Annotated in this window: 874 protein-coding genes, 3 tRNA genes and 8 pseudogenes (2 of these 885 only partly in view); 449 read left to right on the top strand and 436 right to left on the bottom strand. The window is 68.4% G+C overall.

What is annotated here, in order from left to right; genetic code table 11:
- The 3 genes in view from G6N61_RS21530 to G6N61_RS21520 are tightly spaced (each overlapping or abutting the next) and all read right to left on the bottom strand, a layout consistent with a single transcriptional unit that may run on beyond the window.
- Window positions 1–15 carry the start of an HAD family hydrolase gene (locus tag G6N61_RS21530; RefSeq protein WP_163920797.1) on the bottom strand. It extends 798 nt beyond the left edge of the window, so only the first 15 of its 813 coding nucleotides appear in the window; its start codon is at window positions 13–15; the stop codon falls past the left edge of the window.
- Entirely contained in the window at window positions 16–762 is a 747-nt protein-coding gene (locus tag G6N61_RS21525; RefSeq protein ID WP_163920794.1) for a lysophospholipid acyltransferase family protein, read from the bottom strand.
- Window positions 762–1535 carry a lysophospholipid acyltransferase family protein gene (locus G6N61_RS21520; protein ID WP_163920791.1) on the bottom strand — a complete coding sequence of 258 codons (774 nt, stop codon included), beginning with the start codon at window positions 1533–1535 and terminating at the stop codon, window positions 762–764. The genes G6N61_RS21525 and G6N61_RS21520 overlap by 1 nt, the downstream gene beginning before the upstream one ends.
- A 45-nt stretch (window positions 1536–1580) precedes the next feature.
- Here G6N61_RS21520 and G6N61_RS21515 point away from each other — a divergent pair, with 45 nt between their 5' ends.
- From G6N61_RS21515 to G6N61_RS21505, 3 genes are read left to right on the top strand one after another with little or no spacing between them, the layout of a single operon-like run.
- On the top strand, window positions 1581–2282 hold the full coding sequence (locus tag G6N61_RS21515) for an aminoglycoside 3'-phosphotransferase (RefSeq protein ID WP_163920788.1): 702 nt from the start codon (window positions 1581–1583) through the stop codon (window positions 2280–2282).
- Between the two features lie 37 nt (window positions 2283–2319).
- Window positions 2320–3882, top strand: a complete 1563-nt coding sequence (locus G6N61_RS21510; protein ID WP_163920785.1) for a Rieske 2Fe-2S domain-containing protein — start codon at window positions 2320–2322, stop codon at window positions 3880–3882.
- On the top strand, window positions 3879–4205 hold the full coding sequence (locus tag G6N61_RS21505) for a hypothetical protein (RefSeq protein ID WP_163920781.1): 327 nt from the start codon (window positions 3879–3881) through the stop codon (window positions 4203–4205). The genes G6N61_RS21510 and G6N61_RS21505 overlap by 4 nt, the downstream gene beginning before the upstream one ends.
- Here the strand turns inward: G6N61_RS21505 and G6N61_RS21500 are convergent.
- Genes G6N61_RS21500 through serS form a run of 4 tightly spaced genes read right to left on the bottom strand, consistent with a single transcriptional unit; the run spans window position 4202 to window position 7957 of the window.
- A complete protein-coding gene (locus G6N61_RS21500) occupies window positions 4202–5194 on the bottom strand; it encodes an MOSC domain-containing protein (RefSeq protein WP_163920778.1) in 993 nt (330 codons plus the stop codon). The two genes, G6N61_RS21505 and G6N61_RS21500, sit on opposite strands and share 4 nt — an antisense overlap.
- The gene (locus tag G6N61_RS21495) at window positions 5191–5841 is read right to left on the bottom strand and encodes an LpqN/LpqT family lipoprotein (protein ID WP_163920775.1); all 651 of its coding nucleotides are present in this window, start codon (window positions 5839–5841) and stop codon (window positions 5191–5193) included. The genes G6N61_RS21500 and G6N61_RS21495 overlap by 4 nt, the downstream gene beginning before the upstream one ends.
- Window positions 5842–5850: 9 nt before the next feature.
- Complete coding sequence (locus G6N61_RS21490; RefSeq protein WP_163920772.1) at window positions 5851–6678, bottom strand: DUF5718 family protein; 828 nt, start codon at window positions 6676–6678, stop codon at window positions 5851–5853.
- 25 nt (window positions 6679–6703) lie between these two features.
- The gene (serS, locus tag G6N61_RS21485) at window positions 6704–7957 is read right to left on the bottom strand and encodes a serine--tRNA ligase (protein WP_163920769.1); all 1254 of its coding nucleotides are present in this window, start codon (window positions 7955–7957) and stop codon (window positions 6704–6706) included.
- Between the two features lie 123 nt (window positions 7958–8080).
- Between serS and G6N61_RS21480 the strand changes: the two genes are divergently transcribed.
- The 3 genes from G6N61_RS21480 to G6N61_RS21470 are packed head-to-tail and all read left to right on the top strand — an operon-like array spanning window position 8081 to window position 10143.
- Window positions 8081–9508: a septum formation family protein gene (locus G6N61_RS21480; RefSeq protein WP_163920766.1), complete on the top strand. Its 1428-nt coding sequence runs from the start codon at window positions 8081–8083 to the stop codon at window positions 9506–9508.
- A gap of 16 nt (window positions 9509–9524) precedes the next feature.
- On the top strand, window positions 9525–9875 hold the full coding sequence (locus G6N61_RS21475) for a metallopeptidase family protein (RefSeq protein WP_163920763.1): 351 nt from the start codon (window positions 9525–9527) through the stop codon (window positions 9873–9875).
- Window positions 9876–9933: 58 nt separating this feature from the next.
- Window positions 9934–10143, top strand: a complete 210-nt coding sequence (locus G6N61_RS21470; RefSeq protein ID WP_163920760.1) for a hypothetical protein — start codon at window positions 9934–9936, stop codon at window positions 10141–10143.
- Here G6N61_RS21470 and G6N61_RS21465 read toward each other — a convergent pair.
- Window positions 10115–10801, bottom strand: a complete 687-nt coding sequence (locus G6N61_RS21465) for a histidine phosphatase family protein (protein WP_163920757.1) — start codon at window positions 10799–10801, stop codon at window positions 10115–10117. The genes G6N61_RS21470 and G6N61_RS21465 overlap by 29 nt on opposite strands.
- Entirely contained in the window at window positions 10798–11727 is a 930-nt protein-coding gene (gene pheA, locus G6N61_RS21460; protein WP_163920755.1) for a prephenate dehydratase, read from the bottom strand. Before pheA ends, G6N61_RS21465 begins: the two co-directional genes overlap by 4 nt.
- A gap of 117 nt (window positions 11728–11844) precedes the next feature.
- Between pheA and G6N61_RS21455 the strand changes: the two genes are divergently transcribed.
- From G6N61_RS21455 to G6N61_RS21440, 4 genes are all read left to right on the top strand, one after another.
- On the top strand, window positions 11845–12648 hold the full coding sequence (locus G6N61_RS21455) for a DUF2470 domain-containing protein (RefSeq protein ID WP_163920752.1): 804 nt from the start codon (window positions 11845–11847) through the stop codon (window positions 12646–12648).
- A gap of 96 nt (window positions 12649–12744) precedes the next feature.
- Complete coding sequence (locus G6N61_RS21450; RefSeq protein ID WP_163920749.1) at window positions 12745–13521, top strand: CPBP family intramembrane glutamic endopeptidase; 777 nt, start codon at window positions 12745–12747, stop codon at window positions 13519–13521.
- 140 nt (window positions 13522–13661) lie between these two features.
- Window positions 13662–14810, top strand: a complete 1149-nt coding sequence (locus G6N61_RS21445; protein ID WP_276078664.1) for an LCP family protein — start codon at window positions 13662–13664, stop codon at window positions 14808–14810.
- A 127-nt stretch (window positions 14811–14937) separates the two neighbouring features.
- The gene (locus tag G6N61_RS21440) at window positions 14938–15483 is read left to right on the top strand and encodes a ferritin (RefSeq protein ID WP_163920746.1); all 546 of its coding nucleotides are present in this window, start codon (window positions 14938–14940) and stop codon (window positions 15481–15483) included.
- Here G6N61_RS21440 and G6N61_RS21435 read toward each other — a convergent pair.
- From G6N61_RS21435 to G6N61_RS21425, 3 genes are read right to left on the bottom strand one after another with little or no spacing between them, the layout of a single operon-like run.
- A complete protein-coding gene (locus G6N61_RS21435; protein ID WP_163920744.1) occupies window positions 15480–16304 on the bottom strand; it encodes a glycerophosphodiester phosphodiesterase in 825 nt (274 codons plus the stop codon). The two genes, G6N61_RS21440 and G6N61_RS21435, sit on opposite strands and share 4 nt — an antisense overlap.
- A gap of 4 nt (window positions 16305–16308) precedes the next feature.
- A complete protein-coding gene (locus G6N61_RS21430) occupies window positions 16309–17370 on the bottom strand; it encodes a DUF4328 domain-containing protein (protein ID WP_163920740.1) in 1062 nt (353 codons plus the stop codon).
- Between the two features lie 18 nt (window positions 17371–17388).
- A complete protein-coding gene (locus G6N61_RS21425; protein ID WP_163920737.1) occupies window positions 17389–17727 on the bottom strand; it encodes a rhodanese-like domain-containing protein in 339 nt (112 codons plus the stop codon).
- Window positions 17728–18226: 499 nt separating this feature from the next.
- Here G6N61_RS21425 and G6N61_RS21420 point away from each other — a divergent pair, with 499 nt between their 5' ends.
- From G6N61_RS21420 to G6N61_RS21400, 5 genes are all read left to right on the top strand, one after another.
- The gene (locus G6N61_RS21420; protein WP_170314485.1) at window positions 18227–18385 is read left to right on the top strand and encodes a hypothetical protein; all 159 of its coding nucleotides are present in this window, start codon (window positions 18227–18229) and stop codon (window positions 18383–18385) included.
- 146 nt (window positions 18386–18531) lie between these two features.
- A complete protein-coding gene (locus tag G6N61_RS21415; protein WP_163920735.1) occupies window positions 18532–19155 on the top strand; it encodes a superoxide dismutase in 624 nt (207 codons plus the stop codon).
- A 163-nt stretch (window positions 19156–19318) separates the two neighbouring features.
- Complete coding sequence (locus G6N61_RS21410) at window positions 19319–19852, top strand: peptidase (protein WP_163920732.1); 534 nt, start codon at window positions 19319–19321, stop codon at window positions 19850–19852.
- Between the two features lie 256 nt (window positions 19853–20108).
- A complete protein-coding gene (locus G6N61_RS21405; RefSeq protein ID WP_163920729.1) occupies window positions 20109–20849 on the top strand; it encodes a TMEM165/GDT1 family protein in 741 nt (246 codons plus the stop codon).
- A 404-nt stretch (window positions 20850–21253) separates the two neighbouring features.
- Window positions 21254–21652, top strand: a complete 399-nt coding sequence (locus G6N61_RS21400) for a zinc-binding metallopeptidase family protein (protein WP_163920726.1) — start codon at window positions 21254–21256, stop codon at window positions 21650–21652.
- Between the two features lie 62 nt (window positions 21653–21714).
- Here the strand turns inward: G6N61_RS21400 and G6N61_RS21395 are convergent, their stop codons facing one another.
- The 3 genes from G6N61_RS21395 to G6N61_RS30940 all read right to left on the bottom strand — a co-directional run bounded on the left by G6N61_RS21395 (window position 21715) and on the right by G6N61_RS30940 (window position 24671).
- Entirely contained in the window at window positions 21715–22827 is a 1113-nt protein-coding gene (locus G6N61_RS21395) for a hypothetical protein (protein ID WP_163920723.1), read from the bottom strand.
- Window positions 22824–23315, bottom strand: coding sequence for an ImmA/IrrE family metallo-endopeptidase (locus G6N61_RS21390; RefSeq protein ID WP_163920720.1), 492 nt, complete (start codon window positions 23313–23315; stop codon window positions 22824–22826). The genes G6N61_RS21395 and G6N61_RS21390 overlap by 4 nt, the downstream gene beginning before the upstream one ends.
- Window positions 23316–23378: 63 nt before the next feature.
- Window positions 23379–24671 carry a hypothetical protein gene (locus G6N61_RS30940; RefSeq protein WP_235887238.1) on the bottom strand — a complete coding sequence of 431 codons (1293 nt, stop codon included), beginning with the start codon at window positions 24669–24671 and terminating at the stop codon, window positions 23379–23381.
- Window positions 24672–24878: 207 nt separating this feature from the next.
- Between G6N61_RS30940 and G6N61_RS21380 the strand changes: the two genes are divergently transcribed.
- The 7 genes from G6N61_RS21380 (at window position 24879) to rraA (ending at window position 29411) form a co-directional block, all read left to right on the top strand.
- On the top strand, window positions 24879–25535 hold the full coding sequence (locus G6N61_RS21380; protein ID WP_163925000.1) for a DUF6474 family protein: 657 nt from the start codon (window positions 24879–24881) through the stop codon (window positions 25533–25535).
- A 7-nt stretch (window positions 25536–25542) separates the two neighbouring features.
- Window positions 25543–26073 (top strand): hypothetical protein, encoded by a 531-nt coding sequence (locus G6N61_RS21375; RefSeq protein ID WP_163920719.1) that lies wholly within the window; start codon window positions 25543–25545, stop codon window positions 26071–26073.
- Between the two features lie 38 nt (window positions 26074–26111).
- Window positions 26112–26822, top strand: a complete 711-nt coding sequence (locus tag G6N61_RS21370) for a YcnI family protein (protein WP_163920716.1) — start codon at window positions 26112–26114, stop codon at window positions 26820–26822.
- Window positions 26822–27346 (top strand): copper resistance CopC family protein, encoded by a 525-nt coding sequence (locus G6N61_RS21365; protein ID WP_179973703.1) that lies wholly within the window; start codon window positions 26822–26824, stop codon window positions 27344–27346. The genes G6N61_RS21370 and G6N61_RS21365 overlap by 1 nt, the downstream gene beginning before the upstream one ends.
- On the top strand, window positions 27343–28266 hold the full coding sequence (locus tag G6N61_RS21360) for a CopD family protein (protein WP_235887237.1): 924 nt from the start codon (window positions 27343–27345) through the stop codon (window positions 28264–28266). The genes G6N61_RS21365 and G6N61_RS21360 overlap by 4 nt, the downstream gene beginning before the upstream one ends.
- A gap of 91 nt (window positions 28267–28357) precedes the next feature.
- Window positions 28358–28891: a hypothetical protein gene (locus G6N61_RS21355; RefSeq protein ID WP_163920714.1), complete on the top strand. Its 534-nt coding sequence runs from the start codon at window positions 28358–28360 to the stop codon at window positions 28889–28891.
- Between the two features lie 40 nt (window positions 28892–28931).
- Entirely contained in the window at window positions 28932–29411 is a 480-nt protein-coding gene (rraA, locus tag G6N61_RS21350; RefSeq protein ID WP_163920711.1) for a ribonuclease E activity regulator RraA, read from the top strand.
- Between the two features lie 6 nt (window positions 29412–29417).
- Here rraA and G6N61_RS21345 read toward each other — a convergent pair whose 3' ends face one another.
- A complete protein-coding gene (locus G6N61_RS21345; RefSeq protein ID WP_163920709.1) occupies window positions 29418–30887 on the bottom strand; it encodes a flavin-containing monooxygenase in 1470 nt (489 codons plus the stop codon).
- Window positions 30888–30963: 76 nt separating this feature from the next.
- Here G6N61_RS21345 and G6N61_RS21340 point away from each other — a divergent pair, with 76 nt between their 5' ends.
- Window positions 30964–31605: a TetR/AcrR family transcriptional regulator gene (locus tag G6N61_RS21340; protein ID WP_163920707.1), complete on the top strand. Its 642-nt coding sequence runs from the start codon at window positions 30964–30966 to the stop codon at window positions 31603–31605.
- A 25-nt stretch (window positions 31606–31630) separates the two neighbouring features.
- Window positions 31631–32887, top strand: a complete 1257-nt coding sequence (gene dinB, locus G6N61_RS21335) for a DNA polymerase IV (protein ID WP_179973501.1) — start codon at window positions 31631–31633, stop codon at window positions 32885–32887.
- A gap of 10 nt (window positions 32888–32897) precedes the next feature.
- Here dinB and G6N61_RS21330 read toward each other — a convergent pair whose 3' ends face one another.
- Window positions 32898–33917, bottom strand: coding sequence for a PHP domain-containing protein (locus G6N61_RS21330; RefSeq protein WP_163920703.1), 1020 nt, complete (start codon window positions 33915–33917; stop codon window positions 32898–32900).
- Window positions 33918–33922: 5 nt separating this feature from the next.
- Complete coding sequence (locus tag G6N61_RS21325; protein WP_308215019.1) at window positions 33923–34486, bottom strand: TIGR03086 family metal-binding protein; 564 nt, start codon at window positions 34484–34486, stop codon at window positions 33923–33925.
- Between the two features lie 80 nt (window positions 34487–34566).
- Between G6N61_RS21325 and G6N61_RS21320 the strand changes: the two genes are divergently transcribed.
- A complete protein-coding gene (locus tag G6N61_RS21320) occupies window positions 34567–35421 on the top strand; it encodes an LLM class F420-dependent oxidoreductase (protein WP_163920701.1) in 855 nt (284 codons plus the stop codon).
- A gap of 26 nt (window positions 35422–35447) precedes the next feature.
- On the opposite strand, the gene G6N61_RS21315 is transcribed toward G6N61_RS21320, so the two are convergent.
- Window positions 35448–36233: a DeoR/GlpR family DNA-binding transcription regulator gene (locus tag G6N61_RS21315; protein WP_163920698.1), complete on the bottom strand. Its 786-nt coding sequence runs from the start codon at window positions 36231–36233 to the stop codon at window positions 35448–35450.
- 141 nt (window positions 36234–36374) lie between these two features.
- Between G6N61_RS21315 and melA the strand changes: the two genes are divergently transcribed.
- Genes melA through G6N61_RS21290 form a run of 5 tightly spaced genes read left to right on the top strand, consistent with a single transcriptional unit; the run spans window position 36375 to window position 41912 of the window.
- On the top strand, window positions 36375–37685 hold the full coding sequence (melA, locus tag G6N61_RS21310) for an alpha-glucosidase/alpha-galactosidase (RefSeq protein ID WP_163920695.1): 1311 nt from the start codon (window positions 36375–36377) through the stop codon (window positions 37683–37685).
- Window positions 37686–37714: 29 nt separating this feature from the next.
- Window positions 37715–39004, top strand: a complete 1290-nt coding sequence (locus G6N61_RS21305) for an ABC transporter substrate-binding protein (RefSeq protein ID WP_235887236.1) — start codon at window positions 37715–37717, stop codon at window positions 39002–39004.
- Between the two features lie 4 nt (window positions 39005–39008).
- On the top strand, window positions 39009–39929 hold the full coding sequence (locus tag G6N61_RS21300; protein WP_163920692.1) for a carbohydrate ABC transporter permease: 921 nt from the start codon (window positions 39009–39011) through the stop codon (window positions 39927–39929).
- Window positions 39926–40771, top strand: coding sequence for a carbohydrate ABC transporter permease (locus G6N61_RS21295; protein ID WP_163920689.1), 846 nt, complete (start codon window positions 39926–39928; stop codon window positions 40769–40771). The genes G6N61_RS21300 and G6N61_RS21295 overlap by 4 nt, the downstream gene beginning before the upstream one ends.
- A 10-nt stretch (window positions 40772–40781) precedes the next feature.
- Window positions 40782–41912 carry an ABC transporter ATP-binding protein gene (locus G6N61_RS21290; RefSeq protein ID WP_163920687.1) on the top strand — a complete coding sequence of 377 codons (1131 nt, stop codon included), beginning with the start codon at window positions 40782–40784 and terminating at the stop codon, window positions 41910–41912.
- 503 nt (window positions 41913–42415) lie between these two features.
- Here the strand turns inward: G6N61_RS21290 and G6N61_RS21285 are convergent.
- Window positions 42416–43882, bottom strand: coding sequence for a glutamate synthase subunit beta (locus tag G6N61_RS21285; RefSeq protein ID WP_163920684.1), 1467 nt, complete (start codon window positions 43880–43882; stop codon window positions 42416–42418).
- Window positions 43875–48458 carry a glutamate synthase large subunit gene (gene gltB / locus G6N61_RS21280; protein WP_163920681.1) on the bottom strand — a complete coding sequence of 1528 codons (4584 nt, stop codon included), beginning with the start codon at window positions 48456–48458 and terminating at the stop codon, window positions 43875–43877. The genes G6N61_RS21285 and gltB overlap by 8 nt, the downstream gene beginning before the upstream one ends.
- Window positions 48459–48951: 493 nt before the next feature.
- Between gltB and G6N61_RS21275 the strand changes: the two genes are divergently transcribed.
- Both G6N61_RS21275 and G6N61_RS21270 read left to right on the top strand, forming a co-directional pair.
- Complete coding sequence (locus tag G6N61_RS21275) at window positions 48952–49761, top strand: PaaI family thioesterase (RefSeq protein WP_163920678.1); 810 nt, start codon at window positions 48952–48954, stop codon at window positions 49759–49761.
- A gap of 9 nt (window positions 49762–49770) precedes the next feature.
- Window positions 49771–51156: a chloride channel protein gene (locus tag G6N61_RS21270; RefSeq protein WP_163920675.1), complete on the top strand. Its 1386-nt coding sequence runs from the start codon at window positions 49771–49773 to the stop codon at window positions 51154–51156.
- A 54-nt stretch (window positions 51157–51210) separates the two neighbouring features.
- Here the strand turns inward: G6N61_RS21270 and G6N61_RS21265 are convergent, their stop codons facing one another.
- The 3 genes from G6N61_RS21265 to G6N61_RS21255 form a co-directional block, all read right to left on the bottom strand.
- Window positions 51211–51762 carry a Dps family protein gene (locus tag G6N61_RS21265; protein WP_163920672.1) on the bottom strand — a complete coding sequence of 184 codons (552 nt, stop codon included), beginning with the start codon at window positions 51760–51762 and terminating at the stop codon, window positions 51211–51213.
- Between the two features lie 70 nt (window positions 51763–51832).
- A complete protein-coding gene (locus G6N61_RS21260; RefSeq protein ID WP_407666498.1) occupies window positions 51833–52693 on the bottom strand; it encodes a DNA-3-methyladenine glycosylase family protein in 861 nt (286 codons plus the stop codon).
- 91 nt (window positions 52694–52784) lie between these two features.
- Window positions 52785–53156: a DUF427 domain-containing protein gene (locus G6N61_RS21255; RefSeq protein WP_163920666.1), complete on the bottom strand. Its 372-nt coding sequence runs from the start codon at window positions 53154–53156 to the stop codon at window positions 52785–52787.
- A gap of 60 nt (window positions 53157–53216) precedes the next feature.
- Here G6N61_RS21255 and G6N61_RS21250 point away from each other — a divergent pair, with 60 nt between their 5' ends.
- Window positions 53217–53690, top strand: a complete 474-nt coding sequence (locus G6N61_RS21250) for an SRPBCC family protein (protein WP_163920663.1) — start codon at window positions 53217–53219, stop codon at window positions 53688–53690.
- Window position 53691: 1 nt separating this feature from the next.
- On the opposite strand, the gene G6N61_RS21245 is transcribed toward G6N61_RS21250, so the two are convergent.
- From G6N61_RS21245 to G6N61_RS21230, 4 genes are all read right to left on the bottom strand, one after another.
- Window positions 53692–54336, bottom strand: coding sequence for a DUF222 domain-containing protein (locus tag G6N61_RS21245; RefSeq protein ID WP_163920660.1), 645 nt, complete (start codon window positions 54334–54336; stop codon window positions 53692–53694).
- 98 nt (window positions 54337–54434) lie between these two features.
- Window positions 54435–55265 carry a class I SAM-dependent methyltransferase gene (locus G6N61_RS21240; protein WP_235887235.1) on the bottom strand — a complete coding sequence of 277 codons (831 nt, stop codon included), beginning with the start codon at window positions 55263–55265 and terminating at the stop codon, window positions 54435–54437.
- A gap of 22 nt (window positions 55266–55287) precedes the next feature.
- Entirely contained in the window at window positions 55288–56304 is a 1017-nt protein-coding gene (locus tag G6N61_RS21235) for an NAD-dependent epimerase/dehydratase family protein (RefSeq protein ID WP_163924994.1), read from the bottom strand.
- On the bottom strand, window positions 56301–56807 hold the full coding sequence (locus G6N61_RS21230; RefSeq protein ID WP_163920658.1) for a nuclear transport factor 2 family protein: 507 nt from the start codon (window positions 56805–56807) through the stop codon (window positions 56301–56303). Before G6N61_RS21230 ends, G6N61_RS21235 begins: the two co-directional genes overlap by 4 nt.
- 124 nt (window positions 56808–56931) lie before the next feature.
- Between G6N61_RS21230 and msrB the strand changes: the two genes are divergently transcribed.
- Complete coding sequence (gene msrB, locus G6N61_RS21225) at window positions 56932–57405, top strand: peptide-methionine (R)-S-oxide reductase MsrB (protein WP_163920655.1); 474 nt, start codon at window positions 56932–56934, stop codon at window positions 57403–57405.
- A gap of 41 nt (window positions 57406–57446) precedes the next feature.
- Window positions 57447–57908: a peptide-methionine (S)-S-oxide reductase MsrA gene (gene msrA, locus G6N61_RS21220; protein ID WP_235887660.1), complete on the top strand. Its 462-nt coding sequence runs from the start codon at window positions 57447–57449 to the stop codon at window positions 57906–57908.
- Here msrA and G6N61_RS21215 read toward each other — a convergent pair.
- A complete protein-coding gene (locus G6N61_RS21215; protein ID WP_407666497.1) occupies window positions 57905–59260 on the bottom strand; it encodes a cytochrome P450 in 1356 nt (451 codons plus the stop codon). The genes msrA and G6N61_RS21215 overlap by 4 nt on opposite strands.
- A 93-nt stretch (window positions 59261–59353) precedes the next feature.
- On the opposite strand from G6N61_RS21215, the gene G6N61_RS21210 reads away from it, so the two are divergent.
- Window positions 59354–59968: a TetR/AcrR family transcriptional regulator gene (locus tag G6N61_RS21210; protein WP_235887233.1), complete on the top strand. Its 615-nt coding sequence runs from the start codon at window positions 59354–59356 to the stop codon at window positions 59966–59968.
- Here the strand turns inward: G6N61_RS21210 and G6N61_RS21205 are convergent.
- On the bottom strand, window positions 59955–60524 hold the full coding sequence (locus tag G6N61_RS21205) for a TetR/AcrR family transcriptional regulator (RefSeq protein WP_163920645.1): 570 nt from the start codon (window positions 60522–60524) through the stop codon (window positions 59955–59957). The genes G6N61_RS21210 and G6N61_RS21205 overlap by 14 nt on opposite strands.
- Window positions 60525–60577: 53 nt before the next feature.
- Here G6N61_RS21205 and G6N61_RS21200 point away from each other — a divergent pair, with 53 nt between their 5' ends.
- Window positions 60578–61237, top strand: coding sequence for a class I SAM-dependent methyltransferase (locus G6N61_RS21200; RefSeq protein ID WP_163920642.1), 660 nt, complete (start codon window positions 60578–60580; stop codon window positions 61235–61237).
- 187 nt (window positions 61238–61424) lie between these two features.
- The gene (locus G6N61_RS21195; RefSeq protein ID WP_163920637.1) at window positions 61425–62336 is read left to right on the top strand and encodes a type IV toxin-antitoxin system AbiEi family antitoxin; all 912 of its coding nucleotides are present in this window, start codon (window positions 61425–61427) and stop codon (window positions 62334–62336) included.
- A 29-nt stretch (window positions 62337–62365) separates the two neighbouring features.
- Here G6N61_RS21195 and G6N61_RS21190 read toward each other — a convergent pair whose 3' ends face one another.
- From G6N61_RS21190 to G6N61_RS21165, 6 genes are all read right to left on the bottom strand, one after another.
- Window positions 62366–63412: an MMP endo-(1,4)-3-O-methyl-alpha-D-mannosidase gene (locus G6N61_RS21190; RefSeq protein ID WP_163920634.1), complete on the bottom strand. Its 1047-nt coding sequence runs from the start codon at window positions 63410–63412 to the stop codon at window positions 62366–62368.
- 23 nt (window positions 63413–63435) lie between these two features.
- The gene (locus G6N61_RS21185) at window positions 63436–64155 is read right to left on the bottom strand and encodes a class I SAM-dependent methyltransferase (protein WP_163920631.1); all 720 of its coding nucleotides are present in this window, start codon (window positions 64153–64155) and stop codon (window positions 63436–63438) included.
- Window positions 64149–65399: an MMP alpha-(1->4)-mannosyltransferase gene (locus G6N61_RS21180; protein ID WP_163920628.1), complete on the bottom strand. Its 1251-nt coding sequence runs from the start codon at window positions 65397–65399 to the stop codon at window positions 64149–64151. Before G6N61_RS21180 ends, G6N61_RS21185 begins: the two co-directional genes overlap by 7 nt.
- 101 nt (window positions 65400–65500) lie before the next feature.
- Window positions 65501–65956, bottom strand: coding sequence for a PPOX class F420-dependent oxidoreductase (locus G6N61_RS21175; protein ID WP_163920625.1), 456 nt, complete (start codon window positions 65954–65956; stop codon window positions 65501–65503).
- Between the two features lie 22 nt (window positions 65957–65978).
- Window positions 65979–66281, bottom strand: coding sequence for a hypothetical protein (locus tag G6N61_RS21170; protein ID WP_163920621.1), 303 nt, complete (start codon window positions 66279–66281; stop codon window positions 65979–65981).
- Between the two features lie 33 nt (window positions 66282–66314).
- The gene (locus tag G6N61_RS21165; protein ID WP_163920618.1) at window positions 66315–66839 is read right to left on the bottom strand and encodes a hypothetical protein; all 525 of its coding nucleotides are present in this window, start codon (window positions 66837–66839) and stop codon (window positions 66315–66317) included.
- Window positions 66840–66944: 105 nt separating this feature from the next.
- Here G6N61_RS21165 and G6N61_RS21160 point away from each other — a divergent pair, with 105 nt between their 5' ends.
- The 6 genes from G6N61_RS21160 to G6N61_RS21135 all read left to right on the top strand — a co-directional run bounded on the left by G6N61_RS21160 (window position 66945) and on the right by G6N61_RS21135 (window position 72825).
- A complete protein-coding gene (locus tag G6N61_RS21160) occupies window positions 66945–68342 on the top strand; it encodes an acyl-CoA dehydrogenase family protein (RefSeq protein WP_163920615.1) in 1398 nt (465 codons plus the stop codon).
- Window positions 68343–68436: 94 nt separating this feature from the next.
- On the top strand, window positions 68437–70290 hold the full coding sequence (locus G6N61_RS21155; protein ID WP_163924992.1) for a hypothetical protein: 1854 nt from the start codon (window positions 68437–68439) through the stop codon (window positions 70288–70290).
- Window positions 70287–70472 (top strand): hypothetical protein, encoded by a 186-nt coding sequence (locus G6N61_RS21150; protein ID WP_163920612.1) that lies wholly within the window; start codon window positions 70287–70289, stop codon window positions 70470–70472. Before G6N61_RS21155 ends, G6N61_RS21150 begins: the two co-directional genes overlap by 4 nt.
- Window positions 70472–70909: a hypothetical protein gene (locus G6N61_RS21145; protein WP_407666496.1), complete on the top strand. Its 438-nt coding sequence runs from the start codon at window positions 70472–70474 to the stop codon at window positions 70907–70909. Before G6N61_RS21150 ends, G6N61_RS21145 begins: the two co-directional genes overlap by 1 nt.
- Window positions 70906–72240, top strand: coding sequence for a hypothetical protein (locus G6N61_RS21140; protein ID WP_163920610.1), 1335 nt, complete (start codon window positions 70906–70908; stop codon window positions 72238–72240). Before G6N61_RS21145 ends, G6N61_RS21140 begins: the two co-directional genes overlap by 4 nt.
- Window positions 72241–72270: 30 nt before the next feature.
- The gene (locus G6N61_RS21135; RefSeq protein WP_163920609.1) at window positions 72271–72825 is read left to right on the top strand and encodes an isochorismatase family protein; all 555 of its coding nucleotides are present in this window, start codon (window positions 72271–72273) and stop codon (window positions 72823–72825) included.
- Here the strand turns inward: G6N61_RS21135 and G6N61_RS21130 are convergent.
- A complete protein-coding gene (locus tag G6N61_RS21130; RefSeq protein WP_163920606.1) occupies window positions 72822–73637 on the bottom strand; it encodes an enoyl-CoA hydratase/isomerase family protein in 816 nt (271 codons plus the stop codon). The two genes, G6N61_RS21135 and G6N61_RS21130, sit on opposite strands and share 4 nt — an antisense overlap.
- Before the next feature lie 124 nt (window positions 73638–73761).
- Here G6N61_RS21130 and glgX point away from each other — a divergent pair, with 124 nt between their 5' ends.
- Together glgX and G6N61_RS21120 are read left to right on the top strand one after the other, a co-directional pair.
- Window positions 73762–75921 (top strand): glycogen debranching protein GlgX, encoded by a 2160-nt coding sequence (glgX, locus tag G6N61_RS21125; RefSeq protein ID WP_163920605.1) that lies wholly within the window; start codon window positions 73762–73764, stop codon window positions 75919–75921.
- Window positions 75911–76483: a hypothetical protein gene (locus G6N61_RS21120; RefSeq protein WP_163920603.1), complete on the top strand. Its 573-nt coding sequence runs from the start codon at window positions 75911–75913 to the stop codon at window positions 76481–76483. The genes glgX and G6N61_RS21120 overlap by 11 nt, the downstream gene beginning before the upstream one ends.
- A 7-nt stretch (window positions 76484–76490) precedes the next feature.
- Here G6N61_RS21120 and G6N61_RS21115 read toward each other — a convergent pair whose 3' ends face one another.
- The 3 genes from G6N61_RS21115 to G6N61_RS21105 form a co-directional block, all read right to left on the bottom strand.
- Window positions 76491–76838, bottom strand: coding sequence for a hypothetical protein (locus G6N61_RS21115; protein WP_163920601.1), 348 nt, complete (start codon window positions 76836–76838; stop codon window positions 76491–76493).
- A gap of 37 nt (window positions 76839–76875) precedes the next feature.
- Entirely contained in the window at window positions 76876–78684 is a 1809-nt protein-coding gene (locus G6N61_RS21110; protein ID WP_235887232.1) for an ArnT family glycosyltransferase, read from the bottom strand.
- Window positions 78685–78757: 73 nt separating this feature from the next.
- A complete protein-coding gene (locus tag G6N61_RS21105) occupies window positions 78758–80065 on the bottom strand; it encodes a maltokinase N-terminal cap-like domain-containing protein (protein WP_235887231.1) in 1308 nt (435 codons plus the stop codon).
- Between the two features lie 216 nt (window positions 80066–80281).
- Here G6N61_RS21105 and G6N61_RS21100 point away from each other — a divergent pair, with 216 nt between their 5' ends.
- Window positions 80282–81097 carry a HugZ family pyridoxamine 5'-phosphate oxidase gene (locus tag G6N61_RS21100; RefSeq protein ID WP_163920593.1) on the top strand — a complete coding sequence of 272 codons (816 nt, stop codon included), beginning with the start codon at window positions 80282–80284 and terminating at the stop codon, window positions 81095–81097.
- 24 nt (window positions 81098–81121) lie between these two features.
- Window positions 81122–81694 carry an orotate phosphoribosyltransferase gene (gene pyrE / locus G6N61_RS21095; RefSeq protein WP_163920590.1) on the top strand — a complete coding sequence of 191 codons (573 nt, stop codon included), beginning with the start codon at window positions 81122–81124 and terminating at the stop codon, window positions 81692–81694.
- Window positions 81695–81789: 95 nt separating this feature from the next.
- Here the strand turns inward: pyrE and G6N61_RS21090 are convergent, their stop codons facing one another.
- From G6N61_RS21090 to G6N61_RS21075, 4 genes are read right to left on the bottom strand one after another with little or no spacing between them, the layout of a single operon-like run.
- Window positions 81790–82824 carry an ABC transporter ATP-binding protein gene (locus tag G6N61_RS21090; protein WP_163924989.1) on the bottom strand — a complete coding sequence of 345 codons (1035 nt, stop codon included), beginning with the start codon at window positions 82822–82824 and terminating at the stop codon, window positions 81790–81792.
- A 35-nt stretch (window positions 82825–82859) separates the two neighbouring features.
- Entirely contained in the window at window positions 82860–83624 is a 765-nt protein-coding gene (locus G6N61_RS21085) for an ABC transporter permease (protein WP_163920587.1), read from the bottom strand.
- Entirely contained in the window at window positions 83621–84472 is an 852-nt protein-coding gene (locus G6N61_RS21080; protein ID WP_163924988.1) for an ABC transporter permease, read from the bottom strand. Before G6N61_RS21080 ends, G6N61_RS21085 begins: the two co-directional genes overlap by 4 nt.
- A complete protein-coding gene (locus G6N61_RS21075; protein WP_163920585.1) occupies window positions 84469–85602 on the bottom strand; it encodes an ABC transporter substrate-binding protein in 1134 nt (377 codons plus the stop codon). The genes G6N61_RS21080 and G6N61_RS21075 overlap by 4 nt, the downstream gene beginning before the upstream one ends.
- 235 nt (window positions 85603–85837) lie before the next feature.
- On the opposite strand from G6N61_RS21075, the gene G6N61_RS21070 reads away from it, so the two are divergent.
- From G6N61_RS21070 to G6N61_RS21060, 3 genes are read left to right on the top strand one after another with little or no spacing between them, the layout of a single operon-like run.
- Entirely contained in the window at window positions 85838–86485 is a 648-nt protein-coding gene (locus G6N61_RS21070; RefSeq protein ID WP_163920582.1) for a hypothetical protein, read from the top strand.
- A 2-nt stretch (window positions 86486–86487) separates the two neighbouring features.
- Window positions 86488–86904 (top strand): TIGR03668 family PPOX class F420-dependent oxidoreductase, encoded by a 417-nt coding sequence (locus tag G6N61_RS21065; protein ID WP_163920578.1) that lies wholly within the window; start codon window positions 86488–86490, stop codon window positions 86902–86904.
- Between the two features lie 47 nt (window positions 86905–86951).
- Window positions 86952–88025 (top strand): NAD(P)H-dependent amine dehydrogenase family protein, encoded by a 1074-nt coding sequence (locus G6N61_RS21060; protein WP_163920575.1) that lies wholly within the window; start codon window positions 86952–86954, stop codon window positions 88023–88025.
- 57 nt (window positions 88026–88082) lie between these two features.
- On the opposite strand, the gene car is transcribed toward G6N61_RS21060, so the two are convergent.
- The gene (gene car / locus G6N61_RS21055; protein ID WP_163920572.1) at window positions 88083–91625 is read right to left on the bottom strand and encodes a carboxylic acid reductase; all 3543 of its coding nucleotides are present in this window, start codon (window positions 91623–91625) and stop codon (window positions 88083–88085) included.
- Between the two features lie 187 nt (window positions 91626–91812).
- Between car and G6N61_RS21050 the strand changes: the two genes are divergently transcribed.
- Window positions 91813–92745 carry an SAM-dependent methyltransferase gene (locus G6N61_RS21050; protein ID WP_163920569.1) on the top strand — a complete coding sequence of 311 codons (933 nt, stop codon included), beginning with the start codon at window positions 91813–91815 and terminating at the stop codon, window positions 92743–92745.
- Between the two features lies 1 nt (window position 92746).
- Here G6N61_RS21050 and G6N61_RS21045 read toward each other — a convergent pair whose 3' ends face one another.
- From G6N61_RS21045 to G6N61_RS21010, 8 genes are all read right to left on the bottom strand, one after another.
- Window positions 92747–93652 (bottom strand): DMT family transporter, encoded by a 906-nt coding sequence (locus tag G6N61_RS21045; RefSeq protein WP_163920566.1) that lies wholly within the window; start codon window positions 93650–93652, stop codon window positions 92747–92749.
- Window positions 93653–93705: 53 nt separating this feature from the next.
- The gene (locus tag G6N61_RS21040) at window positions 93706–93993 is read right to left on the bottom strand and encodes a hypothetical protein (protein WP_163920563.1); all 288 of its coding nucleotides are present in this window, start codon (window positions 93991–93993) and stop codon (window positions 93706–93708) included.
- A 104-nt stretch (window positions 93994–94097) separates the two neighbouring features.
- Window positions 94098–95171, bottom strand: coding sequence for a phosphotransferase (locus G6N61_RS21035; protein WP_163920561.1), 1074 nt, complete (start codon window positions 95169–95171; stop codon window positions 94098–94100).
- A complete protein-coding gene (locus G6N61_RS21030; RefSeq protein ID WP_163920559.1) occupies window positions 95168–96382 on the bottom strand; it encodes a cytochrome P450 in 1215 nt (404 codons plus the stop codon). The genes G6N61_RS21035 and G6N61_RS21030 overlap by 4 nt, the downstream gene beginning before the upstream one ends.
- 115 nt (window positions 96383–96497) lie before the next feature.
- Complete coding sequence (locus G6N61_RS21025) at window positions 96498–97487, bottom strand: LacI family DNA-binding transcriptional regulator (protein WP_163920557.1); 990 nt, start codon at window positions 97485–97487, stop codon at window positions 96498–96500.
- Window positions 97488–97504: 17 nt separating this feature from the next.
- The gene (locus G6N61_RS21020; RefSeq protein WP_163920555.1) at window positions 97505–98788 is read right to left on the bottom strand and encodes an MFS transporter; all 1284 of its coding nucleotides are present in this window, start codon (window positions 98786–98788) and stop codon (window positions 97505–97507) included.
- Window positions 98789–98859: 71 nt separating this feature from the next.
- The gene (locus G6N61_RS21015) at window positions 98860–99297 is read right to left on the bottom strand and encodes a type II toxin-antitoxin system Rv0910 family toxin (protein WP_163920553.1); all 438 of its coding nucleotides are present in this window, start codon (window positions 99295–99297) and stop codon (window positions 98860–98862) included.
- Window positions 99298–99343: 46 nt separating this feature from the next.
- On the bottom strand, window positions 99344–100318 hold the full coding sequence (locus G6N61_RS21010; protein ID WP_163924987.1) for an esterase family protein: 975 nt from the start codon (window positions 100316–100318) through the stop codon (window positions 99344–99346).
- Between the two features lie 295 nt (window positions 100319–100613).
- Here G6N61_RS21010 and G6N61_RS21005 point away from each other — a divergent pair, with 295 nt between their 5' ends.
- Window positions 100614–100991, top strand: coding sequence for a heme-binding protein (locus G6N61_RS21005; RefSeq protein ID WP_163920551.1), 378 nt, complete (start codon window positions 100614–100616; stop codon window positions 100989–100991).
- An 8-nt stretch (window positions 100992–100999) separates the two neighbouring features.
- On the opposite strand, the gene G6N61_RS21000 is transcribed toward G6N61_RS21005, so the two are convergent.
- Genes G6N61_RS21000 through G6N61_RS20990 form a run of 3 tightly spaced genes read right to left on the bottom strand, consistent with a single transcriptional unit; the run spans window position 101000 to window position 103157 of the window.
- Window positions 101000–101851: a rhomboid family intramembrane serine protease gene (locus tag G6N61_RS21000; RefSeq protein WP_235887230.1), complete on the bottom strand. Its 852-nt coding sequence runs from the start codon at window positions 101849–101851 to the stop codon at window positions 101000–101002.
- Window positions 101852–101878: 27 nt separating this feature from the next.
- Window positions 101879–102685, bottom strand: a complete 807-nt coding sequence (locus G6N61_RS20995) for an acyl-CoA thioesterase (protein WP_163920549.1) — start codon at window positions 102683–102685, stop codon at window positions 101879–101881.
- A gap of 40 nt (window positions 102686–102725) precedes the next feature.
- Window positions 102726–103157 (bottom strand): Rid family hydrolase, encoded by a 432-nt coding sequence (locus tag G6N61_RS20990; RefSeq protein WP_163920547.1) that lies wholly within the window; start codon window positions 103155–103157, stop codon window positions 102726–102728.
- Window positions 103158–103243: 86 nt separating this feature from the next.
- Between G6N61_RS20990 and G6N61_RS20985 the strand changes: the two genes are divergently transcribed.
- Entirely contained in the window at window positions 103244–103705 is a 462-nt protein-coding gene (locus tag G6N61_RS20985; protein WP_163920545.1) for a MarR family winged helix-turn-helix transcriptional regulator, read from the top strand.
- Between the two features lie 19 nt (window positions 103706–103724).
- Here the strand turns inward: G6N61_RS20985 and G6N61_RS20980 are convergent, their stop codons facing one another.
- Genes G6N61_RS20980 through G6N61_RS20950 form a run of 7 tightly spaced genes read right to left on the bottom strand, consistent with a single transcriptional unit; the run spans window position 103725 to window position 109511 of the window.
- Window positions 103725–104144: a hypothetical protein gene (locus G6N61_RS20980; RefSeq protein ID WP_163920544.1), complete on the bottom strand. Its 420-nt coding sequence runs from the start codon at window positions 104142–104144 to the stop codon at window positions 103725–103727.
- 1 nt (window position 104145) lies between these two features.
- Entirely contained in the window at window positions 104146–105396 is a 1251-nt protein-coding gene (locus G6N61_RS20975) for a DUF58 domain-containing protein (protein WP_163924985.1), read from the bottom strand.
- Between the two features lie 11 nt (window positions 105397–105407).
- Complete coding sequence (locus G6N61_RS20970; protein ID WP_163920543.1) at window positions 105408–106382, bottom strand: AAA family ATPase; 975 nt, start codon at window positions 106380–106382, stop codon at window positions 105408–105410.
- Window positions 106379–106864 carry a hypothetical protein gene (locus G6N61_RS20965; RefSeq protein WP_163920542.1) on the bottom strand — a complete coding sequence of 162 codons (486 nt, stop codon included), beginning with the start codon at window positions 106862–106864 and terminating at the stop codon, window positions 106379–106381. Before G6N61_RS20965 ends, G6N61_RS20970 begins: the two co-directional genes overlap by 4 nt.
- Window positions 106861–107823, bottom strand: a complete 963-nt coding sequence (locus tag G6N61_RS20960; protein WP_163920541.1) for a DUF4129 domain-containing protein — start codon at window positions 107821–107823, stop codon at window positions 106861–106863. Before G6N61_RS20960 ends, G6N61_RS20965 begins: the two co-directional genes overlap by 4 nt.
- 60 nt (window positions 107824–107883) lie before the next feature.
- Entirely contained in the window at window positions 107884–109008 is a 1125-nt protein-coding gene (locus G6N61_RS20955) for an alpha/beta hydrolase (RefSeq protein ID WP_163920540.1), read from the bottom strand.
- A 29-nt stretch (window positions 109009–109037) separates the two neighbouring features.
- Window positions 109038–109511: an SRPBCC family protein gene (locus G6N61_RS20950; RefSeq protein WP_163920539.1), complete on the bottom strand. Its 474-nt coding sequence runs from the start codon at window positions 109509–109511 to the stop codon at window positions 109038–109040.
- Between the two features lie 102 nt (window positions 109512–109613).
- On the opposite strand from G6N61_RS20950, the gene G6N61_RS20945 reads away from it, so the two are divergent.
- Window positions 109614–109991, top strand: coding sequence for a hypothetical protein (locus G6N61_RS20945; protein WP_163920538.1), 378 nt, complete (start codon window positions 109614–109616; stop codon window positions 109989–109991).
- On the opposite strand, the gene G6N61_RS20940 is transcribed toward G6N61_RS20945, so the two are convergent.
- The 4 genes from G6N61_RS20940 to rpmB are packed head-to-tail and all read right to left on the bottom strand — an operon-like array spanning window position 109978 to window position 110958.
- On the bottom strand, window positions 109978–110295 hold the full coding sequence (locus G6N61_RS20940; RefSeq protein WP_163920536.1) for a hypothetical protein: 318 nt from the start codon (window positions 110293–110295) through the stop codon (window positions 109978–109980). The genes G6N61_RS20945 and G6N61_RS20940 overlap by 14 nt on opposite strands.
- On the bottom strand, window positions 110292–110555 hold the full coding sequence (gene rpsR, locus G6N61_RS20935; protein ID WP_163920534.1) for a 30S ribosomal protein S18: 264 nt from the start codon (window positions 110553–110555) through the stop codon (window positions 110292–110294). The genes G6N61_RS20940 and rpsR (G6N61_RS20935) overlap by 4 nt, the downstream gene beginning before the upstream one ends.
- Window positions 110555–110722 carry a 50S ribosomal protein L33 gene (gene rpmG / locus G6N61_RS20930; RefSeq protein ID WP_163920532.1) on the bottom strand — a complete coding sequence of 56 codons (168 nt, stop codon included), beginning with the start codon at window positions 110720–110722 and terminating at the stop codon, window positions 110555–110557. The genes rpsR (G6N61_RS20935) and rpmG overlap by 1 nt, the downstream gene beginning before the upstream one ends.
- Window positions 110722–110958 carry a 50S ribosomal protein L28 gene (rpmB, locus tag G6N61_RS20925; protein ID WP_163920530.1) on the bottom strand — a complete coding sequence of 79 codons (237 nt, stop codon included), beginning with the start codon at window positions 110956–110958 and terminating at the stop codon, window positions 110722–110724. Before rpmB ends, rpmG begins: the two co-directional genes overlap by 1 nt.
- Before the next feature lie 100 nt (window positions 110959–111058).
- Between rpmB and mrf the strand changes: the two genes are divergently transcribed.
- Both mrf and G6N61_RS20915 read left to right on the top strand, forming a co-directional pair.
- Window positions 111059–112270, top strand: a complete 1212-nt coding sequence (gene mrf, locus G6N61_RS20920; protein ID WP_163920528.1) for a ribosome hibernation factor-recruiting GTPase MRF — start codon at window positions 111059–111061, stop codon at window positions 112268–112270.
- Window positions 112267–112524, top strand: coding sequence for a type B 50S ribosomal protein L31 (locus G6N61_RS20915; protein WP_163920526.1), 258 nt, complete (start codon window positions 112267–112269; stop codon window positions 112522–112524). The genes mrf and G6N61_RS20915 overlap by 4 nt, the downstream gene beginning before the upstream one ends.
- Window positions 112525–112527: 3 nt before the next feature.
- Here G6N61_RS20915 and G6N61_RS20910 read toward each other — a convergent pair whose 3' ends face one another.
- The 6 genes from G6N61_RS20910 to G6N61_RS20885 all read right to left on the bottom strand — a co-directional run bounded on the left by G6N61_RS20910 (window position 112528) and on the right by G6N61_RS20885 (window position 118214).
- Window positions 112528–112782: a metallothionein gene (locus tag G6N61_RS20910; protein WP_163920523.1), complete on the bottom strand. Its 255-nt coding sequence runs from the start codon at window positions 112780–112782 to the stop codon at window positions 112528–112530.
- 68 nt (window positions 112783–112850) lie between these two features.
- A complete protein-coding gene (locus G6N61_RS20905; protein ID WP_163920521.1) occupies window positions 112851–113291 on the bottom strand; it encodes a response regulator in 441 nt (146 codons plus the stop codon).
- Window positions 113288–114919: a sensor histidine kinase gene (locus G6N61_RS20900; RefSeq protein WP_235887228.1), complete on the bottom strand. Its 1632-nt coding sequence runs from the start codon at window positions 114917–114919 to the stop codon at window positions 113288–113290. The genes G6N61_RS20905 and G6N61_RS20900 overlap by 4 nt, the downstream gene beginning before the upstream one ends.
- Entirely contained in the window at window positions 114916–116118 is a 1203-nt protein-coding gene (locus G6N61_RS20895; RefSeq protein WP_163920519.1) for a PP2C family protein-serine/threonine phosphatase, read from the bottom strand. The genes G6N61_RS20900 and G6N61_RS20895 overlap by 4 nt, the downstream gene beginning before the upstream one ends.
- 72 nt (window positions 116119–116190) lie before the next feature.
- Complete coding sequence (locus tag G6N61_RS20890; RefSeq protein ID WP_163920517.1) at window positions 116191–117312, bottom strand: FAD-dependent oxidoreductase; 1122 nt, start codon at window positions 117310–117312, stop codon at window positions 116191–116193.
- Window positions 117309–118214, bottom strand: a complete 906-nt coding sequence (locus tag G6N61_RS20885) for a DUF1295 domain-containing protein (protein WP_163920515.1) — start codon at window positions 118212–118214, stop codon at window positions 117309–117311. Before G6N61_RS20885 ends, G6N61_RS20890 begins: the two co-directional genes overlap by 4 nt.
- Before the next feature lie 88 nt (window positions 118215–118302).
- Between G6N61_RS20885 and lipE the strand changes: the two genes are divergently transcribed.
- Entirely contained in the window at window positions 118303–119550 is a 1248-nt protein-coding gene (lipE, locus tag G6N61_RS20880) for a lipase LipE (protein ID WP_163920513.1), read from the top strand.
- On the opposite strand, the gene G6N61_RS20875 is transcribed toward lipE, so the two are convergent.
- Window positions 119547–120353 (bottom strand): SDR family NAD(P)-dependent oxidoreductase, encoded by an 807-nt coding sequence (locus G6N61_RS20875; protein ID WP_163920511.1) that lies wholly within the window; start codon window positions 120351–120353, stop codon window positions 119547–119549. The two genes, lipE and G6N61_RS20875, sit on opposite strands and share 4 nt — an antisense overlap.
- A 166-nt stretch (window positions 120354–120519) precedes the next feature.
- Between G6N61_RS20875 and G6N61_RS20870 the strand changes: the two genes are divergently transcribed.
- Window positions 120520–121716, top strand: a complete 1197-nt coding sequence (locus G6N61_RS20870; protein WP_163920509.1) for an acyl-CoA dehydrogenase family protein — start codon at window positions 120520–120522, stop codon at window positions 121714–121716.
- Window positions 121709–122920, top strand: coding sequence for an acyl-CoA dehydrogenase family protein (locus G6N61_RS20865; protein ID WP_235887226.1), 1212 nt, complete (start codon window positions 121709–121711; stop codon window positions 122918–122920). The genes G6N61_RS20870 and G6N61_RS20865 overlap by 8 nt, the downstream gene beginning before the upstream one ends.
- A gap of 6 nt (window positions 122921–122926) precedes the next feature.
- Here G6N61_RS20865 and G6N61_RS20860 read toward each other — a convergent pair whose 3' ends face one another.
- Window positions 122927–124009, bottom strand: a complete 1083-nt coding sequence (locus tag G6N61_RS20860) for an aldo/keto reductase (RefSeq protein WP_163920507.1) — start codon at window positions 124007–124009, stop codon at window positions 122927–122929.
- A 119-nt stretch (window positions 124010–124128) separates the two neighbouring features.
- Here G6N61_RS20860 and G6N61_RS20855 point away from each other — a divergent pair, with 119 nt between their 5' ends.
- Window positions 124129–125046, top strand: a complete 918-nt coding sequence (locus G6N61_RS20855; protein ID WP_235887225.1) for an AraC family transcriptional regulator — start codon at window positions 124129–124131, stop codon at window positions 125044–125046.
- An 8-nt stretch (window positions 125047–125054) separates the two neighbouring features.
- On the opposite strand, the gene G6N61_RS20850 is transcribed toward G6N61_RS20855, so the two are convergent.
- Window positions 125055–125741 carry a GAP family protein gene (locus G6N61_RS20850; protein WP_163920503.1) on the bottom strand — a complete coding sequence of 229 codons (687 nt, stop codon included), beginning with the start codon at window positions 125739–125741 and terminating at the stop codon, window positions 125055–125057.
- A gap of 40 nt (window positions 125742–125781) precedes the next feature.
- Between G6N61_RS20850 and G6N61_RS20845 the strand changes: the two genes are divergently transcribed.
- The 10 genes from G6N61_RS20845 to G6N61_RS20800 all read left to right on the top strand — a co-directional run bounded on the left by G6N61_RS20845 (window position 125782) and on the right by G6N61_RS20800 (window position 134394).
- Window positions 125782–126273: an MSMEG_6728 family protein gene (locus G6N61_RS20845; RefSeq protein ID WP_163924982.1), complete on the top strand. Its 492-nt coding sequence runs from the start codon at window positions 125782–125784 to the stop codon at window positions 126271–126273.
- A 55-nt stretch (window positions 126274–126328) separates the two neighbouring features.
- Window positions 126329–127330 (top strand): AAA family ATPase, encoded by a 1002-nt coding sequence (locus G6N61_RS20840; RefSeq protein WP_163920500.1) that lies wholly within the window; start codon window positions 126329–126331, stop codon window positions 127328–127330.
- A gap of 10 nt (window positions 127331–127340) precedes the next feature.
- The gene (locus G6N61_RS20835) at window positions 127341–128213 is read left to right on the top strand and encodes a DUF58 domain-containing protein (RefSeq protein ID WP_163920498.1); all 873 of its coding nucleotides are present in this window, start codon (window positions 127341–127343) and stop codon (window positions 128211–128213) included.
- Window positions 128203–128676, top strand: coding sequence for a hypothetical protein (locus G6N61_RS20830; RefSeq protein ID WP_163920497.1), 474 nt, complete (start codon window positions 128203–128205; stop codon window positions 128674–128676). Before G6N61_RS20835 ends, G6N61_RS20830 begins: the two co-directional genes overlap by 11 nt.
- Window positions 128667–129635 carry a hypothetical protein gene (locus G6N61_RS20825; RefSeq protein ID WP_163920496.1) on the top strand — a complete coding sequence of 323 codons (969 nt, stop codon included), beginning with the start codon at window positions 128667–128669 and terminating at the stop codon, window positions 129633–129635. The genes G6N61_RS20830 and G6N61_RS20825 overlap by 10 nt, the downstream gene beginning before the upstream one ends.
- Window positions 129632–130600: a vWA domain-containing protein gene (locus tag G6N61_RS20820; protein ID WP_163920495.1), complete on the top strand. Its 969-nt coding sequence runs from the start codon at window positions 129632–129634 to the stop codon at window positions 130598–130600. The genes G6N61_RS20825 and G6N61_RS20820 overlap by 4 nt, the downstream gene beginning before the upstream one ends.
- Complete coding sequence (locus tag G6N61_RS20815; protein ID WP_163920494.1) at window positions 130597–131304, top strand: hypothetical protein; 708 nt, start codon at window positions 130597–130599, stop codon at window positions 131302–131304. The genes G6N61_RS20820 and G6N61_RS20815 overlap by 4 nt, the downstream gene beginning before the upstream one ends.
- Window positions 131305–131320: 16 nt before the next feature.
- Window positions 131321–131974, top strand: a complete 654-nt coding sequence (locus G6N61_RS20810; protein WP_407666276.1) for an MOSC domain-containing protein — start codon at window positions 131321–131323, stop codon at window positions 131972–131974.
- A 232-nt stretch (window positions 131975–132206) separates the two neighbouring features.
- Window positions 132207–132374, top strand: a complete 168-nt coding sequence (locus G6N61_RS20805) for a hypothetical protein (protein ID WP_170314484.1) — start codon at window positions 132207–132209, stop codon at window positions 132372–132374.
- A gap of 97 nt (window positions 132375–132471) precedes the next feature.
- A complete protein-coding gene (locus tag G6N61_RS20800) occupies window positions 132472–134394 on the top strand; it encodes a potassium transporter Kup (protein ID WP_235887224.1) in 1923 nt (640 codons plus the stop codon).
- Between the two features lie 2 nt (window positions 134395–134396).
- Here G6N61_RS20800 and hrpA read toward each other — a convergent pair whose 3' ends face one another.
- Window positions 134397–138326: an ATP-dependent RNA helicase HrpA gene (gene hrpA / locus G6N61_RS20795; RefSeq protein WP_163920493.1), complete on the bottom strand. Its 3930-nt coding sequence runs from the start codon at window positions 138324–138326 to the stop codon at window positions 134397–134399.
- Between the two features lie 29 nt (window positions 138327–138355).
- Window positions 138356–138772, bottom strand: coding sequence for a VOC family protein (locus G6N61_RS20790; RefSeq protein WP_163920492.1), 417 nt, complete (start codon window positions 138770–138772; stop codon window positions 138356–138358).
- Between the two features lie 80 nt (window positions 138773–138852).
- On the opposite strand from G6N61_RS20790, the gene G6N61_RS20785 reads away from it, so the two are divergent.
- Window positions 138853–139896 (top strand): hypothetical protein, encoded by a 1044-nt coding sequence (locus G6N61_RS20785; RefSeq protein ID WP_235887223.1) that lies wholly within the window; start codon window positions 138853–138855, stop codon window positions 139894–139896.
- Window positions 139897–139900: 4 nt separating this feature from the next.
- On the opposite strand, the gene G6N61_RS20780 is transcribed toward G6N61_RS20785, so the two are convergent.
- Both G6N61_RS20780 and G6N61_RS20775 read right to left on the bottom strand, forming a co-directional pair.
- Window positions 139901–140305, bottom strand: a complete 405-nt coding sequence (locus G6N61_RS20780) for a hypothetical protein (protein WP_163920489.1) — start codon at window positions 140303–140305, stop codon at window positions 139901–139903.
- Window positions 140306–140562: 257 nt separating this feature from the next.
- The gene (locus G6N61_RS20775; RefSeq protein ID WP_170314483.1) at window positions 140563–140739 is read right to left on the bottom strand and encodes a hypothetical protein; all 177 of its coding nucleotides are present in this window, start codon (window positions 140737–140739) and stop codon (window positions 140563–140565) included.
- A gap of 216 nt (window positions 140740–140955) precedes the next feature.
- Between G6N61_RS20775 and G6N61_RS20770 the strand changes: the two genes are divergently transcribed.
- Complete coding sequence (locus G6N61_RS20770; RefSeq protein WP_163920487.1) at window positions 140956–141387, top strand: Fur family transcriptional regulator; 432 nt, start codon at window positions 140956–140958, stop codon at window positions 141385–141387.
- 50 nt (window positions 141388–141437) lie between these two features.
- On the top strand, window positions 141438–143693 hold the full coding sequence (gene katG / locus G6N61_RS20765; RefSeq protein WP_163920485.1) for a catalase/peroxidase HPI: 2256 nt from the start codon (window positions 141438–141440) through the stop codon (window positions 143691–143693).
- A gap of 62 nt (window positions 143694–143755) precedes the next feature.
- On the opposite strand, the gene G6N61_RS20760 is transcribed toward katG, so the two are convergent.
- Both G6N61_RS20760 and G6N61_RS20755 read right to left on the bottom strand, forming a co-directional pair.
- Window positions 143756–145348, bottom strand: a complete 1593-nt coding sequence (locus tag G6N61_RS20760) for a phytoene desaturase family protein (RefSeq protein ID WP_163920483.1) — start codon at window positions 145346–145348, stop codon at window positions 143756–143758.
- A 6-nt stretch (window positions 145349–145354) separates the two neighbouring features.
- The gene (locus G6N61_RS20755) at window positions 145355–145843 is read right to left on the bottom strand and encodes an SRPBCC family protein (RefSeq protein ID WP_163920481.1); all 489 of its coding nucleotides are present in this window, start codon (window positions 145841–145843) and stop codon (window positions 145355–145357) included.
- Between the two features lie 183 nt (window positions 145844–146026).
- Between G6N61_RS20755 and G6N61_RS20750 the strand changes: the two genes are divergently transcribed.
- Entirely contained in the window at window positions 146027–147487 is a 1461-nt protein-coding gene (locus tag G6N61_RS20750) for a protein adenylyltransferase SelO (RefSeq protein ID WP_163920479.1), read from the top strand.
- Window positions 147488–147492: 5 nt separating this feature from the next.
- On the opposite strand, the gene G6N61_RS20745 is transcribed toward G6N61_RS20750, so the two are convergent.
- The 8 genes from G6N61_RS20745 to G6N61_RS20710 all read right to left on the bottom strand — a co-directional run bounded on the left by G6N61_RS20745 (window position 147493) and on the right by G6N61_RS20710 (window position 154412).
- Window positions 147493–148707, bottom strand: a complete 1215-nt coding sequence (locus G6N61_RS20745) for a DUF7373 family lipoprotein (RefSeq protein ID WP_163920477.1) — start codon at window positions 148705–148707, stop codon at window positions 147493–147495.
- A gap of 45 nt (window positions 148708–148752) precedes the next feature.
- A complete protein-coding gene (locus G6N61_RS20740) occupies window positions 148753–149988 on the bottom strand; it encodes a L,D-transpeptidase (protein ID WP_163924979.1) in 1236 nt (411 codons plus the stop codon).
- Window positions 149989–150139: 151 nt separating this feature from the next.
- Window positions 150140–150772: a DUF305 domain-containing protein gene (locus G6N61_RS20735; RefSeq protein WP_235887221.1), complete on the bottom strand. Its 633-nt coding sequence runs from the start codon at window positions 150770–150772 to the stop codon at window positions 150140–150142.
- A gap of 3 nt (window positions 150773–150775) precedes the next feature.
- On the bottom strand, window positions 150776–151447 hold the full coding sequence (locus G6N61_RS20730; RefSeq protein WP_235887220.1) for a thioredoxin-like domain-containing protein: 672 nt from the start codon (window positions 151445–151447) through the stop codon (window positions 150776–150778).
- A gap of 22 nt (window positions 151448–151469) precedes the next feature.
- Window positions 151470–151985: a hypothetical protein gene (locus G6N61_RS20725; RefSeq protein ID WP_163920475.1), complete on the bottom strand. Its 516-nt coding sequence runs from the start codon at window positions 151983–151985 to the stop codon at window positions 151470–151472.
- Window positions 151986–153164 (bottom strand): zinc-binding dehydrogenase, encoded by a 1179-nt coding sequence (locus G6N61_RS20720; protein WP_163924976.1) that lies wholly within the window; start codon window positions 153162–153164, stop codon window positions 151986–151988. It lies immediately after the preceding gene.
- A gap of 34 nt (window positions 153165–153198) precedes the next feature.
- Complete coding sequence (locus G6N61_RS20715; protein WP_163920473.1) at window positions 153199–153834, bottom strand: DUF3159 domain-containing protein; 636 nt, start codon at window positions 153832–153834, stop codon at window positions 153199–153201.
- On the bottom strand, window positions 153831–154412 hold the full coding sequence (locus tag G6N61_RS20710; protein WP_163920471.1) for a DUF1697 domain-containing protein: 582 nt from the start codon (window positions 154410–154412) through the stop codon (window positions 153831–153833). Before G6N61_RS20710 ends, G6N61_RS20715 begins: the two co-directional genes overlap by 4 nt.
- 56 nt (window positions 154413–154468) lie before the next feature.
- Here G6N61_RS20710 and G6N61_RS20705 point away from each other — a divergent pair, with 56 nt between their 5' ends.
- Entirely contained in the window at window positions 154469–154858 is a 390-nt protein-coding gene (locus G6N61_RS20705; RefSeq protein WP_163920469.1) for a DUF2237 family protein, read from the top strand.
- Window positions 154859–154871: 13 nt separating this feature from the next.
- Window positions 154872–155900: a CobW family GTP-binding protein gene (locus G6N61_RS20700; protein ID WP_163920467.1), complete on the top strand. Its 1029-nt coding sequence runs from the start codon at window positions 154872–154874 to the stop codon at window positions 155898–155900.
- Between the two features lie 4 nt (window positions 155901–155904).
- Here G6N61_RS20700 and G6N61_RS20695 read toward each other — a convergent pair whose 3' ends face one another.
- The 3 genes from G6N61_RS20695 to G6N61_RS20685 are packed head-to-tail and all read right to left on the bottom strand — an operon-like array spanning window position 155905 to window position 159249.
- Window positions 155905–158250 (bottom strand): glycoside hydrolase family 65 protein, encoded by a 2346-nt coding sequence (locus G6N61_RS20695; RefSeq protein ID WP_163920465.1) that lies wholly within the window; start codon window positions 158248–158250, stop codon window positions 155905–155907.
- The gene (locus G6N61_RS20690; protein ID WP_163920462.1) at window positions 158247–158993 is read right to left on the bottom strand and encodes a beta-phosphoglucomutase family hydrolase; all 747 of its coding nucleotides are present in this window, start codon (window positions 158991–158993) and stop codon (window positions 158247–158249) included. Before G6N61_RS20690 ends, G6N61_RS20695 begins: the two co-directional genes overlap by 4 nt.
- Window positions 158994–159030: 37 nt before the next feature.
- Entirely contained in the window at window positions 159031–159249 is a 219-nt protein-coding gene (locus G6N61_RS20685; RefSeq protein ID WP_163920460.1) for a hypothetical protein, read from the bottom strand.
- A gap of 114 nt (window positions 159250–159363) precedes the next feature.
- On the opposite strand from G6N61_RS20685, the gene G6N61_RS20680 reads away from it, so the two are divergent.
- Window positions 159364–161022 (top strand): glycoside hydrolase 5 family protein, encoded by a 1659-nt coding sequence (locus G6N61_RS20680; RefSeq protein WP_163920458.1) that lies wholly within the window; start codon window positions 159364–159366, stop codon window positions 161020–161022.
- 4 nt (window positions 161023–161026) lie between these two features.
- On the opposite strand, the gene G6N61_RS20675 is transcribed toward G6N61_RS20680, so the two are convergent.
- Window positions 161027–162523, bottom strand: coding sequence for a potassium/proton antiporter (locus G6N61_RS20675; protein WP_163920456.1), 1497 nt, complete (start codon window positions 162521–162523; stop codon window positions 161027–161029).
- Window positions 162524–162664: 141 nt separating this feature from the next.
- Between G6N61_RS20675 and G6N61_RS20670 the strand changes: the two genes are divergently transcribed.
- Window positions 162665–163333 (top strand): potassium channel family protein, encoded by a 669-nt coding sequence (locus G6N61_RS20670; protein WP_163924975.1) that lies wholly within the window; start codon window positions 162665–162667, stop codon window positions 163331–163333.
- Between the two features lie 9 nt (window positions 163334–163342).
- Here G6N61_RS20670 and G6N61_RS20665 read toward each other — a convergent pair whose 3' ends face one another.
- The gene (locus G6N61_RS20665; RefSeq protein ID WP_163920454.1) at window positions 163343–163603 is read right to left on the bottom strand and encodes a DUF6480 family protein; all 261 of its coding nucleotides are present in this window, start codon (window positions 163601–163603) and stop codon (window positions 163343–163345) included.
- 46 nt (window positions 163604–163649) lie between these two features.
- The gene (locus G6N61_RS20660) at window positions 163650–164837 is read right to left on the bottom strand and encodes a metallophosphoesterase (RefSeq protein ID WP_163920452.1); all 1188 of its coding nucleotides are present in this window, start codon (window positions 164835–164837) and stop codon (window positions 163650–163652) included.
- Window positions 164838–164893: 56 nt separating this feature from the next.
- Here G6N61_RS20660 and G6N61_RS20655 point away from each other — a divergent pair, with 56 nt between their 5' ends.
- From G6N61_RS20655 to G6N61_RS20645, 3 genes are all read left to right on the top strand, one after another.
- Window positions 164894–166756 carry an HNH endonuclease signature motif containing protein gene (locus G6N61_RS20655; protein ID WP_163920450.1) on the top strand — a complete coding sequence of 621 codons (1863 nt, stop codon included), beginning with the start codon at window positions 164894–164896 and terminating at the stop codon, window positions 166754–166756.
- Window positions 166749–168338 (top strand): acyl-CoA carboxylase subunit beta, encoded by a 1590-nt coding sequence (locus tag G6N61_RS20650; RefSeq protein WP_163920448.1) that lies wholly within the window; start codon window positions 166749–166751, stop codon window positions 168336–168338. Before G6N61_RS20655 ends, G6N61_RS20650 begins: the two co-directional genes overlap by 8 nt.
- 102 nt (window positions 168339–168440) lie before the next feature.
- Window positions 168441–170633 (top strand): MMPL family transporter, encoded by a 2193-nt coding sequence (locus tag G6N61_RS20645; protein WP_163920446.1) that lies wholly within the window; start codon window positions 168441–168443, stop codon window positions 170631–170633.
- Window positions 170634–170640: 7 nt separating this feature from the next.
- On the opposite strand, the gene G6N61_RS20640 is transcribed toward G6N61_RS20645, so the two are convergent.
- The 4 genes from G6N61_RS20640 to G6N61_RS20625 are packed head-to-tail and all read right to left on the bottom strand — an operon-like array spanning window position 170641 to window position 173863.
- Complete coding sequence (locus tag G6N61_RS20640) at window positions 170641–171072, bottom strand: DUF5313 domain-containing protein (RefSeq protein ID WP_163920444.1); 432 nt, start codon at window positions 171070–171072, stop codon at window positions 170641–170643.
- 26 nt (window positions 171073–171098) lie between these two features.
- Window positions 171099–171590 (bottom strand): MarR family winged helix-turn-helix transcriptional regulator, encoded by a 492-nt coding sequence (locus tag G6N61_RS20635; RefSeq protein WP_163920442.1) that lies wholly within the window; start codon window positions 171588–171590, stop codon window positions 171099–171101.
- Between the two features lie 48 nt (window positions 171591–171638).
- Complete coding sequence (locus G6N61_RS20630) at window positions 171639–172781, bottom strand: flavin-containing monooxygenase (RefSeq protein WP_163920439.1); 1143 nt, start codon at window positions 172779–172781, stop codon at window positions 171639–171641.
- Window positions 172781–173863: an NAD-dependent epimerase/dehydratase family protein gene (locus tag G6N61_RS20625; protein WP_179973701.1), complete on the bottom strand. Its 1083-nt coding sequence runs from the start codon at window positions 173861–173863 to the stop codon at window positions 172781–172783. The genes G6N61_RS20630 and G6N61_RS20625 overlap by 1 nt, the downstream gene beginning before the upstream one ends.
- Before the next feature lie 98 nt (window positions 173864–173961).
- On the opposite strand from G6N61_RS20625, the gene G6N61_RS20620 reads away from it, so the two are divergent.
- Together G6N61_RS20620 and G6N61_RS20615 are read left to right on the top strand one after the other, a co-directional pair.
- Complete coding sequence (locus tag G6N61_RS20620; protein WP_163920437.1) at window positions 173962–174414, top strand: Rieske (2Fe-2S) protein; 453 nt, start codon at window positions 173962–173964, stop codon at window positions 174412–174414.
- A 106-nt stretch (window positions 174415–174520) separates the two neighbouring features.
- Window positions 174521–175508: pseudogene (locus G6N61_RS20615) on the top strand (IS481 family transposase).
- A 12-nt stretch (window positions 175509–175520) separates the two neighbouring features.
- Here G6N61_RS20615 and G6N61_RS20610 read toward each other — a convergent pair.
- From G6N61_RS20610 to G6N61_RS20600, 3 genes are all read right to left on the bottom strand, one after another.
- A complete protein-coding gene (locus G6N61_RS20610; RefSeq protein WP_163920435.1) occupies window positions 175521–176672 on the bottom strand; it encodes an alpha/beta hydrolase in 1152 nt (383 codons plus the stop codon).
- A 203-nt stretch (window positions 176673–176875) separates the two neighbouring features.
- Window positions 176876–177436 carry a hypothetical protein gene (locus G6N61_RS20605; RefSeq protein ID WP_163920433.1) on the bottom strand — a complete coding sequence of 187 codons (561 nt, stop codon included), beginning with the start codon at window positions 177434–177436 and terminating at the stop codon, window positions 176876–176878.
- Window positions 177437–177448: 12 nt separating this feature from the next.
- On the bottom strand, window positions 177449–178597 hold the full coding sequence (locus G6N61_RS20600) for a zinc-dependent alcohol dehydrogenase (RefSeq protein WP_163920430.1): 1149 nt from the start codon (window positions 178595–178597) through the stop codon (window positions 177449–177451).
- A gap of 138 nt (window positions 178598–178735) precedes the next feature.
- On the opposite strand from G6N61_RS20600, the gene G6N61_RS20595 reads away from it, so the two are divergent.
- The 5 genes from G6N61_RS20595 to G6N61_RS20575 all read left to right on the top strand — a co-directional run bounded on the left by G6N61_RS20595 (window position 178736) and on the right by G6N61_RS20575 (window position 183107).
- On the top strand, window positions 178736–179290 hold the full coding sequence (locus tag G6N61_RS20595) for a hypothetical protein (protein ID WP_163920428.1): 555 nt from the start codon (window positions 178736–178738) through the stop codon (window positions 179288–179290).
- A complete protein-coding gene (locus G6N61_RS20590) occupies window positions 179287–180156 on the top strand; it encodes an SDR family NAD(P)-dependent oxidoreductase (protein WP_163920426.1) in 870 nt (289 codons plus the stop codon). Before G6N61_RS20595 ends, G6N61_RS20590 begins: the two co-directional genes overlap by 4 nt.
- A gap of 20 nt (window positions 180157–180176) precedes the next feature.
- Complete coding sequence (locus G6N61_RS20585) at window positions 180177–181130, top strand: methylenetetrahydrofolate reductase (protein ID WP_163920424.1); 954 nt, start codon at window positions 180177–180179, stop codon at window positions 181128–181130.
- Complete coding sequence (locus tag G6N61_RS20580) at window positions 181123–181881, top strand: class I SAM-dependent methyltransferase (protein ID WP_235887219.1); 759 nt, start codon at window positions 181123–181125, stop codon at window positions 181879–181881. The genes G6N61_RS20585 and G6N61_RS20580 overlap by 8 nt, the downstream gene beginning before the upstream one ends.
- 113 nt (window positions 181882–181994) lie before the next feature.
- The gene (locus G6N61_RS20575) at window positions 181995–183107 is read left to right on the top strand and encodes a GGDEF domain-containing protein (RefSeq protein WP_163920422.1); all 1113 of its coding nucleotides are present in this window, start codon (window positions 181995–181997) and stop codon (window positions 183105–183107) included.
- Here the strand turns inward: G6N61_RS20575 and G6N61_RS20570 are convergent.
- A complete protein-coding gene (locus G6N61_RS20570; RefSeq protein WP_163924972.1) occupies window positions 183104–184000 on the bottom strand; it encodes a LysR family transcriptional regulator in 897 nt (298 codons plus the stop codon). The genes G6N61_RS20575 and G6N61_RS20570 overlap by 4 nt on opposite strands.
- A 184-nt stretch (window positions 184001–184184) precedes the next feature.
- On the opposite strand from G6N61_RS20570, the gene G6N61_RS20565 reads away from it, so the two are divergent.
- Window positions 184185–184763 (top strand): sigma-70 family RNA polymerase sigma factor, encoded by a 579-nt coding sequence (locus G6N61_RS20565; RefSeq protein WP_163920420.1) that lies wholly within the window; start codon window positions 184185–184187, stop codon window positions 184761–184763.
- 13 nt (window positions 184764–184776) lie between these two features.
- Here the strand turns inward: G6N61_RS20565 and G6N61_RS20560 are convergent, their stop codons facing one another.
- Window positions 184777–185655, bottom strand: coding sequence for an alpha/beta fold hydrolase (locus tag G6N61_RS20560; RefSeq protein ID WP_407666275.1), 879 nt, complete (start codon window positions 185653–185655; stop codon window positions 184777–184779).
- A gap of 116 nt (window positions 185656–185771) precedes the next feature.
- Complete coding sequence (locus G6N61_RS20555) at window positions 185772–186869, bottom strand: aldo/keto reductase (RefSeq protein WP_163920416.1); 1098 nt, start codon at window positions 186867–186869, stop codon at window positions 185772–185774.
- A gap of 314 nt (window positions 186870–187183) precedes the next feature.
- Between G6N61_RS20555 and G6N61_RS20545 the strand changes: the two genes are divergently transcribed.
- The 5 genes from G6N61_RS20545 to G6N61_RS20525 all read left to right on the top strand — a co-directional run bounded on the left by G6N61_RS20545 (window position 187184) and on the right by G6N61_RS20525 (window position 194864).
- Window positions 187184–189646, top strand: a complete 2463-nt coding sequence (locus tag G6N61_RS20545) for a GcvT family protein (RefSeq protein ID WP_163920414.1) — start codon at window positions 187184–187186, stop codon at window positions 189644–189646.
- Window positions 189647–189706: 60 nt separating this feature from the next.
- Window positions 189707–190849: an N-methyl-L-tryptophan oxidase gene (gene solA, locus G6N61_RS20540; protein ID WP_163920411.1), complete on the top strand. Its 1143-nt coding sequence runs from the start codon at window positions 189707–189709 to the stop codon at window positions 190847–190849.
- 5 nt (window positions 190850–190854) lie between these two features.
- Window positions 190855–192018, top strand: coding sequence for an aromatic ring-hydroxylating oxygenase subunit alpha (locus tag G6N61_RS20535; RefSeq protein WP_407666495.1), 1164 nt, complete (start codon window positions 190855–190857; stop codon window positions 192016–192018).
- An 84-nt stretch (window positions 192019–192102) separates the two neighbouring features.
- Window positions 192103–192897 (top strand): IclR family transcriptional regulator, encoded by a 795-nt coding sequence (locus tag G6N61_RS20530; protein WP_163920409.1) that lies wholly within the window; start codon window positions 192103–192105, stop codon window positions 192895–192897.
- A gap of 176 nt (window positions 192898–193073) precedes the next feature.
- Entirely contained in the window at window positions 193074–194864 is a 1791-nt protein-coding gene (locus G6N61_RS20525; RefSeq protein WP_163920407.1) for a BCCT family transporter, read from the top strand.
- Here G6N61_RS20525 and G6N61_RS20520 read toward each other — a convergent pair.
- The 3 genes from G6N61_RS20520 to G6N61_RS20510 all read right to left on the bottom strand — a co-directional run bounded on the left by G6N61_RS20520 (window position 194836) and on the right by G6N61_RS20510 (window position 198781).
- On the bottom strand, window positions 194836–195600 hold the full coding sequence (locus G6N61_RS20520) for an alpha/beta hydrolase family protein (protein WP_163920405.1): 765 nt from the start codon (window positions 195598–195600) through the stop codon (window positions 194836–194838). The genes G6N61_RS20525 and G6N61_RS20520 overlap by 29 nt on opposite strands.
- A 475-nt stretch (window positions 195601–196075) precedes the next feature.
- Entirely contained in the window at window positions 196076–196495 is a 420-nt protein-coding gene (locus G6N61_RS20515; protein WP_179973498.1) for a pyridoxamine 5'-phosphate oxidase family protein, read from the bottom strand.
- Window positions 196496–196567: 72 nt separating this feature from the next.
- Window positions 196568–198781 (bottom strand): molybdopterin-containing oxidoreductase family protein, encoded by a 2214-nt coding sequence (locus G6N61_RS20510; RefSeq protein WP_235887216.1) that lies wholly within the window; start codon window positions 198779–198781, stop codon window positions 196568–196570.
- A gap of 92 nt (window positions 198782–198873) precedes the next feature.
- Between G6N61_RS20510 and G6N61_RS20505 the strand changes: the two genes are divergently transcribed.
- Window positions 198874–199848, top strand: coding sequence for a DNA polymerase domain-containing protein (locus tag G6N61_RS20505; protein ID WP_163920403.1), 975 nt, complete (start codon window positions 198874–198876; stop codon window positions 199846–199848).
- A gap of 1 nt (window position 199849) precedes the next feature.
- Here the strand turns inward: G6N61_RS20505 and G6N61_RS20500 are convergent, their stop codons facing one another.
- Window positions 199850–200557 carry a cutinase family protein gene (locus G6N61_RS20500; RefSeq protein WP_163920401.1) on the bottom strand — a complete coding sequence of 236 codons (708 nt, stop codon included), beginning with the start codon at window positions 200555–200557 and terminating at the stop codon, window positions 199850–199852.
- Window positions 200558–200700: 143 nt separating this feature from the next.
- Window positions 200701–200964: a hypothetical protein gene (locus G6N61_RS20495; protein ID WP_163920399.1), complete on the bottom strand. Its 264-nt coding sequence runs from the start codon at window positions 200962–200964 to the stop codon at window positions 200701–200703.
- Between the two features lie 81 nt (window positions 200965–201045).
- On the opposite strand from G6N61_RS20495, the gene G6N61_RS20490 reads away from it, so the two are divergent.
- The 3 genes from G6N61_RS20490 to G6N61_RS20480 all read left to right on the top strand — a co-directional run bounded on the left by G6N61_RS20490 (window position 201046) and on the right by G6N61_RS20480 (window position 203371).
- Entirely contained in the window at window positions 201046–201774 is a 729-nt protein-coding gene (locus G6N61_RS20490; RefSeq protein WP_163920397.1) for a TetR/AcrR family transcriptional regulator, read from the top strand.
- A gap of 98 nt (window positions 201775–201872) precedes the next feature.
- Window positions 201873–202154 (top strand): GlsB/YeaQ/YmgE family stress response membrane protein, encoded by a 282-nt coding sequence (locus G6N61_RS20485; protein ID WP_163920395.1) that lies wholly within the window; start codon window positions 201873–201875, stop codon window positions 202152–202154.
- Between the two features lie 56 nt (window positions 202155–202210).
- Window positions 202211–203371, top strand: a complete 1161-nt coding sequence (locus G6N61_RS20480; RefSeq protein WP_235887215.1) for an NAD(P)/FAD-dependent oxidoreductase — start codon at window positions 202211–202213, stop codon at window positions 203369–203371.
- A gap of 6 nt (window positions 203372–203377) precedes the next feature.
- Here G6N61_RS20480 and G6N61_RS20475 read toward each other — a convergent pair whose 3' ends face one another.
- On the bottom strand, window positions 203378–203515 hold the full coding sequence (locus tag G6N61_RS20475) for a hypothetical protein (protein ID WP_170314482.1): 138 nt from the start codon (window positions 203513–203515) through the stop codon (window positions 203378–203380).
- A 151-nt stretch (window positions 203516–203666) separates the two neighbouring features.
- Between G6N61_RS20475 and G6N61_RS20470 the strand changes: the two genes are divergently transcribed.
- Window positions 203667–204383, top strand: a complete 717-nt coding sequence (locus G6N61_RS20470) for a GAF and ANTAR domain-containing protein (protein WP_163920393.1) — start codon at window positions 203667–203669, stop codon at window positions 204381–204383.
- A 4-nt stretch (window positions 204384–204387) separates the two neighbouring features.
- On the top strand, window positions 204388–204681 hold the full coding sequence (locus G6N61_RS20465) for a hypothetical protein (RefSeq protein WP_179973497.1): 294 nt from the start codon (window positions 204388–204390) through the stop codon (window positions 204679–204681).
- Window positions 204682–204687: 6 nt separating this feature from the next.
- On the opposite strand, the gene G6N61_RS20460 is transcribed toward G6N61_RS20465, so the two are convergent.
- Complete coding sequence (locus tag G6N61_RS20460) at window positions 204688–205374, bottom strand: GAF and ANTAR domain-containing protein (protein ID WP_163920391.1); 687 nt, start codon at window positions 205372–205374, stop codon at window positions 204688–204690.
- A 118-nt stretch (window positions 205375–205492) separates the two neighbouring features.
- Between G6N61_RS20460 and G6N61_RS20455 the strand changes: the two genes are divergently transcribed.
- Entirely contained in the window at window positions 205493–206587 is a 1095-nt protein-coding gene (locus G6N61_RS20455) for a spore photoproduct lyase family protein (RefSeq protein ID WP_163920389.1), read from the top strand.
- A 4-nt stretch (window positions 206588–206591) separates the two neighbouring features.
- On the opposite strand, the gene G6N61_RS20450 is transcribed toward G6N61_RS20455, so the two are convergent.
- Window positions 206592–207434 carry a cutinase family protein gene (locus G6N61_RS20450; RefSeq protein ID WP_235887214.1) on the bottom strand — a complete coding sequence of 281 codons (843 nt, stop codon included), beginning with the start codon at window positions 207432–207434 and terminating at the stop codon, window positions 206592–206594.
- Window positions 207435–207547: 113 nt separating this feature from the next.
- Between G6N61_RS20450 and G6N61_RS20445 the strand changes: the two genes are divergently transcribed.
- A complete protein-coding gene (locus G6N61_RS20445; RefSeq protein WP_179973496.1) occupies window positions 207548–208474 on the top strand; it encodes an NAD(P)/FAD-dependent oxidoreductase in 927 nt (308 codons plus the stop codon).
- Between the two features lie 7 nt (window positions 208475–208481).
- Here the strand turns inward: G6N61_RS20445 and G6N61_RS20440 are convergent, their stop codons facing one another.
- Complete coding sequence (locus tag G6N61_RS20440; RefSeq protein WP_163916659.1) at window positions 208482–209030, bottom strand: hypothetical protein; 549 nt, start codon at window positions 209028–209030, stop codon at window positions 208482–208484.
- A 129-nt stretch (window positions 209031–209159) separates the two neighbouring features.
- Between G6N61_RS20440 and G6N61_RS20435 the strand changes: the two genes are divergently transcribed.
- A complete protein-coding gene (locus G6N61_RS20435; RefSeq protein WP_163920385.1) occupies window positions 209160–209852 on the top strand; it encodes a response regulator transcription factor in 693 nt (230 codons plus the stop codon).
- Window positions 209849–211288 carry a HAMP domain-containing sensor histidine kinase gene (locus G6N61_RS20430; protein ID WP_163920383.1) on the top strand — a complete coding sequence of 480 codons (1440 nt, stop codon included), beginning with the start codon at window positions 209849–209851 and terminating at the stop codon, window positions 211286–211288. The genes G6N61_RS20435 and G6N61_RS20430 overlap by 4 nt, the downstream gene beginning before the upstream one ends.
- Here G6N61_RS20430 and G6N61_RS20425 read toward each other — a convergent pair.
- Complete coding sequence (locus G6N61_RS20425; RefSeq protein WP_163920381.1) at window positions 211285–211764, bottom strand: DUF4383 domain-containing protein; 480 nt, start codon at window positions 211762–211764, stop codon at window positions 211285–211287. The genes G6N61_RS20430 and G6N61_RS20425 overlap by 4 nt on opposite strands.
- 33 nt (window positions 211765–211797) lie before the next feature.
- Window positions 211798–212514, bottom strand: a complete 717-nt coding sequence (locus G6N61_RS20420) for an NUDIX hydrolase (RefSeq protein WP_163920379.1) — start codon at window positions 212512–212514, stop codon at window positions 211798–211800.
- A gap of 168 nt (window positions 212515–212682) precedes the next feature.
- Between G6N61_RS20420 and G6N61_RS20415 the strand changes: the two genes are divergently transcribed.
- A complete protein-coding gene (locus tag G6N61_RS20415; protein WP_235887213.1) occupies window positions 212683–213264 on the top strand; it encodes a TetR/AcrR family transcriptional regulator in 582 nt (193 codons plus the stop codon).
- Window positions 213265–213357: 93 nt separating this feature from the next.
- Window positions 213358–215250, top strand: a complete 1893-nt coding sequence (locus G6N61_RS20410) for a S9 family peptidase (protein ID WP_163920375.1) — start codon at window positions 213358–213360, stop codon at window positions 215248–215250.
- Window positions 215251–215316: 66 nt separating this feature from the next.
- On the opposite strand, the gene G6N61_RS20405 is transcribed toward G6N61_RS20410, so the two are convergent.
- Entirely contained in the window at window positions 215317–216129 is an 813-nt protein-coding gene (locus tag G6N61_RS20405; RefSeq protein ID WP_163920373.1) for a YhjD/YihY/BrkB family envelope integrity protein, read from the bottom strand.
- A 45-nt stretch (window positions 216130–216174) separates the two neighbouring features.
- On the opposite strand from G6N61_RS20405, the gene G6N61_RS20400 reads away from it, so the two are divergent.
- A complete protein-coding gene (locus tag G6N61_RS20400; protein WP_163920371.1) occupies window positions 216175–216837 on the top strand; it encodes a CDP-alcohol phosphatidyltransferase family protein in 663 nt (220 codons plus the stop codon).
- On the opposite strand, the gene G6N61_RS20395 is transcribed toward G6N61_RS20400, so the two are convergent.
- The gene (locus tag G6N61_RS20395) at window positions 216746–218278 is read right to left on the bottom strand and encodes a phytoene desaturase family protein (protein ID WP_163920368.1); all 1533 of its coding nucleotides are present in this window, start codon (window positions 218276–218278) and stop codon (window positions 216746–216748) included. The two genes, G6N61_RS20400 and G6N61_RS20395, sit on opposite strands and share 92 nt — an antisense overlap.
- Window positions 218275–219408: a glycosyltransferase family 2 protein gene (locus G6N61_RS20390; protein ID WP_235887212.1), complete on the bottom strand. Its 1134-nt coding sequence runs from the start codon at window positions 219406–219408 to the stop codon at window positions 218275–218277. Before G6N61_RS20390 ends, G6N61_RS20395 begins: the two co-directional genes overlap by 4 nt.
- An 88-nt stretch (window positions 219409–219496) precedes the next feature.
- Between G6N61_RS20390 and G6N61_RS20385 the strand changes: the two genes are divergently transcribed.
- The 3 genes from G6N61_RS20385 (at window position 219497) to G6N61_RS20375 (ending at window position 223575) form a co-directional block, all read left to right on the top strand.
- Entirely contained in the window at window positions 219497–220297 is an 801-nt protein-coding gene (locus G6N61_RS20385; RefSeq protein WP_235887211.1) for a carotenoid biosynthesis protein, read from the top strand.
- Entirely contained in the window at window positions 220294–221856 is a 1563-nt protein-coding gene (locus tag G6N61_RS20380) for an FAD-dependent oxidoreductase (protein ID WP_198339310.1), read from the top strand. The genes G6N61_RS20385 and G6N61_RS20380 overlap by 4 nt, the downstream gene beginning before the upstream one ends.
- 129 nt (window positions 221857–221985) lie before the next feature.
- Window positions 221986–223575 (top strand): GGDEF domain-containing protein, encoded by a 1590-nt coding sequence (locus G6N61_RS20375; protein ID WP_163920364.1) that lies wholly within the window; start codon window positions 221986–221988, stop codon window positions 223573–223575.
- An 11-nt stretch (window positions 223576–223586) separates the two neighbouring features.
- Here the strand turns inward: G6N61_RS20375 and G6N61_RS20370 are convergent, their stop codons facing one another.
- A complete protein-coding gene (locus tag G6N61_RS20370) occupies window positions 223587–224246 on the bottom strand; it encodes a DUF4396 domain-containing protein (protein ID WP_235887210.1) in 660 nt (219 codons plus the stop codon).
- Window positions 224247–224451: 205 nt separating this feature from the next.
- Here G6N61_RS20370 and G6N61_RS20365 point away from each other — a divergent pair, with 205 nt between their 5' ends.
- A complete protein-coding gene (locus G6N61_RS20365; RefSeq protein WP_163920362.1) occupies window positions 224452–225471 on the top strand; it encodes a mechanosensitive ion channel family protein in 1020 nt (339 codons plus the stop codon).
- A gap of 63 nt (window positions 225472–225534) precedes the next feature.
- On the opposite strand, the gene G6N61_RS20360 is transcribed toward G6N61_RS20365, so the two are convergent.
- The gene (locus tag G6N61_RS20360) at window positions 225535–226065 is read right to left on the bottom strand and encodes a hypothetical protein (RefSeq protein ID WP_163920360.1); all 531 of its coding nucleotides are present in this window, start codon (window positions 226063–226065) and stop codon (window positions 225535–225537) included.
- 166 nt (window positions 226066–226231) lie between these two features.
- On the opposite strand from G6N61_RS20360, the gene G6N61_RS20355 reads away from it, so the two are divergent.
- Both G6N61_RS20355 and G6N61_RS20350 read left to right on the top strand, forming a co-directional pair.
- A complete protein-coding gene (locus G6N61_RS20355) occupies window positions 226232–228460 on the top strand; it encodes an MDR family MFS transporter (protein ID WP_163920358.1) in 2229 nt (742 codons plus the stop codon).
- A gap of 52 nt (window positions 228461–228512) precedes the next feature.
- Window positions 228513–231056 carry a DEAD/DEAH box helicase gene (locus G6N61_RS20350; protein WP_163920356.1) on the top strand — a complete coding sequence of 848 codons (2544 nt, stop codon included), beginning with the start codon at window positions 228513–228515 and terminating at the stop codon, window positions 231054–231056.
- Window position 231057: 1 nt separating this feature from the next.
- Here the strand turns inward: G6N61_RS20350 and G6N61_RS20345 are convergent, their stop codons facing one another.
- Window positions 231058–232629: an alanine/glycine:cation symporter family protein gene (locus tag G6N61_RS20345; RefSeq protein ID WP_163920353.1), complete on the bottom strand. Its 1572-nt coding sequence runs from the start codon at window positions 232627–232629 to the stop codon at window positions 231058–231060.
- A 109-nt stretch (window positions 232630–232738) separates the two neighbouring features.
- Between G6N61_RS20345 and G6N61_RS20340 the strand changes: the two genes are divergently transcribed.
- From G6N61_RS20340 to cynS, 3 genes and pseudogenes are all read left to right on the top strand, one after another.
- Window positions 232739–233512, top strand: a complete 774-nt coding sequence (locus G6N61_RS20340; protein WP_163920351.1) for an enoyl-CoA hydratase/isomerase family protein — start codon at window positions 232739–232741, stop codon at window positions 233510–233512.
- Between the two features lie 133 nt (window positions 233513–233645).
- Window positions 233646–234502 (top strand): annotated as a pseudogene (locus tag G6N61_RS20335) (formate/nitrite transporter family protein).
- Window positions 234499–234954: a cyanase gene (gene cynS / locus G6N61_RS20330; protein ID WP_163920350.1), complete on the top strand. Its 456-nt coding sequence runs from the start codon at window positions 234499–234501 to the stop codon at window positions 234952–234954. Before G6N61_RS20335 ends, cynS begins: the two are co-directional and overlap by 4 nt.
- Before the next feature lie 4 nt (window positions 234955–234958).
- Here the strand turns inward: cynS and G6N61_RS20325 are convergent, their stop codons facing one another.
- Complete coding sequence (locus G6N61_RS20325; protein WP_163920349.1) at window positions 234959–236062, bottom strand: acyl-CoA dehydrogenase family protein; 1104 nt, start codon at window positions 236060–236062, stop codon at window positions 234959–234961.
- Between the two features lie 7 nt (window positions 236063–236069).
- Window positions 236070–237239, bottom strand: coding sequence for an acyl-CoA dehydrogenase family protein (locus G6N61_RS20320; protein WP_163920348.1), 1170 nt, complete (start codon window positions 237237–237239; stop codon window positions 236070–236072).
- 193 nt (window positions 237240–237432) lie between these two features.
- On the opposite strand from G6N61_RS20320, the gene G6N61_RS20315 reads away from it, so the two are divergent.
- The 3 genes from G6N61_RS20315 (at window position 237433) to G6N61_RS20305 (ending at window position 240632) form a co-directional block, all read left to right on the top strand.
- Window positions 237433–238452: a nitronate monooxygenase gene (locus G6N61_RS20315; RefSeq protein WP_163920347.1), complete on the top strand. Its 1020-nt coding sequence runs from the start codon at window positions 237433–237435 to the stop codon at window positions 238450–238452.
- Window positions 238453–238585: 133 nt separating this feature from the next.
- The gene (locus G6N61_RS20310) at window positions 238586–239269 is read left to right on the top strand and encodes a PAS and ANTAR domain-containing protein (RefSeq protein WP_163920346.1); all 684 of its coding nucleotides are present in this window, start codon (window positions 238586–238588) and stop codon (window positions 239267–239269) included.
- 115 nt (window positions 239270–239384) lie between these two features.
- Window positions 239385–240632 carry a DUF2252 domain-containing protein gene (locus tag G6N61_RS20305; RefSeq protein ID WP_163924964.1) on the top strand — a complete coding sequence of 416 codons (1248 nt, stop codon included), beginning with the start codon at window positions 239385–239387 and terminating at the stop codon, window positions 240630–240632.
- A 5-nt stretch (window positions 240633–240637) separates the two neighbouring features.
- On the opposite strand, the gene G6N61_RS20300 is transcribed toward G6N61_RS20305, so the two are convergent.
- Complete coding sequence (locus tag G6N61_RS20300) at window positions 240638–241207, bottom strand: TetR/AcrR family transcriptional regulator (protein WP_163920345.1); 570 nt, start codon at window positions 241205–241207, stop codon at window positions 240638–240640.
- Between the two features lie 69 nt (window positions 241208–241276).
- Between G6N61_RS20300 and G6N61_RS20295 the strand changes: the two genes are divergently transcribed.
- Both G6N61_RS20295 and G6N61_RS20290 read left to right on the top strand, forming a co-directional pair.
- Entirely contained in the window at window positions 241277–242494 is a 1218-nt protein-coding gene (locus G6N61_RS20295; protein ID WP_163920344.1) for an NADH:flavin oxidoreductase, read from the top strand.
- A gap of 4 nt (window positions 242495–242498) precedes the next feature.
- Window positions 242499–243239 (top strand): glucose 1-dehydrogenase, encoded by a 741-nt coding sequence (locus G6N61_RS20290; RefSeq protein WP_163920343.1) that lies wholly within the window; start codon window positions 242499–242501, stop codon window positions 243237–243239.
- A 23-nt stretch (window positions 243240–243262) separates the two neighbouring features.
- Here the strand turns inward: G6N61_RS20290 and G6N61_RS20285 are convergent, their stop codons facing one another.
- The 5 genes from G6N61_RS20285 to G6N61_RS20265 form a co-directional block, all read right to left on the bottom strand.
- Window positions 243263–243910: a trimeric intracellular cation channel family protein gene (locus G6N61_RS20285; RefSeq protein WP_163920341.1), complete on the bottom strand. Its 648-nt coding sequence runs from the start codon at window positions 243908–243910 to the stop codon at window positions 243263–243265.
- A 22-nt stretch (window positions 243911–243932) separates the two neighbouring features.
- Entirely contained in the window at window positions 243933–246107 is a 2175-nt protein-coding gene (locus tag G6N61_RS20280) for a xanthine dehydrogenase family protein molybdopterin-binding subunit (RefSeq protein WP_163920339.1), read from the bottom strand.
- On the bottom strand, window positions 246104–247081 hold the full coding sequence (locus G6N61_RS20275; protein ID WP_163920337.1) for an FAD binding domain-containing protein: 978 nt from the start codon (window positions 247079–247081) through the stop codon (window positions 246104–246106). Before G6N61_RS20275 ends, G6N61_RS20280 begins: the two co-directional genes overlap by 4 nt.
- A 4-nt stretch (window positions 247082–247085) precedes the next feature.
- Window positions 247086–247688 (bottom strand): (2Fe-2S)-binding protein, encoded by a 603-nt coding sequence (locus G6N61_RS20270; RefSeq protein WP_235887209.1) that lies wholly within the window; start codon window positions 247686–247688, stop codon window positions 247086–247088.
- 158 nt (window positions 247689–247846) lie between these two features.
- On the bottom strand, window positions 247847–248731 hold the full coding sequence (locus tag G6N61_RS20265; RefSeq protein WP_163920335.1) for an aldo/keto reductase: 885 nt from the start codon (window positions 248729–248731) through the stop codon (window positions 247847–247849).
- 101 nt (window positions 248732–248832) lie between these two features.
- Between G6N61_RS20265 and G6N61_RS20260 the strand changes: the two genes are divergently transcribed.
- The 5 genes from G6N61_RS20260 to G6N61_RS20240 all read left to right on the top strand — a co-directional run bounded on the left by G6N61_RS20260 (window position 248833) and on the right by G6N61_RS20240 (window position 253760).
- On the top strand, window positions 248833–249726 hold the full coding sequence (locus tag G6N61_RS20260; protein ID WP_163920333.1) for a helix-turn-helix transcriptional regulator: 894 nt from the start codon (window positions 248833–248835) through the stop codon (window positions 249724–249726).
- Between the two features lie 102 nt (window positions 249727–249828).
- Entirely contained in the window at window positions 249829–250911 is a 1083-nt protein-coding gene (locus G6N61_RS20255) for a catalase family peroxidase (RefSeq protein WP_163920331.1), read from the top strand.
- On the top strand, window positions 250908–251459 hold the full coding sequence (locus G6N61_RS20250; RefSeq protein WP_235887208.1) for a cytochrome b: 552 nt from the start codon (window positions 250908–250910) through the stop codon (window positions 251457–251459). The genes G6N61_RS20255 and G6N61_RS20250 overlap by 4 nt, the downstream gene beginning before the upstream one ends.
- A 140-nt stretch (window positions 251460–251599) precedes the next feature.
- A complete protein-coding gene (locus G6N61_RS20245) occupies window positions 251600–252325 on the top strand; it encodes a cutinase family protein (protein ID WP_163920328.1) in 726 nt (241 codons plus the stop codon).
- Between the two features lie 109 nt (window positions 252326–252434).
- Window positions 252435–253760, top strand: a complete 1326-nt coding sequence (locus G6N61_RS20240) for a DoxX family protein (protein WP_163920326.1) — start codon at window positions 252435–252437, stop codon at window positions 253758–253760.
- Here G6N61_RS20240 and G6N61_RS20235 read toward each other — a convergent pair.
- A complete protein-coding gene (locus G6N61_RS20235) occupies window positions 253757–254713 on the bottom strand; it encodes a pyridoxal-phosphate dependent enzyme (protein WP_163920324.1) in 957 nt (318 codons plus the stop codon). The genes G6N61_RS20240 and G6N61_RS20235 overlap by 4 nt on opposite strands.
- 164 nt (window positions 254714–254877) lie before the next feature.
- Here G6N61_RS20235 and G6N61_RS20230 point away from each other — a divergent pair, with 164 nt between their 5' ends.
- The 3 genes from G6N61_RS20230 to G6N61_RS20220 all read left to right on the top strand — a co-directional run bounded on the left by G6N61_RS20230 (window position 254878) and on the right by G6N61_RS20220 (window position 256866).
- A complete protein-coding gene (locus G6N61_RS20230) occupies window positions 254878–255636 on the top strand; it encodes a cutinase family protein (RefSeq protein WP_163920322.1) in 759 nt (252 codons plus the stop codon).
- 2 nt (window positions 255637–255638) lie between these two features.
- The gene (locus tag G6N61_RS20225; RefSeq protein ID WP_163920320.1) at window positions 255639–256073 is read left to right on the top strand and encodes a hypothetical protein; all 435 of its coding nucleotides are present in this window, start codon (window positions 255639–255641) and stop codon (window positions 256071–256073) included.
- Between the two features lie 103 nt (window positions 256074–256176).
- Complete coding sequence (locus G6N61_RS20220; RefSeq protein ID WP_163920318.1) at window positions 256177–256866, top strand: SDR family oxidoreductase; 690 nt, start codon at window positions 256177–256179, stop codon at window positions 256864–256866.
- Between the two features lie 18 nt (window positions 256867–256884).
- Here G6N61_RS20220 and G6N61_RS20215 read toward each other — a convergent pair whose 3' ends face one another.
- Window positions 256885–258009, bottom strand: a complete 1125-nt coding sequence (locus tag G6N61_RS20215) for a cellulase family glycosylhydrolase (RefSeq protein WP_163920315.1) — start codon at window positions 258007–258009, stop codon at window positions 256885–256887.
- Window positions 258010–258167: 158 nt separating this feature from the next.
- Window positions 258168–259127 (bottom strand): GlxA family transcriptional regulator, encoded by a 960-nt coding sequence (locus G6N61_RS20210; protein WP_163920313.1) that lies wholly within the window; start codon window positions 259125–259127, stop codon window positions 258168–258170.
- A gap of 81 nt (window positions 259128–259208) precedes the next feature.
- Here G6N61_RS20210 and G6N61_RS20205 point away from each other — a divergent pair, with 81 nt between their 5' ends.
- From G6N61_RS20205 to G6N61_RS20190, 4 genes are all read left to right on the top strand, one after another.
- Window positions 259209–259862, top strand: coding sequence for an HD domain-containing protein (locus tag G6N61_RS20205; RefSeq protein WP_163920311.1), 654 nt, complete (start codon window positions 259209–259211; stop codon window positions 259860–259862).
- Between the two features lie 41 nt (window positions 259863–259903).
- Window positions 259904–260824: a class I SAM-dependent methyltransferase gene (locus G6N61_RS20200; RefSeq protein ID WP_163920309.1), complete on the top strand. Its 921-nt coding sequence runs from the start codon at window positions 259904–259906 to the stop codon at window positions 260822–260824.
- A gap of 45 nt (window positions 260825–260869) precedes the next feature.
- Window positions 260870–261856 (top strand): NAD-dependent epimerase/dehydratase family protein, encoded by a 987-nt coding sequence (locus G6N61_RS20195; RefSeq protein ID WP_163920307.1) that lies wholly within the window; start codon window positions 260870–260872, stop codon window positions 261854–261856.
- A gap of 115 nt (window positions 261857–261971) precedes the next feature.
- Window positions 261972–262979, top strand: a complete 1008-nt coding sequence (locus G6N61_RS20190; RefSeq protein ID WP_163916602.1) for an IS481 family transposase — start codon at window positions 261972–261974, stop codon at window positions 262977–262979.
- A gap of 43 nt (window positions 262980–263022) precedes the next feature.
- Here G6N61_RS20190 and G6N61_RS20185 read toward each other — a convergent pair whose 3' ends face one another.
- Complete coding sequence (locus G6N61_RS20185) at window positions 263023–263853, bottom strand: DUF1206 domain-containing protein (protein ID WP_163920305.1); 831 nt, start codon at window positions 263851–263853, stop codon at window positions 263023–263025.
- A gap of 1 nt (window position 263854) precedes the next feature.
- The gene (locus G6N61_RS20180) at window positions 263855–265318 is read right to left on the bottom strand and encodes a phospholipase D-like domain-containing protein (RefSeq protein ID WP_163920303.1); all 1464 of its coding nucleotides are present in this window, start codon (window positions 265316–265318) and stop codon (window positions 263855–263857) included.
- A 129-nt stretch (window positions 265319–265447) separates the two neighbouring features.
- Here G6N61_RS20180 and G6N61_RS20175 point away from each other — a divergent pair, with 129 nt between their 5' ends.
- The gene (locus G6N61_RS20175) at window positions 265448–266230 is read left to right on the top strand and encodes a DUF6498-containing protein (protein ID WP_163920300.1); all 783 of its coding nucleotides are present in this window, start codon (window positions 265448–265450) and stop codon (window positions 266228–266230) included.
- On the opposite strand, the gene G6N61_RS20170 is transcribed toward G6N61_RS20175, so the two are convergent.
- Complete coding sequence (locus G6N61_RS20170; protein ID WP_163920298.1) at window positions 266220–267203, bottom strand: SDR family NAD(P)-dependent oxidoreductase; 984 nt, start codon at window positions 267201–267203, stop codon at window positions 266220–266222. The two genes, G6N61_RS20175 and G6N61_RS20170, sit on opposite strands and share 11 nt — an antisense overlap.
- Window positions 267204–267276: 73 nt before the next feature.
- Here G6N61_RS20170 and G6N61_RS20165 point away from each other — a divergent pair, with 73 nt between their 5' ends.
- Window positions 267277–268218 (top strand): AraC family transcriptional regulator, encoded by a 942-nt coding sequence (locus tag G6N61_RS20165; RefSeq protein WP_163920296.1) that lies wholly within the window; start codon window positions 267277–267279, stop codon window positions 268216–268218.
- Here the strand turns inward: G6N61_RS20165 and G6N61_RS20160 are convergent.
- The 5 genes from G6N61_RS20160 to G6N61_RS20140 all read right to left on the bottom strand — a co-directional run bounded on the left by G6N61_RS20160 (window position 268181) and on the right by G6N61_RS20140 (window position 272566).
- Entirely contained in the window at window positions 268181–268738 is a 558-nt protein-coding gene (locus G6N61_RS20160) for a type 1 glutamine amidotransferase domain-containing protein (RefSeq protein ID WP_163920294.1), read from the bottom strand. The genes G6N61_RS20165 and G6N61_RS20160 overlap by 38 nt on opposite strands.
- Before the next feature lie 77 nt (window positions 268739–268815).
- A complete protein-coding gene (locus tag G6N61_RS20155) occupies window positions 268816–269604 on the bottom strand; it encodes an SDR family NAD(P)-dependent oxidoreductase (RefSeq protein WP_163920292.1) in 789 nt (262 codons plus the stop codon).
- 52 nt (window positions 269605–269656) lie between these two features.
- Window positions 269657–271186: a protein kinase family protein gene (locus G6N61_RS20150; RefSeq protein WP_163920290.1), complete on the bottom strand. Its 1530-nt coding sequence runs from the start codon at window positions 271184–271186 to the stop codon at window positions 269657–269659.
- A 103-nt stretch (window positions 271187–271289) separates the two neighbouring features.
- Entirely contained in the window at window positions 271290–271724 is a 435-nt protein-coding gene (locus G6N61_RS20145; protein WP_163920288.1) for an SRPBCC family protein, read from the bottom strand.
- Window positions 271721–272566 (bottom strand): lysophospholipid acyltransferase family protein, encoded by an 846-nt coding sequence (locus tag G6N61_RS20140; protein WP_163920285.1) that lies wholly within the window; start codon window positions 272564–272566, stop codon window positions 271721–271723. Before G6N61_RS20140 ends, G6N61_RS20145 begins: the two co-directional genes overlap by 4 nt.
- Before the next feature lie 183 nt (window positions 272567–272749).
- Between G6N61_RS20140 and G6N61_RS30935 the strand changes: the two genes are divergently transcribed.
- Together G6N61_RS30935 and G6N61_RS20130 are read left to right on the top strand one after the other, a co-directional pair.
- On the top strand, window positions 272750–274477 hold the full coding sequence (locus G6N61_RS30935; RefSeq protein ID WP_163920283.1) for an HNH endonuclease signature motif containing protein: 1728 nt from the start codon (window positions 272750–272752) through the stop codon (window positions 274475–274477).
- 43 nt (window positions 274478–274520) lie between these two features.
- Entirely contained in the window at window positions 274521–274997 is a 477-nt protein-coding gene (locus G6N61_RS20130) for a hypothetical protein (protein WP_179973493.1), read from the top strand.
- A 72-nt stretch (window positions 274998–275069) separates the two neighbouring features.
- Here G6N61_RS20130 and G6N61_RS20125 read toward each other — a convergent pair whose 3' ends face one another.
- Window positions 275070–275621, bottom strand: a complete 552-nt coding sequence (locus tag G6N61_RS20125; protein WP_163920281.1) for a TetR/AcrR family transcriptional regulator — start codon at window positions 275619–275621, stop codon at window positions 275070–275072.
- A gap of 59 nt (window positions 275622–275680) precedes the next feature.
- Between G6N61_RS20125 and G6N61_RS20120 the strand changes: the two genes are divergently transcribed.
- Entirely contained in the window at window positions 275681–277006 is a 1326-nt protein-coding gene (locus G6N61_RS20120; protein WP_163920279.1) for an alpha-hydroxy-acid oxidizing protein, read from the top strand.
- Here G6N61_RS20120 and G6N61_RS20115 read toward each other — a convergent pair.
- From G6N61_RS20115 to G6N61_RS20090, 6 genes are read right to left on the bottom strand one after another with little or no spacing between them, the layout of a single operon-like run.
- Window positions 277003–277953: a DMT family transporter gene (locus tag G6N61_RS20115; protein WP_163920277.1), complete on the bottom strand. Its 951-nt coding sequence runs from the start codon at window positions 277951–277953 to the stop codon at window positions 277003–277005. The genes G6N61_RS20120 and G6N61_RS20115 overlap by 4 nt on opposite strands.
- Before the next feature lie 17 nt (window positions 277954–277970).
- Window positions 277971–278933, bottom strand: a complete 963-nt coding sequence (locus tag G6N61_RS20110) for an N-acetylglucosamine kinase (protein WP_163920275.1) — start codon at window positions 278931–278933, stop codon at window positions 277971–277973.
- Between the two features lie 3 nt (window positions 278934–278936).
- Window positions 278937–280058: an SIS domain-containing protein gene (locus tag G6N61_RS20105; protein WP_235887205.1), complete on the bottom strand. Its 1122-nt coding sequence runs from the start codon at window positions 280056–280058 to the stop codon at window positions 278937–278939.
- Entirely contained in the window at window positions 280051–281370 is a 1320-nt protein-coding gene (locus G6N61_RS20100) for a D-tagatose-bisphosphate aldolase, class II, non-catalytic subunit (RefSeq protein WP_163920273.1), read from the bottom strand. Before G6N61_RS20100 ends, G6N61_RS20105 begins: the two co-directional genes overlap by 8 nt.
- On the bottom strand, window positions 281367–282227 hold the full coding sequence (locus G6N61_RS20095) for a class II fructose-bisphosphate aldolase (RefSeq protein WP_163920272.1): 861 nt from the start codon (window positions 282225–282227) through the stop codon (window positions 281367–281369). Before G6N61_RS20095 ends, G6N61_RS20100 begins: the two co-directional genes overlap by 4 nt.
- A 56-nt stretch (window positions 282228–282283) precedes the next feature.
- Window positions 282284–283129 (bottom strand): SDR family oxidoreductase, encoded by an 846-nt coding sequence (locus tag G6N61_RS20090; RefSeq protein WP_163920271.1) that lies wholly within the window; start codon window positions 283127–283129, stop codon window positions 282284–282286.
- A gap of 132 nt (window positions 283130–283261) precedes the next feature.
- On the opposite strand from G6N61_RS20090, the gene malQ reads away from it, so the two are divergent.
- Window positions 283262–285241, top strand: a complete 1980-nt coding sequence (gene malQ / locus G6N61_RS20085) for a 4-alpha-glucanotransferase (protein ID WP_163920270.1) — start codon at window positions 283262–283264, stop codon at window positions 285239–285241.
- Here malQ and G6N61_RS20080 read toward each other — a convergent pair.
- Window positions 285238–286647 carry a DHA2 family efflux MFS transporter permease subunit gene (locus G6N61_RS20080; RefSeq protein WP_163920269.1) on the bottom strand — a complete coding sequence of 470 codons (1410 nt, stop codon included), beginning with the start codon at window positions 286645–286647 and terminating at the stop codon, window positions 285238–285240. The two genes, malQ and G6N61_RS20080, sit on opposite strands and share 4 nt — an antisense overlap.
- 256 nt (window positions 286648–286903) lie before the next feature.
- Complete coding sequence (locus G6N61_RS20075; RefSeq protein WP_163920268.1) at window positions 286904–287764, bottom strand: SDR family NAD(P)-dependent oxidoreductase; 861 nt, start codon at window positions 287762–287764, stop codon at window positions 286904–286906.
- A 106-nt stretch (window positions 287765–287870) separates the two neighbouring features.
- On the opposite strand from G6N61_RS20075, the gene G6N61_RS20070 reads away from it, so the two are divergent.
- Window positions 287871–288401, top strand: a complete 531-nt coding sequence (locus G6N61_RS20070; RefSeq protein WP_163920267.1) for a TetR/AcrR family transcriptional regulator — start codon at window positions 287871–287873, stop codon at window positions 288399–288401.
- Between the two features lie 19 nt (window positions 288402–288420).
- A complete protein-coding gene (locus tag G6N61_RS20065) occupies window positions 288421–290166 on the top strand; it encodes an MOSC and FAD-binding oxidoreductase domain-containing protein (RefSeq protein WP_163920266.1) in 1746 nt (581 codons plus the stop codon).
- Here G6N61_RS20065 and G6N61_RS20060 read toward each other — a convergent pair.
- The 3 genes from G6N61_RS20060 to G6N61_RS20050 form a co-directional block, all read right to left on the bottom strand.
- On the bottom strand, window positions 290163–291329 hold the full coding sequence (locus G6N61_RS20060; RefSeq protein WP_163920265.1) for an RNA polymerase sigma factor: 1167 nt from the start codon (window positions 291327–291329) through the stop codon (window positions 290163–290165). The genes G6N61_RS20065 and G6N61_RS20060 overlap by 4 nt on opposite strands.
- On the bottom strand, window positions 291329–291736 hold the full coding sequence (locus G6N61_RS20055) for a YciI family protein (RefSeq protein WP_163920262.1): 408 nt from the start codon (window positions 291734–291736) through the stop codon (window positions 291329–291331). Before G6N61_RS20055 ends, G6N61_RS20060 begins: the two co-directional genes overlap by 1 nt.
- Before the next feature lie 92 nt (window positions 291737–291828).
- Window positions 291829–293175 (bottom strand): lipase family protein, encoded by a 1347-nt coding sequence (locus G6N61_RS20050; protein WP_163920260.1) that lies wholly within the window; start codon window positions 293173–293175, stop codon window positions 291829–291831.
- Window positions 293176–293347: 172 nt separating this feature from the next.
- Here G6N61_RS20050 and G6N61_RS20045 point away from each other — a divergent pair, with 172 nt between their 5' ends.
- The 3 genes from G6N61_RS20045 to G6N61_RS20035 are packed head-to-tail and all read left to right on the top strand — an operon-like array spanning window position 293348 to window position 296149.
- Window positions 293348–293824 carry a hypothetical protein gene (locus G6N61_RS20045; RefSeq protein ID WP_235887204.1) on the top strand — a complete coding sequence of 159 codons (477 nt, stop codon included), beginning with the start codon at window positions 293348–293350 and terminating at the stop codon, window positions 293822–293824.
- Window positions 293825–293863: 39 nt separating this feature from the next.
- The gene (locus tag G6N61_RS20040; RefSeq protein ID WP_163920258.1) at window positions 293864–295258 is read left to right on the top strand and encodes an NAD-dependent epimerase/dehydratase family protein; all 1395 of its coding nucleotides are present in this window, start codon (window positions 293864–293866) and stop codon (window positions 295256–295258) included.
- Window positions 295259–295264: 6 nt separating this feature from the next.
- Window positions 295265–296149 (top strand): SDR family NAD(P)-dependent oxidoreductase, encoded by an 885-nt coding sequence (locus G6N61_RS20035; protein ID WP_163920256.1) that lies wholly within the window; start codon window positions 295265–295267, stop codon window positions 296147–296149.
- A gap of 10 nt (window positions 296150–296159) precedes the next feature.
- On the opposite strand, the gene G6N61_RS20030 is transcribed toward G6N61_RS20035, so the two are convergent.
- A complete protein-coding gene (locus tag G6N61_RS20030; RefSeq protein ID WP_163920254.1) occupies window positions 296160–296639 on the bottom strand; it encodes a lipoprotein LpqH in 480 nt (159 codons plus the stop codon).
- A gap of 68 nt (window positions 296640–296707) precedes the next feature.
- Here G6N61_RS20030 and G6N61_RS20025 point away from each other — a divergent pair, with 68 nt between their 5' ends.
- A complete protein-coding gene (locus G6N61_RS20025) occupies window positions 296708–297583 on the top strand; it encodes a potassium channel family protein (protein WP_235887203.1) in 876 nt (291 codons plus the stop codon).
- A gap of 5 nt (window positions 297584–297588) precedes the next feature.
- Here the strand turns inward: G6N61_RS20025 and G6N61_RS20020 are convergent, their stop codons facing one another.
- The 3 genes from G6N61_RS20020 to G6N61_RS20010 all read right to left on the bottom strand — a co-directional run bounded on the left by G6N61_RS20020 (window position 297589) and on the right by G6N61_RS20010 (window position 300312).
- Window positions 297589–299058 (bottom strand): amidase, encoded by a 1470-nt coding sequence (locus G6N61_RS20020; protein WP_163920252.1) that lies wholly within the window; start codon window positions 299056–299058, stop codon window positions 297589–297591.
- A 46-nt stretch (window positions 299059–299104) separates the two neighbouring features.
- A complete protein-coding gene (locus G6N61_RS20015; RefSeq protein ID WP_163920250.1) occupies window positions 299105–299947 on the bottom strand; it encodes an alpha/beta hydrolase in 843 nt (280 codons plus the stop codon).
- A 98-nt stretch (window positions 299948–300045) separates the two neighbouring features.
- On the bottom strand, window positions 300046–300312 hold the full coding sequence (locus tag G6N61_RS20010) for a helix-turn-helix domain-containing protein (protein WP_163920248.1): 267 nt from the start codon (window positions 300310–300312) through the stop codon (window positions 300046–300048).
- 81 nt (window positions 300313–300393) lie between these two features.
- Between G6N61_RS20010 and map the strand changes: the two genes are divergently transcribed.
- The gene (map, locus tag G6N61_RS20005) at window positions 300394–301188 is read left to right on the top strand and encodes a type I methionyl aminopeptidase (RefSeq protein WP_163924958.1); all 795 of its coding nucleotides are present in this window, start codon (window positions 300394–300396) and stop codon (window positions 301186–301188) included.
- On the opposite strand, the gene G6N61_RS20000 is transcribed toward map, so the two are convergent.
- Window positions 301157–301393 (bottom strand): hypothetical protein, encoded by a 237-nt coding sequence (locus G6N61_RS20000; protein WP_163920246.1) that lies wholly within the window; start codon window positions 301391–301393, stop codon window positions 301157–301159. The two genes, map and G6N61_RS20000, sit on opposite strands and share 32 nt — an antisense overlap.
- Window positions 301394–301551: 158 nt before the next feature.
- Here G6N61_RS20000 and G6N61_RS19995 point away from each other — a divergent pair, with 158 nt between their 5' ends.
- On the top strand, window positions 301552–302442 hold the full coding sequence (locus tag G6N61_RS19995) for an ATP-grasp fold amidoligase family protein (protein WP_235887202.1): 891 nt from the start codon (window positions 301552–301554) through the stop codon (window positions 302440–302442).
- Window positions 302443–302447: 5 nt separating this feature from the next.
- Here the strand turns inward: G6N61_RS19995 and G6N61_RS31160 are convergent, their stop codons facing one another.
- From G6N61_RS31160 to G6N61_RS19985, 3 genes are all read right to left on the bottom strand, one after another.
- Complete coding sequence (locus G6N61_RS31160) at window positions 302448–302573, bottom strand: hypothetical protein (protein WP_264076719.1); 126 nt, start codon at window positions 302571–302573, stop codon at window positions 302448–302450.
- Window positions 302574–302690: 117 nt separating this feature from the next.
- Complete coding sequence (gene eat / locus G6N61_RS19990; RefSeq protein WP_163920242.1) at window positions 302691–304094, bottom strand: ethanolamine permease; 1404 nt, start codon at window positions 304092–304094, stop codon at window positions 302691–302693.
- A gap of 62 nt (window positions 304095–304156) precedes the next feature.
- The gene (locus G6N61_RS19985; protein ID WP_163920240.1) at window positions 304157–305095 is read right to left on the bottom strand and encodes a LysR family transcriptional regulator; all 939 of its coding nucleotides are present in this window, start codon (window positions 305093–305095) and stop codon (window positions 304157–304159) included.
- A gap of 142 nt (window positions 305096–305237) precedes the next feature.
- On the opposite strand from G6N61_RS19985, the gene G6N61_RS19980 reads away from it, so the two are divergent.
- Together G6N61_RS19980 and G6N61_RS19975 are read left to right on the top strand one after the other, a co-directional pair.
- The gene (locus G6N61_RS19980; protein WP_163920238.1) at window positions 305238–306104 is read left to right on the top strand and encodes an alpha/beta fold hydrolase; all 867 of its coding nucleotides are present in this window, start codon (window positions 305238–305240) and stop codon (window positions 306102–306104) included.
- 5 nt (window positions 306105–306109) lie between these two features.
- Window positions 306110–306745 (top strand): pyridoxamine 5'-phosphate oxidase family protein, encoded by a 636-nt coding sequence (locus G6N61_RS19975; protein ID WP_163920236.1) that lies wholly within the window; start codon window positions 306110–306112, stop codon window positions 306743–306745.
- 4 nt (window positions 306746–306749) lie between these two features.
- Here G6N61_RS19975 and G6N61_RS19970 read toward each other — a convergent pair whose 3' ends face one another.
- Genes G6N61_RS19970 through G6N61_RS31255 form a run of 3 tightly spaced genes read right to left on the bottom strand, consistent with a single transcriptional unit; the run spans window position 306750 to window position 310367 of the window.
- Window positions 306750–307823, bottom strand: a complete 1074-nt coding sequence (locus tag G6N61_RS19970; RefSeq protein WP_163920234.1) for a hypothetical protein — start codon at window positions 307821–307823, stop codon at window positions 306750–306752.
- A gap of 38 nt (window positions 307824–307861) precedes the next feature.
- Window positions 307862–309310 carry an amino acid permease gene (locus G6N61_RS19965; RefSeq protein WP_163920232.1) on the bottom strand — a complete coding sequence of 483 codons (1449 nt, stop codon included), beginning with the start codon at window positions 309308–309310 and terminating at the stop codon, window positions 307862–307864.
- Window positions 309311–309368: 58 nt separating this feature from the next.
- On the bottom strand, window positions 309369–310367 hold the full coding sequence (locus tag G6N61_RS31255; RefSeq protein ID WP_163920229.1) for an AraC family transcriptional regulator: 999 nt from the start codon (window positions 310365–310367) through the stop codon (window positions 309369–309371).
- An 82-nt stretch (window positions 310368–310449) separates the two neighbouring features.
- On the opposite strand from G6N61_RS31255, the gene G6N61_RS19955 reads away from it, so the two are divergent.
- Both G6N61_RS19955 and G6N61_RS19950 read left to right on the top strand, forming a co-directional pair.
- Window positions 310450–311298, top strand: coding sequence for an NmrA family NAD(P)-binding protein (locus tag G6N61_RS19955; RefSeq protein WP_163920227.1), 849 nt, complete (start codon window positions 310450–310452; stop codon window positions 311296–311298).
- Entirely contained in the window at window positions 311295–311744 is a 450-nt protein-coding gene (locus G6N61_RS19950; protein ID WP_163920225.1) for a pyridoxamine 5'-phosphate oxidase family protein, read from the top strand. The genes G6N61_RS19955 and G6N61_RS19950 overlap by 4 nt, the downstream gene beginning before the upstream one ends.
- Here G6N61_RS19950 and G6N61_RS19945 read toward each other — a convergent pair.
- The gene (locus tag G6N61_RS19945) at window positions 311738–312637 is read right to left on the bottom strand and encodes an SDR family oxidoreductase (protein ID WP_163920223.1); all 900 of its coding nucleotides are present in this window, start codon (window positions 312635–312637) and stop codon (window positions 311738–311740) included. The two genes, G6N61_RS19950 and G6N61_RS19945, sit on opposite strands and share 7 nt — an antisense overlap.
- An 84-nt stretch (window positions 312638–312721) precedes the next feature.
- Here G6N61_RS19945 and G6N61_RS19940 point away from each other — a divergent pair, with 84 nt between their 5' ends.
- From G6N61_RS19940 to G6N61_RS19925, 4 genes are all read left to right on the top strand, one after another.
- Entirely contained in the window at window positions 312722–313297 is a 576-nt protein-coding gene (locus tag G6N61_RS19940) for a TetR/AcrR family transcriptional regulator (protein WP_163920221.1), read from the top strand.
- A 32-nt stretch (window positions 313298–313329) separates the two neighbouring features.
- Complete coding sequence (locus G6N61_RS19935; RefSeq protein WP_235887201.1) at window positions 313330–313839, top strand: hypothetical protein; 510 nt, start codon at window positions 313330–313332, stop codon at window positions 313837–313839.
- Window positions 313836–314447 carry a LysE family translocator gene (locus G6N61_RS19930; RefSeq protein ID WP_163920219.1) on the top strand — a complete coding sequence of 204 codons (612 nt, stop codon included), beginning with the start codon at window positions 313836–313838 and terminating at the stop codon, window positions 314445–314447. The genes G6N61_RS19935 and G6N61_RS19930 overlap by 4 nt, the downstream gene beginning before the upstream one ends.
- Before the next feature lie 292 nt (window positions 314448–314739).
- The gene (locus G6N61_RS19925) at window positions 314740–316053 is read left to right on the top strand and encodes an NAD(P)/FAD-dependent oxidoreductase (protein ID WP_163920217.1); all 1314 of its coding nucleotides are present in this window, start codon (window positions 314740–314742) and stop codon (window positions 316051–316053) included.
- Window positions 316054–316062: 9 nt separating this feature from the next.
- Here G6N61_RS19925 and G6N61_RS19920 read toward each other — a convergent pair whose 3' ends face one another.
- Window positions 316063–316410 (bottom strand): DUF732 domain-containing protein, encoded by a 348-nt coding sequence (locus tag G6N61_RS19920; RefSeq protein ID WP_163920214.1) that lies wholly within the window; start codon window positions 316408–316410, stop codon window positions 316063–316065.
- Window positions 316411–316628: 218 nt separating this feature from the next.
- On the opposite strand from G6N61_RS19920, the gene G6N61_RS19915 reads away from it, so the two are divergent.
- Window positions 316629–317474 carry a glycoside hydrolase family 16 protein gene (locus G6N61_RS19915; protein ID WP_163924956.1) on the top strand — a complete coding sequence of 282 codons (846 nt, stop codon included), beginning with the start codon at window positions 316629–316631 and terminating at the stop codon, window positions 317472–317474.
- Window positions 317475–317638: 164 nt separating this feature from the next.
- Window positions 317639–318991, top strand: a complete 1353-nt coding sequence (locus G6N61_RS19910; RefSeq protein ID WP_407666265.1) for a glycosyltransferase family 39 protein — start codon at window positions 317639–317641, stop codon at window positions 318989–318991.
- Here G6N61_RS19910 and G6N61_RS19905 read toward each other — a convergent pair.
- The 4 genes from G6N61_RS19905 to G6N61_RS19890 are packed head-to-tail and all read right to left on the bottom strand — an operon-like array spanning window position 318988 to window position 323306.
- Window positions 318988–320652, bottom strand: a complete 1665-nt coding sequence (locus tag G6N61_RS19905; RefSeq protein WP_163920212.1) for an ABC-F family ATP-binding cassette domain-containing protein — start codon at window positions 320650–320652, stop codon at window positions 318988–318990. The two genes, G6N61_RS19910 and G6N61_RS19905, sit on opposite strands and share 4 nt — an antisense overlap.
- Window positions 320653–320654: 2 nt before the next feature.
- The gene (locus tag G6N61_RS19900) at window positions 320655–320858 is read right to left on the bottom strand and encodes a zinc-ribbon domain-containing protein (protein WP_163920210.1); all 204 of its coding nucleotides are present in this window, start codon (window positions 320856–320858) and stop codon (window positions 320655–320657) included.
- A 23-nt stretch (window positions 320859–320881) separates the two neighbouring features.
- Entirely contained in the window at window positions 320882–322420 is a 1539-nt protein-coding gene (locus tag G6N61_RS19895) for a GMC family oxidoreductase (RefSeq protein ID WP_163920208.1), read from the bottom strand.
- Window positions 322421–322478: 58 nt separating this feature from the next.
- Complete coding sequence (locus G6N61_RS19890; RefSeq protein WP_163920206.1) at window positions 322479–323306, bottom strand: alpha/beta fold hydrolase; 828 nt, start codon at window positions 323304–323306, stop codon at window positions 322479–322481.
- 134 nt (window positions 323307–323440) lie between these two features.
- Here G6N61_RS19890 and G6N61_RS19885 point away from each other — a divergent pair, with 134 nt between their 5' ends.
- Entirely contained in the window at window positions 323441–324445 is a 1005-nt protein-coding gene (locus G6N61_RS19885; protein ID WP_163924954.1) for a 1-aminocyclopropane-1-carboxylate deaminase, read from the top strand.
- 5 nt (window positions 324446–324450) lie between these two features.
- Here G6N61_RS19885 and G6N61_RS19880 read toward each other — a convergent pair whose 3' ends face one another.
- Window positions 324451–325113 (bottom strand): GntR family transcriptional regulator, encoded by a 663-nt coding sequence (locus G6N61_RS19880; protein ID WP_163920204.1) that lies wholly within the window; start codon window positions 325111–325113, stop codon window positions 324451–324453.
- Between the two features lie 161 nt (window positions 325114–325274).
- Here G6N61_RS19880 and G6N61_RS19875 point away from each other — a divergent pair, with 161 nt between their 5' ends.
- Together G6N61_RS19875 and G6N61_RS19870 are read left to right on the top strand one after the other, a co-directional pair.
- Window positions 325275–325694, top strand: coding sequence for a hypothetical protein (locus tag G6N61_RS19875; RefSeq protein ID WP_163920202.1), 420 nt, complete (start codon window positions 325275–325277; stop codon window positions 325692–325694).
- Between the two features lie 98 nt (window positions 325695–325792).
- Entirely contained in the window at window positions 325793–326218 is a 426-nt protein-coding gene (locus G6N61_RS19870) for a hypothetical protein (RefSeq protein ID WP_163920200.1), read from the top strand.
- 14 nt (window positions 326219–326232) lie between these two features.
- Here the strand turns inward: G6N61_RS19870 and G6N61_RS19865 are convergent, their stop codons facing one another.
- Window positions 326233–326934: a dienelactone hydrolase family protein gene (locus G6N61_RS19865; RefSeq protein WP_163920198.1), complete on the bottom strand. Its 702-nt coding sequence runs from the start codon at window positions 326932–326934 to the stop codon at window positions 326233–326235.
- A 49-nt stretch (window positions 326935–326983) separates the two neighbouring features.
- On the opposite strand from G6N61_RS19865, the gene G6N61_RS19860 reads away from it, so the two are divergent.
- A complete protein-coding gene (locus tag G6N61_RS19860; protein WP_163924953.1) occupies window positions 326984–327847 on the top strand; it encodes a lysophospholipid acyltransferase family protein in 864 nt (287 codons plus the stop codon).
- 10 nt (window positions 327848–327857) lie between these two features.
- On the opposite strand, the gene G6N61_RS19855 is transcribed toward G6N61_RS19860, so the two are convergent.
- Window positions 327858–328859: a glycoside hydrolase family 6 protein gene (locus G6N61_RS19855; protein ID WP_163920196.1), complete on the bottom strand. Its 1002-nt coding sequence runs from the start codon at window positions 328857–328859 to the stop codon at window positions 327858–327860.
- A gap of 51 nt (window positions 328860–328910) precedes the next feature.
- The gene (locus G6N61_RS19850; protein WP_163920193.1) at window positions 328911–330146 is read right to left on the bottom strand and encodes a S1C family serine protease; all 1236 of its coding nucleotides are present in this window, start codon (window positions 330144–330146) and stop codon (window positions 328911–328913) included.
- A gap of 158 nt (window positions 330147–330304) precedes the next feature.
- On the opposite strand from G6N61_RS19850, the gene G6N61_RS19845 reads away from it, so the two are divergent.
- Together G6N61_RS19845 and G6N61_RS19840 are read left to right on the top strand one after the other, a co-directional pair.
- On the top strand, window positions 330305–330478 hold the full coding sequence (locus G6N61_RS19845) for a hypothetical protein (protein ID WP_163920191.1): 174 nt from the start codon (window positions 330305–330307) through the stop codon (window positions 330476–330478).
- 266 nt (window positions 330479–330744) lie between these two features.
- Window positions 330745–332205 (top strand): sugar transferase, encoded by a 1461-nt coding sequence (locus G6N61_RS19840; RefSeq protein ID WP_407666264.1) that lies wholly within the window; start codon window positions 330745–330747, stop codon window positions 332203–332205.
- Here the strand turns inward: G6N61_RS19840 and G6N61_RS19835 are convergent.
- The 3 genes from G6N61_RS19835 to G6N61_RS19825 all read right to left on the bottom strand — a co-directional run bounded on the left by G6N61_RS19835 (window position 332202) and on the right by G6N61_RS19825 (window position 333283).
- The gene (locus G6N61_RS19835; RefSeq protein ID WP_163920189.1) at window positions 332202–332339 is read right to left on the bottom strand and encodes a hypothetical protein; all 138 of its coding nucleotides are present in this window, start codon (window positions 332337–332339) and stop codon (window positions 332202–332204) included. The genes G6N61_RS19840 and G6N61_RS19835 overlap by 4 nt on opposite strands.
- Before the next feature lie 144 nt (window positions 332340–332483).
- Window positions 332484–332873, bottom strand: coding sequence for a histone-like nucleoid-structuring protein Lsr2 (locus G6N61_RS19830; protein ID WP_235887198.1), 390 nt, complete (start codon window positions 332871–332873; stop codon window positions 332484–332486).
- Window positions 332874–333064: 191 nt separating this feature from the next.
- A complete protein-coding gene (locus G6N61_RS19825; protein WP_163920187.1) occupies window positions 333065–333283 on the bottom strand; it encodes an SMI1/KNR4 family protein in 219 nt (72 codons plus the stop codon).
- A 152-nt stretch (window positions 333284–333435) separates the two neighbouring features.
- Between G6N61_RS19825 and G6N61_RS19820 the strand changes: the two genes are divergently transcribed.
- Entirely contained in the window at window positions 333436–333771 is a 336-nt protein-coding gene (locus G6N61_RS19820; RefSeq protein WP_163920185.1) for an ArsR/SmtB family transcription factor, read from the top strand.
- On the top strand, window positions 333768–334259 hold the full coding sequence (locus G6N61_RS19815; protein ID WP_163920183.1) for an SRPBCC domain-containing protein: 492 nt from the start codon (window positions 333768–333770) through the stop codon (window positions 334257–334259). The genes G6N61_RS19820 and G6N61_RS19815 overlap by 4 nt, the downstream gene beginning before the upstream one ends.
- Window positions 334260–334268: 9 nt before the next feature.
- Here the strand turns inward: G6N61_RS19815 and G6N61_RS19810 are convergent, their stop codons facing one another.
- Genes G6N61_RS19810 through G6N61_RS19800 form a run of 3 tightly spaced genes read right to left on the bottom strand, consistent with a single transcriptional unit; the run spans window position 334269 to window position 336142 of the window.
- Window positions 334269–334577 carry a hypothetical protein gene (locus G6N61_RS19810; RefSeq protein ID WP_163920181.1) on the bottom strand — a complete coding sequence of 103 codons (309 nt, stop codon included), beginning with the start codon at window positions 334575–334577 and terminating at the stop codon, window positions 334269–334271.
- A 15-nt stretch (window positions 334578–334592) separates the two neighbouring features.
- Entirely contained in the window at window positions 334593–335762 is a 1170-nt protein-coding gene (locus G6N61_RS19805; protein WP_235887197.1) for an FAD-dependent oxidoreductase, read from the bottom strand.
- 32 nt (window positions 335763–335794) lie between these two features.
- Window positions 335795–336142, bottom strand: a complete 348-nt coding sequence (locus tag G6N61_RS19800; RefSeq protein ID WP_163920176.1) for a cupin domain-containing protein — start codon at window positions 336140–336142, stop codon at window positions 335795–335797.
- Between the two features lie 189 nt (window positions 336143–336331).
- On the opposite strand from G6N61_RS19800, the gene G6N61_RS19795 reads away from it, so the two are divergent.
- The 6 genes from G6N61_RS19795 (at window position 336332) to G6N61_RS19770 (ending at window position 342340) form a co-directional block, all read left to right on the top strand.
- The gene (locus G6N61_RS19795) at window positions 336332–336919 is read left to right on the top strand and encodes a type II toxin-antitoxin system RelB family anti-toxin (protein ID WP_163920174.1); all 588 of its coding nucleotides are present in this window, start codon (window positions 336332–336334) and stop codon (window positions 336917–336919) included.
- A gap of 67 nt (window positions 336920–336986) precedes the next feature.
- Window positions 336987–338099: an ABC transporter substrate-binding protein gene (locus G6N61_RS19790; RefSeq protein ID WP_163920172.1), complete on the top strand. Its 1113-nt coding sequence runs from the start codon at window positions 336987–336989 to the stop codon at window positions 338097–338099.
- 14 nt (window positions 338100–338113) lie between these two features.
- The gene (locus G6N61_RS19785; protein ID WP_163920170.1) at window positions 338114–339010 is read left to right on the top strand and encodes an ABC transporter permease; all 897 of its coding nucleotides are present in this window, start codon (window positions 338114–338116) and stop codon (window positions 339008–339010) included.
- On the top strand, window positions 339010–339804 hold the full coding sequence (locus tag G6N61_RS19780; RefSeq protein WP_163920168.1) for an ABC transporter permease: 795 nt from the start codon (window positions 339010–339012) through the stop codon (window positions 339802–339804). Before G6N61_RS19785 ends, G6N61_RS19780 begins: the two co-directional genes overlap by 1 nt.
- Window positions 339794–340921, top strand: a complete 1128-nt coding sequence (locus tag G6N61_RS19775) for an ABC transporter ATP-binding protein (RefSeq protein WP_163920165.1) — start codon at window positions 339794–339796, stop codon at window positions 340919–340921. Before G6N61_RS19780 ends, G6N61_RS19775 begins: the two co-directional genes overlap by 11 nt.
- Window positions 340922–340933: 12 nt before the next feature.
- Window positions 340934–342340, top strand: a complete 1407-nt coding sequence (locus G6N61_RS19770) for an NAD(P)/FAD-dependent oxidoreductase (RefSeq protein WP_163920163.1) — start codon at window positions 340934–340936, stop codon at window positions 342338–342340.
- Between the two features lie 30 nt (window positions 342341–342370).
- Here the strand turns inward: G6N61_RS19770 and G6N61_RS19765 are convergent, their stop codons facing one another.
- From G6N61_RS19765 to G6N61_RS19750, 4 genes are read right to left on the bottom strand one after another with little or no spacing between them, the layout of a single operon-like run.
- On the bottom strand, window positions 342371–343762 hold the full coding sequence (locus G6N61_RS19765; protein WP_163920161.1) for a GntP family permease: 1392 nt from the start codon (window positions 343760–343762) through the stop codon (window positions 342371–342373).
- A gap of 22 nt (window positions 343763–343784) precedes the next feature.
- Window positions 343785–344414: a bifunctional 4-hydroxy-2-oxoglutarate aldolase/2-dehydro-3-deoxy-phosphogluconate aldolase gene (locus G6N61_RS19760; RefSeq protein WP_163920159.1), complete on the bottom strand. Its 630-nt coding sequence runs from the start codon at window positions 344412–344414 to the stop codon at window positions 343785–343787.
- Window positions 344411–346018, bottom strand: a complete 1608-nt coding sequence (locus tag G6N61_RS19755) for an N-acyl-D-amino-acid deacylase family protein (RefSeq protein ID WP_163920157.1) — start codon at window positions 346016–346018, stop codon at window positions 344411–344413. The genes G6N61_RS19760 and G6N61_RS19755 overlap by 4 nt, the downstream gene beginning before the upstream one ends.
- A 10-nt stretch (window positions 346019–346028) precedes the next feature.
- Complete coding sequence (locus G6N61_RS19750; protein WP_163920155.1) at window positions 346029–347312, bottom strand: amino acid deaminase; 1284 nt, start codon at window positions 347310–347312, stop codon at window positions 346029–346031.
- 126 nt (window positions 347313–347438) lie between these two features.
- Here G6N61_RS19750 and G6N61_RS19745 point away from each other — a divergent pair, with 126 nt between their 5' ends.
- The 3 genes from G6N61_RS19745 to G6N61_RS19735 are packed head-to-tail and all read left to right on the top strand — an operon-like array spanning window position 347439 to window position 349656.
- Window positions 347439–348458 carry a sugar kinase gene (locus G6N61_RS19745; protein ID WP_163920153.1) on the top strand — a complete coding sequence of 340 codons (1020 nt, stop codon included), beginning with the start codon at window positions 347439–347441 and terminating at the stop codon, window positions 348456–348458.
- Window positions 348459–348462: 4 nt separating this feature from the next.
- The gene (locus G6N61_RS19740) at window positions 348463–349212 is read left to right on the top strand and encodes an IclR family transcriptional regulator (RefSeq protein WP_163920151.1); all 750 of its coding nucleotides are present in this window, start codon (window positions 348463–348465) and stop codon (window positions 349210–349212) included.
- Window positions 349213–349248: 36 nt separating this feature from the next.
- Window positions 349249–349656, top strand: coding sequence for a RidA family protein (locus tag G6N61_RS19735; RefSeq protein WP_163920150.1), 408 nt, complete (start codon window positions 349249–349251; stop codon window positions 349654–349656).
- Here the strand turns inward: G6N61_RS19735 and G6N61_RS19730 are convergent.
- The 5 genes from G6N61_RS19730 to G6N61_RS19710 form a co-directional block, all read right to left on the bottom strand.
- A complete protein-coding gene (locus G6N61_RS19730) occupies window positions 349643–350602 on the bottom strand; it encodes an SDR family oxidoreductase (RefSeq protein ID WP_163920148.1) in 960 nt (319 codons plus the stop codon). The two genes, G6N61_RS19735 and G6N61_RS19730, sit on opposite strands and share 14 nt — an antisense overlap.
- A 90-nt stretch (window positions 350603–350692) precedes the next feature.
- The gene (locus G6N61_RS19725) at window positions 350693–350881 is read right to left on the bottom strand and encodes a hypothetical protein (protein ID WP_163920146.1); all 189 of its coding nucleotides are present in this window, start codon (window positions 350879–350881) and stop codon (window positions 350693–350695) included.
- A 190-nt stretch (window positions 350882–351071) separates the two neighbouring features.
- Window positions 351072–351686 (bottom strand): TetR/AcrR family transcriptional regulator, encoded by a 615-nt coding sequence (locus G6N61_RS19720; RefSeq protein ID WP_163920143.1) that lies wholly within the window; start codon window positions 351684–351686, stop codon window positions 351072–351074.
- A gap of 24 nt (window positions 351687–351710) precedes the next feature.
- Window positions 351711–352562, bottom strand: coding sequence for an oxidoreductase (locus tag G6N61_RS19715; protein ID WP_163920141.1), 852 nt, complete (start codon window positions 352560–352562; stop codon window positions 351711–351713).
- A 54-nt stretch (window positions 352563–352616) separates the two neighbouring features.
- Window positions 352617–353492, bottom strand: coding sequence for an SDR family NAD(P)-dependent oxidoreductase (locus G6N61_RS19710; protein WP_235887196.1), 876 nt, complete (start codon window positions 353490–353492; stop codon window positions 352617–352619).
- Window positions 353493–353572: 80 nt separating this feature from the next.
- Between G6N61_RS19710 and G6N61_RS19705 the strand changes: the two genes are divergently transcribed.
- Entirely contained in the window at window positions 353573–354154 is a 582-nt protein-coding gene (locus G6N61_RS19705) for a TetR/AcrR family transcriptional regulator (protein WP_163920138.1), read from the top strand.
- 38 nt (window positions 354155–354192) lie between these two features.
- Here the strand turns inward: G6N61_RS19705 and G6N61_RS19700 are convergent, their stop codons facing one another.
- The 5 genes from G6N61_RS19700 to G6N61_RS19680 all read right to left on the bottom strand — a co-directional run bounded on the left by G6N61_RS19700 (window position 354193) and on the right by G6N61_RS19680 (window position 357743).
- Complete coding sequence (locus tag G6N61_RS19700; RefSeq protein ID WP_163920137.1) at window positions 354193–354804, bottom strand: hypothetical protein; 612 nt, start codon at window positions 354802–354804, stop codon at window positions 354193–354195.
- Between the two features lie 101 nt (window positions 354805–354905).
- Window positions 354906–355406 (bottom strand): MarR family winged helix-turn-helix transcriptional regulator, encoded by a 501-nt coding sequence (locus G6N61_RS19695; RefSeq protein WP_163920136.1) that lies wholly within the window; start codon window positions 355404–355406, stop codon window positions 354906–354908.
- Between the two features lie 78 nt (window positions 355407–355484).
- Entirely contained in the window at window positions 355485–356423 is a 939-nt protein-coding gene (locus G6N61_RS19690) for an NADP-dependent oxidoreductase (RefSeq protein WP_163920135.1), read from the bottom strand.
- A gap of 120 nt (window positions 356424–356543) precedes the next feature.
- On the bottom strand, window positions 356544–357065 hold the full coding sequence (locus G6N61_RS19685; protein ID WP_235887195.1) for a nuclear transport factor 2 family protein: 522 nt from the start codon (window positions 357063–357065) through the stop codon (window positions 356544–356546).
- Between the two features lie 39 nt (window positions 357066–357104).
- Window positions 357105–357743, bottom strand: a complete 639-nt coding sequence (locus G6N61_RS19680; RefSeq protein WP_163920134.1) for a TetR/AcrR family transcriptional regulator — start codon at window positions 357741–357743, stop codon at window positions 357105–357107.
- A gap of 87 nt (window positions 357744–357830) precedes the next feature.
- On the opposite strand from G6N61_RS19680, the gene G6N61_RS19675 reads away from it, so the two are divergent.
- From G6N61_RS19675 to G6N61_RS19665, 3 genes are all read left to right on the top strand, one after another.
- Window positions 357831–358196, top strand: coding sequence for a DUF1330 domain-containing protein (locus tag G6N61_RS19675; protein WP_163920133.1), 366 nt, complete (start codon window positions 357831–357833; stop codon window positions 358194–358196).
- A gap of 23 nt (window positions 358197–358219) precedes the next feature.
- A complete protein-coding gene (locus G6N61_RS19670; RefSeq protein ID WP_163920132.1) occupies window positions 358220–359287 on the top strand; it encodes a DUF2855 family protein in 1068 nt (355 codons plus the stop codon).
- Between the two features lie 117 nt (window positions 359288–359404).
- A complete protein-coding gene (locus tag G6N61_RS19665; protein WP_308214999.1) occupies window positions 359405–361711 on the top strand; it encodes a S15 peptidase family protein in 2307 nt (768 codons plus the stop codon).
- A 5-nt stretch (window positions 361712–361716) separates the two neighbouring features.
- Here the strand turns inward: G6N61_RS19665 and G6N61_RS19660 are convergent, their stop codons facing one another.
- The 3 genes from G6N61_RS19660 to G6N61_RS19650 are packed head-to-tail and all read right to left on the bottom strand — an operon-like array spanning window position 361717 to window position 366206.
- Complete coding sequence (locus G6N61_RS19660) at window positions 361717–364101, bottom strand: PEP/pyruvate-binding domain-containing protein (protein ID WP_163920130.1); 2385 nt, start codon at window positions 364099–364101, stop codon at window positions 361717–361719.
- Window positions 364102–364104: 3 nt separating this feature from the next.
- Window positions 364105–365082, bottom strand: coding sequence for a TIGR03617 family F420-dependent LLM class oxidoreductase (locus tag G6N61_RS19655; RefSeq protein WP_163920128.1), 978 nt, complete (start codon window positions 365080–365082; stop codon window positions 364105–364107).
- A complete protein-coding gene (locus G6N61_RS19650; protein WP_163920125.1) occupies window positions 365079–366206 on the bottom strand; it encodes an Rv3169 family protein in 1128 nt (375 codons plus the stop codon). The genes G6N61_RS19655 and G6N61_RS19650 overlap by 4 nt, the downstream gene beginning before the upstream one ends.
- Before the next feature lie 40 nt (window positions 366207–366246).
- On the opposite strand from G6N61_RS19650, the gene G6N61_RS19645 reads away from it, so the two are divergent.
- Window positions 366247–366876, top strand: a complete 630-nt coding sequence (locus G6N61_RS19645; RefSeq protein WP_163920123.1) for a TetR/AcrR family transcriptional regulator — start codon at window positions 366247–366249, stop codon at window positions 366874–366876.
- Here G6N61_RS19645 and G6N61_RS19640 read toward each other — a convergent pair.
- From G6N61_RS19640 to G6N61_RS19630, 3 genes are all read right to left on the bottom strand, one after another.
- Window positions 366873–368873 carry an OPT family oligopeptide transporter gene (locus G6N61_RS19640; protein ID WP_163920121.1) on the bottom strand — a complete coding sequence of 667 codons (2001 nt, stop codon included), beginning with the start codon at window positions 368871–368873 and terminating at the stop codon, window positions 366873–366875. The genes G6N61_RS19645 and G6N61_RS19640 overlap by 4 nt on opposite strands.
- A gap of 98 nt (window positions 368874–368971) precedes the next feature.
- Window positions 368972–369823 carry an HpcH/HpaI aldolase/citrate lyase family protein gene (locus G6N61_RS19635; protein WP_163920119.1) on the bottom strand — a complete coding sequence of 284 codons (852 nt, stop codon included), beginning with the start codon at window positions 369821–369823 and terminating at the stop codon, window positions 368972–368974.
- Window positions 369824–369916: 93 nt separating this feature from the next.
- Window positions 369917–370300 carry a DoxX family protein gene (locus tag G6N61_RS19630; RefSeq protein WP_163920117.1) on the bottom strand — a complete coding sequence of 128 codons (384 nt, stop codon included), beginning with the start codon at window positions 370298–370300 and terminating at the stop codon, window positions 369917–369919.
- Window positions 370301–370380: 80 nt separating this feature from the next.
- Between G6N61_RS19630 and G6N61_RS19625 the strand changes: the two genes are divergently transcribed.
- Window positions 370381–371253 (top strand): sigma-70 family RNA polymerase sigma factor, encoded by an 873-nt coding sequence (locus G6N61_RS19625; protein ID WP_163920115.1) that lies wholly within the window; start codon window positions 370381–370383, stop codon window positions 371251–371253.
- Window positions 371254–371265: 12 nt separating this feature from the next.
- Here the strand turns inward: G6N61_RS19625 and G6N61_RS19620 are convergent, their stop codons facing one another.
- Complete coding sequence (locus G6N61_RS19620; RefSeq protein WP_264076737.1) at window positions 371266–372039, bottom strand: GntR family transcriptional regulator; 774 nt, start codon at window positions 372037–372039, stop codon at window positions 371266–371268.
- Between the two features lie 112 nt (window positions 372040–372151).
- On the opposite strand from G6N61_RS19620, the gene G6N61_RS19615 reads away from it, so the two are divergent.
- Genes G6N61_RS19615 through G6N61_RS19585 form a run of 7 tightly spaced genes read left to right on the top strand, consistent with a single transcriptional unit; the run spans window position 372152 to window position 379355 of the window.
- The gene (locus G6N61_RS19615; protein WP_163920111.1) at window positions 372152–372940 is read left to right on the top strand and encodes an inositol monophosphatase family protein; all 789 of its coding nucleotides are present in this window, start codon (window positions 372152–372154) and stop codon (window positions 372938–372940) included.
- The gene (locus G6N61_RS19610; protein WP_163920109.1) at window positions 372937–373215 is read left to right on the top strand and encodes a hypothetical protein; all 279 of its coding nucleotides are present in this window, start codon (window positions 372937–372939) and stop codon (window positions 373213–373215) included. Before G6N61_RS19615 ends, G6N61_RS19610 begins: the two co-directional genes overlap by 4 nt.
- Before the next feature lies 1 nt (window position 373216).
- On the top strand, window positions 373217–374773 hold the full coding sequence (locus tag G6N61_RS19605; protein WP_163920107.1) for a sodium:solute symporter family protein: 1557 nt from the start codon (window positions 373217–373219) through the stop codon (window positions 374771–374773).
- Entirely contained in the window at window positions 374770–376017 is a 1248-nt protein-coding gene (locus G6N61_RS19600; RefSeq protein WP_163920105.1) for a M20 family metallo-hydrolase, read from the top strand. The genes G6N61_RS19605 and G6N61_RS19600 overlap by 4 nt, the downstream gene beginning before the upstream one ends.
- Entirely contained in the window at window positions 376014–377423 is a 1410-nt protein-coding gene (locus tag G6N61_RS19595) for an amidase (RefSeq protein ID WP_163920103.1), read from the top strand. The genes G6N61_RS19600 and G6N61_RS19595 overlap by 4 nt, the downstream gene beginning before the upstream one ends.
- Before the next feature lies 1 nt (window position 377424).
- On the top strand, window positions 377425–378384 hold the full coding sequence (locus tag G6N61_RS19590; RefSeq protein ID WP_163920101.1) for an aminoglycoside phosphotransferase family protein: 960 nt from the start codon (window positions 377425–377427) through the stop codon (window positions 378382–378384).
- Complete coding sequence (locus G6N61_RS19585; protein ID WP_163920099.1) at window positions 378381–379355, top strand: choline/ethanolamine kinase family protein; 975 nt, start codon at window positions 378381–378383, stop codon at window positions 379353–379355. The genes G6N61_RS19590 and G6N61_RS19585 overlap by 4 nt, the downstream gene beginning before the upstream one ends.
- Here the strand turns inward: G6N61_RS19585 and G6N61_RS19580 are convergent.
- The gene (locus G6N61_RS19580; RefSeq protein ID WP_163920097.1) at window positions 379342–380772 is read right to left on the bottom strand and encodes an amidase; all 1431 of its coding nucleotides are present in this window, start codon (window positions 380770–380772) and stop codon (window positions 379342–379344) included. The two genes, G6N61_RS19585 and G6N61_RS19580, sit on opposite strands and share 14 nt — an antisense overlap.
- Before the next feature lie 95 nt (window positions 380773–380867).
- Window positions 380868–381887: an aldo/keto reductase gene (locus G6N61_RS19575; protein ID WP_163920095.1), complete on the bottom strand. Its 1020-nt coding sequence runs from the start codon at window positions 381885–381887 to the stop codon at window positions 380868–380870.
- A gap of 112 nt (window positions 381888–381999) precedes the next feature.
- Between G6N61_RS19575 and G6N61_RS19570 the strand changes: the two genes are divergently transcribed.
- Window positions 382000–382581 carry a TetR/AcrR family transcriptional regulator gene (locus G6N61_RS19570; RefSeq protein WP_235887193.1) on the top strand — a complete coding sequence of 194 codons (582 nt, stop codon included), beginning with the start codon at window positions 382000–382002 and terminating at the stop codon, window positions 382579–382581.
- A gap of 14 nt (window positions 382582–382595) precedes the next feature.
- On the opposite strand, the gene G6N61_RS19565 is transcribed toward G6N61_RS19570, so the two are convergent.
- Window positions 382596–383444 carry a class I SAM-dependent methyltransferase gene (locus tag G6N61_RS19565; protein WP_235887656.1) on the bottom strand — a complete coding sequence of 283 codons (849 nt, stop codon included), beginning with the start codon at window positions 383442–383444 and terminating at the stop codon, window positions 382596–382598.
- 110 nt (window positions 383445–383554) lie between these two features.
- Between G6N61_RS19565 and G6N61_RS19560 the strand changes: the two genes are divergently transcribed.
- The 3 genes from G6N61_RS19560 (at window position 383555) to G6N61_RS19550 (ending at window position 386581) form a co-directional block, all read left to right on the top strand.
- Window positions 383555–384373: a class I SAM-dependent methyltransferase gene (locus tag G6N61_RS19560; protein WP_163920091.1), complete on the top strand. Its 819-nt coding sequence runs from the start codon at window positions 383555–383557 to the stop codon at window positions 384371–384373.
- Window positions 384370–385347, top strand: coding sequence for a phytanoyl-CoA dioxygenase family protein (locus G6N61_RS19555; protein ID WP_198339308.1), 978 nt, complete (start codon window positions 384370–384372; stop codon window positions 385345–385347). Before G6N61_RS19560 ends, G6N61_RS19555 begins: the two co-directional genes overlap by 4 nt.
- A gap of 64 nt (window positions 385348–385411) precedes the next feature.
- A complete protein-coding gene (locus G6N61_RS19550) occupies window positions 385412–386581 on the top strand; it encodes a lycopene cyclase family protein (RefSeq protein WP_235887192.1) in 1170 nt (389 codons plus the stop codon).
- A gap of 36 nt (window positions 386582–386617) precedes the next feature.
- On the opposite strand, the gene G6N61_RS19545 is transcribed toward G6N61_RS19550, so the two are convergent.
- Window positions 386618–390085 (bottom strand): indolepyruvate ferredoxin oxidoreductase family protein, encoded by a 3468-nt coding sequence (locus G6N61_RS19545; protein ID WP_163920087.1) that lies wholly within the window; start codon window positions 390083–390085, stop codon window positions 386618–386620.
- 130 nt (window positions 390086–390215) lie between these two features.
- On the opposite strand from G6N61_RS19545, the gene G6N61_RS19540 reads away from it, so the two are divergent.
- On the top strand, window positions 390216–390716 hold the full coding sequence (locus G6N61_RS19540) for an Lrp/AsnC family transcriptional regulator (protein WP_163920085.1): 501 nt from the start codon (window positions 390216–390218) through the stop codon (window positions 390714–390716).
- A gap of 8 nt (window positions 390717–390724) precedes the next feature.
- Here G6N61_RS19540 and G6N61_RS19535 read toward each other — a convergent pair whose 3' ends face one another.
- Window positions 390725–391195, bottom strand: a complete 471-nt coding sequence (locus tag G6N61_RS19535; RefSeq protein ID WP_163920082.1) for a hypothetical protein — start codon at window positions 391193–391195, stop codon at window positions 390725–390727.
- 76 nt (window positions 391196–391271) lie between these two features.
- A complete protein-coding gene (locus G6N61_RS19530; protein WP_163920080.1) occupies window positions 391272–392171 on the bottom strand; it encodes an LLM class flavin-dependent oxidoreductase in 900 nt (299 codons plus the stop codon).
- A gap of 294 nt (window positions 392172–392465) precedes the next feature.
- Between G6N61_RS19530 and G6N61_RS19525 the strand changes: the two genes are divergently transcribed.
- Window positions 392466–393299 (top strand): mycofactocin-coupled SDR family oxidoreductase, encoded by an 834-nt coding sequence (locus G6N61_RS19525; protein ID WP_163924946.1) that lies wholly within the window; start codon window positions 392466–392468, stop codon window positions 393297–393299.
- Window positions 393300–393479: 180 nt separating this feature from the next.
- Here the strand turns inward: G6N61_RS19525 and G6N61_RS19520 are convergent, their stop codons facing one another.
- From G6N61_RS19520 to G6N61_RS19475, 10 genes are all read right to left on the bottom strand, one after another.
- Window positions 393480–395108: an APC family permease gene (locus G6N61_RS19520; protein ID WP_163920078.1), complete on the bottom strand. Its 1629-nt coding sequence runs from the start codon at window positions 395106–395108 to the stop codon at window positions 393480–393482.
- A 391-nt stretch (window positions 395109–395499) separates the two neighbouring features.
- Window positions 395500–396159, bottom strand: coding sequence for a ThuA domain-containing protein (locus tag G6N61_RS19515; RefSeq protein ID WP_163920076.1), 660 nt, complete (start codon window positions 396157–396159; stop codon window positions 395500–395502).
- The gene (locus tag G6N61_RS19510) at window positions 396159–397646 is read right to left on the bottom strand and encodes an aspartate ammonia-lyase (RefSeq protein WP_235887191.1); all 1488 of its coding nucleotides are present in this window, start codon (window positions 397644–397646) and stop codon (window positions 396159–396161) included. The genes G6N61_RS19515 and G6N61_RS19510 overlap by 1 nt, the downstream gene beginning before the upstream one ends.
- On the bottom strand, window positions 397643–398194 hold the full coding sequence (locus G6N61_RS19505; protein WP_163920074.1) for a VOC family protein: 552 nt from the start codon (window positions 398192–398194) through the stop codon (window positions 397643–397645). Before G6N61_RS19505 ends, G6N61_RS19510 begins: the two co-directional genes overlap by 4 nt.
- A 31-nt stretch (window positions 398195–398225) precedes the next feature.
- Window positions 398226–399563: a histidinol dehydrogenase gene (gene hisD / locus G6N61_RS19500; RefSeq protein WP_235887190.1), complete on the bottom strand. Its 1338-nt coding sequence runs from the start codon at window positions 399561–399563 to the stop codon at window positions 398226–398228.
- 131 nt (window positions 399564–399694) lie between these two features.
- A complete protein-coding gene (locus G6N61_RS19495) occupies window positions 399695–400909 on the bottom strand; it encodes an MFS transporter (protein ID WP_163920072.1) in 1215 nt (404 codons plus the stop codon).
- Window positions 400902–401786, bottom strand: a complete 885-nt coding sequence (locus G6N61_RS19490; protein ID WP_235887189.1) for an EamA family transporter — start codon at window positions 401784–401786, stop codon at window positions 400902–400904. The genes G6N61_RS19495 and G6N61_RS19490 overlap by 8 nt, the downstream gene beginning before the upstream one ends.
- 22 nt (window positions 401787–401808) lie before the next feature.
- Window positions 401809–403839, bottom strand: coding sequence for an oxidoreductase (locus G6N61_RS19485; RefSeq protein WP_163920070.1), 2031 nt, complete (start codon window positions 403837–403839; stop codon window positions 401809–401811).
- A complete protein-coding gene (locus tag G6N61_RS19480; RefSeq protein WP_163920068.1) occupies window positions 403836–405401 on the bottom strand; it encodes an FAD-dependent oxidoreductase in 1566 nt (521 codons plus the stop codon). Before G6N61_RS19480 ends, G6N61_RS19485 begins: the two co-directional genes overlap by 4 nt.
- A gap of 127 nt (window positions 405402–405528) precedes the next feature.
- The gene (locus G6N61_RS19475; RefSeq protein WP_163924942.1) at window positions 405529–407085 is read right to left on the bottom strand and encodes a PucR family transcriptional regulator; all 1557 of its coding nucleotides are present in this window, start codon (window positions 407083–407085) and stop codon (window positions 405529–405531) included.
- Between the two features lie 183 nt (window positions 407086–407268).
- On the opposite strand from G6N61_RS19475, the gene G6N61_RS19470 reads away from it, so the two are divergent.
- Together G6N61_RS19470 and G6N61_RS19465 are read left to right on the top strand one after the other, a co-directional pair.
- A complete protein-coding gene (locus G6N61_RS19470) occupies window positions 407269–409053 on the top strand; it encodes a thiamine pyrophosphate-binding protein (RefSeq protein ID WP_163920066.1) in 1785 nt (594 codons plus the stop codon).
- Between the two features lie 2 nt (window positions 409054–409055).
- The gene (locus G6N61_RS19465) at window positions 409056–409928 is read left to right on the top strand and encodes a mycofactocin-coupled SDR family oxidoreductase (RefSeq protein WP_163920064.1); all 873 of its coding nucleotides are present in this window, start codon (window positions 409056–409058) and stop codon (window positions 409926–409928) included.
- Between the two features lie 16 nt (window positions 409929–409944).
- On the opposite strand, the gene G6N61_RS19460 is transcribed toward G6N61_RS19465, so the two are convergent.
- Window positions 409945–410961, bottom strand: coding sequence for an aldo/keto reductase (locus G6N61_RS19460; RefSeq protein ID WP_163920062.1), 1017 nt, complete (start codon window positions 410959–410961; stop codon window positions 409945–409947).
- 179 nt (window positions 410962–411140) lie between these two features.
- Here G6N61_RS19460 and G6N61_RS19455 point away from each other — a divergent pair, with 179 nt between their 5' ends.
- The 3 genes from G6N61_RS19455 (at window position 411141) to G6N61_RS19445 (ending at window position 414417) form a co-directional block, all read left to right on the top strand.
- The gene (locus G6N61_RS19455) at window positions 411141–411674 is read left to right on the top strand and encodes a DoxX family protein (RefSeq protein WP_163920060.1); all 534 of its coding nucleotides are present in this window, start codon (window positions 411141–411143) and stop codon (window positions 411672–411674) included.
- A gap of 109 nt (window positions 411675–411783) precedes the next feature.
- Window positions 411784–413388 carry an alkaline phosphatase D family protein gene (locus G6N61_RS19450; RefSeq protein WP_163920058.1) on the top strand — a complete coding sequence of 535 codons (1605 nt, stop codon included), beginning with the start codon at window positions 411784–411786 and terminating at the stop codon, window positions 413386–413388.
- A 114-nt stretch (window positions 413389–413502) separates the two neighbouring features.
- Complete coding sequence (locus G6N61_RS19445; protein ID WP_163920056.1) at window positions 413503–414417, top strand: CPBP family intramembrane glutamic endopeptidase; 915 nt, start codon at window positions 413503–413505, stop codon at window positions 414415–414417.
- Here G6N61_RS19445 and G6N61_RS19440 read toward each other — a convergent pair.
- On the bottom strand, window positions 414383–415120 hold the full coding sequence (locus G6N61_RS19440; protein ID WP_163920053.1) for an SDR family NAD(P)-dependent oxidoreductase: 738 nt from the start codon (window positions 415118–415120) through the stop codon (window positions 414383–414385). The two genes, G6N61_RS19445 and G6N61_RS19440, sit on opposite strands and share 35 nt — an antisense overlap.
- A gap of 107 nt (window positions 415121–415227) precedes the next feature.
- Here G6N61_RS19440 and G6N61_RS19435 point away from each other — a divergent pair, with 107 nt between their 5' ends.
- The 3 genes from G6N61_RS19435 to G6N61_RS19425 all read left to right on the top strand — a co-directional run bounded on the left by G6N61_RS19435 (window position 415228) and on the right by G6N61_RS19425 (window position 417662).
- A complete protein-coding gene (locus tag G6N61_RS19435; protein ID WP_163920051.1) occupies window positions 415228–415764 on the top strand; it encodes a hypothetical protein in 537 nt (178 codons plus the stop codon).
- 154 nt (window positions 415765–415918) lie between these two features.
- Complete coding sequence (locus tag G6N61_RS19430; protein ID WP_163920049.1) at window positions 415919–416458, top strand: copper chaperone PCu(A)C; 540 nt, start codon at window positions 415919–415921, stop codon at window positions 416456–416458.
- Window positions 416451–417662, top strand: coding sequence for a Dyp-type peroxidase (locus G6N61_RS19425; protein WP_163920047.1), 1212 nt, complete (start codon window positions 416451–416453; stop codon window positions 417660–417662). Before G6N61_RS19430 ends, G6N61_RS19425 begins: the two co-directional genes overlap by 8 nt.
- Window positions 417663–417695: 33 nt before the next feature.
- On the opposite strand, the gene G6N61_RS19420 is transcribed toward G6N61_RS19425, so the two are convergent.
- The gene (locus G6N61_RS19420) at window positions 417696–418268 is read right to left on the bottom strand and encodes a helix-turn-helix domain-containing protein (RefSeq protein WP_163920045.1); all 573 of its coding nucleotides are present in this window, start codon (window positions 418266–418268) and stop codon (window positions 417696–417698) included.
- A 102-nt stretch (window positions 418269–418370) separates the two neighbouring features.
- Between G6N61_RS19420 and G6N61_RS19415 the strand changes: the two genes are divergently transcribed.
- The 5 genes from G6N61_RS19415 to G6N61_RS19395 all read left to right on the top strand — a co-directional run bounded on the left by G6N61_RS19415 (window position 418371) and on the right by G6N61_RS19395 (window position 422697).
- Entirely contained in the window at window positions 418371–419156 is a 786-nt protein-coding gene (locus G6N61_RS19415) for an aldolase (protein ID WP_163920043.1), read from the top strand.
- 34 nt (window positions 419157–419190) lie between these two features.
- Window positions 419191–420069, top strand: coding sequence for a dihydrodipicolinate synthase family protein (locus G6N61_RS19410; RefSeq protein ID WP_163920041.1), 879 nt, complete (start codon window positions 419191–419193; stop codon window positions 420067–420069).
- Between the two features lie 51 nt (window positions 420070–420120).
- Window positions 420121–421575 carry a catalase gene (locus tag G6N61_RS19405; RefSeq protein ID WP_163920039.1) on the top strand — a complete coding sequence of 485 codons (1455 nt, stop codon included), beginning with the start codon at window positions 420121–420123 and terminating at the stop codon, window positions 421573–421575.
- Window positions 421576–421630: 55 nt separating this feature from the next.
- Window positions 421631–422176, top strand: a complete 546-nt coding sequence (locus G6N61_RS19400; protein ID WP_163920037.1) for a carboxymuconolactone decarboxylase family protein — start codon at window positions 421631–421633, stop codon at window positions 422174–422176.
- A 92-nt stretch (window positions 422177–422268) separates the two neighbouring features.
- Window positions 422269–422697, top strand: a complete 429-nt coding sequence (locus tag G6N61_RS19395) for a pyridoxamine 5'-phosphate oxidase family protein (RefSeq protein ID WP_163920035.1) — start codon at window positions 422269–422271, stop codon at window positions 422695–422697.
- Window positions 422698–422788: 91 nt separating this feature from the next.
- Here G6N61_RS19395 and G6N61_RS19390 read toward each other — a convergent pair whose 3' ends face one another.
- The gene (locus G6N61_RS19390; protein WP_163920033.1) at window positions 422789–423190 is read right to left on the bottom strand and encodes a type II toxin-antitoxin system VapC family toxin; all 402 of its coding nucleotides are present in this window, start codon (window positions 423188–423190) and stop codon (window positions 422789–422791) included.
- A gap of 66 nt (window positions 423191–423256) precedes the next feature.
- On the opposite strand from G6N61_RS19390, the gene G6N61_RS19385 reads away from it, so the two are divergent.
- Together G6N61_RS19385 and G6N61_RS19380 are read left to right on the top strand one after the other, a co-directional pair.
- Window positions 423257–423562 (top strand): PASTA domain-containing protein, encoded by a 306-nt coding sequence (locus G6N61_RS19385; protein ID WP_235887655.1) that lies wholly within the window; start codon window positions 423257–423259, stop codon window positions 423560–423562.
- A 207-nt stretch (window positions 423563–423769) separates the two neighbouring features.
- Entirely contained in the window at window positions 423770–424087 is a 318-nt protein-coding gene (locus G6N61_RS19380) for a hypothetical protein (RefSeq protein ID WP_163920029.1), read from the top strand.
- Here G6N61_RS19380 and G6N61_RS19375 read toward each other — a convergent pair.
- The 3 genes from G6N61_RS19375 to G6N61_RS19365 are packed head-to-tail and all read right to left on the bottom strand — an operon-like array spanning window position 424080 to window position 427153.
- A complete protein-coding gene (locus G6N61_RS19375; protein ID WP_235887187.1) occupies window positions 424080–425189 on the bottom strand; it encodes an epoxide hydrolase family protein in 1110 nt (369 codons plus the stop codon). The genes G6N61_RS19380 and G6N61_RS19375 overlap by 8 nt on opposite strands.
- 39 nt (window positions 425190–425228) lie before the next feature.
- On the bottom strand, window positions 425229–425897 hold the full coding sequence (locus G6N61_RS19370) for an NADPH-dependent F420 reductase (RefSeq protein ID WP_163920025.1): 669 nt from the start codon (window positions 425895–425897) through the stop codon (window positions 425229–425231).
- Window positions 425894–427153, bottom strand: coding sequence for a PucR-like N-terminal domain-containing protein (locus G6N61_RS19365; protein ID WP_163920023.1), 1260 nt, complete (start codon window positions 427151–427153; stop codon window positions 425894–425896). The genes G6N61_RS19370 and G6N61_RS19365 overlap by 4 nt, the downstream gene beginning before the upstream one ends.
- A 116-nt stretch (window positions 427154–427269) precedes the next feature.
- Here G6N61_RS19365 and G6N61_RS19360 point away from each other — a divergent pair, with 116 nt between their 5' ends.
- Both G6N61_RS19360 and G6N61_RS19355 read left to right on the top strand, forming a co-directional pair.
- Window positions 427270–428172, top strand: coding sequence for an AurF N-oxygenase family protein (locus tag G6N61_RS19360; RefSeq protein WP_163920021.1), 903 nt, complete (start codon window positions 427270–427272; stop codon window positions 428170–428172).
- Window positions 428169–428450: a DUF4873 domain-containing protein gene (locus tag G6N61_RS19355; protein WP_163920019.1), complete on the top strand. Its 282-nt coding sequence runs from the start codon at window positions 428169–428171 to the stop codon at window positions 428448–428450. Before G6N61_RS19360 ends, G6N61_RS19355 begins: the two co-directional genes overlap by 4 nt.
- 25 nt (window positions 428451–428475) lie before the next feature.
- Here G6N61_RS19355 and fbaA read toward each other — a convergent pair whose 3' ends face one another.
- From fbaA to G6N61_RS19320, 7 genes are read right to left on the bottom strand one after another with little or no spacing between them, the layout of a single operon-like run.
- On the bottom strand, window positions 428476–429498 hold the full coding sequence (gene fbaA / locus G6N61_RS19350; protein WP_163920016.1) for a class II fructose-bisphosphate aldolase: 1023 nt from the start codon (window positions 429496–429498) through the stop codon (window positions 428476–428478).
- Window positions 429499–429534: 36 nt separating this feature from the next.
- Window positions 429535–430524: a LacI family DNA-binding transcriptional regulator gene (locus tag G6N61_RS19345; RefSeq protein WP_235887654.1), complete on the bottom strand. Its 990-nt coding sequence runs from the start codon at window positions 430522–430524 to the stop codon at window positions 429535–429537.
- A gap of 5 nt (window positions 430525–430529) precedes the next feature.
- A complete protein-coding gene (locus G6N61_RS19340; protein ID WP_163920012.1) occupies window positions 430530–431180 on the bottom strand; it encodes a nucleoside/nucleotide kinase family protein in 651 nt (216 codons plus the stop codon).
- Entirely contained in the window at window positions 431177–432109 is a 933-nt protein-coding gene (locus G6N61_RS19335) for a PfkB family carbohydrate kinase (RefSeq protein ID WP_163920010.1), read from the bottom strand. Before G6N61_RS19335 ends, G6N61_RS19340 begins: the two co-directional genes overlap by 4 nt.
- Window positions 432087–432869 (bottom strand): ATP-binding cassette domain-containing protein, encoded by a 783-nt coding sequence (locus G6N61_RS19330; protein WP_179973492.1) that lies wholly within the window; start codon window positions 432867–432869, stop codon window positions 432087–432089. Before G6N61_RS19330 ends, G6N61_RS19335 begins: the two co-directional genes overlap by 23 nt.
- Window positions 432866–433873 carry an ABC transporter permease gene (locus tag G6N61_RS19325; RefSeq protein ID WP_163920008.1) on the bottom strand — a complete coding sequence of 336 codons (1008 nt, stop codon included), beginning with the start codon at window positions 433871–433873 and terminating at the stop codon, window positions 432866–432868. Before G6N61_RS19325 ends, G6N61_RS19330 begins: the two co-directional genes overlap by 4 nt.
- Before the next feature lie 8 nt (window positions 433874–433881).
- A complete protein-coding gene (locus G6N61_RS19320) occupies window positions 433882–434880 on the bottom strand; it encodes a substrate-binding domain-containing protein (RefSeq protein WP_163920006.1) in 999 nt (332 codons plus the stop codon).
- Between the two features lie 181 nt (window positions 434881–435061).
- On the opposite strand from G6N61_RS19320, the gene G6N61_RS19315 reads away from it, so the two are divergent.
- Both G6N61_RS19315 and G6N61_RS19310 read left to right on the top strand, forming a co-directional pair.
- Window positions 435062–436132, top strand: coding sequence for a sodium:calcium antiporter (locus G6N61_RS19315; RefSeq protein ID WP_163920004.1), 1071 nt, complete (start codon window positions 435062–435064; stop codon window positions 436130–436132).
- 10 nt (window positions 436133–436142) lie between these two features.
- Window positions 436143–436733, top strand: a complete 591-nt coding sequence (locus tag G6N61_RS19310; RefSeq protein ID WP_198339306.1) for a hypothetical protein — start codon at window positions 436143–436145, stop codon at window positions 436731–436733.
- A gap of 157 nt (window positions 436734–436890) precedes the next feature.
- Here G6N61_RS19310 and G6N61_RS19305 read toward each other — a convergent pair whose 3' ends face one another.
- The 4 genes from G6N61_RS19305 to G6N61_RS19290 all read right to left on the bottom strand — a co-directional run bounded on the left by G6N61_RS19305 (window position 436891) and on the right by G6N61_RS19290 (window position 440710).
- The gene (locus tag G6N61_RS19305) at window positions 436891–437688 is read right to left on the bottom strand and encodes a triose-phosphate isomerase (RefSeq protein WP_308214998.1); all 798 of its coding nucleotides are present in this window, start codon (window positions 437686–437688) and stop codon (window positions 436891–436893) included.
- The gene (locus G6N61_RS19300; RefSeq protein WP_163919999.1) at window positions 437681–438139 is read right to left on the bottom strand and encodes a ribose-5-phosphate isomerase; all 459 of its coding nucleotides are present in this window, start codon (window positions 438137–438139) and stop codon (window positions 437681–437683) included. Before G6N61_RS19300 ends, G6N61_RS19305 begins: the two co-directional genes overlap by 8 nt.
- A gap of 27 nt (window positions 438140–438166) precedes the next feature.
- Complete coding sequence (gene lerK, locus G6N61_RS19295; RefSeq protein WP_163919997.1) at window positions 438167–439882, bottom strand: L-erythrulose 1-kinase; 1716 nt, start codon at window positions 439880–439882, stop codon at window positions 438167–438169.
- 84 nt (window positions 439883–439966) lie between these two features.
- Window positions 439967–440710 (bottom strand): GntR family transcriptional regulator, encoded by a 744-nt coding sequence (locus G6N61_RS19290; RefSeq protein ID WP_264076716.1) that lies wholly within the window; start codon window positions 440708–440710, stop codon window positions 439967–439969.
- A gap of 171 nt (window positions 440711–440881) precedes the next feature.
- Between G6N61_RS19290 and G6N61_RS19285 the strand changes: the two genes are divergently transcribed.
- From G6N61_RS19285 to G6N61_RS19275, 3 genes are all read left to right on the top strand, one after another.
- Window positions 440882–441802, top strand: a complete 921-nt coding sequence (locus G6N61_RS19285; RefSeq protein WP_163919993.1) for a sugar phosphate isomerase/epimerase family protein — start codon at window positions 440882–440884, stop codon at window positions 441800–441802.
- A gap of 23 nt (window positions 441803–441825) precedes the next feature.
- Window positions 441826–442788, top strand: coding sequence for a 3-hydroxyacyl-CoA dehydrogenase family protein (locus G6N61_RS19280; RefSeq protein ID WP_163919992.1), 963 nt, complete (start codon window positions 441826–441828; stop codon window positions 442786–442788).
- A 68-nt stretch (window positions 442789–442856) separates the two neighbouring features.
- On the top strand, window positions 442857–444257 hold the full coding sequence (locus tag G6N61_RS19275) for a GntP family permease (RefSeq protein ID WP_163919991.1): 1401 nt from the start codon (window positions 442857–442859) through the stop codon (window positions 444255–444257).
- 11 nt (window positions 444258–444268) lie between these two features.
- On the opposite strand, the gene G6N61_RS19270 is transcribed toward G6N61_RS19275, so the two are convergent.
- From G6N61_RS19270 to G6N61_RS19250, 5 genes are read right to left on the bottom strand one after another with little or no spacing between them, the layout of a single operon-like run.
- Window positions 444269–445036 carry an SDR family NAD(P)-dependent oxidoreductase gene (locus tag G6N61_RS19270; RefSeq protein WP_163919990.1) on the bottom strand — a complete coding sequence of 256 codons (768 nt, stop codon included), beginning with the start codon at window positions 445034–445036 and terminating at the stop codon, window positions 444269–444271.
- Window positions 445037–445070: 34 nt separating this feature from the next.
- Window positions 445071–446153 (bottom strand): ABC transporter permease, encoded by a 1083-nt coding sequence (locus tag G6N61_RS19265; protein ID WP_198339305.1) that lies wholly within the window; start codon window positions 446151–446153, stop codon window positions 445071–445073.
- Entirely contained in the window at window positions 446150–447160 is a 1011-nt protein-coding gene (locus tag G6N61_RS19260) for an ABC transporter permease (protein WP_163919988.1), read from the bottom strand. The genes G6N61_RS19265 and G6N61_RS19260 overlap by 4 nt, the downstream gene beginning before the upstream one ends.
- The gene (locus tag G6N61_RS19255; RefSeq protein ID WP_163919986.1) at window positions 447157–448665 is read right to left on the bottom strand and encodes a sugar ABC transporter ATP-binding protein; all 1509 of its coding nucleotides are present in this window, start codon (window positions 448663–448665) and stop codon (window positions 447157–447159) included. Before G6N61_RS19255 ends, G6N61_RS19260 begins: the two co-directional genes overlap by 4 nt.
- Window positions 448666–448697: 32 nt before the next feature.
- Window positions 448698–449744 carry an autoinducer 2 ABC transporter substrate-binding protein gene (locus G6N61_RS19250; RefSeq protein WP_198339304.1) on the bottom strand — a complete coding sequence of 349 codons (1047 nt, stop codon included), beginning with the start codon at window positions 449742–449744 and terminating at the stop codon, window positions 448698–448700.
- A gap of 242 nt (window positions 449745–449986) precedes the next feature.
- Between G6N61_RS19250 and G6N61_RS19245 the strand changes: the two genes are divergently transcribed.
- A complete protein-coding gene (locus tag G6N61_RS19245) occupies window positions 449987–451186 on the top strand; it encodes a substrate-binding domain-containing protein (protein ID WP_308214997.1) in 1200 nt (399 codons plus the stop codon).
- Window positions 451177–451872 (top strand): helix-turn-helix domain-containing protein, encoded by a 696-nt coding sequence (locus G6N61_RS19240; RefSeq protein ID WP_163919982.1) that lies wholly within the window; start codon window positions 451177–451179, stop codon window positions 451870–451872. The genes G6N61_RS19245 and G6N61_RS19240 overlap by 10 nt, the downstream gene beginning before the upstream one ends.
- Window positions 451873–451896: 24 nt before the next feature.
- Here G6N61_RS19240 and G6N61_RS19235 read toward each other — a convergent pair whose 3' ends face one another.
- From G6N61_RS19235 to G6N61_RS19225, 3 genes are read right to left on the bottom strand one after another with little or no spacing between them, the layout of a single operon-like run.
- Entirely contained in the window at window positions 451897–453168 is a 1272-nt protein-coding gene (locus G6N61_RS19235; protein WP_235887185.1) for a threonine/serine exporter family protein, read from the bottom strand.
- Window positions 453169–453204: 36 nt separating this feature from the next.
- A complete protein-coding gene (locus G6N61_RS19230) occupies window positions 453205–454656 on the bottom strand; it encodes an MFS transporter (protein WP_163919980.1) in 1452 nt (483 codons plus the stop codon).
- Window positions 454653–455897, bottom strand: a complete 1245-nt coding sequence (locus G6N61_RS19225; RefSeq protein WP_163919978.1) for an FAD-dependent monooxygenase — start codon at window positions 455895–455897, stop codon at window positions 454653–454655. Before G6N61_RS19225 ends, G6N61_RS19230 begins: the two co-directional genes overlap by 4 nt.
- A 145-nt stretch (window positions 455898–456042) precedes the next feature.
- On the opposite strand from G6N61_RS19225, the gene G6N61_RS19220 reads away from it, so the two are divergent.
- Window positions 456043–456663 (top strand): TetR/AcrR family transcriptional regulator, encoded by a 621-nt coding sequence (locus G6N61_RS19220; protein WP_163919976.1) that lies wholly within the window; start codon window positions 456043–456045, stop codon window positions 456661–456663.
- A 10-nt stretch (window positions 456664–456673) separates the two neighbouring features.
- Here G6N61_RS19220 and G6N61_RS19215 read toward each other — a convergent pair whose 3' ends face one another.
- The gene (locus G6N61_RS19215; protein ID WP_163919974.1) at window positions 456674–457468 is read right to left on the bottom strand and encodes an SDR family oxidoreductase; all 795 of its coding nucleotides are present in this window, start codon (window positions 457466–457468) and stop codon (window positions 456674–456676) included.
- A gap of 190 nt (window positions 457469–457658) precedes the next feature.
- On the opposite strand from G6N61_RS19215, the gene G6N61_RS19210 reads away from it, so the two are divergent.
- Both G6N61_RS19210 and G6N61_RS19205 read left to right on the top strand, forming a co-directional pair.
- Window positions 457659–458261 (top strand): TetR/AcrR family transcriptional regulator, encoded by a 603-nt coding sequence (locus G6N61_RS19210; protein ID WP_235887184.1) that lies wholly within the window; start codon window positions 457659–457661, stop codon window positions 458259–458261.
- A 143-nt stretch (window positions 458262–458404) separates the two neighbouring features.
- Window positions 458405–459121: a DUF1906 domain-containing protein gene (locus G6N61_RS19205; protein ID WP_179973698.1), complete on the top strand. Its 717-nt coding sequence runs from the start codon at window positions 458405–458407 to the stop codon at window positions 459119–459121.
- Between the two features lie 11 nt (window positions 459122–459132).
- Here G6N61_RS19205 and G6N61_RS19200 read toward each other — a convergent pair whose 3' ends face one another.
- From G6N61_RS19200 to G6N61_RS19185, 4 genes are all read right to left on the bottom strand, one after another.
- Window positions 459133–460203: a coiled-coil domain-containing protein gene (locus G6N61_RS19200; protein ID WP_163919968.1), complete on the bottom strand. Its 1071-nt coding sequence runs from the start codon at window positions 460201–460203 to the stop codon at window positions 459133–459135.
- A 231-nt stretch (window positions 460204–460434) separates the two neighbouring features.
- On the bottom strand, window positions 460435–461259 hold the full coding sequence (locus G6N61_RS19195; RefSeq protein ID WP_163919965.1) for an alpha/beta fold hydrolase: 825 nt from the start codon (window positions 461257–461259) through the stop codon (window positions 460435–460437).
- Between the two features lie 37 nt (window positions 461260–461296).
- A complete protein-coding gene (locus tag G6N61_RS19190) occupies window positions 461297–462151 on the bottom strand; it encodes a sulfite exporter TauE/SafE family protein (protein WP_163919963.1) in 855 nt (284 codons plus the stop codon).
- A gap of 154 nt (window positions 462152–462305) precedes the next feature.
- The gene (locus G6N61_RS19185) at window positions 462306–463232 is read right to left on the bottom strand and encodes a LysR family transcriptional regulator (protein WP_163919960.1); all 927 of its coding nucleotides are present in this window, start codon (window positions 463230–463232) and stop codon (window positions 462306–462308) included.
- Window positions 463233–463395: 163 nt separating this feature from the next.
- Here G6N61_RS19185 and G6N61_RS19180 point away from each other — a divergent pair, with 163 nt between their 5' ends.
- Entirely contained in the window at window positions 463396–464217 is an 822-nt protein-coding gene (locus G6N61_RS19180; protein ID WP_163919958.1) for an SDR family oxidoreductase, read from the top strand.
- Between the two features lie 31 nt (window positions 464218–464248).
- Here G6N61_RS19180 and G6N61_RS19175 read toward each other — a convergent pair whose 3' ends face one another.
- On the bottom strand, window positions 464249–464851 hold the full coding sequence (locus G6N61_RS19175; protein ID WP_198339303.1) for a TetR/AcrR family transcriptional regulator: 603 nt from the start codon (window positions 464849–464851) through the stop codon (window positions 464249–464251).
- 108 nt (window positions 464852–464959) lie between these two features.
- Here G6N61_RS19175 and G6N61_RS19170 point away from each other — a divergent pair, with 108 nt between their 5' ends.
- From G6N61_RS19170 to G6N61_RS19160, 3 genes are all read left to right on the top strand, one after another.
- Window positions 464960–465673, top strand: a complete 714-nt coding sequence (locus tag G6N61_RS19170; protein ID WP_163919954.1) for an SDR family NAD(P)-dependent oxidoreductase — start codon at window positions 464960–464962, stop codon at window positions 465671–465673.
- A 126-nt stretch (window positions 465674–465799) separates the two neighbouring features.
- Window positions 465800–466222, top strand: a complete 423-nt coding sequence (gene arr, locus G6N61_RS19165) for an NAD(+)--rifampin ADP-ribosyltransferase (protein WP_163919952.1) — start codon at window positions 465800–465802, stop codon at window positions 466220–466222.
- 121 nt (window positions 466223–466343) lie between these two features.
- Complete coding sequence (locus G6N61_RS19160; RefSeq protein ID WP_163919950.1) at window positions 466344–466538, top strand: hypothetical protein; 195 nt, start codon at window positions 466344–466346, stop codon at window positions 466536–466538.
- 12 nt (window positions 466539–466550) lie between these two features.
- On the opposite strand, the gene G6N61_RS19155 is transcribed toward G6N61_RS19160, so the two are convergent.
- The 3 genes from G6N61_RS19155 to G6N61_RS19145 all read right to left on the bottom strand — a co-directional run bounded on the left by G6N61_RS19155 (window position 466551) and on the right by G6N61_RS19145 (window position 468920).
- Window positions 466551–467312, bottom strand: a complete 762-nt coding sequence (locus G6N61_RS19155) for a MerR family transcriptional regulator (protein WP_163924937.1) — start codon at window positions 467310–467312, stop codon at window positions 466551–466553.
- 94 nt (window positions 467313–467406) lie between these two features.
- Window positions 467407–468174: a siderophore-interacting protein gene (locus G6N61_RS19150; protein ID WP_163919948.1), complete on the bottom strand. Its 768-nt coding sequence runs from the start codon at window positions 468172–468174 to the stop codon at window positions 467407–467409.
- 53 nt (window positions 468175–468227) lie between these two features.
- Window positions 468228–468920, bottom strand: coding sequence for an O-methyltransferase (locus G6N61_RS19145; RefSeq protein WP_163919946.1), 693 nt, complete (start codon window positions 468918–468920; stop codon window positions 468228–468230).
- 209 nt (window positions 468921–469129) lie between these two features.
- Between G6N61_RS19145 and G6N61_RS19140 the strand changes: the two genes are divergently transcribed.
- The 3 genes and pseudogenes from G6N61_RS19140 to arsB all read left to right on the top strand — a co-directional run bounded on the left by G6N61_RS19140 (window position 469130) and on the right by arsB (window position 471728).
- Window positions 469130–469786, top strand: coding sequence for an AraC family transcriptional regulator (locus G6N61_RS19140; protein WP_235887183.1), 657 nt, complete (start codon window positions 469130–469132; stop codon window positions 469784–469786).
- A gap of 51 nt (window positions 469787–469837) precedes the next feature.
- Window positions 469838–470212: an ArsR/SmtB family transcription factor gene (locus tag G6N61_RS19135; RefSeq protein WP_163919942.1), complete on the top strand. Its 375-nt coding sequence runs from the start codon at window positions 469838–469840 to the stop codon at window positions 470210–470212.
- Window positions 470209–471728, top strand: a pseudogene (gene arsB / locus G6N61_RS19130) (ACR3 family arsenite efflux transporter). The gene G6N61_RS19135 and the pseudogene arsB overlap by 4 nt, the downstream one beginning before the upstream one ends.
- Here the strand turns inward: arsB and G6N61_RS19120 are convergent.
- Together G6N61_RS19120 and G6N61_RS19115 are read right to left on the bottom strand one after the other, a co-directional pair.
- The gene (locus tag G6N61_RS19120; RefSeq protein WP_163919936.1) at window positions 471689–472924 is read right to left on the bottom strand and encodes an MFS transporter; all 1236 of its coding nucleotides are present in this window, start codon (window positions 472922–472924) and stop codon (window positions 471689–471691) included. The pseudogene arsB and the gene G6N61_RS19120 overlap by 40 nt on opposite strands.
- Window positions 472921–474258: an NAD(P)-binding domain-containing protein gene (locus tag G6N61_RS19115; protein WP_163919934.1), complete on the bottom strand. Its 1338-nt coding sequence runs from the start codon at window positions 474256–474258 to the stop codon at window positions 472921–472923. The genes G6N61_RS19120 and G6N61_RS19115 overlap by 4 nt, the downstream gene beginning before the upstream one ends.
- Window positions 474259–474344: 86 nt before the next feature.
- Between G6N61_RS19115 and G6N61_RS19110 the strand changes: the two genes are divergently transcribed.
- The 4 genes from G6N61_RS19110 to G6N61_RS19095 all read left to right on the top strand — a co-directional run bounded on the left by G6N61_RS19110 (window position 474345) and on the right by G6N61_RS19095 (window position 476528).
- Window positions 474345–474704, top strand: coding sequence for an ArsR/SmtB family transcription factor (locus tag G6N61_RS19110; protein WP_163919932.1), 360 nt, complete (start codon window positions 474345–474347; stop codon window positions 474702–474704).
- A 77-nt stretch (window positions 474705–474781) separates the two neighbouring features.
- On the top strand, window positions 474782–475372 hold the full coding sequence (locus G6N61_RS19105; RefSeq protein WP_163919931.1) for a DUF4232 domain-containing protein: 591 nt from the start codon (window positions 474782–474784) through the stop codon (window positions 475370–475372).
- Window positions 475373–475420: 48 nt separating this feature from the next.
- A complete protein-coding gene (locus G6N61_RS19100; protein ID WP_308214996.1) occupies window positions 475421–475900 on the top strand; it encodes a DUF4174 domain-containing protein in 480 nt (159 codons plus the stop codon).
- Window positions 475878–476528: a CIA30 family protein gene (locus G6N61_RS19095; protein WP_235887181.1), complete on the top strand. Its 651-nt coding sequence runs from the start codon at window positions 475878–475880 to the stop codon at window positions 476526–476528. The genes G6N61_RS19100 and G6N61_RS19095 overlap by 23 nt, the downstream gene beginning before the upstream one ends.
- Window positions 476529–476599: 71 nt before the next feature.
- Here G6N61_RS19095 and G6N61_RS19090 read toward each other — a convergent pair whose 3' ends face one another.
- The 8 genes from G6N61_RS19090 to xylA form a co-directional block, all read right to left on the bottom strand.
- The gene (locus G6N61_RS19090) at window positions 476600–477541 is read right to left on the bottom strand and encodes an MBL fold metallo-hydrolase (protein WP_163919928.1); all 942 of its coding nucleotides are present in this window, start codon (window positions 477539–477541) and stop codon (window positions 476600–476602) included.
- Window positions 477542–477694: 153 nt separating this feature from the next.
- Entirely contained in the window at window positions 477695–478453 is a 759-nt protein-coding gene (locus G6N61_RS19085; RefSeq protein WP_163919927.1) for a dienelactone hydrolase family protein, read from the bottom strand.
- A gap of 74 nt (window positions 478454–478527) precedes the next feature.
- Window positions 478528–480216: an SMI1/KNR4 family protein gene (locus G6N61_RS19080; RefSeq protein ID WP_163919926.1), complete on the bottom strand. Its 1689-nt coding sequence runs from the start codon at window positions 480214–480216 to the stop codon at window positions 478528–478530.
- Between the two features lie 121 nt (window positions 480217–480337).
- Entirely contained in the window at window positions 480338–480766 is a 429-nt protein-coding gene (locus G6N61_RS19075) for a pyridoxamine 5'-phosphate oxidase family protein (RefSeq protein ID WP_163919925.1), read from the bottom strand.
- Window positions 480767–480841: 75 nt separating this feature from the next.
- Window positions 480842–482131: a sugar ABC transporter permease gene (locus G6N61_RS19070; protein WP_179973491.1), complete on the bottom strand. Its 1290-nt coding sequence runs from the start codon at window positions 482129–482131 to the stop codon at window positions 480842–480844.
- 43 nt (window positions 482132–482174) lie between these two features.
- Entirely contained in the window at window positions 482175–482978 is an 804-nt protein-coding gene (locus G6N61_RS19065; protein WP_163919923.1) for an ATP-binding cassette domain-containing protein, read from the bottom strand.
- A 5-nt stretch (window positions 482979–482983) separates the two neighbouring features.
- Window positions 482984–484063, bottom strand: coding sequence for a sugar ABC transporter substrate-binding protein (locus tag G6N61_RS19060; protein WP_163919922.1), 1080 nt, complete (start codon window positions 484061–484063; stop codon window positions 482984–482986).
- An 88-nt stretch (window positions 484064–484151) separates the two neighbouring features.
- Window positions 484152–485375, bottom strand: coding sequence for a xylose isomerase (gene xylA / locus G6N61_RS19055; protein ID WP_163919921.1), 1224 nt, complete (start codon window positions 485373–485375; stop codon window positions 484152–484154).
- A 127-nt stretch (window positions 485376–485502) separates the two neighbouring features.
- Here xylA and G6N61_RS19050 point away from each other — a divergent pair, with 127 nt between their 5' ends.
- The 5 genes and pseudogenes from G6N61_RS19050 to G6N61_RS19030 all read left to right on the top strand — a co-directional run bounded on the left by G6N61_RS19050 (window position 485503) and on the right by G6N61_RS19030 (window position 490976).
- Window positions 485503–486675 (top strand): ROK family transcriptional regulator, encoded by a 1173-nt coding sequence (locus G6N61_RS19050; RefSeq protein ID WP_163924936.1) that lies wholly within the window; start codon window positions 485503–485505, stop codon window positions 486673–486675.
- Between the two features lie 750 nt (window positions 486676–487425).
- A complete protein-coding gene (locus G6N61_RS19045) occupies window positions 487426–488835 on the top strand; it encodes an amidohydrolase family protein (RefSeq protein WP_163919920.1) in 1410 nt (469 codons plus the stop codon).
- A 51-nt stretch (window positions 488836–488886) separates the two neighbouring features.
- On the top strand, window positions 488887–489336 hold the full coding sequence (locus tag G6N61_RS19040; RefSeq protein WP_163919919.1) for a CDGP domain-containing protein: 450 nt from the start codon (window positions 488887–488889) through the stop codon (window positions 489334–489336).
- A 365-nt stretch (window positions 489337–489701) separates the two neighbouring features.
- Entirely contained in the window at window positions 489702–490343 is a 642-nt protein-coding gene (locus G6N61_RS19035) for a hypothetical protein (RefSeq protein ID WP_163919918.1), read from the top strand.
- 82 nt (window positions 490344–490425) lie between these two features.
- Window positions 490426–490976: pseudogene (locus G6N61_RS19030) on the top strand (YaeQ family protein).
- A gap of 25 nt (window positions 490977–491001) precedes the next feature.
- Here the strand turns inward: G6N61_RS19030 and G6N61_RS19025 are convergent.
- Window positions 491002–492045, bottom strand: coding sequence for an LLM class flavin-dependent oxidoreductase (locus G6N61_RS19025; RefSeq protein ID WP_163919917.1), 1044 nt, complete (start codon window positions 492043–492045; stop codon window positions 491002–491004).
- 240 nt (window positions 492046–492285) lie between these two features.
- Between G6N61_RS19025 and G6N61_RS19020 the strand changes: the two genes are divergently transcribed.
- Both G6N61_RS19020 and thiD read left to right on the top strand, forming a co-directional pair.
- Window positions 492286–493875: a UDP-N-acetylmuramoyl-L-alanyl-D-glutamate--2,6-diaminopimelate ligase gene (locus tag G6N61_RS19020; protein WP_163919916.1), complete on the top strand. Its 1590-nt coding sequence runs from the start codon at window positions 492286–492288 to the stop codon at window positions 493873–493875.
- 127 nt (window positions 493876–494002) lie between these two features.
- Entirely contained in the window at window positions 494003–494848 is an 846-nt protein-coding gene (thiD, locus tag G6N61_RS19015; protein WP_163919915.1) for a bifunctional hydroxymethylpyrimidine kinase/phosphomethylpyrimidine kinase, read from the top strand.
- A 54-nt stretch (window positions 494849–494902) separates the two neighbouring features.
- Here the strand turns inward: thiD and G6N61_RS19010 are convergent, their stop codons facing one another.
- Both G6N61_RS19010 and G6N61_RS19005 read right to left on the bottom strand, forming a co-directional pair.
- Window positions 494903–495760, bottom strand: coding sequence for a TIGR03620 family F420-dependent LLM class oxidoreductase (locus G6N61_RS19010; protein WP_163919914.1), 858 nt, complete (start codon window positions 495758–495760; stop codon window positions 494903–494905).
- 140 nt (window positions 495761–495900) lie between these two features.
- Window positions 495901–496728: a MerR family transcriptional regulator gene (locus tag G6N61_RS19005; RefSeq protein ID WP_163919913.1), complete on the bottom strand. Its 828-nt coding sequence runs from the start codon at window positions 496726–496728 to the stop codon at window positions 495901–495903.
- 160 nt (window positions 496729–496888) lie between these two features.
- On the opposite strand from G6N61_RS19005, the gene G6N61_RS19000 reads away from it, so the two are divergent.
- Entirely contained in the window at window positions 496889–497227 is a 339-nt protein-coding gene (locus G6N61_RS19000; RefSeq protein ID WP_179973490.1) for a nuclear transport factor 2 family protein, read from the top strand.
- Complete coding sequence (locus tag G6N61_RS18995; RefSeq protein WP_163919912.1) at window positions 497224–498063, top strand: SDR family NAD(P)-dependent oxidoreductase; 840 nt, start codon at window positions 497224–497226, stop codon at window positions 498061–498063. Before G6N61_RS19000 ends, G6N61_RS18995 begins: the two co-directional genes overlap by 4 nt.
- 32 nt (window positions 498064–498095) lie before the next feature.
- Here G6N61_RS18995 and G6N61_RS18990 read toward each other — a convergent pair whose 3' ends face one another.
- The 4 genes from G6N61_RS18990 to G6N61_RS18975 form a co-directional block, all read right to left on the bottom strand.
- Window positions 498096–498362 (bottom strand): hypothetical protein, encoded by a 267-nt coding sequence (locus G6N61_RS18990; protein WP_163919911.1) that lies wholly within the window; start codon window positions 498360–498362, stop codon window positions 498096–498098.
- Between the two features lie 122 nt (window positions 498363–498484).
- A complete protein-coding gene (locus G6N61_RS18985; protein ID WP_163919910.1) occupies window positions 498485–500002 on the bottom strand; it encodes a carboxyl transferase domain-containing protein in 1518 nt (505 codons plus the stop codon).
- Complete coding sequence (locus tag G6N61_RS18980) at window positions 500002–501195, bottom strand: CaiB/BaiF CoA transferase family protein (RefSeq protein WP_163919909.1); 1194 nt, start codon at window positions 501193–501195, stop codon at window positions 500002–500004. The genes G6N61_RS18985 and G6N61_RS18980 overlap by 1 nt, the downstream gene beginning before the upstream one ends.
- A 165-nt stretch (window positions 501196–501360) precedes the next feature.
- Entirely contained in the window at window positions 501361–502734 is a 1374-nt protein-coding gene (locus tag G6N61_RS18975) for an SLC13 family permease (RefSeq protein ID WP_163919908.1), read from the bottom strand.
- Window positions 502735–502892: 158 nt separating this feature from the next.
- Here G6N61_RS18975 and G6N61_RS18970 point away from each other — a divergent pair, with 158 nt between their 5' ends.
- The gene (locus tag G6N61_RS18970) at window positions 502893–503597 is read left to right on the top strand and encodes a FadR/GntR family transcriptional regulator (RefSeq protein ID WP_163924934.1); all 705 of its coding nucleotides are present in this window, start codon (window positions 502893–502895) and stop codon (window positions 503595–503597) included.
- Between the two features lie 56 nt (window positions 503598–503653).
- Here G6N61_RS18970 and G6N61_RS18965 read toward each other — a convergent pair whose 3' ends face one another.
- Window positions 503654–504313 carry a TetR/AcrR family transcriptional regulator gene (locus tag G6N61_RS18965; protein WP_163919907.1) on the bottom strand — a complete coding sequence of 220 codons (660 nt, stop codon included), beginning with the start codon at window positions 504311–504313 and terminating at the stop codon, window positions 503654–503656.
- Between the two features lie 98 nt (window positions 504314–504411).
- On the opposite strand from G6N61_RS18965, the gene G6N61_RS18960 reads away from it, so the two are divergent.
- From G6N61_RS18960 to G6N61_RS18950, 3 genes are read left to right on the top strand one after another with little or no spacing between them, the layout of a single operon-like run.
- Window positions 504412–505155 (top strand): SDR family NAD(P)-dependent oxidoreductase, encoded by a 744-nt coding sequence (locus tag G6N61_RS18960; protein ID WP_163919906.1) that lies wholly within the window; start codon window positions 504412–504414, stop codon window positions 505153–505155.
- A gap of 23 nt (window positions 505156–505178) precedes the next feature.
- Window positions 505179–505883, top strand: a complete 705-nt coding sequence (locus G6N61_RS18955; RefSeq protein WP_198339302.1) for a GOLPH3/VPS74 family protein — start codon at window positions 505179–505181, stop codon at window positions 505881–505883.
- 12 nt (window positions 505884–505895) lie between these two features.
- Entirely contained in the window at window positions 505896–506849 is a 954-nt protein-coding gene (locus tag G6N61_RS18950) for an SDR family oxidoreductase (RefSeq protein ID WP_235887180.1), read from the top strand.
- Window positions 506850–506922: 73 nt separating this feature from the next.
- Here the strand turns inward: G6N61_RS18950 and G6N61_RS18945 are convergent, their stop codons facing one another.
- Complete coding sequence (locus G6N61_RS18945; RefSeq protein WP_163919905.1) at window positions 506923–507888, bottom strand: NAD(P)/FAD-dependent oxidoreductase; 966 nt, start codon at window positions 507886–507888, stop codon at window positions 506923–506925.
- A gap of 180 nt (window positions 507889–508068) precedes the next feature.
- On the opposite strand from G6N61_RS18945, the gene G6N61_RS18940 reads away from it, so the two are divergent.
- The gene (locus G6N61_RS18940) at window positions 508069–508641 is read left to right on the top strand and encodes a TetR/AcrR family transcriptional regulator (RefSeq protein WP_179973489.1); all 573 of its coding nucleotides are present in this window, start codon (window positions 508069–508071) and stop codon (window positions 508639–508641) included.
- Window positions 508642–508792: 151 nt separating this feature from the next.
- Here the strand turns inward: G6N61_RS18940 and G6N61_RS18935 are convergent, their stop codons facing one another.
- On the bottom strand, window positions 508793–509458 hold the full coding sequence (locus G6N61_RS18935; RefSeq protein ID WP_163919904.1) for a TetR/AcrR family transcriptional regulator: 666 nt from the start codon (window positions 509456–509458) through the stop codon (window positions 508793–508795).
- A gap of 106 nt (window positions 509459–509564) precedes the next feature.
- Between G6N61_RS18935 and G6N61_RS18930 the strand changes: the two genes are divergently transcribed.
- The gene (locus G6N61_RS18930) at window positions 509565–510482 is read left to right on the top strand and encodes an SDR family NAD(P)-dependent oxidoreductase (RefSeq protein ID WP_163919903.1); all 918 of its coding nucleotides are present in this window, start codon (window positions 509565–509567) and stop codon (window positions 510480–510482) included.
- A 156-nt stretch (window positions 510483–510638) separates the two neighbouring features.
- Here G6N61_RS18930 and G6N61_RS18925 read toward each other — a convergent pair whose 3' ends face one another.
- Window positions 510639–511544: an arginase family protein gene (locus G6N61_RS18925; RefSeq protein ID WP_163919902.1), complete on the bottom strand. Its 906-nt coding sequence runs from the start codon at window positions 511542–511544 to the stop codon at window positions 510639–510641.
- Window positions 511545–511960: 416 nt separating this feature from the next.
- Here G6N61_RS18925 and G6N61_RS18920 point away from each other — a divergent pair, with 416 nt between their 5' ends.
- Window positions 511961–512329 (top strand): hypothetical protein, encoded by a 369-nt coding sequence (locus G6N61_RS18920; RefSeq protein WP_235887179.1) that lies wholly within the window; start codon window positions 511961–511963, stop codon window positions 512327–512329.
- 436 nt (window positions 512330–512765) lie between these two features.
- Window positions 512766–513158 carry a nuclear transport factor 2 family protein gene (locus tag G6N61_RS18915; RefSeq protein WP_163919900.1) on the top strand — a complete coding sequence of 131 codons (393 nt, stop codon included), beginning with the start codon at window positions 512766–512768 and terminating at the stop codon, window positions 513156–513158.
- Between the two features lie 619 nt (window positions 513159–513777).
- On the opposite strand, the gene G6N61_RS18910 is transcribed toward G6N61_RS18915, so the two are convergent.
- From G6N61_RS18910 to G6N61_RS18870, 9 genes are all read right to left on the bottom strand, one after another.
- A complete protein-coding gene (locus G6N61_RS18910; RefSeq protein WP_163919899.1) occupies window positions 513778–514680 on the bottom strand; it encodes a hypothetical protein in 903 nt (300 codons plus the stop codon).
- Window positions 514681–514837: 157 nt separating this feature from the next.
- Window positions 514838–516658, bottom strand: coding sequence for a replicative DNA helicase (dnaB, locus tag G6N61_RS18905; protein ID WP_407666254.1), 1821 nt, complete (start codon window positions 516656–516658; stop codon window positions 514838–514840).
- Between the two features lie 482 nt (window positions 516659–517140).
- Window positions 517141–517596 (bottom strand): 50S ribosomal protein L9, encoded by a 456-nt coding sequence (gene rplI, locus G6N61_RS18900; RefSeq protein ID WP_163919898.1) that lies wholly within the window; start codon window positions 517594–517596, stop codon window positions 517141–517143.
- 14 nt (window positions 517597–517610) lie between these two features.
- Window positions 517611–517874, bottom strand: coding sequence for a 30S ribosomal protein S18 (gene rpsR / locus G6N61_RS18895; RefSeq protein WP_163919897.1), 264 nt, complete (start codon window positions 517872–517874; stop codon window positions 517611–517613).
- Between the two features lie 62 nt (window positions 517875–517936).
- On the bottom strand, window positions 517937–518446 hold the full coding sequence (locus G6N61_RS18890) for a single-stranded DNA-binding protein (protein ID WP_163919896.1): 510 nt from the start codon (window positions 518444–518446) through the stop codon (window positions 517937–517939).
- 123 nt (window positions 518447–518569) lie between these two features.
- A complete protein-coding gene (gene rpsF, locus G6N61_RS18885; RefSeq protein WP_003931678.1) occupies window positions 518570–518860 on the bottom strand; it encodes a 30S ribosomal protein S6 in 291 nt (96 codons plus the stop codon).
- Between the two features lie 130 nt (window positions 518861–518990).
- Entirely contained in the window at window positions 518991–520637 is a 1647-nt protein-coding gene (locus tag G6N61_RS18880; protein WP_163924929.1) for a glycosyltransferase family 87 protein, read from the bottom strand.
- A 47-nt stretch (window positions 520638–520684) separates the two neighbouring features.
- Window positions 520685–523228, bottom strand: coding sequence for a transglycosylase domain-containing protein (locus G6N61_RS18875; protein ID WP_163919895.1), 2544 nt, complete (start codon window positions 523226–523228; stop codon window positions 520685–520687).
- Window positions 523221–523652, bottom strand: a complete 432-nt coding sequence (locus G6N61_RS18870; RefSeq protein ID WP_163919894.1) for a DUF5318 domain-containing protein — start codon at window positions 523650–523652, stop codon at window positions 523221–523223. Before G6N61_RS18870 ends, G6N61_RS18875 begins: the two co-directional genes overlap by 8 nt.
- Window positions 523653–523763: 111 nt before the next feature.
- Between G6N61_RS18870 and G6N61_RS18865 the strand changes: the two genes are divergently transcribed.
- From G6N61_RS18865 to G6N61_RS18855, 3 genes are all read left to right on the top strand, one after another.
- The gene (locus G6N61_RS18865; RefSeq protein WP_163919893.1) at window positions 523764–524639 is read left to right on the top strand and encodes a DUF1707 SHOCT-like domain-containing protein; all 876 of its coding nucleotides are present in this window, start codon (window positions 523764–523766) and stop codon (window positions 524637–524639) included.
- A 233-nt stretch (window positions 524640–524872) separates the two neighbouring features.
- Window positions 524873–525421 (top strand): PadR family transcriptional regulator, encoded by a 549-nt coding sequence (locus tag G6N61_RS18860; protein WP_163919892.1) that lies wholly within the window; start codon window positions 524873–524875, stop codon window positions 525419–525421.
- Between the two features lie 45 nt (window positions 525422–525466).
- Window positions 525467–526552: an inositol-3-phosphate synthase gene (locus G6N61_RS18855; RefSeq protein ID WP_163919891.1), complete on the top strand. Its 1086-nt coding sequence runs from the start codon at window positions 525467–525469 to the stop codon at window positions 526550–526552.
- Window positions 526553–526600: 48 nt separating this feature from the next.
- Here G6N61_RS18855 and G6N61_RS18850 read toward each other — a convergent pair whose 3' ends face one another.
- The gene (locus tag G6N61_RS18850) at window positions 526601–527806 is read right to left on the bottom strand and encodes an enhanced intracellular survival protein Eis (RefSeq protein WP_163919890.1); all 1206 of its coding nucleotides are present in this window, start codon (window positions 527804–527806) and stop codon (window positions 526601–526603) included.
- 66 nt (window positions 527807–527872) lie between these two features.
- Between G6N61_RS18850 and G6N61_RS18845 the strand changes: the two genes are divergently transcribed.
- From G6N61_RS18845 to G6N61_RS18810, 8 genes are all read left to right on the top strand, one after another.
- Window positions 527873–528769, top strand: a complete 897-nt coding sequence (locus G6N61_RS18845; RefSeq protein WP_163919889.1) for an Rv0045c family esterase — start codon at window positions 527873–527875, stop codon at window positions 528767–528769.
- Between the two features lie 40 nt (window positions 528770–528809).
- Complete coding sequence (locus tag G6N61_RS18840; RefSeq protein WP_170314478.1) at window positions 528810–528950, top strand: hypothetical protein; 141 nt, start codon at window positions 528810–528812, stop codon at window positions 528948–528950.
- Between the two features lie 146 nt (window positions 528951–529096).
- Window positions 529097–531172, top strand: coding sequence for a PhoX family protein (locus G6N61_RS18835; protein ID WP_163919888.1), 2076 nt, complete (start codon window positions 529097–529099; stop codon window positions 531170–531172).
- Between the two features lie 36 nt (window positions 531173–531208).
- On the top strand, window positions 531209–532012 hold the full coding sequence (locus tag G6N61_RS18830; RefSeq protein WP_163919887.1) for an LLM class F420-dependent oxidoreductase: 804 nt from the start codon (window positions 531209–531211) through the stop codon (window positions 532010–532012).
- 74 nt (window positions 532013–532086) lie between these two features.
- Entirely contained in the window at window positions 532087–532764 is a 678-nt protein-coding gene (locus tag G6N61_RS18825) for a GntR family transcriptional regulator (RefSeq protein WP_163919886.1), read from the top strand.
- A 124-nt stretch (window positions 532765–532888) separates the two neighbouring features.
- A complete protein-coding gene (locus G6N61_RS18820) occupies window positions 532889–534613 on the top strand; it encodes an ABC transporter substrate-binding protein/permease (protein ID WP_235887653.1) in 1725 nt (574 codons plus the stop codon).
- Window positions 534610–535368 (top strand): amino acid ABC transporter ATP-binding protein, encoded by a 759-nt coding sequence (locus tag G6N61_RS18815; RefSeq protein ID WP_163919884.1) that lies wholly within the window; start codon window positions 534610–534612, stop codon window positions 535366–535368. The genes G6N61_RS18820 and G6N61_RS18815 overlap by 4 nt, the downstream gene beginning before the upstream one ends.
- 50 nt (window positions 535369–535418) lie before the next feature.
- Window positions 535419–535883 (top strand): MarR family winged helix-turn-helix transcriptional regulator, encoded by a 465-nt coding sequence (locus tag G6N61_RS18810; RefSeq protein WP_163919883.1) that lies wholly within the window; start codon window positions 535419–535421, stop codon window positions 535881–535883.
- A 15-nt stretch (window positions 535884–535898) separates the two neighbouring features.
- Here G6N61_RS18810 and ggh read toward each other — a convergent pair whose 3' ends face one another.
- Entirely contained in the window at window positions 535899–537239 is a 1341-nt protein-coding gene (gene ggh, locus G6N61_RS18805; protein ID WP_163919882.1) for a glucosylglycerate hydrolase, read from the bottom strand.
- A gap of 57 nt (window positions 537240–537296) precedes the next feature.
- Between ggh and G6N61_RS18800 the strand changes: the two genes are divergently transcribed.
- Both G6N61_RS18800 and G6N61_RS18795 read left to right on the top strand, forming a co-directional pair.
- A complete protein-coding gene (locus G6N61_RS18800; protein WP_163919881.1) occupies window positions 537297–537962 on the top strand; it encodes an SDR family oxidoreductase in 666 nt (221 codons plus the stop codon).
- A gap of 8 nt (window positions 537963–537970) precedes the next feature.
- Complete coding sequence (locus G6N61_RS18795; protein WP_198339358.1) at window positions 537971–539641, top strand: amidase; 1671 nt, start codon at window positions 537971–537973, stop codon at window positions 539639–539641.
- A gap of 52 nt (window positions 539642–539693) precedes the next feature.
- On the opposite strand, the gene leuS is transcribed toward G6N61_RS18795, so the two are convergent.
- The gene (gene leuS / locus G6N61_RS18790; protein ID WP_163919879.1) at window positions 539694–542558 is read right to left on the bottom strand and encodes a leucine--tRNA ligase; all 2865 of its coding nucleotides are present in this window, start codon (window positions 542556–542558) and stop codon (window positions 539694–539696) included.
- 229 nt (window positions 542559–542787) lie between these two features.
- On the opposite strand from leuS, the gene G6N61_RS18785 reads away from it, so the two are divergent.
- Together G6N61_RS18785 and G6N61_RS18780 are read left to right on the top strand one after the other, a co-directional pair.
- Window positions 542788–543693 (top strand): LpqN/LpqT family lipoprotein, encoded by a 906-nt coding sequence (locus G6N61_RS18785; RefSeq protein WP_163919878.1) that lies wholly within the window; start codon window positions 542788–542790, stop codon window positions 543691–543693.
- Window positions 543694–543757: 64 nt separating this feature from the next.
- Window positions 543758–544108, top strand: coding sequence for a hypothetical protein (locus G6N61_RS18780; RefSeq protein WP_163919877.1), 351 nt, complete (start codon window positions 543758–543760; stop codon window positions 544106–544108).
- Between the two features lie 6 nt (window positions 544109–544114).
- On the opposite strand, the gene G6N61_RS18775 is transcribed toward G6N61_RS18780, so the two are convergent.
- Window positions 544115–544720 carry a YqgE/AlgH family protein gene (locus tag G6N61_RS18775; protein WP_163919876.1) on the bottom strand — a complete coding sequence of 202 codons (606 nt, stop codon included), beginning with the start codon at window positions 544718–544720 and terminating at the stop codon, window positions 544115–544117.
- A gap of 152 nt (window positions 544721–544872) precedes the next feature.
- Here G6N61_RS18775 and G6N61_RS18770 point away from each other — a divergent pair, with 152 nt between their 5' ends.
- Window positions 544873–546162: an MFS transporter gene (locus G6N61_RS18770; RefSeq protein WP_179973488.1), complete on the top strand. Its 1290-nt coding sequence runs from the start codon at window positions 544873–544875 to the stop codon at window positions 546160–546162.
- A 4-nt stretch (window positions 546163–546166) separates the two neighbouring features.
- Window positions 546167–546946, top strand: a complete 780-nt coding sequence (locus G6N61_RS18765) for a TIGR03084 family metal-binding protein (RefSeq protein ID WP_163919875.1) — start codon at window positions 546167–546169, stop codon at window positions 546944–546946.
- On the opposite strand, the gene G6N61_RS18760 is transcribed toward G6N61_RS18765, so the two are convergent.
- Window positions 546943–547440 carry a pullulanase gene (locus G6N61_RS18760; RefSeq protein WP_163924927.1) on the bottom strand — a complete coding sequence of 166 codons (498 nt, stop codon included), beginning with the start codon at window positions 547438–547440 and terminating at the stop codon, window positions 546943–546945. The genes G6N61_RS18765 and G6N61_RS18760 overlap by 4 nt on opposite strands.
- Before the next feature lie 79 nt (window positions 547441–547519).
- Window positions 547520–548920, bottom strand: a complete 1401-nt coding sequence (locus tag G6N61_RS18755; protein WP_276077956.1) for a CCA tRNA nucleotidyltransferase — start codon at window positions 548918–548920, stop codon at window positions 547520–547522.
- A gap of 157 nt (window positions 548921–549077) precedes the next feature.
- On the opposite strand from G6N61_RS18755, the gene G6N61_RS18750 reads away from it, so the two are divergent.
- The 4 genes from G6N61_RS18750 to sigM all read left to right on the top strand — a co-directional run bounded on the left by G6N61_RS18750 (window position 549078) and on the right by sigM (window position 556599).
- Window positions 549078–549914 carry an NUDIX hydrolase gene (locus G6N61_RS18750; protein ID WP_179973486.1) on the top strand — a complete coding sequence of 279 codons (837 nt, stop codon included), beginning with the start codon at window positions 549078–549080 and terminating at the stop codon, window positions 549912–549914.
- Entirely contained in the window at window positions 549911–552325 is a 2415-nt protein-coding gene (locus G6N61_RS18745) for a hypothetical protein (RefSeq protein WP_179973485.1), read from the top strand. The genes G6N61_RS18750 and G6N61_RS18745 overlap by 4 nt, the downstream gene beginning before the upstream one ends.
- Window positions 552322–555912, top strand: coding sequence for a murein biosynthesis integral membrane protein MurJ (gene murJ / locus G6N61_RS18740; protein WP_163919871.1), 3591 nt, complete (start codon window positions 552322–552324; stop codon window positions 555910–555912). Before G6N61_RS18745 ends, murJ begins: the two co-directional genes overlap by 4 nt.
- A 99-nt stretch (window positions 555913–556011) precedes the next feature.
- A complete protein-coding gene (gene sigM / locus G6N61_RS18735; RefSeq protein WP_163919870.1) occupies window positions 556012–556599 on the top strand; it encodes an RNA polymerase sigma factor SigM in 588 nt (195 codons plus the stop codon).
- Between the two features lie 4 nt (window positions 556600–556603).
- Here sigM and G6N61_RS18730 read toward each other — a convergent pair whose 3' ends face one another.
- The gene (locus G6N61_RS18730; protein WP_163916656.1) at window positions 556604–556891 is read right to left on the bottom strand and encodes a hypothetical protein; all 288 of its coding nucleotides are present in this window, start codon (window positions 556889–556891) and stop codon (window positions 556604–556606) included.
- A 125-nt stretch (window positions 556892–557016) separates the two neighbouring features.
- Here G6N61_RS18730 and G6N61_RS18725 point away from each other — a divergent pair, with 125 nt between their 5' ends.
- The 4 genes from G6N61_RS18725 (at window position 557017) to G6N61_RS18710 (ending at window position 560542) form a co-directional block, all read left to right on the top strand.
- On the top strand, window positions 557017–557766 hold the full coding sequence (locus tag G6N61_RS18725) for an RsmA family anti-sigma factor (protein ID WP_163919869.1): 750 nt from the start codon (window positions 557017–557019) through the stop codon (window positions 557764–557766).
- Between the two features lie 136 nt (window positions 557767–557902).
- The gene (gene trxB / locus G6N61_RS18720; RefSeq protein WP_163919868.1) at window positions 557903–558874 is read left to right on the top strand and encodes a thioredoxin-disulfide reductase; all 972 of its coding nucleotides are present in this window, start codon (window positions 557903–557905) and stop codon (window positions 558872–558874) included.
- 12 nt (window positions 558875–558886) lie between these two features.
- On the top strand, window positions 558887–559219 hold the full coding sequence (gene trxA / locus G6N61_RS18715) for a thioredoxin (RefSeq protein WP_163919867.1): 333 nt from the start codon (window positions 558887–558889) through the stop codon (window positions 559217–559219).
- Window positions 559220–559351: 132 nt separating this feature from the next.
- Window positions 559352–560542 (top strand): N-acetylmuramoyl-L-alanine amidase, encoded by a 1191-nt coding sequence (locus G6N61_RS18710; protein ID WP_163919866.1) that lies wholly within the window; start codon window positions 559352–559354, stop codon window positions 560540–560542.
- A 7-nt stretch (window positions 560543–560549) separates the two neighbouring features.
- Here the strand turns inward: G6N61_RS18710 and G6N61_RS18705 are convergent, their stop codons facing one another.
- From G6N61_RS18705 to rpmH, 9 genes are all read right to left on the bottom strand, one after another.
- A complete protein-coding gene (locus G6N61_RS18705) occupies window positions 560550–561293 on the bottom strand; it encodes an acetyltransferase (protein WP_163919865.1) in 744 nt (247 codons plus the stop codon).
- 215 nt (window positions 561294–561508) lie between these two features.
- Entirely contained in the window at window positions 561509–562498 is a 990-nt protein-coding gene (locus G6N61_RS18700) for a ParB/RepB/Spo0J family partition protein (protein WP_163919864.1), read from the bottom strand.
- Between the two features lie 19 nt (window positions 562499–562517).
- A complete protein-coding gene (locus G6N61_RS18695) occupies window positions 562518–563498 on the bottom strand; it encodes a ParA family protein (protein ID WP_235887177.1) in 981 nt (326 codons plus the stop codon).
- Window positions 563495–564187 carry a 16S rRNA (guanine(527)-N(7))-methyltransferase RsmG gene (rsmG, locus tag G6N61_RS18690; protein ID WP_163919863.1) on the bottom strand — a complete coding sequence of 231 codons (693 nt, stop codon included), beginning with the start codon at window positions 564185–564187 and terminating at the stop codon, window positions 563495–563497. The genes G6N61_RS18695 and rsmG overlap by 4 nt, the downstream gene beginning before the upstream one ends.
- Window positions 564188–564265: 78 nt before the next feature.
- Window positions 564266–564790: a Jag family protein gene (locus tag G6N61_RS18685; RefSeq protein ID WP_163919862.1), complete on the bottom strand. Its 525-nt coding sequence runs from the start codon at window positions 564788–564790 to the stop codon at window positions 564266–564268.
- A gap of 59 nt (window positions 564791–564849) precedes the next feature.
- Window positions 564850–566025 carry a membrane protein insertase YidC gene (yidC, locus tag G6N61_RS18680; protein WP_163919861.1) on the bottom strand — a complete coding sequence of 392 codons (1176 nt, stop codon included), beginning with the start codon at window positions 566023–566025 and terminating at the stop codon, window positions 564850–564852.
- Window positions 566018–566323 carry a membrane protein insertion efficiency factor YidD gene (gene yidD, locus G6N61_RS18675; protein ID WP_308214995.1) on the bottom strand — a complete coding sequence of 102 codons (306 nt, stop codon included), beginning with the start codon at window positions 566321–566323 and terminating at the stop codon, window positions 566018–566020. The genes yidC and yidD overlap by 8 nt, the downstream gene beginning before the upstream one ends.
- Window positions 566320–566661, bottom strand: a complete 342-nt coding sequence (gene rnpA, locus G6N61_RS18670) for a ribonuclease P protein component (protein WP_163919860.1) — start codon at window positions 566659–566661, stop codon at window positions 566320–566322. The genes yidD and rnpA overlap by 4 nt, the downstream gene beginning before the upstream one ends.
- A gap of 21 nt (window positions 566662–566682) precedes the next feature.
- Window positions 566683–566826, bottom strand: a complete 144-nt coding sequence (gene rpmH, locus G6N61_RS18665; RefSeq protein WP_073695092.1) for a 50S ribosomal protein L34 — start codon at window positions 566824–566826, stop codon at window positions 566683–566685.
- 544 nt (window positions 566827–567370) lie between these two features.
- Between rpmH and dnaA the strand changes: the two genes are divergently transcribed.
- The 10 genes and pseudogenes from dnaA to G6N61_RS18615 all read left to right on the top strand — a co-directional run bounded on the left by dnaA (window position 567371) and on the right by G6N61_RS18615 (window position 579566).
- Window positions 567371–568861: a chromosomal replication initiator protein DnaA gene (dnaA, locus tag G6N61_RS18660; protein ID WP_163919859.1), complete on the top strand. Its 1491-nt coding sequence runs from the start codon at window positions 567371–567373 to the stop codon at window positions 568859–568861.
- Between the two features lie 584 nt (window positions 568862–569445).
- Entirely contained in the window at window positions 569446–570639 is a 1194-nt protein-coding gene (gene dnaN / locus G6N61_RS18655) for a DNA polymerase III subunit beta (protein WP_179973484.1), read from the top strand.
- A 13-nt stretch (window positions 570640–570652) separates the two neighbouring features.
- Window positions 570653–571558: pseudogene (gene gnd / locus G6N61_RS18650) on the top strand (phosphogluconate dehydrogenase (NAD(+)-dependent, decarboxylating)); the annotation flags it as partial.
- 37 nt (window positions 571559–571595) lie between these two features.
- Complete coding sequence (gene recF / locus G6N61_RS18645) at window positions 571596–572765, top strand: DNA replication/repair protein RecF (protein WP_163919856.1); 1170 nt, start codon at window positions 571596–571598, stop codon at window positions 572763–572765.
- On the top strand, window positions 572762–573340 hold the full coding sequence (locus G6N61_RS18640; protein WP_163919855.1) for a DUF721 family protein: 579 nt from the start codon (window positions 572762–572764) through the stop codon (window positions 573338–573340). Before recF ends, G6N61_RS18640 begins: the two co-directional genes overlap by 4 nt.
- 234 nt (window positions 573341–573574) lie before the next feature.
- Window positions 573575–575620 carry a DNA topoisomerase (ATP-hydrolyzing) subunit B gene (gene gyrB / locus G6N61_RS18635; protein WP_163919854.1) on the top strand — a complete coding sequence of 682 codons (2046 nt, stop codon included), beginning with the start codon at window positions 573575–573577 and terminating at the stop codon, window positions 575618–575620.
- A 60-nt stretch (window positions 575621–575680) separates the two neighbouring features.
- Window positions 575681–578209 (top strand): DNA gyrase subunit A, encoded by a 2529-nt coding sequence (gene gyrA, locus G6N61_RS18630; protein ID WP_163919853.1) that lies wholly within the window; start codon window positions 575681–575683, stop codon window positions 578207–578209.
- Between the two features lie 34 nt (window positions 578210–578243).
- Window positions 578244–579206, top strand: a complete 963-nt coding sequence (locus G6N61_RS18625; protein WP_163919852.1) for a DUF3566 domain-containing protein — start codon at window positions 578244–578246, stop codon at window positions 579204–579206.
- A gap of 70 nt (window positions 579207–579276) precedes the next feature.
- Window positions 579277–579350: transfer RNA gene (locus G6N61_RS18620), tRNA-Ile, on the top strand.
- A 143-nt stretch (window positions 579351–579493) separates the two neighbouring features.
- Window positions 579494–579566: transfer RNA gene (locus G6N61_RS18615), tRNA-Ala, on the top strand.
- Window positions 579567–579599: 33 nt separating this feature from the next.
- Here the strand turns inward: G6N61_RS18615 and cwsA are convergent.
- A complete protein-coding gene (cwsA, locus tag G6N61_RS18610; protein ID WP_163919851.1) occupies window positions 579600–580022 on the bottom strand; it encodes a cell wall synthesis protein CwsA in 423 nt (140 codons plus the stop codon).
- Window positions 580023–580119: 97 nt separating this feature from the next.
- Here cwsA and G6N61_RS18605 point away from each other — a divergent pair, with 97 nt between their 5' ends.
- Window positions 580120–580650, top strand: a complete 531-nt coding sequence (locus tag G6N61_RS18605; protein ID WP_179973695.1) for a peptidylprolyl isomerase — start codon at window positions 580120–580122, stop codon at window positions 580648–580650.
- Window positions 580651–580796: 146 nt separating this feature from the next.
- Here the strand turns inward: G6N61_RS18605 and G6N61_RS18600 are convergent, their stop codons facing one another.
- The gene (locus tag G6N61_RS18600) at window positions 580797–581216 is read right to left on the bottom strand and encodes a PH domain-containing protein (RefSeq protein WP_163919849.1); all 420 of its coding nucleotides are present in this window, start codon (window positions 581214–581216) and stop codon (window positions 580797–580799) included.
- Between the two features lie 152 nt (window positions 581217–581368).
- On the bottom strand, window positions 581369–581653 hold the full coding sequence (gene crgA, locus G6N61_RS18595) for a cell division protein CrgA (protein WP_163919848.1): 285 nt from the start codon (window positions 581651–581653) through the stop codon (window positions 581369–581371).
- Window positions 581654–581783: 130 nt separating this feature from the next.
- Here crgA and G6N61_RS18590 point away from each other — a divergent pair, with 130 nt between their 5' ends.
- Together G6N61_RS18590 and G6N61_RS18585 are read left to right on the top strand one after the other, a co-directional pair.
- A complete protein-coding gene (locus G6N61_RS18590) occupies window positions 581784–582554 on the top strand; it encodes a DUF881 domain-containing protein (RefSeq protein ID WP_163919847.1) in 771 nt (256 codons plus the stop codon).
- Window positions 582555–582575: 21 nt separating this feature from the next.
- Window positions 582576–583241: an aminodeoxychorismate/anthranilate synthase component II gene (locus G6N61_RS18585; protein ID WP_163919846.1), complete on the top strand. Its 666-nt coding sequence runs from the start codon at window positions 582576–582578 to the stop codon at window positions 583239–583241.
- On the opposite strand, the gene pknB is transcribed toward G6N61_RS18585, so the two are convergent.
- The 7 genes from pknB to G6N61_RS18550 form a co-directional block, all read right to left on the bottom strand.
- Window positions 583219–585096 (bottom strand): Stk1 family PASTA domain-containing Ser/Thr kinase, encoded by a 1878-nt coding sequence (gene pknB, locus G6N61_RS18580; protein ID WP_163919845.1) that lies wholly within the window; start codon window positions 585094–585096, stop codon window positions 583219–583221. The genes G6N61_RS18585 and pknB overlap by 23 nt on opposite strands.
- Window positions 585093–586400 carry a protein kinase domain-containing protein gene (locus G6N61_RS18575; protein WP_163919844.1) on the bottom strand — a complete coding sequence of 436 codons (1308 nt, stop codon included), beginning with the start codon at window positions 586398–586400 and terminating at the stop codon, window positions 585093–585095. Before G6N61_RS18575 ends, pknB begins: the two co-directional genes overlap by 4 nt.
- 31 nt (window positions 586401–586431) lie before the next feature.
- Window positions 586432–587907 carry a D,D-transpeptidase PbpA gene (gene pbpA / locus G6N61_RS18570; protein WP_163919843.1) on the bottom strand — a complete coding sequence of 492 codons (1476 nt, stop codon included), beginning with the start codon at window positions 587905–587907 and terminating at the stop codon, window positions 586432–586434.
- Window positions 587904–589319: a peptidoglycan glycosyltransferase RodA gene (locus tag G6N61_RS18565; RefSeq protein ID WP_163919842.1), complete on the bottom strand. Its 1416-nt coding sequence runs from the start codon at window positions 589317–589319 to the stop codon at window positions 587904–587906. The genes pbpA and G6N61_RS18565 overlap by 4 nt, the downstream gene beginning before the upstream one ends.
- The gene (locus G6N61_RS18560) at window positions 589316–590791 is read right to left on the bottom strand and encodes a PP2C family protein-serine/threonine phosphatase (protein ID WP_163919841.1); all 1476 of its coding nucleotides are present in this window, start codon (window positions 590789–590791) and stop codon (window positions 589316–589318) included. Before G6N61_RS18560 ends, G6N61_RS18565 begins: the two co-directional genes overlap by 4 nt.
- A complete protein-coding gene (locus tag G6N61_RS18555) occupies window positions 590788–591255 on the bottom strand; it encodes an FHA domain-containing protein FhaB/FipA (RefSeq protein ID WP_163919840.1) in 468 nt (155 codons plus the stop codon). The genes G6N61_RS18560 and G6N61_RS18555 overlap by 4 nt, the downstream gene beginning before the upstream one ends.
- Before the next feature lie 180 nt (window positions 591256–591435).
- Window positions 591436–592905 carry an FhaA domain-containing protein gene (locus G6N61_RS18550; protein WP_163919839.1) on the bottom strand — a complete coding sequence of 490 codons (1470 nt, stop codon included), beginning with the start codon at window positions 592903–592905 and terminating at the stop codon, window positions 591436–591438.
- A 214-nt stretch (window positions 592906–593119) separates the two neighbouring features.
- Here G6N61_RS18550 and G6N61_RS18545 point away from each other — a divergent pair.
- Window positions 593120–593202: transfer RNA gene (locus tag G6N61_RS18545), tRNA-Leu, on the top strand.
- Between the two features lie 112 nt (window positions 593203–593314).
- Here G6N61_RS18545 and G6N61_RS18540 read toward each other — a convergent pair.
- The 8 genes from G6N61_RS18540 to G6N61_RS18505 all read right to left on the bottom strand — a co-directional run bounded on the left by G6N61_RS18540 (window position 593315) and on the right by G6N61_RS18505 (window position 598059).
- Window positions 593315–593887: a hypothetical protein gene (locus G6N61_RS18540; protein ID WP_163919838.1), complete on the bottom strand. Its 573-nt coding sequence runs from the start codon at window positions 593885–593887 to the stop codon at window positions 593315–593317.
- A 24-nt stretch (window positions 593888–593911) separates the two neighbouring features.
- Complete coding sequence (gene arr, locus G6N61_RS18535; RefSeq protein WP_163919837.1) at window positions 593912–594343, bottom strand: NAD(+)--rifampin ADP-ribosyltransferase; 432 nt, start codon at window positions 594341–594343, stop codon at window positions 593912–593914.
- Between the two features lie 161 nt (window positions 594344–594504).
- The gene (locus tag G6N61_RS18530; protein ID WP_163919836.1) at window positions 594505–594990 is read right to left on the bottom strand and encodes a DinB family protein; all 486 of its coding nucleotides are present in this window, start codon (window positions 594988–594990) and stop codon (window positions 594505–594507) included.
- 83 nt (window positions 594991–595073) lie between these two features.
- Window positions 595074–595241, bottom strand: a complete 168-nt coding sequence (locus tag G6N61_RS18525; protein ID WP_170314476.1) for a hypothetical protein — start codon at window positions 595239–595241, stop codon at window positions 595074–595076.
- Window positions 595242–595508: 267 nt separating this feature from the next.
- Window positions 595509–595682, bottom strand: a complete 174-nt coding sequence (locus G6N61_RS18520) for a hypothetical protein (RefSeq protein WP_170314477.1) — start codon at window positions 595680–595682, stop codon at window positions 595509–595511.
- Between the two features lie 299 nt (window positions 595683–595981).
- Window positions 595982–596149, bottom strand: coding sequence for a hypothetical protein (locus G6N61_RS18515; protein WP_170314476.1), 168 nt, complete (start codon window positions 596147–596149; stop codon window positions 595982–595984).
- A 243-nt stretch (window positions 596150–596392) separates the two neighbouring features.
- Entirely contained in the window at window positions 596393–596554 is a 162-nt protein-coding gene (locus tag G6N61_RS18510; RefSeq protein ID WP_163919835.1) for a hypothetical protein, read from the bottom strand.
- A 53-nt stretch (window positions 596555–596607) separates the two neighbouring features.
- The gene (locus tag G6N61_RS18505) at window positions 596608–598059 is read right to left on the bottom strand and encodes a neutral zinc metallopeptidase (RefSeq protein ID WP_163919834.1); all 1452 of its coding nucleotides are present in this window, start codon (window positions 598057–598059) and stop codon (window positions 596608–596610) included.
- Window positions 598060–598317: 258 nt separating this feature from the next.
- Between G6N61_RS18505 and G6N61_RS18500 the strand changes: the two genes are divergently transcribed.
- Window positions 598318–598755 carry an anti-anti-sigma factor gene (locus G6N61_RS18500; protein ID WP_163919833.1) on the top strand — a complete coding sequence of 146 codons (438 nt, stop codon included), beginning with the start codon at window positions 598318–598320 and terminating at the stop codon, window positions 598753–598755.
- Window positions 598756–598758: 3 nt separating this feature from the next.
- Here the strand turns inward: G6N61_RS18500 and G6N61_RS18495 are convergent, their stop codons facing one another.
- Entirely contained in the window at window positions 598759–599349 is a 591-nt protein-coding gene (locus G6N61_RS18495) for a TetR/AcrR family transcriptional regulator (protein ID WP_163919832.1), read from the bottom strand.
- An 81-nt stretch (window positions 599350–599430) separates the two neighbouring features.
- Between G6N61_RS18495 and G6N61_RS18490 the strand changes: the two genes are divergently transcribed.
- Complete coding sequence (locus tag G6N61_RS18490; protein WP_163919831.1) at window positions 599431–601719, top strand: molybdopterin-dependent oxidoreductase; 2289 nt, start codon at window positions 599431–599433, stop codon at window positions 601717–601719.
- A gap of 2 nt (window positions 601720–601721) precedes the next feature.
- Window positions 601722–602225: a pyridoxamine 5'-phosphate oxidase family protein gene (locus tag G6N61_RS18485; protein ID WP_163919830.1), complete on the top strand. Its 504-nt coding sequence runs from the start codon at window positions 601722–601724 to the stop codon at window positions 602223–602225.
- A 2-nt stretch (window positions 602226–602227) separates the two neighbouring features.
- Here the strand turns inward: G6N61_RS18485 and G6N61_RS18480 are convergent, their stop codons facing one another.
- From G6N61_RS18480 to G6N61_RS18460, 5 genes are all read right to left on the bottom strand, one after another.
- Window positions 602228–603085: an ABC transporter permease gene (locus G6N61_RS18480; protein ID WP_163919829.1), complete on the bottom strand. Its 858-nt coding sequence runs from the start codon at window positions 603083–603085 to the stop codon at window positions 602228–602230.
- Window positions 603085–603894, bottom strand: a complete 810-nt coding sequence (locus tag G6N61_RS18475) for an ABC transporter ATP-binding protein (protein WP_163924924.1) — start codon at window positions 603892–603894, stop codon at window positions 603085–603087. The genes G6N61_RS18480 and G6N61_RS18475 overlap by 1 nt, the downstream gene beginning before the upstream one ends.
- A gap of 38 nt (window positions 603895–603932) precedes the next feature.
- Window positions 603933–609470 carry a type I polyketide synthase gene (locus G6N61_RS18470; protein WP_163919828.1) on the bottom strand — a complete coding sequence of 1846 codons (5538 nt, stop codon included), beginning with the start codon at window positions 609468–609470 and terminating at the stop codon, window positions 603933–603935.
- 100 nt (window positions 609471–609570) lie between these two features.
- Window positions 609571–611325 (bottom strand): NAD(P)/FAD-dependent oxidoreductase, encoded by a 1755-nt coding sequence (locus G6N61_RS18465; RefSeq protein WP_163924923.1) that lies wholly within the window; start codon window positions 611323–611325, stop codon window positions 609571–609573.
- 185 nt (window positions 611326–611510) lie between these two features.
- The gene (locus G6N61_RS18460) at window positions 611511–612806 is read right to left on the bottom strand and encodes a cation:proton antiporter (protein WP_163919827.1); all 1296 of its coding nucleotides are present in this window, start codon (window positions 612804–612806) and stop codon (window positions 611511–611513) included.
- 159 nt (window positions 612807–612965) lie between these two features.
- On the opposite strand from G6N61_RS18460, the gene G6N61_RS18455 reads away from it, so the two are divergent.
- On the top strand, window positions 612966–613403 hold the full coding sequence (locus G6N61_RS18455; protein WP_163919826.1) for a hypothetical protein: 438 nt from the start codon (window positions 612966–612968) through the stop codon (window positions 613401–613403).
- 27 nt (window positions 613404–613430) lie between these two features.
- On the opposite strand, the gene G6N61_RS18450 is transcribed toward G6N61_RS18455, so the two are convergent.
- The 4 genes from G6N61_RS18450 to G6N61_RS18435 form a co-directional block, all read right to left on the bottom strand.
- A complete protein-coding gene (locus G6N61_RS18450; protein ID WP_163919825.1) occupies window positions 613431–614363 on the bottom strand; it encodes a dihydrodipicolinate synthase family protein in 933 nt (310 codons plus the stop codon).
- Window positions 614360–615784, bottom strand: a complete 1425-nt coding sequence (locus tag G6N61_RS18445; protein ID WP_163919824.1) for a sialate:H+ symport family MFS transporter — start codon at window positions 615782–615784, stop codon at window positions 614360–614362. The genes G6N61_RS18450 and G6N61_RS18445 overlap by 4 nt, the downstream gene beginning before the upstream one ends.
- A gap of 97 nt (window positions 615785–615881) precedes the next feature.
- Window positions 615882–616553, bottom strand: coding sequence for a FadR/GntR family transcriptional regulator (locus G6N61_RS18440; protein WP_163919823.1), 672 nt, complete (start codon window positions 616551–616553; stop codon window positions 615882–615884).
- A gap of 142 nt (window positions 616554–616695) precedes the next feature.
- Window positions 616696–617349 carry a TetR/AcrR family transcriptional regulator gene (locus tag G6N61_RS18435; RefSeq protein ID WP_163919822.1) on the bottom strand — a complete coding sequence of 218 codons (654 nt, stop codon included), beginning with the start codon at window positions 617347–617349 and terminating at the stop codon, window positions 616696–616698.
- A gap of 66 nt (window positions 617350–617415) precedes the next feature.
- Between G6N61_RS18435 and G6N61_RS18430 the strand changes: the two genes are divergently transcribed.
- A complete protein-coding gene (locus G6N61_RS18430) occupies window positions 617416–618861 on the top strand; it encodes a carotenoid oxygenase family protein (protein ID WP_163919821.1) in 1446 nt (481 codons plus the stop codon).
- Between the two features lie 69 nt (window positions 618862–618930).
- Window positions 618931–619086 carry a hypothetical protein gene (locus G6N61_RS18425; protein WP_163919820.1) on the top strand — a complete coding sequence of 52 codons (156 nt, stop codon included), beginning with the start codon at window positions 618931–618933 and terminating at the stop codon, window positions 619084–619086.
- Window positions 619087–619105: 19 nt separating this feature from the next.
- On the opposite strand, the gene G6N61_RS31155 is transcribed toward G6N61_RS18425, so the two are convergent.
- The gene (locus G6N61_RS31155; RefSeq protein WP_163919819.1) at window positions 619106–619777 is read right to left on the bottom strand and encodes a DUF1942 domain-containing protein; all 672 of its coding nucleotides are present in this window, start codon (window positions 619775–619777) and stop codon (window positions 619106–619108) included.
- A gap of 103 nt (window positions 619778–619880) precedes the next feature.
- Window positions 619881–621194, bottom strand: a complete 1314-nt coding sequence (locus G6N61_RS18415; RefSeq protein ID WP_163919818.1) for a sensor domain-containing phosphodiesterase — start codon at window positions 621192–621194, stop codon at window positions 619881–619883.
- Window positions 621195–621481: 287 nt separating this feature from the next.
- Here G6N61_RS18415 and G6N61_RS18410 point away from each other — a divergent pair, with 287 nt between their 5' ends.
- From G6N61_RS18410 to G6N61_RS18400, 3 genes are read left to right on the top strand one after another with little or no spacing between them, the layout of a single operon-like run.
- A complete protein-coding gene (locus G6N61_RS18410) occupies window positions 621482–623053 on the top strand; it encodes a BCCT family transporter (RefSeq protein WP_163919817.1) in 1572 nt (523 codons plus the stop codon).
- A complete protein-coding gene (locus G6N61_RS18405; RefSeq protein WP_163919816.1) occupies window positions 623050–623979 on the top strand; it encodes an ABC transporter substrate-binding protein in 930 nt (309 codons plus the stop codon). Before G6N61_RS18410 ends, G6N61_RS18405 begins: the two co-directional genes overlap by 4 nt.
- Window positions 623980–623995: 16 nt before the next feature.
- The gene (locus G6N61_RS18400; protein WP_163919815.1) at window positions 623996–624487 is read left to right on the top strand and encodes an Hsp20/alpha crystallin family protein; all 492 of its coding nucleotides are present in this window, start codon (window positions 623996–623998) and stop codon (window positions 624485–624487) included.
- A gap of 16 nt (window positions 624488–624503) precedes the next feature.
- Here G6N61_RS18400 and G6N61_RS18395 read toward each other — a convergent pair whose 3' ends face one another.
- Together G6N61_RS18395 and G6N61_RS18390 are read right to left on the bottom strand one after the other, a co-directional pair.
- Window positions 624504–625973 carry a GntP family permease gene (locus G6N61_RS18395; RefSeq protein ID WP_163919814.1) on the bottom strand — a complete coding sequence of 490 codons (1470 nt, stop codon included), beginning with the start codon at window positions 625971–625973 and terminating at the stop codon, window positions 624504–624506.
- Window positions 625974–626009: 36 nt separating this feature from the next.
- Entirely contained in the window at window positions 626010–626522 is a 513-nt protein-coding gene (locus G6N61_RS18390; protein WP_163919813.1) for a gluconokinase, read from the bottom strand.
- A gap of 120 nt (window positions 626523–626642) precedes the next feature.
- On the opposite strand from G6N61_RS18390, the gene G6N61_RS18385 reads away from it, so the two are divergent.
- Window positions 626643–627359, top strand: coding sequence for a FadR/GntR family transcriptional regulator (locus tag G6N61_RS18385; RefSeq protein WP_163919812.1), 717 nt, complete (start codon window positions 626643–626645; stop codon window positions 627357–627359).
- A gap of 10 nt (window positions 627360–627369) precedes the next feature.
- Here the strand turns inward: G6N61_RS18385 and G6N61_RS18380 are convergent, their stop codons facing one another.
- Both G6N61_RS18380 and G6N61_RS18375 read right to left on the bottom strand, forming a co-directional pair.
- The gene (locus tag G6N61_RS18380; protein WP_163919811.1) at window positions 627370–628395 is read right to left on the bottom strand and encodes a fused (3R)-hydroxyacyl-ACP dehydratase subunits HadA/HadB; all 1026 of its coding nucleotides are present in this window, start codon (window positions 628393–628395) and stop codon (window positions 627370–627372) included.
- A gap of 205 nt (window positions 628396–628600) precedes the next feature.
- Window positions 628601–629776 (bottom strand): beta-ketoacyl synthase N-terminal-like domain-containing protein, encoded by a 1176-nt coding sequence (locus G6N61_RS18375; RefSeq protein ID WP_163919810.1) that lies wholly within the window; start codon window positions 629774–629776, stop codon window positions 628601–628603.
- 88 nt (window positions 629777–629864) lie between these two features.
- Between G6N61_RS18375 and G6N61_RS18370 the strand changes: the two genes are divergently transcribed.
- Window positions 629865–631664, top strand: a complete 1800-nt coding sequence (locus G6N61_RS18370) for a sensor domain-containing protein (protein ID WP_235887175.1) — start codon at window positions 629865–629867, stop codon at window positions 631662–631664.
- On the opposite strand, the gene G6N61_RS18365 is transcribed toward G6N61_RS18370, so the two are convergent.
- The 4 genes and pseudogenes from G6N61_RS18365 to G6N61_RS18350 form a co-directional block, all read right to left on the bottom strand.
- Entirely contained in the window at window positions 631654–631944 is a 291-nt protein-coding gene (locus G6N61_RS18365) for a GNAT family N-acetyltransferase (RefSeq protein WP_163924921.1), read from the bottom strand. The genes G6N61_RS18370 and G6N61_RS18365 overlap by 11 nt on opposite strands.
- Before the next feature lie 11 nt (window positions 631945–631955).
- A pseudogene (locus G6N61_RS18360) lies at window positions 631956–632939 on the bottom strand (pirin family protein).
- A gap of 29 nt (window positions 632940–632968) precedes the next feature.
- Entirely contained in the window at window positions 632969–633382 is a 414-nt protein-coding gene (locus G6N61_RS18355; protein ID WP_163919809.1) for an EVE domain-containing protein, read from the bottom strand.
- A gap of 344 nt (window positions 633383–633726) precedes the next feature.
- Window positions 633727–634017, bottom strand: a complete 291-nt coding sequence (locus G6N61_RS18350) for a WhiB family transcriptional regulator (protein WP_170314475.1) — start codon at window positions 634015–634017, stop codon at window positions 633727–633729.
- 302 nt (window positions 634018–634319) lie between these two features.
- Here G6N61_RS18350 and G6N61_RS18345 point away from each other — a divergent pair, with 302 nt between their 5' ends.
- Complete coding sequence (locus G6N61_RS18345; protein ID WP_407666252.1) at window positions 634320–635066, top strand: helix-turn-helix domain-containing protein; 747 nt, start codon at window positions 634320–634322, stop codon at window positions 635064–635066.
- 3 nt (window positions 635067–635069) lie between these two features.
- Here the strand turns inward: G6N61_RS18345 and G6N61_RS18340 are convergent, their stop codons facing one another.
- On the bottom strand, window positions 635070–636398 hold the full coding sequence (locus tag G6N61_RS18340; protein ID WP_163919808.1) for a MinD/ParA family ATP-binding protein: 1329 nt from the start codon (window positions 636396–636398) through the stop codon (window positions 635070–635072).
- A gap of 313 nt (window positions 636399–636711) precedes the next feature.
- Between G6N61_RS18340 and G6N61_RS18335 the strand changes: the two genes are divergently transcribed.
- The 15 genes from G6N61_RS18335 to G6N61_RS18265 all read left to right on the top strand — a co-directional run bounded on the left by G6N61_RS18335 (window position 636712) and on the right by G6N61_RS18265 (window position 653608).
- Entirely contained in the window at window positions 636712–638298 is a 1587-nt protein-coding gene (locus G6N61_RS18335) for an EspA/EspE family type VII secretion system effector (RefSeq protein ID WP_163919807.1), read from the top strand.
- A 25-nt stretch (window positions 638299–638323) separates the two neighbouring features.
- Window positions 638324–638641, top strand: a complete 318-nt coding sequence (locus tag G6N61_RS18330; RefSeq protein ID WP_163919806.1) for an ESX-1 secretion-associated protein — start codon at window positions 638324–638326, stop codon at window positions 638639–638641.
- Window positions 638642–638643: 2 nt separating this feature from the next.
- Window positions 638644–639507: an ESX secretion-associated protein EspG gene (locus G6N61_RS18325; protein WP_163919805.1), complete on the top strand. Its 864-nt coding sequence runs from the start codon at window positions 638644–638646 to the stop codon at window positions 639505–639507.
- A gap of 27 nt (window positions 639508–639534) precedes the next feature.
- Entirely contained in the window at window positions 639535–640077 is a 543-nt protein-coding gene (locus tag G6N61_RS18320; protein WP_163919804.1) for a YbaB/EbfC family DNA-binding protein, read from the top strand.
- On the top strand, window positions 640070–641791 hold the full coding sequence (gene eccA / locus G6N61_RS18315) for a type VII secretion AAA-ATPase EccA (protein ID WP_163919803.1): 1722 nt from the start codon (window positions 640070–640072) through the stop codon (window positions 641789–641791). The genes G6N61_RS18320 and eccA overlap by 8 nt, the downstream gene beginning before the upstream one ends.
- 12 nt (window positions 641792–641803) lie before the next feature.
- Window positions 641804–643282: a type VII secretion protein EccB gene (gene eccB / locus G6N61_RS18310; RefSeq protein WP_163919802.1), complete on the top strand. Its 1479-nt coding sequence runs from the start codon at window positions 641804–641806 to the stop codon at window positions 643280–643282.
- Entirely contained in the window at window positions 643282–645507 is a 2226-nt protein-coding gene (gene eccCa / locus G6N61_RS18305; RefSeq protein WP_163919801.1) for a type VII secretion protein EccCa, read from the top strand. Before eccB ends, eccCa begins: the two co-directional genes overlap by 1 nt.
- Window positions 645504–647321: a type VII secretion protein EccCb gene (eccCb, locus tag G6N61_RS18300; protein ID WP_163919800.1), complete on the top strand. Its 1818-nt coding sequence runs from the start codon at window positions 645504–645506 to the stop codon at window positions 647319–647321. Before eccCa ends, eccCb begins: the two co-directional genes overlap by 4 nt.
- A 144-nt stretch (window positions 647322–647465) precedes the next feature.
- Complete coding sequence (locus G6N61_RS18295; RefSeq protein WP_163919799.1) at window positions 647466–647762, top strand: PE family protein; 297 nt, start codon at window positions 647466–647468, stop codon at window positions 647760–647762.
- Between the two features lie 69 nt (window positions 647763–647831).
- Window positions 647832–649112 carry a PPE family protein gene (locus G6N61_RS18290; protein WP_163919798.1) on the top strand — a complete coding sequence of 427 codons (1281 nt, stop codon included), beginning with the start codon at window positions 647832–647834 and terminating at the stop codon, window positions 649110–649112.
- A gap of 95 nt (window positions 649113–649207) precedes the next feature.
- Window positions 649208–649510 (top strand): WXG100 family type VII secretion target, encoded by a 303-nt coding sequence (locus tag G6N61_RS18285; RefSeq protein ID WP_163919797.1) that lies wholly within the window; start codon window positions 649208–649210, stop codon window positions 649508–649510.
- A 36-nt stretch (window positions 649511–649546) separates the two neighbouring features.
- Window positions 649547–649834, top strand: a complete 288-nt coding sequence (locus G6N61_RS18280) for a WXG100 family type VII secretion target (RefSeq protein WP_163919796.1) — start codon at window positions 649547–649549, stop codon at window positions 649832–649834.
- Window positions 649835–649939: 105 nt separating this feature from the next.
- Window positions 649940–651322, top strand: coding sequence for a MinD/ParA family ATP-binding protein (locus G6N61_RS18275; protein ID WP_163919795.1), 1383 nt, complete (start codon window positions 649940–649942; stop codon window positions 651320–651322).
- Window positions 651319–652848: a type VII secretion integral membrane protein EccD gene (gene eccD / locus G6N61_RS18270; protein WP_163919794.1), complete on the top strand. Its 1530-nt coding sequence runs from the start codon at window positions 651319–651321 to the stop codon at window positions 652846–652848. Before G6N61_RS18275 ends, eccD begins: the two co-directional genes overlap by 4 nt.
- A gap of 1 nt (window position 652849) precedes the next feature.
- The gene (locus tag G6N61_RS18265) at window positions 652850–653608 is read left to right on the top strand and encodes a hypothetical protein (protein ID WP_163919793.1); all 759 of its coding nucleotides are present in this window, start codon (window positions 652850–652852) and stop codon (window positions 653606–653608) included.
- A 170-nt stretch (window positions 653609–653778) separates the two neighbouring features.
- On the opposite strand, the gene G6N61_RS18260 is transcribed toward G6N61_RS18265, so the two are convergent.
- A complete protein-coding gene (locus tag G6N61_RS18260) occupies window positions 653779–655080 on the bottom strand; it encodes a spinster family MFS transporter (RefSeq protein ID WP_163919792.1) in 1302 nt (433 codons plus the stop codon).
- 114 nt (window positions 655081–655194) lie between these two features.
- On the opposite strand from G6N61_RS18260, the gene G6N61_RS30915 reads away from it, so the two are divergent.
- From G6N61_RS30915 to G6N61_RS31150, 9 genes are all read left to right on the top strand, one after another.
- Window positions 655195–656139: a DUF1214 domain-containing protein gene (locus G6N61_RS30915; RefSeq protein ID WP_163919791.1), complete on the top strand. Its 945-nt coding sequence runs from the start codon at window positions 655195–655197 to the stop codon at window positions 656137–656139.
- Window positions 656136–657482, top strand: coding sequence for a DUF1254 domain-containing protein (locus G6N61_RS18255; RefSeq protein ID WP_235887174.1), 1347 nt, complete (start codon window positions 656136–656138; stop codon window positions 657480–657482). Before G6N61_RS30915 ends, G6N61_RS18255 begins: the two co-directional genes overlap by 4 nt.
- A 122-nt stretch (window positions 657483–657604) precedes the next feature.
- A complete protein-coding gene (locus G6N61_RS18250) occupies window positions 657605–659146 on the top strand; it encodes an arylsulfatase (protein WP_163919789.1) in 1542 nt (513 codons plus the stop codon).
- Window positions 659147–660031 carry an HAD family hydrolase gene (locus tag G6N61_RS18245; RefSeq protein WP_163919788.1) on the top strand — a complete coding sequence of 295 codons (885 nt, stop codon included), beginning with the start codon at window positions 659147–659149 and terminating at the stop codon, window positions 660029–660031. It begins immediately after the preceding gene.
- Complete coding sequence (locus G6N61_RS18240) at window positions 660024–660896, top strand: formylglycine-generating enzyme family protein (RefSeq protein WP_163919787.1); 873 nt, start codon at window positions 660024–660026, stop codon at window positions 660894–660896. Before G6N61_RS18245 ends, G6N61_RS18240 begins: the two co-directional genes overlap by 8 nt.
- A 98-nt stretch (window positions 660897–660994) precedes the next feature.
- A complete protein-coding gene (locus tag G6N61_RS18235) occupies window positions 660995–661837 on the top strand; it encodes a DUF4436 family protein (RefSeq protein ID WP_163919786.1) in 843 nt (280 codons plus the stop codon).
- Between the two features lie 72 nt (window positions 661838–661909).
- A complete protein-coding gene (locus tag G6N61_RS18230) occupies window positions 661910–662314 on the top strand; it encodes a nuclear transport factor 2 family protein (protein ID WP_163919785.1) in 405 nt (134 codons plus the stop codon).
- Between the two features lie 20 nt (window positions 662315–662334).
- A complete protein-coding gene (locus G6N61_RS18225) occupies window positions 662335–663027 on the top strand; it encodes a helix-turn-helix transcriptional regulator (RefSeq protein ID WP_163919784.1) in 693 nt (230 codons plus the stop codon).
- 367 nt (window positions 663028–663394) lie between these two features.
- Window positions 663395–666199, top strand: a complete 2805-nt coding sequence (locus tag G6N61_RS31150; RefSeq protein ID WP_163919783.1) for a PGRS repeat-containing protein — start codon at window positions 663395–663397, stop codon at window positions 666197–666199.
- 198 nt (window positions 666200–666397) lie between these two features.
- On the opposite strand, the gene G6N61_RS18215 is transcribed toward G6N61_RS31150, so the two are convergent.
- Entirely contained in the window at window positions 666398–666850 is a 453-nt protein-coding gene (locus G6N61_RS18215; protein WP_235887173.1) for a PTH2-like family protein, read from the bottom strand.
- Between the two features lie 79 nt (window positions 666851–666929).
- Between G6N61_RS18215 and G6N61_RS18210 the strand changes: the two genes are divergently transcribed.
- The 4 genes from G6N61_RS18210 to G6N61_RS18195 all read left to right on the top strand — a co-directional run bounded on the left by G6N61_RS18210 (window position 666930) and on the right by G6N61_RS18195 (window position 671383).
- Window positions 666930–667388 carry an Lrp/AsnC family transcriptional regulator gene (locus tag G6N61_RS18210; protein WP_163919782.1) on the top strand — a complete coding sequence of 153 codons (459 nt, stop codon included), beginning with the start codon at window positions 666930–666932 and terminating at the stop codon, window positions 667386–667388.
- Window positions 667389–667724: 336 nt separating this feature from the next.
- Window positions 667725–668168: a hypothetical protein gene (locus G6N61_RS18205; RefSeq protein WP_163919781.1), complete on the top strand. Its 444-nt coding sequence runs from the start codon at window positions 667725–667727 to the stop codon at window positions 668166–668168.
- 4 nt (window positions 668169–668172) lie between these two features.
- Window positions 668173–669135, top strand: a complete 963-nt coding sequence (locus G6N61_RS18200; RefSeq protein WP_163919780.1) for an exonuclease domain-containing protein — start codon at window positions 668173–668175, stop codon at window positions 669133–669135.
- Between the two features lie 1087 nt (window positions 669136–670222).
- Window positions 670223–671383 (top strand): BamB-related PQQ repeat family beta-propellar protein, encoded by a 1161-nt coding sequence (locus G6N61_RS18195; protein WP_163919779.1) that lies wholly within the window; start codon window positions 670223–670225, stop codon window positions 671381–671383.
- A gap of 116 nt (window positions 671384–671499) precedes the next feature.
- Here G6N61_RS18195 and G6N61_RS18190 read toward each other — a convergent pair whose 3' ends face one another.
- The 11 genes from G6N61_RS18190 to G6N61_RS18140 form a co-directional block, all read right to left on the bottom strand.
- Complete coding sequence (locus G6N61_RS18190) at window positions 671500–672645, bottom strand: EspK C-terminal domain-containing protein (RefSeq protein ID WP_163919778.1); 1146 nt, start codon at window positions 672643–672645, stop codon at window positions 671500–671502.
- Window positions 672646–673966: 1321 nt separating this feature from the next.
- Complete coding sequence (locus G6N61_RS18185; RefSeq protein ID WP_163919777.1) at window positions 673967–674929, bottom strand: ESX-1 system-associated protein; 963 nt, start codon at window positions 674927–674929, stop codon at window positions 673967–673969.
- 1133 nt (window positions 674930–676062) lie between these two features.
- Window positions 676063–677022 (bottom strand): ESX-1 system-associated protein, encoded by a 960-nt coding sequence (locus G6N61_RS18180; protein ID WP_163919776.1) that lies wholly within the window; start codon window positions 677020–677022, stop codon window positions 676063–676065.
- A gap of 241 nt (window positions 677023–677263) precedes the next feature.
- Window positions 677264–677608: a YbaB/EbfC family nucleoid-associated protein gene (locus G6N61_RS18175; RefSeq protein WP_308214994.1), complete on the bottom strand. Its 345-nt coding sequence runs from the start codon at window positions 677606–677608 to the stop codon at window positions 677264–677266.
- Window positions 677605–679239 carry a PPE domain-containing protein gene (locus G6N61_RS18170; RefSeq protein ID WP_179973482.1) on the bottom strand — a complete coding sequence of 545 codons (1635 nt, stop codon included), beginning with the start codon at window positions 679237–679239 and terminating at the stop codon, window positions 677605–677607. Before G6N61_RS18170 ends, G6N61_RS18175 begins: the two co-directional genes overlap by 4 nt.
- Window positions 679240–679270: 31 nt before the next feature.
- Window positions 679271–680668 (bottom strand): type VII secretion protein EccE, encoded by a 1398-nt coding sequence (gene eccE, locus G6N61_RS18165; RefSeq protein ID WP_163919775.1) that lies wholly within the window; start codon window positions 680666–680668, stop codon window positions 679271–679273.
- A complete protein-coding gene (gene mycP, locus G6N61_RS18160; protein WP_163919774.1) occupies window positions 680665–682014 on the bottom strand; it encodes a type VII secretion-associated serine protease mycosin in 1350 nt (449 codons plus the stop codon). The genes eccE and mycP overlap by 4 nt, the downstream gene beginning before the upstream one ends.
- A 229-nt stretch (window positions 682015–682243) precedes the next feature.
- Window positions 682244–682501: an HPr family phosphocarrier protein gene (locus G6N61_RS18155; protein WP_163919773.1), complete on the bottom strand. Its 258-nt coding sequence runs from the start codon at window positions 682499–682501 to the stop codon at window positions 682244–682246.
- A gap of 44 nt (window positions 682502–682545) precedes the next feature.
- Complete coding sequence (locus tag G6N61_RS18150; protein ID WP_163919772.1) at window positions 682546–684582, bottom strand: PTS fructose transporter subunit IIABC; 2037 nt, start codon at window positions 684580–684582, stop codon at window positions 682546–682548.
- 70 nt (window positions 684583–684652) lie between these two features.
- Window positions 684653–685630: a 1-phosphofructokinase gene (gene pfkB / locus G6N61_RS18145; RefSeq protein ID WP_163919771.1), complete on the bottom strand. Its 978-nt coding sequence runs from the start codon at window positions 685628–685630 to the stop codon at window positions 684653–684655.
- Window positions 685627–686406 (bottom strand): DeoR/GlpR family DNA-binding transcription regulator, encoded by a 780-nt coding sequence (locus G6N61_RS18140; protein WP_163919770.1) that lies wholly within the window; start codon window positions 686404–686406, stop codon window positions 685627–685629. Before G6N61_RS18140 ends, pfkB begins: the two co-directional genes overlap by 4 nt.
- A gap of 102 nt (window positions 686407–686508) precedes the next feature.
- Here G6N61_RS18140 and G6N61_RS18135 point away from each other — a divergent pair, with 102 nt between their 5' ends.
- Both G6N61_RS18135 and G6N61_RS18130 read left to right on the top strand, forming a co-directional pair.
- A complete protein-coding gene (locus G6N61_RS18135) occupies window positions 686509–688209 on the top strand; it encodes a phosphoenolpyruvate--protein phosphotransferase (protein ID WP_163919769.1) in 1701 nt (566 codons plus the stop codon).
- Between the two features lie 63 nt (window positions 688210–688272).
- Complete coding sequence (locus tag G6N61_RS18130; protein ID WP_163919768.1) at window positions 688273–689244, top strand: pirin family protein; 972 nt, start codon at window positions 688273–688275, stop codon at window positions 689242–689244.
- A gap of 24 nt (window positions 689245–689268) precedes the next feature.
- On the opposite strand, the gene G6N61_RS18125 is transcribed toward G6N61_RS18130, so the two are convergent.
- Window positions 689269–691425 carry an FUSC family protein gene (locus G6N61_RS18125; protein WP_163919767.1) on the bottom strand — a complete coding sequence of 719 codons (2157 nt, stop codon included), beginning with the start codon at window positions 691423–691425 and terminating at the stop codon, window positions 689269–689271.
- 49 nt (window positions 691426–691474) lie between these two features.
- On the bottom strand, window positions 691475–692041 hold the full coding sequence (locus G6N61_RS18120) for a TetR/AcrR family transcriptional regulator (protein ID WP_163919766.1): 567 nt from the start codon (window positions 692039–692041) through the stop codon (window positions 691475–691477).
- A 197-nt stretch (window positions 692042–692238) separates the two neighbouring features.
- Between G6N61_RS18120 and G6N61_RS18115 the strand changes: the two genes are divergently transcribed.
- The 7 genes and pseudogenes from G6N61_RS18115 to G6N61_RS18085 all read left to right on the top strand — a co-directional run bounded on the left by G6N61_RS18115 (window position 692239) and on the right by G6N61_RS18085 (window position 698595).
- Window positions 692239–692874: a TetR/AcrR family transcriptional regulator gene (locus G6N61_RS18115; protein ID WP_163919765.1), complete on the top strand. Its 636-nt coding sequence runs from the start codon at window positions 692239–692241 to the stop codon at window positions 692872–692874.
- Between the two features lie 152 nt (window positions 692875–693026).
- A complete protein-coding gene (locus tag G6N61_RS18110; RefSeq protein ID WP_163919764.1) occupies window positions 693027–693968 on the top strand; it encodes a class I SAM-dependent methyltransferase in 942 nt (313 codons plus the stop codon).
- A gap of 76 nt (window positions 693969–694044) precedes the next feature.
- Window positions 694045–695475 (top strand): annotated as a pseudogene (locus G6N61_RS18105) (aldehyde dehydrogenase family protein); the annotation flags it as partial.
- Between the two features lie 54 nt (window positions 695476–695529).
- The gene (locus tag G6N61_RS18100; RefSeq protein ID WP_163919762.1) at window positions 695530–696396 is read left to right on the top strand and encodes an SDR family NAD(P)-dependent oxidoreductase; all 867 of its coding nucleotides are present in this window, start codon (window positions 695530–695532) and stop codon (window positions 696394–696396) included.
- A 34-nt stretch (window positions 696397–696430) separates the two neighbouring features.
- Window positions 696431–697393: an NADPH:quinone oxidoreductase family protein gene (locus G6N61_RS18095; RefSeq protein WP_163919761.1), complete on the top strand. Its 963-nt coding sequence runs from the start codon at window positions 696431–696433 to the stop codon at window positions 697391–697393.
- Window positions 697390–698103: a haloacid dehalogenase type II gene (locus tag G6N61_RS18090; protein ID WP_163919760.1), complete on the top strand. Its 714-nt coding sequence runs from the start codon at window positions 697390–697392 to the stop codon at window positions 698101–698103. Before G6N61_RS18095 ends, G6N61_RS18090 begins: the two co-directional genes overlap by 4 nt.
- Window positions 698104–698112: 9 nt before the next feature.
- Entirely contained in the window at window positions 698113–698595 is a 483-nt protein-coding gene (locus G6N61_RS18085) for a DUF456 domain-containing protein (protein ID WP_163919759.1), read from the top strand.
- A gap of 80 nt (window positions 698596–698675) precedes the next feature.
- On the opposite strand, the gene G6N61_RS18080 is transcribed toward G6N61_RS18085, so the two are convergent.
- Entirely contained in the window at window positions 698676–699023 is a 348-nt protein-coding gene (locus tag G6N61_RS18080; RefSeq protein ID WP_163919758.1) for a hypothetical protein, read from the bottom strand.
- A gap of 209 nt (window positions 699024–699232) precedes the next feature.
- On the opposite strand from G6N61_RS18080, the gene G6N61_RS18075 reads away from it, so the two are divergent.
- Entirely contained in the window at window positions 699233–699553 is a 321-nt protein-coding gene (locus tag G6N61_RS18075) for an EthD family reductase (protein WP_163919757.1), read from the top strand.
- 2 nt (window positions 699554–699555) lie between these two features.
- Here the strand turns inward: G6N61_RS18075 and G6N61_RS18070 are convergent, their stop codons facing one another.
- The 4 genes from G6N61_RS18070 to G6N61_RS18055 are packed head-to-tail and all read right to left on the bottom strand — an operon-like array spanning window position 699556 to window position 716435.
- Entirely contained in the window at window positions 699556–700377 is an 822-nt protein-coding gene (locus tag G6N61_RS18070) for a tyrosine-protein phosphatase (protein ID WP_163919756.1), read from the bottom strand.
- Window positions 700377–701609 (bottom strand): acyl-CoA dehydrogenase family protein, encoded by a 1233-nt coding sequence (locus G6N61_RS18065; protein ID WP_179973481.1) that lies wholly within the window; start codon window positions 701607–701609, stop codon window positions 700377–700379. The genes G6N61_RS18070 and G6N61_RS18065 overlap by 1 nt, the downstream gene beginning before the upstream one ends.
- A gap of 57 nt (window positions 701610–701666) precedes the next feature.
- Window positions 701667–703976, bottom strand: a complete 2310-nt coding sequence (locus tag G6N61_RS18060; RefSeq protein WP_163919755.1) for a PEP-utilizing enzyme — start codon at window positions 703974–703976, stop codon at window positions 701667–701669.
- A gap of 6 nt (window positions 703977–703982) precedes the next feature.
- Window positions 703983–716435: a type I polyketide synthase gene (locus G6N61_RS18055; RefSeq protein WP_163919754.1), complete on the bottom strand. Its 12453-nt coding sequence runs from the start codon at window positions 716433–716435 to the stop codon at window positions 703983–703985.
- Between the two features lie 374 nt (window positions 716436–716809).
- Between G6N61_RS18055 and G6N61_RS18050 the strand changes: the two genes are divergently transcribed.
- The 4 genes from G6N61_RS18050 to G6N61_RS18035 all read left to right on the top strand — a co-directional run bounded on the left by G6N61_RS18050 (window position 716810) and on the right by G6N61_RS18035 (window position 722970).
- Window positions 716810–718420, top strand: a complete 1611-nt coding sequence (locus G6N61_RS18050) for a pyruvate, phosphate dikinase (protein WP_163919753.1) — start codon at window positions 716810–716812, stop codon at window positions 718418–718420.
- Window positions 718417–718983, top strand: a complete 567-nt coding sequence (locus tag G6N61_RS18045) for a MarR family transcriptional regulator (protein WP_163919752.1) — start codon at window positions 718417–718419, stop codon at window positions 718981–718983. Before G6N61_RS18050 ends, G6N61_RS18045 begins: the two co-directional genes overlap by 4 nt.
- A 106-nt stretch (window positions 718984–719089) precedes the next feature.
- Entirely contained in the window at window positions 719090–721390 is a 2301-nt protein-coding gene (locus G6N61_RS18040) for an MMPL family transporter (protein WP_407666493.1), read from the top strand.
- A gap of 137 nt (window positions 721391–721527) precedes the next feature.
- A complete protein-coding gene (locus tag G6N61_RS18035) occupies window positions 721528–722970 on the top strand; it encodes an HNH endonuclease signature motif containing protein (RefSeq protein WP_163919751.1) in 1443 nt (480 codons plus the stop codon).
- Between the two features lie 44 nt (window positions 722971–723014).
- Here the strand turns inward: G6N61_RS18035 and G6N61_RS18030 are convergent, their stop codons facing one another.
- From G6N61_RS18030 to G6N61_RS18000, 7 genes are all read right to left on the bottom strand, one after another.
- Window positions 723015–724154, bottom strand: coding sequence for an acyl-CoA dehydrogenase family protein (locus G6N61_RS18030; RefSeq protein ID WP_163919750.1), 1140 nt, complete (start codon window positions 724152–724154; stop codon window positions 723015–723017).
- Between the two features lie 110 nt (window positions 724155–724264).
- Window positions 724265–725014, bottom strand: coding sequence for an SDR family NAD(P)-dependent oxidoreductase (locus tag G6N61_RS18025; RefSeq protein WP_163919749.1), 750 nt, complete (start codon window positions 725012–725014; stop codon window positions 724265–724267).
- Between the two features lie 138 nt (window positions 725015–725152).
- A complete protein-coding gene (locus G6N61_RS18020; RefSeq protein ID WP_163919748.1) occupies window positions 725153–725722 on the bottom strand; it encodes a TetR/AcrR family transcriptional regulator in 570 nt (189 codons plus the stop codon).
- Window positions 725723–725731: 9 nt separating this feature from the next.
- Window positions 725732–726571 carry an EamA family transporter gene (locus G6N61_RS18015; protein WP_163919747.1) on the bottom strand — a complete coding sequence of 280 codons (840 nt, stop codon included), beginning with the start codon at window positions 726569–726571 and terminating at the stop codon, window positions 725732–725734.
- 4 nt (window positions 726572–726575) lie between these two features.
- A complete protein-coding gene (gene pntB, locus G6N61_RS18010) occupies window positions 726576–727997 on the bottom strand; it encodes a Re/Si-specific NAD(P)(+) transhydrogenase subunit beta (RefSeq protein WP_163919746.1) in 1422 nt (473 codons plus the stop codon).
- Window positions 727998–728044: 47 nt separating this feature from the next.
- On the bottom strand, window positions 728045–729580 hold the full coding sequence (locus tag G6N61_RS18005; RefSeq protein ID WP_163919745.1) for a Re/Si-specific NAD(P)(+) transhydrogenase subunit alpha: 1536 nt from the start codon (window positions 729578–729580) through the stop codon (window positions 728045–728047).
- 103 nt (window positions 729581–729683) lie between these two features.
- Complete coding sequence (locus tag G6N61_RS18000; RefSeq protein WP_163924914.1) at window positions 729684–730685, bottom strand: magnesium transporter CorA family protein; 1002 nt, start codon at window positions 730683–730685, stop codon at window positions 729684–729686.
- A gap of 103 nt (window positions 730686–730788) precedes the next feature.
- Between G6N61_RS18000 and G6N61_RS17995 the strand changes: the two genes are divergently transcribed.
- The gene (locus tag G6N61_RS17995) at window positions 730789–731229 is read left to right on the top strand and encodes a hypothetical protein (RefSeq protein ID WP_163919744.1); all 441 of its coding nucleotides are present in this window, start codon (window positions 730789–730791) and stop codon (window positions 731227–731229) included.
- On the opposite strand, the gene G6N61_RS17990 is transcribed toward G6N61_RS17995, so the two are convergent.
- Window positions 731226–732020 carry a SigB/SigF/SigG family RNA polymerase sigma factor gene (locus tag G6N61_RS17990; RefSeq protein ID WP_407666492.1) on the bottom strand — a complete coding sequence of 265 codons (795 nt, stop codon included), beginning with the start codon at window positions 732018–732020 and terminating at the stop codon, window positions 731226–731228. The genes G6N61_RS17995 and G6N61_RS17990 overlap by 4 nt on opposite strands.
- A 531-nt stretch (window positions 732021–732551) precedes the next feature.
- Between G6N61_RS17990 and G6N61_RS17985 the strand changes: the two genes are divergently transcribed.
- Window positions 732552–733238, top strand: a complete 687-nt coding sequence (locus G6N61_RS17985) for a HemK2/MTQ2 family protein methyltransferase (RefSeq protein WP_235887171.1) — start codon at window positions 732552–732554, stop codon at window positions 733236–733238.
- Window positions 733235–733477 (top strand): CDGSH iron-sulfur domain-containing protein, encoded by a 243-nt coding sequence (locus G6N61_RS17980; RefSeq protein ID WP_235887170.1) that lies wholly within the window; start codon window positions 733235–733237, stop codon window positions 733475–733477. The genes G6N61_RS17985 and G6N61_RS17980 overlap by 4 nt, the downstream gene beginning before the upstream one ends.
- 25 nt (window positions 733478–733502) lie before the next feature.
- Here G6N61_RS17980 and G6N61_RS17975 read toward each other — a convergent pair whose 3' ends face one another.
- On the bottom strand, window positions 733503–734528 hold the full coding sequence (locus tag G6N61_RS17975) for an iron-containing redox enzyme family protein (protein WP_163919741.1): 1026 nt from the start codon (window positions 734526–734528) through the stop codon (window positions 733503–733505).
- Between the two features lie 184 nt (window positions 734529–734712).
- On the opposite strand from G6N61_RS17975, the gene G6N61_RS17970 reads away from it, so the two are divergent.
- Genes G6N61_RS17970 through G6N61_RS17950 form a run of 5 tightly spaced genes read left to right on the top strand, consistent with a single transcriptional unit; the run spans window position 734713 to window position 738620 of the window.
- On the top strand, window positions 734713–735576 hold the full coding sequence (locus G6N61_RS17970) for an ABC transporter permease (protein WP_163919740.1): 864 nt from the start codon (window positions 734713–734715) through the stop codon (window positions 735574–735576).
- A complete protein-coding gene (locus G6N61_RS17965) occupies window positions 735573–736640 on the top strand; it encodes a taurine ABC transporter substrate-binding protein (RefSeq protein ID WP_163919739.1) in 1068 nt (355 codons plus the stop codon). Before G6N61_RS17970 ends, G6N61_RS17965 begins: the two co-directional genes overlap by 4 nt.
- Window positions 736624–737403 (top strand): ABC transporter ATP-binding protein, encoded by a 780-nt coding sequence (locus tag G6N61_RS17960; RefSeq protein WP_163919738.1) that lies wholly within the window; start codon window positions 736624–736626, stop codon window positions 737401–737403. The genes G6N61_RS17965 and G6N61_RS17960 overlap by 17 nt, the downstream gene beginning before the upstream one ends.
- Window positions 737404–737460: 57 nt before the next feature.
- Entirely contained in the window at window positions 737461–738174 is a 714-nt protein-coding gene (locus tag G6N61_RS17955; RefSeq protein ID WP_163919737.1) for a dienelactone hydrolase family protein, read from the top strand.
- Window positions 738171–738620 carry an MOSC domain-containing protein gene (locus G6N61_RS17950; protein WP_163919736.1) on the top strand — a complete coding sequence of 150 codons (450 nt, stop codon included), beginning with the start codon at window positions 738171–738173 and terminating at the stop codon, window positions 738618–738620. Before G6N61_RS17955 ends, G6N61_RS17950 begins: the two co-directional genes overlap by 4 nt.
- On the opposite strand, the gene G6N61_RS17945 is transcribed toward G6N61_RS17950, so the two are convergent.
- A complete protein-coding gene (locus tag G6N61_RS17945; RefSeq protein ID WP_099045876.1) occupies window positions 738605–738715 on the bottom strand; it encodes a hypothetical protein in 111 nt (36 codons plus the stop codon). The two genes, G6N61_RS17950 and G6N61_RS17945, sit on opposite strands and share 16 nt — an antisense overlap.
- Before the next feature lie 144 nt (window positions 738716–738859).
- Between G6N61_RS17945 and G6N61_RS17940 the strand changes: the two genes are divergently transcribed.
- Window positions 738860–739585: a TetR/AcrR family transcriptional regulator gene (locus G6N61_RS17940; protein WP_235887169.1), complete on the top strand. Its 726-nt coding sequence runs from the start codon at window positions 738860–738862 to the stop codon at window positions 739583–739585.
- Window positions 739578–740351, top strand: a complete 774-nt coding sequence (locus G6N61_RS17935; protein WP_163919735.1) for an SDR family oxidoreductase — start codon at window positions 739578–739580, stop codon at window positions 740349–740351. The genes G6N61_RS17940 and G6N61_RS17935 overlap by 8 nt, the downstream gene beginning before the upstream one ends.
- On the opposite strand, the gene G6N61_RS17930 is transcribed toward G6N61_RS17935, so the two are convergent.
- Window positions 740352–741449 carry an alcohol dehydrogenase catalytic domain-containing protein gene (locus tag G6N61_RS17930; protein WP_163919734.1) on the bottom strand — a complete coding sequence of 366 codons (1098 nt, stop codon included), beginning with the start codon at window positions 741447–741449 and terminating at the stop codon, window positions 740352–740354. It abuts the gene before it with no gap.
- 29 nt (window positions 741450–741478) lie between these two features.
- On the opposite strand from G6N61_RS17930, the gene G6N61_RS17925 reads away from it, so the two are divergent.
- Window positions 741479–741925, top strand: a complete 447-nt coding sequence (locus G6N61_RS17925) for an acyl-CoA thioesterase (RefSeq protein WP_163919733.1) — start codon at window positions 741479–741481, stop codon at window positions 741923–741925.
- Window positions 741926–742106: 181 nt separating this feature from the next.
- Here the strand turns inward: G6N61_RS17925 and G6N61_RS17920 are convergent, their stop codons facing one another.
- A complete protein-coding gene (locus tag G6N61_RS17920) occupies window positions 742107–743075 on the bottom strand; it encodes a D-2-hydroxyacid dehydrogenase family protein (protein WP_163919732.1) in 969 nt (322 codons plus the stop codon).
- A gap of 27 nt (window positions 743076–743102) precedes the next feature.
- Here G6N61_RS17920 and G6N61_RS17915 point away from each other — a divergent pair, with 27 nt between their 5' ends.
- The gene (locus G6N61_RS17915) at window positions 743103–743543 is read left to right on the top strand and encodes an SRPBCC family protein (protein WP_163919731.1); all 441 of its coding nucleotides are present in this window, start codon (window positions 743103–743105) and stop codon (window positions 743541–743543) included.
- A 3-nt stretch (window positions 743544–743546) separates the two neighbouring features.
- Here the strand turns inward: G6N61_RS17915 and G6N61_RS17910 are convergent, their stop codons facing one another.
- Window positions 743547–744239, bottom strand: coding sequence for a GntR family transcriptional regulator (locus G6N61_RS17910; RefSeq protein WP_235887168.1), 693 nt, complete (start codon window positions 744237–744239; stop codon window positions 743547–743549).
- 117 nt (window positions 744240–744356) lie between these two features.
- Between G6N61_RS17910 and fadD5 the strand changes: the two genes are divergently transcribed.
- The 17 genes from fadD5 to G6N61_RS17825 all read left to right on the top strand — a co-directional run bounded on the left by fadD5 (window position 744357) and on the right by G6N61_RS17825 (window position 764638).
- Window positions 744357–746063 carry a fatty-acid--CoA ligase FadD5 gene (gene fadD5, locus G6N61_RS17905; RefSeq protein WP_163919730.1) on the top strand — a complete coding sequence of 569 codons (1707 nt, stop codon included), beginning with the start codon at window positions 744357–744359 and terminating at the stop codon, window positions 746061–746063.
- A gap of 221 nt (window positions 746064–746284) precedes the next feature.
- On the top strand, window positions 746285–747085 hold the full coding sequence (locus tag G6N61_RS17900; RefSeq protein ID WP_163919729.1) for an MlaE family ABC transporter permease: 801 nt from the start codon (window positions 746285–746287) through the stop codon (window positions 747083–747085).
- A gap of 1 nt (window position 747086) precedes the next feature.
- Complete coding sequence (locus tag G6N61_RS17895; RefSeq protein WP_163919728.1) at window positions 747087–747956, top strand: MlaE family ABC transporter permease; 870 nt, start codon at window positions 747087–747089, stop codon at window positions 747954–747956.
- Window positions 747957–747960: 4 nt separating this feature from the next.
- Window positions 747961–749193 carry an MCE family protein gene (locus tag G6N61_RS17890; protein ID WP_163919727.1) on the top strand — a complete coding sequence of 411 codons (1233 nt, stop codon included), beginning with the start codon at window positions 747961–747963 and terminating at the stop codon, window positions 749191–749193.
- Entirely contained in the window at window positions 749190–750221 is a 1032-nt protein-coding gene (locus G6N61_RS17885; RefSeq protein WP_163919726.1) for a virulence factor Mce family protein, read from the top strand. Before G6N61_RS17890 ends, G6N61_RS17885 begins: the two co-directional genes overlap by 4 nt.
- On the top strand, window positions 750218–751822 hold the full coding sequence (locus G6N61_RS17880) for a virulence factor Mce family protein (RefSeq protein ID WP_163919725.1): 1605 nt from the start codon (window positions 750218–750220) through the stop codon (window positions 751820–751822). The genes G6N61_RS17885 and G6N61_RS17880 overlap by 4 nt, the downstream gene beginning before the upstream one ends.
- 12 nt (window positions 751823–751834) lie before the next feature.
- On the top strand, window positions 751835–753499 hold the full coding sequence (locus tag G6N61_RS17875) for a virulence factor Mce family protein (RefSeq protein ID WP_163919724.1): 1665 nt from the start codon (window positions 751835–751837) through the stop codon (window positions 753497–753499).
- Window positions 753496–754674, top strand: coding sequence for a virulence factor Mce family protein (locus tag G6N61_RS17870; protein WP_235887166.1), 1179 nt, complete (start codon window positions 753496–753498; stop codon window positions 754672–754674). The genes G6N61_RS17875 and G6N61_RS17870 overlap by 4 nt, the downstream gene beginning before the upstream one ends.
- Window positions 754675–754677: 3 nt before the next feature.
- The gene (locus G6N61_RS17865) at window positions 754678–756231 is read left to right on the top strand and encodes an MCE family protein (protein WP_163919723.1); all 1554 of its coding nucleotides are present in this window, start codon (window positions 754678–754680) and stop codon (window positions 756229–756231) included.
- Entirely contained in the window at window positions 756201–756851 is a 651-nt protein-coding gene (locus G6N61_RS17860) for an Rv1363c family protein (RefSeq protein WP_163919722.1), read from the top strand. Before G6N61_RS17865 ends, G6N61_RS17860 begins: the two co-directional genes overlap by 31 nt.
- Window positions 756848–757810, top strand: coding sequence for an RDD family protein (locus tag G6N61_RS17855; protein ID WP_163919721.1), 963 nt, complete (start codon window positions 756848–756850; stop codon window positions 757808–757810). The genes G6N61_RS17860 and G6N61_RS17855 overlap by 4 nt, the downstream gene beginning before the upstream one ends.
- The gene (locus tag G6N61_RS17850) at window positions 757807–758367 is read left to right on the top strand and encodes an Rv1363c family protein (protein ID WP_163919720.1); all 561 of its coding nucleotides are present in this window, start codon (window positions 757807–757809) and stop codon (window positions 758365–758367) included. Before G6N61_RS17855 ends, G6N61_RS17850 begins: the two co-directional genes overlap by 4 nt.
- Window positions 758334–759470 carry a mammalian cell entry protein gene (locus tag G6N61_RS31250; RefSeq protein ID WP_179973480.1) on the top strand — a complete coding sequence of 379 codons (1137 nt, stop codon included), beginning with the start codon at window positions 758334–758336 and terminating at the stop codon, window positions 759468–759470. Before G6N61_RS17850 ends, G6N61_RS31250 begins: the two co-directional genes overlap by 34 nt.
- 7 nt (window positions 759471–759477) lie before the next feature.
- Window positions 759478–760158 carry a YoaK family protein gene (locus G6N61_RS17840; RefSeq protein ID WP_163919719.1) on the top strand — a complete coding sequence of 227 codons (681 nt, stop codon included), beginning with the start codon at window positions 759478–759480 and terminating at the stop codon, window positions 760156–760158.
- A gap of 10 nt (window positions 760159–760168) precedes the next feature.
- Entirely contained in the window at window positions 760169–760999 is an 831-nt protein-coding gene (locus G6N61_RS17835) for an SDR family NAD(P)-dependent oxidoreductase (RefSeq protein WP_163919718.1), read from the top strand.
- A gap of 12 nt (window positions 761000–761011) precedes the next feature.
- A complete protein-coding gene (locus tag G6N61_RS17830; protein ID WP_163919717.1) occupies window positions 761012–761779 on the top strand; it encodes a fructosamine kinase family protein in 768 nt (255 codons plus the stop codon).
- A 297-nt stretch (window positions 761780–762076) separates the two neighbouring features.
- The gene (locus G6N61_RS17825) at window positions 762077–764638 is read left to right on the top strand and encodes a hypothetical protein (RefSeq protein WP_163919716.1); all 2562 of its coding nucleotides are present in this window, start codon (window positions 762077–762079) and stop codon (window positions 764636–764638) included.
- A 2-nt stretch (window positions 764639–764640) separates the two neighbouring features.
- Here G6N61_RS17825 and G6N61_RS17820 read toward each other — a convergent pair whose 3' ends face one another.
- The 3 genes from G6N61_RS17820 to G6N61_RS17810 all read right to left on the bottom strand — a co-directional run bounded on the left by G6N61_RS17820 (window position 764641) and on the right by G6N61_RS17810 (window position 768000).
- Window positions 764641–765723, bottom strand: coding sequence for a phosphodiester glycosidase family protein (locus tag G6N61_RS17820; RefSeq protein ID WP_163919715.1), 1083 nt, complete (start codon window positions 765721–765723; stop codon window positions 764641–764643).
- A 200-nt stretch (window positions 765724–765923) separates the two neighbouring features.
- A complete protein-coding gene (locus tag G6N61_RS17815) occupies window positions 765924–767258 on the bottom strand; it encodes a PQQ-dependent sugar dehydrogenase (RefSeq protein ID WP_179973479.1) in 1335 nt (444 codons plus the stop codon).
- Entirely contained in the window at window positions 767236–768000 is a 765-nt protein-coding gene (locus G6N61_RS17810; RefSeq protein WP_163919714.1) for a pirin family protein, read from the bottom strand. Before G6N61_RS17810 ends, G6N61_RS17815 begins: the two co-directional genes overlap by 23 nt.
- 71 nt (window positions 768001–768071) lie before the next feature.
- On the opposite strand from G6N61_RS17810, the gene G6N61_RS17805 reads away from it, so the two are divergent.
- Window positions 768072–768530 (top strand): MarR family winged helix-turn-helix transcriptional regulator, encoded by a 459-nt coding sequence (locus G6N61_RS17805; RefSeq protein WP_163919713.1) that lies wholly within the window; start codon window positions 768072–768074, stop codon window positions 768528–768530.
- Window positions 768531–768537: 7 nt separating this feature from the next.
- On the opposite strand, the gene G6N61_RS17800 is transcribed toward G6N61_RS17805, so the two are convergent.
- Both G6N61_RS17800 and G6N61_RS17795 read right to left on the bottom strand, forming a co-directional pair.
- Entirely contained in the window at window positions 768538–769662 is a 1125-nt protein-coding gene (locus G6N61_RS17800) for an NDMA-dependent alcohol dehydrogenase (protein WP_163919712.1), read from the bottom strand.
- Between the two features lie 201 nt (window positions 769663–769863).
- On the bottom strand, window positions 769864–770871 hold the full coding sequence (locus G6N61_RS17795) for a sigma-70 family RNA polymerase sigma factor (protein WP_235887165.1): 1008 nt from the start codon (window positions 770869–770871) through the stop codon (window positions 769864–769866).
- Window positions 770872–770953: 82 nt separating this feature from the next.
- Between G6N61_RS17795 and G6N61_RS17790 the strand changes: the two genes are divergently transcribed.
- Genes G6N61_RS17790 through G6N61_RS17765 form a run of 6 tightly spaced genes read left to right on the top strand, consistent with a single transcriptional unit; the run spans window position 770954 to window position 775796 of the window.
- Window positions 770954–771805, top strand: coding sequence for an alpha/beta hydrolase (locus G6N61_RS17790; RefSeq protein WP_163919711.1), 852 nt, complete (start codon window positions 770954–770956; stop codon window positions 771803–771805).
- A 5-nt stretch (window positions 771806–771810) separates the two neighbouring features.
- Window positions 771811–772869: an alpha/beta hydrolase family protein gene (locus tag G6N61_RS17785; RefSeq protein WP_170314511.1), complete on the top strand. Its 1059-nt coding sequence runs from the start codon at window positions 771811–771813 to the stop codon at window positions 772867–772869.
- Window positions 772870–772886: 17 nt separating this feature from the next.
- Complete coding sequence (locus G6N61_RS17780) at window positions 772887–773819, top strand: NADP-dependent oxidoreductase (RefSeq protein WP_163919710.1); 933 nt, start codon at window positions 772887–772889, stop codon at window positions 773817–773819.
- Window positions 773820–773852: 33 nt separating this feature from the next.
- Window positions 773853–774602 carry a DUF2786 domain-containing protein gene (locus G6N61_RS17775; RefSeq protein ID WP_163919709.1) on the top strand — a complete coding sequence of 250 codons (750 nt, stop codon included), beginning with the start codon at window positions 773853–773855 and terminating at the stop codon, window positions 774600–774602.
- Between the two features lie 6 nt (window positions 774603–774608).
- Complete coding sequence (locus G6N61_RS17770) at window positions 774609–775097, top strand: TIGR04338 family metallohydrolase (protein WP_163919708.1); 489 nt, start codon at window positions 774609–774611, stop codon at window positions 775095–775097.
- 15 nt (window positions 775098–775112) lie between these two features.
- Window positions 775113–775796: an O-methyltransferase gene (locus tag G6N61_RS17765; protein WP_163919707.1), complete on the top strand. Its 684-nt coding sequence runs from the start codon at window positions 775113–775115 to the stop codon at window positions 775794–775796.
- 15 nt (window positions 775797–775811) lie between these two features.
- Here the strand turns inward: G6N61_RS17765 and G6N61_RS17760 are convergent, their stop codons facing one another.
- Window positions 775812–776327, bottom strand: coding sequence for a sigma-70 family RNA polymerase sigma factor (locus G6N61_RS17760; protein WP_163919706.1), 516 nt, complete (start codon window positions 776325–776327; stop codon window positions 775812–775814).
- 137 nt (window positions 776328–776464) lie between these two features.
- On the opposite strand from G6N61_RS17760, the gene G6N61_RS17755 reads away from it, so the two are divergent.
- On the top strand, window positions 776465–776863 hold the full coding sequence (locus G6N61_RS17755; protein WP_407666247.1) for an SRPBCC family protein: 399 nt from the start codon (window positions 776465–776467) through the stop codon (window positions 776861–776863).
- Between the two features lie 76 nt (window positions 776864–776939).
- Here G6N61_RS17755 and ilvD read toward each other — a convergent pair whose 3' ends face one another.
- Window positions 776940–778643, bottom strand: a complete 1704-nt coding sequence (gene ilvD / locus G6N61_RS17750; protein ID WP_163919705.1) for a dihydroxy-acid dehydratase — start codon at window positions 778641–778643, stop codon at window positions 776940–776942.
- Window positions 778644–778721: 78 nt separating this feature from the next.
- Between ilvD and G6N61_RS17745 the strand changes: the two genes are divergently transcribed.
- From G6N61_RS17745 to G6N61_RS30890, 4 genes are all read left to right on the top strand, one after another.
- Window positions 778722–779366, top strand: a complete 645-nt coding sequence (locus G6N61_RS17745) for a DUF305 domain-containing protein (RefSeq protein WP_163919704.1) — start codon at window positions 778722–778724, stop codon at window positions 779364–779366.
- A 1-nt stretch (window position 779367) separates the two neighbouring features.
- On the top strand, window positions 779368–779685 hold the full coding sequence (gene ricR / locus G6N61_RS17740; RefSeq protein ID WP_407666246.1) for a copper-sensing transcriptional repressor RicR: 318 nt from the start codon (window positions 779368–779370) through the stop codon (window positions 779683–779685).
- A 234-nt stretch (window positions 779686–779919) separates the two neighbouring features.
- On the top strand, window positions 779920–780924 hold the full coding sequence (locus G6N61_RS17735) for a L,D-transpeptidase (protein ID WP_163924904.1): 1005 nt from the start codon (window positions 779920–779922) through the stop codon (window positions 780922–780924).
- 118 nt (window positions 780925–781042) lie between these two features.
- Window positions 781043–781711 (top strand): TetR/AcrR family transcriptional regulator, encoded by a 669-nt coding sequence (locus tag G6N61_RS30890; protein WP_163919703.1) that lies wholly within the window; start codon window positions 781043–781045, stop codon window positions 781709–781711.
- A 52-nt stretch (window positions 781712–781763) separates the two neighbouring features.
- Here G6N61_RS30890 and G6N61_RS31340 read toward each other — a convergent pair.
- Together G6N61_RS31340 and G6N61_RS17725 are read right to left on the bottom strand one after the other, a co-directional pair.
- Window positions 781764–782231: pseudogene (locus tag G6N61_RS31340) on the bottom strand (N-acetyltransferase family protein); the annotation flags it as partial.
- Between the two features lie 69 nt (window positions 782232–782300).
- Complete coding sequence (locus G6N61_RS17725; protein ID WP_163919701.1) at window positions 782301–784292, bottom strand: M13 family metallopeptidase; 1992 nt, start codon at window positions 784290–784292, stop codon at window positions 782301–782303.
- Window positions 784293–784402: 110 nt separating this feature from the next.
- Here G6N61_RS17725 and G6N61_RS17720 point away from each other — a divergent pair, with 110 nt between their 5' ends.
- Together G6N61_RS17720 and G6N61_RS17715 are read left to right on the top strand one after the other, a co-directional pair.
- Complete coding sequence (locus G6N61_RS17720; protein WP_163919700.1) at window positions 784403–784990, top strand: hypothetical protein; 588 nt, start codon at window positions 784403–784405, stop codon at window positions 784988–784990.
- A gap of 8 nt (window positions 784991–784998) precedes the next feature.
- Entirely contained in the window at window positions 784999–785688 is a 690-nt protein-coding gene (locus tag G6N61_RS17715) for a hypothetical protein (protein ID WP_163919699.1), read from the top strand.
- On the opposite strand, the gene G6N61_RS17710 is transcribed toward G6N61_RS17715, so the two are convergent.
- Both G6N61_RS17710 and G6N61_RS17705 read right to left on the bottom strand, forming a co-directional pair.
- On the bottom strand, window positions 785689–786213 hold the full coding sequence (locus G6N61_RS17710) for an XRE family transcriptional regulator (RefSeq protein WP_179973477.1): 525 nt from the start codon (window positions 786211–786213) through the stop codon (window positions 785689–785691).
- Entirely contained in the window at window positions 786210–789203 is a 2994-nt protein-coding gene (locus tag G6N61_RS17705; protein ID WP_163919697.1) for an MMPL family transporter, read from the bottom strand. Before G6N61_RS17705 ends, G6N61_RS17710 begins: the two co-directional genes overlap by 4 nt.
- 305 nt (window positions 789204–789508) lie before the next feature.
- On the opposite strand from G6N61_RS17705, the gene G6N61_RS17700 reads away from it, so the two are divergent.
- The 4 genes from G6N61_RS17700 to G6N61_RS17685 all read left to right on the top strand — a co-directional run bounded on the left by G6N61_RS17700 (window position 789509) and on the right by G6N61_RS17685 (window position 792872).
- Window positions 789509–790090, top strand: a complete 582-nt coding sequence (locus tag G6N61_RS17700) for a hemophore (RefSeq protein ID WP_163919696.1) — start codon at window positions 789509–789511, stop codon at window positions 790088–790090.
- 171 nt (window positions 790091–790261) lie between these two features.
- Window positions 790262–790645 (top strand): heme-binding protein, encoded by a 384-nt coding sequence (locus G6N61_RS17695; RefSeq protein ID WP_163919695.1) that lies wholly within the window; start codon window positions 790262–790264, stop codon window positions 790643–790645.
- Between the two features lie 122 nt (window positions 790646–790767).
- A complete protein-coding gene (locus G6N61_RS17690; protein WP_163924903.1) occupies window positions 790768–791445 on the top strand; it encodes a response regulator transcription factor in 678 nt (225 codons plus the stop codon).
- Window positions 791446–791447: 2 nt separating this feature from the next.
- Entirely contained in the window at window positions 791448–792872 is a 1425-nt protein-coding gene (locus tag G6N61_RS17685) for a HAMP domain-containing sensor histidine kinase (RefSeq protein WP_163919694.1), read from the top strand.
- Here the strand turns inward: G6N61_RS17685 and G6N61_RS17680 are convergent.
- Genes G6N61_RS17680 through G6N61_RS17670 form a run of 3 tightly spaced genes read right to left on the bottom strand, consistent with a single transcriptional unit; the run spans window position 792766 to window position 795553 of the window.
- Window positions 792766–793152 (bottom strand): DUF3054 domain-containing protein, encoded by a 387-nt coding sequence (locus G6N61_RS17680; RefSeq protein ID WP_163919693.1) that lies wholly within the window; start codon window positions 793150–793152, stop codon window positions 792766–792768. The genes G6N61_RS17685 and G6N61_RS17680 overlap by 107 nt on opposite strands.
- Window positions 793139–794410 carry a M23 family metallopeptidase gene (locus G6N61_RS17675; protein WP_163919692.1) on the bottom strand — a complete coding sequence of 424 codons (1272 nt, stop codon included), beginning with the start codon at window positions 794408–794410 and terminating at the stop codon, window positions 793139–793141. The genes G6N61_RS17680 and G6N61_RS17675 overlap by 14 nt, the downstream gene beginning before the upstream one ends.
- Before the next feature lie 9 nt (window positions 794411–794419).
- Entirely contained in the window at window positions 794420–795553 is a 1134-nt protein-coding gene (locus tag G6N61_RS17670) for a lysylphosphatidylglycerol synthase transmembrane domain-containing protein (protein ID WP_163919691.1), read from the bottom strand.
- Window positions 795554–795629: 76 nt separating this feature from the next.
- On the opposite strand from G6N61_RS17670, the gene G6N61_RS17665 reads away from it, so the two are divergent.
- Window positions 795630–796805 carry an AI-2E family transporter gene (locus tag G6N61_RS17665; RefSeq protein WP_163919690.1) on the top strand — a complete coding sequence of 392 codons (1176 nt, stop codon included), beginning with the start codon at window positions 795630–795632 and terminating at the stop codon, window positions 796803–796805.
- On the opposite strand, the gene G6N61_RS17660 is transcribed toward G6N61_RS17665, so the two are convergent.
- From G6N61_RS17660 to trmB, 3 genes are read right to left on the bottom strand one after another with little or no spacing between them, the layout of a single operon-like run.
- Window positions 796802–800104, bottom strand: coding sequence for an MMPL family transporter (locus G6N61_RS17660; RefSeq protein WP_163919689.1), 3303 nt, complete (start codon window positions 800102–800104; stop codon window positions 796802–796804). The two genes, G6N61_RS17665 and G6N61_RS17660, sit on opposite strands and share 4 nt — an antisense overlap.
- A 53-nt stretch (window positions 800105–800157) precedes the next feature.
- Window positions 800158–800841, bottom strand: a complete 684-nt coding sequence (locus tag G6N61_RS17655; protein WP_163919688.1) for an NYN domain-containing protein — start codon at window positions 800839–800841, stop codon at window positions 800158–800160.
- The gene (gene trmB, locus G6N61_RS17650) at window positions 800838–801602 is read right to left on the bottom strand and encodes a tRNA (guanosine(46)-N7)-methyltransferase TrmB (protein WP_235887164.1); all 765 of its coding nucleotides are present in this window, start codon (window positions 801600–801602) and stop codon (window positions 800838–800840) included. Before trmB ends, G6N61_RS17655 begins: the two co-directional genes overlap by 4 nt.
- Window positions 801603–801739: 137 nt before the next feature.
- Between trmB and G6N61_RS17645 the strand changes: the two genes are divergently transcribed.
- The gene (locus G6N61_RS17645) at window positions 801740–802903 is read left to right on the top strand and encodes a hypothetical protein (protein ID WP_179973476.1); all 1164 of its coding nucleotides are present in this window, start codon (window positions 801740–801742) and stop codon (window positions 802901–802903) included.
- Between the two features lie 81 nt (window positions 802904–802984).
- The gene (locus G6N61_RS17640) at window positions 802985–804814 is read left to right on the top strand and encodes a phosphoenolpyruvate carboxykinase (GTP) (RefSeq protein WP_163919686.1); all 1830 of its coding nucleotides are present in this window, start codon (window positions 802985–802987) and stop codon (window positions 804812–804814) included.
- Window positions 804815–804832: 18 nt separating this feature from the next.
- On the opposite strand, the gene G6N61_RS17635 is transcribed toward G6N61_RS17640, so the two are convergent.
- The gene (locus G6N61_RS17635) at window positions 804833–805570 is read right to left on the bottom strand and encodes a hypothetical protein (protein WP_163919685.1); all 738 of its coding nucleotides are present in this window, start codon (window positions 805568–805570) and stop codon (window positions 804833–804835) included.
- A gap of 255 nt (window positions 805571–805825) precedes the next feature.
- On the opposite strand from G6N61_RS17635, the gene fadD4 reads away from it, so the two are divergent.
- The 5 genes from fadD4 to G6N61_RS17610 all read left to right on the top strand — a co-directional run bounded on the left by fadD4 (window position 805826) and on the right by G6N61_RS17610 (window position 809697).
- Complete coding sequence (fadD4, locus tag G6N61_RS17630; RefSeq protein ID WP_163919684.1) at window positions 805826–807346, top strand: fatty-acid--CoA ligase FadD4; 1521 nt, start codon at window positions 805826–805828, stop codon at window positions 807344–807346.
- Window positions 807343–808227 (top strand): enoyl-CoA hydratase/isomerase family protein, encoded by an 885-nt coding sequence (locus tag G6N61_RS17625; protein ID WP_163919683.1) that lies wholly within the window; start codon window positions 807343–807345, stop codon window positions 808225–808227. The genes fadD4 and G6N61_RS17625 overlap by 4 nt, the downstream gene beginning before the upstream one ends.
- A gap of 76 nt (window positions 808228–808303) precedes the next feature.
- The gene (locus tag G6N61_RS17620; protein ID WP_163919682.1) at window positions 808304–808876 is read left to right on the top strand and encodes a TetR/AcrR family transcriptional regulator; all 573 of its coding nucleotides are present in this window, start codon (window positions 808304–808306) and stop codon (window positions 808874–808876) included.
- A gap of 84 nt (window positions 808877–808960) precedes the next feature.
- Window positions 808961–809320 carry a DoxX family protein gene (locus G6N61_RS17615; RefSeq protein WP_163919681.1) on the top strand — a complete coding sequence of 120 codons (360 nt, stop codon included), beginning with the start codon at window positions 808961–808963 and terminating at the stop codon, window positions 809318–809320.
- A 32-nt stretch (window positions 809321–809352) separates the two neighbouring features.
- A complete protein-coding gene (locus G6N61_RS17610; protein WP_163919680.1) occupies window positions 809353–809697 on the top strand; it encodes an ester cyclase in 345 nt (114 codons plus the stop codon).
- Between the two features lie 52 nt (window positions 809698–809749).
- Here the strand turns inward: G6N61_RS17610 and G6N61_RS17605 are convergent, their stop codons facing one another.
- Together G6N61_RS17605 and G6N61_RS17600 are read right to left on the bottom strand one after the other, a co-directional pair.
- Window positions 809750–810469, bottom strand: coding sequence for a GntR family transcriptional regulator (locus tag G6N61_RS17605; RefSeq protein WP_163919679.1), 720 nt, complete (start codon window positions 810467–810469; stop codon window positions 809750–809752).
- A 2-nt stretch (window positions 810470–810471) separates the two neighbouring features.
- Window positions 810472–811641 carry an acyl-CoA dehydrogenase family protein gene (locus G6N61_RS17600; RefSeq protein WP_163919678.1) on the bottom strand — a complete coding sequence of 390 codons (1170 nt, stop codon included), beginning with the start codon at window positions 811639–811641 and terminating at the stop codon, window positions 810472–810474.
- Window positions 811642–811692: 51 nt separating this feature from the next.
- On the opposite strand from G6N61_RS17600, the gene G6N61_RS17595 reads away from it, so the two are divergent.
- Genes G6N61_RS17595 through G6N61_RS17580 form a run of 4 tightly spaced genes read left to right on the top strand, consistent with a single transcriptional unit; the run spans window position 811693 to window position 816322 of the window.
- Window positions 811693–812700, top strand: a complete 1008-nt coding sequence (locus tag G6N61_RS17595; protein ID WP_163919677.1) for a MaoC family dehydratase — start codon at window positions 811693–811695, stop codon at window positions 812698–812700.
- Window positions 812701–812719: 19 nt separating this feature from the next.
- The gene (locus tag G6N61_RS17590) at window positions 812720–813898 is read left to right on the top strand and encodes a CoA transferase (protein WP_163919676.1); all 1179 of its coding nucleotides are present in this window, start codon (window positions 812720–812722) and stop codon (window positions 813896–813898) included.
- Window positions 813892–815241, top strand: a complete 1350-nt coding sequence (locus tag G6N61_RS17585; protein WP_163919675.1) for an amidohydrolase family protein — start codon at window positions 813892–813894, stop codon at window positions 815239–815241. Before G6N61_RS17590 ends, G6N61_RS17585 begins: the two co-directional genes overlap by 7 nt.
- A gap of 28 nt (window positions 815242–815269) precedes the next feature.
- Entirely contained in the window at window positions 815270–816322 is a 1053-nt protein-coding gene (locus G6N61_RS17580; protein ID WP_163919674.1) for an aldo/keto reductase, read from the top strand.
- Here the strand turns inward: G6N61_RS17580 and G6N61_RS17575 are convergent.
- From G6N61_RS17575 to G6N61_RS17565, 3 genes are all read right to left on the bottom strand, one after another.
- The gene (locus G6N61_RS17575) at window positions 816294–817157 is read right to left on the bottom strand and encodes an alpha/beta hydrolase (RefSeq protein WP_163924902.1); all 864 of its coding nucleotides are present in this window, start codon (window positions 817155–817157) and stop codon (window positions 816294–816296) included. The genes G6N61_RS17580 and G6N61_RS17575 overlap by 29 nt on opposite strands.
- Window positions 817158–817228: 71 nt before the next feature.
- A complete protein-coding gene (locus G6N61_RS17570; RefSeq protein ID WP_163919673.1) occupies window positions 817229–817924 on the bottom strand; it encodes a GntR family transcriptional regulator in 696 nt (231 codons plus the stop codon).
- Between the two features lie 8 nt (window positions 817925–817932).
- Window positions 817933–818448 (bottom strand): HD family phosphohydrolase, encoded by a 516-nt coding sequence (locus tag G6N61_RS17565; RefSeq protein ID WP_163919672.1) that lies wholly within the window; start codon window positions 818446–818448, stop codon window positions 817933–817935.
- Window positions 818449–818557: 109 nt separating this feature from the next.
- Between G6N61_RS17565 and G6N61_RS17560 the strand changes: the two genes are divergently transcribed.
- From G6N61_RS17560 to G6N61_RS17535, 6 genes are read left to right on the top strand one after another with little or no spacing between them, the layout of a single operon-like run.
- Window positions 818558–819673: a TIGR03364 family FAD-dependent oxidoreductase gene (locus G6N61_RS17560; RefSeq protein ID WP_163919671.1), complete on the top strand. Its 1116-nt coding sequence runs from the start codon at window positions 818558–818560 to the stop codon at window positions 819671–819673.
- A gap of 10 nt (window positions 819674–819683) precedes the next feature.
- Window positions 819684–820385, top strand: coding sequence for a phosphonatase-like hydrolase (locus G6N61_RS17555; protein ID WP_163919670.1), 702 nt, complete (start codon window positions 819684–819686; stop codon window positions 820383–820385).
- A 2-nt stretch (window positions 820386–820387) separates the two neighbouring features.
- Complete coding sequence (locus tag G6N61_RS17550; protein ID WP_163919669.1) at window positions 820388–821443, top strand: 2-aminoethylphosphonate ABC transporter substrate-binding protein; 1056 nt, start codon at window positions 820388–820390, stop codon at window positions 821441–821443.
- Between the two features lies 1 nt (window position 821444).
- Window positions 821445–822617, top strand: coding sequence for an ABC transporter ATP-binding protein (locus G6N61_RS17545; protein ID WP_170314474.1), 1173 nt, complete (start codon window positions 821445–821447; stop codon window positions 822615–822617).
- Window positions 822614–823528 (top strand): 2-aminoethylphosphonate ABC transporter permease subunit, encoded by a 915-nt coding sequence (locus tag G6N61_RS17540; protein ID WP_163919667.1) that lies wholly within the window; start codon window positions 822614–822616, stop codon window positions 823526–823528. Before G6N61_RS17545 ends, G6N61_RS17540 begins: the two co-directional genes overlap by 4 nt.
- Window positions 823503–824300: an ABC transporter permease gene (locus tag G6N61_RS17535; protein ID WP_163919666.1), complete on the top strand. Its 798-nt coding sequence runs from the start codon at window positions 823503–823505 to the stop codon at window positions 824298–824300. The genes G6N61_RS17540 and G6N61_RS17535 overlap by 26 nt, the downstream gene beginning before the upstream one ends.
- An 85-nt stretch (window positions 824301–824385) precedes the next feature.
- Here G6N61_RS17535 and G6N61_RS17530 read toward each other — a convergent pair whose 3' ends face one another.
- Window positions 824386–825696, bottom strand: a complete 1311-nt coding sequence (locus tag G6N61_RS17530) for a septum formation family protein (protein WP_163919665.1) — start codon at window positions 825694–825696, stop codon at window positions 824386–824388.
- Between the two features lie 148 nt (window positions 825697–825844).
- Window positions 825845–828028 (bottom strand): acyl-CoA dehydrogenase family protein, encoded by a 2184-nt coding sequence (locus G6N61_RS17525; RefSeq protein WP_163919664.1) that lies wholly within the window; start codon window positions 828026–828028, stop codon window positions 825845–825847.
- Between the two features lie 134 nt (window positions 828029–828162).
- Between G6N61_RS17525 and G6N61_RS17520 the strand changes: the two genes are divergently transcribed.
- Both G6N61_RS17520 and G6N61_RS17515 read left to right on the top strand, forming a co-directional pair.
- Window positions 828163–829386 (top strand): alpha/beta hydrolase, encoded by a 1224-nt coding sequence (locus tag G6N61_RS17520; protein ID WP_163919663.1) that lies wholly within the window; start codon window positions 828163–828165, stop codon window positions 829384–829386.
- Between the two features lie 53 nt (window positions 829387–829439).
- A complete protein-coding gene (locus tag G6N61_RS17515; RefSeq protein WP_163919662.1) occupies window positions 829440–830858 on the top strand; it encodes a WS/DGAT/MGAT family O-acyltransferase in 1419 nt (472 codons plus the stop codon).
- A 9-nt stretch (window positions 830859–830867) separates the two neighbouring features.
- Here G6N61_RS17515 and G6N61_RS17510 read toward each other — a convergent pair whose 3' ends face one another.
- From G6N61_RS17510 to G6N61_RS17495, 4 genes are all read right to left on the bottom strand, one after another.
- Entirely contained in the window at window positions 830868–832127 is a 1260-nt protein-coding gene (locus G6N61_RS17510) for an alpha/beta hydrolase (RefSeq protein ID WP_163924901.1), read from the bottom strand.
- Complete coding sequence (gene fadD12, locus G6N61_RS17505) at window positions 832111–833706, bottom strand: acyl-CoA ligase FadD12 (RefSeq protein WP_276077916.1); 1596 nt, start codon at window positions 833704–833706, stop codon at window positions 832111–832113. Before fadD12 ends, G6N61_RS17510 begins: the two co-directional genes overlap by 17 nt.
- A 69-nt stretch (window positions 833707–833775) precedes the next feature.
- Window positions 833776–834516 carry a lysophospholipid acyltransferase family protein gene (locus G6N61_RS17500; protein ID WP_163924900.1) on the bottom strand — a complete coding sequence of 247 codons (741 nt, stop codon included), beginning with the start codon at window positions 834514–834516 and terminating at the stop codon, window positions 833776–833778.
- Window positions 834517–834692: 176 nt separating this feature from the next.
- On the bottom strand, window positions 834693–835181 hold the full coding sequence (locus tag G6N61_RS17495) for a hypothetical protein (protein WP_235887163.1): 489 nt from the start codon (window positions 835179–835181) through the stop codon (window positions 834693–834695).
- A gap of 114 nt (window positions 835182–835295) precedes the next feature.
- Between G6N61_RS17495 and G6N61_RS17490 the strand changes: the two genes are divergently transcribed.
- Window positions 835296–836129, top strand: coding sequence for an arylamine N-acetyltransferase family protein (locus G6N61_RS17490; RefSeq protein WP_163919660.1), 834 nt, complete (start codon window positions 835296–835298; stop codon window positions 836127–836129).
- A gap of 1 nt (window position 836130) precedes the next feature.
- Here G6N61_RS17490 and G6N61_RS17485 read toward each other — a convergent pair whose 3' ends face one another.
- Both G6N61_RS17485 and G6N61_RS17480 read right to left on the bottom strand, forming a co-directional pair.
- Window positions 836131–837165 carry an acyl-CoA dehydrogenase family protein gene (locus tag G6N61_RS17485; protein WP_163919659.1) on the bottom strand — a complete coding sequence of 345 codons (1035 nt, stop codon included), beginning with the start codon at window positions 837163–837165 and terminating at the stop codon, window positions 836131–836133.
- Window positions 837162–838328 carry an acyl-CoA dehydrogenase family protein gene (locus tag G6N61_RS17480; RefSeq protein WP_163919658.1) on the bottom strand — a complete coding sequence of 389 codons (1167 nt, stop codon included), beginning with the start codon at window positions 838326–838328 and terminating at the stop codon, window positions 837162–837164. The genes G6N61_RS17485 and G6N61_RS17480 overlap by 4 nt, the downstream gene beginning before the upstream one ends.
- 85 nt (window positions 838329–838413) lie before the next feature.
- On the opposite strand from G6N61_RS17480, the gene G6N61_RS17475 reads away from it, so the two are divergent.
- Together G6N61_RS17475 and G6N61_RS17470 are read left to right on the top strand one after the other, a co-directional pair.
- Complete coding sequence (locus tag G6N61_RS17475; protein WP_407666491.1) at window positions 838414–839337, top strand: helix-turn-helix domain-containing protein; 924 nt, start codon at window positions 838414–838416, stop codon at window positions 839335–839337.
- Between the two features lies 1 nt (window position 839338).
- Window positions 839339–839860 (top strand): dihydrofolate reductase family protein, encoded by a 522-nt coding sequence (locus G6N61_RS17470; RefSeq protein ID WP_163919656.1) that lies wholly within the window; start codon window positions 839339–839341, stop codon window positions 839858–839860.
- A 3-nt stretch (window positions 839861–839863) separates the two neighbouring features.
- Here G6N61_RS17470 and G6N61_RS17465 read toward each other — a convergent pair whose 3' ends face one another.
- Entirely contained in the window at window positions 839864–840484 is a 621-nt protein-coding gene (locus tag G6N61_RS17465) for a TetR/AcrR family transcriptional regulator (protein ID WP_235887162.1), read from the bottom strand.
- 296 nt (window positions 840485–840780) lie between these two features.
- Complete coding sequence (locus tag G6N61_RS17460) at window positions 840781–842025, bottom strand: MFS transporter (protein ID WP_163919655.1); 1245 nt, start codon at window positions 842023–842025, stop codon at window positions 840781–840783.
- A gap of 131 nt (window positions 842026–842156) precedes the next feature.
- Here G6N61_RS17460 and G6N61_RS17455 point away from each other — a divergent pair, with 131 nt between their 5' ends.
- On the top strand, window positions 842157–844418 hold the full coding sequence (locus tag G6N61_RS17455; RefSeq protein WP_163919654.1) for a S9 family peptidase: 2262 nt from the start codon (window positions 842157–842159) through the stop codon (window positions 844416–844418).
- On the opposite strand, the gene G6N61_RS17450 is transcribed toward G6N61_RS17455, so the two are convergent.
- The gene (locus G6N61_RS17450) at window positions 844407–845156 is read right to left on the bottom strand and encodes a MerR family transcriptional regulator (RefSeq protein ID WP_163919653.1); all 750 of its coding nucleotides are present in this window, start codon (window positions 845154–845156) and stop codon (window positions 844407–844409) included. The two genes, G6N61_RS17455 and G6N61_RS17450, sit on opposite strands and share 12 nt — an antisense overlap.
- Before the next feature lie 267 nt (window positions 845157–845423).
- Window positions 845424–846011 (bottom strand): TetR/AcrR family transcriptional regulator, encoded by a 588-nt coding sequence (locus tag G6N61_RS17445; RefSeq protein ID WP_163919652.1) that lies wholly within the window; start codon window positions 846009–846011, stop codon window positions 845424–845426.
- Between the two features lie 88 nt (window positions 846012–846099).
- Here G6N61_RS17445 and G6N61_RS17440 point away from each other — a divergent pair, with 88 nt between their 5' ends.
- The gene (locus tag G6N61_RS17440) at window positions 846100–846534 is read left to right on the top strand and encodes a nuclear transport factor 2 family protein (RefSeq protein WP_163919651.1); all 435 of its coding nucleotides are present in this window, start codon (window positions 846100–846102) and stop codon (window positions 846532–846534) included.
- Complete coding sequence (locus G6N61_RS17435; protein ID WP_163919650.1) at window positions 846531–847367, top strand: NAD(P)H-binding protein; 837 nt, start codon at window positions 846531–846533, stop codon at window positions 847365–847367. The genes G6N61_RS17440 and G6N61_RS17435 overlap by 4 nt, the downstream gene beginning before the upstream one ends.
- Before the next feature lie 18 nt (window positions 847368–847385).
- Here the strand turns inward: G6N61_RS17435 and G6N61_RS17430 are convergent, their stop codons facing one another.
- Window positions 847386–848627 carry an RsbRD N-terminal domain-containing protein gene (locus tag G6N61_RS17430; RefSeq protein WP_163919649.1) on the bottom strand — a complete coding sequence of 414 codons (1242 nt, stop codon included), beginning with the start codon at window positions 848625–848627 and terminating at the stop codon, window positions 847386–847388.
- A 167-nt stretch (window positions 848628–848794) separates the two neighbouring features.
- Here G6N61_RS17430 and G6N61_RS17425 point away from each other — a divergent pair, with 167 nt between their 5' ends.
- From G6N61_RS17425 to G6N61_RS17385, 9 genes are read left to right on the top strand one after another with little or no spacing between them, the layout of a single operon-like run.
- On the top strand, window positions 848795–849862 hold the full coding sequence (locus tag G6N61_RS17425; RefSeq protein ID WP_163919648.1) for a phosphotransferase: 1068 nt from the start codon (window positions 848795–848797) through the stop codon (window positions 849860–849862).
- Window position 849863: 1 nt separating this feature from the next.
- On the top strand, window positions 849864–851336 hold the full coding sequence (locus G6N61_RS17420) for a sugar ABC transporter ATP-binding protein (RefSeq protein ID WP_163919647.1): 1473 nt from the start codon (window positions 849864–849866) through the stop codon (window positions 851334–851336).
- Window positions 851333–852349, top strand: coding sequence for an ABC transporter permease (locus G6N61_RS17415; RefSeq protein WP_163919646.1), 1017 nt, complete (start codon window positions 851333–851335; stop codon window positions 852347–852349). The genes G6N61_RS17420 and G6N61_RS17415 overlap by 4 nt, the downstream gene beginning before the upstream one ends.
- Window positions 852346–853362 (top strand): ABC transporter permease, encoded by a 1017-nt coding sequence (locus G6N61_RS17410; RefSeq protein ID WP_163919645.1) that lies wholly within the window; start codon window positions 852346–852348, stop codon window positions 853360–853362. The genes G6N61_RS17415 and G6N61_RS17410 overlap by 4 nt, the downstream gene beginning before the upstream one ends.
- Before the next feature lie 29 nt (window positions 853363–853391).
- On the top strand, window positions 853392–854639 hold the full coding sequence (locus G6N61_RS17405; protein ID WP_235887161.1) for a sugar ABC transporter substrate-binding protein: 1248 nt from the start codon (window positions 853392–853394) through the stop codon (window positions 854637–854639).
- Entirely contained in the window at window positions 854636–855397 is a 762-nt protein-coding gene (locus tag G6N61_RS17400) for a LamB/YcsF family protein (protein ID WP_163919644.1), read from the top strand. The genes G6N61_RS17405 and G6N61_RS17400 overlap by 4 nt, the downstream gene beginning before the upstream one ends.
- Window positions 855394–856287, top strand: a complete 894-nt coding sequence (locus tag G6N61_RS17395; protein WP_163919643.1) for a 5-oxoprolinase subunit B family protein — start codon at window positions 855394–855396, stop codon at window positions 856285–856287. The genes G6N61_RS17400 and G6N61_RS17395 overlap by 4 nt, the downstream gene beginning before the upstream one ends.
- Complete coding sequence (locus G6N61_RS17390; protein ID WP_163919642.1) at window positions 856280–857257, top strand: 5-oxoprolinase subunit C family protein; 978 nt, start codon at window positions 856280–856282, stop codon at window positions 857255–857257. Before G6N61_RS17395 ends, G6N61_RS17390 begins: the two co-directional genes overlap by 8 nt.
- A gap of 48 nt (window positions 857258–857305) precedes the next feature.
- Complete coding sequence (locus tag G6N61_RS17385) at window positions 857306–858619, top strand: aspartate aminotransferase family protein (protein WP_163924896.1); 1314 nt, start codon at window positions 857306–857308, stop codon at window positions 858617–858619.
- Between the two features lie 9 nt (window positions 858620–858628).
- Here the strand turns inward: G6N61_RS17385 and G6N61_RS17380 are convergent, their stop codons facing one another.
- Window positions 858629–859660 (bottom strand): LacI family DNA-binding transcriptional regulator, encoded by a 1032-nt coding sequence (locus tag G6N61_RS17380; protein ID WP_163919641.1) that lies wholly within the window; start codon window positions 859658–859660, stop codon window positions 858629–858631.
- Between the two features lie 197 nt (window positions 859661–859857).
- Between G6N61_RS17380 and G6N61_RS17375 the strand changes: the two genes are divergently transcribed.
- The 6 genes from G6N61_RS17375 to G6N61_RS17350 all read left to right on the top strand — a co-directional run bounded on the left by G6N61_RS17375 (window position 859858) and on the right by G6N61_RS17350 (window position 865050).
- A complete protein-coding gene (locus G6N61_RS17375; RefSeq protein WP_163919640.1) occupies window positions 859858–860832 on the top strand; it encodes an asparaginase in 975 nt (324 codons plus the stop codon).
- A gap of 37 nt (window positions 860833–860869) precedes the next feature.
- The gene (locus G6N61_RS17370) at window positions 860870–861757 is read left to right on the top strand and encodes a polysaccharide deacetylase family protein (protein ID WP_163919639.1); all 888 of its coding nucleotides are present in this window, start codon (window positions 860870–860872) and stop codon (window positions 861755–861757) included.
- Window positions 861758–861861: 104 nt separating this feature from the next.
- Complete coding sequence (locus G6N61_RS17365) at window positions 861862–863229, top strand: MFS transporter (RefSeq protein WP_163919638.1); 1368 nt, start codon at window positions 861862–861864, stop codon at window positions 863227–863229.
- On the top strand, window positions 863226–864005 hold the full coding sequence (locus tag G6N61_RS17360) for an SDR family NAD(P)-dependent oxidoreductase (protein WP_163919637.1): 780 nt from the start codon (window positions 863226–863228) through the stop codon (window positions 864003–864005). The genes G6N61_RS17365 and G6N61_RS17360 overlap by 4 nt, the downstream gene beginning before the upstream one ends.
- Before the next feature lie 14 nt (window positions 864006–864019).
- Window positions 864020–864769, top strand: coding sequence for an SDR family NAD(P)-dependent oxidoreductase (locus G6N61_RS17355; protein ID WP_163919636.1), 750 nt, complete (start codon window positions 864020–864022; stop codon window positions 864767–864769).
- Window positions 864770–864804: 35 nt separating this feature from the next.
- Window positions 864805–865050: a hypothetical protein gene (locus G6N61_RS17350; RefSeq protein WP_163919635.1), complete on the top strand. Its 246-nt coding sequence runs from the start codon at window positions 864805–864807 to the stop codon at window positions 865048–865050.
- A gap of 7 nt (window positions 865051–865057) precedes the next feature.
- On the opposite strand, the gene G6N61_RS17345 is transcribed toward G6N61_RS17350, so the two are convergent.
- Window positions 865058–865951: a LysR family transcriptional regulator gene (locus G6N61_RS17345; protein WP_163919634.1), complete on the bottom strand. Its 894-nt coding sequence runs from the start codon at window positions 865949–865951 to the stop codon at window positions 865058–865060.
- A 140-nt stretch (window positions 865952–866091) separates the two neighbouring features.
- Here G6N61_RS17345 and G6N61_RS17340 point away from each other — a divergent pair, with 140 nt between their 5' ends.
- From G6N61_RS17340 to G6N61_RS17325, 4 genes are all read left to right on the top strand, one after another.
- Complete coding sequence (locus G6N61_RS17340) at window positions 866092–867186, top strand: tartrate dehydrogenase (RefSeq protein ID WP_163919633.1); 1095 nt, start codon at window positions 866092–866094, stop codon at window positions 867184–867186.
- Between the two features lie 89 nt (window positions 867187–867275).
- Window positions 867276–868880 carry an SLC13 family permease gene (locus G6N61_RS17335; RefSeq protein WP_163919632.1) on the top strand — a complete coding sequence of 535 codons (1605 nt, stop codon included), beginning with the start codon at window positions 867276–867278 and terminating at the stop codon, window positions 868878–868880.
- 191 nt (window positions 868881–869071) lie between these two features.
- Window positions 869072–870049, top strand: coding sequence for an NAD(P)H-binding protein (locus tag G6N61_RS17330; protein ID WP_163919631.1), 978 nt, complete (start codon window positions 869072–869074; stop codon window positions 870047–870049).
- 161 nt (window positions 870050–870210) lie between these two features.
- A complete protein-coding gene (locus G6N61_RS17325) occupies window positions 870211–871401 on the top strand; it encodes a cytochrome P450 (protein WP_163919630.1) in 1191 nt (396 codons plus the stop codon).
- Window positions 871402–871413: 12 nt separating this feature from the next.
- On the opposite strand, the gene G6N61_RS17320 is transcribed toward G6N61_RS17325, so the two are convergent.
- Complete coding sequence (locus G6N61_RS17320) at window positions 871414–872076, bottom strand: TetR/AcrR family transcriptional regulator (protein WP_163919629.1); 663 nt, start codon at window positions 872074–872076, stop codon at window positions 871414–871416.
- A 107-nt stretch (window positions 872077–872183) separates the two neighbouring features.
- Between G6N61_RS17320 and G6N61_RS17315 the strand changes: the two genes are divergently transcribed.
- The 4 genes from G6N61_RS17315 to G6N61_RS17300 are packed head-to-tail and all read left to right on the top strand — an operon-like array spanning window position 872184 to window position 877714.
- Window positions 872184–873329: a VOC family protein gene (locus G6N61_RS17315; RefSeq protein WP_163919628.1), complete on the top strand. Its 1146-nt coding sequence runs from the start codon at window positions 872184–872186 to the stop codon at window positions 873327–873329.
- On the top strand, window positions 873326–874264 hold the full coding sequence (locus G6N61_RS17310) for a fumarylacetoacetate hydrolase family protein (protein WP_163919627.1): 939 nt from the start codon (window positions 873326–873328) through the stop codon (window positions 874262–874264). The genes G6N61_RS17315 and G6N61_RS17310 overlap by 4 nt, the downstream gene beginning before the upstream one ends.
- A complete protein-coding gene (gene mhpA / locus G6N61_RS17305; protein ID WP_163919626.1) occupies window positions 874261–875832 on the top strand; it encodes a bifunctional 3-(3-hydroxy-phenyl)propionate/3-hydroxycinnamic acid hydroxylase MhpA in 1572 nt (523 codons plus the stop codon). The genes G6N61_RS17310 and mhpA overlap by 4 nt, the downstream gene beginning before the upstream one ends.
- Window positions 875833–875878: 46 nt before the next feature.
- Complete coding sequence (locus G6N61_RS17300) at window positions 875879–877714, top strand: acyl-CoA dehydrogenase (RefSeq protein ID WP_163919625.1); 1836 nt, start codon at window positions 875879–875881, stop codon at window positions 877712–877714.
- An 89-nt stretch (window positions 877715–877803) separates the two neighbouring features.
- Here the strand turns inward: G6N61_RS17300 and G6N61_RS17295 are convergent, their stop codons facing one another.
- Together G6N61_RS17295 and G6N61_RS17290 are read right to left on the bottom strand one after the other, a co-directional pair.
- On the bottom strand, window positions 877804–879276 hold the full coding sequence (locus tag G6N61_RS17295; protein WP_163919624.1) for an aldehyde dehydrogenase: 1473 nt from the start codon (window positions 879274–879276) through the stop codon (window positions 877804–877806).
- Between the two features lie 55 nt (window positions 879277–879331).
- Window positions 879332–880096, bottom strand: coding sequence for a class I SAM-dependent methyltransferase (locus tag G6N61_RS17290; protein ID WP_163919623.1), 765 nt, complete (start codon window positions 880094–880096; stop codon window positions 879332–879334).
- 37 nt (window positions 880097–880133) lie between these two features.
- Here G6N61_RS17290 and G6N61_RS17285 point away from each other — a divergent pair, with 37 nt between their 5' ends.
- Complete coding sequence (locus G6N61_RS17285; RefSeq protein WP_163919622.1) at window positions 880134–881333, top strand: glycosyltransferase family 4 protein; 1200 nt, start codon at window positions 880134–880136, stop codon at window positions 881331–881333.
- Between the two features lie 22 nt (window positions 881334–881355).
- On the opposite strand, the gene G6N61_RS17280 is transcribed toward G6N61_RS17285, so the two are convergent.
- The 10 genes from G6N61_RS17280 to G6N61_RS17235 form a co-directional block, all read right to left on the bottom strand.
- Window positions 881356–882030, bottom strand: coding sequence for a GntR family transcriptional regulator (locus G6N61_RS17280; protein ID WP_163919621.1), 675 nt, complete (start codon window positions 882028–882030; stop codon window positions 881356–881358).
- Window positions 882031–882060: 30 nt separating this feature from the next.
- The gene (locus tag G6N61_RS17275) at window positions 882061–883014 is read right to left on the bottom strand and encodes a 2-hydroxyacid dehydrogenase (RefSeq protein ID WP_163919620.1); all 954 of its coding nucleotides are present in this window, start codon (window positions 883012–883014) and stop codon (window positions 882061–882063) included.
- A complete protein-coding gene (locus G6N61_RS17270; protein WP_163919619.1) occupies window positions 883011–883895 on the bottom strand; it encodes an HpcH/HpaI aldolase/citrate lyase family protein in 885 nt (294 codons plus the stop codon). Before G6N61_RS17270 ends, G6N61_RS17275 begins: the two co-directional genes overlap by 4 nt.
- Complete coding sequence (locus G6N61_RS17265) at window positions 883892–884911, bottom strand: glycerate kinase family protein (RefSeq protein WP_163919618.1); 1020 nt, start codon at window positions 884909–884911, stop codon at window positions 883892–883894. The genes G6N61_RS17270 and G6N61_RS17265 overlap by 4 nt, the downstream gene beginning before the upstream one ends.
- Window positions 884911–886446, bottom strand: a complete 1536-nt coding sequence (locus tag G6N61_RS17260; RefSeq protein ID WP_163919617.1) for an aldehyde dehydrogenase — start codon at window positions 886444–886446, stop codon at window positions 884911–884913. Before G6N61_RS17260 ends, G6N61_RS17265 begins: the two co-directional genes overlap by 1 nt.
- Entirely contained in the window at window positions 886443–887573 is a 1131-nt protein-coding gene (locus G6N61_RS17255; RefSeq protein ID WP_163919616.1) for a zinc-binding dehydrogenase, read from the bottom strand. The genes G6N61_RS17260 and G6N61_RS17255 overlap by 4 nt, the downstream gene beginning before the upstream one ends.
- Entirely contained in the window at window positions 887570–888916 is a 1347-nt protein-coding gene (locus G6N61_RS17250; protein WP_163919615.1) for an MFS transporter, read from the bottom strand. The genes G6N61_RS17255 and G6N61_RS17250 overlap by 4 nt, the downstream gene beginning before the upstream one ends.
- Window positions 888913–890166 (bottom strand): CaiB/BaiF CoA transferase family protein, encoded by a 1254-nt coding sequence (locus G6N61_RS17245; RefSeq protein WP_163919614.1) that lies wholly within the window; start codon window positions 890164–890166, stop codon window positions 888913–888915. The genes G6N61_RS17250 and G6N61_RS17245 overlap by 4 nt, the downstream gene beginning before the upstream one ends.
- A 142-nt stretch (window positions 890167–890308) precedes the next feature.
- Window positions 890309–891916 carry an MmpA family trehalose lipid delivery protein gene (locus tag G6N61_RS17240; RefSeq protein ID WP_235887647.1) on the bottom strand — a complete coding sequence of 536 codons (1608 nt, stop codon included), beginning with the start codon at window positions 891914–891916 and terminating at the stop codon, window positions 890309–890311.
- 53 nt (window positions 891917–891969) lie between these two features.
- Complete coding sequence (locus G6N61_RS17235) at window positions 891970–893181, bottom strand: cell envelope lipid trafficking protein PgfA (RefSeq protein ID WP_163919612.1); 1212 nt, start codon at window positions 893179–893181, stop codon at window positions 891970–891972.
- A 179-nt stretch (window positions 893182–893360) separates the two neighbouring features.
- Between G6N61_RS17235 and G6N61_RS17230 the strand changes: the two genes are divergently transcribed.
- Complete coding sequence (locus tag G6N61_RS17230; RefSeq protein ID WP_163924895.1) at window positions 893361–894470, top strand: acyltransferase family protein; 1110 nt, start codon at window positions 893361–893363, stop codon at window positions 894468–894470.
- Between the two features lie 21 nt (window positions 894471–894491).
- The gene (locus tag G6N61_RS17225; RefSeq protein WP_163919611.1) at window positions 894492–894920 is read left to right on the top strand and encodes a PPOX class F420-dependent oxidoreductase; all 429 of its coding nucleotides are present in this window, start codon (window positions 894492–894494) and stop codon (window positions 894918–894920) included.
- Here G6N61_RS17225 and G6N61_RS17220 read toward each other — a convergent pair.
- Both G6N61_RS17220 and G6N61_RS17215 read right to left on the bottom strand, forming a co-directional pair.
- On the bottom strand, window positions 894892–899085 hold the full coding sequence (locus tag G6N61_RS17220) for an alpha-(1->3)-arabinofuranosyltransferase (protein WP_179973690.1): 4194 nt from the start codon (window positions 899083–899085) through the stop codon (window positions 894892–894894). The genes G6N61_RS17225 and G6N61_RS17220 overlap by 29 nt on opposite strands.
- A 22-nt stretch (window positions 899086–899107) precedes the next feature.
- Window positions 899108–899281: a DUF2613 domain-containing protein gene (locus G6N61_RS17215; protein WP_070353730.1), complete on the bottom strand. Its 174-nt coding sequence runs from the start codon at window positions 899279–899281 to the stop codon at window positions 899108–899110.
- A 39-nt stretch (window positions 899282–899320) separates the two neighbouring features.
- Here G6N61_RS17215 and G6N61_RS17210 point away from each other — a divergent pair, with 39 nt between their 5' ends.
- Window positions 899321–900532, top strand: a complete 1212-nt coding sequence (locus G6N61_RS17210; RefSeq protein ID WP_163919610.1) for a glycoside hydrolase family 3 N-terminal domain-containing protein — start codon at window positions 899321–899323, stop codon at window positions 900530–900532.
- On the opposite strand, the gene G6N61_RS17205 is transcribed toward G6N61_RS17210, so the two are convergent.
- Genes G6N61_RS17205 through G6N61_RS17185 form a run of 5 tightly spaced genes read right to left on the bottom strand, consistent with a single transcriptional unit; the run spans window position 900533 to window position 907377 of the window.
- On the bottom strand, window positions 900533–901990 hold the full coding sequence (locus G6N61_RS17205) for an aminotransferase class I/II-fold pyridoxal phosphate-dependent enzyme (RefSeq protein WP_163919609.1): 1458 nt from the start codon (window positions 901988–901990) through the stop codon (window positions 900533–900535).
- 4 nt (window positions 901991–901994) lie between these two features.
- Window positions 901995–903164, bottom strand: coding sequence for an amidohydrolase family protein (locus G6N61_RS17200; RefSeq protein ID WP_163919608.1), 1170 nt, complete (start codon window positions 903162–903164; stop codon window positions 901995–901997).
- A complete protein-coding gene (locus G6N61_RS17195) occupies window positions 903151–904488 on the bottom strand; it encodes an aspartate aminotransferase family protein (RefSeq protein ID WP_163919607.1) in 1338 nt (445 codons plus the stop codon). Before G6N61_RS17195 ends, G6N61_RS17200 begins: the two co-directional genes overlap by 14 nt.
- Window positions 904485–906005 carry an APC family permease gene (locus G6N61_RS17190; protein WP_235887158.1) on the bottom strand — a complete coding sequence of 507 codons (1521 nt, stop codon included), beginning with the start codon at window positions 906003–906005 and terminating at the stop codon, window positions 904485–904487. Before G6N61_RS17190 ends, G6N61_RS17195 begins: the two co-directional genes overlap by 4 nt.
- A gap of 22 nt (window positions 906006–906027) precedes the next feature.
- Window positions 906028–907377, bottom strand: coding sequence for a type I glutamate--ammonia ligase (locus G6N61_RS17185; RefSeq protein ID WP_179973474.1), 1350 nt, complete (start codon window positions 907375–907377; stop codon window positions 906028–906030).
- Window positions 907378–907504: 127 nt separating this feature from the next.
- On the opposite strand from G6N61_RS17185, the gene G6N61_RS17180 reads away from it, so the two are divergent.
- The 3 genes from G6N61_RS17180 to G6N61_RS17170 are packed head-to-tail and all read left to right on the top strand — an operon-like array spanning window position 907505 to window position 909827.
- Window positions 907505–908305, top strand: a complete 801-nt coding sequence (locus G6N61_RS17180; protein ID WP_163919606.1) for a class II glutamine amidotransferase — start codon at window positions 907505–907507, stop codon at window positions 908303–908305.
- Between the two features lie 5 nt (window positions 908306–908310).
- Window positions 908311–909165: a MurR/RpiR family transcriptional regulator gene (locus G6N61_RS17175; protein ID WP_235887156.1), complete on the top strand. Its 855-nt coding sequence runs from the start codon at window positions 908311–908313 to the stop codon at window positions 909163–909165.
- Between the two features lie 56 nt (window positions 909166–909221).
- Entirely contained in the window at window positions 909222–909827 is a 606-nt protein-coding gene (locus tag G6N61_RS17170; protein WP_163919604.1) for a TetR/AcrR family transcriptional regulator, read from the top strand.
- Here G6N61_RS17170 and G6N61_RS17165 read toward each other — a convergent pair.
- Together G6N61_RS17165 and G6N61_RS17160 are read right to left on the bottom strand one after the other, a co-directional pair.
- Complete coding sequence (locus tag G6N61_RS17165; RefSeq protein ID WP_163919603.1) at window positions 909824–910675, bottom strand: MaoC/PaaZ C-terminal domain-containing protein; 852 nt, start codon at window positions 910673–910675, stop codon at window positions 909824–909826. The two genes, G6N61_RS17170 and G6N61_RS17165, sit on opposite strands and share 4 nt — an antisense overlap.
- Window positions 910672–912024 (bottom strand): 3-oxoacyl-ACP reductase, encoded by a 1353-nt coding sequence (locus G6N61_RS17160; RefSeq protein WP_179973473.1) that lies wholly within the window; start codon window positions 912022–912024, stop codon window positions 910672–910674. Before G6N61_RS17160 ends, G6N61_RS17165 begins: the two co-directional genes overlap by 4 nt.
- A 157-nt stretch (window positions 912025–912181) precedes the next feature.
- Between G6N61_RS17160 and G6N61_RS17155 the strand changes: the two genes are divergently transcribed.
- Entirely contained in the window at window positions 912182–913483 is a 1302-nt protein-coding gene (locus tag G6N61_RS17155; protein ID WP_163919602.1) for an acetyl-CoA C-acetyltransferase, read from the top strand.
- Between the two features lie 147 nt (window positions 913484–913630).
- Here the strand turns inward: G6N61_RS17155 and G6N61_RS17150 are convergent, their stop codons facing one another.
- Complete coding sequence (locus G6N61_RS17150; RefSeq protein WP_163919601.1) at window positions 913631–914449, bottom strand: MOSC domain-containing protein; 819 nt, start codon at window positions 914447–914449, stop codon at window positions 913631–913633.
- 9 nt (window positions 914450–914458) lie between these two features.
- On the bottom strand, window positions 914459–915580 hold the full coding sequence (locus tag G6N61_RS17145; protein WP_163919600.1) for a TDT family transporter: 1122 nt from the start codon (window positions 915578–915580) through the stop codon (window positions 914459–914461).
- Between the two features lie 42 nt (window positions 915581–915622).
- Between G6N61_RS17145 and G6N61_RS17140 the strand changes: the two genes are divergently transcribed.
- Window positions 915623–916549, top strand: a complete 927-nt coding sequence (locus G6N61_RS17140; RefSeq protein WP_163919599.1) for a TIGR03564 family F420-dependent LLM class oxidoreductase — start codon at window positions 915623–915625, stop codon at window positions 916547–916549.
- Between the two features lie 42 nt (window positions 916550–916591).
- Window positions 916592–917425 carry a GNAT family N-acetyltransferase gene (locus tag G6N61_RS17135; RefSeq protein ID WP_163919598.1) on the top strand — a complete coding sequence of 278 codons (834 nt, stop codon included), beginning with the start codon at window positions 916592–916594 and terminating at the stop codon, window positions 917423–917425.
- A gap of 358 nt (window positions 917426–917783) precedes the next feature.
- Here the strand turns inward: G6N61_RS17135 and G6N61_RS17130 are convergent, their stop codons facing one another.
- Window positions 917784–919619 carry an acyl-CoA dehydrogenase gene (locus G6N61_RS17130; protein ID WP_163919597.1) on the bottom strand — a complete coding sequence of 612 codons (1836 nt, stop codon included), beginning with the start codon at window positions 919617–919619 and terminating at the stop codon, window positions 917784–917786.
- Window positions 919620–919864: 245 nt separating this feature from the next.
- Here G6N61_RS17130 and G6N61_RS17125 point away from each other — a divergent pair, with 245 nt between their 5' ends.
- The gene (locus G6N61_RS17125) at window positions 919865–920947 is read left to right on the top strand and encodes an NAD(P)H-dependent amine dehydrogenase family protein (RefSeq protein WP_163919596.1); all 1083 of its coding nucleotides are present in this window, start codon (window positions 919865–919867) and stop codon (window positions 920945–920947) included.
- Here the strand turns inward: G6N61_RS17125 and G6N61_RS17120 are convergent.
- Window positions 920944–921735 (bottom strand): SDR family oxidoreductase, encoded by a 792-nt coding sequence (locus G6N61_RS17120; RefSeq protein ID WP_163919595.1) that lies wholly within the window; start codon window positions 921733–921735, stop codon window positions 920944–920946. The genes G6N61_RS17125 and G6N61_RS17120 overlap by 4 nt on opposite strands.
- Window positions 921736–921783: 48 nt before the next feature.
- Window positions 921784–922746 carry the 3' portion of a type I polyketide synthase gene (locus G6N61_RS17115; protein WP_163919594.1) on the bottom strand. Its footprint extends 9930 nt past the window's final position, so only the last 963 of its 10893 coding nucleotides appear in the window; its start codon lies beyond the right edge, outside the window — the gene reads right to left on this strand; it ends in the stop codon at window positions 921784–921786.

Here is a 922746-nt window from a genome sequence, read left to right as displayed (position 1 = left end):
CATGGCGGGCAGCATTCAGCCGTTCTCCGTCTGCCTGCGTGCGCGTTCGGCCCGTTCGGCCTCCTCGCGCACTCTGGCCTCGTGGGGCGTGGGTGCGGTGCCGCCGAGCCTGTGCGGCACCCAGTAAGCGCCCGCGGGATGCGGGTACTCCTCCTGCACGCGGTGCAGGATCTCTGTCATCTCGGCGCGTAGATCGGCCATCACCCGATCGACGGGCTCGGCCACGTCCATCGGACTCCCCACCGCGACCGTGATGGGAATCTCGTTGCGGCCCAGCCGCTTCGGATGGTCCTTGGTCCAGATCCGTTGTGCGCCCCACACGATGAGCGGGACGATCGGAACCCGAGCATCGATGGCCATCCGCGCGGCGCCGGTCTTGAACTCCTTCAGTTCGAAGCTCCGGCTGATCGTGGCCTCGGGGTACATGCCGATGACCTCACCGGCACGGAGTTGGTCGACGGCCGCGGAGTAGGCGCTGCCGCCCGCGGCGCGGTCGACCGGAATCGCACCTGAGTGCCTGATCAGGTAGTTGACCGGTTTGATCTTCTGCATCTCGGACTTGATCATGAACCGCATGCGTCGACCGCGATGCATCGCCGCGAGCGCCGCGGGAAGGAAGTCGACATAGCTGGTGTGGTTGATCGCGATCACGGCGCCACCGGTGGCGGGGATGTTCTCCAGCCCCTGATAGTCGATCCGAGTGCCGGTGGCCCGCACGACGGTACGGCCCGCGATCTCCAGACTGCGGAAGACCGGCTCCATCAGACCTGTCCCGGCTCCTCCGGCCGCTGCGCCCGGCGGGCCGCCTTCTCTGCGGCCTCGTCGGCGTCGAGCTGGTTCGCCTCGGCGAGCGTCGGCGCTGCACCACCCAGCCGGTGCGGCACCCAGAACTCGTTGGCCGGATGCGGCCCGTAGGCGTCCTGCGTGCGCTCGAGCAGATGCTGCATGCGGGAATGCAGCAGCGCCGTCAGCTCCGCTGCGGGAAGCGTCGGCTGAATCGGTTCGCCGACGGTCACGAAGATGGGCACCTTCGGTCGCCACATCTTGCGCGGGTGGCCCTTGGTCCAGATGCGCTGTGCGCCCCACACGATGTGCGGGACGATCGGCACGTCGGCGGCGATCGCCATCCGCGCAGCGCCGGACTTGAACTCCTTGATCTCGAAACTGCGACTGATCGTGGCCTCGGGGTAGACGCCGACGTAGTCGCCTGCCTTGAGTCGCTGGCACGCCTCCGCGAACGACTCGGCTCCGCTGTCGCGATCCACCGGAATGTGTCGCAGGCTCCGCATGATCGGGCCGGACACCTTGCTGTCGAACACCTCGCGCTTGGCCATGAAGCGCACCTTGCGGCCGTGGCCCTGCAGGTAGGCGGGCAATCCGGCGAAGGTGAAGTCGAAGTAGCTGGTGTGATTGATCGCGATCACCGCACCACCGGTGGGTGGCAGGTTCTCCACTCCGGTGACCGTGAACTTCAGCCCCTGCACCTTCCACACCAGGCGAGCGGCCTGGATGACGGTGCCGTATACGGGTTCCACGTCAGTCAGCCTAGTGCGTGGCCCCGATCTGGAATCCTGCGGAGCGTGACCTTTCCCACCGGCCCCGTGACCGTGCCCGACGTCGTCGACCACATCGCCGACGGCCGCGACGTCACCGCCGTGTGGGTCAACGAACTCGGCGGCACCACCTTCTCGGTCGGCGCAGGTGCCGAGTTCGTCAAGGTCTACCCCGACGAGCACGCCCACCTGCTCGCCGCCGAGGCACCCCGTCTGCGCTGGGCCAGGCGGTTCACGACGGTGCCCGAGGTGATCGACTCCGGTCCGGGGTGGTTGCACACCAGGGGCCTGCCAGGGCGCTCGGCGGTGGATCCACGCTGGGCCGACGAGCCCCGCACCGCCGCGCGGGCCATCGGGGCGGGGCTGCGGTGGCTGCACGACGCGCTCCCGGTCGACGACTGCCCGTTCGGCCGCCCGTCCTGGGTTCCTCGCGACGCCCCGGCTGCCGATCGCCTGGTGGTCTGCCACGGCGACGCGTGCTCGCCGAACACGCTGATGGCCGATGACGGCACCTTCGCCGGGCACGTCGACCTCGGCGACCTGGGCGTCGCCGACCGGTGGGCGGACCTGGCGGTCGCGACGCTGTCGCTGGACTGGAACTTCGGGGCGGGGGACTTCCAGGCCGTTCTCCTCGACGCCTATGGAGTCGCGGCCGATGCCGAACGCGTCGCCTACTACCGCCGCGCGTGGGATTCCGCCGATGACGGCGCACCCGCGTCGGCGGGCTAGACTCGACCCGAGCGCAACACCTTGGGGAAGGCGATAAGTGCAGGTCACGAGTGTCGGACACGCCGGCTTCCGAATCGACACCCAGGCTGGGAGCATCCTGTGCGACCCGTGGGTGAATCCGGCGTACTTCGCGTCGTGGTTCCCGTTCCCGGACAACAGCGAGCTGGACTGGGACCGTCTGGGCGACGTCGACTACCTCTATGTCAGCCACCTGCACAAGGACCACTTCGATCCGGCGAACCTGGCGGCGCACGTCGACAAGGACGCCGTGGTGCTGCTGCCCGACTACCCGGTGCCGGACCTGCGCCGCGAACTCGAGAAGCTCGGGTTCCACCGGTTCTTCGAGACCACCGACTCCGTGAAGCACCGCGTGTCAGGGCCCAAGGGCGACCTCGACCTGATGATCATCGCGCTGCGGGCGCCCGCCGACGGACCGATCGGCGACTCGGGCCTCGTGGTGTCCGACGGCGAGACCGTCGCGTTCAACATGAACGACGCGCGTCCGGTCGATCTGGACATGGTGGCCGAGGAGTTCGGCCACGTCGACGTCCACATGCTGCAGTACTCGGGCGCCATCTGGTACCCGATGGTCTACGACATGCCGGCCCGTGCCAAGGAGGCGTTCGGCACGCAGAAGCGGCAACGCCAGATGGACCGTAGCCGCCAGTACATCGCGCAGGTGGGTGCGACGTGGGTGGTGCCGTCCGCGGGCCCACCATGCTTCCTGGATGCGGCCCTGCGCGACCTGAACGACGATCACGGTGATCCGGCGAACATCTTCCCGGACCAGGTCGTGTTCCTCGAGCAGCTGCGGAACAACGGTCACGACGGCGGGCTGCTCATGATCCCGGGCACCACCGCGACCTTCACCGGCAGCCGCCTCGACTCGCTGGTGCATCCGGTGCCCGACGACGAGGCCGAAGCCATCTTCACCACCGGCAAGGCCGACTACATCGAGGCGTACGCGCAACGGATGGCGCCGGTGCTCGCCGCGGAGAAGGCGGCCTGGGCGCCCGCCGAAGGCGACTCGATGCTGGAGCCGCTACGGGCCAAGTTCGAACCGATCATGCTGCAGACCGACCAGATCTGCGACGGGATCGGATATCCGGTGGAGTTGCGGTTGCGTTCTGGAGACCGTGAAGAGATCGTAGTGCTCGACTTTCCGAAGAGAGCCGTGCGCGAGCCCATTCCGGATGAGAAGTTCCGCTACGGCTTCGAGATTGCGCCGGAGCTGGTCCGCACGGTGCTCCGCGACGACGAACCGGACTGGGTCAACACGATCTTCTTGTCCACGCGGTTCAAGGCGTGGCGGGTCGGCGGCTACAACGAGTACCTGTACACGTTCTTCAAGTGCCTGACCGACGAGCGCATCGCCTACGCCGACGGCTGGTTCGCCGAAGCACACGACGATACGGCCTCGATCACGATGGACGGGTGGGAGATGCAGCGGCGCTGCCCGCACCTGAAGGCGGACCTGTCGAAGTTCGGCGTGGTGGAGGGCAATACGTTGACGTGCAATCTGCACGGGTGGCAGTGGAACCTCACCAACGGCCGGTGCCTCACGTCGAAGGGCCACGAGTTGCGGAGCCGGCGGGCATGACCGCCCAGCAGTACGACGACGGGCTGATCCAACTCGACCGGCACGCGATCACGTTGCGGCGCTACCACTTTCCATCCGGGACGTCGAAGGTCATCCCGTTGTCGTCGGTGCGCGGATACCGCTCCGAGTCGCTGGGGCTGTTGAACCGCTTCCGACTGTGGGGCAGTTCGGACCTGAAGCGCTGGCTGCCGTTGGACGTCGGACGTCCGTTGAAGCCGACGCTGGTCACGCTGGACGTGCCGGGCACCAAGCTGGCACCCGCGTTCACGCCCGAGCGGGCCGAGGAATTCCTCGCCGTGCTCGGCGAGCTGCTGCCCGACTAGTCCCGGCCCCGCAGAACCGTCGCCTCGAGCAGGCGCTGCACCCCTCGCGTCGCGACCTCCTGCGCCGCGGTGGCGGCACGTTTGACCGCACCGGGCGGGGACGCGAGACGCACGGATACGGTGTCGCCGACTGTCACCATCCCCGGCGTCGCCACGTCGGCGTAGATGCCGAGGAATCGGTTGGTGCGCTCGGCCAACTGGCGGGTGAGCTTGCGGTCCAGTTCGAGGTCCGGCTGCGGACGCGTCGGCACGACGCAGCGGATCGTCGGATTCGTCACGCGCAGAACCATTTTGCCGACCGTCACGTCGCCGCCAACCCACGCGGATTCGGGGAACTCGCGATCGGGTGCCTCCACGTCGACGAGGACGTTGGGCCGGAACCGGCGTACGTCGTACGGCGCGCCACCGGAGGCCAGGTCGCGCAGGCTGGCAGTACTCAACAGGTGCACGGGGCTGAGATCGACGAAGGTGCCCGGCGGCGTCGAATACCTTGCCAGCGTGACGATCTGGCGCGTCGAGAAGACCGACGTGTCGGGCAGCGGCTCGGCCTCGTCGAGCCCGAAGTCGCTGCGCACCTGGGCGGGTGAGAAGTTGTTCAACGAATTCGCGACGGTCATCCGGTGCTCGCTGCGATCGTCGTGCGGCGGCAATGCGACCAAGCGCATCTCGCGGCCGACCAGCTCCGACAGGGCATCGTGCACTGCCGGGTCGTCACCGGCGAACTCGCGGCCATCGGGCAGCGAGATCACCACGGCGGGAGCGTTGCCCGGTCCGGCGTCGGCACCCGGTTCGGCGGCGTAGCGGGCCGAGCACCCCAGCAGCACGGGAACCCGGCGCGCGGACGCCGTCACCCCGTTGGGGACGTCGCGCACGGCCCAAAGCCGGTCGGCGTGCACGCCGCGGCGGTCGATGCGCACCCGGTCGACCTGGCTGCCGCCCATCGACTTGACCGGGAAGCGCCACAACTGCGTGACCGTCGCGTCGGTCATGGCTGCCAGGAGAACCCGGAGAGGATGGTCTCGCGATCGCGCACGTAGGTGGGATCGTCCGGCTTGAGCGTCTGCACGGTCACCGCCACCGAGTACGTGCGCCCGCCCGACTGCAGCGTCGACAACAGGACGGTGATCGGCCGTGCAGGCGTCGCAGCCACCGGCGCCCCCATGTAGTCGGTCGTCTCGGCCGGCTGACCGCACAGCGTGCCCGTCGTCGTCTTCAGATCGGTGGCACCACCCTGGCTCGTCAGCGCCGAGCGCTGCTGCTCGAACACGTCCTGCGCGGAGACGTCGCCGTCGATCGACTCGAGCGTGACGACGACGTTGGGCGCGAAGCCATCCGCGGTGAGGGACTGGTTGACCAGCGCGGCGCGGACGAGGTCGCTGTCGAGTTCGGTGGTGCGCTCCCACCCGGGCGGAGCGGGGATCGCCATCGCCGGTTCACCGTCGGCACGGGCCGGGATGTCGATCAACGGAGCGTCGACGGTCTCGCACGCCGCCGCGTCGGCTTCGTCGACCTGCGACGTGGCTTCCGCCGACTGCGACGAGGCGTCGGACGACGGCTCGGAGTCACCCGACGATCCGCAGCCCGCCAGGAGTAGGAGCACGGCCAGCGCGGCTACGCCGCGCGACATCGACGTCATCGCAGGAGCTTAGCCCGCCGACACCGTCTGACGGAGTTCGGAGTACGCGTCACTGGCGGTGTCGTAGACGCGCACGATGGCCTCGTCGCCCGGCTGCAGATAGGTCGACTCGCCGAGTTCGGTGTATCGCGTTGCGCCGATCCCGATGAGGACCTTCGACGGCCTACCGCTGGCGACCATCAACGCACCGACGTCCTCGAGCGGGGTGTCCGCCGAACCCTTCTGATTGGCCAGCCGCTCGGTGATCCAGTCGAGCAGTACCTCGCCGTAGTACGAGTAGCCGAGCAGCGGGCTGTCCACCCCGTACTCGTGCTCCTGACCGTCGGCAGTGCGCAGGTGGCACAGCAGCCGCAGGGTCGACGTAGGACCGTCCGGGGTCAGGTCGCCGACGTCGAAGAACTGGCGTGCCACGCCCTTGGATGCGGGACCCCAGTTCTTCTTGTGGCTGATCTTCAGCGCATTCGGCCGCCGGATCGAGCAGTCGTTGAACGCGCCGAGCGCGAACGGCTGCAACGTGACCACGGTGTCGCCGTCCCACACCACGTGGCACGCCAAGCCGACCTCGGGTTCGATCTGCAGGTTCAGCGGGGTGTCGCTCTTGGGCAGCGCCACGGTGTCGTGCGACAGCGGGAACTCGCCGAGGAAACCGTCGACTCCCGGTGCGTACCACGGGAATATGCCCTTAGGCGCCGCACCTTCACTCGTGACGTTGACGAAGTCCGCGGCCTCGCCCGCCTGCTCCAGGTGTCCGGCGAAGTTGCCTGCGACGCCGAAGCCGAACCACGTGCGCAGTTCGGCTTCGTCGAGTTCGAACGTCCTCAGTTCCGTCTTACTCATGATTCGCTCGCACGCTCGCTCATACTCATCGGGACAACACCGACCTTCCGACGTAGGGCACCAGGGCCTCGGGTACCCGAACGCTGCCGTCGGGCTGCTGGTGGTTCTCGAGGATGGCCACCAGCCAGCGGGTGGTGGCCAGCGTCCCGTTCAGCGTCGCGGCGATCTGCGGCTTGCCGTTCTCGTCGCGGTATCGGGTCGACAGCCGGCGGGCCTGGAACGTCGTGCAGTTCGACGTCGACGTGAGTTCGCGATAGGTGCCCTGGGTCGGCACCCACGCCTCGCAGTCGAACTTGCGGGCCGCCGACGATCCGAGATCCCCTGCGGCGATGTCGATCACGCGGTAGGGCACCTCGATCGCCGCGAGCATCTCGCGCTGCCAGCCCAGCAACCGCTGGTGTTCGGCCTCGGCGTCCTCGGGCTTGCAGTAGACGAAGCCCTCCACCTTGTCGAACTGATGGACGCGGATGATGCCGCGGGTGTCCTTGCCGTAGCTGCCCGCTTCGCGCCGGAAGCAGGTCGACCACCCGGCGTAGCGCAGGGGACCGTCGGACAGGTCCACTATCTCGTCGGAGTGGTAGCCGGCGAGCGGCACCTCCGAGGTGCCGACGAGATACATGTCGTCGGCCTCGAGCCGGTAGATCTCGTCGGCGTGGGCGCCGAGGAACCCGGTGCCCGCCATCACCTCGGGTCGCACCAGCACCGGCGGGATCATCAGCGTGAAGCCGGCATCGGTCGCGAGCCGCACCGCGAGCTGCATGATGCCCAGCTGCAGCAGCGCCCCGAATCCGGTCAGGAAGTAGAACCGCGACCCGGAGACCTTCGCGCCGCGCTCCATGTCGATGAGGCCGAGCGCCTCGCCGAGCTCGAGGTGGTCCTTCGGGTCGTCCAACGTCGGCGGGTCGCCGACGGTCTCGAGCACCACGAAGTCGTCCTCGCCGCCGGCGGGCACGCCGTCGACGATCACGTTGCCGATGGCCATGTGCGCTGCCGTCATCGCCTGCTCGGCGGCCGCCTGGTCGGCTTCGGCTGCCTTGACCCGTTCGGCGAGTTCCTTGGCCGTGGCCAGCAGCGCGGGCCGGTCCTCGGGCGACGCCGAACCCACCCGCTTGCTGGCTGCCTTCTGTTCGGCGCGCAGGTTGTCGGCGGCGGAGATGGCGGCCCGCCGTGCGGTGTCGGCGGCCAGCAGCGCGTCGACGAGTCCGGGATCCTCGCCGCGGGCCCGCTGCGAGGCGCGCACCCGGTCGGGATCCTCGCGCAGGAGCTTGAGGTCGATCACGCGCTTGACCCTACTTTCGCCGCGTCGGCGACGACATCCGGCATGCCTTCGCCGGACCGCGTGGCACAACCACATAACTTTACAAGCGCAACTCTTGTCACAGGACTCGACGCGCCTGTCACAATGGACTCGATGTTGGATGCACAGGACGGCCAAGACCAGCAACCCGAGGACGGCGCGCAGGCGTCGCGTCGGCGCGCGTGGTGGCTCAGTCTGCAGTCCAACGGCACCCGGCGTGGCCTGCTGCTCACCGCCCTCGGCGGCCTCCTCATCGCAGGTCTGCTCACCGCGCTGCCCGCTCCCCCCGGCAAGAACGGGCCGATCGGCCTCACCACCGGCACGGCGCTGGGCGCGCGGACCAACGACACGTTCGACAACGCCAAGAGCGGCGACTGCCTGAACTGGCCGGAGCGCACGCCGGACTCCGCCGAGGTGGTCGACTGCGCCGCCGATCACCGCTTCGAGGTCGCCGAGGCGATCGACATGAGCACGTTCCCGGGCAGCGAGTACGGCCCGGACGCGGCGCCGCCGTCGCCCGCCCGCATCCAGCAGATCAGCCAGGAGCAGTGCAGCGCGGCCGCCCGGACCTACCTGGGCCCGAAGTTCGACCCCAATGGCAAGTTCACCGTCAGCCTGCTGTGGTCCGGTGACCGCGCGTGGCGCCAGCTCGGTGAGCGCCGGATGCTGTGCGGGCTGCAGCTGCCCGGACCGAACAACCAGCAACTGTCGTACAAGGGCAAGGTCGCGAACCTCGACCAATCACAGGTCTGGACGGCGGGCACCTGCCTGGGCATCGACCCCACGACCAACCAGCCCACCGACATCCCCGTCGACTGTGCGGCGCCGCACGCCATGGAGGTCACCGGGTCGGTGAACCTCGCCGAGAAGTTCCCCGGGCAGCTGCCCGCCGAGGCCGACCAGGACGCGTTCATCAAGGACGAGTGCACGCGGATGACCGACGCCTACCTGGCTCCGATACAGCTGCGCAGCACCACGCTGACGTTGATCTACGGCACCATCTCGCTGCCGAGCTGGAACGCAGGCAGCCACCAGGTGTCCTGCAGCATCGGCGCCACCCTGGGCAACGGCGGCTGGTCGACGCTGCTGAACAGCGCCAAGGGCCCGTTGATGATCAATGGCCGCCCGCCCGTCCCGCCGCCGGACATCCCCGAGGAGCGGCTCAACCTGCCGCCGATCCCGATGCCGGATTCGACGCAGATGACCTCGGAGATCGACCTCAGCGATCAGAGTTCGTCGTCGCAGAGCACGCAGGACGACTCCCAGCACCTGCCGAACCAGCAGCCGCAGCAGACGTCGACCTCGAGCACCCCGGAGACGGAGACCTCCGCTCCGCCGCCACCGCAGGGCAACACGTTCCTCAACGGCCCGCCGCCACCCCCGGGCCCACCGCCCGGCGAAGCCCCGCCGCAAGACGGCGCCGTACCGCCGCCGCCTCCGGGTGCCGCTCCCCCGCCACCGGCGGACGTGCCGCCTCCGCCTCCTGGGGCGCCGCCGCCCGGACCGCTGCTGCCTCCGCCTCCCCCGGCCTGACCGACGGCGTGATCTGATGCCCGTGCGGATGACCCCGCAACGGTTCGACGAGCTGGTGTCCGACGCACTGGACCTGATCCCGCCCAAGCTCGCCAAGGCCATCGACAACGTCGTGGTGCTCGTCGAACCGCGGCACGCCACCGAACCGGACATCCTCGGGCTGTACGAGGGCGTCGCGCTCACCGAACGCGACTCGTCGTACTCGGGCTCGCTACCCGACGCGATCACGATCTACCGGGACGCACTGCTGGACGTCTGCGACACCGAGGCGGACGTCGTCGACGAGGTCGCCATCACCGTGATCCACGAGATCGCCCACCACTTCGGCATCGACGACGAGCGGCTGCACCAACTCGGGTGGGGCTGACCCGCAGGTCCATGCGCGGCGACCTTGATTCGTCGGCGCATGGTGCTACAAACGACTCATGACCGGTGAATGCGCACACTGCACGAGCGGGCTGTGGCACTGCCACGGCACCGTCATCGAGCACGTGACGTCGCGGCCGGAGTGCACGGAGCCCGACTGCGAAGCACCCCACCTCGAACACGTCTACGTGATCGACTGCGTCGCCATCGGCTGCGAATGCTCGGCCGAGGACGCGGACGTCAACCCATCGGGTCGGCGGTTTGCGTGACCTCCTGGCCGGGCTGAGGGTCGGGTTCGGGTTGGAACGGCGGTAGCAGCTCGCCCCACTGCAGGCAGCTCCACCGCCCGTCGGTGATCGGGGTCAGCACCACGCACTGGGCGTTGGCGAGGTGGTGTTCGAGGGCGAAGCCGCCGTCGACCCCGCCGAGCACCGCGCCCACCAACCGGATTGCCGCGCCGTGGCTGACCACGACGACGTCGTCGCGCCATGCCGCGTCGTCGAGGTAGCGGACCCGCAGCTCCTTGATCACCGGCAGGTACCGCTCCAGCACCTCGGTGCCGGTCTCCCCGCCGGGGACGCGTTCGCCGAGTTCGCCCTGGTGCCACCGCCCGTAGACGTCGTGGAACAGGTCGATCGACGGGTCGTCGTTGCGGTCTTCGAGGTCTCCCGCCTGGACTTCGTGAATGCCGTCGAGCGCGACCGTCGGCAGGCCTAGGTGCTGACCGATCCGTTCGGCGGTCTGCACTGCGCGCACCGCCACCGAGTGGGCGACCAGCCCGACCGGATGCGCCCACCCCGCGGCGAACTCGTGCGCCTGTTGGAGACCGAGATCGGTCAGCGCGGCGCCGGGCGGCCGGGTGTCGAGCCGTCGTTCGACGTTGGCGTGCGACTGACCGTGCCTGACCAGGACGAGACGGCCGCTCACGCGCCGCTTCCCCCGGTCGGGCTGCCCTCGCGCAGTCCGATGAGCCAGCGTGACGCGTCGTCGTCCGAGGGCGGCACTGCGCCTGCCGCGGTGCCCGTGGGCCATGATCCGAGATATCGCACATCCCTACAACGACGGTGCAGCGCCTTGAGTGCCTGCGCCACCGAATCGTCATCGATGTGTCCCACGCAGTCCAGGAAGAACACGTAGGTGCCCAGTTCGGTTCTGGTCGGGCGGGATTCGATGCGGGTCAGGTCGATGTCCCTGACGGCGAACTCGGTCATCGCCGCGACCAGCGCGCCGGGGGTGTTGTCCAGGCGCAGGATCACCGACGTGCGGTCGGCGCCGGTGCGTCGCGGCGGCGGCCCCGGCGGGGCGGCGAGGACGAACCGGGTGCGGGCGTTCGGCTCGTCGACGACGTCGGCGGCCAGGACGTCGAGCCCCCAGCGCTGCGCGGCCAGCGCCGTGGAGACCCCGGCGTCGGCGCGACCGCCTGCCACGTCCTGGGCCGCGCCGGCGTTGGAGCTGGCGGGCACGAGGGTCGCCGACGGCAGGTGTTCGGCGAGCCAATGCCGAACCTGGGCGGCTGCGACCGGAAACGCGGCGACGGTCGACACCCGGTCGATGCCCACGCCGGGCCGGACCACGATGCTGAAGGCGACGTCGAGCGTGTGCTCGGCGTAGATCTGCAGTGGCGTCCCCGTCGAGAGGCTGTCCAGGGTCGGGATCACCGATCCCTCGATGGAGTTCTCGAAGGGCACGCACGCGTAGTCGGCGTCGCCCGCGCGCACCATCGCCAATGCCGCTCCGGGTGATTCCGCAGACCGGGGTTCGACCTCCCCGGCGAGCGCGCCCGAGCCCGCGATCTGCCACAACGCCGCTTCGGTGAACGTTCCCTCGGGCCCGAGGTAGGCGACGCGCGGCACCGCCCAACCCTATCGGCTGCCAACGGAGCGTCGGTGTCGAAATCGGCGGGTACGCCTTGCGCGGGTCGAGAGCCGTAGTTAAGTTAGGCTTACCTCAGTAACTGGAAGGCACTCGCGATGACCACCTCGAAGACACTCGTGGCCCCTACGACCGCCGAGCGCATCCGCAGCGCCTGCGCCAGGGCCGGCGGTGCCATGGTGGCCGTCGAGGGCGTCGAGCCCACGCCGACTCCGGTGCACCACCTGCTCGACGACGGATCGTTCGCGATCACCGTGCCCGCGAACGGCCGACTGGCCGCGATGGTCGTCGCATCCGGATCCGCGGGCATGCAGGCCGTGCTGGAGATGACCGACTACGCCCCGCTCCCACTGCGCGAACCCGTGCGGTCACTGGTGTGGTTGAGCGGCCGCCTGCACCACGTCCCCACCCGCGACGTCTCCGGCCTGCTCGACCTCATCGCGACCGCCAACCCGAATCCTGCTCTGCTGCAAGTGAATACCGGCACCGACGACGCCTCGAACGGCGACACCCCCTACGCGCTGGTCCGGCTGGAGATCGAGTCCGTCGTGGTCGCCGACTCCACCGGCGCCGAGTCGGTGGGTCTCAGCACGCTGCTCGAGGCGGAGCCGGACCCGTTCTGCACGCTGGAATCCTGCTGGCTGCAGCACCTCGAGTCAGCACATCGCGAGGTCGTCGACCGACTGGCCGAGCGCCTTCCTACCCCCCTTCGCGGCGGCCGCGTCCGCCCGCTCGGCCTGGACCGCTACGGCGTGCAGTTGCGCGTCGAGGACGTCGACGGCGATCACGACGTGCGGCTGCCGTTCGCCAAGCCCGTCGACGACGTGACCGGGCTGAGCCAGGCGATCCGCGTCCTGATGGGCTGCCCCTTCCTCAACGGGCTGCGCGCGCGCCGCATCTAGGCGCCGCTTCTCGCCGAACTGGAGAGTCACGTCGTCGCGGCGGCGCTCCAGCGACGTGACGCTCCAGTTGGGCGGGGCGGCACTACCGTGGCTGCGGTGACCGAGCCGTCCGACGACTTCATCGCCCCGCCGCGACGCGCGATCCGCATCGAGATCGCCGTGGTCCTCGCGGTGACGTTCGGCCTGTCGGCCTACACCGCGCTGCTGCGCCTCACCGAGGCCGTGATCCTGGGTCTGTCTGGCCAGACCGTCGCACTGAACCCGCGCCGGTCGCCGATCGACCTGATCGACCTCGGCCTGAACCTGGCATCGGTCTTCCAGCTGCTGGCGTGGGGTTGCCTGGGGCTGTTCCTGTTGTGGCGCAGTGGGATTGGACCCGCCACGATCGGGCTAGGGCGGTTCCGCCTGAAACCCGACCTGCTCGGCGGCCTCGGTCTCGCCGCGCTGATCGGCGTGCCCGGGCTCGGCCTCTACGTCGTGGGACGCATGCTCGGCATCGGCGTGGAGGTCGAACCCGCCGAACTCAACGACACGTGGTGGCGGATTCCGGTGCTGCTCGCCGTGGCGTTCGCGAACGGCTGGGCCGAGGAGATCATCGTCGTCGGCTTCCTCATGACGCGACTGCGCCAGCTCGGCATGACACCCGTCGTCGTCCTGGTCGCATCGAGCGTGCTGCGCGGCCTCTACCACCTCTACCAGGGGTTCGGCGCAGGCGTCGGCAACATCGTGATGGGCCTGGTGTTCGGCTTCGTCTGGCAGCGCACCGGACGGCTGTGGCCGTTGGTGGTCGCCCACGGGGTGATCGACGCCGTGGCGTTCGTCGGCTACGCGCTGGCCGCGGGTCATCTCGGCTGGCTAGGTTCATCCGTGTGACCCGTCCTCCCGACCCACGCCGGCCGCGGCCGCCGCGGGAGGAGCCGCAGGTGATCCGCCGCGACCCCCGGTTTCCCGCGCGGCCCGACGCCACGCAGCCGATCGCTCCGCCTCCGCCTCGTCGGCCAGCCCCGCGGCCCATGCCCGGGCAGCCGCCTCCACCACCTCCGCCCAGACAGCCTCCGCCGAGGCAACAGCCGCCCCGCCACCTTCCCCCGCCTGCGCAGGCGCCGCGTCGCCCACCGCCACCTCAGCCACCGCGCGCGGCAGCGCGTCCGCCCGCACGACCCGTCCCGCCGCCGCCCGCGCCACCGAAGTCCAAGCCGAAGCGCAAGCGGCACTGGGGCCGGATCGTGCTGACGCTGCTGCTGGTCTTCGTCGCCGCCTTCGTGGGCACCGGCTTCTGGATCGACACCCATCTGCGCCGCATCCCGGCGCTCGCGAACTACGCGGAGCGCCCCGCCGCGGGCAGCGGCACGACGTGGCTACTCGTCGGGTCCGACAGCCGGCAGGACCTCAGTCCCGAGCAACAGGCGGAACTGGCCACCGGCGGCGACGTCGGCAACGGGCGCACGGACACGATCCTGCTCGTGCACGTGCCCGGGCTGCTGTCCAGCGCGCCCACGACCATGGTGTCGATCCCACGCGACTCGTACGTGTCGATTCCCGGCTACGGCGAGGACAAGATCAACGCCGCGTTCTCCGTCGGTGGCGCTCCCCTGCTGGCGCAGACGGTCGAACAGGCCACCAGGATGCGTCTGGACCACTACGCGGAGATCGGGTTCGACGGATTCGCCGACATGGTCGACGCGGTCGGTGGCGTCACCATGTGTCCGCCCGAGCCCATCAACGACCCCCTGGCCGGGATCGACCTGCCTGCCGGCTGCCAGGAACTCGACGGGCGTAACGCGCTCGGCTACGTCCGGACGCGCGCGACCCCGCGTGCCGACCTCGACCGCATGGTCAACCAGCGCCAGTTCATGTCGACGCTGATGCAGCGCGCCGCCAGCCCGGGCGTGTTGGCGAACCCCCTGCGCTGGTATCCGATGGCGACCGCCGCGTCCGGTGCGGTGACGGTTGACGAGGGCGCGCACGTGTGGGACCTCGCGCGACTGGCCTGGGCCCTGCACGGTTCGGTCACCACCACCACCGTTCCGATCAGCGACTTCACCGACGGCGGCGCCGGGTCGGTCGTGGTGTGGGACGACGAGGCGGCAGGCAGGTTGTTCGCTGCCCTGGCCGCCGACGACGCGGTGCCGCAGGACGTCCTCGATGCCGGTCAACCATGACGCTCGCGGCCAGTGAGCAAACTCACGCGCCGAGGTCAACTTACCCTCACCTGAGTTAGGCAAAGCTCGCCTGAATTAGGCATACCTTTGATGACAATGCACTCTGACCTGCAGTATCTTGGTCCTCATGGCTGACTCGACCGCACTCGACACCAAGTTCCACCACCTGCTGCAGGAGCAGATCCGGAACGAGTTCACCGCGTCACAGCAATACATCGCGATTGCCGTGCACTTCGATGGTGACGACCTGCCCCAGCTGGCCAAGCACTTCTACGCCCAGGCGCTCGACGAGCGCAACCACGCGATGATGCTCGTGCAGTACCTGATCGACCGCGACGTCGCCGTGGAGATCCCCGGTACCGAGCCGGTCCGCAACACGTTCGGCTCGCCCACCGAGGCGCTGCGATTGGCACTCGAGCAGGAGCGCACGGTCACCGAGCAGATCAGCCGGCTCGCGGCCGTCGCACGCGACGAGGGCGACTACCTCGGCGAGCAGTTCATGCAGTGGTTCCTCAAGGAGCAGGTCGAGGAAGTCGCGCTGATGACGACGCTGGTGCGGGTCAGCGAGCGTGCCGGCGCCGACCTCTTCCACCTCGAGGACTTCATCGCCCGCGAGATCCCCTCGGGTGCGAGCGATCCGACTGCGCCAAAGGCAGCAGGCGGCAACCTCTAGCCGTCCGGCTGGTCGACGCCCGCTCCGGTCAGGCCCGACTTCAGCCAGCCCTTGGTGCGCCCCGGATGGTTGGTGGCCACCCAGGCAACGCCGACGTCGCGGCAGTAGCGCACGTCCTCGAAGTGGTCGACGGTCCAGCAGTACATCGCGCGCCCGTTGGCAGCGGCGCGGTCGACGAGTTCGGGGTGTTCGCGCAGGGTGGCGATCGACGGGCCCACCGCCGTGGCGCCCACCGTGGTGGCGGCGCTACCGCCGAGGTACCTCGACGTCTCGCCGAGTAGGACCGTGGGCAGCATCGGAGCCGCGCGCCGCACCCGCCACACCGCCGCGGCGGAGAACGACATGACCACGGCGCGGGACAGATCGGCCGACGCCGGCGACGCGATGCCGTAGCGATGTAGCAGTGCCAGCACCTTGCTCTCGACGAGCGCGCCGTAGCGCACCGGGTGCTTGGTCTCGATGAACATCTTCACCGGGCGGTTCCAGTCCAGGACCATCGACACCAGGCCATCGAGCGTCAGCAACCCCGTCTCGCCGGCCCCGCCGCCCGGGTGCCAGCCGCCGTAGTCCAGTTCGCGCAGTTCGGCCAGCGTCATGTCGCTGACCAGGCCGGTGCCGTTCGACGTGCGATCCACCTTGCGGTCGTGCACGCACACCAGGTGACCGTCGCGGGTGAGCCTGACGTCGCATTCCACGCCGTCCGCGCCTTCGCGCAGCGCGAGGTCGTATGCGGCCACGGTGTGCTCGGGGCGGTCGGCGGACGCGCCTCGATGAGCGACCACGAAGGGGTGGCCACCGAGCGTGCCGTCGCCCGAGTTCATGAGGCTATGCTGCCGGTTCCCGCTGCTCTTGCTCAACTGGAACCGCCGCGTCCCGCTCGACTGGCCCGTCGTCGGGCACCATGATCCAGCGCCGGGACGGCCGGTCCACGGGGTTGCGTTCGAAGCCCTGGAACACCCGATACGCCAACACCAGAGCAGCCAGCCCGGCCAGGTAGGCGATGATCGTGGTGACCGTGTTGTCGGCGATGCCCTGCGGGTCACGGGTGAAGCTGGTGGCGAACGCCCAGATCACCAGGGCATAGCTGAGCACCCAGGTGCACCACCACGCCACGATGTCGGTGCGCAGCCGGCTCAGCCTGCCCTCGGTGCGGGCCAGCTCGAAGACGAAGACCGGCGCCCACACCAGGTTCGCGATCGGCACCAGGCAGCCGCCGCGCAATTCCCACACCGAGCGCGGATCGGTCGCGCCACCGACGGCGTAGGCCGAGGCCCGCCTGGCGATGAGCCAGTTGGTGAGGACCACCGCGCTGCCGACGACGGCGAACGCAGCGAGCACGCTGAGCGCGACTCCGAACCAGGTGGCCGCGCCTGCCACCAGGGGATGCAACAGCACCGAGCGGTTGACGAGCAGCAGCACGTACCGGATCAGGTGGATCAACACTGCGGCGCCGACGACGATCGCGGTGCCGATCAGCGCCTTGCGGACCGTCGCGGCCGACGGCCCGTCGCGATCCTCGGGTGCGTCGGCGGCGTCCTGCGGGCCGTCGAAGTGGTCGGTCAGGCCCCAGCGCGGGATGACCGAGTAGCGCGGCGTCGGGCCCAGTGGGCGGGGACCGTGGCGTGGCGGTGGGGCGGCTCCGGGGCGAACCGCGATCCAGCGGTAGCCGGGTGGCAGCCTGGGCGGCTGGCCGCCCGCGGTGCCCGTGGTCGGACGTTGCCCCCAGCCCTGATCAGCCGGCTTGGCTGCGACGGGCGACGAAACCGGAGCGACGGCGGACGGTTCGGCGCTCGGTGCGAGCAGCGCGCCCTGACACCGCGGACACCAGCTTCGCTGACGGTCGCGGACGTTCCACCGCGTCCCGCACCGCGAACAAACCTGGATCACGCGACCAGCCTACGGCTCTCAGACCGTGCCCACGCGGCCGTCGTCGGTGACGACGGGACGACCGGCAGCAGCCCAGGCGGCGATGCCTCCGGTGACGTTGATCGGCTCGAAACCGTTGCGGGCGAGGTACTGGGCGACGCGCTGCGAGCGGCCGCCGAGGTGGCACATCACGTAGAGCTTGGCGTCGCCGTCGATCTCGGCGATGCGGGCGGGCACGTCGCCCATCGGAATGTGCTGAGCGCCCTCGACGTGGCCCTGCTGCCACTCGTCGTCCTCGCGAACGTCGAGCAGCACCACCGAGTCTCCGAACGTCAGCGGAACGTCCGCGATGTCCGCCTGTGCGACCCCGTCACTCATCACGCGTGTCCAATCTCAGTCGTCGGCACCCAGTGTCCGGCCGATGCCAATGCTGGCATGAACAACATCCGCACGAGTCTGCGGATGCCAGCAATGTCGAGGCTATCCACAGTTTCCACAGGTTCATCCACAGGCCTTGATCGGTGTGGACACCTCCTGAACCGCGCAATCCGTGACTTCGGCGTGACCAACTGGGGATAAACCACGCCATCTACCCACATGCGAACCATCTCAAACGCACCAGCCGAGCGAATCATTCCCGTCCATCTCGAGCCCACTCTGCGCGGCGGGGGTTCCGCGCAACGTGATTCGATCGTGCCGCGCCGCGCTCCCGCTACCGACGGTCGGACGCTCTACGTGCGCGAACCGCGCCTCCGCGGTGGGCCCGCGACGGCGATTTCGCGACGCGCCGGCAACCCGCTATGATCGTCGTCACTGAGTCGCGTTGTGACAGATCTCACTGGGGGACGACATTGCTCGTGCAGGTCAGGAGTTCGTGATGGCATCACATCCCATGGGTCCCAACCCCGCCATGCCGCCGTCGGAGTGGAACTCCGCAGCACACGTCTACACCCGCAGCCAACTGATGGCGTGTTTACGCGCCGGCATCATCGCGCTCGCTCTGCTGGCCGTCCTGGCTCTGATCATTCTGTTCTGACCCCGCTCCGCCCGATAGGACTTCGCCTCGACCGGGTATGACTTGGGGTATGCGCACGCGTCCTTGCGGTGTGCGCACCCATGGAGCAATGTGGACGATGATCTTGAGATCCACGCGCTCCACCGATCACCTAGGGAAGGAAACCCGTGGCTGAATACACGCTGCCTGATTTGGACTACGACTACGGTGCGCTCGAACCGCACATCTCCGGTCAGATCAACGAGATCCACCACAGCAAGCATCACGCGACGTACGTCAAGGGCGTCAACGACGCGATCGCCAAGCTCGACGAGGCGCGCAGCGCCGGCGATCACGCGGCGATCTTCCTCAACGAGAAGAACCTCGCGTTCCACCTCGGTGGCCACGTCAACCACTCGATCTGGTGGAAGAACCTGTCCCCCAACGGTGGTGACAAGCCGACCGGCGACCTGGCCGCTGCCATCGACGACCAGTTCGGGTCGTTCGACAAGTTCCAGGCGCAGTTCACCGCCGCCGCGAACGGGCTGCAGGGTTCCGGCTGGGCCGTGCTCGGCTACGACACGCTCGGCGGCCGGCTGCTGACCTTCCAGCTATACGACCAGCAGGCCAACGTCCCGCTGGGCATCATCCCGCTGCTGCAGGTCGACATGTGGGAGCACGCCTTCTACCTGCAGTACAAGAACGTCAAGGCCGACTACGTGAAGGCCTTCTGGAACGTGGTCAACTGGGCCGACGTCCAGGACCGCTTCACCAAGGCGACCTCGTCGGCCAACGGCCTCATCTTCGGCTAGCCGCCATCGTCGGAAGGAAGGCCCCGCGCATCGCGCGGGGCCTTTCTCTTGCGTTCTGGCAGTCGTGTCCTCTTGCGTGCCAGTGCCTGGCTACCGCATCCTGACGTGATCGACCCACAGTCGTGTCGGGGCAACCAGCTGGCTGTCGGCGAACGGAGGCGACATGGACACGGGTTCGAGCAAAGCCGTCGAGATCTCCCCCTTCCACGCGGGAGGATCACTCAAGGGATTCGTGGTGTCCGGTCGATGGCCGGATTCGACCAAGGAGTGGGCGCAGCTGCTGCGGGTCGCGGTCCGCGTCGCGTCGCTGCCGGGCCTGCTGGCCACCACCACGATCTTCGGGGTGCGGGAGGAACTGCCCGACGCCCCGGCGCCCGGGACGATCGGATTGGTCATGGCCGAGGGCACGGTGGTCGGCGAGTCCGCGATCGCCCCCGGCCACTTCGCCGATCGGCAGCCGCCCGCGCTGCTCATGCTGCACCCGCCGTCGGAGACGACGCCGTCGCTGCCCGAGTGCATGGGTGCGGCGTCGGGATGCGTCCTGCTGCCGGGCATTCCACACCTCGGTCTCGAGCACCGCGCGGCGTGGGTGGAGGCCGAGTCCGACGGAACCGTCACGTCGATGGTGAGCCGCGTCGGCGTCGACCCCATCAGCCATCCCGACACCGCAATCCTGGCCATGCTGCTTGCCGCATAAGGGTTTTCGCAACGTCTGACGCCGGTCTACGAAACCCGGAATACGGGTTCCCGAAATCGGCCGCAGGACTGGCGCCTGAGCGGAAACGCCATTACCGTCGTGGTATCAGCGAAGGGGAGTAGCCCCCAATCGTCGTGTCGACATACTGGCGCCAAGCCCGGCAGACGAACCGCATCCGACGCGGTGGGCGAGACCTTCGACCGAATACCCGAGAGCGGAGAGCCGCTGCCCGGGTGACGTGTCGAGAGGGTCCCTCGTGTTCAGCGCCGCTCTGCTCAGCCTCGGTGTCGTGTTCCTCGCCGAACTCGGCGACAAGTCGCAGTTGATGACCATGACCTACGCGCTGCGCCACCGCTGGTGGGTGGTCTTGTCCGGCGTGGGCATCGCCGCGTTCCTGGTGCACGGCCTGTCCGTGCTGATCGGACACTTCCTCGGGCTGACGCTGCCCGAGCGTCCCATCGCCTTCGCCGCGGCGATCGCGTTCCTCCTGTTCGCGGCGTGGACGTGGCGTGACAGTCGGTCCGGGAACGACGACGACGCCGCGCCCGTGGTCGAGCCGCGCTTCGTGATCTTCGCGGTCATCTCGTCGTTCGTGCTGGCCGAACTCGGCGACAAGACGATGCTTGCCACCGTCGCGCTGGCCAGTGACAACGACTGGGCAGGCGTGTGGATCGGCGCCACGATCGGCATGGTGCTCGCCGATGGCGTGGCGATCATCGTCGGCAGGATGTTGCACCGCAGGCTGCCCGAGCGGTTCCTGCACCAGATGGCCAGCGTGCTCTTCCTGCTGTTCGGGCTCTGGCTGCTGTTCGAGAACGCGCTGAAGTGGCACGTCATGGCGCTGACGTCGACCGGCATCGTCGCGGTGGCGGCCATCGCGGCGGCCTCGGTGAGCATCGCGCGGGCACGCCGGGCGCGGCGCGAGGCGCCCGCACGACGGGAACCGTCGCCACAACCCACCACCCCGGGTGCTGGCTATCCCGGCGTCCGCGACTGACCGAAGCCAGAGCGCGGCCCGTCCAGTGAACCGACTGCGTGCGGGGCATGACGTAGCTATCGAGGTCATAAAGTTGTCACATCCTGAGCAAATGACGATCTCAGTACGTCGACCCGTTCTCGCCGGTAGCGGCGCGTGATCCGCGAGCCGGATGCGACGCGCGCTTCGGCCCCTGCGACTTGGGCAAAACAACGACCGCGTTAGTATTTGCTTAGCCAAGATGCTCGTCGACACGGGCGTGGCCCGGACAAAGTCCTGCTAGACGGTATGGCAGGCCAGAGCCGCGGAGGGTAGTGTCGAGTTTCGGGTGGTTTGCACTTGGCTCTCGCGGCTTCAATCGCTACGATGATCAGCAAATACGGAACCGAGACGCCCGACCGTACTGTTTAGTGGAGGATTTTTCGATGAGCATGACGTTTTCCGCGCGGCTGAACCGCCTATTCGACACGGTCTACCCGCCCGGACGCGGCCCGCATACGTCGGCTGAAGTGATTGCTGCCCTCAAGTCGGAGGGCATCACGATGTCGGCTCCGTACCTGTCGCAGCTCCGCTCGGGCAACCGGACCAACCCCTCGGTAGCCACCATGGCCGCACTTGCCAACTTCTTCCGGATCAAGCCGGCGTACTTCACCGACGACGAGTACTACGAGAAGCTCGACAAGGAGCTGACGTGGCTCGCGAGCATGCGCGACGAGGGCATCCGCCGTATTGCGGCGAGGACCGTCGGCCTGTCACCCGAGGCCAAGCAGGACCTGGTCGAGAAGGTCGACGAGCTCCGCCGCCAAGAGCACCTGGACGATTAGCCCGGGCGGCACCGCCTCGCGGTGCCCCCTCGGCGTCCGGCGAAAATTGACGGATCCGCCGCTTACGGCGCGGCAACCTCCACCGCGCCGTTCATCCGTCGATATTGATCGGCGATGGCCAGAATCCACTCCCGATCCGAGTACGTCGGCGGCTGACGCAGCCACGTAGGGCCGGGGAACTCGTCGTTTGCCGTCTGTTCCGCTCCGCCGTCTCCGGCATGAATCCACTCGGCGATGCGACGTGCCTGTGCCTCCGGTGCGACATCGGGGCCCGGCTCGTCGAATGCGTGATGGTCCGCATCCTCGAGCACCCGGGTGGCCTCCAGATAGAGCGCATCCGAGATCAGCGACATCTGCTCGGCGACCCGGAACAGCAGTGGCCCACGCGGCCGCACACCGATCCCGATGTTCGGCTGCCTGCGGCTCAGTTCCCGAAGCAGTGGCTGGATGACGCGCAGTTCGCGTCTGGCACCGAACCAGTCCTCCACGCTCGGCAGCAGCGAGCCGCTGGCGACCACCAGCATCGCGCAGCCCAGCAGAGTCGCCGCCGAGCCCACGCCGATGAAGCGGGTGCTGCCCACCGCGCGCAGCAGGAAGAACGCACTGGCCATGACGATCAGCGCGATGCCGACGGTGAACAGGAACAGGGCGCGGCCCCGCCGCGTGCGATTGGAGTGGCGCACGCCGGCCCACGCCACCAGGGTCAGCGCCAGTAGGACGTAGAGCAGCGGCAGCAGCCACGTGAACGCCGTACCACTGGACCCCAGGTTGCGGCGCAGGTACTCCTCGGGCGACATCTCTGGCTGCTGCGGCGTGGTGAAGAAGGCGACCAGCGTGACGACCGCGATGACGGCGGCCACCGAGTACTGGATGATCGCGATGCGTCGGACCGTCGTGGGCTTGCGGGCCGACGACGCCGAGGTGATCATCACGCAGCTACCGGCCGCGCATGCCACCAACGCGACGTGGCTCAGCACCGTTGACACGTTCGGCCAGCGCAGCAGGGTGTCGATCAGCAGGGTGAGCGGCTGCCAGTTCAGCGCTGCCACCAGTCCCAGACTGCCGAGTGCCAGGATCATCGCTGCGCTGACGAGCGACTGCTTGTTGACGAGCGCCCAGCCGATGCGAAGTCCGGTCGCCAGGCCGAGGAGACCGGCGATGACCCAGACGATCAACCAAACGCCTCTCCGAGCCGCACCTGCACGATCGAAGAGCGGTCCGACGGCAGCCGGCCCAGGCGGTAGATCAGCAGTGCGGCGAAGTCCTCGGCTTCCTGTTCGGCGTCCTCGCCTGCGGGGCCCATGCAGCCCGTGCGCTGGTTGAGCATGTAGCCGATGAGGTCCGAGCTAGCCAGCTCGACGGTGTCGCGGGCAGCTTCGACGACCGTGATGCCCTCGTGTTCGAGCACCAGATGGCCGAGTTCGTGTGCCAAGGTGCGGTCGCCAGCTGGGAGACCCCGCTGGATGAGGAAGACGTCGCGGTCGGCGTACTGCCGCCACTGGCCGCAGACGCCGGAGGGCAGATCGGCCATCTTCAGTTCGATCGGACGGCCACGGTGATCCGCGACTGCGTCGACGAGACGAGCGAGCGACACCTCACCACGTCGGGGTGCGAGGTCGAGAACCTCGTTGACCGCGCGGGTGACACGACGGCTGGCTGGCAATTCGACCCCCTCTCCACGGTTCGACTATGACGTCTCCACTTCCGCTCGCGCGGACGACTCCGATCAGCCCATGAAGCGCGCTGGGCCTCCCGCGTGCACCGCGCGCCCGGCCCGTGCCTGGCGGTAACCGATGAGACCACCGGCACCCGTCAAGACGAGGATTCCGGTCACACCGGGCACGGCAACGGCGGCGACCTGACCGAGCCCTGCTGCGCGCAGGTATTCGACGTAGCCCATCCGGTACGTCGGTGCGGGGAGGAGCTGATTGCCGGCCGCCGTGGCGACGGGGGTCGTCGGTTGCTGCTCCGGCAGCGGCGCCTGCTCGGCCGGCTTGCCGAGATCGGGAGTGCCCTCGGGACGAGGAGCGGCCGCGGGCGGCGCCAGCCTCGGCACGCCAGGGATGGTGGCGCCACCGGCGTTGGCTCCGCCGCCACCGCCGCCGGGGCCAGCGCCCGCGCCGGTCCCCGGGGGGAAGACAGGCAGGGTGATCGGCTGGAACGGCAACTGTGAGGCAGCGGTCGCCAGACCGGTCACGGCCTCGAGCCAGGGCTGCGCGAAGGTAGTGAAGTCGGTGACCCACTGCCCGGGGATCTGCGTCAGCGTGCCCGGCAGTTGAGTGAGGTCGGGGAACTGCAGCCGCGGCAACTGCATCTGCGGCAACCGCGGCGGGTTGAACACCGGCTGCTCGCCGGTGCTGCCGCCACCACCCGAGTCGCCGCTCGGTGGCTGCGCGTTGAACCACCAGGACCACGGCCATTGGAACGCCGGTACCAGCTCCTCCGGAGTGGTCGGGTCGGCCAAGGCCACCAAGCCTTCCTGGCCGGGCACGATGACCACCGGGTCCGGTGCGACGGCGGGCTCCGTGACCGGCGCCTCGACGGCGGCCGCCGGGGATGGCGTACCGGTCGAAGACGGGTCCGACCCACTCTTCGCGGTCGCCTCGGGATCGGCTTCGCCAAGTTCGCCAGTGGGGTCTTCGCCAGTTTGCGGATCGACGCTCAGCGGAGGCTCCGGAGGTTTGCTGGCAGTCGGCGTACTCGGCGTTCCCGTCACGGTGCCGGAACCCGGGGTGGGCTCGACGTCGTTCCGCCCGTTCCCCACGGTGGACGTCGGCCCGGTCGCAGGGCCGGAAGTTCCGGTCGAACCGGTGGTCGAACCGGGCGTCGTACCGGGCGTCGGAGCTGTGCCGGTGGGGTCCGCGGCCTGCCCCGTCCCGGTGCCGGTGGTGCCACCGGCGGTATCGCCGGACGTACCGTCCTCCGGACTGGCAAAGGCCAATGACGCACTGCCACCCGTCACGAGCAGGCCTGACGCCACCAGGCATGCCGCCGCGGCGATGCGCGCTCGCGTAACCACGTCACCACCACCTCTCTCGGGGTCGCCGGTCGGCAAACATCGATTACCTCGATTGTTGCACAACCCGGGCGCGCTGTTTGCTGGTGCGGCGAACCATTCCCTTACGGACGGGGCGAGGCGGTGCCCTTGGGCTTCCGGCGATACTGTGGTCGCACACAGCACAGCCAGGTCGCTGGACCTCGATTGACCAACCAGGAGGCAGCCGGGATGGGCCTGTTCAAACGCCGCAAGAGTCGCGCCACCCGCCGCGCGGAGGCCAGTGCCATCAAGGCCAAGGCGAAGTTGGAGGCCAAGCTCTCGGCCAAGAACGACTTGCGCCGCATCAAGGTCGAGAACAAGCGGGAGACCAAGGCGCTCAAGGCCGAGCTGCAGGCCCGCCGGGAGAGCGACCGTACCGCACTGAAGGTTGCTGAGACCCAGCTCAGGGCAGCCCGTGAAGGTAAGCTGTTCAGCCCGGGGCGGATTCGCCGGTTCCTGACCATCGCGCGCCTGCTCGCCCCGATCGTGGTGCCGATCCTCTACCGCGCATCGGTCGCCGCACGGGGCACCCTCGACCAGCGGCGCGCCGACCAGCTCGGCGTTCCACTCGCCCAAGTCGGCCAGTTCTCCGGCGTCGGAGGGGCGCTGTCCGCCCGCATCGCCGGGGCCGAGCAGTCCCTGCGCAAGGTCGCCGAGAAGAAGCCGAAGGACGCCGAGACCAAGCAGTTCGTGTCTGCCATCACCGAACGCCTGACCGACCTCTCCGCCGCCGTCGCGGCCGCGGAGAACATGCCCGCCACCCGCCGCCGGTCGGCCCACGCGGCGATCTCCGAGCAGCTCGACGGAGTCGACGCCGACCTGATGGCGCGGCTGGGTCTGGTCTGACCCCTACGTGACGCCCGGCCCGACCTCGCCCGCCACGGTTCTCCGCGGCGCGGCGGTCGGCACGCTCACCGCGGCGCTCGCCGCCGCAGCCCACGCGGGTTCGGGCGGCGGGCTGCCGTCGGGCGCGGGAGCCGTCCAGCTGGCCGTGCTGGCGGTCGTCGTCGGTGGGTTCGTGGTCGTCGTCCGGGGCGGTCACCGCTTCCTGGTCCTGACGGCGGCCATGGGTGCCGGCCAGTTACTCGGGCACGCGCTGTTGTCGGCGTCGGGACATCACCACGGCGCTGCCGCCTCGGGTGCCGACGTGGCGATGCTGGCCGCGCACGTCGGCGCGCTGGTGGCCGTGGCCGCGCTGGTGACCGTCGGCGAACTGTCGTGTCGCGCGATCTCGCGCACCGTCCGCGCCGCCGTCCTGGCGCCTGCCATCCGGGTGCCAGCGGGCCGCGCTGCGGTGTTCCGCCGCTGCGACCACCCCCTTCGCTCCGTCCTGCAGCTCGCCGCGTCGTTGTCGCATCGGGGGCCGCCGGTCGGCATCAGCTGACCACACCCCCGACGACGACTGAAAAGGCAACTACCGCAATGCTATTCACACCCCGGGCGATCTCGCGCGCCCTCATCACGGCCGCCGCCACCGGCGGCGTCATGACCCTGTCCCTGCTCACCGGCGCAGGCACTGCCGCTGCGCACGTCCACGTCGACGCCGCGAACGCGGCGCCTGGCAGCACCGCGGTGCTCGAGTTCCGCGTACCCGGAGAATCCGAGAACGGAACGCTCACCACGCAATTCAGCGTGGCCCTCCCGAACGTCGCGTCGGCGCGCGCGGAGGTCATGCCGGGATGGACGTCGCGGCTCGACCGCGACACCGCTGCGGGAACGGTGCGGGCGGTGACGTGGACGGCCGCGCCGAACACCGGCATCTCGGCCGAGCAGTTCGCGCTGTTCCGGGTCTCGGTGGCGTTGCCCGACGAGGAGTCGATCAGCATCCCCTCGACGCAGACCTACTCCGATGGACGGGTGGTGCGCTGGGATCAGCCGCCGCTGCCTGATGGCGGCGAACCGGAGTACCCGGCACCGGTCCTCGAGCTGACCGGGACGGCGACGGGTGGGCACGACCACCAGGCCCCGACCGGCACGGCCACGCCGTCACCGCAGTCGGGCGAGGCATCCGCCGCGGCGGCCGAGACCGCGGGACCGGCCGCGGACGACACCGCGCGCTGGCTTGCCGGAGGTGCCCTGGTGCTGGCCGCGGCCGCGCTGGTGGTGGCCCTGGTGCGCCGGAGGGCCTCGTGATCCGCCGCCTCGCCGCAGCGGCCATGGTGTTCGCCCTGATGACGACCGCCGCGCTGATCGGTGCCGGGCCGGCGGCAGCCCACGCCACGCGGACCTCCGCCGATCCCGCGCCGGAGGCGGTTCTCGACCGCGGCCCGCAACGCGTCACCGCCACGTTCAACGAGGCCATGCAGTCCGACTTCGCCGCGATGACCGTCGTGGGGCCGGATGGCAACCTCTGGTCGACCGGGCCGGTGACGGTGGCCGGGCCCGTGGTCGGGGTCGACATGCTGCCGACCGGACCGGCCGGGACGTACACGGTGAACTACCGGGTGACCTCGGCCGACGGCCACCCGGTGTCCGGCAACTGGACGTTCCGCATCGAGGTGGCGGGCACGGGCACTCCGGGTCCGCCGGTCGCGTCCCCGTCGGCGACCGGCGGTGCCGCCACCGCCGACGGTGGCCTACCGGTGTGGCCGTTCGTCGCGCTCGCCGCCGTGGTCGTGGCGGGCGGGGCGTGGTGGGCGGTGCGGCGCCGCCTGTGACACGGCTACGGACGTGGCTCGGGGGCACCGTCGTCGTCCTGGCGTCGGCGGTGTCGGCCTGGGCGTTGGCGTTCCCGCAGAACCCGTTCGGCACCAGTCTCGTCCGCGCGATCGCCGACTGCGGCGCGGTCGTGACGCTCGGGCTGACTCTGGTCCCGTGGCTCGACGTCGACCGCCACCGCACGCAGCTCGCCGACCACGCCGCGCGCCCGCTGATCGTCGTCTCCGCACTGTGGGCGGTGAGCGAACTGGTCCGGCTCCCCCTGTCGGCGGCCGACGCCGCTGGCGTGCCGGTGCTGCGGGTCGGCGTGGGAACCACGGTCGAGTTCGTGGTGGATACCGCGGCGGGCCGGGCCGGGCTGGTGTGCGCGGTGGCGGCCGTGGCGGTGTGTCTGCTTGCGGTCGTCGCTCCGCGCGCGTCGTCGGCAAGTGTCGTCACGGCCGGTGCGGCGGCAGTCGGCGTCACCGGCCGCACGCTCGTCGGGCACCTGTCCGAGGATCCGTGGGGCGGTGCCGCCGTCGCCGTGCACGCCTTGGCGGCGGCGGTGTGGTGCGGCGTGCTGGCGGCGCTGGTTCTGACGGTGTCCCACCGCGGCCGGTGGGCCAGGGTGCTGCCCCGGTTCTCGCAGATGTCGCTGGTCTGCGTGGTGGTGCTGGTGATCGGCGGGCTCGGTGGCGCCGTGGCCGCACTCGGGTCGGCGGTGGACCTGTGGGCGACCGGGTACGGCCGCCTGCTGTCCGCGAAGGTCGTCCTGACCGCGGTTCTGGTGACGCTGGCGTGGCGGAATCGGACGGTGTGGCTGCCCGCGGCGCGCACTCACCGGGCGGCGGCGGACGTGTCGGGACGCCGTTCCCGGGTCGAATTGGCGGGGATGGCGGTCGGGCTGACGTTGGCGGCGGCGCTGGCGGTCACGGGCTAGCCGGCGACGACTGCTGGCATGATGGGTGCACTGCCGGCCCCGCGCCGCATGCCGTCGAGCGTTGGACCAGAACTGCAGAAGGAGCAGCTACATGGCAGATCCGCAGGATCGTCCCGGCCAGGAGAGCCAGGGCCAACCCACGCCGCCTGCCGCCCCGCAGCCGGGCGCGAAGGCGTCGGCGAAGAAGTCGCCCGCGAAGAAGGCTCCCGCCAAGGCCGCCGCGAAGACCCCGGCCAAGAAGGCTCCTGCCAAGAAGGCCGCGCCGGCCAAGGCCCCCGCGAAGAAGTCTCCCGCGAAGGCACCGGTGAACAAGGCTCCCGCCAAGAAGGTGCCGCCCGCCACTGCCACGCCCACCCCGCCTGCCACGCCTGCTACGCCCGCCGCGCCGCCGGCCCCCAAGGCCGCCACGACGACTCCTCCACTCGTTCCACCGATCGTCGAGAACCCGAACGCGGCCAAGGAGACGGCCGCACAGGCGAAGTCGACGGTGGCCGCTGCCCCGCCGATTCCGGCTCCGGTGGCACCCGGTCCGGACGCTTCCCGACTGCCGGTGTTCGCCGGCGTCGCGGCGGGACTGCTCGCGATCCTCGTCGTGCTGCTTGTCCGTCGGAACTCCGAGGACTGACCTCCCAGCCGTCGACTCGCCGCTCGCTAGCATTCGTCGGGTGACCATCGAACCCAGGGCGACGGCCGATCTCGTCGACGACATCTACCCCGACGTGCGCAGCTGCGATCTGCAGCTGCGGGACCTCGGTGGGGTGACGACGTTCGCCGGCCCCATCACCACCGTGAAGTGCTTCCAGGACAACGCGCTGCTGAAGTCGGTGCTGTCCGAGCCGGGCAACGGCGGTGTGCTGGTGATCGACGGTGACGGGTCGCTGCACACCGCGCTGGTGGGCGACGTCATCGCCGGAATCGCGAAGGACAGCGGGTGGGCCGGACTGATCGTGCACGGCGCGGTGCGGGACGCATCGACGTTGCGCACCATCGAGATCGGCATCAAGGCGCTGGGCACCAACCCGCGCAAGGGCACCAAGACCGGCGAAGGTGACCGCGACGTCGCGGTCACCTTCGGCGGTGTGACGTTCAATCCCGGCGAGATCGCCTATTGCGATGAGGACGGGATCGTCGTCGTCAGTGCGTGATCCGGCTCAGGCGTTGACGGCGGCGCGGTGCTTGCTGAAGTGCAGCGCCTCGTCGTCGACCTTGCCCTGACGGATGGTCCGGATGTCGAGGAAGTAGTTCTGCTTCAGCTTCCACGGGGCGCGTGATCCCGCCTTGGGCAGCTCGTCGAGGGCACGGAGCACGTAGCCCGGGGTGAAGTCCATCAACGGACGTTCGTCGACGGAGTCACCGGGATGCTCGGGCACGTAGGTGTCGAAACCGTGCTCGTCCATGTAGTTGAGGACGCGGCAGAAGAACTCGGACACCAGGTCGGCCTTGAGCGTCCAGGACGCGTTGGTGTAGCCGATGGTGAAGGCCATGTTCGGCAGACCCGAGAGCATCATGCCCTTGTAGGACATGGTGGTGGTGAGGTCGACGGGCTTGCCGTTGCGCCGGATCTCGGCGCCGCCGAACAGGCGGAGGTTCAAGCCCGTTGCGGTGACGATGATGTCGGCGTCGAGGTGCTCACCGGAGTTCAGCTGGATGCCGGTCTCGGTGAAGCGCTCGATGGTGTCGGTGACGACGTCGGCCTTGCCGGAGCGGATGGTCTTGAACAGATCGCCGTTGGGCGCCAGGCAGAGTCGCTCGTCCCAGGGGTTGTACTTCGGGTTGAAGTGCTTCTTGACGTCGTAGCCCTCGGGCAGCCTGCGCTCGGCCATGGTGAGCAGCGTCTTGCGCATGAAGTCCGGGAAGCGCCGCGCCAGCTGGTACTGGAACGTGGCGAAGAAGATGGCCTTCCACCGGTTGGCGACGTAGGCCGCCTTGGTGGGCAGGTACTTGTTGGTCTGCACCGCGAACGGGTCGACGTCGGGCAGCGCGCCGATGAACGTCGGCGAGCGCTGCAGCATCGTGACGTGGCCCGCGCCCGACTTGATGAGCGCCGGGATGAGCGTCACGGCGGTGGCGCCGGAGCCGATGACGACGATCTTCTTGCCCGCGTAGTCGAGGTCTTCGGGCCAGTGCTGCGGGTGGATCTTGGTGCCCTTGAAGTCGTCCTGACCGGGGAACTGGGGTGAGTAGCCCTGGTCGTAGTTGTAGTAGCCGCTGGCGGCGAACAGGAACGAGCTGGTCATCTCGATCGTCTCGTCACCCTTGCGCACGGTGAGGTTCCAGCGGTTGTCTCCGTCGGACCAATCCGCGGCCAGCACCTGGTGGCCGGTCCGGATCTTCTGGTCGATGCCGAACTCCGCCACCGTCTCCTTGAGGTAGGCCAGGATGTCCGGGCCGTCGGCGATGGCCTTCTCAGACGTCCACGGCTTGAATCGGAAGCCGAGGGTGTACATGTCCGAGTCGGAGCGGATGCCCGGGTACTTGAACAGATCCCAGGTGCCGCCGAGGTTGTCGCGGCGTTCCAGGATGGCGTAGCTCTTGGACGGGCTGCGGTCCTGCAGGTGCCATGCGGCGCTGATGCCCGAGATGCCGGCGCCCACGATGATCACGTCGAGGTGTTCAGTCATGGCGACACGCTATCAACACCCTGTCGAATAGGTCAACAGTGTGTTGAGAAATTCGACATGCAGTAAAGTGATCGCGGTGACCACCACCAGCACCAGCCGATCCGGACGCGGCCGTCGTTCGACGCGCCCGTCCGGCGACGACCGCGAGGCGGCGATCCTCGCCACCGCGGAACGGCTGCTGGCGGGCAAGAAGTTCGCGGACATCTCGGTCGACGACCTGGCGAAGGGCGCGGGCCTGTCCCGGCCGACGTTCTACTTCTACTTCGCCTCCAAGGACGCCGTCCTGCTCGCGCTGCTCCAGCCCCTGATTCAGCAGGCCGACACTGGATTCGACGGCGCGATGGAAGCGCTGCCGAGCGATCCGCGGCGCGCCTTCCGCGAGGGCATCCGGACGTTCTTCACCGCGTTCGGCTCGCACAGCGTGGTCGCCCGCGCCGGTACCGAGGCCATTGCGGGCAGTCCCGACGTCCGCGCCGTCTGGTCGACGTTCATGGCGAAGTGGATCACTCAGACTGCGTCGCTGATCGAGTTCGAACGGGCCCGCGGCGCTGCGCCGGAGACCATTCCGGCGCACGATCTGGCGACGTCGCTGAACCTGATGAACGAGCGTGCGATGACCGCCACTCTCGTCGCCGAGGACGGCGCGGTCGCGCAGGACCGCATCGTCGACACTCTCGCCCACATCTGGCTGACCAGCATCTACGGCGACTCGCAGTAGCGACGTCGCACGTACGTGCGAACATGTGTTCGTGTCCGGTGGCCAGGAGCAACGGTCGGGTCAAGCCACGATCCTGCACGCCGACCTCGACTCCTTCTACGCCTCGGTCGAGCAGCGTGACGACCCCGCGCTGCGCGGCAGGCCGGTGATCGTCGGCGGCGGCGTGGTGCTCGCGGCGAGCTACGAGGCGAAGGCCTTCGGGGTGCGCACGGCGATGAACGGTCGCCAGGCCAAACAGCTGTGCCCGCACGCGATCGTCGTACCGCCACGGATGGCCGCGTACTCCGATGCCAGCGCCGCGGTGTTCGAGGTCTTCCACGACACCACTCCCCTGGTCGAACCGCTGTCGGTCGACGAGGCGTTCCTCGAGGTCGGAGGCCTCGCCAGGGTGTCGGGCACCCCGGTGCAGATCGGCGCGCGGCTGCGGGCTCGCGTCAGCGACGAAGTGGGGCTGCCCATCACGGTCGGCATCGCGCGGACCAAGTTCCTGGCGAAGGTCGCCAGCCAGGAGGCCAAGCCCGACGGTCTGCTGCTGGTGCCGCCCGACCGCGAGCTGGCTTTCCTGCACCCGCTGCCGGTGCGCAGGCTGTGGGGCGTCGGCGTCAAGACGGCCGAGAAGCTGCACGCCTACGACGTCCACACGGTCGCCGACGTCGCCGAGCTGAGTGAGTCGACCCTGGCGTCCATCGTGGGCGGTGGCATGGGTAGGCAGCTGTACGCACTCGCCCACAACATCGATCGGCGCCGGGTCGTCACCGGCGTGCGGCGCCGGTCGGTGGGTGCGCAACGGGCACTGGGCCGTGCGGGGAACACCATGTCCGACAGCGAGATCGATGCCGTGGTGGTCAACCTCATCGACCGGATCACCCGACGCATGCGCAAGGCGGACCGCACCGGTCGCACCGTGGTCCTGCGGCTGCGCTTCGACGACTTCGGCCGTGCCACGCGGTCGCACACCCTGTCGCACGCTACCGCCGGCACCGACGAGATCCTCGCCGCCGCACGGCAATTGATCGCAGGCGCGGCGCCCCTGATCGCCGAGCGGGGCCTCACCCTGGTGGGGTTCGCGGTGTCCAACATCGACCGTGACGGCGCCGCCCAACTCGAGTTGCCGTTCCCCACGCGCGCCGACACCGCTTCGGTCGACCGGGATCCCGTCGACCGCAAGGCAGTCGACTCCGCGGTCGACGAGGTGCGGCGCCGCTTCGGCAACGCGTCGCTGACCCGCGGCGTACTGCTCGGCCGCGACCCGGGGCTCGAGATGCCCACGCTTCCCGAGTAGACCCGACTGGCTAGGGCCGCGAACCCGTCCACTCGAGGAGCCGCTCCACCGGCCAGGTGTTCACGATCCGGTCGACCGGCACGCCGTTGTCGAGGGCGCGCTGCGCCCCGTAGCCGAGGAAGTCGAGCTGGCCTGGCGCGTGTGCGTCGGTGTCGATCGAGAAGTCGCAGCCGATCTCGAGTGCGAGTTGAAGCAACCGGGTGGGCGGATCCCGACGCTCGGGCCGGGAGTTGATCTCCACGGCGGTGCCGTTGTCGCGGCACGCGGTGAACACCTTCTCGGCGTCGAACTGCGACTCGGCCCGCGTCCCCCGACCGCCGGTGACGAGCCGGCCGGTGCAGTGCCCCAGCACGTCGGCATATCCCTCCGAGACGGCGCGCACCATCCGCCGCGTCATCGCGGACGCGTCCATTTTCAGCTTCGAGTGCACGCTGGCGACCACGACGTCGAGACGCTCGAGCAGCTCGGGTTCCTGATCGAGTGATCCGTCGTCGAGGATGTCGACCTCGATGCCGGTGAGGATGCGCATCGGCGCGAACCGCTCGCGCAATTCGTCAATCACGTCGAGCTGCTTGCGCAGACGATCCGGCGACAGGCCGTTGGCGACCGTCAGCCGCGGCGAGTGGTCGGTCAACGCGCAGTACTCGTGGCCGAGTCGCACGGCGGTCGCCATCATCTCGTCGATCGGCGCCGAACCGTCCGACCAATTCGAGTGCAGGTGCAGATCCCCCTTGAGCGCCGCGCGTATCTCTCCGCCGCCGAGGTCACTTGCAGCCTTGCGCAGTTCGGCCAGGGTGTCCGGCTCACGGCCCGCCCACGCCTGGGCGATGACGGTGGCCGTCTTCGGACCGACGCCAGGGAGGGTCTGCCAGCTGTTGGCCCTACCGTGCTTCTCGCGCTGCGCGTCGTCGAGTCGCTCGACGACGTCGGCGGCGTTGCGGTAGGCCATCACCCGGCGGGACTCCTCGCGGGCGCGGTCCTTGTAGAACGCGATCTCGCGGAGGTCGGCTACGGGATCTCTTCCGTCCATGACCCCTAGTTTGCGCGCATGCGGGGATCGCGCCCACTGGCGGCCAGCGCCCGGTCGAACGTCGAGGCGTCGGCGGCAACGGGTACGGCGGGCCCGAACAGACCGTCGACGGGGCCGTCGGCCGCGAAGGACTCGACGTACTCGAGCACCGCCCGGGCCTCGTCGTCGTCCACCGCGTAGTCCTGGCCGGTCGCAACCGCGATGTCCCAGCCGTGGATCGTCACCTCGCCGAGCGCGATCATCGCGACAGTCTCGCCTGGCATGTCCATGCCCGCGATGCGGGTCATCCCCTCCCATGCAGCGGGCTCCCGCCAGGCGGCCGCCAGCTCGAGGAGATTCGCCGGGTATCGGTCGCGCCAGTCGTCGTCGAGCACGAAGTCGCCCTCGGGTGGCGTGTCGGTGAGGTCACCGAGGTCCTTGCGGGCCGCCGCGGCGAACGCGAGCCCGAGCAAGCCCACGTGGGCCACCACGTCGGCCAATGGGAACCGTTCGCACGGGGTCGCCGCGTCCAGCTGGTCGTCGCGGATCGGGCCGAGCAGCGCCGCGGTCCGCCTGCATGCCGTCGTCATGTCGATCATGGTGTGTGGACCCGAGTCGAGCACCAAACTCATCGGGACGGTTCCCAGTTTCGAGGACTAACGTCGAATCCGTGCGATTCGCGTTCAAGACCTCACCGCAGAACACCACCTGGGCCGAGATGCTCCCGATCTGGCAGACGGCCGACGACATCGACGTCTTCGAGTCCGGCTGGACGTTCGACCACTTCTACCCGATCTTCTCCGACTCGACCGGCCCGTGCCTGGAGGGTTGGATCACGCTGACGGCGCTGGCCCAAGCCACCAAGCGGCTGCGTGTCGGCGTGCTCGTCACCGGCATCCACTACCGCCACCCCGCGGTGCTCGCCAACATGGCCTCGGCACTGGACATCGTGTCCAACGGACGCCTCGAACTCGGCATCGGCGCTGGCTGGAACGAAGAGGAGTCCGGCGCCTACGGCATCGAACTCGGCTCGATCAAGGAGCGCTTCGACCGGTTCGAGGAGGCGTGTGCGGTCCTCACCGGCCTGCTCACGCAGGAGACCACGACGTTCGACGGCAAGTACTACCAGCTCAAGGACGCCCGCAACGAGCCGAAGGGCCCGCAGCAGCCGCACCCGCCCATCTGCATCGGCGGCAGCGGCGAGAAGCGCACCCTTCCGCTCACGGCGAAGTACGCCGACCACTGGAACTTCGTCGGCGGGCCGCCCGACGAGTTCGCCCGCAAGCGGGACGTATTGGCGGCGCGGTGCAAGGACATCGGCCGGGACCCCAAGGAGATCACGCTGTCGGCGCACGTGCGCCTCGGCGAGGACCGCGACTACCAGAAGCTGATCGAGGACTGCGTCGCGCTCGGCGCAGAAGGTCTCGACCTCGCGATCATCTACCTGCCGCCGCCGTACGACCCGGCCGTGCTGGAACCGCTGGCCGAGGCGATCCGGGACAGCGGTCTGCTCGGCACGCCGTAGGTCACGCGTCTCCTACGTCGACTGGGTCACGCGTCTCCTACATCGACGACGTGGACGCGGACGCCGTTGTCGGCGATCCGCTCGAGTTGCCGCGGGTCGGCGGTCGAGTCGGTCACCAGGTGGTCGAGCTGACTCAGCGCCGTCATCCGCGCCAGCGTGACCTTGCCGATCTTCGACCCGTCGACCGCGACGACGACGCGCTGGGCGTTGGTCGCCATCGCGATCGCGGTGCGCGCCTCGGCCTCGTCGAAGGTGGTGGCGCCGACCTCTGCGGACATGCCGTCGGCACCGAGGATCGCGGTGCCGACGGTGATGACCTGAAACGCATGCTCTGACATCGGGCCAACGGCCTCAAGGGAATTCGCGCGCACCAGCCCCCCGGTGATGATCACCTTCATGTGCGCGTCGACCGCGCAGTCGGCGGCGATGGTCAGCGAGTTGGTCACGATCGTCATGTTGGGCCTGCCCTTGAGCGCCCGCGCCGCCTCGCCGGTGGTCACGCCCCCGGTAAGCGCCACCGCCTGTGGGCCGGCGGGCACCAGCGCGGCCGCGTGCTGGGCGATCCGGCGTTTGATCGCGATCATCCTGTGGTCGCGCAGCCGGACCGGGATCTCGCTGCCGCTGGGATCGAGCGCCCGGGCGCCGCCGTGGGTGCGCAGCAGCAGACCCTGCTCCTCGAGTTCGCCGAGGTCCCGGCGCAGGGTGGCCGGCGAGACGCGTAGCTCCTCGCACAGCACCGACACCGAGACGTCCCCACGGTCGCGGAGCAGCGAGAGCACCTCGCGCATGCGATCGGTCCGCTTGATCGACATCGCCGACACTCCTTGGGCCAGGGTTGAGACGCTCAGTTTTACTGATCGTTTCGCCCGTTGCATTGCGCGCTTTGAGCGAGCTTCTCATGATCGATGAATGTTGACGCCTTCGGAGTACGTCAGCGGGAATCGGGAGACAGCGTGACACCCACCATCGTCATCATCGGGGCGGGCAGCGTGGAGTTCACCCGCGAACTACTCGGCGACGTCTTCTCGTTCCCCGAACTGGCGTCGGTGCGAATCGTCCTGCACGACATCGACACCGAGCGGCTCGAGACGGCCGAGGCCATCGCGCACGCCACCGCCGCAGCCACCGGCGCCCGGCCCGAGATCGTCACCTCGCTGGACCGCCGCCGCGCCCTCGACGGCGCCGACTACGTCATCAACGTGATCCAGGTCGGGATGCACGAGGCGACGGTGCGTGACTTCGACGTGCCCGCCGGGTTCGGGCTGCACCAGACCATCGGCGACACCATCGGCGTCGGCGGCATCTTCCGCGGTCTGCGGACGTTCCCGGTGCTCGCAGGCATCGCCCGCGACATGACGGAAATCTGCCCCGACGCCTGGCTGCTCAACTACACGAACCCCATGGCGATGAACGTCACCTACCTGCACCACGTGGCGCCAGACCTCAAGGTGCTCGGGCTGTGCCACTCGGTGTACTGGACCATGGCCGGCCTGTGCGAGATCGTCGACGTACCCCTCGACGAGGTGTCGTGGTGGTCCGCAGGCGTGAATCATCAAGCGTGGGTGCTGAAGTGGGAGCACGCAGGCCGGAACCTGTACCCCGTGCTGGACGAGCGCATCGCCGCCGACCCCGAACTGCGGCGGCGGGTGCGCGTCGACATGTACCGCCGACTGGGCTACTACCCCACCGAGACCAGCGAGCACTCCAGCGAGTACGTGCCGTGGTATCTGCGGCATCCCGACGAAGTGGAGCGGTTGCGGATCAACGTCGGTGAGTACGTGTCGATCAGCGAGGCGAACCTCGCCGAATACGACCGCGTGCGAGCTGAACTCGCCAGCTCGACGTCGCTTGCGATCGACACCGAGTCCACGGAGTATGCCCCGCAGGTCATCCACTCACTGGAAACCGGTGCGGTGCGGGTGATCTCGGCGAACGTCGTTAACGACGGGTTGATCACCAACCTGCCCTCCGGCGTTGCCGTGGAGGTGCCGACGATGCTCGACGCACTCGGCGCACACCCGATGAAGGTCGGCGACCTGCCTCCGCAGTGCGCCGCCCTCAACCGTGGCTTCCTCGGCCCGGTGGACTGCGCCGTGCGCGCCGCGGTGGACGGTGACCCGCGGCTGGTGCGGGCAGCGGCCATGGTGGATCCCAACACGGCGGCCACGTTGACCGTCGACCAGATCTGGCAGCTGTGCGACGAACTGACCGTCGCGCACGACGACCTGCTACCCGAATCGCTGCGCACGAAGATGGCGCCGTGAAGTCCAGTCGAACAAGAGGAGTGCACAACGTGATTCGCTCGGTGTTCCACCAACGTCTCCGCATCGCGCTGGTCGCGGTTCTCGCGTTCGTCCTGGCCGCCTGTGGCGGCGGATCCTCGTCGTCGGGACCGGTAGAGATCGCCGTGTGGCACGGCTACCAGGACACCGAGGGCGACGTGTTCAAGGAACTCGTCGCCCGCTACAACCAGGACCACCCCGATGTGAAGGTCGCCGAGCTGTACTCCAGCAACGACCTCGTGCTGCAAAAGGTGCTGACCGCGGTGCGCGGCGGCAGCGCCCCGGACGTCGCCTACATGTTCGGCTCGTGGTCACCCAACATCGCGCAGATCCCGCAGGTCGTCGACATGGCAGAGGAGGTGTCAAAGCCCGAATGGCAGTGGGACGACTTCTATCCCGCCGAGCGCGAGGCTGCGACCGTGGGTGACGAGGTGGTCGGCGTGCCGGCGCTGGTGGACAACCTGGCGATCGTCTACAACAAGAAGCTGTTCGCCGACGCAGGCATCGCACCGCCTAGCCCGGAGTGGACCTGGGACGACTTCCAGGCGGCCGCCGCCAAGCTGACCGACCCGGCGAAGGGACAGTACGGCTGGCTCATTCCCGCCGACGGCAGCGAGGACACCGTGTGGCACTACGTGCCGATGCTGTGGGAGGCCGGTGGCGACATCCTGTCCCCCGACAACCAGCGCGCGGTGTTCAACTCCGAGGCGGGCGTGAAGGCGCTGACGGTGCTGCAGCAGATGGCCGTCACGGACAAGTCGCTCTACCTCGACACCACCAACGAGAACGGCCCTAAGCTGATGAACAGCGGCAAGGTCGGGATGCTGGTGACGGGCCCGTGGGATCTCAGCCAACTGTCCGACATCGACTACGGCGTGCAGGTCATGCCCACGTTCGCCGGGTCCAGCGGCGGCCATCAAACGATTGCGGGCCCGGACAACTGGGTGACGTTCGACAACGGCGACCGCAAGAAGCAGGCCGCCATCGACTTCGTGAAGTGGATCTCCGCACCGGAGCAGGTCAAGACGTTCTCACTGGGCACCGGCGACCTCCCCATCCGCACCTCGGTGGGCCAGGACCCCAGCGTGCTCGCGTCGCTCGATCAGAACGTCCCCGGTACCGGCGTGTTCGTCCAGAACCTGTCCAACGTTCAAAAGGTGCGGCCGACGGTGCAGCAGTACCCCGACGTCTCCGAGGCGCTCGGACAGTCGATCGTGGCGGTGCTGCTCGGCAAGGAGCAGCCCGCGGACGCGCTGAACGCCGCAGCCAAGGCGGCCGACGCCGCACTGGCCGGGAAGTAGGCCCATGCCCCGGGAGGTCTCCGTACGGCGACCGCAGTCCTTCCTCCGGCGCGTCGGCCGCTCGGAGACCGTCAACGGCTGGGCCCTGATCAGCCCCGCCGTCGTGCTGATCGGCATCTTCGGCCTACTGCCGGTGCTGATGTCGCTGCAGCTGTCGTTCCAGCAGTCCGACCTGTTGACGCCGGAGACGCCATGGGTGGGTCTGGAGAACTACCGGAAGCTGGCCGACGATCCGGTGTTCGTCGAATCGATCCGGCACACGATCGTCTACACCGCCCTGTTCGTCCCGGGCACCATGATCGTCGGGCTGTTCGTGGCCGCGGCGATGAACCGGTCGGTGCGCTTCATCTCGGTCTACCGCACCGCGGCCTACATCACGATGGCGGTGTCGACGATCTCCCAGGGCATCATCTTCATGTGGCTGACCGACCGGGACTACGGTCTGGTCAACGCCGCGCTGAACGCGGTCGGGGTGCCCTCGCAGGGGTTCCTGGCGTCGCCGTCGCAGGCCCTGTTCGTAATCGTCGCGATGACGATCTGGGGTTGGACGGGGTTCTCGGTGATCGTGTATCTCGCTGCGCTACAGGGTGTTCCCGCTGAATTGAACGAGGCCGCGGCGATCGACGGAGCCAGCGCGTTCACCCGGTTCCGCACCATCACCGTGCCCCTGCTCGGCCCGGCGAACCTGTTCCTCGTCGTCTGGCTGACCATCAATGCGCTGCAGCTGTTCGACGAGGTGTACGCCACCACGCGCGGCGGACCGCTGCGCGCGACCACCGTCATCGTCTACTACCTGTGGGACCGCGCCTTCGTGCACTTCGACGCCGGCTACGCCGCGGCGATGGCGTACGCGCTGTTCGTCGTCATCCTCGTGATCACCGCGGTGCAGTTCCGCATCGCCCGGCGATACGTGCACTACTCGTGACGCGGCTACGACTGCCGTTCAGCCCATGGCACCTGGTGCTGATCCCCTTGTCGTTCCTGCTGATCGTGCCGCTGCTGTGGATGCTGATCACCTCGCTCGAGACCGAGGGCGAAGCCAACCGCTTCCCTCCGGTGCTGCTGCCCGACACCCCGCGGTTCGAGAACTATTCGGAGGCTTGGGCTTCCGCGCCCTTCGGGCACTTCTTCCTCAACAGCGCGCTGGTGACCCTGGTCGTGCTGGCCAGCAACCTGATCGTGTGCAGTCTCGCCGGGTACGCGTTCGCCCGCATCCGGTTCCTCGGCCGAGGAGCGCTGTTCGTCACGTTGATGGCGACGCTGATGGTGCCGTTCCAGGTCACGATGATCCCGGTGTTCCTGATCGTGAAGTGGTTCGGCGACAACGTGTCCGAGGTGCTCGGCATCGACCACATCGGCGCTCTGATGCTGCCGAATCTCGCGACGGCGTTCGGGATCTTCTTCCTGCGCCAGTTCTTCATGACCGTCCCGGTCGAACTCGAGGAGGCGGCGCGCGTCGACGGCACCTCGCGGCTCGGCGTGCTGTTCAAGATGGTGCTGCCGCTGTCGCTGCCCGCGCTCTCGACGCTCGCCGCGCTGACGGTGCTGACGTCGTGGAACGACTTCCTGTGGCCGCTGATCGTGATCACCTCCCAGGACCAGATGACGATCCCGTTGGGACTGAGCTACTTCCAGGGCGCCCACCGCGTGAACTGGCCGCTGCTGATGGCGGCCAACGTCATGAGCCTGTTGCCGATGCTGCTGGTGTTCATCGGGGCGCAGCGGTACTTCGTGCAGTCGGTCGCCAGTACCGGAATCAAGGGTTGAGAGGGAGACGTTGGCAGAGGTCGAATTCCGCGACGTGACGCGGGAGTACCCGGGTGGGCGCTCCGGCACCATGGTGGCCCTCAAGGGTCTGAACCTGACGGTCGCCGACGGCGAGTTCCTGATCCTGGTGGGGCCGTCGGGCTGCGGCAAGAGCACCGCGCTGCGTCTGCTCGCCGGGCTGGACAAGCCGACGTCGGGCGAGATCAGGATCGGCGGGGAGGTGGTCAACGGGCTGAGCCCCGGCGCGCGCGACATCGCGATGGTGTTCCAGAACTACGCGCTGTACCCGCACATGACCGTCTACCGAAACCTGGCATACGGGTTGCGGCAGCGCAGGACTCCGCGCGCCGAGATCGCCCGGCGGGTGCGGGAGACCGCCGACCTGCTGCAGATCGGCGAGCTGCTGGACCGCAAGCCCGGCCAACTCTCCGGCGGGCAGCGCCAGCGTGTGGCGATGGGCCGCGCGCTGGTACGCCAACCGCAGGCGTTCCTGCTCGACGAGCCGCTGTCGAACCTCGACGCGAAGCTACGCAACCAGGTCCGCGGCGACCTGAAGCGGCTGCACCGCGAGCTGCCCGTCACCTCGATCTACGTGACCCACGACCAGGTCGAGGCGATGACTCTTGGCGACAGGCTGTGCGTGATGTCGGCAGGCGAGGTCCAGCAGATCGGCTCGACCGACGAGATCTACAACCGCCCTGCCAACACGTTCGTCGCCGCGTTCATGGGCAGTCCGCCGATGAACCTGATCCCGGCAGGCGTCAGCGGTGGACTGTTGCACGTCGGCGGCGCACGGGTGACGGCGGTGTCCGAACCCGAGGGTCCCGTCATCGTCGGCGCGCGGCCCGAGCACCTCGTGCTGCACACCACCCACGGCGACGGCATGGTGCCCGCGCGCGTGGACTTCGTGGAGCCGCTCGGCAGCCACGTCCTGGTGACCGCGCTGGTCGACCCGGTCGACGATCCAGACACCGGTCCGACGCGGGTGATCGTGCAGGCGCCGGCAGGCACCGACCTGGACGCCGGCACCCGCATCGGTCTCGAACTACCGCCGGAGCGGACGCACTTCTTCGACGTGGAGACCGGCAAGGCACGGCTGCGACGCGAACGGGTTGCGTACGGCGGACCTCGCGTTAACTGACGGCGAGGTAGATAAGTCGGCTAAGCAAACAACTGGCGGTCGCACACACGACGCCGGTCGGGGCTCAGAAGCCGTATCGATACATCTCGGCCGGGGTGATGAGGCGTTCGTGCTTGGCCGGGAATTCGCGGCTCTTCACGGGGTGGCGGAGGTATGACCAGGCGATACGCCTCATCCGCGATTGTGAAAGCGGGTTCATGTGCACGGTGTTGACTCCTGGGTCGTATGGCTGCACCGTAGGGCCACAGTCTCGCGACCCCCGCAGGACTATTAGACACCTGTGACGTGGCTAACACCAAACGGCACGCCGAATAAAAGGCTGATGTTTTTGGAGTGGCTGGTGTTACGGATGTGACTCACGTCAGGCGGCGTCACCCTCGCGAGATCTACTCCAGCGTCGCGACCACCCACGCGGGAACGACGGTGGTGTAGACCTCGCGAGATCTACCCCAGCGTCGCGATCACCCATGCGAGAACGACAGTGGTGTAGACCTCGCGAGGAATCAGCGCTGCGGCGCGGCGGTCGGCCGGATCGGCGCAGGCAGCGCCGACTGACCCATCAGGTACTTGTCGACGCCGGCGGCCGCGGCACGGCCCTCGGCGATCGCCCACACGATCAGCGACTGGCCACGGCCCATGTCACCCGCGACGAACACCCCGGGGACCGAGGTCTGGAAGTCGTCGTCACGCTTGACGTTGCCACGGTCGGTCAGCTCGACGCGCAGGTTGTTGATCAGGCCGGTCTTCTCCGGGCCCACGAAGCCCATGGCGAGCAGCACCAGGTCGGCCTCGAGTTCGAAGTCGCTGCCTTCGACCTTCTCGAACTTGCCCGCCTTCATCTCGACCTCGTTGACCTTCAGCGCGGCGACGTGGCCGTCCTTGCCGATGAACTCCTCGGTGTTGACGGAGAAGACGCGTTCGCCGCCCTCTTCGTGCGCCGAGGACACCCGGTACATCAGCGGGTAGGTCGGCCACGGGGTGGTGTCGGCGCGGGTCTCCGGCGGACGCGGCATGATCTCGAACTGGTGCACGCTGACCGCACCCTGCCGGTGCGACGTGCCGAGGCAGTCCGCGCCGGTGTCGCCACCACCAATGATGACGACGCGCTTGCCCTTGGCGGTGATCGGCGGCTGGCCGTCCTCGTCGACGACGGAGTCACCGAGCTGCACGCGGTTGGCCCACGGCAGGAACTCCATGGCCTGGTGGATGCCGTCGAGTTCGCGGCCGGGGATCGGCAGGTCGCGCGCATCGGTGGCGCCACCGGCCAGGACCACTGCGTCGAACTCGGAGCGCATCTGCTCGACGGTCAGGTCGACGCCGACGTTCACGCCGGTCTGGAACTTGGTGCCCTCGGCGGCCATCTGCTCCAGCCGACGGTCGATGTGGCGCTTCTCCATCTTGAACTCGGGGATGCCGTAGCGCAGCAGCCCGCCGATGCGGTCGGCGCGCTCGAACACCGTCACGTCGTGCCCGGCCCTGGTCAGCTGCTGGGCGGCGGCCAGACCCGCGGGACCCGACCCGACGACGGCAACCTTCTTGCCGGTCAGGCGATCCGGGGGTAGCGGGACGACCCAGCCCTCGTTGAAGGCGTTGTCGATGATCTCGACCTCGACCTGCTTGATCGTCACCGGGTCCTGGTTGATGCCGAGGACGCAGGACGCCTCGCACGGCGCCGGACACAGCCGCCCGGTGAACTCAGGGAAGTTGTTCGTGGCGTGCAGCCGCTCGATGGAGTCACGCCACCGGTCCCGGAACACCAGGTCGTTCCACTCCGGGATCAGGTTTCCGAGCGGACAGCCGTTGTGGCAGAACGGGATACCGCAGTCCATGCAGCGAGCAGCCTGGTTCTGCAGCGTCTCATGGGAGAAGTCCTCGTAGACTTCTTTCCAGTCGCGCAGCCGCAGGTCGACCGGCCGGCGCTGCGGGGTCTCGCGGTGGGTGTGCTTGAGGAAGCCGCGTGGGTCAGCCATTTGCGGCCGCCATGATCGCCGTGCCGACGTCCTCGCCCTTGGCCTTGGCCTCTTCGATCGCGATGAGCACCCTCTTGTAGTCGCGCGGCATGACCTTCACGATGTGCTTGGTCTCCTCGTCCCAGTCGGCCAGGATGCGCCGGCCGACGGCGGAATCGGTGGTGTCGACGTGCGCGACCAGCATGGCGCGCAGCCATTCGAAGTCCTCGTCGTCCAAGGGTTCGAGTTCCACCATCTCGGGGTTCAGGTTGTCCTTCAGCGCGTCGTGCGCGTCGTAGACGTAGGCGATGCCGCCGGACATGCCCGCCGCGAAGTTGCGCCCGGTGGGCCCGAGGATCGCGACCTTGCCGCCGGTCATGTACTCGCAGCCGTGGTCTCCAACGCCCTCGACCACCGCGTGGGCGCCCGAGTTGCGCACGGCGAACCGCTCGCCCACCTGACCGCGCAGGAACGCCTGCCCGCTGGTGGCGCCGAACAGGATCACGTTGCCCGCGATGATGTTGTCCTCGGCTACGTAGTCGGCCGGGGCACCCTCGGACGGCCGGACCACGATCCGTCCACCGGACAGGCCCTTGCCGACGTAGTCGTTGGCGTCGCCGTACACCCGCAGCGTGATGCCGCGCGGAACGAACGCACCGAAGCTGTTGCCGGCCGACCCGTTGAAGGTGATGTCGATGGTGCCGTCCGCAAGGCCTTGCCCGCCATGTGCCTTGGTGACCTCGTGGCCGAGCATGGTGCCGACCGTCCGGTTCACGTTGGCGATCGACGTCGTGAACCGCACCGGCGTTCCCTGGTCGATGGCCTCGCGGCTCTGCACGATCAGCTGCTGGTCGAGCGCCTTGTCCAGACCGTGGTCTTGGCGCGAACTGCAGTACAGGTCCTGGTTCATGAACGCCGACTCGGGCTCGTGCAGGACGGGCGCCAGGTCGAGCTTGTGGGCCTTCCAGTGCTCGGCGGCCCTGGTGGTGTCCAGTGCGCCGACCTGACCGACCATCTCGTTGATGGTGCGGAAGCCCAACTGCGCCATCAGTTCCCGGACTTCCTCGGCGATGAAGAGGAAGAAGTTCTCGACGAACTCGGGCTTGCCGTTGAACCGCTCGCGCAGCACCGGGTTCTGGGTGGCGACGCCGACGGGGCAGGTGTCGAGGTGGCAGACACGCATCATGATGCAGCCCGACACCACCAGCGGTGCGGTGGCGAAGCCGAACTCCTCCGCGCCGAGCAGCGCGGCGACCACCACGTCGCGGCCGGTCTTGAGCTGCCCGTCGACCTGCACGACGATGCGGTCGCGAAGTCCGTTGAGCAGCAACGTCTGCTGGGTCTCGGCGAGGCCGAGTTCCCACGGCGCACCCGCGTGCTTCATCGACGTCAGCGGCGTCGCGCCGGTGCCGCCGTCGTGGCCGGAGATCAGCACCACGTCGGCGTGCGCCTTGGAGACGCCTGCTGCCACGGTGCCGACGCCGTTCTCGCTCACCAGCTTCACGTGCACGCGGGCCGACGGGTTGGCGTTCTTGAGGTCGTGGATCAGCTGCGCCAGATCCTCGATCGAGTAGATGTCGTGGTGCGGCGGCGGGGAGATGAGCCCGACGCCCGGCGTGGAGTGCCGCACCTCGGCCACCCAGGGGTACACCTTGTGGCCCGGGAGTTGGCCGCCCTCACCGGGTTTCGCACCCTGGGCCATCTTGATCTGGATGTCGGTGCAGTTGGTCAGGTAGTGGCTGGTGACGCCGAAGCGGCCCGAGGCCACCTGCTTGATGGCACTGCGTCGCCAGTCGCCGTTCTCGTCGTACTCGAAGCGGTTGACGTTCTCGCCGCCCTCGCCCGAGTTGGACCGCGCACCGAGGCGGTTCATGGCGATGGCGAGCGTCTCGTGCGCCTCGGCCGAGATGGAGCCGTAGCTCATCGCACCGGTCGAGAAGCGCTTGACGATTTCGCTGGCTGGCTCGACCTCGTCGATCGAGATCGGCTCCCGCACGCCTTCGCGGAACTTCAGCAGACCGCGCAGCGACGCGATCCGCTGGCTCTGGTCGTCGATGAGCTGGGTGTACTCCTTGAACACCGAGTACTGCCCGGTGCGCGTCGAGTGCTGCAGCTTGAACACCGTGTCGGGGTTGAACAGGTGGTACTCGCCCTCGCGTCGCCACTGGTACTCGCCGCCGACCTCGAGTTCGCGGTGTGCGCGCTCGTCGGGGCGGTCGAGGTAGGCCAGCGCGTGCCGGGCGGCGACGTCGGAGGCGATGTCCTCGAGGTCGATGCCGCCGACGGGGCAGTGCAGCCCGGTGAAGTACTCGTCGAGCACCTGCTGGTCGATGCCGATGGCCTGGAACAGCTGCGCACCGGTGTAGGACGCCAGCGTGGAGATGCCCATCTTGGACATCACCTTCAGCACGCCCTTGCCCGCGGCCTTCGAGTAGTTGGCCTTGGCCTTGTCACTCGAGATGCCCGTGATGACGCCGCGGTCGACCATGTCCTCGATCGACTCGAACGCCATGTACGGGTTGATCGCGGCGGCGCCGAACCCGACGAGGGCGGCCATGTGGTGCACCTCGCGGGCGTCACCGGCTTCGACGACGAGGCCGACCTGGGTGCGGGTGCGCTCCCGGACCAAATGATGGTGCACGGCGGCGACGCTGAGCAGCGACGGGATGGGTGCCATCTGCTCGTTCGACTCGCGGTCGGACAGCACGATCAGGCGTGCGCCTTCGCGGATGGCGGCCGAGGTCTTGGCGCGGACGTCGGCCAGCGCCTCCTTGAGCCCCTGCCCGCCGCGGGCGACCGGGTACAGACAGCGGATGACGGCGGCCCGCATGCCGTGCTTGTGGCCGCGGATCTCGTGGTCGGGGTCGACGCAGATGAGCTTCGACAGTTCGGCGTTGCGCAGGATCGGCTGCGGCAGCACGATCTGGCGGCACGACTCCGCGGTCGGGTTCAGCAGGTCGCCCTCGGGGCCGACCGTGCCCGAGAGGCTGGTGACGACCTCTTCGCGGATGGCGTCCAGCGGCGGGTTGGTGACTTGGGCGAACAGCTGCTGGAAGTAGTCGTAGAGCATCCGGGAGCGCGCCGACAGCACGGCGACGGGGGTGTCGGTGCCCATCGAGCCGAGCGCCTCGGCTCCGGTGCGCGCCATGGGGGCGACCAGCAGGTTCAGTTCCTCGTAGGTGAACCCGAAGACCTGCTGTCGCAGCACCACGCGGTGGTGGGGCATCCGGACGTAGTCGCCGGGCGGCAGGTCGTCGAGGTGGAACTGGCCCGCGTCGAGCCACTCCTGGTAGGGCTCCTGGGCGGCCAGCTCGGCCTTGATCTCCTCGTCGGAGACGATGCGGCCCTGGGCGGTGTCGACCAGGAACATGCGGCCGGGCTGCAGCCGCATCTTCTGCACGACGTCGGCCGGGTCGATGTCGAGGACACCGGCTTCGGACGCCAGGACGACGAGGCCGTCCTTGGTGACCCAGATGCGCGAGGGACGCAGGCCGTTGCGGTCGAGGACGGCGCCGATGACGGTGCCGTCGGTGAAGCACACCGACGCCGGCCCGTCCCACGGCTCCATCAGCGACGAGTGGTACGCGTAGAACGCCCGCCGGGCGGGGTCCATCGACTCGTGCCGCTCCCAGGCCTCCGGGATCATCATCAGCACCGCGTGCGGCAGGCTGCGGCCGCCGAGGTGCAGCAGCTCGAGCACCTCGTCGAACCGCGCGGTGTCCGACGCGCCGGGCGTGCAGACCGGGACGATCTTGTCGAGCGCGCCCTCGGAGCCAAAGACGTCGGTCTTGATGAGCGCCTCGCGGGCGCGCATCCAGTTCTCGTTGCCGGTGACGGTGTTGATCTCGCCGTTGTGGGCGACACGGCGGAACGGGTGCGCCAGCGGCCAGGACGGGAACGTGTTGGTCGAGAAGCGCGAGTGCACGATGCCGAGCGCGCTCGTCATCCGCGGGTCCTGCAGGTCGAGGTAGAACGCCTTGAGCTGCGGGGTGGTCAGCATGCCCTTGTAGACGAACGTCTGGCCGGACAGGCTCGGGAAGTAGACGGTCTCGCGGCCGGGGCCGTCCTGGCCGGGTCCCTTGGTGCCGAGTTCGTGCTCGGCGCGCTTGCGGACGACGTAGCAGAGCCGCTCGAGGTCCATGCGCGACGCTCCGGCGATGAACACCTGGCGGAAGGTCGGCATCGCGTCGCGGGCCAGTGCGCCCAGCGAGGACTCGTCGGTGGGCACGTCGCGCCAGCCGAGGACCCGGAGGCCTTCGGCCTCGGCGATCTTCTCGACGGACTCGCACGCCGCGGCGGCGTCGCGCGAGGACTGCGGGAGGAACGCGATGCCGCTGGCGTAGCTACCGGGTTCGGGCAGGTCGAAGTCGACGACGGCCCGGAAGAACTCGTCGGGGACCTGGATCAGGATGCCCGCACCGTCACCGGTGTTGGGCTCGGCGCCCTGGGCACCGCGGTGTTCCAGGTTCACCAGTGCGGTGATGGCCTTGTCCACGATGTCGCGGCTGCGGCGACCATGCATGTCGGCGACCATTGCGACACCACACGAGTCGTGCTCGTATGCCGGGTTGTAAAGCCCGTTGGGTGCTGGACCCATTGGCGTCCCACCTGACCTTTTCTCTCACGCTTGCGCGCAGCAAGTCTGTGTGGCAGCCAACAACCGTGCTCGTCGGCGGGCGACTGCCTACTGGGCGATGGGGGTGCCTTCGTGCAGCACTGAACGACGGGCTTTCGTCCCATCCGCCTCGAGTGGTGAAACGATATGACAAACACCGCCTGACATGCCAACTTAGTATCCCCTAACCAGGGTCGTGAACTGGCCTTTTCCCATCGGACCGCGCACCGGTTCTCCGAAGGCAGAAGCCTTGAGCGCCTTGCGGTTTGGCACCGTCGGCCCCACCTGGACCTGCGAGGGGTGCGACGCACGTCACTGCACCGCTGGCCGCTCGGGTTTGCGGTGCCGGTACGAGCCGCCCAGTACGTGCTGGAATGCGGATTTCGTCGTTTGCCGGAAAGCCTGGTCGGATTCTTAGGATTTGCTACCCCCTGGGGGTATGCCCCCGCAAACCCGGGCCGCAAGCTCGTAGGCAATGTCCCCACACGCTCTCAACACCCCGATCGGCCGCTTCGACATCGACACGCTCGAGGAGGGGCCCGCCGGCTGCCGCGCGACGATGCCGATCCGCGACATGGTCAACCCGATCACGGGCCTGCCCAGTCTCGCCTCGCTGGCCATGCTGCTCGACCACATCGGCGGCGTGGTCAACTTCCGCCGTCAGGCCACCGACGAGTGGACGGTGTCGAGCGAGTTGGCGCTGGAGGCCAGCCCCGACGCGACGGCGGTGGTCGCCGCCGCAGAGGACGCACTAGTACTCGGGACGTCAGTGCCACTCGGCGCCAAGACGGCGACGGCGCTCGCCGAATGCGCGTTCCGGATCGGCGACGTGGTGATCGCCTCGGGCACGGTGCGGTCGTTCTACATCGTGTCCCCCGCCACGTTCGCCGAATCGCCCCTCGACGCCGGGTCGATGGAGCCACGGACGGGGCTGGCGGCCAAGGCGAGCGTCGGCCCCGCCCGCACCGACGGGGCGACGGTGGTGTTGCCCCAGTCTCATGACCGCGTGCTCGAGAACTCCATGGGCGTCGTCCACGGCGGCGTGGCGTCGGCGGGCCTGGAGATGGCCGCGTCCGCCGCAGTGAACGCCGGACGCACCGACGACCCTCTGACCACCGCATCACTGCGGGTGAACTTCCTCCGGCAGTTCCTCGCTGGCGATGAATCTCGTTACGAGGCAAGACCCTTGCGTGTCGGCCGACGCAGCGGGGTGGCCGATGCACAGGCCATCGGCGCCGACGGCAGGGTGGCGATCACCGCCCGGCTGACCGCCTACCGCTGCTAGCATCCGGCCATGTCGCAGGCGCGCGAGTCCACCGGTGGGGTAGGCGCCTTCATCCGGAACTCCGGCTATCTGCGCAAGTGGCTCATCCTCGGCGTCGCGATCGGAGTGATCGCCGGCCTCGGGGCCGTCGTGTTCTACCTGGCGATGGAGTACACCGGCCGGTTCCTGCTCGGTTACCTGGGCGGCTACGACGTGCCCACCGCCGCCGGTGACGGCGGTGACGCCGGCAGCACCGGCTTCCCGCGTTGGTGGGCGATCCCCCTGATCACGATGGGCGGCGCGTTGGTCTCGGCGTGGATCGTCGCCAAGCTCGCCCCCGAGGCCGAGGGCCACGGCACCGACAGCGCCATCGAGGCGGTGCACAGCGACCCGCGGGCCATCCGCGCCCGCGTGGTGCTGGTGAAGATGGTCTCGAGCGCGCTGACGATCGGTTCTGGCGGTTCGGCGGGACGGGAGGGGCCCACGGCGCAGATCTCGGCGGGCTTCGGTTCGCTGCTCGCCCGCCGCCTCGACCTCGCCGACGCCGACGGTCGCGTGGCCGTGTCGATCGGCATCGGCTCGGGCATCGGCGCGATCTTCGGGGCACCGCTGGGCGGCGCGGTGCTGGCCGCGTCGATCGTCTACCGCTTCGACTTCGACTATCGCGCACTGATTCCCGGCTTCATCACCTCCGGTACCGCCTATGCGGTGTACGGGTCGATCCTCGGATTCGATCCACTGTTCGGCTTCGTGGTGCCCGACTACCGCTTCGACCCCGTCGATCTGCCGTGGTTCGCGGTGATCGGAATCGTCGCTGCCGCAGTCGGTTACCTGTACGCGCGGACGTTCTACGCGACGGTCGCGCTCACGCGGCGACTCCCGGGCAACAAGGTGGTGAAGCCGGCGGTCGGCGGACTACTGGTGGGTTTGATGGCGCTGGCGATACCGCAGATCCTGTCCAGCGGCTACGGCTGGGCACAGGCCGCGTCGGCGCGCGAGACGCTGCTGCTGATTCCGGTGTGGATCGTGATCGTGCTGCCGTTTGCGAAGATCGTCGCCACGTCGCTGACCGTCGGCACGGGCGGGTCGGGAGGCATCTTCGGGCCGGGCGTCGTGATCGGGGCCTTCGTCGGCGCGGCGATCTGGCGCCTCGCCGACCTGTCCGGCTTGCCCGGAATCCCCGACGGCCCAGGGGTCTTCGTGGTCGTCGCGATGATGGCCTGCTTCGGCAGCGTCGCACACGCACCGCTGGCGGTGATGATCATGGTCGCGGAGATGACGGGGTCGTTCTCGGTGCTGCCCGGAGCGATGATCACCGTCGGCATCGCCTACATGCTGATCAGCCGGACCGACGTATCCATCTACGAGGCGCAGCGCTACGACCGCAGCACGGAGTTCGTGCCGCCCGACCGCTGACCCCGCGCACGCGAAGGGCCCGTGTCGTGACGACACGGGCCCCAGCGTGAACTACTACTTGGACTTCTTCTTCGCCTTGCTCGCCGCCTGCTTCTCGGTCTTCGCGCCCCCGGTGGTCAGTTCACCACCGGAGTTCTCGAGGTGGGCGCGGACGAACCACTGGAACTTCTCCAGTTCGCCGAGCTGTGCGATCACCATGTCCTGCGATACCGGATCGAGTTCGTCGAGGCGCTCCATCGACTTTCGCGCATCCTCGATCACCCCGTTGTAGACGAGGTTCAGCGCGCCGAGGTGGGCCGGGACGGTGTCGCGGCCGACCGAGTAGTCGTCCCAGGTGCGGTCGGACAGGATCGCGCCGGGCGTCCCCTTGGGCGATGCCCCGAGGGCGGCGATGCGCTCGGCTACCTCGTCGGCGTATCCGCGCACCAGGTCGACCTGCGGGTCGATCATTTCGTGGACGCCGATGAAGTTCGGGCCGACGACGTTCCAGTGCACGTGCTTGAGCGTGAGGTGCAGGTCGTTGTAAGCGCTCAGTAGCCGCTGCAGCATCTCGGTGACCTGACGGCTGTTCGCGTCGGTCATGCCGGGCACGGTGAATCCACTCATCTGTAGCTCCTTCGGCTCAGGGTCTCCAAGGGCCTACCCACCTGCGTCGACGGCTAATCACCGCCTCGGCTCAGAGGGAGCGCAGGTCCGGGATCGCCAGCCGTGCGCCGAACCGCGGATTGCGCGCCAGACCGCTGACCTCCAGCAGCCGGACCGCACGCTGGCGGTGTGGCCGCAGCGGCTCGAGGAGTTCGAGCATGGCGTCGTCGTCGATGCGACGGCCGAGGAGGGTGGACCCCACCATGTTCGACAGGTGGTAGTCGCCGACCGAGAGGGCGTCGGGGTCGCCCCAGGCGCGCTGGGCGGTCTCGGCGGTGGTCCACTCCCCGACCCCGGGCAGGGACTGCAGCGCCGTGCGGGCCTGCGCGCTGGGCCGGGCGGTCAGACGCTCGATGGAGTTGGCGCGCGCAGCGCACAGCACGATGGTCCGCGCGCGTCCCGGGTCGACGTTGGCGAGGTGGAACTCCCAGGACGGGATGCGGCACCACACCTCCGCGGGTGGTGGCACCCGCATTCGCGCGGGGGCGGGCCCTGGCGCCGGGCTGCCGAACTTCGTGACCAGCAGGCGCCACGCCCGGAACGCGTCCTTGCCGGTGACGCGCTGTTCGAGCACGGCCGGAATCAGCGCTTCCAGCACGCGGCCGGTGCGTCCGATCCGCAGGTGCGGGACGCGCCGATGCGCAGCCGCGATCGTCGGCTCGTCCGGCGCAAAGCCCGAGGTGTCGTCGTCGAACCCGAGGAACGCGGGCAGGTGCTCGATGAACTCCGCGGCGCCGGCACCCCACGCGTCGCACGCCACGGTCTCGCGCCCGGTCTTGACGATGCGGGCGGTGACGGGGCCGCTGGGCTGCAGGCTGGTCTTCCAGATCGCCCCGTCGACCGTCTGATAGCAGGGGTCACCGGGGCCGCGGCGCTGCGGCGAGAGCGTCATCGCCGGGCCGACAGGGCCGGGGAACACCACCGTGCGGTGTACCGGTCCTGCGTTCACGCCGACCATCCTCCCAGGAACGGCCGACTACCGGTCAGGAGACGGCTACGTCGGCCTTGTCCGGGTAGAACGCCACGTGGCCTGCGATCTGCGCGACGGCCGGGTAGGGCTGCTCGTAGGTCCAGATCGCGTCGTCGACGGTCTCGTCGCCGATGCCGAGGTGGTAGTAGTTCGCCTCGCCCTTGTAGGGGCAGTAGGTCGTCGTGTCGCTGCGTCGCAGCGCGCCGGCGTCGACCGCCTCGATGGGGACGTACTGGACGACCGGGTAGGTCGATTCCTTCAGCGACAGGGCTGCGTCGGTCTCGGCGACGACCTGGCCGCGTACGCGGACCGTGACGTGTCCCTCGGTCGGGGTGACGGTGATCGGGTGCTCGGCGGTGGGCTGGCGTACCTCGGGCTGGCTCATCTCAGGACCAACGTGCGCGGACCGCCCCGGGATTCCTGACCGGCTCGATAGCATCGCGTCATGACCATCGCCGAACCCGCCACCGCACGTGCCTCGGTGACCATCGCCGCACCGCCCGAGGCGGTGTATGCGCTGATCACGGACCTGCCGACGATGGCCGCGATCGGCGAGGAGGTGACCGAGATGCAGTGGCGATCGGGCGATGGCGCCCGGCCGGGTGCGGTGTTCAAGGGCCGCAACCGCAACGGGCGGCGAACGTGGACCACCACCTGCACGGTGACCGACGCAGAGCCGGGCCGCACGTTCGCCTTCGACGTGAAGAGCGTGGTCATCCCGGTCGCGCACTGGCGCTACGACCTGGCGGCCACCGACGGTGGGTGCACCGTCACCGAGAGCACCTGGGACCGGCGGCCGGGCTGGTTCCGCAAGCCGGGCGGCATGGCCACCGGCGTGATGGACCGCGACTCCGCCAACGCCGAGCACATCAGGCTGACGCTGGAGCGGCTGAAGGCACGGGCCGAGGGCGCGGGCTGAGTTACCTGGGATCCGACGGGCATGCCGCCTCCGCCATGCCGTCGACGAGCTGTTCGAGGGCCCAGGCCTCGTGGCCGAACAACGTGCTCGACAGGTAGGCGGTGCCCGCGACATCGTCGTAGTGCACGGTCACGTCACGACATTTCGCGCCGCGTTCCGTCCGGTCGATCGCGTCTGGGTCCAGCGCATCGACGACGGCGTCGACGGCCATGGCGAGCGCGTCGTCTGACAGCGGCGCCTGGGTCACCAACGCGTCGGCCACCGCTGCGTCGACCGCGGCCAGCGCGACGGGATCGACGGTCTGCGCCGTCCGCCAGACGATGACCTCGACGGCGCGGTAGCTCACCAGGCCGTCGGCGAACACTGCCGCCACCCGCGGCAGGCGGTCCCGCAGTGCGACCGCGATCAGCAGCTGGTGGGAGGCGGCGCTCGCGGTGATGTTCGCCTCCGCGCCCACCTCAGCGGCCACCGCAGCCCAGTTGTCGAGGTACCACCGTTCGCGTTCGACTGGTCCGTCAGCGGCCTGCCGGGCGTCCAGGACGGCGACCATGGCCGCGAGCCGCCGCGCCCGGGCGGCGGCCTCGACCCGCGCAAGGCCCTGCACCGTCGTGAAACGTGTTGCGTCTTCCAGCCATTCGTCGATCACGTTGCCGACGCTAGACAGCCGATCCGACACATGGGGCCGGCCGGACACCTGGCTGTGGATGAACTCGCGACTGTGGATGAATCGACTGACAAGTGCGCCTAGGCCGGGCGCCCGAACGCGTATCGGTGGAACTGAGCCATGGTGCGCAGCCCCGGTATGCGGTTCATCGTCGCGGCCACTACGCGGTAGGCACCCGGCAGCGCCGAGAACGCGTCGGACTCGAAGACCGGCACCCACGCCAGCAGGCGGGTGCCCGGCACCGCGTCCAGGATGTCGTGCGGCCCGTCGATGCCCCAGTGCAGCCTGGAGCCGGACCTGCGCACCACGGCGTTCATCCATTGCGATCGGATGCCTAGGCGATTGAACGCATCGAATTGCAGCTCCCCCGAGGGGAATCGGCCGACTACCCGGCGCAGCAGGCCGAGCCCGTCGTCCGCCTCGAGGTACATGGTGAGTCCTTCGCCGAGCACCAGCGTCGGGCGGTCGGCGGGTACGTCGCCCAAATATCCCGGATCGGTGACCGACGTCGCGACCACGTGATGATGCGCCCGCTCCGGGTAGAGCCGGGTCCGCAATGCGGCGACGTCGGGATAGTCGACGTCGAACCACTCCACGTCGGGCCCGGGGTCTATGCGGAAATAGCGGCTGTCGAGTCCGCAGCCGAGGTGCAGCACCGTGGCGCGGGGATGCACGGCCAGGAATTGCCGTGTCCACGAGTCGAAGTGAGCTGAGCGCAGACTCACCGACGGGGAGTTGCGCGGCGTCATCGACGTCTGCGACCAGTCGTAGTCGATGCGGGCGACGACGTCGCGGGCCCACGTGTCGTGCAGGACGGAGTTCGGCAGGTCGGCGTCGAGCGCCTTGGCGTACAGCGTCGCCAGCATCGTCTGCGGTGCCCCGGACAGGTCGACGCGCAACTTCTCGGTCACGCCTTCAGGCTAGGCGCGCCGGTCAGCCGGTTTGGGCGCTCTTGCGCTTCGCCTCCCGCAAGCCCACCCAGAACGTCGCCGCCTCGCGGATCGATTCCTCGACCGGCCGTGGCTGCCAACCGAGTTCGCGACGCGCCTTGCTGCAGTCGACCGGCGCCTCGGCGCGCATCAGCCGCAGCGAGTTGATCGACAGCCGCTCGTCGGTGCCCTTGAGCCTGCCCTTGACGCTGCCGAGCGCGGCCATCGCGTACGACACGGGCAGCGGAATCGACTTCGACGGGGCGGGTACGCCGGCGGCCTCGGCGGCGATGCGCACCACGTCGGCGTTGCTGATCATCTTCTCCGAGATCAGGTACCGCTCACCGACGCGTCCCTTCTCGGCGGCCAGCACCAGGGCGCGGGCGGCATCGTCGACGCCGACGGCCTCCAGCGAGATTCCGCCCATCACGAACGGCAGCTTGCCGAACGCCGCACCGGCGATGATCGCGCCGTGCGGGGTGCGGCCCCAGTCCCCCGCGCCGTAGGTGGTCGACACGCACATCGCCACGGCGGGCAGTCCACGCTCGCGGGCGTAACGCAGCACCAGGTTCTCGGCCTGCACCCGCGACCGGACGTAGGCGGTGAGGCGCTTGTCGTTCACGTCGGCGATCACGTCGTCCTCGGTGGCGACCCGGCCTCGCTTGCGCGCGACGGTGGCGTAGCTGCTGGTGAACACGAACCGCCGCAGGCCGGCATCGACCGCGACGTCCAGCACGTTGCGCGTGCCCTCGACGTTGGTGCGGAACAGCGGCGCCGGGTCGCGCAACCAGCCGCGGGTGTCGACCACGCAGTAGTACACGTCGTCGACACCGTTCATGGCGGCGCGCAACACGTCGTCGTCGAAGACGTCCCCGATGAAGCGCGTGACCTCGAGGTCGTCGATGCCGATGGTCTTGGCGCCCTCGCGCACCATCACGCGCACGTCGTGGCCGTCTTCGACGAGACGGCGCGTCACGTGCGATCCGAGGTAGCCGTTGGCGCCGATCACCAGCGCGGTCACTTCAGGCCGCCCATCTGCTGCATCCACGCCTGCGCCTCGTCGGGCAGCGTGCCCAATTCCTGCGCCTTCCTGCACCACTTCATGGCGGCGGAGACGAAGCGCAGCGGGTTGTAGACGTCTTCCTGCCGCATCCACTTCCCGTCGCCGGCGTAGGTGACGATCGAGATGTTGGTAGCGCTGATGATCGTGCCGTCGCCGGGATCGCGCATCGGGTTGTCGAGTTCGCAGAGCACGCGGCCAGTGGCCTCGTCGTACACCGTCCACAGCGACGGGAACGACGTCATGTAGCTGCCCGGGAAGTTCTCCATCGTCTTCCAGATCCACGGGCGCACTGCTTCCCGGCCACGCATGGTGCCCGCGGCGTGCTCCACGTAGACGACGTCGTCGGTGTACTGGTCGACCCACGGATCCCAGTCCCTGGTCTGCGCGGCGCGGTCGACCGTCTGCTCGAAGACCGCGAACGCGTCGACCAATTCCGCCCGGCTGAAAGTGCTACCCGTCACATCCAGAACTAGAACACGTTCTACCGGTTCTGTCGAGGGTGTGACACGTCGTGGGGCGTGGCCGGGTCGAGGAACTTTCCGCAGGCCGTCAGGGGTTGTACTAGTGCCAACCTTAGGAGGATCAGTGGCGAAGGAGTACATCAAGAACCCCGCGGCCGTGAGTGCGCTCTCACCCGAGCAGTACCAGGTCACCCAGAAGGACGGGACTGAGCGCCCGTTCACCGGTGAGTACTGGGACAACCACGAAGCGGGTATCTACGTCGACGTGGTGTCCGGTGAACCGCTGTTCGCATCCGTCGACAAGTTCGAGAGCGGCTCGGGCTGGCCGAGCTTCACCAGGCCGATCCAGACCCCCGACGGCACGAACTACGTGCAGGAGAAGCGCGACTTCAGCCATCTGATGCTGCGCACCGAGGTCCGTTCGACCCACGGCGACAGTCACTTGGGCCACGTGTTCAAGGACGGCCCGCGCGAGGCCGGTGGGTTGCGCTACTGCATCAACTCGGCTTCGCTGAGATTCATCGCGCTCGACGACCTCGAGGCAGAGGGCTACGGCGAGTTCAAGACGTTGTTCACATCTGAGGAGGCACAGGCTTGACGACCCAAACCGCGATCCTGGCAGGCGGATGCTTCTGGGGCATGCAGGACCTGATCCGCAAGCAGCCCGGTGTGGTGTCCACCCGCGTCGGCTACACCGGCGGCAAGAACGACCACCCGACGTACCGCAACCATCCGGGCCACGCCGAGGCGATCGAGATCGTCTACGACCCGGCCCAGACGGACTACCGCGCGATCCTGGAGTTCTTCTTCCAGATCCACGATCCGTCGACGAAGGACCGGCAGGGCAACGACGTCGGCTCGAGCTACCGCTCGGCGATCTTCTACGTCGACGAGGAGCAGAAGCGCGTCGCCGAGGACACCATCGCCGACGTCGACGCCTCAGGCCTGTGGCCGGGCAAGGTGGTCACCGAGGTGACGCCTGCCGTCGACTTCTGGGAGGCCGAGCCCGAGCACCAGGACTACCTGGAGCGCTACCCGAACGGCTACACCTGCCACTTCCCCCGCGCCGGGTGGACGCTGCCCAAGCGCGCGAAGGTCTAGGAACTACTCACCGAGAGCGGGGTGGCGCGTCGTCGCAGGACGGCGCGCCCCCCGCTCTTCGGCGTGTAGGCCACGCCACGGGAGTGGGGCTTCTCGTCCGGCGCCGTGGTGGGTTCGATGGCGAAGTGGCGCAGCACGGTTCGCAGTACGACGTCCATCTCGACGTTGGCGAACACCGCACCCACACAGCGCCGCGTGCCGCCGCCGAACGGGATGAACGCCAGGGGCGGACGGTTGCCGACGAAGCGCTGCGGGTCGAAGCGGTCGGGGTCCGGGAAGTCCTGCGCCCGGTGCTGCATCTGGTTGATCGCCACCGTCACCGAGTAGCCCTTGGGAATCACCCATTCGCCGAGTTCGAAGGTCGGCGAGTACACGTGCCTGCCCGCGAAGTCGATCACGGTGCGCGACCGCTGCGTCTCGAGGATGGTGGCCTGCCGGTACTCGTTGTCCTCTGTGGCGGCCTCAGCCTCGAGTTTGGCAAGGACGTCCGGATGACGGCTGATCCGTTCGAACGCCCACGCCAGCGTGGAGGCGGTGGTCTCGTGTCCCGCGGCGAGCAGCGTGAGTAGTTCGTCGGCGATATCGCGCTGCGACATTGCCGATCCGTCCTCATACGTGCTGCGCAGCATGAGCGCGAGAACGTCGTCGCGGCTGTCGAAGTCGGGATCGGCGCGGACGTCCTCGACGAGCCGGTCGATGACGGCGTCGTACTGGCGGCGGTAGTCCGCGAGCTTGCTCCACGGGGAGAAGCGGCCGAGGTCCCGCGAAGGTGCAGGCAGCACAGCGAGTTTCGAGCCGAGCGTCACCCAGGGCGGGATGATCTCGCGCAGTTCGTCCAGGCGTTCCCCGTCGGCGCCGAACACCGCGCGCAGGATCGCGTTCAGCGTGATCCGCATCATCGGCTCGAGGGTCTCGAATTCCGTTCCGGACGGCCATGTCTCGGCCTCGCGCAACGTCTCCTCTTCGAAGATGCGCTCGTAGTTCTTGATGCTCTTGCCGTGGAACGGTGGGGTGAGCAGCTTGCGCCTGCGGCGATGCTCGGCGCGGTCGAGCGCGAACACCGAGCCCGAGCCGAGCACGCGGCTGAGGTTGGGCTGGATGTTGCCGACGTCGTCGGTATTGGCGCTGAACAGTTGCTTGGCGAGCTGCGGGTCGGCGACCACCACGGCGGGGCCGAACACCGGCAGCGTCATGGTGACGACGTCGCCGTAGCGGCGCATCATCCGCTCGACCGTCCAGGTCCGCGAGGCGGCGTAGGCCACTCCCTGCAGGAACTTCGGCCACTTCGGGCCCGGTGGCAGCTTGATGCTCGTGGTCGAGGCATCGCTGACGGTCGCATGGCTCACGCGAATCTCCAACCCGTGTCGTGGTACCGCGATGTACCGGACGTTGTGAGGTACGGTACCGCTTGGTACCGGAGATGCGCAAGGGCTGGAGGTGACGCAGTGAGCACGGCTCTCGCCCACACGGATCCCACGGGTCCGCAGGGGTTCCGCACCAGACTCCTCGACGGGCTGACCAGGGCCATCGAAGAACGCGGCTACCGCGACACCACGGTCGCCGACATCGTGCGCAACGCCAAGACCTCAAAGCGCACGTTCTACGGCGAATTCGACAGCAAGGAAGAGTGCTTTCTCGCTCTGCTGCGGGCGAACAACGACGCCATGATCACGGGCATCGTCTCCGCGGTAGAGCCGGAGGACGACTGGCACGTCCAGATCCGCAGCGCGGCAACGGCTTACGTCGACCACATCGCGTCGCGGCCGGCAGTCACGCTGAGCTGGATCCGCGAGGCGCCCGCCCTCGGGGCCGCGGCGCTGCCCCTGCACCGGCTCGCCATGGGCGATCTGACGAACATGCTCGTCGACCTGACCGACAGCCCCGGCTTCCGACGCGCGAACCTGCCGCCGATCTCGCGGCCACTGGCCCTGATCCTGCTTGGCGGGTTGCGCGAACTCACCGCGTTGTCCGTCGAGGACGGCAGTGACCTGCGACTGATCCTCGAACCTGCCGTCGTCGCCGCGACGGCGATCCTCGGCCCGCGGATCAGCTCAGCATGAGCCGCGCGGACTTCTCCAACCGTCGCGCGATGTCGGCGTAGGACGCCTGGCCCATACCCGCCCGCACCAGCGCGCCCGAGTAGAGCATCTCGAGCGAGTCCACCACCTCGGGATCGGTGTCTGGCGCCAGCGCGGCAGTCAGCCGGTCCCGGATGTCGCGGCCGATCCGCTGCCGCAGCACGTCGACGTCGGGATCCCTACCCAGCAGGGCGTTGGTGACGGCGCCCGCGAACTCCGGCTCGTCGGCGACCAGCGCCGCGATGTGGCTCAGCACGTCGACCACGCGGGTCGCGGCGTCACCCGACTCGTGGGCGACCGGAGGCGCGGCGGCCAGCCTGCGCCAGAACACCTCGGCGACGAGGTGCTCCTTCGACGAGAAGTACGTGTACGCGGTCGCGGCGCCGACGCCTGCTTCGGCGGCCACGCGCCGCACGGTCAGACCGGCAAACCCCTCGCGGGTCAGGAGATCGACCGCGGCCTTGCCCAGGCGATCGACGGTGTCGGCCTGTTTGGCGGTCAGACGGCGCCGAGTCGACTCCAAGGCCGGATCGGACACGTGTCTGGACGCTACTACAACACCGGTACACCGGCAACGGTAAGTTGGTCCGCGTGAGCCCTGCCGACACCGCCCTGCCCCCCGCCGCCGAGCGCCTGTTCGCCTACGCGGACCAGGTCATCGGGTTCATGCCGGCCGACGAGGGGCGCGCCCTCTACGACGCCGCCGTGCACTATCTCGGCGACGGCGTCGGGGTCGAGATCGGCACGTACTGCGGCAAGTCGACCGTGATGCTCGGCGCTGCAGCCCAGGCCGGCGGCGGGGTGCTGTTCACCATCGACCACCATCACGGGTCCGAGGAGCACCAGCCCGGCTGGGAGTACCACGACACCACGATGGTCGATCCCGTCACGGGCCTGTTCGACACCCTGCCCACGCTGCGGCACACCCTCGACGGCGCAGGCCTCGACGAGCACGTCGTCGCGATCGTCGGCAAGTCGACCGTCGTCGCGCGGGGCTGGCGCACGCCCGTGCAGTTCCTGTTCATCGACGGCGGCCACACCGAGGAGGCCGCGCAGCGCGACTTCGCAGGCTGGGCCCCGTGGGTCGTCGTCGGCGGCGGGCTGGTCATCCACGACGTCTTCCCCAACCCCGACGAGGGCGGCCAGGCGCCGTTCCACATCTACCGCCGCGCGCTGGACTCCGGCGAGTTCCGCGAGGTGTCGGCGATGGGCTCGATGCGCGTGCTCGAGCGGGTGTCCCCACCCGCCTGACGGGGGCTTCGCCCTCCCCCGCGAACGTCGATTACCGCCACGGTTTTCCGCGGAAAGCGTGGCGGTAACCTACGTTCGGCGCGAGGAATGGGGGCGGGTTGTCCCCAGTCGTGACTTCATCCCCAGGAACACCGGCGGCGTAACGATCGACGCCTCGAACGTCGTCGTCGGTCGTTGTGGTGGATCCATGACATACGCACCCGGACCGTTCGTCGGCACTGAGGCCGTGGCGCAACGGCGCTACACGCGAAGGACTCTCGCCAGCCGCGCCCAGCTGATCTACCGCAACGTCTACCTGCCCGCCGGCGAGGACCTGACCGCTGCCACCCGCGCCGAGGCAGCCTGGCTATGGTCCGGGAGGAATGCGACGGTGGCGGGACTCTCGGCCGCGGCACTGCATGGAACGCAATGGATCGACGCCGGCGAACCCGCCGAACTCACCAGAGCCATGGCAGGCTCCAACGACATCGTCATACACCGGGAGGTCTTGACCGACGACGAAATCTGCACTGTCCGAGGCATTCCGGTGACGACGCCTGCTCGCACGGCGTTCGACCTCGGTAGGCGCGGCGAGTTGTCTGCAGCCCTGATGCGTCTCGACGCACTCGCCCACGCCACCCGCCTCACTGCCGACGACGTGGCGCCGGTAGTGGCAGCGCACCGCGGAGCGCGGGGAATCAGGGGATTGCGTGCCGCGGTGGCTCTGATGGACGGCGGAGCTGAGTCGCCGCAGGAGACGCGCACCCGGCTACTGCTCCTCGAAGCAGGGTTGCGGCGGCCAGTCACGCAGATCCCGGTGTTCGACGGCTACGGACGGGTGTTCGCTCGCATCGACATGCGATGGCCCGACCTCAACGTCGGCGTCGAGTACGACGGTGCGCAGCACTGGACCGACCCGCGGCAACGATCGCATGACATCGATCGATATGCCGCCCTCGCCGCGCGGCGATGGGTCATCGTGCGCGTCAGTGCCGAGATGCTGCGATACCGGCCATGGGTCGTAGTGGAACGCGTCGTCGGCGCATTGCGGGCTGCGGGGTGCTCGTGGCTCGACGAATGTGGTGTTGTGTCACGGTTTTCGCGAGAAAGCGTGGCTTAATCCGACACTCGGCGCGCAGGCAAGCAACGCTAGCGGCGGGTCTCCGCGCACGCGCAGTCGAAGTCGCCCTCGAGGCCGCGCGGCAGGTCGTTGCCGCGGAAGATCCCGCTGCCCGCCGTGGTCGACGAGAGCGCGTCGGCGGCCAGGATCATCGCCGCGCCCGTCCACGTCGTGCGCTCGACCGGCCAGCGCTTGCCGTCGGCGAACACCAGACCCGTCCAGTACGAGCCATCGGTCTCGCGCAGGTGGTGCATGGCGGCGAATTGCTCGTGGGCGCGGGCGGTGTCACCCATCGCGTCGAGCGCCATCACCAGTTCACACGTCTCGGCGCCGGTCACCCAGGGCCGGTGATCGATGCAGCGGATGCCGAGGCCCGGGACCACGAACTCGTCCCAGCGGGCGTCGATGCGGGCACGTGCTGCGTCGCCGCGGATCGCACCACCCAGCACCGGGTAGTACCACTCCATCGAGTGAGAGTCCTTGATCAGGAACGACTCCGGGTGAGCGGCGATCGCGTGGCCGAGCTGCCCGACCGCCACCTCCCACTCCGGCTGCGGCTGGTCGATGTAGTTCGCCAGCGCCAGCGCGCAGCGGATCGCGTGGTAGATGCTCGAGCTGCCGGTCAACAGTGCTTCCTGCAGGATGCCCGCTGGGCTGGCACCCCAGGAGATCTCGCCGCCTGCGAGCTGCAGCGTCAACACGAAGTCGATTGCCTTGCTCACCACCGGCCACATCGCCTCGGCGAACTCGCGGTCCCCGGTGATCAGCACGTGGTGCCACACCCCGGTCGCGACGTAGGCGCAGAAGTTGCTGTCGCTGTTGGCGTCTTCGATCACGCCGTTGCGGAACTGGATGGGCCACGAGCCATCGGCCCGCTGCGTGTCGCGGCACCAGTCGTACGCCGCACGCGCGGGCTCCCACAACCCCGCCACCGTCAGCGCCATCGCGTTCTCGACGTGATCCCACGGGTCGGTATGCCCGCCGACGAACCACGGCAGCGCACCCGAGGATTCCTGGGTTGCCGCGATGGACTGCGCCGTCTGCAGGCACTGCTCAGGCGTGAGAACGCCTGGCACCCCGGGAATCTCGTGATCCAGCACTAGACCGCCGCTGGCTTCCTGAAGTACAGCGCGACGCTCTTGCCGATCAGCGGGTTCAGCACCGCCTCCGCGTTACGCGTCAGCCAGGGGCGAGACATCATGTCCCACACCAACAACTTGTGATACGCCGTGACGGCCGGGTGGTTCGGCTTGTCGACGCCCACGGCGCACTTGAGCCACCAGAACGGCGCGTGCAGCGCGTGCGCGTGATGGCGGTGATCGAATTCCATTCCGCGAGCGGCGATCTTGGCGTGCAGCTCGTCGGCGCGGTAGATCCGGATGTGCCCACCCTCGTTGGCGTGGTACTCGTCGGACAGCATCCAGCAGACCTTCTCCGGCAGCCACCGCGGCACGGTGACGACGAGCCGGCCGCCGGGCTTGAGCACCCGGACCAACTCGTCGATCGCACGCTCGTCGGCAGGCACGTGCTCGAGGATCTCCGAGGCGATCACGAAGTCGAACGAGCCGTCGTCGAACGGCAAGTCCAGCGCGTCACCCTTGACGGCCTCGGCCTTGGCCGATGCGGGCGCCTCGCCCTGCTCGGCCATCGCCTGCAGGATCGCATCGACGTCGTTGAGGTCCGATGCGCTCTGGTCGAACGCGACGACGTTCGCGCCGCGGCGGAACGCCTCGAACGAGTGACGTCCCGCGCCGCACCCGACGTCGATGACGGTGGAGCCCGCGCCGACGCCAAGCCGGTCGAAGTCGACGGTCAGCATGCGCCTGCCTTCTTGTTGTCTGCCTTCTCGATTGCCCGCTCGTACACCGCCACGGTCTGCGCGGCGACGGACTCCCAGCTGAACACGTCCAGCGCCCGACGCCGACCAGCGGCGCCGAGTCGGTGTAGGTCCAGCGGCGAGTCGAGCAGTGCGCCAAGGGTCTTGGTCAGGTCGTCCACGTCGCCGGGGTTCACCAGGCGCGCGCACTCGTCGTCGGCGCCCACCACCTCCGGCAGTGCGCCGGCCCGGCTCGCGACGATCGGCGTGCCACTGGCCATCGCCTCGACGGCCGGCAGCGAGAAGCCCTCGTACAGCGACGGGATGCAGGCGACTTCGGCCGATGACAGCAGCGCCGCCAATTCGGCGTCGGTCACGCCGCTGGACACCGTGACGATGTCGGAGATGCCGAGTTCGGCGATGAGCTTCTCGGTCGGACCGTTCGGCTCGAGCTTGGCCACCAGCTGGACGTCGACGTCGCGTTCGACGCGCAGCCGGGACACCGCGTGCAGCAGGTGGCTGACGCCCTTGAGCGGCACGTCGGCACTGGCGATCGCGATGATCCGGTTGCGCACCCGATTCGGGGCGGGCGTGAACAGCTCGGTGTCGACGCCGAGCGGCACCACGTGCAGCTGGCCCGGCGAGACGCCGAAGTCCTCGGCGATGTCGGCAGCCGACGTCGACGACACCGTCAACAACTCGGGGATGCGCCGGGCGACCGTCTTCTGCATCTCGGCGAAGCCGTACCACCGCCGCACCAGAGGCTTGCGCCACCACTTCGCGGCCGCGACGTCGAGCACCCGGTCGCGCGTGATCGGGTGGTGCACGGTGGCGACCACCGGCAGGCCCGAGTCGGCGATGTCGAGCAGCGCCGTACCGAGACTCTGGTTGTCGTGCACGACGTCGAAGTCATTGCGGCGTTCGGCGAGAATGCGCGCCATCCGCAGGCAGAACGTCTTGGGCTCGGGGAACGCGGCCGTCCACGTGCTGAGCAGTTCCAGCAGGTCGATGCGGTCGTGGATCTCGCTGGGCCGCGGGATCCGGAACGGGTCCGGCTCGCGGTACAGGTCGAGGCTCGGCACCTCGGTGAGCCGGACGCGGGGATCGAGACCGCCGGGATAGGGCGGCCCCGAGAACACCTCGACGTCATGACCGAGTTCTACGAGGCCGCGACTCAGGTGCCGGACGTAGACGCCCTGGCCGCCACAATGCGTCTTGCTCCGATAGGAGAGCAGGGCGATCCGCATGGTCAGTTCACCGCGACCAGAGTCGACTTAAAGGCTCTGGACATGTGTCCAGACTATAGTTTGACGGGCTAGCCGCCGCAACGCGGCCATTCCGGCCCGGGTCACTCGGGCGGGAACCCGCCGGTGGCCACCGGGCCCCACCGCACCGGCGTCACCCGGATCAGGCACTTGCCCTGCTCGACCATGGCCTTGCGGTACTCGTCCCAGTCGGAGTGCTCACCCGAGATCACGCGAAAGTACTCGACCAGCGGTTCGACGGCGTCCGGCAGGTCGATCACCTCTGCCTCGCCATCGACCTGCACGTAGGCGTCGTTGAACTCGTCGGACAACACGGTGACGCTGGCCCTGGGGTCGCGCCGCAGGTTGGCGGCCTTCGCGCGCTGGGGGTAGCTCGCGATCACGATACGGCCCTGCGCGTCGACGCCGCCGGTGACGGGCGAGGACTGCAGCGAGCCGTCGGAGCGATAAGTGGTCAGGACCATCCGGTGGCGTGGCCGGACGAAGTCGAGCATCTCGGTGCGGGCGACGGTGTCCGCCGTCGCGTACTTGCGGGCCATGCGACCAACCTACTGAGTCGGCTTACTTGCGCTTCAGCGTCCAGGCCGGGACCCAGTGCGCGACCGACCGTCGGTTGGGGCCGTACGCCACGTCGTACCTGACCCAGCCCCACCAGTGGCCTTGCTCGCACATCCCCCAGCACGACAGCACGCCGTCGACGATCGCATGCATCTGCAGGCCGGCCGGGTGATAGCCGCCGGCCCGGTGCGGTTCGCGTGGGAACACCGCCCCCAAGTCGACCAGCACCTCGATCGGCGGATCGACGTGACGGAAGGCCGGCGGCGTGGGCTGCCCGTTGTGCCCGATCGATTGCATCTGCCCCACTGTTCGATCATATGTTCGAACGGTGGTGGTCCGCTAACCCTTGACCAACCCTCGAGGCGGCAGCACGAAGGCGAACGCCCGCGGGTAGCCGAGACCGGTGAGCCGGGCGGACCGGACGGCGGCCACGGTCACCCACCGCACGTCCCCCGACGACGGCTCGTAACACCCGAACTCGTCTCGTTCCACGTCGACGATCAGCACCCAGTGCCGCGGGATCACCCGTCCGACCAGCATCGGCACCGGCCGTCCTCTGCGGACGGCGGCTAGTACGTCGTCCAGCGAATCCCGGCGCCGCCACAGCCCACGCCAGGGCCGCCAGCGGTAACCGGCGCCGATCGCCGCGACCATCCCCATCGGGGTCGTGCCGAGCGCCCGTGGCCAGACCAAGTTGACGCGGTCGTGCACGCGTGCCTGCTCCGCGGCGAACCAAACGAGGTCCGCCGGCCCCGCGCCGGCCAGCCGATGCGCCGGCTCGAGCAGCGCTCGCGCCACGACGGCGACCGCGGGTCCGCAGCTGATGCGGTCGCGTTGCCGCAACCGCATCCCGGCGAACCTCATCTCTCCAGGCTAAGCCGATTCGGAGTGATTCCAACGGCGGACGAGTGGGTATTGAGTGAACACACGTCCACCGAAACCCCCGTCCACCGACACCTGGGAGCCGCCATGAGCTTCGACCTCACGCCGACGGTCGCTCAGCACGACCTCGCCCGACGGGCACACGAATTCGCCGAGCAGGTGGTCCGGCCCGTCGCGCAGGACTACGACAAGCGCCAGGAGTTCCCGTGGCCGGTGCTCGAGGAGGCGGCCCAGGCGGGCTTCTACAGTCCCCTGTTCTACCGCGACCTGATCGGCGACCCGACCGGTCTGTCGCTGCCGATGTTCATGGAGGAGTTGTTCTGGGGTTGCGCAGGCATCGGCCTGGCGATCGTCATGCCCGCTCTGGCCCTGTCGGCGATCGGGCAGGCCGCGTCCCCCGAGCAGATGCTGGAGTGGGCGCCGGAGTGCTTCGGCACCCCGGGGGACCTCAAGCTCGCCGCGCTCGCGATCTCCGAACCCGAGGGCGGCAGCGACGTGCGGAACCTGCGCACCACCGCCCGTCGCGACGGTGACGACTGGATCATCGACGGGCACAAGATGTGGATCGGCAACGGCGGCATCGCCGACGTCCACGTCGTCAACGCCAACGTCGATCCCGACCTCGGCCACAAGGGGCAGGCGCTGTTCATCGTGCCCGGCGGTACGCCCGGCCTGCAGCTGGTCCGCAAGCTCGACAAGCTGGGCTGCCGCGCGTCGCACACCGCGGAACTGAAGTTCGACGGCGTTCGCGTGCCGGCCGCGAACCTCCTCGGCGGTCACGAGAAGCTCGAGCACAAGCTGGCCAAGGCTCGCGAAGCCGTCGAGGGCGGCAGGCACTCAGGGTCGGCGACGCTCGGCGCGCTCGAGCAGACGCGCCCGATGGTGGCCGCGCAGGCGCTCGGGATCAGCAGGGCCGCACTCGAATACGCGACGAGTTACGCCAACGAACGGGAGGCGTTCGGCGCGCCGATCATCGACAACCAGGGCATCGCGTTTCCGCTGGCCGACCTCGCCACTCAACTCGACGCCGCCCGCCTGCTCACGTGGCGGGCGTCCTGGATGGCGGCGACGGGAGTGCCGTTCGAGCGCGGCGAGGGATCGATGGCCAAGCTCGCCGCCACCGAATTGGCGGTCAAGACCACCGAACGCGCGCTCCAGACCATGGGCGGGTGGGGCTACATCAGCGACCACCCCGTCGAGAAGTGGTACCGCGACGCGAAGCTCTACACCATCTTCGAGGGCACCAGCGAGATCCAGCGCGTCGTCATCTCCAACGCACTCGGCGCCGCCGACGGGAGACCGCCCATGCACGTCGACCTGGATCCGACGGGCGGTCCGCTCAACGCGTGGTTCGGTCGCGGCACACCCGCGAGGACCCGCGCGGCGAACAAGGCGCTCGACGCCAGGGACCGCGTTCCCGCACCGGTGATGAACCTGGCGATGAAGGTGCTTCGGCCCCCATCCAAGAAACCCACGGACAAATGACGAAAAATGCGGTACCCCTGGTATCGCCTCAAGTCTTCTGGCAACATTACCGGCCGGTAAGGTTCCCTCGACCAGTACTACCCGACAGGTGGAAATGACAGTGGAGTCGCTGCAGTCGAACGTCTCGTTCCTCGCCGCTCAGGGAACCGAGGGCGGTGGCGCCGCCATCGGTGAGGTGATCGGCATGTCCGTGGTCGGCTTGATCGTCGGCCTGATCCTCCTCTACATCGGCTATCTGCACCGGGCGCGCAAGATCACCTGGCTGAAGAACCTCGCCGATCGCGCAGGCGAGCGCTTCAAGCGGCCTGCGTGGGTCGCGTTGCCCATCATGATGTTCATCAGCACGATCATCACCGCGCTGTTCGGCTTCATCTGGGACGTCAGCCTCCACATCGGAAACGGACGCGACTCCGGCCCGCTGGCGAACCCTGCGCACTACTTCATCCTGTTCGGGCTGTTCATCCTCTTCGTCGCCGGTTGCACCGCGTGCGTGCTCCCCTACGAGAAGCCGGGGCCGTACGCGGTGCGCATCACGCGCAACTGGTACGCCCCGGTCGGCGGCCTGCTGATGGCAGGTTGTGGTCTGTACGCCCTGCTCGGCTTCCCGCTCGACGACGTCTGGCACCGCATCTTCGGTCAGGACGTCACGCTGTGGGGCCCGACCCACCTCATGATGATCGGCGGCGCCGGATTCTCCACGCTCGCCGCCCTGTACCTCGAGCACGAAGGTCGGCGGTCCGTGGGCAAGGACGCCCCCAAGGACGGACCCGGCCTGAAGTTCGTTCGCTACTTGGCATTCGGTGGCATCGTCATCGGCCTGTCGGTGTACCAGATCGAGTTCGACTTCGGCGTCATGCAGTTCCGCCAGGTCTTCGAGCCCATGCTGATCGCCGCAGCGGGTGCGTTCGCCCTCGTCGCGGCGCGGATGCTGATGGGCCGCGGCGCCGCGCTCATCGCGGTGTTGCTCGCGATCGCACTCCGCGGCCTGGTGTCGTTGATCGTCGGCCCCATCCTGGGCGCCCCGATCAACTGGTTCGCGCTCTACCTGGGCGCCGCCCTGGTCGTCGAGGTGCTCGCGCTGACCCCGCTGCTCAAGAGGCCGATGCTGTTCGGTCTCGTCAGCGGCATCGGCGTGGCCACCGTCGGGCTGTGGATCGAGTCGTTCTGGATCAACGCCGTCTACGAATACTCCTGGCCCACCAGCATCTGGCCCGAGGCGCTCGCCATGGCGGTGCCCGTCGCCGCGCTCGTCGGCGTGTGCGGCGCGATGGTGGGCATGGTGCTGACCGATCAGAAGCTGCCGAGCCGCGCCATCGGCATCGGCGTCGTCGCTCTCGCGGTCATCGCACTCGGCGGCGCGACGGCCAACGGGCTGCGCTACGACGTGCCGCAGAACGCGACCGCATCCTTCACGCTGACGGAGGCGCCCAGCGTCGGCGATCAACGCATGGCCACCGCAGACATCCGGATCAACCCCCCGGACCTGATCACCGAGGACCCGAACTGGGTGTCGATCCTCGGCTGGCAGGGCGGCCTGGCCAACGACCGCGGCAAGTTCGTCGACCACCTCGAGAAGGTCGGCCCCGGCCACTTCCGTTCCACCGCACCGATGCCGGTGTCCGGATCGTGGAAGACGCTGCTGCGCGTGCACGACGGCCGCACCATGGCCGCCGTTCCGATCTACCTGCACGGTGACCCCGGGATCGGTGCGGCCGAAGTGCCCGCCGAGGCGTCGATGACGCGGCCGTTCGTCTCAGAGATCACCATCCTGCAGCGCGAGCGCAACCCCGACGTCCCCCAGGCGCTGTGGCTGATCGGGTGCCTGATCGTGCTGGCCTGCACGCTCACGATGATCGGTGGACTCGCTTGGGGCGCAGGCCGGTTGAACCGGAACGAGCCGACGAGCACCATCACCGAGCGTCAGCCGGAGCCCTCCGGGCAGGCATGACCGCCGCCACGTCGACGGTGATCCTCGCCGATCACCCGATCCTCTACGCCATCCCGGCGTTCGCCCCGGCGATCGTCGTGGTGGGCGTGGTGGTGTTCATCGCGATGCGCGACCGTCGCCAGGGTGACGACGATGAGGAGACTCACAGCGACTCGTCAGCGAGCAACGGAGAGGATGTCTGATCGTGACCACTTCAACGATCGCCAAGACCCTTGCCGCACTCGTCACCGTCTCGTTCGTCGCCGTCGGATGCGGGGGCTCGAGTGAGACGTCCGAGAGCAGTAGTGCGGCATCGACCACCCCGTCGGACACCGCCGCGCCGCCGCTGACCGATCAGCAGGAGGCGCCGGCCCGGCTGAACGTCGACGTCACGATCAAGGCGGGCGAGGTGACGCCCACCAACGCCGCGCTAGAGGCACGAGTCGGTCAGCCCATCGTGATCCGCGTCAACAGCGACGCCGCCGACGAGTTGCACGTGCACTCCAACCCGGAGCACTCGTTCCCGATCGAGGCGAAGACCGGCCAGGCGTTCCAGTTCACCGTCGACGTGCCCGGGAAGGTGGACGTCGAACTGCACGACCTGAACAAGACCATCGCCACCATCGCCGTGCAGCAGTGACGGGAGCCGCCCCCGGTTACGACGTCCAGGTTCTCGCCCACGGTTTGGGCGGATCATCGGACCTGCCCATCCCGTTCACCTACGCGCTGCTCGGCGGGGCGTGGGCGCTGACGTTCACGTTCGCCGTCATGGCGCTCGCGTGGAAGAAGCCCCGGTTCGATCCGGCCCGTCAGGGCCGACCGCTGCCCCGGTGGGTCACCGCTGCCGTCGACTCGCCCGCCGTGCGGTGGACCGTCGCACTGCTCGCGCTGCTGCTGGCCGCCTGGGTAGCCGTCGCCGCGATCTTCGGCCCGCAGACCGGCGAGAACGCGCTGCCCGGCGTCTTCTACGTGCTGCTGTGGGTCGGCCTCGTCGCCGTGTCGGTGGTGATCGGCCCGGTCTGGCGGCTGCTCTCTCCCGCGCGCACCCTGTACCGGCTGCTGCCGATGTCACGGCGGCCACCGCCGCTGACGTACCCGGAGCGGCTCGGATGCTGGCCTGCGGTCTTCGGGCTGTTCGCGTTCGTGTGGCTGGAACTGGCCAGCCCCAACCCCGGCTCGCTGTGGGCGGTCAAGGTGTGGCTGCTCGTCTACCTGATCGCCGTGCTGGCCGGCGCGATCGCCTTCGGCACCAGGTGGCCCGCGCGCGCCGACCCGTTCGAGGTGTACGGCATCTTCGTGTCCCGGCTGGCACCGTTGCGCCGGAACGACGACGGCCGGATCGCCATCGGGAATCCGTTCGACCACCTGCCGTCGCTGCCGGTGCGCGCCGGCACCATCGGGGTGGTCTCGGTGCTGCTCGGGTCGACGGCCTTCGACAGCTTCTCCGCACTGCCGGGCTGGCGCACGTTCGTCGACGACACCTCGGGCGGGTCGGCCGCGCTCGCGGTGCTGTTGCGCACCATCGGCCTGCTGACGTTCGCGCTGATCGTCGCGGTCACCTTCTGGCTGGCTGCGCGGGCGACCGGCGGCGTGGACCGCGAGACTCGACGCCGACTGCCCGGCCTGATGGCCCACTCGCTGATCCCCATCGTGGTGGGCTACATCTTCGCCCACTACCTCACGTATCTGATCGAACGCGGCCAGCAGACGATCCTGCGTCTCGCCGACCCCTTCGGCACCGGCTGGCTCGGCGACGTCGAGGTGTCGTACCTGCTGTCGATGCATCCCGGTGTGTTGGCGACGCTCAAGGTCGCGTTCGTCGTACTTGGCCACGTGGCGGGCGTCGTCGCGGCGCACGACCGCGCACTGCGCGTACTGCCCAAGCGCCACCGGCTGACCGGCCAGCTCGCGATGATGCTGGTGATGACGGGCTACACGTTCATGGGGCTGTGGCTGCTGTTCGGCGGCTGACCCGCGGGCCGCGGCGATAGCCTGGACGGCATGCGAGCGCTGATCGTCGTCGACGTCCAGAACGACTTCTGCGAGGGCGGGTCGTTGGCCGTCGAGGGCGGCACCGAGGTCGCGCAGTCGATCACCGCGCTGCTGGAGCACCACGACTACGACCACGTGGTGGCCACCAAGGACTTCCACATCGATCCGGGCACGCACTTCTCCGACACCCCGGACTACCGCGACTCCTGGCCGCCGCACTGCGTGGTGGGCACCTCCGGCGTGGAGTTCCATCCGGCGTTCGATCCGAGCGCGGTCGAGGCGGTGTTCCACAAGGGGCAGTACTCGGCGGCCTACAGCGGGTTCGAGGGCAGGCACGCCGACGACGAGACGCCGCTGGCCGACTGGCTGCGCGCGCACGACGTCGACGCCGTCGACGTGGCGGGCATCGCCACCGACTACTGCGTCAAGGCCACCGCCGCCGACGCCGTCGCGGCGGGCTTCACGACCCGCGTGCTGCTGAACCTCACGGCCGGGGTGGCCCCGACGTCGACCGCCGAGGCCGTCGACGCGCTGCGCGCGGCCGGCGTCGAGGTGGCCGACTAGCGCGTCGGGTCCACCGGCCTACCCGACCACCGCGGCGTACGACGCTCCAGGTGCGCTCGCACGCCCTCGGCGGCGTCGTCATGGCCCATCAGCGCGAGGTGGATCTCGGTCTCGCGTGCGCCGACCGCGGCGTGGTCGAGGTCGAACGCATCCCACAGCAGCCGCTTGCTCGCGGCGACCGACATCGGAGCGGTGTTCGTCGCGATGTCCGCCGCCAATGCCTGCGCGGCGGGCAGCACCTCGTCGGCGGGCAACACGCGGCTGCCCAACCCCAGCTCGACGGCGCGGTGCCCGTCGAACGTCGCGCCGGTGAGCAGCACCTCGGCGGCCCGTGCCACGCCGACGAGCCGCGGCAGCACCCAGTGGGAGTACGCGTCGCCGACTACCCCGCGGCGGACCTGGACGACGCCGTAGGTCGCATCGGCCGCGAAGATCCGGACGTCGCACTGCAGCGCGAGGGTCAGTCCCAGTCCGATGGCATGGCCGTTCACCGCCGCGATCACCGGCTTGTTCAAGGTGAAGGCGGGCACGTCCACACCGGCCGCGCTGAAGCCCGCCCCGGGCGCGGCGAACGTGCGCTCACCCGCGGTGAGGTCGGCGCCCGAACAGAACGCCGGCGGGGCGCCGGTCAGCACGATCACCCGCACGTCGTCGGCCGCGTCGCAGCGGCGATAGGCGTCGGCGAGTTCGTCGCGCATGCCGTCGCCGACGGCGTTGCGCCGGGCCGGCCTGTTCAGGGTGACCGTAGCCACACCGCCGAAGACGGTGGTTTGCAGCGTCCGATAAACGGGCAGATCAGCGTGTGCATTCATGCGGCCTACCTCCGACTCGGGGATCTCGCCCAGCATGCTCCCGCACTCAGGCTCACCGTAGAGTCGCTGTGTTCGGGCTGAGGCCATCGGACGCCCTGAGGCGTCCCCTGACGGAAGGCGAATCTTGACTCAAGCCGCCAGTACCACTGCTCCCACGTTCGAGATCTGGCGCGGGAAGGCGTACCCCCTTGGCGCCACCTACGACGGTTCCGGCACCAACTTCGCCGTCTTCAGCGAGGTCGCCGAGCGCGTCGAACTGTGTCTGTTCGACGCCGACGGCTCGCAGATCGACTGCCTGACCCTGCCCGAGGTCGACGGATTCGTGTGGCACGGCTTCGTGCCGAATGTCGAGCCCGGCCAGCGCTACGGCTACCGCGTCCACGGACCGTACGACCCGGCGAACGGCCACCGCTGCAACCCGAACAAGCTGCTCGTCGACCCGTACTCCAAGGCGATCGACGGCAGCTTCGACTGGAACCAGTCGCTGTTCGGGTACAACTTCGGCGACGAGGACAGCCGCAACGACGACGACTCGGCCGACAGCATGCCGAAGTCGGTCGTAATCAACCCGTTCTTCGACTGGGGCACCGACCGCCCGCCGAACCACGAGTACGCCGACACCGTGATCTACGAGGCGCACGTCAAGGGTCTGACCGAGACCCATCCCGACATCCCCGAGCAGATCCGCGGCACGTACGCCGCCGTCGCGCACCCGGTGATCATCGAGCACCTCAAGTCACTCGGCATCACCGCCATCGAACTGATGCCGGTGCACCACTTCGCCAATGATTCGACGCTCATCGACAAGGGCCTGTCGAACTACTGGGGTTACAACACCATCGGGTTCCTGGCGCCCGACTCGAAGTACGCCAGCAGCCCCAACCCGGGCGGCCAGGTGCAGGAGTTCAAGGCGATGGTCCGCGCCCTGCACGAGGCGGGCATCGAGGTCATCCTCGACGTCGTCTACAACCACACCGCCGAGGGCAACCACATGGGCCCGACGCTCTCGATGCGTGGCATCGACAACGCTGCCTACTACCGGTTGGTGGAGGACGACAAGAAGTTCTACATGGACTACACCGGCACCGGTAACAGTCTCAACGTCAGCCACCCGCACTCGCTGCAGCTGATCATGGACTCCCTGCGCTACTGGGTGACCGAGATGCACGTCGACGGCTTCCGCTTCGACCTCGCCTCGACGCTGGCGCGCGAGTTCTACGAGGTGGACCGCCTGGCGACGTTCTTCGAACTCGTGCAACAGGATCCGACCGTGAGCCAGGTGAAGCTGATCGCCGAACCGTGGGACGTCGGTCCCGGTGGCTACCAGGTGGGCAACTTCCCGCCGCAGTGGACGGAATGGAACGGCAAGTACCGCGACACCGTCCGCGACTTCTGGCGCGGCGAGCCCGCCACGCTCGACGAGTTCGCCTACCGCCTCACCGGATCGGCAGACCTCTACGAGCACACGGCCCGCCGACCGGTCGCGTCGATCAACTTCGTGATCGCGCACGACGGCTTCACGCTGCGGGACCTGGTGTCCTACAACGAGAAGCACAACGAGGCCAACGGCGAGGACAACAACGACGGCGAGAGCCACAACCGGTCGTGGAACTGCGGCATCGAGGGTCCGACCGACGATCCCGAGGTGCTGGCACTGCGCGCCAAGCAGGAGCGCAACTTCCTGACGACACTGCTGCTCTCGCAGGGTGTTCCGATGATCTGCCACGGCGACGAGTTGGGCCGCACCCAGGGCGGCAACAACAACGGCTACTGCCAGGACAACGAGATCACCTGGATCAACTGGGATTCCGCGGATCCGGACCTGCTCGAGTTCACCAAGGTCGTCTCCGCGCTGCGGGCAGCGCACCCGGTGTTCCGGCGCCGCCGGTTCTTCAGCGGCAAGCCCGTCGGCCGCCGCGGTGAGGCGGGGCTGCCCGACATCACCTGGTTCACGCCCGACGGCACCGAGATGTCCGGCGAAGACTGGGGTTCCGGGTTCGCGAAGTCGGTCGGGGTGTTCCTCAACGGCCAGGGCATCCCGGACCGCGACACCCGCGGCCAGCGCGTCGTCGACGACTCGTTCCTGCTGCTGTTCAACGCCCACCACGAGCCGATCGACTTCACACTGCCGTCGGAGGAGTTCGGCGGCAGCTGGCAGGTGGTGCTCGACACCAGCGTCGGCGTCGCCGACGAGACGCCGGAACCGTCCGCTTCGGGGGGCACGTTGACGGTCGACGCGCGCTCCACCGTGGTGCTTCAAGCCCTCGTCGAGGATGCTTCCTGACGTCATCCGGGCGACCGTCGGAGCGGCGCTCGGTGACCTCGGTGGCCTGTTCGATCAGCGGGGCGTGGTCTTCAACGCGACGCTGAAGTTCGACGACGTGGCTCTGCCGGGTGGGACGACGCTCCTGCGGCCCGGCGCGCACGACGCGATCGTCCGGTTCGCGCCGGTCGGTACTGGGTCGGTGCCGCGCACCGTCTGCATCAAGGTGCCCGGCGCCTACGGCCCCGGTCGCGATCAGGACTTCCTGTTCGCGACCTCGGGTGACGGTGCACCGCTGCACCATGCGGTGTTGTCGTCGGCGAGTGCGACCGGTCTGTACTCGTCGCTGTGGCTGTATCTGGCGGGCGTGCGACCGGTGGCGTTCGGCGCGCGCGTCGCCGCCGCCGAGCCAAAGCGGGGCGACACCGTCGACTTCCTGCTGGGCGGAGTGCTGTCGCGGTTCGGCCGCATCGGCACGCTGACCCTGGGTGAACGGGCAGCCGGGAACGACGTCGAGTTCTCGGCCGGCCATGGCGGCGGTGGGCTACGGGCGCTGCCGCCCGCACTGCTCTACCGGGGCTGAGTCGGGCTCATTCGATGACGTCGAAGAACGACTCACCGTCCTCCGGTGTGCCGTCGATCTGGCCACGGGTACGGCCGTGCTCCTCGGGGTCGATGCGGTCCAGCGCATCCTCACCCGTGAGACCCAGCCCGCCGCCCGCGTCGGCGTCGTGCGAGTCGGTGGGTGACTCGCGATCGTCGGCGGAGACGTCGGGCTCCTCCTCGGCAAGCCGCTCGTCGAGCGTCTCGTCGTCCTTGGCCTCGATCCACCGTTCCGGCGGGTCGACCACTTCGTCGCCGTCGTCGTTGCGGATCTCGTCGGAGTCGAGTTCCTCGGCGGGTTCCAGGGGGTTGTCGTCGAAGCCGTCTGTCGTCATCTGATCAATGGTGCCCGACGACCCGGCGGGCCGTGCGTCAGGGCTGGCGCGGTGGCACGGTCAGGTCGAAGACGAGGTCCGTGCCCACGCGTCGCGCGGCGTAGTTGAACGCCACCCATCTGGCGATGTCGTTGTGGCTGCGGGCGTTTCGTCCCAGTTGGCTGCCGGTGCTCGTCGCGACGTAGTAGGCGATGCGGTGTTCGCTCACGTCGCGCTGGAACTGCGCGAGCGTGGGGGTCGGATCCAGGCCGGAGAAGCCGCCGATCGCCATCACGGCGGTGTGGGTGGCCAGCTCGAGTACCGCGGCGTTGGTGGACCGGTCGACCGCCGCCGACCAGTCGGTGTGCGTGGCCTCGAGCAGCGCGTCGAGGTCGACGTCGACGACGCTGCGGCCCCGCTGCGCGGTGAGCACGCCGCGGCGGGCGGGCCCGACCGATGGGGCGCCACCGTGGTGCGGGGTCACGGCCGTGGCGAACGCGTACGCCCCGCTGCCTGCCAGCGCAGCGGCCACCGCGACGGTCGCCGCCGCGGCTGCCGCGACGCGTCTGCGGGCGGGTACCCCGAGCGCGGCGGCGGCTGCGAGCACCGCCACCGCCAGCACTGCCCACCGCAGCGGAGGCAGCCAATGGGCATTGCGGCCGAGCACCCACCAGCTCCACACCCCGGTGCCCAGTGACATCAGTACGAAAAGGGCCCGTTGGTATCGGCTTTCGCGATGCACCCAGGTCTGCTGCAGCCCGATGGCGAACATCGCCGCGACCGCCGGCGCGACCGACAGGCTGTAGTAAGGGTGCACCGTGCCGTGCATGTAGCTCAGCACCAGACCGTCGACCAGCAGCCACCCGCCGAACAGGACCGTCGCGGCCCGCACCCGGTCGGTACGCGGCGCGCGGCCCCTGGCGATCACGACGACGACCACCGCGACCACCGACGCGGGCACCAACCACCCGATCTCGTAGGCGAATTCGCCCGCCAGCAGTCTCGACCACCCGCGCACCTGGGTGCCGAGGTCGGGGACGTCGGCCAGTTCGGGGACCGTCACCTCGTGGTTGCGGCCCAGGATGCGCGCCATCCCGTTGTAGCCCAGCACCAGGTTCATGAAGTCGTTGTCGGTCGAGCCGGCGAGGTAGGGCCGCGACGACGCAGGCCACCACGCCGTCAGCAGGACGAACCAGCCACCCGACGCCACCATCGCGGCGGCAGCCGCGGCGAGGTGACACAACCGCGTCCGCACCGCCACCGGCGCCGCGATCAGGTACGTGGCGGCCAGCGCGGGTGCGATCAGCAGACCCTCGAGCATCTTCGCGAGGAACGCGAGCCCCAGTGCTACTCCTGCCATCGCCAACCAGCGGGCGCCGCGGGCGGGTTCGAGCGCGCGCAGGGTGCAGTACGCGGCCGCGGTCATCAGCAGCACCATCGCGGCGTCGGGGTTGTTGTACCGGAACATCAGCACCGCCACCGGTGTCAACGCGAGCGCTGCCCCGGCGAGCATCCCGGCACGCGGCCCACCGACCCTCGCGACCGCCGCGTACAGCAGCGCTACGGTGCCGACCGCCATCAGCGCCTCGGGGACGAGCATGCTCGCGCTGCCGAAGCCGAACACCCGGCCCGACAGACCCATCACCCACTGGGCCAGTGGGGGCTTGTCGACGGTGATGAAGTTGTTCGGGTCGAGCGAGCCGAAGAGCAGCGCCTTCCAGTTCGTCGAGCCGGATTGCGTTGCGGCGGCGTAGAACGCGTTGGCCATCCCGTTGATGGTGATGCGCCACAGGTAGAGCGCGGCAGTGCCGAGCAGTAGCGCGCAGACGCCCAGCCGACGCCACCGCAGTGAGTTCTCGGTCGTCACCGGGACAGTGACGCACCGCTACCGTGGGCCTACCTGTGAGCAGGCCGAGAGTGGCCTGCGGATCGGGCGGAGGTCAGCCGACGAGCCGTTGGATCGACGCCATCGGGATCTTGAGCCACGCGGGGCGGTAGCGCGCCTCGTAACCTGCCTCGTAGACGGCCTTGTCCAGTTCGTAGGCCGCCAGCAGGTCGCCGGAGTCCCGCGGATCGGTGCCCATCGCCGCGGCGTAGCCGTCGCAGAACGCGCCGCAGTTGCGGTCGACCCACTCCCTGGCCCGCACCGCCAACGGTTCGTCGCCGCCGGGTTCCTCGCCGCCCTCTATCAGCTGCTGGTATGCGGCGTACTCGTAGGAGCGCAGCACGCCTGCGACGTCGCGCAGGGCGGAGTCGGGCCTGCGGCGTTCGGGCAGCGGTTGGCCGGGCTCCCCCTCGAAGTCGATGACGAGCCACGCCTCCGGCGTGCGGAGCACCTGGCCGAGGTGCAGGTCGCCGTGGACGCGCTGCACGACGGTCGACTGTTCGGCGAGCTTGCGGTACCGCTCCTCGATGGCCGGCGCGTACTGGGCCAGCCCGGGTACGGCGTCGGCCAGTGCGCCGAGCCGGGTGAGCAGGGTGTCGACCGGAAACGGTTCCTCGGCGGTGCCCAGTTCGGCCGCCAGCGTCTGATGCACGGTGGCGACGGCCTCACCGAGGCGGCGGGATTCGGCGACGAAGTCCGAGCCCCCGTCGGGATTGGTGACGAGGTCGCGGGTGCTGGCGGTGGCCATGTCCCACCCCTCGACCGAATTCGCGGCGAAGGCCGTGATCATCCCCAGCGCATAGGGCTCGCCGTCGATCTCGGTGTCGAACGAACCGAGCAGCCGCGCCACGTGCCCGTTGCCTGCGCGGGCCAGGACCCGGTTGAGTTCGATGTCCGGGTTGATGCCGGGGGTGACCCGACGGAACACCTTGAAGATGGCCGAGGTGCCGAAGACGACGCTGGTGTTGCTCTGCTCGGCGCCGATCACGCGGGCGGTGGCGCCCACCGGGAGGTCGGCCCCCGGCTCCTTCGAGAAGTGCAGCCCGCCCACGGTGGCGTCGCCGTCGACCAGGGACAGCAGGTGCTGCGCGGCGTTCGGGTCGTAGAGGGCGTCATACGCCGTGCGGGCTCCGTCGTGGCCGATGGTCGCGACGTCCGGGTAACCGTCGACCGGACCGTCGGTCCACCGGATCAACACCTGGTAGCGGTCCCGGGTGCCGTTGTCGTACTTCGCGTCGATCAACTTGAGGTCGAGGTCGTCGCCCAGGCGGACCGACGTCGACTCGTAGAGGCTCGACAGCACCCGGCCGCGGCCCGCGTACCACCGCTGCGCGGTCAGCCAGTTCTGCAGTGACAGCGTCACGATCGCTCTCCCAACCGGTCGCGCGGCGCGGGAATCATCACGGCGCAGACCAAAGACATTCGACGCCAAACCTTTTCGCTCGGCTTGACCCACGGCGCCGTGAGACGCGCGAGATCCACCGCTGGTCCGGCCCATCCGTCCCTCAAGCTACCCATCACCGCCGCAGTTGAATCACGACGGCAGTCGGCGTGGCCGCGGTGCAGGTAGGGTGCCGTAGTGGCCACCCGCGACTCCCGTCCCCGCGATCACGGCGACCCCGGCGACGCTCCGACCATCCCGCCGCCGCTGACACCCGTCGTGAACTCGGTCCGCCCGTCGGCCGCCGAAGAGGCGCGCACGATCGCGGCGTCGACCAACACCGGGACCCTGGCCACGCTCACGGCCACCGGTGACCCGTGGGCGTCCCTGGTGACCTACGGTCTGCACGGCGGAGCGCCGGTGCTGTGCGTCTCCAACCTCGCCGAACACGGCCGCAACCTCTCCGCCGACCAGCGCGCGAGCCTGGCCGTCGTCGCCCCCGCGACCGACACCGACCCGCTGGCCAACGCCAGGATCACGCTGGCGGGGGTGGTGTACGAGCCGACCGGCGCCGAGTACGACGAGGCGCGCCAGGCCCATCTCGACGGCGTGCCGGCCGCCAAGTACTACGTGGACTACAGCGACTTCACGCTCTGGGTGCTGCGCGTCGACCGGGTGCGCTGGGTCGGTGGCTACGGCCGCATGGACTCCGCCAGCGGCGCCGACTACGCCGCGGCCCAGCCGGACCCCGTCAGGTCTGCCGCCAGCGGTGCCGTCGCCCACCTCAACGCCGACCACGCCGACGCACTGGCCGCGATGGCCAGGACCCTCGGCGGCTACCCCGACGCGACCGCCGCGGTGTGCACGGACCTCGACCGCTACGGCCTCGACCTGCGGGTGACGTGTGACCGGGGAATCGCCTACACCCGGGTCGGGTACGCCCAGCCGATCGACTCCGCCGACGAGTTACGCGCTGCAGCGGTCGAACTGACCCGTCGCGCCCGAGAGGGCTGACGTGGTGCCCGATACGATTCGGCCATGTTCAGCGACCGACCCAATACGTGGCAAGCCGCGTTCGACCTGATCCGCACCCGCGGTTACGAGCGCCGCGAGGAGCCATTCACCTTGGCCAGCGGTCAACTCAGCCACGACTACATCGACGGCAAGTACGCCGTCGACACCGGTGAGCGGCTCTCGATCGTCAGCCGCGCGGTGGCCGACCTCGCCGAGCGCACCGGCATCGAGTTCGACGCCGTCGGCGGCCTGACCATGGGCGCCGACCCGCTCGCGCACGGGGTGGCGATGGTGACCGGCAAGGCGTGGTTCTCGGTGCGCAAGGAGCAGAAGAACCGCGGCCGCGAGCAGTGGATCGAGGGCACCCGGATCGAATCGGGCACCCGGGTGCTGCTCGTCGACGACGTGATCAGCACCGGCGGCTCCACCGAGATCGCGTTCGACCGGGTGACCGCGGTGGGTGCCGTCGTCACCGGCGTGATCCCGATGGTCGACCGCGGCGACGTCGCGGCAGGCCGATTCGCCAAGCGTGGCGTCCCGTTCGCCGCGCTGGTGACCTACCGCGACCTGGGCATCGAGCCGGTCAAGGACGTCTAGGACACCACCCGGTTTTCCCGCCGAACGTCGATTACCGTCACGCTTTTTCGAGAATTCCGTGGCGGTAACCTACGTTCGCGCAAGTCCGGGCCCGGCTACACCACCAGCAGGCGAGTCGGCTCGACGCCGACCGTCACGGGTGCGCCGGGCTCGAACGCCCGGGCTGCGGCGCTGCTGAGCTGGGCGTCGAGCACCGTGCCGTCGGGCAGTTCGACGTACACCCGCGAAATCGGCCCGAGGAACGCGACCGACTTGACCGTCGCCGTCCCCGCCGGGTCCGCGGTCACGGTCACCGACTCGGGCCGCAGCAGCGCAGTGCCCTGACCGTTGGCGATCGAGCCGTCGAGCGTCGGCACCGTCGCACCGAGCAGCAGCGCGCGACCGGCCTCGACGCGCGCGGGCACCCGGTTGTTGAGCCCGACGAACTCCGCGACGAACGGCGTGGCCGGGTTCGCGTACACCTGGGCGGGCGCCGCGAGCTGCTCGAGGCGGCCCTGGCTCATCACGCCGACGCGGTCGGCGACGGCGAGCGCCTCCTCCTGGTCATGCGTGACGAACAGCGTCGTGGTGCCCACCTCGAGTTGGACGCGCCGAATCTCGTCGCGCAGCTGCGAGCGCACCTTGGCGTCCAGCGCGGACAGCGGCTCGTCGAGCAGCAGCACGCTGGGCTCGATGGCCAGCGCCCGGGCCAGCGCGACGCGTTGCTGCTGACCGCCGGACATCTCCGCGGCGTACTTGTCGGCGTGCGCGGAGAGCCCGACGAGGTCGAGCATCTCGGCAGCGCGGGTGGATCGCTTCGACCGGTCCCGGCCGCGCACCTTGAGCCCGAACTCCACGTTCTGCAGCGCCGTCAGGTGCGGGAACAGGCTGTAGGCCTGGAACACCATGCCCATGTCGCGCTTGTTGGCGGGCACCGAGGTCACGTCGCGGCCGCCGACCGACACCGTGCCCGACGTCGCCTCGTCGAGGCCTGCCAGGATCCGCAACGCGGTGGTCTTGCCGCAGCCCGACGGTCCGAGCAGCGCGACGAATTCGCCGGGTTCGATGTGCAGGGTCAGGCCGTCGAGCGCCTTCACCGTGCCGTAGACCCGGGTGAGGTCGGTCAGCTCGACGCCGACCCCCGTGGTCACTCGGGCTTGCGCCCCCGCCCCCGTTCGTGCGCTCGTCACGTCTTGCGCCTCCGTCGGCTGAGTAGGGAAAGTGCCAGCAGCAGAACGAAACCGAACAGCAGCACGGCCAGCGAGGCGGCCACCGACGTCGGTCCGTTGGTCTTGCCGATCGCCACGATCTGCACCTGCAGCGTCTCGAAGCCCGACAGCGAGGCGATCGTGTACTCGCCGAGCACCACGGCCACCGAGATGAACGCGGCGGACAACACGCCAGAGGTGATGTTGGGCAACACCACTCGCACGATCGTCGTCGTCCACCCCGCACCGAGGGAGCGCGCCGCCTCGGCGAGGGTACGCAGGTCGATGGCCGACAGCGCGGCGTCGAGCGCCCGGTAGGCGAACGGCAGCACGATGACGACGTAGACGAACGTCAGCGTGAGCGCCGATTCGCCGAGCAGATAGGTCACCCACAGGTAGACGTTCTTGAGGCCGACGACGATCACCAGGGCCGGGATCGTCAGCGGGAGTAGGCACAGGAATTCGACGATGCCCTTGGCCCACGGCGTGCGCAGCCGCACCCAGATCATCGTGGGGACCAGGATCACCAGCATCGCGACGACGGTGAGCAGTGCGAGCAGCAGTGACGTCACGATCGCCTGGTACAGCGCGTCGTCGGCGAACAGATTGGTCCACGCCGTCCCGGTTCGCCCGCCCTGGATCAGGTTTCGGGTCGAGAAGTCCGCCATCGCGTAGAGCGGGAAGAGGAAGAACGCGGCGAACACCAGCCAGAGTGCCCCGCGTGCAACGCGCCTGGCGATCATCGCAGCCACCTGGCCGTCCGGCGCATCAGCAGGTTGTAGGCCACCATGACGATCGCGACCACCACGATCATCTCCAGCGCCAGCGCATACGCGAAGCCGGACTGCCCCAGCACGATCTCACTGGTCAGCGCCGAACGGATCAGCAGCGGCACGATCGGGCTGCCCTGGCTGACCAGCGCGGCGGCCGTCGCGTACGCGGCGAAGGCGTTGGCGAACAACAGCAGTGCCGACCCCAGGAACGCCGGGGTCAGCAGCGGCACCGCGACCTCGCGCCAGTACTGCCACGTCGACGCGCCGAGGCTAACCGCGGCCTCGCGCCACTGCTCGCGCAATCCCTCGAGCGCCGGCAGGAACACGATGACCATCAGGGGGATCTGAAAGTACGTGTACACCAGGATCAGACCGGGCAGGCCGTACAGCCAGCCCGACCCGGCCAGGTCCCACCCCAGGTGCTCGGCGGCCCACAGCGTCAGCACGCCGTTCAGGCCGATCGTCGCGAGGAACGCGAAAGCCAGTGCGACGCCACCGAACTGGGCCAACACGCTGCACAGCGACAGCACGGTCCGGCGCACCGCCGACTCCGGCGGCCGGGTGACGATGAGCCAGGCCAGCAGTGCACCGAACACCGCACCCAGCGCCGCGGTGCTGCCCGAGAGCAACACGCTCTTGCCCAGGGCGGCGAGCGCGGTGTCACCGAACAGTGCCTCGATGCGGGCGAGGGAGAACCCGGTCTCGTCGACCACTGCGCCGATGAGGACCGTCACGGTCGGAACGATCAGGAAGATCGCGACGATCGCGAAGAACGGCAGCAGCGGAAGGGAATCCCGCAGTCGTCGCAGCAGGATCAGCCGACCGCCTTCGCCCAGTTGGCCTCGAGGTACTTGGTGGCCGCCTGGTTCTGTTCCACGGTCACGATCGTCGCGGCGCCGTTGACCGGCGGCAGCAGGTCGAACGCCGCCTGATCGATCGTGCCCTTGCTGACCATCGAGTCGGCGCGCACGGGACGGGCGCCGCCCTGCAGGTACAGGTTCTGGCCTTCGTCGCTGTAGAGGAACTCCTGCCACAGCCGGGCGGCGGCGGGATGCGGCGCGTCCTTGTTGATCGCCTGATAGTAGTAGCCCGCGACCGAGGCGTTGGGCGGGATCGCCACCTTCCACGACGGGAGCTTCTTGGTCTGGGCGACGTTCAGGTAGTCCCAGTCGATGACGACGGGCGTCTGACCGGACTCGATGGTCGCGGGCGTCGGGTCGACGGGCAGGAAGTTGCCCGCTTCCTTGAGCTTTCGGAAGAACTCGACGCCGGGCGCGATGTCGTCAGGGGTGCCGCCCTGGGAGATCGCGACCATCATGACGCCGGAGAACGCGGCACCGGCCTGAGTCGGATCGCCGTTGAGCGCGACCTTGCCCTTGAACTCCGGCTTCAGCAGGTCCTCGACGCCGGTGATCGCGGGAACCTTCGACGAGTCGTAGCCGATCGACATGTAGCCGCCGTAGTCGTTGACCCACTTGCCGTCGGGGTCCTTGAAGTTGTTCGAGACGTCGTCGAAGGTCTCCACCTTGTACGGCGCGAACATATCGGTGTTGGCCAGCGCCACCGACTGCCCGAGGTCGAACACGTCGGGGGCGGTGGACTTGCCCTTCTGCTGGTTGGCGGCGTTGATCTCGTCCTGGCTGGCCGCGTCGGGCTGTGCGGAGTTGACCTTGATGCCGTACTCGTCGCCGAAGGCCTTGATGATCGCGCCGTAGTTGGCCCAGTCCGGCGGCAGGGCGATGACGTTGAGTTCGCCCTCGGCCTTGGCGGCCTCGACGAGCCCTTCCTTGCCCCCGAAGTCGGCTACCGAGGTCGCCTCGCCCGCCTTCACGCCGGATTCGGTCTCTGCACCGCCGGAGTCCTTCTCGGGTGGGGCGCACGAGGTGAGCGCGCCGGTGAGGACGAGTAGTGCTGCGCTGGCGGCCGCGGTGAGCCGGAGAGTCTTCATTGCCGAACCTTCTTATGAGCGGGCGGCGCGACGGTGGCGACGACACCAATCGACGGTGACGAAACCGGGTCGCCGGGGTGAACGGATCGACCCCGTCGGGAACCTTACCGGCGGGCCCCATCACCGGCTGAGGTTCCGGTGACACGCGTTCATCAGCAGGGCAGAACGCGTCACGATTGCGTATCGGCCGCCACCCGATGCACGTTTGTGCTGGTCGCCGCCTAGCATTGTGCGGGTGGCTGACACGGAAGCCCCGGGGGACTCCGAGTACGACGGCGACGTTCTCGCGGAGGACGGTGCCGGCGCGTTCGACGATCCGACGCCGACCGGCCCGGTGTGGGTCGAGCGCGATGCGGAGCCGTCGGAGTTCGACTACCTGCTCGACGACGCCTCCGACGTCCAGCCGACGAGTCCGTACCCGGGCGGCATGGCGTGGAGCGAGGCTGGACCTCCACCTGGTCACTTCGACGCGTTCGACGCGAACACCTGGCACTTCAAGGCCGCGCCGCCGCCGTGGTACGCCTCGACGGGGGCGAAGCTCGGCATCATGGCGGTCGCACTCGCGGTGATCGCGATGGTGGTGGCGATCGTGCTGTTGCTGGTCAGCGGGTCGTCCGACGACGAGCCGGCTCCCGCGCCGCAGACGTCGACGGAGACCACGACGGCCACCACGACGACGCCGTCGAGTGCGCTGCCGCCGCCCCCACCGCCTCCCCCGCCACCGCCGCCTGCGGCCGAGGCACCCGCACCGCAGGCGCCGGTATACCAGCGGCCACGCCAGCAGCAGCAGCCGTCGAAGAAGCCGGAGATCGGGGTGACCCGCACGCCGGTGACGCGGTCGCCGATCAGCGTGGCCCCACAGCGGCCGTCCAACCGGAACTGACCGTGACCGGCCCGGACCAGACGGACCTTCCCCGTCGCTTCGCCGCCGCACCCGTCGCCGTCCTGACCACGGTCCGTCCCGACGGCGCACCGCACGTCGTGCCGGTCGTGTTCGCCGTGCACGACGACGTCGTGTTCACCGCGGTCGACGCCAAACGCAAGTCGACGCAACGGCTTCGACGCCTGGCGAACATCGAGGCCGAACCGCGGGTGAGCATGCTCGTCGACCACTACGACGAGGACTGGAGCCAGCTCTGGTGGGTCCGCGCCGACGGCACCGCCCGGGTGCACGAAGCCGGTGAGGAGATGGCGCACGGATACGGGCTGCTGCGCGCCAAGTACTCCCAATACGACCGGATCGCGCTCGACGGCCCGGTCGTGACGGTGGCCGTGCACCGATGGAGCGGCTGGCACGCCTGAGCGCTTTCCGGGGACACGGGCACCCACGCCGTGCGACTGTGACCCCCATGGCATTGCGCATCATCCAGTGGGGCACCGGCGCCGTCGGCCGCGAGGTCCTGGCCACGACACTCGATCCGCGCAGCGGTCTCGAACTGGCCGGGGTCAAGGTCTACTCCGACGCCAAGGACGGCGTCGACGCCGGTGAGCTGATCGGCCGCGAACCCGTCGGGGTGACGGCGTCCACGGATTCCGCCGCGGTGCTCGCCGTCGACGCCGACTGCGTGGTCTACACGCCACGCCTCACCGACGTCGACGAGGTGTGCTCGATCCTGGCCGGCGGCAAGAACGTGGTCACGACCGCGTTCCTGTTCCATCCCGCGCGCATCGCACCGGCCGACCGCGACCGCGTCCTCGCGGCCTGCCACGAGGGCGGCACCACCGTGCACGGCTGCGGGCTGAACCCCGGCAACCTCTCGGGCGCACTGCCGTTGGCGATGACCGGCATGAGCCGCACCATCGAGAAGCTGACGTTGCAGGAGCGCGCCGACTGGTCGGTGTACGACAGCACGGCGATCACGTTCGACAACATGCGATTCGGCGCACCGGTCGACGAGATCAGCGTCACCGCCAACGACTTCCTCGCGTTCAACAGCTCGATCTTCGTCGAGCAGGTGTGGCTGCTCGCCGACGCGCTGCGCGCCGGCATCGACGAGGTGACCGCCGACGTCGAGGCCGTGCCCGCCGAGCACGATCACGAGATCTTCGATCACGTGCTGCAGGCGGGAACCACTGCGGGACAACGGTGGAACTGGGTCGGCAGGCGCAACGGCGAGCCGCTCGTCGAGATCGAGACGCTGTGGACCGTCGGCAACGAGTACCCGAAGCACTGGCCGAAGCCACGGCACGGGTGGACGCTGACCATCGAGGGCGACCCGTCGATGCAGACGCACTTCACGTCGCTGGCCAGCTTCCGCCGCGACGTCACGATGTTGGAGCACGTCAATTCTGCCAACGTGGCGACCGGCATGCAGGTGCTCAACGCGGTACCCGCGGTGTGCGCCGCCCCGCCGGGGTTCGCGACCATCGCCGACCTGCCCCAGGTGCGCAGCCTGATCGGCTTCGGGAATGCGCCGAAATGACGTTCCCTGTCGTCAAGACGACGGCTCAACGACAGGGAACGTCATTTCGGCGAGAAGTCACAGCAGCCCGAGCAGCTCCAGATCGGTGACGTACTTGACGATCACCTCGGCGCTGACGTGGGGGATGTCCTTGTCGGGCCCGATCTTCGCGTCCTGCACGGCCGCCCGGAATCGGTCGGTCGACGCCATCGCACCGTTCTCCGGGTGTTCCGGCTTCTGGTAGTTGTGCAGCAGCGGTAGCAGTGACGCCTGCCGTTGCGCATCGGGCAGGGTCCGCAACGTGGTCTCGAAACGCTGCAACCAGGAGCCGTAGTCGTCCATCCGCGCGATCGGGTAGCCGGCGTCGATCAGCCAGTCGACGAAGGTGTCCATGCTGATGCCGTCGTCGTACGGGTTCATGACGTGGTAGGTCTCGAAGCCCGTGGAGTTGGCCCCCAGCGTCGAGATCGCCTCCGCGATGAACTCCACCGGCAGCCCGTCGTAGTGCGCGCGCTGCCGGTTGCCCTCGGCGTCGGTCTCGTAGAACGACGCGGGCGCGACACCGGTCGCCACCAGGCTCAGCATCATGCGGGTGAACATGTCGGGCAGGTTGAGCTGGCCGGCGTAGCTGGTGTCGGCCAGGATCATGTCGCAGCGGAAAACCGATGCGGGCAGCCCGAATTGGTCGTGCGCCTCGCGGAGCAGCACCTCGCCGCCCCACTTGCTGTTGCCGTAGCCGTTGGCGTAGCTGTCGTCGATGCGGCGGGTCGCGCTCACGACGCGGACGTCGGCGTCCTCGACGTTGTCAGCCGGGTTGATGCCCGCACCGACGGCCATCGTCGACACGTAGACGAACGGCTTCTTGCGGGTGGTGAGTGCGATGCGGATCAGCTCGGCCGTGCCGAGCACGTTGGGCGCGAACAGCTGGCTGTACGGCAGCACGTGGTTGACCAGCGCGGCCGGGTCGACGATCAGGTCGACCTCGTCGGCGAGGCGCTGCCAGGTGGCGTCGTCGAGACCCAGGTTCGCTTCCCCCTTGTCGCCGGCGAACACCTCGAGGTGGTCGGCGGCGAGCCGGCGGTAGTGGGCCAGCAGCTTGGGGTCACCGCTGTCGAAGGTCTTGTCCAGGCGAGCCCGGGCGTCGGCGTCGGACTTGCCGCGGACGAGGCAGATGACCTTGCCGTCGACGAGTTCCATTCGCTCGAGCCATTCGAGTGCGAGGTAGCGGCCGAGGAATCCGGTGGCGCCGGTGAGCAGCACGGTGCGAATCTCGTTGCTGGGACCGGGCAGTGATGCCGCGGCGTGCAGCAGCTCCGAGTCGAAGAACTCGTCCAGCGTCAGGTCGCTGGCGTGTACCTCGGTGGCGTCGCGGCCGTGCACGGCGGCATAGGTGGGTCGCTTCGACCCGCCTGCGCGCTCGGTCTCGACGTAGGCGGCGATGGCCGCCAGGTCGCTGGCCGGGCTGACGATGACCCCGACGGGAACGTCGACGTCGAAGATCTCGTGCAGCAGGTTGGCGAACGTCAACGCGGACAACGAGTCTCCGCCTAGGTCGGTGAAGTGCGCGTCGCCGGTGACGTCACCCGCCGCCGCGCCGAGCAGCGCGCGTGCGGCACGGGCGACGGTGTCGAGCACCGGACCGTCGGCGCCGTTCTGCCGCAGTGCGCGCAGCTCGCCCGCCTGTCCATCGGCCAGGTCCACGTAGAGCTGTTCGAGTTCGGGGCCGTAGCGTTCCTTGAGCCGCGGCCATGCGAGCTTGCGGATGCCGGTGAGCAGACCGTTCTCGACGGTGAACGGGGTGGTCTCGACGATGAAGTCGCGCGGGATCTCGTAGGACTGCAGATCGGCGGCGCGGGCGGCGTCCTTGAGTGAAGCGCTGATGGCGGACTTCAGTTCGCCTGCGTCGTAGCGGGCCACGGCGTCGTCGGTCGGAACCACGACGGCCAGCAGGTAGGGGCGAGCGCTGTTGCCGTACAGAAAGATCTGACGGACCAGCGGGCTGCCGCCGAACGCGGCCTCGAGCTTGGAGACCGTGACGAACTCGCCCTGGGACAGCTTGAGGACGTTGTTGCGACGGTCGACGTAGCGCAGCTGGTCGGGTCCGGTCTCGGCGACGATGTCGCCGGTGCGGTAGTAGCCGTCGGCGTCGAACACCTCGGCGGTGACCTCGGGGCGCTTGTAGTAGCCGGGGAACAGCTGCTCGGACTTGACCAGCAGTTCGCCACGCGGATGGGGTACGTCGCTGCCGAAGTAGCCGAGTTCGGGTACGTCGACGAGCTTGTAGTCGATCACCGGCGGGCGGCGGACCTCTCCGTCGACGAACACCGCGCCCGCCTCGGTGGAGCCGTAGCCCTCGATCAGGTGCATGTCGAGCAGCTTCTCGACCCAGGTCTTCAGTTCGGGCGCGATGGGTGCCGAACCGGTCAGGGCCGTCACGAAGCGGCCGCCGAGCAGGTTCTGACGGAGTTCCTCGAGCACGGCGTCTTCGTCGTCGGCACTCGATGCGTTCTTGCGCGCCAGTTCGCTGAGGTACTCCTGGTGGAGCATGTCCCAGATGCGCGGGACGAAGTTCATCTGCGTGGGCCGCGACAGCGCGAGGTCCTCGAGGAACGTGGACAGATCGCTGCGCGCGGCGAAGTAGACGGTGCCGCCTGCCGCGAGCGAGCCGTACAGGACGCCGCGGCCCATGACGTGGCTCATCGGCAGGAAGCTCAGCGTGATCGACGGGATGGCGCCCTGCTTGTCGTCCCAGTGGCCGAGTGCGGCGGCGCGCCACATGTCGGCGACCTTGTGGGCGGGGTACATGGCGCCCTTGGGTGCGCCGGTGCTGCCGGAGGTGTAGATCAGCAGCCCGAGCGGCTCGTCCTCGCCGGAGTCGGCGACCTCGGCCGGGGGCAGCTCGGCGCCGCGGGCGATGACGTCGGCAAGGGTCTCGACGACGATGCCCGAGTCCGCCAGGCGGGCGGTGGCGGACGCGAGTGCGTCGCGGTGGTCGTCGAGTTCGGGCCGGACGTCGAAGACGACGAGGCGCTTGGGTGCGGGGCCGTGACCCATTCCCGAGTCGCTTCGCTCCTGCCCGCCGAACCCCGTGAGCGCGATGGCGTCATCGATGTAATCGATGCTCGACGCGAGCACCGTGGGCTCGGTCTCGGCGACGATCGGCGCCAGCTGTGTCAGCGGGGCGCTGGTCTGCAGTGGCACGGACACCGCGCCCATCTGCGTCAGCGCGGTGTCGACGACGGTGTAGTCGACGCTGGTGAAGCCGAGGATGGCGACCCTGTCGCCGTTGGCGGCGTCGGCGGCCAGTGCGGCGGCGACGGCGCGGGTGCGGTCCCACAGCTCGCCGTAGGTGATGGTCTCGAAGCGGGGCGCCAAGGCGGCGACGGTCCGGCCGGCGTCGTCGGTCACGAACTCGACGGCGCGCTGGCCTAGCGCGGGCCGATCGGCGTAGGCCTCCATCACGGTGCGGACGACGTCGGGCAGGCGCAGTCCTTCGACGGCAGCTCCGACCGATGCGTCGGGGCGTGCGGCGGCGAACTCGGGATCGCTGGCGTACAGGTCCGCGATGCGGCGCTCGAGGCGCGCTTCGCTGGTGTCGAGTGGCTCGTTCTCGGAAGACATGCGTGTCCTTAGTGTGCGGTGCTGGTCGTCGGGAGGGAGCGTCGTCGATCTCTCAGACCGGAACAACGTTAGCAAAACTAAAGATATGCCCGGCGCGCGTGAGCTGGGAGTTTGCTGTGAGGGAATGGCTTCGGAGCGGCTGATCGTTACACTGGCTAAATAACTACTGTGCACTGGAGGACGATCGATGCCACGTACTGAGGACGACACCTGGGACCTCGCGACCAGCGTGGGAGCGACCGCGACCATGGTGGCCGCCGCACGCGCGATCGCGACCAGGGCCGACGAGCCGTTGATCGACGACCCGTTCGCCGAGCCCCTGGTCCGCGCCGTCGGTGTGGACTTTCTCACACGGTGGGCATCGGGCGAGATCAGCGGCGCAGACGTCGACGTCGACGGCGCCGGTTGGGGCTTGTCGCACATGCCTGCCGCGATGGCCGCGCGGACCCGCTACTTCGACCGATTCTTCGCCGACGCCGCCGAGGCGGGCATCCGGCAGGCCGTCATCCTCGCGGCCGGGCTCGACGCCAGGGCCTACCGTCTCGACTGGCCCTCGGACATGGTCGTCTACGAGATCGATCAGCCCCAGGTCGTCGAGTTCAAGCGCGCGACGCTGGCCGAGTTCGGCGCCGCGCCCACCGCGGAGCTGCGGGTCATCTCGATCGACCTGCGCGACGACTGGCCCGCCGCGCTGCGGGCCGCCGGCTTCGACCCGACCGCGCCGTCGGCGTGGATCGCCGAGGGACTGTTCGGCTACCTGCCGCCCGAGGCGCAGGACCGCTTGCTCGACGCCGTCACCGACCTGAGCGCGCCGGGGAGCCGGCTGGGTTCCGAGGCCGTGCCGAATCAGGCGGGCACGGACCTCGACGCCGCCCGCGAGAAGATGCGCGCGGCGACGGCGAAGTGGCGTGAGCACGGCTTCGACCTGGACTTCAACGAGTTGGGCTTCGACGGCGAGCGCAACGACGTCGGCGAGTACCTCGACGCCAGGGGCTGGACGTCGGCCGGCACCCCGATGAGCCAATTGCTGGCCGACAACGGCTTCCCGGCGATCCCGCAGGCGAACGACGACGACGTCACGATGAACGGGGTCGTCTACTACACCTCGACACGCCGCTGAGTCAGGGCCCGGAGCGGGCCACCTGCAGTTCGAGTTCGGCCTCGTAGGCACCCTCGTCGCGGCCGAGCGCCACGGTGGCGGCCGTCATCGCAGCAATGGCGAGGGTGAGCGCGATCGCCTCGTAGCGTCCGGCGTTCAGCTCCTCGCCGAGCAGGATCGCGCCGAGGAACACCGCGACGACGGGTTCGAGCACCAGCATCGTCGGCACCGACAGCTGCAACGCGCCTGCGTGGAACGCCGACTGCTGCAGGAGCACGGCGAAGACGCCGAGGAACACCAGCAGGTACGGCGCCGGTGTGGCCAGCATGTTCAGCAGCCCCCGCTCGTCGAGCGTGTGCATCACGACCTTGGTGAGCACGGCGACCACGCCGAACAGCACGCCGACGGCGACGGCGACGGCGACGGCGCGCTGCCATCCCGCCACCCGCACCGCGATGACGACGCAGATCACGACGATCAACGTGCAGACGCCCGCGACGATGGCGGTCACCGGCAGCGTCGCGGTCGCCGCTTGCGGTCCGGGCCGGGCCAGCAGGACGAACACGGCGAGCGACGTCGTGAGCAGACCCGCCCACAGCCACTCCGAGCGCCGCACGCGGCGGTGAGCCAGCCGCGCGCTCAGCGGCAGTGCGAACAGCAGGGCCGAGACCAGCAGGGGTTGGACGAGGAGCAGTGAGCCCTTGATCAGCGCGAGCGCCTGGAACACGTAGCCGAGGATGGCTACCGCCGTGCCTGCCCACCACAGCGGACGGCGCAGCAGGGTGCGGAACATGACCGTGCTGACGCCATGTTCGGACGGTACGTCGAGGGTGGCGCGCTGACGCACGACGATGCCGATGGCCATCGCGATGGCGGCGCACAGTGACAGGAGGACGACCAGCCCATGGGTCAGCAACGTCCTCGGCATCCCTTCATCGGTTCTGCGACAGCCCCCTCACCTACACGGTAGAGGAGGTGCAGCTAGACCGCTTCTAGCCGAGCGCCCTTCGCAGGTTGAGGTGCCGCGTCGTCCTCGGGCGTACCCGCGGGGTCGATGCGGTCGTTCACGCGGTTGACGACGGTGTCGACTCGCTGCACGGCTGCGCCGCACAGGTCGCGGACCTTGTCGCCCGCCGTGTCGACGTCGTCGGCGGCGCTGAGGAGATAGGACCGCACATTGAGGCGCACCCTGTCCGCGACGCGGCGTACCCGGCGGCGCAGACGTTCGTCGACCTCGACCGTCACGTAGGGCAGTATCCGAATCGCCATGTGTCGCTCCACGCTCGATTTGCCGTTGCGCTCCAGGCTAACGGAGAAATGGCGTGGCTCACGAGGTGACGTCGATCGCCTGACGCGTACCGCGTTCGCGGGCATCACACGAGGTCGGCGATGGCGGCCGCGGTCTGCAGGTCCTCGTAGGCGGCGGAGTACCGCTGGGCGAGCGCTAGCGCGATGTCCGGCCGCTGCCACAGCTCGCCGGCGCTCGCGGTGCAGAGCCACAGCGTCAGGCCGTGCGCCACCGACGCGCGGTAGCGCAGCCACACCTCGTCGAGTGACGGCAGCTCGTCGGTGGGCAGGTCGAGTGCGTCGCGATACGCCTCGAGGATCGCGCCTTCGTGACGCCTACGGTCCTCGGTGGTCAGCGCGCCCTGCAGGAAGTAGCCCAGGTCGAGCGCGAAGTTGCCGCGCCGGGCCACCTGCCAGTCCAGGAATCCGACGGTGGAGTCCCTGCCGTCGGGCACGACGTAGGTGTTGCCGACGTGGGCGTCACCGTGCAGCAGCGTCGTCGGCCCGATGGTGAGCGTGCGGACGTATGGCTTCCAGACGTCGTCGATCAGCCCGTCGATGGTGAGTGCGTGAACCGACGCGGGCGCGTCGTCACCGAGGCGCTCGAGCGCCGCAGGCAACGGGGCGTACTGCATGCCGTCCCACGGCACGAACGGTTCCAGCCAGCCGAGTTCCGGACGGTCGAGCCGATGGCCCCAGAACCGGCCGTGCATGCGGGCCAGCCCACGCACGCCGTCGGTCGCCTGCTCGACGGATAGCGGCCGGGTGGCGTCGCGGGGGTCGGCGCCGCGGGCAGCGAGGTCCTCCATGACGAGCAGGAAGTCCTCCTCGGCCTCGTCGATCACCGCGGCGTAGACCAGCGGATGTTCCAGCGGCAGTTCGAGGTTCGAGTTGAACAGCCTTGGCTCGTGCAGCAGGCCGCTGGTCATCTTGATCATGGCCTTGTGGTCGGGGTCGACGGCCTTGACGAACACGCTCGCGGGTCCGGACCCGGACGCGTAGGTGACGGCGAGACGCGCGCGCCGGTTGGTCCCGTCGTCGCGCATGTCGACGGTCACGCCGTCGACCACGGCGTCGGGGTGCCTGTCGGCCAGCGCCGCGGTGAGCCACTCACGGGTGATCTCGGTCCAGTCGTGCGGGACCGCGAGCGCGGTGGTCATCCGATGATCGCGGGCATGGATTCCCAGCCCCGGATGGTCGAGGTGGTGGAGAACACCGCGTTCGGCAGGTCGACTTCCCACTCGGGGAACCGCTTCAGGATCTCCTCCAGTGCGACCCGACCCTCCAGCCGGGCCAGCGAGGAACCGAGGCAGTAGTGCGCGCCGACGCTGAAGCCCAGGTGCGCGCGCTGTTCGCGGTGGATGTCGAAGACCTCGCCGTCGGGCGGGAACTGGCGCGGATCGCGGTTGGCGGCGCCGATGAGCATCATCATCACTGCGCCTTGGGGCACGGTGTGGCCGTGGATCTCGACGTCGCGGGTCACGTACCGGGCGACGTGGGGTGCGGGCGGCTCGAAGCGGACGAGTTCCTCGACGGCCTTGGGGATCAGCGTCGGGTCCTCGACCAACTGCCGCCGCTGATCGGGGTGTTCGGCCAATACCTTTGCCGCCCAACCGATCAGCCGCGTCGTGGTGTCGTTGCCCGCGCCTGCGACCACGTTGAGGTAGATGAGCAGTTCGTCGCGGGTCAGGCGGCGGGTCACGCCCTGCTCGTCGACGAACTCGACGTTGAGCAGTTCGGTCATGATGTCGTCGGACGGATTGTCGACGCGCCAGTCGATGTAGTCGGCGAAGATGTCGCCGGAGACCAGCCCCTCCTCGGCGGCCTTCATGGGCTTGCCCGCCTCGGTCTTCATCTGGCCGGTGACGTGATCGCGGACCGCCACCTGGTCGGCTTCGGGGATTCCGATGAGCGCGCTGATGGTCTTCATCGGCATGACCGCACCGAAGTCGGTGACGAAGTCGAACCGGCCCGCACCGACCACGGCGTCGAGGCTCTCGACGCAGTAGTTCCTGATCTTCTGCTCGAGCAGCGCGATCTTGCGCGGGGTGAACATCCGGGCCAGCAGCTTGCGGTGGATGTCGTGGATCGGTGGGTCCTCGAAGATCAAGACACCGGACGGAATCGGGAAGTCGGCCCGGATCAGTTCGAGGATCGCACCCTTGGCCGAGCTGTACGTGCCGTGGTCGACGATGCCGCGGTTGACGTCCTCGTAGCGGCTCACCGCATAGAAGTCGTGCTGCGCGTTGTAGTACAGCGGCGCCTCTTCGCGCAGGCGGGCGAACACCGGGTAGGGGTTGGCGTTGATGTCGACGTCGTACGGGTCGAAGTAGACGTCGCTGGTCGCGTCGAGCGTTGCCGAGTCGGTCACGTGGTCCGCCTCTCTGGTCGAACGGGCGGGGTTGCTTACACGCGTAAGCTACACGCCGCGCACGCGCTCGGACAAGGATTCGACGGTTACGACTCGGGCAGTCGGTGTAACGGTGTCAGGTCGATTCGCGCAGGATCAGGTGCGCGACGTCGGCGCTGCTCGGCTCCCGCACCGACGGGTAGCCCAGCTCGGTCATCATGGCGGCGACCGACACGTCGACGATGGTCTCGGCGTCGAAGCCGACCGAGGTCAGGGGCGGTGCGCTGACCGCGCCCAGCGGCCTGGCGTCGACGCCGATGACGGCGAGGTCCGCGGGGCAGCTCAGGCCGGCCTGCCGGATGCCGTGCAGCACGACCATCGCGGTCTCATCGCTCTCGGCGCACACCGCCGTGACGCCGTCGGCCACCCAGCCGCGCACCACGTCGGCGGCATCGGCGCCGTCCGACCTGACCGATCCCGTGACGATCTCGGGTAGCCCGCGCTCGGTGGCCGCCACGCGCAGACCCTCGAGCCAGTACTCGCCGAGCGGCCGCACGGGTTCGACGTCGGAGAAGGCGAACGCCAGCTGGCGGTGGCCACGCTCCACCAGGTGCGCGACGCGCATCTCGCCGATCGTCAGGTGCAGCGCACCCATTGCGTGCAACTGTGCGCTGCCCAGGTGGATCTGCGGGATGCCCGCCGCGGTGACGGCGTCGAGTGCCGCACCGCCGAGCGGGAACACGGTCGTCACCGCGATCGGGTTGAGGTCGGCGATCGCGTCGACGACGTTGCGACCGTCCTCGGTCTCGAACTGCAGCGACAGCACCACGCCATGCCGGGCCAGCGCCGCGGTCAGCCGGCTGCCCACATCGATCAGCAGATCGCCAAGCGAGATGCGCGGGACCACGTAGAGCATGACGCCGCTGCCGCCGCGAGCCAGATTGCGCGCCGCGAGGTTCGGCCGGTAGCCCAGTTGTTCGGCGGCGGCGTGCACGGCGGCTCTGGTCGTGGCCGAGATCGTCTGTCCCTGCACGTCGTTGAGGACGTAGGTGACGGTCGCGGCCGAGACGTTGGCGAGGCGCGCGACGTCGGCTTTCGTCGGCCGTGGCCGTGCCTTTACTCCCACCCGCTCATCGTGGCATGTCAGGCGGCTACCGTGCTGCTGCGCCGTGCGCCCGCGGTCTCGTGCAGGCCCAGCACGGTCAACAGGGACAGTGCCGCTGCACCCATCAGGTAGAAGGCGGGCGCCATCACTCCGGTGGCACCCGTCAGCCAGGTGACGACGTACGGCGTCGTGCCACCGAAGACCGCGACGGCGACGTTGTAGCCGACCGAGAAGCCGCTGTAGCGCACCCGTGTGACGAACAGTTCGACGCCTGCGGTGACGGCGGTCGAGATGTACACCGACTCGATCGCGGCGAGGAGACAGTGCGCGGTGACCGCGGCGGCCAGCGAGCCCGAATTCGCCAGCAGGAAGAGCGGATACGCGAACACGACGAACAACGCCGACCCGGCGATCAGCATCGGCCTGCGGCCCACCCGGTCCGACAGCGCGGCCAGCGGCAGGATCAGCACCAGCGCCACCAGGCTGGCCAGCGTGATCGACGTGAACGACGCCGTCTTGGAGTAGTTCAGCGTCTTGATGAGGTAGGTCGGCAGGAACGTGAACACGACGTAGTAGCCGACGTTGAAGATCAGGAACAGGCCGATCACCTGCAGGATCGACCGCCATGACGTGGTGATCGCCTCACGCAGCGGCTTGGCGGCGACGTCGTCGGATCGGCTCAGTTCGGTGAATTCGGGGGTGTCGTCGAGCCGCAGGCGGATGTAGAGCCCGACGAGGCCCAGCGGCGCGGCGATCAGGAACGGGATGCGCCAGCCGTAGGAACTCATCGCGTCCGCGGGCAGCCCTGCCTGCAGCAGCGTGACCGTGATCGAGCCGAGCAGGAATCCCACGACACCCGACCACGCCATGAAGGTGACCGTGAAGCCGCGGCGTTCGGGTGAGGCGTACTCGGCGAGGTAGACCGCGCCGCCACCGTATTCGCCGCCGGCCGAGAACCCCTGCAGGCACCGGAAGAACAGCAGCAGTAGCGGTGCTGCGACGCCGATCGCCTGGTAGGTGGGCAGCAGGCCGATCGCCAGTGTCGCGGCCGACATGAGCAGGATGACGATCGCCAGTACGCGTTGACGGCCGATGCGGTCGCCGAGCGGCCCGAACACGAACCCTCCGAGCGGCCTGGCGAAGAACGCCGCGGCGAAGATCGCAAAGGTGTTGAGCAGCGCGGCGGTGTCGTCGCCCGACGGGAAGAAGTTGGCGGCGATGTACGTCGCGAGGAATCCGTAGATCGCGAAGTCGAACCACTCGACGGCGTTGCCGATCGATGCGCCGACGACCGCCTTGCGCACCGCGGCAGCATCCGACATGCCGCCAGAGGTTAGTCAGCGTCGGGTCGCCGCGTGGCAGAACGGATTTGAGCGAGACGCTTAGCTCTCGCCTAGCGCTTGACCTGAAGTGCAGCAAGGTTGCGGACCGACCGCTCGACGTCGGAGCGCAGGACGCGCGCGGTCAGCGCGCCGACGGGTCCGCTGAGCAGACCGCCCTTGAACTCGGCCATGACGTGGAACGTCGTTCCCAGCTGATCGGGGGTGACGGTCATGTGCAGCGAGATCCGCACTCCGCCGAACCCGTGTCCCTGCATCGCGATGCGACGGGGCGCGTCGTACTCGGTGACTTCCCAGTGGATGGTGTTCCGGAAGCCCTTCACCTTGATGCACGACGACACCTTGGTGCCCTCTTCGATGACCTCGGGCACCGGGCTCTTCCACCCTCCGAAGATGGTCAGCCACTCATCGAAGCGATGCAGGTCCGAGGCCATGGCCCAGGCTTGCTCGGGGGTCAGTTCCGAGGACACGGACACGTCGACGTTCGCCATGCCTCACTTCATACCCGACTCGGGCCGAAACGACGCCCTCAGCTCCCTACGGCACGGGCACCGGGGCCGGAGCGGGCGCCGGTACGGGTGCCGCCGGCGGAGGCGGCGGTGGCGGGGCGCCGGCACCGAGCACCCGCTGCAGGTCGGGCTTCATGGCCGCCAGCTGCGCTCCCCAGTAGCCCCAGCTGTGCGTGCCGTTGGCCGGGAAGTTGAAGATCGCATTGCGGCCACCGGCGGCCAGGTACCGCTTCTGGAAGTCCTTGTTGGTGTTGATGGTGATGTTCTCCAGGAACTGCGCGCTGTACATGGTGCCGAAGTCGCCACCGGGCGCGTCGAGGTCCGAGGACCGGCCGTTGCCGCAGTACACCCACACCGCGGTGTTGTTGGCGACGAGCGTGGCGATGTTGACCGTCGGGTCGTTGCGCCGCCATGCCGGGTCGCTGGTGGTACCCCACATGTCGGTGGCGTTGAACCCGCCCGCGTCCTTCATCGCGAACCCGATCATCGTGGGCCACAACCCTTGTGAGGGATTGAGGAACCCGGACAGGGAACCCGCGAAGATGAATTGCGCCGGGTGCCAGATCGCCAATGTCAGCGCGGCGCCGCCTGCCATCGAGAGCCCGACGACGGCGTTGCCGGTCGGCGCGATGCCGCGGTTGGCGGCCAGCCAGGCGGGCAACTCCTGGGTCAGGAAGGTCTCCCACTTGTAGGTGACCGTGCCTGCGCCGCCGACGGCCGGTCGGTACCAGTCGGTGTAGAAGCTGGACTGCCCACCGACGGGCATGACCAGGGACAGGCCCGAGTCGTGGTACCACTCGAACGCCGCGGTGTTGATGTCCCAGCCGCTGGCGTCCTCCTGGGCGCGCAGCCCGTCGAGGAGGTAGACCGCGTGCGGTCCGCCGCCCTGGAAGGTCACCCGGATGTTGCGGCCCATCGACGGTGATGGGACGTCGAGCTGCTCGATCGGCAGGCCGGGGCGCGAGTAGGCCGCGGCCGTCGGCGTCAGCGCCGTGATGCCCATCAGCCCGGGCAGCGCGAGCACCGCTAGCAGGGCGGTGGACAGCCGCTTCACCTTGGCGAACACCGGTGGTACTCCATTCGTTCGGACGTCGATTCGTGGCCGAACCTAACAGCGGCCCGAGCAGGGGCTCCGGGCCCACGCGGCGCTTGATGCGCTCGTTATCAAGGCGTTTCGCGATCGTGGCGGACGAGGCACCTGTGCAAGCGGCGGGAGGTGACTGTGAATCGCCTTGGGGGCGGCGCTTCGGTTAGCTGGAGTCGGCAGACTCTCCTAAAACGACGAAGGAGCGACGGTCATGAAACTCTCGGCATTCACCACGCGACGGCTGGTCGGCGGCACCGTGCTGGCGGGCGGGCTGCTGGCGGGGACGATGTTCGGCGGCATCGCGCCCGCGTTCGCCAACGAAGATCCCGCGGCCAATCCGCCCAATTGCAGCGCCGCGGACCTCGAGGGCGTACGCGCAGGCGTGTCGGCGTCGACGTCGGCCTACCTGTTCACCCACCCGGACCTCAACGCCTACGTGTCGACGCTCGGCGGGCTCAGCCGCGAGGAGGTCGCCAGCAAGACGATGGGCTACCTGGCGCAGCACCCGCAGGAGCAGGCCGAGATGACCGGGATCCGGCAGCCGCTGGTGGACATCAAGAACCGGTGTGGCGCTCCCCCGACCCCCTAGCGACGGGGCTACCCGACGCCGGTGAGGATCGCGCCGGTGCGCCACCAGATGATCGCTGCGAACACCACGACGAGGGCGACGGAAAACCCCGCCTGGATCAGGGTTCGGTTGGCCCGCGGGGCGTAGCCGTAGACCCACGCGACCAGCGCGCCGGTCAGCAGGCCGCCGATGTGGCCCTGCCAGCTGATCGACGGCACCACGAAGGTGATGACGAGGTTGATCACGATGAGTCCGATGAGCGGGCGCATGTCGAAGTTCAGCTTCTTGGCGAGCACCAGGGTTGCGGCGAACAGGCCGAAGATCGCACCCGATGCGCCCAGGGTGCCCTGGTCGACGGGTGAGAACAGGTAGACCATGACCGACCCGCCGAGCGCGCTCAACGCGTAGATGCCGAGGAATCGGATTCGGCCCATGGCCAATTCGAGTGCGGGGCCGGTGAAGTACAGCGCCACCATGTTGAACAGGACGTGCGTGATGCCGACGTGCAGGAAGGCCGACGTCGCGAGTCGGTAGTACTGGTCGCCGTAGGCGATGCCCTCTGGCCACAGCACGAACTGGCGGTACACCTCCTCGTTCGCCATCTGCAGCACGAACAGCGCCACGTTCACCGCGATCAGCACGTAGCTGGCGAGCGGCACGGTGGTGGGCCGGCCACCGAAGGCCGTGGTGGGCTGGCGTATCGACTTCGCCGCCGCGTCGATGCAGTCCGGGCACTGGTGTCCGACGGGCGCGGTGCGCATGCACTCGGGGCAGATGAACCGCCCGCAGCGGGTGCACTGGACGTACGTCGGCCGGTCGGGATGCCGATAGCACGTCGGCGGCGGCGCACTCTGCGGCACGGGCTGGTACGGGTAGCTCACGTCACCACTCTTCCAGGCGGTACCGCACTACAGGCGCCAGAGGGCTTCCTGTGTCGTGCTGGCGACCAATGTGCCCTCCGCGGAGTACAGCGACCCGACGACCAGGCCGCGCGAGTCGCTGTTGTTGAGCGAGCGCACCTCGTAGCGATGCCACTGCCGCGGATCGAACGGGCGGTGGAACCACACCGCGTGGTCGAGGCTCGCTGCGTAGCCGGCCTCGGGGTGCACCGGCGTGCCGGGCGGCCGGGCGACGGGCACCGGCCCGAAGTCCGACATGAACGTCAGCGTGCATGCCCGGATCAGCGGGTCGTCCTCGATCTCGTCGCGGGTCCGGATCCAGAACGGCGGCACGGCGAACACCGAGTCGTCGCCGGGAGTGACCCGGATGTCGAAGCGCTCGGCGAAGCCCAGATTGGGCACCTTGTGCATGGCGTCGTCGAACTCGAGTGCCGGGACGATCGGCGGCTGCCAGTCGGCGGCGTCCTCGGGACGGTGGAACGACGCGATCATCTCCAGGATGACCTTGCCGTGCTGGACGGCGGTGACGCGGCGGGTGTCGAACGACCGCCCGTCACGGGTCCGCTCGACGTGCAGTTCGACGTCGACGCCGTACTGGCCGCCGCGGACGAAGTAGAGGTGCAGCGACTGCGGCAGCTTGTCGGGTTCGACGGTGTGGCCTGCCGCGGCCAGGGCCTGGGCCGCGATGAGCCCGCCGAACAACCGATCGCCAGGGCCGCTGCGGGGGTTGGGGGCGACGAACACGTCGCCGCGCTGCTCGAAGTCGAGCAGGCGGGCGATCCAGCTGCGGTCCGCGGCCGAGTTGACACGTGTCATAGAGCGCTGACCCTAGCCGAGGCCCGTCGCCCCAGCGGCGTCAGTCGGCGCGCACCTCGGATGCGACGATGGCGCTCACCTTGATCTCGATGCGCATGTTCGCCGCGCCCAGTACCGGCACGGCGATCTCGGTCCAGATCGGCGCCCGGTCACCCATGCGCTCGCGGAACTGCTCGACCATCACCGAGTTGTGGGCGTCGCCGATCTCCGCCGGGTCCTCGGTGACGTGGAAGGAGTCCACCGAGATCACGTCGCGCCAGGTCGCTCCCGCGGTGGCCAGCGTCCGCTCGACGTTGTCGAAGGCGGCGACGATCTCCTCGCGCAGGTCGGCGGGGAACTCGAACTGGTCGTTCCAGCCGCCCTGCCCGGAGATCTCGACGCGGTCGCCGACCCGGACGGCCTGGCTGTAGCGCATGTTCTTCAGCTGCGTGTCGCCGTAGCCGGGGGTGACGAAGAACTCTGGTCGTGCCATCGGGCTCTGCCTTTCGCTTGACTTCATGATTGAAGTGAACCCTAGCATGGTTTCAGTTCACGCGTGAAGTGAGTATCGTGCCGAGCATGGCCGAGCGAAGTGACGTGTGGTTGAACGCAGGCGAGAAGGAGGCCTGGACCGGCCTCATCTCCCTGCTGCTGCTCATGCCCGGCCGGCTCGAGGCGCCGCTGCGGGAGGAATCGGGCCTGACGCTGTTCGAATACCTCGTGCTGAGCCACGTGTCCGAGGCGCCCGAGCGGCGGCTCAGGATGAGCGATCTCGCCTTCCTGGCCAACGGATCGCTGTCGCGGCTGTCGAACGTCGTCACCCGTCTGGAGAAGCGGGGCGCGATGTCCCGGCATGCCGATCCCGACGACGGCCGGTACACCCTCGCCGTCCTGACCGACGCCGGCTTCGAGATGGTCCGCGCCGCCGCTCCCGTGCACGTTCGAGCCGTGCGCGAGCTCGTGCTCGACCCGCTAAGCGCCGCCGATCAGCAGGCGCTGGTGCGCATCGCCGCGAAACTCAAGGCGCGCCTGCCGGGTTGACCGGCACACCCGTCGGCGCTCAGTCCGCCAGGAACGGACGCACGACGACGACGTAGGCCGCGAGGACCGCCACGGGGACGGCCAGCGGCAGCCAGGCCACCTCGACCGGCAGGATCGCGGCCAGCAGCGCCACCGCCGACAGGCCCATCGCTGCGGCCACGGTCGGGCGCGCCACCGCGTCGTCGGACCGCTCGACGAACCGGGTCACCAGGTACGCCGTCGCTGCGATTCCCGCTATGGCGGCCACCGTCGGCGGCGGATCGGTGCGCACGATCAGCACGACGACGCATCCCACCGCTAGCGTGGCGGCGCCCGCCCACCGCACGCCTGCGGCCACCGCGACGACCGCCACCCCCACCAAGGCCATGTCGACGCCCACGGCCCCCAGTGCCCCAGCCGCGATCATCAGCAGGGCGAAGGCCGGCGACAGCGCGCGCACGTCAGCGCCGCCGCGCGACGCGACGCCGGTGGTCGGGCGTCAGGTGCATCACCTGGTCGAGCGTGCTGTCGGGCAGCCACGACACCACGTCGACGCCGATCATCGCCATGTCGCGGTACATGAACGACCGCTGCATCGACCACATCCGGTGGATCAGCGGGTCGTGGTCCTCTCGCAACGGCGCACGGTCGAGCACGTCGACGGCCACCACGACGTGTCCGCGCCTGCACAGGTCGATGAGCGCGAGCGCGAAGTCGGTGTCGAGCAACGTCGAGAACGCCACCACGATCGCACCGGTCGGGATCGCGGCCGCAGGCGCGAGAGTGCCCGAAGTGCGCTCGAATTCGTCACCGACGGCGAACGTGGCGTCGAGCACCCGATAGAACTGCCTGCGTCCGATGTCCGGCTGCAACCACCGCGGGCGAGCGCCGAGTGCCACCACACCGGCGCGGTCGCCGCTGCGCAGCGCGCTCTGCACCACCTGCACCGCGCCCGCGACCGTGCGCCTGGCCGCCTCGGTCGCAGGACCCGGCGGCTGATCGTGGGTGTCGACGAGCACCACGACGTCGGCGGCGCGCTCACTGAGCCGTTCGGTGACGTGCAGGCTCCCCCGGCGGGCGCTGACAGGCCAATTCACCGTGCGCAGTTGATCACCCGGCACGTAGGTCCTGATCCCGCCGAACTCGATGCCCCTGCCGATGCGCGCGGTGATGTGGGTGCCGAGCCGATCGAGCAGCTCGGTGCGCGGCAGCGCCGTCGGCTGCGCGGGCACCACGGGGAACACGAACACGTCGGCGGCCCGGACGGCCGCGGTGCCCTCGACGAGACCGCCGCGAGCCTGCAGGCCAACCCGCACCGTGATCGGGTAGCGGCCCCACTGCTGCGCACTCGCGGTCACCTCGATGCGGTCGTCGCCGCGCGGGGTGGCCTCGTGCCGCAGAGCCGTCGCGCCGAGGACCTCGAGGTGAACGGCAGAACCGTCCGATGCACTCGCCCACACCGTCAGGCGGACGTCCTCGGTCTCGAAGCAGCGCAACGTCTCCCGGTCCGCGTACACCGTGACCGCAGGCACCCGGCGCTGCCACCGGTAGGACGCCAGCACCCCCAGCAGCGGCGCCGCGAACACCGCGAGCTGCCACGCCGACGCGGCCACCGCCGCGACGAGCGCCACCGCGACGACGGTCGCGAGTGCCTGGGTCAACGCCGATGCGCGCCAATGCAATTGGACGTCGGTAGCGTGCTCGGCGGTCACGGTGAGCACGCTCACTCGCCCGTACTGGACGTGCGCGGGACGGGAACCCGCCGGAGCAACTCCTCGACGACGTCGACGCTGCGCACCTGCCGCACCCACATCTCCGGCCGCAGGCTGATGCGGTGCGCCATCGCGGGAACGGCGAGCGCCTTGACGTCCTCGGGGATCACGTAGTCCCGACCGATCAGCAGTGCGCGGGCGCGGGCGAGTTGCACGAGGTCCAGCTCGGCGCGCGGGCTCGCACCGACCGCGACCTGGGGATGCTGTCTACTGGCCGTCGCCAGCGACACGACGTAGCGCAGCACGTCTTCGTGCACCGTCACCTGCTCGACCGACTCTCGCATGGCCAACAGCTCGTTCGCGTCGACCACCCGGTTCACCACGGCGTCGGGCGAGCCGCGGTCGATCCGGCGCCGCAGCATCGAGACCTCCTCCGCGCCCGTGAGGTACTGCAGTTCGAGCCGGATGGTGAACCGGTCGAGCTGCGCCTCGGGCAGCGGGTAGGTGCCCTCGTACTCGATCGGGTTGTCGGTGGCGAGCACGACGAACGGCTCGTTGAGCCGGTGGGTGACGCCGTCGATGCTGACCTGTCCCTCGGCCATGGCCTCCAGCAGCGCGGCCTGGGTCTTGGGCGGGGTGCGGTTGATCTCGTCGGCGAGCAGCAGGTTGGTGAAGATCGGTCCGGGCCGGAATTCGAAACGGCCCGAACGCATGTCGTAGATGGTCGACCCGAGCAGATCTGCGGGCAGCAGGTCGGGGGTGAACTGCACGCGGGTGAACTCCAGACCCAGCGCCGCGGCGAAGCACCGGGCGATCAGCGTCTTGCCGAGTCCTGGCAGGTCCTCGATGAGCGCGTGCCCGCGGGCCAGTACGGCGATCAGGATGAGCGTGAGCGCCGGCCGTCGCCCGACCACCACGCGCTGCACCTCGTCGAGCACCGCGTCGCACCGGGCGGCCGTCGCAGTCGCACTCGTCGTCTCGGTCATATCCGCTCCAGCCGTTTCAGCAGTTCGTCGAGGACGTCCCGACCGGGCCCCGGTTTGTCCCGCTCGTTCAGCGCGACGTCGTCCGGGTCGACCCATCGCCACAGCTCGTCACCGAACACCATGCGCGCCGTCGCGCGGTACGCCTCGGCGTTCTTCGACTTGCGTTGTCCGGTCGCGAGTTCGAACTGCCGGGCCAGCATCGGGCGCAGGTGCTTGTCCCAGTCCGCGCGGCTGGAGTCGGCCCAGCTGACCAACGTCTGCGTCCGGGCGACCCAGCGCCGCAGCGTCTCCTCGGGGTCGCGTGCCCGGGACTCGTCGACGAGCACCGTGGGCGCCCGCGTGACGTGCCACCGCACCGCGAGCAGCGCGACCGCGAGTGTCGCACCGGCCAGCCACGGCAGCGGCGATCGGTCGGGCAGTGTCAGCGCGGCGGCCTGCACGCCGAGGATCAGCAGTGCGGCCGCGGCGACGATCCGGTTCACGCCGTGACCCGCAGCTCGTCGAGGACCCGCCGCAGCACGGCGACGGCGGCATCGCGGTGCGCCTCGGTCATCACGTGCGGGCTGAATCGGGCCTCGTCGAACAGGTCGACCAATTCGATTGCACTGTCGGGTTGCAACGCATTCTGCGCCACCGCGCGGTCGAGCACCTCGGACGCCGTGTCGAAGTCCCGTGGCATCGCTCCCGGTACGCGGGCCAGTTCACGTTCCATCGCGGCGTAGCAGGCGATGATGGCGTGGCGCGGGTCGCGGCTGGTGTCCCCCACCTCGGCGAGACCGACCTCGGCGGCGCGGGCGAGGGTCTCGGACTCGTCGGTCTGGGCCCTCGGTTCCGCCTCCCCCGCCGCGAACTGGTCGGTCGGCCCAGGGCGGCGGCGCGCGCCCAGCACGCTTCCGACGACGAGCACGACGAGGAAGACCGCGGTGGCCACGTAGAGGTAACCCAGTGCGTCCCAATCCCGGTCGTCCACCTCCGGTGGCGCCGACGCCGCGTCGACGGGCTCGGACGCCTCCGGTGCCGCGGGCCGGCTCCCGGCCGGCTCGGGCAGCGTGGGGTCGGCCGACCCGCCGAACTCCCATCTGCTGAGCAGCACGAAGATCAGTAGCCAGCAGACGATCACGCCGAAGGCGATCACCGCGACCCGCCACGTCGGGCGCGCCCGGTCGCTACGCAGCCAGGCCGGTCCGGTCGACGTCGGCGCGGCGGCCGGCATGGGCCTGCGGACCCGGACGATCACGGCCGTCACCACCACCGCGACGGCCACCGCGAGCAATCCGAGCACGATCACGCTCGACGCCGGATCGTCCGGTGGCCGCTCCGTAGCGGGAGTCTCGGCCCCTGGCACGTGGCCGCGCAGGCCGACGGTCACCACGATCACCAGCAGGGCCACGACCACGGCAGGCGGGATCGAACGTCGTGTCGACGTCTGCGAACCGGCCATCGGCGGACCTCCCGGCGACCGCCCCCGGCCGCGCCTGTCTGGTCGATGGTAGGCCGGTCGTCAGGGCCCCTGGCCGTGTTCGCGCAGCCAGGACTCGGTGAGTTGGCGGTACGCCTGCTGACCGATGCTGCCCTCGCGTTCGTCGAACACGTGGTCGGCGTACGGGACCGACACCAGCTTCACGTCCACCCCGGCCGCGGTGGCCCGGTCGGCGAACTCGTAGGCACCGCGGGTCGGCACCAGGTGGTCGGTGGCCCCGAGCAGCAGCAGCGTGGGCGGTGCTGCCGGGGTGACGTGGGTGGCCGACGCGACGGCGGCGTACCGATCGGGCACGTCGACGGGCGATCCGCCGAGGTAGGCGGTGGCGAAGCCCCTCGCCATGCCACCGAGCGCGAGGTCATCGTTGGCGAAGACCCCCGCCGGGTCGACCGCCGGGTACAGCGCCGATACCGCGCCGACCGCAGGCACCTCGCCGCCGCACGACGGACGCAGCGCCCCGGCCGACGCCATGTACGCGGCGTTGATCGCGAGGTTGCCTCCCGCGGAGTCTCCGGTCAGCGAGAGTCGCGCCGGGTCGCCCCCGAAGCGCTTCGCGTTGTCGGCCACCCACGTCATCGCGCAGCCGATTTGACCGGTGACCACGTCCCAGAGGTGGCGTTCCGGCGACGACAGCGCGTAGTCGACGGATACGACGAGCCACCCTCGATCGGCGAACCAGCGCAGGTCGGTGGCGTGGGCATGCCGGTCCCCCGCCACCCAGCCGCCGCCATGCACGAACAGCAGCACGGGCGCAGGCCCGGAGCCGGGTCGAGGGCGGAAGACGCCCAGGCGCAACGGGTTTCCCTCGAACGACGAATAGGTCTCCTCGGCGTCGGGCGCTGCGGCCGGTATCGACCACACGTCGAGCGTGTCGACGAGGTCGACGTCGGCGCCCGCGTTCTCGACGACGGTCACCTGCCTGGCGATGACGTATGCGCCCGCCGCCACCGTCAGCGCGGCCACGACCATCACCGAGAGCAGTGCCCGGCTGCGCCCGCGCAGCCAGAGGCCGAACGCCGGCAGCGCGATGGCGGCGGTCACCAGGACGACCCACGACATCACCGGCGGCACGAAGCCGGCAGCGAGTCCGACGACGGGAACGTCGTGCAGCAGCGTCGCGAGCACGGCCAGCGCGGGGAGCGTCACCAGCGCCGCGAGGACGCCCGCCCAGATCCTCAGCGGTCTTGGGCGGTGGCGGTTTCGCGCTCGGCCGCCCGGACCAGCCGCAGCGAGATGACCTGGATGGCCCCGCGCAGCAGAGCGAGCATGACCGGGCCCGTGCCGGGAACGCCCTCGGTGAACCAGCCACGCCAGCGTATGTCGGTGCCGCCCGAGGCATTCGGGGTGAATAGCGCCTCGCCGTGATAGTCCAGCGCGGGGGTCTTGGGCGCGATGAGTGCGTAGACGTGCCTACGGTCCTGCTCGTACTCGACGGTCTTCTCGAGCATCACCATCGGCCACAGCCCGACCTTGCGCACCGCGCCGATGCCGCCCGGCTCTGGGTCGCCCTGGGTCTCCCAGCTGGACTGGAACACGATGGGCTTGGCCCATTCGCTCCAGCGCGCGCCATCGGCCTCGATCCGGAACAGCGTCGCAGGCGGCGCGCTGCTGGTCCGGTTGACCTCGAAGGTGAACTTCCGGCCCGACATGTCGCCTCCCGTGCGTCTCGGCGTCGATCAGTGCCGAACCCTACCGGAGTGCGGCATCGCGTTAATTCCGTGTTACGTCGCTGTTACGCCTATGCTGGCGGCATGCGCAACGAGGACGTGTTCCGCGAGGTACTGGCCCTGCGACGCCGCCCGGACACCGCCGACGTGACTGCTTCGGCGCTCGACGTACACGCCCGCGCCGTCGCCCGCAGCAGCGAGTCGATCCGACCGTCGTTCGTCTCCGACGCCGACCTCGACGCCGTCGCCCCGCCCGTGGTCGCGACGATGGCCGCGATCGAGTTGTGCCTGGCCGGTCTGTGGCGCCGGACCGACGGCGGCTACGTCGTCACCGACGTGGACTACGTCGCCGACGTCGTCGCGCACGGCTTCCGGTCGCGCAGGCGGTGGCGCCTCCGGGCGGCCGCAGCCCTGCGGCGGCTGTGGACCGAGTTGAACGGCGAGCGGTTCATCCCGCTGTAGCGCTCGGCCAGTCCCCGTCCTCGACCCACTTGCAGAGCGCCCGGGCGTCGGTCCGACTCGAGATCGGGCCCACCCACGTGGCCGCTCCCACCGGGGAGCGATCCACCGCACACGGCTGCAGGACGACCAGGGTGCCGGGGCGGTCGTCGTGTCGCGCCACGCACGCCGACGGTCCCACCAGGCAACCGGCTGCGACCAGCATGCCGTGCGGCGAGCGGCGGACGATTCCGCGCAGCTCGTCGAACACGCCGTCGGGCCAGTGACACCCGGTACAGACGACGAGCGTGAACGGGCCCGCGCTCATCGCGGCCGGCCCGCGGGGTACGGGAGCAGGGCCATCTCACGGGCGTTCTTGATCGCGTTGGCGACCTGGCGCTGCTGCTGCACGGTGAGCCCGGTGACGTTGCGGGAGCGGATCTTTCCGCGATCGGAGATGAACTGCCGCAGCGTGCCGGTGTCCTTGTAGTCGACGATCTCGATGCCGAGGCCGGCGAGCATGTTGCGCCGTGGCGGCTTGCCGTCGCGTGCGTCGCGGCGCGCCGTCGGCTTCCTGGCCTTGGCCATCAGCGCTCCTCCCTGAAGTCGACGTGGCGGCGCAGGACGGGGTCGTACTTGCGGAGCACGAGCCGGTCCGGGTCGTTGCGCCGGTTCTTCCTGGTGACGTAGGTGTATCCGGTGCCCGCGGTCGACTTGAGCTTGACCACCGGCCGGATGTCGGTACGGCTGGCCACTAGATCCGCTGCCCTTCGCGTCGCAGGCGTGCGACCACGGCCTCGATGCCGTCACGGTCGATGACCTTGATGCCCTTGGCGCTCACCCGCAGCCGCACCCGCCTGCCCTCGGAGGGCAAGTAGTACGTCTTGACCTGGATGTTGGGTCGCCAGGTGCGCTTGGTCCGCCGATGCGAGTGGGACACGTTGTTCCCGAATCCGACTGTGCGACCGGTGATCTGGCACGTAGTCGACACGGTGCACCTCCTTCGCTATTGAAAACGATTTTCGACAACTGTCGAAACGGAGGGTAGCGTAGGCCGCGCCCTAATGAAAATGATTGTCGGATGGAGGATGGTGCGCACACCACTGCTGCTGGTCGCCGGCCAGGGCGACACCGAGGCCGCGACACGGGTGCTGACGCGAACACCCGGCACGCTCGTCGTCGAGCACCGTTTCGACGGCCACGTCGTCCGACGCACGGTGACCACCCGGGACCACGGCAACATGAGCACCGGAACCACCACGGCGGAAACGATTCTCGAACTGGCACACGGCTGCGTGGCCTGCACCGTCCGCAACGACCTGCTGGTCCTGCTGCGCGTCCTGCATCGCCGCTCCGACGTCGGGCGCATCGTCGTCCGGCTCGGCCCCTGGCTCGAGCCGGAGCCCATCGCCTGGGCGATCAACCACGTCCGCGTCCGCGTCGGACCCGGCTTCACCGACGGCCCGGCCGCCAGGGACGTCGAGATCGCCGCCGTGATCACGTGCGTCGACGCGACGACGTGGCTGCCGCAGGCGCTGTCGGACGACGAACTGCCCGACGGCCGGACCGTCGCACAGGTCGTCGTGGGTCAGGCGGAGTTCGCCGACGCCCTGGTGCTCACCTCGCCGGACCCGCGCACACTCGACGTGCTGCGCCGACTTGCGCCACGGGCTCGGATCACCGTCGGCGTCGACCGGCTCGAGCTGGGTCTGTCGCATCTCGAACCCGACGCTCGACGCGGACGCAGCGACGACCCACACGGCCCACTGCTCGCGGGACAGCCCTCGCTACGCACCGACGGCGACGTATCCCTACTGGAGTTCAACGCGGACAGGCCCTTTCACCCACACCGACTGCACGACGCCGTGGACGCACTGCTCGACGGCGTCGTCCGCACGCGAGGTCGGCTGTGGCTGGCCAGCCGCCCGGACCATGCGATGTGGCTGGAGTCCGCAGGGGGCGGCCTTCGGGTCAGCTCGGCGGGCAAGTGGCTCGCCGCGATGACGGCCCGCGAGCGTCCCTACGCCGACCCCGAACGCGCCGCGATGGCAGACCTGATGTGGCAAGACGAATTCGGCGACCGGCACACGTCGATGGCCGTTCTGGTCTGCGGCGCCGAACCCGCCGAGGTGCACGGCGCGCTCGCCGCCGCGCTGCTCACCGACGAGGAGATGGCCGCCCCCAAGGAGTGGTCGCAGTACGGCGACCCCTTCGGCGACTGGCACGCCGACCCGTGCGGTCACGAACCCAGCACACCCACCGACGTGCCAGTGCGTGGCACGGGAGAAGGAGAATCCCGATGAAGCCAGGCGTCCACCCCGACTACCACCCGGTCGTGTTTCAGGACTCGAACACCGGAACCGCGTTCCTTACCCGCTCGACGGTGACGAGTTCACGCACCATCGAGTGGGAGACCGCGGACGGCATCCGGACCTACCCCCTGGTCGTGGTCGAGGTCAGCGCCGACTCGCACCCGTTCTGGACGGGACGCCAACGCGTGCTCGACTCCGCGGGGCAGGTCGAGAAGTTCCGCCGCCGCTACGGAACGCGCGGCTGACCGTCAGGCGCCCGCAGGCACCGGATAACGGTCGTTGACGTCGGCGTTGCTGTCCTTGCGCGCGCAGTGAGCGCAGCAGAAGATGGCGTCCTCGGTCTCGATGCCGTGACCCAGGATCCGGCAACCGCAGTGCGCGCACTCGGGTGCTAGTTGCGCCGCCGCGCACTCCACGCTGTCGAAGTCGGCCGTGCGGCCGTCCGGCCAGGTGACGGTGAACGCCTTGTCGTAGTCGTTCCCGCAGGTGGCACAGATAGTCATGTCAGCCCTCCCATTCGTGTCGGCGAATGGGTTCCCGGCGGACGGGTCGACAAACACCGGACCGGGGGTCAGGAGTGAGGAAGCCGCACGACCTGCACGAAGAACTCGTCGATCTGCCGGACCGCGCTCATGAACTGGTCGAGGTCGACGGGCTTGGTGACGTAGGCGTTGGCGTGCAGCTTGTAGCTGCGCAGGATGTCCTCCTCGGCCGACGACGTAGTCAGCACGACGACCGGGATGTGCATCAGATCGGGGTCGGACTTGATCTGCTCGAGCAGTTGCCTGCCGTCGTACTTGGGCAGGTTCAGGTCGAGCAGGATCAGATCGGGCCGCGGGGCGTCCGGGTAGGCGCCGCGCTTGTAGAGGAAGTCCAGACCCTCCTCGCCGTCGTGCGCGACGTGCAGGTTGTTCTTGATCTTGTTGTGCTCGAAGGCTTCTCGGGTGATCAGCTCGTCACCGGGATCGTCTTCGACCAGGAGGACGTCGATGGGTCGGGCAGAGGAGGTCATTTGCGTGTCCCTTCGAGGGCTGGCTCGGGCTCGGCGCCGGTGTTCTCCAGGGCCTCGTCGGTCTCACCGGTCTTGGCGGCGGGCACGGGCAACGTGAAACGGAACCGCGTGCCCTCGGCGTAGTCGGTGTCGATCCAGATCGTGCCGCCGTGATACTCGACGATCTTCTTACACAGTGCCAGACCGATGCCGGTTCCCGTGTATGCGTCGCGTCCGTGCAGCCGCTGGAAGATCACGAACACCTTGTCGACGAACTCGTCGGCGATGCCGATGCCGTTGTCCGAGACGCTGAACGCATACCAGCCGTCCTCGGCGGGCTCGCACTCCACGACGATCCGGGGTGCGATGCCCTCGCGGCGGAACTTCACGGCGTTGCCGATCAGGTTCTGCCACAGCATCGTCATCAGGGTCGGGTCGCCGGTGACGACGGGAAGTCCACGCTCGGGCAGCACGAGTTCCGCGCCGCTCTCCTCGATCGAGGTGGTGAGGTTGCCGCGGGCGGCCTCGATGGCCTCGCCGAGGTCGACGTCGGCCTGCGTGGAGTTCAGCCGTCCGACGCGGGAGAACGTCAGGAGGTCGTTGATCAGCACCTGCATGCGCTTGGCGCCGTCCACGGCGAACCGGATGTACTCGACGCCGCGTTCGTCGAGTTGGTCGCCGTAGCGCTTCTCGATCAGCTGACAGAACGAGGCCACCTTGCGCAACGGTTCCTGCAGGTCGTGGGAGGCGACGTAGGCGAACTGCTCGAGTTCGGCGTTGGAACGCCGCAGCTCGACCGTCTGCTCGTCCAGTAGGGCGCGGGCCTGCTGCGAGATCTCGAGTTCCCACACGATCCGCTGCCGCATGTCCTCGACGTCGGTTGCGATGGCGCGGATGTCCTTCGGCCCGCGCGGCACGATCTTGTTGTCGAACTCACCCTGGGTGATGCGTCGGCACGACTCGGCGAGGTAGGACAACGGGCGCGTCACCGCGTTGCGCACCAGGATGGCCAGCAGCACGGCAGCGACGAAGAACGCGACGATCATCGCGATCAGCACCCTGTCGCGCCAGTCCCTGACGGTGTCGAGTTCGGCAACCGCGTCGTCACGCGTCGTCAACAGGTTGGCCGACTGGACGTCGAAGAGTCGGCGGATGTCGTCGAACTCGACCTTCCCGCGTTCGATCACCGAGGGGTCGACCAGCGCTGCGGCCCGCGGCACGACGCTGGCGATCAGCGGTTCGGCGTACCGCGCCCTCCACTGGTCGGCAGCGGCTTCGACGGCGTCGAGATCCTCCATCAGGTCGGGCCGATCGCCCAATCGCACGCGCATCGCCTCGACCGCGGCGTCCTCGGCCTGCTGCCCGTCGTAGTACGGCTGCAGGAACTGCCGGTCGGCGGTGATCGCGTACCCGCGGGTGGCGGTCTCCTGGTCGCGCAGCGCGGTCTGCAGGCGGTAGGACGCGACGCGGGCGGGCTGAATGTCCTCGATCAGGTCGCGGGACACGTCGTCGGTGCGGTCGACCAGCAGCCCGCCCGTGATCGCACCGGCGAGCACGACCACGCCCATCGCGGACAGGACGAGGTTCTGCCAGCCCTGGACGGTGAGTTTGCGGCTCTTGGTCCCGGGCTCCTTCGGTGGTTGCGTCATGTCCCGGTCCGCTCCACCCGCACGACGGCGATGTCGTCGGACAGTCCACCGTGCGCCTGCGCGCGTTCGCCCGCACCGTCGATGATCGCCTTCACGAACTGCTCTCCCGGCAGGTCGGCCACCGACCGGGCGAGTTCCAGGAGTCCCTCCTCGCCGAGGCGCTCGTTGCCGCGGCCGGCGTGGCCCTCGAAGATGCCGTCGGTGAGCAGCACCAGGCCGTACCCCTGCGGCAGCTCCAGCTCGCTCAGCGGCCAGTTCTGTCCGTTGAGGCCGAGCGCGGGGCCTGCGGGCGGCTCCAACCAGTCGACCGTCGAGGGTCCGTGCAGCAGCATCCCGGGGTGGCCGGCCCGCACGACGGTGAAGTGCCCGTCAGGCGCGAGCGCGACGCTGAGCACCGTCGCGAACACACCGCTGCTCACCGGGCTCTCGGCGCGCAGGATCCGTTCCAGTTGGCGCATGCGCTCGTTGCCGCGCAGGCCGGCGAACGTCAGCGCCCGCCACCCGATGCGCAGGGCCACCCCCAGCGCGGCGGCATCCGGGCCGTGCCCCGCCACGTCGCCGACCATGACGTGGACCGTGCGGTCCGGGGTCTGAACGAAGTCGTAGAAGTCGCCGCCCAGCAGGGCGTTCTGGTGGCTCGGGCGGTACTGGGCCTCGATCTCGACGCCCGGGTTCTCGTGCAGCAGCGGCGTCGGCAGCAGCCCGCGCGCCAACCGGGCGTTCTCCAGTGCGGTGAGCTGGCTGGCGCGCAAGGCGACGGCGGTGAGTTCTGCGCGCTTGCGTTCGATCGCGTACAGCAGGGCGCGGCGCAGCATCTCCGGCTCGACGCGACCCTTGACCAGGTAGTCCTGGGCGCCCGACGCGACTGCCGACACCCCGAAGTGCTCGTCGAACAGGCCGGTCAGCACGACGACCGGAACGTGGTCGTCGCGCTTGGCGATGCGGTCCAGCGCACTGATGCCGTTGGCGTCGGGCAGGTTGAGGTCCAGCAGCACGCAATCCGGCCGCGCCCTGGCGAGTTCGCGCTCGGCGTCGGCCATCGACGGCGCCCACACCACGGCGATGTCCGCGTTCGTGTCCGCGATCAATTCCTCGACGAGGATCGCGTCTGCCCTGTCGTCCTCGACCAACAGAACGGACAGCTGCTGACCAGGAGCAGCTGGGTCGAATTCAGGTTTGAGCACGGGCTTCCGACGCATGTGGGGGTGGACGGGTGAACGCAATGACAATACCGACGACCGGCCACGTCGTTGTGCTGGTTCGCGACTTGGCTAACGCGGCGTCGCGTCCCGCACGCCGCGGTAGATTCCGCGCCGCACGATCACTGGCATGAGCACGCGCTCGAACGACCATGCCGGGAACCGGAACGCGCGGCCGTTCGGCGCGAACACCTCGAGCCCGTCGCGCTGGATGCCGATGATCGATCCCCACCTGGAGTTCGGCGGGCGGTAGGAGCGCAGCGGGCGGCCCTCGAAGTACGCGAGCAGGTTGTCCGCGAGCAGCCCGTCGGCCCGGTTGCGGGCCGAGCTGCGCTGCGGGTCGGTCGCGGCGACGTCCCCCAGCGCGAACACGCCGCGGTGGCCGGGCACTTGGAGTTCGGGCGTCACGCGGACGAAGCCGTCGTCGTCGAGCAATTCGGGCGGCAGCCACGCGGTGTTGGGGCGGACCCTGCCGATGGTCCACAGCACGGCGTCGGCGGCGGACTCGGGTTGGCCGGTGCTCCACCGCACCGGCCCGGTGGTGATCTCGTCGCCGGTGAAGTCGTCGGGCAGGATGGCGCGGTGCCCGGGGCGCAGTGTCACGCCTGCGTCGCGGAGTCTGCGCTCGATCCGAGACCACGTCCGCGGGTGGTACTGGGTCAGCGCGCGGTCGCCTGGGAAGTACAGCTCGACGCGCTTGGCGGGCCAGGTCCGCGCGATGTTCGCGGCACTGCTGACCGCGGCCGCACCACCGCCGACGACGATCACCGACGCCGAGGCGGCCAACCGGTCGTGCGCGGCGTGCAGGTCGGCGCCGATCTCGGTGTGCGACTGCAGGGTCGGCTGCCGCCAGAACCCGTTCGTGACACCCGTGGAAATCACCAGCGCGTCGTAGCCGACGGCCGCCGTGTCCCCGTGGGCCGTCCGCACCGACACCGTGCGGGCGTCGAGGTCGGCGCCGGTGAGGGTGCCGTGCACGGTACGCACCCGATCGAGTCCACGGAACCGGTCGAATGCGATCCAGTTGTGCTGCGCCCAGTGATCGGGTCTGCTGATCCGCCAGCCGAGTTCCTGCCCGCTGACCAGTCCCGGCTTGGCCGAGATGCCGACGACGTCGACGTCGGGCCGCTTGGCGAGCTTGATCGCGGTCAGCACGCCGCTGTCGCCGAGACCCGCGATGACGATGCGCTTCACGACGCGCTGCGCTTGGGTGGCCGGGGCACGAACTTGGACACCCGGTCGATGACCTGCTGGTACTCGGGGCGGCGCTGCAGGCTGCGTTCCTCCATCATCGGGATGCTGGCGCCGAGGAAGAGTGCGAGCATCACGGCCGCACCGGCCATCAGCCACCACGCGTCGGCGGGCGCTGCGGCCACGCCGAACAGGCCGAGGGCGAACCAGAACCCGAACTCGCCGAAGTAGTTCGGGTGCCGCGACCACGACCACAGTCCGCGGTCCATCGCCTCGCCCGGCCTGCGCACCCGCGCGAAGCGGTGCATCTGGACGTCGGCGACGAGTTCGAGTGTCACCGCCGCGACGCCGACGACGAACGCGACGACGGCGAGCCACGCGATCCCCTCGCCGGGCCGGGTCACCGCGACGTACACCGGCACCATGCCGAGGAACACCTGCAGCGTCGGGATGACGTGGATGGCGACCAGGTCGGCGGCGAACTCCCACTTGCCCGCCCGGTCGCGGAACATCGGGTAGCGCCAGTCCTCGTGATGCAGGCCAGGGAAGGCGTACACCCAGTTGCTGGTCAGGCGCACGGCCCAGAGCACCACGACCGTGGCCACCAGCACGGCCCGCAGCTCGTCGACGCCCGGGCCTGCCTGGCTCCACCAGTAGAAGAGCAGTAGCGGTGGGATGACGCTCCAGTACGCGTCGTAGAAGCTCGAGTTGCGGTAGGCCCGGCTGAACGCGAACACCACCAGCGTGGCGAGCAGGTCGGCGACCAGGGTGTCGAGCCACGACTTGCCGGTGGTCGGGCCCCAGATCAGCCAGGCCGCGGCGACCGCTATCGCGATGACGTAGGCGAGTGTGACGATGGCGAGCGACGCCGCCTTCGATCTGGTCTGCAACGCCGCCTCGGCCATGGTCCCCTCCGGCTCGAAAGTGGCCGAACTGTAACACGTTCTAGTTCCACCGCGGGGCGGGTTTCGGCTCGGGCCGTAACCTGTCGACGTGACCGACCAGACGGCGACCGAGGGCCGTATCCGCGTTCCCGCCGACCTCGATGCCGTCACCGCGGTCGGCACGGAGGACGACGCCGTGCTGCCCGCCGGCGCGGCCGACCGCATCTGGGAGAAGACCCGGCACTGGTACCGCGCAGGCATGCATCCCGCGATCCAGGTGTGCCTGCGCGTCGACGGCGAGGTGGTGCTCAACCGCGCGATCGGGCACGGCTGGGGCAACGGGCCGGCCGACCCGCCCGACGCCGAACGGATCGCGGTCAGCACCGACACGCCGTTCTGCGCGTACTCGGCCGCCAAGGCGATGACGAGCACGGTCGTCCACATGCTGGTCGAGCGCGGCGCGTTCTCCCTCGACGACCGGGTCTGCGAGTACCTGCCCAGCTACACCAGCCACGGCAAGGACCGCACCACGATCCGGCACGTGATGACGCACAGCGCGGGCGTCCCGTTCGCGACCGGGCCGAAGCCCGACGTGAAGCGCATGGACGACAGCGAATACGCCCGGGAGATGCTCGGCAAACTCAAGCCGATCTACAAGCCGGGTCTGGTGCACGTCTACCACGCGCTGACGTGGGGGCCGCTGGTGCGCGAGATCGTCTCGGCCGCAACCGGTCGCAACATCCGCGAGATCCTCGCCACCGAGATCCTGGACCCGCTGGGCTTACGCTGGACCAACTACGGCGTCGCGCCGAAGGACGTCCCGCTCGTTGCGCCCAGCCATGCCACGGGCAAGCCGCTGCCGCCGCCGATGGCCAAGGCATTCAAGACCGCGATCGGCGGGACGACCCACCAGCTCATCCCGTTCACCAACACCGAGCGGTACCTGACCGGCGTGCTGCCGTCGTCGAACACGGTGTCGACGGCCGACGAGCTGTCCCGGTTCGCCGAGATCTGGACCCGCGGAGGCGAACTCGACGGCGTCCGGGTGATGTCGCCCGAGACGTTGCGCGCGGCGACCCGACAGGCCCGCCGGTTGCGGCCCGACGTCGCGACGGGCATGGTCCCGCTGCGCTGGGGTACGGGATTCATGTTGGGGTCAAAGCGGTTCGGCCCGTTCGGCAGGGACGCCCCGGACGCGTTCGGACACACCGGGCTGGTGAACGTCGCCGTGTATTCCGACCCGTCGCGCCGGCTCTCGGCGGGCATCATCAGCAGCGGCAAGCCGGGTGGCCACCGCGAGGCCAAGCGGTACCCGGCGCTGCTCGACGCGATCGCCGCCGAGATCCCCAGGCGCTAGCTCGGGCCGAGGACGTACCGGCCGTCGTCGGGGTGGTGGTACCAGCCGCCCGCCGCAGCGGTGCCGCCGTCGACGTGCAGCGTCTGGCCCGTCACGTAGGAACTGAGGTCGGATGCGAGGAACACTGCCGCGCCTGCCATCTCGTCGACGTGCCCGACCCTGCCCATCGGGATGGTGTTGCTGGTGCGCGCCTCCCACCCGGGCGGCGCCATGTTCGCCAGCCCCTCGGTGGCGGTCACGTCGGGCGCCAAACCGTTGACGCGGATGCCGTGCGGCGCGAGTTCCAGTGCGGCGGTGCGGGTGTAGTTGACGACGCCCGCCTTGGCCGCCGAATAGGCGGCGTACCCCGGCGCGGCCCGGAATCCCTCGATGGAGGTGACGTTGACGATGCTGCCGCCGAGCTGGGCGGCGACCATCGTCCGTGCGACGCGCTGCGTGCACAGCAGCACGTGGGTCAGGTTCGACCGGATCAGTGCATCCCACCCGTTGGGCGAGGTGTCGAGGATGCCCGACGCGAAGACGCCGCCAGCGTTGTTGACCAGAATCGTTGGTACGCCCAGGGTCTCGATCGTGGTGGCCAGCGCCTCGTCCACCATCGCTTCGTCGCGAACGTCGACCGTGCAGGCCAGCCCGCCGCACGTTTGGGCGACCGCGGCGGCGGTCTCGCCATCGCGTTCCCAGATCGCGACCTTCGCACCGTAGGCCGCGAAGCCCTCGGCGATGCCGCGCCCGATCCCGGATCCGCCACCGGTGACGACGGCGACCCGCCCGTCGAGGAACGCGGCGTCGCGTGTGAGCACCATGGGCTCACCGTAGGCGCAGTCGGTGGCACGTCGTAGTCACATCCGTCACTCGAGCCCCTGCGCGAGTCGGCGTGGTCGACCGGGCGATGTTCCACCTGGCGAGCGAATTGGGCCGCATCGACCCCCCGCTCTTTCTTGACGGGTGTCGACTTCCTATCGTGGGCAGATGAGCAACGACGCTGATGTCGACCGGGTCGCCGACCTCGCCCACCGGGTGGTCGCCGAACACGACCCGAAGTCCGTTCCGATTCCCGAGTACCTCGCCGCCTGCTACGACGCCGGCCTCTCCTGGGTCCACTTCCCCGAGGGCTTCGGCGGCCTCGGCGTCTCGCGGCGCCTGCAGGCCGTCGCCGACGGCATCCTGCAGGGCGCAGGCGGCCCGGTCCCCCTTGGCCTGAACCCGATGGGCTACGGCATGGCGGCACCGACGATTCGCGAGCACGCCCAGGACGACGACCTCAAGAAGTCGTGGCTGCGCCCGCTGGCCAGCACCGAGCACATCTGGTGTCAGCTGTTCTCGGAGCCGGGCGCCGGTTCCGACCTGGCCGGGCTCGCGACGTCCGCGGTGCCCGACGGCGACGAATGGGTCGTCAACGGGCAGAAGGTGTGGACCAGCCTCGCCCACCGCGCCCGGTGGGGTCTGCTGCTCGCCCGCACCGACCCGAACGTGGCCAAGCACAAGGGCCTCACGTACTTCGTCGTCGACATGCACGGCCCCGGCGTGGAGACGCGCCCGCTGCGGCAGCTCACCGGCCAGGCCGAGTTCAACGAGGTGTACTTCTCCGACGCCCGCATCCCCGACGCCCACCGGCTCGGTGCGGTCGGCAACGGGTGGAACGTCGCGATGACGACGCTGATGAACGAGCGCAGCGCACTCGGCGGCAGCGGTAGCAGGCGCGGCGCGGGCACCATTTCCGAGGCCGTCTCGCTGTGGGCAGCGCGGCCCGATCTGCACACCCCGGTACTGCGCGACCGGCTGACCCAGCTGTGGCTGCGGTCCGAGGCGCAGCGGCTCACCTCGGAGCGGTCGCGGGCAGCGGCCACGATGGGCGGACCCGGGCCGGAGGGCTCGATCGGCAAGATGGTGGGCGCCGAGCTGAACCAGCTGATCTATCAATTCTGCATGGACCTGCTCGGACCCGAGGGCACGCTCTACCACGGCTATAGCTCGGGTAGGGATCCGGAGAACGAATCCGATTGGCGCGGACCGATTCAGCAGCGGTTCCTGCGCAGCCGGGCCAACACCATCGAGGGTGGCACCTCGGAAGTCATGCGAAACATCCTCGGCGAGCGCATCCTCGGCCTGCCAGGCGATCTGCGTGCCGATGCCGGCATGCCCTGGAAGGAGATTCCCCGTGGCTGAGAAGCTTGCGGATCAGCCCAGCAGCCCGGCTGATTCCGCCAACGCATTCATCTTCACCGACGAGCAGGCCCAACTGCGCGAGGCGGTGAGCCGGTTCTGCGCCGAACACTTCGACGAGGCGGCCGTGCGCCGGCTCATGGAGTCAGACCCGCCGTTTGACCGCAAGGCGTGGGCGCGGCTCGGCGGCGAGCTGGGCGTGCTCGGCCTGTCCGTCCCCGAAGCCGATGGGGGCGTTGGCGGTTCGCTGATGGATCAGGCCGTGGCCGTCGAGCGGCTCGGCGCCGCACTGGCATGCGGGCCGCTGTTCGGCACGGTGTACCTGGCCATCCCGGCACTGGTCGCCGCGTCGGGCGGTCCGGTCCGCGACGCTCTGCTTGCCGAGTTGATCGAGGGCACGCGCACGGCGGCCTTCGTCGTTGGCGACCGGGCCGGCGCGTTCGATCCGGCCGCGGTCACCGTCACCGCGTCGGCGGCAGGCGAGGACTGGACGCTGACCGGAACGGTGCCGCGTGTCGTCGACGCCCCGTCGGCGGACGACCTGCTGGTCGCCGCGACGGGCCCGGACGGCGTCGCCCTGTTCGCCGTCGACACGAATTCAGCCGGCGTGCAACGGGTTTCGCTGGCCACCCTCGACCTGACCCGGCCGCAGGCCGACGTCGAGTTCACCGATGCCCCGGCGAAGCTGGTGGCGGGCCCGGACGATGCGGTCCGCGTGATCGACCATGCCCTCCAGGTGGGGTCGGCGCTGCTGGCCGTCGAACAGGTCGGCGCCGCACGGCATCTGCTGGACCTGTCCGTCGAGTACGCCAAGACCCGGCTGCAGTTCGGCAGGCCCATCGGGTCGTTCCAGGCCGTGAAGCACAAGCTGGCCGACCTGCTCGTCGAGGTGGAGCACGCCCAGTCGGCCGCGTACCACGCGGTGTGGGCGCTGGCCGACGGCGCAGGCGACCCGGCGCTTGAGGCGAGCATCGCCCAGGCGGTGTGCTCGGCGGCCTTCGCCCGCGTCGCGACCGACACCATCCAGGTGCACGGCGGCATCGGGTTCACCTGGGAGCACCAGGCGCACCTGTACTACAAGCGCGCGACCACCGACGCCGCACTGCTGGGCAGTCCCGAACAGCACCGCAATCGCGTCGCCGAGCTGGTACTCGACGTCGCGACCGCGGACCGTCCGCCGCGAGTAGCCGATGGGAAGAGCGCCTAGCACTAGCTAGTACCTGACGTCACTGGCCAGCAGCGGCGGGTAGACCGCAGATGGTCGTCCGTCGACCGTGGCGCCCGCGAACTGCAGCATCGTGGCCATGTCCCCGTTGAGCGCTGCGGGGTAGCTCAGCGCGGGGGCCGACGCGTCGTCCAACCTGGCGATCTGGGCGTCGGTGAGCGTCACCTCCAGCCCGGCGAGGTTGGCGGTGAGGTGCTCGAGGCGCCGCGCCCCGATGATCGGCACCACGGTGCCCGGTCGCGCCCGCAGCCAGGCCAGCGAGACGGCGGCCGAGGAGACGCCGGCCTCGGCTGCCACGTCGGCGACCGCCTCGATGACCCGGAACTCGTCGTCGGACGGCCCGCCCACGAACTCGACGCGGGCGGAGTCGGTGACCGCCGCCCCGCGCCGGTACTTGCCCGACAGGAAGCCGTTCTTCAGCGGACTCCACGGGACCAGTGCCATGCCGGTGTCCAGCGCAAGCGGTGCCAGTTCGCCCTCGACGGTGCGGGCGAGCAGTGAGTACTCGACCTGCAGGGCGATCAGTGGCGCCCACCCCTTCAGCAGTGCGGTGGTCTGCGCCTGCGCGGTGACCCACGCCGGGGTGTTCGAGGACCCGACGTAGCGGATGGTGCCCGCCCGGACGAGGTCGTCCAGCGTCGACATCGTCTCCTCGATCGGCGTGTGCCGGTCCCAGTTGTGCATCCAGTACACGTCGAGGTAGTCGGTGTTCAGCCGGCGCAGCGTCTCGCGGAGCTGGGCGCGGATCGACGACCGTCCCGCACCGCCGCCGTTCGGGTCGCCGGGGTGCATGTTGGTGAAGGACTTCGACGCCAGCACCACGTGGTCGCGCCTACCGGGCCGGGCTGCGAACCAATCGCCGAGGATCTTCTCGGAGTGGCCGTTGGTGTAGAAGTTCGCGGTGTCGACGAAGTTTCCGCCGAGGTCGAGGTACGTCTCGAGGATGCGTTCGGACTCCTCGACGGAGGTCCCCGCGCCGCCCGGGTCGTTGCCGAACGTCATCGCGCCGAGCGCGAACGGGCTGACCCGCAGTCCGGACCGGCCGAGGGTGATGTAGTGATCGAGCGACATGAATCCATCTCCTAGCGTTGCGTTTTGGATGGCTCCATTCAATGCGCGTACGAGCGGTCGCGGTAGATCGATCGCTGCAGGCTCTTGCACGATCCTGTCGAATACGAGACGATCGGGCAGTGCACACACGCGCCGCACTGCTCGCCGAGATCGGCGATCGCATCGCGCGCCACGCCCGCCCCGACATGACCACCTCCATCGACGGCGTGCTGCTGTCGAAGGTGACGACCGACGGTTCCACCCCCGACTACACGCTCACCGAGCCCCTGCTGGTCGTCATGGCCCAGGGCGGCAAGCGTCTCCTGCTGGGCGACCGGGCCTACGAGTACCGGGCGGGCCAATGTCTACTGGTCGCGGCCACGGTGCCCGTCACGGGCCACTACGTCGACACCAGCGCGACATCGCCGTCACTCGGCTTCGGCCTGGCACTTCGGCCCGCCGAGATCGCCGCGCTGATGCTTCGCGCGCCGGGCGAACGGCGTAGGCGCACCGACGATCCCGAGTCCGCCATCACCACCGGTGACGCCGACGTCGACCTGCTCGACGCCGTCGCCCGCATGCTCCGCCTCCTCGAACGGCCCGACGATGCCGCAGTCCTGGCCCCCCTGATCGAGCGGGAGATCCTGTGGCGTGTGCTGACCGGTCCGCTGGGCCCGACGCTGCGTCAGATCGGTTCGGCGGACGGCAATCTCGCGCACGTCAGCCGGACCATCAGCTGGCTGCGTGACAACTACGCCCAGCCGCTGCGCATCGACGACCTGGCGAGCATGGCCGGCATGAGTTCGTCGGCGTACCACCGCCACTTCCGCGGGGTGACCGCCATGACGCCGCTGCAGTTCCAGAAGTGCATCCGGCTCCAACATGCCCGGTCGCTGCTGCTCGCCCGCCCCGGTGACGTCGCGGGCATCGGTCACGCCGTCGGCTACGACAGCCCGTCACAGTTCAATCGCGAATACCGCAGGCTGTTCGGAGTGCCGCCCGGCCGCGATGCCGAGCGCCTGCGCGACTCGCCGACCCGGGCCGTCGCCCTGGTGTGAGGGCAGCGCTAGAACAGCGCCCGGTAGTTCAGCAGCGCACCCACCACGAGGACCACCCCGACGACGAGGAACAGGCCACGGATGACGGGCGGGCCGTACCGGGTGATCGCCCGGACGAGGTGTCGCTGGACCCGTCGGGCCCGCATGGTCCGCACCGTCGACAGGCACAGGACGAACACCGAGAACGACAATGCGATGGCGCAGTAGCCGAGCACCAGCACCGGCCACGCGAACGGCATCGGGTCGTGCGCCGAGATCAGCGCCAGCGCGCTCAGGTACGGCACCGACGTGGCGGACTGACCGAACCCCACCGCCAGCCCCACGATCGCGAACAGCCAGGGATTGCGCCGTGCGGCCTGAACCACCCGGTCCGGTGGCGCCACACCGCGGGCCTGCCCGGATGCGGCAGCGAGGGCGATGAGCACCAGCCCGACGGCCAGCTGGCCCCAGTACCGGACCGTGGGCGTCACCTCGAAGCCAACGCGGTCGGTCAGCAGGTTCAGGCCCACCACGGTGAGCACGCCGAACACCGTGGTCGCCGTCAGCACGCCGACGATGAAGCTCACCCCCGCGGGCAGCGGTGACCTGCGGCTGAGGCGGCTGTCGTACACCACCGCGGTCGTCACGCCCAGGTTGAGGACGTTGAGCGAGTCGAGGAACGCGAACCCGACCAGCGGAAGGAGGAGAGCCAACATGACAGTGGAGAACCTACCGTCGATCGGGTATCCGACCCGGATGCAGACGTTCCTCCCGTACCCGGACTTCAGCGAATCGGCCGCCCACCTCGATCGCAAGCGGCTCGGCAAACAGCGCGCCGAGACCGTGCAGGTCCTGCGGGGGCTCGTGGTGCCGGGCTACGGCTGGCGTCGCCACCCTGCCGCGGCGATGTGGGCGGGCTACGAGGAGGCGCTGGTCCGCTACGGGCTGGTGACCAGCGAGGCGTGGGTGCGGCTCGGCCACGCGGACACCACGGCGGCGACGCTGCTGGCCGACCTGCACGCCGCCACGGGCATCGACGAGGTCCGTGACCAGCGCAGACTGGCCGAATCGGGCGACCTGCCGCCGTGGCTCGGCAACGCCGACTTCCACCTCAGCCACCAGTCCGCGCTGGTGCGCAAGGACCCGGAGTTCTACCGCCCGCTGTTCGGTGACGTAGCCGACGATCTGCCGTACGTGTGGCCGGAATCCGACCGTGAACGGCGGGTTCCGCTGGACGCGCGGGCATGAAACTAGCCTGGTCGGGTAAACACGGGCGTCGGGCAAGCCACCTTCGGAAGGATTCATGACCGCAGCACGCACACAGCTCGAGCGAACCGACCTGGACGCGGCGTTGCGCACGGTGGATGCCGTCGCCGCCGCGTTCTCCGCGAAGGTGGTGGGCCAACTCCACCTGCGTGAGTCGATGCTCGTCGCCTTATTGGCGGGCGGTCACCTGCTGATCGAGAGCGTGCCCGGCCTGGCCAAGACCACCGCCGCACGCGTGGTCGCCGAGTCCATCCGCGGCGAGTTCCGGCGCATCCAGTGCACGCCCGACCTGCTGCCGAGCGACATCGTCGGCACCCAGATCTACGAGGCGGCCAACAACGCCTTCGTCACCCAACTCGGCCCGGTGCACGCGAACGTCGTGCTGCTCGACGAGATCAACCGCTCGAGCGCCAAGACCCAGAGCGCGATGCTCGAGGCGATGGAGGAACGCCAGACCACGATCGCGGGCGTCGAGTACCCGCTGCCCGACCCGTTCCTCGTCATGGCCACGCAGAACCCGGTCGACCAGGAGGGCACCTATCCGCTGTCCGAGGCACAGACCGACCGCTTCATGCTCAAGGAACTGGTCCGCTACCCGTCTGCCGACGAGGAGGTCGAGGTGATCTCCCGGATGGACGCCGGGCTCTACGAACGCGCCCACCGTACCCCGCCCGCGGTCGAACTCGACGCCATCCGGCACGCGCAGCGCGTCGCGGGGTCGGTGCACATGGACCGCGCCCTCATCCAGTACGCCAGCCGGCTCGTCGAGGTGACTCGCGTACCCGAGGAGTTCCTGCCCGGCGAGATGGCCCGCCTCATCGAGTACGGCGCCAGCCCCCGCGCGACGATCGCCTTCTGCCGCAGCGCCCGCGCGCTGGCGCTGCTGCGCGGCCGCGGTCACGTCATGCCCGAGGACATCGCCGCGCTGGCCCACCGCGTGCTGCGGCACCGGCTGATCCTGGGCTTCGAGGCCGTGAGCCAACGCATCACGCCGGACCTCGTCGTCGACGCGGTGCTGCGCGCGGTGCGGGTGCCCTAGGACGCGTCTCGTGGGTAGACATCTCGACCGCGCCAAGGCGTTCTTCGGCCGCGACACCAACGGGCTGCTCGAGGGCGGCCGCTATTCGCTGTTGCATTCGCGCAGCCTCGAATTCGACGACCTCCGGCCCTACGTTCCGGGCGACGACGTCCGCGACATCGACTGGAAGGCGACCGCCCGCTCCGGCGACGTCCTGATCAAGCGCTTCGTCTCAGAGAAGCACCACAAGATCCTCGTGGTCGCCGACGCGGGACGGAACATGCTGGGGCTCAGTCCGTCCGGTGAGCGCAAGGCCGACGTCGCCGCCAACGTGATTGGCGCGCTGGGGCTGATCACGTTGCGCCGCTCCGATCAGATCGGGATGGTCTTCGGCGACTCGAGGGGCTGCGTCGACATTCGCTTGCGCCGCGGCGAAACGCATCTCGAGTACATGCTGACCCGGTACCTCGACCACGTGCGCGACCACCCGGGTCGCAGCGACGTGCTGACCCAGTTGCGTTGGGTGTGCGAGCACTACCGGCACCGTCACCTCGTCGTCGTGGTGTCCGACGAACCCGACACCGGTGAGCGCCTCGACGCCATGCTGTCCCGGCTCACCCCCCGCCACGACGTGATGTGGGCGATGACGGCCGACCACCCCATCGTGAGTTCGACCGACGACGACATCGGCGGCTACGACGTCGACGGCGGCGCCCACGTGCTGAGCGGTGTGGATCTCGGCTTCGACGTCGTCGCCGCCTACGAGGAGGCCGAAGAGGCTCGCCGCGAAGCGCTTTGGGAGGCAATGACCACGCGCGCCGTGCCCTACGCCGTGTTCGAGGGCAGTCGCGGCATCCGATCCGGCCTCGTCGGCATGACCGGGGTGTTCGCCCGTGCCGGATGACCTGCTGCGCTTCGTCATCGGTCCTGCGCCGATGTCGTCGACGTGGGTGTGGCTGGCGGTGCTGCTGACGCTCCTGGTGATCGGTTGGTACGTCGCGGTGTTTCTGACGACGATGCCGCCGGAGCGCAACGCCGGACCGCGCCTGGTCGCGTCCGCACGCGCCGCCCTGGTCAGGCGCAGGTTCGCGCGCGAGGCCCGCCGGATCGACGAACGCAGACGCAGCGGTGAGCTGCCCGACGCCGCGGCAGGCGCCGAGCTGAGCCGTACCCTGCGCGAGTTCCTGCACGAATTCACGGGCGTGCGAGCGCAGTACATGCAGGTCGAGGAGGTCGCCAAGGGCAGCCTCGCGCCAGCCGCGCCAATTCTGGCACGGCTCAACGACGTTGCGTTCAACGAACGATCCGCCGAGGACGTCGGCGAACTCAGCGGCGCCACCGAGGAGTTGATCCTGACGTGGAGTTGACCTGGTGGCTGGTCGTGATCGTGGCGTGCGTTGCGCTCGCCGCGGGCATCGTCGTCGCGTTGGCGATGCCCGGCGACGACGGTCGCCGACTGCGCCCGCTGGCCAACGTGGATCGGCTGACCCGGCTGCCCGCGTACGTGCGGGCGGTGCGGCGCCGGATGATCGCGACGATCGCCGTCCTGGTACTGCTGGTCCTCGCGTGCGGCGCCTCGGTGCTCGCGGCAGCGCGTCCGACGGGGCTGCCGACCGCCGCGCACGACGCCGACACCGGCCAGCCCGAGGACGTGATGGTCTGCGCCGGTGCACCGGTCGACGACCCCCAGCTCGCCGCGGCGATGCGCTTCTTCGCCGGGCACGTCCCGACCTTCGACACCCAGCGCATCGGGCTCACGTCCCCGAATCGACGGGTGATCCCGATGACCCGCGACCACCAGTACGCTGCGGCCCGCTTCGGCGAGTACGCGGGATCCGATGCCGCCCGTCGCGGGGACTTCTCCCCCGCGGTGTCCTACGCCAACTACGCCGAGAGCACCGAGGACGTCCTCGCCCTGTGCCTCACCGGCTTTCCCGACTTCGATGAGGCCGGGGCACAACGCCGTTCGCTGATCTACGTCGGGCCGAGCACACTGCGGGCACCCGGTGAGACGCGGCCGTCAGTGGTGGGGGCCGAGCAGTTGCGCGAGCTGGCCACGACCGCCGGGGTGCAGGTGAACGCCGTCGTCACCGGTCCGAGCAACGCCACCCTCGACGACCTCGCCCGCACCACCGGGGGAAAGTCCGAATCGTCCAGCGGCGACGTCGCGGTGCGGCTCGCCGAGATCCGCGACGCCCCGCCACCCCCGACACCGGGGCAGACGGTGCGGGTGTCGACACCCGAGTCTCCCGACGTCCCGCTCGCCGTCGCGGTGCTGGCACTGGCGGCGCTGTCACTGGTGCCCCTGGCGGTGAAGTCCCGATGAGCTTCTATCCCGTGCTGCCGCCCATCCTGCTGGCGATCGTGGCCGCCGTCGCGGTGGTCGCCAGGATCGCGTCGCTGCGGCAACTGCTCTCGGCCCGCCGCCGAACGCGGACGCAGGTGTGGCGCTGGGCGGGGGTGACGGCTGCGGTCGTGCTGCTGCTGATCGCCGCGGCCCGACCGGTATTCGGCGACGACCTGCAGACCACGCCCGCCGGTGCGGCCGACGGCCAGCCCAACGTCTTCCTAGTAGTGGACCGCTCCCCTGAGATGGGCGTCGGCGACCTCCCGGATGGGCGGACGCGGATGGACGCCGCCCGGGAGGACATCGCCGCGGTGGTCGACCGCTACCCGGACGCCCGGTTCGCCGTCATCGCCTTCGCCTCCGGCCCCTCACTGGAATGGCCGTTGTCCCAGGACACCTGGAGTCTGCGGTCCGTGCTCGCGGCCATGGAGCCGTACGGGGACGCCGACGTCGCGCTCACCAACGTCGCGGCCGCGGGAAACGTGTTGCGCTATCAGCTGATCGGAGCGCGCCAGCAGTTCCCGCGCGCCAACAACCTGGTGTTCTACGTCGGCTCGGGCGCCAGCGCCTCCGAGGCTCCGCAGCGTCGCTTCGACGTGGCCGAGGGTTCGGTCGACGGCGGCGCGGTGCTGGGCTACGGCACCACGCGCGGTGCACCGCTGCCCGGGCGTCCTGCAGTGCGCTCGACCCTCGACGAACCGCGGTTGCGCGCGGTCGCCGAGCAGCTGGGCGTGCCGTTCGTGCAGCGCGACGGCACGGGCGATACCGCCGCGATGTTCGGTGATGCCGGTGAGCCACCGCAGGAGTCGGGTGTCACCGCGTCGGCCCGGCCCACCGAGACGTATTGGGCGCCTGCGATGCTCGCCGCCGCGCTGCTGCTGCTCGAGTTGTCGCTGACGCTGCGCGACCTGCAGCGGTCCAGGACAAGGGCGGTGGTCACGTGACCCGGCCGGCCCACCTGAATCGACGCCGACGTCTGCTGCTGTGGTCGGCGCCGGTCGTACTGATCGTGGTCCTGGTGATCGCCAAGCTCGTGTCCACGGTGATCGCGGGCAACGCGGCGGCCGACGACTTCGCCCGCGGCGACACCGAGGCGTTGCGCGGTGACGTCTCGACCATGGAGGTCTTCGACGTCGTCGACCCCGGCGCCACGTCGTTCGGGGCGGGGGCGCTCGCCACGCTCGAGGGCCGGTTCGACGAAGCCGAGCGACGCTTCGCCGAGGCAGGCGGCGAATGCCCCGCCCTGGTGAACCTGGCCCTGGTGCGTGAAGCGTGGGGCGATGCGTTCGTCGGCGCGGGTGACGGTCCCGCCGCACTGGTCCGCTATCGGGCCGCGCTGGGCACCGTGACCGGTGCGCCCGCAGGGTGCTTCGCGGGCAACGACGACGCCAATCCCGAACGCCGCACGGTCCGCGAGCAGGCGGCCGACCGGCTCGCCAACAAGATCGCGATCCTGGAGCGGCCGCTGGCTCCCCCGCCGCTGGCCGCGGCTCCCCCACCGCCTCCGCCCGCGGGCGCGCCGCCGCCGGGAGCGGGCACGTCGCCCGACCAGACCGAGGACGAGCGGCTGGTGCTCGGCCCCGGGGCGCCGCTGGACCGGCTGCGGCAGCTGCTGGAGGACGGCGCGGCGGTGCGCGGCGCGCCCTGAAGCTAGCCTCGACGTCGTGGCCATGGTGTTGACGGTGAACAGTGCACACGTGGGTCCCGGCGTCCGCGCCGCGACGACGGGAATCGACAAGCGGCCGGTCGACGGACCGGTCGAGGTGCGTCCCCCCGGCGCGATGCGGGGCGGACTCGGTAGCGGTCTCGTCGGCGACTCGATCGGCAACTCGAAGTTCCACGGCGGCGACGATCAGGCGGTCTACGCGTACGCCCGCGAGGACCTCGACGTCTGGCAGAGCCAGATCGACCGCGAGATCACCAACGGCATGTTCGGCGAGAACGTCACCACCTCGGGTGTGGACGTCACCAACGCCGTCATCGGCGAGCGCTGGCGCGTGGGCTCGGGCGGACTGCTGCTGCAGGTGACCCGCCCCCGCACGCCGTGCAAGACGTTCGCGGTTCGCATGGGGATCCGCGGCTGGATAAAGACGTTCACCAACGGCGGCACGCCCGGCGCCTACCTACGGGTGCTCGAGCCAGGGCCCGTTGCGGCCGGTGACGAGATCGAGGTGTTCGACCGGCCCGAGCACGGCGTGACGATCGCGACGGTCTACCGGGCGATGATGCTAGAGCCCGACCTGATGCCCAGCATCCTGGCCGCCGACGAGCTGCCGGAGCCGCTGAAGCGCCAGGCCCGCAGGCGCGCTGCGTCTTAGGACCCCGCCGAGTGTGGGGCTTCCGAATGCATCGCCCGAGTGGCCGCGTCGACAACCCACACACTCGACAGCCCCATGTGGCCTACCGCACAACTGGAATCAAACGACGTAACACAGCGGTTACAACAGGCAGACCGGCTCGACGTCTCGCGCCGGTCGACACAGCGTTCGATCCGCGACACCAGCGCCACGGTTCGTACAACTCAATAGATCGAAAGAAGTGACACACGCAATGAAGAAGTTCGGATTCGCCTCGATCGTCGCCAGCGGTATGGCCGCAGCGGTCCTCGGACTCGCAGCGCCAGCTCAGGCCGGCATCGACCACCACACGTGGCTCGACGAGATCCAGCCGACGGCCACCGTGCCCTACACGGACACCACGGTGCACCAGAGCCGCTGACCCACGCACGATCCTCGAGGGGCACCCGCCACGCGCGGGTGCCCCTCTTGCGTGTCCGGACAGTCGACGCACAGGCGGTCGGGCTTACGATCGCGCCGTGCCCGCGAATCCCGCACCGCCCTCGCACGCGCCACGCCTGTCGACGGGCGTCGTGGTCGGCGCGCTGGGCATCGTGTTTGGCGACATCGGCACCAGCCCGATCTACACGATCGCGACGGTGTTCGATCCCGACGATCCCCACCCGGTTCCCGTCGCCCGCGATCACGTCTACGGCATCGTGTCGCTGATCTTTTGGTCGGTCATGGTGATCGTCACCCTCACCTACGTCACCCTGGTCATGCGGGCGGACAACCACGGCGAGGGCGGCATCATGGCGCTCATCACGCTGCTGCGTCAGCGGGCGCACGGCCGCGGCCGCCGCACGTCGCTGATGCTCGCGGGTCTCGGGATCTTCGGCGCCGCACTGTTCTTCGGCGACAGCATGATCACCCCCGCGATCTCCGTACTGTCCGCGGTCGAGGGCCTCAAGATCGTCGAGCCCAAACTCGCGCCGTGGATCGTGCCCATCACGGCCGTCATCATCGTGTTGCTCTTCTCGGTCCAGCGCCGCGGCACCGCCGCCGTCGGCCGCTTCTTCGGCCCGGTGATGATCGTGTGGTTCCTCGCGATCGGCGCGTGCGGCATCGGCGGCATCGTCCGCGAGCCCGAGATCCTGGCCGCCCTGTCCCCCACGTACGCATTGGGATTCATGGCCGGCCACTTCCACATCGGCTTCTTCGCCCTGGCAGCGGTCGTGCTGGCCGTGACCGGCGCCGAGGCGCTGTACGCCGACATGGGCCACTTCGGCCGCAAGGCCATCACCATCGGGTGGCTGGGTCTCGCGCTACCCGCCCTGACGCTGAGCTACCTCGGCCAGGGCGCACTGCTGCTCGGCGACGAGAGCAAGGTCGAAGCGCCGTTCTTCCTCCTGACACCGGACTGGGCGCTGGTGCCGATGGTCGTACTGGCAACCCTCGCAACGGTGATCGCCTCCCAGGCCGTCATCACCGGGGCGTTCTCGGTGGCCTCGCAGGCGGCTCAGCTCGGCTACCTGCCGCGGCTGCGGATCGCGCACACCTCGGCCTCGACCATCGGGCAGATCTACGTCCCGTTCATCAACGGCGTCCTGCTGATCGGCGTGCTGATCCTGGTGTTCGCGTTTCGGTCGTCGGACGCCCTGGCCTACGCGTTCGGCATGGCGGTGACGGGAACCATCACGATCACGACGACGCTGTTCCTGTACTACGCGCGGACCCGCTGGCACTGGCCGCTGTGGGCGGTGCTCGGCGGCGGCGGCCTGCTACTGGCCGTCGACCTGATGTTCTTCGCCGCCAACCTGACCAAGCTCGTGCACGGCGCGTGGCTGCCCCTGCTGATCGCCATCTCCGCGTTCACCGTGATGACCACATGGCAGCGGGGACGGGCCATCGTCACCCGCAAGCGCGCCGACGTCGAGGGACCGCTGCGGCCTTTCGTCGGCGGGTTGCTCCACCGCGACCCGCCGCTGGTGCGCGTGCCCGGCACCGCCATCTTCCTCAACCGCGGCGACGAGACCGCGCCGCTGTCGATGCGGGCCAACGTGGAGCACAACCACGTCCTGCACCGGCACGTCGTCATCCTCTCGATGGAGGTCGAACCCGTTCCGCGCGTACCGGATTCAGAACGCGTGACGGTCGAGGACCTCGAACTCGTCGGTGACGGCATCATCTTCGTCCGGGCCCGTTACGGTTACCTCGACCGCCCCGACGTCCCCGCGGCGCTGCGCCTCCTCGACCCCGACGAGACCGAGGGCCCCATCGACTTGGACGAGGCCTCGTACTTCCTGTCCAAGCTGGAGTTGGTGGTGTGCTCGGAGCCGACGATGCCGCCCTGGCGCACCAGGCTGTTCGTCGCGACGTCGTACATCACCGCAGACGCGGCCGCGCACTTCCACCTCCCCGTCGACCGGACCGTCATCATCGGCGCCCGCCTCGAGGTGTGACGTCAGCCCAGCACCGCGTCGATCGCGCGGTAGATGCGCTGCTCGCTGACCGGGCGCGGGGTTCCGAGCTGCTGCGCCCACAGGCTCACCCGGAATTCCTCGATCTGGCGGGCGATGTCGCTCACGTCGGATGCCGCCGCGCGGGCCGGTGACAGCGCCGCGACGAGTTGGTCGTAGGCGTGTTGCACGGCGTGCACGCGGGCCATCCGCTCGACGTCGGCATTGACGCCGTGCGGCAGGCGTTCCAGCCGTCGCCCGATCGCGGTGAGGTACCGGGTGAGGTCGGCCAGATGCGCGATCCCCGTCGCCGTCACGAACCCGGCCGGGAGCAGCCGCGCCAGCTGCGCGCGGACGTCGGCGATCGACGCGGCCTGCGCGGGCACCGGCCGTTCGGGCAGGGCGAGGCGGACGTCGTGCGCCGCACCGAGCACCTTCGCCACCCGGCCGATGACGTCGATGGTGCTGAGCGCCAGTGTCTTCGAGACCTTGGTCCGCAACGCGGCGAATTCTGCCTTCGTCCATACGGGTGTGGTGATCAGGGTGTCGGTGACGGCGTCGGCGCAGTCGTCGATGAGCGCGGAGAGTGAGCCGTCGGGATTGTCGGCGACGACCAGTCGCGTGCGCAGGTCGAGTGCCCGCTCCACCGCCTTCACCGGTGACGCGACGTCGAGGCGCACCAGCCGCCGCACGCCCGGTGCCATCCTCGCCCGCTGCTCGACCTCGGAGGCGAAAACCGTCAGGTCCACGGCCTTGCCCACGTCGACGAACGCGGGGTAGCCCCGCACGGTGTTGCGCCCGCCGGTGCTGTCGATCACCCGCGGCACCTCGTCGAGGTCGTCGGGCCAGCCGCGCAACCCCTTTCGCGCCAGACCGCCTGCGACGACGTCGGCCACCGCGCGCTGCATCGGTGCGTCGAGCCGTTCCTTGAGCCCGTCGAGATCCTTGCCGCGAGCCACCTCCGAGCCGTCGGATCCCTCGACCGCGAACGTCACGCGCAGGTGGGCAGGTACCTTCTCCACGTCGAAGGCGTCGATCGGCACCAGAACACCGGTGCGCCTGCGCAACTCCTGCTGCAGCGCGTCGAGCAGCGGCTGGTCGCCAGGATCGAGCGTCGACAGCAGAGCCCTGGCCGTGTCGGGGACCGGAACGAAGTTGCGCCGCAGTTCCTTCGGCAGAGACTTGAGCAGCGCGGCGATCAGCTCCTCACGCAATGCCGGCACGTGCCAGGCGAACTCGTCGCCGCCGAGGCGGGCGAGCACCTCGACGGGAACGTGCACCGTGATGCCGTCGTCCTCGGCGCCGGGTTCGAACTTGTAGGTGATCGGCAGCGACAGGTCGCCCGCCTCCCACCGGTCGGGCTGGTCGAGCGCATCGTCGCCGCGCAACAGGTCGGCGCGGGTGAACGTCAGCAGGTCCGGCGTCCGGTGCCGCTGCTTCTTCCACCAGGCGTCGAAGTGCCTCGCCGACACCACGTCCGGCGGGATTCGGGCATCGTAGAGGGCGTAGATCTCGTCATCGCCGGCCAGCAGGTCGCGGCGCCTGGCCCGCTCTTCGATCTCGGCGAGTTCCTCGAGCAGCTGGCCGTTGTCGCGGAAGAAGTGGTGACGGGTCTGCCAGTCACGTTCCACCAGTGCATGCCGGATGAACAGCTCGCGCGACAGCACGGGATCGATCTGCGCGTAGCCGATCCGGCGCCTCGCCACCAGCGGCAAGCCGAAGAGCGTGACGCGCTCGAAGGCCATCACCGCCCCGCGGTTCGCATCCCAGTGCGGCTCGCTGTGGGTGCGCTGCACCAGGTCTCCCGCGACGCGCTCCACCAGCTCGGGTTCCACCCGGGCGGCGACCCTGCCGAACAGGCGGCTGGTCTCCACCAGATCCGCGACCACGATCCAGCGCGGCGGACGGCGCGTCAGCACCGAGCCCGGCGCGAGCACGAACCTGGTGTTGCGGGCGCCCTGGTACTCGCGGGAGTCGCCCTCGCGCAGCCCCACGTGGGACAGCAGCCCGGCGGTCAGAGCGGCGTGCACGCTGGCCGGGTCGGCGGGCTCGTCCTGTTCGTGGATGCCGAGATCCTTGGCGATGCTGCGCAATTGACCGGTGAGGTCCTGCCATTCTCGGATGCGCAGGTAGTGCAGGAACTCCTCACGGCACATCCGCCGGAACGAGCTGCCGGAGCGTTCCCTGCGCTGCTCGGACACGTACCGCCACAGGTTGAGGAACGACACGAAGTCGGAGTGCTCGTCGGCGAACCGGGCATGCTTCTGGCGGGCCGCCTCCTCCTTGTCGACGGGCCGCTCCCGCGGATCGGGAATCGACAGCGCCGCCGCGAGGATCAACACCTCGCGCACGCAGTTCTCGGTGTCGGCCTGCAGGATCATGCGTCCGATGCGCGGGTCCAGCGGTAGCCTGGCCAGCCGTCGTCCCACGTCGGTGATCGCGCCGTTGCGGTCGAAGGCGCCGAGTTCCTGCAGCAGCGTGACGCCGTCGCGGATGCTGCGCGCCTCCGGCGGGTCGAGGAACGGGAACGCCTCGACGTCGCCCAACCCGAGCGCGGCCATCTGCAGGATCACCGCGGCCAGGTTGGTGCGCAGGATCTCGGGATCGGTGTAGCGGGGCCGGGATTCGAAGTCCGCTTCCGAATACAAGCGGATGCACACGCCCGGGGCCGTGCGTCCGGAGCGGCCCGCGCGCTGCGACGCGGACGCCTGCGAGATCGGTTCGATCGGCAGCCGCTGCACCTTCGTCCTGCGGCTGTAGCGCGAGATGCGCGCCGTACCGGGATCGACGACGTAGCGCACGCCGGGCACCGTCAGCGACGTCTCGGCGACGTTGGTGGCCAACACGACTCTTCTGTTGGTGTGCGGCGCGAACACCTTCTGCTGATCGGCCGTCGGCAACCGGGCGTAGAGCGGCAGCACCTCGGTCTGGAACCGGTCGCCGCGCATCGCGTCGCGCAACGCCTCGGTGGTGTCGCGGATCTCGCGTTCGCCGGAGAGGAACACCAGCACGTCGCCGGGCGGCTCGGCCTCGAGTTCCCGCACGGCGTCGACGATCGCCTCGGTCGGGTCGCGCACCTCGGTGCGGACGATCTCGCGGTCGGGGTCATCCGGATCGTCGGCGTCGACGCCGTCGGTGACCTCGACTTCCAAGGGCCGATAGCGGATCTCGACGGGATAGGTGCGCCCGGAGACCTCGACGATGGGCGCGGGGACGCCGTGGCGGTCGGCGAAGTGCTTGGCGAAGCGTTCCGGCTCGATGGTCGCCGACGTCACGATCACCTTGAGATCGGGTCGGCGGGGAAGCAGTTCGCGCAGGTACCCCAGCAGGAAGTCGATGTTGAGGCTACGTTCGTGGGCCTCGTCGAGGATCAGCGTGTCGTACGCGAGCAGCCTGCGGTCGCGCTGCATCTCGGCCAACAGGATGCCGTCGGTCATCAGCTTGACCAGGGTGCGGTTGCTGGCCTGGTCGGTGAACCGCACGGTGTATCCGACGACGTCGCCGAGCGGGGTGCCCAGCTCGTCGGCGACGCGCTGGGCCACGGTCCTGGCGGCGAGGCGTCTGGGCTGGGTGTGACCGATCGTGCCGCGCACGCCACGGCCCAGCTCGAGGCAGATCTTCGGCAGCTGCGTGGTCTTGCCGGAGCCGGTCTCGCCGGCGACGACGATCACCTGGTTCGCGGTGATCGCGGCGGCGATGTCGTCGCGACGGTCGCTGACCGGCAGGTCCGGGTACGTGACCTGGGGGACGGCGGACTCGCGGGTGGCGACGAGCGCTTCGGCGGACGCGATCTGCTGGGTGATCCGCTGCACCTGTTCCGGCGTGACGTTGCGCATGGAGCGCAGCCGGCGCCCGAACCGGGCGGCGTCGTGGATCGTCAGGTGGTCGAGCCGCCCGCGCAGTGCTTTCAGCTCATCGCGGGACGGTTCGGACACTCAGCCAACTTTAGGCCGTCGGGGACGATTCAGTTCGCGCCGACCGTGGTGAGGCAGAACGGGTGGCCCGCGGGGTCGATCAGCACTCGCCACCGCCCGGGGTCGCGCTGGTGTCCGGCCTCACGGGCACCGAGTGCGACTGCCCGCGTCACTGCGTCGTCGAGGTCGGTCACCGAGACGTCGAGATGCATCTGCTGCAGTTGTCCGGGCTCCGGCCAGGTCGGCGCGACGTAGTCGTCGACGCGCATCATCGCCAGCGTCTGCGCGCCGTCGCCGATCGCGATGACGCTGCCGTCGGGTGCCTCCACCAGGCGGCGCATGCCCAGGAGCGCGCCGTAGAAGTCGGCGAGTCGGGCCGGATCTGGGCAGTCGATCGAGGTCGCGCCCAGGCGGCCGACCGGCGCGGAGGATTCGGCGTCGGAGGCAGTGTCAGCGGGGTCGGTCACGTCCACCGATTCTGCCCGCCGCGGTGATTTCCGCTTACATGGGAGTCGTGAAGAAACGACATCGAAGCATTCGCCTTACGGTGTCGTCGATCCTCGCGGCCGTCGCCTGCCTGGTGGCGGCCTGCGGTACCACGACGGCACCACCTCCTGAGCCCACCGGCCCGCTGCTCGCCTATCGCGCGGCCTCCGAGATAGGTCTGGTCGACGGAACGACGGTGGTCGCCACGGCGCCGGGCAGCTTCGCGCCGTCGAGCGACCCGCTGGCGACCGAGGACGGCAGGTTCGTCTTCGCGCGTTCCTCCGACGGCGGCGTCACGGTCCTCGACGTGGCGGCCAGGACGTCGAGAGCCGTTGCGATGCCCATTGATTCAGCTATCGGTACCGGTGGCGGCAGCACGATCGTGTGGTGGGAGCAGCCGAACCGGCTGATGCAGCTCGACCTCGCCGATCCCACCGGACAGCCTGCGCTGCGCCAGGAGATCGACCTGCCGCGTCGGGCCGGGGCGTCCGACGCCGCGCTGCTGACCGCCCGCAACGGCACGGTCGTCGTCGCACGCACCGAGTCGGAGCCATCGCCCTTCGGAGGTCCCGACACCCTCTACGCCGTGCACGGCGACGCCGAGCCGACGTCGCTGGGCACGGCCGACGCGAACACCCCGGTCGCCTCGGCCGTGCTCAGTCCCGACGGCAGCCGCCTGGCCTATGCGCTGTACCGCCGGACCAGCAATTCGTGCGGTACGGCCGCGGTGGTGGTGTCCGACGCCGACGGCTCCCAGGAGACCTACGACGTGGCGGCGCCGAACTTCGTCACCGGCTCTCAGGTGCTGGACATGTGGTGGCCCGACGGCAAGCCGATGTCGCTGAGCCTCGCGACGTGGCAGTGCGAGACGGAGAGCTACTACTCACCGCTGACGTGGCAGCTCGGCGACGGCGGACTCGTCGAAGGCCAGCCGCGGACCGTCGCGCTGGAGGTGGCCGAGGTCGTGCCGGGTCAGCGCGCGCTGATCGTGCCGAAGGTCGGGGTCGCTCCGGAGCCGTCGGGGACGGTGGTGATCGAGGACAGTGGCCGGCGCTTTCCGCTCGGCCCGCCCGCGGTCGACGCGATCGCGGTGGTCGGGCCCTAACGGGTCAGGCGGCGCCGAGCCTGCGGGCCGTGCCGCGGCTGCGGTGAGCCAGGACTGCCACGGCCACGATCACCTCGACGACGGCGATCACCGTCGCGACCGCCAAGGCCGCGGGCAATGCGGGAGCGGGGCCCGAGGTCACGTCGCCGTGCCGGTGCGACGCGGTGGGCATGTGCAGCGCGATCATCGCGACGTTCATGGTGGCGACCAGCACCCAGGCGCGTGAGGTGCCGCGGGTCCAGAGGTCGTGCGCGCAGAACAGGCACGCCGCGATCATCCCGGTCATCACGATTGCCATGGCCGGGTTGCTCGCGTGCCCGAGCGAGAGCGCGTGCAGCACGGCGGAACTGGCGGCGAGCAGCGCGCACGCTCGCCTGCCCGAACTCCGACGCGCGTCCTGCCAGTTCATGGGTGACCTCCGTGCACGTGATTGTCGTCGATCGGACGACCATCGGCAGGGCGAGCGTGCTGCCCCGTCGATGTAGACCACTCACGGGTGCGGAAGTCATCACGAGTTCCCCCAGCACCGCGAGATTGCACCCACCGCGCAGAAGTGCGAGTAGCAACCACGCTGGCGTCAATCTCGCGGCCAGATCGCGACCGCCCCACCCACACACACTAAGAAGGGGCACCCGATCATTCGGGTGCCCCTTCGAAGTGGTTCTACTAGCGGCCGTTGCCCACGGTCGAGGTGGCGCTGCCGACGTTGGCCGACTGCTGGATGTCCTGCACCCAGTCGTGGTGCACGATGTCGGCCGATGCGGGGGCGGCGAGCCCGAACAGTGCGGCGGCGAAGCTGGTGGCGACGAATCCTGCGACGGTGGCGAAAGCTGACTTCTTCATGATGATCCCTCTTCCTTGACTGCTGTGACCTTCTGCTGGCCCCGGGGGAGGTTTCTCCGGCCGGTCTGACACGTAGAACTCGCAGGTCAGGCAGTTAATTCCGCTGGCAGTAATTGATCGACGGATGGCAGGATCGACCCGTGACGCCCGGACGTCACCCAACCTTTTTCAAGCGTTTTCTTGAAATGTTCCAATAAACGCGGGAGACTCGATCCGATGAGCGACGATCCGGACTACCGGCTGCTGCTGCGGGGCGCCAAGCTCCGCATCACCCAGCCACGCCTCTCCGTGATGAGCGCAGTCAGCGACAACCCGCACGCCGAGACCGAGACCATCATTCGTGCCGCGCGGGAGTTGACGCCCGACGTGTCGCACCAGACCGTCTACGACGCGCTCAACGCCCTCACCGCTGCAGGACTCATCCGCCGCATCCAGCCCAACGGGTCCCTGGCCCGCTACGAGACCCGCGTCGGCGACAACCACCATCACGTGGTCTGCCGCTCGTGTGGCGTCATCGCCGACGTGGATTGCGCCGTCGGCGACGCGCCCTGCCTCACCGCTTCGGATGATCAAGGCTTCGTCATCGACGAGGCCGAGGTCATCTACTGGGGCCTGTGCCCCGATTGCATTGAAGTGCGCAGTACCTAGGTCACAGCCCGTGATCGCAGCCCCACCGAAGAATGAAGAAAGGGAAGTACGTGTCGTCAGATACCTCCGATGCCCGCCCACCCCACTCCGACGCCAACACTGCGAGCCACAGTGAGTCCGAGAACCCGGTAATCGACTCCCCGAAGCCGACGTCGCACGCCCCGCGGACGAACCAGGACTGGTGGCCCGAGCAGGTCGACGTCTCGGTGTTGCACAAGCAGCCCGCGAAGGGCAACCCGCTGGGCGAGGACTTCGACTACGCCGAGGAGTTCAAGAAGCTCGACGTCGACGCGCTGAAGGCAGACGTCCTCCAGGTCATCACGACCTCGCAGGACTGGTGGCCCGCCGACTACGGCAGCTACGCAGGCCTGTTCATCCGCATGAGCTGGCACGCCGCGGGCACCTACCGCATCTTCGACGGCCGTGGTGGCGGCGGTCAGGGCGCGCAGCGCTTCGCCCCGCTCAACAGCTGGCCCGACAACGCCAACCTGGACAAGGCGCGCCGCCTGCTGTGGCCCGTCAAGCAGAAGTACGGCAACAAGATCTCGTGGGCCGACCTGATCGTGTTCGCGGGCAACGTCGCGCTCGAGTCCGCGGACTTCGAGACCTTCGGCTTCGCGTTCGGCCGCGAGGACATCTTCCAGCCCGAGGAGATCCTCTTCGGGCAGGAGGACACCTGGCTGGGCACAGACTCTCGCTACGGCGGCACCAACGACGGCGATCGGCAGCTCGCCGAGCCGTTCGGCGCCACCACCATGGGTTTGATCTACGTCAATCCCGAAGGCCCCGAGGGCAAGCCGGATCCGCTGGCCGCCGCCCACGACATCCGCGAGACCTTCGGCCGCATGGCCATGAACGACGAGGAGACCGCCGCGCTGATCGTCGGCGGGCACACGCTGGGCAAGACCCACGGCGCCGGTGACGGCGACCTGGTCGGCCCGGAGCCCGAGGGCGCCCCGATCGAGCAGCAGGGTCTGGGCTGGAAGTGCGCGTTCGCCTCCGGCAAGGCCGGCGACACGATCACCAGTGGCCTCGAGGTCGTGTGGACCGACAAGCCGACCAAGTGGAGCAACCGCTACCTGGAGATCCTGTACGGCAACGAGTGGGAGCTGACCAAGAGCCCCGCCGGCGCTTGGCAGTTCGAGGCGAAGGACGCCGAGGCGATCATCCCGGATCCGTTCGACCCGACCAAGAAGCGCAAGCCCACGATGCTGGTCACCGACGTCTCGATGCGCGTCGATCCGATCTACGGCAAGATCACCCGCCGCTGGCTCGACCATCCGGAGGAGATGAACGAGGCCTTCGCGAAGGCTTGGTACAAGCTGCTCCACCGCGACATGGGCCCGATCAGCCGTTACCTCGGCCCGTGGGTTGCCGAGCCGCAGCTGTGGCAGGACCCGGTGCCCGCGGTCGACCACCCGCTGGTCGACGAGTCGGACATCGCCTCGCTGAAGAGCAAGGTGCTCGATTCCGGCCTGTCGGTTCAGCAGTTGGTCAAGACGGCGTGGGCGTCGGCCTCGAGCTTCCGCGGCACCGACAAGCGCGGTGGTGCCAACGGCGCACGCATCCGGCTCGAGCCGCAGCGCAGCTGGGAGGCCAACGAGCCCGCCGAGCTGGCCAAGGTGCTGCCCACCCTGGGACAGATCCAGCAGGACTTCAACGCGTCGGCCTCCGGCGGCAAGAAGATCTCGCTGGCCGACCTGATCGTGCTGGCCGGTTCCGCGGCGGTCGAGAAGGCCGCCAAGGACGCGGGTTACGAGATCAACGTGCACTTCGCGCCGGGTCGCACCGACGCGTCGCAGGAGCAGACCGACGTCGAGTCGTTCAAGGTCCTCGAGACGCGCGCCGACGGGTTCCGCAACTACGTCCGCCCGGGCGAGAAGACCCCGTTGGAGAAGCAGCTCGTCGAGAAGGCGTACTTCCTGGACCTCACGGCTCCGGAGATGACCGCCCTCGTCGGTGGCCTGCGTGCGCTGAACGCGAATCACGGTGGCTCCAAGCACGGTGTCTTCACCCAGACGCCGGGCGTGCTGACGAACGACTTCTTCGTCAACCTGCTCGACATGAGCACGGAGTGGAAGCCGTCGGTGAACTCGGAGAACGTCTACGAGGGCCGCGACCGCGCCACTGGCGAGCTGAAGTGGACCGCCACGGCCAACGACCTGGTGTTCGGCTCGAACTCGGTGCTGCGCGCACTGGTCGAGGTCTACGCGCAGGACGACTGCAAGGGCAAGTTCGTCGAGGACTTCGTCGCTGCATGGGTCAAGGTCATGAACAACGACAGGTTCGACCTCGAGAAGTTCTGATCTGAGTAACGAAGACACCCGCGTGCCGACCGGCGCGCGGGTGTCCTTCGTATGAGGGGGTTTCAGCCGCCGGTCAGCAGGCGCTGCGCGGCGCGGGTGAGTCGGCGCCTCGGCCAGCCGAACGCACCGTCGGACGCCAGCGCGGCCCGGGCGGCGTTGCGCCCGCACACGCCGTGCACGCCGCCGCCGGGGGTGGCGCCCGCGCTGCCGAGGAACACGTTCTCCACGTGCGTCTCGGCCCGGCCGAGCCCAGGAGCGGGCCGGAAGATCAACTGTTGGAACAACTGTGACGTTCCGCCGTTGACGGCGCCGGTGTGCAGGTTCGCGTCGCTGGCCTCCAGGTCCGAGGGCCGCTGCACCAGCTTGCCGACGATGGTGTCGCCGAACCCTGGGGCATGCTGCTCGAGCACGTCGTCCACCCGGGCGCCGAGTTCGTCGGCGGATGCGTCGTCCGCCAGCCCGCGCGGCAGATGCGTGTAGGCCCAGGCACTCTCGGTGCCCGCGGGTGACCGCGTCGGGTCGGCCGTCGTCATCTGACCGAACAGCATGAACGGCAGCTGGGGCAGGGTCCGTGTGTTCAGGTCCGCCATCCAGCGGATCAGCCCGTCGTGGTCGGCGCCGAGGTGCACGGTACCGGCCCCGGCGAGGCTCTTCGAACGCCACGGAATCGGTTCGCGCAGTGCGTAGTTGATCTTCAGCACCGGGGTGTCCCAGACGAAGCGGTCGAGACCGTCGGCGAACGCCCGCGGCAGTGTCTCGGCGGGCAGGAGCTTCTGGTAGAGCTGCGGCGCGGAGGTGTCGGCGACGACGGCCTTGCGGCAGCGCACCGTGCGGCCGTCGGCGGTCCGAACGGCGACTGCGCGGCCGCCACTGACCTCGATCGCCTCGACCGGCCGGCCACATTCGACGCGCGCGCCTGCCGCCTCGGCGCGTCGCACCATCGCCGCGGTGAGTTCTCCCGCACCGCCCACCGGAACGGGGAAGCCGCCGTCCTGCGCCATCATGATCAGCAGGTAGCCCATCACGCCGCTACCGGGGGCGTCGATCGGTACGTCGGCGTGCATGGCGTTGCCCAGCAACAACAGTCGAGCCGCGTCGCCGTCGAACAGGTGCTGCGCCATCACGCCCGCAGGCATCAGCAGTTGGTGCACCAGCCGCAGCGCGTCGGCGGTGCCGAGCTTGCGCAGCAGACCGGTGGCGCCGCGCACCGGGGGAAACGGCGCGAACAGGGCCGCCAGGAGCGGGTCCTTGATGCGTTGATACTGCTCGAAGAGGGCGCACCAGCGTTGGCCGTCGCCGGGCTGATTGCGGTCGAGAAGTGCTGCGGTGGCGTCGATGTCGCGGTAGATGACGGGCGCGTCCTCGTCGGCGGCGTCGCGGGCGTGCCCCACGACGGCCGGTGAGTGCGACCACGTCAGTCCGTGGTCTTCGAGGTTGAGGTCCCGCAGTGCGGGCGAGGCGACCGACAGCGGGTAGAACGCGCTGTAGAGGTCGGTGACGTAGCCGGGCACGACCTCCTTGCTCTTGATCGCGCCGCCGGGTTCCTCCTGCGCTTCGAGCACGGTGACGTCCCAGCCCGCTTCGGCGAGCAGGGTCGCGGCCACCAGCCCGTTGTGTCCCGCGCCGATGACGACGGCGTCGACGGTTTCGCTCACGCCGCGTCACTCGTCATCGGGCAGGTCCTTCGGGAGCTTGCGTTCGGCGAGAACCGCTAGCCGCAAGGTGCATTCGCGGTTGCGTGGGAACGCCGCGGCCAGCGCCGCGCGCTTGGGGAGCCAGTTCAGGGGTGGCGTGACCGGGACCTCGGCCATCTCGATGCGGCACCCGCCGCCCTCGACGTCGGCGAGCGTCAAGGTGATGCGGGCCTTGCCGAACGGCCTGCCGTTGGCGATCATCACCAGCTTCTCACCGGGGATGCATTCCACGCTGACCGTGCTGTCGTCGAGCAGGACGGGCCACACGCCGACGGAGTGCCGGATGGTGCTGCCCGGCTGGGGCCACTCGGGATCTACCGCCCGCATGCGACTGTTGCCGACCACCCATTGCGAGTAGGTCCAGCCGTCGGCGATCACGTCCCATACCCGGTCGCGGCTAGCGGTCGTGGTGCGCTTGACCGTGAGGCTGCTCTCCAGTTCCTCGGGTTGCGCCATCAATGCATTCCTTTCCTGGTCACCGGCCCTCTAGCTACCCGAAGGACTGATCATCAAACACCGGTACCGGCCAGTACCGGCGCTCCGGCCTCGGTGTGGGACGCACGTCAGCGGGTACCGGAAGGACATGCAGAAGATCGGCACGGCCGTCGCCGCGGCGGCCCCTTCAGTAGCGTCGATGACATGAGTACGCCCGCATCGACGTTCGTCCTGGACGACCTGTTCGCGCGCGACCTGCCCGAGATGTCGGTCCCGTGGCAGGCGGCCAATGCGCCCGCTGCGCGACTCGTGGTCCTCAACGAATCGCTGGCCGGAGACCTCGGTCTCGACCCCGAGTGGCTGCGTAGTCCCGACGGCGTCGGGTTCCTCATCGGTACGTCCGTTCCCGACGGCGCGCGCCCGGTTGCGCAGGCCTACGCCGGGCATCAGTTCGGCGGTCTGGTGCCGCGCCTCGGTGATGGCCGCGCACTCCTGCTCGGCGAGATCGTCACCGACGACGGCCGCCGTCGCGACGTCCACCTGAAGGGCTCGGGGGCAACGCCGTTCTCCCGCGGCGGGGACGGACTCGCCGCCGTCGGACCGATGCTGCGCGAGTACGTGATCAGCGAGGCCATGCACGGGCTCGGCATCCCCACCACCCGCTCATTGGCGGTCACGGCGACCGGTCAGCAGGTGTTCCGCGAGACGCCGTTGCCGGGTGCGGTGCTGACCAGGGTCGCGAGCAGCCACCTGCGGGTCGGCAGTTTCGTCTACGCCGCGCTCACCCGCGACGTCGGGTTGCTTCGCAGGCTGGCCGACCACGCCATCGCCCGCCACCACCCCGAGGCCGCGAACGCCGAGCGGCCATACCTCGCGCTGTTCGAGTCGGTGGCCGCCGTGCAGGCCGAACTGATCGCGCGCTGGATGCTGGTCGGGTTCGTGCACGGCGTGATGAACACCGACAACATGACGATCTCCGGCGAGACCATCGACTACGGCCCGTGCGCGTTCATGGATGCGTTCGATCCGGTGACGGTGTTCAGCTCCATCGACCACGCCGGGCGCTACGCCTACGGCAACCAACCCGCCATCGCCGCATGGAATCTCGCGCGGTTCGCCGAGACGCTGCTCTCGCTGATCGACGACGATCAGGACAGGGCCATCGAGTTGGCCACCGAGGCGCTCGGCGGATTCGGCCCCCGCTACGAGGCGGCCTGGACCACGGGCATGCGGGCGAAGCTGGGCCTGCCGACCGACGTCGACGAGGCCGCGGCCGGCCCGCTGGTGACCGATCTGCTCGAGCTGCTCGCAGGCAGTCACGTCGACTACACGTCGTTCTTCCGGTCCCTCGGTGCGGCAGCGCGCGGTGACGCCGAGCCGGCGCGCGGGGTGTTCATCGACCTGGCCGGCTTCGACGCGTGGCTGGGCCGCTGGCGGGCACTGTCACCCGACGCCGACGCCATGGACCGGGTCAACCCGATCTACGTCCCGCGCAACCACCTGGTCGAGGAAGCGCTGACCGCCGCTACGAACGGTGACGTGGAACCGTTCACGCGGCTGGTCGACGTCGTCACCTCCCCGTACGAGGAGCGCGAGGGCCTGCAGCGCTACGCCGAGCCAGCGCCGGAGGACTTCGGCAACTACCGGACGTTCTGCGGCACCTGACCGCCTCAGCCGTGCGCGGTGAGCATCACGTACTGGGCCGCCACCCGCTGGTGTGCGTCGGGTAGTTCCTTGGCCTGCACCTCGATGGCGTACCTGCCCGCGGGGGCAACGCAGTAGAACCCGGCGGGAAACTTCAGGCAGCGGCTGTCGGGAAGTGCGGGCACCGGGTCGGCGGCTTCGACGCCATTGGTCGACACCTCGACGCCGAACGCGTCGGCCACGCTGGCCGCGGCCGCTTCGTCCTTGGCCTGGTACACGTTCGCGTCCGCCATCGCGACGGCGTCGACGCCGTTGTCGGTGAACAGCTTCTTCGAACCCACCGGGTTGCTCTGGAAGTGCAGGGCGCCGCGCAGCGAGTACACCGCGTTCTTCGTCGTCGGCGTATCCGGCCCACCGGGCACGGTGCGCGCGAGCAGGCCGGTGGGGTCGAGCGGGACGTCGGCCATCGCGTCGATCGCCCCGGGAGTGAACTCGTCGATCGCCGGGCGCTGCTGGTCGATGGCCGAGGCAACGGCCTCCGCCGCGGCCTCCACGCCGTCGACCGACTGCGCCACCTGCATCAGCACGTACGTGCCGTGCGGGGTGAACGACCGGATGGCGGCCCACGTCTTGCCCGAGCCGTGCGGGGTGAAGGGGTAGGTGGTGGCGAGCGCGTCGGGGTGGTCCGGGATCTCCGTCGGCGTCGGGGCCTTGCCCTGGATCTGCTGCTGCGTTCCGGCACCGTTCATGTCGGCGCTGGCCGCCTTCGCCGCCTCGGCGTCGGGGAAGCGCATCACGGCGTTGACGAGCACCAGCTTGTCCGGTGCCTGCCGCGCGGAGGCGAACCCGTTGACCATGCCGCGCTGGTCGGCTGCGGCCGCGATCTGCGGCGGCCCGAGCTGTTCGAGGGCCTTGCCGCTGTTCAGCAGGAAGGTGCCCCCGAGGTACGGCTCGATGACGGCCTCGTCGACGTCCCACGGCCCGACGACGTAGTCCGCCATGTGCTGGGCGTCGACGACCACACCGGTGGCCGGTAGACCCGCGTTGCCCAGCGGCGGTCGCGGAGCCGTCGGGTACTTCCCGGCGTCCAGCTGATCCGGGCTGACGACCGAGGGCTTCGGCGCTGCGCTGCTGCTCTCGGCGGCGGCACTGCCGTCGGCGTTTTGCGGGCCACCACCACACCCGGCCAACAGCAGCGCACTGGCCACCAGGGCCCCGAATCTCAGTCTCTGGCTAGACACGGTGCCAATCTAGCGGTCCGAGTGCGTCTTTCGCGCGAATTCGTCTCAGGCGCGTGACGCGCTGCCGCGCAGCCACTGGTCCCAGGGCACGCTCCAGTCGCCGTTCTGCCACTGTTCGAGCGGTTTGCCACCGGTATTTCGGACCTCGACGACGTCACCGGGCTGGGACAGCTCGTAGAACCACTTCGCGTTGTCCAAGCTCAGGTTCAGACAGCCGGCCGAGACGTTGCGGTTGCCCTGCGCCCACACCGTGGCCTCGCGCTCGTGCAGGTAGATACCGTCGGGGCTGATGCGCGTGGCATACGGGACGCTGATCCGGTAGCCGGCGGACGAAGAGACGGGCAGACCGTAGGTCGAGGAGTCCATCAGCACCGGATTGGCCTTGTCCATCACGGTGTAGACGCCCGGCTGGGTCCAGAAGTGAATGCTCTTCCCGCCGACGTTCGTGGTGCCGCCGCGGCCCATCGACGTGGGCATCGTCCGCGCCAGCTTGCCGTCGATGAACACGCTGACCTGCTTGGTGACGTCGTCGGCGATCGACACGTGGGAGCGGCCGATCCGGAACGACACCTGCCGGTCCTCCTGCCCGTACACGCCGTCGCCGAGGTCGATGCCGTAGACGTTGGCCTTGACCGTCACCTGGGTGCCCGACGGGAAGTACTCCCGCGGCCGCCAGTGCGCCTTGCTGTCGCTGATCCAGGTCCATGCCCCCTCCACGGGAGGCGACGTCTCGACGACGAGCCTGCGCTGAGCTGCGGCGCGGTCGCCCACCGAGGCGTCGAACTGCGCCACCACGACGGTGCCGACGCCGTAGGTGCCGCCGTTCGACAGCCGGGTTCCGGCCGTGGTGTTCAGCGAGACGTCGAGCAGCAGGTCCGGGTTGACGGTCGAGAAGTCCGACTTCTGCGTCGTCGTGGTGCCGTCGGTTCCCCTGGCGGTGACCGCCAGGGTGTAGTCGCGTCCGTAGCCGAGTGGTTCGGCAGGCCGCCAGGTGCGCCGGTCCTGCGAGAGGGTGCCCTCGACGGTGCGGCCCTGTGCGTTGGTCATGCGCACTTCGGTCAGCGTGCCCGAGGTGGCCCGCACGCCGACGCCGTCGCCGGGAGCGACGTCCTGCGCGCCGGATGCCGGTGTGATCTCGACGGCGGCCGGTTCGCGCGCGGGCAGCAACACGCCGTTCTTTGCTACCGCGACGTTCGACGCGGCGGTGTCAGAGGGGGCCGTTGCCGTCGACGATCCGCTCTGCGACGCCATCACCAGGGTGGCGAGGACGCCGATGACCATCAGCACGAGGAAGCGGTGCCGGGGGTGCGCAGTCAACGAGAATCTCCGAAGGTCGGTAGGTACGACGAGCGTACCGGCATCCCGGCCGCCCCGCAGACACGCTGGACCCGGCGAGGCCGAATCGTGATGCAGGCAGCGAAGTTTGGGCCGTTCAGCGCAACGGGAGCACTGGGGCCCCACGCTGTCGGAGCATGTCGGTCAGCAGCTCGCCCTCGGCGGACTGGGTGGCCGACATCCGTCGGGCCAGGTCGCGCACGTACCCCGTCTCGGCGTGTTCGGCGCCCACGGCGAGCATCTCGGCGCCGCCCTGGTGGTGGCGCAGCATCAGCTGCAGGAAGAGCACGTCGCGATCGGCGGGCGTGGCGGTGCGCAGGCGGGCGAGTTCCGTTGCGTCGGCCATCCCCGGCATCGCGGCCACCGGCCCGTGCGACCCGTGCCCGCCGCCCATCCACGCCATGTGGCCGCCGGTCGGCAGCAGCGGCTCACCCCACGCGGTCAGCCAACCCTGCATGCGGCCCACCTGGTTCTGCTGCGTGGTGAGGATGTCGAACGCCAGGTTCTTCACGCCCGCGTCGGCGCCGCCGGTCAACTCGGTGGTCGCCATGTCGACGGCCTGTTCGTGGTGGACGGACATGTCCTGCAGGAACCCGACGTCGATCAGGCCTGCGGCGGGCGGGGCGGGGTCATCGCGCACGGAGTAACCGAAACCGAAACCCGCGAGGATCAGCAGCAGCGCGACGAAGGCAAGCCACCGGATCCACCGAAATTCGCCCCAGGGGCTCACCGGCTAGTCCATGACCGCGGGCGCGGCGTCCGGTCCCGGCGGAGTGGGGTCGAACGGCGGCGGGTTGTTCACGTCGAAGAACGGCGACGCGCAGCTGGCCCCGGGCTCCGGGTAGGCGCTCTCGTTGAGCCGCAGCGCCTCGATGAATTGGACGAGTCGCGGGTCGCTCGGATCGTCGAACTTGAGCTGGTGCCCCCAGGACTGGATCGAGATGGGGGTCTCGAGGCCCGGGTAGGGCGACATCAGCGTGTACGGCTGGCCCTCGACCATCGCCGAGAGCACGTCGATCTGGTCGGCGGTCGCCACGTCGGGGTCGTACGTGATCCACACCGCGCCGTGTTCGAGTGAGTGCACGGCGTTCTCGGATCGGATGGCGGTCGGGTAGACGACTCCCGTGCACGTCGCCCAGATCTGGTCGTGCGTGCCGCCGAACGGTGGTGACTGGTCGTACGCCACGCGCTTCGGGGCGTCGACGTGGTCGGCCGGGGGGTACTCGATCCGGACGACGCCCGGGATGTGCGCCGCAGGATCGGCCGTCGCCTCGCCGGATCGGTCGTTCGACGGCCCCAGGGTCACCCAGAGCACGACGCCGATGACCGCGACGACCACGACCGCGATGATCGTGCCCCAGGGCATGCCCGCGAACATCCGCGACGCGGGTCGGTCCTCTGCCATGCGCCCACTGTATCGAGCGCGTTTACCAGAGGGTTCCCGTCGCAGGCGAGATCAGGAAGCCGTGCGCGTCGTTCGCCGTCTCGCAGTGCACGGTGGGGCCGGCTTTCACCGCACACCGCGTCGCACCATTGGTGAGGCGGTGCCCCTCGGGAAGAACCGCCACGTCGCGGGTGAAGCTGGGTGACGCCGATCGGACGTAAGCCGCCGGCTGATTGCCCTCGATCGCGGTCTGGTTGGTGCCCGGCGGCGCGTCGCGGGGCACGATGTCGCAGCCGACGACGCGGCCGATCGGCCCGATCCCGCAGCCCTGTCCCGCGCCGACCCTGAAGAACACCCAGCCCGGGTCGCTCTCGACGGTGTGGGGGCCTTCGCCGAGCGGGTACTTGTCGACGCCGTCGTCGCGTCCCGGCGTCGCCTCGGCGGCGGTGGTGGTCTCGGACTCCGATGACTCCTGCGCATCGATCGGGCCACCGCAGCCGCTGAGAGCCACCACGATCGCCAGGGCCGTCAGTGCCGGCCCCGGGTGCAGCCCTCGCATCTAACCGATGCCGATCGGCGTGACGTCACCCGTCTGGTCGCGCGGGTCGATCAGGATCTTGGCGTGCGTCTCGGGGTCGCCGAGCGCGTCGAAGGCAGCCGACACCCCGGCCAGACCGACCGTTCCGGTGACCAGCGGGCCGGCGTCGACCTTGCCGTCGGCGAGCATGTGCAGCGTGTCGCGGAACTCCAGCGGCGTGTAGCCGAAGACGAACCGCATGTCGATCTCCTTGCCGCTGGCCATCGCGGGCCGCAGCTGGTCGGCGCCCATGCAGACGCCCACCACCACGACGAGCGAGGCGAGGGGCGCCGCGGCGATGACGCCGTCGAGCATGCCTGGCACGCCGACGCATTCGAAGATCACCGGGCGGCTAGGCCCTGCCGCGCCGAACCTGTCCGCCACGCGGTACAGGTGCGACCACCCCGGCACCTTGCGCAGCTTCTCCATCGACCCCATGCCCAGTTCGTAGAGCGCGGGCGCCGACGTCAGCACGCCGCGCTTGCCGTCGAGCGCGGCGTACGGCGACTCGGACGCCGGGTCGACGACGACGTGCGCGCCGCACCTGGCGGCCAGCGCCCGGCGACCTGCCGAGAAGTCGCTGGCGACGATCGTGCCGACGCCCAGCGCCGCGAGGTGGGCGATCACGGCGAGGCCGACCGGACCGCAGCCGATCACAACGGCCACGTCGCGCTTGCCGATGTCGCTGCGCCGCACCGCGTGTAGCGCCACGGCCATCGGCTCGGTGAGTGCCGCGACGTCCGGCGACAGCCCGTTGGGTACGACGAACGACATGGCCGCCTCGGCCAGCACCTGCTCGGCGTAGGCGCCCGGGGCCTTCGGCGACAGCCCGGTGAGGTGCACGCCGCCCGCAGCACGCACCAGGGGGAAGGAGACGACCAAACTTCCCGGCGCGAACTCCTTGGCCACGCCGCGGCCGCGCTCGGCCACCTCGCCGCAGAATTCGTGGCCCATCACGACGGGCGTGTCCCCACGCATGAAGTCCTCGTACTGGACGGCGCTCATGACGTCGGTCAGTTCGTCGGCGTGGTCCTTGGCGTGCAGGTCGGAGCCGCAGATGCCGCACCGGCGCACGTCGAGCAGTAGTTGGCCTGGCGCCGGGCGGGGCGCCGCGACGTCGACGACGGACAGTTCCCCGTGCACACAGCTGACGGCCTTCACGTCGTCAGTATCCACGCAGCGACGTCCGTGCGGTTCAGGTCTCCGCGGCTTGCGGTTCGGTACGCGGCAGCGCCCGCACCGCGGTGCGGATCGCGAAGTAGATCAGCGTCGAGGTCACCAGGAACACCGGCCACCCCATGGCGATGCGTGCGACGGCGAGCAGCCCCGCCTGGTCGGTGTCGTAGAGGTAGTACTGCACCGAGAAGCGCGTCCACGACACGACGGCCATGACCGCCGTCGCGATGTCGAAGGCGGTCCGCACCCGGGGCACCCGCCGCCACGAGCCGTCGCGACCGGTGAGCCACGCCCATCCGACGCCGACGAGCGGTCTGCGGATCACGACCGACGCGGTGAACAGGATGGCCAGCGCGAGGTACATCCAGATGCCCGGCAGGTAGAAGTCCTTCGCCCGGCCGGTGAGGAGTGCGAACGCCCCGCAGACCACCACGCCGACGAAGCCGAACAGCGCGGGCCGCAGCGTCTCCCTGCGGAACAGCTGCCAGGCGAACACCAGTCCTGCCACGCCGAGCGCCGCGGCGATCGCGTACGGCAGGCCGAGTGCGGTGTTGGTGGCGGCGAACGTCGTGACCGGCAGCGCGGTGTAGACGAGCCCGCGGATCCCGCCGCCGCGGGCCAGCAGCGCGTCGACCGGTGCTCGTCCTTCGCTCACTCGCCCGAGCGTACCGGCGGGACGGGCCCGTCCATCCCGTCGAGCAGGGCAAGAACCTTGGTGGTCGTGGCCCAGTTGCGAATGGTCATCAGCCGGTATTCGCGGGCGGCGAGGATCTTGTTCATCAGGGTCTTCGTGCGCTGCGCCTCGAGCCGGGAGAAGTACACGACGTCGGGTCCCGGCCAGGCCTGGTCGACGCCGTCGCGCAGCCGCACGATCTCCATCGTCCGCTTCGCCGTCAGCGGGTGCTTGAGGAAGACGCAGTCCCGCAGGTGGGTGTCGGCCTGGGCCAGGAACTCGGGCGGGGCCTGCTCCACGACCGTGCGGAGCTGGCGGTGGGACCGCACCACGACGACGGGCGGGGTCTGGAGGCGCTCGTCGAGGATGCGTTCGATGCGATGCTCGAGCGTCCGCTGTGGCGCGGTCGTCTCGAACACGACGTTGCCGGACTGAATGTAGGTACCGACCCGCTCGAAGCCGTCGTCGGTGAATGCCGTTCGCAGGTCTGACATCGCGAGCTTGTTGCGTCCGCCCACGTTGATGCCGCGCAACAACGCCGCGTATCGCTTCGGCCCCACCCACCGGACGCTACCTGAGGCACCGGTCCGCGACACCTGCCCTGATACTGAGTGACATGGCGGATCGCAACGTGCTGGGTGGCCCATTGGAACCCTGCGGCACGGAGCCGATGACCGGCTTCTACCGCGACGGGTGCTGCAGCACCGGGCCCCAGGACGTCGGCCTGCACACCATCTGCGGCGTGGTGACGACCGAGTTCCTGTCCCACCAGCGCTCGATTGGCAACGACCTCACCACGCCCATGCCGCAGTACTCGTTCCCCGGCCTGGCGCCGGGCGACCGCTGGTGCGTGACCGCGGCGAACTGGCTGCGGGCCCAGCTCGACGGCCACGCGTGTCCGGTGGTGCTGGCGTCCACCCAAGAGCGGACCCTCGAGGTGGTCCCCCTGGAGGTGCTTCGTCAGCACGCGGTCGACGTGCCCGACGACGCGGCGGGGCTTTCGTAGTGGAGGCGCTGTAGTGCAGGCAATCCCCGTCATCGCGCTGACCGGCTACCTGGGCGCGGGCAAGACGACGTTGCTCAATCACGTGCTGCGGGCGCCGGGAGCGCGAATCGGCGTGGTGATCAACGACTTCGGCGAGCTGAACGTCGACGCGGGCCTGGTGACGGGGCAGGTCGACGAGCCCGCCTCGATCACCGGCGGATGCATCTGCTGCCTGCCCGACGAGGGCGGGCTCGACGAGGCGCTGGCGAAACTCGCCGACCCCAAGCTGGGTCTCGACGCCATCATCGTGGAGGCCAGCGGCCTGGCCGACCCCATCGCCATCTCGCGCATCATCCGGTTCAGCGGTGTCGAACACGTCCGCCCTGGCGGGGTGGTCGACGTCATCGACGCCGCCACCCACTTCGACACCGTCGACAAGGTCGACGCGCCACCTGCCCGGTACGGCGCCGCATCGCTCGTCGTGGTCAACAAGCTCGACCAGCTGCCCGAGGAGTCCCGCGACGCTGCGCTCGCGCGCATCGAAGGCCGTGTGCGGGAACGCAATCCGGACGTCCACGTCGTGGGGGCAGTCGCCGGCCGCGTCGACCCCGCACTGCTCTACGACATCGGCGACGACACCGACGGCTCCGGCCAGCTGTCGTTCCGCGAACTGCTGATCGACGGCGATGGCGGTCAAGCCCACGCCGACGAACCCGAACACGTGCACGCCGACTCGGTGACGGTGATCGGCGACGGCTGCGTCGACCCCGGCGCCCTGGTCGACCTGCTCGAGCAGCCGCCGGCCGGGGTGTACCGGCTCAAGGGCACGGTCGGGGTGCGGTACCGCGCCCGCGTGCGGCACTACGTCGTCAACGTGGTCGGGACGTCGATCCACGTCATGACCGCACCGCCGAGGTCGCGCGGCAACAACCTGGTGGCGATCGGCACGCACCTCGACGTCGACGACGTGCGGCGCAGGCTCGAACTGGCCTTGGTGCCGTGCGACGAACAGTCCGCCATCGGGGTCCGACGCCTTCAGCGCTACCGGCAGCTCAGCATCTAGTCGACTAGCGGTGCAGCGGCTCCCGGCCCGGTGGCTGCTGGGGCGGTGCCAGCAGCGGCTTGCGCTCCTTCAGCTCGACGGTGGTCGGCCCGTGCGTGGTCAGTTCGAGGTCCTCGCCGTCGTGGCGGATCGTCAGCGAGCCGTCGGGACCGTCCCGCAGCGTGTAGGTCACCTCGTCGGCGGTGACGTCGACCACCAGCCGAAAGTTGCGCCAGCGCAGGCGGAATCGCAGGCGCGTCACGGCCGATGGCAGCTGGGGCGCGAACGCCAGCACACCCTCGTCGTCACGCAGCCCGCCGAATCCTGCGACCCACGCCGTCCACGCGCCTGCGAGTGAGGCCATGTGCAGGCCGTCGCGGGTGTTGTGGTGCAGGTCGCGCAGATCGATCAGCGCTGCCTCGTAGGCGTAGTCGTGTGCGAGTTCCAGATGCCCGACCTCGGCGCACATCACGGCCTGCGTGCACGCCGACAGCGACGAGTCGCGGGTGGTCCGGCGTTCGTAGTAGTCGACGTTGTTCGCCTTCTGCTCCGGCGTGAACGCGTGTCCCTGCCAGTGCATCGCGAGGACCAGGTCGGCCTGCTTGATCACCTGCGCGGGGTACAGCCGAACGTAGGGTTCGTGCAGCAGCAGCGGATACTCGGTGTTCTCTTCGAACTTCCACTCCCGCAGTGTCGTGAAGCCCTCGCACTGCTCGTGCACGCCCAGGTCTTCGTCGAACGGGATGTGCACTGCCGCAGCGGCATCCCGCCACGCAACGGTCTCCTCGGTGGTGACGCCGCGGTCGCTGGCCTGCACGGGATGGCGCAGGCACGCCTCGGCGGCGATGCGGAGGTTGTGCGCTGCCATGAGGTTGGTGAAGACGTTGTCGCGGACGACCGCGGTGTACTCGTCGGGCCCCGTCACCCCGGCGAGGTGCCAGATCCCGTGACGGTCGCGGTGGCCCAGCGACATCCACAGCCTCGCGGTGTCGATCAGCACGTCGAGACCGCACTCGGCCTCGAGCGAGTCGTCGCCGGTCACCAGGCGGTAGCGGTCGAACGCCATCGCGATGTCGGCGTTGACGTGCCAGCCTGCGGTGCCTGCGGGCCAGTACGCCGAGCACTCCTGCCCGCGGATGGTCCGCCACGGGAAGCTCGCGCCTTCGAGGTCCAGCTCGGCGGCGCGCTCGCGGGCGAGGTCGAGCGTGGAGGCTCGCCATCTCAGCGCGTCCGCCGCGGCCTCCGGCGCGGTGTAGGTGAGCAGCGGCAGCACGTATCCCTCGGTGTCCCAGAAGGCGTGCCCGTCGTAGCCGGTTCCGGTCAGTCCCTTGCCGGGGATGGCGCGGCGCTCGGCGCGGGCACTGGCCTGCAGGACGTGAAAGATGCCGAACCGCAACGCCTGTTGCGATTCGGGGTCGCCCTCCAGCTCGACGTCGGCACCGTCCCAGAACTCGTCGAGGTAGTTGCGTTGCGCGTCGAGCAGTCCCTGCCAGCCGGTGTACCGGGCACCGGCGATGCCGCCTGCCACCTGGTCGCGCAGTGCGGGTCGCGACCGCAGGCTCGACCACCCGTAGGCCAGGAACTTGACGATCCGCAGCTTCTGTCCGGGGCGCAGGCCGCAGATCACGGTGGTCCGCGCCCAGTCGTCGCCCGCGTCGGTGTCGACCTCGACCCGGCCCGGCACCTCGACGACGTGGTCCATGGCGGCGGCCATCGTCAGCCCGCTGGAGCGGGTGCGGTGGATGAGAACTGCTCCGCGGTCCGCGATCTCGAACCCCACCGACTTGAGCGGCTTGCGCAGAGCGGCGGAAACGCGGGGGTCGCCGGCCACCTTCGGCTGGTCCTCGTTGGCGACCAGCTCGGATTGCACTGTGACGCGGGTGAATTGGTCGACGGCTTCCACGGTGTATTCGATGGCGGCGATGCTGCGCTGGGTGAGCGACACCAGACGCGTCGACGTGATCAGGACTTCCTTCCCCGCGGGCGAGCGCCAGCAGGCCTTGCGGGTCAACGTGCCCGCGCGGAGGTCGAGCACCCGTTCGTGCTCGCTCAGGTCCCCATACCGCACGTCGAACGGTTCGTCGTCGACGATCAACCGCAGGATCTTGCCGTTGGTGACGTCGATCAGCGACTGGCCGTCCTCGGGGTAGCCGAAGCCCGCCTCGGCATACGGCAGCGGCCGCGTCTCGTAGAACGAGTTCAGGTAGGTGCCCGGAAGTCCGTGCGGCTCACCCTCGTCGAGGTTGCCGCGCAACCCGACGTGACCGTTCGACAGCGCGAAGATCGACTCGGACTCGTCGATGTGGTCGAGGTCTAGCGTGGTCTCGCGGACGTGCCACGGTTCGACCGGATACGCCTCGTGGCGGGTCACGCGGTGGCGTCCATCAGCTCGGCGAGATCGGTGACGACGACGTCGGCGCCGTTGTCGCGCAACGCTTCTGCCTGACCAACGCGGTCGACGCCGATCACGATCCCGAAGTGTCCGGCCCGGCCGGCCTGAACACCGGCGATCGCGTCCTCGTAGACGGCGGCCTCGGCTGCGGGAACGCCGAGAAGCTCCGCGCCACGCAGGAACGAGTCGGGGGCGGGCTTGCCGGGGATGCCGTCCTCACGCATCGTGATCGCGTCGACGCGTTGCGCGACGTACTGCGCGAGGTCGGTGATCCGGAGCACCTCGGCGGTGTTGGCGCTCGACGACACGACGGCGATCGCCAGGCCTGCGGCGTGCGCAGCCTGCATGTAGCGCCGCGATCCCTCGAAGACCTCGACACCCTCGCCGTGCAGGACTTCCTGGAACAGGGCGTTCTTGCGGTTGCCGAGGCCGAAGACGGTCTCGGCGTCGGGCGGATCGTCGGGTGTGCCGTCGGGCAGGGTGATGCCGCGGCTGGCCAGGAATGATCGGACGCCGTCCTCGCGCTTCTTGCCGTCGACGTAGTTCCCGTAGTCCGCGCCGACGTCGAACGGCCGGAAGGGGTCGCCGCCATTGGCGGCGCGGGCCTGCAGGAACTCGTCGAACATCGTCTTCCACGCCCGACGATGGACGCTGGCGGTGTCGGTGAGCACGCCGTCCAGGTCGAACAGACACGCGTGTACTCCCTCGGGAAGACCCAGCATGATGGGCCTATACCCACTTCGGCTGATCTTTAGAGGGTCAGGCGTTCGCCCTGGAGCGGCGGGTGACCGTTTCGTGTGCGTCGAACGTCGCCCTGTCGTCGGGACCCGTGCCGAAGAAGCAGTACACCCCGCCGTCGGCGTTCGACACGAAGCGGATGCTCGTCACCACCAACCAGCGCGCGCCGAGTTCGTCGGCGATCACGTCACCGGTGGCGACCTCCGCAGGCGGTATGTGCTCCGCGGTCGTCGTTGCCATGCATCCGTATTACCCAGCGCGGACGTGCTGACACGTGCCTGATTCTCCGGTTCATTTCCATTGATCTTTCTCAGGCGTTAATTTAAGGGCGTTCGCTCGCCGGAAGGGGATTTCGTGAAGGTGTCGACACCGCTGAGGCGGTCAGGGCTGCTCAAGACGCTGACGGTCGTGGCGTGCCTGGCCGTCGCGTGCGCCGGGGCCAGTTTGCAGGCCACGGGCCGGCAGCCCGCGCGGATCGCGTCCGTTGCCGTGGTGAACACCGCGGCCATCGTCCCGACCAACGTCACCGTCGGACTGGCCGATCCGATGCTCGGCTTCCTGTCCGACGCCGACCTCAACCGGCAACTGGACCTCATGGTGTCGATCGGCGTGACCAGCCTCCGGATCGACGTTCCCTGGGTGGCCGTGCAGCCGACGCGATTCGGGGGTTACGACTGGTCGAAGGCCGATCGCGTCATCAACGCCGCGGCCGCCCGAGGGATCGGCGTGCTCGGCATCCTCGGTCAGCCGCCGGCCTGGGCGGCCGCTCCCGGCACGCCGGAACTGAGTGGCCGGCCGGCCTCTGCGACGGCGTTCGCCCAGTACGCGCGGGCCGTCGCGACGCGTTATCGCGGCAAGATCTCGGCTTACGAGATCTGGAACGAGCCCAACATGTTGTCGTTCTACAAGCCGTATCCGGACCCGGTCGGTTACACGGCGCTGCTGCGGGCCGCGTATCCCGCGATCAAGGCCGCCGATCGCAACGCCATCGTGGTGGGCGGCGTCCTCGCGGCAGCCGTGGACACCTCGTACTCCGTCGACCCCGTCACGTTCGTGCAGCGGATGTACGCCGCGGGCGCGAAGCCCTACTTCGACGCGCTGTCGTATCACCCGTATCAGCACGGACTGAAGTTCTCCGAGGGCGGCCCGTGGGTCGATGCGCCCCTGAACCAGGGCTTGCGCATCCGCCAGTTGATGATCGACTACGGCGACGCGGGCAAGAAGATCTGGGCCAGCGAGTACGGCGTGCCCACGGCCCTGCAGGACGAGGCGACTCAGGCCGCGTTCATCGCCGATCTGATCTCGACGTGGCGGACGGTGGACTTCACCGGCCCGATGTTCGTCTACACGATGCGCGACAAGCTCACGGGCAGTACCGATCCCGAGGACACGTTCGGCATCTTCCGCTCCGACTGGACGGCCAAGCTCGCGGTCGACGTCATCCGGCAGGCGGTGGGCGGCTCCCCCGCGGCGATCGCGATGGTGACCCGTGCGGTGCTCGGCGACGCGGGTGCAGGCACGGTTGCCGAGCCGGTTCCGTCGGTGCCCACCTTGCTGCGCGAGGCCCTGACCGCCGCCGTGTCGGCGATCGTGCGCGTCGTCGCTGACGTCGTCACACGCGTCGTCGCCACCGTCACGCGGTTCGTCCCGCCACCCGCTGCGCCTGCGCCCGCGCCCGCGCCCACGGCAGAGCGCGTCGTCGCCGCGTCCGACACCCGGCGAGCGGTCGAGCCGGAAGCCGTCGCACCGGTGCAGGCACCTCGGGAGGCCTCGAACGACGATCCCGAACCGGAGGCACCGCGGAAGTCCCGGGACAAGACGTCGACGTGGGGGTCGCACACGACGCAGGAGCCGGAGACTCTGGCCGAGCCCGCTGCGGACACCACGACCCCGGATGCCGAGGCACCGCGTTCCACGGACGACGATCCGGCTCCGGACGCTCCCGACACGGAGGCAGCTGGGAAATCGGACTCCGACGACTCGGGCTCGGATTCCGGGGACGGCGCGGCCTAGCGGCTCAGTCCGCGTCGCCGTACTCGTCGAACCAGTACGCCAGCTTGCCGCGGCGGCTGACCGCGCGCAGGCGCGATTCGGCGGCGGGACGGGTCGCGCTGGTGGTGACGATCAGCAGTTCGTCGCCCACCTCGATGCGGGTGTCGGGCAGCGGCACGAAGGTGTGGCCGTCGCGGATGATCAAGGTGATGACGGCCGGGTCGGGCAGTCGCAGTTCGAGGATCGTCACGCTGTGCAGACGCGACTCCGGCTGCACGGTCATGGTGAGCAGTTCGGCGTCGAGCACGTCCAGGGGCGCGGCTTCGACCTGAATCTCGCGGGTCGATTCTGGAGTGATGAGGCCGAGGAGACGCGCGAGGGGCCGCAGGCTCGGGCCCTGCACGAGGGTGAAGACGACCACCAGGATGAACACGATGTTGAGCAGCCGGGCGCTGTCGGGGACGCCCGCGACGATCGGGAACGTGGCGAGCACGATGGGCACCGCGCCGCGCAGCCCGGCCCACGACAGGAAGGCCTGCTCGCGCCACGGCAATCGGAAGCCGATCAGCGAGACGACGACCGACAGCGGCCGGGCGACCAGCAGCAGGACGAGGCCGATGACGATCGCCGGGACGACGTCGGGCGCCAGTTCGCTCGGGTCGACGAGTAACCCGAGGAGTACGAACAGCCCGATCTGCGCCAGCCAGCCGAACCCCTCGGCGAAGGATCGGGTGGCCGATCGGTGTGGCAGACCGGAGTTCGCGAGTACGACTGCGGCCAGGTAGGCGGCGAGGAATCCGCTGGCGTGCACGGTGCCTGCGGCGGCGAACGCGACGAGCCCCAGGCCGAACGTCGCGATCGGATAGAGCCCGGATGCGGGCAACGCTATCCGGCGCAGCGTCGCGGCGCCCAGGAAGCCGAACCCCAGTCCGATGGCGGCACCCGCGGCCAGCTCGTAGACCACGTGGGAGATCAGGCCCTCGGGGTCGAACACGAACGGCACCACGCTGAACATCAGCACGAGGATCACCGCGGGCGCGTCGTTGAAGCCGGACTCCGCCTCGAGCAGGCCGGCCACTCGGCGCGGCAGCGGCAGCACGCGCAGCACGGAGAACACGGCGGCGGCGTCGGTCGAGGAGACGATCGCACCGACGAGCAGCGCCAGTTGCCAGTCCAAGCCCAGCAGGAAGTGCGCCCCGACGGCGGTGATGACCGTGCTGGCGAGGATGCCGACGGTGGCCAGCGCGCCTGCGGGTGCCAGCACCTTGCGGATGTCGGAGAAGCGGGTGGTCAGGCCGCCCTCGACGAGGATCACCGCAAGGCCTGCCGTGCAGACGTTGCGGGCGAGTTCGACGTCGTCGAAGTCCAGGCCGAGGCCGTCCTCACCGACTGCGACGCCGACGAGCAGGAAGAACAGCAGGCTGGGGAAGCCGACGCGCGTCGCGACGCGCGTTCCGACGATGCTGGCCAGCAGCACCAGGCCGCCGATCAACAGCGCCAGATACAGCTGCTGCAAGGTCAAGTGGCATCCCCGCTAGACGTGGTGGCGTTCGAGGGTGTCAGTAAATCAGCACGACGGCCGTCGGGCGTGGTCGTCGTCCGCGCCAGTGCGGACTCACGGCGGGCCCCGATGCGGGAAGATGAGCGTGTGGCGGAGCGCAAGATGCGAATCGGGATCGCCGGCGCAGGCAACGTCGGCCGCTCCGTCGCGCGCGAATTGCTCGAGTACGGCCACAAGGTGCTGTTGATCGAGCGCGAGCGACGGCGGTTCGAACCCGCGACCGTGCCCGGCGCGGACTGGCTCAACGCCGACGCCTGCGAGCTGACTGCCCTTCAGGAGGCGGGTGCTCAGACGTGCGACGTGTTGATCGCGGCCACCGGTGACGACAAGGCCAATCTCGTGGTGGGTCTCCTCGCGAAGACGGAGTTCGGGGTACCGCGGGTGGTGGCCCGGATCAACGAGGTCCGCAACGAGTGGCTGTTCAGCCAGGCCTGGGGCATCGACGTGGCGGTGTCCACGCCGGGCGCCCTGGTCGCGGGCATCGAGGGCGCGATCGACGTAGGCCATCTGATCCGGTTGATGGGACTGCGCGAGGGCCGAGCCGATCTGGCCAAGATGACGCTGCCCTCGACCAATCCCCTGGTCGGTCAGCGGGTGGCCGACCTGGCGCTACCCGGCAATACGGCCCTGGTGACGGTGGTCCGTGCGGGTGAGGTGATCCTGCCGCAGCCCGAGCACGTGCTCGAAGCGGGCGACGAGATGCTGTTCATCTCCGACCACTCGGTGCAGCGGTCGATTCAGGAGGCGATCCACAGCGCCGAGCCGTCGTAGCGGTCGGCGTCAGTACTTGCCGACGAGGTACATCACCAGGAACACGGCGATGACCAGGAAGGCGATGGCCCCCACGACGGCGATGACGATGCCGGTGACGCCGCTCGCGGTGAAGCGGTTGCCCTTCGGTATCGGATCCCTGTTCGCCGACTGCGACGTCGTCGCGGCGATGGGCGGAGTGTCACCAGGGGCCACGCCGCCACCCGGCTCGAGTCCCGGGATCTTCGCGTCCTCGGGATCGGGGTTGGTTGGTCGTCCAGCGGTGGTCATGGCGGGCGAGTACCCCGCTGTTCGGCGGCCACACCTGGACTCGCGGTCAGGTGCTGCGCAGGGTCAGCACCGTGATCTCACTGGGGGCGAAGACGCGGAACGGCGGACCCCAGAAGCCCGTCCCGCGGCTGGTGTAGAGCTGCGTCCGTTCGCCGTGGCGGCTGAGACCGTGCACGACGGGTTGGTCGAGCCGGACCAGGAAGTTGAACGGCCAGATCTGCCCGCCGTGGGTGTGGCCGGAGATCTGTAGGTCCACCCCCGCCGCCACGGCCTGGTCGATCTGCTTGGGCTGGTGCGCGAGCAGGAGCACCGGCAGGTTCGGGTCGGCATCGGCAAGCGCCGCTTGATGATTCGCTCCGTGGCCGGCTTGACCCGATCCCCTGGCGGTGGCGTCGTCCACGCCGGCGATCACGAGGCGGTCGCCGTCGCGTTCGACCACGATGTGCCGGTTGTGCAGTGTGTCCCAACCGATGTCGGCCATGTAGTCGACCCAGCCCTGGGCTTCGCCGATGTACTCGTGGTTGCCGGTTACGTAGACGCGCGCGAGTCGTGCTCGCGCGTGCTCGAGCGGCCTGGACTGTGGCTCGCGGACCTCCGCGCTGCCGTCGGCGATGTCGCCGACGTGGCAGAGGACGTCGGCGTCGAGTTCGTTGACGCGGTCGATCGTCCTTGTGGACCAACGGGATCGGTCGATCGGCCCGTAGTGGGTGTCGGTGATCATCACGACCCGCAGGCCGTCTAGGCCCCGGCCGAGCCGATCGATGCGGACGTCTACGTGCTTGACCCGCGGCACGCGCATCGCCTCGGCGTAGCCCCAGACAAGCAGCGTGGTGGCGACGGCGAGCACCGACAGCGCAACGATGCGCGACCTGGCCGGATCGTCGACGCCGAACGCGAAGAGCGCGAGGCGCAGCACTTGGCCCAGCAGCGACCAGACGAAGAACACCCAGGCCGCGCCGAGTAGGACGTCACCGGTGACGGCGGCCCAGTCGCGGTGCCGACGGCCGTGCCCGAAGACCATCATCGTGGGCAGGGCCACCATCGCGCCCACGATGATGACGGTGCCCAGCACGACTACTGCCGTGGGCCAGTGGGTTCCGGCCGCGACGAGCGTCCACCACGGCAGCCCGAACAGCAGCAGCATGATGACCGAGACGACGACGAGGCGACGCCAGCGCCTACGCGGGCGGGCCTTCGCGACGGATTCGACCTCCGAGGCCGGGGTTTCCTGCATTTCTTCGAGCGTACCGGGGGTATTGGCGGTTGCTGTTGCGCTTGTGGCGAAGGGTGGTGCCTGGCTTCGATCCCGTCGACCGTTACACCAACGGTCCGACGAAGTGGGTGTCCCCGAGCAGGTTCATCCCCAGTGCCGATTTCGTCCACAACCTGGTCAGGGTGCCTTTTCGGTGCCCGGCGGCGTCCGACCCACGACCTATAATCGAAAGTATGTTCGATCGATTCGCCACCGCCTTCGACGCCTCCGGCACCGTCGGGGAATGGGCGCGGGTCGAGGCCGCGGCCACCGCGCGGCGACTCGCGGCGATGGTCGTGCTGCTCGATCAGGCTTACGCCGCCGATGGCTCGGCGGATCGTGAGCAGTGGTACCTCGACAACTGGGGTGCCGTCGCTGCTGAGATCGGGGCCGAACAGAACATCACTCAGAGCGCAGCTTCACATCAGCTGTTGATCGCCACGGCCCTGCGGGATCGGCTGCCTCACGTGGCCGCGTTGTTCGCAGACGGGCTGGTGTCCTACCGCGTCGTGTCGGCGATCACGACGCGGACGGCGTTGGTGCGCGACCGCGACGCCCAGATAGCAGTCGACAAGGCCTTCGCCGAAGTCTTGACCGACTGGGCGCCCATGTCGGAGGAGAAACTCACCACCGCGATCGACGCGATCGTCGCCGAGCACGACCCGCAGGGGGTGTACCGCACGAAGCTCACGGCCAAGGGCCGCAACGTCCAGTTCGACTACGACGGCTCCGGCATGGCCACGATGTTCGGCACCCTGTTCGCCACCCACGGCAAGGCCTTAGAGAAGCGCTTGAACGTCCTGGCCCACACCGTGTGCCCGGGCGATCCCCGGACGGTCGAGCAGCGTCGCGCCGATGCGGTCCACTCCATCACCCAAGGGCTCGACTACCTGCCCTGCATATGCGCTGGCAACGACTGCCCCGGGCCCAAGACGCCTCCGACGGGCAACGCCGTGGTCTATGTCGTGGTGAACGAGGACACCCTCGATGACACCAGTGATGCGGCCGTCGCGCAGGATGCAGCGCTCGACGGCGACCCCGACCCGCTGTTTGACAAGCCCCTGTCGGAGATGACCACCTGGGATGAATTGGGCGGCAACGATAACGGCGCCGATAAGCCGGGTGGAGATACGAAGCACCAAGACGAGCCAGCCAAGAATGACCCGGCCGAGCATGTCTCGAATGACCAGACGAGCGCCAAGGATGCAGACACCAGCGACCATCCCGCGCCCGCGGCTGACACCAACACCAACGGCCCCGCCAACACCCATCGCCAATCCCCCGCCACTCGCCCCGGCACCATCATCGGCGGCCCGTTCCTCCCCGGGGCCCTGACCCGGCGCTTCGCGCTCACCGCGAAGATCCACAAGGTTCGCCACCCCGGCGACAGCCCACCCGAACCCCGCTACACCCCATCGCGCCGGCTCGCCGAGTTCGTGCGGTGCCGAGACCTCACCTGCCGCTTCCCAGGGTGCAGCGAACCAGCCACGACCGCCGACATCGACCACACCATCGCGTGGCCGATCGGACCGACCTGCGCGTCGAACCTCAAATGCCTATGCCGTCGACACCACCTCTTGAAAACCTTCTGGGGCGGACCCACCGGCTGGCGCGATCGACAGCTCCCAGACGGCACCATCATCTGGACCTCACCACGCGGCCAGACGTACGCCACCGAACCAGGCTGCAAGCTGCTCTTCCCCAGCCTGTGCGCGCCCACCGCACCGGTCACGATCACCACCGAGCAAGCCGAACGAGCACGGGCACAGACAAACAGGGGCCTCACCATGCCCCGCCGCCAACGCACCCGCGCCCAAGACCGCACGCAACGCATCGCCGACGACCGCCGCCTCAACGAAGAGGAAGACCGCCGCCGCATACAGTTCGATCACCATGGCTGAACACGACTCTCAGGAGCCGGACGACTCGCTCCGCGAGGACCACCGGTATCTCCTGCGCCGCCGACGACTCACCGAAGACCAGGCCCGGCCCGAGGCGGTCGAACGCAGACACGCGGCGGGTGGCCGAACGGCGCGGGAGAACCTCGACGACCTCGTCGACCCCGGCTCGTTCGTCGAGTACGGCCGGTTCGCGATCGCAGCCCAGCGGAACCGCCGCGACGTCGACGACCTGATCGCTCGCACCCCCGCTGACGGCTTGATCGCCGGCACCGCCCGCATCAACGGCGACCGCTTCGGCACCGAACGCAGTACATGCGCCGTGCTCTCCTACGACTACACCGTCCTGGCAGGAACTCAGGGCGTACTCGGGCACCGCAAGAAGGACCGCCTGTTCGAATTGATCGAGCGACTCCGCCTGCCCACGGTCTTCTTCGCCGAGGGCGGCGGCGGACGGCCGGGCGACACCGACCACCCCGTCGTGTCCTCGCTCGACGTCCGGGCATTCGCGCTGTGGGCGAAGCTGTCGGGCCTGGTGCCGCGCATCGCAATCGTGAAGGGCCGGTGCTTCGCGGGCAACGCCGTCATCGCCGGCTGCTCGGACCTGATCGTGGCCACCGAGGACGCCACCATCGGCATGGGCGGGCCCGCGATGATCGCCGGCGGCGGCCTCGGCGACGTCCACCCCGACGACGTGGGTCCGATCTCGACGCAGGCTCCCAACGGGGTCGTCGACGTCGTCGTGCCCGACGAGGCCGCAGCCGTCGCCGTCACCAAGACGCTGATCGGCTATTTCCAGGGCACCACCGCGCCCGGACCGGCCGCCGACCAGACCGCGCTGCGCACCCTCGTACCCGAACGCGCCCGGCGCGCGTACGTCGTCAACCCGATCATCGAAACCCTCGCCGACACCGGCACTGTCACCTTCCTGCGCGAGCGCTTCGCCCCCGAGATGGTCACCGCGCTCGCCCGCATCGAGGGCCGACCGGTCGGTGTCATCGCCAACAACACCCGCGTCATGGCGGGCGCGATCACCGCGGGCGCCGCCGATAAGGCCGCGCGCTTCCTGCAGCTGTGCGAGGCATTCGGGTTGCCGGTGATCTCGCTGATCGACTGCCCGGGCTACATGGTCGGTCCCGCCGCCGAGGCAGAGGGCCTGGTCCGCCGCGGCTCACGGCTGCTGGTCGCGGGTGCATCGCTGACGGTGCCGTTGATCGCCGTCGTCCTGCGTCGCGGCTACGGTCTCGGCGCGCAGGCGATGGCCGGCGGCAGCTTGCACGAACCCCTGCTGACCGTGGCGTGGCCTGGCGCCCACCTCGGGCCGATGGGTCTGGAAGGCGCCGTCCGCCTCGGCATGCGCAAGGAACTCGAGGCCATCGCCGACGACGCCGAACGCGAGCGCATCGTCGCCCAAGCCACCGCCGCGGCGCAGGACAACGCCAAGGCCCTCAACGCCGCCATGCTGTTCGAGATCGACGACGTCATCGACCCCGCAGAGACCCGCGGCGTGATCGCCAGCACACTAGCCGCGGCCGCAGCCCATCCCCGGCCCGACCTGCCGAGGAGGTTCGTCGACACCTGGTGAGTCACCCCGCGAGCGCTGCTGCGGCGGACATCACACGAATGAATCGATGACGAGTGGGCATGTAGACACTTGCCCTGAAACTGTCATCTCCAAGGACTCGTGATGTCGCGCTATCTCTACGCCCTCGGACGCTTCAGCTACCGCCGCCGGTGGTTGGTGCTGGTCAGCTGGCTGGCACTGCTCGGCGTCGTCGCCGCAGCGGGCATCGGTCTGCGCGGCGAACCCAGTGACGACTTCAGCATCCCCGGCACCGAGTCCCAGCAGGCCGTCGAGCAGCTCAAGCAGAAGCTGCCCGCCTTCAGCGGCGCCCAGACCCAGATCACGTTCGCCGCACCCGACGGCCGTAGCCTCGCCGACCCCGCCCTGGCAGGCCCCATCGACAACGCAATCGCCGGACTCGGCAGGCAGCCCGACATCGCCGCCGCGGCAGGGCCGAGCCAGACCCGCCTCGTCTCCCCCGACGGCCGCGTCGGCCTCGGCACCGTCCAGTGGAAGGCCGCCCCCGGCGAGGTGAACGACCAGGCGCTCAAGGGCCTGACCGACGCCATGGCACCCGCCCAGTCCGCAGGCGTGCAGGTCGAGTACTCCGGCAGCGTCTTCCCCGGCTACAAGGTCAGCGTCCCGCACCTGCCCGAGATCATCGGCATCGCCGTCGCGTTCCTGATCCTGCTCGTCACGTTCGGCGCGGTCGTCGCCGCCGGGCTGCCCATCCTGACCGCCAGCATCGGCGTCGGCATCGGCGCGCTGGGCATCTTCGCCGCCGCCGCATTCGTCGACATGCCATCGGCCGCACTGTCACTCGCCCTGATGCTCGGCCTGTCCTGCGGCATCGACTACGCGCTGTTCATCCTCAACCGCTACCGCAACAACCTGCTGCTGCTGAAACCGCGTGAGGAGTCGATCGGCCTCGCCGTCGGCACCGCGGGCAGCGCCGTCGTCTTCGCCGCGCTCACCGTGATCATCGCGCTGTGCGGCCTGGCCGTCGTGGGCATCCCGTTCCTCACCTACATGGGCATCGCCGCCGCGGTCTCGGTCCTGGTCGCCCTGCTGATCGCCCTCACCCTGCTGCCCGCCCTCCTCAGCTTCGCGGGCAACCGGGTGTCGAAGTTCATCAAGGCACCCCTGCAGCCGCAGCGCCCGAAGGAAGCCGCGCTCGTCGCCGCCTACACCCCGCGCCGCACCGCGGGCGCCGCGTGGGCACGCTTCGTCGTGCGCTTCCGCGTCCCGCTGCTGATCGCCGGCGTCTCGGCCCTCATCGTCACGGGTCTACCGGCCCTCGGCATGCACCTCGGCCTACCCAGCGGCGCCTCCCAGCCCGAGACCAATACCTCGCGCAAGGCCTACGACCTGACAGCCGACAGCCTCGGCGCCGGGTTCAACGGCCCGCTGCTCGTCGTCGCCGACCTCTCCAACGCGCCGAATCCCGCTGCCGTGCAGGCGATCGCCGACAACCTCAAGCGCGAGGAAGGCGTCGTCGTCGCAGCGCCGGCGATGGTGCAGAACGGTGCGGCCATCATCCAGGTGATCCCGTCGACCGGGCCCAACGACACCGCGACCGCGGACCTCGTGAAGCGCATCCGCGCCGACCGCGACGCCATCGTGGGCGACACCGGCGCCTCGATCCTGGTGGGCGGCACCACCGCGTCCAACATCGACACCTCCGACAAGCTGGCCGCAGCGCTGCCAATCTTCTTGGTCGTGGTGGTCGGGCTGGCGTTCGTCCTGCTGACCATCGCGTTCCGCACGGCCATCGTGCCGATCACGTCGATCGTCGGCTTCCTGCTGTCGGTCTTCGCGGCCATGGGCGTGCAGGTCGCCGTCTTCCAGTGGGGCTGGGCCGCAGGACTTCTCGGCATCACGCCCGGCGAGACGATCAGCTTCCTGCCGATCATCGTGCTCGCCATCATCTTCGGCCTGTCGAGCGACTACCAGGTGTTCGTGGTGTCGCGCATCAAGGAGGAGTACAGCAGCGACTCGGGCGACGCCAAGCAGGCCGTGCGCGACGGTGTTGGGCTCACCGCCCGCGTCGTCACCGCGGCGGCGCTGATCATGTTCGGCGTCTTCATCGCGTTCCTCGCAGGCGGCGACCCGATCATCAAATCGGTCGGCCTGACGCTGGCGGTCGGCGTGTTCCTCGACGCGTTCGTCGTGCGCCTGACGCTGATCCCGGCCGTGCTGGCCATGCTCGGCAGCAAGGCGTGGGTCCACTCCCGCTGGTTCGAGAGGTACGTGCCCGACGTGGACATCGAGGGCAACAAGCTGGAGCGGCGCGAGGAGCCTGCCCCGGTCGGCTGACCTGGGGTCAGAAGGGGCTGCTGTTCTGCTGCCACTTGGCCTCTTCGGGACGGGGTCCGAAGCGGCGGGCGTAGTCGTCGTGGATGTGGGCGTCGCGCTTGCGCTTGATCACGTCGACCAGGTTGGGGTCCATGCCGTGCGTCGCGAGGCGGTGGCGACGCCACACCTTGTTGAGAGCTACGGCCATGAGCACCGCCCAGATGTAGATCGGCGCCGTCATCTCGAGGTGCACGTAGAACGAGGCGGGGATCAACCACAGCGGACCGAGCACGAGCAGCGGTGGGATCGCCATTCGGATGACGTGCCTGCGCACCGCACCGTCGCCGGCGAGATCCTCGGCAACCCAACGGTTCATCGAGGCGGGTAGCCGGCGGCCGTAGCAGTACGTGAGGTACTGCCAGAGGTTGGGCTTGTCGGCGGACGCCGTGTCGGCGGACATCTTCACTCCTGAGGGTCGGGGGGTAATCAGCGTTCCAGCGCACCCGCCGCGAGCGCGGCCGAGTTGACGCGGGTGAGCGCACGGCGCAGCTCGTGCAGTTCGGACAGGTCGACGCCGAGTCGCTCCACCACGGCGGGCGGGATCTCCAGCGCCTGCTCGCGCAACTCGACGCCGGCCTCGGTCAACTCCACGCGCGTGGTCCGCTCGTCGACGGCGCTGCGGGTCCGGGTGATGAAGCCCAACGCTTCGAGGCGCTTGAGCATCGGTGACAGCGTCGCCGAATCCAGCTGCAATGCCGTCGCGATCTGTTTGACCGACATCGGGTCCGAGCCGTCCGCCGATGCCTTTCGGTGGTCCCACAGCGCGAGCATCACCAGGTACTGCGGGTGGGTCAGCCCGAGCGGCTCGAGCAGCGGCCGGTAGACCGACAGCACTGCACGGTTGGTGACGGCGAGCGCAAAGCACACCTGCTGCTCGAGAGCGAGCGCGTCGGCCTCGACCGTCGTGGTAGTGGTCACGCCTTCGATAGTACGCTAATGGTTAGGGCACTAACCATGTCGGCGTCGTCACACCGCCGCGACGTACCGGGCCACGTCGGCCGCCAGTGGCGAGGCTCCCAGCCGGAACGACTTCAGCGGCCCGATCAACGGCTCGTCGTAACCGGCGAACCACAGTCCCGGTGCGGCGCTTGGCAATCCGTTCGACACCGGCCCGCCGTCGGCATCGAGCACGCCGAGGTGGCCGACCATGGGCTCGAGACCGCGACGGTAGCCGGTGGCCGCGATCACCACGTCCGGCTCGACCGACGTGCCGTCGGCCAGCAGGACCCGGTCCACGTCGAACGACTCCACGGCGCCGACGACCCGGATCCGGCCGTCCATGATCCGCGGCACCAACTGGTCGCCGATTGTCGGGATGCGGCCCTCGGAGAGCAGCGCGGTGTAGATGCCTTCCGTGGGTGTCGGCAGCCCCCGATCGGTCAGATCGCCGAACCAGGCCCGCTGCATTACGGCCGCCGCGCGGTCGAGCACCGGAACCGGCAGCCGACTGAACGCCGGGCTGAACGCATCGACCGGGATGCCTGCCGCGGACCGGGGGACGAAGTGCGGCGTTGCCCGCACTGCCATCGTCACGCGTCGTGCGACGCCGTCGCAGAGCTGCAGCACAATGTCGGTGGCCGAGTTGCCCGAGCCGACCACGAGGACGTCGAGGCCTGCGAAGCGTTCGGCGTTCCGGTAGTCCGCGGAGTGGACGACGTCACCGGTGAAGCCTTCCATGCCGGGCCAGGCCGGCAGGTCGGGCGTGTGGTAGTTGCCCGTGGCGACGATCACCGCTGCGGCAGTTCGGGTTTCGACATCGGTAGTCAGCTCCCAGACACCGTCGCGACGGTCCACTCGAGTTACCGTGACGCCGAACTCGGGCCGCAGTCCCTGCTGGCGGGCGTAGTCGTCGAAGTAAGCGACCATGTCGTCGCGCGTCGGCCAGCGGCCGCGGGACAGCGGGATGCGTTGCCCGGGAAGGTGCGACCAGAAGCCGCAGGTGTTCAACCGGAACCCGTCGTAGCGGGCCCGCCAGGTCGCCGCCGGGGCGGAGGCCCGGTCCAGGATCGAGGCCTCGACGTCCTGCTCGTGCAGCAGTTGGCGGGCGATCGCGAGACCGCACGGGCCCGAGCCGATGACGACGACCGGTGCGTGACCTCGTCGGGGCACTACGGAAGGTGCCTGGTGGTCAGCAGACCCTTGGTGAGGTCGCGCTGCAACTGTTCGAGCAGCGATCGACGGCGCAGAGGTGGGCTGTCGGCGTGCGCTTCCTGCGCGACGCCGTGGATGACGTCGCCCAGCGCCTCGACCGACGACCACTTCGGCTCCCAGCCCAATTCTTCGCGGGCACGGGTGGTGTCGAGCAACGGCACGCTGAAGGCCAGGTCGAGCCAACCGCGGTCGATGGGCTGCAGACGCGCGCGCCAGCTGACGTCGACGAGCGCCCCCAGCACACAGGACGGCACGTGCAGGGACTTGGCACCCAGCACCTCGGCGACGTGCTCACGCGTCAGTGGTGGCTCCCCGGCCAGGTTGAACGGGCCTGCGGCACGATGCTCAATGGCGCTGACGAAGGCGTCCGCGACGTCGTCGGCGTGGATCAGCGGGATGCACAGTCGCCGGTCGAGTGGCAGCAGCGGCAGCAGGGGCACCGCCATCATCGGCACGAAGCCGGGCAACGCGTACCGCATCAATCCGCTCGCCGCGGCGCGCTGCACGATGAAACCGGGCCGCATCCTGGTGATCGGCACACCGCCGTCGAGGTGCTTGCGCTCGTAGTCGTCGAGGATCGATTCGGCGGCCGACTTGTGCCTGCTGTAGGGCGACGTGGAGATGCCGGTGGTGGGCAACGACTCGTCCACCCGCTGGCCGTAGCGGCCCTTCGCGTACGCACCCACGGAAGACATGTGCAGCAGGTGCCCCACCGACGCGGCGTGCGCGGCCTCGAGGACCGCGGACGTCCCGCCGACGCCGACGCGGGACAGGTAGTCGACGTTGCGGGTGGGCTGGAAGCCCCAGGCGAGGTGGACGACGGCGTCGGCGCCGTCGAAGATGGTCTGCAATTGCGATGTCGCACTTGGTTCTGCGAGATCGAGTTCGTGCCAGCGGACGTTTGCGTACACGCCGGTCGGCTCGGGCGGGCGCCGCACGACGCCGACGAGTTCGTGATCCGCTCCCGACTCGACGAGTCGGCGCAGCAACGCCGTCCCGACGTTGCCGGATGCCCCGGTGATGACGATGCGCATGTTCACACTTCCCACTAGAAGACCTCGAGCGACGGGTTGCCTGCCCGCGACGCTTCAAACCCCGGGCCTGGTTTTGGCGCACTGGCCAGGGGTAGTTCCGAGCCATGCCCAATCTTCGCAACGAGCCGCACGAACGCGGTGTCGACACCCACAGCCTCTTTCCGCCGGTCACCCATGACCATCCCGTCACCGCCCAGGGCCGCCGCCTGGTCGACGTCGACCGACTCGACGAACGGCGGGTGATCGAGGTGGACACCCAGGAGCACGGCGTGCTCGCGGTCGGGATGACGCCCGACGGCACGCCGTTCGCGACCAGCAACCTGTGCCGCCACCAATTCGCAAAGCTCGGCCGTGGCCGCGTGACCGATGACGGTTGCCTCCAATGCCCCTGGCACCGTGCCGATTACGACGTCAAGAGCGGAGCGATGAAGAACGGCCCCAAGGGTCGCATCTTCGGGTTCAAGCCATACTCGTCGATGTTCAAGCTCTTCGGAAACGTGGCGAAGCTGCGCACCTTCGACGTCGAGGTGCGCAACGGCGCCATCTGGCTGGTCTAGATGTACTGACCACGGACGTTGGTGACGGCGTGGTGAGGTGACAAGACGAAGACCTCCGAGTGGAGTGCGAGCTGTCTAGGAACGCTCACCGATCTCGGAGGTCTTCGTGGTTCACCGTAATGCCCCTTTGTCCGAAACCGGCCGTCTGCGGTTGGCTCGTTGCGTCGTTGATGACGGGTGGCCGCTGCGACGTGCGGCCGAACGTTTCCAGGTGTCGGCGACGACCGCCGCACGCTGGAGGGACCGCTACTGCGAGCAGGGTGAGGCCGGAATGTCCGACCGCAGCTCGCGGCCGCATCACAGCCCGAATCGCACGCCGACGCGCACCGAGCGGCGCATCATCGGAGTGCGTGTCACCCGCCGTTGGGGACCGGCCAGGATCGCCTACCTGCTGGGGCTCAACGTCTCCACGGTGCACAACGTGCTGCGCCGTTACGGCATCGCGAGGTTGCGGTGGCTCGACCGCGCTACCGGCCGAGTCGTGCGCCGCATGGAATCCGCATCGTGTGGAGATCTCGCACGTCGACGTCAAGAAGCTGGGCAAGATCCCCGCCGGCGGAGGCTGGCGGATGCTTGGTCTGGCCGCCGGGAAACGCAACAAGCAGGCCGACAAGAGTTCGGGGGTGCAGACCAAGTATCACAATCCGGTGCGCGGTTATCACTTCATCCACACCGCCATCGATGCGCACTCACGGCTGGCGTACTCCGAACTGCTGACCGATGAACGCAAGGACACTGCAGCCGACTTCTGGGTGCGCGCCAACGCCTGGTTCGTCACGCACGGCATAGATGTGCGGAAGGTATTGACTGACAACGGATCTTGTTATCGATCGCACGCGTTCCGCGACGCATTGGGCGATATCGAGCACCGGCGAACCCGTCCGTACCGGCCGCAGACCAACGGCAAGGTCGAGCGCTTCCACCGCACCCTGGCCGACGAATGGGCCTACGCGCGGCTCTACACCAGTGACGCGGAGCGCTGCGAGGAGTACCCGCGCTGGCTGCATACCTACAATCATCACCGCGGCCACACCGCACTCGGCGGTCAACCACCAGCCAACCGTGTACCTAACCTCTCAGGTCAGTACATCTAGACGGCGGAACCGCTAGACGGCAGCGGCGGTCCGGCGCCCCACGTGGGCGTCTCGGACTCCGTTGAGGAAGTGCCCGACCTCGACCGCGCAGCGCCGCGCGTGCGACGAGTCGACGAGATCGAACGCGTGTCCTGCGCGGGGCACCTCGGAGTAGACGACGGGGTTTCGCGAAACCGCTTGCAATGCAGCGTGGAAGTCGCGGGCCTCGCCGACCGGAATGATCGCGTCGTGTTCGCCGTGAATGAGGAAGAACGGTGGCGCATCCTCGTGGATGCGCGCCATTGGCGAAGCGGCCCGGAAGATCTCGGGATGGCGTGCCTGGCGCCGTCCGACGACGACGCGTTCGAGGAAGCTCTGGAAGCTCCTACGCGTCGAGGTGGAGCGGTCCTCCCAGTCGTAGCGACCGTAGATTCCGACGACGGCGTCGACAGTCGTGTCCGCATCGTCGGACAGTTCGCCGCGGAACGCCGGGTCACCGGGTGTGAGACCGGCGAGTGCGGCGAGGTGGCCACCGGCGGAGCAGCCGGCAATGGCGACGAAGTCCGAGTCACCGCCGTATTCGTGCGCGTGGGCCCTGGCCCATGCGATCGCGGCGTTGACGTCGCCGATGTGGCGCGGCCAGCGGTGCACCGGTGACACGCGGTAGTCCATGGTCAGACACACCCAGCCCCGCTTCACCAGGTGCGACAGCAGCGTGTGGCCCTGCAGCACGCGGGTGCCCTGCACCCAGGCGCCGCCGGGCACGAACAGCAGCACGGGCGCGTTGGGCGGCAGGTTCGGCTTGCGCCAGACGTCGAGGAGCTGCGACGGGTGGTCGCCGTATTGGATGGAGCTGCGGTACAGGCAACGCTTGCGCTGCGCACGGGCCCGGACGAAGGGCGGCATGCGATTGCCACCGGCCTTGACCGCGAGTTCAGCGGCAGCATCGGGCGTCATGGTCTCGGCTGCTCCCGCGACCACCGCGCTCACGCCGCTGTGCCTGCTGTACGCCGCCCGGATCGCGGCGGGCGCGTAGTGCCCGCCGTACATCGCCATCGCCGTGAGACCCGCGAAGGGCTCGAGGTGCTTGCCCACCACGGGTAGCGACGAGTACACCCGGGTGGAAGCCAGTACCACGTCAGTGGGACGCAGTTCGATCAGCCGGCGCGCGGTGTCGAGCACCATGATCAGCTCGCGATGGGCAGGGCGTCGTCGCGGCGACCGTCGCAAGAGTTGCAGGTCGGACCATCGAATGCGAGTGTGCCGCAGGTCGGGCAGATGAAGTCGATCATCGGGTTACCTCTCGAAGAGCCAATCCGCCGGCCTTCTGCAGCGTCGGGGTGAAGTACCCAGGCGTTTGCCGGACGAAACCCGCGACGGTCGCTGGCTCACCGTCGCCGGGTGAGCCGGCGGCCCGCCCTCACCACCAGGGCGCCCGCGAGCACCCACGGCCCCGTGACCAGGATCGGGTCGATCCAGGTGTGCGACCTGTCGACGCGGGTGGTGCCCACCCGCGATGCGTAGCCATTGTGGGTGAGTTCGCTCTTGATCCCGGTTTCCGTGATCGGGTTGTCCGGCCGCAGCGTGGCGAACGACGCCAGGTGGCTCTCGATGGCGTCCACCCGATCGGCGCCGATGAGCAGTAGCCAATGCGCGGCGCGGCCTTCGCTGAAGCGGCGGTAGGCGTACTTGCGGATCACGCCGGACAGCCCGCGCGGCGGGCTCGACGTGCCGAACACCGGCGTGAGGCGTTGGTGTTCGATCGACCGCTCCCTCGGCCACTTCTCGGGTTGCTGCTCGGGCAGTTCCCAGTGCGCACCCGTCGGCGACGTGTCGAACTTCGGGAACGCGAGACGGTCCTTCGGGTCGAGGTCGGCACCCCACCCGGGGATGCGGACCCTCAGTTCGTCGCTGTCCGGGATGGGGGGATGGTCATTCGTGTACACCATGACGCGCTCCTGTCAGCTGGCGTTGGGGAGGATGATCGGCTTGATGCAGCCGTCGAGCTTGGCCGAGAAGATGTGGTAGCCCTCGGCGATGTGCTCCAACGGAATTCGATGCGTCACGATGTCATTGGGCTCGAGGTAGCCGTTCTGGATGTGGGAGAACAGCCGCGGCCATTGCCGTTTGACGGGGCACTGGTTCATCCGCAGAGTCAGCCCCTTGTTCATCGCGTCACCGAACTTGACCGCGCTGAACATCGGCCCGTAGGCGCCCATGACCGAGACGGTGCCGCCCTTGCGCACCGAGTCGATGGCCCAGTTCAAGGCGATCGGGGAGCCGCCCTGCAGTTTGAACTTCGCGGCCGTGACGTGCTGGAGGAAGTTGCCGTCGGCCTCGGCGCCCACGCAGTCGATGACCGAGTCTGCGCCGAGATGCCCTGTGGCCTTCTTCATTTCGACGACGATGTCGTCGTACTCGGCGAAATTGCGGGTCTCGGCGTGGGCGAACGTCCGCGCCTTCTCCAACCGGTTCTCGAGGTAGTCGACCACGATGACCCGGCCTGCGCCCATGAGCCAGGCCGACTTGGCGGCGTACAGGCCCACGGGACCGGCGCCGAACACCGCGACGGTGTCGCCCTCGACGATGTCGGCGAGTTGCGCGCCGAAGTAGCCGGTGGACAGTGCGTCGGTGCACAGCAGGGCGTCCTCGTCGTCCATCCACTCCGGGATGATCGTGGGGCCCACGTCGGCGAACGGCACCCGGACGAACTCGGCCTGGCCACCGTCGTAGCCGCCGCAGGTGTGCGAGTAGCCGTAGATCCCGCCGACGGCGGTGGCGTTCGGATTCACGTTGTGGCAGTTGGAGTACAGCCCCCGCGCACAGAAGTAGCAGGACCCGCAGTAGACGTTGAAGGGCACCATGACCCGGTCGCCGGGTTTCAGGTTCTGAACCGACGGGCCGACTTCCTCGACGACGCCGATGAATTCGTGGCCGAACGTCATGCCGACCCGGGTGTCGGGCATCATCCCGTGGTAGAGGTGTAGGTCCGATCCGCAGATCGCCGCCATCGTCACGCGCACGATCGCATCTCCTGGATGCTCGATCGGAGGCATGTCCTTCTCTTCGACACGAATCTTGTACGGGCCCCGGTAGACCATTGCGCGCATCGGCGTCACTCCTAGGTTTTGGCGGCCCCGGACTGCTACCCGAGCGCGGCCCGGTGAAACGGTTTTGGGCCAGCGACGTTGGGTACCACGGTCACAACACCACGGACACACACAGCCACCCCACCTCAGGAGTTCCTCATGGCACGCGCCACGATCTTTCATCAGATGCACGACCTCGGTATCGCCGCTTGGTTCGGCGGCACGCTCGCCAACGCCGTAGCGCTCAACCCCGCCTCGTCGGAGGCGGGCATCTCGACGCGCGTCGGTGCCGTCGCCAATGCCGGCTGGGACAAGTGGACCCCGGTCAACGCCGCAGCGATCGGCATCCACCTCGTCGGAGCGGCCGGACTGCTCAAGCACGACCTCGGCCGGGCGAAGATCCAGCAGGGCGTGCCGAGCATGGCCGTGACCAAGACGGTGCTCACCGTCGCGGCGCTCGGCGTCACCGCATACAGCCGGGTGCTCGGCAAGAAGGTCTCCGAGCACCACGCCGTGCCCGCCGAGGACGGCACCACCCCGAATGCGACCACCCCGCCCGAGGTTGCCAGTGCGCAGAAGCAACTCGCAGTGCTGCAGTGGGCCGTGCCTGCCCTGACCGGCGGCATCGTTGCGATCGGCGCCTTCGCGGCCGAGCAGTATCGGCCCGAGGAAGTGTCAAAGGGTCTGGTGCAGAGGTTGCTGCCCACCTCGTGACGGCAACGCCGCGGCCCACGGTCCTGATCACCGGCGCCTCGAGCGGCATCGGGCGCGCCACCGCGCTGCGGTACGCCGCCAGGGGTTGCCGGCTGGCACTGGTGGCGCGCGGCGTGGATGAACTACGGCTGGTAGAGGCCGAGTGCATGGCGGCGGGCGCACCCGACGTTCTCGTGCACTCGGCCGACATCGGTACGGCAGCCGAGGTCGACGCTGCGTTCGCGGCGGCCGTCGAGCGCCTCGGGTCGGTCCAGGTCGTCGTGCAGAACGGTGCCGTCGCCGCCTTCGGCGAGTTCATCGATCTTCCTGCGGAGGTCTTCGATTCCGTCATCCGCACCAACGTCAACGGCGCGGCCAACGTGTCCCGCGCCGCGGTGCGCCACTTCCGCGCCACCGGCTGCGGGCAACTGGTCGTGATCGGCTCACTGCTCGGACACGCCGCGGTGCCCTACATGGGCGCATACGTGATGAGCAAGTTCGCGATCACCGCCATGGTGCGGATGCTCAGGCAGGAGACCAGGCGAACACCGGGCATCGCGGTGCACGGCATCTACCCGGGCGCCGTCGACACGCCAATCTACCCACGGTCGGCCAACTTCTTCGGCCGCCGCGCCAGGGTCCTACCGGTGAAGGACGGGCCCGACAAGATGGCGCGTGCCATCGTCGCCGCCACCGACTCCGGCCGTTCGAGCGAGCATCAGGTCGGTAAGGCGAACCGTCCCATGCTCGTCGCATACCGGTTTCTGCCAAGCGCTTTCGACGTCATGGTGGGACCGCTGCTCCGCCTCGGCGGCTTTCGTCGTGAAGAGCAAGAGCCCATGACCGGAAACGCTCTCGTGCCCAGCGAGGCCGTGTGCACTCGGTAACCGATCAGTGTCCCAAGCGCATGCACTTCGGGCCCTGCGGCGGCGTGCGGCCCGATGGCCAGTGCGAGATGCGGCCCGGCCCATGCGCGTTCCCCGCCCCCGTGCCGTGGACCGGCGTCGTGCCCGAGACTGCGCCGGCGGCGGCACCGCTGATCCTCACCGACTTCAGCTGCGTTCCGTTCGACCCCGAGGACGTCGCGGCCACCGCGGCAATCCTCGGGCCGTCGTGCGATGCCGTGCTGGTGGGTGAGCATCAGAACCGGCCCGACTTCCCGCCCACCCTGATGAGCCGCATGCTGCTCGATGCGGGTGCCACACCGTGGATCACGCTGTCGTGCCGGGACCGCAATCGCATCGTCCTCGAGCAGGAACTACGGGGGCTCTCGCTACTCGGAGTGCCGACTGTCCTGTGCGTGACGGGTGACGGACGGGGCTACGACGTGCGTCCCGACGTCACCCAGACGTTCGACCTCGACGGCCCTCGCCTGGTGTCGCTGGCGGCATCGGTCGGCATGACGGCCGCGGTTCCGGAGACGCCGACCGCGCCACCGGTCGCGGGCAGGCCCGCGCGGCTGGTCGAGAAGCAGCGGGCAGGTGCGAGCCTGGCGGTGCTGAATCACGTGGCATCCCCAGCGATGGTGGCCGACTTCATGGCTGCAGCGCGTGCGGCCGGGCTCGTCATCCCCGTCGTTGCCGCGGTCGCGGTGGTCACCGACGAGCGGTCGGCTGCCGTGCTGGCGGGCCTGCCCGGGCTCGCCCTGGACGACGCGATCGTCGACGGAATCCTCAGTGCCGCCGATCCGGTCGAGGCCGGCATCGAGGCCGCGTGCGCCGAGGCGCGTGCACTGCTGTCGATCGACGGGGTGGAGGGCGTCAACGTCTCGGGGCTTGCGTCCGCCGCGAGCGGGCGGATCGGCTCCGAGACCAAGGCCGAAGTCGGCAGACGGATTCGTACGGAGGTACACGGTGGGTGACGCGATGTCGGCGGAGTTCGGAACCGTCGCGGAGTGGACTGCCGAGGTGGCCGTCGACATGGGCGAGGACTTCTACGTCCCCGCCGGATGCCGGGGCAGTGGCAGCCCCGCCGCGCTCGATTGGCTGATGAACGGGTTGGCGTTGAGCGCGGGCGACACCCTGCTGGACTGCGGTGCCGGGGTCGGCGGGCCGAGTGCCTACGCAGCCGAGCACCGCTCGGCGGCGCCGATGCTGGTGGAGCCCGAGGCCGGCGCGTGCCGTGCCGCCCGCACCCTGTTCGGGTATCCGGTGGTTCAGGGCAGTGCGACCGCGCTGCCGTTCGCCGACCAATCGGTGGACGCGGCCTGGTCCCTCGGGGTCATGTGCACGATGAGCGACCACTTGACCCTGCTCACCGAACTTCGCAGGGTGGTCCGGTCACCAGGGCGCATCGGTCTGCTGGTGTTCCTGGCCCGCGAACCGATCTCCGACGACGAGCAACCGGAGGGCAACCACTTCCCGACGACCGGCTCGCTGGTGGGGCACGTCGACGCGGCGGGGCTGCGCGTCGAGGACTGGATCAGCACGGCCGACCTTCCCGCCATCCCCGACCCGTGGCAGAACAGCCTCGACGAAGTCTCCTCGGCCCTGGAGCAGCGGTACGGCGGGCATCGGCTGTGGCAGGTGGCCGAAGAGCAGTCCGGGCGGATGGGTCGGCTGCTCGACGAGGGCAAGATATCCGGGGCGCTGGTCAGCCTTCGGCACGGTTGAGCCTGGAACCGATCCCGCCGATGACGTTTGCCCGACCGCTGGGTTGGGATACTTTGATCATCTAGGCGACGTAGTGCACAACCGATGTCAGCGCCCGCCGGAAAGGTTCCCACGTGGGCGTTCGATCTGGACACGGGTTGTCCGACCACTACTACTGGTTGACCTCGTTCCTGGCCGCCCGCGGTTTGCAACGGCCGACGCAGCGCGTCGTCGTCGTCGTGGTCAGCCTCCTGGGGGTGATGCCGCTGCTGGTGATGTTCGGCACCGGCGGGCCGCGCAGCGCGGTGCACCTGATCCTCGCCGTGTGCGTGACGGTCGGCGGTGCGGCGATCGTCGCCGTCTGGTCACGACGCCGGTGGCCCAGCAGGACGCAGTCGGTGGGGTGTGCGCTTGCCGCGACGGTATGCATCTCCATTGCGTGCCTGATCGGTCCCAGCCCCGCCGCGGGCCTGCTCGGGGCGACGAGCTTCGCCATCCTGATCGCCCTGATCGCGTTCTTCCACTCCGTGCGGCTCCTGACGTTCACGTTGGGGGTCGCCATCGCGACGATCGTGGTGCTCGCCGTGCGGGCCGGTTCGACGGACGTGGCACTGGCGACCAGCGGCGCGCTCACGGTCGCACTGATGTGCGGGTTCGTCGCGTTCGCCTGCCGGATGGCCATCCGGGTGATCGACTCCGACGTGCTGCACGGCGAAGTCGAGCCACTGACCGGACTGTTGGACCGCCGGGGGTTCGACGATCGCATCGCGACCTCGCTGAGTGCCCGCAGCCGCGAGGACGACCGCTACCTGGTCATCGCGGTCGTCAACCTCGACAGCTTCTCGCTCGTCACCAGCCTGCGCGGGGTCGCGGGTGGTGAGGAGGCCAGGATCGTCGTCGCCCAGGCTTTGCGGGAGACCGTGCGGCGGGAGGCGGTGCTGGCCCACGTCAGCGACGCCGAGTTCCTCGTCGGCGACCTCTTCACCGATCTCGATCCGACTCCGCTGGTCGAGCGGATCCGCGGCGCCATCGCTTCCGCACCATTGCGGCTGACCGCCAGCCTTGGCGTCGTCAGCACGCCGTTGCTCCCGCTGGCCGGGTATCCCGAGGCAGACGTGCTCGAGGAGCTGCTCACCATCGCGACGACGGCGATGTTCGACGCCCGCCGCGCGGGCGGCAACCAGATTCGGTGCGTGATGGCGCCGCGGCTGACGGTGCTCGAACCTCCCGAGAATCCGTCGGTCTAGAGCCGTGCCTCCTCGGCCGCGGCCACCAACATGTCGGCCAGTCGGGCGGCCGCGGGGCTGATGTCCGTACGTTCCGGGCGGGCGAGGTAGATCTGCCAGTCGATGGGCGTGACGAGCGGAATGCCGACCAGGTCCCCGAATCGGGCGAGTTCGCTCACCGGCATGAACGCCGTGCCCAGGGCGTTGCGGATCAGCGCGGCGGGGACGGTGAAGTCGGCGGGCACCTCGTAGAGCGTCCGAGGGGTCAGCGCTGCCGCGGCGAATGCGTCGTCGACCAACCTCCTGATGCCGAAGCCCTCGGGGAAGCCGACGAGGTTCTCGTCCGCCAACTCGGTGATGTCGACCCGCTTCCGGGCCGCGAGCCGGTGATCGGAGCGACAGGTGAACACCATCTGCTCCTGGGCGAGTAGGTGCAGGTCGATTCCCGCGGGGAACCGGTTGGGTGCCGACACGAGCGCGAGGTCCAACGCGCCGTCGGCGATCGAGGTCATGTACGACGACGATCCTGTCTGACTGAGCCGCAACCTGATTCGCACATGCGGGTGAGCGGAGTGGAAGTCGCCGAGGACCTTGGGCACGTCCAGCGCGCCGAACGTCACCAGGGAGCCGAAGTCGACGGTGCCGGTGAGATGGCCGCGGTAGTCGTGAAGTGCGTCCTTCGCCAATCGGGCGCCGCGCAGCAGTTGGCGCGCGTGCTTGCGGAGTTCCTCGCCGGCCGGGGTCAATCGGATCTGCTGGCGGGAGCGGTCGAACAGCTGGACTTCCAACTCCTCTTCCAGCTTCTTGATCGACGTGGAGAGGGCCGACTGGACGACGTGGACGCGATGCGCGGCCCGAGTGAAGCTCATGTCGTCGGCGACGGCCATGAAGTACTCGAGTTGGCGCAGCTCCACCCCGACGAAGTTATCAGCCGTCGTGATGGCCTCCCAGGATTCCGATCGTCGTATGCGATGCATCTGACTAGAACGCCGGCTTCGTTCCCGTGATTCGCCCGCGACCAACGTCATCTGCACTGACGATGGAAGTCATCAAAAACGATCGTTGGACGCGATGCCCAGGCACTGCTGTCATGAAGTGGTGACATCATCGCCCGTCAGTCAGACAGCCGAATTCGAACGCGCCGTCGGCCCGCTACGTGCCGAACTCCAACGCGTCGCACGCCGCTACACCGGCAATGCCCACGACGCTGAGGACCTCGTCCAGGAGACTCTCGCCAAGGCGTGGAACGGCTTTGAGTCGTTCGACCCGGGCACCAACCTGAGGGCCTGGCTGTTCCGCATCATGGTCAACACCTGGATCAGCGGCCACCGCCGGACCGAACGGCGCCCGAGGGAACTGCTGACCGACACGTTCAGCGACGCGCAGTTGGCTGGGGACCGGTCCTCCGCTCACCGGTCGGCCGAAGTCGAAGCGCTGCAGGGACTGCCCGATGGGCGGCTGCGTCAGGCGTTCGCCGCGCTGCCCGGCACGTTGTCGCGGGCCGTCTACTACGCGGACGTCGGCCAGTACGCCTACAAGGAGATCGCGGAGATGGAGGGCATCCCCCTCGGAACCGTGATGTCGCGAATCCACCGGGCGCGCAAGCAGTTGCGCTTGGCCCTGAGTGACCTCGACCCGGCACGACATGCCGCGCCCGACTCCGCCACCGCTGCGTGACCACGCCCTGCGTCTAGTAACCCGCGACCTCGATGACGGCGTCGGCGAACTGCCGCGGCGCCTCCTGGGGCACGTTGTGCCCGATGCCGTCGAGCACCCGGTGCGAGTACTTGCCGGTGAACCGTTGCCGGTAGGCGTTGCCGTCCTTGGCCGGCCCGTCGAAGTCGCTGGACACCGTGATCGTCGGAACGGTGATCGCCGGCTTGGCCGCGAGGCGGCGTTCGAGGTCGTCGTACTGCGGCTCGCCGGGCGCGAGACTCTGCCGCCACCGGTAGTTGTGGATCACGACGTCGACGTGGTCTGGGTTGTCGAAGGACGCTGCCGTGCGGTCGTAGGTCGCATCGTCGAACGACCACAGCGGAGATGCGTTCCGCCAGATCAGTCGGTTGAAGTCGCGGGTGTTCGCTCGGTAGCCCTTCTCGCCCCGGTCGGTGGCGAAGTAGTACTGGTACCACCAGCCGTACTCGGCCTGCGGCTGCAACGGTTCGAGGTTGTCCTCGAGGTTGACGACGATGTAGCCACTGACCGCGACGAGCGCGCGAACACGGTCGGGCCACAGCGCAGAGACCACGTCGGCCGACCTGGCGCCCCAGTCGAAGCCGGCGAGAATCGCGTCCGGGATGTCGAGCGCGTCCATCAGCGCGATGACGTCGCTCGCCACGGCCGCTTGCTGGCCATTGCGCATGGTGGCGTCCGACAGGAACCGCGTGCTGCCGAATCCCCGTACGTACGGGACGATCACGCGGAAGCCTCGCTGAGCGAGCAGCGGTGCGACGTCGACGAAGCTGTGAATGTCGTACGGCCACCCGTGCAGCAGCATCACCGGCTGGCCGTCGGGCGGCCCGTCCTCGGCGTACCCGACGTCGAGCACACCAGCCTGAATCCGACCCATGGATCGAAAGCCGCTGTTGCCCGCAGACTCTGGCGCACCCGCCGCCGGAGGCGCAAGGACGGTAGCAGTTCCCGCCGCTGCGAGCCCCACCATCGCAGCGAATTCTCGCCTGTTGATCACGATGCCCAGTTCAACACGCTGGGGCGGTAGCCGGAGGGCTTGTCGCCCACCCTGACCGTCGGGCTGATGAGCTGGTGCTGGTACTCGGGTGTGAACATTCGATACAGCGACTGCGGCGGCACGGCGCTGGCCGCATCGAGGCGGGCACGCAGGTCGGCGGGCAGCTCCACGTCCATCGCCGCGATCGACGCATCGAGTTGGGCGACGCTGCTCGCACCCACGATCGCCGACGCGATGCCCGGCTGGGTGGCCGCCCAATTGATGGCGACTTGCGCCATGGACACGCCCAGTTCGTCTGCGACCTCGCCGAGCGGTTCGAGGATGCCCCACTCCCGATCGGTCAGCGACAGTCCCGATGTCCCAGGAAGGCTCAACCGCCCCTCCCCCGTGGCGCCCTTGCCGTCGTACCGGTACTTGCCACTGAGGAAGCCACCACCCAGTGGGCTCCACGCCGAGATGCCCATGCCCAGCACCCGACCCATCGCGACGTGTTCGGTCTCGATCGTCCGATCGACCAGGGAGTAGGGCAACTGGACGTTGACCGCCGGCGTGAGCGCATGCGCATCGGCGAAGGTCTGCCCCTGGGCCGCATACCAACTCGGCACGTCGGAGAATCCCGCGTAGCGAATCTTGCCCGCTCTGACCAGGTCGTCGAACGTACGCATCACCTCCTCCACCGGCGTGATCCGGTCCCACGTGTGCAACAGGAACAGGTCGACGTAGTCGGTGCCCAGGCGGCGTAGCGAGTCCTCGAGGGCACGGACCATGTGCTTGCGGCCGTTGCCGCCGGAGTTGGGGTCACCGGGGTCGACGGCATTCGTGAACTTGGTCGTGAGCACGACCCGGTCACGCGCCCTGGTCTCGGCGATGAGCGCCCCGAGGATCGTCTCGCTCTCGCCTGCGGTGTAGAAGTCCGCCGTGTCGATGGAGTTTCCGCCCGCCTCCAGGTAACGACAGAAGATGGGACGGACGTCGTCGATGGTCTTGCCGTATGCGGCGTGGTAGCCGCTCGTGCCGAAGTTCATGGTGCCCAGCGACAGTGGGCTGATGCGCAGTCCGGAGCGGCCGAGGAGGTAGTACTGATCGAGTGCCATGCCGGGTCAAACGCCGGTGGGCTGCGATCGATTCACCCCGTCGCCGACGTGGACCGCGCGTAGAACGACTCGAACGGTGTGTTTCACCGCGCCGGCACCGCCGGACGCGTGCCCGGTCCCGACTCCCAGCGAAACAGCTATGGCTCCTTCGCCTCGTTCGACGACCCCGACGGCAACGAGTGGATCCTGCAGGAGGTGACGACGCGCCTTCCCGGGCGTTGACACGCCGGGGTCACACCTGTTGCGGCATGTCAGCGCACCGCTTACTGTTGCGCAGTACGCATTAGTTGCTCTATACGCAACAGGAGCAGGTCATGGCCCAGCCCAAAGTCGTCATCATCGGCGCGGGAATCGTCGGCACGTCGCTGGCCGACGAACTCACCGCCAGGGGATGTACCGACGTCACCGTCCTGGACCGTGGCCCGATGTTCGCCACCGGCGGGTCCACCTCGCATGCCCCAGGGCTGGTGTTCCAGACCAACGGGTCGAAGACCATGACGGAGTTGGCCACCTACACGGTCGAGAAGTTCGTCGAACTAGGCGCATTCGACCAGGTCGGCGGTCTGGAAGTGGCGACCACCGAGGCCCGCTGGACCGAGCTGCACCGCAGGCACGGGTGGGCGCGGGCCTGGGGCGTTCCCGGTGAGCTGATCGACCCCGCGGCCTGCAAGGCACTGCACCCGCTCCTCGACGAGCGCCGAATCATCGGCGGCTTCCACACCCCGACCGACGGGCTGGCCAGAGCGCTGACAGCTGCCACCGCGCAGGCCGAGCGGGCCATTAGCCGAGGCGCGCGCTTCCTCCCCCATCAAGAGGTGACCGACGTCCTCGATCGGGACGGACGGGTCGTCGGCGTACGGACTGCTGCCGGCGACGAGTTCGATGCCGACGTCGTCGTCTCGGCCGCCGGATTCTGGGGCGCCCAACTCGGCGCCCGGGTTGGGCTCACCGTGCCGCTGGTACCGATGGCCCATCAGTACGCCAAGACCGGTCAGCTGGCCGAGTTGCGCCGCGACGGGTGGGACGGCGATCCGCGACTGCCGATCCTGCGCCACCAGGACCAGGACCTCTACTACCGCGAGCACGGTGACCGGTTGGGCATCGGCTTCTACGGCCACCGCCCGATGCCGGTGGACATGACGACACTGCTGACCGATTCCGACGGGGGGATCGACACGGCAAGCGAGTCGATGCCGTCGATGCTGCCGTTCACCGACGACGACTTCGCACCCGGCTGGGCGGCCAGCGCCGAACTCCTTCCTGCCCTTGGTGACTCGAAGGTCGAGGAGGGCTTCAACGGCATCTTCTCGTTCACCCCCGACGGGTTCTCGATCATGGGCGAGCACCGCGACCTGCCCGGGTTCTGGGTGGCCGAGGCGGTGTGGGTGACGCACTCCGCAGGCGTGGCCAAGGCCATGGCCGAGTGGATCCTCGACGGCGCCCCGACCACCGACGTCCACGAGTGCGACCTATACCGGTTCGAAGAGCCCGCGAAGAGCCCCGAGTTCATCTTGAAGACGAGTTCGCAGGCCTTCGTCGAGGTGTACGACATCCTCCATCCGCACCAGTACCGCAGCGACCCGCGCAATCTGCGGGTGAGCCCCTTCCACCGACGGGAGGAAGAACTCGGCGCCCACTTCTTCGAAGGTGGCTGCTGGGAGCGCCCCGCCTGGTACGAGGCGAACGCCGGACTGATCGGCGAATTGTCGTCCGCCGGAGTTGACTTCCCGGAACGCGACGACTGGTCCGGCCGGTTCTACTCGCCGATCTCGATCGCCGAGGCGCGCTGGACCCGCGAGCACGTCGCGCTGTACGACATGACGCCGCTGACCCGCTACGAGGTCAGTGGACCCGGCGCCTGCGACTTCCTGCAGCGCATGACGACCAACAACGTCGACAAGCGCACGGGCTCGGTCACCTACACGCTAATGCTCGACGAAACCGGCGGCATCCGAAGCGATCTGACCGTCGCACGACTCGGAGACGAGCTGTTCCAGGTCGGCGCGAACGGTCCCCTCGACATGGACTGGATCCGCAGGCATCTGCCGTCGACCGGCGTCACCGTCCGCGACGTCACCGGCGCCACGTGTTGCGTGGGCGTGTGGGGGCCGCGCGCCCGCGACCTGGTCGCGCCACTGTGTGCCGCCGACATCTCGCACGAGGCGTTCGGCTACTTCCGCGCCCTGCAGACGTTCATCGGCTCGGTGCCCGTGACGATGATGCGGGTCTCCTACGTCGGTGAACTGGGCTGGGAGATATACGCTTCCGCGGAGCACGGCCTGAAGTTGTGGGACCTGCTGTTCGACGCGGGACGCGAGCACCGCGCAATCGCGGCCGGACGGATCGCCTTCAACAGCCTGCGGTTGGAGAAGGGCTACCGCGCCTGGGGTACCGACATGACCACCGAGCATCAGCCCGGCGCGGCCGGAGTCGGCTTCGCGGTGTCGGCCAAGAAGGGCGACTTCCTGGGCAAGGCGGCCCTCGACGCCGCCGCGCCGCCGTCGAAGGTGCTGCGCAGCATCGTGTTCGACGACCCCACCGCAGTGGTGCTCGGCAAGGAACCCGTCACCCTCGCCGGTGCCGACGACGCGACGGTCGGTTACGTCACCAGCGCCGGCTACTCCGCCTCCATCGGCCGCAGCATCGCCTACGCCTGGCTGCCCGCCGACGTCGAGGTCGGCGACGCGGTGCGCGTCGACTACCTGACCGAAACTTACGGCGCGACCGTGCATTCCGAGCCGGTGGTGGACCCCGAGATGAAGCTGATAAGGCGATGAGCGCTTGCGCGAAGAGCAGAGGAACCCGATGAGCGCTTGCGCGAAGATCAGAGGACCCCGATGAAGGACAATGCATACGACGTCATCGTGATCGGGCTGGGCGGCATGGGCAGCGCCGCCGCCTATCACCTCGCGCGCCGGGGCACCCGGGTACTGGGACTCGAGAAGTTCACCCCGGCACACGATCGGGGTTCCAGTCACGGCGGCTCGCGGATCATCCGGCAGTCGTACTTCGAGGATCCTGCATACGTGCCGCTGCTGTTGCGCGCCTACGAGCTGTGGGAGGAACTCGCCGGGCTCAGCGGGCTCGAGGTGTACGAGATGACCGGCGGCTTGTTCATCGGTCCGCCCGAGTGCCTCACCGTGGCCGGCAGCCTGCGTGCGGCCCGGGAATGGTCTCTGGCCCACGAGGTGTTCGACGCGCCCGAGATCCGCAGGCGCTTCCCGACCTTCACGCCGGGGGCCGACGACGTCGCGGTCTACGAGGCCAAGGCAGGGTTCGCCCGCCCGGAGATGACCGTGCAGGCGCACATCGACCTCGCCGCCCGCGAGGGCGCGACTCTGCGTTTCGGCGAGGAGGTGACGGGCTGGTCGGACGGGCCACGGGGCGTCACCGTGACCACCGGATCCGGCACGTACACCGCAGGCCAGCTGGTGATCTGCCCCGGCGCGTGGGCACCGGAGCTGCTCACCGACCTCGGCATCCCGATCACCATCGAGCGGCAGGTGCTCTACTGGCTCGACCCCGCCGGGGGCATCGGGCCGTTCGAGGACCACCCGATCTACATCGACGAGAACGCCAACGGCCAGCAGATCTACGGGTTCCCGGCCATCGACGGGCCGACGGGCGGCGTCAAGACCGCGTTCTTCCGCAAGGGTCAGGTGTGCACGCCCGACACCATCGACCGGACCGTGCGAGCCGGCGAGGTCGACGAGATGCGCGACCGGGTGACCCAACTGCTGCCGGCGCTGTCTGGCCCCGCCGTGCACACGGCCACCTGCATGTACTCCAACACCCCCGACGAGCACTTCGTCATCACCCGCCCACACGACTACGACAACGTGACCGTGGCGTGCGGATTCTCCGGCCACGGCTTCAAGTTCGTGCCCGTCGTCGGCGAAGTGCTGGCCGACCTTGCGACCACGGGCGCGACCGCCCATCCCATCGGACTCTTCGACCCGCGACGGCTGGTGACCACGTGACGACCATCGACGACCCCCAACCCACCGGCCTGGCCTCCGCCACGCCGACCGGCAGCTCACTGGTGCCGACCCTGGCCGGTGACTACTACTGCAGCCCTGCGAAGTTCGACGCCGAACAGGACCTCATCTTCGAGCGCATGTGGTTCTGCGCGGTCCGCAGCGCGGATCTGCCCGAGCCGGGCGCGTTCCGCAAGGTCCAGGTCGGTCGCGAGAGCGTGCTCGTCGTCCGCGGGCGGAACGGCACGCTCAACGCGTTCCTCAACGTCTGTCGACACCGCGGCGCCATGCTGTGCACCGAGGACTCCGGTGTCGCCAAGCGCCACCTGAAGTGCCCGTACCACGCCTGGACCTACGGCCTCGACGGAAAGCTGGCCGCCGCACCGAATCTCGGCTCGCTGACCGATGCGACGGGGGCGCGCATCGACCGTACCGAGTACGGCCTGATCAAGGTCGCGCTGCGGGAGTGGCTCGGGTACGCGTGGGTGTGCCTGGCCGCGGAACCTCCCTCGTTCGAGGACGACGTCATCGGCACCGTCACTAGGCGCCTCGGCCACCCCGAGGCCATCGAGGGCTACGGCATCCCGGAGCTGTCGGTCGGTCGTCGGGTCGTCTACGACGTCAAGGCCAACTGGAAGCTCATCGTCGAGAACTTCATGGAGTGCTATCACTGCGCGACGATCCACCCGGAACTCACCGAGGTGCTGCCGGAGTTCGCCGACGGTCTCGCTGCGCAGTACTTCGTCGGTCACGGCGCGTTGTTCGGCGAGGACGTCGAGGGCTTCACCGTCGACGGCAGCGCGGGACTCGACCCGATTCCCGGCGTGACGGCCGAGCAGGACCGCCGCTACTACGCGATCACGGTGCGGCCGAACGTGTTCGTCAGCCTGGTGCCCGACCACGTGATCTTCCACCGGATGTATCCCATGGCCGCCGACCGCACGGTGGTGGAGTGCGACTGGCTCTACCTCCCCCAGGTGGTCGAGGGAGGCCGCGATCTCGACCGGTCCGTCGAGCTGTTCCACCGGGTCAACCTGCAGGACTTCGACGCCTGCGAACGGACCCAACCGGCGATGTCGTCGCGGGGGTATCGGGCGGGCGGCGTGCTGGTCCCGTCGGAGCACCACATCGGTGAATTCCACGACTGGGTGGTCGCCAGGCTGTACGGCTAGGGGCAGCGCCTGACGAGCGCTTGCGCGAGGAGAAGACCGGCACAGGGCGGAGAGCAAATGACGATTGCCTACACTGAACGGAACATGCCCCGGCTCAGCGACGAATCCGCGCCCCGGGAGAAGTCCGTTGCCGCCGTCCAATCGGTCGATCGCGCACTCACCGTGCTCGAGATCCTGGGCAAGCTGGGCACTGCAGGCGTCACCGAAATCGCCCTTGAGCTGGGCGTACACAAGTCGACGGTGTCACGGTTGATCGCCGTCCTCGAGTCCCGCGGATTCGTCGAACAGTTGTACGACCGCGGCAAGTACCGGCTGGGGTTCGCAATCGTCCGGCTCGCAGGCTCGACCAGCGCCCAAATGGACCTGGCAAAGGAGAGTCAGGCGATCTGCGCCCACCTCGCCGAACGCAGCGGGGAGACCACCAACGTCGCCGTTCTCGACGGGAACCGCATCGTGAACGTCGTCGAATCCCACGGCCCGGCCGAGATCACGCTGCGCAGCTGGGTGGGACAGAACTGCCCGGCCCACACGACGTCGAGCGGCAAGGTTCTGCTGGCCGCACTACCCACCGAGGAGCTGCGCGCGCTGCTGCCGCGCTCGCTGGAGACGTTCACGCCCAACACCATCGCCGACGTTCGTGCGCTGGAGACGGAGCTGGCCGGGGTCCGCGAAGTCGGATGGGCCAGTGTGCGCGAGGAACTCGAGGTCGGCCTCAACGCAGTGGCGGCGCCGATCCGCGACCACACCGGCAATGTGGTTGCGGCGATGAGCGTTTCGGGACCGGCCTACCGCCTGGAGCCCTCGCGCTTCGACCTGGTCGCGGAGATGACCATCGCCTCGGCGGCCGCGGTCAGTAGACGTCTCGGACACGTGGGATAGACATCATCGACGCAAACGCCGAGTTGACACCGACTGCCCCGCGGAGCAAGGTCGGATCTCGCGTTTGCCGGGCGTTCAGTACCCGTTCAATGTTGAATGAGCAACGGATGCACCGAATGCGTCGAGTTGCCGCCTGTACGTCGCACAACCGCTGACAGGACTCGAGGGAGAACGACATGTCGCTAGATACGAACAGCGCCTCCGAACCGAAGTCCGTCCCGGTCACCGCAAGTGGGCCCGCCGGACCGGGGTCGGTCGGTCGAGGACGTCACCCGCTGGCACCGCTGACCGAGCGGGTCACCCCGGCCGAGGCGCACCCCGGCCGCGACTGGGTCGTCTTCGGCGTCACCGGCGTGCTGTCGATCGCCTTCGTCGTGTGGGGTCTGCTCGACACGTCGAGCCTTTCCACGGTGTCGGCGAACGCCAAGGAATCGCTGATCAAGAGCCTCGGCTGGTTCTTCGTCCTCGCCGCGAGCTTCTTCGTCGTCTACGTACTGTGGCTGGCCGCAAGCAAGTACGGCCGCATCCCCCTCGGCTGCGACGACGAGGAACCCGAGTTCCGCACGGTGTCCTGGATCGCGATGATGTTCAGTGCGGGCATGGGCATCGGCCTGATGTTCTGGGGTGTGGCCGAGCCGCTCAACCACTTCGTCACACCACCGCCGGGCACCAGCGAGGCGCAGTCCGACGAGGCGTTCCAGACCGCGATGGCGACCACGATGTTCCACTGGGGCCTGCACCCGTGGGCGATCTACGCGGTGGTCGGCCTGGCGATCGGTTACGGCATGTTCCGCAAGGGCCGCTCGGGGCTGCTGTCCGCGGCGTTCACGTCACTGTTCGGTGACCGCGCCAACGGCCCGGCAGGCAAGGTCATCGACATCCTTGCGATCTTCGCGACGGTGTTCGGGTCTGCCGCCTCCCTGGGCCTTGGAGCCCTGCAGATCGGAGACGGTCTGGAGTTCAACGGGTGGGTCGGCACCGTCGGCACCCCGATCCTGGTCTCGATCATCGCCGTGCTGACGATCGCGTTCGTGCTGTCCGCCGTGTCCGGCATCGCACGCGGCATCCAGTGGCTGTCGAACATCAACATGGTGCTCGCGCTCTTGCTGGCGCTGTTCGTGTTCGTCGCAGGCCCGACCCTGCTGATCCTCAACCTGATCCCCAGCGCGCTGGGCGATTACGTGCGGGACTTCGTTGCGATGAGTTCGCGCACCGACGCCAATGGTGACGCCGAACTCGCCGGCTGGCTCTCGGGCTGGACGATCTTCTACTGGGCATGGTGGGTCTCGTGGACGCCGTTCGTCGGCATGTTCATCGCACGGATCAGCCGCGGCCGCACCATCCGTCAGTTCGTCACCGGCGTCCTGCTGGTCCCGACGATGGTCAGCCTGGTGTGGTTCGCCATCTTCGGTGGTTCGGCCATCGAGCGGCAGCGCACGTTCGGCGATCTCGTCGACGCCGACGGCGCCGTCGACAGCACCGGCTCGCTGTTCAAGCTGCTCGACACGATGCCGCTGGCGGGTATCACCACCGTGCTGGTGATGGTGCTGGTGGCGATCTTCTTCATCTCGGGCGCCGACGCCGCATCGATCGTGATGGGCTCGCTGTCGGAGCGTGGCTCACACGATCCGCGGCGCGGCACCGTGGTGTTCTGGGGAATCCTGACCGGCGCGGTCGCGGCGATCATGCTGATCATCGGTGGTGGCGGAGCAGACGCCTTGACCGGCCTGCAGGACCTGACGATCGTGGCTGCCGTTCCGTTCGTGCTCGTGATGGTGTTGCTCTGCGTGGCCCTGTACAAGGACCTGCGCACCGACCGGATCGTCGCCGTCGACAGGCGGAGCACCGAACTGGTCGAGCGTGCGGTCGTCACCGGCGCGGGGCAGTACGGTGACGACTTCGAACTCGTCACCGCCGAGTCCCGCGACACCGATCCACCTACAGGTAAGGGTCAGCCCACGCGCTGACGATCCGGGCCGCCCGTGCGGCCTGGTTCTTGCCGGTGAGTAGGTGGTCGGCGCCCTCGAGCGATACGAAGCTGCGGGGGTGGCGCGCCGCCTGGAAGATGTCGCTGGCGTTGGCGATCCCGACGGTGTTGTCGGTCGGCGAGTGCATCACCAGTAGCGCCCGTCGCAGCGTGCGGATCTTCTCGGTGAGGTCTGCGGCCCGGACGTCCTCGATGAAGTGCTTCTTGAGGGTGAGCGCCTTGCCGCCGACCGGGAACGGCGCCTCGCCCTCGGCCTCGATCCGCTCAAGCAGGGCGTCGTAGTTGTGCTCGACGTGCGCGGGATCGTAGGGCGCCCCGACGCTCGCGACCGCTGCGACGGTGTCGCATTCGCGCGCCGCGGCGATCGCTGCCGCGCCACCGAACGAGTGCCCGACGAGCAGACGCACCTCGCGGCCGGAGTCGTTCATGTACTCGACGGCGCGCACGGTGTCGGCGACCTTGTGCGAGAACGAGCCGTCACCCCAGTCCCCGTCTGAGCCACCCAGGCCGAGGTTGTCGAAGCGGAGCATGCCGATGCCCTCGCTCGCGAGTTGCTTGCACATGCGGCTCGCGGCGGGGCAGTCCTTGCCGAGGGTGAAGCCGTGAGCGAAGACGCCCCAGCCGCGGACTGAATCGCGGCCGGAGCCCGCGGGCACGTCGATGGTGCCGGCCAGTTCGGGGCCGGTGGTGCTGGGGAATCGAACGCGCTCTGCCACGCGGACATCCTCTCACCGGGGACGGCCCACCCGTCCCGCGTCGAGTGTGAAACTCACGACGTCAGATGGGCTAAAGCGTCGTCACGTTCACACTCGCCGGCTGCAAGGCGGGCGCGACTGTGTGGGTTCTGAATGCAAACCCGAGAACCCGCGTGCACAACCCCCACACTCGGCGCGACCCCACCCGTTCCGCGTCGAGTGTGAAACTCACGACGTCAAACGGGCCTGAAGCGTCGTCACGTTCACACTCGCCGGCTGCAAGGCCGGCGTCGACTGTGTGGTTTTTGAATGCAAAGCCCGAGAACCCGCGTGCACAACCCCCACACTCGGCGGGACCCCGCGCATTCCGCGTCGAGTGTGAAACTCACGACGTCAAATGGGCCTAAAGCGTCGTCACGTTCACACTCGCCGGCTGCAAGGCCTGAAGCGTCGCCACGTTCACACTCGCCCCTGCAAGGCCGCGCGACGCAACCCCCTACTCCTTCGAGTAGTCGCTGCTCAGCCAGCGCTCGGGGCGCATGCGGATGATCACCGAGTCCGGGTTCAGGCTCTGTTCCGCAAACGCCCGGCCGTCCTCCTCACCGAGGTACCGCACCGCGATCGCGAGGCCGGTCGCCTCGTCGGCGGGGTCGATCGACGTCACCGGGCCCTCGGCGGTCACGTACCGGTAGGGCGGCTCCTCGACCTGAACGGTGATCGTGAAGCGGCCTGCCGCGCGGATCAGCTTCTCCTTGACCGACCCCGCGTCGGTCCACAGCACCACGTCGCCGCCGGGCTCGTAGGCGTACCAGATCGGCACGGCGAGCGGCGCGCGATCCTCACGCTCGACGGCGATCACGCCCACGTGCAATTCCGCCAGGAACGCCTCGCGCTCCTCGTTGGTCATCTTCGCCATCGTCGGTCCCCTTCGCTGTCGGCCGTCGTGTGATGCAACCCACAGCAGGGCGACCCGATTCCCCGAGCGAGGTCAGCCGGTGCGCGGGGTGACGCGCACCGGGATGTTGCCCTGGCGTGGCAGGCCGGAGATCGCGTCGTACTCGAAGTCGGTGGGGACCAGCCGACCGACGTTACTTCCCCGTTCGCGAACCTCGTCGTCCTCCGACGGCAGCCCACCGAACGCGTGGTGCATGGCGATCACGTCGCGGCGCAGGGTGTCGTCGGCCTCGACGACGCTGGGGATGAAGTCGTGCGGCGACGTGACGGTTACCAGATCTCCGGACGCCAGGCCCAGGGCATCGATGGCGTCGGGGTGCATGTACGCCGGGTTGTAGGGCTTGCCGCCGTTGAGCTTGGCGAGGTTGGTGCCCGAGGAGTTCATGAAGCTGCCGTGCCGTCGCGGGATGAGCCGCAGCGGGAATGCCGTGTCACCGCGGGCGGTGTCGAAGTCCTCGGCCATGACGTCGACGAGTTCGGCGAGCATGACGGCGTTGCCGACGTCGAGACGGTCGGTGCAGTCGGGATCACGCTCGGCGACCACGGCGTCGACGTCGAACACCTTGCCGTGCGGGTGGGCGGCGACGTCGGCGAGCGGGACGCGGGAGTTCGCGCACATCTGCTCGAACAGCTCCTCGGTCGTGAGCTGGGTGTCGCCGTCCATTGTCACGACCACCGGAGGCGACTCCATGAACCGGCCGCCGCCGGCGCCGAAGAAGTTGACGAAGAACATCTGCAGGTCCATGCGCTTGGCCAAGCCCAGGAAGAACTTCCACTCCTCCATCAGGTCGCTGCCCTCGGGCGGGTCGACCAGCCGCGGCGCGTACTGCGCGTAGGCGGCCGGGATGCCGGTGCCGCTGGCGTAGTACTTGATGAGTTCGCTGCCCTGGGTCATGGCCGGCGTCTCCATCTGCATCATCGGTGCGATGACGTAGTCCGCGAGCCGCGACGTCAGCGACATCTCGGTGTCGAGCGTGACCAGTAGGTCGAGAGACTCCAACGCGCGGTGGGTCTTTCGCTGATCCGGCCAGGCCGCCATCGGATTGCCGCCGACGCAGATCAGTGCCCTGACGCGGCCCTCGCCCTCCAACAGGATCTCGTCGGCCAGCGCGGCGGTCGGCATGCCTGCCACCGTGTCGGTGAGCCCACGCACGCGCAACCGCTCGCCGTAACCCCAACCCTCGTAGGGCGGGTGCGCCTGCGCCTTGGCGGTGTAGGCGGGCATCAGCGTGTTCGGGCGGGTGACGCGTTCGCCTGCGCGCTGCCATCGACCGCAGATCGTCGTCAGGCACAGGCACAGATACTCGAGCAGGTTTCCGTGCAGCCCGAAGTTGGCGCCGGTACCGGCGTTCACCATGCCGCGGCGGTCGCCGAACGTGGCGAACAGTCGTGCCGCGTCGATCAGCTGCTCGACCGGGACGTCGGCGCGCTGGGCAACGTACTGCGGCGTGAACTCCGCGACGGCCGACGCCAGCTCATCGAAGCCTGCGACGTGCTCGGCGAGGAAGTCGTTGTCGCACAGCCCCTCTCGGATGATCAGGTTGATCATCCCGGCGATGATCGCGACGTCCTCGCCCGGGCGGGGCTGGATGTGGATGGCTGCGCGCGCCGCGGTCTGCGACCGGCGCGGGTCGATGACGACGAGCTTCATCCCCCGGCCGATGGCGGCCCGCAGGTTCTGGCCGGGGTTCTGGCCTGGGATGCCGATCGCCTTGGACACCAGGGGGTTGGTCCCGACGAGCATCCAGCTGTCGGCCTCGTCGAACGGGACGTCCCCGCCCAGCCAGTGCCCGTGGGCGGCCAGCGCGATCTGCTTGCCCGGCTGATCGATCGTGTTGGCGGTGAAGAACATCGGCGATTCGATGGCGCGGATGAACGCATTGGCGGTCAGCGGACTCGCCGGGTACGGCAGACAGTTCGTGCCGATGTAGAGCGCCACCGAGCGAGGCCCGTAGGTGTCGATGAGGTGTCGTAGCCGTTCGGCGATCTCGTCGGTCGCGCGTTCGGCGTCGATCGCCGCGTACGTCCCGTCCGGTTGGCGCTTCTGGCTGTGCAGCAGGCGCGCCGGGTTGTTGTGGATGTCCGGCAGTGCCCGACCCTTGCTGCACGTGTAGCCCTTGAACATCGGGTTGTCGGGGTCGCCGGTCACCTTCGCGAGCCTGCCGTCGACGACGGTGGCCAGCACCCCGCAGTGCGCGGAGCAGATGCGGCAGATGCCCGGCCGCGTGGTCGTTCCTGGCATGCTCATGCGCGCGATGCTAGGCGAGTGCCCAGCACGGAGTGCGGGAATCGGCCGCGTCGTCACACTCGGGTCATCCAGGACCGGCTTACCCTGGGGCGATGAGCGTGTCCGAGCAGCGCGCCGGGGTCGACCTGACCAACCTCGATCAGACGCTGGGTCCCGACGCCGGCGCCACCAAGCGCGACCTGGTCGACTATCTCGACGCAGTGTCGGACCGGATGTTGCCTGGGCTCGCCGGCCGACCGTTGACGGTGCTGCGAGCGTTGCGCGGCCGGGCGCCGTTCATGCAGAAGAACGCGTCGAAGTACACCCCCGACTGGATCAAGACGGTGACCATCTGGGCAGAGGCGTCGCACCGCGAAGTGCACTATCCGCTGTGCGACGACCGGCGGACCCTGCTGTGGCTGGCGAACCAGCGAGCGATCGAGTACCACCCGACGCTGGGCCTCGCGGAGAACGTCTACCGGCCCACGCACCTCGTGCTGGACCTGGACCCGCCGGGCGACGGACCGTTCAGCGCGGTCGTCGCCGTCGCCCACCTGGTGCACCAGGCGCTACGGGACTCCGGCCTCGCTGGTGCCGTGAAGACTAGCGGCGCCAAGGGAATTCACGTCTTCGTGCCCATCGACGACTCGGCACCCGTCGAGGACGTCGCCGCTGCGACGCGTGCGTTGGCCGCCCGGGCCGAGGCGCTGGACCCGAGCATCGCGACGACCGCGTTCATCGTCGAAGACCGCGAGGGCAAGGTGTTCGTCGACTCGACGCGCGCCGGGGGTGCCACCGTCGCCGCCGCCTACAGCCCGCGCTTACGGCCGGGCACGCCGGTGTCGTTCCCACTGGACTGGTCAGATCTCGACGACGTGGCACCGCCCGACTTCACCGTGCACACGGCACTGGCCGCGCTGGGCGACCGCGACCCGTGGAACGACGCGATGCCCGCGCCGCAGCGACTGCCGGATGACCTCATCGAGCAGGGGCGCGAGATTCCGGTGGCCCGGGTGGCCGCAATGCACGAGGGCAAGCGACGCGCCCGGGCCCGTCGCGACGCCGAAGACGACGACGCCGGGGCCTGACTCAGAGGCGGCCGACCGCGTAGGCGGCGCCTTGGTTCACCAGACCACTCGGGCCGTACAGGCCGTGAGCGATCGAGGGCAGCCCGTTGAAGTTGCCCTCGCAGATGTTGTCGCCGGCGTTGCACAGGTCGAGCGTCTTGGGCTGGAACAGCGGGCCGATCTCGATGGCGGGCGCGCCGTACTTGTCCAGGAACTGTCCCGACGGCTTGCCGAACAGCACCACTGCGGCGACGTTGTCGGCGACCTCCGCCGACAGCGGCGCGGGAACCAAGTCGGCGGGCACGCCCGCGGGCACCGACGCCGACGTCGTGAAGCCGGTGACGACGGCGCCCTGGGAGTAGCCCCCCAGGATCAGCCGGGTGTTGGGGCAGTTGGCCGCCATGAACTCGACGCGCTGCCCCTCGTCGCGGACGCCGTCGATGACGGTCCGCGCGAACGCCTCGCGGTCGTCGAAGTTGCTGCCAGCGGCATAGTTGACGGCGTATTCGCCGACCGACCGACCGCCGGCCTGTACGCGTACCGAGTCGAGGAACTGTTGGCCGACGCCGCCCACGCCTGGCTGTTCAGCGGTACCGCGGGCGAAGATCACCTCGGCATCGGGGCAGGGCACCGGCTCGGCGGAGGCCGCCGGAGCGAGCGCACCCAGCGTCACGGCCCAGACACCGGTGGCCGCCATCGCCAGTGAGCGAACGAATCGTCGACCTGTCATTCGGGAACTCCTCTTCACGCGTTCCGGCGACGGATGCCGCCCACGCGATCAATACCCGAGGCTGAACTGGTCAAACCGCGTGACGCGGTCCGGCCGGTGACGTCGTTGGCTCGAGTGAGGCACCCGCAGACAGCAACGCCGAGCTAGCCGGCTGCCAGTTGCCGCGTCGCGACGTAGCGCCGTACCCAATCCGGCGAGTAGAACTCACCGAACCGGCGGGGGTCGTCGATCACCTCGTCGGCCCACTGCCCGTCGGTGTCCGCCGTGACTGCCACGGGACCGACGAAGATGTTGCCGCTAAAGGTCACGTCGCGCGGGCCCGACGGGGTCTGGAGCCGGACGCGATAGCTGACGTATCCGCCTTCGCCGGCGATGCGCTCGATCTCGCGTACGCGTGCGTCATCCACTGCTACGGCCCCCTAGTCGTCTCGACCACATTCCGACATCGGGTGCCTTATGGTCAACGGTGTTGACATAAGGGGACCGAGATGACCGAGGCGACGACGCCGAATCGGCAGCCTGCTACGGGCAAGCGCCGCAGGCGGACGCGATCCGGGACCGACCTGTCCCGCGACGTCTACATCGACTCGGCGGTGAACCTGATCGAGATGCGGGGCGTGGGGGTGCTGAGCGCTCGCACGCTCGCCGCGGCGGTCGGCGCCGACCCGACCGCGCTCTACCGCTACTTCACCGGGATCGACGACGTCCTGCTCGCAGTCGCCGACCGGATGATCGGCATTGCGCTCGACCGCTGGACGCCCACGGACGACTGGCTCACCTCGCTTGCCAACCTGGCACGGGCGCTGTACCGCGTGTACGCCAACGAGTTTCCGCTCACCGGAACGGCGATCGCCACCCGAACCACCGGACTGCCCAACGAGATACGCGCCGTCGAGATCACGATCGGGCTGCTGCGCGACGGCGGGTTCGACGTGGAGGCGGCGACGCGATGGTTCAGGTCGCTGTCGGACTTCCTGCTCGGTCAAGCGATGCTCGACGGCGCGTTCACGGCGCTGCCGCAGCAGATCCAGGACGCCGACCACGACACGTGGCGCGGACTACCCGAGAGACTGACACCCGACGACACCCCGCACGCCGAAGCCGCCGCCCACCACCTGCGTTCGATGATGCTCGAGTCGTCGTTCGAGGCATCCTTGGAGTTGATCCTCGCCGGCCTCGGCGTCATGGCCCGCACCTCGACAGAAGGCGGCGCCTAGAAGACGTTCGCTTGGGCAGGGGTATCCGCCACTGAAACCGGGTACTTCGGTGCCTGCACAGCGGAGCGGTTCCGCTGACCTACCTTCAGGAGTAAGTCGTGATCGGAACAATCATCGGCGCCATCGTCGTCGGACTCATCGTGGGCGCCCTCGCCCGACTGGTCATGCCCGGTAAGCAGAACATCGGCGTGGTGGTGACGGTTCTGCTCGGTGTCCTCGGCTCGACTATCGGGTCTTGGTTGACCTACGACCTACTAGGTTATGACGGCTTCGCGATCGTTCCGTTCTTGGTCGGCGTCATCTTGGCCGTCATACTTATCGCTGCCTACCTCGGCATCACCGGCAAGCGCAGCAGCCGCGGTAACACCGTGCGGCGCTGAACATCAGCTCTCAGGAGGCGTCGGCCACCCGCCCTGACGGGTGGTCCGACGTCCTGGTGATCGGCGGCGGCAATGCCGGGATCAGCGCTGCGGCGCGGTTCCTGCGCAAAGGCGTCTCGAGCGTTGCCGTGGTCGAACCTCAACTCGTCCACACCTACCGCCCGCTGCTGTCCTACGTCGGCGGCGGCCAAGCGGCGTTGCGCACCGCCGAGCGGACCCAGCGATCGGTGACGCCCACGGGCTGTACGTGGATTCAGGACTCTGCGGTGGCCGTCGACCCCGACGCCCGCACGGTCACCCTCGCCTCGGGCCGGGTGCACGGTTACCGGGACCTCGTCCTCGGCGCCGGGTTGGTGCCCGACGACGAGGCGCTTCCCGGCATCGCAGAAGCGCTGCGCAGCCCAGCCATGGCGAGCAACTACCTCGACCATGCGGAGGAGACCTGGGACCTGGTCCGAGAGATGCGGACGGGGCGCGCGGTGTTCACCGTTCCGCGGCCACCGGTCAGCTGCACCGGGACCACCATCAAGCCGCTGTTCCTCGCTGCCGCGCACTGGAAGCGCGCCGGGCGCCTCGCCGACATCGACATCACCTTGATCGTCGACCGGGCCGGTCTCGTCGACGTGCCCGACCTCGACGTCCGGCTGAGCCGCTGCCTCGAAGAGCTGAATGTCGAGGTGCTGCACCGCACCTCGGTCACCGCGCTCGATCCAGGACGGAACGAACTGACCGCCGCGGGTCCGGACGGTGAACGACTCGTGTCCTACGATCTGCTGCACCTGGTGCCCCCGTTCCGCGGGCCGACGTGGCTCGCGAACTCAGGCCTGACCGACTCCGACCGGCACGACGTCGTCGATGTCGACCCCCGCACGTTCAGGCACCGCACCCACCCCGACGTCTGGGCGGTGGGCGACGGTGCCGGTGTCGAGACGGACCCGTCCGGCGGGGCGCTGCGCCGACAGGTCAAGATCCTGGTGGACAACGTGCTCGCCGCCCGTACGGGCGGATCGATGAGCGGATACGACGGGTACACGGTCGCCCCGGTCGCGACCGACGCGCACCTACTGATCGCAGGCGAGTTCGACCGCTCAGGGAAGGTGACGTCGTCACTGCCGTCCTTCGTTGACCCGCTCAAGCCGAGGCGCGTCGCGTGGGCGTTCGACCGGTACGGGCTGCCCCAGACGTACTGGAACCTGATCTTGAAGGGCCGGGTCTGATACCGGCTACTCGTCGTCGCGGTCGGTTTCGGTGAGTTCCGGCGCCAGTTCTCGAGTCGCCATGCCGCCCTCGCGGCCATGATCCACGGGCCCTGGCGGATCGATCTTGGCCTCTTGTTCGTCGTGCGATGAATCCTTCGGCATGATTTCTCTCCTTCGTCACCTCGGGTACTACCCTCGATCGGCGTCCCCCAAAGACGAACGGGCCCTGACGTTTGCGGATCAGCGGCGGTGGTACCCATTCGTCCCGGCGTTTCCCAGGCAAACACCGGTAGTTCAGAAGGATGATCGTTCAGTGACCGCAGGACCCACCCCCGCCGACGAACTGGCGGCCGTCTTCGCGCATCTATCGGGAATCCTCCTCACCGAGGCGACGGTGAAGAGTGCCCTGGAGACCCTCACGTCGCTGACTGCCAACACCATCGGCAACAGCATCGGTGCCGGCATCAGCCTGTTGTCCGCCGACGGCAAGCGCACTTCCTCGGCGGCGACGGATCCGTTGGTCGAGCGCCTCGACGACCTGCAGTACGACCTCGATCAGGGCCCCTGCCTCAGTTCGTGGCGGGAGCTGGCGGCGTTCCGGTCCGACGGCAGGGAAGACGAAGGCCGTTGGCCCGCATGGGTTCCGCGGGCCCGGGAGCTGGGCATGCGCTCGTTCCTCAGCGCACCGCTGATCCACGCAGACAAGGCCTACGGCGCGATGAAGGTCTACTCGACACAACTCGACGCGTTCGACGAGCAAGACGAAGACCTGCTGCGGCGCTTCGGCGAGCAAGCGGCGATCTTCGTCGGGAACGTCCAGACGGTCGAAGCCGCAACCCGCGTCAGCGACAGCCTCAAGGAGACGCTGCGCATCCGTGACGTCGTGGCCACGGCGCGCGGAATCGTGATGGCGCGCCGCCAGGTGAGTTCCGAGGATGCGCTCCGCGAACTCATGGCCGACTCCCACAGGACGCGACGATCACTGCGCGACGTCGCCGAATCCGTCGTCGACTCCGTTACGGATGAGTGAACTCGTGACGACACAGCACGGCCTGAACGCACGCTTCCAGATGGCACTCGAGGCGGCCAGCCTCACCGTCGACGAGTTGTGGCTGCGGTACTTCAGCATGGGTGGGGAGGCGGGACGATTCGAACTCGACGCCTACCTCAACGGGGCGATCGCGCTGCCGCCGATCCAGCACGACGTCGTCGCCCACGTGATCAACGAACGGCTCGACGAGATCGCCCCGCCCCGCGCGCCCTACAGCGACGACTTCGTGCAGGCACGTCTCGAGGAGCCGACCGACGAGCGTGACGAGACGTCGTAGCCCAAGTCAGCTGCCGCGTGTGTTGACGACGCCTTCGGCGACCTCTACCAGCGGAGTATTGCTTTCCTGGGAGAGTCGACGCAGCATGTCGAACGCCCGCATGTCGTCGACCCCGAAACGCTCCATGATGATGCCCTTGGCCTGGCCGATTCGATCCCTCGTGTTGAGGGCCGAGTGGAGTTGCTCACCCTGACGATTGGCGATGATCGCCGCGGCAGCATGAGCGGCGAGCACCGACCCGACGGTCTGCTGATCGACGGTCCAGTTCATGGGCTCGAAGCCGAAGAGGTTGAGTGCACCCGCGGTTCGCTCGTTCGTGTACAGCCGGAACGACATTCCGCTCAGGACACCCAGATTCGCCACGGCCGCCGAGTAGGCGGGCCACCGCATCTCGTTCCGGAAGTCCTCGGTGCGGAGCATGACGTCGTCGAGCGCGGCGTCCATGCACGGCCCCTCCTTCAGCATGTGCTGAAGTGCGTCGAGTTCGTGCGGCAGATCGGTAGTCCCAGCGTGGGATTCGAACTTTCCGCCCTTGGTGATCAGCAGGATGCCTGCGGTGTCCACACCGGGGATCAGCTCCACTGCGGCCTCCGTCACCTCCGAGAAGATCTCCTCGGCGGAGCGGGGCGCCGCGACGGCGCGAGCCAGTTCGGCCATGCGCACGGCGAGATCGTGACTCCTAGGCTCGGACACGAGAGGCAGGCTGCCCCTACTTCGCCATTCCAAACACTTCGACCAGTGACATCGGGGTAGGACACACCACACGTGCTGCCGGAACAGCGTCAAGATCACACTCGTTGAACCGAGCACGATGACCTCAGCCACCACGTCCACCACCCCCACCCTCTGGACCCCGGCCCGCGTCCTGGTCACCAGGTCGGCAGCCGAACTGCCCCACGGCGCGGAGATCGTGGCGCGGTGCGAGGCGGCAGGTGTCCCCGACATCCAGTTGCTGTCCGGCGACCGGCTCCCGACGTCTCGCGGCGAGGACGACCGGGCCACCTATGCTCTGGCCAAGCGCACGTTGGCGGTCGTGGTCGCACCGCCGTCGAAGCGAAAGCTGCAGCCCATCCCGCCCAGCGCGGACTGGCGCATCGACCTCGCCGAGGGTTGCCCCGGGCACTGTCAGTACTGCTATCTGGCCGGCTCGCTGTCCGGGCCGCCGATCACCCGCGTGTACGCCAACCTGCCGGAGATCCTCTCGGAGATGGACGGGCATGTCGGCCGCGGCACCATCACGTCGGCGTCCGACGACCGAGCCGACGAGGGCACCACCTTCGAGGCGTCCTGCTACACCGACCCCCTCGCGCTGGAACACCTCACGGGGTCGCTGTCGACGACGATCGCCCACGTCGGCGAGCATGACTGGGCCTCACCCGTCGGGCTGCGCTTCACGACCAAGTACGACAACGTCGCACCGCTGCTCGACCTGCCGCATCACGGCCGCACCCGGGTGCGGGTATCGGTGAACGCCGACGAGGTCGCGGGCCGGTTCGAGGGAGGGACGGCACGGTTGCCCAGGCGCATCGTCGCCCTGCGCAGCCTGGCGCTGGCGGGATACCGGGTGGGGCTCACCATCGCCCCGATCATGCCGATCCCCGATTGGCGGGAGGGTTACGGCCGGTTGCTCGCCGACGTCGCCGCCGCGGTGGCCGACGTTCCCGACCTCGACCTGACCGTCGAGTGCATCACCCACCGGTTCACGGCGGGCAGCAAGGACGTGCTGACGAGCTGGTATCCCCGCACCAAGCTGGAGATGGACGAGGGTTCGCGTACCCGGAAGTTCGGCAAGTACGGCTCGGCGAAGTACGTCTATCCGAAGGAGACGATGGCCGACCTCAAGTCGTGGTTCGCAGCCGAGTTGGCCGCCACGCTGCCCGCCGCGCGGACGCTGTACTGGACCTGACCGGTCAGCCGCCCTGCGCGCTGAGCGACACGTCCGCGCTCGGCGCGGCAGCCGCGTTCATCACCAGCTGGTAGAGCGGTGCGCCCCATGCGTGGGCGCCGCTTTCGGCGGGCGCGTAGGCGGTGTGGATCGCGAGGTCGGTCGCCGTCAATTCACTGGTGGCCGGGTCGTAGTCGCAGACCGGGTCGCCGACGTCGCACACGCTGATCGTGCGCGCGCCGATCGCAGGCGGAAGCGGCGAGGTGTTCGTGTCGGCCAGGAACGAGTGCTCCTGCGCGACGCCGTGCCCGATGCCCGGGGCGACGGCCGCCGAACCCATCGGGATGGTGGTGTCTACGGGCAGGCGGTCACCGTCGGCGACCAGCAGCGCCGCCGCGACATGCGGATCATCGGCGAGGTCGTAGAGGTTGCGGTGCACCACCATGGCGCCCTGGGAGTAGCCGGCAAGGACGACCTTCGTGTTCGGGCACCGCTCGGTGAACGCCTCGAACTGTGCTGCGGTCGCGTCGGTGCCGACCTTGACGCTGTCCATGAAACCCAGCCAGCCGCCGATGCCGCCGTCGAGCGGGACCGGCGCGGCCGGGTACTGCACGGCCTCAGCGGTCATCGTGTAGCCGCTCGCGGCGAGTTCGGACTCGAGTTGCTCGTAGGACTGGTAGACGACGTCGCCCATCCCGCCGTTCTGCGTCAGCTTCGCACCGTCGCGCTGACCGGAGCCGGCAGCGCCCATCCAGTGGAAGTCGGCGCATCCGGCCGGGCCGGCGGGTGCGGCGGCAGCAGTGCCGGTGGCCAGCCCACCGAGGGCCACACCGGCCACGACGACGGCCATGCCAAGACGACGAATCACTTCGAGTTCCCTCCAACCCTGGCGGCAGGCCGTGCTCGGTGGCGCTGCCGCGTCAGACGGTTCATCGTCGACTTGCCGCTCAGGTGTTACAGGAGGTGTCTACCGTGGGACCCGTGTCACAACGTGTCGCGGTCGTCGGAGCGGGCCTCTCGGGTGCGTCCTGCGCGCAGGCGTTGCTCGACCACGGCGTCGCGGTCGACCTGATCGAGCGGGGCAGGGCGCCGGGCGGCCGGATGGCGTCGCCCACCGTGCAGGGTCGGCGGGTCGACGTGGGCGCGGCGTACTTCACCGCCAAGGAGCCCCTCTTCAGCGCCGTGGTCGACCGCTGGGTGACCGATGGGCTGGCGCGGCCGTGGACCGACGCCTTCGACGTGTTCTCCTCCGACGGCCACCGCAGGTCGGAGGGTCCGATGCGCTACGCGACACCCGACGGGCTCCGCTCACTGGTCCGGGCGACGCTGCCCGCCGAGGTCCGCCTCACCACCGAGGTCGGCTCGCTCGACGAGCTGGATCACGACGCCGTGGTGCTGGCGATGCCCGATCCGCAGGCAGCGCGACTGGCGCCCGACGCCGCGGACTGGGTGTCCTATGAACCCGTCATCGCCGTCGCGGCGGGGTGGGAACGGCACTGCTGGCAGCTACCTGACGCGGCATTCGTCAACGACGATCCGGACATCGCCTTCGTCGCCGACGACGGCTCACGGCGTGGCGACGGCGCTGCCGTGCTGGTCGCGCACACCACCGCCCAACGGGCGCGGGCACACCTCGAGAACCCGCCCGGCGCAGCGGCACCGGTGCTCGAGGCGCTGCGCCGGGCCCTGGGCGTCGACGTCGAACCGCAGTGGACGCACGCGCACCGCTGGACCTTCGCCAAGCCGTCGGGGACGCACGGCGACGATGCATTCGGGCTCACCTCGCTGGGCGGAAGGCCGCTCGGGCTCTGTGGTGATTCCTGGTGCCCGTCGGGTGCGCCGAGGGTCGAATCGGCCTGGCTGTCGGGCCGGGCGCTGGGCGTCGCACTCGCGGGTCGGCTCCGCTAGCTGAACGTCAACCGCGTTCCGCAGGCAACGGCGACGGATCGGCGGGCGCCGGTGCCTGCTCGCCGCGCGGTGGCGGAGGTGGCGCTTGCTCTTCGGGCCCACCCGGTCCACCTTGTGCACCCGGCCCACCCGGTCCCGCAGGCCCACCCGGTCCCGCAGGCCCACCCGGTCCCGCAGGCCCACCCGGTCCCGCAGGCCCACCCGGTCCGTGCGGCGCACCTGGTCCCCCGGGCGGTGGTGGCGGCACGGGCCGCTCGTCGCCGCTCCACCCGGGACCGTGCTGCGGGGCGGCCGGAACGGGGTTCGTTCCCACCGTGAGCGCCATCATCGGGTGCGCGTTGACCAGCACACCGGCGCCGAAGCCGACGACGAGACCTGCGAGCGCGGTGCCGACTGCCAGTCCGACGGGGTGGCGCCGTACCGGCTCCCGCACCGCGGTCCACCTATTCTCTCGCGGCACGGCGGCCTGCTCCACCGGACGGTGCTCGATCACCTCGGTGTCGTCACCGTCGCGGTCTGGCTTCGAATCATCCTGTGCGCGTTCCTGTTCGGTCATGTGAGGCTCCCATCGTGTCGTGGTCCGATGAGGGCGACGCTAATCAGCGGCGGTGAAGCCAACCTGAAGACGAGCGCGTGCGAGGCAATCTTCAGCTGGGCTTCAGGCCCGGCACGTCAGAATGGGCGCATGCCACCCGACGCGGACAGGTCGCCGGCGCGCGTTCTCGTCATCGAGGACTCCGACGCCATTCGCGAGATGGTGGTCGAGGCGCTGACCGCCGCCGGCCACACGGCCCACGGCCTCGTCGACGGCACCGATCTCGAGGCGGCGCTCGACGGGCACCGGCCCGACCTGGTGGTCCTCGACCTCATGCTGCCGGGCCGCGACGGCTTCGCCCTGGCCGAGGTGATCAGCGCCTGGGGGGACGCCGGCCTGATCATGCTGACCGCGCGCGACGCGCTACCGGACCGCCTGCGCGGTCTCGACGGCGGTGCCGACGACTACGTCGTCAAACCGTTCGAGCTGTCCGAATTGACGTCGCGGGTGGGCGCGGTGCTGCGGCGGCGGGGACGCATCCCAGCCACCGTCGCAGTCGGCGATCTCCTGGTCGACCGGGGCGCAAGCGTCGCGACACGTGCCGGACACCCCCTCGACCTGACCGCCACCGAGTTCCGGTTGCTCGAGTACCTCCTCGATCAGCGGGGCCGGACGGTGAGCGCCGGGCAGATCCTCACCGCCGTGTGGGGTTACGCGTCCTACGACGACAACCTGATCCATGTCCACATCAGCAGTCTGCGCAGGAAGATGGAGGCCCACGGCCCGCGCCTGATCCACACCGTGCGTGGCATCGGCTACCGGTTGCAGGCGCAGCGACCGTGACCGCGGACGCGGGCACGCTCACCCCTTCGCTGCGGCGACGCGTCGTCATCGCGGTCCTCGGTCTGCTGACGGTGCTGCTCGTCCTCCTGGGCATCACGGTCGACCTGTTGATCGGAGCGCAGGCCGGCCGGGATCTACACGACAGGTTGTTGGCGGGCGCGTCCCGGGCGGATGCGCTCGCCGAGGCCGGGACCCCGCCGGGCCAACTGACGGCAGAACTCAACGGCGGCGGGATCCGGGCCCTGCTCGTCACGCCCGACGGCACCACTTACGGCGACCCCGGACTCACCGCCGACGCGCCGGGCGAACTTCCACCACCGGCACCGCCGCCTCGCCCGCCGCCGCCACCGCCTGGTGAACCGGGCCCTCCCCCGCCACCACGTCCGCCTCGCGACGCGACCGCCACGACGATCGAGCATCGACTGATCGATGGCAGCCGCCTGTTGCTCGTCGCCGACACCACCGCCACCACGGCGCTGCTGCGGCAGCTCCGGACGATCATGGTCGTCTCGGGCATCGCGGTGCTGGTGCTCGCCGCAGGCGCCTGCGCCGTGCTGGTGCGTGCAGCCATGCGACCGTTGAATCGGCTCACCGACGTTGCGGAGTCGATCGCTGGCGGCGACCGGGGCAGGCGCCTGCAGCCGGACCGACCCACCACCGAATTGGGCCGCGCAGCAGCCGCTTTCGACACCATGGTGAACGCGTTGGAGTCCTCAGAGGCCAGTGCGCGGACCGCGGCGGCGACCGCGGCGCGAGCCGAGGAGGCGACGCGACGCTTCCTCGCCGACGCCGCGCATGAACTACGCACGCCCATCGCGGGGATTCACGCGGGCGCCGAGCAGATCGTCTCGGCGGCCAGTCAGGACGACGACGCGGACTCCGCGCGCCAACGCCATCGCGCGGAACTGGTGCTGGCAGAGGCGCGTCGCGCTGGGCGGCTGGTCGCCGACATGCTGGACCTCAGTCGCATCGATGCCGGTGTGCCGCTGGAACGTCGGGAATGCGACGTGGTTCGGCTCGCTGAAGCCGACCGAGCGCGAACGGCGATGCTGGCACCCTCGGTCGACGTCGCGGTCACGGGCGTCCCGTCGCTGACGGTGTCGGCGGATCCCGTACGGGTCGCCCAGATCCTCGCCAACGTCACCGACAACGCGCGCAGGCACACCCCGGCCGGCGGCTCCATCGTGATCGAGGTCGACGACGCCGGCCCGTGTGCGCGAATCACGGTCACCGACAGCGGGTCCGGTGTCGCCAACGGCGACCGCGACCGGATCTTCGAGCGGCTGGTCCGTCTCGACGACGCGCGCGATCGGGACCGCGGCGGGGCGGGCCTCGGGCTGTCGATCGCCCGTGCGCTGGCGCGTGCGCATGGCGGCGACCTGGTGAACCTTCCCTACGAGACCGGTGCTCGGTTCCGGCTCACGCTGCCCCGTTAGACGTGCCGCGTGTCGTCGGGCGCGCTGGTGCGGCCGAGGATCAGACCCAGTGCGAGCATGCCCAGGGCCAGCGCCAGGTGCAGCCAGTTGTCGGCGGCGTTCAGCGGCACGAAGTTGGCGGCCGAATGATGATCGATGACGAGGCCGTAGACGAACAGCAGCCCGTACACGACGCCGCCGCCGATCAGGTAGTTGCGCGAGCCGGTGAACGTCTTCGAGAGCGCGAGCCCGAGCACACCGAACAGCAGGTGAACGATGTTGTGCAGCACCGACACGTTGAAGATCCCGAGCAGTTGGGCGTCGGAGTGGTGGCCCGCGAAGGTCAGTGCGTCGTAGTTCGTGGTGATCCCGGGAATGAAGCCGGCGATCCCGACGAGTAGGAAGACGGCACCGACGGCGACGGACGCGTACTGGACCGGGGCGCGACGGGCCAGCGGCGACGCGGCGGGTGTGCCTTGGGTTCCTGGAGTTGCCATGCCGCCCGGATAACCCCGCACGGCGTGCCGAAACTACCGCCAGGCAAATACCGGTTGTTCGAGTTCGTCGACGCGATCGGCGCGACCTTCGAGCCCCAGCCAACGCAACTGCAGGAGCACCGCGCCGGTCGGCGCGTGGATGAGGTCGTTGCCGAGCGGGATCTGCACCACGGGGCGGGGGCTCTCGGGGATCGTGATGAACCTCGGCGAGTCCTCGCGCTGCAGTTGGTGCAGGCCGATCCGGTACACCGCCACCACTTCAGCGGGTGAGGGCCGAAGCTCCAGCCGGCCACCGCCCCAGACCACGACCGGGGTGATCACGTAGCCGGACCGCGTCGAGTAGTCGTCGAGCAGTCCCAGCACCGCGGATTCGGGCAGTCGCACGCCGACCTCCTCGTCGGTCTCGCGCAGCGCGGCCTCGATCGGCGTCTCGCCAGGGTCGATGCGTCCGCCCGGCAGTGCCCATTGGGCGGAGTGAGCAGACAGTCGAGACGCCCTGCGGCAGAGCAGGAACGCCGCACCTCCGGACACGCCGACCATGCGCCCGTCGAGCCCGGCCTCCATCGGTCGGCCTGCGATCCAATCGTCGACCGGTGCCGGGTCCACGCGGTCCTCGCCGAGTTCGGAGTCGACGAGCACCACCGCGACGGCGGCGTGGCGCTTGGTCGGGTCGGTCACCGTGCGGCGATCGTGGGCCGCCAGGTTCGCCCGGAGCCGGTCGCGAAGCGCCTCGTCATAGGTGATCGTCACCGCTCGACCATAGGCACGTGCCCTGGCGAGAGGGTGCAGCGGCCACGTCCTTGACGCATGCTGTCACTAAGTGACACAGTGGTGCTGTCACTAAGTGACACAGAACCGGAAGGCAGTGCTCTCATCGACTCGGCAGCCACGACGAAACAGGCGCAGGCACGGCTCACCGTGTCTCGACTCGCCTGCGCGCTGTTCTGGGAGCGTGGCGTCGCCGGAACCAGCGGTGACGACATCGCCGCCGCCGCCGGACTCTCCACCCGCACCATCTGGCGCTACTTCCGCAGCAAGGAGAGCTGCGTCGAACCCGTACTGGCCAAGACCACCGATCGGTTCATCGAGGTCCTCAACCGCTGGCCACCCGAACTCTCACTGGGCGAACACCTTTCGGCAGACGTCATCGCACACCCCATCTTCGGTGAGGACATCGACGACGAGATCGCCGCCATGCGGATCGCGACCATGACCGCCGACGAACCAGCCCTGCGCACCGCGTACCTGATGGTGCACGACCAACTCGAACGCGGCTTCGTCCCGGTCTTGGCGCGGCGCCTGCAACTGCCCGACGGCGACCTGTCCGTCCGGTTGTGCGCAGCCGCCGTCACCGGGGCGTTCCGCGTGATCGACGAGGACGTGAGCCGGGCCGTCATCGTCGAGGGCCGCACCGTCACCCAGGCCGAGACGCTCGCACTCATCGACCAGGCCATCCGGGACGCCACCAACGGCCGACTGGGAGGGCCCGTCACCCCGTAAAGCGTTGACCGACAACCGAATGACTCACACACCAACCACCGGGATCGAATCCCGGCGGCGAGTACCCCCATGCCACCACACGAAAGGACCACCATGGCACTGCCCGACCTCATCACCGTTGAAGAGCTGTTCAGCCCACCCGAGCGCGCAGCCGCCTCGATCTCACCCGACGGCACGCGCATCGCCTACCTGGCGCCGTGGCGCAACCGGCTCAACGTCTGGGTCACCGACGTCGAGGCGACGGGGGGAGAGTCCGACTTCGACGCCGAACCACGCTGCGTGACCGCCGACGAGAACCGCAGCATCACCATGTTCCAGTGGACACCCGACCCGCGCTGGATGCTGTTCATGCAGGACACCAACGGCGACGAGAACTGGCACGTCCACCGCATCGACCTCGACGACCCCGAAGCGGCCGCGGTGGACCTCACCCCCTTCCCCGGTGTGCGCACGGACTTCGTCCAACCCCTCGGCATGCCCGGCCGGGCGATCGTGCACATGAACAAGCGCACCCCCGAACTGATGGACGCCTACGAACTCGACATCGCCAACGGGGAACTCACCCTGCGAGCCGAGAACCCCGGCAACATCGTCAGCTGGATGAGCAGTCACGATGGCAAGCTGTTCGGCACGACCATGACGGTCGACGGCGACCTCGAGATCTCCCAATGGGACGAGTCCACTCGAACCATGCGGTTGATCGGGACCTACGACGGCAAGGACTACCCGCTCGGCATCTGGCCCGTCCAGGTGACCCCGGACGGCAGCGGCATCTGGATCGGATCGAACCGGGACACCGACCGCACCCGGCTGGTCCGCATCGACGTGGCCACCGGCGAGGAGACCGAGGTCGACAGCCACCCGGAGTTCGACCTCGCCGGCCCACTCGGACTGGTGGCACCCCTGATCCTCGACAACCGCTCCGGTGAGCTGCTGGGCGCCCGCTACGTCGGCGAGCGGCAGGTCATCCACGCGTTGGATCCCCGATTCGCCGAGGTGCTCGCCAATGTCGAGGAGCTCGCAGAGGGTGACGTGACGGCGCTGCGCTCCGACGACGACGGCCGGCGGTGGATCGTCAGCTTCAACAGCGACCGCGAGCCCGGCGCCACGTACCTCTACGACCACGACACCGGGGAGAGCCGGCTGCTGTTCCGTCCGCTGCCGCACCTGGACCCCGACGCGTTGGCTCCGATGACACCGGTGACCATCACCTCGCGCGACGGTCTGCCCCTGCACTCGTACCTGACGCTGCCGGTGGGCATCGAACCGGTCGGCCTACCCATGGTCCTGCTCGTAAACGGCGGCCCGTGGGCCCGCGACGCCTGGGGCTTCGCGGCCGAGGTGCAATTGCTCGCCAACCGCGGATATGCGGTGCTGCAGGTCAACTTCCGCGGTTCGACCGGATACGGGAAGGCCTTCGTCAAGGCTGCCGTCGGGGAGTTCGCGGGCAAGATGCACGACGACCTCATCGACGCCGTCGACTGGGCCGTCGAGCAGGGCTACGCCGACCGGGAGCGGGTGGCGATCTTCGGCGGCTCCTACGGCGGCTATGCCGCGCTGGTGGGCGTCACGTTCACCCCGGACGTCTTCGCGGCGGCGATCGACTACGTCGGCATCTCCAGCCTGGCCAACTTCATGCGGACGCTGCCGAACGTCGCGCGCCCGTTCCTGGCCAACAACTGGCATGCCTTCGTCGGCGATCCGTCGGATCCCGAGCAGGAGGCCGACATGCTGGCGCGGTCGCCCATCACGTACGTCGACCGGATCAAGACGCCGTTGCTGGTCGTCCAGGGCGCCAACGACTCTCGCGTCGTGCAGGCCGAATCCGACAACCTGGTCGCGGCGCTACGCGACCGTGGCGTCGACGTCGAGTACATGGTCAAGGACGACGAGGGACACGGATTCCTCAACCCGGACAACCAGATCGACCTCTATCACGCGGTCGAGCGCTTCCTCGCCGAGCACTTGGGCGGGCGGGTGGGCTAGCACACGCGCGGGCGGGCGGGCTAGCTCGCCCGGGCGGGCGGGTTGATGCGTGCGCGGCCGGGCGGGCTAGCTCGCCCGGCTGCGCATCACCTCGTCGAGCACCACAGTGACGCGAAATCCGCAGAGCACGAGGATGTGCAGCAGGAAGAGCCACAGTGCCAGTGCAGAGACCGCTCCGATGATCGGCAGGCCTCCGAACGGCGCCGACCACGGGATCGGGATCGCGAGGAACAGCACGAAGCCCTGCAGGAAGCCTGCGAGGATCGCGCCCGTCCCGAAGGCGCCGATGAACAGCGGCTTGGGGCGGATGTGGCCGGGCCCGATCAGGCCGAAGACGCCGAGCAGCGCGGTCGAGACGGCGAGCCACACGACGTGGAACGCCACCACCACACCCCACACCAGGGACCAGCCGGTGCCCGCGTACAGCGGGCCGACGTACGGCGCCGACACCAACACGGCGAGAACGAGCAAGGGGGCGACGGCCGCAACGCCGAGCAGCCCGGCCCGGCCGCGCCAGCCGGTCAGCGTGTCTCGTGCCGCCGACATCTGGACGAAGGCGCGGCGCAGGCCCTCGCCGTAGAGGCTGGCCGGGAACAGCACGACCAGAGCCTGCACCCAGGACATCGACAGCGCCACCGACGTCAGCGTGCGCAGCGCCTCGGGGGTGCCGTGCCCCTGGGGCAGGCCGCTGATGCCCGCCTCCATGGCGGCGGTGACGGTGTCGTGGCCGGCGATCGCGCCGACAGCCCACAGCGACGCCAGCGCCAGTGGCACCAGTCCGATCACGCCGAAGTAGGTGGCGCCCGCCGCCCACAGCGCAAGGTCACTTCCCGGGAAGGTCTTGCGGACTCCGGACGCCATGTCACCGAGACGACTCATCGCGCCTCCCCGTCGAAACCCCGGCCACCCTGGCAGGCTGACCGTATGACCGACGACGCCGGATGGTCGGAGCTGCACGGCGGTGTCCAGCCGTCGCCGGTGGTGCGTGGGTGGCTGCGGCTGATCCGGGCGCTGGTGTCCGGGCCGGTCAGCCGGATACCGCCGGACGTGCTGTCGGCTGCCGGGGTCGTCGTGCTGGTGGGGGCGTGGGCCTGCGTCGCCGGCCTGGGCTGGCCCGGTCTGGTCGTGCCTCTGGTGCTCGCCGCGGGAATCCTCGACGGGCTCGACGGCGCGGTGGCGCTGCGCACCGGACGGGCCAGGCCGCTCGGTGCCGTCGTCGACTCCGTCGCCGATCGCCTCGGCGACGTCGCGCTGGGGGCCATCCTGTTCGCGCTCGGTGCCCCGCTGGGCTGGGTGCTGGCCGCCGTGGCGCTGGTGTTCCTGCTCGAGTACCTCCGCGCCCGCGCGCAGGCGGTCGGCATGCCAGGGGTCGGGGCGGTGACCGTGGCCGAGCGGCCCACGCGGCTCATCGTCGTCGCGATGGCCGCCGGTGGAGCGGCCGTGTTCCCGGCGGGCGTGCCGCTGCTCGGGTGGGGGTGGGGCGTGCTGTTCGCCGTCACGTGGACCGCCGTCGGAGTCGTGGGGATGGGTCAATTGCTGTACGGCGTCCGGCGCTCGATGCCCCCGCAGTTCCCGCCGGTCCGATGAGCCGGGCGACGATCTCCGCCGACATGAGCACCAGCGGGATGCCGCCGCCGGGGTGGGCCGAGCCGCCGACGAGGTACAGGCCGGGGATCGGGCTGCGGTTGGCCGGGCGACGCAGCGCCGCGTTCGGGCCGTGCGAGGCGGTGCCGTAGATCGCTCCGCCGGGGGCGCCCGTGCGCCGTTGCAGGTCCGCGGGCGTGATGGTCTCGGTGAACCGGATCCTGGGCCGGACGTCGACGCCGCGGTCGGCGAGGACGTCGAGTACGTGGTCGGCGTAGTGCTCGCGCAGACCGGGTGCATCCCAGTCGACCCCTCGACCCGGGTCGTGGGCAGGCGCGTTCACCAGGACGAACCATCCCTCGGAATCATCGTCGGGGCGCAGCGCCGGGTCATCGGGGGCGTGCACGTACACCGTGGGATCGGCCACGGGCTCCGGCCGACGCCCGAAGATTGCGTCGAACTCCGCGTCGTAGTCAGCCGGGAAGTAGACCCGGTGCGCGGGCCCGGGGTCGCGGCCCGACAGACCGAGCATCAGGACGAAGCCTGCCATCGACCGCGGGGAACGCCGACGCCGGCGCATGGCCTTCGGCGGTAGCAGCCGGTCGTGCAGGACGTCGGCGTCGGCGTTGCTCACCACTACGTCGGCGTGGTGGTCGCGGCCGTCGACCCGGACGCCGCTGACGCGACCACCCGACATCAGGACGGACTCGACCTCGGTGCCGGTGTGGATTGCGACGCCGAGGTCGGTGCAGCGCGTGGCGCTGGCGTCGACGATCCGGCGCAGCCCGCCGGGCACGTACCACGCACCGAACTCCTGCTCGACGAACGACGTCACCCCGAGGACCGCGGGCGTGCGGCGCGGGTCCGACCCGGAGTACGTCGCGTAGCGGTTCAACCAGGTCCGCAGCCGCGGGTCGGGCAGCATCCGGCGCCCGAGACGGTCGATGGTCAGCCACGGCGCGACCGCTCGGAGGTCGGCGGGCCGCAGACTCATCCGGGCCAGTGCGGGCAGCGAGATGGGTTGGCGCAGAATGGGTTCGCCGACGAGGTCCCACAGTCGGCGGGACCGGTCGTGTAGCCGCTGCCACGACGCTCCCGCACCGGCGCCGAGGGCGTCGTCTAGCGCAGCAGGCACGTTCGCGGGATCGTGCGGCATCGCGAACTCGGTGCCGTCGGCGAAGCGGTACGCACACGCCGGGTCGACGGCCACCGGATGCAGGCCGGAGGGCCCGCCGGTCTCGGTGAACAGCTGCTCGAGCACGTCGGGCACGGTGAGCAGTGACGGTCCGGTGTCGAAGGTGAACCCGTCGCGCTGCAGTAGGCCGAGCTTGCCGCCGACGGTCGGGGCGCTCTCGTAGACGGTGACGCGGTGGCCCGCCGCCGCGAGACGCGCTGCAGCGGCGAGACCGCCCAGCCCGGCGCCGATCACGATCGCCTCGCTCATAGCCGTCGGCCCTTCCACTCCAGCGTCCCCCGCACCCGTCCAACCCACGACGAGGCCAGCAGACCCAGCAGGGCCAGCACGGAGACGGGATGGGCGGCGGCATCGGCGAAGGCGGGCCACCCGGGTCGGCCGCACCACCGTGCGGCGGCCACCCGGCCCGCCACCGCGGCGCCGTATCCCAGCGCGCCGACCGCGGAGCCCGTCAGCGCGGCCGCGGCGGGCACGACGTAGACGACGGTCAACGCGGTCCCCACTGCGACGGCGCCGGCGGGCGAACCGAACGCGGCCCACAGCGACTTGCGATAGCCCTGGCCGAGGTCGCGTCCGCTGGCGTACATGCGGCAGGTCGCGAGGCCGGCGCCGTCGGCGACGCCGGTCCGACCCCCACTCGCGCGCACGGCCCTGGCCAGCCCGATGTCGTCGAGCACCTCACCGGACACCGCCTGCCAGCCGCCGGCCCGCGCCAGGGCCTCGGCGTCGACGAGCAGGAACTGGCCGTTCGCGACGGCCATCGAGGGCCGCCGCGACCCCTCGGCGATGCGCAGCGGGAGGGTGGTGAGCCACGACCACGCCAGCAGCGGTTGGACGAGCCGGCCGACGATGCCGGCGGTGACTTGCCGCGGCCACGGGCACAGCAGGTCCAACGGCTTGGGACCGAGGAGCACGGCGACCGCGGCCGCGACGGCGTGGGGCGAGAGGACGACGTCGGCGTCGACGTAGACCAGGGTGTCGCCGCGTGCGGCGGCGGCGAGCTGGGCGCAGGCGTTCGGCTTGCCGAGCGCCCCGGCGGCCGGCTGAGCGCCCGCGAGCACTCGCAGCCGGGGGTCGGACCCGGCCTCCGACAGCACCGCCTCGGCGGTGCCATCGGTCGAGCAGTCGTCGAGCACCAGGATCTCGGCGTCGGCCAGTCCGCACTGGTCGAGCAGGGATCGAATGGTGGGGCCGATGCGGTGCGCCTCGTTGCGGGCGGGCACCAGCAGCGAGACGGCCGACGTCACGGGCGGTGGGTCCATCGGCGGCTTGCGCAGCAGGCGCTGGTTGACGAGCTGGTGGGCGGTACCGATGCAGGCGAGCGTCGAGCCGGCGGCCACGGTGGCGCGTAGGGTTTTCATCAAGCGCGCATCGGGCACCTGCAAACTCTACGGAGTCTCGCCCTGCCGCACAGTCGGCGGGCACGGGCGTCGGCTTCCCGGTTCCTCGACGCTGGAGGTAGCACGCATGGCGTTCGCCGTGCCCGTAGCGCCCGTGCGCTCCATGCACGCGGCGGTATGGACGCTGGTCGCTGCCGCGATCCTCGTCCAGATCGCCTATCCCCTGATGCCCGAGGCCTGGCGCACCGAGGTGACCGTCACCAGCGTGGTGGTCTTCTTCCTCGCCGCGGTCGCCGACGCCGCCCGGGTGCACGGTGTCGGTGGCGCCGCCGTTCTGATCGGCGCGGCGGGTGGCGGCGGCCTGGTGGCGGAGTCGATCGGGGTGGCGACGGGCTGGCCGTTCGGCGAGTACGCCTACACCGGCACCCTCGGGGCGGAGATCATCGGCGTGCCCGTGGTGGTGCCGATGGCGTGGGTGATGATGGCGTGGCCCGCCCTGAACGTCGCCCGAACCCTCGTCACGCGGCGGGCGGCCGTCGTCGCGGTCGGAGCGGCGGCGCTGACGGCGTGGGACGTGTTCCTCGACCCGCAGATGGTGTCGGCCGGCCACTGGACGTGGTTCGACCCCGAGCCCGGGCTGCCCCTGATCCCGGGCATCCCGTTGACGAACTACGTCGGTTGGCTGCTGGTCTCGGCCGCGGTGATGACGGCGCTCGATCGTGCACTCCCCCGCGCCGACGGTCCCTCTGCTCCCGCGGCCGCGCTGTACCTGTGGGTCTACTTCTCCTCGGTGCTCGCCCATGCCGTCTTCTTCGGACTGCCCGGATCCGCGGTGACCGGGGGTGTCCTGATGGGCGCCGTCGCCATCCCGTTCGCCTTGACCCTTGCCCGCCGACGCGGGCGTACGTACCAGGGAGGTACCTCGTGAGCGATCCGATGACCAGCCGCGCTGCCCCGTTCCGCATGCGGCCGCGCCGCCTGGTGACGCCCGATCCGATGCTGCCGCACGACGTTCCGCCGGGTTCGGAGGCGGTGATCGTCGGCGGCGGCATCGCAGGCGTCTCGGCTGCGGTGGTGCTGGCCGAGCGTGGCGTGCGGGTGACGGTGCTCGAGGCTGCCGATCACCTCGGCGGGCGACTCGGTGCGTGGCCCGAACGGCTGCCCGACGGCACCGAGCAGAACATCGAGCACGGCTTCCACGCGTTCTTCCGGCACTACTACACGTGGCGGTCGATCCTGCGGCGAGCCGACCCGGACCTGTCGTTCCTAGCGCCCGTGAAGAGCTACCCCGTGATCTCGGCGGACTGGCCGCCGGAGGACTTGTCGGGCCTCCCCGCCGCACCGCCGCTGAATCTTCTTGCGCTGGCGCTGCGGTCGAAGAGCCTGTCGCGACACGACTTCGTCAACGCCAACCCTGATTCGGGGCGCGCCCTGCTCGCCTACGACCGCGCCACGACGACGGCCGAACTCGACGACGTCGACGCCGCCACCTTCCTCGACGGCCTCGGCATGAGCGCACGCACCCGCACCATGCTGTTCGAGGCGTTCGCCAGGTCCTTCTTCTGCAACCAGGGTCAGCTGTCGGCCGCGGAACTGGTGGCGATGTTCCACTACTACTTCCTCGGCAACCCCGAGGGCATCGGCTTCGACGTGCCGTCGACCGACCACGCGACGGCGATCTGGAACCCGTTGCGGGATCACCTGATTCGCCACGGCGGTGACGTCCGGACCGGCACCCGCGTCACGTCGGTCGCGCCGAGTGCGTCGGGCTGGGACGTCGACACGAGCGCGGGCCGACTGTCCACCCGGCACCTGATCGTCGCGCTCGATCCAGGGGCCCTGCGCTCGCTGATCGCCGCGTCGCCGGAGACCGCCGCGGCAGCGCCGCTGCTGGCCCAGCGCTGCGAGAGTCTGCGCGTGGCACCGCCGTTCGCGGTGAGCCGGTACTGGTTGGACCGGGACGTCGCACCCGAGCGGGCCCCGTTCAGCGCGGTCAGCGGCCAGCCGAACCTCGATTCGATCGCCATCTACTCACGCCTGGAGGAGCCGAGCGAGCAGTGGGCCCGCGCCACCGGCGGTTCGGTGATCGAGTTGCATTCCTACTCCTGCAGTCTCGGCGATGCCGACACAGCGGCGAAGGCGATGTTCGACGAGTTGGCAGTCCTGTGGCCCGAGATCACCGGAGCCACGGTGCTGCACCGCCACGACCGCCTCGAGGCGACGGCCCCCGCGTTCCCGCCGGGATCGGCCGGGACGCGTCCGGGCGTGCGGACTGACGCCCGCGGGTTGCGCCTCGCCGGGGACTTCGTCGAACTGCCCTATCTCTCAGGGCTGATGGAGCGCTCGTCGATGTCTGGCACCCTCGCGGCCAACGACGTGCTCGCCGAACTCGGCGCAGCCGCGGAGCCCATCATGGGCGTGCCGCAGCGCGGCCTGCTGGCGGGCGTGCCGGCGATCGGTAGAGCGAAGGCGGCGGCCCGCACGTAGGCTCGTCCCCTCGTCTCGGCGTCGGTTGGGCCACGAAGCGAAGGCTTGTTGCTACCTGAGTCGTTCTGCGCCGACCTGGCACGTCACGGGCGTAATCTTCGGAACCACGGGTTTACGGGGGTGAACGCAATGACGGCAGAGCCTGCCCTTGGACCGAATGACGCGGATGAGTCGACGCTGCGGATGCTGCTTCGCATGTCCCGGGCGATCATGGGAGCACGGCGGCTCGAAGCCGCCCTCGAGGCGATCGCCGAGGAGAGCCTGGTGGCGCTCGGAGCCGCTTCGTTCTCGATCAGCCGTTGGGAACGTGAATCGGGAGTGCTCCGCACGTTGATCAACGTCGGCGATCTCGGCCCGGGTGAACAACGTTGGCCGAAGGACGAGAGCTACCGGTTGGCCGATTACCGGTTGGTCACGGACCTGCTGCGACACGGCAGGCCCTACGTGAGTTCCATCGACGACCACGCCGCCGATTCGGCCGCACTGGCCCTGGTCCGGTCGTTGGGCAAGGAGAGCGAACTGGCCGTACCCATCATGTGCGACGGGTCGATGTGGGGCGAACTGTGGGCGACCGGAACCGACGGACGGCGATTCGGGCCCCCCGACGTCGAACTGCTGAGCATGATCGGGTCCACCGTGTCGGCGGCGATCCGCACTGCGGAGATCTTCGGCGAGATGTCGCAGTACGCGTACGAGGATCCGCTGACCGGGTTGGCGAACCGACGCGCCCTCGATGACCGTCTGCACGACTATTACGCGGCCGATGTACCGGTCACGCTATTGATTGGCGACCTCGACGGTCTGAAGATCGTCAACGACCGCCACGGTCACCCCGCGGGCGACAAGCTCTTGCGCGATGTCGCGGACGTCATGAGCACCGTGAGCTCCGCCGTGCCGGATGCCCTGGTCGTCAGGATGGGCGGCGACGAGTTCTGCGTCTTGCTTCCGAGGCGCACGCTGGCCGACGCCGAACGCCTGGCCAGGGAAGCGGCTCAGGAGCTGACGACCGAGACCGGCGCATCGGTGTCGTTGTGCTGGGGTGTGGCTTCGCGTGACATGCAGCTGACGTCCGCCCACGAGCTGATCGCCGCAGCCGATGCCGCACTCATGGCTGCCAAGCGAGAAGGTCCGGGGCGGATGCGCCTGCACACCCAGTCCGGCGCGGGCGGCACGTCCTGGCCTACCCCCCGGGCCGCGCACGGTAGACGTGCTTTGGACCAACTCGTTCCGCGCGTGGTCGCGAGCCTGTCGCAGCGGCCCGAGGCCACACTCTCCGACGCGCTGGACCTATTGACCGCCGAACTGAGTCGCGTCGCCAACGCCTCGGGCTGGGCGACGTCCATTACCACCGACGACGGCCACGCGCTCCTGTTGGAGCGCGGCATGCTCAGCCGCCGCGACAGCGGCTGCCCACTGCGGATGGTGCACTCATTCGACGACACGGTGTATTTGCTTGCTCGTTACCCGGCGACCGTGCGTGCCCTCGAGAACGGCACGTTCTTCGTCGCCGATGTCGACGACGAGAACGCGGACCCCGCGGAGGTCGCCCTGCTACGAGAACTCGGCCAACGAGCCGTGCTCGTCGTGGGCGCCAGGTCGGCCTCGCGCGGCCACCTCTTGGAACTCTATTGCGAGGACGCCGCCCCGCTGCACGAGGTGGCGCCGCACGCGACCGTCCTCCTGCACTACTGCGTCAGCAGGTACTCGGCGGCGACCTGAGGCCCGGGCCGTCAACTCTGCGGCGACACCAGCGCGTGCGCGGCCCGGTCGGCAGCACCGAGTTCGTCGGCGATCGCGACCACCAACCCGCCCAGCATGAACGCGGCGATCGCGGCGACGACAGCGCCGGTGCTCAGCGACGGGATGAAGCGCCGCGCTCCCGTCGCGGTGCCGCCGGAATGGTGGTACTCGTGGGTGAGCGCATGCCCCTTGCCGCGCTGCAGTAGGTAGCGATTCACCGGGTAGGCGGCGAAGAATGCTGCCGTCAGCGCGATCGCCATGCCCACCCAGAACACGACGTTGACCAGACCGGCGTTCATCGCGCCCGGGATCAGCGCCATGACGGAGTTGTCGACGACCTCCATGGTGAGGATGGACAGCGTGTCGGCGGCCAGCACCACGCGCAGCGCCGCGCCAACCGCCAGGCCCGCCTTGAGGAGTGGCAGCGTCGACAGCGCGTAGCCGAACGAGAACGCCAGGGCGACGGCCAGCGCGATCGTCGCCACGTTGCTCAAGCCGAGCGCCGTTCCGATCAGGAGGCCGACGATCTCGCCGATGGCGCAGCCGGTGAGGCAGTGCAACGTCGCGCTGAGCGCCATGGCATTGGTGCTGCCGCCCATGTGGTGGTGCTCGTGTTGCGTGTGCTGGTCGTGATGCGACGGAGTGGTCACGGTGCTCGACTCCCTTCCCGTTCGTATACCCCTGGGGGGTATATACGACGGTACGCCCGCCTCCCAGCGAGCACAAGCGCTCCTTGCGAATGCACACAGCCTCGGCGCCGACGTTTGCGCCGAGACCACGCGGGAATTCACGGCTGCGTCATTTCGAATTGCCGGCCGCGGGGGCGCCGTCGCACCAAGACGAAAGGCTGTACCCGTGGAAGATGCACTGAAGGACATGTGGAGGTCGGTCGCGACGTTCGCGCCGAAACTGGCCGCCTTCATCCTGATACTCGTCATCGGCATCATCGTCGCCAAGCTGCTGGCGAAGGCCGTCGACAAGATCCTCGAACGCGTGGGCTTCGACCGCGCAGTGGAACGCGGTGGCGTTCGGAAGGCCCTCGCGCGCAGCGACTACGACGCGAGCACGATCGTCTCCAAGCTCGTCTACTACGCGTTGCTGTTGTTCGTCCTGCAGCTGGCGTTCGGCGTATTCGGCCAGAATCCGATCAGCGACCTGCTGTCCGGCGTCATCGCGTTCCTGCCGAAGCTCGTCGTCGCGCTCATCATCGTCGTCGTCGCGTCGGCGATCGCTGCGGCCGTACGGGATCTGGTGTCGAATGCGTTGAGCGGCCTGTCCTACGGCCGGATGCTCGCCAACCTCGCCAGCATCTTCATCCTCGGTCTCGGCATCATCGCCGCACTGAATCAGGTGGGCATCGCGCTGACCGTGACGCTGCCAGTGCTCGTCGCGATCCTCGCCACCATCGGCGGCATCCTCGTCGTCGGCGTGGGCGGCGGTCTGATCAAGCCGATGCAGCAGCGGTGGGAGAACTACCTCGACAAGGTCGAGGAGGAGGGCCGCAACGTCCGGCAGCAGTTGGCCGACCGCAAGTCGAGCGCGCCGCAGCAGACCGCCGATCAGGCCCGCTACGCGACTCAGGGCGGCTACCCGCAGACCGGCTCGCCGCAGTACGGCCAGGATCCGCAGTACGGCCAGGACCGGCCGCAGCAGCAGTACCCCGCACCTTCGCCGCAGCTGCCCCAGGGTGGCCCCCAGACGGCGCCGTACCAGCCCAACCCCTACGGGCAGCAGCCCGGCCAGTACGGCGGCCAGGACCCGTACCAGGGTGGCCAGGGTGGCTACGGTCAACCGGGCGGTCAACCGGGCGGCCAACCGGGCTACGGCACGAACCCCGGCGGCTTCGGCGGACCGTCGGATCCGAACCGGCGCTGAGCGCGACGAAGCCACGCCGGTGGTGAAGACCGCCGGCGTGGCTTACGTCTTGGCAGAGTTCGGTTAGCCGCCGGCGCCGACGCAGAAGCCCGGCACGCAGGCACCAGCGCCACCGGGACCGGCCTGTGCACCAGCACCCGGGACCGACGCGCCTGCGCCACCCGGTCCGGCCTGCGCACCCGCGCCCGGCACCACGGCACCCGCGCCACCCGGCCCGGCCTGCGCACCCGCACCCGGCACGAAGGCGCCTGCACCCTCGGGGCCGGCCACCGCGCCCGCACCCGGCACCGCCGCACCGGCGCCACCGGGACCTGCTTGAGCGCCGGCGCCTGGCACCGCCGCACCCGCGCCACCCGGACCGGCCTGCGCACCCGCACCCGGCACCGCCGCACCCGCGCCACCCGGCCCGGCCACCGCGCAGCCGGTGCCGTCGGGGTCGATGCACCCGGCAGGTCCACCGGCCACGTAGGAAGCCCCCGACACGACGCCGGCAGAGCTGCCGACCGTCACCGCCCCGACCATCGGCCCCGCCGCGAGCAACGCGGAGGCAGCACCGGTCAGCACCATTCCCGTAATTCGTGATTTCGTGATCATGAGGCGCTCATACCCAGGTTTCGCGAGTCCAACCATCGCGTGAACCACCGATGTATCTGGGAACCAGCTGGACGTTTCGCCAAACCGAGGTTGTGGCCGCGCCACGGGGGTATGCCGCGCCCGTCGTCGACCGGCGCCGGTGCGGCGTCCGACGAGAGAGGATCCGATGACCGAGGCCACCACCACACTCGATCCGCCCCGGGCCGGATCGGCCGCGCCCGTGGTGGCGCCGCAGCGACGCAACGTCATCTTCGTCGCCGTCCTGCTCGGCATGTTGCTGGCCGCGCTGGATCAGACCATCGTCGCGACGGCGCTGCCGACCGTCGTCGCCGACCTCGGGGGCGCGGGCCATCAGTCGTGGGTGGTCACCAGCTACCTGCTGGCCTCGACCATCGCTACAGCGGTGGTCGGCAAGCTCGGCGACCTCTTTGGTCGCAAGCCGGTCTTCATCGGTGCCGTCGTCTTCTTCCTCGCCGGCTCGGTGCTCTGCGGCTTGGCGGGCTCGATGACGATGCTGGTGGCCGCGCGTGCGCTGCAGGGCATCGGCGGCGGCGCGATCATGGTCACCGCGACGGCGGTCATCGGCGAGGTCATCCCGCTGCGCGAACGCGGCCGCTATCAGGGCGCCCTCGGTGCCGTCTTCGGCGTCACCACGGTGATCGGCCCGCTGCTGGGCGGCTTCTTCACCGACCATCTCACCTGGCGCTGGGCATTCTGGATCAACGTCCCGGTAGCGATCGTGGTGATCGCCGTCGCCGTCGTGGCCATCCCGTCGCTCGGCCGGAAGTCGCGTCCCGTCATCGACTACGCCGGCATCCTGTTCGTGGGCCTTGGGGCCTCTGGCCTGACGCTGGCCACCAGCTGGGGCGGCAGCACCTACCCGTGGGGTTCGGCGACCATCATCGGCCTCTTCGTCGGATCGGCGATCGCCCTCGGCATCTTCGTGTGGGTCGAGATGCGGGCCCGCGAACCGATTCTGCCGATCCGCCTGTTCGGCGATCCCGTCTTCACGGTGTGCTGCGTGCTGTCGTTCGTCGTCGGGTTCGCGATGCTCGGTGCGCTGACCTTCCTCCCGACGTTCATGCAATTCGTGGACGGCGTCTCGGCGACCGAATCCGGTCTGCGGACGCTACCCATGGTCGCGGGACTGCTCGTCACGTCGATGGGCAGCGGCGTGATCGTCGGGCGCACGGGCCGGTACAAGGTCTTTCCGCTGCTCGGGACCGCGGTGATGACCGTCGGATTCCTGCTGCTGTCACGGATGGGTCCGGACACGTCGACGCTGGAGCAGTCGCTGTACCTGCTGATCCTGGGCACCGGCATCGGCATGTGCATGCAGGTGCTGATCCTGATCGTGCAGAACACGGCCGACTTCGCCGATCTCGGCGTCGCCACCTCGGGCGTGACGTTCTTCCGCACCATCGGAAGTTCGTTCGGCGCAGCCATCTTCGGGTCGCTGTTCGCGAACTTCCTGGCGAGCCGTGTCGGTTCCGCCCTCGCCTCCAGCGGCGCGCCACCGGCGGCCGCGGAATCACCGCAGGCGCTGCATCAGCTGCCCGATCAGGTCGCCGCGCCCATCATCGCGGCCTACGCGGACTCGCTCGACCGGGTCTTCCTCTTTGCCGCTCCGGTGGCAGTCCTCGGTTTCCTCGTCGCCCTGTTCCTCAAGCAGGTTCCGTTGCGCGACAGCGCATCCGCCAACAGCGCGGACATGGGAGAGGGGTTCGCCATGCCGACCGACGAGTCGCCCGAGCAACTGCTGGAGAACGCCGTGGGCCGGCTGCTGCGGCAAGGCTCCGGGGTCCATCTGCGCACCATCGCCCGCCGTCCGGGCAACCAACTCGACGTCGGCAGGCTGTGGGCACTGCTGCAGACCTACCGCTTCGCGCAGGCTGCAGGCGAGGCGCGCATCGGCGACATCGCCGACCACGTCAAGGTGCCGCGGGAAGTGCTGGAGCCCAGCTTCGACCGACTGGTCGCGACCGGGTACGCCCAGCGCAGCGGCGACCGCTTCTGGCTGACGGCCGCCGGGGCAGCGCAGTTGGAGTACGCCCGCGCCGGCATGGTCGAGTGGCTGACCCAGCGGCTGGAGGAGTCCTCGGCCTTCCAGGGCGCCCCCGACCGCGAGCAGGTGCGCACGACGTTGGAGCGAATCGCACAGAACGTTCTGGTGCAACGCAATTGGACCGACGAGAGCACGCAGCCGTTCCCCGCTCCGCGGCCATGGACGAACATCCCGACCCGACCGTTCCGCGCGCGGCCTGCGCAGCCACCCCGGGGCGATGCCCGACCGGTCAGGGGCCGACCGCTCGACCCGGCAGCCGCACCGACGGCGCGCTTCCGCTCGCCGGTTCGTCAGCCACCACCCCGGCCACGGCGACCACCGAGGCCGTGAGGGAGCGCCACCTGTAGGCGCGGTGGGTCCGTCAGGCAGGCTGGACCTCGACATGGCTCCCACCCCGCTGCTCGACGACCCCAGCGACCTGTCGCAACTGCGCGCCAAGGGCGCCGACCCCGACGGCTTGTTCGCGTCCTTCGCGGCCTGGGCGGAGGCCAGCGGCACCACGCTCTACCCCGCGCAGGAGGAGGCGCTGATCGAACTGGTCAGCGGCTCCAACGTCGTGCTGGCCACGCCGACCGGGTCGGGCAAGTCCCTGGTGGCGACCGGTGCGCTGTACGCGGCTCTGGCCGGTGGACGCACCAGCTACTACACCGCCCCGATCAAGGCGCTGGTCAGCGAGAAGTTCTTCGCGCTGTGCGGCGTGTTCGGGGCCGAGAACGTCGGCATGCTGACCGGCGACGCCGCCGTGAACTCGTCGGCGCCGATCATCGCCTGCACCGCGGAGGTGCTGGCCAACATCGCCCTGCGGGAGGGCGGCGAATCGAACACGTCCGCCGACATGGTGGTCATGGACGAGTTCCACTTCTACGGGGACCCCGACCGCGGCTGGGCGTGGCAGGTTCCCCTGCTCGAACTCCCGCGTGCCCAGTTCCTGCTGATGTCGGCGACGCTCGGCGACGTCACGAACCTGGCCGAGGATCTCACGCGCCGCACCGGCCGTCCCACCGCTCTGGTGGCCAACGCCGAGCGTCCGGTCCCGCTGTTCTACTCCTACGCCACGACGCCCATGCACGAGACCATCGGCGAACTCCTCGGCACCAAGCAGGCGCCGATCTACGTCGTGCACTTCACCCAGGCGTCGGCCCTGGAGCGCGCGCAGGCGTTGATGAGCGTCAACGTCTGCACGAAGGACGAGAAGGCCGCGATCGCCGACCTCATCGGCGCGTTCCGCTTCTCGTCGGCGTTCGGCACCACCCTGTCGCGACTGGTCCGGCACGGGATCGGCGTGCACCACGCGGGCATGCTGCCCAAGTACCGGCGGCTGGTCGAACAGCTCGCCCAAGCGGGCCTGCTCAAGGTCATCTGCGGCACCGACACCCTCGGCGTCGGGATCAACGTTCCCATCCGCACCGTCGTGTTCTCGGCGCTGTCGAAGTACGACGGCACGCGCACCCGGCTGCTCAGCGCACGCGAGTTCCACCAGATCGCCGGCCGCGCGGGCCGAGCGGGCTACGACACCGCGGGCACCGTCGTCGTCCAGGCGCCCGAGCACGAGGTGGAGAACCTCAAGCAGTTCGCGAAGGTCGCCGACGACCCGAAGAAGCGTCGAAAGTTGGTGCGGCGCAAGGTTCCCGAGGGCATGGTGCCGTGGAGCGAGTCGACCATGACCCGGCTGGTGTCGGCTGCGCCGGAGCCGCTGACCAGCCACATGCGGATCTCGACGGCGATGATCCTCGACGTCGTCGACAGGCCAGGCGACCCGTTCATCGCCATGCGGAGGTTGCTCACCGAGAACCACGAACCCCGCAAGCGCCAGCTCAAGCTGATCCGCGAGGCGGTCGGCATCGCCCGCTCGCTGCTGCAGGCCGGCGTCCTGGAACGGCTCGACGAGCCCGACCACGATGGCAGGCGTTACCGCCTCACCGTCGACCTGCCACCCGACTTCGCGTTGAATCAGCCGCTGTCGACGTTCGCGCTCGCCGCCATCGAACTGCTCGATCCCGAGTCGGAAACCCATGCGCTGGACGTGGTCTCGGTGATGGAGGCAACGCTCGAGGATCCCCGCCAGATACTCGCGGCGCAGTTGAACAAGGCCAAGGGCGAGGCCGTCGCGCAGATGAAGGCCGAGGGCATCGAGTACGACGAGCGGATGGCCCTGCTCGAGGACGTCACCTATCCGAAGCCGCTGGAGGAGCTGCTGGGAGCCGCGTTCGAGACGTACCTGCAGAGCAATCCGTGGGCCGCCGACGTCCGGCCGTCGCCGAAGTCGGTGGTGCGGGAGATGTGGGAGCGCGCGTTCACGTTCCGGGAGTTCGTCAGCGTCTACGGCCTGACCCGCTCCGAGGGTGCGGTGCTGCGCTACCTCTCCGACGCGTTCAAGGCGCTGCGGTCCGGGATCTCGGCCGCCGCACGGACGGACGAGGTCACGGACATCGTCGAGTGGCTTGGTGAGCTGGTGCGGCAGGTGGATTCGAGCCTGCTCGACGAATGGGAGCAGCTCACCAGTCCCGACCAGCCGCTGGACGCGCCGGTCTCGGTACCCGCGCGCCCGCGCCCCGTGACGGGCAACGAGCGGGCGTTCACCGCAATGGTCCGCAACTCGCTCTTCCGTCGGGTCGAACTGTTCGCGCGGCGCCGCTGGTACGACCTGGGTCAGCTGGACGCCGAGTCGGGATGGACCGCGGAGCGGTGGCAGGACGTCGGCGAGCAGTACTTCGACGAGCACGAGGACGTCGGCACCGGACCCGATGCGCGCGGACCGGCCCTGCTGATCGTCGACCGCAGGCCCGACGTGTGGCGCGTGCGCCAAATCCTCGACGACCCGGCGGGAGACCACGACTGGGGCTTCGACGTGGAGGTCGACCTCGAGGAATCCGACGAGGCGGGAACCGCGATCCTGCGACTCGTCGACGCAGGCCGGATGGACTAGATCAGTCCGGTGCGGTGGGAGCCTGCCGCTCGCCCGCGGGAACCCGGTCCTTGCCCGTCGACGGGTCGTAGTTCTCCCAGAACGTGGCGCCCCTGATTCCGAGTGCAATGGGATCGAACTGGGGGTCGAGGCCCGACTTCTTCTGCCTCTCGTAGTCACGGAGGCATTTGTACGCCGGCTGCTGCAGGATGATGATGCCAACGATGTTGAGCCAGGCCATCAAGCCGACACCGATGTCGCCGAGCACCCACGCCTCCGTGGCGGTGGAGACGGCGCCCTGCACGACGGCCGCGAGAATGACGGCCTGCAGGATCCGCGTAGAAGTTCCGCCGAGGGTGCTGCGGATGCCTGGGATCTCGATGGTGTTGAACCTTCCCAGCAGGAAGCGCAGGTTCGTCTCGGCCATGTAGTAGTAGGCGATGATCGTCGTCAAGCAGAAGAACGCGAGCGAGACGGCGATGAACGTCGACCCGGCCCCGTTCCACAACGTGTCGAAACCCGCTTGCGCGTAGGACGGCCCGACGGCCGCGTCGGCAGGCAGGAAGTCGCCGCCCTCGGCCAGCACCGCGCCCGTCTCGCTCTCGCCCTCGAAGACGCGATAGGCGCCCGTCGACAGGATGAGGAATCCCGTTGCGCTACAGACGAACAACGTGTCGACGTACACCGCGAACGCCTGGACCAGGCCCTGCTTGGCTGGGTGCGAGACCTCGGCCGCGGCGGCGGCGTGCGGGCCGGTGCCTTGGCCCGCTTCGTTGGAGTAGACGCCTCGCTTGACTCCCCACAGCACCGCGGACCCGACGATTGCACCGAAGCCGGCGTCGAGGCCGAAGGCGCTCTCGAAGATCAGCTTGAGGATGCCCGGCACCTCACCCGCGTTGGCGAATACGATGATCAGTGCGAGCAGGATGTAGACCACCGCCATGAACGGCACCACGACCGAGGCGAACGCCGCGATGCGCTTCACACCGCCGATGATCACGAAGGCCAGCACGATGACGGTGGCGACGCCGATGACCCACGGCGAGACGCCCCACGCCCCGCTCATCGCCGATGCCATCGAGTTCGCCTGCACGCCGGGGAGCAGGACGCCACACGCCAGCATCGTCACCGCAGCGAAGACGAGTCCGTACACCTTGAAGGCGCTTGCGGCGCGGGTGTGGGCCATCGCGCGACTCAGGTAGTAGGCCGGACCGCCGCGGTACTCACCGGTCAGATCGTCCCGGGTCTTGTAGACCTGTCCGAGGGTGCACTCGACGTAGGACGTCGACGCGCCCAGGAAGGCGACCGCCCACATCCAGAACATCGCGCCGGGACCGCCGAAGGCGATGGCCGTGGCGACGCCTGCGATGTTCCCGGTGCCGATGCGCCCTGCCAGCGACATGGTGAGGGCCTGAAAGGACGACACCCCCGAGGGTGACTTCTCGCCCTTGAGCATGAGCCGCACCATCTCCTTGACCTGGCGGACCTGCACGAACCGGGACCGGATCGAGAAGTACAGGCCGGCGCCGAGGCACAGGTATACCAGCGCGTTGCTGAAGACGTAGCCGTTGACCGTGTCGAGCAGGTCTCTCACGTGCGTTCTCCGTCCGGTCAGGCAGTTCACAGCCGAAGGTCAGGAATCAGTGTTCGATGCTCGCACAGTCGAGTGTGATGTGCGTCCCAACCGGACCTAGGGTTTGACCATGAGCCTCGTCACCTACGAACTGAGTGATCACATCGCGACGATCACCCTCAACCGTCCCGAGGCGGGCAACGCCATCAACGGTGCGTTGCGCGAAGAACTGAACGCGGCGTGGAACCGCTTCCGCGACGAGGAGGACGCCTGGGTGGCGATCCTGACCGCCAACGGGCGGGTCTTCTGCGCGGGCGGCGACCTCAAGGACGGCGAGGGGTCGGTCGGCACGTTCGCGGGCACGTTCTGGGAGAAACCGACGATCAACTCGTTCGAGAGCGGCATGGAGCTGTTCAAGCCGACCATCGCTGCGGTGCAGGGTCCGTGCATCGGCTACGGCTTGACCGGAGTCCTGTTCTGCGACTTCGTGATCGCCAGCACCGAGGCGACGTTCGCGTTCCCCGAGGTGCGGATCGGGGTGCCCACCATCGTCGGCGCGATCCGGCTGCCGCAGCGGCTGCGCTGGGCCGACGCGATGGAACTGCTCCTCACCGGGAAGCCGATGAGCGCCCGCCGGGCCAAGGAGGTCGGATTGGTGTGGCGGCTCGTCGAACCGGCCGATCTGCAGGCGACTGCGCGAGCGTGGGCCGAGACCCTGACCGAGGCGGCGCCGCTGGCGCAACGCGCGACGAAGGAGGTGGCGTGGCGCACCGCCGACATGGGGTGGATCGAGTCGGTGCGGTTCGGCGAGGTGATGCGCAAGGTGGCCGGCGCCACCTCCGACGTGATCGAGGGCATCACGGCGTGGCGGGAGAAGCGCACGCCGCGCTGGACGGGCCACTGAGTTCTCACAGCCGCGCCCACGCGCCGGTGAAGAGAACGTGACGTAGACCTTCCAATCGCTTCACCTCGGCGACATGGCTACGACGCACGCTGGCACCCGTTCAAAGCTCAACCGAACGGGAGAACCGACCGCCATGTCCTATGTGGACCCCAGACAGTTCGTCACGAAGATGATCGACGCCGGCGAGGCCAAGGTGTTCATGTCCACCAGGGACACGGTCATCCGCGCGTACATGGCCGGCGCATCCTCGCGCTCGCGGCCGCATTCGCAGTGACGATCACCGTGCAGACCGGTAACGCACTGCTCGGCGCGGTGCTGTTCCCCGTCGGCTTCTGCCTGCTCTACCTGATGGGCTTTGACCTGCTGACCGGCGTCTTTACGCTGGTGCCGCTCGCGCTGCTCGACAAGCGGCGCGGGGTCACCGTCGGGTCGATGCTGCGGAACTGGGGGCTGGTCTTCGTCGGCAACTTCCTTGGCGCGGTCACCGTTGCGGTCATGATTGCCGTCACCCTGACCTACGGCTTCACGGTCGACCCGAACGAGGTGGGCCAGCGGCTCGGCGAGATCGGCTCGACCCGCACCGTCGGCTACGCCGAGCACGGCGCCGCGGGGATGCTCACCCTGTTCGTCCGCGGCGTGCTGTGCAACTGGATGGTGTCGACCGGTGTCGTCGCCGCGATGATGTCGACGTCGGTGTCCGGCAAGGTCATCACGATGTGGATGCCGATCATGCTGTTCTTCTACATGGGCTTCGAGCACTCCGTCGTCAACATGTTCCTGTTCCCGTCGGGCCTGATGATGGGCGGCGACTTCTCGATCGCCGACTACCTGCTGTGGAACGAGATCCCCACGGTCATCGGCAATCTCGTCGGCGGCCTGGCATTCGTCGGGCTCACCCTCTACGCTGCCCACGCCCGTACCGGCGGTGAATGGCGCCGTCCAAGCACCCCGATCCACGACTTCGAGATCCCCGCCAAGGTGAACGCGTGACCCGCGACGAGATCACCGCCGAGATCGTTGCTGCCAGGTTGGCAAAGGGGCTGACCTGGCAGCAGCTCTCCGAGGCCGTCGACAAGCCGGTGGTGTGGACGATCGCGGCTCTGCTGGGCCAACACCCGATCCCGTCCGAGACCGGCGCGGTGCTCGCCGAGCTGCTGGGTCTCGACGAGTCCGTCGTGCCGGTGCTGGCAGCGGTGCCGATGCGTGGCGGGTTGCCCACCGCCGTCCCCACCGATCCCACGATCTACCGGTTCTACGAGGTGCTGCAGGTCTACGGCGGTGCGATCAAGGAACTCATCCACTCCGAGTTCGGCGACGGCATCATGAGCGCCATCAACTTCAGCCTGGACGTCGAACGCAAGCCACACCCCGACGGCGACCGGGTGGTGGTGACGCTGGACGGCAAGTTCCTGCCCTACGCCTGGACCTCGGCCGACGGCTGACCCGCTACAGCGCGATGGTCTCGTAGGACGAGATCTGACCGATCAGCGTGCGCAACTGATCGTCCGCGCTGCCCAGCGTGTTGCCGATCGCGGTGAGGCGAGCAGCGTAGTGCCCCACCGGGTATTCGGCAGTGACGCCGATGCCGCCGTGCATCTGAATGGCCTCTTGCGCGATGTGCCTGCCCGATCGGGCGATCTGCAGCTTCGCCCGCGCCGCGACGACGGGGTCGAAGTTGCCGTCGGCGATCGACATGGCGGCGTAGAAGTTCATGCTGCGCGCCAGTTCGAGCGAGACGTACATGTCGGCGGCACGCTGGGTGAGGGTCTGGAACTTGCTCAGCGGTACGCCGAACTGCTTTCTGGCGTTGAGGTATTCGGTGGTGAGCCGCAGCGCTTCGGTCATCGCGCCGACGGCTTCGGCGCACAACGCCGACTGGTAGCGGACCAGGGCACGCGAGACGTGCTCGGCCGCATCACCGCCGGCGCCGAGCGGTTCGGCCGCGACGCCGTCGAAGTCGATCTCTGCACCACGGCGACCGTCGAACGTGCGGTAGGGCCGCCGGTTCACCGCGCTCGCGTCGACGAGGAACAGTCCGGTCCCGCCGTCGGGCAGCGCGGCGCTCGCGACGATGACGTCGGCGGCATCGCCGGCCGCCACGTACGCCTTGCGACCGGTGAGCGACCAGGAATCCCCTTGCCGCTCTGCGCGAGTCGACGGCGAGTCGAACGGACGCATGCCCGTCTCCAGGTGCGCGAACGCGAGCAACCGCTCACCGGAGGCGACGTCGTCGAGCGCTGCCTTCTGCTCGTCGGTACCCAATTCGGCGATCAGCCCACCGGGCAGCAGCGCGCCTTCGAGGACCGGTTCCGGAGCGAGTCGCGCACCGAACTCCGTCAGCACCACCATGATCTCGAGCTGGCCGGACTCCTCGGGGTCGAATCCCAGGCCGAGAATACCGAGTTCGGCCATCTGGCCCCACACCTTGCGATTCCACCCCAGGTCGGTCTCGATTACCTGGTTCAGTTTCTCGACGTCGTAGGCGCGGGTGAGGATCTCGCGGGTCGTGTCGCCCAGGAGTTGCTGCTCTTCGGTCAGGTCGAAGTCCATGTGCGGCTCACAATCCCAGAATCGTGGAGGCGATGATGGTGCGTTGCACCTCGTTGGTCCCGCCGTAGATCGACGTCTTGCGGTAGTTGAGGTATCGGGGTGCGGCTTCGTGCGCCGCGGACAGCGCGTCGTCGCCGGTGTCCACCGGAATGGCGTCGGGCCCAGCCACTTCCAGCAGCAGCTCGGTGGCCGCCTGCTGCAATTGGCTGCCGCGCAGCTTCAGAATCGACGACGCCGGGTTGGGCTTGCCGTCGGCCTCGGAACCGCTGACGCGCCGCTGGGTGATCTCCAGCGCGAGCACCTCGTTCTCGACCTCGGCGACGCGCGCGGCGAACAGCGGGTCGTCGAGCAGTGTGCCGTTGCCGACGGTGACCTTCGACGCGGCCTGCTTGGCCTGGGCGAGCCACCGCTTCGTCAGCCCGATGCGGGCGATGCCGGAGCGTTCGTGGCTAAGCAGGAACTTGGCGTAGGTCCATCCGGCGTTCTCCTCGCCGACCAGCTGGTCGGCGGGCACCCGCACGTCGTCGAAGAAGACCTCGTTGACCTCGTAGCTGCCGTCGACGAGCTTGATCGGTCGCAGCGTGATCCCGGGTGTCGACATCTCCGCCAGGATGAACGAGATCCCGGCCTGCTTCTTCGGGGCGTCGGGGTTGGTCCGGGCCAGGACGAAGATCCAGTCGGCGTACTGCCCGAGCGTCGTCCAGGTCTTCTGCCCGTTGATGACGTAGCTGTCCCCGTCACGCACGGCGGTGGTACGCAGCGAGGCCAGGTCGGAGCCCGCCTCCGGCTCGGAGAAGCCTTGGCACCACCAGATGTCGAGGTTGGCCGTCGGCGGCAGGAACCGTTGCTTGATTTCCTCGGAACCGAACTGCGCGATCACGGGGCCCACCATGCTGGCGTTGAAGGCCAGCGGCTCGGGAACACCTGCGAGCTGCATCTCGTCGGCCCAGATCTGCTTGCGCAGCGGCGACCAGTCCTGGCCGCCCCATTCCTTGGGCCAGCCGGGAACGGCCAGGCCATTGGCGTTGAGGATCCGCTGCGTCGTGACCATGTCACCGGGGAAGTCCGGGTGCCCGGCCTTCATCCGCTCGCGGATCTCGGCCGGGATCTCGGTGCTGAAGAACCGACGGAGTTCTTCCCGGAACGCGACGTCGTCGTCGCTCAAGGCCAACTTCATGGACTACCTCAATCCTTCCGGGGTTTGCCGCGCGAGATCAGTTCTACCCCGTCGCCCACGTCGCCACTCGTGAAGGTTCGCCTCACCGGTGCGAGCCACCACCTCCCAGCAGGGAGGATGTCGGTCGTGGGCACGGGGAAGCTGCGTGACGCAGGATCGTTGCACCGGGAGAAGTCGATGACGAGGAGGAACGATGACGTCACCGTTGAAGGACCTCGGCGTGACCAACCCGGTACTCGCCGCGCCGATGGCCGGAGGCCCGACCACGCCCGCCATGGTGGTTGCCGCTGCCCGGGCAGGCAGTGTCGGGTTCCTGGCGGCCGGATACAAGTCCCACGCGGCCGTGCAGAGCGAGATAGCGGCCGTACGCGGGGCGCGAGTTCCGTTCGGCGTCAACGTGTTCGCGCCCAACCCGGTTCCGATCGCACTCGACGACTACCGCAGGTATGCCGAAGAGGTGCAACGCACGGCGGACCGATTCGGCATCGTCGTGCCCGCGGAGCCGGTCGATGACGACGATTCGTTCGACGCGAAGATCGAGTTGCTCCTGTCGGATCCGGTGCCGCTGGTCAGCTTCACCTTCGGCATTCCCGAGGCCGACGTCATCCGTGGGTTGCGCAGGGCCGGAAGCGTCGTGGTGCAGACCGTCACATCGCGCGCCGAGGCGGCACGGGCCGAGGCCGCGGGTGTCGACGTGTTGGCCGTCCAGGCCAGCGCCGCCGGCGGCCACTCGGGCACCCTCACGCCGGACCGCCCGGTCGAAGCCCTCGATCTCGCCGATCTCGTCGCTCAGGTGACCCATGGCGTAGGGCTGCCGGTGATCGCTGCGGGCGGGGTGTCCAACACCGAGGGGGTCACCGCGGCACTTCGCGCCGGTGCCCAAGCCGTCGCGGTGGGCACCGCCCTGCTGCTCGCCGACGAGAGCGGCGCCTCGGCGACCCACCGCGCTGCGCTGCGCGACCCGCTTCGGAGGGAGACCGCGGTCACCCGCGCCTTCACGGGCCGGCCGGCACGTGGCCTACGCAACCGGTTCATCGACGAACACCGTTCCGCGCCGCTGGGCTATCCCGCGATCCACCACCTGACCAGCCCACTGCGCAAGGCCGCCGCGGCGGCCGGCGAAGCCGACCTCGTGCACCTGTGGGCCGGCACCGGCTACCGCGACGCCCGAGAGGAGTCGACGGAGCAGATCCTGGGCCGCCTGGCGGGGTGACACCGGCCCCGCGACTCATCCGATCTGCGCATGTCAAGCCGGGTGCCGCATGGATTGGTGTCGAATCCGCGGCGATCGCGACCATCGGCCCGCGTGAGCCGCGCGATCCGCTATATCTTTGAGTGTGCGAAGCATGGACGACGATCTCTCGCCGCCCGACAGCGATACCGACGACGAGGCTCCTGGCGACTTGGACCGGGCGCTCCTCGCCGGGAAGTCGCAGCGGGTAGGGCGGTTCCAGTACGACTACGGCACCGACACGTGGACGTGGTCGGACGCCGTTGCTCGGATGCACGGCTACGAGCCGGGCGAGGTGGAGCCCACCACGGAGCTGATGCTTCGACATCGACACCCCGAAGACGTCGCGAACGTCACCGCCTCCCTGGCGAAGACCCAGGCTCCGTTCAGCGGTAGGCACCGCATCGTGACCAAGGCCGGTGACGTCCGCAGGGTCGTCGTGGTCGGCGAGGTCGTCAAGGACGACGACGGCGAGGTCTTGGCGACGCGTGGCTTCTTCGTCGATGTCACCGCTGCGGTGAAGGAGGACGTCCAGAAGGGCGTCACCGACGAGCTGCAGCACATCGTGGCTCACCGCGCCGTCATCGACCAGGCCAAGGGCATGCTCATGGCGATCTACGACATCTCCGACGACGCCGCGTTCGAGGTGATGCGGTGGCGCTCGCAGGAGATGAACGTGAAGCTCTACGACATCGCGACCGAGCTGGTAGCCCAGGTGCCGGGGTTGCTCGCCGTCCGCGATCACGACCAGAACCCCATCAACCGGCTCCTGATGACCTTGAAGGGCGAGGGCCGGTAGCCGCCGTATGGTGGGGCATGCAGATTCATCGCCGGTGTGAGCGTTGAGCGACCCGTCGGGCGACGAACGCGAGTCGTTCATCGTGACGAGCCTCGTCGCCGCCTTCTCGGACTTGATGGCGGCCGACCCCGATTCGTTCCGCACCAAGTTCCGCAAGATGGCGGCCGATCCGTTCGCGTTCTACCGCGGCAGCGCGTGCATCTTCTACGCCGACGTCGCCGCCCGCGACGACCGGTGGGCTGACGAGCGCACCAGCCGGGTCTGGATCCAGGGCGACCTGCACGCGGCGAACTTCGGCACGTACATGGACGGCGCGGGAGTGTTGATCTTCGACGTCAACGACTTCGACGAGGCTTACGTCGGCCACTTCACCTGGGACCTGAAGCGGTTCGCGGCGAGCATCGCCCTGATGTGCTGGCAGAAGGCGCTTTCCGACGGCGCGATCACCACGCTGATCGAGGCCTTCGTCCGGGCCTACGTGGACCAGGTGCGGTGGTTCGTCGACGTCGAGGACGACTCCTCGTTCTCGCTGAACCTGTTGACCGCGCGCGGTGCAGTGCTCACGGCGTTGGAGTCGGCCCGGCTGTCGACCCGTGCGGGGATGCTGGACCGCATCACCGTCGTCGGCGAGAACGACCGTCGGTTCCGCGAACTGTCGGGTGTCAGACGCCTCGACGACGCGGAGCGGCAGAAGGTGGAGGCGGCGTTCGGCCACTACCTGGAGACCATCCCGGACACGCAGCGCTTTCGCGGTATCGCCTACGACGTCAAGGACGTCGTCGCCAAGACCGGCTTCGGCATCGGCAGCGCCGGACTTCCCGCCTACACGGTGCTGATCGAGGGCTACAACCAGGCGCTCGACAACGACGTGGTGCTGTCGATGAAGCAGGGCAACGTGGCGGCACCCAGCCGTGTGGTCGACGACGCCGAGGTGCACCGGTACTTCCAGCACCACGGGCACCGCACGGCGGTGTCCCAGCGTGCGCTGCAGGCGCACGCCGATCCCCTGCTCGGCTACACCGTCATCGACGGTGTCGGCTTCGTGGTCAGCGAGATCTCGCCCTACGAGGCCGATCTCGACTGGAGCGAGTTGACCGAACCCGACGAACTGGTGGAGGTCATCGAGCAGCTGGGTCGCGCGGTCGCCAAGGTGCACTGCGTCAGCGACACCGACAGCGATCAGTCACTGGTTGCGTTCCAGACCGAGGAGGCCATCGTGGGGGTCATCGGCGACCGCGATGCCGAATTCGTCTCCGACATGCTCGAATTCGGCCTGGAGTACGCCGCGATCGTGCGTGACGACCACCGGCACTTCGTCGAGGCGTTCCGCGAGGGCCGCATCCCCGGCGTCAGCGCGACCTGACTCGATCAGTCGCCGAGCACCGCCCGGGTGAGTAGTCCGGAGATCCTGGCGTGCAGGGCATCGGTGTCGTCCTCGGCGGCGATGGTGCTCAGGAACAGTGCGGCGCCGGCCGCCATGGCGATGACTGCCCGCGCATCCCCTTCGCCGACCGTGCCGTCACTGGACTCCGCGGTGAACAGCCCAACCGCGGGTCCGCTGAAGTCCGCCCAGAGCCGTTGCCGCAGTTGCTCGTTCTCCGACATGGCGAGCAGCAGCCCGGGCACCGCGGCGCGGACTTCGGGACGCGCGAACAACTCTCGGCTGCCTCGTACGACGCCGTCGACCCAGCCCCGCTGGTCGGTGCCTGCGAACAGGTCCAGATCGGGTGTCGCGCCCAGGATCGCGTGCAGGACCAACTCGGCCTTGGAGGACCAGCGGCGGTTGATGCTCGAGCGGCTCACCCCGGACCGAGCGGCGATCTGCCGCATGCTGAGTTCGTCCCAGCCGATCTCGACGAGCAGTTCACGGGTCACCGAGAAGACGCGCTCGTCGATCGACGGGTCCCTGGGTCGGCCCGCTGCCCTGTTGTCCTGCACCCGTTGATTCAACAGCAGAGGCGTGCCGTCGAGCCGTCCTGCCGGAGAGCGTGCTACATTTCGATACCAATGGCACCGCAACTCGTAGTGCACGCGGCCCCTCCCGCTTCGACGGCTTTCACGCCCACGACGCTCGGCCCGCTCACTCTCAAGAACCGATTCATCAAGGCTGCGACCTTCGAGGGCCGAATGCCCCGTGGCGAGGTCACCGACGACCTCGTCGACTTCCACCTCGAGGTGGCGCGCGGCGGAGCGGCCATGACGACGGTCGCCTACTGCGCGGTGTCGCCCGGGGGGCGGGTACATCGCGACACGATGGTGCTCGACCGGCGGCGGGCCGGCGACCTGCGACGGCTCACCGACGCCGTGCACGCCGAGAACACGCTGGTGTGCGCGCAGATCGGGCATGCGGGTCTCGTCGCCAACACTCGCTCGAACCGGATGGCCACCTTGGCCCCGTCGACTCGGATCAGCGCGCCGGCAATGGGTTTGGTCCGCGCCGCCACCGTTGCGCAACTCGGCGAGGTGGTCGACGACTTCGGCACGGCCGCCCGCAATGCCGTCGAGGCAGGCTTCGACGCGATCGAGGTGCACCTGGGTCACGGATATCTGGTGAGTTCCTTCTTCAGCCCCAACCTGAACAAGCGCACCGACCAGTTCGGCGGCGACACCGTACGCCGAGCCGAGCTGGCGCGGCGGGTCGTCGAACGCGTCCGCAGGGAGGCGGGTGACGGCGTCGCGGTGACCGCCAAGTTCAACATGGACGACGGTGTGCGCGGCGGGTTCTGGCTCACCGACAGCCTGCCCACGGCACGCCTGCTGGAATCCGACGGCCATCTCGACGCACTCGAATTGACCGGCGGCAGTTCACTGCTCAACCCGATGTACTACTTCCGGGGTGACGTGCCGATGGCGGAGTTCATCGCGTCCCAGCCGGCCATCGTCGGCCTGGGACTGCGGATCGTCGGCCCGCGCATGTTCCGCACGTACCCGTTCGAAGAGGCGTTCTTCCTGCCGCTGGCCCGCCAGTTCCGCGACGCTCTCACCATGCCGTTGATCCTGCTCGGCGGGGTGAACACGATGGAGACGGTCGACACCGCGATGGCCGAGGGCTTCGAATTCGTGGCCATGGGCCGGGCGCTTCTCCGTGATCCGATGCTCGTCGACAAGTTCCGGCGGGGTTCGACGCGCGAGGGACTCTGCGTCCACTGCACGAAGTGCATGGCGACGATCTACGACGGCACCCGGTGCGTGCTGCGCGAACGCGACGTCGAGAAGGAAAGCTGATCTGGTGGGCCGAGTCGACGGGCGGGTCGCCCTGATCAGTGGCGGAGCGCGCGGGATGGGTGCGGAGCATGCGCGCGTCCTGGCGGCCGAAGGCGCAGCCGTCGTCATCGCGGACGTACTCGACGACGAGGGTGCTGCCGTCGCGGAAGCGATCGGCGATCAGGCCACATACGTCCACCTCGACGTGACCGACGAGCACAGTTGGTCGCGTGCGGTCCAGGCAACGGTCGAGCGGTACGGTTCGCTGTCGGTCCTGGTGAACAACGCTGGCATCGTCAACGGCAACCTCATTCACCAGTACGAGGTGGCCGAGTGGCGTGCCATCCTCGACGTCAACCTGACCGGCACCTTCCTCGGAATCCGCGCCGGCGTCACCGCGATGGCCGCCTCCGGCGGCGGCTCGATCGTCAACGTGTCGTCAGTCGAGGGCTTTCGTGGCAGCCCGGGGTTGCACGGTTATACCGCAACCAAGTTCGCGGTGCGCGGACTGTCGAAGTCAGCCGCCCTCGAACTGGCGCCCCAGAACATCCGGGTGAACTCGATACACCCGGGGTTCATCCGCACGCCGATGACCGCGGGCATCCCGGAGGACTTCCTCTCGATTCCGATGGGTCGCGGCGCCGACCCAGCGGAAGTCTCGGCGATGGTGCTGTTCCTGGCGAGCGATGAGTCGTCCTATTGCACTGGCTCGGAATTCGTGGTCGATGGCGGTCTGCTGAGCGGGGTTCCGCACCGCACGTCCTGAGTGACGCAGGCCGTTCTGGCGAGTCATCGATCGTCGACGGTGCCGTCGCCGGCCCGGCGCGGGCGCGGCGCGTTGAGATCGAACCGAACGCCGACCATGCGGATGACGAAGCACACTGCCGCCGCACCCAGCGTTGCGGGCAGACCGTAGATACCCAGCGCGTTCAGCGCGATGGCGCAACTGGCGCCGATCATGGCGGGGATGGCGTACAGCTCGCTGCGGAGCACGGCCGGGACCCGGCCGATGATCACGTCGCGGATCGTGCCGCCGCCCACCGCGGTGATCGTCCCGACGATGATGGCCTGGAGCACGCCGAATCCCAGGTCGAGCGCCTTGTAGGCGCCCAGCACGGCGAACACGCTGAGCCCGATGGCGTCGAGCACGTTGATCGTCGGGCCGAGACGTTCGAGCAGGTGACCGACGGCGAACGCGATCAGTCCGCCTCCCGCTGCCAATGCGAGGTATCGCCAATCGACGAACGTGGCCGGGGGAAGTGCGTCCAGCAGCACGTCTCGAATGACGCCGCCACCGAGCGCGGTGAACATGCCGACCGTGACGATTCCGAAGACGTCGAGCCGCTCGGCGCGTACCGCGACCAGAGCACCGTTGAGCGCGAACGCGAAGATGCCGACGAGGTCGAGCACCAGCAGCAGCGGCGTGGCGGTGGACATGGGCCAGGTTATACCCCGGCGATCAGAGCAGTTTGTCCAGCGTGATCGGCAGGTCGGTAACACGGCGCCCGGTGGCGTTGAAGACCGCGTTGGCGACCGCTGCGGGGACACCGACGAAGACGAGTTCGGCGAGGCCCTTCACCCCCAGCGGGTCGGTGACGAGGTCCTCCCCGGCGAGGAACTCGGCGTCGAGCGCGGTGATGTCGGCGTTCACCGGCACCAGGTAATCGGCCATGTTCGCGTTGACGATCCGCCCGTCGCGGTGGTCGAGTTCCGTCGCCTCGAGCAGGGCCATCCCGATGCCGCCGACCATGCCGCCGATCGCCTGGCTGTGGGCGAGCATCGGGTTGATGATCCGTCCGGCGTCGTACACCGCGAACACCCGCCGCACCCTCGTCGTGCCGAGTCGTTCGTCGACCGCGACCTCGGCGAACACCGCGCCGTAGCCGTGCATCGAGAACCGTTCGTATTCAGCGTCGTTCGGCGTCCAGGTCTCCTCGGCGTCCAGTGGCCCCCACCCCTTGCGGCGCAGCATGTCCCGGTAGTACTCACCCCGGCGGGGGTCGCCGGTGGCGTACACGCGTCCGTCGGCGACGGTCACTTGGTCGGGACGTAACCCGGACAGCGGCGAACCGGGGTCGACGACTGCCGTGCGGATGAATCGGTCGCGGAGCATCGCGGCAGCGTTCATGACGCCGGAACCCACGCTGGCCATGGTCTGCGAACCGCCATGGATGGGCGCCTGCGGCATCCGTGAGTCGCCGAGGGAGAACCGGACCCGCTGCATCGGCAGACCCAGGGCATCGGCGGCCACCTGCGTCATCGACGTGTAGGTGCCCGGACCCATGTCGCTGGCTCCGGTCGCCACGTCGGCGGTGCCGTCGGGGTTCATGCGTACCGAGACGGTGCACGGGCTCGCCAGTGCGTGGTAAGTGGCTGCCGCGGTGCCCATTCCGATGAGGAGATCGCCCTCGCGGGTCGACCGGGGAGCCGGATTCCGCCGGGACCAGCCGAAGACGTCGGCGCCGCGGGCGAAGCATTCGGTGAGCCGGCGCGTCGAGAACGGGAGGTCCTCCGACTCGTCGCGAGATGGCTCGTTGCGCCGCCGCAGTTCGATGGGGTCCATGCCGAGCCGGAACGCGAGGTCGTCCATGGCGGACTCCATGGTGAAGGCGCCGCTGGTCGTTCCGGGCCCGCGCATGTAGGTGGGCGGGTTCACGTCGAGGTGCACCGAGCGGTAGACCGACCGCATGTTGGGTGAGCTGTACAGGAACCGCGGTACCTCGGTGACGTTGTCCTCGAAGCCGTCGTAGCGCGAGTTCTCGACGCGCGCCTCGTGCACGATCGCACCGATCCGGCCGGAGCGGTCGGCTCCGATGGCCAGTCGGTGCTTGCTCACCGGGCGATAGCCGACCACGCTGTAGAACTGCTTGCGGGACAGTGTGAGTTTCACCGGTCGCCCAACCTGCCGGGCGGCGAACGCCGCCAACAGCGCGTTCGGCCATGTCTTGCCGGCAGAGCCGAACGCGCCGCCGACGAAGGGGGAGATGACGTCCACCCGATCGGGCGTCATCCCGAATGCCTTCGCGTAGGCACGCTGCGACGAGGTGATGCCCTGCGTCTTGTCCCATACCGTCAAACGGTCGCCGTCCCAGCGCGCGACGGTGGCAGGCAGTTCCATCGGATTGTGGTTGTTGCGCGCGAGTGAGTATTCCATGTCGGTGACGACTGCTGCGGCGCGCAGTGCGGTGTCGGCATCACCGCGCTCGTAGTCGGCGACCCGGGCCGACGATCCGGGCTCGGCGACCGCGCGAGGGGAGTCGATGTCGGTCGTCGGCTCGGTTGCGTCGTAGCGCACGTCGACCAGCCCAGCGGCGTGAACGGCGGCCTCCAGCGTGTCCGCGACGACGACGGCGACCGGCTGACCGAAGGCTGCGATCTGGCGAGGATCGTACGGCAGCGTCACGCCACCGAAGTCGGTGATGACGCGTATGACACCCGGATGTCGCTGCGCCGCAGCGGAATCGATGCCGGCCACGCGACCGCCACCGACGGTGCTACACACCAGGACCCCGTGGGCCAGATCCGCGAAGCCGTTGTCCCCGGCGTACGTCGCCGCACCGGTCACCTTCAGTCGTCCGTCGACCCGGGTGACTGGCTGGCCGGTGAAGCGGGGAGCCGCGGCGGGGTACGTCATCGCAGTCCCGCCACGGTGGCCAACTGCCGTTCGACTGCTCGCCGGAGCAGTTCCACCTTGAACCCGTTCTCCGACAGGGGACGAGATCCTTCTGCGGCCGACGCTGCCGCGCGCGTCCAGGTGTCGACGTTCGCCGGCTTCCCGATCAGCGCCCGCTCGACGGCAGGCAGCCGCCAGGGCACCGTCCCCACGCCTCCCGCGGCAACCCGCGCCGCACGCACCACGCCGTTGCGGACGTCCATGCCGATGGCCACGGACGTCAACGCGAATTCATAGGATTCGCGGTCACGCACCTTGAGATACCCCGAGCGGCGCGCCTCGGCGGTGACGGGCACCTCGATGGCAGTGATCAAACTCCCGGCGGGAAGGTTGTTCTCGCGGTCGGGCGTGGTTCCCGGCCGGCGATAGAAGTCGGCGAGGGGCATCCTGGTCTCCCCGTCCGCCCCGCGCAGCACGACGGCAGCGTCGAGCGCCGTGAGGGCGACGGCGAGGTCCGACGGATGGGTGGCCACGCAGGCGTCACTCGTCCCCAGGATCGCGTGGGTGCGATTGCGTCCCCCGACCGCCGAGCAACCCGCACCTGGCGATCGCCGGTTGCACGCGGCGCTCACGTCCCGGAAGTAGAGGCACCGGGGTCGCTGCAGCAGGTTGCCGCCGATGGACGCCATGTTCCGGAGTTGCGCGGAAGCGCTGAGTTCCAGTGCCTGCACGATCACCGGGAACTGTTCGCGGACGCCCTGGTGGGCAGCCAGGTCGGACATCCGCACCAGCGATCCGACGCTCAGGCGGGACCTGTTCACGTCGATGCCGCGGTAGGGCAGGGCATTGATGTCGACGACCGCTCCCGGCCGTTCGACCGTCTCGCGCATGAGGTCGACGAGCGTCGTGCCGCCTGCGACGTACCTGGCGCCTGATGCGCCTGCCGACAGCGCTGCCGCTTCGTCGGCTGCCTTGGTGTAGGTGAAAGGGAACACGACCTCACGCCTCCCTGACGCCGGAGATGGCGGTGACGATGTTGGTGTACGCCCCGCAGCGGCAGATGTTCCCGCTCATCCACTCCCGCGTTTCTTCAGGCGTGCGGTTGCGACCCTCTCGAATGCAGCCGATGCCCGACATGATCTGGCCCGGCGTGCAGAAGCCGCACTGGAAGCCGTCGTCGTCGATGAACGCCTGCTGCAGCGGATGCAACCGGCCATCGCGCTCGAGGCCCTCGATGGTCTCGACTTCCGCGCCGTCGTGCATCACGGCCAGCGTCAGGCACGAGTTCACGCGCACGCCGTCGAGGAGGATCGTGCACGCGCCGCACGCTCCCTGGTCGCAACCCTTCTTGGTGCCCGTCAGCCCCGCGCGCTCGCGCAGCATGTCCAGCAGCGACGTGCGGTTGTCCACGTCGATCTCGCGGTCCTCGCCGTTGATCTTCAGGCGCACCGTCGACGACTCGGCGGCATCGGGTGAGGCGCCATCGTCGTCGTCGCTGCAGCCTGCGAGCAGCGAGCTGGTCACGACCACCCCGCCGATCACGGCGGTGGCCCCGACGAAGGTTCGTCGGTTCACCTCGAAGCTGGTGTCCTGGTCGGTCACGGCACGCGCCTTTCGTATGTACTCGACTCGACCGTAGGTACCTGGTCGGCGCAACGCTCGGAACGCATACGGAACTCACACTTTGGTCATGGCCCGATCATCGACATGCCGATGGCTGAGACGCTCACTCCCCGACCCAGTGCCCGTATGTGCTCTTCTCATGCCTCCGGGATGTCGATGCCGTAGGTCTCGCGCGTGATGTCCTCGGGCTCCGGCCCGCCACGCACGCCGGTGTCGAGCGCGTCGATTGCGGCCAGTTGCTCGGCCGTGAGGTCGAAGTCGAGGACGTCGAAGTTCTCGGCGATGCGGGACGGCGTCACCGACTTCGGGATCACCTGGCGGCCCTGCTGGAGGTGCCAGCGCAACATCACCTGTGCGGGCGTCTTCGAGTGCGCTGCTGCGATGTCGCCGATGACCGGGTTCTCGAGCGTCGAGGTGTGCGGGCCCTCCCGGTAGAACGTGATGCCGCCGATCGGTGCCCACGCCTGGTTGAGGATGCCGTGCGCGTCGTCGTATGCGAGGAGGTCGGACTGGCGGAAGTAGGGGTGCACCTCGATCTGGTTGATCGCGGGCACCACGTCGGTCTCGGCCAGCAGCCGATCGAGGTGGGGCGGCATGAAGTTCGAGACGCCGATTGCGCGCACCTTGCCATCGGCGTACAGCGTCTCCAGCGCCTTGTAGGCGCCGACGGTGGACTCGAAATCACTGGGCAGCGCCTGGTGCAGGATCAGCAGGTCCAGTCGGTCGACGCCGAGCTTGCCCACCGCCTTGTCGAACGCGTGCAGCGTGGCGTCGTAGCCGAAGTCGGTGATCCACACCTTCGTCTCGATGAAGACCTCGTCTCGGGCCAATCCGGACCTGCGGATCGCCTCGCCGACCTCGCGCTCGTTGCCGTAGGCAGCGGCGGTGTCGACGTGCCGGTAGCCGGTCTGCAGCGCAGCCTCGACGGCGGCGATCGTCTCCTCGGGCGCGGCCTGGTAGACGCCGAAGCCCAGGGCAGGAATCTCGACGCCGTTGTTCAGGGTGAAGGTGGGAACGCTCATGGCCCCGACGGTAGGCCGCGTGCCGACCACCTGGGAGTGCCTGATCAGCGGGGTACCAGCAGTACCTCCCATCCAGGAACCGGTGTGCCTACCGTGGACGGGTGGCCACGATGGATCTGCGCAACGAGATCCGCGACTTCCTCAGTTCGCGACGCGCCCGCATCACCCCCGAACAGGCCGGCCTACCCGCCTACGGGGGCAATCGCCGGGTCACGGGTCTGCGCCGCGAGGAGGTCGCGATGCTCGCCGGAGTGTCGGTGGACTACTACGTGCGGATGGAACGGGGCAGCCTGGCCGGAGCGTCCGATGGGGTGCTCGACGGTCTCGCCGCCGCGCTGCAACTCGACGAGGCCGAGCGCGATCACCTCTTCCACCTCGCCAGAGAATCGGGTCCGCAACCGGCGCGGCGACGACGCAGGACGTCGGCGACCGTGCGGCCGGCCCTGCAGCAGGTACTCGACGCCATGACCCACGGGCCCGCCTGGATTCGCAACGGCCGCCACGACGTCCTGGCGATGAACCAACTGGCGCGCGCGCTCTACTCCCCCGTGCTCGCCGACCCGCGCCGTCCGGCCAACACCTCGCGGTTCGTCTACCTGAACCCGGCCGCAGCCGAGGAGTTCTTCGTCGACTACGACAAGGTCACCCGCGACGCAGCCGCAATGCTCCGACTCGAGGCCGGACGCAACCCCCACGACGAGGAACTCATCGCCCTGATCGGCGAGATGTCAACGCGCAGCGAATTGTTCCGGAAGCGCTGGGCGTCCCAGGACGTGCACCTGCACCGCTCGGGGCGCAAGCGTCTGCGCCACCCAGTCGTCGGCCAACTCGATCTCGACTTCGAATCGATGGAGTTGCCCGGCGATCCGGGCCTGCACCTGAACGTCTACACCGCACCGGTGGGTAGCCCCACCGCCGACGGTCTCGCCCTGCTGGCATCCTGGGCAGCCAGCCAGGAGTCGCTGCCGTCGGAGAAGCTGCCCACCTCGAGCTGAGGTCGATACCTGCTAGCCGGTAGTGCCGGGTGGGGCTAGCGGCCGCGTGAACTGGCGCCAGCGCCAATGACCCGGACCTCCGCCGCGACGACAGTCGTATCCATGCCCGACGATGGCCTGTCCTGGCGCGGTACCCAACTGACCCGGCGGTCGATCCTTCGAGGCATCGGCGCCGTGGGCGCCTTCCTCGCCGTCGACCTCGGCGCCGTCGCCTACGCCAATGGGTGGGCAAGAAACGACGCGTTCACCCGGGAGACGTTCCTCGACGGCTTCCGCACCGTGTTCGGCACTCACCCCGGCTTCCGCCGTAACCACGCCAAGGGCGTCGCGGTGACCGGATACTTCGACGGCACCGGCAACGCGAGCGAGATGTCCACGGCCGCAGTGCTCTCCGCTCGGCGCACCCCGGTGATCGGGCGGTTCTCCCTCACCGGCGGCAACCCCTACGTGAGCGACACCCCCTCGGCGGCTCGAGGCCTCGCGTTGGCGTTCGACCTGCCGGGTCGCGACCAGTGGCGGACCGCCACCCTGAATCTGCCCGTCTTCCCAGACAATTCACCGCGGGGCTTCTACGAGCGGACGCTGGCATCCAAGCCGGTTCCCGGCACCACGTCCCCCGACCCGGAGGCGATGGCACGCTTCCTCTCGATGCATCCGGAGACCGCTGCCGCCATGGCCCTGATCAAGAAGCACCCGCCGACCGCTGGTTTCGCGGACAGCACCTTCTCCAGCCTCAACGCGTTCTACCTCGTCGACGGCGCCGGTACCCGCACTCCGGTGCGGTGGGCGTTCGTCCCGCAGCAGGGTTCGATGCCCGCCAGGGCGGAGGGCGCCGACGCGTTGTTCGACGCGCTGGTGAGGCAGATGCGCGCCGGGCCCTTGCGGTATCAGCTGCGCCTGACCATCGGCGAAGAATCCGATCAGGTGACCGACGCGACCTTGCCGTGGCCTGCCGGCCGGCGGGCCGTCGACGCGGGGACCCTGACGCTGACCACCGCCGTCACCGAGGGGCCGCGCAACGCCCGGGACGTGAACTTCGACCCACTGGTCCTCCCCGACGGCATCGAGCCATCGGACGACCCACTGCTCAGCGCACGCTCGTCGGTGTACGCGGCGTCCTACCGGGCCCGTACCGGTGAGCCGAAGTCGCCGTCTGCGGTTCAGGTCGATCGGGTGGCGCCGTGAGCACCCGCGTGCGCTATCCGCTCCGAACGCGAATCCTGCACTGGCTGACTGCCATTGCGGTGTTCAGCGCACTGCTGGTCGGGTTCACGATGGTCAATTCGATCGGGTCGTACGCCACGCTGGTCGCGATCCACATGACGCTGGGCGTCACCATCCTGGTGATCGCGGTGGCGCGGGTGGCCAACCGTTTCACCCACCGCACGCCCCCGCTCCCGGACACGGTCGGAACGCTCGAACATCGGATGATGCTCGGCTCCGAGGTGTCGATGTACGGGCTGCTGCTGGCCCAGCCCATCGTCGGCTGGGCGATGGTGTCGGCGGCGGGTAGACCGGTCGTCGTGTTCGGGGGTCTGCGGCTGCCCGGCATCGCGCCGTTCGACGCCGACGCGTACTTCGTCCTGAGGCAGCTGCACTCGGTGCTCGCCTATGCGTTGGTCGTCGTCATCGCCGCGCACGTCAGTGCAGTGATCTTGCACACGGTGACCCTGCGGGACGGGATGGCGTCGCGGATGACGATCGGCCGCGCCGCCGCACGCAACGAGGAATGAAGATCACCTTCTACCGGTTAGCAGGTACACGACAGTGCCCGGCAGCGGTCGCTGGGACCCGGTGCCAGCACCGATGTGCCGAAGCCGCTGCCACGGGACTCTTGTCTCACCCGTACAGAGCTTCTCGGAAAGGTTCGACCATGAAGAACACCGGCTCCCCCGCCAGGTCCCGATCACGGATGTTCGGGTGGTTCGCCGCCACGGTCCTCTCCGTCACCGCGCTACTGGGCCCGCAGGCCACGGGAGTCGCCGCCGCAGAAGCCGACCCCGCCTGTTCGTACGCCGAGGTGGTGTTCGCCCGCGGCACGTTCGAGCAGGCCGGTGTGGGTGACGTCGGCCAGTCCTTCGTCAACTCGCTCAACAACCGGCTGGGCGGCAAGAGCGTCGACGTCTACGCGGTGAATTACCCGGCATCGCTGGACTTCCAGCGTGCCGCCGACGGCATCGTCGACGCCAGCAACAGGATTCAGTCGATTGCGGAGACCTGCCCCAGCACGAAGATCATCCTCGGCGGTTACAGCCAGGGTGCCGCCGTGGCCGGCTACACCACCGCCGACACCGTGCCCGCCGACTACAACCTGCCTGCAGGCATCTCCGGTCCGATGCCGCCTGCGGTCGCCAGTCACGTCGCGGCGGTCGTGCTCTTCGGCACGCCGGACCCATGGTTCCTCGGCCTCGTCGACCGCGGCGCGCCGCCGATCGCGATCGGCACTCAGTACGCCGCCAAGACCATGCAGTTCTGCGTGCCCGGCGACCCGGTCTGCTCCCCCGGCGGCCTGGACCGTTCCGCGCACAGCGCCTACAAGACCAATGACATGCCCGACCAGGCGGCTGCCTTCGCGGTCAACCAGTTGACGTCGGCGTAGAGCACGCAACCACCCCCAACGAGAACCGGGTCGGCTGCCTCCAGGCAACCGGCCCGGTTTCTCGTCGAAACCGCTGGTGTATCGGCCGGGCAGCGCAGACGATGGGCGCATGACCGCGTCGCGGCAACCATGGAGCGTCCCGACGCTGATCGCCTTCCGGTTCGGGACCTGCTACTTCGGCTCCTTCGGGCTGGTGCTCGGCCTCGGCCTGGTCCCCGTGATCCTCACGGGCGTCGGCATCGACGGACCGTGGTCGGTGCTGCGTGGACTGCTGGACGCCGCTCGCCCACCCATCGAGTGGATCGGCACCCACCTGCTCGGCTTGCGCGTCGAGGGCGCACAGGTCGGCAGCGACAGTGCCTACCAATGGACGGCAATCCACTGCCTCGCCCTGCTATCCGCCGCGGCGACACTCGTCTGGTCCGTGCTCGACCGTCGCCGGAGTTACCCCCGCCTGCACACGTGGGTGTGGACGGTACTGCGACTGTTGCTCTCCACGGCGATGTTCTACTTCGGGATGGCGAAGCTGATCCCGACGCAGATGCCATTCGTGCTCAACCGGCTCGTGGAGCCGTTCGGCAACTTCAGCCCCACCGGAGTGCTGTGGGCACAGGTCGGCATCTCGCAGCCGTACCAGATCATGCTCGGTGCGGCGGAGGTGCTCGGCGGCCTGCTGCTCCTGCTACCCCGGACCGCAGCGGCAGGAGCACTGGTCTGCGCATTCGACCTCACGCAGGTGTTCATCCTGAACATGACCTACGACATCCGTCTGAAGTCGGTGTCGTCACAGCTGTTGCTGCTCAGTCTCTTTCTGCTCGCTCCGTACGCGCGACGACTGTTCCTGGTGTTGTTCACCGACGGGGCGGTGCCTGCGGTCGCCCCCAAACCGTTGTTCGACAGTCGGCGAGCCAACCGCGCGGCGCTCGCGGCGCAGGTGTGCGTCGGCTTGGTGTTGATGACGGCGTTCGGCGTTCAGGGCTGGCAGCAGTTCACCCGGCCCACGCCGAACCTCTACGGCATCTGGCAGGTCTACGGCTTCTCCGCCGGAGGTTACCGGCGCGATCCCCTGCTGACCGACGAATTACGCTGGCACCGAGTCATATTCGACCGCCCATTCCTGATGTCCGATCCCGTCATGGTCACGGTGCAGCACATGGACGGGTCATTCGAGGTCTTCGGCGGAACCATCGACGCGGCAACCCACTTCATCGACCTCGGCAACCGGGTCGAGGTGGGTTCCTACGAGGAGACGCCGACGCAGATCAGATTGACCTACTGGTGGCCCGATGCGGGGAGTACTGATCGGATCGTCATCGACGGTGAGGACTTCGCGGGTCATCGAATTCACGCGTGGTTCACCCGCATGGACCCGGCATCGTTCCCGCTCGTGGAGCGTGGCTTCAACTGGGTGCAGGAACGACCGCACAACCGTTAGCCGTCGACGCCGTTGGCCACTTCGGGGACGCCGGGATGGGCGAACAGGCTGGGAAGCCCACCGCTGACGAGGAATACCACCTCTGCACCGGGACCGATCGAGCCGTCGCGCACCGCGGCGACGAGTCCGGCAAGGGCACGGGCGGTGTATGTCGGGTCGAGGACGAGCGCCTCGGAGCGTGCTGCCATGACTAGCGCGCACCCCGCCTCCGGAGTGAGGACCTCGTAGCCCTCGCCGACCTGATCGGAACGGATCCGCAACGCCGCGGGGTCGATGGCCTCTCCCATGTCGGCCAACAGCCCGGCCACCTGGGCGCGGGGGTCGTCGACCGCGCCGGTGTGCACCCCGAGCACGCGGTCCGCCCCGAGTCCGGCGACCAGACCCGCCATCGTTCCACCGGAGCCCAACGCGCAGACCACGTGGTCGACATCGGGTAGGTCGTCGACGATCTCCTGGGCGGCGATCCGATAGCCATGCGCGCCAACGGCATTGGAACCGCCGAACGGGATGATGCTCGGTCGGCGGCCCCTGGTACGGCAGCTGTCGGCCGTCTCGGCGGCAACGGCGTCGAGGGATCGGTCACCGGCCCAGACGACGTCGGCGCCGAGCAAGTCGTCGAGCAGCAGATTGCCTGCAGGTGCCGACCGTGCCCCAGGGAAGACCAGCACCACGTCCAAGCCGACACGCGCGCCGGCCGCGGCGGTCAGCCTGGCGTGGTTGGACTGCGGCGCACCCGTGGTGATGAGGGTGTCAGCGCCGTCTGCGACAGCCGCACCGACCGTCCACTCGAGTTTGCGGATCTTGTTGCCGCCGACGGCCAGGCCGGTGAGGTCGTCCCGCTTGAGCCACAGGTTCTCGGGGCGCAGGCCGATGGCCTCGGCGAGCCGCGGCGCCGGTTCCATCGGCGTCGGCCAGGTGGCGAGAGTAGTTCGCTGCGTGGGCGTCTGAGGCATCCGGGTCCCTTCGGGGGAAATCGTAGGGTCGTCGTCTACCCGCTGAGCGCAGTATTCTCGTCACTGCTCCTCGGTTGTGTACGAGATCACCCGGGGAGACACACGCCGCTCGTCGGGGAGCATCGTGTCGGCCCCCGGCGCAACGATGAAGATCGGTGGATGGAATGAAGCGAATGGGTCGGTGGTTGGCAGCCGTAGGGCCAGCCTGCATCGCAACGCTGATGATGGCAGGATCCTCCCTCACTACAGCACCCGCATCAGCAGAACCCGAGCCGCCGGCGCCCCCGGCCGCTTGTCCCGACGTCGAGGTCGTGTTCGCACGCGGGACGTTCGAGGCTCCCGGCATCGGCAACACCGGCCAGGCGTTCGTCGACGCCCTGCGCGCGCGGGCCGTGGACCGCTCGGTGGACGTCTACGCGGTGAACTACCCTGCGTCGCTTGACTTCGCGACGGCCGCCGACGGTGTGATCGACGCGAGCAACCGCGTGCGCGACATGTCGACCAGGTGTCCGGACACCGACATCGTGCTCGGCGGTTTCTCCCAGGGTGCGGCAGTGGCGGCCTACATCACCGCCGACGAGATCCCCGTCGGTTACCCACTGCCCCCGGGCCTGACCGGCCCGATGCCGCCGTCGGTCGCCGACCACGTCGCCGCCGTGGCACTGTTCGGCAAGCCGTCGAGTGGCTTCCTCCAGATGATCTACACCGGCGCCCCGCCCATCACGGTCGGAACGCGCTACGCGGGCAAGACGCTCGATCTGTGCAACGTCGGCGACCCCGTCTGCACGCCGGGCGGCGGGGGCAACAACGGTTCCCACGGCGCCTACGTGGCCACCGGGCTGACCGATCAGGCGGCCGACTACGCGGCGGCCAGATTGACGAAGTCCCGCGCGGACGCGACGACCGCGCGGGCGGGTGGCTAGCCATGCGACGCCGCCTGACCCTGGTCGTCGCCATCGCCGCCTGCACCGCGGCGCCGCTGCTCTGCGCGGGAACCGCGGGTGCCGAGCCTCCCCCGCCGCCCGTCGTCACGACTTTGCCGGAGCGCCCGGCGCCCACGGGCACCACGCCGTTCGCCGATGACCCGTCGATCGTCGACGCCCGCCCCCAGACCATCGAGTCGTGGAGCCGATTGCCCGCCGAGGACGCGATCGCCGTGCACTTCGCTACCGGCACGCCGGAGTGCTACGGCGCCGCTGCCGACGTCCAGGAGACCACTGACATCGTCGCGGTGAAACTGCGCACCGGCATGCGCGCCGACGCTGTTGGACGGGCCTGCATCGCGATCGGTCTGACCGGGACGCTGGAACTCCCACTGCGCGCACCGCTCGGCAACCGGGCGGTCCTGGGCATCACCTGAGGTACCTGCTAGCCGGAATCTTCGGTCGATCGGGGACTGCGCCCGGACAGGGGTGCGTTCCGTCCAGTGGGTCCGCACGGGGCGGACCGAAGGAGGAACGGCCATGAATACGGACAACGTCGTCGCACTGGTCACCGGAGCGAACCGCGGACTCGGTCGGCGCTTCGCCGAGCAACTCGTTGCTCGGGGAGCGAAGGTCTACGCCGCCGCACGCCGGCCCGAGACCATCGACATCCCCGGTGTCGTACCCATCGCGCTCGACATCACCGACCTCGAGTCGATCCACCGCGCGGCCGAACGAGTCGGCGACGTCAACGTGCTGGTGAACAACGCCGGCGTCTCGACCAGGGCCAATCTGCTCGAAGGATCCCTCGACGACATCCGGCTCGAGATGGAGACGCACTACTTCGGCACGCTGCAGATGATCCGGGCGTTCGCGCCCGTCATCGAGCGCAACGCCGACGTCGCGGGCGGCGGGGCCATCCTCGACGTCCTGTCCGTGCTGTCGTGGCTGCATCCGCCGACCAGCGGCGCCTACTCGGCAGCCAAGGCGGCAGCGTGGGCGCTGACCGACGCGATGCGAACCGAACTCGCGCCGAAGGGAATTCACGTCGCTGCACTGCACGTGGGTTACATGGACACCGACATGGTCCGCTACATCCCCGCCGACCAGAAGACCGATCCGGGCGCAGTCGCACGGCAGGCGCTCGACGGCCTGTTCGCCGGTGAGCCGGAGATCCTCGGCGACGACTTGACCCGTAACATCAGGGCCAACCTGTCGGCACCGGCCTAGGTCGCTGCGGCTTGGTCGTCAGACCTTGCCGGTCAGCTTGCGGATCGTCTGGATCTCGCTGTCGCGGTAGGCCGTGCCGTCGGGCCGCAGCAGGTCGTGGAACCACACCTTCGGCACCGATTCGTACGGCTTGTCCCAGGAATCCCACGGCAGGTACGTCTGCGTCTTGCCCGCGACGAAGCCCCAGTTGTACGCACCGACGTTGTGCTTCTTGGCGACGGGCAGGATGCCCTCGATGGTGCTGCCCTCGTCGCGAGCCATGTACTCGGTGCACAGGATGGGCCGACCCAGCGGCGCCAACTCGGCGATCCGCTTCTCGAAGTCCGCGGGATCGGCATAGCTGTGGAAGGTGATGATGTCGGAGTTGTCGAGCTGAATGCCAGCTATGGTGCTGCGCTGCTTCGGATCCCAGCTGCCCTGCCAGACGCCGCTGGTCAAGGGTTGGATGGGGTCGACCGCCCTGGCCCACTGAAAGACCTGTGGCAGTAGCGCTTCGACGGCCCGCTCCTTGTCGGTCCGCTCGAACTTCTGATACACCTTCGCCGGGTTGTCGGGCTCGTTCCACAGGTCCCACGCCAGCACCCGCTGGTCGTTGCGGAACTGGGTCATGACGCCGGTGACGTAGTCGCGCAGCGTCGCTGCGTAGACCGGGTCGTCCATGCGGTCGGCGCCGGGGCTCTGCACCCACCCCGAATTGTGGACCCCTGGCCACGGTGCGGTCTGCCGTCCGAGCTTGGGATGGGGGTTCCAGCACGAGTCGAAGAACACGAACATGGGCTTGATGCCCTTGCTGGCAGCGATCGTGACGAACTGGGCGAGCCGGCGTTGAAAGCCTGCGCGGTCCTGAGCCCACAGCAGGTCGTGCAGGAAGACCCGGACGGTGTTGAACCCGACCTGCTGGGCGACGCGCAGTTCGGCGTCGATGCGCTGCGGGTCGTACGTGCCGGGGCCGAACATCTCGAGCTGGTTGATCGCGGTCGCCGGAATGTAGTTCGGCCCGACGAGCCACCCTTGGGCCTGATACCAGGTGTTGGCGCGCTCGGCCGTCCACCGGACGCCTTCGGCCTGAGCGCTCGGGAGCTTCGACAGCGCTGCGCCTGCGGCGACCAGGAGCGGGAGTTTGAGGGCTGTTCGGCGCTGCACGGACGCAACCGTAGTGATCGCCGCGGCCGATGCCCGTCGTCGCACCTCGCGTCGAATGGCTTTGGTTCCCAATCGTTATCGACCGCCGCGGGCGTGCAGTGCTCGTCACCAGCGAGTGTCACGGGACCGTCTCGATCGCGCGTCGATCGTGCAGCCCGTCAGGCGTTCGCCGTGCGGAACCTGTCGCGATACGCCTTGGGTGATACCCCGAGGTTCGCCACGAACACGCGGCGGAACGTCTCGGCGCTGCCGAACCCGGCACGACGTGCGCTCTCGGCGACGCCGTGGCCGGCATCGAGCGCTGCGCGGCCGATGTCGACGCGGACCATCTCCACGTACTTCGCAGGAGTCGTCCCCAGTTCCGAGTGGAACAGCCGGGTGAGCTGACGCGTGCTCAACGCCGCGTGCGACGCCAATGCCTTGACGCCGAGGTCGGCGCCCGGGTCGGCCGCGATCGCATCGGTCACCGCGCGCAATGCCGACCGAGGCGCCGGGTTCGAATCGACGAGGACCGAGAATTGCGACTGCCCGCCCGCGCGCTTGAGGTAGACCACGAGCGAGCGCGCCACGTCGCGGACCAGCGGGCTGCCGTGGTCGATCTCCACCAGCGCCAGGGCGAGGTCCATGCCCGCCGACACCCCCGCCGAGGTGAACACGTCGCCGTCCTCGACGAAGATGGCGTCGGGCTCGACCCGGACCGCGGGGAACGCGTTGGCCAGCAGGCGGGTGTGACGCCAATGCGTGGTGGCGCGCCGTCCGTCCAAAAGCCCGGCCTGGGCCAGGATGAACGCCCCGGTGCAGATCGATGCCAGCCTGCGCGCGCGTGGCGCGACCAGACGCATGCCCTCGACCAGCCGCGGGTCGATCGGCGTGCCTACGAGGCCGTCGCCGCCGGCCACCAGGACCGTGTCGACGGACCCGACCGCGGGCAGCGCCTCGGTGGCGGCGAAGCTCGAGCCCACCGAGGTCGTCACGTCGCCCCCGTCCAGCGAGGCGAATCGCAGCCGGTAGTCCGCGCCGAACCGGTTGGCCTCGGCGAACACCTCCGCGGGCCCCACCGCGTCCAGCAGCTTGACCCCGTCGAACACGACGATCACCACGTCCCGCTGTCCGGCCACCCTGCCATTGTGTCGCAAATCGAGGGAAAGGCGGCAGAACGGACACGGCACGGATCCCCAAATCCGCCCCAGACTCGAACCATGACCACATCACTTCCCACCACCGTTGCCGGCATTGAGATCCCGGACACGCCGCTGGTCCGCGCCACTACCGAGTTCGTCCGCAAGGCCGAAGACGACCTGCTGTTCCATCACTCCCGCCGGGTGTTCCTGTTCGGGGCGCTGCAGGGCCGCCGCCTCGGACTCGACCCCAACCTCGAACTGCTCTACGTCGGCGCGATGTTCCACGACATCGGGCTGACCGAGCCGTACCGCACCTCCTCGACGCTGCGCTTCGAAGTCGACGGGGCCAACGCCGCGCGCGACTTCCTCCTCGAGCGCGGCGTCGACGAGTCCGACGCGCGCAAGGTGTGGCTGGGCATCGCACTGCACACCACTCCCGGGGTCCCGGAGTTCCTGGACCCCGAGACCGCGCTCGTCACCGCAGGCGTCGAAACCGACGTGCTCGGCATCGGACGCGACGCGCTCACCGACGACGTGCTCGAGGCCGTCACCGCGGCGCACCCGCGCCCCGACTTCAAGCGGCGGATCCTGCACGCCTTCACCGAAGGCGTCCGGCAGCGTCCCGACTCCACGTTCGGGACCGTCAACGCCGACGTCCTCGCGCACTACGACCCGTCGTTCGTCCGTACCGACTTCGTCGACGTGATCCTTGCCAACGCCTGGCCGGAGTGACGAGCCTCGACCACCGGCACCAAGATCAGTAGCGTCGAGGCATGGCACGTACCGAGGGCGACAGCTGGGATCTCGCGTCGAGCGTGGGGGCGACCGCAACACTGGTCGCCGCAGGCCGCGCAGTGGCGAGCCGCGACGAACGAGGCCTGATCGACGACCCCTTCGCGGCGCCGCTGGTGCGAGCGGTCGGCATCGAGTTCTTCACCAAGCTGGTCGACGGCGAACTCGACCTCGCCACGATCGACCCGTCGTCGGTTGCGGTGATGCAGGCCCGGATCGACGAGATGGCGTTGCGGACACGGTTCTTCGACGACTACTTCGTCGAGTCGACGGGGAACGGAATCCGCCAGGCGGTGATCCTGGCGTCGGGTCTCGATTCCCGCGCTTACCGGCTGCCGTGGCCGGACGGCACCGTCGTGTACGAGATCGACCAACCCGCGGTCATCGAGTTCAAGACCACCACGCTGGCCGGCATCGGCGCGGAACCGACCGCGCAGCGGCGCACGGTGGCCATCGATCTGCGCGAGGACTGGCCCGCAGCGTTGCTCGCCGCGGGGTTCGACGAAAGCGCACCAACGGCCTGGTGCGCCGAGGGGTTGCTTATCTACCTGCCGCCGGAGGCGCAGGACCTGTTGTTCGACAACGTCAATCGACTCAGCGCGCCAGGCAGCACCGTCGCGACCGAGTACGTTCCCGGACTCAAGACGTTCGACGCCGAGAAGGCCCGCGAGTCGACCGCGAGCATGCGCGAGCACGGTCTCGAGCTGGACATGCCGTCGCTGATCTACCACGGGGAACGCAACAACGTCATGGACTACCTGACGGCGCTTGGCTGGCAGATGACCGGCGTGCCGCGGCCGGACCTGTTCGCCCGCCATGACGTGCCGCTACCCGAGTTGCCCGACGCCGACGATCCGCTCGGCGAGATCGTCTACGTCAGCGGAACGCTGCCGAGGCCCTGACCACGGCCGACGTTTCGGCATTTCGGGATCGGGAACAGCGAGGTCATGGCTTTGCGCGTCGCCGTCACCGGGCCAACGGGTGAGATCGGCATCTCCACGATCGAGGCGCTGGAGGACAACCCCGACGTGGAGCAGATCGTCGGAATGGCGCGGCGACCGTTCGACCCGGAGGCGCGTGGCTGGACGAAGACGGTGTACCGGCAGGGCGACATCCTCGACCGCGATGCCGTCGACGGGCTCGTTGCCGACGTCGACGTCGTCGTGCACCTGGCGTTCATCATCATGGGTTCGCGCGAGGAGAGCGCCCGCATCAACCTCGCGGGCACCCGCAACGTCTTCGAGGCGACGGTGGCCGCCGCCCGACCGCGCCGGCTGGTGTACACCTCGTCGGTAGCGGCCTACGGCTACCACGCCGACAATCCGGTGCCCATCACCGAGGACGTCCCCACGCGCGGGACGCCCGAGCACTACTACTCCGAGCAGAAGGCGGCGTGCGAGGAGGCCCTGGCCGAGACGACCGCCGGGTCGTCCCTCGAGGTGTACGTGCTGCGGCCGTGCATCGTGGCAGGCCCGAAGGCCCCCGCGCTGGCCGAGGCCATGCCGTGGCACCAGCTGCCGGGCGTCTTCCGCCAGCTGACCCGGGCCGTGCCCCTGCTCAAGCCGCCGTTTCCCGATCCGGGCACACCGCTGCAACTGGTGCACCACGACGACGTCGCCGCTGCGATCGCCCTGGCCTCGACGACGTCGACAGCGGCGCCCGGGGCCTACAACATCGCCGGCGACGGGCTGCTGTCGATGTCGGACGTCGGCGCCGCGCTCGGCGCAAGGCCGATCAAGGTGCCGCACGTCGCGGCGGTCGCCACGTCCGAGGTGATCGCGCGGTTGCCGTTCGTGCCGTCTGCGCTGGAGTGGCTGCACGCGGGTCGGGCATCCACGGTGATGGACACCGAGAAGGCCAGGACGGAACTCGGCTGGCGCCCCAAGTACACCGCCGAGCAGACGTTGCAAGCCTTGGCGAGCGCCGTCGACTAACTGTGATGTCCAGGGACGTTGTCCTGATTTGTATCGGTGAGCCTGTGTGACAGGGAAGGCCTCCGGTTGTGAAGTGGAGCTGTCTAGAAACCGCTTCACCAACCAGGAGGCCTTCGTGTCCCACGCTAATGCTGCATTGACCCCGCGCGCTCGATTGAGGCTTGCTCGGCTCGTCGTTGAGACCGGCTGGACCTACGCCGCCGCGGCCAAGTTGTTCATGGTCGCTCCGCGAACCGCCAAGAAGTGGGCCGACCGGTACCGGGCCGAGGGCCCGGCCGGGATGGTCGATCGCAGCTCGCGCCCGCACGTCAGTCCGACCAAGACTGCGCCTCTAGTCATGCGGCGGATCGTGGACATGCGATGGCGACAGCGGTTGGGACCGGTGCAGATCGGCGGACGGCTCGGAGTGCCGGCCTCGACTGTGCACGCGGTGTTGACTCGGTGCCGGGTCAACCGACTGTCCTACATCGACCGCGTCACCGGGGAACCGCTGCGCCGCTATGAACACCCTCATCCCGGATCGCTCGTCCACGTCGACGTCACCAAGTTCGCCAACATCCCCGACGGCGGCGGCCACAGGTTCGTGGGCAGACAACAAAGCAAACGCAACGCCATCGCTACCGGCCACCGCACCGGCGAGCGTGGCGGCCAATCAACGCACTATCGCCCCAGGATCGGAATAGCGTTCGTGCACACTGTGATTGACGACTATTCACGGATCGCCTATGCCGAAGTCCAGTTCGACGAGAAAGCCGCCACCGCGATCGCCGTACTGCAACGCGCCGTGATGTGGTTTGCCGCTCGCGGCGTCACCGTGGAGCGGGTCCTATCCGATAACGGATCGGCCTATCGCTCTTACGCCTGGCGCGACGCCTGCACCGAACTGCACATCACCCCAAAGCGAACCCGTCCCTACAGACCGCAAACCAACGGCAAGATCGAACGATTCCACCGAACCCTGGCCGACGGCTGGGCCTACGCCCGACTCTACGAATCCACCGAACAACGCAACACCGCGCTACCAGGCTGGCTGCACTTCTACAATCACCACCGAGCCCACTCCGCCCTCGGAGGCCGCCCACCGGTCACCCGGCTGACCAACCTCCCTGGACATCACAACTAGCCGGCCTACGACGTGATGGTCGCCCACACGACGCGTTTGGTGATCACATCCGTGCGTAGCGGGCCAGCGCGAAGCTGTACAGGCCGTAGGCGGCGAATCCCAGTGCGGCGAACGCCAACAACACACTGCCGGCCTGCGTCGCGCCGAGCGCCTTGACGGCGGCATCGAGACCGGTCGCCTGTTGCGGGTCGACGCGTATCGCCGCGACGATCACCAGCAGACCGGCCAGGCACAGCACGATCCCCTCGGCCACGTACCCGTAGACGCCCAGGACGACGATCATCGGATTGCCAGGCGTCGTCAGGTCTCCCAGGAAGTTCCGCGACGCTCCCTTGTAGGCGAAGTAGCCGCCGACGACCATCACCACCACGCCGACCCCGGCCAGCGCGACCCGGCCCAGCCCCGTCTGCATGAGAATGGCACTCAGGCCCGCGTTCTGTTCGCTGCTCGATTGACGGCTGCCGACGGCGAATCGCACCGTGGTGTACCCGACGCCGCAGTACACGGCCAGCAGGCCCAGTGCCTTCAGCCTGCTGGCGACGCTCGCGTCGTGCGGATCCCTGCCGCCCTCCGCCGGATGCAGACCGAGCAATGCCTCAGTCAGACGCCACACCGTGAGCGGGACGAGTGCGACCGCGACGGCCCACAGGATCACCACTCCGTCGCTGCGCGCCGCGACCGTCTCCAATGCGCCAGACGGGTCGGCGTGCCCGCCGCGCCCCAGGTTGATCCTGGTGATGACGTAGCCGATGAGCAGGTGCAGCATCCCGCTGACGACGAAGCCCGTCTTCGCTGCTCGGTGTACGGCACCGTGGCGCACGACCCGGTCGACCAGCGGCCGCTGCGGCGCTGCCACCGCGCCCTCCTCCCGCATGTCAGGGCCGCTGCGCCAGCCCCGCGATGAAGCGCTGCAGGCTCGCGCTCAACGACCGGGGCACGTGGTCGGGGTCCATGAAGTCGTTCTCCGCCAGCAGGCTCATCTCACCGGAAACCATGTGCCGGGTGAACTTTCGCAGCGTGCGGCCACTCCCGCGCAGACTCTCCACGGCCTCGAAGAACGACTTCCGTTCGGCCAGTGCGGCTTCGAATGCATCCTGTGACACTCCAAGATGCTCGGAGACCAGTCGGTTGCGCATGCCTGCGATGACGCGGCGGACCTCGTCGTCGCCCTCCACGTCCGGGCGCGCCTCGATGGCGACGTCGCACTCGCTGTCGAAGCCGAGCGACCGGTTGTTCAGATTCGACGAGCCGATCCGGAGCAGGCGGTCGTCGGACACCACGATCTTGGAGTGCACGTACACCGGCCTGGCCCCCTCGGTGACCGGCCAATACACCCCCAACCGGCCGTGTTCGTCTGCGGCCCAGAGGACTTGGAGCAGACGAGCACGTGCGCTGTCCATCGCCTCCTGCTCCAGCCTGCTCTCACTGCTGCGGGGCAGGACGATCACGACGTCGGGGCCGTCGGGCTCCCTCAACCTGCGGGCGAGGGCGTTGACCAGATCGCGGGCCGCAAGGTACTGGTTCTCCAGGTAGATGGCGTGCCGTGCCGCGGCGATCGCCGCGAGGTTCAACGCTTCGACTTCGCGCACCTCGTCACGGCTCTCCAGCGTCGGCAGGGTCCGAGCGATGGCGACGTCGACCTCGCGCAGTGCGGGTTTGAGCCGGTAGGGCCACACCGTGTGCTCGACGTTGATCGCCGGCAGGGAGCGACCGGTCGCGGTCTGCCAGCGCTCGCGGGCCTGTTCACCGAGAGCGCGAGCAGCCTCGCCGTCCATGGCGGCCGCCACCTCGTGGCGCGGCCCGTACTCGCGGCCCCGCGTCTTGCGCAGGGGATTCTCCCGGAGGTGATCGCTGGTGTCCCACCGGTCGATGGTCAGGTCGATGCCACCGCAGAACGCCACGGCGTCGTCGACCACCACGATCTTCTGGTGGTGGACGGCACCGAGCGGATGTGCTCCGTCCATCGCGAGATGCAGACGCTTGGCGCTCAACTGGTTGACCAGCGAGACAGGCGCCACCCCGTACCACATGCCGTCGAACGCAGGCAGGAGCCGCAGGTTCGATCTCAGCATGTAGATCCGCAGTGATGGCCGCTTCCACAGCAGCCAGTGCAGGAAGGCAGCGAGCTGGTTGGGGCCGCGCAACGTCTTCTCACCCAGCTCGAAATCGACCCTGACGTCGAAGTCCCAGCCGATCAACATGATTCGGTGCCGGGCCCGCAGCATCGTCTCCTTCACGTGCCGGAAGTAGTCGGCGCCGTCGACGATGGGAGCGAACTGGCCCGCCTGCGCCACGCGCCAGCAGGTCAGACCGGGACTCAGCAGACGATCGTCGGGCACCGGCGCTCGTCCAGGCTGCTCCACGCGAACATAGCGAGTGTCTACCACAGGACCGCCTGCGGCGATGCGGTCGTGATGAGGTGTCACGACTGCGACAGATGCCGCGTTCGGCCGTGCGACGATGTCGCCGTGAACCGGTTCATCCAGTTGCCGGCCCAGCTGGCCCTGATCGCCATCCCGGTGGTGGGCTGGTTCGCCCAAGATTGGTCGGGGGCCACCACGCTCGCGGTCTACTGGTTCGAGACGGTCGCGGCGTGCCTCTTCATCGCGGCCCGAGTGCTGTTGCAGCAGAGGTGGGCTCCCCGGCACGGTCACTTCCGGTACGACGCGCCGAGCACCGATCGCCGCTCGGGGAGCACGTCGTCGTTCGTCAGCGGGTTCCTGATGGTGACCATGGTGTTCAGCGCCGCCCACGCCGTGTTCCTCGGCATGATCCTGCTGTTGCTCAGCCACAACGGCAAGGCGGGCTTCGCCGTAGTCGACTGGCGCAGCGTGGCACTCGGGTGCCTCGGCGTGGTGGCGTTCCTCGTCCTGGACTTCCTGGTCGACCTGTCGACTCTGCGCCGGTGGTCGTTCTGGCAGATGGAGCAGATGGCCAACAGGGGGCTGAGCCGGGTGATCGTGGTGCACCTGACGCTCATCTTTGGCTTCGTCGCCATCGCCGTGACCGACGCGCCCGATTCGTTCTTCGGGGTCTTCGTGGTGCTCAAGACGATGGCGGCACTGAGTTCGGCGTTCCCGCAGTGGGAGCCCGCGACACCGCCGCGATGGCTGAGCCGGCTGATGAACCGCATGCCGAACGTCCATCCGGGGGAGAAGTTCGAGGACTTCTGGGCCAAGGACCAGGCCGACGAGACAGCCCGCCGCGAGAGGAACGAACGGCCCTGGTCGGGCGCGCGGACTAAGCGCTGAGCAGCTGCTCGCTGAGGTCCCAGAGTCGGCGCGCGGACTCGGGGTCGACCGCGTGTGGGGCCACTCCCGACATCACGATCGGTTCGGTCCCGAACCCCGTGGTCAACGACGCGCGGTCGAGCGGTGCGACGTCGTTGTCCTTGAGATAGACGCCGCCGATGTCGGCGAGCAGCGGGTTGGTCGCCGCGAAGATGCTGGTACTCGCCGCCTGCTGGGGTGTCTTCAACTCGCGGTGGGGATCGATGATCGGCGTGCCCTCGTCGTCGAGGATGCCCATGGCACGCAGCTCCTCGTCGGTGACCGACGGCCCGAGGCTGGTGCCGTAGGCGATTCCGGGGTGCAGGGCGTAGCCGCGGATGCCGTCGCCGGCCCACCGCCGGTCGAGTTCGACGGCGAACAGGACGTTGGCGGTCTTGGACTGGCCGTAGGCGACCATGCCGTCGTAGTCGGTGGTGAAGTGCGGGTCGTCCCAGCGGATGTCGGAGAGGTGGTGGCCACCGGAGGACACGTTGACCACGCGGGCGCCTGCCGCGGCGCGCAGTGCGGGCAGCAGCGCCGTGGTCAGCTGGAAGTGGCCGAGGTGGTTGGTCGCGAATTGCGCTTCGTAGCCGCGCTGGTCCCGGACCAGTGGCCCGCCCATGATGCCTGCGTTGTTGATCAGCACGTGTAGCGGCCGATCGGAACCCAGGTACCGGTTCGCGAAGTCGTCGATCGACGGCGGATTCAGCAGGTCGAGCTGACCGACGTCGACGTTCCGCAGGTCCGCGACGGCGGCAGCAGCGCGGTCGGGATGCCTCGCGCCAACCGTCACCGAGGCGCCCGCGGCGCTCAGTGCGCGCGTGGTCTCGAGTCCGAGTCCGACGTGGCCGCCGGTGACGATGACGTTCGTGCCGGAGAGGTCGGCGCCGTCGAGGACGTCGGTGGCCGTGGATGCTGCGGTGAACCTGGTGCCGAGGGGCTGTTGCTGTGTCATGTATCCAAACTGCGCGGCATGTACCGGACTGTGAATGGTTGTAAGTCCTGTCTTTCTTCGCGATAGTACGGATGTGAGTAACGACCAGCTGTCGGAGGTGTTCGACCTCGTCGAGGTGAGCGGCGTCGTGTCCGGCGGCTTCGCTGCGCGCGGCCCGTGGGTATCCGGCGGCGCGGTGGACGGGCCGCTGAAGTTGATCGCGTTGCTGAGCGGGCGTGCGTGGCTGACCGCCGACGCCGTCGACGAGCCGATCCGACTCGAGGGCGGTGACGTAGTGCTGCTCAACGGCCGATCGTGGATGGAACTCCGTGGCGGGGCAGGCGAGGGCCCGGCTCACGAGGTGCGGCCCGACGCCCGGTTCGACTCGGTCCGAGTTCTCGACGCCTACCGCGATGGCGACGACGTCGTGATCGGTGGTCGCATTCACCTCAACCCGGCGGGCCGCATCCTGCTGCAGGCGCTGCCACCGGTTGCCCACGTACGGGCATCGGCGGCCGAGGCGACCAATCTCCGCGGAACGCTGTACCGGCTCTTCGACGAGGTGACGGCCGACCGGATCGGGTCGGCCTTCGCCATTCGGCAGTACGTGCAACTGCTTCTGCTCGAGGTGCTGCGGGCCTATGTCGACCAGGCGGAGTTGCCGCCCGGATGGCTGCGCCTCGCGTCGGACGACCGGTTGCGGCCCGCACTGCTCCAGATGCACGCCGAGCCGGGAAGGCCCTGGCGCCTCGACGATCTGGCGCGTGCGGCCACCATGTCTAGGACGACGTTCGCGGAGCGCTTCCGCACGACGGCCGGCGTACCCCCGTTGACCTACCTGCACCGCTGGCGGGTGTTACTCGCTCAACGAGCACTGCGCGAAGGTGACGTGCGAGTCGGCCGACTGGCAGCCGATCTCGGCTACTCGTCGGAGAGCGCGTTCAGCACCGCATTCAAACGCGAGGTCGGTCAGTCACCCCTGCGGTACCGCGCCAGCGTCAGGTGTGGGCAGGCGAGTTGGCGAACTGATCGGTGATCGCCTGGCAGAACGCGGGCAGGTCCTTCGGTGACCGGCTGGTGATCAGGTTGCCGTCGATGCAGACCTCCTGGTCCACCACCGAGGCGCCTGCGTTACGGAGGTCGGTGCGGATGCTGGGGTACGACGTCAGCGTCCGGTCTCGCACCACGTCGGCCTCGACGAGCGTCCACGGCCCGTGACAGATGGCGGCCACGGGCTTGCCGGACTGAACGAAGTTGCGCACGAACGCAACTGCCGTCTCGTCGAGACGCAGCTTGTCGGGATTGACGGTGCCGCCCGGCAGGATCAGGCCGTCGAACTCCTCGACGCTGGCATCACCGACGACCCGGTCCACCGGGAAGGTTCCCGCCGGCTCTAGGTCGTGGTTGCGCGCCTCGATCTCCCCGGACTCCAGCGAAAGCAACTCGGTCTGTCCGCCTGCGTCGTGCACCGCGGCCCGCGGCTGCTCCAGTTCGACCTTCTCGACGCCGTCTGCGGCGAGGATGGCGATCTTGCGGCCCTGCAATTCATTTGGCATGACTGATTCCCTTCGTGGTGGTTTTCCCGCGCCGACTACCGTGGCCTACCCGTTGGCGGCCACGCGCATTCATCGGGTCACTTGCGGCCCATCGGCGTTGCCATCAGCCGGTTGGCCCGTACCTTGATCGCGTCGGGTGTGAACTTGTTCATCACGCCCATCGCCTTCGACATCGGCGAGGAGGCAACGACCTTCTGCCGGTTGTGCTTCAACGCGTCGTACCCCTGCCGCGCGACCTTCGCCGCGTCGTCGCGAACCTGCGCCTGCGGGGTGTCCTCGAGGCCACCGCGCTGGAAGAACTTCGTGTCGGTCGGACCGGGCATGAGCGACGTCACCGTCACGTCGCTGTCCCGCATCTCGTCGCGCACCGCTTCGGCGAACGACTGGACGAACGACTTCGACGCGTTGTAGACCGCCTGGTTCGAGCCGGGCATCGTCGCCGCGATGGACGACGTGAACAGCACCTTCCCCGTTCCCCGTTCGGCCATGTCCCGCAGCACCAGCTTCGCCAGGTGCACCGTCGACCGCACGTTGAGGTCGACGATCGAGAGATCGTCGGCGAGGTCACCGTCGACGAATCGGCCTCCCCGCCCCACCCCGGCGTTGAGCGCCACGGCGTCGACGACCTTCCCACCGTCGGTGGCGGCTTGATAGAGCGAGGCCACACCGTCACCGGTACGTAGGTCGACCTCGACTGCCTCGACTTCCACGCCACGGCCCGAGAGTTCCTGCGCAGCAACGTGTATTTCCGCTTCGTCGGCTGCTATGACGAGGTCGTAGCCGTCGTCGGCGAACAGCTTGGCCAACTCGAGACCGATGCCGCTCGATGCCCCTGTGATGAGTGCGCGCTTCGTTGATTCAGCCATGTCAGCGCGGCTACCCGGCACCCCATCACCGAAACGTGTCGCACGCTCGTGTTCAGGCGGGTGCCGTGGTGAACGCCTTGATCTCGGAGATCTCGGCGACGTTGTCGCCGTCGGTGCTGCCCAGCTTGGTGATCCACACCAGCACGGTGGAGACTTGCGCGTCCGTGGATACGGGAATGCGGTTCGATCCGGGTTGCAGCGTGGTGGCGTCGACCAGCTTCTTGGTGTCGGCCACACTGCCGGGCTGACCGTCGGCGCTGCGGATCTCGACCACGGTGCCGCTGCCCTTCACGTCGATCGTCAGGGCCGCGAGGTTGGCTGGCCGCGGCATCTCGAGGAGCAGCCCCACCCCCTGCTTGAACGCTGGGAAGGGATCGGCGTCGAAGTACCGGTCGGTCGCCCACGCGGTCGCGGGATCGCCGTCGACGGCCTGGCCCGCCGCCCCCGGGTTGTCCGGCGACCCGTCGGGTGAGAAGACGGCGGCCGCGGCCGGCGTGATGGGCGCTCCGGCTGCTGCGGCCTCGCGTGCGACCGGGGGCGCGTCGGCAAGTGTGGTGGGAACGAGGCCGAGCCGATCGGCGTTGATGGCGATGTCGTCGGGGCCGCCGAGCATGCGGTTGATGCTCACCCCAAGCGACGCCACGGCGATCACGAACATCACCGCCGCCCCGACGAGCACTGCCGTCATGAGCTTCCGACGCGCCTGCACCTCCCGCTCTGCGGTGTCGACGTTGCGGAAGCCCGCGTAGCCGCCGGGCCGGGGCTCCATGGTCGGCGGGCCGACGGGGCCGTCGCCCGGGTACTGGGGTTCGGCGGCGGCTCGACCCTGGCGAAGCATCCCCAGAACGTCTCCACCCGAACCGATTCCGCTGCCGGGCCGCAAGAGACCTGCAGCCGCACTCGAGATGAGGAACGGGATGCCGTGGTCGATCTCCGCCGGCTCGGTCGGCCAGCCCGCCGGGGTGAGATCGGCGGCCGTCCACCCGTCGGGCATCGGGTCCTGCGGAGGCCAGCGATCGACCAGCAGCGCATACAGGACGCCGCCGATGCCGCGCAGATCCTCGTCGCGCGTGGCGTCGGGCATGGTGGCGGGGAAGGCCAGGACGGCATGGCCGTCGGTGCTGATGCGGATCCGGTCGGGGTGGTCGATGCCCAGCACCAGGCCGGCCCGGTGCCCGCTATCGGCCGCGACGATCAGCGACTCCATCGCCGCCGCAGCCGCCAACGGCGAGGGCGAGGTGCCGACCACCTCGCGGAGCGACCCGCCGTGCACCCACTCACATGCGACGACGCCGAAGGCGCCGGTGTGCACGACGTCCAGCACGCGCGCGATGCCCACGACGTGCATGCCACGCAGCCGCGAGGTCCGCGACAGGACTTCGTTGACCTGCTCGACGGGCATGACCCCAGCGGTGTCGACGAGCGTCAGCGCCACGTGGTGGCCACTGGGGACGTCGATGGCCTCCCAGAACTGGAGACGCGGCGCCGATCCGCGCATGGTGACGAGTCGGTAGCGCCTGGCGACGACCGTCCCTGGCACGAGCGAAGCGCCTTCGCTCCGGGGCGGGTCGGTGTTGGTCATCGTGCACCTCGGATGCGTGAGCCGGTGCGCAACGCCGCGTGCCGGGAGCCAGTCGGACGTTCGGCAAGATAGCCGCTACGCACGCGCTCAAACGGTCCGGCGGTCAGGACTCGACGAGCGCCTTGAGCCGCTTCGCCGTCTCGTTCATGATCCGGCCGACCTGGCGCGCGGCGACCCAGTCGGCCACGAGGCCCAGGACACCGCCCGGCGCTTCGTAGGCCAGCCGAAAGGTGATCTTGGTGCGGCCGTCACCGTGGTCCCGCAGCCGGAATCGGCCCCGCATCGTGACGCCCGTGATGCCGATCCAGGCGAGGTCGCGGGCCTCGTCGAACTCGACGATCTCGATGACCCCGCCGATCGGCACGGAGCCGACCTTCCAGTGCACGGTGTAGCGCGAGCCCACGCCGACGGGTCCCTCGGTGACCGTCTCCCAGCGTTCGAGGCTGGCCATGAACTCGGGGTAGCAGTTCGGGTCGCTGACGTGCTTCCACACCGCGTTCTGGTCGACGTCGGCGATGACGCTGCGCTGCAGCCTCATCCGAGCACCGGGAATCGTCGTTCGGCCGCCAGCCGGTCCACGCCGGCCTGCAGCCGGGCGAGCACCTCGTCGTTGATGGCGTCGTCGTCCTTGTCCGTGATGTCCTCGATGCTGATCGGTTCCTGCACCTCGATGGCGATCTTCGTGGGCAGCGGGAGCCTGGGCACCATGTCGCTGACCGCGAGACCCCACGGTGGCGCCAGCAGAATGGGCACGCTCTTGAGACGTGCCAGCTTGTCGACCATCAGCAGCTTCGCCAGCCACTGTCCCCGGTCGAGGAACAGCGCTGCTTCCTGTCCGCCCACGCTGGCGATGGGGACGATTGGCACGCCGGCTTCTCGGGCCAGCCGCACGTAGCCCTTGCGTCCGCCGAAGTCGACTTCGTGGCGCTTCCACGACGGGCGGAACACCTCGTAGTCACCACCCGGGTAGACCAGCAGGGCGGCGCCCGACTTCAGTGCCATGGTTGCGTTGTCGTGGTTGGCGGCGACGGTGCCGAACTTCCGTAGCGACCCGAGCCCCGGCATCGACACCACCAGGTTGTGTGCCAGTTGATAGAACGGCCGCTCGACCCCGAAGTAGGAACAGAACGCGAGCGTGAACACGAACGTGTCGGGCGGCAGGTTGCCGCCGCTGTGGTTGCCGACCATGAGTATCGGGCCCTGGGCCGGGATGCGATCGAGCCCGCGGACGTCGGCCCGGAAGTACAGCGAGGCCAGCAGCCACAACCCGGGCAGTTGCTCGCGGATGTAGTCGGCGTCCCGCTGGTCGAGATTCGCCTCGGGCACTCGCGACGACACCTGATGCTTGACCCATCCGAGAGCATCGCCGAGCGCCGTCATGGGCAGTGATATTGACCACGGTCGTGTTTGGCAAACCTGCGGTGAACGCTCACTACACCGGGGGTCCGACATCTTGATCTTTGGCGGATCGGTTCATCCACAGTGCAGCATTCATCCACAGATCCGCCGTTTCTCGCGTTCGTGGCCTGTCGACCGCTGCGGCGTCTCCGTAAATTCGAAAGCATGTTCGAAGAGTTAGTCACCGCCTTCGGGCCCTCCTGCACCGTCGGGGATTGGGCGCGGGTCGAGGCCGCCGCCACGGCCCGCCGCCTCGCGGCGATGGTCGTGCTCTTGGATCAGGCCTATGCCGCCGACGGGTCCGCGGATCGGGAGCAGTGGTACTTGGACAACTGGGGGGCGGTCGCCGCGGAGATTGGCGCCGAGCAGAACATCACCCAGGGCGCGGCGTCGCATCAGTTGTTGATTGCGACTGCGCTGCGAGACCGGCTGCCTCGCGTGGCGGCACTATTCGCCGACGGGCTGGTGTCCTACCGGGTGGTCTCGGCGATCACCGCTCGTACCGCCCTGGTGCGAGACCGGGACGCCCAGATAGCAGTTGACAAGGCCTTCGCCGACGTCTTGACCGGCTGGGCGCCGATGTCTGAGGACAAGCTCAACACCGCCATCGATGCCATCGTCGCCGAGCACGACCCGCACGGGGTGTACCGCACGAAGCTCGTGGCCAAGGGCCGCAACATCCAGTTCGACTACGACGGCTCGGGCACGGCCACGATGTTCGGCACCCTGGTCGCGACCCACGGCAAGGCCCTCGAGAAGCGCCTGAACCTCCTGGCCTCGACCGTGTGCCCGGGCGATCCGCGGACGGTCGAGCAGCGTCGCGCCGATGCGGTCCACTCCATCACCCACGCACTCGACTACCTGCCCTGCCTGTGCGGTAGCGACCACTGCCCGGGCCCCACCACACCTCCGAAGGGCAATGCGGTGGTCTACGTCGTGGTCAACGAGGACACCCTCGACGAGACCTCCGACGCCGCGAAGGCTCAAGACGCCGCGCTCGACGGTGACTTGGAGCCGCTGTACGACCGGCCGCTCTCGGAGATCACCACGTGGGATGAGTTGGGCGGCAACGGTAGTGATCCCGAAGTCGATGCTTGCAGTACCCATGACTCGCCAGACGCCGGCGCTGAACCCGACGCCGAAGCCGCGGACCAACCAGAGTTGGGCAGCAACGCTGGCGACACACCAGACACGCCCGTCTCCGGCGGAGCAGCCGCTCATGCCAAGTGCGAATCCCCTGCCACCCGCGCCGGCGCCATCCTCGGCGGCCCGTTCCTCCCCGGCGCCCTGGCCCGCCGCTTCGCGCTCACCGCGAAGGTCCGCAAGGTCTGCCACCCCGGCGACGCACCACCCGAACCCCGTTACGCCCCATCGCGCCGACTCGCCGAATTCGTCCGCTGTCGAGACCTCACCTGCCGCTTCCCCGGCTGCAGCGAACCAGCCACGAACACCGACATCGACCACACCATCGCGTGGCCGATTGGACCGACCTGTGCGTCGAACCTCAAATGCCTATGCCGTCGACACCACCTCTTGAAGACCTTCTGGGGCGGGCCCAACGGGTGGCGCGATCGACAGCTCCCAGACGGCACCATCATTTGGACTTCGCCACGGGGCCAGACGTACACCACCGAGCCGGGCAGCAAGCTGCTGTTCCCGAGCCTCTGCGCGCCCACCGCGCCGGTCACGATCACCACCGAAGAAACCGAACGAGCACGGGCACAGACGAACAAGGGCCTCACCATGCCCCGCCGCCAACGCACCCGCGCCCAGGACCGCGCGCAACGCATCGCCGACGACCGCCGCCTCAACGAAACGGAGACCGGCCTCCGGCCGCGTAACGGCGAACCCGCCCGCCATCCGCGGCGCATGAAAAGTACGAAGGTTGGGTAACAAGCTCAAGTACTTCCCCCTAGACACAGGAGCCAGCGCTGACATGACCGACAAACGGACTTCCCGTCGACTCTCCGTCACCGCGGCCATCGCCGCGGCGTTCGCCGTGAGCACCATGACCGTGGCCTGCGGTGGAAGCGACAGCGGCAGCGAGTCCTCCACCTCGAGCACCAGCACCTCGACCACGACGTCGGCAACGACCATGACCACCACGCCGTCGAGCCCCGCGCCCGCCCCGGCACCTTCGGGTGCCCCGGCGCCGGGTGCAGGAGCCGGTGAAGGTGGCGCGACGGCCGGCGTCCCGGGTGCGGGCGCAGGCGCAGGACCCGGCGGCGCGTCCGCGGGTGTGCCCGGCGCAGGCGCAGGCGCAGGACCCGGCGGAGCCACCGCGGAGGTGCCCGGCGGCGGTGCCGGTGCCGGACCGGGTGGAGCCTCTGCAGGCGTCCCGGGTGCGGGCGCAGGTGCAGGTCCCGGTGGTGCCGAAGCATGCGCCGGCGGCGTGTGCGTGGGCACGGGCTAGATCACACCGACTCATCGTCGAGCCGGCGCCGATCACTTCGGCGTCGGCTTGACGCATGTTCGGACCGGGTGGTCAGAGACCGCTGGGCCAGGCGCGCAGCGCGACGTCCGCTGCCGCCCGTAGCGTCGCCTTGTCGGCGCCGTCGCGGGCGCGTGACGACAGGCCGCGCAGGAAGACGTCGAGGTAGTCCGTCAACGCCTCCACGTCGGTCGCATCCGGCAGGTCGCCTACCTCGACCGCCCGGCGCAACCTGTCGTGGATCGCGTTGCGAGCCAGCTGGCGGTTCTCGTGGAGCAGCGGGTCGGAGATCACGAAACAACCGCGAGGGTGCTCGTCGCTGCCGTATTCGCGGACCGCGGCATCGAGCAGCTTCTCCACGAAGTCACGTGCGGTGGGCTCGCCAATCGCCTGGCCCACGACGACCGCCGGTGAGCGCTCGTACTCGGCGACCGCTTCCTCGTACAGCTCCTTCTTGCCGCCGAACGAGTTGTACAGGCTCGGCGCGGAGATCCCCATGACACCGGTGAGGTCCCTGATGGACGTGCGGTCGTACCCGCGCTCCCAGAACAGGTGCAGGGCCTCGGTCAGCGCCTCTGCGCGGTCGAACTCGGGAGGCCGTGCCATCAACTGATCCTAGTGATCTGGCAGGCACCCTCACAGGCCGATCATCTACCGTGGCGACGATGACGTCACCAGAGCCCGTGCCGCATCCTGGTCGCGAGCGCCAGGAGGCCATCTACCGAGCCGGCGTGTTCGGCCACCGGCCCGCGGTGCCCACGAACTTCACCGCGCTGGAACGAGCCGCCCGCAAGCGCATGTCGAAGCAGGCCTGGGCCTACGTCGCGGGAGGCGCGGGCGAAGGCACCGGCATGGACCGCAACCGCGCAGCGCTGGACCGGTGGGCCATCGTGCCGCGCATGCTTCGCGACACCTCGCTGCGCGACCTGACCACCGAACTGTTCGGCAGGCGCCTGCCCGCCCCCGTGCTCGTCGCCCCGGTGGGTGCAGCCGGTCTGGTGCGCCCACTCGCCGACGTCGAGATCGGCGCAGCCGCAGCCACTGTCGGCGTGCCCTACATCTTCTCGAATCAAGGCTCGGCGCCCATGGAGGACGTCGCCGCCGAGATGGACCGGGTGGCGCAGACCTCGGGCGCCGACGCGGCACCGCGGTGGTTCCAGCTGTACTGGTCGACGAACGAAGCCGTGGTCGAGAGCTTCGTGCACCGAGCCGAGACGATGGGCGCCGACGCCCTCGTCGTCACGCTGGACACCACCCAACTCGGCTGGCGCCCACAAGATCTCAACCTCGGATCGCTACCGTTCACCCGCGCCGTCGGGATCGCGCAGTACACGTCCGACTCGGCGTTCATGGCGTCGGTGCGCGACCGCGTCGCAGCCGCGAAGGCCGCCGGACAGCGGCCGGACGTCGAGGTGACCCTCGGCGCGATCAAGACGCTGTTCTCGATGGCCCGCCACGTCCCCGGCAGCTTTCGACGAAACCTGACCTCGCCGATTCCGCGGGCCAGCGTCGAGACCTTCCTCGACACGTACTCGCGGCCCTCGTTGTGCTGGGACGACATCGCCGGACTACGCGAGCGCACACGCCTGCCGATCATCCTCAAGGGCATCCTGCACCCCGACGACGCCCGACGTGCCGTCGACATGGGCATCGACGGCATCCTGGTGTCGAATCACGGTGGGCGGCAGGTCGACTCGGTGATCGGCGCTGCCGACGCCCTGGTCGACGTGGCCGCCGCCGTGGACGGCAGGGCCCGCGTCATCCTCGACTCCGGCATCCGCAGCGGCGCCGACGTGTTCAAGGCGCTCGCCCTCGGCGCCGACGCCGTCGCCGTCGGCAGGCCGCACGTCTACGGCCTGGCCATCGCCGGGCGCCTCGGCGTTCAGCAGGTCCTCGAGAACCTCATCGCGGAGTTCGACATCACGATGGGTCTCGCCGGCGTCGCCTCGCTCGCCGAACTCGACTCGGACACGCTGCGCCGGATGAGCTAGCGTTCGGCGCGCTCGGCCGCAGGCGCGATCGCTCCTTCGGTGACCGCCTCGCCCCTCTTCTCGTCGCTGTAGACCATCAGCGTCGAACCGATCAGGGCCAGCACGATGCCAACCGCACCGTACGGAGTCGGCAGCGTCTGGTAGATCACCAGCGAGAGCACGATGGTCAGCGACGGCGCGAGCGCATTGGTGGTCGGCGCCACGATCGAGGCCTTGCCACGGCTGAGCGCCATCACCAGGAACAGTGCGCCGACGGCGTTGAGCAGCTGGGTACCGGCCGTCAACACCGGTGCCTCCCAGGGGAAGTCGGTGGGTATGCCACCGAGGGAGAACAGCGCGACCGGAACCAGCGCCAACGCGGTGATCGCCATCCAGCCGAAGGTGGTGGCGTCGTTGACGCCGATCGTCGCCGCCTTGCGCATGAAGAAGGCCTGCACACCCCATGCCACGCAGATGATGATCGCCAAAATCAACCACGGACCGGTGGAGACGTCCTCCTCACCGCTGGTGATGCTGAACAGGACGATCGCCACCAGCGCGGCCACCAGGCCGAGTGCGGCGAGCTTGGTGACCCGCTCGCGGAGCAGCACCATGGCCATGATCACCGTGATGGCGGGCGACACGGCCACGATCGGGAAGATCAGGTACGCAGGCCCCATCGTCAGCGCCTGGAAGAGGACGAGCTGCCCGCCTGCGCCGGTGAGCCCGATCAGCAGGCCGTAGATCGTCGCCTGCGGTCGCCGGTCGAAGCGCTGGCCGCGGATCGCGAAGATCGCGGGGATGATCATGGTCAGCGCCCAGATGCTGTAGATCATCTCGTCGGGGTAGCCGTACTTGGTCGCCGGCAGCGCCGACGTCGCACCCCAGACACCCCAGAAGAGCACCAGCAGTGCGGCATAGAAGATCCAGCTGCGCGTACCGCGCCCCTGTGTAGTCGAATCGGTCATGACGTCGCCTCTGTTCTTCATTGGGTGGCTAGTGCTGCAAGCGCTTCGGGGGTGAGCGGGTGTCCGCTCTTCTTGGCGGCATAGAGCGCCGCGCCCAGTGCCGGGTCGAGAACCGGGCGGCGGAGGTCGTACTTCGCGGGCAGCCGCTCCAGGGCGTCCCGGAACAGTCCGAGATACCTCTCACCCGTGAACATTCCGCCCGAGTAGGACACCGGCACGAGGTCGTCATCGATGAAGCCGACGAGCACGCGGGTGGTCTCGATCAGGCCGACGAGTTCGTCGACGGCCGCGACCAGGATCCCGTCGGCGACGGGGTCGTCCGCCGCCGACGCGGACACTACCTTCGCGAGATCGGCTATGGCCGAGCGGTTCCCGTGCCAGGTGTCGATGACGAGACTCACCGCGTCGAGGTCACTCGTCACGTCGAGCCGCTGGCGCATGGCCTGATACAGCGCACCGCGGGCGGCGCGTCCGTCGCTGGCCCTGCTGAATGCGTTGAGCCCCTGTGCGGCAACCCAGTACGCCGAGCCCTCGTCACCGAAGAGTTCACCCCAGCCGCCCACGCGCCGCCCTACGCCGGCCCGCTCGCCGTACGTCATGGACCCGGTGCCGCTGATGACGTTGATGCCGTCCTCACCCGCCAGGGACCCGGCCCACCCGCACACCATGTCGTTGTCGCAGGTGTACCGGTCGTGACCGAGGATCGCGGCGGGCACGGCGTCGAGGCGCGCGAGGTCCGCACTCGATTCGCCGTAGCCAGGGATGCCGAAGAACGCAGCGTCGACGTCGGAGGCCTGCACGCCTGCGATCTCGCACACCGCATCTACGCCTTCGCGCAGCCGGCGCTCGACCACGTCGAAGCCCTCGCTGAAGTAGTACGAGGTGGCGGTGTTCGCACGGCCCAGTACCTGACCGGAGTCGTCGATGATCGCGAAGGCGGTCTTGGATCCGCCACCGTCGACCCCGAGATACCGGGCCATGGCCTACGCCCTGCCCTCTGTGGGTAGCGGGTGGATCGTGACGCCTTCGACGACGCGGTTCACCTCGCCGGACGGGAACGGGTTGTCCGGCGTCTTGCCCCACTCCACCGAGGTGAACAGCGCGAGGTACTGGGCGAAGACGAGGTAGGCGACGGCGGCGAGCGAGTCACCGAGCCCGGCGACGGGCATGGTCCACGCGGCGTCGGCAGCGCCGTCCGGGCCGATCGCGACCACTGCGTCGTCGCCGAGCTGTCCGCGGATCTCGGTGACGATGTCGCGGTCGTACTGCTGGGTGTACGCGTCGGTCGACAGATAGACCACCGCGAGCGTGTCCGCGTCCAGCACGGACTTCGGGCCGTGCCGGAACCCGAGCGAGGAGTCGAAGTAGCTGACCACCTCACCGGCCGTCAGCTCGAGCAGTTTGAGTGCAGACTCCCGTGCCAGCCCCTCGAGAGCGCCGCTCCCGAGGTAGACGAAGCGGTTGCGCTTGGTGCGAGCCAGCGCGCGGATGTCGTCGCGCCGTGCGGACATGGCCTCGGCCGCGGTGGCGAGCGCCTCCACCGACCGGTGGTCGGCGGGCCCGAGCAGCAGCAGCGCCGCCAGCATCATCGACGTCAGGCTCGACGTCATCGCGAATCCGGTGTCATTGGTGCGCTCGGGCATCAGCACGACCAACGAGTCGTCGCGATCCGAGTGGGTGCGCGACAGTTCACCGGAACCGTCGCAGGTGAGGATCAGATGCCAGGCGTCGTCGACGAGTTCATCGACGAGCCGGGTCGTCGCGACGCTCTCCGGACTGTTGCCCGACCTGCCGAACGAGACGACCAGCGTGGGGGTTTCGCGCTCGAGGTGATCGTGCGGATTGGAAACGATGCTCGTGGTCGCGATCGCGTCGACGCGGCGGTTCAGATGGTGTCGCAGCGCCGGCGCCACGATGTGCCCGGCGAATGCGGAGCTGCCCGCACCGGTGAGGATGACCCGCAGATCGGGCCGCGCCACGAGGCCGCCGACGAAGCTGGTCGCCCGTTCGTCGATCAGTCGAGCGACTTCGCGCCACGCGTCGGGCTGCTGCTCGATCTCCAGAATCGTTGCGCCGCCGTCGTGTTGGGCGGGGATGTCAGGCAAGAGTGGCTCCGTTGCTATCAGTGGGGTGGCACGCCTGCGCGTAGGGGCGCAGTGCGTCGCGGACGCGGTCGATCACGAGGTGGTGCGGATCCGACGACAGGCTGCCGTCTCGGATTCGTCGATACTGGTCGGGCAGGAACTGGCTTATCAGCGGGAGCGGGATTCCCGCGGCGAGGTTCGACATCAGCGTGCGCCTCGCGGTCTCGATGCGTTCGTCTGGCCAGTAGTAGCGCAGCCGGTCGCTGTAGCTGAAGCGGCGCGCGATCCGCTGCTCCTGCTCGGTCCCGTGGTAGTAGTTCTCCCAGTAGCCGGGATCTTCGAGCATGCGGCGTTCCACCACGTCGACGAGATCCGACCGGTCCGACGACGGAACGATCTCGTCCTCGATCATCGCGAGCGCGAACAACGCCTCGCGCAACGCGAACGTCAGACCGGGTCCGACCTTCAGGATTGCCCAATGGTCCTCGACCAACTCTCGAAGCTGTTGCGTCCGCTGATAGTCCGTGGAGTGGGCCTCGAACACGAGGTTCGGCTCGGTGTCGAGCACGCGGCGCAGGTCGGCGGTGGCCGAGCGTTCGTAGTCCACGACCTTGAGGTGGTCGAACTCGACGCCCGGCTGCACGACGAGTGCGGCGACCCGTGGCCATACGTCGTCCAGTCCGACGCGGGCGAAGGCCTCGCGGTGCGCGGCGAGCGTACGGCGGGCGCGTTCGGGTGTCGTCGGGGTGACGTGGTCGAGCGTCTCGTGGGCGCCGCCGGGCACGGGCACCTCGGTGCCGATGACGTAGGACAGTGCCGCGGTGCCGCCAATGCGGTTCCCGGTGTCCTCGGCGATCCGCAGCAGGCGCGCACTGCGTTCGGCGACCACGGCGTCGTCGAGGACGGCGGGGTCGTCGGCGCACGACATGCTGCAGTCGAGGTGGATCTTGGTGTAGCCGGCGTCGACGTAGCTTCTGATGAGTTCGTCGGCGTTGGCCATCGCCTCGTCGGACGGCGTGCGCTGCCAGCGGTTCGGACCGAGGTGGTCTCCACCGAGGACGACGCGGTCGCGGGGGAATCCGCGTTCGTCGGCGATGCGGAACACCATGTCGCGGAAGTCGGTAGGGCGCATCCCGGTGTAGCCACCGAACTGGTCCACCTGGTTCGACGTGGCCTCGACGAGCACGTAGGTCTGGTCGTCGGCGGCCTGGGCGATCGCCGCCTCGATGACGACGGGATGTGCCGAGCACACCGAGTAGACGCCGACGGGATCACCGGCCTTGTGCCGTCCGATGGTCTCGGCCAGGTGCCCTAGGGCCGTCGTGCGGTTCATGGTCGAGTCTCCTCGCCGACGACGTGGCAGAGCCGGGTGACCGTCGTCGCGATCGCGTCCCGGCCGGCCGCGAGGTAGGGCCTTGGGTCCACGGCGTCGGGCCGCATGCCCAGCTCGTCCCGGACGGCGCCGGTGAAGGCGATGTTCAGCGCGGTGCCGACGTTGAGCTTGCGAAGCCCGGCGTGCGCCGCGGCGCGAAGTCGCTCATCGGATACTCCCGATCCGCCGTGCAGGACCAGCGGGATGGGCACGGCCGCAGCCAGTCTCGCGGTCAGGTCCAGGTCGATCGCGGCGTCGCGGGTGGTCATCGCGTGACTGCTTCCCACGGCGACCGCAAGCGCGTCGGCGGTGGTACGGCACGCGAAGTCTGCGGCCTCCGACGGGTCGGTGCGCACGCCGGGCGCATGGGCGCCGTCCTTGCCGCCGACCTCGCCCAGTTCGGCCTCCACCCACAGTCCCCGTTGCCGTGCGGCGTCTGCATAGCGCGCGGTCTGCTCGACGTTGTCGCGGAAGTCGAGATGCGCGGCGTCGATCATGATGGAGCTGACGGCGAATCGCTGCGCCATGTCGATGGCCGCATCGATCAGCGCCGGCTCGGTGAAGTGGTCCAGATGCAGGGCGATCGGCACGGATGCCGCCGCGGCGACCTCCGCGCACGCTGCCAGCACCGGTGCCGGGTTGCCGCCGTGGAACCGGACGGTGTTCTCGCTGACCTGCAGGATGACGCCGGAGGACGCTGCCTCGGCACCGCGAGCGATGGCCTCGGCGTGCTCGAGGGTGATGACGTTGAACGCCAGCACGGCGGTGCCTGCCGCTGTCGAGGCAGCGACCAGATCGGCGGTGGTGGCGGTTGTCATGATGAGTCGATCATCGGAAGACCGCTCACAACGCGCAATGGAAACCGCCGAAGCGATCAGGAAAACTGAGCGGCGACCCTGGCCCGTTCGCGCTCGCGGACGGAGGCGACGACGCCGCCGTCGTTCAGGATGTCGGTCCCGGTGAGATATCCGGCCTTGTCGCCGACGGCGAAGGCGAACAGCTCCGCCATCTCCTCTGCCCTCCCCCACCGCGGGACCGCGGCGTCGGCGACTATGGCGCCGGCCCCGGCGTGTTCCTCCAGCCGGCCCATCTCGGTGTCGACGGACCCCGGCGACACCGAGACGATGCGCAGCCCGCGGCCGGTGAACCGCTCGGCCTGCGACGAGCTGTACCACTTGACGAAGGCCTTGCTCACCCCGTACGCCATGCCGGATCGCGACTTCTCGGGAGCGATGCTCAGCGCCGTCCGCATCTCGGCCGAGAAGCGTTCCCGGTCGGTCATGGCGAGCGGGAAGTGCGCTGTGGGAATGAAGCTTTCGGGAACCAGGTAGGCCGCCATCGACGCCACGTTCACGATCGCGGCGCCCTCGCTCGCGGCCTCGAAGAAGGCCTCGCCGACGTGCACGGTGCCCAGCGCGTTGGTGGTCATCACGTACTCTGCGTCGCCCATGCTCGGGCTGACACCAGCCGCGTGGACGACCGCCGACACCGTCCCGAGGCCGGCCGCCGTCGCGAACAACTCGACCATCGTGCCACGATCCGTGACGTCGGAGTGGACCACCGTGGGCGACATGCCGAGTTCCGACAGCTCGGCCGCCGCGGCCTCCAGCCGATCACCCCTGTTGTCGCACAGGACCAGTTGGTGGTCACGGCCCATGATCTTGGCCGTGGCCAGTCCCATGCCGCCGGCACCGCCCGTGATCACCACCACTCGCGTCATTCCAGGACCGTATACCGGCGAGAGCCGGTGTAATCGATCTTGGTCCGGGTATAGAGGCGTGGTGTCCTCGCCTCGGTGTCTCCCCGGCCCTCTCGTCGGCTCCATGATCAGCACGCCGTCGGCGGGATCTCGATGACGCCTACCCCGCAGCCGGCGCCCGAGGATCTGCGGCGGCTGGCGCAGGCCCACGGCGTCGCGACCTCGTACCGCAACGAGCGACGGGAACCGGTCGACGTCGACGCCGACGTCGTGATCAAGGTGCTCGGCCTACTCGACGTCGAGGCAGGTACCGAAGCCGACCGGAGCCGCGAACTGACCCGGCTCGAGGAACTCGATCGTGCGGGCACGCTGCCCCCGACCGTGGCCGTCCGCGTCGACGGCAAGCCCCAATCCCTGCCCGGCGCAGCGTCGTTGACGACTGAGGACGGCACCCAGATCGACGTGCGGGACGAGCTGCCCGCCGACCTCGCGCCCGGGTGGTACCGCCTGCACACCCGGGAAGGCCAGGAATCGACGCTGATCGCCGCCCCGCCCCGGGTGCCATCCGCTCCGCCGACGTGGGGATGGATGCTGCAGCTGTACGCGCTGCGATCGGCCCGCTCGTGGGGCATCGGCGACCTCGGCGATCTGCGGGAGTTCGTCGAGTGGACCGCCGCCGACCACGGTGCAGGCGCGGTGCTGCTCAATCCACTGCATGCCCCAGGACCGACGCACCCGGTGCAGCCGTCGCCGTACACGCCGTCGAGCCGCCGGTTCGCCAACCCGCTCGCGCTGCGCATCGAGGACGTCGACGCCTATGGCCGCGCCGACTCCGCCACCCGCGCGGAGGTGGACGCGCTGCGCGTCTCGGCGGCCACCGATCGCATCGATCACGACCTCGTCTGGGCGGCGAAACGCGATGCCTTGGAACTGCTTTGGCGCTCCGAGGGCCGACCCGACGCCTCGGCCGGCGCATCCGAGGGGCTGCGCGACTGGGCGACGTACTGCGCACTGGCCGAGCGCCACGGGGGCCGGTGGAGCCGCTGGCCGGAGGCGCTGCGCGACGTCGCGAGCCCGGCCGTCGCCGCGGCTCGCGACGAGCTGGCACCGCGGGTCGCGTTCCACGCCTGGGTGCAGCAGCGGTGCGCCGAGCAGTTGACCGGGGTGCGGACCGCAGCGCGCGAGGCCGGCATGGCACTCGGCGTGCTGCACGACCTGGCGGTAGGGGTCGACGCGGACGGCGCCGACGCGTGGGCGCTGGCCGACGTGCTGGCCGGAGGCGTCAGCATCGGCGCTCCGCCCGACAACTTCACGCCCCGCGGTCAGGACTGGGGGCTGCCGCCGTGGCGGCCGGACCGCCTGGCGGCCACCGGCTACGCCGCGCTGCGGGACATGTTGCAGGCCGTGCTGGCGCATGCCGACGGGCTGCGCATCGACCACGTCGCCGGTCTGTGGCGACTGTGGTGGATCCCGCCGGGCGACGGTCCCGATCGCGGAACCTACGTGCACTACGACGCCGACGTGATGCTGGCGGTGCTCGCGCTCGAGGCGCACCGTGCCGGCGCGACCGTCGTCGGCGAAGACCTGGGCACCGTCGAACCGGAGGTGACCGAGGCGCTGGCCGACAACGCGATGCTGGGGTGCGCGGTGTCGTGGTTCACCCGCGACCAGTCCGCACCCGAAGAGCCGCTGCTGCGGCCTGCGCAGTGGCCGTCACGGGCGGCGGCCAGTCTCTCCACCCACGACCTGCCGACCGCGGCGGGGTTCATGAGCGGTGAGCACGTGCGGGCGCGCGCGGACCTCGGTCTGCTGAACGACGTGCCTGCCGAGCAGGCGAATGCCGACAAGGAGCGCGCCGAGTGGCTGGAGATGTTGCGTTCCGAAGGCCTGCTCGACGCCGCCACCGAGCCCGACGAGTCGCAGATCGTGGTCGCGATGCACCGCTTCCTGGCGTCGACGCCGAGCCAGCTCAAGCTCGTCTCGCCCTACGACGTGATCGGCGAGCGCAGGCAGCCGAACCTGCCGGGAACGGTCGACGAGTACCCGAACTGGCGGCTCCCGCTCGCCGAGACGCTCGAGGAACTGCGGGCCGACCCGCGGGTGGCCGAGGTCGTCGCGGCGTTCCGTCGCTAGTGCACCAGCACCGGTTCGGCGGGCGCCGGGCGGCGGCCGGTGAAGAACGCTGCCGCCACGGCGACGACCGCGATGATGGCCGCCACGGTGAATGCGGCGCGCACGCCGGGTAGGTCGGGCGCGCCGCTGGACGCAGAGGCCCTCGTCATCACCGTGATGAACAATGCGGTGCCTGCCGCGCCTGCCACCTGCTGCAGGGTCGTGAGGATCGCGCTGCCGTGGGAGTAGAGCCAGTCGGGGAGTACGCCGAGCGCGTCGGTCATCAGCGGCGTGAACATCATCGACAGCCCCAGCATCATCACCATCTGCAGCACGACGACTGCCCAGATCGGCGACGCGGCCGACAGCGTCGCGAAGCCCCACAGTGACGCGCACAGCAGCGCCGACCCCGGGATGACGAGCACGCGGGCACCGAGCCGGTCGTAGATCCGTCCGACGAACGGCCCGGCCAAGCCCATCAGCAGGCCGCCGGGGAAGCCGACGAGACCGGCCACCAGGGCGCTGCGCCCGAGGACGTCCTGCACGTAGAGCGGGAGCATGATGATCGCCCCGAACAGCGCCATGAAGCCGAGCACGACCAGCGCGAGCGACACCGAGAACCGGCGATAGGTGAAGGGGCGCAGATCCAGGAAGGCACCGTCCGTGCGCTGCAGGCGGACTTGCCTGACGCCGAAGAGCACCATCGCCGTCGCACCCACGATGGCCGGCACCCAGGCCGGGACGCCGCCGCCACCGCTGGACTCGCCCGCCAGCGACAGTCCGAAGACGAGGCCGGCGAAGGCGACTGCGGACAGCGGCACCGACACGTAGTCGATCGGGGTCGGGCGACGTTCCTCGCTGGGCACCCGCAGCCAACGGTGGCCGGCAGCGAGCGCGACCAGAGCGATCGGCAGCACGATCCAGAACATCCAGCGCCAGCTCAGCGATCCGAGGATCAGCCCGGACAGCGTCGGGCCCACCGCGGGCGCCACCGCGATCACGATCGAGATGGTGCCCATCGTCTGACCACGCCGTTCCACCGGGATCAGCGTCATGATCGTCGTCATCAACAGCGGCACCATGACTGCGGTGCCGCACGCCTGCACGATGCGCCCCACCAGCAGGACGGTGAAGCCCGGCGCGAGCGCCGCCAGCAGCGTTCCGCTGCAGAACAGGATCATCGACATCAGGTAGACGGTCCGGGCCGGAAAGCGTTGCAGCAGGGCGCCGGTCATCGGAATCACCACGGCCATGGTGAGCAGGAAGCCACTGGTGAGCCACTGCGCGGTGGCTGCGGACACCTCGAGGTCCAGGATCAGCGCGGGCAGCGCCACACTCATGATCGTCTCGTTGAGGATCATGACGAATGCCGCCCCGACCAACAGCGCGATGATCAGGGTCGGGCTCGGCGCAGCACGGCGCTGCATGTGGGTGCTCCTCCTCGAGTCGTCGATTGTTAGGTCGGCTACCAGAGTAAGCGCCGCGGTACCAATGCGCGCAAACGGTTTTCGGCAGCATCTCGTGCTCGCGTGACCGTCATCCGCGTTGTGACGCGTCTACTTTCGCGACAACCTATGTGTCATGGCTGCTTTCGCCCTGGATCGGTTGATCACCATAGTCGGCATGGCCGGTCGGTGTGCGCCGCTGCACGGCCTGGAGTCGCTCACCAGCTTCCCGCCCGGGTCAGGCCACGGGCGGGAGGTCGACGGGGAAGGGTTCGGCGAAGTCGGCGGACCTGGCGACCGCGGCCCACTCGTGGTCCTCCGCTAACAGGGACTCGTCCTGCCGGATCACGCCCTCGATGGCGATCACGCCGAGCGGGAGGTGGTACGGCACGTCAGCGCGCCGGGACAGACGGACCAGGATGTCCGCTGCACGGGCGGGGTCGCCCGCGGTGATGGCGTCGCTGGTGCGGATGGCGTTCATCGCACCGACGGTGTCGGCGTAATGCTCCGGGATGTCGTCGATCGTCATCGACGATCCCGCCCAGTCGGTCGCGAACCCGCTCGGTTCGACCACCATCACCTTGATCCCGAACGGCGACGTCTCCGCCTGCAGCACCCGGGAGAACCCGTCGATCGCGAACTTCGCGGCCTGGTACGACGCGATGCCCGCCGACCCGCCGACGCGGCCGCCCATGGACGAGAACTGGATGATGAGCCCGCCGCCCTGCTCGCGCAGGACGGGGATCGCGGCCTTGGACACGTTGTAGACACCCCAGAAGTTGGTCTCGAACTGCGCGCGGAAGTCGCCCGTGTCACCCGTCTCGATCGGAGCGACGTTGGCGTAGCCGGCGTTGTTGACCACCACGTCGACGCGGCCGAAGTGGTCGCGCGCCGTCGCGAGCGCCGTGCGTGCGGCCTCGGCGTCGGTCACGTCGAGTGGCAGCGGCAGGACCCGGTCGCCATGGGCGTCCACCAGGTCGCTGAGCTGATCGGGGCGCCGCGCGGTGGCCGCAACCGCGTCACCGGCGTCCAGGGCGGCCTTGACCAGTTGCCGGCCGAAGCCGCGCGTCGAACCCGTTACGAACCAAACCTTGTTCATGTCGTCCTCCGAAGTGATAGCTTGACTATCACTTGAACGCCTGCGGCTCGGAATCATTCCCCGCCCCGACGACGGCAGGGGGTGATCGGTGCGACGCGATGCGGCCATGAACCGCGCACGGCTGGTGGACGCGGCCGAGGCGGTGTTCGCCGAACGCGGGCCGTCCGCGACCCTGGACGACGTTGCGAAGGCGGCCCAGGTCGGACCGGCGACCCTGTATCGCCGCTTCGCGAGTAAGGACGCGCTGGTGCAAGAGGTCCTCGCCGGCTTCTTCCAACACCTGATCGACGTCGCCGCTGAGGCCGAGCAGTCCTCGGCGGCCACCGGACTGGACGTCTTCCTGCGCACGGTCGGCGTCGAACTCGCGGGCAAGGCCGGTCTGTGGGCACCGATCTGGGGCGAACTGGCGCCCTCGGCACTCGTGGAGGAACTACGCGGCCGATCGACACGGCTGCTCCGGCGCGCGCAGGCCGCGGGCGCGATCCGCGCGGACGTGACCCCCGATGACGTCACCATCGCCGTATGGGCGCTGCGCGGCGTCATCCAGTCCGAGCGCACCGACCCGGCGCATGAGGGCGAGCAGCTCTGGCGACGGCATCTCGACACGATCCTGCGGGGCTTCCGCACGCACCCCTGACGAGATCATCATGGTCACCATGGCGACGGTGACATCGGTGAACGTGGGCCTCCCCCGGGACGTCGACTGGAACGGCCGCACGGTCTTCTCGGGGCTCGGCAAGGAACCGGTGTCGGGCCCACGAATGGTGCGGCGGCTCAACGTCGATGGCGACGGCCAGGGCGATCTCGGCGGACACGGCGGGGAGAACCGAGCGGTTCTGGTGTACCAGGTGCAGTCCTACCGTCACTGGGCACAGGTGCTCGACCGGCCGGACCTGGTGCCCGGCCTGCTCGGCGAGAACCTCACCGTGGACGGCCTGTCGGACGACGACGTATGCATCGGCGACCGCTACCGCGTCGGCGGCGCGGTTCTGGAGGTCACCCAGCCCCGGGTCACGTGCTACCGGGCGGGCATTCGGATCGGCGAGCCACGGATGGCCGCCCTGCTGGTCTCGCACGGCAGGCCGGGCTTCTACTGTCGCGTGATCGAGGAGGGGCCGGTCGAGGCCGGCCTGGAGATCGTCAAGGTCGCCGACGGGCCGCACCAGGTGTCCGTGGCCGAGATCAACGCGCTGCTGTACCTACCGGGTCACCCGCGCACCGTGCTGGAACGCGCGCTCGACATCCCCGCGCTCAGCCCCGGGTGGCAGGCATCGCTGCGCAGCCTCGCGGATCAGGGCGACCAGGCGGGCAACAGCGGGCTGGCCACCGCGGGACCACCACCGTCGTGGATGGGGTTCCGGCCACTGCGCGTCGCCGAGGTGCGCGACGAGAGCCGGCACGTGCGGTCGGTCTACTTCGAGGCACCCGATGGAACGGCGTTGCCGAGCTGGCAACCCGGCCAGTCGATCACCCTCAGGGTGACGACGGATTCCGTTGCGGCGCCGATGATCCGGAACTACTCGCTGTCGAACCGTCCCGGCTCCGAACGCTTCCGGATCAGCGTCAAACGCGAGGACGACGGCGTCGTCAGCCGGTTCATTCACGCGCGCGTGTCGGTGGGCGACCTCCTCGACGTCGCCGCGCCGCGCGGCACCTTCGCCCTCGACGAGGGCAGCGGCCCGGTGGTCCTGCTCTCGGCAGGCGTCGGCGTCACCCCGGTTCTCTCCATGCTGCATTCCCTGGTGAAGTCCCGATCCGCCCGGGACGTCTGGTGGTTGTACGGCGCCCGCGACGGCAGCGAACACCCCTACGCCGACGAGGTGCGGGAGTTGCTCGGACAGTTGCCCCGAGCCCGTTCGCGCACCGTGTACAGCCATCCCGCGCCATCGGATCGGGCCGGGGTGGACTACACCGACACGGGCAGGCTGTCGATCGCCCTCGTCGAGGAGCTGGGCGTTCCCCACGACGCGACGGCATACCTGTGCGGCCCGGCCTCGTTCACGACCGAACTGGGCGCCGGCCTCGCCGCCTACGGTCTCGACCCGAGCCGCGTCCGCAGCGAGCTGTTCGGCGCCAAGGAAGCGCTGACTCCCGGTATCGCAGCGAGAGTCGTTGCGCCGCACCTGCCCTCGGGTGAGCCCGGCCCGGGCCCCGCCGTGCAGTTCGCCCGCAGCGGCATCTCCGCACCGATGGCTGCCATGCCGTCGACCCTGCTGGAGTTCGCCGAGGCGTGCGACGTCCCGGCACGGTGGTCGTGCCGAACGGGCGTCTGCCACAACTGCCAGACGGCCCTGCTGTCGGGCAGCGTGGACTACGACCCCGAACCGCTCGAGCGCCCCACCGACGGCAACATCCTGATCTGCTGCTCGCGGCCCGCAGGCGACGTGGTGCTCGACCTCTAACCCGAGGCGTCCAGCCGCTGCCGCAGCGTCGCCGCGCGCAGGATCAGGTGGTTGCGCTCGGCGAGGTCGTGCGCCTGCGCGGCGGCCTCGGCGTAGAGCCGGGCAGCCGTAGCGAGATCGCCTGCCCGTTCCCGAAGATGGGCGACGGCGGCCGTGTACCGCGGTAGACCGGGGTCGAGGTCGGCGAGCGCGCGCAGCCCGGCGTGCGGGCCGTCGGCCTCGCCGACTGCGACGGCACGATTGAGCCGCACGACCGGGCTGTCGGTGAGTGCGACCAATTCGTCGTACCACTCGACGATCTGCACCCAGTCCGTCTCGTCGGCCGACTGCGCATCGGCATGCAGCGCCGCGATGGCGGCCTGCGCCTGATACTCCCCCAACCGGTCGCGGGCCAGGGCCGCCTGCAGCACGTCCACGCCCTCGGCGATCAGGTCGCGCCGCCACAGCCCGCGGTCCTGTTCGTCCAGCCGCACGAGGCTGCCGTCGGCGCGGATCCTCGCAGGCCGCCGGGCGTGGTGCAGCAGGAAGAGCGCGAGGAGGCCGGCGACCTCCGGGTCGTCAGAGGCCCGAGACAGCTGCCGCGCCAAGCGGATCGCCTCGGCCGACAGATCGACGTCGCCGCCGTATCCCTCGTTGAACACCAGATACAGCACCTTCAGGACGATGCCGAGATCACCGGGGCGATCGAACCGGACGGCACCCACGGTGCGCTTGGCGCGGCTGATGCGCTGCGCCATCGTCGCTTCCGGAACGAGGTAGGCCTGCGCGATCTGCCGGGTGGTCAGGCCGCCGAGCGCGCGCAGGGTGAGCGCGACGGCCGACGCGGAGGTGAGGCTCGGGTGAGCGCAGAGGAAGTAGAGCCGCAGCGTGTCGTCAGCTGATTCCGTTGGGCCTGGCGGCGGCTCGTCGAACACCCGGGCCTCCCGGGCTCGCCGCGCCACGTCGGACCGGGTGTGATCGATGAAGCATCGCCAGGCCGTCGTGATCAGCCAGGCCTTGGAATCGTCGGGTCTGCGCCGGGGCCACGCGTCGAGCGCCCGGACCAGAGCCTCCTGCACCGCGTCCTCGGCGGCGGCGAAGTCCGCTCCGCGGTGGACGAGGGCCGCCAGGACACCGGGGATCAGCTCCCGCAGTTGGGCCTCGTCCACCGCGCCGGAGGCCATCAGTCGTCGACGGTAGGAGGTGCGGTGAGGAAGGGCCGCAGTTCGAGCCATTCGTGGATTGGCCGCCCGCCTGCCCCCGGCGCTGCGGACAGCTCGCCTGCGAGTTCCACGGCGCGGTCATGGGAGTCGACGTCGATGATCATCCAGCCTGCGATCAGGTCCTTGGTCTCGGCGAACGGGCCGTCGGTGACGGGCGGCTTGCCGTCGCCGTCGGAGCGGACCCACTCGCCTTCGGGTGACAGCGCCTGACCGTCGACGTACTCGCCGGTGCCTTGCAAGCGCTCGGCGAAGTCGTTCATGTACTGCACGTGCGCGCGGATCTCGTCGGGCGTCCACTGGTCCATCGGTACGTCGTTCACTGCGGCCGGCGCGCCTCGGTAGTGCTTGAGGAGCAGGTACTTCGCCATGGGTTTCTCCCTTTCTCGAGGGCGACCCCGATTGGTCGCACACAGCAGGGACGGTGCCGAGCCGGCGTTCTCGACATCAGGCCGCACACCGGTCAGCGGTCGGTCTCCGACAGCGGACGGCGCTCGACCCCTCGCCCCGTGATCACCTTGGCACTGACCAGGGCCAACCGGGCGAGGCCGTGGTAGGTGGACGGGTTGAACAGCGTCGGCCACGTGGATCGCCCACGGTTCTCGTCGACGGGGCGGCCGTCGAACCGGTCGCGCAGCCATCTCAGCGCCATCGGCGCCGACAGCGGGTGCAGGAGGATGTGCTCGCAGAACCGGTCGCGGTGATAGGTCACGTCGGTGCCGCCCGCGGCGTAGGTCTCGGCCAGCCGGTCGATGTCGTCGACCGAGATGATGCGGTCGTGCACGGCCTGCACGATCAGCACCGGCATGGTGGGCGCGGCGATGCCCAGCCTGATGTTCTCGAAGACGTGTTGGACTTCCGGCAGGCTCAGGATCTCCTCGAGGGGACGGTCGACCATGTTCGCCATGTCCTGCTTGCGCATCCGCATCACCGCCTGCGCGGTCGTCATCGTGGCGAGCTGGTCGAACAGCGCCTTGCCCTCGGGGGTGACGCGTTCCTCTATGACCCGCTTGAGGTCTGGATAGCTGTGCATCAGCGCGGCGACCACCATCGTGGGCAGCCCGGAGAAGAACTTGCCGTTGAGCCGGTGGTAGGTCTGGCCGAGATCGCCGACCGGTGATCCGAGGACCGCACCGACGACGTTGAGTTCGGGTGCGTATCCGTCGTACATCTCCGCCGCCCACGCGGTGGCCAGGCCGCCACCGGAGTAGCCCCAGATTCCAACCGGCGCTGTGTGGGAAAGGGCAAGGGGTTCGAAGTTCAGCGCCGCCCTCAGCCCGTCGAGCACGCAGTAACCGGGTTCGAATGGGGCGCCGAAGACCCCGTGCGGCCCACCGTGATCCGGCACGGAGACGGCCCATCCCTCGGCCAGTGCGGCGACGATCAGCAGGAGTTCGAACTGCGCCAGCGCGCCCGCCGCCTTGGCTCGGCGCCGCAGCGCGTAGGACGGGAAGCAGCGTCCCGTCACCGCGTCGATGGCGCACTGGTAGGACACGATCGGGCAGGGCATGTCCGGGGTTCGCTCGGTCGGCGTCAGCACGGTGGTCACCGTGGTCGACGCGCGGCCGTCGAGGTCCGTCGTGCGGTACAGCAGTTGGGTGGCGGTGAACCGCTGCGGGATCAATCCGAGGAACGCCAGTTGCACGTCGCGCGACCGGAGGACGGTGCCCGGTTCGCGTCGCTCGAAGCCCGGCGGCGGTTGGTAGAACGGATCGTCCTTGGGCAGTACCGGCCGACCGTCGACGCTGGGTCCGTCGTGCGGCGGCAACCACTCGTCACCGTTGCCGGCAGCCGTGCCGTCTGAGCCCATCGGCCTACGGTAACCGGCCGGAACGGTCCATTCCCACCCCGAGGCCGGCAACCCGGAATTATCGATCCGTTTCCAACGTTTGTCTCAAATGTCACATGGGTAACTTCAGTAACAGCACTGGCTCGCCGGTGCGTTGCCCGCCGCCGAAGAAAGACATGAATGGATCACGTGAATGAACACCGTCCTCTACGCCGCCACGAACGGCGCCATCTATGAGACCCGCGCCTACTCCAAGGCCGACATCGATCAACTCGTCCAAAGCCAGGGCCTGCAGGCGCTGACCAGCTTCGACCGGCAGTTCGACTTCTGGTTCAGCCCCTCGACGAGCCGCTGCCAGCGCCGGGTGAACCGCAGCGCCACCGAACTCCTCCTGGCCACCACGACGTTGACCGCCAAGACGGTCCCCCTGCTTCGCGGCAGCGTCGTGATCGCCACCCACGATGCCGACGGCGACCTCGACGGGCTCAGCTGGCAACAGCTCGATCTGCTCGCGATGAAGAACCGTTCGCTGCACGCCCGGGACCTTCGCATCCTCGAACGCCGCATCGTTCGCGACGAGCGCCGTCAGCGACGCATCGCCCACGCCGCTCGACCCGCTGCCACGGTGTCCGCGCCCCGCGTCGAGACCCGCACGCCGGTAGGTAGCTGACCGAGTTTCTCGTGCGCGGAAGCGGGTAAGCACCGCGCAATGAGAATCGTCGTCACCGGTGCTTCCGGAAACGTTGGCACCGGCGTACTACGCGCGCTCGCGCGCCACATGCCCGATGCGCAGGTGGTCGGAATCTGCCGCCGTCCTCCCGAGAAGGGCATCGACTACGAACGCGTGACCTGGCACGCCGTCGACCTCGCGTCGCCGTCTGCGACGGCAGACCTGGCCCCGGCCATGCAGGGCGCCGACGTCGTAGTCCACCTCGCGCTCGCAGTGCAGCCGGTTCGCGACGAGGACTACCTCTATCGCGCGAACGTCACGGGCTCTCAGGCCGTCCTGGACGCGATCGACGCTGCTGGCGTGAAGCAACTGGTGTACGCCTCCAGTCTCGGCATCTACGCCCCGGGTGCCGGCGCGCCCGTCACCGAGGACTGGCCGGACACCGGCCAGGAGACCTCGATCTACAGCAGGCATAAGGTCGCCGTGGAACGGATGCTCGACCAGTTCGCCGAGCAGCACCCGGACGTGACCATTGCGCGCTTCCGCCCCACCGTGGTGGTGCAGCGTCAGGCATCGTGGCTGATCAAGACGCTCTATCTCGGCCCGCTGGTGCCCAAGGCCGCGCTGGAGATGCTCCGTCGGCGCCAGCTCCCGATCCTTCCGCTGCCCGCCGGCCTCGGGCTGCAGTTCGTGCACGCCGACGACGTCGGCGACGCCGTGGTGCGAATGATCGAGCACCGTGCTCAGGGGTCCTACAACGTCGCTGCCGACGTTCTGGACGCCGACGCGCTGGCCGACCTCGTCGGTGCCCGTCCCATTGCCGTGAACCCGCGTGCCGCCAGGTCCGTCATCTCGGCGCTCAGCGCGGCCCGCATCATCGCGCTCACTCCCGGCTGGTACGACGTCGCCACCAACACCCCGCTGATGGACACGTCGAAGGCGCACCGCGAACTCGGTTGGACGCCTGCGCATTCGTCGACCGTCAGCGCGCGAGAATTGATCGAAGGCCTTGCGGACGACGCCATCGGCAGCAGTGCCGCCACGGGACTGGGCAGCAGCACGCCCGACATCGGGCGTGCCGTGGCGCGCGTGCACGACGCATCGCTGCTGACGTGGACCGGTCTGGCACTGGCGCGAGCACTGGGCAAGCGTCGCGCCGGGGTCCCCGACGCGGTCGTCGTGGCCACCAATCTGGCGTCCGGCACCCCGCTGGCCCTCGACCGCGTCCTCGAACGACGCACGGACAAGGTCGCACTCATCGCGCCGGTCGCCGTCCTGGCGGCACTGGCGGCGACCGTACGCGGCGGGTGGGCCCCGGTGGCCGCTACCGCGGCGCTGCACGTGCTCAACGGACTCGAGCGCAAGCGCCATGCGAAAGATCTTGATTCCCAGCCGGTTTCCGCGTCGCCGGGGCCGGGTAGTTCCGACGGGTGATGGATCATGGATAACCACTCGCAGGACACGGGCTCACAGGTGGTCCTGATCACCGGTGCGTCCAGTGGCATCGGCAAGGAGACCGCGCTCCGGTACGCCGAGCGCGGCGCCCGGCTGGTCTTGGCAGCACGCTCCGGTGACACGCTCGAAGAGGTGGCCGTCGAGTGCAAGCGGGCCGGCGCGTCCGACGTGATCGCACGGTCGACCGACATCGCGGAAGCCGATCAGGTATCCGATCTCTTCGACGCCGCCCTCGAGCAATTCGGTCGAGTGGACGTGGCAGTGCAGTCCGCGGCGATCACGGCCTTCGGTCGGTTCGTCGACGTGCCGGCCGAGGTATTCGACGGCATCGTGCGCACGAACCTCATCGGCGCCGCCAACGTTGCGCGCTGCGCGTTGGTTCACTTCGAGGAACGCGGATCGGGGCACCTGGTGCTCGTCGGCTCGCTACTCGGCGTCACCGCGGTGCCCTACCAAGCCGCTTATGTCGCAAGCAAGTTCGCGCTCTGCGGGCTGGTGCGGACGTTGCGCCAAGAGACCCACCACCTGCCGGGGGTGAGGGTGCACGGTGTCTACCCCGGGCCGGTAGACACTCCGGTGTACGCGACTGCGAGCAATTTCTACGGTCGTACGCCGAGGGTGCCACCCACCGCCGTGCCCCCGTCGACCATCGTCACGTCGATCGTCCGTGCCACCGAACGGAAGCGTTCCAGTGAACGTCAGGTCGGTTGGATGAACCGCCCCGCGATCGCGGCCTACCGGTTCATGCCTGCGATGTTCGACGCCGTCATCGGACCGTTCCTGCGCGTGGTGGCCTTCACGAACGAACCCGTCGACCCCACCGAGGGCAACGCGTTCGTCGGGTCGGGCGACGAGCCCTCGACCCAGTGACCCGCCGGGGTCAGCAGTCGAGCCGGATCTCGAAGGTGGCCGTACCGGTGTTCGAGATGTTGCCGTCGTAGAACCCGTCTGCGGTTCCGGTAATCACGAAGGAGCCGTCGACGACGGTTGCCTTCGTGGTGCCCGGGGCGGTGTCGGTGACGCCGCCGGTGAAACCGCCCAAGTCATCTATCCGCACCGATCGCGGCTCGACGCCGGCCCCGGTGCGCACTTGAGCGTTGAAGCCCGGTTGCGGCGGAATGGTTTCGATGAGCCACATCCACTCCGCCTGCTGACAGCGAACGATGGGCCGTTCGGCGATCTCGTTGCCGTTGATCGTGATGCGCGCGGTCGGTGTGCCGAGTGCCGAAGCACCGGACGCGCATCCCGTTGCGACCAGTCCGACGGCACACAGGGCGGCGACACCCGATCGTCGCCGTCGTCGGGTGTGCACGGTCGAATGCCGGTCGTAGCCGTACGGTGTTCTCAGATCGGTGTCCATGCCTGCGGATACCCCCCGCTCGGCACTTTGAGACCGCTCGCAGCAAACCGGCTCCGAGGAGGGTGGTCGTGACTGACTGGGTGGTGACGATCATCGGGGCGGTGCTCGTGCTGGTGGTGGTCCGCGACGTGTTCCACACGCTGTTCCATCCGGTCGGGCACGGCAGCATCGCACCCCAGGTCATGAAGTTCGTGTGGTGGCTGCTTCGGCTGTTCCCATCCGATCGCCGGATCACCTCGCTCACCGGACCGCTGGGAATCGGGCTGGTCGTGATTACCTGGGGCGCCATCGCGGTCGTCGGGTGGGCGATGCTCTACTACGCCTCGATGCCCGAGGGCTTCGCCTACAGCTCGGAACTCGACGGCCTGCCGCGCAGCACGGAGTTCGACTCGCTGTACATCTCGCTGGTGACGATAGGCACGCTCGGCTTCGGCGACGTCGTGCCCACGCTGGCGGTCCTGCGGCTGCTCGTGCCGCTCGAGTCGCTGTTCGGCTTCATGCTGCTGACGGCAGCCGTGTCATGGGTCCTGCAGATCTATCCCGCACTGCACCGCCGACGCGTTCTCGCGCTTCAGCTTTCGACGCTTCGCGGGGTCCGTCGAGCCGACCCCACGCTGGGCATCGACAGCATTCCCAGCGACGTCCTCACCGGCATCGCCAACGCCGTCGTCGAGGCGCGCAACGACTTCACCCAGTACGGCGCGACGTACTATTTCCGCGACGTCGAAGCGGACGCCTCCCTGGCTGCGTCGCTGGTGTACGCCACCGAACTCGCCACCGAGGCAGCCGATAGCAAGGACGACCAGATCCGCCTCGCGGGCGCGATGATCACCTCGGCCGTCGACAGTTTGGCCACGCTCCTGAGCGAGGAGTTCTTGCAGTTCGACGGTGATACGGCGGCGGTCATCAAGGCCTACGCCGAGGACCACCGGCACCACGACTGAGGTGCCTAGACCGGTGCCAGTCGGTCGGCCCACGGCATCGCCTGCTCCAGCTGCGCGGCCAGGCGGATGAGCGTCGACTCGCCTGCAAGTGGCGCGACGAACTGCACGCCGAGCGGCAGACCGTCCGCCGTCCAGTGCAACGGCAGCGAGATGGCCGGTCGCCCAGTCAGATTCGCCAGCTGCGTGTACGGGACCCAGTTGAGGTTCTTGTCCACCATGTCGTCGACGATCTTCGTGTGCCGCAGCAGGCTCGCGGTACGCGTCTTGATCAGCACGTCCGAAGCGCGTTGCAGCGCGGCGGGCAGGTCGAACTCGGCGATCCTCGGTGGGGGCGTCGCCAGGGTCGGCGTGAGCAGCAGGTCGTAGGAGTCGAAGTAGGTGGTGAGCCTGCGGGTGTGCTCGTGACGTCGCTCGACGGCGTCGACGTAGGCCACGCTGCTGGTCGCACGGCCCAGTGCCGCAAGGATCAGGGTGTCCCGTTCGAAGGACGCGTCGCTGGCACCAGTCAGGCGCTTGGCCTCGTCGAGTTCCCAAGCCGTGTACACGAACCAGGTCAGCAGGAAGTCCCGCGCCAGCGCGGCGTCGTCGAACGGGGCCTGCGGCAGTTCGTCGACGTGGTGGCCGAGGTCGGTCAGCGTTCGCACGGTGGCCTCGACGGCGGCGGACGCCTCGGGATGCGGGTTAGGGTTGATCGCCGACGGCACCCGCACGCCGATCCGCAACGGGCCGGGATCCTCGCCGACGGTGGACGCGAACGACGCCCCGGGCATCGCGGGTGAGAAGGGGCCGCCCGCTTCCCCGCCGGCGATGACGTCGAGCATCGCGGCGGTGTCGCGCACCGAGCGGGACACGACGCCCTGTACGGCCGCGCCGTGCATGGACTCACCCGTTCCCGGTCCCATCGGGGTCAGTCCGCGTCCGGGCTTGAGTCCGACCAGTCCGCAGCACGCCGCAGGAATGCGGATCGACCCGCCGCCGTCGTTTGCGCCGGCGCACGGGACGATGCCGGCTGCCACCGCCGCGGCCGAGCCGCCAGACGATCCGCCTGGAGTCCGCTGCAGGTTCCACGGGTTGCGCGCTGGTCCCCACGCGTCGGGCTCGGTGATGCCCTTGGCGCCGAACTCGGGGGTGTTGGTCTTGCCGAAGATGACCAGTCCCGCGTCGAGCCAGCGCGCCACGATCGTCGCGTGCTCGGCGGCCGGCGTGGTCTTGAATGCGCGTGACCCGCGCGACGTCGGCAGCCCCGCGTAGTCCTGTGCGAGGTCTTTGATCAGGAACGGCACGCCTGCGAACGGGCCCTCGCCCGGCTCGGTGGGCGGGGCCGGGACGTCGCGGACGATCGCGTTGATCCTCGGGTTGACCACTGCGGCGCGTTCCCGCGCCAGGGTCAACAGTTCTTCGGCTGACACCTGCTTGTCGGCGACCAGCTTGGCCAGGCCGGTGGCGTCGTGGGCGCGGTACTCGTCGAAGTTCACGGTTCGACCGTAGATGTCGCGGTCCCCGGGTGGGGCGCTCTGGGTCCTACCCAGACGGCTGGAGGGAATGGGCCGCGGATTCGATGACGGCGGTGACGGCCTCCGGCTGACTGATCAGGCTGAGGTGTGACCCGCCGGAGAACTCCGTGACGCGGGAGTGCGCCCGCTCGGCCATCGCGCGTTCGGAGGCAGGGGTGATGATGCGGTCCCCACTGCTGATGAAGTACCACGACGGGATGGCGCGCCACGCCGCCTTCGTGGCCGGAGTGTCGAACGCCGCGGCGGCCGCGGTGCGCTGAGTCGCCCACAGCCGCAGTGCCTCCTCGCGCGGCAGGTCGTTGGCGAAGTCGTCGACGAAGACATCCCGGTTCAGGTAGAGGCTGGTCGCGCCACCCGGACCGGGAACCTCGTCGAAGAGTTCGGTGCGGGGTCGTTGCTCGAGTACCGAATCCGCACCCGAGAGCGACCCGTTCGTCTCGCCCACGTCCGGCGCTGCGGCGTCCACGTACACCAGGGCCTCGACGTTCGGGATCCCCGCGGCGGCCTCGGTGATCACCGCGCCACCATAGGAATGCCCGACCAGGACGATCGGCCCTTCGATGGATCGGAGGAACGAGGTGACCGACGCGGCGTCGGACGTGAGGCCCTGCAGGGGATTCGAGATGGCGCGGACGTCGTATCCGTCGTCGCGCAGGGCAGCGACCTCGCCGTCCCAGCTCGAGGTGTCGGCCCAGGCCCCGTGCACCAGCACGACGGTGGGTCGCTGGTGCACCGGAAGCGGAGCGGCCTGCGACGTCGCGTCGTAGGCGAGCAGCGCCGCGGTGGCCACCAGAGCGGCGCCCGCCACGACCGCGATCACGGCCAGTACCGGTTTGAACGCTGCGTACACGAGGCGTCCTTCGTCGACGGAATGTCTACGAATGACCCTTCATCACGGCGGCGTCGATCACATTGCCGCTGGTGAGAACGCCGCCTACCGGCTAGCTGCTAGATGGCCAGCCGTCGGTCGTCGACGCCGCGCCACGCGTCGACGGCATCCTGCAGCGGCATGCCGAGCGCATTGCAGAGTCCGATGACCGTGCCGAAACTGGGGCTCGGCATCCTGCCGACCTCGATCTTGCGCAGCGTCTCGGGTGAGATTCCGGCGTCTCGAGCGATCACGTCCGGATCGCGACCGGCCCGGGCGGTCCTGATCAGAGCGCCGAGTCGCTGACCGGCCTTCACCTGCTCGGGACTCAGGGGGACGCGCACCATGTGGGCCAGCATAGCCGGTATTCAAATACCGTCTTCTGGTAGCGTCGCGGCGGTATAAGAATACCGAGCGTGGAGGTTCTCGTGATCGAACTCAAGACTGCTGCCGAGATCGACAAGATGGCGGTGACTGGCGAATTCGTCGCCGAAACGCTGGCCACCCTGTCGGCCGAGGCGCAGCCGGGGGTGAACCTCATGCAGCTCGAACACCATGCCCGCAAGCTCGTCGAGGACCGCGGCGCGGAATCCTGCTACTGGGACTACGCGCCGTCGTTCGGCCGCGGCCCGTTCCGGAACGTCATCTGCCTGTCGGTCAACGACGCCGTCCTGCACGGCATGCCGCGTGATCACGTGCTGCGCGATGGCGACGTGTTGAGCCTGGACTTCGCGGTCTCGATCGACGGCTGGGTGGCCGATTCCGCAGTCACGGTCATCGTGGGCGATCAGCCGGACCCCGCGGACGTGGCGCTGGTCGACTCGACACGGAGGGCCCTCGACGCAGGCATCGCCGCGGCAGTCCCCGGCGGACGACTCGGTGACATCTCGGCTGCCATCGAGGGAGTTGCCGTCGAAGCGGGCTACCGCGTCAATGCCGAGTTCGGCGGCCACGGCCTGGGGCGCACCATGCACGAGGATCCGCACGTCGCCAACCGCGGGAAGCGCGGCCGGGGGTTGGTCCTGCGAGCCGGGATGACGCTCGCGCTCGAACCGTGGTGGGCACGCGGCAGCGACCGTCTGGTGATGGATTCCGACGGTTGGACTCTGCGTTCGGCAGACGGGTCGAAGACCGCCCACTCCGAACACACCATCGCGATCACCGAATCCGGCCCGCGCATTTTGACGCCGCTCAGCAGCGGGTCAGTGCCCTCGGGACGATGACGACTTCGTTGCGCGGAGGGATCACGCGGTCACGCGGGGCGCACTGATCCGTCGACGTGTCCACCGCGTTCGGGTGCAGCAGGCGGTCGACGTACGACGAACTCACTCGCGCCGTACCCACCAGCAGGTCAGTGGCCGGGCGCATCCTGTCCAGCACCCCGTCGGCAATCCCGCCGATGTGGGCGCCAACGTCGATGATCGTCATGTCGCCTCCTCGTCTCGGCTGGGTGGGCATGTGCTCAGCCAACGCATCCACTGCTAACTATTGCAAGCAAAACGCTTGCTGGTGGCTGCAATATGCCCGATCCGCTGCCTTTTAGGCCGGATGTGATGGAACCCACGCCCAGCCGTAGCCTGACTCGGGTGACGTCCGTCCGGTGGCGGGAGCGCAGCCAACTCGTGCGAGCGCTCCGGCTATGGCGGACCCGGAAGCCCACGACCTTCGGCGACAAGGTGCGCTACAAGATGCTGCGTGACCGCCGCGCGCTCGTCGTGACGTTCGCGGACAAGGCGGCAGTGCGCGAGCACGTCGCAGCAGCCGTCGGCGACCACTACCTGCCGCGCGCCTATGCCGTCGTGGCCGACCCCGAGGCGCTGCGGGGAATCGACCTGCCGGAGTCGTACGTGGTGAAGCCGATCCACGGCAGCGGAGCAGCGATCGTGGTCTCCCCCGCCGCCGACCGCGGCGCGCGCCTACCGAGCGAGCCCAACAGCTGGGTGTACTGCCACGTCCATCCCGAGCACGCGCCGCGGGAGGACGTCATCGCGATCGCAGCAGGTTGGGTTCGGCAGCTCTACGGACAGGGGCCGAACCGCGAGTGGGTCTACGGGCGGGTGCCGCGGCAAGTCATCGTCGAGGAACTTCTCGCAGGCGCCGACGGTGCCATCCCGGACGACTACAAATTCTTCGTCTACCACGGGAAGTGCCACTTCGTTCAGGTCGACAGCGGCCGGTTCGCGCGGCGTACGCAGGACTTCTTCACCGCCGACTGGGAGCACCTTCCACTCACCGGCGGGTTGCCCTGGGCACGTCCGGAACCGCGTCGACCGGCGCGCCTGCACGAGATGGTCGACGTCGCAGAGCGGCTCGGCGTCGATACGGACTTCGTTCGGGTGGACCTGTACGACGTCGACGGCCGGATCGTCTTCGGGGAGCTGACGAGTTTTCCGGCCGGCGGGGACAGCCCGTTCGACCCGGAGTCCTTCAATGCGGACTTCGGCCGCCCGTGGACGGTCCCGCGCCGCTACCGGTGAGCTGCCTAGCCCTCGTCGGACCCGTCGGCTGCATCGTCGCCGAGTGCCTGTGCACCGGGCGTGGCGGGGGTGGCAACCACCTCGTCCTCGTCGACGTTGGTGTCGGCGGGCGTGGGTTCTTGGGACGTCATCGCTGATCTCCTCGTGGGTTCGGGGTCAGGCTGTCCAATACCCCCGCAGCACGCGCGGTAATCCCATTCTCATCACCGAGATCGCGCTTCTGCGCTCAGGCGCGCCGTCCCGGAGGCTCAGCCGAGGTCCTTCTCCGCGGCCGCCAGCGCCGCGAATTCCTCGTCCGGCGAGTTCGCCACGACGTGGTGGCGGCTGTAGAAGCCGAAGTAGGCCATGAAGAGGGCGAACACGACCAGACACCAGGTTGCCGCCGTGCTGTCGACGAGGAAGGTCGCCACCACCGCCAGAGCTGCGATCACGAGTGCGAACGACGTGGTGACGATGCCGCCCGGAGTGCGGTACGGCCGGGGCATGTCCGGTTCGCGCACCCGCAGCGTGATGTGGCTGATCATCATGAGGACGTAGGACAGCGCGGCACCGAAGACGGCCATGTTGAGCAGCATCGCGCCCTGGCCGGTGAGGGAGAGAACGAAGCCGACGATGCCGGGCACGATCAGCGCCAGCACCGGCGCCTTCCGCGAGTTCACCACCGACAGCCGCTTGGGTAGGTACCCAGCGCGAGACAGTGCGAACAGCTGGCGCGAATAGGCGTAGATGATCGAGAAGAAGCTCGCGACCAGCCCGGCCAGTCCGATGTAGTTGACCACCTTGGCCATCGACGAGTCGCCCAGTGCCTCGACGAGCGGATTACCGGACGCGCTCATGGCCTCGGCGCCACCGGAGCCCGCGGTGAGGATCAGGACGGTGGTGCCCGTGATCAGCAGCACCCCCATCGCGGCGATGATGCCCCGCGGTACGTTGCGCGCCGGGTCCTTCGCTTCCTCGGCGGCCAGGGGTACGCCCTCGATGGCGAGGAAGAACCAGATCGCGAACGGCACGGCCGCCCAGATCCCGAGGTATCCGAACGGCAGGAACGCCGAGGCGCCTGCCGCATCGGTCGGGGCGATGTCGGTCAGGTTGGCGGCATCGAAGCTGCCGACCGCCGAGATGGCGAAGACGATGAGGCCCGCCAGCGCGACGGCCGTGATGACGAACATGACCTTCAACGCCTCGCCGACACCGGTGAGGTGGATGCCGATGAAGATGAGGTACACCGCCAGGTACACCCACCACCCGTCGGTGATGCCGAACAGTCCGAGCGACTCCACGTAGGCGCCGATGAACGTCGCGATCGCGGCGGGGGCGATTGCGTACTCGATCAAAATGGCCGTCCCAGTGGCGAATCCGCCCCACGGTCCGAGCGCACGGCGCGCGAACGTGTAGCCACCACCTGCGGCCGGAAGCGCCGAGGACATCTCGGCCATGCCCAGCACCATGGCGAAGTACATCCCGGCAATGAGGACGCCGGCGATCAGCAGTCCGCCGAAGCCTCCCTCGGCGAGACCGAAGTTCCACCCCGAGTAGTCACCGGAGATCACGTAGCCGACGCCCAGACCCGCCAGCAGCAGCCATCCCGCACTGCCCTGTTTCAGGGTCCGTTTGGCCAGGTAGTCGCTCGATTCACTACTCGTCGACGTCATTCGTCGATGCTAGAACCGATCGATCGTCCCGCAGGCGTTTACGACGACTCGCCCCAAACGGTTCAGGTGGTCTCGTGCCTGAGGTGGTCCGGCTGGCTCACCCATCCCGGCGGCACGTCGACGGACAGGGCGAGGTTGACGAAGCGGCCGACGGCGGCGGTGGTCGCCCGGATCGGGCACCACTGCAGGGTGTACGGCACCACCTGACGGGGCGCGAGCGGGACGAGCGCAGTGGCGGTGTGGTTCTCCGACATGGCCTCGGTGGTGAGGATCCACTCGACCTCGTGCTGAGTCTGCCAGTGGTACGCCGCCAGATCGGTATCGGCGAGTTCGACTGTCGGCGGCGACACGCCCACTGCGTCGAGGACCTGCCGGATGGCCAGATGCCACGCCGGGAACAGGTCAGCGCTGTGCAACCCGAGCGTGTCGCCCGCGAGGTCGTGCAGATCGATGGCCTCACTGCCCGAGAGACGATGGTCGGGCCGAAGACCCACCAGAAGCGGCTCGGCGCAGAACACTTCGCTGAGGATCCCTGGCGGATCGGGTACCAGCCCGCAGGTGATCGCGACGTCGACCTCGCCGTCGACGTCGGAGACCGCACGCTCCAGGTCGGGCAACCACATCCGCCGGATGACCAATTGGACGTCGGGCGCCTCGCGGCTGAACGCCGACGCCAGGTGCGGTGCGAGCGCTGGAGAAACGGGCGGCGTGACCCCGAGCCGGACCGTTCCGGCGTCACCCTCGGATATCCGCTGCACCGCCGCCACGGCTCCCTCGACCTCGTCGACGATCCGCTTGGAGCGGACCAGCAACTCGACACCCGCCTCGGTCAGGGCCACCCGACGCGTCGTACGGGTGAGCAGCGGGGTGCCGACCTCACGCTCGAGGCGTCGCACCAGCTCGCTGAGCGTCGGCTGACCGATGTGCAGCTTTGCGGCAGCCCGCCCGAAGTGAAGTTCGTTGGCAACGGCCACGAACGCCTCGAGCTGGCGGAATTCCACTTGCCGATCCTAGATCGACGTGGCCGCCCGCGCCGGATTGATCGCCGTCCGCGATCACAGCCATACGACATTGCCGCTTGTCCCGGCCCCGGCGGCACCGCAGGCTGAACCGCGACAATCGAATGTCGACGACAGGGAACCCATGACCGGATTCGGCACCCGCCATCGCACCGCGACCATCGACGGGCTGGAGGTGTTCTACCGCGAGGCAGGTGATCCCTCGAAGCCGACTTTGCTTCTCCTACATGGCTTTCCATCCAGCTCACACATGTTCCGCAACCTGATGTCGGCACTCGCCGACGACTACCACCTCGTCGCCCCGGATCACATCGGGTTCGGCCGGTCGGCGATGCCGTCGGTCAACCAGTTCAGCTACGGCTTCGACCGTCTGACCGAGATCACCGAGCAACTGATCGACCATCTGGGCCTCGAGCGGTTCGCGATCTACATCCACGACTACGGCGCGCCCATCGGCCTGCGGATCGCCAGCCGGCGGCCGGAACGCATCACCGCGATCATCAGCCAGAGCGGAAACGCCTACACCGAGGGGTTCACGCCGTTCTGGGATCGCTTGTTCGCTCATGCCGCCGACCGGGCCGCCAACGAGGATTCGGTACGCGAGTACTTCACCCCGGAGACCACGAAGTGGCAGTACACCCACGGCGTTCCCGCCGACCGGCTCGACCTCATCGCGCCCGAGACCTGGCTGCTCGACCAGGCCGGGCTCGACCGCAAGGGGAACGACGCCATCCAACTGCAGTTGTTCTGGGACTACCAGTTCAACCTCGACGGCTACCCAGCCTTTCAGGAGTACTTCCGCACCCACCAGCCACCACTGTTGGTCACCTGGGGCAAGAACGACGAGATCTTCGGCGCCGCAGGCGCTGAGGCCTTCCGGCGCGACCTCCCCAACGGTGAGTTCCATCTACTCGACGCGGGTCACTTCGCTCTCGAGACTCACGGTGCCGAGATCTCCGGCTACATCCGCGACTTCCTGGGCAGGCTCTGACCGAGGTGAGCAAGCACTACGCATCGACGGCCTTCACCGACGGGGTGCGCGCCGTGCAGGAATACCACGGGAGCCGAGCGTTCTACGAGCGCAAGCGCGCAATCGGGCGCGCGACGCCGGGCACCGATCCGCTCACCGAGGCCGAGAAGGACTACCTCGGTGAGCGGGTCGACTTCTACGTGGCCAGCGTCGGCGAGACGGGCTGGCCGTACGTGCAGTACCGGGGCGGTCCGGCCGGTTTCGTGCGGGTCCTCGACGACCACACCATCGGGTGGGCCGACTTCCGCGGGAACCTGCAGTACATCACCACCGGCAACGTCTCCGGCGACGACCGCATCGCCATCATCGCGGTCGACTACGTCCACCAGCGCCGGCTCAAGATCTTCGGCCGCGTCCAAGTGGTCACCGTCGAGGACGATCCCGATCTCGTTGCGTCGCTTGTCGACTCCGACTACGAGGCAGTTCCCGAGCGCGCCGTCATCGTGCACGTAGAGGCATACGACTGGAACTGCCCGCAGCACATCACCCGCCGGTTCAGCGCAGCCGAACTGGAGCCGGTCCTGGCCCCGATGCGGGAGCAGTTGGCCGCCCTCCAGGCCGAAAACGCTCGCCTGCGGGAGGAACTGCGCAGTCCGACCTGAACGCTCAGCCGAACCGGACCTGGATGCGGTGATCCTCGTCGGTGACGTAGAAGGTCCGTCCATCCTCCACGGCGAGGCCTTCCACGTTGCGGAGATCGGGGAAGTCCTGCACCAGTTCGGCTCGTACGCCGCCGACGGCCGGCCCGTCGGCGGGCAGGCTGAACCGCCAGTGCGAGCAGTTCGGTTCGGCCCCTTCGGGATGGTCGACGAGTAGTACAGAGCCCTTGTCGGTGGCGTCGATCGAGCCGATGACCGCGTCGTAGACGTCGCCGCCGGAGTGGGAGAGGGCGCGGAAGCCCACCAGCACGCCGGGTGGTGACACGCCGGCGATCTCCCACACGTGCTCGACGGTGGGCATGACGCCGTCCGCCTCGAACATGCCAGGAACGCCGGACAGCTCGATCAGGATCGGCTCACCCTCGGCGGTGGTCGGAAAGCGCAGCGCGAGAAGCAGGTTGCCGTTGGGGCGGAAGGCGGCGCCCTCGATGTTGACCGGTACGTCTCGCTCGGTCAGGCGTTCGACCCACCCCTTGCTGCGCTGCACGCCACGTTCGATGGTCTGCGCGATGAAACGGGTCCGCACCGTGTCCCCCGGTGTGATCGCGACGACGTGTGAGGCGTCGAGCGCATCGTTGATCAGCCGGTGCAGGCGGAACTTGTTGCGGCGCACGTCGATCGGCATCTCGGTCTCGGGTACCGCACGGTCGATCGACTGCTCGTCGAAGCGGGCGACGAAGGCGCGCTTGGCCTGCAGCGGCCCCGCCTTGGACCCGTAGTGCGAGCCGATGACGTAGACCCAGCCCTCGTGCCGCGCGACGGCCTCGGCGTCCTCCGTTCGCCCGCGCTCGTCGCCGGCCTGGAGGTGCAGCGGGTGGATCTCCCAGCCTGCGTCCGGCGCCGCCCCGCGCGCGTGTCCCAGCACTGCAATGCAGTCCTCGACCGGCCCCTCGTCGAGAACCGTCCAGAAGCCGAAATCCCAACCATGGGCGTCGAGAAGCGCCTCGTTGTCCACGTGGACCAGGTCGGAGGCCTCGTTGCCCTCGTGTGCGAGATCCACCGTCGCAAGGCTGGGCGTCATCGCCGAATGGTAGCTGCCACGGCGGGGGGCCCCTCTTCCTAGACCCCGTCGCGCGTGACCCGCGTGCTACCGGGATGGAGGAGCGAATGGCGGTAGCCGTACAGCGCGTAGACCACGAGGCCGATCACGAGCCAGATGCCGAACCGGTACCACGTGGTCGAGGTGAGGTAGGTGGTGAGCCAGATCGAGGAACCGACCCCGATGAGCGGGATGATCGGCATGCCGGGGGTCTTGAAGCCGCGCTCGATGTCGGGCGACCGGTAGCGCAGCACCATGACCGCGCTGCACACGACGGCGAAGGCGAGCAGGATCCCGATGTTGGTCAGCTCGGCGGCCTCGGCGATCGGCGTGAAGCCGGCGATGATGGCCGATCCGATGCCGACGATCCAGGTGACCCGCACCGGGACCCGGTGCTTGTCGTCGACGGCGGCGAACCACTTGGGCAGCAACCCGTCACGGGCCATCGAGAACCAGATCCGGGTCACGGCGAACATGAAGGTGAACATGACGGTGGCGATGCCGAGGATGGCGCCGACAGAGATCAGGGTCGCGATTCCGGGCAGGCCGACGTCTTGGAACGCCTGGGCGAACGCAGACTCCGGGTCGACCTCGGTGTACTTGATCATGCCGGTCAGCACCAGGCATGCCAGCACGTAGAGCACCATCGAAATCGCCAGTGAGAACAGGATGGCCTTGGGCAGGACCCGACGGGCCTCTGCGGATTCCTCTGCGGCCGAACTCATCGCGTCGTAGCCGAAGACGGCGAAGAAGACGATGGACGCACCGGCGAAGACGCCCGACCAACCGAACGGCAGGAACGGCGTGAAGTTGTCGGTGTTCACGTAGAAGACGCCGAGACCGATGATGAGGATGACGAGTCCCACCTTGAGCCACACCAGGACGCTCTCGATCCGGGCCGCGTTGCGCACGCCGCGGGTGAGTACGAAGGCGATGAGCAGACACAGCACGACGGCGAACAGGTCGACGACCCGACCGGGCTGCTCGGGGTCGCTCCCGGGTGCGCCGAGCATCCACTCCGGCAGGCCGAGGCCGACCTGCTCGACGAGGAACCCGAAATAGCCGGAGATTCCGATGCCGACGACGGCGACGATGGCGGTGTACTCGAGCAGGAGGTCCCAGCCGATGAACCAGCCGACGCCCTCGCCGAGTACGGCGTAACCGTAGGTGTAGGCCGATCCCGCCTTCGGGATCATCCCGGCGAACTCCGCGTAGCACAGGGCCGCACACGCGCTCGCGATTCCTGCCACCACGAACGACAAGAGCACTCCGGGCCCAGCCGCTTCCTTGGCTACTGCCCCGGCGAGGGAGAAGATGCCTGCGCCAATGATTCCGCCGATGCCGAGCGCGGTGAGCTGCCACAGACCCAGGACGCGCTGGAGCCCGACTTCCTCGGGGTCCTCCCGCTGGATCTCGTCCACGGGCTTGCGACGAAAGATGCCCGTCGCAGAGGAATTCAGGATGCTCATGTTCGCGTGACCTCCCGCTGCGCGCCGCGCCATGTCGGCCGAAATGACCCGGCTGACTCTAGTCCCGAGTGACTGCCCGTCGATCGTTTCGGCGAGATCGCGTGAACCCCTCGGGGGGCCGGGATCCGGCGGTGGCGGCGCGGCGGAAGTCGCTCGGATTGACCCCCCGGATGCGCTTGAACGCCGCGCTGAATCCGAAGGGGTCGGAGTAGCCGACGGCGGCGGCGACCTCGGCCACGGTTGCTGCGCGCCGCTCGATCAGCAGGTCCGCCGCGAGCGTCATGCGCCACCGGGTGAGGTAGGTCAGCGGTGGTTCGCCGACCAGTTCGGCGAAGCGCTTGGCAAGCGTCGACCGCGACACCCCGATGCGGTCGGCCAGGGACGACACGGTCCATGGCGCCGCGGGGTCGGCGTGCAACAGCCGCAGCGCGTCGCCTGCCACCGGGTCCCGCTGCGCGGACCACCATGCGGGCGGCTCACCGCCGGGCCGGTCGAACCATTCGCGCAAGGTGCACACCAGCATCCAGTCGAGTAGCCGGTCGAGCACCAGTTGCTGGCCCGGCGCGTCGACGGCCACCTCGGCCGCGAGGTGGTCGAGCACGGCGTCGCCCGTTCCCCCGGCCTCGACGCGCAGTATGACGGGCAGGGCATCGAGCAATCGGCGGCTGATCTCACCACGCACCGGATACGCGCCGACGATCAACGTCGTCGACCCGGGGGCGTCATCACCCGGGTCGTTCCAGCCGAGTCGATGCCGCGTACCGCCCTGCTCGGGTGTCGCGCAGAACTCGCCGCATGCCAGCGGCTGGGCCCGGGTGTCCAGATCGTCGACGAAGGTGAACGTTCCGGGGCCGCGCACCACCACCGTCTCGTAGGCGCGCAACCGCTCGGGGGCAGCGTGCTCGGGCACGATCCACCCCTCGCCTCCGACGACCGTGCACAACGTCAGTGGCGCGCCGTCGACGAAGTGCAGGGCCCACGGCGCAGACAGCGTGGAGCTCCCGAACAGCGAGCCTTGAGCCCGTACCCCTCGGAAGAGATCGGCGAAGACGTCCACATCGAGCACTCTAGACGATTGGACAGGTATTCCGGCCTTTCACCCATGGGATCGTCCGAGTCATCGGCGTTAGATGAAGGACATGGGTACCGATACGAACACGAACACCGTCCTCGTCCTCGGCGCGACCGGCAAGACGGGCAGACGGGTGGCAGCGCGGCTGCGTCTGCATGGCACGCCCGTCAGAGCCGCCTCCCGGTCGGGCGACACCCCGTTCGACTGGTCTGATCCGGGCACCTGGGACGCGGCCCTGCGGGGTGCCGCGGCCGCCTACGTCGTCCCTCCCGGTACGCCCGGCCCGGTGCACGACTTCGTGGCCCGCGCAGAAGCGGCGGGGTTGCAGCGGCTGGTCCTGCTGTCTGGGCGTGGCGCCGACACCTGGGGCGACTCGTCGTTCGGCCTGGACATGCGAGACGCCGAGGACGCCGTGCGCGCGTCGTCACTGGAGTGGACGATCGTGCGGCCCAACAACTTCGACCAGAACTTCAGCGAGGAACTGTTCCACGCGCCGGTCGTGGCAGGCGAGCTGGCCCTTCCCGCAGGAGACGTCCCCGAGCCATTCATCGACGTCGAGGACGTGGCCGACGTGGTCGCCGCCGTCCTGACCAGCCCAGGCGGGCACGGGGGACGCACCCACGAGCTGTCCGGTCCGCGATCCATCACGTTCGCTGAGGCGGTCGACGTCATCGCCCGGGCAACCGGACGACCCATCACCTACAAGCAGGTCTCCCCCACCGAGTACACCGCGGCACTGGTCGACGACGGCATGGGCGCGGACGACGCCCACCACCTCGCCGACATGTACGTCCTGATGGAGCGCGGCGTGATCTCGGGAACCACGGATGGCGTCGAGGCCGCGCTAGGCCGCGCCCCACGGACCTTCGAGGACTACGTGCTGCGGACCGCCGCGACTGGAGCGTGGGACCGGTGAGTGCTTCGCTCGCCCAAGATCAATCCCCCGTCGCTTCGCTCGCCCCGGCTGACCTCGAGTTCCTCCGCCGCCCCCTACACGGATTCCTCACCATGGCCGCGGGGCCGACGCCCCCGCAACCACGACCGGTGTGGTTCGAGGCCACTGATGACGGCACGATCCAATTGTTTACCGGCCCCGACACTCTCAAGGTACGACGAGCGCGTCGGGACCCCCGCGCGTCGCTCGTCGTCGCCGCACCCGTGGGTGAGCGAGAGCGCTGGGTGTCGGTCGCCGGACGAGTCACCGTGGAGGCCGACGGTGGGCACGACCTGGCCACCCGTCTGGCAGCACGCTACTGGGACCTCGACGACCCGGTCCGGGCCGAGGACCTCGCCGCGATCCTCGCCGAGGAGCAGGTTCGCCTGGTCATCCACCCGGACACGGTGAGTCGCTACGCCTACTGATCCGTCCCGTACGCGCCGCCGTCGATGTCGTCGATCAGAGTGGGACCGGTCGGCGTCCATCCCAGAAGACGTTGCGTCGCAGTGCTACTCGCCGCCATGTCGCTACTGAAGAAGCCGCCGATCCAGCCGAAGTGCTCCTCCACGCGGTCAGTTGGGACGGCCGCGACGGGCAGGTCGAACGCCCGGCCGATGGCCTCGGCGATCACCCGGGTGGGGACCCCCTCCTCGGCGACGGCGTGCAGGCGGGCACCGGCCGGTGCCTTCTCTAGGCCGAGCACGACCATGCGGGCGGCGTCGACGACGTGGACGGCGGGCCACCGGTTGGCTCCCTCGCCGGGGTAGCCGGACACGCCTCGCCGGCGGGCGATTTCACACAGGGCAGCCACGAAGCCGTGGTCGCCGGTCCCGTGCGTGGTCGGCGAGAAGCGCAGGGCGACGGGCCGGACGCCCCGTTCGACGAAGCCGAGCGCCAGGTTCTCGGTGCCGCCGCGAGGTGCGTCGGGGCCGTGGAACGGGGAGGCGTCGTCCTCGGTCGCGAGGTGGCCGCCCTTCAGGCCGGCGAGACCGGACGCGAGGAGCAGTGACCGGTCCGTACCGGCGAGCGCGTCGCCGATGGCCGTGACTGCGTCACGTTCGGCGGCGTTCGACGCCGCCATGTTCGCCCAGTCGTGCTTGTTGGCAAGGTGAATAGTGGCGTCGGCAGCGGCGGCGCCTGCCCGGATGCCGTCGAGGTCGTCGAGGTCCCCACGCCGGACGCGGGCCCCCTTGGCCTCGAGGGCCGCGGCGGAGTCATCGGAGCGGGCCAACCCGGTGACGGTGTGACCCGAAGCCAGCAGGTCGTCGACCACTGCGCGACCGATCCAACCGGATGCCCCGGTCACGAAGACGTGCATGACGTGTCCCTTCCATATTGATGTCAGTTACTGACGTGACCGTACACCTCGAAGTCAGTCACTGCCATCACTACACTTCGGGGCATGGTGCGATGGGTGCCCGGGACTCCGGACCGGCTGCAGCACGCCGCTCTGGAGCTGTTCGCCGCCCGCGGCTACGAGCAGACGACGGCCGCGGAGATCGCCCAGGCGGTGGGCCTCACCGAACGGACCTTCTTCCGGCACTTCAGCGACAAGCGCGAAGTGCTGTTCCACGGCCAGCAGTCGTTGACCGACGCGTTCGTGGCCGGCGTCGCCGAGGCGCCGCAGACCGCGTCCCCGATCGAGTTCGGTCTCAGCGCGCTACGTTCAGCGTCGGGCTTCTTCCCCGACGACCGCAGGCCGTACTCACGCATGCGCCAGACGGTGATCGATGCCAATCCCGCGCTGCAGGAACGTGAGGCGCACAAGCTGGTTCGCCTGGGACGCGCCCTCGTGGACGCCCTGACGGCACGCGGCGTCGACGACCTGACGGCGGACGTGGTGGCGCAGCTCAGCGTCATGGCCTTCGGCATTGCAATCGCCCGTTGGATACGCACCGACGAGGACCGGTCGTTCGAGGACGTCGCCACCGACGTCGTGCAGCGGGTGGGGATCGTGGTGCGGGAGCTTCCGCGCTAGCCGCGCCGTCGACCCGGGTGGATACTGCGTGCATGCCGATGTACGCGCGCCACACCCGCCCGGCGACGATCGGCGATCTCGCCGCCCACGTCCGTGAGAAGCTGACCGCCCACGCCGACTCCCACCAGCTCGTCCTGAACGACGTGCAGGCGTGGTTGACGCACAGCGAGAACCTGCCGTCGGGTTCGGGATTGGGAAAGCTGCTGCGGCGCAGGGCGAATCCGTCCGACCCCGATGCCGAGCACGACACCGTCGTGGTGCTGCACCCGACGCACCTCCTCGTCGCCATCGACGGGGCCAAGCGTGGGACGTCGGTCCTGTCGCTGCCGCTGACGCAGGCGTCCGTCGTGTCCGGTACGGGACTCGACGCCCGGCTCGGCACAGTGGCCGGCGAGACCGGCGGCTTCACGATCTCCGGCCTTCCCGGCGACTCACCCGGCAGTTTCTACGTCGGGCTCGGCACTGAACCCGTTGCCACCGAATGCTTCTCGGCCGTCGAAGCGGCCATCGCCGCGGCGAAGAATTCGGGCCGGCGACGATGACGCCGGAGTTCATGCTGACGACGTTGATCGTGGTGGCGTCACCGGGAGCCGGGGCCCTCTTCACCATCGCCGCCGGGATAGCGCGGGGCTGGCGGGCGAGCCTGGTGGCAGCGTTCGCGTGCACGCTGGGCATCGTGCCGCACGTGATCGCCGCGGTGACCGGTTTGGCAGCCATCATGCACGCCAGCGCGCTGGCGTTCTCCATCGTCAAGTGGTTCGGCGTCGCCTACCTGCTCTACCTGGCGTGGAAGACCTTCCGAGACCAGTCGATGTTCGACGTCGAGACGGGCACCGCGCAGACCTCCACGGTGCGCGTCATCGGCTCCGGCGTTCTGGTGAATACGTTGAACCCGAAGCTCACGATCTTCTTCTTCGCGTTCCTGCCACAGTTCGTCGCGCCGGGCAGCGCTGACGCCGTGGCGTCCATGATCTGGCTCAGCGCGATCTTCATGGCCGTCACGCTGGTGGTCTTCAGCGCCTACGGCGTGTTCGCCGCGGCGCTACGCCGACAGGTCATCTCACGGCCTCGAGTGGTTTCGTGGATTCGCCGCAGCTTCGGTGCGACCTACCTCGTCCTCGCCGGACGGCTCGCGGTGCAGTCACGCTGACCCCGGGATCTTGGGCGGGTTCGGGAGGACAAGGGGGCGCGTCTTTTCAGTGTCGCGCGACCGACTTCCAGCCCCTGCCGGTTCTTTGGAATCGTCACTCCCGAACCCGTCGTAGCAGCCAGCGTACGCCGGTCAGCGCGGTCACACCAGGATGCTTTCGCAGTCAAACTCATGACCGGTGGTCGTCACGGCTGGGTCTCGATGTCGGTCATCGCCTTGCCGGGCCGACCGGGCGCAGAGTTCCCTAAGGGCACGCGGTTGGGTCCCGCACATCTTCATCCCGGGGGGAAGCATGAACCGGTTCGACGTCGTCGTCGTCGGCGCCCGCTGCGCTGGATCGCCGCTCGCGATGTTGCTGGCCCGTCGGGGTCTGAGCGTCTGCCTGCTCGACCGCGCGAGGTTCCCGTCCGAGACCCCGTCGACGCACATCATTCAGCCGTCGGGAGCGCAGCTTCTCGACCGGATGGGTCTGCTCGACGCTGCGCTGGCCGCCGGTGGCGCCGAACTCAGCCGGTTCACCGTGGTCAGTGACGACGTGCGCATCGAGGCTCACGTCGACGACCTGTCCGCGCGACCCTCCTTGTGCATCCGGCGGGTGACGTTGGACGCGCTCCTGGTGGAGGCAGCTGGCGCTGCCGGGGTCGACGTCCGCACCGGATCGGCGGTCACGGGCCTGCTGGTGGACGACGGGCGCGTCACCGGAGTACAGACCGCCACCGGACCCGTTCACGCGTCCCTGGTGGTAGGAGCCGACGGGCGGCATTCCACGGTGGCGTCGTCGGTCGGCGCCCAGAAGTATCACGTGGTGCCACCGGGCAGGCTGCCGACGTGGGCGTACTTCGAGGGCGTCTCCGACCAGGCCGGCCGTGCGCTGCTCGGCCGCATCGGGGAGACTGCCTATCTCGCCGGTCAAACCGATGGTGGCCTCTACATGACTGCGGTGACAACGGGTTTCGCCAACCAGGCCCGGTTCGACGCCGACCGCGATGGCTACTTCACCACGGCCATCCGACGATTTCCCGAGTTGGCCGACGCACTGGCCGGCGCGCGCCGGGTCGGCCCCATTCGCATGGTGACCAACTGGGACAACTACTTTCGCCAGTCTGCCGGTCCGGGATGGGTACTCGTCGGCGACGCAGGCCACTTCAAGGATTTTCACCCAGGCCAGGGCATCGGCGACGCCTTCCGGCAGGCTAAACGCCTCGCGGAGGAGATCGTCGAAGGACTCCGAACCGGCGGGGTGGACGCAGCCACGCAACGCTGGTGGCGATGGCGCGATCGCGACGCCTACGAGATGTACTGGTTCGCAATACTCATGGGATCACCCGGAGCCCAGTCGCCGCTGCAGAGGAGCATCTTTCGCGGCATCGCAGCCGACCAGGAGGCTAGCCGCACGCTCTTCCGCGTGCTGAATCGCGACGTCCGCCCGTCGCAACTGTTCACGCCCGGGCGAGCCCTCCGCGGCGCAGCCGGCGCCTTGCGCAGGGAGCCACGTCAAGCGAAGTCGATCGCTAGTGAGGTGGCAGGTTCGGTCGCGCAGATCGTTGGACAGATGAGGTCGGGTAGGACGCCCCCGCCGGGCATGCCCGCCGCGGTCTGGCGATAGCCGACTACGTCAGCAGCCGAGGTACGTGGTCGCGTTGGTGACGATCTCGATTGCCACGGTCTCGCCGATCCCGAGTTCCCGATCGAGCATTCCGCTCGCCGTAGCCGCGGGATTGCCGGCGTCGATGATCGCGCACGCCCGATGCCCGGCGGCCAGCAATTCGTCTGCGGTCATGAAGCTGAACCGTTCCTGCAGTCCGTGCAGAAAGCCCTGCGTGTCCGCAGAAGCCGGGGCGGCCAGCGCGAGGAGGCCAATTTGGCCTGCCGCGAGCGCGCCGACCACGCATGCCGTTCCAGCCGCGACGGACGGGTGACTGGCTACCGCGACGCCACGGCGACGGCGCTGACGATCGAACATGCATTAACCCCCGATGACGTTAGCTAGCAACGACTTTGCGACGAATCACTCGCCGGTCGCATCGAACGGATGCTAACGCGGACCATGGCGCACCGCAGAATCGAGTGGTCAGCATCACTACCGAGAACGGGCGGATATCGGTCAAGCGTTTGCCACGCCGGGCGACGAAAGGCCTACTGATCATTTGCCACACCCCTTATGGTGCTTGAGTGCCACAAATGGACCGCCGCAGCCTGATGATGATGATGACCGGAGCCGCCGCGCTGGGCGCCGCGCTCCCGGTACCGCTGGCGGGCGCATCGCCGCTGCGCCCCGCTCCACCCCTGGAGCCACCCGCGGACGCCGCCGCCGGTAGGCGCTACCTCTTCCAGGACGAGTTCGACGGCCCCGCCGGTTCGGGCCCCGATCCATCCAAGTGGCTGGTGCAGAACTGGGACGACGCGGTGAACCCGCCACTGGCGGGCCACTACCGCGACGACCGCCGCAACGTGTTCATCGACGGCAATTCCAACCTCGTGCTGTGCGCGACGAAGGAAGGCGACCAGTATTTCAGCGGAAAGGTGCTCAGCCAGTTCCGCGGGCAGATCAACACCACCTGGGAAGCCCGACTGCGATTCGACATGTTCCCCGGCCTGTGGCCCGCCTACTGGCTGGTGAACCAGGATCCGCTGCCCGATGGTGAGGTCGACATCGTCGAGTACTACGGCAACGAGAAGTGGGCGCCGGGCACCACCGTCCACGCGGCGTCGAACGGCAAGACCTGGGAGGGACGGTCCATCCCCGAGCTGGTGGACCCGGGGTGGCACACCTGGCGCGTGCATTGGGGCGAGGACGGTTTCCAATTCTGGCGTGACTACGTCGACGGTGCGGAGCCGTACTTCACGGTGCCGCCGAACCCGATCCCGGTGCATGGCAACCCCAGCGACCTGCGCTGGCCGTTCGGCATCCCGGGCTACTGGATGCAGGCCGTGCTCAACGTCGCCGTCGGTGGCACCGGTGGCGGTGACCCCGCCCGCGCCCCGTACCCGTCGGTGATGCTCGTCGACTGGATCCGCGTCTGGTAGAGACGCTGGCGCGCCTTCGGCCCCGTCCAACACTGGACCCGCTGGTCGTCGGGCTGTTCGGTGCCGCCATCAGCCTCATCGGGGCCGGACGGCCATCGTTCTGGTACGACGAGGCTGCGACGATCTCCGCGGCCTACAGCCGCTCTGTCGCACAGCTGTGGCAGATGCTCGGCGACGTCGACGCCGTCCACGGCCTCTACTACCTGTCGATGCACGGGTGGTTTCAGGTGTTTCCGGCCACCGAGTTCTGGGCGCGTGTGCCCAGCGGCCTCGCCGTCGGCGGCGCCGCCGCGGGAGTGGCGGTGCTGGGCAGGCAACTGTCGTCGCGCGCAGCGGGGCTGGCCGCCGGGATCATCTGCGCCATCCTGCCGCGAACGACGTGGGCGGGCATCGAGGCGCGGCCATATGCGTTGTCGATGCTGTTCGCGGTGTGGCTCGCCGTCGCTCTGGTCTGGGCGGCGCGGCGTGGTACCCGCTGGCCGTGGGCTGCATACGGCGCGCTGCTGGCGCTGTCGATCCTGCTCGACGTCTACCTCGTCCTCCTGGTCCCGGTGCACGCCGTGTTCGTGCTGGCGTTCCAGCGAACGCGATCCGTCGCGGTGCCCTTCGGCGTCACGTCGGCACTGGTGGTCGGGGCCGCAGCGCCGTTCGTCGCCGTGGTCGCTGGCCAGGCACACCAGATCAGCTGGATCACGCCGATCGGGCGCCGTACGCTCGAAGACGTTGCGGTGCAACAGTACTTCGATCGCAATCCCTATTTCGCCGCGCTTGCCGCGCTGGTGGCGGTCGCCGCCGCGGCGGTCTGGCTGTGGACTTCCCGGCGACTGGAACGCGGTGACCGTGAAGCGGTAGTCCTGGCGCTGACGTGGCTGGCCATCCCCACGGCGGCGATCGTCGGGTGGTCGGCCGTTGCGGAACCGCTCTACACGCCGCGGTATCTGTCGTTCACCGCTCCGGCGATGGCATTGCTGCTCGGCGTGTGCGTCGTCGCCGTGGCCCGCTTGGCATGGCTCGTGGCCGCCGTCGTCGCGGTGTTCGGTGCCGTGTCCGTGCACGGTTACACCGAGTTGCAGCGCGGTCCGTACGCCAAGTACGACATGGACTACAGCCAAGTGGCCGACCTCATCACCGCGGAGGCCAGCGCGGGTGACTGCCTCCTGGTCAACGACACCGTCACCTTTCACCCCGCACCGATGCGGCCGTTGCTCGCCGCGCGCCCCGATGCCTACGCGAAGCTGGTCGACGTCAGCCTGTGGCAACGCGCGACGGAGCTGCACGGGGTCTTCGACACCAACCTGATCCCCGAGGCGTCCGTGGGACCGCTGCAGCGCTGCGGCACCGTGTGGGTGATCACCCAGGCCGACCCCGCCGCGCCGAAGGACGAAGCGGGCGTGGCGATTCCGCCAGGGCCGCTGTTCGGCGGCACCCGGACGTTCGCGGTCACTCACGACATGGGCTTCCGGCTCACCGAGCGGTGGCAGTACAGCCTGGTGCAGGTCCTGAAGGCGACGCGCTAGGTCTCGGTGACGCGCCCGCCGTCGACGACCCAGGTTCGGTCCAGTCGAACGTTCTCCAGCATCCGCCGATCGTGGGTGACCAGCAGCAGCGCGCCGTCGTAGGAGTCCAGCGCTTGTTCGAGTTGCTCGATCGCGGGGAGGTCGAGGTGGTTCGTCGGCTCGTCGAGGACCAGCACGTTGGTGCCGCGCGCCTGCAGCAGCGCGAGACCGGCGCGGGTCCGTTCACCGGGTGACAGTTCGTCGACGGTGCGTTCGACGTGGTCGGCTCGCAGGCCGAACTTCGCGAGCAAGGTTCGGACGTCGGCGGTCGTCCATGACGGCACGCGTTCCTCGAACCGGTCGACGAGTCGATCCGAACCCGTGAAATCGGCTCGCGCCTGGTCGATCTCGCCGATCGCCACGTTGGCGCCCAGACTCGCACGACCCTCGTCGGGCTCGCGGCGGCCGAGGAGGAGCCGCAGCAGCGTCGACTTTCCCGCCCCATTGGGTCCGGTGATGCCGATCCGCTCCCCCGCATCGACCTGAAGTGACACCGGGCCGAGGACGAAGTCGCCCTGCCGCACGACGGCGTCGTCGAGTGTCGCGACGACGGCACTGGATCGGGGCGCGGCTCCGATCGTGAACTCCAGCGTCCACTCCTTGCGGGGTTCGGGCACTTCCTCGAGGCGGGCGATCCGGCTCTCCATCTGACGAACCTTCTGCGCCTGCTTCTCACTGGACTCGGTGGCCGCGCGCCGCCGGTTCTTGTCGTTGTCGGGAGCCTTGCGCATCGCGTTGCGGACGCCTTGGCTCGACCACTCCCGTTGTGTGCGTGCGCGTGCGACGAGGTCGGCCTTCTTGTCGGCGAATTCCTCGTACTGCTCGCGCTTGTGCCTCCGACCCACCTCGCGCTCTTCGAGATAGCTCTCGTAGCCACCGCCGAAGACCGTCGTCGTGTTCTGCGCCAGGTCCAGCTCGAGGACGTGAGTCACGCTGCGAGCGAGAAACTCTCGATCATGGCTCACCAGTACGACGCCACCACGGAGTTCACGGACGAACTGCTCGAGCCGGGCAAGCCCATCGAGGTCGAGATCGTTGGTCGGCTCGTCGAGCAGTACGACGTCGAACCGCGACGTCACCAGGGCCGCGAGTCCGACCCGGGCCGCCTGCCCACCCGACAGTGCGGTCATGAGCGTCGACTCCGGTCGTACCGACTTCGAATCGAGCCCCAGGTCCGCCAATACCGCCGGCAGGCGCTCGTCGAGGTCGGCGGCGCCGGTTGCGAGCCAGTGGTCCAGTGCCGCGGAGTAGGCGACGGCGGGATCGACGCCCGGGGGCGATTGCTCCGGTTCCGACAGAGCAGCCGCCGCGGCCTCCATGGCCGCCGTGGCATCGGCACAGCCGGTGCGGCGGGCGACGTACGCGGCGACGGTCTCGCCAGCGACGCGTTCGTGCTCCTGCGGGAGCCACCCGACGAAGGCGTCGGCCGGCGCGATGCTCACGACCCCATCGAGCGGTTCCAGGTCGCCGGCCAGGATCCGCAGCAGCGTGCTCTTGCCTGCGCCGTTGGCGCCGACCACTCCGACCACGTCACCCGGTGCGACGGTTACGTCGAGACCCTCGAAGAGGGTGCGATGGGCGAACCCCCCGGCGAGGTTCTTCGCGACGAGCGTTGCGGTCATGGCTAGCCGGCTACGGCGGCGCCGCAGATGCCGCACACCTCGAAGGTGCGGCGCTTCCACCGCGCCACGGGGATGAAGAACAGCGAGAACTGCTTGAACTCCTGCATCCGCGCCCACTGCGTGGTGTTGTGACAGCGGGGGCAGGTCCGCACCTCCCCGGAGCCAAGGTGCTTTTGCTTGGTGCCGTAGCCGAAGAAGAGCAACATGACTCCAGGGTAGGGGCGATCCGTTAGCCCGCCTGCCGGCGGATCAGGTCGGCGGCCTTCTCGCCGATCATGATCACCGCGGCGTTGGTGTTGACCGGCGGGATCTTGGGCATGATCGACGCGTCGGCCACCCGCACGCCTGCCAGACCGCGTATGCGCAGTTCCGGATCCACCACGGCCTCGGCTCCCGTGCCCATCGCGCAGCTTCCCACCGGGTGGTAGTAGGTGCTGGTGCCGCGTGCGACGAACGACCGCAGCCCGGCTTCGTCGGTGACGTCCGGCCCGGGGAGCACCTCGCGAGCACGCCACGGCGCGAACGGCGCGGTGGCTGCGATCTGACGCGCGACGTGCACCCCGTGCAGCATCCGCACCACGTCGGATTCGGTACCCAGGTAGTTCGGGTCGATCAGCGGTGGGGTCGACGGAGACGGTCCGGCGAGTCGAATCGAGCCACGCGCTTGCGGCACGATGGCCACCGCCAACGTGAAGCTGTTCGCGGGTGCCGACAGATTGGCGGGGTGGAACGGCACGTGAATGAACATCAGCTGCATGTCGGGACCTGGGAGCGAGTCGTCGCTACGCCACAGCATCGACGTCTCGGCGTGATTGGTCTTGGCCGCCGGGATCGGTTGCGCCGCTTCGTAGACGACACCGCACAGCGGATGGTCGTGCAGGTTGCGGCCCACCCCGGGCAGGTCGTGCACCACGTCGACACCGGCCGCTTCGAGTTCGGCAGCCGGCCCGACACCCGACAGCAGCAGCAACCGCGGTGAGTCGACCGCGCCTGCGCTGAGCACCACCTCGGTGTCGGCGTACGCGGTCACGACTTCGCCACCCCGGTCGAAGTCGACTCCTATGCAACGCAACCCGTCGAAGCGCAGCTTCAGCGCCCGGGAGTTGGTCGACACGGTCAGGTTGGTCCTGCTGCGGCCCAGCGGGTGCAGGTAGGCGGTCGCGACGCTTTGGCGGAGGCCGCCGGTTATCGCGAGGTCGTGCCACCCGGCGCCCTCGGCTCGGGCTCCGTTGAAGTCGTCGGTCAGTGGGAAGCCTGCTGCGGCGGCCCCGTCGACGAAGACCTGTGACAGGGGGTTCGCTTCTGCGTCTGCTGCGCGGGCGGGACGCATCGGCCCGTCGGTTCCGCGGTAGCGCGGATCCCCTCCCGCGACTGTCTCCATGCGGCGGAAGTAGGGCAGCACGGCGTCGTAATCCCAGCCGGGACAACCCGCCTTGGCCCATCCGTCGAAGTCGCTCGAATGCCCGCGCAGATGCACCATGGCGTTGATGCTGCTGCTTCCACCCAGCGTGTGGCCGCGTGGCCAGTCGTGGGCGAGGCCGCTCGTGCCGCCCTGCGGGACGGTCGAATAGGAGTAGTCGACTTCGGTGCCCCACAGCGACGGCCACGCCGGTGGTGCCGAGATCTCCGCCAGGGTGTCGGCCGGGCCCGATTCGAGCAGTAGGACTTGGATCGTGGGGTCTTCGGAGAGACGCGCGGCGAGCACACAGCCCGCGGAGCCGGCGCCGATCACCACGTAGTCGTAGTGCCGAGATTCGTTCATGGACATGAGTTTTCCACCATATTCTTCGTGTCGGGTCGGGAGTGCCTGTGAGTGGTACCGGTGCTCAGCCGGCGGTCGAGCGGGCGGCCTCGTCGATCAGGTTGGCGACGGCATCGGGCTGGGAGACGGTGACGGCGTGTGACGCCTCGACCTCGACGGTCTTCGACCGCGCCCGCTCACCCATGAAGCGCATCGATTCAGCGGGGATGGCGAGATCCTGCGTGGTGACGAGGTTCCACGACGGGATGGTCTTCCACGCGGCCCGCGTGGCCGGCTCGTTCAGCGCGGCTTCGGTGATGGGTCGCTGGGTCGCCGCCATCAGGTCGGCGACGTCCCCGGGCACGTCGGCGGCGAACACCCTCTGGAACTCTTCCTGCTTGACGTAGAGATCGTTTCCGCTGCCACCGTTCGGCGCTGCGATCGGGACGGTCTCGAGGGCGGGGCCGAGCTGCGCGCCGGGGAACTTGGCGGCGAGATCCGAGGTGGTCTCTCCCTGCTCCAAAAGGAAACTAGCGACGTACACGAGTGCCTTGACGTTCGGCTGGCCGTCGGCCGCTTCGCTCATCACAGACCCGCCGTAGGAGTGGCCGGCCACCACCACCGGACCCTCGACGCCGTCGAGGACGCTGCGGACGTAGTCGGCGTCGCTGCGCAGCCCGCGCAGCGGGTTGGCGGCGGCGACCACCGGGTAGCCGTCGGCCTCGAGGTTCGCGACCACGCCGTTCCAGCTGGACGAGTCGGCGAATGCACCATGGACCAGCACCACGGTGGGCTTGGCCGTCGGCGCGGGCTGTGCGGGCGTGGCACTCGCCGGGTCTCCGCTGCTGCATGCGGTGGCCAGCAGCGCCACCGTCGTGCCCGTGGCCAGTGCGGTCAGAACAGACTTGAACATTGGTCCCTCTCCAGTTCGGCCCGCCCTCTTGGCTGGCTCAGCAAGCACAACGCAATATATTGCATATTGATTCCGTGGATACGCGCTATGCTGACCGCGGCTACGGACCCACCGGCATGAAGGAGCACGTGCGCATGACCATCCACGATTTCGAGCGGCATCCACTCACCTTCGGGCCAAGCCCGGTCCATCCGCTGCCCCGCTTGAGCCAGCACCTCGGTGGCGCTGAAATCTGGGCCAAGCGCGAAGACGTCAACTCGGGACTGGCATTCGGTGGCAACAAGACTCGCAAACTCGAGTACCTCGTTCCGGACGCGCTGGCTCAGGGCGCGGACACGTTGGTCTCCATCGGCGGCGTGCAGTCCAACCACACTCGGCAGGTGGCGGCAGTCGCCGCCAAACTGGGCATGAAGGCCGTCTTGGTGCAGGAGAAATGGGTGGACTGGCCCGACCCGGTCGCGGACAAGGTGGGCAACATCCTCCTATCCCGCATCATGGGCGCTGACGTGCGACTCAATCCGTCGGGCTTCGGCATCGAGTTCAAGGACAGCTGGCACGAGGCGATCGAGGACGTCGAGCGCGCCGGCGGGACGCCGTACGCCATTCCGGCCGGCGCCTCCGATCACCGGTTGGGCGGTCTGGGTTTCGCGAATTGGGCGTATGAAGTGCAACAGCAGGAAGAGGAGCTGGAGACGTTCTTCGACACGATCGTCGCGTGCAGCGTGACCGGATCCACCCACGCGGGCATGATCGCCGGCTTCGCCGGTCAGCGCAGGCCCCGCCGCGTGATCGGCATCGACGCGTCCGCCACGCTCGACGCAACGCGCGCTCAGGTCGAACGCATCGCTCGCAACACCGCCGAACTCATCGGCCTCGGTCGCGATCTGCGCGACGACGAGATCACGGTGCTCGAGGGCTGGGCCGGCGAACGCTACGGCGTTCCAGTCGCTTCCACCATCGACGCGATTCGGCTGACCGCGAGCTTGGAGGGCGTCATCCTCGATCCGGTCTACGAGGGCAAGTCGATGGCCGCCCTCATCGACCTCGTCGGCTCGGGTCAGATCGATGCCGACTCCAAGGTCCTGTACGCCCACCTGGGCGGTCAGCCGGCCCTCAACGCCTACAGCGGAGTCTTCTGAGCGGTCTAGAGCGCTTCGGCGTCGAGCAGATGGGTCAGGGTCTCCCAGTTTCGTTGCACCGCTTCGGCTGCCGCTGCTGCATCGCCGCGGCGGCACAGGCTGATGATCCGCTTGTGCTGCGCGATCGACTGACGGCCGGTGAGCGATGAGAAGCGCAGGAACTCGAGACGCCGCAGTACCGGCGTCACCTGTTCGAGAACCCCGGGAATGACCTCGTTTCGGCTCGCGTCGACGGCGACCTGGTGGAATTCGTCGTCGGCGCGCATCGCCGATGCGGCATCCGCCGCCGAGAACGCGGCGGCGAAGTCCTTGTTCGCCTCGACCATTGCCGTGATCTCGGACTTGCCCATCAACGGCACCGCGATGCGGACGGCGAGGGCGTGCATCGTCGCCGCCACGGCCTGCGCGTCGAACACGGCCTTGCGCTCGATGGTCGACACGACCGTCGAACGGCCGGGCAGGGTGTGGACCAGCCCGGCCGCCTCGAGTCGAGCGAGAGCCTCCCGAATAGGAGTTCGGCTGATGCCCAGCCAGTTCTCGAGTTCGGGATCGCGGAGCTTCTCCCCGGGGGCCAACGTGCCACTGATGATGGCGTCGCGAAGCGATACGTAGGCCTGTTCCCGCAGGAGGGACCGTTTGTGCTTTCCCTGCTCGTCGGGCACCGGCATGCAAAATACGGTATCCGATGTCCGATCAGGGCTCGACCGGCCTTCGCGACCTTCGGAGTACTCGAGCAGGAACGCCACAGCCGGTTCGCAGTCCGCTTCGTTACCTTCGTGTCGATCACGACGAGGTGCAGCGGTCAGGCCCGATGGCGGAGGGATTCTTGATGATGCTCATTCGAGCGGTGTGTGCGAGCGTCGCCGTGGTGGCGGCCATGCCCTTTGGTGCGGGCGTGGCATGTGCTGCTCCCGCTGTGGTCGGCAAGACGTATGCCGACGCCAAGAGTGCCATCGCTGACTCCGGCGGGACTGCGGTCGTCGAGAGTCGCGTCGGAGACAGGAAGGCTGAGAGTGATTGCGTCGTGACCAGCGTCCGCGACTCCGACTTCTTGGATTCCAGTGGCAAATCACAGGGCAAGAACGTCCTGGTCGACCTCAATTGCTACGCCACGTATGCATCCGCGGTCTTCCCTGGATACTCGCTGGGCAGTCCGGAAGGCCGAGCCGACTATGGAGCGGCCCTGGCCAAGAAGAGGGCGGCGCAGGCCAAGCAGGCGGGTGGTACGGGCTCGAACGCCTCCGGGTGATTCCTGCCGCACCGGCCTGCGAAGAACCGGCGGCGGCACAGCGGGCCACTCCGGTCGAAACCACCTCGCAGCACGTGCCGCTGCGCCAGAGTTGTGTCATGACCGACAAGGACAGGCCACCGCCGAGCGATCTCCGCGCAGCTGCTCAGGCGGCGGCCCAGGCAGCACAGGATCTGGCGAGCGGAGCACTGCGCGTCCCGACGGCCTCGGCGCAGATCGTCGCGCAACTACCCGGGCTCGTCGAGAACCTGGCAGCAGCGACCGAGCGGCTCAACACCAACCTCGACCGGCTCGAGAGGTACATGTCGCTGGCCGACCCGACCTTCGAGGCCATCGACCGGTTGCTGCCACAACTCGAGGCGATCGTGGCGCGCGGTGATCAAGCCGTCCGAGCGGTGCAGAACCTGCCTGGCGTCGGCACCATCGGCCGGATCACCGGACTGAGCCCGGATCCCGCTGCCGCTGCGCCAGATTCGGGCAAGTCGTCGAAGCGCCGCACCGATCCGCGCCGCCGCAAGGACTGACCGCGGCGAGAACGTCAGCGCAACTGGTCGCCGAAGAACGCGAGGATCCGCTGCCACGCATCCTCGGCCTGCGGTGCGGAATGATGCACACCGGCGATCCGCTCGACGAAGTGCAGCTGTGAGGGCGTCTTCCACTCGTTCATGAAGCTGTGGCCGACGCCCGGATACTCCTTGATGTCCCGGGCGACGCCGCTGGGTGCCAGGCTCTCCTCGAGCTTGGCGGCTGCGCCCGGTAGCAGCCTGTCGTCGGCGCCGTAGCTCGCGACGATGGGGCACGAACGCTTGGGCACCCCGGTGGCCGGCGGGCACGGCCCGTAGTTGGGTGCGGTTGCGTCGAACACGCCGCGATCGGCCAGCAGCAGGCAGAATCCGCCACCCATGCAGAACCCCGCCGATCCGACCTTGCCGTTCGTCCTCTCGTCGTTCCGCAATGCCTCCGCAGCGGCGACGATGTCGTCGACGGCGGAACCCGACCCGGTGGCCAGGGCGCGGAACGCGCTGACGATGCAGAGCGGTTTGGGGCCGCGCTGAAAGAGTGCGGGCGCGAACGCCAGGTAACCGCTGGCGGCGAAGCGGTCGGTGATCCTGCGGATGTCGTCGTTGAGTCCGAACACCTCGTGAAGGACGACGACCGCGGGCCACGGACCGGTCCCGGTGGGCACGGCGAGGTAGCCCGGCAGGTGACCGTCGGGGGTGGGGAGTCCAGCATCGACCATGGGCCTCCCTTACCCGCTCACGACGCACGCGAAGCACTCGGTGACCCGGATGCGGTTGGTGGGCCGTGCACGGGGCAATAGGCATGGGGTGACCGACCAGACGGACGCACGGCTACCCGACCCTCCCACCGCGGCGACGCTCGGCCGGATCCTGCGACTGCTCGAACCGGCGCGCAGGCTCGTCAACCCGAAGGTCTACGGCGCGGACAACCTGCCCAAGCGTGGCGCACTGCTGGTCGGCAATCACACGTTGCTCGGCCTGCTCGACGCTCCCCTACTGTGCGCCGAGCTGTGGGAGCGAGGAGTCCGGGTGCGGGTCCTGGGCAACCACGCGCACTTCAAGTTGCCGCGCTGGCGGGACCTGTTGACGTCCGTCGGCGTCGTGCCCGGCACGCCGGAGACGGCGGACGCGCTCATGAGTCGAGGTGAGACGGTCCTCGTCTTCCCGGGCGGAGGTCGGGAAGTGGCCAAGCGCAAAGGCGAGAAGTATCAACTGATTTGGGAGAACCGCATGGGCTTCGCCCGGCTCGCGGTCAAGCACGGCTATCCCATCGTTCCGTTCGCCACGGTGGGTGCCGAGGACTCGCTAGACGTGGTCCTCGACAACGACAGTCCGTTGCTCGCGCCCGCACGTCGACTCTTCGAGAGGGTCTCGGGCAGCCCCGACCTGTTCCCGCTCGTCCGGGGCATCGGGCCGACGCCGATCCCTCGACCCGAGCGGCAGTACTACTGGTTCGGGGAACCCATCGACACGACCGACGTCGCGGGTACCGACGACCGCGCGGTGCGTCGGATTCGCGACCAGACGAAGGCGGCGATCGAGCAGGGCATCGAGTTCCTGATCGAGGAACAGCGCACCGATCCGCAACGGTCCGTCGTCAAGCGACTGATGGGCCCTGAGCGGCGGCGCTGAGTGAGCGGATTCAGCGGCCCGCGTTGCGGGCCAGGTCGATCACGTACTGGTTGACGAAGGTGCCCGCCGGCGGATCGCCCTTGTCGCACGTGCCATCGGATTCGCCCGGACGCTTGACCCACAGGTAGGCGTCGGCGTGTGGGCCTGCCGTGGCGGCGGTGGGCGCCACGCCCAGGGCTCGGCCGCTGGGGTTGCACCAGTCGAGCGGCGCGGCGGGCGCGGGGCCCGCACCGTTGCGCGACGTGTCGATCACGTAGTGCGAACCGTTGGTGAGTCCGGAGATCGCCTCGCCGTAGCCGATCTCGTCCTCGGTGGTGAAGAAGTTGGCGGTGTTGAGGCTGAACCCGCGAGCACGTGCCACCCCGGCCTCGTTGAGGCGATTGGCCATCTCCTCGGGGCTGTGCCACTTCAGGTGACCGGCGTCGACGTAGACCGCTGTGGCCGGATTGCGGGTCAGGCTGTCGACGGCGTAGTTGATCAGGTCGAACCGTTCTTGGCGCTGACCGCCCGACAGGCAGTCGGCCATGGCGAGCGCATCGGGTTCGAGGATCACCGCAGCGGGCCCGGCGCCCAAGTCGCCGGCGATGCCGTCGATCCACTGCCGGTACTGATCGCCCGATCCCATCCCGCCCGCAGCGAAGCTGCCACAGTCGCGGTGCGGGATTCCGTAGATCGCGAACACCGGCAGTGCGCCGGCGGCCTGCGCGGCAGCGGTGTAGCCGGCAACCGTCGACGCCGACGAGCCCGGGACGACCCAGTACGCCTGCGGCGTGTTGGCGACGGCGGTCAGCTCGGGGATCGGCGGGTTCGCGGCGTTCGCAGCCCGCATGGCCGCGGATGCGGGGTTGACGTAGAAGGGCTTGCCGGCCAGCGGGTTGACCTCGTCGGCGAGCCGCACCGACGGGGCTGGACCGGTATGCCCCGGGCTGTCGACGAGACCCACCGACGCGACGGCCGCGACCGTGAAGAGCGGGACGATCCATCGTGCGACTGCGCTGACAGCTGAGGACATCACCCCACGGAAATTAGTGCTTCAAACCATCGAGCGCCAATCCCGCCCAGCTCACGCCTTGCCGAGAGTCACCTGCGCCGTGCCGGATCGGTCGCCGTCGACGTAGGTCACCGAGACCGTGTCACCCGGCGCCTTCGACCGGATCGCGGCGACCAGCGCCTCGGGTCCGTCGATGACCTGGTCGTCGACCTTGGTGATGACCGCGCCGTCCGGCACACCGGCGAGCGCCGCAGGTCCGTCTGCCGACACGCCCGCGATCGCCGCGCCGCCCGCCGGGTTCTGGTCGCTGCTCAGTTGCACCCCGAGCGACCCGTGCGACGCGGTGCCCGTCGAGATCAATTCGTCGGCGACCCGCTTCGCCTGGTCCGACGGGATCGCGAAGCCCAGCCCGATCGATCCGGCCGGTCCGCCCGCGGACCCCGAACCGCCACCCATGCTGGCGATGGCCGAGTTCACGCCGATCAGCTCGCCCTTCATGTTCACCAATGCACCGCCGGAGTTGCCCGGATTGATCGCGGCGTCGGTCTGCAGGGCCTCGAGAACGGACACGTCGCTGCCCGGGCCCTCCCCTGCCGCCACGGGTCGGTCGAGCGCGCTGATGACTCCCGTCGTCACCGTGCCCTGCAGGCCCAGCGGCGACCCGATCGCCACCACCGGCTCACCCACCTTGACGTCGCTGGACGAGCCGATGGCGATCGGCGTCAGTCCCGAGACCCCCTCCGCGCGGACGACGGCGAGATCACCGGTCGGATCGGTGCCCACGATCGAGAACGGCACCGAGCGGCCGTCGGAGAACGTGACGGTCTTCGTGATGTCGGCATCACCGTTCATCGCGGCAGGTCGGGCGGTCGTGCCGTCGCCCGCCGCCGGCGCGACGACGTGGTTGTTGGTGAGGATGAGGCCGTCGGAACTCAGCACGACGCCGGAGCCCTCGGCTCCCTCGTCGCCCATCTTCAGCGAGAGCTTGACGACACTCGGCATCACCTTGGCCGCGACCTGTTCGACGGAGGCTCCGGGCCCGGCGGCCAACGGCTGTGATGCGGGCCGCGGGGCAGCCGTCGTCCCAGCGACGGTCGGGGTCGCGGGCTCGTGCATCCGGTCGACTGCGACCGCCGTCGTGGCGCCGATACCGCCTGCGGCTACCGCGATGGCAGCGGCACCGACGACGAGGGTGACGCGACGCGGCCGCCTCAGCGAAGGCGGACCTGCCGGTATGGCCTGAGGATGGGTCCACGTCGGGTACGGCTGTGGAGACGGATCACCGGGATGGGGCGGGAGGGTCGTCATAATGATGTCTTCTCGTTTCTCGAGCGTGAAGTGCTGACAACACCGTGCGACCGCTGACTGAGACGGGACTGAGAACAAGATCAGGACTGCCCGAGAACCATTGCGCTCAGGGCGAAACGCGTGTCTTTCGAAAACCCGTCGGCGGGTATCCCTCCCGCATGTCATCGCAACCGCAGGACGAAACCACAGGAACGCCCGACCACGTCGAGAACACGGGTGAGAACCTCCGCCGCGCCGCCGAGGTCACGCATGAGGCCAACGACGACCAGGCGACGCAGCCGTCTCCGGATGACGTGCCGCCCGCAAACCCGCTTCCCGACTTCAACACCTAGCAGCACTTGGCCGCCAGGACGACTACGCCTGGATTGTCGGCGAGATGTCACGCGGCGGCTCAACGATCTTGATCCGGTTCGACCATCCGGGGATTGGGTCACCGCGTGCCGACAGCCGCGGCGATCCGGGCTTCGGCAAATTTTGACACTGCCCCCTATTCCGGCTCCTCCCGCTACCGGATACGCCTAGAGTTTGGGCTTCGAGCAGGTGGGGGTGACGGGTGCAACACGCCGAGGCTACGAGCGCTACGGATGGTCGTCCGGCCGTGTCGGAGGGCTCCCGACCGGCGCCACCCCGCTGGGTCGAATGGGTGCGGTCCGATCCCACGTATTCGATGGTCACCGTGGGGATCGACGTGCTCTACGCCGTCGCCGCGGTTCTGCTGGCGCATTGGACGATCGCTGGTGACGTGCGAGAAGGCAACCTCGGTCTCTACTCGTGGATATTCGTGCCGATGGTCATCGGTGTACTCGCCACTCGGTCGATGTACCGGCGGAAGCTGAACGACAGTTTCTTGGACGAGTTCGAGCCGGTGGAGACTTCAGTCGCAGTCGCCGCCCTGGCGACGTTGACGGTGATGCTGCTGCTCGTCCCTCAGACTCCGGCAGGCGGCGTGATCGGCGACCACGTCCGGCCTGGCGAGTTGGTGGTGCGCATCTGGGTGTTCGCCGCCGTTCTGATCCCGGCGGTCCGGCTCGTCAGGTCGCTGGGCAACCGCTTCCTACGGCGTAGGTACCGGGTCGGAGCGCCGACGTTGATCGTCGGGTCCGGTCCGGTGGTCGGTCAGCTCATCACGCGTATGCGTCAGGTGCCCGACTACGGCCTGGAGCCATCCGGCCTCTTGGATGCGGACGAGCCGTCCGGCAGTGGGGTACTGGACGTCCCGTACCTCGGTTCCCTGGACAACCTCGAATTCGCTGCACGCGCAACGAAGGCCGAGGAACTCGTCATCGCGCCCGCGTCGATGTCCGACGACCAGCTGGCGCGCGTCGCGCACCGGGCACAGAACCTCGGGATGCGCGTGCGGGTCGTGCCCCGGGTGATGGACGCGGTGGGCATCGGCACGCGAATCGAGCATTTGGGCGGCGTACCGCTGATGGTGCTCGGCCGCGTCGATCCGAAGGGTTGGCAGTTCGCCGTCAAGCATGCGTTGGGGCGCCTGATCGCGGCGGTCGGACTGTTGCTCATCTCGCCCGTCTTCATCGCACTTGCGCTGTTGGTGAAGCTCAGCTCACGCGGGCCGATCTTCTTCAGTCAGGATCGGGTCGGCCGTGACGGAGAGGTCTTCGGCTGTCTGAAGTTTCGTAGCATGCGGCCGCTCGACCCGGCCCAAGCGGCCTTCGCGCTGCAAGAGGGGGCGGCACCCGGCGGTGTCGAAGGCGACGATCGCCGAACGACGATTGGCAAGATCATGCGGAAGACGTCGTTGGACGAGCTACCGCAGCTGATCAACGTCCTACGCGGTGACATGGCGCTGGTGGGTCCGCGGCCCGAACGGCCGGAGTACGTCGAGATGTTCGAGATGCACGTTCGACGTTACGGCGAGCGGCATCGGGTGAAGGCCGGCATCACCGGCTGGTCACAGGTGCACGGCCTTCGCGGGCAGACTTCGATAGCCGATCGAGCAGAGTTCGACAATTACTACATCGAGAATTGGTCGCTGATGTTGGACCTGAAGATTCTCGCGCTCACCGTGTTGGCCGTTCTCAAGAGCGCGGAGGACTAACCCTCCGGCTCGGCGCCCGGGCCGGTGTCGGCATCCGTCGATTCGTCACCATCCGCGGCCGGCGCCCCGTCCTCCGGCGGGTCGTCCAGAACGTGGCCCGGGTTCAACGGCAAGTGCGGGTCTGGCAGTGTCATGGGTCCTCCGTCACTGGGGGTGGGCCGAACGTCGCGAACCGCTCCATACCCGGATTGGGCATTCCGGAATCAAACGCGATACTCGAGCTCTCATTGGCCGGCCCTGCTGGGCGCACCCGTTCCCGGGTACGCGCCAGCGAGGGGTCAACCCTTTTCCGCCGCCTCGTAGGCCTCGACCACTTCGGCGGGAATGCGACCGCGTGTACTCACGGTGTAGCCGTTCTCATTCGCCCACGCCCGGATGGAAGACAGTGGCGTCCTCGACTGCGTCTTGCCGCCACCCTTTCGCCTCCGGCTGGCCTTGCGGGGCCGCTCCTCGCCGGAAACCTTCTCTGCGGCTTTGACATACGGAGTCAACGCCTTGTCGAACTTCGCCAGGTTCTGCGCGGAGAGATCGATTCGGTATGCAACACCTCTAACCGAGAACTCCACGGTTTCGCCGCCGCCATCGGTGATGTCGGTTCCGTCAATATCATCCACGACTTGGCGGATAACGCGTTCTGCCATTTCTTTCCTTTCCGCGCCCGCCCCCAAGCGCGGAACTCTACCGGTATAAACCGCCCGAGCACTACATCTGCGTGCGTGGAGGGATCATGCGTAGCCGCACTAAGCGAATGGCGGTGCGGATACCGTCGTTCTTTCGTCACCGATAAAGCTTGTGGAAAGTGATCCCCGGAAAGCCGCCGGATATCTTTCTTCTCACCGGGCTCATCGTTCTCCCGGCCTCAGTCGAATTGGTCGGGATAGCCGAGTCCGCGAATGAAGCTAGCGAAATCGACTGCCACAGGGGTGATTCGATGGTCGAATTCCTGGTCGACGTGCACCACCTTGGGCTCGCCCGTGGGACCGCAGTCGCGGTAGTCGAGCATGATCTGCTCGTGGCCCGCTGACGGCATATGGGTAATTCCGACCCCGAGCGCCGGGTAGACCCATTCTTCCCGCATGAACGCCGTCCCGAGTTCTCCACATGGGGGTAATGAGCGTGAAGCCCACCATTGCGGGGACGCGCGAGTTCATGGCACCGTCGCGCGCTCTTACCCTGACGAGCAACACTTAGCCCTTGCGCTAACAATGCCGTAGTGCAACACTTAGCCTCATGGCTAAGCACGAGGCGGAGCTGGACAGCCTCTTCGACGCGCTCGGCGACCCGACGCGCCGAGCAGTGATTCGGCGACTGGGCAGCGGCCCGGCGAGTGTGGGCGAGCTGGCGAGGCCATTCGCGATTGCGTTGCCGTCGTTCATGAAACACGTCCGCACGCTCGAAACCAGCGGGTTGATCTCGACGACGAAGACCGGGCGGGTGCGGACCTGCTCGCTCAACCGCAAACGGCTGTCGATGGTCGACGACTGGCTCGCCGAACAGCGACACATATGGGAAGACCGCACCGACCGACTCGAACGACTCGTCACCGACACGGAGGAGACAACATGAGCACGAATGCCATCGACCCCACACTCGACCTGGTCGTGGAGCGGGTGATCCGCGCTCCCCGGCAATCGGTTTGGCGCGCATGGACGGACCCGGCCCTGCTGGCCCGGTGGTGGACGCCGGCCCCCACCCTCACGCGCGTCGATCGACTGCAGGTACGTCCCGGCGGCGCCTTCGTTACTCGAATGAGCGACGACGGCGAGCGGTTCGTTCCGCACACGGACTCCGTGTTCCTCGTCGTGGAGGAGGGTTCCCGGCTCGTGTTCACCAACGCTGTCGACAGTGCGTGGCGACCGGCCACACCGGAGCCGGTGTCCATGACCGCGGAGATCACCTTCGATGACCACTCGGACGGGACCCTCTACCGGGCGGTCGTGCGCCACGGCGTCCCGGCCGTTCGCGATCGCCACGAGGAACTCGGCTTCTTCGACGGATGGGGTGCGGTCACCCGGGCGCTCGCCGAACTGGCCGAAGGTGACGCGGCGGCCTGACCGTTGGGGTCAATGACCGTACGTGTACCGCAGGTTGGCGTTCACCAGCTCGCCGATGCGCTGGCACATGTGCTTCGTGAAGCGCTCGTCTGGTGGGGGATCGTCAACGCGCAGGGACCAAGTGAGACCCGTTCCGCCCTTCACCGCAACCAGGTCGAAGCGAATCAATGCATCCGGGCGCTTCACCCAGATCGATGACCAAACCACGAGATTGGGCCGTTCGGCCTCGACGACGGATGGCGCGATCTCGTCGTCCTGCAGGTGGAGCCACGGGCGCACCGGTTGCCGATGCGGGTCAGAGAGATCGTCGAACAACACCGCCCGCGCCGTTCGCTAGGGCGCGCCCCGCGTGAGTGAGCCGACGGGCGTCGGCCCCGATCGGTCCAGGAGGGCACGCCCCTCGAAACGCGTCACGCTGCAGGCCTTCACGTCATCGTCCTGGGGCCGACCCTCTGCGAAGTCCGCCAGGATCTCGCCCATCAGCGCGGAGTACTTGAATCCCTCACCGATGCACCCGCAACCCAGGACGATTCCGCTGGGCAGCGCATCCAGGATGAATTGTCCGTCGGGTGTGTCGGTCCAGCAGCACACCTGCGCGTCGACGACCGTCGCCGGTACCGCGGCGAAGTCGCGCTCGATGCGTTGACGAAGTACCTCGGTGCGGGCGGTGCTCGGCGTGCGATCGGGATTGCCCGCCTGGTAGTCGCCGATGGGCAGATCAAGACCCACCTTGTAACCCAACCCGGGAGTCGGCATCGCGTAGATGCGGCCCGCCCTGTCCTCGGCCTCGCCGTCGAACAGGCAGGGGAACGCATCGGTGTGCGCCACGCTGTCGCGGTCGCCGAAGTGCACCACCTGCTCGAGGTACGGGTAGAGCGGCACGTCGATGCCCAACATCCGCAGGAACGTCGACGACTCCGGACCGGCGGCGATCACCACCACGTCCGCATCTTCGGAGGTCATGTCCGAATACGTCACCGTCAGCCCGTTCGGCCGCTCCTCGATCTCGACGACGCTGCGGGCGTGACCGAAGCGGCCACCGGCGCCGGTGAACCGCTCGAACTGCGCCCGCAGCGACCGTTCGGCCAGGACGATCCCGCCGTCCGGGAGCCACACTGCGTCGCGGCCGTCGTCGCGCAAGCCTGGGAAACGGTCGCCCACGTCGGCCGCACTCACCCACTCGTGGTCGATGCCCAGGCCGGCGCACGTCGCCGCGAGCGCGGGGTTGGACGGCGGGTCCCGCCACAGCAGGCCCCGCACCTCGTGGACGGTGGCACCGGTCCGCTCCTCGAGCCGCTTCATCGCCGCCAACGCCCGCAGCCCGAGCCGCGCCCTCGATGGGTCGGGGTCGGCCAGGCGCCACATCCGGGTCGGGCCGTAGGACGACGACAGGGGATTACCCACCCCGTAGCGGTCGACCAGCCGCACGTCGTGGCCTCGGCTGGCCAACTCGGCCGCCGTGGGCAGACCCCACGCGCCCGCGCCGATCACGATGCTCTTCACGAATGCCTCTCTCCGCCAGATGAACCGGTCGTTCAGAAGATGGTGTACACCTTGCGAAGCGTCTCGACCACGTCCCATCGACCGGTCCACCCAGGTGGTAGGACGACGAAGTCGCCCGCCCCCACTTCGACGACGCGTCCGGTCTGGTCGTCGGTGATCTTCGCGCGGCCCGAGACGATGTAGCAGGTCTCGGTGTCCGGTCGATCGACGACGGGCCAGCCACCGGGCTCGCACTCCCATACGCCGACCTGTGCATCGGTGCCCGAGTCGGCCGCCAAGGTCTTGAGTCGAGGGTCACCGCTGTCAGCGCCGGCGCGCCGGCCGGCGGCCTCGAGGTCACCGGTGACGGTGCGATGGGGCAGATGGATCAGTGCGCTCATGTCGGCCTTCCCAGAGTCGTCGAACACCCATGCGCAGCCAGGAATCGGAGCGTCTTTGTTTTGGCGAGAGCGATTTTCGCGATTCCGGTTGCCGCGGCTTGGTGGCAGGCATAGTGTCACACACCACCGAACATTTTGTTCGCCGTTACCGAACTATTGGTTCTGACGTAGGAGAATGGATGATCGTTCGTGGCCCTGCCTGACGGCGGCCCCGGCTCCCCGTCGTCGAACACCGAGACCGAAATGGGCAGCCGCATACGCGGATACCGGAACATGCGGAAGCTCAGCCTGCGGGAACTCGCAAGCCGCGCCAAGATCTCGGCGGGGTTCCTCAGCGAACTGGAACGCGGACAGGTCAACGCCAGCGTCGGTACGCTGCGTCGCCTGGCCGAAGAACTCGGAGTCAAACTCCCCGACCTGTTCGGCGACCATCACGTCAACGGTGCGAGGATCCTGCGGAAGGCGGATCGGCCGGAGATCCACGTCGACGACCTCAGCGCCAAGTACCTGCTGTCGCAGAAACCCCTGATGAATCTCGAGGTCTACTCCGCCGAGTTCGCCCCCGGCGGATCGGCGGGCGAGGCATACGTACACGGCGACGCCCAAGAAGTACTGATCGTCGTCAAGGGCAGCTTGGTACTCGAACTCGACGGCAAGAAACACCAACTCGACGCCGGCGATTCCGCGGAATATCGGACGTCCATTCCGCACACCGTGCACAACCTGAGCGACGCGTCCGCCGAACTGCTATGGATCGTCAGCCCCCCAACCGCATGAGAGCGGGATCGAAATGATCACACCCACAAAGACTTACCACCCGTCACGTCTCACAGGAGGAGTTCACATGTCCACTGCACTCAAGGCCGTCGGATGCGGCGTGGCTGCCGTGCTGCTCACCGCAGCGTGTTCGTCGGGGCCGGCTCCAAGTGCCGACGTCGACCTCGGTAGCGGGCCACCGAAGGCAGGCACCGTCAAGGCCGGCGCGCTCGACGGCGTGACCCTCACCTTCGTGTCCTACGGCGGCATCTTCCAGGAGGGGCAGACGCAGGCCGCGATAGATCCCTTCGCCAAGGAATCCGGCGCGCGCATCCTGCAGGACGGGCCGACCGAGAGCACCAAGATCAAGTCGCAGGTGGAATCCGGCAACGTCACCTGGGACGTCATCGACACCACCAACGTCTTCACCGCCCAGCACTGTGGCGAGCTGTTCATGCCCATCGACACCAGCATCGTGGACGTCAGCAAGATCCCGCCCGGCGCGAAGACCGACGACTGTTCGGTTCCCGCAATGGGTTACGGCCTCATCGTGGTCTACAACACGGAGAAGTACGGCGCCAACCCGCCCAAGACCTGGGCCGACTTCTACGACACCACGAAGTTCCCCGGTAAGCGCGGCATCCAGGGCATCGCCGGCGAACTCGACCCTGGCGTACTGGAGGGCGCACTCTTGGCCGACGGTGTCGCGAAGGACCAGATGTATCCCATCGACGCCACCCGCGCACTGAACAAGCTGTCGTCGATCCGCGGCGACATCGTCTTCTGGAACAGCGGGGCCCAGGCCCAGCAGCTTCTCGAGGCCGGGCAGGTCGACATGGCGCTGCTGTGGAGCGGGCGCGCCTACTCCGCGGTCAAGAACGGGGCGAAGTTCGCGCCCATGTGGGATCAGTGGATGCCCGAGGCGGACACGATCGCGGTGCCCAAGGGTGCGAAGAACCCGAAGGCCTCGATGGCACTGATCAACTACTACCTGGGTGCGCAGCAGCAGGCCAAGCTGACCGAACTCACCTCGTACAGCCCGATCAACGTCGACGCCAAGCCGCAACTGGATGCCCTGGCGACCAGCTACCTCACCACGACCCCCGAGCGTCTCGCGGACCGCTTCCCGATCGACCTCGCCTGGTGGTCGAAGAACAACGACGCGATGGTCGGGGCATACACCGATTGGCTTGCCAAGTAAGGGACTAGCGGACCATGACCGTAGTCGACGTACTCGCCGGTGGTGCAGCACCGCCGCAGTCGCGCGCCGAGGAGGCGGGTGCCCAGCGGAGGCGGCGCAGCGCCTACGCATTGCTGGCTCCCGCGCTCGTGTTGGTGCTCGGCATCTTCGCGGCACCGCTGGGCGTGATGATGTGGCGCGCGTTCACCGATCCGGTGGTCGGGTTCGACAACTTCGCCTGGTACGCCGGTGACGCCGTGCAGCGCGAGGTGCTGCTGCGGACGTTCACCACCGGACTCGAGGTGACGGTCATCTGCCTGTTGCTCGGCTACCCGTACGCCTATGCCATGGTCGCATTCGGGCCGAAGGTGCGGGCGGCGCTGACGCTGCTGGTGCTCGTCCCGTTCTGGACCAGCCTGATGGTGCGCACGTTCGCCTGGGTGATCCTGCTGCAGGACAACGGACCCGCCCAGGCGCTGTTGAGCCTCGTCGGGCTCGGCGACGTGCAGTTGATCCGGACGAACCTCGGTGTAGTCATCGGCATGAGCCAGATCCTGTTGCCGTTCATGGTGTTGCCGCTGTACGCGGTGATGTCGGGCGTCGACCGTCGGCTGGTGCTGGCCTCGTCGAGTCTCGGCGCGCGGCCGCTGACGTCGTTCACCCGCATCTGGGTGCCGCTCACCATGCCCGGCATCGGGGCGGGATGCCTGATGGTGTTCATCAGCAGCCTTGGCTTCTACGTCACGCCGGCGCTGCTCGGTTCCCCGGACAACGCCCTCATCAGCCAGCAGATCTACGTCCAGGTCAACGGTCTGCTGCAGTGGGGCCGCGGTGGGGCGATGGGCGTGGTGCTCCTGCTGCTGACCTTCCTGGTCCTCGCCGTGCTGATGATCGTGCTGCGCCGCGCATCTCGGCAGGAACGGGCGTCGTGATGCGCAGCGGCACGTTCTGGCGCGGTGCGCTCCTGGTGTTCTGCGGCCTAGTCGCGACCTGGCTGGTCGCGCCGTCGCTGGTCGTGATCCCGCTCAGCTTCACTGATCTCCCGTCGTTCAGGTTTCCGCCAACGGGCTGGTCGACGCAGTGGTACGTCAACTTCTTCACCGACCCGTCGTGGCTCTGGTCGCTGGAGGCGAGCATCCGCGTCGGCCTCCTGGTGGCCGTCGTCGCGACGGTGTGCGGGACGGCGGCGGCGGTGGCCTTCAGCCGGACGCGGTTCTTCGGCGATCAGGGCCTGCGCGCGCTGCTGCTCTCGCCGATGATCGTCCCGGTGATCGTGGTGTCGATCGGCATCTACGCGATCTACCTGCGGCTCAACCTGCTGGGCACCACGCTCGGCTTCGTCGTGGCGCACAGCGTGCTCGCCCTGCCGTTCGTGATCATCCCGGTGAGCGCCAGCCTGCAGGGATTCGACCGACGGCTCGAGGACGCGGCCGCGATCTGCGGAGCGAGCAAGTGGACGACGTTCCGCACCGTCACGCTGCCGCAGGTGGCGCCGGGCGTCCTGTCGGGGGCACTGTTCGCGTTCGCGACCAGCTTCGACGAGGTGGTGCTGTCGCTGTTCATCCAAAGCCCCTACCTGCAAACGCTTCCGGTGCGGATGTACTCGTCGGTCACCCGCGACACCGACCCCACGATCGCCGCCGCGGCGACGGTGATCCTGGCGCTCACCACCGCACTGACCATCCTCGCCAGCATCTTCGCCATCAGGAGGAATCGTGTCCGATGACCGCGCGCCGCATGGCGCTTCCATCACGATGCGGGGCCTGGTCAAGCGGTACGGCTCCGTCACGGCCGTCGACGCCATCGACTTGGACGCGCGTCCGGGCGAGTTCCTCACCCTGCTCGGTCCCAGCGGGTCGGGAAAGACGACGACGCTCAACATGATCGCCGGATTCGTCGACGTCACCGAGGGCGAACTGTCCATCGACGGCAGCCCGGTCACCGACCTGCCGCCCTACAAGCGCGACATCGGCATGGTGTTCCAGCACTACGCCCTCTTCCCACACATGAGCGTCGCCGACAACGTGGAGTACCCGCTGAAGCAGCGGTCCATCGGCAAGTCGCAGCGCGCCAAGATGGTCGCCGATGCGCTGACGATGGTGGGTCTCGAGCACCTGGCCCGGCGCAAGCCGAAGGAGTTGTCGGGCGGTCAGCAGCAGCGCGTCGCACTGGCGCGGGCCGTCGTCTACAACCCGCGCGTGCTGCTGATGGACGAGCCCCTCGGAGCGCTGGACAAGAAGCTGCGCGACACCCTGCAGTTGGAGATCAAGCGGATTCACGCCGACCTCGGCACCACGTTCGTCTACGTCACCCACGACCAGGACGAGGCTCTGGTGCTCTCCGACCGGGTCGCCGTGTTCAACGACGGACGCATTCAGCAGATCGGCACGCCGTCGGACCTGTACGAGCATCCCAACAGCCTCTTCGTGGCGCAGTTCGTCGGTGAGTCGTCGCTGTTCCGTGGCACGTTGGACGGTAGTCGGGTCCAGGCGCACGGCCGCACCCTGACCGCGACGCGCGGAGCCCTACCCGACTCGCGCACCGTGGCCGTCGTCGTGCGTCCCGAGCGGATCGCGATCCACGCCGGTGACGCGGAACCGCAGGCGGACAACGCCGTTCCCGGGCACGTCATCCAGCAGATCTACTTCGGAAACGCGCGCAAGGTCGAGGTGCGCCTCGACGACGGCAGCACGGTCCTGGTCCGCGAGAGTGCAGGCGCCGCGCTGGCTCCCGTGCACGCCGACGACACCGTCTGGCTGACCTTCCGCCGCGAGGACGCCTCCGTCCTCGCCGTCGACGAGACGCAGCCGGCACCTCGAACTCCCACCACCGCAACGAACTAGGAGCACGACAACATGGCGTCGTCAGGCCAGCAGACCGTCAAGCAGCCCGTCAACGGCGGAGTGTCCTTCTGGTACCGGTCGATCGGGCTCCCCCAGCCCCGTCCGGCGCTTCCCGGCGACCTCGAAGCCGACGTGTGCATCGTCGGTGCCGGGTTCACCGGACTCTGGACCGCCTACTACCTGAAGCGTCAGCAGCCAGATCTTCGGATCGTGGTACTGGAGAGGGAATTCGCCGGCTTCGGTGCCTCGGGCCGCAATGGTGGCTGGCTGTCGGCTGAGCTGGCCGGCTCGCGAGACGCCTATGCCTCGACCCACGGTCGCCAAGGCGTCATCGATCTGATGCGCGCGATGCGTGACGCCGTCGACGAGGTGATCGCCGTCGCGAAGACCGAGGGCATCGACGCGGACATCGAGAAGGACGGACTACTGCACGTCGCGCGCAACCAGGCTCAGCTGCAACGGCTGCACGCCGGCCTGCGCTACGAACGCGAATGGGGCGCAGACCCCATGGACTTCGTCGAACTGAGCCGCGCGGAGATCGACGCGCGGGTCCGCGTGGCCGGATCGCTCGGCGGCATCTTCAGCCCGCATTGCGCCCGGGTGCAACCTGCCAAGTTGGTGCAGGGCCTTGCGGACAGCGTGGTCGACCTCGGCGTCCGGATCTTTGAGCAGACCACCGTCGGCAGGATCGATCCGGGCCGGGCGGTCACCGACCGGGGCACCGTCCGCGCACCGACCGTGCTGCGCTGCCTCGAGGGATTCACCGGCAGCATCGAAGGGCAGAAGCGCAGTTGGTTGCCGATGAACTCCTCCATGATCGTGACCGCCCCGTTGCCCGAGGAGGTTCACGACCAAATCGGCTGGCGCGACGCAGAATTGCTCGGTGACTACGCGCACGGATACATGTACGCACAGCGCACGGTCGACGGGCGGATCGCTCTCGGCGGGCGCGGCATTCCGTACCGCTACGGCTCTCGCCTCGACGACCGGGGCGCCACGCAGCAGTGGACGATCGACGCGCTCACCGCGCTCACTCACGACATGTTCCCCGCGACCGCCGACGTCCCGATCGAACATGCCTGGTGCGGTGTCCTCGGCGTGCCGCGGGACTGGACGGCCACGGTCGACTTCGACCGCACCACCGGCCTCGGTACGGCGGGCGGCTACGTGGGAAGCGGACTGACCACGACCAACCTCGCCGGCCGCACGTTGGCCGACCTCGTACTGCAACGCCAGACCGACCTCACCCGTCTCCCCTGGGTCGGTCGACGGGTGCGGCGCTGGGAGCCCGAGCCGTTGCGTTGGCTCGGCGTGCAGAGCATGTACGCGCTCTACCGGACGGCGGACCGTCGCGAGACGAACGGTCTGGGCCGCACCAGTCGGATCGCCACGGTCGCAAACAAGATCACCGGTCGCTGAGGACGGCGCGTTCCCGGGGCAGGTGGCGCGTCAAACCACCAGCCAGACCAGGCCCGCCATCGCGAACCCCACGACGGACAGGATCGTCTCCAACACGGTCCAAGTCTTCAGGGTGTCCTTGACGGACATGTTGAAGTAGCGCGAGACGATCCAGAACCCCCCGTCGTTCACGTGGCTCGCGATGATCGAACCCGCGGACACTGCAACCACGATGAGCGCGATCTGAGCCGGCGAGTATGCACCGTCGGCAACCGAGGCCTCGATGATGCCCGCCGTCGTGACGATGGCCACCGTCGCCGAGCCCTGAGCGATCCGCAGCGCACAGCTGATCAAGTACGCCGAGACGATCACCGGAAGACCGATTGCGGTCATCGAGTCGGCGAGGGCATCACCAATCCCCGTGGCGCGCAGCACTGCTCCGAAGAATGCGCCCGCGCCCACCACCAGCAGGATCATGCCGACCGGGCGCAGGGACACCCCGGAGATCTTGGCCAGTTCTTGAGCGGATATCCCGCGTCGAATGCCGAGCAGGTACAGCGCAAGCATCACGGCGATCGTCAGCGCTATTGCCGGGTTGCCGATCAGCGTGAGCACCGACAGCAGCCTGCCGTCGTCGTACATGACGTCGGCGAGGGTGGCCGCCAGGATCAGAAGCATCGGCACCAGGATGATGAATGCGATCAACAGCAGCGACGGTGGATTCGCCCGATCCGCCTGTTCCTCTTCGGGAACGAACGCCTCGGGCACCTCTACGTGGACGCGCTTGCCGATCCAGGCTCCCCACGCCACGCCGCTGGCGAACCACGCCGGGATTCCACAGATCAACCCCATGATGATGATCCAGCCGAGGCTGACGCTCAGCAGGCCCGCGGCGGCGACGGGACCGGGGTGGGGCGGCAGGAAGGCATGGGTCATCGACAGACCCGCCAGCATCGGCATTGCGTACAGCACCAACGACTTCCCGCCACGCTTGGCGGCGACGTAGACCAGCGGCGCCAGGATGAAGATGCCGATGTCGAAGAAGACCGGAATTCCCAAGACGAGTCCGGTGACGCCCATGGCGAGCGGCGCGCCTCTGGGTCCGAACAGGCTCAGCAGTCGCGTGGTGAGCACGTCGGCTCCGCCGGACCGTTCCAGCATCGCGCCCAGTACCGTGCCGAGGCCGATGATCACGGTGATGTGACCGAGAATGGAGCCGAATCCCTTCTCCAGGAGGGAATCACCGGACTTCGCCGGGGTGCCGACCAGCTCCGCCACCGGAATGCCGGCGACCAGGGCGACGGCGACGCTCACCACGATCAGTGCGATGAACGGCTCGACCTTCAACTTGATGATCAGCACCAGAAGGGTCGCAATGGAGACCGCGGCCAGGGTCAGCAACCCGGCGGTGTCATTCTGCAGCCAGTTCACGAACGACGTCATTCACACTCCACTATTCGATGGGTCAGGCGGTAAGTGCGGCGACGAACTGTGCGGCGCGCGCGGTGATTGCGGGCCAGTCACCAGCTGCCACTTGCGCGGGAGGCACCACTCCGGTGCCGGCGCAGACTGCGAGCGCGCCCGCGTCGAGGTACGCGCGGGCGTTGTCGGGGTTGATGCCACCGGACGGCAGGAACTCCACATCGGGATAGGGGCCGCCCAGGTCGGTGAGGTACTTCGGTCCGAAGGCGCTGGCGGGGAAGATCTTGACTGCCGCCGACCCGAGGTCGAGTGCGGCGGCGACTTCGGTTGGCGTGAGCGCGCCGAGGAAGACCGGGACACCCTGAGCGACTGCGATGGCGGCTACCTCTGCCCGAAGTCCTGGAGTGACCAGGAATCGAGCCCCGGCATCGATCGCTGCGCTCGCCTGATCAGCCGTCATCACGGTGCCGACGCCGAGCACGACACCCGAACTCGCGACTGCGGCACTACTCGACTTCAAGTGCCGGAGGACGTCGGGGGTGGTGAACGTGAGTTCCACGGTGCGGATGCCGCCGGCGGCAAGCGCGTGACACAGATCCGCCGCGTCGGGAATCTGCTGAGCGCGTACGACACTGAGCACGCGGTCGGAGCGCAGCACCTCGACGATGCTCACCGCACTACCCCGTCCGCGCCGCGCCGCAGGGAACGCCCGGCGGTGACCCCGGTGAGTTCGCTCTCGTCGAGTGCCAGCTGCCCGCGCACGAAGACGTGCGTGAATCCAGCGGCCGCCTGGCGGGGCCGCTCGTAGGTCGCGGTGTCGGCGACGGTGTCGGCATCGAACAGCACGAGGTCGGCGGCGAACCCGGTGCGCACGAAGCCGCGGTCCGCCAACCGCAGCCGCGTTGCCGCCCTCCCGCTGAGGTGACCGACGCACTCCTCCAACGACATCAGACCGAGGTCCCGGCAGTAGTGCCCGAGGTAGCGCGCGAACGTACCCCAGCCGCGAGGATGCGGCTTCGCACCGACCAGCAGCCCGTCACTGCCACCGGTGTGTCTGGGGTGCCGCATGATTGCTCGCACGTTCTCCTCGTGTCCGACGTGTTGAAGGATGCCGGTGCTGAGTTGGTCGCGCTGCAGGATCTCGATGCACACGTCGAACGGCTCGCGACCCTCGGCGATGGCGATGTCGGCGATGGTTCGGCCCACGTAGTGGTCCAGTCGAGCGTCGGACACACCGCTGATCTCGATGGTGTGCCATTCGGCGACGACGCCGTGGCACCCGTCGGAGCCGGTCACCTCCAGCTGCTCCCGAATTCGTGTCAGTGCGGCGGCATCGGACAACCGCGCGATCGTCTCATCGCTGCTGCCCGCCGACGCCCAGCTCGGCAGTATGGCCGAAAGCGTCGTCGCACCGGGCAGGTAGGGGTACGTGTCCAGGCTGATGTCCGCGCCGGCTTCGGTCGCTGCGTCCAACAGTGCCAACAGTTCTGGTGCCCGACCCTTGTTCGGGCCGAAGTTGAGCGTGGCATGGGCGAGGTGCAGGGCGCAGCCCGCGCGCGTGGTGAGGTCCACCATCTCCGCGTACGCCTCCATCGCTCCCGCGCCGTACGACCGATGGTGCGGCGAGAAGTAGCCACCGTGTTCGGCGACGGTGCGGCACAGTGCCAGCAATTCCTCGTTGTCGGCGTACATGCCGGGCGTGTACGTCAGTCCGGCTGACAGGCCGACCGCGCCGTCGGACATTCCTTCGGCGACGATGCGCTGCATCTCGGTGATCTGCATGGTCGACGCCGGCGTCTCGTCCCACCCGACGACCATCGCGCGTACCACGCCGTGCGGCACCAGATAGGCGGCGTTGGTGGCGATTCCGTGGTCGAGGCGATCGAGGTACTCACCGACGGTACGCCAGTCGAAGTCGAAGTCCTGAGGGTCGGAGTTCCAGCCGGCGACCTTGCGGCGCACGCCGTCGAGCACCGCATCGGTGGTCGGCGCGTAGGACAGACCATCCTGTCCGAGGACTTCGGTGGTGACGCCCTGTGTGATTCGCGAGGGGTGCGTCGGGTTCAGCAGGATCTGTAGGTCCGAGTGCGCGTGCATGTCGATGAAGCCGGGAGCGAGGACTAATCCCGATGCGTCTATCACCCGGTCCGCCGACGGCCTGTCCGTCGGATCGGTGACGATGTCCGCGATGCGGTCGCCGTCGATGAGCACATCGGCCCGATAGCGGGCGGTCTCGGTGCCGTCGACGACCGTCGCGGAGTGGATGAGTGTACGCATGCCAGCCAGCTCAGAAGTAGGTGCGGATGAGGTCGATGACATGCGGGTCGTCTCCGTTGCCGTCCAGCAGCGGGATCCATCGCCACTTGTCGAAGGCAGTGCACGGGTGCGAGAGTCCCAGTCGCACGACGTTCCCCACCTTCAAATCGCTGTCGGGGTCGATCCTCAAGAACGCGTGCTGATCGTTCACCGCCGTGATCTGAGCGTCGGCCAGCGGCCGAGCAGGCCCACCGAGTCGGTCCGCGACCAGTTGCGGGGTCGGCAGTCCCTCGTCGAACGGCACGTCGCGCTTGCCCGCGTCCAGCAGGGCCAACCCGGTTTCTGGGCGGGACACCACCCGTGCCCAGGTGTGCATTGCCGAGCGCAACCGGTGAGTGGTGTCGCCGGTCTCGTCTCGACCGAACGGCGTGATGCCGGTGTAGAAGCCGTCGTCGTGGATGACGTACGCACCTGCGCGGACGACTACGCGGACGCGGCCTTCTGCCAGGGGTGCGAGGACCTCGGCCACCACGTCGAAGTAGGCACTGCCGCCGGCGCTCACGACGACGTCACCGGTGGCCGGGTACAGGCCCTGTGCATCCAGCAGGCGATGCAACTCAGCCATGTCCTGCAGGTAGCCCCGCACTCGTGACAACGACTGGTCGGACGCGTCGTGTGCGAGGGCGCCCTCGTAGCCGCACACCCCGGCCAGGCGTAGCGCCCCGCTCGCGGAGACCCGTTCGGCCACCTCCACGGCTTCGGGAACCGACCTGGCCCCGGTTCGCCCACCGGGAGCGCCCAATTCGACCAGGACCGGAACGGGTCGGGCCACGGCCACGTCGTCGAGCGGCGCCACCATGGCGTCGACCGTGTCGATCGAGTCGGCCCACACGTGCACGTCGAGATCGGGGTGATCGGCCATCTTCTGTGCGAGCCAGCGCAGTGCGACCGGGTCGACCAGAGCATTGGCCAGCTGTATCCGCCGGATGCCGAAGTGCACCGCCACGCGAATCTGACTGAAGGTCGCCAGCGTGATCGCCGTTGCACCGCAACGTATCTGCCGCTGCCACATGACCGGGGACATCGTCGTCTTGCCGTGCGGCGCCAATTCCACACCGTGGGCGGTGCACCACTGCGCCATAGCCGCGAGGTTCTGCTCGATGGAGGAGTCGTCCAGCGTCATCACGGGCGTGCTGAACGCCGAGAGCCGGGGCTTGGTCGCGAGGAACTCGGCCGCGGTCAAACCGTCGGCCGCGGACGGAAGCGCCTTGTCCAATTCGGACAGACGCTCCAGCGGATGGTCTGGCTGCGTCATCATCCGACTCCATTTCAGTTCCCGAGCTGCGGCGTTGCATATTGTGCAACGCTAGTTGCAGAATGCGTTGTGACTTGTCTAACATGACACCGGAACGTCGTCAACACATGGGCTGAGTGGAGGGCCGTGCAGGAAACAACCGCTACTCGGCCCATCGCGTGCCTCGGCGAGGCGTTGGTCCTCGTCTCACCACCCGAGTCTGGAGCCAGTGCCGCAACGCAACTGCACCTGGCAGGCGCCGAAGCCAACGTCGCCGCCGGACTCTCGGCCATCGGCGTGCCCGCCGCCTGGATCGGGAGACTGGGTGACGACGAATATGGCGCCAGAATCAGCGGGGAGCTGCGCGAGCGTGGCGTCGACGTCTCGGCCGTTGAAATCGACTCCTCCCGCCCCACCGGTCATTACGCGAAACACACCGAAACAGCTGACGACGGGGAGCGCAGGACGACGAGCCACTACCAGCGCTCGGGTTCGGCCGCCTCCGCCATGGGACCGGAGTTCCTCGACCGCACCGCGGTGACCGCAGTCTTGAGCCGAGCCGCGGTAGTGCACTGCAGCGGCATCACGGCAGCGCTGTCGGACTCGTGCCGAGCACTGATGTACCGGCTGCTGTCGGACCGTCCCGGAATCTCGGGAACGGTGAGTTTCGACGTCAACTGGCGCGAGCAGTTGTGGTCCGACGGCGATCCCGGTGTGGTGGTCGACCTGGCGAATCGAGCCGACCTGGTCCTCGTCGGCGCCGACGAGGCGCTCAGGGTGATGGGTACCGACGATCCCGTTGCGCTGCGCAGCATCCTGCCGCTCCCCGAGACGATCGTCGTGAAGGACGGCGCGAAACGCGCAGTGGCGGTGGACCGCCGGAGCCGAACGGTCGAAGTGCCCGCACTGCGCGTCGACGTGGTGGAACCCGTCGGGGCCGGTGATGCGTTCGCCGCCGGCTACCTCAGTGGCATGGTGCGCGGCGAGGACACCGAGACGTGTCTGCGCCGCGGCCACATCGGTGCGGCGGCTACCCTGACCGTCGCCTCCGACTCGGCGCCGCCACCCCCCGATGCCCTGCGCGATCACATGCTGACCTGTTCGCCGCGGGCCTGGTCGACGATCGTGGTGTCGGCCGCGGGCTTCACGCCGCCAGGGGGAAGGTGAATCGATGAGCCAGAGCGTTGCACGTGCACTGCACTTGCTGATCCAACTCGGTAGCGGGCCCGCCAGCCTCGACGAACTCGCCGAATCGACCGGCGTGCACAAGACGACGGTTCTGCGCCTCCTACGCACGCTGTCCGAGGAACGGTTCACCTTTCGCGATCAGAACAATCGCTACCACCTCGGGTCCAGGATCTTCGACCTGGCGGCACAGGGCACGGATCAACGCGAGATCCGGACCATCGCCTCGCCGCATCTGGTGGCCTTCAACCGCGCTCATGGCCGTACCACCCATCTCGCTGCGATGGAGGGCGACGACATCGTCTACATCGACAAGCTGGAGTCGCACGATCAGATACGGATGTTCTCGCGAATCGGCCTGCGCGCGAACCTGAATTCGACCGCGGTGGCGAAGATCATCCTCGCGGATCTACCGGATTCGGAGCTGGAGCAGATCGTCGCCACGATGGACTTCACCAGGCGCACGCCCAACACCATCACGAGTCCCGACAGGTATCTCGACGAGATCGCCACCGTCCGCGCCCAGGGATGGGCGCAGGATCGCGAGGAGAACGAACCGTCGATCAATTGCATCGGAGTCCCCATCCGCGGTGCGTCGGGCAAGGTGGTCGCAGCTGTATCGGTGTCGGTGCCGAACGTCGTGCTGTCCGCCGACCAAGTGCTCGAACTCCTCGACCCGTTGCAGGCCGTCGGCGAACGCATCTCCCGCGACTGCGGCTACCGGCCGCCATCCTGACTCACTCGACAACCACCACAACCGAAGGAGCCCAGCGTGTCCCACTCACAGGTCGTCCGCACCGACGCCGCGCCTGCACCAGCACACACGTTCAGCCAGGGAGTCGTGAAGGGCGGCTTTCTGCAGGTGTCCGGGCAGGGCCCGATGGACCCCGCTACGAACGCCTACATCGGCGAGGGGGACGTGCGCGCCCAAACCCGACGCACCCTGGAGAACGTCAAGGCCATCCTCTTAGCCGGCGGCGCCAGCGTCGGCGACGTGCTCATGTTCCGGGTCTACCTCACCAAGCGCGACGACTTCGCAGCCATGAACGAGGTGTATGGCGAGTTCATCGCCGAGAACGTCACCTCTGGCGCGCTTCCGTGTCGGACAACGGTTTTCGTCGAGCTTCCGCACGAGGTCATGCTGGTGGAGATCGACGCGCTGGCCGTCATCGGTCAGTAACCCCCGCGCGCTCGACGACCTCTTTTGCGCGCAATGCCTCAGCCGTCCGGATCGCCCCCGTGACGCCCGAGTTGTGCATCAGCACGTCGTCCATCACCGCCGTGGTCAGGCTGCGGGTCGCCAGCATCGGGGCGACCCAGCCCGGTGCGCTGATCCGTGCCGCGCGCCGGTCGACACCCGAGAGCACGGCAGCGGCCGCTGCTTGAACCGTCATGGGCCGGGTGAGGAATCCGGGGATCGCCTGGCGTACCGCTCCGACGTGATCGTCGGCGAACACCTCGGTGGCCAGGTCCGTGTCGATGAACCCGAGGTAGGCGTAACCGACGCTCACCCCGTGCTGCGCGAGTTCGACCCGCAGCGTCCTGGCGAGCTGCTCGACGCCTGCCTTGCTCACCGCGTAGGACGCGGCCAGTACGCCGTTGAAGAAGGCGTAGACGGACCCGACCATTACGACGTGTCCCTGCCGCTCGATGACCGCCGGCAGCGCTGCCCGCACCGTGCGCCACTGGCCGAGCAGGTCGACCTCGACGGTGCGCTCGAACGCGGCCGGGTCAATCGTGGCGATGGTGTCCGATGGCGGGGCGATACCCGCGTTCGCGATCACCACGTCGATGCCGCCGAACCGTGCCACTACCGCGTCGGCCGCATCCTGAAGCTTGTCGGAATCGGTGACGTCGGCCTCGAAGGCGGCGGCACGCTCGCCGAGGTCGTCGGCGAGTTCCTGCAAGGGCGCCATGCGGCGCCCCACGAGGGCCACATGGGCGCCGCGCGCATGTGCCTGTCGGGCGATCTCGGCACCGAGGCCACGGGCCGCGCCGGTGATGAACAGCACCCGCCCCTCGACATCGAAACTGGGCGCAGCACCCAGCAGCCGACCCACGACCGGGATACCGCGGAGGGTCCGGACGGCAGTGCGGCCCAACAATCCGACGGCGTCGTCGATCATGGCGGGCCTCTCCACACTGAGTCGGTGCTCGGGTGATTCCCTCACCGGCCGCCGGGAAACATCGGACCGCCTGCGACGTCGTTACACGCACTAACTGCGGCGGTGCTGCGTTGCCACTTGCTCCGCTCGCTCGACGTCCTCGTTGGTGACGTACGTCGTGAAGGTCTTGGGTCCCCACTCCGTCATGAGCTGGAACCGCACTGTCTTCGGTCGCCCCGTCAGCACCGTCGTACTCACGATCTCGCCCACCGTCCCCTCGGGCACCAGCGGTCGGTCCATACCCTGGAAATCGCGTCGGGCGGTGACCAGTTCACCCCTGCGGTATCGCACGTCTTCTCCCCCGTTCACCCCGGCGGGCCGCCCCGCGCCGCCCCCCGGGTTACCAGGATGGCAGCCAAACGACCACTCGTGCAACGGGTTTACCCGCATAAGTCAGCTTCCGCCTCGTCCGCTGGGGCTTTGGTAGCGGTCAGCGCTGTTCGGCCATGCGCAACCACACTGCCCGGCAAGTCTCCTTCGCGTCGTCCAGGTCGTCGATCGAATTCCTGGACGCCTGGTAGAAGGTGCGTTCGATCATCCAGCACAGGGCGTGACCGAGCGCCGCGGCGTCTCCCGGTCCGCTCCCAGTCGGCACCCCGGCACGGTGCAGCACCGCTGCTATGGCGTCGGCGAAGACATCGGCTGTGCCCGTCCACAACTGATCGATCTCGGGCACGGTGGAACTGAGGTCGACCGCGGCGCGCATGACCAGACCGTGCTCCCGCCACAGCCGTGCAGTGCGCTCCAACGCGGTAGCGATGACGTCGTCCACCGGTCCGGTCGCAGTCAACGCAGCACCCGACTTCTCTTGCAGAGCCTGCACGGTCCGCGCCACCAACGCGATGAGAACGTCCTGCTTGGAAGCGAAGTAGAAGTACAGGGCGCCGCGGGTCATTCCCGCCGCCTCGGCGATCTCGCCCACCGTCATCTCCGCGTAGCCGCGCGTCTCGAGCAGCGCCTCGGCGGCGTCGAGTATCTGCCGCTCGCGAAGGTCGCCCTTGCGTACGGCCGGCGCAGTTCGGCGAGAGGGCCAGGACTTGGTCACCGTCGCAACCCTAACCCAGCTGTGTCACACGACGGACAGTTGCGCGCCGTCATCGAAATCCGTGCTGTGCGAGACGCTTTCCCACCGACGAATGTCCTCGTCGACTGAAGCCCGTGCGGCTCCGATCAACTTCAGGGCATCTGAGCCCAGCACCAGGTGCCCTGGCGGTTCGGCGTCGTCCAGGACTGCCAGAATCGCGTCCGATGCCTTCGCCGGGTCTCCGAGCTGGTTGCCGCTGGCCTTGAGCCGTGCAGCACGAATGGGCTCGAACAACTCGTCGTAGTCCCCGATGGTGCGCTCGGCACGCGTCATCGATCGGCCCGCCCAGTCGGTGCGGAACGAACCAGGCTCGATCGCCGTGACGTGAATGCCGAATGCGGCGACTTCCTTGCGCAAGCTCTCCAGTAGACCCTCGACCGCGAACTTGCTCGCACAGTAGGCGGACATACAGGGAACTGCCATGAGGCCGCCCATCGACGTCACCGCCATCAAGTGGCCGGCACGCCGGCGCCGCATGTACGGCAGCGCGGCCTGCAGGGTTGCGGCAACACCGAACACGTTGGTGGCGAACTGCGCTCGCAATTCCGACAACGGCGTCTCCTCGAAGGTGCCCTCGACGCCGTAACCGGCGTTGGCGATCACGACGTCGATGGCACCAACAGTCGACTCGACGTCGGCCACCGTACGTGCGACCGCGGCATCATCGGTCACGTCGAGCAGGCGGGCATGTGCCCGAGCCGGTGACAGGGCTTCGAACGGTTCGGCGTCCTCGACCTTGCGGACGGTGCCGACCACTCGATGGCCGGCGTCCAATGCCCCTGCCGCGAACGCGCGCCCCAAACCGCTGCTGACCCCAGTGATGAAGAACGTCTTCACGATGCCTCCGACCGTCCAAGCGCCGCGCAGCGCGACGCCTTACTCGACACAGTGTCAGCTTGAAGTCGACGCAATGTCAAGTAGAGATCCATCACCTGCTCGGTAATGAGGACGCAGCGCCGCAGCGAGGGCACGATCGAGCGCCCGGTCGGGCATGAACCGCGTGAAGCGGATCAGCGCGGCTTCACGGCCCACGGTGTAGCGGGTCCGTGGCCGACGGGTCGTCACCGCCGTGGCGATCACCATGGCGGCGGCGTCGGCCGGTAGGCACGACGTGGTGTGGGAAACGGTCTGCGCATTCACTGCTCGTATCAGCCCGCCGTAGCGCAGTTGCTGCTCCGGCGTCATGGCCGCGGCAAGGTCGTTCGCGGCCGAAATCGCTCGACTCGGCATCTCGGTACTCACTGCGCCGGGCTCTACGACGACGACCTGGACACCGGTCGCAGCGAGTTCCCGCCGCAGCGCATCGCTGACCGCCTCGAGGGCGAACTTGGTGGCGGCATAGGGACCGTAGGTCGCCATCGCCACCTTGCCGCCCACGGAGCTGATGTTGACCACGCGACCCTTGCTGCGAATCAGGGCCGGAAGCACGGCCTGAGTCACCCTGACATGACCGAACAGGTTGACTTCAAACAGGTTTCGCCACGCATCCATGGGGAAGGTTTCGACCGGCACGTTCACCCCCATGCCGGCGTTGTTCACGACGGCGCGCAGTCGTCGACCCTGCGGATCCTCGTCGACCCGGGCCGCAAGCGTGCGGACGTGCTCGGCATTGGTGATGTCGACGAGCACCGGCTCGATTCCAGGCCCGCGGATCGCGTCGGCATCCCGGTCGCGTCGCACACCCGCGAGGACGTGGAACCCTCGGCGAGCCAGTTCGCGCGCCGCGGCTGCGCCGATGCCGCTGGACGCCCCGGTTACGATGACCATCTGTTGACTTTCGGGTGACGGTGTCATCTCAATGACCGTACCCGCTGAGTTGACGCTGTCAACTCAGATGGTGAGGGAACGTGAGTCGCGCCGAATCAGCCGCAGCCACTCGCCGCGCCCTGCTCGGCGAAGCCGCCGAACTGCTCGACGGCGGCGGACCAGACGCAGTCACGCTGCGCGAGGTCGGCGCCCGCGCAGGAGTCAGCCGCGGCGCGCCCTATCGCCACTTCGCCGACAAGGCGAGCCTGTTGACGGCAGTTGCCGCCGGAGGCTGGGAACGTCTCGGCGATCACATGCACGCAGTCCGAACGGAATCCGGTTCACCAGCCACCGACAAACTACGGGCGGCACTTCTGGGCGTCATCGCCGTCAGCCGGCAACAGCCGCATCTGTACCAGTTGATGTTCGCCACCCCCACGGGAGATCCGGCGGCGGTCGTCATGGCCGCGAAGCGCATGTGCGACGAATTCCTCGCCATCGTCGCCGACGTCGTCGGCGACACGAACGCCGAGCGCTGCGCGGCCATCCTCCTGACTGGCGTACATGGTGCCGCCGGCCTCGAGAAGAGCGGCCTTCTCAGCACCGACAACTGGCACACCACCGCAGAAGATCTCACCGACGCCCTGGTCACCCTGATCGAAACGTCCGGTCGCCGACAGTAGTTGCCTACCAACCACTTCAACTTCAGCGGCGCCCTCGCTCAGACGACGTCGGTGATCTGCCCGGAGACGTCGGCTCGCACCTGCTTGCTGCTGCGCTCGCCCTCGACGTTGATGAACATCGTCACGCTCGTGTCGAACGGCATGTTCCGCTTGATGATCAGACTCTGCACCTCGCCGCCCTCGATCGCGCTCGCCGCCACCGCGCCGTCGGCGGCCGCGGCGATGGCGTTGGTCGCCACCTCGTCGACCGAGAACAGGTTCTCGTTGAGCGCTTCGACGTCGTCGCCGTAGTCGACGGGCCGCAGGGGGCCGACCGCGCCAGCGGTGTAGCTCCACTGGTTGAGTTCGGTCGGCGCGCTCGGATCGATCGCCTGCACCGTCAGCGATCCCGCAACGATGGTCACCTCCACGACCTGCATGGGGGTGGCACCGACCTCGGCCGAGAGCGCCGAGTAGGCGGCGTCGATGCCCTCGGCGGTGAACAAATCGCCCGACACCGTGTTCACGAGCTGTTCGGTGCCTGAGGCGACGACCTGCTCGGCCGCATTCGATGCGACGTCCCTGATCTCACTGACCTTCGTGCAGCCGCTCAATGCGGTGGCCGCGAGAACTGCAGCGGTGAGGGCAATGCCGAGGCGGGTGGGGTTCATTCGTTCCTCTCCTGTTCCGGTCCGACGGGATCGCCGAGACACATGGCACAGGTTGCTGCGGGCGGTCCGCTACCGATCACGAGTTCGGCACGGCCTCTGCCCTAGTCGGCAGACCCGGCACTGCGTTTGCGCGGCGCAGCGGAGCGGGGCGGGCGGGCGCGCATGTGGTCGCGGGCGCGACTCATCATGTCGCCGAGGGTGCGGACGTCCCGCGCCGAGAGCGATTCGAAGAGCAGTTCGCGTACCACCCGGACGTGGCCGGGGAGCACCTTGGCGACGCGGGCACGACCCGCCTTGGTGATGGCGACGACCGTGGCGCGTTGGTCGTCTGGGCTGACATGGCGGACGATGAGGCCTTCGCGCTCCAGCAGCCCGGCTTGATGAGTGAGACCGGAGCGGCTGTAGACCACACCGTCGGCTAGATCGGTCATCGTGAGCTGCCGCTCGCCGGCCTCGGACAGCTTGGCCAGGATCTCGAACTGCACGTAGCTCAGGCCGCCCTCGGATTGCAGCTGCTGCCGCACCTCGTACTGCAGCAGGCTGACCGCCTCCGTCAGGGCGAAGTAGGTCCGCATCTGAGCGGGATCGAGCGCGTCGGCCATGCCTGATGGTAATGCTTCGACCTGGAAGCATTACCATCATCGGCTCGATACGGCGGATCAGACTGCCGCAGAGGATTATTAGGCCGGCACGAGGATGGTCTTTCCGTGGAGCCGCCCGCCATCGGATGCGTCGTGTACGTCGGCGGCCTCTGCGAGTGGGCGGCGATCGGCGACGTCGATGCGCAGTCGTCCGGTGTCGACGCGACTCACGAGTTCGGCGAGCTGTGCGGCGTCGCTGCGAACGAACATCCGCTGCGTGCGCACTTGGCGACCCGGGTTCTCGGGCCCCGAGGCCATCGTGCCGACGTGAAAGCCACCGTCGGCCACCACGCTGATCAGGGCCTCGGTCTGCTCCGGTGTCGTACTGACCAGGTTCAGGACCACGTCGAACGGCGCGCCATCGACCTCGATCGGCGACTGCGCGTAGTCGACGTAGTCGACCACCCGGTCTGCGCCGTACTGGTACAGGCGGTCGGCGTCGCGCGACGTGGCGGTCGCGGTCACGATCGCTCCGGCCTCCTTGGCCAGTTGGACCGCGTAGCCGCCGACGGCGCCCGAGGCGCCGTTGACGAGGATGCGCTGCCCGGCGGTCAACTCGGCGACCTCGAACAGCGACTGCCATGCGGTCAGTCCAACCGTCGGAAGGGCAGCCGCGTCGGTCAGAGGCACCGACTGTGGAGCCTTGGCAAGTGATTCCGCCGGTGCCAGCGCGTACTCGGCGGCCGCACCGTCGGCATCGAGCGGCAGCATCGCCACCACCGCGTCGCCGACGTGCCAACCCTGCACGTCCGCGCCGAGGTCGGCGATGGTGCCGGCGACGTCGACGCCCGGAACGTGCGGGAAGGCGATCGAGTACACGCCGGCCAGGTAACCCCCGCGGATGCCCGCGTCGACCGGGTTGAACGAGGTGGCGGCGACCTGCACGAGCACCTGCCCCGGGCCCGGTACCGGCTGCGGGGCCTCGGCGTACTCCAGAACATCGCTGCTGCCGTATTGACGGTAGTAGAGAGCCTTCATGATTCCTCCTCGATTATTGCTTCGAAGTTGAAGCAGCTACGCACTGCACAACTCGCTTCGATATCGAAGCAATCCCCAGGGTGCCTATGATGGCTGTCACATACCCGCGGGCAGTCGGGGTCAGGCGGGCGGCACCCTCCTCAAGAAGTCGCCGAGCGCAACGAGGTCGAGGAACGCGGTCCCCTTCACCACCCGCTCATCACGCATCGTCATCACCCACGCGTAGGTGTTGACGTAGGGGCTCCCGTCGCGGGCGGTCGCCGTTCCGTCCCAAATCGCAACGACGTCATCGCCTTCCGCGATGAGCTGGCGCACATTCGCCTGGATTGGTCCGCTCAGCCGCGACTGGATGGGCCCGGCGCCGTCGCGCAAGAACTCCGAGCGGCTCGTGTACGTCGTCGGCTCGACCGCCTGCGCCACGGTCCACTGCACGTCCTCGGCCAGGATCGAGAAGAAGCTCTCCTCGCCACCGACTCCGCGAGCGAAGGCGTCGCGGACGACCTGGGCGTTGCGTTCCTGCTGCCCGGAGCAAGCCGCGTCCCCGGTATCGGCGGGAGCGCTGCACCCGATCAGCATGATCGCTGCCAGCGCAGCGCTCGCAATGGTGATGACCCGACGGGACGAGCGTGTGAAGGACCTCATGCCATCGAACGTAGGGCCGGCGCCGCAGTTGGGGCAGGGCTACTTCTTCCTAGGAATGACCTGCTCCCCTTGGCGCGCGGCGAGACTCCGCTCGACCCGTCGGGCCACCTCAGCCGAGAGGTCGGTGGCGGAGACGTCTCGAGCCGTGGAGAACGCCATCATCGCCGTGCCTCGCAGGAGTCCGATGATCGCGAGAGCGGCGAGATCGGGTTCGACGTCGGGATCGATGGACCCGTCGCCGACTCCCGCCCGGATCTGTTGGGCGAGGTAGTCACGAAACGCGGCGTCGCGTTCGGCGAACAACGACGCGAGCGACGGCTCGAGGTTCGCCGACTCGGTCCACATCTTGAGGAACGCCTCCGAGCGTGGTGACCTGTCGTGCATCCCGCCGAGGTACGCCGCGACGAACTGAGTCAGACACCCCAGGCCCGTCGCGGAGTCGGCCGGCACGTCGAATTGCTGGGTGTGCCTGATGAGTTCTTCGAGCAGTCGCGCCTTGCTGCCGAAGTGGTGGTTGACGATGCCGCGGCTGTATCCGGCGGCCTCCCCGACGGCGGCAAGCGAGACCGCGCTCGATCCATGTTGGGCGACCAGGGACGTCGCGGCGTCGAGCACGCGGCGACGCGTCTCGGCGCGGCGTTCCGCCTGAGTGCGCCGGGTCAGCGGCGTGTCGTCCATGGCGGTCATTGTCCATCGTCGGGCACATGTCGGTGGGTAGCGTTAAGTTGCGTGTCGTATAGCAAGTAACAATGACTGGAGAGAATGATGACCCTCTTGAATGCAGCCGACCTCGAACGCTTCGTCGCCGACGATCCCAGTGGGCCGGTGATCATGCTGAACCTGATCAGGTTCACGCCGGGTGGCGAGGCCAAGTACCGGGAGTACATGGAGAAGTTCAGCAGCACGGGCGTGAACGAACGGTACGGCGTGACGATCGTCTACGGCGGCATCGGCCACACGTCGCTGGTCCCGGACGAGGGTGGCGATTGGGACCTGGTGGCCCTGGTCAGCTACCCCAGCCGACAGAACTTCGTCGACATGGTCAATGACCCGGACTACCAGGCGTTCGAGCACCTGCGCGCCGAGGCGGCGGCGACCGCCGTCCTGCAACCCACCACCCCGGCGTTCTGACGCCGTCATCCGAGGGAGATGCCATGACCACCGCCCCCGAACCGGACACCCTCGTCCTGGAAGTCGATCGGACCACACCGCTCGACGGACTCGAACTGGTTCGCGAACGGCCGCCACCTCGTCGACCGGGTCTCGTGACCCTGACCGTCGAGCGGTTCAGCGTGGCCGCCAACAATCTTGGCTACGTCCTCGTCAACGACGTCCTCAAGACCTTGGACGCATTCCCCTCGCCGTCTCTCGATCGCGCCCGGATACCGGTGTGGGGAATCGCGGAGGTGGTCGCCGCGGACCCGACGGTGGTCGCCGTCGGCACGCGGGTCGCCGGGTTCCTGCCCATGGCGACCCGCGTGGCAGTGCGCGTGGAGAACACCGACATCGGTCTGCTGTCCGTCGACGAAAGCCGCGTCGGCATGTTGCCGATCTACCGTCGGCTCGTGCCGCTGCCCGACGAATTCGATTCGGCGAGTGAAGACGTGGAGACCGTTCTGCTGCCGGTCCATCCGTTCGCTGCGCTGCTCGCCGCCGACGTGCTCGCCTCGGGGGTGCGCAGGGTCGTGGTGTCGAGCGCGTCGAGTCGCAGCGCGTCGGCGCTCAGTCGGCTCCTGGGCGCCGCCGGCGTCAGCGTCGTCGGACTCACCAGCGCGACGCACCGCGCCGCGGCGGAGACGTTCGGGGTCTACGACCGTGTGCTCGGCTACGACGAGGTAGACCGGTTGGCCCCCTCCGACGGCACCACCTACGTGGACGTCGCAGGATCCTCCGACGTCACCAGTGCGGTGCACGACCGGCTCTTGCGGCATCTCGTCACCAGCATCGGCGTGGGCGGTACCCATGCGCGCTCCACGCCGTCGGGGTCCGGCCCGCCGCTGACGATGTTCAACACCGGTGATCGCGAGGTGGAACTCACCCGTGAACGCGGTTGGCCGGCAGTGCAATCGCTCTACGACGCCGCACGCTCTGAACTCGTGCCGTGGGCCTCGGATTGGCTCCGGGTACAGACGGTCACCGGTCTCAGCAGCACCGAGCCGGTGTGGCGCGACATCGTGGCCGGACGGTCCGATCCCCTGTCGGCGGTGGTGATACGACCGTAGGGCGGCCGGGCATCCGCCCGACCCCTCATCCACCAAAGCCGGACGGGGATCAGGCAGCCGAGGTTATGGTCGCTGCGGTGGTAGCACCTATCACCGTTTCGGATGGGGGCAATCGGGGTGGCTGAGACGTTGCACGTGGGACGAGTCGGGAGTTTGGCGGCCGCGCTCGGCATTGGAGCCGCAATCCTGTACGGCGGCTGTGGAATCGCTGCGGCCGACCCCGCGGAATCCTCCGGCGCCGAGTCGTCGTCGAGCGCGCCTGCATCCGGTACGTCGGCGCCCGGGGCGTCGGCGTCCGGGGCGACGGGCGCGGACTCGTCGCCATCGGCGGACGACCCCGGGGTGAGTGCGGACACACCGTCGTCGACCGCCGACTCCCCTGGCCCGGCAGCCACCACGTCGTCCTCGACGCACGTCACGGCTCCTGGCACCGCGGTCGGCACCGGTGGTGCCCACACCGGCTCGTACTCGACGTCGACGAAGGACCGCTCCTCGACCCGCACCGAGTCCGACGACAGTACGACGGACGTCGAAGACAGTGTCGTGCAGCAGGACTCGATCTCGAGTGAGGACCCGGCCACGGAACCCGCCCCGGGCGACGGCCCGACCGCGCCGACGGAGTCCCTGGCCGCGCTGAGTGTGGCCTCGACCGCGCGCAAGGAGACGACGACCACCGAGTCGCCTGCCGTGGTCGCCGCCTCGGCGAGCACGACCGCCACCGGTCCGGCCGCCGCCCCCGCCGCGCCGGCCATTCAGGGCCCGCCGGTCGTCGTGATGCAGACTGCTCCGCTCGAATGGCTGCAGCACGTCCCGGTCGTCGGGCCCGTGTTCGTGACGCCTGTCGTCGCCGCCATCCACCAGATCCCGATCATCGGCGACGTCATCCACCCGTTCATCGGGTACCCGGTGCGACCGGGGACGCCCGGCGCCCCAGCGTCGCGCGACGTGCTGTTGACGTCGTTCGACGGAACCCAGATCTACGTCCACTTCATGCCGGCCAAGGGACTTCGGGCGGGGCAGCGCGCGACGACGATCCTGCAGGGGCCGGGCCTCGGAATGCCAGGTGCGACGAACCTCGACGGCACGATCCTCGACGGCATCCTCACCGACAACCTCGGTGCCGTCGGGGTGGGCGTACTGCGCGCCGCCGGCTACAACGTGGTGACGTGGGACCCGCGGGGTGAATACCGTTCGGGTGGAACGCTGGAACTCGACTCGCCGGACTTCGAGGCCCGCGACACCTCGGCCATCATCAGCTGGGTGGCGACCCTGCCCGAGGTTCAGCTCGACGCCACCGGTGATCCGCGGATGGGGATGGTCGGCGCGTCCTACGGCGGCGGCATCCAATTCGTCACCGCGGCTACCGACCACCGTGTCGACGCGATCGTGCCGACGATCGCGTGGAACAGCCTCAACAGCTCGCTCTACAAGAGTCGGGCGTTCAAGAGCGGATGGGGCACCCTGCTCACCGCGGCGTTGTTGCTCACCAACGCCCGTCCCAACCCCGCCATCTATCCGGCGTCGATCTACGGCAACCTGACCGGGACGCTGACCCAGGAGCAGCAGGATCTGCTGTCGGAGCGCGGACCCGGTGCGCTGCTGGGCAGCATCACGGCACCGACGCTGCTCATCCAGGGCACGGTCGACACGCTGTTCTCCCTGCAGGAAGCGCAGGCGAACGCCATGGCACTCATGGCCAACGGCGTTCCCACCAAGGTGCTCTGGTTCTGCGGTGGCCACGGACTGTGCACCAACAACCTGTTCGATCCCACCGACGGCCAGGTGATCACCACGCAGACGCTGGCGTGGCTGGCTCACTACGTCAAGGGGCAGCAGAACGTGTCGACCGGTCCGCAATTCGAGTGGGTCGATCAGCGGGGACAGTTCTTCTCGTCGACCACCTACCCGGCCGCGCCCGCCGCGTCGATCGTCGCGTCCAGCAGCGGAGCGGGCGCACTGCCGCTGATTCCGCTCATCGGCGGCTCGGGACCCCTGCTGTTCGTCCTTCCCATCGGAGGAACCAGGGCGATCAACGCCTTCAACCTCACCACCCCGGCGGCGTCTCAGACCACGTACGTGGTGGGCGCGCCGCAGCTGACCCTGACGTACTCGGGGACCGGAACCAGCCGGCACGTCTTCGCCCAGCTCGTCGACGACGCAACAGGAGCGGTGCTCGGCAACCAGGTGACGCCCATTCCAGTGACCCTCGACGGGCAGAGCCACACCGTCACGATCCCGCTCGAGCAGGTGGCGCACACGTTGAGCGCCGGCCAGACACTGACGCTTCAGGTGGTCGCGTCGACCGCCAACTACGAGAACTTCGGCTCGTTCGGCGTCCTCAACGTGGCCAACCTCGGCGTGTCCCTACCGACCATCACCGACGCCGTGGCCAGGAACGCCGCCCCGGCGACACTGTCGGCGTAGCAGGGTCAGACGAGCCGCGTCACGAGTCCCCTGTCACCGTCTACCCTGACCCGGTCACCGGTCTCGAGGACCTGGGTGGCCACCAGCGTGTTGACGACGCAGGGCAGCCCGTACTCCCGCGCTACGACCGCGCCGTGCGACACCGAACTCCCGATGTCGGTGACCAGCGCTGCGATCACCGTGAAGTACGGTGTCCAGCCCACGTCGGTGACGGGTGCGACGAGGATCTCACCGGGACGAACGTCACGCGCATCGACGATCGACTTCGCCACGCGAACAGTGCCTTCGGCAATCCCGCGGCTCGCCGGCCTCCCCATGATCTGGTCGGCGTCGAGGGTGCTCGGCGGCCGCCGGACGATGGGTTCGGGCCGTCCCACCGCGACGTCCTCGAACTCCAGCGACTGTTGAAAGGGCAGTGCATCCCGGCGCTGCCGGGCGCGCCGAACCAGGTCGCCGATGTCGGTATCGCCCACTACACGAGGTAATTCGACACGATCGAAGAAGAACACCAGATCGGCATCCGGTAGGCGCCCACTGTCGGCAAGCACCTCGCCGAGGTGGCGGTAGCCGAGCTTGAGGCGATGGGCCATCAGCGCCATCTTGGACTTGGTCTCCTCGCGTCCGCGGGCTCCACCCTGGGCCAGGCGGGCCAGCAGTCCCACCGTCCGCGATTCCGGCACGTCGACGTTCCTGCGAGCCGCGGCCGAGGCGGTGGGGTTTCGGGCTGACTGCAGCATGACCTGCATCATCGAACCGAGCCCTTCGGCGTCCTCGGCCCACGCCGGATCGCGCATGCACAGCTCGCGATAACCACGATGCCCATGTCGAACGAGGAACTCGCGCAACGCGACGCCGCCCGGATCGTCCGTGCTGCGCAAGTGGGTCACGGCATCCGCCGGCGTCGCAGCCAGGAACCGTTCGGCGGCCACGTCGTCGGCGGCGATCGCCCTGACCACCGCGTTCAACTCGTCGACCATCACGGCGCTCTCGACGTCGGCGGCGCCGGCCATGAGGCGTGCTGCCTCGGCTTGACCCTCGTTCTCGTCGCGACCGGCCTTGACGGCCGCGCGCACCAGGTAGCTTTCGAGCACGTTCGCGCCCACGGCAGCGCGCGACGAGGACCGCACGTGGACGAGCGTGACGTAGCAGTACAGATCGACGCCCGACTCCAGCTGTCGCAGCACCTGTTTCGGATCACGGCCGGCTGGGATCTCGAATGCGGCGATCCGGTCTCCGAGCTTGCGTATCGCCGGGCCGGCGAACAGCGAGTACGACGTCAACCGAACCGTGTTGACGAGCTTGGGGAGGAACGGTTTCGGCGGTTTGGGTTCCAGCTCGTCGATCACGCGGCCGCAGATCGACATGGAGAACTGTTCCAGGGAGTTCCCGAGGATGCCCGAACTCAGCGCCGTGCCTTCGGTCATGTTCAAGAACATGTGCCCGTAGAAGTAGCCGACCTGCAGCCACGGCTTGTCGTAGCGTTCCTGTGCGCGCGCCACGACCTGCGTCATCTGCATCGCGTAGTCGATCGCGTACCCCGACACCGATGCCGTCAGCGGACAGAACGCTCCCGGCATCATCTCCCCGATGTTGCACCGGGTGTAGACGTGCGTCGGTCCCGCCAACGGGGTGTCCATCTCGTTGAGGTCACCGGGCAGGGTGGTGATCGGCCGGGCCTGCAGCCACCACAGCTGCCCACCTCGATCGATTGCCCACTCCAGATCCATGGGCCTGCCCCAGTGTTGCGCGGCTCGCAGTGCGCCGGCGCGGATGTGGGCGACCTCCTCGTCGGACAGCACGGGGACGTCGCCGACCTCGCGCACCGCCGGTGTCCCGTCCGACGTCAAGACGAGGTGGTCGGAGACGGCGGTCCCGTCGACGAGCGCTTCGCCCAGTCCGGCGATCGCGTCGATCACCACGAGGTCCCTGCGCCCCGTCGTGGGGTCCGCGGTGAAGACCACTCCGGCCGCGCGCGCGTCGACCATGCGCTGCACGACCACGTGCATCGTGACCATCCCGGTTGCGGCGTCGTCGCCGGCGTAGGCGGAGGCTCGTTCGGACCCGACCGAGACGGCGCACTGCCGGACGGCGGCGGCGAAGCCCTCGGCGGAGTCGACGCCGAGCACGGTGTCGTACTGTCCCGCGAACGAGTGCTCGACCCCGTCTTCTCCGGTGGCCGAGGACCTGACGGCTACCGGTGCTGCACCGGCTGCCTGCATCTGGGCGAAGCGGTCCGTCACCTCGTCCGGCAGGGGATGCTCGGAGGCCCGCGCGATGACGAAACCCGTTGGGACGGGGAGCCCCAGCCGTGTCAGCTCGGCCAGACCCAGCGCCTTGCCGCCGAAGCGGTCGTCGACGACGTCGCCGAACTCGATGGTCGTGGTGTGCATTCGTCAGCCCAACGCGTCGATGATCTCGGCCAGCGCCTCTACGGCGATGGGCCCGGGTTGATAGAGGCAGATCCGGTCCGATACGCCGTCGACGCGGTCGGCGATGTGAGCGGCCACCTCTGCCGGGGTTCCGCACGCGGCGATCGTGTGGAGCACCTCGTCGTCGATCAGCGTGGCCATCTCCTGCCACCGCCCCTGTTTGGACATGGCGTTCAGTTCGGGTTGCAGGTCACCCCAGCCGTGCGCGTCCAGCACTGGACGGTAGGCGGGCGTGGAGCCGTAGAACGCCAGGAGCATTCGCGTGGACGTGTGGTCTTCCCCGACGGACACGATGATCTCGGGCACCACCGCGAAGTCGTCAGCGTTCCGCCCGGCGGCCGCCAGCCCTTCGCGAACGGCGGGCATGGTCTTGTCGTGCAGGAACCGCTTCGACCCGAACGGCATCACCAGCAGTCCGTCGGCGACCTCGGCCGTCGCCCGGGTCATCCGCGGACCCAGCGCACCGAGGTAGATCGGCGGCGGTCCAAACGGGTTGGGGCCCGGGTTGAACGTCGGCGTCATCAAGGTGTGCCGGAAGTAGTCGCCGCGGAAGTCGAGCCGCTCGCCGTCGTTCCAGGCGGCGAAGATGGCCCGCAGCGCACCCACCATCTCCTTGATGCGTGCGACGGGGTGATCGAACTCGGTGCCGTAGCGCTTCTCGATCTGCGCGCGCACCTGGGTGCCGAGCCCGAGAATGAACCGACCCTCGGAGAGTTCCTGCAGGTCGTTCGCCTGGTGGGCGAGCTGTATCGGGTTGCGGGGCAACGCAATCGCCACGTTGGTCATCAGGTCGAGCGGCTTCACCGTCGACGCCAGGATCAGCGGGGTGAAGACTTCGCGCGGCCCCTCGAAGGTGAACACTCCCGATGCCCCGGCTTCGCGTAGCAGCGCCGCCCGTTCGACCGCGTCCACCGGGCCGAACAGGGCTGTCATGACCTTCACGACGGGTCCCCCGTCAGGACGTCGGTCCAGTCGTTGAATCCCGACGGATGGTGCGGACCGATCACGGCGTGCTCGAACAGGCCCACGCCGTGCTGCGTGCTCCCGTCGTCCTCAGTGCAGACCGCGCTACCGACGTGGTCGATCAGGCTGAAGGGGGCTCGCGCCATGACCTCGGGGGCGGTCATGTCGTAGGACACGCGTTCCGACGACGCCTCACCCTTCCAAGTGCCGTGTGACCAGGAGGAGTCACCGCCGTACCCGGAGCCGAATGCGATGGGCGCGAACAGCTTCGACTCGACGTCGAGCCGCAGCCGACCACCCGACCGCGTCATCATCTCGATGTGTGCGCCGTGGGGAATCCTGGTGCCCGGCGTGTAGTGCACCGTCGCGCGCACGCCATCGAGCTGTTCGACCCGGCCGTCGCGCCAGCGTCGGGTGCAGTCGTACAGGCTGCGGTGGCCATCCGGATCCTCCTGGATGATCAGGAAGATCTGGTAGTCGTCGAAGGCCAGTGGCAGGTAGAGCCACCACATTCCGCGGAATGCCGTATCGGGCCGCCCGGACGGTTCCGCCTCGCCGATGGGCCGGATGCCCCACGACCTGTCACGGTTGCCCACCGAACTTGACGAGTCGACGGTCAGCCGGTCGCCATCGACGTCGATCCAGCCCTCCCACGTGCCGAGTTGGGCGAAACGGCACGCCTGCAACGTCACTCGTCGGTCCGTGTACATGTGGTGCGGGTGTTCCAGCGCTGCCGGGAACGAGCCTCGCCACCGCAGGTCAGCCGAGATGCCCTCGGTCTCGGCGACGGTCAGGTGCAGCTCCTGCAGGGGTTCGACCACGTCGAGCCGGTATCCGTTGACGTGCTGATCGAGACGGTCGCCGTCGATCGCGTCGCTGAAGCGGACGGCGGTCTGCACGTCATCGCGCCGGATGAGCAGGTAGGCGTCCTTGACGCCCAGCCGGGGGTAGTACCCGATTCCGGTCAGCGCCATGAACCGGCCTTGCCGGTCGAGGACGTTGAAGTACGAACGGTCGTAGAAGTTGCGGTCCGAGGTCGCGGGCGCGCTGATGGGCACGGGCGCCTGGTGGATCGGGTACTCGTCGAGCGGGCTCAGGAACACGACACTCCAATAACGATACGATGCGAGTTATATTGGAATTATGAGAACAGATCGGTCCGGGGATGACAAGGGACCGAGCCGCCCGTCTGCAGGACGTCCGCGCGACGGCAAGATCGACGCCGCGATCGTGCAAGCCACCCGTGACCTGTTACTCGAATCGGGCTACACCGCGCTGTCGCTGTCGGCCATCGCGGCTCGCGCCGGGACTACGACCGCGGCCATCTACCGGCGCTGGTCGGGCAAGGCGCAACTGGTGCACGAGGCGATCCTGCCCGCCGAAGTCATGGCCATGCCGAGTGCCTCTGGAGACGTCGAGGGCGACATCCGGGCCTTGGTCGAGGCGACGCGCATGATGTTCGACCGTCCGGAGGTCCGCATCGCCCTGCCGGCGTTGATCGCCGACACCGTCGCCGATCCGGACGTGCACAGCAGGATGACCTCGCGTTTCGCAGAGAGTCTCGCGACGTTCCGAACCAGGATGGACCCGGGGTCCGATCCAGGTGGCGACGACGGCGACCTGCCGATGCTGGCCGAGGTCGTCGTCGGCAGCGCGATCTTCCGCATCATCGTCAGGCACGACGCCCCACTGGACGAAGCGTGGGTGGACGATCTGACCAAGCTGATCAGCTCGGGCTGGACGTCACTGTCGCGGGGTCAGGCACCCCGCTAGGGGTTCCGATCACCCGCCGTCACCGGCGAATTCGCGTACCGCCGGGTCCACTTGTAGAGACCGGCGATGACGGCGACGAACAGGACGACACCCAGGATCTCGGCCCAACTCGCGAACCCTTCGCCAACCAGGGCGAGCGGTGCATCGCTTCCCGAGGACGCGACGATGCCCGCGAACACCACGCCGAACAGGCTCTCGCCGACGATGAGGCCGGTTGCCATCAGCACGCCGAGCCGCTTCTTCTGCTCCACGTCACCACCCGCGCGTTCAGACCACTTGTCGTAGTACCGGCCAAGCAGCGCGCCGATGGGGATGATCAGCGTGAGCGACATCGGCAGGTACATCCCCATTCCGACCGCCAGCGGCGGCAGAGCGAACCTCGTACTGCGCTTCAGCAACTCGTCGACGAGGATGACCACCGCACCGATGGCGGCACCGAGCCCCAGCAGACCCCAGTTCAGGTCGCCACCGAAGACGCCCTTCGCAAGCGACGAGATCAACGCCGCCTGCGGTGCGGCCAACGCGTTCTCCCCTGCCCCTGGCGCACCGATGAAGCCGAACGCGGTGTTGAGCAGGCCGAGTACTGGCGGGATGACGAGCCCGCCGAAGACGACGCCGATCACCAGCGCGACCTGCTGCCGCCATGGCGTCGCGCCGACGAGCTGGCCGGTCTTGAGGTCCTGCAGATTGTCGTTCGAGATGGTGGCGATGCCGAACACGATGGCGGTGGCGAACAGCGCGTAGGCCACCAGCCCGAGCGTCTGGGCCGGATCGTCGCTACGGCCGTGGACGAGCACCAGCACCAGCGACGCGATGACGACGACCAGGATGCCCAGACCCGAGATCGGGCTGTTGGAGGAGCCGATCAGACCGGCCATGTATCCCGCGACCGAGGCGAGCACGGCGCCGATCACCACGACGAACAACAGGGTCACGACGATCGTGAGCGGGCCCTTCCCGGCGATCTCCGTGCTGTCGAGGAACCACCACAGCAGCAGCCCGATCGGCAGGAGCGACACGGCGATCGTGCCGCCGACGATCCAGATCGGGAGATCGCGTTCGACCAGCTCGAGCCGTTCCCCGCCGCGGCGCGCACGGCTGGAGACGGCCGCGGCCCGGATGCCCCGGACGATGGGGCCCACGATCTTCAACAGCGTCCAGATCGCCGCGATGGCAATCGCACCGGCGCCGACGAATCGCACGTCGGTCGAGAACGTGCTCGACACGATCTCGGAGACGTCGGCGCCGCTGGGAATGTCGTTCCACGTCAGCGTGGGAAGCAGCACGAAGTAGGAGATCACCAGTCCGACGATCATCGCGAAGCCGACGGTGACGCCGACGAGATGGCCGACGCCGATCAGTGCCAGCGACAGGCTGGCACCAACCGTGGACCCGCCCGCGCCGATGCGGAAGTACGTGGAGACGTCGCTCAAGATGGCCTTGGTCGCGGCGAGCAGGGAGAAGCCCGCTGCCACCAGCGAGCCCGTCAGGATCGCGCGCAGACTCCGCCGGTTGCCCTCGCCACCGTCCTCGGCAGCCTCGCCGACCTTGAGCACCTCGGCGGCAGCGACGCCCTCCGGATAGGGCAGGTCCGATCCGGTGACCAGCGCGCGACGGAGCGGCACCGAGTACATGACGCCGAGGACTCCGCCGACGATGCACACCGCGACCGTGATCCAGTACGGGAACCCCGTCCACCAGCCGATCATGATCAGTCCCGGCAGGACGAAGATGATCGCGGCGAGGGTGCCTGCGGCTGACGCGATCGTCTGCACGATATTGTTCTCGAGGATCGTGTGTCCACGGAAGTAGCGCAGTATCGCCATCGAGATGACCGCCGCCGGAATGGCGGTGGCGAAGGTCAGTCCCACCTTCAAGCCGAGATAGACGTTGGCCGCGGTGAAGACGAGCGTGATGACGCCACCGAGCACCACACCCCGGACGGTGAGTTCACGAATCGACGGGGCAGTCGCCTCCACGTCATCCAGCTTGGCCATGGCCATCTCCCACCCGAGTAGTGGTTCGAACGTCGCAGCGGCGCTGCACGCCCGGGAGATGTTAGTTGGCGGTCACGCTCCGCTCAGCACAACGCCACTCAGGCGAGGCCCAGCTTTTCCGCGAGGTCCAGCACGGCTTCGGCGCGCGCCCGCGTGGGGCCGACGCTGCCGTCGTACGCCCCGGTGGGCGCGTCCAGGCGAGCGAGCGTGGCCCGCGCCTCGTCGATGTCGAGCGGGGACGGGCTCAGCAAACTGTTGATCGTCTCGGCGTGGGCGAGGTCCAGACACAACCGTCCGGTCATCCCGGCGGCCTTGGCAACCGCGGTTTCCCGTGCGAGGTGGCGCGTCTGATCGCGCAGGGTCGGTCCGTCGATCGGGGCGGGCAATCCCGCTGCGCGGCTGGCGATCACCAGCCGGGCGCGTGCGTACGCGAGCACCGTCGGGTCGGCGCTCATCCCGGTGTCGCGACGAAAATCCCCGACGCCGAACGCGATTCGAGAGCAGCCCGGTGTCCGTGCGATGTCGGACGCGGATTCCAGGCCCAGCGCGGACTCGATCAACGCCACCATCGGCGTGCCGGCTGGCAACCGTTCAGCGGTTGCGGCGACGTCGTCGGGGGATTCGGCCTTGGCCAGCATCACGCCGGCGAGCCCCGGCGCATCGGCCAGCGCGGCCAGGTCGGCCGCCCACTCGGGCGTGCTCCAGCTGTTGATTCGCACCCAGGCCGACGAACCACCGTGGAGCCACTCAGCGACCGCTCGGCGACCGGCAGGCTTCTGCGCGTCGGGCAGTCCGTCCTCGATGTCGAGGACGACAGCGTCGGCGCTGCCGGCGGTCGCTGCGTCGTAGGCATCGGCGCCGTCCGGAATGCCCGGCTGCAGCAGCCAGGTTCGGGCCAGTGACCAGTGCGGCTTGCGGAGTTGCTCCGCTGCCTGCGGCGAAACGGTCACGTGATGCCCTTCGATCGGTGGTGTCCCATCCATCGTGGGACCTCGGCAGCCGTACCGCCAGGTTGTGCACATTTAGTTCACGCACCCGCCGATTCACGCCAAGGGTTCGACGGCCAATCTTCCCCATGCGACGAAGGCGAAGGCGCCGATGAAGAGGACGTCGCCGAGCAGGTAGCCCCATTCACTTCGGCGGAATCGCGTGGTCGCGGCGCCGGCCATGAACAACATCAGGCCGGCCGCCGCGAACGGCACCAGAACCGGCGCGACGCTTCCCAGCGCAGGAACGACCAGTCCGAGTGCCCCGACCAGCTTGATGGATCCGATTGCCTTGAGGTGCCCGGGAGTGAAGTCGTCGACCCAGTGCTGGTTCGCCCCGAGCGCGCGATACCGGGTCCTGCTCATCAGGAGCAGGCTGGCGCCCCCCGCCGCGAAACCGACGGCGAGCGCCCCGGCAACGATCCAAAGTGCTGTGTTCATTCTCCCGCTCCCTGTGGTTACCTCAGTCCGTGCGGACTCGTCAGGGGTAATGACGGATTCCGCTGAAGCGAGGTAACGACGTGACCGATGAGGTCGGCAACGAGCAGCTGTTCGAGTCGCACCGGGAACGCCTCCTGGCGATTGCCCACCGGGTTCTCGGCTCGCACGCCGATGCCGAGGACGCGGTTCAAGAAGCGTGGCTGCGGTTCTCCCGGCAAGACGCCGAAGCCATCGACAACCTCGGTGGCTGGCTCACGACGGTGGTCGGGCGCATCTGCATCGACATGTTGCGCTCCCGCGCAGCCAGACACGAGGTCGCCTTCGACGACGGCTTCCCCGAACTCGTCGTGACCGAGGACGTCGATGCACCGGAACAGTCCGCCGTCCTGGCCGACCTGGTCGGCGTCGCCCTGTTGACGGTGCTGGGTTCGCTGAAGCCGGAGGAACGGTTGGTGTTCGTCCTGCACGACATGTTCGCCGTTCCCTTCGCCGACATCGCCACGATCGTCGGCAGGTCGGTGGGGGCGACGAAGATGGCCGCCAGCCGCGCTCGACGCAAGGTGCAGGAGGCGCCGACGATCACCGCCTCCCGCAAGGTCCTTCAGGAGCAACGGGCCGTCGTCGATGCATTCCTGCGGGCCGCCCGAGACGGCGACTTCGACGCCCTGCTCGACGTGCTGGCACCAGACGTCACGTGGGAACACCACACACCACGCGGACTGACCGTCACGGTCGGTTCCGCCGCCGTCACCGATGCAGTGCGACGCGGCGGAAGCGCACACGTGACCGCTCGGCGCGTCCTGGTCAACGGGAAACCTGGCATCGCGGCATGGGGCGCCAGGGGCAAGCCGGTGAGCATCATGGTGTGCACCGTGGCCGACGGACGGCTGACGGCCATGACCTCGATCGTGGACCCCGCGCGCTTGGCGACGTTGGAGCTGCCTGGGCCGTGACCACGGCAGTCGTCACATCCGGCGTGCGGTGACCGGCGAGTGAGACCGCACGTGGAGGCGGGTGCGGTCGGCGCGGAACAGGTCGACGGAGTACTCCACGGCACGGCCATACTGGTCGTGGCCCGTACGTTCCAGTTTGAGCACCGGTGTCCCAGCCGGCTGACCGAGCAACTCGCCCTCGCCGCTCGAGACACCTGCGATCTCTATGGACTCGTCGGCTACGCAGATTTGAACGCCGAACTGCGCCAACAGAGTGCGATAGACCGACTTCATCCCGGTCCGCAGCACACCGGCCAGCTCCATCCGCAGGTACATCTGTTCCAGGGACAGCGTCTCGCCATCCGCATGCCGCAGCCTCAGCAGAGAGACGACCGGTTCGGCTTCCTCCAGTTTCAGAGCGCACCGGACTCCGGGCGGTGCCGGCGCCAGCTCAGCGCTGATCACGGTGGTGCCATCGCGAAATCCCTGCTCGTGCAGTATCTCTGGGATCCCCTTCACGGTGTTCAGACTGCGCAGGATGCTCTTGCTGCGGCAGAATGCCCGCGCCGACTGCGGCGCGGCAACCTGGGTGGCCACATTGGTCAGGTAGGCGCCGCCGGCGCGGCCCCTCACCCGACGGATCACCCCATCCTCCTCGAGCAGATCGAGCGCCTTGCGCACCGTGGTGCGCGATGTCTCCAAACGCTGCGCCAACACCCGTTCGGTCGGCAACCTTGGCTCACCCCGGAGGGCGAGTTCCTCGGCGAGTCGCCGCAGCGCTACGTGCGCCTGCTCGAGTAGAAGCATGGCCCGGAACATACCCCCGACGCACTGCCTGGCCACCTGGCGATCGAAGTGTTACATGGGCTTAACGCGCGCCGGGACGAACCAGAAATGGTCTAGCCGCACCGTTGGTCCGATGAGCGACGACCGCGCCGAACGCATCAGGCTCGCTCTCGACCTGGCGGCAGTGGCCGGCACGATGTCGCAGCGATACTTCGCCGACGGCGACCTGGCGGTCCACACCAAGGGAGACGGCACCCCGGTCACGGTGGCCGACCGCGAGATCGAGCACGCAATGCGCACGGCGGTCTCCACCGACTTCGGCCGTGACGGGTTCGTCGGCGAGGAGTTTCCCGACACCGCCGGTGACTCCGGCTACCGCTGGATCGTCGATCCAATCGACGGGACGAAGTCGTTCATCCGTGGAGTCCCCCTGTACGCCAATCTCATCGCGTTGCAGGAGGGTGACGAGATCGTGTTCGGGGTCATCAATCTGCCCAGCGCCGGGATCACCGTCCACGCGGAGCGGGGCAAGGGATGCTGGCGCAACGGGGTGCCTGCCCGGGTCTCGACCTGCGCCGACCTCGACGGCGCCTACGTCATGGCGACGTGGCTGGAGGACTGGGAGCCCGGAGTCTTGGAGGGTTTGAGGGCCCAAGGCGTGGTGCTCCGAACGTGGGGCGACGCGTTCGGCTACGCCATGGTGGCCAGCGGAGACGCCGATGCTGTGGTCGACTACACCACACAGCCCTACGATCTGGCACCGATGCCGGTGATCATCGAGGAGGCCGGTGGCCGGTTCACCAGCCTCGATGGGCAGCGAATGTTCGACGGTGGCAACGGGATTGCCAGCAATGGGCTGATCCACGAGACTCTGCGCTCGTACGTGACGGCCCCACTACCACGACAAGGAGTTCGGCTGTGAAGGCCTTCATCCTGGGACTCGGCCGACGGTCCATCGTCATCTTCTTTGGGACGTTGTATGCCGCCGCACTGCTGTTCGCTCTGTTCCCGCCGCTCTATCTATGGGGCAGCGGCATGCGGTTCCAGATTCTTGGGATCCCCTTCGCGATCATGTACTGGATCATCGACGCCGTCGTGCTGGGGCTGACCCTGACGGCGTTCTACATCGTCGAAGACATCCGCGGCGAACTCGACGACGACTCGCTCGAACCACTCGCAGAGGGCCTCGGAGGCTGACATGTGGATCATGCTCGCAATGCTGGCTGCGTTCTACGCGATCGTCATCGTCATCTTGTATGTCACACAGCAGAAGACGGCGCCGACCTTCGACGAGTACGCCGTGGGCGGTCGGAGCTACGGGCCCTGGTACGTGGCGATGAGCTACGTCAACTCGTGGTGGCCTGGCTCGACGTTCATCGCCTTCTTCGGGCTGGCGACCGGTGCCGGCGTCTTCGGCCTGTACGGATTGGCCTACTCGAGCCTCGGCGTGGCAATGATGTACTTCATGGCCACCCGCGCCTGGCGCTGGGGCAAGAAGTACGACCTGCGTTCTCAGCCCGACCTGCTGGGCAAGCGATTCGACTCCCCCGCGGTACGGATCGTGGCCAGCGTGATCGGCATCGTGTCGCTGTTCCCCTGGGTCGTCCTCGGAATGCAAGCGCTGGGAACGGTCTTCGAACTCGCCAGTGACGGTGCGTGGTCGGTCACCACCTGCTTGATCGTGGGACTAGCGGTCATCCTCATCCGGCAGTACTGGACCGTCCGGATGGGCATGCGCGGTCTGATCATGACCGACGCCTTCCAGGGCACCGTGGCATACGTGTTCTCGGCCATCCTGTGCGTGGTGCTGCTGTCTGGAGTCGCGGGCAGCCCGATCAGCATCGGCGACCTCAACGACGTCGCCGACAAGTACCTGGTGCTGCCGGGTGACGGCGACAAGTACGGGCCCCTCTACATTTTCGCGCTGATCTTCACCGGGGTGGTCGGATCACTGTGCTGGCCAACCAGTTTCCAGCGCATCTACACCGCCTCCAGCGTGCGGTCGGTCAAGTCCGGCACGCTGTGCACGGTCCTGATCTCCGGTGTCTTCTACACGCTGCTGATGTTGGTCGGGATCGCGGCGACGGTCATGCCCGACGTCGCCGACAGTCCGCAGGCGGGCTGGTTCACGATCATGAGCGACTACGGCGGCACCTGGCTGCTCGGACTTGGCATCACCATCGTCTTCGCCGCCTCCATGGGCCACATCGACGGCAGCGTGCAGGTCTGCGGTCTGCAGATCGCCAACGATTTGGTCAACACCACGAAGCGTCCATTGACGGACAAGCGGCTGACCCAGGTCGCGAAGACCTCGATGCTCGTCTTCATGATCGCCGCCGGCGTGGTTGCCTACGCGACGTTCAACATGACACGGCTGCAGTTGCTGGCTCAGATTTCCTACCAGGGGGTCATTCAGCTGGCCGTGCCGCTGTTCTTGGGCATCTTCTGGCGGGGCGGCAACAAGCAGGGCGCGGTCGCGGGCATGGTGTCGGGATTCTTGGTGGCGATGGTGTTGACCTGGGTCTATCCCGACGACATTCGGTGGCTCGGCAGCCTGACCGGCGGTATCGTCGGCCTGGTGGTCAACCTGGTGGTGTTCCTGGCGGCGGCCGCGCTGGTCACGTCCGACGACGCCGACAAGGCCCGGGTGAACGACATGTTCGAGGCCGCGAAGACCAAGATGCGCGTCGCGGCTCCGATTCCCCCTGTGTCATTGGAGGACCAGGCCGCCGAGTTGGCCGACGAGCCGCGATGAGCACGGGCCTCACCGACGCCACGTTCCTGACCGACTTCGCCGAGCTGTCCGCGATCGGCGCAACCCCAGTTGGCGGTGTGGACCGGGAAGCGGCCACCGACGCCGACGGCAGGGCACGGGACTGGCTGCGCGCCTGGTTCGTCGAGCACGGCCTGCAGTGTCGGGTCGACGCCGTCGGAAACATGTTTGGCTGCGCCGAATTCGCGCCGGACACGCCTTACGTGCTGCTCGGATCGCACCTGGACAGCCAACCGACGTCGGGTCGCTTCGACGGCGCCTACGGGGTGCTGGCCGCGGCCTATGCCGCGGTGCTGGTAGCCGACCGGCCGGACGCCGCGCGGTACAACGTCGCCGCAGTCAACTGGTTCAACGAGGAGGGTTCGCGTTTCTCGCCAAGCCTCATGGGCAGCGCAGTGTACGTCGGGAAGATGTCTGCCGACGCCGTCCTCGACACCGTAGGTAAGGACGGGTCGTCGGTCCGAGATGCGCTGCGTCACATCGGATATCACGGTGGCGACGTTGCCCCGAGGGCCAACTGCTACGCCGAGATACACATCGAGCAGGGCCGCACCCTCGTCGACGAGGGTCTCGACGTCGGCGTAGTGACGTGCAACTGGGCTGCTTACAAGTACTCGATCACCGTGCATGGTGAGCAGTCCCACACCGGGGCCACCCACATGCGATACAGGCGGGATGCGCTGGTCGCCGCCAGCGAGGTGGTGCTGGCCGTCCGTGCAGTGGCCGACGAGTTCGGGCCCGATACGGTGCTGGGTTCGGTTGGCCGGTTCACGGTGGAACCCAACTCGCCGGTCGTGGTGCCCTCGCGCGTCCGCTTGGCGGCGGACCTGCGTGCCTTGGAGGCGGAGACGGTAGAGGCTGCACACGCCCTGTTCCTCGAACGCGTCGCAGAGATCGAGCAGGCCGGCGACGGCCACGTCGAGATCGAGAGCGCCGCCTTCCGCCCGTCAACCCGCTATCAGGACTCCGGCATCGCGCTCGCCGGGGCCGTCCTCGACGACCTCGGGCTGCGGTGGCGCACCCTGCCCACGATGGCCGGTCACGACTCGGTGAACCTCAAAGACGTGGTACCGACGGTCATGCTGTTCATCCCCAGCGTTGACGGCATCTCGCACAACGAGCGCGAGTACAGCACTGATGCCCATCTGCTCGCCGGCCTGCACACCCTGACTGCCACCGCTGCGCGCATGGCCGCCGGGGCACTCGAGGGAGCCCACGTCCCGTGATCGACGAGATCCTCGATCTTCCAGCGGAATCGGTGCGTCAGGCGTACCGCGGTGGCACCCTTAGCCCCGTCGACGTCCTAGACCGCACCCTGGCACGCATCGAGACCCGCAACCCCACCATCAACGCGTTCGCCTACGTGGACACCGCAGGCGCCCGGAACGCCGCGCAGGCCTCGAGCCGCCGCTGGGACTCGGGCACGCCGCTGAGTCCGTTGGACGGTCTGCCCGTGACCATCAAGGACAGCGTGCACGCGGTCGGTACCCCGTGGCGGCACGGTTGCGCTGCCAACGCCGACCTCCCCGACTCGACGTTCGATGCCCCGCCCGCCGCCCGGCTCAAGGAGGCCGGGGCGGTGATCGTCGGCAAGACCACGATGCCCGACTTCGGCATGATGGCCGCCGGCGTGAGTTCGCTCTATGGCGTCACCCGAAACCCATGGAACCCGTCCCGCAACACCGGCGGCTCCAGCGCGGGCGCAGGCGCATGCCTCGCATCGGGCATCGGATTCTCAGCGGTGGGCAGTGACATTGCAGGATCCGTGCGACTGCCCGCCGGGCACTGCGGGTTGGTAGCGCTGAAGCCCACTCAGGGCCGCATCCCCCACACCGCCCCGTCCACGATGCGGTCGGCCGGACCGATGGGCCGCACCGTCGATGACGTGCTGGACATGTACGACGTGCTGACCGGTGCCGATCCCCGCGACCTGTGGAGCCTTCCGCCGGAGACCACGCCGCTCGCTCGGGAGCCGCTGTCGCCGATTGGACTTCGCATCGGCCTGCTGACCACTCTCGGCACTTCCTCCGGCGTCGAGGACGCGGTGTCCGCGGTGCTGGCCGACGCCGCGGCGGCGTTGGCCGACGGCGGCGCGGACGTCTCGGTCATGGCGCCAGTCTTCGCCGATGACCCGTACCCCGCCCTGGACCGGTTGTTCCAGGTGCGCGCGGCCGCCGAACTCCAATCCATTCGAGCCGACCTGCGCGAGTTGGTGCACCCGGCCATCCGCGACTGGTGCGGCCCCGGCGCAGGTCTGTCGGCGACCGACTTCGCCCGCGACGGAGAAGCGGTCGCGCGCTCAGCCGAACTCATGCGTGCCGCCTGCGCCGGATTCGACTACGTGCTCGCCCCCGTCATACCGACGGTGGGCTTCCCGGCCGAGGACTGCGGCCTCGATCCGTCGCAGCCGTTGGGCCACTGCGGTTTCACGGCCTGGTTCAACCAGACCGCGCAGCCGGCTGCGGCACTGTGCTTCGGTTTCAGCGACGGCATGCCCGTCGGCATCCAGGTGGTCGGTCCCCGCTTCGCCGACACCGAGGTCCTGCGTCTGACGAAGTGGCTGGAGGGTAGGCGTCCCGTCGCGATGGCGTGGCCGGAACCCGTCGCGGCACAACCACCTGGAGGCAACTGAAATGGTCTCTCCATCCACACCCACCATCCTCGGCCCGCTGCGATCTCTTGGCCTGTTCACTGATACGACGATCAACGCCGACGCCACCCCCACGATGGCCAGCCCGAGTTGGTGGGGTGCGGACTCCGAGTGCTTCGACGTCCGCGCCGAAGCCGCCGACGGTGAGGCGGAAACTCCGTCGACCGCCTTCGTGAAGTCGATGATCGGGCACGCCGTCGCGTACGTCGACGTCGCGCAGGCGTTTGCGGCCGCCACCGAAGCCGGTGAACTCGGCGTCGGACCGGCGGTCTACGCGTCGGACGCCGCGGCCGGAATCCTGGTGTCGGAGAACCTCGTCGACAGCGCCTCAACGGCCACCCTGAACGTCTTCGACGACGACGCGCAGCTCGAACGGCTGGTCGCGCTGCGCACCCGGGTGCACGAATTCGAGTCGATCAACCGCAGGGCCACGGTGTTCGAGGACGTCCGCACGCTCACCAACCTGGCCGTGGCCAACGCCGTCGCCCTACCCGCCGACTTCGACTGGATGACGCGAATTCTGGCGATGGCCGAGAAGCGCATCGCGGCGACCGGCTTCGACACCGTCCCTTGCCATGGCGACGGCAACGTCTCCAACGTCCTGCTCGCCGACGACGGCCGAATGCTGCTGGTGGACTGGGACGTCGCTGCGGTAATGGACCCTCTGCAGGACCTCGGTGTCCTTCTGGCCGAGGTGCGCCCCTTCGACTCGAGCGCGCGGCAGGCATTCGAGTCGGCGTGGGGCAGCTTCGATCAAGCCCTGTTCGACCGGGCGCGGGTCTACGGGGTCGTCGACTGCGTGCGCTGGGCTTTGATCGGCGCCTATGCGGACGCCGCGCGGCCGGGCACACTCGAATACTCGAAGCTGTCCGACTGGCAGTTCGTACGCGCGCGAGCCGGACTGAACGACATCCACTTCCACGATCGCCTGAGGAACCTGTGACCGGCACCGATACCGTTCGCGACACCACCGGGAACCGACTCGTCGGCGGCGCCCGCAACGAGGCCGAGCGCAGTGTCGAGGCAGCGCTGACGGCCATCGAGCCATGGCGGGGCAAGCGACTGGAATACGCCCCCGTGCTGGGCGGGCTGCAGAACAGCAACTGGCGAATCACCGTCGAGGGCACCGACACTCGTTACTTCCTGAAGATTCCCGGCGCCGGCAGTGAGACGTTCATCGACCGCGCGCTGGCCAACGAGGCCGCGCGTCGCGCCGGCGAGCTGGGGATCGGCCCCGAACTGGTCCACTTCGACGCCGGCACCGGCGTCGAGGTCATCGAGTTCCTGGAGGGGTACCGCGCCTGCACCAACGGCGACTTCAAGGACGTCGCGATCCCCCGCCAGATCATCGACATCTATCGCGTGCTGCACTCCGGTGAACTGCTGACGGTCACGAAGACCATGTTCGACATGGTCGACGAACACCTCGCCCAGGCCAAGGACCTTGGCGTACGGCTGCCCGAAGACGCCGAACTGATCCTCGGCGAGTATCAGGTGGCCAAGGAGGCGCTGCTGGCCTCCGGGCTGGACCTCGTTGCCTGCCACAACGATCCGATGCCCGGCAACTTCCTGGTCGCTCCCGGCGAGCCGATGAAGCTCGTGGACTACGAATTCGCGTCGAACAACGAACGTGCCTACGAATTGGCGCTGCTGACCACCGAGATGTTCTACACCGAGGAACGCATCAACGAACTGGTAGAGGCCTTTTACGGCCGGACCGACTTCGGCTTGGTGGCCCGAGTGCAAGTATGCGGTGCGCTGGCCGACGTCAAGTGGGGACTGTGGGCGTGTGTGAACCAGCAGCTGAGTTCGTCGTGGGACTTCGACTATCACAAGTACGGCTGCTGGAAGCTGATGCGCGCGCGGCTCAAGATGACCGATCCGCGTTGGCCGTTTTGGCTCAAGGCGCTGTAGCGAGAACGGGTTTGGCGTCCGCCCAGGGACGCGCTGCCTCGTAGTTCGCCGCTGCGCGCAGCACGGCGGCATCTGCGCGATGCGGGCCGGCGATCTGCAACCCGACCGGCCGACCATCGACGGTGAACCCGGCAGGGACCGTGATGGCAGGAGTCGTGGTCATGTTGAACGGGTAGGTCAGCAGCCACCCGAGCAGCTGCCGTTGCAACGACTGACCGTCGAGCCAATCGGGCGCGAACCTCTCGAGAGGGAACGTGGGCGACGCCAGGGTGGGGCTGACCAGGATGTCGTAGGTGCGCATGAATTGACTGAAGGTATCCCACATTCGGCCGCGATAGGCTTCTGCGCGGCCGATCTCCATGGCCGTCAACGTCTCGGCCTGGGCGAAGATCTCGATCAGATTGTCGTCAACCCGGCCCCGCTGCGACTTCCAATCGAGCACGTCGTACTCACAGGAGTAGCCCGGCACCCACAGTCCCTTCCACATGGCCTCTTCGGGATTGCCCCAGTCTGGAGTCGCCTCCTCGACCACGGCGCCGAGGGTCTCGAAGGCCCGCACTGCGTCGGCGCACACCGCGACCACTTCCGGGTCGACGTGCCCGAGGCCCAGGTTCGGAGACCAGGCCACTCGCCAGCCGCTGACGTCACCCTCGATGGCTGCGGCATAGTCGATCCCGTCGGACGGAACGCTGTTGGGGTCGGAGTCCGATGGTCCGGCCATCACCGAGAACATGAGGGCGGCATCGGCGACGGTCCGCGCGATCGGTCCGTGGAAGACGTGGGTGTAATGCCGTCCGTCGAGAAGCGTGTGCGGGATGCGACCGAGCGACGGCTTGAAGCCCACGACGCCGCACATCGCAGAGGGAATGCGCACCGAACCCGCGCCGTCGGCACCCTCGGCTAGCGGGCCCAACCCGGCCGCGACCGCCGCGGCGGCGCCGCCGCTCGACCCACCGGCGGTGTGGCCATGGCGCCAGGGGTTCTGCGTGGGGCCGTAGAGGTGGCTGTCGGTGCCACCGTAGTAGCCGAATTCGGGTGCGTTCGTCTTGCCGAGGAACAGGCCGCCCGCGTCCTTCAACCGGGTGACCACCGTGGCGTCCCGCGTACCCACCCCGCCTGCAAGCGGTTTCAGCGACGAGTCGAAGGGCAGTCCCGCCATCGAGGTCAGTCCCTTGATCGAGAACGGCACTCCATGCAGCGGTCCACGGGGCCCGCCATCAGCCAATTCCCGATGCAGCGTGGTGGCATCCGCCATGACCTGTTCGCGGTCGAAGTGAACGTAGGCGTTCAACTCGGGATTGACCGCCTCGATGCGTTCGACGAACGCGGCTGCGATCTCCGTGCTGGAGATCGAACCGGCCTGAACGGCTTCGGCGAGCGCGGTAGCGGGGGTCCAGCACAGTTCGGAGTCGGCCACGAGTACAGCCTAAGAGGCAACTCGATCCACCGCTCGGTGACGGAATCGCTTGCGACCGCGAGCCGATCCGAGACTTCCTTCATGCTGACGCACCGTCAGGCTGCGGCGCGCTCGGCCAGCGGACGTCGACGGAGCTGCGTCTTCGAGACGCCTGGCGGCACGTACGCCTGGTCCAGTTCCCCGACATCGGTACCCGGGGGCACGATCTCGTCGATCCGGTCCAAGACGTCATCGGTGAGGATGACCTCCACTCCCAGGAGGAGGTCGTCGAGATGCCCCATGGTGCGAGCACCGAGCAGGGCACTGGTGATACCCGGATGCGAGACGGCGAAAGCCATCGCGAGATGGGTGATCGGCAACCCGACCTCGGCAGCGAGGTGGAGCAGCTGCTCCACGGCACCGAGTCGTCTCTCGTCGCCGAACACCGAGTTGAATTGCGCGCGAATCACATCGGTGTCATGGCCGCGACGCACTCGGCCCGTGAGCATGCCTTGCCCGAGCGGCCCCCATGCCAAGACGCCCATGCCGTACTGCTGGGCAACGGGAAGGACTTCCCGCTCGATGCCGCGATTCAGGAGCGAATAGGGCGACTGCTCGGTGCGCAGCCGCCTCAGGCCGTGGCGCTCCGCAATCCAGTGCGCCTCGACGATGTTCGATGCGGGCAGCATCGACGTTCCAAAGGTGCGAATCTTCCCTTCCCGGACGAGGTCCGTCAGCGCGGACAGCGTTTCCTCCATGTCGGTGTCGGGGTCGGGACGTTGGAGTTGGTACACGTCGATGTAGTCGGTCTGCAGGCGGCGCAGCGATTTCTCGACCGCCGTCGCGATCCACCGGCGAGATGCACCCCTGTGGTTGGGTTCGTCACTGTTGGGTAGACCGAATTTCGTTGCGAGGACCACGTTGTCGCGGCGGCCCTTGATGGCCCGACCGACGACCTGTTCGGAGTCGCCGTACGCGTCTGCAGTGTCGATGAGATTGATGCCGGCATCGAGGGCCTTGTGAATGATCGCCATCGACTCGGAGTCGGTGTTTCCCATCTGGGTGGCGAACATGAGCGCCCCGAGCCCGTATGGGCTCACGTTGATGCCGGTTCGGCCAAGGGTGCGGTACTTCATCTCGTACTCCCATCCACGAGGTGCTCACGGCCCCGTACACTCCTCGAAACGGAATACCGTTCCGTCTAGTCCGACGATACGGAAAGTCATTCCGGTTCGCAAGGAGGTAGCCGTGCCAGGTGATTCGGTGGCTCCCGAGTCGGCTCGTCGACCGCGTATGGACGCGCAGCGGAACCTCGTGGCTCTGCTCGACGCCGCGAAGACGGTGTTCGCCACCGCGGGTGTCAGTGCCCCTGCGAAGTCGATCACCGATCTGGCGGGCGTGGGCGTCGGCACGCTCTACCGACACTTCCCTCGGCGCTCAGACCTCATCGTGGCCGTGCTGCGGCAAGAGGTCGACGACTGCGTTGCAGCCGCCGTTTCACTTGGCGCGACACTCGAGCCGTTCGACGCGCTGTGCGCGTGGGTCGAGCGGTTCACGACGTTCGTCGGCACCAAGCAGGGCCTCGCGGAAGCACTTCATTCAGCCGATCCAGCCTACGAAGGCTTGCCCTCGTCGCTGCTGGATTCACTCGTCCCGGCACTGGGCGGCATCCTCGACCGAGGCGCCGCGTCTGGCGCCATCCGATCCGATGTCACCGCACGCGACATCCTGGTGAGCGTCGCACTGCTCTGCCAACCGGTTCCTGGCGAGGACGACTCGTTCAACGAACGGGTCGTCCGACTGTTCGTGGATGGACTCCGTGCGCGATAGCCGCCACCCTGGACTCAGGGCACCCGGCTGATCAGGACGTCAACCGGGTGGGGCAGAACACCGGGCCTGCCCGGCAGGGAGATCTCGCGCAGGTAATCGAGCAACTGCCCGCGCGCGTCGAAATCCAGTGCACGCGAACGGGCTCCGATGAGGAAATCCAACACGGCCTCTCCGCGGCCGAGCGGATCCTCGAGCGCATCGCGGGCGTCGAGGCGTCCCACGATCGTCTCGGTACGGGTGCGCAGCGCACGCGACTCGAGTTCGGCACTGACGTCCTCGGCGAACCACGGCTTGAGACCCGCCCACGGGCACAGCATCTCGGTCAGCACGCAGAGCGGTTGTAGGGGCGCGATCGCGGTGACGAGGAGACCGCCGGGCCTGACCATGCTTACGGCGTGGTCGAGAGCCATCGCCAGGTCGGCGACGTAGTACAGCGAATGCACGAAGTGCACCAGATCAGCGGGATGGCCCGCATCGTGATCGGCCAGCTCACCGATGACGACGGTGGGCGTGAGTGAATCGGCGTCGAGTGCGTTCAGCCGAGAGGCGAATCGAGCAGCCGACGGTGGATGAGGTTCGACGCCGGTGTAGCGCACGCGACGACCGTTGCGGGCGAGCGCGGCGGCGAGCGGCGCATCGACACTTCCGTCGCCGACGCCGACGCCGACCACCCGCACCGGATCGCAGTCGCCAAGCATGGGCGGTAATGCCGTGGCCAGCCATGTCTGCAACCGTGGCCGCTGGTCGCTGGCCGCCTCGTAGATCGCGTGCGTGTGGGCGTACCGCTCGGGCGACAGTGCAGGCAATGCCGGTCGATCGAGGATCCGCGCCCGTAGTCCATCGAGGGGCAGGGGCGGCCCCATCACTGTCACCGACGCCAGTGTTCCTCGAAAAGCCGGTCTAACGGTCCGATAATCAAGACCGACACCGTTGCGTAAGAATCGCCCTCTTCGTTCCGTGGTTGGCTTGAGCGATGTCTCGCCCCGATACCGCTGCGCGCAGTTTGGACCACTGGAGTGAAGCAGGCCGATCGGGGATGGAGGCGTTCTACGCGCTGGCCACCGAGGATTACCGGCAGCTCGTCGCCGCCCGGCCGTGGGCCGCCGACCTGAGCGGCCATGCCGTCGACGGCCGCGTGCGACTGCTCGACGTGGCCTGCGGGAGCGGGAAGTTCCCCACCGCATTGCTCGCCGGGGGATTGCCAGATCGACCCGTCGTCGAGGTCGACCTGTTGGACCCGTCGGCGTTCAGCATCGCGGAGGCCCGCGCGGTCCTTGCTCCCCCATTCGTCGCGGCGGGCGAGCACGAGGTGTTCCTGCAGGACTTCTCCGGCACGGGCTACGACGTCGCCTGGGCCACCCATGCGCTGTACGCGCTGCCGCCCGCCGAGCTGGCCGCCGGCGTCGCGAGGATGGTCGCGGCGCTCCGGCCGGGCGGGTTCGGGGCCGTCGCGCAGGCGTCATCGCGTTCGCACTACCTGACCTTCTACGACGCATACCGCGCCTCGTTCGCTCCCGAGGCCACGCCATACACCGACGCCGAAGGCGTTACCGAGGCTCTGCGTGCAGCGGGTGCGCCGGTCGAGGTTCAGGTGCTGCACTACCGCACGGGGACATCCGATCGGGAAGTCGCCGAGGGTTTCCTGCAACGGTGCGCGTTCGACGACTCGGTGTCCTTGGACGAGATGGAGGCCAGCGAGGCGCTCGGCGGCTATCTCGCAGGGTGCCGGGACGCCAACGGCGCGTACGAGTTCGAGCACGAAGCTCACCTGATCATCTGGCAGCAAGCGTGATTCGGAACCCGCACCTGTCCGAGACCACCGCGGCGGGCACCGCGTCCGACGTTGCCGTCGAGTGGGATCGCGGCAACGACCAGTGGTGGGATTGGTACATGTCGCTGGCCGACGGTCCCGTGCCCGACGGCCCGTTCGTCGATCCGCCGCCGCACGATCCCGGGCCGCTGCCGTCGGACGACGAAGTGGCCGCCGAATTGGCCGAGCCCTATCCGGTCACAGCAGACCAGATCCAGCAGTTTCAATCGGACGCGTTCATCAAGCTGCCGGGCGTCTTGACCCCCGGCGCCGTAGAGCGGCTGCGGGCCCGGCTGCGCGAGATGCTCGACGAAACCGTCGATCCCACAGTCGGTTTCCAGAGCCGCGAGATGATGTGGCTGGAGGACGACCTGGTGCGCGCCGCGGTGCTGTCGCCGCGCATCGGGGGGATCAGCGCGGCGCTGCTCGGTACGCATCAGGTGCGGCTCTATCACGACAACGCACTGTCCAAGGAACCTGGCGCCGGCCGCACGCCGTGGCACTACGACGCCCACCACTTCCCGCTCGACTCCCCCGACGTGCTGACGGCGTGGATCCCGCTGCAGCCCACCCCCCGCGACATGGGTCCACTGGCGTTCGCCCGTGGTGTCCACGTCGGGCAGCTGGTCGAGCACCTCGCGTTCGACAAACACGGCACGTCGTACGACCGAGGAGTGTCGGAAACCCTTCGTGCACACGATGTTCACGTGGAGGATGGGCCGTTCGCAGCGGGCGAGGTGAGCTTCCATGCCGCCAGCTGCTTCCACACCGCAGGCGCGAATCTGACCACCGCCGCCCGCGTCGTGCTGGCCACGACGTACTTCGCCGACGGCACCCGGGTGGTGCCCAGCCCGACCATGGTCAGCGGCGACTGGCGCAAGTTCATCCCCGGTGCCGAGCCGGGACACGTGGTGGCGAGCGCGCGCAACCCGCTGCTGGCGCGCCCGGGACGCTAGCTCCGTCGGCCGGGGCGGCGGGTCCGTGCACGAGATCCGATGGGCACGGGGCACGATGGGACGAATGGACGTCTTGGTGGTGGGCGCCGGGCCCGCCGGGTTGGCCATGGCCGGGGCCTGCGAGCGTCTTGGGCTGACCACCGGGTTGCTGGACCCGTCCCCCACGCGGCCGTGGATCGCGACCTACGGGATGTGGAGCCGAGAGCTGCCCGCCGACTTCCCCGACTCCGTGGTCGCCGCCCGCGCCGCCGGCCGGGCGATCGCACTCACCGAGCACGACCTGGGGTGGGAGTACGCCGTCCTGGACGTGCCCGCCCTGCAGGCACACCTCACCGACCGACTGACCGGCGTTCGAATCCACGCCGGACGCGCGGTCGGCTCGCCCGAGCCCGGCGTCGTCGCCCTAGCCGACGGATCTGAACTGCGAGCCTCGGTCGTCATCGACGCCGGTGGCGGGGCGCGTCCCTTGGACCCCAACCCGTCGAACCGGGCGCCTGCCGAACAGACCGCGTACGGTCTCATCCTCGACGAGGACGCAGCCGCGCCGCTGGTCTCCGCCGGCGACGCGCTCTTCATGGACTGGCGCACCGACCACGGCGAAACCGGCTGGCCGACGTTCCTGTACGTCATACCGCTCGGCGGCGGACGAGTGCTGGTCGAGGAGACCTCGCTCGCGCGCCGTCCGGGGCTGCCGCTGTCGACGCTGCGACGACGGCTCCTCGCCCGGCTGGCCCATCACGGCGTCCATCCCCAGAGTGACGTGCGTTCGGAGAAGGTGCTGTTCCGAGTGGACCATCAGCGACACCGCGGACCAGGCGTGCTGGGATTCGGCGCGGCCGCGCCATTGATCCACCCGGCGACGGGTTTCAGCCTGGCGGCCTCACTCCGCCTCGCCCCCGAGGTGGCCACCGCACTCGCCGCATACCTCCCCGGCGCCCCGGACGAAGCACTCGCGGCCGCCCAGCGAGTCGTCTGGCCCCGCCACGCGCGCGTGGTGCACCGCGTCCGGCGGATCGGCCTGGAGTCGCTGCTGCGAATGCCACCGGACGACGTGCCGGGCTTCTTCGAACAGTTCTTCGCCCTACCCGAACCCCACCGGTGGACCTACCTCACCGCGCGCGACGACATCCGCGGCATCGTCGCCGCGATGAACTGCCTCTTTCGGATCTCCAACGGCCGACTGCGTCGCCACCTCGTCACGTCGGCGATGCGCCGCCCCTTGCAGTCCAACTGACCTTCGACGCCGTCGAACTGCTCGACCGCTGGTCCGTCAATCCCGGAGCAGGGCCGTGTCGACTCCGAGTGCGCTCAGCCGCGCGATGTAGGTCGCGACGTTGCCGAGCTTGACATCTTCGTAGCCGCGAACGAGCTCCGGCGCCGATGCGACCGCGACCGCGGAGTCGAGGGACTCGGCGCTCAGCGAGCCTGCCAAGTCAGCGACCAGCCCCTCGTAGTGGGCGAGGAGCTTGCGCTCGACCTTGCGCACGTGGGCGTACCCGAACGGGTCGAACGGAGTCCCACGCAACACCCGGCCCTTGGCGAGCACGCGGAGCATGCCGTGCGAGCGTGGGCCGAAGCCGATCTTCTTCTTGCGTCCCAACGCCTTCATGGTCGGCGGGTGCAGCATGTAGGTCGCCTTGGTCCCACCGGGCACCTCCGCCTGCAGTGACTCGACGAAGGCCGGATCGGTCAGCATGCGCGCGACCTCGTATTCGTCCTTGTAGGCCATCAGCTTGTGCAGATTGGCGGCCACTGCAGACGAGAAGTCGGTGCGGTCGGTGACCGCCCTTTCGCGGTCCCACACGGAGTCGACGGCCGCGATGTAGCGCGACGCCACCCGCTCGTTCTGGTAGGCAACGAGATTCGCGGCGCACCGTTCGACGATCGTCCGCGTCTCACCGGCCACCGGTGACGCCGCGAGGAGGTGCGTCGGCACCACGGTGTCGCTGCGGCGCGGCACCGTGGCCGCGACCGACACACGACGGAACGCGGCGGGGTCGGCAACGGCCACCCTGCCCCAGCGGAACGCCGCGCGATTGGCGTCGACGGCAACCCCGTTGATCGCGATGGCCTCCTCGATGGCTGCCGCCGGGATGGGCAGCGCCCCAGCCTGATAGGCGGCGCCGATCAACAGGAAGTTGGCCGCCGCGGTGTCGGCGAACAGCGCTCGCGCCGCTTCGAGCGCGTCGAGGGTGATGACGGTGCGGGCCTGCCCGCGCAGCCGGTCGAGCAGGACGTCGTCCTGCGGGTAACTGACCGAGCCGTCGTAGACCATCTCGCCGGTGGGGGTCTTGCTGGTGGAGGCGACGGTGACCGTCCGCGCGGCGTCGCCGTATCCCAGGTTCTTCGCATCGGCGGCGGTGAGCAGGTCGAAGGCGAGGATGCAGTCGGCGTCGCCCTGGCTGATGCGGTTCGATTGCGCGGGAACGACACTCAGCCGCAGATGGGAGGTGACTGGTCCGGCCTTCTGGCTCAGGCCCGTCTGGTCGAGCCCGTGCACGTGTAGTCCGGCGCGCAGCGCGGCCATCCCGAGTACCTGGTTGACCGTGACGATGCCCGTGCCGCCGATGCCGGCGAGGAAGACGTCGTGCACACCGGCGATCGGACGCGTTTCGACGTCGGCCACCCGCGGCGGCACCGGGGTCATCTTCGTCGCGGCCTGCGGCTTCTCGGGCAGTTCGACGGTGACGAAGGACGGGCATTGCCCGTCGAGACAGGAGTAGTCGGTGTTGCAGGACGTCTGATCGATCCGCGTCTTGCGGCCGAACTCGGTGTCCACCGGTTGGACGGACAGGCAGTTGCTCTTGACGCCGCAGTCGCCGCAGCCCTCGCACACGGCCTCGTTGATGACGACGCGGGTCCGCCGCACGGGCAGCGCGCCACGCTTGCGCTTGCGGCGCGCCTCGGCCGCGCACTGCTGGTCGTAGATCAGGACCGTGACGCCCTCGACTTCGCGCAGGAGGCGCTGCGCGTCGTCGAGGCGGTCACGGTGCCACAGCGTGACGCCGGGGGCCAGCGCCGCCCGGCGGTGCCGCTCGGGTTCCTCGGCGCACACGATGATCTTGGCGACGCCCTCCGCGGCGAGCTTGTGGGTCAGCTCGGGCACCGACAGGCCCGCCTCGGCGTCCTGAGCGCCGGTCATCGCCACGGCCGAGTTGTAGAGGATCTTGTAGGTGATGTTGGTCTTGGCGGCGATGTTGGCCTGCACCGCGAGTTGGCCGGAGTGGAAATAGGTTCCGTCACCGATGTTCTGGAAGACGTGCTCGACGTCGGTGTACGCGGCCTGGCCGATCCACTGCGCGCCCTCGCCGCCCATCTGGGTCAGACCCGTGACGTGGGAGTCGGTCCGCGACGACATCGTGACCATGGTGTGGCAGCCGATCCCGCCTGCGGCCAGGGAGCCGGCGGGGACCGCGGTGGAGCGGTTGTGCGGGCAGCCGGAGCAAAAGTAGGCGGTGCGCTTGGTGGGCAGCACCGTGAGGGACAACGGCGGTGGCGGCGGTGCGGCCACCGTCATGCGTTCGGAGAGGATCTTGCGCAGCGGTGACGTCAGGCGAGCCGCGGTCAGCTCGCCGTCGGCCGGAATGAGGGGGCGCCCGTCGAAGTCCCGCTTGCCGACTACGGCTGGGGCGCGGTCACATCCGTAGAGAACGTCCTTGACCTGGAGTTCGACGAAGGCGGTCTTGTCCTCGACGACGAGCACCCGGTCGACGCCTTCGGCGAGTCGGCGCACCTTGGCCGCACCGAGCGGATACGGCATGCCGACGCGCAGGATGCGAATCCCGGCGCTCAGCAGATCTCCCTCGGTGAGGCCGAGGTCGGTGAGAGCCTGCCGCACGGAGTCGTAGGCGGTGCCGACCGCGACGATGCCGAGCCAGGCGTCGGCCGGATCCACCTCGATGGTGTCGATGGGGTTGGCGGCGTTGAAGGCCTCCACCATCGCCCAGCGGGGACCGTAGAGGTCGGCTTCGGCGAGCAGGCTGTCGGCCGGAGCGGCCATGACGCGCTGCCGGTACGTCCAGGGCCGGCCATCCCACTCGATGGTGGGAACGGTGATGTCGAAGTCGGCGAAGTCCCGGTCGAGCGTCCAGAGCCCGTCGGCGACGTCCGCGACGATCTTCAGCGCGGGCCAGCATCCGGATGCCCGGGACAGCGCAACGCCGTACATGCCGAAGGCGACGATCTCCTCGGCGTTGCGGGGGAACAGAATCGGCATCGAAAGTGCTGCCAGTGAGCGCTCGCTCGCGGCGGGGACGGTCGACGACTTCGCAGCGGGATCGTCACCGACGTAGGCCAACGTGCCGCCCGTCGGATGCGCGCCGTACATCGCGGCGTGCCGCAGCGCATCGCTCGCCCTGTCCAGTCCGGGGCCCTTGCCGTACCAGATCCCCACGACACCGTCGTGTGTCCGGCGGCCCTTGGGTAGTTCCTGCTGGCTGCCCCACACCGAGGTGGCGGCGAGTTCCTCGTTCATGCCGGGCACCAGGCGGATGTCGTGTGCGGACGTCACCGTGCCGAGGCTGGCAAGGAGCCTGTCGAGCCCGGCCAACGGGCTGCCCTGATATCCGGAGACGAAGGTGCCGACCCGCTTGCCTGCTCGGCGATCGCGTTCGTGCTGCTCGACCATCTGGCGGGCGATGGCTTGCACACCGGTGAGCAGTACGGGTCCCGAGGACGCCGAGTAGCGGGACGAGAGGTCGAAGTCGACGGAGCGGGGTTTGTCGGCCAGATCGGTCATGACACACCTCCGAGGGTGATCGTTTGGTTGCCTCAAGCGTGCGTCTTGGCTACGCGGCGGTCAACTGATGACCGAACAACAGAGCGAAATGCTCAGCTAGTGACGCCCGTCACGCCCTAAGGTGAGAAGAATGACCAGCTTGGACCGACTCGACCTGGAGATCCTGCGCAAGTTGTCCGACGACGCACGCACCGGAGTCGTGGAACTGTCCTCGGCACTGGGGATATCGCGGAACACCGTGCAGTCACGCGTGCGTCGGTTGGAGGAGTCCGGAGTACTGACCGGCTACCAGCCACGCGTCGATCTCGCCGAGGCCGGGCTGGCCGTGCAGGCGTTCGTCGCGCTCGAGATCAACCAGGTCGGGATGGCGTCGGTCGTGAGCGGACTGGCCCGCATTCCGCAGGTGCTCGAGGTGCACGCGACCACGGGCCGAGAGGACCTCCTGGTGCGAGTGGCCACCGCCACGCAAGCCGAACTCCAGGAATTGGTGGTGCACATCCTCGCAATACCCGGCGTGGTGCACTCGAGCACCACGCTGGCGCTGACCACCCCGTTGCCCTACCGGGTCATCCCGCTACTGGAGGAAGCCACTCGGGATGCCGGGTGGGGTCGCTCGACGCCCAAGCCGTAGTGCGGGACTCAGGACGGGGTCGGCTCGGTACCGGGCGGACACAACTCGCCGATGGCCGCGGCGATCGTGCCGGTGATCGGATCCACCCACACCGCCCGATCGTCGACGACCCGCGGCTCCAGGATGCGCCGGCCGGACATCGGCCACTGCACGAATTCGTAGCCTGCCAATTCGTACTGAACGTCGTCGGCCAGCCACACCAGCGCCTGGGCCGCGGTGGTGTTCAACCGGTAGTTCATGCATCGTCGATAGGCGCCGACGTCGGCCTCGCCGGTGAGCGAGAAGCCCACGCCCACCGCCCCATCGTTCGCCACGATCGTCCACACCACGTTGTCGAAACCGATGGACCGGCCGTCCCGTCGGCAACCCAGGTCGCGCGTCACCGCGGAGAACGCGGATGCCCACGCAGACGGCAGATCGCCCGGCGGCTCCTCGCCAACCGGGAACCGCCAGCACCGATCCGGGTCGTCCCACGACATGGTCAGACGGTCTCACGACGAGGCCGCGGGTGTCGATTGCTTTTGGGGCTGTGGAGCAGGCACCGCTGCCACGCGACTACCGCTGCCCCAACACGTGCTTGCCGAACAACTCGATCTGCACTTCCTCTTGCCCGTGGATCGGTTGCAATACCACGGCGTTGGCCCCACATTCGATCAGCCTGTCGATGGCGGCTCTGCACGTGCGCGCATCGCCTGAGACGGTGAGGCGTCGAATGGTGTCGGGTCCGCCGTCCGTGCGATCGAGGTTTCCCAGTTGCGCGGCGAGATGCGGTTTGCCAAGCGCCTCCCTCACCGTCGAGGCGAGCGCGTCGGTCCCACCGAACGCGTCGTCCGGGTCCAAATTCGCCCACACGAATACGGTGACTTGGGCACCGGGTCCGAGGATCTTGCGAACCTCGGCGACATACTCCGGCGTCGAACCCTCGGCCAGAATCACTCCGACACCCAGCTGCTTCGCCAGAGCGATGCCGCGTGGCCCACGCACCCCTAGGCTCAAAGGCGGTGCCGAATCGGGTGCGTGAGTGAGCGAGACGGCGTCGAGCCGTACGTGCTCACCGCGGAAGGTGACTTCGCCGCCCTGCAGAAGGGCCTGGACCGACTCGGTGACTTCACGCAGACAGGTCATCAGGCTCGTCGGGTACTGGCCGACCTGAGTAAGCCAGTGCGGCATACCGTGCCCGATACCCGCGTGGAAGCGGCCGTTCGACAACCGCGCGAGCGCACCGAACTCCATCGCGAGATACATCGCATTGCGAACTGCCGCAGGAGCAATGCCCAGGCCGACTTCCATGCGGTCGGTGCACGCCAAGGCGGCCGACACCTGCGCTACGCCTCCAGCAAGCCCCAGGTCCTCGCAGACCCAAAATTGGTCGAAGCCCGACCGTTCCGCCGACCGGGCGAGCGATGGAATGTCCTCCGTAGGTCTGGCGTCGATCTTGAATCCGAGTTTCGGCATGCTGCCGCCCTTCCATTTGTGCTCGGCACCATGGCGCGCCGGCGTGCCGCAGCGAGACCCCACTGAAAGCCGGGGCAGTGCGGGGCCAGATCTCACGCTAGTGGGGCGTCGCGGGTGGCACCACGCACATGTTGTGCAATCCACGAGCCCCTCATTGCGCTGACTGGGCATACTTCGCTCACGTCAATCTCATTGTGAGACAACGCGTGTTACGTTCCACGCACTGCGCAGGACGTGCAGCTTCCGGCGCCCGACAAGGTCGCGCCGTACCCTTCGACTGGATTGAGACGCAGCATGGGACAGCTTGACGGCAAGGTCGCCTTCATCACGGGTGTCGCTCGGGGACAGGGGCGTTCACACGCACTCGCGCTGGCACGCGAAGGCGCCGACATCATCGGACTGGATCTATGCGGTAAGCCCTCTACGACGGCCTACGCGGGCGCCACCCGGGAAGACCTCGAAGAGACGGCTCGCATGGTGAAGGAAGCCGGCGGGCAGCTCCACGCCGAAGTGGCCGACACCCGCGACTACGACCAGGTGAAGGCCGTATTCGACCGCGGCATCGACCGTTTCGGCCGCGTGGACATCGTCATCCCCAATGCCGGTATCTGCTCGGGAGCCAAGACGTGGGAGATCAGTCCACAGGACTGGCGCGAGATGATCGACATCAACCTGAACGGCGTCTTCCACACCGTCAAGGCGGCGGCGCCCACGCTGATCTCGCAGGGCGACGGAGGAAGCATCGTCTTCATCGGATCGACCGAGGCGCTCAAGGGTGCCGAGAACATCTCGTCATACGCAGCGTCGAAGCACGGCGTCACGGGCCTGATGACGTCGTTGGCCCGGGAACTGGGGCAGTATCGGATCCGCGTGAACTCGGTGAATCCGACCTGCGTCGACACCCACATGATCAACAACGACTTCGTGTATGGCCTCTTCCGTCCCGATTTGGACAAGCCCACCCGCGAGGATGTCATCGAAACCTTTTCCGGCACACATCTTCTCCCGGTCCCATGGATCGAGCCGCGAGACGTGAGCAGTGCGATCCTGTATTTGGTCACCGAGCCCGGCCGCTACATCACGGCAACCTCGATGGTCATCGACGCGGGGTTCATAGTGAAGTCTTGACCGGCACTGCGCACGACCCTGGGCGGCCCTCCCGCTGACGTCACATCGACGTTCGGGAGGGCTGCTCTGCGTTAGAACCCGTGCTGCGGTTCACGACCTGGCCGCCGCAGCCGCGAGCAATGCAGCGAAAGCGACAGGGCCGCCGAGACGTTCGGTCCCGACGGCCCTGCTCCGCCTACGTCAGTCGATCGAGGCGATGGGTTCCCGCGGCGGGGTCTCCTGCGTCCGACGTGACTGAGCATCCGGCGTGGGCTCAGCCACGGGTGCTGCTTCGGCCAACCGTTCAGCGTCATGCTGGGCCCGATGCGCGCGCAGCAGATCGGCGATCTGGATGGCGTCGCCCTCGGGCGCAGTCGACTTCTGGTACGGCTTGGCGATCCACATGTAGAGCAGCCCGACCGCGGCGACGACGACGAATCCGATCAAGGCGATCCAGCGATCGTAGAAGGGCAGGCTCAAGTCACCGTTGGGGCGCGCAAGAACGATCATCGAGAACACTCCGTACACGAGTGCGCCGATGCCGACCGGCCAGCCCCACTTCCCGAGGGACCACTGACCGCCGGGCTCCCAGCCCTTGGCTCGCGCACGCAACGAAGCGAAGACGACCATCTGGAAGGCGAAGTAGCCGGCCAACATCTGGAATGCCGCCACCCGGAAGAGCGCATCCGGCAAGAAGTACAGCAAGACGAAGAGACAGATGGGAAGGAACGCGACGAGGACGATCGAGTTGACGGGCACCTTCCTGCTCGAGATCTTCTTGAATATCGCACTCCCCGGGAACATGTCGTCGCGTGCGAACGAGAAGATCAATCGGCTGCCCGCGGCCTGCTGACCCATGACACACGCAAGGAACGACGTCAGGGCGATGACGAGGAAGATCTTCGTACCGATCGTGCCGAACGTCGCCGTCAGAATGGCCGTGATGGGATTGGCAACCTCGCCGTCGACGATCTGCTGCAGGTTGGGCGCAGCCAGGATGTACCCGATGAAGGAGAACAGCGCAGCGCCTCCACCGAGCACCACGGTCAGCACCATCGACCGCGGGATGGTCCTACTGGGGTTCGGCGTTTCCTCTGCGACTTCCCCACAAGCCTCGAAACCGTAGTAAAGCACCAGACCGATGATCGCGGCCGTGAAGAACGCGCTCGCGTAGTCGCCGCTGCCACCCGTGCCGAACGTGTCGAATAGGACCGAGAAGTCGTTCTTCCGCGCGAAGGTGAGCAGGTAGAGACCCACGACCACGATGCCGGCAACCTCAGCGGCCAGACCGACTTTGGCGATCGTCGCCAGCGTCTTGGACCCTGTCGAGTTCAGCGCCAAACAGATCAACACGACGATCGTCGCGATGACCAACTTCTCCAAGGGAGTCGAGGAGATGTTCGAATCAGCGTTGAAGAGCGCAAGCACGAAGTCGGCGCTGAACATCGCGGTCGTGGTGCAGCCGACGACGATCCCGGCGATGTAGATCCACGACATGATCCAGGCGTACGGGCCGTTCCACAGGCGCCGAGCCCACTGGTACAGACCGCCGGCGATCGGGAACTGCGACACGATCTCACCGAAGACCATCGCGACGAGGAGTTGGCCGAAGGCGGCGATCACCAGCCACAGAATCGAGGGTGGACCGGCCGTGGTGAGCGCCAATGTGAACATCGACAGCACGCCAACCATCGGCGACAGGTAGAGGAAGCCGAGGGCGAAGTTCGACCACTGGCCGATCTTGCGGTCGAACTTCTCCTCGTAGCCCAGCACGCGGAGGTGGGCATCGTCGCCTGACAGCGACTTCCTCCCACCATTGGTTCCCAACATCTCGTATCCCTTCATCCAGGTGTTCTGCGGTCGCTGCGAAATCGTTGCGGCGGGCGCGAAGTGAGTGCTGCGCTGGCGCCTGTGACTGCCGCCACAGTTGAATTGTGGTTGAACGAGGGTGCGTGAGTCAGACCCATTGTGTGCAACTACCGCCCGGGTCGTTGCACGCAGTGGGTACGGGCTGACTACCGTTACAGCGCAGTTTCGAGCCGGAAACCTGCAGCTCACAGACGTCTCGCGGCATCGAGCACCACCCGGTAGGACGCTCGGATGAAGCTCACTCGAGAAGGGGCTGTCGCGGCAGCGCCGGCTGCACGTCCCTAGGTGCGCGCACGCAGCGCCGAGGAACCCGTGCGGTTAGCTGGCTGGCGGATACGGGAGTGCTCGCGCCTCAGCGGCGCGCCGCCCAGGCGATGCCCTGCTTGGTCAGCCTGCGGACGTCTGCGCCGGCGAGATCCTGCGGCGCGTGACCGATCGAGTGGTAGAACACTCGCCCCTCACCCCACTGACGGACCCATGCCACGGGGCTCTTGAGCCCGTCGAGCCAGGCGAGGTGCGAGCCGTCGAAGGTGGTTTCGGCCAGCACCTCGTTGTTGGGGTCGGTGCTCATGTAGTACTGCTCGGAGGCCACCGAGAAGTCATTCACGCCCTGGGTCACGGGGTGGTCGCGATTGGTCACGTTGACCTCGTACGGGTGCGGATACCCTTCCCCTCCCGGATGCGCGAGGAAGTCACCGCCCAGCATCAGGTGGTATCGCAAACTGGACCTGAACGCCGCTGCTGCACCGTGCCATGCCGCTACGCCCGTCCCTGACTCCACGGCCTCGAGTAGGTGGTCTTCCTGGGAGTCGGACAGGTCTTCGGTCGTGAGCGCGTTGTTCCAGCCGAGGATGATCAGGTCGTAGGCGGTGAGATCGCGATCGAGAGTGAAGATGTCGTGTGACTCTTCGATGTCGTACCCGAGTTCACCGACGAGGTCGCGAGTCCATTCGGCGATGTTGTACGGCCGATGCCCGGGCCAACCGCCATAGAGGTAGAGAACGTTGGTCATCAGTGGGCGCCCTTCCCTTGGTCGATTCCGGTGGCGGCGCCGAGCGACACCATCTCCCGTGGCCTCACCAGAGATTCTGGCATCAGCAAGACGGTGACCTGTTCCGCCGTCAGTAGCCCCTCCTCGACGACGAGGTCGGGGATGGTCCTACCGCTCTGCAGCGCCGCCTTCGCCACCCGGGCCGAGGCTGCGTATCCGATGTAGGGATTCAAGGCAGTGATGACGCCGATGGAGTTGATGACTGAATCATGCAGTCGCGCTTCGTTTGCACTGATCCCCGTGATGCAGCGGTCGACGAGAGTCTGGCAGGCCGCCCGTAGGTGGGTCAGCGACTGGAACAGGCTGTGAGCGATGATCGGTTCGAAGGCGTTGAGCTGCAGCTGTCCTGCTTCGGCGGCCATGCTGATGGTGACGTCGTTTCCGACTACTTCGAAGGCAACCTGATTGACGACCTCGGGTATGACGGGGTTGACCTTTCCCGGCATGATGCTGGATCCCGATTGTATTGCAGGAAGGTTGATCTCGTTCAAGCCCGACCGCGGGCCCGAGGAAAGCAGGCGCAGGTCATTGCATATCTTCGACAGCTTCAGCGCCGTCCGCTTGAGCACACCCGACACTTGCACGAACGCGCCCACGTCCTGCGTCGCCTCGATGAGGTCCGGAGCCGTCGACAGTTCGAGTCCCGTGATCTCGTTGAGCTTGGCACACACGAGCGGGGCGTACCCGGGATGGGAGTTGAGGCCCGTTCCGATGGCGGTACCGCCGAGGTTGACCTCGGAGACCAGGCGCGCAGCCTCGCGGAGTCGTTCGGCGTCCTCGGCGACCATGACAGCGTACGTACCGAACTCTTGACCGAGAGTCATTGGTACCGCGTCCTGTAGCTGCGTTCGCCCCATCTTCAAGACCGACGCGAACTCCTCGGCCTTCGTGCCGAAGGCGGAGGCGAGTCCGAGCAGGGTTTCGTGAAGGTCGCTGATGTGCATCTGCAGCGCCACTTTGATGGCGGTGGGATACACGTCGTTGGTGCTCTGACTTCTGTTGACGTGCTCGAGGGGGTCGACGAGATCGTAGTCTCCGCGGTTTCCTCCCAGTAGCTCCGAGGCGCGGTTGGCGATGACCTCGTTGGCGTTCATGTTCGTCGACGTGCCCGCCCCTCCCTGGATGACGTCGACGACGAAGTGTTCGTGCAGCGCGCCTGAGCGGATCTCGCCACATGCGGCGACGATCGCACTGCTGCGTCTGCTGTCGAGCAAGCCCAGTTCGCAGTTCGCCAGCGCTGCCGCCTCTTTCACCGCAGCCAAGGCAGAGACGAAGTGGGGGTAGGCAGAGAGGGTGACACCCGAGATGGGGAAGTTGGCGACTGCGCGCGCAGCGTGGATGCCGTAGTAGGCGTCGACGGGCACGTCGAGCGAGCCAAGGGAGTCCCGCTCTACGCGCGTCGCCTGAGGCCCGTCGACGAGGTGGGCGGTCATCAGTGGCGCGCTCATCTCCAGGTCTCGGTGGGCGCCACCATCTCGGCGCCGGGCAGACCGGTGTAGAAGCCGTCGCCCCCGCACGTCGTCAACTCCATTTGCATGCCCCAGGGCGTCTTGAAGTAGAACCACCGCTGTCCGGCGACCGGAGCGTCGGGGCTGACGTCGTTCGGCCCCTCCTGCGTGACCACACCGGGAATCGACCGGACGTAGTCGAATGCGGCGTCGATGTCGTCGACGTAGAAGGCGAGGTGGTGCCCGCCGACGTCGCTGTTGCGTGGCGGCGTCGACTGTTGTTCGGGCGCCGTGTATTCGAACAGTTCGACGTTGTGGTGCTGGCCGAGGCGGAGCATCGCCAGTGAGCACTGCGCGCGTGGGTCCACGTCGAGGCGCCTGCGCATTCCGTCGGATGTGGGGTCCGCGAAGGGGCCGTCGGTGAAGATCAGCTCGGCGCCGAAGTGGTCGACGAAGAACGCTATGGCCTCGTCGAGGCTCGGCACGGTGTAGGCGACGTGGTCGACGGCGCGCAGAGTGGGCAGCCGAGGCGGATCGTGTCGGGTCATGACGGTGCTCCTTGCTGAGGAAGGACGTGTGTCAGGCAAGCGTTGCGCGCTGACCGGCGGTGAGGTCGTGATCGGACCACGGCAGCGTGTCGCCGCCATACTTGGCCGCGCGAACGTCGGCGGAGCGCGCGTGTCCCTCGAAGTTCTCCAAGCGTGCCGCCCGCCCGCAGATGCGCCCCAGCTCCGCGCTGGACTGGGCGTCGTCGATCTCCTGGTAGGTGACGGTCTTGAGGTACTTGCCGACCCACAGTCCACCCGTGTACCGGGCGGCGCCGAGGGTGGGTAACACGTGGTTGGTACCGATCGCCTTGTCGCCGAACGATACGCACGTCTTCTCGCCGAGGAACAGCGCACCGTAGTCGCGCATGCCGGTGAGGGCCGCCCGCGGTTCGGCCGTCAGGATCTGCACGTGCTCGCTGGCGTACCGGTCGGCCAGCGCGAAGGCCTCGTCGATCGTGTCCACGAGCCGAACCTCGCCGTGGTCCCGCCACGACACCGACGCCACGGAGGCGGTGGGCAGATTGCGCAGCTGCCGCGTCACCTCCGCAATGGTCTCGCGGCCGACCCGCTCCGAGGTGGTGATCAGAACGCACGGCGAATCCGGGCCGTGTTCGGCCTGGCTCAGGAGGTCCGCAGCGACGACGAATGGATCGGCGGTGTCGTCCGCGACGATCAGCACCTCGGTGGGGCCTGCGAACAAGTCGATGCCGACTTCTCCGAACAACTGGCGTTTGGCTTCTGCCACGTAGGCGTTTCCAGGCCCAGTGAGCAGGTTGACGGGCGCGATCGTCTCCGTGCCCAGTGCCAGTGCGCCGATTGCCTGCACGCCACCGAGGACGTAGATCTCGTCGGCGCCGGCCAGGTGCATGGCAGCCACGCTGATCGGCGGGGCGATGCCGTCGTTGGGCGGCGTGGTAGCCGCCACGCGCTCGACCCCGGCGACCTTGGCGGTGACGACGGTCATGTGCGCTGACGCCGTCAGCGGATAGCGCCCACCGGGAACGTAGGCGCCCGAGGCCGCCACCGGCACGTGCTTGTGGCCCAGGCGAACGCCCGGCAGCGTCTCGATCTCGACGTCGAGCATGGAGTCACGTTGTGCCTGTGCGAAGTTGCGCACCTGACGTTGTACGAATGTGAGGTCGTCGATGACCGTCGTCGGCAGGTCCCCCACGATGCGCGCGATCTGGGCGTCGTCGAGGCGGAACGCCTCCGGTGACCAGCGGTCGAACTGCTCGGAGTACTTGCGCACCGCGTCGTCGCCGCCCGAACGGATGTCGGCGAGCACCGCGGCGACGGTGTCGACCACCCGAGGATTGCTCTTGTTCGCCGTCGAGACTTCGGCGGCGGGTGCCTTGAGTGTGTCCGACACGGGTGAATCTCCTTGCGCTGCTGGGCATCGAACGTCGGCGGTCTTGCCTGCGGACGTGACTCCAGTCTCAGCGGGCGGCCATGACGGCGACAGACACATCATGTGCAGCGGCGCGCGGTTCTGGTGCACAGTCAAGACGGCTGGTGCTGTACGTCCTCCCTGAGCGGGACCGCTACGACACCTGCGATGAGCGCACACGCGACGGCCGCGCACAGCGGCACGACGAGCGCGATGTTGAGCGAGGTGAACTCCGCGACCCACCCGATGATTCCGGGTCCGGAAAGGATGCCGATGTATCCCAGGCCGACGACCCGCGACAGTGCCCGCCCCGGCTCGCTGCCGACATTGCCGGCGGCGGTCAATGCCTGCGGCACGCCGCCGGCGAGCCCGAGTCCCAGCAGCAACCACCCGATGAGAGTGACGGGCAGCGCGGGAGACAGCGTGACGATCAGTAGGCCGAGAGCTGCCGCCGCCGAGCCCCACCGAACGACCCGTACCGAGCCCACCCTCGACACGATTCGGTCGACACTGAACCGTCCGATCGTCATGGCCGTCACGAACGTCCCGAATGCCAGTGCCCCCAAGGTCGGGGAGGCGCCGAGATGTCGTTGAGCGTGCAGACTGCTCCAATCCATCGCAGACCCCTCGGCCAGTAGGAGCAGAAACGCGAGCATGCCCAGGACGAACACCCGCATGGAGGGCCGCCGCCTCTTGGCCGTCGGTCCAGGGCGGTCTCGATCCCCTTTCGACGCCGGGGCCGAGCGCCCCCGGTCGGTCCGGCGCGTCAGCAAGGCCGCGCCCAGGACGACGCACGCGCATAGGCCTGCGACGGCCACGGTTTGGATCGTCGCATCCACCCCGGTGCTGAACCCGGCGGCGGCGAGCAACGATCCGGCGACGGTGCCGATGGAGAACACACCGTGGAATGCCGCCATGATGGGGCGGTCGTACTCGCGTTCGACGTCGACGGCCGCGGCATTCATCGATACGTCCGCTGCACCGACGGCGACGCCGAAGACGAAGGCTCCGACGACGGCCTGCGAGAGCGTGGCCGCGAGAAGCGGAACGTTCAGCAGGAGTGCCATGGCCGTCCCTGACACCACGGCCACGGCCCGGCTCCCCACGCGATCGATCAACGACCCACTGAACTGCATGGCGAGCAGGGATCCGGCGCCGAGGACCATCAGGACGGTTCCCAGCTGGGCCGTCGAGATGTCGGCTCGCTGCTGCAGAGTCGGAAGGTGCACGGCCCAGGTCGACAGCAGCATCCCGAATGAGGCGAAGAACGCGCAGACGGTGCAGCGCCAGAGCACCAGAGTTCGATCCTGGGTTGGGGAGTCACTCATTCGGGGGAGGTCCTGTCGATGGGGTACCGCGGCGCGGGGAATGTGCCACCGCGCCGACGCTGGCCGTGGTGACCAGTGCGATCGCGAGGTAGTGGATGGTGGAGAGCTGCTGACCGAGTGCCAGCCACCCGATCACCGTGGCGAAGACCGGGGACAGGCAAGTCAAGACGGCGAAGGTCGACGGCGGCAACCGCCGCAACGACACCAACTCCATCGAGTGCGGTATCACCGTGCTGGCGAACGCCACGACGATCACGGTACCGAGGACCGGCCAACTGTCGGTGGCGTGGGCAGTTCCCGACACCGCCGCTACGGGGACCATCACCAAGGCCCCCAATGTCGTGGCAATCGCTAGTGCGTCGAGACCGGGGAACAGTGGACCCGCAACGGAGGACGCCATGATGTACGCGGCCCACGCGGTTGCCGCGCCCGCGGCGAACAGGTAGCCGGGCAGTCTTCCATCGCCGAGGTTCCCGGCCGCTGCGGCCAGCGCGACGATGCCGGTGAATGCCATCAGCGCCCACAGCCACGCGGACCGCCGGTTGCTCGTCACCACCGACAAGACCAGTGGGCCGCAGACTTCGATGGTGACGGCGACTCCCAACGGGATGCGTCCCGAGGCGCTGTAGAACAGCAGGCTCAGCGAGGTCATCGTCACCGCCAAACCGACGACAGTCAGCCAGTGCCGCCTGGAGAGCGCGCGCACCCTGGGCCGCACCAGGATGCACAGCACCACGCTCGCGACGAGGAATCGCGAGGCGACGATGCCCACTGCCCCCACGGTGGGAAAGATGGTGACGGCCAGTGCTGCACCGAGCTGTTGCACCACGGCCGCGACGACGACCAACATCGCCGCAGAGGTGTGCCGGGCGGACACCGTCGTGTCGATGTGCCGAACCCTAGACGCGCGCGGTCGAAGGGGTCGTCGAGGGAATGCGGCGGGCGGCGCGTTCGCCTTCGTGCACCGCCTCCATCATGGATCGGCTGGCGATGGCGTCACCGATGCGCTCGAGCGACACTCCCCGACCCTTGAGCGCGAAGTACAACCCGGTGACCGGCCGATGCCAGCCGGCCAGGATCACCGTGTCGACGTCGGTGACGGTGTCGGGACGGGCCCGGTCACTGATGTGGACGGTCGGGCCGTCGACGGCAGTCACGGTCGTGAACGGGCGGGTCGTCATGCCCGACTGGTGAATTCGCGGTACCGCCAGGTTGGCGCTGAACGGGCCCAGCTTGGCACCAACGTAGGGCAGCGGCGTGACGAACTCGACGTCGCGGTGGTCGCTCTGCAGTTGCAGCGCGAGTCCGATGCCCTTCCACCCTCCTTCACCGTCGTCGACGACGACCACGTGGCGCCCTACCGGCCGGTCGTCCTCCAGGACGTCCCACACCGACAGCACGTGTTCCTGATCGAGGCCCGGTGTGAACGCGATCCCCTGTGCGAGGTTCCCGACGATGTCGTCACCCGGTGCGGATCCGGTCGCCACGATGACGTGATCGGGTTCCAGATCGAGCACCTCCTCGGCCGTCGGTGACCAACCCAGCCGGACGTCGACGCCGTACTTGCGGACCATCACGTCGAGATGGTCGATCACCCCAGCGATCTCGCCGCGCCCTTCGATCTTCGCCGCGATGCGCAGTTGACCGCCCGTGCGTTGGCGTCGTTCGACGAGGGTGACCTCGTGGCCCTGACGGGCGGCAGTCTCAGCCGCCTTCATACCGGCCGGCCCGGCGCCGATCACGACGACGCGTCGTCGGAACGTTGCCGGCATCAGGGTCCCGATGCCCAACTCGCGCTCGTATCCGGCGGCCGGATTGTGTACGCAGGACGAGTGCGTGACGTCGAACAACCGGTCGATGCACCCCTGGTTGCAGCCGATGCATCGGCGGATCTCGTCGAGGCGGCCGTCCCTCATCTTGTTGACCGTTTCCGGGTCAGCGATCTGCTGACGGGTCATCGCGACCATGTCGGCGTGGCCGAGGCGTAGGACGTCGGCGGCGTCGGTGGGTTCGTTGATGCGTCCCACCGCGATGACCGGGACGTCGACGACCGCCTTGACGGCCGCGGCGAGGCTCTCCCAGATTCGCTTGGGATGCTGCATGTCCGGGACGTTCTGGTGGGCCTGGTTGTAGGTGGCGGCCTTGACGCAGACGTAGTCGATCTTGCCCGTCGCCACGCAGGCCTGGGCGATCCGCTGGGCGTCGTCGACCTCGATCCCCCTCGGGCTGAAGTCGTGCCCCTGCAGGTTCATGCCGACCAGGAAGCCCGGGCCGACTTCGGCGCGGACGGCATCGATGACGCGCAGCACGATGCGCATCCGGTTCTCCAGGCTGCCGCCGTACTCGTCGGCGCGGTGGTTGGAGAAGTGGGAGAGGAATGACGCAAGCAGGTAACCGCCGTACCCCGAATGGATTTCGACCCCGTCCATACCGCCCTGCTTGGCGTGCCGGGCACCCACGGCATGGGCCTCGACGATCTCGTCGATGTCCTCGAGTTCCATCTCCTTGGGCATCTCGAGGTTGAACGGGCACGGAGTGTTCGATGGTCCCCACAGCGCGCGTTCGGTGAACGTCGAGTGCCCCTGACGGCCACCGTGCCCGAGCTGCATCACGATTCGGGCGCCGTACTCGTGGACCGCGTCGCTGATCTTGCGCAGACCCGGCACGATCTCGGGCAGCCATGCTCGTGGCTCCCCCGGGACGTCCTGCGAGGTGGGGTGGATCTGCGGGAACGCCATGCCGATCAGACCGGCGCCACCCATCGCCCGTTCGCGGTAGTAGGCGACGTGCTGGTCGGTGGGCAGGTAGTCCTTGGCCATCCCGGTGCCGTGGCCCGTCATCACCACTCGGTTGCGAATCACTGTGTTGCCCAGTGTGATCGGCTCGAACAGCGGTGCCAGGATCGGGTCGATCCCATCGGTGGTCGTCACGAGGTCAGCGCACCTGACGCACCGAGCCGCAGTGCGAGCGCCGCTGCGGTGATGGCCGGATTCACCGCCGCCGAGGACGGGAACGACGAGGTGTCGGCGATCCAGAGATTCTCGACGTCGTGGGCGCGCAGGTTGGCGTCGACGACGCTGGTGGCGGGATCGTCGCCCATGCGGGCGGTGCCACACTGGTGCGAGGTCGCCTCCACGCCCAGGCTGCGGGTGAGCACCACCGGGAAGCCGGCCTTGCGGACGACCTTCTTCATCCGTCTGATGAGGTCGCGGTGCGCCGTGAGGTTGGTTTCGCGCCGCGCGATGCAGATCTGGTTCGACGAGTTCACGTAGACGCGGTTCTCGGCCAACGGCAGGTCTTCGGATTGGATGAATAGGTCAAGGGTGTACTGGGTGACCGCGTCCAGAATCGGCATGGGGATCCGCGGTTGGCCCATCTTCGCCTGCGGGCCACGCAGCTTGCCCAGGCCCTGCACGTTGCCCAGTGGGTACTGGTTGGTGGGTCCGGCCGTGTACCAGTCGTTGATACCGATCGTCTTCTGGTAGACGGCGTCGTTCTTCCTGCGGGGATCGATGGCCAGGAAGAAGGTGGTGATGTGGGCCATGTAGTTGCGGCCCACCTGGTCCGAGGAGTTGGCCAAGCCCTGCGGGTGGGTTCGAGACGCAGAGCGCAGCAGTAGCGCGGCGGTGTTGACCGCGCCACAGGCGATCACGAACTTGTTGGCACGCACTTGGATTCGGCGTCCCTGGTGCAGGATGTGCGCGGCGACGACCGTGCGTCCGGTGGCGTCGGTCTCCAACCGCACCACTTCGGAGTTGGTCATCAGCCGGACGTTCTTCGACGCCGCGTTGAGCGCCGGCCGGACGGCGGCGACGTCGGCATCGCCCTTGGCATCGCGCATGCAGTTGAACGAATCGCACGTGTAGGACAGCACGCACCGTCCGCCGGGCCGCCAGTCGATTGCCTGCGGAGCGGAGAAGGGATGCAGCCCCTGCTTCTTGGCGCTTTCGACCAGCCTGGCCATCGCCCCTTCGTGGGGGATGCCTGCGAACGGGTAGTCGGTGGACCGCCAGGGGTCGGTCGGGTCCTCGCCCTTGTTGCTGTGCACCCAGAACATTTGTTCTGCCTGCGCGTAGAACGGTTCGAGGTCTGCGTAGTCGATGGGCCAGGCCGGCGACGTGCCGTCGACGTGGGCGATCTCGCCGAAGTCGCATTCGCGGAAACGCGGCAGCGTGGCCCCGTAGAGCTTGGTGCTGCCACCGACGTAGTGGTAGTTGCCGGGCACGAAGTCGATGCCCGTGGCGGCGTCGTGCCATGCTGCGGAGTTCTTGTACCGGCCCTGGGTGTGCACCGCGTCGAAGGACCAGTTCTCCCGCTCGATCGGCAAGAAGTCGCCCTGCTCGACGATCAGGACGTCGACGCCGCTGTCGCGCAGCGCGTAGGCGAGGCTCCCTCCGCCCATGCCCGATCCGATGACCGCGACGTCGGTCTCGACGACGTCGGGCGGGTCGGTGACGATCTGCGACTGCAACGCCGCTACAGCGGTGGTCATGGGGCTCCTCGGGCTGAGGCTCGGTGACGAGCGATACTCCCAACCTAGGAGTGCGCCGGTCGCCAATGGAGGCACGAAGTGTGCAGCAGTCGGTGGCACGCTACACACACTGTGCAGGCCGTCCGTTCTAGCCGTTCCTGCGCTGCAACAGATCGTGCCCTCGCACGGCGAAGATCAACGCCTGCCTGGTGTCCGGGTCGTCCAGGGACCGTCCGAGCAACGCGGTGATGCGGTCCAACCGGTAGTAGAGGGTGCGTCGTTGCACGAACAACTGTTGAGCGGTCTGCGATTTGTTGCCGTCGCACGCCAGGTACGTGCGCAGCGTCGGCAGCAGCGGATTGGTCGCCTTCGCGTCGTGTTTGAGCAGCGACCCCAGTTCGTCCTCGATGTAGCGGGTCAGCTCCGGCCCGCCGGCCAGCGACGCCAACAGGCGCAGCACACCGAGATCGTCGAAGCGATGCACCGCCTTGTCGGGGCGCGCCGCGGCCACCGACGCCGCGTTGCGCGCCTGCTCGACGGCCGTGACCAGTTGACTTGCGCTGACGGGGCGGCTAATTCCCGCACGCACGTCGAGCGTGCTCAGTCGCTCGACCACGCGCTTCTCCGAACTCGTCCGCGACAGGCCCATGATCATCAGCGTGTGCTCGCCGAGATCTGCGACCACCGCCGGAACGTGCAGCGCACGGCAGAGGTCTTCCATTGCTTCGTCGCTGGTGGAGCCGGCCGGTTCCTCCTTGACCACGAAGACCGCCACGAGCGCCCGATCCCGCAGGTCCCGCCCGATCCGCAGCGCCCGCGCGACGAAGTCGTCACCGGAGATGTCGCCCAGCAGCAGTCGGCTCACCAGCGCGTTCTGGCGTTGAGCCGACTTCGCACCGCTCTCGCGAGCTCCCAGCAGCGCGATCGCGATGCCGTCGGTGGCCCGGTCGAGGGCATAACCGGCGGTGCCGACCATCGCCGCGCCGCCGTGCAGCACGTGCAGCCATCCCCAGCGTTCGCCGCGCAGCACGACCGCTCGGCGGGTGCAGTTGTGCACGTCGTGGCCGTTGGACGATTCGCTACCCGCGGCGTCGTGATCGATGCGCGAGTGATGCTCCCACTGCGTGAGCAACTCGTCCCCGGAAGCCGACCCACCGGAGTACGCCAGGACTTGGCGGGTGGCGTCCTCCAGCGCGACGGGATAGCCGACTTCGCTTGCCAATGCGTCAGTGAACGACACGGGGTCGCGGCCCGCCAACAGCAGCTGCATGAAGGTCGCGTTGAGTCGCTCGTAGGCGCTGAGATCGAGCACGCGCTGGTCGACGATCGATTCGTGCACCTGCGCCGATACCTCGACGAAGGGCAGCTCACCGTCCAACCCGACCACGGGCAGGCCCCGCTCGCGAGCGGCCTCGACGAGGGCTTGCGGCATGGTGGTGAACGCGCGCCCGCTGAGTTCGATGACCAGCACGGCGGCCTCGGCGTCGGCGATCTCGGCAACGTATCGACGTTGACGGTCGGGAGTGGTTCCGATGCCCAGGCCAGCGGTCAACAGCATCTCGCCGCCCCTGAGGAACTTGGCGATGTCCGGGACCTCGGTGGGGTGTACCCAGCGGATCGATCGGTGCAGAGCATCGTTGCCTGCGTACACCTTCCAGGGCACACGACTGAAGACCTCGAGCTGAAGCGCCGCCTCCACCGTCATCGCCACGGATGCCGACCTCCGTCCACGCTGTGCATGATCCGCTGATTCGGCTGCACAAAATGAGTCTAACGCCATACGGGCTGGGACAGTCACACTCGAGTGAACCGACGTCTCGGGGAGCCTCCGGTGCAGTCCGGAGCACCGCCTCGAATACGTTGCCGTCAACACTAGGAAGGACATCGCATGCCAAGGCTCAACGGCGGGCAGGTCATCGGCCGCATCCTCAAGGAGTACGGGGTTCCGTATGTCGCAGGCATCCCCGGACACGGCATCTGGGGTCTGATGGACGCCTTCAACGAGGACGAGTCCAGGATCCCGTTCATCCAGACCTACCACGAACAGAGCGCCGTTCACCTCGCCGACGGCTACTACCGGGTGTCGGGCAAGCCCATGTGCGCCGTGACCTCGATCGGTGCGGGCGCCTCCAACACCGTCCTGGGATTGGCCACCGCATACAGCGACTCCACCAGCGTGCTGGTGATCACCGGCGGACCCCCGCGTCACATGCGCGGCCGCGGCGTCCTGCAGGAGCTGGAACGTCAGAAGGACAACGGTTTTCCGCAGGTTGCCGAGGCCGTGTCCAAGCGCAGCTGGATCGCCAACAGCATCGAGGACCTGCCGTTCGTGATGCACCGAGCGTTCAGCACCATGCTGACCGGCCGCCGGGGTCCGGCCCACATCGAGGTGCCGTGGGATCTGCACGCCGAGACCGCCGAGGTCAACTTCCACGACCTGGCCCGCCGCCTGCCCATCGGCCTGCAGTACCCCGATCCCTCGGCGATCGCCCGCGCGGTGGAGGTGCTGGCCACCGCGAAGCGCCCGGTGATCGTGGTCGGCGGCGGGGCCATCAGCGCCAACGCCACCGACGAGGTGCGTGCGCTGGCTGAAGCACTGTCCATCCCCGTGGTGACCACGTGGAACGGCAAGAGCGCGTTCCCCGAGGACCACGACTTGTTCATCGGCAGTGTCGGGCAGACGGGCACCATTCACGGCAACTACCTCGCTGCCAACGCCGACGTGGTGGTGTCGATCGGTTGCCGCTTCACCGACTGGTCGTCGTCCAGTTATGCCCGGGGCCGGTCGTTTTCCTTCCCGCCGGCGAAGCTGATCCACATCGACATCGACCCGCACGAGATCGGCAAGATCTATCCCGCCGAAGTGGGCATCCTCGCCGACGCGAAGCCCGCTGTCGCCGCGATCGTCGCGTCACTGCCCGGCGCGCCCGACCGCACGGAGTACCTCGCCGAAGTTGCGGAGCGAAAGGCGGAGTGGGAGAACGAATTGTCCTCTCGCCGCGACACCGATCGCTTCCCCTTCACGCTGCAGCGTCCGTTGGCTGCGCTGCGGCAGGTGATGGACCGCGACGGCATCGTGTTGGCCGGGTCCGGCAACACCCAAGGTGCGGTCAAGCAGACGTTCCCCGTGTACGAGCCTCGCACGCACCTGACCACCGGCGGGTTCTCCGCCATGGGCTGGCCCGTGCCCGCCGCACTCGGCGCGAAGCTCGCCGCTCCGGAGCGGCAGGTCGCGTGCATCACCGGCGACGGCGACTTCCTGATGACCGCCCAGGAGATCGGAGTGGCAGTGCAACACGACATTCCCGTGGTGTTCGTCGTGCAGGACAACTCCGGATACATCTCCATTCGTGGCGGCCAGCGCAACGCGACCGACCGGATCATCGGGACCGAGTTCAACCGTCCCGATGGCTCGCCCTACAGCCCCAGCTTCAAGGACCTCGGGAAGTCGTTCGGGCTGGAGTCCTTCCGCATCGAGTCGGCCGGCGACCTCGAGCCGACATTCAAGCGGGCATTCGACGCCAAGGCACCCGTGCTGGTCGAGGTGCCGACCGACCGCGATCTGGCGAGCCCATTCGTACCGGGGTGGCTCGACTTCCCGCCGCTGCCACACATCACCGACGAGCGCGCCGACGAGTACCGCGAGATGCGCGCCAGCGAGCAGCACCAGTAGGCATGAACCGACTCGAGGGAAGGGTCGCGCTCATCACGGGTGCGGCACGCGGCCAGGGCCGCTCGCACGCGCTGCGGCTGGCCGAGGAGGGCGCGGACATCGTCGTGCTCGACCTGTGCCGCCAGATCGACACGGTGCCCTATCCAATGGCCGACTCCGACGATCTGGTCACGACGGTCGACCTGATCAAGAGTCGTGGACGACGTGTCTTCGCCGCCGAGGTGGACGTCCGTGACCTCGCCGGCATGCAGCGGTGCGTTTCCGCTGCAGTGGACGAGCTGGGGCGCCTCGACATCGTGGTCGCCAACGCAGGCACCCTCAACGACACCGCGCCGCTGTGGGAACTGTCCGAACGGCAATTCCAGGATCAGATCGACGTCAACCTCACCGGAGTATGGAAGACCATCAAGGCCACGGTGCCCTTTCTGCTCGAGCAGAACGAGGGCGGGGCGATCATCCTCGTCAGCTCCATCTCCGGGCTTACCGTCGAACTGAACGTCGGGCACTACGCGGCGTCGAAACACGGGGTGAACGGTCTCATGCGCACGCTGTCGGGAGAGCTTGCCCCACATGGTATCCGCGTCAACTCCGTCAACCCCACCAACGTGAACACCGCGATGATCAACAATCCCCGCTACAACCGCTTATTCGCCGGCGGCAAGGAGGGCGCCACGCAGACCGACGCGCTGCCCGCGCTGACCGCGATGCACGCGCTGCCCGTCCCATTCCTCGACCCCATCGACGTCAGCAACGCGGTGGCGTACCTGGCAAGCGACGACGGCCGCTACGTCACGGGCACGGCGCACGTCGTCGACGCCGGTGCAATGAACCCGTTCAAGGCCCCACACCTCGTCGATGGCCACAGCGGGCGATGAGTGGCCACCCGGCCGATCAGGCCGGTGTCGGTGCGTCGTCGCGGATCAGCCCAGCGGTCCTGAGGTCGACCCAGAGCTGTTCCGGCACCTGGGTTTCGAACAGTTCCACGTTGCGTGCCTGCTGCACGTAATTACGCGCACCCACGCAGATGCTCGTCACGACGGGATGGGCGTAGGCGAACTGTAGAGCTGCTGCGGCGAGCGGAACGCCGTGACTCTCACAGATGGCCGCAATGGCGCCGGCCTTCTGCAGCACCTCGGCAGGCGCTGGAGCGTAGTTGAAACGCGCCCCGCGGACCGGCCCCGTTGCGAGTACGCCGCTGTTGTACACACCACCCAGGACGAGCCCGACGCCGCGTTCCTCGCACATCGGTAGCAGGTCGTCTAGGGGATCCTGTTCCAGCAGGGTGTAGCGCCCAGCCAGTAGGCAGAGGTCGGCGTCGGTGGCCTTGATCGCGTCGGTCATGACCTCGGTTTCGTTGACGCCGAAGCCGATCGCCTTCACCACCTTCTGATCGCGAAGCGACTCGAGCGCGGGAAAGGCACCGACGAGCGCCTGGCGGAAGTAGTCGGGCTGCGAGGCACCGTGGGTGTACCGATCGCAGTCGTGGATGAACAGCGCATCGAAGTGGTCGGTGAGCATTCGCTGCATACTCTGCTCGACTGCCCGCATCACGCCGTCATAGGTGTAGTCGAACTCCGCGACGAACGGCGGAATGTCCACATACTGACCGTTGACCTTCGATGCACCACGGGTTGGCGTCAGGACCCGACCGACCTTCGTCGAGATCACCAGCTCACTGCGATCTCGTCCGCGGAGCGCGTGGCCGAGCCGATACTCGCTAAGGCCATTGCCGTACCCGGGAGCCGTGTCGAAGTACCGAATGCCCTGCCGCCACGACTGCTCGACCATGGCCGACGCGCCCTCATCCGAGAAGACGCCGTTGAAGTTCCCGATCGGTGCGCCACCGAAGCCCAGCGCAGTGAAGGTCAGGCCTGACCTCTCGTGAAATCTGTTGTCGGATGGCTTCATCGATGACCCTTCTGTGCGCGGACTGCGTCACCTCAGCCTAGGAAGGTGACTCCCCCCTGTGCCGACACATTCTGTGCAGCGTCTACGCGCCCGATTGCACATCTGACTCCGCCGTTCGCGGGCCGGTCGCTCGCGACCTCTTGACCTGAAGTTCCGTTCAGGTTCTACCGTGTCGATTCATGAACATCACCGACTCGAGAATCACCACGGAAACCCCTGGTCGCCTCTCGGCGGCCGACTTCGGATTACTACTCCTGCGCGTCGTGTTCGGCGGGCTACTGGCGGCCGTGGGTCTGCAGAAGCTGCTCGGCTGGTTCGGCGGACAGGGCCTGGCCGAGACCGGTTCGATGTTCGAGCAGATCGGTTACAGCCCTGGAGTTTTCTTCGCCGCGGTGGCCGGGGCGCTCGAAACGTTGGGCGGGCTCTTGCTGCTGTTGGGGCTGTTCACGCCCTTGGCGTGCTCCATCGTCGTCGGGGTCATGATCAACGCCATGTACGTCACCTGGTCGGGCGGGCTGTTCGGTCCGACCGGGTATCAGACGGCGCTGCTGTACGCGACGGCGGCGGCCGTAATCGCCTGCACCGGAACGGGAGTACTCGCACTGGATCATGGCCGCCCATGGCAGCGCGAAGGTGCGACGTGGGCCGTGGCCAGCATCCTGACCGGCGTGGTCGCCGCCGCCGGCGTTCTGCTACTCAGAGCGCTGATGTAGCGACCACCCGTCGGCGGCGCGAACCGTTGGCGTGCGCGACACCTGCCGGTGGCACGTTCCCTCATCGGCGTTCACCGTCGCGTCGTCCGGACGCCGCATGCTGGCCCGCATGGCTCCTCCCGATCACCGACCGATGATGCCGCGCCGCACCATTCTGCGAGCGTCCCTGGCCGGCGCGCTGCTCGTCCCCGCGGCCGCGGCTCTGCAAGCCTGCGGCACCTCGGGCACCGGCGGTTCGCCGACCAGCACCGGCTTGATCGCCAGCCGCCCACGCCTGACGCACGGTGTCGCTAGCGGTGATCCCCGGGCCGACGGCGCCCTGGTCTGGGCCCGCTCCGACTCCCCCGCCCGCATGATCGTGGAAACGTCTGCCACAGAATCGTTCTCGAATCCGAAGCGGATCGTCGGACCGGCACTGACCCCGGCGACCGACGGTACCGGGCGGGTGCGGATCACGGGCCTGGAGCCGGGGCAGACGGTGCACTACCGGGTCACCCTCGAGGCTGAAGACGGTGCCACGTCCGAGCCCGCACTCGGCGTCTTCAATACCGTCCCGACGCAACCTCGGGACGTGACGTTCGTCTGGTCCGGCGACGTGGTCGGTCAGGGCTGGGGCATCAACCGCCGGGGAGGGATGTCGATCTTCGGCGCCATGGCCGACCGGCGACCGGACTTCTTCATCCACTCCGGGGACGCCATCTACGCCGACGGACCGGTGCCCGAGACGCAGAAGCAGAACGACGGCGCCACCTATGCCAGCGTCACGGCACCGGCCAAGGAACACGTGGCCGAAACGCTCGACGACTTCCGCGGAAACTACGCCTACAACCTGACCGACGAGCACTACCGTCGCTTCAACGCCACGGTTCCACAACTGGTCCAGTGGGATGACCACGAAGTCGTGAACAACTGGTTTCCTGGCGAGTCGCTCGCCGGTCAGAACCGCAAGGGGTACACGAAGACCGACGCCGACGAACTCGCCGGCTACGCATATCAGGCGTGGCGGGAATGGCAGCCCATCGAGCCGTCCGAAGCCGTCGACGGCCGGCTGCATCGCAAGATCTCCTACGGTCCGCTGCTCGACGTCTTCGTCCTCGACATGCGCTCCTACAAGAACCCGAATCCACGAGCGTGGGCACAGTCCGACGACGCCGGGGTGCTGGGGCGAGCCCAAACGCAATGGCTCATCGACGGCCTGAAGAAGTCGACGGCGGTCTGGAAGGTGGTGGCCAACGACCTGCCGATCAGCATCGTCGTACCGGACGCGTCCACCGATCCGGCCGACGGTCCGAAGTCCATGGAGGCCGTCGCGCAAGGCGACGACGGGCGGCCGCTGGGCCGCGAGATCGCGTTCTCCCGCATCCTGTCCGAGACCAAGGAGGTGCGGAACGTCGTGTACCTCACGGCTGACGTGCACTACACCGCGGCGATCTCCTACCACCCCGAGCAGGCCGGTTTCACCGACTTCACGCCGTTCTGGGAGTTCGTCTCCGGCCCGTTGAACGCGGGGGCGTTCCCGCAGAGTCCGCTCGACGGCACCTTCGGCGCACGCTATGAGTTCGTTCACGCGCCGGAGGAGAAGGACACCTCCCCCGCCCAGGGATTCCAGCACTTCGGGCAGGTCGCCATCGACTCGGATTCCAGGGTGATGACGGTCGACCTGTGCGATGCGTCCGGAAAGTCGTTGTACTCCCGGCAATTACCGCCGGCGTAGCCGGGGATCGCGTGGTTACTGCGGACTACCCTCGCTCATACGTACGATGCCGGAGAGGCCAGCAGGCGTCCTACTAACGCCCGCAGCCGGGCGCATCGCCAGCGAGAGGACACCATGACCGGGCTTGACACCGATCCGGCCGCCCCCACGTCCCTGGGCTTCATCCGAAGCCATCCACTGGTGACGTTCTTCGTCATGGCGAACGCACTGAGCTGGATCGCCTGGACGCCCTACATCCTGTCGTCGAACGGACTCAGCGTGTGGGACTACCGGTTCCCCGAGGTCCTGGGCACCGCTCAGATAGCCGGATTGCTGCCCGGGCTCTATCTCGGGCCGATTACCTCGGCATTCGTGGTGACGGCGGTCGCAGACGGCCGCCCGGGTTTGCGACGCTGGTGCAGCCGACTCGGACGTTGGCGTGTTGCCCGACGTTGGTACGCGTTGGCACTACTCGGAGTTCCCGCAGCCATGTTGGTGGCCGGCGCCGCGTTCTCGGGCGGCGACGTGCGGGCGCCGTCTGCCCTTGCCTTGGCGGCTTACGCGCCGGGCCTCGTCCTTCAGATGCTCACGACGGGGATCGGCGAGGAACCCGGTTGGCGCGACTTCGCGCTTCCGCGGTTACAGAGCCAATTGGGTCCGCTGCGAGCGGTTTTCGTCCTCGGTCCGCTCTGGGGTGTCTGGCATCTGCCCTTGTTCCTCACGGATTGGGGCGGCTGGCCCAACGCACACTGGTCGCGGCCGCTGGTGTTCCTCGTGTTCTGCGTCGCCTTCAGCGTCGTCCTGTCCTGGGTGTTCAACTGCACGGGCGAAAGCTTGCCGATCGCGATGCTGATGCACGTCAGCGTGAACAACTTCGCGTCGATCCTTTGGGCCGACGTGTTCCCGTCACTGGATGCCGAGCGGGCAATGGTGGCGATGACGTCGCTGACCGTGATCACCGCTGCCGTCGTGCTCGTGGGCACGCGCGGAAGGCTCGGTTACGGCGGGGAGCCGCTCACCAGTCGACCACCTCACCCGCATCGTCGATGAACTGGCCGGTGGGCGATTCGGTGGCGAGTGCGACGGCGACGATGGCGGCGGCGCCTTCGGCGGGGTCACCGGCGCCAGGCGTCGGTTGGCCGCTGAGTCCGGTGGCTCGGTAGCCGGGGCTTACGGACAGCACGGGAATCTGCTCGGAAGCCAGCTCCTTGGCGTAGAGCACCGTCAGCATGTCCAGAGCACTCTTGGATGCTTGGTAGGCGGCCGCCGCCACCGAGGTGTATTGCCATTCCGGGTCATTGACCAGACGGGTCGACCCCAGCTCGCTCGACACGTTGAGGATTCGCGGACGCTGCGAGGCGCGCAGCAACGGCAGGAATGCGTTGGTGACCGCGATGACTCCGGCCGCGTTGGTGTCGAACGTCCGCAGCATGGCTTCCCGACTCACCCGAGACGCCGGCAGTCCGTCGCCGACGATTGCAGCGTTATTGATGAGGATGTCCAGCCGCCCATGGGTTTCGGCGACGTGCCCGGCAGCGGCAGCGATGGTGCGATCATCGGTGACGTCGAGGATGAGCAGTTCTGCGCCGAGCCCTCCTCCTTCCAGTTCCGCCAAGGCCGCGGATCCGCGCGCCTGGTCTCGGGAACCGAGCAGTACGTGCACGCCGGCGCGAGCGAGTTGTCGAGCCATGTGCAGGCCGATGCCCGCGTTGGCTCCGGTTATGAGGGCGATGAGGCTGTCGTCGTTCGTCATGCACCCATCTCAGTGCAGCTCGGGCCGCACAGGCAGGCCTGAGCTATACCCCCATCGCGGGGAATACGCGTTCGGTGCGATCGCCGCGCTTCGGTAGGCTCCGGCTCATGAGTGCCGCCACGTCCCGCGCCGGGGCGCTGTGCGGTGCACTGGTGGGTGCGTGCTCGGCCTCGCTGACCGGCGCCGCGCATGCCGCGGCGGGAGGCGGATTGCCCGGCGGTTCCGGCGTCGTCGTGTTGGCTCTGGTCTGCTCGGCCGTGGGAGCTGCGACGAGCGCCGGCCTCCGCGACGGTCGCCGGCAGCGGCTGGCGGTGCTCGCGGCCGGACTGGCGGCGGGGCAGACCCTGGGCCACCTCGTCTTGACCATGACTGCCCACCACGGCATGGGCGGCGCGTGGCCGCCGATCCCCATGCTGCTTGCACACGGCACCGCCGCGGTGGCTCTTGCCGCACTCATCGGACTGGCCGGCCACCTGTACACGGTGGGCGCCTCGGTGCTGGCGTGGCTATCCCCGACGATCGTGCATCGAGGACGCCCGACCACACGACGGTGGCGCTCGACACCGATCGGGCTCCGCTCGCGCCTGCTTCCCGGCGGCACCCGAATGCGCGCGCCGCCACGCGCGGTCGCCATCCCCGGCTGACACGCCGATCACTCATCACTTCGCCTGTGGCGCAGTGATACCCACTTCTGCCGATCGCACGTCGGTATGCGCTGCGTCCCATCGGGGCGCTTCGGCACGCGTGCGATCCCGCCAACCCCTCACATGCGCTCCTCGGGAGCGAGAAGGACCTTCCATGACCACGAAACATCCCCAACGCAGCCGTGTCTTGGCCGGCGGCGCGCTGCTGGTCGCGACACTGCTCGCGTCCGCTTGCACGTCGCCCGAACAACACACCGAATCCATGGCCCAGGACGTGACGATGACCAATCAATGGGCAAGTGCCGCCGACTCCGGCATGACCGCCGTGTTCGGCACCTTCACCAACGCGGGTCATCACGATGCGCGGATCGTGGGCGGCGAGTCCGCTGTCGCCGGCCACGTCGAGGTCCACGAAGTCGTGCCGGACGCCGCGGGCTCCAAGACGATGCGTCCCAAGGACGGCGGTCTCACCGTACCGGCGGGCCAGGCACACGACCTCGTCCCCGGCGGGGACCACCTGATGCTGATGGACCTGAAGCAGCCTCTCCGGCCCGGCGACGACGTCGCGGTCACCGTCCTGTTCGACGACGGCTCGACACTGCCCGTGACGGCCCAGGTGCGTGACTTCGCCGGAGGCAACGAGGAATACACGCCGGCCGGCGGTGGCGCGGAGGCACGCCACGACCATGGGTGAGCACGGACTCGCGGTGAGTCGGCGGCACCTCCTCGCCGGAAGCGCCGCTGCGCTCGCCGCAGGCGCGGGCCTCTCCGGATGCGTCGACACGCAGTCGTCGTCGCGCAGCGGTGGCGGGTTCGGCCATACGGTGGAGCCGTTCTTCGGGCGACACCAGAGCGGCATCGCCACCGCACCTCAAGCACACGCGTCGTTCGTGGCCCTGGACCTCGTGCCGCAGGGATCACGAAGTGCGCGGGCAACACTCGAGGCCATCCTGAAGGTGTGGACCTCAGACGCCGAGCGGCTCACCCAGGGGCGGCCGGCGCTGGCTGACACGGAGCCGGAACTCGCCGAGCGCCCGGCACGTCTGACCGTCACCGTCGGGCTCGGGCACTCGGCATTCGAGCGCATCGGGCTGGCGCATCGGCGGCCCAGAGGCATGTCGCCGCTGCCGCCCTTCAGCACCGATCGACTGGACCCGCGATGGTGTGGCGGCGACATCGTCCTGCAACTGTGCGCGGACGACCCGATGGTGTTGGCGCACACCAGCCGCGTGCTCCTCAAGAACGTCCGATCCCTGACCCGGCAGCGGTGGAGGCAGAGCGGATTCCGCAACGCCCACGGCTCGAACCAGGCCGGCGGCAGCATGCGCAACCTCATGGGCCAGGTCGACGGCACGGCGAACCTCCACGACGAGGCTGCCTTCGACCGGCACGTGTGGGACGACGGCTCCGAGCAGCCGTGGTTCGCCGGTGGGACCGTCATGGTCGTTCGACGCATTCGAGCAGAGATGGATGCGTGGGACGAACTCGACCGCTCGGGCAAGGAGTTGGTGGTCGGCCGGCGACTGGCCGACGGTGCGCCGTTGACTGGTAAGCAGGAGTTCGACGAGCCCGACTTCGAGGCCAACGTCGGTGGCATACCGGTGATTCCACCAACGTCTCACATCGCCCTCGCCCGCCACCGGACCGAGGACGAGCAGTTCCTTCGTCGGCCCTACAACTACGACGACACTCCGGGCTCGGGCGAAACCACCGACAGCGGCCTGATCTTCGTCGCCTATCAGAGGGAGCCGTCCAAGCAGTTCGTGCCCGTTCAGGAGCGGCTCGCCGCTGCCGATGGCCTAAACCCGTGGATCACCACGATCGGCTCCGCCACCTTCGCCATGCTTCCGGGCGTCGAGGAAGGCCATGCGCTGGGAGGCTCGCTGCTGGCGACGTAACCGGTTCGGCCTGTCATCTGGGCGTGCCAGGGGTCAGTCGACCCCTGCATGGCGCGCACCGGCCTGTGACTTGGCCCCGCCACGGGCTGCCCCGGGTGCGTGGTAGGTGACGACGATGACTGCTGCGTCCCTGTCGCCGATCTGCCGCAGCTTGTGCGGTGCCGCCGCGTCGAAGTAGGCACAGTCGCCCTCATCGAGCCGGATGATGCGGCCGTCGTGGTTGAGCTCCACGGTGCCCTCGTGCACGAACAGGAATTCCTGACCCGGATGCGACGGGTGCGTGTGCCTGACGAACTGGCGACCGGGGCGTACGACGAACGGTGACATCGCCTTGCCCAGCATGTCCGCAGCGACGGCGTGTTGGCGCTCGCCTCCGCGGTCGGCGGCTCGTTCGACGGACAGCGTGCCGGCCTCTTGATCGTCGGAGAACAACCGTGCCACGTCCACGTCGAGGGTTCGGGAGATCTTGAGGGCGGCGGCGATCGAAGGCACGCTCTGCCCGCGCTCCACTTTGGACAGATAGCTCTTCGTCAGGCCGGTGCCTGCAGCCAGCTCGTCCAGGGTCATTCCGCGCTGCTGACGCACCGCACGCAAGAGGCCGCTCACGGACTGAAGATTACCCCATTGACGATATGACACCTTGTGTCCTATCGTCTCCACTGTGTCCTGGCGGTGTCGACGACACCCCGGCTACGGAGGAGGAAGTAGATGACCAACACCATGGGCGCCCCGAAGAGCGACCTCGTGCAGCGCGCACTCGACGACATGGACCGCCACCTCGACGTTCGCGAGATGGCGCTACGCGAGAAGCTGGCGTTGACCTGCCGCGCGTTGTTCGATGCCGGCCACGACTCGGGCCTCGCGGGTCAGATCACCGCACGGGCCGAAACCGCGGGAACCTATTACACGCAACGGCTGGGCCTCGGCTTCGACGAGATCACCGCAGGCAATCTGCTGCTGGTCGACGAAGATCTCATGGTACTCGAGGGTGAGGGGATGCCCAACCCAGCCAACAGGTTTCACTCCTGGATCTACCGGGCGCGCCCCGACGTGAACTGCATCGTGCACACCCATCCGTTCCACGTCGCAGCACTGTCGATGCTCGAGGTCCCGCTGATCGTGTCCCAGATGGACATCGCCCCGCTCTACGACGACTGCGCCTTCCTCCCGGACTGGCCGGGGGTACCCGTGGGCAACGAGGAGGGCGAGATCATCTCAGCCGCCCTCGGCGACAAGAAGGCGATCCTGCTGGCCCACCACGGCCAGGTCGTCGCCGGAGCCAGCGTGGAAGAAGCCTGCTCCCTGGCGATGCTCATCGAGCGCGGCGCCAAGCTGCAGCTCGCCGCCATGGCGGCGGGCGAAATCGCACCACTGCCCGACCGGCTGGCGCGCGAAGCACACGACTGGACGCTGACCCCAAGGCGCAGCGCGGCGAACTTCGCCTACTACGCCCGCCGTGCCCTCACCCGCCATTCCGACGCCCTCAGCTCGTGACCCGATCCGCACCAACCCGACCAGGGAGCACCCAATGACACAGATCCACGGCATCATCGCCTACCCCGTCACCCCATTCGACGCCGACGGCCGGGGCGTCGACACCGGCGCACTCGCCAGTCTCGTCGACCGCCTGATCGACACCGGCGCACATGCCATAGCTCCACTGGGCAGCACCGGAGAGTCGGCCTACCTCACCGAGGCCGAGTTCGACACCGTGGTCGACACCACCGTCGGGGTCGTCAACGGCAGAGTGCCGGTGATCGTCGGGGCCTCGGACCTGACGACTGCCAACACCATCCGGCGGGCACGTCATGCGCAACGCGCCGGTGCCGACGCGGTGATGATCCTGCCCATCTCGTACTGGAAACTCTCCGACCGAGAGATCGCCGTGCACTATGCCAGCGTCGCAGCCGCCGTCGACCTACCGATCATGGTGTACAACAACCCGGCGACGAGCGGCATCGACATGTCGCCCGAGTTGCTCGTCGAGATGTTCACCGACGTCGACAACATTCGGATGGTCAAGGAATCGACCGGTGACCTGTCTCGGATGCAACGCATCAAGGAGCTATCCGGAGGAGAACTGCCCTTCTACAACGGCAGCAACCCGCTGGTACTCGATGCCCTGCTCGAAGGCGCGTCCGGATGGTGCACTGCTGCGCCGAACCTCAGACCACGGGCCTGCCTGGATCTGTACCACGCGGTCCGCGCCGGCGAAACGGACAGCGCACAGCGGATATTTGACGACCTGGCACCCCTGCTGCGATTCATCGTCGCCGGAGGGCTCCCGACGACCGTCAAGGCCGGCCTGAATCTACTCGGTCGCCACGCGGGCGATCCTCGCCCGCCGCTGTTGCCCTTGGACGCCGCCGGCCGCGCGGAACTACAGGCACTGCTGACCGACGCCTAATTCGACCATCCGCTCGGGTCCCCCATCCCACCCCATACCAAGGAAGACGCCATGACGACCGACGATCGGCGCGATGCGCTGACCACCGCCGCCGGAAGCCCGGTAGCCGACAACCAGAACACCATGACCGCGGGACCGCGTGGACCCGTACTCCTGCAGGACGTCTGGTTCCTCGAGAAGATGGCCCACTTCGACCGGGAGGTCATCCCCGAGCGGCGCATGCACGCCAAGGGATCCGGCGGCTACGGCACCTTCACCGTCACCAACGACGTCACTCGATACACCCGCGCCGCGGTCTTCTCCGAGGTAGGGAAGGTCACGGAATCCTTCGTCCGGTTCTCGACCGTGGCCGGAGAACGCGGAGCCGCCGACGCCGAACGTGACATCCGGGGTTTCGCCGTCCGGCTCTACACCGAGCAAGGCAACTGGGATCTCGTCGGCAACAACACTCCCGTCTTCTTCCTACGCGATCCGTTGAAGTTCCCCGACCTCAATCACGCGGTCAAGCGCGACCCCCGGACCAACATGCGCAGCCCTCAGAACAACTGGGACTTCTGGACCCTGCTGCCGGAGGCGCTGCATCAGGTCACCATCGTGATGAGCGACCGCGGAATACCGGCCAGCTACCGACACATGCACGGCTTCGGCTCGCACACCTTCAGCATGGTCAACGATGCCGGCGAGCGGCACTGGGTGAAGTTCCACTGGCGCACGCAGCAGGGAGTCGAGAGTCTCACCGACGCCGAAGCCCAGGCCCTCGTCGGTCGCGACCGGGAAAGCCATCAGCGCGACCTCTTCACCGCCATCGAGCAAGGTGACTTCCCCCGGTGGACACTGTTCATCCAGGTGATGCCCGAAGCCGATGCCGCGACGGTGCCCTACCATCCGTTCGACCTGACCAAGGTCTGGCCGAAGTCCGACTACCCGCTCGTCGAGGTAGGGGTTCTCGAACTCAACCGCAACCCGCGCAACTACTTCGCCGAAGTCGAACAGGCGGCATTCAACCCGGCGAACGTCGTTCCAGGGATCGGGTTCTCGCCCGATAAGATGCTGCAGGGCCGGTTGTTCTCCTATGGGGACACCCAGCGCTACCGCCTCGGTGTCAACCACCACTCGATTCCCGTCAACGCGGCTCGTTGTCCGGTCAGTAGCTTCCACCGCGACGGAGCCATGCGCGTCGACGGCAATGCCGGATCGACGGTCGGCTACGAGCCCAACAGTGTCGGCGCATGGACCGAACAGCCCGACTTCCGCGAGCCAGGTATCGCCTTGGACGGCTACGGCGAGCACTGGGACTTCCGCAAGGACGACGACGACTACTACGGGCAGCCGGGCACCCTGTTCCGCTCGATGAACGCAGAACAGCGGCAGGCGCTGTTCGACAACACCGCCCGCGCCATCGACGGCGCCTCCCCCGAAGTCAAGCAGCGCCACATCGACCACTGCACCCGGGCGGATCCCGCCTACGGCGCCGGCGTCGCCGCCGCCATCGCTGCTCTGACGTAGCGAGCCCTCGAACTCCCGATCAAGCGGAGAAAACACTAGGAAAGGTAGATCCATCATGAGCAGAATCGATCTCGTCGACACCGAGGGCGTCACCGACGACCGTGCCGAGCCCCTCGAGCAGATCAAGGCGGCGTTCGGCTTCGTCCCCAACATGTTCCGCGCGGCGGCCAACTCGCCTGCAGCACTGCAGAGCCTGTGGGGGAGCTTTGGTGCCCTGAGCCAGGGCACGCTCGATGCGAAGGTGGGTGAACAGATCGCCGTCGCCATCGCCGACCGCAACCGGTGTGACTATTGCCTGTCGGCCCACACCCTGCTCGGCAAGAAGGCCGGCGCCACCGCGGACGAAATGGCCGACGCGCAGAAGGGCTACTCGTCGGACGCGAAGACGGCAGCCATCCTGGCCCTGGCCACCGAACTCGTCGACCGCCGCGGTCAGGTGGACGACGATGCGATCGCCGCTGCCCGCAATGCCGGCCTGACGTCGGAGGAGATCGTCGAAACGGTCGCGCACGTCGCGCTCAACGTCTTCACCAACTACGTCAACGTGGCGCTCGACGTGCCCGTCGACTTCACTCGAACGCGCCTCACCCAGAAGGCGTAACCCACCCTGGACGGGAGGCCGACGCCGTTCGGGTGGCGGCCTCCCGTCGAGGCGTGGAATAGCCTGCGTGACGGCCCGTGTTGGCTCCGATCATGAGAGCGTTCACCGACCAAGAGCGACGGCAGTTCCTCGAAGCCAAGCGCGTCGGCGTGCTGTCGGTGGCCACCAACGATGGCCGACCGCCGGCGAGCGTGCCGATCTGGTACGACTACACCCCCGACGGGCACATTCGCATCAACACGGGGGCGGCGTCGCGGAAGGCGCGACTGATCGAGCAGGCCGGCGCCGTGACGCTGGTGGTTCAGCGTGAAGAACCGCCGTATCAGTATGTGATCGTGGAGGGCACCGTCGTCGACGTCGCGACCCCCTCGCCCCGCGAGGCGCGTGAGGCCATCGCCATCCGTTATCTCGGCGAGGAGGGCGGTCACGCCTTCGTAGAAGCCACGCGCGATGTCGCCAGCGTGCTCTTCACCATCCGACCCGACCGCTGGATCAGCGCGGACTACTCCGGCGATCTGTAGCGGCTCGTCGTACCTTTCCCCGCCGAACTGGAGAGTCACGTCGTTCGCGCCGCGAAATCACGACGTGACGCTCCAGTTCGGCGCAATAGCACTACACCCGCAGAATGTCGGCTGGGGAGACGGTTTCGACGAACGCGCGGGCAGCCGTGGCGAGTTCCGAGTCCGCGGTGGCCAGCGCGTCGGCCTGCAGCTGGGTCAGCGCGATGTACTCGGCCCGGTAGGTGTCCGGCCAGTCGAGTTCAGCGGCGATCCGCCAGGCGCGGTCCTGCAGTACTCGGTCCCCGAGGAGTCGGATCCGCAGCCCGCGGATGCCGTCGAGAACCTTGCGACCGGTGCGTTCGTCGATGTCGCCACGGCGTACCGAGCCGTAGACGAGGGTGAGCGCTTGCGAGCGCAGCAGCGTCGGAGCCGCGAGGCCGTGCTCCGGTGGGACGGACGCGTCGCTCGCGGCGAGGTCGATGGCCGCCGGTGCGTCGATGACGAAGATGGTCATCCCTGAAGCTTGGCATGGAGGCGGCCCTCGACACGCCTCTTCCCGGTTAGCATGCTGGACGTGCGGATGAGAGCGGCGTTGGTCGCCGGGGGCATCGTGATCGCTGCGGCAGCCTGCGCGTCGGAGACCCCCAGTGCAACGACTACCTCGACCGCGCGGCCGCAGCAGTCCATCGTCGTGCCGGACCTGGTCGGCCTGACGTGGCCCGACGCCGAACGGCGACTGCGGGGCGTGGGTTGGTCGGGAACGATCGTCAAGTTGCCCAACGCGACTGGCGCGGAACAGTCTCCAGGCGGCATCGTCGCCCAGGAGCCGGCCCCCGGGACGTCCGTCGGCGCCGACTCGCCGGTCACGCTGCAATTCAACGGTTGATTCTCTCTCCCTTCACCTTTCACCGCCTCGTCGAATGACGGCCGAGCCAAGTGTGGCACCTCTGGGCCCAGTCGACTTCGTCTTCATAGTGAACTCATAGCCATCGCGCGAGTCTCCCCGACCTGCCGTCTCCGTCGCACGGCATGCACTTTATGCGTTGCCTATGAGTGAGTACGCGCCGTGCGCTCACGGCGGTACGAAGAAGACATGACCAATCAATCGCGCATGCTCAATCGTTCTGTCGTTCAACCGAATCGCGGACGCGCCATCCTCGCCATCGTCATGGTCGCGCCTGCAACCGCAGTCGGTGTGCTGTTCTTCGGCGTGCCACATGGCTGGGCTGATTCCACCGACTCAGGCATCGGCCACAACCCAGGCCTACAAGTCAACTGCGCCTTCAACCCTGCCTCCGCGAAGGCGCACCCCAAGGAGTGCAAGGGGATTGACGTCGAAGCCGTGGCGTCCAACGGCGGCTCCGACCCTGCGGAATCACGCGACGTCGGCAAGACCCGTGGAGTCAGTTGAAGCGTGCCAAGTCGACCGCGGTTCGGATGCCGTCTACGTAGTCACTCGGGCATTCCCATGCCGCGAAGTGCCCACCCCTGTCGGGCTCGACCCAGGATCGAACGTCGAAGAAGCGCGCCGCGAACTCCTGCGGCGCGTTGACGAGATCCTTGGGGAAGATCGTGAACGCCGTGGGGACTTCGATCCGAGCAGTGGGATTGTCCCCACCCTCGACGTACGGCGTGAACGAGGTGCCGATGGCTCCGCTCACCCAGTACGCGGTGATCCACGTGAGCATCTCGTCACGGGTGAAGACCGCCTCTACGTCGCCCTCGCAGTCAGTCCATCCGCGCAGCTTCTCGAGCAGCCACGCTGCGAGTCCGGCCGGCGAATCACCCAGTGCCACAGCGACTGTGTGGGGCTTGGTTCGCTGCAGGTGCATGTAGCCGCCTTCGGCTTCCTGCCAGCGATGACCGTGATCCATGTAGGCGCGCTCCGCCTCGGTCACGTCCGTTGGCGGATTCACCAGGTACCGATACTGCGATACATCGGTGAGGTGCAGAGCGGCGACGTGGTCGCGGTGGCTGTCCGCGAGCACTTCGGCGACATCGCAGCCGACGTCTCCAGCCGACACCACGTAGCGGTCGTAACCGAGTTCGGACATCGCGTCGGCAATTGCGTTGGCCGCAGCGGCCGACGAGTGTCCGCGCCGAGGTGTCGGCGCTGCAAAGGGGTAACCGGGAAGCGCCGGTACGACGACGTCGAGGTCGGTCAGCATCGGCAAGACCCGTTCGAACCGAAGTACCGAGTCCGGCCAGCCGTGGAGCAGAAGCACTGCAGCGTTGGTCCGCTGCGACGCGCGCCGGTGGATCGCCCTGATCGGTAGATCACCGTCCCGTCCCGCAACGACCCACGGCCACGCCCGTATTCGCTGTTCGTGCTCACGCCAGTCGTACTCATTCACCCAATGGTCGACCAAATTGGCGAGGTAGTCACCGTCGACGCCGCGCTGCCACCCAAAACCGGCGGGGAGATCGACCCGCCGGTACGCCAGCAGCCTGTTCCGTAAGTCGTCCAGCACCGTCTGCGTGACCGCCTCCGGGGCTTGCCCTACGCCCTCCACGTCCCCTCCTTCGCATCGGATCATCCACCGACCGCGAGATCACGCCGTGCGCGCACTCCACTCCGCAGTGCGCTCCGGCGCCGCCTCGGCGAGAGCCCTGCGGGCACCGGCCGCGTCGAAGTCCTTGCCGTACACCGGCGTGCCCGGCTGTTGGCGCCACGACTCCGAGATCGGGCCCGTATCGACGGGATCGAAGCCGAGGCGATCGACGAGGTCGAACACCAATTCTCGGCCAGGTCCGTCCTCGCCCGCAATGGGGAGTGCGATCCGGTTCGGCGAGCCGCTGGGCAATCCCTTCTCCAGCAGGTGCTTCCACCAGATCCCGTTGAAGACCTTGTACACCGGTGCACCGATCTGCTCCGACACCCACGCGCTCTCGAGCTGGCCGTCTTCGATCGCCGAGATCTCGCCGTCACGCTGCTGCGGGTAGTAGTTGTTGGTCTCGATGACGGGCGCGCCCGGCTTGCGGGAATCGACGATTCCGTCCGCGAGATCGGGCACGTTCTTCTGCGGGATGCTGACGATCACGAGATCGGCATCGGTCGCGGCGTCCTTCGCCCACACCGCGGTCGCACCGGTTTCCTGGGCGAGATCCGCCAGCGTTTCCGGTGCGCGGGAGTTCGACACGTTGACGTCGTGGCCCAGTTCGCGGAGCCGACGCGTCAGCGTGCCCCCGATCTGGCCCGCCCCGATGATTCCGATCTTCATGCATCGCCTCCGTGTGGTGGGTCGTTTCCGGGCGGCAACGTCTGCCGCGCAGACCCTATTCCGCACGCCAGCGCGACGGTGAGTTCTGCGATCGAGCCCGGGTCGTGTAGCCGCTCCCCGAACAGTTCGCGCAACTGGCGCAGGCGATAGCGCACCGTCGACGGCGACACGTACAGGTCTGCGGCAATGTCATCGCGTCGACCGTGATGCAGCAGCCATGACCGCAGCGTGTCGGTGAGCCGTTCGCGGGTGGTGGTCGGCAGCGCAGCCAACGGCGCCAAGGCGCGGGCCCGAAGGTCGACGAGTGCCTCGGCGTCGGCCGTCACGACCAATTCCGCGAGCATCTCGTCGGTGTCGAGCAGTGAGGTGGACTGCGGTGCGCGAAGCTCGACCGCCCGAATGACTCGATTCACCGAGGACCGCACGGACGACCACGGCCGTGCCGGCCCCACGACTGCACCCGTCTTGCCGATCGACGCGAGGAACGGCGCTCTGGCCTTCCCGCCCACGTCGGGGATCAGGGAGAGCCGAATGCCCGCCGGGGGCACCTCGACCGCGTCGTCGGGCACTTCGAGAGCGCGCGGATCGGTGTTGATCATCCCGCCGCGGTCGTGGTGCCGAAGGGGCAGCGCCACTGCGGTCAACGTCTGCGGGGGATTCCACGACGCCGCCTCGGCAGCGAGGTTCAACTCCTCGGGCGATAACTCGCGCAGGAGGGCGCGTACGAGTCGCTCGCGGTGGCGTTCTCGCGCCAATCCCAATCGCGCCATCTCGTCGGCATGGCCGGCCACACCCGCCGCCGAGAATCGGTCGAGGTAGGCGAAGGACATCTCGGCGAAGACGCTCACCTCGCCGCCACCCACTCCGTGCTGCACCGCCAACGCAGACCACTCACGCCAGATCTCGCGAGCGCCGATCCGGTAGGCGGCGAGCTGCACCTCCGTCGGCCGGCCCTGCCGGGCTTCGCGCCGGCCGAAACGGTAGGCCGTGTCCAGCACCTCCTGCATCGACGTCGTCGACCTCTCGGGATCGGCCGCGCCCCGCAGTTGTTCGACCAGCGCCGTCAAGAGTTGGTCGGCCGACGCGTAGAAGACCGGCCGCCATGACTCCTGTGCCGCCACGGCGAAGGTCGGCACCTCGGCGATCACCGCCTCCACCATGCGGTCGGCCAGACCCGGCAGTCCGGCCCGCATGGCTTCGAGGGTTTCCGCGGGGAGTTCGGGTGTCCTCGTCGGCACCGGCGGGACGTTGGGCATGCCTCGGATGTTAAGCGGTGTCACGGTTCCAGGCTGTCCGATGAGGGCAACACCGGCACGATGTTCTGGCCGCAGGAGGCGAGAAACTGTCCGCAAACGGCGCAATGATGGTCATCATGAGTTCCGCCACGCCCACCGCACCCGAGCGGGAAGACTTCGCCCTACGCCTGCTCAAGGGTTCGGCAAAGAAGTCCTACGAGCCCGTCGTCGACATCGACTGGGACGCGCCGCTGCCCGAGGGCCTGTACTTCCTGCCTCCGCACATGTTGAGCCTCTACGGCACGCCGCTGTGGGAACGGATGACCGACCAGCAGCGCCTGGAACTCTCCCGCCAGGAGTTCGCCAACTACATCTCCATGGGGATCTGGTTCGAGAACATGCTCAACCAGTCCCTGTTGCGCGCGATGATGCACTCGTCGCCGACGTCGCACAGCACGTTCTACGAACTGACGGAGCTCGGTGACGAGGCCCGCCACATGTTGATGTTCGGCAAGGCGATCGAGCGAGTCGGGGTCGAGCCGTTCTGGCCCACCAAGCGTGGTGCCCGCAGGGTCAACGCGATGGCGATGATCTTCCGGGGACCCATGCTCTGGATCGGCGCGCTCGTCGGCGAAGAACTCTTCGACGCGGTGCAACGCCAGATCCTCGACGACGGCGACGACATCCAGCCGCTGGTGCGACGGGTCATGCGCATCCACGTCACCGAGGAGGCCCGCCACATCCAGTTCGCCCGCGATGGCATTCGCCGTGACGTCGGCACGTTGTCACGGCGCACTCGACTGGCCCTGTCCAACCTGCACGGTCTCGGGGCGTCGCTGTACTTCGGCCACTTCACCCGGCGCGGCTTATACGACCGGATCGGTCTCGACGGTGCCGAGGCGCAGCGGCAGGCGCGCGCGAACCCACACTTCCACGCCACGCTGCGTGCGGGGTTCGAGCCGCTGGAGGCGTTCCTTCGCGAGGTCGGCCTCATGGGTCCGGTCGCGCGACGCATGTGGGCGAAGAACCACTTCCTGTGACCGCCACCCACGACGACCGCGTCTACACGGGGCCGGCCAGCCTGGTGGTCGGCGACGAGCGCCATCCCGTCCGAATCCGTCTCACCGCATACATGAACCCGTTCGACGGCCACTACCACTGGCAGGGGACCGTTCACGACGCTCCCACGCAGGTCACTGCCGGCCGACCCGCCGTGCTGTGCGTCGGGGATCGGGACGCCGCCGCGCGTCTCGTCGAACGAACCGCCGCCGGTGACCTCATGATCAGCGGAACCGGTCGCCCACCGTTCTGGCCCTGAGCGCGCGGCCGGACGTTCGGGCACCCTAGCGCATCGCCCGCCCGGCCGATCCCAACATCTGCGCGGCTTCGACGACTCGCGCGGCCATGGCATGCTCGGCCGGCTTGCCCCACGACCTCGGGTCGTAGGCCTTCTTGTTGCCGTACCCGCCATCGACCTTGAGCACCTGGTCGTACTTCGCGAGCATGTGCCCTGCGATGGACCGGGTGAATGCGTACTGGGTGTCGGTGTCGACGTTCATCTTCACGACACCGCTCGCCACGGCGGACGCGATGTCTTCGGCGCTCGATCCCGAGCCACCATGGAAGACGAGGTCGAACGGCTTGTCCTTGCCGGTCTCGCGTCCAAGGACGGTCTGAATGTCCGCCAAGATCTCGGGGCGTAGATGGACCGAGTCCGGACGGTAGACGCCGTGGACGTTGCCGAAGGTGAGTGCCGTCAGGTACCGGCCCCGCTCCCCCGTTCCCAATGCCTCGATGGTGGCGCGTGCATCGTCGACCGTGGAGTACAGCTGTTCGTTGATCTCGTGGGACACGCCGTCCTCCTCGCCGCCGATCACGCCGACCTCGATCTCCAGGAGCGTGTTGGCCCGCACCGAGGCGTCGAGCAATTCCTCTGCCACACGCAAGTTCTCGGCGAGGGGAACCGCAGACCCGTCCCACATGTGCGACTGATACAGCGGCCCCAGTCCACGGCTGCGACGTTCGATGGAGTCGGCGATCAACGGCCTGACCCAGTCGTCGAGGTTCTCGACGGGACAGTGGTCGGTGTGCAGGGCCACGGTGACCGAATACTGCGATGCGACCTCGTGGGCGTACAGCGCGAGCGCCCTCGAACCCACGAATCGGTTCTGAATCGCGTTGCCGGACAGATAGAGAGCCGTCCCCAACGACACCTGGACGATGCCGTCACTGTCGGCCTCTGCGAACCCTTGCAGCGCCGCGTTGAGGGTCTGCGAACTCGTCACGTTGATGGCCGGGTATGCGAACCCGCCCTCCTTGGCCCGATCGAGCATCGCCACGTACTGGTCGGGATCGGCAATCGGCATGGGCGAGAGTCCTCTCAGACGGCGCTGGGGTGAGCGTCACGTGCATCCGCACGAATTGCGATGGTGGAACGTGGTGGGCACGCTGATGCGTTGCGGTTCTGCCTCATGCCCTCGAATGCGGCGCAGGAGCAGATCGACTGCCGTGGCGCCGATCGTCTCGACGTCCTGCGCTGCCGCCGTGAGTTTGGGCTCGAAGAGGTCCGACCATTCGAAGTCGTCGTAACAGACGAAGGCGACGTCGGCCGGAATCGACAGGCCGAGCGCGCGGAGTGCCTTGAGTGTTCCGATCGTCATGGCATTGTTCAGCGACACGAGCGCGGTCGGCCGGTCGCTCGTCGACATCAAGGCGTGCACTTCGCGCTCGGCCACGTCGGTGTTCGAGTCGCCCTCGAGGACCAGGCCAGGGTCGACGGCGATGCCGCGGTCGGCGAGCGCCGTGGTGTAGCCCTCGAAGCGCTCGGTCGTCGAGGAGATGCCCGCGAGACCCCGCACGACGGCGATCCGGCGATGTCCGAGATCGAGCAGGTGCTCGGTCAGCGATCGAGCCGACGAGACGTTCTCCGGACCCACCTGATCGCAGTCCAGGTCGACACCGCGGTCGATCAGAACCAAAGGCGTTCCGGTGCGGATGATGTCGGGAAGGGCGACCCGCTCCGACCCTGCCGCCGGCGCCACGATCATCCCGTCGACCTGCCGGTCCAGGAGCGAGTCGGTGACGCGTTTCTCCGACGTCACGTGGTCGTGCGAATCGCCGACGATCAGCACGTAACCCGCGTCCGACAACGCTCGCTCCACGGCGTGGACCAGGCTTCCGAAGTAGGGATTGGTCAAGGCGGCGATCGAGAGCCCGATGGTGTTCGTGCGCCCGGCGGCCAGTGACCGTGCGACCACGTTGCGGCGGTACCCGGTCTCCTCGATCGCCGCTTCGACGCGCAGGCGCGTGCCCGAGTCGACCTTGCGCGTGCCGTTGAGCACGTGGGAGACCGTGGACGCCGAGACGCCGGCGATGCGGGCGACGTCGCCCATCGTGGTCACTGGAGCCGCACGATGCGGTCTGCACGACTGGCGGTCGACTCGATCAACTGGGCATTGCGCTCGTCGGGCCCGAGCGCCCAATACGCCGCGTCCTCCGGGGACTTTCCGTAGGCCTCGTGTCGGCGGAGCAGCCGTTCGTGGCGAACGTCGGTGTCGGGCGCCAGGAACCACACTTCGTCGATGCGGGACCGCGCCACCGGCCACGCATCGGATTCCAGCAGGAGGTAGTTGCCCTCGGTGACCACGAGCGGCACCGTGGCGGGGACGGGGATCGACGAGTTGATCGACTCCTCGATCTCGCGCCGGAACCTGGGCGCGTACACGACGGGGTCGCCGAGACGCTGCGCCCGCAGGGTCTCGATCAGCCGTGCATATCCGCCGTCGTCGAACGTGTCGTGCGCACCCTTGCGATCTCTCCGCCCGAGGTCGATCAACACTTCGTTGGCGAGGTGGAAGCCGTCCATGGGAACGAGCACGGCCACGTCCGGACCGAGCGCGGCAACGAGTTGCTCGGCCACCGTTGACTTTCCAGCCCCCGGAGCGCCCGTGAGACCGAGGATGCGGCGCTGCCCGGGCACGACGAGCGCCATGGCCGACTCGACCAGTTGGTCCAGTGTGGCGTCCTGCACGTCACGCTCGATGCTCACCGTTGTCGCTCCCGGGTCTGTTCAGTGTGGAATTCGGTGGGGAGTTGACTCAGCCATGCCCGCGGTCCGACCACCGAACACCGCAGTGCCGCGACACGCGAGGAGCGGTCGACGCGGTCTGCGACGCCGGTATCCAACCGGGTCGAGAAGTACGCGTACGCGCCGTGAAAGACATCGCCCGCGCCGAGGGTGTCGACCACCATCACCGGCTGCGCGGGCACTGATCCGGACTCGCCTTCCGACCACCACTGCACGGGATTGCCACCATGTGTGGTGACGACGGTGCGCACACCGCCGCCGACGAGCGCCGCCGCCGTGGATTCCGAGTCAATCGTGCCTGGTACCCGGAAGTCGTTGGAGCACACGACGTCCGTGGCATGGACGACGAGGTCGGTCATCACCGGCTTCCACCGGCCTGCGTCGACGACGAGTGTCGTGCGCCGCGCCGAGGCACACGCCGCCGCGGATCGGGCGATCAGCGGGTGGTGTCCGTCGACGAGCACCACGTCGGCGCCCGCCACCAGGTCGTCGAGGCCTTCCGGCGACGCGGCATCGGAGTTGACGGCATCCAACGAGACCACTGATCGGTCACCCGTCGATTCGAGCACCGACACCGCGGAGACGGGTACCGCTCGACTGCTGCCTGCGGACGCATCGACGACACTCACGCCGTAGGCGGCGAGATCGGCTCGGACGAGGTCGGCCACCGGATCGTCGCCGAGCGCGGTGACGAGGGTCGCGGCGCCACCCAATGCCGCGAAGGTGACGGCTGCGTTCGCCGCCGGTCCGCCGGCGGCGACGAACTGGGCGGTCGACGTGATCTTCTGGTTGACCGCAGGCGGTTTCGCAATGCGATGGATCACGTCGAGCGTCGCCAACCCCACGAAGACCCCCACCGGGGCCTTCTCAGAGACCGGCGCGTTCCTCATCGGTGGGCTCCTCTGCACCGGTCATGAGCGCCACCACTTCCGACATCGAACGCGTCTTTGGATCGACGACACCGGCGCGTTGCCCGAGCCGGTGAATGTGGATCCGGTCGGCCACCTCGAAGACGTGCGGCATGTCGTGGCTGATGAGCACCACGGGAATGCCGCGGTCGCGGATCGACTTGATGAGGTCGATGACCTGTCCCGACTCACGCACGTCGAGCGCGGCCGTCGGCTCGTCCATGATGATCACGCCACGGCCGAACGCGGCCGCCCGCGCTACCGCGACGCCTTGACGCTGCCCTCCGGACAGGGTCTCCACGGCCTGAGTCACCGACTTGATGCCGATCTTCAGGTCGGCGAGGTGCTGTGACGCCTCGTCGCGCATTCGCGGCATGTCCAAACGGCGGAACAGGCTGCCCGCGACGCCCTTTCGCCGCACCTCGCGCCCGAGATACAGGTTCGACGCGATGTCGAGGGCCGCTACGACGGCGAGGTCTTGGTACACCGTCTCGATACCGGCGGCCCTGGCGTCTCGGGTGTTTCTGAACGACATGGGCGTCCCGTTCATCAGGATCTCCCCCGAGTCGGGAACCACCGCACCCGCCAAGGCCTTGATGAGACTGGTCTTGCCGGCGCCGTTGTCTCCAATGACCGCGAGGACCTCGCCTTCGCGGAGTTCGAAGTCGGCGCCGTTGATCGCCGTCACGTTGCCGTACTTCTTGACGAGTCCGCGCGCCTCGAGCACGGCTGCGCCGCTCACTGTGATCTCCTGCGCGCGAACTGATCCACCGCCACGGCGACGATCACGAGGACCCCCGTCGCGATGTTCTGATAGAGGTTGTCGACGCCGGCCTGGGTGAGACCGTTCCTCAAGACGCCGACGATCAAGGTGCCGACCAGTGTTCCGCCAACACCGCCGCGGCCACCGAACAGACTGGTTCCGCCGATGACCACCGCGGTGATCGACTCGAGGTTGGCGTTCTGATACGCATTCGGGTCGGCGTTGGGGATGCGACCGAGAGCGGCCCACGCGGCGATGGCCGCGATGACCCCCGTGGTGATGTAGACCGAGAACAGCACGCGCTGAGACTTGATGCCCGACAGGTCCGACGCCTGCGGGTTACCGCCTACGGCGTAAACGTGTTTCCCCCAGGCGGTTTGAGACAGTGCGTACCACATCACCAGGTAGACCAGGAGCATCGCGACCACGCCGTACGTGGTGGAGAACGAGCCGATGCGGAACGACGTGCCGAGGAACGTGAGCAGTCCGGGCTCCACCCGGTAGGTCTCGGACCCTGCGAGCAGGCGGGTGGCCGCCTGGATTGCGGTGAACGTGCCCAGCGTGACGATGAACGGTGGCAGTCGCAGCGCCGTGACGAGCCCGCCGTTGATGGCACCGAAGACCACGCATACCAGCAGCGTCGACCCGAGGGCCATGAAGGGTCCGTTGGCGCCGGCACTCTGCGCCATCACGATCGTGCCGAAGACGGCGACCGCGCCGATCGAGAGGTCGATGCCGGAGGTCAGGATGATCAACGTCTGACCCACGGCGAGAATGCCGACGACCACAGACTGCTGGAGGATCAGCGACACGTTCTGCGGGTTGAGGAACGAATTCGAGACCGAGCTGAAGATGACGATGGCGATGACTAGCGCCACCAGCGGACCGAGCAGCGGTTCACGTAGGAGGTTGCCTACGTTCAGCCGGCTCGATACCGATGGCTTCGCCGTCGATGGTGCCGTCGCAGGAGCGCCGGTGGTCATGTGTTGGCTCAGCCCCAGCAGTTCTGTTCGCCCCAGGCGGTGTCTTGCGACTCGACTCCGGGCATGGGCTTGTCGGTGACGAGCTGTGAGCCGGTGTCGTTGAAACCGCTGGGCTTGGTGCCGTTCTTGGCGAACTCGACCACGGCCTGCACGCCCTGCTCGGCCATCTTGGCCGGGAACTGAAGCACCGTGGCGCCGATCTTGCCCGACTTCACGTCCGCGATACCCGTGCAGCTGCCGTCGATCGATCCGATGGTGATCTCGGCGACACGGTTGGCGGACTGAATCGCCTGATACGCACCGGCGGCCGCCGGCTCGTTGATGGTGTAGAGCGCGTTGATACCCGGCGCCCGCTGGAGGATGTTCTCCATGGCGGTCTGCGCCTTGGTCTGGTCGCCATTGGTGTTCTCCTGGGCGACGATCTCCGGCGAGTCGTTCGTGATGCCGAAGCCCTCGAGGAATCCGTCATGACGGAACGTGTCGACGGTGCCACCGGGGGTTCCGTCCAGCATCACGACCTGGGGCGCCTTGTTGCCCAGCGCAGCCTTGACCCACTTGCCTTGGGCGACGCCCGCGGCCTTGTTGTCGGTGGCGTACGTGGCATCGACGGCGTCCTCGGGATCGGTCGCGGTGTCGAGGGCGATGACGACGACGCCCGCGTCGCGTGCCTTCTTGATGGCGTCGAGCACGCCGGTGGAGGAGTTCGGGGTGATCAGGATGCCCTTCACGCCCTGGCCGACCATGTTCTCGATGGCCGCGACCTGCCCCTCGTTGTCGCCGTCGAACGCACCCGCAAGCGAGATCAGCTCGGCGCCGTCCTTGTCGGCCTGCGCCTGTGCGGCCTCACGCAAGTGCACGAAGAACGGGTTGGAATCGGTCTTGGTGATCAGGCCGACCTTGACGCTGTCGGAGTCAGAGCCGCCGCAGCCGGTCAGGCCGAGCATCAGCGAACCCGCGGTGAGAACCGCCCCGACTGCGAGCGTGCTTCTGTTGCGCTTTCCGAACATCTGGACTCCCTTGTCCCGGATGCGACGCCGGTCGCGCCGCGTGCTCCCTGGGACCCTAAGGGCAGCGCAAGCGCTTGCGCATGCGCTTTCGCGAAACTTCGAATGAACTGGTTCAGCAACCGTGTGGTCGGCCGTGGGTCCGGGTACACCCCTCCCTTGCCCCCAACCGACGAGGAGTCCCGTGTCCCATTGGCCGTTGTGGGCGTCGATCCTCGCCTTCGTTGCGGCAGCGGCGGCGATCTGGGTGGCGGGCATCTCCCTGTCCAACCAGACCGACGTGCTGTCCACGCGGCTGCACCTAGGCGCGGCGCTGGGCGGGGTGATTCTGCTGGCGGTGGCGACGAACCTACCTGAGATCGCCATCGTGGCCAGTGCGTCGCTTTCCGGAAATCTCGGTGTCGCCGTCGGAAACATATTGGGCGGAATAGCGATCCAGACCGTCGTGCTGGTCGCGCTGGACGCCTTCGGCGTACGTGGGCCGCGGCCGCTGATGTACCGCGCGGCATCTCTGGTCCTCGTCGTCGAGGCCGCCGTGGTGGTGGCGGTGCTGGCCGTCGTGATCGCCGGCACCCAGCTGCCTGCGTCGCTGATCGCGTTCCACGTCACGCCGGCTGCCCTGCTGATCCTTGTTGCATGGGTCGGTGGTCTGCTGCTGGTACGCCGTGCGGGACGGTCACTGCCGTGGCACGAATCGGGCCAACCACCGGACGGCCAGGATCGTCCCCGCGGCCACAGCACATCTCAGAACGAACAGAAGGCCACCGATCGTGGCATCAGCACGGCCAAGTCGGCGACGATCTTCGGCATCGCAGCCGCCGTCACGCTGGTCGCCGGTGTCGTGCTGGAGCGCACCGGCGACGCCATCGCCGACGACATCGGGCTCTCGGGAGTGCTGTTCGGTGCCACCGTGCTTGCCGCCGCCACGTCGCTGCCCGAACTGTCGACCGGGTTGGCCTCGGTGCGCAACGGCGACTACCAACTCGCCGTCTCGGACATCTTTGGAGGCAACGCCTTCCTGCCCGTCCTGTTCCTGATGGCGACGCTGATCTCGGGCAATGCCGTGCTTCCCCAGGCCGAGAAGGCCGACATCTACTTGACCGCATTGGCGATGGTCTTGACGCTGATCTACGCGGCCGGTCTGATCTTCCGCCCGAAACGCCGCATCGCCAGGATGGGCGCGGACTCCCTCGCCGTCATCGTCGTCTACCTGATCGGCGTCGGCGGCCTGTTCGCCATTGCGCACGCCGTTTGAGGCGGTGAGAGTGCGCTGTCCAACTCTCGCGTTCCTGTCGCTGCCGATCGTGACCGTCACGGGACTGCGGTCGTCGTGGGTTGCCTACCGGCCCGAGTTCCGACAGTCGATCCCCGGCGACGTCGGGTGGCTGCATCTCCCCACCTTTGACTGGCCCACCCGACCGTCATGGCTGTATCGGCTCAACCAGGGCGTGCACGTCGGACTTGGGCTGATCCTTGCTCCGTGGGTGCCGGCGAAGCTGTGGTCGGTGATCCCGAAGTTTCTCCAAATGCCACCCGTGACGTCGAACGCCCGGGCGCCGGAACGCATCTCGCTTCTGGCCCTCGTAGGCGGAATCCTCTTCGAGATGGTCACGGGTGTACTCGACATCCAGTACGACTACGTCGTGGGATTCAGCTTCTACACCGCGCACTACCGGGGCGCCTGGGCCTTCGTCGCCGGGTTCGTCGTGCACGTCGCGGTGAAGTGGCCCGCGATGTGGCGTTCCGTGGTCGCGTTCGATGTGCTCGGTGCTGAAAGACCATGTGATGGCAGACCCAACCCGAGCCGCTCGACGCCACGGGATTGGTGGCCGTCGATCCGGATCCGGTCACCCTGAGCCGACGCGTCGCGCTGGCGCTGGTGGGCGTGGGCTCCGCCTTCGTCTTCGCTAAAGGTGTAGGTCTGCTCCGGGAAGTGCCCGCGCCCTCGGCGGGCGGTTACCGCAGGGGTGTTGCCGGAAAGACGCCGAACGCGCAGAGCTATCCGGTTCGCGATCAACGCGTGTTGCGTGCCTTCTGATGAGCCGCGGCGATCTCGAGCAGTCGCACGTATCCGGCCAACCGCCATGCGGCCCGACCGATGAACAAACCGGTGACCTCGTCGATGCCGAGCAGGTCCTCGGCGTTGTCGAGACCGACCGAGCCCCCGTAGAGCAAACCCGCTGTCCTACTGCCGTACTCGCGTCCTAGGTCGGCGAACGGCTTACGCAGTTCCTTGTCCGTGGCAGGACGCCCACTCTCGCCGATGGCCCAGATGGGCTCGTAGGCGATGAGGACGCGAGCCATCTGCTCTGCAGTGAGGCCATCGAGCGCGCCTGCCGCCTGGTTGAGGATGAATTGTGAGGACTCACCGGCATTCTTGACGTCGGCGCTCTCGCCGATGCACAGCAGTGGAACGAGCCCGTGGGCGAGGACGGTGGCCACCTTCAGCCGAGTCGTCGCCACGGTCTCCCCGAAGTGCTCGCGACGCTCGGAATGACCGATCTCGACCAGTCGCGCGCCGGCGTCCTTCACCTGGGCAACGGACACCTCGCCGGTCCAGGGTCCCTCGTTCTCCCAATGCGCGTTCTGCGCCCCGAGCAGTACCTTCGAATCGTCTCCGAGTTCATCGCGAGTAGCGGCCAGCGCGGTGAACGACGGGATGATGAAGGGTTGCACTCCGGAGAGGTCGGTCTGACCGACGTACTCGGCCAAACCGCGTGCGTAGGAACGGGCCTCACTGAGACCCTTGTTCATCTTCCAACTCGTGCCCACCCACAGCAGGCCCAAATTGTTCGTTCCCGTGTCAGTCACTCTCGTACGCACAGATGTCATCGACCTTGGCCGCCGAGGAGGACTGCGGGTCGAACTGCACGCCGAGCCATTCCTTGACCAGCACCCGCGCCAACTCCAGCCCCACGACTCGCTCCCCCATGCACAGCACCTGTGCGTTGTTCGACAGCACTGAGCGCTGCACGGAGTACGAATCGTGGGCTGTGACGGCTCGAATTCCCTTGACCTTGTTCGCTGCGATGGCCACGCCTAGCCCTGTGCCGCAGATCAGCAGCGCTCGGTCCGCCTCACCTTTGGCGATTCTCTCGGCGGCAGCGATCGCGACGTTCGGGTAGGACGTGTCGTCCTCGGCGTCACCGACACCAACGTCCTCCACGACCTCCACCCGATCGTCGGACTCGAGGTCCTTGCGCAGAGCCTGCTTGTAGTTGAATCCCGCCTTGTCTCCGCCGATTACGATCCTCAATGCCATGCTGCACTCCTTCTCAATGGTCTTCGTTCACCGGGTCAGGTGCTCGCCAAGAGCCGTCATCAGCATCGAGAACGACAGCGCGCCTGGGTCCGGTGTGCCCACACTCTTCTCACCGAGTACCCGAGCGCGGCCCAACCGCGCCGTGATGTCCGCCGTCCTGTCGGCGGCATCGCGGGCCACGCGTGCCGCGGCGGTGATGGCTGGCCCCGCTTCCGTCTCGAAGGCCTCCTCCATTGCGTCCCGGAAGGGCAGGGCGGCGTCCACCATCGTCTTGTCACCAGGTTTCGCGCCGCCGAGACGGATGACGGCGTCGATCCCGGCGCTGATTGCGTCGACGACGTTCCGGTCATCGGCGTTCTCGGTATCGGAGTAGGCACCACCTGCGCTGGTCAGCGCCGCGCCCCACAACGCTCCCGACGTGCCTCCAGCCGCATCCGCCCAGGCCTGACCGGCGAGCAGCAGCGTGGTCCGGGCACCGGCGCCCTCATCCACCGCAGCGCGAGCTGCTCGCGCCGCGCCGCGGGAACCGAACGACATGCCCTGGCCATGATCGCCGTCGCCGGCGACCGCGTCGAGGCGGCCAAGCTCGGCCTCGTTGTCGGCGCACACGCGCTGGAACGTCTCCAGTACTGCGGCGATGCTCTGCGCGCAAACTCGCGAATCCTGGCTTGCTCGCGGAATTTCCGCCTCTGCTGCGTTCCAGACGCCGGTGCGCGGAGACCGGTCGGCGTCCGGCATCGCCCCGCGGCGGTACGCAGGCGTCTCCACCGGTGCCAGCCATAGCTTCTCGAGTTCGTCATCGAGGAACACCAGGGTCAGCGACAGGCCCGCCATGTCGAGGCTCGTGACGTACTCGCCGACCTCCGGACGCACGGCGGTGAGTCCCTTCTCCTCGAGGCGCTCGGCAATGCGCCCGTAGACGACGAACAGTTCTTCGTACTTGACCGTGCCGAGTCCGTTGAGGATGACGGCCACCCGGCCGTCGTACCCGTTTTCGCCGCGCGGAGGCTCTTCGGTCAATAGTTGATCGAGCAACAGATCGGCGGTCTCGGCAGCGCTGCCGATGCGGTCGTCGCGGACGCCGGGTTCGCCGTGAATGCCAAGCCCTACCCCCATCTGCCCCTTGTCGACGTGGAACAGCGGCTCATCGGCCCCGGGCAAAGTGCACCCGTTGAAGGCCAGGCCGAACGAGCGCGTCGCGTCGTTGGCCTTCCACGCAACGCGCTCCGCCTCATCGAGGTCTGCACCGGCTTCAATGGCCGCGCCCGCAATCTTGAACACGGGCAAATCGCCGGCGACGCCCCGACGGTCGCGGTGGTTCTCCGGACCATTGGACGCGATGTCGTCACTGACGGTGACGATCCGCACGTCGATGCCCTCGTGACGCAGCTTCTCGGCAGCCAGGCCGAAGTGCAGCACGTCCCCCGCGTAGTTGCCGAAGCCCAAGATGACGCCTCCGCCGTTCTCGGCGTTGCGCACGACCGAATACACCTCGGACGCGGCGGGTGACGAGAAGACGTTGCCGCACGGAGCACCGTGACCCATGCCGGGACCGACCCATCCGGCGAAGGCCGGATAGTGACCCGAACCCCCGCCGATCACGAGTGCGGGCTGGCCCTGTGGCGTCTGCGTCGCTCGCGCCACACCGCCGGGCACCTCGACCAGGAGTTCGCCGTGGGCGGCGACGAGACCGCGAACGGCTTCGGCCGCGAAGTCGCCTGGGGAGTTGAGCAGGTACGTCATCGTTCCGTCCTTGGGAATGCTCCAGTTAGCTGCGAGGCTGAGTTGCGGTCCGGATATCTGCCAAATCGTATAGGATTCAGGCGCTCAATCGCGAGAGTTCGCGATGCCTTCATCGTGGCCACGAGCGTCGGGAATCTCATTAGAGTCCTCTGCGCGTGCGCGCTCGGCCAGCGCGCGCTCCTTCACTCCGGTGATGTGTGCGTGCATGATGCGGTAGACCTCGGGGCCGTAGCCTCGCTTGAACGCCGCGAGCAGCTCTCGGTGCTCGGCGATCGCATGTTCGGAATCCTGAACGCCCACTCCAACGAACAGCCGGAAGCGTTGCCCGTGGCCGCCCAGTGCGTCATACGCCCGCAGCAACGCGCTGTTGTCCGCGTGCTCGGCGATCAAGCGGTGGAAACGTTCATCCGGACGGTGGTACTTCGTTATGGCCGCGGCATCGGAAGTGTGCGGCGCCCGCTCCTGCTCCTCAATCGCCTCCTCGAGTGCACGCAGCAAGTCGGCATCGGCCCTGGCACAGGCCAGTTCTGCGAGCCGGGGCTCGATGAGCAGGCGGGCATCCATGATGTCCGCCATCTCCTTTGCGCCCGGCACCTCCGGCACGCGGTACCCGCGCATGGCCACCCGAATGACGTTGCCGGTGGACTCCAAGCGAGCCAGCGCCTCGCGCACGGGCGTGGGCGATACGCCGAGGTGACGGGCCGTCCCGTCGATGCTTATCGGATCTCCGGAGCGCAGGGTGCCGTCGAGGAGCAGTTCCATTAGTCGCTCGTAGACCTGGTCGACGAGCGTGTTGCGCGACGGCAAAGCGTCCCCGTGGGCTCCCACTGCTGACCTTTCCGAACCCCAGCGGCGTCACCGCCCAACGAACACCTCGCCACGTCGTCGCTGCGCACGGCGCTTCTCAGGAAGTGAAGTCTACCGGGCGTTGACAGATCGGCCAGCAATGCCTATATCCTATGTGATCAGATGTGACGTAGACCACGACGGAGGTCCAGGGTGCACACGGCTCACGGTTGGCCGATTGCGGCCAACATGCTCGGCTTCGGCAATCGAGCACCCGATGGCGGTCACATCAAAGACGCGCCCCCCGACGTGTGGGCCAGGCAGCTGCGCCAAGTCCGCGAGCTGGGTTTCGACTACATCGATCCGACCGATGCCTGGGTCCCGCTCGCCGCTCTGTCCGATGATCGCGTCGAGGAGTTTCGCACCGTTCTAAACGACGAAGGCCTGGCGATCTCCTCCATCTCGATGACCCGCAACTCGGTCGTAGACGTCGAGAACGGCACGCAGAACCTCGCTGACGCACACCGCCTCATCGACCTGGCGCCGTCCTTCGGCGCCACCATCGTGAACACGGGCTTCATGCAGGCGATCACCCCCGAACAGAGCGAGCACATTTGGTTCTGGTTGGTGACGGGGCACGTCGACGACCCGGCTCTTCGCGACCTGGCGGTGGAACGCATCCGCGAACTCGGTGACCACGCCCGCGGGAACGGGATCGAACTCAGTCTCGAAATGTACGAGGACACCTACATCGGGACACCTGACGAGGCCGTCCGCTTCATTCAGGACGTCGATCACGAGGCAGTCGGGCTGAACCCAGATCTGGGCAACCTGATCCGGCTGCACCGGCCGATGCCCCATTTCGCCGAGATGTACGCGACGGTGCTTCCCCACTCGAACTTCTGGCACATCAAGAACTACTCGCGTGACTACGACCCCGCGACCGGTGCGTACAGCTCCGCCCCGCTGCCGTTGAAGTACGGATACATCAACTACCGCCAGATGATCCGCCTCGCACTCGAACTCGGCTACACCGGGCCGTTCTGCTGCGAGCACTACGGCTCCGACTCCTTGGGCGTATGCGCCGAGAACCGGGAGTACATCCAGCAGGTCCTCACCTCCGCACTCGCCTGACCTCAAACCCCGAAGGGCATCGCATGCGCAAGATCAACACCGTCACAGTCGTCGGCGCCGGATACATGGGCGGCGGGATCGCCCAGGTCCTCGCACTGAACGGCTTCCAGGTTCGGATCGCCGACGTCAGCGTCGAGGCCACCCGAGAGGCCCTCGAGCGGTTGGACCGGGAGGCAAGGGAATTCGAAGAACAGGGCCTGTTCGATACGGGTAGTGCCGAGACCATCATGGGCAACCTCACGGCCGGCGACAGCCTCGATGACGCCGTCTCCGACGTCGACTTCGTGATGGAGGCCGTCTTCGAAGACCCCGACGTGAAGAAAGAGGTCCTGGAGCGGATCTGCGCGAGCGCACGCCCCGACACGATCATCGGCACCAACACCTCGACCATCCCGGTCAAGGTGCTGGTCGAGGCAGTCACCAATCCCGAGCGGTTCCTGACCGTGCACTTCTCCAACCCCGCGCCGTTCATCCCCGGCGTCGAGCTGGTCGCCGGGGAGGCCACCACGCAGGAGGTCATCGACTCCATCAAGGACCTCCTGGTACGGGCCGGGTGTGAGGGCGCCCAAGTCGCCGATACACCGGGCATGGCGCTCAACCGTCTGCAATACGCACTGCTCAAGGAGGCGACCCTGATCGTCGAACAGGGTGTGGCCACGAAGGAGGACGTCGACACGATCGTGCGCACCACCTTCGGGTTCCGGCTGGGATTCTTCGGCCCGTTCGCCATCGCCGACCAAGCCGGACTCGACGTGTACGTCAAGGGATTCCGCACCCTGGAGAACGAGTTCGGCGAGCGCATGGCCACCCCCAAGCTCCTCACGGACAACGTGGACGCAGGCCGTCACGGCACCAAGAACGGCAAGGGGTGGACGGGCGACTTCGACGACGACACGAAGGCTGCCGTCATCGCCTACCGGAACAGGGCCTATTCCCGCATGGGTGATCTGCTGCGCGAACTCGGGCCGGCGCCGAAGGGGTCCTGAGCAGCCCCACACCCGGCGGCTTCGGTCAACGGCCGCCTCCCGCGTCTACCATCCCCGAAGGGACTCCCATGGATGAAGTAGTTCTCGCGGAGCGGCCCGCCGCCCTGCTCATCGTCATCGCCGTCGTCGCCATCGCGGTGCTGCTGTTCCTCATCATCAAGGTCAGGCTCCACGCCTTCTTCTCGCTGATCATCGTCAGCGTGCTGACCGGTCTTGCCGCAGGCATCAGCATGGGCGACGTCGTCAGCGTGGTCATTGCCGGCTTCAGTAACACCGTCGGCACGGTGGCACTACTGGTCGGCTTCGGTGCCGTACTCGGACGTCTCGTCGAGATGACCGGCGGTGCACAGACATTGGCCGACAAGATGCTGGAGAGGTTCGGTGAGAAGAGGGCACCACTGGCCCTCGCCGTGGCCTCCCTGTTCTACGCCTTCCCAATCTTCCTCGACGCCGGTTTCATCGTGATGCTGCCCATCATCTACACCGTGGCTCGGCGCCTGGGCGGATCGTTCATGCTCTACGTGCTGCCGTCGATCGGTGCGTTTCTCATGATGCACGCGCTGACGCCGCCTCACCCCGGCCCGACGGCCGCGGCGACGGTGATGGGCGCGGACGTCGGGATGGTGGTCCTCGTCGCTCTCCTGGTCGGCCTGCCGACCTGGTATCTCGCCGGCTACCGACTCAGCCTGATCATCGCCAAGCGCTATCCGAACATGCCGGTGCCGAACCTGCTCGGCGAGCCGAAGGACTATCCCGAGGACGAGCGACCGGGTTTCTGGACCGTCATCCTCGTACTACTGCTGCCGTTGCTGTTGATCTTCTTCAATACGGTGTTCTCGACTCTCGAGGCAGATGGCGCCGTGACCGAAGACAACCTCGGGTACCAGCTTTCCCGCCTCATCGGAACGACCTCGATGGCCTTGCTGATCAGCGTCTTGTTGGCGATGGTGTTGCTGTACCTCCGGCCACGACGACGGCGTGGCGAGTCGGTCGGCGGGCTGCTGGAGAATCTCGTCGACGACGCGTTGGCGCCGGTCTGTTCGATCATCTTGATCACGGGGGCGGGTGGCGCCTTCGGCAGGGTCCTTACCGAAACCGGTATCGGCCAGACCTTGGCCGACGGCCTGGACGCCCTCGGTCTGCCGGTCATGCTCTCCGGCTTCCTGATCGCCATCGCGTTCCGCGTCGCGCAGGGCTCTGCCACCGTCGCTGCGACGACGGCCGGCGCGATCATGGCCCCCGCCGTGACGTCGATGAACCTCGGAGCGGTAGCCCTGGCTGCAGTCGTCATCGGCATCTGCGCTGGCTCGATCACGTTCTCGCACGTGAACGACTCCGGCTTCTGGCTAATCGGACGCTTCTGTGGCTTCGACACGGTGACCACGTTGAAGACGTGGACGGTCATTGCGACCGCCATTGGGTTCATGTCCTTCGCGCTAGCCGCAGTGGTCTACGCGGTCGCCAGCTGAGGCGATCGCCGTCAATACACGGTGTAGCCGCCGTCGATGACGACGACCGACCCGGTCATGAACGCCGACGCGTCCGATGCCATGTAGACGACGGTGGGCGCGATCTCCTCCGGCAGCGCGTAGCGCTTCATCGGTGCGTCCTCAATCCAGTGCTGCCGGAACTCGGGTCTGTCCACGGGCGCCATCTCGGTCTTGACGTAACCGGGGGCGATCGCGTTGACCCGGATGCCGTACGGCGCCCACTCGGCAGCCAGTGACTTCGTCAACTGATGCACGGCGGCCTTCGACGCGTTGTACGACGGCTGCCACTGCGGACGATTGACGATCAGCGAACTGATCGAACCGACGTTGAGGATGTTGCCGCCACCGTGCTCCCGCATGTGTGCGCCTGCCCGCTGGCTGAGCCGCCACAGTGATCGGGTGTTGACGTCGAACACCAGATCCCATTCGTCATCGGTGATCTCGAGCGCGGGCTTGTGAATGGCCAAACCGGCATTGTTGAGAAGGAGGTCCAAACCGCCGAGTCGTTCCACGGCACCGGTGATCGCCGCATCGGGGCCGTCCTGCGAGGTGACGTCGACCTCGAACGCCTGCACGCGGAGTCCGTCCTGGGCCAGGGCATCGACGGCATGGGCGTTGCGTTCGGCGTCGCGTGAGACGAAGACGACCTCCGCACCCGCTTCGGCCAGTCCGCGGACGAACGCCAGCCCGAGACCGCGATTGCCGCCGGTCACCAGAGCCCGCTTGCCGGTCAGCGAGAAGGCGTCGAGCACTGTCATGGTGTTCCTTCGTTCGGTGGGCGGAGGCGCCGAATCAGTCGCTGCCGCTGAATCTTCGCGTGGTGAAGCCGTTGAGGAGCGCGGACAGGACGAGCACCACACCCAGGGCTAGCAGTTGGGACTGCGTACCCGTGTTGCCCTCGAAGTACAAGATGATGCCGGCGTTCAGCCACACGATCAGCAACGTGGCCAGCAGCACGCCCGCCAACCGCCCGACGCCGCCGGTGATCGCGACTCCACCCAGTACGGCGATCGTGATCGCAGGCAGCGCAAGGCCGTTGCCCGCGGTGCCGGCATCCGGGCGGGCCGAGGCGAACTCCGCCGTGATGTACACCGCCACCAGTCCCGACAGGATGCCGGAAAGCACGTATGCCCGCATCCGCGTGCCCGGCACGTCGACGCCGGCCCACCGTGCTGCGACGTCGTTGGTGCCGACGGCGTACAGCCTGCGGCCGAAGGTGCCGCGTTCGAGCGCCAGCCACAGGACGACGAGCACGGGCAGGAAGAAGGTGAACACCCCTAGGGGGACGTCGGGGATGTAGTCGCCGATGATCGGTACGCGCACCGAACCGGTGAGCGGATAGAGGTTCTGAATCTCAGGACTGTTGATGGGCTTCTGGTCGTTGATGACCAGCGCGATCGACCGGTAAGCGTAGTAGGTCGCCAAGGTGGCGATGAGCGCAGGAAAGCCGATGCGGGCGACGAGGAATCCGTTGATGGCACCGAGTACCGCACCCACGACGACGGCCAGCACGACGGCGGCGAGCAGTGGCCAGCCCCACTTGCCGTAGGCGAATCCGAAGATCATTCCCACCAACGAGACCATGGCACCGACCGACAGGTCGATGCCGCCGCGGCCGGACACGATGACGACGAGTTCGGCGAACGCCAACAGTGCCAACGGAACCGCGTCGATCAGGGTGGCCGACATGTAGTCGAAGTCGTAGTCCCCGTTGAGGTAGCCGTTGGCACTGAGGAACATCAGCCACGCGACGACGATGACGATCAGCACCCCGAGCAACACGATCCGCTGGGTGAGTACGGCTTCGACGATGCGATCGACTCGGCGACGTGCCGTGGATCGCTCCACGGCGGGTGCAGGACTCTCCACGCTCACGGGTTCCTCCTCGCGCGCCGTCGGAGAAGGTCGGTACCCACGGCCACGACGATGAAGATCCCGACGAACAGGTCCGACAGCTGCGATGGCCACCCCAATTGCGTGACGCCGGACTTCACGGTCTGGACGAGGAGCGCCCCGAGTACCGTGCCCAGCACCGACCCCCGCCCACCCATGATCGAGGTTCCGCCGATGACCACGGCGGCGATCACGGCGAGTTCCTGACCGGACCCGACGGACTGGTCGAGCTGGGAGGTGCCCTTGGCAAGGGTGAAGATGGAGGCCAGCCCCACCAGCAGTCCGGTCGTGACGTAGGCGATCAGGATCCGGCGCTGCACCCTGATTCCGGCCAGCCGGGCGGCGACCGGGTCGCCGCCCACCGCGAAGAAGTGGCGCCCGCCCGCCGTGTGCCGCAGGTACCACCATGCGACCGCGGCGAGGACCACCATGATGACGAAGCTGTGTGGCACCAACAGCGTGCGACCTTCGGCCCCGCGACCAAACCAGGCCAGGGTGTTCGGCATTCCGCTGATCGGCTGCGAATCGAAGATCTGCAGACCCACGAAGAGGAAGACGTTCCACGTGCCGAAGGTGATGATGATGGCGTGCACGCGCCCGTAGGCGATCAGGGCGCCGTTGACGAGTCCGAGCACCGCGCCGGTCGCGAGCGCGACGGCGAGGCAAGCCCACGCGGGTAGCGCCTGATCCCGCATCAGCTTGGCCGTGACGACGGAGCACACCATGATGGCGCCGCCCACCGACACGTCGATGCCGCCGGTGATGATGACGAACGTCATGCCGATGCCGATCAACGCGACCGGCGCTACCTCGACGAGGAGCGGGATGATCGACCCCGCGCTGAGGAACGCGGGTGTGGCTGCCGCCAGGGCGATCCAGAGCACGACCAGCACGGCGACGAGGACGATCTCGGCGGGTGTGACCGGAGGGGGCAACACCCGTCCCCGAGCGCGCACCGGCCTGACCTTGGCGTCGGTGGGGACGCTCATGCGGTCGCCGATCCCTCGCGGTCGCCGGCTGCAGCGGCCAGGATGTCGGCCTGTCGGGCGTCGGGTCCGAACTCGGCGGCGATGGTGCCCGCCCGGACGACGAGCAGCCGATCGGTGATGCGTTGCGCCTCTTGCAGGTCGGAGGTGGCGACCAGCACGGCAGTGCCGTTGTCGGCGAGTTCGGCAATGATCCGGTGGATCTCCTCCTTGGCGCCGATGTCTACGCCCTGCGTGGGTTCGGCCAGCAGCAGGAGCGTCGGCCGTTCGACGAGTTGCCTTGCGAGCATCACCTTTTGCGCATTTCCCCCGGATAGGTTTCCGACCGGCTGGTTCTCGTCGGTCGCGCGCACCGCCAACCGCTTCATCAGGTCCTTGACCACCGTGCGTTCCTTGCGTCGGTCGACGAAGGCCCTGCCGAGCGACAACCGGCGGAGGTGGCCGATCGACACGTTGAACGCGATGGACTGGAAGGAGAACATCCCTTCGGTCTTGCGGTTGGCGGGCAGTAGCGCGATACCCGCGTCGGCGGCCTCGCGCGGTGATCGTGGAGCGACCGCGCGGCCCTCGACGACGATCTCGCCACCACTGGTCTTCGCCAGTCCATGGATGCACTCGGCGATCTCCGCCACACCGGAGCCCACGAGACCGTACAGCCCAAGTATCTCGCCCGCACGCAGCTGGAGGCTCACGTCATGGAACGATCCGGTCCGAGCCAGTGACTTCAGCTCCAGCACCACGTCTCCCGGTGGGGTGGAACGGGGCCCGGAGTGTTCCGAGAGTGCTTCGCCCACCATCAGTTCGGCCATCCGTCGCACCGTCATGTCCGTCATCGCGTAGGTACCGATGGTGCTTCCGTCGCGCATGACCGTCACCCGATCGGCGATCTTGACGACCTCGTCCAGCCGATGGGAGATGTAGACGATCGACACACCGTCGTCCGCGAGGCGCCGGATGATCCCGAACAGGACGTCGATCTCCGCGTCGGTGAGGATGGCCGAGGGCTCGTCGAGGATGAGCACCCGGGCCTCACCCGCCAGCGCCTTGGCGATCGACACCTGCTGCTGAGTGGCGACGGGCAGGTCGCCGACAGTCGCGGTCGTCAGCTTCGCCGGCAGATCGAGAGCCTGCAACAGGCCGGCGACCCGTTCATTTTGGGCAGCCCAGTCGACGCGGCCGCCCTTGACGATCTCGCGGCCCATGAACACGTTCTCGGCCACGGTCAGTTCCGCGAAGAGTTGCGGTTCCTGATACACCGTGGCGATCCCCAGTGCAATCGCATCGACGGTGGACGAAATCGTCACTGGCACATCGTCATGAGTGATCGTGCCGGAGTCCGGCGTCGTGGCACCCGAGATGATCCTGATCAGCGTCGACTTGCCCGCGCCGTTCTCTCCCACCAATGCGTGCACCTCGCCGGACCGGACTTCGAAGTCGGCGTGCCGGATGGCCTTGACCGCACCGTAGCTCTTGACCAGTCCGCGCAGCGTCAGCCTCGGTTGTGACATGACGACCTCACTGGACCAGCGATCCTCGGTGCTCAGTAATCGAACTGGTCGACGTTCTCGGTGGTGATCAACAGCGGGTCACCGAGGACCAGCGTCTTACTCGCCTCGTCCCACTTGACGTCGGGCATCGCATCGCTGACCTTGTTGGTGGCCTCGAACGGCTTGCCTTGCGCGATCTGCTGTCCGGCCCACGCCGTGAGGTAGCCCAGGTTCTGCACGTTCCAGAGGATCGATCCCGACGAGGAGCCGTCTTCGAGGTAGGGCTTCATCGACTTCGGCGTGCCGATCCCGACGGAGAACACCTGCCCGATCTTGCCTGCGTCCTTCACGGCTTGGGCGACGCCGACCGCCGAGGTCGTGCACTGACCCAGCAGACCGGTCAGGTCCGGGTGTGCGCTCATCAGGTCGGTGGCCATCTGCGTTCCCTTGGCCTGATCCTCACCCGAGTACACGACGTCGACGAGTTCGGCCTCCGGGTACTTGGCCGATACGTAGGCCTTCTCCGCGGCGATCCAGGAGTTCAGGTTCTCTGCCGTCTCTCCACAGGACACGATGGCCCACTTGCCCTTTCCGCCCATCGCCTTCATGAGCGTCTCGGCGGTGGTGTTGCCGATGCCCTCGGCGGTGGCTTGGTTGATGAACGCCTCACGGACCGAGTTGGGCGCGTCGGTATCGGCGGTCATCACCTTGATGCCCGCGTCCTGCGCCTGCTTCATCAACGGCGCCATCGAGTCGGGGTCGTTCGGCGCGACGACCAGTACGTCCACCTTCTGCTGAATGAAGGAGCGGACGACCTGCGCCTGGGCCGCAGCGTCGGCCGACGTGGGGCCCTGATAGAGCCACTCGACGTCACCGAGTTCGGTCGCCGCCTGCTTGGCGCCTGTGTCCATGGCCTCGAAGTAGGGCGATCCCTGCAGCTTTGGCACGAACGCGACCTTCACGGCACCGCCCGAGTCCTGTGCTGCACTGCTGTCGCCGGACGAAGCGGGTGCGGCCGAATCCTTCTTGGTACAGCCGCCCGTGACCATGGTGAGGGCGAGAACCACGCTGATCGCACCGACGACACGCTGGGAGGTCACCACGGTATCTCCTTCGACGACATGGGCTTCGAACCGCGGATCAGCACCATGTCGACGCCGACCACGCACACCTGCGTAGGAGGTTCCCAGACAAGTGGCATCCGACTGGTCCGTTTCATATATCGAACCAGCCGCCGAGTGATGAAACACACACTAAGCAGGCCGCTGCGACCTTGTCAACAACTCCCGGTACTGGCCCCTGCGATCGTCTGGGAGTCCCCCCTCCGCCCACCCGTAGCCGAATGCGCAGGGACGAAGGCAGATTCGACGACGAGTTTGCGGGTAGCGGCTTTGGCGCGTCGGTTAAGGTGACTCGAATGACCGACCCTGCGGTCGGGGTGGAACACGCCCTTCCTCCCGTCACCCGCGGACGCGTTCCGGCGTTGATGCGTGCGGCGAGCATCCTGCAGGGCATCTGCGACGCCGAGCGCCCGATGGCGCTCGCCGAACTCGCCGAGGCGACTGGCTTCCCGAAGAGCAGCGTGATGGGGATCTGTCACGCGCTCACCAGTGAGAACCTGCTCGCTCGAGGTGTGGACGGCACGTACGCGTTGGGGCCCCGCGTCTACGAATTCGGCTCGATCGCCAGGGCGCAGGCGTGGCCGATTCACGACATCGGCTTCAGTTACCCACTCGACGAGACCTTCTTCCTTGCCGAGATAGGCGCGCTGCGTGACGAAGCCGCGCGTCTCGATGCACGGCTACACGTCCACACCGCCAGCGAAAGCACCCGCGAGCAGTCCCGTCGGGTTTGCGAGTTCGTGGATCAAGCCATGGATTTGATCCTCATCGAACCGGTCGCGACCGATGGCCTGGAAGAGGCATGCGATCTTGCCCGCGCGGCACGGATTCCGGTGGTGGCCATCGGCTCGGCCGTCAGCGGCGCCGATGCCGTGGTGGCGACGGACAACACGAAAGCGGGCTCGCTGGCCGGGGGTGCACTGGCACGCGCCCTCGGCGGACGCGGACGCGTCGCAGTGGTGGGTGGGATACCGATCACCGCCAACTCGGACCGCATTGCCGGCTGCCTCGCCGCCATGTCCCGGCACCCCGACGTCGAGGTAGTCGCTACCAGCTATGGCGAACTGAATGCCCCCTCGGGACAGCGGGCTGCCGAGGAAGTCCTCGACAGTCATCCCGAGGTCGACGGCTTCTTCGCAAGCAACGACCAGATCGCCATCGGCATTTCGCGCGTACTGCGCAGCAGAGGACTCTTCCTGCCCATCGTCGGCGTCGACGGCGCACGGGGCGCAGTCGAGGAGATCCGCAGTGGTGGGCCGATCATCGCCACAGCGACGCAGGATCCGAAAGCCCTGGTGCATACGGCGATGGAGATCGGGACGGCCCTGCACCGAGGTGCGCGGGTACCTCGGTCCTCTGTCTACCTGGCGCCACGACTGATCGACGCGCACAATGCGGCGGACTACCAGCCATGGGGATAGACGCGCCACGTAGTCCAGCGGTTCACCGCGGGGCGAAGATCCTCGACGCCGTCTCGTCGGGCACTGCCAACACCCCGGCCGAGTTGAGCGCGCGGATCGGACTGCCCAAGAGTTCGATCGCCGACCTGCTGGGCACCCTGCAGGACGTCGGACTCGTCGCGCGAGGCGCGAGCGGTGATCTGCGAGCCGGAGGTCGCTGGCCCAGCCTCTCGGACCCCGCCGCGGTCGTGCATCGCGTGTTTCGAGCCTGCGCCACAACAGAACTCGATGGGCACACGGTCTCGCTGATTCAGCTCTTCGGTGACCGGGTGATCTTCGTCGACGTCCACCCGGGCAGGCAGCCGCTACCGTTGACGCCGCGACCAGGTCAGCGCGCGAGCGCAGCCGACTGCGCCGGAGCTGCCGCCATTCTGGCGTCGATGCCACTGCCAGAGGCAACCTGGATGATCGAGGCGGCAGCCGACCACCTCGGGCTCGGCGACGACGAGATACGGGCCACCCTCGCCCTCCGGCCGGCCCGCCGCCGACGCGTCTACGAATCGCGCTCGGTGACCATCGGAAGACAGTTCGCCTGCGCCGTGAAGGGAACCCGGCTCGCGTTGACCATGCACGTTCCAGACCACCTCGGCGAGTCGGCCTCTCGCAAGGCCACGAGCGCGCTCTACGCCGCGGCCAACGACTACTGATACGGCGTCGTCGATGCCGGTGTCTCAGCGCAGGAGGCTTCGGTCCTGCCGACCGCGCCCGCGCAACGGGTACCCACGCCGCAGTCTGCGGAGGGCACCGCCGAACGACCGGGCAACGGCCTCCCCGACCAGCAGCCCAGCCGCGATCGCACAGACCACCGTCGCCACCTCCAACGCGTTCGCCCCTCCCCCAACGGGATTGGTGACCAGGGCAGTAGTGGAGAGCAGACCGAGGCTTCCTGGGACGAGCAGCCAGAATGCCGGCAGGAAGACCACCAACCGCGGAAGGTTTGGACGAACCGCCTCGACGAGTGACGAACCCAGGCTGGCAGTGACAGCGCCCAGGAAACTGCCGAGCACCGCACCACTGACGTGTTGTCCGTAGCTCTGGGCGGCGAATGCCAAGCCCAAGACGACGGTGATCCAGGGCAGCAGTCGCACCGGCGGGCTCTCGAGGACGCCGATTCCGATGCTGATGAGGATCAACCCGAGCGGCGCGGCCCACCAGCCGAGTGTGTCGACGCGGAGATTGGCCAATTCCGCTGCCGGAAGGGTGATCACGTGGCTGGCCGCGACGATGCCGAGGGTGAACAGGAGCAACTGGACCAGCCCGAAGGTCAGCCGCGACGCTCCGGCCACCATGTCACCCGCTGCCAGTTCCGACATCGCGGTCACGATCAACGCGCCGGGCAACAACACGGCCAGCGGCGGCAACAGGGTGCGCAGCGGCCCATCCAACCAGTCGGCGTTGGCGGCGGCGAAGACCCCGCACGCCAGGACGAAGGACGCGAGCGTCGGCAGCAGCGTCGCGATCAGGGCGAAGCGCTGCCCCAGCCGGAAGAGTGCGACGACGACGACCGCCCCTGCCGCCGCGAAGGCGACGTTGGGGCCGCCGGGCTGAAGGATGAGTGCGATCCCCGTGGCGATCGCGATCCAGCCGAGGTTGGCCAGCCACTGCGGGTAGCGAGGTGGGCGCCGCCGGAGAGCGAGCAACTCCGCGGTGGCCTGGGAGACCGTGAGAGTGGACTGCGACAGCCGGTGCCGAATCGCACGCACCTCGGCGGCCTGATCGAGACGCAGCCCACCCTGAACCGACTCGAACGTCGCCGCACCGCCACTGGCCAGGTTCAAGATGACCCCGGTCGGCGATGCGGCGATCTGGATGCCCGGGTAGCCGAGCGCGGCGCTCACCCGGGCCAGGTCGTCCTCGACGTCGCTGACCGGCTGCCCCGTTGCCACCATTGCGGCGCCCAGATAGGCCAGGAGGGTGCGGACGGCGTCGTCGTCTTCGGACACGGCGTCACTCTGCCAGGTCGAGACGGGATGACCGCTTCATTCGAGCAGCACGATTCGTCGGTGACGGGTCCCGCGTGCCAGGGCGAACGCGGGAACAGCGGCCATGACGAAGAGCAGCGCCGACAACGCGACGTAGACGTGCACCCCGGTCGCCGTGCTGACCGGGGCGCCGTCGGCGATGACACCGGGAACGCGAGACGCCTTGAGCACCTCGGCGCCTGCGATCGTGAAGACGACCGAGCCGAGCGCGACGACGACTGACACCAATCCTGCTGTCGTACCTTGCCGGTCAGGTTCTGCGAGGCTGGTCGCGAGGTTGTAGCCGGAGGCCGCGATCGCGCCGGCGGCCATCCCGAGCATGCCGCTACATGCGACGGCCAGCGGTGGCGCCGATATGCCGGCGATCATCGCGATCGTTGCGGCCGCCCCGAGGACGATGCCGCCGAGGAGTGGCCACGCCGGGCCGACCCGGCCGGCCAGCCATCCGGCGCCGATACCGCCGACGGCGATGCCAAGGTTCGCCGCTCCGAACAGAACGGCGATCGCCTCGCCGTCACCCAGCCCGTAGCCGAGCCCGAGTTCGGACGGCACATAGGCGACGATGCCCACGAGTTGCAGCATGCTCCGAAACGAACCAGCGGCGAGGATCAGCGTCACCAGCGCGAGCAGAATCGGGCGTGCGAGTGCCCGGACATCGATGACGGGTTCCTCGACGCGTAGCACGTGAATCACCCAGCTGCTCAACGTGAATACGCCGACGGCGAGCAACACTGCCATGCCCGAGGAGAGCCATCCCCGATCGCCGCCGAGACTGACGTAGGCGAGGACCGCACCCAGGCCGACACCGAGTAGTAGCGCTCCCCCCACGTCGATCCTCGCCGTAGTGCGGACCGGGGACTCGGGGATGACGAGGCGAACTCCGACGGCGGCGACGGCGGCGAGCAGGGCGGCGACGGCGAATACGCCGCGAAAGCCGAACGCGTCGATGATCGGTTTCATCAGGAAGGGCTCGACGACGCCGACGATGGACGAGCTGGACGTCACGAGGCCGACCACGGCCATCGCCAGCCGTGTCGTACAAATCTGCATGACGAGTGCGACGGTCAGGAAGACGGCGGCGAATGCGGCGCCTTGGAGGAGGCGGCCCCCGAGGAAGATCCACAGGTTGGGAGCAGCGAGGCAGAGCAGGGCTCCCGCGCATGCCAGTAGGAGCGTGCCGATGAGTACCCGACGCGTGCCGTAGACGTCGGCGCTCTTGGCGAGCAGTGGTGACCAGATGGCGCCGGCGAACATGGCGCTCGCGTTGAACCAGGCTGCCTGATCGGTGTCGAAGTGGTTCTGCAACTGAGGTATGACCATCATCGGCGAGCCGATGACCACGTCGGCCACGACGTTGGCGGACGTGAGGACGACCGCCCACACTGCGAGTCGCTTGCTCGAGCGGCGCGGTGGGACGTCGCGGGTAGCACCGTTCAGCGCCTGGATCATCGAGCGCTGTCCTTGCCGAGGTGATGTGTGGCACCGCGGAGGTCGCGTCCCGACAGCGTCAGATCAGCTGCAGCAGTGCGTACTTTCTCCTGCAACACGCCGACGAGACCGAGGCGCTGCAACAGCGGGACCGCACAGAGCTTGAGGTTTCGGCGTCGCAGCTGGCCGCTGGTCCGCGCCAGTACTGTGCCGTCCGTGCGCAACGCCAGGTTCTGGTTCTTCTGCACGTAGCTGCGCATTCGCTGCTGATAGGCGGCAAAGGCCTGCTCCGGCCGATCGTGGGCGACGAGTTCACTGGCCAGGACGTACGCGCCGGCGATCGCGATGCTCGTGCCCTGACCGGACAGGAACGCCGGCGCGTACGCGGCGTCGCCGACGAGCGCGACGCGACCGGAGTACCAGCTGTCCATGCGCACCTGGCTGACCGTGTCGAAGTAGACGTCATCGGCGTCGGCGAGGGTGTCGATGACTTCGCCTGTGCGCCAACGGTCACCGGCAAACGCCCGGTGCAGCGTGGCGAGAACGTCGTCGCGGTCGTGGGTGTCGACGGTGCCCGGCGCAGGGTGGACGAAGGTCAAGAAGGCTCGAGCGGGGACACCGTCGGATGGACGCTCGACCAGGACGGTCCGCCCTGGGTGTGAGTAGAAGAAGCCGGTGCCCGGTTCGAACATGTCGGCCGGCAGATCCCACACCGCGGCATAGGGGCCCAGGTGGTGGAGGTAACGACTCGCGTCACCCATGGCGAGAGCGCGGACGTTGGAGTGGATGCCGTCGGCGCCCACCACCACGTCGAACGTCTCAGTCCGCCGCCGGCGGAAGGTGACGTCGACCGCGACGTCGGCGGCGGACAGCGTCGCGATGCCATCGGCGAAGACGTAGTTCACGCGATCCTCGGTTGCGCCGTAGAGGATTTCGCTGAGAACGCCTCGGGTGAGTTCAATGTCGTCGCTGCTCGACGAACCGATCAGATTGCCGTAGTCCAGCGTGCACAGGCGCCGCCCCGAAGGAGCCAGCAGTTGGACCGGGACGTGGCGGTACCGCTGCTCGGCGATCTCGTCGTATAGACCCATGCGGCGGATGACGTCGACTGCGGTGCCGCGGACGTCCACGGGGTAGCCGCTCGTGCGTAGTCGGTCAGCACGTTCGACGACCGTGACCTCCCAGCCGGCCTCGGACAGCCAGTAGGCAAGCACGGGCCCGGCGATGCTTGCTCCGGAGATGAGTGCAGTGCGGGTCGTCATGGATGGCCTCCAAAGTCGTTCGAAGAGCGTGCATCACTTGCTGACGCACTCGAGGTGTGGAGGAGGACGGCGTGCCTCATACCCACATTAGATACACGGTTGTTGCTTACGCAGGAAGGCTAGCCGCATGCGTTAAGCTACGCAAGTGTCTTCTAAAGCACCGACGGGACAGCGGCGTCGCGGTGCCGCATTGGAAGCGGCAATCCTGGACGCGGGGTGGGACCAACTCATCGAGGCCGGCTACGGACGCTTCACCATCGACGCGGTTGCCGCCAGGTCGGCGACTGCCCGATCAGTGCTGTATCGGCGCTGGCCGACACGCACGGAACTGCTGGAGGCAGTGATTCGCCACCGGGGCACCGTCGACGCGGTGGCCACACCGGACACCGGGTCGTTGCGCGGTGACGTGCTGGCAGTCCTGACCGACTTCAACGATCGGCGATCGCGGATCATCGGCGGCTTCGCGGCGCTGTTCGGCGCCTACTTCGACGAGGCAGGCGGATCGCCGCAGCAGCTACGCGCGCTGTTCACGAGCGAGGGGCCGAGCGCCCTGGAGACGATCGTCGAGCGTGCGGTCCAGCGCGGTGAGCTGGCGGCCGTACCGCCGGCTCGAATCGTCTCGCTGCCAGCCGATCTGCTGCGCCACGAGCTGTTCATGACCATGACCGCGGTGCCACGGGAACGGATAGAAGAGATCGTCGACGACGTCTTCCTGCCATTGGCGACGAACTTCGGACGTGACGCGCGTTCGGGGGCGCGGTCCTAGCCCGGGGCGGTCACCTCGTCTGCACCTGGCCGCCATCAACGACGAGATTGCTGGCGGTGATCCATGCCGCGCGGTCGGAGGCGAGGAATGCGATGGCTTCGGCGATGTCTGATGCTTCACCCATCCGGCCGAGTGGGATCGGGATGCCTCCCGCCTCTGCGGTGTCCGCGCCCACGGCGTCGATGATCGCTCGCCGAACGGCATCGGCACCGGGCGAGACGACGTTGCCGGGAGTGACGGTGTTGACGCGCACACCTCGCGGCCCGGCTTCCGCAGCTAGGCCCGTGGTGTAGGTGGCCAAGGCGGCCTTCGCGCTGGCGTAGTGCAGCATCGGCGCGGGCGGGCTCAGCGTCACCGCCGAGGACACGTTGACGATCGAACCCCTGCCGCGGGTATACATCGCGGGGAGCAGTGCGGCGTTGAGTCGAACGGCGGCAAGGAAGTTGATGCCGAGATCGCTGACCCACTCTGCGTCGTCGATGGCGAGCACGCCGCCCAGGTGCGGTGTGGACGCGCCCGCATTGTTGACGATGATGTCGACGTCGCCGAGGATCTCCCGAACCCGTCGGGCCAGTTGATCGACGCCGTCGGGAGTGGCCACGTCGGCGACCACGTACTCGACACCCGGGGGCAGTGAGTCGGGTTGCGAGCGACCGGATGTCACGACGCGTGCACCTCCGTCGACGAAGCGAGCCACGGTGGCCGCGCCAATGCCCTTGCTCCCACCGGTGATGACGGCGGTCTTCCCCGACAGGTCACCGATGGGGTTGGAGGGTACTGCGGGAGCTACGACGGGTGTGGTCACGGATTCTCTCCTCCGGTATTTCGTATTGAATGACGTCCGTCATCACCTTCTAAAGATGTCACGCGTCATCAATAGCGTCAAATGCACGCTTTTGTACCCGACGAAGCCTGGGTGCTCTAGCATCGATTGATGACGATCACCATTGATTGATCGCGATCCACGGCGGGAAGGGAAGTGTCGAGTGCCTCGAGTGTCACGGCAGCAGAAGGAGCGCAACCGCGAGCGCATCGTGGCCGCCGCCGGCCAGGGCTTCCGCGCCCACGGCATCGACGGAGTCGGCATCGACGAGGTGATGAAGACGGCCGGGATGACCCATGGCGGGTTCTACAACCACTTCGCTTCCAAGGACGACCTCGCGCTCGAAGTCCTCAACCAAGGCTTCACTGCCTCCCTCGGCCACGTCGACGCTCTGATCGGCGCGCACCCCCGCTCCGGCCGGGCGGCCCTGAACGCCATCATCGACAGCTACCTGAGCACCCACCACCGCGACCATCCCGAAGACGGATGCGCGTCGTCTGCCCTGGCCGCCGATGCCGGTCGGCACGGGGTTTCGGCACAGGAGGAGTACCGGCGCGGGCTGCAGGGCTACCTGGCCGCGATCACCGACCTACTCCAGGCCAGCGCCAAGCAGGGCAACGTCAAACTCGATGCACGCAGGGCACGCGAGCAGGCCATTGCGTTGTTCAGCCAAATGGTCGGCGCGCAACTCATCGCCCGCGCGATCGCCAAGGCCGATCCGGAACTGTCCGACGAAGTATTGGCGTCGAACTCGAAGGACCTCAAACGTCGGTGACGAAGCCGCGGTGGCCCACAGTGCGGCCTCGACTGCGACATGCGCACCGCTCAATACTCCAGTCACATCGGTCCCATTGTTAACATCGCCCCGTGCCGATATCCCGGCGTGACGCCCTGCGCTACGCCACCGCAGCGTCGGCGATGGCTGGGCTCGGCGCGGCGACGGGTGCCTTCGCGCCCCCGGCCGCGGCCGCCGGCTCCACGCTCATCGACTTCGCGATGCGCCAGATCCCGGCGCAGGACATTCGCGCCGCCGGGCACGCCGGGGTGATCAACTACGTCTCGACCTCGCGACCTGGCTCGTCGTTCGGCGCGAAACCGATCACCCTGCCCTATGCGCGATCGCTGGCCGCGGCCGGTTTGGCCATCGTCAGTAACTTCCAGTACGGCAAGCCGGGCGGGACGGCGCCGTCGGACTTCACCCGCGGATTCCCGGGCGGTGTCGCCGATGCACGCACGGCCTGGCAGTTGCACACCGCAGCCGGCGGCGGCCAGAGCGCCCCGATCTACTTCAGCGTCGATGACGACGTCGACCGCGAGACGTGGAACAACGTCGTGCTGCCGTGGTTCCGCGGGATCAATTCGGTCATCGGCGAGCTGCGCACCGGAATCTACGGGGGCATCAGGGCCTGTCAGTGGGCAGTTGCCGACGGTGTCATCGGAAGGTCGAGCACACCCGGCCGCGTGTGGGCCTGGCAGACCCGGTCGTGGTCCGGCGGTCAGATCTACCCCGGCGCAGTGCTCTACCAGCGCATCATCGACACCGCCTCGAATCCGGGACCAGTGGTCGGCGGCATCCGCGTCGACGTCAACGACGTGCTGGCCGCCGACGTCGGACAGTGGAGCCTGCACCCGTAAGCGGGTAACCGCTACCGACGTGGCGTCGTGGTGATGTGCACGTGGTCGTAGTGGCCGTAGCCGGATGCTTGCGGGCCGGCCGGCGTGTAGTAGGTGCCGCGCCAGATCACGTCCTGCAACCCGAACCGGCCGGCATTGCTCATCGCGAACGCGAGTATTTGATCGCCGAGCGCGATGCCTTCGGGGCTCTCGGGGTTCGGGATCATGATGTCGATTGCCAGCCCACTGGGGTGCCACGGCTTGGAGTCCGGACGGACCCCGTCGATCTCGGCGATCTGGGGGAACTGCGCGCTGACCGCGCGGGCCGCGAGGATCGTGTTGGGCTGCATGCCCGCCTCCGACGCGACGCCGACGGGCAATGACTCGGCGATCTCCGGGACGGCGGCGGCCGGAGGCGGTGCGAGGTCGCCGGGAGGCACGCCGGGCAGGGCCGCTATCGGCGGGGCCGCGTCGACCACCGCCCGCTGCTGCGGAGTCAGCGCCGAGTACTGAGACTCTGCCGCGGCGATCTTGCGGAGCAGCTCCTTCAGCTTGGACTGCAGTTCTGCGCGCACGGCAGCAGCGGACTCGGCCGCGGTGCTGGCCTCGGCGGCCGATCGCTCAGACGCTTGGGCGGCAGTAGCGGCGCGCTCACGTGCCGAGCGGAACGCTGCCAATTGGTCGGCGATACCAGCGCCCACCGTCCGTTGCATCGACAGCTGATCGATCAATTGTTGCGGGGAGTTGGCCGTGAGCACCGCGGCGGCCTGACCATTGCGGCCGCTCGTGTAGTTCATCGCCGCGATCCTGTCGACAGCGGCTTGAAAGGGCGCTAGCTGTGAGTTGGCGGCCTCCAGCGCCGCGAGGTCGCCACGACGGCGGTCTTCGGCCGCTGCCAGCTCGGCCGCCTTGGTGTCGGCGTCGCGCTGGGCGGCCGTCACGGCCTCGCGGCTCTTCACCGCTTGCTGGGACAACTCGTTGAGCTTGGCCAGTGCGTCGGCCGCGGGGTCCGCACTGACACCGCCCATCGACACAGTCCAGGCCAGTGCCAGAGCTGCCGAACCGTACGCCGCTCGCCGGAGTGAATGGCGCACCCGGGTCATTCGGCTTGTCACGATCCTTCGCTCGAGGACCGATGCCGGCCCTGCTGTCGACGTCCCGGGCAAGGCTACGAACTGACACCGGCGATGTCTACTCCGAGAGGGCGTGGTCTCCTGGCCCGTTCGGCCGAACATCGGTGTGTGTCAACGGCGTCAATTTTCGCCCGGGTCTCCGGCGCCGGCGTTCCACGCGAGAACGCGGTTCGACTATGGGTCAGGCAGCGACCATGACTTCTAGTTCTCGAGGAACGCGAGGATGTCGGCGTTGACGATGTCGGCGTGCGTGGTGGGCATGCCGTGGGGGAAGTCCTCGTAGGTGATCAGAGTGCTGTTCTGCAGGAGCTCTGCGGATTTCGGGCCGGCGGCGACGTAGGGCACGATTTGATCGTCTCGGCTGTGGATCATGAGGGTGGGAATCGTGATCTTCTTCAGGTCCTCGGTGAAGTCGGTTTGGGAGAACGCGACGATGCCGTCGTAGTGGGCTTTGGCGCCGCCCATCATGCCTTGGCGCCACCAGTTGGCGATGACGGCTTCGTTCGGGTCGACACCGTCGCGGTTGAATCCGTAGAAGGGTCCTGACGCCACGTCGCGGTAGAACGTCGATCGGTTGGCGGCGAGTTGGGCTTGCAGGTCGTCGAACGCGGATTTGGGCAGACCCTCGGGGTTGGCATCCGTTTGCACCATCAGCGGGGGTACCGCGGAGATGAGTACGGCCTTCGACGCGCGGGACTCACCGTGGCGGCCCAGGAACCGGGTGACTTCGCCGCCGCCAGTGGAGTGCCCGACGTGAATGACGTCGCGTAGGTCGAGGTGTTCGACGACGGCGAGGAGGTCGTCGGCGTAGTGGTCGGCATCGTGGCCGTCGGCGACCTGGCTCGAGCGGCCGTGCCCGCGGCGATCGGCCGCGATCACCCGGTAGCCCCGGGACAAGAAGAACAGCATCTGGTTGTCCCAGTCATCGGATGAGAGCGGCCAACCGTGGCTGAACACGATGGGCTGTCCCGACCCCCAGTCCTTGTAGAAGATGTCGACGCCGTCGGCGGTGGTGATGATGGGCATAGGGTCTGCCTTTCTAGGTTGACGAAGATGCGTTTGGCTAGTGCGTGCGTGGTGATTCGACGCCGCTGGCGCGAACGGCCTTGATGCTCAATTGGATCGCGATCGCGATCAGGAGCACCGCGAACGTCACCGACGACACCTTGTTCGGCAGGCTGACTGCCACGTACACCGCGGGTACCGACGTCACCGCAGCGGTGACACCGAGGATCAGACCGGCGCGGACGTCGACGGCATTGCTGCCGTGGCGGTTGCTGATGGTGCCCGCCAGGCTGGTCGGAATGCTGACCAGCAGGGCCGTGCCCTTGGCGACCGCATCGCTCAGCGCGAAGACCGATCCCAGCAGTGGCACGGAGATGATGGCGCCACCGATGCCGAAGAGACCCGACGCGACGCCAGTAAGGACGCCGAGACCGAGGTACCCGATTGCGACGGCGAGCGAAAAGCCCACGCGATGGCCGGGTTCGGGGACGGCGATCAGCAGGTGGGCTGCGGTGAGAAGCAGGAATGCGATGAACGTCCATCGCAGCCACGTCATGGGCAGCCGGCGAAGGAGGCGACTACCGACGACGGCGCCGCCGATTGCGCCTGCCGAGATCAGTCCTGCGGCGGCGATGTCGACGTCGGCGTGGACGAGGTACGCCGCAGAACTGACCACTGCGGTTGGGATGATCGCCACGAGCGACGTGGCCGCCGCTCGACGCTGATCCATGCCGCCGCGCCACACCAGCAGCGGCACCATCAGGATGGCGCCGCCGATCGCGAACAACCCGGACAGGACCCCGCCGATCGCGCCCACGACCACCAGGACGCGCCATGGCGAACCGCTGCCCGTGGCGAGCGGGACGACGGCGTCTCCCGCCGGTGCCGTAGTGGTTGTCGGTGCAGTGGTCACGGGTGGCTCCTACGGGCGCTGGTGAGGACGTTGCTTCGAAGCGTGCGCGCTGCGCCGTGGTGTAAAAAGAGCCATCTCGTGCGGGGATCAATCGATTGGATCGATCAATCGCCCGCTGCCGAGGGCACGCCCGGGTGCCGCGCCGTTCGTTCGATCAGTCGCGGTGTCGCAAGTGTCCGGTCTCGAGTCGCCAACCCGCGGGGACGTCGTGGGTCAGGGCCAGCCGGACGAAGCGGGCGATCGCCGCGGTCTGCGCCCGCTCGGGGCTCCACTGCAGGGTGTACGGAATCCGCAGCGCAGGAATGACCGGTCGGACGGTGGTTGCCGGCGGCGTACCCAGTGATGACGGGAGCAGTATCCACGTCGCTTCGGGCTGGTTCGTCCAGCCCGCGGCCGATAGGTCCGTCGCCTCCAAGAGGACGACCGGAGGAGAAATACCCACCGAGTCCAGCGCTTGGCGCTGGGCCAGTGCGAGGGCCGGAAAGAGCGTGTCATTGGGAACCGCAAGGCGGTGCTGCGCCAAATCGCCGAGCGCTACCTCGTCGGTGGCGGCAAGGTGGTGGTCCGACCGCAGCCCCACGAGGAGGGGCTCACTGCAGAAGACGGTGTTGACGACGCCTGGTGCGTCGGGCAGCCGGGCGCAGCTAATCGCCACGTCTACGGTGCCATCGGCCATGGCCCGCGTGAGATCGGGCAGCCACATGCGTTGCACCGTCAACGTCACGCCCGGCAGGTACTCGCTGGCGGCGCCGACGAGATGTGGCGCCAGCACGGGCGCCACCGGCGGTGTGATGGCAACCCGGACCGTGCCGGTCTCCCCCTTGGCGGTGCGCCGCACGGCGGCCGCAGCGGCAGCCACTTCGTCGAGAATGACCTTGGCCCGACCAAGAAGTTCCTGCCCGGCTCCGGTCAACGCGACCTTGCGGGTGGTGCGGGTCAGCAGCGGAGCACCCAGCTCGCGTTCCATCCGGCGGATGAGATCGCTGAGCGTGGGCTGACCAATGCCCAATTGCTCGGCCGCACGCCCGAAGTGCAACTCAGTGGCGACTGCCACGAACGCTTCGAGCTGCCGAAGCTCCATGCATCAAGAGGGTAGTGCTCGCTGACCGGGTCAGCGGCGCATTAGTCGTCCTGGTCGATGAGTGCGTTCACCGACGAACTCTTTTTCTACCCACCACGCGCCACGCACGATGAGCGTCGAGGCCCCGACCTGGGCGCCCACGATCAATCAGGAAGCCGACGCCATGAGCAGCTCCGAAACACCATCCATCACGGCAACTCCGACCGGACGCCAGCTCGACGGGAAGACGGCCCTCGTGACGGGAGGCAACTCCGGAATCGGACTGGCCACCGCCCAGCGTCTGGCCGCCGAAGGAGCACACGTGTTCCTCACCGGCCGCAATCAGGACACCATCGACGCCGCAGTCGCGACCATCGGCGACAGTGCCACCGGCATCCGCGCAGACGTGTCCAACGTCGACGACCTGACCGCGGTGGCGCAAGCCATCTCCGCCCGCGGGCATGGCCTCGACATCCTGTTCGCCAACGCAGGTGGTGGGGAGTTCACCGCACTGGGGGAGATATCGGCCGACCAGTTCAACTCGGTCTTCCTCACCAATGTCGGCGGCACCCTGTTCACAGTGCAGACCATGCTGGCGCTCTTGAACCCCGGCGCGTCGATCGTGCTGACGGGATCCACCGCGGCCTACAACGGCACACCGGCATTCAGCATCTACGCCGCGACGAAGGCCGCGATCCGATCATTCGGGCGGACCTGGGCCACCGAACTCATCCCCCGCGGCATCCGGGTCAACACCGTCATCCCCGGCCCCATCGAGACACCGGGACTCACCGGACTTGCTCCTGCAGGACAGGGGCAACAGCTGCTCGACGGCGAAGCGGCCAGGATCCCGATGGGCCGCGTGGGTCGGCCTGAAGAACTGGCGGCCGCCGTGCTCTTCCTTGCCTCGGACCAGAGCAGCTTCATCACCGGCACCGAGCTATTCGTCGACGGCGGACAGTCGGATCTCAAGATGCCATCTCAGATTCCGACCTCCCCGCAGTAAGTACTCACCGTGTCCGCGCGACGCGGCCACGTCAAGGCGAGACGGGCGCCGGTTGCGGCAGAGGGTGCGCGCCATCGGGTCGTAGTCCGTCGAAGATGATGGCCAGGTACCGCTGCCACAGCAATGGCGCTGGCGCCGCGAGGTTTTCGACGATGTGGATCGGTGCGCACATCATCAGGAACACGTCGGCCTCGGTGATGTCGTCTCGGATGGCGCCCGCGGTGCGCGCTCGATCGACCAGGACTTCGAGGTTCGCGTGCAGCGCATCGCGAACCTCGGTCACCCTGGGGTCACCATCGCTGGCCGACTGCAGGAACGTCAGGTCGTGCCGCTGACGTTGGTCGGCAGCGATGGTCAGGAACTCCAGAAGCGCGGCGCCCGCGTCCGGCGAGTCGGCCAGCCGCTGCGCGGCCTCGGCCAGCACGGCGATGTGCTCGCACACGATGGAGGCGATCAGATCCTCCTTGGTCGGAAAGTGCCGGAACACCGTGCCCTTCGCCACCCCGGCGCGGCGGGCGATGTCGGCCACCGATGCGGACGGGCCACGATCGGCGAACTCAGCCTCGGCCGCAGCCAACAGCGACGCGCGGTTGCGTGCCGCGTCTGCACGGATGGGTCGGTCGGACGCGGTCACGGCTCGAGGGTACCAAGTTGACCACTCGGTCATGTTATGCCAACCTGGTGGCAGCAACATGACCGACCGGTCATGTTGTCCGGAACGTCCGAACTGCCTGGAGGACAGATGAAGTTGCACGGCGCCACCGCCCTGGTGACCGGGTCGAATCGGGGAATTGGCCACCACTTCGCCACGCAATTGCTCGAACGCGGAGCCAAGGTCTACGCCACTGCACGCCGTCCCGAACAGGTGAGCATTCCCGGCGCGGAGGTGGTTCGCCTCGACATCACCGACCAGTCGTCGGTCGACGCGATCGCCGAGCTGGCCGGCGACGTCGACGTGCTGATCAACAACGCCGCCGACACCGCGGGTGGCAACCTCGTGTCGGGAGACATGAACGCGATCCGGTCGACGATGGACTCGAACTTCTACGGCACCCTTGCCATGATCCGGGCGTTCGCACCCATCCTCGCGCGCAACGGCGGCGGAGCCATCCTCAACGTGCTGTCAGCGGCGGCGTGGAACACCGTCGACGGGAACACGGCCTACGCGGCCGCGAAGTCGGCGCAGTGGGGTCTGACCAACGGAGTACGACTCGAACTGTCGCACCAGGGAACTCAGGTGGTTGCGCTCGTGCCCGGCCTGATCGGTACGCAAACCCTCTTCGACTTCGCCGACCGCCACGGCATCGAGTTCGCAGAAGGCGCGGTGATGGACCCGGCGGATCTCGTCCGACTGGCGCTCGATGGTCTCGAGGCCGACGAGATCGAAATCTTGGACCCGATGGGCGTCGAGGCGAAGGCGAGCCTCGCCGGGCCGCCCCGCGCATTCGCGTTGTAGGCGAGTCGGTTCCGGCGGTCTTCTAGCTCAGCCACCTTCAGGATAAGGCGCGACGGGGGGCTTGCGGCAAGGCCCGGGTGGTGTTGGATGCTGGCGCGTCTCACCAGATCGTCAGAAGGATTCCGGGTGTCCGATGCGCTTGACGAAGGTCCGTTCTTCCACGGCACGATCGCGCAGTTGCGCGTGGGCGACTTCCTTACCGCGGGTCATCGATCGAATTACCGTCCCGAGATCGTCATGAACCACGTCTACTTCACCGCTCTCGTCGACGGGGCCGGGCTTGCTGCGGAGATCGCCGCGGAACTCACCAAGGGCGAGGCCGTTCCGAGGGTGTACGAGGTAGCGCCAACCGGAGAGTTCGAGAACGACCCGAACGTGACCGACAAGAAGTTCGTCGGCAATCCCACTCGGTCCTACCGCACCACCGCACCATTGCGGATCGTGCGCGAGATCACCGAGTGGAAGCGACTGACTCCGGAGCAGTTGCAGGCATGGCGGGAACGACTGTCCGTGCTCCTCTCGAGCGAGGGTGGCGAGATCGTCAATTAATACAGCGCAACGGCTTTCGCTCGAGCAGACAGTCGAACACCTCGAAGGATTGATCGACGTCCTGCTGAGAGGTCTGCGCCCTTGGTCACCGGCGCGCGAGAGTTCGTGATATGACGGCCTGATGAGTGTCGATCCTCCCGAGCACGACGACGGTGGGACGCCGGGTGCGCGGCCAACACGTACGTGGCTGAGGGCAGTCGACCGACTGCTGTGGGGCGTCGATGCCCCGGTCTCGGACGCCGACCGAGCCCGACGGTGGAAGAAGTTCGCCAACGACGTTGCCGACGTGGCGGGTTGGGGCAACCGCCGACTGTAGCTGGCGGTGCCGTCAGTTCTCAGTTCGGTCGGCGTTCGCGTGAATCGCTTCGCGGCAGTAGGCCGCGAGGCCAGGGAGCCCGAATGTCTCGTCGTACGTGGCGACGTACCTGGGGTCGCTCACGTACATGTCGCCCAGGTTGCGATGAAAGGCCGGCGGGCAGTCGTAGAACCAACGATTCACGTGGAGCCGGTGTTGCTCGGCTGCGTTCATCGCTTCTTCGGAGTCGGCGGGGAGCCCAGCACGGAACGCGTCGGACAGGGCCTTCTCGACGGCTTCCCCCTCGGCCTTGATCCGGATCCATTCCCCCTTCCCGTAGGCCTTCTTCCGGCGCTGTGATTCCTTCCACTCAGCGGTGTCGCCCCACTTCTGCTCAGCTTCGGCCTGGTAGTCGTCGAAGCCGTCACCGAAGAGTTCGCGCATGTCGTCGTCGGTCATGGGTGTGTTCGTCATTGCCTTCTCCAATGCCTTGTCGATTGCCTCGACGAGGCCCTTCATCTCGTCGAGCCGGGACATGACGCGTTCGCGCTGGCGGACCAGGTGGCTGACCTCGTCGCCGTCGTCGAGCAGGCTGGAGATCTCGTCGAGCGACATCTTCAGCCGGCGGTAGACGATGATCTGGGACAGGCGCTTCAGGTCCGTCGACGTATAGAGCCGATAACCCGAGGCTGCCCGCCGACTTGGGGTCAGCAAGCCGATCTGGTCATAGTGGTGCAGCGTCCGGACCGTGATGCCAAATCGTTCCGCGACCTCGCCCACCGTGAGTTCGTCCACCTTCGTCTCCTGCGTCACGTCCACCAGGCTGCTGCCTCACGTTGCGTGAGGGTCAAGTGTTCATTCAACAGAAGGCTGGGATCGAGCACTTGTCCTATTCCATGCCGCGCCGGTTAGGAGTCCAGAAGGGTTTCGTGCGGACGTTGCGCCGGTCCCAGCCGCGCTCGTCGACGAGGATCCGCCGCAGCGTCTGCACGGTGCGTGCTTCACCGGCGAGGTAGGCGGCGCCGGGGTGATCGGGCAGCGCGAGTTCGCGCAACGCCTGAGCGAGTAGTTCGGAGTTCTCGGCGGAGGCGTCGCCGCGCTCGACTCGGTTCATCGGGCGGTCCAACTCGAGATGGTCGGCGGCGGTGGCTGCTTCGACGACACCGTAGACGTCGGCGTCGTCGGGTATTGACCGCAGCATCGCGGCGAACGCGACGGATGCGGTCTCCTCGCCGGCGAACAGGTGGTACGGCACACCGTCCCGCAGGACGAAATTGCCCTGTGGGTGCGTCATCTGGACGCGGTGCCCGATCGCAGTGCCGGACGACCATAGTCGGGCGGGTGTCGGGCGACCGGGGTCTCCACTGTGATCGAGCATGACGATGTCCAGAGTGCCGAGGTCGGGGTTCGCGTCGTAGATCGAGTAGGTGCGCAGCGCGTCGTGCGGATGCCACCGCAGCGCAGACTCGAGCAGGCCGCCGACCTGTAACCGGACGTGCTGACCCGGCTTCCAGGCCAGCTGCTTCAATCGGTCGTCGCGGAAGCGGATGCGACGCATGGTGGGCGTCAGGTTGGTGATGTCGCTGACCGTCGCCGTGAGGAACACACTGTCGCGCAGCGTGTTCAAGAAGGGGATCGAATCGATGAGTGTCGCCACGGGGTCTCCTCGTTGGTTCCGTTTGAACGGGTAGTTGGCTGGTCGCGGCGCAGTTACGTGGTGTACACCGACATCTCGTTGCCGCGGCCCGGGTCGAAGGGCAGGGGCGTCGAGCGGTATCCGTTGCTGGGGTTCCGCACGTAGGTCAGGTAGTCGCCCGCTTCGTCGACGGCGTTCTCGGCGACGACCAGCGCTCCCGGGTTGAGGTGGGGTTCGAGGATGTCGAGTACGGGCAGGTACAGGCTCCATGCGCCGTCGAGGAGCACGAGATCGATCCCGTCGTCCACGGCGTCGCGCAAGGTCTCCAGGGCGTCTCCGACGCGGATGTCGACCACGTCGTCCAGGCCGGCGGCAGCTAGGTTCTGTTGTGCACGTTCGGCTTTGGTCGGCTCAAGCTCGGTGGTCACCAGCCGACCACCGCCACCGTCGCGAATGGCCGCGGCGAGGTGGATGGTGGAGATGCCGAACGAGGTGCCGAATTCCACGACGTGGCGCGCCCGGCGCGCCCGCGCGCAGATGTAGAGGAAGTGCCCGAATTCGGCGGAGACGTTCAGGTAGTTGTCCGCGAACTCGCGATACACGCCCCTGTAGTCTTGCGCCTCTCTGGCCATCAAGTCCGCGACTTCCGCACCGTTGCCGCTCAGGGCATCGGCCCACTGCTCATACAGCGGCCCGTCTGCGGCTTGCGCCTCGACGAACAGTCGCGAGAGCACGTCGGAAACCGGTGGTGACGTGAGTGTGTCCATTGGATTCTCCTTCGAGGGGTGTGTCGAGCCGTCGAAGTAAGGGTTACCTAACAAATTAGGTGGCACCACCGGTAACGTGCCGTGGGATGCCGGAAATCCGCCAAGCGTTCGGACCGGGCCCGACGTATCCGTCCGGGGCCCCACACAGTGCTGGCCGACTCGTCAACGCTTCTCGCATCGGGGTGCACCGTCACACCGAGGGGCAGCTGGTGTACCCAGCCACCGGCGCCCTGGCCACCACCACCGCTCATGGAACCTGGGTCGCTCCGGCCAACCGGGTGACTTGGACGCCGCCCGGATTCGACCACGCCCATCGCTGTTTCGGCGGAACGGACGTGCGGATCGTCGTCATCCCCGTCGAATTGTGCTGCCGATTGACCGACCATCCCGGCGTCTTCGCCGTCAGTTCGTTGCTACGCGAGGCGATCCTGGCGCTGACCGATCGCCGGGAGGTCCATCCCGACGCGTACGAACGGTTACGGGCCGTGGTGATCGACGAGTTGGTGGAGACCCCGGAACGGTCGCTGCACCTCCCCGAACCTCGCGACGACCGGCTGCGCGCCGTCACCGACCTACTGCACGCCGACCCCGCTCAGAGCACCGCGCTAGCCGAGTTGGGCCACGTCGTCGGTGCCGGCGAACGCACGCTGAGCCGACTGTTTCACAGCGAGTTGGGCATGAGCTTCCCGCGCTGGCGCACGATCCTGCGCATCCATCACGCCCTCGCCCATCTCACCGACGGCCTATCGGTCACCGACACCTCGATCGCCTGCGGGTGGGCCAACCCCACGAGCTTCATCGAAGCGTTCACCTCGGTGGTCGGCGAGACGCCAGGCCGCTATCAGGCGCGACTTCAGCAGCACTGATTCATCTGTCGTTCGTTTGCGCCCTGGTTCGATCACTGTCAATATCGATGAATGTCGATTCCGGACGGCGCGAGGGCGGACGCCTGCTGTGCCACGCCGCCACTGCTGCGGGAGCCACTGACCGAACTGGCCGCCACCGAGATGGCCACGAAGTTGAAGGCACTGGCCGACCCGGTGCGGTTGCGGCTCTTCAGCGCGATCGCGAGCCATTCCGGGGGCGAGGCGTGCGTCTGCGACATCTCCGGCGGTATCGACGTCTCGCAGCCCACGGTGTCGCATCACCTCAAGGTGCTGCGCGCCGCCGGCTTGTTGACGTCCGAGCGCCGGGCGTCGTGGGTGTACTACGCCGTCGTCCCGGAGGCGTTGCGGGAGATCGCGGTGCTGCTGGATCTCGACAGTGCCGGGCTGGCAGGGGTGACGGCATGACCGACACGGTCGCGACTGCCTCGGCGCCGGTGGTGGGCAGACTGTCCACCCTCGACCGGTTCCTGCCGGTGTGGATCGGTGTCGCGATGGCCGCCGGGCTGCTGCTCGGGCGATGGGTGCCGGGCATGAACGCGGCGCTGGACGGCGTGAAGATCGACGGCATCTCGTTGCCGATCGCCCTGGGCTTGCTGATCATGATGTATCCGGTGTTGGCCAAGGTTCGCTACGACCGCCTCGACACCGTGACCGGTGACCGCAAGCTCCTGCTGAGTTCCCTCTTCTTGAACTGGGTGTTCGGGCCGGCGTTGATGTTCGCCCTGGCGTGGCTGATGCTGCCCGACCTGCCCGAGTACCGGACCGGGCTGACCATCGTGGGCCTGGCCCGCTGCATCGCCATGGTCATCATCTGGAACGACCTGGCCTGCGGCGACCGCGAGGCCGCCGCCGTGCTGGTCGCGTTGAACTCGATCTTCCAGGTCATCATGTTCGCCGTCCTGGGCTGGTTCTACCTGTCAGTCCTGCCCGGCTGGCTCGGCCTGCAGCAGACCACCATCGACACCTCGCCGTGGCAGATCGCCAAATCGGTGCTCATCTTCCTGGGCATCCCGCTGCTGGCGGGCTATCTGTCGCGCCGACTCGGCGAGAAGGCCAAGGGTCGCGACTGGTACGAATCGAGGTTCCTGCCCCGGATCGGCCCGTGGGCGCTCTGCGGATTGCTGTTCACGATCGTGATCCTCTTCGCGCTGCAAGGCGAACAGATCACCAGCCACCCCTTCGACGTCGCCAGAATCGCCCTGCCCCTGCTGGTCTACTTCGCGATCATGTGGGGCGGGGGTTACCTCTTGGGGGCCGCGATCGGCCTGGGCTACCCGCGGACCGCCACGCTCGCATTCACCGCTGCCGGCAACAACTTCGAACTCGCGATCGCCGTCGCGATCGCCACCTACGGCGCCACGTCCGGGCAAGCCCTGGCCGGGGTGGTCGGCCCACTGATCGAGGTGCCCGTGCTGGTCGCGCTGGTGTACGTCTCGCTGGCGCTGCGCCGCCGCTTCGCCGACCGGTCATCGACGACCAAGGAGGCCTGACGATGAACGACTCCTCTAAACCATCGGTGCTGTTCGTGTGCGTCAAGAACGGCGGCAAGTCACAGATGGCCGCCGGGCTCATGCGCCGGCTCGCCGGTGACACCGTGAACGTGCATTCGGCAGGCACGAAACCCGCCGGTGCAGTGAACGATTTGTCCGCGCAGGCGCTTCTGGAGGTGGGCGTCGACATCACCGGTGAGCAACCCAAGCTGGTCGATCTGGAGTTGGCCCGCGACGTCGACCTGGTGGTCACCCTGGGCCGGGAAGCGCAGCTCGATGCGCTGCCCGGAACGCGGGTGGAGAACTGGGACACCGACGAACCATCTGAGCGCGGAATCGACGGCATCGAGCGAATGCGACTGATCCGCAACGACATCGACGAACGCGTCCGTCAACTGCTGCACGCCCTGGAGGCCGACGCCACACCGTAGATTCGCGGCCTGGTGGCGACCGCCAGCAGTGCCCCCGCCGCGGCGATCGCTCCGAGCGCGACGAACATCGCGGCATACCCGCCGAGCAGGCTCGCCAGCGCCGCGCCGACGAACGGGCCGATTGCCGTGGCGATCATGACTGGCGCCGACAGCAGGCCGCTGAGGTGACCGTAATGGGTGGAACCCCAGCGTTCGGTGACCGCGGTGGCTTGCAACAGCGTCATGATGCCCCGCATCACCCCCGCTCCGATCGCCACCGCCACCAATGCGGCGTAGGTGGTGAATACCCCGAGCAGCGCCGTGGTGGCGGCGACGCCGGCCATGATGACGACCGTGCGGGGAACGACGCCGACGCGGCGCACCAGAGTCTGGTAGCCCAGTCGGCCGAGCACTTGCCCTGCGCCGCCCAAGCCGAGCGCCACGGCGGCGGGACCGGTGCCGATGCCGCGTTGACTCATCAGCGGAACCAGGTTGGCGATCACCGCGTAGGACGCGAGTCCGGCGAGCGCGAACGCCGCCGTCAGGGCGAGGAACGGCGCGCTGCGCGCGGTGCGTCCCGGCGCCTCGACGTGGTGATGCGCGGCGGTGACCGTCGGCCACGGGCGCCGCAAGCCAAAGAAGTGCGCGGGGATCGTGATCACCGCCATCACCACGGCGAGCACCAGATAGGTCTGGCGCCAACTCATCTGAGCTGACAACGCCGCAGTCATGGGCGCGAACACCGTGCTGGCGAAACCCGCCACCAGCGTGAGCACCGTCAGTGCGCGAACCGCGTCGGTGCCGAAGAACCGGGTCAGTGCCGCGAAGGCGGGTGCATAGAACACCGCGCTCATCGCCACGCCGGCCAAGACCCAGGCCGCGACGAACCAGCCATAGTTCGGCGCCGCGACCACCGCGACCACCGAGAGCACACCCAGGACCGAGCCGGCGGTCATGATCCAGCGCGGGCCCACCCGGTCCAGCCACCGCCCGACCGGAATGCCCACCAGGGCCGAGGTCACCAGCCCGGCGGAGAACGCCGCGGTCACCGCGGGCGCCGACCAACCGGTGTCGGTGCTGATCCGCTCCGAGAGGACGGTGAAGGCGTAGTACAGCACGCCCCAGCTGGTGATCTCGGTGACGCACAAGGTCACCAGCACCCAGCGCAGCCCGTGCTGGGCTGCGCTGGGTGCGGCAGGAGGAGTCGCCTGTGTCATCCGCCTACGGTGTTGAGCGACACGGACAACGGTTGCGGTGTCGACGGGGCGGGCCCGCAGCACCCGTCGCCGGCGTTCTCGCCTTCGGGGCTGTCGAACAACCCTGCCCCGTTGCACACCCCGGTATCGGGAAGCGTCAGCTCGACCCGGCGGGCGGCCTCGTGGTCGCCGGCCAGTTCGGCGGCGATGCTGCGGACCTGCTCGTAGCCGGTCATCGCCAGGAACGTCGGGGCACGCCCGTAGGACTTCATGCCGACGATGTACAGATCCGGCTCGGGATGGGCCAACTCGGCAGCGCCGTGCGGCAGCACGCTGCCACAGGAGTGCATGTTCGGGTCGATTGATGGCGCCAAGTTGACCGGGGCCTGCAGGATCGGGTCCAACTCGATGCGCATCTCCGACAAGAACGACAGGTCCGGCCGGAACCCGGTCAGAACCACCACGTGGTCGGCCGGCGGCAACGCACGTCCGTCCTCGGCGGTCACCACCGCGCGTCCGTCCACCAAATCGATGCGCTCGGTGCGGAACCCGGTCGACAAGGACACCCTGCCCGCCTCGACTGCTTCCTTGGACCGGACGCCCAACGCGCCGCGCTCGGGGAGTTCGTCAGCGGCTCCCCCGCCGAAGGTGTCCTCGGAGACCCCGCGGCGCAGGACCCAGGTCACCGTGGTCGAGGGATCCTCGTGCACCACCTCGCCGAGCTGGATCACCGCGGTCATCGCCGAATGCCCGCTGCCAACCACCACCACGCGCTTGCCCGCCCACGCCGAGGCCTGTGAGAGCGTCGGCGGAACGTAGGTCACCACGCCCGAGGCCGCCGCGGTGCGTTCACCGATCGCGGGAACACCGTCGGCTCCAGCAGGATTCGGCAGACCCCAGGTGCCAGAGGCGTCGATGACCGCACGGGCCCGAATCCGGCACTCGGTCCCGGCGACGTTGCCGACGTGCACGACGAACGGCGTGTCAGCTCGCCCCGGGCTGACCAACCGGTCGCGACCCAGCCGCGACACCGCCTGCACGCGTGCGCCGTACTGGACCCGCTCGCCCAGTTCATCGGCCAACGGAGCCAAGTACCCGTCGATCCACTCTCGGCCGGTTGGGAATCCGGCCTCGGGAGCGGTCCAGCCCGTCGGCTCCAGCAATCGTGCGGCGGCGGGGTCCACCAACTCCGGCCACGGGGAGAACGTGCGGACGTGCTCCCACTGCTCGACCGCTGACCCTGGTCCACTGCCGGACTCCAAGACCAGCGGGGTGAGTCCGCGTTCCAGCAGGTGCGCGGCGGCAGCCAGTCCCAGTGGGCCGGCCCCGATCACCACGACGGGCAGCTCTGACATCTCCGACTCCTCGAATCGACGTTCTTCGATGAGTCGATCGTCCGTGACCCATCGAAGTTTGTCAATGCGTGTGGCATCATGGGCGCATGGCCGTTGCGACCTCGCCGCTGACTTCGAGTGATGTGGCTGCCTGCTGCTCCCCGCTGACTGGCGGCGTGCTCGATACGCCGGCCGCTGAACGACTCGCCTCGGTGTTCAAGGCGCTCTCCGATCCTGCACGGGTCAAGCTGGTGTCCCTCATCGCCGCATCTGACGGTGGGGAAGCCTGCATCTGCGACCTCACCGAACCGCTCGGGCTGAGTCAGCCCACGGTGTCGCATCACATGAGGCTGCTCGTCGACAGCGGCCTCGTCAGTCGTGACCAACGCGGGAAATGGGCGTACTACCGGGTCAACGCCGACGCCCTCGATCGCATCGCCGCCGCAGTCTCGACCCGCACGGCCTGACCATCGAGTGGCTAGGACATCGGCGCCCTCGCCCACCTTGGGATCGGTAGCCGCGACGATGCCTTTCCATACTCGGCATGAACATGTGGAAGGTGTCGCTGCCCGTCATCGCCGCCGCATTCCTCGCGGGTTGCGCGTCGGAGCCGGTCCCGCCGGCCGCTGAGTCCGTGACCACGCCCGCCCCGTCGAGTGCACCGGCCGGGCCCACGACAGCGGTATCGACCCCGCCGGCAACCGTCACCGTTACCGCGCCACCGTCGTCAGTCGCGGCCGAGCCGCAAGTGACCGGTCCGTGCGCCGACACCGACCTCGTGGTGTCGAACGAGCCGTTGGAGTCACAGGGCTCCGAGTACCGCCTCGTGCTGAAGTTCGAGAACGTGACCTCGCAGGCGTGCACGCTGCAGGGTTACCCGGGTGCGGACATCGTCGACGTGGACCTGCCGGTCGTGCACGTCGAGCGCCGCCAGCAGATCGCCGCACCGCTGCTGACCCTGGCACCCGGCGACATCGCCACCGCTGATCTGCAGGCCAGCGATGTGAACCGCGAGACCGAGACCCCGTGCGGAACGTGGGGTCAGGTGGTCGTCGTCGCGCCGAACGCCTTCCAGCAGCGCCGTCTCGACGTCGGGATGCCGACGTGCAGCGCTCTCATCAGCTCGGTGACCTGAGGCGCCTACCCGTCCGCTGATGCGTCGGTAGAGTTGACGACGACCACCATGGTGAGGAATCGCATGAACCGGCGAATCATCTCGAGCGCTCTGACGCTCGTCGTTCTGGCGACCATCACCGCGCTTGGGTCACCGAGTGCCGCGGCTGCCGAACTCAGTGACTACCGTTGGACACACCGTCCAATGTTGCTGTTCGCGCCTACGGACAGGGATCCGCAACTCGTCGAGACGCTGAGCCGAATCGACGCCAGCCGGTGCGCCTTGCTCGAGCGTGACGTGGTGATTGGCATAGTCCTCACCGAGGGGCAGAGCACGCTCGCCGGCCAACCCGTCAACGCGGTTGAGGCACAGAGCTTGTCGGAACGATATGGGATTGGCGAGAACGCCTTCACCGCGCTGTTGATCGGTAAGGACGGCGGTGAGAAGCTGCGCGTCGACGAGGTGCCGGACCTCTCGACGATCTACGCCGTCATCGATGGCATGCCCATGCGAAGGGGCGAGATGCGTGCCGGTTCGAGCCCGTGTTGATCTCGTGTTGACGAGTTCTCGGCTGCGGCGTGGAGGCATCATCCTGCTCGTCGGCTTGGCGTTGTTGTCGGTGTCGTGCGGAAGCACCGAGCGAACCGCCGACGCAGACACGCCAGCGGCGCCCGGCATCGCCCTCGTCGACCTCCACGATGCCGGCGAGGTGGCCGCTTGGACGACGGTGAACGATCCCGTGATGGGCGGCATGTCCACCTCGAGAGTCACGTTCGGCGACGGTGGCCTCGAGTTCTCGGGCAACGTCTCGCTGGAGAACAACGGCGGGTTCGCCTCGGCGCGCAGTCCGCTGAACCCCGAGATCGGACGAAGAGCGACCGGCGCGAAGTCGCTCCGCGTGCACGCGCTGGGCGACGGCAAGACCTATTTGTTGAAGGTCGGCACGCAAGGGCAGCCATGGTCCTACGTCCAGCGCTTCCCCACCCAGGCGGCCGTGCAGCGGGTCTACGATCTGCCGATCGGGGGCTTCGAGCCGGTTGGCATGCGCCTCGATCCTGCACCCAGCGCACCGCGAAATCTCGACCCGTCGACGATCGACCAGGTGGCGCTCTACATCCTCGACGAACAACAGGGCCCGTTCCAACTGTTAGTCAGCGGAATCGACGCCACCGCTTGAGGCTTCGGTGGCGGCTGCGGGCGTAGCCAGGCATACGCAACGACGACTGGCAGAACCGTTTGGTGTCTTGCTCAGTGCGTTCTGCTCGTCGGAGTACCCGGGGTGAAGTTCGCCCACTCGCCGAGGGCGAAACCGCCATTGCTGCGCCGGACTTCGAGTGCACCGGCACCACCGAAGTGCCCGGGGATCAGCAACTCTCGTTCATCCGCGGCGCGCTCGAGGATGCGGCGACGAGTGGCAGCCGCTTGTTGCGGTTTATGGCAGGACGCACTGTTGCAGCAGGGATCGACGATCTGCACCGGGCTGTGCATGACGTCCCCGGCGAAGACGGCGCGATCGCTCCCAGACTTCAGCCTCAGAACCGATGTCCCAGGAGTGTGACCGGGTGCCGGTTCCAAGGTGAGGTGTTCGTCGATGGTGTGGAGCCCTTCCCACAGCACTGCCTGTCCCGCTTGGTGAATCGGGGCGATGCTGTCCTCGTAGACAAGTCGATCGACCCCTCCCAGCCCCTCGCCACTCGCATTGTCTGGACCGTAGTGGGCGTCGTCGGCGGCGGAGATCAGGTACTGCGCACGGGGGAACGCAGGCACCCATTCACCGCCTGCGTCGACGGTGTTCCCGCCTACGTGATCGACGTGCATGTGCGTGTTGACGACGACGTCGACGTCTTGCGGTTGCACACCGGCTTCGGCGAGTAGCGCCAGCAGATCGCTTTCGCGTTGGTCGAAGTAGGGCGCCATTCCCGGTCGGTCGCGCCGGTTACCGGCACCGGTGTCGACCAGGATGGTCCTGCCGCCGCTTCGCAATATCCACGACTGGAGCGCGATGACCATGCGGTCGGATTCGGGCTGCCAGTGGTCGGGAGCCAGCCAATCCGCGTTGCGCGTCCACACCCCGTCGGCCGCTCCCGGAAGGAACTCGGTCGTCGGCAGGAACGGCTCGTACCATTCGATGGCGTGAATCACCTCGACGTCGCCCAGAACGATGTTCTGCACTCGATCGTCATTACTCACGAATTCGAAAGTACACCGACTGCCTAGCCGCCATTGGCACTCTGAGCCCGCACCCGGCCCTGGTGGAATTCAGCGAAACATGCTTGAACACAGCGAGCGTCGGGGAAATTCGCTCCGGATCGTCCGCCGGTGACAGGGGCTGCTAACTCGCCTTCATGCCGATTCGGCATCGCCGGCCGTCGGGAAGACCTCAGCGAGCAGGTCCAGTACCGCCTGCCACGCTCGCGCCGAGTGGAGAGCGTGGTGCGCTACCCCGGGCACCGTGGCGTCGGCCGGTGAGCCGCCCGATTCGTTGGGATCGGCCCAGAAGGCGTGCTGCGCTCCGCCGTAGACGTTCACGCGCCAATCGACTCCGGCGTTCTGAAGTGCGTTGCCGAACTCCACGAGTTGAGCGGGGGTGCACAGTGGGTCCTCGGAACCCGTGCACAGCAAGAAGGCGCCGCCCACGCCGGTCCAAACGTCGGTGTCGACGGCTGGCAAGGCTGGATGGATCGCGGCGACTGCCTTGAAGGGAACCTTGGCACCGGCGAGTTCCAGCACGATACGGCCGCCGGCGCCGTAGCCAAGTGCGGCGAGCCGGTCGCGGTCGACGCCGGGTACGTCGAGCAAGACCTCGAGTGCAGCATGGCCGATGGCATGTAGGCGTTCTGAGTCGGCCAGCAATGGCATGACGCGTGCCAGCATCGCCTCCGGCTCGCCGAAGAACGTCCGGCCCGCGTGGTAGTCCATGGCGAGAGCGATGTATCCGTGCTCGGCGAGGATGTCGGCGCGACGGCGTTGATAGTCGTCGAGACCGATTCCGTCATGTCCGATGAGAACGGCCGGCCAGGGTCCCGTCCCGGAAGGGCGCGCCAGGTGGGCGATCATCGTCAATCCATCCGCGGCGTAGGTGATCTCGTCTGTGACGACCATTCGATGAACGTACCGAGGCACGACGCGATTTGGGCCCGTGTTCGCTCGGGGCTGACTCCGGCCGGCCGAGAGTCTCAAGCCTCGGCCAGATCGGCCTCGCGCGGCACCGACACGTCGTCCCAACGTCCGAGCTGGAAGCAGAGCTGGGTCAGGAGGTCGTCGAAGCGTTCGAACCGCAGCGCCTCGGCAAGCGGACGGCCGAGATCATCGACGACGAGCACGGCGGGGTCGTCGTCGCGACGGTCTCGATAGTCCAGCAGGACTGCGCGGTCGTGGTCCGCCTCCAGCACGACAAGCCTCTCGGATCCCGGATGCGCGCGATCCCAGGGAATTTCGTTCGGCGCGAACTCCATTCGGTTGGACAGCATGGCGAGCGTGACCACGTGTTCGAGCGGTACCGGGAAGCGCATGATCTCGACGTCTCGCACGGCAGCGTCCTCGCTGAACCGAACGAACCGCGCGGCGACGCCACCGCCGTTGCGCTCCCGCCATAGCGCGACGAGGTTGGCGGGAAGTTCGAGCCCGAGCCGGTCCTGGGTGGCAGCAACCAGAGCGTCGTCGGCCGCCAGCCTGGGTTCCGTGCCGTCCTGGCGTTGGACCGCATTGCGGTAGAAGGCGTGCGGGTCGGAGGTGCCCCAGAAGCGTCCCGCCCACTGGTCGTCAGGCGCCTCGCCCATGGATGGGCCGAGATCCCGCTTGGGCGTCTCGGTGCGCAGGCGGTCCCGTTCGCCTCGCAGTGCCGCGAAGAACTGGTCGAAGTCGTCGAACGCAAGGTCCACCGGGTCTTCACCTGGCGCCTTGTCGTAGTTCACGAGCAGTACTCGGGGCGGCGGTCCGCCGGAGTAGTCGAGCAGCGTCATGTCGCCGTACCGCGCCTGCAGCACGATGAGGTGCTCCGCGTTCTCGGGCAGGTCTTCGGGGTCGTGGGTGAAGTCCGCGTAGTGCTCCGCCACCGTGCGCAGCGTCTCGAGGGACGCCAACGATGAGTAGTCAATCGAGAACGCGCCACGCCAGTCGTCGTACACGGGCCTTGGATTCGGCACCAGCGGCACGTACAGCCATCCGACGTACCCGCCGTTCAGCACGCGGTACAGCGCGCGCAAGGTGTCGGGCAGGCGTACGCCGAGACGCGTCTCCGCCGCGGCGATCATGTCCTCGTCAGCGGCCGACGGCGGTTTTCGAACCGGGCCTGAACGGGACTCGAGAGCCTCCCGTGCGGCGTTGGTGCGCCAGTGCTCCGGCGAAACGAAGAACGTGTCAAGCGTCAGCGGGCTGGGATCGATGTCCAGTTCGATCTCCGGCTCGACGTTCACCGCGTCAGCGGTGAGCGGGCCTCCCGGTGCCGATGGCCCGGTGGCTTTCGCGGGCGCAGTGCTCTCCAGTCGGATGACGGCGACGCTGATGGCCGTGCCGACCACGAGGAGCAGCGCCATGGTGATGGTGTCCGCTGCCGTCAACGGCGCCAATGCGCGGTTGCCGACGACGAGCCGCCCCAAGCCCACCCCGAGGACGTAGAAGACCCCCGCCACGACCGCCTGGATGGGGAGCGTTACCAGCGTCGATAGGGCGATCTGTCGTCCACCACCGTTGCGCCGGGCCAGTTTCCACGCATTCCACTTCCCCAGGGCGTACAGGACCGTGAAGACGGGGGTTGCCAGTAGGACGACCCATGGCGATCGCTGCACCCAGCCGACGACCACCATGGTGCCGACCACGGCGAGAGCGGCGGCGAGGCGCAGTCCGAGCGCCAACCTCGGCGTCATCAGAACACTCCCGTCGTCTCGGCGATAGGTCGGGATCAAGCCTGTCACGCGCAAGGACGAACCGCAGGCGCACCCTCACCCGGCTCGTCGCTCCGCCGGGCCTGGGGGGTTCCGAGCGAACCTAAGCCTCGTCTGCCGTCGGACTCGAGTAATCCCAGGACAGCGTCTTGACGGGCGTCATGCGGATGTAGGCGGCGCCTGGTCTCGGTTCGGTGGGCCATTCGGGCTCTGGCACGCCCCGTGCCCTGGCACCCTCTCTCGCGAGCTGAAGTGCCTCCTCCGGTTCGCGAACGATGCGGGCGTGACCCTGGAACATGACACCCCGAATATCTGCCATCGTCGAGCCGTCTTCGAGCATGACACTCACGTTCGGGTTGGCTTCGACGTTGGCCACCTTGCGCGTCCCGTCTCGGACACCCATGACGATGTCGCGGCCCAGGCGGAAGTATCCTAGGGGTACCGAGTGCGGGAAGCCATCCGTCTCGATGGTGCTCAGGACCGCCCACGATGGGCGGCTATCCACATACGCCGCAATCTGTTCGTCACTCATTCTTCGTGGCATGAGACAGCGTAACAAGGGCGAAAGCCACGCTGAGCGAGACGGATCGGCAGACTGGTCGCCGATCTAGGACAGTCCCGTCGACGACCGCCGCCGACGAGATATGGCGTCGACGCTCGCCGCGAGCAGCAGCACACCACCCGTGACGAGGAAGTTGATGTAGGACGACTGGTTCAGCAAGCCAAGGCCGTTGGCGATGGTTGCGACCACCACGCCACCGATGACGGCGTCCAGCGCTCGACCCTTTCCGCCGAACAGACTGGTGCCACCGATGACGGCCGCGCCCACCGCGTACAGCAGCGTGTTGCCCGCCCCGGAGGACGCCGACACCTTGCCGGCGTAGGAGGCCGCGATGATCCCGCTCAGCGCTGCCAGCGACGAACACGCGATGAACACCGTCACCCGGATGCGGTCGACGGAGATACCCGCCCGGCGCGCAGCCTCCGCGTTGCCGCCGACCGCGTAGATGTGCCTGCCGTACGACGTGCGCTTGAGCACCACCGTCATCACGATGAGTAGCAACAGGATCAACGGCAGCACGTACGGGATCCCACTGATCTCGACCCGCGGGTTGACGCTGCGGTTGACGCTGAGGACGAACGTGACGCCCAGGACGACCGCCGCCACCGCGACTATCCGCGCAATCACGACGCCCAACGGGGAGTTCGCGAGACGCAGGGCCTTCTTCCGCCGGTACTGGAAGATCTCTAGGCATGCGAACCCCGCGACCACCAGCACGGCGATCGTCCAGCCGATGGCGACGGGCACGTTGCTGATGGTCAGCCCGCGGATCACCGGATTGTCGACACGGACCGACCCGCCCTCGCCGATCAGCTTGAGCGTCACCCCCTGCAGCCCGAGGAAGAACGCGAGGGTCACGACGAACGACGGGATGCCCAGTTTGGCTCGCAGCATGCCGATGACGAGGCCGATCAGTGCGCCGCTGGCAATGGCCACGAGGATGGCCGCCCACCACGGCCAGCTGAGGTTGGCCACGATCAGCCCCATCCCGCACGCCGAGACGCCGCCTGCGACGCCCGCGGACAGGTCGATGTCGCCCAGCAGCAGTACGAATACCAACCCCATCGCCAGCACGCAGATCGATCCGGCCTGGGTCACGAGGTTGGCCAGGTTCAGCGCGGACAGAAAGCGGTCGTTGGCCAGACCGAAGACCACGAACAGCACGACCAGACCCAAGACCGCAGGCAGCGATCCCATGTCGCCGCCGCGTACGCGTTGCACATAGCCGCGCACCGCGTCGCCGAACGTCTGATCGGCGCGGGCGTCGCCGGCGAAGTCGGAGTCGGCCAGGGACACGTCGGATCGTGAACTCACAGCGCCGGTTTCGGTGGTCACGTCGCGGTCCCTCGGATTCGTGTCTCGATCATGCACGGCACTTTCACATCGACTCGGCGGCCTGCGCAGGCGCCAGACCGAGGTTGCCGGATCTCCCGGCGGTGATGAGTTCCACCACCTGACCGTGAGTGACGTCGGAGGCCTTCACGTCGGCGGCCACCCGCCCCAGGTACAACGCGCAGATTCGGTCGGCGACGTCGAAGACGTCGTTCATGTTGTGCGAGATGAGCACCACGCCCAAGCCGCGGTCGGCCAGGCCACGCACCAGGTCGATCACCTGCTTGGTCTGTGCCACGCCCAGCGCGGCGGTCGGCTCGTTGAGCAACACCACCTTGGAGTTCCACAGCACCGACTTCGCGATGGCGACGGTCTGACGTTGCCCACCAGACAAACTCGACACCGTCTGCCGGACCGAGTTGACGGTGCGCACCGACAGCGACGTCAGCGCCTCGCGAGCCATGGTCTCCATCCGGGCCTCGTCGAGCATCCCCCGGGTCTTGAGTTCGCGCCCCAGGAACATGTTCTCGACGATGTCGAGGTTGTCGCACAGCGCCAGATCCTGGTAGACGACCTCGACCCCGAGAGCTGCCACGTCATTCGGGCTGCGGACGGTGACCGGCCGGCCCTCGAACAGGTAGGTGCCCGTATCGATCGGATGGATTCCGGCGATCGCCTTGACCAGGGTCGACTTTCCGGCTCCGTTGTCCCCGACCAGGGCGGTCACCTGGCCGGGATGGACCCGGAAGTCGACGTCGTGAAGGACGTGGACGACCCCGAAACTCTTGTTGACGCCACGTAGTTCGAGCAGCGGGGCGTTGGGCGACTCCGGTTCGACGACGGAGGTCACGGCGCTCAGGCTCCCGCGGCGGTGCACATGGCGGCGAACTGGCCGGAGCACACCTCTTCCTTAGCCTGTCCGCCGTCGTCGAAGACCACGTTGACGTTGTCCTTGGTGATCGACTTCGGGGTCAGCAGCACCGAGGGGACGTCCCGGTTGCCGGTGTCGTCACGCGAGGTGCTCGTCGTCTTCGGCTCATCGCCCTGCGCGAGTGCAATCGCAACGTCGGCGAGCGCATTCGCCTCTTCCTTGGCCGACTTGTAGACGGTCATGCACTGCGTTCCGGCCAGGATGTTCTGCAGGCCCTCGACGGTGGCGTCCTGACCGGTGACCGGAACCTGGCCCGCGCGCTTGTTCTTCTCCAGGATGGAGATGACCGAACCGGCAAGCCCGTCGTTGGCTGCGTACACGCCGTCGACGGCGCCGTTGGCCGCGGTGTAGAGCTGTTCGAAGATGGTGACTGCTGCGTCGTTGTCCCAGTCGGGCACCGCCTGCTCGCCCACGTTCTTCACCGACGGCGTCGCGTCGATCACCGAATGAGCGCCCTTGGAGAACAGAGTCGCGTTGTTGTCTGTGGGAGAACCGTTGAGGAACACCACGTTCGACGGCCTGCCCGCGAGGCAGTCGACGAGACCCTGGCCCTGCAGTTCGCCGACCTTGGTGTTGTCGAACGACACGTAGACGTCGGCTTGCCCGCCGAGGGTCAGCCGGTCGTAGTCGATGGTCTTGACCCCCTGGGTGGCAGCCTTCTGCTGGATCGAGGCTCCGCTGTCGGAATCGAGGTTGACGAGGGCGAGCACGGTGACGCCGTCGGCGATCATCCCGTCGGCAATGGTCGCCATCGTGTCGGCGGATCCCTCGGCGTTCTGGATCGTGTAATCGACGCCGGCAGCCTTGAAGGCAGCCTCCAGGGCGGGCCGGTCCTTCGTTTCCCACCGGACCGAGGACTTGGTGTCCGGAAGGATGACACCGACCTTGCCGCTGCCGGCCTCGGACGAGTTCGACGAGTCGGAGCTGGACCCACAGGCCGAGAGGGTCAGGGTCAGGCTGACGCCCACGGCGGCGGCGAGGAAGAGATTGGTGGTTCGATTCACGAAGATTCCTCCGGTTCGGTCACGCACGGGTTCTGGTTGAGTGGGATCACGTATAACGCAATCGAGTTCGGACCGGAGGGAATTGGCGTCACCGGGCTCCCATCAGATGCTCGATCGCCAACTGGTTGAGAGCGACGAAGCCGCAACCCCTTTCGCCGAAATAGGCGTCCGCGTCGAACTCTTCGTACGCGGTGCGATCGGCAAGCAGGTCGGCGTAGGTTTCACCCTCGTTCAGAGTGGGCTGCCGCAGCTCGGGCACCTTTGCCGCCCGAAGCGCCTCCTGCACGGCCGGGTCGGCACGGAAGGCGGCGGCACGCTGCCGTAGCAAGAGGTACATCCGCATGTTGGCCGACGCGGATGCCCACACTCCGGATGCGTCCTCGGTGCGGCTCGGCTTGTAGTCGAAGTGCCGTGGTCCGTCGTACGCAGGGCCACCATTCGGCCCACCGTGCTCGAGGAGGTCCACCAACGCGAACGCATTGGCGAGGTCACCGTGGCCGAACACCAGGTCTTGGTCGAACTTGATTCCGCGCTGGCCGTTGAGGTCGATGTGGAAGAGCTTGCCGCTGTAGAGGGCCTGCGCGATGCCGTGCATGAAGTTCAGCCCCGACATCTGCTCGTGGCCTGTCTCCGGATTGACGCCGACCATCTCCGGGTGGGCGAGGGTGTCGATGAAGGCCAGCGCATGCCCCACGGTGGGCAGCAGGATGTCGCCGCGCGGCTCGTTGGGCTTGGGCTCGATGGCGAACCGCAAGCCGCTACCCTGATCGATCACGTACTGGCACAGCAAGTCCATCGCCTCGCGATAGCGCTCGAACGCGGCCTGGACGTCCTTGGCCGAGTCGTACTCGCTGCCTTCGCGTCCGCCCCACAGCACGAAGGTCTCGGCACCGAGTTCGCTGGCCAGGTCGATGTTGCGCAACACCTTTCGCAAGGCGAAGCGGCGGACGTCGCGGTCGTTGCTGGTAAACCCGCCGTCCTTGAACACCGGCTGCGTGAATAGGTTGGTGGTCACCATGGGGACCACCAGACCGGAGGCGCTGAGCGCCGTCGTCAGTCGGCCGATCATCCGCCTGCGTTCGGCGTCGGAGCTGCCGAAGGCGAACAGGTCGTCGTCGTGCAGGGTGAGCCCGTAGGCGCCCAATTCGGCGAGCCGCTCGACGGCTTCGACGACGTCGAGCGAGGGCCGCGTGGCGACGCCGAAGGGATCGCTCCCGGTCCAGCCGACCGTCCACAGGCCGAACGAGAACTTGTCGGCAGGGGTCGGGGTCACACCCTCGAGTACCGGGGCGCTGGACTCCAGGACGGTCATGGGAACTCCTCGAGAATCGGGAACACTGGGGCTGCTCGGCCGCGCGGTGCTAGTTTGTTCGCGGCTCGAACATAAGATGTGGCCTACGCCACTGTCAAGGACGAATGTGAGGCGGCAGGTGGACGGGATGCAGGCGCGCCGGGCCGCCCGAGTGGGCACCAGCACCGACGACGTTCGGCGGCGCAACCTGTCGAGCGTGTTGACGCTGGTACACCGGCATCGATCCCTCAGCCGGGCGGACTTGACCCGCCACACGGGCCTATCACGTTCCACTACAAAGGCTCTCGTCGAGGAACTCGTAGCGCGCGGCTTGGTGGACGAGTCACCGGCGGAGTCGATTACGCAGGTCGGCAGGCCCAGCCTCATCGTGCGTCCCGGCCGGCGCGTCCTCGCGGTGACGGTCACACCCGAGGTCGACGCCGTGACGGTCGGACTCGTTGCCATGGGCGGTGTAGTACTCGAGACGGTGCGCCGCCAGACCGATCAGATCCCGACCGCAGCCGACACCGTGACGATCGCAGCCGAGGTGATCGAGGACCTTCGCGCCAACCTGCATGCCGAACAGTCGGTGACGGCCGTCGGGATAGCGGTACCCGGGCTGGTGCACGGGCCGCATTCGTCGGTTCGGCATGCACCGAACCTGGACTGGCGTGACGCCGAGATCGGCCAGATGCTCAGCGCGGCAACCGGCTTGCCGACCCATGCCGCCAACGACGCGAACGTGGGGGCAATCGCAGAGCACCTGTTCGGCAACCATCACGATGCCCGTCATCTGATCTACGTCAACGGCGGTCCCAGTGGCGTCGGCGCGGGCTTCGTGGTAGCCGGCGGCCTCCTCGAGGGACTTGCCGGATACGCGGGCGAACTCGGGCACACCTACGTCGGCGGTGGGCAGACCTGCCACTGCGGCAGCGTCGGCTGCCTCGAGACCGAGGTCGTCCAGGCCCCGTTGACCCGGCTCCTGGCCGAATTGGACGGCGTGACGGAACGCCGGCTGCCGCCACCGGATGCCCTCCGCGCCGAGCGCGACGAACTTGACCGTCAAACACGCTTGCTCGCCATCGCGCTCGGCAACGCCGTCAACATGCTCAACCCGGGTTTGATAGTGCTCGGAGGGTTCCTACGGGTCTTCTGTGCCTATGCCCCCTCCGTACTGCGCGAGGAACTGGCGCGACGCAGCATGGGTGCGCCGGGCGATCTGGTCCGGGTGGTGCCCGCCACGCTCGGCGCCGACACGTTGGCCATCGGCGCGGCCGAGATGGCCTTCGCGCCCGTACTCGCCGACCCCGCAGGGGTCTGAGTAGCCGGCAAGCCCGTTTGCCGACGGCCTTCTGGTCACCATGACAGCCGCATCGTCGCGAAGTGAGCAAGTCACGGGAATCGTGCGTCGTCGCGTGGAACATTCCGATGCAATGCATTCGACTCCAGTGCCGGTGGAATGACCACTCGATCCCCGTCGAGCGGCTGCGCGAAGCTGGTTGTGACAGTGACCTTCCTGCTGAGCACACCACGTGATCGCGGCGGGCAGCGTGCGTTACGACGCCTGATTGACCTCGGATCGGCGTCGGGAGCTGTCGCGTTGGTGCTCGTGAGCAAAGCGGCGTGGGTAGTGATCTGTTACCTCGTCACGGTGCAGTTCTGGACTGCAACCGTAACCGTCGGATCGGGTCCGCCTAGCACATCGTGGCGATCCTGCTGTCCATCATCGCGCTGAGCCACATACCGCTGGACGTCTACACCCCGACGCTGCCGCGTTGGCGTTGGCGGGATGCGGTGTGCTGTGCCCGCAGATGTACGGCCTGGCGCTCAGCCTGTCCACCAGGAATCTGGGGTTGGTAGGTGGAATAGCCAGCGCCGGTTGTTATCTCACCGTCAGCGTTGCTCTCGCCGCGGTCGGCGTGCTCCCAGAGAACGACCAGGGAACCCCGGGCTGGCTTTACGTCGCGTGTGGTGTCACCGCATTCGCCCTGCTGGCGTGGGCGACGTCGTCGCGCGGCAAAGCCTTCGCCGCATCACAATCAGAACCGTCGCAACCACTGAGGGAGAAGTCATGACGCAGGTCCATCTCGGGCACGTCTTTCACATCGCAGGCAATCCACTGGTGACCGAGGCCGCACAGGCCCTGGTATCCATTCCCGACGGCGCGCTGGTCGTCGACGATGCCGGCACCATCGTGTACTGCGGCGAACGGGACTCCCTGCCAGGCGAATACGCCTTGGACCCGGTCAACGACCGCCGCGGCGGCTACCTCATCCCGGGTTTCGTCGACACCCACATCCACTTCCCCCAGACCTACGCTGGGGACTCCTACGGCGGCGGGCAGCTCCTGGAGTGGCTCAACCTGTGCATCTTTCCCTCGGAGAGCAAGTTCGGAGACCCCGCCTTCGCCGCCAGGGCGGCCGTGGAGTTCTGCAACCGCCGCATCGCCGCGGGCACCACCGCGGCCATGGTGTTCGGGTCGGCGTTCCCGCACGCCCAGGACTCGCTGTTCGAACGCACCAAGGACGTCGGGCTACGGATCGTCAGCGGCCGCGGCATACAGACCGTCGGCGGTGACACCGCCCAACCGCTGATCACATCCGAGGACGACGCGATCCGCCTCACCCGCTCGGAGATCGACAAGTGGCACGCCGCCGACACCGGCGACGTCGACACCGCCCTGCTGCACGTCGCGATCGTCCCGCGCTTCGCCCTGTCGGTGACCACCGAGACGCTGAGGAACCTCGGCGAACTGTACGACGAGGTGCGCGACCGCGGCGTCTACGTCCACAGCCACCTCAACGAGAACAACCGCCCCGGCACCGGCGAGGTCGACACCACCAAGGAGACCTACCAGGTCGACTCCTACCTCGACACCTACGACGGAAAGTTCCTGCCCGGCTCGCAGGTCGGCGGCAAGAGCCTGCTGGGCAAGCGCACCATCCTCGCGCACTGCGTGCACTGCCAGGACGTCGAACTCGAGCGGATGGCCGAAACCGGCACCTCCATCTCGCATTGCCCCGTCTCGCAGCTGTTCCTCGGGTCGGGCACCATGCCCTGGAAGCGCACCGTCGCCGCAGGGGTCAACATCTCCTCTGGCACCGACTTCGGCGGCGGCGACGAATGGCTGATCTCCCGCGTCCTCGGTGACGCCTTCAAGCAGCACATCACCGAACCCGGCGACGACGGTGTCTCCATGCACCCCGCCGAGATGCTCTTCGTGGGCACCTTGGCCGGCGCCCGAGCCTTGGACATGGAGAACCGCTTCGGCAACTTCGACACCGGCAAGGAGGCCGACTTCATCGTCGTGGAACCCGAAGACGCCCTCAAGGGCCTGCTCGCCAATGCCTACCGCGCCGCCGATCCCGAACTCGCCCGCGACCAAACCCTGTTCGCCCTCCTGATGGGACTGCGCGAAACCTCGATCGCCGAGGTCTACGTTCGGGGACGCAAGCTCAACGCACTCTCGAGCGCCGGGTGACCCCTATCCATTTCGAACCATTCGAATGAACACCGTGATAAAGAGAATGCAATGAACACCACCATTTCCCACTGGACGCGCCGCGTCACACGCGGAGCCGTCCTGGCCGCCGCGGCAACGCTGGTTCCGATGGGCATCCCCGCCTACGGCCACGCCGACCCCGGCCCCGTGCCCGGCCCCGGAATCGGATGCGAAACCATCCACTGGGGTCCGCTGGGAATGCAGCGTCGCAAGATCTGCGACGGCCCACAGCAGTCGGATGGCACCTGGCAACGCACGAGGACCATCTATTCCCCGGCCTTGTACCTCGGATCGCCCTGCCTCAATAGTCCGAACACCTCCGGCGACGGAGACGACACCATGGTGAATTCGATGGTGGACTGCAGCCCTCACGCGTACCCCGAGAACACGCTGTCACAGGAGACCTACCCGGTAGCGCCCAACACCGTGCTGCCCGACGAGCCCGGCTGGCTGCCGCCGTTCACCAACAACATCCTTTAAGCCGTAACAAGGGCTCGATGCGCCGGCGGACGGCGGTTGCACCGGCATCATCGGCGAGACGGCGGGCGCGAGCAACGGTGGCCTCAGACGACCGTCCGTCTCGCCTGCTCTCCAAGAAGGCTGCCAGATAAGCGGTTTCGGCGAATCAGCCTCGAAACCGCGTTCCTCGTGCTTACCAAGGTGGTGATGACGACAGAGTGAACGCGGCCGAAATTGGGGGGCGGAGACGTCGGAAACGGTGTGCAACACGTAACTGAAACGTCACACGCCTGCGTCGGCTACCCGCCCGCTACCGTGTGATCGAACTCGTCCACCCCCGCGCGATCGACGAAACGCCCCCGCCCATGAACTGAACGGGACAATCGATGACGACCACTGCACGTCTCCGCGCGGCTGCAGTCGCCGCCGGCGTTCTCACCGCTGTGATGGCGGGCTGCTCCGCCGCGCCCGAGGAATCGTCGGTCTCAGCCTCGACCGTCCCCGTCACGTCGTCGATGCCGAGCGCCCCCTCTGCCACGGGCAGCGGCCCGAGCACCGGGGCACCCGGTAACGCACAGGCGCCCGCTCCGGCCGCATCGCGGCCCCTCTCGGATTTCGTCGAGGACGTCCCGGAAGGCCCGCAGTACTCGTTCCACTCGTTCGCCATGCCGAGCGGTGAGATTCAGTGCCGCTTCGTGGACGGCGGGCTGGCGTGCCAAACCGGGGAGTATCCGCACACCGTCGCCGGTGACGCACTCTGCGACTTCTACCCCGGCGTCGAGCAGGGCAACGCCGTGCGATTCGGCTTCTTCGATGGTGCACCCAAGCAGCCGTGCGCGACGATCATCCAGGGCGACGGATTTCAGTCGCCCCACACGCTGGCCTATGGCCAGAGCGTGACCGCACCGCTGCGGTCGGGGCTCACCATCACCTGCACGTCAGCCAGGGACGGACTCACCTGCATCCAGGCCGGCGGGACCGGACCACGGGGCTTCTTCCTCTCGACCGACACCTTCACCATCCTCTGACACCGTCCGCCCACACGTCAGTCGGCTTGTCCTGAGCGCGGCCTGACTGCACGGGTAACACCACCAGGGTGGACACTATGACGTGGCTCTTTCTGCGACAGTGTTCAAGGTCGAACTCGCCGTCTCCAATGTCGATCACGGCTACTACGCCGATCACACGCTGACCGTGGCCCGTCATCCCAGTGAGACCGATGAGCGGATGGTGGTGCGACTGTTGGCCTTGGCCTGCGCGCATACAGGCTCGACGACCTCGACGGTGAGTTGGCGTTCGGGGCGGGCCTGTCCACCCCTGGCGTACCGGACCTGCGGCTGGCCGACTACACCGGCCGCATCCTGGAGTGGATCAACGTCGGCCAGCCCGATGCACGCGCCTTGGGCAAGGCGGCCAGCCAGGCCGACCAAGTGCTGCTGTTCCCGTTCGCCGCCGGAGTCTCCACCTGGTGGCGCACCGTCGGCCCCAAGGTGGCCGGGCTGACCAATCTGTCCGTGGCGCAGATTCCGAACGAGCCGGTGCAGCGGCTGGCTCAGACCGTCGATCGACGGGTCGCGGGCCAAGTGATGGTCATGGAAGGTCAGGTGACGATGACCCTCGGCGGAGTAGACGCCACCTTCACGCCCGAGCCGTTGAAGTGACGGGTTGAGCCTGCCGTCCCCGGCCTCAACCCGTCGGCAGGCCCTTGAAGTTCGGCTCCCATCCCAGCGCAGGGGCCACGTAGCGGGCGAAGCTCTCGAGGATGTGCAGGTTCAGATCCACCCCGAGCTGGCTGGGGATCGTCAGCATCAGCGTGTCAGCCGACTGCACTGCGGCATCGGCCTTCAGTTGCTCGACGAGGACGTCGGGTTCGGCGGCATAGGTCTTGCCGAAGGTCGAGCGGAACCCGTCGATGATGCCGACCTGGTCTGCCGAATCGTCTCCCCGAGGGCCGAAGTAGCGCCGGTCCAGATCCGTCACCAACGGGAAGATGCTGCGGCTCACCGAGACCCGCGGAGTTCGACGGTGACCTGCGGCCACCCACGCGGCACGAAACTGGTCGATCTGCTCAGCTTGCAGGTCTGCGAAGGCCTCCCCCGTGGCCTCGGTCAGCAGCGTCGAACTCATCAGGTTGACGCCTGCCGTGCCCGCCCATCTCGCGGTCTCCCGCGATGCGGCGCCCCACCAGATGCGCTCGGCCAGCCCTGGCGAGTGCGGCTCGATGCGCAGCTTTCCGACTCGCCCAAACTGTTGGGGATCGGCGTCGGCGACACCCTCACCGCGGACGGCACGCAGGAACAGCTCGAACTTCTCCCGGGCGATGTCGGCGCCACGCGGATCCGTCGAACCGGTGTACCCGAAGGCCTCCCACCCGCGCAGCGCAGGCTCAGGCGACCCGCGACTGACTCCAAGTGCCACCCGGCCCTCGGAGAGCAGGTCGAGCGCAGCCGCCTCCTCGGCGAGGTGCAGGGGATTCTCGTACCGCATGTCGATGACACCGGTGCCGACCTCGATGCGCTGGGTACGGGCGGCGATCGCAGCAAGCAGCGGCATGGGTGCCGCGGACTGCCGGGCGAAGTGGTGAACGCGAAAGTATGCGCCGTTGACCCCTAACTCGTCGGCACCTGACGCGATGTCGACTGCATCCCGCAACATGTCGGCGGCGCCGGGCCCACCAGACCCGCCAGCGGACGCGTAGTGCCCAAAGCTCAGAAATCCAAAAGCCTTCACGGCATCGCAAACCTCATTCTTCGTTCAGGTATTCCCCAGCGCCTGGCCGAGGTTCGCATGTCCCCGCGCGCGAGGCTGCCTACTTCGTCCGTGCGCCGCTGACATCCGCAGATCCGACACGTCGGTCTGAGCACCGCGTTGCTCGATTCCCATGGTTACGGGCGTTGCTTCCGGGTAACTCACAGCGAGGAGCCACGGTCGTCAGACGTGGTCAACGCGCGATTGGCGGGCTGAAACACGATGGTCGACTCCGACGCCGGGCGCGCGCCAACGGCAGCAGTGTCCGTGGCAGACGTCGCAGCGTTCCTGCAGACGAAGGTGATCGGGCCCGCGGACGCCGGCCGGCTCGCCCTGCGGGATCTCGTAGACGACTCTCGAGTACTTCGGCCAGGAGACGCCTACGTTGCGATCCCTGGAACGCGTTGGCACGGTCTAGATTTCGAGAATGAGGCTGTCGCGGCCGGGGCGGTCTTGGCCATCAGCGATCGACCGTCATCGGTCTTGCCGACGCTGATTGTCGACAACCCCCGTGCAGTCGTAGGGCCGCTGGCGGCCTGGTTCCACCAGAGGCCATCGCGAAGGGTCCGCGTCTTTGGGGTCACTGGCACGAACGGCAAGACCAGCACTGCTCACTTCATCGAAGCAGGCCTTGCCGCCGCAGGCGAATGCACCGGGCTGATCTCCGGCGCCCGCATCCAGGGACCGAACTGGGGCCTCATTCCTACGCGCACCACACCGGAGGCGGCCACGTTGCAGCGCACCCTGGCCCACTTCCACCGCGAGGGCGTCTCGGCCTGCGCCGTCGAGGTCTCATCCCACGCCATCGCCCAGCGCCGGGTGGACGGGACCAAATTCCGCGCGATGGCATTCACCAATCTCAGCCACGATCACCTCGACTACCACGGCACCATGCAGGCCTACTTCGCAACGAAGGCAAGCATGTTCACCTCGGACCGCACGCAGATTGCCGTGGTCAACGTCGACGATGCCCACGGAGCGCGCTTGGCCTCGAACACCACGGTACCCACGTGGACCTGCTCGACCGTGGACCCTTCGGCCGACGTGTACGCCGAGGACGTCGTCTGCACTGAGTCTGGGAGTCGTTTCACAGCATGCACTCCCGCCGGCACGGCCGGCGTATGCCTGCAAACACTCGGACCCCACCAAGTGTCGAACGCAGTGGTTGCGTTGACCAGCTTGATTGCCGATGGCATCGACCCCATCGCCGCCGCCGAAGGTGTCTCCTTCCTGACTGCGATTACCGGCAGGTGTAAACCCGTGCACGCCGGACAGCGCTTCACCGCAATCGTCGACTACATGCACAACACGGCGGGCCAACGCACGCTACTGCCCTACCTCAGACAATTGACGAAGCGTCGACTGATCCTCGTCGTTGGAGCCAGCGGTAGCCGCGACCCCAGCAAGCGCAGGCCGCTGGGCCAAGTCGCCGCCACCTACGCCGATACGGTGATCGTCACCGACGAAAGCCCCGAAGACGACGACCCCGCAGTTCTTCGCCGCGACGTCCTAGCCGGCGCCCGCAGAGCCCGTCACGCCCACGTCATAGAGGAACCCAACCGACACCGCGCCCTAGAACTGGCCGTGTCCGCTGCCCGGCCGGGCGACGTACTAGTCGTTGCCGGCAGGGGCAGCGACACCACCCTCCGACGGGGCTCGCACACCTCGCATTTCGACGACCATGCTCAACTCCACCAGATCATCACCGCCGCCATCGGCACGCGCGGCCCGACAGCAGCCGAATTGGCAAGGCGCGGTCGAGCGACGACGTCCGTCTGGGTCCGAAACTCCCCTGGCACGTCCCGTGAATGACCGTCAAGATCAGCGAATGGCAATCCGCATACTTGAGTGGTGACACCCGCGGGCTGCGCACCAGGCGCCTGCCCGACAGCGGAAGCCCGCCGCCGCCGGTTCGCCGATCTTTGAAAGACTGATACCCATGACCGACGCTCGTGACCTCCCACTGTCTGCACCGGGACAGACCCCGCGCCGAGTCATGACCATCGCCGGCTCCGATTCGGGCGGCAGCGCGGGTCTGCAGGCTGACATGCGAACGTTCGCGATGCTGGGGGTGCATGGGTGCGCCGCACTGACCGCCGTCACGGTCCAAAACTCGTTGGGCGTCAGAGCGTTTCACGAAGTTCCGACTGACATCGTCGCGGGGCAGATCAGCGCGGTGGCGTCCGACATCGGCATCGAGGCGGCCAAGACCGGCATGCTGGCGTCCAGCGCGATCATTCAGACCATCGTGGCTACGTGGAGGTCCGAAGGGCTCGACGGCACCGTCCCGCTCGTGGTCGATCCGGTGTGTGCGTCCAATGTCGGCGAGCCACTGCTTCACCCCAATGCGCTGGACGCCATGCGCGACGAACTGATCCCACTGGCCACGCTGGTGACGCCTAACCTCGACGAGGTGCGACTGCTAGTCGGCATCGACGTCGTCGACGACACGACTCAACGCGAGGCTGCCCGGGCACTACACGCGCTGGGGCCGCAATGGGCGCTCGTGAAAGGCGGCCACCTGCGCACCTCGCAGACCAGCTCCGATCTACTCTTCGACGGCTCTGAGTTCCACCAGTTCGCTGCGCACCGGGTGGACACCCCCCATGATCACGGCGCCGGCGACACCCTCGCCGCGGCGATCACCGCCGCGCTGGCGCACGGCTACCGGGTTCCCGAGGCGGTCGGTTTCGCCAAGCTCTGGATCACCGAGTGCATCCGCGCCGCCTATCCGATCGGCCGTGGCCACGGCCCGGTCAACGGCATGGCCAGATTGCTCCGCTGATTGCGCTGCAACGACCGGTCGCTCGTCTAGCAGAGACATCGAGACGTGTGCGTCTCACTGCGTAGGGCGGTGCTCGGCCAAGGTTCGGAAGGCCTGCACGGGTGAGGCGGTGGGGTCCTCGGTGAGGACTTGGATGCCGATGTGGTTGGCGCCGGCTGCCAGATGGCCGTTGATATGGGCGTAGATCATTTTCGGAGAACCGTGGGCGACTAGGGCGTCGATGAGTGCGTCGCTGCCTGACCCGTCGACGTCCGCTTCGGTGAACCCGTGCCGCATCAGGTTGTTGGTGTAATTGCGCAAGCCGAGGTAGGGAAATTGGACGGCCGGACGGCCAATCCTTCGCGCCTCGTCACCGCCCTCGGTCAGCACGACCTTGTGCTCAGGGGCCAGGAAGGCGTTGCTGCCCAATGTTTCTCGGGCATATCGCGTATGTGCGTGCACCGTGAGATAGGGGTGTGCGCCCAGTGTCCTCTCGCCGGCCAGTGTGAGTGTGTTGGTTCCCAGGGCGCCTATCACCATCGCTTCGGCCGGCACTCCGCCATCCAGGAGCGCGTCGACGTAGTGGACCACCCGCTCGTACGGCTTTTCGTAGGTGGCTCGGGTTTCAGGATGGCCGAGACCGATGCCGAGCAGCAGGCGAGGTCCGTAGCGGTCGACGATTCGGCGATAGTGGTGGGCGATGCTACCTGCGTCGTCCTGCCACATGTTGATGATGGCGCTCGCGATGATTGCGTCTTTCGTCGCGGCGATCATCTGCTCGAGCAAGTGCATGTCACCCACGGGGTCTGCGCCGATTCCCACCCAGATCGTCTGATAACCCAGCTCTTCGAGTTGGGGCGCGTACCTGATACGGGGGGCACCGCCCAGTGCGGGATTGAGCCATGCTCCGTAAGTGCCGAACTGCGCGTACACGTCAGGTGTCTCCTTCGGATCGCGCACCAACGTGCGCTGAGATGACCACGGCGGGCCGACCCCGTCCGCGGTTCAGTGTGGGTTGATCGATGTCCTGTGCTACAGGCTTCTTCGCGGAATGAACTAGCGGCGGGTTGCCGTCATCCGCGCGGTGGCGTGGTGCTAAAGATCGGCCAGCAGATCTCTGTGGCGGTGAAGCCGTATGGGTCCGAGGGCGTCGAGCCGATGTAGTGTTCGCGGATCGGTCCCTGGTCGCTGATCAGATGTTCGTTTACGTGTATCCCTAGAGCCCCGTAGCTGCGGTCGATGCCGTCGTGACCGCCGGAGTGGGTGAGCACCGCGAACTCGGCCTGAGGCAAGACCTCGGCGCGGACGCCGTCCGGGGGATCCGCGGAGGGCGGCGCTGCAACGAAGAGCGTTGCCCTCCCACGCGATTCGAGGAACAACGCTCGATCGTAGAGGCCACCCGGCACGACCCACGAAGGTGCAATTGCTGCCGCTGCCACCGCGTCTCGTAGTCTCCCCAGCGTCGCCCCAAACCAGCCGTCTATCTCGGACACCTCGATGGTGGCGCCGATCGACCACACGGCGAGCGCAGGTTCATGTCGCAGCTCCACGTGGGCCGGGGTCCGCACGGGGGCAAGTAACTCGCGCAGCGCGCCAACGGCGTCACGCGTCTGTTGCAGCTGCTCCTCCATCTGTTCGAGATGGGTGGTGATGATCTCGGTGCGGGCCGCGGCGTCGTCGGTGCTCAGCAGCGCTTTGATGTCGGGAATGGACATGCCCAGAGATCGGAATCGGCGGATGATGTGCGCGGAATCGACCTGGCCGGTGTCGTAGAAGCGGTAGCCGGTATGGGAGTCGATGTGGGCTGGTTCGAGAATGCCAATGTCGTGATAGTGCCGTAGCGCCTTCCTGCTCAGGCTGGTCATCACGGCGAAGTCACCGATCGAGACTCGTGCGCCCATGGCTTCCTCCTATGCATTCCGCGCCCGCGTTATCGGGCAAGGCCATCATGGAGTTTCCCCCTAGGGCAAGGTCAACATTGCGGCCCGCCGCCAGGAGCACCGGCACCAATTCTCAACATTGGGTTGACTCTCCCCTTAGGGGAAGCTCCAACGTGGAGTCATGACCACAGAATGGGATGGACTCCCGGACAGCATAAAGACGTTCATGACCGCGCTCGATGCCCTCGAGGTGAACCAAGCGCTGGCCACACTCACCGCGGATGCCGTGGTGACCGACGAAGGCCACGACTACACGGGACACGACGAGATCGGGGGGTGGTTGGCCACCGCGGCCGGCGAGTACACCTACACCTCCACATTCACCGGCGCGGACACGACCGAAGCGGGCGTCGACGTCGGGCAGCACCTGGAGGGCAACTTCCCCGGCGGGGTCGCCGATCTGCACTATCGCTTCACCCTCGACGGCGCGCTGATCAGCCGGCTGGTGATCGAGCCATGAGCAGGAGCTGGTTCATCACAGGAGGCACGCCGGGCAACTTCGGGGTGGCGTTCGCCGAGGCAGCGCTCGAGACCGGGGACCGCGTGGCGCTCACATCCCGGCGTCCCGAGGCGCTTGCGGCATGGGCGGAGCAGTACGGCGACCGCGTTCTCGTCGTGCCGCTGGAACTTACCGATGCGGCCCAGGTGCAACGTGCGGTACGTGAGGCCGAGGAGCACTTCGCCGGTATCGACGTGCTGGTCAACAACGCCGGTCGCGGTTGGTACGGCTCGATCGAGGGAATGGACGAGTCCGCGATGCGGGCAATGTTCGAGCTGAACTTCTTCGCGGTGCTGTCGGTGACACGCGCGGTGCTACCCGGGATGCGCGCCCGCGGGAACGGGTGGATCGTCAACGTGTCCTCGGTGGCCGGGCTTATGGCGGCGCCGGGATTCGGCTACTACAGCGCGACGAAGTACGCCATCGAAGCCGTCAACGATGCGCTGCGCGATGAGGTCGCCGAGCAGGGAATCTCCGTGCTGGCGGTCGAACCGGGAGCGTTCCGCACCAACGCCTACGCCGGCTTCGCGAACGAGCCCGTCGAGGAGACGATTCCGGTCTATCACGACTTGCTGGAACAGGTCCGCGCCACGTTCGTCGAGATGGACGGGGTACAACCCGGCGATCCGCGCCGCGGTGCCCGTGCGGTGATCGCGGCGATGGCCCAGGATCCGCCGCCCCGTCGCCTAGTCCTGGGCAACGGTGGATACGACGCCGTGATCGAAGCGTGGGAGCAGAACCTGGTCGACATCCGGGCGAATGAAACGCTTTCTCGCAGTGCGGACTTCCCTACGTAATCCGCCGCTGACGGCCGGCGCGGGCAACGACGTCACCGGCGACGAGTTGCCCGCCAGCCGGACCACACGGCGAGCACGGTGAGCACCGCGAGCACCGGGTAGATGACGAGCAGGTCGATGCGAACGTTGGCGTCCGCCCGATCCTCGGACACCGCGATCTCCCACCCGGCATAGGCGACCCACAGGACCGCGGCGACGAGGGCGATGCGCGAACGGGTCGACCTCCACAGGAGAGCCAGGGCACTTGCAAAGAGCAGCGCAAGCCACGGGTGATCGATGAGGAGAGTGGTCCAACGCATGGCCTCTACAGCGTAACGGCGGCGAATCAACCGGTGTGGTCACTGACCATCGATCGTGGGGGCATCTCATTCGTGGACCGGGCGCAGAGCTTCAGCCCCCGCCCGCGGCTGCGCCGCACGACTCAGACATTGGCATCTACAGTCGGGGCGCAGCCGTAGCCGACCCGGTTGAAGCGCTTGGCACGGGCGATCATTCGCATGTCCGCGTCCTGGGAGATGAGTTCGGCAAGTTCCCGGTGCAGCGCTGCGCCAGCCCGCTCGCAGAATTGCTGCGGTTCCTCAGCGGCATCGGGACGTTCGGGGATGATCAGGTCGACGATCCCGGCACGGCGGAGATCGACCGACCGGATTCCCTGCCGGTCGGCCATCTCGGCGGCGTGCTCGACGTCGCGGTGCACGATTGCGCTCGCACCCTCCGGCGGGAGCGGCGAGAGCCACCCATGCTGGGCCGCGAGGACGCGGTCGGCGGGAACCAGTGCCAGCGCACCTCCCCCGGTGCCCTGCCCCAGTAGCAATGACACTGTCGGGGTGTCGAGGTCGACCATGTCGGCGATGCATCGCGCGATCTCGCCCGCCAGCCCACCTTCCTCGGCGTCCTTGGAGAGTGCGGCCCCCGCGGTGTCGATGACGGTGACCAGCGGCAGCTGCAGGTCTTGGGCCAGGCGCATGCCACGGCGCGCCTCGCGTAGCGCGGCGGGACCCAACGGGGTGAGCGGCGTCTGCCCGCGCCGGTCCTGACCCAGCAACACGCACGGCATGTCACCAAAGCGCACCAACGCCAAGATCAGACCCGGGTCGGATTCACCCTGCCCGGTTCCGTTGAGCGGCAACACGTCTGCAGCGGCATTGAACAGCAGCTCCCGGACGCCGGGACGGTCACTCCGGCGCGACGCCAGCACCGACGTCCACGCAGGCACTTCCTCGATGTCCCACTCCGGCGTGACCATCACCGACCGACGGCAGCGTGGCGCGTCGGTCATGATGCGCAGCGCGCGGTCCACGATCTCGCCGAGTTGCTCGGGCGGTCGCACGGCGTCGATCAGGCCATGCGCCTGGAGATTCTCCGACGTCTGCACGCCGCGGGGGAACTCGTCGTCATAGAGCGCCTCGTAGACCCGCGGGCCCAGGAAGCCGATGAGCGCCGCCGGCTCGGCGACGGTCAGGTGGCCGAGTGATCCCCAGGAGGCAAACACTCCGCCGGTCGTGGGGTGGCGCAGATAGACGAGGTACGGCAGATGCGCCGCCTTGTGCGCGGTGATCGCGGCCGTGATCTTCACCATCTGGAGGAAGGCGACCGTGCCCTCCTGCATCCGGGTTCCGCCTGAGGTGGGCAGCGCCAAGAGCGGCAGCCCCTCCGCGGTAGCGCGGTGAATCGCGGTGACCAAACGGTCACCTGCCGCAACGCCGATCGATCCGGCAAGGAAGGCGAACTCGCTCAACAGGATTGCAACCCGGCGACCGCGGATGGTGACCGAGCCCGTGAGCACAGACTCGTCGAGGCCGGTCTTGGTTCGGGCTGCCTCCAACTCGTCGGCGTATGTCTGCGCGGCGGGATATTCCACGGCGGGTGAGTCCCAGCACTCGAAGCTGTCCGCGTCGGCGACGACCTCGAGCAGTTCACGTGCGCTCAACCGGGTCATCACACCGCCTCCGTCAGCCACGCGCGGACCAGTTCGTCGTCGCCTCCGAGGACTGGCGGTGCCAGGTGCTGTCTCTCCGTGACTTCGGTGCCGTCTGCGTCGAAGAACCGCAGCGGAGGACCGGGCAGCGTTACGCGGCCCAGCGTCGGATGCTCGACGTCGATGAGCAGCCCTTGGGACTTGGTCTGCTCCCACTCGTATACCTCTTGGACGTTGCGCACCTTCCCCGCGGGCACGCCCACCTCGTCGAGGTGCTTCAGCAATCGCTCGGTGTCCCAAGCGCGAAACAGTTCGGAGACCAGTTCGATGACGCCCAACCGGTTGTCGACCCGCTGCGGATTGGTGGCCATGCCCTCGTGGTCGGGATCGATGCCGAAGCCCTCGCAGAACCGGTGCCACAGACCCTCGCTACCCACCGAGATCTGCACGGCGCCGTCGGCGGTCGGGAACAGTCCGTATGGGCAGATCGAGGGATGATGGTTGCCCTGCGCCTCTCCGACCTCACCGGCGACGGTCCACTTCGTGCCCTGGAAGGCGTGTACGCCGACGACACTTGCCAACAACGAGGTGCGCACCACCTTGCCCCTCCCGGTGCGGTCGCGCTCCCTCAGCGCAGCGAGGACGCCGAATGCCCCGTACATGCCGGCGAGCAGGTCCGCGATCGGAACGCCAACGCGTTGAACGTCATCGGGCCCCGAGCCGGTGAACGACATGAGGCCTGCTTCTCCCTGGGCTATCTGGTCGTACCCCGACCGGCCACCTTCGGGTCCATCGTGGCCGAATCCACTGATGGACAGCACGACGAGCCGCGGGTTGAGTTCGGCCAGCCGCCGGGTCGAGAATCCCAGCCGGTCCAGCACCCCGGTTCGGAAGTTCTCGAGCAAGACGTCCGCCCTGCACACCATGTCCTCGAGTGCCTGCCTGCCCTCGTCTGTCTTGAGGTCTAGCGCGATCGACCGCTTGTTGCGGTTCGCCGACAGGAAGTAGGTGGATTCACGTTCGGCATCGGCCGGCTGGACGAAGGGCGGGCCCCAGGATCGGGTGTCGTCACCCCCCTTGGGACTCTCCACCTTGATCACGTCCGCCCCGAGGTCGCCGAGCATCATGGCGGCGTGCGGGCCGGCGAGCGCGCGCGTCAGATCGACGATGACGGTGCCGACCAGCGGACCGGTTCTTCCTGAATTGAGTGGCATGACGGTCCTCCGGGTTGGATTGGTGTCCTAGTGGCCTAGCCAATTGTGGATGGTCGGCGCATCGCCGTCAAGTCCTGCGGATGGGGTGAAACCGCCGTTCAGACCCGGTTTCGGCACGCCAAAGCGGCGACACGCGGGAGAGCGTGCCGCCGCCGTGAACCGGCGTCAGAGCCAGCCGGGCAACACCAGCAGCGCCCAGGCGATGACCGGCCCGATGACCACGACGAGTGCGCTGTACTTGAGGATCTGCCTGTAGAACACGTCTCGGTCGATGCCTTGAGCGTTGGCCAGCACCAGTGCCCCGTTGGTGGAGAACGGGCTCACGTCCACGATCGTCGACGCAATGGCCAGGGCGACGATCACGCCGATGGCGCCGACCTCGCCGGCCATCAGGAACGGCACGGCGAGCGGGATGGTGACGCCGAGGATGGCGGTCGACGACGCGAATGCGGAGACGATGGCACCGATGTAGCACAGCAGCAGCGCCACCAGCAGCGGAATACCCAGTCCCGCAACGCCATTGCCGACCCACTCGACGGTGCCGGCTTCCTGCAATACGCCGACGAACGTCAGCACGCCGCCGATGAGAAGCACGGTGGACCAGCTGATCTGGTTGATGGCGCCCTTCTGAGCCTTCGGTGAGGCCAGCGCCAAGACGACCGCTACCGTCATCGACACGAAGCCCACGTCGAGATCCAGGATGAGGGCGAACACCGCGAGCGAGGCCAGCCCAATAAAGGTCAGGATCTGATCGAAGGTGATCGCCTTGACGGCGACTGCCAGCGGCGGCGCCTTCTCGACCGTGACGGCCTGCGACTTGGCCTTGGTGGTGGTCGTACCGAAGCCTCGCATGACGGTGGTGGGCGTTTTGCCGCCTCCGACCGAGCCGGTGTCGTCGTCGGGTCGCAGCCCATCGGCGTCGTGAACGCTGCGTCCGATGAGCGACCGTCCGCCGAGGAACACGAAGAGCAGAACACCGATCGCGGCGTTGAAGAACAAGCTGCCGAGGAACAGGGTCAACGGGCTGTTCTCCAGGCCTGCGTCGGCCGCGATCGTGTTCACCGTGACGCCATAGATGCTGATCGGCGAGAAGCCGCCGGCCTGCGCGCCGTGAATGACCATCATGCCCATCAGCAGCGCATTGATCTTGTACCTCGACGCGAACCCAAGGGCAATCGGCGCCACGATCGCGACCGCGGCCGGCCCTAGGGCTCCGATCGACGTCAGGACGCCCGTGATGCCGAACATCACCCAGGGGATCAACGCCACCCGGCCACCGACCAGCCGAACGGCCCCGCGGACCAGGAGGTCGACCGTTCCGTTGTTCTGCGCGATCGCGAAGAGGTATGTGATGCCGACCAGGGTGAGGAACAGGCTGCTGGGGAAGCCGCCGATGATCTGGTCGGCGTCCATCCCCACGGCGATGGTTCCCACGAAGAACGCGGCGACGAAACCGAGTGCGCCCATGTTCACCGGCAGCACTGTCGCGGCGATGAACATGATCACCAACGCCAAAATCGGGATTACTTCGGTAGGCATATCGCTCTCCACGTCTACGTGCGGCTAATTGGCCTAGCCACTGGGTCACTAGGCAGTGAATCAGTGAACTGCGTCACTGTCAACCGTGCTTTGTGGTCGTGATCATCCCGGTGACCAAGCTAGTGTGTGGCATAGAGGAACAGAGAGTGAGTGACACAGTGGCTGAGCAAATTCGCCCCGTGACCCGTCCCAGGCTCTACGAAGTCATCGTCGAACAACTCTGCGAGCACATGGCGACCCGTGACATGAAGGCCGGCGAGCGACTACCGCCCGAGCGCGAGTTGGCCGCTCAGTTGGGCGTGAGCCGCGCGTCGCTCAGCCAAGCCCTGGTCGCCCTAGAGGTGCAGGGCATCCTGGCTGTGCGACACGGCGACGGCGCGGTGCTCGTCCGGCGCCCGGTCGGCGACTCGGCGATCCGGGCCCTGCGCGAACACGCCGATCGGCTGCCCGAGGTGATCGAGGCACGCGAAGCGCTCGAGGTGAAGTTGGCCGAACTGGCGGCCGACCGCCGCAGTGACGAGGAGATGGCCGCCATCGACGACGCCCTGGCGATCATGGAGATGGAGATCACCGAAGGTGAGCGCGGGGTGTCCGGCGACGAACACTTCCATCAGGCGATCACCGCTGCTGCCCACTCACCCCTGCTCGCGCGCTTGATGGGTGAGATCTCGGAACTGGTGCGCGAGACGCGGATCGAGTCACTGTCGCAGTCGGAACGGCCACGCGCCTCGTTGGAGGGTCACCGACGAATCGCAGAAGCCGTGCGCCGGCAAGACGCCACCGCGGCCGGACGAGCCATGGCCGAGCACATCCGACTGGTCTCCGACGTCGCCCTGCTTCGCGACGACGGCCGCGCCACCTGAGATCGGTTGAGCACCGAAGCTTCTCGTCGTACCCACGACTAGACGGATCTTCAGTGTCACAACGTGGTCGCAGTTCGTTCGCGTGAGCGGCCGTCGGCGTCGTCGGTTCGCAGACTCGAGCCCAGCAACATCGCCAGGCCGGCAAGAGCCACGTCGACGGCGGCGTCGAGCCTGGCCTGCTCTACCCCTGCTGCGGCGTCGACCGCGAGCCCTTTTCCGATCGTTACCGCGAATCCCGCCAGCGCCTCGGTGTCGTTGTGTGGCGCATCATCAGCTCCCGCAAGGGCTTTGGCGATGGCTACTTCGATCCCGTGGCGATACTCGGCGAGCAGCTGCGGTATGCGCGCGTTGTTCGGCCCGCAGGATATGCCGCCTTGAATGGAGAGACACCCCAGCGCATTCCCGGCACGCACGGCCTTGGCGGTGTCGCGCAAATAGGACTCGAGGATGTCGTAGGCGCGGGGTTTCGATAGCACCTGACGCAGATGGTCGTGATAGCGCTGGCTGTAACGCCCCAGGGCACGGACGAAGAGCTGTTCTTTACTGCCGAACACGGCATACATACTCGGCTTGTTGATGCCCATCGCCTGGGTGAGTTCGGCCAGAGACGCGCCCTCGTAACCGAGACGCCAGAAGACGTCGAGGGCTTCGTCGAGCGCCTGCCCCTCGTCGAACGAACGCGGCCGGCCTCCCGCGTGCCGTTGTTCTGCGCCCATGCCGAACATCTTATCCCCGCATCTCAGGCCTTCCTACCAAACGGTACAAAACTGATATGGTCGACCTGCAACCGATTGGTACAAAACTGGAGGACTTCATGTCGGACTTGACCGGAAAGACCGCACTCGTCACCGGAGCCACATCCGGGATCGGCCTCGCCGCAGCACGGGCGCTCGCGCAGCAAGGGGCCTACGTCTTCCTGGTCGGTCGTCGCCAAGACGCCCTCGACGACGCCGTTTCCGGCATCGGCCCAGCTCAGGCCGAGGCCATTCGCGCCGACGTGACCGAGCAGGCCGATCTCGACCGCGTCGCAGCCACCATCGAGGCCACGGGACGCCGGCTCGACATCGTCTTCGCCAATGCGGGAATCAACGAGTTCGCGACGTTGGGCACGCTCACGTGGGAGCACCACAGGAAGATCTTCGACACAAACGTCGGCGGGGTGATCTTCGCCGTACAGGCCGCCCTTCCACTGCTGAGCGAGGGCGCGTCGATCATCCTGTGCGGCTCCAACGGCGACGTCAAGGCGGCTCCCGGGGCGAGCGTCTATGCCGCGTCCAAGGCCGCGATCCGGTCGCTCGCCCGCAGCTGGGCCGCAGAACTGGTCAACCGCAAGATCCGAGTCAACGTCGTCGCTCCGGGTCTCACCGAGACACCGGGCCTAGCCGACCTCTTCACCGAGGCCGACGACGCGTTGGCCGAGTTGACCTCCACCGTGCCCATGAAGCGCCGTGCGCGCCCAGAGGAGATCGGCAATGTCATCACCTTCCTCGCCTCCGATGGGAGTTCCTACATGACGGGCTCAGAGGTCTACGTCGACGGTGGCGTCAGCCAGTTCTGACACCCGAAAGGAGCGCCGGACAGGTGACCGACACCACCCACTCGCCAGCACGATCGAAACCGCCCACCTTGGCCGAGGACCTACTTCTCCTACTATTCCAACCGGAGTCGGGAACCATCGCCGGGGAGACCACCCTGTACTACGTACTCGGCGCAGCGGTGCTCGCCGAGATGGCACTCGGCGAGCACGTCGAGGCCACGACGGAACGCAATGGCACCGTGACCGTGGTTGCGAGAGAACGGAACCGGCCGTCGAACGAACTGTTCCACTCGGCCTGGGAGTACGTGTCCGAAAGACCGCGCGCAGTTCAGGCCACGCTTGCCGCGATCGGTCCGACGCTGCGGCGGCCCGTATTGGAGCGTCTGATCGCTCGCGGCGATGTCCGAGAGGAGAAGCGCAAGGCACTGGGCCTGTTCACGATCACAGCCCTGATCGACGGCGGAACCAAGCGACGCGCCGACCTCATGAAGGATGTCCGCGCGGTGCTCGTCGAAGATGCCGCGCCCACACCGCGTGTCGCCGCACTTGCCGCCCTGCTCTGGGGAAGCGGCGCACTGCCGCAATTCCATCCGGAGATTCCCTGGAACTCCGCTGTCATCGCCCGCGCGGAGGAACTCGGGCGCGGCAACTTCGGCGCAGCGGCGGCCGGTGAGGCAGTGACACGCACGATGACCGCGATCGTCATCAACAGCGTCATCGTCGCGACCACGGCACCCCGACCGCAATGATGCAAACTCGATGTGCCAGCAACGTCGACCGCTCCGGGGAGTCAACGAGATGAGTTCCCTCATAGCCGAATTCGCCACGTCCAACCTTGGACGAAATACACTCGAGGAGTACTGATGCCGGGAATCGCCGACAAGGCCGTGCGTCACTGGCTTGTCACCGGAGGGTCAGGTGGTCTGGGTCGCCGTCTCGTCGAACACGTGTTACGACAGGGAGATCGGGTCACCGCGACCGTGCGCCGAGCCGGCGCGCTGAGCGACCTGATCGAGGAGTACGGCGGTCGCCTCAGCGAGGAGGTTCTCGACCTCACCCGGCTCGACGACGTCGATGCGGTGATCCACCGGCTGATCGACGCGGACCCGGTCGACGTGGCGGTCAACAACGCCGGCTTCGCCGTAGTCGGCGCGGCGGAAGAGATGAGCGTGGAGCAGATCCGAGGGCAACTGGACGTCATGCTGATGGCGCCGCTGCTCATCACGCGCGCCCTCCTGGCGCCGATGCGCGAGCAAGGTGGCGGCCGGATCATCCAGATCTCCAGCATGGGGGGTCAGGTCGCCATTCCCACCCACAGCTCCTACCACGCCGCGAAGTGGGGTCTCGAGGGGTTCACCGAGAGCGTCAGTCAGGAGGTGTCCGGATTCGACATCCATCTGACGTTGGTCGAACCTGGCGGTACGCGAACGGGTTTCAAGGACAATCTGACATTCGCCTCGGAATTGGGCGTTTATCGCGGCACTGCGGTGGATCAGGTCAGACGCCAGCTTCGGGACGCCGACGCGAACGCTCTGAGCGGCGACCCGGATAAGATCGCCGCCGCGGTTTTTCAAACCACCCGTCAGACCGACCCGCCGCTGCGTCTGACCCTCGGCGGTGATTCCTACGACGCCGTACACACGGCACTGACTGGCCGCTTGGCTGCCTTGGAGGATCAGCGCGCAGTGGCTGAGTCGATCGGCTTCGACCGCTGATATTCGGCGCGCACAACAGCCGCGTTCTCGTTTCTGTCGATACGGTGGTGAAACAGCGCGCTCGAACCGACGACTAGCTCCCCGCTGCGGATGGCACTGTCCATTCCGGTACCGGCAGGCCAACGTCCTCGGCCAACAGACTCTGCACGACCGAGGTCGCCGCAAGCGACCCTGATGCGATCGCAGAGGCCACCTGCGACATCTGAGCAATGGTGTCGTCGCCGGCGGCGAAGATGCCAGGAACTGTGGTCCGGCCGAGCGCATCGACGGCGATGGGACCCGCCGCCGCCGGCCCCGGCTCTCCGATTCCGACCCCGAGCTGCTCCGCCAGCTGCGAACGTTGATGCAGTGTCGTTGCTACGAGCAGCCCGCCGCGTGGCAACCGAGTCCCGTCGGCGAACACGACGGCTTCCAATTCGCCGTTGGATGAGGCGAGTTCGGCGATGGGACGCTCGTCGATGGGTACGTGTGCTGCGGCCAAGCGGAATCGGGTGTCGTCATCGAGATCTGCGGGCCCTCCCGTCAAGAGGACCACGTCGTCGCTCCATCCTTTGAGGAGTAGTGACGGATGTACCGCCCGTTTGCCGTTGACCAACACCGCCAAGGGTCGATCACGAACTTCCCAGCCGTGGCAGAACGGGCAGTGAAACACCGACCGGCCCCACAACTCCGCCAGCCCAGGCAGTCCTGGCGGTCGGTACTCAACGCCCGTCGCGAGCAACACCGTGCGCGTGCGTTCGCTCCGACCACCACGAAGTTCGAGCTCGAACACGGCGCCGGCACGCCGACCCGCCACCACCTCGCCGGTGCGCAGCTCGACCGACGGGTAGGCGGAAAGCTCCTGGCGCCCGACCTCGTAAAGCTCGCCCGGCGCTCGGCCATCGTGACCCAACAACCCGCCGATGCCGTGGGCGGCCCGGTTGCTCTGCTGACCCCCGTCCACCAGCAGCGTGCGCCGCCGTGCCCGGCCCAGCACCAGACCCGCGCTCAAGCCAGCCGCTCCGCCACCAACGACGATGCAGTCCCATGTGTTGTTCATGACCAATTCCTCCTAGAGACAACGCCTTCGCTCGTCGCTGCGAGGGCTCGACAATCCGATCGAGTTCGCCGGCCGGATAGTTCGTTGACGGACCCGACGTAAGTCGGCGTGCCACCATATGAACGTACACGTTCAATAGCAGAACAGTCACGTTCTATTCCGGGGGATTAAGATCGCGTTGTGTCTGTCTCGACCAACAACCTCTCGGGGGTGCAAGCGCGCACCCGGGCCGCGATCCTCGCTGCCACGGCGTCTGCTCTGGCGGCGAACCGGACGGCCACCATGCCGGAGATCGCCGCCGCCGCCGGGGTCGGCCGCACCACGCTGCACCGCTACTTCGCCGACCGCGAGACGCTGATCCACGAGGCGACGCTGGACTCGATCCGCGTGCTCACGGAAGCGGTGAACGAAGCCGCCACCGAAGACGGACCCGCCCTCGACGCGATGCGGCGCTTCATCACCGCCGGCGTCTCCATCGCCGACCGGCTGGTCTTCATCTTCGGCGACCCGGCGGTGCTCCGCGACATCCCGCCGGTTCAGTCCCCGAACGACGAGGTGGTGATCAACTTGATCACACGGGGACAACACGAAGGCGTGTTCGACTCTGATCTCGACCCGACCTGGATCTGGCACGCGCTCTATGCGTTGATCCTGCGCGGCTGTGAACGAGCGATAGCCGGTGCTCTGCCGCGGCACACCGTTGCCCCACTGATCATCAGAACCTTCGAACGCGGCGTCAGCCCCGCTCGTTAGGGGTCACCGCCGATGCGCCTGCGGGCCGGCCCGTGATGCGTCAGATCCGCTCCGCTGGAGAGAACTCGGTCAGCCTCGTGTTGTTGCGGGCGCCTGGCGGATTGGGGCATGACTCAACAGCCACGGATAGGGTGGCCAATCGCGCGTGTATTCATCTGCGTGGCAGGACGCCCAAAAGCCCTGCGGTGAACGAGTATTGCAGGGCGTCGCACAGATCCATCTGGAACACGGCGAGGGCGGGTTCGTCGGCGCAGGCAGCGACGAGGCTGGGCGGTGGTGGGACGTACGTCGAGAGGGCACCTGCGGAGACCAGGCTCATCAAGCAAAACAGCTGTGCGCCGTCGCCGATCTCCGGCAGGTGGCGCCGCACGAGGCCGGCCATGGTTTCAAGTCGCGCGAGGGAGGCGCGCTTGTGCTGCTTGATCACGTCCGTCGAGACATTGTGCTCGAGAACGCCTCCCTGCCCGCCCAACAGGTCGCACAGCACAACCCGCTCCGCCAACGACCGGCTCAGTATTCGAGCCAGCTGATCTGCTCGCACGTCCGGCGCCGCCTGCGCCTCGACGCCCGCGGCCAGTTCGTCTGCCAGTTCGGCGAGCCAGCGCTCGAGGAAGGCATCGAGCAGTTCGAGCAGCACCGCCTCGCGTGACTCGAAGTACCGCAGCACATTCGACTTTGCCAAGCCCACCCGCCGACTGAGTTCATTGAGGCTCACCTCGGCCATGGGCATCTCGTCGAGCATCGCCGTCGCGGTGTCCAGGATCGCCCGGCGGCGGATCTCCCGCTGCTCCTCGTTGCGCGCCCGCTGAAACGTCATGTACGCATCCTAGCCCAAAGAGACCGCCGGTCCCTTGACAACGAACCTCCGGTCTCATAGCGTGAGTTCCATAACAGACCGGCAGTTCCTAAACGAGGAGAACGTCATGAGTAGCACCACTTGGACCGAGCAGCACATCCCCGACCAGCACGGGCGGGTGGCGGTCGTGACCGGCGCCAACACCGGCCTGGGGTTCGAAACCGCGCGGATACTCGCCGCCCGCGGTGCGACGGTGGTCCTGGCCGTCCGAGACGTCGACAAGGGGAAGCAGGCCGCTGCCCGCATCGCCGGCGACGTCACCGTTCAGGCGCTCGACCTGACGTCCTTGGACTCGATCCGGTCCGCAGCGGCCGACCTACGCGCCGCCCACCCCCGCATCGACCTGCTGATCAACAACGCCGGCGTGATGTACACGCCACGACAGACCACCGCCGATGGCTTCGAGCTGCAATTCGGCACCAACCACCTCGGCCACTTCGCCCTGACCGGCCTGCTGCTGGACCAACTGTTGCCCGTGCCTGGCTCCCGCGTCGTTACCGTCAGTAGCACCGGGCACCGCATCCAGGCCGCGATCCACTTCGACGACCTGCAGTGGCAGCGCTCATACAGCCGCGCCGGCGCCTACGGCCAATCCAAACTGGCCAACCTGATGTTCACCTACGAGCTGCAGCGCCGACTTGCACAGCACGGCACCACCATCGCCGTCGCCGCCCACCCCGGGGTGTCCAATACCGAACTCACCCGCAACTCGCCCGCAGCGTTGCGCCTCCCCCTCACCTGGGTCGCGCCGCTCATCACTCAAGACCCGGAGATGGGCGCCCTGCCCACCCTGCGCGCAGCCACGGATTCCGCTGTGCTCGGCGGGCAGTACTACGGCCCCAGTGGGTTCGGGGAGGTCCGGGGGTTCCCCAAGCTAGTCGCCTCCAGCCCCGACTCTCACGACTACGCGGTCCAACAGCGACTATGGACCGTCTCCGAGGAACTCACCGGCGTCACGTTCCCCCTCGGCCTGACTGTCCAGTGACGGTCTGGCAGTTAGGACGATCGATCGATCACTCGGGTGCCCCTCACCAAATGCGTTTCTAGAGGATATGGACGGCTCGTATTTTTGTCTCACTCCGGCGGGCGTATCGGGCGCGTGCTGCTAAGACCGTCGTAGCGTCGCGTTCGGCGAGTGCCGCTAGAGCGATTCAGTGGTCAGCGCCGAGACGAGCGCGGAGACAAGCCTCGTCATCGCAGTGGGGTCTGAGGAGGCATGCGCCGGGTCGAGTTGTCCGAGGGACATGCCCCGGCATTGACGGTCCTTCAGGAGTTCGATGAGGGCGCGCTCGAGGACGGCAATCGTGGGCCCGCTGTTGCGCCCGTTGACGTTTTCGGCGATTGGCGCGTCGAGAAAGTCGAGCACGTCGACGTCGAGGTGCACGACGAACGGGCCGGCCGCGAGTGTGTTGCGCGCTCGCTGTGCGGCTCCACGGGGGTCATCGCACAGTGCTGCCTGGTCGATGATCGCGATGCCGAGTTCAGTGGCCTGCTCGCGCTCCCAAGCGGTGGTCTCCCGCGTCGGGTCCACGCCGAGATAGACGAGATCCGACGGTTGCAGCAGCGGCGCACTGCCGGGCGCACCCGCCAATTCGGGTGCGGCACCTTCGAGGGCGAGCGCGTGCGCCATTCCCATCCAGCTAAGCGACCCCTCCGTGGTGGAGTGCGGGGTGTTCAGGTCCAAATGCCGGTCGACGTAGACCAGACGCGGGCGCTCACCGCTCTGCTTCACCGCCGCACACAAACCGACGGCGACCATGCAGCTGCCCCCGAGCACGAGCAGCCGCTCACCTTCCGCCATGAGTTCGGCCGCAGTAGCAGAGAGTTCCATCATCGCTTGCACCTCGTCACCCAGGTTCTGCGCGAACGGACTCTCGCGGTCAGGCCGCCACAGACGCGTCGTCAGATCGCCCGCGTCGACCACATCGGCGCCCGCCGCACTCAATGCCTCGACCAGCCCCGCATCCCGCAGTGCCGCAGGCGCTCGCTCCACTCCGACGCAGTAGGCGCCGGCGCTGCTCGGCACTCCCAGCACTGTTACCTTCACGTGGCTCCGTCCGGACAAATCGCGAGATTTTCTGTGCGTCCACACTCACCGCTCAACCCCGCTTCGCGCAACCCGCGCTCAGCCGAGGTGGACACGGTGAAGGCTTCGGCGCTTAGCGACGACAGGGGCCGTCGCCCATCCATTCGGTAGTGAATACCTGCGGTAGCCACGTGACCGCCCATGGGCGCTGCGAATACATGGCGTCTGTCGGCAACGAGAAGCGATCTGACGTTGTGGCTCCGCCGATGTCGGCGCCGACCTTCTCCCCGGCGGCTGTGTTGCGCACCGCGAGGGTGACGGCCGCACACCGGCAGACGACAACGCGGGCGCGATGCCGATACCCGAGGCGGCCCCGGTGACGATCGCACCCGCGGACTTGGCAACTTCGGCATTCTGCAAGGTCTAGCGTGGGCGCAATGGGTTTGTTCAGCCATGCGGAATTCCGCGACCCGGACGAGGGCGTCGCTGGCGGCGCTAGTGGTGGGGCCCTTGAGAGGGCTCGCCGTGCTGATGTTGACCAATTCGGGTCAGATCAACCGGTGGTCGTTGGTCCGGGCCACCCACCCGAGGATGGTTCTTGCGGTCAATTCGCCGTGCAATTTCACGTGTCGACGTCAATGCTGGTCGGGTTGAGCCGTATTGCGACTCTGCGCGGGGTCAGCGTGCCGGAGGTCTGCCGGCAGGTCATCGGCGTGTTCGTCGCCCAGCAGGAGGGCAAACTGGGTGCGTTGCTCGCTGCTGAGGCCGACGTGGCGGACTACCGGCCGAGTTTGGGTGACGCATAGGCGCACCCTGCTGGGGTGTATCACTCGGACCAGCGCCGTCAGTAATTCTCACTCGATGTCCACTCCTGAGTTCTCACTATCGTGACCACTCCGAAAATGATGCGGAGACGCGCGTCAAGCCGGTATGCGATAGCAACCAGCGCGCTGGGCCCCTGTCGTCACCGTGACGTCGCAACTCTGCCAGCTCGGGTATGGTCGTGGGCTTCCGAAACATGTCCTCTCGCGGTATTTTTCCACCGCCCCACGCCTAACCCGTGTTTCGGTTGCGCTACCAAGTACGAGGCCGCCACTCATGGCACCTGACACCCCGCGAACAGTCAGCCCCGGCCCTCGCAACCCACTAGGAACAAGACCTGGTGTACCTCGGTTGCATTCATGGCTGGCAGCAGTGGTGAGCCGATAGTCGGATCACGTCTCTTGTTGATGGAGGATAAGAGTGAGCCAATCGGATGGGTACCTCGTAGTGAGGAAGCTCTATGACGCTTACGACCGCGGCGACGAAGAGGAGTTCTATCGTAATTTGTCGCCCGACCTCATTTGGGTTGAGAGTGCCGGATTTCCGGCGCCGGGAGTATCTCATAACAGGGCAGAGATCAAGGCGAACCTCTTTGATGTTCTAGAGCGAGATTGGGCGGTGTTCCGATACACCCTCGACGTCTTGATCGATGGTGGCGAGTTCATCGTTGGGTTTGGCACTTATCGGGGGACTTATCGCGTGACGCAGAGGAACTTTGAGGCGCGAGCCGCCCACGTCTGGCATGTCCGCGACAATCTCATCGACAGTTTTGAGCAGTTCGCTGACACCGAGGTTATCCAGCGTGCAGCTTAGGACCCCGATAGAGCGACAGTGAGTTCGTAAGCGATGCGCGATGTCTCGGGGCATCGCTGAGATTGGGTGTACCAGGATTCCGGTGGTGGTTGCGCAGGGGTGAGGCTTGGTATGCCAGCCTGTCGCCCTTCGGCAGCGTTCACCACGACCCGCGAGGATGGCCGCCAGGTCCGATTCACCTCGGGACTGGCGTCGCCGGGGCGGACCTGGTTCAAGCCCTTCCCGCTGGGGTCACTTGCTATCGAGCCGGAAGTTGTAGTTGGTGGCGACGTTTGAGACCACCACCTGGCCGCGTAGCGCCCGGTTCCCCGTTCGAAGTAGATTCGATAGATGTCGTTTGACTCGGCGGGGACGATCTTGATCGCTACCTTGCGCCCACCCTGGTGCAAGTCGATAGCCTGAAATACCTCCGACTGGCCACCGACTCGTCGTATGTTCGCGACCTCGGCGGTATGACGGCGGGAAGAGCGAGAATCCGTCGCTGTGGGCGGCCCCCTCGCCCAGCAACAGCGAACCCCAAAACCGTTGCCGTGCACCCGTTGTCGGCGATTCGGTGCCCCTAGGACCGGTTTTCGAGCACGACGTCGCCGGCTACCAGGTCACCCATGCCATGGGCTTGTCAGTCGAGTCTGATGAAAACGTTGTCGAGTACGCGGGGTCGCCCGGCTCGCAGCGCGGTAGCGCGTGAGGCGTGGTTGTGGCGGTCGATGGTTCCGATGAGCAGGTCGGTGGTGTCGGTAGCCCACCGGTGCGCCCACATGCACTGCGCTGAGGTGGCGTAACGCTGTCCCGCGTGGGCCACGCTAATGACCTCCTCGTTGATCTCCTGGCCGGTGATCCAGCCGAGTGCGCCGGGCGCCACTGCGAAGACCCCGATCGTGTCTATGCCGCGGGTGATGGCCCAGAGTTGTTGGTGCGCATGCCAGTACCGCAGATCGTCGGGTGCGGCCGGGGACAGATTGTTCGACAATGCAGGGTCTGCCGCGGCGAGCTGGGCAAAGCGGTCGGCGACCACGTCGAGGGCGACTTCGGGGGTATCGAACCGTTGCAGTGTGACGCGGCCATCGCACGGTGCCATGTCGCGACATCGGGCGGCGTGAATGCTCTTGTCGAGCAACACGTCCGGCCGATCGGCCAGCCGGTGGGGTTGAGTCTGCACACGCAGGTAGCGGACGTTGAACGGCGACCATTCGGCTCGTACGCATGCGGTCAGGGAGTTGATGTCGTCGAAGCTGTGTGCCAGGACATCGACGAACGGGCGTGCGATGTTGCGCGAGTAAAATCTGATCCCACCGAGCAGATCGCCGCGCGGCGTACGGATGTGTCGGTGCGCGAAGTCCATGGATGCGATACCAGGCAGGTGGACGTGATCGGAGAAGGTCTTGGCGAAGTCGCCGTCATCGATGAAGCCGGCCTGTTCGGCGACCCATTCGCCAACCATGCGCGGCCCAGACGGGCCGAACAACCGCTCCGCCACGACCACCTGATCGCGCAGCGACGGCCATTGCTCGACTAACCCCACCACCACAGCATCCGCGCACACCCACCGCGGCATCAACCAGGTTTTAGAACCGGCTGCGCCCACGCTCGGAACGTCCCCCAGGGCTGCACATTCTCACTTTCATGTCCAATTGGGCACCAGGTGGACATCGAACTTGAGAAGCCACAGCCCCAAACCCCTAGTGCGCCATGTTCGTAAACCGCGACAGGTGCAGCTGATGCGCCACGGTGATCGTCTTGGTGGGGCCATTGCGGTGTTTCGCGAGAATGAGATCCGCCTCGCCGCCACGGGGGTCGTCGCGTTCGAAGGCGTCGGGCCGGTGCAGCAGGATCACCATGTCGGCGTCCTGCTCGATGGCGCCCGACTCACGGAGGTCCGACAGCATCGGCTTCTTGTCGGTGCGCTGCTCGGGACCACGGTTCAGCTGGCTCATCGCGATCACCGGGACGTGCAGCTCCTTGGCCAATAGCTTGAGCTGACGCGAGAATTCGGAGACTTCCTGCTGGCGCGACTCGACCTTCTTGCCCGACGTCATCAGCTGCAGGTAGTCGATGACGATCAGCCGCAGGTCCGCCTTCTGGTGCAGGCGACGGGCTTTCGCGCGGATCTCCATCATCGTGAGGTTCGGGGAGTCGTCGATGTAGAGCGGCGCCTCGCTGATCTCGCTCATCCGGCGAGCCAGCCGCGTCCAGTCGTCGTCGCTCATCCGGCCCGACCGCATGTCGGCCAGCTTGATCTTCGCCTCGGCCGACAGCAGACGCATGACGATCTCGGTCTTGCTCATCTCGAGGGAGAACACGACGCTCGACAACCGGTTCTTGATCGAGCACGACCGCAGGAAGTCCAGACCCAGCGTCGAGTTGTGGGTCGGCACCATGCCGTCGCCCGCGAGGTAGAGGTGCGACTCGTTGTCGACCTGGATGCACCGCACCGGCACGCTGTCGACCCGGCGCACCCACGCGACGTACAGCGGCGGCGCCAGCAGCGCCGTGCGGCCGCCACCCGACTGAGCATGCACGGCCGTCGGGATCATGCGGTCGGCACCGCTGCGCAGCTCCGCCGTGGTGCGGATGCCGGCCTCGGTGGGCCACTGGTGCTCTTCGTCCGCGACGATCATCGTGCCGTCGGAGAACTCGACCTCGTAGCAGGGTCGGCCGACCATCACCTCGGTCGCCGCGACGACGCGCGTCGCCACTCCGTCCACGCCGACGACGTCATCGCCGACCCGAACCTCGCCCATCGTGGTCCAACCGGTCGGCGTCGGCAGCGGAGTGTCCAACGCGAGCGCCTTGCCCATACCGGGGCGGGCCGCGATCACGATCATCTGCCCCGGGTGCAACCCGTTGGTGCACTCGTCGAGTTCGACGAAGCCGGTCGGGACACCACGAGCGATGCCGCCCTGCGAGGCGATCGCGTCGATCTCGTCCATCGTCGGCTGCAGCAGCTGCTCGAGCGGGACGAAGTCCTCCGACGTGCGGCCGTCGGTGACGTTGTAGAGCTCGGCCTGCGCCCGGTCGACGACCTCGGCGACGTCGGCGCCCTCCGACCCGGCGTACCCGTACTGCACGACCCGCGTACCGGCCTCCACGAGCCGGCGCAGCAGCGCCTTCTCCGCGACGATGCCCGCGTAGTACCCGGCGTTGGCCGCCGTCGGCACCGTCGAGATCAGCGTGTGCAGGTAGGGATGTCCACCGACGCGCTTGAGCAGTCCGCGGCGCTCCAGTTCGGCGGCGACCATCACGGCGTCGGCCGGCTCTCCCCTGCCGTAGAGATCGAGGATCGCGTCGTAGACGCTCTGATGCGCCGGCTTGTAGAAGTCGTTGGGCCGGAGCTTCTCCAGCACGTCGGCGATCGCGTCCTTCGACAACAGCATGCCGCCCAGGACGGACTGCTCGGCGGCCATGTCCTGCGGGGGCTGACGCCCGTAGTCCTCGCTGGGCGGTGGTGCCTGCGAATCGGAACGCAAGTCCGAACGACCCCGGTCATCGACGACAGCCACTAAGCGTCTACCTCCCCGACTCAGTTGTCGAACCTGTGTTCGACGTCGCTCCCCGCGACCATAGGTCAGCCCGCCGACAACTCGGGCTCGCGGCCCGCATCTGACGTACCGGCGGCTTACGTTAGACGTTGCTGGAGCGCCCGCAAGGTTGTCCTGTTAGCGAAGCTGTGGATGGTGTGGGGATAGGCGAGGACGACCATGTTGAGGGGTTGGGGATAACCTGTGCGCAACTTCGCGCGTTTCCGGCATTCCCGCTGATCAAGAGTGTAGGCGGACGTAGAAACACTGTGGATGCGAATTGCCCCGGCGTGTCGCCCTGGGTTGACATGCCGGGCGTGTTGCGTTTCGTATTCGGGCCGACGAGGTTAACAGTTCGTTGCTTCGCTGTACTGAAATCCGACGGCGAATGTTCGCCCCAGACGCAGCAACGCCCGGGTGAAGACTGATCAAGTCTCCACCCGGGCGTATTGACGCTGTCGTTATTACTCGGCGACGACGTTCAGCGTGAGCGCAGCGCTCACCTCGGAGGTCAGCCGCACCGTAACGGGGTGCGAGCCGACCGACTTGATGTGCGCCTTGGGCAGCTGCACGGTGCGCTTGTCGAGGTTCGGGCCGCCGGCCTTCTTGATGGCGGAGACGACCTCGGACGGGGTGACCGAACCGAAGAGCTTGCCGCTGTCGCCCGCCGAACGGACGGCCAGGTTGACCTCGCCCAGCGACTCGATGGCGTTCTTCAGCTCGTTGGCGTGCTCACGGTCGCGAACCGACTTGACCTCGCGGGCCCGACGGATCTCGGTCGCCTGACGCTCGGCGCCACGCGACGCCGCGATGGCCAGGCCACGAGGCAGCAGGAAGTTGCGGCCGTAGCCGTCCTTCACCTCGACGGTGTCGCCGGCCGAACCCAGGTGGTCGACCTCGGCAGTAAGGATGAGTTTCATCGTCGTCTCCCGATCTACCGCGTCGCCGCGCTGAACGGCAGCAAGGCGACCTCACGGGCGTTCTTCACTGCGATCGCGATGTCGCGCTGGTGCTGCACGCAGTTGCCGGTCACGCGACGGGCGCGGATCTTGCCGCGCTCGCTGATGTACGTGCGCAGCAGTGCGGTGTCCTTGTAATCGATGTTCTGCGTCTTGCCCTTCTTCGAGCAGAACACGCACTTGCGGGTCTTGACCGGCTTCTCAGGCGCCGGACGACGCTTGGTCGTGGTCTTGGCCATGTCTTTCTCTTTCTTGGTATCGCTAGGTCGGCGTCAGTGTCGTTCGAGACGCCTAGTTCGAATCAGAAGGGCGGTTCGTCGTCGGCGCCGTTGAACGAACCCGATGCCGGGGCGCTGCCCCACGGGTCGTCCTTGGGCGGCTCGGAGGGACGTGAGCCGCCGCCTCCGCCGCCGCTACCGAAGCCGCCTCCGCCGCCACCGCCGCCGCGGCTGGCCTTGTTGACCTTCGCCGTGGCGTACTTCAGCGACGGGCCGATTTCGTCGACTTCGAGTTCGACGACGGTCCGCTTCTCACCCTCGCGGGTTTCGAAGGAACGCTGCTTGAGCCGTCCGGTGACGATCACCCGCGAGCCGCGGGTCAGGCTCTCGGCGACGTTCTCCGCCGCCTCCCGCCAGATGTTGCACCGGAGGAACAGCGCCTCGCCGTCCTTCCATTCACTGGTCTGACGGTCGAACGTACGAGGCGTCGACGCGACAGTGAAGTTCGCGACGGCCGCACCCGACGGGGTGAAGCGCAGTTCGGGGTCGGCGGTCAGGTTTCCGACGACGGTGAGGATGGTGTCACCAGCCACGGTTTCCTCCTGAGGATGTGTTTGTCGGCTCTTCGCGCAAGGTCAGTGCCGGTGGCGTGCTCGATGAAGATCGGTCGGAGGCGAGCCTACGGCCCGACCACGACGAGCACGTCGTTTGGCGACTTAGTGCTTGTCGGTCCGCATCACCTTGGTCCGCAGGACGGACTCGTTCAGGTTCAGCTGGCGGTCCAGTTCGGACACCGTGGCGGGCTCGGCCTTCACGTCGACGATGGCGTAGATGCCCTCGGCGTGCTTGGCGATCTCGTAGGCCAGCCTGCGGCGGCCCCAGATGTCGACTTTGTCCACCGAGCCACCATCCTTGCGGATGACGTTCAGGAACGTCTCCAACGACGGGGCTACAGTCCGCTCGTCGAGGGTTGGGTCAAGAATGACCATGATTTCGTATGGACGCATGGAAACCTCATCACCTCCTGTGGTCATGTACGGCCACGGACAATCCGTGGCAGGAGTATCGCCTGCGTCGGCAACCTGCCCAGGTTACACAGGGGGCCGCTGACCAGCCAAATCCATGCTGGTCGCAGCGCTAGGACCCGCCGACCGGGGCGGGCTCGGCGGCGTCGACGTGCTCCGCGGGCGGCGCCGTGCGCGCCTGAGCGGGCCGCAGCCGGTCGGGCCACCGCGACGGGAACGCGTCCGGTGCGCGGTCGAACACGCCGCCGGAGGGATCGTCGATGCGGCCGCGCCACCGGACCAGGTCCTCTTCCGGACGGTAGATCTGCCGGATCACCAACGCGCACAACGCGATCACGGCGACGTCGCGCAGCAGGACCGTCGTCGTGAACACCTCCTGGGGTAGGCCCATGTTCTGCTCCCCGTAGAGGAACAGCATTCGGGGGATCCACACCAGGGCGTCGATCGTCATCCACGCCAACAGGATTCGACGATGCGGCAGAGCCAGGGCGGCCAGCGGCACCAGCCACAGCGAGTACTGCGGACTCCACACCTTGTTCGTCAGCAGGAACGCCGCCACCACGAGGAAGACCAGCTGCGCGAGACGCGGACGCTGCTTGGCGGTCAGGCCGACGTAGGCGATCGCCGCGCAGCAGATGGCGAACAGCACCGCCGTCACGCCGTTGAGCACGGTCGGCGGTTCCCAGAAGCCCAGGCCGGGATCGAAGCCACGCCACCCGGTGAACGACTTGATCACGTTGTAGATGGAGTCCATGTCGTCGCCGCGACGGGTGTTGAGCCGGAAGAACTCCGACCACCCCCGCGGGAACAGCACCATGATCGGCAGGTTGACCGCCACCCACGTCACGACCGTCACGAGCACCGTCTTGCCGACGTCGCGCACCCGGCCCGACCGCACTCCGAGGATCACCAACGGCAGCAGGAGCAGCAGCGGATAGAGCTTGAGTGCCACGCCGATGCCGATCAGCGCACCGGCCAGCACCGGCTTCTTCCGCGACCACGCCAGCAGCGCGCCCATCGCAGCCGCGGTGGCCAACGCGTCGAAGTTGGTGAAGATCTGGAAGATCAGCAGCGGCGAGGCCGCCACCACCGCGGCGTCCCAGGGCCGCCGACCCGCCAGCCGCGACGTCGCCCACACCGTCGCCAGCCAGGCCAGCGCGAGACCGAACGCGGCGATGTTGAAGAACATCACCACCTCGGCGACGATCGGCATCGACACCAGCTTCGTCAGCGCGGTGTAGCTCTTCGCCAGCGTCATCGACACGTACTGATAGAGCCCCGTCAGCACCGGATACTCCATGTACCGCACCGCAGGCGAGCCGTCGTACTGCACGTGCGGTCGGCCGTCGCCGTCCTTCTCGATCCAGCTCGACTTGTACGGGAACTTCCCAAGACTCAGCAGTTCCGCGGTGTACAGCGGCACGGTGTCCGAGTAGCAGAGTTCGTAGTAGGCGCGCTGGTTCTCCCACACCGCGACCCGCTGATCGGCGGTCCCGGTATCGGTCGACTGCAGGCAAGCGGCCTTCGTCGAATAGCCGAGGGCCATGAACAGCAGCGCGATCGCAATCATCACGCGCAACGGCGTCAGGAACCGCGACCGCCCGATCAGCGCGTGCTTGCCGACCGGGCCGCCGACCAGACCGGACAGCGCACGGACCGTGACGTCATTGCGGCTGGGCAGGTCTCGGACGTCGTCACTGCGCGTGTCTTCGGCCAGCGGAGCTGGCGAAACAGCCTGAGCAAGCGGTGCCGGCGAGATGGTGTCAGCGCTGTCGTCGTCCACCGACCGGTTCGGGTCGGCACCCGTCACGGCGGCGGAGGCAGTGCGGGAACCGGAGCGCCGGGTGGGGGTCCGGGGACCAGTGGGCCGCCGCCCGGGGGCGGAGGTGCGTTCGGGTCGACGCCGACGGGACCTGGCGGCGGCGCCGTCACGGTGGTCGGCGGGCCGAACGGGATCGTGATGCCCGGCGCGATCTCCAGCGTCGGCTGGATGACGCTCTCCGACGGGGGCGGCGGCGTGGTGACGACCGCGGTGCTCGACGGCGGCGCCTGCACCGGCGCCTGCGGGACACCTGCGTAGCCACCGATCTCGGTCGGCTTCGGGAAGGTCTCCTCGTCCGTGCCCTCGAGGGCGCCGTCCATCGTCTCCTTCCAGATGTCGGAAGGAAGGCCCGATCCGTACACCGGCGACCCGTACTGGTTCACCAGCGGCCTGGTCCCGTCGGTGGTGCCGACCCAGACCGCAGTCGACAGCGACGGCGTGAACCCGACCATCCAGGCGTCGCGGTTGGCGCCGGTGTCACCGAGCTGGTTGGTGCCCGTCTTCGCCGCCGACGGCCGTCCGCCGGCGAGGTTGTGACCGTTGGAGTAGCCGGCGATCGGCTGCATCGCGGAGGTGACGTTGTCGGCCACCGCCTTGTCGATCCGCTGCTCGCCCGCGTTGTCCTGCTCGGCGGCGTCGAAGAGGACCTTGCCCTCGGAGTTGACGACCCGTTGCACGAAGTGCGGGCGGTGATAGACGCCCGACGCGGCGAGCGTGGCGTACGCCGACGCCATGTCGATCACGCGGGACTGGTACTGGCCGAGCACGACGCCGTTGTTCGGCGGGCCGCCCTGGCCGTCCTCGCTGAGCGTGTGCTCGATGCCGGGGATGCTCTCAGCGACACCCGCTGCGTGCGCCGCGTCGGCGACGTCCTGCGGGCCGTTCTTCAGCTTCAGCATCAGCCGGTAGTAGCTGGTGTTCAGCGAGCGCTTCAACGCCTCGGCGATGCTGCACGTTCCGCAGCCGCCGCCTTCGACGTTGTTGATCGTGATGCCGTTGACGGTCACCGGCGAGCTGTCGATCTGGGACCCCAGCCCGATGCCCTGCTGCAACGCCGCGACGAGCGCGAAGACCTTGAACGACGAGCCCGTCGGCAGACCGGCCTGGGCGAAGTCGAAGCCATTGGCGTCCGAGCCGCCGTAGTAGGCCTTCACCGCGCCGGACCTGGGGTCGATGGACACGACCGCCGAGCGCATCTCCGGCATCTGGCCGTCGAGGTTCTCGGCCACTGCCTCCTCGGCGGCCCGCTGCGCCTTCGGGTCGATCGTCGTGGTGATCTGCAGACCTTCGGTGTTGAGGGTCTGCTCGTCGATGTCGAAGAGTTCGAGTAGCTCCTTGGTGACCTGCCGCTCGATCAACCCGTTGGGCCCGGTGGTCTGCGTCTGCTGGGTCGCCTGCTCGGGTGGCACCGTCGGCGGGAACACCTGCGCGGCGCGGTCGGCCTCCGACAACGCACCCATCGTGACCATGCCGTCGAGCACCCAGTTCCACCGCTCCGCGGCGCCCTCGGGGTCGACGGCCGGGTCCAGCGTCGACGGACGCTGGATCAGCGCGGCCATCAGCGCACCCTCGGCGACGTTCAACTGTTCGACGGGCTTGCCGAAGTAGGCCTGCGAGGCGGCGGCGATGCCGTAGGAGCCGCGGCCGAAGTAGATGATGTTGAGGTAGGACTGCAGCACGGCGTCCTTGGACCACTCGCGCGACATCTTCGTCGAGATGACGAGTTCCTTGGCCTTGCGGACGACGCCGCCCAGGCCGGATCGCGCATCGCCCACGAGCGCGTTCTTGACGTACTGCTGGGTGATCGTCGACCCGCCCTGCAGGTCGCCGCCGAAGATGTTGTTCTTGAACGCGCGGGCGAAGCCGGTGAACGAGAACCCCGGGTTGGTGTAGAAGTCACGGTCCTCGGCGGCCATCGCCGCGTCGCGGACGTGCACGGGGATCTGGTCGATGTCCACGTCGACGCGGTTGCCCTCGGGCGGCACGATGCGCGCCAGTTCGCTGCCGTCGCTCGCCAGGATCGTCGAGACCTGCGCGGTGCGGATGTCGCCCGGCTTGGGCACCTCGACGATGAAGTAGGCCATCGCGAACGTGACGATCGGCAGCAGGATCGCCATGACCGCGGCCACGCCCAGACCGCGGCGCACCCACTTCCAATTGACCTGCCGCTTGGGGCCGGGCGTCTTGCCCGACGGGCCGCCCGGTCCGCCTCCGCCGCCTGGCGGGCCGGTCGGCGGCTGCTTGGGCGGCTTGCCGTCCAGCGCAGCCTTGACGACGTCGATCGGATCGCGATGACGCGGATCGGGGGCGTTGCCGCGCACCGGTGGGAGCACCGCGGTGCGACGGTCGTCGGGTGTGGCCGGGCCGCCGTGGCGCCGCGGAGGCTGCGGCGGCGCCTGCCGGGGCTGCGGGCGGGGGCCTGGACCAGGACCTGCGGAGTGGCGGGGCGGGAGCGGCCCGGCACCGTCAGCCGATGACCCCTTGGGGACGTCGCCGGCCGACCTGTGCTGCCGCCCTTCGCTATTCACTGGCCGTGCGCGCGCCGGAGCGCGCCGCTCGTGAGCCGCGTGCGTTCTTCGCCTTCGGCGGGCCTGGGGCGCCGAGCACGTACGACTTGACCAGGTGATTCCAGCTGCAGGTGCGGCACACCTCGACCACGTGGACCTTGAACTCCTCGAAGCGCGCTGCCAGGAGCACCAGCTCCTCGGTGGAGCGCGCGGACCCGGAGACGGCGCCGAGATGGTCGCCGAACACCCAGGACACCAGCGTGAGCTGTTCCTTCCGGCAGATCGGGCACGTCACCTCGCTTTGCTTGCCATGGAATTTCGCTGCGCGCAGCAGGTAGGGGTTCGCGTCGCAGACCTCGGTGACGCCGGTGCGCCCGGAGTACACCTCTGCGAGCAGGGACCGCCGCTTGAGCGCGTAGTCCACCACCTGTCGCTGCAATCGCACGTGGACCAGAGTACGTCGGGGCGTCCACGGCGGAGGCGCGGCCGTGCACGCGCCACCCCGGTTTGGCATCTGGTCTGCGCAGATGGGCTGCGAACTCCTACGATCTTGTCCGTGGCGACGCGTCAGACAGCACATACCCGGGCCAAGGACACCGATCGCAACAACACCTGCCAGGTGTTGGACAGCGCACTCGCGGACGGGCAGCTCTCCATGGAGGAGCACCGCACCCGGGTGGGCCTTGCGACGACCGCGGCCACGCTCGGCGACCTGCAGTCCCTCGTCGACGACCTGCAGAACGACAATGCCCCGGTTCAGATGCCCCACCTGCAGAAGCCTTCGCGGGTGCGGGCGGCCGGCGCGGGTGCGGGCCCGGGCTGGGGGCTGCGCGTCGCGACCGCGGCCGTGCTCGTCGTGCTCGGCATCGCGATCGGCTGGGGGTTGTACGGCAACACGTCGTCGCCGTTGAGCTTTCAGACCGACCCGGGAGCCAAGTCCGACGGGATAGACGGGAAGGTGCTGACGCCGCCCAGACAGTTGCAGTCCCTCGGCGGCCTGAACGGACTCTTCGAGCAGATGCGCCAACGGTTCGGTGACACCGTGGGCTACAGCCTCGTCGTCTACCCGGAGTACGCCGTCGTCGCGCGCGCCGATCCCAACGACGAGCGCCGGACGCTGCGCTACACCTACCGCGGCGGGTTCGACGATCCCTCGACCTCGGCCACCGGTGAGGACGACGTGCTCGTCGACCTCGCGGCGTTCGACGTGGTGAAGGCCGTCGAACTCCTTCGTGGGGCGCCCCAGACCACCGGCATGAACCCGGCCGACGTCAAGCGGGAGAACACTTACCTGACCGTCGATCCCGCGCGCGAACCCGTCACCCCGGGAGAACTCACCCTGCGGGCGAACGTCTCCAGCGAGTTCGGCAACGGGTCGATCACGTTCGGCGCCAACGGCGAAATCAAGGGCATCGACTACGCGGACGACTAGTCCGTACTGACCCCAGCGTGACTCCAGCGTCACGCTCGACTTCCCACGTGACTCCAGCGTCACGCTCGCGCTTGCGCACGCCGATCCGGGACAACTTCGCGGCGTCGAGGTGAACACAATCTGAACTGAACGTGTCCCCGCTATAGCGCCACATATATCGGCGCGATACAGTTGCGCGAGGTGTCGAGCTGTCGTAGCGGCTCAACCACGCGAAATCCGAGGGGGTGATTCGAGTGCTGGAACTAGCCGTTCTGGGGCTACTGCTCGAATCGCCGATGCACGGCTACGAGTTGCGCAAGCGGCTGACGGGCCTGCTCGGGGCCTTCCGCGCCTTCTCCTACGGTTCGCTCTACCCCGCTCTGCGCCGCATGCAGGCCGACGGGTTGATCGTCGAGGAGGCCGCACCCGTCGGAGCCGTCAAGGTCCGTCGGGCACGCCGGGTCTACAAGCTCTCCGACGCGGGCAAGCAGCGCTTCGCCGAGCTGGTCGCCGACACGGGACCGCAGAACTACACCGACGACGGCTTCGGCGTGCACCTGGCGTTCTTCAACCGAACGCCAGCCGAAGCTCGCATGCGCATCCTCGAAGGCCGTCGCAGGCAGGTCGAGGAACGACGGGAAGGTCTGCGTGAAGCCGTCGCGCGGGCCAGCAGTTCGTTCGACCGGTACACCAAGCAGCTGCATCAGCTCGGCTTGGAGTCCAGCGAGCGAGAAGTGAAGTGGCTCAACGACTTGATCGCCGCCGAACGGGGGGCCCAAGGCCACCCCGAAGGCAGCTCGTAGCACCCGAATCAGAACCGAAGATCAGTACCGAGAAGGAGAAGTCCCATGTCGAACGAGGTTCGCGTCGCGATTGTCGGCGTAGGTAACTGCGCGTCCTCGCTGGTCCAAGGTGTGCAGTACTACCAGGACGCAGACGAGAACGCCAACGTCCCCGGCCTGATGCACGTCAAGCTGGGCCCGTACCACATCCGCGACGTCAAGTTCGTCGCCGCGTTCGACGTGGACGCCAAGAAGGTCGGCTTCGACCTGTCCGAGGCGATCTTCGCTTCGGAGAACAACACGATCAAGATCGCAGACGTACCGCCGACCGACGTGACGGTGCAGCGCGGCCCGACCCTCGACGGCATCGGCAAGTACTACGCCGAGACCATCGACCTGTCCGACTCCGATCCGGTCGACGTCGTCAAGGCGCTCAAGGATGCGAACGTCGACGTGCTGGTGTCCTACCTTCCGGTGGGCTCCGATGACGCCGACAAGTTCTACGCCCAGTGCGCAATCGACGCCGGCGTGGCGTTCGTCAACGCGCTCCCCGTGTTCATCGCCTCGGACCCGGTGTGGGCCAAGAAGTTTGCCGACGCCGGCGTGCCGATCGTCGGCGACGACATCAAGAGCCAGGTCGGTGCCACCATCACCCACCGCGTGATGGCCAAGCTGTTCGAGGACCGCGGCGTCACGCTCGACCGGACCTACCAGCTGAACGTCGGCGGCAACATGGACTTCAAGAACATGCTCGAGCGCGAGCGTCTGCAGTCCAAGAAGGTCTCCAAGACCCAGGCCGTGACGTCCAACCTGACCGGCTCGCTGGCCGACAAGATCGAGGACCGCAACGTCCACATCGGTCCGTCGGACCACGTCGCGTGGCTCGACGACCGCAAGTGGGCCTACGTCCGCCTCGAGGGCCGCGCCTTCGGCGACGTGCCGCTGAACCTCGAGTACAAGCTCGAGGTGTGGGACTCGCCGAACTCGGCAGGCATCATCATCGACGCGGTCCGTGCGGCGAAGATCGCGCTGGACCGTGGCATCGGCGGACCGATCGAGGCCGCCTCGGCGTACCTGATGAAGAGCCCGCCGAAGCAGCTGGCCGACGACATCGCGCGCACGCAGCTCGAGAAGTTCATCGCAGGCGAGTGAATTGTGGAGTATCTCCCGCGGTGAGCGCGGGAGATACTCCACAAAACGCTAGAACCCGAAGCCGATCTGGGCCGGGACCTCTGAGGCGAACGCGGCGTCCAACCGCTCGATGAGTCGGACGTCGTTGCACTGCAGCCGTCCAGCCGCGGCGAACGTCGACGCCCGATGCGCGCCGAGGTACAGACTGCCCAGCACCGACAGATCCGTCGTGACGTCGGGCTCGGCGTCGGTACGCCCGCAGCGGGCTCGGCCGTCGGCAACCTCCAGCGCGAATCGGCCACCGCCGCCCAGTGATTCGTCGGACACGTCGAGCACCACCCGCACGTCCGCGGAGTAGGTGCGCGCCTCGAGAACCGCGGGCACGTCGTGGATGCGCAGCCACAGCCCGTCCTCGCGGCCGGTGACTCGAACCAGCCGGGCGTCGGTCAGCAGGTACGGCAGCAACTCGCCGGGCGGCGCCTGCACGGTGACCGTGTCCATCAGGTCCATGCCGATCAGCGTCCGCCACAGCGCGACGTAGGCGTCTACCGTCACGGCCGCGAACTTGGTGACGTGCAACGACTTTCGCTCGCCTTCGCCGTGCACGCGGTAGAAGACGAAGCCGTCGTCGTGCAGCAGGACGAAGAACGGGCTGCCGCCGTTGCGCGCGGACTCGCGGTCGGCGAACACTTCGTCCCAGAGCTGGGGTGGCGTGAACAGCCCGCCCGGCGTGCGCAGTCGCCAGCGCTCGTAGATCTCCTCCAGCCGGCCACGCTGCTCCGCGGGCCGGACGATCCGGACGCCACCGGGGTCGGGCACACCGGCGTGGAAGCCGACCGTGCGGGTGTCGACGCTGAGTGACTCGTCGACGCTTGCGGGCCCGTAACCGAAGCGGCCGTAGATGCCGCCTTCCGATGCCTCGAGACCGGCGATGGGATAGGACGACCCGGCCATACGCTCGTGCAGTTCCGCGAACAGCTTGCGCAGCACCCCGCGTCGGCGGTGCGTCGGTGACACGCAGACCCAGGACACCCCGGCCATCGGCAGGACCGCGCCACCGGGCACGGTCAGCCGCAGATCGAGATACAGCGCCATGCCGACGACGTCACTCCCGTCGCGCGCGATCACGGCGCCACCGGCCGGAATCAACGACCGCCACATGGCGGTCGCCTCGTGCTGACGAACGGCCCCGAAGCAGGTGGCTGCGAGCAGCGCCATGGCATCCCAATCGGAGTCCTCGGCGCTGCGGACCGTCAGCTCGGTCGGATCGGACATGAACCCGACGGTGGCACAGCAGGACCGCGGTCGCATTCCATTTTTCGCGCTTTGTAGTGTCGAGCGATGGCGGAGATCTCGGACGACGAACTGCTCTCACTCGACGAGTTCGGGCTGCTGTCCGAGAACGCCGAACAGATCGGCGCCGAGGCGATCCTGCCCGTCGAACGAATCGAGTCCGGCCCGATCAGCGCGCTGCGGTGGGGCGGCGACTCCCCCGCGATCGTCTTCCTGCACGGCGGCGGCCAAAACGCGCACACGTGGGACACCGTCATCCTCGGGCTCGGTCTGCCCGCTCTCGCGATCGACCTGCCCGGACACGGACGGTCGGCCTGGCGGGAGGACGGCGACTACGGTCCGAAGCTCAACGCCGAGACACTGCGACCCATCCTGCGCGACTGGGCACCGGCCCCGCGCCTGGTCGTGGGCATGTCGCTGGGCGGGCTGACCGCGCTGCGCCTCGCCGCCACCGAACCCGCGCTGGTACCCGAACTCGTACTCGTCGACGTCACCCCGTCGGCCCCGGAACGACACGAGGAGATGACCAAGGCGCAACTCGGCGCCGTTGCCCTGGTCAAGGGTGACCGCACCTTCGACAGCTTCGAGGCGATGCTCGACGTGACCGTCGCCGCCGCCCCGAACCGTGACCGGAAGTCGTTGCGGCGCGGCGTGTTCCACAACACCAAGCAGCTCGACGACGGCACCTGGACGTGGCGCTACGACTCGTTCCGCAAGGGTGACGGGTTCGAAGGACTGTGGGACGACGTCCCATCGATCACGATGCCGACCACCCTGGTGCGGGGCGCCAACTCGTTCTTCGTCAACGACGAGGACGCCGAGGCGTTCGCCAACGGCGCACCCGGCTTCAAGACGACCCACGTCGTCCCCGACGCCGGACACTCCGTCCAGGGCGATCAGCCCAGGGCGCTGGTCGACATCCTCCGCGGCGTACTCGCGGGCTGAGGATTGGTTGGTCGGCGACCGAATCGGGTAGCCGCCGACCATGACTGCACCAGCAGAACCAGCAGAACCGTTGACTCCCGCCGAGACGCCCGAGCGCCTCACACCGCAGGAGGTCCCCGAACGCCTGGTGCCGGTGGATCCGCCGGAACCCGCACCTGCCACCGAGCCGGGCCCCGCCTGAGGCTCGCCCCCGTCACACCCCCCGTCGCTTCGCTCGCCCCCGTCCGTTCACCCAATCGTTGGCGAATGCTTCCCTGGCGTCGTTAGGTTCACGAATGACGCGGCCACAGCCCTGGCCGCGTCGATTCGCGAAAGGAACCATCGACGATGGCGCTCGTCCCACTCAATCTGCTGATCTCGCACAACGGCCGATCCTCGCGGCAGCACATCACGTGTCGCTACAAGTGCGGCGACGCCTGCTCGAAGCCCGCACCCAACACCAGTGACAACGAGTACTTCGGCGACATCGTCAAGCGGATGTCGCGTCGCTCTGTGCTGCAGACCGCCGGCGTCACCGTGCTCGCCGTCGGCGCCGGTTCCGTGCTGGCCGCCTGCTCCACCGGCAGCGATGCGCCCCAGGCGTCGTCGTCCACGACGGCCGCACCGCCCGAGACGCTGCCCGGCATGAAGTTCGACGCGGTGGCTCCCAACAGCGAAGACGCCGTCGTCATCCCCTCGGGGTATCAGCAGGGCGTCGTCATCAGCTGGGGTGACCCGGTGCTGCCCGGCGCACCCGTCTTCGACGTCGCGAAGCAGACCGCCGCCGCGCAGCGCCAGCAGTTCGGCTTCAACAACGACTTCGCGGCCGTGATGCCGATCGAGGGACAGCCCGGTCGGTACCTGCTGGTCAACAACTTCGAGTACGTCACCCCGCAGTTCATGTTCCCGGGCTACGACGCCAAGGCTCCGACGCGCGAGCAGTTCGACATCGAGATCGCCGCGATCGGCATGGGCGTCGTCGAACTCGAGCGCACACCCCAGGGCGGCCTGCGTCCGGTGATGGGCCGCTACAACCGGCGCATCACCGCCGACACCCCGTTCACCCTGACCGGACCCGCCGCGGGCACCGACTTCGTCAAGACCGCCGCCGACCCCACGGGCCGCACCGTTGCGGGCACCTTCGCCAACTGCGCAGGCGGCGTCACCCCGTGGGGCACCGTGCTCTCCGGCGAGGAGAACTTCCACAGCTACTTCGGTGCGGCCGAGGGCGCACCCGCGCCGAACAAGGTGGACGCCGACCGGCAGGACCGCTACGGCGTGGCACTCGAGCCCACCGAATTGCTCTGGGAGACATTCGATCCCCGCTTCGACGTGTCGAAGTCACCGAATGAGGTCAACCGCTTCGGATACGTCGTCGAACTCAACCCGTGGGACCCGAACTCCACGCCGCTCAAGCACTCCGCGATGGGCCGGCTCAAGCACGAGGGCGCCAACATCTACGTCACCGACGACGGCAGCGTGGTCGCCTACACCGGCGACGACGAACGCTTCGACTACATGTACAAGTTCGTGTCCAGCAAGAAGATTCAGCCCGGCCGCGATGGTGCCGCGATGGCCAACAACATGGCGATCCTCGACGAGGGCACGCTGTACGTCGCCAAGCTCGGCAGCGACATCCCCGCAGCGGAGATCGACGGCTCCGGCAAGCTGCCCGCCAAGGGCTCGTTCGCTGGCACCGGCACGTGGCTGCCGCTGCTGAAGTCGGGCCCAGGCGGCCAGGCCGAGTCGCTGGTCGACGGGTTCACCGCCCAGGAGGTCGCGGTGTTCACCCGGATGGCCGCCGACAAGGCGGGCGCCACCAAGATGGACCGACCCGAGGACTTCGAGGCCAACCCGAAGACCGGCAAGGTGTACGTCGCGCTCACCAACAACGACGAACGCGGCGCGCCCGGTGAGGCTGCCGTCGACGCGGCCAACCCCCGCAACGACAACAAGAGCGGCCAGGTCCTCGAGATCACCGACGACCACACCGGCACCGCCTTCACCTGGGACCTGCTGCTGGTGTGTGGCGACCCCGCCGCGGCCGACACGTACTTCGCCGGCTTCGACAAGACCAAGGTCAGCCCGATCTCCTGCCCCGACAACCTCGCGTTCGACAGCCACGGCAACCTGTGGGTCTCGACCGACGGCAACGCGCTCGACTCCAACGACGGGCTGTTCGCCGTCGCGCTCGACGGACCCAACCGCGGCGAGACCAAGCAGTTCCTCTCCGTGCCGCTGGGCGCCGAGACGTGCGGGCCCGTCGTGACCGACGACTTCGTCACGGTGTCCGTGCAGCACCCCGGCGAGAACGACGACAACAGCATCGACAACCCGCTGTCGCGGTGGCCCGAGGGCGGCAACGGCACGGCGCGCCCATCGGTGGTGGCGGTGTGGCGCGACGGCGGCAACATCGGCGTCTGAGTGCTCGCCGAGCAGAGAACGGGTATGAGTTGAACCATGACCTCTCCTGACTTCCCGGTCCGCGTCGCGGTCCAGCTGCAGCCTCAGCACTCGCCCAACTACGGCCTGATGCGTGACGCCGTCCGTCGCGCCGAGGACATCGGCGTCGACGTCGCCTTCAACTGGGATCACTTCTTCCCGCTGTACGGCGACCCCGAGGGTGCGCACTACGAGTGCTGGACGATGCTCGGCGCGTGGGCGGAGCAGACATCGCGCATCGAGATCGGCGCGTTGGTGAGCTGCAACTCCTACCGCAACCCCGAGCTGCTCGCCGACATGGCGCGCACCGTCGACAACATCTCCGACGGCAGGCTGATCCTGGGCATCGGATCGGGCTGGAAGGAGAAGGACTACGACGAGTACGGCTACGAGTTCGGTACCGCAGGCAGCCGTCTGAACGATCTCGCAGCGGCGCTACCGCGCATCACCTCCCGGCTGGGCAAGCTGAATCCCCAACCGGTGCGCGACATCCCGATCCTCATCGGCGGCCAGGGCGAGAAGAAGACGCTGCGGATGGTGGCCGAGTACGCCCACATCTGGCACGGCTTCACCGACGCCAGCACCTACCCCGCCAAGGCCGAGGTGCTCGACGCCCACTGCGCCGACCTGGGTCGCGACCCGGCGGCGATCGAGCGCTCGTCGGGCGTGCCGGAGAAGAGCGTCGAGCAGATGATCGAGGGCGCCGAGTCGCTCGTCGGCCTCGGCGTCACGCTGCTGACCATGGGCGTCAACGGCCCCGACTACGACCTCGCGCCCGCCGAGGCGCTGGTCAAGTGGCGCGACGACAGGGCGAAGGGCTAACCCCTACGGCGGTTCTCGCGATCCGTCCGGACCGCCCCCGCACGACGTGTCAGCGTGAGACACTTCGGATCGCCATGCCCAAGAAGTACGGCGTCAAAGAGAAGGACCTGGTGGCCGCCCACGTGGTGACACTGGTCCTGACGGGCAAACTGCGCTCCGGGGACCGGATCGACCGCAATGAGATCGCCGACGAACTCGCGCTCAGCCGAGTTCCCGTGCAGGAGGCTCTGGTTCAGCTGGAGCGTGACGGGGTCGTCTCGACGCGTTACCACCGCGGCGCCTACGTGGAACGGTTCGACGAGCGCGCCGTCCGCGAGCACCACGAGCTGTACGGCGTCCTCAACGGGATCGCCTCGGCGCGGGCGGCCGACGACCCGACCGTCGACTTCACCGACCGGCTGGCCGGGTTCCTCGCCGGCCTGCGCGCCGGCGTGGAGTCCAAGGGCTTCGGCGCGGACGCCGTCGGGTTCCGCCGCGCCGTCAACGACCAGTACGCCGGCCCTCGCCTGCAGGCGGCGATCCGCGCGTCGACGACGTTGATGCCGCCCACGTTCTGGCCGACGTACTTCGCCCACCAGGAACGGCTGCTGCCGTTCTACGAGTCCGAGTTCGCCGCGATCGTCGGCCACGACCCCGCCCCAGCGCGCCGCGCCTGCGAGGAACGCGCCACCGTCATGGGTCAGATCATGCTGACCGAACTGATCCGGCGCCGGGTCATCCCCCCGTCGCCCAACGGCGACCTTTCGTTCTGAACGAGCCGGACCCTTTGGCCCGCGTGCGAGCGACCGCTACGTTTCTGGGATGACACGCGACGGGATCTCCAAATCCGCCGTCCTGCTCCTCGTCGTCGCGACGGTGTTCGGCCTCGGCTTCGGCATGGCGCCGGCCGCACGCGCCGACCAGTGCGCGCCGCCCGGGATCCAGAGCGCGAGCGCCCTGCCCACGAACCTGGCCGCCGCCGCACAGGGACCGGGGGCCGACAAGTACACCACCGCGGGCGCCCCGCCGATCGACTCCGTCGACGTCAACGGCCTAGGTCTGCAGACCCCCGGCGTCCTCACCGTCGGCACCCTGTCCGACGCGCCGCCGAGCATCTGCATCGACTCCGCCGGCCAGTTCACCGGCTTCGACAACGAGGTCCTGCGCGCCATCGCCGACAAGCTCGGCCTGCGCGTCGACTTCGTCGGCACCGACTTCTCGGGGCTGCTCGCCCAGGTGGCGTCGCGACGCTTCGACGTCGGCTCCTCGTCGATCACCACCACCGACGCGCGCCGCCAGACGGTCGGCTTCACCAACGGCTACGACTTCGGCTACTTCTCCCTCGTCGTGCCGAGCGGGTCGGCGATCAAGGGCTTCGGCGACCTCGCCGCCGGCCAGCGGATCGGCGTCGTGCAGGGCACCGTCCAGGAGGCCTACGTCGTCGACACCCTGGGCCTCGACCCGGTCAAGTTCCCCGACTACAACACCGTCTACGGCAGCCTCAAGACCCGGCAGATCGACGCATGGGTGGCGCCGTCGCAGCAGGCGCAGGGCACCGTGCAGCCGGGCGACCCGACCGAGATCATCGAGAACACCTTCAGCCTCGACAACTTCGTCGCCTACGCGGTGGCCAAGGAGAACAAGCCGCTGATCGACGCGCTCAACGCGGGCCTCGACGCTGTGATCGCCGACGGGACGTGGGCGCGGCTGTACACCGACTGGGTGCCGCGCGCGCTGCCGCCGGGCTGGAAACCCGGGTCGAAGGCCGCGCCGGAACCGCAACTGCCCGACTTCACCGCGCTCGCGGCCGAGAGCGCCGAAACCGCGGGCGATCCGGGCGCACCACCACCGCCGAAATCCACGCTGTCGCAACTGAAGGACACGTTCCTCGACTGGGACCTCTACAAGCAGGCAATTCCCGACCTGTTCAAGACCGGCCTGCCGAACACCCTGATCCTCACGTTCGCCGCGAGCATCATCGGCATCGTCCTCGGCATGGGGCTCGCGATGGCCGGCATCTCGAAGACCCGTTGGCTGCGCTGGCCCGCCCGCATCTACACCGACGTGTTCCGCGGCCTGCCCGAGGTCGTCATCATCCTGCTGATCGGCCTCGGCATCGGACCCGTCGTGAGCCCACTCACCGGCAACAACCCCTACCCGCTGGGCATCGCGGCGCTCGGTCTGATGGCCGGCGCCTACATCGGGGAGATTTTCCGCTCCGGCATCCAGAGCGTCGAGGCCGGACAGTTGGAGGCCTCGCGCGCACTGGGATTCAGCTACTCGTCGTCGATGCGGCTGGTCGTCGTGCCCCAAGGGATCCGGCGGGTGCTGCCTGCGCTGGTGAACCAGTTCATCTCACTGCTCAAGGCATCGTCGCTGGTGTACTTCCTCGGACTCATCGCCAGCCAACGCGAACTGTTCCAGGTGGGCCGCGACCTCAACGCGCAGACCGGCAACCTGTCCCCGCTGGTCGCCGCCGGGCTGTTCTACCTCGCGCTGACGATCCCGCTGACCCACCTCGTCAACTACATCGACGACCGGCTGCGCCGCGGCCGGACGCAGACCGAACCCGACGACCCGCTCGACCCCGCCAACCCGATGCGAAACCAGGAGATGGTGTGAGCACCAACGAGACGAAGTCCACCGCGTTCGAACCGGTGTCGTTGGCCGCGACCGACATTCACCTGGCGTTCGGTCCGAACGCGGTGCTGCGCGGCGTGGACCTCGACGTGCCTGCAGGCACCACCGCGGCGGTGATCGGCCCGTCCGGCTCCGGGAAGTCGACGCTGCTGCGCACGCTCAACCGGCTCTACGAACCGGATCAGGGCGACATCCTGCTCGACGGCCGATCGGTGCTCGCCGACAATCCCGACCACGTCCGCCAGCGCATCGGCATGGTGTTCCAGAACTTCAACCTGTTCCCGCACCGCAGCGTGCTCGACAACGTGACGCTGGGGCCCCTCAAGCTCAAGGGCCTCGGCAAGGAGCAGTCACGCGAACTGGGCCTGGCGCAGTTGGAGCGAGTCGGGTTGCGGCACAAGGCCGAAGTGCGGCCCGGCACGCTGTCGGGTGGTCAGCAGCAGCGCGTGGCGATCGCGCGGGCGCTGGCGATGGCACCCCAGGTGATGTTCTTCGACGAGGCGACCTCAGCGCTCGATCCCGAATTGGTCAAGGGCATCCTGGCGCTGATCGCCGACCTCGCGGCCGACGGCATGACGATGGTGGTGGTCACCCACGAGATGGGCTTCGCCAGGTCGACGGCCGACTCCGTGGTGTTCATGGATCATGGCCGCGTCGTCGAATCCGGTCCGCCAGATCAAATCTTCGAGTCCGCGGAAACCGACAGGCTTCGCCAGTTCCTGTCGCAGGTGCTCTAAACCGCGATCTTCAGCTGCTGACAGCCCCTGACAGGTTAGACTAGCGAATTATGGTCGACACCGAACCGCAGGTCACTGAGCTGGCTGGAGAGATGCAACAGGTGCTCTCCAAGCTGTTCTCCGTCCTGCGGCGCACGGGCGGAGCACCCAAGGGCGACGCCGAGGGTGCCGACCTCACATTGGCGCAGCTGTCGATCCTGCTGACGCTGCTGGACCTGGGCCCGATCCGCATGACCGAACTGGCCGCGCACGAGCGCGTCCGGACGCCCACCACCACCGTGGCGATCCGCCGGCTCGAGAAACTCGGCCTGGTGAAGCGCTCGCGCGACCCATCCGATCTGCGCGCCGTGCTCGTCGACGTGACGCCGCGGGGCCTCGTTCAGCACCGCGAGGCGCTGGCGACCCGACGGGCGGCGCTCGCAGCGATGCTGAGCAAGCTCAGCGTCGAGGACCGCGATTGCCTCGCCAAGGCGCTGGCGCCGCTCACCCGCCTCGCCGAGACCGCCGAGCCCTGAGGCTCGAATCCTCGCTCAGCCCAACCAGTCCAGCACCGCAGCGGCGGTCCACGACTGCTGCATGGAGCCCAACGGCTCGCCGGTGAACGGCTCGTAGTACTCGGCGAACGTGCCGTCACTGGCTTGGCGCAGACCTTCGCGGCGCAGCACCGCCGCCCGTTCGGCCCACCCGCGCCGCGCGAAGCACCACGAGAACAGCCAGCCCACCACCGGCCACACCGGGCCGCGCCAGTACTCGCGCGCCCGGAAGTCCCGCGACACCGGTGACGTCGACGGGATGAGGCCGTACTCGAGATCCGGATGCCCGCAGAATCGTGGGCCTTCGAGCAGGCGCAACAGCGCGCGTTCCCGGTCGTGCGGCAGGCCACCGCACAGCAGCGGGGCGAACTGCGCGACGGTCTCCGTCTGGATCCACTTCTCGGTGCGGGTGTCGTAATCCCTTGCGGCACCGGTGCGTTGATCGGCTGCCTCGACGACGCCCATCCGGAACCGTTCGGCCCACGCGTACAGGTCGCGAACGTCGGCGTGCGGGCGCTTGTAGTCCTCGCCGATCTCGGCGAGCACCGTGCACGCCACCGACAGGATCGCCGAGACGAAGACGTCCTCCACCGCGAAGCTCATCGCCTTCGGCAGCAGCACGTCGTCGTAGCGCGCGGACTTCATCTCCTCGAGCAGCCACAGGTAGCGGTCGTACTCGAGATCGGACGGTCGCTGGCTGGCGTCGGTGTTGACCTTGTTGTCCTCGCGCTCGTACGGCGGCACGTCGCCGGGGACGACGTTGGCGTACGAGCTGTCCCAGCGCGGCGAGTTGTCCATCCCGGACTCCCACCCGTGGTACAGCGTCACCCTGCCGCGCTCGTTCGGATCCCGCGCCTCGGCCAGCCAGCGGTGCCAGCGCACCAGATCCGACCAGCGCCGGTCGAGGAACGACTCGGCCACCGCCCTGGTCGAGCGGCCGCGGGTGCGTGCGTGATCGAGGATGCGCTGCACCGCGATCGCATGCACCGGCGGCTGGGTGATGCCGGAGGTGTGGCGGTTCGTCGGGGCGTTCGGCGTCAGCGACGCACACGCCCAGCGGGCAGGCCCGGGGAAGTACCCGTCGACGCCGTTGGCGAAGACGATGTGCGGGATCATGCCGTTGTGCCACTGCGCCGAGAGCAGGGTGTCGAGTTCGACGACGGCCCGCTCCACGCTCAGCGGAGCGAGCCCGATCGCCACGAACGCGGCGTCCCAGCTCCACATGTGCGGGTACAGCAGCGGCGCCGCGGTCGTCATCGTGCCCAGGTCGTTGCCGCGCAGCAGATAGGCGGCGCGGGCCGCGAGCTGGGTGGGCGCGAACGTCGGATCAGGGGGCATCGCCGTCAATCATGCGACGGGACGGCGAGGCTTGCAGAACTAGGTAACGTCCCTCGTGTGCCTACCGCGATGATCACGGGTGCTTCGGCCGGCCTTGGCAAGGCCATCGCCGCGGCCCTCGCCCCCACTCACACCCTGTTCCTGGCGGGCCGGCCGTCGCATCGGCTCGACGAGGTCGCCGAGCTGTACGGCGCGACGACCTGGCCGATCGACCTGGCCGACACCGGTGACGTCGAGACCGTCGTCGAACCCATCACCGAGCTCGACGTGCTGGTGCACAACGCCGGCGTCGCCTATCCAGGGCGCGTGGCCGAGACCGTTCCCGAGCAGTGGCGGGCCACACTCGAGGTCAACGTCGTCGGCGCGGTCGCGCTCACGCTGGCGCTGCTTCCCGCGCTGCGGGCCGCGGGCGGGCACGTCGTGTTCATCAACTCGGGCTCCGGCATCAACGCCTCCCCCGGGTTGGCGTCGTACTCGGCGAGCAAGTTCGCGCTGCGGTCCTTCGCGGACTCGCTGCGGGCCGACGAGCGGGACCTGCGCGTCACCTCGATCCACCCCGGCCGCATCGACACCGACATGCAACGCGACCTCATCGCCTACGAGGAGCGCGACTACGAGCCCGAGCAGTTCCTGCGCGCGGACACCGTGGCGGCGGCGGTCGCGCAGGCGGTGGCCACCCCGCCCGACGCGCACGTCCACGAAGTCATCATCCGGCCGCGGTGACCGTGAACGTGCACGAGGCGTCCATCGCCGATCTCCGTGCCGCCCTCGAGACCGGCCGCGCGTCCGCGGTGAGCCTGCTCGAGGCGTACCTGGACCGCATCGCGGCCTACGACGGCCAACTCAACTCGATCGTCGTCGTCAACCCCTCGGCCCGCTCCGGCGCGGCGGCATCCGACACCCGCCGCGCCGAGGGTTCCGTCCTCGGCCCGCTCGACGGCATTCCGTACACCGTGAAGGACAGCTACCTCGCTCGCGGACTCACCGCCGCAGCCGGCAGCCCGGCGTTCGCCGATCTGGTCGCTCAGCGCGACTCGTTCGTGGTGGAGCGGTTGCGAGCCGGCGGTGCCGTGCTGATCGGCCTGACCAACATGCCGCCGATGGCGAACGGTGGCATGCAGCGCGGCCACTACGGCCGGGCCGAGAGTCCCTACAACGCAGCGTTTCTCACTGCGCCGTTCGCGTCCGGATCGTCGAACGGTTCCGGCACGGCGACCGCGGCGTCGTTGTGCGCGTTCGGGATCGGCGAGGAGACGTGGTCGTCGGGGCGCGGTCCCGCGTCGAACAACGCGCTGTGCGCCTACACGCCGTCGCGTGGGGTGATCTCCACCCGGGGTGGTTGGCCGCTGGTGCCGACGATGGACGTCGTGGTCCCGCACACCCGCTCGATGGCGGACCTGCTCGAGGTACTCGACGTCGTCGTGGCGCCCGATCCCGATGTGCGGGGCGACTTCTGGCGTACGCAGGACTGGGTGCCGATCCCCAGCGTGAATGACCTGCGGCCGCCGTCGTTCCACGGCGTGGCGGGGAGCCTATCCGGGCTAACACTCGGCGTGCCGCGGATGTACGTCAATGCCGACCCCGATGCGGGCGTGGACGCCACGGGGATCGGGGGTCCGACCGGCACGCGCGTCGAGACCCGGCCGTCGGTGCTGGAGCTGTTCGAGTCGGCCCGGCGCGACCTGGAGGCCGCCGGTGCGCGGGTGGTCGAGGTGGACTTCCCGGTCGTCACCAACTACGAGGGCGACCGCGCCGGTGCGCCGACGATTGGCACTCGCGGCCTGGTGAGCCCGGACTACCTGCGCCGCGAGATCTGGGACCTCTCGGCGTGGGCGTGGGACGACTTCCTGCGTGCCAACGGCGATCCCGCGCTGACCCGGCTCGCCGACGTCGACGGCAGCCGCATCTTCCCGCATCCCCCTGGCGCGCTACCCGACCGGTACACCGGCTTCGACGACGACATCAACGAGTACCCGGCGTTCCTGCGCGAGCACCCCATCGAGTCGCTCGCCGACATACCGCACCTCGCCGACGGGCTCCGCGGACTGGAGGACACCCGCCGCATCGACCTCGAGGACTGGATGACGAGCCTCGGACTGGACGCGGTGATCTTCCCGGCCGTCGCCGACGTCGGACCGTCGGACATGGACGTCAACCCGTTGTCCGCCGACCTCGGTTGGCGCAATGGCGTGTGGGTTGCCAACGGCAACCTGGCGATTCGGCACCTCGGCATCCCGACGGTCACGGTGCCGATGGGCACGATGACCGACATCGGGATGCCCGTCGGTCTGACGTTCGCAGGCCGGGCCTACGACGACGTCGCGCTGCTCGGGTACGCGGCGGCGTTCGAGGCGCTGGGGTCTCGGCGCACTCCCCCGCCGCTCGCCCCACCCCTGCCGTGACTTGGGCGCGCCCATCCGCGGTGACCGCGGGTGAGCGCGCCGACTTCGGCCGTCAGACGACGATGTTGACCAGGCGCCCGGCCACGACGATGACCTTCTTCGGCTTGGCGCCCGCCAGGAACGCCGCCACCTTCTCCTCGGCCAGCGCGGCCGCCTCGAGCACGTCGGCATCAGCGTCGGCGGCCACGGTGATCCGGCCGCGCACCTTGCCGTTGACCTGCACCGGGTACTCGACGGTGTCCTCGACCAGGAACGCCGGATCCGCCTGCGGAAACGGCCCATGCGCCAGCGAGGTCTCGTGGCCCAGCCGCTTCCACAGCTCCTCGGCGAGGTGCGGGGCCAGCGGCGCCACCATCAACACCAGCGGCTCGACGGCCGCGCGCGCGGTGACGCCTTCCTTGGTCAGGTGGTTGGTGTACTCGATCAGCTTCGCCGCCGCCGTGTTGTTGCGCAGTGCCGCATAGTCTTCCGAGACACCGGCGATCGTGCGGTGCAGCAGACGCAGGGTTGCGTCGTCGATCGCGGAGTGTTCGTCGACCCGCTCGGCACCCGAGTCCTCGTCGACCACTACGCGCCACACCCGCTGCAGGAAGCGGTAGGCACCGACGACGTCCTTCGTGGCCCACGGCCGCGACGCCTCCAGCGGACCCATCGACATCTCGTAGACGCGCAACGTGTCCGCGCCGTAGCCGTCGCAGATCTCGTCGGGCGACACCGAGTTCTTGAGGCTCTTGCCGATCTTCCCGAACTCCTGGAAGACCTCCATCTCTTCTACGGTCCCGCCGCGACTGTCCGGGTAGTAGAACTTCCCGTCGCGCTCTACCACCTTCGACGCCTCCACGTACGAGCCGCGCGAGTCGGTGTAGGCGAACGCCTGGATGTACCCCTGGTTGACCAACCGGCGGTACGGCTCGCGGGAACTCACGTGCCCGAGGTCGTAGAGCACCTTGTGCCAGAACCGCGAGTACAGCAGGTGCAGCACGGCATGTTCGACACCGCCGACGTACAGGTCGACGCCGCCGGGGTCGCCCGCGCCGTGCTCGGCGGGTCGCGGACCCATCCAGTACGCCTCGTTCTCCTTGGCGCAGAACGTCTCCGAGTTGTGCGGGTCGGCGTAGCGCAGCTCGTACCAGGAGCTGCCTGCCCACTGCGGCATGACGTTGGTGTCGCGGGTGTAGCTCTGCAGGCCGTCGCCGAGGTCGAGCTCGACGTTCACCCACTCGGTGGCCTTGCCAAGCGGAGGAGACGGCTCGCTGTCGGCGTCGTCGGGATCGAACTGCACCGGCGCATAGTCGGGCACGTCCGGAAGCTCAACCGGCAGGGCCGAATTCGGCAACGGATGGGCCCGGCCGTCGGCGTCGTAGACGATGGGGAACGGCTCACCCCAGTACCGCTGCCGGGCGAACAGCCAGTCGCGCAACTTGTACTCGACGCGCGCCCGGCCATGGCCGTCGGCCTCGAGCCGGTTGATCACGGCCTCCTTGGCCGACGCGATGCTCAGGCCGTCCAGATCACCCGAGTTGATCAGCGTGCCGTCGCCGCCGTACGCGGACTCTTCGACGCTTCCACCCGAAATCACCTGCACGATCGGCAACCCGAACTGCGAGGCGAACTCCCAGTCACGCTGATCGTGTCCGGGCACCGCCATGATCGCGCCCGTGCCGTAACCGGCCAGCACGTAGTCGGCGATGAACACCGGAACGCGTTCGCCGTTCACGGGATTGGTGGCATACGCCCCCAGGAACACACCGGTCTTGGTCTTGTTCTCCTGGCGCTCCAGGTCCGACTTGGCGGCGATGGCCGTGCGGTAACTCGCCACCGCCTCGGCCGGTGTCGCCGCACCGTAGGTCCAGCGCTCGTCGGTCGCGCCGGGCCACTGGGCCGCAACCAGAGCGTCGACCAGTTCGTGCTCCGGCGCCAGCACCACGTACGTCGCGCCGAACAGGGTGTCGGGCCGGGTGGTGAACACCTCGACGTCGCCTGCATCGGTCGCGAACCGCACCTCAGCGCCCGTCGAACGGCCGATCCAGTTGCGCTGCATGGCCTTGACCTTGTCCGGCCAGTCCAGGACGTCGAGGTCCTCGAGCAGCCGGTCGGAGTACGCGGTGATCCGCATCATCCACTGCCGCAACCGCTTCCGGAACACCGGGAAGTTGCCGCGATCGCTGCGACCCTCGGAGGTGACCTCCTCGTTGGCGAGCACGGTGCCCAACCCGGGGCACCAGTTCACCATCGAGTCTGCGCGGTAGACCAGACGGTAGGAGTCGACGACGTCGCGCCGTTCCCCCGCCGACAGGTCGTTCCACGACCGGCCGTCGTCGAGGCTGCGCGCCCCCGATTCGAACTCGGCGATCAACTCGTCGATCGGCCGGGCCTTCCGCACGGCCGGGTCGAACCAGGCGTTGAAGATCTGCAGGAAGATCCACTGCGTCCACTCGTAGAAGTCGACGTCGGTGGTCGCGAAGCTGCGCCGGGCGTCGTGGCCGAGGCCCAGGCGGCCCAGCTGGCGGCGGAAGTTGACGATGTTCGCCTCGGTGCGGGTGCGCGGATGCGTCCCGGTCTGCACGGCGTACTGCTCGGCGGGCAGGCCGAACGCATCGAACCCCAGGGCATGCAGGACGTTGCGACCCGTCATGCGGAAGTAGCGCGCATAGACGTCGGTGGCGATGTACCCCAGCGGGTGGCCGACGTGCAGCCCCTCGCCGGACGGGTACGGGAACATGTCCTGGACGAACATCTTGTCGGCGGGCACGGTCGAGCCGTCGGTCGGCGCCAGGCTACCGACGGGGTTCGGCACGTGGAAGGTGCCCCGCTGCGCCCACGTCTCCTGCCAGTCGCGCTCGATCGCACCCGCGAGTTCCGCCGTGTAGCGGTGTCTCGGGGTGTCGGAATGGTCGTCGACGGGCCGGTCAGTCACGTGAACAGGGTAGTCAGTGCCGGATCGGCGGCGGTTCGGCCCTCCGCCGCACGCCGTGGCGTCGCCGTGCTTGGTATCGGTTCCGTTGCAGACCGGTGAGAGCTCGGTTGCAGGTGCCGTTCGGGTCTAGTGGCGTCGTTCTGGCCGTGGATATGGTCGGCGCCTGATCGATACGACACACGCCACCGCGGTTCCACCGCACCCTGTTTCTCGGAAGGACCGCCGTCAGATGTTCGCCACTGCCCGTCGATGGGGGCTCGTCACAGGAGGTGTCGCCGTGGGTGTCGCCGGCGTCGTCGGCTTCGCCGGCACGATCGCCTCGGCCGAGCCCAGCGTCCCGCTTCCCCCGCTGCCATCGCCTGCGACGGTCACCCAGACCGTCGTCGTTCAGGCAGGCACCCCAGGGCTGGCCGACCAGCGAGCGATCGCTCCTGTCGCAGGCGCCGTGGGCCCCGGCGCCGTGCCCGCCGCGGGGCTTGCCGCCCCCGCCATCGCACCGGTGCCCGCCGTGCCGACCATCGCACCCGCCACGTCGGGCACCATCGCCGAGTTCCTGCGGTCCAAGAACGTCGCCATGGAGCCGCAGGTCGCCAATGGGTTCACCGCACTGAACATCGTGCTGCCCATGCCGACCGGATGGGCTCACGTCCCGGATCCGAACGTGCCGGACGCCTTCGCGGTGATCGCCGACCGCGTCGGCGGCGACGGGCTGTATACCTCCAACGCCGCGCTCAACGTCTACAAGCTGATCGGCGACTTCGACCCGAAGGAAGCGATCAGCCACGGCTTCATCGAGAGCCAGCAGCTGCCGGCATGGCGCTCGACGGACGGTTCGATGGCCGACTTCGGCGGCATGCCGGCATCGATCATCGAGGGCACCTACCGGCAGAACAACATGACGCTCAACACGTCGCGTCGCCACGTCATCGCACAGTCCGGCCCCGACCGCTACCTGGTCACGCTGTCGGTGACGACCAGTGCGCAGGTGTCCGTCGCCGCAGGCGACGCAACCGATGCGATCGTCAATGGCTTCCGGGTGGCCTCGGCCGCACCGCCGCCCCCGCCGGCCGCTCCGCCGGCGCCCGGCATCCCGGGTCTGCCGCCGCTGCCACCGCTGCCGGGCATCCCCAGCTAGGCGGCGTGCCGCCGGAGATCTGCGGATTCGACGGCGCGACGTGGTGGCTCGTATCCTCGATCGCATGCTGATCGCCGCGGTCCTGTGCCTGAGCGCGGCGGCCGCGGTCGCCGCGGCGGGGCTGTGGCTGTTGGCCCGGCCCCGGCCCAACGACCCGGTCGCCGGTGTCCTTCGGACCGTCGCACCCACTCAACTCGCGGCAGCGGTCATGCTCGCCGCGGGCGGCATCGCGGCGCTGGCGGCTCCTGGCGGATCCGCCGTCCTGCTGCTCGTGGTGTGCGTCGTCGGCGCAGTCGGGACCATCGCCGCGGGCTGCTATCAGGCGGCGAAGGCCGTGGCCCGCACCGAGGCTGCGAGTTCGGCCACCGGAGGCTGCGGTAACGCGTGCGCATCCTGCACGCTGTCGTGCAACTGACGCGGCTTAATTGCGGCTGACGTCGATCGGATGGGTCGCGAGCATCGACAGCGGCATGGGCTGACGGCGCAGCACCCGCGACCACAGGTCGACCTTCGGCTCGACCAGGACGTCCGACGGAAGTGCCGACAGCACGATCCAGTCGTCGCGTTCGATCTCGCCCTCGAGCTGACCGATGGTCCACCCCGAGTAGCCCGCGTAGATCCGCACGCCCTCGATGGCCGGAGCGATGTCGTCGGGGTCGGCGTCGAGGTCGACCATGGCGATGCGGCCCTGCACGTGCCGCAGCCCCGGTACCTCGGAGGCGTCGACGCCCACGCGCACGGTGGCCAGGCACAGCGCCGCGTCGCGCTTCACCGGGCCGCCGACGAACATCGTCTTCGGCTTGGTCGCGAGCTTCGTCCACTGGGGCAGCACGTTGTACACCGCCGTCTCGCTCGGCCGGTTCAACACCACGCCCAGCGTGCCGCCGTCGTTGTGCTCGACGACGTAGATCACGCTGCGCCGGAACGTGGGCTCGAGGAGATCGGTGTTGGCGAGCAGAAGCGTCCCCGCGCGGACCCGATGCGATGCGGGGGCGAGGTAATCCTCCGGATCGTCTGACTGCGCCACCCGTCCATCATGGCACCAGCAACCCTGCGAGGTCACGAACTCCCACCGGCCGCGCCGCTGCCGAGCGGAAAGATTTGTAGTGTGGATCGAGTCGCGAATCGCAGCGCCAACGTGTCGAACCATCACCGGACAGAGCGGAGTCGGAACCGAAAGTGGCAGACCCGCGTGGGCACGCAGCAGTCCTGCAGGTGCTGCGGTCACTACCGGAGTTCAGGCGTCTGCTCGAACTGCGCGTCGTCAGCCAATTCGGCGACGGACTGTTCCAGGCCGCGATGGCAGGGGCGCTGCTGTTCAACCCCGAGCGTGCCGCCGAGCCGTGGGCCATCGCCGGCGCCTTCGCGGTGCTGTTCCTGCCGTACTCCCTGCTCGGCCCCTTCGCCGGCGCGCTGCTCGACCGCTGGGACCGCCGCCTGGTCCTCGTCGGCGCCAACGCGGTGCGACTCGTCCTAATGCTCGGCGTCGCGACGCTGCTGGCGTTCGGCGCAGGCGACGTGCCGATCCTGTGCGGCGCGCTGATCGTCAACGGGTTCACCCGGTTCGTGTCGTCGGGCCTGTCGGCGGCGCTGCCCCACGTCGTGCCACGGGCCGAGGTGGTGTCGATGAACTCCGTCGCCACCGCGGGCGGCGCCGTGGCCGCATTCGCAGGCGCGAACTTCATGCTGCTGCCGCGCTGGCTGTTCGGCGCAGGCGATACCGGCGCCTCGGTCATCATCTTCACCGCGGCACTGCCGGTGGCTCTTGCGCTGGTCCTGTCGATCCGGTTCGGGCCGCACGTGCTCGGCCCCGACAAGACCCGCCGCGCGGTCCACGGCTCCGTCGCGTACGTGGTCGCGACCGGGTGGGGCTATGGGCTGAGCACTGTCGCGAAGGTGCCGACCGTGGCGGCCACCCTCGCCGGCCTCGCGTCGCACCGCATCGCGTTTGGGATCAACACCCTGCTGGTGCTCCTGCTGGTGCGCCACGGCGACAGCCACAACGTCGCGGGGCTGGGCACCGTGGTGCTGTTCGTCGCCGCATCCGGCATCGGTTCGTTCCTCGCCACGCTGCTGACGCCGGCGGTCGTCCACCGCTTCGGGCGCTACCGCACGGCGAACGGTGCACTGGCGATCGCCGCCGTCGTGCAACTGTGTGGGGCCGGGCTGCAGCTTCCGGTGATGACGGTGTGCGGCTTCCTGCTCGGCGCGCTGGGCCAGGTGGTCAAGCTCTGTGCGGACACGGCGATGCAGATCGACGTCGACGATGCGCTGCGCGGCCACGTGTTCACCGTGCAGGACTCGGTGTTCTGGGTGTCGTTCATCGCCGCGATCGCTGGTGCGGCTGCCGTGATCCCAGCCGACGGGGACTCCCCCGCGCTCGCCTGCGCCGGCGCCGTCGTCTACCTCGTCGGTCTGGCCGCGCACGCGATCACCGCGCGGGGGCATCGCTCGGCCGGTCTAGGGTGACGCCATGTCCGACGCCCTGAACAGCACCGTCGCCGACCTGCGCGCGGAGAGCGACGAACTCGACGCGATCGTCGCCGACCTGCCCGACGGGCAGTGGCGCACTCCGACACCGGCAGCCGGCTGGACGATCGCGCACCAGATCGCACACCTGCTGTGGACCGACCGGGTGGCGGTCGTGTCCGTGACCGACGAGGCCGGCTTCGGGGATCTGCTGACCGAGGCCGCCACGAACCCCACCGGGTTCGTCGACGCGGGCGCCGAGGAACTCGCCGCCCTACCGCCGGCCACCCTGCTCGCCGAGTGGCGGGCCACCCGCACCCGGCTGCACGACGAACTCCCCCGGGTCGCCGACGGGCGCAAGCTCCCGTGGTTCGGTCCGCCGATGAGCGCTACGTCGATGGCGACGGCCCGCCTGATGGAGACCTGGGCGCACGGCCTCGACGTCGCCGATGCCCTCGGCGTGGCTCGCCCAGCGACGGCGCGGCTGAAGTCGATCGCCCACATCGGCGTCCGCACCCGCGACTTCGCGTTCTCGGTGCACGGCCTCACCCCGCCCGCGGAACCGTTTCACGTGGAACTGTCCGCACCCGACGGCTCGACGTGGTCGTGGGGTCCCGGCGACGCTGCGCAGCGCGTGACCGGGTCGGCCGAACACTTCTGCATGCTCGTCACGCAGCGCAGGCCTCGCGCCGAACTCGACGTGACGGCCGTCGGCGAGGACGCGCAGCAGTGGCTGACGATCGCGCAGGCGTTCGCGGGCCCGCCTGGGGCCGGGCGGGGTTAGAGCTTCGCGCCCGCGTCGGCCGCACCGTCACCGTCGGCATCGGACAACTTGACGTCCCAGCGGCCGTCACCGTCGGCGTCGACGTAGGCGTCCTCGGCGGCCAGCGCGCGGTCGGCCAGACCGTTGTGGTCGCCGTCGAGCAGGCGGTCGTCGACCTGTCCGTCACCGTCGAAGTCGACGAGCGGACCACCGACCGACTCGGCACCATCGAGGCCGAACCAGCGCAGCTGAGCACCCCGGTCGACGCTCACCGCCCACGTGCCCGACCCGTCGTCGGTGAACCGGGCCTCGCCGTGGCCGTCGTCGTCCAGGTCGAGCACCGCGTGATCGGCGAACCCGTCGCCGTCCAAATCGGCCAGCGCGTCGTCGAGGCGGCCATCGCCGTCGAAGTCGAGACCGATCGCGTCCAACACCCCGTCGCCGTCGACGTCGAGCGTCGGCTCACCCGTCGACATCGCCGCCGCACCGAACCCGTCCCCCAGGCAGTACTCCACTGTTCCCATCCCCCGTCGCTCCGCTCGCCCTGGAGCCGATCCCCCGTCGCTCCGCTCGCCCTGTCATTAGGACGCGCGATCAGGCCCTGGCGTTCCACCACTTCTTCAACGCGTGGACGGCCTCGTCGTGCTCGAGCGGGCCGCGGTCGAGTCGGAGCTCCTTGAGGAACGTCCACGCCTGACCGACGAGCGGTCCGGCCGGGATGTCGAGGATCTTCATGATCTCGTTGCCGTCGAGGTCGGGCCGGACCCTGGCGAGGTCCTCCTTCGCCGCGAGTTCGGCGATCCGGTGTTCGAGGTCGTCGTAATTCGCCTGCAACCGCGCCGCCCGCCGCTGGTTGCGCGTGGTGCAGTCCGCACGCACCAGCTTGTGCAGCCGCGACAGCAGCGGACCGGCGTCGGTCACGTAGCGCCGCACTGCCGAGTCGGTCCAGCGGCCGTCGCCGTACCCGTGGAACCGCAGGTGCAGGTAGACCAACTGCGACACGTCGTCGACCATCTGCTTCGAGTACTTCAGCGCCCGCAGCCGCTTGCGGGTCATCTTCGCGCCCACGACCTCGTGATGGTGGAAGCTCACGCCGCCGTCGGGCTCGTGCCGACGGGTCGCCGGCTTGCCGATGTCGTGCAGCAGCGCCGCCCACCGCAGCACCAGGTCGGGCGCCTCGCGCGGATCCTCGAGATCGATGGCCTGGCGCAGCACGGTCAGCGAATGCTGATACACGTCCTTGTGCTGATGGTGCTCGTCGATCGCCATCCGCATGTCGCCGATCTCCGGCAGCACCACTGCGCCCAGCCCCGTCTGCACCATCAGGTCGACGCCCGCGATCGGGTCCGCACCGGCCAGCAGCTTGTCGAGTTCGGCAGCCACCCGCTCGGCGGTGATCCGCCCGAGTTCGGGGGCCATGCGCTCCATCGCCTCGCGGACCCGGGGCGCCACCTCGAACTCCAACTGCGAGACGAAGCGCGCGGCCCGCAGCATCCGCAGCGGATCGTCGCCGAACGACACCTCCGGCGGCGACGGGGTATCGAGCCGACGGGCCGCGGCGTCGACCAGGCCGTCCTGCGGATCGTGGAACTCGCCGACACCCTCGGGCGTCACTCGCACCGCCATCGCGTTGACCTTGAAGTCGCGGCGAATCAGGTCGTCTTCGAGCCGGTCGCCGAACTCGACGGTCGGGTTGCGCGACACCTGGTCGTAGCTGTCGGCCCGGAACGTCGTGATCTCCAGCCGGTACTCGCCCTTGGCGATGCCGATGGTGCCGAACGCGATGCCGGTGTCCCACATCCCGTCGCCCCACCGCCGCACGATCCGCTGGATCGCGTCGGGCCGAGCATCGGTGGTGAAGTCCAGGTCGGTGACGTCGCGCTCCAGCACGGCGTCGCGCACGCTACCCCCGACCAGGTACAGCTCGTGGCCCGCGTCGGCGAACAACGTGCCCAGCTCGGAGAGGACGGTGACGTGCCGTGAGAGGCTGCGCATCGCGGCAGCAAGCAGCGCGGCTTCCGCACTCGGGTCGATCGGCACGGGGGGTGAGCCTAGTTGCCATCGGCGCATGCGCGTAACGACTGGGCATCAGCACGGCACCAACGGCGAGTGGCGGCAAGGTGGAAAGCAAGTGGCAGCTACTATCGCTTGGGTGTCGGAGGGCGAACAAGCCAAACCACGACGGCGCCGAGGAAGGCGCCGCGGCCGACGCTCGGCAGGGCCGCCCGAGGCCAGCGCGCCGCAACCCGCTTCCGTAGTCCCCCTCCCCAGCGCCGTACCGGCCGCCAACGGACACCGCAACCCCCAGCCCCGACGCCAGCCGGACCGGCTCCGCACCGTGCACGAGACGTCGGCGGGCGGCCTCGTCATCGACGGGATCGACGGCCCTAAGGACTCACAGGTCGCCGCGCTGATCGGCAGGCTCGACCGGCGCGGCCGCATGCTGTGGTCGCTGCCCAAGGGCCACATCGAGATGGGCGAGACCGCCGAGCAGACCGCGATCCGCGAGGTCGCCGAGGAGACCGGCATCGAGGGCAGCGTGCTCGCCGCGCTGGGCAGCATCGACTACTGGTTCGTCACCGAGGGCCGCCGCGTGCACAAGACCGTGCACCACTACCTCATGCGGTTCCTCGGCGGGGAACTGTCCGACGAAGACGTCGAGGTCACCGAGGTGGCCTGGGTGCCGCTGCGGGAACTGCCCAAGCGGCTCGCCTACGCCGACGAGCGCAAGCTCGCCCAGGTCGCCGGAGAACTCATCGACAAGCTGCACACCGACGGGCCCGGCAGCCTCCCGCCGCTGCCGCACACCTCGCCGCGGCGCAGGCCGCAGACCCACTCCCACACCCACCGTCGTGCCGACGACTCCACTCCCCCGTCCCTCGGGGCGGAGCGCAGAGAGCCCGGGGACCGTTCCTCGGGGGCAGAGCGGAGCGACCGGGGAAAGATGCGACCCGGTCGGCGGGCGAACGGCTGCGGCCAGGGAACATGACGTTTCGGGCGGCAGTCTCGGCCGCTGGGACCGTGCCTCGAGTGCTCGTGCGCTCGCTGGCCGCCGTGGTCCTACTGACGCTGGTCGCCGCGCCGGCACTGCTGCCCCGCGCGGCCGCGGGCGAACCCGGCGTCACCCAGTTCCTCAAGCTGAGCATCGATCGCGTCACCCCCGAGATCGTCAGCACCGCGGGCGAACCCTTCGTCACCGTCACCGGCAGGGTGGCGAACATCGGTGACCGGTCGGTCCGGGACGTCGTCGTGCGGCTCGAGACCGCGGCTGCGGTGACCACGTCGGCCGGGCTGCGCACCAGCCTCGCCGGCAGTGGCGACCAGTTCGAGCCCGTCGGCGACTTCGTCACCATCGCACCGGAATTGAGCCAGGGGCAGAGCGCGGCGTTCCGTCTGTTCTTCCCGCTGCGGTCGGGTGCCGAGCCGTCGCTGCGCATCTCCGAACCCGGCGTCTACCCGCTGCTGGTGAACGTCAACGGCACCCCGGACTACGGCGCCCCCGCCCGTCTCGACGACGCCCGCTTCCTGCTTCCCGTCGTCGGCGTTCCACCCGATCCGTCGCTCGAGTCCACCGACCCGGTGTCGGCCGTCGTGCCACCGGACACCTCGCGCCCGGTGGGCGTCACGATGCTGTGGCCGCTCGCCGACCGGCCCCGGCTCGCTGCGGGCGTCCCCGGCGCCACGACGCCCGTGCGGCTCGGCGACGACGAGCTGGCCACCTCACTGGCCCCCGGCGGCAGGCTGGACACGCTGCTCTCGGCGGCCGACTTCGCCACCAGTCCCCCGGTCGATCCGGCAGGGCAGGTCCGCAGCGCGCTGTGTCTGGCCGTCGACCCCGACCTGCTGGTGACGGTCAATGCGATGACGACCGGCTACGTCGTCACCGAATCGGCCGACGGCGGGCTCAGCGGCCCGACCCGGCCCGGCACCGGCCAGGAGGCTGCGGTGAACTGGCTGGGCCGGCTGAAGTCGCTGGCTCAGCGGCTGTGCGTCACGTCGTCGGTGTACGCCCAGGCGGACCTGACCGCGCTGCACCGCGTCGGCGACCCCGGGCTGGCGGCCGTCGCGACCACCGAGTCGCCCGACGTGGTCGACCAGATCCTCGGTATCGCGTCGGTGCGCGGCGCCACGCTGCTGGGCGACGGGCCGTTGACGGGGCCTGCCGTGCAACTGCTGTCGGCACAGGGCCCGACCGTGGCGATCGCCGCACCGGACTACACGGCGCAGGATTCTGCATCCGGCGAGCAGCCGCCCGTCGACCTCGTGCCGCGCCGCTACACCCGGCAAGTCGTCACCGCCCCCGTCGACCCGACGGTCGGCGCGGCGCTGGCCGGTGCGGGCACCAGGCCGTCGTCCCCGTCGTACCTCGACAGCTCCCTCAACGTGCCGCTGCAGCAGGACTCGCAGGTGGCCCGCCGCCAGGACGCGCTCGCCGCGATGCTGTGGCGCGGGCTGCGGCCGGCCACCGAGCCGCGCGCCGAGATCCTGGTGCCGCCGATGGTGTGGGACCTGCAGCAGGACGACGCCGCGGCCCTGCTGTCCGCGCTTGCGACGTCGATCAACTCGGGGCTGGCCACGCCGCGGCCGCTGCCCACGGTGATCGCGGAGACGCTCGCCGCCGCACCGGCCACCGAACAGCCTGCGCCCGCCGATGCCCTCGGCAACGCGCGTGCCCGGTTCGGCGACGGCGTCGTCTCGGCGGTCGCAGGTGCGTCCGGCCGGCTGTGGGGTCTGACGGCGGCGCTGACCACCGATGAGCGGACGGGCCTCACCGGCACGGAGTACACCGCGCCGCTGCGCGAGGACATGCTGCGCGCACTGAGCCAGTCGGTACCCCCCGACGCGCGGAACGGCTTGGCGGAGCAGCGGATCCGGCGAACCGCCACTACCGTCGACGACCTGTTCAATGCCGTCACCATCGTCAACCCCGGCGGTTCGTACACGCTGGCCACCGAACGCAGCCCGCTGCCCCTGGCCCTGCGCAACGACCTGCCCGTACCGATCCGGGTCCGCCTCGACGTCGACGCCCCGCCCGGGATGACCGTCACCGACATGGGTGAGATCGTGCTGCCGCCGGGCTTCCTGCCGCTGCGGGTGCCGGTCGAGGTGCACTTCACCCAGCGCGTCGCGGTCGACGTGTCGCTGCGCACGGTCGACGGCCTGTCCCTCGGCGAACCCGTGCGACTGTCGTTGCACTCCAACGCCTACGGCAAGGTGCTGTTCATCATCACGCTGTCCGCGGGTGCGGTGCTGTTCCTGCTGGCCGGCCGCAGACTGTGGCACCGGTTCCGCGGGCAGCCCGACCGCGCCGACCTCGACCGGCCACCGCGCCGGACCACTGCCGACGACTCGCCCGATCCGGTCGACACGGCCATCGCCTACGGCCCGGACGAGCGGTGACGACACCTCGGCGGCCACCACCGGCGCCGCCACGTCAGCGGATTCCCCGCGGGCCAGCACCACGCCGCCGCGCAGGCCAGGTCGCGGGCCCCCAGTTCCGCAAGGAACTCTCCGACTCCGCGGTCGTGTCCCGGTCGTGGGGCATGGCATTCGCGACGCTGATCAGTCGGATCACCGGCTTCATCCGCATCGTGCTGCTCGCGGCGATCCTCGGCGCCGCGCTCTCGAGCGCGTTCTCGGTGGCCAATCAGCTGCCGAACCTCGTTGCCGCACTGGTACTCGAGGCGACGTTCACCGCGATCTTCGTTCCCGTGCTGGCGCGTGCCGAACGCGACGACGCCGACGGCGGAACGGCTTTCGTGCGACGGCTGGTCACTCTCGCCACCGCGCTGCTGCTGGTGGCGACGATCGCCTCGGTCGCCGCGGCACCGCTGCTGGTGCGCCTCATGCTCGGCTCCGAGACGCTGGTGAACGAGCCACTGACCACGGCGTTTGCGTACCTGCTTCTACCCCAGGTGATCTTCTACGGCTTGACGTCTGTGTTCATGGCAATCCTGAACACCCGCAACGTGTTCGGGCCACCGGCGTGGGCACCGGTGATCAACAACCTGGTCGCGATCGCCACGCTCGGCGTCTACGTCCTGGTCCCCGGCGAAATGTCACTCGACCCGGTCGAGATGGGCAACGCCAAGCTGCTGGTCCTCGGCATCGGCACCACGCTCGGGGTGGTCGCTCAGGCGGCGGTGCTGCTGCTGGCGATCCGGCGCGAACGCATCAGCCTGCGGCCGCTGTGGGGCATCGACGACCGGCTCAAGCAGTTCGGCACCATGGCCGCGGCGATGGTGCTCTACGTGCTGATCAGCCAGGTCGGCCTGATCGTGGGCAACCAGATCGCAGGCAGCGCAGCGGCTTCGGGCCCGGCGATCTACAACTACGCGTGGCTGATCCTGCAGCTGCCGTTCGGCATGATCGGCGTCACGGTGCTCACCGTGGTCATGCCACGGCTGTCGCGCAATGCCGCGGCCAACGACACGCCCGCGGTGCTGGGCGACCTGTCGCTGGCCACGCGACTCACGATGGTCACGCTGATCCCGATCGTCGCGTTCATGACCGTCGGCGGCCCCGCCATCGGCAGCGCACTGTTCTCCTACGGCAACTTCGGCGAGACCGACGCCGGCTACCTGGGCATGGCAATCACGCTGTCGGCCTTCACGCTGATCCCGTATGCCCTGGTGCTGCTGCAACTCCGGGTGTTCTACGCACGCCAGCAGCCGTGGACGCCGATCGCGCTGATCCTCGTCATCACCGCGGTCAAGATCGTGGCCTCGTTCGCCGCACCCCATCTCACCGACGACCCCCAACTCGTCGCCGGATACCTCGGCCTCGCCAACGGCCTCGGCTTCCTCGCCGGCGCGACGGTCGGACACCTGGTGCTGCGCGCCAACCTTCGCCCGCCCGACGGCAGGCTGATCGGGCTGCCGGTGCTGCGGACGATCCTCGTCGCGATCGCCGCGTCGCTCGGCGCGGGTCTGATCGCACACGTCGTGGACCAATTGCTCGGCCTCGAGTCGCTCACCACGAACAGCGGTGCGGGCGGCTCGGTGCTGCGGCTGCTGGTGCTTGGGTTGATCATGGTGCCGATCATCGCGGCGGTGCTGCTCGCGGCGAAGGTGCCCGAGGCGCAGTCGGCATTGGCCTTCGTGAAGCGGCGCCTCGGAGCTAGCTCGCCGGTGCCCGCGACGCCGCCGATGCCCCCCGTCCGACCGCGTCCGAGCAGCGCAGTCCCGTACTCTGAGCACAGGAATTCGCACCCGTTACCACCGCGTCAATATGGGCCGGTCAGACGGGTAGCGCCTCCGGCAGGGGTTGCCGGAGGAAGGCCGTGGAGAGGACCAGCGGTGACGAACGACCCCGCAGGCGGACCCGCGACCGGCGCCGACAGCGGCGCGACCAAACGCATTCCGCGCCCGTCGGCCGACGACTTCGAGCCCGACGTGCCCACCGAGGTGAGCCAGCCGCCCTCGGGTAGGCCGCCCGCCGACTACGGCGGCGACCCGACCCGTGAGGCACTGTCCTTCGGCATGCTCAACGAGCCGCCGATCGAGGCGGCCACCGACGACGACGTCCACCTCATCCCGGGCGCCACGATCGCGGGCGGGCGCTACCGGCTGCTGGTGTTCCACGGCGGACCGCCGCACCTGCAGTTCTGGCATGCCCTCGACACGGCGCTCGACCGCCAGGTGGCGCTCACGTTCGTCGACCCGGATGCCACACTGCCCGACGACGAGCTGCAGGAGATCCTGTCCCGCACGCTGAAGCTCAGCAGGCTGAACATGCCCGGCGTGGCACGCGTGCTCGACGTCGCCAACACCGGTTCGGGCGGGCTGGTCGTCGCCGAGTGGATCCGCGGCGGCTCGCTGGCCGAGGTCGCCGAGACCGCACCGTCGGCGATCGGCGGCGCCCGTGCGATCCAGTCCCTCGCGGCGGCAGCCGAGGCAGCCCACCGCGAGGGCGTCGCACTCTCGATCGACCATCCCGGACGCGTCCGGGTCAGCATCGACGGTGACGTGGCGCTGGCCTTCCCCGCGACCATGCCCGACGCCGAGCCCGAGGACGACATCCGCGGCATCGGCGCCTCGCTGTACGCCCTGCTCGTCGACCGCTGGCCCCTGCCGGAAACCGGTGCCAACAGCGGCATGGCCCAGGCCGAGGTGGACGCCTCCGGGCAGCCCGTCGAGCCGCGCGCCGTCGACCGCGAGATCCCGTTCCAGATCTCCGCGGCCGCCGCACGGGCCGTACAGGAGAACGGCGGCATCCGCACCGCGGGCACGCTGCTCAACCTCCTGCAGCAGGCCACTGCCGTCGCCGACCGCACCGAGTTGATCACGCCCGTCGACGATCCCGCCGCCAACGGGGGCAGCGGCAAGGCCCCGCTGGCCGCGGCTGATCCCGAGAGTCAGCGCCGCAGGCGCAAGGGCATGATCATCGGCATCGCCGTCGGCGCCGTCATCCTGGTCATCGTGCTGGTCGGCCTCGCGATCGGTCTGCGCGGCCTGTTCGGTGACGTGGGCGGCCCGCTCGACAGGAATGAACTAGGCCTCAACGCCCCCACCAGCGAGACCGACACACCCGCCACCGGAGTCGTGAGACCCGTTCGCGCAACGGTGTTCTCACCGGGCGGCGAAGCGGACAACCCGAGTGACGCCGGCCTCGCCATCGACGGGAATCCCGCCACCGGATGGCCGACCGACACCTACAGCGATCCCGCACCGTTCCCGGGCTTCAAGAGCGGCGTGGGCCTGGTGCTGCAGCTGCCGCAGCCCACGACGCTCGCGTCGGTGACGGTGAACCTCAACAGCACCGGCACGGCGATCCAGATCCGTTCGGCCCAGTCCGCGACGCCCGCCTCGCTCGAGGAAACCACCGAGATGACGCCGCCGACGCCGATGAAGACCGGCTCGAACACGATCCCGATCAGCAACGCCGCCCCCACCTCCTACGTGCTGGTGTGGATCACGACGCTCGGCACCGTGGACGGCAGGAGCGAGTCCACGCTGTCGGACATCACGCTCACCGCCGCGGGCTGACGGCCATCCCCAGGCCTCGGGAGCGCCAACCCCAGGTCAGTGGTACCGCGACACAAGAGGTGTCACGAGGGGTGCTCCGGCGTGCTTAGGGTTTGCCTTGTGAACGACGCCGCCGACTCCGCCGAGGACGTTCGGTCCGACGCGCAGTTGCTGGCAGCCCACGTCGCCGGTGACCGGCACGCGTTCGCAACGCTGTTCCATCGGCACCGGCGCCAGCTCTACCGGCTGGCCCACCTGACGAGCCGCAACCACGACGACGCGGCCGACGCCCTGCAGGATGCGCTGCTGTCCGCGCACCGCAAGGCCGCGACGTTCCGGTACGACGCGTCGGTCAGCAGCTGGCTGTACCGCATCGTCGTCAATTCATGCCTGGATCGCCTGCGGCACAACAAGAATCACCCGACGACGCCCCTACTCGACGATGCGCACCCGTCGAGCGACCCGACGGCGCTGCTGGACACCGCGCTGGTCGTCGAACGGGCGCTGCTGCGTCTGCCGCTCGAGCAGCGCGCCGCCGTCGTCGCGGTGGACATGCACGGCTACTCGGTCGCCGAGACGGCGCTGCTGCTCGGCGTACCCGAAGGCACGATCAAGAGCCGCTGCGCACGTGCGCGCGCGAAACTCGCCGAGTCGCTTGGCTATTTGTCGCACGACTCGGCGCCGCGCGCCGACGTCCTGCCTCGCTGACCGGTCAGCGGGTGTACCCAGGGAAGCCCGGTCCGCCGTTGACGACGTAGGACAGGCAGCCGGGGATGTTGCGGCACGCGATGATCGCGCCCGCTCCCGGCGAAGCCCCACGCACGGCGGGCGGATTGTTCGGAATTCCACAGGTCTGCAAGAACGGGTTGTACGGCTGGATGAACTGACTACACGGTGCCGCGGTGGCGGTGGGAGCGGCGGCGATACCCGCCGCAGCGGCGAATGCACCGATCCCCATCACGGCCGCCGATCCAATCGTGGCAAGCCTTCGATTGAACATGGTGACGACCTTCCAAAAGACATGCTGCTACCCCATTTGATTGAACGCCTGTTTGGTCGGCGCCATTCCCTAAACTGCGCGATGATCCCTCGCTGCGACGGATCGGTTCACGATCGGGAGTGCGAATGGGCGGCACCAGCGAGGACGGGCTGCCACCGCCCGACGCGCCGGTGCCGCTGTCGCTGATCGCCGACCTGCAGGCGGGGCTGCTCGACGACGAGACCGCCGCCCGGCTGCGCAGCCGGATCCGCACCGATCCCGACGCCGTGCGGGACGTGGCAGCACTCGACCGGGTGCGCCGCGACCTCGCCGGCCTCGCATGGGATGCGGACTCGGCGCCGGACGTGCCCGACGACGTGACCGCGCGGATCGCCGACGCCCTGCGTGCGGCGGACGCTCCCCCACGACCCGGCGCGAGGCATGCGGTCCGCCGGGTGCGCCTGCCCAGGCTGCGGACCGTCGCCGTGATCGCAGGAGTGGCCGCGACGGTCGTCGGGATCGGCGTCGCCGTGGTGACCCGCGGCGGGGATGATTCGGTCCCCTCGGCGCGCGACACCATCGACCGCATCACGGCGACGGCCGGACCCGGTGACTTCCCGGTGCCCGCCGCCCAGATCTATCGCGTGCTCGACGGTCCCGTCGACGCGGGACCACTTGCCGCTCCGCAGCGCCTCAGCGCGTGTCTGACCTCGCTGGGACATCCGCCGGGGACCACGGCCCTCGGCGCGCGCCCGGTCCGCGTCGCGGACCGCGCGGCAGTACTCCTGGTGCTGCCGGGCGACGATCCCCGTGACGTCACCGCCGCCGTCGTCGACCCGACGTGTGGGGCGGGTGACGACGGGCTGATCGCCACGACCACGCTGCGTAGGCCCTGACACTCGGAGCACCAGCCGCCCCCGCGGCCGGGCCACTTCACGGCCTACGCGGTGCCACGGGAACAGCGCACCCTACGCTGGTGTTATACGCGTGCCGGTCCGAGAAGGACTTACCGGCTGAAAGCAAAGGATGCACATGACCTCCACTACCCCGGTTCACGACCTGATCATCGTCGGCTCGGGACCGGCCGGCTACACCGCGGCGATCTACGCCGCGCGTGCTCAGCTCAAGCCGCTGGTCTTCGAGGGCGTGCAGTTCGGTGGCGCACTGATGACCACCACCGAGGTCGAGAACTTCCCCGGCTTCAAGCAGGGCATCACCGGCCCCGAACTGATGGCCGAGATGCGCGAGCAGGCCGAGCGCTTCGGTGCCGATCTGCGCATGGAAGACGTCGACGAGGTATCGCTCGAGGGACCCATCAAGACCGTCACGGTCGATGGCGAGACCTTCGCCGCCCGGTCGATCATCCTCGCCATGGGCGCTGCAGCCCGCTACCTGGGCGTGCCCGGTGAGCAGGAGCGCATCGGCACCGGCGTGAGCACGTGCGCCACCTGTGACGGCTTCTTCTTCCGCGACCAGGACATCGCCGTGATCGGTGGCGGTGACTCCGCGATGGAGGAGGCCACGTTCCTGACCCGCTTTGCGCGCAGCGTCACCCTCATCCACCGGCGCGAGGAGTTCCGCGCGTCGCGGATCATGCTGGACCGCGCCAAGGCCAACCCGAAGATCACGATGCTGATGAACACCGAGGTGACCCAGGTCGAGGGTGGGCCCAAGGTCACCGGCGTCCGCCTGCGCGACACGGTCACCGGCGAGGAGTCGAAGTTGGCCGTCACCGGGGTGTTCGTCGCGATCGGCCACGACCCGCGTTCGAATCTCGTGAGCGGGCAGGTCGAGGTCGACGACGATGGTTACGTCGCCGTCCAGGGCCGCACGACTTCGACGTCGATCGACGGCGTGTTCGCCGCCGGCGACCTGGTCGACCGCACCTACCGCCAGGCGATCACCGCTGCGGGCAGTGGCTGTGCGGCCGCGATCGACGCCGAACGGTGGCTCGCCGAGCACGAGGCCGGCCCCGACGATGAAGAAACGTTCGCACCCGTCTAACGAGGAGTTCCCATGAGTGAAAATTCGAACACGGTGAAGGTCACCGACGATTCGTTCTCGACCGACGTCCTGGGCAGCAGCACGCCCGTTCTGGTCGACTTCTGGGCCAGCTGGTGCGGACCGTGCAAGATGGTCGCTCCGGTACTCGAGGAGATCGCCTCGGAGAAGGCCGGTCAGCTGACCGTCGCGAAGATCGACGTCGACGCCAACCCGGCCACAGCCCGGGACTTCCAGGTCGTGTCGATCCCCACGATGATCCTGTTCAAGAACGGTGAAGCCGTGAAGCGGATCGTCGGCGCCAAGGGCAAGGCTGCCCTGCTGCGCGAACTCGCCGACGCGGAGTAGCGCCACTGCCGCGACGGCGCGGCCACCCTCGGCGTTTCCGGATTCTCACGCGGGTCTGCGACAATGCTGGCTAGCCTATTTGGCGACAGCCGCGGGGTGTTAGTCGTCGTCCGCGACCTGAAAGGCCTGGTTATGTCGAGTTTGCGCCGTGGTGATCGAGGGGGTGCGGTCACCGAGATCCGCGCTTCTCTCGCTGCACTCGGTCTCGTCGACAGTCCCGACGACGACTTCACGACCGGCAAGCACGTTGCGCTCGACGTGTTCGACGACGATCTCGACCAGGCCGTGCGCGCGTTCCAGCAGCACCGCGGCTTGTTGGTCGACGGGATCGTCGGCGAGGCCACCTACCGGGCCCTTCGGGAGGCGTCCTACCGGCTCGGTGCCCGTACCCTCGCCCATCAGTTCGGCGCCCCCATGTACGGCGACGACGTGGCGACGCTGCAGGCGCGGCTGCAGGACCTCGGCTTCTATCACAATCTGGTCGACGGCCACTTCGGGCTGCAGACGCACAACTCGCTGATGTCGTATCAACGGGAGTACGGCCTGTACCCCGACGGCATCTGCGGCCCCGAGACGCTGCGCTCGCTGTACTTCCTCGGTTCACGCGTGACCGGCGGTTCGCCGCACGCGATCCGCGAGGAGGAGCTGGTTCGGCGCTCCGGGCCGCGCCTGTCGGGCAAGCGGATCATCATCGATCCGGGCCGCGGCGGCGACGACCACGGTCTGATCATGACCGGACCCGACGGCCCGGTGAGCGAAGCCGACATCCTGTGGGACCTCGCGAGCCGGCTCGAGGGCCGGATGACCGCGATCGGCATGGAGACGTTCTTGTCGCGTCCCGTGGCGGGCAGTCCGCTGGACGCCGAGCGTGCCACCACCGCCAACACGGTCGGCGCGGACCTGATGATCAGCCTGCGCTGCGCGACGCTGCCCGGCCCGGCGGCCAACGGCGTCGCCTCGTTCTACTTCGGCAACGCGCACGGTTCGGTCTCGACGATCGGCCGAAATCTCGCCGACTTCATTCAGCGAGAAGTGGTGGCGCGCACGGGATTGCGCGATTGCCGCACGCACGGGCGCACCTGGGATCTGTTGCGGCTGACCAGGATGCCCACCGTGCAGGTCGACGTGGGTTACACCAGCAACCCGCACGACCGGGAGCTGCTGGTGTCGGCGAACACCCGCGACGCCATCGCCGAGGGCATCCTCGCGGCGGTGAAGCGGCTGTACCTGCTCGGCAAGAACGACCGTCCCACAGGGACTTTCACGTTCGCCGAGCTGCTCGCCCACGAACTCTCCGTGGAGCAGCAAGCCGCCAACGGCTGACCTGGGATCAGCGCGCTGCGCCCGCCCCCACGGGCTGCGCCAGCTGCGCGTTCTCCAGCAGTCGCTCCAGTGCCGCCTCGACGCCGGCCTTCCAGCCAAGTCCCTGCTCGAGTTCCAGACGCAGGCGCGGGAAGTAGCGATGCGGTGAGACGACGACGAACCCGACGTCGGTGAGGAAGTCTGCCTCGACGACGCATTGATCGGTCGAGCAGTCGCCGAGTGCGCGCACCACCGGCCGCAGTTCCGGATCGACCGCGCGCGGGTCGGCGAGCTCGGCGGCCTCCGGGGTCCGGCCGAACGCCTCGAGTGCGCGCACACCACGTCGAACCAAGTCCGCGACGACGGCGGCGACGAGTCCCCGCGTGAGGGTCTCGCCCTCGGTTCCGGCCTCGACACCGATCGAGGTGAGTAGGACGGCGTCGGCACTCACGGGTCCAGAGGGGAACAGACCCGCGCGCGGGACCGCACGCGGCGGCGCATAGAAGGCATATCCGAGGCACGGCGCTTCGTCGTCCGGCATGGGTGGACTCAACGGGTCCTCGCCCGACCGGACGGGCTGGGCCACCTGGCCGCACGAGCCCCATTCGAGCATGACCATGGACAGCCACGCTTCCTTCTCGAATTCCGGGTCGGCGAGATGGTGGTCGTCGGGAAGCGTCGCGGGGTCGACCTCCCAGAAGACACACCGCCTGGCATGCTTCGGCAGCTGTTCGAACCCCTGAAGCTGAAGCGGGGAGATCTGTGCGGACACTATGCTCCCCCGTTCTCCGACTTCGACCGATTCTGCCCCTCCAGGATAGTGAACCCCGGCGGCGTCGTCCGATCACGCACCTCGGCGATCACCTCAACCGCCCGCGGAGCCGAATACAGCTGTCGGACAACGGGTTTCCTCCTCGGAGCCGCGTCGAGCACCGACGCCGGGCCATCGTGTGTCACAGTGACGTAATTAGCCGGTGTGGTGGGTCATCACTTTGCAGCGTTCATGATCGACACTATTCGCTCCAAGTCGTCGACCGAGCCGAACTCGACCACGATCTTGCCCTTGCGTTTGCCAAGGCTGACCGTGACGCGGGTGTCGAACGCCGATGAGAGGTTCTCAGCAACTTCCTGCAGGCCCGGCATCTGGATCGGCTTGCGGCGCGGTGACGGACCGGTCACCGGGCCCTCCCGGTTGGCCAGTGTCACGGCTTCCTCGGTCGCACGAACCGACAGGCCCTCCGCGACGATGCGGGCAGCCAACTCCTCCTGCTTCTCCGGACCACCTTCGAGCGACAGCAGCGCGCGAGCATGCCCGGCGGACAGCACGCCGGCGGCCACCCGGCGCTGCACGGCGACGGGAAGTCGCAGCAGCCGTATCATGTTCGAGATCACGGGCCGCGACCGGCCGATGCGCGTAGCGAGTTCCTCGTGGGTGACACCGAACTCGTCAAGCAGCTGCTGGTAGGCCGCAGCTTCTTCCAACGGGTTCAGCTGGGCGCGGTGAATGTTCTCGAGCAGTGCGTCGCGCAGCATGCTGTCGTCGGCGGTCTGCCGGACGATGGCGGGCAGCGTCGCCAGCCCGGCCTCCTGGGCGGCACGCCACCGCCGCTCCCCCATGACGAGCTGGTAGCGCGCAGGCCCATCTTCAGTGTCGACGGGCCGTACGACGACGGGCTGCATGAGCCCGAACTCGCGGATGGAGTGGACCAGTTCCGCCAGCGCCTCGCCGTCGAACACCGTGCGCGGCTGACGTGGGTTGGGCTCGATCGACGCTGGGTCCAGCTCCCGGTACACCGCACCCACCTCTGACGTCACCACGGGCGGCTGCGGCGGACCACCGAACATGGCGTCGGCAGCGGCGTCTCCCATGCGCGGGCCCATGTCGCCGGCTCCGGCAGGACCGTCGGCGGGACCCGTGGGGATGAGGGAAGCCAGTCCGCGACCGAGACCGGTCCTCTTGCGCTGTGGCTGCGTCATCGCCATCCCTCCGTCGTGATCAATGTGTCGTCCTGCTGCCGCGCTCGGCGATCTCCCGACTTGCATCGAGATAGCTCATGGCACCGCGTGAACCCGGGTCGTAGTCGAGGATCGTCATGCCGTAGCCGGGCGCCTCGGACACCTTGACGCTGCGCGGAATGACGGTCCGCAACACCTTGTCGCCGAAGTGCGCCCGAACGTCTTCAGCGACCTGGTCTGCCAACCGGGTGCGTCCGTCGTACATCGTCAGGATGACCGTGCTGACGTTGAGCCCCTGGTTCAGGTGGGCCTTGACCATCTCGATGTTGCGGAGCAACTGGCCCACGCCCTCCAGTGCGTAGTACTCGCACTGGATCGGGATCAGGACCTCGGGCGCCGCGACCAACGCGTTGATGGTGAGCAGACCCAGCGAGGGCGGGCAGTCGATGAACACGTAGTCGAAGTCGTGCTCCTTGAGACTCACCAACGCGTTGCGCAGTCGAGTCTCGCGGGCCACCATGCTGACCAACTCGATCTCGGCGCCGGCGAGGTCGATCGTGGCGGGCACGCAGTACAGCCGCTCGTTGTGCGGACTGCGGTGCAGCGCTTCCTCGAGGGTGATCTCGCCAATGAGCACCTCGTACGACGACGGAGTGCCCGGCCGGTGTTCGACGCCTAGGGCCGTGCTCGCGTTGCCCTGCGGATCGAGGTCGATCACGAGCGTGTTCAATCCCTGCAGCGCCAGCGCCGCTGCGACGTTCACGGCAGTGGTGGTCTTGCCGACCCCGCCCTTCTGGTTCGCGATCGTGAAGACCCGCTGCCGTGGCGGCCGTGGCAGACCCTGGCCCTTGGCGCGATGCAGCACGCGCACCGCGCGCTCGGCCTCTTGACCGATGGGTGTGTCGATCGTGGGATCCTGCCAGTCGGGTGTCGCCAGACCCTGCGATGTTTCACGTGAAACCGGGGCGGGTGCCTCGTCGGTGGGCGGACCCAGCGTCGTCCGGCGGATGGGTGGTGTCATGAGCTGCTCCTGCTCGGTCGTGTCGGCCGTCGCGACCGCGACGTCCGCACCGCTCGTCGTCCGACGACCACGGTTGCGGGTGGAGTCAAGAAACTCACGCCACATTTCACCACCCTTACGTCCTCTACACCCAGCGACGCCATGGCGCGCCGGTGCTCGTCGACTTCGTCGGCTGCGCGCTCGCCCTTCATCGCCAGCATGCGTCCACCTTCTCGAAGGAGTGGCGCGCACCAGCGAGTGAGCTTGTCGAGCGAGGCGACCGCCCGTGACGTGACCGCGTCGATCTCCCCCACGGCGCGTCGTACGTCCTTGTCCTCAGCTCGGCCGCGCACCACCGTGATGTCGAGGCCGAGTTCATCGGCGATCTCGGTTAGGAACTCCGACCGGCGCAAGAGCGGTTCGACGAGGATCACCCGGGCTCCCGGACGCGCGAGCGCCAGCGGGATGCCGGGGAGTCCTGCGCCGCTACCGACGTCGACGACCGCCTCGCCATCGTCAACCAGTTCCGCGATGGCAGCGCTGTTCAATACGTGCCGAGTCCACAGCCGGTCGACCTCTCCAGGACCGATCAGACCGCGCTCGATGCCGGCGCCGGCGAGGATCCGGGCGTAGTGCTCGGCTGCCTCGATCGCTGGGCCGAAAACTGCCGCGGCCTCCGGGGGCGTCGGAGGTGCTTCGCCGTGTTTCACGTGAAACATCCCTCCGACGCTCGTCCCCGAGAACTACATCGATGTAACTCTGCGCGAGCCGCGCTCACGTCGAGACACTCAGCCAAGCAGCACGACGACGCGACGCGACGGCTCGGCGCCCTCGCTCTCGCTCCGGACGCCCTCGACGGCGGCCACGGCGTCGTGCACGATCTTGCGTTCGAACGGCGTCATCGGGTCGAGCGACTGACGCTCACCGCTCTCCAGCACGCGACGGGCGATGCGGTCGCCCAGGGCCGCCAGCTCGTCACGGCGACGGCGACGCCACTTCGCGATGTCAAGCATCAGGCGGCTGCGCTCCCCCGTCTTCTGGTGTACGGCGAGTCGGGTCAGCTCCTGCAGCGCGTCGAGCACCTCACCCTTGCGCCCGACGAGCTTGTTGAGGTCCGTGCCGCCGTCGATGCTGACGACTGCGCGGTCACCTTCGACGTCCAGATCGATGTCGCCATCGAAGTCGAGTAGATCGAGCAGTTCCTCGAGGTAGTCGCCGGCGATCTCGCCCTCGGCTACGAGGCGCTCCTCGAGATCCTCGGTCTTGGGCTCCGCCGCCTCGGCGGTGCGCTCGGTCGTATCCGCGTCTGTCATGTTTCGTCCTTCCTCGTTCACCGGTCGAAGCACGGGTGACTACCCGCGTGCGTTTCCGGTCAAGTTCGTCGCTTGCGCGGCCGGTTGGTGGTGTTCCGGCGCGGAGCATTCTTGGCAGCCCCGTTGGTGCTGCCCTTCGTGGGTGGCTTCTTCGCGGCGGCATTCTTCGCAGCCGGCTTCTTGGTTGGAGGCGCAGTGTCGACCGCCGCTTCACCGTCTTCGACGATGGCAGTTGACTCGACGTCCTCGACCGTGGCGTCGGTGGCTTCGGTTGCCTTGACCGGCTTGCGGCCCGCGACCGGCTTCGCACCCGGGGCCGGCTTGGCGCCCTTCTTGGGACGAGCACCCGGTGCGGGTGCGTTGGACGCCTGCCGCTCCTTGATCGCCAGCTTCTCGGCTTCCTCGCGCTTCTCGATCTTGCCGAACACGTAGTGCTGCTGCCCGTAGGTCCAGATGTTGTTCGACACCCAGTACAGGATCACGGCGAGCGGGAGGAACGGGCCGCCGACGACCACGCCGATCGGGAAGACGTACAGCGCGAGCTTGTTCATCATCGCCGTCTGCGGATTGGCCGCCGCTTCGGGACTCTGACGGGCGACCGAGGCACGGCTGTTGAAGTGGGTCGCGATACCCGCGATGATCATCAGAGGGATGCCGGTGAAGATCACTGCCATCCGGTCGAACTCGGTGAACGCACCGAGCCCCACGGTCTGGATCATCGACGCGCCGAGGGGGGCGCCGAAGAGGTTGGCGTCCAGGAAGTGTCCGACGTCGGTGGCGCTGAAGAGGTAGTTGCCGAGCGAGCGGTTCTCCTCGACGCTCAGCCCCAGCCGCCCGAAACCGGTCTGCGTCCGGTTGAACGACATCAGCACGTGATAGAGCCCGAGGAACACCGGCACCTGAGCCAGCATCGGCAGACAGCCCAGGATCGGGTTGAACCCGTGGTCCTTCTGGAGCTTCTGCATCTCGAGCGCCATGCGCTGGCGGTCCTTGCCGTACTTCTTCTGCAGCGCCTTGATCTGAGGCTGCAGCTCCTGCATCTGCCGCGTGGTCTCGATCTGCCGCACGAACGGCTTGTAGAGGATCGCGCGCAGCGTGAAGACGAGGAACATCACCGACAGGGCCCAGGCGAAGAAGTTCGACGGCCCCAGCAGGAAGGCGAACAGCTTGTACCAGAGCCACATGATCGCCGAGACCGGGTAATAGATGTAGTCCAGGCTCGCCCAGTTAAACAAGTGAATCGCTCCTGCTCGTCGCGGCATCGTCAGCTACGTGGGTGTGGATGTCATGCCGCGGTTCGGGTATCGGATCCCATCCTCCCCGATGCCACGGGCCGCACTTCGCGAGCCTCGCGATCGTCAGCCACGCTCCCCGCATCAGACCGTGGCCGCGCAGCGCGTCGACCGCGTACTGGCTGCAGGTTGGAGTGAACCGACAGGCGGGGGGACGGAACGGCGAGATCATGTTCCGGTACAGCTCGATGAGGTAGATCGCGCCGCCGGCGAGCCGGCTGGAAGCGCTGCGGCGGGTCACCGGCGAGCCCGTTCGAGTGCGGTGACCAGCTCACGCCGGAGTCGAGCCGAGTCTGCGTCGGCACTCTTGGGCAGAGCGCGGATGACGAGTCGATCGCCGGGAGCCAGGTCGTGCAGTACGTCACGGGCGACGTGGCGCAGCCGGCGGGAGACCCGATGCCGAATCACCGCGTTGCCGACGGCCTTGGATACGACCAAGCCGACCTTGGGTGCCTCGAGGTGATCGCCATCGGAACGCAGCGCATGCAGCACGAGATTGGGCTGAGCCGCGCGGGTTCCGCGCTTGACCGTCAGCCCGAAGTCCGTCGACCGTGTCATCCGGTGCTGAGCCGGAAGCACTGCGCTAGAACCTGCGTCTGATCACGCAGTGAGAGAGCGGCGGCCCTTGCCACGCCGTGCGGACACGATGGCCCGGCCTGCACGGGTCCGCATCCGCAGGCGGAAGCCATGCACGCGCGCACGCCGACGGTTGTTGGGCTGGAAAGTCCGCTTGCCCTTGGCCACGGCTGTCACTCCTCGTTACGTGTTGCGGCGCCGATCACTCAGGTGGTGTGATCGTGCGTACCGCTTGCTAGCCCCGGCGCCGATATCCCAGTTGCCCAGGTCGCAGCCGTGTCGCCGCGTTCGGGCGACTGTTCGAGGGTACTGACGAGATTTCCCTAGGTCAAACCACTGTCATTCAGTGGGAGCGACACACCGCCAGACACCATCAGTCACAGTTTTCACCCCCCCGCGTCACGACGGCGAAAACGGGACCGTGGAAGGTCTCGTCAATGTTGCAGAACGGTTGGCACCCGCCATGAAAACTGTTAGCTTCTGGCAGTGCCGTTTCGGAAGCGAGCGGCGTAAGACGACAGATCGAGGATGGACTACCCGCGAGCCCACAGCCGCCGAGCACGTGACGAGCCCCGGCGACGTTCATCCCCACGAACAGACATCAATACGACACCAACGTCCGCTGTCCACAGTCTGTGGATAAACATGTGGACAGTTTTGGCATCGTCATATTCGGCTTGGTCGACGACTGGCCACTAGGGGGTACGTCTCGTTGTCCACGGACCCCGATCCGCCCTTCATCGCGATCTGGAACGACGTGGTCGCCGAACTCAACGGCGACGCCCCCATCCGTGACACCAGCAACGGGTTCGCGGCACTGCCGGCCCTGACACCCCAGCAACGTGCGTGGCTCAAGCTGGTGAAACCACTGGTGATGACGGAGGGCTTTGCCCTTCTCTCGGTTCCGACCCCGTTCGTCCAGAACGAGATCGAACGACACCTGCGCGAGCACATCGTCACCATCTTGAGCCGACGTCTTGGACAGCGCGTCGAACTCGGCGTTCGCATCGCCGACCCGGGCCCCGCCGAGGACTCCGACGGCGACGACCGGGTGATGGCGCCCCTCCCCGACGCGGACGAGGTGGACGAGGACGGCGAGGCACGCGCGAGTGCCGAAGCGAGCTGGCCCACCTTCTTCACCAACCGGCCGCCAAGCCGCGACACCACACCCGACGTCAGCCTCAACCGGCGCTACACGTTCGACACCTTCGTCATCGGTGCGTCGAACCGCTTCGCCCACGCTGCGACGCTCGCCATCGCCGAGGCGCCGGCCCGGGCCTACAACCCCTTGTTCATCTGGGGTGAGTCCGGTCTCGGCAAGACCCACCTCCTGCACGCGGCGGGTAACTACGCTCAGCGCCTCTTCCCCGGCATGCGAGTGAAGTACGTCTCCACCGAGGAATTCACCAACGACTTCATCAACTCGCTGCGCGACGATCGCAAGGCGTCGTTCAAGCGGAGTTATCGCGACATCGACGTGCTGCTGGTCGACGACATCCAGTTCATCGAAGGCAAGGAAGGCATCCAGGAGGAGTTCTTCCATACCTTCAACACGCTGCACAACGCCAACAAGCAGATCGTCATCTCGTCCGACCGACCGCCCAAACAGCTGGCGACGCTCGAGGACCGGCTGCGGACCCGCTTCGAGTGGGGTCTGATCACCGACGTGCAGCCCCCCGAACTCGAGACGCGTATCGCGATTCTTCGCAAGAAGGCGCAGATGGACCGGCTGGACGTGCCCGACGACGTGCTGGAGCTGATCGCCAGCCGGATCGAGCGCAACATCCGCGAACTCGAGGGTGCGCTGATCCGGGTGACCGCCTTTGCGAGCCTGAACAAGACCACGATCGACAAGTCGCTTGCGGAGATCGTGCTGCGCGACCTCATCTCCGACTCGAGCACCATGCAGATCGGTACAGCGACGATCATGGCCGTCACCGCGGACTACTTCGAGATCTCGGTAGAGGAACTCAGAGGGCCCGGCAAGACCCGCGCCCTGGCTCAGTCACGTCAGATCGCCATGTACCTGTGTCGCGAGCTCACCGACCTGTCCCTGCCGAAGATCGGGCAGGCATTCGGCCGCGACCACACCACGGTCATGTACGCCGAGAAGAAGATTCGTAGCGAAATGGCCCAGCGGCGCGAAGTCTTCGATCACGTCACCGAACTCACCACGCGGATCCGTCAGCGCTCCAAGCGCTGACATTCTCACCCCCGCTCGCGCCCATGCGCGGACCGATCGACCCCGTTTCACTCTCCCTCGGGGCCTCGTGGTGCCCGATTCGTGCTCCGAGGCCAACGAATTTCCGAGAAACTTCGCCACCTCTCGCACCACCAGTCACACCCTGGGCTCGTGCACTCCCCTGTGCACAACCTCCGGACGAATCGACCCCAACCGACACCGCTCGTGAGCACACCGGCCGCCATCCACGAGTAGACGGCTCGACACCGAGATCGGTCCACGAGCGCTGCACGAGCCCGAACCACGTCCCACCTGCGCAGAGCACCCTTCATCCCCAACCTGCACAGGCCCTATTACTAATACTCGTATACCTACAAGGGATTCCTTCTAGAAGAGAAGGCCTGGGGACGCAGCGATCCGACCCGGCGTTGACCGGCTCGAACGCCCAGACGTCCCTGGCATCGATTAGCTTTCAAGAAGACGCGGGAGGCTCTACGGTTGGAGTCCGGCGACCGGTACGGTCGTCACACTGCGACGTCACGACGGAATGTCATTTCCGCTGCTGACGCTTGCCGCTTGGGTTTCATCGAAGGGACGCTATGGACGTGGCCACGACGACTGCTGGTCTCACGGATTTGAAGTTTCGCCTGGTGCGCGAAGACTTCGCCGATGCAGTGGCGTGGGTTGCGCGCATCCTGCCGACCCGGCCGACCGTCCCCGTGCTCTCCGGTGTGCTCCTCACCGGCTCCGACGACGGCCTGACGATCTCGGGGTACGACTACGAGGTGTCGGCGGAGATCCGCGTCGCCGCCGAGATCGCTTCTCCGGGAAGCGTTCTGGTGTCTGGGCGACTGCTCTCCGACATCACCAGGTCGCTGCCTGCCAAGCCGGTCGACGTGACCGTCGAGGGCACCCGAGTGGCTCTGAGCTGCGGAAGCGCGAGATTCTCGTTGCCGACGATGGCCGTGGAGGACTACCCGACGCTGCCCGCGCTCCCCGACGAGACGGGCATCGTGCCCTCGGACCTGTTCGGTCAGGCCATCAGCCAGGTGGCGGTCGCGGCCGGTCGCGATGACACCCTGCCGATGCTCACCGGCATCCGCGTCGAAATCTCCGGCGACAAGGTCGTTTTGGCGGCCACCGACCGCTTCCGGTTGGCCGTTCGCGAACTCACCTGGGCCAACGCCGCGGCTGACGTCGAGGCGGCGGTGCTGGTACCCGCCAAGACCCTGTCCGAGGCAGCGAAGGCCGGCTCCGACGGCACCGAGGTCCACCTGTCACTCGGATCCGGCGACTCGGTCGGCAAGGACGGCCTGCTGGGCATCCGCAGCAACGGCAAGCGCACCACCAGCCGCCTGCTGGACGCGGAGTTCCCCAAGTTCCGCCAGTTGCTGCCGTCGGAGCACACGGCCGTCGCGACCCTGAATGTCGCCGAACTCACCGAGGCCATCAAGCGCGTGGCACTCGTCGCCGACCGCGGCGCACAGGTCCGGATGGAGTTCGACTCCGACGTGCTGCACCTGTCCGCGGGCGCCGAGGACGTCGGCAAGGCCGAGGAGGACCTGCCGGTCGAGTTCTCCGGGGATCCCCTCACCATCGCGTTCAACCCGACCTATCTCACCGACGGCCTCGGCTCGTTGCATTCGGAGAAGGTGACGTTCGGGTTCACGACACCCAGTCGTCCCGCGGTGTTGCGTCCCACGGGTGATGATGGGGGGCACGCCGGATCGAGCGGCCCCTTCCCGGCCGGACAGACCGACTACGTGTACTTGTTGATGCCGGTGCGGCTTCCGGGCTGACCGGCCCGGAACAGCGGGAGATCGCATGCAACTGGGTTTGATCGGGCTCGGCAAAATGGGCTTCAACATGCGCGAGCGGCTGCGCGAAGGCGGACACGAGGTGGTCGGCTACGACCCTCGCCCCGAGGTCACCGACGTCCCGACCCTCGCCGCCCTTGCCGAGGCCCTCGAGTCGCCGCGGGTGGTCTGGGTGATGGTTCCCTCTGGTGAGGTGACTCATGCCACCATCGTCTCGCTGGCGGAGGTGCTGACCGAGGGCGATCTGGTGATCGATGGCGGCAACTCTCGTTACACCGACGACGCTCCGCACGCGAAGTTGTTGGCGGCCAACGGTGTCGGGTTCATCGATGCCGGCGTCTCGGGTGGCATCTGGGGGCTGACCGAGGGCTACGGCCTGATGGTCGGCGGCAGCGACGAGGACGTGGCCCGCGTCATGCCGATCTTCGATACGCTGCGGCCTCCGGGTGACGTCGCCGACGGGTTCGTGCACGCCGGCCCGGTCGGAGCCGGACACTTCACGAAGATGGTGCACAACGGCGTGGAGTACGCCTTGATGACCGCCTACGCCGAGGGCTACGAACTGCTGGCCGCGGAGGACCTGGTGAAGGACCCGCAGGCGGTGTATCAGGCGTGGACCAACGGCACCGTGGTGCGTTCGTGGTTGCAGCAGTTGCTGGCCAAGGCGCTCAAGGACGATCCGGGCCTCAACGACATCTCCGGCTATACCGAGGATTCCGGTGAGGGCCGCTGGACCGTCGAGGAGGCGATCCGGCTGCGCGTTCCGGTTCCCGGCATCGCCGCGTCGCTGTTCGCGCGGTTCCTGTCGCGCCAGGACGACTCCCCCACCATGAAGGCCGTTGCGGCACTTCGCAATCAGTTCGGTGGGCACGCGGTAAAGAGAATCTCGACGTCGGGCTGATGCGACCGCCCGAACTGATGCGACGCGGGGCTGGGGCTTGTACGTCCGTCACCTCGTCCTGAACGAGTTCCGCTCGTGGCCCAGGGTCGAACTGGACCTGACGCCCGGGCGGACGGTGTTCGTGGGTCCCAACGGTTTCGGTAAGACGAACATCGTTGAGGCCCTGTGGTATTCGGCGACCCTGGGCTCTCACCGTGTGGCGTCCGACGCGCCGCTGATCCGCACCGGGGCCGACCGCGCCGTCGTGTCGACGATCGTGGTCAACGAGGGCCGCGAGTTGGCGATCGACCTCGAGATCACCGCGGGCCGGGCCAACAAGGCGCGGCTGAACAGGTCGCCGGTACGGAGCCCGCGCGAGATCCTCGGGGTGCTGCGCGCGGTGTTGTTCGCGCCGGAGGATCTGGCGTTGGTCCGCGGAGATCCGAGCGAACGCAGGCGCTACCTCGACGAACTCGCCACGATCCGGCGGCCGCGAATCGCGGGAGTCCGCGCCGACTACGACAAGGTGGTGCGGCAACGCACGGCATTGCTCAAGACGGCGTCCGGCGCCCGATTCCGCGGTGACAGTTCGGCTTTGGAGACACTCGACGTTTGGGACGGTCACCTCGCCACGTTCGGGGCGCAGCTGATCGCGGCGCGGGTGGCGCTGGTGACCCACCTCGCGCCCGAGGTCGAGAAGGCCTACCAACTGTTGGCGCCGGCGTCGCGGCCGGCCGCCATTCACTACCGCAGCGGCACCGACGTCGTCGAGGCGGAGGCCGCCGTCGGAACCGTCGACACCGAGATCTACGAAGCCGCACTGCTCGCAGAACTGGCCCGCCGGCGCACGGCAGAACTGGAGCGGGGCGTGTGCCTGGTGGGGCCGCACCGCGACGACTTGGAGCTGCGCCTGGGCGACCACCCGGCGAAGGGGTTCGCCAGCCACGGCGAATCGTGGTCGATGGCGCTGTCCTTGCGGCTGGCGGCGTACGAACTACTCCGGGAAGATGGAAGTGATCCCGTCCTGCTGCTAGACGACGTGTTCGCCGAACTGGACGAGTCGCGCAGGCGGGCACTGGTGAACGTCGCGTCGACTGCCGAGCAGGTCTTGGTCACGGCCGCGGTACACGACGACATACCCGCCGACTGGGACGCGCGGCGGGTCGAGATCGGAATGCGTGACGACGAGGGGGGACGGATGTCGGAGCTGATCGGGGTAGACACGTGAATCCCGACGAGACAGCACCTGAGGAACCGACGAACCCGGGTCCGCCTGCGCACCTCGCGCACCTGGCCGGGATGGACCTTGTCCGGCGGGCTCTCGAGGAGGCGCGCGGCGCCGCGAAGAGCCAGGGCAAGGACATCGGTCGTGGTCGCACCTCCTCCCCCACGCGCCGGGTGGCGGGCCGGGGCAGCCGCCGAACCTGGTCCGGTCCCGGGCCAGACAGCAGGGATCCGCAGAAACTCGGCTTCGCGACGCTGGACCTGGCGCGTACCCGCGGGTGGACCACCCGCGTGGCAGAGGGGGCGGTGTTCGGGCAGTGGCCAACGGTCGTCGGCGAGCAGATCGCCGAACACGCGGCGCCGACCGCCCTGCAGGACGGCGTGCTGACCGTGACCGCAGAGTCGACGGCGTGGGCCACCCAGTTGCGCATGGTGCAGGCACAACTGCTGGCCAAGATCGCTGCGGGCGTCGGCGACGGCGTAGTGAAGTCACTCAAGATCGTCGGCCCGACCGCGCCGTCGTGGCGCAAGGGCAAGCTCCACATCTCTGGTCGCGGGCCGCGCGACACCTACGGTTAGGAAGTTCCCAGGGTCGGCGGCTCAGCGGCGCGACAATCTCAAAAGTCGGCCCCTCGGGCGTCGGGACGCAGTTCTGGTCGAGAAATTCCGCGCAGCGCGTGAATAGCTATCCAGAAACGCCGCCTCAGAGTCAGTCCTAACAGTGTCTGACGGTAGACTGGTCACGAGATCCGCGAGGGGCCCTCGGCCCCTTAGTCGCCGATCCCCCGTAAAGACCAAGGAGACGCGTTCAACGTGGCTGCCCAGAAGAAGAGCGCTTCAAATGAGTATGGCGCTTCCGCGATCACTATTCTCGAGGGCCTCGAGGCCGTCCGGAAACGTCCCGGCATGTACATCGGCTCGACCGGCGAGCGTGGTTTGCACCACCTCGTATGGGAGGTCGTCGACAACGCGATCGACGAGGCCATGGCTGGTCACGCCACCCGGGTCGACGTCACGATCTGCAACGACGGCAGCGTGCAGGTCACCGACGACGGCCGCGGCATCCCCGTCGAAATGCACGCCAGCGGGGCACCCACGGTCGACGTCGTCATGACCCAGCTGCACGCCGGCGGCAAGTTCGGCGGCGAGAACAGCGGTTACAACGTCTCGGGCGGTCTGCACGGTGTCGGCGTCTCCGTGGTCAACGCCCTGTCCACCAGGCTCGAGGCCACGATCCGGCGTGACGGATTCGAGTGGTTCCAGTACTACGACCGTTCGGTTCCCGGCACCCTCGCCAAGGGCGGTCCCTCCAAGGAGACCGGCACCACGATCCGGTTCTGGGCCGATCCCGACATCTTCGAGACCACGGTCTACGACTTCGAGACCGTCGCCCGTCGCCTGCAGGAGATGGCGTTCCTCAACAAGGGCCTCACCATCGAGCTGACCGACGAGCGCGTCACCGCGGAGGACGTCGTCGACGAGGTGGTCAGCGACACGGCAGAAGCGCCGAAGAACGCCGACGAGGAGGCCGCGGAGAAGGCGACCGAGGCCAAGGGCGTCGGCAAGGTCAAGCACCGCACCTTCCACTACCCCGGCGGCCTGGTCGACTACGTCAAGCACATCAACCGCACCAAGACGGCCATCCAGCAGAGCATCATCGACTTCGAGGGCAAGGGTCCCGGTCACGAGGTCGAAATCGCGATGCAGTGGAACGCCGGTTACTCGGAGTCGGTGCACACCTTCGCGAACACCATCAACACCCATGAGGGTGGCACGCACGAAGAGGGTTTCCGCAGCGCGCTGACCACGGTGGTGAACAAGTACGCCAAGGACAAGAAGCTGCTCAAGGAGAAGGACCCGAACCTCACCGGCGACGACATCCGCGAGGGTCTCGCCGCGGTGATCTCGGTCAAGGTCAGTGATCCCCAGTTCGAGGGCCAGACGAAGACCAAGCTGGGCAACACCGAGGTGAAGTCGTTCGTCCAGAAGATCTGCAACGAGCAGCTGCAGCACTGGTTCGAGGCAAACCCTGCCGAAGCGAAGACCGTTGTGAACAAGGCGGTTTCGTCGGCGCAGGCCCGGATGGCAGCCCGCAAGGCGCGAGAGTTGGTGCGCCGCAAGAGTGCTACCGACATCGGTGGTCTACCCGGCAAGCTCGCCGACTGCCGCTCGACCGACCCGACGCTGTCGGAAGTCTATGTGGTGGAGGGTGACTCGGCCGGCGGCTCGGCCAAGAGTGGTCGCGACTCGATGTACCAGGCGATCCTGCCCCTGCGCGGCAAGATCATCAACGTCGAGAAGGCGCGCATCGACCGCGTGCTGAAGAACACCGAAGTCCAGGCGATCATCACCGCGCTGGGGACCGGCATCCACGACGAGTTCGACATCTCGAAGCTGCGCTATCACAAGATCGTCCTGATGGCCGACGCCGACGTCGACGGTCAGCACATCTCGACGCTGCTGCTGACGCTGCTGTTCCGATTCATGAAGCCGCTCATCGAGAATGGGCACGTCTTCCTCGCCCAGCCGCCGCTGTACAAGCTCAAGTGGCAGCGCAGCGAGCCCGAGTTCGCCTACTCCGACCGGGAACGCGACGGGCTGCTCGAGGCAGGCCGGGCAGCGGGCCGACGGATCAACACCGAGGACGGCATCCAGCGCTACAAGGGTCTGGGCGAGATGGACGCCAAGGAGCTGTGGGAGACCACCATGGATCCCAGCGCGCGCGTGCTGCGTCGCATCACGCTCGACGATGCCGCCGCCGCCGACGAGCTGTTCTCCATCCTCATGGGCGAGGACGTCGAGGCTCGCCGCAGCTTCATCACCCGCAACGCGAGAGACGTTCGCTTCCTTGACGTCTGAGGTCGCTTGATCCTCGAAGACCCCCTTTTCCCGAGCTGCTCATAGACGAGCGAGGAGCACATGACAGACACCACCCTCCCCCCGGGCGACGACGGCGCGACGACCGACCGCATCGAACCGGTCGACATCCAGCAGGAGATGCAGCGCAGCTACATCGACTACGCGATGAGCGTCATCGTCGGCCGCGCCCTGCCCGAGGTTCGTGACGGCCTCAAGCCCGTGCACCGCCGCGTGCTCTACGCGATGTACGACTCGGGCTTCCGGCCCGACCGCGGACACGCGAAATCCGCACGCTCCGTTGCGGAGACGATGGGCAACTACCACCCGCACGGTGACTCGTCGATCTACGACACCCTGGTCCGGATGGCCCAGCCGTGGTCGTTGCGCTACCCGCTGGTCGACGGGCAGGGCAACTTCGGTTCGCCCGGCAACGATCCGCCAGCCGCCATGCGTTACACCGAGGCGCGCCTCACTCCGTTGGCGATGGAGATGCTGCGCGAAATCGACGAGGAGACCGTCGATTTCATTCCGAACTACGACGGCCGCGTCCAGGAGCCGACGGTTCTGCCGAGCCGGTTCCCGAACCTGTTGGCCAACGGATCGGGCGGCATCGCCGTCGGCATGGCGACCAACATGCCGCCGCACAACCTCCGCGAACTCGCCGAGGCCGTGTTCTGGTGCCTCGACAACCACGAGGCCGACGAGGAGACCACGCTGGCCGCGGTCACCGAGCGGGTCAAGGGTCCGGACTTCCCGACCTACGGCCTGATCGTCGGATCGCAGGGCATCCACGACGCGTACACGACGGGCCGCGGCTCGATCCGGATGCGCGGCGTCGTGGAGGTCGAGGAGGATTCGCGCGGTCGGACCCTGCTCGTCATCACCGAGCTGCCCTACCAGGTGAACCACGACAACTTCATCACCTCGATCGCCGATCAGGTACGTGACGGGAAGCTCGCTGGCATCTCGAACATCGAGGACCAGAGCAGCGACCGCGTCGGTCTGCGCATCGTCGTCGAGGTCAAGCGCGACGCCGTCGCGAAGGTCGTGCTGAACAACCTCTACAAGCACACCCAGCTGCAGACGAGCTTCGGCGCCAACATGCTGTCGATCGTCGACGGCGTCCCGCGCACGTTGCGTCTGGACCAGCTGATCCGGCTGTACGTGGTCCATCAGCTCGAGGTCATCGTCCGTCGCACCCGGTACCGGCTGCGCAAGGCCAATGAGCGGGCCCACATCCTGCGCGGTCTGGTCAAGGCACTCGACGCGCTCGACGAGGTCATCGCGCTCATCCGGGCGTCGGCCAACGTCGACGTCGCGCGGGCCGGCCTGATCGAGTTGCTCGACGTCGACGAGATCCAGGCGCAGGCCATCCTCGACATGCAGCTGCGGCGACTGGCAGCCCTAGAGCGGCAGCGCATCGTCGACGATCTCGCCAAGATCGAAGCCGAGATCGCCGACCTCGAGGACATCCTCGCCAAGCCCGAGCGGCAGCGCGCGATCGTGCACGACGAGCTCGCGGAGATCACCGAGAAGTACGGTGACGACCGCCGCACGCGGATCATCCCGGCCGACGGCGACGTGGCCGACGAGGACCTGATCGCACGCGAAGAGGTCGTCGTGACGATCACCGAGACCGGGTACGCCAAGCGCACCAAGTCCGACCTCTACCGCAGCCAGAAGCGCGGCGGCAAGGGCGTGCAGGGTGCGGGGCTCAAGCAGGACGACATCGTCAACCACTTCTTCGTCTGCTCGACCCACGACTGGATCCTGTTCTTCACCACCCAGGGCCGGGTTTACCGGGCGAAGGCCTACGAGCTGCCCGAGGCGTCGCGAACCGCCCGCGGTCAGCACGTCGCGAACCTGCTGGCGTTCCAGCCGGAGGAGCGCATCGCCCAGGTCATCCAGCTCAAGTCCTACGAGGACGCGCCGTACCTGGTGCTGGCGACCCGCAAGGGTTTGGTGAAGAAGTCCAAGCTGGTCGACTTCGACTCCAACCGCTCGGGCGGAATCGTCGCGGTGAATCTGCGCGACGACGACGAACTGGTCGGTGCGGTGCTGTGCTCGTCGGACGACGACCTGCTGCTCGTGTCGGCGAAGGGGCAGTCGATCCGGTTCTCCGCCACTGACGAGGTGCTGCGCCCGATGGGACGCGCCACCTCGGGCGTGCAGGGCATGCGGTTCAACGAAGAGGACCAGCTGCTGTCGCTGAACGTGGTGCGCGAAGGTACGTACCTGCTGGTCGCGACGTCGGGCGGGTACGCCAAGCGCACGGCCATCGAGGAGTACACGGCCCAGGGCCGCGGCGGCAAGGGAATCCTCACGATCCAGTACGACCGCAGGCGTGGCACGCTGGTCGGAGCGCTGATCGTCGACGACGACACCGAGCTCTACGCCATCACCTCGAACGGTGGTGTCATCCGGACCGCGGCACGTCAGGTGCGCAAGGCCGGACGGCAGACCAAGGGGGTGCGCTTGATGAACCTGGGCGAGGGCGACACACTGATTGCCATTGCGCGCAACGCCGACGAGGATGCTGCGGACGAACTGGACGCCATCGAGTCCGATCCGACGTCCGATCCGACGTGATGCGTGTGCACCAGCCTGAGCTAAGGAGCCGAGCGTGACGTCACCGAACGACCCGGGGTACCCGCGTGCGGGTGACGGGCCACGAAGTGCCAACGGTTCGGCCAACGGCGCGACGGACGGCGGCACTGCCGCTGCTCCGGCGCGACCGGGGTCGGCCGGCGAGCACGGCGACGTCCCACCGTGGCAGCGGGGAACGGCCCGGACGCGTCCCGAGCAGCGGACGCCGGAGGGCCAGCCGGACGCGGGCCGTGCCGGTCAGGCCTCCGGTGCGGACGCTCGGCTCAACCGCTTCATGTCGGGTGGATCGGCTCCGGCCGGCGCGCGCGACAACGGACCGACCCAGGGGCCGGCACGCGACAACGGGCCCACTCAGGGCCCGGCGCGCGAGGGTGCCGTGACGGCGACGCGTGACGCCAACCCCACCCGGGAGATCGACCCGGCGCAGGCCGCCGCCGCAGCAGCGGCGCGTGGCGAGACGCGGCCCGAGCCGCCGCGCGCCGAGGTCTACAAGAGCGAGCTCCCGGACCTGTCCGGCGGCGCGCCGCGCTCCGGGCCGCGCAAGCCGCTGGACCGGCCGTCGGGCGATGCACCGCACCGGCCCGCGGCGCGGACGGCGGCGATGAACCGTGGCCAGGGTCCGGTGCGTGCCAGCATGCAGATCCGGCGGCTGGATCCGTGGAGTGTCCTCAAGGTGTCGCTGGTGCTCTCGGTGGCGTCGTTCTTCGTGTGGATGATCGCGGTCGCGTTCCTGTACCTGGTCCTCGGCGGCATGGGCGTGTGGAGCAAGCTGAACAGCAACGTCGGCGACCTCCTGACCAGCGCGAGTGGCGCCGGCGGCGAACTCGTGTCGAGCGGCACGATCTTCGGCGGAGCGGCACTGATCGGCCTGGTGAACATCGTGCTGTTGACGGCGATGGCGACCGTGGGTGCGTTCATCTACAACCTGACCACCGACCTGGTCGGTGGCATCGAGGTCACCCTCGCCGACCGCGACTAGCGACGGTCGGCAGCGCGGTTTGGGAGCAGGCCGTCCGTTGCGGTAATCTCGCTCGGTCGCTTGCGACTAAGGGCCTATAGCTCAGGCGGTTAGAGCGCTTCGCTGATAACGAAGAGGTCGGAGGTTCGAGTCCTCCTAGGCCCACGGTTTTCCTCCCGAGGAAGGTATGTCATGCGCAGCTTGGTGGTGCTGACCATTCTCGTGGCGGGCGCGCTGGTCATCCGGTCGCGCAGCCGTGGCGAGGTGTGGCACGTCGCTGACGAGCAGCCCACCTGACCCACCCCCAAGGGGCCTTAGCTCAGTTGGTAGAGCGCTGCCTTTGCAAGGCAGATGTCAGGAGTTCGAATCTCCTAGGCTCCACAAGCACTTTCGCGATCGGATCCGCCCCGCCCGTCAGGGCCTGGGCGTGACGTCCACACTCGGCGGCAACGGCGAGGGCTCCGGCTGCGTCGAGCGCCTGACGATCGAGAACGTCACCGCACCCACCGCCACGACCGCAGCCCCGGCGGCCGCGAGCACCAGTGGACTCGGACGCCGCCGCTTCGGCCGGCGTGCGTCGGCGATCGTCTGCGGCAGGCTCGACACGGCCACTGCGGCGGCTGCGAGTTCCTGCGCGATGGTCGCCTGCGTCGACGCAACGTCCTTGCTGAGCTTGCTGCTGCGGTAGCGGTCGCGGACCCAGCCCGCCGACGAGCCCACGGACTGCGCGCCAATGCCCACCGCTCCCCTGGTCAGGTCCACCGGACCCACCGTCGAGTACTTGAGGCCGCGAACGAATCGGTCCCGTGACGACAACCGGGTGGTGTTGGCTCTCATGACTCGACCTCTCTGGGTGGAACGGGGCCCGACGACGGGACAACAGTATTCGGGCGGGGGCGAAACCTGGCGTGGAAACGCGAATGGCAGACTCGCTATCGTGACGAGCCCCATTCAGACAGCGACCGCGACCCTGCACACCAACCGCGGCGACATCAAAATCGCACTCTTCGGCAATCATGCCCCCAAGACCGTGGCCAACTTCGTCGGGCTGGCTCAGGGCACCAAGGATTACAGCACCGAGAACGCCACCGGCGGAGCCTCGGGTCCGTTCTACGACGGCGCCGTGTTCCACCGCGTCATCTCCGGATTCATGATCCAGGGCGGCGACCCCACGGGCACCGGCCGCGGTGGCCCGGGCTACCAGTTCGACGACGAGTTCCACCCCGAGCTGCAGTTCGACAAGCCCTACCTGCTGGCCATGGCCAATGCGGGCCCCGGCACCAACGGCTCGCAGTTCTTCATCACCGTGGGCAAGACCCCGCACCTGAACCGCAAGCACACCATCTTCGGCGAGGTCGTCGACCCCGAGTCGCAGAAGGTCGTCGACGCGATCGCGGGCACCTCGGTCGACCGCAGCGACCGGCCCACCGAGCCCGTCGTGATCGAGTCGATCACCGTTTCCTGACACCACTTCTACGCGCTCGACGACGGGTCTCCCCCGTCCGTCGGGCGCGTAGTCGCGTCAGCGCCTGACGTGGCGACTGTGTGGGATGTGAATGCAGAACTCGAGAACCCGCGTCTAGAAGCCCCACACTCGGCGGCGCGTGCGGGTCAGGGAACGTAGCCGGCCGCGGTGAGTACGTCGAGGACTGCGAGCGGGTCGGTTCCCAGATCCCACCGGGTGAACACCAGCAGGCGATCATCGGCGACGGTGTCGATCTCCAACAGCTTCACCTTGCGCCCGATCCGCCGGAACTCCGTGATGCGTACGGCCGCGATGTCGTTCGGCGCCAACACGTGGGTGGAGAACCAGCCGCGGACCACCAGTCCCTCGCCGGTGATTGCCAGTTTTGGCCGTGCGCGCCACGACATCGTTGCGAAGGCGAGCAATCCCAGCCCGGCAACGCCTGCGAGGAAGCGGCCCGGAGCATCTGTGACCACAGTCACAGCGGCGGCGACCAGCGCCAAACCGAACACGAAGCACGCCGCAATGCCGCCGGTCTGCGGTGCCCACTGTGTTTGCTGAGGCACTTATCAACACCCTTTACGCGTGGGCAACGAAGTTATCCACAGGTGCTATCCCCAATGGGGATGAATCACATCGATGTGATTGCGTGTCTCGCAGGTAGCGGACAGGTTGACACCAGTTGGACGAGATGAATTCATCTTCGAGCCGACGGTGGTCACCGCCACCGCATGGTGAGCAACAGACCGGTGATCATGAACGCGAAGGCGATTGCGTAGTTCCACTGCGCCAGGTCCGCCATCCAGGACAGGAAGCTGGGTGCGTCGACCGGGTTGGTGGCGGCGAGCTGGAAGACCAACAGCCAGACCAGGCCGAGCAGCATCAGCCCGATGAAGAGCACCACGAACCACATGGGCGACGGTCCGGCCTTGACCTTGACCGGGGTACGGCTCACCGGGTTGTGGGTGAAGTCGTTCTTCTTGCGGACCTTTGACTTGGGCATGGGTACCTTCAGGCGGTTGATTCGACTGCGATGATGGCAAAGAGCAGTCCGACTAGGGATCTGTCGCGAGTATGAGCCTAGCTCAGCGATCCGCTCCCCTGGTACGACCCGATTGGGGAAGGAGTAACCGATGGCGCGTGGTTCGCGGTCCAGCGACTCTCCCCGGCGGTCGGTGTGGCGATTCGGTGTGCCGGTGGTGTGCCTGTGCGCCGGCCTGCTGCTGGCGACGACGCACACGGTGTCCGGTGGCGACGAGATCCGGCGCAGCGATGCGCCCCGGCTCGTCGACCTGGTCCGCGAGGCGCAGCAGTCCGTCGACCGGTTGACCGCCCAACGCGACGAACTCGTCGGCGAGGTCGACAATCATCACGGCGGATCACCCGGTGCCGGCGCCGCGCTCAAAGTGCTCACCGACCGCACCGACGCACTCGCCGCCGACGCCGGCGTCGCCCCGCTGCGCGGACCAGGGCTGGTGATTACCCTCACCGATGCGCAGCGCGATGCCGAGGGACGGTTCCCCGGCGACGCCTCCCCCGATGACCTGGTGGTCCATCAGCAGGACGTGCAGGCGGTGCTCAACGCGCTGTGGAGCGCGGGCGCAGAAGGCGTCCAGATGCAGGACCAGCGGATCATCGGCCTGTCGGCCCCCCGCTGCGTCGGCAACACGCTGCTGCTCAACGGCCGCACCTACAGCCCGCCGTACGTCATCACCGCCGTCGGAGACGTCACGCGGATGCAGGCGGCACTCGACGCCGCTCCCCTGGTCCGGCTCTACCGCCAGTACGTCGTGCGCTTCGGACTGGGTTACACCGAGGAAGCCAGGGAGCAGACCGACCTGGTCGGCTACGAAGCGCCAGTACGGCTGCGGTTCGCCAAGCCTGCCGGGCCGCTGGGCTATTAGCCGGACGCGTAACCTGGGGTTATGCAGGTTCTCGTCGTCGACAACTACGACAGCTTCGTCTTCAATCTCGTGCAGTACCTCGGCCAGCTCGGCGTGACGGCCCAAGTGTGGCGCAACGACGACGAGCGGTTGGCCGACCCGGACGCCATTGCGGCCGAGTTCGACGGCATCCTGCTCAGCCCCGGCCCCGGCACCCCCGAGCGCGCAGGCGCGTCGATTCCGCTGGTGCAGGCCTGTGCCGCGGAAGCGACGCCGCTCCTTGGCGTGTGCCTGGGCCATCAGGCGATCGGCGTGGCGTTCGGCGGCACGGTCGACCGCGCTCCCGAGCTGCTGCACGGCAAGACGAGCACCGTCAATCACGGAGACGTGGGCGTGCTGAAGGGTCTGCCGAGTCCGTTCACGGCGACGCGCTATCACTCGCTGACGATCCTGCCGGAGACACTGCCGGACGCCCTCGAGGTGACCGCGCGTACCGACGGCGGCGTCATCATGGGCGTGCAGCACACCGAGCTGCCGATTCACGGCGTGCAGTTCCACCCGGAGTCGATCCTCACCGAGGGCGGCCACCGCATGCTCGCCAACTGGCTGACGCTGTGCGGCGAGGCCCCCGCCGAGACGCTGGTGACTCAGCTCGAGCGGGAGGTCGCCGACACCGTGCGTGCGGCTACTGCGCGAAGCTCAGCGTGATCGGGGCGTTCTTGTCCGTCGGCGTGTCCGCGGCGGGGCTCTGAGTCACCACGCCATTGCTCGGTACGCCGCTGTTCTGCGCGTTCGGTCCCTTGATCAGCACACCGGTCCAGCCGAGCGACCGCAGCAGCGGCTCGGCGGCGTCCCAGAACTGGCCGCGCAGCGGCGGCATGACGAACTGGTTGCCCAGCGACACCTGAATCTGGATGGGGCTGTCGATCGCGATGATCTGCCCAGCAGGGGGATTCGTCCCGACCAACGCGCCCTCGGGCAGAGTGCTCGAGATTTGCACGGGCAGCGGCTTGGTGAACCCGTTGGCCGTGATCAACGCTTCGCAATCGGCCGGTGACAGGGCGGCACAGTCGGGCACGGGCTTCTCGCCAGGCCCGGACCCGACCACGACGGTGACCAGATTGGTGACCGCGTAGGTGGAGTTGACCGGTGGGTTGGTGTCGAGCACCCGGTCCTTCTGTTCGGGCGTCGAGGGCGACAGTGCCGTCGCGACGTTCGTGAAGCCCAAGCCACGTAGTCGCGCCAGGGCCGCCTCCGGCGTCATCGACTTCACGTCCGGGATCTGCACCTGCGGCGGTCCGTCGGACACGTTCAGGGTGATGACGTCTCCGGCGGCAACGGCGGTCCCCGCCTCGGGTTCCGTACCGATGACCTCGCCCTGCGGTATCCGCAAGTCATCTTTTCGCTGCTCGTCGACTTGAAAGCCGCGGTTCTGCAGCGTGGCCCGTGCATCGTCTACCGACTGCCCCGTGATGTTCGGCACCTGCTGATCCCGCGGAGCGTCGCCGATCGAGTTGATCGCGATGGTGACCACGACCGTCAGCACCGCGAGGATCGCGACGATGGTCACCCACAGGCGGACGGAGTTCCTGCGGCCGGGCTCGGCGTAACCCCGTCGCTGCGCCGGGATGTGCTCGGTGGGCTGATTGCGGCCCGAGGGCGGCGGCGCCGTCAGCATCGACGTGCGTTCGGCGTCGGTGAAGACCTTGGGCGCCTCGGGCGCCTCGCCGCTGTGCACCCGGATCAGGTCGGCGCGCATCTCCGCCGCGGTCTGGTAGCGGTTGTCGGGGTTCTTGGTCAGCGCCTTGAGCACCACGGCGTCGAGTTCGGCACTGATGCCGGCGTGACGCTGGGACGGCGGGATCGGATCCTCGCGCACGTGCTGATACGCCACGGCCACAGGAGAGTCACCCACGAACGGCGGTTCACCGGTGAGCAGTTCGTAGAGGACGCAACCCAGCGAGTAGACGTCGGAGCGGGCATCGACCTTCTCGCCGCGGGCCTGCTCGGGCGACAGGTACTGCGCCGTCCCGATGACGGCCGCGGTCTGGGTGACGCTCTGACCTGCGTCGGCGAGCGCCTTGGCGATGCCGAAGTCCATGACCTTCACCGCGCCGGACTTGCTGATCATGATGTTGGCGGGCTTGACGTCGCGGTGGATGGTGCCGTGCTGGTGACTGAAGTTCAGTGCCTGGCAGGCGTCGGCGATGACCTCGATCGCGCGGCGCGGCTCCATCGGTCCCTCGGTGTGGACGATGTCGCGCAGCGTGATGCCGTCGACGTACTCCATCACGATGTAGGGCAGCGGTCCGTTGGCGGTCTCGGCCTCGCCGGTGTCGTAGACGGCCACGATTGCGGGGTGGTTCAGGGCGGCGGCGTTCTGCGCCTCGCGACGGAACCGGAGGTAGAAGCTTGGGTCGCGGGCCAGGTCTGCGCGCAGCACCTTCACCGCGACGTCGCGGTGCAGCCGGACGTCGCGGGCGAGGTGGACTTCCGACATGCCACCGAACCCCAGGATTTCTCCCAGTTCGTAGCGGTCGGACAGGTGTTGAGGCGTGGTCATCTGTATGTCTGCTCAGGTGGAACGCTCGAGTGCGCCGCCACGTCGTGCACCCAAGCTTCGCTGACGTGCCCCGCCAAGGTCCAATCAGGCGTCTGTGGCGCAGCCCCGGATCCGCCCATCGGAGGCATCGCCGACGGCGACGGTGGCGGCGTCACCACGGTGGTGTTCGTGATGGTGGGCGGGGGGAGCTGGGTGTCCTTGCGGTCCTGGGCATTGAGCACGATGAGGATGGCGATGACGATCGCCAGCGCCCCGAGCACGCCGGCAGCCCACAGCAGCGCGCGTTGGCCCGAGGAGAACGTGCGACGTGGTGCGACCGGCGGACGGTGGTTGCCCGCGGCAGGCCGTGGCCGCGCCTGGGTGGGTGGGCGGCTCGCGAAGTCGGCGGCCGAGCGCATCTGGACACTCGACGGGATCGCGGCGGGCGTGGCCCTCCCGATCGCGGGGGCCTGGTTGGGCCGCGGTGGCCGGCGTCCGGCCCGCACGGCTGCGACGGCGTCGGCGAACGCGCCACCGGTGCGGTAGCGCAGTCCCGGTTCCTTGGCGAGCGTGATCTCGATGAGTTCGCGCACGTTGGGCGGCAGATCGGCAGGCAGCGGGGCGGGCTGCTCCTTGATGTGCTTCATCGCGACGGTCAGCGCACCGTCACCGGTGAATGGTCGCCGACCCGAAACCGATTCGTAGCCAACGACTCCCAGCGAGTACACGTCACTGGCAGCCGTCGCGTCGCGACCCAGGGCCTGCTCGGGTGCGATGTATTGCGCCGTGCCCATGACCATGCCGGTCTGCGTGACGGGAGCGGCGTCGACGGCCTTGGCGATGCCGAAGTCCGTGAGCTTCACCTGCCCCGTGGGGGTGATCAGGATGTTGCCGGGCTTGACGTCGCGGTGCACCAGGCCCGCGGTGTGCGCGACCTGCAGCGCGCGGCCGGTCTGCTCGAGCATGTCGAGTGCGTGCCGCAGGGACAGCCGGCCGGTCCGCTTGATCACCGCGTTGAGGGGTTCGCCGTTCACGAGTTCCATGACCAGGTAGGCGGTGCGGCCCTCGCCGTCCATGTCCGTCTCGCCGTAGTCGTAGACGCTGGCGATGCCCGGGTGGTTCAACATGGCGACGGTGCGCGCCTCGGCGCGGAACCGTTCGACGAATTCGGCGTCCTCGGAGTACTCGGCCTTGAGGACCTTGATCGCAACCTGCCGACCGAGGCGGCTGTCGAGGCCTTCCCAGACCTGGCCCATGCCGCCCGTCGCGATGAGCCGCTGCAACCGGTAGCGGTCGGACAACGTCACTCCGACGCGGGGACTCACTTCTCGCCTCGCTTCGCTCGGCTTCGGGGGCTCATGATGCCTCCCGCAGCGCTGCCGCAATCGTCGCGCGCCCGATGGGTGCCGCGACGGCACCGCCGGTGGCGTTCAATCTGTCGCCCCCATTCTCCACGAGGACCGCAATCGCGACCTTCGGCGCCTTGGCGGGCGCAAACGCGATGTACCAGGCATGAGGCGGCGTGTTGCGCGGGTCGGTCCCGTGCTCCGCCGTGCCGGTCTTCGAGGCGATCTGCACGCCGGGGATGGCTCCCTTCTGCTGGGTGACCTGTTCGGCGTCGATCATCAAGTCCGTAAGTGTAGTAGCGACCTGCGCCGATACCGCTCGGCGTGCTTCGCTGGGGGCCGTCGTGCTGATGTTGGACAAGTCGGGGCCCTTGAGGTCGGCGACCAGGTGGGGGTTCATCGCGACGCCGCCGTTGGCGACGGTGGCGGCCACGATCGCGTTCTGCAGCGGGGTGAGCGCCACGTCCTTCTGGCCGATGCTCGACATGCCGAGCGCGGCGGCGTCGTTGATCGGGCCGACGGTGGACTGCACCACCTGCAGGGGAATCGGGGGGATCGGCTGGTCGATGCCGAACCCCTGGGCGGTGTCACGCAGCCTGTCGGCCCCGACGTCGCCGCCGAGTTCGACGAACGCCGTGTTGCAGGACTTGGCGAACGCCTCCCGCAGCGATGCCGTCGGCCCACTGCCGCAGGACGATCCGCCGTAGTTCTCGAGCGTTGCGGTGCTGTCCGGCAACTTGATTCGTGCCAGCGACGTCAGCTGGGTGTCGGGTGTGGCGCCGGACTCCAGCGCTGCCGCGGTGGTGACCACCTTGAACGTCGAACCCGGGGGATAGGTCTCGGAGATCGCACGGTTCACCAGCGGCGAGTTGGGGTCGTCACGCAGCCGCTCCCATGCCGCCGACTGCTCCTCGACGTCGTGAGACGCCAGCAGATTCGGGTCATAGGACGGTGCGGACACCATGGCGAGAATCTTTCCGGTCGACGGTTCCAGCGCGACGACCGAGCCCTTGCAGGGGCCGTTGCAGCCCTGGGCCATCGCATCCCACGCCGCTTCCTGCACCTGCGGGTTCAGCGTGGTGCCGACGTTGCCACCGCGCGGGTCGCGGCCGGTGAAGAAGTCGGCCAACCGCTTGCCGAACAGGCGTTCGTCGGAGCCGTTGAGGATCTCGCCCTCGGCGCGTTCGAGGCCGGTGCTGGAGTAGCGCAGCGAGTAGAAACCGGTGACAGGTGCGTATGCCAGCGGGTTGTTGTAGACCCGGAGGTAGCGGAGCCGGCCCTCGGTTGCGACCGAGTAGGCGAGCAGTTGGCCGCCTGCGGTGATCTGGCCGCGCTGGCGGGCGTACTCGTCGAGCAGCACGCGCTGGTTGCGCGGGTCGGAGCGCAGCCCGTCGGCGGTGAAGACCTGGGTCAGGGTCGCGTTGCCCAGCAGCAGGACGATCAGCGCCATGATCGCGAGCGAGACGCGGCGTAGTGAGGTGTTCATACCTTCGAGATCACCTCCGTCCCTGCGGAGGCGATGGGCGCGGGGTTGGGGCCCTTGGTGTCGATCGGACGGCGCGCGTTGTGCGAGATGCGCACCAGGATCGCGAGCAGCACGTAGTTGGCGAGTAGTGACGACCCGCCGTACGACATCCACGGGGTCGTCAGGCCCGTGAGCGGGATCAGCTTGGTGACGCCGCCGACGACGATGAACAGCTGGATGCCGAGCGTGGAGGCGAGCCCGGCGGCGAGCAGCTTGCCGAAGCTGTCGCGCACTGCGATCGCGGTCCGCAGGCCGCGGATGACGACGATCGTGTAGAGCATCAGCACGCCGGCGAAGCCGACCAGACCGAGCTCCTCACCGATGGCGGCGATGATGAAGTCGGTGGACGCGGCGGGCACCGTGCCGGGCTGACCGTTGCCCAGGCCGGTGCCGAAGATGCCGCCGGTGGCGAAACTGAACAGCGACTGGACCATCTGGTAGCCGGCGCCGTCGGGGTCGGCGAACGGGTCGAGCCAGTTCTGCACGCGGACCTGTACGTGTGAGAATGCGAAGTACGCGACGACGCTGCCGACGGCGAACAGCGTGAGCCCCAACAAGACCCAGCTGATCCGCTCGGTCGCGACGTACACCAGCACCAGGAACGATGCGTACAGCAGCAGCGAGGTTCCGAGGTCCTTCTCGAACACCATCACGCCGATCGACGCGATCCATGCCGCCAACAGCGGGGCGAGGTCGCGCGGCCGGGGGAGGTTCATGCCCAGGACGTGCTTGCCCGCACTGGTGAACACGTTGCGCTTGGACACCAGGACCGCTGCGAAGAAGATCAGCAGCAGGATCTTGGAGAACTCCGCGGGCTGAATCGAGAAGCCGGGCAGGCGAATCCAGATCTTCGCGCCGTTCTGCTCGGACATCGAGGACGGCAGGATCGCGGGGATGACGAGCAGCACCAGGCCGGTCAGCCCGCAGACGTAGCCGTAGCGGGCGAGCATGCGGTGGTCGGTCAGGAACACGATGACGAGCGAGAAGGCGATGACGCCGACCAGCGTCCACAGCATCTGCTGGTTGGCGGTCGGGCTGGAGTCGGTCCCGCCCGAGATCTCTTGCGCCGCAAGGTCGAGCCGGTGGATCATCACCAGCCCGAGGCCGTTGAGCAGGGCGACGACGGGGAGCAGCAGCGGGTCGGCGTACGGCGCGAAGCGGCGCACCGCGATGTGTGCGCCCGCGAACAGGGCCAGGTAGCCGATCAGGTACTGCAGGAGGTCCAGGCCGACGCCCTGTTCCTGGTTCGCCTCGACGATCAGCAGCGCCACCATCGTGATGACGGCGGCGAAGCCGAGGAGCAGCAACTCGGCGTTGCGCCGAGTGGGCATGGGCGGAACGACGGTGACGGGGGCCTGAGGTTGTGTGCTCATGACGCAGCCCGGCAGGTGGTGCCCGGCTCCTGCGGTGGGGGAGGCAGCGCCGTGACGCTCGGCGTGGGCGGGGGTGGGGGAGTCGTGACGGTGCTTGGCGTCTCGGGCGCGGGGCCGGGAGCAGGCCCGCGGGAGGGCGACGTGGTCGTGGGCGTGCCCGACGAGGTGGTCGGCGGAGGCGGTGGCGGCGTCGTGGTCCTCGGCGCCGGGGGGGCACACACCGGCAGCAGCGACGTGGTGCCGAGATCGCGGAGCTGGCGGATCGCGTCGTCGACGCTGCCCGCGGGCAGGCCAGCGGTGACCTGGGCGCGCTCGGACTCACGCAGATCGGCGACCTCGAGCAGCTGGCAGTTGGCGCGGTCGTCGTCGACGCCCATGATCCGCAGCTCGCTGCGCCCGTCGAGGCAACCGACGCGGAACGTCTCCTGCAGCGGTATGCCGAGGATCGAGCCCTGCACCCCGCGCATGATGTACACCGCGCCGTCGTGCTCGGCGACGTAGTAATTGCTGCGAATCATCATGCGGCCGATGAAGAGTCCGGCCGCGACCACGAGCACCAGCAGGACCGCGGTGATGATCATCCTGCGGCGCGAACGGGGCTTCTTGGCGGGTTCGGGTTCGACGGCCGGGCGCTTGGTCGGTGCCGCGCGCTTCGGGTTGAACGCCGATGCGCGTCCGGCCGCCGTGTTGGGCGGCGCCGTCTGGTCGTCGTCGCCGGACACCGCGCCGGCCAGGATTGGCTGGGTCTGGCCGTAGTCGTAGTCGACGACGTCCGCGACGACCACGGTCACGTTGTCGGGGCCACCGCCGCGCAGCGCCAACTCGATGAGCCGGTCAGCGCTCGCGGCGACATCCTCGAGCGCCAAGGCTTCGGCGATGGTCTCGTGGCTGACGGGGTCGGACAGTCCGTCGGAGCACAGCAGGTAGCGGTCGCCGGCCTTGGCCTCGCGGACGGTCAGGGTGGGCTCGACCTCGTGGCCGGTGAGCGCGCGCATGATCAGCGAGCGCTGCGGGTGGCTGTGCGCCTCCTCGGCAGTGATCCGGCCCTCGTCGACGAGCGTCTGGACGAACGTGTCGTCCTTTGTGATCTGGGTCAGCTCGCCGTCGCGGAGCAGGTAGCCCCTGGAGTCGCCGATGTGGCAGAGCCCAAGCCTGTTGCCCGCGAACAGGATCGCCGTGAGCGTGGTGCCCATGCCCTCGAGTTCGGGATCGGCGTCGACGTGGGCGGCGATGGCCGAGTTGCCCTCGTGGACGGCCTGGTTGAGCTTGCTCAGCAGGTCCCCGCCGGGCTCGTCGTCATCGAGGTGGGCGAGTGCGGCGATCACGAGCTGGGAGGCGACCTCGCCTGCGGCGTGACCGCCCATGCCGTCGGCGAGCGCCAGCAGTCGGGCACCGGCGTAGACGGAGTCCTCGTTGTTGGCGCGGACGAGGCCGCGGTCGCTGCGCGCGGCGTAGCGGAGGACGAGTGTCACGGGCGCAGCTCAATCACCGTCTTGCCGACTCGCACCGGCGTGCCCATCGGAACCCTTACCGCCGTCGTCACCTTCGCCCTGTCGAGGTATGTACCGTTCGTCGATCCTAGGTCTTCGACGTACCACTCGGACCCCCGCTGAGAGAGCCTGGCGTGCCGTGTCGACGCATAGTCGTCGGTCAGGACGAGCGTCGAGTCGTCGGCACGGCCGATCAGCACCGGCTGGGTGCCCAGCGTGATCCGGGTGCCCGTGAGTGCGCCCTCGGTCACGACGAGCTGCCGGGCGACGTTGCGTGCCTGCCGGCTGGGCAGCAGGGTGCCGCGCAGGGCCAGACCGCGCTTGACCATGACGGCGCCCGTCGGGGCGTAGATGTCGGTGCGCAGGATGCGCAGCACCGACCAGATGAAGAGCCACAGCAGCAAGAGGAAACCGACACGCGTCAGCTGCAGTACTAGCCCCTGCATCCGACGTCCTCTCCGTCACCGTCCCGTTGTCGCTCGCGACCACCGAGCCGACCCGTGGACGGTACCGCTTCGACCCACGCGGTCTGCTCGGCCAGCTTCGGCAACGTCACATTACTTGGGCGGCGATCGACGTGAAGGGGAAGCGTCCGGCTTCGCCACGGCCGACACCCGCTCGAGTGCTCAGTGAACGCGAACGATGATCTCGGAGTGGCCCAGTCGGATCAGGTCGCCGTCGGCCAGCTGCCATTCCTGGACGGGGGCGTTGTTGACCGTGGTGCCGTTGGTCGAGTTCAGGTCCGACAGCAGCGCGACCGCTCCGTCCCACCGGATCTCGAGGTGGCGACGGGACACACCGGTGTCGGGGAGGCGGAACTGGGCGTCCTGGCCGCGACCGATCACGTTGGCGCCTTCGCGCAGCTGGTAGGTGCGGCCGCTGCCGTCGTCGAGCTGCAGCGTGACCGTCGCACCGGCCGCGCCGCTGCCGTAGCCGGCGCCGCCGTACCCCTGCTGGCCGTAACCAGGCTCGCCGTAGGCCGCGGGCGCGCCGTAGCCCTGGTCGCCGTAGCCCTGCTGGGGCTGCTGGCCGTAGTCGTAGCCGGCGGGCTGGCCGCCGTACTCCTGGCGGCCGTAGCCACCGCCGTAGCCGCCCTGGTCGGGGTATCCACCTTGATCCGGGTAGCCGCCCTGGTCGGGGTATCCACCCTGATCCGGGTAGCCGGGCCGCGATTCGGGGCGGCCGTAGTCCTCGTGGCGCGGCGGGGCAGCCGGGGGGCGACCGTAGTCGTAGTCACCGGCGGGCGCGCCGTAGCCGCCCTGTCCGCCCTGCGGGCCGCCGTAGCCGCCGGCGGGGGCAGGTGGGTAGCCCTCGCCGTAGCCACCGGCCGGGGGCTGGCCGTAGCCGCCGCCCGCGGGGGGACGCTGGTCGTATGAGGGGGGCGGGTAGCCCTGGTCGGGGTAGCCGCCCTGGTCCTGGTATCCACCTTGCTCGGGGTAGCCGCCCTGGTCCGGGTAGCCCCCCTGGCGGGGCGGGTAGCCGGGTGCACCTTGGGCGGGCGGCGGGTAGCCGCCCTGATCCTGAGGCGGGTAGGGGCGGCGCTGATCGTCACCCTGGCGGCCGTAGTCGTAGTATTCGTCGCCGGGCTGCTGCCCTTGTCCCTGGCCGCCGCGGTAATTCGGGTTGTCAGTCATCGAAGGAACTCCTGGTTCTGCGGTGTTCGCGCGGTGTGATGAAGCAGGGGCACTTGCGCCCATGGGTGTGGGTGAGGGGGCAGGTCGGCTGTCGGGATTGACCGCTCCACGGACGCGAAGCTGGCCGGTATGCAGGTTCGGCGATGGTTCGAAACTGACGACCACTTCACCATACGTTTGCCAACCTTGGTCATGGATGTATCCCTCCAGGTGCCGGGCAAAACTCGTCGACGTGAGGTCGGGGTCGGCACTCACCTTCTGATGGTCGGGCACACTGAGGGTAATGACGTAGTCGTTTGGTGCCAAAATGTGTCCGCCTTGCAGCTCACGCACCTTGGCGTCGGCCTCGCGCTGCAGCATCGACTCGACTTCCTGCGGCACGATCGATCCGCCGAACACCCGGGCGAACGCGTCGCCGAGGCCGGATTCGAGTTTGCGCTCGAAGCGGTCGACCAGACCCATGTCCCCGCTCCACCTCGCTTCGTCGTCGTCGCTTCTGCCGGCCCGCGCGTGTCGCAGACCGGTACCCCTCTGCGCATGGTATCGGCCATGGGTGCCCCGGCGTGACCATCGGATCTCTGAGAATCAGATCACGCCAGGTCAGCGGCTTGCGCCCGGACCCATCAGCACGGTTGGGGAGTCAGCCGGGGTGCGTGATAGCCTTTCCCGGTTGTTGGGGCGAGTGGCGGAATGGCAGACGCGCTGGCTTCAGGTGCCAGTGTCCTTCGGGACGTGGGGGTTCAAGTCCCCCTTCGCCCACAATGAGCGGTCTTCGGATCGCTGAACGCAGGCCGCGGACTCTTCGAGTTCGCGGCCTTCGTGTTTGGCGGCCTCGAGACGATCCGTCGCTGACATCGGGCGCAGTTGCCGCTCAGACGGGCTCCCACCCGCCCCAGTCCTCACCGGTGAACAGCCCACCCGCAGGGATGTCGAAGTTCTGCAGGAACACCTGCAGCGCAGGCTGCATCTGCCCGTGCAGCGCCGTCATCGCGTCGACGATCTGCGGTGTCATCGGGTCGTGATCCGGTGGCTTCTGCGCCGGAATGAGACCCAGGTGCAGTGCCATCTCGAGCTGATAGAACGTGAAGTCGCCGTACGGACGCTTCGGGTCGCAACCGGGGATGTCGTCGTCCCCGTAGGGCGCGGAGAGCTCCCAACTCATCGCGGCCAACAGGCGCCGGTGGCGATCCGAGAACTCGAACACGGTGTCGTCGGGCAGGTCCTCGACGAAGAACGAGTACTCGTGATCTGCCGGCGGGCGCCGGTAGGGAAAGCTGCCGGTCGGACAGGACCCGTAGGTGGTGGCGATTCGAAGCAGGTGCACGTCGTCGGGCTGGGACTCCCAGTCCGGACCGAAGCACGGCGCACCCACCTCCGCACCGTCCCAGCCCACCCGTACGGCCCGCAGCCGTTCGACGTGGGCCTGCTGCCAGAGAATCTGCATGCCGGCCATCATCCCGCAACGGGGTCAGTCGTAGATGACGTCCAGCCCGCGGCGCCGGAGGTCCGCCAGGCCGTCCCGCATCGCCTGCAGCTGTTCCTCCGAATGCCCCTGCCAGTCCGTGATCTCGCCGACGATGCGCACGGGCTCCCGGGTGCGGAAGGACTGCGTCGGGTTGCCGGGGAGCTTCTTGTCGGTGACATTCGGGTCGTCCTCGATCGCGCCCAGCGGTTCGACGACGTAGATGCGGCACGGGCCGTCCCCTACGGCGAACTCCGCGCCCCACACAGCGGCGTCGAGCGTGCGGGTCACGTAGACGTTGTTCATGAGGCGGCCAGGCTGGTAGTTCGACGGGCGTCCGGGGACGAGCAGATCGCCGATCGACAGATCGGCCTTGGTGCCGTGCAGGAAGGCACCCGACTCGTGCACTTCGAAGGGTTTGGTCACGACGACCTCCATCCGGTGAGTTGGTTGGCAGATTCTGCGGGACGACCCGGGTCTTGCGGCAAGCCCCTACCTCGGCCATATAGTGAGAGTGGGACGAAGCACTAGGGTGTCGCCGTCACCGAGCGGGTCTGGCCGCGAACTCGAATCGAGTTCGCGGTCTTCGTGTTTCAGGATCAGCGACCGGTCACGCCGTCGATCAGTTCCCGCAGGATGTCCATGTGGCCGGCGTGCCGACCGGTTTCTTCAATCATGTGTGTCAGCGCCCAGCGCATCGTCGGTGGGGCACCCGTCTTGGTCGGGCGGGCGCAGGGTGACCCGAGATCGGCGCATGCTCGGATGGCGGCGTTCGCACGCGCGGTGACATCCGCATACGTCTCGGTCAGCGATGCCACCGTGCTGTCGGGTGCAGCATGGAAGGTGGCCGGCCAATCGTCGACCACTTCGCCGAGGAACGTGAACCTCTCGACATGGATCAAGTGATTCAGCAGCCCAAGGAGATTGGTGCCGGACGGGACACCGGGATTACGAACGTCGGGCTCGGGCACACCTTGGACCTTGGTCGCAACGGAATCCCGCAGGTAGTCGAGAAAGCCGAGCAGCACTTCGCGCTCGCCGCCCTGTACGCCCGGGGGTGGTACATCGCGTCGTCGACGAGTCATGAAGGGACCCTAGCCAACGGACCTCATGTCCACATGCGAAGAGGGGCACCCGTTTCCGGGTGCCCCTCTGGTGTGGCTGGGTGTTAGCGGCCGTTGCCTACGGTGGAGGTGGCCGATCCGACGACTGCCTGCTGCTGGACGTCGTTGAGCCAGGAGTGGTGGTCGATGCCCGCGTTGGCGGGGGCGGCCAGGCCGAACAGGGCGGCGGCGAATCCGGCGGCGATGGTGGCGGTGATTGCTGACTTCTTCATGGTGATCCCTCTTCCTTGCAGTGGGCCGGTGGTGAATCTCCGGCCGGTCTGATGGTGTAAACGGGCAGGTCAACGGTTTAATTCCATTGGCGGTAATTGATCGACCGGTGGCAGGAACGCGGTGGTCGTGGGGCGGTGCGGGCGTCGCGAGATCTACCCCAGCGTCGTGACCCGGGGCAGATCGACGACGGTGGTGTAGACGTCGCGAGACTTCCGAACAGCAAGAGGGGCGCCCGTTTCCGGACGCCCCTCTGGTGTGGTCTGGTGTCAGCGGCCGTTGCCAATGGTCGACGTGGCGGCACCCACTTCTGCCTTCTGCTGAATCTCGTTCAGCCAGTGGAGGCGGTCGACCCCACCGTCCGCGCTTGCGGGGGCGGCCAAGCCGAAGAGTGCGGCGGCGAATCCGGTAGCGATGGCGCTGGTGATTCCGAGCTTCTTCATGGTGATCCCTCATCCTTGCAGTGGGCCGGTAGTGAATCTCCGGCCGGTCTGATGATGTAAACCGGCAGGTCAGCGGTCTAATTCCACTGGCGGTAATTGATCGACCGGTGGCAGGAACGCGATGGTTGGGCGGCGGTGCGGGCGTCGCGAGATCTACCCCAGCGTCGTGACCCGGGGTATCTCCACGACCGTGGTGTAGACGTCGCGAAAGTGCAACGCCCCGAGACGACTACTGGCACCACGCCCGAAACGCCAAGAGGGGCACCCGTTTCCGGGTGCCCCTCTGGTGTGGGTGGGTGTTAGCGGCCGTTGCCTACCGTCGAGGTGGCCGAGCCGACGACTGCCTGCTGCTGGACGTCGTTGAGCCAGGAGTGGTGGTCGATGCCCGCGTTGGCGGGGGCGGCCAGGCCGAACAGGGCGGCGGCGAATCCGGCGGCGATGGTGGCGGTGATTGCTGACTTCTTCATGGTGATCCCTCTTCCTTGCAGTGGGCCGGTAGTGAGTCTCCGGCCGGTCTGATGGTGTAAACCGGCAGGTCAGCGGTTTAATTCCATTGGCGGTAATTGATCGACCGCTGGCAGTTTCGCGATGGTCGGGCGGTGTGAGCGTCGCGAGATCTACCCCACTGTCGTGACGCGGGGCACCCCCACGACCGTGGTGTAGACGTCGCGAGGCACGCGAACCTCAAGAACGAGCGCCTGGCCGAAACCTCAGCCGATCGTCGGGCCTTGACGGTCCACGGTCGGCCCCTGCGCCACCGACCCGATGGTCGAGACGTCGTTCGTGATGTCGGCCCCGGCGGGGGCAGCAGTGCCGACGATCGCGGCCGCCACCACGGTGGCGAATACGCCGGCCGGGGACATCTTCCTCATGACGCCTGAAACGCCGCGAGGCCGTGCGGAATTCCGAGGGCCGTTCGAACTGGCTACTTGAAGCGCGCGTAGCAGAGGTCGCGGTCGCCGGACAGGCCCGACCGGTAGGCGACGATGCGGGTGAAGCCTGCGGGCACGGTTTGGCTTTCGACGTTGCTCGCCGCAATACCGTTGGTGAGCAGCCCGGCGACCGCTTCGTCGAGGTCGCCGGCGGTCAGGCTCAGGGTCCGGCCGTCGGGGGTGGCGATCGAGCCGGCCATCGCGGCCTGGGCGACGCCGGTGAGGCAGGCGGTCCGCAGTGCGGCGACGGGGGTGTCCAGCGGGTCGCCGTTCTCGCGCTGGACGGCGAGTGCGTACCGCGACGTCAGCACCGACAGGGCCGTGTTGTCACCCTGCAGCAGAACGTAATTCGACTCGTCGGCGGGAGAACCCAGCTGCTGCATCGAGCCGAGGTCAACCCAGATGCTGTTCGTCGTCGGGCAATACGACGCGGGAGGGCTGGGCGGAATGTCGGTACACGGAGCGGGTTCGTACGTCAGCGTCGGCGGCTGTGCCGGCCGGTACACCTCGCCGAGCACGTCCATCAGCAGGGACAGGGTGCCCTCGTCGAGTGGCACCTCGCCGGTCTGCACGCCCCCGGAGTCGTCGAGCGGCAACTCCATCGGCAGGTCGCCGCGCCGTTGCGCGATCTCGTCGAAGTCGATGGCGGCGCACTCCGACGCCCCGGCCATGAAGCCCATCTGGAAGGCGCTCACGCGGTCGAGCGCGGTGCCGTGGCCGTCCTCGAGCAGATCCTGGTCGTCCGGGCCCAGAATCGGGTCGCGCAACGTAATCGCCGCGGCGAGAACGTGATTCAGCCCATCGCCGGTCGACAGGTCGAATCGGGGGGAGTTGCCCTCCGCGACCCAGCGGATGTAGGTGCCCGCAAAGCAGTCGGCCTGCTGCTCCAGGACGATCACCGGGGTGTCATCGTTGACGAGACCGGCCATGTGCTGGATCGCGTGCCCGTACTCGTGCGCCATGAGCGCCGCGATCGACACGTCGCCGAAGAACTCGCGGCCGATGGGCACCATGACGCCGCGGTCCCACGCCAGGATGTCGCCCCCGGGGCAGTAGAACGCGTTGGGTTCGTCGTAGGTGCCGGTGCCGCACACCGCCGGGCTCGACGGATCCTCCGAGTCGTAGGACAGCAGGTTCTCGATGGGGGTGAACTGGCCGGCGAGCGCGCCGGCGTAGTTCTGTTGCCAGAACTCGACGATGTCGTTGACCGACAGCAGGGCGAGCCGGTCGACGTCGCCACCGTCACCGTTCTGCACCTCGCCGGTCGGGTCGGGGGAGTCGTCCTTGACGCCACTGGGCCCGTCCTCGGCGAGCAGTCCACCTGCGCGGAAGGGATCGTAGAGATTCGACACCGCCCGGCCCTGCGTGACCGACGAGCAGCCGGCGACGAGGAGCACCACACACGAGGCGGCGACCGCCATCAACACTGCGCTGCGTCGAATCATGTCCTGACGATCTGTCGGTCCTGAGGTGAGCCAACAGAGATTAACCCTCGGACCGGCTGAGCTGGGGGTCGAGATCGTCGTCATCGGGGGCGCGACCCCAGTCAATACCCCGGTCGGGGGAACTCAAACGCCCGGTCATCGACTTTCTCGCCAGGGGCGAACTACTGAAAGTCCGCTCTTAGCAGTCCATTAGACGCCGTTCCCCAAGGCCTTAGTTTTGCGCCCTAGCGTTGACGTCAACGACGAGACGGGGGCGACATGACCACCATGATCCAAGACTTCAGCTATGGCACCTCCTCCAACGAATGCGACCGCGCACTGGTCCGGGCCTACAGCCGGCAGCTCGCGACGGTCGTCAGCGTCAGCGGCGGGGTCGATTCGGACAACTGGGACTTCGTGGCCGCCCGGGTCGGCCGCCACGTGCTCGAGGACGACGTGCTGCTCGATCTCGGTGGCGTCGACGCCGCCAGTCCGGAATGCCGCGACCTGCTCTACTTCGTCGACGACGCCTGCCAGGCGGCCGGCGTGGACTGGGTGTTGGTCGCCGCGGAGGAACTCGTCGACGGCATCGGGCTGATGGGCGAAGACCTCAACTGCGCGGTCGCGCGCTCCGTTCGCGAAGGGCTGCGCTACTTCGCCGACGTCAACGGCGCTCGCCGCCAGGCGCTGCTGCCGCTGCTGGACCGGACCGCGTAACCCTCACCTCAGCACGCCGCGCAACACCAGTTCGGCGAGGTCGCGTCCGGCGCGGTCGGTGTCCTTGACCCGTCGCACGCACACCGCGTACCACGCGCCGCCCGCGATGACGTCCATCAGCGTGTCCGCGTCCACGGCTCGGGCCGTGCCCTCGTCCACCGCGGCGTCCAGTCGTTCGGCCAACTGGCTGCGTGCCGCGGCCTCCAGGCGGTCGCTCAGCAGCCGGCGCATCCGCCGGTCGGAACGCAGATCGACCAGCACGCCGGGAATGGCCTCGCGCACCACCGGGTCGCCGTACATGCGGATCGCGCCGCGGCACAGTCGGGTGACCTCGGCCGCGAAGTCGTTCTCGGGCGCCTCGGGCCCCAGGTCGGGGAACGCCGCCTCGTGGACCAGTTGGGCCTTGGAGGTCCAGCGCCGGTAGATCGCCGGCCTGCTCACACCGGCCGTTGCGGCGATCAGGTCGATGGTGGTCGCGGCGTATCCCCGCTCGATCAGCAGGGTGCGGGTGGTGGCCAGCACCGCCTCGTCGATCGCCGGGTCCCGGCGCGAACCTTGCCTGCGGTGTCGTGGCGCTGCGTCGACGTCCGCCATTCGCCCTCCATCCGCTCGCGTTGTCGATACAGTCTGTCACGACAAACGTCTGTCACCCAAACGACGTCGAGAGGCACTTCGATGACGAACGGACTGAACCGGGAACTGGCCTTCGTCGGCCAGGACGGGTTGCACCTCTACACCTGCCCGCTGTGTGAAGCCATGTGCGGGTTGGAAATTCAGGTTCGCGACGGCCACGTCGCCGGGGTCCGGCCCAACCGGGAGGACGTGTGGAGCCGCGGGCACATCTGCCCCAAGGGCGCGTCGCTCGGCGCTGTGCACGAAGACCCCGACCGGATCCGGATGCCGATGGTCAAGGTCGACGGCGAGTGGCAGGAGGTCGACTGGCCGACCGCCTTCCGCCGCTGCACCGAGCTACTCGCACCCGTCATCGAGAAGCACGGGATCGGCGCCGTCACCGCCTATACCGGCAACCCGCTGGCGCACTCGTTCTCACTGGCGCGCTACGCCGGGATCCTGCTCGGGATGTCCGGCATGCCCATCACGTACTCGCCCGGCACCATCGACCAGTGGCCGAAGAATCTCTCGTCACACCTGATGTACGGGGGCTGGTGGAGCTTCCCCGTGCCCGACGTCGAACGCACCGATCTGCTGGTCGTCATGGGCGCCAACCCGGCCGCGTCGCAGGGGTCGCTGTTGGCCGCACCCGACGTCATGGGTCTGATCGGCGCGATCCGCAAGCGGGGAAGGGTCATCGTCATCGATCCCGTGCGCACGGCGACCGCCGACCGCGCCGACGCGTGGCTGCCCATAACCCCGGGAACCGACGCGGCGTTGCTCCTCGGCGTCGCGCACACGCTGTTCGACGAGGGGCTGGTGAATCTCGGGACGATCGAGCCGTACCTCGACGGCGTCGATGTGCTCCGCCAGGTGGTCGCCGACTGGGCGCCCGAACGCGTTTCCGAGGCGACGGGCATTGCGGCCGAACGGATTCGGGGGCTGGCACGCGAACTCGCGACGACACCCCGCGCGGTGGTCTACGGCCGGATCGGCACCTGCAATCAGGAGTTCGGCAGCCTGGCCAGCTGGCTCGTCGACGTCGTCAACGTGCTCACCGGCCACTTCGACGTGCCGGGTGGCGCCATGTTCCCGACGCCGGCGGCGTGGTCGGTGACGGTGCAACCCATCCCCGGCCTCGAGGACGGCGTGCCGGAGTTCGGTCGGTACCGCACCCGCGTCCGCGGCGCCAAGGAGGTGCTGGGGCAGGTGCCGGTGTCGTGCATGGCCGAGGAGATCGCCACTCCCGGCGAGGGCCAGATCAAGGCGCTCATCACCGTGGCGGGCAACCCCGTGCTGTCCACGCCGGCAGGCCACCTCCTCGACGAGGCGCTGCCGACGCTGGAGGCGATGATCTCGATCGACCTGTGGCTCAACGAGACCACCCGCCATGCCGACGTGATCCTGCCCGGACCGTCACCGCTGGAACAGCCGCACCACGACGACCTCATCCTCAACTTCGCGGTCAACTCCGTGGCGAACTACTCGCCGCCGGTGTTCCGCAGGCCCGACCCCGATGCGCGCGACGAGTGGGAGATCCTCATCCGTCTCACCGGGCTGTGCACCGGGACACCCGCGGAGGACGTCGACGTCGCCGCCATCGACGACGGGTTCTTCGACTACCTGTGCTTCACCCAGGGGCTCGACGGCGCCGAGATTCGCAAGCACTACGACCACGGCGGGCCCGAGCGGACGCTGGACCTGACGTTGCGCACCGGGCCGTTCGGCGACCGCTACGAGGAGAACCCGGACGGGTTGACGCTGGAGAAGCTGAAGGCAGCGCCCAACGGCATCAACTACGGACACATGGTCCCGCGAGTGCCCGAGGTGCTCGGCACCGCCGACCAGAAGATCCGCCTGGCACCGGAGTACCTGCTCGACGACCTGCCCCGGCTTGCTCGGCGCCTCACCCGCGACCCGGACGACCTCGTGCTGGTGAGCCGACGGCACCTGCGGTCCAACAACTCCTGGCTGCACAACGTGGGTCCGCTGATGAAGGGGCGGGACCGCTGCACCCTGCTGATGCACACCGACGATGCGGCACGCCGTGGACTGCACACCGGCGAACTGGTGGCGGTCGAGTCGTCCGGCGGGCGCATCGAGGTGGCGGTCGAGGTCACCGACGCGATCAAGCCGGGCGTGGTGTCGATGCCCCACGGCTGGGGACACGGCAAGGCGGGCACGCGCCTGGGCGTCGCCAACTCCACGCCCGGGGTGAACACGAACGTCCTGTCGCCGCCGGACTTCCTCGACGAGCCGTCGGGCAACGGCGCCCTCAACGGCATCCCGGTGACGGTCGTGGCAGCGGAGGTCCTCGTGCCGGGCGGCGCAGGGTCTCCTGGTAAGGATTGATCATGGGAAAGAACGAGCGCGGCAAGATCGTGATGACCGACGAGCAGATCGCCGAGTTCATCGAGCACAGCAGGACCGCGACGATGGCGACGGTGCTGCCCAACGGACGGCCGCACCTGGTCGCCATGTGGTACGCCGTGCTCGACGGTGAGATCTGGTTCGAGACCAAGGCCAAGTCTCAGAAGGCGGTCAACCTGCGGCGCGACCCGACCGTCACGGTGATGATCGAGGACGGCCTCACGTACGACACCCTGCGCGGCGTCTCCATCGACGGCACGGCCGAGATCGTGGACGACGACCCGGATCTGCTGCACCGCGTCGGGGTCAGCGTGTGGGAGCGCTACACCGGGCCCTATACCGACGAGATGAAGCCGTTCGTCGACCAGATGATGAACAACCGCATCGCCATTCGCGTGGTGCCGTCGCGCCTGCGCAGCTGGGATCACCGCAAGCTGGGCATGCCCGAGATGCCGGTCGGCGGCACCACCGCGCAGTATCTCGGCTGACGTCAGGTCTTGTCGGACCAGCGGAACACGCGCAGGCAGCAGATCAAGCCCAGGACGCTCCAGGCAGTCAGCACCAGGAAGATCCTCCCGTGCTCCCACGTGCCCGCCGGTTCGAACACGACCATCTCCGGCGGCAGCAGCACCGACCGGAACCCCTGGGCCATCCACTTCACCGGGAAGATGGACCCGATGGTGAGCATCCACATGGGCAGCACCATCAGCGGCACGTAGGTGCCCGACAGGAACTGCAGGCCGACCGCGGGGCCGTTGGTGATGACGGCGGCGGAGACCGCGTTGCTGGCGAGGTTGCTGACGAAGATGCCCAGCAGTGAGCAACTGGTGATGCCGAGGACGAAAACCCAACCGAGGGTGAACCATTCGAAGACGCCGGTCGGCAACCGGAGCTTGAAGACGAACACTCCGACCAGCAGCAGGATGACGGCCTCGGCGAGGCTCGCGATGGCGACCAGCGCCACCTTGCCGATGAAGTAGGACGACGCGGTCGCGGGAGTGCCGCGCAGTCGACGGAGCGCGCCGCTCTCGCGGTCGGCGGCAATGCTGATGCCGAGGTTGATGAACGACGTGGAGAGAATCCCGTAGGCGAGCATGCTCGCGGCGATCACGGCGCCGGTGCTGGTCTCGCTGTTGGGCAGTTTCGCCGAGAAGATCGAGCCCAGCAGGATGCAGATGACCGCGGGCATCGAGAACGTCAGGGCCAACTGTTCGGGCCGCCGGTAGAACATCTTCAACTCGGGGACGACGCGCGACAACCCGATGCGCAGCGGGGACGGGAGCGCGGACTCCGCGGCGTCGGCGCGGTGCCGCGGCTGCGTCGAGTTGTCGGCACGCTCGGCGGCCATCACTGCAGCCCGATCAGGCGCAGATACGCGTCTTCCAGCGTCGGCCGGGTGACGGTCAGCTGTCCCAGTTCGACGCCGCCTGCGGACCGCTGCCTGATCAACTCGGTCGGGTGGTGGGTCTCCTCCACGTGGACCTCGCCGTCGTGCACCCACCGAACCGTCGCGGCCGAGTTCGCATGTGCGGTAAGCCGCGTCGGCGAATCGACCGCGACCACGCGGCCGCCGGCGATGACCGCGACGCGATCCGCCAGAGCCGCTGCTTCCTCCAGGTAGTGGGTGGTCAGCACGATCGTGGTGCCGTCGCGCGCCAACAACCTGATGAGGTCCCAGAATTGGCGTCGGGCCTCTGGATCGAATCCCGTGGTCGGTTCGTCCAGGAACAGCAGTTCGGGCATCGCGATGATGCCGAGGGCGACGTCGAGCCGGCGGCGCTGCCCACCGGACAGCGTCCTGACCTTCGACCCGGACGTCGAGCCGAGACCGACCAGGTCGAGCACCTCCCCGGATTCCCGGACCCGGCCGTAGCACTTGGCGAACATCGTCACCGTCTCGGCGACGGTGAGCATCCCGAAGTCACTGGCCTCCTGCAGCACGATGCCGATCCTCGACCGCCAGCCCCTGCCGGCGTTGCCCGGGTCCTCGCCGAGAACGCGCACGTGCCCGGCGTCGCGCCGACGGTGACCCTCCAGGATCTCGATGGTCGTGGTCTTGCCCGCGCCATTGGGCCCGAGGATGGCGACCACCTCGCCGTAGGCGACGTCGAGATCCAGTTCCCGGACGGCATGCAACCGCCCGTAGGACTTCGACATGCCGCGCACCTGCACGGCAATCGACTGGTCGGGGTTCGTCAAGACCCGTCGGCCTCGAGTTCGGCGAGCAGTTCGCGGAGTTCGTCGTCGGAGAGCCCGGCCACGAGCTGCTCGACGTCGGCGGCCGAGTCGGGGTCGTCGGCCGGAGGCGCCGACAGCTCGCCGGCGCGTGGCAGTTCGAGTTCGCCGAGCACGCGGGCGGCGAGCGAGTTCACGCTCACGCCCTTGAGGATCTCGAGTACCGGGATGTCGATGGCGAACATCGCGTTGATGCGCATCCGGAACTCCATCGCCATCAGCGAGTCGAGGCCGACGTCGTCGAGGGTCTCGTCGACCTCGACCTCGGCGACCGCACAGTCGAAGATCGCCGCGACGCTGCGGCGCACCTGCTCGGTGACCACGTCGAGTCGACCTTCCTCCGGGGTCTCGGCGAGGACGTCGAGTATCGACGATCCTGCCTCGCCGTCGGCGAGAGACGGTTCGAGCACCTCGAGTTCGGAGAACATCGGCGGCAGCTGGCCAGCGAGGCCCATCTGCCGCGCGCGGCCCCAGTCGGCGGTGATCGCGGTGACGGTCGGCGTCTTCTGGTTGATGAGCCGGTCGAGGATGCGTGCGCCGGCCCGCGGGGTGATGAGTTCGATGCCGCGCTGGGCGTAGATCCGCTCCAGCTTGAGTTCTTCGACCATTCCGACCGACCACGGGCCCCACCCGATGGTGAGAGCGGGAAGCCCCTGGGCACGGCGGTAGTACGCGAACGCGTCGAGGAACGCGTTGGCGGCGGCGTAGTTGCCCTGCCCGGGGGAGGCGACGACCGACCCCGCGGACCCGAACATGACGAAGAACTGCAGATCGTGGCACTCGAAGGCGTGGTGCAGTACCCGGGTTCCGGTGACCTTCGGGGCCATCACCGCCGTGAAGTCGCTTTCGGTCGTGTTCACCAGCAGGCGGTCGTCGACCGATCCCGCGGTGTGGACGACGCCGCGGACGGGCCGGCCGCCCGAGCGAACGTGGTCGGCGAGCCACGTCTCGACCCCGGCGGCGTCGGTGACGTCGACACTGGCGCAGACCACTTCGGCGCCGAGCCGTTCGATCGAGCGGATGGTCTCCACGGTCCGGAAGTGCGGGTGCTCCGGCTCGAGGTCCGGCCACTGTGCTCGGGGCGGCAGCTCCCGCCGGCTCAGCAGCGCGATGTGCCGCGCGCCGCGCTCGGCGAGGTAGCCGGCCACGGTGCGGCCGAGCGCGCCGGAACCACCGGTGACGACGTAGGTGGCGTCGGCCGAGAGCTTGGTGGGGAACGGTCGGGTCAGGTTGGCGCACGGCCGCAGGCGCGGGACCAGCGACGTCTCGCCGCGGATCGCGACCTGGTCCTCGGAGTCGGCGTCGAGGAGGTGACGGCAGATGCGGGACGCGGTGAGTTCGCGGTCGTCGGCCTCATCGACGTCGATCAGTCCACCCCAGTTCGCGGCGAACTCCTGGTGGCCGACGACGCGTCCGAGCCCCCAGATCGCGGACTGGTCCACCGCCAAGGTCTCGGTACCCAGCGCCGGTTGCGCGTTCGCCGTCACCAGGTGCAGCCGCGGGGTGACGGTGTCGAGTTCGGCCAACGCGGTGACGAGGTGCAGGATCGCGAAGACGCCGACTCGCTGGGCCGTCTCGTCGTTCACGCCGACCGGGGAGGCCGGAACGTCGAGGGCCCAGCAGTCGACGATGCCCGCGAGGTCGCCCTCCTTCGCGAGGTGGGCGTCGAGGAGGGCGCGGAACTGTTCGGGCCGCGCCGGATCGACGACGTAGCCGTCCTGGCTCTCGGTGAGTTCGTCGACGGCGCGGTGCGCGACCTCGCTCACCCGGTGGCCCCGGCTCCGCAGGTCGGCGGCGACGAGTGCGCCGAGCCCGGTGTCGTCGGCGAGGACCAGCCAGGCCAGATCGGCTGTGCCGTCCGAGGTCTCGTCGACGTCCGAAGCCCCCGACCCGGGAATCCACTGCATCTCGTAGAGGCCCTTGTCGATGCGTTCGGTCGACATGGCGGACGACGCCTGCAGGGACTGCACGGTGAAGCCGTCGAAGACGGCCAGGGTCTCACCGAGGCCGTTGGCGACCGTGATGTCGCTCTCGATCTCCTCCGCGGTGGACGACACGACGCGTACCTGGACCGTCATGCTCTTCTCGGGCGGACCGTAGACGGCGCTGTGCCGGATCCGGGTGGGGAGGTAGGTCCCGCCGGCACTGCCTTCGCCGTCGGCCCCGACGAACCTGGTGCCGAACAACGTCTGAAAGGCGCTGTCCACCAACGCCGGGTGGAAGTGATAGGCGTCGAGTTCGTCGACGATCTCGGCGGGGACGTCGATCTCGGCCACCGCCCACTCGGCCCCGGCGACGATGCTGGTGACGGCACGGAACGCGTCGCCGTAGCCGAATCCGATCTCCCGGGTACGGGCGTAGAACTCGTCGCCGGTCATCGAGGTGCCGCTCATCTCGCTCGGGTACGGGCGCGACGGGGGTGACGGGGGCAGGGTGTTGAGTTCTGCGGTCGCGGTCAGCGTCCACTTGAAGTCGCCGTCCCCGGTTGCCGTGAACGCGGCGAACTCCAGGGTGCCCTTGTCCTCGTCGAGCGTGGTCCTGACGAGGGGGTCGCAGGCGTCGTCGATGATGAGGGCACGGTGGAGCACGAGATCGTCCACGCTGCAGGCAGTTCCGTACGTCTCGTATGCAGCCGCGGCGGCCATTTCGGCGAACACCGCGCCGGGTATCACGACGGTGCCCTGGACCTGGTGGTCCGCCAGGAACCCGATGGTCGCGACGCTGAGTTCGCCCTCCCAGGTCGGATGCACGGCGCTGACCGATTGGCCGAGCAGCCGGTGGACGGGTTCGTAGTGCAGGTCCTGTGCCGCCTCCGGCGGTTCGTTCCAGAACCGCTTCGACTGCCACGGGTAGGAGGGGAGCTTGACCAGGTTCGCCCCCCGTCGTGGGTTGAGCGACTCCCATGCGAGGTCGTGACCGTTGCCGTGCAGCGCGCCAACGCATTCGAGCAGGCTGCGGTCGTCGTCTCCGTTGCGTCGCTGCGTCGCGAGAACCGATACCGCCTGGGTTCCGGCGATCTCGTGAATGGACGACGCGAGCACCGGGTGGGGGCCCAGCTCGACGAAGTGGGTGTAGCCGTCCTCGAGCATGCGACGGGCGGCGGGCTCGAAGAGCACTGTGGCGCGGGTGTTCTGCCACCAGTAGGCCGCGCCGGCCGAATAGTCGGTGAGCTGCTCGCCGGTGACCGTGGAGTACAGCGGGATGGTCGCGGTCGCAGACGACAGTCCGTCGAACGCCTCGAGGAGGTCGTCCTTCACGGTGTCCATGTAGTGCGTGTGGTACGGCACCGCGACGGGGAGGTACCGGTTGAACACGTCGGCTTCGTCGAGCTGGCGGGCGATTTCGTCGAGGACGTCTCCGTCACCGGCGATCGTCACCGCGAACGGGCTGTTGATCGCGGCCACGGATACGCGCTGACCGAACTCGGCGTGCGTGGCGGGATCGACTGTCCGAAGCAGTCTTTCGGCACTCAGGCCGACGGCGAGCATGCGGCCAAGGCCGCTGGTCCGTTGTTGCAGCCGGCTTCGGTGGTAGATCACGTGGACGGCTTGCTCGAAGGTCAGCAGACCGGCGAGATGGTGCGCGGCGACCTCGCCTGCGCTGTGCCCGACGACCGCGTCGGGGACGATGCCGAATTCGCGGAGTTGCGCGGCCAATGCGACCTGGATGGCGAAGTTGGCGGGTTGGGCGATCTCGGTGTCACCCATGCGGGAGTCGGCCTCGTCGCGCCGGAGTTCCTCCAGCAGCGACCAGTCGGCGTACTTCGACAGCTCGCGGTCGCAGGCGATGACCGTCTCGGTGAAGACGGGGTAGACGTCGAGCAGACCGCGGCACATCTTCCACCACTGCGGACCCATGCCCGTGCAGACGAAGGCCAGCTTGGGCGAGGTCGCCGACGTTCTACCCGCGGAGGTGTGCCCGCCGCCGGCGGCGATGGCGTCGAGTTGGTCCAGCGCGTCGTCGATGCCGTCGGCGATCAGGGCGCGGCGGTAGGTGAGGTGGGAACGCCGCTGGCTGAGGTTGTAGCCGAGGTCGGCCAATGTGAGGTCGGGGTGCGCGCGCACGTGGTCGGCCAACTGCTGCGCGACGGCCACGAGGGCGTCCTCGCTGCGCGCCGAGATCGGCAGGACCGTCGGTGCGGACTGCCGACCGGGGTCGTCGGGCTGCTGCGGCTGACGGGTCGGGGGTTCGGCGAGGACGACGTGGGCGTTGGTACCGCCGAAGCCGAACGAATTGACCCCAGCGATCCGTCGCTCGCCGACCGGGAACGGGCGACCCGACCGCGGGACGTCGACGTTCAGTTCGGCGAAGACGCTGGTGGGGTTGTTGAAGTGCAGGTTGGCGGGGATGTGACCGTGTTGGAGGACCAGTGCGGCCTTGATCAGTCCGGCCACGCCCGCGCCGGCCTCGAGGTGGCCGATGTTGGTCTTGACCGATCCGACGATCAGCGGCTCGGTGGCGGGTCGGTCGGACGCGAGCGCGCCGGCGAGGGCGCGCAGCTCAACGGGGTCTCCGACCGGCGTCCCCGTGCCGTGCGCCTCCACGTAGCCGACCTCGTTCGGGTGAACCCGGGCACGGCGCAGTGCCGTCGTGATGGCCGACCGCTGGGCGTCCTCGCTGGGCACGGTGATGCCGTCGGTGTTGCCGTCCTGGGTGACCGCGGAGCCCAGCACCTGCGCGTAGATCCGGTCACCGTCGTGCAGCGCCTGCTCGAGGGGCTTGATGACGACGACGGCGCCGCCCTCGCCGCGGGCATAGCCGTCGGCGGACTCGTCGAAGGCCTTGCACCGACCGTCGGCACTGAGGAACCCGCTCTTGGATTCCGCGATGGCGGTGTTGGGTCCGACGATGACGTTCACGCCGCCCGCGAGCGCCAGACTGCACTCGCCGTTCCAGATGCTCTGCGCGGCCAGGTGCACCGCGACGAGGGAACTGGAACACGCGGTGTCGATCGACATGCTCGGCCCCCGCAGGTCGAACGCGTAGGAGATCCGGTTCGCCAGCATCGTCATCATCATTCCGGTGGCGGAATGGGTCTTGAAGCGGAAGCGGCTGGTGGTGCCCTGGTTCTGCAGGAGCTGGTAGTCGAGGGTGAAACCGCCGATGAACACGCCGACCTCGGTGCCGGCCAACGACTGCGCGGGGATGCCGCCGTCCTCGAGCGCCTCCCACGTGGTTTGCAGCAGAAGGCGCTGTTGCGGGTCGAGCAGGTTCGCCTCGCGAGGCGAGATGCCGAAGAACTGCGCGTCGAACTGGTCGATCTCCTCGAGGTACCCGCCCCGGCGGGTGACCATCTTGCCGGCCTTGGCGGGATTCGAGTCATAGAATCGCGTTGCGGTCCAACGCGTCTCGGGAACGACGCGGGTGGCGTCGGTCCCGTTGCACAGCAACTCCCAGTAGTCCTCCGGTGAGCCGACGTCACCGGGAAGACGACATCCGATCCCGACGATCGCCAACGGCTCGCGGTCTGGTCGGTCCTGCTTAACGGGCACCTTCATCCTCTTCCGTACAGCCTGAATTCATAGTGCGGCACGCAGCCGCCATCCGTGGCGTGATGCCCGGAGAGGTCGGCACGGTCTTGCCCTGGTTCCAGATCGGTCAGTGCGCGGGCGCGGCGCTGAGAACCCAATCCGTCGTGATCGGGTTGGTCGCCTGCTCGTGCCGGTAGGTCGCCCGCAGGTCGCGTACCAGACCGTCGCGCTGCCACGCCTGCACCTGCGCCATGACGGCGTCGTCGGAGAAGTCCGACGACTTGTCCCCGAGCACGGTGTCGATCATCTGACCCGCCACCTGCCGGAGCAGCCGGGCGTTGGCGTCGAAGTCGTCGTCGAACCGCTCCGACTCGCCGATCATCGCGTGATGCAGGGTCTTCATGAAGTCCAGCGGCGAGTACAGGTCAACGAAGTCCACGGGGGACTCGGCGCCCTCGACTGCCGCCCACTCCCGGAAGAACGCCTGCATGCGGTTGCTGAGTTCGATGAGCCCCTGGAGGTACGGCACGAAGGCCGGGTCGTCGGCGACGCGGGTGAACCGGTCGTTGCTGTAGAGGAATCCGACGAAACCCCAGTAGAAGGCGATGTCCCAGATGACCTTCGCCGACATCACCGTCGGCGAGCCCATCAGCACGTACTGGTCGCGGTAGATGTTGAGCCACATGTCGGTCAGCGACCGGAAGAGCGAATCGCTGATCGCCGCTCGGGCGACCACGTTCTCGCCGTCGAGGTCGCGGCCGATCATGTCGGTGATGAGGCCGTTGCCGATCGCGACGAGGTCCAGGCCGGACGAGTACAGCGGATCGAGGAAGACGCCGGCGTCACCGGTGACGCACCAGCGGTCACCGCCGTCGAACACCTTCGTCACGGTATGGCTGTAGTGCTTCATCACTCGGAAGTCCATGATCAGGTCGTCGTACTTCGCCACCTCGGCCGCGCACTGCGGTTCGTGCTCGGCGAGCCACGCCTTCGCCTTGGCCAGGGTGTTGAAACCGTCGAACGAGTGGAAGGCCGGGTCGGCGACGATGCCGACGCTGGTCGCCCCGGAGGCAAGGCGGATCAGCCACACCCAGTAGCCCTCGCCCATGAGGTGATTGGTCGAGAACGAGCGGTCGCCCTCGGCCAGGCGTGAATGCCAGGCTGGGTCGTCGCTCCACTCGCCGACGTTGATCTCGGCGCCGACGCGGAACCACGCCGCATTGCACGCGTGGCCGTTGTCGCGCTTGAGGTCGAGTTCGCGGGGCAGTGTCCGGTTGCGGCCGGATGCGTCGACCACCCAGCGCGCCGTCGTCCGGGTCACTGCGTCGTCGCTCTGGATCGAGAGTGTGTGCGGACTGTCGCCGGCGCCGACGTCGATGGACCGGGCGCGGCCGACGATCATGTCGACGCCCGCTGCAAGGCAGCGCTGATGTAGTTCGTTCTCCAGCCTGCCCCGGTCGATCTGATAGGTGGTCTGCGAGGTGAACGTCGAGCTGCCGAGTTCGACCCGTCGGGTGATGTCGGTGTTGCCCCCGCGGGAGAAGAACATCCGCAACCCCATCTTGCGGATCTGGGACGTCCGGAGGTGGTCGGCCATCCCAAGGCGGTCGCGCAGGTAGTGCGCGGACACCTCGACGGTCGACTCGCCGACGGTGTGGGTGATCTCGGGGACCGGGTGCGGCGTCGGCTCGATGATCAGGACACGCGTACCGGGTCGTGCGCTGCGGAGTTCGAGCGCCAGGGTGAGTGCGGCGATGCCGCCGCCGATGATGCTGACGTCGTGGTCCGTGGCGACGTCATTGGCCCGCGCGAGGCGGGCTTTGATCTTGTCGGCGAGCGCTTCTCGGCTCTCGGAGGTTAGCTGCGACAGGTGTGCTTGCACGTCCACGATTTGCCTTCCCTTGAGCCGGTCGAAGAAGTCCCTGAGCAGTTCGAACGGTACACGCGCCCGCGGCTCTGCCCGGGCGAAGAACGCAGCCGGACGGACGCGAAATCGACGCTGCCGGGTGTGGATTGCACGGTGTCCGAACGCACTACGCGGACGGTGTGTGAGTTGTTACCGATCACTTACGTTTCGTTGGCATTGACCGCAGGCGGCTTGACGTCGCTCGGCTCATCGCTGCGACCCGCCGCCGAGCGGTGGCGACCGTAGACGAACTCGAAGATCGGCGAGGCCATCAGGGTCGTGACGATCGCGACCAGGACGAGAATGGTGAAGAGCGTTGGGGTGATGATCCCGGCCTGCAACCCGATGTTGAGCAGGATCAGTTCGATGAGCCCGCGTGCGTTCATGAGCGCGCCGAGGGCCACGGATTCGCGCAGCGGGACCTTTCGCAGACGCGCGGCCAGTGCGCACGCGACGCCCTTGCCGGCGATCGACACGACGAGGAGCCCGATCGTCACCGCCCAGAGCCCAGGGGTGTCGACCAGGCCGATCTGGGTGTTCAGGCCCGAGTAGACGAAGAACAGCGGCAGCAGGAACGTGGTGACCGTCGGCTCGAGCGTGCCGGTGAGCCGGTCGGCGAAGAATCCCGAGGGCATGGCGACGCCGAGGATGAACGCACCGAAGATCGCGTAGATCCCGATCAGGTCGGTGAACCAGGCGCACAGCATCAGCAGACACAGCACGGTGCTGAGCACCGGTGCGCTGATGCCGTCCTTCCGTTCCGACATCGGTCCGAGCGGGCGCAGGGCCCGCCGTCCGATCGTCAGGACGAACAGCGCGTAGAGGATGCCGCCACCGATCGCCAGGAGGGCGGTGGACGAGCTGCCCTGGTTCATGGCGAGGACCACAGCGAGGATGCACCAGGACAGCGCGTCGTCGGTCGCCCCGCATGCCAATGCCAGTGTGCCCAAGGGCGTTCCGGTGAGCCGCTTTTCGAAGATGATGCGGGCGAGCATCGGGAAGGCGGTGGTGGCGATCGACGCGCCGAGGAACAGCATGGCCATCAGCAGCGTGACGTTCTCACCGAAGAAGATCCCGGCGCCCAGCAGCGGTGCGGCGATGAGCGCGCCGCAGACGAGCGGTGTCACGAAGCCGGCCGTCGAGACGGCCACCGCGGTGGCAGCCCGATGCTTGATCAGGTCGACGTCGAAGTTGAGCCCGATGAGGAACATGTAGAGCACGAGGCCGATCTGCGCCACGGTGTAGAGCACGGTGTTCGCGTCGCCCGGCGGGAACAGCCAGTCCTGGACGCCGGGTGCGATCAGGCCCAGCAGCGATGGACCGAGCACGACGCCCGCGATCATCTCGCCGACGACCTGCGGCTGACCGACGCGCCGTGCCAGCAGCCCCACGACGCGGCAGGCCGCGAGGATGACGGCCAATTCGAGGAAGAAGTGGATGGCAACCGGTCCGGGCATGGGCGGTGTCTCTATCCCGACTTCGCGATCGCGCGGCACTGCATCACGGGATGCAGGGTAGACCGCCCGACGGGCCGACCGGCCTCATCGGTCGATGCCGTCACGATCCCGACATGCGCGCTCTGAAACACCGCAGCCTCTGCCGTCGATGATCGGGGCATGACTCCGTTCCGTGCTGCCGGTGCCCTCGTCGTCGCGATGGCAGCGACCGGGTTGTTGGCCACGACGGCCCACGCCGAACCCTCTGACCAACTCGATCGAGTTCCGGTGGTGGCGTCTCCGACGTGTGCGGGCAGTGTCAGCGCCGACGCACAGGTGGTTCCGGTCCAGGTCGACGGCCGCGTCGAGAACGGCATCCGTGTTGCGATCAGCTACGACGCAGGCGTGTACGACGGCTCCTGTGCGCTGACCGTCTCCGCTGTGTGGAAGAACCTCCAGACTGGCGCCTCGGGGACTGACGACTTCACCGCGGTGTCGACGATCGACGGACATTACGGTTTCGTCGGCTACGCCAACACCACCTTGGTAACGGGCCCGGGATCCGTCGTCATCACGCTCAGTTCGCACCCGGGTGCCGAGCTGTCCATCACGGTGTGAGGGCTCTGGTAGGTCTCGAGCGGGTCATCACCGCTCGACGCTGATGCCTTCGCGGACCAGGATCGCGCGGATGGCATCGAGTTCACGGCCCACCAGCGGCAGCAGGGGGTCGGCGCATCGCGGCAGCGAGATCACCCCTCGTAGGTACTGCGCAGCCTTGAACGCACCCAGTGCTGCTGCGGTGAAACCGATCCTCGACCGGTCTGCCACGTCGATGATGGAGAACAGCCGCAATAGTCGCTCCTGCTCCGCATTGGCGGTACGCCAATCGCCGGCGGCGGCAGCGCGTCCGAGCCTGACGTACCCGTCGGGGTCTACGTTGCCCAGCCCGGGCACCTGCCCGTGCGCACCGAGGCGGAGCGCGAGGTCGGTGACCGTCTCGGAGCCGGTGAATACGCGCAGGTCGGTGTCGGCGGTCGCCAGCAGGATCTGACGGAAGGCGGTCAAGTCCCCGCTCGAATCCTTCAGGCCCGCAATGGTTCCGGACTCCGCCAACTCGACGATGGCGTCGCGGGGTAGCCGCGTGTTCGTGGCGCTGGGTATGTCGTAGGCGATGACCGGCACGTCGACGGCCCGGGAGATCAACTCGAAGTGCCTGACGACCTCATCGGGGTGTGGCGCAACGTAGAACGGCCCCGTCGAGACCACGGCGGCAGCGCCCCGCTTGGCCGCAGCCCGCGCGTGATCGATAACGCGTGCGGTACCGGTGTCCACCGCACCGGCGACCACCGGCACTTGACCGCCAGCGGTGCTGACGGCTACGTCGATGACTTCGTACCGCTGCGAGTCCGACAGCAGCGCAGTCTCACCCGAGGAACCACCGACGAACAGCCCGTCCACACCGGCCGCGATGAGAAAGCTGCACAGCCGTTCCAACGATGCCGTGTCTATTTCGCCGTCGGTATCGAGTGGGGTGGTGAGGGGCGGAATGACGCCGCCCAGTCCAACACGGATACTCATAGGCTCGCGCCCGCATCGTCTTTGGTGACACCCGATCCGATGCGACCCACTCGCCCGGCTACGTCGAAGCCGACGAGAATGGCGATCAGAACGGTGAAGCCGACCGTCAGTACCGTCAGTGCGGTGCCAAGGCCGAGGGACGCCGCGACGGACGCACCCATGATGGGTGCGATCGCGCCACCGAGTGCGCCGACGTTGTAGCAGAAGCCGAGCCCGCTGGCGCGAACGTTGACGGGTAGGTGATCCGAGATGAACTTCGGCAGCAGCCCCGAGATTCCCTGGCTGAAGAACTGCAGGCCGAACAACAGCACCCACAGCCAGACCACGTGATCACTGCTCAGCGAGAACACCGGAACGACGAAGAGCAGCGAGATGAGCAGTCCGAGAACGTATGTGCGGTTGGTGCCCAACCGGTCGGCGACGATGCCCGATGTCACCGAACCCGCCGCGTAGCCCAGGCCGGCCCACAGCAATACCTGTGCCACCTGCGCCGGATCGAACTGCAACTCGGTCTTCAGGTAGGTGGGCAGCAGCGACTGCAGCGGCCAGGAGTAGAGGAAGGCGGTGAGGACGGTCATGATCAACATCACGAACATCCCGGTCTTGCCGTCGGCGAGCTGCCGTGCGAGTACGAAGAAGCAGCCGGCGGCAACCAGTGCCAGCGCGACGACCCACGGCCCGGTCACGGTGCGGCTGAAGATGACGACCAAGTCGACGGCGGCGACGATCGAAATGGTGATGTTGGCAAGGCGGCGTGCAGGATTGAAGAGCAGTGCAATGGCGGTGTTCTCAGCGATCGCGCCTCGCTTGACGCTCTCCTCCCATTCCGTCGCCTCGGGTAGTACGCGTCGCATCCACAGTGCGACGGCCGCTGGGAAGAGGCCGATGAAGAACATCCAGCGCCACCCGAGGCTCGGTACCACCAGGGGATAGAGCTGGCTGGCGAGGACCACGCCGATCGGATACGCAGACAGCAGAGCGCCGCTGGCGCGGTTGCGGAAGCGCTTCGGCCAGGATTCCATCGCGTAGGTGACGCTGCTCGCGTACTCGCCAGCCATACCGATTCCGACGATCGCGCGGAAGACGAACATCGACCAGTAGCCCCAGGAGAGCCCACAGAGGAAGCTGCCTCCGGCGAAACAGAAGATGCTGATGATCATCGCGCCCTTGCGGCCGAAGCGATCCGCGACCGCCCCGAGTATCAAGCCGCCGAACCATCGCGAGACGAAGGCCGCGCTGACGAGGGTCGTGGCTTGCACCAGGCTGAGGTCGAACTCGTCTGCCAGTTCGGTGAGCACGAGGGTGATCAGGATGAAGTCGAAGCCGTCGAGCAGGTAGCCGATCCAAGCGGCCCAGAACTGCTTCCATTGCGTGCGGGTGAGCGAGCCCTGTTCGTCGGCAGCGCGGGGTGCGGTCGCCATTGGCCAGCACCTCCAATCAGATATCAGATATGTGTGAACGGATATCTGGACGGTAATGCATGACACAGGTCACAACAACCCCCCGGCTGGGCGGTACCTATGGCGTGTGGGTATCGAGGCTGCGCTGCAGATCCTCGAAGTGCCGTGCAACGGCGCGCGTCATCTCGGCGGGGTCACCCGATCGGAGTGCGTCGACGATCGCGGCATGGTCCTCGGCCGTGGGCCGGCGGAGATCGAGTACGACGTGATCGGACGCCTTGCGGAAGATCGTCCAGAACACGTCGATGAGCTGCAGGACGAACGGGTTCCCCAGCGGAGCGAAGAGCGCCTGGTGAAAGGCTTGATCGACCTCGGCAGGTACGCGTCCGTGCTCGACGTTGGCGCGCATCTCGTCGACCAGCCCGTCCAGCTCCTTCAACTCTTCGTCGGTGATGACCTTCGCGACCTCACCGATGAGGCCCTCCTCGAGTGCGCGTCGGGTCTGCAAGAGTTGTGCCAACGGCACGCTGTCGGTCTGGAGGCCGTAGGGCAACTGCTCGATGAGCGGCCCGAAGCTGAACGCGCCCACGAAGAGACCCTTGCCGCGCCGGACCTCGACGACGCCGTGGGCTTCGAGTCGTCGGAGTCCTTCGCGGACCGAGGTCTTGCCTACGTCGAGCAGCGCTGCCAGCTCGGCTTCCGACGGCAGCGGATCTCCAGGCTTGAGCCGATTGTCGACGATGAAGGCTCGAATGGCGGCACCTGTCTCGTGTGACAAGAGCGTGCGCATCGATCCTCCGTACGGTTCCGGCAGCAACTTCTCGGATATCAGTTAGGCTACCGTCTCTCCGACCGGGCAGACCCGCGTCGGTCACCTGGACGACGCCGCTGCCCAGGCCTTCGCGATCGACACTCCAGGACCACTCGACCGGTCACGGGACCAAAGACATTGCCCTGCTCAGGGATTCGATCGTGTCATCACGCTCGTCGCCCATCCCGACGATGGTGTCGACCGTCAGTGGGGCCAGGACGTGGGTGAGGCCGTGGCCCTCGTGCCCGAAGAAACCGGCCAACTCCAGCATCACCGCGCCGTGGACCAGGCTCCAGAGGCGGCCGGCGATGTTCAGCTCTCCGTCGTCGCGGATGCGGCCTGCCGCGATCATCCGCCGCACGGCTTCGCGCAGCGCATCGAACGACGCCGCCGATTCGGAACGATCGGTGGCGCTTCCGGTGCTGGTGACGTCGGTGCGGGAGCCGGCGACCGACGTCGGCGCGGCGGCGCCGAAGATGAGTTGGTATCGCTGGGGGTTCGCAAGCGCGAACCTGCGGTAGGCGGCGCCCATCACGAAGAAGTCCGCGACGGGGTCGTCGGTCTGCTCGGCATCGGTCAAGGCGTGGGCGAAGCGTGAAAAGGCCTCGCTCGCAACGGCCTCGATCACGCCGGTCATCCCGCCGAAGTGCGTGTAGACCGCCATGGTCGACGTACCGACCTCGGTGGCCAGGTTGCGCACGCTGAGCGACTGGAGACCGTCACGTTCCAGGAGCCGCAGGCCGCCGTCGATCAATCGCTCACGAACGTCACTCACCCTTGCGAGCTTGCCATAACGCTGTTATACATGGGTAGCGCATAACACCGTTATGGAAGGCAAGTCATGACCAATCGCTACCTGGAAGATTCGTTCGCACCGGTGAGCGAGGAGTTCACGCTCACCGACCTCGAGGTGACCGGCGCCATCCCCGAGTACCTCGACGGGCGGTATCTGCGCAACGGTCCAAACCCCATTGGCGAGATCGATCCCGAGCTCTACCACTGGTTCATCGGCGACGGAATGGTGCACGGCATGCGCCTCCGCGACGGCAAGGCGCAGTGGTATCGCAACCGCTGGGTACGCAGCCCACATGCCGCCCGCATGCTCGGGGAGACGCCGTCATACCGACACTTCGGAATCTCGGGAATGGGCGCCAACACCAACGTCGTCGGTCACGCGGGCAAGACCCTCGCGCTGGTCGAGGGCGGCGTCGCCACCTTTGAACTGACCGACGAACTGGACACCGTCGGACCGTGCGACTTCGACGGCACGATCACCGGTGGCTACACCGCCCACCCGAAGCGCGACCCGGAAACCGGCGAACTGCATGCGGTCTCGTACAACCTGTACCGCGGCAACACCGTGCAGTACTCGGTGATCGGCGTCGACGGCCGCGCGCGGCGCACCGTCGACATCGAGGTCACCGGCAGCCCGATGATGCACGACTTCTCGCTGACCGAGCGTCACGTCGTCTTCTACGACCTCCCGGTGACGTTCGACAGCCGCCAGGCTGCGGAGATGACCGTGCCGCGCGGACTACGGCTGCCCGCCCGGCTCCTGTTGTCGGCGTTGATCGGTCGGGTTCGCATACCCGATCCGATCAGCGCCAGGACGCCATCGGGAATGAGCGCCGACCGGCGCTTCCCCTACTCGTGGAATGCTCGCTATCCCGCGAGGGTCGGGGTCATGCCGCGCGACGGCGGTAGCGCCGACGTTCGCTGGTTCGACGTCGAACCCTGCTACGTCTTCCACCCGATGAACGCCTACGACGACGGAGACACCGTCGTGCTCGACGTCATCCGCCACCCGAAGATGTTCGACACCGACCACCTCGGGCCGAACGAGGGTCCACCCACGCTGGACCGCTGGACGGTCGACCTCGCCGACGGCAAGGTGCGCGAGTCACGAATCGACGATCGGGCGCAGGAGTTCCCCCGTGTCGACGAGCGCCTCGTCGGCAAGCGGCACCGGTACGGCTACGCGCCTGCGGTCGGTGAGGGCACCGCCGGTGCCGGCACGCTGCTCAAGCACGACTTCGTGGGCGGAGACAGCCAGGCGCGATCGTTCGGCGTCGAGAAGGCGTTGGGCGAGTTCGTGTTTCATCCGTCCGCACCCGACGCCGCCGAGGACGACGGCGTGCTGATGGGGTACGTCTACGATCGGCCGACGGACCGCAGCGAGCTGGCGATCCTCGACGCCAGGACGCTGGACCAGATCGCCGCCGTCAAGCTGCCACACCGAGTGCCCGCGGGGTTCCACGGGAACTGGGTACCGACGCCGGTCGGCTGAGTGCGGCGCGTTCGGGCATCGATTTCTCCTCGACGCGCTGACCTACCGGCTCGCTCTTATGATTCAGTGGTGCGCGAGCTGGGAGACATCGATGCGGAGCTAATGACTGCGGTGTGGGACGTCGTGCATGACGACGGCGCGCAAGGATCTACCCGTCGCGTCGAGCAACTACTCGACGAACGAATCTTGGCGATGACCGAGCCGCCCGTCGCAATGGGACGGTGACCCGACGCCGCTCGAAGAATCAGTCGCCGGTGTCACCGTTCGGTGCGCCGGCACCGCCACCGGAATCGAGATTCCCGCCGCCGCCTTCGGTGCCCTCTTCGCCCGTATTACCGGATTCACCGCCGGTCGTCGACGGGCTGACGTCGTTCGGCCCGGTCGATCCCATCACTCCCTCGGACCCACTGCCCCCGCCTGTGGAGCCACCACCGGTGGCTCCGCCCGGCATCGCGTCGCCGGCTTGGACCCAGGTCAATAGGTCCTCGGGTCCGTTGTCGTAGACCACGCTGTTCGGCGGGTCGCCCACCACGTCGAAGTAGACCTTTCCGGTCGTGGTGCTGCCTTCGAAGAGTGGGCCTGCGCTGAGCGTCGATACCCGAACGAGTGCAGGGTAGTTGGCCCCGCCCGCGGAACGGGCGTTGAAGAACGGGACCACCGGGTTGACGATTCCCCGTAGGGCTCCGGCCATCACAGTGGCCTCGTACAGTCGGCCACCGACCGGGTAGGCGACGGGATCACCGCTGGGGACGATCTTGGTCACCGTGTAGGCGATCTCGGTGCCATTGGGGTCTCTCAATAGTTCCTCGATGCCCACTGTCTGAACATTGCCCGCTGCCAATGCCGAGGGAGCGGCGCCGATGCCGAATGCGACTGCGGCGGCCGCAACGGCGACCACCAGCTTCTCTGTCCTCATGCCTTGAACTCCCTGGTGGTCTGCTGGAAGGGTAATGGCGGCGATACCCAGGGATTTCGCGTCGAAACGACGCCGACGGTGTCAGTGTCGCCCGCGGGGGTGCTCAGTTGAGCAGACGTCGATGGTTCGGGTGCGCCGGCGTCAGCATGCGGCTGAGCAGTTGGCGCGCTACCCCCGTCACCATGGTCCTGTCGTTGATCGAGGTCACGTCGAAGACGCGGCCGCCGGCATCGCCTGACCCGTTGTGGGCCGGAACCTCGCGCGACACCAAGGCCGTCGCGATGTTCGCTCCCAACGCGAGGACGATCCATTGGTCCTGCAGCGAGTCGTCGCGGTCGAAACGCACACCGTGAATCCCCGAGCCGAGGTGGTCTGCGACGTCGCGGCCGAAGATCGCCACGAGTGGCGAACGCATCGCGAGACGTTCGTACCGCGCTCGGGTCTCGCCGTCGAAGTACTGAGCCTCCTGAAGCGCGGTGAGAACCATCGGGGGGTCGCTCGCCTCCAACGCCTGCTGCTCGAGGTACCGCGACAGCGCCAACACGGTGGCCTTGTCGTGCCGGTGTGTCGCGACGGGTACGGAGTCCCTCGGCGTGGACTGCTGTTTCGCGACCGCGTCGAACGGCGACCCGAAGTCGACGCACGGGTCTTGAGTCCGGATCGGCGGCGACGGGACCTCCGCCGTCGCGTTGCGACCCAACGGACCGGGATGCCCGAAGCGATAGCCCTGGCCGAGGGTTGCGCCGAGAGCGAGAGCGCGATCGAGGTGTTCGACCGTCTCGATGCCCTCTGCAAGCACGCGTGCACCGGCGCGCTCGTGGTGGGCCAGCACCGCTGCCCACGTTCGGGCCTGTTCATAGTGCGGCCGCGACTGGACCAGCGACATGTCGAGTTTGATGACGTCGGGCGCCAGCACGTCGAGCAGTGCGAGCGCGTTCATGTCGGCGCCAACGTCGTCGAGTGCGATGGCGAAGCCCTCCTCCCGCAGCGCGACGACCTTGCGAAGCAGGTCGGGCGGGTGCGCGAGCAGGCTCCGCTCGGTGACTTCGAAGACCAGCCGGAACCGTTCGGCGCCCTCGGCCAAGACGTCGCTGTCGGATCGACTGAGGAACGGCGCGGTCGCCTCGCAGTTGATGAAGAGCGTGGAGCCCGGCGCCAGCCCGGCGGCCCGTGCGCCACCGATGGCTGCCTCGATGCAGTGACGTTCGAGCAGGGCTGCCCGCCCGGTTCGCACGGCGTAGGTGAAGACGTCCTCGCGTGGCACGCCGTTGAGGTGGGGCCAGCGCGCCAACGCCTCATACCCGACGACGCGGCCCTCCGCAAGGGAGACGATGGGCTGAAACACCGCCCTGAGGCCGGTGCCGGCAACTGCGCGATCCAGGTCCTCGCGCGACGGCGTGACAGGGCTTCGTGTCATGGGTGCTCACCCGGACGAGACGTGTGCTCGAGCACGCTGCCCCCGCTCGCTTCGTTGAACGCCTATCGACGCCACGAGTGTTCGGCTGCCCTGACTGGGCAAACCCCAAACCAGAGGATATCCGTCGGTGGCGCCCGCGTGCTGCAGATGCGCAGGTCGTTGCTCATTGGTTGCTGCGTTTCGCTTGACCCAATGTATTGACACGTCCAGCAAAAGGACCACAAGGTAGCTGCACGAGGGCGTGCGCGGTATCCGCACCGCTGCCCGACAATCGAAGTGGAGGCCGCGTGAACCGGTACCTCAAGGGCGTGGACCCCGCCGTGCTGTGGGGCTCGGCGGTGGTCATCGCGTTCTTCGTCGGGTGGGGGCTGATCTCGCCGCAGAGTCTCGGTTCAGTCATGACGAGCACCCTCAACTGGATCATCGGAAACTTCAGCTGGGCCTTCATCCTCCTCGCGACCGGTGTCCTGGTGGTGTGCGTCGTCCTCGCGGTCAGCAAGTGGGGTCGGATCCGGCTCGGCCCCGACGACTCCCGCCCGGAGTTCAGCACGTTCTCCTGGGTGTCGATGATGTTCGCCGCGGGGCTCGGTGCCGGCCTACTGTTCTTCGGCGTCGCGGAACCCGTCACGCATTGGACGGCTCCGCCGCACGGGCTGGCCACACCCGAGACCGAGGAGGCGGCGCTCGTCGCGCTCCGCTACACCTACTTCCACTGGGGCTTCAACGGGTGGGCGATGTATGCCGTGATGGGCGGCGCCATGGCCTATTTCGCCTACCGGAGGGGCATGCCGATCCTCGTCAGTTCGACGCTGTCGCCGTTCCTCGGACCCGACGCACCGTCGCGACCCCTGGGGCGCCTGGTGGACGGCCTGGCCATCGTCGCCACGCTCTTCGGCACCGCAACGGCGTTGGGACTGAACGGACTACAGCTCAACAGTGGCCTGGACTACCTGTTCGGAGTGCCCAAGTCCAACGTGGTGGCCGTGGTGATCATCGTCGCCGTCACGGCGATGTTCATCCTCTCGGCCACCTCCGGCGTGGAGAAGGGCATCACGTTCCTCGCCAATCTCGGATCGGTCGCCACGATCGGCGTCTTCCTCTTCTTCCTGATATTCGGCGGCAGTACGGTTTTGGTCATCTCGAACGGCATCGAGTCGATCGGCAACTACATCATGCAGGTGTTCCCGATGTCGGTGCAGACGGGCGTCGGTGACGAACCGTGGATGGCCAGCTGGACCATCTTCTACTGGGCGTGGTGGATCTCATGGGGACCCTTCGTGGGGATGTTCGTCGCCCGCATCTCACGTGGACGCACCATCCGCGAGTTCATCGTCGGAGTTGCGGTGGCTCCCACCGGCTTCGGGTTCGTGTGGTTCGCCATCGTCGGCGGCACGGGCATCGAACTGCAGCGCACCGGCGCCGCCGACATCGTCGGCTCCCTCGCGACGCCTGAGCTGGTGCTGTTCACCGCGTTGGACGCGCTGCCTCTGGCAGGCGTCGTGTCCTTCATCTGCGTTCTGCTGATCGCGTTGTTCTTCATCAGCGGCGCCGACGCCGCGGCGGTCGTCATGTCGACCATGGCCAGCAAGGGGTCGATCGCACCGTCCAAGGTCGTCACCGTGATCTTCGGCATCCTGATGGGTGGCATCGCGTGCGCGATGCTGCTCGTCGGCGGACTCGTCGCCCTGCAGCAGGCGGCGATCCTGGGCGCCGTCCCGTTCACCTTCGTGCTGGTGGCCGTGACGTGGGCATGGTTCAAGGCGCTCCGCGAGGAGGACGGCTCCGAGATCCTGCAGGTCGACATCGTGGACAGACCCCGGGATGCGCCGGTCACCGTGGGCGAGGAGCGCGCGCCGTGAGACGCCTCACCTCGGCGCTGGCCGGGCTGCTCCTGGTCACCGTGCTCGCGGCGTGCGGCACCAACGCCGAGAAGGACGCCTCCCAGCAGCCACAGGGTGCGGCGCTGCGAATCACGTTGGGCACGCCGGCCTTTCCCGAGGCCAGAATCCTCGGCGAGCTGTGGAAGCAGGCACTGGGCATCAACGGCTTTGCGGTCGATCTGCGCAAGGGCGTCGGACCGGCGGGTGCGCTCGACGAGGCCCTGCGCGCCGGCGAGATCGACGGCTACGTGGCCTATACGGGAACCGTGCTCTCGGTCGTCGCGAAGCAGCACGTGTCCGGACTCGATCCGCAGGAGACCTACCGCCGCGTCGAGGAGTTCTACGACTCGCAAGACATGTTCACCAGCGAGATGACGCCGTTCGAGAACACCGACGCGATCGCAGTGACCAAGGAGTACGCCGCAGCGAACAAGCTGACGGAGATCGGTGACCTGCGCTCGCGCGGAGCCTTCACGCTGGGTGCCCGGCCCGAGTTCGAGAACCTCTACCTCGGCCTCGATGGCCTCAGGCAGGTCTACGGACTGACCAACGCCGAGTTCCGTCCGATACCGCTCGGGTCGCAGTACGACGCCCTCGACGAGGGGAAGGTCGACGCGGTCAACGCGTTCACCACCGACCCGCAACTCGGCAGCGGTGCCTATGCGCTGCTGCGAGACCCCCGGCTCCTGTTCGGTTCGCAGAACGTCGCGATGGTGGTGTCCAAGGACAAGCTCGCGCGCGTGGACTCCGAGCAACTCCTGCGGGTGGTCAACGCCGTCAACGCACGATTGACCACCGACGCGATCGTGAAACTGAATGCCGAAGTGACCGATGGGCGTGAGGATGTCGAGGTGGCACGCGAGTTCCTCCGTAGCGTCGATCTCTCTACCCCGCTGCGTCGCTGACCCTCAAGGAGAAAACATGCCCGGCTCGCGACCCAACGTCTTCGAGGGCGTCACCGACTACTTCACGGAACTGACCAGGATGCGTGGTCTCGGCATCCACGGTGCGCCCGAGGCCGAACGCACCCATGCCTCGGCGTGGGTGCCGGTCACCGACATCTTCGCCAGAGGCGACGATCTGGTGATCCGCGTCGAACTCGCCGGCGTGGATCCCGCGAACGTCGGCCTGAGCTTTAGCCGCGGTGTGCTCACGATCTCGGGCACCCGGGGCCGGGAGCTGCCCGAGGACGTCGAGTTCCTGGTGCACGAGCGGTACTACGGCGAGTTCCGCAGGCTGATCACCCTGCCCAAGGCGGTTCGAGCCGAACAGGTTTCGTCCCTGTTGGATCGCGGCCTGCTGGAGATCACCGTGCAGGGGGCACTGGGGTCGGCGGAGTCTGCAGCACAACGCATCGAGGTCGTCGAACGTGCGCAGGAGCCGACGGCACCTGCCGTTCAGTCCGAGGAGTAGCCGGACGTGCGCCTCGTCAGCCGATGGCCCACAACCCGAGAGCGAGGACGAAGGCCGTCAGGCCAAGGGTGGTCTCCAAGACGGTCCACGTCTTCAACGTCGTCTTGACGTCCATGCCGAAGAACCGGCTGACCAACCAGAAGCCCGAGTCGTTGACGTGCGACAGCACTGTTGCGCCTGCCGCGATTGCCATGACCAGCGCGACGAGCTGAACGTTGCCCAGGTTGGCGGCCGCGACGGCGGCGCTGAGCAGTCCGGCAGTCGTCGTCAGGGCTACGGTGGCCGAGCCCTGCGCCACGCGCAGCAGGGTGGAGATGATGAAGGCCTGCAAGATCAGCGAGATGCCAAGGTTCGACAGCGAGCCGCTGAGAGCATCGCCGATGCCGCTGAGCCGCAGCACGCCACCGAACATCCCGCCGGCGCCGGTGATGAGGATGATCGCGCAGATCGGGCCGAGGGCGTTGTCGAGGATTTCGGTCACGCCGGCCATCGACCGACCGCGCAAACCCAACACGAGTGTCGCCACGATCACGGTGATCAGCAGTGCGATCGAGGTGGTCCCGAGCAGCTTGAGGTACTCGGCCCACGTGGCGCCCTCCTCGATGACACCGGCGGTCATCAGGGTGTCCAGCACGGTGTTGAACGAGATCAACACGAACGGCAGCATCAGCACGCCGAGCACGGTCAGGAAGGCAGGTGCCGTGCGGGTGGCCGTGCGTGTGGCGCCGGCCACGGCCGCACCGCCGGTATCGACGTCACCAGCGCCGCCATCGCGAGCGACACCATCGCTTGCGTCGGTGTCGCGGCCGCCGTTGATCTCACCGAACAGCGAGGTGGGGATGTCGACGTAGACGCGCCTGCCGATGAACTGGGACACCAGGAACGCGCCGACGTACCAGGACACGATGGCGACGGGCGCGCCGATGATCAGGGTGAGGCCGATGTTCGCGCCGAGCAGTTCGGCGGCGGCCACTGGACCCGGGTGCGGCGGAACCAGCGCGTGCATCGCGGCGAAGGCTCCCGCGGCGGGGAACGCGTACAACAGGATCGAACCGCCGAAGCGCCGGGCCACCGTCATGATGATCGGGAGGAAGACGACCAGGCCGGCGTCGAAGAAGATCGGGAAGCCGAACAGCAGCGCGGCCACGCCGAGCGCCAGCGGTGCCCGCTTCTCGCCGAAACGACCGATCAGGGTGTCGGCGAGAACCTGTGCGCCACCCGTGATCTCGAGTAGGCGACCGATCATCACGCCGAAGCCGACGAGCAGCGCCACCGAACCGAGTGTGTTCGAGAACCCGTAGGACAGTGCGCTCGGGACGTCGGCGACGGGGATGCCGGCAGCCAGTGCCGTCAGAAGGCTGACCAGCACCAGTGCCAAGAAGGCATGCAGCTTCACCTTGATGATGAGGAACAGCAGTAGGGCGACTGCGCCCGCCGCGATCAGCAGCAGCGTGCCAGTGCCGTACGCCGGGTCAATGGCCTCCACGAGACCCCCCAACCATGCCGATGTCAATGCCCCGAATCATTGGTCCTCCTCAGTTGAGTTCGAATCCGTTGTGGTGACGTACGTTTCGATGATGGTGTCGATGCTCTGGTCGACGTCGATCCTGACGCCGCGCTCATCGGGTTCGAGGGGCTCGAGCGTCGCGAACTGAGAGGCCAGCAGCGCTGCGGGCATGAAGTGTCCGGGTCGGCTGGCCTGCCGCCTGCCGATGGTCTCGAGCGTGCCCTCGAGGTGCAGGAACTCGATTGCCGGGCAATGCCCGCGCAACTGGTCCCGGTACTTGCGTTTGAGGGCCGAGCAGCTCATGACGCCACCGGTGCCGTGCGCCGCCAGCCACTCCCCGATCGAATCGAGCCAGGGCAGGCGGTCCCCGTCGTCGAGCGGATGGCCTGCCGTCATCTTCGCGATGTTGGCCGGCGGGTGGAAGTCGTCGGCGTCGGCGAACGGGACTCGCAGCCGTTGCGCCAGGGCGGCCCCGACGGTCGACTTGCCCGACCCGGAGACCCCCATGACGACGATCGGTGTGGCCATGCCCTCCACCCTTCTGTGTGCGACATCACACAGCTTCCAACAATCGTCATACGATTGCAAGGGGCAGACGCAAAGATGCGATCTCTACCGCCAGATCGGACTGTCTGACATCATTTGACGATGGTCGACCGGCCGAATGGTGGCGCACTGCACGGCAGCGTGGTTTCTGCCTTGGGCACGGCCATCGTGTCCGGCCGGTACCCCGCCGGGAACGTCCTCACCCTGGAGGGGGTGAGCGCCGACCAGGGAGTGTCACGCAGCGTCGCGCGGGAGGCGATTCGCGTACTGGAGTCCATGGGCATGGTCGAGTCGCGACGCCGGGTCGGCATCACGGTCCAGCCGACATCGAAGTGGAACGTCTTCGACCCGATGTTGATCCGGTGGCGGCTCGACGTCGGCGACCGCGTCGCCCTGCTCGTCTCCCTGTCCGAACTACGCCTCGGGTTCGAGCCAGCCGCTGCGGCATTGGCGGCGCGGCGTGCCGATCCACACCAATGCCGCATCATGGCGGCGGCCGTGTCCGACATGGTGGTAACCGGTCGGTCGGGGGATCTCGACGCCTATCTGGTGGCAGACAGGGCGTTTCATCGCGCGCTGCTGGAGGCCAGCGGGAACGAGATGTTCCGGGCACTGAACGGCGTGGTCGCCGAATTACTCAGCGGCCGAACCCATCACGGGATGATGCCGGAACGGCCGAACATCGCGGCAATCGCATTGCACGACGAGGTCGCCCGGGCCATCAGGATGGGCGAGGAGAAGCAGGCCGAGCAGGCGATGCGCGCGATCATCGACGAGGCCACCTCGGCGGTCGTCGAAGACGCGCCATCGACCCAGTGACCGCCGAGCGTCAGCGGAAGCGCACGTCCAGCGTCGCAAGCCCAAAGATCTTGCGGCCCGCCGACTTCGCGCCGACGATGACGACGCCGGTGCGGGTCTCGGGATCGAGCGACTTCACCTTGCCGCTGAACTCGATGTCCGCGCCCTCGGTGGCCGAGACGACCGCCGGCGCCGACAGCCGGATCGCGTAGCGGCTGACCGCACCCGGATCGCCCGACCACGCCGAGGCGAAGCCGGCCCCGAGTCCCATCGTGAGCATGCCGTGGGCGATCACGTCGGGCAGGCCCGCGAGCTTGGCGATGCTCTCGTCCCAGTGGATCGGGTTGGCGTCACCGGCCACGCCGGAGTAGTTGACCAGGTCGCCGCGCGACAACTTGGCGTGGCGCGCGGGCAGTTCATCGCCCACCTTCACGTCGTCGAACGACGGCGTGCCCGGCGTGCGACTGAAGACGCCGTCGGAGAGCCGAACGTCGCCGTCGGGACGCTCCGTCTTGTGGTACTCCTCTTCGCCGACGCCGAAGATGTCGACGTCGTGCATCATCGCGTTCTGCACGGCGGTCTTGATCTCGGGGTTGAGGTCCTCGGCCGTCACGCCGACGACCGTCGTGTGCAGGGTGTGCACCCGCTCGCCGGCCGTGTCGGTGAAGGTGTTCGTGACGGTGATGAGGTCTCTGCCCGCGATCCGCCGCACCGACGTCAGCTCCACGTCGATGCGGAGTTCGTCGCCCGCCACGATCGGACGGTGCTGCTCGAAGACCTCCTCGGTCTGCATGTAGGTGTCGTAGCCGACCACCACCTGCTCGAACATGCGGCGATTGCACGTCATGCCCGGCGTCGAGGTGAAGGTCAGCGGCGCCACCAGATCCGAGTAGCCCAGCTCAGCAGCAGCGGAGACGTCCCAGTGCGCAGGGTGGTAGTCCTGCACGGCGCGGGCGTACTCGCGGATCTTCTCGCGCCCGACGACGTAGGTGTCGGCCATCTGGTACCAATGCCCGACCCGCGCTTCGAGTGCCAACGGTTCAGCTGCTGCAGTCATGGGTCGTTCAACTCTTCCATCTGATCGGACGCCTGGGCCGGCCAAGGCACAGTAACGCGAAGACCGCGTACGGACGCAGACCGCTACGGGCAGCCCGAGCGTCTGCGACCCGCGAGATGCGGGTCTCGGCGGCGAGCGGAGCGTCGTCGGCCGTGCTCGATGGTCGCACCATCGCAGAGCCCGACCGACGACGACCCCGTCGACGTCACGCCGCCCGCACCCCAGGAGGGGCCAGCACCACTGCCGAGTTCTGCCCGCCCATGCCCAGCGACGTCTTCAGCGTCAGGCCACCCGAGATCGGCGTCGGGCCGTCCAGGAGCCGCGCGTGCCCCGGTGCCACCGAGGGCGGCGCGGGGATCACGCCGTGCTCATAGCCGAGTGCGCTCGCGGCCACCTCGACCGCCGCCGCCGCGCCTTGGCAATGCCCGGCCAGCGGCTTGACCGAGAACATCTGGGGTCGGCCGTCGAGGACCTCGTCGACCACGCCTGCCTCGGCGGTGTCGCACTGCTGGGTGCCGGGCCCGTGCGCGTTGACGTACCGGATGTCGGCAGGAGAGACGCCGGAAGCGTCGAGCGCCTCCCGCACGCATTCGTCGACCAGCGTGCGCGCCGGGTCGACCGACGTCACGTGGAAGGCGTCGTGCGTCATCGACCCGCCGAGCAGTTCGGCGTACGGAACGACGCCCTTGCCAGAGAGGACGAACGCGACCGAGGCCTCGCCGACGGCGAATCCACGACTGCCCTGCTGGAAGGGTCGGCACGCGTCGAGCGGCTCGGCGTCGACCACGGCGACGCCGAGCTTGACGAAGTGCTCGACGTTCTCCGGCGTGAGCGACAGGTCGGTGGCGACGAAGACGACGTCGTCGACGAGACCGGTGTCGAGCCACATCTTCGCAGTGATTAGCCCGGCATTGCCCGACGCGCACATCGCCGACACGTTCATCGCGGGACCGTGAAAACCGAACTCCTGCATCAACATCGACACCGGCGTGGACGGCATCAGCGCCAGGTAGTCGCGTACCTTCCGCTGACCGCCGTCGGCGAGGTAGAACTGCCGCCACTCCTCGATCTCGGGCAGCACGACCGCGTGCAGCAGACCCACGCGGCGGCCCGGCGTCCAGCCACGTTCTTCGGCGTCGGTGATCGCCTCGCGGGCCGCGAACCTCATGGCCCTCGCCGAGCGGCTTGCGCCGTCGCGGGCCTCACCGCCCACGGGCACCTTTGCCAGCCAGGCCGCTTCACCGTCGGCTCCGTAGCCGTCGACCAGGTCTGCGGCCGGCTTGCTGCTCATCAGTCCGTCCCACAGGAGACCGGCGCCCCAGCCGTATCCGGTCACCGCTCCGACGCCGATGATGTTGGTGCCGCCGTGAATTGCATGCATGTGATTTCCCCATTCCCGATTGGTCGGGCCCAGGATTAGGCCCGCCTACCTTCGATTAACCGTCACGGCGGGCATATTGACTAGTCAGGTGAATCGAATTTGCGCAGGAAGGGCCCAGAATTCGGTGTTACTTTGGAATGCCAGAAGCAACGCAGAATCGCCGAGGACCTTCGTGACACTGGGGGATGACGAGATCGACGCCGCGGCGGACGTCAGCGCTACCGATGACTCTCCCGCGGAGCTGTCCCTAGCCGGTAACGAGTCCGCCGACGAGCGTTATCGACGGCTGCTCGAACACAGCCCTGATGCGATTTGCGTGCATCAGCACGGTCGTCTGGTCTACGTCAACAAGGCCGGCTTGCGCTGGATGCGAGCAGATTCCGCCGACCAGATGATCGGTCACATGATCACGGCGTTCGTGAATCCCGAGTCGGTGCCCGCCATGCTGTCGCGCATCGCCGGGCTGCGCCGTCAGGGCGACATCTCCGAGCCGTCCGAGGCCACGATGCTGCGCTTCGACGGGACCCGCCTCGACGTCGAAGCGGTGTCGGTGCTGACGGTGTGGAGCGGTGAACCCGCCTACCAGGTGATCTTCCGCGACGTGTCGGCGCAGAAGGCCGTCGAGTCTGCGCTGCGCTACCAGGCGGCGTTGGTCCAGCACGTGAGCGACGCGATCATCGCCACGACCACCGACGGCGAAGTTACGAGCTGGAACCCCGCCGCCGAGACGATCTACCGGCGCTCGGCCGACGAAGTCATGCGCCGGCCGGTCACGGAAGCCGTTGGCGCCGAACTCGATCCGCAGAAGGTCCTCGACCTGGGCGGCGTGGCGACCATGACGCACTACGACGTCGGCGGCCGCATGCTGACCGTGCGCGTCTCGGCCGCGGCGATGGACGACGGCTACGTCCTGCTCTGCACCGACCAGACGGCGTTGCGGCGTGCCGAGCAGCACTTCGAGACGGTGGTGGCCTCACTCGACGAGGGCGTGCTGGTACTCGACCACACCGGCCGCATCCTGTCGGTGAATCCCGCCGTGAAGCGTCTGCTCGGGGTCACGGCCGACCACCTCGTGGTGGGCTATCGCGAGTTGAGGCGCGCGTGGTCGGAACACTGGGAGTACCTCGCCTACGACGCGGAGGGTGCGCCGATCAAGTCGATCTCCGAGCCGCCGGTGTTGCAGACGCTGCGCGACGGCACGCCGTTCACCGGTGAGGCGCTCAACATGAATGCCGCGGACGGCCAGGCCCGCTGGCTGGCCGTCAGCACCTGTCGGCTGAACCCCGAGGAGGGGGAGCGGTCTGCGGTGCTGATTTCGTTCCGCGACATCTCGGCCAGCCGATCGGCGACCGAACGCTTCGCTCACCAGGCACTGCACGATCCGCTGACCGGCCTCCCCAATCGCACGTTCCTGCTTGACAGCGTGCAACGGCTGCGAGATCACGGCCAATTGGCCGCCGTGCTGTTCATCGACCTCGACGACCTCAAGGGCGTCAACGACTCGCTGGGCCACGACGCCGGCGACGTCGTCATTCAGGCAGCGGCGCAACGATTGCGGGGAGCGGTGCGCAAGGACGACGTGGTGTGCCGCTTCGCAGGCGACGAGTTCATCGTGTTGCTGGTCGGCCCGTTCCAGCCGGGTGAACTGCCGGCGGTGACCGAGCGCATCCAGACGATGCTGGCCGAGCCGGTGCTGGTCGCGGGTTTCGCCGTCCAGATGGGAGCCAGTGTCGGAGTCGTCGAGACCGGCGCCGACGACGACCGAGATGGCGCGACGCTCCTGCGCGTTGCCGACCGCGCGATGTATGCCGCCAAGGCACAGCGCCGTCGCACCGTGGTGTTCTCCACCAGTGCGAAGCCGACGCCGGGTGGTCAGCTCAGTCGGTGATGTCCGCGTACTCCGGGTGCTTCTGGACGTAGTGCGCCACCATCGAGCACGACGGCACGATGCGCAGACCCTCCTCGCGGGTAACCCGTAGCGCCTCGGCGACCAGGATCGTGCCAAGGCCGCGGCCCTCGAACTCCGGCTCGACCTCGGTGTGGGGAAAGACGCGCTGACCGCCGCGGTCGTGGTAGTCGGCGAGGCCTACCGTGCGGCCGTCCACTGCGATGGTGAACCGGCCGGGCTCCTCGGAGACCGTGACTGGTGCGCCGGTCTTGTCGGTCATGGGTTCGGAACTCACGGTGCTCCTCGTGGGGTCGGGTTGCGGCGGGGGCGCAGCCTGCCGTTGGGCAACGGCGGCGCCGGAAGGCGGGTACCCGGATATCCGGCCACCTCACCGAACCGCTCGTCCTGATCCTGCCACTGCGCGCGGAACGCCTCGATCTCGTCGTGGGTGCGGCCCACGAAGTTCCACCACATGACCAGTTCCTCCCCGAACGGCGGGCCGCCGAGGAGCAGGGCGCGGGCAGGGGTGTCGCCGCGGTTGGTCAACTCCACGCGATCGCAACCGGGCGACTGGTACCAGAGATCGCCGATGCCGAGGGCGTCGCCACCGGCCCGAAGATCACCTTGATCGAGCAGGACACCGTGCTCGAACGAGGGGTCGACGTCGAGGGCGACGGTCGCGTGGGGCGGCAGATCGATCTGCGCGCCCAGCAGTGGGGTGAAGGTGGCGACGGGAGAGCGGTCGCCTGCCAACTCGCCGAGAAACACTCGCACCGTTGCGTCGCCGGTCGTGTGGGCCGGCGGCACCTAGTGGGCGAAGTCGCGGGCGGTGTCGCGATCGGCGTCGGGCAGCGCCACCCACAGCTGAGCGCCGTGCAGCATCGTGGTGTCCGGCGTCGACACCTCCGAGTGGCAGATGCCCGAGCCTGCGGTCATCAGGTTGAGCTCGCCGGGCCGGACCATGGCGTGCACGCCACCGCTGTCGCGGTGCTCGATCTCCCCGGCGAACAGCCAGCTCACCGTTTGCAGACCGGTGTGCGGATGGGGTGGTACGTCCATGCCCGACCCGCCGGTGACGTCGTGTGGCCCGTAGTGGTCGGCGAAGCACCACGCGCCGACCATGGAACGGTCGCGCTGCGGGAGCGTGCGGCGCACCCGGATGGCGCGAGGACCACCCAGCGGGACCTCGCGAGGGTGCAGTACGTCGGTCGACACGGTCGCCAACGGCTCGGCGCCGCAGGCGACTTCGTCCGGCGCCACCTCGGTGTTGCTCACCGCCACCAGAGTAGTGAGTGGCGGCCTGCTCAGCCCGTCATGGCCGACCGGATGACCTCGAAGTCATGCTCGTCGATCGCGAAGGCACCGGCCCGGAAGCGGTAACCCCAACGCGACTTGTCGACGACGAAGTCGAGGTCGTCGAGCAGTGGCCGGATGGGTGTCTCCACGCACGGCAGGAAGCGCATGCCGCGACGCCAGGGCTGGAACTCGGGGTCGAGGTCGGCTTGGTACACCTCGTCGTCGGCGACCTGCCCGATGGCGGTGAACGCCTGCAGCGGATCGCCGTCGGGATAGTCGGTCTTCGGCGAGTAGAAGACGATCCAGTCGTCCTTCGCCATCTTGCGCAGCATGTGCGGTCGTCCGTGATTGGCCTGCGTGAAGCCACCGGCCACGCCGCGCTGCACGTGGCCCCGGCTGACCGTGTTGATCCAGTACGTCATGGAGATCACGCTAGGAGCGGTTCACGACAGACTGCGTTGGTCATCCACAGTGGCGAGTTCGTCCACAGGCGTGCGGCGTTCGGTCCAAGAGCGTGTCGGGCCCCAGAAACGAGGAGAGCCGCCGACGCGTGAGCGTCGGCGGCTTCCAAGTACGGCCCCGCCTATGCGCCTCTCGGCAAGTGGTCGCTCTCGGCGACTTAAGGGGTGGTACCCGGGGCATTGTCCGGGGCCGTACGAATAGCTTAACGGCCTCTCGCCCAAGATTGTTCCTACCGGGCCCACGAGTTTCGCGGCCCCGCTGCCGTCCCCTCGAAACCGGCAGCGAGGCGCGTGGTCGGAGAGTTTCAGGCGGATTCGAGGAACATTCGGCGGGCGCGGACGGCGTAGCCGTTCTGCTCGGCCAGCGAGCGCAACTGACGCAGGGCGAAGGTCCTACCCCTGCCGGCTTCCGGGATGACGATGCCTGCCCACAGCCCCTCGGCGCGTGGGAGTTCGACGGCCTCCCGGGCGCAGGCCCACCGGCGCGGGCAGAGCCGGCAGATGGCCTTGGCTTCCTCGTCGGCCCTGGACACCCACCGTTCGGGGTCGCGGGTGCATTCTCCGACGGGCAGTCCGTCCATCCCCACTGCGTTCATTTCTGGCTCCTATTGGTCGTGCGCCACGTCTCCGCTGCGCGATGGAGCGAATCTATAGCACTAACCGTAGCGATGCAACAGTTTGGTGATCTGCCCGGATGGTGGAGCCCGAACCGGCGCATGCACGCACCTCAGAGCTGGTTCTGCGCGGGCCGGCGGCGCACACGGTGCCGCACATGTCTAAGAAAACCATCGCAATGACATGGTTGTAATCACCGCGTCGCAACGCTTTCGATGCGAAGCTGATCCGTCTAAGGTGGGTCAGACGTAGCAGTGCAGCGGTTGAACGAGAGGGACGGCGCGTGGTCAACGTCGAGCCAGCCGATGCGGCTGGTGACGTCGACCCAGGCATGGTTCGTGCAGGCGCCGCTGCGGCTGCCCGTCGCCGCGAACTCGACATCAGTCAGCGCCGCCTTGCCGCCGAGGGGATCATCAACGCAGGCGCGCTCATCTCGTTCGAGAAGGGGCGCAGTTGGCCGCGAGAGCGGACTCGAGCGAAGCTCGAGGAAGTGCTGCAGTGGCCCCAGGGCACCATCGCACGGCTCAGGCAGGGCGCCACGGCCGCCGCCGCCGAACCGGAACCGCCGCGGCGCCTGCCGTCCGCGGGCGGGACCGATGTATCGCTCGTCGCGCAGGCCGTGGACACGGCCGTCCGCTCCGTGGCCGATGCCGCCACGTCGCTGCCGCCGGTCGACGACCCGGGCTTTACGCCACGGGTCACCGCGATGCTGGCCGACCTACGTCAACTCGAGGCGGTGGCGACCAGCGCGGCCCGTATCGGCCGGGTGACGCCGTCGCTGCTGAAGGCGTTGAGCGCCGTGCGACGCCAGATCGACGACCTGTCGTTGCTCGGTGCGACGGCACCGGGCGCGCCGCTCGGTCAGCGGCTCTACGCTGCGAGGCGCCGAGCGAACCTGACGATCGAGGAGACTGCCCAGGCTGCCGGCGTGCCGGATTCGGCCGTAGTCGCCATCGAGGCCGGGCAGCCGATGCCCGATGACGTCAGCGACCTCATCGAGTCGCTGGTGGCCCAAATCGATTGGCGCTGAGGGCTAGAAGCGGTCGCGGCCACGCTCCCGGTCGTCGCTCGTCGGGAAGTGCTCGGCCAGCGCGGCAGCGATCTCGAGGAACTTGCGCCGTGTGGCGGGCGCCATCTCTGCCGTGCGCTCGATGACGCCACCGGGCCGCAGATGCCCGTCGAAGGGCACCTCGACGACCTTCTGACCCTGTCCGGCGAACTGCTGGGCGAGGATGCCCCGCGTCCGCTTGTCGGCGTGCCCATCGGAGTCGTTCAGCACGACGACCGTGCGCTGCAGCAGGCTGTGCAGGTTGCGCGCCGCCAGCCAGTCCAACGTCTGACCGGCCGCTGCAGCGCCGTCCACCCATGGCGAGGACACGACGACCAGCGCGTCGAGGTCGCGCAGCACCTCTTGGGTGACGGGGGTGTCCATGGTGGAACTGCAGTCGACGATCGAGATGGTGAAGTACTTGTCCAGGCGCGCGGTGGCCTCGCGGTAGATCGCGGGATCGAGGACGCGTCGGCGCGCAGGGCTGCCCTCACCGGCGAGGACGAAAAGCCCTGCGGCGTTGTTGCCGACGCGACTGCGGATGTCGGCGAAGGTCTCGAGGTGCTGGTCGGCCGCCAACTCCCAGTACGACCCCATGGCCTTGGGGTCGACACGCGAGCCGAGCTTGCCGAACGCGGTGTCGGCGTCGATGGCCACGACGCGGTCGTCCTGACGCAGTTCGGCGAACACCGAGCCGATGCTGGCCGAGACGGTGGTCTTGCCGACACCGCCCTTGCCCATGACGCCGATCTTGTAGTGCCCGCGCAAGCCACCGCGGATGCGCGCCTCGAGTTCGGCCTGGCGGATCTCGTCGGGTGACGGTCCCAGGTTGATCAAGCCGAAGCTGGCGCGGAACAGCGCGCGCCGCCAACCGCGCGCCGGTGGGGTGCGTTTGGCGGGGACGAGTTGGTCTGCGCGGATGCGATCGGCGTAGGAACCGGGTGCGGTGGGCGGCATCACCCGGGTGTCGTGCATCTGGGGCTGGCCTTGCCAGCCGCCCGGCGCATGCTGGCCCGGGTGCATCGGGCCACCCGGCCGCTGTGGATGCTGCCCGTGCGGCGGCTGCGACGGCGGGGGAGGCGGCGGCTGCTGCGGCCAGCCCGCCTGGTGTTGGTTCCATTGTGGCTGTGGCTGTGGCTGTGGCTGTTGCTGCGGCGGTGGCGGGGCGTACAGCGGCGGGTCGACGGGAGGCCGAGTCGGCACCGGGGGCGTCGCCGGGGCTGCCGACGGCTGCGCCGGTGGCGGCTCGTAGTCGGTTTCCTCGGGCCCTGTCCACCCGAGCTGTCTGCGCAGAGCATCGTCGCGATCGCTCACGGCACACGGCTCCCTTCCCGGATATGGAACGAGGCGGTCCGACCGCCAGTTCGACCACGGCCAGTATCAACCACGTCGCGGCCGGACCCGAGGCTGCGCAGCGTCCCGGCCACCGCACAGCGACCGTCAGCAAACACGTAATTCGACGTCTAGGGCAGCGCTGCGGAGCGTCGTCGGCCGACGTGACGTCTTCCGAGGCGGCGTCTCAGCTGCGGCGACCTGACGCCGACCGCGTCCCCGAGCGCTGGAAATTGGTGCATCGGAGGGGCCGGAACCGCTGGTAGCGTCCTCATCGGCGAAGGGGTTGGGGTGAATGAGTCTGGTCGGGGACATCAAGGACGTCGGCGATGCGCTGTGGGAAGTGGGCAAGGCAGGGCAGGAACTGGCCGGTGAAGCCGACACGCTCGCACGCGGGTTGAAGGGGCTCGGCAACCTCTTCGAACGGTTCTCCCCTGCCGGGAGGTTGGCGGATCTCGCCAAGCTTGGTCGGAAGATGTCGACCTACGCCGACGACGCGCTGAAGTTCCTCGCGCGCCCCGACGTACAGCGGTTCCTCGAGCGCGCCAACCGGCCGATCCTGACTGGCGGCCAGAAGACCATTGGCGGGATGAAGTTCACGACGGGCTTCGGCGACCCCGAGGACGGCGCACGGTTCAATGAGGGCGCGGCGCGGTTCCAGCGAGCAGGCGCGACGCTGTCGTCGGCGCACCCGGACGACTGCTGGTCGGGCCGCGGCTCGGGCGCCTACGGGGATGCCAACGAGCGGCAGATCGGCCGCACCCGGGCGGTCTCGGCAGCGGACCAAGCGGTCAACGCCGTCCTGACCCGGGAGGCGAATCAGATCGTCGCCACCCGCACCGCACTCGACGACCAGAGCGACTGGCTGGCCGACGTCGGCCTTGTGACCATGCTCGTCGCGGCCACGCCATACGTCGGGCAGGGCGCCGCCCTGGCGATGGAGATCGCCGCCGTCACCAAGGCACTCGGCGTCTGCACCACCCAACTCGTCCAACTGACCCAACAGGTCAACGCGAACGCAGCGGGGATCCGCCAGACCGCCGACCGGTACGAGCGCGTCACCGGTCTGGGAACCATGTCGCGCGGGGGTCCGAGCATCGAGAGTCCGGGCACCGACGTTCCGCCCCCGTCCGAGCCGACCGACGACGGGGGGACTGGGCCCGGCGAGGAGCCTGGCGGCGAGCCCTCCGGCGGCGGGCACACCGACGGCGACGAAGGGTCTCGCGACGAGCCCGGCAGCGCGCCTGGCGGCAGCTTGGGTGGTGGGGCGTCCGGTGGCGGCGCGTCCGGTGGCAGTGCATCGGGTGGAGCCCCGGCCTCGGACGTGGATGCCGCACCGGTGGACGACGTGCCGGCGTCCGACCTGCCGAGCGCACCCGCATCCCCGCCGGTCGGGTCGGGCGTATCCGGCGGCGCGATGGCACCCCCGATGGGGGCCGCGCCCGCCGCCGCACTACCCGCCGCTGCCGGTGCACTACCGGCCGCGACGGCGGCCGGCATGAATGCCGCCCAGCTCGCCAGCCTGATCCAGTCCGCGGTGCAGCAGGCGCTGAACCAGAACGCCGAGCAGAAGGCCGCCGAGGAGAAGGAGCGGGCCGACGCAGCCAAGGACTCGGACCGCGACGGCGTGCCCGACGTGCGCGACGACTCCGACGGTGACGGCGTGACCGACGCCGAGGACGACGAGAACCGCGACGGAGTGCTCGACGTCGAACAGGACGCCGATGGCGACGGCAAGCCCGACGACGCCGTCGCTGCCGGGCCAGGAACGCCGGGCGGCGAGCGCGCACCCGTCGACCACGAGCGGCTGGTGGGCGACCAAATCGGGTCGTCTGACGCCCGGGATGGCGGAACCGGGTCGACGGCAGTGACGGCACGGTAGAACAATGAGAGCGAGGGGGGTCTAGATGTCGAGCGATTTGCAGGTCACCACGGCACACGTCCGGGAGCTGGCCGCGAAGCAGGGGCAGGCAGCCGCGGAGATCCGGTCCGCGACCGAGGTGACGGCCGGCGTCGACACCGCGGTGCGGTTCAGCCACGGCGTCATCGCCTGGTCGACCGCAGTGGCGGTGGAGGCGGCACAGCACGCACGCGTGGCGGCGGGAACCGCGATGGGGCAGGCGTCCGAGGAACTCCAGGACGACCTGCAGACCGCGGCGAGCCGCTACGACGCGACCGATCAGGACGCCGGCGCGCTGCTCGGTGCGCAGATGGCACCGAGGTGACCATGACGAGTGGATTCGGCGCAGGCCACGGCGGCACCCACTTCGACGACGTCGTGGGCGTGGAAGTGACCATCGACGGCCTCCTGCTCATCGCCGACAAGCTCAATCTCGTGGACTTCCCACCATCGATGGGCATCCGTCCGAACATCCCGATCCCCGAGCTACGCGATCTCGTGTGGGATCAGGTGACCCGTGACCTGATGGCGCAGGGCGTCCTCGACGTCTTCGGTGAGCCGCACCCGGAGGTCGCGGCGATGCTCGACACGCTCAGCCGCGCCGATCGAACGCTCGAGGGGCGCTGGTGGCGCCGGGACCAGGGCGGGAAGATGGTCCGGTTCACGGTGTGCCGCAAGGGAGATCGGCACGTCATCGCGGCTCGCGACGAGGACCTCATCGTCCTGCAGCGCGTGGCACCCCAGATCGGTCTCGCCGGGATGGTCAACGTCGTGCTCGGACCAGGCACGCCCGCCGAGGTCGAACCGCTCACCGGGGTGGCCAGCAAGCTGGGTGACTCGGCGACCGCGAACCAACTGGGCCAGTTCGGCATCGCGCCAACCTCGGCGAGGATCTACGCCGATGCCGTCGCCGCACCGGACAGCTGGGTCGAGATCACTGCCATCGAGCGGCATCCAGGCGGAACGACCACACACACCGACGTCGCTGCCGGTGTGCTCGACGCGCGACAGGGCCGCATCGTGTCGATCCCGCGGCGGGTCAACGGCGACCTCTACGGGAGCTTCCTGTCTGGTACCAAGGAGAACCTGCAGCGGGCGCTCGACGGACTGCTCGAGTTCCTGCCGTCCCGCGGCTGGTTCGACCACGGCGGCTTCGACAATGGCGCCGAGCACGACGCCTACCCAGACTGACGGCGAACGGAGAAAGGCAAACCGGGGGTGGACCACACTTCGCCTGATCACTTCGACGACGGACCGGACGACGACTACGACGCCCTGTCCGCGTTGGACTTCTCCGCGCCCGATGCCGGTCTCGACTCCGATCTGGCCGCCTTCGACGACTTCGTCGAGCACCCGGCGGAGGCCGCGGTCGTCACCGAAGCGATCATCCCCGATCGGCTGCCGGACGTGGACGACGACGGTGTCCCCGTGCCGCTGTTCAGCGTCACGAACCCTCCCGGGACGGTGACCGTCACGGCGTTCATGGACGGCCGCGTCAGTCGGATCGAGCTGTCCCCCAGGGTGACCCGCATGTCGGAGTCGCAGCTGGCCGAGGAGGTCGTCGTCCTGGCCCGGCTGGCGACGCAGGACGCCAGGTCCGCGCAGTATTCGTTCATGCTCGAGGGCATGCGACAGCAAGGCCACGACGACGCATCCACCCGGGACTTCCTGAGCCGGGACCTCGAGCTGCCGTCACCCGAGGAAGCCGACCGGGAACGCGCATCCGTATTCGCGACACGATATGCAGGTGATGATGACTGACCACTTGGCCGGACTGTTCGGGAGCGCCGTGGGCATGCTGCCCACGTCGCCGGCGCGATCGCTCGAGATGTTCACGGAGATCACGAACATCGACGAGACGGCGTGCGACGCGTGGGTCGGCCGGATCCGATGCGGCGACACGGACCGCGTGACGGTGTTCCGGGCCTGGTACTCACGCGGCAACTTCGGACAGCTCGCGGGCGCCGCTGAGATCTCGATGAACGCCTTGAACGCCCGCATGCCGATCGGCGGCCAGTTCGGCGACATCACCTACCCGGTGAATTCGCCCCTGGCCATCACGATGGGCTTCGCCGTCAACGAAGCGAACGGCGGCAACTACGCCGACGCGATGGACGCGCTCGAGGACGCCCCCGCCGCGGGGGCGGAGCATCTGCTGTCGTGGGTCAAGGCCGTCACCTACGCCGCCGCGCAAAGGTGGACTGACGTCATCGACGAGGTGCGTGGGGCGAGCAACTGGCCGGACAAGTTCCTCGGTGCCGCCGGCGGGGTGGCGCACGGCGTGGCCGCCGCCAACCTAGGTCTGTTCACCGAGGCCGAACGTCGTCTCACCGAATCGAATTCGTCGCCGGCCGGCGAGGCGTGCGCGACCGCGATCGCCTGGTTCCTCGCCATGACGCGTCGCAGCCAGGGCAACGAGGAATCGGCCGTCGCGCTGCTGGAGTGGCTGCAGGCAACCCACCCGGAGCCGAAGGTCACTGCTGCGCTTCGCGATCCGACCTACCGCCTGCAGACCACCACCGCCGAGCAGATCGCCTCCCGCCGCGACCCGTGGGATCCCGACAGCGTGGTCGCCGACACCAGCGGCCGGGAGAAGCTGCTGGCCGAGGCGCAGGCCGAACTCGACCGGCAGATCGGGCTGAGCCGGGTCAAGGATCAGATCGAGCGCTACCGCGCCGCAACGCAGATGGCGAAGGTGCGGGCTGCGCGCGGCATGAAGGTGGCCCAGCAGTCCAAGCACATGATCTTCACCGGCCCGCCCGGCACCGGCAAGACCACGATCGCCCGCGTGGTCGCCAACATCCTCGCCGGGCTCGGCGTCATCACCGAACCCAAGCTCGTGGAGACCAGCCGCAAGGACTTCGTCGCGGAGTACGAGGGACAGTCGTCGGTCAAGACGGCCCGCACCATCGACCGCGCCCTGGGTGGCGTCCTGTTCATCGACGAGGCCTACACCCTGGTGCAGGAGCGCAACGGCCAGGCTGACCCGTTCGGCACCGAGGCGCTGGACACCCTGCTCGCCCGCATGGAGAACGACCGCGACCGCCTCGTGGTGATCATCGCGGGCTACAGCGCGGACATCGACCGCCTGCTCGAGACGAACGACGGCCTGCGGTCGCGCTTCGCCACGCGCGTCGAATTCGATTCGTATGCGCCCGACGAGATCGTGGCGATCGCCAAAGTGCTTGCCGAGAGCAATGACTCGGCGCTGAGCGACGAGGCGGCCAAGCGGGTGCTGGAGGCGGCGACACTGCTGGGGCAGCGGTCACTCAACGGCAAGCCCGCCCTCGACATCGCAGGCAACGGACGGTATGCGCGGCAGCTGGTCGAGGCGGGCGAGCAGTGCCGCGACATGAGGTTGGCGAGGTCGCTGGACTTCGAGAGCCTCGACGTCGAACAGCTCAGCGAGATCAGTGGCCAGGACATGGCCGACGCCATCGATGCCGTGCATGCGCGGCTGAACATCAGCGGCTAGGCCGGGTATCTCGTGGCAGGCTTCAGACTCACCACCAAGATCCAGGTCAGCGGCTGGCGCTTCCTGCTCCGCCGGGTCGAGCACGCGATCGTGCGCCGCGACACCAGGATGTTCGACGATCCGCTGCAGTTCTACAGCCGCGCAGTGTTCCTCGGCATCGTCCTGGCGGTGGTGATCTGCCTTGGCGCGGCGCTCATGGCGTACTTCAAGCCCCTTGGCAAGCGCGGCGGTGACAGCCTGCTGGTCGACCGGACCACCAACCAGCTCTACATCGTGATGCCGAACACCGACCAGCTGCGGCCGGTGTACAACCTCACGTCGGCGCGGCTGGTACTCGGCAACCCGGGGACGCCGTCGGCCGTGAAGTCCGAGGAACTCAACCGGATGCCCAAGGGGCAGCCGATCGGCATCCCCGGCGCGCCGTACGCGACGCCCGTGTCACCTGTCGCCGAGTCGACGTGGACGCTGTGCGACACCGTCACCAAGGCGGAAAGCGTTGTGCCGACCATCGATACGTCAGTCATCGTGCTGCCGCTGATCACCGACACCACGGTCGGTCCGATGCGTCCGGACCAGGCCATGCTGGTGACCTTCGACGGCGCCGACTGGTTGGTCACCGATGTCGGCCGGCATGCCATCGACCTGTCCGACCGCGCCGTGACCTCGGCCGTCGGCATCCCGGTGACGGCAAAGGCCACACCGATCTCGGAGGGGCTGTTCAACGCGCTGCCGAACGTCGGGCCGTGGCAGCTGCCGCAGATCCGCGCCGCCGGCGCCCCCAACAGCGTCGGCCTGCCGCCCAACCTCGTCATCGGGTCGGTGTTCAAGACCGTCACCGAGTCCGGCGAGCAGCTCTACGTGGTGCTGTCCGACGGGGTCGCGAAGGTCAACGCCACCACCGCAGCCGCGTTGCGGGCCACCAACTCCTACGACCTGGTCGCGCCGCCCGCCATCGAGTCGAGTGACGTCGCCAAGATCGCCGAGCAGGTGTTCGTCTCGCCGCTGCCGGACGAGCCGCTTAAGACCCTGCAGCGCCAGGAGACCCCGACGCTGTGCTGGGCGTGGAAGCGCGAGCCGGGCGCTCAGGCCCCCAAGACCGCGGTGATCGCTGGCCGTCGCCTGCCGATCCCGGCCGTGGCGATGAACTCCGGCATCGACCAGATCGGCGGTGACTCGACGGTCTACGTCAACGGCGGGCAGTTCATCCGGCTGCAGTCGCCGGATCCGCGATACGGCGAAAGCCTGTACTACATCGACCCGCAGGGCGTCCGGTACGGCGTGCCCAACGACGACACCGCGAACTCACTCGGGCTGTCCGGCCCGCTGACCGCCCCGTGGCAGGTGGTCAGCCTGCTGGTCGACGGGCCCGTCCTGTCCAAGGAAGCTGCTCTGCTCGAGCACGACACCCTGCCCGCGGACCCGTTCCCGCGGCCTGTCGGAGAGGGCACGCGCGGCGGCGCGCAGCCCGCGGCGAATACCGGAGGCGGTTGATGACCACCAAGAAGTTCACGCCGACCATCAAGCGGGGCCCGCGCCTGACCCCTGGCGAGATCAACGTGACCCCGCCCGACGACCTCGGCATCGAGATCCCGCCGTCGGGCATGCAGAAGGCCATGCCCTGGGTCATGGGCGGCTGCATGCTCGGAATGATCGTGATCATGATCTTCACCGGCGTGCGGCAGCTGTCGCCGTACATGCTGATGATGCCGCTGATGATGGTCATGGCGACGGTCGGCTTCATGGCCGGTGGCGGATCCGGCGGCAAGAAGGTGCCCGAGATCAACGCCGATCGCAAGGAGTACCTGCGCTACCTGGCGGGTCTGCGCACCCGCGTGACGTCCTCGGCGGCGGCCCAGGTGACGTTCTTCAACTACCACGCACCGCATCCCGACGACCTGCTGTCGATCATCGGCACGCACCGGCAGTGGTCCCGCCAGTCGAGTTCGGACTTCTACGCGGCCGTGCGGATCGGCCTGGGTACCGAGCCCGCCGTCGACCGGCTGCTCAAGCCGTCCGTCGGTGGCGAACTGGCAGGCCCGCAGGCCGCGCCGCAACCCCACCTGGAGCCGGTCAGCCACATGTGGGTGACGAAGTTCCTGCGCACCCACGGCCTGATCCACGACTGCCCGAAACTCGTTCAGCTGCGCACCTTTCCGACCATCGCGATCGGCGGTGACGGCGACCGCGAGGGCCTGCTCACGGCGATGATCTGCCACCTGGCGGTGTTCCATCCGCCGGACCTGCTGCAGCTGCGCGTCCTCACCGACACGCCCGAGGACCCGCGGTGGTCGTGGCTGAAGTGGCTGCCGCACGTGCAGCACCAGAACGACACCGACGCCGCCGGCGCGACCCGGCTCGTCTTCACCCGGCCCGACGGGCTGGCCGACCTGACCGCCCGGGGCCCGCACACCGCCGACTCGGCACCCGCCGGGCCGTACGTCGTCGTCATCGACCTCACCGGCGGCAAGGCCGGCTTCCCGGTGGACGGCCGCGCCGGCGTCACCGTCATCACGCTCGGCAATCACCGGGGGTCCGTCTACCGCATCCGGGTCGATCCGGACGGCACCGCCGACGACAAGCTGCCCAACCAGCCGTTCCGTCTGGTGACCAGCCAGTCGGACACGATGACCGCCGCGCAGGCCGGCCGCATCGCGCGCAAGCTCGCGGGCTGGTCGATCACCGGAACGATCATCGACAAGAGCACCCGCGTGCAGAAGAAGGTCGCCACCGAGTGGCACCAGCTGGTGGGTGCGCAGACGATCGAGGAGGTCACGCCCGCGCGGTGGCGGATGTTCACCGACACCGACCGGGACCGGCTCAAGATTCCGTTCGGGCACGAACTGAAGACCGGCGACATCCAGTACCTCGACATCAAGGAGGGCGCCGAGTTCGGTGCAGGCCCGCACGGCATGCTCATCGGCACGACCGGTTCGGGCAAGTCGGAATTCCTTCGGACGCTGATCCTCTCGCTGGTGGCCACGCATCATCCCGATCAGGTCAACCTCCTGCTCACCGACTTCAAGGGCGGGTCGACGTTCCTCGGCATGGAGAAGCTGCCGCACACCGCGGCCGTCGTCACGAACATGGAGGAAGAAGCCGAACTGGTCAGCCGCATGGGCGAGGTGCTCACCGGTGAACTGGACCGTCGGCAGTCGATCCTGCGCCAGGCCGGTATCCAGGTCGGGGCGGCCGGCGCGCTGTCGGGTGTCGCGGAGTACGAGAAGCACCGCGAGCGCGGCGCCGACCTGCCACCGCTGCCCACACTGTTCGTCGTCGTCGACGAATTCGCCGAACTCCTGCAGAACCACCCCGACTTCATCGCGCTGTTCGACCGGATCTGCCGCGTCGGTCGCTCACTGCGCGTGCACCTGCTGCTCGCGACGCAGTCACTGAACACCGGCGGCGTCCGCATCGACAAACTCGAGCCCAACCTGACCTATCGGATTGCGTTGCGCACCACCAGCTCCGCGGAGTCCAAGGCGGTGATCGGCACGCCCGAGGCGCAGTACATCACCAACAAGGAGAGCGGCGTCGGCTTCCTGCGCGTCGGCATGGAGGATCCGGTGAAGTTCAAGAGCATCTACACCGGCGAGCCCTACGTGCCCGCCACCGCGCAGTCCGAGAACGGCGACGCCGCGCCACGGCACGCGGCCGCGAGCAAGGTTCGGATCCACCAGTTCACTGCCGCCCCGATCGCAGAGCCGGTGGCCCAGTGACCGTTCAGCGAGAAGCCGGAGGCGGATCGCGTTACGGCGTAGGCGAACCCGAACAGCGGGTGCTGCGCGAGGTCGTCCTCGACCAGTTGGCGACGGGCGAGGTACGCGCCTACCGAATGTGGTTGCCGCCGTTGACCGATCCCACTCCGGTCAACGAACTCGTCGAGCGGGACAACCCCCAGCCGCTGCGATTCGGCCTTGGGATCATGGACGAGCCGCGCAGGCACCGCCAAGAGGTGTGGGGGATCGACACGTCGGCGGCCGGCGGCAACATCGCGATTGGCGGTGCGCCCCAGACCGGCAAGTCCACGTTCCTGCAGACGCTGTTGCTCTCGGCGGCCGCGACGCACACGCCGCGGCAAGTGCAGTTCTACTGCATCGACCTCGGCGGCGGCGGGCTGATGTACCTCGAGGACCTGCCGCACGTCGGCGGCGTCGCGACCCGGTCGGAGCCCGACCGCGTCAACCGCATGGTCGCCGAGATGAAAGCCGTTCTGCGGCAGCGCGAGGCGATGTTCAAACAGCACCGGGTAGGGTCCATCGCGACGTATCGGCAGCTGCGGCAGGACCCCAGCCACCCGGCGTCGGCCGACCCGTTCGGCGACGTGTACCTGGTGATCGACGGCTGGCCGGCGTTCGTGCAGGAGTTTCCCGACCTCGAGCCGGTCGTTCAGGACCTCGCCGGTCAGGGCCTGGCCTTCGGCGTGCACTGCGTCATCTCGACTCCGCGCTGGACCGAGCTGAAGGCGCGCGTACGCGACTACCTCGGCACCAAGGTGGAGTTCCGCCTCGGCGACGTCAACGAGACGCAGATCGACCGGATCACCCGGGAGATTCCCACCAACCGGCCCGGCCGCGCGGTGTCGACGGAGAAGCACCATCTGATGATCGGGGTGCCACGTCTCGACGGCGTGCACAGCGCGCATGACATGGTGCCTGCGATCACCGCCGCGGTGGCCCACATCGCGTCGCTGCACACGGATCAGGCGCCACAGGTCCGGGTGCTGCCCGAGCGCATCTACCTCCACGATCTCGACCCGAGCCCGCCGGGGCCGGAGAGCGACTACCGGACCAGGTGGACGGTGCCGATCGGCCTGCGCGAGTCGGACCTGTCGGTGGCGTACAACCCGATGCACGCCACGCCGCACCTGTTGATCTTCGGGGCGCCGAAGTCGGGCAAGACCACGATCGCGCACGCCGTCGCGTCGGCGATCTGCGCGCGCAACGACCCCTCACAGGTGCGGTTCATGCTGGCCGACTACCGGTCGGGTCTGCTCGACGCCGTCCCGCAGAGCCATCTGCTCGCCGCCGGCGCCGTCAACAGGAACAACTCCTCGCTGGAGGAGTCGATCAAGGCCCTGGCGGCCAATCTGCAGAAGCGGCTGCCGCCGCCCGACCTGACCACCGCGCAGCTGCGGGCGCGGTCGTGGTGGACCGGGCCCGACGTCGTGCTGCTGGTCGACGACTGGCACATGATCGTGGCGGCCGGCGGTGTCATGCCGCCGATGGCGCCCCTGGGACCTCTGCTGCCGGCTGCTGCGGACATCGGCCTGCATCTGATCGTGACGTGTCAGATGAGTCAGGCCCACCGGGCCACGATGGACAAGTTCGTGGGCGCTGCGTACGGCGCTGGTTCGCCGACGCTGTTCCTCTCGGGCGAGAAGGCGGAGTTTCCGTCGAGCGAGATCAAGCTCAAGCGCAGGCCACCTGGCCAGGCGTTTCTCGTCTCGCCCGACGGCAAGGAAGTCGTTCAGGCTCCGTACGTGGACCCCCCGGCAGAAGAAGTGTTCGCGGCACCTCCGGAGGCCCGGTAACATTCTCATCAGTCATTCAGCAACGCTCGCTACGATTGACTAGCAAACGGGTCGGGGGATCACATGCTGCGGATCAGTGAATCTCGCATTACCGCCGAATCGTGCGCTGTCCAGTCGGTTCGGAATAGGTAAGGAGATCGCGCAATGCAACCCATGTCTCACAACCCCGCGGCGGTCGGCATCGGCGGCCAGGTGGTCGCGAATGGCGCCCGCGGGCTGGCCGGCGGAACGGCCGCAAGTGCCGAGGTAACAGCACTTATGCCGGCCGGCGCTGACGAGGTGTCCCTGCAGGCGGCGATGGCGTTCGCCACCGAGGGCGCGCAGGCTCTCGCCCTGAACGCGTTCGCGCAGGAAGAGCTGTCTCGCACCGGTGCTGCCTACATGGAAATTGGCGGCATTTACACGACGGTCGACGGCGAAAACGCCGCCGTCCTGTCGTAATAACCTCATCAACTCTTGAATTGATTTCGGGCTCAGCAAACAATGTCTGCAATCGCTGCTATTCCCACCATGCTGTGGCATGCCATGCCGCCGGAGGTCAACACCGCCCGGCTGATGCTCGGTGCCGGTCCTGCGCCCATGATGCAGGCCGCCGCCGGGTGGGAAGCGCTTGCGATCCTGCTCGAGACGCAGGCAGACGAGTTGATGAGCAGCCTGTCGGCTTTGCAGGGAGCGTGGTCGGGCGCGGCGGGTGAGCGCGCGGTCCAGGCGACCATGCCGGTCGTCGCGTGGCTGCGCACGACGTCCATGCAGGCGCAGAAGCGTGCCCTGCAGGCGACGGCGCAGGCAACGTCGTACACCGCGGCGCTCATGGCGACGCCTCCGCTGCCCGAGATCGAGATGAACCACGTGACGCGCGCGACCCTGCACGCCACGAACTTCCTCGGCGTGAACACCGTGCCCATCGGGATCAACGAGGCCGACTACTTCGTCCGGATGTGGAATCAGGCGGCGTTCACGATGGACGCCTACCAGGCCGAGACCACGGCGAACACGCTGTTCGAGCCGATCCTGCCGCTGAAGCCGGTCGTCATTCCAGGCGTCGGTCAGGGGGCGCTCGGCGCGGCAGCGGGCCGGGTGGCCGCGATGGCGCCGGGCGCGGTGGTTCGGGAGCTGTCCATCGCCACGGTCAGCGCACGGGCGAAGGTCGAGTCCGCCGCGCTGCACGGCGGCCGGGCGGCCAGCATGGCGAATCACGCCGGCACGCGTGCCGAGGGGCAGGCGCAGAAGGCCGAGAACACGGCTCAGCAGAACCCGATGCAGGGCGCTCAGCAAGGCGTCCAGATGGCGATGCAGATGGGTTCCCAGCTCGGGTCGATGGCGATGCAGGCCCCGCAGCAGGCAACGCAGATGGTGACGCAGCCGCTGCAGCAGCTCACGGGTCCGCTGCAGCAGATGTCGTCGATTTTCGGCCAAATGGGCGGCGGCAACGCACAACCCGCTCAGATCGGCCTGATCGGCGCCAGCCCGTTCTCGAACCATCCATTGGTGGGCGGTTCCGGTGCCAGTGCCGGAGCCGGTCTGGTTCGGGCGGCATCGCTGCCCGGCATGGGCGGCTCGATGGCGCAGACGCCGCTGATGGCCAACCTGGTCGGCAGCGCTGAGAAGGTGCCGATGGGTGCGGGTGCCGGTGGATCGGGGGCCGGTCTGGCTCCGGTCAACGGTGCAGGCGGCGGTGGGCCCATGGGGGACATGGGCCAGAACAAGAAGAGCGGCGGCTCCAAGCAGGGCTTGCAGGCGCCGTCACCACTCGCTCACGACCTGAGTGAGGACGAGGACGACGACTGGTGAGTCGTCGACGACACAAGACTTCCCGGCCCAAGGGGGCGGAAGGACTCGCCATTTCCCGTGGTGAGGACACAGGAAAAGAGAAAAGGTAAACACCGATGGCACAGATGAATACCGATGCCGCTGTCCTCGCCAAGGAGGCAGCCAACTTCGAGCGCATCTCCGGAGAACTCAAGGGCGTCATCGCCCAGGTCGAGTCGACGGCAGGCTCGCTCGCCGGCCAGTGGCACGGCCAGGCGGGAACGGCCGCGCAGGCTGCGCTCGTCCGCTTCCACGAGGCTGCCCAGGCGCAGATCCAGCAGCTGAACGACATCTCGGGCAACATCCACACGTCCGGCACCCAGTACACGTCGACCGACGAGGATCAGACCTCGGCGCTGACGACCGCAATGAACCTCTGATCCAGACCAACCGAACTTAGAAACGGAGACATGAACATGGGTGAACAGCTTTGGAACTTCGCCGGCATCGAGGGTGGCTCGGGCGAGATTCAGGGATCGGTCGCGACGACCGCGGGTCTGCTCGACGAAGGCAAGGCGTCGCTCGGCGCCCTGGCCGCAGTCTGGGGTGGCTCGGGCTCGGAGGCCTACCAGGCCGTGCAGATGCGCTGGGACGAGGCATCTCTCGAGCTGAACAACGCACTGCAGAACCTGGCGATGACCATCAGCGAGGCCGGCCAGACCATGGCGCAGACCGAAGCCGGCGTCACCGGGATGTTCGCGTAGCACCACGAGGCATGGAGGTGGGCGGGACCGGTCCGAGCCGTCTGGCCGGGCCGTCTCGCCCACCTCGCTTCGCGCTCAATCGTCTTCCAACCCCGAGAGGCACACATGTCGGCGGACTATGACCGGCTCTTCCACTCGTCCGAGGCCGCAGAGGCCGGCGACGACGAGACGACGACCGTGGATCCCAAGGCAGTACAAGCCGCGCTGGCAGCTTCGTCGACGCCAATGCCCATCGGTACCAACCCCGTTGATCCGATGCCGCTGACACCGACCCAGTCCGCCGCCGCACCTCCGCCGCGGTCGACCGAGGTCACCACGCAGATCCCGCCGACCCGGGCGGCCGGGCAGTCGCGCGTCCAGCCCAACGGGATGATGCGCAGCCCGCAGGGTCAGGGCCATGCCGGAGCGCGCTACGAACAACCGCGCTCTGCGCCGCCGCCGTCGCCGCGGCAGGCCGCTGCACCCGCGCCGTCCCAGCACTTCCTCGATCAGGTCGACAACCCGGGCGCCTGGACCGGCGGCCAGCCTGCGGTGCAGTCCGCGGCGTCCATGGGCAACCACCGGGCGATCGACGCACTGTCGCACGTCGGTGTCCGCTCCGCGGTCAAGATGCCGTCGCAGAAGGGCTGGCGCCGCTTCCTCTACCTCCTCACCCGGATCAACGTCGGGTTGTCGCCCGACGAGATGTACGAACTCGAGTTGTTCGCGCGGATCCGTCGCAACGCCCGTGACTCGTACCAGATCGGCGTGTTGGGTCTGAAGGGCGGCGTCGGCAAGACCGCGACCACCGTCGCGCTCGGCTCGGCGCTCAGCAAGATCCGCGGTGACCGGATCCTGGCCGTCGACGCAGATCCCGACGCCGGCAACCTCGCGGACCGCGCCGGACGCCAGTCTGCGGCGACGATCGCGGACCTGTTGTCGGACAAGGATCTGGCGCGGTACAACGACATCCGCGCGTACACCAGCATGAACGGCGCGAACCTCGAGGTGCTCTCCTCCGACGAGTACAGCGGCGCGCGTCGGGAGTTCAACGAGGACGACTGGACGGCAGCCGTCGGGATCGTCTCGCGGTACTACAACCTGGTGCTCGCCGACTGCGGCGCCGGGCTGTTCCAGTCGGGCTCGCGAGGCGTGCTGTCGACGGTCTCCGGACTGGTGATCGTGGCGAGTGCGTCGATCGACGGCGCACGCCAGGCCGCGGTCACGATGGACTGGCTGCGTCAGAACGGGTATCAAGATCTGATGGGTAGGTCCTGCGTGGTCATCAACCACGTCGTGCCGGGCAAGCCGAACATCGACGTCGACGATCTCGTCCAGCAGTTCGAGAGGCACGTCCCGCCGGGTCGGGTCATCGTGCTGCCCTGGGACAAGCACATCGCGGCTGGCACCGAGATCCAGCTCGAGCTGTTGAGCAACACCTTCCGTCGCCGGATCGTGGAGTTGGCCGCGGCGCTGTCGGACGACTTCGACAGGCTTGAGCGGCGTTGACCACCACGGCGGCTGCACCCAATACGTCGGGCGTGACGCCCGGCAGGCCGTCGACTACCCGCGTCACGATCCTGACCGGCAAGCGCATGACCGATCTGGTCCTGCCAGCGGCTGCTCCCGTCGAGGCCTACATCGACGAGACGGTGTCGTTCCTCGCCGAACTCCTCGAGGATGCGCCGAAGGACGTGCTGGCGGGCTTCGACTTCAAGGCACAGGGCGAGTGGGCGTTCGCGCGTCCCGGTGCTCCGCCGTTGAAGGTCTCGGAGTCCCTGGACGAGGCGGGCGTGGTCGACGGATCGCTGCTGACCCTGGTCTCGGTCAGCCGGACCGAGCGGTACCGGCCTCTGGTCGAAGACGTCATCGACGCGATCGCGGTGCTCGACGAGTCGCCGGAGTTCGACCGCACGGCACTAAACCGATTCGTCGGCCTGGCCATACCCGCCGTCTGCGTAGTGCTGACCATTGCGGCCATGCGGGCGTGGGACGCAACCGGGCGCAGCTGGTGGTGGACGCTGGCGATCGGCGTGCTCGGCCTGGCTGTGCTCGGCGGCAGCATGCTGGCCAAGAACCGGTACCGGAACATCGACATGTGCGAGAGCCTGTTGGTGGCGTCGATGCCGCTGCTGGCCGGCGCCGTCGCCCTCGCCGTCCCGATCCCGCGTGGCATCGACGGGCTGGGGGCGCCGAACATCGCCGGTGCCGCAGCCGTCGTGCTGCTGCTGGTGCTGGCCACCCGCGGTGGGCCACGCAAGCGCGCCGAGATCGCGTCGTTCCTCGCGGTGGCGGCGATCGCCATCACCGCGGCGGCAGTGGCCTTCGGGTACGGCTGGTCCTACTGGGTTCCCGCCGGCGCCATCGCCTTTGGGCTGATCGTGGTCACGAACGCGGCGAAGCTGACCGTGGCCGTCGCCCGGATCGCGTTGCCTCCGATCCCGGCGCCCGGTGAGACGGTGCACAACGACGAGCTGCTGGACCCGGTGTCGGCGCCCGATCCGACCGACGAGGAATCACCGACCTGGCAGGCGATCATCGCGTCGGTGCCGGAGTCGGCGGCTCGACTGACCGAGCGCAGCAGGCTCGCGAAGCAGCTGCTGATCGGTTTCGTGAGCGCCGGCGCGACGGTGCTCGCCGCAGGTGCGATCACCGTCGTGGTGCAGGGCCACTTCTTCATGCACAGCCTGATCGTCGCGGGACTGGTGACGGCGATCTGCGGGTTCCGGTCGCGGCTGTACGCCGAACGATGGTGTGCGTGGGCGCTTCTCGCGGCCGCGGTGGTCGTTCCGACCGGCGTCGCGGTCCGGCTGTCCACCTGGTATCCGGACTCGGCGTGGATGGTGTTGACGCTGTACGCAGCGCTCGGCATCGTCGCGCTGATCATCGTGGGTGCGACCGACAGCGTGCGTCGGGTGTCGCCGGTGACCAAGCGGATCCTCGAGCTACTCGACGGCGTGGCGATCGCGGCCGTGATCCCGCTGCTGCTGTGGATCGCCAGCGTGTACGACGTGCTGCGGAACCTGCGGTTCTGACATGGGTATCGGTAGCGGTGCAGGCGACACGCTCCGGGTCGACCCGGAGATGCTGTCCCAGTTGGGTTCACAGCTCGAGACGTCGGCGCGGGCCCTGCCGGAGGCACCGGACCCGTTCACGGTGACCGGGAGCGATGCGATCTCCGCTGCGATCGCGGAGAGGCTTCCCGCGTTGGAGACGCCGATCGTCGAGGGTCTGCCAGCGGTGAAGCAGGCTGCGGCGCAGACGGCGTCGAACATCGTGGCGGCGGCGGGCAAGTACCAGGGCACCGATGAGGAACTGGCTGCGGCGTATGAGAAGCAGCAGTTCGGTGGTGGTAGCGCTGGCGGCGCCGGTGGTGGGGCTGCGGGTGTCGCCTCCGGGGCGGCCGCCTCTGCGGGTGCAGGCGCGGCTGGGGCCGGGGGCGGCGCGATGGGGCAGATGGGCCAGCTGATGAGCATGCCCATGCAGATGGCGAGCCAGGCCGCGCAAATGCCGCAGCAGGCGATGGGCGCGATGAGCCAGATACCGCAAGCCGGTATGCAGGGCGCTCAGCAGATCGTGCAGATGGCCACCGGTGCGGGCAAGGACGCCGGCGGTGCCCCCGAGTCGGGGGCCGAAGAACGCCGGGGCGACGAGCGTGAGCGCGACGAGGCGGCCGGCGGCAAGCACCGCGAACGCGCGCCGATAGACGAAGCGCCCGTGAGTGGTTCAGCGGTGCCCGATAGCGGTGCGGCCAGCCCGCGGCATGCGGCGCCGGAGACGCCTGTCGACCTGTAGCTGCCTCGCCGAGTGTGAACTTCACGACGTTCTCGGGTGATTTCCGTCGTGACGTTCACACTCGACGTCGGGCGGCCAACATCCCGATCCTCGTGGAAGGGCAGGTGGACGCTTGGCGGCACTCCCCGGGTTAGCTCACCACGTCCTAGCCCGCGCAACGCTTCTCGCGTTCACGGTGTCGCCTGCAGTGGCTCCTCGATGATGTCGCGACGGTAGCGACGTGCGGCGAGGGCGTAGCAGCCGATCGCCACCAGCTGCATGGTCGGCACCAGGATCAGGAGCGCGCGGCCCAGTCCCTGCGGGCCCAGGTCCGGGGTCAGCGCATCGCTGATCACCCCGGTCAGGAACGGGCCGACCGCGCCCAGGGTGGCGTTGAAGAACAAGAAGATGGCCGAAGCCGTCGCACGCTGCTCGGGGAGCACCAGACGCTGGATCGCCGCGATGGACGGCGCCAGATACGCGGTGCCGATGACGTAGGCCAGTGCCAGCAGCCAGACGCACACCGTGCGGCTCTCCACGACGAACGCCAACGCGGACGCCGGCAGCAAGGCCGCGATCAGGATGACGACGATCCACAGCAACCAACGCGGGTCGCGGGTGGCCAGCCGGTCGGCGATGCGGCCGACGATGAGCAGCCCCAGGACCCCGAGCAGGCCGGTCGCGAGGCCGTACTCGATGCCGACCTCGCCGAGTGACATGCCCCGGGTTCGCATCAGGAACGCAGGAGCGAAGGTGGTCAGCGAGTAGCCGGCCGCCGACACCAGCGCGGTACCGGCCACCATGGCCAGGAAGCTGGGTTTGCGCAGCAGATCCCACCAGTGCAACGCGGCGGCGCTCTCCCGCGGCGGCGGGGTGGGCAGGGTCTGACGGCGGCCCAACACCCACAGCACCAGCGGCGCGAGCAGCACACTGATGCCGCCCATCACGACGAAAGCCGCGCGCCAGCCCATGCTCTCGGCGAGCAGGCCGCCGCCGAGCAGACTGGCGGCACTGGCCAGTGGGATGGACATGGTGATGACCGCCAGCGGCGCCGACCGCTTCTCCGGGACGAAGTTGCGCGCCACGTAGGCGTGCGCTGCCGGAGTGCTGCCCGCCTCGCCGACGGCCACGCCGACGCGGGTCAGTGCGAGCTGGAAACCGGACTGGACCGCGCCGCCCAGCATGGTCATCGACCCCCACAGCGTGAGGCAGCCGGCGATGACGGCACCGAATATGCCGCGGTCGGCCACGCGCGCGATGACGATGCCCAGCACGGCGTAGACGATGAGGAACCCGAACCCGTTGATGACGCCGATTGCGGTGTCGGACAACGCGAGTTCCTGCTTGATGGGCTCGGCGAGGACGCCCGGCAGGAAGCGGTCGACGTAGTTGAGTGTGCCGACGAGGGCCAGCACCGCGACGGCGGCCCATGCGCGAGCCGGCCCGTGCGTGGTCAGCGGTTCGAGCGCAGCGGTGTCCTGCGGTCGCGACATGGTCCTCCTCGATGGGGTCGATGCTGAGCAGTCACTTTGACACACGGTGCTCGACGCGAGAACTAGACTGCGGTGGCGGTCGCCCGTGGCTGTGCCGATCGGAGGAGGTCCACCGTGACCATCGTCAATGCCGACAACTTCGCTCGAGCCGAGTCCGATCTGATGTTCTCGCGGATGCTGGCCGATTCCGGCGGACTTGGGCGGTGGGTCCACTACCGGGTGCCCGCGCCGCTCGACCACCAGCCGATCATCAGGCTCAACCGCGACACCCTCTACAGCCAGACGGTCGTGAACCTGACCCAGGGCGCCCAACTCGTCGTGCCCGACTCGGGTGATCGGTACATGTCGGTCATGGTCGTGACCCGCGACCACTACGTTCCGGCCATCATTCACGCTCCTGGCACGGTCGATCTCGATGCGGCCGAACTCGACACCGACTACGCCATGCTGGGGGTTCGGATTCTCGTAGACCCGGCCGACCCGGACGACGTCGCCGCAGTGAATGCGCTGCAAGACGAACTCGAGGTGCGAGCGGCATCCAACGAGCCGTTCCCCGAGCCCCAGTACGACGCCGCAACCCAGACCCACACCCGTCAGGCGCTGCTCGATCTATCGACGGGACTGCCCGACTATCGGCGGGCGTTCGGCCGCCGCAGCGAGGTGGATGCGGTACGCCACCTCATCGGGTCGGCGTCGGCATGGGGTGGACTGCCCGAGTACGAGGCGCACTACGTCAACGTCAATCCCGGTTTGCCGGTGGGGGAGTACCGGATGCGCCTGGCCGACGTCCCTGTCGACGCATTCTGGTCGGTGTCGCTGTACAACGCGCAAGGATACTTCGAACCGAACCCGCTGGGCGTCAACAACATCAACAGTCTCACCGCTGCGCCGGAGGCCGATGGTTCGGTCATCGTGCACTTTGGCGTGGACCCCGGGGACAAGCGCAACTTCCTCTACGTGATGGATGGCTGGAACTTCTTGCTGCGCATGTACCGGCCTCGCCCGGAGGTTTTGGACGGACGCTGGAGCGTGCCCCGCGTGGAGGCGCTGCCCTCGTGACCGAAGCGGGTACGGACCTGCGGGCGCTCGCCGCGCGCGCTTACGTCTACGGGTTTCCTCTCGTGTTCAATCTCGAGCAGGTCCGCCGGTACGTCGAAACCGGGATCGGAGCGAACCCGGCGGCACCGTTCAACTCCTTCAGCCATGCGCGCACGGTGGCCGGACCGGACGACCGGTTCGTCACCATCAACAACGACACCGTCTACTCCATGGCTCAACTAGATCTCTCGGCCGGACCTCTGATACTCGACGTGCCCGACACCTCCGGCCGCTACTACGTGCTCCAGTTCGTCAGCGCGTGGACGGAGAACTTCGCCTACGTAGGGAAGCGATCCACTGGAACGACGGCAGGACGCTACCTCCTCGTCGGCCCGAACTCCGCTGCGGAGGATTCGGACAAGCCGTACGACAACGTGATTCACCTTCCCACCGACGTCGCCTCGATCGTCGGACGTTGGGCCGTGGACGGGCCCGAGGATCTCGCCACCGTGCATCGACTGCAGGACTCGACGACTCTCACGCCGATCGGTGACGGGCAGCCGGTCGCCGGAATTCCGCACGTACGAGACGACGGCGCGGACGACGCACTCCAATTCTGGGAGAAGTACCGCCGATATTCGCAGGCCTTTGCCCCGCCCACGCGCGATCGTCCGGTTCAGGACGGGTTCGCCGCACTCGGGTTGACGGGGACGACCGCGGTGGCAGACCTCGACCCCGAGGTCCAAGCGGCGCTGCGCGACGGTTACGCAGCGGGTGCCGAGACGTTGGCCGGCGTACTGCGAGGGGGACACGTCGACTCCGTCAACGGCTGGCAGATCACGCTGCACTCCTTCGACTACAACCTCGACCACTTCGAAGTCGGCGCCCTCGACGATCCTCGGTGGAAGCAAACCGATGCCACCGAACGCCTCATCTCCCGCGCAGCAGCCGCCCTCGGAGGGCTGTGGGGGAACAACGGCTACGAGGCAGCCTATTTCGCGATCTACGTCGACGACGGCGGCCAACAGTTGACCGGCGAGCATCGGTACGAGGTGACGTTTGACCCAACACCGCCCAATGACGCCTTCTGGTCACTCACCATGTACGACGTCCCCGACTACTACCTCGTGGCCAACGCGATCGACCGCTATTCCGTCGGCGACCGAACGGCCGGCCTGAGGGTCGGCCCCGGGGGTTCGGTCACCGTGTCGATCTCTCACGACCCGCCTGACGACGCCGCGCAGCGAGCCAACTGGCTCCCGTCGCCCGCGGGTCCCTTCCGGCCGGTGCTCCGCGTCTACCTGCCCGGCGAGTCGATCATCGATCAGACCTACCCGCTGCCCCCAATGCGTCGCATCGACTGAGGATTCCTCCGAGTGAACGCGGGGAGTCTGATGGGTTCACGTCGAACCTGACGAACGGGAACCCGGGAACGGTCACGACGCCTAGAGTGAAGCTTCGGGGCTATCTACCGAGGGAGACGCGAATGCCTGGCGGTAAACCCAACATCCTGGTCATCTGGGGTGACGACATCGGCATCAGCAATCTGAGCTGTTACAGCGACGGGATGATGGGTTACCGCACACCCAACATCGACCGCATCGCCACGGAGGGGATGCGGTTCACCGATTCCTACGGAGAGCAGAGCTGCACGGCCGGCCGTGCGGCGTTCATCAGCGGGCAGAGCGTCTATCGCACCGGAATGAGCAAGGTGGGCGTGCCGGGCGTCGATATCGGCTGGGCGGCAGAGGATCCGACGATTGCCGAACTGCTCAAACCACTCGGTTACGCCACCGGCCAGTTCGGCAAGAATCACTTCGGGGACCTCAATAAGTACCTACCAACCGTGCATGGCTTCGACGAGTTCTACGGCAACCTGTACCACCTCAACGCCGAAGAAGAACCCGAGCAGTTCGACTATCCGCACAAGGACCAATTTCCGCGGCTCTACGAGCTGGCCCTCCCACGGGGCGTGCTGGACTGCAAGGCGCTCGACAAGGCGTCGATGGAACCCGACGACCCGAAGTTCGGGCCCGTCGGCAAACAAACCATCCACGACACCGGGCCGCTGACCGCCAAGCGCATGGAGACCATCGACGACGACATCGCTGACCGCACCGTCGAATACATCAAGCGCCAGCACGCCGCCGACACCCCGTTCTTCGTCTGGTGCAACTTCACTCACATGCACCTGTACACGCACCTCAAGCCGGGCAGCAAGGGCCAGGCCGGGATGTGGCAGTCCGAGTATCACGACGCGATGATCGACCACGACAAGAACGTGGGCACGGTACTCGACGCCCTTGATCAACTCGGCATCGCCGACGACACGATCGTCATCTACTCAACCGACAACGGACCGCATCGCAACAGCTGGCCCGACGCCGGCACCACACCATTCCGCAGTGAGAAGAACACCAACTGGGAAGGCGCCTACCGCATTCCGGAGATGATCCGCTGGCCCGGCAAGATCGAAGCGGGCAGTGTCTCCAATGACATCGTCCAGCATCACGATTGGCTACCGACGCTGGTCGCCGCCGCGGGTGACCCGGACGTCAGCGACAAGTTGAAGAAGGGACACCAGGTCGGCGACGTCGAGTACAAGGTGCACATCGACGGTTTCAACCTCTTGCCCTATCTGATGGGCGAGGTGGAACACAGCCCGCGGCGGGGGTTCTTCTACTTCAACGACGACGCCCAACTGGTCGGTATGCGTTTCGAGAACTGGAAGATCGTGTTCGCCGAGCAGCGGTGCCAAGGCACCCTTCGAACCTGGGCCGAGCCGTTCACCGAACTGCGGGTGCCCAAGCTGTTCAACCTGCGGACCGACCCGTTCGAATACGCCGACATCACCTCGAACACCTATTACGAGTGGTTCCTGCGGCGCGACTTCTTCGTGTTCTACGCCACGGCGATGGCGGCGCAGTTCCTCGACACGTTCAAGGAGTTCCCGCCCCGGCACCCACCTGCCAGCTTCAGCGTCGACCAGATAGTGAAGAAGCTCGAAGACTTCTTGGCGGCAGACTGAATGCTCGACTCGTGGCGGGACGGGCCGACGAAGTCGTCGATCGTCGACTTCGTCCACGGCGTGACCGCTGGTGTGCCGGTGGAGGAGCGCATCGCCGTCTTCGACAACGACGGAACGCTGTGGTGTGAGAAGCCGGCGTATGTGCAGCTCGACTTCATCGTTCGACGGCTGGCCGACAAGGCCGCCGACGATCCAGGACTACGGAGCCAACAGCCCTACCGGGCCGCCGTCGAGCAAGACCTGAGCTGGTTCGGCGCGGCCGTCACCAAGCACTATCGGGGCGACGACGACGATCTGAACCTGCTCGCCCGCGCCGGACTGCAACTACACATGTCTATGTCCGTCGACGAGTACGCCGGCCACGTCACCGACTTCTTCTCCCACGCCGACCACCCGACCTTCGGCCGTCCCTACCGCGCGTGCACCTACGCGCCGATGGTCGAGCTCCTCGGCTACCTGGCGGACAATGACTTCACCTGCTACATCGTCTCGGGTGGCGGCCGGGACTTCATCCGGCCGGTCGCGCAGGCGATCTACGGCATCCCGCCGGAGCGCGTCATCGGGAGTGCACAGGGCCTGAAGTTGGACTATTCGGGTGACTTGCTAATTCAGCCGACACTCGACGTCTTCGACGACGGACCCGAGAAGCCCGTGCAGATCTGGAGCCGCATCGGCAGGCGTCCGCTCCTTGCGGCCGGAAACTCGAACGGCGACGACGAAATGCTTCGGTACTGCCGTGGCCTACGGCTGCTGGTGGATCACGACGACGCCGACCGAGAGTTCGCCTATTCCGCGGGTGCGGAGCGTGCGCTCGAGCATGCCGGCGCCCAGGGCTGGACGGTGATCAGCATGCGCCGCGACTGGACGACGATCTTCGATGCCTGACGGCCTCGTTCGCATCCCAGCTCAAACCGCGACGCTCGGCTCAGACACGCACTATCCCGAGGAAGCGCCAAGCCGCGACGTCTCCGTCGATGAATTCTGGGTGCACACCCACGCCGTCACCAATACGCAGTTTGCCGAATTCGTCGCCGATACCGGCTATGTCACCGTCGCCGAGCGCCCGATCAGTTCGGCGGACTATCCGAATGCTCCGACGGAGAACTTGCAGCCGGGCTCCATGGTGTTCCGTCGCACCCCCGGGCCCGTGGACCTGCGCCACCTCAGCCAGTGGTGGATCTGGACGCCCGGCGCGTCATGGCGCCATCCGGTCGGCCCGAATTCGTCGATCGACAGGCGTGCGGACCACCCCGTCGTCCATGTCGCCCACGAGGATGCGCAGACATACGCCGAGTGGGCAGGCATGGCGCTGCCCACCGAGGAACAGTGGGAGACCGCTGCCCGCGGCGGGCTCACGGGAGTCGCGTTCACGTGGGGCGACGACCCCGAGCCGGCAGGACGGAGATTCGCGAACTTCTGGCACGGCGACTTCCCCTGGCGCCCCGAGCCGGGCTACGGCCGCACCATGGCGGTGGGCAGCTTCCCGCCGAACGACTACGGGCTGTACGACATGGCAGGAAACGTCTGGGAATGGACCACCACCTGGTACGCCGACGGGGGAGCGGCGTGCTGCGCCGAGGAGAGTTACGACCCGGCGCAACCCCAGTTCAGGCGACCCCGGCGCGTCGTCAAGGGCGGGTCCTTCCTGTGCGCAGACACCTACTGCCTGCGCTACCGACCCGCCGCTCGCCGCGGGCAACCGGTCGACACGGGCATGAGCCACATCGGTTTCCGTTGCGTCAGCATGTGAGGCACTGCCCGGTCGACTTTCGCCATGACGCATGATGGCGTGTCCGCATTCGCGCCGACCTTCTAGCCGACCGCATCGCGCCCCAGACCGGAGACACCATGGCAAGGACGAGAACCACCGGTAGGGCATGGGCGGTGGTGTTGGTCCTTGCCGTGATCGGGATCTACGTCGCAGTCATCCTGACCTACGCGCTCGCGGGTCGCATCGACGACGCCGACGATCGAGAGCCTGCGACCAACGGTGCGCTGGTGTACCTCGACGTCGACGCCGTGTCGGGAGAGACGTTCTCGTTCCAGACCCGCGTCGCGGTGTATCCGGGGGCCGACCTGCTCACCGCCGATGGCGACCTGCGCGAGGACCTGACAGTCGACGTTAGCCCCGCCGCGAGCGCGGACTCGCTGACGTTCGCACGCGGCACGCGCGTGGGATCACAACCGGTCAGCCTCTACGCCGATGGCGACATCCGCCAGTGGCCATTCGACGCGTACGAGACATCCGACGTGCAGGTGCAGGCGTTCACCGGTACCGGTGCTGCCCGGGTGTCCGTACCGGTCCAGGTGGTCGTCACCGACTCGGTGACGTCCTGGGCGGTGCACGCGCGCGCGTCCGAGTCCGGCCCCGCGCAGGCTCTCGACATCCACGTCGCACGCACGGGCCCGACGATCGGATCCGCGATCGCGATGTGCGCGGTGCTGATCATCCTGCCCGTCTGCACGCTCTTCGTGTCGATTCAGACGCTGCGCGGGCGCAAGCAGTTCCTCCCGCCGATCGTGACCTGGTTCGCGGTGATGCTGTTCTCGGTCCTACCGATTCGCAATCTGTTTCCCGGGTCGCCGCCGATCGGATCGTGGGTCGACTACACCGTGGTGCTCTGGGTGGTCATGGGTCTGGCCACTGCACTCGCGCTGTACGTCACCGCGTGGTGGCGGCAGGCGCCCTAGCCGCTCGGACTCCTCGAAGAGGTGCGCGAACACCGACATAGGGTTGTCGCGAGGGTGTCCGATCCTGGTGCCATGAACGAGAACACGGACGTGACGACGACGAACACCGCTGCTGCCGATGCGGCGCTTGCAGTGTGGCTGGACATGTGGAACTCCGGCGGCGAGATCGCCCGTCGGATCTGCAGTGCGGACTTCCTCATTCACTTCTCGAACTCCGAAGCGGATGGGTCGAATCCGGGCGACGACGTGGTGGGCGCGGAGAGTTTCGCTCGGTTCCTGGATTCGTATCGCGAGCGGCATCCGGATGTGGTTTTCACCGAGGTGTCACGGGCGGTGGACGGTCCGCACGGGCGAATGCTGTGGAACGTCCGCGCCGGGGACGCTGCTGCCGGCGGGGTCGACGTCTTCGACTTCACCGAGGATGGACTGATCCGCGAGGTGTGGTCGGTGGGCGGGACGCGCCCGCATCGCACCTGAGGCCGGGGAGACTTACGGGCATGAGGCGTGCCGAGAGGATGTACGCGCTGGTCGATCTGCTGCGGGGATCGCGCCGGCCGTTGTCGGCCGCTCGACTCTCGGAGGAGTTCGAGGTCTCCAAGCGCACGATCGAGCGTGACATCCAGTCGCTTCAGCTCGCCGGGGTCCCGATCTACGCCCACCACGGGGTGTCGGGCGGATACTCGATCCTGCGGGAGCACTCCTTGCCGCCGCTGAATCTCACGGTGCCGGAGTCGTTGGCAGTGCTTGCGGGCCTTGGTCTCTTGGAGACTTCACCGTATGGGGCGGCGGCGCGTCGGGCGCGCGCGAAGGTCCTCGCGATCAGCCGCGAGGACCAGCTTGCGCCAGTCGACGACGCATTGGCGTCGATGTTCGTCATCGATGCCGAGCCGCAGCCGGACGTAGCAGTGTCACTGATTCCCGAGGCGATTGCCGCCCGCCGAGTCGTACGGTTGGACTACGTCGCCGCCGACGGCGAGACCCGCACGACCCGTGACGTGGAGGCCATGGGTCTGCTGCGCGGAGGGGATGCCTGGGTGTTCGTGGCGTGGTGCCGGCTGCGTGACGGCATCCGCGGGTTCCACCTCGACCGCATCCGGCACCTGGAGATCACCGATGAGGTCTTTCCCGAACGCGATCCCGCGCTGCTCGACGCGGACCTGTCGCGTTGGCGCACTCGCCGGCTCGGATGACGCCACGGCGGGCGTTCGCTGCTCAGTGCTGGTCGGGGCTCGGTTCTCGGGTGGAGGCTACGACGGACCCAAGATCACCGCCGAAGAGGTGGAGCGGGCAGCGCTGAACGGATGGGAACGCGACGACGTTGGGCGCGGACCGCCGCACCGACGGTGCCCGCCTGTTGCTTGCATTCGCGACGAAATGACACATCCGCCGATATGCTCAGCGAGCCTGTGCGGACGCTCTCATCCAGCAGGGGTCGTCCGCGCGCAACGCCCGTCGGTGCCGTGACGGCGACGCCCCCGTGCCGGCCTTCGACAAAGCCCGCCACGGGGTGGGCTGCCCTGCGAACACCGGGAGAGCGCCGTCGTGGCGAAGCATCGTGTGAAGAGAACCGTGTCCGGCTGGCAGCGCGTTGGAGTGGGTGTCGGCGGAGCGGCGGCGCTCGGCGTCGGCGTTCTGTTCGTGGCCGAACACATCGGTCCGTCGGCGCATCCGGTGACAACGGCGCGCGTGCACCTCGCATCGGTCGAGGCGCCGTTGGCGCCCGCCGTCGTCGACGACTCGTGGTGGCTTCGCGACGGCGGTTCGGGCGTCGCTGCCCTGCTGCTACCGACGCCGGCACCCTTGCTCGCAGCTCAACCCGTCGCGGATCCGCGTCCGATGATCGGCTACGGCGGATGGCTCATCGGCAATGGCATCAACGCCGCCGCTGACTGCGTCGGAGCCGCCTGCAACGGCGGAAACGGAGGGCTGTTCTTCGGCAACGGCGGCCGCGGCGCCAACGGCGGTAACGGGGGCAACGCCGGATGGTTCGGCAACGGCGGCGCCGGCGGCAATGGAGGAACGGCTCAGGACGGCGGCAACGGCGGCCGCGGCGGCCTGTTCGTGGGCAACGGCGGTGCGGGTGGCAACGGCGGAGCCGGAACGGCGGGTGTTGATGCTACCGCGGCCGGTACCGCGGGAGCGATCGGCGGCGCCGGCGGCAACGGCGGTGCGGGTGGTGCGAGCGGCGCGATCGGCCTCGGCGGAACGGGCGGCGCCGGCGGCGCCGGCGGACGCGGCGGCAACGGTGCTACCGGCGTGGACGGTGTTGATGCCACGGTCGTGGGCGCACCCGGCATCGGCGGTGCAGCCGGAGGCGACGGTGGTCGTGGCGGAGCCGGCGGCAACGCAGGCGCCGGAGGCGCCGGCTCTCTCCTGCTCAATTCCGGGCAGGCCGGCACGAATGGTGCCGGCGGCGCCGGAGGCAACGGAGCGATGGGCGGCAACGGCGGCGCCGGCGCCGATGGTGCCGATGGCCGTGACGGCGTGAACGGCGCGACTGCCGGCGAGAATGGTGAGGACGGCGTCGCCGGCCAGGCGGGCGGCACGGGCGGCGACGGCGGCTCTGGCGGACGGGCCGGTCTCGGTGGTGCCGCGGGCCTTGGCGGCATCGGAGGAGCCACCGGTGCCGCGGGCAGCGCCGGATTGCAGGGCAACGGAGGCGCGGGCGGCAACGGCGGCAATGGTGGTGCCGGCGGAAACGGTGTGACGGGCGCCGACACGGCGGCGGCGACGGTAGCCGGCGCACCTGGTGCCACGGGGCAGGCGGGTGGCGCAGGCGGTTCGGGCGGTGCCGGTGGCGATGCCGGACGCGGCGGCTCCGGCACGGTGAGCGGCGCGGTGGGCGCCAACGGATCTGGCGGTGCAGGCGGGGACGGGGCCAACGGGGGCAGGGGCGGCGATGGCGCGAGTGGCTCCGACGGAAACGATGGCTCCGGCCGCATTGGTGAGCGCGGCGACGACGGGCAGGCCGGCGGCAAGGGCGGCGACGGCGGCGCCGGCGGAGGGGCAGGGACCGGCGGCCAGGCCGGCAGCGGTGGGACGGGTGGAACGACCGGCCAGGCCGGTACCGCCGGCAGTCAAGGCAACGGGGGCAACGGCGGCAACGGCGGCGACGGCGGTCGCGGTGGCGCCGGTGCGACCGGCGCCACGGGCCAGGCCGGCGCGTCCACCATCAGGCCGTCGGACGGCGGCGTGGGCGGCGCAGGCGGTGTGGGGGGCGACGGTGGCAATGGCGGTGGCGGCGGCGCGGCAGGCCACGGCACCGTCGCGGGGATGAGCGGCGCCAACGGAGACGGCGGTTCGGGCGGCGACGGCGGCACGGGTGGCACGGGTGGCCGGGGCGGCAGCACCGCGGTCGGCAGCGGTGCCTCGGGAGGCGTTGGCGGACAGGGTGGTTCGGGCGGCAACGGTGGCCAGGCAGGAACGGGCGGAACTGCTGGAACGGGATCGGCGGGCACGCACGGCGCCTTGGGCGCCGGCGGCAACGGTGGCGACGGTGGCGACGGTACGGGGTTCGGGGGGCGCGGCGGTGACGGAGCCTCGATGAGCGCCTCCGGCGACGGCATCACGGTCGTCGCCGGCAACGGCGGTTCCGGTGGGGCGGGCGCCGTCGGCGGCCCGGGACAGGGCGGCAACGGTGGGACGGCGACCGTCGTCGGCGACGGTGCCACCAGCATCGGCGGGCATGGCGGTAACGGCGGTCCAGGCCAGGCTGCGGGCGGCACCGGTGGTCTGGGCGGCGCGGCGTCCGCAGTCGGGACGAACGCCACCGCCGTCGGGGGCAACGGCGGCAACGCCGCGGCAGGCATATCGGGCGGAGCGGGCGGCGGCGGTGGCTCGGCCAGTGTCGACGGCCCGGGTGGTACCGCCGTGGGCGGCAGCGGCGGCACCGGGGGCCTCTCGTCGAGCACCGTCGCGGGCGGCCTCGGTGGAAACGGTGGCACCGCGTCGTCGATCAACGACGTCGGAGGCACCGCAACCGGTGGCGCAGGTGGCACCGGCGGAAACAGCTTCGGCGGCACGGGAGGCCAGGGCGGGTCGGGCGGAACGGCGTCGGCGGCCAGCGGGTCGGCTACCGGCGGCACCGGCGGGTCAGGCGGCAACACCGATCTGCGGTCGGTCGGCGGCCGTGGCGGTGCGGGGGGCGACGCGAGTTCGGACGACGGCGCGGCTACCGGTGGACGTGGGGGCGCCGGGGGCAGCAACCCGGTCGGCGGCGGGGGGCGCGGCGGGGACGGCGGCAGCGGCCAAGGCACTCCGGGACGCGGCGGCGACGGCGGTAACGGCGGTTCGTCTGGCGGCGCCGGAGGAGCCGGGGGCAGCGGCAGCACGTCGGACGGGAACCCGGGTTCGGCCGGCTGAGTGATCGTCGGCGTCCCGCCCGCGGCGGGGGCTCGTCGATGGGGGCCGCGTACCGGGGGATGACGGCGAACTGGTCGATCAGCGTGGGGCCGAGCCCGAAGCACTCTCCACCCGCTCGGGTCCGACCTGGGTGACGTTGCGGCCGTCGACCACGCCTGCGCCGACGAGCGTGGCCCCCGCTGAAGACGCATGCCGGCGTCAGCGATGCAGTTTGAGCCCGTCGACGATCTTGTCGACGACCTTGCGCTCCGCGCGCACTGCAAGTCCGACGACGTCCATCTCGGCGCGTCCGACGGCCGCCACCGCGGCCCGGTTCTCGTCGTCGTGACCGGTATCGAACAGTGCCGAGGTGAAGATGGCGGGCGACACTCCTCGGTCGACTGCCCGATTGAGAGTGCGGATTACGCGCGCTTTGTCGGCGCCGAACACCATGACGGGCTGACCGAACATCGGCGCGTACTCGTTGCCGTCGGCGTCGACGTAGCTCAGGCCGATCGCCTCGGCTGCCGTTGCGGCGATGCCGCTGGCGAGAAACGCCGTCACGTTGAGTTTCTGCCAGGTCGTCAAGCCGTCATCCAGGACCACGGCAATCTTTGTGTGCAGGTGGTTCGTTGCCCCGGACGGCTCAGGAGCCAGCTTAAGTTCGCTCACGACGGCCAACGTAGGCGGTTCACTCGTTGTGCTCCACCATGGCCGAATTTCGTTCGGACCTACATGCCATCATGGCCGCGTGGACGAATTGGATTCGGCGATCGTGGCCGCGTTGCAGGCAGACGGTCGGCGCAGCAACCGCGACCTTGCCGCCGCGCTCGGAGTGTCACCGTCCACCACGCTCGAGCGCGTGCGGTCGTTGCGGCAGCGCGGCGTCCTGGCAGGTGTTCACTACGCCGTCGACCTCGCCCAGCTGGGACGGCCTGTTCAGGCGATGATCACCGTGAGGCTGCGCCCGCAATCACGCGAGGTGGTGTTGGGCTTCCGCAACTTCGCGACCCAGCTGCCAGAAACGTTGCAGGTGTTCATTACCACGGGCGCCGAGGACGTCCTCCTCCACGTCGCGGTCCCTTCGACCGAGGCGCTGCGCGACTTCGTGCTGGACTCGCTGACCAAGCGGCGCGAAGTCGCCGGTGTCCGCACCGAAGTGGTCTTCGACCACGAGCGAAAGCACGTCATCCCACCCGCGGATGCATGAGGCATTCGGCGAAGTCGAAGGACCGCGAACGCCCTCATGCCATTTCGGACCGATGGCCACCGTGTGGGGATGACTAGTCACTCGTTTGCCTGACTTAAGGGGCCTTACGCGGTCGTTGGCATCGGTCTCTGTGACGGGTCAGCAAATGCTTTGGCGAAACAAGGCCTGGGGTGCTTCTAGCTCATCTAGCATCGGCGGTGCAGAAAAGGGGTTTTGGTGGGGGACTATGGGCTTTCCGTTGTGGCCGTCGTGGACGCAGGTCCAAAAACGGTGACGGTATGGCATGTCGACATATCGAGTACACAAACAGGTCTAGGCCGTCTCTGCGGTGCCTGGGTGGTTGACGCAAGTAACACGCGCACCGTCGAGCTTATAACCCGGGCGCGACTGGTACTTGCAACCAAGTCGGGAATGCCTGCATTGCAGCGCGCATCGGCAGAGCCGGTCGGCTACCTCGACGTCTACAGCACTTTGCAAAACATCAGTACTGAGCGCGACCGCCTGCAGCGACTCTATGAACAGCAGCCGGGCAAGAACCTAATCGCCCCTAAATGGCCTACCCTTCCCGAGACCTTCAACCTCGATGCGCCACCTTTGGCGCCTGATACCCGCGCTGAGGTCCAGGTCGCGCTCGGCGTCGCCCGCTGGCTGGAAGCGATGGCCGTGGCCTGGGAGGAGATCGAGAGTCAACGTCTCCGCCGTTCGTACATGTCCGGCGATGCAGTCGGTGACGGAAGCTCGGTTCGGCCGTGCCCAGTTGCTCTCGCGGACGCGGCGTAGCGCCGTGCTATCAGGTTTCGACTTTGTCTCGCTCGACGTGGAGACGGCGAATTACAGTCGCGGCTCTGTCTGCTCAATCGGATACGCGGTCGTGCGCGACGGCGCTCGGGTTGAGCAGGGGCAGTGGCTTTGTCGCCCACCTGAGGAGGTCGGTCATTTCGAAGGCTTCAACGTGCGCCTACACGGCATCACACCTGCGATGGTTGCCAGCCAACCCCGGTTCGAAGATCGACTGGGCGACCTACTCGACCGAGTAGCAGATCTCCCGGTGGTCGCGCACAACGCCAGCTTCGACGTCGGCGCGATAAGGACCGCCTGTTACCTGTCCGACATTGAGTGGCCGACGTTCGACTACGGCTGCTCGTTGATGTGGTCACGTCGACTGCTGAATCTCATCAATTACTCACTGCCGTTTGTCGCCGGTCACCTCGATGTGAAGCTCGACGCGCACCACGATGCTGAGGCCGATGCTGTCGCTGCCGCTGACGTAACGCTTGCACTGGCGGCCCTGCATGACGTAGCGACGATTGACGAACTCTGCTCGAAGGCGCTCACGCGTCTTGGCCGACTCACCGCCGTCGACTGGCGGGGCTGCCGGACCATTTGTGACGGGGGCGGCGGAAGCCCAAAGGCAGCACCCGCCGAGGCGAACCAGGACGCTGACCCGCACCACCCGCTGTTCGGCCAAGTCATGGCTTTTACGGGCGCACTTGCCTCGATGAAGCGGCAAGAAGCGTTCGATCTGGTTGCCCGGCTGGGCGCTGTCGGTAGCAAATCGGTCACAAAGAACACCACGTTGCTCGTCATCGGCGACGGTTTCGCCGGGACAACGCCCGACGAGTTCTGGACGGGCAAGGCGCTCGATGCATGCCGATGGCGCGCGAAGGGAAAGCCGATTCAGGTGCTGACCGAGCCGGAGTTCTTGAGTTATGCCGCTGAGACGGAGTCAAGCGGTACTAGGGCCTGATCGCGGAACCACCTCGCCTCGCGCCGGTGAGGAACTCGGCATGTGTTCGTCCTGCTGTCCGTAGGAACTGGCAGACGTGACAGGTGGCATGGAAAGCGGCGAGCCTTGGCGATGCGCGCCGCAAGTTGAACAAGGACATCTACGACGTAGTCGAATGGGCCGCGTTGCGGTGTCCCTAGTATGAAGCCGCCAGCGCCCCCGGTGCCCACGTGCCAGGCGTCTGATTTCTCGTTCGCCGTCGAGCGCCGAGGCGGATGCTGCGGGCTGACTGACGACGGGCAACCGAACCCCGAAGGACCGCCCAATGCAAACCGTCAAGCCAGAAGAACTCCGCAGCGCCGACATCGTCCGAGTGACGGACGGACCCGAAACCATTTACATCGCCACGGTCGTGATCTTAAGGGCGGCAACAACATAATGACCGCGTACCAGTCCTACAATGGCGCTGGTTCGCAGGTCGATGAGATAGCCCTGCTCTCGTCCCTTCGCGCGCGACGCGCCCGCAGCCGCAATTCTACCGCTACCGCTTCTCCCGTAACCAGCTCTCGCATCTCGCTCAACGGCCGACGCCGACGCCGACGCCGAAAGCTCGCATCGCCATCCGCAAGGTCCGGTGGCGTGCGGTCGTCGTCAGCCAGGCGGTTCGGGGTGCCAATACGGCGCCCACTTGGCCAGCGACATGGTGAAAGCAGCTTGCGCGCAGTCCCTAAACCAGGTCCCAGCCCATTCAACTCGATCAGGCTGGCCAGAACGTGGCCCCGGACGTGACGCCGGACTGCGCCGAGCAAAAGAAGTGCAATCGAACGGGTTCCTGGCGTGGTTCCATGAACATGGACCAGTGGAGCCGTCCTAGCGAGGGGTAATCGGGGTGATGAGCGGGGTGTCGAGGGGCGCGCGAGCTGTCCTGTCCCGGTGGGACGGTGACGGTCGTTGCCGTCGCCGCGACCGTGGCCGCGGTGGTCGACGCGATGTGTCACGTCTTCGAGAGCCTTTAGCCGACGACGAGAGTCGGAGGCGATCCGCAGTTGTACTGGTCATTGCCGTAACCGCTGCCGTTGTGATCGGTGCGGTCGTGATTGGTGAAGTCGTGTCCGCCACCGGTCACGATGACCGGCCCGTCGACGCCACCACGTCTGCGCCAACCGAGGTCTCGGCGATCCCGCCTGTACTGGGTGACAAGCGGTTTGAGGTCACGATCTCCGGACGTCCTGACGCGCAGCCCCACGTCGTGCCCGCCGGACCTGGGTTCGCCGTCGTCGTCGATGACAACCTGACAGCCTATGGCGCCGACGGTGTGGAGCGCTGGCACTACCGCCCCGCGGACACCGCGATCGACAACGTGCACGTCTACGACGACGGGGCGGTGCTCATCGCAGCACTGTCCGACAATCTCATCGCATTCGATGCGAACACCGGCCAGCAGCTGTGGACATCATCGGATGAGGATCTGCGCGGTGCGTTCGATGGCTACCAGAACTCCACCGAGCAGAAGCCATACCCGTCGTTGCCGCGGTTTCTGGCGCAGTCGACGGGAACGGTGATGATGGGCTTCGATCCCCGCAACGGTGAGGAGACGTGGCGACACTCGAGGGGCTGTTCCAAGACCGCCTACACCCCAACACAGCTGTTGTGCCTCAACATGTGGGGTGACCACGCGAGAGTCACGGTGGTCGACGCAGCCACTGGGTCTGCAGGCGTTGACGTCAGGGTGCCGATCCCGGGTGCCGGCCGCCCCGAGACTTGGACGTTCATCGCCGAGGACGTCGACTCCAGTGGCGCCGGTGTCGCGATGACGTTCTGGGTCTCAAGCAGTGATGAACAGGACCCGAGCCCGCTGGTTTACCTCAACACCACCTCGCGTGCCTCGGTGCCGCTCGGTGAGGCATCTGCGTTCGGCGGTGATCCGCGTGGCGACTTGCTCGTCACCTCGCCCGGCGGTGGCACCGTGGCACTGCACGACGCGGCGGGCGCTCGACGGTGCATCATCAACCCTGACGCAACGCCGGTGGACGGTGAGTTCGGGGCCACCGCCTGGCTGACCGATCAGATCATCGCCGTGATCAACCGAGGCACGGGATTCGACCCCGAGCCAGCACTAGTCGTCTTCGACCGCGACTGCCGGTCACTGTCGTCGGAACCCGTGCCACCTGGCACGGACATCACCGCGATCGTGCCAGCCCCCGGCGCCACGCTGATCGTGCGCAGCGACGGCGCCGGTACACACATCGACGGCTACTCCCCCCGGTAGGTGCTAGCCGACCTCGCTGGCCCTCACCAGGTCAGGGGGTCCCGAGACGACCCAGCAGACACGCCGGCCGGGCAAGGGCAGATACCCACGCTCGCCGGCGACGACGTGTAAGAGCGTCAGACGCTGGCGTCTGCGCCGCTCGCTTCCCACATCAGCACGCTCAGGTGTTGCCAATAGACCCAGTCTGCGATCGCGGCGCGTTGTAGCTCGGCGTCGACCGCCGTGTGTGCCCGATAGAGCGCCTGCTCCTGAGCGTGCTCGGCGTAGTTGATGAACGCCTGCAGGTGCACGCCGACACGTTCCGGGGAGGTGCTCATCAGTGGCTTGATGAGTTCGAACCACAGCACGTTCGACTTGTCTTCCGGCGCAGTGGTGTCGGCGGGCGCGGGCGGAAGTAGTTCGGTGAGGTCTGCGTTCGGTACCGAGGCGAGCCGTGCCGAGGCGCTGGGTGCGATGACCTCGAGGCGGCTGCGGCCCTCCATCTTGCCGCTTTCGGGGATGTCGTCGGGTCGCAGGACGATCTTGGCGGTGCCGGGGTCGAAGCTCGCGAACTGCTCTTCGGTGGCGATGACGGCGCGCAGTTTTTGGTCGTGGGCTTGGGCCCAGCCTTGGATGGCGAGGATGGGGTAGGTCGCCCACTTGGCGCGTTCCTGTGGCGGGAGGGTCTCGTCGGCGGTGGCCATGGTGACTTGAGCCGGCAGGTTGACGCCCTCGGGGATGTAGGCCAGCCCGTAGCTGTTTGCGACGACGATGGAGCCGTCGGCGGTGAGGCCGGTGACCCAGTAGAAGCCGAAGTCGCTGACGCCAATGTTGAGCGCTGCGGCGATGCGACGAGCCATGATCAGCGCGGCATTGCCGTTCTTCTTGCGGTTCATGGCTCCGCCCGCGGACGCCGATGCGATGGCGTCGCGTTCCATGCGCGCGGTCGACACCGGAACGGGCGCTGCGCCTACCGCGCCGGCATCGTTGCGTCCCGCCGACGCCGCGTGGACTCCTGGCCCGCCTGGTCCGGCGGCTGCTGCTGGGTTGGCTCCTGCGCCGCCGCCAGGGGGCCCGGTGGGTGCAGCGGGTGTCGGCGTGCTTGGGGGAGCGAGCGGCATGGGCGGTGGGGGTGGGCTCGCCGGGCCAGCACCGGACGGCGCCCCGCCACCTACAGAGCCACCGCCGCCGGAAGTTCCTGCGCCGCTGCCCATCCCGGCGCCGCTGGCGCCACCGGACCCACCGGCTGGGGCGTGCGTGCTGGCAGCGGGTTCGGTAGGCATGACGGGCGGAGTCGCCGGTTGCAGCGGACTCGCTGACGGTGTAACCGGCTGCTGCGCAACGGGAACCGACTTATTGGTCGCCTCCATGGCCTTGGCCGCGTCAGGAGCCGCGCCGCCACTGGCGCCGCGGCCCGGTTCTGCGCCAGTCTCGGGGCGAGCGCCGGTGCTTGGGCCTTGCTGGGAGTCCTTGCCGCCTGTGGCGGGTTTGGTGTCTTGAGACGTTGTGGCGCCTGTGGATTGGGTGCCGGAAGAGGAGGAGCCGCCGCTGCTGCCAGCGCTGCCGCCGCCTCCACCGCTGGCTGCCGGAGCCGAAGCGACCGGGGGGCGTCCGCCGGTAGGTGAGGTGGAAGAGGCGCCGCCCGACGGAGTGGATACGGCCGGCGCTGTCGGTGAGTTGGCGGTCGCGGCCGAAACTGGGCCGCTTGCAGCAGGCGTCTCGGCGCGGACGTTGCTGGCGTTAATGACCGGGTGCGGAGATTCATCGGCGGGTGATCGTACGGACCCGCCGGCAGTGCCCCTGCTATTACTGGCGGCAGGTGAAGGGCCCTGTGCTGCGCTTTGCGTCTGTTCCCGATTGCCTGCGTCGAAGTTGCCCGCCGGAGGCGCTGCTGGAGGCGCAGGCTTGTCTGCTCCACCACGCATACCCGCCATGTTCGGCGCGGTGGGGCGATTCCCGTCGTCGGTGTTTGGACCAGGATTGGCTGCGGCGGTTGCTTTAGCAACAATGTCGTCAAAGCTCGGAGCCTCGGCTGTATCCCGGATACATTTGTAGGACGCGCCGGACTCGATCGCGCGAGCTGCTGCGGAGACAACAGCGGTGTTCTCTGCAAGGGCCCTGGCCACTATCGTTGCAATGGCGTCCGAACGTATGGATTCCGGATTGAACTCCATTTGTTGCAGTTTATCGATGGCGGCTTGGGCTGTATTGCTTATGCTGATGACGTCCATTTTGGCGTTCACTATCGTCTGAAACGCCTCGTTGTGGAATGCAATTAATTTCTGCAACGCGGCGTCCAGGGTCATCATTAGATCAATGTGCGAAGTCACTTTGCTTTGAGCGCTTGATGACGCTGTGCCGAACCAGGTACTACCGTCGAACAACTTCGTTCGTATGTTTAGCCAAATATCGAGTTGCGCCCGGCACTGCTTTAAGGTGTCCAGCAATGCCGTCAACCTCGCCAAGTGGGCGTCTTCATCAGCGCTCGGCCACGCTGCCGGCGGTGACGTCATCTGATCTCGGTGCCCGTCAGTCGGGCGAGGGATAGTCATAGGTTTTCTTTGAGAGTCCCACGCGGCCCCGGCACCAGAAGCATGGACATCGCTAGGCCACCGTTAGTCGGCACGCCGCCGACAGGGTATTATTGAGACGGAGCGCGGTGTAACTTAGCCAGCTATCGGAGCCAACATAAGCTTGCCCCGACGATACGTAGGCTCGGAAATACAACGATGCGAGTACCGCGAAATCTTCGAAAACCGCGTTGGCGCTCGAACGGCCGGTGGTTTCCATATCGGTTGCGAACCTTGAGAGCACAGGAAGTGCGTCGAGTTGAATCTGACGCTGCGCAGGGCTCCAGTCGCTGGCAGGAATACTAGTGTCGAGTGCTTCCCATTTATTCGTTCCCGCTAGGAATTGGGAATCATTCGCAGCCCATGCTTCGCAGGCCGTCGTCGCCGGCCCCGCAAGGAATCGTTGTGGATTACCCACATCTCCGGTGGGAGCCACCGTCGTCGGTGGTCCTACGTCCTCTAGCGCTAAGGAACGCCGCGCAGAACCTTGATCTATTGCAGTGCAGATGCCCTGGAGGGCGTTGCTGATGCTGACATTAACTCCTGCAAGATCATTCGCGTTTGGTGTGTACGTCGGTATGCTTTCGGCGTATGCGCGCCCATAAGCGATGAATTGCTCGTACAGTTCACGAACGACGCGATGTGGTGTCTGTCTTGCGAGCGACACCATCTGATCGGCAGCGTTCGTTATCGCGGTAACTGCCGTTTGAACGTGACTTCGTTGCGATGCTGTCCAGTCTGCGGCTGGCCCGAGGGAGTCTCTTTCGTCGCTCCAGCCCTGCTGTTGCGCATCGGCTAGCACATTGACTATGTCTGTCAGCGCCTTGCACGTCGGCTCCTCCGTGATGATCTCGACCGGCCCAGTGTCGTTGGCGCTAGCGATGTCCGAAGGGACATCCGATGTTGGCGGAGTCGATGGTCCATCCCCGTCGCGTGTGAACAGCAGGGTGGCGCCGATCGTCACACCGATCACCAAGAGCACCGCGATCGCGACCAACAACCACTTCGTTGTCCCCCCGCCCTTCTGCGGTGGATGCGGTGGCTGCCATTGGCCCTGCGGGGGATATGGCTGTTGTCCGGGGTAGGGCTGATAGCCCGGCGGCGGGCCGTACTGCGGCTGATTCGGTGGCTGCGGTCCCGGCTGAGGGGGAGGCCATCCACCCTGAGGCGGCATGCTCATGCGCGCGCCTCCATAGTCGACGTCCTCATTTCCGAACCCCCGCGAGATCTAGTGCGTATTCGATGGTGTTCACCGATGGCGACTTTCTCCACAGTAGGTCAGAAGCCGAGGTCGGCAACACGCCAATTCGCATTCGAGTACTTCCCTTCGATACGTCGACCCCCGTCGACCGCGCCCTCGCCCGCGGTCTCGACGATCGCCAACACACTGCGCTTTCAGTTTGCCTCGATCGAAACCGACGCCGTCGTCGGCGCGGTCCGCTTTCGGGGATTTCGTCGGGGCGTAGGACGATCTTGGCGGTGCCGGGGTCGAAGCTGGCGAACTGCTCTTCGGTGGCGATGACGGCGCGCAGTTTCTGGTAATGGGCCTGGGCCCAGCCTTGGATGGCGAGGATGGGGTAGGTCGCCCCCTTGGCGCACTCCCGGGGCGGCAGGGTCTCGTCGGCGGTGGCCATGGTGACGTGAGCCGGCAGGTTGACGCCCTCGGGGATGTAGGCCAGCCCGTAGCTGTTGGCGACGACGATGGCTGCATGAGCGCTCCGCGGGCAGATTCCTCAATTGACTCGTCGTTCGCGACGCTATCGATGAGCCCCGGGGCATGGTCGCTCAATAGTCTGATCTGGGTTTTTGCGCCCGATACCGATTGATAACTTTTTAGTAGAGAAGCCAGATTGTTTTCTATCGCATCGCTTACGGACTGCAGATCTTCAACGGCGGACTGGACTCGGGTTTGGGCTGCACTAGCGCCGGTGCCGAACCACGTGTTGCCGTCGAAGAGTGAGGTGGCTACCCGGTGCCACGACGCCAGCCGATCATCGATACCTGTTTCTAGCGAGGTCAATTGGTCCCCGCGGGCGCTCAGGGCATCTTCGTCTGACATGGGCCATGCTGACGGAGGAACCGTCGTATCCGGTCTGCGACCGCCTGTTGGCCGTTCAATAAACATGCGAATTACCCGTCGATGGCGCGACAGGCGTCGGTCACTACATTAGTGAGCCGTAACCCCGCAGCACTCAGCCAACTATCTGCGCTGGTGTAGGAGTCTCCTGCTGAGACATAGGCGTCGATGTAGAGACTCGCAAGTTGGCCGAAATCGTTGACAGTCAGGTTTTCGCTTTGCTCCGCAGCCGCGGCAGTAGCGTCCGAGAACGAGCCAAGAAATTCAATCGCAACCAACTGCGTCGCACGCTGTTCGGGCGACCATTGCGTCGCGGGCAGGTCAGTATCGAGCTTGGCCCATTCCGACAGATCGGCGCCGTTCTGGTCTTCGCGCCTGATCCACGACTCGCAGGCCGGATCCGGTGAGGAAAGGAATAGCGCTGGACTCGCTGGCTCCTCAACGGAGGCAAAGTCCCGGGGGGGTGCGGCTGACTCAATCGCTATTGAGCGGTTCGCCGCGCCATTCTCTATGGCAGTACAGATGGCTGTCAATGCGTCTGCGGCATTGATGTTGACGGACGCCAAGTAATTATCGACAGGTTGGTAGTCGTTGATGCTGTCCGCGTAGGCCCGGCCATAGGCCATGTAGCTTTCATAAAGTTCTCGGACGACTCGATGCGGGGTCTGCGATGCCAAGGGCGTGAGACGGTCGGACGCGTTCGTCATTGCCCGTGTGACCTGTTCGACTTTTGAGGCCTCATCGGACGTCCAGCTGTCCCTTGGCCCGAGGCGTTCCCGAATGTCACCCCAGCCCTGCTGCTGCAGCCGGCTGAGGCTGTCGTTGACGGACGTGTAAGCCTCGCACGTCGGTTCTTCCGTGATGATCTCAACCGGCCCAGTGTCGTTAGCGCTAGCAATATCCGACGCAACATCTGACGTCGACGGAGTGGATGGTGCACCCCCATCGCGGGTGAGCAGCAGGGTGGCGCCGATCGTCACACCGATCACCAAGAGCACCGCGATCGCGACCAACAACCACTTCGTTGTCCCCCCGCCCTTCTGCGGAAAAGGAGGCGGCGGCTGCCATTGGCCCTGCGGGGAATAAGGCTGTTGACCGGGGTACGGCTGATAGCCCGGCGGCGGGCCGTACTGCGGCTGATTCGGCGGCTGCGGTCCTGGCTGTGGGGAAGGCCATTCACCCGGAGGCGGCATGCTCATGCTCTGACTCCTGACGCCAATGCGTCAACGAGTGCGCGGCCGAAAGCGCTACGACTCACCATCGGCCCACGTCCTCACCCTCGCCGGTGATCTCGGCGACCACCGAGTCGATACGCTCCCGGTCCGCCTCGATCGAGGCCGAAGCCTCCGCGGTGGCGTTCTGCAGCGCCTCGTTGATTCGGGCCTCCACCACCTCGGCGCCTAGGCGCAGCAGCCCGTCCTCGAGGTAGACGTCGGTCAGCCAGCTGTGCCCGTTGAGCGTGACCTCGACCGTCTTGGTCTCATCCATCGCCGTGAACGTCTGCTGGTTCATCTTCGCCAGTTGATCGTCCATCAGCGACTGCAGCCGTTGCGCCTGCTGCAGAACGGCGACCACCTGCGGGTGCATGTCCTCGGTCACTTGGCTTCCTTATCGCCGCTATCCCGACGTCGCGGCCGGTTGCCGATCACGCCTTCGGTCCACGCCCGATCCTCTTCGTAGAGCGACTCGTCGGGCGACGTGCCCGGCGAGCGCTTCTTCTCCGACGCGCCACCTTGGCCATGACCGGCGCCGTGCATGGGCATGCCACCTCCCATGCCCATGCCGCCCATTCCTCCGGCTGCACCGCCGCCAGCCGCCGCTCCACCGGCGGGACCCGTTGCGCCACCGCCGGCGCCCGGGCCCACCGACACACTCCCGACGTTGGGTTGCAACGGCATTGGACCGCCGCCACCGCCACCACCGGAGCCACCGCCCGAACCGCCACCGGACCCACCGCCTCCAGCCGAGGCCGGGCTCAGACTCGGATCGTCGAGAAGCGGAAGATCGGTCGGCGGACCGCCTCCGAGGTCGGGGAGGCCCGGCATCCCGCCACCTGCCGGAGAACCACCACCGGCGGGTGCGCCGCCCCCGCCAGCGGGCGACCCCCCGCCAGCGGGCGACCCTCCGCCGGCAGGCGACCCGCCGCCCGCCTGACCGCCCGGCGACGGCTGCGCCTGAGCCGCTGCGGGCGAAACGGGCACGTCACCCGGCGCCGCCTGCGGTTGCGGCTGCTGACCACCCTGGGGCGCACCACCGCCGCCGCCACCGGTCCCCGCGCCCGCACCCGCGCCGCCTCCGCCCGCACCGCCTTCGCCCGGCCGATCGATCTTCTTCTTGGCCTTCGTGCGCCCCTTCTGCTTGTCCATTGGCGACGCAGGCGCGGGCGCGGGGCACTTCGGCGGCTTCGGGAGCGCAAGCGGCTGGCCCGCCGACCTACCGATGTAGCCCTGCAGCACCTCCTCCGAACGCACCTGCATCTCCTGGCGCTGCCTGAGTAGTTGCACCTGCTCGTTCACGTCACGCGACATCAGAATTCGCGCGTCCAGGTCCTGGACTTCGGCGAGCGTCGGATGCGAGGCCGCGGCGCTGCGGTGCGTCGCAGCGAGGTCCCCGGCCTGACCCGCGAGTTGCCGTGACGTGTCGGCCATCTCGCGCAGCCACTTGCGGTGTTCGGCGAGGGCGTCGGAGGCCGCCTCGGCCGCGCCACCCTCCCATGACATTCCCGCCGAGTCATACGAACTGGACCGTGACTCGAGCGCACCCGCGTACGCCTCCCACTGCCCCTTGAAGGCATCGAGAGACGCTGCCTGATCCGGCGCCTCGATCTCGGCGGCGGCCTGCTCGACCATGACGAACGGGGCCGCATGGCACTGATACGCCGGCTCCGGCGGCAGCGGAACGGAGGGCGTCGTCGGTGGAGCCGGTTGCACGGGAGCGATCGACGGGGCGGACTCGCCGTCGTCCAGCGCGACGCCCGCTTGCTCGTCCAACTGGCGATACGCCGCAGCGGCAGAGCGGAACGTCTCCGCCAGGCGCATCGCTTCCGCTTGCCCGGAGGCCGCGTACCCGCGCAGTGCCTCGGCGGACTTGTTGAGTTCTCCGACGGCGCTGACGGCCACCTGCAGCGCGCATGGTGGTAGCGGTTGTCCCGGTGCGGTCGGCATCGGCTGACCGATCTGGGCGGCCTTCGCCTCCAGTTCGGCCGGATCGACCTTCACTTCCCCCGACATGTCTCCTCCTACGGCTCCCCGTGACTGGCGCTCACTGCTCGAGCGCCATTTGGTAGCGACTCTCCTCGCGCGGGTTGATCAGCCTGATGGGCAGCTGACGATGCCGCGGAGTGTCGATGAAGTTGTGTCGCAACACGACTCGTCCCACACCGGGATGCGGGCTGAGGTACGTCGTTGCCTTGGGCCAACCGATCTTGGCGACCTTGCCGACCCGGGCGTTGATCGAGCCCGCGAATTCCCTGAACTGCGGGCCCAGGGTGACGATCGCTCCCGCCGCTGCCGACCGGATGACGAATTGCGTGAACAGCCGCGCATCCCCGAGGTTGATGCTGACGTCCACGTCGTCGAACGGCATGTACACCGGGTACCGGTCGGCCGTCTCGCCGATCAGCACGCCCGCAGACCCGATCGGCAGTTCGTAATGCCGATCGGTGACCGGGCTCTGCCCCAGCATCGCTGCACGCTGACCGCCGAACAGGCACGAAAATCCCCGCGGTGTCGAGGGATTCGCCAACGTCGTCAACAGAACCGTCGTCGTCGGAGCGGCACCCGGGCGCACCCGAACCTGCGTGATGGTGTGGTCCGCCCGCGCGCTCCACCAGACGTTGGGTCCGCCCGGAGCGGTGTAGGCGGCGGTGAACGTGCTGCGCCCCTTGATCGACGACCACGTCTCCCGCTCGAAGCTGATCTCGGTCGCCTTGTCGAAGTCGTCGAAGCTGCGGCTGCACCGCGCGTCGATCCCGTTGCTCGCCAACTGATCTGCGATGCGCGTCGTCGACGACACGAGGTACCGGGCCAGCCCGGCCACGCCGACCTCTCGGCGTAGCGCGGACTTCCGCGTCACCTCGGGCAGTGCCCGCAGCACGATCCACGTCCGCCGGTTCGACGGCGCCGGATATGGCCCGACGACCTGCTCGTACAGCGCGACGAGGCTTGCCGGTGCGGTACGGCCCACGCGTTGCCCTGCCGAGACGACGTCGGCCTCCAGGTCCGGGCAGTGCGCGGCGATCAACTGCTCGACCAGCTTGGTGTCGACCACGTCGTCGGTGAACGCCTCGCCCGCAACGATCACCGTCGGGGTGAACGGCCGCGGCACCAGTTCGATGACCGACACCAAATGATCGCCCTGCCAACGCACTGCGACGTGATCGCCGGGCAGCACCGTCGCGCCGACGGCAGGTTCGGACGGTGCGGCCGGCGCCGCCCGATGCCGTCGGCGCCAAGAAAAGATGGCGACGATCCAGCCGGCGAACCGGCGCCCGCGCACGGTGAGCACCGCCGCGATCGCGATGAGCACTCCGAGCGTGATCCCCAACCACAGCAGGTTCAGCTTCATGAACAGCAGCACACAGGCGGGGATGAGCACCGCCGCCCACAGCAGATGCCCGGTGGTGGCGCGGAATCCGAACTGGCCGAGGAACTCCCTCATCGGCGCCTCAGGGCTCGACGCGCGAGTGCGCCGACGCCCAGCGCGGCCGCCAGGCTCACCCCGGCGATCACGACGATCGTGATCGGGCCGCGGTCGGGCGGCGCCACGTACACCGGCGGCGGCAGCTGCTTGACCTCATACGGCACCGCATCCGGACCCTCCGGGACGTCCCACGTGAGTGCGGCCACCGGATCGATGACGCCCGCGCCGACGTAGTTGTCGACACCGCCACCGGGGTGCCGCGCGGTCGCGGTGATCCGGTTCATGATCTGCGCCGGTGTCAGGTCGGGAAAGCGTTGCTTGACCATCGCGGCGAGGCCGGAGACGAACGCCGCCGCGAACGACGTTCCGTTGATGGGAATCAGGCCGTCCTGTCCCTGGAGAGCGTTGACCGGGTTGCCGTCGTATCCGAGAGCGGTGATGTTCTCCGCAGGCGCGGCGGCGCCGACCCACGGGCCGGACATCGAGAACGTGCTGGGCTGCCCGTTCTCGGCAATACCGCCCACGGTCAGCACCAGCGGCGAATACCAGGCCGGCGACACGATCGTCTGCACGCCCTGCCAACCACGCGGATCGGCCGGTAGCGCCGGGTTGGGCGGCGGGTTCTGCGAACAGTCCCCGCCGGTGTTGCCCGCCGCGACCACGACGACCGCGCCCTTCACGTTGACGGCGTACTCGATTGCCGCGCCGAGGCTGTTCTCGTCGATGCGCCTGGTCACCTTGTAGCAGGCGGCCTCGCTGATGTTGATGACCTGCGCGCCCATGTTCGCCGCATGCAGGATCGCGCGGGCCAGGCTGCGCAGGGACCCTGCCGTGGGCGTCGAGTTCGGGTCGTTGGGGTCGCTGCGAGCGCCGACGGGCTGGAAGTTGTCCGACGTCTGGCGCATGGACAGCACGCGGGCATCCGGTGCGACGCCGATGAAGCCGTCCGTCGGCGAACCCTTGCCCGCGATGATCGCCGCGGTGAGCGTGCCGTGCGAGTCGCAGTCGGACATGCCGTTGCCCGCCTTGTCGACGAAGTCGCCGCCCGGCTCCGCCGGAACCCGCGGTGAGCCGTTCACTCCGGTGTCGATGACCGCGACAGTTACCCCGGCGCCCGTTGCGAACTTCTGCGCATCGGCGATCCGCAGGTAGTTGTTGGCCCACGGCCTGTCGGCGAAGTTGGAGTTCGGGAACACCATCGGCGCCGAGCATTCGCGTCGCTGCTCGGTGGGTTGGTCGGGACCGGTCACGTCGGGCGGCAGTGCACCCTTGTCGATCACCGGCGGGTCGATCGCCACCGCGGGTGGTGCGCTGAGCAACGCCAGGCTCAACACCGCGACGACTACTGCGAAGCGCCGAACCACCTGTCACCCCCTGCCAAAATCTCACGACCTGGCATGTGCTGACCCGCCACCAGCAAACTCAATCTCTGCTGCGTGGCGGCGCACTCCGACCCGACGATCCCCCGACCCAAAAGCACGAATGAAACTATACGGGTGGCTGAGCGGGGTCGAACGCGCTTTCTCCAGTGCACGAAACCCGCCTGGCTGCGATGGCGCAGCTCAGGCGGGTCCGTGTATCAGCTAATCAAGGTCAGGCGTCGAGATCCTTGGCGACGAGGTCTGCGACCGTGCTCAGGGCTGCCTCGTCGTCGGATTCCACAGTGACCTGGTCGCCGTTGCCGGCGCCGAGGGTCATGATCATCAGCGCCGATCCGGCGTCCACCGGCTCCTCGCCTGCGGTGGCGAGGGTGACCTCGGCTCCGGAGGCGACGACGGCTTCGGCGATGATCGCGGCCGGCCGGGCGTGCAGGCCGATGGACGATCCGACGACGACGGTCTTGCTGGGCATGGTGTCTCCTCTGTGGTGTGGGTTGAGCAGTGGGTGGGTTGATGTCAGGCGTTGGCCAGCGCGGGGCTGGACTCTGCGGGAGTGTCCTTCTTGCTGGCGAACTGCTTGGCGGTGATCACCGCGACGGCGCCGACTGCCGTGCCGACGGCCAGGGCGAGGAGGAACCACACCAGGTTGCCGATCGCGAAGAACACGAAGATGCCGCCGTGCGGTGCCTTGAGCGTCACGTCGAAGGCCATGATGAGCCCGCCGGTGAGCGCACCGCCGGCCATCATCGACGGGATGACGCGCAGCGGGTCGGCCGCGGCGAACGGGATGGCGCCCTCGGAGATGAACGAAGCGCCGAGCAGCCATGCGGCGCGGCCGTTCTCACGCTCCGGCTCGGTGAACAGCTTGGGCCGCAGCGTCGATGCGAGCGCCATCGCCAAGGGCGGCACCATGCCCGCGGCCATCACCGCAGCCATGATGCGAAGCGACGCCGGGTCGGCGACGTTGAGGCCGGCAGTGGCGAAGGCGTACGCCGCCTTGTTCACCGGGCCGCCCAGGTCGAAGCACATCATCAGTCCGAGGATGACGCCCAGCAGGATCACCGAGCTGCCGGAGAGGCCGCCGAGCCAATTCGTCAGGCCGGAGGTGATGGCGGCCAGGGGACGGCCGAGCAGCAGGAACATCAGCAGGCCGACGACCAGCGAGGCGCCCAGCGGGATGATGACCACCGGCATGAGGCCGCGCGCCCACTTCGGCACGTTGATCTTGCTGATCCATAGAGCGGTGAAGCCGGCGATCAAACCGCCGACGATGCCGCCGATGAAGCCGCCGCCGACGAACACGGCCACGGCACCTGCGGTGAAACCTGGTGCGATGCCGGGCCGGTCGGCTATCGCGAACGATATGTAACCCGCGAGCGCGGGCACCAGGAAGCCGAACGCTAGCCCGCCGAGGGTGAACAACACCGCGCCGAGGTACTGGGTCAGCCCGCCGCTGGGGAGGTTCGTCAGCGAGTTGCCCGCGGCGATGATGTTGCCGAGGCTCTTCGTCTCGCCATCGGGGGTGTTGGCGATGTCGTAGCCCGCCAGCAGGAACCCGAGCGCGATGAGCAGACCGCCCGCCGCGACGAACGGGATCATGTAGCTCACGCCCGTGAGCAGGATCTGCCGGGTCCGCGTACCCCAGCCGACGCCTCCCGACGCCGGGCCGCTCGAGGATGCCGACGCACCAGCCGAGCCCTCGACGCGCGCAGCGTTGGGATTGGTTGCGGCGCTGAGGGCTTCGGAGATCATCTTGGCCGGCTCGTTGATGGCGCGCTTGACGCCCGAGGCGATGACGGGCTTGCCGGCGAACCGCGAACGGTCCTTGACGCCGACGTCGGTGGCGAAGATGACGGCGTCGGCGGCGGCGATGGTCTCGGCCGACAGCGGCGTGCTGCCCGATGACCCCTGCGTCTCGACGTGCAGCGTGACACCCGCCTCCTTGGCGGCGGCGACCAGTGAGTCGGCGGCCATGTAGGTGTGGGCGATGCCGGTCGGGCAGGCGGTGATCGCGACCAGCGTGCGGACTGCCTCGGCTGGCCTCTCGTCGACCGGTGCCGCGGCCGGAGCCGCAGCGGGCTTGGCCGCAGCGGGATTCGCAGGCGCAGGACTGACCACTCCCTCGACCAGTTCGACGATCTCCGCGTCGGACGACGCCGCGCGCAGCGACGCGACGAAGTCCTTGCGCACCAGCGCCCGCGCCAGGCTGGACAGCAGCTTCATGTGCTGGGAGCCACCGGCTTCCGGCGCGGCGATGAGGAACGCCAGGTCGGCGGGACCGTCGGGGGCGCCGAAGTCGACCTTGGGCGACAGGCGGGCGAACCCGATCGTCGCCTCGTCGACGTGCGGCGAGCGGCAGTGCGGGATCGCGATGCCGCCCGGCAAGCCCGTGGCGGACTGCGCCTCGCGGGCCATCGCCGCAGCGATCAACCCGTCGCGGTCGGTGGCTCGGCCGGCGTCGGCGAGCCGACCGGCGAGCAGCCGGATGACCGACTCCTTGTCGCCGCCGGCGTCGACGTCGAGCGCGACCAGGTCTGTGGTGATGATGGGCATGTCGCTACTTCCTCGTAGTCAAGATGGTGCGAGTGGTCATGGGGTTGAGGACGGGGGCTATGGAGGGGCGCTATGGACGGGCGGACGCGGGCGTAAGCGCATACACCCGAACGGCATCGAGGTCGATCTGGTCCGGTGACGGCAGCGCCGACCCGGGTAGCGCGGCAGCTGCGCTGCCGTAGGCCACCGCCATTCGAAGGCGCTGTGGCGGCTGCGCCCCACCGACTTCGGCGCGCAGGTAACCGGCCAGCGAGCTGTCGCCGGCGCCGACGGTGCTGCGCGGGACGATCGGCGGCGGGGTGGCCATCCAGCTCCCCGTCTCGTCGACCAGTACCGCCCCCGCCGCACCCAGGGTGACGAGCACGGTGCGCGCCCCACGGGCGATGACCTCACGGGCAGCCGAGACGACGGGCTCGGGATCGCCCGCGGCCGCAGCACTCTCGAGGTGCAACGGGTCGGCGCCCACCAGGCTGGCGAGTTCCTCGGCATTGGGCTTGATGACGTCGGGTGCGGCCATGTCGAACGACGCCGCCAGCGCGGCGAGCGGGCGCTCGGAGGTGTCGATGGCCACCTTGCACGCCGACGCCCGCAGGCTTGCCGCCACCTCGGCGTACCAATCGTCGGGCAATCCTGGCGGCAGCGAGCCGGACAGCACCACCCACGCCGCGTCGGCGGCTGCGGAGAGTACCGACCGGGTGAGAGCGGCACGCGCCGCGCCATCGAGCGTCGCGCCAGGCTCGTTGAGCTTGGTGGTCGTCCCGTCCGGTTCGGTGATCGCGACGTTGGTGCGGACCGCGCCGCTGACCGGAACCCCGCGGAACGCCACTCCGCTGGCGCGCAGCGCCGCGATCATCGGGTCGTCGTCGCCTGCGGGCAGGATGGCGACGGCGTCGACCCCGGCGAGCACGAGCGCCCGCGCGACGTTGACGCCCTTTCCGCCCGGTTCGGAGGTGGCCGAGGTGACGCGCTGCACGGCGCCGCGGGCGAGCGGGGCGGCCAGCGTGACGGTGCGGTCGATGCTGGGGTTGGGTGTGACTGTGACGATCACGTCGTGGCTCCTGCCTGGACGACCTCGACGCCGTGCTCGGTGAGCGACCGACGGTCGTCGTCGCTGATCTCGGTGTCGGTGATGAGGGTGTCGACGTCGGTGATGGGCGCGAAACTGACGAAGTCCTCGCGACCGACCTTGCTGGAATCGGCTGCGACCACCACGTAGTTCGCGCTGCGCACCATGGCCCGCTTCACGGCGGCCTCCTCACTGTCCGGGGTGGACAGGCCGTGGCGGGCACTGATGGCATTGGTGCCGATGAACGCGATGTCGACCCGGATGGTGTCGAGTACCCGCAACGCCTGCTCGCCGACCGCGGCCTGGGTGACGCCGCGAACCCGTCCGCCGAGGAGTTGCAGCGTCACCGTCGGCATCGCGGCCAGCCGGGCCGCGATGGGCACCGAGTTCGTGACGACGACGAGGTCGCGGTCGGTGGGAAGGTGTGCGGCGATGCGCGCCGTCGTCGTCCCCGCATCGAGCAGCACCGTGGCACCGCTGAGGGGGAAGAACTCGGTCGCGGCGGCGGCGATGGCGTCCTTGTGGTCGGCGCGGGTCGACTCCCGCTCGCCGACGCCGGCCTCCACGAGGTGCAGTGCGCGGACGGGAACGGCGCCACCGTGCACCCGGCGCAGGACGCCCGCCCGGTCGAGCGTGGCCAGGTCGCGGCGGACGGTCTCAGTGGTGACGTCGTACTCCTGCGCGAGTTCGGCGACCGATGCGCGACCCTGGCTCATCACCAGTGCGGCGATGGCCTGTTGCCGCTCCTCCGCGTACATCGTTCTCCGATCATGTGGGTTATCGTTCGCCAAAATGTTGATACATGTTGTTTTACTCTTGTCTGTGTTGACTTGTCAACGATTTCTTGTAACCTCGATCACATGAGTACGACGACGTCAGCCACCTCACTCCCGCAGCAGCAGGGGCAGGTGCTCCACGGTGTGCCCGCCGTCGGCGGTGTGCAGTACGCGCCGGTGGTCCGCCCCGGCGCGCGGCCGAGTCTCGACGAGACGCCGGTCGCCGACGTCGCGGAGTCGGAACGTCCGGCCGAGGTCGAGCGGCTCAAGGCCGCGTCGGCCGCGGTGGCCGACCGGCTGCGCGCCCGCGCCGCACACGCCACCGGCGTCGCATCGGAGGTCCTGGCCACCACGGCGCAGCTCGCCCAGGACCGCGCCTGGCTCCGCGACGCCGAGAAGCGCATCGTCGCGGGCGCACCTGCCTCCCGCGCCGTCGCGGGCGCCGTCGGCAAGATCGCCGATGCGCTCGCCAAGGCCGGCGACCTGATGGCCGAACGCGTCACCGATCTGCGCGACATCCGCGACCGCGTGATCGCCGAACTGAGTGGCCTGCCCGAGCCTGGCGTCCCGGTTCCCGATCGCCCGTCGATCCTCTGCGCAGAGGACCTCGCGCCGGTGGACACGGCGGGGCTCGACGCGTCACTCGTCGTGGGTCTGGCCACCTCGCTCGGGGGTCCCACCAGCCACACCGCGATCATCGCCCGTCAGCTCGGCATCCCGTGCGTCGTCGCGGTCGACGGCCTCGACGACGTGCCCGCCGGGACGATGATCATGGTCGACGGTTCCGTCGGCACCGTCACCGTCACACCCGACGAGGACGTCGCGGCACGCGCGGTCGAGGGCTCCCGGCGCGACGCCGAGGCGGCTCGGCAGTGGGCCGGTCCGGGCGCCACCGCAGACGGGCACCCCGTCGCGATCCTGGCCAACGTGCAGGACGGCGCCGCCGCGCGCGCAGCGGCCGAGACGCCTGCCGAGGGCGTCGGCCTGTTCCGCACCGAACTGTGCTTCCTCAACCGCGACACCGAACCCACCGTCGACGAGCAGGCGGAGATCTACGGGCAGGTGCTGGCGGCGTTCGGTGACCGCAAGGTCGTCGTCCGCACGCTCGACGCAGGCTCCGACAAACCGCTCAAGTTCGCCGGTCACCCCGACGAGGCCAACCCGGCGCTCGGCGTGCGCGGCATCCGGATCGCGTTCGGCAACCCAGCGATGGTCACCCGTCAGCTCCAGGGCATCGCCGACGCCGCGCGCAACACCGGCACGTCGCCGTGGGTCATGGCGCCGATGATCGCGACCGCCGCCGAAGCGAAGGCCTTCGCCGACGAGGCGCGGTCGATGGGCCTGACGCCTGGTGTGATGATCGAGGTGCCCGCCGCGGCGTTGCTGGCCGACCGCATCCTCGAGCACGTCGACTTCCTGTCCATCGGCACCAACGACCTGACGCAATACACGATGGCCGCCGACCGGATGTCCGCCGAACTGGCGACGCTCACCGATCCGTGGCAGCCCGCGGTCCTCGCGCTGGTCGCCATGGCGACGCGTGCCGGCGCGGCGGCGAGCAAGCCCGTCGGCGTGTGCGGTGAGGCTGCCGCCGATCCCGTGCTGGCGTGCGTGCTCGTCGGCCTTGGCGTCTCGTCGCTGTCGGCGGCCGCGGCGGCGATCTCGGCGGTGGGCGCCAAGCTCGGCCAGGTCACGCTGGCGCAGTGCCAGGCGGCGGCCGAGGCGGCGCTGAACACCGCGACCGCGGCCGAGGCACGGGCCGCGGCGCTGGCCGAGCTAGCCTGAGTGCCGGAATCAATCGGACCGCGGTCCGGTTATATGCGGTAGTTCCCTATCGAGGAGGTACCGATGCCCGCCATCACCGCCGACACGCTCACCCTGCCCCGCGTCACCGCGCCGGCACCGTCGGACACCGAGCGCCCCGTGCGCTCGATCACGACCGGCCCGCGCGGCTACGAGGGCGAGGGCTTTCCCGTCGTACGCGCCTTCGGCGGAGTCAGCGCCGCGGCACTCGACCCGTTCATCCACATGGACCAGATGGGCGAGATCGAATACCAGCCCGGTGAACCCCGCGGCACCGACTGGCACCCACACCGCGGCTTCGAGACCGTCACCTACATGATCGACGGCCGCTTCGCCCACCAGGATTCACACGGCGGCGGCGGCCTCATCACCGACGGCGCCACGCAGTGGATGACCGCGGGCTCGGGCATCCTGCACATCGAGACCCCGCCCGCCGAACTCGTCGAGAGCGGCGGCGTCTTCCACGGCGTCCAGCTGTGGGTGAACCTGCCCAAGAAGGACAAGTTCGCGGCGCCGAAGTACCAGTCGATCGAGGGCGGCGAGGTCAAGCTGCTCGCCTCCAACGACGGCGGTGCGCTGGTGCGCATCATCGCCGGTGACGTCGACGGCCAGGCAGGCCCCGGCGCGACCCACACGCCGATCACGTTGGCGCACGCCACGATCGAGCCCGGTGCGCGGCTGAACCTGCCGTGGAACCGCGACTTCAACGCGCTGGTCTACGTGCTGTCCGGTCGTGGGTCCGTCGGCCCCGTCGGCCGTTCCATCGAGCAGGGCCAGCTGGCCGTGTTCGGGCCGGGTGACCGCATCACCGTCGACGCGGGCGGAAGCCAGGACTCCAACCGGCCCGCGCTCGAGGTGCTGCTGCTCGGCGGCAAGCCGATCCGCGAGCCCGTGTTCCAGTACGGCCCGTTCGTCATGAACTCCAAGTCGGAGATCATCGAGGCGATGGACGACTTCAACGCAGGCCGGTTCGGGTCGATCCCGCCGAACGCCCTGCGTCCGCACTCCAATTCCTAGTGATTTGTGCACCCGCGAGCGCGCTCACCGCGCCTCCGGGTGCACAAATCGCTCGGGTGGTGCGGCGTAGAGCAGCTCCAGCTCGCCGAGATTGGCCGCGACGGCGACCAGGGGTAGCGCCGCCGACACCGACAGCGCTTCGCCGGACGCCTCGGCGCGCAGGGCCAGCACGAAGTCGTCGCTGATCGGCGCGTGGTCGCGGCCCGGGGTGCCGGTGAGCCGCTCGCACACCGCGGCGGTGTGGGCCTCGAGGATGTCGCGCACCCGCGGGTAGGCGGCCAGCGGCGGTGGGACGACGTCGGCGATCAACTCCGCGGCGTTGCGCAGCCGGATCGCCCGGTTGGCCGCCCGGACCACCGGTGCCCTGCCGTCGGTGGACCCGCCGCTCTCCGAAAGGTATTGCCGCACGGCGTCATCGAGGGTTCGTCCCGCCGTCATCGCGTCGTGGCCGAGTGCGAACACCCGATCGTTGGCGGCTTCGTCGGCGCCTCGGGTGACGCGGCGCACGGCCGCGGTGAGGTACGTGGTGCCGACCGCGAGCGCCGCGTCGACCGCCCGTGACACCGACGCCGCCGCGCCGCGCGGCCACAGCAGCACCGACACCACGACGCCCACCAGCGCACCCACCACGACGTCCTCGACGCGGATGAGCCCGACGCTCCACCCCGTCGGCACGATCAGGTTGAAGATGATCAGCACCATCATCGTGAACATCGCCTGCCCGGCGACGAACGACGCCACCTCGGGCACGTAGGCCGATCCGAACGCGACGATCGGCAGCGCGAGCCACATCACCACCGGTTCGACGCCCAGCAGTTCGATGAACGCGATGCCGATCAGGAAGCCCAGCACCGTGCCCGCCACTGCGCGCACCACTCGCGTGCCGGTGGTGAGCGCGCTGCTGCGCAGGACCGACATCGCGCCCAGCACCACCCAGAAGCCGTGCTCGACGGGGAAGACGTGGGTGACGGCGACCGCGAGCGCCAACCCGAGGCCGGTCCGCAGGCTGTTGCGGACCACGACCGCGCGCGTGGCGACGAACCCTGTGGTCAGGTAGGCCAGCGCCTCGGACTCCGAGAGCACGCGGTCGGCGGCGCCGGTTCTCGGCAGTCGTCGGCCCAGCACCCGCGCCCACACCGGGCGGGCGTCCGCTGCCGCGGCGATGCCGATGATCCGGCCCGTCGCGCCGACTGCCGCCGAGATCGTGCGACGCGTCAGCAGCCGTCTGCCGACTCCGATCGCGGCGCCGTCACTGGCCTCGCCGAGGATCTCGACGATGTCGTCGCGGTAGCGGCTCTGCGCCACCTCACGCTGCGCGGCCAGGCCGTTGGCGAGGTCCTCGCGGAAGACGTCGCGGCCGGACGACGGCGACGTCGTCAGGACCCGCGCCGCATCGCGCAGGACCCTCGTGACGGGGCCGCGCATCTGGGCGAGCAGGTCGCCGCTGCCGTCGGTGATGCGGTCGGATAGCCACTGCAGGTCGTCGACGACGCGCACCAGCGCCCGGCTGCCCGCGGTCAGCCCGACCGGCCGGAAGTCCGCGCCGAGGAAGTTCGACCGCAACGCGCCCATCGCGGATGACACGTCCTCGGCCGTCGCATTGCCGTCGAGGCGGTCGGCCAGCGTGCGGCACACCTGGGCGGCGTGCTGGCGGAGCTCGTCGTGGTGGCGGGGTGGGAGCAGGAACAGCGCGGCGGGGACGGCGACCGACAGCGCGATGGCCCAGCCGAGGAGGCGGTCGGGGATCGGGCCCGGGGGAGTGCAGGCCGGCAGCACGAACGTCAGCAGCGTCGAGCGCTGTCCGGCGGCCACGATCTCCGACAGCACGCCGGAGAACATCACCACCACGGCGAGCACGAACATCGTGGTGACCGCGAGCCACGGGATGGGCGCCACCAGCGACCCGATGGTGATGAGCACCGCGCCGTTGAAGGCCAGCCCGCCATACGCCACGGCGCGGGCAGCCCGGTTGCCGGGGAAGTCGACGGTGATCAGCAGCGCCACGGTGCCGAAGATCGCGAACATCGGTGTCTGCGAACCGCTTCCGAGAGCGAAGCCGAGGCCCGCCGTGACCGGCAGCACGATCCCGGCGCGCACGGCACGCCGAAACGCGTCGTGCTCGGGGTCCTTCTCGGCGAGCCGACTCCGTGCCCGGTGCAGCAGGCCGGCCGGGGTCAGCATGAACCGGATGGTAGACCGCTGGCTGCTGCCGCGTTCGCGGGTCGAGGGGTCAGCGTCCGCCTGGCACGTTGGCGAACACGCCGTTGTCGAGCGCGAAGAGCAGTCGATCGGCGATCCACGTCAGGTGTTCTGGGTCACGGGGCAGGGTCGACTGTTCACATCCGACCAGCAGGTACAGCGCAGTCGTGGCGAAGCGCTCCGCCTGGTGTCGATCCCCGAGGATCTCGACGCCCGCGTCCAGCAGCATCTCGAAGCGCTGACGGTCGACCTCGGCCTGGACTTCGTGCACGGTCTGGTCGATCGAACTCCAGACCCGGATCGCAGCCTCGGCCTCGAAGGGCAGCATCAGCGCCTCTTGTATGAGGACGTCGACTCGCCGCCGCGGATCCGGTTCGGCGCGCAGGTTGTCCGCGACGCGCACGGTGCGGGCGTGAACCCAGTAAGCGACCAACTCCTGTCCGAAGGCCGACCAGCTGCTGAAGTAGTGATAGAACGAGCCCGTCGTGACACCGAGTCGGTTGCAGACCTCGGCGAGCTTCAGCCCGCCGTACCCCAGGTCGGACAGCACCTCCAGCCCGGTCTCGATGTACGACTCCTTGGAAATGGTTCCCCCCATGGGAGCACCATAGTTCGCGGAGCGGACGACTGAACTCCAGGTTGACGTTGGTGTAACGCCGAAAGGGTCAGGAATCCGTCACCCTCCGGGCGAACTCCATGATCAACCAGCGGCGCCCATTTGCTGAAACCGTTTCTCTTAGGCTTCCGCAACCATTTCGCAACTAAGGGCTATCTGACGTATGGCACAATTTGACCGTGCCGCATACCGCCACCCGAGGTCCAGGACGTCCGCCAGCAGCGAAGGCGGCAGAGACGCGCGAGCGGATCGTCCGCGCTGCTCGCGAGGTCTTCAGTGAACTTGGCTACGACGCCGCGACATTTCAGGCGATTGCTATCCGCGCCGATCTGACGCGCCCGGCCATCAATCACTACTTCGCCAGCAAGCGCGTCCTCTACAGCGAAGTGGTCGAGAAGACCAACGAAATGGTGGTTGCCGCCGGCATGGCCAAGGCCGAGGAGGAGACGTCGCTACTGAAGCGACTGTCGGCCTTCTTCTCAGCTGCGATGCAGGCCGACACCCGCGACCGTTCGGCTGCTGCGTTCCTGGTCACGTCGGTGCTGGAGTCCCAGCGGCACCCCGAACTGAGTCGCGACGAACACAATTCGCTGAAGACGTCGCGCGCCTTCGTCTCCTGGGCGGTCACCGATGCCATCGAGCGTGGCGAGTTGACGACCGAAACCGACGTGGCGACCCTGGTCGAGCTGCTGGTGGCGGTCATGTGGGGAATGGGCTTCTACGCGGGCTACGTGGGTGGACACGACGAACTCGGCGTCATCGTCGAGAAGCTGGAGCTCCTTCTGGCGAACAAGCTCTGGACGCTCAGCTCTTAGCTCTGCCGACTCCCGTTCCACCGTCGCATCCGCGCTACGCCACGAGGGGCAACGTCGGCCTCTAGTCCGACTAACCTATTCGGTAGGCTTGCGAACGATTCCTGTGGCTCGCATGCGCGACCAACGGCAACCCCGACGATGGAACGGCACACATGAGTTCGCTTCGCTCGCACGACGACACCTGGGACATCGCGACGAGCGTCGGGTCGACCGCCGTGATGGTGGCGGCAGCCCGCGCCGGTGAGACCCAGCGCGACGAACCGTTGATCCGCGATCCGTACGCGAAGATCCTGGTCGACGGCGCAGGCACCGGCGTCTGGGAGTACATGCTCGACGAGGCGTTCATCGCCAGGATCGCCGAGGCCGATGCCGAGGTCGCCGAGATCTTCGAGCACATGGGCAACTACCAGGCCGTCCGCACCCACTTCTTCGACGACTACTACGCGAGTGCCGTCGCCTCGGGCATCCGCCAGGTCGTCATCCTCGCCTCGGGACTCGACTCCCGGGCGTACCGGCTGGATTGGCCCGCCGGGACCGTGGTCTACGAGATCGACCAGCCCAAGGTGCTCGAGTACAAGGCGACGACGCTTGCGAAGCACGGCGTGCAGGCGTCCGCGGAGCGCCGCGAGGTGGCGATTGACCTGCGGTTCGACTGGCCCACGGCCCTGCGTGACGCCGGCTTCGACCCGTCCGCGCCGACCGCGTGGCTCGCCGAGGGCCTGCTGATGTACCTGCCCGCCGACGCCCAGGACGGGCTGTTCGAGCGGATCACCGAACTCAGTGCGCCGGGTAGCCGCGTGGCGGCCGAGACCGTCGGCGTGCACTCCGAGGAGCGACGCGCCCGCATGCGGGAGAAGTTCGACGCGCTGCGCGCCAAGTTCACCGACGTCGACATGAGCCAGCCGCTCGACGTTGCCGACCTGATGTACAACGACCCCGACCGCGCGGACGTCACTACCTGGCTCAACGATCACGGTTGGACCGCATCGGGCATCACCTCCGAGCAGGCGATGCGCGAACTCGACCGCTGGGTGCTGACCGAAGAGGTCGACGAGGACGCGTTCTCCGAGTTCGTGGTGGGCGAGCGCCAGTAGCCGCCTTCCCTGGCGACGCCCTGTTCACCAACCAGGTGGTTGGCTACGATCGGCCCCACACGAGGAGCAGGCCGATGTTGCTCGACCGGCAGGAAGGACGGGCATGACCACCGAATCCGTTGCACCGCCCAGTTCGACGACCGAAGACATCCCCAGCACCGTCAAGCGGCTGCGCAAGACCTTTGCCACGGGACGCACCCGCAGCATCGAATGGCGCAGGCAGCAGCTCAAGGCGCTCGAGCGGATGATCGTCGAGAACGAAGCCCAGATCGCCGACGCGCTCAATCAGGACCTGGGCCGCAAGCCGTTCGAAGCGTGGCTCGCCGACATCGCGAGCACCGCGGGCGAGGCGCGCGACGCCGCCAAGAACGTCGGCAAGTGGGCCAAGCGCAAGCAGCGCCTGCTCGAGTTCTCCCAGCTGCCCGGCCGCGGGTGGGTCGAGTACGAGCCCTACGGTGTCGTGCTCGTCATCGGTGCCTGGAACTTCCCGTTCGCGCTGACGCTCGGGCCCGCTGTCGGCGCGCTGGCCGCAGGCAACGCCGTGGTGCTCAAGCCGTCCGAGGTCGCGCCTGCATCGTCGGCGCTGATGGCCCGGCTGGTGCCCCGCTACCTGGACACCGACGCCGTCGCGGTCGTCGAAGGCGACGGAGCGGTCAGCCAGGAACTCATCGCCCAGGGCTTCGATCGGCTGTGCTTCACCGGCGGCACCGAGATCGGCCGCAAGGTCTACGAGGCCGCGGCGTCGCACCTGACGCCGGTCACCCTCGAACTCGGTGGCAAAAGCCCGGTGATCGTCGCCGCCGACGCGGACATCGACGTCGCAGCCAAGCGCATCGCATTCTCCAAGTTGCTGAACTCCGGCCAGATTTGCATCGCCCCGGACTACGTCATCGCCGACGCGTCGATCCGCGACGAACTCGTCGACAAGATCCGCGGAGCGGTCGAGGCGTTCGAGGCGGGCGACACCTCGGGCAAGCGCATCGTCAACGAGCGGCACTTCGACCGGCTGGTGTCGTCGCTGGCGGCGACCAAGGGCACGGTCGCGGTCGGCGGCGGGTCCGACGCGAGCGAGATCAAGATCCAGCCGACCGTGGTCGTGGACCCGGATCTCGACGAGCCGCTGATGCGCGACGAGATCTTCGGGCCCATCCTGCCGATCGTCACCGTCGCAAACCTCGACGAGGCAATCGACTTCGTGAACTCCCGGCCGAAGCCGCTGGCCGCCTACCTGTTCACGAAGACCAAGAGCGTGCGGGAGCGGGTGATCAAGGAGGTGCCTGCCGGCGGGATGCTGGTGAACCACCTGCTGTTCCAGTTCACCACCACGAAGCTGCCGTTCGGTGGCGTCGGCCCGTCCGGCATGGGCGCCTACCACGGCAAGTTCGGGTTCGAGGAGTTCAGCCACCGCAAGTCGGTTCTGACGAAGACGACCCGACCCGACTTATCCGCCATCATCTACCCGCCGTATACAGATAAGGCGTGGAAGCTGGCACGCCGGCTGTTCTAGGCACGTCCAGCAGCGAGACCCATTAAGCCCTAACCCTTTCGAAAGAGGAGTGCAATGCCCGGAGTGCAGGATCGCGTCGTCGTCGTCACTGGAGCAGGCGGCGGACTGGGTCGTGAATACGCCCTGACGCTGGCCAGGGAGGGCGCGAGCGTCGTCGTCAACGACCTCGGCGGCTCGCGAGACGGATCGGGCGCCGGGCACAACATGGCCGATCAGGTCGTCTCGGAGATCAAGGACGCGGGCGGCCGCGCGGTGGCCAACTACGACAGCGTCGCCGAGCCCGAGGGCGCAGAGAACATCATCAAGACCGCCATCGACGAATTCGGCAAGGTCGACGGCGTCGTCAGCAACGCGGGCATCCTGCGCGACGGCACCTTCCACAAGATGACGTTCGAGAACTGGGACGCCGTGCTGAAGGTGCATCTCTACGGCGGCTACAACGTCATTCGCGCCGCGTGGCCGCACTTTCGCGAGCAGAGCTTCGGCCGCGTCGTGGTCGCGACCTCGACCAGCGGTCTGTTCGGCAACTTCGGCCAGGCCAACTACGGCGCCGCCAAGCTGGGGCTCGTCGGCCTGATCAACACCCTGGCCCAGGAGGGCGCGAAGTACGACATCAAGACCAACGCGGTGGCCCCCATCGCGGCGACCCGCATGACCGAGGACATCCTGCCCAAGGAGGTCTTCGAGAAGCTGACGCCGGAGTACGTGGCGCCGGTGGTGGCGTACCTGATGACCGAGGAGCTGGCCGACACCGACTCGATCTTCATCGTCGGTGGCGGCAAGGTGCAGCGCACCGCGCTCTTCCAGAACGAGGGCGTGACGTTCTCCGACGGCGTGCCGTCCATCGACGACGTCGCAGCCAAGTGGGGCGAGATCACCGATCTGTCGGCGGCGAAGTCGGCCAGCTTCAAGCTCGGCTGATGCGGCTCCGGCGGAGCGACCGGGCAGCGCGCAAGTGAAGGCGCTTGTCGCGCAATCGCTTTCCGGCCCGTCCGCACTGAGCTACACCGAGGTCGACGACCCCGCGGGTGACTCCGCCGTGGTCGTCGACGTCGGTGCGGCCGGCGTCTGCTTCCCCGACCTGCTGATGTTGCAGGGCGGCTACCAGATGAAGATGGAGCCGCCGTTCATCCCTGGTGTCGAGGTGGCGGGCACGGTGCGGTCCGCGCCGGAGGGTTCCGGTTTCACGACGGGGCAACGGGTTTCGGGCTTCAGTCTGCTGGGCGGCTGGGCCGAGCGGGTGGCGCTTCCGGTCGACAGCGTGACGCCGACGAACCCCGATCTCGACGACGCGGCCGCGGTCTGCCTGCTGGGCAACTACTACACGATGTACTTCGCGCTGGCTCGCCGCGCGGCGCTGCTCGCCGGTGAGACGGTGCTCGTACTGGGCTCCGCGGGCGGTGTCGGCACGGCAGCCATTCAGGTCGCGAAGGCCATGGGCGCCAGGGTGATCGCCATGGTGCACCGACCCGGCGCGACGGAGTTCGTCGAGTCCCTCGGCGCCGACGTCGTACTCCCGCTGACCGACGGTTGGGCGCAGGCGGTGCGCGACCACACCGATGGCCGCGGCGTCGACGTGGTCGTCGATCCGGTGGGTGGCGACGCCTTCGACGACGCGATCCGCGTGCTGGCCACCGAGGGGCGGCTGCTCGTCATCGGCTTCGCTGCAGGCGGCATCCCGACGGTGAAGGTGAACCGGCTGCTGCTGCGCAACGTGAGCGTGGTCGGGGTGGGCTGGGGCGAGTTCGCCGGCCGCACGCCGGGCGCGCAGGCGATGGTCGGCGCCGGTGTCGCGGGCCTGGTCGATGCCGGGCTGCGTCCGCCGCCGCCGGTGCGGTTCCCGCTATCCGACGGACGGGTCGCGCTCGAGGCGCTCGCCGCCGGTGAGGTCCGCGGAAAGCTGGTCCTCGAACCGTGACGTTGCGCGCGTTGGCGTTCGACGTCTTCGGCACGGTCGTCGACTGGCGCGGCAGCGTGATCCGCGAACTGACCGCGTTCGGCGAGGCGCACGGCGTGGACCGCGACTGGGCTCAGTTCGCCGACGACTGGCGCGCGGGATACCCGCCTGCGATGGACCGCGTGCGCACCGGCGAACTGCCGTGGATGAAGATCGACGCCCTACACCGCCTGATCCTCGACGAACTGCTGGAGCGTGCCGGCATCGACGGCATCCCCGATGGCGACGTCGCCGAGTTGAACCGGGCCTGGCACAGGCTCGACCCGTGGCCCGACACCGTCGAGGGGCTGACCCAGCTCAAGAGGTCCTTCACGATCACGACGCTGTCCAACGGCAACGTGTCACTGCTGACGAACATGGCCAAGCGTGCGGGTCTGCCCTGGGACTGCGTCATCTCCGCCGAGCTGTTCCGTCATTACAAGCCGGACCGCGAGGCCTACCTCGGTTGCGCCGAGCTGCTCGACGTCGCCCCCGCGGAGCTGGCACTCGTGGCCGCGCACCCCAGCGATCTGCGGGCCGCCCGCGATGCCGGATTGACGACGGCGTACGTCGCTCGGCCACTCGAGCGTGGGCCCGGGCACGAGGCGCCGCGGGTGGAGGACGGCGAGTTCGACTACCTGGCCGAGGACTTCCTCGATCTCGCCCGCCAACTCGGGGCCACCACCCCATAGGCTCGGTTCATGGACACGGTCGGGATCTTCCTCGTCGGGGTGGCGATCGCCGTCGGTCTGGCGGGGATTCTGATCCCGCTGCTGCCGGGCACGCTGCTGGTCTTCGCTGCCATTGCGGTGTGGGCGTTCGTCGAGCAAACGGTGGCCGGGTGGGTGACCCTCGGCGTCGTCACGGCAATCCTCGCGGGCACCCTGCTGATCAAGTACCTATGGCCCGCTAAGCGCATGAAGAACGCCCAGGTGAGTACCGGCAGCCTGTTCGCAGGCGCGGCGCTCGGATTCGTCGGGTTCTTCGTGATTCCGGTTGTCGGACTAGTGGTGGGCTTCGTGCTCGGCATCTATCTTGCTGAGCTGGGGAAGCGGCGCGATCAGAAGCGGGCATGGGCGTCGACCGTGCACGCGCTCAAGGGCGTAGCGCTGTCGGTCGGGGTCGAACTGGCGGGCGGATTGTTGGCCACGGTGGTGTGGGTGATCGGCGTCTTCGTCAGCTGAGCGACCGAGTCACAGACGCATCAGCAGTCACTGGAAGAGGTGCGGCAACCGACTTCGCGTTGTCCCATCTGGTCAGCGAATCAGCCGAGTGACTCCCAGAAGGCGTCGTCGTAGGCGTCCAAGTCGACCGGTCGCAGCTCCCGGGCGCGGCTCCGCAGCGCGAGAACCCGCTTGAAGATGCGGTGCGCGGTCGACCGCGGCCACACCGTCGCGTCGTAGGTCCCGCGGCGCACGCGCACGACCCGGCCCCGTCCGATCTCCCACCGCAGCGCGTCGGACACCGCCTTCGGGGCATGGGCACCGAGGTCGAAACCCTGATGGGTGAGGCCGCCGATCAACTCGGTGATCAAACACGGTCCGTGCTGAGCCAGGTAGACGCTCAGTGCGTACCGCAGTTCGAGCCCGTGCAGCCGTCGCGAGTCGTCCATCCCGCGACGATGACAGGCGGCACCGACACCACCTGCGATTCGCTGACCAGGTGGGACATTCGCAAGTCGACTGCCGCAGCCCGGCCAGGGGCCTGCGGTGACGGTGGTGCTGGTGTGACGACGGCGGGCAGATGACCGATACGACGCGCGCCGTACACCTTCCGCGGCCATGATGAGTGCGGCCACGAACGCACACCAGAGGAGTCACGTTGTCCGAAACGAAGATCACGGTCATCTACGACAACCCCACCGACCCGTCGGCCTTCGAGTCGGCCTACGAGGCCGAACAGCTCGAGGCCGCTCGCAAGATCCCCGGCCAGGTCCGGTTCGAGGCGTCGAAGGTGTGGCCCAAGGAGGACGGCTCACCGGCGCCTGCCTACCGGATGATCGACCTGTACTACCCGGACTACGACGCCGCCTGCGTGGCCGTCACCACCCCGGAGGCCGGTGCCTTCTTCGAGGCGCTGGGCCGCCTGTCGACCGGCGGTGTGCGAATCCTGATGTCCGACGTCGAGGTCGCACAGCAGTAGGGCTAGCCGAGCAGGGATGCCCGCAGGCGTGACACCTCGTCGTCGGTGATGCCGAGGGACTCGAGATAGCCCGTTAGCGAGCCGTATTCGGAGTCGATGGTGCGTCGCGCGGCGTCGAGGTACTCCTCGCGCACGCCGAGCACCTCCTCGGTCAGCCGCGCCTCGGCGAACGTCACGATCTCCGGCGTCGCGTCCTCGCCCGCCTTGGTCTTGATCGACTCGAGGATCTGCTCGCGCAGTTGCGGCACCGCCGCATTGCTCCGCAGGAAGTCGGCGAGGATCGCGTCGCGTGGCACACCGACCGCCTCGAGCACGACTGCCACCGTGAACCCGGTGCGGTCCTTGCCCGCGAAGCAGTGCGCGATCAGCGGCCGCTCGTCGGCCAGCGTCGAGATCACTTGTCGCAACGCCAGATGCGCGCCGGGCAGCGCGGGGAACCGCAGGTACTCCTCGGTCATGAAGCGCTTCGCGGCGACCGCCACGTCTTCCTCATCGGGCTTCTCGGTCATCATCCGCTCGAAGCTCTGCTCGTGCGGCGCGCCCGCGGTCGATGCCGACAGCTCGTGGAACGGCAGCAGATGCACCTGCACGCCGTCGGGCACCTGACCTGCACCGCGGCGTTCCAGTTCCCGCACCGAGCGCAGGTCCGCGACGTCGGTGATGCCGTACCCGGCCAGGGCAGCGCGGCCCGCCTCGTCGAGGGCACTCAGCTCACTGGACCGGAAGAACCGGCCCGGCCGAATCCCCGTCTCCTCGGCGACGTCCCGGAAGTTCCACGCGCCCGATAGCTCACTCCCGTTCGAGCGTGAGCCGCTCGAGACCACTAGGACGTCACCGCCGCCGCCAGCGCCGACTTCTCGGCGCCGAGTTCGGTCCGCGCGATCGTGCGCATGTGCACCTCGTCGGGGCCGTCGAATAGCCGCATTGCCCGGTGCCAGCCGTACAGCCGCGCGAGTGGCACGTCGTCGCTGATGCCCGCCGCGCCGTGCACCTGGATTGCCCGGTCGAGCACGTTGCACGCCATCTGCGGCGCCACGGCCTTGATCTGAGCGACCTGCTTGCGGGCCTCGATGCTCTTGTTGCCGTGCTGGTCGATGGTCCACGCCGCCTTGTAACAGAGCAGGCGCGCCTGGTCGATCTCGTTGCGCGACAACGCAACCTGCTGCTGCACCACACCCTGCTCGGCCAGCGGCTTGCCGAACGCGATGCGCTTGGTCACGCGGTCGACCATCAGCGCCAGCGCCCGCTCGGCCACGCCGATCGCACGCATGCAGTGGTGGATGCGGCCGGGTCCGAGCCGAGCCTGGGCGATCGCGAAGCCGCTGCCCTCCTCGTGCAGGAGGTTGGCCACCGGCACGCGCACGTTGTCGAACGAGATCTCGCAGTGCCCGTGCTGATCCTGGTAGCCGAACACCGGCAGCGACCGTTCGACGGACACCCCTGGCGTGTCGATGGGCACCAGGATCATCGACTGCTGCTGGTGGCTCGCGGCGTCGGGGTTGCTCCGGCCCATGACGATCAGCAGCTTGCAGCGTGGATCGGCCGCACCGGAGATCCACCACTTGCGGCCGTTGATGACGTAGTCGTCGCCGTCGCGCAGCATCGTCGTCTCGATGTTGCGGGCGTCGCTGGACGCGACCGCGGGCTCGGTCATCGCGAAGGCACTGCGGATCTCGCCGTTCAGTAGCGGCTCGAGCCACTGCTTGCTCTGCTCTTCGTTGGCGAACAGGTGCAGCGTCTCCATGTTTCCGGTGTCGGGCGCCGCGCAGTTGAGCACCTCCGGAGCGATCTCCATGCTCCATCCGCTGAGTTCGGCCAGCGGCGCGTACTCCAGGTTGGTCAGCCCCGATTCAGACGGCAGGAACAGGTTCCACAGCCCCTGCTCCTTGGCCAGCTTCTTGAGGTCCTCGATCACCGGCGGCACCGTGTGATCGTCCCTGCCCATCTCGTGCCGGTACGCCTCGTAGGACGCCTCCGCGGGGAACACGTGCTCCGTCATGAAGGCGGTGAGCCGGTCGTAGTAGTCCTGGCCCTTGGCCGACATCGAGAAGTCCATGACCGCCACGATATGACACCCGTCGAGTCAACCCTCCGGCACGCCAGCGGTGACGGGTCAGCCCAGCACCGTGACGTCGCCGGTGGTGCCGTCCACTTCGATCATCGTCCCGGTCGGCAGGCTCGACGATGCGCCGCGGGCGTTCACCACGCAGGGCACGCCGAACTCGCGGGCGACGATCGCCGCGTGCGACATGTGACCGCCGAGTTCGGTGACCACCGCCGCCGCGTAGGCGAAGGCCGGCGTGTACCCGACGTCGGTCACCTGCGCGACGAGGATCTCGCCGGGCTCCAGGTCGTCGATCGTCTCCGGCGTCACGACCCGCACCCGGCCGCGCGCCACACCGGCGCACACGCCCATGCCGTGCAGCACCTCGCCGCCGGTCAGGACCGCCGCGGTCTCGGTGGGCGCCCACGTGCCGTTGAACGCCTCCGGCGGCACGATCCGCTCCAGCTCGGTCTGCTCGACGCGACGCCTGGCGACGACCGAGGCCACGTCCGGCGGCGGTGCGTCGAGTTCGTCGACCAGCAGGTAGAACACGTCGTCCACCTCGGTCACGACGCCCTCGGCGACGAGTCGGCGGCCGTACTCGCGCAGCAGCCCACGCAGCAGCCAGATGGTCCTGACCATCCGGTCGCGACGGACCTCGCGGTCGCGCAGCTGGCTCGACGCCGCGGCAGCGATGGGCCGGACCCACAGCGGGATGTCGGGCGGGGGCGGCGGCTCCCACGGCGGCAGTTCGAGGGTCTTGGCGACCATCCGCAGCAGCAGCCTGGGGTCGTCGGCGAACGAGGCGCTGCGCATCTCGACCTCGCCGGGGCCGCGGTGACCGATCGCGTCCACCTCGCGCTTCAGCCGGGCCGCGAAGTCCGGTGCGACGGCGGCCAGCGTGTCGGGGTCGGCGTCGCCCGACTTCAGCAGTGCGCTCAGCGCCGGATCGGTGCGGGCGATGGCCGCGAGCCGGTGCACCGCGCCGAGGGACTGCGCGCTCGCGACGTCGGCTCCCGCGGACGGCAGCACGTCGCGCCCGCACAGCAGCCGCAGGATCACCCCGTAGGCCGTGCAGACCAGGATCGACGCCGACGCCAGCACCCAGGCATGCACCACGTGGTCGCGCGCCAGCACGATGAGTTCACGCAACCGCTGATCGTCGAGTTCGGCGGCGTCGCGTGCCCGCTTCTCGAGCCGCGCCACGTCGCCGACGAGGTCGCGGGTGTCGCGTCCCGAGCCCGCCGTCAGGCCAAGCAGGTTGTTCGCGAACGTCAGCACCCCGCGCAGATGGCCTGGCAGGGAACGCTTCTCGATGGGCGGCAGCTCGTCGCCGAACAGCGACAGGCCCTCGATGGTGCGCCCGAAGAACCCGTCGATGATCATGTCCGGATCCACCAGCGGCACCGTCTGCGCCATGAAGTGACCCGACGTGATGCCCGCGTACAGGCGGTGGCCGAACACACCGGTCGTGCGCTTGGCCATCTCGCGCTGCACGGCGCCACCCGGCCGCAGGCGCTGGGCGATCACCAGCGCCGCGGCCCTGGTGCCGCGCACGGTCACCGACGCCGAGGACGGCGTGAACGGCCCCGGCAGCGCCTCGGACAGGTTCGTGGCGACGAACGCAGGGAAGCGTGGGTCGATGGGCGTGTCGAATTCGCCTGCACGACCGTCGATCCCGGCCGTGACCGGGGCGACGCCGTCATCGGCGGGGGTGTCGACGGCCGGGATCTCGCGGACCCGCGGCAGCCGCCACGGCAGCGCGACGACGTGCTCGCCGAGCGCGAACCGGGCGCGCACCACCAGCGCGAAGTCCTCGACGCACTCGGACGCCGACCAGGTCGGGGTGATGGCGTCGGAACCGTCCAGCCAGGGGCCGAACTCGACCGGTGGGGAGGCGAACCCCGCGGGCACCCGCACCAGCGGCCTGCCCACCGCGGATGCGATGGCCCGGAACGTGGTCTGGCCGGTGGCCGCGATCTCCACGGGCTCGGTGGCCCCGCTGACGACCGCGTGCACGTACGCCCGCTCGAGGTCGTGCGGGTGCACGACCTGTAGCGGCCGGTCCACTTCGTCGCCCGAGTACAGGTGCACCGGCCGTGCGAACGCCCGCAGCACCGACTCGTCGGCGTCACGGCCCAGCACCAGCGGGTGCCGGACGACGACCCGGCGGGCATCGCCCGCGACGTCGACGTCCGCGCACATCGCAACCGCGTCGAAACCCGACGAATCCGCGACCGAGGACGCGAATTCGACCGAGCCCGGCCAACTCTCGGGACGACGCGCGCCGAGACCGACGACGTGGTGGCCCAGGCTCACCAGCCGGAGCGCGACGCCCCGGCCCAGCGTGCCGTCGGCACCGACGACCAGAACCCTCATCGCTTCCTAGTCGTCGTCATCGTCGTCGAACGCCTTGAGCAGGTCCTGCAGGTCCATGTCCTCGATGCTCTGCGCACCCCGGTCGCCTGCCGCGTCCTCGGTGACGTCACCCGACTGACCGGCGAGGTTGAGCAGCATGTCGAGCACGCCGGCCTGGCGCAGCCGCTTGATCGGGATCGACGACACCACGCGCTGCAGCTCCACGTCGACCGCGCTGACCTTGTCGCCTGCCGCTTCGCCGTCCTCGCCCACCAGCTGCGTGCGGAAGTACTCCGCGAGCGACGTCGGGTTCGGATAGTCGAAGATCAGCGTCGGCGACAGCGTCAGACCCGTCGCGGCCTTGAGCCGGTTGCGCAGCTCAACGGCCGTCAGCGAGTCGAAGCCATGGTCCTGGAACGCCAGGTCCGCGCCGATCGCCTCCGGTGACGGCAAGCCGAGCACCGTCGCCATGTGCGAGCGCACCAGATCCAGCAGGACCGCCTGCTGCTCGTCGACCGGCAGCCCAGCCATCCGCGCGGTCAGCGCCGAGCGCGACTGTGCGGCCGCCATCGAGTCGCCCACCTGGCGACGCGACGGACCCGAGATGAGGTCGAGGAACATCGGCGGCAACGTGCCCGCCGACGACTTCGTCCGCAGCGCAGCACGATCGATGCGCGCAGGCACCAGGAACGGCTCGTTGACCACCAGCGCCTCGTCAAGCAGCGTCAAGGCCTCCTCGACGGACATCGCCAGGATGCCGTCGCGGTTGAGCCGTGCGATGTCGACGTTCTCCAGGTGGCCGGTCATGCCGCTGGCCTGATCCCACAGACCCCAGCCCAGCGACATGCCGGGCAGTCCCAGCGAGCGCCGGTGATTGGCCAGTGCGTCGAGGTACGCGTTCGCCGCCGAGTAGTTCGCCTGCCCCGACGCACCGACCAGACCGGCCATCGAGGAGAACAGGACGAACACCGACAGATCGAGGTCGCGGGTCAGCTCGTGCAGGTTGTCCGCCGCGTCGACCTTGGCGCGCAGCACGGTGTCGACGCGTTCCGGGGTCAGCGACGTGACGACGGCGTCGTCGATCACGCCGGCGGTATGGAACACCGCCGACAGCGCCCGCGGATGGTCGATCTCGGCGAGCACCTTGCCCAGCGCGTCCCGATCGGACACGTCGGCCGCGACGACACGCACGCTGGCGCCCGCCTCGGTGAGTTCGGCGACCAGCTCGTCGGCACCCGGGGCGTCCGGACCACGACGCGAGACCAGCAGCAGGTCGCGCGCACCGTGATTGGCGACGACGTGGCGGGCCACCGACGCGCCCGCCATGCCGGTGCCGCCGGTGATGAGCACGGTGCCCATCGCCCAGTTGTCGGGCATCGTCATCACGACCTTGCCGATGTGCTTGGCCTGGCTGAGGTGACGCAGCGCGGCAGGCGCACGGCGCACGTCCCACGGATCGACCGGCAGCGGCTTAAGCACTCCACTGCGGCTGAGTTCCGCGACGCCCGTGAGGATTCGGGCGACGCCGTCGGCGCCGGCTTCGAACAGGTCGAAGGCGCGGTATCGCACACCCGGATGAGCGGCGGCCACGGCGTCGGGCTCGCGCATGTCGGTCTTGCCCATCTCGAGGAACGCCCCGCCCCGCGGCAGCAGCCGCAGCGACGCGTCCACGAAGTCACCGGCCAGGGCGTCGAGCACCACGTCGACGCCACGCCCACCGGTCACGGCCATGAACTTCTGCTCGAAGTCCAGCGTGCGGGAGTCACCGATGTGGTCGTCGTCGAAGCCCATGGCGCGCAACGTGTCCCACTTGGGCTGGCTGGCGGTGGCGAACACCTCCAGGCCCCAGTGCCGAGCCAGCTGCACGGCCGCCATGCCGACGCCACCGGTGGCGGCGTGGATCAGCACGGACTGGCCGGGCTGCACGTCGGCGATCTGACGCAGCGCGAAGAACGCGGTCGCGAAGCCCACGGTGAAGCCGGCGGCCTCGGTGTCACGCCACTGCGGCGGGACGGGCAGCACGACGCGCGCGTCGGTGGTGGCGACGGTGCCGGTGCCCTCGGGGAACAGACCCATCACGCGGTCGCCCACCGACACACCCGCCACGTCGGGACCCACCTCGGTGACCACGCCGGTCGCCTCGATGCCCATCACGGCCTCGCCCGGGTAGAGCCCGAGGGTGATCATCACGTCGCGGAAGTTGGCCGCGATCGCGCGGATCGCCACCCGCACCCGGCCTGCGCCGAGCGGTTCGTCGGCATCCGGGATCGGCTCGAGCACCAGGTCTTCAAAGGTCCCCGACGTGCCCGACTTGTTGACGGCCAGCCGCCACGGCGAACCGTCGGCCGGCGGTGTCAGCACGGCCTCGGCGGCCCGGCTCGGCACCACGCGGGCGAGGTGCAGGGTGCCCTTGCGGATCACGATCTGCGGTTCGCCGGTGGCGACGACGGCTGCCAGCACGCTCTGGTCGACGGGTGCGGCGTCGTCGGTGTCGAGGAGGACGACGCGGCCCGGGTGCTCGGTCTGAGCGGCCCGGATCAGGCCCCATGCCGCCCCGCCCGCCAGGTTGACGAGCTTCTCGCCCGGCATGGCGACCGCGCCGCGGGTGACCACGACGAGCGTGCCCGCCGGTTCGGCGAGCCAGGCCTGCATCCGCTCCAGCGCCGCGTGGGTGGCGGCGTACACGCCGGGCACCTCGGACTCCTGCGCCTGGGTGTCCAGCTCGTACACCGGGACGTCGCCGTCGGCCGCGGCTGCGTCGGCCTGCGGGGTGACGGGTGACCAGATGACCTCGAACAGCTCGCCGCCGTTCTTCGTGCCGCCGACCGCGGCAGCCAGCTGCTCGGCCGTGACCGGCCGGGCGACCATCGACTGCACCGACAGCACCGGCAGACCCAGTCCGTCGGCGAGGTCGATCGACATCGAACTCGGGCCGTTCGGCGCGATCCGAGCCCGGATCGCCGACGCGCCCGCGGCGTGCAGCGACACCTTCTGCCAGGAGAAGGGCAGCGCCAGCTCGTCGGAGTCCATGCCCAGGATCACCGCGTGCAGGGCGCCGTCGAGCAGCGCGGGGTGCACGCCGAGTCCGGCGACCGGCACGTCCTGTCCCAGCTTGACCTCGGCGAAGATCTCGTCGCCGCGCCGCCACATCGCGGTGAGGTTCTGGAACGCCGGGCCGTACTGGTAGCCGCGCGCCGACAACACCTCGTAGGCGTCGGCGACGTCTACCTCGCGGGCCCCGACCGGGGGCCACACCGTGAGTTCGGCACCGGGTTTGGTCGCCTCGACACCGAGTTCACCCTCCGCGTGCAAAGTCCACGGGGAGCCGTCGGCGTCGGGCCGGGAGAAGATCGACACCACGTGGGCACCGCCCGCGTCCGCCGCGCTCACGACGACCTGGACCGCGACGCCCTCGGGCGGCAGGACCAGCGGTGCGTGCAGCATCAGCTCGTCGACGGTGTTGCAGCCGACCTCGTCACCGGCACGGATCGCCAGCTCGACGAATCCGGCGCCTGGGAACAGCACGACCCCGCCGACGGCGTGATCGGACAGCCACGACTGGGTGGACACCGACAGGCGACCGGTCAGCGTGACGCCACCGGACTCCGGCATGTCGACGACCGCGCCGAGCAGTGCGTGCTCGGTGCCGCCGAGGCCGAGGCCGACGGCGTTGGTGGCACCCGAGCCCTGCGTGGACAGCCAGAAGCGGCGGCGCTGGAAGGCGTAGGTGGGCAGGTCGACCAATCGGCCGCCGTCGCAGACACCGCGCCACGAGACGTCGCCACCGGCGATCGAGTACTCGCTGAGCGCGGTCAGCAGGGTCATCGGTTCCGGCCGGTCCTTGCGCAACACCGACGCGGCGACCGGCTCGACCGCGGCGTCTGGATCGGCCAGGGTCTGCGCGATCGACGCCGTCAGCCCGCTGGCAGGCCCGAGTTCGAGGAACCGGGTGACGCCTGCCGCGGCCAGTGCGCGCACACCGTCGGCGAAGCGCACCGCCTCGCGGATGTGCCGCTGCCAGTACGCCGACGTGCCGAAGTCCGGGCCTGCCACCTCGCCGGTGAGGTTGGAGATCACCGGGATGCTCGGCGCCGTGACGGACATGCCGCTGGCAAGGGTGTTGAACTCCAGCAGCATCGGCTCCATCAGCGACGAGTGGAATGCGTGCGACACCGCGAGCCGGTGCGTGCGACGACCCTGCTCGCGCAGTGTCTCGGCGACCGCGAGCACCGCGTCCTGCGGGCCCGAGATCACCACGGAGCCGGGCGCGTTCACCGCGGCGATCGAGACGTCACCGCTGAGCAGCGGTGCCACCTCGTCCTCGGTGGCGGCGATGGCGACCATCGCGCCGCCCTCGGGCAGGCGCTGCATGAGCCTGCCGCGGGCGACGACGAGCGCTGACGCGTTCTCCAGCGACAGGACCCCGGCCACGTGTGCGGCCGACAGCTCGCCGATCGAGTGTCCGATCAGGTAGTCCGGCCGCACGCCCCACGTTTCGAGCAGGCGGAACAGTGCCACCTCGATGGCGAACAGTGCCGGCTGGGCGAATTCGGTGCTGTCGACCAGCGTGTCGTTGGCGCCCCACATCACGTCGCGCACCGGACGCAGCAGGTGTCGGTCGAGTTCGCGTGCGGTGGCGTCGAACGCGTCGGCGAACGCCGGGTAGGCGGCGTGCAACTCACGTCCCATGCCGAGCGCCTGGGAGCCCTGGCCCGGGAACACGAACGCCGTCTTGCCGCCACCACTGGCGCGGCCGCGGACGAAGCCGTTGGCCGGCTCGTCGAGCGACAGCGCGCTCAACCCGCGCAGCAGCTCGTCGCGGTCGGCGCCGAGCACCACCGCGCGGTGCGGGAAGGCACTGCGGCCGCCGAGGGTCCAGCCGACGTCGAGCGGGTCGACGTCCGGGTGGGCGTCGAGGTGCTCGGCGATGCGGCGGGCCTGGGCGGTCAGTGCGTCGGGCGACTTCGCCGACAACGTCCACGGCACCACCGGCGGATGCTCGGTGACCACGCGCGCGTCGGTTGCCGGGTCGGCCGGAGCCTCCTCGATGATCACGTGCGCGTTGGTGCCGCTGATCCCGAACGACGAGACGCCTGCACGGCGCGGGTGGCCGTTGGGCTGCCACGGTCGCGGCTCGGTGAGTAGCGCGATCGAACCCATCGACCAGTCCACGTGCGGGCTGGGCTCGTCGACGTGCAGCGTCGCGGGAAGCGTGTCGTGACGCAGTGATTCGACCATCTTGATGATGCCTGCGACGCCGGCGGCGGCCTGGCTGTGACCCATGTTCGACTTGATCGAACCCAGGTACAGCGGCTCCGAGCGGTTCTGCCCGTAGGTCGCCAGCAGTGCCTGCGCCTCGATCGGGTCGCCGAGGGTGGTGCCGGTGCCGTGCGCCTCGACGGCGTCGACGTCCGACGGCGTCAGACCGGCGTTGGCGAGTGCGGCACGCACGACGCGCTGCTGCGACGGACCGTTGGGGGCGGTGAGTCCGTTGGACGCGCCGTCCTGGTTGATCGCCGAACCGCGCACCACGGCAAGGACCTGATGGCCGTTGCGCTGGGCGTCGGACAGGCGCTCGACGACGAGAATGCCGCCGCCGTCGGCGAATCCGGTGCCGTCCGCGGCACCCGCGAACGACTTGCACCGACCGTCCGAGGACAGTCCGCGCTGCCTGCTGAACTCGACGAAGACGTCCGGTGTCGCGTTGATGGTGACACCGCCCGCGAGCGCGAGGTCGCACTCACCGAGGCGCAGTGCCTGCACCGCCATGTGCAGTGCGACCAGCGACGAGGAGCACGCGGTGTCGACCGACACGGCGGGACCCTCGAGGCCCAGCACGTAGGACACCCGGCCCGACGCCACGCTCGACGCCTGGCCCGTCAGACGGAAGCCCTCGGCGCCGTCGGCCCCGATGCCGTAACCCTGGGCGTAGACGCCCGCGAACACGCCGGTGGCACTGCCTCGCAACGACGCGGGGTCGAACCCGCCGCGCTCCAGGGCCTCCCAGGCGAGTTCCAGGAACAGCCGCTGCTGCGGGTCCATGGCCAGCGCCTCGGTGGGGGAGACGCCGAAGAACGCCGGGTCGAAGTCAGCGGCGTCGTAGAGGAAGCCGCCGGTGTTGGCGTAGGACGTGCCCGCCGCATCGGGATCGGCGTCGAACAGGTTCGCCAGGTCCCAGCCGCGGTCGGTCGGGAAGTCCGAGACGACGTCGCGACCTCCTGCGACCATGTCCCACAGCGTTTCCGGCGAGTCGACGCCGCCGGGGTAGCGGCAGGAGATGCCGACGATGGCGATCGGCTCGTCGACCACGGACTGCACCGTCGTGGTCTGTCGTGCCTGCTCCTGGGCCGAGGCGTCCCCGGCCAGTTCGGTGCGGATGTAGCCGGCGAGTGCCTGCGGGGTGGGGTAGTCGAAGATCAGCGTCGGCGACAGCGCGAGGCCGGTCGCCGTCTTGAGCCGGTTGCGCAGCTCGACGGCGGTCAGCGAGTCGAAGCCGTGATCGGAGAACGCCAGGTCCGCGTTGATCGACTCCGGCTCGGTGGTCCCGAGCACGGTCGACATGTGCGACCGCAGCAGGTCCAGGATGAGCGCCTGCTGCGCGGGCTCCGAGAGGCCCTGCAGACGTTGCGCCAGAGCCGACTTCGACTTTGCGGCGACCAGCGAGTCGTCGACGCGGCGGCGGGTCGGCGCACTGGCCAGGCGGCTGAACATCGGCGGCAGCACGCCCTGGGCGGACCGGGTGCGCAGCGCGCTGCGGTCGATCCGCGCCGGTGCCAGCAGGGGCTCGCCGACGACGAGTGCGCTGTCGAACAGCGCCATGGCGTCGTCGCTCGACATCGCGAGGATGCCGTCGCGGCCGAGGCGGGACAGGTCGGCCTCTTCGAGGTGACCGGTCATCGCACTCGCCTGGTCCCACAGACCCCACGCGAGCGACGTCGCCGGCAGGCCGTGAGCCCGCCGGTGCGTGGCGAGGCCGTCGACGAACGTGTTCGCGGCGCAGTAGTTGGCCTGGCCGGCCGAGCCGACCACGCCTGCCATCGACGAGAACAGCACGAAGGCACCGAGATTGGCGCCCCGGGTGAGTTCGTGCAGGTTCCATGCGGCGTCGACCTTGGCGCGCAGGACGGGCTCGACGCGTTCGGGCGTCAGCGAGCCGATCACGGCGTCGTCGAGGACGCCGGTCGCGTGCACGACCGCCGTCAGCGGCACCTCCACGCCGTCGAGCACGGCTTGGAGCTGGGCACGGTCGGCGGCGTCGGCGGCCACCACGCGGACGTCGGCGCCCGCGGCGGTGAGTTCGTCGACGAGTTCCGCGGCGCCGGGGGCGTCGGGTCCGCGGCGCGACACCAGCAGCAGGTGCCGCGCGCCGTGCGCGGCCACGACGTGCCGGGCGATCGCGGCGCCTGCCATGCCGGTGCCGCCGGTGATCAGGACGGTGCCCGAGGACCAGTTGCCCGGCATCGTCATCACGATCTTGCCGATGTGGCGGGCCTGGCTCAGGTGCCGCAGCGCGGCGTGGCCGCGCCGGACGTCGAACGTCGTGACCGGCAGCGGGGTGAGGATGCCGGATTCGAACATGCCTGACAGCTCGACGATGTAGTCGTGCATGCGGGGCCGGCCGGGCTCGAACAGGTCGAACGCGCGGTACCGGACGCCCTCGTGCGCGGCGGCGATGGTGTCGGCGTCGCGGATGTCGGTCTTGCCCATCTCGAGGAACACGCCACCGCGGGGCAGCAGACGCAGCGACGCGTCGACGAAGTCGCCTGCGAGCGAGTCGAGTACCACGTCGAACCCGCGGCCGCCGGTGACCTCGAGGAACTTCTGCTCGAAGTCCAGGTTGCGGGAGTCGCCGATGTGGTCGTCGTCGAAGCCCAATGCGCGCAACGTGTCCCACTTGGGCCGGCTGGCGGTGGTGTACACCTCCATGCCCCAGTAGCGAGCCAGCTGCACGGCGGCGAGACCCACGCCGCCGGTGGCCGCGTGGATGAGGATCGACTGGCCGGGTTGGACGTCGGCCAGTTCCTTGAGCCCGTAGTAGGCGGTGGTGAACACCACGAGTGCGGCGGCGGCCTCGGCGTCCGTCCACCCGGTGGGGATCGGGGCGATCAGCCGGGCGTCGGCCGCGACGAGCGTGCCGGTGCCCTCGGGGAACAGGCCCATCACGCGCTGACCGACCTCGAAGCCCGTGACGTCCGGACCGATCTCGGTGATGACGCCGGAGCCCTCGCTACCGATGAGCGCGTCGTGAGTGAACATGCCCAGGGTGATCATGACGTCGCGGAAGTTGGCTGCGACGGCGCGCATCTCGACCCGGATGTGGCCGGCCGGCAGGGGTGCGTCGGAGTTCGGCACCTCGAGCAGAGCGAGGTCCTCGAACGTGCCCGCGGTCGTGACGCCGAGGCGCCACGGCTTGCCGGAGTCGGGCGGGGTGAGGACGCCGTCGGTACCGCGGCTGCGCACCACGCGGGGCGCGTAGAGCGCACCGTCGCGCAGGACGAGCTGCGGCTCGCCGACCGAGAGCAGGGTGGCGAGGTCGTACTCGGCCGATACGTCGGCCAGCACGATGCGGCCCGGGTTCTCGGTCTGCGCTGCGCGGACCAGGCCCCACACCGCCGCACCGGCCAGGTCGGTGACGTCGGTGCCGGGCAGCGGTGCCACTGCGCCACGGGTGACGACCACCAGCGTGCCTGCCGGCTCGGCCAGGAAGGACTGGATGGCCGTCAGCGCGGTGATCGTCGCGTCCCGCACGGCGGCGGGCAGATCGGCGGAATCGCTTGAGACCGCGGCGGAATCGAACGTGACTACGCCCTCGGGCAGCGGCGCCACCGTCTCGGGTGCGGTAAGGGGCGACCACTCGACCTCGAAGAGTTCGCCCTCGGCGCGGCTACCCGCCATGGCCGACGCGATCTGGTCGGCGCTGACCGGCCTGGCCGTCATCGACCCGACCGACAGCACCGGCAGGCCGAGACCATCGGCCAGTTCGATCGACACCGAGTGGGTGCCGGTTGGGGTGATGCGGACGCGAACCGACGATGCGCCCGCGGCGTGCAGGGTGACCTGCTCCCACGAGAACGGAAGTGCCAGCGCATGATCCTCGGCGGCGAGTGCCACCGCGTGCAGTGCGGAGTCGAGCAGCGCGGGGTGGACGCCGAAGTCACCGGCAGCCACGTCCTGCGGCAGTGCGACCTCCGCGAACACCTCGGCGCCTCGCCGCCACATCGCGTTCAGCCCGCGGAACGCGGGACCGTACTCGTAGCCGCGCTCGGCGAGCATGGCGTAGGCGTCGGTGACGTCCACGGGGACGGCGCCGGTGGGCGGCCACTCCGTCAGGTCGGCGGCGGGGGCGCCCGCCTCCGTGCCGATGACGGCCTCGGCGTTGCAGACCCACTCCGCCGCTTCGTCATTGGGTCGGGAGAACACCGACACCGCGCGGGAGCCAGAGTCCTGCTCCGGTCCCACCACCACGCGCAGCGGAACACCCGTCGGCGGCACCACCAGCGGCGCCTGCAGGGTCAGTTCCTCGATGGCCGGGCAGCCCACCTCGTCACCTGCGCGGATGACGAGTTCGACGAAGCCAGCGCCGGGGAACAGCACGGTGCCACCGACCGCGTGGTCGGACAGCCAACCCTGCGACGACGCGGCCAGGCGGCCGGTCAGCATGATCTGGCCCGAGTCGGGGACCTCGACGACGGCGTTGAGCAGTGCGTGGCCGGAGCCGGCCAGGCCGAAGCCGGCCGCATCGCCGGAACCGCCTGCGCCGCCGGACAACCAGAACCGGCGTCGCTCGAATGCATAGGTGGGCAGGTCTGCCAGTGCGCCACCGGCGCACGCCTCGCGCCAGACCACGGGAACGCCCGCGACCCAGGCCTGGGCGGCCGATGCCATGAAGCGGTCCAGGCCGCCGTCGTCGCGGCCGAGCGACGGCACCACGATCGGTTCGACACCCTCGGTGGCGTCGAGCACGGTGTCCTCGACGCCCGCGATCAGCACGGGGTGGGGGCTGGACTCGATGAACGCGCGGTAGCCGTGCTTGCACGCGGTGCGGACGGCCTTGTCGAACTCGACCGTCTGACGCAGGTTGCGGTACCAGTACTGGGCGTCCAGGCCTGCAGTGTCCATCAGCTCGCCGGTGACCGTCGAGACGAAAGCCGTTTTCACGGAACGCGGTTCGACGTCGGCGAGCGCCTCGATCAGCTGGTCGCGGATGGCCTCTACCTGCACCGAGTGCGATGCGTAGTCGACGTCGATGCGGCGTGCCCGGATCTCGAGCGCCTCGCACTGGCGGATCAGTTCGTCGAGCTGGGCGCTCGCGCCGGACACCACGACCGCGTTGCGGCCGTTGATCGCGGCGATGCCGAGGCCTTCGAGGCCCAGCAGCAATTCCCGGGCCCGGTCGGCGCTGCACGCCAGCGACACCATGCCTGCCTCGCCGGACAGCACGACCAAGAGCTTGCTCCGCAGGGCCACGACGCGAGCGGCGTCGCGCAGCGACAGGGCGCCTGCGACGTAGGCCGCGGCGATCTCGCCCTGCGAGTGGCCGATCACGGCATCCGGGGTCACACCGAGCGAACGCCACAGCCGGGCCAGCGACACCATGATCGCGAACAGCGCGGGCTGCACGACGTCGACGCGGTCCAGGGTGGGGGCGCCATCGACCCCGCGCAGGACGTCGATCAGCGACCAGTCCACGAACTCCGACAGCGCCTCACCGCACGCGGCGATCTCCTCGGCGAAAACCGGTGAGCTGTCGAGGAGTTCGATGCCCATGCCGAGCCACTGGCTGCCCTGGCCCGGGAAGACGAAGGCGGTCTTGGCCGTCGGCGTCGCGTGCCCGCTGATCGCACGGGCCGGGGTATCCGACGCCGCGGAGAGTTCGGCCAGTCCGGCGAGCAGCGAGTCGCGGTCGGTGCCGAGCACCACGGCGCGGTGTTCGAACGCCGCGCGGCCGGACAGGGTCCACGCCACGTCGAGGTCGGTGACGTCGTGCCCGTCGAGGTAGGCGGTGAGCTTGCTCGCCTGTCCGGCGAGCGCAGCGGGGGTCTTGGCGGTGAGCACCCACGGGAGCAGGGGTGCCGCCGGAGCCGTCTCGGCGGAGGCCGAACGGTCAAGTGCCGCAGGCTCTTCGACGATCACGTGTGCGTTGGTGCCGCTGATGCCGAACGACGAGATACCTGCCCGGCGGGGCGTGGGTCCCGCGGGCCACGGCTGCGCCTCGGCCAACAGGGACACCGCACCGGCGGTCCAGTCGACGTGCGGGCTGGGCTCGTCGACGTGCAGCGACTTGGGCAGCACGTCGTTGTGCATCGCCATGATCATCTTGATGACGCCTGCGACGCCCGCCGCAGCCTGGGTGTGGCCCATGTTGGACTTCACCGACCCCAGCCACAGCGGGTTCGACCGTTCCTGGCCGTAGGTGGCGAGCAGTGCCTGGGCCTCGATCGGGTCACCCAGCGGGGTGCCGGTGCCGTGGCCCTCGACGACGTCGACCTGGGCGGTGGTCAGCCCTGCGTTGGCCAGTGCGGCGCGCACCACGCGCTGCTGTGACGGGCCGTTGGGCGCGGTCAACCCGTTGGACGCGCCGTCCTGGTTGACGGCGGTGCCCTTGACGACGGCAAGCACCTGGTGGCCGTTGCGGATGGCGTCGGACAGGCGCTCGACGACGAGCACGCCGCCGCCCTCGGCCCAGCCCACGCCGTTGGCGGCGTTGGCGTAGGGCTTGCAGCGGCCGTCGGGCGCGAGGCCGCGGTGGCGGCTGAACTCGACGAAGATGGTGGGCGTCGCGTTGACGGTGACGCCGCCGGCGAGCGCGAGGTCGCATTCCCCGAGGCGCAGGGCCTGCACGGCCATGTGCAGCGCGACCAGCGACGACGAGCATGCGGTGTCGACGGACACGGCCGGACCCTCGAGGCCCAGCACGTAGGCCACGCGGCCCGAGGTCACGCTGGACGTCATACCGGTCAGGCGGTAGCCCTCGATGGCATCGTCGGACATGCCGTAGCCGCCTGCGATGACGCCTGCGAACACGCCCGTCGAGCTGCCGCGCAGCGAACTCGGATCGACGCCGGAGCGCTCGAGCGCCTCCCAGGACAGCTCGAGCAGCATGCGTTGCTGCGGATCCATGGCCATCGCCTCGTTGGTGGCGATGCCGAAGAAGCCTGCGTCGAAGTCGGCGACGTTCTCCACGAAGCCGCCGGTCTTGGCGTACGACTTGCCCGGGGCGTCGGGGTCGGGGTCGTACAGCCCGGCGGTGTCCCAGCCGCGGTCCTCCGGGAGTTCGGAGATGACGTCGCGGCCCTCGGCGACCATGCGCCAGAGGTCCTCGGGGCTCTCGACTCCGCCGGGGTACCGGCAGGACATGCCGACGACGGCGATCGGCTCGCCGGAGCGCTCCAGGAGTGCGCGGTTCTGGTTCTTGAGCCGTTCGACCTGGCCGAGCGCCTTGCGGAGCGCTTCGGTGGCATGCTCGAGTTGATTGACCATTCGGTGTGTCCCTTGTCGGCCCGTGTGTGTCAGACGTCCATGTCGGACGACGCTGAAGTTATGGCTGCCGGGTCCGTAATGGACGCGCTGACCAGCACCGTTTGGTGTCCGGCCATCGTCGGTCCATTCAAGAAGCCCGTGGTGCGCATCGCGACGCCGATGTCACGATGCCGTTCTCGTCCCCGACGATTTCGCGCTGCAAAGCGGACCATCGCCGCAAATCTACTGGCGGCGTGCCCCGTGCGTCGCGCTTGGGTGACCATATCCGACGCCGGCCGCCCCGCGGGTGGTGTATGGGGCCACCGCGGTGTGGGGTGCCTAGACTCGGGCAACCAATGTGCCGGGGTACGTCCGGACCGACGGCGGAGGTGGTGATGGCTCTGAACGCGCAGCGACGCGGCGAACACGGCGCCCATGACCACCGGGTATTGACGCTCGATGCGGATTCGGACCATCCGCGCGCGCTGGTCGGTGGCAAGGGCCGGGCGCTCGGCGAGATCGCCCGCCTGGGACTTCCGGTGCCCCCGGCCTTCTGTCTGACCATCGCCTGGTGCCGGGAGTGCGCCGTCGACCCCCACGCGGTGCTCGACGAGGCCTGGCCGGACGTCCTGGACGGTCTCAAGGCCCTGCAGGAGCGCACCGGCGCGACGTTCGGCGGCGGTGAGCGGCCGCTGCTGGTCGCGGTGCGCAGCAGCGGGGTGACGTCGATGCCCGGGATGCTCGAGACGGTGCTCGACGTCGGCATCGACGACGCCGTGGCCGATGCGCTGGCAGCGAGATACTCGCCCGGCTTCGCCCGCGACACGCTGGACCGCTTCCGGCGGGGTTACCGGCGCGCGGTGCACGTCGACCCGCCGACCGATCCCTACGAGCAGTTGCGCGGCGCGATGGCCGCCGTCCTGGAGTCGTGGACGTCGGACCGCGTGCTCGCCTACCGGACCCACCACCGGCTCGACGAGCCCGACCGGGTCGCCGTCCTGGTGCAGGCGATGGTGTTCGGCAACCTCGACGCCGAGTCGGGCACCGGGGTGCTCTTCACGCGCAACCCCGCGACCGGATCGCCCGAACCGTTCGGCGAGTGGTTGCCGACCGGCCAAGGCGACGACGTGGTGTCCGGTGCCAGGGACTGCGAGACCCTCGACGTGCTGGCCCGCACCATGCCCGACGTCCACGACGAGTTGCTGGCAGCGGGTATCCGCCTCGAGCAGCACGGTGCCGACGTGCAGGACGTCGAGTTCACCGTCGAGGCGGGCAAACTGTGGCTGCTGCAGTCCCGCGTCGCGCAGCGGTCGGCCCGTGCTGCGGTGCGGCTGGCGCTGGCCCTGCACGACGAGGGCGTGATCGACGAAGCCGAGGTGCTGGCCCGCGTCACCCCGGCGCAGCTGCGGGCGGCGATGGCGACGACGCTGGCCCCCGAGACCCGGCTGGCGGCCCGGCTGCTGGCCACGGGGCTGCCCGCGAGCCCAGGCGTGGCGTCCGGGCTGGCCTGTACGACCAGCGACGCCGCGGTCGACGCGTCCGACGCCGGCCACGACGTGATCCTGGTGCGACCGACGACCAGCCCCGACGACATGGCGGGCATGGTCGCGGCACGCGGCGTCGTCACCGAGGTCGGCGGCGCCACCAGCCACGCCGCGATCGTCGCGAGGGAACTCGGGCTGCCCGCGGTCGTCGGGTGCGGCAGCGGGCTGGGCGCCGTGGTCGACGGCACGATGATCACCGTCGACGGCGACAGCGGCGAGGTGCGAGCCGGCGCGCTGGAACCGACGGTGTGGTCGGCCGCCGACACCCCTGAATTGCACCGGCTCGACGACATCGCCCGCCGCGTGAGCCCGCTGCGGGTGCACGCCGACGGCGACCACCCCGCGCTGGACGCCTCGGAGGACGCCGTGGCTGCCGCGCTCGCGTCGGGCCTGGTGGACGCGAGGTCGCCCGAGCCGTTGGTGGCGACGTTGGTGGCAGCGCGACTGGGGCTCGCCACGTGAACGAACGCGACGTCCTGCAGACCGTGCGGCTGAAGGGGCGGGTCAGCGCAGCCGACCTGGCCGACGCGCTGGGCGCGGACCCGAACTCGATCGTCGACCGTCTGGTGGCCGACGGCGCCCTGCTCGACACACCCGCGCTGCGGCTGACCCCGACGGGCCGCGAGCGGCTGGCGGAGTTGCTCGCGGCCGAACGCGCGACCGTCGACCGCGCGGCTGCCGAGGCGGTGTACGAGCGGTTCACCCCGGTGAACGCCGACTTCAAGTCCGCGCTCTCGCAGTGGCAGCTAGCGCGAGCGGGCGGTGCGGCAGATCCGGCCGGCGACGCCTCCGTGCTGGCGAGCGTGCAGGACGTCCACCAGCGCGTGACGCCCGTGATCGTCGCCGCGGCCGAGCTGCTGCCGCGGCTGAGCCGCTACTCCGACCGGCTCGCGGCCGCGCTGCGTCTGGCCGCCGCGGGCGATCTGGCCTGGTTGAGCCGCCCACTGGTCGACTCGTACCACACCGTCTGGTTCGAGCTGCACGAAGAACTCATCGGCCTGGCCGGCCGCACCCGCAAGGACTGAGACCGCGTCGATCGCGTCGCGAGGATCGATTCGACGAACTGGTCGATAACTCGTGTGGTCTTGAAAATGATCACGCACGCTGGACCTTCGTCAGCACGGAAGGTTCATTGAGCTGCAGTTCCTCGCTCGCCTCGCATTCAGGGCACCCCGTTTCATCCTCGTCGTCGCCGCACTCCTGGCCGTCGGCGCAGGCATCTACGGGATTCACGTCACGAAGTCGCTGTCGGCCGCCGGCTTCCGGGATCCCGGCGCCGAGTCCTCTCGGGTCGCCGACCTGATGGCAGGCAAGTTCGGGCAGGGCGACCTGCAGCTGGTGTTCGCCGTCGACGCTCCAGACGCCCACGGCGGCGCCCGCGGTACGTCGGCTCGCGCCGTCGGCCACGACATCGTCGACCGCGTGGCGGGCTACCCGTTCGTCGCCGACGTCCAGTCGCCGTGGACGGTGCCACCCGCAGGCGCCGACGCGCTCATCAGCGGCGACGGCCGCACAGGCCTCGTGGTGGTGGGCATCGCGGGCGGCGGCAGCGAGGCGCAACGGCACGCCGAGGAACTCGCCGACCGGTTCGCGGGCACCCGCGGCGACGTGACCGTGACCGCGGGCGGGCCAGCGATGGCGTACGTGGAGATCAATCAGCAGTCCGAACGCGACCTGCTGATGATGGAGGCGCTCGCGATCCCGTTCACGTTCCTGGTGCTCGTCGGCGTCTTCGGCGGACTGCTCGCCGCGTCGATCCCGCTGCTGGTGGGCATCTGGGCGATCGTCGGGTCGACCGCGCTGCTGCGTCTGCTCACCCACGTCACCGAGGTGTCGACGTTCGCGCTGAATCTGACCATCGCCATGGGTCTCGCACTGGCCGTCGACTACACCCTGCTGATCACCAGCCGCTTCCGCGAGGAGCGGGCCGCCGGTTCGGACGTCGAGACGGCGCTGTGTCAGACGATGGCCACCGCGGGCCGGACGGTGTTGTTCTCGGCGACGACCGTCGGGCTGTCGATGGTGGCGCTGGTGCTGTTCCCGATGTACTTCCTGAAGTCGTTCGCCTTCGCCGGGCTCACGGTCGTGGCGTTGACGGCGTTGGCCGCGTTGGTGATCGCGCCCGCCGCCATCGTGTTGCTCGGCGACCGCATCGACGCCCTCGACCTGCGGCCGATGGCCCGGCGCACGTTCCGGCGGCCGGGCCCGGCGCCGACGCTCGAGGGCACGTTCTGGTATCGCACCGCGCGGTTCGCGACCCGCCGCGCGTTGGCCGTCGGCATCGGCGTGACCGTGCTGCTGCTGACACTTGGTGCGCCGTTCCTCCACGTGAAGTGGGGCTTCCCCGACGAACGGATGCTGCCGACGTCGGCCTCGGCGCGACAGGTCGGCGACCAGCTGCGCGACGACTTCGGCTACAACCCTGCGACGGCGATGACCATCGTGGTGCCCGATGCCTCGGACGTGGATGCGGGTGAGCTGTCGCGCTTCGCGCGCGACCTGTCCGCGACCCGGCACGTGACGTCGGTGTCGGCGCCCACGGGGACCTTCTCGGGCGGCGCGCTGCGCGGCCCGCCGTCCGCCCCGACCGGAATCGTCGACGGCAGTGCGTATTTGACCGTCACCAGCAGCGCCCCGACCGTCACCGACGAGAAGCCCAGCCCGCTGGACTGGATCCACTCGGTGGTCGGGCCGAACGACGAGCCGTTCCTCGTCGGCGGCATTGCACAGGTGACCCACGACAACGCCGAGGCGATCAGCGCGCGACTTCCGTTGGTGCTGTTGGTGATCGGCGCGATCACGTTCGTCCTGCTGTTCATGCTGACGGGCAGCCTGCTCCTGCCGATCAAGGCCGTGGTGCTCAACGTGCTGTCGTTGACCGCGACGTTCGGCGCACTGGTGTGGATCTTCCAGGACGGAGCGCTGGGCGCGCTCGGCACGACGGCGACGGGGTCACTGGTCGCGCACGTGCCGGTGCTGCTGTTCTGCGTCGCCTTCGGGCTGTCGATGGACTACGAGGTGTTCCTCATCTCGCGCATCCGCGAATATTGGCTCAAGGGCGGTCGGCAGACCAAGGCCGACAACGACGAGGCGATCGCGCTCGGTCTGTCGCGCACCGGCCGAATCGTCACGGCCGCCGCACTTCTGATGGCGATCTCGTTCGCGGCATTGATGGCGTCCGAGGTGTCGATCATGCGGATGTTCGGGCTCGGGTTGACGCTCGCCGTGCTGATGGACGCGACGCTGGTGCGCATGCTGCTGGTGCCGGCGTTCATGCACCTGATGGGCCCGCGCAATTGGTGGGCGCCCGAGGGGATGGCGCGCTGGCACGGCCGCTTCGGGTTGCGCGAGTGTGGCCGCGTCGCCCCGGCGCGCCGATCGCTCGGCGGCAGGCACCGGATGCCGGGCATACCCGCACGCGCCTGGCGCTGATCCGCCGAATGTCGGTTACCGCCACGGTTTTCGCGTCGGAGCGTGGCGCGACCCGACACTCGGCGGGGCGTGATCGCCAAACGTTCTGCGTCACTTCGTATTCGCGACCAGGGATGACGATTCTTGTCGGTGGCCGAATGTATGTTCGAAGCATGCAGGCGGAGGCGATTCGGGCGGCGGTCGCGCAGTTGCGCGTCGCCTACGACGCGTTGGCCGCGCTGCCGATCAACACCTTGACCCACACCGAGTTGGTGTCGGTGCTCGACGAGTTGGAGACGTTGACGTCTCAGCTGCCCAGCCAGCGGCAGCGGCTGCTGGCCTGGTTGCAGGCTGAGACCACCGCCAAGGCGATGGGCGCCAAGTCGTGGAACGAGGTGCTGCGCATCCGGTGGCGGGTGTCCCCTGGGGAGGCCGGCCGCCGGCTGGCCGAGGCCGCCGAGCTGGGCCCGCGCCGAGCCCTGACCGGTGAGCCCCTGGAGCCGCTACTGCCGGCGACGGCGGCCGCCCAGGCTGCCGGAGCCATCAACGCCGAGCACGTGAACGTGTTGCGCGACGCGGTGTCTCGGCTGCCGGGGTTCATCGACGCGCTGACCCGCGCACAGTTCGAAGTCGATCTGGTCGGTGTGGCGGTCGGGGTCGGGCCCAAGGAACTCAAGGCCACCGCCGAGCGGCGTCTGTTCCTGCTCGATCAGGACGGCCCCGAACCCGACGACACCGAACGCGCCCGCAAGCGCGGGGTGTCCAAGGGCACCCAGGGCCGCGACTCGATGACGCCGCTGACGGCGGTGTTGACCCCGGAGGCGTGGGCGGTGTGGGAGGTGTTGTTCGCCAAGTACGCCGCACCCGGGATGTGCAATCCCGACGACCCCGAACCCTGCACCAGTGGTACCCCGACCCAAGCGCAGATCGACGCCGACCACCGCACCCTGGCCCAACGCCAACACGACGCCCTGCTCGTCATCGGTCGGATCGCTCTGATGGGTGGGGATCTGGGTCAGCTCAATGGATTGCCGGTGTCGGTCATCATCCGCACCACCCTGCAGGATCTGGAGTCGCGCGCCGGGGTCGGCGTCACCGGCGGCGGCACCGTCGTGCCGATCAGCGACGTCATCCGGATGGCTGCGCACGCCCACCACTATCTGGCGGTGTTCGATCGAGCGACCGGGTCGGCGCTGGACCTGTTCCGAGCCCGGCGGGTGGCCTCCCCGGCGCAGCGGATCATGCTGATCGCCCGCGACGGGGGCTGCACCAAACCCGGCTGCACCGTGGGCGCCTACGGCTGCCAGGTCCACCACGCCGTCACCGACTGGGCTCGCGGCGGCAACACCAACGTCGACGAGATGGCGCTGGCCTGCGGAGCGGACAACCGCCTCGTAGACGAGGGCGGCTACACCACCACCATCACCGACCGCGGCGACGTGGAATGGCAACCACCACCCGGACTCGACCACGGCCAAACCCGCATCAACTACCACCACCGACCCGAACTGCTCTTCCGACCGGACGACGAACCATCAGTGCCCGGCCGGGACACCCGCGAACCGGGGGGACCCGAACCGCCCGGTACCGCGGCGGCCTAGCGCCGCCATGCCGTCGGCCCGCAACCACCCGGCGAAAGTGGCCCTCAGTTCGTCAGGCCGCGCGCGATCACCAGGCGCTGAATCTGGTTGGTGCCCTCGAAGATCTGCGTGATCTTGGCCTCGCGCATGAAGCGTTCGACGCGGTAGTCGCGGGTGTAGCCGGCGCCGCCGAATACCTGCACCGCATCGGTGGTGACCTTCATCGCGGCGTCGGTGGCGATGAGCTTGGCGACGCTGGCCTGTGCGCCGTAGGGCAAGCCGAGGTCGCGCCGGCGGGCGGCGTCGAGGTAGGTGGCGCGGGCACTGACCGTCGCGGCCGACATGTCGGCGAGCAAGAAGCCGAGGCCCTGGTGGTCGATGATCTTGCGGCCGAACGTCGTTCGCTCGTTGGCGTAGCGCGTGGCCTCGTCGAGCGCGGCCTGGGCGATGCCGACCGCGACGGCGGCGATGCCCAGCCGTCCGGAGTCCAGCGCGCTGAATGCTATCTGTAGGCCCTGGCCCTCCGCGCCGATGCGGCGGTCGGCGTCGATGCGCGCGTTGTCGTAGAACGCCGACGTCGTTGGCACGGCGGCCAGGCCCATCTTCTCCTCGGGCTTGCCGAACGTCAGCCCCTCCAAGTCACCGGGCACGAGGAAGCACGAAATTCCCTTGCTGCCCTCACCCGTCCGCGCGAACAGCGTGTAGAAGTCCGCAACGCCACCGTGGGTGATCCACGACTTCGACCCGTTCAGCACGTAACCGTCGTCGTCGCCACTCGCGCTGCACCGCAACGCCGCTGCGTCGGACCCGGCCTGCGGCTCGGAGAGGCTGTACGCGCCGATCTGGTCGCCGGACAGCATCCCTGGCAGCCAACGCTGCTTCTGTTCGTCGGTGCCGAAGGTCAGCAGCGGGTGCGACGACAGGCTGTGCACGCTGACGGCGACGGCGACCGCTGCCCACCGCGCGGCCAGCTCCTCGAGCACCTGCAGGTACACCTCGAACGGCTGGCCCCCACCGCCCCACTCCTCGGGCTGCGGGAGGCTCAGCAGACCCGCGGCGCCGAGTTGCGCGAACACCCCGTCGGGGTAGGTCTCGGTGCGTTCGTGCTCGTCGACGATCGGCTCCAGCACCTTGTCGGCGACGTCGCGGGTCAGCGCGATCAGCTCGGCGGCCTCGTCGGAGGGGAGCAGGCGGTCGACCGGCATGGTTGCATCTCCTACGGTGATGAGCGCCCGCGCGAAGAACCATCGGCCGGGCGTCTCCTCCGAACTGTATAGCCGCCACGCCCCTGCTGGTTAGACGGCCACCACGCCGCTCATGCGCTCAGGCCGCCGTCGATGTTGACCGTCGTGCCGGTGATGAACCCGGCCTCCGGCCCGGTGAGGAATGCGACGAGGGCTGCGACCTCGCTGGGGTCGGCGAAGCGGTTGAGCGAGTTCAGCGACTTCTGGAAATCCCCGTTCGGGCCGTCGGCGGGATTCATGTCGGTGTTCACTGCGCCGGGCGCCACGATGTTCACGGTGATGCGTCGGGGGCCGAGGTCACGCGACCACGCTCGGGTGTATGCGGCCAGTGCCGCCTTCGTGGCCACGTAGTCGCCGAGCCCGGGGAACGGCGCCTGCGCTGCGCCGGTCGTTCCGATGGAGACGATGCGGCCGCCGTCGTTGAAGTTCAGGACCGCGGCGCGAGTGGTGGCGACGACGCCGACGACGTTGGTCTGTAGCTGTTCTGCGAAGACGGCGTCGTCACGTTCCGGGTCGTCGATGGCCCCGGTCTGGTAGACACCGGCGCTGTTCACCAGGATGTCGAGCGGGCCGAATGTCGTGACGACTTCGTTCACCAGCCGGGTGCAGGACGCTGGATCCGCTTGATCGGCCTGGAATGCCTGGGCCCGTAATCCCCTCGCCTGCAACGTCTTCCCGAGGTCAGCGGCGACGTCTGCCGCGCGGGCATAGCTGAAGGCGACGGTGGCGCCGTCGGCGGCGAGCCGGGCGGCGATGGCCGCGCCGATTCCTCGGGATCCACCGGTGACCAGTGCGACCTTTGCCTCGAGCGGCGTGGTCACGAGCGTCCTCCTGGTCGGCCCGGACTCGAGCCATCGGCATTTTGTAGCAAGGTAGATAAAACCACACCGTGCCGGATAGTGCGAGGCGAAAGAAGTTGTCGCCGGCCAGATATCGTCCCGGCAGCGGCCGAGCCAGAGTCAGCTGCGCGCGGTCCGCCGTCGCGACCGCGGCCATGCGCCGAGCGCCACGTCCGCCGCGGCCCGCATGGCGTCGGGGTCCGCACCGTCGCGAGCCAGCGAGGACAACCCACGCAGGACGACGTCGACGAAGTCGGTCAGCGCATCCACGCTGGAGTCCTCGGGCAGATCCCCGTCGTCGTAGGCCTGCTGGAGTCGTAGCCGGATCGCGTCGCGCCCCAGCTGGCGTTCGTCGCCGAGCACGGGATCGGAGATCACGAAGCACCCCCGCGGTTGGGTGGAACTGGCGTACTCGCGGATCGCGATCTCGAGCATCTTGGCGAAGACGGCCCGGGCCGTGCGTTCCCGGAGTGCCGGCGGGACTACCCGCGTGGGCGACCCGGTGTACGAGGCGACGGCCTCGTCGAAGAGTTCCTGCTTGCCGCCGAACGCGTTGTAGAGGCTGGGAGCCGAGATCCCCATCGCCTCGGTCAGATCGCGGACGGTGGTCCGGTCATAGCCCTTCTCCCAGAACAGGTGTAAGGCGCTGACCAACGCCTGCGAGCGATCGAACTCCGGCGGACGTGCCATCGACACATCCTACGGAGACGCCACCACCAGAGCCGCCATCACCAGTGCGATGCCCACCGCCTCGGCGACGGTCGGCCGCTGCGCCAGCGCGATGGCACCGACGATGGCGGCCGTCGCGGGCAGCAGTGCCAGCAGCAGCGCGAACCGCGCCCGGCCGATCCGCGTCAGCACCACCTGGTCGAGTCCGTACGGCACCGCGGTCGAAAGGACGCCCACCGCGGCCCCCAGCAGCCAGGTGCGGGGATCGGCGAACACCGACGCGTCGTGGACCAGCTGACCCACCAGCAGTGGCGCCGCGAGCAGCACTGCCGCGATGGTCATCCCCACGGCCAGCGAGTCGAGGCCCGCCCCCGCGTCGGCGACCCGCTTGCCGAGCAGGATGTAGCCGGCCCACAGCGCGGCGGCCAGCAGCGCGAAGCCGACACCGAGCGCGTCGGCACCCGCCTGCACGCCCGCACACGCCGCCACGCCGCCGGCGGCGAGCACCACGGCGACCAGATCACGGGCACGGCGCGATCCGAGTGCGGCGACCGCGACCGGGCCGAGGAACTCGATGGCCACGGCAGTGCCGAGCGGGATGCGGGCGATCGCCTCGAAGAAGGCCACGTTCATGGCCACCGTCACGATGCCGAATCCGCCCGCGGCGATGACCGTGCGCCGCGTCCAGCGGGTACGCCACGGCCGTCGCCAGACGAGCAGGGCCACCGCGGCCGCAGCCGCCCGCAGCCACGCCACTGCCGCGGGGTCGGTGGTCTCGAACAGGAACACGCCCACCGCCGCGCCTGCGTACTGCGACACCGCGCCCACGACGAAGAACAGCGGTACCGACCACGCGGGGACGCGGGCCATGGGACTACAGCGCGGCGTTGATCGCGTCCACGCGGTCCTTGGCGTCGCCGAAGAGCATCTGCGTGTTGTCCCGGAAGAACAGCGGGTTCTGCACGCCTGCGTAGCCCGAGGCCATCGAGCGCTTGAACACGATGACGTTGTCGGCGTTCCACACCGTCAGCACCGGCATGCCCGCGATCGGGCTGCTGGGATCCTCCGACGCCGCGGGGTTGACGGTGTCGTTGGCGCCGATGACCAGCACCACCGAGGTGCCGTCGAAGTCGTCGTTGATCTCGTCCATCTCCAGGACGACGTCGTAGGGCACCTTGGCCTCGGCGAGCAGCACGTTCATGTGGCCGGGCAGGCGGCCCGCGACGGGGTGGATGCCGAAGCGCACGTCGACGCCGCGCTCGCGCAGCTTGCGGGTGAGGTCGGCGACGCCGTACTGCGCCTGCGCGACGGCCATGCCGTAGCCCGGCGTGATGATGACGGAACTGGCAGAGCCGAGCAGTTCGGCGGCGCCCTCGGCGGTGATCTCGCGGTGCTCGCCGTAGTCCTTGTCGTCGGCGGGTCCGGCTTCGATTCCGAAGCCACCTGCAATGACGGAGATGAACGACCGGTTCATGGCCTTGCACATGATGTAGGACAGGTAGGCACCGGAGGAGCCGACGAGCGCGCCGGTGATGATCAGCAGGTCGTTGGACAGCAGGAAGCCCGACGCGGCCGCGGCCCAGCCGGAGTAGCTGTTGAGCATCGACACCACGACGGGCATGTCGCCGCCGCCGATGGAGGCCACCAGGTGCCAGCCGAGCAGCAGTGCCAGCACGGTGACGGCGACGAGCAGCCACAGGTTGGGGTCGATGACGAACCAGACCGTGAGCGCGGCGAAGACGACCAGCGCGCCCACGTTGAGGAAGTTCTTGCCAGGCAGCATCAACGGCGTGGACTTGATCCGAGCCGAGAGCTTGAGGTTGGCGACGATCGAGCCGGTGAACGTGACCGCGCCGATGAAGACGCCGACGAACACCTCGGCCGAGTGGATGCCCAACAGGCCCTCACTCGCGAGGACCGCCGCCTCGGCGCCACCGGGGTCGGCTTCGACGTGCAGGTAGCCGTTCCAGCCCACCAGCACCGCGGCCAGACCCACGAACGAGTGCAGCAGCGCGATCAATTCGGGCATGCCGGTCATCTCGACGACCCGGGCGCGCCACAGGCCGATCGCGGCGCCGATCGCCATGGCCCCGACCAGCAGCCCGAGCCCCAGCGGCTCGATGTGGCGGTTCAGCGCGAGCGCCACGGTCGCGACCAGCGCCACGGCCATGCCGGCCATGCCGAAGGTGTTGCCGGCCTTCGACGTCTCGTGCTTGGACAGCCCGGCCAGCGCGAGGATGAACAGCAGGGCCGCGACGACGTAGGCCGAGGTGGCGGCAGTCTCTACCGTGAGCATGGAATCCATTTCCATTCGGATCAGATGAGTCGAGGAGGGGCGCAGGGCTAGCTGCGGGAGAACATTCCGAGCATGCGACGCGTCACCGCGAAGCCGCCGAACACGTTGATGCTGGCCAGCAGGATCGCCACGGTCGCGAGCACCGTGATCGGGGTGTTTTCGTGCCCGATCTGCAGCAGGGCGCCGACGACGATGATTCCGGAGATCGCATTCGTCACCGACATCAGCGGCGTGTGCAGCGCGTGGTGCACCTTGCCGATCACGTAGTACCCGATGACGATCGCCAGGGCGAAGACGGTCAGGTGCACCTGCAGCGCGGCGGGGGAGAGCGCGATCAGCGCGAACAGCACCGCGGCCGCGGCGAACGTGATGCCCAACCGGCGACCGGCCGTCATCGGCTCCTTGGCCTTGGGGGCCTCGACCGGGGCGGCCGCGGCGGCAGCCGCAGGCGCCGCGGAGACCTGGACCGGTGGCGGTGGCCAGGTGGTCTCGCCGTCGCGGACGACGGTCACCGAACGCTGCACGACGTCGTCGAAGTCCAGCGTGAGCTTGCCGTCCTTCTCCGGAGTGAGCAGTTTGAGCAGGTTCACCAGATTGGTGCCGTAGAGCTGCGAGGCGGTTGCCGGCAGCCGCCCGGCGAGATCGGTGTACCCGATGATCGTCACGCCGTTGTCGGTGACGATCGCCTGGTCCTTGACCGTGCCCTCGACGTTGCCGCCGTTGGCCGCGGCCATGTCGACGATCACGCTGCCCGGCTTCATAGAGGCCACCATGGCGGCGGTGATGATGCGGGGTGCGGGCCTGCCGGGGATCAGCGCGGTGGTGATGATGATGTCGACGTCACCCGCCTGCTCGGCGTAGAGCGCGGCCTCGCGGGCCTTGTAGTCCTCGCCCATCTCCTTGGCGTAGCCGGTGGCCGAGACCTCGGCGGCCTCCTTGTCGACGTACAGGTACTCACCACCGAGTGACTTGACCTGGTCGGCGACCTCGGGCCGCGGGTCGGTGGCCCGCACGATCGCGCCCATGCTGCCCGCCGCGCCGATCGCGGCGAGCCCGGCCACGCCCGCCCCGACCACCAGCACCTTGGCCGGTGGGACCTTGCCCGCCGCGGTCACCTGACCGGTGAAGAACCGGCCGAAGGCGTGCGCGGCCTCGACGACGGCGCGGTAGCCGGCGATGTTCGCCATCGACGACAGCACGTCGAGTGACTGCGCCCGCGAGATGCGCGGAACGGCGTCCATGGCCAGCACCGTGATGGGCCGTGCGGACAGCTTCTCGACCAGTTCGGGCTTGAGTGCCGGCGAGATGAGGCTGACCAGCGTGGCGTGGTCCCTCAGCGCGGCGATCTCGGCGTCGTTGGGGGCGTTGACCTTGAGTACCACCTCGGCGGACAGTGCCTCTTCGGGCGACCCGACACTGGCGCCGGCCTCGACGTAGGCGGCATCGGAGAAGCTGGAGGCGTCTCCGGCGCCGGACTCGACGACGACGGAGTAGCCCAGTTTGAGGAGTTGCCCAACGGTCTGGGGCGTGGCGGCGACACGCGTCTCACCCGCGTGAGACTCGCGCGGAATCCCGATCTGCATCCGAAGAGTCTCGCATTTGCCCGCCGGGCACGCGCGCACCCCTCTGTCGGTGAGCGGTCCGCTTAGTCCCGGTGAGCGGCGTGCGATCCGAGGCGAACGGCGCTCACAGCCAGTCGCGTCGCTTGAACGTGACGTAGAGCAGCGCCACCAGAACCACGATGATCGCCGAGCTGACGACGAACCCGTGCACGGTCTCGATGCCGGGATATTGCACGTTCTGTCCGTAGAAGCCGGTGACGGCCGTCGGCACGGCAATGACCGCGGCCCAGCCCGTCAACTTCTTCATCACGGTGTTGAGCCGGGCGTCTTGCAGCGACAGGTTGGTCTCGAACACCGTCGTGACCATGTCGCGCAGCGATTCCGTCCACTCCGACGCCCGCAGGACGTGGTCGTACAGGTCGGCGTAGAGCGGATCGAGTTCCGGCGACGTCTTCGCGTCGAGCCGGCGGTGCTGGATCGCGCTGACGACCTCGCGCATGGGCAGCACCACGCGCCGCAGCTCGACGAGGTCCTTGCGGAAGCGGAAAGTCCTGCGCTGCAGCCCGCCGCCCTTGGGGCCGTCCTCGGCGAACAGCTCGTCCTCCAGCGCCTCGATGCCGTCGTCGAGGGCCTGTACCGCGTCGAAGTGACCGTCGACGACCACGTCGAGCAGACCGTGCACCAGGGCGCCGACGCCGTGCTCCTGGCCGCCCAGCTCGTCGAACCGGTTGGACACCTGGCCGGTGTCCCAGCGCCCGCCCGTCTCCGCAGGCAGGCGCACGGTGATCAGCCCCCGGGGCAGGACGAAGCCGGAGATGCGGTACTTGAGCAGCGTCGAGCTGGAGTCGTCGCTGGGCGCGACCGTCTCGATCGCGTAGACGGTGAAGAACGTGTGCGAGTGGTAGACGGTGGCCTTCGTGCGCTCGTTGGGCGCCATCGCGTCCTCGACCGCCCACACGTTGAGCTTCAGCTCGTCGGCCAGCGCGGTCAGCGTCGCGTGGTCCGGGTCGTAGACGTCGACCCACACCAGCGTGCCGTCGTCGGCGAGATAGTCGGATACGTGGTCGAAGGAGAAGTCCTCCTGCGGCCTGCCCTGTCGCCACACCCGCCCGTGCACCTCGGTCATGGCAGCCATCATCGCGGAGCCGCTGATCTCGGTTTCGTACCGGGACGGCATCGACATGGTCGGACCTGCTGTATCGACGCGCGCGTAGACGCAGGATCAGTGCATGAATCCCGTGGTCGAGCGTGGCGTGGCCCGCTGCCCCAGCTGTGTCGCCATCGCTGATTACTGCTTCACCGAGGACGGTCCCGATTCCGTGCGCTACGAGGTCCGTTGCCGCAAGTGCGGCGAGGTGTACCGCGAGACGAGCGTGCTGGGCGCGACGGCGCTGACCGTCGACACCATGCACTACGTATACATCCCGGCCAGCGAGGTCATCCGCGTCGCACCGACGGACCGCGTGCTCGCCGAGGCGAAGCGGTGGTGTTCTGCCGCCGCGATCACGACCGCGTCGGCCGCAGCAGGTGCGAGGGTGGCAGCCGCCACCGCGATCACGGCCGTCGCAGCGACGAAGTCGGCACTCGCCGCCCGCGCGCGGGCAGTCGAATTGCCGACTTCGTGGCCGAAACCCCGCGAACTCGAAGCGGGCGGCGCAGTAGCTGGTTAACCCAGCTTCTCGCGCAGATCCTTCAGCGTGCGCTCCAGGATCCGCGACACGTGCATCTGCGACACCCCGATGCGCTCGGCGATCTGGCTCTGCGTCATCGATTCGAAGAAGCGCAGATACAGGATCGTCCGCTCGCGGTCGGGTAGACCGGCGATGAGTGGCCGCACCGACTCCTGGTCGGTGATGCGGGAGAACGCCGGGTCGACGGTACCCACCGTGTCGGCCAGCATCCTCGAGTCGCCGTCGCCACCGGGAACCGGCGCGTCGATCGACTGCGTGCGGTAGGCCGCCGACGCCACCAGGCTCTCGACGACGTCCGCGCGGTCGACCTCCAGGTACTCCGCCAACTCACTGGGAGTCGGCGCACGGCCCTTGGTCTGCGTCAGCTCGGAGATCGCACGCGTCAACTGGACGTGGCGATCCTTGAGCCGGCGCGGCACGTGCATGGCCCAGCCGTGATCGCGGAAGTGCCTACGCACCTCGCCCATCATCGTGGGGACGGCGAAAGACAGGAAACCGCTGCCCTTTTCGGCGTCGAAGCGGTTGACCGCATTGACCAGACCCAGTCGGGCGATCTGACGCAGGTCCTCGAAGTCCTCACCGCGCCGGTCATAGTGGCGCGCGATGTGCTCCGCCAGCGGCAGGCAGCGTTCGATGATCGCGTCGCGATGACGCTGATGCTGCGGTGTGCCCTCGTCGAACATACGCATGACGCGGAACATGTCGATGACGTCGGCGTATTCGTCGTTGTTCCGGCGTGATGCCGTCGCGGGGGTCTCCGGCGGCGTGATCTCGACCGGCGCGATCTCGACCGGCGTCAGTTGCACGATGCCGTCGTCCGGTGTGGCCTCGGCGGCCCGGAGTGAAGTGTCCATGGAAGCGTCCATTTGCAGGGTCACGAGGCACCTCCGGCACACTCGTCGACCTGGTTCACGTAAGCAGAAGTAGTCATCGGGCGGACCCCCTAACAGGCGTCCTACGGATGCGGCCGCGACAGCGTGCGGCGTATCCAGTCCGTAACGACGGACCCGGCGATTTGCCGTGTCTGCACGAAGAATCCGGGGATGCCGACGCTCGCAGGAGACTCAACGAAGCGGGGGCGCGACCGAATCACACGGTGCAGCCTTGTCGTCCGCTTCTAACTAAACGGCGCGTGGTGTCCAAGAGTGGACTACTCGAACAGTACGCCGCTGAGCCCCGCATAGCGAGTGTGGATGTCGATCAGGCCCTTCACCAGGCAGGTTTATTTCGATTTCAAGAGGGCACCAGTGGATATGTCGCTGTAGCCACACGGCGAACCACCGTGGGGAAATGGAGCCGATGTGACAACTGCCATCCTCGAGCCGAGCGAAATGACCGCCCCAGGCGTGTATCGCCCTCAGGAAGATTCACAACTCATCGTCGACGTGATGGAGCGCCACGCTCCACCTGCCGGTTTGCGGGTCGTAGACCTGTGCACGGGCAGCGGCTTCGTCGCGATCAACGCCGCAGCCCAGGGCGCGGCGTCGGTCGCCGCCTTCGACCTGAGCAGCCTCGCCGTCCGGTCCGCGCGCGCGAACGCCGTGGCTGCGGGCGTCGAGGTCGACGTGCACCTCGGGCATTGGGCCCGGGCCGCCGAGTTCGGCCCGTTCGACCTCGTGTTGAGCAATCCGCCCTACGTGCCGTTCGACGAAGAAAGCGAAGAGAACCTTCCGGAGAACGCGGGCCCGCGGCTGGCGTTCGACGCCGGCATCGACGGGCGCCTGGTGCTGGACCCGCTCTGCGCGTACGCACCGAACCTGCTGACCGAACGGGGAAGACTGCTCGTCGTGCACTCCGAGTTCGCAGGCATCGACCAGACCGTCGAAGCGCTCCGCGCAGCAGGCCTGCGCTCGAATGTCGTTACCCATCAGCGCATCCCATTCGGCCCCGTGATGACCGCGCGCGCCCCGTGGCTGGAGCGCACGGGCCGGCTCGAGCCGGGCCGTCGCTACGAACGGCTCGCCGTGATCGAAGCCGTCCGGCCGTGAGTGACGAGGCCCGGGTAGTACGCATCGTCCCGAACGGGCCGGTAATGGTGCAGGGCCCTGTCCGCATCGAGATGCCCGACGGCACCGTCGTGGAATCCGACCGGTTCATGTGCGCCATCTGCACCTGTCGGCGCAGCAAGATCTATCCGCTTTGTGACACCAGCCACCGGCGCCGTCAGCGCGCGAAGGACGACGAGTCGTCGACGACCGTGACCGTGCAGGCGCCGGCCGAGGCGTAGGTCCGGCCGGCGTTCTCCCGCAGGGTCAGTCGTCGAGCGGGCGACGCAGCGACGTCGTGCCCTGGGTCCACGACCGGACCATGTGATCGGCCAGGCGGTCCTCGACGAAGTCGAATGCCCGCATCCCGAAGATCACGTCAGCTTCGACACGCGGCTCACGCATCACCAGGTCACCGACGACGTCGGTGCGCACGATCTGCTCGTGCACGGCGTCGGCCTCCACGTGCTCTGCGTAGAACTTGATGGCCTCGTCGGGCCCACCCAGGCGCTTGAGCGCCCGCACCATGCGCTGCGACCCCGACGGCGAGGTGATCTCGGTTGCCGCGAAGTGCCCGACCGCTGCGCCCCGCAACGAGCGGTGCAGCCCGAACATCGACATCAGGTTCACTGCGACCAGCGTCTCGCCCACCGCGTAGTCCATGTAACCCAGGTACGAGGAGTCCAGACCGGACGCGGCGAGCAGGTCGGCGAACAGTTCTTGGTGGATCTCCGACGCGCGTCCGCCACCGAACTCGTCGAACTCGACCGCGACGAACGCGGCCTTCGCGCGGCCACGCAGGCGGGGGATAGCCCAGGCGTGCGGGTCACCCTCCTTGAGGTGGTAGATCGAGCGGTGGACGAAGTACTCCTGAACCTGCTCCCAGGTGCCGTCCTTCAGGAAGTGCCACGTGGGGCCGTTGCCGCTGGTGGGTTCGACGGACAGCCGGGTCATTTCGGCCTCGGCGGTGTCGTCGGCGGTGATCGGGCCGACGTCGCGGCGCAGAGCGTCCAAGAACAGGTCTTCGAGCCGGCCGCGCAGGTGCAGCAGGCCGGCGTTCCACTCCCACCCGGAGTCGACACCGCGGAAACCGCTGTAGTGCAGCTCGTAACAGACGGCGAGGGCTAGCTGCAGGTCGAGTCCGTACGGGTCGGCGTCACCCACGGAGGACTCGATGCGCTGCAGGTGTCCGTGCGGAGCACGCTCGGCGAGGAGGTCGATCACGGTGGCGGATAGCGGGCCGCGCGCGCTGGGCAGCGTCGGCTCGGTGGCGATGGGGTGCGCAAGTGTCACCGTCGATAACTACCCGGTAGCCCTCGCGTGAAACGCCACTACAGCGGACTAAAAATCGTCACGAGCGCAGTACTTCGACTGATTGCAGGGCATCGGTATGAATACCGAATGCGCGTGACACCGCCTGCTGACTCCTGCTGTCGCTGAGCGCGTCCGCCCGCTCACACCAGGAAAGTCAGGTCACGTGTCCGTCTTCGTCGACATCACGCCCGACGAGTCGCAGGTCGACTCGCCGGTGCGCAACGCGCCCAAGAACAAGTGGCGTGGCAGGGCCACCCGCGCTGCCCTCCCCGTGCTGTCGGTGTTGGTGTTCGGCGTCGTCTGGCAACTCGTCGCCGCCAGCGGCGTGTGGAATCAGACGTTCGTGCCGTTCCCCAGCACCGTGTGGCGCGCGTTCCTCGACGTGTCGACGACGCACGACGGCGTCCGCGGCTACGCCGGCTATCTGCTGTGGGAGCACCTGTACATGACGCTGCGCCGCGTGGCCGCGGGCGTGATCATCGGCATCGTGCTCGGCGTGCTGCTCGGCCTGGTGATGGGGTCGGTGAGCTGGGTGCGCAGCGTGCTCGAGCCGTGGCTGACGTTCATCCGCGCGCTGCCGCCGCTGGCGTACTTCTTCCTGCTCGTGATCTGGCTGGGCATCGACGAGGCACCCAAGGTCACGCTGCTGGCACTGGCAGCGCTGCCGCCCGCCGCGGTCGCGACCACGGCCGCCGTCGTCGCGGCGCCGGTCGGCCTGCAGGAAGCCGCCAGGGCGCTGGGCGCCAGCCGAGCGGAAGTGATTCGCGACGTGGTGATCCCGTCGGCGCTGCCCGAGACGTTCACCGGCATCCGGCTCGCAGTCGGCATGGCCTACTCGTCGGTGGTAGCCGCGGAACTGTTCAACGGCCTCCCCGGTGTCGGCGGATTGGTCAAGGACGCAAGCAATTACAACAACACCCCGGTCGTGCTCGTCGGCATCTTCGCCATCGGGTTCTCGGGTCTGATCATCGACGGTCTACTTCGCGCTGCTGAACGGCGCGCCGTCCCTTGGAGAGGAAAGATATGACACCGGTTGGCTCTTCGCGCAAGCGCTCATCGCTGCTACGGGCACTGGCCGCTGCGGCGGTCGCCACCATGGCGCTGGCGGGTTGCGCGGTCGGCGGAGGCGGGAGCGGACAGAGTGATCCAGACAAGGAGACCATCCGCCTTGGCTACCAGTCGTTCCCGAGCGGTGACCTGATCGTCAAGAACAACAAGTGGCTCGAAGAGGCACTGCCCGACTACAACATCAAGTGGATCAAGTTCGACTCGGGCGCCGACGTCAACACCGCGTTCATCGCCAAGGAACTCGACTTCGGCGCACTCGGCTCGAGCCCCGTGGCACGCGGTCTGTCTGCACCGCTGAACATTCCCTACAAGGTGGCGTTCGTCCTGGACGTGGCCGGCGACAACGAGGCCCTGGTGGTCCGCAACGAGGCCGGGGTGAACAGCATCCCCGAGCTGCGCGGCAAGCGGATCGCCACGCCGTTCGCGTCGACGGCGCACTACAGCCTGCTCGCGGCGCTCTCGCAGAACGGCCTGTCTCCCAACGACGTTCAGCTGGTCGACTTGCAGCCGCAGGCGATCCTCGCGGCATGGGATCGTGGCGACATCGATGCGGCGTACACCTGGCTGCCGACGCTCGACGACCTGCGCAAGACCGGCAAGGATCTGATCACCAGCCGCCAGTTGGCCCAGGGCGGCAAGCCGACCCTCGACCTGGCCGCGGTCCGCACCGAGTTCGCCGACGCCCATCCCGAGGTCGTGGACGTCTGGCGACAGCAGGAGGCACGCGCACTCGATGTCATCAAAGACGACCCGGCCGCAGCGGCCAAGGCCATCGCCGCCGAGGTCGGGCTGACGCCGGAGGCGCTCGAAGGGCAGCTGAAGCAGGGCGTCTACCTGACCCCCGCCGAGGTCGCCTCGCCGGAATGGCTGGGCTCCGAAGGCAAGCCGGGCAATCTCGCTGCCAACCTGCAGAGCGCGTCGGAGTTCCTGGCCGAGCAGAAGCAGATCCCGTCGGCCGCGCCGCTGCAAACGTTCCAGGACGCGATCTACACCAAGGGACTGCCCGATGCCCTCAAGCAGTGACGTCGCGGTCAGGGGTGGGCTGAGGATCGCGAACGTCGCCCACCGCTACGGCGACGTAACCGCCCTGGGTCCAGTCGATCTCGACGTCGAGCCGGGCGCCTTCCTGGTGCTCGTCGGCGCCTCGGGCTGCGGCAAGAGCACGCTGCTGCGGCTGATCGCCGGTTTCGAGGAGCCAACCGCCGGTGAGGTCAGGGTGTCCGGCGCATCGCCCACGCCCGGAGTCACGTCTGGCGTGGTGTTCCAGCAGCCGCGACTGTTTCCTTGGCGCACCGTCGCAGGCAACGTGGATCTGGCGCTGAAGTACGCCAGGGTGCCGCGGGACCGGCGGGACGAGCGTCGCGAGGAGCTGTTGCAGCGGGTCGGGCTGGACGGGGTCGGTCAACGCAAGATCTGGGAGATCAGCGGCGGGCAGCAGCAGCGGGTGGCCATCGCGCGCGCATTGGCCGCGGAGACGCCGCTGTTCCTGCTCGACGAGCCGTTCGCGGCCCTCGATGCGCTCACCCGTGAGCGCTTGCAGGAGGACGTGCGACAGGTGAGCGCCGAGACGGGCCGTACGACCGTGTTCGTGACCCACAGCGCCGATGAGGCGGCCTTCCTCGGGTCCCGCATCGTCGTGCTGACGCGCCGACCGGGACAGGTCGCGTTGGACTTGCCGGTCGACCTGCCGCGCACGGGAGTGGACCCCGACGAACTCAGGCGGTCGCCTGAGTACACGCGGTTGCGGGCAGAGGTTGGTCGGGCAGTGAAGGCAGCAGCGGCCTGACCTGGGGTCGATGGGCCGGGCGTGGATCATGGAACGGGTGCGCATCGAGGACCGACCATGACGGACACCACGTTCGAGACTCGCGCGGGGAGTCTGCCGGGATACCTCGCGGTGCCGGACGGACCCGGGCCGTGGCCCGGGGTGGTGGTCATCCACGACGTAGGTGGCCTCACCGACGACATCCGTCGGCACGCCGACCGCCTGGCCGCCGCCGGGTTCCTCGCCGCTGCGCCGAACCTGTACCGCGGCAACGCCATACGCTGCGTGGTCAGCATGATGCGCTCGCTGAAGACCGGCGTCGGTCCGGCGGTCGACGACGTCGAGGCCGTCCGCGACCTGATCGCGGCGGACCCGAGGTGCACCGGCCGGATGGGCTCGGTCGGCTTCTGCATCGGCGGCGGTATGTGCCTGGTGCTCGCGCCGCGCGGATCGTTCGACGCGACCGCGCCGAATTACGGCAACTGGCCCGCCGACGTCGACTCGCTGCGCCGGGCGTGCCCCGTCGTCGCCAGCTACGGAGCCGACGACCCCACGCTCAAGGGCGCAGCGGCCAAGCTGTCCGCCCTGCTCGAGGACGCAGGCGTCCCGCGGGACGTCAAGGAGTACCCGGGGGTGGGCCACTCCTTCATGAACGACTGGCGCAACGCCCCACTGCGGCTGCGCATCTTCGAGATGCTGCCCAGTTTCCGCTACTCCGAGGCGGCGAGTGACGACGCCTGGCGCCGGATCACCGACTTCTTCGGCGAGCACCTGGCGGGGTCCGAGCCGTGAAGGTCGTGGCGATCCACACCGCGAAGGGGCGGCGGCTACCCGTGCGGGCGGTCGATTCGGTGGCGGCCGAGGAGGGTCGCGGACTGGTCGGCGACCGCTATCACGGGACGCGGCACCGCCACGTCACCATTCAGTCGCGCGAGATGCTGGACCTCGCCGCAACCGAGCTGGGCCGTGAGATCGACAGCGGCGGCACCCGGCGCAACGTCACGGTGGACGTTGGCTCGATCCCGACGAAACCGGGCACGCGGATCACGATCGGCGAGGTCATTTTGGAGGTGGTACGGGTGTCGGCGCCGTGCCGACTGCTCGACGACGACATGGGCCGCGGGGCTGCGGCGGCGCTCAGCCGTCGAACGGGCTCGGTGTGCCGACTGCTGTCGTCGGGGACGATCAGCGTCGGCGACGAGGTGACAGTGTTTGCCGAGGATCAGACCGGCGGGTAGGCCGGGGGCGGGTACACGCCGCGCAGGCCCCAGGGCAGGAACTGGAAGAAGTACTCGATCTCGTCGCTCGCGTCGTAATCCGGGTTCGGATCCATGAGTGCCTCCCAGCTGCTGCGTGGTCGTCGGAAGTCTATCTCTCCGGCTGCGGGCAGGGGTACCCGATCAGGGCACGAGAATAAACTGGCCAACCAGTTGATAGATACCCGGGCACCATCCCGGCCTGCCTATAGTGAGTCGCCATGTCCACTGAACCCGATGCTCGCCGCGCATCGGCGTCGAATGCTCCTCGCGCCAGCGGCTCGGCGGCGAGGGAATCTGCGCCCGCCGGCTCGACCCGGCGCGACGAACTGCTGACCGTCGCGACGAAGCTGTTCGCTGCGCGCGGCTATCACGGGACGCGGATGGACGACGTGGCCGACGCGGTAGGTCTGAACAAGGCGACGGTCTACCACTACTACGCCAGCAAGTCGCTGATCCTCTACGACATCTACAAGAGCGCTGCCGACTTCACGGTCGCCGCCCTGCACGACGACCCCACGGCGACCGCGCGCGAGACGATCTACCACTTCACCAGGCGGCTGCTCGTCGGGATCGCCAGCGACATCGAGCGGGCGGCCGTCTACTTCCAGGAGGGCCCCTACATCACGGAGTGGTTCACCGAGGAGCAGGTGGCCTACATCCGCAGCTCCGAGACCGCCGTCTACGAGCACGTGCGCGACGTCATCGACCGCGGGATCGCCAGCGGTGAGTTCTTCGAGTGCGATTCGCACGTCCTGGCCCTGGGCTACATCGGGATGACGCTGGGCTCGTATCGATGGTTGCGACCACAGGGCAGGCGCAGCGCGCAGGAGATCGCCGTCGAGTTCAGCACCGCACTGCTGCGCGGCCTGATCAAGGACGAGGCGGTCCGGTCGGCAGAACCGCTCGGGATCGACGTCAAGACGACGGCCGCCGCCAATGACTGACCTGTTCCGGCTCGACGGCAAGGTCGCCGTCGTGACCGGCGGTGGTCGCGGGATCGGCGTGATGATCGCCCGTGGCCTGCTCGAAGCCGGCGCCAGCGTGTACCTGTCGAGCCGTAAGGAAGCCGAATTGGCCGCGACTGCCGCCGAATTGGCGCCACTGGGTCGGGTGGAGGCGATACCCGCCGACCTCGGCACGGCCGCCGGGGTGGACGCGCTGACGGCTGCGCTCACCGAACGCGAGGACTCGATCCACGCGCTGTTCAACAACGCGGGCGCGGCCTGGGGTGCGTCGTTCGAGGACTTCCCGGAGTCGGGCTTCGACAAGATCTTCGACGTCAACGTCAAGGGCGTGTTCCTGCTGACCCGGGCGCTGGTGCCGCTGCTCACCGCAGGGGCCACGGACGACGATCCGTCCCGCGTCGTCAACACCGGCAGCATCGACGGGATCGTGGCGCCCGAACGCGGCCGCGACAACTTCTCCTACAGCGCCAGCAAGGCCGCCGTGCACATGCTGACCCGTCACCTCGCCGGGGAGTTGGCGCCGAAGATCCTCGTCAACGCGATCGCGCCGGGGCTGTTCCAATCCCGGATGACGAAGGAGTTGCTGGCCGCCGGCTCGGAGGCCGTCGGTTCCGCGTTGCCGCTGGGCCGCATCGGCGCGCCCGACGACATGGCGGGCATCGCGGTGTTCCTGGCCAGTCGAGCGAGCACCTACATCACCGGTGCGGTGATCCCGGTCGACGGGGGAGTCAGCACCATCCGCTGATCAGAACTCGATGACCTGCCGCACCGCGTGGCCGTCGGCCAGTTCGTCCATGCCCTCGTTGATCTGATCGAGCCCGATGGTCGACGACACCAGCGCTTCGACCGGTAGTCGGCCTTCGCGCCACATCTCGACGAAGCGCGGGATGTCGCGAGCCGGCACGGCCGAGCCCAAATAGCTGCCGATCAGCGAGCGTCCCTCGGCCACCAAACCCAACGGCGACAGGCTGATTCGCGCATCGGGATGGGGCAGGCCGACGCTGACCGTGCGGCCGCCGGGTGCGGTTACCGCGATCGCGGTCTCGAGCGCCGCCGCGTGGCCGACGGCCTCGATGACGACCTCGGCCTTCAGATCGCCGACGTCGTCCGGTGTGCGGGCGGCGTGCACACCGAGTTCGCGGGCGCGGGCCAGCTTGTCCTCGAGCCGGTCGATGGCGACGACCCGTACGTCGTCGTGTGCGAGCGCGGTGAGCAGGGCGGCCATCCCGACTCCTCCCGCGCCGATGACGGCGACCGTCTGCCCCGGCTCGGGGCGGCCGGCGTTCAGCACGGCGCCACCGCCGGTGAGCACCGCGCAGCCGAGCAGCGACGCGACGACGGGCGGGACGTCGTCGGCCACCGGTACCACCGATCGCCGGTCGACCACCGCGTGCGTCGCGAACGCCGAAACGCCGAGGTGGTGCAGTACCGGCTCGCCGTCGCGGCTCAGGCGGGTCTCGCCGCCGAGCAGTGTTCCGACGCCGTTGGCGGCGCTGCCAGGTACACACGGCGCCAGACCGTCCGTGGCGCAGCCCGAGCACTCGCCGCAGCGCGGCAGGAAGGTCATGACCACCCGCTGCCCGGCCTGCACGTCGGTCACCGCGGCGCCGACCTCCTCGACGATGCCCGCCGCCTCGTGGCCGAGCAGCATCGGCACGGGGCGGACGCGGTTGCCGTCGACCACCGACAGATCCGAGTGGCACAGGCCCGCGGCCTCGATCCGCACCAGCAGCTCGGTGTCACCCGGTGGCGTCAGGTCGAGGTCGGTGACGCTCAGCGGTTGGGAGTCGGCGTAGCGGCGGGGGGCTCCGATGCGTTCGAGAACGGCTCCGCGAATCTTCATGCCACCAGCCTGCCTGAAAGACTGGCGAAATGGCCGTCGATGAACGATCACTGACCAGCCGGGACTTCCCGGTGCGCTGGCCCGTCCTCACCCGGTGGACGGACAACGACATGTTCGGCCATCTCAACAACGCGGTCTACTACGAGCTGTTCGACACCGCGATCAACGCGTGGATCAACACCAGCGCCGACGTCGACCCCGTCACCGCGCCGTGGCTGGGCGTGGTCGCCGAGTCGGGGTGCCGGTACTTCGCCGAGCTGGCCTTCCCCGACCCCCTCGTGGTGGGACTGGCCGTCACCAGGCTGGGGACGAGCAGCGTCACCTATCGGCTGTCGGTCTTCGCGCCCGGCGCCGACGCCGCACCCGTTGCCGCCGTGGGTCACTGGGTGCACGTGTACGTCGACCGGACCACCCGACGCCCCGTTCCGATCCCGGACGCGATCCGGGCGCTGTTGGCGGGGGCGGTGGTGGACTGACGGTGGCCACATCGGCCACATCAGTCACTGCAAGCTGCGGCCCACTCGACCGCGCGATGTTCCACCTGACGAGCGAATTGCTGCTCGACTCCGGTCGCGAACCCGTCAATTCGCTGACCAGATGGGACAACCGCCGGTCGGTTGCCGCGCCTCGGCCAGTGACTGGCGTTACCGATGTGACTCAGTCCCGCTCGGCGATACCCGGGCCGTCCAACCACTCCGAGATGGCCTTGACGGCATCCCCGAAGAAGATCTCGTACGGGCGGTCGGCCACGTAGCCGATGTGTGGGGTGGCCGTCACGTTGGCCATCGTGCGCAGCGGATGACCGGCCGGCAGCGGTTCGGTGTCGAAGACGTCCAGACCCGCGCCCGCGATCGCCCCCGAACGCAGCGCATCGATCAGCGCGCCCTCGTCGACGATCGGCCCGCGTGACGTATTGATCAGCAGCGCAGTCGGTTTCATCGCGGCCAGCTCCGCGGCGCCGATCAAGTCGCGCGTGCGCTCGCTCAACTTGAGGTGCACGGTCAGCACGTCGGCCGAGGCGAAGAACTCGTCGCGCGGCAGGTAGCGGACCCCCTCCGCCTCGGCTGCATCCGGCGTCAGGTTCTGACTCCACGCCACCACGTCCATGCCGAAGGCCGCGCCGATCCGTGCCACCCGCGTCCCGATACGGCCTAGGCCCAGCACGCCGAGCACCCGGCGATCCAGTTCGCGTCCGACCGCCGTCTGCCATAGCCCCTGAGCCACCGCCTGCCGCTCGGCGACCAGGTGTCGCGACGTCGCCAGGATCAGCGCCCAGGTCAGTTCCACTGTCGATGCCACCGATCCGCCGGTGGTGCCGACGTAGATGCCCAGTTCCTCGGCGGCGGCCATGTCGATCGACGCGTTGAACGGACCGGTCGAGGCGATCATCCGCAGCCGCGGCAGAACTTCGAGGACGTTGCGCGGCAACGGGGTTCGCTCGCGCATCACCATCACCGCGTCGAACGGGGCGAGCCTGTCGACCAGTTCTCCCGCGTCGGCGACGTGGTCGGTGAAGACGGTGACGTCGGCGCGCGTCGTGACCGGCGACCAGTCGGCCATGCTCAGGGCGACGTTCTGGTAGTCGTCGAGGACGGCGACCCGGATGCGTGTGCTCACCGGAGTCATCGTGGCACGCGCCGATATGCTCGCCCGATGCCCATCGTGAGCAAGACCGTCGAGGTGTCGGCGTCGGCCGAGACGATCATGGCGATCGTCGCCGACTTCGAGGCCTACTCCCAGTGGAACGAAGAGATCAAGGGCTGCTGGATCCTGGCCCGCTACGACGACGGCAGGCCCAGCCAGCTGCGTCTGGACACGTCCGTGCAGGGCATGGACGGCATGTACATCCAGGCCGTCTACTACCCGGGGCCCAATCAGATCCAGACGGTCATGCAGCAGGGCGAGCACTTCGCCAAGCAGGAGCAGCTGTTCTCGGTCGTCGAGATGGGACCCACGACGCTGCTCACCGTCGACATGGACGTCGAGACCACGATGCCGGTGCCCGCGATGATGGTGAAGAAGGTCGTCAACGACGCACTCGACCACCTGGCAGGCAACCTGAAGGCCCGCGCGGAGCAGCTGGCCGCAGGCTGACGATCAGGTCCAGAGGCCCAGCTCGTCGAGGCGCGCGGTGAGACGCCGTGCCCCGTCGTCGAATTGGTCGCGGGTGAGCTGGACGGCCGCCGCGGCGTCGCGACGGCGCAGCGCGGCGATCAGCTGTCGATGGTTCGCCATGGCGACCTTGCCCCACTGCCGATCGTCGGCGTAGATCCGCGACGGCAGGTACCGCGTCGCGTGCAGCAGGAACCACGCGAGCTTGGTTCGGCCCGCCGCCAGGTTCACCGCCCGCCGGAACGCGAACTCCGCGCTCGCGAGCGCCTCGACGTCCTGGTCCTCGATCGCGGCAGCCACCTCGTCGGCCAGCCGCTCGAGTTCGTCGATCTGGTCATCCGTGATGCGTTCGGCCGCCGAGCGCACCAGCTGCATGGCGATCGTCGCCTGCAGCCAGAACAGATCCTCGATGTCGCCCCGGGAGAACGGCGAGACGACGTGGCCGCGGTGGGGTTCGAGCTGCACCATGCCCTCGCCGCGCAGCGTGCGCAGCGCCTCGCGCACCGGGGTGATGCTGACGCCCAGTTCGGCGGCCGTCTCGTCCAGGCGAATGAAGGTGCCAGGGCGCAGCGCACCGGACATGATGCCCGCGCGCAGATGGGAGGCGACCTCGTCGGACAGCTGCTCGCGACGTACCGAGCGTGACTTCGCCGGTCGCTCTGCGGTCGGTGCCTTCACGGCGCGCTCCATCTCGATGCCATCGGTCGGGCCGCTCACCCGTGACGGGGTTGTTACGCAGCGGTCGAGACCTTAGTGTGACCCGGGCAACATCATGTTTGATCAAATATCAACGACATGCAACTCCAACCAGTGACAGGGAGCGCCCCACAGTTGACGGCCTCGCCAACGTCTTCACCACCTTCGGCCCCTGGTCAGGCCGTCGCACAGCCGTACCTGGCTCGCAGGCACAACTGGATGAACCAGCTCGCCCGCCACGCATTGATGCAGCCCGACGACACGGCGCTGCGCTTCCTCGGCCGCACCACCACCTGGGCCGAACTCGACCGGCGGGTCACCGCACTGGCGGGCGCCCTCGGCCGACGGGGCATCGGGTTCGGCGACCGCGTGCTGATCCTCATGCTCAACCGCACCGAGTACGTCGAGTCCTTCCTGGCGGCGAACCTGCTGGGCGCCATCGCCGTCCCCGTCAACTTCCGGATGACCCCGCCCGAGATCGCCTACCTGGTCGGTGACTGCGAGGCGCGGATCGTCATCACGGAGTCCGTCCTGGCCGGCGTCGCCACCGCGGTACGCGCTCTCGACTCCACGCTGGCCACGGTCATCGTCGCGGGCGGCGCGACCGACGACGGCGTGCTGGGCTACGACGACCTGATCGCCGAGGACGGGCCACCGCCAGAACCGGTCGACGTCCCCAACGACTCACCCGCGCTGATCATGTACACGTCCGGGACCACGGGACGGCCCAAGGGCGCCGTCCTCACCCACACCAACATCGCCGTCCAAGGCGCGAGCAGCCTGTTCACGATCGGCGCGGACCTCAACAACGACGTCGGCTTCGTCGGCGTCCCGCTCTTCCACATCGCGGGCATCGGCAACATGATCAGCGGCCTCACCCTCGGCAGGCCCACGGTGCTGTACCCGCTGGGAGCGTTCGACCCCGACGGCCTGCTCGGCGTCCTCGAGGCCGAGAAGGTGACCGCGATCTTCCTCGTGCCCGCCCAGTGGCAGGCCGTCTGCGCGGCGCAGCAGGCGCACCCGCGGAACCTGCGGCTGCGCGCTCTGTCGTGGGGGGCGGCTCCCGCCTCGGACACCCTGCTGCGCGACATGGCGGCCACGTTTCCGGGCGCCGAGATCTTTGCCGCGTTCGGTCAGACGGAGATGTCGCCGGTGACGTGCATGTTGCTGAGCGACGACGCCATCCGCAAGCTCGGCTCGGTCGGCAGGGTGATCCCCACGGTCGCGGCCCGCGTCGTCGACGAGGACATGAACGACGTGCCCGACGGCGAGGTCGGCGAGATCGTCTATCGCGCACCGACGTTGATGGCCGGCTATTGGAACAACCCCGAGGCGACGGCCGAGGCGTTCCACGGCGGCTGGTTCCACTCCGGCGACCTGGTGCGCCGCGACGACGAGGGCTACATCTGGGTGGTCGACCGCAAGAAGGACATGATCATCTCCGGCGGCGAGAACATCTACTGCGCCGAGGTCGAGAACGTGCTGGCCGCCCATCCGGCGATCGCGGAGGTGGCCGTGATCGGCCGTCCCGACGAACGCTGGGGTGAGATCCCGGTGGCCGTCGTCGCGCTCGGTGCGGCCGCACCACCGGATCTGACGGTGGCGGATCTCGACGACTTCCTCACCGAACGGCTGGCCCGCTACAAGCACCCCAAGGCCGTCGAGGTGGTCGAGGCGCTGCCTCGCAACCCCGCTGGCAAAGTATTGAAGACCGAACTCAGGACGCGCTTCGGGGCGGCCGGTTCCATTGACGCTGGCGAAAGTACAAGCGCGTCAACGCATTCGACGACGAGCCCGAAGGGCTGACCTGTGACGATGAGTTTGCCGAGCGCACGAATCTCAAGTTTGCCGATGCGGTGCGACGCCACTCCGGCATCGGGTACTCTCCTGTGGTCCGCCTTACTACCAACCAGTAGGGAGAGGGCGATCACAGGTTCGGGGCAGGAACGAGGAGGGCGAGTGCGACGGGTTGCATCGGTCCGCCGCAGCGGCCACGGCTGCGTTGACGCAGCATTGAAGGCCCATTCGTGACGGCGTCGTCTCCGGGCCTGGTCGGTTACGTCCGCGACCAGGTCAGGCCAGGACTGACCGCTGTCGGCGGCTTCGTCAAGATGTGCGTGCTGACGGCCAAGGCCACGTTCCGCGGACCATTCCAATGGCGCGAGTTCATCCTGCAGGGCTGGTTCCTGATGACGGTGGCGTTCCTGCCCACCATCGCGGTCGCCATCCCGCTGACGGTCCTCATCATCTTCACGCTGAACATCCTGCTCGCCGAGTTCGGTGCCGCCGACATCTCGGGCGCCGGAGCAGCACTCGGAGCGGTTACCCAGCTCGGTCCGCTGGTAACCGTGCTCGTCGTCGCCGGTGCCGGATCGACCGCCATCTGCGCTGACATCGGCGCGCGCACCATCCGCGAGGAGATCGACGCCCTCGAGGTGCTCGGCATCGACCCGATTCAGCGTCTGGTCGTCCCGCGCGTGCTGGCCTCGACGTTCGTCGCCTTCCTCCTCAACGGCGCCGTCATCACGATCGGTCTCGTCGGCGGCTTCGTCTTCGGCGTGTACATACAGAACATCTCGGCCGGCGCCTACGTCTCGACGCTGACGTTGGTCACCGGCCTACCCGAGGTCCTCATCTCCGTCGTCAAGGCCCTGACCTTCGGGCTCATAGCCGGCCTCGTCGGCTGTTATCGCGGCCTGACGGTGTCCGGTGGCGCCAAGGGCGTGGGTACCGCGGTCAACGAGACGCTGGTCCTCTGCGTCATCGCCCTCTTCGCCGTGAACGTGGTCCTGACCACGATCGGCGTTCGATTCGGAACGGGGGGCTGACGTGTCCACATCAGCAGTCCTGCGGCAGCGCTTCCCCAGAGCGATCCCGCGGGCCACGAGGCTCGCCAGTGCGCCCGCCCGCGGCCTGGACAGCGTCGGCCACGTCGCGTGGTTCATCGTCACCGCCGTCGGATCCATCGGGCACGCGGTGCGCTACTACCGCAAGGAGATGCTGCGGCTCATCGCCGAGATCGGCATGGGCACCGGCGCCATGGCCGTCATCGGCGGCACCGTTGCCATCGTCGGCTTCGTCACCCTCTCGGGCGGTTCGCTGATCGCCATTCAGGGCTTCGCATCGCTTGGCAACATCGGCGTCGAGGCCTTCACCGGCTTCTTCGCCGCGCTGGTCAACGTCCGCATCGCCGCACCGGTCGTCGCGGGCCAGGCATTGGCCGCGACCGTCGGTGCCGGCGCGACCGCCGAACTCGGCGCCATGCGTATCAGCGAGGAGATCGACGCGCTCGAGGTCATGGGCATCAAGTCGATCAGCTACCTGGTGTCGACGCGCATCATGGCCGGCTTCGTCGTGATCATCCCGCTGTACGCGATGGCGATCATCATGTCGTTCCTGTCGGCGCAGGTGACCACGACGCTGTTCTACGGACAGTCGACCGGCACCTACGAGCATTACTTCCGAACGTTCCTACGACCAGACGACGTCGCCTGGTCGTTCGTGCAGGCGATCATCATCTCGGTCATCGTGATGCTCAACCACTGCTACTACGGCTTCTACGCCAGCGGCGGCCCGGTCGGCGTCGGCGAGGCCGTCGGCCGCTCGATGCGCGCCTCCCTGATCGCGATCGTCCTCGTCGTCCTGTTCGCATCGTTGGCGCTGTACGGCACCGACGCCAACTTCAACCTCACGGTGTAGCGACATGACCAGACCTGATCAAGTTGAGTCCGAGGTCAACAAGCCCCGGACGCCGCCGTACAAGTTGGCCGGCCTGGTGCTGCTGGTCGTGGCCGCAGTCGTCGTCAGCCTGGTGTGGGTGCAGTTCCGCGGCGGGTTCGCCGACCCCGAACGGCTGACGATGATCTCGTCGCGCTCGGGACTGGCGATGGACCCCGGCTCGAAGGTCACCTACAACGGTGTCGAGATCGGCCGGGTCACCGAGGTCGAAGCGGTCGACGTGGGCGGCGAGCCCAGGGCCAAGGTCCTGCTCGACGTCAACAGGCAGTTCCTGAACATGATCCCCGCCAACGTCGAGGCAGACATCCAGGCCAGCACCGTGTTCGGCAACAAGTACATCGCGTTCTCCTCGCCGGCGGACCCCAGCCCCGAGCGGGTGAGCGGCTCCACCCCGATCGACGCGTCGACGGTCACCACCGAGTTCAACACCCTCTTCGAGACCGTGGTCGAGGTGACCAAGCAGGTCGACCCGATCAAGCTCAACCAGACCCTGACTGCGACCGCCCAGGCGCTCGACGGTCTCGGCGACCGGTTCGGACAGTCGATCGAGACCGGCAACGAACTCCTCGCCGACCTCAACCCGCGGATGCCGCAGCTGCGCCGCGACTTCCAGGGACTCACCGGCTTCGCCGACATCTACGCCGATGCCGCACCGGATCTGTTCGACGGCCTCGAGAACGCGGTGACCACCGCCCGGACGCTCAACGAGCAGCGCGGAAACCTCGACCAGGCACTGATGGGTGCCGTCGGATTCGGCAACACCGGTGGCGACGTCTTCGAGCGCGGCGGACCGTACCTGCAGCGCGGCATCCAGGACCTGCTGCCGACCTCGGCACTGCTCGACGAGTACAGCCCCGCGCTGTTCTGCACGATCCGCAACTTCCACGACGTCGAGCCCAAGGCCCGCGCGGCCTTCGGCGGCGGCAACGGCTACTCGCTGAACACCCGCACCTCGATCATCGGTGCCGCGAACCCGTACGTGTTCCCCGACAACCTCCCTCGCGTCAACGCGAGCGGCGGACCCGAGGGACGCCCCGGCTGCTGGCAGCCCGTGACCCGTGATCTGTGGCCCGCGCCGTACCTGGTGATGGACACCGGCGCCAGCATCGCGCCCTACAACCACTTCGAACTGGGTCAGCCCATCGCGATCGAGTACGTCTGGGGTCGCCAGATCGGGGAGAACACGATCAACCCATGAAAATCACCGGTACAGCGATCAAGCTCGGCGCCATGTCCCTGGTGCTGCTCATGTTCACCGCGCTCATCATCGTGGTGTTCGGGCAGATGCGGTTCGACCGCACCACCGGCTACACGGCCGTCTTCAAGAACGCCAGCGGCCTGCGCCCCGGCCAGTTCGTCCGCGCCTCCGGCGTGGAGGTCGGCAAGGTCTCCGAAGTCGAGCTGCTTCCCGGCGGCGACCGGGTCGAGGTGCACTTCGACGTGGACCGCACCCTGCCGCTGTTCCAGGGCAGCACTGCCTCGGTCCGCTACCTCAACCTGATTGGTGACCGCTACCTCGAGCTCAAGCGCGGGGACGATCAGACCCGCCTGCCCGGTGGCGGCACCATCCCGATCGAGCGCACCGAGCCCGCACTGGATCTCGATGCCCTCATCGGCGGATTCCGCCCGCTGTTCCGGTCGCTGGATCCGGACAAGGTCAACAACATCGCCCAGTCGGTCATCACGATCTTCCAGGGCCAGGGCGGCACCATCAACGACATCCTCGACCAGACCGCCCAGCTGACCTCGGCCATCGCCGACAGGGATCAGGCGATCGGCGAGGTGGTGCGCAATCTCAACACCGTGCTCGACACCACCATCAAGCACCAGCAGCAGTTCGACGAGACGATTCAGAACTTCGAGAAGTTGGTGACGGGACTGAAGAACCGGGCCGACCCGATCGCAGAAGGGGTTGCCGAGATCAGCAACGCCGCAGGCACCATCTCCGATCTGCTGGCCGACAACCGGCCGCTACTACGGGACACGGTCAACTACCTCGACGTCATCCAGCAGCCGCTGGTCGACCAGAAGGCCGAACTCAACGACCTGCTGGTGAAGTTCCCCCAGGCCGTTCGAATTCTCGGCAGGTCCGGCGGGATCTACGGCGACTTCTTCAACTTCTACGTGTGCGACATATCGCTGATCCTGAACGGCCTCCAGCCCGGCGGTCCGGTTCGAACGGTCAAGGTGACCAGCCAGCCAACGGGTAGGTGCACGCCGAAATGAGAACTCTCGAGGGCGACAACCGGATTCGCAACGGGATGATGGGCATCCTCATCCTGCTGCTGGTGATCGGCGTGGGGCAGAGCTTCGCCAGTGTGCCGATGATCTTCGCGCAGCCGGTCTACTACGCGCAGTTCGCCGACACCGGCGGCATCAACCCGGGTGACAAGGTGCGCATCGCTGGCGTCGACGTCGGCGAGGTCCGCAAGGCGGACATCGAAGGCGACAAGGTCGTGATCGGCTACACGCTGAACGGCACGAAGATCGGCACCGACAGCCGCGCAGCGATTCGCACCGACACCATCCTGGGCCGCAAGAACCTGGAGATCATCCCGCGCGGATCGACTGCGCTGAAGGCCAACGGCGTTCTGCCGCTTGGCCAGACGACGACGCCGTACCAGATCTACGACGCGTTCTCGGACTTGACGAAGGCCGCTTCCGGGTGGGACACCACCACGGTCAAGGAGTCGCTGAACGTCCTGTCGGAGACCATCGATCAGACCTACCCGCACCTGAGTGCAGCACTCGACGGGGTGGCCCGGTTCTCGGACACGATCGGCAAGCGCGACGAGGACATCAAGAAGCTCCTCGCCAACGCCAACAAGATCGCCGGCGTGCTCGGCAACCGCAGCGGTCAGATCAACGATCTGTTCGTCAATGCGCAGACCCTGCTCGGCGAGATCAACCAGCGCAACGCGGCGGTCGATGCACTGCTCGCCAGGGTCTCGGCCTTTTCCCAGCAGGTGGCCGGCTTCACCAAGGACAACCCGAACATCAATCGGGTGCTCGAGCAGCTGCGCACGATCAGCGACGTGCTGGTCGAGCGCAAGTTCGACCTGATGGACGTGCTGAGCAACGTCAGCAAGGTCGCAACGGCGCTCGGTGAAGCAGTGGCCTCTGGCCCGTACTTCAAGGTGATCGTGATCAACATCCTGCCGTACCAGATCATTCAGCCCTGGGTCGACGCCGCCTTCAAGAAGCGCGGCATCAACCCGGAGGAGTTCTGGCGCAACGCGGGTCTGCCCGAGTTCCGGTTCCCGGATCCCAACGGTCAGCGCTTCGACAACGGTGCACCGCCGCCCGCGCCGACGCCGCTCGAGGGCACTGCCGAGAACCCCGGCCCTGCCGTCATCGCGGGCTCGCCGTGCTCGTACGCACCTGCGGCGGGCAACTTCCCGACGCCGGGCAATCCGCTGCCGTGCACGCAGGCCGAGAACGGACCGTTCGGGCCGAACCCGTACGGCTCCAATAACTATGGCCCGCCGAACGTGATCGGACTGCCGCCGAACCCGAACGCGCCGCCGCCGGCGCCCGGCGTTCCCAGCTCGGCCTTCCCCGGCCAGTTCGCACCGCCCGTCCAGGGCGTGCCGCCCGCGCCGTTCGCACCCGGTCCGCCCGGGGCGCGCACGGTGCCGGTCACACCCGGCCCGTCCGACCCCTACATCCCGCCGGGCTTCCTGCAGGGTGACGGCACGTCGCCGCCACCGCCCGCACTGACGGGTCCGCCGCCACCGCCTGGGCCGGGACAGCAACTCCCGCCCGTAGGCACGCCACCACTACCGGGCAACCCGCCGTTCCTGCCGCCCGGTCAGCAACAGGGATAGGAGGCCTTCGAGATGTCGACGATCTTCAACGTCCGGAACCTGAAGGTGCCTTCCCTGTCGAAGGCATCGGTGATCCTCGGAACCATCGTCATCGTGCTGGCGATCGTGCTCGCGTTCGTCGGGTGGAATCTGTACAAGCGGCTGACCAACAACACGGTGGTCGCCTACTTCCCCCAGACGCTGGCGCTCTACCCCGGTGACAAGGTCCAGATCATGGGCGTGCGGGTCGGCTCGATCGACGAGATCGAACCGGCAGGCGACCGGATGAAGGTCACCTTCACCTACGAGAGCAAGTACAAGGTCCCGGCCGACGCCAGCGCGTCGATCCTGAACCCGAGCCTCGTCGCGTCGCGCGCCATCCAGCTGTCCCCGCCCTACACCGGCGGTCCAGAGATGGAGAACGACGCCGTCATCCCGATCGAGCGCACCCAGGTGCCGGTCGAGTACGACGAACTCCGCGACTCCCTGGACCGGCTCCTCACCGACCTCGGCCCCACGCCCGAGCAGCCCATGGGCCCGATCGGCGACGTCGTCGACTCGTTCGCCGACGGGCTGGCAGGCAAGGGCCAGGAGGTCAACCGGACGCTGACCAACCTGTCCGAGGCGCTGTCCACCCTCAACCAGGGCCGCGGCGACTTCTTCGCAGTCGTGAAGAGCCTCGCGATGTTCGTCAACGCACTGCATCGCAGCGACCAGCAGTTCGTCGCGCTGAACAACGATCTGGCGCAGGTCACGAACTCGTTCTCCAACGGCGACCAAGAGGTGGCCAACGCCATCCGCGACCTCAACGTGCTGTTCACCAACACGCGCGAGTTCTTCGACGAGAACGGTGAGGTCCTCGGAGCCGACATCGGCAACCTCGCCGAGGTCACCAACGCGATCCTGCAGCCCGACGTCTTCAAGGGACTCGAGACCGGGTTCCACGTCTTCCCGACGCTCGCGGTGAATGCGCTCAACATCGCGCCGCCCGTGCCCGGTGGCGTCACCAGCATCCCGGTCATCGGCAACTTCGCCAACCCGATGGAGTTCATCTGCAGCTCCATTCAGGCGGGCAGCCGGCTCGGCTACCAGGAGTCCGCGGAACTGTGCGCGCAGTACCTGGCGCCGATCCTCGACGCGATCAAGTTCAACTACCTGCCGTTCGGCCTGAACCAGTTCAGCTCCGCGCTGACGCTGCCGAAGCAGATCGCGTACTCCGAGCCGCGCCTGCAGCCGCCGCCCGGATACAAGGACACGACCGTGCCCGGCATCTTCTCGCGGGACACGCTGTTCTCGCACGGCAACCACGAGCCCGGCTGGGTGGTCGCACCCGGAATGCAGGGCACCGAGGTGCAGCCGTTCACCGCGAACATGCTGACGCCGGACTCGCTCGCCGCGTTGATGGGTGGCCCCGACATCGCGCCGCCGGTCGCTCCGCCTGCGTTCGGCACGACGCGCAACGGCAACCTGCCCGGTCCGCCCAACGCGTTCAGCGAGAACACCCCGCTGCCGCCCCCGTGGTACCCGCAGCCGGGTCCCCCGCCTGCACCGGCACCGGGTGTCACGCCCGGCAATCCGCTGGCGGCGATCTCGGCTCCGGCCGCACCAGGCCCGGGCCCCGGGCCGGGACCGGCGCCGGCACCGGGTCCCGCACCGTCGGGTCCGTTGTTCCCGGCTGAAGCAGGAGGCGGGCGATGAGCGTCCTGAAAGGCATGAAGCGCAAGAAGCCCGCGGGCTCGAAGTTGGTGCGGCTGGCGAAGCGCACCGGCGTGCTGTCGGTCGCGGCGGTCGTGCTGACCTCCTGCGGTTGGCAGGGCATCGCCAACGTCCCGCTGCCCGGTGGTCCCAGCACCGGCGGCAAGAAGATGACGATCTACGTCCAGATGCCGGACACGCTGGCGCTCAACGTGAACAGCCGGGTCCGGGTGGCCGACGTCTTCGTCGGCAGCGTGCGCTCCATCGAGTTGAAGAACTGGGTGGCGACGCTGACGCTGGACGTCGCGCCGAACGTGGATCTGCCGGAGAACACCCTGGCCGCGATCGGTCAGACCAGCCTCCTCGGTAGCCAGCACATTCAGCTCGATCCGCCGCCGGATCCGCAGGGGACGCTGAAGAACGGCGACACCATCCCGCTCGACCGGGCGTCGGCGTTCCCCACCACGGAGCGGACGCTGGCCAGCATCGGCACGATCCTCACCGGTGGCGGCATCCCGAACCTGGAGGTCATCCAGACCGAGCTGGACAACATGCTGTCCGGGCGCGGCGACCAGATCCGGGAGTTCCTCAACCGGCTCGACACGTTCACCGCCGAACTCAACGAGCAGCGTCAGGACATCACCCGGGCCATCGACTCGACGAACCGCCTGCTGGCGATCGTCGCCCAGCGCAACGACACGCTGGATCGGGTGCTCACCGAGTTCCCGCCGTTGATCCAGCACTTCGCCGAGACGCGTGATCTGTTCGCAGACGCCGTGACGTCGCTTGGCCGGATCAGCAAGGCCGCCGACGACGCGCTCGCGCCGATCAGCGACGACCTGAACACCAACCTCCGCGATCTGCAACGGCCGCTAAAGCAGTTGGGCAAGGCGTCGCCGTACCTGATCGGTGCGCTGAAGTTCATGCTGACCGCGCCGTTCCCGATCGAGTCGACCGACAAGGCGGTCCGCGGCGACTACATCAACGTGTCGCTCAACGTGGATCTGACCCTGTCGTCCATCGACAACGGCATTCTGACCGGGACCGGCATCTCCGGCATGCTCCGTGCGCTGGAGCAGTCGTGGGGTCGTGATCCGAACACGATGATCCCGGACGTCCGCTTCACACCCAACCCGCACAACGTGCCGGGTGGGCCGCTTGTCGAGAGGGGTGAGTGAGCAGTGCTGACGCGGTTCATCAGGATCCAGCTGATCCTGTTCACGATCCTCACGCTCATCGCGCTCATCGTGCTGGGCTGGTACTACCTGCGCATCCCGAGCCTGGTGGGCATCGGTCAGTACGAGCTGAAGGCCGACCTGCCGCGGTCGGGCGGTCTGTACGCCACGGCGAACGTGACCTACCGAGGCACCGAGATCGGCAAGGTCACCGAGGTGGTGCCGACCGACAACGGCGCCAGGGCCACGATGAGCATCGACAGCCAGTACAAGATCCCGGTCGACGCCTCGGCGAACGTGCACTCGGTGTCCGCCATCGGTGAGCAGTACCTGGACCTGGTCTCCACCGACGATCCGGGTCAGTACCTGGCCAACGGGGCGACCATCACCAAGAGCACGGTCCCCAGCGAGGTCGGCCCAGCACTCGACGCCGCCAATCGGGGCCTCGCGGTGTTGCCGAAGGAGAAGATCGACTCGCTGCTCACCGAGACCTCGCTGGCCGTCGGCGGGCTCGGACCGTCACTGCAGCGCCTGGTCGACTCGACGAACAACATCGCCCAGGGGTTGAAGGACAACCTGCCCGAGGTCAACGACATCATCGACAACACGGCCCCGATCCTGGAAAGCCAGGTGCAGTCGGGTGACGCGATCGCACAGTGGACGAGCAACCTCGACGTCATCGCGGCGCAGGCAGCCCAGCAGGATCAGGCGTTGCGCTCGGGCCTGCAGCAGGCCGGACCGACCGCCGATGAGGTCAGTGCGTTCTTCACCGACGTGAAGGACTCGCTGCCGCAGACGCTGGCCAACCTCGCCGTCGTCATCGATCTGCTGAAGAAGCAGAACAAGGGCGTCGAGCAGCTCCTGGTGGCGTTCCCGCAGGCGGCAGCTGTCGGCCAGATGGGCACGATCTACGAGGGCCAAGCATTGCTGCCGCTGGCGCTGTCGATCAACCAGCCGCCACCGTGCTATACAGGGTTTCTGCCCGCGGCCGAGTGGCGGTCACCGGCCGACACGAGGACCGCGCCGATCCCGGACAACGTGTACTGCAAGATTCCCAAGGACACCCAGGGCAACGTCGTTCGTGGTGCCCGCAACTACCCGTGCCAGGAGGTTCCCGGCAAGCGGGCCGCGACCCCCACCGAGTGCCGCAGCAACGAGCCCTACGTCCCGGCGGGCACCAACCCGTGGTACGGGGACCCGAACCAGATCGTCACCTGCCCGGCTCCTGCCGCGCGGTGCGATCAGCCGGTGAAGCCGGGTTACGTGATCCCGGCGCCGACGGTCAACAACGGCACCAATCCGCTGCCCGCCAACCAGTTGCCTCCGCCGCAGTCGCAGACTCCGACGAGTGACCCGCTCACGGCCCCTGGCCAGGGCAGCGTCACCTGCAGCGGTCAGCAACCCAACCCGTGCATCTACACTCCGGGATCAGGTCCGACCGCGGTCTACAACCCGTCCAGCGGTGAGGTCACCGGACCCGACGGTGTCAGGTACTCCGTCGACAACTCGAGCAACCCAGGAGACAACGGATGGAAGGAGATGCTGGCGCCCGCCGGCTGAACCCCACCGATGAGCAGGACAGCCTTGACCAGCCGTTGACGGATCCCACCGACACCCCGTCCGAGCAGGACGATGCGCCGGTCGAGGGGTATCGCGAGTCCGACGTCACCCCGCGCCGAGCCGAGAAGCTCGGGCGTGGGTGGGTCGCCTCCATCGCCGCCGTGTTGCTACTGGCGGCCGCAGGCGTCGGCGTCGGCGGTTACCTGGCGCTCAAGTCGCACGATCAGAGCGAGGCGTTGGCGCGCGCGGAGAACGAGGCCGTCGCCGCCGCGAAGGACTGCGTGGCAGCCACCCAGGCGCCGGACACCGCCATCATGAGCGCCAGCCAGGCGAAGATCATCAACTGTTCGACCGGTGACTTCGGCGCGCAGGCCGCTCTCTACAGCGGTGTGCTCGCCGACGCCTACCAGGCTGGGAACGTGAAGGTGCAGGTCACCGAGATGCGCACCGCCGTCGAGGGCCACAACGACGACGGAACGGTCGACGTGATGGTCGCGATGCGCATCAAGGTCAGCAATCTGGAGGTTTCGGACCAGGAGCAGGGCTACCGCCTGCGCGCGCAGATGGCTCCGGAGGACGGCACCTACAAGATCTCCAAGCTGGAGCAGGTCACGTCGTGACTGCAGTACTCGAGACCCCACCGAACGCGAACCCCGAGGCCACCGTTCGGTACCCGAGTTGGGCAGCGCGCGCGGGTGCGCTGGCGATCGACGTGCTGCCCGCCGTCGCCGTCATCACGACCATGGCGCTGCTGGCGATCACGACGCCACAGTGGGGACCGCTGTGGTGGGTGTTCACCGTCACGGCCGTACTCGCGTTCCTCGCGATGGTCGTCAACCGCTGGGTGCTGCCGCCGCTGACCGGGTGGAGCCTGGGCCGCGCCGTCTTCGGAATCCGGATCGTGACGGGCGGTGACGTCCCCGCGGGTACGGCTCGCCTGGTGCTGCGCGACGTCGCGCACCTGCTCGACACGATCAGCCTGTTCATCGGCTGGCTCTGGCCACTGTGGGATGCCAAGAAGCGGACCTTCGCGGATCTGCTGCTGCGCACCGAAGCCCGATTGGTGGGAGCCCCCGGCGCCGGCGTGCGTCGACGTGCCGGGGTGGCGTGCCTGGTGGCGGCGCTGCTCTGCGTCGCGGGCGGTGGACTCGGGTACCAGTTCGAGTACCGGCAGGAGCGCGCCGTCGAGACCGCGCGCGACCAGATCGCCGAGCAGGGCCCCCGTATCGTCGAGCAGATGCTGAGCTACGGCGCCGCGACCATGAAGGAGGACTTCGCCCGGTCGCAGGCACTGACCACCGACGCCTACCGTCCGCAGCTCGTCGCGCAGCAGCAGGTGGTCGAGAAGGGCCAAGCCACGAGCAACGAGTACTGGGCGACCAACAGTGCGGTGCTGTCTGCGTCGCAGAACCAGGGCGCACTGCTCGTCGCACTGCAGGGGCAGCGCGGCACGGACCCCAAGGCGCTCAAGTTCATCTCGGCGACGGTGCGGGTCGACTTCGACAAGCTCGACGGTCAGTGGCGCGTCGCCAACCTCACCGTCTTGAAGAAGCCCGGCATGGACGAGGCGGGCGGATGAGCCCGCGCCGCAAAGTCGATGCCGCTGAACGCGATTACTTCTCCGCGCCCGTCGCGGCGCCGAAGGCCCCGGTGCGGTGGGGTCTCCCGCTGACCGCCGTGCTGTCGGCCCTGCTCGCGATCCTCGCCATCGCCGGAAGCATCTACATGGTGGTGGGCCACGAGAGTGGCCGTCGCACCGAGCTGCGCGACGCCGCCGCGCTGGACTACGTGCGCGGCTTCATGGTTCGGTACACCTCGCTGGACCCGTTCAACGCGAACAAGTACGCCGAGGACATCGCCGCGCAGGCCACCGGCGAGTTCGCGACGTCGTTCAAGCAGCGGGCGAACGAGATCGTCATCCAGGTGGCACGGGCCGAGCCCACCAGCGGCATCGTCCTGGAAGCCGGCGTGCAACGGTGGAACGAGAACGGCAGTGCCGACGTACTGGTCGCCGCCAACGTGACCACACCGGGCCGTGACGGGCGGCCCACCGTCGAGAGCGCGAGCCGCTGGGTCGCCACGGCAATCGAGGAGGGAGAGCAGTGGAAGATCAGCAAGCTGGTCCAGGTGATCTGACCGCGGGCGCCGTTCCTCAGGGGAAGTCCGCGCGGCGACACCGGCTGCCACGACAGAAGCCGACGTCGACCGAGCCGATCACGGCGACGGATCCGGCTGACGAGAGCGACTCGGCGACAACCACATCCGAACATCTCGAGGACACGGTCGCCGATGAGACCGCCGCAGGCGACACCGCCGAAGCCGCAGAGGGTGACACTGCCGTCGGGGGTGACACTGCCGTCGAGGGTGACACTGCCGAGGACGCTCCCGCCGAAGAGGCGGCCGAACCTGGCGCAGTCGCCGACGCCGGTGTCAGCCCGCCCCAGAAGCGCCGATTCCCCTGGCGCCGAACGAAGTCCGTCGCGCCGGTCGCTGCGGCGCCGGCCGTCGTCGAACCAGCTGCAGTCGAACCGGCTGCGGTGGAGGGCGACGAGGCGCCCGCGCCCGCCGAAACCACCGTCACCGACGGCGTCGACGAACCCGCGGTCACCGACGGCTCCCTCGAACCCGACGCGGAAACGGCGACCGAGGACGCAACGGTCGACGGCACGGACCCCGGTGGCGACACCGAGCCCGAGCCGGAACCCGTCCTCGTACCGCACCGCAAGGCAGGCAAGAAGCTCAAGATCGCTGCCGTGGCGGCAGGCGTACTGTTCATCGGAGCCGCCGCCTTCGCCGGAGCCACGCTGCAGCCCTTCCTCGCCGACCGTGCCGAAGCGCACGTCAAGTTCGAGGTCGCCAAGATCTCGGCCGATGCCATCACGACGTTGTGGACCTATACGCCCGAGGACATGGACGCGCTTCCGGATCGCGCCGAGAGGTTCCTCGGCGGGGACTTCGCCAGCGACTACCGCCGGTACATCGACTCGATCGTCGAGCCGAACAAGCAGGCGCAGATCAGCAACAACACGCAGGTGATGGGTACGGCCGTGGAATCGCTCACGCCCACCGCGGCAACGGCGCTCGTCTTCACGAACTCGGTGGCAACTAGTCCGGTGACCAAGGGCATCCCGTCGCTGCGCTACCTGTCCTACCGGCTCGACCTCGAGAACCGCGACAACACGTGGCTGATCACCAGGATGACGGCGGTCACCTCGCTGGACCTGACCCCACGCCTCTAGCTGGCCCATGGCCGTCGAATCGCCTGTCTCGCAACGAGCGACGGTCACCGCACTGCTCCTCCTGACGTTCGCCACGGGCCTCGTCGACGCCGTCAGCGTGCTGGTACTCGGCCACGTCTTCGTGGCCAACATGACCGGCAACGTCATCTTCCTGGGATTCTGGTTCGTGCCGCACTCCGGTGTCGACATGACGGCTGCGGTGGTGGCGTTCGCGAGCTTCGTGGCGGGCACCGTGCTCGGCGGGCGGTTCGCGCGTCACCTCGACACCGAGGTGCGCCGCTGGCTGGGCGTGGCACTGGGCGCCGAGGTGGTGATGCTCGGCGCGCTCGCGATCCTCGCGGGGTCCGGTGTGCTGGCCTACGACGACGGCGGCAAGCTGGTCTTGATCGCGGGTCTGGCCGTGACCTTCGGCGCGCAGAACGCCACCGCGCGGCAGTTCGGCATCCAAGAGCTGAGCACCACGGTCCTGACGTCGACGATCGTGGGGATCGGGTTCGACAGCCGGCTCGCGGGCGGCACCGGCCAGCGGGAGAAGCTGCGGTACGGCGTGGTCGCGACCATGCTCGGGGGCGCGGTACTCGGCGCCACCATGACCCGGTTCGTGGTCGCACCGGTGATCGGGCTGGCCGCCATCGCCGTGGCCGCGAGTGCTGCGGTGTTCTGGTTCGGCCCCGCTCCTGCCGACTAGCCTGACCGGCATGCCCTCCGTACTCGTCACCGGCGCCGCGCGCGGCATCGGCCGGACCATCACCGAGCACCTCGCCGCCAGCGGATGGGACGTGATCGCAGGCGTGCGCACCGATGCCGACGCCGCGGCGATCGGCGACGTCGCACCGGGCCGGGTCACGCCCGTCATCCTCGACGTCACGAAGGACGAGGACGTCGCGGCGCTCGCAACCGCGCTCCCCGACCGCCTGGATGCGGTGGTCAACAACGCGGGGGTCGTCGTCAGCGGCGCGATGGAGACCGTGTCGACCGACGACTGGCGACGGCAGTTCGACGTCAACGTCGTCGGCCAGATGGCCGTGACCCGAGCGGTGTTGCCGCGCCTGCGGGCGTCGCGCGGCCGCGTCGTGTTCGTCTCCAGCGTGAACGGGCAGCTGGTGATGCCGATGCTCGGCGCGTACTGCGCCTCGAAGTTCGCGTTGGAGGCTGCGGCCGAAGCCTTGCGAATGGAGTTGCGGCCGTGGGGGATCGGCGTTTCGGTGGTGGAGCCCGCCCAGACGGACACCGACATGTGGCGGCAGGCTGACGCGATGGTCGTAGACGCCGAGAACTCGTTGTCACCAGAGCAGCGGACGCTCTACGGGCGGCACATCGCAGGCATGAAGAAGATGATCCCGATAGCGCAGCGCATGACCGTCGCGCCCGAGACCGTCGCGGGCGTCGTGGAGCGTGCGCTCACTGCGCGTCGGCCTCGTCCGCGGTACATCGTCGGCGCCGGGCCCAAGCTGCAGGTGGCCGTGATGACGAATCTTCCCATCGCCGTTCGTGATCGCGTGCTGCGCAAGGTCGCGGGACAGCCTTAGGCGCACGCGGTCGTGGCGGTGCACCGAAAACGCAGCTCGGCAGGCGTACCCGACCTGTTCGGGTACGAAGCCAGTGGCCTACGTTGGCTGTCGGCCGTCGATGCCGGCGTCCCGTGCGCGCGAGTGATCGCCTGGGATCGCGACACTCTGGAACTGGATCGGCTCGAGTCGGTCCGTCCGGATGCCGCCGCCGCGCGCGAGTTCGGCCGCCGCCTGGCGATCACGCACGACGCCGGTGCCGCGGGGTTCGGTGCACCGCCCGACGGCTGGACGAAGCCAGGTTACTTCGGGCCTGCCGCGAGTCCCCTGCCCATGTCGCTCACCGCTCACGAGTCGTGGGGGGAGTTCTACGCGGTCGAGCGGGTGGAGCCCGCCTTGGCGCGGGCGGCCGACGACCTACCCCTCGCGACGCGACGCGGCGCGGCGGAGGTGATCGATCGCTGCCGCTCGGGACGTCTCGACGACGGCGATCGGCCGGCGCGGCTGCACGGTGACCTGTGGAGCGGCAACGTCATGTGGACTGCTGCCGGCGTCGTGTTGATCGACCCAGCCGCACACGGCGGACACCGCGAGACGGATCTGGCAATGCTCGCCCTGTTCGGCTGTCCCCATCTCGACGCCGTGCTCGACGGGTATCAGCGCGAGCACCCGCTGCGTGCGGGGTGGCAGCAGCGCCGGGGTCTGCACCAGCTCTTTCCATTGCTGATGCACGTCGCTCTGTTCGGATCGTCGTACGCGCCGGCTGTCTCGGCTGCGATCGGCAGCGCACTGCAGATCTAGCCGTCGATACTGATCTTGGTCGCGAAACCCAAGGTCGTCGAGATGGCAGCAAATTCGACACCTCGAGCCGGAACTAGATCACAAACTAGCCCTGCTACGTTTCGGGGTGACCGGGGAGACTCGCAGTTGTTTGCTGAGTGTCGGGTTGCAAAAACCCCAGATCACGGTGGGCATCGGCATTCGATGGCCGATGCCTTCGGCGCCGAATGGGGCCCACAGCAATCTGTACTATTGCCGTCTGCGTAAGTGTTAACGTGCTGTGAATCACGTTCAGATGTCGGGGAAGGGACTGGTCACATGGCAGCGAGGCACCGCAAGGCACGCCAGCGGGCGAGGAACGTCGCTGTCGTCGCGACCGCGACAGCGACGGTGTCGGCGCTGACGATGGGAGCCGCGCCCGCCCCGCAGCCGACCAAGGCGGTGTCGGAGGAGGCTGTCGATCTGGCCGCCGCGATCCGGTTGCTGCCGAACTCCAGCCAGGTCCCGGACATCACCGGCGGACTGGGCACCGTGGTCTACAACGGGGGCCAGGCGATTGGCGATCAGCTGGTCCGCGCGGTGGTCAACGGCATCAACCTGGCGGCGCTGGCCCAGGCCGCGGGTGTCGATCCGCGCAGCCTGGTCAACTCGCTGCTCGCCGAGCTGCCGGCGAATCTGCTGCCCGGCATCCTCTCGGCGCTCGCGTTGGATCTGCCGGTTCTGGACACGGTCCTCGACCAGGTGCCCGGAATCGGGCAGCTGCTCGCCGACGTGCTGGACGCCCTCGGTCTCGACGAGGCCGTCGACGGCAGCCTGACCGGGCTGCTGGCGCTCATCGGTCTCGACCTGTCGAACCCGCTCAACCTGTCGAACCTGCTCGACCTCGCGGGCGTCAACATCGTGACGGCGGGACCGACGTTCTCGGTGCTCAAGATGCTGGGCCTCGACCTGGGCTGGACGCCGTCGTTCCCGAACTCGGTCGCCAACGAGATCAACGGCTCGCCATACCTCGAGATCGGTGCGAACGGGATTCTCACCAACCTCCTCGACCGGTTGAACGACAACCCGCTCATCGACGTCATCGATCCGCTCGGCCTGCTGCGCAACGGACTCTCGAACGCCATCGAAGGACTCACCGGAAACATCCCCGATGTGCTGGATCTGCGCGTCGTCCCGACCATCGGCATCGGCTTGGGCGCCTTCGCCGCGGCGATGGCCTACGAGCAGGTCCTCGCGGACCTCGACTTCCAGCCCGGTGGCGCGCTGCACGAGTTCGGCGGCAACCCACTGCTCGGCAGTCTGACCCTGCTGCCGATGGTGTTGATCAACAACCCCGCGCGTCCCGACGGCGGCATGTTCGCCCGATTCGGCCCGCTCGCAGCGCTTTTCGGCATCAACACCGTCAACCCCACCACCCAGGTGTCGTCCAGCGGCGGCCTCGGTGGCCCACTGGGAACGAGCGTCGGCGGTGCCAACCTGGTGCCGATCCTGATCGACGCGACCTACGAGTATCAGCCGCTCTCCGACTTCGCGTCCTGGCCGAACCCGTTCACCCTCGGCAACAACGCGGCCGCGGCGCTGCTACCCACCTACATGCTGCGCGGCTTGACGCTCGAAGGCCTCGACGAACAGGTCATCGACCTGATCAACGAAGCCGTCGGCGAGGCGACTGAGCTGAACAACCCGTTGGCGCTGAACCTCTATCTGACGCTGCAGTCCAAGACGCTGCCCATGCTGGAGCCGCTGTACCTCGCATCGGACTTCCTCAACATCGTCGGCCTCAGCCCGCTGGCGCAGATTCCGATGCGGCTGGCCAACGCGCTCGCCCCGGCGCTGAGCATCCTGACCAACATCGGCTACTCGAACGTCGTGCGGAACGCCGACGGCACCTACACACGCGACTTCACCGACGCCGGCGTCGAGACACCGTTCCTGTCGTTCGCGAACATCGACTACGGTCGGGCACTGTCGGATTCGTTCAACGCCCTGCTCGGCGGATTCCAGAAGGAGTTCTTCAGCGGCAACCCGACGCAGGGCACGCCCAACGTGCTCAAGAACCTGCTCGACGCGCTGCTGAAGGGCAACCTGCTCGGCGGCACGGGCGCCGTCCCATCGGGTCAGACGCCGGGCACGGTCACCAATCCCCTCGCTGGTCTGCTCGGTGGGCTCACCGGTGTCATCAACAACCTGCTGGGCGGGCTGCTCGGTGGCGGCATCGGCGCTGCGGCCACGCCGCTCGCTGCGAGCACGCTCAACGCGAACCTCGATGTCGCCGACATCCCCGCGACGGACGCCAGGTTCTCCAAGCTGTCGATCTCGGGCGGCGCCGGAGACGAAACCATCTCCGAGGCAACAGAATCAAGTGAGGAAGGCACCGAAGGTGAGGCCGAGGAGGGCCAGACCGAGGAGGGCCAGGCCGCCGAGGGTGACGGCACCGGCGTGACGCCGGAGGCGCCTGCGGACGAGGAGACCACCGACGAAGAGGCCGCCGAGGACGAGGTAATCGCCGAGACGCCCTCTGCCGACGAAACCGAGTCTGCCGCGGAAGAGCCTGCTGCAGAGGAGGAGTCGGCCGGGCCGAAGCACGCCAAGCCGGAGGGTGAGGACGAGCCAGAGGAGTCGTCGGTCGACGAGCCCACGACGCCCAAGCATGCGAAGCCCGATACCGACACGTCCACGGGTGCCGCGGCCGAGGGGTCGACGAAGAAGCCGTCGCTCAACGTCGTGCGCGACACCGCCAACGCGTCGTCGCCTGCCGACAAGCCCGGCCCCACGTCGTCCACCACCGCGGGTGGGGGCGACGAGAAGGCCGCGGCCACCGATGCCGATGCGGGAAGCGATGATTCGGCGTCGGGGGGCAGCGAGTCCGACGCCGCCTGACGTCAGCTGAACGCCAGCCAACTGGGCAACGCTCGCTCGCGGGAATCGCACAGGACCTGTTGGGTGTCGCACGATCCCCTGGGCACGCCCGCGCCCGCCCACATGCCGCCGGCGTCGCGGCGCAGCACGATGGCCGAGGATCCGCCGCCGTCCAGCAGGATCGCGGTGTCGCTCCCGAGGCCGCGGAACAGGTCCTGGATCTGGTCCGGGGTGTAGCTGCCGCCCTGGAACACGTACATCTCGTCACGTGCCCGCGAGTACGCGAGCGCAGTCCGTGCCGCGCTCGGCCCGCCGTCGTTCATCTGTCCGGTGTCACCCGGGGCCAGCAGACCGAGGCCGGCCACGGCGACGAACCGGGTGCCCTCGTCCATCAGACCCGCGATCACGGGTGACGCGGCGTCGTAGTCGGTGGGCGACTTCGGGGTGATGACGAACGGTGCGCCGGCGACGGGCAGGATCATCGTGCTCAGCGCGGTCCACGTCTCGTTGCCGTTGGACAGGCCCTGCTTGCCCGCGTAGGCGATGGTGCCCGTGACCGCTGCGTTCGCCTGACCCTGGCCGCGGGTGTTGTCGACGTAGGCGCCCAGCGGAGAACTGCATCCCGTCGACTTCCACGACCCGCCCTGCTGACCGCGGATGTCGAAGAAGTTGGCGTTGACCGCGATGGTTGGCTGGCCGAGGGCCTGCCAGGCCTGCAACGGGCTGTACAGCTCCGATGCCTGCGACAGGCCCTCACCGGTACGCGCTCGCGGATCCCGTTCGCAGCGACCCTGGTAGCCGCGATGCGAGTCGACCAGCAGACGGGGCGTAAGTCGTTGCGACGCAGCCTTGATGATCATCAGGTGGCCGCCGCTGGTCATCTCATACCAGTTGCCCGCGGCGTTGAGCATGGGTGCGGGATTGCCGCCGCCGAAGTTGTAGACGAGGTAGGTGCCCTTGGTGCTGGCGATCGCGCCGGCCAGGAGTTCTCGGGCGTCCGCGGCGTGCGCCGCGGGTGCGACGGCCATGGTCGCCAGCGTGGCACCCAGCACCGCCGTCGTCGTCCAGGCGATCAGGCGCCGGAAGTTTGCGGCTGTGTTCGGCACCTGCGGCCCTTTCGCGTGGTCCCTCGAGTAGAGACCACAATAACCACAGGTGACCCACTGTCAACTTTCGTCACAGACAGGTCTCGATCACGTCTCGGCCGAATCGCGTTCAAGGCCAATGTCTTTGCTATGCGCTCCGCCGGGATGACCGAGCCGGCGCACGTGGCGACCCCCCGAGGCGTAGCCCTGGGGCGCCGGTATCAGGCAGGCGGAGCGAGTCGGTAGATGGCGTCGGCGTAGTCGTCGCTGACGTACACCGCACCGTCCGGGCCGGCGACGGCCGCGACCGGGCGACCCCACCGGGTGCCGTCATCGGACTGGAACCCGCCGACGAGGGTCTGCTGATCCCCGAGCGTCCCGTTCTGCCACGGGAAGAACGACACCTCGGGGGCGCGCGGCGGTTCGCGGTTCCACGACCCGTGCACGCCCGCCAGTGCACCGCGGTCATACGGTGCGGGCAGCCCGCCGTCGACGAAGCTCAGGCCCAGAGCCGCGGAGTGGGCGCCGAAGCTCTGTTCGATCGGGGGCAGCGCAGCGCAGTCGAGTTCGGAGCCGTCGGCGTTGGTCTGCACGTCGCGGGCGAACGTCATGTTGGCCGGGCCGCCGACGGGATTGCAGTACGGCCAACCCAATTCGCGACCGGGGGTGACCTTGGCCAGCGACTCGGGCGGGTTCTCGTCGACGTAGTCCGGGATCACCTTGCCGTAGTCGGGGCCCTCGTCGGGCACGGCGATGTTGTCCCGGTTGTTCACCGCGGTCCACACCGAGCCGTCGGGCGCGATGGCGAGACCGGTGCCGTTGCGGACTCCGGTGGCGAACGGCTCGGCCGGGCCACCGCCGGGCGGAACGCGCATGATCGTGGCGCGCGGCGGAGTGGCCGTGCGGTCCTCGGCGGATACGTTGCCGGTCGACCCGATCGAGAAGTACACCGCACCGTCGGGTCCGACCGCGACGCTCTTGAGCGCGTGCGAGTACGCGCCCCGCAGGTCGGGGCTCTTGGCGTCCGGCAGGCCCGCCGCGACGGTGCGCGGCCGGGTGGCCTGGCCGTCGACGTAGTCGTAGGCGTCGACCTGATCACTCTGCGCGACGTACAGCGTCGACCCGGCGAAGGCTAGGCCGTGCGGTTGATCGAGCCCCTCGAGCAGGACCTGGTTCTCCGGTCCCGCGCCGGTTGGTCGGAGGCTCAGCACCTGGCCGCTGCTGGGCTCCGACACCAGCAAGGCGCCGTCGGGAGCCCACGCCAGAAGCCGCGGTTTCTCCGACCGGTTCCACACCGACAGCGTCCAGCCCTTCGGCACCAACGCCTTTCGCGGTTCGTCGAACGGCGCCGCGCGGAAGTCGTCGGGCACCTGCACCGTCACCTCTTCGAGGCCCTGGGCCGCTGGCGGCTGGGTGGCCGAGGCCGTGCCGGGCTGGGAGGATGACTCGGACGCTTCGGACGACGGTGGCGATGGCGCCGAGGAGCACGCCACCACCACCGTCGAGGCGGCCGCGAGGGCCGCGAGGATCCGACTATGCCGCTTCAAGGCCTGCATGCATCTCCCAGACGAGGATTTCCGATGGTTCGGTCGCGGTGACCCGTTGGCCGCCGGAGGCGGTGAAACGCACGGCGTCGCCTTCGACGAGTTGGCCGGCGCCCTCGAGGGCGACCTCACCGCGCGGCACGAATAGGTGCAGGTACGGCGCCTGGGGCAGTTCGACCGTGTCACCGGGTTGCAGCCGTGCGCCCTTCAGGGCGGCGTACTTGTTGCGGATGGTGATCGCGGTGTCGTCGGCGTGCTGGGGCATCCCCGACGCGATGGTCACCAGCTTGCCGCGCATGAGTTCGTCGTCGATCTCCAGCTGCTGATAGCCCGGCGTGATGCCGGACTCGTCGGGCACCACCCACATCTGGACGAAGTGCACGGGCTCGCTGTGCGACGTCTCGCCGGTCAGCCTCCAGGAGTCGTTCTTCTCGGAGTGCAGGATGCCGCGCCCGGCCGACATCCGTTGCGCCAGACCGGGATAGATGACGCCCGAGTGGCCCGTCGAGTCCTGGTGGACGAGCGACCCGCGCAGCACCCACGTGATGATCTCCATGTCGCGGTGCGGGTGGGTCTCGAAACCCGCACCCGGGTGCACGACGTCGTCGTTGTTGACCAGGAGCAGTCCGTGGTGAGTGTTCGACGGGTCGTAGTTGCCGCCGAAGGAGAACGAGTGCTTGGAGTCGAGCCAGGAGATCTTGGTGGCTGCGCGGTCGCCTGCGCGCCGGATCTCGACGAGTTCGCCTGTGGTCATGTGATCACTCCTGTCGAGTTCATCGCCAGCCTAGGTGCGGGCGCTGGACACGACAACATGAATGATGTGTCATGTATTCCATGTGGTTGTCCGAGGACGAGCAACGGGTGTGGCGGAGCCACCTCGCGATGACGAGTCGGCTGCAGGCCGCGATGAACCGGCAGCTGCAGCGCGACTGCGGTCTGTCGCTGGCCGACTACGAGGTACTGGTGGCCATCGACGAGCGGGCGGGCTGCCGGATCTCCGAGCTGGGGGAGCGGCTCGGCTGGGAGCAGAGCAGGCTGTCGCACCAGCTCAGCCGCATGCGGGGACGCGAGCTGGTCTCGCGTCAGGGGGCCTCCGACGACCGCCGGGCGGCGACCGTCGACCTCACCGACGCAGGCCGGGCGGCGTTGGCCGCCGCCGCGCCCGGGCACGCCAAACTCGTCCGCACCGTCGTGTTCACCGACGTGCGGCCGGCGGATCTACGCGCGGTGCAGCGGTGGACGGCCGCTGTGCTCGCCCGGCTCGACGATCAGCAGGCCGGATGAACGCCGCTTACCAGTCCTTCTCGTCGAACGTGATGACACCGCGGATGTTCTTGCCGTCGATCATGTCCTGGTAGCCGTCGTTGATGTTCTCGAGCGTGTAGGTGTTGCTGATCATCTCGTCGATCTTGAGCAGGCCCGACTTGTACAGCCCGACCAGTCGCGGCGTCTCGATGTGCGAGCTGCCACCGCCGAAGATGTTGCCCTTCAACGTCTTCTGCAACATGGTGAACAGGAACAGGTTGAGCTTGACGTCGGCGTCCATCATCGAGCCCATGCCGGTCACCACGCACGTGCCGGTCTTGGCCGTGAGGATCATCGCCTCCTCGACGTACTCGCCGCGCATCTCGCCGACCGCGATGATGGTCTTGTCGGCCATCAGCCCGTGGGTCACGTCGATCATCGGGCCGATCGCCTCGGCCATCGACGGGTAGACGTGCGTGGCGCCGAACTTGATCGCCTGATCGCGCTTCCACTCGTTGGGGTCGATCGCGATGACGGTCTTCGCGCCGGAGATCACGGCGCCCTGAAGTGCGCTCATGCCGATGCCGCCGACGCCGACGATGGCGACCGTCTCGCCGGGCTGCACGTCGGCCACGTTGGTCGCCGACCCGAACCCCGTCGGTACCGCGCAACCCATGATCGCGGCCGTCTCGAACGGGATGTCGCGGTCGATCTTGACCACCGAGTCCTTGTGCACCGTCATGTACGGGGCGAAGGTGCCGAGCAGGTTCATCGGTGACACCTCGTGCGAGCCGGCGTGCACGCGCGACGTGCCGTCGGCGATGGCCTTGCCGCCCAGCAGCAGGGCGCCCCGGTCGCACAGCGAACGGAACCCCTTCATGCACGGCGGGCAGTCACCGCAGGCGGGGATGAATGCGAGGATGACGTGGTCGCCCTCCTCGATGCCCGTGACGTTCTTGCCGACCTTGGTGACGACGCCCGCGCCCTCGTGTCCGCCGAGTGCGGGCAGGCCGATCGGGGTCGCCCCGGTGGTCAGGTGGTAGTCCGAGTGGCACATCCCGGCGGCGTGCATCCGGATCTGCACTTCGTCCGCGATGGGGTCACCGAGATCGATCTCGTCGACCCGGAATGGCGTGTTCAGTTCCCACAGCAGAGCGCCCTTGGTCTTCATGGCGGCGATCATAGAACACGTTCTAGAAAGCGTATAGCCGTGGGCTTCTAGCTGCGGTTATGTGGCGTCACACCCCGTCGTTCAGCGAGTGGTGCGCCGGGCCGAGGGTGCCCAGGGCACGGCACATCGCGAGACGCGCGTTCTGGTGCGAAAGTGCGAGTAGACGCCACCAAAAGGCGCATCTCGACGGCACGTGACCCTCTACAGATGGATCGGCAGCCCGAACTTCTCGAACAGGCCGTCGGCGTGGAACGCGACCACGTGGGAGATGCGGCCGTCGCTGATCTGCAGCACGTGCAGCTGGAACTCCTCGTGCCTGCCGGTCTCGCGGTTGAGCATGTACAGCGCTGCCGCCGGCTGACCGTTGGCGGTAGTGGCGACGAAGCGCATGTCGCCGGGCCCCTCGGCGGGGCAGTGCGTCTTGGACAGCGTGACGATGTTCGCCGGGCCCCGGTACCAGCCGTCGAACGGTGGCATCTCGAACACCGCGTCGGCGGTGAACAGCTCGACGAGCTGGTCCATGTCGTAGGTCTCGAACGCCGCCACGTACTTCGCGAGCTGTTCCCGCGCCTCGGGCGAATCCGGGTCCGCGATCTCGCCGTCGCGCGTCGGTTGCGCGGCGTCGAGCTGCGCACGGGCGCGCTGCAGCAGGCTGTTCACCGCGGCGGTCGAGGCGCCGATCGCCTCACCCACCTCGGAGGCCTTCCACTGCAATACCTCGCGCAGCACCAGGACCGCGCGCTGCCGGGGCGAGAGGTGCTGCAACGCCGCGACGAACGCCAGCCGTACGGACTCGCGGGACTCGGCGATCATCGACGGATCCGACGGGTCCTCCCGCGGCGCGTCGGGCAGCGGCTCCAGCCAGGTGATCTCGCGGTGTTCGGCGATGTCGCCCGACGGGTCCGACGCGGGCGCCCCCAGACCCGACGGCAGCGGCCGGCGCTTGCGGCCGTCGAGCGACGTCAGGCTCGTGTTGGTGGCGATCCGGTACAGCCACGTGCGCACCGACGACCGGCCTTGGAACCCGTCGTAGGACTTCCAGGCCCGCAGATAGGTCTCCTGCACCAGGTCCTCGGCGTCGTGCAGCGAGCCGGTCATCCGGTAGCAGTGCGCGAGCAGTTCGCGGCGATACTTCTGCGCATCGGACAGGAAGACGTCTCTGGGGTCGGACGACTCCGGAACGGCTGATACATCTGTGAGGACGCTCACGGGGCAGAGCCTACTCAGCACCACCGACGAGTCCAGGGCTGCGACGAAGGCGTCTGCCAAGGGCGGGCGTTAGTCTCGCGGGGTGTCGGCAACCCGCGAGGAACGCAGCTTCCAGAGTGCCCAAGGCGGTGGCAGCCCCGTCCGCATCGTCTACGACGTCTGGACCCCCGAGATCGCGCCCCGCGGCGTGGTGGTGCTGTGCCACGGATTCGGCGAGCATGCCCGTCGCTACGACCACGTCGCTCAGCGATTCGGCGCGGCCGGGCTGATCACCTACGCGCTCGATCTACGCGGGCACGGTCGCTCGGAGGGCAAGCGCGTCTACCTGAAGGATCTCGCCGGCTACACCGGTGACTTCCACACCCTGGTCGGCATCGCCGCCGCCGAGCACCCGGGGCTCAAGCGGGTGGTGTTGGGCCACAGCATGGGCGGCGGCGTGGTCTTCTCCTACGGCGTCGAACACCCCGACGACTACGCGGCGATGGTGCTCTCCGGGCCCGCCGTCTACGCCCAGGACGGGGTGTCGCCGGTGATGGTCATGGTGGCCAAGGCGGTCGGCAGCATCCTGCCCGGGCTACCCGTGGAGCAGCTGCAGACCGACGCGGTGTCCCGCGACCGGGCCGTCGTCGCCGCGTACCAGGCCGACCCGATGGTCCATCAGGGCAAGCTGCCCGCAGGCATCGCCAAGGCGCTGATCGGCGTCGGGGAAACGATGCCCCGGCGCGCGTCGGCGCTCACCGCCCCGCTGCTGGTCGTGCACGGCGAGCAGGACAAGCTGGTGCCGGTAGCAGGCAGCAGGCAACTGCTCGAATGCGTCGGAGGCATCGACGCCAGCCTGAAGGTGTACCCCGAGCTGTACCACGAAGTGTTCAACGAGCCCGAGCGCGAACTGGTGCTCGACGACGTCGTCTCCTGGATCGAGGTGCGCCTGTGAAGACGGTGCGTGTGAGAAGGGTGGCCACCCGACTGTTCGTGGCACTCGCGACGCTCCTGGCCGTGGTCGCCTGCTCGTCGGAACCGGCGCCGACGGCCGCCGAACCCGGGGGCTGGGTCGACGAGGACGTCACGTTCGTCGCCGACGGCCTCACCCTGCACGGCACCTACCGGCACCGCGGCGAGCCCGCGCCAGGACCTGCGGCACTACTGATCTCCGAGAGCGGGAACACCGACCGCAACGGGGACAACGCCGTCGCGGGGCCCGTCGGCAACATGCGCCAACTCGCCGAGTACCTCTCGGACAAGGGCATCTCGAGCCTGCGCTACGACAAGGTCGGCACCGGCAAGACCGGCCTGGGGCCCTACGCGACGCGGCCCGCCGACGTCGGCAGCGCCGTCTACACCGCCGGTGCGAAGGCCGCGGCCAGGTTCCTGGCCGGGCAGTCGCAGACCGACGCGTCGCGCATCTCCGTCTACGCCCTCGGCGAGGGCACGGTGCACGCGATGGCACTGGTCACCGACACCGCCCCCGATGCGCTGAAGGTCCACTCGCTGGCGTTGTTCCAGCCGCTGTCCGGTCGCTACCTCGACATCATCACCGGCCGGGTGCGCGCCGACGTGGACGCCGCCGTCTCCACGGGTGCGAAGAACCGCCAGCAGGGCGACGAGGTGCTCGCGGCCTGGGCCAACGCCGTGAGCGAGGCACGGACCAAGGGCACCGCACCGGCGAAGCTGCCAGAGGGCCTCGGAGCGATCCTGAACCCCGCGAACGTCAAGGCGGTCGTCGAGGCCGACGCCATCGACCCGCTGGCGCTGGCGGCGAAGGTCCCGGCGGGCATGCCGGTCTTGGCGACGTGTTCGGACTCCGACGCTCAGGCCGACTGCACCGCGGAGAAGCCGCTGTTCGCCGCCCTCGGCCACACCGCGCTGACCGTCGTCGAACTCAAGGGCGTCAACCACGTGCTGCGCGACGACCCGTCCGACAGCGTCGCCAACTACGCAAAGCAGGATCCGCTGTCGCCGCAGCTGGTGACGGCGCTGGACGGCTTCGTCGGCAAGTAGTGGCTAGACTTTCCACAATGACGCGAACAGTGGTCGCCTCCGGTTACGGCAGCCCGGAAGTCCTTGTGCTGCAAGACATCGAGCTACCCCCGCCGGGGCCGGGTCAGGTGCTCGTCGACGTGCGCGCGGCCGGCGCGAACCCCATCGACTACAAGCTCTACAGCGGACAGATGGGCGACGACCATGCCAACCTGCCCATGCCGGTCGGCATGGAGGTCAGCGGTGTCGTGGCCGCCGTCGGCGACGGCGCGGAAGGCTACACCGGTCCGCTGACGGTCGGCGACGAGGTGATCGTCACCGGTGTTCGCGGTGCCTACGCCGACCAGGTGCTCGCAGACGGCTCCGACGTGGGGCGCAAGCCCTCGGCGCTGAGCTTCGAGCAGGCCGCCGGGCTGGTGCTGACCGGCGGGACGGCGTGGCACCTGTTGACCGAAACGGCTGTGGGGACGGGTGACACGGTGCTCGTGCACGGTGCGGGCGGCGGCGTCGGCCTGATGGTCGTGCAGTTGGCGGCAGCGCGCGGGGCCAAGGTGATCGGCACCGCCAGCCCCTCCCGGCACGACGAGCTGCGGCGATACGGCGTCGAACCGGTCGCCTACGGGGACGGGCTGGTCGATCGGGTGCGTGCGATCGGGCCCGTGGACGTGGCCCTCGACCTGGTCGGCACCGACGAGGCGCTGGACACCTCGGTGGAATTGGTCGCCGACCGGTCGCGCATCGCCACCATCGCGGGCTTCGCGCGCGGCGGTGACCTGGGCATCAAGGTGCTGACCGAAGCGAACGGTGGCCAGGCCATCCGCGATGCGGCGCGCCCGGAACTGCTGGCGCTCGCCGACGCGGGTGCCCTCGAGGTGTCGGTCGACAAGGTCTTCCCGTTCGCGGAGGCGGCCGACGCCCACCGGTACCTGCAGGAGGGCCACGCGCGCGGAAAAGTCGTACTGGTTCCCTAGCTTCTGACTCATGACACACGACTGGATCCGCTCGTGACGGACGACAAGATGCTGGCCCGAATCGCCGCACTGCTGCGGCAGGCCGAGAACACCGAGAACGAACACGAGGCCGAGGCCTTCATGGCCGCGGCGCAGCGACTCGCGACCACGACGTCGATCGACCTGGCGGTCGCCCGCGCGCATGCTGCGACCCGCACGGCCGCACAGGAGCCCGTGCAACGCACGGTGACGATCGGCAACGCGGGGACCCGTGGATTGCGCACCTACGTGCAACTGTTCGTGGTGATCGCGATGGCCAATGACGTGAAGTGCGACGTCGCCTCGAACTCGACGTTCGTCTACGCCTACGGCTTCGCCGAGGACATCGACGCCACCCATGCGCTGTACGCCAGCCTCGTCGTGCAGATGGTCAAGGCCTCCGACGCCTATATCGCGAGCGGCCGGCATCGGCCCACGCCGACCATCACCGCGCGGCTGAACTTCCAGCTGGCATTCGGGGCGCGCGTCGGGCAACGGCTCGCCGACGCCCGCGACGAGGCCAAGCGGCAGGTCGCAGCAGACGTCGAGCGGCCGAAGGGTACGGAGATTGCGTTGCGCAACAAGGACATCGAGCTGAAGTCGTTCTACCGCGAGGCGTCGAAGGCGCGCGGCACCTGGCGGGCCACCAACGCCTCGGCCGGGTATTCGTCGGCGGCCAGACGGGCAGGCGACCGGGCGGGGCAGCGTGCCAAGCTCGGCCCCAGCCCCGAGTTGTCCGGCGCGCGGGCAGCCCTGAACGACTGACCGTCCGTGCCCCGCGACGCGCAACGCTCGAAGGTCTACGCGGCCGAGGACTTCGTGCGCACGCTGTTCGACAGGGCACGGGCGCGGGGCAACACGATCGAGTTCTTCGGCGCCAACATCACGTTGCCGCCCGAGGCGCGGTTCGCATCGGTCGACTCCGTCTCCCAGTACGTCGACGAGGTGCTGAATCTGCCTGCGGTGCAGCGGTCGTGGCCCGAGGTGCCGCCGCTGCGGGTACGCAGCCGTCGCGGTCGGACGGCTGCGCACTACGAGCGCGACGGCGACGAGGCGGTGATCGCGGTGCCCGACGGCAGCGCGTCGTGGGCGCTGCGGGAACTGGTGGTGCTGCACGAGATCGCACACCACCTCAGCCCCGTCGAACCCGCCCACGGCCGTGCGTTCGTCGCGACCTTCTGCGAGCTGGCGGACGCCGTCATGGGTCCGGAGGTCGCGCACGTGCTGCGGGTCGTGTACGCGAAGGAGGGTGTGCGGTAAGGGAAACGGGTTAACGTGGGCCGGGTGAACGAGCCGCAGCCCGTAGATCCCGTAGCCCTCGACGCCCTGTTTGGTCGACTGCTGCACACCGAGGATGCCGCGCTGGCCGCGGCGCGCGAGGCCGCGGACGCCGCGGGGATGCCGAAGATCGAGGTGTCCGCCCAGCACGCGAAGCTGCTGTCGCTGTTGGCGACGATGTCGCGCGCCAACCGGGTGCTGGAGATCGGCACGCTGGCCGGGTACAGCACCATCGCGCTGGCGCGTGGGGTGGGGCCGGGCGGGCAGGTGGTGACGCTCGAGTACGAGCAGGCGCACGCCGACGTCGCCGCGGCCAACCTGGAGCGCGCCGACATCGCCGACCGCGTGGAGATCGTCGTCGGCGCCGCCCTCGACACCCTGCCGCGCCTGGCAAGCCGGGGCGAGAAGTTCGACTTCTTCTTCATCGACGCGGACAAGGAGAACAACTCGGCCTATGTCGACTGGGCCGTCACGCTGGCCACTCCCGGTGCGGTGGTCGTCGTGGACAACATCGCCCGCTTCGGCCGGGTGCTGGACCCAGCGCCCGATGATGCGCAGGCCAGGGCCGTGCACGACATGTTCGTCATGATGGGCGAGCATCCGAGGCTCGACGTCGCCGCGATTCAGACGGTTGGGACGAAGGGGTGGGACGGGTTCGCCGTCGCATTGGTGCGCGATTAACGGGGCGCTCGTGCGCTAGATGGCGGACTGCAGGCCGCGCGGGGGCACGGCCAGGCCGTCGACGGCCTCGGTCAGGCTCGCCGACACCGCCTTCTCCGACAGCCCCAGGCGCTCGGAGGCCTCGACGACGGTCATGCCGCGCCCATAGGTGAGGTCCATGCACTTGCGTTGCTGCGTGGACAGCTTCTCGAAGCGCCGTACGGGCTCGTCGTTGATCGCCTTGGTCTGCACCGGTGGTTTGGCGTTGGCGTCGACGTCGGTGCGAACGTGTTCGACGGCCAATCGGTGCGCGAGGTTGACCAGCCACGCTCCCGGTGAGGACGTGTCGGCGTCGAAGTCGGCGGCGGACTCCCATACCTCGACGTAAATGCGCTCCATCAGGGCTTCGCGCTCCATGGGATCGCGGACCAGGGTCCCGATGACGCCGAACACCCGCGAGGAGGTTCGGTCGTAGAACTTCAACAGAGCGTCCGAGTCGCCACGGGCGATGCGCTCGATGAGGGAGTCGAGGGTGGAGAGTGCTGCGGTCACTGTTGGGCCATTCCGTGTCAGCGTCGACGTGTGCCGGTGTTGCCTCACAGGCAAGGCGAAGATACCCAGCGGCGTCCGGAGCAAAACCTCTCGTGACCTCGTGTTTGGCGCGCCGACGGCTAGGGCATGGTCGGCTGGTGAGCATCAGAGTGCAGGGCACCAGCATCGAGATCGACCGTCAGGTCGCCGCACCGTCGGACGCCGTGTGGGACGTGCTCACCGACCTCGACGCGTGGCCGCAGTGGGGCCTGACCGTCACCGCCGCTCAACTCGACGAGGGCGACGTCCTGACCCTGGGCGTCACGGGTCTGGTGTGGACGCCGGTGGGCGTGCCGTTGCCGTTCACCATCGACGAGTTCGTGCCCGGTCGGTCGTGGGGCTGGCGGGTCGCCGGTGTGTCCGCGACGCGTCACGGCGTCGACCCCGTGGGTGACGGCTGCCGGCTCTGGATGACCGCGCCGCTGTGGGCCCCTGCCTACCTGCCGGTGCTGGCCGTCGCACTGGCGCGCATCGACGAAATGGCCAGGGAGCGCTAGCCCGCCGAACGTCGATTACCGTCACGCTTTTTCGTGAAAGGCGTGGCGGTAACCGACGTTCGCGGGGAGTCGAGCGCTAGCTGCAGACCGCTCCGACGGCCGCCGAGTGCACCAGCTTCGTGTACTTCGCCAGCACGCCGGACGTGTACACCGGGGGCAGCGGCTCGAAGCCGACCTTGCGGGACTCGAGTTCGTCGGCGTCGACCAGCAGGTCGAGGGTGCCCTTGCCGACGTCGAGCCGGATCCGGTCGCCGTCGCGGACGAACGCGATCGGTCCACCGTCGACGGCCTCCGGTGCGACGTGGCCGACGCAGAGGCCGGTGGTGCCGCCGGAGAACCGGCCGTCGGTCATCAGCAGCACGTCCTTGCCGAGGCCCGCGCCCTTGATCGCGCCCGTGATCGCGAGCATCTCGCGCATGCCGGGTCCGCCCTTGGGCCCCTCGTAGCGGATGACGACCACGTCGCCGTGGGTGATGGTGCCGTCCTCGAGCGCGTCGAGTGCGGCGCGCTCGCGCTCGAAGACCCGTGCGGTGCCCTCGAACACGTCGGAGTCGAAGCCCGCGGACTTCACCACGGCACCCTCGGGGGCCAGCGATCCGTGCAGGATCGTGATGCCGCCGGTCGGGTGGATCGGTGACGTCAGTGCGCGCAGCACCTTGCCGTCGGGATCGGGCGGTGCGATGTCGGCGAGGTTCTCCGCCATGGTCCGGCCCGTGACGGTGAGGCAATCGCCGTTCAGCAGCCCGGCGTCCAGCAGCGCCTTCATGACGACGGGCACGCCGCCGATGCGGTCGACGTCGAACATGACGTGCTTGCCGAACGGCTTGACGTCGGCGAGGTGCGGCACCTTGGCGCCCACGCGGGTGAAGTCGGCGAGCGTGAGTTCGACGCCCGCCTCCCATGCGATCGCGAGCAGGTGCAGCACGGCGTTGGTGGATCCGCCGAACGCCATCACCACGGCGATGGCGTTCTCGAACGCCTCCTTGGTCATGATGTCGCGGGCGGTGATGCCGCGCTTGAGCAGTTCGACGACGGCCTCGCCGCTGGCGCGGGCGTAGCCGTCACGGCGCTGGTCGCTGGCCGGCGGTGCGGCGGACCCGGGCAGGGACATGCCCAGCGCCTCGGCTGCCGAAGCCATGGTGTTGGCGGTGTACATGCCGCCGCAGGCGCCCTCGCCGGGACAGATGGCGCGCTCGATGATGTCGACGTCCTCGCGCGACATCAACCCGCGGGCGCAGGCGCCGACGGCCTCGAACGCGTCGATGATCGTCACGTCCCGCTCGGTGCCATCGGTCAGCGTGGCCTTGCCGGGCATGATCGAGCCGGCGTAGAGGAATACGCTGGCCAGGTCGAGGCGGGCTGCGGCCATCAGCATGCCGGGTAGCGACTTGTCGCAGCCGGCCAGCAGCACCGAACCGTCGAGGCGCTCGGCCATCATCACGGTCTCGACGCTGTCGGCGATCACCTCACGCGACACCAGCGAGAAGTGCATGCCCTCGTGGCCCATCGAGATGCCGTCGGACACGGAGATCGTGCCGAACTCCATGGGGAAGCCACCGGCGGCGTGCACGCCGTCCTTGACGGACTTCGCGAGCCGGTCCAGCGACAGGTTGCACGGGGTGATCTCGTTCCACGACGACGCGACGCCGATCTGCGACTTCACCCAGTCGTCGTCACCCATGCCCACCGCGCGGAGCATCCCGCGGGCGGCGGTCTTCTCGAGGCCGTCGGTGACGTCGCGGCTGCGGGGCTTGATGTCGGGTTGAGCGTCTGAGGGCATCCGTCGATTATGCGCTCGACCAGTTAGTAGTCCAAAACGATTTCGATACCCCTTGGGGGTATCCGGTACGGTGGGTTCATGACCTCCATCACGTCGGCCACCGGGCGCATCGCCGCGCTCGTCGCCGCAGCCGCCACCGCCCTGTTCGTCTCCGCCTGTACCGAGACGCCCGCGTCGGACGACCACGCCAGCCATTCGCAGGGCGCCGAGTCGTCCGCGCCTGCCCCGTCCGGCGAAGCGCCGGCCGCCCTGCCCGCAGGCGTCAACGACGCGGACGTCGACTTCGCCAAGGGCATGATCCCGCACCACGAGCAGGCCGTTCAGATGTCGGAACTGGTGCCCGACCGATCGTCGGACCCGGCCGTGATCGAACTGGCCGCGGCCATCTCGAAGGCCCAGGAACCCGAGATCAAGACCATGCAGGGGTTCCTCACCGAGTGGACCGGCAGTGCCGCGACCGGCCACGAGGGTCACGACATGGGTGCGATGGGGATGCAGGGAATGGTCGACGGGGCCACGATGGAGAGGCTGGAGACGCTCAAGGGCGCCGAATTCGACACACTGTGGCTGCAGTCGATGATCGGCCATCACGAAGGAGCCATCGCGATGGCCAACACCGAGATAGCCGACGGTGCCGATGCCGACGCCAAGGACCTCGCCGCCGAGATCGTGAAGACCCAGCAGGCCGAGATCGATCAGATGAAGCAGATGCTGGGAGGCTGACGTGTCCGAGATCGAGACACCCGTCGACGAGGTTGCCGCACATGGCTATTCGTCGAACAAGGAGAACTACGCCAAGCGTCTGCGGCGCATCGAGGGCCAGGTGCGCGGGATCTCGAAGATGATCGACGAGGACAAGTACTGCATCGACGTGCTGACGCAGATCAGCGCCGTCAACAGCGCGCTGCAGTCGGTGGCGCTGGGCCTGCTCGACGAACACCTCGGCCACTGCGTGAGCCACGCCGTCGCCGAGGGCGGCGAGGAGGCCGACAAGAAACTCGCCGAGGCGTCGGCTGCCATCGCCCGGTTGGTGCGGTCCTGACCGACGTCGGGCCGGAATGGCAAGCGCGGGATACGCGTAACGATCGTCCAGACCAGGGCGATCAAAGTGGCAGTTCAGCGGTCATTCGACGGCCGCGTACCCGGCCCGATGCCGGGGCGTGACGGTCGTCGCGGGGATGGGCGAGACCCCGCGCTGTGCCACACTGGGGTCAGTTTGGGTTATGGAGGTGGCTAGATGCCGCAAGGGACGTACGTACGGGCGCCACAGAAGGCGATGAAGAGAATCGCGACTGCGGTGTTCACGGCCGGACTGGTCGGTTCATTCGCGCTTGGCAGCCCATCTGCCTGGGCGGAACCGCAACCGGACCCGGCGGTGCCCGTGCCGCCGGTCGCGCAGCCGGCACCCCCGGCGCCGTTCCAGATGCCGCGCATGCCGTGGGATCCGCCTGCGCCTCCCGTCGCCGAGCCGGTGGTGCCCGCCACTCCTGCGCTCAACCAGTACGGCGCCCCCGCGGTCATCCCCGAGGGGACGCCCGCAGGCCAGAACCCGACCCCGTACACGGGGGAGCCGGTGTTCGCGCCGCCGACGTTCAACCCGGTCAACGGGTCGATGGTCGGCGTGGCCAAGCCGATCTACATCAACTTTCAGCGCCCCATCGCCGACCGTGCGATGGCCGAGCAGGCCATCCACATCTCGTCGAGCCCGCCGGTTCCCGGCCGCTTCTACTGGACCAGCGACACCCAGGTGCGCTGGCGCCCGCAGGACTTCTGGCCGGCCAACACCACGGTGAACATCGACGCCGGTGGCACCAAGTCCAGCTTCCGCACCGGTGACTACCTGGTGGCGACCGTCGACGACGCGACCCACACGATGGAGATCAGGCGCAACGGCGAACTCGAGAAGACGTTCCCGGTGTCCATGGGCAAGGAAGACGGCAAGCACGAGACCAAGAACGGCACGTACTACGTGCTGGAGAAGTTCCCGGACATCGTGATGGACTCGTCGACCTACGGCGTGCCGGTGACGTCGGCCGAGGGCTACAAGCTCAAGGTCCAGGACGCCGTCCGCATCGACAACAGCGGCATCTTCGTGCACAGCGCGCCGTGGTCGGTCGGCGATCAGGGCAAGCGCAACGTCAGCCACGGCTGCATCAACCTGAGCGCGGCCAACGCCCAGTGGTTCTACGACAACTTCGGTAGCGGCGATCCCGTCGTGATCAAGAACTCGACCGGCCTCTACAACCAGCCCGACGGTGCGTCGGACTGGCAAATGTTCTAAGCGCGCCTCGTCAGCGACTCACCTCGGGGATGAGTCGTCTGCCCACCCCCTAATTTGCTCTGCCCGCTTTGCTCTGCGCTTTCCGCACGATATGGTCGTGCTGGGCGTTGGGGGAAGCGTGGCTGAGAGTAAACCGGTGGTGAAGGAAGTCAAACCGAAGCGCGGTCGGCCTGCGGGCGGCAGCGCGGGGGAGACCCGTGCCTCCATCGTGTCGGCCGGCCGCATCGTGCTCGGCGCCAGAGGGCGCAGGGCGGCCACCGTTCGAATGGTCGCCGACCAGGCAGGACTGTCCAATACGGCGGTCTACTACTACTTCGCGGGCATCGACGACATCCACGACGCGGTCGTTGCGGACGTCTCGTCGCTGATGAAGCGGTCCGTCCGGGACGTCCTGAACCAACCGACGCTGCGCGCCCAGATTCGCCACTACGTCCTCGCGATGCGCCGCCTCGACGTCGAGGATCGTTCGCTGATGCCGTTCATGATGCGCGACTACCTCGACGTTGCGCGCGGACCCAAGCGCAAGCGCAAGGGGTCGCTGTTGATGGCGACGAACGACCTGATCGGCGCGATGGTCAGCAACGCCGTCGAGCGAGGCGAGCTGGCCCCCGACGTCGACCAACGCGCCATCGTCGGCCTGCTGTCGTCGATCCTGTGGGGCGTGCAGCTCCATGCGGGCTTCGCCGACGATGCGGACGCGGTGGCGCGGGTCTCCAACTACCTCGACGTGGTGCTGACCCACGGCGTGGTCCGAGGCGGGGCGGCGTCGAACGCCCTCGCCGGCTGACCGGGTCTAGCGGCCCTCGAACTTCGACAGGTACAGCCACGTCGGCCGGCCGGTAGCCGCGCCGTTCGTACAGCCGGATCGCGTCGTGGTTGCCGGGTAGCGCACCGAGGACCAGGTCCGGGACGCCTCGTTCGCGCAGATGGGTCTCGAGCCGGTCGAGGAGCTCGGAGCCCAGGCCGCTACCCCGGTAGGCGGGCAGCACGCTGAGCGACTCGATCTCGCCGATCCACTCACCCGTGCGCCACGTGTCCGGAATCCCGGTGTCATTGACGGCCATCACGTGCGCCAGGCCGTAGCCGACGAGGTCGTCGCCCACCGACGCCAAGAGCAGCAGCGTGCCGGACTTCTCGAGCAGTTCCTCGTACAGGCCGCGGCGCTGCTCCCACGTCTCGTCGTCGCTGACGTACGGCGCGAGTTCCGGCATCGTCTCGGCGTGCCGATGGTGCACGGCCACCCACAGCGGCGCCAGCGCGTCGAGGTCAGCGGCGGAGCCGGTCCGGATCTGCCAGTCGTTCCCCATCCGCCGAGACTACGGAAGTCGACGCGTCGATCGGGGCGAACCGTCGACAACCGTCGTCTCGGCGCAGCGTCAGCTCCAGATACGCACGCGTGCAGCGGGTTCGAGGTACAGCCCGTCGGACTCCTCGACGCCGAACGCGTCGTAGTAGGCGTCGATGTTGCGTACCACGCCGTTGCAGCGGAACTCCGGCGGTGAGTGCGGGTCGATCGCCAACCGGCGGATCGCCTCGGCATCGCGGGACTTGGTGCGCCACACCTGGGCCCAGCCGTAGAACACGCGCTGCACACCCGTCAGCCCATCGATGACCGGTGCCGGCTTACCGTCGAGCGACAGCTCGTACGCCAACAGCGCGATCGACAACCCGCCGAGGTCGCCAATGTTCTCACCGACGGTGAACGCGCCGTTGACGTGGTGATTCGGTTCCAGCCCACGCGGCGTGAAGTGCTCGTACTGATCGATCAGCGCCTTGGTGCGCACCCCGAACTCGTCGCGGTCGCTGTCGGTCCACCAGTCGACGAGGTTGCCGTCACCGTCGTACTTGGCGCCCTGGTCGTCGAAGCCGTGCCCGATCTCGTGGCCGATCACCGCGCCGATGCCGCCGTAGTTGGCTGCGTCGTCGGCCTCGGCGTCGAAGAACGGCGGCTGCAGGATCGCCGCGGGGAAGACGATCTCGTTCATCCCCGGGTTGTAGTAGGCGTTGACGGTCTGCGGCGTCATGAACCATTCGTCGCGGTCGACGGGGCCGCCGAGCTTGGCCAGTTCGCGGTCGGTGTCGACGGCTTGGCCGCGAACGTAGTTGCCGTACAGGTCATCGCGATCGATGACCAGCGCCGAGTAGTCCCGCCACCGTGCCGGGTAACCAATCTTCGGGGTGAACTTGTCGAGCTTGGCCAGCGCGCGCTGCCGCGTCTCGGGCGTCATCCACTCCAGGTCGTTGATGCTGACCCGGTAGGCCTCGCGCAGGTTCTCGACGAGTTCGTCCATCCGCGCCTTCGCGCCGGGCGGGAAGTGCCGCTCGACGTAGAGCTTGCCGACCGCGTCACCCATCAGGCCCTCGACCAGTCCGACGCCGCGCTTCCAGCGGTCGCGGATCTGCTCGGTGCCCGACAGGGTGCGACCGTAGAAGTCGAAGTTCTCCTCGATCAGCTCGTCGGTCAGTAGCGACGCCCGCGCATTGATGACGCGCCAGCGCAGCCAGCGCTTCCAGTCCTCGAGGTCCCGCTCGGCCCACAGTGCGGCGAAGGCGGTCAGGAAGTCGGGCTGGCGGACGACGACCTCCGCGACCTGCTCGACAGTCGTGCCCAGCGCGGCCAGCCAGCCGGACCAGTCGAAGCCGGGCGCCTCTGCGGCCAGGTCGGCGAACGCACGCAGGTTGTAGGTCAGGTCGGCGTCGCGGCGCTTCACGACGTCCCAATGTGCTGCGGCGAGTGCGGTTTCCAGGCCGACGATGCGCTCGGCGGTCGCCTCCCACTCGCCGGGCTGGGGTTCGGCGCCGAAGACCAGGCCCAACATCCGCGCGATGTGCTTGGGGTAGGCCGCGAGGATCTCGGCGTGCTGCGGGTCGCGGTAGTAGGACTCGTCGGGCAGTCCCAGCCCCGACTGCGAGAAGTGCAGCAGGTAGCGGGTGGAGTCCTTCGAGTCTGTGTCGACGTACACGCCCGTGCCGCCGCCGACGCCCACCCGCTGCAGTGCCCCGAGCACCGACGCCAGCGCGTCACGATCGACGGCGAGGTCGACGGCCTCGAGTTCGTCGAGCAACGGCGTCACGCCGGCATTGGCAACGGCGGCCTCGTCCATGAAGCTGGCGAACAGATCGCCCACCCGCTGCTCGTCGGTGCCCGGCGCGGCCTTCAGGTCGCTGGCTTCGATGATGATGTCCCGGACCTGTTCCTCAGCCCGGTCGGCGAGCGTGCGGAACGCTCCGTCGGTCGCGCGGTCGGCGGGAATCTCGTATTCGGTCAGCCAGCGGCCGTTGACGTGTCCGAAGAGGTCGTCCTGGGGACGTGCGTCGTCGTCCACGTAGGACAGGTCGATACCGGATTTGAAGGCTTCAAGCGTCACTCCGCCATCCTGCCATCGCGTGGCGGGGGCGCGCCGCCGCCGAGGTCAGGCCGGGGACGACGGTGGCGGGACGGCGGGGACGCCGAGGAGTGCCGGGTACCCTCACGGCCATGCCCGACGAGCCAGCAGCAACGACCACCGAGGACGCAGGCGGTGGGATCACCGGTCTCGGGATCGCATCGGCCGTGCTCGGCGTCGTCTCCGTCGTGGCCGTCGTGCTCGCGTTCGTCATCTGGTCCGGTCACCGCAGTGACAGCGCGGAGCGGACCTATCAGACCGAGGTGCTGCAGACGGCCGTCGACTGGACCAACGTCCTGATCAACATGAACCAGGGCAGCCTCGACGAGAGCCTGCGCACGCTGCACGACGGCACCGTCGGACAGCTCAGCGCGGACTTCGAGTCGACCGTCGAGCCGTTCAAGCAACTGGTGACCAAGCTGCAGTCGCAGACCACCGGCCAGGTCGAGTCGGTGTCCATCGAATCACTGCATCACGACCCGCCCGGGCAGGCGCCGGCCGAGGACCAGCCCGAGCTGTCGTCGGTCGCGTCGCGCACCGACACCGTGATCGTGGTGGCGACGTCGCTGAGCCGCAACGCGGGCGCCCAGGAACCGCAGACCGTGCGGTGGAACCTCCGCCTGGGCGTCTCCGACGTCGACGGCAAGCTGCTGATCTCGCGGCTGGAGACGCTGCGTTGAGCGGATCGATGAGGAACCCGTTGCGGGTGGTGCTGTTCGACGTGCTGGCGCCCCTGGCGGCGCTCGCCGCGCTGATCTACGTCGGCATGGCACTGGCGTGGCCGCTGTGGTGGGTGTCGGTGTGCTCGGTGCTGTGCCTGCTGATCGTTCAGGCCATGGTCGTCGACTACGTGCTGTACCGCCGCGACGGCGTGACCGTCGGCACCGACGACGAGGGGCCGGGTCTACGGCTGGCGGTCGTCGGCATCGCGGCCGCGGCGCTGATCGCCGCCGTCGTGGTCGGCTATGCGCAGTGGACCGTGCCCTATCGCGCCATGCGCGCCGACGTCGACGAGGTGGTGGGCATCGCCAGCAGCGTCGCCGAGGCGTCGGCGACGTTCACTCCGCAGGACCCCAACGCGTCCATCGACCGTGCGGCGGGGCTGATGACACCCGAACGCGCGGAGACCTACCGCAACGAATTCGCCGCTGTGGCAAGGGAATTGACGAGCAAGAACATCTCGGGGCAGGCCGAGACGATCTCGGCCGGTGTCGAGGCGATCGGGCCCGCCGTCGCGAGCGTGGCCGTCGTCATGCGCGGCACGCAGAACGCTCCGAACAAGAAACCAGACGTCGCGGTCTACGCCTTGCGGATCACGCTGTCCAAGGACGGCGACGACTGGAAGGTCGTCGACGTGACGCCCATCAACGCTCGCTAGTCAGCGGCGGGTGCGGGCGTCGTGGATCTTGGCGAAGCGGTCGGACAGGCGCCGCATGCGGATCATCAGCGACGCGCTCGGGCACTGGCTGCCGTCGAGGTACGCCGCGAACGTCGCGGTCGGCAGGCCGATGCGCGAGGCGAACTCCTGCTCCCCGAGGCCTGACCGTTCGAGCAGCAGCCGGACGTGGCGGGCCACCTCGGCGCACTCGTTGGCCTCGAGGTGCGCGCGGGTCCGCACCAGGACCTCCTGCAGCGCCTTGGACACGCCGTAGGGCGGTGCCGTCTCGAGGACCTCTTCGACCTGCCGGGCGGTCCTGCCGTAGGGGTCGCGCTTGATCGCGACGACGATGCGCTGCCACACCGTCAGGTCGTCGGTGTCGAGGGCGGCGCGGATCGACGACGTGGGCCAGAACTCCACCGGGCGGTCGTCGACCGGTGGTCTGCGCTGTGCGGGGCCTGCGGCTTGACGCGGGCGACCCGGGGTGTCGCTGAACGTGTCCCGCGCGTCTGCGGACAACGTCACCTCGCCTCCTCCAGCATCGCCACCGCCACCGAGAGGCAGCGCTTTCTCACTCTCTCCCATTCGGCGCCCGCGTCGGGGTCCGCCGCTGCGGCGACGTCGTCCGCATCCGACGGGTGGGGATCGGCCAGACGGCGTACCAACTGCGTGGCCACCCACTGCCTGCGGGAGCGTTGACCAGAGTAATACCGGTCCATCCGGGCCAGCACCTCCGCCGCGGTTTGGGTCTCCATCGAGTCGATCAGATCGGCGAACTCCGTGAAGTCCCTGGTCGAGTTCCGGCACATGATCAGGTAGCTCTTCAGCCGCAGCGTCTCGGCGCCGGTGGGGATCTGCAGCCGGTCGCCGGTGGGCAGCAGCACGTTGGTGGTCTCCATCGGCTTGCGGCGTTCCACGACCGGCACGTCGGCATCGGCGGCGGTCTGCAGCGCGTCCAGCGCGACTGCGAGCCTGCCCCGCCACATCGTGACCGGGTGCACCGTCGTCGGCGGCACCTTCCTGCCCCCGCCGCGCACCGAGTAGAACCGGCCGCCCCGGGTGCCGATGCGGACGGTGTCGGTGCCTGCGGGTGCCACCGCGGTCGCGCCCGCGCCGACGGCATTGATCGCCCGCACGCCCGACCCGACGAGCAGGGCCTGGTCGCCGTCACTGGTCCGGCTCACCACGACCGGCCCGCAGCCGCTGAACGCCAGCGGGTCGGCGACCGTGATGCTCTGCGGCGCAAGGTTTTTCAACTTCGCCGCCGACTTGACGACGGTCCGGATGTCCGACCCGGACGGGCCCAGTTCGGAGATGTCCTCGGGGATGATGACGAGGTCGCCGATGTCCACCTTCGGCAGCGGCTTCTCGAAGTCGACCGACGGCAGGATGCGGTCGAGCCAACGCGGCAGCCACCAGTTCCACTCGGCGAACATCGCCATCAGCGCGGGCACCAGGATCAGGCGCACCACGGTCGCGTCGACGGCGATCGCCACCGCGCAGGCCACGCCCAGCTGGGCGACCAGCGGCATGCCCGCGAACGCGAACCCGACGAACACCGCGATCATGATCAGCGCGGCGCTGGTGATCGTGCGGGCGCTGGTGCTCACGCCGTAGGCGACGGCGTCGCGGGTGTTCTGGGTCTGGACGAACCGCTCCCGGATGCGGGTCAGCAGGAAGATCTCGTAGTCCATCGAGAGCCCGAACGTCATCGCGAGGACCAGCGGGGGGATGGTGCTGTCCAGCGAGGCCAGCGGCTCGAAGCCCAGCGGTTCGAGCCAGCCCCACTCGAACACCGCGACCAGGCTGCCGTAGGCGGCGGCGACCGACAGCACGGTCATCAGGACGCCCTTGAACGCCAGGAACACCGACCGGATCGAGATCAGCAGCATCACGAACGCGATCAGGGCGACGAACGCGAACACCAGCGGTTGGGTCGCCGACACCCTGTCGTCGAAGTCCTTGAGCAGCGCCGTCGGACCACCGACGTCGACCTGGGCCTGATCGCCGGCGGCCTGCGGCAGGTTGGCGCGCATCCAGTCGATGGACTCGCGGGCGCCGGGATCCTCGGGATCGACCGACAGCACCGCCGACAGCAGCGCGCTGCGGTTGTCGTCGCCGAACACCGGCGGCGACACGTTCGCCACGAACGGCGCCTCGGCGATCCTCGTCTCGACAGCGGTCAGGGTGCCGGCGTTCTCCGGTTGGTTGGCGTTGCGGTCGGGGAACGTCACCAGCACGCGGATCGGGCCGAGCGCACCGGGGCCGAGGGCCTCGGCCGCGGCGTTGATGCCGCCGCGGATCTCGTGGGTGGGCTCGAACTGTCGCTGCAGGCTGTTGCCGAGCGTCATCGCGAAGGCGGGCGCGGCCATCACGAGCAGGACCACGGCAGCCGAGATCGCCGACACCCACGGTCGGCGCATCACTCCGGTCACCCAGCGGGTCCAGAAGCGCGACTGCGTGGTGTCCGGGCGACGCGACAGGTGCAGGTAGGTCGAGCGCTTCGCGGCTGCCTTGCCGAACGTGCGCAACACCGCGGGCGTCAGCGTCGTCGACGTCAGCACCGCGACCGCGACCGCGAGGATCGCCCCGGTCGCCATCGAGGACAGCACGGGGGTCTGGATGAGGTAGATGCCGGTCACCGACGCGATCACCGTCAACCCCGACAGCAGCACCGCGAGCCCCGAGGTGCCCATCGCAGCGTCGGCCGCCTGTTCGGCGTCGCGCCCGGCGCGCAACTCCTCGCGGAACCGCATCAGGATGAACAGCGAATAGTCGACGGCCAGCGCGATGCCGAACATCGACACCGTCGACGTGACGAACACCGACATCGTGGTGATCGTCGACAACAGGAAGACCACGCCCATCGTCACCGCGACCGTGCACACGCCGAGCAGCAGGGGCAGCGCCGCCGCGGCCAGCGAGCCGAAGACCGCCAGCAGCACGATCATGACGATCGGCAGGTTCCACTTCTCGGCCTGGGCGATGTCGTGCTTGGTGGCCTCACCCGCCGCAGCGCTGAGCGCGCCCTGACCGATGACGTAGAGCCGGACCTTGCCGTCGGCCGTCTCACCGGGCTGATCACCCTCGATGCCGATCTCCTTGCGGAGCGACTTGGCGATGTCGGTGCTACCGCTGCCGAACCCGGTCTGCAGCGACACCACGTACGGCCGGTCCGGCTGCGGTGGGGGCTGCTGCGGGTTCGGGACGATCTTGACGCGTGGGTCGGCGGCAGCGATGCGCTCGAGGCCGGCGACCGCGCCGTTCATGTCCTCGAACGACGCGTCGGCGCGCGGTGCGGCGACCAGTGCCAGGGGCGACGCGCCCTGATCGGGGAAGTGGTCCTGGGTCTGGTACTCGACGTTCAGAGACTGTGAGCCGGAGACCTCGAAACCGCCGCCGGTCAGGTTGCCGGAGTTGGTCAGCGACAGGTACACCGCCGGCACCAGGAGCAGCAGCCATGCAGCGAAGACCGCCCAGCGATACCTGCGCAAGTTGCTGCTCAAGCGCATCATGAACTGCTGGATGACGAACCTCGGCCTTCTTCCCGGCGTTTCGTAGCCAGAGCGTACCGCAGGCTGAGGTAGGGTCCCCGGCCCGCGAGGGCCCCGTACCAGCCAGGGCCGCCTGCAGTCCGCGTGGCCCGCAGCCCCCATCCGAGTGACCTGCGGATTTGCTGGACGGATTGTGCGGTCGGCGCGTGTAGATGGCAGGATGGCGAGCGCAGGTCATCGTCGGGCCCCTCGCCGAGACGATGCCATGGCCGTACAGCGTGGGTTTCGCGACGCCACGGGCGGATCGCGACGATGAGGAGTCGTTCATGAGGACCAGTACCGGAACCACGCGTCGAGGACTCCTCGGCGTGTTCGCTGTGACTGCGGCGGGCGGTGCTGCGGTGGCGGCGCTGGCCGTTCCCGGCGGGCTGTCCGCCCCGTCTGCGACGGCGGCAGCCGATCCCTGCGCAGCCAGCGAGGTGGCCAAGACCCTCGGCTCGGTGGCTACGACCACGGGCAACTACCTCGACACCCACCCCGAGACGAACACCGCGCTGACCACGATCTCGCAACAGCAGGCCGGGCCGCAGCAACTCGTCGCGATCAAGTCGTACTTCGACGCCAACCCGCAGGCAGCCACGGACATGCAGCAACTGCAGGCCCCGCTGGTCGGCCTCTCGAGCCGCTGCAAGCTGCCGCTGACGCTGCCCCAGCTGCTCGGGCTCATGCAGTCCGCACAGGGCGGCGCAGCGCAGGGTGCGACGGCGGGTGCTTTGCCGGCAACCTCCCCGAACGCGCAGACCGCTGGCGTGCAGGGACCTCTCGGCCTGTCCTCGCCGTCGACGGCGTCGCCCGCCCGGCAGGGCACCGGGCCCCTGCCCGGCCCGGCCTCCCGGTCCGCGGGCTAACTCCCAACGCGGCCGGCGCCCCCAGCGAGGGTCCGCTGACCTGCGATTCTCGGCGTCTTCACAGCCGATTGGGCGCAAGGCAAGAAAGTCGGAACGGATTCTGCTTAGCTTTCCGTTGTCGGTAACCGACAGCGGTTACGGCGTCTGAAGTTCTCGAGAAGGAGCTTGACCATGTTGCTCTCGGCCCGTGCTGGGCGACGTGCGGTAGCTGGTGCCTTGGGCGCCGGTTCGATCGCCGGCGCGATGCTGTTCGGTGCGATCCCCTCCGCCATGGCGGACGATCCCGCGCTGAACCCGCCGAACTGCACCGCCGCCGACCTGGCCGGTGTGGCCTCCGGCGTCTCGGCTTCGACCTCGGCCTACCTCTTCACCCACCCCGACGTGAACTGGTTCTTCACCAGCCTCGAGGGCAAGGAGCGCGAGGAAGTCCGCGTCGAGGTCGACCGCTACCTCAACGACAACCCGCAGGTGAAGGCCGAGCTGACGGGGATCCGCCAGCCCCTGGTCGACCTGAAGAACCGCTGCGGCTCGGCACCGGCGCCCGCAATCCCGTAGGCCCGATGCCGTTGCGGCAGGGGGCACCTCCAATTCCGGGGGAGGACACCGGCGCGGAGCGGTCGGGGCAGTCCGAGACGTCTGACGTGTCAGACCGAACGGTGTCCGACGGCTCCGGCCGGATGGTCTTGATGGTCGACGACGACCCTGACGTCCGTACGTCGGTGTCGCGTGGGCTGCGGCACTCCGGCTTCGACGTCCGCGTCGCGTCCAACGGCAAGGAAGCGTTGCGACTGCTGTCGACCGAGACCCACGACGCGCTCGTGCTCGACGTGCAGATGCCCGAACTCGACGGCGTCGCGGTGGTCACCGCGCTGCGCGCGCTCGGCAACGACATTCCGATCTGCGTGCTGTCGGCGCGCGACACCGTCAACGACCGGATCGCCGGACTCGAGGCCGGTGCCGACGACTACCTGACCAAACCGTTCGACCTCGGCGAACTCGTCGCGCGCCTGCATGCGCTGCTGCGTCGGTCGGCGCACAACGAGCAGTCGTCGGACAGCATGACCGTCGGACCGCTGACCATCGACACCGCGCGGCGCCTCGTCTTCGTCGACGGTGAACGCGCCGACCTCACCAAGCGCGAGTTCGACCTGCTGGCCGTGCTGGCCGAGAACGCAGGCGTCGTGCTGTCCCGGCAGCGCCTGCTCGAGCTGGTCTGGGGTTACGACTTCGACGTTGACACCAACGTCGCCGACGTCTTCATCAGCTACCTGCGGCGCAAGCTGGAACGCGACGGGCACAGCAGGGTCATCCACACGGTGCGTGGGATCGGTTACGTCCTGCGCGCCGACCCGTAGCGGTGCAACTCCCTCGGTTCCTCCGCTCGGCGTCGCTGCGGACCCGGGTGGCGCTGGCATCGGCGGCCGCCGCCGCCGCGGTGGTCGCGGTGTTCACCGTCCTCACGTCGGTCGTCCTCGCCAACAACGATGCGGCACAACTGGATCGGCGACTCGACTCGATCGTCGACGCCAGCGTGTATCCCGACCAGAGCGACTCCACCCGCGGCGTGCTCACCACGGGCCGGTCGCGCACGACGGGACAGGTGGTGTTCCAACGCGGCTTTCAGCTGCCGCAGCTGACACCGGGCACCGACACCGTCGAGGTGAACGGCCTCGACTACCGGGTGCGCACCATCCCGGTGGACCAGCAGGGCGGCGTGCTGATGTCGGTGGGCATCCGTGCCGACAGCATCCTGTTGAGCCGCGCGCGGATCCCGCTCTACACGGCGGTCGGGGTCGGCACCGTGCTGATCGCCGCGGGGCTCGGGTGGCTGCTGGCCGGCCCCGCGATCCGACCGCTGCGCAGGCTGACCGCGCAGACGCTGCGGCTGGGCAAGGGCACCGAGAAGATCGACCCGGTCAAGGGCGTCCGGGAGGCCGAGGACCTCTCCGACGCGATGGTCGGGATGCTCAGCAGGCTGGCCGCCGCACAGCAGGCGACGACCAACAGCCTGCAGGCCGCCCAGGACTTCGCCGCCAACGCCGCCCACGAGTTGCGCACGCCGCTGACCGCCATGCGGGCCGACCTCGACACGCTGCGCATCCACGATCTGCCCGCCGACGAGCGCGATGAGGTGGTCGCTGACCTGTCGCGTGCGCAACGACGCGTCGAGGCGATCATCACCGCACTGGGCCAATTGGCCTCGGGGCAGCTCGCGCAGGCCGAGGACCGCGAGGCCATCGACGTCACGGACCTGCTCGACCGGGTGGCGCGCGAGAACGCCCACCACGGCGTGGAGATCGTCGTCGAGGTGGGCGAGGACGTCGGGTCCGTATGGGGCTGGCCGGGCGGTCTGCGGCTGGCAGTGGACAACCTGGTGCGCAACGCGGTGGCGCACGGCGAGGCGACGCGGATCGTCCTGTCGGCCTACCCGTCCGGGTCCTCGATGGTCATCGTCGTCGACGACAACGGGCGCGGGTTGCCCGCCGAGGAACACGAGGCGGTGCTCGGCCGGTTCGCCCGCGGCAGCACGGCGACCGCGGGCGGCTCGGGCCTTGGCCTCGCGCTCGTGGCGCAGCAGGCGGCACTGCACGGCGGCACCATCGAGCTGTCCGACGGACCGATGGGCGGCCTGCGTGCCACGCTGACGGTGTCGACGTCTGCCGACACCGAGCAGGTCACCGATCGAGTCGAGTTGGTCGGCGCCGAACCAGGACCGCTGCGACGCCACGCCAGCCGAGTAGCAGGGCTGCGGTCACGAGCGAAGCGACCACCACGAAGCTGACCGCGGTGCCCTGACCCGACACCTTGCGCAACGCCATGCCGACGACCACGGTCGCCAGCCAGACCGCCAGGCCCGTCGGAGTCAGCGAGGTGGGTCGCCGCCAGCCGCGAATCGCCAACCAGCCCAACGCCGTTCCGGTGAGGAACGGCCATGCCGTCTCGGCAACGCCCGCGATGCTCAGGCCCTCGGCATGGCTGCGCCGCCCGATGGTGCAGAACACCACCACGCAGACGGCATCGGCGAGCAGTGCGGCGGCGACGGTCCGTCTAGCCGAGGTCATAGGTCATCACGTCCAGAACCAGTGGGCTGACATCGGTTTCGTCACGGGCGGTGAACCCGGGCGTCATCGGTGCGGGCCGGCCGTCGAGCAGCGGGTCGAGTGCGGCCTGGTCGGTCACGCGGCCGTCGAGTCCGAACGTCTGGAACACGAACGGCAAACCGTCGGCGCGCAGCGGGTCGGGTGTGCTCATCACGTGGAAGTGCAGGTGCGGTGCGTCGGTATTGCCCGAGTTGCCGAGATTGCCGAGCACCTGGCCGGCGCTGAGCTGGTCGCCGGGCTTCACCTTTACCGAGCCGGTCTTCAGATGCGCGTAGAACGCGTATCTCTTCTCGGTCCCTCCGCCGGAGATGTCCTGTACGACGTGGTTGCCGCCGTACTCCTCGAGGCGCAGGCCGCTCGGCGCCCTGCCCGCCACCTGTTCGGGCAACCCGTCGAGTACAGACACCACGGGGCCGTCGGCCACGGCGTGAACGTCGGCGCCGAAGTAGGGGTAGGACTCGACCTTGGCCTTGTCACCCCGGAAGATCGTGCCGTCCTCGCTCAGTTGCACGTAGTCGATGGCGAAGCGCTCGGCTGCCCACAGCTCGCCGTTGAGTGGGTTGAGCGCCATGCGGTGGGCGGTCATGTCGCAGCAGCTGTTGCCGTCCAACCAGCGGGGGCCGTCGAGCGGCGGTGAGATGACCGCCGGTTCGTTGGTGGAGACGGTCGTGGGTGCGACGTCGACGACCATGGTGGCGGGCAGCAGCGGCGGCATGGGCTTGCTCAGGCCGACGTCGATGGTGTGCGAGAGTTCCTGCGGGACAGCAGGTGTGCTGCTGCCCTCGGCGCCATCGATGACGACGTCCAGCCAGACGATGCCGCTCTGGCCGAGCCCGAACGTCCTGGTCGGCTTGGCCGCGTCGCCGAGGATCCGGGTCCGCGACGCCAGGTCGTCGCCCGACAGCGTCAGCAGTGACCGGTCCCCGGCCTTCACGGTCACCGAGCGCAGATCGAGGTCCTGGCCGAGCGCGTTGGTCAGGTCGAGTTCGTACGCGAGGTGGACCTTGCCGTCGGTCATGGGCACCGGGATCGGCGCCGACAACACGCGTGCCAGCATGGGTGTCGCCACTGCGGGTTCGGCCTCGGCGACCTGCGGACCCGACGTCGACGGTGATCCGGAATCGGTTGTCGGAGTTGCTGATTCACTGCCACCGGAACAGGCGGTGAGCAACGACAGGGCCGCGAGCAGGGCGGCGGCGCGACGCGCGGGATTCGTCATCGATCGATCCTAGGGGTCACGGTCACGCCGCGATTCCGATTCGCGAACGGCCTCGGGGTGGGCGTCGCCACGGGACGTCTCGGCGGTCTCGGCGTCCGTGGCGTCGGGGTCGATGTCCTTCTCGGTGCGGAACATGAAGAAGAACACGACCCAGCCGATGGCGGAGATGAAGATCCAGCTGACCAGGCGATAGATCAGCATCGTGGAGATGGCCGAGGCCAACGTCATTCCGCTCGACACCAGGCCGGGCACCAGGACCGCCTCCACGACCAGGAGCCCGCCGGGCATCAGCGGTATCGCCCCCACCGCGCGGGCGGCGGCGTAGGCGACGGTCAGGCCCGCCAGCGACGGATGCCCACCCGCGGCGTACGCGGCGAACGCCAGGCATGCCACGTCGGCGATCCAGTTGAACAGTGACCAGCTGAACGCGGTACCCAGTGCGCGGCGGCTCAGGCTGACCGACTCCAGCTGTTCGAGGGTCTCCCGCCATTTCTCCAGCCCGGTGTCGGATGGCTTGTTGCGCAACGAGTTCACCCACGACAGCAGCTTCGCGCCGATGCCCTCGATCTGCTGCGGGTTGGCCGCCACCGACTGCGCGAGCAGCAGCAGCGCGACGAACCCGCCGAGCGTGAAGATCAGCGACAGCGGGTTCTTGCTGGCGCCGAGCAGGAAGGCGCCGCCGAGTCCCAGGAGCGCGAGGCCGACGGCCTGCAGCACGCCGGACATGACGAGCTGCCAGGACGCCACCACGGGCGAGGCGCCCCACATGCGCTGCTGCCGGTAGATGAACGTCGCGGAGAGCACCGGTCCGCCCGGCATCGTCGTGGACAGCGCGTTGCCCGCGTAGAACGCGGCCTCCGAGCGCCACTGCCGGACCTGGACGCCCGCCGACCGCAGCAGCGTCCGCTGGATCTGGGCGAAGCTGTGCATCGACGCCATGGCGGCCACCACGCACGCCAGCACCCACCGCGGGTCCGCGGTCAAGATGCTCTTCCACGCCTTGGCGAGTTGGTCCCACACCAGGACGATCTCGACCGTCAGCACGATCACCGCGAGGGCGATGAGCACCCAGCGCAGCCACCAGTACTTTCCGCGCGGGCGGCTCTCCTGGGGAGCGTCGCCGGCCGGCGCGTCGTGCGACACGCCCTACAGGGTAACGGCGGGTTGCCCAGCTCAAAGCCTCCCGCGTCGGGGCGAGTTCACTCGTTACGCTTCCGCCATGTCACGGGGCGGGTCGGGCGGGTTCTCGGTGGATTCGGCAGCGGACGCGGCGGTGCACCCGCTGGTCCGCAAGACCGCCGCCTGGTCGTGGCGGGTGTTGGTGATCCTCGCTGCGCTGCTGGCACTGCTGTGGGTGGTCTCGCGACTCGAGTTGATCGTGGTGCCGGTGCTGCTGGCCACGATGGTGGCGGCGATGCTGATGCCGGTCGTCGACGGCCTCGATCGGCGCGGCCTCAACCGCGGCGCCGCGGTGGCGGTGGTCCTGCTGACCGGGATCGTCGTCGTGGGCGGCCTGCTCACCTTCGTCGTCAGCCAGTTCATCGCCGGTGCGCCCGCCCTCGTCGAGCAGGTCACCCGCAGCATCACCAACTTCCGGCAGGCGCTCTCGAGCGGGGTGTTCGCCCACTTCAGCAACGACCAGGTGCGCAGTGCGTCCGACGCGGCCATCCAGGCCTTGAAGGACAACCAGGCCAAGCTCACCAGCGGGGCGTTCTCCACGGCGGGCACCATCGCCGAGATCGTCACCGGCGCACTGCTGATGTTCTTCACGCTGGTGTTCCTGCTGCACGGTGGCCGCAGCATCTTCGCCTTCGTCTCGCTGATCTTCCCGACGACCGTCCGTACCCGGGTCCGCGACGCGGGGCGGGCGGGCTTCCACTCGCTGATCGGCTACGTGCGCGCGACGTTCCTGGTGGCCCTGGTCGATGCGATCGGCATCGGAACCGGCCTGGCCATCATGAGCATCCCGCTGGCTCTGCCGCTGGCGTCGCTGGTGTTCCTGGGTGCGTTCATCCCGCTGGTCGGTGCGGTGCTCACCGGGGGTCTGGCGGTGATCGTCGCGCTGATCGCCAAGGGCTGGGTCTACGCCCTGATCACGTTCGGTCTGATCATCGCCGTGCAGCAGCTCGAGGCGCACGTCCTGCAGCCGCTGGTGATGGGCCGCGCGGTGTCCATCCATCCACTGGCGGTGGTGCTGGCGATCGCGACCGGCGGCGTGCTGGCTGGCATCGTCGGGGCGCTGCTGGCCATACCCATCGTCGCGTTCCTCAACAGCGCGGTGCGGGTGCTGCTGGCCGCCGACCCGGCCGCCGAGGAAGCGATCCTCGTGGCCGAGTCGGGGCCACCGATCAAGGGCAACGCCGACGACGTCGAGCAGGAACCGCCGAGGGGCTAGATCCGGCCTTCGCGGCGCAGCAGGTCGGCTGCGCTCATGCCGCCGCCACGCCGCTTGCGCTCGTCCTCCGCCGCCGCCTCGCGCGTGTCGATCTTCTCGGTCGACTCGGGATCCTGCTTGCGCTGCGCGGGGATCGCGGTGGTCGGCTCGTCCCGCTCGGGCTGCTGGGCCCGCTGCTCGGGCATCGTCCGCGTGGGTTCGGCCGACGGCTGCGCCGGAGCGCCACCGCGCAGCTCACCCAGCCACGACTCGATCTCGCGATTCGAGCGGGCGGGCTCGGCTCGGCGCGACGGCGTCGGAACGGCGGGCGGCGCCTGTGGCGTGCCTGCCCTGGCGGGGTCGACGCGTGGCGTGCGCGTGGTCGGCGCGTCGACCGGCGCTTCCGTCGGCGCGGCGAAGCGCGTCGTCGGAGCCTCACCGGACGTCGCACCCGCGCCTGCGGGCGTCGGGATGCGCGTGGTGCCGGTCGCCGACGGCGGGTTCACCCGCGGCGGTGCTGACGGCACCGGCGGGATGCGGCCGCCACCGCGTGACGGACGCGGGGGCAGCGGCGGGCGCGGAGGTAGCGGCGCACCGCCACCACCGTCGGGGTGTCCGGGATCGTGCGGCGGTCGAGGCCGCACGGGTGCACCGGCACCGACGAGGGCCTCGTCCGGCTCGCGCTCGCGAACGGTCGGCCGCTTGCGCTCGTCGGGCAGCTCGGTCTCGCCGAGGCCGAGCCGCTCCTGCAGGCGCTTCATCCAGCGCGGCGCCCACCAGCAGTCGTCGCCGAGCATCTTCATGATCGCGGGCACCAGGAACATTCGGACGACGGTCGCGTCGAGAAGCAACGCAAGCAGCAGACCGAACGCCAGGTACTTCATCATCACCAGGTCGGAGAACACGAACGCGCCCGCGACGACCGCGAGGACCAGGGCCGCGCCGGTGATCAGCCGGCCCGTGGTCGCGGTACCGATGCGGATCGCCTCGGCCGTCGACATGCCCCGCGCTCTGGCCTCCACCATGCGGGACACCAGGAACACCTCGTAGTCGGTCGACAGACCCCAGATGACCGCGATGATCAGACCGATCATCGGCGCCATCAGCGGCTGCGGCGTGTAGTTCATCAGCCCGGACCCGTGGCCCTCGACGAACATCCAGGTGAGGACGCCCATCGTCGAACCGAGGGTCAGCGCGCTCATCAACGCGGCCTTGATCGGCAGCACCACCGACCCGAACGCCAGGAACATCAGGATGGTCGTAGTCGTGATGAGCAGCAGGCCCATCAGCGGCAGCTTGTCGAACAGGCTGTGGATGGAGTCCTGCTCCAGGGCAGGCGTGCCACCGACGGACACGGTGATGCCGCGCGGCGGCGGGATGGCCCGCAGCTCGTCGATCTTCTCGGCGGCGTCGGCCCGGTTCACCAGGCCGTTCTGAATCACCCGGGTGTCCGGGTTCTTCGACGCGCCGTCGAGGTAGGAGCGTTCCTGCCACATCTTGGTCGGGTCGTCCTCGGGCTCGATGAACCCGGGGATGGTCATGGCCTTGGCGCGGACCTCGGCGATCTGCTGGTCGGTGACCGGTTCGCCGTCGTCGCTCTCGAGGACCATGGTCAGCGGTTCGGTGCGGAACCCGGGGAAGGTCCGGTCGAACTGCTCCTGGGCCTGACGGACCGAGTTGTCCGGTGGGAGGTACTTCTCGCTGATGCCCGCGAGCGCGAGCTGACCCAGCGGGATGATGAGGATGATCATGAAGATCACGATCGGCGCGGCGAAGGCGACCGGCCGCTTCATGACGCGGTTGACGAGCTTGCCCCAGAAGCCCTTCTCGACCTCGGCGCGCGTCTTGTTCTTCTGCGTCTTCTCCGCGAGCCAGTGCAGCCACCACACGATGGGCTTGCGGGCCAGCGGCACGTACCGCGCGAGGGCGAGGCCGAACGTCACCACCACGAGGAAGATGACGATGCCCATCAGCATCCAGAACACGGCAGTGCCGATGACGTCGGCGTCCCGCAGCGCGATCACGCCGTAGGCCATCGCGCCGTACAGCGCGGTGTAGCCGATGACCTGACCGATGAGGGCCAGGTTGGCGCCCTGCTCGCCGGTCTGCTTGATGCGCTTGCGGGCGATGTGACCGAGCGCGATGCCGACGGGCGGCACCAGCAGACCCAGCGGGATCGACGCCAGCGCGAAGGTGTTGGTCTTCTGCACCGAGGGGTCGCCCGCGACGGGGTCGGGCTCGGCGAACTTGATCAGCGTCTTGACGCCCAGCGCGTCGACGCGCGGGCCGAGGATCGCCAGCGCGGCGGCCAGCACGGTGATCGACAGGATCGCGGCGATCATGACCGAGGCGATGATCGCGTAGGTGATCGACTTCAGGAAGCCCTGCGGGAACAGCAGCAGCGGAACCGAGGAGGCGACGAGGATCACCGCGGAGAACATGACGGTGCGGCCGGAGGTCATCACCGTGCGGCGTACCGCCGCTTCGGTGTCGTAGCCCTCGGCGAGTTCCTCTCGGAACCGGCTGACCATGAACAAGCCGTAGTCGACGGCGATGCCCAGGCCCATGAGCGTCACCACCGGCTGGGCGAAGAAGTGCACGGGGATGAACTCGGCAGCCAGACGCATGACGCCGAGCGCACCGGCGATGGTCAGGCCGCCGATGACGCCGGGCAGCGCAGCGGCGATGACACCGCCGAACACGAAGAACAGCACGACGCAGACCAGTGGGATGGCGGCGACCTCGGCGCGCTTCTGGTCCTCGCCGATGGTGCCGGTCAGTTCACTGGCCAGCGGCTGCAGGCCTGCCTGCTGAACCTCGACGCCATCGATGTTCAGGGCTTCCTTGACGGTCTTGCCGTCCTCGCCGACGTTCTTGTTGTAGTTGTTCAGGATCGCGTCGTCGTTGTCGCCCTTGAGCTGCACCGACATGAAGGCCCGCTGCTTGTCCGCATCGGCCATGTTCTTGAGCAGTTCGGGGCTCTTGAAGTAGCCGATGGTCCGCAGGACCTGGTCGGGGTGTTCGCGTTCGAGTTCTGCGAGGTTGTCGAGGACCTTCTTCTGGAACGCCGGGTCGTCGACGGTCTTGCCGTCCGGCGCGGTGTAGATGGCCACGATGTGGCCGGACGTGTCACGGCCGTAGGCCGCGTCCGCGGCCAGCGACGCGTGCACCGACTGGCTGCCCTCGTCGTAGAAACCACTCTGCGTGACGTGGGAACCAAGGCTGATTCCGTACACGCCGCCACCAAGGCACAGTGCGACCATGATTCCAATGACTGCGTATCGGAATCGGTACACCGTTCGACCCCACCAAGCGAACACGCTTAGCTCCTTACGATTCGTATCAAGACTGTGCCTCGGGCTGCATTGAGTTGTCAGACCCGAGAGGTCAGTAGTGCGGACAGCGGCCTGAATGGCTGCAGCCATGCCCCCTGCTCGGGCAGCGAATCGAGGCCGATTCGCGGCAGCGGCTCCCTGAAGACCCCGGGAATGTCCTCGAGGTCGACGAACTCCAAGGTATCCGACGCTAACGCCCAACTGGCATGTTCACGAAATCCGAGGACGTGCACGTCGACGCCGTCGCGGGCGATGTCCTCCAGCGGAAGGCGGAACGCCTGGCCGTCCGCCGAGGCGACGTAGAGGCCGGCCAGACCCTCGCTGCGGCGCAGCGCGATGTGCGCCAGCATGTCCGAGTCGACGTCGCTGTCGTCCTCGATCTTCGGCTTGGCGAAGACCGCGAAGCCCACGTTGCGCAGCGCCTCGACCCAGGGTCGCACCACGTCGGCGCTGCCCGGCGCGATGTTGGTGAACACCGTGGCCTCGGGCTCGAGAGCGGGCTGCTGGCCGTCGGCGGCGCGGGCGGCTGACAGGTCGGCGGTCTCCGACAGCAGCCAGCGGCCGAGCGCATCGAACCTCGGCCGGTGCGCCGCGGTGGGCCGGCCGCCGAGGATCGAGCCGAGGCCCATGTCGAGGTTGGGGGCGTCCCAGACCAGCAGCACGCGCTCGGGCACCACCGGTGCGGCAGTCCGCTCGTCGGCGAGATCCTCGGTGATGCTCATGTCAGGTCCCGCTTTTCCCAGAGGAACTCCCTGATCGCGCTGCCCTGGCGCAGACCTCGTGCCTCGTATTTGGTCTCGGGTCGGCGCGCGGACATGGGCAGGTCGCCGGCGTCGATGCGGCTCTGGTCGACGCGCTGCAGCAGTGCCTCACCGTCACCGACCTCGCCGATCTGCACTGCGTAGTCGGCGTGGTCGGTCGCGGCATGCAGCACGCCGCCGGGCTTGAGCCGATCGGCGATCAGCGCGACCGTGGGCGGCTGCAGGAGCCGTCGCTTGTGGTGGCGGCTCTTCGGCCACGGGTCCGGGAAGAACACCCGGACGCCGGTCAGCGAACCGGGGGCGAGCATGTGTTCGAGCACGTCGACGCCGTCGCCGCGGACGAACCGGACGTTGCTCAGGCCTTCGCGGTCGACGCCGCCGAGCAGCTGCGCCAAGCCCTTCCGGTAGACCTCGACGGCGATGACGTTCAGGTGCGGTTCCTCGATCGCCATCGCCAGCGTCGAGATCCCGGCCCCGCATCCAATCTCGAGGACCAGCGGCGCCGTCCGGCCGAACCACGCCGCGGCGTCGATGGGTCCGGCGGGCGTGCCGTCGGCGCGCCTGGCCTCGGTGCCGAGTTCGGGCCAGCGCCGCTCCCACGTCTCCTGCTGACGGTCCGAAAGCGCCGCGTGCCTGGACCGGAAGCTGGTCACCCGGGGAAAGCGGTGCGCCGTCGCGGCGAGGTCGACGTCGGAATCGGCGTCCTCGCGCTGGGCATGCATTGATCCATCGTCACCCATGCAACTGGGTGTACCCGCATCGTGGTGCAGATTGATACCCAATGGTTGCCTTCGGGGCCGGCGCCCGAGCGTCCGAATTCGTGCTCGGGAGGTTCCTCCCCGGGTGCGACGATGACGAGGTGGGTTCCCGGGGCGCGCCGCCTGCCGCGGCCGACGTGCTGACGTTGCTCGCCGACCAGTTGGAGCGGTTCGCCGTCGGGCCGGACGCACCCCGCCTGGGGTCGGTGATCGCCGGGCTGCGACGCCCCGACGAGGCGTCCTGCCGGGACGTCCCCGAGGCGCGGTACCGGCGGTTGTGCGCTGCCCTGGTGCAGGCGCGGTGCGAGGCGCTGCGGTCGGGACACGACGAGCTGTTCGACTGGTCGCACGGCGACGCCGCGACGCTGCTCCGGATGACCGCCGCGGTCGCCGTGGTCGAGGCGGCGGGCCTGACCGTCGACCGGGGGGACGACGCGCATGCGCATCGACGTCGGGCCACGCACTGGCGAAGCCAGGCACGCGGCCGGGTGGCGCCGCTGCACCGCGCGTGCAGCGCCGACATCGTCCGCGGCTCGCTGCGGCTCCTCGACGAGGCACGCGGCCGGCCGACGCTCCGGCAAACGGGCGGCGCGGCGGCGAGGCGGGCGGCGGTGCACCAGTCACGACTGCGCCTCGTCCAATGGGTGCGGGGCGAGTGCTCCGATGCGGTCGGCCGGTGGCGGACCGACGCCGCGTCGGTGCCCCGCCGTGGCACCGCCGACTTCGAGGCCCGCGTGCGCGCCGCGGCCTCCGCCCTGATCGCCGAGGTCGACGACCGGGTGCAGCGGGACGCGCGGGCACTGGTCGGTCCGCACGCCGATCTCGCCGGTGCGGGCTCGCCCGACGTGCGCCTGCCCGCGCCGGTGTCCACGTCGCGGCGCGTGGAGAACCAGCTGACCGGGGTGCTGGGCGCTGGATTCGGGCTGGGCGCGGGGCTCGCGTCGGGCAGGGTGCTCGCGGAGGTCGCCGGCGGACCGGTCGCAGCGGGCGTCCTCGGCGGCGCGCTGGTGGGTGTCGTGGTGACGGTGTGGCTGATCGCGGTCCGCAACCTGCTGCACACCCGAGCGGTCCTCGACAGGTGGGCCGTCGACGTCGCCGCTGCGGTGCGCTCGCACTGCGAGACGGTCGTCGTCAGCAAGCTGCTGACCGTCGAGGTCGCGCTGCTGACGGCCGTCAACGAGCGCGGGTCACCGGCTCGAGGCGTGACGGACACCAATAGAAAAGAAAAAACATCCGAGTCCGCGGAATCTGAATCGTTCCTGTGAGCGATCGGACATAGTCCCAATTAACCGCGGGTATGTCACCCAAGTTAATCTCGATGGAACACCGCGAACGGGGAGTTTCACATGACCGCAGCGACCATTCCGGGTCTGGACGACGCACCGACCAAGCACGAGGGCCTTCTGGCGTGGGTTCGCGAGGTTGCCGAACTCACTCAGCCGGAGCGGGTCGTCTTCGCCGACGGCTCCCAGGAAGAGTACGAGCGTCTCGCCGAGCACCTCGTCGAGGCTGGCACCTTCCAGAAGCTCAACCAGGAGAAGCAGCCCAACTCCTACCTCGCGCTGTCGGACCCGTCCGACGTCGCCCGCGTCGAGTCCCGCACCTTCATCTGCTCTCAGCGCGAGATCGACGCCGGCCCCACCAACAACTGGATGGATCCCGCCGAAATGCGGGGTCTCATGACCGATCTCTACCGCGGCAGCATGCGCGGCCGCACCATGTGGGTCGTCCCGTTCTGCATGGGTCCGCTCGAGGCCGAAGACCCGAAGCTGGGCGTCGAGATCACCGACTCCGAGTACGTCGTCGTGTCCATGCGCACCATGACCCGGATGGGCAAGGCCGCTCTGGACAAGATCGGGGAGGACGGCTTCTTCGTGAAGGCGCTGCACTCGATCGGCGCTCCGCTCGAGCCGGGCCAGCAGGATGTGCCCTGGCCGTGCAACGACACCAAGTACATCAGCCACTTCCCCGAGACCCGCGAGATCTGGAGCTTCGGCTCGGGCTACGGCGGCAACGCCCTGCTCGGCAAGAAGTGCTACTCGCTGCGCATCGCCTCGGCCATGGCACACGACGAGGGCTGGCTCGCCGAGCACATGCTGATCCTCAAGCTGATCTCGCCGGAGAACAAGTCGTACTACATCGCCGCGGCCTTCCCGTCGGCGTGCGGCAAGACCAACCTCGCGATGCTGCAGCCGACCATCCCGGGCTGGCGCGCGGAGACCGTCGGTGACGACATCGCGTGGATGCGGTTCGGCAAGGACGGCAGGCTCTACGCCACCAATCCCGAGTTCGGCTTCTTCGGCGTCGCGCCCGGCACCAACTGGGACTCCAACCCCAACGCGATGAAGACCATCGCCGGTGGCAACACCGTCTTCACCAACGTCGCCAAGACCGACGACGGTGACGTGTGGTGGGAGGGCCTCGAGGGCGAACCCGATCACCTGATCGACTGGAAGGGCAACGACTGGAACCTGCGGGAGACGGAAACCAAGGCAGCGCATCCCAATTCGCGCTACTGCACTCCGATCTCGCAGTGTCCGACGCTGGCCCCGGAATGGGACGACCCGCAGGGCGTGCCGATCTCGGCCATCCTGTTCGGCGGACGACGCAAGACGACGGTGCCGCTGATCACCCAGGCCCGCGACTGGCAGCACGGCGTGTTCATCGGCGCGACGCTCGGCTCCGAGCAGACCGCGGCCGCCGAAGGCAAGGTCGGCACCGTGCGGCGCGACCCGATGGCGATGCTGCCGTTCCTCGGCTACAACGTCGGCGACTACTTCCAGCACTGGATCGACCTCGGCAAGAACGCCGACGAGTCGAAGCTGCCCGCCGTGTTCTTCGTGAACTGGTTCCGCCGCGGCGACGACGGCCGGTTCCTGTGGCCCGGCTTCGGTGAGAACAGCCGCGTGCTCAAGTGGGCCGTCGAGCGCATCGAGCATCAGGCCGACGGCAAGAGCACGCCGATCGGCATCGTCCCCACCGCGGCCGACCTGGACCTCGACGGTCTGGACGTCGATGCGGCCGACGTCGACGAGGCGCTGGCCGTCCGTGTCGACGAGTGGCGCAACGAGCTGCCGCTGATCGAGGAGTGGTTCGAGTTCGTCGGGGAGAAGCTGCCGACGGGCATCAAGGACGAATTCGACGCGCTGAAGACCCGGCTGGCCGAGGCCGAGTAAACCTCGGGCTCGAGCTGCTTAGGCGTCGGCCACGCGGTGGTACAGCGACTTCGCGCCGCGCAGCATCTTGCTGCCGCCGTGGGCGTCCTTGTAGTGCACCATCAGCGTGATGCGCCTGGCACCGACCGGGCAGGGCAGCGTGGCGTGGTACGACCGGTAGCCCGAGAAGACGTAGGCGTTGCCCGGGACCAGTGACACCGCGGTCGGTTCGCCCGCGTGGAAGCGACGCCGGTAGGCGTTGCTCTGCATCACCATCTTCTCGACGATGTTGCTCAGCACCAGGCGCCGGAACGGTCGGCGGTTGGCGTGCAGCACCAGTTCCCCTCCGGTGGCGGGGATCTCGATGGGAAAGACCACGGTGACGACGGTGGCGTCGTAGTGGAACCACAGGGGCTGCTCGACCTCGTCGGGGCCGTTGATGATCCGCAGTGACACGTCGACGTGCCGGTCGTCGGGGTCCGACCTCGGGTGCAGGCGGGTCGCGACGGACTCGAGGAAGCCGGCCAGTTCGGGGTCGGCCAGCAACGCGTCGATCGCCTCGCCGTCGCCCGCGGTCATGTCTTCGAGCAGTACCTCTTGGGCGTCCGGCCGATTGACCGTGGTGGCCAGACTGCGGGCCGAGTCGAGCCATCGGGCGCTGACGACGCCGGGCAGTGCGGCGTAGCCGACCTCCTCGACGCGTCGTGCGGTGTGGGGCGCAGTCGCGCCGATGTCGCCCTGCAGTGCGGTGTGTTCCGCCGTCAACAGCCCAGCCATGGTGATCCCCGGTCGTCGTCGTGAGTACCGCCAGTATTAACTATTTCCGCACCGGCAACAACCCATATGACAGCCTTAACCACGTTTACGGTGCAATAACGGTATGCGTGGCGTTTGACCGCAAGGCGGTATGACATTGCTGTAATGCGCAGCACGGGTGCACACCCGGCGCCGCGGACCCCGCGGCCTTGACGCCTGTCAAGTTTTTCGGGCCTCGGGGTTCAGCTGCGCGATGGGCCGTCGTAAAGTCAGCCCATGCAGATCCGCGATACCGCCCTGGCCACTCCGGACAAGCCAGCCATCGTCATGCACCCGTCCGGAACGGTGGTGACGTTCGGCGAGCTGGAAGCACGCGCCAATCGACTGGCCCACCACTTCCGCCAGGCCGGTCTCGTCGAAGGCGACGCGGTCGCGATCCTCCTCGAGAACAACGAGCACATGCATGCCGTCATGTGGGCGGCGCGACGGTCCGGGCTGTACTACGTGCCCATCAACACGCACCTGACCGCGGCCGAGGCGGCCTACATCATCGGCAACAGCAACGCGAAGGCGATCGTCGGCTCGGTGGCGCTGGTCGCGACCCTCGCCGAACTCGGCGAGCACCTCATCGACGGGCTACCCGACCTGTTACTGATCGCCGACGGCGACCTCGACGGCTGGCAGCGCTACCCGGAGGCCGTCGCCGGCCATCCCGATACGCCGATCGCCGACGAGATCGAGGGCGATCTGCTGCAGTACTCGTCCGGTACCACGGGCCGGCCCAAGGGCATCAAACGCGAACTCCCGCACGTACCGCCGTCCGAGTCGCCGGGCCTCATGGCCGCACTCATCGGGTTCTGGATGCACCCCGAGGCGGTCTACCTCAGCCCCGCGCCGCTGTATCACACCGCCCCGTCGGTGTGGTCGATGCAGGTGCAGGCCGCGGGCATCACGACGGTGGTGCTCGAGAAGTTCGACGCCGAGGGCACTCTCGACGCGATCCAGCGCTACCGGGTCACCCACGGCCAGTTCGTCCCGGTCATGTTCACCCGCATGCTGAAACTGCCGCAGTCCGTGCGGGAGTCGTACGACGTCTCCAGCCTCGAGCGGGTCATGCATGCCGCAGCGCCGTGCCCGGTGGAGATCAAGAAGCAGATGATCGACTGGTGGGGCCCGATCGTCGACGAGTACTACGCGTCCTCGGAGGCGCACGGCTCCACGCTGATCACCGCGGAGGAGTGGCTGACCCACCCCGGGTCGGTCGGCCGATCCATGGCCGGTCCCGTCCACATCCTCGACGAGAACGGCGAGGAACTGCCGCCAGGGCAGCCCGGTGAGATCTTCTTCGAGGGCGGCTTCGACTTCGAGTACCTCAACGATCCCGACAAGACGGCGTCGTCGCGGGACTCGCGCGGCTGGAAGACGGTGGGCGACATCGGTTACGTCGACGAGGAGGGCTACCTCTACCTCACCGACCGCAGGCACCACATGATCATCTCCGGCGGCGTGAACATCTATCCGCAGGAAGCCGAGAACATGCTCGTCACCCATCCGAAGGTGATGGACGCCGCGGTATTCGGCGTTCCCGACGAGGAGATGGGCCAGCGGGTCAAGGGCGTCGTGCAGACCGTCGACGAGGCCGACGCCACCGACGCGTTCGCCGAGGAACTCCTGGGCTGGCTGCGAGATCGCCTGGCGCACTACAAGTGTCCGCGATCCATCTCGTTCGAGGCGCAGCTGCCCCGCACCGACACCGGCAAGCTGTACAAGCAGGAGTTGGTCAAGAAGTACTCGTGAAGCACCTCCGCGTCTCCGGTGACGGTCTCGTCGGCGCGGACTGCGCCGAGAGCGCCACGTTCACGCTGAGCGAGTCGCCGACCGACGACCGGCGGGTCGTCACCGTCGCGTCGACGTCCGAGACGCTGGACCGCATCCGCGATCGCGTCGCGCGCTGGCCGCACGCGGCGGCGGTGTGCGACGACGTCCTGCGTTCCGTCGACGTGACGGCACCCGCGTACCCAGGCGTGATCACCGAGTCGCTGGCCTACTCGACGCTGCAGGGCGGCCCGGAGTTCGCACGCTGGCTCGCCGAACGCGGCCCGGCGCACCTGCCCGCAGAACCCGACCCGGTCGTGGCCGAACGCGTCGGCGACACCCTGCACCTGCGGTTCAACCGGCCCAAGCGGCACAACGCCTTCTCGACACCGGCTCGGGCCGCGCTGCTCGAGGCGCTGGAGGTGGCGCGCGTCGATCCGTCGGTCTGCGAGCTGGTGCTCGCCGGCAACGGGCCGTCGTTCTGCAGCGGCGGTGACCTCGCCGAGTTCGGCAGCTTCGCCGATCCGGCCTCGGCGCACCTGGCCCGCACGCGGCACAGCCCAGCGCTGGTGCTCGAAGCCATCACCGCCCGCCTCGGGCCCGCCTGCCGCGCCGAGGTGCACGGCCAGGTGTTGGGTAGCGGCCTGGAGATGGCCGCGTTCTGCGGTCACGTCACGGCGCGGGCCGGCGCGGTGTTCGGGCTGCCGGAACTCGCACTCGGCCTGCTCCCCGGTGCAGGCGGCACGGTGAGCGTCACCCGTCGCATCGGGCGATGGCGCACCGCCTACCTGGTGCTCTCGGGCGCGACGATCGACGCGGCGACAGCGCTCGAGTGGGAACTCGTCGACGCCGTCGCCGAGTGATTTGTGGAGTCTTACCTGCGGTGAGCGCAGGAAATGCTCCACGAATCACGCCATACGGTTCGGTATGGTCAGCAACATGGTCAATCGCACGGACTCCCGAGCCCGGTGGCTGGACGCCGGGCTGAAGGTCCTGGCTGCCGAGGGGCCGACCGCCGTGCGCATCGACCGGATCGCCGCCAAGCTCAAGCTGTCGAAGGGGTCATTCCATCACCACTTCGACGGCGCCGACGGCTTCAAGCGGGACCTGCTCGACTACTTCGAGAGCATCTCGGTGGAGGCGCTGGAGCGCGTGATCGGTGAGGTCGAGGCGCCAGGTGACATCCGCATGGTGCTGGGCAAGCTCACCCGGATGGTGGCACCCGACCGGCACGAAGTCTATTGGCCCGAATTGGAACTCGCGGTGCGCGCCTGGGCGACGTGGGATCCCGACGTGCGTGCGGTGCAGGCGAGGATCGACAGGTCCCGGCTTGCTGCACTGCAGCGGGTGTGGCTGCCGTACTCACAGACGCCGGAGGACGCGAGGACGGCGGCCCTGCTGCCGTACCTGGTGGCGATCGGAGCAGCGGTCGCCGTCCCACCGGTCGGAGCGGACGAACTCCGGCGGGTGTACGAGACGCTGCTGACCCTGGTGCCCGAGGCTCGGGACTGACGCGTAGTCCCGGTCGCCCTTGACGAGCGCGCGCTGCAAAGCATACCGTACCGTATGGTTTGATTTGAACGGAGGACGCCGGCCGTGACATCGCTGCCAGATCCGCAGTGGCCGATCATCGCGTTGGCCGTGGTGCAGTTCGTCGACGCGCTGATGTGCCTGAAGCCCGCTGCGTTCATCGCGGAGTGCTTCGCGGGCGTCGGGTGGCCGCGCCGGCTGTGGTGGCTCATGTCCCCGATCAAGTTCGCAGCGGCCGCCGGACTGGTTGCGGGGCTGTGGATCCCGTACCTCGGGGCAGTCACCTGCGCGGCGCTGGTGGTCTACTTCCTGTGCGCGATCGCGGCACACGTGCGGGCGCGGGACTTCGGCCGCAACCTGTTCCTCAACGCCACCGGCATGCTCGTCGTCTGCGTTGCCGTCGGCGTCTACTGCTTCCTGATCTAGCCGAGAATCGAGGAACGGAGAGGAGAACTCCCATGACCCAGAGCACCGACGTATTCCAGCGGTGGATCGACGAGGTGTGGTCCGCCGGTCGGGTAGCCGACGACCTCGTCGCCGACGACTTCGTGGGGCACTGGCCCGACCGGGACGTGCGCGGTCGCGACGAGCTGGCGGCGATCGTGCAGACGACTCGAGAGATGTTCGCCGAGTTGACCTTTCAGATCGAACTCGGCCCGCTGCGCGACGGCGACTTCGTGGTGGGCCGCTGGACCGGCGTCGGACGGCTCGAGACCGGCGAGACGCGCTTCACCGGCAACGACATCCTGCGCCTCGACGGTGAGCGCATCGTCGAGTACTGGACGGGCACCTCGACGGCGTGATTCGTGGAGTATCACCTGCGGTGAGCGCGGGAAATGTTCCACGAATCGCCGCTCAGCGCGAGCGGCGCAGGGTCACGCGATAGGTGTACTGCTCGGGCAGGAAGTGGCTGACCGCCAGCTCGACGGGGGCGCCGGACGAATCGGAGTACAGCCGGTCGACGCGCAGCATGGGGTGACCGGTCGCGCAGCCGACGGCCTCGGCCACCTCCGGGTCGGCCGCGCCCACCGTGATCGATTGCGCCGCTTCGGCGATCGGCTCGGCCAGGTGCGGTTCGATGAGGCCGATGATCGTGGTGGTGCTCACCGCGCCGGTCTGGGTCTCGGCGGCGTCGAGCACCGGCCGCGCCACGGCCTCGGGGAGTGACACCCGCGTGACGCCGAAGGGCACGCCTTCGTGTAGCCGCCGGAAGGACACCGCGAACACGACGTCGTCGTCGAGGCGCAGTCGGCTGGCGGCCTCGACGTCGACTTGCCGCCGCAGACCCGACGTCACCTCCATCGTGGTGTCGTCGGACAGGCTCATCAGATCCTCGATCGAGCCGAGCTGACGCAGGTAGCGTTCGTTAACGAACGTACCCCGGCCCGGCACGCGGTACACCGCGCCCTCGGAGACCAGGTCCTGGAACGCCCGTCGCACGGTCTGCCGAGACAACCCGAACCGCTCGACGAGTTCGGACTCCGTCGGCAACCGGGCGCCATCCCGGTAGGCACCCGAGGCGATCTCGTCCCGAAGCCGTTGCCGCAGGGCCTGATACGCCGGGGGTGGTTTCACGCTCACAGGCCGCCGCGTGCCACCAGCTGTGCGGCGATCACGTTGCGCTGGATCTCGTTGGTGCCCTCGCCGACGATCATCAGCGGCGCGTCGCGGAAGTACCGTTCGACGTCGTACTCGGTGGAGTAGCCGTAGCCGCCGTGGATGCGCACGGCGTTGAGCGCGATCTCCATCGCGGTCTCCGAGGCGAACAGCTTGGCCATGCCCGCCTCCATGTCGGCGCGCTCCCCGCTGTCGTAGCGGTCGGCGGCGTGGAAGACCAGTTGGCGGGCTGCGGTGAGTTTGGTGGCCATGTCGGCGAGGTAGTGCCCGACGGCCTGGTGCTTCCAGATGGGCTGCCCGAAGCTCTCCCGATCCTGCGCGTACGCGAGTGCGTCCTCCAGCGCCGCGGTGGCCACGCCGAGCGCGCGCGCCGCCACCTGGATGCGCCCGGTCTCGAGGCCCTTCATCATCTGCGCGAACCCGCGTCCCGGTTCGCCGCCGAGCACCGCCGATGCAGGCACCCGGTAGTCGTCGAACGACAGCTCGCAGGACTCGACGCCCTTGTAGCCCAGCTTGGGCAGGTCACGCGAAACCGTCAGGCCCTCTCCGTGCTCCGCCAGCACGATCGAGATCCCCCGGTGCTTGGGCGTCGCGGTGGGGTCGGTCTTGCACAGCAGCGCAATCAGGCCGGAACGACGGGCGTTCGAGATCCAGGTCTTGGCGCCATTGATCACCAGGTCGGTGCCGTCGGGCCGCGCGATCGTGGTCATGGCCTGCAGGTCCGATCCGCCGCCCGGTTCGGTGAGCGCCATCGTCGCGCGCAGTGCGCCGGTCGCCATCGACGGCAGGTAGCGCTGCTTCTGCTCCTCGGTACCGAACAGGTCGATCAGCTTTGCGACGACGGTATGCCCGCCCATCGCGCCCGCCAGGCTCATCCAGCCGCGGGCGAGTTCCTGGGTGACCAGTGCGTAGCAGCGGGTAGACACCGGCGTGCCGCCGAAGTCCTCGGGCACGGCGAGGCCGTAGATGCCGAGCTGCTTCATCTGCTCGATCCACGTCTCGGGGTAGGCGTTGGCGTGTTCGACGTCGCGCACGGTGGGCTTGACGTCGCGGTCGACAAAGGCGCGGACGGTCTCGACCAGCATGGCCTCGTCGTCGTCAAGTTGGTGGGTGCGCAAAGGTACGGCCATATCGAGAACCATATTGACACGCTGATCGATGCACTGCCAGCATGGTTCGCTGTGACTTTGTCCGGCCAAATATCGGGTGGCCCGTACTTCGACGACCTGCGGGTCGGGGACGTGTTCGACGCCGCGCCCGCCGTGACGCTCACCTCGGGGGGCGCAGCGGTCCACCAGTCGATCATCGGCGACCGTCTCCGCCTGCCGCTGGACGCGACGCTCACCCACGCCGTGACGGGTGTGCCCGCCGTGCTGGCCCACCCGGTCTACGTCACCGATGTCGCGATCGGCCAGTCCACGCTCGCCACGCAGCGCGTGAAGGCCAACCTGTTCTACCGCGGGTTGGGCTTCCACCGCTTCCCGGTGATCGGAGACTCGCTGTACACCCGCACTGAAGTCGTTGGGCTGCGGCAGAATTCGGCCAAGCCGGGTCGCGCGCCGACCGGCATGGCCGCACTGCGGATGACGACCATCGACCAGGCCGATCGACTGATCCTCGACTTCCACCGGTGCGCGATGCTGCCGCTGAGCGACGGCGCAGGCAACACCGGCCACGCCGACGACCTGTCGGCCATCGGCGCGGACACCCCGGCGCCGCCCGACCCCACGGCCGGCTGGGACGTCGAGGCGTACCGCACCCGCGTGCCCGGCGCGGGCTTCGACCCTGCGCTGGCTGGTTCAGTACTGACCGGCACGGCCGACGTGGTGAGCAGCGCGCCGGAACTCGCCCGGTTGACGCTCAACCTTGCTGCAATACACCATGATTCGCGCATCAGCGGACGGCGTCTGGTCTACGGCGGACACACCATCGGGTTGGCGCTCGCGCAGGTGACCCGCGCGCTGCCCGATCTCGTCACGGTGCTCGGCTGGCAGTCGTGCGATCACACCGGCCCGGTGTACGAGGGCGACACCCTCTACAGCGAGATCCACGTCGAGGATGCCCGACCACTGCCGGACGGCCGCGGTGGCGTGTTGAGCCTGCGTTCGCTGGTGTACGCCGCGGCGACCGACGCCGACGGGCCGGACCGTCAGGTGCTGGACTGGAGATTCACCGCCCTGCGGTTCTAGCCGCGTGGACAATGGCCGGATGGACGCACTGGCCGACGACTGGGGTGCCAGCGGCCTGGCGTACCTGACCGGCGACCCCGCCGGGGCACCTGACTACTCGCGGGCAGCGGCGCTGGCCGCGGCGCGATCGGTGACGGCCGAGTTCGAGACCCGCACCGGCGTGCGGGTCGATACCGCGCAGGAACTCGCGGGCCGGGCCGCCCTCCTGGGATTGGCCAGGCGCGGTCGGACATCGGCCGGCGGTGCGTCCCGCATCCTGCCGACGGCGGACGGCTGGTGGGCGTTGACGCTGTCGCGGCCCGACGACGTCGACACCGTGCCCGCCCTGATCGAGAACGATGCCACCGTCGACCCCTGGCGCGCGGTGCGGGACTGGTCGTCCACCCGAGGCGTTGCCGAGGTGGTGGAGCGCGCCCGGCTGCTCGACCTGCCCGCCGCGGTACTGGGCGAAGCGGTGGCCCAGCCGCCGACGGTGCGCCAGACGGGACCGCGGAGCGCACCACGCAGTGCGGCCGGGCTCGTCGTCGTGGACCTGTCGTCGATGTGGGCGGGCCCGTCGTGCGGTCGGCTGTTGTTGCGCGCCGGCGCCACCGTCGTCAAGGTGGAGAGCCCCGGCAGGCCCGACGGCAGCCGCGGCGGACCGCGTTCGTTCTTCGACTGGATGAACGGCGGAAAGCTCAGCTACGCAATAGAGTTCGACAACGCCGGACGGCTGCGCGAGCTGCTCGCGATAGCCGACGTCGTGATCGAGTCGTCGCGGCCGGCAGCCTTGCGCAGGCGCGGTCTCGGTCCCGACGACGTCGCCGCCCGAGACGGCCGGGTGTGGCTGTCCATCACCGGACACGCCGACACGGGCAGGGTCGCGTTCGGCGACGATGCCGCCGTCGCAGGGGGTTTGGTGGGTCGGGGCGCAGACGGTCCGGTGTTCTGTGCCGACGCCATCGCCGACCCGCTGACCGGACTGCACTCCGCGCTGGAGGTCGTCAGGTCGCTGCGCCGCGGCGGCGGTGAGACCGTGCACGTCGTGATGTCCGAGGTCGCCGCGACCTACGCCGCACTGCCGCAGACGGTGCCGTCCGTCCCGGCCGAGGCGGCTCCGCCCGCCCCGCCAGGCACGACGAGCCCAGCGTCCGAACTCGACGGCGACCGCGCCCGCGTCGACCGCCTCATCGACGAGAGAAGGCTCGCGCCATGCTGATTCAGCGTGCCAGGACGATCGACGGGACGTCCTGCGACATCCGGGTGGAGCAGCTCGTCGTCGATGTCGACGAGCGTCTGGAACCGCGTCCTGGCGAGGAGGTGATCGACGCCGCGCACGGCACCGTCGTGCCCGGGCTGCACGACCACCACGTACACCTCTACTCCGCGGCGGCAGCGCTCACGTCGGTGCGCGTCGGCCCGCACGAAGTGCTCGGCGCGGACGACCTGCGCCGCGCCCTCGGCGCCGCGCCCGTCGGTGAGGATGGGTGGATCCGGGCGATCGGCTACCACGAGGCGGTGGCAGGGCCGCTCGATCGCGACGGCCTCGACGCGCTGTCGCCGTCGGTGCCCGTCCGCGTGCAGCACCGCAGCGGGGTGCTGTGGACGCTGAACTCGGCGGGCCTGGCCGCCGTCGGTCTGCCGGAACACCCGGACGGCAGGCTGCGCAGCAACGACCGTGGCTGGTCCGGTGGCCTGCAGCGCCGCGAGGTCGGCGTGGCAGGCGGACTGTCCAGGGTGAGTCGCAGGCTCGCGTCCTACGGCGTCACGGGCGTCACCGACGCGACCCCGGACCTGGGTGTCGACGACGTGGTGGCGTTCGCGGAGGCGCGTCGCCACGGCGACCTCCTGCAGCACGTGCACTGCCTGGCGCCCGGCAAGCGCATCCTGCACGACGACGACCTGGACCTCGCCGAGCTGACCGAATGGGTCGAGGCGAGGCACCGGCAGGGCGGGCACGTCGCCGTGCACTGCGTGACCGCAGCTCAACTGGTGGTGACGATCGCTGCCCTGCGCGCCGCTGGGGGCCTGCCGGGGGACCGCATCGAGCACGCCGCGATGGTGCCCGACGACTGCCTGGCCGACCTCGCAGAACTCGGCATCGTCGTCGCGACCCAGCCGAACTTCGTGTGCGAACGCGGTGACCAGTACTTGATCGACGTCCCGGCCGACGACCACGATCAGTTGTGGCGGCTGGGGTCCCTACTCGCCGCCGACGTGCCGGTCGTGCTGTCCACCGACATGCCGTTCGGTGACGCCGACCCATGGGCGGCGATGCGGGCGGCGGTACGCCGCACGACGGCGTCCGGGGCGCCGCTCGGGCCTGGCGAGGCGGTGTCGGCCAGGACCGCGCTCGAACTGTTCCACGGCGAGCCCGAGCAGCCCACGCACCGCCGCACCGTCGCGCCGGGACAACCGGGTGACCTGTGCGTTCTGGCGGCGTCGCCGGACGAGGTGCTGGCCGAGCTGGCCTCGGACATGGTCGTCGCCACCGTCGTGGCGGGCTCGGTGGTCTTCGATCGTTCACGAGAGTCCGCTGCCGATCTGGGCGTCGCGAAATAAACCCGCCCGGGCGCGGATTGTTCCCCTAATGGAGCACTTCACCTTCGGACGGAACAACGGCCTTCGCGTCTCGGCCCTGGCGCTCGGAGCAGGCAACTTCGGCACGCGCTGGGGGCACGGTGCGGAGGAGGACGTCGCCCGCACCCTGCTCGACCGGTACGCCGACGCGGGCGGCACGTTCATCGACACGGCGGCCACCTACCAGGTGGGCGAGTCGGAGGAGATCCTCGGCCGACTGCTCGCCGGCCGCCGCGACCAGTTCACCGTGGCGACCAAGTTCGCGGTCGGCGGAACCGCCGAGGGCAGCGGCGTGCTGCAGACCGGCAACGGGCGCCGCGCCATGTTCCGCTCGGTCGAGGCCAGCCTGCGTCGTCTCGGCACCGACTACGTCGACCTGCTCTGGGTGCACTGGCCGGACTTCGTCACGCCGCTCGACGAGATCGTGCGCGCCTTTGACGACCTGGCGCGTGCGGGCAAGGTGCTCTACGCCGGGCTGTCCAACTTCCCGGCGTGGATGACCTCACGCGCGACGACGCTGGCGGAGCTGCGGGGCGAGATCCCCATCGCTGCCGTCCAATTCGAGTACAGCCTGGTCGAGCGCAGCGGTGAGCGCGACAACCTGCCGATGGCCGAGGCGCTCGGCATCGGCGCGGCCCTGTGGTCGCCGCTGGGCGGCGGGCTGCTCACCGGCAAGTACCGCAACGGCGAAGAGGGCAGGCTCACGAAGCTGAAGGCCGTCGTGCATACCGAGGACGGACCCGCGAAGTCGACGATCGTGGACGCCGTGCTGGCCGCGGCCGACCAACTCGGCGCACCGGCCGCCGACGTGTCGGTGGCGTGGCTGCTCGAGCGGGCGCGGCGTTCACCGACGGGCGTCGTGCCGATCACTGGCCCGCGGACGATCGAGCAACTCGACGGATATCTCGCGGCGCTCGACCTGGACCTGCCTGCCGAGGTCTACGACCGGCTCGACGAGGTCAGCCGCATCCCGCTGGGACAACCGCACGCGGACAACGCCGCACGGGGCTCGGCCACCCTGGGCGGCGACGGCTTCAGGCAGAGGCCGGTTGCGTCTGCCTGAACGTCCGTCGTAGGAATTCGACCTGGCCCTCGACGAAGTGTCTGGTGACCTCGGCCTTGGGTGCCACGCCGTCGAAGCCGTGGAAGGCGCCCTCGACGACCTCGACGTCGCACGGGACGCCTGCCGCGCGGAGGCGCTCGGCGTAGACCAGGTCCTCGTCGTGGAAGAGGTCGCACGTGCCGACGCCGACCCAGGCAGGCGGTAGGCCCGCGAGGTCGTCGCGGCGGGCGGGCACGGCGACGTTCGGGTCTGCGCCGCCGAGGTAGGCCGACCAGCCGTAGGCGTTCGACGTCTGGGTCCACATCCGGTGATTGGGGCTGTCGAGGCCCTCCTGGGTCGACGACCGATCGTCGAGCATGGGGTAGACGAGGACCTGCGCCGCGAGGTCGATCTCGCCGCGATCGCGCACCAGCAGTGCCAGCGCCGCCGCGAGACCCCCGCCTGCGCTCGCACCGCCGATGGCGACCTGGGTCGAGTCGACCGCGGGCAGGCCCGCGAGCCACGCGAGCGCCTCGTAGCAGTCGTCGAGCGGTGCGGGATAGGGGAATTCGGGTGCCAGTCGATAGTCGACGGCTGCGACGGTGATGCCCAGCTCGCGCGCGAACCGGCGGCAGGTGACGTCATCCTGGGCGGCGCTGCCGATCACGTAACCGCCACCGTGGATCCACAGCAGCGCCGGGCCGGGCGTCGTCACACCAGGTGGGCGATGCAGCCGGACGCCGATGCCCGAGGAAAGTGTCAGCTTCTCGACGTCACCGGGTACGCGACGGTCCAGCAGAGGCATGGCCATGCGGAGGTATCGCAGAGAGCGTGGCGTGATGAGGGTTCGGGGCATGAACCGGGCAGCGCGCTCCAGTTCGGGATGGAAGGCGGGCACGTGCCGACCCTACTGCCGATCTCGTGCGCTCAGTCGCCATCGGTGAGAGTCGCCTCGAACGCCACGCGATCGCCCCGGTACAGCGCGTGCACGACCTCGATCGGAGTGCCGTCGGTGTCGAGCGAGCGACGGTGCAGCCGGAGCATGGGCATCGCGGTCGTGGACTCCAGCAGCCCTGCCTCGCGCGGTGACGCCAGCACGGTCTCGATGCGTTCGGTGGCGGAACCGAACTCGACGCCGGTCGCCCGGATCGCAGCGTAGAGCGACGTCGTCGGATCGAACGTCTCCCTGAACCCACCGAAGCGGTGCAGGGGCAGATGGGTGTTCTCCAGGCCGATGCGCTGGCCGTCGGCGAGCAGGATGCGCTCCAGCCGCATGACGGGTGCGCCGTCGGCGACACTGAGCGCTGCCGCGAGATCGGCGGGCGCGGCGACGTCGTCCCAGCTGACCAGGATGCGACCGGGCTTGCGGCCCATGCGTAGCGCACCCTCGGTGTACGACCGCAACGAAAGTGGTTGCGTCAGCTTCGACTTCGCCACCACCGTGCCGCGGCCGCGACGTTCTATGCGGCCCTCGACGAGCAGCTCGTGCAGCGCCTGGCGCACGGTTTCGCGGGCGACCCCGAACCGTGCCGCCAGTTCACGCTCCGGAGGGAACGGATCGCCCTCGACCAGGTCGCCGAGCAGTTCCTCCAGCGAGGTGCGGATAAGGTAGGGCTTGCTCACGGGTACTCCTACGCCCTGCCGGCCAGGACGCGTTCCGCTACGTCCAGAACCTCGGCGATCGTCGCGCCCGGCGCCTCGGGATCCTTCGCGGCGTCGTCGTAGCGACGGAGACGCACGGCGTCCGGCCACCACTCGTGGCCGGTGAAGCCCTCATCGACGTGGGCGCCGCCCTGCGCCGCGAGCGAGCGCACCGACGTCTCGGAAAGGCCTGCGGCGTAGCCGGGTTCGGTGGCGACCAGGTACTGCTTGGCGGCGACGTGTGCGCCGGCTAGCCACGCGACCCGGTCACCGAATCGGGGGCGGAGCCACCGGCGGGCCTCTTCGTCGTGTGCGGACGAGGCGCCCAGCAGTGGGCTGTGTGCGACGTCGTGCAGCGCGGCGGCGAGGACCAGTTCGTCGTCGGCGCCATCGGCCATGGCGCACGCCGCGGCCTGCAGTGCGTGGTCGAGTTCGTCGACGGCTTCCTCGTCCCAGACTCCGCGCAGTGAGCGCAGTACGGCCTCGGTCTCCTCCAGCGGACGCATGGCCCAAGTGTAACCCGAATTGGTCTATACCAATTGTTAACCTGCTGTTCGCGCCGCCACCACCGCACCTTCCGTTCGGCGACGTGATCGACCAGAAAGGTTCCTTCTCATGCGTGTGACCATCATCGGCGGCGGGATCCTCGGGACCGCCCATGCCTTGGAGGCCGTACGGCGCGGCCACGAGGTCACCCATCTCGACCGCGAGACCGAGGCCCGCGGCGCAACCGTCCGCAACTTCGGCCTCGTCTGGGTCTCCGGGCGGTCCTCGACCGAACTCGACGCGTCCCTGCGTTCCCGGGAACTGTGGGAGCGGATCGGCGCCGACATTCCTGGCGTGGGCTTTCGGCCCGCCGGATCACTGACGCTGCTGCGCACACCGCGCGAAGTCGCCGTCGCCGAGGAGGTGGCGGCCCGACCGGACGCCGAAGCCCGCGGTTTCACGGTGGTCGAACCCGACCGGGCGCGCGCACTCAACCCGGCGCTACGCGGCAAGTTCGTTGCTGCACTGCACTGTTCGCTCGACGCCGCGGTCGAGTCCCGCCAGGCCATGCCCGCGATCCGCGACCACCTGGCCGGCACCGGCAGGTATCGGTGGTTGCCCGGCACCGAGGCCAGGGACGTGACCGGCCGCGTGGTGCGCGACGACCGCGGCGGCAGACACGAGGCCGACGTGGTGCTCCTGTGCCCCGGCGCCGCGCACGGCGGCCTCACCCGCGACGTCGCCGGTGACCTGCCGGTGCGCCGGGTGCGCCTGCAGATGATGCAGACCGATCCGCTCGACGAACCGCTCACCACCGCGATCGCCGACGGCGACAGCTTCAGGTACTACCCGGGTTTCGCGGGTACGGCGCTCGACGCGCTGCGCCACGACGAACCGCAGGACCCCGTCGCCGCCGCCCACCGGATGCAGCTGCTCTGCGTGCAGCGCTTGCACGGCGGGCTCACCATCGGTGACACGCACGAATACGACGAGCCGTTCGCGTTCGACGTCGACGAAGCGCCGTATGCCTACCTCACCGACCTCGTCGAGCAGTTCCTCGGGCGCCCGCTGCCGCCGATCCGGCGGCGCTGGGCAGGCGTCTACAGCCAGTGCGTCGACCCCGGCCTGCTGGCGTGCAGGCACCGCGCCGACGACGGCGTATGGGTGATCACCGGGCCCGGAGGCAGGGGCATGACACTCGGCCCGGCCATCGCCGAGACGACCGCCGACCTGCTGGAACTGTAGAGGAGACACGATGTCCGACAACCTGATTCGACTGGCCGTTCTCGACATGGCGGGCACGACGGTCGCCGACGACGGCCTGGTCGTGCGGTCGTTCGAGGCGGCCGCCACGGCAGTGGGACTACCCGAGCACGGTACCGAGCGCGAGCAGGCCCGGCAGTACGTGCTCGACACCATGGGGCAGTCGAAGATCACCGTCTTCCGGGCACTGCTCGGTGACGAGGACCGTGCGCAGCAGGCCAACACCGCGTTCGAGAGCGCCTACGCCGCGGCGATCGACGACGGCCACGCGCGCCCGATCGACGGTGCGGCCGAGGCCATCACGCGGCTCCGCGACGGTGGTGTTCAGGTCGCGCTGACGACCGGATTCAGTGGCGCGACGCAGGAGAAGCTGCTCGCCGCCCTCGGCTGGCAGACCATCGCCGACCTCGCGCTCGCACCCGGTGACGGCGTGCGGGGCAGGCCCTATCCCGACCTCATCCTGACCGCGCTGATGCGGCTCGGCGTCGACGCGGTAGCCGACGTCGCCGCGCTCGGCGACACCACCAGCGACGTGGACAGCGCACTGCGGGCCGGATGTGCCGTCGCCGCAGGCACACTCACCGGCGCCCACGACGAGGAGCACTTGCGCTCGGCCGGTGCGACTCACGTCGTCACCAACGTCGGCGAGTTCGCCGATCTCATCCTCACCTCCAACCGCACCGTGAAGGGCTGACCATGAAGAGACCACTACTGCGCACCGGCATCGCCGCGATGTCGGCGACCCTGGTCGCCGTCGCGCTGACCGCGTGTGGCGGCACCGGCTCGTCCGGCTCAGGCGGCGGCGAGACGCTGACCGTCTACAGCGCCGACGGGCTCGCCACCTGGTACGAGGGGCAGTTCGAGAAGTTCACCGAGGACACCGGCATCAACGTCAACCTCGTCGAGGCCGGCTCGGGCGAGGTGGTGTCGCGCGTGGAGAAGGAGCAGTCCAACCCCCAGGCCGACCTGCTCGTCACGCTGCCCCCGTTCATCCAGCGGGCAGCCGAGTCGGAATTGTTGCAGCCCAGCGGAGTCGACGCGGCAGGCATTCCGAGCGACCAGGTGGGACCCGAGGCCAGCTACGTGCCGATCGTCAACAACGCGCTGAGCTTCATCGCGAACCCGGGCGCCAACCCGAAGCCCCGCACGTGGGACGACCTGCTCGCGCCCGAGTTCAAGGGCAAGCTGCAGTACTCCACGCCCGGTCAAGCCGGTGACGGCACCGCGGTGCTGATCCTGCTGCAGCACCTGATGGGCAAGCCCGGTGCGCTGGACTACCTGACCCGGTTGCAGGCCAACAACGTCGGGCCGTCGTCGTCCACCGGCAAGCTGCAGCCGAAGGTCAGCAACGGCGAACTGCTCGTCGCGAACGGTGACGTGCAGATGAACCTGGGCTCGATCAAGGACGACGGCTCGAAGTTCGAGGTCTTCATCCCCGCCACCGCCGATGGCAAGAAGACGACCGTCTCGCTGCCGTACGTCGCGGGTGTAACCAAGGGCGCGCCGCACGCCGACTCGGCCAAGAAGCTACTCGCGTTCCTGATCTCCGAGGACGTGCAGAAGACCGTGGCACCCGAGGCGTTGGGCATCCCGGTGCTGACCTCACTCGTCGACGCCGCGCAGCAGTCGGCCGAGCCGAATACCCCGGCGGGCGTCCTCAAGGGCGTCGACGTGTGGGTGCCGAACTGGAACACCGTGCTCGCCGACCTCGATGCCGATTTGGCCGCCTACCAGAAGGCCACCGGTAGCTGACATGACCGACATCGGCGTCGGCCGCGCGGGGACGCGCGGCGCGGCGGGAACCCGCGCCGCGCAGGACTCCGCCAGTGCTGCAATCACCTTCGACAGGGTCGGGGTGCGGTACGGACGTGGCAAGAAGGCGACCGACGCGCTCGTCGACTTCAACCTGCGCGTCGCGGCCGGTGAGACGGTCGCCCTGCTCGGCCCCAGCGGGTCGGGCAAGTCGACCGCTCTCAACGCGCTCGCCGGGTTCGTGCGGCCGACGTCGGGCACGGTCCGGTTGGGTGGCCGCGACGTCACCGACCTGCCGCCTGCCCGCCGGGGGATCGGCGTGGTGCTGCAGTCCTACGCGCTGTTCCCGCACATGCGCGTGGCCGACAACGTGGCGTTCGGCCTGAAGTCGCAACGCGTTCCGCGGGCCGAGGTCGCGGGGCGGGTAGCCGAGGCGCTGGAGATGGTGGGCATGTCCGACTACGGGCGCCGCCTGCCGCGGGAACTATCAGGCGGGCAGCAGCAGCGCGTGGCCATTGCCCGCGCGCTGGCGATCCGGCCAGGGGTGTTGCTGCTCGACGAACCGCTGGCAGCACTGGATGCCCAACTGCGGCAGTCGATGCTGGCGGAACTGCAGCGGCTCAAGGAGGCGCTGCCCGATACTGCGATGCTGTACGTGACGCACGACCAGGCCGAGGCGCTCGCCCTCGCCGATCGCATCGTGGTCATGAACGACGCCCGCCTGATGGACGTCGACACCGCAGAGAACCTGTGGCGGCGACCACCGACGAGTTTCACCGCGGCCTTCCTCGGCGGTGCCAACCTCATCCCCTGCACGGTGGGCCGCGTCATCGGGACCTCGGCGCTGGTGACCTTCGCGCACAAGACCGTCAACACCGAGGCGCCGCAGCCGACCGTGGGCCGCACGGACTGGGCGCCGGGATCCAGGGCACTGTTGTGCGTTCGGCCGCACGCTCTGCGCATCTTGTCGCTCGGCGACCGGGATGCGCTGCGCGCCAACGTGAATGCCGTCGTTTGGCGAGGTGCCAGCACCCGGCTGGTGCTGTCGGTGGGCGCGATGCCCGACCAGCTGTTGGACGTCGACGTACCGGGCAACGCGCACTACGAGATCGGCAGCGAGGTGGGCGTCCGCTTCCCCGAGCCCGCCGGCGTGCTGGTGGCGGCCGCGTCGTGACCGCGACTCTCGAGGCGCCCGAGCACGCGCCCGGGGACGCGCGGGCCGGCGCACCCCGGTCGTGGGCGGCGTGGTGGGCGGTTCCGCCACTGCTCATCGTCCTGATCGCCGTGGTCTATCCGCTGGTTCGGGTGTGCCTGGAGTCGCTGTCCGCCGAGGGCGCGAGTGGGTTCTCGACGTGGACCGACGTGCTTGGTTCCGAGGCATTCCGGGACGCACTGTGGCGGACCGTGGCGATCGCCGTGGCGTCGACGCTCGGGTGCCTCGTCCTTGGCACGTTTCTCGCGATCGTGTTGGCGTTCGTGCCGTTTCCGGGTTCGCGGCTCATCGGTCGGCTGATCGACACGGTGCTCGCCCTGCCGTCATTCCTGATCACGCTGGCGTTCACGTTCCTCTACGGCACGGCCGGCGCGGTGAACGCGGCCATCGGCGGCCTCACGGGCAGTTCGTCGCCGCTGCTGAACTTCCTCTACACGCCCGCAGGCGTCATCGCCGCCGAGATCACGTTCTTCACGCCGTTCGTCGTCAGGCCGCTGCTGGCGTCGTTCTCGGTGCTGCCGCGGGCCCAGCTCGACGTGGCGGCCAGTCTCGGCGCGTCGCCGCTACGGGTGCTGCGCACGGTGGTGCTGCCGGAGGCCTGGCCGGCGCTGGTCGCGGGTGGCAGCCTCGTTCTGTTGTTGACGCTCAACGAGTTCGGCATCGTGTTGTTCACCGGTGCCAAGGGCGTGATCACGCTGCCGGTACTGATCTACACCAGGGGCATCGTCACGTTCGACTTGCCCGGCGCCGCGGTGATCGCGACGGTGCAGATCGCGCTGTCGCTGGGTTTGTACACGCTGTACCGCGTGGTGTTCGCGCGCCTGATGAAGGGCAGGGGTGAGGCGGATGTTGTTGTGGAGCAGGCGAAGTAGAGCGATCCTGATCGGGTTGTTCGGACTGGTCGTCGCGGTGGTGTTCGTCGCGCCGCTGGCGACCGTGGTGGCCGCCGGTCTGGCCGGGTCCTGGACCGGTGCGGTCCCGTCGGATCTCGGGTTCGAGCACTTCGACGACGCGCTGACCGGCGAGAGCCTGGCCAGTCTGTCGGTGAGCCTGCAGACCGCGTTCCTGGCGGGCGGTGTGGCCCTGGTGCTCGGGACGTGGGCGGCACTGGCTGCGCGGGAGTGCCCGCCGTGGCTGGCGCGGGTGGTCGACGGGGTGTTCCACCTGCCGATCGCGGTGCCGTCGGTGGCGATCGGACTCGGCCTGCTGATCGCGTTCAACGAGCAGCCCCTGCTGCTGGGTGGGACGCGGTGGATCGTCATCCTGGCCCACGCGGTGCTGGTGCTCGCGTTCGCGTTCAGCGCGGTGTCGGCAGCGCTGGACCGGCTCGATCCGGCCTACCGTCAGGCCGCGGAATCGCTTGGCGCAGGGCCGTTGCGTGTGCTGACCCGGATCACCCTGCCGCTGCTGCTGCCCGCGCTCGGTGCGGCAGCGGGGTTGGCGGTCGCGTTGTCGATGGGCGAGTTGGGTGCCACGGTCATGGTGTACCCCGCGACGTGGAAGACGTTGCCCGTCAGCATCTTCGCGCTTACCGACCGCGGCCAGGCCTTCCAGGCCGCGGCGTGCACGACCGTGCTCCTGGTGGTGACCCTGCTCGCGCTGGTGCTCCTCGGCCGAATCCGTGGCCGCGCCGCCCTCCGCTGAGGAGCTGGTCGGCGAGTGGCCAGTTATGTCACGCCAAACGCCGAATTGCGTGGCTTAAGTGGCCACTCGGCACTCGCGCCCGACGTCAAGCAGGCGGCGCAGGTGCAGGCGCAGGCGGTGGCGGCGGGCCGGGCAGCGTGATCGGCGCCAGCCCGGGGATCTCGAGGACGTTGGCCGGTGGCGGCTCCGGTGCCGGCGGAGGGATCTCCGACGCGGGCGGGCCGGGCGGGGGCCCCAGCGTGGGTGATTCCGAGGGAGGCGGCGGTGCCGTGCTCTCCGAGGGCGGCGGCGGTGGCGGTGTCTCGGCGGGCGGCGGCGCGACCGATTCCGCGGGGCCTGCGACCGGCGCAGGGGCCAGCGGCTCGGTGTACACGGGCGGGGGCGCCTCGACCGGAGCAGGCGCAGGGGCAGACGGGGGCGGCGGCGGCGGTGGCGGCGGGGGAGCGGCAGGCGGAACGTCGCCCTCCTGCCGCCCGACGCGACCGGTCAGCGGCGTCCAGTCGGGCCCGGCGGGCCGAGTCACGTTGCACGACACCTGACGGCTGCCTGCATCCCAGCTCGTCCGGGCCAGCGGCATGAAGTCGACGGCCAGCCCGGCCTCGGCGAGACCGCCCGGCGGGAGGTAGGCGTCGGCGATCCGCGTGCACTCGTCGCGGATGAACGACTCCTGCTCGGATTCGTCGGGGAAGGCGGCCGGGAAGCGCCCGGCGAGGCTCACGGCTCCGGCGACCTCGGCGGCATGCGGTTCAGCGCAGTCGACCAGTGCATCGGTGGGGCGATTCGACGCTTCGTCGACGCCGAGGCAGGTCCCGGGCGGCCAGACCTTGGACTGGTCCAGTTCGGCCACCGTGCCCTTGAATGGAACGGGCTTGCCGCCGGGTCCAAGCAGCTGCAGGCCACAGAGCAGGTTGCGGTCGGCGGGTGGGGCCTCCGCGTCGCCCGCCCACAGCACGCTGATCGTGAACTTGCTGTTCGGGTCGTACTTCGCCCCCAGGTACTCGCTGACGGCCCGCTGGCACGGCTCGGCGAAGTTCCCCATGTCGACGGACTTGGCGACCTCGAACATGTGGTCACTGCTGCACTGCACGAACGACGGCTTGTCGGGTTCGTCCGGTGGCCAGCCCAGGCACGTACCGCTCTCGGCGTTGCCGAAGACCTTCGCGGCGCGGGTGTCACCGCCCGCGAGGTTCCGCACGGCCGAGTCGGGCGAGCTGAGCTGGAAGACTGCACCGGCCAGTAGCGCCATCAGCACCAGGCCGAGCGCGGCACGTTTGTTCGTGCGCGCGGTCGCGGAGGCACACGGCGACGCGGTCGAGGCCTCGGCCTGGGTGCCCGAGCACAGGGCGCGCCGACGTTCGAGCGCGGCCAGCGCGGTGTGGAGGTCTGAGTCCTTCACTGGCGACCACGCGACCGTGCTCGTGGCCGGTCACCACCCGGGGCGGTGACGCAGCGGCGTTTGGCAGCCACGATTGAGAAGCCTGGCATACGTCTCTATAGGGCGCTATCCGAGGTCGCCGCATCGTATTCGGGTCGGTTCGCGATCGTTACTTGATCAAGGGGTCCCGCGGGAGGCCGAGGATCCGCTCGGCGATCGTGTTCCGGGTGATCTCCGACGTGCCGCCTGCGATGGTCATCGCGCGGTTGCCCAGGTAGGTGACCGTCAGCATCGGGTTCGTGCCGACGACGGCGGCGGCGCCCGCGAGGTCCATGCCGAGTTCGGTCAGACGCTGTGACCACTCGGCGAGGACGAGCTTCGTGACGTTGCCCTCGGGGCCCGGTTCCGCACCTGCGATCGCCCTGGTCACGCGGCGCAGGTTCAGCAGCCGGAGGGTGTGCGAGTCGGCGATGGCCTTACCCACCCGCCGCGCGTTGGCGGCCGCCACGTCGGGCTCCGCGCAGTCGAGGAGTGCGACGGCGTCGTCGACGGTGAAGCCGGTCGGCGCCGACGAGCCTCCGCCGATCGAGATCCGCTCGTTGCCCAGCGTGGCGCGGGCGACCAGCCAGCCCCGGTTGACGTCGCCAACGACGTCGCCGTCGGGGACGAAGACGTCGTCGAAGAACACCTCGTTGAAGTGCGAGTGGCCCGTGAGGCCGCGCAACGGGTTGACGGTCACGCCGTCGGCGCTCATGTCGATCGCCATCATCGTGACGCCTGCGTGCTTCGGTGCGTCCGGATCGGTCCGGACGGTCGCCAGGCCCCACTGGCACTCGTGGGCCAGGCTCGTCCACACCTTCTGTCCGGTGATGCGCCAGCCGCCCTCGACCCGCTTCGCCGACGTCCGCACCGCTGCGGCGTCCGAGCCGGCGCCCGGCTCGGAGAAGAGCTGGCACCACATGACCTGGCCGCGCAGCACCGGTTCCACCCACCGCTCGCGCTGGTCGTCGTTGCCCGCCTGGGCGATCGTGAGCGTCACCCAGCCCGTGATCCCCATGTCCGGCCGCGAGACGTCCTTGAATTCCTCCTCGATCACCAACTGCTCGAGGACGTCGGCCTCGCGCCCCCACGGCTTGGGCCAGTGCGGCACCAGGTAGCCGGAGTCGACGAGGAAGTCGCGCTGCTGCTCGGCGGGCAGTGACCGAACGGTGGTGACGGCCTCGCGTGCCGCGGCGCGGTGCACCTCGGCCTCCTCCGGGAGCGCGAACGAGGCGCCGTGCGCCACACCGCGGCGCTGGGCATCCACCACGTCGTGCAGTGGATCGCCTGCGTCGGCGATCAGCGCGGCCAGCGAGCGTGCGCGGCGGAGGTACAGGTGGGCGTCGTGCTCCCAGGTGAATCCGATGCCGCCGTGCAGCTGAATGTTCGTCTCCGCGTTGAAGATCTGCGTGCGGATGGCATGGCCTGCGGCGACCGCCGCCGGGAACCATGCACCGTCGAGGTCGTCGGCGCGTGCGGCGTCCCACGTCGCCGCAGTGGTCTGCTCGGCGTTGACCAGCATGTTCGCCGCGTGGTGCTTGACGGCCTGAAACGTGCCGATGGTGCGACCGAACTGCTCACGGACCTTGGCGTAGTCGACGGCCATGTCCAACGCGGCCCAGCTGATCCCGACCGCCTCGGCTGAGGCCAGCACGCGGAACACCGTGCGAGCCCGCACCGCTGCGCCCCGCAGGACGCGCGACGGATCGACCGGGACGTCGCGCAGTTCCACCGACCCGATGCTGCGCGTGGTGTCCAGCCCGTCGAGCGGTGTCACCGCCACGCCGTCGGCCGAGGCGTCGACGATCACCACGTCCTCCCCCGCGACCAGTACGAACAGCCCGGCGTCGAGGGCGCCCAGCACCGCTGGGCTCGAGCCGGTCACCGTGGAGTCGGTGCCGACGACCAACGTGCCGACGACCAACGTGCCGGACAGGCCGAGCGCCGCGACGGTGGACCCGTCCGCCAGGCCCGGAAGCAGTTGCGTGCGAACTTCTTCGGAGGCAAACCGATCGATCACCACCGCTGCGGCCACGCTCGAGAGGAACGGGCCCGGGCACAGTTCACGGCCCTGCACCTCGAGCACCACCGCCAGTTCGGCGAGCGTTACCCCGGAGCCACCGAACTCCTCGGACAGGGCCAGGCCCTGCCAGCCGAGTTCGGCCGCCGCCTGCCAGAGCTGCTCGGGATGCTTCGAGCCGCCGTCGAGGGTTGCGCGAGCGAGCGAGCGGCTGTCGAGGCGTCTGAGCTGGCCCGATGCCGAATCGGCGAGGTCGCGGTGATCGTCGGTGATGGCTAGCGCTGAGGTGCCCACGGGCTCGACCTAACCACCGTTGGGCGGTTGCACAGGCTGTGATGTGGTTCACAGATTGCAGGTCAGCGCGCGATGGGTAGACAAGTTGACGGAGTTGTCGTTTGCCAACGGCTAACCGGGGGTATGGTCGCGCAATGACGGCGCGACCGGATGTCCGGTACCCAGGCCCGACGATGACCACCCGCCTCCGCTGGTTGATGGAGGCCGGTCCATCGGACTATCTGCTGGCCATGAGCGTGGGCGCGACGTCGCTCCCGGTGGTGGGCAAGCATCTCGAACCCCTCGGCGGCATGACGGCCATGAGCATCTGGGGCGTGCGAGTCATGCCCGAGTTCGTCTCCGCGGCCGCGAAGTCCTGGTTCACCCCCGGCATCGGCGAGGCCAAGAAGCAGGAGCGCGATCAGGCCAACGCCGTCGCTCAGGCTGCGCTTCGCGGCGTGGTCAACACCGAGGCACTCGACACCGAATGGCCGGAGCCCGACCGCACCCCGCCGGTGTGGAAGGCGCTGGAGCACCGCCGAAACGTGTACCGGAGTTCGGTGCGCTACGGCGATCACCCCAGCCAGGTGCTCGACGTGTGGCGTCCCAAGGAGCTGCCCGCGCAGCCCGCGCCCGTCCTGATCTTCCTTCCCGGTGGAGCATGGGTGCACGGCAGCCGGATCCTGCAGGGCTACGCGCTGATGTCCCACCTCGCCGAGATGGGCTGGGTGTGCCTGTCCATCGACTACCGCGTCGCCCCGAACAACCGCTGGCCGCAACACATCACCGACGTGAAGACGGCCATCGCATGGGCGCGGGCCAACGTCGACAAGTTCGGCGGCGACCGCAACTTCGTGGCCATCTCCGGCACGTCGGCCGGTGGCCACCTGGCCGCGCTGGCCGGCCTGACCGCCAACGACCCCGAGATGCAGGCCGACCTGCCCGAGGGTTCCGACACCTCGGTGGACGCCGTCATCGGCATCTACGGCCGGTACTGCTGGGAGGACCGTTCGACGGTCGAGCGCGCGCGCTTCGTCGACTTCCTCGAGCGCGTTGTGGTCAACCGCAAGATCGACAAGCACCCCGAGGTGTTCCGCAAGGCGTCGCCGCTGGCCCGCGTGCACTCCGACGCGCCGCCGTTCCTGGTGGTGCACGGCTCCGGCGACACGGTGATACCGGTGAAGCAGGCGCGGGACTTCGTCGAGAAGCTCAAGCGGGTTTCGCTTTCGGTGGTGAGCTACGTCGAGCTGCCTGGCGCAGGCCACGGCTTCGACATGACCGACGGCGCGCGCACCGGACCCATGGCGACGGCAATCGGCCTGTTCCTCAACCAGGTTCATCGCAACCATTCGGTGATGGGCGACAAGCAGGTTATATAGCCTCGCGTCATGGCTCCCAGCACAAGCGCTCATCGGTCCGAGGCAGGCAGCCGATGAAGAGGCTCAGCGGGTGGGACGCGGTGCTGCTGTACAGCGAGACGCCCACCGTGCACATGCACACCCTGAAGCTCGCGGTGATCGACATATCGGAGCTGAAGGGCCGTCAGTTCGGCATCGACGAGTTCCGTCAGGTCATCCACGGCAGGCTCTACAAACTCGATCCGTTCCGCTACGAACTCGTCGACATCCCGTTCAAGTTTCACCACCCCATGTGGCGGGAGAACTGCGAGGTCGATCTCGAGTACCACGTGCGGTCGTACCGGGTCGCGAGCCCCGGCGGCCGCCGCGAACTCGACGCCGCCATCGGAGAGATCGCCAGCACCGCACTGGATCGCAGCCGCCCGCTGTGGGAGATGTACTTCATCGAGGGCCTCGCCAACGGCCGGATCGCCGTCCTGGGCAAGATCCACCACGCGCTCGCAGACGGCGTCGCCTCGGCGAACCTGTTGGCGCGCGGCATGGACCTCTCGGCCGACCCGCAGGCCGACCGCGACTCGTATGCCACCGACCCGCCGCCGGAGAAGCCCGAACTCGTGCGTACCGCGTTCTTCGATCACCTCCGCCAGATCCGGCGGTTTCCCGGCGTCGTGCAGTACACCGCCCAGGGACTGAGCCGGGTGCGCAAGAGCGACAAGAAGTTGTCCCCAGAACTCACGCGTCCCTTCACCCCACCGCCGTCGTTCATGAATCACCGCGTCGACGCCCAACGCAAGTTCGCCACCGCCACGTTGGCGCTGGCCGACGTGAAGCAGACCGGTAAGCATCTCGACGTCACGATCAACGACATGGTGCTCGCGATCTCGGCGGGAGCGCTGCGCGAACTGTCGCTGAAGTACGACGGTCACGCCGACCATCCGCTGCTGGCCTCGGTTCCGGTCAGTTTCGACTTTTCCCGAGAACGGTTGTCGGGCAACTACTTCACCGGTGTCATGATGGTGGTGCCCATCCAGCTCGACGATCCGCTGGAGCGGGTACGGGCCGTGCACGACGCTGCCGTCGACGCCAAGGAGACCCACCATCTGATGGGCCCGGAGCTGGTGAGCCGCTGGTCGGCGTACTTCCCACCGGCACCCGCCGAGAAGCTGTTCCACTGGCTCGCCGAGAAGGACGGCCAGAACAAGGTCCTGAACCTGCCGATCTCGAACGTGCCCGGGCCTCGCGAACACGGCCGGGTGGGTGGCGCACTGGTCACCGAGATCTATTCGGTGGGCCCGTTGACCACCGGCAGCGGCCTGAACATCACGGTGTGGAGCTACGTCGACCAGCTGAACATCTCGGTGCTCAGCGACGGCGCCACACTCGAAGACCCCCACGAACTCACCGACGCCATGGTGGCGGCGTTCGTCGAGATCCGGCGCGCGGCAGGGCTTTCCGAGGAACTGACTGTCGTGCCGTCGGCGATGGCGCAGTAGCGCCTGCCGCTAGGTGCGCTTCGCCCGCACCCAGTCGAGGAACCGGCCGACGGCCTGGGCCGTGTAGTCGCCGTGCGGCGAGCCGAAGAAGTCGAACGCGTGCTGTGCGTGCGGGATCTCGCTGTAGACGACGGGATTGTTCGACACCGCCTTGAGCGCCTCGACGAATTCGCGCCCCTCTCGGACCGGGATGATCGAGTCGTCCTCACCGTGCAGCACGTAGAACGGCGGCGCGTCCGCCCGCACCCTGGTGATGGGCGAGGCGTCGAGATACAGCTGACGGTTGCCCGCGAACGGCTTCTTGACGATGAACTTCTGCAGAATCGAGAGGAACTCCGGCCGGCCCGAGCCCTCGCCGGTGAACCAGTCGTAGCGGCCGTAGATCGGCACCGCGCACACCACCGAGGTGTCCACGTCCTCGAAACCCGGCTGCCACTGCGGCTCGTTCGGCGTGAGCGCCGCCAACGCGCAGAGGTGACCGCCCGCCGAGCCGCCGGTGATCGAGATCGACTCGGGGTCGCCGCCGTAGTCGGCGATGTTCTCCCTGACCCAGGCCAACGCGCGCTTGACGTCGACGATGTGTGCCGGCCAGCTGTTGCGCGGGCTGATCCGGTAGGCCATCGACACGCAGATCCAGCCGCGCTCGGCGAGATGACTCATCAGCGGGTAGGCCTGCGGCCGGCGCATGCCGATCGCCCAGGCACCGCCAGGCACCTGGAGCAGCACAGGCGCCTTGCCGTCGCGGGGCAGGTCGGCGCGGTGCCAGATGTCGGCGACGTTCACCCGGTGCGGCCCGTAGCGCACGACGTCGGTCTTCTTGACGTACGCCCGTCGCGCCCAGGAGGTGCGCAACACGCCGCCGGGCCGACGGCGCCGCTCCTCCTTGGCCACGGCGGCGTAGTCGTCACCGAGGGCCTCGCGCAGCGGTTCCTCGAAGGACGGCTGCGACTTCTTGTTGCGGTAGTAGACGTAGCCGAGCAGACCCCACGACGCTGCGGTGAGCGCCAGCGCGGCTCGACCGCTGCGGCTGGAGAAGTCGCCGCGAATGCCGCGCCGCAGCGCGTCGAGCACCGAGGCACCGGCTATGACCGGCGCGGCCTCGCCGGTGGGCCACCCCAGGAAGAACACCGGGATGGTGACGTAGCCCTCGCGCCCCAGGGGCTGTACGGCGTTGGCGGCGTTGAGTACTTCTGCGGTGGCACGTACCAACGACGTGATGTCGGTGGCGGTGCTGCTCCGGGGGCGTCTGCGCTTACGTCTGAGACCCATCGCCGTCCGAGTCGAGGAGATCTTGAAGCTCACGACGGAGAATCTTTCCAGTGCTGCCCCGTGGCAAACCTTCCAGGACCGTGATGGAGCGCGGCACCTTGTAGTTGGCGAGGTTCTCGCGGACGTAGGCCTTGAGCGAATCGGCGGTTGCCGACGCGCCGGGAGTCAGTACGACGAACGCCGCCAGACGCTGCCCGTACTCCGCGTCGTCGACGCCCAGCACGGACGCTTCGGCCACGTCGGGGTGGTTGGCGAGCGTCTTCTCGACCTCGATGGGGTAGACGTTCTCGCCGCCCGAGACGATCATCTCGTCGTCGCGGCCCACGACGAACAGACGGCCTGCGGCGTCGAGGTAGCCGACGTCGCCCGAGGACATGTAGTCCTCGTGGAAGTCCTTGGTGGTGCCGGAGGTGTAGCCGTCGAACTGGGTGGAGTTGCGCACGTAGATCGACCCCACCTCGCCGGTGCGCAGTTCGCGGAACTCGGCGTCGAGGATCTTGACGTCCGTGCCCTCGGCGGGCCGGCCTGCGGTGTCGGGCGCGGCGCGCAGGTCTTCTGGTGTGGCCGTGGCGATCATGCCGGCTTCGGTGGCGTTGTAGTTGTTGTAGATGACGTCGCCAAACTGGTCCATGAACGCGGTGACCACGTCGGGACGCATGCGCGAACCCGATGCCGCGGCGAAGCGCAGCGTGCGACCGCTGTAGCGGGCCAGCACGGCCGGCGGCAGGTCCATGATGCGGTCGAACATCACCGGCACGACGCACAATCCGGTCGCCCGGTGCGTGTCGATCAGCGCGAGGGTGGCCTCGGGGTCGAACTTGCGCCGCGTGACGATGGTGCATGCCATCGACGCGGCGAAGGCCAGCTGCGAAAAGCCCCACGCGTGGAACATGGGCGCGACGATCACCGTGGTCTCCTCCGCATGCCACGGCGTGCGGTCGAGGATGGCCTTGAGCGTGTCGGGTCCGCCGCCGGAGTGGCTGGCGCCCTTGGGCGTTCCGGTGGTGCCCGACGTCAGCAGGATGGTCTTGCTCTTGGCGGTGGCCCGCTGCGGGGTGCGGCCGAGGTTGGCGGCGATCAGGCCCTCGACGGTGTGGGCGTGCTCGTCCCCATCTGCCCACGCCACGATGCGCACCGCATCCGGTGCGTCGGCCAGGGCGCGGTCGACGGTCGGGGTGAACTCCTCGTCGTAGATCATCGCGTCGGCACCCTCGCGCGTCACCACTTCGGCGAGCGCGGGGCCGGCGAACGACGTGTTGAGCAGCAGGACGTCGGCGCCGATGCGGTGGGCGGCGATCAGCGCCTCGACGAAACCGCGGTGATTGCGAGCCATGATGCCGACCGTGCCAGGCGTCCCGCCGGCCAGTTCCTGCAGACCGGTCGCCAAAGCGTCTGCGCGCTGGTCGATCTCGCGCCACGTCAGGGTGCCGATCTCGTCGACGAGACCGGGGCGGTCAGGGCAGCGCTGCGCGGCCGCTGCGAAACCCGAGGTGATGCCCATGTTCTCGCGTGCCATGGCCGCGGCGACGCGAATATAGCGGTCCGGTCGCATGGGCGCGATGACCCCGGCGCGGGCCATCGTGGTGACCAGGCCGATGGTCGAGGTCAGGCGGTCGGTGAGAGCCACTGTCCGTCGTCTCCCGTCGCCTCAGCCGAGAACCGGCAGGCGGCGTTCTCGCGCGAGTTCGTCGAGGGCCGTTTGCATCACGTGCCGGATGTGGGCGTCGACCTCGTCGATGTCGGGGTCCTCGCCGAACTCCGCGACGATGTCGATGGGCGGCAGCACTTGCGTGACGATCTTGGTCGGAAGGGGCACGTTGACCGGCAGCACTGCGGAAAGGCCGAACGGGAACCCGATCGAGACGGGCAGGATCTTCGCGCGCACCAGCTTGTCGAGGCGCAGAGTCTTCGCGAGAGCGGTGCCGCGGGTGAGGTAGATCTGGCTCTCCTGGCCGCCGATCGACACCGACGGAACGATCGGCACGCCTGCGTTGAGTGCGGCGCGGATGTAGCCGGTTCGGCCGCCGAAATCGATCTTGTTGCGGGACAGCGTCGGTCGGTACACGTCGTAGTCGCCGCCGGGAAAGACGATGACGACGCCGCCGGTCCGCAGGGCCTCGTCGGCGTTCTCGTGGTTGGCCGGGATGAAGCCGGTCTTCTTGAACAGCTCGGCGGTGGGTCCGACGAACAGCAGGTCGAATCCGAGTGTGTAGACCGGGCGTTCGTAGCCGTACTTCGCGTAGAAGTCGGTGGCGAACACCGGCACGTCCATGGCGAACAGTCCGCCTGAGTGGTTCGACACGACGAGCACGCCGCCGGGCGGCACGTTGTCGAGACCCCGCACCTCAGCGCGGTGGTAGCCCTTGATCAGTGGTCGGATCCAGCCCATCACCTTTTCGGTGAGGCCCGGATCCCACTTGGTTATCCCTGTCGATGTGACCTCGGTCGGTTCGACGTCGTTCGCGCCCACGGATCCCCCTGCTGGAATTGGAACGTGTTCTAGTTTCCATGGTAGCGGGGGTGTCGTGGCAGGCCAAATGGGTGGTTTTGGCCCGCTCGGGTCGCTCAGATCTTGGCGACGAACTCCGAGGTGTAGAACTCCGCCGGAGTCTGCGAGAACTGCGCGGGCCGCTGCATGATGATCCACGCGCCGGTGGCGCCCTCTTGGACGGGGCCCGAGAGCGTGGTCCTGCCGGCGCCGATGCCGTCGGTCTGCAAGCTGCCGGTGATCACGCCAGGGGCGCCGGGCGCGCAGCCGATGGACGGCCGCGGGAGCTGGATGATCCGGACGTCGTAGTGCGTGTTGGGCTGGCCGGTCGCCAGGTCGACGTCTGCCGACACGGTCGACCCCGTCGAACTGACGTGGGCGGTGCCGCGGCCGTAGCCCCGCGCGTCGACCCAGTTCGACTCGATGAAGTCGCACGACTTGTAGTTGCTGAGGAGCGGCACCAGGGTCTTGCCCGAGCCGCCATCCGGGGCTGCCGAGGCCACCGCCGGGTTGGCGATTGCCAGCGCCGTCGCAGCCGTGACTAGCGCATACGTCATCTTGCCCATGCATCCATTGTGCTGTGAGGGTCCTGCCAGCGCACAAACCGGCAGGCGAGTGCAGGTCGGCGGCCTCCGCCGGGGTGTTGACCTCAACCCGCGTTGAGGTCGCACCATGGAGTCATGACACTCGAGACAGGCGCATACCTCGACCGGATCGGCCACGTCGGACCCGTGGATCCGACTCTGGAGACGCTGCACGCGCTGGTCGCCGGGCACGGCCGGACGATCCCGTTCGAGAATCTCGACCCGTTGCTGGGCGTCCCGGTCGACGACCTGGGCGCACCCGTGCTGACCGACAAACTGGTCGACCGCAGGCGGGGCGGCTACTGCTACGAGCACAACGGCCTGATGGGTTACGTGCTCGAGGCGCTCGGCTACGGCGTCGAACATCTCGCAGGCAGGGTGGTGTGGATGTCGGCCCCCGACGCGCCGCTGCCCGCGATGACCCACAACGTGCTGTCGGTGACCGTGCCTGGGGAGGACGGGCCGTTCCTGGTCGACGTCGGCTTCGGCGGGCAGACGCTCACGTCGCCCATCCGCCTCGAAGCAGGGCCGGTCCAGCAGACCCGGCACGAGCCCTACCGCATCGTGGCGGCCGATGACGAGCAGCTGATCCTACAGGCGCAGGTGCGCGGCGAGTGGCAGCCGCTCTACGCCTTCGGCACCCGGCCGCAGCCGCGCATCGACCTGGAGGTCGGAAGCTGGTACGTCTCAACGCATCCCGCGTCGGTCTTCGTGGTCGGACTGTCCGCGGCCCTGGTCACCGACGACGCCCGCTACAACCTGCGCGGCCGTAACCTGGCGATCCACCGAGCCGACGGCAGCGAGAAGATCCGGCTCGAGTCGGCGAGCGAGGTCCTCGACCAGCTCGGCGAACGCTTCGGTGTCGACCTCGACGACCTGGGGGACCGCAGTGTCGTCGAGGCCCGCGTCAAGCAGGTGCTCGACTCCTGAGTCAGACCTCGACGCGCCCGACGACTAGATCCCAGGGATCGCCGCTCAACGCGAGACGCCCGAGGCGACGGGCGTGCACACCGGCGGTGCCGAACTCGTCGGACCAGCTGCGGGCGCGCATCGTCGCCAGCCACAGCCGGTGCTCGATGGTCACGCCGATCGCGCCGTGCAGCTGGTGTGCGGTGGTGGTTACGGGGGTGACCGCCCGGCCGACGGCGATCTTCGCCGCCGTCACCGCGTAGTCGGCCTGCGCGCCGCCGAAGCCGTAGTCGGCGACTGCGGCGGTCGCCAAAGCCGTGACGGCGCGGGCGCCTTCGACTTCGCCGAGCAGCCCCGCCAGCGCGTGCTGCACGGCCTGGAACGCGGCCAGCGGGCGGCCAAACTGCGTGCGTTCGCGGACGTGCGTCGCGGTCAGCGCGGCAGCGGCGTCGAAGGCGCCGACCATCTGGACGCAGCGCGCCCACGCGCCGCGGCGCATCAGCTCGTCGTGGACGGTCACCGGCAGGCGCACAGCGTCATCGATGGCGACGTCGAATTCGATTGTGCCGCGCGGTTCCCCGGCGAGGTTGGCCGTGACGTCGATGGCTGCATCCGGCAGCACGGCGGCATACGTCGCGTCGTCGGTACGGGCGGCCAGCAGCACGGTGGGCACCGGCGGCCATGGCACCGAGGCCGCAATCCCGACCAGCCGTCCGTCGGCGACGGATCCCGAACCCATGGCGACCGTCATCGGACCGTCCGCGGGGACGGACAGGTCAGCGGCGCCGGCCAGCCACCCGGCCAGCACGTCGGTCTCGGGCAGCGGCGCAGCGACGCTGTGGCGGGCGAGCCCGTGCAGCACGACCGCCACCTCGGTGGGCCCCGCGTCACCACCGCTCAGGAGGCGGGCCAGCCCGGTCTCCTCGAGCGCCCGCCACGCCTCGTCGTCGACGGTCTCGGGAACCGTCGGCGTCGACGGTCGCGCGTCGAGGGAGCGACGGCCGATGTCGTCGACGAGTTGACGCAGTTCCTGGTCGACGTCCGAGTTCGTGCTCATGCCTTGCCAGCACCCTTCGCCACGATGCCGCGAAGCACCTCGTTGGTGCCGCCGCGCAGCGTGAACAGCGGCGAGTGCACGCGCGCGGTGGCCAGCATCGCGCGCAGCGGTTCGGCCTCGGGGCCCTCGACGGCGTCGATGAGGTCTGCGGCGATCTCGACGGAAACCTGCTCGAACCGGGTGCCGAGGTCCTTGACCATGGCCGCCCGGGTGTTCGCGTCCTGCCCGTCGGTCAGCGCCCGCGCCACCGACGCCGACAGTTGGCGCAGCGAGATCATCCGTGCGATCAGGTCGCCCACCTCGGCGGCGGTGCGGTCGTCGGTCCCGCAGCGTCCCAGCGCCCGGACGATCTCGAACAGCAGGGTCGCGGTGGACAGGATGCGTTCCGGCCCGCTGCGTTCGAAGCCCAGCTCGGAGGTGACCTGGTGCCAGCCGTCGCCGATCTCGCCGAGGACGTCGGCGTCGGTGAGTGCGACGTCGGTGAACAGCACCTCGTTGAAGTGGTGCTCGCCGTTCATCAGCACGATCGGATCGATCGTCACGCCGGGGAGGTCGGTGGGGACGATGAACTGGCTGAAGCCCGCATGCCTGTGGTCGGGGTCGAGCGGGCTGGTGCGCGCGAGCACCACGATCTGGTGGGCTTCGTGCGCGCCGCTGGTCCAGACCTTGGTGCCGTTGAGCAGCCAGCCTCCGTCGTCGGTGCGGGTGGCTCGCGTGCTGACGGCGGCGAGGTCCGACCCTGCGGCGTGCTCGCTCATCCCGATCGCCGAGTAGAGGCGGCCCTCGGCGATGCGGGGCAGCAGCCGCTTGCGCTGCTCTTCGGTGCCGTAGGCCAGCAGCCCGGGTGCGACCTGGCGGTCGGCGATCCAGTGCGCACCGACTGGGGCGCCGTGGGCGAGCAGCTCCTCGGTCACGACGTAGCGGTGCAGGTATCCCGTGCCGTTGGCCGGCGCCCGTCCGCCGTACTCCGCGGGGATGGTGAGGCCGATGAAACCCGCCTCGGCGAGCCGGATGCTGAAGCCGGTATCCCACTTCGACAGCCAGCAGTCCACGGCGGGCTCCCAGCCGTGCGCCGCCCGGTCGGCAGCGAGGAAGGACCGCACCGCGGAACGCAGTTCGGCGAGGTCGTCGTCATTGGCACACAGCGCGTCGAATTCGGTCACTGAGCCCCACCGTACTGGCAGCGCGCAGGTGCTCCGACGGAGCAGGAAAGATCATGTGCACCGACCGGCCCCGCGGCCATACTCGATCACTGTGAGCGATCAACCCAGTGGCCCTCGCCGACGGGACCGTCTCAGGGAACTGCTCGACGCCGTCGTCGACTCCGGCAACGCCGACGTCGCGGAGATGGCGCGCAGTAGCTTCGCATCGGAGTTCCACTTCTCCCGTCAGGTCAGCAGGCTCACCGGTGAGCCGCCGGCCGCGCTACGCCGACGGGTGATGCTCGAGCGGGCGGCGTGGCGGCTGCAGCGTGGGGAGGGCGTGGCGGCGGTGGCCGCCGACGAGGGTTGGTCGTCGCCGGAGGTGTTCTCCCGGGCGTTCAGACGCTCCTACGGGGTGCCGCCGTCGCAGGCCGCCGACGTGGACTTCTGGCTGACCGCACCCAACGGCCTGCACTTTCATCCCCCGGAATCGTTGTGGCTGAGCGACACTGGAGACGCGAAACCGCCCGACGTGTCGCAGCTGATGGTGGCGCACGACGTCGCCGACACGCAGTACCTGATCGACAGGTCCGCCGAACTCACCGAAGGACAATGGGCGGAACAGCTCTCGCCCGGTCAGGTGGTGCTCGACTGGGACGGCGAGGAACCCAGCGTGGCTGCGGTGCTGGGGGCCGTGGTGTGGACCAAACGGGTCTGGCTGGCGAGCATCGAGGGTGCCGACCAGCCCGAGCGCGGACCGGTCGGGAGCGCCGCCGAACTCGCCGAGGATCACCGCTCCGTCGCCGCCAGGTGGACGGCGATGATCGCCGATCACGCCGAGCGAGGACGACTGGGCGACACCGTGATCGACGCGCTGTGCGACCCGCCCGAGTCGTTCCAGCTCTACGGCATCGTCGCGCACGTCCTGACCTATTCGGCGCACCGGCGAGAACTCGCTCGCAGCATGCTCGCCCGCCACGGCGTACTGGCCGACCGCGGTGACCCACTGGACTGGATGAGAGGAAATTGACATGGCATGCGTGTACTTCACCGCATCGAGCCTCGACGGCTTCGTCGTCGACGAACACGACAGCCTGGACTGGCTGACGTCCCGCCAGCACGATCCCGACGGTCCGTTCGGCGTCGACGCGTTCATGACGAACATCGGCGCACTGGTGATGGGATCGGCCACCTACGAGTGGATTCTGAAGAACCACCCCGGGCCGTGGATGTACGACCAGCCATCGTGGGTGCTGACCACCCGGCCCGAGATCGTCGCCGAGGAGCACCCGGTGCACACGTTCTCCGGCGAGATCACCGACGTCTACCCCCATATTCGGTTGGCAGCCGACGGCAAGGACGTCTGGCTGGTCGGAGGGGGACAGGTGGCCGCCCAGTTCACCGCCGCGGGACTCGTCGACCAGATGATCGTGACCTACGCGCCGTGCTCACTGGGAAGCGGAGCACGTGTGCTGCCGGTGCGCTCGGAGTGGAAGCTGGCGGACTCGGCCGTGAACGGAGAATTCGTCTGCGCCCGCTGGGTCGCGGCGTAGCGGCTACTGCGAGGGGACGCCGAAGCGATTCACGAATTCCCTTGCTCTGATCAAGAATTCGATCTGCTCGGCGACGTCGTGCAACGGTTTCGTGCTGCGCAGGGAGCGGCAGAGCACGACCGCGCCTTCCAGCGCGGCGATGCTGGTGATCGCCAGCGATTCGGCGTCGGCGCTCTCGAGGCCATCGGCCACGAACGCGCGCGCCAGCGCATCACGCCAGTGACCGAACACGGTGCCTGCAACACCGACGAGGTCGGGCTCGTCGTCACCCGAGCCGATCGCGGCCGCCATCACTGGGCACCCGGCGGCGAAGTCGTCGTCTACCAGGCTGCGGTCCCAGAACTCGATGAACGTGCGAATCAGCGCGATGCCACCCTTGGCGACGGCCTCGTCGATGAGCGTGGTGATCGAGTCTCCGGCCATCCGAAGGGCCTCGGTGAGGATCTGGTTGCGACCGTCGGGGAAGTGGTAGTACACCGATCCGCGCGGCGCGCCGCTGCGCGTCAGAACTTCGTCGATGGTCACGCCTGCGGCGCCGCGCTCACGCAACACGTCGACCGCGCTGTGGAGCATCTTGGTGCGGGTGGCGCCCCGTTTCGTCGGGGTGCCCGAACGGGGCTGCATCAGGCAGCGATGCCCGGGCGGAGTAGTTGGTTGAGCCGGCTGTGGACCCGACTGGGGTAGGTCTTCGGTGAACCGGGACGCGACACGGTGCGCGTGAACCGGAGTCCGAGAACGTTCACTTCAACGGTCCACATGGGGCGCTCCTCGTCGTATGCCGTCCAGCATAGAACCGACAACACACCGATGTAGCGCTTGTATTCCGGATTACACCGACCGTGCGACGAACGGCAGGTGAAGCGGGTTGTGCGGACAAACGGCGGCGGCGGCCGGATTATGGTTTCTTGCATAGAAGGCAGTCATTCGACGAACCTGCACGAGGTTTTGGCACTCGAACCCGCGTCGGCGTCCGGCTCGAGATCCATGAATACCCGGGACGCAGCCAGGACGGTTGCGACCACGAGCCAGATGGCGACGACGGCGAGTCCCGCGGCGACGGGTGAACCGACATGGGCGACGACTCCGGCGAGGCCGATGCCGGCGGGCCCTGCGACCTGCAGGCAGGCATTCTGCACGCTGAGTACCCGACCGCGCACCGGACCCGGTATGCGTTCGGCCTGCAATACGCCCACCACGGCTCCCAGGATGGCGTTGGCCACACCGAACAGGGCCGCACCGGCGAATACCACTGCCGGCGAGGTCAGCGTGGCGATCAGCAGGAAACCCACCGTCGTCCCGAGCAAGGCGGAGGTCATCCAGAGTCGACGCGGGAGCCGCGCCCCAAAGGTGGCGAAAGTACCGGTTCCGCAAAGCATTCCGATCGCCAACGAGGTCAGGACGAATCCGAGGAGGTCCGGTCGGGCGAGCAGGCTGAAATAGAGCGGTAACACCAGGCCCTGCAGCCCCCCGATGACGAATACAACACCAACCGTGAGAGCTACCGTGCCGGCGAGGAATCCGTTGTGGCGCAGGGCCGCGACCCCCGCCGTCAACTGTGTCGGCAGCGGCTGTCGCTGGTCGGGCGCGGTGTCGACGGCGCCGAGGCGACGCGGCATGACGATGGTCAGGGCGGCAGCGGCAGCCGAGGTGGCTGCAGTGGCGAGCAGGACGGTGCTGCCGTCGAACAGCGAGAGCAACGTGCCTGCTGTCGCGGGTCCGATGACCAGCGCCATCGAGGTCATCGACTGGCGTAGACCCACCAACCGCTCCAGTGACACGCCGGTGTGCCGGGCCACCGCCGGGACCAATACCTGCCGGGCGGTCATTCCCGGCACGTCGCCGAACGAACCGGCGATTGCGAGGGCGATGAACCACCCCGTGTTGAGACCCCAGAACACGTCGACCAGCGGGATGGCGGCAATGGCGCCGGCCGACACGGCATCGGCGAGCATGGAGCAGGTGCGACGGTTGACGCGGTCGAGCACGATGCCGGCGCACAACCCGACGAGCAGCGCAGGAACGGCGGTCGCGGCCGATACGGCCCCGACGCTGAGCGGACTGCCGGTGGTCTGGAGCACGATCAGCGGAAGTGCGACGGCGGCGATCCCGTTTCCGAGCACGCTCAGGAAGTGTGAGCCAAGGTAGGCCACGGCGACGAACGGCATGGACGGCAGCAGAAACCGTGACGCTGGGGCGAAGTCAAGCGCTGAGCGCGGGGAGTTGACCATGCCCTTACGTCCGGGTGTTGCATCGGGTCGTGACGCAGAACGGCACGACCCAGACCAGAGTGCAGCTGATGGATTCCGACTATGCGCGGGCCGAGCAGATGCTTGCCCCGTACCGGATGCGACGGATGCCCGGCAGCGCGGTGAAACCCGCCTGGCTCTCCGACGGCAGGAGGTTCTGGTACCGGGCGGGGAGCCGCTTCATCGTGGTGAATCCAGCTGAGGGCAGCCGCCACGATGCGTTCGACCACGACCGGTTGTCCGCTGCGCTCTCCATGGCCTCTGGCCACGCAGTGACTGCGGAGGACTTGCCGATCACCGCGGTCAAGTTCGACGAGGCGGTGCGATTCAGTGCATTCGGGTCTCGATGGGAGTGGTCGGACAGCGCGGGCACGTGCGTGCGCGTCGACGGTGACGATCCGGTTGGTTTCGACGAGGTGCCGTCCCCGGATCAGTCGTGGGTGGCGTTCCGCCGAGACGGCAACATCTGGGTGCGGAGAGCAGGAGCGAAGCGACCCGGGGAGTCGAACGGCGCCCCCACGAGTGAGGACGAGTTCCCGCTCACCGATGACGCCGAGCCGCAGTTCGACTACGGCGGGCTGCCCGAGGCCACTGGAGCGCGTTCACTGATGCGGATTCTGGGGTTGCCGTACCCGCTCGTCGTCTCGTGGTCGCCTGATTCGACCCGAATACTGGTCCATCGCCTCGACCAGCGGGGCCTACCCGAACTCGTACTCGTCGAATCCGCCCCGCACGACGGCGGGCGTCCGGTCGAGCACCGCTCGCGCTATCCGATGCCAGGAGAGGAGGCGCAGGCGACGATGTCGTGGACGGTCCTCGACGTCGCCGAGCGCACGGTGGTTCGCCAGCAGGCCGAGCCGATGACGGTTACCCACCCGAGCGCCATCGTCTACCCGTGGTGGACGGGAAAGTCGGGAGACGCGGTGCACTACCTGGAGCAATCGCGTGATGCCCGAACGCTGCAGTTGCGACGCCTCGACCCAACAAGCGGCGAGACCACCACGTTGATCCGTGAGACCGGTGAGACCCGCGTGGATCCGACTCCGCAGCTGGGTGAGCCGCCGATGGCGCGGGTGCTGGACTCCGGCGAGGTCCTGTGGTGGTCGCAGCGTGACGGGTGGGGGCACCTCTACCTCTACTCGGCCGACGGACAGCAGGTCACCCAGGTCACCATGGGGCAGTGGCTGGTTCGCAACGTGCTGTGGGTGGACGAAGACCATCGGCAGGTGTGGTTCGTCGCCGGTGGTCTCCTGGAGCACGACCCCTACGTCCGTCAGATCTGCCGGATCAATCTCGACGGGTCGGGATTCACCCGACTCACCGACGACCATCTCGACCACGACGCGGTGAGCCCACCCGAGGGTGGTTACCTCGTCGACCGCGCGTCGACGTCGAGTCAACCGCCTCGTTCTGTCGTATTGGACGGCGACGGAGAGACTTTGGTCGAACTCGAAGCCCCGGGCACGGCTGAGCTGGAGGTGCTTGGCTGGAGCGCGCCCGAACGGTTCCGCGCAACCGCGGCCGACGGGAAGACGCCCATATACGGCCTGCTGTGGCGACCACATGGGTTCGATCCGCAGCGGCAGTATCCGGTGATCGAACACATCTATCCTGGCCCGCAGAACTTTCGGGCAGGTCCCTCGTTCAACGAGATTCACTACGGCGAACCGGAAGCGTATGCCGCGCTGGGATTTGCGGCGGTCGCAATCGATGGACGCGGTACAGCCGGCCGTAGCAAGGCCTTTCACGACCACTCCTACGGGGACCTTGGCAACGCCGGCGCCCTGGACGACCACGTGGCCGCAATCCGCGAACTCGGCCATCGGTATCCCTGGCTGGATACCCGGCGGGTCGGGATCACCGGCCAATCAGCCGGCGGTTTCGCCGCAGCGCGCGCCCTGCTGACGTACCCCGACTTCTACCGGGTCGCCGTTGCCGTGTCGGGCAACCACGACAACGCGGTGAACCTGACCATGTGGGCCGAGCATTACCACGGTGATGTCAGTGATGAAGGGAAGCAGACCATCTCCAACGTGCCTCTGGCCGCGGACCTGAAGGGCAAGCTGCTGCTCATCCACGGGGAACTCGATGACAACGCACATCCGTATCACACGATGCGCCTAGCGGATGCACTCATCAGCGCGGACAAGGACTTCGACATGGTGGTGATCCCAGGAGTCGAACACGCCCTGATCGGCCGCATGCACTACCTCTATCGCCGCACCTGGGACTACTTCGTCCGCCACCTGCACGGCACCGAACCACCGTCATACCGCCTCGCACCGTTGCCGATGCCCGCACTAGGGGGCTGAGTCGTGCGCCGCCTCCCCGGCCCGCATCATCTTCCGGGCGCGGTGCAGCACGTCGAGTTGCGCCGCGTTGTACAGCTCTGACATTGCCTCCGCGATGGTCTGCTCGACGAAGCGCGCGCCCTTGGGGGCATCCGCTCGAGATTCGAGCAGACCGGGGTGCGCCGCATGCAGCTCCCGGACGTAGGGGATGAGGCGTTCGGCGATGTCCTGGCGAGTCGCCTCGTCGGCGTCGGGCAGCAAGTCGTCGAATGCGCTCATCAACGGCCCGGTGGGGGCGTTCTTTAGGAGGTCGGCGTAGGCCTGAAGGCCTCGCGGACCGAGCACGCGCGTCAGGACGATGACGAGTGAGCGGTCGGCGTCGGACAACTTGGCCACCGCGTCGGGTTCGATGAAGTCGGCCGGCAGATCCGTGGGGGCCGACTTCTCGAGAATCAGCCCCAGTTCGACGCGCGCAAGCTGCAGGCGTTCGATGGTGGCCGCGAGCTCGGCATCGAGCGCCCGTAGGTCCTCTGCCGGATGGTCGTCGGTGCCGTCCATGTCGGCGATCTGACGGAGGGAGAACCCCAGGTCGCTGAGACGTTTGATCCGGACCAGCCGAACGAGGTGGGCGACGCCGTACTCCTTGTAGCCATTGCTGCGACGTTCGGGCTCCGCGAGCAGACCGACTTGGTGGTAGTGCCGCACTGCTCGCAGGCTCGTGCCGGCCAATTCGGCGACTTCACGCGTACTCCATGCCATTCGTCGATTGTGATTCACGCGCTGGCTTGACTGTGCCGCAGCGTCCTGGTGTGTCCTCGACCACCTCGAGGCACCCATGCGAGCCGCGGTGGAGCAGACGCACGTCGGGTACTTCGAGGTCGGCGACATGGTTCCGGGGCTCGGCTGGGAACAGTATCCCTACCCTGTCTCCAGGGAGCGCGTGCTGGCCGGAAACTCCAACACCATTGCCCTGCAGCCGAATCCGGCCACACACGTCGCCCTTCTTTGCCGACGAGCGCATCGGAATCACTTGCCGAGCGCGCGCACCAGCATCTCGGTCAGTCCGTCGAGATAGCCGGGCTCGAGACTGCCGTCTCGGACGAGCAGCCGCCAATAGATCGGCGCGGCCAGCATGTCGAGCGCCAGCTCCATGTCGATGTCGGGCGACACCTCCCCGCGATCGATCGCACGGAGCAGGATCGCCCGCCCTCGCTCGCGGCGCGGCCGGCCGATCATGTCCTCGACGACGTCGCTCAGTTCTGGGCTCCGGGCCATCTCGGCCACGAGGTCGGCCAGGATCGAGGAGAACCGGGGGTGGGTGAGCCACTGTGCGATCGCCTCCACCGACTCCCGGATGTCCCCCTCGAGCGACCCCGTGTCCACGAACTCCGCTCGACCGACGCTGAACTCGGCGACAACGGCCAGGGCCATGTCCTTCTTGGAGGTCCAGCGGCGGTACAGCGCGCTCTTGCCGACCCCGGCGCGCTTGGCGACCGCCTCCATCGACAGTCGCGCGTAGCCGCGCTCCGCCAGCTCGCACAGGACGGCTTCGGTGATCGACCGGGTGATCTCCGGCTGCAGAACGGCTGCGCCGGATGGCGTGCGACGTGGCATGCGCTGACTATAGCGAGTGGACGATACGGACCCGTCCGGCGTACATTGTGGACGGGACGGTACCGTACCGTCCTTTGAAGGAGGAGCGATGAACGCGCAAGCAGTCGTCGATCGAGCACTGGAACTCCTGATGGCCCAGGACGTGGCCGGCTTCGCGGGCCTATGGGCCGAGGACGGCGTGCTGGAATTCCCGTTCGCGGCACCAGGCTTTCCCAGCCGGCTGGAGGGACGCGCCGCGGTGGCGGACTACATGTCCGGCTACCCGGACATCCTGCGCATCGAGGAGTTCCCCGTAGTGGTGGTCCACCAGAGTGTCGACCCGGACGTCGTGATCGTCGAATTCGAGGCAGCCGGCACGGTGGTGGCCACCGGAGCCCCGTACCGGATGAGATACATCGCGGTGATCACGGTGCGCGACGGTGAGATCGAGTCCTACCGGGACTACTGGAGTCCGGCTGCCGCGGCAGAGGTCGTGGGCGGATCGTCGGAGCTGCGCGACGCATTCGCAGGCGGCCCTCGATGACCGACGTCCTGGTCACCGGCGCCACCGGAACCACCGGCAGCCGGGTGGCTGCCTTCCTCGCCGCTCGCGACGTGCCCGCCCGGCTCGCGACGCGCACGCCGTCGGCGCCCGGCCAGGTCCACTTCGACTGGGCCGACCCGTCCACGCACGCCGCCGCGTTGCGGGGCGTGTCGGCGGTCTACCTCGTTGCCCCGGTCGGCATGGCGGATCCCGTCGGGCTCGTCGCCCCGTTCCTCGACGAGGCGCTGCAACAAGGCGTCCGACGCGTCGTGCAACTGAGTTCGTCCGCGGTCCCCGATGGCGCGCCGGGGTTGGGCGAAATCCATCGACTCGTCAGAACGATGATGCCGGAGTGGACCGTGGTGCGGCCGTCGTGGTTCATGCAGAACTTCACCGGTGATCACCTGGTGGCCCGCGGCGTGCGCGACGGCGAGATCGTGACCGCCACGGGGGAGGGCAAGGTGGCGTTCGTCGACGCGCTGGACATCGCCGCCGTCGCCGGGCGCGCGCTCGTCGACGACGTCGCACACGACACCGAGCACGTTCTGACCGGTCCGCAGGCGCTCGGCTACGGCGACGCCGCGGCGATCATCGCCCGTCAGACCGGTCGGGCGATCCGGCACCGGTCGGTATCGGCAACCGAATGCGCTCGCCGCATCGCCGCCGACGGCATCGAGCCCGAATTCGCTCGCGTGCTTGCCGAATTGGACGTCGCGATCAGCAAGGGCGCCGAAGACCGCGTGACCGACACAGTCCTGCGGGTCACCGGCAGGCCGCCTCGCAGCTTCAGTGCCTTCGTCGCAACGGAATTCGGTGCGCAGGCCGTCGCCTGACGGATTGTCGACCGCAGGCTAGTACCGACTTGGCGCATCACTCGATCGAGCGATTTCGACGGTGAAGGCTATGGCCGTCGTCGCCAAATCGGTGGTGTTAGAGAGGTCGAAGCCAGTCAGCGCGGTGAAGTCGTGGAGCCGTTTCCGGACGGTGTTGCGGTGCCGGTAGGTGCGGGCCGCGATGTCTGCGGTGGTACCGCCATGGGTCACGAGGTCCCCGACGGTCTCCAGAATACCGTTGCGTTCGTGTTCGGTCAGGTTCGACAGTGGCTGAAACACTGCCTCGTGCAACGCATTCGAGAGTTCATCGTTGGCCGCAGTCACCGCGTGCAGCCAATTGTCCCTCGCCCTGGCTACGCCGGGGTTGGTGCGGCCATGGACGGTCATCCGTGCAAGTCGGATCGCCTTCGGCACATCGGCGAGGCCGTCGGCATCGATGACGGCGCAGACGTGTTCGGCCAATGGCGCGAGATCAGCGGCTACGTCCGCGCGGCCACCGGCAATCTGCACGATCCCACGCAGTTCCTTGGCGAACCAGTTGAAGTACGACACCCGGCCGCTGGCATTCAGTCGCTCCGCACATTCGGTGACCAACTCCGGACGTGGGATGGGGAATCTGCCGACCAGGCACACGTAGTGGCCGGTGGTCGGCAGCCCTAGCATTCGTGCGGCGTTCTCGACGGTCGACTGCTGGTGGTCACCGTCGAGGAGGAGTTGGTCGAACGCCGCGGATCTCATCTCCTCCCGGTTGCCTCGCGCCACCTGGTAGCCCGCGACGACCTCCTCGGTATTGGCTTCGACGGCCTCCCAAACCATGAGCGACGAGCGCTCGAGGAAGTCGGCACGGGTGCCTGCGTTCAAGTCGTGGCCCTCTGCGATCAGCGCCTCCCAAAGGGTTTTGAGGTCGATGCGGAACGCGTGAAGAACGCTCGACAGCGGGACGTTCTGGTGGGCGCGTATGCGTCCTACCTCCAGTGCCGCTGAGCGAAGCGTGTCCGGGATGTCGTCTCCGACCAGTCGTGTCAGTGCGAGTCGCATGGTGCGGTCCATGTGGTAACTCAGGTCGTCGCGGCTTACGGGTCCGCCTGAGTACGTCGGTTCGTCGTGAATGGTCTGTTCCACGGCACGGTCGACGATGAGGGCCAAGCGGACGTCGAGTAATCGGCGCGCTGCCGATCTGATCGAGAGCGTGGTGTGGTCCACGACGGTCACGAGCGGGCCCAGGGTGAGGACCGCACCGATGTCACGCCCGGGCAACACGCCTGAAACGCTGGGGCGCAGAAATGGGTCGGAATGTGCATAGTGCACTCGATTCTGCCGGATCTAGCGCCATTTCTCGCATTGACCTCGACATAGTGACGAATTTGAATTGTGGGACACGACACGTTGCGCGGGATGGGTCTGGCGCGACCCACGACAGGAGGACGATGCCCGAGCCTGCGGTACGGTCCCAAGGCACCGATGACACCACGGCGGAGGTCATCGCGGCTCGGTTGTGGGATGCCTACGGTCTGCCGGGCGCAAAGCTCAGCTTCCTCGGAGGCGAATTGGACCGGAACTACCGGGTATCGACGAGCGATGGGCGAACCGTGCTGGCCAAGCTTCGGCCAGTCACCGACCGCGACGGCCGGTTGCAGTGGCAGAAGGAGATCCTCCTGCACCTCGCCGACCGCGATCTCGGCGTCGCGGTGCCGACGCTGGTGCGCACCCTCGACGGCAATCTGGACGTCGGCATCGACGTCGAATCGAAGCGCTGGCTGATCACGGTGCTCGGCTGGGTTTCGGGCACCGACATGGTGCGGGTCGACCGGCATTCGGACGGACTGCTGACCCACATCGGAGCAACGGCGGCCAGGGTGACCGCGGCCCTCACGGGATTCCAATCGAAGTCCATGCACACGACTCATCACTGGGACATCACCAGGGCGGCCGAGGTGATCGAGGAGAGCTTGGCGCTCGATCCATCGCTGCCAGGTAGCAGGGACGCCGAGGCCGCCCTGCGCTGGTTCGCGAGGATCGCGCCCATGCTCGACAGTTTGCCAACGGCCATGGTGCACAACGACTTGAATGACAACAACATCTTGGTGGGTCAGCGCGACGGTGAACAACGCGTGGTCGGCGTGCTGGACTTCAACGACGCCCTCTTCACCGTGCGTGTGGCCGAGCCGGCGATCGCAGGCGCCTACGCGATGCTGCGCAAGGAAGATCCACTGACGGCAATGGGACTGGTGGTTGGCGGGTATCACGGCGTCGCGCCGTTGACCGACGACGAGCTGACGGTGGCCTACCCGCTGGCTGCAGCGCGTCTTGCGGTGCAAGCCCTCACCTGGGGGCTTCGCGCTCAGCACAGTCCGACGGAGTACGGCGCGAGGCGTATGCAGCACACACTGCCCGCCCTGCACCGCATCGTTCGGATTGACCCACACGATGCGTCCGTCCACCTGCACCAGGTATGCGGACGTCGTGGCGATGCGCGACCAGTAACGGGAGGCTGACATGGCACACGTCGAGATCGAGGGCATCAGCAAGAGATTCGGGGCGACCGCGGCGCTCTCGGACGTGTCGATGTCCGTCGAGGCGGGCGCGGTGCACGGCCTGCTCGGCGAGAACGGCGCCGGGAAGTCGACCCTGATGAAGGTGCTTTCGGGGATCGTGACGCCAGACGCCGGTCGTGTGACGGTCGCCGGCCGGGCGCTGCAACTTGGTTCCCCGCAGGCGTCACGCGACATCGGCCTGGCGATGGCCTACCAAGAACTCAGCGCTCCACCCAACATCACCGTGGCGACGAAACTCTGCCTGCCGAACCTACCGACTCGCTTCGGGATGGTGTCGCAACGTCAATTGACCTCCATCGCGGCAGCCCGGCTGGCGGAGTGGGACGCCGAGCACTTGGACCCGCGGGCACTGATCAGCGACCTGAGCCTGGCGGCGCGACAGGAAGTGGAGATCATCGCCGCACTGTCGGGTTCGCCTGCGCTGCTGGTTCTGGACGAACCCACTGCGGCGCTACCGGACCCGAGCTGGTTGTTCCGTCAGATCAACCGGATCGCGAACAACGGCGCGGCGGTCGTCTACATCAGCCACAAGCTGAACGAGATCAAGGAAATCTGCGACACCGGAACGGTGCTGCGCAACGGTCGAACCGTCGCGACCTTCGCACGTGGCGAGCTGTCCGAGGACGAACTAGTCGAGCAGATGATCGGCCGGTCGTTCAGCCACGCCTTTCCGGCCAAGCCTGAGCCGTCCGCGGTAGGCGAGGTCGTTCTCGATGTGCGGGACCTCGTCGCCGGGGGCAAGCTCGACGGCGTCTCACTGCGGGTCCGCGCCGGTGAGATCGTCGGGGTGGCCGGTTTGGAGGGCCAGGGGCAACGCGACCTGTTCTATGCACTGGCAGGGGAGTTGCGGCCGGCGGCCGGTTCCGTGTCGGTGACGGGCGACGTCGGGCGCGTCGACTTCTCGCTGGTACCCGAGGAGCGCAAGAGTGAGGCACTCTTCCTGCAGATGCGCTCGGACTTCAATCTCACGTTGCCGTTGACCTCGCGATTCTCCACCGCGTCGGTGCTTTCGCGACGCCGCGCGCGTCGGCTCAGCGAGGAGGTCGCAGGCGAGGTGAACCTCCCGCTGGCGATGCTCGGTCGACGCATCGCCGACCTGTCCGGCGGCAACCAGCAGAAGGTGGTGTTCGGTCGCGCGATCGCACAGGCGCCGCGCTGCCTCCTGCTCTTCGATCCAACGCGTGGCGTGGACGCTGCGACCAAACTGGAGATCTACAGGATGACTCGAGACTTTGCGGCCAAAGGCCATGCGGTGCTGGTCTATTCGACCGAGATACCCGAGTTGGTAGGGCTGTGCGACCGCGTCTGCGCGATCTACGGCGGTCGAATCGCAACCGAGCACGCCGCCGACCAACTTACCGAGAACTCGGTCATGCGTAGCATTCTCGGGCACCGTGCGGAGGTCGTCGGATGACCCTCATCGATTCGCTTACCCGTCGCAGTGTCGGCAGCAACCGGGAGAGCCTCATCGCCGCAGGCATCTTCGCGGTGTGCTACGGCGCCGTGCTGTTCGTCACGCCATTCGAGCGAAACGGATACGCGTTCAACAATTTCGTGGTCTTGATGACGCCGCTGGCGATCGCGGCGGTCGGCACCACGCTGGTGTTGATCACAGGAGGTTTCGACCTCTCGGTCGCCGGCACGATCAGCCTGTCCAACGTGATCGCTGCGACCACGATGGCCGAGTACCCCGACGCAGTCTGGCTGATAGCGCTCGTCGTGATCGGGGTTGGGCTGTTGGTTGGCCTGATCAACGGAATGTTGGTGGTACGTGCCGGGTTGCAGTCGTTGGCCGTTACCCTTGGGACCTTCATAGTCCTCACCGGCGTCGCGCTGATAGTGCTGCCTGCACCCGGCGGCGAAGTCCCCGAGTCGTATGCCCTAGCGCTGACGGATCCGCTCGGCCCCGTGCCGGTCGCGCTGTTGGTGCTACTGGCACTCGCGCTCGCCTGGGGGGTCTTCAGCGCCTCATCGACCGGAGTGGCGGCTTACGCCATCGGCGCCGACCGCCAGGCCGCTCGGATGTCGGGCGTGCGTACCGGCCGGGTCGAGATTCTGTGCTACACGCTGGCAGGCGGGCTCTATGCCGCGGCGGGCCTGTACCTCACCGCGATCACCGCCTCGGGCGATCCCAACTCCGGCCGGCCGTTCCTGCTGACGTGCTTCGCCGCGATGGCCGTGGGCCTGGTGGGCTTTCGCGGCGGCTCGGGCAGTGCAGTTGCCGCGATGCTCGGTGCGGGCACCCTGATCGCACTGCCGAAGTTGCTGTTCGCCGCAGGTGTCGAAGACTTCTGGTCGGGTGCCCTGCAGGGCGTCGTCATCCTCGTGGCGCTGGCGATCCCCTTCCTGGTAATGCGAATGGCCGAAGTCCGGCGCGGGCCAGCGCATCGACGACCCGCCGGGATCCCGGAGGGACGAACACGATGACATCTGGAACCACCAGCCCCGCCCCGGCATCGTCGCCGTCGGCGCCGGCTGAGCAACCGGCCGCGAGGTCCACGCGGACCCAGTGGTGGCGCAGTCAGGCAGTGGTCGTGTGGGCGCTGCTGCTGCTGTGCCTACCGCTGTCCCGGCTGGCGAACGAGGGTTTCCCATCCATCTCACTTCTGGTCAACGTGGCCATCCTCGGCCTGTTCCTCGCCGTGATTGCGTTCGGACAGGGTTTGGTGATCCTGACGGGCGGCATCGACCTGTCGGTGGCATCGACGGTAGCGCTCGGTGCCTACCTGACCGGATCGCTGTGGACGGGTGGTCTACCCGTCGCGGCGGCAGTGTTGGTCGCGGTGGGGGTGTGCGCCGCAGTCGGCGCGGTCAACGGACTGATCATCAGCAGATTCGGGTTCCCGGCGTTCATCGTCACGCTCGCGGTGGGCACGATCCTCGGCTCGGTCTTGTTGGGTGCGGCCCGCGGAGCCCCAGCCCAGGCATCCCCGGAATCGTTGTCTGCGTTGTTCCGTCAAGACACGGCGCTGCTCGGTGTGCCGGTGGCGATCTGGTTGCTCGCCGCGGTCGCTGCCATCGGCACGTTCATCCAACATCAGACGACGCTGGGCGTGCGGGCGTATGCGCTTGGCAACAGCGTGCCCGCGGCGCGCAACGCCCGGATCGACGTGGGTCGCACGACGGTCAGCGTCTATGCGGTCGCAGGCGCGGCCTACGGACTAGGCGGGGTGATGTTGCTCGGCTATGCGTCTGGCGCGGACCTCAACGTCGGCGAGCCGTGGTTGCTCCCCAGCATCGCAGCCGTGGTGGTCGGCGGTGCGGCGATCCGCGGAGGCTCGGGAAGCTACGGCGGAACCTTGGCCGGCGCGCTTCTGCTGACACTGCTGGGAATCGACATCAGCGCCACCGGCCTTTCGGAGGGCTACAAGCAAATCGTCTATGGCGCCGTCATCGTCGTCGCCCTACTGGGGTCCCGGTTGGCTGGACGGCGGTTCTGAAGATGACGTCACGATCGAGACGAGGACGGATGACCAAGGCCATGATCGAGCGCGTCGCCCGATTCGGCGCGGGGATGCTGACGACGCTCACCGCGTTCGCGCTGGTGTCCTGCGCCGACCCGGACGCCGGCCGAGACAAGATATTCCTCGACTTGAGCTACAGCGGCAACAACTGGCAGGACGAAGCGGCCAACCTCGCGCTGGCGGTGGCGAATTCTCCGCAGTACGCCGGCAAGTACGTCGTGAAGAAGCAGATCTCGGGCACCGACATCGCCAAGCAGATTTCGGATCTGCAATCGATGATCGCTGCCAAGGCCAAATTGGTCGTGCTGTATCCGCTGTCCCCGACCGCGCTGTCCCCCACCATCAGGCAGGGCTGCGAACGGGGGGTCACCTTCGTCGTCTACGACTCCACGGTCCGTGAACCATGCGCCTACAACGTCGCCTTCATCACCGGAGCCAAGACCGACGACCCCCGTGCAGCGTTCTTCGGCGCACAAACGGCCGAAGCCCTGGTGGAGATGCTCGGAGGCAAGGGCAAGATCTTCATGAACCGCGGCGTCGCAGGCACGTCCACCGATCAGGTGCACTACGACACGGCGAAGGCGGTGTTCGACCGCAGTCCAGGAATAACCGTCGTCTCCGAGTACTACGGCAAGTGGGATTCCGCTGTGAGTCAGCAGGAGACCGCCAAGGCGCTCGCTGCCCACCCGGATGTGGACGGAATCTGGTCTCAGGACGGAGAAGTCGGCGTCGTCAAGGCGCTACAGGCCGCGGGCAAGCGGATCCCCGTCACCGGCGAGAACGGCAACTACTTCCGCAAGATGCTCAGCCAGGGCTGGCCCGGCGTGTCCTCGGGTTCCCCACCGGCACAGGCCGGCGTAGCCATGCGGATTGGGCTGCGAATATTGGCCGAAGGTCCGGACTCAGTCCCCCACGACATCGAGATGCCGCTGCCCTGGGTGACGACCGAGACGGCCAAGCCATGTCCAGGCGAAGAATTCGTGGGGGGGTGCAACTTCTTTCCCGACGAGTCCGACACCCTCGTGACCGAGATCTTCCAGCGAGATCTGCTGCCGCAGAGTTCGTTGGCCGCGGCCAAGACGGGTGAACCAATGCAGGGCCTGGCGCCGCTCGGTGATGTGTCCGCCTTCGCTCAGCCCGAGTGGCGGCGGATCTACACCCGCGGCCGCTGCGACACTGGCTGGAAGGAAGGCGACGTGACCGGCGTCCAAGAGCCGCCTGGTCTGCCGGGATGCGTGAAGGAGAACCAATGACCACGACGATCGACATCAACGCCGACATCGCGGAGAGCTTCGGCCGCTGGAACCTCGGTGAGGACGCCGAACTCGTCGGTCTCGTCACCACCGTCAACGTCGCCTGCGGCTGGCATGCCGGGGACCCCTCGACGATGCACCGCGCCGTGGAGATGGCCGCGCAGGCAGGGGTGAACGTGGGCGCACATCCGGGCTTCCCCGACCTGCTGGGATTCGGCCGGCGTCCCATCGTGATCGACGACGGAGACGCCGTCGACTACGTGCTGTACCAGGTCGGCGCGCTGATGGGCATCGCAAGCAGGTTCGGCGTCACCCTCAGTCACGTCAAGCCACACGGGGCGTTCTACGGATCGATCGTCGTCAACCCCGATCGTGCGGTGGCGATCGGGCGCGCGCTGCAGACCCTGCAGGCGGGTATGCCGTTGTTACTGGCGCCGGGCCCTGGCCTCGACGCGATGCGTGCCGACGGACTGCCCGTCGTGGCCGACAACGCCGCGGACCTCGACTTCGACGAGGACGGTCGAAACGTCATCGAGGCGCGCCCGCACGTGCGCGATCCGGAACTCGTTGCGCAGCAGGCGCTTCGCATGGCTCGCGGCAGTGTGCTGACGGTCTCGGGGCGCGAGGTCCCGATGCCGGTGCAAACGGTGTGCGTGCACGGCGATCGGCCGAATGTGATCGCGGTGGCCACGGCCGTGAGACGCGTCCTCGCCGAGAACGACGTCGAGGTTCGATCGGTGTTCGAAGGACTGGGATGATCGACATACCCGACGGATCGCGTCTGAGCTTCGGCGGCGAGGAGTTCGTGTTCGTCGAACTCACCGAGCACATGTCGCTATCGGGTGCCTTGCGGATACAAGCCATCACCGAGGCGCTTGCCGAACTCGGCATCGACGGCATCATCGACATCTGCCCGTCCAACGCCAGTTACATGGTGCGCATCGACCCGGACCGGTGCGACCCCCGCTCCCTTCGCGAGCCGCTCGTAGATCTGCACCGTCGGTTCGTCGATACCACCGACGTCGTGCTGAGCACGGAGATCCTCGAGGTGCCGATCTTCTACGACGACCCGTGGACCACGGAGACCGCCATGCGGTTCCGAGACCGGCATCAGTCGCGCAGCGAGAATGACCTTGAATACATCACGCGCATCAATGGATTCGACTCCACCGACGAATTCGTCACCGCCCATTGCGGCAACCCCTTCATCGTGACGTTCATGTGCTTCGTCCCCGGCAACGCGGAGTCGATGCAACTGGTTCCCGACGCGATGCAATTACAGGCGCCCAAGTACGTACGCCCACGGACCGACACCCCCGAGCGCGCACTCGGCCACGGTGGCGCATTCGCGACCATCTACCCGGCGCGTGGCGCCGGGGGATACCAGTTGATCGGCCGTGCGGCGACACCCGTGTTCGACCTCTCTCGGCGTCTGCCCGACTTCACCGATGACCCGGTGCTGGCGAAGGCGGGCATGATCGTCAAATACCGACGGATCCACCACGACGAGTACGACGCCATCCGCGACGAAGTAGGCATCGGGGCGTACCGCTACCGGCGGGCGCCCGTCCAGTTCGGCCTGGCGGGGTTCTTTGCAGACCCGTTGTCGTACAACGCTTCCCTGTTGCGCGAGTTGGCCGATGCTTGAGGTGATCGCACCGGGCCTGCAAACACTGGTGCAGGACGAGGGTCGCAAGGGCTACCTCGCGATTGGGTTGCCGTCGTCGGGGCCGATGGATCAGCTGTCCCACCACGCAGCCAACGCCCTGGTCGGGAACGACCCCGCAGCCGCGACGCTGGAATCGGTGTTCGTCGGCCCGACGGTGCGGCTCCGCTACGACGGAGTCGTCGCGGTCACCGGCGCCCACGTCGACCTGCGGGTCGACGACGTGCCGATGCCGACTTGGACCACGCTGCCGGTGCGCGCGGGGCAGGTCGTCACGGTGGGACCCGCTCTCGACGGGGCGCGTAGCTACCTGGCGGTCCGAGGTGGCATCGGTACGCCGGTGGTCATGGGCAGCCGGTCGACCTATTTGCCGTCGGGAATCGGCGGCGTGGACGGTCGCGAGCTGCGAGCCGGTGACGTGTTGAAGTCGGCCGACGAGTACGGCCCGCCTCCTCGGCTGGGCCATTCCGTGGACGAAGAACTTCGGCCGACATTGGCCAAGCACAAGGAGATCCGCGTCGTGCTTGGCCTGTGCCGTTACCGCGTCACGGACGTCAGCGTCGAGAAGATGCTGTCATCGGACTTCACCATCGGCACCGAGGCCAACAGGGTTGGATACCGGCTCAGTGGCCCACCGCTGGAGTTCGTGGCTCGGGACGCCCCGTTCGGGGCGGGCGACGACCCAAGCAATGTCGTCGACCTCGGCTACCCGGTCGGGTCGATCCAGGTGCCCAGCGGTCAGGAACTCATCTGCCTGCTGCGCGATGGAGTCACCGGCGGCGGCTACGCGACCGTGGGCACCGTCATCGGTGTCGACATCGACGCGCTGGCCCAAATGCAGGCGCCCAACACGGTGCGCCTGATCGACGTGGACGTCGACCACGCCGTCGCCGCCCGCCGCTCCCGTGACGCGACCATCGCCTCGATTTATCGGTCGGCGCAGCTGACCTGAGTTCGTCCCTGCCCGCAATTCCCAAGGAGCATCGTGACTTCGAACAGTCTGCACATGGCGAACGCCTTCGACGGGTCGGATGTAGGCCTCCTCGACGAGGACGTCCAAGACCTGATTCGACGCCGTGAGGCCGTGCTGGCGCCGAGCTACCGGTTGTTCTACCGGCATCCGGTGGTGGTGGCCCGTGGGTCGGGCGTGTGGCTCTACGACGCGGACGACAACCGGTATCTCGACGCCTACAACAACGTTCCGGCCGTGGGCCACAGCCACCCGCACGTTCAGCGGCTCGTCACCGAGCAGTTGGGCGTGGTCAACACTCACACGCGCTACCTCACGGAACCCGTCATCGACTACTCCGAACGGCTTCTCGGGCTCTTCCCTCCGGCGTTGAACAAGGTGGTCTACACCTGCACTGGCAGTGAGGCAGTAGACCTGGCACTGAGGGTGGCGCGCTACGAGACCGGGGCACGTGGCGTCATCTGCACCGCACACGCGTACCACGGCACCACCACCGCCGCGGCCGCCGTCTCGCCCAGCCTGGGACCCAACAACTTCATCGGCGACGACGTCGTCCTCGTGACAGCTCCCGACACAGAACGCGACGATCCCGCCACGATGGCCGATGACTTCGCCGCGAGAGTGCGTAGTGCGATCGCTGAATTGCGTGGGCGTGGCGTAGGTTTCGCCGGCATGATCGTCGACTCCATCATGTCGAGCGACGGAGTGCAGTCAGACCCGCAGCGCTTTCTCGCGCCCGCGGTGCGCGCCGTCCACGAGGCCGGCGGCGTTTGGATCGCCGACGAAGTGCAACCAGGCTTCGGTCGCTTGGGATCGACGTGGTGGGGCTTCCAGAGGCACGGTATCGAGCCGGATCTCGTCGTATTGGGCAAACCGATGGGCAATGGCATCCCGATCGGAGCGCTGGTGGGGCGTGACGGCGTAATGACGAAGTTCGGCCGTGACATCAGGTACTTCAACACCTTCGGCGGTAATCCCGTCAGCATCGCGGCCGCCACCGCCGTCCTCGACGTCATCGAAGAGGAGGCACTGCTCGACAACGTGCAACGATCGGGCCGTCGGCTGCTCGAGGGACTGCGCGACATTGCGGGCCGACACGACTGCGTCGGTGGAGTGCGCGGGAGCGGACTGTTCCTGGCCATGGAGTTCATCGACGGCGATGATGCTGACGCCGACACGGCGACGCGGGTGGTCAACGAACTGCGGGAGCGCCGCATCTTGATCAGTGCCTCGGGTCCGCGCGAGAACGTACTGAAGATCCGGCCGCCGCTGCCGTTCACCACCGAGCATGCCGATCGATTGCTTGGCGAACTGGACGACGTACTGGTGAACGTGCCGCGCTAACGCTGACGCTCAACCAGACTGCCGCACGACCAGTTCCGGGGTGAGCCGCTCGGAGTCTGGCGTACCGCCGCCGAGCAGTTCGATCAGCAATTCGATACCGCGGCGGCCCATCTCGTGCATCGGGGAGCGGACCGTCGTGAGCGGCGTCGGCATCTCGGCCGCCAATGGTGTGTCGTTGTAACCGATCAATGCTATGTCGTCGGGCACCCGGAGCCCGTGGTCGCGCAGCACGCCGAGCGCGCCGATGGCCGCGAAGTCGTTGGTGGCGAAGATGGCATCGGGGTAGGGCCTGCGAGACAGGATCTTCTCGGCCGCCTGCCGTCCGCCCGCCGCGTCGAACGGCCCCCACTCGATGCGTTCCGGCGCGACGTGCAGCCCGGCCTCGGTGAAGGCGTCGACCGCTCCGGAGGTTCGTTCGATCGCGGTGGAGGCGAACGGCAACCCCGCGAGCACCGCCAGATCCCGGCGACCCGCCTCGACCAAATGCCGGCCGACCAGAGCGCCGCCCAGCAGGTCGTCGCACGTGGCGGACACGTAGTCACCGCTGCGGCGCGAGACGAGGACGAAGGGCGTGCCGCGCTCGGCGAATGCGCTGAGCAACGGGTCGTGGTGGTGCGCGTCGCCGAAGATGATGCCCTCGACGCGACGCTGCAGCATCATCTCCGTGCGCAGGGCCTTGTTCGCCGGATCGTCGAGCGAGTTGGTGACGAACGTCGAGTAGCCGTGCTCCGTGGCGGCCTCCTCCACGCCTTCGTAGACGGTGGCGAGGACGAAGTCCTGTAGCCGGGGGACCAGGACGCCCACCAGTCCGGAGCGGGCCGTGCGCAGGCTGGCCGCATGCGGATGCGGCCGGTACTCGCGTGACTTGGCATAGGCCCTGATCCGCGCGACGGTCTCTGCGGACGCCCAACGGGTGGCGTCGTCGCCCTGGGCCTTGAGCACGCGCGACACCGTCGACACGCTGACGCCGATCTCCTCGGCGATGACCCGCAGCGTCACCGGTGCGGGAAACCGCACCGACGTCCCGCTCGTCTCGGTCATCACCCTCCTCGACCCACGGCACGCGCCGCCCGGGCATCTCCGTAGCACCTTAGCCAGGCCGGAGAGGGAACGTCGCCGTAGCACCGAATTTACACAAACGTTTGGCCCAAACGATTGTGTCAAACGTTTGTGTGCGCTTGACTGGGGATGGTCGCAGTGACCCAGATCTCCCCGCGAGCGAACGGAGCCCACCCGTCATGCCCCACGTCGTCGTCCTCACCAGCGGTGGGACCATCTCGTCGCGCCGCGACGGTGACTCCGTGGTGGCCGTGGACGACGCGTCGGCGCTGCTGGCCGGCATCGAGGCCGACGAGGGCATCACCGTCGAGGCGCACGACGTGGTCCGCACCGGGTCATACCGCATGACGCCTGCCGACATGCGGGCCATCGCCGAGGCCGTCGCCCACCATCTCGGCCGCGCTGACGTGGACGGCGTGGTGGTCACCCACGGCACCGACACGCTCGAGGAGACCGCGATACTGCTGGACCTCACCCATGGCGACGACCACCCCGTGGTCCTCACCGGAGCGCAGCGCGCTGCCGACGTCGCCGACACCGACGGACCGCGCAACCTGCGCGACGCCATCGCCGTCGCCGCCAGTCCCGCAATACGCGGGACGGGTGTGCTCGTCTCGTTCGACGGGTCGGTCTTCGCCGCGCGCGGGGTGCGCAAGTCGCACACCGTGGACCTGGCGGCGTTCTCAAATCCGGCAGGCACCGTCGCAACGGTGCGCGACGGCGCGGTGCACGTGCACAACGTGCCCGTGCGGCCCGCGGCGCAGGCCCCCGTGACGTCGGCCTTCGACACCGTGCGGGTGGACGTCGTCGCCGTGTACCCCGGCGCCGACGATGCGCTCCTGCGGGCGGCGGTGACGGCGGGGGCGCGCGGCATCGTCCTGGTCGGAACCGGATTGGGCAACGCCCCTGCCGGCATCGCCGAAGCGGTGGCCGACGTCGTCGCCGACGAGGTGGCGATCGCCCTGTCCACCCGCGTGGCCGCCGGCCCGGTGCTTCCGGTCTACGGCCACGGCGGGGGCTTCGATCTGGTGGCCGCCGGTGCCGTCCCGACGTCGCTGCCACCCTCGCAGACCCGCATCACCCTGGCGCTGATGCTCTCGGCAGGCGCCACGCAGGCCGAGATCGCCACAGCGCTGGGCCGACGCGCCCGATGACCTAGGAAAAAGCAACCACCAGAAGGGAATTGACACCATGGCCAAGGAAATATTCGTCGCATTCGGCGTCGACGTCGACGCAGTCGGGGGCTGGCTGGGCTCCTACGGGGGCGAGGACTCACCAGGAGACATCTCCCGGGGCGTCTTCGCGGGCGAGGTGGGCGTGCCACGCCTGAACCAACTCTTCGACCGCTATCAGCTGCCGTCCACCTGGTTCTGGCCCGGGCACTCCATCGAGACCTTCCCCGAGCAGTTCGACCAGATCGTCAGTGCCGGGCACGAAATCGGGGTGCACGGCTACAGCCACGAGAACCCGATCGCCATGAGCCGTCAACAAGAATCCGACATCCTCGACCACTGCATCTCGCTGATCGAAGACCGCGCGGGCAGGAGGCCCACCGGTTACGTCGCGCCATGGTGGGAGTTCAGTCGCGTGACCAACGAACTGCTCATCGAACGCGGCATCGCCTACGACCACTCGTTGATGCACAGGGACTTCGAGCCCTACTACGTGCGCGTCGGCGACTCCTGGACTCCGATCGACTACGACCAGCCGGCCTCGACGTGGATGAAGCCGCTGGTGCGCGGGCAGGAGACCGATCTGGTCGAGATCCCGGCCAGCTGGTACCTCGACGACCTGCCGCCGATGATGTTCATCAAGACCAGCCCGAACAGTCACGGATTCGTCAACCCGCGGCACATCGAAGAGATGTGGCGCGACCAGTTCGACTGGGTGTACCGCGAATGTGACTACGCCGTATTCACTTTCACCATCCACCCCGACGTGTCCGGCCGGCCGCAGGTGCTGCTGATGCTCGAGCGCCTGATCGAGCACATCAACTCCCATGAAGGAGTCACCTGGAGCACGTTCGACGGCATCGCCAAGGACTTCGTCACACGGCGGCCGCGCGTCAGCACCAGCTAGCCGCAACCGGACCGGGGTGGCGATTGCGACCCGCACCCCGGCCCGGCCCACCTCCGAACACTCAGGCCAACCTCGGCACCAAGCACCGGAAGGACTTCCAGCATATGAGCACCTCACCCGAGGACACCGATACACCGCCCCTACGGCGCATACCGGTCCGGGAAACGCGCAGGGCAACGGGCATAGCGTTCTTCGCCTGGACGATCGCCGTGTACGACTTCATCCTCTTCGGCACGCTGCTGCCACGCATCTCGGAGTCATTCGGCTGGAGCACCAGTCACGCGCTCTTCGTCTCCACGCTCGTCAGCGTCGGAACCGCGATCGTCGTCCTCGGCGTCGGCCCGATGGTGGACCGGTTGGGCAGGCGCAAGGGCATGATCATCTCCGTCGCGGGCACCGCAGCCTCGTCGGCCGCGACGGCAGCGACCGTCGGCGCGGCGTCCCTGATCGGTGTCCGCTCGATCAGCGGTCTGGGGCTGGCCGAACAGTCGGTCAACGCCACCTATCTCAACGAACTCTACGAACTCACCGAAGACGAGAAGATCCGGCGCAACCGTGGCTTCATCTACTCGCTGGTGCAGACCGGCTGGCCCATCGGCGCGCTCCTGGCGGCGGGCTTCGTCGCGGTCGTCACCGTCGTCTTCGGGGAAGGCTCCTGGCGGCTGGCCTTCCTGCTGGCGACCGTGCCGGCAGTCGTCGTGGCGCTGTTGTGCCTGAAACTGAAGGAGAGCCCACAGTTCCTGCTGCAGCAGAGGATTCGCCGGCTGCGCAAGGACGGCGACGAGACCGGTGCTGCCCGCGTGGCCGGCGCCTACGACCTCGACCACGAGGTCGCCGCGCCGCTCAAGCGCATCTTCCACGGTGTACATCTGCGCAACACCATCGTGCTGTCGGTCGCCTGGCTGTTCAACTGGTTCGCCATCCAGACCTTCTCCGTCCTCGGTACGACGGTGCTGGAATCGGGCAAGGGCATCGACGCCTCGAACACCCTGCTTATGGTCGTGGTGTCCAACGTGGTCGGCGCGCTCGGCTACCTCGCACACGGTTGGGCAGGCGACCGCTTCGGCCGCCGCAACACGATCGCGGTCGGTTGGACGCTCGCCGGCGTCTTCTTCGCCGCCATGCTGCTGGGTCCCGACACCACGCTCTACGTGATCGTCACCTACATGATGGGGCTGTTCTTCCTGCTGGGCCCGTACGCCGCGATCATGTTCCTGCAGGCCGAGTGCTTCACCACCGATTGCCGCGCCACCGGTAGCTCGTTCATCGGGGCCATGAGCCAGCCCGGCGCGATCATCGGCGGGTTCATCCTCGCGAGCCTCACCGCTGCGGCCGTGCCGTACTCGACGGCCGCGCTGTACGTCGGCGCCGTCGGCGCACTGATCTCCGCGGTCGTGGTGCTGCTCGTGCGAAAGGTGTCGTCGGCCGACGAACTCGAGGAAGCCGCCGCAACCCCAGGGACCGTCGGATGACCGCCGCGACGGAAACCGACGCCCCGGTTGCCATCATCACCGGCGCGGCCTCGGGCATCGGTGCCGCAACCGCGGTATCGATGGCCAGAGCCGGTTACCGCGTGGGCATCGGCACCTACTCCGGTGATCCACACGATCCCCACACCACCCTTCGGGCGGTCCATGACGCCGGAGGCGACGGCGCCATCGTCGAGGTCGACGTCCGCAATACCGAATCCGTCGACGGCTTCGTCGCCGAGATACTCGGCATGTGGGGGCGACTGGACACCGCCGTCGCCAACGCCGGCATCCTCCGGGCAGCGCCGTTCGCTTCGATGACCGACGAGCAGTGGGACGACGTGCTGCAGGTGGACCTGCACGGCGTCATGCGCACCGCGCGCGCCGCAGCACCACATCTGGGCGCCGGCGGCTCCATCATCGCCATTTCGTCCATCGCAGGCGGGGTCTACGGGTGGGGCGAACACGTGCACTACGCCACCGCGAAGGCCGGCGTGCTCGGCCTGGTCCGGAGCCTGGGTGTCGAACTCGGGCCGCGGGGCGTGCGTGCCAACGCCATCATCCCGGGGCTGATCGAGACGCCGCAGTCGCTGGACGCGGTCAACTCGCTCGGCCCTGAGGGGTTGCGTGCCGCCGGCGCCAACATCCCCACCGGACGGGTCGGCAGGCCAGAGGAGATCGCCTCGGTGGCAACGTTTCTCGCCAGCGATGCCGCCTCCTACGTCAACGGTCAGGCCATCGTCGTCGACGGCGGACTGACCGTCCTCATGCGCGACTGACAGGAAGGACGCCAATGACGATCCCGGAGAGCTCTCTGCTGCAGGGCCGTACCGCGATGATTACCGGAGCTGCCAGCGGCATCGGACGTGCAGTCGCCGCGCACTATCTCGCGGCGGGTGCACGCGTCGTCGTCGCAGACCTCAGTCCACGTGCCGCCGAGATCGCCGGCGAACTGGGGGCCGACGGTGGCGTCGTTCTCGACGCCACCGACGAGGACGCCGTCGACGCCGCGGTCGCCGCGGCCACCGAGATGCTGGGCCGGATCGACGTTCTGGTCACGTCGCACGGCATCCTCACCCAGTCGCCGATGGTGGACATGTCGCTGGCCCTGTGGCAGGAGACGCTGAGCGTGGACCTCACCAGCGTTTTCCTGCTGAATCGCGCAGTCCTGCCGGGCATGCTCGGCCAGGGCGGCGGACGCATCGTGAACGTGGCCTCGCAGCTGGGCATCAAGGGCGGTGAGTCGTTGGCGCACTACGCCGCCGCCAAGGCCGGCGTCATCGCGATGACGAAGTCCCTTGCCCTGGAGGTCTCGTCGCGGGGCGTGCTCGTCAACGCCATAGCCCCCGGCCCCATCGAGACGCCGATGCTCGACGGGATCGACGACGAGTGGAAGCGGGCCAAGCGCGCCGAGCTGCCGCTGGGCCGGTTCGGCACCGCGGACGAAGTGGCGCCCACCGCGGTGCTGTTGGCCTCCGATCCCGGCGGGAACCTGTTCGTCGGCCAGGTGCTCGGTCCCAACTCGGGCGACGTGATGCCCTGATGTGCGGCGCGTGCGGGGCGGGCCCGCCAGACGACATGGCGGCGTTCGTATCCGGGCCTCGTCGGCGGGCCGCCGTCGCCGCGGCCGCAGCCAGACACGCACGCGGCGTGCGGATCCGGGTCGTCGACCGGGCGTGGACCGTCGCCCAGCCCACCGGCAAGGTCGCCGTGTGCCGCACGTTCGACGAGCTGCTCGACGAGCTGACCGGGCGTGGCGGCGACAGACGGGCGCTGCGTTCGGCGCTGCTCGAGGCGGCCGGGTCGGTCGCAGCGCCCAGCTAGACGCCCGCTACGCCGATCCATCTCCTGCGCCATAGGCCACCGCGACGTCCATCAGCGCCTTGGCAGGTGCGGTCAGGTGACTGCGCCGACTCACCGCGGCGACGTGCAGATACGACTCCGGGACGATGCGCTGCACCCGCGCACCCGACTGTCGGGCCGTACGGGTCCATGCCGACGGCATCACCGCTTGGCCGAAGCCGTTGAGCACCATCGGCAGGATCGACGTGCGATGGGCGACCTCGGCCGCAATCGTGACCTGAACTCCCTCGGCGAGGACGTCGTCGACGAGCGCGCGCATCAGTGACCCACGCTGCGACACGATCAGCCTGCTGCCGCTCAGCTCGTGCCGGTGCACGACGCCGCCGTCGGGACCGCCGTCGGGTCCCGAGATGAGCACCAACGCTTGACTTTCCAGCGGAACGACGACCAGGTCCGGTGCGCGGACGGAACCCGCAGACCCCAGGATGCCGATCTCCGAGTCCCCGGAGCGCACGCTCGCGACGATCTCCTCGGGCGTGAAACCCGCCTGCGAGTTGATGGTCACGTCGGGATGCGCCCGGGCGAACGTCGTGAGGATCGTGGTCAGCGGTTCCATGCCCGGCGACGGCATGGTGATCAGGTCCACCCGGCCGCCACGCAGGTGCTTGAGTTCGTTGATCGCCTCGGTCGCCTCGTCGACGTCGCGCAGCACCACCCGGGCCGGGCCCACCAGCGCGCGGCCGCCGTCGCTCAGCACCACTCCGCGATTCACCCGGTGGAAGAGCGGCATCCCGAGTTCCCGTTCGAACCCGGCGATGGCCTGAGACAGCGACGGTTGCGCGACCATCAACTCCGCGGCGGCCTTGCTGAAGCTCCCGTGGTCGACCACCGCGAGGAAGAACTTCAGCTGGCGAACCTCCACGATGAGCCCCTTCACGTCGTCGTATAGGCCAAGCCTATGCGGCTGATCGCAATCCCGTCTTGGACCAGGAGACCTTCGGTGTCCTGCAATGGGAGCAAGCCGTGGTGTGACCTGCACTACACCGATGACCGGAGGCCCTGATGGCTCGACAGACGTTCCAGATCGCCGCGATCCCCGCCGACGGCGTCGGCAAGGAGGTCGTGTCCGCCGGACGACGGGTGCTCGACCGCCTCGCCGAGCAGTCGGGGGATCGGTTCGCCTTCGAGTGGACCGAGTTCCCGTGGGGATGCGACTACTACGAGCGGACCGGCCGGATGATGGCCGAGGACGGCCTCGAGACGCTCGAGCCCTTCGACGCGATCTACTTCGGCGCGGTCGGGTGGGAGAACGTGCCCGATCACGTCAGCCTGTGGGGTCTGCGACTCGCGATCACCCAGGGCTTCGACCAGTGGGCCAACGTCCGGCCCGTCACCTTCCTGCCGGGAGTCACGTCGCCGCTGCGCAAGGCCGACGACACCGAACTCGACTGGGTGGTCATCCGGGAGAACAGCGAGGGCGAGTACGCGGGCCTCGGCGGCCGAAATCTCAGCAGCCGCGGGCCCGGCAACGAAGTGGCGCTACAGACGGCGCTGTTCACCGACAAGGGGTGCGAACGCATCATGCGATTCGCGTTCGACATGGCGCGCAAGCGCACGGTCAAGAAGGTCTCGAGCGTGACCAAGTCCAACGCCCAGCAATACGGAATGGTGTTGTGGGACGAGGTCTTCGACCGGGTCGCGCGGGACTACCCCGACGTCGAGACCGAGAGCGTGCTCGTCGACGCCATGAGCGCGAAGTTCGTACTGCACCCCGAACAGCTCTCGGTCGTCGTGGCCTCGAACCTCAACGCCGACATCCTGTCCGACCTGGGTTCGGCGCTGGCGGGCAGCCTCGGCCTGGCGTCGAGCGCCAACCTCAATCCCGAGCGGCGGTTCCCCAGCATGTTCGAACCCGTGCACGGGACGGCGCCCGACATCGCAGGCCAGGGCATCTGCAATCCGATCGGCGCGATTGCCAGCGCGGCTTTGATGCTCGACCACTTGGGGTTGGCAGACGAGGCGCGCATGGTCGACGCGGCGATCGAAATCACCACGGCGGGCGGCGTGCTGCCCCGCGATCTAGGCGGCACCGCGACCACCGACGAGGTCACCGACGCGATCATCGCCGCGCTGAGCCGCGCACTGCTCGACGCCTGAACCCGGAATGGACCGGATTGGCCGTTCGCCACCGCACCGGCCCGGCGGGCCTGATCCTTGACTAGGACCCACTACGCCACGGAGGAGCCATGACAACCGAACATCAGCCCCGGCGCACGGACGTCGACAAGGCACTACTCGGCAGCGCCACCTACCGCAGCCTCGGGGAGCAGACGCTGTCGCCCGCCGAGGAGCGCTTCGAGAAGGGCCGCCGCACCATCGGCCTCTTCCTGGCCCCGGTGGTCACCATCGCCTTCCTGGCGCTTCCCCTCGGCATGGAGCCGCAGCAGCAGACGCTGGCGGGCGTGCTGCTCGGGGTCATCATCCTGTGGATCTCCGAGGCGCTGCCGATTCCGATCGGTGGTCTGCTGGGCGTCGCCATCATCGTGTTCCTTGGCGTCGCGCCCGCCGACGACGTCCTCGGCGCGTTCGGATCGTCGACGATCTTCACCTTCATCGGCGCATTCATCCTGGCTCAGGCGATGCTCAAGCACGGCCTCGCCCGGCGGTTCGCGTTCCGCATACTCGCCCTGCCCCGGCTCGGGCAGTCGACCACCGGCGTCATCATCGCGTTCGGCGTGATCACCTGTCTGCTCTCGGCGTTCGTGTCCAACACCGCGACGGTGGCGATGATGCTCCCCACCGCGCTGGGCATCCTCGGCGTCATCGCCAAGCTCATGCAGAGTCGCGGCATCGTGGAGGAGGACTTCGATCCGCTGCGTCTGCGGGTGGGCGCCGCCATCATGCTGATGCTCGCCTACGGCGCGAGCGTGGGCGGCCTGCTCACCCCGGTCGGCAGCCCGCCCAACCTGATCGGGCGCGGGCTGATCGAGGAGGCCACCGGCGAGCGCATCAGCTTCGCGCAGTGGATGGCGATGGCCGCTCCGATCTGCCTGCTGATGTTCATCGCGTTGGCGTTCATCGTGATTCGGCTCAACCGTCCCGAACTCAAGCGCATCGACGGCATCGCCGACTACGTCGCCGAACAGCGCGAGGAGATGGGCAACCTCTCGCGCGCCGAGAAGAACACCCTGATCGCGTTCGGCGTCACCGTCACCCTGTGGATCCTGCCGGGCATCGTGGCGCTGATCGCGGGCAACGACTCCGACGTCTACACCTGGGTCAGCGATCGCCTCGACGAGGGCATGGTCGCGGTGTTCGGGGCCGCGCTGCTGTACCTGCTGCCGACCGACTGGGAGCAGCGCGAGTTCACGCTGCGCTGGAAGGACGCCGCCGACATCGACTGGGGCACCATCGTTCTGTTCGGTACCGGCATCATCTTCGGTTCGCTGCTCGCGGCCACCGGACTCGCCGAGACGATTGGGACGTCGGTCGACAGTGCGCTGGGGTTGACCAGCGTCGTTCCCATCACCATCTTCGCGGTCATCCTGGCCATCGTGGTGTCGGAGACGACGAGCAACACCGCGTCTGCGGCGGTCGTGGTGCCGATCATCATTCCCGTCGCCGTGGCAGCCGGGGTGAACCCGTTCGTCCCCGCCCTGGCCGCGACCTTCGCTGCGTCATTCGGGTTCATGCTGCCGGTGTCGACGCCGCAGAACGCCATCGTCTACGGGTCCGGTGCCGTGCGCATCACCACGATGATCCGCACCGGGTTCACATTCGACGTGCTCGGCGCGATCCTGATCATCGTCGCGCTACCGGTCATGATCGGGCTCATCGGGCTGGGCAGCTGACGGGCCGCCTTCTGCATCTCCAACTCCGACGGCTGCGTTGTCGTCGCAGGCGTGGATCCGTGCTCAACGGGTAATCCCTGCCCGAGCCGTAATTCGACGTTCGCTCCCATACCCCCTGCACCTGAGTGTGAGTCGCCGGCGGTGGCGACGAAGGTCGACTCGACCGCGGCCGAACTCAGGAGGAAGCGCACGTGAGATGTCTGGTTACCGGAGCCACCGGCTACGTGGGAGGCCGGCTGATCCCGTGGCTGCTGGCAGCCGGTCACGAGGTTCGCGCAATGGCCCGCGATCCCGAGGCTCTACGTGACATGGATTGGGTCGACGACGTCGACGTCGTCGCCGCCGATCTGACGGACCCGGATTCCCTCGCACCTGCGTTCGACGGCATCGACGTCGCGTACTACCTGGTGCATTCCATGGGGAGCGCGACCAACTTCGGTAGCACCGAAGCCGAGTCGGCACGGAACACGGCCACTGCCGCCCAGCGGGCCAACGTCCGCAGACTCGTCTATCTGGGTGGCCTGCACCCTCGCACCGGGGAACTGTCGGAGCATCTGGAGTCCCGCACCGCCGTCGGCGACACCCTCATCGACTCCGGCATCGAGACCATGATCCTGCAGGCGGGGGTCGTGATCGGGGCCGGATCGGCATCGTTCGAGATGATCCGCCTCCTCGCTACCGCTCTGCCCGTGCTCCCGGTGCCCACCTGGACCCGTCACCTCGTCCAGCCCATTGCCATCGACGACGTCCTGCACTACCTGCTGGGTGCGGCGACCGCGGACCTTCCCCGGTCGCGCAGCTGGGACATCGGCGGACCCAACGTCCTCCGCTACCAGGACATGCTGGGCGACTTCGCCGAGGAAGCCGGCCTGCCCCGCCGGCGGTTCATCCCGGTCCCATTCGTGACTCCAGCGCTGAGCGCACGCGGCATCGCCTTCCTGACTCCGATGTCCGCCGACCTGATCCGCCCCCTCGTGGAATCACTGCGACACGACGCGATCATGAAGGACCGCGACGTCGACACCGTCATCAGCCCGCCACCGCACGGTCTCACCACCTACCGCGGTTCGGTTCGACGGGCCTTGCGCGACCCGGCCGCTGACGCCGAATCCGACGCAGCCGCGCTGCAGGGCACCGACCCGTCCTGGGCGCACCACGGCCGCGGGTGACGGAAGAACCGGGTCACTTCTCGAGATAGCCGGCGGACCTTCGAAGAGCGTTGGCGGGGGAGCCGCGCTGCCGCACGTTGACTGACGGTTCAGTCGTATGTGACGATATCGTCAGTCACTGCTGCCGCCAGGTAGCACCGGACGAGCCGATCGGAGTCGCGATGCGCCGCACTGCGCCCGCAGTACCGACCTATCGCAGTGACGTCTACGCGGATGCCGCGCTGCGAGAACCACATCCGCACTATCGGCGGCTGCGTGAACTGGGGCCCGTGGTCTGGCTGCCGCGCCAACGGGTGCTCGCGCTGCCCCGGTACGCCGAGTGCAAGGCCGTCCTGCGCGACGACGGCACCTTCGAGTCCGGGCACGGCGTGGCGCTGAACCCGGTGACCAATCGTCTCTCGCGAGGGACGACGCTCAACAGCGACGGTGCCGAGCACGACCGTCGCCGGAAGTTGGTGGCCCACCGTCTGCTCCCGCGAGCGCTGCGCTCCATCACCGACACCGTGGACCAGATGGCCGCCGACGTCGTCGAGCGGGCGCTCGCGCGGCGCGACGTCGACGGCGTCGACGACCTGGCCTCGGCGCTTCCGCATGCCGTCGTACCGGACCTGGTGGGCTGGCCGCGGGATCAGCGGGATCACCTACTGCGATGGGGTGCAGCGACATTCGACATACTGGGCCCGCTCAATGCTAGAGCGGTAAGGGCCGTCCCCGCCAGCCTCCACATGCTGCGCTTCACCCGGAAGGTGCTTCGGGACGACGACGTCATCGAAGGAAGCATGGCCGACGAGCTGATCGCGGCCATCGGGCAGGGCACGCTGTCCCGGGCCGAATGCGCTCAGTTGATGGTCGACTACATCGCCCCGTCGCTCGATACGACGATCAGCGCGATTTCGAGTGCGCTGCACCTGTTCGCCACACATCCCGAGCAGTGGCAACTGCTGCGCGACGACCCGGCGCTCATTCCCCAGGCGATCAACGAGGTCGTCCGGTACGAGTCGCCGTTGCGGGCCTTCGGACGGCGGGCGCGGTGTTCGAGTGAGGTCGGCGGTGTGGAGATTCCCGCCGGTGCCCGCGTCCTCGTCATGTACGCGTCGGCGAATCGCGATGACCGCGAATGGGATTCACCCGACGTGTTCGACATCCGACGGGACGCCGGCCGTCAGCTCGGCTTCGGCAACGGCGCGCACGCGTGCGCCGGTCAGGGACTGGCGCGGCTCGAGACCACCGCGATGCTGCGCGCCCTGCTCGACCGCGTGGAGCGGATCGAGACGACTGGACCACCAGAGTGGGCGCTGAACAACATCATTCGCCGGCACGCCCGGCTGCCGCTGCGGCTCGTCGCGGCCTGAGCGCCGACCTGATCAGGCGGCGGAGTCCGGATGGATCAACGCGTCCAGGTCGGGCAGCGGCCGTTGGCAGATCTCGCGCGCCTCGTCGGCTGGGACGCCCAGCAGGCGCAGCAGGTCCTCGGTCGTCTTGTCGGCGGTCGCGGCGTCGTCCCGGTCCGGTTGGTCGCGGATGAGGGCGCCCATCCCCATGAGGGCGCCCGCCGCGATCGCCAGTGCGAGTTCGGGGTCGTCGGTGGTGAACCGGCCGGCCTTGGCGGCGGCTTCGATGTCTCGCAGTGCCCGAGGTGCCAGTCCCCGCTCGGAGGCCATCAGCGACAGGCCGTTGGCCAGCAGGATCTGGGCCTCCTGGGGGCGCCTGCGGAAGAGTCGACCGGTCAACCGGAAGCTGCAGGCGAACGTCTCGGCGGGGTCGTCGATTGCCGAGGTGAGTTCGTCGAGCAGCGCCCCGTGGGCGTCGAGGGCTTCGGCGACGGCGGCTTCGAACAGCCGCTCCTTGCTCTCGAAGTGGTTGTAGAACGAGCCCATGCCGACGTCCGCGGCCTGGGTGATCTCGAGGACGGGCACGTTGACCTTGCCTTCGGCGATGAAGGTCTGCGCGGCGGCGATCAGCGCCGCTCGGGTGCGCTGCTTGCGTCGCTCGAGTCGGTTGACGGGCGCGGATGGCTCCTGGGGCATGCGGGTCCTCTCGATTCGTGCACTCAGATCATAACTGAGGATTTCGTCAGATCAGCTTGACTGACATGAGCGTCGTATGTGACGATTTCGTCAGGAGGTGGTGAGCGATGACCGACACCAAGGCAGCCCACGTCGAGGGAACCCACACCGGTCTGCACAGCGAGCAGGGTGCACGGCGGGGCGAACACCCGGGCCGGTCCCGCAATCCGGTGATCAAGGTCCGCGACATCGCCTGGCTGGAGTTCGAGAAGCCGGACCTGATGCGCACCGAGGCGTTCGCGCGGGCGTTCGGCTTCCACACCGTGTTGAGCAGCCCGACCGAGCTGCAGCTGCGCGGTACCGAACCGGGCGCACCGTGCGTCATCGTCCGACGCGGCACCCGGTCGCGCTTCGCGGGCGTCGCCTTCGCCGCAGACGACGAGATCGACGTGCTGCGCCTGGCCGATGCCCTGAGCGCCCCGACGCGTGCGCTGCCCGAGAGCATCGGCGGCCTGTCCACCGACCTCGTCGACCCCAGTGGCGTCCCCGTGCGTGTCGTCGCGGGCACGCACGCGCTGCCACCCCTGCCTGCGCAGGAGCCGCTGCTGCTGAACACCGGCCGCGACGTTCGGCGGATCAACGCCACCCAGCGGCCGCGCCGGGTGCCGGCACGCGTGCAACGCCTGGGCCACGTCGTCCTGCAGTCGACCAAGTACCGCCAGACCCTGGACTGGTACCTCGACAACCTCGGCATGATCGTCAGCGACTTCCTGTTCTTCCCCGGTCAACGCGACCGCGGGCCCACGATGAGCTTCATCCGTTGCGACAGGGGTGCCACGCCCGCCGATCACCACACCCTGGCGCTGGCGCTCGGACCCGCCAACCGCTACGTGCACTCGGCCTACCAGGTCGCCGACCTCGACGCCCTGGCCGCAGGCGGGGAGTACCTCGCCGACCGCGGTTACACCCGGTCGTGGGGCATCGGCCGCCACATTCAGGGCAGCCAACTGTTCGACTACTGGCGCGATCCCGACGGATTCCTGGTCGAGCACTTCGCCGACGGCGACGCGTTCGACGCCGACGTAGCGCCGGGCTGGGCGCCGTTCACCGCGAGCGGGCTGTCGCAGTGGGGGCCGCCCGTCTCCAAGGACTTCCTGGGGACCGACCCCAGATCCGCACGCCACGAGCTGATTTCGATGCTCAGCGCGTTGCGGGACGACAACGAGTTCACCGCCCGCCGCCTCGTCGGCCTGTTGAAAGTAGCCACCTCGTGACGATCACCGTCCTCCGCACCGCCGACGGCTGGTGGGTCCGCACGGCCGCCGGCGCCGCCCGCGTCGACACCACCGCGGCCACCACCGCGGAACTGTTGTCCGACCGCGCCGCCGTGACCGCCGCCGCCGTGAGCACCGACACCGTGGACGTCGACAGCCTGGCGCTGCTGTCCCCGATCACCAAGCCGTGCCGCGTCATCGCGCAGATGACCAACTTCGAGTCCCACGTCCGCGATGCCGGCATGGACCCGAAGACGGTGCCGCTGACCTTCTTTCGCAAGTCCTCGGCGTCGATCAGCGGTCCGGTCGACGACGTCGTCAAGCCCGCTCACGTCCGGCTGCTGGACTACGAGGTCGAGATCGGGCTGGTGATCGGCCGGTCCGTTCCCGCAGGCACGTCCATCACCGAGACCACCCTGCCCGAGATCGTGGCGGGGCTCGTCATCACCAACGACGTGTCGGCCCGCGACATCCAGCTGCCGCAAACCCAGTTCTACGAGGCGAAGTCGTACCCGACCTTCACCCCGGTCGGTCCCGCGCTGGTGCTGCTCGACGCCGAGGAACTCGCGCGCTTCGCGGACCTACGGCTGCGGCTGTCGGTCAACGGGGAGGAACGGCAGAACGCACTCGTCGACGGCGACATGCTCTACCGGCCGCTGCAGGCACTGCAGTCGCTGATCCGATTCCAAGACCTCGACGCCGGGGACCTCATCCTCACCGGAACCCCCGTCGGCACCGCGCTCAGCGCGCCGCCCAAGCCAATCGAGATCATCGGTTCGCTGCTGCCGCCCGCGGTGAAGTGGAAGGTGTTCTTCAAGCGTCAGGCCGCCAACCCGAAGTACCTGCACGACGGTGACGTCATCGAAGCCCGGGTGGCCACCGACGACGGCTCGATCGATCTGGGGGTGCAGCGCACCCGCGTGGCCTACGCGTGAATACCTCTGCAGCGCGGGATGTTCCGGTGGTGGTGATCGGAGCGGGGCCGACGGGAGTCACAGCGGCCACGCTGCTTGCCCAGTACGGAGTCGAGACCCTGGTGCTCGACCGCTGGGATGCGGTCTACCCGCAGCCGCGGGCGGTGCACGCGGACGACGAAGTGGTGCGCATCCTGGCCCGGCTGGGCGTCGCGGACGAGTTCGCGGCGATCTCCCGACCTGCACGCGGGCTGCGACTGATCGACGACGCGCGACGCGTGCTCGTCGAGTTCGGCCGGGACACCTCCCTCGGGGTGCACGGTTTCGCGCAGGCCAACATGTTCGACCAGCCCGCCCTCGAGGCACTCCTGCGCACGAACCTGGCACGCCACCGGCATGCGTCGCTGCTCGGCGGCGTCGAGGTGACCGACGTCGCGGCCGCCGACGACGGTCGGATGCGCGTCACCTACGCCGACCGCTCCACCGGCGTCGAACACGCCGTCCACGCGGACTACGTCCTGGGCTGCGACGGCGCGAACAGCCTCGTGCGCGGCCGCATCGGCGCTGCGATGACGGACCTGCGGTTCCGGCAACGCTGGCTGGTCGTCGACGTCGAGACCGCCGCGGACCTCGACCAGTGGGAGGGCGTGCACCAGGTGTGCGATCCCAAGCGCGCAGCGACCTACATGCGCATCGGCGCCACCCGCTACCGCTGGGAGTTCCGATTGCTGCCCGGCGAGACCGCGGAGGACTTCGATGGGCTGAGTGCGCTCACGAGTCTGATCGCGCCATGGATCCGTGGCGTCGACGCACGCGAGCTGGAGTTGATCCGGGTCGCCGAATACACGTTCCGCGCCCAGATCGCCGACCGCTGGAGGCGAGGGCCGGTGTTCCTGCTCGGCGACGCCGCGCACCTCACGCCGCCGTTCATCGGTCAGGGCATGGGCGCGGGGCTGCGCGACGCGAGCAACCTGGCCTGGAAACTCGCCGCAGTCATCCACGGTGATCAGCCGCCGAGCGTGCTCGACTCCTATGCCCGGGAGCGCAAGGCGCACGCCGCACAGATGATCGCGCTCGCCCTCGCCGTCGGCTGGGCCATGACGGCTGGCGGCCGATTCGGCAACGCGCTGCGGCGGCTGATGGTGCCGCGCCTCGGCGTGCTGCCCGGCATCCGGGCCAAGGTCACCGACGGCGCCACCCCGGCGCTGCGCCGGTCCCGGTACGTCGTCGCGTCGAGGGCCAGGCGCGGTCTTGCCGGCACGCTGTGCCCGAACCCGTTGGTAGACAACGTCCGCCGAGTCGACGACGAGATCGGCGCCGGCTTCGCGCTCGTCACCGCGACTCCGTTGCGCGATGTCCAGCGGGACCTGCTGACTCGGCGCGGCGCGGCGGTCGTCGACGCCGGGGGCGAACTCGCCGCGTGGCTGCGGCGGGGACGCGCCACCGCAGCCATCGTCCGCCCCGATCGCACGGTGATGGCGGCGGGTACCGACGTGGAGCGCCTGGTCGCGCTCGTTCCGGCGTTCCGTCCGACCGGATACGACGAGGTCGGGGCGCCGGCACGCGGTTCCCTGGTTACCGACGGGTAATCACGTCTACGCTGGACGCGCAGTGTCGAAGGCGAAAGGCGCGAAAATGGGCCACTACAAGAGCAACGTCCGCGATCTGGAGTTCAACCTGTTCGAGGTGCTCGACCTCGAGAAGGTGCTGGTCAGCGGTGAGTTCGGCGACCTCGACGCCGACTCGGTCAAGGAGATGCTGGCCGAGGCGGCGCGCCAGGCCGAGGGGCCGCTGGCCGAGTCGTTCGCCGAGGCCGACCGGCATCCGCCGACGTTCGACCCGCAGACCCACGCCGTCACGCTGCCTGAGGCGTTCAAGAAGTCGGTACGGGCATGGCAGCAGGGCGAGTGGTTCCGCATCGGACTGTCCGAGGCCGTTGGCGGCGTCCCCGCGCCGTCGATGGTGACCTGGGCCGTCAACGAGCTGGCGCTGGGCGCCCAGCCCGCCGCGTTCATGTACCTCGCCGGACCCGTCTTCGCCGACATCCTTTACCACATCGGCAACGGTGAGCAGAAGCATTGGGCGACAACGGCCGTCGAGCGCAACTGGGGTTCGACGATGGTACTCACCGAGCCCGACGCCGGCTCCGACGTCGGCGCAGGCCGCACCAAGGCGGTGCAGCAGCCCGACGGCACGTGGCACCTCGACGGGGTCAAGCGGTTCATCACCTCGGGCGACTCCGACGACCTGTTCGAGAACATCGTGCACATGGTGCTGGCCCGCCCCGAGGGTGCCGGTCCGGGCACCAAGGGGTTGTCGCTGTTCCTGGTGCCGAAGTTCCTCTTCGATCCCGAGACCGGTGAGCCCGGCGAGCGCAACGGCGTCTACGTCACCGGTCTCGAGCACAAGATGGGCCTCAAGGTCTCGGCGACGTGCGAGTTGACCCTCGGACAGCACGGCCGCCCCGCGGTCGGATGGCTCGTCGGAGACGTCCACAACGGCATCGCGCAGATGTTCAAGGTCATCGAGTACGCGCGAATGATGGTGGGCACCAAGGCGATATCGACGCTGTCCACCGGCTACCTGAACGCGCTCGAGTATGCCAAGACCCGCATCCAGGGCGCCGACATGACGCAGATGACGGACAAGTCCGCCCCGCGCGTGACGATCCTGCACCACCCCGACGTCCGCCGCGCCCTGATGCTGCAGAAGGCCTACGCCGAGGGGCTGCGGAGCCTGTACCTCTACACCGCGGCGCACCAGGACCCGTCGGCCGCCGCGGTCGCCTCCGGCGCCGACGCCGTGCTCGCCGACCGCGTCAACGACCTGCTGCTGCCGATCGTCAAGGGCGTGGGGTCCGAGCGCGCCTACCAGACGCTCACCGAGTCGCTGCAGACGTTCGGTGGCTCGGGCTTCCTGCAGGACTACCCCATCGAGCAGTACATCCGCGACGCCAAGATCGACTCGCTCTACGAGGGCACCACCGCCATCCAGGCGCAGGACTTCTTCTTCCGCAAGATCGCCCGCGACCAGGGCGTCGCGCTCGGACACCTCGCCGGGCAGATCCAGGCGTTCCTCGAAAGCGATTCGGGCCGTACGGAACTCCTCGATGCCCGGGCGCTACTGGCCAGTGCCCTGGCCGACGTGCAAGCCATGGTGGTCACCATGACCGGCTACCTGATGGAGTCGCAGCAGACCCCGCAGGAGCTGTACCGCATCGGCCTGGAGTCGGTCCGGTTCCTCTTCGCGGTCGGAGACCTGGTGATCGGGTGGCTGCTGCTGCGCGGCGCCGAAGTCGCCCTCGATGCGCTCGACGGGTCGCCGTCGGCACGCGACCGGGAGTACTACCAGGGCAAGGTGGCCGTCGGCCGGTTCTTCGCGAAGAACGTCCTGCCCCGCCTCGGCGCCGACCGTCGTCTCGTCGAGGCCGCCGACCTCACGGCGATGGACCTGCCCGAGGCCTCGTTCTAAACCTCACGAACGCCGCGAACGTCGGTTACCGCCACGGTTTTTCGAGGAAAGCGTGGCGGTAACCGACGTTCGGCGGGGTGGTGCGGGGGTTACTCCGGGGTGTAGCCGAACGGCAGCAGGATGCTCTTCTGCTCGCAGTAGGACTCGATGCCCTCCCAGCCGTTCTCACGGCCGATGCCCGAGTTCTTGTAGCCACCGAACGGCGCGCCGGGATCGAACGCGTACATGTTGACCGCGTAGGTGCCGGTGCGGATCTTCGACGCGATCTTCATCGCCTTGTCGTTGTCCTGGGTGTAGACGCTGCCCGCCAGACCGTAGACCGAGTCGTTGGCGATGCGGATCGCGTCCTCCTCGGTCTCGTAGGGGATCACCGCGAGGACGGGTCCGAAGATCTCCTCCTGGGCGATGACCATCGAGTTGTCGACGTCGGCGAACACCGTCGGCTGCACGAACCAGCCGTCGTCGAGACCCTCGGGACGGCCGCCGCCGGTGACGATGCGGGCGCCCTCGTCGACGCCCTTCTTGATGTAGCCCTCGACCCGCTCGCGCTGCTTCTCCGAGATCAGCGGGCCGATCATCGCGCCTGCGTCGTCGGACCGCCCGACGGGCATCGCGGCGACCGCGGCGGACAGCTTCTCGACGACCTCGTCGTAGCGCGACCGCGGCGCGAGGATGCGGGTCTGCCCCACACAGGCCTGGCCGGTGTTCATCAGTCCGGAGAACACCAGCATCGGCAGCGTGGAGTCCAGGTCGGCGTCCTCGAGGATGATCGCCGCGGACTTGCCGCCCAGCTCCAGCGTGCAGGCCTTCAGGTTCTCGGCGGCGATCTTCGCGATCTCCTTGCCGACCGCGCTGCTGCCGGTGAACGTGTACTTGTCCAGTTCCGGGTTGGACGTCAACGCCCGGCCGGTCTCCGGGCCACCCGGCACGATCGACAGCACGCCCTCGGGCAGGCCCGCCTCGGCGAACATCTCGGCCATCGCGAACACCGACAGCGGCGTCTCCGACGCCGGCTTGAGCACGATGGTGCAGCCGGCCAGCAGCGCCGGGCCGAGCTTGTTGGCGGCCAGAAAGAACGGCACGTTCCACGCGGTGACCGCGCCGACGACGCCGATCGGCTCTCGCACGACCATCGTCTGGCCGTACACGCCGTCGCGGAAGTCGCGCCAGGTGAATTTGTCGGCGGCACCGGCGTAGTGCTGGAACGCCGACATCGCGGCTCCGTACTGCATCATGTCGACGATCGTCGGGGGCTGGCCGGTCTCGGCGCCGAGGAGGAACTTCAGCTCGTCGGCGCGCTCCTCCATGATCTTCACCGCGGCGCCGAGCACGTCGGCCCGCTCCTGCGGTGACATCTGCGGCCACGGGCCCTCGTCGAATGCCTTGCGAGCCGCGGCGCACGCGGCGTTGACGTCGGCCTCGGCGGCCAGCGGCACCTTGCCGACCAACTCGCCCGTCGCGGGGGAGTGCACCTCGATGACGTCGGTCGTGGACGGCTCGACCCACTTGCCGCCGATGAACAGCTTGTCCCACTCGGTTCTGAACGCCGTGCTCTGTGTCATGTGTGTCACAGTACCGACCGGATCGCGAAACGAGAACCTGTTGCAGTTCAGTGATTCAGGACGGCTGCAACACCAGCACCAGGTTGCTCACCGCGAACTCCCGCAGGACCGGCACGCGAACCGTCCACCACGCCCATCGCGGGTGGTAGCGGGGAAAAGCCGCCACCAGTGCGCCCGTGCTCGCCGCCCACTCGAGACCGTCGGCCGCCGAGACCGCGAACAACGACGATCCGTAGTCGTTCTTGGGCCGGTGGCCGTGCCGACGGGTGTACCGCTCGGCCGCCCGCGCTCCGCCCAAGTAGTGCGTCAGCCCCATCTCGTGGCCGCCGAACGGGCCCAGCCACACCGTGTACGACAGCACTGCCAGCCCACCGGGCCGCGTCACCCGCAGCATCTCGGCGCCGAGCCGCCACGGGTCGCGGACGTGTTCGGCGACGTTCGAGGACAGGCAGACGTCGACGCTGTCGTCGGCGAACGGCAGCGCAGTGCCCGACGCGCGGACGAACGTGCCCGCCCCTGGTGCGCCTGCCGGCCCCGCATGCATCTCCGACGGATCGGGCTCCACGCCCACGTAGCGCATCCCGGCGCGGGAGAACGCGTCGGCGAAGTAGCCGGGCCCGCCCCCAACGTCGAGCACGGTCCGGCCGTCGGACTGCTCGCCGTGCACGCCGGTCCAGAGGGCCTCGACGAGCGCGACGGTGTCGTCGGCCAGCGCGCCGTAGAACCGGGCCGGGTCGGACTGCTCGAACCGGAATTCGCCCAGCAGGCGCACCGAGCGTCGCAGCGTTGCCTGGCGCGCGATCACGTCAAGGGCCGACACCCGGACGAGACTAGGCCGACGACTATCCTGGCAGCCAATGTCCGCGTCCAGTCCATCCCCCGGGTCGCTTCGCTCCTGCCCGCCGAACCCGCTCCGCTCCGTGCTGCTCCTGTGCTGGCGCGACGTCGGACACCCCCAGGGCGGCGGCAGCGAGACCTACCTGCAGCGGATCGGCGCGCAGCTGGCTGCTTCCGGAGTCGACGTCACACTTCGCACGGCCCGGTATCGCGGTGCGCCCAGGCGCGAGGTCGTCGACAGCGTCACCATCGACCGGGTGGGCGGGCCCTACACCGTGTACGTCTTCGCCATGTTCGCCATGATCGCCGCGCGGCTGGGGTTCGGACCGCTGCGTCACGTCCGGCCCGACGTGGTGATCGACACCCAGAACGGCATCCCGTTCCTGGCCCGGCTGGTGTTCGGCCGCCGCGCCGTGGTCCTGGTCCACCACTGCCACCGCGAGCAGTGGCCCGTGGCGGGTCCGGTGTTGAGCCGGGTCGGCTGGTTCGTCGAGTCACGGCTGTCTCCGCGGGTGCACCGCGGGAGTCAGTACGTGACGGTCTCGCTGCCATCGGCACGCGATCTGACCGACCTCGGCGTCGATCACGCCGCCGTCGCCGTGGTGCGCAACGGCGTCGACCTCGCGCCTGCCGACACCCTGACCGCGCCCCGGTCGGCGACGCCCACGGTCGCAGTGCTGTCCCGGCTGGTGCCGCACAAGCAGATCGAGGACGTGCTCGACGCAGTCGCCCGGTTGCTGCCAGAGATTCCGGATCTCCGTCTCGAGGTCCTGGGGGGCGGCTGGTGGGACGACAAGCTCGTCGCACATGCCGACCGCCTCGGCATCACCGGCGCGGTGACGTTCCACGGTCACGTCGACGAGCGCACCAAACACGAGGTGCTGCAGCGCTGCTGGGTACACGTCCTGCCGTCGCGCAAGGAGGGTTGGGCGCTCGCGGTCATCGAGGCCGCGCAGCACGCCGTGCCCACGGTCGGCTATCGGTCCTCCGGCGGGCTGACCGACTCCATCGTCGACGGGGTGACGGGCGTCCTGGTCGACGACCTCGACGATCTCGTCGCCAGCCTCGATCAGCTGCTCGGCGATCACGTTCAGCGTGAGCAGCTCGGCCTGAAGGCGCAGGTGCGCAGCGGCGAGTTCTCCTGGCGGCTCAGCGCCGACGCGATGCGCACCGTGCTGGACGCCGTGGTCGACGGACGCAGGGTCAGCGGGCTGGTCTAGCCGCGTGCCGGGCCACCGCGAATCAGGTCTCCGGCGAACCGATGGCGTGAAGGTGCTCGACCGTCGCGGCGCGGCCTCGCCCGATGTGGTCGAGCATGGCCTTCTCGGCAGCCCCGGCCTCCCTGCTCTCGAGGGCCACGGTGACGGCCTCGTGATCGGCGACCGAGCGGTGCCGCCGCTGAACGAACCAAATCGCCTGATAGGGCACGCCGTTCCACAACCGCTCGATGAAGTCGTCCAGCAGGGCGGAGTGCGCCGACGAGTACACCATGCGATGCCACCGTGCGTTGAGGTCGACCACGTCCGCGAACCGGGGTGGATCGGCATCCACCACGAGGCGAAACTCCTCCTGTAGTTCGCGAATGGCCTGAAGCTCTTCGTCGGTCGCGTTGGCTGCGGCCAGCTTGGTGGCCAGCGGCTCGAGGGTTTGACGGAGCAGGTAGATCTCCTCCGCACGCTGAATCGAGTACCTCGTCACGACGTGACCGTGGTGGCGCTTGTACTCGACCAGACCGTTAGCCTGCAGCATGCGCAGCGCCTCGCGAATGGGGGTCAGGCTCATCTGCAACTGGTCGGACAGGCTGGCGAGGGTCAGCTTGGCCCCGCCCGGCAACTGACCCCGTTCGATCAGCTGCCGAATCGCGATGAACGCCTCTTCCGCCTTGGTGGTCGGGAGAGGTTCGGGTGGGGTGACCATCGCTTCCTCTCGACCTGACACCGGGCTACGTCATTGTGACGGTACCGCGATCGGTGTGATCGGGCCGCCGCCCACGAGCATTCCCACCACGTTCTCGACCGCCAGTTCCGCCATCCGGGTCCGTGTCTCGATGGTCGCCGACCCCAGATGTGGTGCGAGTACGACATTGCCGAGGTTCCGCAGGCCCGGATGCACGTCGGGTTCGTGCTCGTAGACGTCGAGCGCGGCCCCCGCGATGCCGCCCGTGGCGAGTGCCTCCGCCAGAGCGTTCTCGTCGACGACGGGACCGCGAGCGGTATTGACCAGGAAGGCCTCGGCTTTCATCCGGTTCAGTGCTGGCCCGTCGATCAGGTGACGGGTCTCGGCGGTCAGTGGGCAGTGCAGCGAGACGACGTCGGAGGTGGCGAGCAATTCGTCGAGCGGCACGCGCCGACCGATGTCGTCACCCTGCTCGCGGCGGGCGTGGTAGACGATGTCCACGCCGAACGCGGCGGCCCGCTTCGCCACCGCCCGGCCGATGTGGCCCATGCCGACGATCCCCAGCTGCTTTCGCTGCAGCCCGCTGCCCACCATGAATCCGATGTCCCACGACCACGACTGGCCGGAGCGGACCAGCCGGTCACCCTCCGACACTCGGCGCGTGACGTCGAGCAGCAGGGCCATGGTCAGGTCCGCCGTGGCGTCGACGAGGACGCCGGGTGTGTTGGTGGCGGTCGCACCGTGCCGTGCGATCGCGCCAACGTCGAGGTTGTCGTAGCCGACCGCGGTGTTGGCGACGATCTGCAGTTGGCTGCCCGCCGCAGCCAGCACGGACTCATCGATCCGGTCGTTGAGCATGCTGACGATCGCGTTGGCGCCCGGGACCGCGTCGCGTAGTTCATCGGTCGTGAGTGGACGGTCGTGGGGTGAGACCCACACCTCGCCGAGGTCGGCCAGCGGTGCCAACGTGGCGGGCGGTAGCGCCCGTGTGACGACGACCTTCACCGGACGCTCGCCAGGATTGCCCGGGCACGCCGGGCGATCGGGTAGTCGACGAAGGTCCCGTCCGACAGCCTGATCGACGACACGCCGTCGGCCTCGGCGGCCGTGAACGCGGCGTCTACCGCTCGCGCCCAATCGATTTCGGCGGCAGAGGCGGTGAAGGCGCTTAGCACGCGATCGATCTGCGACGGATGGATGACCTGCTTGCCGCCGAAGCCGAGAGCACGGGCCCGCCGAGCCGACTCGACGAGCCCTCGGTCGTCCCCCAGATCCAGATATGGCCCGTCGATCGGCGGCGGACACTGGGCGGCAGCGGCGGCGAGCACCAATTGTGATCGCGCGAGCAGGAATTCGTCGCCCTCGGCCGTAGGTGTGATGCCCAGTTCGCGGGAGAGGTCCGCGGGACCGAACGCCAGGGTGTGCACTCGGGGGTCGGAGGCGGCGATCGCCGGTGCGGCCAGGATGCCTGCGGCCGTCTCGAGCAGGGGAACTATGCCGGTGCGGTTGCCCTCGGTGCGAGCCGATCGTTCTGCACGCGTCAACAGGTCGGCTACCTGCCGGATCCCGTCTGGGTGCGCACTCATCGGAACGATGACCAGATCGATCCGGTCTAGCACCGACTCGAGAGCGGCGAGATCGTCCTCGGCCATTCCGGAACCGATGGCGTTGATGCGCACGCAGATCACGGGCACGCTTGCCGAGGGCAGCTCGGTCAGCGCACCCACCGCACCGGCGCGGGCTGCGTCCTTCTGCGACAGTGCCACGGCGTCTTCCAGATCGACTGCGACGCCGTCGGCCGGACTGCCGATCGCCTTGGCGATGCGGTCGGGCCGGTCGCCCGGCACGAACAACAGCGTGCGGAGCAGGGTCGATGCCCGGGTCATACGGCAGCTCGCTTCCACGAATCCAGGCGTGTCGCAATGGTCGTGCCCAAGGCATACAGGTCATCGGCCGCGTCGGCGATGTGGCCGCTCAGCGATACCACGTCTCGTGCGCCGAGTTCGGCCAGCGCTGCTGCGCCCTCGGGTACGACACGTCCGCCGAAGACCACCACCGGGAGCCCGTTGGGGCGGGCGGCGTCGAGCACGCCACAGACCACCTTGCCTTCCGTCGAGGACAGGTCGACGGTGCCCTCGCCGGTAACCGCGACGGTGGCCGTACGGGCGACGTCGTGCCAGCCCGTGAGCGAGAGCACCAGCTCGATCCCGGATTCGATGGTGCCGCCCATCGCCAGGAGCATCGCGCCGATGCCGCCTGCCGCTCCTGCGCCTGGATGGTCGGCGATGACGACGGGGTGGTTCAGTTTCGCGAGGCGCCGCTCGAGCGCCACGACGTCAGACGGGGAGGCGCCCTTCTGGGGGCCGAATACCGCTGCAGCGCCGCGCTTCCCGAGTAACGGGTTGCGTACGTCGGAGGCAACCCGCACGGGGACCGGCAGCTTTGTCAGGACGTCGCGCATCCCGACACCGCCGTCGACGGTCGCCACCCCGCCAACGCCCAGTACCAGTTCGTGGACGTCGTTGTCGGACCCGATCTGTGCGATCAACTCGCCGAGGCCGCGGCTCGACGCCGCGAACGGGTCGAGTTCGGCGGCGCTCAGCAACGTGAGGCCGATGGCCTGGGCACTTTCGGTCACGGCCCGCCCGTCGGGCAGCACGAGGTAGTGCGCCAAGGTCGGGCGGCCGAGCGGATCGGAGACGGTGACGGTGCGTAGGTCGCCGCCGAGAACGTGACGGAGCACGTCGACGAGGCCTTCGCCGCCGTCCGACAGCGGCAGTTCCGCGACCTCGACGTCGGGTCGGGCAGCCGCGACGCCGCGTGCGACCGCGGCGGCGGCGTCGGCGGCCGGAAGGCAGCCCTTGAGGCTGTCGGGCGAGATGACGACGGTGGGTTGGCGCATCAGTCGGCGTACCAGTTCGGCAGGTCGTCCTGGAGGTCGACCCAGACCGACTTGATTCGGGTGTAGTGCTCCATCACGGCCTGGCCGCCCTCGCGTCCGTAACCGGATTGCTTGTAACCGCCGAACGGAACGAGATGGTTGATCGTACGGGTGGTGTTGACCCAGATCAGTCCAGCGGCGATGCCGGCGGCAACGCGGTGCGCGCGGGCGACGTCGCGGGTCCACACCGACCCTGCCAGTCCGTACTCCGTGTCGTTGGCCTTGGCGAGGGCGTCGGCTTCGTCGGTGAAGGTCTGGATTCCGGTCACCGGACCGAAGATCTCCTCGCGGATCATCTTCATGTCGCGGTTGACGCCATCGAGGATCGTCGGCGAGTAGTAGTACCCGTCGGCCAGCGGCGGTTCCGTGGGCCGGGTGCCGCCGCAGACGAGGGTCGCGCCCTCCTGAGTGCCGCTCGCGACGTAACGGGCGATCCGTTCGCGGTGCTGCGCGGAGATCTGTGCGCCCATCTGGGTGCGCTCGGACAGCGGGTCGCCGACGCGAATGCTGCGCGCCAGCGTTGCGAAGCGATCCAGGAATTCGTCGTGTATGGCTTCTTGCACGAAGATTCGTGACGCCGCCTGACATGTTTGGCCGGCAGCGGAGAAGATGCCGTAGGCGGTCCGGTGCACCGCGGCGTCGAGGTCGGCGTCGGAGAAGATCAGCGTCGGGGACTTGCCGCCGAGTTCGAAGGTGACGAGCTTGAGGTCGTTGGCCGCGGTCGCGGCGATGTGCTTGCCGACCTCGGTCGAGCCGGTGAAGGCGATCTTGTCGACACCCGGGTGGGCGACCAGCGCGGCCCCGGCTTCCTCGCCGAGCCCCGTCACCACGTTGAAGACGCCATCGGGCAACCCGGCTTCGGCGATGAGTTGAGCGAACACCACCGCGGACACCGAGGTCTCTTCGGCGGGCTTGAGGATGATGGTGTTGCCGCCCGCCAGCGCGGGGGACAGCTTCCACGCCAGCATCAGAAGCGGCGAGTTCCACGGGACGATCGCGCCGACGACGCCGACGGGCTCTCGACGGGTATAGCTGAACGCAGTCGCGGCCTGCGGATGGGTCTCGCCGAGCACGGTCTGGGCGACACCGGCGAAGTACTCGAAATACCGCACCACGGCGTCGATCTCGGCCCGCACCTCACGGACCGGCTTGCCGTTGTCGCGCGACTCGATGACGACGAGCTGCTCGCGGTGCCGGTCGACGACTGCCGCGATCTTGGTCAGGAAGCGACCCCGGTCAGCCGCCGATACGGCGCCCCACGGTCCCTCGAACGCGGCGCGGGCTGCCCGCACCGCACGGTCGACGTCCTCGGCGCCGGATCGTGGAAGCGTCGCCCAGACCCGTCCGGAACGTGGCTCGTAGGAGTCGAAGGTCGCACCGCCGATGGCAGAGGTGGGAGAACCTGCCACGAACATGGATAGGTCGGCGACGTCGGAGCCGGACTGGGGATCGGCCAGCGTGGCCACCTCGGACGGGCGGTGGGTGGTGGCTGTCATGACGTGACCTCCTGTGGCAGTAGGACGGGCTTGATTTCTTGGAAGCTCTGCATCCGCGTCATCACCGAGTCGACGTCGCCCAACGGATAGCGACCGCTGATCAGTCGGTCGAAGGGGAGCCGGTCGGCGAGACGTTCGAGGATCGTGAGTGCAGTGCGGTAATGCGAGAGGTCACCGGAGAAGGAACCGATGACGGTGAGGTTCTTCTTGGTGATGGTGCCCGGCGCAACGGCGGTGGTACCCGCGCCGAGCTGACCGACCACCAGGTAGCGGGCATCCGGCCCGGCCATCTCCACTCCTTCGGCGAAGGCGGCGGGGTGCCCGGAGAATTCGGCGACCAGGTCGGCGCCGAGACCTCCGGTGGCGTCGCGAATCATCGCCAGACGGTCGTCCGGATCGGGATGCTCGGCAAGCGAAACGACCTCGTGCGCACCGAACTCCGAGGCGATCTCCAAGCGCGCGTCGGGTGCACCCACGGTGATCACCCGGCCGGCACCCGCCTGGGCGAACAGCCCGGTGGCGAGAATCCCCAGCGGGCCTGCGCCCTGAACGACGACGGTGTGCTCCGGCCCTATCCGGCCGGCCTGCTCGACTGCGTTGACGACCGAGCGCAGCGCACAGCTCGCCATGCTGGCGAGGTCGTCGGGGATGGCGTCGGGTACTCGCACCCGGCCCGATCCCGGAAGCACGTACGAGTGTTGTGCCAGCCCTCCGAGCAAGTGGGGCCACTGGTTCATGGTGCCCTGCCCGTAGGGAATCTTGTTCCGGCACAGCGTTGGACGCTTTCTGGCGCACATCACGCAGTGGCCGCAGACGGCGTGCGTCCACAGGATGCGGTCACCGATCCGCAAGGGTTGTCCGGTGGAGTCGACGTCGGCGCCGTCACCGATCGCGATGATCCGGCCTACCATCTCGTGACCGAGGATGAGTGGCAGCTCGACCGGGATGGCCAGGGTGCCCTCCCAGCAGTGCACGTCGGTGCCGCACAGCGAGCAGGCCACGATCTCGACCAGCAGGCCGCCCGCCTCGACGGTCTGTGGAACGGCTACCTCTTCGAGCTTCAGCGGCTCGCCGAATCCTCGGACGACGGCCGCCCGGGTGTACTCGGGCAGCGTGGCGGACTTCATCGCGGAACCTCCGCGACGTCGGGAGTGACGATGACCGGGGCAGTGGGGCGGATCTGACCCCAGATCGCCATGACGAGGAAGCTGACCAAGCACACGCCGGCAATGTACGTCGCAACGGGCCAAGTCTCGCCGCCGCTACGGATCAGCAGTGATGCGGCGATCAGCGGTGTGAAGCCGCCGACGATGGCCGCGCCGAGCTGGTAGCCGAGCGAGGCGCCGGTGAACCTGACGTTGGTGTCGAACAGCGCCGAGAAGTAGCTCGCCTGTGCGGCGTACATAAGCGAGTGTGCGACTGCCAGTCCGACGATCAGCGCGATCCACAACGTGGTCGTCGAGCCGATGCCCGCGAGCCAGAAGAACGGGAACGCGAAGAGGACCATGAAGCCGGCCCCCGCCATGTAGACGGTCCGCGTGCCGATCCTGTCGGCCAACACGCCGAACGCGCCGATCGTGATGATCGCGGCGACGGATGCGACGAGAATGCCGTTGCGGGCGTTGGATTCTCCTGCGCCGTTCTTCGCAAGGGTCAACGCGAAGACGGTGATCAGGTAGAACGTGCAGGTTTCAGCGGCCTTGGCGGCGAAGGTGATCAGGATGCCGCGGCGGCCGGTGCGGAAGGCCTCCACCAGCGGGATGCGCTTCTTCTCCTGCTCGGGTTCGATCGCTCGCGCCGCGAGCGCGGCGGCGAACTCGGGCGACTCGGTGATGGCCCGGCGAAGCCAAAGGCCCACCAGCATCAAGACCGCGCCGAGGATGAAGGGAATCCGCCAGCCCCAGCTCTTGAAGTCGTCGTCCGGCAGGAGCATGAATGCGCCGAGCACCAGGCTCGCGAGGATCAGACCGGCGTAGATCCCCATCTGGGGGCAGCTGCCGTAGAAGCCGCGCCTGCCCTCGGGGGCGTGCTCGATGGTCATGATGGACGCGCCACCCCACTCGCCACCGTGGGCGAGCCCCTGCAGCACCCGCAGGGTGACGAGGAGAATGGGTGCCGCCGTGCCGATCGTTTCGTAGGTCGGCAGTATCCCGATGCCGACCGTCGAAATGCCCATCAGCGCGAGCGTGGCGATCAGCACGCTCTTGCGTCCGACCTTGTCCCCGAAGTGACCGGCGATGATCCCGCCGACGGGACGGGCCACGAAACCCACGCCGAAGGTGGCGAGCGCGAGCAAGGTGCCCACGGCTGGGTCTTCACTGTGGAAGAACAGGGTGCCGAAGATCGTCGCGGAGAGTGCGCCGTAGAGATAGAAGTCGTAGAACTCGAGCATCGAGCCGATGCCGCTGGCCAGCGCCACGCGCCGGACCAGTCGCTCGTTGGGCACCGTTGCCCCCGTGGTGGTGGTCATGGTCGTCCTTGGTTGGTTGAAATCGGTTGACGGGTGGGGCCGATGACGCCGGCCTCGGTGAGTTGCTCGAAAACGTCCTGCGGGTAGGCCAATTCGTCGCGCAGGATGTCGTCGTTGTGTTCGCCGAGAACCGGTCCGGGGCCGTTGATGCGACCGGGTGTGCGCGACAGCTGGGCGATCAAACCCTGCATGCGCAACGCGCCGAGGGTGGGGTGGTCGACGGTTACGACGCTGCCCCGCGCGGAGAAGTGCGGGTCGGCGGCTATGTCGGCCGCGCTGTACACCGGACCGGCCGTCGCACCGACCGCGTCGAAGGCGGCCAGCACGTCGGCGTTGTCACGGCTGCTCACCCAGTCGGCGATCGCGTCGTCGATCTCGTCCCGGTGGGCTATTCGCCCGGAGATGTCGCCGAACCACTCGGCCTCGGCCAGGTCCGGACGGTCGACGACGCGCATGATGCGCTGGGCGGTGGAGGTGGTGGCGCCCGAGAGTGCGATCCACCGGCCGTCGCGGGTCTGGAAGCACTCGCGTGGAACGTTGAAGCCCGTGCGGCTGCCCTGCCGGGTTGGCAGCGTGCCGAGTTGGTCGTACGCCGACGTCTGGGCGCCGAGGATCCAGAACAGCGGTTCGTAGATGGACAGGTCGACGATCTGTCCCTGGCCGGTGGCCTCGGCGTGCCGCAGGGCGACCATCGTCGCGAAGGCTCCGGCGAGCGCGGCGACGCCGTCGGCGAGCGGCCACTGCGGCAGCACGGGAGGACCGTCGGCCGCGCCGTTGGTGTCGGCGAATCCCGACATCGCCTCGGCGATGGTGCCGAAGCCCGGGCGGGAGCTATAGGGCCCGGTCTGCCCGAAGCCCGAGACCCGGACCACCACCAGCTTGGGGTTGGCGGCCAGCAGGTCCTTGGGGTCGAGGCCCCACTTCTCCAGGGTGCCCGGGCGAAAGTTCTCGATGAAGACGTCGGCCTCGGCCAGCAGCCGGCGCATGACCTCGGCACCGCGGGGATCGGAGAGCGCGAGGCTGATGTCGCGCTTGTTCCTACCGACCACGGCCCACCAGAGGGATTCGCCGTCCTTGCGCCACTCCCACTGCCGCAATCCGTCGCCGCGGGGGTGCTCGACCTTGATCACGTCGGCGCCGAAGTCACCGAGCAGTGTCGCCACCATCGGCCCCGCGTAGATGGTGGCGGCGTCCACGACGCGCACTCCGGTGAGGGGCGGATCAGCCGCACCAGAATTTGTATCAAACATTTGATTAAACTAGCTGGCGTGTGACGCCGAGCACAAGCCCGAAGTGGAAGCGGGTTGCGGCACGTGCACGACATGGCCCGTCGAAACTGCCGTCACGGTCGTCTTTCGGGCGGATCGACGACCGTGGCCGCAGTCTCGGCGACTACGGAGTCACGCGCCGCCGCACTGCCGCCACCCCGGCACCCAGCGCCGCGACGACGATCGCGCCCGCCCACACCAGATGGGCGCCGATCAGCAGCCCCCGGTGCGCTGCAGGCGGCTGGTCGCCGCCGACCCGGTAGAGGGCCAGGTCGTCGTCGCGGTGCACGACCGGCAGGTCCAAGGCCGGAGCGGGCCCTTCGACCACCACCCAACCGACGCCCGCCTGCCGAAGCGCTGCGGCGTCGGCGCCGTCGAGCAGCAGCCGCTGCACCTCGCGGGCCCGCTTCCCCTCGCCGGGGATGGTCTGGCCGCCGATCACCAGGTCGCCGGTGCTCAGCACGTCGGCCGACACCCACCGCGGCAGCGGGTCGAGGACCGGGGCCGCGCCAGACCACGGGAACACCCGCATGCTGTCCGGCGGCAGTACGGCGACGGGCCGTGGGTCGGCGTTGATCGCAGCGGCCACGGTCTGCCAGGCGGCGGGGTAGCGCACGGCGGTCATCTTCCCGCCGACGCCCCACGCCAGGTCGGGGAGCACTGCCAGCAGCGCCGCACAGCACACGGCTGCCGTCGCGACCGCAGGGATCCGACCGCGCAGCGTCACCACGGCCGCCCCGGCGGCGAGCGCGTACCCGGGCATCGCAAGCGCCACCCACTTCTGCCCGTCCCGCAGCACGCCGAGGCCGGGGACGGCCCGCATGATCGACTCGACCGCGGCCAGTCCCGGTCCGGTCGCCATCAGAGCCGGGCCGACGACGGCGACGACGGCGAGCACCAGCAGCGGCACGGCGGCGGGACGGCGGATCACCACGGGCAGGCCGGCCGCCACCACTGCCAGCAGCACCACGGTGGCCACCACCGCGAACGCCGTCGTCCGCGTGTCGGGTACCGCGTCGCCGTTCCAGATGCCGCCCAGCCCCGCGAGGCTCACCAGCGTGCCGAGCCCGGGTTCGGCGCGCGCCGCGAATGCCTGCACGCCCACCGCCTGTGACGACGCCAGCGAGCCGCCTGCCGTCGAGGCGACCAGCCACGGCAACGCGCCCAGCACCGCGGCTGCCAGGGCGACGCCCGCGCACGCCCAGCGCGGTCTGCCCGCACCCGGCGCCACGCAGCACACCAGCGCGACCGTCGCGGCCAGCATCAGTCCGGTCGGCGTCAGGCCTGCCACCGCGGTGAAGCCGACCAGCGGCCACCAGCTGCCGTCGCCACCGCGGATGCGCAGCACCGCGACCGCCACCCAGGGCAGGCAGCCATATCCGACGAGCAGACTCCAATGCCCCTGCAGCAGCCGCTCGGCGACGTAGGGATTCCAGATCGCGAGCGTCGCCGCGACGAACTGGCCGGGCAGACCCGCGTCGGGCAGCACTGTCGCGACCAGGCGCGCCGACCCCCAGCCGGCCAGCCACAGCCCCGCGAGCAGCAGTGCCTTGACCACCACGCCGCCGTCGACGACCGACGACAGCACCGCGACCGCGAAGTCCTGCGGGAGGGCCCTCGGGGCGGCCTCGGACAGACCGAGTGCGGCGTCGGTGAGGTAGGAGCGCGGCGTCGACACGGCGTCGCGCAGCAGCAGGTAACCGGGAGCCAAGAGCGGCCCCGTCACCACCATCGACAGTGCCAGCGACCAGGCCGGCACCGCCCAGTCACGGGAGGAGCGGGCGGTCAGACCGGTCGGTCCGGCGGCAGATCGGACGGCCGCTGCGTTGGCAACTTCTCCGTCTTCGCCTCCGCCGCGGGCATCGGTCCGGAGTCCTCGGCCGAGCGTCTGCCGAAGAAACCGTGGTCGGAATCGTCGAGTCCCGGGTCGATCAGTGCGGACTCGGCCCGCAGCGTGAACGCGCCGAGCAGCGCGCCACCGACCAGGGCCAGCAGCCCCAGTGCGGTGAAGGTGATCGGCAGGATGCGGCCCCACAGTCCGACGGTGTCGCCTTCGGCGCGGGCGCTGGCCACCTGTGACTCGACGGTCTCCTCGTCGGAGGTCAGGTTGTAGTCGACGAACGTGACCTCGGGCTTGAGCGGATCACGTGCGTAGTAGTGGTAGCCGTGCTCTTCCTTCTTGACGATGGTGCCCGACACCGGATCCACCCAGAACGTGCGCTGAGCGGCGTAGAAGCGGTCCATCGTGATCGGGTCCGCCGGGTCGTCGGCGGGCAGGCCCCACAGCTCGGCGCGTGCCGTGACCTGGCTGTCCTCGTCGTTGTCGTAGAGCGACGCGTACTTGACCGGGTCGACGAGCTTGTCGTCGCCGTCGTAGCCGACGTTCTGCGTGAACCGGTAGGTGTTGAGACCGTTGACGTCCTCTTCACCCTCGTAGTTCGCGTCGTAGGCCTTCTGCGCGATCGGGTCGAAGAACGGATACGTCTTCTTCTCGGTGTCGAACGGGAAGCGGTAGGACAGCCCCTCGTGCGGCAGCGCGACGTTGGTCGGCGGCGACTCGTCCTCGATGCTGCGCGGCTTCTGCACGGCACCGCCGGGGTTCGTGTCGCTCGACACCGCCAGCGCCGTCTTGCGGTCGAGTGTGACCGTGTCGACCATCGCCAGCATCAGGCCGTTGTCCTGCTGCTTGTCGGTGCGGCGCAGGGTGTCGCCGACCTGGAGCGTGACGACGTCGGCGTTCGCGGGCGCCTCGACGCTGATCTCCTGCTGCATGACCAGCGGAACGTCTCGGTCGACGACGAACTTCGTGGCCACCAGCGAGGCGGGATCGAAGGCAGTACCCGTGCCCTCACCCACCAGGGTGGTGTCGATGTCGAGGGGGATCTTCGAGATCTTGCCCTTGGTGTAGGTAGACAGCAGCAGCGCGGCGATCAGAAGGGCAGCCCCAATGCCCATCAGCCCGCACGCCGCAAACCGTAGCGCCACAGTGCGGTTCAAACCGTGCTCCTTATCCTTTGGGCGAGCACTGTGCTCGACAGCCCGAAGGCAAACTCGTCCGACCCTAACAGGGTCGAGTGGGGCCGGGCCCTACTAGCAGGCCTTCGGGCACACTGGGCACCGTGACCGAGAGTAAAGGGGCGAGCGATCGGCTCGGCTTCCTGCCCGCCGTCGAGGGGATGCGCGCGTGCGCGGCCATCGGCGTCGTGATCACCCACGTCGCATTCCAGACCGGGCACACCTCGGGCGTGACGGGCCGGGTGCTCGGCCGGTTCGATCTCGCCGTCGCCGTCTTCTTCGCACTGTCGGGATTCCTGCTGTGGCGCGGTCACGCCGCTGCCGCCCGCGGGCTGCGGCAGCGCCCGCCGACCGGCCACTACCTGCGGTCGCGCATCGTGCGCATCATGCCGGGCTATCTGGTCGCCGTGGTGGTGATCCTGTCCCTGCTGCCCGAGGTCAAGGCCGACCTCACCGTCTGGCTCGCCAACCTGACCCTCACGCAGATCTACGTGCCGCTGACGCTGACCGCCGGCCTGACCCAGATGTGGAGCCTGTCGGTCGAGGTGAGCTTCTATCTGGTGCTCCCGCTGCTCGCCCTGTTCGCGCGACGGCTGCCGGTCCGTGCCCGGGTTCCGGTGATCGCGGCCGTCGCCGTGGCGAGCCTGGCGTGGGGTCTCATCCCGTTCGACGCCCCGTTCGGCGTCAATCCGCTGAACTGGCCGCCCGCGTTCTTCTCCTGGTTCGCCGCGGGGATGCTGATCGCCGAGTGGACCGTCAGCCCCGTCGGGCTGGCGCACCGGCTGGCGCGGCGGTGCTGGCTGATGGCGCTCGTCGCGGTGGCGGCGTTCGCCGTCGCGGCGTCACCGATCGCCGGGCCCGAGGGTCTGACGCCGGGCACGGTGGGTCAGTTCGTGGTGAAGACCGCGATGGGCGCACTCGTCGCCGGGGCACTGCTGGCACCCCTGGTGCTCGACGGTCCCGACGCGACGCACCGGTGGCTGGGCAGCGCGCCGATGGTGACGCTCGGCCGGTGGTCGTACGGCCTGTTCGTGTGGCACCTCGCCGCTTTGGCGATGGTGTTCCCCGTCATCGGGCAGTTCGCGTTCAGCGGCAGCATGCCGGTCGTGCTGGTCTTGACGTTGGTGTTCGGGTTCGCGATCGCTGCGGTGAGCTACGCCCTGGTGGAGTCGCCGTGCCGGCAGGCGCTGCGGCGCTGGGAGAGACGCCACGATCCGTCGCCGCTGGACAGCTCGATCACCGACGCCCCGGAACCCGCCGTCGCGCGGTGACGACGCGGGCATGATGGCGGCATGGCATCCGAATCGCTGACCACAGACGTCGTCGCCTTCCTGTCGTCGGGCACCCGGACCGGCAAGCTCGGTTACCTGGCCAAGGACGGACGGCCACTGATCGCGCCGATCTGGTTCGTCGTCGACGGAGAGCAGCTGGTGTTCAACACCGGTCGGGACACCGCGAAAGGCCGTGCGCTGGTGCGTGATCCGCGGGTGGTGCTGGTGGTCGACGACGAGCACCCGCCGTTCTCCTTCGTGCAGGTTCAGGGCACCGCCTCGATCAGTGACGACGACCCCGACCTGCTGCCGATCGCCACCCGGATCGCGGCGCGCTACATGGGGCCCGAGCGCGCCGAGGAGTTCGGTAGGCGCAACGGCGTACCCGGCGAGCTGGTCGTCCGCATCACGCCGACGAAGGTCATTGCTGCGTTCGACGTGGCCGACTGACCGAGTCGGCGGGCCACACCGCCGAGGCCGCGAGCATCGCCACCGAGACGAGCGCCAGCAGCTGCACGCCCCAGAAGTGCCCGACGTAGCCGTCGACCGAGCGCCACGGGTTCTGGCTGAGCACCGCGCCCGCCAGGATCAATCCGCCCGACGTCACGACCATGGCGGTGCGGTCGAGTGCGATGGGCCGATGGCGCAGCAGGTGCCGCACGCCGACGCAGGCGGCCATCACCACCAGGCCCACCCACCCGGACACGACCCAGCCGAGCGTCAGCGCCGCCGCGCCTGCGGCGACGGGCGGGACCCGCCACGGCTGGGCCGCCACCTCGTCGGGACGTGCCCGGCGGGCCGGCCACAGCGCCAACAGCGCGAGCAGCGGCAGCAGTGCCAGGCCGCCGAAGAGGCCGGTGCGGTAGAGCGTGTTCGACGCGAAGTCCAGTGTCACCGAACCGGTCTCACCTGCCGGCACCAGCCAGCCCTGCTGCCATCCGTTCACCGTCACGGGCCGCAGCGCGGTTCCGTCCTGGCTGCGGGCCACCCAGCCGGGGTTGACGCTCTCGGGCACCACCAGCACCCGGTCGGCGGGTGCGGCGGCGATCTCGACGACGCGGCGGTCGTTGGTCCACTCGCCGGTCGGCGCGCGGGTGGTCGGTGCGGGCTGGACGTCGCGCTCGGCCGGTGTCGTCAACTGCACCCCGTCGACGAAGAAGGCATCGCCGGGGCTGACCAACAGTTCCTGCTGCCCGGCGGGCAGCGCGATGGGGGAGCGCAGGCACGGGGTCGCCGCGATCGGCTTGCCGTCGAGGAGGTCACCGACGGTGGTGTCGACCGACGTCTGCACGAACAGGCCTGCCAGCCCGATGATCGGACCCTTGCCGCACGGCAGCGTGACGGCGCGGTCGCGGTTGGCGGCGGCGTCCGCGGCCGCGATCGCCGTGCCGCGCCGGTCCAGTGCGGTCACCTCGGCGAGGCCGGGCGGCTTGACCTGGTCGAAACCCAATGAGGTGCGGTCGATTACGTCCGACCAGTCCAGGATCGACACCTTGACCACGTCGGTGCTGTGCGGGTGCAGCCGTACGGTCTGCGCGCCGCCCTGCGGGTCCAGCGACCGGACCTGCGGGCCGTCGCCGAGGTCGATGGCCACCAGCGTCGGGTGCGCGGGCAGCGCCGAGGAGCTGGGTGCCAGGCGCAGCGCGGCCACCTCGGTCGGCCGCGGCAGGCGGACCTCGAGGTTCGCACCGGTGCGGTGCTGGACGACGCGCTGCGGAGCGGTCCAGGAGGTGCGGAGATCGCCGTCGGTGGCCGCATAGGCCGAGCCGAGCACGTCGATCGGGTCGGAATCACCGGCTGCGCGCGTGGTGCCCGGCTGCCCGATCAGGTCGGCGAGGTTCGGGCCCTGACGGGCGCGCACCCACACGGTAGGCGTCACCGTCGTCGCGGTCGGCACCGCGAGCGTGCGGCTGAGGTTGACCGGTTCCTCGGGCGCCAGCGCCATGGCCGCAGCACAGAGCACGCCGTCGGGACCGTCGGCGCAGCCCGGCCTGCCGAGCAGCTCGGACCCCAGATCCCATTGCGCCACAGTCGATCCCGGCGGCGGCGCGGGAACCTCCACCGTGCGGCGCAGATTCACCGGTTGGGCGAAGCCGTTCGCGTCGAACTGCATGATCGAGAAGTCGGTGATGCCGAACTGGACTCCCGCCGAGCCGTCGTCGGTGCCGATGGCGGTGAACCGCACCCACGGCGTCTCGCCGTACGGCAGCGCGACGCTGACCGGCTTGCCCGGCTCGTCGAAGCGCACGGTACTGGTGCCGTTGGCCGTCGACACCTCGATGCGCCGCACCTGTGCCCCCACGGCCGTCGCGCTCGGCGTGATGGTGACGGTCGCGTTGGCGATGGGGCGGTCGAAGTCGACCTGAAGCCACTGACCCAGCGCCGCCTGCAGGGAATTGGACACCCAGCTGGTCGACGAGTCGCCGTCGATGGCGGCGGCTGGGCCGGTCGCGGGCGCCACGTACGGCAGGGCCGTCGAGTCGGCAGAAGAGCTGGACACGGTGAGCCGGCCACCTGGCCACGAGCCGTACACGGTGTCGGTTCCCGGTGCGGGATAGTCCATCACGCGGTTGAACGTGCGCCGCGGATCGTCGGGGGCGCGGATGGCCGACGAGTGATCGTCGACGCGACCGTAGTCGGTCTCGCGTGCCGCGGGTGTGTCGCTGACGACGACGACCGGTGCGGACAGCCCCGCGCGTTCGGCGTCCGCCGTCAGCAGCATTGGGCCAAGTGGCTTCTCGCCCAACAACCTTCGACGTTCGTCGAGGCGCAGCAGCGCCTCGGGCGCCCCGTCGACGCGGGCCATGGCGTCGGCGTCGACCAGGTACGGCCGCGTCGGCACCGACCCGTCGACGCGGTAGATCTCGACGGCCGGGTACGGCGGCCGCAGGCCGCTGTCGCTGATGAACCCCTCCAGCGTGCCGGGCCCGATCAGCTCGCCGAACTCGGCGACCCTGGTCAGGCCGGGCGACCCGTCGATCGCGCGGTGCACCAGCAGCGGTCGCGCCGACCGCGACCCGTCGGGGTCGAGATCGTTGCGGACCACCACGTACGAGATGCCCTGCCGTGCCAGCGTTTCGGCCAGGCCGGCGGACGGCCGTCCCGCGGCGAACAGTCGTTGCACCGAGTCGAGCGCACGGATCGTCTGCGGCGGGGTCAGCGGGATCGAATCGCGTACCCCCCACGGGCTGGCGCCGAGGACCTGCAGCGGTTCGTCGTGGCTGTTGCCCCACACCTGCGTCGCGAACGGCGCTCCCGGGGCGACCAGGACGCGGCCCGGGTCGGGAAAGTTGTTGGCGTCCAGCCACGCTGCCGCCTCGTGCCAGTACCCGGGGATCGCGGTGAACCCACCCGTCGGTGACAGCCGACCGGTCCACGCCAGCGAGCTGCCCGCGGTCAGCGCGACCAGCACGACGACGCCGACGGCCACCCGCTTGTCGCGTTCCGGGTGGGTGAACGCCGCCACCCACTCGCTGCGTGGCGCGCTGCCGGGTAGCGGTATCCGGCCGAGGAGGTGGGCGATGCCGAGGGCGATGGGCAACCGCAGCAGCGGCTCGAGTTTGTGCACGTTGCGCAGCGGCGTCCCAGAGGCGTCGAGGAACGCCTGTACGTGCTGGGCAATGGGCGAACCGAGGCCGCCGGAGTAGCCGGCCGCGAGCAGGACGAGGCCGGTGAACAGCATCACCAGCAGCCGGCCGCGGGCGGGCATCGACCGCATCGCCAGCCCCGCCAGACCCGCGGCGGCCACCAGCGTGGTCGCCAGGACCGCCACCGAACCCGTCACCAGGGACGAGCCTGCGGTGGCGTTCGGCGCTACGAACGGCGTCCAGCTGTAGGTGCCGCGCAGCACCTCCGTGAGCGACAGCCACTGCGTCGTCACCCCGGAGGACTCGATGAAGTCGAGAAAGGGGGGACTGACCCGGCCCAGCACGAACAGCGCGACCACCCACCACGTCACGGCGAGGACGGTGCACAGCGCCCACCAGCCGGTGAACCGCCACCACAGCCGGTTGGGTCGGTGCGCGGCCCACCAGATCAACGCGGCAAGGCAGCCGGTGAGCGTCGCGACGGCGTTGACCGCACCCATCAGCGCGACGGCGCATGCGGACCGCGCGGCGAGTTGCCGCACCCGTGGGTCGCCGCGCAGCGCCAGGATCACCGGCAGCAGCACCCACGGCGCGAGCATCATCGGCAGCGTCTCCGAGGAGATCGCGCCGATCGTGGTCAGCACCCGCGGTGACAGGGTGAAGGCAGCGGCGGCGATCACGCGCGAGCCGCGGCTGCCGATGCCCAGTGCCTCCGCGACCCGCAGCACGCCCCAGAAGCCCACGACGAGGAGCAGCGCCCACCACAGCCGCTGCGTCACCCAGCCGGGCAGGCCGACGACGTCACCGGCGAGGAAGAACGCCCCGTGTGGGAAGAGGTAGCCGTACGCCTGATTCTGGGTCTGCCCGAACGGCAGGTCGCCGTTCCACAGGTGGGCGGCGCGCGCGAGGAACCGCAGCGGGTTCGCGGTCAGGTCGAGTTTGGTGTCCGGCGCGATCTGCCCGGGGGATTGGGCAAAGCTCAGGATCAGCGCGACGGCGCTGACCAGCCACAACCAGCGCCGAGAAATGGGGGCATCCCCGTGTGCTGCGCTACGTACGGTCGCCGTACTCGACCCTGTTGAGCACCGACGACGCCGGATCGCCCGCCTGAACGGGGGGCTTGCTGTCCTCCTGGACCATCAGCGTCACGCCGAAGATTGCGGCCGCGCCGAGGAGCAGACCAACGACGATGCTGGCTGCCGCAGGCAAGACGAACCGATCCACTGGGCCAAACTAGCACGGCGCCCGTTAGCCTCGATGACCATGGCTGCAACCCTCCGAACGTCGACCGGACGATCCCGTGCCCTCTGCGCCGTGCTGGCCGCATCGGCCCTGACCTTGGCGTGCACGCCGGGATCGGCGACTCCGGAGACCACCGGGGCCGAGGCTCCCGCGTCCGCCGTGACGCCGACGCCCGTGTCGACCTCCACCACGCTGCCCCCCACGCCGGGTGCGCCTGCCTGCGGTCAGGGCGACGCGCTGCTGGCCTCGATGTCGACCCGCGACAAGCTCGCGCAGTTGCTGATGGTCGGGGTGACCGGGGCGGCAGACGCCACCGCAGTCGTCGACCAGCACCACGTCGGCGGCATCATGATCGGTAGCTGGACCGACCTGTCGATGCTCAACGACGGCACGATCCCCGCACTGGCCGGCACCTCCGCTCCGCTTCCGCCTGCGGTCAGCGTCGACGAGGAGGGCGGCCGAGTGTCCCGGCTGAAGTCGATCATCGGCGTTCAGCCATCGCCGCGGGTGCTCGCGCAGAACAACACCCCGGCCCAGGTGCGCGACATCGCGTTCGCGCGCGGGCAGGCGATGCGCGGGCTCGGCATCACGGTCGACTTCGCCCCGGTCGTCGACGTCACGACCGAGTCGGACGACGAGGTCATCGGCGACCGCTCGTTCGGCTCCGACCCGGCCCAGGTGGCCCAGTACGCCGGCGCCTACGCCCAGGGCCTGCGCGACGCGGGCGTGCTGCCCGTGCTCAAGCACTTCCCTGGCCACGGCAGCGCCTCCGGTGACTCGCACGTCGGCGGCGTCGTCACGCCGCCGATCGGCGACCTGCAGACCAGCGATCTGATTCCGTACCGGTCGTTGACCACCCAAGCGCCGGTGGCCGTCATGGTCGGCCACATGCAGGTGCCCGGGCTGACGGGCGACCTGCCCGCGAGCCTGAGCCCCGCGGCGTACGCCCTGCTGCGCTCGGGCGGGTACGGCGGTCCGCCGTTCAACGGCATCGTCTACACCGACGACCTGTCGAGCATGGGTGCCATCAACCAGCGCTACGGCGTGGCCGAGGCCGTGCTGCGCTCGCTGCAGGCCGGCGCGGACGTCGCACTGTGGATCACCACCGGTGAGGTGCCCGCCGTGCTCGACCGGCTCGAGAGCGCGGTCAACGCCGGTGAACTCGACATGAGCCGCGTCGACGGCTCGGTGCTGCGAATCTCCGGCACCAAGGGGCCGTCCCCGCGCTGCTGACTAGCGGACCACCTTCACGACGCCCAGTGAGGGGTCCGAGGCGCTGATCGGGTTGCCTGCCGTGCGCAGCGCCTCCAGCAGGTCGATGACGTCGGCGTCGAGGCGCTCGCCAGGCATCACCAGCGGAATGCCTGGCGGATAGGGCGTGATGGCCTCGGCGGCGACCCGCCCGTGCGCCTGCGCCAGCGGCACCGTCGCGTCGGCGGCGAAGAACGCCTCACGCGGTGTCAGCGCCACGGCGGGCCGCACCGACAGCAGGTCGGCGAGCAGGTCGGCGTCCGCGCCCTCGGGTCGCGTGCCGACCTCGGCCGCGATGCTCGCGAGCCCCGACACCAGCCGGTCCATGTCGGCATCGGTGTTGCCGATCGTCGTGATGCACAGCAGATGTCCCGCACCGCTCAACTCCGGCTGCACGCCGTACTCCCGGTTGAGCCGGGCCAGCACGTCGCGGGCGTCGGCCGCCAAACCCGCCGTGCCGATCAGCAGCTTCGTCTCGTCGAGCTGATGCAGACCGGTGCCGGGCCCCGTCAGGTGCTCCCGGCGCAGCACGGTCAGACCCGGTGTGGCGGCGATCTCCTCAGCGGTGCGCCGGGCCCGGTCGAGCGCCCGCTCGAGCAGGGCGTGCCCGTCGCGCATCATCTCCCGGCGCGCGAGGTCGATCGACGCCATGATCGCGAAGTGCGGGCTGGTGGTCTGGATGAGCTGCAGCGCCCGCCGCACCGTTGCGGTGTCGAGTTGTTCAGGGTCGACGTGCAGCACCGCGGCCTGGCTCAAGCCCGACAGGATCTTGTGCACGGACTGCACCGTCGCTGCGGCACCGGCTCGTTCGCCGGGCGTCGGTAGGTCGGGGTGGAACGCGAAGTGCGGTGAGTGGGCGCCGTCGACGAGCAATCGGGCGTCGTGTCTGCGGCAGGCATCTGCCAGTGCGGCGATGTCACCGGTGGTGCCGTAGTACGTGGGGTGCAGCACCCACAGGGCGGCAGCGCCACTGTCGGCCAAGGCGCGTTCCACCACCGCCGTGTCCAGACCGTGCGCGACGCCGAACCGTTCGTCCCACCGGGGTTCCAGCCAGACCGGGCGGGCGCCGACCTGCACCAGCCCGGCGAGCACCGACTTGTGGGCGTTGCGGGCCACCAGCACCGGCTCGTCGGGTCGCAGCGCCGAAAGGGCAGCGGCCACATTGCCCGTCGTCGACCCCTGCACCAGGATGAAGCTCTGCCCCACGCCCCAGGCGTCGGCGATCAACCTTTCCGCGTCGAGGATGGGGCCCTCGGGACAGTGCAGGGTGTCGGTGTCGGGCAGGTTGTTGAGGTCGATCGCCGCGATGTTGTCGCGGAACCACGGGTCCAGGGTCCTGCCGCCCTTGTGTCCAGGACTGTAGAACGGCGCCTGCTCCCGTTCGACGAAGCGCCGCAGCGAGTCGAACAGCGGTGCGGCGTCGTGCCTCTCGGGGTGCATCTCCTCAGAGCCCGTACACCCGCTCGGCGTTGTGCACGCCGATCATGTCGACGATCCGGATGGCGTCGGCCTCGGTACAGTCACCTGCACGCACCCACTCACCGAGGATCAGTCCCATGGAGCGCCGCCAGAGCACGGACCCCAGCACGTGCAATTCGGGCGGCCCGAAGGCGTCCGACGAGTAGAGCTGCTTGGCGAACGGCGCGGTCTCGAGTGCTTCGGCGACCAACCCCGTGGACCGCACGCCGAGGTAGTTGATGGCCAGGCCCACGTCGAAGTTGACGTGGTCGAAGGCCTGCGCGAGGTAACCCGCCTGACGCTGAAACGGGTAGCAGTGCAGCAGCAGTACCGGGACCGGGAGCATCGTGCGCAGCAGTGGTAGCAGCAACATCGGGTCGGTGCGATGCAGGTCGAGATCTCGGTCGCCGAACCCGACGTGCACCTGGATCGGCAACCCGTGCGCTGCGGCCTCGTGCACGCCGAACGCGATCAGCAGTGGGTCGTCGAGCCGCAGCGGCCTCGGCTGGGCGGCCAGGTCCCGTGCCCGCGCGACGACGTCGGCGTCGTCGGGTCGCGACCACTCCACGTCGAAGCCGACGCGGTAGGCGGCAATGGTCTTGGTGCCGACGACATCTGGCGAGTCGGCGGCGGCCTGCAGCGCCGCCCGGAACGCCGCCGGGAAGTCCTCGGCCGACGTGCCGCCCTCCAGCAGGTCCTCGGCGAGCCGTTCCAGCCGCAGGATCTCCGACGACGGCACGCCGCTGAGGTCGGTCAACCGCTCCGGGGTGGTGATGAGGTCGCCCTTGAAGCCGGTGTCGACGATCCAGCGGGACACGCCCGCGGCGGGCAGCATCGCCCTGGCCAACTCGTCGGGCGCGAACTCGCTGCGGCGCGCCCAGTAGTCGTCGGCGCCGGCCAACGCGTCGAGGCCAAGGAGCGGCGCACACCACCGGCGGATGGAAAGGCCCAGCGGGGAGTCGAATTGGGTCATGAAGGCGGGCACCGGATCGGTCGAGCCCTCGTTGATCGCTGCCTCGAACCCGGCCCGGTCGACCGGCTGGTCGTACGCGCCGTGCACGTGGTGGTCGATCAGCGTGACGCGACGCAGATGGTCGGCGAGTTCGTCGGGGACGTCCACCCCGCCGAACACGTCCTGCAACTCACCAGCCGGCATACTTCGCGACCTCCTCGGCGTCGACTCGTCCCGCCGCGGCATCGGCGATCGCGGCGCCGAGGATCTCCGCGCCGCGGACCGCCTCGGCCTCGGTCAGCACCAGCGGTGGCGTGATCTCCAAGACGTTGCCGCCGACGTAGTACACGACGGCACCCAACTCCCACGCACGGTAGACCACCTGCGCGGCCAGTCGCGGATCCCGGTCCCCGGTCGCGGGATCGACGAGTTCTACACCGATCGCCAGGCCGCGCCCGCGGACGTCGCCGATGCGGTCGGCACCGGGGGAGCCGGCCAGGTCGCGCAGCGCATTCGACAGCAGCGCACCGACTTCCGCCGCGCGGTCGGCCAGCTGATCTCCGACGATGGTCGCCAGCACCGCACGCCCGGCCGCCGCGCAGACGGGGTTGCCCGCGGTGGTCAGCAGCGCCGCGGCCGGAGGGTGGTCGAGAATCTCCGCCGGGCCGACCGCCGCCGACAGAGGCAAGCCACCGCCGAGCACCTTGCCGAACGTGACTATCTCTGGAACGACGCCGTCGTGCTCGAACGCGTGCAGCGTGCCGGGCCGACCGAGGCCCATCTTGACCTCGTCGCAGATCATCGGGACGCCGTGCGCGCGGCACAGGTCGTGCAGGCGCGCCAGGAACCCGTCGGGCGGGACGACCAGGCCGCCGTCGGACAGGATCGGCTCCACGATCAGGCAGGCGATCGATCCGGTGAGCAGCGCCTGCTCGGCCAGGCCGAGGCAGGCGCTCGCGTCCTCCTCGACGTTCCCTCCGCGACCCTCCCCGTCGCTTCGCTCGCCCCGAGAAGGCCGAAACGGGTTGGGATACGGAATGAACACCGCGTCCGGGTCGGCAGGCACGCCGGCGTCGACGTGCACGCCGGAGACGCCCATCGCGACGCCGACGCCACCGTGGTAGCTGTGCTCGAACGCCAGGACCGTGCGCCGCCCGGTCGCGTGCCGACACGCCCGCAGCGCAACGTCGTTCGCATCCGATCCCGCATGCCCCAGGTACACCCGCCGCTCGCCGGTGCCCGGCACCAGCGCCAGCAGATCCTCGGCCAGCCCCACCGAGTCGGGGTGGACGGCGGACAGCCCGCCCGAACCCGGGGCGGTGCGTACCGCCCTGCTCACGGCCTCGACGATGGCCGGATGAGCGTGGCCCAAGCCGGACGCGGTCCACGTCGCAGACAGATCCAGCAGCTCACGCCCGTCCGGGGTGACGAGCGTCGACCCGTGCCCCGAGACGACTTCGAGCGGGAAGAAGCGGAGCTTCTCGATGCCCGCGACGGCCGCCGCATCGCGGGCGTAGAGCGTGCTCACCTACGTGCCGCGGGTCCGTCGTCGGCGGCGGCAGCGGCCGTCAGGTCCAGTTCGCGGCTCAACGACTCGCCGACGCGCTTGGCGATGCGTGACGCGGCGATCGCGATCACCAGTCCGATCAGGCACCAGTAGATGCCGAGCAGGGGTGCAGCCGACCACGTTTCGGCGCCCTTGACGTTGAACCAGAGCACCACCGCGATCACGACGGCGCCCAGGATCGGCAAGGCGAGTCCGAGCACCTTGCCCTTGCCGCCGTGAATCCGGGCGAACTTAGGGGCGCTGGTGAACCAGGCGGCGGCGAGTTCCACCAGCAGGTAGCAGACCATCAGGCACACCGAGCCTGCGACGGCGAACAGGAAGTACGTGTCGATCGCGGGGTTGCCGGTGCCCATGTCGGGCCACTTCAGTGCGCCGCAGACGAGATCGACCACCAGCGCGACGGCGACCACCAGCCACGTGGCCGTACGGGGACCGCCGGTGCCCTCGTGGATCTGAGCCAGCGCCTTCGGGCCGAACCCGTCGCGGCCGAACGCGTAGAGCATCCGTCCCGACGTCGCCGACGTGGCCAGGTGGCAGCCGAACGCCGACACGATCGCGGTGAAGATGATCAGCAGGCTGAACCACTGGCCCACATAGCTACCGCCCAAGTCGCCCAACGTGTTTCCCGATCCCCCGAACGCCTCGAGGCCCGCCGCATCTGTTCCGAAGCCGACGACCTGAGCGAACATCACCACGACGAACAGCACGCCGGTCAGGATCAGCGTTCCCGCGAGCGCGCGGGGGATGTTGCGGCCCGGGTCGTCGGTCTCCTCGCCCATCGAGGCGCACGCCTCGAAGCCGGCCCAGGAGAGGAACGCCGCCACGACGCCGCTGATCACCGCGGAGGCGGGAACTCCGTCGAACGTGAAGACGCTGAAGTCGATGCCGGTCGTCGGCGCCCCACCCTTGGCGAAGATCACGACGACGAGGACCAACATCGCCACGATGCCGATGCCCTCGATGACGAGCAGGATCTTGCCCAACAGCCGGACGTCACGGCCGGACAGCAGGAACGAGATGACCGCCCCCACCGCCACGACGGCCAGCCACGGCAGCTGGTAGGGGTCTTCGTTGCCCGGCTGCAACGCGGCGACGAACGCATTCACGAACGCCGCAGTCAGGGCCAGGGTGCCGATGGAGAAACCCACGTAGGCGCCGAGCATCGCGAAACCCGAGAAGAACCCGGCCCGCGGCCCGATGGTCCCGCCGACGAGGCCGTAGGCCGACCCGGCGTGGTTGAGGTGACGGGTCAGCCGGACGAAGCTGTAGCCCACCAGCGACACCCCGATCAGGCCGATCAGGAAGACCAGCGGAATCGCCTTGCCCACCGTGGCGATCAGGCCCTGCCCGTTGCCGGACATCGCCAGGGTCGGGCCCACCAGGGCGACCGACATTGCCAGCGCGACCCAGAACGGCAGTCGTCGGTGGGGGAGTTGGTCGGCTCCCAGCGGTTGGTCGGCCGACACGTTGGTACTCACAGATGTCTCCTTCTGAGGTGGGTCAGCAGCTCCACGCGAGGCGCAGAGCCGCGGTGGTCTCGGCAGGCGACAGGTCGCCGAAAGTGGCTATCTCGTAACGACGTACGGCGACCAGCGCGCCGACGATCTCGGGGGTGAGCAGTTCGGCCGCCGTCGCGGAGTGCTCGATCGCGTCGATGACGGCGGTCTGCTCCGTATCCAGCGGTGGCGGTGCCGTCGCGACGTTGGAGGGATTGTCGGCGACCTCGTCGGGTAGCTCGAGCGAGCGGTCGATGCCGCGCAGTGCGCTGCCGAGGAACGCCGCGGCCGCCAGGTACGGATTGGCGCTCGGGTCGATGAGCTTGAGTTCGGCGTTCGCACCGTGCGGGCTGCCGGGCGTCGCGGCGATGAAGCGCACCGCTGCCTCGCGGTTCTCCAGTCCCCAACACGCCGTCGCGCCTGCCCAGTTGCCCGGCTTGAGGCGCAGCGCCGAGACCGCCGAACCGGCATAGACCCCGATCAGGTCCGGCAGGGCATCGATGACGCCTGCGATCGCCGACTTGCCTGCCGCACGCAGGCCGTACGGACCGTCGCCCCCGGAGAACAGCGGCCCCTCAGCGTCGGCCAGGGACAGGTGCAGGTGCGCCCCGTTGCCTGCCGCGCCCTCGAAGGGCACGGGGGAGAACGATATTCGCAGACCGTGACGCGCTGCGGTGCGCCCGAGCACGATGCGGGTGAGGATCACCGAGTCGGCGGTGGCGACGGCGGTGTCGGGTGCCAGCGACACCTCGAGCTGGTCGTGGCCGTACTCGGTGTGGATCTGCTCGATGCTCAGCCCGGCGCGCTCCGCAGTGGTCGCGAGGTCCACCAGGAACGCCGAGCGGTCCAGCGACGTGCGGATGCCGTACGGCGACCACGGCTCGGTCGTGGCTGGTCCGCCGTCGGCCGCGAGCATCGTGCACTCGAGTTCGCCGCCAACGCGGACCGTCAGCCCGCGCTCGGCGGCCGCGGCCTCGGTGCGCGCGAGCAGGGACCGCGCGCACAGTGCTGCCGGCGTGCCCTGCTGCTCGGTGAGATTGCCTGGCGCCCAGGCCAGCCCGTCGTCGATCAACCGCACGTCGGCCGGGTCGATGCGGATGCGCAGGTCACCGGCGACGCCGATGGTCGGCGTGAACGCGATGCCGGTGTCGACGCAGAAGACGCTCCAGGACGGCGAGACGCCCATGCCGCTGCGGTGGAAGTCGCCGAGCCGACGCAGCGGGACGTACTTGCCGCGGGTCACCCCGGCGGGATCGGTCACCGAACCCACGACGAGTTCGACGCCGTGGCCGCGCAGTTCCTCGATCCTGTCCTCGATCGACACCTGACCGTCACCGGCCTCGCCAACTGGCATTCGACACCCTTCCGCGCAGTGGATCGCAACGTAAGTCTGCGTGAAAGCTATGTCATGAATGTTTCAGAATGTTTAAATTCGGCGGATTAAGATTGATTCGTTAAATCTCGGACCGGAGGATGCCCCTATGTGTCGACTGCTGGGTGTCGTGTCCTCGTCTCCGATCTCCGTCGTCGACGCCGTCGGAGGCGAGGTGCTCGACGACTTCCTCGCGCTGACCAAGGTCCACGGCGACGGCTGGGGTGCGGCGTTCCTGGGCCGGACCGCAGGGGCCGAACCGGAGGCAATCGTCTCGGCAGGCAGCGCGTTGCACGACATGGAATTCGCCGCGGCGACGGGTGAGCGGCGATCGGCCGCCGCGATGGTTCACCTGCGCTGGGCGACCAATGGTCTTGCCGTGCAGCCGCAGAACTCCCACCCCTTCGTCGCCGACGGCATCGCCATGGCGCACAACGGCTCGATCAAGCCCATGGGCCCCCTCGAGGAACTCCTCGATCCGGGCGTGGCGGCGTCGCTAAAGGGCACCACCGACAGCGAGCGCTACTTCGGCTTGATCCGCCAGTGTCGCCGCGACGCGCCGACTCTCGCCGAGGCCGTCCGCCGCGCAGTGGCGCGACTGCGCGAGATCTACCCCGACGCGAGCCTCAACGCGCTGCTGCTCGGCGAGGACCAGCTGATCGTGGTGCACGCCCACGCCCACAGCCGGCTGCTCGACGAGGACATCGAGGAGATCACCGCCGCGGAGCTGCCCGCCGAGCACCTCGAGGACTACTTCGCGCTGCGGGTGGCCCGTCCCACGCCCGAGACCCTGGTGGTCGGGTCGACCGGCTTCGGCGATCTGGCCTGGGAACCGCTGCCGCCGGAGTGCGTCACCGCGATCGCACTGAGCGACCTGTCGATGACGCAGCATTCCCTCGTGGAAGATTGACCGCGATGTCCGAGGAGAGCGTGGCCGCGCGTGCCAGCGCCGCGCTCTCGTCGCTCAGCAAGGCCGAGCGCCGGGTGGGGCGGGCGCTGCTCGCCGACTACCCGAGCGCCGGGCTGGCCAGTGCCGCACGGCTTGCCGAGCGCGCCGACGTCAGCCCACCCACGGTGCTGCGGTTCGCCCAGTCGCTCGGCTACGACGGCTTCGCAGGCCTGCAGGTCGCGTTGCGCGCGGAGCTGACCGCCCAGTCCAGCGGTCCGATCACGCGCCTGCCGGACGCACCCGCGGCTGGTGGTTTGCTCGACCGCCTGCTGCGACAGGCCCGCGGACAGAACGACCGCGCGCTAGAGACACTCGCGATGCTGCCCGAGCCGGCGCTCGACGCCGCGGTGGCCCTGCTGTCGGACGCCGGGCGTCCCGTGCACCTGCACGGCGGACGGTTCTCGCACCTGTTGGCCGCTCACCTGGCCGCCCACCTCGAGCAGCTGCGGCCGGGGGTGCGGTTGCTGACCGATCCGCGCGGGCGCGACCTCGGCTCGATGATGGAGCTGACCCGCCGCGACGTCGTCGTGCTGTTCGACTACCACCGATACCAGCGCAGCGCCGCAGATCTCGCCGCAGCAGTGCATCGTGCAGGCGCGACCGTGGTGCTGATCACCGACGATCTGGCCTGCCCGGTGGCGCCCGACGCCGAGGTGGTGCTGGCGGCGTCGAGCACCGTCGGCACGGTGTACCAGAGCATGGCCGCGGGCTTCCTGCTCACGGAGTTGCTGATCCCCCTGGTCATGGACGCCATCGGCGAACCGGCCCGCACCCGGATGGCGCTGTGGGAGCAGCAGCGCCGCGCCGAACTGCTGCCCTGAGCTGACCGGCACCGTCGCGGCGGGTCGTCACGGCTCGCATTGCTTACCCTGTTGGGATGGCTGGAGGGACGAAGCGGTTACCGCGCGCGGTGCGTGAGCAGCAGATGCTCGACGCCGCGGTGCAGATGTTCAGCATCAACGGCTATCACGAGACGTCGATGGACGCGATCGCCGCACAGGCCGAGATCTCCAAGCCGATGCTGTACCTGTACTACGGCTCCAAGGAGGAGCTGTTCGGTGCCTGCCTGGATCGTGAGCTGGCGCGTTTCGTCGAGACGGTGCGCGCAGGCATCGACTTCACCCAACCCGCCAGGGACCTGCTCCGTACGGCGGTGGTGGCCTTCCTGAGCTACATCGACGAGAACCGGGCGTCGTGGATCGTGCTCTACACCCAGGCCACCAGCTCGCAGGCGTTCGCTCACACCGTGCGCGAGGGCCGCGAGCGCATGATCGACCTGGTCGGCAGGCTGCTACTGTCCGGCACGCGCCACCCCGACCCCGACATGGACTTCGACATGATGGCCGTCGCGCTGGTGGGTGCGGGCGAGGCCGTCGCCAACCGGGTCAGCACCGGGGACACCGACGTCCACGACGCCGCGGAGCTGATGATCAACCTGTTCTGGCGCGGGCTCAAGGGTAGGCCCAGCGACCACGCGCACTAGAGCGGGTCGAGCGTGCCCGTGAGGTGTGGATAGCCCTTGCCGAGGTGGCGCAGCGTCAGCTCCCACGCGTCGCCGCTGCGGTCGACGTACAACCCGGCGCTGGCGGGCAGCGTGATCGGCTTGCCGAACCGCACCGAGTACTTCACCGCGTCGGGCACCTGCGCCTCGACGTTGCCGAGAACGGCTGCGGCACTGAACATCCCGTGTGCGATCGCCGTCGGGAAGCCGAACAGCTTGGCGCCGATGGAGCTGGTGTGGATCGGGTTGTGGTCACCGCTGACCGACGCGTAGTGCCGGATCTGGGCGGGGGTGATCTTCAGGATCGCGTTGGGCGGCGGCAGCTTCGGTTGCTTCTTGGGTTCGGTGCGCGGCTCGTCGGACAGGCTGGTCTTCTGCTGGTGCAGGAACGTGGTGACCTGGTGCCACACGTTGTCGTTGCCGACGTTGACGTCGGTGATCACGTCGACCAGCAGGCCCTTGCGGTGCTCGCGCAGGTTCTCCGCGTGGACGGTCACGTCGACGACGTCGGTCACCGCGATCGGCCGGTACTGCGTGATGTGATTCTCCACGTGCACCGAACCCATTGCGGCAAACGGGAAGTCGAAGCCACTGACCAGTGACATGACCGACGGGAACGTCAGCGCGAACGGATAGGTGAGCGGCACGGTGTCACCGAACCGCAGACCCGTCACGTTCGCGTACGCGGCGACGTTGGCACCGTCGATCGCCAGGCCCTCGACGTTCACCGTCCTGGTCGGCAGCGTGTCGCCGCGCCGGACGAGTGGCAGGGCGCCCGCTGCCGCGCGAACCATGTTGGCGAGCCCGCTGGGCTGTTCCGTGGGGGTCATGCGCCGAGCCACGCCTGGCCGCACACCCGAATCGTGTTGCCGGTGACGGCATTCGACGCGGGGCTCGCAAAGTACGCGATGGCCTCGGCGACGTCGACCGGCTTGCCGCCCTGGAACAGCGAGTTGAGCCGACGGCCGACCTCGCGCGTTGCGAGCGGGATCGCGTCGGTCATCTTGGTCTCGATGAACCCGGGGGCGACGGCGTTGATGGTGATGCCCTTCTCGGCCAGCACGGGTGCCAGCGCCTGGGTCATGCCGATCATGCCGGCCTTGGTGGCGGCGTAGTTGGTCTGGCCGCGGTTGCCCGCGATGCCCGCCATCGACGACAGTCCGACGATGCGGCCACCCTCGCCGATCGCACCCTTCTCGACGAGCCCCTCCGCGAGGCGCTGCGGCGCAAGCAGATTCACTGCGAGCACCGAATCCCAGCGGGCGTCGTCCATGTTCGCCAGCAGCTTGTCGCGGGTAATGCCTGCGTTGTTGACCAGGACGTCGGCCTTGCCGTCATAGTGCTCGCGCAGGTGCTCGACGATCCGGTCGACGGCGTCGGGGGCGGTGACGTCGAGCGTCAACGCGGTACCGCCGACCTTCGTCGCCGTCTCGGCCAGCGCCTCGGCGGCCTGCTCGACGTCGATCGCCACGACCTTGGCGCCGTCGCGTGCGAACACCTTGGCGATCTCGGCGCCGATGCCGCGCGCCGCGCCGGTGACCAGTGCCACCTTGCCCGCCAGCGGCTTGTCCCAGTCGGCGGGCGGCGTGGAATCGGCGCCGCCGACGTAGAACACCTGACCGTCGACGTAGGCCGACTTGGCCGAGAGCAGGAAGCGGACGGTCGACTCGAGGCCGCTCACGTCGGGCTTGGCGTCGGCCGACAGGTACACCAGGCCGACGGTCGCGCCGTGCTGAAGTTCCTTGCCGAGCGACCGGGTGAAGCCCTCGAGTGCGCGCTGGGCGATGCGCTCGTCGACCCCTGCGGCCTCTTCCGGGGTGGTGCCGATGACGACGACGCGTCCGCTCGGGCCGAGGTTGCGCAGGACGGGGGTGAAGAACTCGTGCAGGGCCTTGAGCCCCTCGGGGGTGGTGATGCCCGTGGCGTCGAACACCAGCCCGCCGAACTTGTCGGCCCAGCGTCCGCCGATGTTGTTGCTCACGACCTCGTAGTCGTCGGCCAGGGCGGCGCGCAGGGGTTCGGTCACCCGGCCCTCGCCGCCGATCAGGAGGGATCCGGCCAGTGCCGGCTCACCTGCCTTGTAGCGTCGCAACTCCTCGGGCTGCGGTACGCCGAGTTGCTTGGCCAGGAACGAACCGGGCCCTGAGTTGACCACTTGGGAGAACAGGTCGCTAGCCACTTCGCTGAACCTTTCGAATGGACGTGCGTGAGGAATGCTCGGTCTCGAGCACCGAACTTACTCCTGAGTAATAACGGTGGGTAGTATGACCCTCGACACCTCTGATGACCCGCGCCATTCAGAACCAAACCGAACTCATGGAACTAGCGAGGTAGACGTGGCAGAGAACAAGACCGCCCGGCGAGTAGCCATTCTCGGCGGCAATCGCATTCCGTTCGCCCGTTCCGACGGTGCTTACGCCAACGCCTCCAACCAGGACATGTTCACCGCCGTCCTGGGTGGACTCATCGACCGCTTCCACCTCGAGGGCGAGCGCCTCGGCGCCGTCGTCGGTGGTGCGGTGCTCAAGCACAGCCGCGACTTCAACCTGATGCGCGAGTGCGTGCTGGGCTCGGCGCTCAACCCACACACGCCGGCCTACGACCTGCAGCAGGCGTGTGGCACCGGCCTGCAGTCGACGATCGCGGTGGCCAACGGCATCGCGCTCGGCCAGTACGACTCCGGCGCGGCCGGTGGCGTCGACACCACCTCGGATGCGCCGATCGCCTTCGGCGACGACCTGCGCCGCGTGCTGCTGGGCCTGCGCCGCGCCAAGTCGAACGTCGACCGGCTCAAGCTCGTCGGCAAGCTGCCCGCCGCCGTCGGCGTCGAGATCCCCACCAACGGCGAACCCCGCACCGGCCTGTCGATGGGCGAGCACGCCGCCATCACCGCCAAGGAGATGGGCGTCAAGCGCGTCGACCAGGACGAACTGGCCGCCGCCAGCCACCAGAACATGGCCGCCGCCTACGACCGGGGCTTCTTCGACGACCTGGTCACGCCGTTCCTGGGGCTCTACCGCGACAACAACCTGCGTGCCGACTCGTCGGCCGAGAAGCTCGCCAAACTCAAGCCGGTGTTCGGCGTCAAGAACGGCGACGCGACGATGACCGCGGGCAACTCGACGCCGCTGACCGACGGGGCATCGGTGACACTGCTGTCGACCGAGGAGTGGGCGGCCGAGCGCAACCTGCCCGTCCTGGCCTACTTCGTCGACGGCGAGACCGCTGCGGTCGACTACGTCAACGGCCCCGACGGTCTGCTGATGGCGCCCACGTACGCGGTGCCGCGTCTGCTGGCCCGCAACGGCCTCACGCTGCAGGACTTCGACTACTACGAGATCCACGAGGCTTTCGCGTCGGTGGTGCTGGCGACGCTCGCCGCGTGGGAGTCCGACGAGTACTGCAAGGGCCGCCTCGGCCTGGACGCGGCATTGGGGAGCATCGACCGCTCGAAGCTCAACGTCAACGGCTCGTCACTGGCGGCTGGGCACCCGTTCGCCGCCACCGGTGGCCGGATCGTCGCGCAGCTCGCGAAGCAGCTGGCGGAGAAGAAGAAGGAGACTGGGCAGCCCGTGCGCGGTCTGATCTCGATCTGCGCGGCCGGCGGCCAGGGCGTCACCGCCATCCTCGAGGCCTAGGAAGAAAAGTCGGAAAAAACTTCCGAGGGTCTGTAACGCCCACGGAAGACGTACCGATGTACCTGATAGCTCCGTGTTGCCGTCTGACCCCCCGACCCGACGGCAACACGGGGCACTTATCTTTTCCGGGCCCGTTCTCCAGGTGGCTCAGTCCACCGTGAACGGCGTGCCGACCCGCAGGGTCCCCGGCACCGCCACCGCGACGTACGACCCAGCGCACGGCAGCTCCCCGAAGTCGAACGACTGGACCCGGTTCTCGACCGCCGGGGTCCGCAGTGCCTGCGGTGCCCGGCCGAGTCGGCCGTGTTCGAGGGTCGGCACCACGCAGCGCGGTGTCGGCCCCAGTGCGGTCAGGCGAGCGGAACCCAGCACGAGCGTGCGTCCCGTCCATTCGTTCTCGGTGTAGGGCGGATAGCCGGGCGGCGTCTCGATCACCACGTTGGGCCGGTAGCGCTGCGCTTCGATCCCGATGTGGTTCAGCGTCGCGGTCGTGATCACGTGCAGCGGCGCGAAGTCGACGAACGAGTCACCCGGCGTCGCCTCGGCCAACTCCAGCAGCGGCGCGTCGACCTCCGCGTCCACCCCTTGATCGAGCACCTGGTCCGGGTCGGCGCGCTCCAGCGACGCGCCCTCCTCGCGGCTGTCGGACATGCGAACCCGCCGCGCCAGGAACTCCGACAGCACGTCGTCGACGCCGTCCTCGCCGGCCGTCACCGTCGACCCGTCGGGCAGCGAGATGAGCACGCGGCCGTCGTCCAGGCGGGCACTGCACGTCAGCAGCGTGCGCCACAGCCGGGCCTGCTTGGCGCTGGCCACCCGGCCGGTGACGTCGTCGACGAGCGCCCACTGCCGGTCGCCTCTCGCTCCCCGATCGTCGACGTCGAGGGCGTCGACGGTCTCGCCGAGCATCGACTTCACCGGGTAGCGGTAGAGGCTTCCCACGGACGGCTGCTGGGTGGAACTCATGCACGCACCCTAATTCCCCGCCGGCTGGTCCTTCTTGGCCGTGATCGGGCCCGCGGACGCAGGCGGCTGGAACAGGCTCCCGCCCACGCTGCCGCGCATGGTCCGCACGGTCACCAACCCCCAGGTACACAGCAGACACGCGTACGCCACGCCCGCGGCGACGTGGAACGCCGGCAGCCCGGTGTGCACCGCCAATTGGGTGGTCCCCGTGACGAAGGTGCCGACCGGGAACGTCAGACTCCACCAGGTCAACGCGAACGGCATGCCGCGGCGCATGGTGCGCACCGTCAGGGCGGTGGCCAACGCGATCCACAGCACGGCGAAGCCCCACACCGGTACCCCGAACAGCACCGAGAAGATCGCCATCCCGGTCGCCAGCTCCGGCGGCACCGCGAGTGCGGCTTGGGTGCCCAGCAGGCCGGCCGCGGTGATGCCCTGCCCCAGCGGTCCCAGCACGATCCACAGCGTCGGCACGCGCGCCGTGCCCGACGTCCCGTAGTGCGCGAGTCGGCTCCAGATCATCGAGATGATGATCAGCGCCGCGACCAGTGACAGCCCGAACATCGCGTAGCAGCCGTAGAGCATCGTCTCGCGGCCCGTGCCCGGCGCCATGTGCGGGATGAGCAGCGCGCCGCCTGCCGCGGACACCATCGGCGGCACGACGGGCATGAGCCAGCCGCCGAACGCCGCATCCGGTCCGACGTTGATCTCGGTGAACATCAGGTAGGGGATCGAGATGGCGGTGAAGAGCCCGCCGAGCGTCCCGGTGGTCCACAGCACCCACGCGAGGTCGACGGCCAAGCGCTCGCCGATTAGGTCGTGGCCAACGAGCAGCGCGCCCGCGCCGACCGTCATGAACGCCATCGGTGCGGCGCCGTAGAAGTGCGCCATCTGCGGGTTGTGCACGTGCCCGCGCGCCACCGTCGGGTGTCGGACCCACTGGACGGTCACCGCGACGATCAACACGATCAGCAGGACCGCCGCGACCACCCAGACGCACCGCGAGAAGACGTGCAGCCCGGGGACGTGGATCGGCAGCGTCGCGCCAGCGGTGGCCACGATCCCGGTGCCCATCACCGACGCGAACCAGTTCGGCCCGAAGTTCTGCAGTCGGGCGAGTTCGGTCGTCATGGTTCGATGCTCGGGGGACGATCACGAAGGAGCGTGTGGGTCATGCAGGTCAGTATGTTTGGACAGCTCAAGGATGCGGGCAGCGCATCGCCGATCGACGCGACGATCGAGAACCTGTCGATGCTGCGCGACGAGGGTTTCCGCCGCATCTGGATGAGCCAATTGCCTTACGAGCCAGACCTTCTCGCCATCGTGGCGGTGGCACTGCGTGAGGTCGACACCATCGAGGTGGCCAGCGGTGTGGTGCCGATCCAGAATCAGCACCCGATGCAGATGGCGCAGCGCGCGCTGACGACGAGCCTCGCGTCCGGCGGCCGGTTCACCCTGGGCCTCGGCATGACGCACCAGGCCGTCACCGAGGGCATGTGGGGCATCCCGTGGGACAGGCCGGTGCGCAGGCTCAACGAGTTCCTCGACGGCCTGCTGCCGCTGCTGGCCGGTCAGCCCGCCGACGTCACCGGCGAGATCACCACCACCCGCGGTGCGCTGATGGTCCCCGGCGCGCCGGAGCCCGACGTCTACATCGCGGCCCTCGGTCCGCAGCTGCTGAAGATCGCCGGGCGTCGCACGTCCGGCACCTGCACCTGGATGACGGGGCCCGCGACACTGGCCGGGCACGTCACGCCGACGCTGCGCCAGGCCGCCGCCGACGCGGGCCGGGCCGAGAGCGACGTCCGGGTGGTGGCGGCCCTGCCGATCAGCGTCACCGACGACGTCGACGGCGCGCGCAAGCAGGCTGCCGAGCAGTTCGCGATGTACGGCCAGCTGCCGTCCTACCGGGCGATGCTGGACCGCGAGGGATTCGCCGGTCCCGAGGACGCGGCGATCATCGGCGACGAGGACACCGTGCGCGGCCGGATCGAGGAACTCGAATCTGCCGGGGTCGACGAGTTCGTGGGCGCCGTGTTCGACACGTCGCCCGAAGGCCGGGCACGCACCCGCGCGTTGATGCGTGAGATCGACGGGTAGGCGGGCGAAAACCGGTTCCCTTGCAGCCGCCCATCGCGCAGAATGCCCGGCGTGATCGACGCACCCCTGTTCTGCGGTACCGACCTCGCCCGGCGCATCGAGGCGGCCGAGGCCCAGTTGATCGTGGCCGGCACCGAGGCCGCGCGACGACGTGGTGCCCCGGGTCTCACGCTGCCCGTCGGCGGGGGCCACGGCTGCTTTGCCGAGGACGGGTCGCCGATGAACAAGGTCGTCGGCCTCGGGTTCGGGGGCGTGCCCGATGACTGGGCCGACGTCGAGGCACGGCTCCTTCGGCATGGCCCCGTGCAGGTCGAACTGTCCAACCTCGCCGACCCCGCCGTCGTCGCGCTGCTCTCCGATCGCGGCTACCGGCTCGCTGGCTTCGAGGACGTGTTGGGCCTCGCCCTGCCCGTCGACCCGCCCGGCGTCCGGGCCGACGTGGAGGTACGCCCCACCGTCGCAGGCGAACTCGGTGCCTGGGTCGACGTCGTGGTCGAGGGCTTCGCGCACCCCGACGGCGAGGGCGTGCCGAGCCACGAGGATTTCCCCCGCGACGTCGTCGACCGCGCGATGCGGGACTTCACGGCGGCGGGGGCCGTCGCGTACGTGGCACTCTGCGGCGACGCGGTCGCGGGTGGGGGCAGCGTGCGGATGACCGACGGCATCGCGCAGCTCACCGGCGCGGCGACGGCCCCGGCGTTCCGGCGCCGCGGTGTGCAGGCAGCGCTGCTGGCGGCCCGGCTACGCGACGCCGCCGCGGCGGGCTGCGATCTGGCGGTCGTGACCACCGCACCCGGGTCGACGTCGCAGAAGAACGTGCAGCGCAAGGGTTTCCAGTTGCTCTACACCCGCGCGGTGCTGGTGCTGACGGAGTAGCGCGCCGAGCGTGGGCCTCGTGTACGCCCGAACGCCCATTTGCGTGCATAGGGCCCACACTCGACGGACTTCGTCACAGTAGTAACAGCAGCCACCGGACGGGCCGGCCCACTCGACCCGCGGTTGTCCCATCTGGCCAGCGAATCGGCGGCTGAGCCAGCGGCACCGGGTGATTCGAGTATCGGCCCCGCCAACGGGCGATATAGCAATTCGCTCGTCAGGTGGAACATTCGCGAGTCGAGTCGAGTGCTTCCGCTGGCGACTGGTGTGCCTGTTGGGACTCGGCGGCCTTTCGCCGGCACACCATCTCCAACGCAAAGGGCCCCCGCCGAAGCGGGGGCCCTGAGCGCATGGAGTCTTAGAAGGACGCTTCGTCCAGCTCCATGATCTCGTTGTCGATGTTCTCGAGAACTGCCTTGGTGCTGGTGAGCAGCGGCAGGAAGCTCTTCGCGAAGAACGACGCACCGGCGATCTTGCCCTCGTAGAAGGCGCGGTCGGCACCGGCGCTGCCGGCATCGAGAGCGGCGATCGCGACGGCAGCCTGCTCCTGCAGGAGCCACGCGAGCACCAGGTCGCCGACGCTCATCAGGAACCGGACCGAACCGAGGCCGACCTTGTACAGGCTGCTCGGGTTGGTCTGGGCGTCCATGAGGTAGCCGGTCAGCGTCGCCGCCATGCCCTGCACGTCGGCGAGCGCGGTCGCGAGCAGTTCACGCTCGGCCTTGAGGCGTCCGTTGCCCGACTCGTTCTTGATGAACGTCTCGATCTGGCTGGCCACGTAGCCGAGCGCAACGCCCTTGTCCCGCACGATCTTGCGGAAGAAGAAGTCCTGCGCCTGGATGGCGGTGGTGCCCTCGTAGAGCGAGTCGATCTTGGCGTCGCGGATGTACTGCTCGACCGGGTAGTCCTGCAGGAAGCCGGAACCACCGAAGGTCTGCAGGCTCTCGGTCAGCTTGGCGTACGCCTGCTCCGAACCCACGCCCTTGACGATCGGGAGCAGCAGGTCGTTGACCTTGGAGGCCAGCTCCCCGTCCACCCCGTGCAGCGCGTTGGCGACTGCGTGGTCTTGGAAGGTCGCGGTGTACAGGTACAGCGCGCGCAGGCCCTCGGCGTAGGTCTTCTGCGTCATCAGCGAGCGGCGGACGTCCGGGTGGTGCGTGATGGACACGCGCGGCGCCGTCTTGTCCGTCATCTGGGTCATGTCGGCACCCTGCACGCGGCTCTTGGCGTACTCCAGTGCGTTCAGGTAGCCGGTCGACAGCGTGGCGATGGCCTTGGTGCCCACCATCATTCGGGCCTGCTCGATGACCTCGAACATCTGCGCGATGCCGTCGTGCACCTCGCCGACGAGCCAGCCCTTGGCGGGGACGCCGTGCTGGCCGAGCGACAGCTCGGTGGTGGCGGAGACCTTCAGGCCCATCTTGTGCTCGACGTTGGTGACGAAGGCGCCGTTGCGCTCGCCCGGCTCACCGGTCTCGAAGTCGAACAGGAACTTCGGCACGAAGAACAGCGACAGACCCTTGGTGCCGGGGCCGGCGCCCTCGGGGCGGGCCAGCACCAGGTGCAGGATGTTCTCGCCGAGGTCGTCGGCGTCACCGGAGGTGATGAAGCGCTTGACGCCCTCGATGTGCCACGAGCCGTCGGGCTGCTGGATGGCCTTGGTGCGGCCTGCGCCGACGTCCGAACCGGCATCGGGCTCGGTCAGCACCATGGTCGAGGTCCAGCCGCGCTCGGCAGCCAGGATGGCCCACTTCTTCTGCTCTTCGGTGGCCTGGTTGTAGAAGATGTTCGCGAACCCCGCGCCCATCGCGTACATGTACACGGCCGGGTTGGCGCCGAGGATGTGCTCGACCAGCGCCCACTGCAGCGCGCGAGGCATCGCGACGCCACCGAGTTCCTCGTCCAAGCCGATCTTGTCCCAGCCGCCCTCGGTGACCGCGCGCACCGACTTCTTGAACGGCTCGGGCAGCTTGACCGTGTAAGTCTCGGGGTCGAACACCGGGGGGTTGCGGTCGGAATCGGCGAACGATTCTGCGATCGGGCCCTCGGCCAGGCGGCTCACCTCGGCGAGCATCTCCCGCGCGGTGTCGACGTCGAGGTCGCTGTACGAGCCCTCGCCGAGCGCCTTGTCGAGACCGAAGACCTCGAACAGGTTGAATACCTGGTCACGGACGTTGCTCTTGTAGTGGCTCACGCTGTCTCCTCGATGAGAAATCCATTTGCGGTTGGGTACTTGGTCCTAAGTTACCCACCAGTAACTGCTTACTATACCGCCCGGTAACTTCAACGCAAAGGCCTGACGAGCTAATTTCCGTCGCTCGCTACCGGCGGTAGGCACGGCGACCTGCCCAAACGGTTGGTTGGGCGGACTGACCTGGGCTTTCTCGGGAATGTGATGTCTGCCACGAGCAGGCCTCCGTCGCCACTAGGGTGTGCCAGATGAGGCGTGTGGTGGTCTGGGGTACGGGCAACATGGGAGCGACCGCCATTCGGTCCACGACGGCATTTCCGGGTCTCGAGTTGACCGGCGTCATCACGTCCTCCCCGGACAAGGCGAACCGCGACGCCGGCGACTTCGCGGGCCTCGCCGAACCCACCGGCGTGGCCGTGAGCCTCGACGTCGACGCGGCGCTGCTGACCTGTGACGCCGTCGCCTACATGGCCTCGGGCGACATCCGGCCTGAGGACGCGCTCGCCGACATCGAGCGGTGCCTGCGGGCGGGCAAGGTCGTCGTCACGCCGTCGCTGTACTCGATGTACGACCCCAGGTCCGCGCCCGCGGAGTGGGTCGACAGGTTGACGACCGCCGCCGAGGAGGGCGGTGCCGCACTACTGGTCAGCGGCGTCGACCCGGGCTGGGCCAACGACGCGCTGGCCGTGATGGCGGCCGGTCTCTGCACGCGGATCCGCACCATCCGGTGCCAGGAGATCTTCGACTACTCCACGTACGACCAGCCGTATGCCGTGCGGGTGTCGTGCGGCTTCGGCGGTCTGATGGACGAGACGCCGATGATGCTGCTGCCATCGGTCCCGACGATGGTGTGGGGCGGCAACATCCGGCTGATCGGCCGGGGGCTGGGCCTCGAGATCGACGAGATCACCGAGGAGGTCGAGCGGCTCCCGCTCGAACATCCGGTCGACAACGTCATGGGTCACTTCGAGGAGGGCACCCTGGGCGCGTTCTTCCTCAAGGTGATCGGGTGGTCGGGCGGCAAGCAGCGCGTCGTCGTCGAGCACATCACCCGCATCGACCCGGCGTGCGCGCCGGACTGGCCGCAGCCCGACGAGGGCGTCGGCGACCACCGCGTCATCATCGACGGCGACCCGCAGCTCACGATCGTCACCCGGGCCGACGTGCCCGGCGGTACGCGCGCCGACGGCGGCAACACCACGGCCGCGAACCGCCTCCTCGGCGCCATCGAATGGCTCTCGACGCAGAAGCCGGGCATCTACGACGGACTCGACGTGCCGCTGCACGCGCCGCTGCCCGACGAGGTCGAGGCGACGCGCTGGGCCGACTAGTGGCCCGCGAGGCGCTTGTTCACCCAGCGGGTGAGCCACGCCGGCGAGAACCGCGCACCCGCCGCGAGTGCCTTCGCATGCACGCCCACCGGGAAGTGCACCTGGCGCAGCACCTTGCGCGGTAGCGCGGGATCGACCGCGGCCACGATGCCCGCGGCGATGTCTTCCGCCGTCAACCGGATGCCCAGCGAATCGGTGGTGCCCGTCTTCACGTCACGGGTCATCGCGGTCTGCACGTACAGCGGCCACATGTCGATGACGCGGATGCCGTAGGTGCCCCACTCGAGGTTCAGGGCCTCGGTGATGGCGCGGACGAAGAACTTCGTGGCGCTGTAGTTGGCGAGTTCGGCCTGACCGTAGATCGCCGACGCCGACGAGAGGTTGACGACGACGGAGCCCGGGGTCGACTTCAGGTACGGGAACGCGGCGTGCAGCCCGTTGACCACACCCTTGACGTTGACCTCGATCTCACGATGGTGCACGTCGAGCGCGATCTCCTCAAAGCGCCCGGCGTTGAGCAGGCCCGCGTTGTTGATCAGCACGTCGAGCCGTCCACCCGCCGCCTCGTGGAATTCGCCGAGCCGTTGCGCCACCTCCGCGGCGTCGGTGACGTCGAGGTGGCCGACGACACTGCGACCCCCGAGTGCGGCGACGTCGCGCTCGAGCACCTCGAGCCGGGCCTCGTCGATGTCGTAGGCGCCGACGAGGTAGCCCTGCTTGGCGAACAGCAGCGCCGTCGCCCGGCCGATGCCCGTCGCGCCACCGGTGATGAACACTGACTTCGTCATACGTCTCTCCTCACGATTGAGCCCCGCACCGCGATCAGTGTCCAATGCTCAGTGACCGGCGGCTGCGACGGGCTCCGCCTCCTGCGCAGGCGCATCCGACGTCTCGGCGTCCGGTAGCTGACCCACCAGGTAGTCGGCGAGCCCTCCGATCGTCGGGTAGTCGAACACCGCCGTCGCGTTGATCGTGAACGCGCCACCGAACTGACTGTGCAACCGATTGCGGAGTTCGATCGCCATCAGCGAGTCCGTGCCGAGGTCGAGGAACCGGCTGGTCGCCGCGGGCGGTTGCGCGAGCCGCAGGAAGTTCTGCACCTCGCGCTGCAGGAACTCCGTCACGAACCCTGCGCGCTGCTGCACCGGTATCTCCTGCAGCTGCCGCAGCAGCTCGCTGTCACCGACCGCCTCACCGGCCGCACTCGGCAACACCAGGTCGAGCATCGGGGGACGGGACGCGCCAAGCACCTTCGCGGCACGCTGCCAGTTGGCCTTGACGACCGTCGCCTGACCGGTGCCGTTCGCGACGACCTCCGCCAGCGCACTCAGCGCCGCCGAGGGTTCCAGCGGAATCAGGCCCTGGGCACTGATGTTCGCGGTCGCGGCCTCCGAGGAAGCCATGCCGCCCTGGGCCCACGGGCCGAAGTTGACGCCGGTGGCAGGCAGTCCGATCGCACGTCGCTGCGCGACCAGGCCGTCGAGCAGCGCGTTGGCGGTGGCGTAGTTGGCCTGTCCGGGTGAGCCGAACAAGCTCGACACCGAGGACGACACGATGAAGAAGTCCAGTTCGTCGTCCCTGGTCAGACGGTCCAGGTAGCAGGCACCGAAGGCCTTGGGAGCCATCGCCGTTCGGAAGCGCTCGACGCTCTGCTGGGACAGCAGTGCATCGTCGAGCACGCCCGCCAGGTGGACCACACCCGCCAGCGGCGGCAACTCCGCGCGAATCCGTTGCAGCAGCCCGGCGGCCTCGCCCTCGTCGCCGACGTCGGCCGTCATGACGTGGATCCGGCAGCGGAA

Source organism: Mycolicibacterium arabiense, from assembly GCF_010731815.2.
Classification (GTDB): Bacteria; Actinomycetota; Actinomycetes; order Mycobacteriales; family Mycobacteriaceae; genus Mycobacterium; species Mycobacterium arabiense.
This window is presented reverse-complemented; position numbering and strand designations above follow the sequence as displayed.

Bases quoted from the DNA above. Each gene is read 5' to 3' on its own strand.
- G6N61_RS21525 (WP_163920794.1), bottom strand. From the start codon at position 762: ATGGAGCCGGTCTTCCGCAGTCTGGAGATCGCGGGCCGTACCGTCGTG.
- G6N61_RS21505 (WP_163920781.1), top strand. From the start codon at position 3,879: ATGACCGCCCAGCAGTACGACGACGGGCTGATCCAACTCGACCGGCAC.
- G6N61_RS21500 (WP_163920778.1), bottom strand. From the start codon at position 5,194: ATGACCGACGCGACGGTCACGCAGTTGTGGCGCTTCCCGGTCAAGTCG.
- G6N61_RS21495 (WP_163920775.1), bottom strand. From the start codon at position 5,841: ATGACGTCGATGTCGCGCGGCGTAGCCGCGCTGGCCGTGCTCCTACTC.
- G6N61_RS21490 (WP_163920772.1), bottom strand. From the start codon at position 6,678: ATGAGTAAGACGGAACTGAGGACGTTCGAACTCGACGAAGCCGAACTG.
- G6N61_RS21480 (WP_163920766.1), top strand. From the start codon at position 8,081: ATGGACTCGATGTTGGATGCACAGGACGGCCAAGACCAGCAACCCGAG.
- G6N61_RS21475 (WP_163920763.1), top strand. From the start codon at position 9,525: ATGCCCGTGCGGATGACCCCGCAACGGTTCGACGAGCTGGTGTCCGAC.
- G6N61_RS21470 (WP_163920760.1), top strand. From the start codon at position 9,934: ATGACCGGTGAATGCGCACACTGCACGAGCGGGCTGTGGCACTGCCAC.
- G6N61_RS21455 (WP_163920752.1), top strand. From the start codon at position 11,845: ATGACCACCTCGAAGACACTCGTGGCCCCTACGACCGCCGAGCGCATC.
- G6N61_RS21445 (WP_276078664.1), top strand. From the start codon at position 13,662: ATGCCCGGGCAGCCGCCTCCACCACCTCCGCCCAGACAGCCTCCGCCG.
- G6N61_RS21440 (WP_163920746.1), top strand. From the start codon at position 14,938: ATGGCTGACTCGACCGCACTCGACACCAAGTTCCACCACCTGCTGCAG.
- G6N61_RS21435 (WP_163920744.1), bottom strand. From the start codon at position 16,304: ATGAACTCGGGCGACGGCACGCTCGGTGGCCACCCCTTCGTGGTCGCT.
- G6N61_RS21425 (WP_163920737.1), bottom strand. From the start codon at position 17,727: ATGAGTGACGGGGTCGCACAGGCGGACATCGCGGACGTTCCGCTGACG.
- G6N61_RS21420 (WP_170314485.1), top strand. From the start codon at position 18,227: ATGGCATCACATCCCATGGGTCCCAACCCCGCCATGCCGCCGTCGGAG.
- G6N61_RS21410 (WP_163920732.1), top strand. From the start codon at position 19,319: ATGGACACGGGTTCGAGCAAAGCCGTCGAGATCTCCCCCTTCCACGCG.
- G6N61_RS21400 (WP_163920726.1), top strand. From the start codon at position 21,254: ATGAGCATGACGTTTTCCGCGCGGCTGAACCGCCTATTCGACACGGTC.
- G6N61_RS21380 (WP_163925000.1), top strand. From the start codon at position 24,879: ATGGGCCTGTTCAAACGCCGCAAGAGTCGCGCCACCCGCCGCGCGGAG.
- G6N61_RS21370 (WP_163920716.1), top strand. From the start codon at position 26,112: ATGCTATTCACACCCCGGGCGATCTCGCGCGCCCTCATCACGGCCGCC.
- G6N61_RS21355 (WP_163920714.1), top strand. From the start codon at position 28,358: ATGGCAGATCCGCAGGATCGTCCCGGCCAGGAGAGCCAGGGCCAACCC.
- G6N61_RS21345 (WP_163920709.1), bottom strand. From the start codon at position 30,887: ATGACTGAACACCTCGACGTGATCATCGTGGGCGCCGGCATCTCGGGC.
- G6N61_RS21330 (WP_163920703.1), bottom strand. From the start codon at position 33,917: ATGGACGGAAGAGATCCCGTAGCCGACCTCCGCGAGATCGCGTTCTAC.
- G6N61_RS21325 (WP_308215019.1), bottom strand. From the start codon at position 34,486: ATGACGACGGCATGCAGGCGGACCGCGGCGCTGCTCGGCCCGATCCGC.
- G6N61_RS21315 (WP_163920698.1), bottom strand. From the start codon at position 36,233: ATGTCGATCAAGCGGACCGATCGCATGCGCGAGGTGCTCTCGCTGCTC.
- G6N61_RS21300 (WP_163920692.1), top strand. From the start codon at position 39,009: ATGCCCCGGGAGGTCTCCGTACGGCGACCGCAGTCCTTCCTCCGGCGC.
- G6N61_RS21285 (WP_163920684.1), bottom strand. From the start codon at position 43,882: ATGGCTGACCCACGCGGCTTCCTCAAGCACACCCACCGCGAGACCCCG.
- gltB (WP_163920681.1), bottom strand. From the start codon at position 48,458: ATGGGTCCAGCACCCAACGGGCTTTACAACCCGGCATACGAGCACGAC.
- G6N61_RS21275 (WP_163920678.1), top strand. From the start codon at position 48,952: ATGTCCCCACACGCTCTCAACACCCCGATCGGCCGCTTCGACATCGAC.
- G6N61_RS21270 (WP_163920675.1), top strand. From the start codon at position 49,771: ATGTCGCAGGCGCGCGAGTCCACCGGTGGGGTAGGCGCCTTCATCCGG.
- G6N61_RS21265 (WP_163920672.1), bottom strand. From the start codon at position 51,762: ATGAGTGGATTCACCGTGCCCGGCATGACCGACGCGAACAGCCGTCAG.
- G6N61_RS21260 (WP_407666498.1), bottom strand. From the start codon at position 52,693: ATGACGCTCTCGCCGCAGCGCCGCGGCCCCGGTGACCCCTGCTATCAG.
- G6N61_RS21255 (WP_163920666.1), bottom strand. From the start codon at position 53,156: ATGAGCCAGCCCGAGGTACGCCAGCCCACCGCCGAGCACCCGATCACC.
- G6N61_RS21250 (WP_163920663.1), top strand. From the start codon at position 53,217: ATGACCATCGCCGAACCCGCCACCGCACGTGCCTCGGTGACCATCGCC.
- msrA (WP_235887660.1), top strand. From the start codon at position 57,447: ATGCAGGACCTGATCCGCAAGCAGCCCGGTGTGGTGTCCACCCGCGTC.
- G6N61_RS21195 (WP_163920637.1), top strand. From the start codon at position 61,425: ATGACATACGCACCCGGACCGTTCGTCGGCACTGAGGCCGTGGCGCAA.
- G6N61_RS21185 (WP_163920631.1), bottom strand. From the start codon at position 64,155: ATGCTGACCGTCGACTTCGACCGGCTTGGCGTCGGCGCGGGCTCCACC.
- G6N61_RS21180 (WP_163920628.1), bottom strand. From the start codon at position 65,399: ATGCGGATCGCCCTGCTCTCCTATCGGAGCAAGACGCATTGTGGCGGC.
- G6N61_RS21175 (WP_163920625.1), bottom strand. From the start codon at position 65,956: ATGGCCCGCAAGTACGCGACGGCGGACACCGTCGCCCGCACCGAGATG.
- G6N61_RS21165 (WP_163920618.1), bottom strand. From the start codon at position 66,839: ATGAGGTTCGCCGGGATGCGGTTGCGGCAACGCGACCGCATCAGCTGC.
- G6N61_RS21160 (WP_163920615.1), top strand. From the start codon at position 66,945: ATGAGCTTCGACCTCACGCCGACGGTCGCTCAGCACGACCTCGCCCGA.
- G6N61_RS21155 (WP_163924992.1), top strand. From the start codon at position 68,437: ATGACAGTGGAGTCGCTGCAGTCGAACGTCTCGTTCCTCGCCGCTCAG.
- G6N61_RS21150 (WP_163920612.1), top strand. From the start codon at position 70,287: ATGACCGCCGCCACGTCGACGGTGATCCTCGCCGATCACCCGATCCTC.
- G6N61_RS21135 (WP_163920609.1), top strand. From the start codon at position 72,271: ATGCGAGCGCTGATCGTCGTCGACGTCCAGAACGACTTCTGCGAGGGC.
- G6N61_RS21130 (WP_163920606.1), bottom strand. From the start codon at position 73,637: ATGAATGCACACGCTGATCTGCCCGTTTATCGGACGCTGCAAACCACC.
- G6N61_RS21120 (WP_163920603.1), top strand. From the start codon at position 75,911: ATGCTTCCTGACGTCATCCGGGCGACCGTCGGAGCGGCGCTCGGTGAC.
- G6N61_RS21115 (WP_163920601.1), bottom strand. From the start codon at position 76,838: ATGACGACAGACGGCTTCGACGACAACCCCCTGGAACCCGCCGAGGAA.
- pyrE (WP_163920590.1), top strand. From the start codon at position 81,122: ATGTTCAGCGACCGACCCAATACGTGGCAAGCCGCGTTCGACCTGATC.
- G6N61_RS21085 (WP_163920587.1), bottom strand. From the start codon at position 83,624: ATGATCGCCAGGCGCGTTGCACGCGGGGCACTCTGGCTGGTGTTCGCC.
- G6N61_RS21075 (WP_163920585.1), bottom strand. From the start codon at position 85,602: ATGAAGACTCTCCGGCTCACCGCGGCCGCCAGCGCAGCACTACTCGTC.
- G6N61_RS21060 (WP_163920575.1), top strand. From the start codon at position 86,952: ATGGCATTGCGCATCATCCAGTGGGGCACCGGCGCCGTCGGCCGCGAG.
- car (WP_163920572.1), bottom strand. From the start codon at position 91,625: ATGTCTTCCGAGAACGAGCCACTCGACACCAGCGAAGCGCGCCTCGAG.
- G6N61_RS21050 (WP_163920569.1), top strand. From the start codon at position 91,813: ATGCCACGTACTGAGGACGACACCTGGGACCTCGCGACCAGCGTGGGA.
- G6N61_RS21045 (WP_163920566.1), bottom strand. From the start codon at position 93,652: ATGCCGAGGACGTTGCTGACCCATGGGCTGGTCGTCCTCCTGTCACTG.
- G6N61_RS21040 (WP_163920563.1), bottom strand. From the start codon at position 93,993: ATGGCGATTCGGATACTGCCCTACGTGACGGTCGAGGTCGACGAACGT.
- G6N61_RS21035 (WP_163920561.1), bottom strand. From the start codon at position 95,171: ATGACCACCGCGCTCGCGGTCCCGCACGACTGGACCGAGATCACCCGT.
- G6N61_RS21020 (WP_163920555.1), bottom strand. From the start codon at position 98,788: ATGTCGGATGCTGCCGCGGTGCGCAAGGCGGTCGTCGGCGCATCGATC.
- G6N61_RS21015 (WP_163920553.1), bottom strand. From the start codon at position 99,297: ATGGCGAACGTCGACGTGTCCGTGTCCTCGGAACTGACCCCCGAGCAA.
- G6N61_RS21010 (WP_163924987.1), bottom strand. From the start codon at position 100,318: ATGGGCATCACGGCGCTGACGCCGACGGCCGCGGCCTACTCGCGCCCC.
- G6N61_RS21005 (WP_163920551.1), top strand. From the start codon at position 100,614: ATGAAACTCTCGGCATTCACCACGCGACGGCTGGTCGGCGGCACCGTG.
- G6N61_RS20995 (WP_163920549.1), bottom strand. From the start codon at position 102,685: ATGACACGTGTCAACTCGGCCGCGGACCGCAGCTGGATCGCCCGCCTG.
- G6N61_RS20990 (WP_163920547.1), bottom strand. From the start codon at position 103,157: ATGGCACGACCAGAGTTCTTCGTCACCCCCGGCTACGGCGACACGCAG.
- G6N61_RS20985 (WP_163920545.1), top strand. From the start codon at position 103,244: ATGGCCGAGCGAAGTGACGTGTGGTTGAACGCAGGCGAGAAGGAGGCC.
- G6N61_RS20970 (WP_163920543.1), bottom strand. From the start codon at position 106,382: ATGACCGAGACGACGAGTGCGACTGCGACGGCCGCCCGGTGCGACGCG.
- G6N61_RS20960 (WP_163920541.1), bottom strand. From the start codon at position 107,823: ATGGCCGGTTCGCAGACGTCGACACGACGTTCGATCCCGCCTGCCGTG.
- G6N61_RS20950 (WP_163920539.1), bottom strand. From the start codon at position 109,511: ATGTCGGGCCGGAAGTTCACCTTCGAGGTCAACCGGACCAGCAGCGCG.
- G6N61_RS20945 (WP_163920538.1), top strand. From the start codon at position 109,614: ATGCGCAACGAGGACGTGTTCCGCGAGGTACTGGCCCTGCGACGCCGC.
- G6N61_RS20940 (WP_163920536.1), bottom strand. From the start codon at position 110,295: ATGAGCGCGGGCCCGTTCACGCTCGTCGTCTGTACCGGGTGTCACTGG.
- rpsR (WP_163920534.1), bottom strand. From the start codon at position 110,555: ATGGCCAAGGCCAGGAAGCCGACGGCGCGCCGCGACGCACGCGACGGC.
- G6N61_RS20915 (WP_163920526.1), top strand. From the start codon at position 112,267: ATGAAGCCAGGCGTCCACCCCGACTACCACCCGGTCGTGTTTCAGGAC.
- G6N61_RS20910 (WP_163920523.1), bottom strand. From the start codon at position 112,782: ATGACTATCTGTGCCACCTGCGGGAACGACTACGACAAGGCGTTCACC.
- G6N61_RS20905 (WP_163920521.1), bottom strand. From the start codon at position 113,291: ATGACCTCCTCTGCCCGACCCATCGACGTCCTCCTGGTCGAAGACGAT.
- G6N61_RS20900 (WP_235887228.1), bottom strand. From the start codon at position 114,919: ATGACGCAACCACCGAAGGAGCCCGGGACCAAGAGCCGCAAACTCACC.
- G6N61_RS20895 (WP_163920519.1), bottom strand. From the start codon at position 116,118: ATGCGTCGGAAGCCCGTGCTCAAACCTGAATTCGACCCAGCTGCTCCT.
- G6N61_RS20885 (WP_163920515.1), bottom strand. From the start codon at position 118,214: ATGGCCGAGGCGGCGTTGCAGACCAGATCGAAGGCGGCGTCGCTCGCC.
- G6N61_RS20875 (WP_163920511.1), bottom strand. From the start codon at position 120,353: ATGGTGCTCACACGCGACGCCGCGTTCCTCGACGGGCGGGTCGCCGTC.
- G6N61_RS20870 (WP_163920509.1), top strand. From the start codon at position 120,520: ATGAGCAACGACGCTGATGTCGACCGGGTCGCCGACCTCGCCCACCGG.
- G6N61_RS20860 (WP_163920507.1), bottom strand. From the start codon at position 124,009: ATGTCGCTCGATCACTACATCACCCTCGGCCGGTCCGGACTGCGGGTC.
- G6N61_RS20850 (WP_163920503.1), bottom strand. From the start codon at position 125,741: ATGTTGGCTCTCCTCCTTCCGCTGGTCGGGTTCGCGTTCCTCGACTCG.
- G6N61_RS20845 (WP_163924982.1), top strand. From the start codon at position 125,782: ATGCAGACGTTCCTCCCGTACCCGGACTTCAGCGAATCGGCCGCCCAC.
- G6N61_RS20840 (WP_163920500.1), top strand. From the start codon at position 126,329: ATGACCGCAGCACGCACACAGCTCGAGCGAACCGACCTGGACGCGGCG.
- G6N61_RS20820 (WP_163920495.1), top strand. From the start codon at position 129,632: ATGAGCTTCTATCCCGTGCTGCCGCCCATCCTGCTGGCGATCGTGGCC.
- G6N61_RS20805 (WP_170314484.1), top strand. From the start codon at position 132,207: ATGAAGAAGTTCGGATTCGCCTCGATCGTCGCCAGCGGTATGGCCGCA.
- G6N61_RS20780 (WP_163920489.1), bottom strand. From the start codon at position 140,305: ATGAACTGGCAGGACGCGCGTCGGAGTTCGGGCAGGCGAGCGTGCGCG.
- G6N61_RS20775 (WP_170314483.1), bottom strand. From the start codon at position 140,739: ATGAAGAAGTCAGCTTTCGCCACCGTCGCAGGATTCGTCGCCACCAGC.
- G6N61_RS20770 (WP_163920487.1), top strand. From the start codon at position 140,956: ATGAGCGACGATCCGGACTACCGGCTGCTGCTGCGGGGCGCCAAGCTC.
- G6N61_RS20755 (WP_163920481.1), bottom strand. From the start codon at position 145,843: ATGGCGCAACCCGAGGAACTGGAGAGCAGCCTCACGGTCAAGCGCACC.
- G6N61_RS20750 (WP_163920479.1), top strand. From the start codon at position 146,027: ATGAGTACGCCCGCATCGACGTTCGTCCTGGACGACCTGTTCGCGCGC.
- G6N61_RS20740 (WP_163924979.1), bottom strand. From the start codon at position 149,988: ATGGTCATCGGCGTCCTCGCCACCCTGGTGATGGCGTCGCAGAGCGGA.
- G6N61_RS20730 (WP_235887220.1), bottom strand. From the start codon at position 151,447: ATGGCAGAGGACCGACCCGCGTCGCGGATGTTCGCGGGCATGCCCTGG.
- G6N61_RS20725 (WP_163920475.1), bottom strand. From the start codon at position 151,985: ATGCGAGGGCTGCACCCGGGGCCGGCACTGACGGCCCTGGCGATCGTG.
- G6N61_RS20705 (WP_163920469.1), top strand. From the start codon at position 154,469: ATGGCGGATCGCAACGTGCTGGGTGGCCCATTGGAACCCTGCGGCACG.
- G6N61_RS20690 (WP_163920462.1), bottom strand. From the start codon at position 158,993: ATGCTGGGTCTTCCCGAGGGAGTACACGCGTGTCTGTTCGACCTGGAC.
- G6N61_RS20685 (WP_163920460.1), bottom strand. From the start codon at position 159,249: ATGGCAACGACGACCGCGGAGCACATACCGCCTGCGGAGGTCGCCACC.
- G6N61_RS20670 (WP_163924975.1), top strand. From the start codon at position 162,665: ATGCGAATCGGGATCGCCGGCGCAGGCAACGTCGGCCGCTCCGTCGCG.
- G6N61_RS20665 (WP_163920454.1), bottom strand. From the start codon at position 163,603: ATGACCACCGCTGGACGACCAACCAACCCCGATCCCGAGGACGCGAAG.
- G6N61_RS20660 (WP_163920452.1), bottom strand. From the start codon at position 164,837: ATGCAGGAAACCCCGGCCTCGGAGGTCGAATCCGTCGCGAAGGCCCGC.
- G6N61_RS20650 (WP_163920448.1), top strand. From the start codon at position 166,749: ATGGCTGAACACGACTCTCAGGAGCCGGACGACTCGCTCCGCGAGGAC.
- G6N61_RS20645 (WP_163920446.1), top strand. From the start codon at position 168,441: ATGTCGCGCTATCTCTACGCCCTCGGACGCTTCAGCTACCGCCGCCGG.
- G6N61_RS20640 (WP_163920444.1), bottom strand. From the start codon at position 171,072: ATGTCCGCCGACACGGCGTCCGCCGACAAGCCCAACCTCTGGCAGTAC.
- G6N61_RS20620 (WP_163920437.1), top strand. From the start codon at position 173,962: ATGCCCAATCTTCGCAACGAGCCGCACGAACGCGGTGTCGACACCCAC.
- G6N61_RS20610 (WP_163920435.1), bottom strand. From the start codon at position 176,672: ATGGTGCTCGACACCGCGCGCCGGCTGATCGAACTGCGTCCCACTGAC.
- G6N61_RS20605 (WP_163920433.1), bottom strand. From the start codon at position 177,436: ATGGTGTACACGAATGACCATCCCCCCATCCCGGACAGCGACGAACTG.
- G6N61_RS20600 (WP_163920430.1), bottom strand. From the start codon at position 178,597: ATGCGCGCAATGGTCTACCGGGGCCCGTACAAGATTCGTGTCGAAGAG.
- G6N61_RS20595 (WP_163920428.1), top strand. From the start codon at position 178,736: ATGGCACGCGCCACGATCTTTCATCAGATGCACGACCTCGGTATCGCC.
- G6N61_RS20585 (WP_163920424.1), top strand. From the start codon at position 180,177: ATGCACTTCGGGCCCTGCGGCGGCGTGCGGCCCGATGGCCAGTGCGAG.
- G6N61_RS20560 (WP_407666275.1), bottom strand. From the start codon at position 185,655: ATGGGTCGGATTCAGGCTGGTGTGCTCGACGTCGGGTACGCCGAGGAC.
- G6N61_RS20555 (WP_163920416.1), bottom strand. From the start codon at position 186,869: ATGGCACTCGATCAGTACTACCTCCTCGGCCGCTCCGGACTGCGCATC.
- G6N61_RS20545 (WP_163920414.1), top strand. From the start codon at position 187,184: ATGGCCCAGCCCAAAGTCGTCATCATCGGCGCGGGAATCGTCGGCACG.
- solA (WP_163920411.1), top strand. From the start codon at position 189,707: ATGAAGGACAATGCATACGACGTCATCGTGATCGGGCTGGGCGGCATG.
- G6N61_RS20530 (WP_163920409.1), top strand. From the start codon at position 192,103: ATGCCCCGGCTCAGCGACGAATCCGCGCCCCGGGAGAAGTCCGTTGCC.
- G6N61_RS20525 (WP_163920407.1), top strand. From the start codon at position 193,074: ATGTCGCTAGATACGAACAGCGCCTCCGAACCGAAGTCCGTCCCGGTC.
- G6N61_RS20515 (WP_179973498.1), bottom strand. From the start codon at position 196,495: ATGGCGAAGATGACCAACGAGGAGCGCGAGGCGTTCCTGGCGGAATTG.
- G6N61_RS20510 (WP_235887216.1), bottom strand. From the start codon at position 198,781: ATGAGCATGCCAGGAACGACCACGCGGCCGGGCATCTGCCGCATCTGC.
- G6N61_RS20505 (WP_163920403.1), top strand. From the start codon at position 198,874: ATGAGCGTGTCCGAGCAGCGCGCCGGGGTCGACCTGACCAACCTCGAT.
- G6N61_RS20500 (WP_163920401.1), bottom strand. From the start codon at position 200,557: ATGACAGGTCGACGATTCGTTCGCTCACTGGCGATGGCGGCCACCGGT.
- G6N61_RS20490 (WP_163920397.1), top strand. From the start codon at position 201,046: ATGACCGAGGCGACGACGCCGAATCGGCAGCCTGCTACGGGCAAGCGC.
- G6N61_RS20475 (WP_170314482.1), bottom strand. From the start codon at position 203,515: ATGCCGAAGGATTCATCGCACGACGAACAAGAGGCCAAGATCGATCCG.
- G6N61_RS20455 (WP_163920389.1), top strand. From the start codon at position 205,493: ATGACCTCAGCCACCACGTCCACCACCCCCACCCTCTGGACCCCGGCC.
- G6N61_RS20440 (WP_163916659.1), bottom strand. From the start codon at position 209,030: ATGACCGAACAGGAACGCGCACAGGATGATTCGAAGCCAGACCGCGAC.
- G6N61_RS20435 (WP_163920385.1), top strand. From the start codon at position 209,160: ATGCCACCCGACGCGGACAGGTCGCCGGCGCGCGTTCTCGTCATCGAG.
- G6N61_RS20425 (WP_163920381.1), bottom strand. From the start codon at position 211,764: ATGGCAACTCCAGGAACCCAAGGCACACCCGCCGCGTCGCCGCTGGCC.
- G6N61_RS20410 (WP_163920375.1), top strand. From the start codon at position 213,358: ATGGCACTGCCCGACCTCATCACCGTTGAAGAGCTGTTCAGCCCACCC.
- G6N61_RS20405 (WP_163920373.1), bottom strand. From the start codon at position 216,129: ATGAGTCGTCTCGGTGACATGGCGTCCGGAGTCCGCAAGACCTTCCCG.
- G6N61_RS20400 (WP_163920371.1), top strand. From the start codon at position 216,175: ATGACCGACGACGCCGGATGGTCGGAGCTGCACGGCGGTGTCCAGCCG.
- G6N61_RS20395 (WP_163920368.1), bottom strand. From the start codon at position 218,278: ATGAGCGAGGCGATCGTGATCGGCGCCGGGCTGGGCGGTCTCGCCGCT.
- G6N61_RS20385 (WP_235887211.1), top strand. From the start codon at position 219,497: ATGGCGTTCGCCGTGCCCGTAGCGCCCGTGCGCTCCATGCACGCGGCG.
- G6N61_RS20375 (WP_163920364.1), top strand. From the start codon at position 221,986: ATGACGGCAGAGCCTGCCCTTGGACCGAATGACGCGGATGAGTCGACG.
- G6N61_RS20360 (WP_163920360.1), bottom strand. From the start codon at position 226,065: ATGATCACGAAATCACGAATTACGGGAATGGTGCTGACCGGTGCTGCC.
- G6N61_RS20355 (WP_163920358.1), top strand. From the start codon at position 226,232: ATGACCGAGGCCACCACCACACTCGATCCGCCCCGGGCCGGATCGGCC.
- G6N61_RS20350 (WP_163920356.1), top strand. From the start codon at position 228,513: ATGGCTCCCACCCCGCTGCTCGACGACCCCAGCGACCTGTCGCAACTG.
- G6N61_RS20340 (WP_163920351.1), top strand. From the start codon at position 232,739: ATGAGCCTCGTCACCTACGAACTGAGTGATCACATCGCGACGATCACC.
- G6N61_RS20325 (WP_163920349.1), bottom strand. From the start codon at position 236,062: ATGGACTTCGACCTGACCGAAGAGCAGCAACTCCTGGGCGACACGACC.
- G6N61_RS20320 (WP_163920348.1), bottom strand. From the start codon at position 237,239: ATGAAGTTGGCCTTGAGCGACGACGACGTCGCGTTCCGGGAAGAACTC.
- G6N61_RS20315 (WP_163920347.1), top strand. From the start codon at position 237,433: ATGACGTCACCGTTGAAGGACCTCGGCGTGACCAACCCGGTACTCGCC.
- G6N61_RS20310 (WP_163920346.1), top strand. From the start codon at position 238,586: ATGGACGACGATCTCTCGCCGCCCGACAGCGATACCGACGACGAGGCT.
- G6N61_RS20305 (WP_163924964.1), top strand. From the start codon at position 239,385: ATGGCGGCCGACCCCGATTCGTTCCGCACCAAGTTCCGCAAGATGGCG.
- G6N61_RS20295 (WP_163920344.1), top strand. From the start codon at position 241,277: ATGGCACCGCAACTCGTAGTGCACGCGGCCCCTCCCGCTTCGACGGCT.
- G6N61_RS20285 (WP_163920341.1), bottom strand. From the start codon at position 243,910: ATGTCCACCGCCACGCCGCTGCTGCTGGTGCTCGACCTCGTCGGCATC.
- G6N61_RS20280 (WP_163920339.1), bottom strand. From the start codon at position 246,107: ATGACGTACCCCGCCGCGGCTCCCCGCTTCACCGGCCAGCCAGTCACC.
- G6N61_RS20265 (WP_163920335.1), bottom strand. From the start codon at position 248,731: ATGAGCGTTCCCACCTTCACCCTGAACAACGGCGTCGAGATTCCTGCC.
- G6N61_RS20255 (WP_163920331.1), top strand. From the start codon at position 249,829: ATGCCCGACGATGGCCTGTCCTGGCGCGGTACCCAACTGACCCGGCGG.
- G6N61_RS20245 (WP_163920328.1), top strand. From the start codon at position 251,600: ATGAAGAACACCGGCTCCCCCGCCAGGTCCCGATCACGGATGTTCGGG.
- G6N61_RS20240 (WP_163920326.1), top strand. From the start codon at position 252,435: ATGACCGCGTCGCGGCAACCATGGAGCGTCCCGACGCTGATCGCCTTC.
- G6N61_RS20235 (WP_163920324.1), bottom strand. From the start codon at position 254,713: ATGCCTCAGACGCCCACGCAGCGAACTACTCTCGCCACCTGGCCGACG.
- G6N61_RS20230 (WP_163920322.1), top strand. From the start codon at position 254,878: ATGAAGCGAATGGGTCGGTGGTTGGCAGCCGTAGGGCCAGCCTGCATC.
- G6N61_RS20225 (WP_163920320.1), top strand. From the start codon at position 255,639: ATGCGACGCCGCCTGACCCTGGTCGTCGCCATCGCCGCCTGCACCGCG.
- G6N61_RS20220 (WP_163920318.1), top strand. From the start codon at position 256,177: ATGAATACGGACAACGTCGTCGCACTGGTCACCGGAGCGAACCGCGGA.
- G6N61_RS20205 (WP_163920311.1), top strand. From the start codon at position 259,209: ATGACCACATCACTTCCCACCACCGTTGCCGGCATTGAGATCCCGGAC.
- G6N61_RS20200 (WP_163920309.1), top strand. From the start codon at position 259,904: ATGGCACGTACCGAGGGCGACAGCTGGGATCTCGCGTCGAGCGTGGGG.
- G6N61_RS20195 (WP_163920307.1), top strand. From the start codon at position 260,870: ATGGCTTTGCGCGTCGCCGTCACCGGGCCAACGGGTGAGATCGGCATC.
- G6N61_RS20185 (WP_163920305.1), bottom strand. From the start codon at position 263,853: ATGCGGGAGGAGGGCGCGGTGGCAGCGCCGCAGCGGCCGCTGGTCGAC.
- G6N61_RS20170 (WP_163920298.1), bottom strand. From the start codon at position 267,203: ATGACACAGCAACAGCCCCTCGGCACCAGGTTCACCGCAGCATCCACG.
- G6N61_RS20160 (WP_163920294.1), bottom strand. From the start codon at position 268,738: ATGCCAAATGAATTGCAGGGCCGCAAGATCGCCATCCTCGCCGCAGAC.
- G6N61_RS20155 (WP_163920292.1), bottom strand. From the start codon at position 269,604: ATGGCTGAATCAACGAAGCGCGCACTCATCACAGGGGCATCGAGCGGC.
- G6N61_RS20150 (WP_163920290.1), bottom strand. From the start codon at position 271,186: ATGACCAACACCGACCCGCCCCGGAGCGAAGGCGCTTCGCTCGTGCCA.
- G6N61_RS20145 (WP_163920288.1), bottom strand. From the start codon at position 271,724: ATGAGGCTGCAGCGCAGCGTCATCGCCGACGTCGACCAGAACGCGGTG.
- G6N61_RS20140 (WP_163920285.1), bottom strand. From the start codon at position 272,566: ATGACGGCGCTCGGCGATGCTCTCGGATGGGTCAAGCATCAGGTGTCG.
- G6N61_RS30935 (WP_163920283.1), top strand. From the start codon at position 272,750: ATGTTCGAAGAGTTAGTCACCGCCTTCGGGCCCTCCTGCACCGTCGGG.
- G6N61_RS20130 (WP_179973493.1), top strand. From the start codon at position 274,521: ATGACCGACAAACGGACTTCCCGTCGACTCTCCGTCACCGCGGCCATC.
- G6N61_RS20125 (WP_163920281.1), bottom strand. From the start codon at position 275,621: ATGGCACGGCCTCCCGAGTTCGACCGCGCAGAGGCGCTGACCGAGGCC.
- G6N61_RS20120 (WP_163920279.1), top strand. From the start codon at position 275,681: ATGACGTCACCAGAGCCCGTGCCGCATCCTGGTCGCGAGCGCCAGGAG.
- G6N61_RS20115 (WP_163920277.1), bottom strand. From the start codon at position 277,953: ATGACCGATTCGACTACACAGGGGCGCGGTACGCGCAGCTGGATCTTC.
- G6N61_RS20110 (WP_163920275.1), bottom strand. From the start codon at position 278,933: ATGGCCCGGTATCTCGGGGTCGACGGTGGCGGATCCAAGACCGCCTTC.
- G6N61_RS20100 (WP_163920273.1), bottom strand. From the start codon at position 281,370: ATGAACCGCACGACGGCCCTAGGGCACCTGGCCGAGACCATCGGACGG.
- G6N61_RS20095 (WP_163920272.1), bottom strand. From the start codon at position 282,227: ATGACAACCGCCACCACCGCCGATCTGGTCGCTGCCTCGACAGCGGCA.
- G6N61_RS20090 (WP_163920271.1), bottom strand. From the start codon at position 283,129: ATGACGCGAGTGGTGGTGATCACGGGCGGTGCCGGCGGCATGGGACTG.
- malQ (WP_163920270.1), top strand. From the start codon at position 283,262: ATGACGCCTACCCCGCAGCCGGCGCCCGAGGATCTGCGGCGGCTGGCG.
- G6N61_RS20080 (WP_163920269.1), bottom strand. From the start codon at position 286,647: ATGCAGCGCCGTGCTGCGCCGAGCCCGACCCTGATCATCGCGCTGTTG.
- G6N61_RS20075 (WP_163920268.1), bottom strand. From the start codon at position 287,764: ATGAACAAGGTTTGGTTCGTAACGGGTTCGACGCGCGGCTTCGGCCGG.
- G6N61_RS20070 (WP_163920267.1), top strand. From the start codon at position 287,871: ATGAACCGCGCACGGCTGGTGGACGCGGCCGAGGCGGTGTTCGCCGAA.
- G6N61_RS20065 (WP_163920266.1), top strand. From the start codon at position 288,421: ATGGCGACGGTGACATCGGTGAACGTGGGCCTCCCCCGGGACGTCGAC.
- G6N61_RS20060 (WP_163920265.1), bottom strand. From the start codon at position 291,329: ATGGCCTCCGGCGCGGTGGACGAGGCCCAACTGCGGGAGCTGATCCCC.
- G6N61_RS20055 (WP_163920262.1), bottom strand. From the start codon at position 291,736: ATGGCGAAGTACCTGCTCCTCAAGCACTACCGAGGCGCGCCGGCCGCA.
- G6N61_RS20050 (WP_163920260.1), bottom strand. From the start codon at position 293,175: ATGGGCTCAGACGGCACGGCTGCCGGCAACGGTGACGAGTGGTTGCCG.
- G6N61_RS20045 (WP_235887204.1), top strand. From the start codon at position 293,348: ATGAACACCGTCCTCTACGCCGCCACGAACGGCGCCATCTATGAGACC.
- G6N61_RS20040 (WP_163920258.1), top strand. From the start codon at position 293,864: ATGAGAATCGTCGTCACCGGTGCTTCCGGAAACGTTGGCACCGGCGTA.
- G6N61_RS20035 (WP_163920256.1), top strand. From the start codon at position 295,265: ATGGATAACCACTCGCAGGACACGGGCTCACAGGTGGTCCTGATCACC.
- G6N61_RS20030 (WP_163920254.1), bottom strand. From the start codon at position 296,639: ATGGACACCGATCTGAGAACACCGTACGGCTACGACCGGCATTCGACC.
- G6N61_RS20010 (WP_163920248.1), bottom strand. From the start codon at position 300,312: ATGGTGCGCGTCCCCCTGAGTCCCGAGCAGGTGAAGGCCGGTCAGCGA.
- G6N61_RS20000 (WP_163920246.1), bottom strand. From the start codon at position 301,393: ATGACGATCATCGACGTTGGCGCCCACATCGGCGGGATTGCCGACGGG.
- G6N61_RS31160 (WP_264076719.1), bottom strand. From the start codon at position 302,573: ATGACGTCCCAAGAACCCACGCCCGCCGACACCAACGTCGACGAGGAC.
- eat (WP_163920242.1), bottom strand. From the start codon at position 304,094: ATGACGTCGACGAGTAGTGAATCGAGCGACTACCTGGCCAAACGGACC.
- G6N61_RS19980 (WP_163920238.1), top strand. From the start codon at position 305,238: ATGACCGGATTCGGCACCCGCCATCGCACCGCGACCATCGACGGGCTG.
- G6N61_RS19970 (WP_163920234.1), bottom strand. From the start codon at position 307,823: ATGACGCCCAGCCTTGCGACGGTGGATCTCGCACACGAGGGCAACGAG.
- G6N61_RS19965 (WP_163920232.1), bottom strand. From the start codon at position 309,310: ATGAGCATCCTGAATTCCTCTGCGACGGGCATCTTTCGTCGCAAGCCC.
- G6N61_RS19955 (WP_163920227.1), top strand. From the start codon at position 310,450: ATGGGTACCGATACGAACACGAACACCGTCCTCGTCCTCGGCGCGACC.
- G6N61_RS19945 (WP_163920223.1), bottom strand. From the start codon at position 312,637: ATGCACGTCTTCGTGACCGGGGCATCCGGTTGGATCGGTCGCGCAGTG.
- G6N61_RS19940 (WP_163920221.1), top strand. From the start codon at position 312,722: ATGGTGCGATGGGTGCCCGGGACTCCGGACCGGCTGCAGCACGCCGCT.
- G6N61_RS19935 (WP_235887201.1), top strand. From the start codon at position 313,330: ATGCCGATGTACGCGCGCCACACCCGCCCGGCGACGATCGGCGATCTC.
- G6N61_RS19930 (WP_163920219.1), top strand. From the start codon at position 313,836: ATGACGCCGGAGTTCATGCTGACGACGTTGATCGTGGTGGCGTCACCG.
- G6N61_RS19925 (WP_163920217.1), top strand. From the start codon at position 314,740: ATGAACCGGTTCGACGTCGTCGTCGTCGGCGCCCGCTGCGCTGGATCG.
- G6N61_RS19920 (WP_163920214.1), bottom strand. From the start codon at position 316,410: ATGTTCGATCGTCAGCGCCGTCGCCGTGGCGTCGCGGTAGCCAGTCAC.
- G6N61_RS19915 (WP_163924956.1), top strand. From the start codon at position 316,629: ATGGACCGCCGCAGCCTGATGATGATGATGACCGGAGCCGCCGCGCTG.
- G6N61_RS19910 (WP_407666265.1), top strand. From the start codon at position 317,639: ATGCTCGGCGACGTCGACGCCGTCCACGGCCTCTACTACCTGTCGATG.
- G6N61_RS19905 (WP_163920212.1), bottom strand. From the start codon at position 320,652: ATGACCGCAACGCTCGTCGCGAAGAACCTCGCCGGGGGGTTCGCCCAT.
- G6N61_RS19900 (WP_163920210.1), bottom strand. From the start codon at position 320,858: ATGTTGCTCTTCTTCGGCTACGGCACCAAGCAAAAGCACCTTGGCTCC.
- G6N61_RS19895 (WP_163920208.1), bottom strand. From the start codon at position 322,420: ATGTCCATGAACGAATCTCGGCACTACGACTACGTGGTGATCGGCGCC.
- G6N61_RS19890 (WP_163920206.1), bottom strand. From the start codon at position 323,306: ATGTTCAAGTCTGTTCTGACCGCACTGGCCACGGGCACGACGGTGGCG.
- G6N61_RS19885 (WP_163924954.1), top strand. From the start codon at position 323,441: ATGACCATCCACGATTTCGAGCGGCATCCACTCACCTTCGGGCCAAGC.
- G6N61_RS19880 (WP_163920204.1), bottom strand. From the start codon at position 325,113: ATGCCGGTGCCCGACGAGCAGGGAAAGCACAAACGGTCCCTCCTGCGG.
- G6N61_RS19875 (WP_163920202.1), top strand. From the start codon at position 325,275: ATGATGCTCATTCGAGCGGTGTGTGCGAGCGTCGCCGTGGTGGCGGCC.
- G6N61_RS19870 (WP_163920200.1), top strand. From the start codon at position 325,793: ATGACCGACAAGGACAGGCCACCGCCGAGCGATCTCCGCGCAGCTGCT.
- G6N61_RS19865 (WP_163920198.1), bottom strand. From the start codon at position 326,934: ATGGTCGATGCTGGACTCCCCACCCCCGACGGTCACCTGCCGGGCTAC.
- G6N61_RS19860 (WP_163924953.1), top strand. From the start codon at position 326,984: ATGCGGTTGGTGGGCCGTGCACGGGGCAATAGGCATGGGGTGACCGAC.
- G6N61_RS19855 (WP_163920196.1), bottom strand. From the start codon at position 328,859: ATGTCCTCAGCTGTCAGCGCAGTCGCACGATGGATCGTCCCGCTCTTC.
- G6N61_RS19850 (WP_163920193.1), bottom strand. From the start codon at position 330,146: ATGACGACCCTCCCGCCCCATCCCGGTGATCCGTCTCCACAGCCGTAC.
- G6N61_RS19845 (WP_163920191.1), top strand. From the start codon at position 330,305: ATGTCATCGCAACCGCAGGACGAAACCACAGGAACGCCCGACCACGTC.
- G6N61_RS19835 (WP_163920189.1), bottom strand. From the start codon at position 332,339: ATGACACTGCCAGACCCGCACTTGCCGTTGAACCCGGGCCACGTTCTG.
- G6N61_RS19825 (WP_163920187.1), bottom strand. From the start codon at position 333,283: ATGCGGGAAGAATGGGTCTACCCGGCGCTCGGGGTCGGAATTACCCAT.
- G6N61_RS19820 (WP_163920185.1), top strand. From the start codon at position 333,436: ATGGCTAAGCACGAGGCGGAGCTGGACAGCCTCTTCGACGCGCTCGGC.
- G6N61_RS19815 (WP_163920183.1), top strand. From the start codon at position 333,768: ATGAGCACGAATGCCATCGACCCCACACTCGACCTGGTCGTGGAGCGG.
- G6N61_RS19800 (WP_163920176.1), bottom strand. From the start codon at position 336,142: ATGAGCGCACTGATCCATCTGCCCCATCGCACCGTCACCGGTGACCTC.
- G6N61_RS19790 (WP_163920172.1), top strand. From the start codon at position 336,987: ATGTCCACTGCACTCAAGGCCGTCGGATGCGGCGTGGCTGCCGTGCTG.
- G6N61_RS19785 (WP_163920170.1), top strand. From the start codon at position 338,114: ATGACCGTAGTCGACGTACTCGCCGGTGGTGCAGCACCGCCGCAGTCG.
- G6N61_RS19780 (WP_163920168.1), top strand. From the start codon at position 339,010: ATGCGCAGCGGCACGTTCTGGCGCGGTGCGCTCCTGGTGTTCTGCGGC.
- G6N61_RS19770 (WP_163920163.1), top strand. From the start codon at position 340,934: ATGGCGTCGTCAGGCCAGCAGACCGTCAAGCAGCCCGTCAACGGCGGA.
- G6N61_RS19765 (WP_163920161.1), bottom strand. From the start codon at position 343,762: ATGACGTCGTTCGTGAACTGGCTGCAGAATGACACCGCCGGGTTGCTG.
- G6N61_RS19755 (WP_163920157.1), bottom strand. From the start codon at position 346,018: ATGCGTACACTCATCCACTCCGCGACGGTCGTCGACGGCACCGAGACC.
- G6N61_RS19750 (WP_163920155.1), bottom strand. From the start codon at position 347,312: ATGACGCAGCCAGACCATCCGCTGGAGCGTCTGTCCGAATTGGACAAG.
- G6N61_RS19740 (WP_163920151.1), top strand. From the start codon at position 348,463: ATGAGCCAGAGCGTTGCACGTGCACTGCACTTGCTGATCCAACTCGGT.
- G6N61_RS19730 (WP_163920148.1), bottom strand. From the start codon at position 350,602: ATGATCGACGACGCCGTCGGATTGTTGGGCCGCACTGCCGTCCGGACC.
- G6N61_RS19725 (WP_163920146.1), bottom strand. From the start codon at position 350,881: ATGGACCGACCGCTGGTGCCCGAGGGGACGGTGGGCGAGATCGTGAGT.
- G6N61_RS19710 (WP_235887196.1), bottom strand. From the start codon at position 353,492: ATGGTCATCGTAACCGGGGCGTCCAGCGGCATCGGCGCAGCCGCGGCG.
- G6N61_RS19700 (WP_163920137.1), bottom strand. From the start codon at position 354,804: ATGAACCCCACCCGCCTCGGCATTGCCCTCACCGCTGCAGTTCTCGCG.
- G6N61_RS19695 (WP_163920136.1), bottom strand. From the start codon at position 355,406: ATGGCCGACGCGCTCGATCCCGCTCAGATGCGGACCTACTTCGCCCTG.
- G6N61_RS19690 (WP_163920135.1), bottom strand. From the start codon at position 356,423: ATGAAGGCTCTCTACTACCGTCAATACGGCAGCAGCGATGTTCTGGAG.
- G6N61_RS19685 (WP_235887195.1), bottom strand. From the start codon at position 357,065: ATGAGGTCCTTCACACGCTCGTCCCGTCGGGTCATCACCATTGCGAGC.
- G6N61_RS19680 (WP_163920134.1), bottom strand. From the start codon at position 357,743: ATGGACGACACGCCGCTGACCCGGCGCACTCAGGCGGAACGCCGCGCC.
- G6N61_RS19675 (WP_163920133.1), top strand. From the start codon at position 357,831: ATGACCCTCTTGAATGCAGCCGACCTCGAACGCTTCGTCGCCGACGAT.
- G6N61_RS19670 (WP_163920132.1), top strand. From the start codon at position 358,220: ATGACCACCGCCCCCGAACCGGACACCCTCGTCCTGGAAGTCGATCGG.
- G6N61_RS19660 (WP_163920130.1), bottom strand. From the start codon at position 364,101: ATGCACACCACGACCATCGAGTTCGGCGACGTCGTCGACGACCGCTTC.
- G6N61_RS19645 (WP_163920123.1), top strand. From the start codon at position 366,247: ATGAGAACAGATCGGTCCGGGGATGACAAGGGACCGAGCCGCCCGTCT.
- G6N61_RS19640 (WP_163920121.1), bottom strand. From the start codon at position 368,873: ATGGCCAAGCTGGATGACGTGGAGGCGACTGCCCCGTCGATTCGTGAA.
- G6N61_RS19630 (WP_163920117.1), bottom strand. From the start codon at position 370,300: ATGAACACAGCACTTTGGATCGTTGCCGGGGCGCTCGCCGTCGGTTTC.
- G6N61_RS19620 (WP_264076737.1), bottom strand. From the start codon at position 372,039: ATGCTTCTACTCGAGCAGGCGCACGTAGCGCTGCGGCGACTCGCCGAG.
- G6N61_RS19615 (WP_163920111.1), top strand. From the start codon at position 372,152: ATGAGCGACGACCGCGCCGAACGCATCAGGCTCGCTCTCGACCTGGCG.
- G6N61_RS19605 (WP_163920107.1), top strand. From the start codon at position 373,217: ATGTGGATCATGCTCGCAATGCTGGCTGCGTTCTACGCGATCGTCATC.
- G6N61_RS19600 (WP_163920105.1), top strand. From the start codon at position 374,770: ATGAGCACGGGCCTCACCGACGCCACGTTCCTGACCGACTTCGCCGAG.
- G6N61_RS19590 (WP_163920101.1), top strand. From the start codon at position 377,425: ATGGTCTCTCCATCCACACCCACCATCCTCGGCCCGCTGCGATCTCTT.
- G6N61_RS19575 (WP_163920095.1), bottom strand. From the start codon at position 381,887: ATGAAGTACCGCACCCTTGGCCGAACCGGCATCAACGTGAGCCCATAC.
- G6N61_RS19565 (WP_235887656.1), bottom strand. From the start codon at position 383,444: ATGGGGCCGCCCCTGCCCCTCGATGGACTACGGGCGCGGATCCTCGAT.
- G6N61_RS19560 (WP_163920091.1), top strand. From the start codon at position 383,555: ATGTCTCGCCCCGATACCGCTGCGCGCAGTTTGGACCACTGGAGTGAA.
- G6N61_RS19550 (WP_235887192.1), top strand. From the start codon at position 385,412: ATGGACGTCTTGGTGGTGGGCGCCGGGCCCGCCGGGTTGGCCATGGCC.
- G6N61_RS19545 (WP_163920087.1), bottom strand. From the start codon at position 390,085: ATGACCGATCTGGCCGACAAACCCCGCTCCGTCGACTTCGACCTCTCG.
- G6N61_RS19540 (WP_163920085.1), top strand. From the start codon at position 390,216: ATGACCAGCTTGGACCGACTCGACCTGGAGATCCTGCGCAAGTTGTCC.
- G6N61_RS19535 (WP_163920082.1), bottom strand. From the start codon at position 391,195: ATGTCGTGGGACGACCCGGATCGGTGCTGGCGGTTCCCGGTTGGCGAG.
- G6N61_RS19530 (WP_163920080.1), bottom strand. From the start codon at position 392,171: ATGCCGAAACTCGGATTCAAGATCGACGCCAGACCTACGGAGGACATT.
- G6N61_RS19525 (WP_163924946.1), top strand. From the start codon at position 392,466: ATGGGACAGCTTGACGGCAAGGTCGCCTTCATCACGGGTGTCGCTCGG.
- G6N61_RS19520 (WP_163920078.1), bottom strand. From the start codon at position 395,108: ATGTTGGGAACCAATGGTGGGAGGAAGTCGCTGTCAGGCGACGATGCC.
- G6N61_RS19515 (WP_163920076.1), bottom strand. From the start codon at position 396,159: ATGACCAACGTTCTCTACCTCTATGGCGGTTGGCCCGGGCATCGGCCG.
- G6N61_RS19510 (WP_235887191.1), bottom strand. From the start codon at position 397,646: ATGAGCGCGCCACTGATGACCGCCCACCTCGTCGACGGGCCTCAGGCG.
- G6N61_RS19505 (WP_163920074.1), bottom strand. From the start codon at position 398,194: ATGACCCGACACGATCCGCCTCGGCTGCCCACTCTGCGCGCCGTCGAC.
- G6N61_RS19495 (WP_163920072.1), bottom strand. From the start codon at position 400,909: ATGAGTGACTCCCCAACCCAGGATCGAACTCTGGTGCTCTGGCGCTGC.
- G6N61_RS19480 (WP_163920068.1), bottom strand. From the start codon at position 405,401: ATGACCACCGCTGTAGCGGCGTTGCAGTCGCAGATCGTCACCGACCCG.
- G6N61_RS19475 (WP_163924942.1), bottom strand. From the start codon at position 407,085: ATGACGGTGGAGGCGGCGCTTCAGCTCGAGGTCTTCAGTCGTGTGCCC.
- G6N61_RS19470 (WP_163920066.1), top strand. From the start codon at position 407,269: ATGCCAAGGCTCAACGGCGGGCAGGTCATCGGCCGCATCCTCAAGGAG.
- G6N61_RS19465 (WP_163920064.1), top strand. From the start codon at position 409,056: ATGAACCGACTCGAGGGAAGGGTCGCGCTCATCACGGGTGCGGCACGC.
- G6N61_RS19460 (WP_163920062.1), bottom strand. From the start codon at position 410,961: ATGAAGCCATCCGACAACAGATTTCACGAGAGGTCAGGCCTGACCTTC.
- G6N61_RS19455 (WP_163920060.1), top strand. From the start codon at position 411,141: ATGAACATCACCGACTCGAGAATCACCACGGAAACCCCTGGTCGCCTC.
- G6N61_RS19450 (WP_163920058.1), top strand. From the start codon at position 411,784: ATGGCTCCTCCCGATCACCGACCGATGATGCCGCGCCGCACCATTCTG.
- G6N61_RS19445 (WP_163920056.1), top strand. From the start codon at position 413,503: ATGACCGGGCTTGACACCGATCCGGCCGCCCCCACGTCCCTGGGCTTC.
- G6N61_RS19440 (WP_163920053.1), bottom strand. From the start codon at position 415,120: ATGACGAACGACGACAGCCTCATCGCCCTCATAACCGGAGCCAACGCG.
- G6N61_RS19435 (WP_163920051.1), top strand. From the start codon at position 415,228: ATGAGTGCCGCCACGTCCCGCGCCGGGGCGCTGTGCGGTGCACTGGTG.
- G6N61_RS19430 (WP_163920049.1), top strand. From the start codon at position 415,919: ATGACCACGAAACATCCCCAACGCAGCCGTGTCTTGGCCGGCGGCGCG.
- G6N61_RS19425 (WP_163920047.1), top strand. From the start codon at position 416,451: ATGGGTGAGCACGGACTCGCGGTGAGTCGGCGGCACCTCCTCGCCGGA.
- G6N61_RS19415 (WP_163920043.1), top strand. From the start codon at position 418,371: ATGACCAACACCATGGGCGCCCCGAAGAGCGACCTCGTGCAGCGCGCA.
- G6N61_RS19410 (WP_163920041.1), top strand. From the start codon at position 419,191: ATGACACAGATCCACGGCATCATCGCCTACCCCGTCACCCCATTCGAC.
- G6N61_RS19405 (WP_163920039.1), top strand. From the start codon at position 420,121: ATGACGACCGACGATCGGCGCGATGCGCTGACCACCGCCGCCGGAAGC.
- G6N61_RS19400 (WP_163920037.1), top strand. From the start codon at position 421,631: ATGAGCAGAATCGATCTCGTCGACACCGAGGGCGTCACCGACGACCGT.
- G6N61_RS19395 (WP_163920035.1), top strand. From the start codon at position 422,269: ATGAGAGCGTTCACCGACCAAGAGCGACGGCAGTTCCTCGAAGCCAAG.
- G6N61_RS19390 (WP_163920033.1), bottom strand. From the start codon at position 423,190: ATGACCATCTTCGTCATCGACGCACCGGCGGCCATCGACCTCGCCGCG.
- G6N61_RS19385 (WP_235887655.1), top strand. From the start codon at position 423,257: ATGAGAGCGGCGTTGGTCGCCGGGGGCATCGTGATCGCTGCGGCAGCC.
- G6N61_RS19380 (WP_163920029.1), top strand. From the start codon at position 423,770: ATGACCAATCAATCGCGCATGCTCAATCGTTCTGTCGTTCAACCGAAT.
- G6N61_RS19370 (WP_163920025.1), bottom strand. From the start codon at position 425,897: ATGAAGATCGGAATCATCGGGGCGGGCCAGATCGGGGGCACGCTGACG.
- G6N61_RS19365 (WP_163920023.1), bottom strand. From the start codon at position 427,153: ATGCCCAACGTCCCGCCGGTGCCGACGAGGACACCCGAACTCCCCGCG.
- G6N61_RS19360 (WP_163920021.1), top strand. From the start codon at position 427,270: ATGAGTTCCGCCACGCCCACCGCACCCGAGCGGGAAGACTTCGCCCTA.
- fbaA (WP_163920016.1), bottom strand. From the start codon at position 429,498: ATGCCGATTGCCGATCCCGACCAGTACGTGGCGATGCTCGATCGGGCC.
- G6N61_RS19345 (WP_235887654.1), bottom strand. From the start codon at position 430,524: ATGGGCGACGTCGCCCGCATCGCCGGCGTCTCGGCGTCCACGGTCTCC.
- G6N61_RS19335 (WP_163920010.1), bottom strand. From the start codon at position 432,109: ATGAGGAACGCGCCGGTCTCTGAGAAGGCCCCGGTGGGGGTCTTCGTG.
- G6N61_RS19325 (WP_163920008.1), bottom strand. From the start codon at position 433,873: ATGACCACCGGCGCTCCTGCGACGGCACCATCGACGGCGAAGCCATCG.
- G6N61_RS19320 (WP_163920006.1), bottom strand. From the start codon at position 434,880: ATGTTCGGAAAGCGCAACAGAAGCACGCTCGCAGTCGGGGCGGTTCTC.
- G6N61_RS19300 (WP_163919999.1), bottom strand. From the start codon at position 438,139: ATGGCATTGAGGATCGTAATCGGCGGAGACAAGGCGGGATTCAACTAC.
- lerK (WP_163919997.1), bottom strand. From the start codon at position 439,882: ATGACGTACCTGCTCAACTCCCCAGGCGACTTCGCGGCCGAAGCCGTT.
- G6N61_RS19280 (WP_163919992.1), top strand. From the start codon at position 441,826: ATGCGCAAGATCAACACCGTCACAGTCGTCGGCGCCGGATACATGGGC.
- G6N61_RS19275 (WP_163919991.1), top strand. From the start codon at position 442,857: ATGGATGAAGTAGTTCTCGCGGAGCGGCCCGCCGCCCTGCTCATCGTC.
- G6N61_RS19270 (WP_163919990.1), bottom strand. From the start codon at position 445,036: ATGACAGTGCTCGACGCCTTCTCGCTGACCGGCAAGCGGGCTCTGGTG.
- G6N61_RS19260 (WP_163919988.1), bottom strand. From the start codon at position 447,160: ATGAGCGTCCCCACCGACGCCAAGGTCAGGCCGGTGCGCGCTCGGGGA.
- G6N61_RS19255 (WP_163919986.1), bottom strand. From the start codon at position 448,665: ATGTCACAACCGAGGCTGACGCTGCGCGGACTGGTCAAGAGCTACGGT.
- G6N61_RS19245 (WP_308214997.1), top strand. From the start codon at position 449,987: ATGCGCAGGGACGAAGGCAGATTCGACGACGAGTTTGCGGGTAGCGGC.
- G6N61_RS19240 (WP_163919982.1), top strand. From the start codon at position 451,177: ATGGGGATAGACGCGCCACGTAGTCCAGCGGTTCACCGCGGGGCGAAG.
- G6N61_RS19230 (WP_163919980.1), bottom strand. From the start codon at position 454,656: ATGATCCAGGCGCTGAACGGTGCTACCCGCGACGTCCCACCGCGCCGC.
- G6N61_RS19225 (WP_163919978.1), bottom strand. From the start codon at position 455,897: ATGACGACCCGCACTGCACTCATCTCCGGAGCAAGCATCGCCGGGCCC.
- G6N61_RS19205 (WP_179973698.1), top strand. From the start codon at position 458,405: ATGGCTGGGCTCGGCGCGGCGACGGGTGCCTTCGCGCCCCCGGCCGCG.
- G6N61_RS19200 (WP_163919968.1), bottom strand. From the start codon at position 460,203: ATGACCCGGGTGCGCCATTCACTCCGGCGAGCGGCGTACGGTTCGGCA.
- G6N61_RS19195 (WP_163919965.1), bottom strand. From the start codon at position 461,259: ATGCCCATCATCACCACCGCCGACGGCGTCGACATCTTCTACAAGGAC.
- G6N61_RS19185 (WP_163919960.1), bottom strand. From the start codon at position 463,232: ATGGAGCTTCGGCAGCTCGAAGCGTTCGTGGCAGTCGCCACTGAGTTG.
- G6N61_RS19180 (WP_163919958.1), top strand. From the start codon at position 463,396: ATGAGCAGCTCCGAAACACCATCCATCACGGCAACTCCGACCGGACGC.
- G6N61_RS19170 (WP_163919954.1), top strand. From the start codon at position 464,960: ATGAAGTTGCACGGCGCCACCGCCCTGGTGACCGGGTCGAATCGGGGA.
- G6N61_RS19160 (WP_163919950.1), top strand. From the start codon at position 466,344: ATGAGTGTCGATCCTCCCGAGCACGACGACGGTGGGACGCCGGGTGCG.
- G6N61_RS19145 (WP_163919946.1), bottom strand. From the start codon at position 468,920: ATGGACACACTCACGTCACCACCGGTTTCCGACGTGCTCTCGCGACTG.
- G6N61_RS19135 (WP_163919942.1), top strand. From the start codon at position 469,838: ATGTCGATTCCGGACGGCGCGAGGGCGGACGCCTGCTGTGCCACGCCG.
- G6N61_RS19120 (WP_163919936.1), bottom strand. From the start codon at position 472,924: ATGACACAGGCGACTCCTCCTGCCGCACCCAGCGCAGCCCAGCACGGG.
- G6N61_RS19115 (WP_163919934.1), bottom strand. From the start codon at position 474,258: ATGTCAGAGCTGCCCGTCGTGGTGATCGGGGCCGGCCCACTGGGACTG.
- G6N61_RS19110 (WP_163919932.1), top strand. From the start codon at position 474,345: ATGGCCGTTGCGACCTCGCCGCTGACTTCGAGTGATGTGGCTGCCTGC.
- G6N61_RS19105 (WP_163919931.1), top strand. From the start codon at position 474,782: ATGAACATGTGGAAGGTGTCGCTGCCCGTCATCGCCGCCGCATTCCTC.
- G6N61_RS19100 (WP_308214996.1), top strand. From the start codon at position 475,421: ATGGTGAGGAATCGCATGAACCGGCGAATCATCTCGAGCGCTCTGACG.
- G6N61_RS19085 (WP_163919927.1), bottom strand. From the start codon at position 478,453: ATGGTCGTCACAGACGAGATCACCTACGCCGCGGATGGATTGACGATG.
- G6N61_RS19080 (WP_163919926.1), bottom strand. From the start codon at position 480,216: ATGACGCCGAGGTTGGCGCTCGGACTGCGCCTCGCCGCCGCTCTCGCC.
- G6N61_RS19075 (WP_163919925.1), bottom strand. From the start codon at position 480,766: ATGAGTGACGAACAGATTGCGGCGTATGTGGATAGCCGCCCATCGTGG.
- xylA (WP_163919921.1), bottom strand. From the start codon at position 485,375: ATGACCGTCCTGGAGTCCAGCGCCCCGGTACTCGAGGGTGTGACCCCG.
- G6N61_RS19050 (WP_163924936.1), top strand. From the start codon at position 485,503: ATGCAGGCGCGCCGGGCCGCCCGAGTGGGCACCAGCACCGACGACGTT.
- G6N61_RS19045 (WP_163919920.1), top strand. From the start codon at position 487,426: ATGACGCAGGTCCATCTCGGGCACGTCTTTCACATCGCAGGCAATCCA.
- G6N61_RS19040 (WP_163919919.1), top strand. From the start codon at position 488,887: ATGAACACCACCATTTCCCACTGGACGCGCCGCGTCACACGCGGAGCC.
- G6N61_RS19035 (WP_163919918.1), top strand. From the start codon at position 489,702: ATGACGACCACTGCACGTCTCCGCGCGGCTGCAGTCGCCGCCGGCGTT.
- G6N61_RS19020 (WP_163919916.1), top strand. From the start codon at position 492,286: ATGGTCGACTCCGACGCCGGGCGCGCGCCAACGGCAGCAGTGTCCGTG.
- thiD (WP_163919915.1), top strand. From the start codon at position 494,003: ATGACCGACGCTCGTGACCTCCCACTGTCTGCACCGGGACAGACCCCG.
- G6N61_RS19005 (WP_163919913.1), bottom strand. From the start codon at position 496,728: ATGGGCGCACGAGTCTCGATCGGTGACTTCGCCGTGATGACCAGCCTG.
- G6N61_RS19000 (WP_179973490.1), top strand. From the start codon at position 496,889: ATGACCACAGAATGGGATGGACTCCCGGACAGCATAAAGACGTTCATG.
- G6N61_RS18995 (WP_163919912.1), top strand. From the start codon at position 497,224: ATGAGCAGGAGCTGGTTCATCACAGGAGGCACGCCGGGCAACTTCGGG.
- G6N61_RS18990 (WP_163919911.1), bottom strand. From the start codon at position 498,362: ATGCGTTGGACCACTCTCCTCATCGATCACCCGTGGCTTGCGCTGCTC.
- G6N61_RS18985 (WP_163919910.1), bottom strand. From the start codon at position 500,002: ATGACCCGGTTGAGCGCACGTGAACTGCTCGAGGTCGTCGCCGACGCG.
- G6N61_RS18980 (WP_163919909.1), bottom strand. From the start codon at position 501,195: ATGCCACTCAATTCAGGAAGAACCGGTCCGCTGGTCGGCACCGTCATC.
- G6N61_RS18975 (WP_163919908.1), bottom strand. From the start codon at position 502,734: ATGCCTACCGAAGTAATCCCGATTTTGGCGTTGGTGATCATGTTCATC.
- G6N61_RS18965 (WP_163919907.1), bottom strand. From the start codon at position 504,313: ATGGGCGCAGAACAACGGCACGCGGGAGGCCGGCCGCGTTCGTTCGAC.
- G6N61_RS18960 (WP_163919906.1), top strand. From the start codon at position 504,412: ATGTCGGACTTGACCGGAAAGACCGCACTCGTCACCGGAGCCACATCC.
- G6N61_RS18945 (WP_163919905.1), bottom strand. From the start codon at position 507,888: ATGAACAACACATGGGACTGCATCGTCGTTGGTGGCGGAGCGGCTGGC.
- G6N61_RS18935 (WP_163919904.1), bottom strand. From the start codon at position 509,458: ATGACGTTTCAGCGGGCGCGCAACGAGGAGCAGCGGGAGATCCGCCGC.
- G6N61_RS18930 (WP_163919903.1), top strand. From the start codon at position 509,565: ATGAGTAGCACCACTTGGACCGAGCAGCACATCCCCGACCAGCACGGG.
- G6N61_RS18920 (WP_235887179.1), top strand. From the start codon at position 511,961: ATGGGTTTGTTCAGCCATGCGGAATTCCGCGACCCGGACGAGGGCGTC.
- rplI (WP_163919898.1), bottom strand. From the start codon at position 517,596: ATGAAACTCATCCTTACTGCCGAGGTCGACCACCTGGGTTCGGCCGGC.
- rpsR (WP_163919897.1), bottom strand. From the start codon at position 517,874: ATGGCCAAGACCACGACCAAGCGTCGTCCGGCGCCTGAGAAGCCGGTC.
- rpsF (WP_003931678.1), bottom strand. From the start codon at position 518,860: ATGCGTCCATACGAAATCATGGTCATTCTTGACCCAACCCTCGACGAG.
- G6N61_RS18855 (WP_163919891.1), top strand. From the start codon at position 525,467: ATGTCGAACGAGGTTCGCGTCGCGATTGTCGGCGTAGGTAACTGCGCG.
- G6N61_RS18850 (WP_163919890.1), bottom strand. From the start codon at position 527,806: ATGTCCGATCCGACCGAGCTGACGGTCCGCAGCGCCGAGGACTCCGAT.
- G6N61_RS18845 (WP_163919889.1), top strand. From the start codon at position 527,873: ATGGCGGAGATCTCGGACGACGAACTGCTCTCACTCGACGAGTTCGGG.
- G6N61_RS18840 (WP_170314478.1), top strand. From the start codon at position 528,810: ATGACTGCACCAGCAGAACCAGCAGAACCGTTGACTCCCGCCGAGACG.
- G6N61_RS18835 (WP_163919888.1), top strand. From the start codon at position 529,097: ATGGCGCTCGTCCCACTCAATCTGCTGATCTCGCACAACGGCCGATCC.
- G6N61_RS18830 (WP_163919887.1), top strand. From the start codon at position 531,209: ATGACCTCTCCTGACTTCCCGGTCCGCGTCGCGGTCCAGCTGCAGCCT.
- G6N61_RS18825 (WP_163919886.1), top strand. From the start codon at position 532,087: ATGCCCAAGAAGTACGGCGTCAAAGAGAAGGACCTGGTGGCCGCCCAC.
- G6N61_RS18820 (WP_235887653.1), top strand. From the start codon at position 532,889: ATGGCGCCGGCCGCACGCGCCGACCAGTGCGCGCCGCCCGGGATCCAG.
- G6N61_RS18810 (WP_163919883.1), top strand. From the start codon at position 535,419: ATGGTCGACACCGAACCGCAGGTCACTGAGCTGGCTGGAGAGATGCAA.
- ggh (WP_163919882.1), bottom strand. From the start codon at position 537,239: ATGCCCCCTGATCCGACGTTCGCGCCCACCCAGCTCGCGGCCCGCGCC.
- G6N61_RS18785 (WP_163919878.1), top strand. From the start codon at position 542,788: ATGTTCGCCACTGCCCGTCGATGGGGGCTCGTCACAGGAGGTGTCGCC.
- G6N61_RS18780 (WP_163919877.1), top strand. From the start codon at position 543,758: ATGCTGATCGCCGCGGTCCTGTGCCTGAGCGCGGCGGCCGCGGTCGCC.
- G6N61_RS18765 (WP_163919875.1), top strand. From the start codon at position 546,167: ATGTCCGACGCCCTGAACAGCACCGTCGCCGACCTGCGCGCGGAGAGC.
- G6N61_RS18755 (WP_276077956.1), bottom strand. From the start codon at position 548,920: ATGCGCAGCCTCTCACGGCACGTCACCGTCCTCTCCGAGCTGGGCACG.
- G6N61_RS18745 (WP_179973485.1), top strand. From the start codon at position 549,911: ATGACGTTTCGGGCGGCAGTCTCGGCCGCTGGGACCGTGCCTCGAGTG.
- G6N61_RS18730 (WP_163916656.1), bottom strand. From the start codon at position 556,891: ATGTTCAATCGAAGGCTTGCCACGATTGGATCGGCGGCCGTGATGGGG.
- G6N61_RS18725 (WP_163919869.1), top strand. From the start codon at position 557,017: ATGGGCGGCACCAGCGAGGACGGGCTGCCACCGCCCGACGCGCCGGTG.
- trxB (WP_163919868.1), top strand. From the start codon at position 557,903: ATGACCTCCACTACCCCGGTTCACGACCTGATCATCGTCGGCTCGGGA.
- trxA (WP_163919867.1), top strand. From the start codon at position 558,887: ATGAGTGAAAATTCGAACACGGTGAAGGTCACCGACGATTCGTTCTCG.
- G6N61_RS18710 (WP_163919866.1), top strand. From the start codon at position 559,352: ATGTCGAGTTTGCGCCGTGGTGATCGAGGGGGTGCGGTCACCGAGATC.
- G6N61_RS18700 (WP_163919864.1), bottom strand. From the start codon at position 562,498: ATGACGCAGCCACAGCGCAAGAGGACCGGTCTCGGTCGCGGACTGGCT.
- G6N61_RS18695 (WP_235887177.1), bottom strand. From the start codon at position 563,498: ATGACACCACCCATCCGCCGGACGACGCTGGGTCCGCCCACCGACGAG.
- G6N61_RS18685 (WP_163919862.1), bottom strand. From the start codon at position 564,790: ATGACAGACGCGGATACGACCGAGCGCACCGCCGAGGCGGCGGAGCCC.
- gyrA (WP_163919853.1), top strand. From the start codon at position 575,681: ATGACAGACACCACCCTCCCCCCGGGCGACGACGGCGCGACGACCGAC.
- cwsA (WP_163919851.1), bottom strand. From the start codon at position 580,022: ATGAGAGCCAACACCACCCGGTTGTCGTCACGGGACCGATTCGTTCGC.
- crgA (WP_163919848.1), bottom strand. From the start codon at position 581,653: ATGCCCAAGTCAAAGGTCCGCAAGAAGAACGACTTCACCCACAACCCG.
- G6N61_RS18590 (WP_163919847.1), top strand. From the start codon at position 581,784: ATGGCGCGTGGTTCGCGGTCCAGCGACTCTCCCCGGCGGTCGGTGTGG.
- G6N61_RS18585 (WP_163919846.1), top strand. From the start codon at position 582,576: ATGCAGGTTCTCGTCGTCGACAACTACGACAGCTTCGTCTTCAATCTC.
- pknB (WP_163919845.1), bottom strand. From the start codon at position 585,096: ATGACCACGCCTCAACACCTGTCCGACCGCTACGAACTGGGAGAAATC.
- pbpA (WP_163919843.1), bottom strand. From the start codon at position 587,907: ATGAACACCTCACTACGCCGCGTCTCGCTCGCGATCATGGCGCTGATC.
- G6N61_RS18565 (WP_163919842.1), bottom strand. From the start codon at position 589,319: ATGAGCACACAACCTCAGGCCCCCGTCACCGTCGTTCCGCCCATGCCC.
- G6N61_RS18555 (WP_163919840.1), bottom strand. From the start codon at position 591,255: ATGCAGGGGCTAGTACTGCAGCTGACGCGTGTCGGTTTCCTCTTGCTG.
- G6N61_RS18550 (WP_163919839.1), bottom strand. From the start codon at position 592,905: ATGGGTCTGGTCGACCGCTTCGAGCGCAAACTCGAATCCGGCCTCGGC.
- G6N61_RS18540 (WP_163919838.1), bottom strand. From the start codon at position 593,887: ATGCAGATTCTCTGGCAGCAGGCCCACGTCGAACGGCTGCGGGCCGTA.
- arr (WP_163919837.1), bottom strand. From the start codon at position 594,343: ATGGAGGTCGTCGTGACCAAACCCTTCGAAGTGCACGAGTCGGGTGCC.
- G6N61_RS18530 (WP_163919836.1), bottom strand. From the start codon at position 594,990: ATGACTCGTCGACGACGCGATGTACCACCCCCGGGCGTACAGGGCGGC.
- G6N61_RS18525 (WP_170314476.1), bottom strand. From the start codon at position 595,241: ATGAAGAAGTCAGCAATCACCGCCACCATCGCCGCCGGATTCGCCGCC.
- G6N61_RS18520 (WP_170314477.1), bottom strand. From the start codon at position 595,682: ATGAAGAAGCTCGGAATCACCAGCGCCATCGCTACCGGATTCGCCGCC.
- G6N61_RS18515 (WP_170314476.1), bottom strand. From the start codon at position 596,149: ATGAAGAAGTCAGCAATCACCGCCACCATCGCCGCCGGATTCGCCGCC.
- G6N61_RS18510 (WP_163919835.1), bottom strand. From the start codon at position 596,554: ATGAGGAAGATGTCCCCGGCCGGCGTATTCGCCACCGTGGTGGCGGCC.
- G6N61_RS18505 (WP_163919834.1), bottom strand. From the start codon at position 598,059: ATGATTCGACGCAGCGCAGTGTTGATGGCGGTCGCCGCCTCGTGTGTG.
- G6N61_RS18500 (WP_163919833.1), top strand. From the start codon at position 598,318: ATGACCACCATGATCCAAGACTTCAGCTATGGCACCTCCTCCAACGAA.
- G6N61_RS18495 (WP_163919832.1), bottom strand. From the start codon at position 599,349: ATGGCGGACGTCGACGCAGCGCCACGACACCGCAGGCAAGGTTCGCGC.
- G6N61_RS18490 (WP_163919831.1), top strand. From the start codon at position 599,431: ATGACGAACGGACTGAACCGGGAACTGGCCTTCGTCGGCCAGGACGGG.
- G6N61_RS18485 (WP_163919830.1), top strand. From the start codon at position 601,722: ATGGGAAAGAACGAGCGCGGCAAGATCGTGATGACCGACGAGCAGATC.
- G6N61_RS18480 (WP_163919829.1), bottom strand. From the start codon at position 603,085: ATGGCCGCCGAGCGTGCCGACAACTCGACGCAGCCGCGGCACCGCGCC.
- G6N61_RS18475 (WP_163924924.1), bottom strand. From the start codon at position 603,894: ATGTCGAAGTCCTACGGGCGGTTGCATGCCGTCCGGGAACTGGATCTC.
- G6N61_RS18470 (WP_163919828.1), bottom strand. From the start codon at position 609,470: ATGAAGGTGCCCGTTAAGCAGGACCGACCAGACCGCGAGCCGTTGGCG.
- G6N61_RS18460 (WP_163919827.1), bottom strand. From the start codon at position 612,806: ATGCCCGGACCGGTTGCCATCCACTTCTTCCTCGAATTGGCCGTCATC.
- G6N61_RS18455 (WP_163919826.1), top strand. From the start codon at position 612,966: ATGACTCCGTTCCGTGCTGCCGGTGCCCTCGTCGTCGCGATGGCAGCG.
- G6N61_RS18450 (WP_163919825.1), bottom strand. From the start codon at position 614,363: ATGAGTATCCGTGTTGGACTGGGCGGCGTCATTCCGCCCCTCACCACC.
- G6N61_RS18445 (WP_163919824.1), bottom strand. From the start codon at position 615,784: ATGGCGACCGCACCCCGCGCTGCCGACGAACAGGGCTCGCTCACCCGC.
- G6N61_RS18440 (WP_163919823.1), bottom strand. From the start codon at position 616,553: ATGCGCACGCTCTTGTCACACGAGACAGGTGCCGCCATTCGAGCCTTC.
- G6N61_RS18430 (WP_163919821.1), top strand. From the start codon at position 617,416: ATGACCAATCGCTACCTGGAAGATTCGTTCGCACCGGTGAGCGAGGAG.
- G6N61_RS31155 (WP_163919819.1), bottom strand. From the start codon at position 619,777: ATGAGGACAGAGAAGCTGGTGGTCGCCGTTGCGGCCGCCGCAGTCGCA.
- G6N61_RS18415 (WP_163919818.1), bottom strand. From the start codon at position 621,194: ATGACACGAAGCCCTGTCACGCCGTCGCGCGAGGACCTGGATCGCGCA.
- G6N61_RS18400 (WP_163919815.1), top strand. From the start codon at position 623,996: ATGCCCGGCTCGCGACCCAACGTCTTCGAGGGCGTCACCGACTACTTC.
- G6N61_RS18390 (WP_163919813.1), bottom strand. From the start codon at position 626,522: ATGGCCACACCGATCGTCGTCATGGGGGTCTCCGGGTCGGGCAAGTCG.
- G6N61_RS18385 (WP_163919812.1), top strand. From the start codon at position 626,643: ATGGTCGACCGGCCGAATGGTGGCGCACTGCACGGCAGCGTGGTTTCT.
- G6N61_RS18380 (WP_163919811.1), bottom strand. From the start codon at position 628,395: ATGACTGCAGCAGCTGAACCGTTGGCACTCGAAGCGCGGGTCGGGCAT.
- G6N61_RS18375 (WP_163919810.1), bottom strand. From the start codon at position 629,776: ATGCATGCAATTCACGGCGGCACCAACATCATCGGCGTCGGAGCGGTG.
- G6N61_RS18365 (WP_163924921.1), bottom strand. From the start codon at position 631,944: ATGACCGACAAGACCGGCGCACCAGTCACGGTCTCCGAGGAGCCCGGC.
- G6N61_RS18355 (WP_163919809.1), bottom strand. From the start codon at position 633,382: ATGACGTACTGGATCAACACGGTCAGCCGGGGCCACGTGCAGCGCGGC.
- G6N61_RS18350 (WP_170314475.1), bottom strand. From the start codon at position 634,017: ATGAACGCAGTGGGGATGGACGGACTGCCCGTCGGAGAATGCACCCGC.
- G6N61_RS18335 (WP_163919807.1), top strand. From the start codon at position 636,712: ATGAGTCTGGTCGGGGACATCAAGGACGTCGGCGATGCGCTGTGGGAA.
- G6N61_RS18330 (WP_163919806.1), top strand. From the start codon at position 638,324: ATGTCGAGCGATTTGCAGGTCACCACGGCACACGTCCGGGAGCTGGCC.
- G6N61_RS18325 (WP_163919805.1), top strand. From the start codon at position 638,644: ATGACGAGTGGATTCGGCGCAGGCCACGGCGGCACCCACTTCGACGAC.
- eccA (WP_163919803.1), top strand. From the start codon at position 640,070: ATGACTGACCACTTGGCCGGACTGTTCGGGAGCGCCGTGGGCATGCTG.
- eccCa (WP_163919801.1), top strand. From the start codon at position 643,282: ATGACCACCAAGAAGTTCACGCCGACCATCAAGCGGGGCCCGCGCCTG.
- G6N61_RS18295 (WP_163919799.1), top strand. From the start codon at position 647,466: ATGCAACCCATGTCTCACAACCCCGCGGCGGTCGGCATCGGCGGCCAG.
- G6N61_RS18290 (WP_163919798.1), top strand. From the start codon at position 647,832: ATGCTGTGGCATGCCATGCCGCCGGAGGTCAACACCGCCCGGCTGATG.
- G6N61_RS18285 (WP_163919797.1), top strand. From the start codon at position 649,208: ATGGCACAGATGAATACCGATGCCGCTGTCCTCGCCAAGGAGGCAGCC.
- G6N61_RS18280 (WP_163919796.1), top strand. From the start codon at position 649,547: ATGGGTGAACAGCTTTGGAACTTCGCCGGCATCGAGGGTGGCTCGGGC.
- G6N61_RS18275 (WP_163919795.1), top strand. From the start codon at position 649,940: ATGTCGGCGGACTATGACCGGCTCTTCCACTCGTCCGAGGCCGCAGAG.
- G6N61_RS18265 (WP_163919793.1), top strand. From the start codon at position 652,850: ATGGGTATCGGTAGCGGTGCAGGCGACACGCTCCGGGTCGACCCGGAG.
- G6N61_RS18260 (WP_163919792.1), bottom strand. From the start codon at position 655,080: ATGTCGCGACCGCAGGACACCGCTGCGCTCGAACCGCTGACCACGCAC.
- G6N61_RS18250 (WP_163919789.1), top strand. From the start codon at position 657,605: ATGCCTGGCGGTAAACCCAACATCCTGGTCATCTGGGGTGACGACATC.
- G6N61_RS18245 (WP_163919788.1), top strand. From the start codon at position 659,147: ATGCTCGACTCGTGGCGGGACGGGCCGACGAAGTCGTCGATCGTCGAC.
- G6N61_RS18240 (WP_163919787.1), top strand. From the start codon at position 660,024: ATGCCTGACGGCCTCGTTCGCATCCCAGCTCAAACCGCGACGCTCGGC.
- G6N61_RS18235 (WP_163919786.1), top strand. From the start codon at position 660,995: ATGGCAAGGACGAGAACCACCGGTAGGGCATGGGCGGTGGTGTTGGTC.
- G6N61_RS18230 (WP_163919785.1), top strand. From the start codon at position 661,910: ATGAACGAGAACACGGACGTGACGACGACGAACACCGCTGCTGCCGAT.
- G6N61_RS18225 (WP_163919784.1), top strand. From the start codon at position 662,335: ATGAGGCGTGCCGAGAGGATGTACGCGCTGGTCGATCTGCTGCGGGGA.
- G6N61_RS18190 (WP_163919778.1), bottom strand. From the start codon at position 672,645: ATGCCTACCGAACCCGCTGCCAGCACGCACGCCCCAGCCGGTGGGTCC.
- G6N61_RS18170 (WP_179973482.1), bottom strand. From the start codon at position 679,239: ATGTCGGGGGAAGTGAAGGTCGATCCGGCCGAACTGGAGGCGAAGGCC.
- eccE (WP_163919775.1), bottom strand. From the start codon at position 680,668: ATGAGGGAGTTCCTCGGCCAGTTCGGATTCCGCGCCACCACCGGGCAT.
- G6N61_RS18155 (WP_163919773.1), bottom strand. From the start codon at position 682,501: ATGCCCAGCAAGACCGTCGTCGTCGGATCGTCCATCGGCCTGCACGCC.
- G6N61_RS18150 (WP_163919772.1), bottom strand. From the start codon at position 684,582: ATGCCCATCATCACCACAGACCTGGTCGCGCTCGACGTCGACGCCGGC.
- G6N61_RS18140 (WP_163919770.1), bottom strand. From the start codon at position 686,406: ATGTACGCGGAGGAGCGGCAACAGGCCATCGCCGCACTGGTGATGAGC.
- G6N61_RS18135 (WP_163919769.1), top strand. From the start codon at position 686,509: ATGAGTACGACGACGTCAGCCACCTCACTCCCGCAGCAGCAGGGGCAG.
- G6N61_RS18130 (WP_163919768.1), top strand. From the start codon at position 688,273: ATGCCCGCCATCACCGCCGACACGCTCACCCTGCCCCGCGTCACCGCG.
- G6N61_RS18125 (WP_163919767.1), bottom strand. From the start codon at position 691,425: ATGCTGACCCCGGCCGGCCTGCTGCACCGGGCACGGAGTCGGCTCGCC.
- G6N61_RS18120 (WP_163919766.1), bottom strand. From the start codon at position 692,041: ATGGGGGGAACCATTTCCAAGGAGTCGTACATCGAGACCGGGCTGGAG.
- G6N61_RS18110 (WP_163919764.1), top strand. From the start codon at position 693,027: ATGAGTTCGCTTCGCTCGCACGACGACACCTGGGACATCGCGACGAGC.
- G6N61_RS18100 (WP_163919762.1), top strand. From the start codon at position 695,530: ATGCCCGGAGTGCAGGATCGCGTCGTCGTCGTCACTGGAGCAGGCGGC.
- G6N61_RS18085 (WP_163919759.1), top strand. From the start codon at position 698,113: ATGGACACGGTCGGGATCTTCCTCGTCGGGGTGGCGATCGCCGTCGGT.
- G6N61_RS18080 (WP_163919758.1), bottom strand. From the start codon at position 699,023: ATGGACGACTCGCGACGGCTGCACGGGCTCGAACTGCGGTACGCACTG.
- G6N61_RS18065 (WP_179973481.1), bottom strand. From the start codon at position 701,609: ATGGACTTCTCGATGTCGGCCAAGGGCCAGGACTACTACGACCGGCTC.
- G6N61_RS18060 (WP_163919755.1), bottom strand. From the start codon at position 703,976: ATGAGGGTTCTGGTCGTCGGTGCCGACGGCACGCTGGGCCGGGGCGTC.
- G6N61_RS18055 (WP_163919754.1), bottom strand. From the start codon at position 716,435: ATGGTCAATCAACTCGAGCATGCCACCGAAGCGCTCCGCAAGGCGCTC.
- G6N61_RS18050 (WP_163919753.1), top strand. From the start codon at position 716,810: ATGGCTCTGAACGCGCAGCGACGCGGCGAACACGGCGCCCATGACCAC.
- G6N61_RS18035 (WP_163919751.1), top strand. From the start codon at position 721,528: ATGTATGTTCGAAGCATGCAGGCGGAGGCGATTCGGGCGGCGGTCGCG.
- G6N61_RS18030 (WP_163919750.1), bottom strand. From the start codon at position 724,154: ATGCCGGTCGACCGCCTGCTCCCCTCCGACGAGGCCGCCGAGCTGATC.
- G6N61_RS18020 (WP_163919748.1), bottom strand. From the start codon at position 725,722: ATGGCACGTCCGCCGGAGTTCGATCGCTCGCAGGCGTTGGTCAGCGCC.
- G6N61_RS18015 (WP_163919747.1), bottom strand. From the start codon at position 726,571: ATGGCCCGCGTCCCCGCGTGGTCGGTACCGCTGTTCTTCGTCGTGGGC.
- pntB (WP_163919746.1), bottom strand. From the start codon at position 727,997: ATGCTCACGGTAGAGACTGCCGCCACCTCGGCCTACGTCGTCGCGGCC.
- G6N61_RS18005 (WP_163919745.1), bottom strand. From the start codon at position 729,580: ATGCAGATCGGGATTCCGCGCGAGTCTCACGCGGGTGAGACGCGTGTC.
- G6N61_RS18000 (WP_163924914.1), bottom strand. From the start codon at position 730,685: ATGACCGAGGTGCACGGGCGGGTGTGGCGACAGGGCAGGCCGCAGGAG.
- G6N61_RS17995 (WP_163919744.1), top strand. From the start codon at position 730,789: ATGAATCCCGTGGTCGAGCGTGGCGTGGCCCGCTGCCCCAGCTGTGTC.
- G6N61_RS17965 (WP_163919739.1), top strand. From the start codon at position 735,573: ATGACACCGGTTGGCTCTTCGCGCAAGCGCTCATCGCTGCTACGGGCA.
- G6N61_RS17960 (WP_163919738.1), top strand. From the start codon at position 736,624: ATGCCCTCAAGCAGTGACGTCGCGGTCAGGGGTGGGCTGAGGATCGCG.
- G6N61_RS17955 (WP_163919737.1), top strand. From the start codon at position 737,461: ATGACGGACACCACGTTCGAGACTCGCGCGGGGAGTCTGCCGGGATAC.
- G6N61_RS17945 (WP_099045876.1), bottom strand. From the start codon at position 738,715: ATGGATCCGAACCCGGATTACGACGCGAGCGACGAGATCGAGTACTTC.
- G6N61_RS17940 (WP_235887169.1), top strand. From the start codon at position 738,860: ATGTCCACTGAACCCGATGCTCGCCGCGCATCGGCGTCGAATGCTCCT.
- G6N61_RS17935 (WP_163919735.1), top strand. From the start codon at position 739,578: ATGACTGACCTGTTCCGGCTCGACGGCAAGGTCGCCGTCGTGACCGGC.
- G6N61_RS17930 (WP_163919734.1), bottom strand. From the start codon at position 741,449: ATGAAGATTCGCGGAGCCGTTCTCGAACGCATCGGAGCCCCCCGCCGC.
- G6N61_RS17925 (WP_163919733.1), top strand. From the start codon at position 741,479: ATGGCCGTCGATGAACGATCACTGACCAGCCGGGACTTCCCGGTGCGC.
- G6N61_RS17920 (WP_163919732.1), bottom strand. From the start codon at position 743,075: ATGACTCCGGTGAGCACACGCATCCGGGTCGCCGTCCTCGACGACTAC.
- G6N61_RS17915 (WP_163919731.1), top strand. From the start codon at position 743,103: ATGCCCATCGTGAGCAAGACCGTCGAGGTGTCGGCGTCGGCCGAGACG.
- fadD5 (WP_163919730.1), top strand. From the start codon at position 744,357: ATGCAACTCCAACCAGTGACAGGGAGCGCCCCACAGTTGACGGCCTCG.
- G6N61_RS17890 (WP_163919727.1), top strand. From the start codon at position 747,961: ATGACCAGACCTGATCAAGTTGAGTCCGAGGTCAACAAGCCCCGGACG.
- G6N61_RS17885 (WP_163919726.1), top strand. From the start codon at position 749,190: ATGAAAATCACCGGTACAGCGATCAAGCTCGGCGCCATGTCCCTGGTG.
- G6N61_RS17880 (WP_163919725.1), top strand. From the start codon at position 750,218: ATGAGAACTCTCGAGGGCGACAACCGGATTCGCAACGGGATGATGGGC.
- G6N61_RS17875 (WP_163919724.1), top strand. From the start codon at position 751,835: ATGTCGACGATCTTCAACGTCCGGAACCTGAAGGTGCCTTCCCTGTCG.
- G6N61_RS17870 (WP_235887166.1), top strand. From the start codon at position 753,496: ATGAGCGTCCTGAAAGGCATGAAGCGCAAGAAGCCCGCGGGCTCGAAG.
- G6N61_RS17860 (WP_163919722.1), top strand. From the start codon at position 756,201: ATGGAAGGAGATGCTGGCGCCCGCCGGCTGAACCCCACCGATGAGCAG.
- G6N61_RS17850 (WP_163919720.1), top strand. From the start codon at position 757,807: ATGAGCCCGCGCCGCAAAGTCGATGCCGCTGAACGCGATTACTTCTCC.
- G6N61_RS17840 (WP_163919719.1), top strand. From the start codon at position 759,478: ATGGCCGTCGAATCGCCTGTCTCGCAACGAGCGACGGTCACCGCACTG.
- G6N61_RS17835 (WP_163919718.1), top strand. From the start codon at position 760,169: ATGCCCTCCGTACTCGTCACCGGCGCCGCGCGCGGCATCGGCCGGACC.
- G6N61_RS17825 (WP_163919716.1), top strand. From the start codon at position 762,077: ATGGCAGCGAGGCACCGCAAGGCACGCCAGCGGGCGAGGAACGTCGCT.
- G6N61_RS17815 (WP_179973479.1), bottom strand. From the start codon at position 767,258: ATGCAGGCCTTGAAGCGGCATAGTCGGATCCTCGCGGCCCTCGCGGCC.
- G6N61_RS17810 (WP_163919714.1), bottom strand. From the start codon at position 768,000: ATGACCACAGGCGAACTCGTCGAGATCCGGCGCGCAGGCGACCGCGCA.
- G6N61_RS17805 (WP_163919713.1), top strand. From the start codon at position 768,072: ATGTATTCCATGTGGTTGTCCGAGGACGAGCAACGGGTGTGGCGGAGC.
- G6N61_RS17800 (WP_163919712.1), bottom strand. From the start codon at position 769,662: ATGAAGACCAAGGGCGCTCTGCTGTGGGAACTGAACACGCCATTCCGG.
- G6N61_RS17780 (WP_163919710.1), top strand. From the start codon at position 772,887: ATGACGCGAACAGTGGTCGCCTCCGGTTACGGCAGCCCGGAAGTCCTT.
- ilvD (WP_163919705.1), bottom strand. From the start codon at position 778,643: ATGCCCTCAGACGCTCAACCCGACATCAAGCCCCGCAGCCGCGACGTC.
- G6N61_RS17745 (WP_163919704.1), top strand. From the start codon at position 778,722: ATGACCTCCATCACGTCGGCCACCGGGCGCATCGCCGCGCTCGTCGCC.
- G6N61_RS17735 (WP_163924904.1), top strand. From the start codon at position 779,920: ATGAAGAGAATCGCGACTGCGGTGTTCACGGCCGGACTGGTCGGTTCA.
- G6N61_RS17720 (WP_163919700.1), top strand. From the start codon at position 784,403: ATGCCCGACGAGCCAGCAGCAACGACCACCGAGGACGCAGGCGGTGGG.
- G6N61_RS17715 (WP_163919699.1), top strand. From the start codon at position 784,999: ATGAGGAACCCGTTGCGGGTGGTGCTGTTCGACGTGCTGGCGCCCCTG.
- G6N61_RS17705 (WP_163919697.1), bottom strand. From the start codon at position 789,203: ATGATGCGCTTGAGCAGCAACTTGCGCAGGTATCGCTGGGCGGTCTTC.
- G6N61_RS17700 (WP_163919696.1), top strand. From the start codon at position 789,509: ATGAGGACCAGTACCGGAACCACGCGTCGAGGACTCCTCGGCGTGTTC.
- G6N61_RS17695 (WP_163919695.1), top strand. From the start codon at position 790,262: ATGTTGCTCTCGGCCCGTGCTGGGCGACGTGCGGTAGCTGGTGCCTTG.
- G6N61_RS17690 (WP_163924903.1), top strand. From the start codon at position 790,768: ATGGTCTTGATGGTCGACGACGACCCTGACGTCCGTACGTCGGTGTCG.
- G6N61_RS17680 (WP_163919693.1), bottom strand. From the start codon at position 793,152: ATGACCTCGGCTAGACGGACCGTCGCCGCCGCACTGCTCGCCGATGCC.
- G6N61_RS17675 (WP_163919692.1), bottom strand. From the start codon at position 794,410: ATGACGAATCCCGCGCGTCGCGCCGCCGCCCTGCTCGCGGCCCTGTCG.
- G6N61_RS17665 (WP_163919690.1), top strand. From the start codon at position 795,630: ATGTCACGGGGCGGGTCGGGCGGGTTCTCGGTGGATTCGGCAGCGGAC.
- G6N61_RS17655 (WP_163919688.1), bottom strand. From the start codon at position 800,841: ATGAGCATCACCGAGGATCTCGCCGACGAGCGGACTGCCGCACCGGTG.
- trmB (WP_235887164.1), bottom strand. From the start codon at position 801,602: ATGCATGCCCAGCGCGAGGACGCCGATTCCGACGTCGACCTCGCCGCG.
- G6N61_RS17640 (WP_163919686.1), top strand. From the start codon at position 802,985: ATGACCGCAGCGACCATTCCGGGTCTGGACGACGCACCGACCAAGCAC.
- G6N61_RS17635 (WP_163919685.1), bottom strand. From the start codon at position 805,570: ATGGCTGGGCTGTTGACGGCGGAACACACCGCACTGCAGGGCGACATC.
- fadD4 (WP_163919684.1), top strand. From the start codon at position 805,826: ATGCAGATCCGCGATACCGCCCTGGCCACTCCGGACAAGCCAGCCATC.
- G6N61_RS17620 (WP_163919682.1), top strand. From the start codon at position 808,304: ATGGTCAATCGCACGGACTCCCGAGCCCGGTGGCTGGACGCCGGGCTG.
- G6N61_RS17610 (WP_163919680.1), top strand. From the start codon at position 809,353: ATGACCCAGAGCACCGACGTATTCCAGCGGTGGATCGACGAGGTGTGG.
- G6N61_RS17600 (WP_163919678.1), bottom strand. From the start codon at position 811,641: ATGGCCGTACCTTTGCGCACCCACCAACTTGACGACGACGAGGCCATG.
- G6N61_RS17590 (WP_163919676.1), top strand. From the start codon at position 812,720: ATGGACGCACTGGCCGACGACTGGGGTGCCAGCGGCCTGGCGTACCTG.
- G6N61_RS17585 (WP_163919675.1), top strand. From the start codon at position 813,892: ATGCTGATTCAGCGTGCCAGGACGATCGACGGGACGTCCTGCGACATC.
- G6N61_RS17580 (WP_163919674.1), top strand. From the start codon at position 815,270: ATGGAGCACTTCACCTTCGGACGGAACAACGGCCTTCGCGTCTCGGCC.
- G6N61_RS17575 (WP_163924902.1), bottom strand. From the start codon at position 817,157: ATGCCCCGAACCCTCATCACGCCACGCTCTCTGCGATACCTCCGCATG.
- G6N61_RS17565 (WP_163919672.1), bottom strand. From the start codon at position 818,448: ATGCGTCCGCTGGAGGAGACCGAGGCCGTACTGCGCTCACTGCGCGGA.
- G6N61_RS17560 (WP_163919671.1), top strand. From the start codon at position 818,558: ATGCGTGTGACCATCATCGGCGGCGGGATCCTCGGGACCGCCCATGCC.
- G6N61_RS17555 (WP_163919670.1), top strand. From the start codon at position 819,684: ATGTCCGACAACCTGATTCGACTGGCCGTTCTCGACATGGCGGGCACG.
- G6N61_RS17550 (WP_163919669.1), top strand. From the start codon at position 820,388: ATGAAGAGACCACTACTGCGCACCGGCATCGCCGCGATGTCGGCGACC.
- G6N61_RS17545 (WP_170314474.1), top strand. From the start codon at position 821,445: ATGACCGACATCGGCGTCGGCCGCGCGGGGACGCGCGGCGCGGCGGGA.
- G6N61_RS17535 (WP_163919666.1), top strand. From the start codon at position 823,503: ATGTTGTTGTGGAGCAGGCGAAGTAGAGCGATCCTGATCGGGTTGTTC.
- G6N61_RS17520 (WP_163919663.1), top strand. From the start codon at position 828,163: ATGACGGCGCGACCGGATGTCCGGTACCCAGGCCCGACGATGACCACC.
- G6N61_RS17515 (WP_163919662.1), top strand. From the start codon at position 829,440: ATGAAGAGGCTCAGCGGGTGGGACGCGGTGCTGCTGTACAGCGAGACG.
- G6N61_RS17510 (WP_163924901.1), bottom strand. From the start codon at position 832,127: ATGGGTCTCAGACGTAAGCGCAGACGCCCCCGGAGCAGCACCGCCACC.
- fadD12 (WP_276077916.1), bottom strand. From the start codon at position 833,706: ATGGCCCGCGCCGGGGTCATCGCGCCCATGCGACCGGACCGCTATATT.
- G6N61_RS17500 (WP_163924900.1), bottom strand. From the start codon at position 834,516: ATGGGCTGGATCCGACCACTGATCAAGGGCTACCACCGCGCTGAGGTG.
- G6N61_RS17495 (WP_235887163.1), bottom strand. From the start codon at position 835,181: ATGGGCAAGATGACGTATGCGCTAGTCACGGCTGCGACGGCGCTGGCA.
- G6N61_RS17490 (WP_163919660.1), top strand. From the start codon at position 835,296: ATGACACTCGAGACAGGCGCATACCTCGACCGGATCGGCCACGTCGGA.
- G6N61_RS17485 (WP_163919659.1), bottom strand. From the start codon at position 837,165: ATGAGCACGAACTCGGACGTCGACCAGGAACTGCGTCAACTCGTCGAC.
- G6N61_RS17470 (WP_163919656.1), top strand. From the start codon at position 839,339: ATGGCATGCGTGTACTTCACCGCATCGAGCCTCGACGGCTTCGTCGTC.
- G6N61_RS17465 (WP_235887162.1), bottom strand. From the start codon at position 840,484: ATGCAGCCCCGTTCGGGCACCCCGACGAAACGGGGCGCCACCCGCACC.
- G6N61_RS17460 (WP_163919655.1), bottom strand. From the start codon at position 842,025: ATGCCGTTCGTCGCCGTGGCCTACCTTGGCTCACACTTCCTGAGCGTG.
- G6N61_RS17455 (WP_163919654.1), top strand. From the start codon at position 842,157: ATGGATTCCGACTATGCGCGGGCCGAGCAGATGCTTGCCCCGTACCGG.
- G6N61_RS17450 (WP_163919653.1), bottom strand. From the start codon at position 845,156: ATGGCATGGAGTACGCGTGAAGTCGCCGAATTGGCCGGCACGAGCCTG.
- G6N61_RS17445 (WP_163919652.1), bottom strand. From the start codon at position 846,011: ATGCCACGTCGCACGCCATCCGGCGCAGCCGTTCTGCAGCCGGAGATC.
- G6N61_RS17440 (WP_163919651.1), top strand. From the start codon at position 846,100: ATGAACGCGCAAGCAGTCGTCGATCGAGCACTGGAACTCCTGATGGCC.
- G6N61_RS17435 (WP_163919650.1), top strand. From the start codon at position 846,531: ATGACCGACGTCCTGGTCACCGGCGCCACCGGAACCACCGGCAGCCGG.
- G6N61_RS17425 (WP_163919648.1), top strand. From the start codon at position 848,795: ATGCCCGAGCCTGCGGTACGGTCCCAAGGCACCGATGACACCACGGCG.
- G6N61_RS17420 (WP_163919647.1), top strand. From the start codon at position 849,864: ATGGCACACGTCGAGATCGAGGGCATCAGCAAGAGATTCGGGGCGACC.
- G6N61_RS17415 (WP_163919646.1), top strand. From the start codon at position 851,333: ATGACCCTCATCGATTCGCTTACCCGTCGCAGTGTCGGCAGCAACCGG.
- G6N61_RS17410 (WP_163919645.1), top strand. From the start codon at position 852,346: ATGACATCTGGAACCACCAGCCCCGCCCCGGCATCGTCGCCGTCGGCG.
- G6N61_RS17405 (WP_235887161.1), top strand. From the start codon at position 853,392: ATGACCAAGGCCATGATCGAGCGCGTCGCCCGATTCGGCGCGGGGATG.
- G6N61_RS17400 (WP_163919644.1), top strand. From the start codon at position 854,636: ATGACCACGACGATCGACATCAACGCCGACATCGCGGAGAGCTTCGGC.
- G6N61_RS17395 (WP_163919643.1), top strand. From the start codon at position 855,394: ATGATCGACATACCCGACGGATCGCGTCTGAGCTTCGGCGGCGAGGAG.
- G6N61_RS17390 (WP_163919642.1), top strand. From the start codon at position 856,280: ATGCTTGAGGTGATCGCACCGGGCCTGCAAACACTGGTGCAGGACGAG.
- G6N61_RS17380 (WP_163919641.1), bottom strand. From the start codon at position 859,660: ATGACCGAGACGAGCGGGACGTCGGTGCGGTTTCCCGCACCGGTGACG.
- G6N61_RS17375 (WP_163919640.1), top strand. From the start codon at position 859,858: ATGCCCCACGTCGTCGTCCTCACCAGCGGTGGGACCATCTCGTCGCGC.
- G6N61_RS17370 (WP_163919639.1), top strand. From the start codon at position 860,870: ATGGCCAAGGAAATATTCGTCGCATTCGGCGTCGACGTCGACGCAGTC.
- G6N61_RS17365 (WP_163919638.1), top strand. From the start codon at position 861,862: ATGAGCACCTCACCCGAGGACACCGATACACCGCCCCTACGGCGCATA.
- G6N61_RS17360 (WP_163919637.1), top strand. From the start codon at position 863,226: ATGACCGCCGCGACGGAAACCGACGCCCCGGTTGCCATCATCACCGGC.
- G6N61_RS17355 (WP_163919636.1), top strand. From the start codon at position 864,020: ATGACGATCCCGGAGAGCTCTCTGCTGCAGGGCCGTACCGCGATGATT.
- G6N61_RS17350 (WP_163919635.1), top strand. From the start codon at position 864,805: ATGGCGGCGTTCGTATCCGGGCCTCGTCGGCGGGCCGCCGTCGCCGCG.
- G6N61_RS17340 (WP_163919633.1), top strand. From the start codon at position 866,092: ATGGCTCGACAGACGTTCCAGATCGCCGCGATCCCCGCCGACGGCGTC.
- G6N61_RS17335 (WP_163919632.1), top strand. From the start codon at position 867,276: ATGACAACCGAACATCAGCCCCGGCGCACGGACGTCGACAAGGCACTA.
- G6N61_RS17325 (WP_163919630.1), top strand. From the start codon at position 870,211: ATGCGCCGCACTGCGCCCGCAGTACCGACCTATCGCAGTGACGTCTAC.
- G6N61_RS17320 (WP_163919629.1), bottom strand. From the start codon at position 872,076: ATGCCCCAGGAGCCATCCGCGCCCGTCAACCGACTCGAGCGACGCAAG.
- G6N61_RS17315 (WP_163919628.1), top strand. From the start codon at position 872,184: ATGACCGACACCAAGGCAGCCCACGTCGAGGGAACCCACACCGGTCTG.
- G6N61_RS17300 (WP_163919625.1), top strand. From the start codon at position 875,879: ATGGGCCACTACAAGAGCAACGTCCGCGATCTGGAGTTCAACCTGTTC.
- G6N61_RS17295 (WP_163919624.1), bottom strand. From the start codon at position 879,276: ATGACACAGAGCACGGCGTTCAGAACCGAGTGGGACAAGCTGTTCATC.
- G6N61_RS17285 (WP_163919622.1), top strand. From the start codon at position 880,134: ATGTCCGCGTCCAGTCCATCCCCCGGGTCGCTTCGCTCCTGCCCGCCG.
- G6N61_RS17280 (WP_163919621.1), bottom strand. From the start codon at position 882,030: ATGGTCACCCCACCCGAACCTCTCCCGACCACCAAGGCGGAAGAGGCG.
- G6N61_RS17270 (WP_163919619.1), bottom strand. From the start codon at position 883,895: ATGACCCGGGCATCGACCCTGCTCCGCACGCTGTTGTTCGTGCCGGGC.
- G6N61_RS17265 (WP_163919618.1), bottom strand. From the start codon at position 884,911: ATGCGCCAACCCACCGTCGTCATCTCGCCCGACAGCCTCAAGGGCTGC.
- G6N61_RS17260 (WP_163919617.1), bottom strand. From the start codon at position 886,446: ATGACAGCCACCACCCACCGCCCGTCCGAGGTGGCCACGCTGGCCGAT.
- G6N61_RS17255 (WP_163919616.1), bottom strand. From the start codon at position 887,573: ATGAAGTCCGCCACGCTGCCCGAGTACACCCGGGCGGCCGTCGTCCGA.
- G6N61_RS17250 (WP_163919615.1), bottom strand. From the start codon at position 888,916: ATGACCACCACCACGGGGGCAACGGTGCCCAACGAGCGACTGGTCCGG.
- G6N61_RS17245 (WP_163919614.1), bottom strand. From the start codon at position 890,166: ATGTTTGATACAAATTCTGGTGCGGCTGATCCGCCCCTCACCGGAGTG.
- G6N61_RS17240 (WP_235887647.1), bottom strand. From the start codon at position 891,916: ATGGTGGTGACGGGGCCGCTCTTGGCTCCCGGTTACCTGCTGCTGCGC.
- G6N61_RS17230 (WP_163924895.1), top strand. From the start codon at position 893,361: ATGCGCGCGTGCGCGGCCATCGGCGTCGTGATCACCCACGTCGCATTC.
- G6N61_RS17225 (WP_163919611.1), top strand. From the start codon at position 894,492: ATGGCATCCGAATCGCTGACCACAGACGTCGTCGCCTTCCTGTCGTCG.
- G6N61_RS17210 (WP_163919610.1), top strand. From the start codon at position 899,321: ATGGCTGCAACCCTCCGAACGTCGACCGGACGATCCCGTGCCCTCTGC.
- G6N61_RS17205 (WP_163919609.1), bottom strand. From the start codon at position 901,990: ATGCACCCCGAGAGGCACGACGCCGCACCGCTGTTCGACTCGCTGCGG.
- G6N61_RS17200 (WP_163919608.1), bottom strand. From the start codon at position 903,164: ATGCCGGCTGGTGAGTTGCAGGACGTGTTCGGCGGGGTGGACGTCCCC.
- G6N61_RS17185 (WP_179973474.1), bottom strand. From the start codon at position 907,377: ATGCCAGTTGGCGAGGCCGGTGACGGTCAGGTGTCGATCGAGGACAGG.
- G6N61_RS17180 (WP_163919606.1), top strand. From the start codon at position 907,505: ATGTGTCGACTGCTGGGTGTCGTGTCCTCGTCTCCGATCTCCGTCGTC.
- G6N61_RS17175 (WP_235887156.1), top strand. From the start codon at position 908,311: ATGTCCGAGGAGAGCGTGGCCGCGCGTGCCAGCGCCGCGCTCTCGTCG.
- G6N61_RS17170 (WP_163919604.1), top strand. From the start codon at position 909,222: ATGGCTGGAGGGACGAAGCGGTTACCGCGCGCGGTGCGTGAGCAGCAG.
- G6N61_RS17165 (WP_163919603.1), bottom strand. From the start codon at position 910,675: ATGACCCCCACGGAACAGCCCAGCGGGCTCGCCAACATGGTTCGCGCG.
- G6N61_RS17150 (WP_163919601.1), bottom strand. From the start codon at position 914,449: ATGAGTTCCACCCAGCAGCCGTCCGTGGGAAGCCTCTACCGCTACCCG.
- G6N61_RS17145 (WP_163919600.1), bottom strand. From the start codon at position 915,580: ATGACGACCGAACTCGCCCGACTGCAGAACTTCGGGCCGAACTGGTTC.
- G6N61_RS17140 (WP_163919599.1), top strand. From the start codon at position 915,623: ATGCAGGTCAGTATGTTTGGACAGCTCAAGGATGCGGGCAGCGCATCG.
- G6N61_RS17135 (WP_163919598.1), top strand. From the start codon at position 916,592: ATGCCCGGCGTGATCGACGCACCCCTGTTCTGCGGTACCGACCTCGCC.
- G6N61_RS17125 (WP_163919596.1), top strand. From the start codon at position 919,865: ATGAGGCGTGTGGTGGTCTGGGGTACGGGCAACATGGGAGCGACCGCC.
- G6N61_RS17120 (WP_163919595.1), bottom strand. From the start codon at position 921,735: ATGACGAAGTCAGTGTTCATCACCGGTGGCGCGACGGGCATCGGCCGG.